We start from the raw sequence: 682,440 nt of genomic DNA, 5'->3' as shown, positions 1-682,440 counted from the left end.
AATCTCTCTTTAAATTTTGCATAATGTATAAATTTTATCTTAAATTTTATAAAAAAAGGTTAAAATCCGCTTTTGTATTTTATTTTTCAAAAGGTATGAATTTGAAAATTTTAGGTATAGATCCAGGTTCGAGAAATTGTGGTTATGCTATCATAGAAGCTGACAAAGGAAAAAACATTCTCATAGAAGCAGGACTTATAAAGATAAAGCCAAGTACCTTACAGTATCAAATCACAGAGCTTTGCGAGGGTTTGGACTTGATTTTTAAAAATCATTCTTTTGATGAGGTGGCTATAGAAGATATCTTTTTTGCTTACAATCCAAAAACCGTTTTAAAACTCGCACAATTTCGCGGAGCCCTATCTTTAAAAATTCTTCAAATTCATGGAGATTTTGCAGAATACACTCCCTTACAAGTAAAAAAAGCCGTTACAGGAAAAGCCAAAGCAACTAAAGAACAAGTTGCTTTTATGGTAAAAAGGCTTTTAGGACTTAGTAAAGATATCAAGCCTTTGGATATCACAGATGCTATTGCAGTAGCTTTAACCCATGCAGCAAATTTAAGAGTTAGGGTGTGATTTTAGTAATTTTTATTACACAAAAGCCCAAAGCTTCATAAACTCCTAAAATACCTTTAAATTTTTTCTATAAATTTTTTAAAAATTCATAAAAAATTTCAAAAGTTGGAACAGAACTTGCTTGTAAACTTCACATAAACGCAAAAGTTTTTTAAAGCCAAAGCGTTAAATTTTTTTAAAGCAATATTTTATAAAGGATTTAAGATGATGAGATCACTTTGGTCTGGCGTAAGCGGACTACAAGCACATCAAGTTGCGATGGATGTTGAAGGTAATAACATTTCAAATGTTAATACCACTGGTTTTAAATACTCCCGTGCAGATTTTGGGACTATGTTTAGCCAAACTGTGAAAATCGCTACAGCTCCAACTGATGGAAGAGGTGGATCTAATCCACTTCAAATCGGTCTTGGCGTTTCAGTAAGTTCTACAACTAGAATTCATTCTCAAGGTTCAGTTCAAACCACAGATAAAAACACTGATGTGGCTATAAATGGTGATGGTTTTTTTATGGTGAGTGATGATGGGGGGCTTACTCGCTATCTTACAAGGAGCGGGGATTTTAAACTAGATGCTTATGGAAATTTTGTTAATAATGCCGGCTTTGTAGTTCAAGGGTGGAATATCAATTGGGATACTCAAAGTATAGATAGCTCAAGAACTCCGCAAAATATTTTTATCGATCCCGGTATGCATATCCCTGCAGCAAAATCAACCGAAGTAGCCATCAAAGCGAATTTAAATAGTGGTTTAAATATAGGAACAGCAAGTCGTCCTATATATGGACTTGATTCTATACATGGTTTTAATAAAAAAACAGGTGAAACTAAAGATGAAAATGATACAGGAACCACTCAGTTTTATACGACTTCTAAGAATTCTGTAGAAGTAACTGAAAAAGGCGTTGATGCTGGAGCTTTATTTAATGCTAATGGTACAGGTTTAAATTTAAGAGAAGGTCAAGGAATTTGGGTATCTTATGCAGATGCTAAGTTTAGTACAGCTGGAGAAGGAGCTAGAGCAAATCAAGGTAATAATGGTGTTTTTGATCCTAATCAAAAAGTAAATCAAAATCCTGTTATATTTTGGGGACATGAACAAAAACCTACAACTTTGGATATTACTTTAAATGGAGTTCATATACAGAATACTTCTATAAAAAGCTTGGATGAAGCTATAGCTTATATCAATACCTTTACTGCACCAAATGATACAAGAGATGGAACAGGAGTAAGAGCGGTAAAAAAAGCAGATGGTAGTGGGATTGATTTTATCAATGACAATGCTGATGGCACTACAGATAACATGAAAAATATAGATTTACAAGTTAATGCCAATAATTCAGCTGGAGAACTTATTAATATAAGGGTTGCAGGTAATCCTGCTGACTTTGCTTGGAATAATATACAGTTAAGACCCGCTGGTAATCCTATAATACCTGGTAATGGCAGTGCTTGGATAGCAGGAACTGCTGCTCAAAATCAAGATAGAATACAAATAGTAACAGCTCATAAATATATTTATAGCTCTACTCCTCAAACTTTACCACCTTTGTATAATCCTGATGGTGGACACACTTGGAATAATGCAAATATAAATACTCCTGGTACTCCTGAAAATAATTATCAATTAGCTATGAGTGGTTCATTTTTAACTACAACACCAAGGGTTTTTAGAACTACAGAGGACTTAAGAGAGCTTTTACAAAGAGATGCTAGATATGGGGTGGATTATGATGGAAGCGGTGGATTTGAAACTACAGGTGAAGATGTAAATGAAGGTGTAAGTGTTGTTATTACAGAAAATGGAAATTTTTCTATAGCAAATCCTAATGTTGCAAGTAATCCACCAGCTGGTATTCAAAATCCAAATAGAACAACACATAATATAAATTTTAATGTAACAGCCTATAGTAATAAACAAGGAACTGTAAGTACCAATGATGCCTTTACTAAAATTTTTAAAGCTTTTGATGGAGTTTTAACAGTCGGAGGTCAGATCAAAGAAAGTGAGCAACTTAAGCTTTCTGCTTTTTCGGCGGGGCTTGAAATTTATGATTCTTTAGGTTCAAAACATACTTTAGAAGTGCAGTTTGTCAAGCAAAGTACCACTCAAGATGGGGGTAATGAATGGCAGATGATTATCCGTGTGCCAGAACCTGCTGAGATTAACACTACAGGCGAAGGACCAAACAATATCGTCGTAGGAACAGCAAGATTTAACAATGATGGCTCTTTGGCTAGTTACAATCCTAAAACTTTAAATTTTTCACCCAATAACGGTGCCGCACCAAATCAACAAATCAAACTTTCCTTTGGAACAAGTGGAAGCAATGACGGCCTTGTAAGCTCAAATTCTGCTTCAACTCTAACAGGACAAGCAACTGATGGTTATACTTCAGGTAACTTAAAGCCTGATGCTATCCGTGTGGATGATAAAGGAAATATCTTAGGTGAATTTACAAATGGTAAAACCTTCGCTGTGGCAAAAATGGCGATGGCTTCAGTAGCAAATAACTCAGGCCTTGAAGAAATCGGCGGAAATCTTTTTAAAGTCACTGCAAATAGTGGGGCTATAGTAGTAGGTGAAGCAGGAACAGGAGGTCGTGGTGAGATGAAAACCTCAGCTCTTGAAATGTCAAATGTGGATTTAAGTCGTTCTTTAACAGAGCTTATCATCATTCAAAGAGGTTATCAAGCAAACTCAAAAACCATTTCAACGAGTGATCAAATGCTTCAAACTCTAATCCAGCTTAAACAATAATTTAAGCTTAGTATTCTATAAAATATTGTTTTTTGCTCCCTTAAAGGGAGCAAGCCTTGCTTTACAAGCCTATCTTGGTAGTCTTGTAATACTAGGTTTAGGCTTGAACTGCCTTCAATTTATTGCTAACTCACTCTTGCTAGGGGTGAGTTGCAATAAAATTTTAAGCAATGTGATATAAATTTTTTAAAATTTAATTTTAATTTTATTTTTTAAAGATAGAATAATCAATAATTTTTTAGAAAGGAGAAAAAATGTCTTATATTAGTTTTAACTTAATGCTTTCTTCTTTCTGTATGCGTGCTTGGCACGCTTAATCTACTCGTATATACTCATATTCTATAAATTTACATTTTCAAATAGCCTAATTTAAAGCCGATAAAAAGCTTTTTAACATTTTTTCATTGACACAATAAGGATAAAAAATGAATTTCAATAAAGAAACTTTAGCATTACACGGAGCTTATAATTTTGATACTCAAAGAAGTATTAGTGTGCCTATATATCAAAACACTGCGTATAATTTTGAAAATTTGGATCAAGCTGCAGCAAGGTTTAATCTTCAAGAACTTGGCAATATTTACTCAAGACTTAGCAATCCTACAAGCGATGTTTTAGGACAAAGACTTGCTAATATCGAAGGAGGGGCTTTTGGAATTCCTGTTACTAGCGGTATGGCAGCTTGTTTTTATGCTCTTATCAATTTAGCAAGTTCGGGAGATAATGTCGCGTATTCGAACAAAATTTATGGTGGGACTCAAACTTTAATTTCTCACACACTTAAAAATTTTGGCATAGAAGCTAGGGAATTTGATATCGATGATTTAGATAGCTTGGAAAAAGTTATAGATCAAAACACAAAAGCGATTTTTTTCGAAAGTCTTTCAAATCCTCAAATTGCCATAGCTGATATAGAAAAAATAAACCAAATAGCAAAAAAACATAAAATCGTTAGCATTTGTGATAATACCGTTGCTACTCCTTTCTTACTCCAACCTTTTAAACATGGCGTGGATGTAATCGTGCATAGTTTAAGTAAATATGTAAGCGGTCAAGGCACTGCTTTGGGTGGAGCACTTATAGAAAGAAAAGATTTAAACGACTTGCTTAAAAATAACGATAGATATAAAGCTTTTAACACTCCTGATCCAAGTTATCATGGACTGAATTTAAATACACTTGATTTGCCGATTTTTAGTATTAGAGTCATCATCACTTGGCTTAGAGATCTAGGAGCTAGCTTAGCACCTCAAAATGCTTGGTTACTTTTACAAGGACTTGAAACCTTGGCAGTGCGTATAGAAAAACACAGTCAAAATGCTGAAAAAGTTGCGAATTTTTTAAATTCTCATCCTGATATCAAGGGCGTAAATTATCCTACTTTAGCAAGTAATGCTTATCATAATTTATTTAAAAAATATTTTGATAAAAATTTTGCTAGCGGGCTTTTAAGCTTTGAAGCTAAAGATTATGAGCATGCTAGAAGAATTTGTGATAAAACTCAACTTTTCTTACTTGCTGCAAATTTGGGTGATAGCAAGTCTTTGATCATCCATCCTGCTTCTACTACTCATTCGCAACTAAGCGAAGAAGAACTCCAAAAAGCAGGCATTACGAAAGCTACTATACGCTTAAGCATAGGACTTGAAAATAGCGATGATTTGATAGCGGATTTAAAACAAGCTATAGAAAGTTAAAAGTGTGTTTGCATTGAGTGAATGAGATAAAAATTCCACCATGCTTTATCATAAATAAGGTTTATTAAATAAAGGAGAAAAAATGCCACTGATTATTCCAGAAAATATACCCGCTTATGAGCTTTTAAAAGAGCATGCTTTTATCATGGGATCAAGGAGAGCAAAGCATCAAGATATCAGGCCGCAAGAAATTTTGATTGTCAATCTTATGCCAAAAAAAATTGAAACAGAAAATCAAATTCTAAGCTTACTTGCAAATTCTCCTTTGCAAGTAAATATCACACTTTTAGCCACGACTAGCTATGTGGGTAAAAATACTCCTTTTACTCATTTGGAAAAATTTTACAAGGGTCTTGAAGAGGTTAAAAAACATAAATTTGATGGTGCTATTGTTACAGGAGCTCCTGTGGAACAAATGGATTTTGAAAAGGTTGCTTACTGGGAAGAATTGCTAGAAATTTTTGATTTTTTAAAGCAAAATGTAACAAGTTCTATGTATATTTGTTGGGGTGCCATGGCTGCTTTAAAATACTTTTATGGTGTGGATAAAATCTCTTTAGATAAGAAAATTTTTGGAGTCTATAAGCATGATAAAGTTTCGCCTGATCTGCTTTTAACAAATTTAGATGAAAAGGTTTTAATGCCTCATTCAAGACATTCTAGCATGGATGAAGAGCAAATTTTAGCACTACAAAAACAAGGGAAATTAAAAATTTTGCTTAGAAATAAAAAAATCGGTTCGGCTTTATTAAGAGATGAAAAGAATATTTTTATTTTAGGGCATTTGGAATATTTTAAAGAGACTTTACATCAAGAATATGTAAGAGATAATTTCATACAAAAAGCTAAAAATTATTATGATAAAAAGGGCAATATAAAATACAATTGGCGTTCAAATGCAAATACCATTTTTGCAAATTGGCTCAATTATGATGTGTATCAAAGCACACCTTTTGTGCTTTGATGATTTAAACTCTTGTAGTAGGTGTATCGTGATATACGCTTACTGCACCTTTGATATCGCTTAAAATCGCGCAAGCTGCTTCATTGGCACTTCCCATCGCGCAAGCTACCATAGTCGTAACACCTGAAGCAAGTCCTGCTGCGTAAATTCCTTCTTTGATAATCTGTCTCCCGTGATGTTTGAAGCAAAATTTGTTTGGTTTTGGCATAAGCTCATGCGGTATTACAAAATCTTCAAGTTCTTTGATATCGCTTTTGTTTGCCCCTGTTGCTACGATGATATAATCTGCTTTTATACCCAAGCCTTGCTCATCATTAACAGTAAAATCTCCTTTTTCTCCGCTTATGCTTACTACTTTTGAATCGATGTATTTTACTTCGAGCATAGAAGCAATTTGTGCTTTTATGTGAGTGTAAATTTCATCTGCTTTTGCACCTTTTGGGAAAAAAGGAACATTGTAAATTGCTGCTGCTTTTAAATCTGCTTTACCCTCATCAAAAACAGTGATATCAAAGTCAAGTTCTTCATTTTTAGCTGAAGCGAAAAATAAAGCCGCGCTAAGTCCTGCGATGCTACCGCCTATAATTGCAATTGATTTTTTCATTTTTTTCCTTTTGAAAGATTTGCCTTATTCTAGTATAAAAAGCTTTATTTAATATAATATTTGTCTTTTTTATGCAATTTGCTAAAAATGTTTATTTTTCAATTGCTCTAAAAGTAATTTTTTATATAATTTTCTAAAAATTTTCAATAAGGAAAGCTCATGCGTTATGGTGAAAAAGAAATTAAAGAATTTGATGTAGAAAATATGGAAATTTGGCCAAATGATGCTAAAAATGACTATATCATTAAAATCACCTTGCCTGAATTTATGTGTTGTTGTCCGCGTTCAGGTTATCCTGATTTTGCAACGATTTATCTTGAGTATATGCCTGATAAATTTGTGGTTGAGCTTAAAGCGATAAAACTTTATATCAATACTTTTATGTATAGAAATGTTTCACATGAAGCAAGTATCAATGAAATTTATAATACTCTAAAAGACAAACTCAAGCCAAAATGGATTAAAGTTGTGGGGGATTTTAACCCGCGTGGAAATGTGCATACGGTGATAGAATGTCGTAGCGATATGGTAGTGCCAAAATAATATTTAAGTAAAATATTAACATATTTTTATGTAAAGATTAAGTATTTTATAAAAAATTCTTATTTAATCTTTGAAGAATATATAATATAAAAAGATCTAAATTTTTTAGATCGAATTTTATTATAAGGAGTTAGGTTATGAATAAAAAATTATTAAGCATTATCGCAAGTGCTACTTTGTTTTCAAATTTGGCTTTAGCAGATGAGAATTCTGGTTTTTTTATAGGTGCTGATGCAGCTTGGATGCATGCTCAAGTAAAAAGTGAGTTAAAACATAAGAATACAAAGCAAAATTTTAATGGAGATATTTCAGGTAATATACCATCGTTTGGTCTAAAACTTGGATATCGTTTAAATGAAAATCATAGAATTTATGCTGGTTATAATTATTCTGATGAATTTAGTGATTTTATCAAAACTCCTAAAATTCAAATCGAAGGTGATTTTGCTACACATAAATTTTTAACAGGTTATGATTTTACTCCTAAGCTTTTTGAAAAAACCAGAGCTGTTTTAGGTGTGTATGGAGGATATGCAAGAACAGATCTTACCTTAAAAACAAGCTTTTTATCTTTGTCGCAAAATTTTGACGGTTATTTTTATGGAGCGAAAATAGGTGCTTTATATGATTTGACACCACATAATGAAATAGAATTAGGCTTTAAAGCAGAGCAAATTCATTATAATTCTAGAAATTTTTATCAAAATAAAGTGGGTTCAAACTTTTACGATCCTAAACAAACAAATTATGGTGTATATTTAGGATATAATTATAAATTTTAATCTAATGCAAGTTTTTATAACTTGCATTAATGAAATCAACCTCCACCGATAAAGTATTTTTCAACATCATCAAGTAGTTTTTCACAAATTTGAGAATCTGTATTTTTTTCTACTACAAGATTGATATAAGTTTTAGTATCTCTGAAACTTCCTGCTGATTTTGAATTTTCACGAGTGAGTTTTTGATTCTCTTTAGTATATTCTATAGTGATGTTAAATTTTAGAGCAGCACTTGCTTCACCTAAATTCGTTTTTACTACCACATTCATTTTAGAAGCTTTAGCAAGTGTAGCTTGGGTTTTGTTTATGATCTCTTTAAAGCGTTGGCAAGATCGTATAAGTGTAGCGATAAATTTGTTATCAAGTCCTTCATAAGCTACTTTGAGTTTATTTTTGATATCTTTTGTACTTTCTTTTTCAGGGGCAACAAAAACCATATAAAAACCATTTTTTATAGTCACATTGTCTGTTTTTACATCGCGTCCACTTGACATAACTTTAACATAAATGGCATTATCAAGATAAACACGATCTACCATAGGCCCATAAATTTCGTATTCTTTTTTTCGGACTATGACTTCACGAGCTAGGACATTTAATTTCACATTGGCTTCGTGGATAACAGGTTCCATTTCTTTTTTAATCTCTAAGAGTTCTTTTAACATCAACTTCCTTTTTGTTACTTAAAATTACAATTATATCAATAATTTTCTTAATTTAAGAATTTTACAAACACATTTACTAAAAATATGATACATTAAGTATTAATTTTAACAAAGGAGGAAAAGATGAAACAAATTTTTGAAATTTCAAATTCAGTTCAACAAAAAAGTAAAGACAATACTTTTAATCTGCTACTGCAACTTTCACTCTAAAACTCAATTTTATTTTTAATCATTTTTTACATTTTTAATTTTTTATTGTTGTTGTTAAGTTTTTGAATTTTTAATTCATTCAGTCTGTTTGGTTTTAAAGGATTAAATCATGAAAGATAATAAAATCATAATCTTTGATACCACTTTACGAGATGGAGAACAAGCTTTAGGTAGTTCTTTAGGTATCAATCAAAAATTACAAATTGCATTAGCGCTTGAAAATTTAGGCGTAGACGTTATAGAAGCAGGTTTTCCGGTATCTTCACAAGGGGATTTTAAAGCGGTGCAAAAGATCGCTTCTAAGGTGAAAAACTCAACTATTTGTGCACTTTCTAGAGCATTGGATAAAGATATAGATATGGCTTATGAAGCTTTAAAAGTGGCAAAGCATTTTAGAATTCATACTTTTATAGCCACTTCGACTTTGCATATGCAAGATAAATTAAAAAAAGATTTTGATGAAATTTTGTCTATGGCAAAAAGAGCGATTATAAGAGCAAGATCTTATACTGATGATGTAGAATTCTCATGCGAAGATGCAGGAAGAACTCCGATAGATAATCTTTGTTTTATGGTGGAAAATGCGATAAAAGCAGGCGCTAAAACTATAAATATCCCAGATACCGTAGGCTATACCTTGCCAAGTGAATTTGCTAATATCATCAAAATTTTATTTAACAAAGTGCCAAATATAGACAAAGCTATCATTTCTGTGCATTGTCACAATGACTTAGGTATGGCAACGGGCAATAGCTTAAGTGCTATTTTACAAGGTGCAAGACAGATAGAGTGCACTATAAATGGACTTGGCGAAAGGGCGGGCAATTGTGCTTTAGAAGAAGTGGTTATGGCGATAAAAACTAGGAAAGATTATTTAAAAGGTTTTTATACTGATATTAAATGTGAAAATATCTTTAAAACTTCAAAATTAGTTTCAGCTATCACTAATGAAAGCATACCTTCGCATAAAGCTATAGTGGGTAGCAATGCGTTTTCTCATAGTTCAGGCATTCATCAAGATGGAGTGCTTAAAAATAGGCAAACTTACGAGATCATAAGCCCTAGTGCCATAGGAATTCATGACAATCGTATGTTAATGACGGCAAGAAGTGGAAGGGCTATGATAAAAACTTGCCTTGAAAATTTAGGCTATGATGAAAATACTTATAATTTAGATGATGTTTATGAGCGTTTTTTACGCCTTGCGGATAAAAAGGGTCAAGTATATGATTATGATTTGGAAGCTTTGATGTTTTTAAGCTATGAAAATGAAGAAGAAAATGAATTTGTGATTGAAAAATTAAGCGTGATTAGTGGCAATATCCCAACCGCTTGTGTTTGTATGCGTATCAAAGAAGAGCTAAAAACTGAAGCTTGCACAGGAAATGGTCCTGTTGAAGCAGTTTTTAACTGCATTGCTAGGATAACAAATTTAAAGCCTGTGTTAAAAGCTTATAGTATCAATGCAAAAAGTTCAGGAGTAGATGCTCAAGGGCAAGTGGATGTGGATTTGGAATTTAAAGGGAGAAAATTCCATGGAAAAGGACTTTCAACAGATGTTATAGAAGCTTCAGCACAAGCTTTTGCGAGTGCTTACAATGCGATTTATCGCTCTTTAAAAGTAGAAGAAAGGAAAATGGCATGAAAGCTTATAAAGTAGCTGTTTTAGCAGGAGATGGCATAGGGCCTTTGGTGATGAAAGAAGCTTTAAAAATTTTAACTTTTATCTCACAAAAATACAATTTTAGTTTTGAATTTAATGAAGCTAAAATAGGCGGTGCAAGTATAGATGCTTATGGAGTGGCTTTAAGTGATGAAACTTTAAAGCTTTGTGAGCAAAGTGATGCGATTTTATTTGGCTCTGTGGGTGGGCCTAAGTGGGATAATTTGCCCATAGATCAAAGACCTGAAAGAGCCTCGCTTTTGCCTTTAAGAAAGCATTTTAATTTGTTTGCAAATTTGCGTCCTTGTAAAATTTATGAAAGTTTAACTCATGCTTCACCTTTAAAAAATGAGATTATCCAAAAAGGAGTGGATATTTTATGTGTTAGAGAGCTTACAGGTGGGATTTATTTTGGTAAGCAAGATTTAGGTAAAGAAAGTGCGTATGATACTGAAATTTACACTAAAAAAGAGATAGAAAGGATAGCTCATATCGCTTTTGAAAGTGCAAGAATAAGAAAGAAAAAAGTGCATTTAATCGACAAGGCGAATGTTTTAGCAAGTTCTATTTTGTGGCGAGAAGTGGTGGCAAATGTTGTAAAAGATTATCAAGATATAAACTTAGAGTATATGTATGTGGATAATGCTGCGATGCAGATTGTAAAAAATCCTAGCATTTTTGATGTTATGCTTTGTTCAAATCTTTTTGGTGATATTTTGAGTGATGAGTTAGCTGCCATTAATGGATCTTTGGGTTTGTTAAGTTCAGCAAGTTTAAACGATAAAGGTTTTGGACTTTATGAGCCAGCAGGTGGAAGTGCGCCTGATATAGCTCATTTAAATATAGCTAATCCCATAGCTCAAATTTTAAGTGCGGCTTTGATGTTAAAGTATAGTTTCAAAGAAGAACAAGCCGCACAGGATATAGAAAATGCTATATCTTTGGCATTGGCACAAGGAAAAATGACTAAGGATTTAAATGCTAAGTCGTATTTAAATACTGATGAAATGGGGGATTGTATTTTAGAAATTTTAAAGGAGAATAATAATGGCTAAAACTTTATATGAGAAAGTCTTTGATGCTCATGTGGTTTATGAAGGCAAAAACGAACTTCCTATACTTTATATCGATAGACATTTAATCCATGAAGTAACAAGCCCTCAAGCATTTTCAGGGCTTAAAATGGCTAAGCGTAGAATGGCAAGAGCGGATTTAACTTTGGCTACCATAGATCATGATGTTTCAACTAAAAGCGTGGATTTAAATGCTTGTTCTGATATGGCAAAAGAGCAAATTACAACTTTGATGCAAAATACTAAGGAATTTGGAGTAAGGCTTTTAGGACTTGGAGATAAAAATCAAGGCATAGTTCATATAGTAGGTCCTGAGCTTGGCTTTACTTTACCTGGGGTTACTTTAGTTTGTGGGGATTCTCATACGGCAACACATGGGGCTTTTGGAGCTTTAGCCTTTGGTATAGGCACGAGTGAAGTAGAGCATGTCATGGCAACGCAAACTTTAAAACAAGCCAAACTTAAAACTATGAAAATCGAATGTAAAGGGCAGTTTCAAAAAGGCGTTTATACTAAGGATTTGATTTTGTATTTGATCGCACAATACGGCACAGCAAAAGGCACAGGCTATGCTATAGAATTTTGCGGAGAACTTATAAGAAATCTAAGCATGGAAGCTAGAATGACTCTTTGTAATATGGCTATAGAATTTGGAGCGAAAGTAGGTATGATAGCTCCTGATGAGATCACTTTTGAGTATATTAAGGGAAAGGAATTTGCACCTAAAGGAGAAGAATTTCAAAAGTATTGTGAGTATTGGAAGAGTTTAAGAAGTGATGAAGGAGCAAAATATGATGCGAGTATTACTCTAGATGTAAGCAAGATAAAACCACAAATTAGCTATGGAACAAATCCTTCGCAAGTGATTGGCATAGATGAAAAAATTCCAAAAATAAGTGATTTTAAAAATCAAAGCGAGCAAAAATCTTTGCTTGATGCTTTATATTATGTAAATTTAGAGCAAGATCAAGTTATAGAAGGGGTAAAAATCGACATTGTATTTATAGGATCTTGCACAAATGGGCGTTTAGAAGATCTTAAAATAGCTGCTGATATCTTAAAAGGGCGCAAAATTCATAAAAATGTTAAAGCTTTAATCGTGCCTGGTTCAATGCAAGTAAGAAAAGAAGCTGAAAATTTAGGACTTGATAAGATTTTTATCGAGGCAGGGTGTGAGTGGAGATATGCAGGGTGTTCTATGTGTCTTGGTATGAATGATGACAAAGCAAATTCAGGTCAAAGAGTTGCTTCAACTTCAAATCGTAACTTTGTAGGCAGACAAGGTAAAGGTTCTATCACTCATTTGATGAGTCCTGCAAGTGCAGCAGCTTGTGCCATAGAAGGTGTTATTTGTGATAATAGAAAGTATTTAGGAGTTTAATATGCAAAAATTTATTATACACAAAGGTATAGCTTGTCCTTTAGAATATGCCAATATAGACACAGATCAAATTATACCTAAGCAATTTTTACTTGCAGTGTCTAAGCAAGGTTTTGGCAAGCATTTGTTCCATGATTTGCGTTATTTAGATGATAAAGAAAGTGTTTTAAATATGGATTTTAATCTCAATAAAAAAGAATATCAAAATAGCTCTATTTTGGTGAGTTTTGAAAATTTTGGTAGTGGCTCTTCAAGAGAGCATGCGCCTTGGGCTTTGGTTGATTATGGTATTAGAGCTATTATCGCACCTTCTTTTGCGGATATTTTTAAAAACAATGCCTTAGGAAACGGTTTGCTCACTATAGAACTTGCTAAAGATGAGGTTTTGGAAATAGTTGATGAGTTAAAAAAATCCCAAGATAAAAATATAGAAATTTCTTTGTTGGAAAAAAGAGTATTTTTTAAAGATAAGATTTTTTCTTTTGATTTAGATGATTTTCACAGAATTTGTCTTTTGGAAGGGCTTGATAATATAGCTTTAACTTTAAAACATGAAGCACAAATCAAAGCCTATGAAAAAAACTCAAAAAGCTTTTTGGTTTAGAATTTTTTCATAAGCTAAAAAAGGATCTTGGTAATTAGGTATGTCAAAGTTTCCACAAAAATTAAAATCAAGCTTTTTAAAAAGCGAATTCATAGGAAAATTTTTACTATGAGTATCTGCTCTTAAACTTGCCTTGTGATTTTCCAAGGCAAAATTTTCGCAAAAATTTAAAAGTTTTTGTGCCACGCCTTTGCCTTTTGCATTTTGTTTGACAGCTAAACGGTGTAGATAAAAGGCTTTATCATCATAATTTTTGTTAAAAATAACTTGTTTGTAAAATTCAGGTTTAAATTTTTCATTGATACAGATAAAGCCTAAAATTTCATCATTTTCTTTAAACACATAAAGTTCTTGTGCTTGTATATCTTCTTGAAAAACTATTTCATTTGGATAATTCTCATCCCATTGGTGAAAATTCATAGTTTTCATAGCATTTAAAGCATCTTTTGTGATTTCAAGTATAGAATTTAAATCTTTATTGACGGCTTTTTGTATGATAGTGTTTTGCATGATAATCCTTTGTATAATCCGATTGAGTTTTAACTAATATTTATAAAGGCTTATTTTTAGATATTTGCAGTTTTTTATATTTTTTAAAGAACCCCAAAAAGAACCCTATTTAAAATATAAAAAAGGGGAGGGTCTCATTCCGCCACTATCCTCCTCTGATGAGATTATTATAACTTTTTATCCTGATAATTTAATAAGAAAATTTTTTATTTTTTTGGTTCTTTTTATTCTCTTTTTAATTTTTATAAAAAGAGAATAAAGCTATATTCTATATATGTTGTATTATATTATATAATGTATACTTTTTAAAATATTTTATGTATCTTGATATATTATAGAATACATGTTTGATTTATATTATAATATACTATCGTATAGTATTTTAATTAAAAAAGTTTTAAGCTTAAGAAAGGGTACATACTATTGAAAAGTGAGAAAATAATTGAACAGGGTTTTATTGAAAAACTTAAAAATTTAAAGTATATATACAGAGAAGATATTAAAGATAAAGCCTCTTTAGAGGAAAATTTTAGAAAGCATTTTCAAGAACTTAATAGGGTTAGATTAAGTGATTCTGAATTTGCAAGATTGAAAGAAAGCATCATTACACCGGATGTGTTTTCAGCGGCAAAAATCTTGAGAGAAACGAACACATTTAAAAGGGGTGATGATACACCCCTACAGTACACTCTTGTAAACACAAACGATTGGTGTAAAAACGAGTATGAGGTGATTAACCAGCTTCGTATTAACACTGAAAATAGTCACCATAGATATGATGTTATTATTCTCATTAATGGTATTCCAGTTGTACAAGTTGAATTAAAGTCGCTCCAAATTACTCCTAAAAGAGCAATGGAGCAGATTGTTGATTATAAAAATGATCCGGGAAATGGATATACAAATTCTTTGCTCTGTTTCATGCAACTTTTTATTGTCAGCAATGAAAGTAATACCTACTATTTTGCCAACAATAACAAAGAGCATTTTGCTTTTGATGCTGATGAACGCTTTTTGCCTGTATATCAATTTTCCGATAAGGATAATAAAAAAATCACCCATTTGCACGATTTTTCTGAGGCTGTGTTGCGTAAATGTGCTTTGGGTGAGCTGATTAGCAAATATATGGTCTTAGTAGCAAGTGAACAGAAAATGATGATTATGAGACCATATCAAATTTATGCGGTTAAAGCCATTATGGATTGCATTGAGCAAAACAGAGGAAATGGCTATATTTGGCATACAACTGGAAGCGGTAAAACCCTCACATCTTTTAAGGCATCTACCTTGTTAAAAGATAATCACAAAATAGTAAAATGTCTTTTTGTGGTGGACAGAAAGGATCTTGACCGACAGACCAGAGAGGAATTTAATAAGTTCCAAGAGGGATGTGTGGAAGAAAACACCAATACGGAAACTTTGGTAAAAAGACTTGTTTCGGAGGATTATCGAGATAAAGTCATTGTAACGACCATTCAAAAGTTGGGTTTGGCACTTGACGAAGATAATAAGCGAAGTAAAGAGAAAAAGAAAAAAGGTGAGCTCACATACAAAGATAGGTTGGCGCCTTTAAAAGATAGCAGAATTGCAATTATTTTTGATGAATGTCATCGTTCACAGTTTGGAGAAAACCATAAAGCAATCAAAAACTTTTTCCCAAAGGCTCAGCTGTTTGGATTTACTGGCACACCTATTTTTGAAGAAAACGCAACTTACAAGCAAGTTGATGGAACAATCGGTTCTTATACAACTACAAAGGATATTTTTGAAAAAGAGCTACATGCTTATACGATTACTCATGCCATCGATGACAGAAATGTATTGCGATTTCATATTGACTACTTCAAGCCGGAAAATGACAGAGATGCTTCAAAAATCAATGAGGAACAACAAAAAAAGGCTGTGGTACAAACTATTCTGTCAAAACATGATACTATAACAAATAACAGAAGATACAACGCTATTTTAGCTACATCATCCATCAATGATGCTATTGAATATTACAACTTGTTCAAAGAAGCACAACAAAATTTTATTGATGCTGACGACAGTGAATTTATGCCATTGAATATTGCCTGCGTATTTTCGCCGCCGGCAGAAGGCAATAAGGACGTTCAGCAAATTCAGGAGGATCTTCCACAGGAAAAAGAAGACAACAAAAAAGAACCTGATAAAAAGAAACAAGCGTTAACCAGTATTATCAAAGACTATAATGAACAGTATGGAACTAGTCATGACATCAACAATTTTGATGTGTATTATCAGGATGTACAGCAAAGAATTAAAGACCAGAAATATACTAACGCAGATTATCCTCATAAAAACAAAATTGACATTACCATTGTTGTGGATATGCTGCTGACTGGTTTTGATTCTAAGTATCTGAATACTTTGTATGTAGATAAAAACTTAAAATATCATGGCTTGATTCAGGCATTTTCCAGAACAAATCGAATTTTAAATGATACAAAACCTTATGGTAATATTCTTGATTTCAGAAGCCAGTCTGATGAAGTAGATAAAGCTATTGCTCTGTTTTCCGGTGAAAATAACAGTAACCGAGCAAAAGAAATATGGCTTGTTGACCCAGCACCAAAGGTTGTTGAAAAACTAGATAAGGCAGTAAGTGAATTAGAAAAGTTTATGGAATCTCAGGGATTGGAGTGCAGACCGGAAGAGGTAAACAACTTGAAAGGTGATACCGCAAGGTGTGAATTTATCAATAAATTCAAGGAAGTACAGCGTTTGAAAACGCAGTTGGAGCAGTACACGGAAATTGAAGAAAAGGACGCAGAAAAAATCGAGGAGCTGTTGCCGGAGGATATCCTGCGTGCGTTCCGTGGTGCTTACATTGATGTGGCACAAAGGCTGAAATCTGAGCAAGGAAAAGAGAACGAGGATAAAAATCCTGAAGTTGAACAGCTCGATTTTGAGTTTGTTCTCTTTTCGTCTGCAATTATCGACTACGACTATATTATGAGATTAATTGCAAAATACACCCAGACCGAGCCGAAAAAGCAAAAAATGAGTAAAGAACAACTCATCGGAATGCTTTCGGCTACTTCCAATTTGCTTGATGAAAGAGAAGATATCATCGAATATATCGATTCTCTTCAAGTTGGCGTGGCTTTGGATGAAAAAGAAATCAAAGCAGGGTATCAGAAATTCAGAGAGCAGAAAAACAATCAGGAAATCAATATCATTGCGAAAAAACACGGCATTGAAATCCAAAGTTTGCAATCGTTTATTCAGGAAATTATTGACAGAATGATTTTTGACGGAGAAAAACTCGGTGACCTTTTGGCACCGCTTGACCTAAGCTGGAGAGAAAGAACGCAAAAAGAACTGGATTTGATGGCTGATTTGATTCCATTGTTAAAGAAACTGGCAGATGGTCGTGAAATTGTGGGGTTGAATGCGTATGAATAAGAAGAAAGAAATAGTGCCTAAGTTAAGATTTCCCGAGTTTTCTAAATCACATTGGGGGATTACTCGACTTAATGCACTTGCTGACAAAATAACAGAACGAAATAAAGGTGATGACACTAGTAGGGTTTTTACGAACTCTGCTACTGAAGGTGTTGTAGATCAAGAAGAATACTTTGATAGGAATATTGCAAACAAAAATAACCTAACAAATTATTTTGTTGTGGAAAAAGGTGATTATGTCTATAACCCCAGAATATCAACCACTGCACCGGTAGGTCCTATTTCTAAAAATAAACTCGGTATTGGGGTGATGTCTCCTCTGTACACTGTATTTAGATTTAGAAATAAAGAAAATGATTTTTATGAGCATTTTTTTCTTACAAATTTATGGCATGCTTATATAAAAAAACTTTCAAATACAGGTGCAAGGTATGATCGTATAACAATATCAGTGGATAATTTTATGAAAATGCCACTTCCGTATACTTCTCCTGATGAACAACAAAAGATTGCTGATTGCCTATCCTCTATTGATGAACTGATTGACGCAGAAAGCAGAAAACTGAAAGTATTAGAAAAATACAAAAAAGGGTTGATGCAAAAGCTGTTCCCTGCTGAGGGGAAAACTCTGCCTGAATGGAGGTTCCCTGAGTGTAAAAACACTTATGAGATAAAAAGAAAACGATTGGCTGATGTTTGTTACTATAAATCATCTGCATTAACTACAAATGATGTTAAAATGGATGGTAAATATAATTTATATGATGCAAATAAAATAATTGGTAAAGTAAATATTTATGCTTCTGAAGATAGATATATTACAATAATAAAAGATGGTGCTGGTGTTGGTAGGGTTCGTTTAATGGATGGTTATACAAACTTTGTTGGAACAATGGGAATGATAAACAATAATGAGTTTGTTACAATAGATTATTTATATTACCTATTGCAAACTATTGATTTTAGGGTATATGCAATAGGAGGAACTATTCCACATATTTATTTTAGAGATTATTCAAAAAAAGAGATATTTCTGCCACATATAGGAGAACAACAAAAAATTGCAGATTGCTTGTCTGAGATAGATACCATAATTACCGAGCAGTCAAACAAGGTGGAACAGTTAAAAATACATAAAAAAGGATTAATGCAGGGATTGTTTCCTTCTCTTGAGGAGGTAGATGTATGAGTGGTACAAAACAATTTGCAACCTTAAAAAGATTTGCACGCAATATTCGTGATACGCTTGGTACTGCGGATGCGACAGATACGAAAAATTACTACCTTTTGTTTGCGTATAATGGAACTGGAAAAACAAGGCTTTCGGTTGAATTTAAGAATTTAGGTAAAAGAAGAATTCGAGGCAGTGAGGAAACAACAAGAGATACACTGTATTATAACGCCTTTACCGAGGATCTATTCTATTGGGACAATGATTTAGAAGGGGATACTGATAGACGCCTGTTTTTTAATACAAATTCTCGCTTTTTTGACGGTTTGAGAGACATTGAAATGGACACTCGTATACGGGGATTTTTGCAGATTCATGCAGATTTTGACTTTACAATTCATTATGATGATGGATATGTCAGCTTTTCAAGAAAAGTGCAAACCAGAACCGGAGAGGAAACTATTACTGGAATAAAAATCTCTCGTGGTGAGGAAAATTTATTTGTTTGGTGTTTCTTTCTTGCTATTGTTCAACTGGTAAAAGACGAAGCTTTATCTTATGATTGGGTGAAATATATCTATATTGATGATCCGATTTCGTCCCTTGATGACAATAATGTTGTAGCGTTAGCATGTCAACTTTCAGAATTGTTGAAAGATTGTAAGATTAAAACTGTTATATCAACCCATCACGCACTATTTTTTAATGTGATGTACAATGAGTTGAGAAAAGAAAGTACGGCAAGTCGTTTTTTGAGTTTTGATAAAGAAACAAACAAATACATAGTAAAAAACACCGGAGATACCCCGTTCTTTCATCATATTGCACTATTGAAAGAATTAAAAAAAGTGGCTGACAGCGGGAAAATCTATACTTATCATTTTAATATTTTAAGAAATATTCTTGAGAAAACAGCAGCATTTCATGGATTTGATGATTTTTCAGCCTGCATAAAACAAGAAGATGAGAATTTAGATGATGTGATTTTTGCACGAATCACAAATCTACTAAGTCATGGCAATCACTCGATATTCAATCCTGTCGAAATGGTTCAGGATAATAAGGAAATATTCAAAAATATACTGAATAGATTTCTGAGAAATTATAAATTTAATGATAAGCTGTTTACAGAAAGATAGAGGTAGCAAATTATGAATGATACACAACAAAAACAGTTAGGCTCAACATTATGGGCGATTGCTGATAAACTGCGTGGCGCAATGAACGCCGATGATTTTAGAGATTATATGTTGTCTTTTCTCTTTTTGCGCTATTTGTCCGATAATTATGAAGAGGCAGTAAAAAAGGAATTGGGAAGTGATTATCAGAAAAGTGAGCTTGAAACACAAAAGAATGGAACAAATCCGGACACCTATATTAATGAACTCAAAGCTGTAATCATTAAGTATAGCAACTCTCTTTCTCCAAAGAAATTGGGCTTACAAGAGGACGAAAAAGACCATCAAAAAATTGAGAAAGCAAGACAGGAATATGTGGACGATAACAATAAAATGCTTTATAGCCACAATGTAATTCCTCTTGCAGTCTGGTATATTCGCAATTTGGATCAAGTTGATATGCTTGAAAAACAAATGCGCCGTAAAATTCATTATGTGATAAAACCGGCATATTTGTGGAGTAATATATACGAATTGGCAAGAACACAAAATAGTCAATTGCTGAAAACTTTGCAGAGTGGCTTTAAATATATTGAGAATGAGTCATTTGAAAGCAGATTTCGTGGTTTATTCTCAGAAGTAAATCTTGATTCCGATAAATTGGGAAAAACATATCCTGAAAGGAATAACTTACTGTACTCAATCATTATGGAGATTGCAAACAGACTTGATGAATTTCCAAATGAAGCAGATCTTTTGGGCGATGCTTACGAATATTTGATTGGTCAGTTTGCTGCTGGTTCAGGTAAAAAAGCGGGTGAATTCTATACGCCACAGCAGGTTTCAACTATCCTCTCCCGAATTGTATCTCTTGACAGTCAAGATCCAAGCACTGGAAAAAAGAGCAAACTAAAAAATGTGCTTGATTTTACTTGCGGTTCAGGTTCTCTTTTAATCAATGTGCGAAAACAATTTGGAGCAAATGGGATCGGTCAGATCTATGGGCAGGAGAAAAATATTACTACCTACAACCTTGCTCGTATGAATATGTTGCTTCATGGTGTAAAGGATTCTGAATTTCAGATTCATCACGGAGATTCCTTATTAAACGATTGGAATATCTTAAATGAGATGAATCCTGCGAAAAAAATGCAGTTTGAAGCAGTCGTAGCCAATCCACCTTTCAGCTATAGATGGCAACCCAAAGAAGAAATGGCAGAAGATTTCAGATTCAAAAATTATGGACTTGCTCCAAAGTCAGCAGCAGATTTTGCTTTTTTATTGCACGGGTTCCATTTTTTAAGCGATGATGGAACAATGGCGATTATTCTACCGCATGGTGTATTGTTCCGTAGTGGCGTTGAAGAAAAAATCAGAACAAAACTTCTCAAAGATGGAAATATTGATGCTATCATTGGTTTACCGGCAAATCTCTTTTTTTCCACAGGGATTCCAGTATGTGTTTTAGTTCTGAAAAAGTGTAAAAAGTATGATGATGTGCTGATTATTAATGCAAGTGAGTATTTTGAAAAAGGGAAGCGTCAAAATACGCTTTTACCGGAGCATATTGATAAAATCATCAAAACATACCAATACCGAAAAGAAGACAAACGCTATTCTCGCCGAGTTTCTATGGAGGAAATAGAGAAAAATGGATATAATCTAAATATTTCTCGTTATGTTAGTACAGCACCCGAGGAAGAAGTTGTTGACATTGAAGAAGTGCAACAGGAACTTGAAAAAATTGAGAATGAAATTAAGGAAGCAAAGACTAAACATAATGAATTTTTAAAAGAGCTCGGATTAAAATTAATTCCATAAAATTTTATTTTGACATAAAAAATACTGAATGCACGACAGTATTTTTTATGAATTTCAATTTTATCATAAGTTTGGTTTATAATTTTTTTTACTCTTGTTTGGTTATGTCATGTTGCAAATCCATAATTTGTGTTTGTAGTTTCCAGTAGTCATCGTTAATACTTTCTTCTAGTTTTTGTACTTTATCTTGTTGCATGGTTTCTTGAAAAAGTGGAGAATAAAGTTGAGGATTTGTTTTTATATAATAGTTCAAATCTATTTCTGCTTCTTGTAATATTTCCACAGTAGTTAAACCATTTTCTATTTGTTTTTTTGAATTTGCACTAGATAAAATTTCAATTTCCATTTTTTCTTGTGGTAATACCAAAGTCATTAGATCTGACATTCCTAAAGTTTTGATTGTATTTGGATAATTTTCAGCCCATCTTTCTAATATTTTTAAAGCATAATGAGAAATTTGTTTATTTATCCATAAATCATAAATTTGATGAAATGATGTTTTATTTAAAATAGATTCTAGTCTTTTTGTATTTGGATAATTAGAATTCATAACATTCCTTTTTTGATTTTTATTTAATTACAAGTATAAAATATTTTGTCTTATAAATATAAAAATTAAGATGAAATTTTAGTAAAAGCAGGATAGCTATTTACTCCAAAAAATGACACCATTTTTTTAAGTAAATAACAAAATATTCTCTGCGAGGCTCAAAAAATTATATTTTAATTAAATTGATTATATTTTTAAGATATCACCATTATAGTATTTTAAAAATTTTCTTCTTTCCACCTTTTTCTTGTGCTTCATAAAAAATACTCCAATAAATGTTTCTATATTTATCTAGCAGTTTCCATAAAGCATTTCTACCTACTATTTCTACATAATCTTGTTCAATTTTCTTTTTGATTTTACTTGCTAAATCTTGCTGACAAATACCATTTTTGTTTTCATTAAGAATTTCTTTAACGAGATTAAGGGTAATTTGTGTTTTATGATTTTCTGCAAATTTTAAATAATCCACAAATTTAAATTCTAAATTTAATGTGTTTATTTTAAATGCCTGAGATTTTGTAGCAAATCTTCTTTTTTGAGGCTCTAAAAGAATGACAAACTCTTCGTCTGCTTTAATATCTTTTTTATGTAAAAAATATCCTTCATCTACACTATCTAAAAAAGTTGTTGCACCTTTGTAGGCTTTATTATTTTCATCTGGTTTTTGTTTTGGTTGATGATGTAGAAAAATAATAGTAGCTCCATTATCTCTTATTTTTTGTAATTCATCAAAAACCTTAATCATTGTAAAGTCTTTATTAAAATCATCTTGAATAAAATTTCTAATGCTATCAATTACAATTAATGTGTTTTTTAAATCTTTAGCTTTTTTTAAATCTCTAAAAAGGCTAAACTTATTTGTATTGTTAGAAAAAAAATAATAAAAATTTGAACTTTTTAAAAATTCACTTCCTTTTCGTTCTTTCAATATTCTTTCATTATTATCGCCATCAAAATAAAATATACGATCTACTTTGTTATTATCAAGTAGATATTTACTTAAATATAACATAAAATAACTCTTACCACTTCCTGCGCTAGCATAAAACATTACTAAAGACTGTTTTACAAGAAAACTATCTATCAACCATTCAAAATCAATGTTTTCTAGTTTTTCTATATTTACTTGCTTGAAATTCTTTTCAAAAACAATATCAAGTAGTAGCTTGTTACTCTTTATAGAATTCATAAATTCCCTTTGACCATGTTTTTATCTAGCCATATTTCAATCTCACTTCTTTTATATAGAATTGTTTTTCCTAATTTAATAAAAGGCAAGGAGTTAGCTTGATTTTGATTTTTTTGCATACGCATTTTATATTGTTTACTAAGACTAATTCCAAATTCGCATTCTAATTGCTTAGGGGTTAAAAAATTTTTGTTTTTTGGTTCTATAATTTGCATGTACTATCCTTTATATTCTCATAAAATAATAATTTATTTTCTAAAAATTGTCAATAATTATCATCAAATTTTTTTATTTTCTTTAAAATTATTTTATTGTAGAATATATTTTATGAAAACGATAGGTGAAAAATTAAGAGATTTGCGTAATGCTTACGGATTAAGCCAAAGAGAATTTGGAGAAAAAGTAGGTATTACGAAAGGTAGTATCAATTCTTATGAAAACAATGTAAATTCCATTACTCAAGGTGCAAAATGGAAAATTTTGCAAGCAACGGGGATAGGGTTTGAATACTTTGATTCTGATATGACGCTAAGTGAGGCCTTTAAAAAATACAATATAGATATAAGTAAAAAACTTGAATTTAAGAAAATAGAAGAAAGTATTTGTGCTATATGTGATGGAGTTAAAAACTATATAGATGGAAAATATTTAGAAACATTTAATATAAAATCATTATTTTTAAATCATTTGTTTGATGGTATGGGATATTTTGATTTGTGTTTTTTAAAAGTAAAACATAATGAATTAGAGCCTTATGCAAAAAATGGTGATATTTTAGTTGTATCAAGTAATAAAAATGCTGAAAATGGAGATAAAATCATCATTAATTACAAAGAAAATATTCTTATAGTTCAATATTTTCATGAGTTTGATAAAATAATACTTAAAACTATGAGTGGAGAAGAAATAAAATTTTATAATAGTGAATTTAGTGATTGTGTAGACATTTTAGCAATTATAAAAGGTAAATTTTATTTTGAAGTATGATTTATTTACTAAAGATATAGAAATGAATAAAGGGCTTAGAATTCTTAAGCTTTACAATGAGTTAGGAAAGCTTTTATAAGGTAAAGAAGTATTGAATATTAAAAAATTATATTAAACATTTTAAAAATTTGATAATCTAAAAAAATTTGATTTTATGGATAATTTTCCTACAGAAAGTAAAAAGAAAATTTATAATCTATTTCAAGTTTTGTAATATAAGGTTTTATACTCTTTTTAACGAAATTAAAAAGAGTATAAAAATAATTATAAGAAATAAAATATAATATATATTTATATTCCTAAAAATTCTAAATCATTTAAATAATCATCATACCATTGTAAAAGTTTTCTTTTTTGAATAATGGTTGCTTTTTCTCTTTCATAAGAAAATTTTATTTGATTAAGTTCTTTATGTGCTAAAACGCTTTCAATAACTTCTTCGCTAATATTTAATTTTAAGAGCTCTGCCTTATGTTGAGAGCAAATAGTTCTAAATGTAGCTCTAAAACCATGAGAACTAGCTCGCTTGTGCCATTTATTTTTACCTCCTAAATTTTTAATGGCTTTACCTATGCTATCTCTATTAATATGTCCTTGTATGGTTTGTGCAGGAAAAACGAAATCGCTAATTTCTCCGCTAAATAAAAATTGCTCTTTTAATACCTTAATCATTGTTTTTGTAAGTGGAATTTCATGTGCAATTTTTGTTTTTGTTTCATTTGCTGGTATAGTCCAAATTTGTTTTTCAAAATCAATATTAGCCCATTTTACACTAGCAGTGTTAAAAGGTCTATTGATACTAAGAATTTGTAAATACAAAGCCCTTTTTGTTTGTTTTTCCATTCTATTATCTTGCTTTAGATCTTGAATAAATTCTTTTAAATCTTCTGATTGAATTAAGGCAGGGTATCTTGTATCTATATTATGGTTGTTTTGAAATCTTTTAGGGGAAGCAAAGTTATCTTTTAAGCCATCACTAGGATCAAAATCAATATATCTATCTTTTAAGGCTATTCTAAAAATACCCTGAACATGATTGATTAAACGGTGTATGGTTTCTAACCTACTTGTATAAGGATTATTTGGATTATAAATAGCATTAAATATAGATAATAAATCACTATATTTTATGTTTTTTACATCTAAATTTCCTAAACTTGGCATGAGATATTTTTCTACCATTTGTATAATTTTTTTAACATAGTTATCGCTAAGACATTTTTTTTGTTTTTGATCTATATAAAGAATAAATAAGTTTTTGAACTTATATTTATCATTTCCATTTTTTAGCAACCGTATATCTTTACATTTTTCAAATTCTTTTAAAAACTGAATAGCTTCTTTTCTAGCTTCAGCTACACTATAAATTCCTTCTCTAAATTCTTTAAGTTTTGTGTATTTGTCATTAATTTTAATACTAAAAGTTTTTTGACCACTAGGATATACAAAAATATAAAGCTCTTTTGGATTACCTACAGCTTTTTTGTATCGTTTATCACTAGGTTTTAAATTTCTAATATCTTTATCTTGTAAGCTTTGTTTTGCTATGTTTGCCATTATTTTCCTTTAAAGAACCCTATTAGGTTTTAAGAACCCTAATAATGACCCTAATTAATTGAAAATAATTATAACACAAAAGAAATTAATTGAAATCAAAGATCATTTAGTTTGTTTATATATAGCATTTTAAAAGCATTTTTTGGAAATTAAAGAAATCGAAAGAAATAAAAAATGGTGGCTCCGATTGGACTTGAACCAACGGCCACTACCATGTCAAGGTAGTGCTCTACCAGCTGAGCTACGGAACCATATGGTGGAGCATAGCGGGTTCGAACCGCTGACCCCAACGCTGCCAGCGTTGTGCTCTCCCAGCTGAGCTAATGCCCCAAATGAAGTTTGTATTATAACTTAGTTTGCCTTAAAGTTTATTTGATGGCAGACAGGAAGGGATTCGAACCCTCGAAAGCTTGCACTTTACACGCGTTCCAGGCGTGCTCCTTCAACCGCTCGGACACCTGTCTATGAAATAAAGCGTTCATTATATCTATAAAAGCTTTAAAAATAAAGAAATTTTTTAAATATTGAAAATAAAATTATTTTTTTTAAAAATCAGAAAATTTTTAGTAAAAAGTAGTATAATTATATTTTTATTTTTGGTCAGGGTAGCTCAGCTGGTTAGAGCGCTGGTCTCATAAGCCGGAGGTCGGGAGTTCAAGTCTCCCCCTTGACACCATTAAATGTAATAATTATTTTTTTTCTTTTGTTACTACAAAAACAATTCCACCAAAACCTATAATTACAACAGTTGTTATAAAAATGATTTCGAAAATATCTAACATCGTCATTGTTCTTTTGCCCTTTCTTTAAGCTGTCCACAAGCAGCTGAGATATCAAGTCCTTTACTTTCTCTTATAGTACAAGTTACACCTTTATTACTTAGTAAATCTTGGAATTTAATCGCATTTTCTAAACTAGGGCGTTTATATAAACTTCCTTCATGTGGATTAAAGAGTATTAAATTCACTTTGGCTTTAATGCCATTTAAAAGCTTGACTAATTCTTTAGCGTGTTCAAGCTTATCATTGATACCATCAATTAAAAGATATTCAAACATCACTCTTTTTCTTTGATCTATAGGAAATTCACGCACCGCATCCATAATCGCAGCTATATTATAAGCTTTATTGATAGGCATAAGTTCGGTTCGAAGCTCATCATTAACCGCATGCAATGATATAGCAAGTAAAACACCTAAATTCATTTGACCTAATTCTTTGATTTGTTTTGCCAAACCGCTAGTACTGATGGTTTGACGGCGAGGACTTATAGCAAGTCCCTCATTTTGCGCTAAAATTTTTACCGCTTTAGAAACATTTTTAAGATTATCCAAAGGCTCGCCCATACCCATATATACTATATTTACACGGCGTTCATAAGGGATATTGTTTTGTTTTTTGATCCATAAAATTTGTCCGACTATCTCACCTGCACTTAAATTTCTTTTCAAACCACCCTTGGCAGTAAGACAAAAACTACATCCACTTTTACAACCTACTTGAGAAGAAACACAGATAGTATATCTCGCATGAGAAATTCTTTTGCCTTCTGCGTCTATTTTTTCTTCTTTCATAGGCAAAAGCACACTTTCTACCCTTAAACCATCGATAAGTTCAAAAAGATATTTTATACTTCCATCTTTACTTTGCTCATTTTTAACGCATTTTACAGGAGAAAAATGAAAATTTTGCGCAAGTTCTAAACGCAAATCTTTTGGCAAACTTGACATATCGGAAAAATTATTGGCATATTTTTGATAAATCCATTGATAAATTTGTTTCACGCGAAACATCGGTTTGATTTTTTCTCCTAATTCTTCAGGTAAAAAATCTAAAATATTAACAAGCTCTTTCAAAATTATTTTCCTTTTTGAATTTTTAAATATAATGATATTTTTTTAAGTATTCTTCTAAGTTTTCTTTTGCCTTTTGATGATTTTTTATAAAATCTTCGTGAGCGTTTTCATTACAAAAATTTGTTGCACACAAAATACACTCTGCATCAATATTTAAATTTTTAGCTACGCTCAAAACAGAAAAGGCTTCCATATTTTCTGCAAAAAAACCTAATTTTGAAAATTCTTTTGCCGCTTTTGAATTTTGACAAATATAATTTGAAGAATTGATTTTTATTGTTTCACGAGAAACATTTTCTTTTTCTAAGCAAATTTCATATTTTGCAGGAGTATAAAATGCATGTGAAATTTTAGAAAATTCTACATTAAAAGCGTGCGAACTTCTATAAATTTCTAAAATCTCTCCTTTATCATAAAGCCCACAAGTTCCTATAAATATAAGTTTTGATGGTTTTTCTTTGAAGCAAAGTTGACTCAAATGAAAAGCTGATTCAACCAAACCTATGCCTATAGCTTTTGCAAAAGAAAAATTTTCATTTCCACCCGCACAAATAATCATTTTGATCCTTATGAAATTTTACAAAAAATAATTCTACCTAAAAAGACTTAATTAAGAATTTTTAGATAAAATTATTTCTTATGGTTAAAGCAAAAAAACAATACGGACAAAATTTTTTAATCGATAAAAGCGTATTAGCAAAAATCATCCAAGCCATACCCAAAGAGATGAACAATATCATTGAGATTGGGCCTGGCTTAGGTGATTTAACGCAAGAACTTTTAAAAATTTCTCAAGTAAAAGCTTATGAAATCGATAATGATCTCATACCTATTTTAAAAAAGAAATTTCAAAAAGAACTTGAATGTGGAAAATTTAACTTGATCCATCAAGACGCAAGCGAAGCTTTTAATCCTAGTCTTGATGAAAAACCATATTTTTTGGTTGCAAATTTGCCTTATTATGTTGCAAGTCACATTATATTAAAAGCTTTAGAAGATAAAAATTGTCTAGGGCTTATTGTAATGGCACAAAGGGAAATGGCTGAAAAATTCTGCGCTAAAGAAGGAAATAGTGAGTTTTCTTCCTTAGGTGTTTTAAGTGCAATGATTTGCGAAAGAAAAATACTTTTTGATGTTGATCCACAATGTTTTAATCCTCCACCAAAAGTTATGTCAGCGGTGATGAGTTTGATTAAAACTAAGGATTTTGATGAACTTTGCGAAATAGAAAATTTCAAAAATTTTCTAAAAGATTGTTTTAAAGCTCCTAGAAAACAACTCTTAGGAAATTTAAAAACATATAAAGCAAAAGTTTTAGAAGTTTTAAGCACTCTTGGCTTAAAAGAAAACATCAGACCACATGAAATTTGCGTTGATTTATACCTTAAAATTTATGACAAATTAAAGGATGAATATGGACGAAAACAAAGAGATAAATAAAAACGAACAAAATCCGAACTCAAATTCAAAAAACAATAAACGCTATAAATATAAAAATCGTAGAAAAAAATTAGCTGATTCTTTGCAAAATGAAAATGATACTCCAAAAATTGATCAAAATTCCAACAAGGAAAATTCTGAAAACTCAGAAAATAAAACTGAGAAAAAAAAGAAGAAAAATCGCAATCTTCCTTCAAAACTCACAGGTAATGAAGATTGGCAAATCGCTCTTGCAGAATGCATAGAAGCTAACCGTATTTCACATGAAAACCGCTTACACCCTTTAAAATATAATAATTCTAGCGAGCATAAAATCCGCATCACTCCTTTAGGAGGTTTAGGAGAAATTGGTGGAAATATCAGTGTTTTTGAAACCAATAAAGATGCAATTATAGTAGATATAGGTATGAGTTTTCCTGATGGAACTATGCATGGGGTAGATATTATCATCCCTGATTTTGACTATGTAAGAAAAATTAAAGATAAAATTCGTGGTATAGTGATCACTCATGCACACGAAGATCATATCGGTGCAGTGCCTTATTTCTTTAAAGAATTCCAATTTCCTATCTACGCTACACCTTTGGCTTTAGGAATGATTTCAAACAAATTTGAAGAACATGGCTTAAAAGCAGAACGCAAATGGTTTCGCCCTGTAGAAAAACGCCGTGTTTATGAGATAGGCGAATTTGATATAGAGTGGATCCACATCACGCATTCTATCATTGATGCTTCAGCGCTTGCGATCAAAACAAAAGCAGGAACGATTATCCACACAGGTGATTTTAAAATTGATCAAACTCCAATCGATGGCTATCCAACAGACTTAGGACGTTTGGCACATTATGGAGAAGAAGGGGTTTTATGTCTTTTAAGCGATAGTACAAATTCGTACAAAGAAGGTTATACAAAAAGTGAAAGCTCCGTAGGGCCAACTTTTGATCAAATCTTTGCACGTACCAAAGGCAGGGTGATCATGAGTACTTTTAGTTCTAATATCCACCGCGTTTATCAAGCTATCACTTATGGTTTAAAATACGGTAGAAAAGTTTGTGTGATCGGTCGTTCTATGGAAAGAAATCTTTATACCACTATGGAATTAGGCTACATCAAACTTGATAGAAAAATTTTCATCGATGCTGATGAAGTAAGCAAATATAAAGACAATGAAGTGCTTATCGTAACTACAGGAAGTCAAGGCGAAACCATGAGTGCGCTTTATAGAATGGCAACTGATGAGCATAAATTTATAAAAATCAAACCTACAGATCAAGTGATTATTTCAGCTAAAGCCATACCAGGAAATGAAGCAAGTGTTTCTGCGGTGCTTGACTATCTTTTAAAAGCAGGAGCTAAAGTAGCGTATCAAGAATTTAGTGAAATTCATGTAAGCGGACACGCTAGTATAGAAGAGCAAAAGCTTATGCTAACCCTTACTAAGCCTAAATTTTTCCTACCAGTTCATGGAGAATACAATCACATCACCAAACACAAAGAAACAGCGATGAAGTGCGGTATCCCTGAAAGAAATATTTATCTTATGAGTGATGGCGATCAAGTAGAACTTTGCCAAAAATATGTCAAACGCATAAAAACCGTAAAAACAGGTAAAGTTTTTGTAGATAATCAAATCAACAAACAAATCGCCGATGATGTAGTTATAGATCGCCAAAAACTTGCAGATAGTGGTATAGTAGTTATTATCGCACAAATTGACAAAGCTACAAAAACACTGATCAACAAACCAAGAGTATTTAGCTATGGGCTAGTAGCTGACAAACACGATCATGCTTTTAGCAAAGATATGGCTGAAGTTTTAGGACAATTTTTCATCAATGTTAAAGATGAAGTACTCAATGATCCAAGATTTTTAGAAAATCAAATCCGCCAAGTTTTAAGAAAACACATCTTTAGAAAGATTAAAAAATACCCAACCATAGTTCCAACTATTTTTGTAATGTAAAAAAGGGCAAAAACGCCCTTTTTAAGGAAGATCAAATGAGAATTAATAAATTTATATCCCATAACACCCGCTATTCACGCCGTGAAGCCGATGAACTTATCAAACAAGGCTTAGTAAAAATAAACAACAAAATTGCCCTTTTAAGCGATGAAGTTAAATTTGATGATAAAGTTTTTGTTAAAGGTAAAAGAGTACAAAAAAGAACGCAATTTAGCGTGATAATCTACCATAAACAAAAAGGTGAAATTGTCAGTAAAAAAGACGATCGTGGAAGAAAAACTATATATGATACCTTGCCAAGACAATTTAGTACTTGGCTTAGCGTAGGTAGGCTGGATTATGCAAGTGAAGGCTTACTTTTGCTTACAGATTCTCCTGTGATTGCCGATGCTTTAATGCATAGCGATTTAGAAAGAGAATACTACCTTAAAGTTAAAGGCACGGTGAGCAAACAAGTCATCGAAGCCATGCAAAATGGACTTGAGATTAAAAATGAAAAAAAAGGCGCACATGCAAAAACTAAAATTACCTCTATGAGTTTTGCTCCTTTTATAGACTTTGAAATTTTTGGATCAAGTGGAGGCTATACTAAGCTTAGAGTGGTTATAAATGAAGGTAAAAATAGAGAGCTTAGACGCTTTTTTGGACATTTTGATCTTGAAGTCATGGATCTTAAGCGTGTTGCTTTTGGGGCTTTAGATCTTGGTATGTTGAAGGCGGGAAAACATCGTTATTTAGAAAATGGCGAATATGAAAAATTAAGAGATTTTTTAAAATTTAATGAAATAAGATATTGACCATTATATACAAAAATTTAAAAAATAATGATAATTTTTAAATTCTAAAAATTCTATTTTTATCCTTTTTAAAAGGAAAATAATAGAAAAATTTCATCAAATTCCTTGACTTTGAAAACAAGATTTTATATACTCTCATTTCAATTTTTATAAATTGGTTAGTTTTTAACTAACGAGTTCTTTTTAAAGGAAATATTATGGAAAGAATTAGGCTTAAGCTAAAAGCTTATGACCATCGAGTACTAGACAGAACAGTTGCAGCAATCGTAGAAGCTGTTAAAAGAACAGGTGCGGATATTAGAGGTCCGATACCAATGCCTACTAAAATCAAACGCTATACAGTTTTAAAATCTCCACACATTAACAAAGATTCTCGTGAGCAGTTTGAAATAAGAATTCACGCGCGTATGCTAGATATAGTAGCAGCGACTCCAGATACAGTTGATTCTTTAACGAAGCTTGATTTAGCGCCAGAAGTAAGCGTTGAAGTAAGAGCTATGGGTAAGTAAGGATAAGATATGGAATATATTGTAGAAAAAATTGGAATGAGCAGAACAATTACTAATCCAAGTATCGCTGTAACTTTACTAAGAGTTGTAAATGCAAAAGTATGTGAAGTTGAAGGCGGAAAGGCTTTAGTAGCATATCCAAAAGGTAAAGCAAGTAATAAATGTGTCGCAGGACAACAAAAAAAATACAATCTTTCTGCAGAATACAATAGATTTGCGACTTTAGAAGTAGCAAATACTGAAGCAGGAGATTTAGATGAAACTCCATTAAATGAAGCAAAAATTTTAAAAGTAAGCTTTAACACTAAAGGTAGAGGTTATAGCGGTGTTATGAAAAGACATAACTTCGCAGGGGGTCCAGCAAGTCACGGTTCGAGATTTCATAGACGCCATGGATCTATTGGTAATAGAGAATGGCCAGGTCGTGTTCAACCAGGTATGAAAATGGCAGGACACTATGGAAATACTAAAGTGACCATTAAAAACGAAGTTGTATCTTATGATGCTGAAAATAAAATTTTAGTAGTTAAAGGTGCAGTACCAGGTTATAATGGTGCCATGGGTAAAATAAGGATTGCAAAATGAGTAAAGTAGTTGTTTTAAATGATAAATTAGAAAAAGCAGGTGAACTTGATTTACCTTCAAAATATGCGGAAGTAAATCCACACAATCTTTACTTGTATGTAAAATCTTACCTTGCAAGTTTAAGAGCAAATACAGCTCATACTAAAGGTAGAAGTGATGTAAGTGGTGGTGGTAAAAAACCTTGGAGACAAAAAGGTCGTGGCGGTGCTAGAGCGGGTTCAACAAGAACTAACGTTTGGGTAGGCGGTGCGGTTGCTTTTGGTCCAACAAATGAAAGAAACTACTTCCAAAAAGTAAATAAAAAACAAAAAAGATTGGCGCTTGAAAGAGCTTTAGCAGATAAAGCAGCTAAAGGTGTGTTATTTACTGCTGATTCTTTGGCTATTGAAAGTGGTAAAACAAAAGATGCAAACGCTGTGATTAAAAAACTTGGCGTCAAAGATGCTTTAATCGTTAAAGATTTACTAGATGAAAAAACACTTTTAGCTTACAGAAATTTAGCAAATTGCTATGTAGTTGATGTAACTGAAGTAAATGCTTATTTAGTATCTGTATTTAATGCTGTTATTATGGAAAAATCAGTGTTAGAATCTATTACAAAAGAGGGATAATTATGGCAGATATTACTGATATAAAGACTATACTTTACACAGAAAAAAGTTTGAATTTGCAAGAGCAAGGTGTCGTAGTTATTCAAACTTCGCCAAAAATGACTAAAACAGGCTTAAAAGCGGTTTTAAAAGAGTATTTTGGTGTAACTCCAAAAAGCATCAATTCCTTAAGAATGGATGGAAAAATTAAGCGTTTTAGAGGTCGTTTAGGTCAAAGAAACAATTACAAAAAATTCTATGTTAAGCTACCTGAAGGTGTTAGCTTAGAAAATACGGAGGCTTAAGATGGCAATTAAAACTTATAAACCATATACTCCAAGTAGAAGATATATCACAGGTTTAAGTTCTGAAGATATTACAGCTAAACCAAGTGTACGCTCACTACTTGTTAAACTTCCAGCACACGCGGGTCGTAACAGCTATGGAAGAATTACAAGTCGTCATAAAGAAGCGGGTGCTAAAAAACTTTACAGAATTATTGATTTTAAACGTCGTAAATTCGGTATAGAAGGCAAAGTAGAAGCAATCGAGTATGATCCATACAGAAATTGTAGAATTGCTTTGATTGCTTATAAAGATGGGGAAAAAAGATATATTCTTCAACCACGTGGATTAAGCGTTGGTGATATCGTTGCAGCTGCTGAAAGCGGACTTGATATTAAACCAGGTAATGCAATGAAACTTAAAAACATTCCTGTGGGTACTATTGTTCATAATGTTGAGTTAAAACCAGGTAAAGGCGGTCAAATGATTCGTTCTGCGGGTGCTTATGCACAACTTATGGGTAAAGAAGAAAAATATGTTATTTTAAGACTTGCAAGTGGCGAAATGAGACAAGTTTTAGCTGAATGTATGGCAAGTATCGGCGAAGTTGGAAATGAAGAATGGGCTAATGTAACTATCGGTAAAGCAGGTAGAAATCGCCATAGAGGTATCCGCCCGCAAACTCGTGGTTCTGCAATGAACCCAGTAGATCACCCGCACGGTGGGGGTGAAGGTAAGAAAAATTCAGGCCGTCATCCAGTAACTCCGTGGGGTAAACCAACCAAAGGTGCGAAAACTCGTCGTAAAAAGGCTAGCGATAAGCTAATAATTTCAAGAAGAAAAGGAAAGTAAGATGGCTAGATCACTAAAAAAAGGTCCTTTTGTTGATGATCATGTAATGAAAAAAGTCATCGCTGCTAAAAAGGCTAATGATAATAAACCAATTAAAACTTGGTCAAGAAGAAGCACAATTACTCCTGATATGATAGGACTTACATTTAATGTTCATAATGGCAAAAGCTTCATTCCGGTTTATATTACTGAAAATCACATCGGTTATAAACTTGGTGAATTTGCTCCAACACGCACATTTAAAGGGCATAAAGGCTCTGTGCAAAAGAAAATTGGTAAGTAAGGGATAAGATATGAGTAAAGCATTAATTAAATTCATAAGATTATCTCCAACTAAAGCAAGATTGATTGCTAGAGAAGTTCAGGGGATGAATGCAGAATTAGCTATGGCTAGTTTAAAATTTATGCCAAATAAAGGTGCAAAATACATTGCAAACGCAATTTCAAGCGCAGTAGCAAATGGTGGCTTTGAAGCAAACGAAGTGATTGTAAAAAGTTGTCGTGTTGACGCAGCTGCGGTATTAAAAAGATTTAGACCAAGAGCTAGAGGAAGTGCAAGTCGTATTAGAAAACCAACTTCACATATTTTAGTAGAAGTGGCAAAAGCGGAAGTGAAATCTGAAGAGAAAAAAACAGTAGCTAAAAAAACTACTACAACAAAAGCTCCAGCTAAAAAAACAACAAGCACTAAAAAAGCAACAGTGAAAAAGGAAAGCTAATGGGACAAAAAGTTAATCCAATTGGTCTAAGACTAGGAATCAATAGAAACTGGGAATCAAGATGGTTTCCAACTAAAGCAAATTTAGTAGAAAATATCGGTGAAGATTACAAAATCAGAGCTTTCTTAAAAAGAAAACTTTATTACGCAGGAATTAGCCAAATTTTAGTAGAAAGAACTGCTAAAAAACTTCGCGTTACTGTAGTTGCTGCAAGACCAGGTATCATCATCGGTAAAAAAGGTAGTGATGTTGATAATTTAAGAAAAGAATTGCAAGATTTAATCGGTAAAGATGTAAATATCAATATCAAAGAAGAAAGAAAAGCAGGAGCTTCAGCTCAACTTGCTGCTGAAAGTGTTGCAACTCAACTTGAAAAAAGAATTGCTTTTAGAAGAGCAATGAAAAAAGTAATCCAAGGTGCGCAAAAAGCAGGTGCTAAAGGAATTAAAGTTTCAGTTTCCGGTCGTTTAGGCGGTGCTGAAATGGCAAGAACAGAATGGTATCTTGAAGGACGCGTTCCACTTCATACTTTAAGAGCAAAAATCGATTATGGTTTTGCAGAAGCTAGAACTACTTATGGAAACATAGGAGTTAAAGTATGGATCTTTAAAGGTGAAGTATTGCACAAAGGTATGCAACCTGAAAAAACTGAAGAAAGTGCTCCAGCTAAAAAGCCAAGACGCACAAGAAGGGGTAAATAATCATGTTAATGCCAAAAAGAACTAAATATCGCAAAATGATGAAAGGGCGTAACAGAGGTTATGCTAATCGTGGAACAGAATTTACTTTTGGTGAATTTGCATTAAAAGCAACTGAAGCAGGACGCATTAACTCACGCCAAATCGAAGCAGCGCGTATCGCTTTAACTCGTTTTGTTAAAAGACAAGGAAAAACTTGGATTAGAGTTTTTCCAGATAAGCCTTTGACAAAAAAACCTTTAGAAACTCGTATGGGTAAAGGTAAAGGTGCTGTTGAGGAATGGGTAATGAATATCAAGCCAGGTCGTATCATTTATGAAATGGCAGGAGTAAGCGAAGAAATGGCAAGAGAAGCATTGACTTTAGCTATGCATAAACTTCCATTTAAAACTAAGTTTGTTACAAGAGAGAGCCAAAATGAAATATACTGAGATTAAAGATAAAACAGCAGCTGAGCTTGCAACAATGCTAAAAGAAAAAAAGGTGCTTTTATTCACTTTAAAACAAAAGCTAAAAACAATGCAACTTACTAATCCAAAAGAGATTAGCCAAGTAAAAAAAGACATTGCTAGAATAAATACAGCAATTAACGCTTTAAGATAAGGATAGAAAATGGCATTTAAAAGAGAAATTCAAGGCGTTGTTGTTAAAATCGCTGGTGAAAAAACCGCAAGTGTTTTGGTTGAAAGAAAAGTGGTTCATCCAAGATATAGAAAAATTGTTAAACGCTTTAAAAAATATCTAATTCATGATGAGAGAAATGAAGTTAAAGTGGGTGATACTGTTGTTGCAGTAGAATGCAGACCACTTTCAAAAAGAAAATCATTTCGCTTAAAATCTGTATTAGCTACAGGAGTTGAGTAATGATTCAAAGTTTTACAAGACTTGCAGTTGCTGATAATAGCGGTGCAAAAGAATTAATGTGTATCAAGGTTTTAGGGGGTAGCAAAAGAAGATACGCTACCGTAGGTGATGTAATCGTTGCATCTGTTAAAAAAGCTTTACCAAATGGAAAAGTTAAAAAAGGTCAAGTGGTAAAAGCGGTTATCGTTAGAACTAAAAAAGAAATTCATAGAGATAATGGTTCTTTGATTCGTTTTGATGAAAATGCTGCGGTTATTCTTGACAACAAAAGAGAGCCTATCGGAACTCGTATCTTTGGGCCAGTGGGCAGAGAAGTTAGATATGGTGGCTTTATGAAAATCGTTTCACTAGCACCGGAGGTATTATAATGGCGGTTAAATTAAAAATCAAAAAAGGTGATAGCGTTAAGGTTATCACAGGCGATGATAAAGGTAAAACAGGTAAAGTTTTAGCGGTATATCCAAAAACACTTAAAGTGGTAGTTGAAGGATGTAAAATCGCTAAAAAAGCTATTAAGCCGAGTGAGAAAAACCCAAATGGTGGTTTTATCAATAAAGAAATGCCAATGGATATTTCCAATGTGGCAAAAGTTCAGGAGTAAGCGATGATGAGATTAAAAGAAAAATATAATCAAAGCATTAAACCTGCATTGGTTAAAGAATTTGATATTAAAAATCCTATGCTTATCCCTGTGATCGAAAAAGTAGTTATCAGCGTAGGTGCTGGTGAGTTGGCTAAAGATCAAAAAGTATTGCAAAATGTTGCAGATACTATTTCTTTAATTGCAGGACAAAAGGCTGTGATTACTAAAGCTAAAAAATCAGTTGCAGGATTTAAAGTTCGCGAAGGTTTTCCTGTAGGTGTAATGGTAACTTTAAGAAAAGAAAATATGTATGCTTTTCTTGATAAATTAATTTCTATTGCTTTGCCAAGGGTGAAAGACTTTAGAGGTTTAAGTAGAGATGGTTTTGATGGACGCGGAAACTATAACTTCGGTCTTGATGAGCAGTTGATGTTCCCAGAAGTGGAGTATGATAAAATTTTAAGAACTCATGGTATGAACATTTCTATAGTTACAACAGCACAAAATGACAAACAGGCACAAAAGTTATTAGAACTTATCGGTGTGCCATTTACAAAAGGAAAGTAAGATGGCTAAAAAATCAATGATTGCAAAAGCGGCACGCAAGCCTAAATTTAAGGTTAGAGCTTATACAAGATGCCAAATTTGTGGGCGTCCGCATTCGGTTTATAGAGATTTTGGAATTTGCAGAGTTTGCTTAAGAAAAATGGGCAATGAAGGTTTGATTCCAGGTCTTAAGAAAGCAAGTTGGTAAGGATAAAATATGATAAATGATATTATTTCAGATTCACTCACTCGTATCAGAAATGCAGGAATGAGAAAGCTTGAAACAACCAAGCTTTTACATTCTAAAGTTGTAGAAGCTTTAGTTGGAATTTTTCAAGCTAAAGGCTATATTGAGAGTTTTAATGTTATTGAAGAAGATAAAAAGAAATTTATCAATGTAGTTTTAAAATACGATGAAAAAGGTAAGAGTGTTATCAATGAGCTTAAAAGAATTTCTAAGCCTGGTCGTCGTGTTTATAAAGGTAAAGATGAAATCAAGCGTTTTAAAAATGGTTATGGTACTATCGTAGTTAGCACAAGTCATGGTGTTTTAGCTAATGATGAAGCTTATAAAGCAGGTGTTGGCGGCGAAATTTTATGTACCATTTGGTAAAAAATCTGCTTTTTATGGCATTGGGTATCCATTCTTTTAAAAAAGTAGAAATATCCTAGACAAATAAAAAGGAAAAATATGTCTCGTATAGGTAAACAACCGATTGCTATTCCAGCAGGAGTAGAAGTAAAATTAGAAGGAAATTTGCTTAAATTTAAAAAAGGAAATTTGGCAAAAGAACTTGATACTAAAGCAAATGTAAATGTTGAGATTAAAGATAATAATATTCTTTTTTCTCCAAAAGGTGAAGACAGACAAAGTAGAGCTTATTGGGGAACTTACAGAGCTTTAGCTTACAATATCGTTGTAGGTTTAACTCAAGGTTTTTCAAAAACTCTTGAAATCAATGGAGTTGGTTATAAGGCAGCTTTAAAAGGTAAAGTTTTAGAACTAAGCCTTGGTTTTTCTCATCCTATTAATTATGATATTCCAGAAGGAATTGAAATTGTAGTGGATAAAAATACTATTGCAGTTAAAGGAAGTGATAAACAAGTTGTAGGTCAAGTTGCTGCTCAAATTCGTGAATTTAGACCGCCAGAGCCATATAAAGGAAAAGGCGTTAAGTATTCTGATGAACGCATTATCCGCAAAGCTGGTAAGACATCTAAGAAGTAAGGGTAGAATATGAGAGCAAATGTATTAAAAAGAAAACTAACTTTAAGAATCAAAAGAAAAAAAAGAATTAGAGCGAAAATTTCAGGTTGTGAAAATTTTCCAAGAATTTCTGTATTTAAATCAAACAGAACTCTATATATCCAAGCGATTGATGATGTAAAAGCTGTAACTTTAGCAGCAGTTGATGGACGCAAACTTGGCGTTAAAGCAAATAAAGAAGGTGCTAAAAAAATCGCTGCTGAATTTGCTAAAACTTTAAAAGTTAAAAAGATAGAACAAGCTGTTTTTGATAGAAATGGTTATGTATATCATGGTGTTATCGCAGCATTGGCTGAATCTTTAAGAGAAAATGGCATTAGGCTATAAGGGGTAAATCGATGGAAAAATATAATAGAGAAGAATTTGAAGAAGTAATCGTCGATATCGGCAGAGTTACTAAGGTTGTTAAAGGTGGTAGAAGATTTAGATTTACTGCTTTAGTTATCGTTGGAAACCGCAAAGGTTTAGTAGGTGTTGGTTATGGTAAGGCTAAGGAAGTTCCAGATGCCATCCGTAAAGCTGTTGACGATGCGTTTAAAAATATCGTTGAAGTTAAAACTAAAGGCTCAACTATCGCTCACGATGTAGAGGTGAAATACAACGCAAGTAGAATTTTACTTAAACCAGCTAGCGAAGGTACAGGAGTTATCGCAGGTGGTTCTACACGCCCTATCGTGGAACTTGCAGGTATTAAAGACATCTTAACCAAGTCTTTGGGTTCAAATAATTCAGCTAATGTGGTTCGTGCTACAATCAAAGCTTTAACAATGTTAAAAGGATAAGAAGATGAATTTAACAAAAGCAGCGGGTTCAACGCATAAAACTAAAAGAATTGGCCGTGGTCAAGGTTCTGGCATGGGTAAGACTGCTACTAAAGGGGGTAAAGGTCAAACTGCTAGAAAAGGTTATAATGAAAAAAGAGGTTTTGAAGGGGGTCAACAACCACTTCAAAGAAGACTACCAAAAGTAGGTTTTACTTCTAAAATTCAAAAACCTTATGTGATCAATGTTGAAAAAATCACAGCTGTAAAAGAGCTTAGTGAAATTACATTTGAGAGCATTAAAAGTGTTCACAAAATTTCAAAATCTGTGAATAAAATCAAATTAATTGGTGCAAGTGCAAAAGACTTAGTATCAAAAATCAAAGACGAGAATATTAGCGTCACCGGATCAAAATAATGAATAGAGCATTGACGAATAAGATTTTAATCACCTTAGCATTTTTATTTGCTTATAGGGTTCTGGCTTATGTGCCAGTTCCTGGCGTCAATGCTGATGTGATTGCGGAATTTTTTAATAACAATCAAAACAATGCTTTGGGTTTATTTAATGTTTTTAGTGGTGGAGCGGCTGAACGCTTTTCTATCATTTCTTTAGGTATTATGCCTTATATTACTGCTTCTATTATTATGGAGCTTCTTGCAGCAACTTTTCCAAATATTGGTAAGATGAAAAAAGAGCGTGATAGTATGCAAAAATATATGCAAATTATCCGTTATGCGACTATTGTGATTACTTTGGTTCAAAGTATAGGCGTTGCTATAGGTTTGCAAAGCTTGCACGGTCGTGGTGGTGCAGGGGCTATAATGGTGGAAGATTTAAATATGTTTATCGCACTTTGTGCTATTTCTATGCTTGCTGGAACTATGCTTTTAATGTGGCTTGGCGAACAAATCACACAAAGAGGTATAGGAAATGGTATTTCTTTAATCATTTTTGCAGGTATTGTTTCAGGTATTCCAAGAGCGATTTCAGGAACTGTAGGACAAATCAATTCAGGCGAGATGAATTTCTTAACCGCTTTTGCAATTTTTGCTTTGATTTTAATCACCATAGGGGTGATTATTTATATAGAACTTGGAGAAAGAAGAATTCCTATTTCTTATTCTCGTAAAGTTGTAATGCAAAATCAAAACAAACGCATTATGAATTATATTCCTATTAAACTCAATCTTAGTGGGGTTATTCCACCGATTTTTGCTAGTGCGATTTTGATGTTTCCAACAACAATTTTACAAACTAGTACAAATCCTTATCTACAAGCCATTAATGACTTTTTAAATCCAAATGGTTATTTGTTTCATGTTCTAACTTTCTTGTTTGTAATTTTCTTTGCTTATTTTTATGCTTCTATCGTATTTAACGCTAAAGACATAGCAGAAAATTTGAAAAAACAAGGCGGTTTTATCCCTGGAATTCGTCCAGGTGAAGGAACTTCAAGTTATCTTAACGAAGTGGCTTCTCGTTTAACTTTATCAGGTTCTATTTATTTAGGGCTTGTTGCAACCTTACCTTGGGTTTTGGTGAAATTTATGGGTGTGCCTTTTCATTTTGGCGGCACTTCTGTACTTATTGTAGTTCAAGTAGCACTTGATACGATGAGAAAAATTGAAGCTCAAATTTATATGAGTAAATACCAAACTTTAAGTGCGGTAGGTTTGTAATAAATAAAATTAGCAAGATTTTTCTTGCTAATTTATTCTAGGTTTTTGCTTTAAAAATAAAAACACAATGCACACTATAAAAATTACTATTGACCATATTAAAAAAGCATCTACAAGACCCATTTGTCTAACGATAGGTTGAGAGATAATAGGACTTAAAAATTGTCCTAAAAATATACAACTTGCTAAAATTCCATAAGCCCTAGAGCGAGCATTTTCAGGACAGATTGAAAAAAGATAAGCCGTATTATTTACAAGCATAATACCTCCACCCATTCCAAGCAAAGCTAAGGCGATTAAAACTGTGAAAAAGCTATCTACTAAAAAAAGCAGCAAAAAAGAACAAGATACGATAAAAAGAGTTAAAACATAAATAGTTTTAATACTTAAGAATTTTATAATATATCTATAGCTTAGAGAGAAAAAACCATAACATAGTGCAGATACAGACATCGAAATACCTATATATTTAGGATCCAATCTCAAATGTTCTTCTATATAGTAAGGAAGTTGAGTTGGCGAAATATAATAAACTACCATGATAAAAAAACCTATAAAATAGATAGGGAAAAATTGCCAATAATTTGTTTTTGTTTCTATTTTTGTATGATTATAGAATTTAAATTTTCTAGGTTCAAAAAGATAAATGATAGCCATTAAGGTAATTAAAATTCCAAGTCCATATACCAAAAAAGGATAACGCCAAGAATAACTTGAAACAAATCCCGCAATAGAAATAAAAACAGCACCCCCTACTGCACAAAAAAATCCTTGAAGACTTAAAGCATTTTCTCTGCGATTAAAGCCACCACGACTATAATAATCCCCAAGCAAAGCCGAAGCGCCTGTCATTATAAAAGCAGTTGCCATACCAAAAATAGCTCTTGAAGTCAGTATAGCATAAATATCATTTAAGAAAAAGCCACTTATCCCAGAAAGAGTCCAAACCACCATAGCTGGAAGAATGAATTTTAATTTGCCAAATTTATCCATTAAAATACCAGCAAATGGAGATAAAATGACAACAAAAATAGCAGGGATGGTTAAAACTAAGCGAACAAGTATATCAAGATGAGCTAATGTGAAACTTGAAGCAAGAGTAGCGCCACTTTGGGTTAAAAGTTCTTCAAAATGTCTGTTGATAGCAGGCAGAGCAGATGAAATGACCACACTTCCTAGCATAGTCATAGCAGCCATAGAAAACACAGCTGCTTTAAATCCGGACTTTTCAGTAATTTGAATTATTTTTTTATCCATTTTTGTGTCATTTGGATGAAATTTATAAGTTTTGTCATTCATAATTTTTACCTTTTTTATTTTATTATACTCCAAAAATTATGGTTTGTATTTAAAATTACTTAAAATTATATTTTATTTATTTTGTTATGATAGTTTTGTTTTTAAAATATTTTAGCTTGATTAAAATATATTTTATAAGTAGAATTTTAAATATTTTTAGCTAAATTCAGCTTTTTATTTAACAAGGGTGCAAAATGAAGAAAAATTTAATCATAGTAGAATCTCCTGCAAAAGCTAAAACCATAGGAAATTTTTTGGGAAAAGATTATGAAGTTATCGCTTCTAAAGGACATATTAGAGATTTGCCTAAATCAAGCTTTGGGATTAAAATAGAAGATGATGAATTTATCCCTGAGTATAGAATCACAAGTGATCATAGCGCCTTAGTTAAAGAACTTAAAAGCAAAGCCAAAGATGCCAAAGAAGTCTATCTTGCAACGGATGAAGATAGAGAAGGAGAGGCTATAGCCTATCATATTGCAAAAGCTATAGGAAAAGATGAAAACACCTTACCACGCATTGTTTTTCATGAAATCACTAAAAGCGCTATAGAAAATGCTTTAAAAAATCCAAGAAAATTAAACATGCACTCTGTAAATGCTCAGCAAACCAGACGTCTTTTAGATCGCATTGTAGGGTATAAGCTCAGCCCTTTATTAGGACAAAAAATTCAAAGAGGACTTAGTGCTGGGCGTGTTCAAAGTGCGGCTTTAAAGATCATAGTCGATCGTGAAAAAGAAATTCGTGCCTTTGTACCCCTAGAATACTTTAGTATTGATATGATTTTTCAAAAAGATTTAGATGCAGAACTAGTTGAGTTTGATAAAGCCAAGATAGAAAAACTTACCATTACCAACAAAGATCGTGCTAAACTTATACTAGAAGCTTGTAAAAATGAAGTTTATAGTATAAGTGACATTGAAAGCAAAGAAAGAAAAATCGCTCCGCCGCCTCCTTTTATGACTTCAACTTTACAACAAAGTGCCAGCAATCGCCTTGGTTTTAACCCTAAAAAAACCATGATGATAGCTCAAAAGCTCTATGAAGGAGTAAATACCCATGAAGGCGTGATGGGGGTTATTACTTATATGAGAACCGATAGTTTAAATTTAGCCAAAGAAGCAGTAGAAAATGCAAGAAAATTCATACAAGCAAATTTTGGCAAGGACTATCTTCCAAGCAAAGCAAATGTATATACTACAAAGACTAAAGGCGCTCAAGAAGCTCATGAAGCTATACGCCCTACAAATTTAAGTTTTACTCCAGAAATTGCGGCTAAATTTTTAGACAAAGATGAGTTAAAACTTTACACACTTATTTACAATCGCTTTTTAGCCTGTCAGATGAGTCCTGCTATCTCTCAAACTCAAAATGTATTTGTAAAAAATGATAGAGCAGTTTTTAAAATAAGCGGTAGAAAAATCCTTTTTGATGGATATTATAAAGTTTATGGTGATATGGATAAGGATAAAATTTTGCCAAATTTTAAAATAGGCCAAAATTTAAAAGTGCAAAATTTAGAAATGAACTCACATTTTACCGAACCACCTTCAAGGTATTCAGAAGCAGGACTTGTAAAAAAACTTGAAAGTTTAGGCATAGGTCGCCCTTCTACTTATGCACCAACCATTTCTATACTTACAAGCCGTGATTATGTAACAATAGATAAAAAACAACTCATTCCTAGCGATGTTGCTTTTAATGTAACCGAAGTGCTTGAGAAAAATTTTAGCGATATAGTAGATAGTAAATTTACTTCAAACCTTGAAAATACCCTAGATGAAATCGCAGAAGATAAGGCAGATTGGCAAGAAACTTTAAAAGAATTTTACTATCCTTTTATGAGAAAAATCGAAGAAGGAAAAACAAAAATAGCTAGTCAAAAAACTGTCACAAAACTAGGCGAAAGTTGTCCTGATTGTGGCGGAGAGCTTGCTATTAGAAAAGGGCGTTTTGGAGAATTTGTAGCGTGTTTAAATTTCCCAAAATGCAAGTATTCAAGAAATTTAAAAAGTGAAAGCAAAAACGAAAGCGAAAATACAGCCGCAAAAGCTAAAGCTAATGGTACAGGCATTACTTGTCCAAGTTGTCAAAAAGGTGAAATCGTAGAACGCTTTTCAAAACGTGGTAAATTTTATGGCTGTAGTGCTTATCCAAAATGCAATTTTATAAGCAAATACAAACCAAGTGAAGAAAAATGCGAAGAGTGTGGCGAAACTTTAGTGATAAAAGAGCTTAAAAAAGGTACATTCTTAGAATGCTTAAAGTGCAAAATCAAAAAAGAAATGAAGGATTAGAATGCAAATCATGCTTTGTGCTATTTCAAATATAGCGAGTGGAAATTGTTCAGAAGACTGTAAATACTGCACCCAAAGTGCCCATGTAAAAACAGATATTCAAAAATATCGTCGTAAAGAACTTTCACAAATCGTTTTAGAAGCGAAAATGGCAAAGAAAAATGAAGCCTTGGGTTTTTGTTTGGTTACAGCAGGACTTGGGCTTGATGATGAAAAGCTTGAGTATGTTTGCGAAGCTGCTAAGGCTGTGCAAAAAGAAGTGCCTAATTTGCTTTTAATTGCCTGTAATGGTATGGCAAGCGTGGAACAACTCAAAGAACTTAAAAAAGCAGGAATTTTTTCTTATAATCACAATCTTGAAAGTTCTAAGGAATTTTTTCCACAAATTTGCACCACTCATACTTGGGAAAGTAGATTCCAAACCAATTTAAACGCTAAAGAAGCAGGGCTTATGCTTTGTTGTGGTGGAATTTATGGTATGGGTGAGAGCGAAGAAGATAGGCTAAGTTTTAGAAAATCTTTGCAAGAATTACAACCTTTTTCAACGCCTATTAATTTTTTTATAGCCAATGAAAATTTAAAACTACAAGTTCCAAGACTTAGTGCTGATGAAGCTTTAAAAATCGTGCGTGACACCAAAGAGGCTTTGCCTCAAACTGTAATCATGGTTGCAGGTGGACGTGAAGTGGTATTACGAGAAAGACAATATGAAATTTTTCAAGCAGGTGCTGGGGCTATTGTTATAGGGGATTATTTAACCACTAAAGGTGAAGAACCAAGTCAAGATATAATAAAATTAAAAGAAATGGGATTTACTTTTGCATCAGAGTGTCATTGATACACAGGCTTTAATTGATTTAAAAATTCTTATTGTTATAGCTTTATGCTTACTTTTTTCTCCGCATATTGCAAAAATTTTACGCTTGCCTCTTTCAGCTACTGAAATTATTTTAGGGGCAATAATAGCGCATTTTGGTTTCATAGGAAAAAGTGAAAATTTTGCACTTTTGGCAAATGTAGGTTTTTATTATCTAATGTTTATAGCGGGTATGGAGGTAAATTTAAGAGCCTTCTTTAATATGGATAAAGAAATTGCTAAAAAAAGTTTTTTTTATATTTTTTTACTTTACGCTTTATCTTCTTTTATAGTATGGATTTTTGGACTTTCTTTAGTATTTGTTATCATTATACCTGTGATGAGTGTAGGGCTTTTATCTTTACTTTTTAAGGATTTTGGAAAAGAGTGTTATTGGCTAAATATTGCTATGATAGTGGCTACTTTAGCTGAGGTGATTTCTATTGTGCTTTTGACTATAGCGGGAGCTTTTTTGCGCGAAGGAACAGGTATTATTGATGTAGCGCAAAGTATTTTATATCTTAATATCTTTTTGGGGCTTTGTTTGCTTGGATTTAAAATGCTTGGTGTGCTTTTTTGGTGGTATCCTCAGCTTAAAGTTGTGCTTATGCCATGGGAAGATAAAAATGAAAAAGATATAAGATTTTGTATGGCCATTTTTATACTGATCATTGTTGCTATGGTTATTACAAAACTTGAAATCGTTCTTGGTTCTTTTATAGCAGGTTCATTTATAGCTACTTTTTTTGATCATAAAAAAGATCTTGAGCACAAGCTTTCTACTTTTGGACACGGGTTTTTGATCCCTATTTTTTTTATCCATATAGGTTCAACCTTTGATCTTAAAATGATTTTAGATTATAAAATCGTTTTACAAGCATTTTTACTTATGTTTGTTATGGTGGGTTTAAGAATTTTATGTGCAAGTGTTTTTTTAAAAAGAATTGGTTTTAAAAATATGATTTTATTTGGTCTTAGTCATTCTATGCCTTTAACCTTGCTTATAGCAACAGCTACTCTGGGTTATTCGGGCAAGGTTATTGATGAGAAGCTTTATTCAGCGCTTATTTTAACAGCGTTATTTGAGGCTATTATTGTTATGAGTATGATTAAATTTCTTTCTAATTCTAAAAAATGAAAGTTACTTTTTTACTCAAAAAAGCAAACAAAATCTTAAAAATTTAATAATAAAAAAACTCATAATCGTCCTTTTTTGTTAGAATTAATAAAAGTAACAATAAAAGGAGCGAAAATGTCAAATTCCGTTACTATAACCGATAATAGAAATGGAAAAAGCTATGAATTTCCTATATATGACGGTACAACTGGGCCAAGCGTTGTAGATATGTCAAGTTTTTATAAACAAACAGGAATGTTTTCTTATGATGAGGGCTTGACTTCTACAGCTACTTGTAAATCAAAAATCACTTATATTGATGGAGAAAATGGAATTTTAATGCACCGTGGCTATCCTATAGAGTGGCTTGCTGAAAACAAACTTTATTTAGATGTGGTTCATCTTTTACTTTATAAAGAATTACCTGATGCTACGCGTCTTGAAGCGTTTCGTTATGAAATGAAAAAACGTTCTTTTATCCATGAAGGTATGCACCGTCTTTTTGATTCTTTCCCTGATAATGCTCATCCTATGGCAGTTTTACAAGGTGCTGTTTCATCGCTTAGTGCTTTTTATCCTGATCATTTAAACATGAATGTAAAAGAAGAATATATGGAAATGGCAGCTAGAATAGTAGCTAAAATCCCTACTATAGTGGCCACCGCTTATAGATATAAACACGGCTTTCCTATGGCTTATCCAAATTTAGATCGTGGTTTTACAGAAAATTTCTTATATATGTTAAGAACCTATCCTTACGATCATGTAGAGCTTAGACCTATAGAAGTAAAAGCACTTGATACAGTTTTTATGCTTCATGCAGATCATGAGCAAAATGCTTCAACTTCAACAGTTCGTGCTGTGGGTTCAACTCATGTTCATCCTTATGCCTGTATAGCAGCAGGTATTGGTGCGCTTTGGGGTCATGCACATGGTGGAGCTAATGAAGGTGTTATTAGAATGCTTGAGCAAATAGGTAGTGTTGATAGGGTAGATGAATTCATCAAAAGAGCTAAGGATAAAAACGATCCTTTCCGCTTGATGGGCTTTGGGCATAGGGTTTATAAAAATTTTGATCCTAGAGCAAAAGTACTGAAAAAGCTTCGTGATCAACTTATTGATGAGTTGGGTATTGATACCAATCTTATTAAAGTAGCAACGCGTATAGAAGAGATTGCTTTAAGCGATGATTATTTTGTTCAAAGAGGGTTATATCCGAATGTTGATTTTCATAGTGGACTTATTTTAAAAGCCTTAGGTATTCCAAATGAAATGTTTGCTACTTTATTTGTTATAGGGCGCACCCCAGGATGGATAGCTCAGTGGATAGAACAAAAAGAGCAAGAAAGTCTTAAAATAGTCCGTCCAAGACAACTTTATTTGGGTGAAACTAGTAAAATTTAATTAAAATTTTTGTGGAAATTAAAAATTCCACAAAATCTTCTTGTATAATTTTAAAAAATCTTATAGAAAGTTTATAATCATGCTTAATCTTGATAAATTTTTAGAAATTGCTATAAATGCTAGCAATCAAGCTTCTAAAGCTATTTTAGAAGAGAGAAAAAATTTCAAAACTTGGGAAAAAGAAGATAAAAGCCCGCTTACATCAGCAGATCTTGCTTCTAATAAAATTCTAAATGATATTTTGGGTTCTACGGATATTAAAATTCTATCAGAAGAAAAATTACTTAGCAAAGAAGAGTGTGAAGAATTAAAAACTTTTTGGCTTATCGATCCTCTTGATGGAACAAGTGGTTTTTTAAAAGGCAGTGATGAATTTTGCGTTATGATAAGTTTGGTTCATGACAATCGCCCTGTTTTATCACTCATACAAAATCCATCAAAAGGTGATATATTCTATGCTCATGCAAAAACCAAGGTTTATAAAAACGATAAACCTTTGCAAATTGACCAGCAAGAATACGAGAAAAATAAATATAAAGCCTTATTGAGTGTTAATCATCTTAGCAAAGAAGATGAAGACTTTGCAAAAGAGCATCAATTAGAAGCTATTAATATAGGCTCTGGATTGAAATTTTGTGCTATTTTAGAGGCTAGGGCAGGAGTTTATAAAAGATTTGAAAAGCTTAATATTTGGGATATTGTAGCAGGAGATTTTTTGATTAATCAAAATGGAGGATTTATGGGAGATTTTTCTAAAAAATACATTTTATATAACCCTTTAAGTTATAAATCCAATCCTTTTATTTGTGTTTCATCTAGGAATTTTTTACAAGATTTTTTATAAAATAAAGAGTATAATTTTTATATTTAAATAGTTTATAAGGATGAAGATGAGGTATTGTTTCATTTTGTTTTTAAGTTTAGTTTTAAGTTCTAATCTTTTAGCGAATAATTTTTCTCAGAAAAAAGTTATTAAAATTGAAAAAAGCGCAGATAGTTTTGAAGTAATAGATCTAAATCAAAATGTTGCAAATCCAAATCTAAATCAACAAAAAGCATTGTTTGATAGTTCTACCTTGATTGAAAAAAAATCGCAAATCACCAAAGATAAAGATATTGATTTTGCCATTGTATTAACTTCTAGGAAAAATTTTGGTTATTTTTTAGATGGTTTTAGGGTGAGTGATAAGGAATTTTCTACATTATTTGCTAAAAATTTGATTCAAAGTTTAAAGCTTAATTGGGTTAATTCTGCTGCAAATGGTATTTATCAAAGTCCTAAAACTTTGTCATATTTTAGCCCTAAGGATGCAAAACTTATAAATGTAAGTCCTTTTTTAACACAAGAAAAAGATAAGGCTAAAATGTATGCCAAATTTACAGATTATGTTGTGGTGGTAAATTTGCAAGATTTTTATGTAAATATTACAAATTATTTTATCACAACTAGTAAAGAGGGTGTGGCTAGTGTTAATTTTAAAATTATTTCTACAAGCAATGGAAAAATTCTTGCAGCAAAAAATGCAGAATTAAATTTGACATTAAAAGATCAAGATGCAAAGCAAAATTATCAAGATATTGTAAACCAAATGCCAAAAATGCTAGCTGATGTTATCAAAAACCAAATTTTCCACCTAAAGCTCTTAAACTAAGCTTTAGTTTAAAATATCTTTAATCAGTTTTTGCAAATTTCTTTTTGTTTCTTCTTGTTCTTTTATGATAAAACATTTTGCTTTTGGCCAAAAATAACTTTTAGGATTTTCAAATTTTCCCCAACGCCAATCAAACCTAGGATGTAAAAGAACTATAGTAGGAATATCCATAGCTAAACTTAAATGCGCTATAGCACTATCAATACTAAGCATACAGTCAATATCATATAAATAATTTAGAGTATCATTCCAATTTTTTATAAGCTTGCTTCTATCTTCTATTACCTTAGGCAATTCTTCTTTTAATTGCATTTGAAAAGAAATGATCTCATAATCTAAGTCTTTTAATACATCAAATAAAAATTCAAATTTTACATTTCTTAATAAATCAGAATTTTCAGCATTAGGAGTAGCATAAAAAATACCAAGTTTTTTTCTTTGATTATGCGGTTTTTTCTGTGGCAATATAGGTGTTTTTAATCGTAAAATCTCATCAAGCTTAATATCAATAAAAAAAGGCAAAGAACAAATAGGAATAGCATAATCAAAATTTGTAGGTAGATTTTTTAAAACCTTTACATTTTTAAAAATATCATCATTTTGATTTAAAAATTTGATTTGATTTTTAAACATTTCATACATGGCACTTTGAGGAGCAAATAAAACCTTTGAAGCGATTTTGCAAAGTTTTTCTAAGCATCTTGCATACATTATAGTATCGCCAAAGCCTTGCTCGCAAAATACTAAAACTTCTTTATTTTTAAAAGCATCAACGCCAAATTTATTAAAAGCTTTTAGGCTTTCATTATAATGATAAGTAGAAAAAGTTTCATTATGAGCATAAAATAATCTGCTTTCATAATATTTCTTGCCCTCTTCAAAATTATCATCCACTCCCATACGCATCAAAAGATAAGCCAAATCAAATTGATAGGTTGCATGAGAATCCAAGCTAAGACATTTTTTATAAGCATGATAAGCTTCTTGATAGTTTGAGTTAAATTCTAATACCTTAGCATAGTTTTGCCAAAACTGTGCATGGTGTTGATTGGCTTCTTGTAGTGATTGAAAAAGTTCTAAAGAATCAGATATTCTAAAAAGCTTAAAAAGCAAGTATGCTTTTTGGGGTAAAATTTGATGAGTTAAAAAATCTTCTATTTTAGAAATGGTAAGATTTTCTTTGGTTTTACTATGAAGCCTATCTTCGAGTTTGACTAAATTAAGATTGGTTTGTTCAGCAATGATTCCTTTTTGTAGTTTATCAATCAGATCTTGCATAAAATGACACAAGTGCTCATGTGCATTTAATGCCTTAGTAAAATCATGTTTAAAATAAATTTCTGCATAATTTTTCCATAGATTAAGATTATACATATCTTTAGAAAGCAATTCTTTGAAAATTTGTTCAGATTCTTCTAGTTTATTACTCAGTTTATAAATAAAAGCCAATTCTAACTTAAGTTCATCCTCTAAATCATCTTTGCGAGTTAAAAGTGTTTGTAATAAATTCAAGGCTTCATCAAGTCTTAAATTTTCAATATAGCTTTTAGCAAGCATAAGACCATTAAAACTTGTAGGATTTAAAGAAAAAAGCTCTTGAGCATAATATAAAGCTTTTTGAAAAAGAGAAAGTTTATAAGAAGAAAGCGTAGCAAATTCTAAAGCAAATTTTGGACTTTCTTTTAAAAATTGCTCACTCAAGTTCAAACATTTTTCATAATTAGCATTAAAATAATAATAATGAATTTTATCAAACATATTTTTCCTTGATGGTTACATTAAATCCAATATTATCTTATAAGTTGCATAAAAAGATAATTATATTTTTATAAAATTAAATAATAAAACAAAAATAAATACAATAAAAACATCCATCCTAATAATTTTAAAATTATCAGGATGAAATTTTTAACAAGTAGGAGAGTAAACTAATTAAACTAAGTATTATCTTTTATAAGATTACCAAAAATAATTAAACTGAGCAAATCCTGTATGGGTATTGCCATCTTTATCAAACATTCCATTATAGCTTAAACTAAAATAGAAAGCTTCATTAACAGGAACGATAAAAGAAGTGCTTACAAATTTTTGTACTCTTGGTAAATCAAACTCATCACTTACTTTTATATTACCAAATCTAGCCTCAGCTTCTACTTTAGGATTGATATTAAACTTAGCTCCAAGTTCTACTGAAGTTTTTAAATTAGGCAACCAATCTCTAAACCAAGTAAGACTTGTTTTAGTAGAGAAAAGATTTAAATAGTTTGCATAGGTTCTTTCTCCACCTTTAACTGTTGCTTGTCCTATGGTGTCTTTCATAGAAAAAGCTTCAGTATAACCTCCTTCATAAGCAAGACCTATTTCAGGAGAGAATATATCTTTATTAGAAATAAAATTCATACCTAAGGCTGTATTGACTCCATAAGCATAAGAATTAGGTTCAGCTTTAGCTTCATTATTTCCTATTTTTTCAGTTAAATCATTTTTAATCAAAGCAGCTTTACCTTGAGCTTTGATATAAACTTCTTGACCTTTTTCTGTAGTAAATAAGGTATTAAAGTATTTTAAACCTGCATAATAGGTTCTATTATTAATATCAAAATAAGTTGAACCCATTTTTGTATCTTCATAACCTGCATACACACCATATATTCCACTGTCTTTTAAAGTAGAATAACCTATAATGGTTCCTTTAGTGTGTCCTTTACTTTCTTCATTTAAAGAAAGTTCAACATTCTGTGAAGAAGTATAAGGAAGGATGAATAAAGAATGTTCTTTATTAGAACCATAGCTTCCATTATTTAAATCACTCTTTATATAATCACTTGCATCTGCATATAAATTACCCTTTTCAGACATAGCGATGCTTTGAGATTTACTTGAAGAAGCTAAAGCAAAGCTTTGCATAGAATTACCCATAACATTATCTATAAAGGTTGATCTTCTTGAAGTAGTAGAGATTAAAGATCTAAAGGTTGCACCTGATATGGAAGCATTAAGATTAAAATCTGTAGTAAGCTTTCCTGTTATTGGATCATAGCTTAAAGATATTTCTCCACTTCCATTGGTTCCTATATTGCCAATATTGTTTTGATTAACACCTGAGATGATGTTGTTTATATCGTTTAGCTCTTCAAGATCAACATTGCTTTGATCTACGGTGATGTTTTCTACTTTTACATTAAAAGCTCTACTTCCACCTATAACCACAGTGTTTAATTTACCTGTGTTTTTATCTGTAGAAACAAGCCAATCTTTGATTCCAACACTACCACTACCATTGTTAGTTACTGTATTACCATTTTCATCTTTACCTACTGAGCCTTGATTGGAGATTTCAACTTGTGCTGATCCTAAAACAGTGATGCCGTTATTTATGGTTGAGCCTTGTGAATTGGAAATACTAGTGCTTCCACTTCCTGAAGAACTAATACCGCCACTAATAGTTCCACCATTACTATTGCTAATCACCATATCAGCACTACCTGTACTTTCAATCTTACCACCGATATTACCTGAATTAGAAATTTCAAGTTTATTATCACTATTGTTAGTAATAGAACCACTTATACCTGTAGATGATGTAGAAGTGTTAGTGATAGAATCAAGTTTACTATCTTTATCTACAGTAATTGAACCAGAAATAGCTCCATTACCCTCATTGGTAATGGAATCAATACTACCACCACCACTTACTTGAACACTTCCTGAGATACTTCCATTACCTTGATTAACAAGACCACCTTCTACCTTAGCTCCACCTTCTATCTTGATATCACTACCTATAGAAGCATTACCTGTATTGATTATATTTCCTTGAAGTTTAGTGTTTTTCCCACTAACAGTAATACCACCTGTTATACTTCCTGAGCGATAGTTAGCTATGGCGTGATTCGAAGTAGCCGTAACAGTTGCTCCATCTTTTATGGTTATAGAGCCTTCTATTTTTCCACTTCGATTCAATATACCAGCACCACTTCCACCTTCTACCCTAGAACCTTCGCCAGATAAAATCATTTCTCCACTTAAAGAGGCACCATTATCCAATCTTATACCATGGATCTTACCTTTTATAATGCCACCATTTTTAAGTTCTATTTTTTGAGTTCGTGAGTTATTCTTTAATAAAATTCCATGTTCTTCACTATAAATTCCACTTACTGTGCCATTATTTGAACGTCCATCTATATATAAATCTCCTAGAGTTTGCGATCGACCCACTCCTATTGCCGAGTATTTTCCATAAACCATACCTCCATTTTTTATGGTAAGTGTTTCAAATACTCCATAAGCTGAACCTATACCAACATTATTATTACTTATGGTTCCAGTATTGATTATATGCTCTATAAAACCACCATATTCTAATAATATACTAGAACCCCATTCTCCTTCAGCATGTATAATTCCTGTATTTTCAACAGTTTTTATATGCTGAGATGTTACCATTATAGCAGAATGTCCTCCTTTTATTGTGCCATTGTTAACAAGCTTTTCTATGGTAGCATTGCTACTTATCCATATACCATTATTCCATTGTCCACTACCAGGGGAATTAATAAAACCATTATTAGTAAAAGTATCTATTTTTGTATTTATAGCCACTCCCACTTCTGAGCCTTGTATAGTTCCGTTGTTATTAAAATTTTTTATGGTTCCTATGTTGCCTATATCTACACCCTTATTTGCACTAATAAAACCACTGTTATTAAAGGTTTGTATGTTGGTATTCTTTCCTTCAAAAAAACTCCTTTATTGTTGTCAATTATGGTTCCACTATTGTCAAATTTATCTATATTAAGAGTTCCTGAGTTGTTACCCCAAATTCCCATGTAAATTTGTCCATTAATTTGACCTGTATTTTCAAAGGTGTTGACAGCAATAGTTCCTGTAAAATTACCATTGTTTTCTATACCAATCTTACCATTAATAGTTCTATTATTAGTAAGATTTGCAAGAGTAAGAGTGTTGCTACCATTAGCATGGGCATAGATGATTTTACCTGTATTGCCTATGCTACCTAGAGTTCCACTTGATCCGATTGTTAAAGAATTTGATGTTCCATTTCCAGTAATAGTTACTTGTTGATTGTGTAAAGAATTTATAGTCGTATTGATCTTAGCTTGAGGGCTATAAACACTTGCTGATCTAGTTTTAACATTTTTATTAACTTCATCATAAGTTTTTATTTCAGAATTTAATTTAGCATTAGCACAACTTGCCAAAAAAGAAATAGTAGCTAAAGATAAAACTATCTTTTTAGAATTTAAACAGGGTTCTTTGCCCTCTCCTATAGGTATTTTAGTTAATGTGATATTTTTCATAAGATTTTCCTCCCTTTATAATTTGTTCTATATATTATATTTTTTAAAAATAATATAAAATACAAAATAAAACGACAGAATATTAAAATATTATTAAATACTTATTATTATAAAACTATATGGTTTGAATTTGTATTTTATTTAAAGTTAGATTAAGAGTAAATTTTTTAGACTTTTATTGTTTTGTGTGTTTAGATTATAATCACTTCATTTTCTAAGTTTGTGCCAAATTCTTCAAAGACTTTTTTTCTAGCCAATTCGATAAGAAAAAACGCATCTTCAAAACTTGCATTTTTTTTATTAATTAAAAAATTTGCGTGTTTATCGCTTAACATAGCATCTCCCTTGCTAAATCCTTTAAGTCCTACAGCTTCGATTAAACGTCCTGCAAAGTCGTTTTTCGGATTTTTAAAGATAGAGCCAAAGCTTGCTCCACTAGGTTGGTTGCTTCTTGCATTTTTTAAAGCTTCATCTTTAAGGGTATCAAAGCCAAAGTTTAGTTTAAATTCAGCCCAAAAAAAATGCGTATTTAAAGGACAAAAACGATAATCAAAATTTATATTTGCTCTTAGAATTTCGCCTTGAGAAGTAGCAATTTTGATTAAATTTTGACTGATACACTCTCCTTTAAGTCCTGCATTCATTTTCAAAAGCCCGCCAAGTGTACCAGGAATTTTGCTTAAATACTCAAAACCCTTAAGATTGTTTTCTTTGGCAAAGCGATACATTTTACTTGATTTTGTTTTGCAGCCTATGCGAAGATGTATAAAATCTTTATTCCGATCTAAAATTTGTATAAAATTAAAACCATCTCCTAAAATTCCTATATTTTTAGGTTTTGGACTAACTAAAAGGTTGTTTGCACCACCTATTAAAAAACCATCAAAATCACAAATTTGATCCAAAACTAAAACTTCAAATTCATTTCCTATACGCACAGAAGAGTATTTTTTAAAATCAATGATCATTTGATAAAAGTTGGAATTTGATTTAGTATATTCTCAGTAAAATCAATCATAGTTGTAGTCATCCAAGGCATTAAAAAGATTAAAATAACTACAACCAAGATGATTTTAGGAACAAAAGAAAGTGTCATTTCGTTAATCTGTGTAGTTGCTTGAAAAATACTGATCACAAGCCCTGCAATAAGTCCTGCTAAAAGCATAGGCAAGGAAAGTAAAAGTGTGATTTTAAAGGTTTGCACTCCAAGAGCAACTAAGGTACTTTCATCCATTTTTATCCTTTTTAAGAATTTCTAGCTTCTTCGTATTCGCTAGGGATAAGAAAATCATTTACATGTATGATTTTATCATAAAATTTATAATCATATCCTAGTTTAAAAAGCGTATCTACAGCTAAAAGTTGAGTTTGATTCATGCTAATAGAGTTTTTATTGGCATATAAATTAAGATAAGTATCAAGTTTTTCTTCATCAACACGGATAAGTTTTCTTTCCATAAGCATAGGGGCTAAAATTTTACGATTTGCATCGGCAATTTTTACAGCATTGGTTAAATCTCTTTCGATCTTAATCGCGTCGCTTAAAGGTAAAGAACGACGCAAAGCCATTCCGCCTAAAGGCAAAGGCAAATTTTCTTTAGCAAATTCAAGCCATATATCCCAAAGTTCTGCTTCCACGTAAAGACTTTGATCAAAATTTAAAATGCTTTCATGGATCAAAACCCCCGCATCTACTTCGCCACTTAAAACCGCATTTTCAATGTCTAAAAAATTCTTATAAATAATTCTTGCTTCAGGATATTTCATGCGAAAAATCAAAGCATTGGTGGTATTTGCTCCACTCAAAGCGACTTTAAAATTTCTTTTTAAATGCGTGTCTTTTTTCTTGATGAGTTTTGGCCCATAACCTTCACCAAAACTCACTGCTGTGCGTAAAAGTGCATACTCAGAAGCGATTAAAGGATAAAGCCCAAAAGAAATAGCCGTAGCATCAAATTCATTTTTCAAGGCAAATTCATTTAAAGTTTGTATATCTAAAGCTGTATTTTCATAAGCAAAATCATTCCCTATCCACCCAAATTTAATTGCCATATACATAAAAATATCATCAGCATCAGGAGAATGTGCAATAGTAATTTTTTTCATCTATGCTTCCTTTAAATCTTTGCTTTAATTCTAGCAAAATAAATCATTATTTAATTTTATTTTGTTAGAATTCTAACTAAAAATTTAGAATTTTTAAGGAAAGTTATGGATGATAATAAAAGAAAATCTCTAGACGCTGCCCTAAAAAGTTTAGATAAAACCTTTGGAAAAGGCACTATTTTAAGACTAGGGGATAAAGAAGTCGAGCAAATCGATAGCATAGGCACAGGTTCAGTTGGGCTTGATCTTGCTTTAGGTATAGGCGGTGTTCCAAAAGGAAGAATTATAGAAATTTATGGACCTGAAAGTTCAGGTAAAACCACTCTAACTTTACATATTATCGCAGAATGCCAAAAAGCAGGTGGAGTTTGTGCTTTTATCGATGCAGAACATGCGCTTGATGTAAAATATGCTAAAAATTTGGGTGTAAATACAGATGATTTGTATGTTTCTCAGCCTGATTTTGGAGAACAAGCCTTAGAAATTGTAGAAACTATAGCAAGAAGTGGCGCAGTAGATCTTATCGTAGTAGATAGCGTTGCAGCACTTACTCCAAAAGCAGAAATTGAAGGCGATATGGGCGATCAACATGTAGGACTTCAAGCAAGACTTATGTCTCAAGCTCTAAGAAAACTTACAGGTATAGTTCATAAAATGAATACCACAGTAATTTTTATCAACCAAATTCGTATGAAAATCGGTGCTATGGGTTATGGTACTCCTGAAACCACAACAGGTGGAAATGCATTAAAATTTTATGCTTCTGTGCGTTTAGATGTTAGAAAAGTAGCAACCTTAAAACAAAACGAAGAACCTATAGGAAACCGCGTTAAAGTAAAAGTAGTTAAAAATAAAGTTGCTCCTCCATTCAGACAAGCTGAATTTGATGTGATGTTTGGAGAGGGTTTAAGCCGTGAAGGTGAATTGATCGATTATGGTGTAAAACTTGATATCGTAGATAAAAGTGGTGCGTGGTTTTCTTATAAAGATAAAAAACTTGGACAAGGTAGAGAAAATTCAAAAGCTTTCTTAAAAGAAAACCCTGAAATTGCAGATGAAATCACAAAAGCAATTCAAAATTCTATGGGAATAGAAGGTATGATCAGCGGTAGCGAAGATGACGAAGGAGAAGAATAATGTTAGTAATTGAAGATGTTAGAGCCTATGAAGTTCTTGATAGTAGAGGAAATCCAACCGTAAAAGCCGAAGTTACGCTAAGCGATGGAAGTGTAGGTGCGGCCATAGTTCCAAGTGGTGCAAGTACAGGTTCAAAAGAAGCCTTAGAATTGCGTGATAATGATGAAAGATTTGGCGGAAAAGGCGTTTTAAAAGCTGTTGCAAATGTCAATGAGACCATTGCAGATGAAATTTTAGGACTAGATGCTTTTAATCAAACTCAACTTGATGATACTTTGCGTGAGCTCGATGGAACAAATAATTACTCAAATTTAGGTGCAAATGCGACTTTAGGCGTATCTATGGCAACAGCTCGTGCGGCTGCAGCTGCTTTGGGAATGCCTTTATATCGCTACTTAGGTGGTGCAAATGCGAGCATTTTACCCGTGCCAATGTGTAATATCATAAATGGCGGTGCTCATGCAAACAACAATGTAGATTTTCAAGAATTTATGATCATGCCTTTTGGTTTTACTAGCTTTAAAGAAGCTTTGCGTTCAGTTTGTGAAATTTATGCGATATTAAAAAAAGAACTCGCAAATTCTGGACATTCTACGGCTTTAGGTGATGAAGGCGGTTTTGCTCCAAATTTAGCTAACAACACAGAACCTATCGATCTTTTAATGACTTGTATCAAAAAAGCAGGTTATGAAAATCGTGTAAAAATTGCTCTTGATGTGGCAAGTACAGAATTTTTCAAAGATGGTAAATACCACATGGAAGGCAAGGCTTTTTCAAGCGAGGCTTTGATCGAACGCTATGTAGAACTTTGTGCAAAATATCCAATTTGCAGTATCGAAGATGGCTTAGCTGAAAATGACTTTGAAGGCTGGATCAAGCTGACTGAAAAATTAGGCAATAAAATTCAGCTTGTAGGCGATGATTTGTTTGTGACCAATGAAGATATTTTAAGAGAAGGTATCATCAAAAAAATGGCAAATGCTGTACTTATCAAACCAAATCAAATCGGAACTATTACCCAAACTATGAGAACTGTGCGTTTAGCGCAAAGAAATAACTATAAATGTGTGATGAGTCATAGAAGCGGCGAAAGTGAAGATGCTTTTATAGCGGATTTTGCTGTGGCTTTAAATACAGGACAAATTAAAACAGGAGCCCTAGCAAGAGGCGAAAGAACCGCAAAATACAATCGCTTACTTGAAATTGAATTTGAAAGCGATGAATATTTAGGAGAAAAGCTCTGAGCGATTTACTTAAAGAATACGACGAAAGCACAAGAAAAAAAAGTTTTTATACCCATGTTATAAAAATGATTTTTTGGGCTTTTCTTGTTGTAATTGGAGCGATTTATTTTGGCAATATGTTTTTTGGGCAGTATTCTTTAGATACTTTATTAAGCTTAGAAAATACCAAAGAAGAGCTTAATAAAAAGATTATTTTGCTCAAAGAACAAAATGCTAAAGCACAAAAAGATTATTTTGAATTAAAAGGATTATACCCAAATGAAAACTAGAATTTTGGCAATATTTTTTATTTTTACCTCTCTTTTATATGCTGATGAAAATCCTTTCAAGACAGATCAAAATATAACCTTGGTTGCTCCACCTGAATTTCAAAAAGAGGAAGTTAAATTTAATTCTAGTGCAAGAATTTTAAAAAGCATCACTTTTAATTATATCAATTTAGACGGAAGTGAAGATAAGATCGATTTAGATGTCAATAAAAGTATTGATTGGCACGATACTTATACTATATCAAGATTTAAAAGCCCTGATCCTTCAAAAGTACTTGATGTTTCAGTTACTATACCTGAAAAAAATAGCTCTAAACAAGAATCAAACTCAACAGCCAATGTTGAAATACCTTTACAGGTTGCAAAGATTTATGATTTTATTTCTTATGCGGTTTATAAAAATAAAATAAAACTTAACACTAGTGATGAAATGATTACAGATTTTTCAGTAGGAAATCCAAGTAAAATCGTTATAGATTTTAGATCTAAAATGATTAGCCCTACAAAAAACATACGCCTTAGCAATTCTATTTTTAAACGCATAGACTTTGGATCTCATAAAGGATATTATCGACTTGTAATATATCTTGATGGAACTTATAATTATAATATTCAAAAAGATGCAACTGGATATATGATTAATCTGCTTTGATGAGGTTTGTTTTTTTAATATGTTGTGCTTGTTTAGTTTTTGCTAATGAAATTTTACTTCTTAGCAAATTCGATAAGCAAGATTTTAACTCTAAAGATTTTAATGCTTATTTGATGAGCGAAAAACTTGATGGAGTGCGTGGAATTTGGGATGGGAAATATCTAAAAACTCGCCAAAACTACAAAATAAAAACTCCTGACTTTTTTACAAAAAATTTCCCTCCTTTTGCTATTGATGGTGAGCTTTGGATAGCAAGAAATAAATTTGATGAAATTTCAGCTTTAATTCGTAGTGGCGATAGCAATTTGACCTTATGGAAGGAAGTAACTTATAATATTTTTGATGTACCAAATGCTTGCGAAGAATTTCAAATTTCTACTTGCACTCTTAAAAATCGTTTGGCTGTTTTAGAAGAGTATTTGCAAAAATATCCTAGTGCCTATATAAAAATTATTTCTCAAATTCCAGTTGAAAATCAAAATAATTTAAATCAATTTTACGAAAGCATTATAAAAAATCAAGGTGAAGGTATTGTTATACGCAAAAATTTAAGTCCTTATGAAAAAGGCAGAAGTAAAAATGCCACGAAATTAAAACCCTATGATGATGCAGAATGTGAGTTGGTAGGATTTCGCAAGGGCAAGGGTAAATTTGAAAATCAAGTAGGTGCCTTACTTTGTAAAATGCCTAATGGACAAATCATTAAAATAGGCAGTGGTTTAAAAGATGAAGATAGAAAAAATCCTCCAAAAATTGGTAGTATTGTGACTTATAAATTTAATGGATTGACCAAAAATTCCTTACCTCGCTTTCCGGTGTTTTTAAGAATAAGAGATGAAAATCCTTGACTTTAAAATTATTTTGTGATAAAATATTTCCTTTTATTTATTCGGGGTGTAGCGCAGTCTGGTTAGCGCACTTGGTTTGGGACCAAGGGGCCGAAGGTTCGAATCCTTTCACCCCGACCATTTTTTATAAATTTATACAAAATGGTGAGTGTAGCTCAGTCGGTTAGAGCATCAGATTGTGGTCCTGAGGGTCGTGGGTTCAATTCCCATCACTCACCCCACTAGCGCTCGTAGCTCAACTGGATAGAGCGACAGACTTCGGATCTGTAGGTTATGGGTTCGATTCCTATCGGGCGCACCACCAAGATTTTATATGCGTTCATAGCTCAGCTGGATAGAGCAACGGCCTTCTAAGCCGTAGGTCAGAGGTTCGAATCCTCTTGGGCGTACCACTTTGCGGATGTGGTGAAATTGGCAGACACGCCAGACTTAGGATCTGGTGCAGCAATGCGTGAAGGTTCAAGTCCTTTCATCCGCACCACTTACTTTTATCATTTTCAAATAAGAGTTGATTTCTCATAAATTTTTATTTCATTTTAAAATTTCTTATGATTGTTAGATAAAATGCAAATTTAATTTAGATAAATTTAAAAATTATCTTGCAAAAGATTTGAAAAATAATTCAAATATACAAAATTCAATTCAAGGAGATAAAATGAAAAAATTAGGTTTAGTTTTAGCAGTTTTAGTTGCTTTAAATGTGTCAGCATTTGCAGATTTGATAGTTATCAATAAAAAAGATTTAGTTCCAGTTTCAGCAAGCGAAATGTAAAACAAATATTTCCAAGAGAGTATAAAATCAACTTTAACTGAGCCACTTTTTAAAAAGGCAACTTTTTATGAAGCAGATATTGTTGCAAAAGTTGATCCAAGAACTTATAATTCAACTCAAGCTATAATACAAAAAGAATATTCAGATAAAAGCAATTATGTTTATTATAAACAAGTTCTTATATTAACTAGTGATGGTAAAAGAGCTAGATTATCTACTCTTTCTTGCGAAATTGCAAGTTTTGATAAGAAGGGGTATTTATGTGGAGGCACAGCTGATCATAATTATTCTATTAAGTAAATATTGCAAATAAAAATCCGCCTTGAGTTTTCACTCTTGGCGGAAATCCACCATTAGAACATACTATGAAAAAACATAGTAAGTATAAAATATATCTAAATTTTAAGCTTTTTAAGTTAAAAATTTCTAGTTTTTTAAATCGTTTTATCTTTTATATCTTTGCTGCAAAGACAAAATCAACACTCATTAAAAGTCTTTTCTTGATTAAATTTTTGTAAATTCATTTTTAGTGTTAAAAATGTGATGATATTAACTTTATAAAAGTATTATTATATATTTTTTACTTAGGATAGCAATTATGAAAAAAACAATTTTAACCATTCTTTTTTTACTCACTCTTACGCAGGCTAAGGAAATACAAATTTATGAAAGTCCTACTTGTGGCTGTTGTGATCTTTGGGCTGATTATATGAAAGCTAAGGGTTATGAGGTTAGTGTTCATAAAACCAATGATTTTCTTAAAATCAAAGAAAAAATGGGTATAAAAGATGAGTATCAAAGTTGCCATACAGGTGTGATTGAAGGCTATGCTATTGAAGGGCATGTTCCTGAAAGTGCTATAGCATGGTTGCTTGAAAACAAACCTAAAGATGTTATAGGAATTTCAGCTCCTGGCATGCCGCAAGGAAGTCCAGGAATGGAACAAGGTTATAGTGAAAAATATCCTGTAATTTTGATGAAAAAAGATGGAAGCTATGAGCTTTATGGATATTTTATAGGGGATAAAAAGCTTTAAAGTAAATTTTTAGCTTTTTACTTTTTTGATTTCTTTTTCAAGTATGCTATAAGGAGTTAAGCCTATGAATTTTTCATCCATTTTTCCTTCTTTGAAAAAACTAAGCACAGGTACTCCATATATTTCCCCAATGGCACTTGAAAGGTATTTAGCTGCTCTTTTTTCATAAAACATTGCTAAATTAGATAAACCTTTTTCATCAGCCCAAGCTTTTGCATCGTTTGCATCGTTTGCATCGCCTAAAACCACAAAGATATTAAAATCATAATTTTTAGCCAAATTCTGTAAAATAGGAATTTGTTCTTTGCAAACTCCGCAATCTTTTGTGAAAAATACTAAGGCAAAATTTTGTGCTTTATCATTTAGTTTTAGGCTTTTTTCAAAACCATTGTAGGCAAAATTATAGGTTTTATCGCTATTTAAAGCTTTAAAATTTTCTCCACTATCACAAGCTACAAAAAATAAAGCTATGATTAAAGCAAAGAAATAAGCTTGGATTCGAAAAATTCCCATGGTTTTTCTCCTAAAATTCTATCTTTTATCATCCTATCTTTAATGATGATGGTAGTAGGGGTTGCAAACACAGCGTAACGATCATTGGTGATTTTAAGATCGTCTTTTAAAACTTTTACATTTTTAAAGTCAAATTGTTCGGCTAAAACCTTAACCACATTGGCATTATCGATGGAATTTATAGCATAAACACTGATTTTATTGGGGTGATTTTGTATGAATTCATCTAAAGAAGGGAGTTCTTTTAAGCAAGAAGGGCAGCCATTTTGAAAAAAGACTAAGACTTTTAAACTTGTATTATCATCAGCAAGTTTTACAGCTTTTCCTAAAGTATCTTTAGCTGAAATTTCAGCGCTTTTTTCTCCAACTTTTCCAGTATCTTTTGAATTTTCAAAAGAACAAGCATTGAGTAAAAACAAAATGCTTAAGATTAAAAGGCTTTTTTTCATTTTAACACCCCATGTTGTAAGATAAGGGTTCGATCTGCGAATTTGGCTAAATCAGGATTGTGTGTGATTAAAACTATGGTTTTACCTTCATTTTTTAATTTTTGCAAGGTTTGAAGAACGATTTGTTCATTGGCTTCATCTAAATTTCCTGTGGGTTCATCTGCGAGTAAAAGCTCTGGGTTGTTGATTAAAGCTCTTGCTATACAAACTCTTTGTTGTTCTCCGCCACTTAATTGGCTAGGTAAATGAGTGAGTCTATGCGAAAGTCCTACTTTTTCAAGAACCATTTTGGCATCTTCTTCATCTACACTTGAGTGATAATACTGAGAGAGCATAACATTTTCTAAGGCGTTAAGATAGGGGATAAGATGAAATTGTTGAAAGACAAGCCCTATTTTTTCACGACGCAAGGTGATTTTTTGCTCTTCATCCATTTGCTCTAGGTTTTCATTATCCAAGATATACTCTCCAGAGCTTGGAGTATCCATGAGCGATAGTATGTTTAAAAGTGTTGATTTTCCACTTCCTGATGGACCCATGATGGCAAGCCATTCTCCTTCATAGACGCTTAAGTTGATATTGTTTAAGGCTTTAACTTTGCCAAATTCTTTATTTAAATTGTTTATTTTAATAAGTTCTTTTTTCATCATTCACCTTTCAAATTTTCACACACATTGATTTTTAATGCTCTTTTTATAGGAAAAAATGCAGCCAAAAAGGCAAAAATCAAAGAAATGATTAAGGCTATAAAAACAGCTATAAATCTAAAATCAATACTAGAATTAAAAATTAAATAACCAAAAACATTGGCTAAAAATATCCCACAAAAAGCTCCGATTAAACTAGCAAAAAAACTTACTATAAAGCATTCACTAGCAAAAAGTTTAAAAATTTCACTTTTTTTCGCACCCAAGGCTAAACGCAGTGCGATTTCTTTTTTGCGAGAAAATATAATAGAACTTAAAGTTGTATTAACGCTAGTAGTAACTATGATCAATACCACAAGTATGATTAAAAACATTAAAGCTTTGATTTTTCCAAGTACTAAACCTTCACTTAAGGATACTGAAGATATAGGTTTTGCATCGATGAATTCATTGCTGATTGCTTGTGTTTTGGCTTTAACTTCATCAAAATTTCCATAAACTACAGCATTAGCATAGTTAATACCGGCTCTATCGCTTAAATTTTGCACCACGCTTAAAGGGGCTAAAACAATGCTATCAAATTCATCATTGCTTGAAAGTATGCCTTTTATGGTAAGTTTTATGCTTTTTCCGTTGTTTGGATTATAAATTTGAAGTTCATTGCCTGCTTTTAGGCCTAGTTGCTTGGCTAAATTAACTCCTAAAAAGGCTGAATTTTCATCAAAATCATTTAGAGAAAAGCTTCCTTCTTTAACTTCTAAAAAAGGTTTAGTGATTTTTAAAGCCCTAAAATCAGTGCCTAAAACCACCCCGCTTGTACTGCCTAAATTTAAAAAATCATACAAAAAAGGAGTTAAAGCTCTAGCCTTTAAATTTTCTTTTATTTTTTCATACTCAGTATTGGAGATAAAATTTTCATCCTGCTTGGGACTTATCATTACATTTGCTCCATAAGCTTTTAATTCTTTAGAAAGTTTGATGTCGATATCAAAATAAATATTTAAAAAAGCTGAGCAAGTAAGTGCTCCTATAAAAACACTTAAAACTATAATAAAAAGTCTTTGATAAGAAAAGCTAATGCTTTTAAAAAGCTCATTGAGGAAAAACTTATCTACCATAAAGCACTCCTGCAGCTGAAAGTTGTGTGATATTTTTGATAGGAAGCAAGCAACCAAGTAAGGCAATAAGTCCTGCAAAAATAAAGCTTAAAGGTAAAGCTACAAAGGCTATATCAATAAAATATCCAAAAATACTAAGACTGATGATTTGAGAAAGTGCTGTGCCAAAAATAAATCCAAGTAAAGCAGCAAATAAAGCTACGATTAAATTTTCACTAGCAAAGATGAGATAAATTTGAAAAGTATTAGCACCAAGTACTTTTAAAAGTCCTATTTCTTTTTTTCTACGATGAATTTCAGAACTCATTAGACTTGAAATCGCAATACTTGCAACAATAAGACAAATAATGCAAGTAATGCCCATTAAGGATTGGATCTTTTTAACCACCAAGCTTTGAGCATCGCTTATAGCATTTAGAGCTTTTGCATCAGCACCTGGCAAGCCATCGCTAATTTGACTAGCGATTGAGCCTACATAAGCTGAGCAATACCATTTGTCATATTCTAACTGATCTAATTTTTCTTCGCCCATGCGACGTACTTTTTCAGAAAGGGCTGATTCAGGTATGGTAAAAGCTCTTACTTCTGTACTTGAGTAAAGCCCTTGTTTGTTGAGTAAATCTTGAGCTAAATTTAAAGGAGCGATGATTTTATTTGACATTTTAGGATTGGCATGAAGTAAAATGCCTACGATTTTTGCTTCTTTGCTTTGATTGTTTTCTCCTATGAGTTTGATAGTATCTCCTAATTTTAGTTTATTGTTTTTAGCAAAGTCTTCGCCTAGCATGATTTCATTGCTATCATCTTTTGCCCATTCTCCTTGCACTGCTAAATAAGGATAAAGACTTTTTATACCTGTGATAAAATCATCATCATCTTTAATTTTTATGGCTTTTTGAAAATAAGCACCATAAATAAGTGCTTTTTGCTGGGAGTTTTCAATTGTGATTTTACCTTCCAAAAAAGGAGCAAGTGCGGTGATGTTGTTACGCCAATAAATGTCTTTAATCATATATAAATTTTTTTCTTCTAGGTAGTTTTTGTTTTTTAAGGGTTCATAAAGTTCATTACCTATTTCTATACTAAGGCTTGAGCCTTTGGGTAAAACAAGGATATTAGAGCCATAGCTTTTGAGTTGTTTAGTTACTTCATCACCTATACTTAGGGTAATATTTAGCATAGTAGAGAGCAAAAGCGTGGCTAAAAAACAAGTAAGAAAGGCTAAAAATTTTTGAATTTTGTTTTTAAATATAGAGTTAAAAATCATTTTAGCCAACATCATTTCTCCTTTGGATTAAAAATTGGGCTTCGTTTTCTTCTACATATTTTGTAGGATCTTTTTTAAATTCTTCATAGTTGTTTTGATTTGAAAAATAATAAGTAACCCCTTTATAGCTATAAGAAAAAGGAGCTTGGGTGTTTATAACCTTTGTTTTTGATACAGGATCTTGCACTTCAATTTCTTTGATTTGACTAAAATAATTAGATCCTGCTATTACATCTTTAACATCTATGGTGATTTTTTTACCATCGTATTCGTATTTGAGTGGGATAGGATTGCAACCCCCGCTTTTACCTACACTTGGCAAGAAAATACGCACATTGCAAGAAATGCAAATGAGTTGTCCATCTTTTTTGATATAGCCCATATCTCCACAAATCATACAAGCATCAAAAACAGCTACAGGAGAATCCTTATCTTCTCTTTTGTTGATAAGAAAAAACCTTATCACTTTGCCTTCAGCACTGATATAAGCAAAGCGGTGGAGTTTGTTGTCCCTTAAAAGAGCTATATCAAAGATAAATTTGCCATTCTTATCGGGTAAAATTTCTTTAGGCTCATCTATGGTTAAAGGCTTAGAGCTTACCATAAAAAAGTATAAAACAATGCAAAAACTTACAACACAGGAGATAAAAACACTGGAAAAATAGCGATTAATAAGATTTGTTTTAGCTTCGTTTTTGCGATAATTTATATCTAAAATTTGTTTTTTGCTTATATTTTTTTTGCGAATTTTTAAGCTTAAGAATGCTAAAAAAGTGATGAAAATTAAATAAACATAAATTCCAAAAACACCAAAATAATTACTTTTTCCTACAAAACTCACCAAAAAAGCATGAGTTTCTATGATGGAATTTCGCATTAAAGTAAGCAAGATATTGGCTAGAGCTTTATCGCTTTCTATAAGGATAAGCAGTAAAAACAGCATAAAGCTTGTTTTTTGATTAAAATTTTTTTGCCATTTTAAAAAGAAGAAAATCAAAATACAAACAAGCAAGGCTAAAGCAATAAAACCTAAAGAACTTATACCTTCGCTATCGATTAAAGAGCTAGTAAAAATAGGGAAATCTTGACTTAAAAAATAATAATGCAAAGCGGTGCAAAAACTTAAAATTCCCAATAAAATAAAATTTAAAATTTCAATTTTTTTCCAAAAATAAAATATAAAGCTTACTAGCAATAAACCTATAAAAACAAAATCAAAATTAAAGATTAAATTTTCGGTTTTTAAAAATTGTGCTGCGATAAAAAAAGCAAAATATCCAAATAAAAAGCCCAAAAAAACTACTAAAAAACTTTTAAAAATATATTTTTTATTAGGAGTGATAAAGGCCATTAAAATACTTAGCGGTAAAACACTGATAAGAAAATGCACAAAATATATACTCATAATTTACTCTTTAAACATTGTTATTTTAATTTTTCAAATAAAAATAAAAATATTCAAACACTCGGAAAATCCGAGCGTAAAATTATTTTGGCGTGCCTGTGTATTTGAATTTATAATCTACTTTAAAAGGTTCAAACCACTTACCCACACCTGTTTCTTCATCAACATGGCGTCCAAAACCTTGTTTTTCTGGATTTGAGATATAAAAAGTAAGTTCATAATTTCCTACGCCAAAGCCACCTTTTTTATCTTTTTCCATAGCAATATTTGCACCATAGTGAGGACCATCATCAGCCACCATAGGCATCAAAGTTCCACGTTTAATTGCACCTGTGTCGGTATTTTTAAGTTCATAAGCTATAGTTAAATAAGGCATCCAAAAACCTTCTGGAAAACCATTTGGATTGTTTTTAAGTGCGTGAATGTCAGCTTCTAGGTGAATATCTGCTAAAGATGCAGCTAAATCAATACCTCTTGGCTCCATTTCAATAGGTTGTAAATAAACAGCGGCTATTTCCATGCCATTAAGTTCTTTTGGATCGCCGATCGGCACTTCGCCTGCAAATAAATTTGTACTAATAACCGCAGCTGCAGCAACTACTGATAAAACTTTTTTTATCATGATTTTACTCCTTTTTTTGAAATTTGTTTTGTTATTAAAATGCCAATAATTAGCATAATTAAAACTATAAATTGAGGGATTAAAGTTTCATAGTAAGGATAAATTCCAAGCCATAAAATCGGTTCAAAATTCATAGGTATAAGACTAGGAATGATGACTTTTCCTTCTATGAGTTCGGCTATGCCTTTGCCTGTAAAAACAAAAACCATGTAAAAAATAATGTAAGAAGTGATATAGAAAAATTGTTTTACAGGTATGCGAATGGCTCCTGCTTTTAAAAGAAAATATAAAACAATAAGTATTAAAATTCCAAGTCCAAGTCCGCCAAAAACAGCACCAAAATCAGTGCTTGTTTTAGCATCAAAAAGCAAGGCTTGATAAAAAAGCACAGTTTCTGCACCTTCTCTATAAACAGCTAAAAATACGGTAATCCAAAGGGTTTTTGCACTATTGTTTGATATAGCATCTATAGCACCTTGTTTGATAAAGCTTGTCCATTTTTTATTTTGTGCGTTTGAAAGTAGCCAAAAGCCCACATAAAAGAGTAGTAATACGGCTATAAGCATGGTAATACCCTCTATAAGCTCTCTACTTTGTCCTGCATTTTCTTTAAATAGCCAAGAAACTCCAAAAGCGGTAACAAAACTTAAAATTACTCCTGTAAAAAGAGCACTATAGGCGATATTTAAACGATTTTTGTTGCCACTTTGCACAAGATAAGAAACAATGGCTACAACGATAATCAAAGCTTCCAAGCCTTCACGCAAAATAATACCTAAAGCCCATATAAACAGCGAATAAGGAGTAGAATCTTGAATTTTATCCACACTGTTTGCTATGAGTTGTTCTAAGTCATTAAAAGTAGCTTCAAGCTCTTTTTTATCTGCACTTGCTTTAATCAGTGCCACGCCTTTGGAAAATAAACTTTCTATTTTAAGTTTTAAGCCGCTATCTACAGCACCGATTTTATTTTCCATACCGCTTGCTTCAAAAATATCTAGATAAATTCCTTGTAAATCATCTACTATAGAAGCACTAAAGCCATCATAATTTTTTAAAATTCCATCTAAAGCAAGTTTGATATCATTAGAAACTTTGGCATAATCTTTGCCTTTTGTTTCATCATTAAAGCCTGAAATTTGCAAACTTGAAAGTTCTGAATTTGGAATTTGTAAGAAAACATCAAAAATTTGTTCTTCTATGTTATCTAAGCCATCTCTTAAGCCTTTTTCATCTATTTTTGCATCGTTGATTTGGCGTATAAGGGTGCGTATGGCTTGTTGAATTTTTTGATCGTTTCCTGCTTTGGTAAATTTATTTACTAAAATTTCTACTTTGGTATTGCGATAATCACTAAATAAGGCATCATTTAAAAAATCTTTACTAGTTTGGTAGTTTTTTTCTTTAAAAGCATTAGCTGCCTGTGAAAATTTGGTAGAGATATTATCTAGTATAAATTGCAATCTTGCGTCCATTGCAGCGGCAGCTTGTAAATCAGCGCTTGCATTATCATCTGTAAGTTTGCTTGTATCATTATTTACAGGTATAGGAGCTTGGGTGGTTAAAGAGCTTTGTGCTAAATCTTTTTTATCTACACCCATCATTTGTGCGATTAAAGCTTCTGCATCAGCTTCGCGTTTGGCATTGGCTTCTAGGCTTGATTTTTCAGCTTTAGCCTTATCATAGTTTATATCGCTTGCTTCTGCTTTTAAACGATATCCATTTTGTAAAATCGGAGCTACTTCATCAAGATCATAATAAAGACTATCAATTAAAGCATTAATTTGTGTTAAAGGAGCTTCATCTTTATACATGCGACGCAAATTTACAAATTTACGTTCCATAGTGATAGCTTTTCTTCCTATGTTTCTTCCTATTGGGCCTTCCATATTTTCAAAATGTTGAAAATACGCATCTTCGCTAAGCTTTTTGGCGCCTAGATTATCGCCCTTTTTATAAGTTTCTATGCTTTGTTTTAGCATATCTTTGATAAGATTTGCTTCATTAATATAATCATCTACCCTAGCAAAAGCTGAGCTTGATAAAAAAATACCTATAATTAAAAATATAATTTTAAAAATTTTCATTATCATTACCCTTGATTTTTGATAAAAATAATATTTATTATCAAAATAAATAATGGCTAGTATAATACTAAAAATCTTAAATAGAACTAAAAAATAAGCTTTTATGTTGATAATATTTTTTTATTAAATTATAAAATGTATTTTAATAAATATTTAAATATATTTTATTTTTGTGATTTAATATGGGTTGTTTTTAAGTATCGCAAGGTCTTCTTCTAAGCTATGGATTTTGGGATATTGTTTTTGTGTTTTTTAATTTTTCCTTTTTTCGATGTTTTAAAAGCTTAATAAAAATCAAAAAATCATTTATTGCGTATTCTTTAAGGAGATATAGCTATAGTATATTTTAGACTAAGCAGATATATCCAAAAGTTTATCTTTTTTATTGGTATTTGTGTTTGTAGAATTGCTATTGTCTTTATTTGCTTCTTCTTTCTCAGCCTTAGCTTCTACTTTTTCTTTTTTTTCTTGAAATTTTAAAGTTGAAGTTATGCTAATTCTTTTGCTTTCAAAATTTGTATCTACTATCCCCCTGCAAGGCGTGTTAAGTAACATTAGCAAGCTCCTGATTTCTCATTTAAAATTATAATTTTAGATTATATTAAAATTGTATAAAATAAGATAAAACTTAAATTTATTGAAATAAATTTTTATCCATTTAATTCACTTTTAAAAGCATCAATCATTTATATTTTGCTTATTGTTTCATAGTGTAAAAATTTTTAAAATAGGATTTTATCTTAAAAAATTTATGATTTTTAATTTCAGATATTGGTTCCCTTGAAAAATTTTAAAAAGTTTAGTAAAAAATATTAAGTTTTAAAAATATCATCCGATTTAAATAAAGTCTTAAGACTCAATCTAAAAGGAGGATGTATGGTTTCAGATGTTTCTATGGGTAATGCTAATTTAATGACTGCTGTTAATACTTCAGTTTTGAAAAAATCTATGGACACAAACGAGGCATTGATGAATGAACTCATCGAAGGTATGGAAGGTGTCTCTCAAGCCTCCGCTCCACAAGCGTCTAGCTCTAGTGGTTTGGATATTTACGCTTAAATATCTTAAGAACAAGCTTAAGAACTTTTTGGTATCTTGGGCTTGTTTTTTTAAATAATTATTTCTTTAGTATTTTTTCGTTATAATTTTACCATTTTATTTATCGTATTAAATTTTTACAAATATTTACTTAGGAGCAAGGATGCAAATGATAAAGAAGATGGTTTTAAGTGAAACTTTCCCTGGTATTTTGCTTATATTTTTTACATTTTTAGCTTTATTATGTAAAAATTCTTCTTTAAGTGTTATTTATACAGATTTTTTTCATGCTAATTTTACAGTAGGATTTGATCATTTTCAAATTTCAAAGTCGTTGGATTTATGGATAAATGATGGTTTGATAGCTATATTTTTTCTATGTATAGGGCTTGAGTTAAAATATGAAATTTTACGTGGGCAACTTAAAAATATAAGAGCTGTATCTTTACCTATATTTGGAGCTTTAGGGGGTATGATTACTCCGGCTTTAATTTTTATTGCTATTAATTATTCTCATGATTTTGCTATGAAAGGTTGGGCAATACCTACAGCAACTGATATAGCTTTTGCAGTGGGTATTTTAATGCTTTTGGGAAATAAAATTCCTACAAGTTTAAAACTTTTTTTACTCTCTTTAGCTATTTTTGATGATTTGGGTGCTATTGTTATTATTGCTTTGTTTTATACAGATCAGCTTTCAGCTTTAGCAATTATTATTTGTTTGTTTTGTATATTTGCTCTGCTTTTGTTAAATTATTATCACATCACCCATCTTTCTTTGTACGTGTTGGTAGGTGTTGTGTTGTGGATAGCTATGCTTAAAAGTGGAGTGCATGCAACTTTGGCTGGTGTAATCATTTCTTTGTTTATACCTCTTGATACAAAAAATAAAAAACCTTATTTACATGAAGTTCTTAAGGATTTAAATCCTTGGGTAGTTTATTTTATTTTACCTTTATTTGCTTTTGCCAATGCTGGAATTGATATTAGAGATATGCATCTTGGTTCAGTATTTTCTCCTGTAAGTCTTGGGATTATTTTAGGACTATTTTTAGGAAAACAATTAGGTGTTTTCACTTTTTGTTTTATTGCTATCAAACTTAAACTTGCAAAATTACCTGAAAATATTAAATATGGAAAATTTTATGGTATATGTATTTTAACAGGCATCGGTTTTACGATGAGCTTGTTTATTGATGGTTTGGCTTATAAAAATAGTGATATTTTTGAATATGCGGATAAACTTGCTATTTTAGTAGCTAGTTTTTTAAGTGCCATTGTTGGTTTTATTTATCTTAAGATTGTTAAATGAATAATATAGTACATAAATTAAAAACTTTAGTTTTAAATGAGGCTTTTGGCGGCGTTTTACTTATAGTTTGTACTTTGCTTGCTTTGCTTGTGCAAAATGGATCTTTTAGCGAACATTATCGAGAATTTCTAAATTTAAAAGTCGGATTTAGTGTAGGTGAATTTGAGCTTAATAAACCTTTTTTACTTTGGATAAATGATGGGCTTATATCTATATTTTTCTTTGCTATAGGGCTTGAGCTTAAGAAGGAATTTTTGCACGGGGATTTTAAAAATCCTAAAAATATTGTTTTACCTTTTATGGCTGCTTTAGGGGGTATACTTATACCTGCGATGTTGTTTGCTTTGGTAAATATAGGAGATGCTTATACTTTACAAGGTTGGGCTATACCTACAGCCACAGATACAGCGTTTGCCTTAGCGATTTTAATGATGTGTGGCAAGCACATTCCATCAAGTTTAAAAATTTTCTTGCTTTCTTTGGCTATTTTTGATGATGTGGGTGCTATTTTAATTATAGCTATTTTTTATACGACAAAATTATCAATAGTTGCTTTTGTCGTTGCAGGACTTGCTATTTTGGTAATGCTTATTTTAAATCTTTTAGGGATAACAAGAAAGTCTTTTTATTTTATTTGCTCAGTTATTCTTTGGATTAGTGTTTTAAAAAGTGGAGTACATGCAACTTTAGCTGGAATTGTAACAGCATTTTTTATACCGATGCAAACTAAAAATGGGGAAGCATTTTTAGAAGAAATTTATGAAAGCTTAAAATTTTGGATTGCTTTTATTATTTTACCTTTATTTGCTTTTGCTAACGCTGGAGTAAATTTATCCAATATCGATATAGGAGCAATTTTTTCAGGTGTAAGTATAGGTATTTTCTTAGGGCTTTTTGTGGGTAAACAAGTGGGTGTATTTTTATTTTCTTATTTGGCAATCCGCTTTAAATTTGCAGCTTTGCCCCAAGGTTCAAATTTGAAACAACTTTATGGGGTTTGCATACTTACAGGAATTGGTTTTACAATGAGTTTGTTCATTGATGGATTGGCGTATGAAGTTAGCGATATTTTTAATTATGCAGATAACTTAGCTATTCTTATAGCCTCATTTTGTTCTGGGATTTGGGGTTTTATTTATCTTAAATTCTTTACTACTCGATCTTAAGGGGATTGATGAGGCATATTTTTTTTATTATTACGATTATATTTTTTATAAGTGGATGTAGTTTTTATCAGAATCTAAACTATCGTCCTAGTTACAACACAAATAAAGAAGCAAGGCTCAAGGTTATTGCAAATGAATGGAAAAAAACCCCTTATGTTTTAGGTGGAACTAGTAAAAAAGGTGCTGATTGTTCAGGATTTACACAGAGCGCATTAGCTCAGCTTAATATACGCATACCTCGCACTACAAAAACTCAATTAGGTTCTGGAAGAAAAGTTTCTAAATCAAAATTGCAAACAGGAGATTTGGTATTTTTTAAGACAGGTAGAGGGCCAAATGGTATGCATGTTGGTATTTATATGAGCAAGGGAAAATTTATACATTTATCTACTAAAGATGGAGTAAAAGAAGTCGAGCTAAATAGTTCTTATTGGAAGGCTCGTTATATAGGAGCAAGAAGGTATTAAAGTGAAAATAGGTGTATTTGATAGCGGAGTAGGAGGGCTTAGTGTTTTAAAATCTCTCTATGAAGCTAGGCTTTTTGATGAAATTATCTATTATGGAGATACCGCAAGAGTTCCTTATGGAGTGAAAGATAAAGATACTATTATAAAGTTCTGTCTTGAAGCATTGGATTTTTTTGAACAATTTCAAATTGATATGCTTATCATTGCATGTAATACTGCTAGTGCTTATGCTTTAGATGCTTTAAGAGCAAAAGCACATTTTCCAGTATATGGCGTAATTGATGCAGGGGTTGAAGCAACGATAAAAGCTTTGCATGATAAAAATAAAGAAATTTTAGTCATTGCGACAAAAGCAACCATTAAATCAGAAGAATATCAAAAGCGTTTGTTATCTCAAGGATATACAAATATAAATGCTTTAGCTACAGGGCTTTTTGTGCCTATGGTTGAAGAAGGTATTTTTGAAGGAGATTTTTTGCAAAGTGCTATGGAATATTATTTTAAAAATATCACAACTCCAGATGCTTTGATACTCGCTTGCACTCATTTCCCTTTACTAGGTCGTTCTTTAAGTAAGTATTTTGGCGATAAAACAAAATTAATTCATTCAGGGGATGCCATAGTTGAATTTCTTAAAGAAAGAGAAAATATAGATTTGAAAAATCATAAAGCAAAATTACATTTTTATGCTTCAAGCGATGTTAAATCTTTAAAAAATACTGCTAAAATTTGGCTAAATTTATAAGGAAATAAAATGATAGAATTGAAAAAACCAGATGAAATAGAAAAATTAAGAATAGCAAATCAAATTGTAGCAAAAACTTTAAATTTTTTAGAGCATGAAATTAAAATAGGAATGAGCTTAAAACAAATCGATAAAATGGCAGAAGATTATATTTTAAGCCTTGGTGCCAAGCCATCATTTAAGGGACTTTATGGTTTTCCAGGTGCCATTTGCACATCTTTAAATCAAGTTTGTATCCATGGAATTCCAGATGATAAAATTATCAAAGAGGGTGATATTTTAGGTCTTGATGTGGGAAGTTTGATTGATGGGTATTATGGGGATGCAGCAAGAACTATTGCTATAGGAGAAGTTTTACCCACTGATAAAGCTTTAATCTCTTGTGCTAAAGATGCGTTATATCATGCTATAGATATTATTCATGATGGAATGCGTTTTAAGGAACTTTCAGCTGCTTTAGGCGAATTTATCCATGCAAGAGGTTTTGTCCCGCTTCGTGGATATTGCGGGCATGGTATAGGACGAAAGCCCCATGGAGAGCCTGAAATTTTAAACTATTTAGAAAAAGGTGCGAGTGCAAAAAGTGGCCCTAAAATTAAAAATGGAATGGTGTTTTGCATAGAGCCTATGATATGCCAAAAAGATGGAACACCAAAGCATTATAATGGAAAATGGGATGCTGGAAGTATTGATGGGCTGAATGCGGCTCATTATGAACATTGTGTTGCCGTGATTAATGGGCGTGCTGAAATTCTTTCTATGATATGATATTAAATTATAAAAATAATATTTTTTTCTTAAAATCCTAAAAATTTAAAATTTTTTAATAATATTGTAGTAATATTCTTTAATAAGTTAAGTTACTAAATGATATTTTTATAGCAGATTAAGTGTTTTTAGAATAAAATGTCACATCGTATTAAACTAAAACATAAATATGGTTTAGATAATTTAATAAAAATTGTTAAATTATCTAAATATGTATTTTGGTTTAAAGAGATCTTTTAAGATCTCTTTTGGGTTAGGCTATTTCCCTCCCCTTTTTATTCGTAGCCTAACTCTCTTTTAGAGTCTGGAAAATCTCTTTAAGCTAAAATATATTATATTTGCTTAAAGAGAACAAACGATTACTATTCTTATTTAAATAAATTTTTAAAATCCATTGTAGAGTTATAAATTCCAGCATTATCCATAGTTTCGCCCATGGTAATTGCGGTTGCTAATTCTGATAGAATGATTTTTATTTCATCTCTTTTATCTTGTATATAGGCCAATACACCTTCGTAATTGCTTGTTTGAAGAATTAAAAGTGGATTAGCAATTTCAAATTCAAAAAGTTTTTTACCAACATAAACATTGAAAATATTTCCAAAAAGAGCTGTTCCCATGAAAGAGCAGTTTTGTATAAGTTGTGACGCTGTGGCATCAAGAGTTCTTTTTTGCATATCATCTGAATTTTCATCTATTCTTTCTAGAATGCTTTTTTCTATTTTTTTTAAAGACATATCAAGCACTTGAAGTGCTCCTATAAAATCATTTGCATCATTGATTTGAGAGCAAATTTGATTTGCTTTAAATTCATTCACGCCCTGAATTTCACCTAAGTGTTTTTTAAATATATCTAAATCACTTTTCATTGTTTACCTTTCAAAAATATTGCTAAATATTTAAAAAGCAAAAAGTGTTCCTAAATTAGGATAAGTTAGAATTTACCCAAAAAACAATCTCATTGCCAATTTTATTCAAGGCTTTTTGAAAAGCATTATAGGTAGAGCGGATATCTTTTTTTTCTATTTTTTCTTTGGTATTGAAAATTTTATGAGCTATTATTTGATTGTTTTCAAGATTTATGAAATTTACGCTTATAGAAATTTGAGCGTAGTTTTCATTGTTATTAAGAATTTGCTCAAAAGAGTTAATCCTGCTTTCAAGAGAATAATCCGCACTTAAAGAGCTTGTTGAAGAAAGTAAGGTTGTAAAAATATTGCTTTGTTCAAATTTTGATAAAATTAAAAAAGAATAAAGATTGCTTGGCAAATCTCCCCAGAAATAATGTGCGTATTTGTTGCTAAAACCATTATCTATATAAACAATAGCTCGCGAGTTTAAATACAAAGGTGCATTTGTATTGCGAATTTTAAGAATTTTACCGGTTTTTTTAAAAAAAATATTTGAGTCTATTCCTTCGTCTTTTAATATGATATTTTCATTTTTATTGATGGTTTCGTGTCTTAAAGAGCATCCGCATAACATAAAAATAAAAGTCAAAATACAGAATAATTGCTTTAGCATTATTTTTCTCCTGGTCCAAGTTTAGGTTTAGTTTCTTTAAAAATCAAATCAGCAGGGCTGTTTTGTAAATTTTCTATTAGAATATTGCTTTCAATTAAAACCCGTTTAAAAAGTTCTAAATTTTGCATCAAAGATGCTTTAATATCATCATAAGTGTTTAATTTTTCATCAGCTTTTTTTATGAAATTTTTTAAAATCATTGTGCTTTCTTTTATGTTTTTAAGACTGGAGTTGAAATTTTGCGCACTAAGGCTTATATTATCAGCCATTTTTCCTATTTTTAAACTTGCGTTTGAAAGATTAAGACTTAAATTTTTAGAATTAGCGTTTAAATTTGCACTTAATTCTGCTAGATTTTGCAAAAGGATTTCTAGATTTTTAAGATTTTTTTCGCTTAAAAGTTCTTTTGATTTATCATCGGCCGTTTTAACCAAAGAAAAAATATGTTCACTTTGTCTATCTATGGTCGCTAAAAAACTTTCTTTAAAAGGAATGACTGGAAGTTTTCCCTGCATAGATACTAGATCTTTACTATTTTTACTTCCGCCTTGAAGTTGGATAAATTTAAGTCCTGTGATACCTTGAAGTTGCAAAGTAGCAAAAGTATCTTCTTTTATAGGGGTATTGTTTTTGACCTTGATGCGTATGTTAACGCCGAGTTCATCTTGATTGTAAATGCTGATTTCTTCTACGCTACCTACTTCCACGCCCAAAAGCCTTACGGGTGCTTTTATGCCAAGTCCTGCAACGGATTCTTGTGTGTGAATTTCATAATACTTAAAACTTTCTTCTTTAGAGTATCCACCAAGCCAAAGTATGAAACCAAGGCTTGCAAAAAATACTCCAAAAACAAAAAGTCCTACAAAAAAATAATTTGCTCTATTTTCCACTTTTACTCCATAAATCTTTTAAAAAGTCGTTCATTTTGCAAGCGTAATTCTTCATAAGTGCCGCAAAATCCAACTTTTTTATTTTCTAAAATGATAAAACGATCGAGTAAATTTTTCATACTTTCTTTATCATGTGTAACCAAAATGATATTTAGATCAAAACTTTTTTTTAACTCTAAAACCAAATCGTCAAATTCACGACTACTATGAGGGTCAAGTCCTGAAGTAGGTTCATCTAAAAAAAGCAATTTACTATCAAGTGCTAAAGCTCTAGCAATTGCCACTCTTTTTTGCATACCGCCACTAAGTTCGCTTGGAAATTGTTTTAAAACACTTTCGTTTAAGCCTACCATTTTTAGCTTCATTAAAACCAGTTCTTGTATGCTATTTTCATCTAAATGAGTGTATTCTTTTAAAGGAATAGCGATATTTTCATAAACATTAAAAAAGCTAAAAAGTGCAGCAAACTGAAAAACCACACCCCATTTTTTACGCAAAGCAAGTGCATCTTCTTTGTTGATATTTTTAAGTTTATAGCCTAAAATTTCATATTCTCCACCATCAAAATGTTCAAGCATAAGCATTTGTTTTAAAAGGACGGATTTTCCACTTCCACTACCTCCTAAAATACCAAAAATTTCGTTTTTTTTGATTTCAAAACTTACGCCATCATGGACAATTTTTTCTCCAAATTTTGTAATGATATTTTGTGCTTTAATAACCATTTAAATTCCTGTAGAAGTTAAAATAACAGAGAATAAAGCATCAAAAGCTATCACCCAAAAAATAGCATTTACAACGCTTTTTGTTGTATAAATTCCTATACTTTGTGTAGTGTTTTTTACCTCAAAACCACGAAAACAAGCAATAAGTCCTATCAAAAATCCAAAAATAGGTGCTTTTGCAAGTCCTATAAAGATATGTTTTATATCTACAGCTTCTCTAAAGCGTCTTAAAAATTCGGCAAAAGAAATATCAAGATTTAATTTTGCAACCATCATTCCACCTATAATACTGATTGCATCGCTAATGGCAACGATTAAAGGCATAGCTACTACCAAAGCCATGACACGTGGAATAACAATAAATTCAAAAGAACGAAAACCCATAGTATTCATAGCTGCAATTTCATCAGTAATTTTCATCACCCCAATTTGTGCGGTATAAGAGCTTGCACTTCTTCCTGCGATCACTATGGCAGCGATTAAAGGTGCAAGTTCTCTAGTGGCTGAAATTCCCATCAAATCCACTATGAAAATATTGGCTCCAAATTGTGCGAGTTGGTAAGCAGCCTGATAGGCTAAAACCACTCCTACTAAAAGAGCGGTTAAAATAACTATAGGTAAGGCTTTAAAAGCAGAATTTTCTATATGATATAAAAAAGCAATAAAGCGAAAATTTTTAGGATTTTTAAGGCATAAAAAAAGACTTGTGAAAAAAGCTCCTGTGAAATTGATGAATTTTATTAAAATTTTTAAAAGTTCTAAACTTAATTTTCCAAGATCGATAAAGTATTCACTGAAATTTTTATGTGATTTTTTTGTTTTGCCTAGTCTTTGGTAGTTTTTTTCACAAAGTTCAAACAGGATTTGAAAGCGTGAATTTAAGCCTTCTTTGGTGATTTTAATATTTTTATCTTTAAGGTCATTTTCTAAAGCAAGGAAAAATCTCACTCCAGCGGTATCGATTGCTTTTAGATCTTTAAAATCAAAAATCACTTCCTTGCTTTGGATCAAAGCTAAAAAATCTTTTATTTTTAACTTATAAATACTTGTTTTATCCCAAATTCCAAAGATAAAAAGAGTGTTATTTTGAAATTTGAAATTTGTATTCATTTTATTTGCTAAGGATAAAATTTACAAGCTTTGAAACGCTAAATCCAAAGCATTCAAACACATCTTTGTCTTTACCACTTTCTCCAAAACTTTCTATGCCATATACTTTATGGCAAAATTTATAAAGTTCATTAGAATGTGCTGCTTCAACACCTATAACTTCACCTTTTAACAATCTTTCTTGATAAGCTTTATCTTGTTTTTCAAAAAGTTCAAAACAAGGCATGGAAACAACATTACAAGCAAAACCTTGTTTTTCAAGTTCGTTTGCACTTTCTAGACAAAGCCAAACTTCACTTCCACTTGCTAGAAGTGTAAATTTAGCCTCTTTGCTTTCTTTGAGTAAATACGCTCCGTTTTTTACATCTCCAAAAACAGGTTCATTTAGAGCTTTGAGTTTTTGGCGTGAAAGCACAAAAGCACTCGGAATATCAGCATTTAGGGCTATTTGCCAAGCTTTGACATTTTCCACCCCATCAGCAGGTCTAAAGGTTAAAAAATTTGGCATAGCTCTAAAAGTGCTAAGTTGTTCTATAGGTTGGTGTGTTGGTCCATCTTCGCCCACGCCTATGCTATCGTGTGTGAAAATGAAAAAATGTTTGATTTTCATTAGAGCTGCTATTCTTGCGGCAGGTTTTAAGTACTCGCTAAAGATGAAAAAAGTTGCCGAAAATGGTAAGAAAATTCCATATCTTGCAAAAGCATTGTTAATCGCTGCCATAGCGTGTTCTCTGATACCAAAATGGATATTTTTACCTTCTACAAAGTCTCCCATACTGTGAAGTTCTGTTTTATTCGAAGGGCCTAAGTCTGCACTTCCACCTAAAAATCCTTCTAAATTTTTAGCTAAAACATTTAAAATTTCACCATTACTATCTCTTGTAGCAAGATCTTTTCCTTTAAAATCAGGATAAGCTATCTTGTTAAAATCAGGATTTAATAGCCTTTCTAAAAGTTCTTTTTTAGCACTTTTTTCAAGCTTATCTTTCCATTTTGCTTCTTCTAAATCCCCAAGTTCTACAGCACTTTCAAAGCGGATTTTGCTTGCTTGTGGGATATGAAAACTGATATTTGGATCAAAGCCTGCTTGTTCTTTGGCTTTTTTAATCACTTCTTCACCCAAAGGTGCGCCATGGCTTTTATGACTGCCTTCAAGCTCTCCTGCACCCTTTGCTATAGTTGTTTTTGCGATGATAAGACAAGGTTTTGTGGATTTTTTAGCTTGTTCTAAGGCTTTATTGATTTCTTCATAATCGTGTCCATTTATACTTAAAACTTCAAATTCTTGTGCTTCAAAACGCATTTTTACATTTTCGTTAAAGGCTAAACCTACATCGCCTTCTATAGAGATATTGTTGCTATCATAAATAAGTATGAAGTTATCAAGTTTGTGAAGTCCTGCTAAAGAACAAGCTTCATAAGAAATGCCTTCTTGTAAATCCCCATCTCCGCAAAGACAATAAATTTTATGATCGATTAAATCACTGCCTAGCAAATTTTGTGCTTTTTTTGCTGCCATAGCAAAGCCTACAGCATTGGCAACGCCTTGTCCTAAAGGGCCTGTAGCGATTTCTACTCCAAGAGTTGAAATTTCAGGGTGTCCAGGGGTTTTAGAATGAAGTTGGCGGAAATTTTTAAGATCTTCTAAGCTTAAGTCATAGCCGCTTAAATGTAAAAAACTATAAAGCAAAGCACTTGCATGTCCGCCTGAAAATACAAGTCTATCTCGGTTTAGCCAAGTTGGATTTTTGGGATTGTGTTTTAAATGATAACTTAAAACACTTAAAATATCTGCTAAGCCCAAAGGTGCACCTGGGTGTCCTGAGTTTGCTTTTTGCACCATATCAGCACTTAAAAATCTTAGAGTATTTGCCTGTTCTTGTAAAATTTGAATGTTCATTATTTTGCCTTTATAAGTATTGAATTATTAAATTTTGTATCATTTGTGCGAGTTTTTCATTAAGTTTTTCTAAGTCTTGTTCGCATTCACTAAGAAGATTTTCTTTTGTTTTTATGGCTTGTTCAAGTCCAAGCAAATTGACAAAAGAATTTTTATGAATATCGTTGTTGGTAGGCTTTCCGCTTTGTTCTTGACTTGTAGTTACATCGATAATATCATCATTGATTTGAAAAATCAGTCCTAGTTTTAAACCAAGTTTGTAAATTTGGTTGCTTTCTTCGTTGTTAAGTTCGCAAATTTCACAACCCATTTTTAAAGCTGCGGCGATCAATCTTGCGGTTTTATGTGTATGCAAAAACTCAAGTTCATTTAAACTCAGTCTTTTGTCTTCAAAAAAACAATCAATAGCTTGTCCTATGACCATTCCATTAAGTCCTGCATTAAAGGCAAGGGTTTTGATGAGTTTGATTTTGATTTCATCTTTTAAATGAGCATGACTTAGAACTAAAAAAGCTTCGGTATTTAAAGCATCACCTACTAAGATGGCTGTAGTTTCATCGTAGCTTTTGTGTAAGGTTGGAATTCCTCGTCTAAAGTCCGCATTATCCATAGCGGGTAAATCATCGTGTATGAGTGAATAAGTATGGATAAATTCCAAAGCTAAAGCTACATCTAAAGCTTGATTTAAAAGTTCAGGTTTATTGCTTTGCACTACGCTTAAAAGCAATTGTGCGCGAAAATGCTTTCCTCCTGCTTTTAACATAAGTGCTAAAGCTTCATTGAAAAAAGGATGAAAGCTTTCAACTTTGGGTAGATTTTTTTCTAAGTGATGGATAAAAAGTTCTTTTAAATTCACTTAGTAAGCCTTATGAAAAATTGAAATTTACCATCGCCACCTGAGTTGGCATTTCCGCCTAGTTCATTGTTGAAATTTGATAAAGGTAATTTAGTACTTTTGCGTTCAATTAAGATGCTAAAGTCATTACCAGCACTTAAAATATTTTGTAATTCTTTAAAATTATTTAAAATAATATTATTAACGCGTAAAATTTTATCTCCTACCATAAATCCTGCATTTGATGCTTTTGATTTTGGATCTATTTTAGTTACAACAAGACTAGCATTAACCGTTAAACCAAGATTGCTTGTGAAATTTGTAATTTTTGGTTTTGGTTTAGAATCAGGAAGGTTAAATTTGCTCAAATCTTTTGCAAAAACTTCAGTAGAAATATTTAAATCCATATTATCACGCAACACTTGAAAATAAAGAGTGCTTCCGCGATCTGCAAAAAGAATTTTTTCATTGAGTTTTCTTAAATCATTGGCGGGTAAGCCATCAACACTTATAACTTGATCATTGATTAAAAATTGTGGATTTTTTCTTACATTGTTAACATAAATTTTATTTTCTCGAACAACAAAATCAACGCCAATATCCCCCCAATAAACATCGTTATATTTCATAAAATGTTTTAAATAGCGATTGCCTATAAAAGAGCTATTATTTAAAGCAATCCCCATCATTTCACAGCATGGAGTCCCTAAAAGTCCTATTTTAGAATTAAAATCAAGTTGATCTTTTTCATCAATATTTTGAGCTAAATACTTAATATGCCCTATATAAGGTTTATTAGGATCCCAAATTCCAACCCAATCATTACGAGTAAGTTTTTCTTCATCACCCATAGGAGTAGGGATTAGGCTAAAGTCAGTTCTTACAAGATATAAATTTAAAAATGGATCGTATTTTACATATTTGTTAAGCTTAGCATTAGGCTGTTTTAACACAGCAAGTAAATTTTCACCGAGTGCAAAAGCTGGCATTCCTTCATAGTTGAGCATGCTTGCCTTATTTCTTTCATAACCTGCTAAAAAATCTTCAAATTTAGGTCTTTCTATACCAAAAGACAAAGTAAAAAGCATGCAAATAATTAAAATTTTTTTCATAATTTCATACCTCCAAAACCGCCTAAAACATCATTCGCCATACTTGAACGATTTTGTGCAACCATAGCCAAAACATCATTAATTGCAGAAATAAGTAAAATTTGCAAGGATTCTTTATCTTCAAGTAAAGAATCATCAATGCTAACATCGATAATTTCACCCTTTCCATTGGCACTTACTTTAACAAGTCCTGCTCCGCTTTTGGCACTAAATTCACGATTTGCAAGTTCTAGTTCTATATTTTTTGCTTTTTCTTGAACTTGATTTAAAAGTTCTCCCATTTTAGAAAAATCCATATTTTCAAACATTGATTATCCTTGATTTTTTAAAATTTCATTAACAACTACTTTATCACTAAAAGGATATTTTATCCCTTTAATTTCTTGAGTAGTTTCATCACCTTTGCCTAAAATAACGACTAAATCGTCATTTTCTTTTAGTTCTAAAGCTTTTTTTATAGCTTCTTTTCTATCTTCTATCATTAAAACTTTTTCTTTTTTAGTAAAGCCTGATAAAATTTCTTCCATGATGGTTTTTGGTTCTTCGCTGCGTGGATTGTCACTTGTAATGATAGCAATTTTTGCAAAATGTTCGACGATTTTTCCCATTAAAGGGCGTTTGGTTTTATCTCTATCTCCACCTGCTCCAAAAACAACGATGAGTTTTTTATTTTTAAGAGTGTCAAGCACTTTTTCAATGCCATCAGGCGTATGAGCAAAATCTACAATCACACCTTTTGCTACTTGTTCTACCCTGCCACAAACCCCGCCAAATCCACTGATAGCTTTTTCCAAGTCTTTTAAATCAGGCTTTACGAGTTCATTCACACAAGCACTAGCAACTAGAAGATTGTAAAGATTAAAAAGTCCTAGCAAGGGCGAGTCTATGTGAAAAGTTTGATTTTTATTTGTTACAATAGTACTAATGCCTTCTTCTAAAGAATAAGCTTTGATTTGATATAAAGCAGGATTTTCTATGCCATAAGTAAAAGCATTACGCACATTAAATTTAATAGCCAAAGCATCTTTGTTGATAAATTTTAAACTCTCATCGGTAAAAAAAAGTTCTTTTGCTTCTTTATAATTTTCAAAAGTACCGTGAAAATCTAAATGATCTTGAGTGATATTGGTAAAAATTTTAGCAGCAAAATTTAAGCCTTCGATGCGGTTTTGAACGAGTGCGTGTGAGCTTACTTCCATGATGAAAAAATCACATTTTTTTTGAGTGGCTATTTGTAGGTATTCTAAGGTTTTAAGAATAGGGGAGGTGGTTAAGGATTTTTCATCGATTTGTTCATCGTTGATAAAAGCTCCTCTTGTCCCACAAAGCCCACACTTATAACCTAAATCCAATAAGATAGAATAAATCGCTGCTGCGGTTGTGGTTTTGCCATTGGTTCCTGTGATTCCTATGATTTGAATCTTTTCATCGATTTTTAAAAGTTTTTTACACTCATTTACATCAATGATTTTTGCACCTTTTTCTAAGGCTTGAGCGTGAAATTTAGCATTTTGTGTGGTTTGCAAAAAAAAGCATTCTTTTTCACACTCTAAGGTGTTATCTGTAATGAATGAATTTTCAAGTTTTAATTTCACTTTTAAATCCCATGAGTTTTTCTTGGAGTTTGATAAATCTATCATTTGCCCAAAAATGAGGCATAACATTTTCTATGTAATTTAAAGTCATATCTTTATAGCCATTATCAAGTAATTTTTCCAAAAAATCTAAAAAATCATCACGATTATCAATAACTAATTTAGTGCTGTTAATGATATTTTCAAAACTTTTTTGAAAGCCAAGTTCTTCTTCGCTTTTTAAAAAATCTTGATAATTTAACGCATGCCCATCTTCAAATTCGTTTTCCTGTTTGTTTTCTTGTTTTTTAAATTCAATTGTACTTAAAATTTCTTCTAAGTCTTTATCAATGCTAGAGATTTTGTAATGTTCTATATAAAAATCAAAAAGTAAAGAAGCTTCTTTAGGAGATTTTAAAGCAAGATCACAAAGGCAGATAAAATTTAGCAAGCGTTTATTTTTGCGTTTTTCATAAGCCATAGAAAAATACATTTTTGCAGTTTTAAAATCTTTCTTGTAAAAATGTTCAATTCCAAGTTTTTTATAATTTTGCAAATTCGTCTGCTCCGCCGTTTAAATTGATTATAGTGATTTCCGGATGAATATCAATCTTAAGTTGCCTTTCAAGACCGTATTTTAGCGTTGTTCCACTCGATGCACAGCCTTTACAAGCTCCTATTAAATGGACATAAACGATCCCATTTTTAATTCCTAAAAATTCAAGCCCTCCGCCATCACGTTCAAGCATAGGCAAGCTCTTTTCTAAACTTGCTTTAACAGGATTTATAAGCTCTTCATCACTAAAAGGCATCATAATTTATCCTTAAAAATTTTTATATACTTTAGCGTGATTGTGTTTAAAAAAAGGTAAATTAAGGCTTGAAATTTAAATAAATTAAAAAGGTTTGTCATTATTTTGTATGCTAAATCCTAAATCATAAGCTGTAAAGTTTTTGTTACCAAAAATTCCATTTAAGTTTCTAAATGATTGTTGCAGAATTTCTTCGTTTTTTTCATATTTTAAGAAGCTTAAATATTCTTTTAAAAAATTATTTAATTCTGCGGTATTTAAATTTTTAATTAAAAGATTTAAATTTTTATCAATAAGCGTAAAAAGTTGTTTTTTTAATGCGAGTGTAGAATTTTTAATTTTTACATTGTTTAAAAAAGCTAAATTAACCTTGCAAATACCTAACAAGAATTCGCTATAGTTTAAATTTTTTCGAATATTTTTACTTTCAAATTCTCTAATATCACTATCTTCATAACCTTTTTTTTCTAAAATTTTATCCAATAAAATCTTATGTTTAAAACAAACACTATCACTAATTTGCTTAAAATCGTTACATATATCTGGATGCTGTTTTAAAAAAGCTATAAGTTCTAATTCTGCAATGTGAATTTTTTCTTTAGGAAAATTGTATTTATTTTGAGAAATTAAAGGGGTTTGTATGGTTTTTTTTGAATTTTGTGATAAGACAATAAATTTTTCATCCACTTTTAATAAATTTGAAACTAGACTAGTGTAAGAATTTGCCACTAAAGGTTCAAGATTAAAGGTGAATTTTTGTATAGTTTCTAAAGCTTTTTGTTTATCAAGAGCAGAAATTATGGAATGAGTGGATATTAAGCGTCTGATATAAAATTCACCAAGCTCTATTCCTTCATCGAGTATATTATGGAGTTTTGTGCTTTCATTTTTTGCTACGAGCTCAGCAGGATCTTTTCCGCCTTGCAAAATTGCCACTTTACCGTCTATTTTGTTTGTGCTTAATAAAAATGCAGATCGTGTCGCAGCTTTTAATCCTGCTTCATCATTGTCAAAACATAAAATCACTTTTGCATCATAACGGCGGATTAAGGGTAGATGATGTTCGGTTAATGCTGTTCCAAGAACTGCTACAGCGTTATTAAACCCTGCTTTGTGAAAAGCTATTGCATCCATGTAGCCTTCACATACTATTATTTCTTTTTTTTTGGCTATATTTTCTTTAGCGATGTTAAAAGCATAAAAAATTCTACTTTTATCAAAAAGTATATTTTGGGGTGAATTTACATACTTTGCCGGTACATTGGGATTTAAAGTACGCCCTCCAAACCCTACTAATAAGTCTTTGTGATCGTAGATTGGAAAGGTGATACGCCATATAAAACTTGCGTAAAATTCATTATTTTCATCTTTTTTTAAAGCTCCAACACTCATAGCATCTTCTAAAGGAATTTTTTGATTTTGCAATAATCTTATACTATCTTCACTTGCTCCTGCAAAACCTAATTCGAATTTGGCTATATCTTTGTCATTTAAAGCTCTTTGGTAAAGATAGGTTAAAATTTCTTTGTGGTGTTTGAGATTATCTTTAAAATACGCATTTAAGCTTGGTAGTATAGATTTTAGCTCTTTTTTATTTTCTTGTTTTTCTTTTGTATAGCTCAAAGTAAAATTACTAAGGCTTGCAACTTTTTCAACTGCATCGGCAAAACTTAATTTTTCATAATCCATTACAAATTTAAAAGCATCTCCACCAGCTTTGCAAGCAAAACAATGATAAAAACCTTTGGTAGGATTGATATGCATAGACGGGTTTTTATCTGCATGAAAAGGACAGATACATACAAAACTAGAGCCTTGTTTTTTTACTTCAATATAATTTTCTATAATATCAACAATATTAAGTCTTTGGGATAAATTTTCTATACTTTCTTTAGTTATCATTTTACAAACCTTGTTAAAATTATACAAAGATTTGGCTATAATTTGGCATAAAATTTTTAGAGCGAGACTATGGATTTTTTCTTTGTAGAATACAGAGACCCTTTAGTAGGGCTTATAATTTTAACCATTTTAGTATTTGTTGTAGCTGTTGCAAATTATATTTGGAAAATATTTGCTAACAAAGATGAAGAACAAAAGCTTGAAAAATTTATAAAAAAATTTGAAATGGATAACGCTCATAAAGAGTTGTTAAGAAATAGTAGCTTGAGTTTTGGAAATTTAAGTTTTTTGGCTGAAATTTTTACTAAAAGCGGGGAATTTGAAAAAGCAACTCAAATTTATTTGATTGCTCTTGAAAAATGTAAAGATAAACAAGAAAGAGAATTTATTTTCCTTTCTTTAGCAAAAGTTTATTTTAAAGCAGGATTTTTAGAGCGTGCAAAAGAAGTTTTATTACAAGCTTTAAAACTGCGTCCAAGAAATATACAAGCCTTAAAACTTTTAAAAATTGTTTATTTAAAACTTCGTTCTTATAAAGAAAATTTAGAACTTTTAGAATGTCTTTTTGAGCTTAATGAAGATGTACAAAAAGAGCGTGATTTTATCAAAGCTTTAGAACTTTGTACTTTTAATATCGCTGATGAAGAAAAAAAGAAAAAACTTTTAGAATTTAAAATAGAAGACAATCCTATGTTGGGGCGTTTAGTTTTTGAAAAATATCATATGTTTTTAGGGCAAAATTTTTTTGATATTTGTGATTTGCTTTATAGAGAAAATGAAGCGTTTAATTTAGAAAATCAAGATTTTTTAGAATTCTTTTATGCTTTGGGTAAAATTTCAAAGCATGATGATACGCATCAGTTTGTTTTTAAAAATTCTAATTTTAAAATGTTAAAAATTTTAAAAGATAATTCTTTTAATGCGGGGTTAGAATTTTCATATCGTTGTTCTGAGTGTAAAAATGTAATGCCTTTGTTTTTTTATCACTGTCCTGTTTGTTATGAGTTTAATACTTGTAAAATTATTTATGAAGTGAAAAACAATGAAACACATTGAAATTTATACAGATGGCTCATGTCTTAATAATCCAGGTTTTGGCGGATGGGCTTATATTTTGCGTTATAAGGAGTATCAAAAGGAAGGTTTTGGAGCTGAGGCTAATACCACTAACAATAGAATGGAGCTAATGGCAATTATTGAATCTTTGAAGGCTTTAAAAGAGCCTTGTGAAATTTCGCTTTTTACAGATTCTAACCTAATGGTTCAAAGTATTAATGAATGGCTAGAAGGATGGATAAAAAAGGATTTTAAAGGTAAAAAAAATATAGATTTATGGAAGGAATATATTAAAGTGGCAAAATCTCATAAGATTAAGGCTTTTTGGGTAAAAGCACATAATGGACATTTGGAAAATGAAAGGTGTGATACATTGGCGCGTGAAGCTGCTTTGAAAATTGCAAGGGAAAATGATGAAAAACATTGAAAAGCTAGAGCAGAGTTTAACTTATGAATTTAAAGATAAAAATCTTCTTATACATGCTTTAACCCATAAAAGTTTTAAAAAATCTTACAACAACGAACGCTTGGAATTTTTAGGTGATGCCGTGCTTGATTTAGTTGTAGGTGAATACCTTTTTCATAAATTCGCCAAAGATGCCGAAGGAGATTTATCTAAGCTTAGAGCAGCTTTAGTAAATGAAAAGTCTTTTGCAAAAATTGCAAATAGTTTAAATTTGGGCGATTTTATTCTTATGAGTGTTGCTGAGGAAAACAATGGAGGAAAAGAAAAGCCTTCTATACTTTCAGATGCGTTAGAAGCCATTATAGGTGCTATACATTTAGAAGCTGGGTTCGAGTTTGCAAAAACTATTGCTTTAAGGCTTATAGAAAAAAATTTCCCTCAAATTGATGCAAAAATTCTTATAAAAGATTATAAAACAAAATTACAAGAGATTACACAGGGAAAAATCGGACAAACTCCGCAGTATGAAACAGTGCGTGCTTTTGGCCCTGATCATTTAAAGCAATTTGAAATTGCTTTAATGCTTGATGGTAAAGAACTTGCAAGAGCTATTGCAGGAAGCAAAAAAGAAGCACAGCAAATGGCAGCAAAAATTGCACTTGAGAAATTAGGAGCTTTATAGTGAATACCTTTGGTACGAGATTGAAATTTACAAGTTTTGGTGAGTCTCATGGTGTGGCTGTTGGATGTATTATTGATGGAATGCCTGCTGGGGTTAAATTTGATGAAGAATTTTTGCAAAATGAGCTTGATAAACGCAAAGGCGGAAGTAAATTTGCAACACCAAGAAAAGAAAGCGATAAAGCTCAGGTTTTAAGCGGGGTTTTTGAAGGATATACAACGGGTCATCCCATAGCTATAGTAGTTTTTAATGAAAATGCTCATTCTAAAGATTATGATAATTTAAAAGATCTATTTCGTCCTGCTCATGCGGATTTTACTTATTTTTATAAATATGGCATAAGAGATCATAGGGGTGGGGGTAGATCAAGCGCTAGGGAAAGTGTTGCTAGAGTGGCTGGTGGTGCAGTTGCAGCGATGCTTTTGCGTGAATTTGATATTTGTGTTCAAAGTGGTGTTTTTGGAGTAGGAACTTTTGTATCAAATTTGAAAGAAGAAGAATTTGATTTTGAATTTGCTAAGAAAAGTGAAATTTTTTGCCTTGATCCAAAACTAGAAAGTGACTTTAAAAATGAAATTTTAAATGCTAGAAATTCAAAAGATAGCGTAGGCGCTGCTGTTTTTACAAAAGTTAGTGGTATGCTTATAGGACTTGGAGAAGTTCTTTATGATAAGTTAGACTCTAAATTAGCTCATGCTTTAATGGGAATTAATGCTGTTAAAGCAGTTGAAATAGGCGAAGGTATTAATGCAAGCAAAATGCGCGGATCGTGTAATAATGATGCTTTAAAAGATGGCAAGTTTTTAAGCAATCATAGCGGAGGAATTTTAGGAGGAATTTCAAATGGAGAAAATCTTATTTTAAAAACTTATTTTAAACCTACTCCTTCTATTTTTGCCAAGCAAGAAAGTATAGATAAATTTGGCAATAATTTGAAATTTGAACTCAAAGGTAGGCATGATCCTTGTGTAGGTGTTAGAGGAAGTGTTGTAGCTAGTGCTATGGTACGTTTAGTTTTGGCTGATTGTTTGCTTTTGAATGCGAGTGCGAATTTAAACAATTTAAAAAATGCTTATGGATTAAAATAAAAAAAGCCCATTTTCATGGGCTTGATTGCAATATTTTGAAAAGATTCAAATACTATATCGCTTGTTTTGCTAAATACTTTATACTTTAACTAATAAAAAATTGATTAATATCAGCCTTATTTTCAAAAGCTATACTTGTATAAGCTTGATTTTTAAATTTAAGTTCATAGCTTTTTCCTACTTCGTGTTTAGTATAGGTAAGGGCTATTTTTAAGGCAAGTTCTAAGTCTTTTTCTGAAATTTTTTCATCTACCAAAGAGTAAGCTCCGATTAAATCCCCAATTTCTATTGCTTCATATTTAGGAGTTTTTAAACCTTTTAAAAGAGTATTTTCAAGTTCATTTCTACCTATGATCATTTTAGCTCCATTGGGTAATCTTAAATGACGACCATATTTTAAAAGTTGTGCGTCATTAACCTGCATATCTTTGTCAAATTCTATGAAATCTCGAATTTTTTTAGCAAAACTATCAAGAGTTAGCAAACAACCTCCACCTGGGCTTTCAAAGTCTTCTAAGCCAAATTTAGCTGCAAGTTCAAGTTGTCTTTTACGACTTCTTCCAATAATACCTTCGAGTTTTTCTCTATCTACCCAACCTTCTCTTTCAGGTTTGGTTAGAGGTAGGTTTTTTGCACACATAGGACGCAAGATTAAATCTTCTTCATCAAGAGCAAGTTTTTTAACCTTTGCCATTGCATCACTTCTTTGACTCATAGGGCGTTGTCCTAAAACTTCTCCTGTGATGATAAAACTTGCATTTTCTTCTTTTAACATAGCAAGAGCAGTTTTAAACATAAAAGCATGACAATCTATACAAGGATTAAAATGTTTGCCATAGCCATATTGTGGATTAAAAAGCACTTCTTGAAGATAGGAATTTCTTACATCTATCATTTCAAAATCTGCACCTACCATTGCCGCACGCTTTTTCATGATTTCGCTTTTATCACTTGTGCTTCCAAAACCTATGTTGATATTTAGAGCTTTAACTTCTATGCCTTGTGCAGTGATGAGTTTCATTGCAAGCATACTATCAAGCCCACCGCTAAAAAGAGCTAATGCTTTCATTGATTCCTTTCTGAGATTATAAAGTTTTTTAAGATTTTGTCGATTATAAAAGGTATAATTTTAACTAAAAAATCTTTAAAATAAGGATTGGAAAATGTTAAAAATAATTTTGGTTTTAAGCATTTTGAGTTCTTTTGCTTTTGCAAATTCTTGTGCTAACTACGAGCAAGAACTTAAAAAGTGTAATTCTTTAAAAAATTCACATGAGAGAAAAATGTGTCGTTTAGGTTTATTTGCAAAATGTAAAAAAGGATAAATAATGAAAATCGATACTTCTGCTAGTTTAACCCATTCTTTAACTAATAATGTTGATAAAAAAGAGCTTAGCGTATTAAAAAAAGAAGATCAAGATAAAATTCCCGTGCAAGATCTTTCGAGTTTAAATAGCGATGGTGTTAAGGTTGTTTTTGAAAATAAGCAAGGTGAACTTATAGCTTTAAATTTAAGCGATGAAAATTATAGTAGTTTACAAAAAAATTTCGGTTCTTATATGAATTATGTTGCTAGAAATGATGGTAGTATAAGGCTTAATGGCGAAGTAAATCAATTTGTTTCAAATTGGTTTGAAAGTGTAAAAGATAATTTTGGTTCTTTAAATTCAAATTTAAATAATAAACAACAAAGTGTAAAATTAAATTTTAATACAAGTACCCTTCAACAAAGTATGCAAAATTTAGGCTTTAAAACAAGTGATGAAAAAATATCTGATGATGCAAATATAGAAGAAAAATTAAATTTTTTTATTGATAAAGATGTAAATAAAGATGGTAAAGTTGATGATAGTGATGTTAAAGAACCTAGCATGAGAGAAATTTTAAGCGACATTAAAGAAGCATCAGGTGGTGGAGCTAATGCTATGAAAACCATAGATCCGCAAAAAATCAATAAAAAAGATGATAAGGAAAATAATATCAAAGAAAAAGAAGACGAAGATTTGCTTCAAAAAGCTCAAGAAAAAGGTTTAAGTGCTTTAAGTGCTGATGAGCAGGCAAAGCTTGAGGCTAGCAATCCTGAAGAATTTGAAAAACTGAAGCAAAAATCTTTCCAAGAATTAAGTCAGAATTTAAGTAAAGATTTTCAAAATAAAATTGAAAATCAAGAAGCACAAATTGTAGATAAGAGAGTGTAGCAAATTATAATTTTATCCTCTTAGGGTTTTAAAATCATATATAATAGGTAGTGTAATTCTTAAATCTCCATTATAGTGTGGAAAATTTAAAGAAGCTTTTCTTATGCTTTCTAAAGCACTTTTATCTAACAAATCATATCCCGAGATTTCTATGATTTTTAAATCTGCTAAAGTTTTGTTTTCTTTCCATAAAAATTCTACTTTTACAGTTCCTTGCATACGCATTTTTTTTGCTTGCCTTGGATAAAATTGTGCTTGTTGTATAGCTTTTTGGATTTCTTTTAATACAGGGTGATTATCTTTTCCTTGTGTTAATTGAGTGATCTTAGGTTTGACATTTGTATCAGTTGTTTTTGCAAAAGTTTTAACTTCTTGAGTTGGTGCTATTGGGGTTTTATTTGGTATTGGGTGTGGAGGTGTTTTTTTTATCTTTTTTTGCATTTTTTCAGGAGTTTTTTTAATAACTTTTGGCTGAGGTTTTGGTTTGATAGGTTCTATAATGGATTCTGTTGGTTTAGTCTCATTTGTTGGATTAGTTTGGGTAAATTGTTTTATTGCTAAAGAAAAAGAATCTTCATTTTTAATTTCCATTTTAAAAAAGTCATTTGAGTGAAAAATGACAAAAAGTAAAGGTATAAAGACTATAAAAGTTATATAAGAAGCTTGGTATTTATGATTTAAAAATAAAGTTTTCATTTGTTTTTCTCAGTAAGAATCTGAAAATTTTCATGTTCTTTGGCTTTTAAAAAATCTATAATTTTTACAAAGCTTTCAAATTTAGCATTTTTATCGCTTTTTAGTTCTACTATGGTTTTTTTATCAAGTGAAAAAATAGCATTTTGAACTTCATTTAAATCAGCTAATTTATCATTTAAATAAAAAGTATTTTTTTCGTCTATGGTTATAAGAAGTTTTTTTTCATTATTGCTTATATTGGTAGCATTTTCACTTGAAGGAAGTGAGATTTGAATTTTTCCATGCGCAATAAAGGTTGAAATACTAAGCACTATAGCAAGCAAAACAAGCATAATGTCTATAAATGGGACTATATTTAAACCTTCATTTTTTGGTAGTTTAAGCATTTTTATTTGCCTTATAAGCATTGCTTAAGAGGGAAACTTTTCTAAGTAAGGCATTATAAGCCATTAAAGTAGGAATAGCAACCAAAAGTCCTAAGGCTGTAGCTTTAAGAGCTAAAGAAAGCCCCACGACTATAGATTTGACATCTATATTGCCCGCCAAGCCCATTTCGTAAAATGTAACCATGATGCCTATTACAGTGCCTAAAAGTCCTATATAAGGGGCATTGGAATAGATGATATATATAGTGGTTAAATTTTCACTAATCGCATCATTAAATTGCTCTTGATTCTCATAATTTTTAAAGTTAATTTTTCTAAAAAATAGCATTCTTTCTACAACACACCAAAAAGCTATAAATGCCATAATTCCTAGAATTAAAAAGATAATTAAATCGATGTAATCTTTTAAAAATTCCATATTTTTCTCCAAAAATATACTTATAAATTTTAAAAGATTATACTGTATAAAAAATAAATTTATAATTAATATCAATTATCATAATTTTTAAGAAATTCTTGTTTATAGTATTTATTTTTATTAGGTTATAATTTATAAAAATTTAATAGGGTTTAACATGACTATAGATTTAAATCACAATTTTACCTCTTTTGTTCTTCTTGATGAAGTTGATTTTAATTTTTCGGAGTTAAAAAGCATTTTAGAAGATAAATTTAATATAAAAATAGCTGATGAAAATTTTACCAAAGAGGGCGTGATTTTTTCATATGAAAATATGTTAGTTACTCTAAATTTGATTAACAATCCTATACCTAATCACGAAGTAGAATACTATGCAAATTTTAATTTTATGTGGAAAGATGCCTTAGAGCAAACTAAAAAACATAAAGCTCATCTTCTTATAGCGGTGCTAAGTCAAGATCAAAGCAAATTAGAACAAGCTAAAATGTTTACGAAAATTGCAGCTTTATGTTTGGATAATAAACATGCTTTAGGTTTTTATACAGGTGCAGTTGTTTTAGAGCCCAGTTTTTATATAGAAAATGCAAAAATGTTAGATGATAATCGCTTGCCGGTATATAATTGGATATATGTTAGTGTTTATCCTAGTGAAAATGGAGTTAATGCTTATACTTATGGGCTTAGAAATTTTGATAAATTAGAACTTGAAGTTTGTGATTTAAACATAGAAGAAAAAGAACTTTTCTTTTGTATTTATGATATTGTTTTGCATATTTTAACTTATGATATTAATCTAAAAGATAAAGATATTTTAAAATTTGAAGATGGAAAAGAAATAAAATTTATAAAAAGTCAAGGTATAAGTGTTGAGAATGAAAGCTTGAAAATTATTTTTTAAGTTTCACATTCACTTCACAGTTTTGAGTTAAACTTTCGCCAACCAAGAAAAAAAGGAGAAATTATGAAAGCAAAACTAACTTTACTTGCTTTGTTGGGTACTACGGTGCTTTTAGCTAAAGATATGGTTGTTCCTGCTAGCGAACTTCCAAATAATGCCAAAGAATTTATTTCTAAAAATTTTAAAACCGCTCAAATTGGTTTGGTGAAAAAAGATATAGATTCTTATGATGTGATTTTAAATGATGGAACTGAAATTGATTTTATGATCAATGGAGAGTGGAAAGAAGTTGATGGAAAATATAAGGCTTTGCCACATACTATCTTACCTAATGTTATGAAAAAAGTGAGTGCAACTCAACCAAATGCTCAAATTCTTGAAGTAGACAAAGAAATTAATGGTTATAAATTTAAGTTTAATAACAATATGGAAGTTTATACAGATATGCAAGGAAATATCCTAGGTCAAAAATTAGATTAATTTTTGAAAATTTAACTCCCTTAGAAAATTTGATGCAAAAATTTGGAAGCATAGTCTTCCAAATTTTTATTTTTTGATTGCAAAACTCAAAATATATTTAGTTTTAAAATAATACTGTATTGATACAAGTGATTGTTTTTTTATAAAATTAAATTTACAAAATGTTACATAAGATTTAAAATATTTTTTTTAAAAAATAATTATTTATAAATATTTTGCTAAAATAAAAGAGATGTAATCTTAAATTTAAGGAAGAATAATGAATACTCCTAAATGGACTAGTCACGATACAAGGTGGGTTTTATCTCTTTTTGGAACAGCTATTGGAGCCGGCGTACTTTTGTTGCCTATTAGTGCTGGGCTTGGTGGATTGATACCTTTGTTAGTTATACTTGTTTTAGCTTTTCCTATGACTTACTTAGCTCATAGAAATTTATGTCGCTTTGTGCTTTCAAGTTCTAATCCAAAAGATGATATTACTTTTGTTGCAGAAAGTTATTTTGGCAAGGGCGGTGGATTTTTAATTACACTTTTGTATTTTTTTGCTATTTTGCCTATTTTATTGGTTTATAGTGCTAATCTTACAACAACTTTGCTTGAGTTCTTAATCAATCAGTTCAATTTCAATGCAGATCTTACTCATGCTGCTCGTTGGTGGGTGAGTTTTTTGATTGTTGGAGTTTTGGTTTTGATTTCTATTCTTGGTGAAAATGTTGTAACAAAAGCAATGAGTTTTCTTGTTTTTCCTTTTATTATATTTTTATTTATTTTTTCATTGCTTTTAATTCCACAATGGAATTCATCATTATTTACAAATGTTGATTTTTCCGTAATTTCAACAAGTAATTTTTGGGTTACTTTATGGCTTGTTATTCCTGTGATGGTATTTAGTTTTAATCACTCTCCTATTATTTCTTCACTTGCTTGTTATTGTAAAAAAGAATATGGTGATTATGCTGAACCTCGCGCTAGAAAAATTATTTCTTTGGCAATTATTCTTATGGTTTTTGTTGTAATGTTTTTTGTTTTTTCTTGTGCTTTAACCTTTACACCAGAAGATTTTGCATCAGCAAAAGATCAAAATATCAATATTCTTACTTTTATAGCAAATAAATTTCCTGAAGTTTCTTTACTAGCTTATGTTGGACCTATTGTTGCACTTGTGGCTATTAGCAAAAGTTTCTTAGGGCATTATCTTGGTTCTCAAGAAGGCTTAAATGGTATTTTATATAAAGCAAGTCATGGTAGAATTCAAGGTAAATTCGCTCAAACTTTAACAGCGATCATTACCTTTGCTATCGCGTGGCTTGTTGCGTATAAAAATCCAAGTGTTATAGGAATTATCGAGGCTATTGGTGGTCCTGTTTTGGCTATTTTGCTTTTCTTAATGCCGCTTTATTGTATTTATCGTTTTGATATTTTGGCAAGGTTTCGTAATAAATTTTTAGATCTTTTTGTTTTGGTAATGGGGATAGTTGCAATTTCTGCTGCAATTCATGATCTTTTATAAATTAAGGATAAAAAATGAGTAATTTAAGCATTTTTAAAATAGGTGTTGGCCCTTCTTCTTCTCATACTTTAGGGCCTATGCTTGCTGGAAATTTATTTTGTAAAAAAGTTGCTAAAAAGCTTGATGAAATTGATAGAGTTGAGGTTACTCTTTATGGTTCTTTGTCGTTAACAGGCAAAGGACACTTGAGTGATAAGGCTGTGATTTGGGGGTTAAATGGCTTAGAAGCTAAAAATTTAAGTGCGGCAATACAAGATGAAGTAAATAAAAATGCTATTGAAAATGCTCAAATTGATTTTTGTGGCGAGAAAAAACTTAGTTTTAATTATGAAAAAGATTTGATATTTTCTAAAGATTTTTTACCTTTACATGAGAATGGTATGAAAATTAAAGCTTATGATTGTAAAGGTGGGTTAGTTGATGAGGAAACTTATTATTCTGTAGGTGGAGGCTTTGTTTTAACAGCTGCGGAATTAGAAAAAAAAGGTAAAAATTCTAACCAAAATAAAAAGAAAAAACTAGATATAGAGCTTAATAACGCTAAAGAAGCTTTAGAGCTTTGCGATAAAAGAGATTGGGATTTGGCAGAGCTTTCTTATCGTTATGAATTGCAATTTCACACTAAAGAGGAAATTTGTGCTTATTGTCTTGAAATTTGGGAAGTGATGCAAGAAGTGTATTATAATGGTACGCACCCGAATGAAGATTATTTGCCTGGAAAACTTCATTTAAAGCGTAGAGCTAAAGGACTTAAAGAAAGAGTAGCGATGACAGCTGATCCTATGGGTATTATCGATTTTATTTCTTTATATGCTATTGCGATTGCTGAAGAAAATGCTAGCGGAGCAAAAGTCGTAACCGCACCAACAAATGGAGCATGTGCTGTTATCCCTGCTGTTATGCTTTATCTTAAAAATCATACTATAGGTTTTAGTGATGAAAAGGTTATAGAGTTTTTATTAACAGCAATGCTTATAGGTTCTTTTTATAAGAAAAATGCAAGTATTAGCGGAGCAGAAGCAGGTTGTCAAGCAGAAATTGGTAGTGCTAGTTCTATGGCAGCTGCGGCTATGGCAACAGTTTTAGGAGCTAATGCTTTTAAAGCATGTAATGCTGCTGAAATGGCAATGGAACATCATCTAGGTCTAACTTGCGATCCAGTTGCAGGACTTGTGCAAATTCCTTGCATAGAAAGAAATGCCTTTGGAGCCATTAAGGCCATAAGTGCTGCTAGAATGGCAATGACACGCAAATCCACTCCTATGGTAAGCCTTGATGAGGTTATAGAAACCATGTATGAAACAGGAAAAGATATGAATTATAAATATAAAGAAACTTCTTTAGGTGGTCTTGCTACAAATTTAAAAACAGTATGCTAAAGTGTTTTTACACTTTAGTGTATTTTTTCATTCTTTGACTTAAAAATTCTTTCATTTCTTCTTTGGAAAAACTTTTAAGAATGCGAATTTGCTTAAAAAGCAAGCCAAGATTGATTACTCCCATCACTAAAAGCAATAAGCAAATCATTAAAAAAAGAAGATCTATGGCTCCAAATTCATTAATCATAGCCAAACTTGCAAAAAATACACTCGCTAATAACAAAAAAAATAAAAGCAATATTTGTTTTAATTTTGTCTCATTAAAATTATCGCAATTTTGAGTGAAATTTCTAAAAAGTATGATCTTTTTACCCAAATTTGAAACTAAAATTTCATCATTTTCCTTAAATAAGCCTTCTTTTAAACTTTGATAAAAAAAGATTTCATTGTTTAAATTTAAATCATCTTTGTAGCTTGATAGGGTGTAGTCCTTGTAAAAAAAGGATTTTAATTCATTTTTCTTTTCTATTTTAAATAATCTTAAATCATTTCTCGCATAAAAAAATCCACTAAAGTTCATAAATGCCATAAGTATCACTCCCTAAAAAATTCCTGTAAAGTGGCTTGAAATTTAAAGGTATTGTAACATTTTTTTCATCATTTAAACTTGAACTTTGGAAAATCAAAAACATATCTATTTCATCTTTAAAGATTTTGAGAAAATTTTCTCCACCCTCATACATTAAAAATTTAGCTTCACTTGGAATTTGGGTATAAATTTGGCGGTTTGGAACTTTAAATAAAGGGATATTTTTATCAAAATTATCTATATTTTGACGGCTTAAGATACAAAGATTAGGCGCTTTTGCTTTGCAAAGCCTAGCATCTAATATAGGGCAATCTTTTCTTATGGTTTCTCCACCGACTACAAGCAAATCAATCACCGCTCTAATTTCATGTGCATAAGTGCGACTTAGCTCATTGCTTACGATTTTGCCAAAAGGTGAGCCGTTCATAGAAAGGGCTAATTTAAAAAGTTTAAATTGCCCTTTTTGCCATTTTAAAAAAGGTTTTAAAAGTTTTTTTCCTTCTTCTTTAAGTATGTCAAATTCAACCTCTATACCTTGTTTTTTTAAAAATTCAGCCCCACCGCTTGCGATTTTATTTTCATCTTTAACGCTGATGAAAATTTTTTTAAAACCTAGCTCGCTAAAGAGTTTTGCACAAGGAGGTGTTTTTCCTTGATGAGAGCAAGGCTCAAGCGTTACAAAAGCTATGCTATCTTTAAATACACCTTGATGGTTTTTGCAAATAAACTCATGTAAGGCGTTTGCTTCTTTGGGCAATGAAATTTCAGGTCTTAAGCTTTTAAAAGCATGAGCTATGGCATTAAGTTCCGCATGAGCTAATCCAGCTTTTTCATGAGCTTTTATGGCTAAAATTTTTTCATTTTTATCTAAGATTACACAGCCTACAGCCGGATTTGGATAGGTTAAAAACTGATATTTCCAAGCCTCATTTAAAGCTAAATTCATATAAAATTCTTTCATTTGCCTACCTTGTATTTTAAAATTTGACATATTTTTAAAATTTTATATTTTTGTTTTAAGATAACAAATTCTAAATTTCCATTTGTATTTCTTATTTTTAATTATATTAGCCATAGTTTTTCTAAGTTTTTTTAGGATATAACAAAAATAGTAAGACCGAAGTATTATTTTTCATTTGTAGTATCCTTTATAATTTCAGGAATAATATAAGCTTGATAAACTAGAAAGTCTTGGTGGCCGGGAGAAAGGGATTCGAACCCCTGGAGGTGTGACCCTCAACGGTTTTCAAGACCGCCGCTTTCGACCACTCAGCCATCTCCCGATAAAGTAAAGTTTTGCCTTTTGGAGGCGACATCCGGATTCGAACCGGAGATCAAGGCTTTGCAGGCCCATGCCTTACCGCTTGGCTATGTCGCCCTGATAATGTTGAAAAAGTGGTGCCCGAGGCCGGACTTGAACCGGCACGGAAGAAAAATTCCGAGGGATTTTAAGTCCCTTGTGTCTACCAATTCCACCACCCGGGCGGGTGATTATGGAGCGGGAAACGAGATTCGAACTCGCGACCCCAACCTTGGCAAGGTTGTGCTCTACCCCTGAGCTATTCCCGCATAAATTTCTGAAAGAATTGAAGATAAAAGTATAGCAAAATAAACTTAAAAGGAGTTTATTTTGCTATAAGTTATTTGCAAATAAATAAAGCTTTTGCATTTAAAATTTGTTCTTTTTTGCTGATAATTGGAGATGAAAGTTCTATATTGTCAGATTTCGCATTTAGCATTCTAGGTGCGATATTGGTATTGGCATTTACTTGTAAATTTTTCAATACACAAGTTTTATTAAGATCTAAAGAGTAAGTTTTTTCATATTCGTATGATGTTTTTAAAAGCTCTTTGTAGAGATTTTCTTTGTTGTTGTTTAGTGTATCTTTTGAAAATTTTGTTTGTATGGCTGGTGTTGAAACGCTGATGAAATTATTTTTAGCTATGATAGAATTGATGTCATTTAAAAGCTTGTTAAAATCTGCAAGTTGGTTTTCTTTAAATTCACATTCTAAATTCGCATCAAATCTTTGACCTTTTGGAGTTTGTATACCATCTTTATAGGAAAAATTAGGTTCTAAAGAAAAACTTCCTCCGCTACAAAAATTTTCTTTTTTTGAGCGTTCTAAAATTTGATTGAAAGTATTTGTGATTTCAGCTTTTTCACTATTGTCTAATGTAATTTTTGAACTTAAATTTTCATTTGCCCAAAAATTAATATTTGCATATAAAATATCGGGTTTTAGCGTATTGCTTACTTCTATATTTCTTGAAAAATATAAATCATGATTAGAGTCTTTTTTGCCTAAAAATTCTACATTAAAAACTACTCCTGCAACAAAAAGTAATAAACATAAAAAACCTATACCTAAACCTTTAAAAAAAGCTAACATGGATATCCTTAATAATTTAATTTGAGCTAATTTTAGCAAAAAATTTTAAAATTTTTTGTTATACTCTCATTTATGCAAAAAAAAGAGCTTGAAAAACTACAAGAAAATTTACTTCTTTGGTATGAAAAAAATGGACGCAAAACTTTGCCTTGGCGTAATTTACAAAGTCAAAATTGTGATGAAAGTTTAAAGCATATTGATAGAGCTTATGGGGTTTATATCAGCGAAATTATGCTTCAGCAAACTCAAGTTAAATCAGTTTTAGAAAGGTTTTATTTCCCCTTTTTGCAAAAATTTCCTACTTTAGAAAGTTTGGCTAATGCTAATGAAGACGAGCTTTTAAAGGCTTGGCAAGGACTTGGTTATTACACTCGTGCTAGAAATTTAAAAAAGGCAGCTTTAGAATGCGTGGATAAGTTTGGGGCTAAATTACCCAAAGATGTTGAGGATCTAAAAAAATTAAGTGGTATAGGAGCTTATACAGCAGGCGCTATAGCTTGTTTTGGCTACGATCAAAAGGTTTCTTTTGTTGATGGCAATATACGCCGTGTGCTTTCTCGTCTTTTTGCTTTGGAAAATCCTAGCATGAAAGAACTTGAAAAAAGAGCTAAAGAGCTTTTAAATTTAAATCATGCCTTTGATCACAACCAAGCTTTGCTTGATATAGGGGCTTTGGTTTGTGTGGGTAAAAATGCAAAGTGTGGGATTTGTCCTTTGTATGATTTTTGTCAAGGCAAATTTCATACAGAGCTTTATCCAAGAGCTAAAAAAATACTTTATGAGAGTTTAAATTTAAATCTTTTTTTGTTTGAATTTAATAAAAAATTTGCGATACAGAAAAGCCAAGATAAGCTTTATAAGGGTATGTATAATTTTCCTTTTTTTAAAGAAGGAGAGTATAAACTTTCTAAAGATATGGGTTTTATAGGGGAGTTTAAGCACAGCTATACTAAGTATAAACTTAATATCAAGGTTTATCATCAAATTTTAAACAATGAAAATAAAAATTATGAATTTAAAACCTTAAAAGAGTTAGAAAGTACAGCACTTTCGGCACTTTCTTTAAAAGCGTTAAAATTAATTAAGCTCTGATTTTTTAGGCAAACATAAAGTAGCTATAAGCATGATGATTGTAAAAATAGCTATATATATAAAAAAGCCATTTTCTATACCTGCATTTTTAAATTGTAAAGCAACCCAAGGAGCAGATCCTCCAAAAACAGCATTTGAAATAGCATAACCTAAACCTGTCCCTAAAGCTCTTACATGTTCAGGAAAAAGTTTTGCTTTAAAAATCCCAGCAACTGAAGTATAAAAACTTAAAATAACAAACAATAATACCACCAACATAAATGTCAAAGAAGGATTATTTTGTGCGTTATTGGCTATAAGTGAAAAAATAGGATAAATTCCTACCAATGCCAAAATACAAAATACAATTAAAGATCGTTTGTGACCTATTTTATCTCCTATATATCCAAAAAAAGGTTGAATGATGATTAGTATAAATAAAGCACCTAAGAAAAGATTATTAACAAGCATTTTATCCATACCCGTATTTTCCATAAAAGTTTTAGTATAAGTTGTAATGGTGTAAAAAGCTAAAGAACCTCCAGAGGTAACCCCAAGTACCATTAAAAAAGGTTTCCAAGATTTGCATAATGCCTTTAAAGTACCACGATCTTCATGCTGGTGAAGTTTTGTAGCACTTTCATTCATCATTTTTCTTACAAAAAGCGAGCCTAGTGCTAAAATTCCGCCTATTACAAAAAGTATTCTCCAAGCATAATCTTTCATATCATCAATGCTAAAAAATAAAAACATTATACTAATGCTTGCAACGGCCAAAAGTTGACCACCTATTAGGGTTACATACTGAAAAGATGAGTAAAAACCGCGTTTTCCTTCCGTAGCAAGTTCTGAAAGATAAGTAGCTGCTATGCCATACTCCCCGCCTACACTAAGACCTTGAATAAGTCTTGCTATTAAAAGCAAGATAATAGCAAGATCGCCCACTGTATCTTTGCTTGGTAAGGCTGCTATCATAAAAGAGCCTAAAGCCATTAAAACCACTGATATAACCATAGATTTTTTACGACCTACTTTATCAGCTAAAGAGCCAAAAAGCCAAGAGCCTATAGGACGCATAAAAAATCCTACTGCAAAAACCCCAAAGGCATTGATTTGCTGGATAACAGGATTATCTGAAGTTGAAAAAGTATGAGCAAAATAAGTTGCTGTAAAAGCATAGATATAAAAATCAAACCACTCTACTAAATTTCCGCTACTTGCAGCAATAATAGAGCGAATTTTTTTCGTGCGAGTAAGCTCTTGCATAAACCCTTCCTTAATTTTAAATTTTTATTTAAGTATAGTGTGATTTTTGTTTAATATATTTAAAAATAAAGAAGATAAATAAAAAAGATAAAAATATCGATAAAAATGTTACATATTTTAATAAATTTCATAAATTTTGGTAAAATGTTTACTCTAGGAAATATAATGAAATTTAAAAAAATATATATAGAATTAAGCGATATTTGTGGTTTAAAATGTGATTTTTGTCCTTCTCAAAAAGGAATTCGCGGGGTAATGAGTGAAGAAAAATTTCAAAACTTAGCTTATGAAATTTCTAATAAAGCTGAGCTTTTTACCTTTCATCTTTTGGGTGATCCTTTGCTTTTACCTAATTTGGAAAATTATCTAAAAATCGCAAAAGATGAAGCTATGAAACTTGAAATCACTACAAGTGGCTTTTATCTAAATTCTAAAAATCAAGCTTTATTGTTAGGGTATGAGAATATCCATCAAATCAATATTTCTTTAATGTCTTTTTTAAGTCAAAGCAAAATTTCTTTAGAACAGTATTTTAAGCCTATTTTAGAACTTTGTAAAAAGCATTTAGAGCAAAAAAGCCTTTCTTTTATCAATCTAAGACTTTGGAATTTAGATGCTAATTTTAAAGCACCTAAGTCAAATTTAAAAATTTATGAGTTTTTAGCCAAAGAATTTGAAGCTAAGATTGATGCAAACTTAAGTAAAAATCGCTTGCAAAGACATATTTTGCTTCATCAAAATAAACTTTTTAAATGGCCAAATTTAAAAGATGAACCCCTTTATAAAAAAGGAAAATGTCATGCTTTAAAAGAGCAAATTGGGATTTTAAGTGATGGAAGTTTGGTGCCTTGCTGTTTGGATACTAAAGCAGATATTAACTTGGGAAATGTTTTTGAAAATAACTTTGATAAGCTTTTTAAATCACCGCGTATAAAGATGATGAAAAAAGCTTTTGAAGAAGATAAACGCATAGAAAAACTTTGTCAAACTTGCGAATTTTTTAAAGCAAGATTGGGTGATTAAAAATTGTTATTTTCTAGCTTTGTTTTAAATTCTTGAATTCTATCTATTATCTTAGGACTAAGACGTAATAATATAGGTGTATCTTTGTTAAAATAAATACTTCCTGTTTTAACTGCTTTGGTATTTTTCAATAAAGCATTTGTATCTAAAAGATTGTTTTTAGCATTAATTCCAAGAATGAGTATGTCTGGATTTTGTTTCAGTATGTATTCTGCTGATATAACAGGTCTTGAAATTTGACTTTGCGGGCTTAAATTTTTAATCCCTATAAGTCTTAAAATATCAGCTATTAAAGAATTATCATTAAAGGCCATTAAAGGGTTGCTAGAATAAAGATAAATCGCACTTTTATTTAGGGGTTTATCGCTTAATTTTTTAAATTTTTGGTTAAATTCTTGTTTTAAAAGCTCTGCTTCTTTTTCTTTTTTGGTGATTTGGCCTAAGGTTGTGATATTTTTTGTTATATCTTCTAAACGCTCGGCTTTTAAATTGATACTTTTGATACCAAAATTTTTAAGTCCTTCTTCTAAATTTAAAGAATAAGAGCTTAAAATCACCAAACTTGGTTTTAATGCTACTATTTTTTCAAGCGAAGGATTTGAAAAAGTACCTACGCTTGTAAGTTTTGAGGTTTGATCTTTGGGATAGATATTTGAGTGTTGCAAATTGGCAATGCCTACGATTTGATCCTTAGCCTTAAGCATAAAAAGGGTTTCTATGCTTGCAGGATCAAGCACTACAAGGCGTTCTTTTGCATTTAGTGTGATTAAAAACAAACTTATAATAATTAAAATTTTTTTCATTTTTTCTCCTTTAAAGCTAAAATATAAGGTTTAGAATTTTTATAAATAATCTCGCAGTTTAAATCATAAATTTCTTTTAAAATTTCTTGAGTAAAAAGCTCTTTGATCGTTCCAAAATACTTTATTTCCCCTTCTTTTAAAAAAAGGATTTTATCACAAAACATAGAAGCTAAATTTAAATCATGTAAGATAGCAACAATGGCAATATTTTTTTCTTTAACTAGTTTTTCGCAAAGACTTAAAAGCTCTATAGCATAGTTTAAATCAAGGGCTGAAGTGGGTTCATCTAAAAAAAGAATTTTTGGCTTTTTAAGCAAAGCTCTTGCTAAAAGCATTCTTTGAAATTCACCCCCACTTAAAGAAAGTATGCTTCTTTCTAGAAAATTTTCAAGTCTTAAATCCTTAGCAAATTCTTTAATTTCTAAAATATCTTCTTTAGAATAAGAACTAAAAGCGTGTTTTAAATTCGCATATTTACTCATTAAAAGCACATCGATGACTTTTAAAGGGGTGTTTAATTCTGATTTTTGAGGCACAAATCCGCAAATTTTGGCAAATTCTTTAAGAGAAAAATCCTTGATATTTGTGTTAAAAAGACTTATCACTCCTTTATTTGGACTTAAATTTTTAAGTATAAGTTTTAAAAGAGTGCTTTTGCCTGAGCCATTTGGCCCTAAAATTCCTATAAAAGCTTGGTTTTTAAGTTCTAAATGAATATTTTTTAGTAAATCTTTTTGGTGATAAGCAAAGCTTAAATTATGTATTTTTAGCATTATAAAAATCTCCTAGCGCTTAAAGCTAAGTATAAAAAAATAGGAGCTCCAAAAAATGCAGTTAAAATTCCAATCGGAATTTGCACAGGAGCTAAAAGAGTTCTTGCTAAAGTATCACAAATAAGTAAAAATAATCCTCCAAATGCTGTACATAAAGGGATAACTAAGGCATTATTATAATTTTTAAGCAAAAGTCTTATAGTATGAGGAATGATGAGTCCAACAAAGCCTATAAGTCCGCTAAAAGCAACCGCAAAAGATACAGCCAAGGATGAGACAATGAGTAAATTTATCTTTAATTTTTGAGCATTTACCCCTAGATTTCTAGCTTCATCATCTCCGCTTAAAAGTATGTTTAATTCGTTTTTATGAGCGTAAAAATAAAACAAACAAAAAATTAAAGGCAAGATTAAAATTCCCACACGAAACCAAGAAGCATTGCCTATATTTCCCATAAGCCAAGCGACTATTTTAAAAGAATCCTCGCCTATAAGATAAGTGAAAAAAGAAGTAAAAGCCCCTAAAAAAGATGAAGCTGCTATGCCGATAATGAGTAAAGTTGCTATAGAAGCTTTAGAAGAAATTTTAAAAACTCCTAGGGCAAAAAAGGTAGAGCAAACAAAACCTAAAATTCCATAATAATAATCATTCAATTTTAACAAATACGCCAAAACCGCTCCAAAGGTTGCCGCAGAAGCTATACCTATGATATAAGGATCAGCTATAGGATTTGAAAATACATTTTGAGTGATAGCCCCACTACTAGCTAAAAGCATACCGATTAAAATCGCCATTATAATCCGTGGTAAGCGTCCATCTATGATTATTTGTCTTAAAATTTCATCTTGGCTAAAGATATATGAAAAAAGCTCTTTTGGATTTAAATTCTCATCTCCTAAGCAAAGTGCTGTAAAGGAAGCGATTATATAAGCTACCAAAAGCCCTATAATCACTAAAATTTTAGAATGTGTATTTAAATTCAACATAGTAGTTTCTGCCATTTCCAACTAGGTATTGATCATTTATACTGTCTTGATAGGTGTAGTATCTTTTATCGAAAAGATTGCGAATTCCTGCTAAAATTTGTAATTTTTTATAATTATATTTCATGCCAATATCTGTTAAAAAATAATCCCTTATCCAAGAATTTTTAGACATTTTTCCTGTATTTTCATCTATAGTTCCACCATCTTTTGCTCTAGAAAAATAGGTTAAATCAATAAAATTTGAGAAATTTTTATTCCAAGCGTATTCAAGCCCAGCTGTGGCTTTGATTTTTGAAACATAAGGAATTCTCATGCCGTCATTAACACCTTTAGAAATTTTAGCATCAAGATAAGTTAGACTTTCTCTAAAGATTAAATCATCATCTAAAAAATTTTGACTCAGGCTTAATTCTACTCCTAAACGGCGAGTTTGATCTATATTATAATATTTCCACCAAGATCCACTAGTAGAATGAGGGTTTCCAAGATAAGAAATTTCATCTTTGCTTAGGGTGTAAAATAAAGTTAGATTAAAGCCGTAAAAATCCCACCAAAAATCATCAATACCTAGTTCAAAGGTATCAAAGATCTCAGGATTTAAATTTGCAGAATAATACTTTTGTGAATTTTTATCCTTGTTGACAAATTGTGCTGGATTTGGAGAGACAAAACCTCTTTCGTATTTGATATAAAGCTTTCCTGTGTCTGAGTATTTAAAATTTGGAGTGATTTCAAAAGCAAAATTATTGGCGTTTTTATTGGTATCAAAAAGTGTTGTTGAGTCTATGATAGTAGGCGATGGGGGTCTTCCGTTCATACTCATTTCATTTCTATAAGATCTATCGGTATTATAAGAGCTAAATTCATATCTAGCTCCACCGGATAAAGTAAAAAATTCATTAAAATTATGAGAATCAAGAGCAAAAATAGAATGGCTTTGTTTAGTCATATCCATTAAAGTTGTCATCCTGTGATAATTTATGACACTTGGAACGCTATAATACACCAAACTCTTTCTTTTTGCATCATGGTTTGCAAATTCATAACCAAAAATAAAATAAGAATTATTTGCATAATTTAGTTTGTTTTTTAAACTTATCCCTGTAAGTGTGTCTTCAAAACCACTTCCATTTTGATATACAGGAAGACTCATATTCATGTAGCTCATTGTAGAAACATCTTTTAGATAATTGATCTTTTGATTTTGCCAAAAAGCTTCTAGGTTAAATTCCCATATATCATCAAAATAGTAATGATAATCCAAAGAAATTTCAGGGCGATTGATTTGTATGATATTGTTACTATTACCTTTTTGAGTTGGATCGCTTTGAGCTTGTGCTTTTGTTAGATAGCCACTGCTGGTATTTTTGCTTTTAAAATAATTATACCCCAAAGTTAAATCGCTATTATCATTGATATCAATATAGGTTTTTGTGTTGATAAAATAACCTTTTTCATTATAACCTTCTTGATATCCATCAAGGTTAAAACTTTGTATATCAAAGCTAAAAGCTAAATTTTCATTTATTTGTTTGGCGCCATTGATACCTAAATTTCCACCTAGTCCACCATGATCATAAGCATTGCTTTTTAAATTTATAGCAAAAGCATCTGATTTTTGTTTTTTTGTAATGATATTAATCACGCCCCCTCTAGTACCACTTCCATAAAGCACAGATCCACCCCCAGGTATGATTTCTATGCGTTCTACATTATCTAAATTGATACTATCTAGCAGGGTTACACCATGGGAATTATCAAGAACATTAATAGCACGCCCATTGATCATAACTTTTACAGCTATATTGGATTTATTTCCTTGTCCACGCATATCTATATTGCGTCCAAGTCCAAAATTTACAAAACTAATGCCCGAAATTCTTTCTAAGGCTTGTTCTAAGGAAACATAACCTTTATTTTGTAGATCTTTGCCTTCTATGCTGATTACATTGCGTAAATTTGAATCCGCATCTTGTTCAAAACCTGTTGTACTAACAACAACTTTTTGTAGATTGATAGCTTTATTTGATTCTTGTGCATTTAAATTAGTTATTAGCAATAATGCAAATAAAGATAATTTAAAAGCTTTTTTATTTGGGTGCAAATTTTACTCCTTAAATAAAATAAATAATGATAATTTATATCATAATAATTTAGAAATAAATTTATCCTTTATTAACTTAATCTAGTATAAATTTTTGTTAAAATAGATAATTTATATATTTTAAGTGCTTTTTAATTTGATAATTGATACCATTTTTTTTAATATTTTATTTTAAAATCAAGAAAGGATAAAAATGAATTTTGAAAGCATTATTTCTCATATGAATGATCATCATAAATCAAATTTAGTCGATCTTTGTAAAAAATTTGGTGGTATTGAGCAAGTACAAGATGTTTTTCTAAAAAGTGTTGATTTTAATGGCTTAGATCTTGTTTACAATGATAAAGAAAATTTACGAGTGGAATTTCCCAAAAAAGCCGATGAAAACACGATTAAAGATGCTATAATATCCCTTTGCATGAGTGCAAAGAGCGAGCAAAATTTTAGTGGTGTAGAAAAAGAATTAAATGAATTTATGCTAAGTTTTAATTCTGTAGCTTTGGCAACTTTAAATGCAAATGGAGAAGTTGTTTGCTCGTATGCACCTTTTGTAAGCACACAATGGGGAAATTATATTTATATAAGTGAAGTAAGTGAACATTTTAACAACATCAAAGTAAATCCAAACAATATAGAAATAATGTTTTTAGAGGATGAGAGTAAAGCTGTTTCTGTTATACTTCGTAAAAGATTGCGCTATAGAGTAAATGCAAGCTTTTTAGAGAGAGGTGAAAGATTTGATCAAATTTATGATGAGTTTGAAAAACAAACCGGAGGAGAAGGAGGCATTAAAACTATACGCAAGATGCTTGATTTTCATCTAGTAAAGCTTGAATTTAAAAAAGGACGCTTTGTAAAAGGTTTTGGTCAAGCTTATGATATAGAAAATGGAAATGTTGCACATGTAGGTGCTAGTGGAAATCCACATAAATTCCTACATAAGCATTAATTTATATAAAATCTTATAAATTTTGTTCTTGTAAAGCTTGGGCTTGATGATGAGTGATTAAAGGTTCTATGATTTCATCAAAAAGCCCATCTTGCATAATGGCATCTAAGCGATATAAAGTAAGATTTATTCTATGATCGCTGATACGATTTTGTGGAAAATTGTAAGTGCGAATGCGTTCGCTTCTATCTCCGCTTCCTACTTGTGATTTTCTTGCTTCACTTTCTTTTGCTAGTCTTTCACTCTCTTGCATTTCATAAAGCCTTGCTTTTAGGACTTTCATCGCACTTTCTTTATTTTTGTGTTGGCTTTTTCCATCTTGATTGACTACAACTATACCTGTAGGGATATGAGTGATACGAACAGCTGAATCAGTAGTATTTACACTTTGTCCACCATGTCCTGAAGATCGCATAACATCAACTTTAAGATCGTTTGGATTGATTTCGATTTCTATATCATCAACTTCTGGCATTACTGCCACGGTGATAGCAGAAGTATGCACGCGTCCTTGGGATTCTGTTTGAGGAACTCTTTGAACACGGTGCGTTCCACCTTCATATTTAAGTCTTGAATAAGCCCCTGTTCCTTTAACAAGCATGATGATTTCTTTAAATCCACCTACGCTTCCTTCACTAGAGCTTACAATCTCAAGTTTATAGCCGCGATTTTCAGCATATCTTGCATAAGCTTTTACAAGATCTCCCACAAATAAAGATGCCTCATCGCCACCTGTGCCTGCACGAATTTCAAGAAAAATATTTCTTTCATCATTGGGATCTTTAGGAAGAAGTAAAATTTTAATCTCTTCTTCAAGTTTCGGTTTTAATTCTTCTAAAGTTTTTAGTTCTTCTTTTGCAAGTTCCCCAAGTTCTGGATCGTTTAGCAAAGCTTTATTTTCTTCTATATTGTCTAAAGTTTTTAAATACTCTTTAGCTTTTAAAACGATAGGTTCTAAATTTTTTTGTTCTTTAGAGAGTGTAGTCATTTTACTGATATCGTTGAGTATATCAGAACTGCTAAGAAGAGAATTTAACTCTTCAAAGCGTTTAAAAAAAGGATCTAGTTTGCTAGCTAACATTAAAAACTATATAGAAAATTATGCGATTTTATTTACTAAAAGGGCTAAGCGGCTTACACGGCGAGAAGCAGTTTGTTTTTTAATGAAACCGCGACTTACCATAGCATGAATGCTTTTATTAGCTACTTTTAAAGCTTCATTAGCAGCATTTTTATTTCCATTTGCTGCAGCTTCTCTTACGGCTTTAGTTATATTTTTAAGTCTTGTTCTATAGAATCTATTTCTTTCTGTTTTTTTAATAGTTTGTCTTGCTCTTTTTTCAGCAGATTTATGGTTTGCCATTTATATTTTCCTTTTTTGAAATTAAAGACTAAATTATATAAGAATAAAATTTAAAATTTAATTAATTTAAGCAAAATTTCAAAATAAATCTTTTAAATTTATATCCCAAAAAACTAAATTAAATTTAAGTAAAAATCCATAAATTACCGCACTTAAAAGTCCAGCAAACAATCCTGCTAACATATCATCAAGCATTACACCTAGTCCGCCTTTGACTTTTTTATCTATCTTACCAATAATAGAAGGTTTTGTAATGTCAAAGAGTCTGAATAAAACAAAAGCCAAAATAAAATTGACTATCGAGTTTTCAACACTTGCTGCAATAGCACAAGCAAGAAAAACTCCAGCAACCTCATCGATAACTATGTGTTTGTCATCGTGAATTCCTGTTTTTTTTTCATAATCATCTATAACACGAATACTTGCAACAAAAATTAAAATGCTTAGTAAAAACAAAGTATTAATCCCGAGATATTTAAGTATAAAAAAAGCAGGTATTAAAGCAGCGATAGTACCAAAAGTCCCACTTGCCTTTTTTACAGAACCTGAATAAAAAAAAGTTAAAAATAATTTTTGCATTTTATTACACCATATAAGACATTTGATGAATTTCTAAAAGTTTTTGATAAAATTCTTCATCATTTTTGTATTCTAAAATTCCATCAGTTGGAAAAAGCTCATTATAAATTTTTTGCATATTTTTTAATCTATTTGGAAAAAGAGAAGTTAAAATAACACTAGATACTTCCTTGCGTATGAAAATTGCTGGAGGAATGATACCCGCTCTTAGTAAATCTTTTAAAGACTGAGAATTATAGTGCAAATGGTGATGACAACCATGAGGGCAAGATCTTGTGCTAACAATCATGCGACATTGATCGCAAAATACAAATTCAGGCAAAACGATCACTTCTATGCCATAGTCCTTGGAAAAATCATCAAGTATGGTTTTTGGTTGGTTATCATCATAAAACATTCCAAGTCCTGTATGATTTTGTCCTACTACTAGTTTGGTACAACCTAGACTTTTTGCGATAATACTTTCTAAGCCAGGATTTAAATGAGCGTGAAAAATATTAATATTTTTTAATGGAAAAATGAAAATTCTATCCGGTGGAAGATAGTTTTGAATAAATTTTTTCAAATATGCTTCTTTAAGTTCGAATTCAAACCCATTTACATCAAAAGATTCTACAAGAAAAATTACAACTAAATCTGCTTTATCAATAGTCCAACGAAACATTCTTTCATGGGCACGATGCAAAGGATCAAAACTTGAAACTATAGCAGTAATTTTTTGTGCATTAAGATTGTTTTTGATTTGTTGAAAATTTTCTTTTATTTTTTCAATTTGAGAATTATAAATTTCTATTTTTCCACTTATGCAAGTTGTTCCCATGTCTTCTAAAGAGCAAGTGTTAGGACTGAAAATATCAGAAAAATTTTTATTATTTTTAAATTGGCTTTTAAAATCTATATGTCCTACTACTTTTTCATCTAGCATGAGATCGATTCTATCGCCAGATTTTATATCATTTAGTGCTTCTTCGGCATTTTTTGGTGCAAAGCTTAAGGGATAGGGAAAGCTTTCTCCTTTAAATTTTCCTGATTTAATGATTTCATTGACTTCTTTTTCATTCATTAAATGAGTGCAAGTGCCTAGCAAACCTTCTTTAATAAGTGATAAGATGCCAAATTCATTTTGATCTATGATAATGTTTTTATTTTTTCTTGCTGATTTCATATTTCTTCCTTTTTTCCCATAAAGATTTACGTGAAATGCCTAATTTTTTTGAAAGATCAGTATCAGGAAATATATTTTGGTAATTTATAATAACATATTTTACATACTCATCTATAGTTAAAATTTCATTGCTATTGATATTTTTTTCATTATCATTTAAATTAATGCAGTTTATTTTTAAATCATCTGTATTTGAATTGGTATGCAAAATAACATTTTTGTTTTGTATAAAATCTAGGAGTTTTTCCTTTTCTGCTGCTTTTAATGCTTGAAAATTACTCAAAAATAAAAGATTGTTTTCTGTGGGAAGTTTCATAACTTTTTCAACTGAATTTGTAGATGTTAAATCAATAAAAGAAAGAGTAATGTCACATTCATTTGCATAATTAAAAACAAAAGCATCAGCACTGCTTTGCTTGTTGGATTTTAATATCAATGGAAGTTTTAATTTTTTATAATTATACTCTGGAATTTTGATTGTTTCTAATCTTGATTTGATATAGCTTTGATAAGCTTTATTAAGGATTGAAAGTTTTCTAAAATCCTGATAATGCTTTATTTTTCTAATCAGCTCTTCTATCATAAAGGGTTTTTGAATATAATCACTAGCACCTAATTTCAAAGGATTTGAAACTGTATCTGTACTTATATAAGAAATAAGCAAAATAATAATACTATGTTTAAACTGACCTACGGCTTTTAGAAAATTATTAGTATTTGTAGAAAGCAGTATAATGTCATAGTATTTTTCACCATTGTATTCATCAAACGAGTTAATAATTTCACAGCTATATCCAGCATCACTTAGTTTAATGCTAATGCTTTGCGCTAGATAAATTTCATTTTCAATAATTAAAACTTTCATAATCTTGTCCAATCAAAATATTTTAAATTTACACTACTAAGCACCGCCATACCTTCTTTTCTTCCAATAAAACCCAATTTTTCCGTTGTTGTGGCTTTAACATTGATTCTAAATTCATCTAAATCTAAAGTATGAGCTATATTGCTTTGCATAGCTTGTTTAAAGTCTTTAAGTTTAGGGCTTTGTGCCATGACGCAAATGTCTATATTAATGAGTTCAAAACCTATTTCTCTGACTTTATCATAAGCTTGTTTTAAAAGCTCCATGGAGTTGGCATTTTTAAATTTCATATCAGTATCAGGATAAAGCTCTCCTATATCTCCAAGTCCTGCAGCACCTAAAATCGCATCGGTTAAAGAGTGAGCTAAAACATCTCCATCGCTGTGTGCTTTAAGCCCCATAGTAGGATGAATTTGCACTCCTGCTAAAAGCAAAGGGCGATTCTCTCCAAATTCATGCACATCAAAACCATTGCCAGTAAAAATTTCAAAGCTAGGTGTAGGCAAATCAAGTTTTTTAAGATCTTCTTTAAAGGTTAGTTTTCTTGCATTTTCTTCACCTTCAACAAACCAAATTTTTCCACCCATTGCAGCTATAGCTGTGCTATCATCTGTAAATTCTAGGTTTTGATCCAAGGCTTTTTTAAGCAATTTGGTTTTAGAAATTTGCGGGGTTTGAATGAGTTTGATTTTTTCTCTTTGCAAGGCTTCATTGTCAAAAAGTGTTGTATCTGCAACTTTTAAAGCAGGGGTAATACAATCTGCTTTATCTAAATTTTCAATCAAACGATCAAACAAATTTTTACTCACCAATACCCTTGCTACATCACTTACCATAACAAATTCGCTATCTATGAGCTCTAAGGCTTTTTTTAAGGATTCTGCTCTGGTATCACCACCTTCTATGAATTCATAGTTTTTGGTAAATTTTTTCATATAAGTGATATTACTAGAGGTAACAACTATTTTTTTAAAAGGATAAAAAGAGCTTAAATTTTTTGTTGCATAAAGCCAAAGAGGGTCATTTCCAAGTCGTAAAAATTGTTTTTTTACCTTTGTATTAAAACGAGTAGAATTTCCAGCTGCTAACATAATGAGGCTCATTTCACTCATTTTTTCATTCCTCTTTTTAATATTGTTGGTTTTTATAATGTTACCATATTATACACTTATAAAAAGCTAAATTTTATCATTTTATTAGTAAAATTGATTTTTTTAAAAGACAAGGAAAAAATATGAAAGAACAAATTTTAGAGAAATTAAAAACTGTAAAATATCCTGGTTTTGAAAAGGATATAGTGAGTTTTAACTTTGTAAAAGATATTAAAATTCAAGATGATGGTGTATTCATTGATATAGAAATCGTTTCAGCAAATCCTGAAGTAGCTAATGAAATTCGTAAAAATACTATTGAAGCTTTATCGAGTTTGGCTTTAAAAAATATTGAACTTAATATCATTACTCCAAAAATTCCTGAAGAAAAAAGTAATTCAAGAAGTGGAAAAAATATCGCTCCACAAGTAAAAAATTTCATCATGGTTTCAAGTGGAAAAGGTGGTGTGGGTAAATCTACAACTACAGTAAATTTAGCAATTTCCATGGCTAAAATGGGAAAAAGAGTAGGTATTTTAGACGCGGATATTTATGGGCCAAATATTCCAAGAATGCTAGGTGAAACCAAAACTCAGCCTGAAGTAGTAGGGCAGAGATTAAAGCCTATTTTAACTCATGGTGTTTATATGATGAGTATGGGGGTTTTGATCGAAGAGGGTCAAGGCCTTATGTGGCGTGGAGCTATGATCATGAAAGCAATTGAGCAACTTTTAGCTGATGTAATTTGGCCTGAGCTTGATGTATTGTTTTTGGATATGCCTCCAGGAACAGGCGATGCGCAAATTACTTCTGCACAAAGCATTCCTATTACTGCAGGAGTTTGTGTAAGTACGCCTCAAACCGTATCTTTAGACGATAGTAAAAGAGCTTTAGATATGTTTAATAAACTTCACATTCCTATAGCGGGTGTGATTGAAAATATGAGTGGATTTTTATGTCCTGATAACGGTAAAGAGTATGATATTTTTGGCAAAGGAACGGCTGAGGATATGGCAAAAGCCTATAAAAGTGAAGTCTTAGCACAAATTCCTATAGAAATGATAGTAAGAGAAGGTGGAGATGAAGGCAAGCCTGTGAGTTTTTATCACCCTGAAAGTGTGAGTTCAAAGCGTTATTTAATGGCGGCTGAAAAAATTTGGAGCTTTATAGAAAAAATTAACAATGAAGGTGGTGCGGATAATTCTGCTATACAACCTGTGATGAATGGAAAAAGTGCGTGTTCGCATTAAAAATTAAGTGGATAAGGAAAAGAAAATGATTAATACTAAAGAAGATTTTTTACTTTTAATCAAACAAATCGAGCAAAAAAGTGGCTATAAAAAACCTAAAGCTTTTGGTATAGCAAGGCTTGATAGAGGACAGTTAAATAAAAATAAAATCTTACAAGCAAGTTTTGCTTTGATTAACTATGAGCAAAATTTTGGCTCAGCGGCAATCATGCTTGAAGCTTTTATGCAAAGGGGCGTGGAGATTGATTTTAATGCGAGTGAGTTTGTGCAAACTTTGAAATTAGAAGATATTGATTTTGCACTTTCTTGTTTTAAACCTTTTTTAGAAGAAGATGGGCATCAAAATATTGATTTATTAAAGATTATCAAAGATAAATTTAAAGACGATGAATTTTCTTTTGTTTGTCTTTTTGAAGATAAAGAACCTTTAAGTGTAGAAAGTATTTATCTAAAACTTTATTTGCTTTCTACTAAAAAAGTACCTTTAAGAAGTATCAATTTAAATGGAGCTTTTGGACTTTTAAGCAATGTAGCTTGGAGTGATGATAAGCCTATCGAGCTTGAGTATTTAAGAGCAAATGAAATGCGTTTAAAAATGAGCAATCAATATCCAAAAATCGATTTTGTTGATAAATTCCCAAGATTTTTAGCACATATTATCCCTGAGGATAATACAAGAATTTTAGAAAGTTCTAAAGTAAGAATGGGTGCGTCTTTAGCAGCAGGAACAACCATCATGCCAGGGGCAAGTTATGTGAATTTTAATGCAGGTACAACAGGAGCTTGTATGGTTGAAGGGCGTATTAGTTCAAGTGCTATAGTAGGAGAAGGTTCTGATGTAGGTGGCGGAGCTTCGATTTTAGGTGTTTTAAGTGGAACAAGTGGCAATGCTATAAGCGTAGGCAAGGCTTGTCTTTTAGGGGCTAATTCAGTGACAGGAATTCCTTTAGGGGATAATTGTATAGTTGATGCAGGTATTGCAGTGCTAGAAGGAACGAAATTTTTACTCAAAGATGCCGAAGAACTTGCTAAACTTAATCCTTATTTTAATTTTGATAAAGAAATTTACAAAGGCTTAGAGCTTAAAGGTTTAAATGGGCTACATTTCCGTCAAGATTCTATAAGTGGTGCTATGATAGTAGCTTTAAATAAAAAAGCAGTCAAACTTAATGAAGCCTTGCATTGATATAAATTTATTTTACATAAAGCTTTAAGCTTTATGTCTTTCTTTTAATTTTGAAATCACATCTGAGAAACTAAGATTTGCATCTGCAAGTAAAACACTTAAATGATACATTAAATCCGCTGCTTCACAAATAAGCTCTTCTTTATCTTTTACTGTCGCTGCTAAAGCTGTTTCTACGCCTTCTTCACCAACTTTTTGTGCGATGCGTTTTGTACCACTTTTGAAAAGTTTTGCTGTATAAGAAGTATTTTCATCGGCATTTTTGCGTGCATTAATAAGTTTTTCAAGTCTGGCTAGAAAAACAAAATCTGCATTTTTAGAAATTTTTTCAAAACAAGAAATATCGCCCGTATGACAAGTAGGCCCTACAGGATTTGCTAAAATTAAAAGCGTGTCATTATCACAATCTAAGCTTAAATCTATGATATTTAAGAAATTTCCACTTTCTTCACCCTTCATCCAAAGACGCTGTTTTGTGCGTGAAAAAAAGACTACTTTGCCACTTTCTAAGCTTTTTTCTAAGGCTTCATTATTCATAAAGCCTAGCATTAAAACTTCGCAAGTTTTTGCATCTTGGATGATGACAGGTAAAAGATTATCCACTTTTTGCCAAGCGATTTTTTCATTAAGTTCTTTGAAATTTTGCATATTATATCCTTATACTTAAGCCTTGATTTTTAAGATAAATTTTTAATTCTTTAATGTCTATAAGTTTTTGATGAAAAACAGAAGCAGCTAAAGCCCCATCTATACCTAGTTTAAAAGCTTCTAAAAAATGTTCCATTTTTCCCGCTCCCCCACTTGCGATTAAAGGTACTTTACAAATTTTATATACAGCTTCTAATTGTTCTAAATCATAGCCATTTTTAACACCATCTTGATTCATCATATTTAAAACAATTTCGCCTGCACCTAGATCTTGCACTTTTTTAACCCATTCTAAAGTGCTTTTTCCACTATGTTTACTTGTTTTTTCATCCCCTGTGTATTGAAATACTTTTAAATTTCCATTTTCATCTTTAAAACTATCAATCCCTACTACTACGCATTGCACGCCAAAGCTTTTAGCAAGGCGTGTGATTAGGCTTGGATCATTTAAAGCAGGAGAATTGATAGAAATTTTATCTGCCCCATTAGCCAAAAGTTCAGCTGCATCTTCTTCGCTTTTAATACCCCCTGCAACACAAAAAGAAATATTGATATTTTTTGCTACTTCACTTACCCATTCTCTTGATATGCGTTCTTTTCTAGCACTTGCAGCAATATCATAAAAAACAAGCTCATCAATACCATTTTGAGAATAATACCTAGCAAGCTCTATGATATCTCCCATATCTTTATGGTTTTTAAATTGTGTTCCTTTTACTACTCTGCCATCTTTGACATCTAAACATGCAATTATGCGTTTTGTAAGCATTTATTTCTCCAAAATACATTTTTCTTTAAGATATTTTTCCATTTCTTCATCGCTTTTAATTTCATCAAAATTAGCTTGAATTTTTGCTTCTTTGCCCACTTTAATTTGTTTGTTTATATCATCAATAAATTCTTTAAAATTTGGATTTTTATTGATCAGCATATTTAGTGTTTGAATATCAAGTTCTTTTTCTTTTGCACTAATTAAAATTTGAGAATTTGAAATATCTTTTTCAAGTTTTATCACTCCTATGCCAAAACTTTGATTTAAGCGTCTTAACTCACTTAAAACTTCGCTATCAATTTCTTGTAAAACAACCAAATAGCCTTCATTTGCCCAGCTAGAATTGCTTACAGCTTGAAAATAGCATTCTTTTAAATTTGAAAAATTTAAAGCAATTTTAAGTTCAAAAGAAAAAAGCTTATAACTATTTTGTTTGATATTTTCTAAAAGTGTTATGGTCTCTTTTTCATAATCATCATAAGGAAAATAAACCCCTACAATATCAGGATAATTCCACTTATCTTCCCCACCTTTACCCTTTTTGCTTTGTTCATGGTAAATTGTTTTGCAATTTAAATTAAAATCTAAATTTTCATATAAAAATTTTACAAGCAAGGGGTGTAAATCTCTTTCATGAAATTTATTTTTTTCTTGTTTTTCGTTAGTAATTTCATTTTTATTATCAAGCTTTAAAAGTTCATTTTCTCTTTCTTTTAGCCAAAAAGTTGTAGGTTTTTGGGAAGCTTTGATAAACAAAGAATTGTGTTGCAATTCTTTTATATCAACATATATCCTAGCCCCTAAAGTAGCAATTGGAGTTTGTCCTATGCTAGAAAGCTTTTTATCTAAGCCTTGTTCAAGAGCTTTTTGCCAAATTTCATTAACACTTAAAGGTCTGTCACTTTGTTTTAAAATTTCTAAAGTAAGTTCTTTGTAGCTTAATTTGCTAGACATCTTATCCCTTCTTCTACGCTAAAAACTCCGTCTAATAAAGCTTTTCCTACGATAACCCCACTACAAATTCCTTTTAAGTTTTCAAGGTCTTTTAAGCTCGCTACTCCACCACTTGCCTGAATGCAAATATTAGGAAAAATTTCATGGATAAGTTTGTAAAGTCTTACATTTACTCCTTGCATGGTACCATCTTTTGAAATATCTGTGCAAAGTATGTGTTTTAAGCCTTTATTGCTATAAAAATCTAAAACTTCCATAAGCTTTTTATCGCTTGCTTCTTGCCAAGCATTTACAGCCACAACATAATCTTCTTTTAAAATCGTATCTAAGGCTAAAACTATAGCTTCACTACCAAATTCTTTTAAAATTTCAAGACATAAAGTCGCATCTTTAATTGCCATAGATCCTATAACTACTCTTTTTACTCCACAATCAAGCAAAGCTTTAACTTCTTCTTTAGAGCGTATACCTCCACCTACTTGCAAATTGACACTGACTTCTTTGGCTAATTTTTCTATCAAAGCAAATTGTCTTTTGCTAGGATCTTTTGCACCTGTAAGATCTACAAGATGAAGTTCTTTCGCTCCTGCTTTTTCGTATTCTTTAAATTTCTTTAAGGGATTGTATTTATATACTTTTTTTTGTTCGTAATCCCCTTTTACAAGACGCACCACTTCGCCATCTATAAGATCGAGTGCGGGTATGATTTGAGTCATCCTATATCCTTAATAAAATTTGAAATTAAAATTTCCCCAGCCTCGCTACTTCTTTCAGGGTGAAATTGCACTCCGTAAAAATTATCTTTCATTACGCTTGCGCTAAATTTTTGCGAATACTCACAATCTGCTATAGTGTATTTCCCAAGTCCTACACAATAACTATGCACAAAATAAAAATAAGCCCCTTCTAAGCCTTTAAACAAAGCATGAGAGCTATAAACTTCATTCCATCCCATATGTGGAAAAGTAAAGCCTTCTTTAGCTTTAAATTTTTGAGTTGTAAAATCTATGAGTTTTAAGGTTTCTTGATTTAATTCTTCAGAAAAATTTCCTAAAATTTGCATACCTAAACAAATACCAAGCAAAGGTTTTTTGGTATTTTGAATAAAATCAATAAGATTAAATTGTTCTAAATTTTTCATTGCTTCTTTTGCGGTACCCACTCCAGGTAAAAAAAGCTTATCCGCACTTTCAAGCTCTTTTAAATCCCTACTGATAGTTGCATTAAAACCTAATCTATCTAGACAAAATTTCAAAGATGCTAAATTCGCACAGGCTGTATCGATGATGATGATTTTCATATCACTCCTTTAGAGCTGGCTAAATTTTCACTTTCTATTTTTACTGCCATTTTCAAAGCTTTTGCAAAGGCTTTAAAAAGCCCTTCGGCTTTATGATGATCGTTTTTGCCTTTAACTTTTAAATGCAAACTCACGCCCATAGCATAGCTTAAAGAATAAAAAAAGTGCTCGATCATTTCTGTGCTTAAAGCCCCTAAATGAGATTTTTTAAATTTGGCTTTATAGACTAAATGGGGACGATTGCAAAAATCCATTGCACAACTTGCCAAACACTCATCCATAGGTAAAGCAAAACCATATCTTGCAATGCCGATTTTATCCCCTAAAGCTTTTTTGATACAAGCTCCAAGTGCTAAGGCTACATCTTCAACGCTATGATGCTCATCGATTTCCAAATCTCCTTTACAAGAAATTTCAAGCCCTATACCTCCATGTACAGCGATTTGCTCTAACATGTGATCAAAAAAATCAATACCTGTTTTAATGCTAACCTTACCCCCATTTAAGCATACCTTTACTTTTATATCTGTTTCTTTAGTAGTTCTTTGATAACTCGCGCTTCTAAAAGAACTTAAAATTTCATTTTCTATTTCTTTCCAAGAAAGTTCGCCGTATTTTAAACCACGCACGCCTAAATTTGAAGCCAAGATCATATCACTCTCACGATCTCCTATAACAAAACTTTGTTCCTTATCATAAAGTTCGTGTTTGATATACTCTTCTAACATAGCGGTTTTAGGTTTTCTGCAAGCACAATTTTCATTTTCAAAATGCGGACAAATAAAAATATCTTGAAATTCTATACCGCAACTTTTTAAAATATCAAGCATTTTTTCATGAGCGATTTCAAAATTTTCCTTTGGAAAACTTGGTGTTCCAAGACCGTCTTGATTGCTTACCATAACAAATTTAAATCCAAATTTTTTTAGTTTTAAAAGAGTGGGAATAGCATCTTTTTCAAAACGCAATTTTTCAAGAGTATCGATTTGAAAATCGCTTTTTGGCTCCTCTATTAAAGTGCCATCTCTATCTATAAAAAGGATTTTTTGACTCATTTTAAGCTTTCTAAACGAAAAGTTACTGCATTTTTGTGCGCGTCTAAATGCTCATTTTGTGCTAAAATTTCAACACTTTTACCTAAAGCTAAAAAACCTTCTTTACTTAACTCTTGAACGGTCATTCTTTTACTAAAATCTGCCAAACCTAAACTAGAATGCGTTTTAGTAAGTCCATAAGTAGGTAAAACATGATTTGTCCCACTTGCATAATCACCCATAGACTCTGGGGAATAAGCTCCTAAAAATACTGATCCTGCGTGTTTTACACCTTTTAAAAGTTCTCGTGGATTTTGAGTTTGTATGATCAAATGTTCAGGGGCGTAAAGATTTGAAATTTCTAAGGCTTGATTTAAATCTTTAGCTATGATAATGCGTGAATTAGCAATGCTTTTGCTTGCAAGTTCTTTGCGAGGCAAAAGTTCTAATTGACTTTGGACTTCATCACTTGCTTTTTTAGCAAAATCTTGACTTAAACACACTAAAATCACTTGAGAATCTGCACCATGTTCAGCTTGTGAAAGCAAATCACTAGCTACAAATTTTTCATTAGCTAAATCATCAGCTATGACTAAAACTTCACTAGGTCCTGCTTGCATATCAATAGCTGCTCCGTTTATATCACTACTTACTTGGCGTTTTGCTTCGGTTACAAAGGCATTTCCTGGGCCAAAAATTTTATCCACCTTTAAAACACTTTGGGTACCGTAAGTCAAAGCTGCTATAGCTCCTGCACCGCCCATTTGATAAATTTCATCCACGCCACAAAGCTTAGCACAAAAAAGCACAGCATCATTGATTTTTGCAGGACTTGCTAAAACGATTTTTTCACAACCTGCAATTTTTGCAGGAATAGCTAGCATTAAAACCGTTGAAAACAAAGGTGCCAAACCCCCTGGTATGTAAAGTCCTACTTTTTCTATAGGGCGTGTTAAAACTTCACATTTAACGCCTTTTGTAGTTTCAAGAGCGATTTCATGTGGGATTTGGGCTTCGTGAAATTTTTTGATATTTTCATAAGCCACTAAAATAGCTTCTTGTAAATCTTTATCTAAACGATTGCTTGCTTGAGTGATTTCTTCTTGAGTGATTTTAATCTTTGAAATTTCAGCCTTATCAAATTTCAAAGCTTGTTCTATCAAAGCTTTATCGCCTTTTTCTTGCACTTCTTTAATGATAGAACTTACTATTTTTGAAATTTCATCTTTCGCACTTATAGCAGGGCGTTTTAACGCTTCTTCTTTTTGTTTTTCATCCAAATTATCATATACTAAAATTTGCATTTTTTACTCACTTTAACATTTTTTCTATAGGCAGAACTAAAATCGAACTCGCACCTTCTTCTTTTAAAGCCTCCATGGTTTCCCAAAAAAGATTTTCTTTACTTACCATATGTAAAGCTACATTTTTTTCATCGTGTGCTAAAGGTAAGATAGTCGGTCTTTCAACTCCTGGAAGTAGGGCTTGAATTTTATCAAGCTTTTCTTTTGGAGCATGAAGCATAATGTATTTAGATTCTCTTGCTTGCATTACTCCTGCTACACGCAACATAATTTTATCCACTAAGGCTTGTTTTTCTTTACTTAAAGCATTTTCTTTTTGAATCAAACAAGCACGAGATTCATAAATGACTTTAACTTCTTTAAGATTGTTTGCTTGTAAAGTTGCCCCGCTTGAAACAAGATCGCAAATCGCATCGGCTAAATTTGCCCTAGGGGCTACTTCAACAGAACCTGTAAGCGTACAATTTTTATAATTAATCCCATTTTCTTTCATAAAACGCTTTAAAAGTTGTGGATAAGAAGTAGCTATCCTTAAGCCTTCAAAATCTTTCAAATTTTGAAATTTATTTTCTTGAGGTAAGGCAAGAGAAAGACGGCAATATCCAAAATCTAGCTTTTTTAAAAGCTTATAGCTTGGATTTTCTCCTAAAGACTGGCGTTCAAGTTCATTTTCTTCTAAAACATTTTCCCCTATAATGCCTAAATCTACAACCCCATCAAAAATAAGCCCAGGGATATCATCATCTCTAACGCGTAAAATATCTATGGGTAAATTTGTAGAAAAAGCGATCAAGCTTTGTTCATGGATATGCATTTTAACACCACATTCTGAAAGAAGCTCTATGGATTCTTTTGAAAGTCTACCTGATTTTTGTATCGCAATGCGTAAACGAGTGTTTTCTTGCATAACATATCCTTGAAATTAAAAATTAAAAACTTATATTAGCATAAGTAGTTGAATTTTTAGCAAGGGTTTTAGAAAATAAATAAATTTAATTTTATTTAAAATAATTATTTAAAACTTTTTATTTTTAGGATATTTAATTGAAGTATTAATCCTAGCAAAAGCTAGGATTTGATTAAGCTACAAATTCGATGAAAGCCATTTCAGCGGCATCACCACGGCGAATTCTTGTTTTGATGATTCTTGTATATCCGCCATTGCGATCTTTGAATTTTGGAGCAATTTCAGTTACTAGTTTATTGGTAGCGTTTTTATCTTGTAATGAAGCAAAAACTGCTCTATGAGCGTTAAAATCTCCAAGTCTTGCTCTAGTAATCAATCTTTCTACATAACCTCTTAATTCTTTAGCTTTTGGTAGAGTGGTTTCGATTTTTCCGCTATTTACTAAAGCTATAGTTAAATTTTTTAATAAGGCAGCACGATGAGATGAAGTTCTGCCAAGTTTTCTATATCCATGTTTATGTCTCATTCTTTATCCTTCGTTTTGTGCTTTTAATTCTGCGATTTTATTTTTAAGTATTTCTTTATTATCGCTAAGCTTAGAAGTTCCCACAGGAAAACCTATGCTTTCCATGATGTTTTTAATTTCATCAAGAGATTTTTTACCTAAATTTTTAAGCCCTGCAAGTTCACTTACACTCATCAAAGCAAGCTCGCCTATGTAAACCACTCCTGCTTTTTCAAGACAATTATAACTTCTAGCACTTAAATTTAAATCTGTAATGTTTTGCAATAATTTAGTATTTTCTAGTTCATTGCTTGTTGCTTGATTTTTAATTACACTTCTAACATTGGTAATTTTATCAAATACTGATAATTGTTTATACATAGCTTCTAGAGCATTTTGAAAAGCTTCATTTGGAGTGATTTGTCCATCAGTTGTTACGGTTAAAACCACTTTTTCATAATCAGGATTATCTTCAAATAAAACTTTTTCAATATCATAGGTTGCTTCTCTTACAGGTGTAAAGAAAGCATCTAAAGCTATAAATTTAGGATCATTTATAAGCTCTTTAATTTCTTCGCTTGGTACATAGCCAATACCTTTTTCAACGATCAATGTGAATTTGAGTTCAGCATCTTCGTTGATTGTTGCTAGATAGGCGTCTTTATTTACTACTTCTACTTGATCATTATTTAGATCTTTGCCGTAAATTTCTTTTGAGCCTTTAAAGCTAAATTCTACTATTTCTTTATTTGAGTCGCCTTTAATTTTAAAGCGTAGTTTTTTTAGATTAATGATAAAAAGTGCTACATCTTCAAGCATACCACGCATGCTATCAAATTCATGAGCTACGCCATCAATATGAATCGCAGTTGGAGCATATCCTATGGTGCTAGTGTAAAGTAAACGGCGTAAAGGATGGGCTAGGGTGATTCCATAGCCGATCTCAAAAGGCCAAGCACTGATTTTAGCCACAGTATCACTAATGTTTTCTATTGTAAATTCTGTTGGCGTATAAGCAGATGTTGTAATATTTCTCATATTTAGCCCCTATTATTTAGAGTAAAGCTCAACGATAAATCTTTCCTCAACCGGAATGACAACTTCTTCTCTTTCAGGTTTTCTTGTGAAAATTCCAAATCTCTTATCTTTTTCAACATCAACCCAAGCAACGATTCCAGTTTGTGCTGTAAGTTCGATAGCTCTTGTAATTTGAGGATTGTTTTTGCTTTTTTCGATAATTTCGATTTTAGCACCTGCTTCTACTCTAAAGCTAGGAATATCCACTCTTTTACCATTTACTAAAACATGTCCATGTGTTACAAGTTGTCTTGCAAAACGACGTGTTGTAGCAAAACCCATTCTATATACTACATTGTCTAATCTTTGTTCTAAAAGTTGGATAAGTAATACCCCTGTATTTCCTTCTCTTCTTGCTGCTTCAGCAAATAAACGACGGAATTGCTTTTCGCTTACTCCATACATAAATTTAGCTTTTTGTTTTTCTCTTAATTGAAGTCCATACTCACTAATTTTACCTTTTCTTGCTCCGTGTTGTCCTGGTGCATAAGGGCGTTTATCTAGTGCACTTTTGCCAGCTAGTCTTCTTTCTCCTTTTAATGCTAAGCTAACACCAAAGCGTCTTTCTAATTTTTCTACTGGTCCTCTATATCTTGCCATAATATTCTCCTAAATTTTTCTTATATCTTAGACACGACGACGCTTAGGCGGTCTGCAACCATTGTGAGCTAATGGAGTGATATCTTTTAAGAAAGTTACTTTGATTCCTTCCATAGCACCTACACTCTTAACAGCAGTTTCTCTACCGCTTCCTGGTCCTTGTACTTTAATGCCTACTTCTTTAATTCCGTGTTCTTTTGCTTTATTTAAAGCGTCTTCTACTGCTTGTTGTGCTGCATAAGGAGTTGATTTTTTAGAACCTTTAAATCCTAAACCACCTGCACTACTCCAAGCGATAGCATTTCCCATTTCATCAGTTACTGTAACCATAGTATTGTTAAAAGTCGCACTGATATAAACAATACCTTTTGCTATATTTTTTTTAACTACTTTTTTCTTTACGATTTTTCTTTTTGCCATGATTTATCCTTATGATTTTGCACCAACAGTTTTTCTCTTACCTTTTCTAGTTCTTGCGTTTGTTTTTGTTTTTTGTCCGCGAACTGGTAAGCCTTTTCTGTGTCTTAAACCTCTAAAGCTTCCTAAATCCATAAGCGCTTTAATATCCATAGCAACTTGTTTTCTCAAGTCCCCTTCAACCATATAGTTTTCTTGAATTTCTTTACGGATAGCTGCTGCTTCATCTTCACTTAACTCATGAACTCTTTTATCATAAGAAATTCCTACTTTATCTAGAATTTTTCTTGAAGTGAAAAGTCCTATACCATAAATATAGGTTAGTCCATACTCAATTCTTTTTTTCTTTGGTAAATCCACACCTGCAATACGAGCCATGTTTATCCTTGTCTTTGTTTATGTTTTGGATTTTCGCAAATAATGCGAACCACGCCTTTACGGCGAACTACTTTGCATTTGTCGCACATCTTTTTAACCGATGGTCTCACTTTCATGAGCGTCTCCTTGAATGAATTCCACTTGATTTACGACTACATCAGGTTTTATGAATAACCAACTATTTTCAAAATAAGTGGTGGATTTTAAAAATACTTCTTCATATAGTTCGATGTAATTTGTCGCAAAAACTCTAATTTTATCTAAAATTAGCTTTTAAATAACTTAGATTATTTATATCTAAAAGTTATACGCCCTTTATCAAGGCTATAAGGTGTAAGTTCTACTTTTACTTTATCACCTGGCATTATTCTTATATAATGCATACGCATTTTTCCTGCAATATGACATAAAATTACATGTTTGTTGTCAAGTTCAACCTTGAAATTTGCATTAGGCAATGCTTCAAGTACGGTGCCATCAATTTCAATTACATCATCTTTTGCCAAAATTTTCTCCTTTCATGAAATAAAAAGGCTATAATTTTAGCAAAAATTATTAAAATTTTTACTTAATTTTTAGTAATTTTTAAGTAATTAATCTAAAAATTTAGGTTTGATAAAAGGCGCATGAGTCCCTATAACTTTGAGTTTTCTTTCTTTAAATTCTTTAAGTAGTTTTTCCCTTGTTTGTATAGCCTCATTTTGATCTATATCAAATTTTATAGCGATTTTAGGTTTTGGGATTTGTATATCATAAAGATGAAGTAAATCTCCCCAAAAGACTATTTTATCATCAATTATGATAGCATTTTGACCTGGGGTATGCCCGTAAGCAGGTATGGCTTTAATGCCTGAATTTTGAAAGATCAAATCTTTGGAATGATCAATAAATTCTATATTTTTAAGTTTAAGCAAGGTGTTTTTAATTTCTTGTCTATCGCTTTTGATCCAAAAATCATATTCTTTTTTATCAATTAAAATTTGAGCTTTTGGAAAAAGATTTTCTTCGCTCATTAAAGCACCTATATGATCAGGATGTGCGTGTGTTAAGATAATATGAGTGATATCTTTAAAATCGGTTTTATGGATATGTAATTTTTCTTTTAATGTGTCAATAGTATCTAAAAACCCTGTGTCTATTAAAGCATTAAAATTTGGATTTTTTATCAGAACAATATTATGCTCATTTCTTTTGATTTTTGTGCGAGTTTTTTCTATAAAATTCTTATCTTCATCGCTTTGTGGCACTAAAAAAGAAAATAATAAATTTAAAAATTCATCATCAGACTGTTTAAGTGAGATTATATGGGTTTGATTTGAATTTTTGCTTGTGGTTTTTTCTTCTAAAAAATAAAGATTGGTTTTTAAAAGAGTGGTTATAAAATTAAACATATTTATCCTTAAATTTTTAGATAATATTTTGGAAATGATTTTAGTATAATAAAAACAATGTTTTTAAAATTTAAGGTAATTAATCAATGAGAAAATCAAAATTTGGAACAAAGGAAATTAAGATCTTAGGACTTTCTTCACTAGGAGGAACTTTAGAATTTTATGATTTTATTATTTTTGTCTTTTTTGCTGAATATATAGCCAATGTATTTTTTCCTAAAGATATGAGTGAATTTTGGGCTTTATTAAATACTTATGGAGCATTTGCAGCTGGATATTTAGCACGTCCTTTGGGTGGTATAGTTATGGCACATTTTGGAGATAAATTTGGGCGTAAAAATATGTTTATGCTAAGTATTTTACTAATGGTTCTTCCTACCTTTGTCTTAGCTTTTATTCCAGGTTATGAAACTCTTGGGTTTTTAGCTCCTGTTTTATTGATACTTATAAGAATTTTTCAAGGCATAGCTATAGGTGGAGAATTGCCTGGAGCTTGGGTTTTTGTAAGAGAACATTGTCAAGAAAAACAAAAAGCTTTCTTTTTAAGCTGTTTAAATTCAGCTATGGCTTTAGGAATTTTGTTAGGAAGTATAGTATTTTTAATCATTAATGCTTTTTTTAGTATAGAAGAAATTGCTGCTTATGCTTGGCGTATTGCTTTTTTTGTAGGTGGAATTTTTGGGATTATTTCTATTTATTTGCGTAGATTTTTGCAAGAAACTCCTGTTTTTAAACAAATGAAAAAAGAATCATCGCTTAGTTCTTTTCCGCTTAAAGATTTATTTAAAGAAAAGGATATTGTAAAAAATTTATTTTCATCAATGATGATGACTTGGGTTTTAACAGGTTGTGTTATTGTGCTTGTTTTATTAATGCCTAAATTTATGCCTAGTATTTTAAATTTAAGTGGGGTTGAAGGAAGTTATTTACAGATATTAGGAATTTTGGGAATAGCTTTAGGCGGGGCTTTTATGGGTTATCTTGTAGATAAATTTGGTTTATTTAAAATTTGCATTTTCTTTTCTTTAACTTTTGTATTTTTTTCTTTTTTATATTTTTATGCTTTATATGAGCTTAAAAATTTGGTTTTGGTGTGTATTTTGTATTCGATTGTTTGTTTTTTAGGTGGAATTAATGTGTTTGCACCTATTTTAATGAGTGAAGTTTTTAGAGCTAAAATAAGATTTTCAGGAATTTCTTTTTCTTATAATATTGCTTATGCAATTTCAGGCGGTATTACTCCGCAACTCGTTTTTTGGCTTAATACACTCGCGAGTAAAAATGAAAATCCATTTTTATATGGTATGAGTATATATATGATTTTTTTAGCGTTATTGGCTATTTGTGCTGTTTTTATAGTAAAAGATAAAATAAAATTTTGATAACCACTCTTAAAATGTTATAATTAAAATTATATTTTGGAGTTTATAAATGCCTTTTATTATCGAATTACTTAAACAAAATAAATTAAAGTTGATTTCTTTTTTGCTTTTTTCTTTTATTACAAGTGCTGTTGGAGTTTTAACTCTTGTTTTTATCAATGATTATTTGCTTAAAAATGCACAAAACATTCCTATTTTTTATTTTATTGTTTTGCTTTTGATATTTTTTATAAGTTCTACCATAGTTGAACTTGGACTTAGTATTTTTGGACAAAATTTTATTTTTAAAATGCAAAGGCGTGTAGTAAAGCAGATATTAGATACCCCTTTGTTAAGAGTGGCTAAAGTAGGTAAGGCTAGAATTTTAGCTTCTTTAGGAAGTGATGTGAGAAATATATCTTTTGGGCTTTTAAGATTGCCTGATTTTTTACAATCAAGTATATTGATTTTATGCACTAGTGTTTATTTATGTTATCTTTCACCACAAATTTTTGCTTTGTGTGTGGTATGGATTATGGTTATTTTTATTACTAATAATTTTTTGATGATGAAAGTATATCAGTATTTTAGAAAGGCAAGGGAAAATGATGATGCTTTGCAAAATAATTACCAAAATATACTAGATGGACATAAAGAACTTTTGATCAATCGTGATAGAGCCAAACTTTACTATGAAGATGAATTTGAAAATAATGCAAGATTGAAAAAGAAAAATAGTACTTTAGGCAATCTTTTTAACAATCTCTCAAACAACTGGACAAATGTAACTCTTTTGGCTTTAGTGGGTGTAGAGTTTTACTTAGCTTTAAAATTTGAATGGGCAAGTGTTGCAGATGCTACAACTATAGCTCTTTCTATTTTGTTTTTACGAACCCCTTTAGTATCTATGATAGGATCTTTTCCTACTTTGCTTTTGGCAAAAATCGCTTTGGATAAGATCGCAAAATTGGAATTAGATGATTATATAGAAGGTTTTAAAAAAACACATTATATTAGCGAATGGAAAAAAATTTCTTTTAGAAATACTCAATTTGCTTATGAAGAAAATTTTCACTTAAATCCTGTAAATATAGAACTTAAAAAAGGTGAATTGGTATTTTTAATAGGTAAAAATGGAAGTGGTAAATCCACTTTTTGTATGCTTTTGACAGGACTTTTTAAGCCAAGCAAAGGCGGAATTTATGTTGATGATACGCTTATAGATGATAAAAATTTAGATGAGTATAGATCTCTTATTTCTGCTGTTTTTAGCGATTTTCATCTTTTTACTAAAACCTTAAATAAAGAAAATTTTGCAAGCGAAGAAAAAATTGCTTTTTGGTTGGAGTTTTTAGAACTTAAAAATAAAACAAGTGTCAAAGATAATGAACTGACCTTAACCAAACTTTCTACAGGGCAAAAAAAGCGTTTAGCTATGCTTATAGCCTTGCTTGAAGAAAGGGATATTTTAGTGCTTGATGAATGGGCGGCTGATCAAGATCCTGTTTTTAGAAGATTTTTTTATAAAAAACTTTTACCTTTGCTAAAAGAGCAAGGTAAAACAATCTTTGCTATCACACATGATGATGCATATTTTGATAGTGCTGATAGAATTTTCTTGGCTCAAAATGGTGAAATCAGCGAATTAAAGGGTGAGAATATAAAGGAATTAGCTAAAAATTTAGTAGAAAAATTTGATTAAAGCCCAAAATGGGCTTATATTATTTATCATAGAGCTTTTTTTCTATATCGATATAAAATTTAGCAATTTTTCCATAAGCAACTTCCCAAGCTTTAAGAGTGGCTTCATCAGGATTTAAAAGATTTTTAATAGCCTTTAAAAGGCAAGCTCCAACTATAGGATAATGCTCTTCTTTAACTCCTAAATTAACATGAGTTATGGCAACTTTATCAACAAAGCTTCTCATATTTTCCAAATTTTCTATATTTTTAGCCGCCATTAAAATCGCCATTGCTAAAGCTTTTGGTTGTTCTCCTGAAATTTGTTTTTCCATATTAAACATAGGTTTTACCTCAGGATAATCATTAAACATTATTTTATAAAACTCATTGGTTAAATCCTCTCCATTTTTTTGCAAAATAGGCACACAATCTTTGATGATTTGAATTTGTTCTTTTGTCATAGTTTCTCCTTTTTGTTGTAAAAGAGATATTTTATATCTTAAAAAGGAGAAAAAAATTGACTTGTGTTAAAATTATGCTCAAAAATATAAATTTAAAATTATCTTTAAATTATTAAATTATATAATTGATAATAAATTAAAAAGAGGGACTATGGCAAATTTTAAAGCTTTTTATAATGAGGCTAAGTATATTTTTAAGGATAGAATTTTTAATGATTATGCTAGATGCTATGCTTATGGCATTGATGCGTCGTGTTATTTTTATATTCCAAAAATAGTGATTATTGCTAAAAATGAAGATGAAATTAAGCAAATTATTCAATTAGCAAATACTTATAAAACTCCTATAACATTTAGAGCAGCAGGTACAAGTTTAAGTGGACAAAGCTCTTGTGATGGAGTGCTTGTAGTGATTAAATTTGCCTTTAAAAAAATAAAAATTAACAAAGACGCTAACGAAATTACTTTAGGATGTGGTGTAGTAGGCATTCATGCTAATGAAAGTCTTGCTTTTTTGAAGAAAAAAATAGGACCTGATCCAGCTACTATAAATTCAGCTTTAATTGGAGGGATTATAAATAACAATTCAAGCGGAATGTGCTGTGGAACTAAGGATAATAGCTATAAAACCTTAAGAAGTATTAGGGTGATTTTGGCAAATGGTAGTATGCTTGATACCAGCGATGCTTTAAGCGTGGCTCGATTTAAAGATGAAAATAAAAAATTAATTAATGAACTTAGAGAGATCAAAGAAAAGATTAATGCCAATAAAGAATTAAAAGATTTAATAATCAAAAAATTTAAAATCAAAAACACCACAGGTTATAGCCTTAATGCCTTTGTTGATTATGATGATGAAATAGATATTTTAGCACACTTGCTTATTGGCTCTGAAGGGACTTTGGGATTTGTAAGCGAAGTTAAGCTTGCTGTTTTGGATGATTTGGAATTTAAGGCCTGTGCTTTATTGTTTTTTGATAATATCAATAATGCTGCAAACACTATAAAAGAATTTGCTAAAGTTGATTTTGTAAGTTCTGCTGAAATAATGGACTATGCAAGTTTAAAAGCTGCATCAACTTATGATGAGTTAAGAGATATTTTAGCTGATATTAAAGAGGGCAATACTTGTGTATTGATCCAAAGTGAGCATAGTAATGAGCTTAAGCTTGATGAAAATATAAATAAAATAAAAGAAATTTCCAAACTGGCTTATAAGTCATATTTTAGCAAGAATAAGGCCGAATATGATTTATGGTGGAAGATTAGAAAAGCACTCTTGCCTATAGCAGCTAGTCTTAGAAAGGCAGGTTCAACGGTAATTACTGAAGATGTGTGTTTTAATATCGAGGATTTAGCCGATGGAATTAAAAGCATTCAAGAATTGTTTTATAAATATGGCTTTGGTGATAATGGAATCATTTTTGGCCATGCATTAGCAGGCAATATCCATTTTATTATCACACCGGATTTAAACAATAAGCTTGAATTTGATAATTTTTCAAATCTAGTTAAAGAAATGTCTAATATAGTAGCTTCTTATGGTGGAAGTATAAAAGCTGAACACGGCACAGGGCGTATGGTGGCACCTTTTGTGGAGGTAGAGTGGGGTAAGCAAGCTTATTTGATCAATAAAAAAATCAAAAGTATCTTTGATAAGGATAGTTTATTTAATCCCGATGTAATCATTAGCGATGATAAAGATATTTATAAGAAAAATATCAAACAAGTCAGTTGGATTGATGAGAAATTAAATACCTGTATGGAATGTGGATTTTGCGAAAGATTTTGTCCATCAAATGAATATACAATTACTCCAAGACAAAGAATTGCGATCTTACGAGAGATTAAACGCCTTGAAAGCTTAAATGATGATGAGTCAAAAGCAAAATTAAAGGATATTAAAAAATATTACAATCATTTAGTAGACAGCTCTTGTGCTGCTTGTGGGGTGTGCTCTTTTTCATGTCCTTTGGGGATTAATTTTGCTGATTTTTCATTAAAATATAGAAAAAATAATATAGGATTTATATCTAAAATTTTAGGAAATCTAGCATATAAAAATCATGAAAAAACTCTAAAAATTGCTAAATTTTCATTAAGTATCGCAAATAAATTTGATAATTTAAGTCTTGATAATAAGCTTGAAAAAGCAAGCAATTTTCTTAGCATTATACCAAGAACTAGGGCGTATTTGCCTAAGGTGAATGATTATGAGCTAAAAAGTCATAAAAGAGTTTGCAATGTGGTTTATTTTACAAGCTGTCTTAATAAAAGCTTTAAACCAAATGAAAAAATGCATGATAAAAGAAGTTTGCAAGAAGTATTTGAAAGCTTGTGTAAAAAAGCAAATATAGGCATTATTTATGCACCCAATGATTTATGTTGTGGTAAGGCTTATGAGAATTTTCAAGATATTCAAGATAAAAATATACAAAAAATCAATGACTTTTTAAGCAATATAGACTCACCCATAGTGTTAGATCATAGTGCTTGTAGTGCTAAGTTAATTAGTGATCATTCAAAGTACGAAATTTATGATTTAAGCGAGTATTTATTAAAATTTATTGCTCCCAAGTTACGCATTGATAAAATCAATGAGAATGTAGGATTATATATCATGTGTGCTGCTAGAAAGCTTGGTTTAAATGAAAATATAATTAAGCTTACAAAGCTATGTACGAATGGAAAAGTATTAATAGATAATGATACCTATTGTTGTGGGTTTGCTGGATACAAGGGCTTTTTCAAGCCTCAATTAAATATTAGTGCTACAAAAGGCTTTAAAAAATTTTATGCCAAAACAAATATTAAGCGCGGGTTTAGTACATCAAGCACTTGCGAGATAGGATTAAGCGATGCTACGGGTATATCTTGGCAGCATATAGCGTATTTATTGGATGAATGCAGTGAAGCAATTTAATTGATAAATAAAACTCCATAATTTAAAGCAAATTATCCCCCCATAGAGCTTGTGGCTTCTTATTTTTTATTTTATAATTCTTTAAAATTTTAAATTTGAGGAGTTACAAGTGCTTAGATGGTTTGTTTTACTATTTTTATTGTTTTTGAATCTTGAGGCTAAAATTCCAAAAGATACACTTATTATAGCAGTTGAAAATGAAATCGCAAGGATAAATCCTGCTTATAGCGAGGATCATGATGCAGTGATTAATCTTGTATTTTCAGGGCTTACGCGTTTTGATGAAAATATGAGTTTAAAACCTGATTTGGCTAAGTCTTGGGATATTAGTAAAGACGGGCTTGTTTATGATATTTTTTTAAGAGATGATGTTTTATGGCATGATGGAGTCAAATTTAGTGCTGATGATGTGAAATTTAGTATAGAAGCCTTTAAAAATCCTAAAAACAATTCTTCTATTTATGTCAATTTTGAAGACATTAAAAGTGTGGAAATTTTAAATCCTTCTCATGTAAAAATCACACTCTTTAAACCTTATCCTGCATTTTTAGATGCTTTAAGCATAGGAATGCTTCCTAAACATTTGCTTGAAAATGAGAATTTAAACACAAGCTCTTTTAATCAAAATCCTATAGGTACAGGTCCTTATAAATTTGTAAAATGGAAAAAAGGTGAATATGTTGAATTTGAAGCCAATGAACATTTTTATCTTGATAAGGTAAAAACTCCAAGACTTATTATAAAACACATTTTTGATCCTTCTATAGCTAGTGCTGAGCTTAAAAATGGCAAGATAGACGCAGCTTTAATCGATGTTTCTTTGCTAAATATTTTTAAAAATGATGAAAATTTTGGAATTTTGCGTGAAAAATCGGCTGATTATCGGGCTTTAATGTTTAATTTAGATAATGAATTTTTAAAAGATCTAAAAGTAAGACAAGCTTTAAATTACGCAGTCGATAAAGAAAGTATAGTAAAAAATCTTTTACATGATTATGCTTTTGTAGCTAATCACCCTTTAGAGCGTTCTTGGGCAAATTCTAAGAATTTTAAAATTTACAAATATGATCCTAAAAAAGCCGAGGATTTGCTTGTGAGTGCAGGTTTTAAGAAAAATAAAGATGGAAATTTTGAAAAAGATGGGAAAATTTTAGAATTTGAAATTTGGGCGATGAGCAATGATCCTTTAAGGGTAAGTTTAGCTGGAATTTTGCAAAGCGAATTTAGAAAAATAGGAGTTGTAAGCAAGGTGGTGGCTAAACCTGCTGGAAGTTTTGATTATTCTAAAGTAGATAGTTTTTTAATAGGCTGGGGAAGTCCTTTAGATCCTGATTTTCACACTTTTAGGGTATTTGAAAGTTCGCAAGATAGTGCTTTAAATGATGAGGGTTGGAATTTTGGACATTATCATGATAAAAAAGTGGATATAGCCTTGCAAAAAGCAAGAAATACTTCAAATTTAGAAGAGAGAAAAAAATATTATAAAGATTTTATAGATGCTTTGTATGAAAATCCTCCTTTTATTTTCTTAGCCTATCTTGATTTTGCTTTAGTTTATAATAAAGATTTAAAAGGTATCAAAACAAGGACTTTAGGTCATCATGGAGTGGGTTTTACTTGGAATGTTTATGAGTGGAGTAAATAGTGCTAAAACGCTTAGTTTTTAGTATTTTCATAGCATTTTTTAGCACTTTTTTATGTTTTGTTTTACTTCATTTTAGTAAAGGCAGTATAGCTTATGCTAATGGAGTTAATTCACAAAGTAAAGAATTTGTTCAAAGAATAGAACAAAATTTAGGGCTTGATAAGCCTTTGCTAGAGCAGTATAAAATTTGGCTTTTTAAGGCTTTAAAAGGGGACTTAGGGGTTTCTTTTTTAAGTGGAGAAAGTGTTTTAAAGCTTATAAAAGAAAGAATTTTTAATACTTTTATTTTGGGTTTTAGTGCCTTAATGCTTTTATTTTTGCTCAGTGTTTTTTTGGCACTTTTGGGATATTATTATAAAGAAAGTTTTATAGATAAAATCATCACTTTTTTAGCTTTTAATTTTTTTGCTTTACCTCCTTTTGTTTTGGCTTTATTGTTTGTTTTGATTTTTGGAATTTTTTGGAAAATTTTGCCTGTTATGGGAAGTAGTGATATAGGCTTTGAAGATGATTTTTTAAATCGTTTAGAGCATTTGATTTTGCCTGTTTTGGTGCTCGTTTTATCACATTTGGCGTTATTTTTAAGGATTGCTAGAAATTTTATCAATGAAAGTTTTTCTCAAATTTTTATTCAAAATTTATACGCTAGGGCTTTAAGGGAGAAAGATATTTATTTTTTAGTTTTGAAATATTCTTTAAGTCCTATTGTGGCTTATTTTGGGGGAAGTGCTTTAAGTTTTATGATGGGAACTTATGTGGTAGAAAGTGTCTTTGCTTACAAGGGGCTTGGATCTTTACTTTTTAAAAGTATTATTTTTAAAGATTATCCTATTGTGCTTGCGCTTATATTTTTTAGTGTTTTGCTTGCAGCATTTTTTACATTTTTAAGTGATATTGTAGCTAGGATTTTAAATCCTAGATTAAGAAGGCTTGATTTTGTTTAAATTTCTTATCATTCTTGCGCCTTTAATTTTTTTGTTTTTATGCGCCTTGTTTGCACCTTTTTTAGCTTCTTTTGATATTTTAAGCACTCATTTAGAAAATTTGCATCAAGCTCCTAATTTTACTTATATTTTAGGGACTGATTTTTTAGGCAGAGATTTGTTTTCTCGTTTGCTTTTTGCTTTGAGAAATTCTTTGATTATAGGTGTTGGTGGATCTTTATTGTCTATTATCTTTGCTTTGTGCTATTTGTTTTTAGCGCGATGTTTTTTTTATGTTTTTTGGATGCGTATTTTAGAGTTTTTTTTAGCCTTGCCTGCTTTTTTACTTATGATGTTTTTTCAAAGTATGATAACTTCTGATGTGTTTTTGATGATTTTTTTAATCGCTTTAATTCATTGGTGTTTCATAGCAAGAATTATAGAAAGTGAATTAAAAAGACTTGAAAATTTAGATTTTTACAAAGCAAATATAGTGCTTGGAAGAACTAAATTTAGAGCTTTTTTTAAAGATTTAATACCTGCTTTAAAAACACTGATTTTTACACTTTTTATATTTAATATCGTTCATGCTATAGCCACAGAAGCTACTTTGAGTTTTTTTGGACTGGGTTTAGGATTTGAAATTCCAACTTTAGGTACTCTTTTGAGTGAGTCTTCAAAAGCAGTTTTTATAGGCGCTTGGTGGATGATACTTTTTCCACTTTTAAGCTTGCTTTTGTTGTTTTTACCTCTTTTATGGTTGGGTAATTTTTTACAAAAAATTTGGGGTATAAGATCTTGAAGGTAAGAAATTTAAATATCAGTTTGAAGAATAATTTATTACTTAAGGATATTAATTTAGATATAAAAACAGGCAAAACTTTAATGATACTAGGACAAAGTGGAGTGGGCAAAAGTTTGTTAGGAAAAGCTTTGGTAAGACTTTTAGATTCTAATTTCACAATAAGTTTTGATGAATTAAGTTTTCATAATTCTTGTATTTTTAATTTTAATAAAGAAGAGCTTAGAAATTTTCGTTCTAAAGTGGCACTTGTTTTGCAAGATGCAGAGCTTAGTCTTTATCCTTATTTGGATATTGGAAATTTATGTCATCTTGTTTTAAAAACTCATACAAAATTAAAACAAAAAGAAATAAAAGATTACGCTTTTTCTTATTTTCAAAAATTAGGATTTGAAAATCTTGATCGTTTGTGGCATTCTTATGCTAATGAATTAAGTTTGGGTATGGCAAGAAGGGTGAGCCTAGCTTTGGCATTATTAAATCAACCCCAAATTTTAATTTGTGATGAAATCACAGCTTCTTTGGATAAAGAAAACGCTTCTAAGATTATATCGATTTTAAAAGAATTAAAAAATACTACAGCCTTAGTTTGTATCACTCATGATTTAAATTTGGTAAATTCTTTAGCAGATGAAATTCTTATGCTAGAAAAAAATAGTTCAAATTTATATAGCTTAGATGAGTTTTTAAGGTATTATAATGCTTAAAGTTTGTAATTTAAGTAAGTTTTATGAGCTTAAAAAGCATTGGTATTTAAAAAAAGAAAGACATATTATTTTTGATAATGTCAATTTTTCTTTAAATGAAAATGACAATTTAATAATTTTAGGTAAAAGTGGTGCAGGTAAAAGCACATTAGCTAGAATTCTTTGTTTTTTAGAAGATCCAAGTGAGGGTGAGGTATGGTATGAAAATCTTAACTTACACAAGCTTGATAAAAACAAACAAAGACTTTTAAGAAAGCAAATTCAATATTGCTTTCAAGATCAAAAAATGGCTTTAAACCCTTATAAAAAAATCAAAAATCTTATACAAGATGGTTTGGAAAATTTTAATTTACAAAAGAATGATGACTTGATTTTAGAATTTTTTGATTTTTTTAGTCTAAAAAAACAAATTTTAGAACAAAAATCCTATGAGTTAAGCGGAGGAGAAGCCACACGTGTAGGTCTTATCCGTGCTTTGGTTTTAAATCCTAAATTGTTGATTTTAGATGAAATTACTTCAGCGTTTGATATTAAAACTTCTAAAGAAATTTTAACTTTTTTATATGACTATCAGCAAAAAAATAATATTTCTTATATATTTATAACCCATCAAAGTGATCTTTTTTATAAATTTAATCATAAAAAATTAAAACTTTAAAAAATATTTTTTAATATAAGTTTCAATATAGAAAGTTTAGAGTAAAATAAAGAAAAGTGTAAATTTAATTTTTGTTGTGGAGTGATTAAAGTGCTTTAAAAAAGGAGAATAAATGTCTCATATAGATGCTTCGCATCCTTATTTTGGTATTTTTTTAATGCTGGTACTTGCTAGTGTTATTTTTTTTGGACTGGTTTTTTTAGCTTCAAAAATCGGTAATAATTTTGCCGCAAAAAATCGCAAAAAATTAGGACTTGGAATTTATGAATGTGGTCCTATTCCTGTTAAACAAGCTAACAAGATTAACTCTCAATTTTTCATCATCGCCTTAATCTTCATACTTTTGGATATAGAAGTTGTGTTTTTATTTCCTTGGGCTTTGATTTTTAAAGATTTAGGTTGGTTTGGATTTTTAGAAGTTTTTGTTTTTATCGTACTTTTAGGAGTTGGATTTTTATATGCTTATAAAAAAGGAGCGTTTGCATGGCAGAGCATCAAGTAAATTATGCAAGTGGTTTGCCCGTAGTTTTAACCAGTGTGGATAAGCTAGTTCAATGGGGCAGGAGTAATTCTTTATGGGCTTTATCTTATGGACTTGCCTGTTGTGCGATTGAGATGATGGCGGCTGGGGGTTCAAGATATGATTTTGATAGATTTGGAACGATTTTTAGAGCTTCACCACGCCACAGTGAAGTGATGATTATCGCAGGAACTTTGTGTAAAAAGCACGCTGAATTTACAAGAAGACTTTATGATCAAATGCCTGATCCTAAATGGGTGATTTCTATGGGAAGTTGTGCCAATACAGGCGGTATGTTTAATACTTATTCTACTGTTCAAGGAGTGGATAGAATTATACCTGTAGATATTTATGTGCCAGGCTGTGCTCCACGCCCCGAAAGTTTTCAGTTTGCTTTGATGATTTTGCAAAAAAAGATTCGCAAAGAAAAAGCAAGTCGCAAGATCGCACCTAAAAGGTTGATATGATGAGAAAGTATAGCGATAAAAAAAATGCTCAAACTCAAAATTACTACAAAGATAGATTTTATCACGCACCACACACTGTAAAATCTGATGTTAATGAAAGTGTTTTTAAAGAGGATTTTGAAGTTTTAAAAACTCAAGTAGAAATTTTAAATTCCTTTGTAGAGTTTGATTTTTGGGTAATAGAAATTAAAAAAGAAGACAATGTTAAAACCTTGCAAATGCTTAAAACTTTAGGTTATTTAAGTTTTACAGAAGCAAGTGCTATTGATTTTATAGCAGATAAAAATGGTTTTGAAGTGTTTTATCAGCTTTTAAATTTAGAAAAAAAATTAAGAGTGAGAATAAAAACTTTTGTAGGCGTAAAAGAGCGTTTGCAAAGCGTGGCTCATGTTTTTAAAGGGGCAAATTGGAGTGAGAGAGAAATTTATGATATGTTTGGAATTTTCATCATAAATCATCCTAATTTAAAACGCATTTTAATGCCTGATGATTGGTTTGGACATCCGCTTTTGAAAACTTATCCTTTAAAGGGCGATGAGTTTGCAAGATGGTATGAGATTGATAAAATTTTTGGCAAAGAATATCGTGAAGTAGTGGGCGAAGAACAAAGAGATTCTGGTTTTGCTGATGATAAAGATACGCTAAATTTTGCAAGACTTTACCATGAAGTGCCAAAAGGTGGTCAAAAGAAGGAAATTTCCTTTAAACAAGAATATCAAGAAGATGAAGGTGTGGCTTTTGTAAAAAAAGTAAAACGTGATGAAGCAAAAATTTTAGAGAAAAGGCGTTAAAATGCAAATTCCTAGCAAGTTAAAACCTTATTATGAAAATATAGCTTTTGAGCAAGAAGACTCAAAAATGATTATCAACTTAGGCCCTCAACATCCTTCAGCGCATGGAAATTTGCGTCTTATTTTAGAACTCGATGGAGAGCAAGTTGTAAAAGCGCGTCCTTGTATAGGTTATATGCATCGTGGTATGGAAAAAATGGCTGAAAATATGATTTATCAAGAATTTATTCCTACTACTGATAGAATGGACTATATCGCTGCTTCAGCGAATAATTATGCTTATTGTGCAGCGGTTGAAAAGCTTTGTGGTTTAGAGATTCCACGCCGTGCCGCAGTGATACGCATGATACTTTTAGAATTAAACCGTATCACATCGCATTTGCTTTGGCTTGCTACTCATGCGCTTGATATTGGTGCGATGAGTGTATTTTTATACTGTTTTAGAGAACGAGAGTATGTTTTGGATTTGATAGAAAAGTATTGCGGTGCAAGGCTTACGCATTCTTCTATGAGAATAGGCGGGGTTATGCTTGATTTACCTGAGAATTATTTAGAAGAAATGCTTGCATTTTGCGATAAATTTCTAAATGATTTAAAAGATTATGAAGATCTTTTAGATGATAATAGAATTTGGCGTTTAAGAACTGAAAATGTAGGTGTGGTTACTAAAGAACAAGCCTTAAATTGGGGTTGTACGGGTGTGATGTTAAGAGGAAGTGGCATAAAATACGATATACGCAAAGAAGAGCCTTATTTGCTTTATAATGAAGTTGAATTTGGTGTGCCTTATGCTACGCAAGGGGATTCTTATGCAAGATATAAAGTTTATATGCAAGAATTTCGTGAAAGTTTGAAAATCCTTAGACAATGTGCCATGCTTTATAAAGATACTTCGCCTGAAATTTTAGCTACGCATCCTGAGTATGTAAGTGCTTCAAAGGAACAAATTTTAACGCAGAATTATTCTTTAATGCAGCATTTTGTTTTAATCACTCAAGGTTTAAAACCCCCTAAAGGCGAAGTTTATGTGCCTACTGAAAGTCCAAAAGGTGAGCTTGGCTTTTTTATCCATAGTGATGGTACAGGAAGACCTTATCGTTTAAAGGCTAGAACGCCTAGTTATTGGCATTGTGCGTTTTTTGAAGAAATGCTTGTAGGTACTTATTTAGCTGATGTTGTAGCCATTATGGGTAATGTAAATATAGTTTTAGGTGAGATAGATCGATGAGAAGGGTAGATTTAAGAAAAAGCAAAGAGCTTTTTGAAGATTTAGCACAAATCATAAAAGAAGCAAAACAAGGTGAGGTTTTAGTGGTGCTTTTTGAAATCGGCGATTTTTCTCCTGTTGAAAAAAGTTTTTCTTTTGTAAAAGAACAAGGCTGTGAGCTTTTAAATTCTTTGAAATTTAATCAAGTCGATTGGACTATTGTTATAAAAAAGGAGAGGGTATGATTTATGATAATGCTCTTTGTTTTTTAGATATGCCAAGCCTTAAAAACAAAAATTTATGTGAAAAAATAGGTGTAAATAGCATTAATATTTCTTGTTTGGAAGATAAAAACTTAAAAGCTAAATTTTACAAATGCGAAATTGCAAGTTTGAGTTTTGTTTTGGCCTTGCTTTGTAAATTAAGCGATGAAGGACAATTTTGCGATTTAGATGAGGGATATTTAAGTGCTGAATCTTGTTTTGGAGAGGAAGAAGCAGGCGAAGTGCTTGCTTTTTTAAAAGAGGTTAAGTATTTAATTATAGATAAAAATATCCATTCTTATAAAGATAGTGAAAATATCAAATATTTTTTGAATTTCTTAAGTGTAAAATATGGATTAAAGATTTTAGATAGCGATGAAGAAGAATGCGATTTTAAAAAGGCAAAATTAAACACCCTAAAAGAACTCGATAATTATGACGGGTTAGTGCTTTTTAGAGCAAATTTGCAAGATAAAAATTTACATTGTTCAAAGCAATTTTTACAAATTGCAAAATGCAAAGATCAAAGTGAAGTTGAAATTTTAGCTAAAGATTTTAGTTTTAAAACTAAGCTTTGTTTAGATGAAAATTTACAAGGCACCATAGCTTTTTTAAATTATGAAAATAATGGTTTTGATTTTACTCCAATTCGCATAAAGGAAGCAAAATGACAGTTAAGATTAATGGTATAGATTGCGCCTTTGAAGAAGGCGAATATATCTTAAATATAGCAAGAAGAAATGATATTTTTATCCCAGCGATTTGCTATCTTTCGGGCTGTAGTCCTACTTTGGCTTGTCGTATGTGTATGGTTGAAGCTGATGGTAAAAAGGTATATTCTTGCAATACTAAAGCAAAAGAGGGTATGGTTGTAGAAAGTGATTTACAAAATCTTTGGGATGAAAGAAATGAGATCATGCAAGCTTATTGTATCAATCATCCTTTAGAATGTGGAGTTTGCGATAAATCAGGCGAGTGTGAATTGCAAAATTTTACTCATAAAAGTCGTGTAAATGTTCAAAAACATTGGATTAAAGACACGCATAAACCACATAAACATTGGGGAATGATTAATTACGATCCCGCACTTTGCATAGTGTGTGAGCGTTGTATTACAGTTTGTAAGGATAAAATCGGCGAAAGTGCTTTAAAGACTGTTCCTCGTGGCGGAGATAGTGTGGATAATAGCTTTAAAGAGAGCATGGGAAAAGATGCTTATGCGATTTGGACTAAATTTCAAAAAAGTTTGATAGGCCCTGCAAATGGTGATACGCTTGATTGTTCATTTTGTGGAGAATGTACAAGCGTGTGTCCAACAGGAGCTTTGATAGGTTCGAAATTTCAATACACTTCAAATATTTGGGAACTTAAAAGAATCCCTGCTTCAAATCCGCATTCAAGCGATTGTGAGTTGATGTATTATGATATTAAGCAAAGCGGCATTAGCAATCAAAAAGAAAAAATTTATCGTGTGAGTAATGATTTTGCCTTTGCGAGTTTAAATAAGGCTGCAAGGTTTGCTTTTGATACGCAAAATGAGGCGGATAAAGATGAAAAAGCCTTTAAAGAACTTGTGGAGCTTTTTGAGAAAAATGAAATTAAAAACATTAAATTTAATAGTTTTATTACCAATGAAGAAGCTTTGATTTTACAAAATTTAAAAAAGAAATTTAATCTTTCTTTGATCAATGAAGAAGCTTTGAAATTTAAAGAATTTTTACAAGAATTTATCGCTAATTCTGGTGAGTTTTATAGCGCTAATACTCAAGATATAACAAAAAGTGATTTTTTGGTTGTAGCTGGAATGCTTTTAAGATATGATGCTCCAACGCTTAGCTATAAAATCAATAATGCTTTAGTGATGAATAAAGGCTCAGGGCTTTATTTTCATCCTATGGAAGATATGGGTATAGCAAAATATTCTAAAAATTTTATCCCGCACATTCATAAAAATGGCGATGAAGAGCAAATTTTATATTTTTTACTTCAAAAATTTAGCCAAGATGAAGGTATTAAAACTCATTTAGCAGAGTTTTTTGTTAGTGAAAATAAAGAAATAGAAGAAAGTATCAACGAAGAAGTTGTAGAACAAGTCATAGAAAAAGATGAAGAAGGCAATGAAATTCAAAAAGAAGTAAAAAAAGTCGTACCTAAAAAAGTAAAAAAAATCATAGAAGTACAACGCTCTGTTTTTGCTAAAAATTTAGGCATAGATGAAGATAAATTAGAAGATTTATTGCTTAAAAAAGCAAATTTTACTCTTGTTGTAGGGAGTGATTTTTATTTTCATAAAAATGCGAAAAAACTTGCTAAATTACTTGCTTTGATCCAAAATACTACTCCTTTTAAAGTCTTTTTAAATCCTACGCATACTAATACCTTAGGTGTGGCTATGATTTGTGATTTGGATAACAATACACAAGAAGGCAAGACTTTAGGCTACAATGAAAAAGGTGATTTTAGTTTTTCTTATGAAGAGCATGCAAATTTAGCTAGTGCGAGTTTAAATCAGCAAGAAGGAACTTTTTTAAATTATGATAAAAGAGTGGTACCAACTAATGCTGCTTTAGAATTTAAGGGATATTTTTTAAATGATTTGGCTAATGCTTTAGGTTTTGATGAGGAATATACTATAAATTATACTAAGAGACTCCCTATAAATAAAGGTTTTTCTCCGATTGATTTTGATCATTTAGACAATTTTTATACCAATGCAGGCGATTGTAAAAGGGGATATGAGCTTAATTTAGAATGTTTCAAACAAGTTGCTAAAAAAGAATTCATCTCTCCAAATTTTGAAAATTTAAGCCTAAAAGAAGATGAAATTTTGCTTTATAGTGCTAATCCTAGCTATCAATTTGGTAGATTTTCAAATCGTGCTAGTGCGATTAATGAGGTGATTTTTTTAGGTGTAAGTGAAAATTTAGCTAAAGAGAAAAATTTAAAAGATAAAGATCTTGTAAAACTTAAAATAAAAGATAAAGAATTAAGCCTTAGTGTGCGTGTGGATAAGGATATAAAAAATGGAGCTTTCTTGCCGTATTTTGATGAAAAACTTGATACGCTAAGCTTTTTTGATGAAAGATTTGTTGTGGCGAATTTAGAAAAATTAGGAGCAAACCATGAGTGATTTTGCTTTTTTTGCTTTAGAGACTTTGATTAAATGTATTATTATCATTGCAATATTTGCGAGTTTAGCAGGTCTTGCAACTTATGCTGAAAGAAAGGTTTTAGCTTATTTTCAAAGACGCATAGGGCCTGATATGGTAGGGCCTTTTGGGCTTATTCAACTTGTAGCTGATATGATAAAACTTTTTACTAAAGAAGATATAATCCCTTCAAATTCGCAAAAATTTATTTTTGCTATAGCACCTTTGATTTCTGCTATTTGTGCTTTTGTTTCTTTAGCAGCTATTCCTATGCTACCTGAATTTACTTTATTTGGAAGGGTGATTCAGCCTATAGTGGCAGATATCAATGTAGCTTTGCTTTTTGTCATCGGCACTTCAGGACTTTGCTTTTATGCGGTGTTTTTGGGTGGACTTGCAAGTAATAATAAATGGTCGATTTTAGGGGCTGCAAGAGGGCTTGTATCGATTATTTCCTATGAAAGCGTAGGAGCTTTAGCTTTGATTGCTATTATAATGCTTGTAGGTTCTTTTTCTTTGGTGGATATTAACAATTATCAAAGCGATGGATTTTTTTCTTGGCTTATTTTTAAACAACCTTTGGCTTTTGTGCTTTTTATAATTGCTTTATTTATAGAGACTAATAGAACTCCGCTTTGTTTGACGGAAAATGATGCTGAAATTGTAGCGGGTTATGGAACGGAGTATTCGGGTTTAAGATGGGGTATGTTTTTCATAGGTGAATATACTTCTATGATAGCTGGAGCTATTTTGGTCACTCTTTTGTTTTTAGGGGGTTTTAATAGCTTTTGGATTATTCCTGGTTGGATTATGATGATAGTAAAATCAAGTTTTATTTTCTTTTGGTATTTTTGGGCAAGAGCTGCTTTTCCGCAATTGCGTCCAGATCAAGTGATGAAAATGTGCTATTTGATCTTAATCCCTTTAGCTGTTTTAAACCTTTTAATCACTGCTTTGACAGTTCTTTTATAGGAGTTTGATATGAAAAATTATTATTTAGTAGATGAGAAAAGAAAAACTCCTGTTAGCACTTGGGAGAAAATTTCACAAGCTTTGCGTAGAAGCGTTAAACTAGAGCTTTTTGTAGGGCTTTTTGTGATGATGAGAGAATTACTTAAGAGAAATAATAGCGCTACGATTAAATATCCTTTTGAAAAGGTAAAGCTTGACAATCGTTACCGTGCTGTTCATCGTTTGATGCGTTTTATAGAAAGCGAAAATGAAAGATGTATAGGTTGTGGGCTTTGCGAAAAAATTTGCATTAGTAATTGTATCAGAATGGAAACTTCTTTAGATGAAAATGGGCGTAAAAAAGTAGAAAATTATAGTATTAATTTAGGGCGTTGTATTTATTGTGGTTTTTGCGCTGAGGTTTGCCCTGAACTTGCTATAGTGCATGGCACAGAGTATGAAAATGCAGCCGAGCAAAGGTCTTATTTTGGCTATAAGCAAGATTTTTTAACTCCTATTGATAAGCTTAAAAATCAAGTTGAATTTGAAGGAGCAGGAAGTCTTAGAAAGGATGCAAATTTGTGGGTTAAAAAAACGCCAAATTATTATGATGTGATGATTGAAAGAGCCTTAGAAAATCAAAATACACAAGAGCAAGGAGAAAATAAATGATAGAAAATTTGGCTTTTGTATTTTTTAGTGTAGTGGTTTTAGGCTTTTTTGGCATTGCGGTTTTAAGTAAAAATATGCTTTATTCTCTTTCTGCTTTAGCGGGTGGAATGGTATTTTTATCGGGATTTTATTTTTTACTTGATGCAGAGTTTTTAGGCGTGATACAAATTATTGTTTATAGTGGAGCTGTACTTGGACTTTATAGTTTTGCGATGATGTTTTTTGATGCTTCTAAAGAATTTAAAGAACAACTTAAAGCTAAAAAAAGTTTTTTTACTTTGGTGGTTTTAAGTACGATTTTACTTTTGGCCATGCTTATAGGTTTTAAATACCAAAATATCAGCACGGATTTGCCTTTAAATGATCCTGCTTTGTTTGATTTTAATAAACAACTGGCTTTAGCGATTTTTTCAAAATATCTTTTAGCTTTTGAGTTTATAGCTATTTTGCTTTTGATTGCTTTAGTCTGTGCTATAGTGCTTACTCATAAAGAGCTAACAAAGGAAAAACAATGATAGAAAAGTATTTTTTCGTCGCTATTTTAATGTTTGTCATAGGACTTGTAGGGATTTTAAAAAGACAAAATCTCATCATGCTTTTTATCTCAAGTGAAATTTTATTAAATAGTGCTAATTTAGCCTTAGTAGCAGCTTCTAAAATGCACAATGATTTAAATGGACAGGTTTTTGCGCTTTTTATCATGGGTGTAGCAGCTTGTGAAGTAGCTGTTGGTGTAGCTTTGTGTGTGCTTTGGTATAGAAGAAAAGGCACTTTGGAATTAAAAAGCTTAAAAGAAGTGGAGGCTTAGTATGCAAAATTTAGCTTTGATTTCTCTTTTTAGTCCTTTTGTAGCTTTTTTGTTTGCAAGTTGTTTTGCTTTGAGTGAGAAAAAACAATTTGTAGGGATAATTTGTTCACTTTTAGTAGCTTTGAGTGCTTTTTGTTCTTTGTATTTGTTTTTTTGTAATGAAGCTTTTAATGTGAGTTTGTTTGAATGGTTTGCTGGAGTAAATTTTGGCTTTGATATAGATGCTATTTCGCTTACTATGATGAGTGTTGTAGGTATTGTAGCTACTTGTGTGCATTTTTATAGTATTTTTTATATGGCTCATGATGAAGGTTTTAATAAATTTTTTGCTTATTTGGGGCTTTTTGTCTTTTCTATGCTTTTTTTAGTTATGAGTGATAATTTCTTAGGACTTTTCGTAGGTTGGGAAGGCGTTGGGCTTTGCTCTTGGTTGCTCATAGGTTTTTGGTATAAAAACGATACTTATTCTTTTGCAGCTAATGAAGCTTTTATTATGAATCGTATTGCGGATTTGGGTATGCTTTTGGGAATTTTTTGGCTTTATTTACAAGCAGGAACTTTAAAATATGATGAAGTTTTTTCCATGGCACAAAGCCTAGATCACAACGCTTTGATCTTAATCGCAACTTGTTTATTTATAGGGGCTATGGGAAAATCTGCACAATTTCCTTTTCACACTTGGCTTGCTGATGCTATGGCAGGGCCAACTCCTGTTTCTGCATTAATCCATGCAGCAACCATGGTAACAGCGGGGGTTTATTTGGTAATTCGTGCAAGTACGCTTTATGATTTAGTTCCTGAAGTTTCTTATATTATTGCCTTACTTGGAGCTTTTGTAGCGATTTTTGCAGCCTCTATGGCTTTGGTGGCTAGGGATTTAAAACGCATTATTGCTTATTCTACCTTATCGCAACTTGGATATATGTTTGTGGCTGCAGGACTTGGGGCTTATGGTATAGCTTTATTTCACTTAGCTACACATGCTTTTTTTAAATCTTTACTTTTCTTAGGTGCTGGAAATGTAATGCATGCTATGAATGATAAATTAGACATTAAAAAAATGGGTGGACTTTTTAAACCTTTAAAATTTACAGCTATTTTGATGTGTATAGGATCTTTAGCTTTAGCAGGAATTTATCCTTTTGCAGGATTTTTCTCTAAAGATTTGATTTTAGGATATTCTTTCATTTCTTTTCACCATGGTATTTTTTTAGTGCTTTTAATCGCAGCTTTTTTAACAGCATTTTATAGCTTTAGACTTTTAATGTTGGTATTTTTTACCCCTGCAAGACACAATGAACATCCACATGAAGCAAGTAAAATCGCACTTTTGGCTATGAGTCCTTTGATGGTTTTAGCTATTATTGCAGGATTTTTTGAACATAGTTTTTTTGAATATTTAAGCACAAAATTAGTTTTTATTGATGCACAAAATCAAATTGTAATGATTTGTGCGAGTGTAGCAGCTATTTTGGGTGTAATTTTGGCTATTTTTGCTTATAAAAATTCTTGGTTTAAGGAAAGTATTGAAGAAAATAAAATTCACAAACTTTTAAGTAATGATTATTTTATTCCTAGGTTTTATCATCAATTTATCGTTTCAAAATATGAAAGTTTATGTGCGATTTTAAAACATTGTGATCTTTATATTTTTGATAGAATAGTTGAAAAAATTGCTTTGTATTCTCAAATTATTTCACAAAAAATGATTATGCCAAACAGTTTAAACTTAATGCTTAGATTTTTGGTGGCAACTTTTGTGATTTTGTTGATTTTGGTATGGATGGTGTAAAATGCTAAATTATTTGATATTTTTTCCTTTAATTTCTGCTTTTGTGGTTTTGCTTTTAAATCGTGGAGGCATTAAGGTTTTTAGCGTTGTTGTAAGTTTTATGATTTTGGCTTTAAATTTGGATATTTTTGCAGATTTTTTACAAGGGACAAGCTTTGATTATAATCTCTCTTTTAAAATTTTGAAATTTTTTAGCTTTCATGTAGGAGTAGATAGTATCGCACTTATATTGATGCTTTTAAGTTCTTTGATGATATTTTTAAGCTTTTTATTTTTAAAGCTGGAACAAAAAGCGCTTGTATCTTGTATATTCTTTTTAGAATTTGCTATTATGGGACTTTTTAGCGCAAAAGATGGTTTGTTGTTTTATGTTTTTTGGGAATTTTCTCTTTTGCCTTTGCTTTATATTATGGGAGTTTATGGTAAAGATTTTAGAGCAGGGGTAAAATTTTTTATCTATGCTTTTGCGGGTTCAATTTTAATGCTTGTGGCATTGATTTATCAAGCTTATTTAAATTATCAACTTTTAAACATCTTCACTTTTGACTTAGAAATTTGGAAAAATAATGCCTCGGCAGTAAATTTTACAGAGCAACTTTTACTTTTTGGAGCATTTTTTATCGCTTTTGCTATCAAAGCTCCTTTATTTCCACTTCATACTTGGGCACCTAAGGTTTATGCAAATTCGCCTGTTCTTGTTTCTGTAATGCTTGTAGTTTTTAAAATGGCTCCTTTTGGATTTTTGCTTTTTTGTTTACCGCTTTTTCCAGATGCGAGTGTGTATTTTATGCCTTTAATTGTAGCTTTATGTATAGTGAGTATCGTTTATAATGCTTTAATTGCTTATAGGGCAGAAAATATTAAAGAATTGATCGCTTATAGTTCTATTTCACATCTTGGTGTGATGATTTTGGGAATTTTTTCTTTAAATGCTTTGGGTATTAGTGGTGCGGTTTTTTATATGTTTGCACATGGTATTGTAACGGGAGCTTTATTTTTAATGGTTGAACTTTTATACCAAAGATATCATACTTATGATATTTCTTTTTACCATTCTTTAGCCAAAAAAGCACCTTTATTTTCAATTTTCTTTATGCTCATTTTACTTGCGAGTGTTTCTTTGCCTTTAACTGTTTCTTTTGTGGGAGAGTTTTTAATTCTTTTAGGTATAGCAAAGATTAATTTATTTTACGCTTTGTTGGCAGGTTTGGTGATTATTTTAGGAGCGATTTATATGTTCGCAGTATTTAGAAAAATATTTTTCATGCAAAAACAAAGCTTTATAGAGGGTTTTTCTTTACTTTTTAGAGAAATAGTAGCGCTTGTGTGCATTGTAGTAATGATTTTTGGACTAGGGCTTATGCCAAATATACTTTTAAAGCCGATACAAAAAGATGTGGATAATCTTATAAAAACAATGAATATTAGAGCTGTTGAGCAAAATACTTTAGATTTTTTATCTAAAATAGGAGAGGCAAATGTTAAATAATTTTTTAAATTTAGAACTTTTAAATATAAGCTTATCTTATCCATTTTTATTTTTAATTACAACTGCAATAGTTCTTTTGCTTTGCTCTGGTTTTTGGAAATTTCATCGATCGTTTTATATCGGCATAAGTTCTTTGTCTTTGATTGTAAGTGCTTTTTTGATTTTAAATAATGCAAATGCTCAAGGTTTAGAAGCAAAAGCTTTTTTGGCTACTTTAAATAATGATATTGTTTCATTTTATGCTTCTTTGGTGATTTTGTGTTTTTCATTTTTATATCTTTTAATGCAAAAAGAAGAAAATCAGGGTGAATTTTATGCTTTATTTTTATTTATGATTGCATCTTTGCTTTTGATGGTTTCAAGCTCAAATTTAGTACTTATTTTTATAGGACTTGAAAGTTCTTCTTTAGCACTTTATACTTTAATAGCAATGCGTGGAAGTGATAATGCTATTTCAAGTGCGATAAAATACTTTAGTGTAGCGGCTGTAGGAGCTGGGTTTTTTGTTATGGCTGTAGCTTTTATTTATTTAAAAACAGGAACTTTAGATTTATCTGCTAATTTAGCGTTAAAAAATGAGTTTCAAAAAGATCCCATGCTTTTGGGTGCTGGAGTGATGATTTTTGTTCTTTGTGCAATCAAGCTTTCTTTGGCACCTTTTCATTTTTGGCTTAAAGATGTGTATTATGCAGCACATACAAATTTGGTTGCTTTTATTTCAGTTGTGCCAAAAGTTGCCATGTTGGTTGTGGTTATTCGTTTGTTTGATTTTTTAAATAATACAGGTTTTGAATATATCATAATAGTTCTAGCGATTTTTTCTATGCTTATAGGTGCTTTTGCGGCTCTAAGTCAAAACAATATCAAAAAAATGTTTGCTTATAGTTCTGTAGTGCATTCTTCTTTGGTTTTGGTAGCTTGCATTCCTTTATTAAAAGAACAAAATTTTGATGGAATTTTGCTTGCTATTTTTGGATATTGGACTTTATTTGCTTTTGCAAATTATGCTGTATTTATGATTTTAAGCAATTATGAGAATAATTCTTATGAGAGTTTAAATGGGCTTTTGGTTAAAAAACCTTTAATTGCTTTTTGTTTAAGCATTAGTGTGCTTTCTTTAGCAGGTATCCCGCCTTTTGGAGTGTTTTGGGGTAAATTTATGATTTTAAATACAGCAATTTTAAATGGATATTGGTATTTGGTGCTTTTTGTGGCTTTATCTTCTGTTATTATGCTTTATGCGTATTTAAAGATTTTAATTCATGCTTTATTTATGAAAAATGATAGGGTTCATAATATTAAGTTTAGTTTTATACAAAATTTTATTTTAGCTTTTTGTGTTTGTGTAAGCACTTTTGTTATATTGTTAATGTTATAAGAGTTTTGCTATAATTATTTTATGAGAATATTATTTTTAATTTTATTAAGTTTTTTAAATGCTTTTGCTTTTGAGCTTGTTTTAAACACGGGTCGCGAAAATAATCAAGCTTTTGCAGTTTTACATGCGAGTAATGATTTAGAATTTACATGTCAAAAATTTATTACCGAAGCAAAAGTTCATTTTGAATGTGATATTGTAGGTATGGTTGATAATAAATTAAAAGATCAGAGTTTTTCTGCTTTTGATTTAAAATTTATACAAGAAGCTCAAAAAATTAAAATGATCATTTTGCCAAAAATACAAGCAAGAATGTTTGACACTTCTCAAAATATTTATATAGATAAAGAACTCAGTTCATCAAGTTCGCATAAAAGTAAGGCTTTTACTTTTATTTTTACACCAGAACTAGCACCTATTAAAGACTATGATGGACTCGATTTTAATATCAATTTTCCACATGAGAGTTTGCCTTATGTTGGAGCTTTGGATTTAAATTCTGATCCTGTTGTTATTCCTCAAAGTGCAGATATCAATACTTATTTACGCATCAAAAAAGAATACGATAAGGCTAATTACAATCAAGTGGTGATTGATGCACAAAGTGCTATCAATAGATATCGTGGCAGTGTTTTTACTAGTGAATTTATACTTTATAAATTAAGAGCTCAAAATAAACTTTACACTCAAGATCCAAGCATGCGTGATCAACAAATTTTAGAAAAGATGATTGATGATGCTAAAAATTGGACGCGTACTTTTACAAGTGATAAAAATTTTTCAGAAGTTTTACATATAATGTTAAGAACTTATATCGCTTTAGCTCAGCGTGCTGATGTAGAGTATACAATGTCGATTTTGGATAATGAACAACCTAATAATTATTTTACTCAGTTATCAAAACTTGATTATGCAGACTATATTTATAATTTAAATGAAAAAGAAAAAGCTGTAAATATTTATGAAAATACTTATTTTAATACAAAAAATTTAGATTTAGCTGCAAGAGCAGCTATGAGTTTGGCAAAGAATTTGCTTTCAAATGAGCAAGTAAATAAAGCTATAGAATATATTAATACCATTTTAAAAGCCAATCCTGAATATTTTGGAAAAGATATTCCAAGATCTTTAGAACTTGCTAAATTATTTAATCAAAAGGGACAATTTGATATAAGTGCAAGTATTTATGAAGATGCCTTTGCTAAAATGTCCAAACTTGATCCAAGTTATGAAGAAACTTTAAAAGATTTAGCCTTGGTTTTATCACATGCTAACAGATCTAGTGATGCTAAAAAATACCTTGATTTGTATATGGATGATTATTTAGATGGTAAGTATTTAGATGAAATTAAAAAAGCAAGTGATGAGGTATTCTTTGCTTTAGGTGATAATAATGCAAGCTTTTTGCATCAGCGTTATACAGATTTAATGAAGCAATATGCAAATAAAGATGAGAATATTGCAAATAAAGCTTTAGATGAAGATGTTGCACTTTATTATAAAGAGGGAAATTTTAGTGCTATTTTAGCTTATAAAGATCTTATAGAAAGTAAAAAAATTCCAAATGCTACTCAATTTTTAGAGAAAGCAGCCATTAATGATTTAAAAAATGCGATAAAAGCTGATAATTGTATCAATGCTGCAAATATTTTTATGCATTTTAGTGCTTATGATATAGGTCAGAAAATTGAGAATAAAAAACAAATGTTAGCTTGTCTTATCAGAACTTCTAATGTTGAACAAGCACTTGATTATATAGATAAAAATTATAATGAAGATTCTATATTTTATGGTCTTCAAAAAGCATCTATTCTTTTTGATAATAAACAATATCCTCAGGTGATTAAAATTTCTAAAGATATAGCTAATTCTAGAATTTTAAAAAGCGATGATGAGAATTTTAAGGCTTATTATTTGCAATTTTTGTCTTTATTGCGCTTAAATGACTACAATCAAGCCATTAAAATTTTGCAAATTTTAGAAAGTTTTCCAATGAATTTTAGTATGGTGGAAGCTTATGATGCTTTACTTTCTTATGCTAATGATCACAATATGCAAACAACTATTTTAACTTACGCACCTAAGGCCATTGACTATCAAAATTTTAAAGGTATAAATCTTTTTAGTCCTAATTTAGAATTTATATATCTTGATGCTTTGACTAAAATCAATAAAAATGAAGAAAGTTTAGCTGTTTTAACAGATTTACTTAAATTAAAACTTTCAGATGAAGATAGAGCAAGAGCTTTATATATCCAAGCCTTAACTTATGAAAGAATGCAAAATATACAAGCTGAAAAAGAAAGTTTAAAACAATGTCTTGAAATCAAAAGTGCTTCAAATTGGCAGAATTTATGTAAGAGTAAAAATCAAATTTTAAATCAATAAGTAAATTTAGAGATAACTAGCTTTTTGGCTAGTTATCTAAGGTTAAAACCTCTTCTTCTTAACATCTTCTAAGATATTATTAGCTATATCACTTACTGTACTAGAAATAATAGCTGATTCATTAGCAATTTCAACATTATCTTTAGTAGTTTGATCAATTTGAGCTACGCTATCATTGATTTGAGTGATACCTGCAGTTTGTTCTTTAATACTTTCTGCCATATCATTGATAGATTGAACAAGTAAATTAGTATTAGCTTCAATTTCAGATAAAGACTTTTGAGTTCTTTCAGCTAGTTTTCTAACTTCATCAGCTACCACTGCAAAGCCTCTACCATGTTCTCCAGCACGAGCTGCTTCAATAGCTGCATTTAAAGCTAAAAGATTGATTTGATCTGCAATATCACCTATAATACCTGTAACATTTTTAATCTCTTCAGATTGAGTGATAACATCACTAGTTTTAACTGAAACATTTTGCATAGAAGAAGTGATCTCTTCTAAAGCTGCTGCAGTTTCTTCTAAAGATTGAGCTTGAGAATTTGAAGAAGTGGTTAAGCTTTGAACAGCAGTTTGTAATTTTCCACTTTCATTAGCTAAAGCATTAGCAAAGTCTGAACTTTGTTTTAGCATTTTAACTATTTCATCACCTAAAGCATTAGTAGTTAATTCTACACTACCGCTAGCATTTTCTAATTTATTTCTAAAGTCTAAGCTTTTGTATTCTTCAAAAATTTTATGAATAGCATTCATATCAGAACCTACTCTAGCTTGTAAAACATCAAGAAGTTTATTTAGAACATTTTTAAGTTCAATAAGCTGTGGGTTTCTTGGATTAGCAGTAATTCTTGCTGTTAAATTACCACCTTCTACAACTGATACGGTTTGAACTGATTCTTTAACGGCTTGATTGTCTTGTTCTAAGCCTCTTTTAGTAGCAAGAATGTTTTCATTGATAGCATTTGAGATTTGTCCAAATTCATCATTGCTTTTTACTTCTATAGTAGAAACATTTTTTGTTTTATAGTTGATAAAATCAAAGAATGAAGTTAAACCTGTTTGGATAGCTGCAAGTGGGGAGAGGTATTTTGATACGATGAAATAAAGGAGGATGACGCTAAATACTACTACAATAATGACAACAATGGCTTGAATAAATGCAGCTTTATAAATAGGTTTATTTATAATATCAGCGCTTTCGGTAATACAAGCTGTATAAGCAAAGACTTTAGTACAAGCTCCAAGTCTTTCTTCATTATTTAACTTATAAGAGAAGAAGTTGTTATCACCATTGAGTTTATATGCATTTAGAACAGGAGAATGATCAATGGATGGATTTAATAATTCTTTATTGGTTGCTGCAAATATTTTATTTTTTTGATCAAATAAAAAAGTATTTCCAGGGGTTTTTGCAACTAAATTTTGCAAATCTTCTGATGGTATATCGACACCCAGTACCCCTATGATTTTACCATCTTTATAAATAGCTTTAGAATACGTTATTACATATTGTTTTAAAACTGTATCTAAATATGCTGGTGTAACAAAAATATCATTTGTTTTTAAAGCTTCTTGATACCAATCTTTTGTCTTTATATCTAAATCATCACGTAATTCAGGCATTTTTGCATCATTAGATTTTTGACTAAGTAAAACTTTTCCATTGTTTAAACCTAAATAAACATTTAGTGCATTTATACTATGACGATAATATTTCAATATTGGACCAACATTGTTAATAATATTTTCTTCAGTGATTAAAGATTGATAAGGTAAGTTCGCGATATCTTTTTCTAAAGCTCTAGTAAAAGATTGATTTGTGGAACGGAAATCTTCAACGGTAGATTGTGTGACTTTAAGTAGGTCAGTTTGATTTTTAAGAGTGCTTTCATATAGTGAGGTTTTTGTAAAATAAAAACTTACAATACCTAGAACAATTAAGGCAAAAATTGCAATTAAATTTGCAATGAGGGAAAGTTTGATTTTAATACTATTCATTATTTTCCTTTTAATCTTTGTTATTTTTAGCATAAAACTAATAATTTGGCTATTATTTTATCACAAAAAAATAAAATAAATTTTTATTTTTGTCTTAAATAAGGAGAAAATATGGCTTATACTATAAAAAAAGTAGAAAAAGAAACAAAAATTAGTGCTCATACTTTAAGATTTTGGGCTAAAAAAGGTTTGTTTCCTTTTGTTCAAAAAGATGAAAATAGTGTGAAATATTTTTCAAAAAGCGATATAGAATGGGTAAAATGGATAGAATGGCTTAGAATTTCAGGTATGCCAATAGAACAAATCAAACATTATATAAAACTTTGCTCTTTGGGTATAAAAACTGCTAAAGAAAGACAAGAGATGTTAAAGCAAACAAAGAAAAAATTACAAAACCAGATCAAAACATTAAAAGAAAGTGAAAAAGTTTTAAGCAAAAAGATAAAAATTTATGAAGAAATGCTTGCAAATGAAGTCGATGGATTTAATCCAGAAAGTAAGGACTATCAACCTTGTGATAAATTGCATAAGTTTAAGGGTTGATTTTATATTAAGGGCAAATTTGGGTAATAATATTTTCATTTTTTTTAATAGCATTTTTAAGCTCTAAATTTTTAATATTTTCAAAAAGATCTAAATGCAGTTTTAAAAGCTCATCATTAATCCCATAATACGCCCAAGTTCCTTGACGCCTTACATACAAAAAACCTGCATCTTTTAAAATTTTTAAATGTCTTGAAAGTCTTGATTGACCCATGTTTAAAAGCTCTTGTAAATCACAAACACAAAGTTCTTTGTATCTTAAAAGATGATATAAAATCAAAACCCTACTTTCATCATTGATCGCCGAAATAATGGTTAAAAATTTTTGCATTTTATTTCCTTAAATTAAATTAATAAAAATTCCAAAAGATATAGCCACGCCTAAAATAATCATAACAAATAAAAATTTCATTTTAAACATTTGTTTGAGTAAAATAAGCTATAGTGATTATGCTAGTGCTATGATAGACATAGTGCTTAATTCTTGCGATAAAAATACACGCATTGGAGTAATAAGCCTATAAATAAAAGATATCTTATGCTTTTAAGGCATCTTTTATTTCTTTTAAATGCTTATTTTGAAGTTTCAAATTTTTCTAAAGATTTTATTTAATATAGATAAATATTTTTATTTTAGGTTATTGACTTAGACCTACTCTCATCTTTTATACTTTTAAAAATATTAATTGAAAGGATAAAATGAAAAATTTAAATAAAGCTTCAAATGCTCAAATTATTCTAGTATTTTGTTTAGGGGTATTTGGGATTTTGAGCACAGAACTAGGGATGATGGGTATAATTCCTATTGTTTCTCAAAATTTCAGTGTAAGTATTTCAGATGCGGGTTGGTGTGTGAGTATTTTTGCACTCGTGATAACTTTTTGCGCCCCTATTGTCCCGCTACTTTGTGCAAATTTCAATCCTAAAAAACTTATGCTTATTTGTTTAGCTGTGTTTATCTTAAGCTCGTTAACTTCCGCTTTTGTGGGTGAATTTTGGCAATTGCTTATTTTAAGAGCTATTCCTGCTTTTTTTCATCCTATTTATATAGCTCTTGCTCTAAGTATGGTTACAAATTTGGTCGAAGATAAGAAAGAAATTCCAAAAGCTACAGCTAAGATTTTTGCAGCAGTTAGTGCTGGAATGGTTTTGGGTGTACCTATGACTAGTTATTTTGGTGGAAATTTTAGTTTTAAAATGGCAATGTTATTTTTTGTATTTTTAAATACCTTATCTTTTATAGCAACTTTATTTTTTGTTCCTGATTTTAAAAAAGTAAATTCTGTAAAAATAAGCAAACAATTGCTTATTTTAAGATACCCGCTTTTATGGATTAGCATACTTTGTGTTATTTGTATAAATGCTGGAATTTGGGGTTTTTACTCTTATTTTTCTGATTTCTTACATAGTGTAGGAAAGATGAATTTTACTTTAATTAGTATTGTATTGGCTATTTATGGTTTTTCAAATATTATAGGCAATTATATAGCCGGAAAGACCCTTGTTAAAAACGCAAATTTTACTTTGATTTTAACACCTTTAATTATGATAGGATTTTATATTTTACTTTTTAGTTTTTATAGTGAAATTATACTTATAATATTTGCCTTTATATTAGGAATTTTAGTAGGTGTGATGAATAACGGCACGCATTTTATGATAAGTTATCCCTTTCCAAAGGCTGCTAATTTTAGCAATGGACTTTTTATAAGCGTGGCCAATATAGGATTAAGCACCGGAACTGCTATTTGTGGACTTGTGATTTCTTTGAGCGATACGCGTTATATTATCGTAAATACTATTGTTTTGTTGATTTTAGGAATTATCATGATTTTTGTAAGAAGTAGGATAGAAAAAATGAAATTAAGATTTTAAATTTTTACTTGACTTAGAGTAGCTCTCATGTTTTATAATACTAAAAAAGGAGGTAAAATGCAAGAATTAGAAAAAGCAGGAATTCATGGAAGTTTTAAAGGTGATAGTAAATTTTTTAGCAAAAATGTAAAAGTTTCTATGATGTTTAAATCAAATGAGTGGAGAAATTTTAGTGGGGCTTTAGTTGAATTTGAAGTCAGTGCTAGAAGTGCATGGCATACTCATCCTCAAGGACAAACCTTAATCGTAACAGAGGGTGAAATCATCACAAAAGTTCCAGGCCAAAAAGCCTTTATAGCTAAAAAAGGCGATGCGATAAGCTGTCCTATAGGAGTAAAGCATTTTCATGGTGCAACTAATACAAGTAGTGGAGCACACATAGCACTTACAGGCGAGAAAGAGGGTAAAAATGTAGAATGGCTTGAGCTTGTTAGCGATGAAGAATATGAAAATGCCTTAAAAGAAGCAAGAGAGTAAAGAAATTTGTAAATAAAACATAAAAATTTTATAAAAACTTTTATGTTTTTTTGGAGTATTTTAAATGCTCTTTTTTATAAACTTTAAAAATCACAAAGGATAAAACCATGCAATTAAGACAAAAAGCAAGAGAAATTTTTGAAAAACTCTTAGGAGAAGTAAAAAAGGATCAACTTTTTGCAAGTGATAAAGAGTATTTTATCAATCACATAAATTTTACTTTTGGCGAGAGTTTTGTAAAAGCAAATTTGGATACACAAAAATATTTTTTAATCGCCCTTGCTTCTACTTTAGCAGTAGGTGGAAAAATAGAGTTTAAAGCTTTACTTCAAGGTGCAATCAAGAACGATATAAGTCCTATTGTCATTAAAGAAGTGATTTATCAAGCTACGCCTTATGTGGGTTTTTCTAGAGTATGTGATTTTTTAAGTCTTTGTAATAAAGTATTTGAAAAACTAAATATCGCCTTAGTTTTAACTCCACAAGGCACTACTACGCAAGAAAATCGCAAAATAAAAGGCAGGGAAATACAAAATGCTATTTTTAGTGAAGCCAATATCACTAAAATGATAGAAACTACACCAGAAGATAAAGCTTTTATAAATGATTTTTTGAGTGCGAATTGTTTTGGAGACTACGTGGGCTAGACAATCAAGTAAAAGCTCACATACAAGGCAATCTTAACATGGGGCAAAGTAGAAAAGATTTGCTAAATATCATTGCAGCTCTTATTCCATATATCGGTTATCCAAAAGCTTTAAATGCCCTAAATTTGCTTGATGATATTAAAAAGTAGAATGCAAGCAATAAATATTTATTGTAAATTGAGCTTAGAAGTTATTTGTAAATTAGTTTTTATCAAAAAACTTGCAATCATTTTAGTATGCTTTTAAGCTCATTTAAATATTTTTGTTGTGTTTTTAGATTTTCTTCTAAAGAATTTAAAATCTCTTCGCTAGTTCTTAGGATTTTTTCTTCTTTTACATTTGGATTTTTAGCACTTAGATCATAGTTTCTTTCTTCAAGCTCTTTTTTGCTAACAAGCCAAGAATTAGCAGTGATTTTTCTTTCTTTGTAGCATTTTAGAAATTCTTTAAAATGTGCGTATTCTAAAGGCTTATTTTTAGTAAGTTTATAAGGCGGTATAAGTTCGTAGTAATAAACTCCATCGCCTTCACAAATACATTTTTTACCTTTAGAGAAAAAAAGCACATTAGTCTTAACAGCACTATAAGGCAAAAATACCCCACTTGGCAAACTCAAAACGCATTCTAAATTAAAATCATCTAGTAAATCTTTTTTTACACTCACAAAGGCATTTGAATTTTGAAAAAGCACACCTTCAGGCACAATGATCGCACATCTTCCGTTGTTTTTTAAAGATTTTAAAATATGCTGTAAAAATAAAAGTTCAGTAGCATTTGATTTTATAGGAAAATTTTCTTGAATTTGTTCTTTTTCTTTGCCACCAAAAGGTGGATTTGCAAGTATTACTTCGTATTTATCTTTTTCTGTTATATCTGTTATTTTTTTACTTAAAGTATTTGTTTTTATGATATTTGGACTTGAAATTTCATGAAGTATCATATTCATAACGCCCATTGCATAGCTAAGCGGAGTTTTTTCTTTACCAAAAAGAGCATCATTTTTTAAAAATTCAAGCTCTTCTACGCTTAAATTTGCTTTTTTGCCTTTGGTTCTGTCTTTATATAAAATATGTAAAAAACTCTCAACTAAAAATCCACAACTACCACAAGAAGGATCATAAATTCTTTCTTTTGGTTTAGGATCTATTACTTCCACCATAGTCTTTATCAAAGGACGAGGGGTGTAAAATTCTCCACTATTTCCACCATCGCTACCCATATCTTTTAGAAGTTTTTCATAAACTTCACCTAAGGCAAATACTTCATCTTCTTTATTAAAACTAATCTCATCAATGATATTTATCACTTCTCTTAAAGTATGTCCATTTGCTATGCGATTGTCTATAAATTCAAAAATTCCACCGATTTTATACTCTATACTTTTAAAATCATCATTATTTTTAAAATTTTTAAGATAAGGAAAAAGCTCTTTATTTACGAATTCAAGCAAATCCGATCCACTTAAAGCATTTTTTACATCAAGTTTGCCATCTTTTTTAGGCGCTGCCCAAACACTCCAGCTAAATTTTTCTTGCAAAATGCTTTTATAATCTTTGCCATCTAAAAACGCTAAATCTTTTAAATTTGTCTCATAATCATCTAAAAATTTTAAAAAAAGTATCCAGCCAATCTGCTCTGTATAGTGCATAGCACCACTTATGCCATCATCTCTTCTTAGAATATCTGTGATTTTATCGATTTTATTTTGCATTTAAAAAATTCCTTTTCTAAAAAGTCTTAAAAGTTCTATATTTATATAATAATTACTTCTACCCATTTTAATACACTCTAATATTCCTAAATTTTCACAAATTTTAAGATATTTTGAAGCACTTTGTCTTGAAATGTCTAATTTTTTTATTAAAAAATCTATCTTTGTATAAGGATGAGAAAACAAAAGCTCCACAAAATCTTTACTATAAAAATTCGTTTTATTTTGTAAAATTTCACCTACATTAGACATCATTTTTTCTATCTTAATAATAGTTTCAATAGTTTTTACAGCGGTTTGCTCTATGCCTTTAAGTATGTATTCTATCCACTTTAAAATATCCCCTTCATCACGCACTTTTTGTAAAAGCTTATAATACTCATCTTTACTTTTTACTATGTAAGCACTAAGATATAAAATAGGAAAATCTAAAAGTCCTTTATATACTAAATAAAGTATATTTATAATCCTACCCGTTCTGTCATTGCCATCATAAAAAGGATGAATGCTTTCAAATTGATAATGTATAATTGCTATCTTTACTAAAAAATCAAATTCATCTAAACTATCATCGTTAATGTATAGTTCTAAATTTCCCATAAGTTCTTGTATATTATTAGGATTTTGGGGTGGTATGTGTTTGATTTCTCCTGTAATAGGATTTTTAAGCATAGTTCCACTTTGTTTTCTAAAACCTGCATTATTTCTTTCTAATCTTTTTTGAATTTCTAAAATATGTGCATTTCTTAATAACTGCTCTTTTTTTAATAACTCATATCCTTTTTTCAAAGCACTTTCATAATCTTTCACTTCTTTTGCTGCTCTTGTGAGTTTGTTTTCATCAACTCGTGATAAAAAAGTTCATCATGTGTTGTGATGATATTTTCTATCTCACTCGAATCTTTTGCTTCTTGCAAAATCAAAGCATTGATTAAAATACTTGGATTTGGTATGCTTTTACTAAGTCCATTTAACTCTGCTAATTTTCTAGAAGCTTTAATGATAAGACTATAAATATTTGCATTTAATTCTATATTTAAAGGCAATTTTTGAGGTATAAATTCTTTCATAATTTTCCAATATGTTAATTTTTTCTAAAAATTTTAACATTATAAAAAAATATGTTAAAAAAATCAAAAATTTTTAACATATTAAGCCAATGTGTTAAAATTTGGTAAATTTTTTAACATTATAATTCTCCCTTAAAAGCTTTATTAAGCAAGGATTGCTTAAGCTCTTCATAATCTTTTAGTTCTTTAGTGTAAAGCTCTTTTAAAGCCTTTGTCTTTTCAAAGACAAAATCTAAATGCTTTGCGATTTGCTCTTGCTCTTTGAGTGGGGGTAGGGGGATTTGTAGGGATTTAAATTTTGGTATAGTAAGTTGCGGAATACTAGAACCTTCACCTTTTGCTATAAAAAAATTCAAACAAAAATATAAATAATGTAAGCATAATATATTTTCACAAGGAATTAAAGAAATAAGCCTTACAATAGGAAAATAAGGTTCTTTTCTAATGCAAACAAAACCTATTGTTCCTCTAGCAGATATAGTTAAAGAAGGTTTTATAATGGTAGCTTTATCTGTATATCCAACTAAACCATTATTATTTACACCATTTGCATAAACAGGGATTTGATTTTTGGCAGTTTTACTTTCTGTGCAGTTTTTTGGCTTATCTCCACCCGCAGAAATATTTTCGCTAATCTCTTCTAAGCTTTTCCATTCCCAGCCTTGTGGGAGTTTATAGTTTTCTTTAGCATTGTCTTTTAATGGATTGAAAGCTTTTTGCAAGGCGCTTTGCATTAACTCATCTAAATTTAGCAAATCTTGCTCTAAAATTTTAATACTCTCATCTATATTTGCAAAACTCTCATCTAAAATCCTCACTATCCTTTCTTGCTCTTTTATGTCTTTTGGATAAATAATTTCAAGTTTAGAAAATTCAGTCTTATTTAAAATAGCTAAAGTTGTTTGGGGTGCTTTTGAAAATAATATAGATTGAAATTTAGAAGATATGCAATAATAATAAATATACTCGGCAATTATATTTTTGTGAGGGATAATTGCATTTATTTGCTGATTGCAACTCCCAATAACTCTAGTTAATGCTACTTTACCCAAAGAACCTATACAAACTACAAGGATTGTTTTAGGCGGAAGCTGTCTAGCTTTATCAAAGCCTAGTTTTGATAGATTATCCCCAGCATTTTCTAAAAAATACCCTTGCTCGAAATCACTCGGCTTAAAAAATGGATAATCTTTTCCATAAAAATCTAAATTACTTTTACTAGGTGTTGAACCCGTAACAATTTCACTTATCTCGCTAAGCGTTTTAACTTTCCAACCCTGCGGTAAATTCGTCATTTTATTTTGCATTATCATTTTCTTCTATTAGATTTAACAATAATTCTATATTATGCTTTACATAATCATTTTTTGGAAAATTAATTTTGGGATATAAAACTTCATAAGTATTTTTATAATATTGTTTTAATTTATCCAAAAAACCATATTTGTTTATAATTTGAATTATTTTCTTGTCATGATTTGAAATATTATAGCTAGAAATATTTTTATATAAGCAAGTGGCGTTTATATTGTATGCCATATATTCACCAAAAACATAAAAATATTTTTTTGAATCCAGCAAAATAGCTTTATCAATATAATCTTTTTCTTCAATTAATAAAGACATGGCATTACTTACTATTTGTGGAGCATTTATTTCTTCTGCTAAATATCCAAAAAATCTATCTTCGGTTATTAGTTGATATTGATTTATGCAACAAATGCTAAAAATGCCTATTTCTCGTTTTAAGCTAATAGGAATATCTTCTAAATTACTTATTGGATATTTGGTATCATCTATAATTTGTTTTAAATCTACTAATTTTAATATATGTTCTAATTTTTCCTTTACCTTGGAGTTATCTATTTTTGAAAGTCCATTAGAACTTAAAGAATAAATTTCTTTATTTTTTGAGTTTTCTATATTTTGAATTTTATTTTGTATTTCAAGAATAATGCTTTTTGGTATAAAAATATTTTTTCTTTGTAAAACAATATCTAGTTTATTAATATGCTGCAATAATACAATAGAAGAAAAAGTTAATATTTTACTTCCACTATAAGGAATGCAATTATTTGAGTGAAAATTAATATCTTCATCTTCTATAAGCATAGGAATTAATTCTATATAATCAAGCCCTAAACTATTTTTTAGATGAAATAGGTAGCAATTTTGATTATTAAATTGCCAAATAAGCTTTTTTCTTTCTTGTTCTATGGGAAAAGTTATATTATTAAATACCTCCCTAAAAAACTCTAAAGGATTGTTGTTATCTATGTTAATTTTAGAAACATTAGGAAGATTTTTTTGACTTATTATCGTGCAATAGATATCGAAAAATATTGAGTACTTGATATAATTATCATCTTTTAGTTTTAAATCAAATTCAAAACTATCTATTATACTGATATAATTATAAGAAGGATCAATTTTATTATAATAACTCTTACTTATGTATGCTTGTCCTGTATTTTTATCGTATAAAATTGTATCTTGGACTATATTATTATTTGTAATATATTTATTATATATTTCACAAATACAATTGACAGTTTCTTGATCTAAATTATTTATAGGACACTCTAAAAGTTGCTTATTTAATTTAAAAATTATATCTGTATCTATCTTTTTATAAAATAGCAAAGAACAGTATAACAATTGAATAAGTTCTATTAATTTTAGATTATCAAGATCGGCTTTTAAATAATTGATAGCTTTTGTGAGTAAATCATTATCAAGAATTTCTTTATTATCATCATAATATTTTTGCAAAATAGCTAATGTGTGTTTAGATAGAATTGTTTTATCTAAATTTTTATCACTCCAAAGATCTTGCGTAATCTTTACGCTTTTTTTATATTCACCGCAATTTAAATATATACTAGATATTTCTTTTTGATATAAAGTTTGATCTATATTTTTGATAAAATTTTCGAATTGATTTATATTAATATTATTATAAAAATAAGATAAAGCTAATTCGACTAATCCATTATATTTATCTTTAAATTTTAAAATTATATCTGTCCAAGAATTAAAATTTTGCTCTTGAAAAAACAATATTATATCTTTTATAAACTCGCAACTTAAAGTTATGTCTAGCTTAGAATATAATTTTTCTAATTCATCATTTGAAGCTATTTTTTTTAATTTTAAATTTAAAAAATAATACACTATGTTGGATTCTGATTTATTTGCTATAAAATGTTTTATTTCCTGCGTTATTTCAAATTTCTTATCGAGACAAATTTTTATAAAATAAAATATTAAGTTATGCTCATCTAATAATTTATAATTGCTAGATAAGAAGCTATGTGCCTTTTTATCTTTATGGATATCACAATATGTAATATAGTCATACATTAATTTAAAATCTTTAGTTTCTAAAATTTTATCTTGTATTATATTGTGATCTATATCATTTTTTACAATATCAATATATGAAAAATAAAAATGGTTAAAAAGTTCATCTTTATTATTCATGTAAAATTCTATAAATTTATCATTTTCTTCAAATGATAATAAAATTTCACAATAATTATATTTAATATACTTTTGATAATCAAACCCAAAATATTGCAGATTGTCATTTTTTATAATATTTTCCAAGATATCTTGATAATTTTTTATATAGTTTTTATTTTTTAAAATACTTATATTGTATTTTCTAGTAAAAAATTTTTCAATTTCATACAGCGTTTCTAAAATAATTTTTTTCTGCAAAAAATTAAGTTTATTGTCTTGTATAAGTGTTTCACATAATTCTATAAACAATAATGCATCATTTTCATTTTGTTCTTTAAAAAAAGATTGTGCGTATAAATTTGCTTTTAAAAATTCACTCTTTTCTTTTTCTTTTAACTTGTCAAATAATTTTTTTGCTTGTTTTATATCTCCTGTATTTAATGCATACATAAAATCAAAATACTCATTAGATCTATTTGTTTGTTTTTCTATTAAAAAATATTGTTTTATCTCGTTAAATTTGTTTGGATCTTTTTCATGCATACACAATGATAATTGAGTTTCTTTAAAAGAAATATCGATAAAATTCTTATATTCTTTTTCAAGATAATATAAATTTTCTTTAGTTTTTTTATAATTACATAAGTCAAAATAATATTTTGCTTCATTTACTAACAATAAGTAATTATTTTTTTTATCACTCAAATTATCTCGTTTATATTCTTTTAGTATTTCAAAAGATTTTTTAAATTCCCCATTATAAAAATAATCTTCATTCTGTTTAATGAAAGAAATTATATTAGAATTAAAATGATTATGGTTTTCTTGTTTTATACTACCAAAGTTAAGAAAACTAAATAATTTAAAACCAAACATTCTTTTAATCACTTATTTGAATTTTCTTGTTTTATACTACCAAAGTTAAGAAAACTAGATAGTTTTAAACTAACTTTATTTATATTTTTTCTAGTTTTTTTATTAAATCTTAAATATAAAGCAAAACAACTACCAACAAATCCTCCGACTAACCCACTAATAATTGAAATCAATATATCCATTTTCTCTCCTTTAATTTAAATAAATCTCCCTTTGTAAATCATCAAAGCTTTGTTTTAGAATTTCTAAGCCACCAAATTCATCGGCCAATTCTCTTACATTGCCTAAAGAACTAAGTTCTATAAGTGGTTTTAAGCCATCATCAAAATCTTTTATGCCGTATTGCTGATATCTACCGAGTAAAAATTCTATAAATTTTATAGCCTTTTCTTTTTGAAAGCGTTTTAAAAACTCACCATTTTCTACTTGTAAAACACGCTCTTGCCTTGTTTTTATCTCGGCATTAAAGCTTAAATGCGCTAAAACATCGTATATATCACAATCTTTTTGAAAAATTTCTCTTAGATCTTTTAAAGCATCTTCATCTACTCCATCATTTGCAAGGGCTTTTAAAAATCTTTCTCTATTTTTTTGATCACTCCAAATTTCACGCAATTTTGCTTCATCATCATAATACTCACCAAGCTTTCCTATCAAAAATTCCAAAAACTCCTTAGTGCTAAGTGGCTTACCTTGTGCTCCTACATAAGTAGTTGTGATATCTAAAACCTTAAGTTTTGTGCCTTTTAAGTGTATGGTTACGCTCTTTTTTTCTTTGCTTTCTTCTTTTGTTTGTTTTATATGCTCTTTAGTGATTTTTTCTTTTTCATCTTGCTCTTTTAATTCTTCTATTTTTTCACCATCCCATTTTGGATCATAAAAAAGCTTAGTCGCACCGACAAAATCAAGTATGGTAAAAAAGTCTTTGCCTTCATAAACCCTAGTGCCACGCCCGATAATTTGCTTAAATTCCACCATAGAACCTATATTTGCTAGCAATACTATATTTCGCACATTTTTTGCATCCACTCCAGTTGTGAGCATTTTAGAGCTAGTAAGTATGACAGGATAGCTTTTATCATTATCTTGAAACAATTTTAGATAATCAAGCCCTATTTTACCTTCATTACTCGTAACTCTTACACAATAATCATCTCTTTTAACACTTTTATATTTATCTATAGCTCTTTTTACTTCATTTGCATGAGCTTGATTTACACAAAAAATTATGGTTTTATCCATAGGATTTATAAGCTCTAAAATTTTCTTAGCGATAAAGTCATTATAGTTTGGTAAAAAGATATTTCTTTCAAACTCACTTTGTTTATAAAAGCCTTTTTCAAGCTCACCTTGTATCAAATCATCAGGATTGTAAGTATAACCATCACTCAAAGTTGTTTTTATGAGTTTGACTTTATAAGGGGTTAAAAATCCATCTTCAATACCACTTTTAAGACTATAATCATAAACACTCTCACCAAAATACTCATAAGTGTCTATATTTTCTTCTTTTTTTGGAGTAGCGGTTAAACCAAGCTGAGTCGCATAAGAAAAATACTCAAGCACAGCTCTCCAGCTTCCTTCTTCGTTTGCTCCACCTCTGTGGCACTCATCTATGATGATAAGATCAAAAAAATCTTTTGGGTATTGTAGATAAAATTTGCTCTCTTGTTCTTCTTGGGTATTTTCTTGATCTTTAGAATTTGCAGCTAGACTTTGATAAATTCCAAAGAAAACATTTGCGTTGGTGATGATTTTTCCATCATTTTTTCTAATCTCTTCTGCGCTGATTACTTTACAATCGCTTTCTACTGCGTTAAATTCTCCCAAAGCTTGATCTCTTAAGCTCACTCTATCGCATAAAAACAATATTTTAGGTTTTTGGTCTTTGTTTTCTTTATTCCATCTTGCTTCAAGCAAACGATAACACAAAGCAAAAGCTATAGTCGTCTTACCTGTGCCGGTAGCAAGGGTAAGTAAAATTCTATCTTTACCATTGATTAAAGCTTCTATGACTTTATCTACGGCTATTTTTTGGTAGTATCTTAATGTTTTTTGAGGTATGTATAATTCTCTTTGAGTTAAAAGTTTGTATTGCCATTCTTTTAAATTTCCATAAACTCTTTGAAAAAGTTCGTTAGGGCTTGGAAAATTTTCTATATACTCACCCCTTGAAACCCTTAAATCATACTCATAAATTTTATCGCCATTAGTGCTATAAACAAAAGGCACATTTAAAGTTTTAGCGTATTCTATACCTTGAGATAAGCCATCTAAGGCGTCTTTGTTTTGTTTTTTAGCTTCTATGATGGCAAGATTGTTATTTTGAAATTTGAGCAAATAATCTGCAAATTTTCTTTCAGCTCTTTTGTTGCCTATGAGTTTGCGTCCATCGGTAAAATAATAATTCCTTATGATATTTTCTTCTTTCCAAGAACTAGCATAAAGCTTTGTGTCTATAAGTTTAACTCTTGTATCATCTTCTGAATATAAATTTTGCATTTTTACCCCAAAGTGAAATTAAATTTTGTAATTATAACATTTATAATAATTTTTTTAAAAAAATTTAATTTCCCTCTTGACTTAGAGCTACTCTAATGTTTTATAATTTCAAAAATCAAAAAATAAGGAGAGAAAATGGACTCTAAAATCTTTTTAGAAAATGGTCGCATTCAAAGCAAGGGCTATGCAATGCTTAGCAAGGATGCGAAATTCACAGCCTTTGAATTTAGCCGCCACGCTATTGGTGATAATGATATTTTGATTAAAATCCTATATGCAGGTATTTGTCATAGCGACATCCACACTGCAAGAAGCGAGTGGGGAGAAGCTGTGTATCCTTGTGTGCCAGGGCATGAGATAGCAGGAGAAGTGATCGCAGTGGGTAAAAATGTGAGCAAATTTAAAGTAGGGGATTATGCAGGGGTTGGCTGTATGGTAAATTCATGCGGAGAATGCGAAGCATGCAAAAAATCCCAAGAGCAATTTTGCGAAAAAGGACAAACCATCTATACTTACAATAGCTGCGATATTTTTCATGATAATGAAAACACCTATGGAGGCTACTCAAACAACATAGTCGTAAGTGAAAAATTTGCTGTTTGTGTGCCAAAAAATGCACCGATGGAAAAAGTCGCGCCTTTGCTTTGTGCAGGAATTACCACTTATTCTCCGCTTAAATTTTCAAACATTAAAGCTGGCTCAAGCGTAGCGGTAGCGGGATTTGGCGGACTTGGTATGATGGCGGTTAAATATGCTGTGAAAATGGGTGCAAAAGTAAGTGTTTTTGCTAGAAATGAAAACAAAAAAGCCGATGCTTTGGCTATGGGTGTAAGCTCATTTTACACAAGCACTGATAAAAACGCTGTAAAAGAACGTTTTGATTTAATCATCTCAACCATTCCAACGCCTTATAATCCTGCTATTTATTTGGATTTGCTTAAATTTGGTGGCGAAATGGCTATAGTTGGCTTACCGCCTGTGGAAGATAAGGTAAATATAGGCATAAACGAGCTTGTGCATAAAGCAGGTAAAAAGGTTTATGGCTCGCTAATTGGCGGTATTGCTGAAACTCAAGAAATGCTTGATTTTTCTTTAAAACACGGAATTTATCCAGAAACCGAGCTTATTACCCCACAAGAAATCGATAAGGCTTATGAAAATCTAACCTCAGGAAAGGCTAAATTTCGCTATGTCATTGATATGACAAAAGAATAATTTAATACTTATCAAAAACCACATCGCTAATGTCAAATCCCCTTTGCTTAGCGATGTTTAAAAGCTCTTTTATATTTTTTTCATCTATTATATTTCTTGCTAAAATCCAAAGATATTTTTTATCAGGACTACCCACAATGGCAACTTTATACTCGCTATCAACAAAAATGATTTCATAATTTACTTTATTAAAAAGGTTCATAAAGATGTTAAATCTCACTGCTAATTGCCTATTTGAAACGATTTTTGCCTTACCCTTTATACTTGAAATTTCATTTTTTTACTGCAAAAATTCTCAATCTCTACATAAGGAATGCCATTTTTGTATTTAAGCTCGTATTTTACCTTTGAATTTAGGCAAGATTTTTGAAAAAAGGCCGGTTTTCTAGCCATTTCAAGCCATTCTCCCATATAATTTTGCAAAGAAAGTTCGCCAATTAATTCAAGCATTTTTTCCCTTTTTTGTCTTTCTTGCCCCATTTGCTCATAGCTTGTAAAATGGGAATTAAACTTTGTCCACGTTTGGATAAGCTATATTCTACCTTGGGTGGAATTTGAGCGTATTCTTTTCTGATAATTAAACCATCGTTTTCTAGTTCTCTTAAGGTATTGGTTAAAGTTTTAAAAGATATGGAGCTTAAAAAGCGTTTGAGTTCATTATAACGCATGATTTCATAGCGAAATAAGCAGTATAAAATACTCATTTTATATTTTCCATTAATTAATGCTAGAGTATAGTTAAATCCACATTCTTCGAAATTGCACGGAGAATTCTCTTTAGTCATTTAACATTCCTTTAGTATAGTATATTACTTTATTTTCTGTATTGAAAATGATATTATGCTAAGTTATAATTGTATCATAAAATTTAAAAAAGGATAAAAATGAAAAATATACTCTTACTTAATGGCGCTAAAGAATTTGGAAATTCAAAAGGACAACTTAATTTGACATTGCATAATCATGCTTTAGAAATTTTAAAAACACTAGGATACGAAGTAGATCAAACTCACATAGATCAAGGATATGATCCTAAAGAAGAGATACAAAAATTTATAAAAGCTGATGCTGTGATCTATCAAATGCCAGCTTGGTGGATGGGGGAGCCTTGGATAGTTAAAAAATATATCGATGAAGTGTTTGGTTTGGGTGCTGGAGTGCTTTTTAAAAATGATGGAAGAACTCATGAAAATCCTAGTAAAAACTACGGAAAAGGTGGTTTAGATCATGGTAAAAAATACATGTTTTCTCTCACTTGGAATGCACCTCTTGAAGCCTTTAATGATAAAAATGAATTTTTTGAAGGAAAGGGTGTAGATATGGTGTATTGGCATTTGCATAAGGCTCATGAATTTATAGGTATGAAAGCTTTACCAACTTTTATGTGTAATGATGTGGTAAAAAATCCTCAAGTGGAAAAATATCTAAACGAGTATGAACTACACTTGAAAAAAATTTTTTAAAAAATTTGACTTAAAAATTTCAAGGTGTAACATTGACTCGAACAAAGTATTTGTATATCTTGCTTGTTATTGCTATGTTTTTATGGGGCTCATCTTGGCCAACATCTAAGATTTTAGCAAATTATACGGATACTTCTATTATTACCTTTTGGCGTTTTTTCTTTGTTGTATTGGGTTCATTTTTTGTTTTAAACTTCTTAAAAATTCCTCTTAAAATCGAAAAAACTGCCTTAAAATGGGTATTGATAGCAGGAGTTTTAAATGGGCTTTATGCCTTTGTATTTTTTATCGCTATAAAGCACGGCTTGGCAGGCAAAGGAGGAGTTTTAGTAACCACTATGATTCCTATTTTTTCTTATTTGATATTTATGATAGCGATATTTTTTCAAAAAAACAAAAAATCAACTCACAAGATCACAAAGAGTGAAATTCTAGGCTTATTTTTAGGTTTATTATCTGGATTTTGTTTGCTAAATTTAGGGAGTTTAGAAGATTTATTTGGTAAATTTAATATTTTATTTTTAACTTGTTCTTTTATTTGGGCTTTGATGGCAGTGTTTAATCATAAAGCCAAAGGAGCTCACCCTTTGGCGATTAACTTTTATATTAATCTCATTTCTGTTTTAATGTTTTCTTGGGTATTGTTTGATGTAAAAAGTTATGAAATTTTTCATTTTAAATTTAAATTTTGGATCAGTATGTTTGTCGTGGCTTTTTTATCAACTATTATAGGAACTAGTATTTATTATTACGGGATTCACATTTTAGGAAGCGTTAAGGCAAATTCTTTTGTTTTAATCACTCCTGCTAGTGCTTTAATTTGCAGTTATTTTATACTAGACGAGGTGCCAAATGCACTTACCTTGTTAGGTTGTGCCTTAGCTATAGGTGCTATATATTTTATCAATATTTATGGTAAAAAAGCTTAGATTAAATTTTCAAAATCAAGATTGATTTTTTGATCCATAGCTTTAAATTTCATTTCTCTTTGTTTATAAAGTTCTAAGGCTTCTTGCATGCTAATGCTTTGAAATTTAAAGCTAGAACCTAACTTAGCTTGTGCGAGTAAGCTTAGATCATTTTCTATAACCGTGGCTATTTTTGTATAGCCTCCTGTGCTTTGTCTTCCTGCCATTAAAATGATAGGAATACCATTTTTTGGCACTTGTATACTTCCAAAAACCGCAGGATCTGAGATGATATCTGCTGAGTTTTTATGCTCTATACTTTCACTAGATTCTGCATAAATTGCCATTCTATCGCTTTTTAAACCTACTTTATAAGTAGTATTTAAAAAGGTTTCTATGCCTTTTTGGGTAAAAGCATCTTCATTTGTTCCTAAAATAACGCGTATAATAGGCTCTTTAGGGCTTTTAAAAAGAGGATTTTCACATTCTCTAGCTTCTAAATTAAAAGGTATAAAAGTATTATGAGTATTTAAAATATCATCTTTTTGCAAAGCTCTTCCTTCAAAAACTCCAGCTCCCATTTTAGCATCACTGGATTTAGAGTTTAAAAAACTTTTTACTTCAAAGCCACCCGCTACGCATAAATACCCACGAAAACCTATTTTTGCTAAATCAAGTTCTAAAATATCGCCTTTATTTGCTTGATATACTTTGCAAGTTTTGATTTTTTGATTATCAAGCTTTGCCTCAAATTCAGCTCCACTTAAAACAAAATAATTCTCATCTAAAAATTCGTATTTTCCACCCTTTAAACAAAGCTCAATTCCTGCTTCATCTTGTTTGTTTCCAAGCAAGATATTTGCCATTCTTAAAGCATCTTCATCCATAGCTCCACTTCTTGCTATGCCAAATTTAGCAAATTTTTTTCTACCAAAGTCTTGCAAACTTGAATTTATAGATGCTTCAATGATTTTTATACTCATAAATTTCCTTTTGATAGACTTTTTTAGCAACTTGCTCTTGGATCTCAAAAAATTCATCTTTTGAAATGGCTTTAAATTTTAAAAACATACCCGCTTTTAAAAGAGTGGGATTTTTTTCATCTTCTTTATCAAAAAATTCCAAAGGTGTTCTAGCAATGATTTGCCAACCCCCTGGACTTGATATGGGATAAACTCCTGTTTGTTTATCGGCTATACCTACACTTCCAGCTTCTATTTTTGCTCTAGGGCTTGAAAGGCGTGGGGTAAAAAGTCTTTCATCTAAACCTCCAAGATAAGGAAAACCTGCCATAAAACCTAGCATAAAAACAAGATAATAAGGTTTAGTGTGAAGAGATATAAGCTCTTCTTTTGAAATTTGATTGTGTTTGCACACAAATTCTAAATCCAGCCCAAATTCTTCATCATAACAAAGTGGAACTTCTATACAAAGACTTGAGTTTTGCTCCGTAAGTTTGATATCCTTTTTAATTTTTTCCAAAAAATCAAGCAAAGAATTTAAAGAAAGCACGCAAGGATTAAAGTATATCAACAAACTTGCATAAGTACTTACCAACTCATCAATACCATAAATTTCACCTTCTTTTAGGGCTTTTTGTATCCTTTGTTCTGTGCTTAAAACATAGGCATTGATTTGAGGTGAAATTTCTTGCTCAAAACGCAAAAGCAAAGCTTTACTTCCACTAAAATGCACACTAAACATTGCTAAAACTTATATAAAATTTTCCAAAGCACAAATTTGAATTTGCTCTTTTTTTAAATTTTCTTTGATTTTTTTAACAAATTCTAAAGCTTTTGCATTATCCCCATGAACACAAATACTATCGGCTTTTAAATCAATTTCTTTGCCATTTATGCTTGTAACTTTGCTTTCTTTTATCATTTTTATCACGCGTTTGATAGCTAAATTTTCATCGTGTATTAACGCCCCTTCTAATTTTCTTGAAACTAAAGTGCCATCATCATTATAGGCACGATCTGCAAAAACTTCATTAGCATATCTTAAACCCTTTTTCTTAGCTGCTTCATTCATAGCAGAATTACCAAGCCCTAGAAAAATAATATTTTCATCAAAACTCGCCACTGCCTCACAAAGTGCTAAGGCTAAATTTTCATCAATAGCTGCCATATTATAAAGCGCCCCATGGGCTTTAAAATGCTGTATTTTCATACCTTTTGCCTTAGCAAAGCCAAATAAAGCTCCTAGTTGATACAAGGCATAGTTTTTAGCCTCTTCAAAGCTTATTTGCATATTGCGTCTTCCAAAACCCAAAAGATCAGGATAAGATGGATGTGCTCCTATGCAAACACCATTTTGCTTGGCTAAATTTAAGGTTTCATCCATCACACAAGGATCACCCGCATGAAAGCCACAAGCGACATTTACTGAACTTACAAATTTTAAAATTTCTTCATCCATTCCCATTTTATAGGCGCCAAAACTTTCCCCTAAATCACTATTTAAATCCACTTTGAACATTATTTGACCTTGTATATTTAATTATTGATTTTATTATATCTAAAGAAGAATTTTAAATAAGCTAAAAGTTTTGAAAAATAAATAAAAAAGTTACAATAAGTAAAAAATGATATTTTAAGCAGGTTAAAACCTGCTTAATTTTTAGTCTTTTCTTGTTTTTGCATCAATTACAAATAAAGGTTTATTAAGAAGTTTAAAATCAGCAATGAAATTTAAAGTCTTATCACTTGTTACCCATTTGATAAATTTACTAGCTTCTGTATAATTTACATTTTTACAATGCTTAGGATTTGTCGCTATAACAGAATAAAAATTTTTAAGACTATCATCGCCTTCATTTACAATGACTAAGTTTGGTTTGCCTTTTTCATTGGCTTCATATTTGATATAAGTACCACGATCGGTTAAAATCACACCTTTTTTTTCTTCAGCGATTTTAATGCTTGCTAACATACCTTGTCCGCTTTGTTGATACCAGCTTTGCTTTTCAGGAACACCGCCAAGATTTTTCCAAAGGCTTTTTTCTTTATTGTCAGTGCCTGATTTATCGCCTCTTGAGATGAAAGTAAGCTTTTCATTTTTGATAAGTTCTAAGCTTTCTTTTAAATTTTTACCTTTAAATTTAGAAGCTAAAGATTTATCTGCGATGATGATAAAATCATTATACATCACAGGAGTTCTATCTACACCAAAGCCTTTTTTCATAAATTCTTTTTCAGCCTTTGGAGAATGCACAAAAAGCACATCAGCATTGCAATCTTCACCCATTTTTAAAGCCGCACCTGTTCCTACGGCAACCCATTTTAAGGTATTGCCACTTTCTTTTTTATAAAGAGGTTTTAGAGCATCTAAAAGTCCTGTATTGTCAGTGCTTGTTGTAGTTGCCATTTTAAGTTCTGCTGCACTTGCACTTAAAGCTAAAGCAAGGGCTAAAGAAATGATTTTTTTCATTTTTTTTCCTTATAAATTTACATAAAAAAATATTTTAGCATAATTATGCTAAAATTACTTATTTTAAAAAGGATATTTTTGGATTATATTTTTGATGGTTTTAAACAGGCTTTATTTTTACTTTTCAATGCTGATGAAAGCGTAATTTCAGCTATAAAAACTACACTTTTAAGCTCAAGTATTTCTATAGTTTTAGCTTTGCTTATAGGTTTTCCTTTGGGATTTATCTTAGGTTTTTTTGATTTTAAATTCAAATACTTTATAAAACTTATCATAGATACTAGCCTTTCTTTTCCAACAGTTGCAGTAGGACTTATACTTTATGCACTGATTTCAAGTCGAGGACCTTTGGGAGAATTTGGATTGCTTTTTACTATAAAGGCTTTAATTTTAGGGCAGTTTATCTTAGCGCTTCCTATAGTGATCGCACTTTTTTCAAATTTGATAGAAAATATGAATAAAAAACATTTTTTACTTATAAAATCTTTTCACCTAAGTCCTTTAAAACTTGTTTTAACGATGATTTATGAATTACGCTTTGCTTTGATTAGCGTCGTTGCACTAGCTTATGGACGCATTGTAGCAGAAGTAGGAGTAGCGATGATAGTAGGTGGAAATATCAAATACGATACTAGAACCATAACCACAGCTATTTCTCTTGAAACAAACAAAGGCGAATTTGCTAGCGGTATAGCTTTGGCTTTGGTTTTAATTCTCATTGCCTTTTGTTTAAATTTCATCACGCACAAACTCAAAAGAACATAAAATGATAGAAATTTCTAATCTTTTTTTCAACTATCAAAACAAAGAAGTTTTAAAAATCAAAAATTTAAAACTTGATACAAGTAAAATTAGCATCTTAATGGGAGCGAATGGAAGTGGAAAATCTACATTTTTAAGAATATTAAAATTTTTAGAAGGAGATTTTTCAAAAAATATTTCTTATTTTGGAAATTTTAAACCTAATAATAAGCAAAAGCGTGAAATTTATTTGCTTTTTCCAGAGCCTATTTTGTTAAATCGTAGTGTAAGGGCAAATTTTTTATTTACCTTAAAAACTTACGGGATTAAAGAAGATATTGAAGAACGCATAAAAGAAAGTTTGATGTTTTTAAATTTAGATGAAAGTCTTTTAAGTAAACATCCTAATGAACTTTCATCAGGACAAAGTCAAAAAATAGCTTTTGCTATAGCTTTAAGCGTAAGAGCGAAGTATTATTTACTTGATGAACCAAGTGCTTTTTTGGATAAAAATACTACACTTTTATTTAAAAAAACTATTCTTAAAATGCATGAAAATTTCAATACAGGTTTTTTAATCGCAAGTCATGATAAACATTTTTTAGATTCTTTGGCGCAAAAAAAACTTTATTTGCACAGTGGAGAAATTTTAGAATTTGAAAATACTAATGTTTTTGAACTAGAAAATCAAGGTGTGAAATTTTGTAATTTTATAGATTTTAGTAATTGTAAAAAATATAAAGATTTTAAAAAACCTCCAAGCAAAATTGCTATTGATCCTTATAAAATTTCTTTTTTTAATTCTAAAAATATTCCAAAAAATAATTATGATTTTATTTTAGAAAAATGTTATATTATAGCACTTAGAAGTAGGAAAAGTGATGTTTTTATAAGGGTAAGTTGTATGGATAAAATTTTAGAATTTGCCTTGGAAAAACAAGAATTTTTAAGATTCGATTTAAAATTATACGAAGAACTTAGTCTTTATTTTTATGAAGATGCAATATGTTTCTTAAATTAACATACATTATAAAATTTAAATAAAATATTACAAATATTCCCATTTTTTATAAAATTTATCTTAATTATTTTTTAAATTTGTATTTAATACAAATAAACTCTTATATAATGTTTAAAAACAACCATAAAGGAGTTTTTATGCTTAATCAAAATAATCAAGAGCTTTTTAAGCCAAGTAAAGAATTTTCTCGTAATGCTCGTATAAAAAATTTATGTGAATACTATGATTTATGCGATGAAGCCAAGGAAGATTTTGAAGGTTTTTGGAAAAGACAAGCATTTGAGAAGATTGAGTGGTTTTCGCCTTTTTCAAGAGTGCTAAATGAGGATAAAGCTCCATTTTATAAATGGTTTGAAGGTGGAACTTTAAATGTAAGTTATCAATGTCTTGATCGTCATATGAAAACAAGACGCAATAAAGCTGCTTTGATTTTTGAAGGTGAAATGGGGGATTATGAAGTTTATACTTATAGAAGATTATTGCATGAAACTTGCAAGGCGGCCAATTTGCTTAAAAAATTCGGAGTAAAAAAAGGCGATAGGGTTGTAATTTATATGCCTATGATTCCAGAAACAGCTATAGTAATGTTAGCTTGTGCAAGGATTGGGGCTATTCATAGTGTAGTATTTGGAGGGTTTTCTCCTGAAGCCTTAAGAGATAGAATTATAGATGCAGGAGCTAAACTTGTAGTAACGGCTGATGGTGCTTTTCGTCGTGGCAAACCTTATATGTTAAAACCTGCAGTAGATAAGGCTTTAAGTGAAGGGTGTGAAAGTGTAGAAAAAGTACTTATAGTTATACGCAATAATGAGCCTATAGAATATATTAAAGGAAGGGACTATGTTTATAACGAACTTGTGAAAAATGAGTCTTATAAGTGTGAACCCGAAATTATGGATAGTGAGGATTTGTTGTTTTTGCTTTACACTTCAGGATCAACGGGCAAGCCAAAAGGAGTTATGCATGCAAGTGCAGGATATATACTTTGGGCACAAATGACTATGGAATGGGTTTTTGATATTAAAGATTATGATAATTATTGGTGTAGTGCTGATGTGGGTTGGATTACAGGACATACTTATGTAGTTTATGGGCCTTTAGCATGTGGGGCAACGACTATAATGCATGAAGGAACTCCTACTTATCCAAATTCTGGGCGTTGGTGGAGAATGATAGAAGAGTATCAAATAAGCAAATTCTACACTTCGCCAACTGCCATAAGAATGCTTCATGCTGATGCACCTAATGAGCCAAGAAAATATGATTTAAGTACGCTTGAAGTGCTTGGAACGGTTGGAGAGCCTATCAATCCTAGTGCTTGGAAGTGGTTTTATGATGAAATAGGGGGAACTAAAAGTCCTATAGTCGATACTTGGTGGCAAACAGAAACAGGTGGGCATATGATCACGCCTTTACCAGGCGCCACTCCTTTAAAACCAGGTTGTGCCACCTTGCCTTTGCCAGGGATTTTTGCGGAAGTTATTGATGAAGAAGGCAATAAAAAAGATGAAGGTGAAGATGGGTTGCTTTGTATAACTAAACCTTGGCCTTCGATGATTCGTGGAATTTGGGGCAATGATGAACGCTATATAGAAAGTTATTTTTCTCAAGCTAAAAAAGATGGAAAAGCTGTATATTTTAGTGGCGATGGTGCTTTTTATGATAAAAATGGTTATATTACCATCACAGGAAGAACAGATGATGTGGTTAATGTTGCAGGACATCGTATAGGAACGGCTGAAATTGAAAGCGCTATTGCTAAACATCCAAGTGTAGCAGAATCAGCTGTAGTGAGTATTTTGGATGCGATTAAGGGCGAGTCACTGTTTGCTTTTGTGGTTTTAAGTCCTACATCCAGTTGTGATCTTGGCGGAGCTATAGAAACTTTAAAAGAACTTAATGACATTTTAAGAGTAGAGATAGGACCTATAGCTAAAATAGAAAAAATTCTTTATACTCCAGGTTTGCCAAAAACTAGAAGTGGTAAAATAATGAGAAGAATTTTAAGAACTATAGCAAGAGGTGAAGAAATCAAACAGGATATTTCAACGCTCGAAGATTCTGGAGTAGTAGAAACCATTGTTAAATTAGCTAAGGCAGAGTTTGAATAACAAGGCAAAAAGAACTTTGCCTTGTTCATAAAAATTCATAAAAATAAGCTATAATGATAAAAAAATAAAAGGAAATTTTTATGCTTCAAACTTGTATTTTCCCTGCGGCAGGTTATGGGACAAGATTTTTACCTGCAACAAAAACTTTACCTAAAGAGATGTTACCTATCTTAACCAAACCTTTGATCCATTATGGGGTTGATGAAGCTTTGGAAGCAGGAATGGAAAATATGGGCTTTGTCACAGGGCGTGGAAAAAGAGCTTTGGAGGATTATTTTGATATTTCTTATGAACTTGAGCATCAAATTTCAGGTACAAAAAAAGAATACTTACTTGATGAAATTCGCTCTTTGATCAATCGTTGCACCTTTACTTTTACAAGACAAAATCAAATGAAAGGCTTAGGTGATGCGGTTTTAAAAGGTAAGCCTTTAGTTGGCGATGAAGCTTTTGGCGTAATTTTGGCTGATGATTTGTGTGTTAATGAAGAAGGCTTAAATGTTATGGCTCAAATGGTAAAAATTTATGAAAAATATCGCTGCACCATCATAGCTGTGATGGAAGTACCAAAAGAACAAGTTTCAAACTATGGAGTAATTTCTGGAAATTTTGTAGAAGAAAATCTTATTATGGTTAATTCTATGATAGAAAAACCAAGTCCTGATGAAGCTCCAAGTAATCTTGCTATCATAGGAAGATATATTTTAACTCCTGATATTTTTGGAATTTTAGAAAATACTAAAGCAGGAAAAAATGGCGAAATTCAACTTACCGACGCGCTTTTAACTCAAGCAACCAATGGTATGGTTTTAGCTTATAAATTTCAAGGGAAACGCTTTGATTGTGGAAGCGTAGAAGGCTTTGTAGAGGCGACAAATTATTTTTACGAGAAAAGTAAATGTTAAACAATATACTTTTTTTTAAGCAAAGTGAAATTCACACTATAAGTTCTTATGCAAATCGTATTAATGATGAGGTAAAAAGTGGAGATGTAGGGTATTATCATCTTATTGACACAAGTTTGAATTTAATCGATGAGAGCTTGAAATTTATTCAAGATAAAGAATATGTAAAAAATATCGTTTTAGTGGGAATGGGAGGTTCAAGTTGCGGTGTAAAAGCCTTGCGCGATATGCTTTTTAATGAAAAAAGTAACCAAAGAGAGCTTTTTATACTCGATAACACAAGCTCACATTCTTTTAATAAGACTTTGGAAAAAATCAAGCTTGAAGAAAGTTTGTTTTTAATCATCAGTAAAACAGGTAGCACTATAGAAGTCGTATCACTTTTTAAACTTCTTATTGAACATTTTAAACTTGATATGCAAGAATTAAAAAAATACTTTGTTTTTATTACTGATAAGGATTCAAAACTTCATAAAGAAGGTGAAAATTTAGCTATTAAATGCTTTTTTATCCCTGCAAATGTAGGAGGTCGTTTTAGCATACTTTCAGCCGTGGGTATAGTTCCACTTTGTTTTTGTGGCTATAATGCCAAAGCTCTTTTAGAAGGAGCTAAAGCTTGTTTTGAAGATTTTTTTACTCGCAAAAAAGATGAAATTTTACAAAAGGCTTATCATTATTGCACACACAAAAATGCCAATATCAATGTGCTTTTTTCATATAGTGATGCTTTTAAAGGCTTTAATGAATGGTATATCCAGCTTATTGCTGAAAGTTTAGGTAAAAAGCAAGGCTATAAACGCATAGGTTTAACTCCTATTGCACTCATTGGAGCAAGAGATCAGCATAGTTTTTTACAACTCATCATGGATGGACCTAAAAATAAAACTGTAACTTTTTTAAAAATCAAAGACGCTCAAAAAGCACCTATTATCCCTGATATTCATTTTAAATTTTTAGATTCTTTAAGTAATAAAGTCAATCTTCACGAACTTTTAAACGCTCAATGTGATGCAACTATGCACGCTTTAATCGCTGAAAATTTGAGTGTTGATGTGATAGAACTTGAAAAACTTGACGCTTGGCATGCGGGATATTTGATGTATTATTATGAACTTTTTACTTCAACTTGCGGTGTTATGCTAGGGATTAACACCTATGATCAACCTGGTGTGGAAGTTGGAAAGTTGATCTTAAAAAATATATTAAATTCTTAATCAAAATTCATTAAAAAAGAGTATAATGATTTTAAGTTAAAATTATAATAAAAATCTTTAATTAATAATAATTATTATTTAAGAATTTTATGTTATAATTTTAAAAATTAAAAAAAGGAGTCAATCATGTCAGTTACAAAACAATTATTACAAATGCAAGCAGATGCTCATCATCTATGGGTTAAATTTCATAATTATCACTGGAATGTAAAAGGTTTGCAATTTTTTTCTATACACGAATACACAGAAAAAGCTTATGAAGAAATGGCAGAACTTTTTGATAGTTGTGCTGAAAGAGTTTTACAACTTGGCGAAAAAGCTATCACTTGCCAAAAAGTTTTAATGGAAAATGCAAAAAGTCCAAAAGTTGCAAAAGATTGCTTTACTCCGCTTGAAGTCATAGAACTGATCAAACAAGATTATGAATATCTTTTAGCAGAATTTAAAAAACTCAATGAAGCAGCAGAAAAAGAAAGTGATACCACAACAGCTGCTTTTGCGCAAGAAAATATCGCAAAATATGAAAAAAGTCTTTGGATGATAGGCGCTACTTTACAGGGTGCTTGCAAAATGTAATTTAAGGGGCTTTATGCCCCAATTATACAAACTAGGTTATAATATCCTTTTTTAAAGGATAAAATTGAAAGTACTTAATTTTTTTTATGAAAACCACCCTAAATTTGAAGTAAGTTATGAAAGAAAAAATCAAATTTCAAAACCAAATATTATCATAAAAGGCCCACGATTTTGTGGTAAAAAAACACTTATTTTTAATTTTTTATCTCAATTTAAAGCAAGTGAAATTTTGTTTTTAGATTTATATGATACACGCTTTGAAAAACAAAGTTTAGAAAGACTTGCTGATTTTCTGAATGAAAATTTACAAATTAAAATTCTTTGCCTTTATAATTTGGATTTTATCCCTAATTTAGAAAAAATTAAAATTCCTATCATCTTAAGTACAAATATAAAAGATTTAAATATAAATGGGTTTGAAGAGCTTGAACTTGATTATTTTGATTTTGAAGAATTTATTAGTGTAAGTAAGAAAAATTTACCTATAAATAATTTAGTGGGTCTTTTTTTGCAAAGTGGACGCAGTAAATTTGGAGAAAAAAACATACTTCTAAGACAAAGCTTCACTCTTTTAGAATTAGAAATTTTAAAGTATTTAGCTTTAAATTTGGGTCAGCAAATCAGTATTTCTAAGATATTTATAGAACTCAAAAAAAGATTAAAAACTTCAAAAGATAGTGTTTATCAAGCTATAAAAAAATTAGAAAATACTTATGTGATCTATACTTTAAAACATGATGAAAAAAAACTTCAAAAGATTTATTTTAAAGATTTTGGCCTAAGAAATAATCTTTGTATTTCAAAGGATTTTTCACATTTATTTGAAAATTTAGTTTTAAGTGAGTTGTTTAAATTTAAAGAAGAATTTTTTTATAACAAATACTTTAACTTTTATAGCCAAATATCTAAAATTGCTTATATTTCAAGTCCAACTTTAGATATTGATTTGATCAAGCTACGTGCTAAGAAAATTTTACCAAAGGCTTTAGAACTTGGAATTTTTCATGTGATTTTTATCACTCTTTCAAGCGAGGATAATTTTTTTGAGCAAGGGGTTAAATTTGAAGTCATATCTTTTGATAAATTTTCACTTGGATTTTAGGTGTTGTTTGAGTTTGTATCGTATTTTTCAAGGTTGTATCGTTTGATGATTTTTGTAATAAGATTGATATAATATCCCTTGCGTTCAGAATAAGAATCTAAAGTTTTAATAGCCTCTAGCCCTGTTATCTCTTTGCCTTCGCTTTCAAATTTAGCTCTTGCATCGCGAAACTTTTCATAAGCAAAATGACGATTTAAATTTAAAACATAAGAGTCAACACTATCTTGCAGACTATCAAAAATTTTAATTTTGTGTTTTTTATCTGGATGTCTTAAATCAGGAATTAAACCTTTCTCACCCCAAGTCCATTCTCCAAAAAGATTGTTTGCTTCTCTTGCGAAGCGACTGGTACCTGTAGCACTTTCAACTAAAGCTTGGGCTATACCCATGGATTTTGGAATTTTTTGAATACGTTTTTTATATTCTGCAAAATCATAAAGATTTTCAATGCGATATTTGTTTTTTATTGTGATAAGTTTTTCAAGATTTATTTGGTTTGAAGTCCTAAAGCCTGTTTTGTAAGCATCTTTAAAAAAGGCTTCGATAAAGGCTCTTTCTTGTTCAATTTTTTTAAAGCTTTGATCAAACATTTCATTCATTTTTATAAAAAAAATTTGTCTTTTTTGATCTATATCAAGTTTGTAATATTCCTCTCCAAATCCACTCTTTAGATCATCAGCAAAAAGTGGGATTAGAAAAAGACTAAGAAAAATTATAATTGGCTTCAAAACAATACTTTACCTTTCCTTCAAAAAACAATTCTTCATTTTTATATGCAAACCCTACCTCTTCACCACTTTTAGGAGTTATTTTAACTTTATTTTGTACTTTTTTATTTAAAAATGCCAGATAAAAACAAGCCCCCATTCCTGTGCCGCAAGCTAAGGTTTCATCTTCAACTCCGCGTTCATAGGTGCGAACTTTTAAATGATTTTCATCTAAAATTTTTACAAAATTAACATTGGCATTATATTTTTGTCTCATTTTTTGACAAAGCATTGTATCAAATTCATCTAAATTTTGACAAAAATGTACTAGATGTGGAACTCCAGTGTTGCAAAGTTGCCAAGTTTTTCCTAATTCTTCAAAAGTATTTTGCACGCTTTTTATTTTGCCTAAAGATACTTCAACTTTATCTTGATTTACCTTTGCTTTTATTACTCCTGCACCGGTTAAAAAACTCATGTTAGGATTTATTTTGTTAATATGATGTGCAAAATGTGCCGCAGCCCTTGAGCCATTTCCACACATAGCAGCCCTTGAGCCATCGTTATTATAAAATTCCCATTCAAAGTCGTATTTTTCATGAGGCAATATCACGATAAAGCCATCCGCACCTATACCCTCATAACGATTACAAAGTTCTTTAGCTAAAGCACTTCTATCTTCTTTTCTATCAGCATTTGTTATGACAAAATCATTCCCACTTGCACAATATTTATAAAATTTCACATTTTTCCTTTAGAAATTTCTTGTATTACTTTAACACATTCTTGCCTAAAATCGGCATAAGAATTAGTATTTTTAATGATAAAATCTGCTTTTTTAAGTTTTTCTTCAATATCTATTTGAGAATCAAGTCTTGCTTTTGCAGCTTCTAAGCTGAGCTTATCTCTTTGCATGATTCTTTTAAGGCTTAATTCTTTAGGTGTGTAAATTACAATGACTTTGCCTAAATTTTCATAAGCACCGCTTTCAAAAAAAAGAGGAATTTCTACAAAAAAAGCTTTATTTTCCTTATCTAGAATTTGCATTTGTTCTAAAATTTTAGCTCGAATTTTAGGATGAGTGAAATTTTCTAAGGTTTTTTTAGCTTCTTTGTTGTTAAAAACAATTTTTCCAAGGATTTTTCTATCGATTTTCTTTTCTTTTGTGAGTAAATTTTTTAAGCTAAAGGGAGAAAAAATCTTTTCAAGTTCTAAAGCATTTTCATCTAAAATTTCATGAGCGATTTTATCTGCACTAATGCTTTTAAAGCCTAAAGAATTCGCTATTTCTATAAAGGTGCTTTTACCACAAGCAATTGAAGCGGTTACAAAAAAAGCATTTTTCATCTTATGCCTTATTAAAACTTTTTTCGTTAAAATACCTTTTTAGTTCTTAAAGGAAAATAAATGAAAATTTCATATGAAGATGCAGGCGTAAGTATAGATAATGGAAATGCCTTTGTAGAGGCTATAAAACCTTTGGTTAAAGAAACTTTTAATGATAATGTTGTAGGTGGAATTGGTTCTTTTGCTGGTGCTTTTAGAATGCCAAGTGGTTTTAAAAAGCCTGTGATTTTAGGTGCAACAGATGGGGTTGGTACCAAGCTTCGCTTGGCAATTGATGCTAAAAAATATGATACTATAGGGCAAGATTTAGTAGCAATGTGTGTGAATGATTTGATTTGTAATTTTGCTACGCCTTTGTTTTTCCTAGATTATTATGCTACAGCCAAGCTCGAAGTAGAAGTAGCAAAGGCTGTTGTATCAGGCATTGCCAAGGGATGTAAGATGGCAAATTGTGCATTAATTGGCGGAGAAACTGCTGAAATGCCTGGAATGTATGCAAAAGATGATTTTGATCTTGCGGGTTTTGCAGTGGGTATGGCTGAAGAAGATGAGATTGATAGAAGTAAATTTGTTAAAAATGGTGATATTTTATTGGCACTTCCTAGTTCAGGACTTCATTCAAATGGTTATTCTTTAGCTAGAAAAGTACTTTTTGAAAGTTTAAAATTAAAATTTGATGACAAGATAGAGGGTAAAAATTTAATTGATATTTTATTAGAACCTACAAGGATTTATGTGCGTGATTTTCTTACACTAAAGCCTTATATCAGTGCTCTAGCACATATTACAGGGGGTGGTTTAGTAGAAAATTTACCACGCGTTTTACCTCGTGGTATGGGTGCAACTATACGCAAACATCATCTTAAAACTCCTGAAATTTTTTATACTATAGGACAGGCTGTAGAAGAAAGCGAAATGTATAGAAGCTTTAACATGGGAGTGGGTTTAGTAATGGTTGTAGATCCTTCTAATGTAAGTAAGGTTTTAGAAAATTCAGATGCCTTTATTATTGGCGAAATTTGCATTAATGAAGGTATTGTTTTAGAGTGAAAATAAAGCGTCAATACGCTTTATTTTTGTATTTTAAGTTCTATTTTTGTAGTGTTTTGTTCTTTTGGCAAAGGATTGGTTTGTGCTAGATAAAAGGCTACGAGTACATTTACAAGCATAGCGATAAGTAAAAGAGGAGTGGTTCGTTTTATAATATCCATTGGAGCTACTTTTGCAAATCCAGCTAAAGCTATGATTCCGCCTGCTATTGGTGAAGCTGCACGACCTAAACAAGATGCAATTTCTATAGGTAAAACTAGAGTAATAGGTGCAACGTCTAATTTTGTAGCTATATCAGGAGCTAGTTTGCCAAAAGCATTAAAAGCAGCAATTCCACTTCCCATAATCACTGTGGCAAAATAAACTAAAAAGCTTAAAATAGCTATACTCAAAAGAATTCCAAACCATGCAAAATTTCCTGTTCCAAGATTTGAAACCGCGTTAGCAAGGATATTAACTCCACCAAGTGCTTTAATGCCTTCAGCAAATACTCCAGCGGCGATGATTATGCTTACGACTGAGATAAAAATTTCAGCCATAGCTTTTAAAATCACCATCATATCTTCGCCTAATTTTCTAGCATTTCTATGTCTTGCAAATTCAACAAGAAAAACTAAAGAAATGCTTACAAAATTTGCTGTTACAACATCGAGCTTGATAGTAAAAAAATACGCTGTAAATAAAAATACAACAGGTAACCAAGGAAAGAGTATGTAAAAAGTAGGGCATTTAGGATCAATGATTTGCGGAATTTCAACTTCATCATTTAAAACACCTTTTTCTTTATCTCTTTTATCAATCCAAGCAAAATAAAAAGGAATCAAGATGGCAATAACTACAACATAGGCAATCACACTATAAATTTGGTAATTTAAAAAAAGCCCTACGACATTATCACTTTGTCCTACCATATCTGCCATATTGATTGAATTTCCATCTTTTGGACCATAATCAAGCGCAATTAAAGAAAGCACACATACAGCTGTAATAGGACGGATTTTAAGTGAGATTAAAACAGGATAAATACATGCTAACAAAAGCAAAAGCAATCCAGCATAGCTAGAAATGACGATTTTTAAAGCCATTCCAACAACAAAAGTTCCACTTAAAATCAAGTATTTATTTTTGATTTTTCCTAAGGGTTTATTTGCTAAAAAAGCAAGTTTTGCTGAAGCATTGATATGTTTCATATAAGCAGCAAAACCTGCCACACTCATGATAATAAGTCCTACTCCAGAAAGCTGACTTTTAAAAGTCGCTGTGATAAAAGCATAACTATCAAGTAAAACATTCAAAAAGCTTGCATGTTCTCTGCTCGGGGCTTTTGGTATAGGTGTTCCTGTGATGTAAAAAGCAAAAATAAGCAAGATAATACCTGAAAGAAAAAATACAAAAATAGGATTGTATTTTTTAAGTATATAATAAGTAACGACAATTACCGCTAAAAGTGTAGAACATATCATAAAAATTGGCATGATTTCTCCTAAAGTTATTATTAGCTTTTATTTTATTTTAGCTAAAATTTAACTAATAAATATTTTTCATTTAAAATTTTACTTATTTTTTGCATTATAAAATTAATAATATGTATAGTTTGGTTACTGAAAAGTTTATGTTTGTATAAAAAATGATTTTTATATTATAATTATAAACAAATTATAAATATCAAAAAGGATCTAGTGTGGCAAGAATTTTGGCATTTGATATAGGTATAAGCTCTATTGGCTGGGCGTTTAGCGAAAATGATGAGTTAAAAGATTGCGGAGTTAGGATTTTTACAAAGGCTGAAAATCCTAAAACAGGAGAATCCCTAGCCTTACCAAGACGCCTTGCAAGAAGTGCCAGAAAACGCCTTGCTAGACGCAAAGCAAGGCTAAATCACTTAAAACATTTAATCGCAAATGAATTTAAGTTAAATTACGAAGATTATCAAAGCTTTGATGAAAGTTTAGCTAAGGCTTATAAAGGCTCTTTAATTAGCCCTTATGAGTTAAGATTTAGAGCTTTAAACGAGCTTTTAAGTAAGCAAGATTTTGCAAGAGTGATTTTACATATTGCAAAAAGGCGTGGCTATGATGATATTAAAAATAATGGTGATGAAGAAAAAGGCAAGATTTTAAAAGCTATCAAGCAAAATGAAGAAAAACTAGTAAATTATCAAAGTGTGGGAGAGTATCTTTATAAAGAGTATTTTCAAAAATTCAAAGAAAATTCCAAAGAATTTATAAATGTTAGAAATAAAAAAGAAAGTTATGAACGCTGCATAACGCAAAGTTTTTTAAAATATGAATTAAAGCTTATTTTTCAAAAACAAAGAGAATTTGGCTTTTCTTTTTCAAAGAAATTTGAAGAGGAAGTGCTTAGTGTAGCATTTTATAAAAGGGCTTTAAAAGATTTTTCTCATTTAGTGGGAAATTGTAGTTTTTTTACTGATGAAAAAAGAGCGCCAAAAAATTCGCCTTTAGCTTTTATGTTTGTAGCACTCACAAGAATTATCAATATTTTAAACAATCTTAAAAATACTGAAGGAATTTTATATACAAAAGATGATTTAAACGCCCTTTTAAATGAAGTTTTAAAAAACGGCACTCTAACTTATAAACAAACAAAAAAGCTTTTGGGCTTAAGCGATGATTATGAATTTAAAGGAGAAAAAGGAACTTATTTTATTGAGTTTAAAAAATACAAAGAATTTATAAAAGCCCTAGGTGAGCATAATTTAAGCCAAGATGATTTAAATGAAATAGCAAAAGATATCACTCTTATAAAAGATGAGATTAAACTTAAAAAGGCTTTAGCAAAATACGATTTAAATCAAAATCAAATTGATAGCTTAAGCAAATTGGAATTTAAAGACCATTTAAATATAAGTTTTAAAGCCTTAAAACTTATCACTCCTTTAATGCTTGAAGGTAAAAAATACGATGAAGCTTGCAATGAGCTTAATTTAAAAGTAGCAATCAATGAAGATAAAAAAGACTTTTTACCCGCATTTAATGAAACTTATTACAAAGATGAAGTAACTAATCCTGTGGTTTTAAGGGCGATTAAAGAATATAGAAAAATCTTAAATGCCTTACTTAAAAAATACGGTAAAGTGCATAAAATAAACATTGAATTAGCAAGAGAAGTAGGTAAAAATCACAGCCAAAGAGCTAAAATAGAAAAAGAGCAAAACGAAAACTACAAGGCCAAAAAAGACGCCGAAATTGAATGTGAAAAACTAGGCTTAAAAATAAATAGCAAAAATATTTTAAAATTAAGATTATTTAAAGAACAAAAAGAATTTTGTGCTTATAGTGGAGAAAAGATTAAACTTAGTGATTTGCAAGATGAAAAAATGCTTGAAATTGACCATATTTACCCTTATTCTAGAAGTTTTGATGATTCTTATATGAATAAAGTTTTAGTTTTTACCAAGCAAAATCAAGAAAAGCTTAATAAAACCCCCTTTGAAGCCTTTGGCAATGATAGTACAAAATGGCAGAAAATTGAAGTTTTGGCAAAAAATTTACCTGAAAAAAAGCAAAAAAGAATTTTAGATAAAAATTACAAAGACAAAGAGCAAAAAGACTTTAAAGATAGAAATCTAAACGATACTCGCTACATCGCAAGGCTTGTTTTAAACTACACTAAAGATTATTTAGATTTTTTACCTTTAAGCGATGATGAAAATACAAAATTAAACGATACGCAAAAAGGCTCAAAAGTGCATGTAGAAGCAAAAAGCGGTATGCTAACATCGGCTTTAAGGCACACTTGGGGCTTTAGCGCTAAGGATAGAAACAACCATCTTCATCACGCCATCGATGCAGCAATTATTGCTTATGCAAACAATTCTATCGTAAAGGCTTTTTCAGATTTTAAAAAAGAGCAAGAAAGCAACAGTGTAGAACTTTATGCAAAAAAAATTAGTGAATTAGATTATAAAAACAAAAGGAAGTTTTTTGAGCCTTTTAGTGGTTTTAGGCAAAAGGTTTTAGATAAAATTGATGAAATTTTTGTCTCAAAACCTGAGAGAAAAAAGCCAAGTGGAGCTTTACATGAAGAAACATTTAGAAAAGAAGAAGAATTCTATCAATCATACGGCGGAAAAGAAGGAGTTTTAAAAGCCCTAGAGCTTGGTAAAATCCGCAAAGTAAATGGTAAAATTGTTAAAAATGGCGATATGTTTAGAGTGGATATTTTTAAACACAAAAAGACAAATAAATTTTATGCTGTGCCAATTTATACTATGGATTTTGCTTTAAAAGTATTACCAAATAAAGCTGTAGCGCGAAGTAAAAAAGGTGAGATAAAAGACTGGATTTTAATGGATGAAAATTATGAGTTTTGCTTTTCTTTATACAAAGATAGTTTGATTTTAATTCAAACTAAAGATATGCAAGAGCCAGAACTTGTTTATTTTAATGCTTTTACAAGCTCTACTGTTAGTTTGATTGTTTCAAAACACGATAATAAATTTGAAACGCTAAGCAAAAATCAAAAAATATTGTTTAAAAATGCAAATGAAAAAGAAGTAATCGCAAAAAGCATAGGAATTCAAAATCTAAAAGTATTTGAAAAATACATAGTTTCAGCACTTGGAGAAGTGACAAAGGCTGAGTTTAGACAAAGAGAAGATTTTAAAAAATGAGTTACGATGAAGCTTTTAAAACACTGCTTATTAGCTCTAATGCCAAGCTAAATTTAGAGCTAAATCATCTTGTGATTAAGCAAGATGAAAATATAGCCAAATTGTTTTTAAAGGATATAAACATCATCGTTTTAGAAAGCTTACAAGTAAGCCTTAGTTCCGCACTTTTTAATGCCTTTGCAAGGCATAAAATTATCTTATTAACCTGCGATGAAACTCATAGTATAAATGGTGTTTTTACTCCTTTTTTAGGGCATTTTCAAAGTGCAAAAATCGCAAAAGAGCAAATGAATGTAAGTGCTCAAAAAAAGGCTATTTTATGGCAAAAAATCATTAAAAACAAAATCCTAAATCAAGCCTTTGTTTTGAAAAAACACAATAAAATAGGGCAAAGCAATGAGCTTATAAATTTGGCTAAAAAAGTAAGCTTAAATGATAGTAAAAATATCGAAGCTGTTGCAGCGGCGCTTTATTTTAAAACTTTGTTTGGCGTTTCTTTTTCAAGAGATGAGCTTTGCTTTGAAAATTCTGCTTTAAATTATGGCTATGCAATCATTAGGGCTTGTATTATTAGAGCAGTTTGTATAAGTGGGCTTTTGCCTTGGCTTGGCATAAAGCACGATAATATTTATAATTCTTTTGCACTTTGTGATGATTTGATAGAAGTGTTTAGGGCTAGTGTTGATGATTGTGTTTTAAAGCTTAAGGGTGAAAGTGAGTTTTTAAGCAAAGATGACAAAAGAGCGTTGATTGGCAATTTACAAAGCAAAATCAATTTTGATGGGCAAAATTATCCTTTAAACAGAGCGATAAATCATTATGTGGCGAATTTTAAAAATGCTTTATTGTATGAAGATGAGCTAAAGATAGTGAAATTTGATGATTGAAGATAAATTTATGCGCGTGCTTTTGATGTTTGATGTACCTACTAAAAGTAAAAAAGAGCAAAAACTAGCAAGTAAATTTAGAAACAATCTTATAAAATTAGGTTATTTTATGCTGCAATTTAGCGTTTATATGCGTATTTGCAAGGGTTTAAGTTCTGCAAAAAGTTCTATTGAAAATGTAAAAAAGATTTTGCCACCTTATGGAAATGTAAGGGCTTTAATCATCACTGAAAAGCAATTTGATAAAATGGAGCTTTTGCTTGGTGGCATAGTTTTTAATGAAAAAGTTAATAACGAAACCAATTTAACGCTTTTTGATATAGATAGTCATGGAGAATTTAAATACAAAAATTCAAATAATGAAGAAATTCAAATAAACAAAAAACAAGAAAAATATCATCAGCAAAATTTATTTGAATTTTAAAAGCGGTTTTAGGGGATTGTAACCCCGCAGAGTCCCGCAAACTCTTTATTTTAGTCCCTTTTTAAATTTCTTATGAGATTATAGCATAATTTTTGCTATTTTTCATGAAAAAACCCCGAAATTTTCATTATCTGGTAAATATCTATTTTACCATAAAGAAATTTAAAAAGGGACTAAAACAATATTTTCTTGATTTTAAGCGTTCAAATAATTTTACCATAAAGAAATTTAAAAAGGGACTAAAACCTCGACTGTTCCAAAGTCTAAAACTAAAGTATTTTACCATAAAGAAATTTAAAAAGGGACTAAAACCCTTTTGCATTCCAATTAACAACACCATTAATTTTACCATAAAGAAATTTAAAAAGGGACTAAAATAAACCCTAGTGGATTGAAACTCCGCTAGGGCTAATTACTCCACTAAAAGGAGGTTGCGAATTTGAAACTTATTGAAATTTAGGGTTGATTAAAATCGAAATAAAATTATTTAAATAATTTTAAGGCATAAAGATAATATCCACTAAACTTTCATTTTCTAAAATTTCACATTCTTTTGGCACCACCATAAGGGCAGCTTTATTGTTAAGATTGTTTATAATCGCACTAGAGCCTTCTTTTTTGCCTTCAAGATTGGCTAAAATGCGTCCATTTTCAAACTTTATGTTACAAGCGACAAATTCCAAATAAGGTGTTTTTTTCTTGTAACTTCCTTGTAAAAAGGCTTTGCAAATATAGTCTTTAGGCTGAAGTAACCAAGAGTTTAAAATCTCTCTTGCGTAAAGATTAAACATTACCATAGCCGAGTAAGGAAAACCTGGTAAGGCGATGATGAATTTTTCATTAGCCTTAGCTATTTTGATATGTCTACCTGGTTTTATGTCGGCTTTATCGATGATGATTTCGTATTCTTTGATGGCTTTTTTTAAAAAGTCAAAATCTCCCATAGAAACCCCGCCCGTTGTAACCAAAATATCACAACTTTGCAAAGCACTTTCAAGGGTGGAAAAAGTGGCTTTCTCATCATCTTTTAAAAGAGGAAAAACCCTTGTATCGCAATTTAAATTTTTAGCTAAATTAGCTATGGCGATATGATTTGAAGAGCGGATTTGAGCAGGATTTTCCAAGGCTTCTCCTAGATCTTTGATCTCACTTCCACTACTTAAAACCCCTACAATAGGCTTTATAAACACACTAATGTGAAAAAATCCAAGTTCAGCTAAAAGAGCTATCTCGCTATAATTTAACTTTGTGCCTTTTTTGAGTAAAATTTCATCTTTTTTATAGTTTTCTCCTACCGCACGCACGGCAAAAGCTTGGGGAACTTTTTTTTCTATAAAAAGAGTATCATTTTCTACGCGTACATTTTCAACAGGGGCTAAAGTATCGCTTCCTTCGCTCATGAGTGAGCCTGTAAAGGTTTTTACACAAGTACCATTTTGCACGCTAAATTGTGGCATAGTACCCGCAGGTGTGATACCTAAAATTTTTAAAGGCTTATCTTGATCTTCAAATTTGATCGCATAACCATCCATAGCCGAAGTTGGAAATTCGGGCTGATTTTTAGGGGCTTTTATGTCTTGAGCTAAAATGCGTCCTAAACACTCTGTAAGAGCTATTTTTTCAATCTTTTCATAAGTTTTAATATGAGAATGTAAAATTTTTAAACTTTCTTCATAAGACATTAACATTTTTTATCCTTTTAAAAGTCCTGCACCGCAAAGTTTGGTTGATCTTTCTTTGGCATAAATTCTTTCTTTGTTTATCACATCATACTTCCAAATGGGCGCACTTGCTTTAAAATCTTCAACAAATTCATTAAGAAGTTTAAGTCCTAATTTTCTTTGTTTGCTTAAAATTCCTGCAAAATACGAGCTTTCATGTATCGCTACATCGCCTATAGAGTGAGCAAAAAGCAAGCTAATACCATCAAAATCTACTCTTTTTTGCCACTCATCAAACCATTTTTTTAAAAGCGGTTCATAAATATCAAAACTAAGTGCCTCAATACCTCCTTCTTCACGCACAATACCACAAAAAGTCAGTAAAGCACCGCAGTTTTTATCCTTGGAAAATTCATACCATTGGCTATAAATTTTAGGAATATCTAAAGAGCCTTGATAAAGTGTAAAATGTTTCATTTAGCCTCCACAAACTGGCGGTAAAAGTGCTATTTTATCACCATCTTTTAACTTGGTGTTTTCATCAAAAATGATTTCATCATTTAAAGATACAGCACAAAGTTCTAGCCATTCTTTTAAACTCTCATCTTTTTGCAAAATTTCTTTTAATTCTTTTAAATTTTTTACTTCAAGTTCTAAATTTTCTTTATTTATGGGGCCTAAAAATTCCACTTTTACCATTTTATTCCTTTACTTCTAAATTTCCCATCATTCCTAAATCTTCATGTTCTAAAATATGGCAATGATACATTCTAAGTCCTTTAAAATCTTGTTTCATTCTAAGTCTTAATTCTTCATTAGGACGCACATTTATAGTATCTCTGAAGGCTCTAAATTCGGCTTTTTGAACTTTGCCATTGAGTTTTGATGAGATGAGTTCAAATTGCGTGCCGTGTATGTGGAAAGGATGATCCATGTGAGATTTATTTATCACTATCCAGTCTTCAACTACTCCAAGCTTGGAGCTTAAATCAATGCGTTTTAAATCATAGCTTTTGCCATTGATTAAAAACATAGACGCAAGAGCGATTTTTAATTCGCTTTCACTTTTTCCCATCATACCATGCATTTGCATATGATCTTCACTCATGATTATTTCTTTAAATTCCTTAGGTTCTTCTGAAGGTTTGAAAATTTTTAAATTTTTTGGAAGTTCTACATTTTCTTTTTTTAGACTAATATTAGCTAAAAATAGGGTATTAGGTTCTTCTTTTACCATCATTTTATCCCTATCATAATAAGCACTTTCTAGCTTAAAATTCCCATCTTTTGGAGCGTCGATTAAAACTTCTACACGAGAAGCAGGACTTAAGAAAAGTTCTTCTTTATAAATAGCTTTTTCTATAAGTCCACCATCAGTACCAACAAGTATAAACTTAGCTCCTTGTATGCGTAAATTTAAATATCTTGCTGCAGTAGCATTATAAATGCGTATGCGTTCGTTTGTGGCGAGTTTGATTTTAGGTTTAAATTGTCCATTGATGAGTACAAATTCTCCTTCTCTACCATTTAGCCAATCATTTAGGTTGTTGTTTGGAATTTGAGCGTTTTCATCAAGACGCAAATCGCTAATCATCAAATCTTTTTCTTTTAAATGACTTAAAGCATCTTTTTTTGCTTTGATCACAAAAGCCCCTGCTAAACCCATAAAAACTTGTTTAGAAGCCGTATAATGAGGATGTGGATGATACCAGTAAGTTCCTGCGCTATCTTGAGGAATTTCAAAACGATATATTCTTTCTTCTCCTGCTAAGATAGGATCATGTGGGCTTCCATCTTGATCAGGTGGCACAGGAACGCCATGCCAATGTATAGTTGTAGCTTCTTTGAGTTTGTTTTTGACTAAAATTTCAAGTTTATCTCCTTCAAAAACTTCTATTTTTGGAGCAGGCACGAGGCCATTGTAAGTATAAAATAAGGTTTTTTTACCTTTGATAAGCTCTATATGATTTTCTTTGATTTCTAGGGTAGCACGAAAAATATTTTTTTCTTTACTTTCATTTTTGAGTAAAGGCAAGGCTTTTAAAATTTCTCCTTGGGGGAATTGTTTTGGATCTAAAAGCTTTAAATTTTTTGGAGCAAAGTTTATAAAAGAAGTATCTAAGTCATGATTTATAGAATGATTTTTATGCATGGAGTGCATATCATGCATAGGATTTGCATAGGCTACACCCATACTTGCTAGAGTGAGTGCATTAAATTTTAAAAAATTTCTTCTATTCATTAGTTTTTCCTTTTGCTTGATTTTTTGTATTATAGTCATTATTTTTTTAACTTTAGTAAATATTTATTTTGAAAATTTGGTTTAATTTTGTTATGATTTTAGCAATTTAATCAAGGAAAAATAATGTTTTATGAAAAAATTCAAACCCCAGCTTATATTTTAGAAGAAGATAAATTAAGAAAAAATTGTGAGCTTTTAGCAAGTGTTGGCGAAAAAAGTGGTGCTAAAGTGCTTTTAGCTTTAAAAGGTTTTGCTTTTTCAGGAGCGATGAAAATTGTTGGAGAATACTTAAAAGGTTGTACTTGTAGCGGACTTTGGGAAGCAAAATTTGCTAAAGAATACATGGATAAAGAAATTCATACTTATTCGCCTGCTTTTAAAGAAGATGAAATAGGTGAAATAGCCAGCTTATCTCATCATATAGTGTTTAACTCTTTAGCTCAATTTCATAAATTTCAAGCTAAAACACAAAAAAATTCCTTAGGTCTTCGTTGTAATGTTGAATTTTCTCTAGCCCCAAAAGAACTTTACAATCCTTGTGGAAGATACTCAAGACTTGGAATTCGTGCTAAAGATTTTGAAAATGTGGATTTAAGTACCATAGAAGGACTTCATTTTCACGCACTTTGCGAAGAAAGTGCTGGTGCTTTAGAAGCTGTTTTAAAGGTTTTTGAAGAGAAATTTGGCAAATGGATAGGGCAAATGAAATGGGTGAATTTTGGAGGAGGACATCACATCACTAAAAAAGGCTATGATGTTGAAAAGCTTATTGCTTTGTGTAAAAATTTCAGTGATAAATACGGTGTGCAAGTTTATCTTGAACCAGGTGAAGCGGTAGGTTGGCAAACAGGAAATTTGGTGGCTAGTGTAGTAGATATCATAGAAAATGAAAAACAAATTGCTATTTTAGATACTTCAAGCGAAGCGCATATGCCAGATACTATCATCATGCCTTATACAAGTGAAGTTTTAAATGCTAGAATTTTAGCCACAAGAGAAAATGAAAAAATTTCAGACTTAAAAGAAAGCGAATTTTCCTATTTGCTTACTGGAAATACTTGTTTAGCGGGTGATGTAATGGGAGAATACGCCTTTGATAAAAAGCTTAAAATCGGCGATAAAATTGTTTTTTTAGATCAAATTCATTACACCATTGTGAAAAACACAACTTTTAATGGTATAAGACTTCCAAATCTCATGCTTTTAAATGCAAAAAATGAACTTCAAATGATAAGAGAATTTTCTTATAAGGATTATTCTTTAAGAAATTAGTATTATTTATAATTTGCATAAAATGTTAATTTTACTCGGAAGAGAATCAAAGATGTAAATTTTATGCAAAGTATTTTATTTTTTCAAATATAAAATCAACTCAAATATCTAATTTTCAATACTTTGGTATGATTTTTTAATATTTTAAATCCTTGTGGAATTTTATTGAAATTCAGTGATTTTTAAATCAAATAGTATTAAGATAAATCGATTTAAAAATCGGCTTTAAAATGAATATTAGGTATATTTTGCATAATATTCATTCAAGCAAAATTTAAAGCTATTTTTGAAAATTTTGAATGCATGGGAGCTTTAATGGATTTGGAAAAATTAAGATTAGCTAGAAGTCTTTATTATCAATGTCTAGGAGAGCTTTTTGTTTTTTCATTTTCTGAAGAAAGATTGTCAAAATTACAAGAGTATTTAAAGACAATGCAAGAATGTTTATTTGATGAAAATTTAAAATCAAATTTTGATATCTTGCTTAAGCATTTAGATGATGAAAATTCTATACAAGCATTTTTTAAAGAATATGATTTGCTTTTTTTAAGTCTTAAAAATAGCATTCCAACGACTTTTTCTTACATAGAAGAAGGTTTTGAAAATTCAAATCCTTTACTTTGCGTGCGTCAAATTTTAGTCAAAAGTAAAATAAGACGCAATGAAAAATTTTTTAAAGAAAGTGAAGATAGTGTTGGATTTTGTTTATTGTTGATGAGTGAATTTTTAAGGCAAAATGAAGATGATTTAGCCAAAGAGCTTTTTGAAAAAGTGATCAATAAAAGCATTGATGAGTTTTTAGGCGATGTTTTCATGAATAAAAATGCGAATTTATATAAGGAAATTGCAAGTATTGCATCGGCTTTTATGGAATTTGAAAGACTTTGCTTTGAAGTGGAAAAACCTGCAAAAATAAATTCTAAAAAAGTGCAAAACGATCTATCGCGTTCAGAATTTTTAAGAAGAGAAGCAAATAAACAAAGGAGGACTCGTGAAAAATCGCAGGGAATTTCTTAAAAAATCCGCTTTTGCCTTAGGGGCTGCTGGAGTGCTTGGTAGCACAACTTTAGCTCTAGCTAAAGATGAAGAAAGAAAAGATTTAGTTAAAGGTAAAAGTAAGAAAAAAGAAGTGCTTTTTCAAAGAAGTGCTAATTGGGAAAATTATTATATAAAGGCTGAGTAATGTCAAGTGTAGGTGAAAATATCAAGCTTACGCGTCGTTCTTTTCTTAAAATGGCAGCACTTTCAAGCCTAGCAACACCGTTGCTTGCTAGAAGTGAAACTTTAAGAGAAGCGAGTGCTGATGAGCTTAAAGAAGCTTATGAAGGTAGTAAAAAAGTAAAAACAGTTTGTACAGCCTGTTCTGTAGGCTGTGGGATTATTGCAGAAGTGCAAAATGGTGTTTGGGTGCGTCAAGAAATCGCTCAAGATCATCCTGTGAGTTCAGGTGGACATTGCTGCAAGGGATCTGATATGATCGATATGGTGCGTTCACATGTGCGTTTAAAATATCCTATGAAAAAAGAAAATGGAGAATGGAAACGCATAAGTTATGAGCAAGCTTTAAGTGAGATCGGAGAAAAACTAGCTGCTTATCGTAAAGAAAATCCTGAAAGTGTTATGTTTTTAGGTTCTGCAAAACTTAATAATGAACAAGCTTATTATATAAGAAAATTTGCAGCATTTTTTGGAACGAACAATGTAGATCATCAAGCTAGAATTTGACACAGCGCAACAGTCGCCGGTGTGGCGAATACATTTGGTTATGGCGCTATGACAAACCATCTTGGAGACATCCAAAGAAGTAAATGTATCATTATCATTGGAGCAAATCCAGCGGTAAATCACCCTGTGGGTTTTAGACATTTCTTAAAAGCAAAAGAAAAAGGTGCAAAGCTTATCGTTGTAGATCCTAGATTTACAAAAAGTGCAGCAAAAGCGGATATTTATGCAAGAATTCGTCCAGGAACTGACATTGCTTTCATGTATGGAATGTTAAAAATCATTTTTGATGAAGGCTTGGAAGATACAAAATATCTTGATGAAAGAGTTTTTGGAATTGATAAAATTCGTGAAGAAGCAGCAAAATGGACAGTTGAAGAAGTGGAAAATGTTACAGGGATCTCTAAAGAACTTTTGGTGCAAATCACTCACGAAGTAGCTAAAAACAAACCAACTACGCTTATTTGGGCTATGGGTTTAACTCAACATACTGTAGGAACTTCAAATACACGTTTAGCACCTATTGTGCAAATGGTACTTGGAAATATAGGTAAATTTGGTGGTGGAGTTAATATCTTACGCGGACACGATAATGTTCAAGGTGCTTCAGATATGGCTTGTTTGAGCGAAAATTTACCAGGTTATTATCCTTTAAATGAAGCGACTTGGAGATACTATGCCAAAATTTGGGGTGTGGATTATGAGTGGCTTTTAGGAAATTTTGTAAGCAAAGATTGGATGCATAAAACTGGGCTTTCACTTGCTAGATGGTGGGTAGCGGCTTTAAATGGAAAAGATGGAAATGATGCTATCGATAATGCAGGAACGCCTTTAAAAGCTTTAGTAGTTATGGGAAATGGTATTACTTCGACTGCACAACAAGTAAAAGTTAAAGAAGGTTTGGAAGCTTTAGAGCTTTTAGTTTTAGCCGATCCTTTTGTAAATGAAGCAGGGATTATTGCAGAAAGAAAAGATGGAATTTATCTTTTACCTGCAGCAACACAGTTTGAAACAAGCGGAAGTGTAACAGCAACAAATCGTAGCGGACAATGGAGATTTAAAGTTGTAGATCCACTTTATGAAAGCATGGAAGATCAAGAAATTTTATTTGAGCTTGCTAAAAAATTAGGTTTTTATGAAGACTTTACCAAGACTTTACGCGATGAAAAAGGTGAGATTGTTTGGCCTGAAAATGCAACAAGAGAAATTGCAAAAGCAGTTAGAAGTATAGGGCTTAATGGTTGGAGTCCTGAAAGGCTTAAAAAGCATACTTTATACTGGGATAAATTTGATGAGGTAACTTTAGAAGGAAAAGACGAAGTTGCTGGCGAGTATTACGGGCTTCCTTGGCCTTGTTGGAGTGATAAGCACCCAGGTTCTCCTGTGCTTTATAATACCGACATTGAAGTAGCAAAAGGTGGTATGGGCTTTAGAAACAATTTTGGACTTGAATATGAAGGAGAGAGTTTACTTGCTAAGAATGCACCTTTAAATTCACCTATTGATACAGGTTATCCACAAATTACTAAAGATAATATAGAAAAAGTTTTAGGTATTACTTTAAGTGCTCAAGAAAAAGAAAAAATGGGATCAACTTGGTCTTATGATGATAGCAATATCATAGCAACTAAATGTATAGAAAAAGGCATAGTTCCTTATGGAAATGCTAAAGCTAGAGCTGTAGTTTGGACTTTTAAAGATAAAATTCCACTCCACCGTGAGCCTTTACATTCTCCAAGAAACGATTTGGTGCAAAAATATCCAAGTTTTGAAGATCAAAAAGCGCTTTACCGCGTGGATACTAAATTTGTTTCTGTGCAACAAGCTAAGGATTATTCTAAAGAATTCCCGCTTAATCTTGTTACTGCAAGACTTGTGAATTTAAATGGTGCAGGTATGGAAAATAGAGCATCTATGTATCTAACGCGTTTAACACCTGAAATGTTTTGTGAGATCAATCCTGAATTAGCAAAAGAGCAAGACATTAAAGCAGGAGATATGATTTGGGTGCATTCTCCAGAAGGTACTAAAATTCATGTAAGAGTGAAGGTTAATCCAGGTGTAGCAAAAGATATGATTTTCTTGCCTTTCCATTTTACAGGAGTTATGCAAGGCGTGGATTTAACGCACAATTTCCCAGAAGGAACTAAGCCTTATGCAAGCGGAGAAAGTGCTAATACGGTAACAAATTATGGTTATGATATCATGTGTCAGATTCCAGAGACTAAAGGTGGACTTTGTAGAATCAGTAAGGATGGAAAATGAGTAAGGTAAATTTTGCAAATTTAGAAAAAGAACGCTTGAAATTCTTTTGTGATAATGAGCGTTGTATTGATTGTAATGGTTGCGCGGTAGCTTGTGATGAAGCACATGAGCTTCCTATTCATATTCGCCGCCGCCGTGTGATTACTTTAAATGAAGGAATTCAAGGAAAAGAAGTTTCAACTTCTATTTCTTGTATGCATTGTGATGATGCTCCTTGTTCTATCGTTTGTCCTGTGGATTGTTTTTACATCCGTGCTGATGGTATTGTTTTGCATGATAAAGAAATTTGCATAGGTTGTGGATATTGTCTTTATGCTTGTCCTTTTGGTGCACCACAATTTCCAAAAGATAGTGTTTTTGGAAATAAAGGCATTATGGATAAATGTACTATGTGTGCAGGTGGCCCTGAAGCAACGAATTCAGAAAAAGAAAGAGAACTTTATGGTCAAAATCGTATCGCAGAAGGAAAAGTCCCTGTATGTGCTGCGATGTGTTCGACAAAAGCACTTTTAGTAGGTGAAAGTTCTAAAATAGAAGAGATTTATCATAATAGACTTATGAATAGAAATTATGGCATTCCAAATCCTTCGGAAAGTTTGGAATGGAAGATTGCTTACACAGGAAAGGAACGCTTATGAGAAAAGTATTTGTAACGCTTTTATTAAGCGTAGTGAGTTTATTTGCTTATGGTAGCGAGAGAATGGGACAAGATACTCAAATTTGGGATTTTCATCGTATTACAAATATCCCAAATTATGATACTTTTGGCAAACTTTGGACAACTTTGCAAGGTGAATATATAGCTACTATAGCTTTAATCGCTGTTATTGCGGTATTGTCTGCATTTGCTTTGCATTATATGGTTATAGGACCTAAGCAATTTTCACACGATGGAAAGAAAATTTATGCTTTTACATTATTTGAAAGACTTTTTCATTTTATCGCAGCGATTTCTTGGGTGATTTTAGTGCCAACTGGTTTTGTGATGATGTTTGGAGAAGTTTTTGGGGGTGGAGTTTTTGTAAGGGTTTGTAAAAATTTACACGCTTTTGCAACGATTTTGTTTATCATCTCTATAATCCCTATGTTTTTATGCTGGATTAAAAGAATGCTTCCTGCAAGTTATGATATCAGATGGATGATGATAGTAGGTGGTTATTTAAGTAAAATCAAACGTCCTGTACCTGCAGGTAAGTTTAATTTTGGTCAAAAATCTTGGTATTATATAGCTGTATTTGGTGGATTTTTGATGATAATTACAGGTGGATTTATGTATTTTCTTGATTTTAATTCCACGGCAATTCAAGGTCTTTTTGGTTTAACTCAAATTGAACTTTTGAGAATTTCAGCTATAGTGCATAATTTCTTGGGTATAGTGTGTGCAGTGTTTTTTGGTGTGCATATTTATATGGCAGTATTTGCAATCAAAGGTAGTATCCATTCTATGATTAGTGGTTATAAAGAAGAAGAAGAGGTTTATATTTTACATTCTTATTGGTATAAAGAATTAAGCAATAAAAAGCAAATTGAACCTAGTTTTTCTTATGATCCTAATGTGAAAATTTAATCTTTAACCGCTATGTTATTACATAGCGGTAGTTTTAAGCTTTTTTGAAATAAATAGAACGAATTTTCTTTTATAAGTTGAATCTAAAATCTATTTTTCCATATATAAATTTGTTATTTATGTTTTTTTGATATAATATTATTTAAAGATATTTAAAGGATAAGGTATGGATCCGTTATTTACAACTCAAATTTTAAAATATAAAGGTGATGAATCTTTTACATGCAATGATACTTTAGTGCGTGAAATTAAGCTTGAAATTTTTATTAATGATGAAAAAGTAGGTGCTTTAATGGCAACTCCTGTAGATGAACAGGCATTAGCAATAGGATATTTAATGAGTGAAAATATCATTGCGAAAGTAAGCGATATTGAGAGCATAGAAACAAAAGATGATGGTATGAGTGTGCATATTAAAGCAAAGATTGATAAAGAAAATTTAGCAAAGCTTAATGCTGAAGGTGTAGTTATAAGTGGTTGCGGTAGAGCACATACTGCCAATATCGATCCAGAAGCTATTGAAGCGAGTAAAATTAGTTCTGATGCAAAATTTAGCAAAGATGAAATTTTAAAACAAATGAGTACTTTTTATACTCAATGCGAGCTTTACGAGAAAACAGGCTGTGTACATACGGCTAAGCTTTTTGTAGATGAGAAAACTTTTTTTATAGGTGAAGATATAGCTCAGCATAACACCATAGATAAAGCTTTAGGAAAAGCGTGTTTAGCTGGGGTTGATTTAAGTCAATGTTTTTTAATGGTTAGTGGAAGGCTAAGTTCTGAAATGGTAGCTAAAGCAGTTATGCATAAAATTCCAGTGCTTGTTTCACGCACGGCTCCTACTTGTTTAGGGGTTATGATAGCAAGAAAATTTGATTTAACGCTTTGTGGTTTTGCTAGAGAAAATAAGATCAATATTTATAGTGGAGAATTTAGAATTCATGGATAAAAATCAAGAAAAAGAAATCATCTCATATATGAGAGAATTGTTAAATAGCAATGAAAAATTAGATTGTGGTACGGCTTTTAAAATTGCAAAGAAATTTAATATAAATATAGAAAAAATCGGACAATTAGCCGATGAAAATCACATGAGAATTGATAATTGCGAGTTGGGGCAATTTGGACATTTAGATTTTGAAAAAGCAAAGATTGAAGTGCTTAAAAAAATAGAACCTAGTTTAGATGAAAAGCGTAGAATTTTTTGTAAAGATGCAAGAGATATTGCTAAAGAAGGTTGTGGACTTAAAAGTATGCGTTCAGCTTTAAAAACTTATAAGGTTGATGTAAAGTATTGTCAACTTGGTTGTTTTAAAGAAAAAAAAGGTAAGCAATTTATAGTAAGAACAAAAACTTGGATTGAAAATGCGGATGGAGATTTGCTTTTTGGTCGAGGAAAAACAGAACTTTTAGAACTTATCGGACAAACAGGTAGTTTATTACATGCTTCTAAACTTATGGGGATTAATTATAAAAAAGCTTGGATGCATTTACAAACCTTACAAAAAAATTCTCAAGAAATTTTAGTTAGCACAAGACAAGGACGCTCTAAAGAATCAGGAACAAAACTTACTCCTAGAGCTATGGAATTGATGGAAAATTACTCTATTTTGCAAAAAGACATAGAAGAATACGCTAATAAACGCTTTAAAGAATTGTTTTTAAAAGGAAAAAAATAAATCTTCTATCAAAAAATACTAATACATAATTTTTTTATAATTAATTAATATTATTTTTTTAAAAATATGTTAAAATTAGAATCTAAATTTTTATTTTAGGAGTTATAAGATGTTTAAATCTTTAAATATAGGTTTAAAACTTATTTTTTCTGTGGCAGCTGTTGTTGTTATTGGACTTGTTATTTTAATTTCATTAATCACAAAACAAGTAAGTCAAAATATTACCAAAAATACAGAAGATATTCTTGCTTCTATCACGAAAGAATATGCTACTCAAACTCAAGGAATTTTTGGGGAAATGATCGCTTTAAATAAAAGTATTTCAGGTACTTTAACAGAAATGTTTAGATCAACCTCTAAAGAAGATTTAGATATAGACAATATAACAAATATTATAACCAATACTTTTGATAATAGTGCTTATTCTAATTTTACTTATTTATATCTTATTGATCCGCCAGAATACTTTAAAGAAGAGAGTAAATTTTTTAATACTCAAAGTGGAAAATTTGTTATGCTTTACGCTGATGAAGAAAAGGATAATAAAGGCGGAATAAAAGCAATACAAGCTAGTGATGAAATAGCTAATCTGCAAGTTGTGCAAGATATATTAAAAAAAGCAAAATATGGGGAAAATAAAGTATATATAGGCCGTCCTATTAAGATGAATTTAGAAGGTCAAGATTTTGATGCTGTAAATGTTGCTATGCCTATTTTTGATCGAAAAAATCAAGTTGTAGGTGTCATAGGCATGACTTTAGATTTTTCAGATATTGCTACTTATCTTTTAGACCCTAAAGGTCAAAAATATGATGGTGAATTAAGAGTTCTTTTAAATTCAGATGGTTTTATGGCGATACATCCAAATAAAAATCTAGTTTTAAAAAATTTAAAAGATATCAATCCTAATAAAGGTGCACAAGAAACTTATAAGGCCATAAGTGAAGGAAAAAATGGAGTTTTTAACTATATAGCTTCTGATGGTGATGATTCTTATGCTGCGATTAATAGTTTTAAAGTGCAAGATAGTTCTTGGGCAGTTTTGGTAACTGCTCCTAAATATTCAGTATTTAAACCCTTAAAAAAATTACAATTAATTATTCTTGGTGCATCTTTTATTTTTATTTTTGTTGTTTTAGGAGTGGTTTATTATTGCGTAAGAAAAATTGTCGCATCTAGATTGCCTGTGATTCTTAGTTCTTTAGAATCATTTTTCCGTTTTTTAAATCATGAAAAAATTGAACCTAAGGCTATTGAAATTCGTGCTAATGATGAGCTAGGAGCAATGGGAAGAATCATAAATGAAAATATTGAAAAGATTCAAATATCTTTAGAACAAGATCAAAATGCTGTAGATGAATCGGTGCAAACTGCTAGAGAAATCGAAAAGGGTAATTTAACTGCAAGAATTACTAAAAATCCTATAAATCCTCAATTAGTAGAACTTAAAGATGTTCTTAATAGGATGCTTGATGTTTTACAAAGTAAAATTGGTTCTAATATGAATGAAATTAATAGAGTTTTTGATAGTTATAAGGCTCTTGATTTTAGTACAGAAGTATTTAATGCTAAAGGTGAAGTTGAGATTACAACTAATATTTTAGGCAAAGAAATTAAAAAGATGCTTTTGGCTTCTTCAAATTTTGCTAAAGATTTAGCCAATCAGTCAGAAGAGTTAAAAAATTCTATGCAAAAACTTGCTGATGGCTCTAATGCACAAGCGAGTTCTTTAGAACAATCGGCTGCAGCTGTGGAGGAGATTAATTCTTCTATGCAAAATGTAAGTGGAAAAACAGTTGAGGTTGCTTCACAAGCTGATGATATAAAAAATATTGTCAATGTGATTAAAGATATCGCTGAGCAAACGAATCTTCTTGCTTTAAATGCAGCTATTGAAGCTGCACGTGCTGGAGAACATGGGCGTGGTTTTGCAGTTGTTGCAGATGAGGTAAGACAGCTTGCGGAAAGAACAGGAAAATCCTTATCTGAAATCGAGGCAAATATTAATATACTTGTTCAAAGCGTAAATGAAGTAGCAGAATCTGTAAAAGAACAAACAGCAGGAATCACACAGATTAACGATGCTATAGCACAACTTGAAACTGTAACTAAGGAAAATGTCGAAGTTGCAAATGTCACCAATAATATAACAAATGAAGTCAATCAAATTGCTGCGGCAATTCTTGAAGATGTGAATAAAAAAAGATTTTAAAAAAGCTCATTTTTGAGCTTTTAAATTTTTTCTATATTATTTAAAATTTTTAAACACAAAACAAGTAATAAAATAATATTATTTTTCAAAGCTAATATCAAGGAAAAATAATGAAAATTGATTGTCGCAATCTATCTTGTCCTCAGCCTATAGTTGAAACAAAAAACGCTCTTGAAAAACTTCAAGAAAATGAAATTTTAGAAATTGTTTTAAATTCTATTATTTCAAAAAATAATGTTGTAAAATTTCTTAACTCTTTAAATTTAAACCCTGTTGTAGATGAAAATGCACAAGAGTTTTGCATCAAAGTACAAAAAAAGAATTTTGATTCTAGTGAAGTAAATATTCACGATTATAATGTTTTATTTTTAAAAACCGACAAAGTGGGTGAGGGTGAATTGGGACAAAATTTACTTGTAGGATTTTTAAGTACCTTAAAAAATTTAGATCATGCTCCAAGTAAAATTCTTTGCGTAAATGAAAGTGTTTTAATCAATGTTGATGAAAATCATAAAGCACATTTAGCTATGAAAGAACTTGAAAATTTAGGTATTGAGATCATAAGTTGTGGAGCTTGTCTAGAATTTTTTAATAAAAGCAAAGAACTTAAAATAGGAAATATAGGCAATGCTTATGAAATTTTAAACGAGCTTTTTGGTAAAGCAAAAATCATTACTCTATAAGGAAAAACACTGCAATATAAAAATCAAAATTTAACGCATTTTGTTAAAGCAGCAGGCTGAGCAGCGAAATTAAGCCCGGGTGGTCTTAAAACAATTTTAAATTTCATGCAAAAAACTCCTGCTTTACTTAGTGATATCGGAAATAATGAAGATGCAAGCGTATATCAAATCAGCCCCGATTTAGCTTTGGTGCAAACGCTTGATTTTATCACTCCTATAGTAGATAGTGCTTATCATTTTGGTGCTATTGCTGCAGCAAATGCTTTAAGCGATGTTTTTGCTATGGGTGCAGAGGTAATTAATGCCTTAAATATAGTAGGTTTTGATACTTGCAATCATGATTTAAACATCTTAAAAGAGCTTTTAGAAGGTGCAAATGATAAAGTTAAAGAATGTAATGCTTTAGTCGTGGGTGGCCATACTATAGAAAGCACCGAGCTTTTTTTTGGACTTAGTGTTACAGGAAAAGTACATCCTAGTAAATTTATTGCTAATAATACTTCTAAAATCGGAGATTGTATCATTTTAACCAAGCCTTTAGGAACAGGAATTTTAAGTACAGCTTTAAAGGCGCAAATGTTAAATCAAAAACATTTAGATATAATGCTTAAAAACATGATAGAGTTAAATTATAAAGCCAGTCAAATTGCTCTTAAATTTCATCCAAGTGCCATGAGTGATGTTACAGGTTTTGGACTTTTAGGACATTTAAAAGAAATGCTAAATAAAAATATTTCTTTTGAAATTTTTGAAAGTGAACTTCCTTTTTTAGATGGAGTAAAAGAGTATTTTAATATGGGTTTAATTCCTGCTGGAGCTTATAAAAATTTAGAATTTATAAAAGAACTTACCCCTGATTTAAATGAAGAAAAATTATTACTTTGTGATCCACAAACTTCAGGAGGACTTTTAATTTCTATAAGTGAAAAAGATTCCTTAGAATGTTTAAAAAAACTAGAAGATGAAAATATTCAAGCTAAAATTATTGCTAAGGTTGTAAATAAGCAAGAAAATGATATTATCATTTCTTAATTTTTGTTACTTATATACCCATTAAAATTTTTTTTATCATTTTTTATACATTTTCTATGATTTAAAATATTATTTTTTATCTTATTTATATATTATTTATTAAAATTTATTTTATCTTAGGAGATACGAAATGATACAAAAAGCTTTAGCCTTAGCTGAAGAATTACAAGGACAAATAGAAGCCAATATTTCAAATTCTGAAAAAGAATTTCATGCTAAAATGCAAAAACTTCTTAATAATCCCAAAAATAAAGTTATGCTTATAGAGCTTTTAGATCGTTCTTTTAGATGTAAAGATAAAAATGCAAGTTTTGAGCTTATAGAATATACTTTGAGTAAATATGGCATAGCGGATTTTTTTAGCACTTTTGAAAAATTCCTACTTTTTAGCTTTTTAAATTTTGGCAAATTTGCTCCTAATTTAAGTGTACCTTTTTTTGTCAAACATTTAAGAGAAGATACTAAAGCTATGGTTCTAGATGCAAATCCTAGTGTTTTAGAACCACATATTAAGAAAAGAAAAGAGCAAGATAAAATTACCTTAAATGTGAATTTAATCGGCGAAGAGGTTTTAGGTGAAGCTGAGAGTAAATATCGTATGCAAAAATACGAAGAAGCCTTAAAATCAAGCTATATCACTTATATTTCCATAAAAATTACTACTATTTTTTCACAAATTAATATTATAGATTTTAATTATTCTAAAGAAGAGGTCGTAAAAAGACTAGATTATCTTTATGCTTTAGCCTTAGAAGAAGAGAAAAAACAAGGTGTATCTAAATTTATCAATCTTGATATGGAAGAATTTAGGGATTTAGAGCTCACCGTTGCAGCTTTTATGGAAAGTGTGGCTAAATTTGATATTAAAGCAGGGATTGTTTTGCAAGCTTATATTCCTGATTCTTATAAGTATCTTAAAAAACTTTTTGCTTTTTCAAAAGAGAGGGTTTTAAAAGGTATGAAGCCTATTAAGATCCGTTTTGTTAAGGGTGCTAATATGGAAAGTGAAGAAACCATTGCGTCTCAAAGGGGTTGGGAGCTTCCTACTTTTTACAAAAAAATAGATACTGATAGTAATTATAATAAAATGCTTGATTTTATTCTTGAAGGAGATAATTATAAATACATCAACATAGGAATTGCAAGTCATAATATCTTTGAGATTGCTTATGCTTATACACGCATAAGTGAAGTGGGTGCTTTGGATTCTTTTACTTTTGAAATGCTTGAAGGTATGAGTTTGCAATGTTCTTATGAATTATCTAAAATGCATGATCTAATCCTTTATGCCCCAGTTTGCGATGAAGCACATTTTAACAATGCCATTGCTTATCTTGTAAGACGCCTTGATGAAAATACAAGTGAAGATAATTTTATGCGTTATTTTTTCAATCTTAAAGTAGGAGATAAGAACTGGAATATCCAAAAAGAACTTTTTTTAAAATCTTTAGAAGGCATAAAAACTCTTGATAATACTACACATCGTAAGCAAGATAGAAATAAAGAATCAAATATCATAAGTTCTTATGAAGGTAAAAAATTTAGCAATGAAAGCGATACGGATTTTATTTTAGCACAAAATAGAGTGTGGGCTAAAGAAATTAAAACTAAATATGAAAATTTAAAAGATTATGATGTTTATCCTGTTATAGGCGAACTTGATTTTAAAGCAAAAAATTTAAATGTTTTAGAAGTTAAAGATAAGATCGAAGATAGAGTTATAGGAAAGGCTTATTTAGCAGGAGAAAAAGAAATCAAACAAGCTTTAGAAGTAGCTAAAAATTCCAAATTTACACAAAAAAGTCATGATGAAATTTATCAAATTTTAGCCAAAAGTGCAAAACTGATGAGAGAAAGAAGAGGGGATTTGATAGGTTTGGCAGCTTTAGAAGTGGGCAAAACCTTTTTAGAGATCGATCCTGAAGTAAGCGAGGCTATTGATTTTATAGAGTTTTATCCGCACTCTTTAGAAGAGCTTAAAAAACAAAATCCAAAAGTTACATTCACACCTAAAGGTATAGGGGTTACCATAGCTCCTTGGAATTTTCCTATAGGAATTTCAGTAGGTACTATAGCTGCACCACTAGCCGCAGGTAATGTGGTGATTTACAAACCTTCTTCACTTTCAACTCTAACAGGTTATATGCTTTGTAAGTGTTTTTGGGATTCGGGTATTCCAAAAGATGCTTTGATTTTCTTACCTTCAAAAGGAAGTGATATTTCTAAATATTTACTTATTGATGAAGCGATTAAATTTTCAATTCTTACAGGAGGAGAGGATACTGCTTATGCCATGTTAAAAGCTAATCCAACCTTGCTTTTAAGTGCTGAAACTGGCGGAAAGAATGCGACTATAGTTTCTAAATTTGCTGATCGTGATAGTGCGATTAAAAATATCATTCATTCTGCTTTTAGCAATAGCGGTCAAAAATGTTCAGCTACTTCTTTGCTAGTCTTAGAAGAAGAGGTTTATCATGATGAAGAATTTAAAAAGACTTTAGTGGATGCTGCGAGTTCTATGGCAGTGGGCAATCCTTTTGAATTTAAAAATAAATTAGGTACTTTAGCTGATAAGCCAAGTTCTAAAGTTCAAAAGGCCTTAGATGAATTACAACCTTATGAAGAATGGGCATTAAAACCTAAGTTTTTAGAGGATAATCCTTATTTGATGACTCCAGGCATAAAATATGGCACTAAAAAGGGTGATTTTACTCATATGAATGAACTTTTTGTACCGATTTTAAGTGTGATGAAGGCTAAAGACTTAAAAGAAGCTATTGATATAGTAAATTCCACAGGTTATGGTTTAACTGCAGGTTTTGAAAGCTTAGATGAAAGAGAATGGGAGTATTTTCACACTCACATAGAAGCAGGAAATATTTATATCAATAAACCAACCACAGGGGCTATAGTGCTGCGTCAACCTTTTGGTGGGATTAAAAAATCAGCTATAGGTTTGGGTAGAAAAGTGGGAATTTATAATTATATCACTCAATTTTTAGAGATTAAGCAAGAAGATTTTGATGATCATTTAATTGAAGATAAATTTTCAAAAAAATTAGCACAAATAGATTTAAAAGAAGCACAAGATTTTATAAACAATTTAATTAAAATGTCTCAATCTTATGCTTATCATTATAAAAACGAGTTTAGTGTTTCAAAAGATTATGTCAATATTCGTGGAGAAGATAATCTTTTTTCTTATACTAAAATAAAGAATATGGTTTTAAGACTTTGTGGAAATGAAAGCTTAAAAGATGTTTTAGGTGTGGTTTTAGGTGCAAATATTGCAAATATTGATCTAAGTATCAGTTATGATGAACAAGATGTTAGTATGATAGAACGAATTGTTCAAAGCATAGGAGCAAAAGTATTGTTTTTAAAAGAAAATAAAGAAAATTTTATCAAGAGTATTAAAGAATATGAAAGAGTGCGTTATTTAGCAAAGCCAGATGTAAATGATGAGATTTATAAAGAGGCTGCAAAGCTTGCTAAAATCATTATAAGAGAAAAGCCATTATTAAATGGTCGTTTTGAACTTTTAAATTATTTTAATGAAAAAGCTTTAAGTATATCTTTTCATCGTTATGGAAATTTAGGCATTAGAGCAATATCTTAATGATCAAGGAGAGATTGATGGAAGTGGTTCAAATTAATACCCCAATAGCAGTGATGTTTGTAGTGTATGCCTTATTAATGCTTTATATAGGTTTTTATTTTTATAAGCAAAATAAAAATTCAGAGGATTATTTTCTAGGTGGGCGTACTATGGGGCCTGTGATATCTGCACTTAGCGCAGGGGCTTCTGATATGAGTGGTTGGCTTTTAATGGGTTTACCAGGAGCTTTATATGTAAGTGGTTTTATAGATTCTTATATTGCAATTGGGCTTACTATAGGAGCTAGTTTAAATTGGATTTTTGTGGCAAAAAGACTTAGAATTTATACCAGTGTGATTGCAAATTCTTTGACTATTCCTGATTATTTTGAAACTCGTTTTGATGATGATAAACATATACTGCGCATTGTATGTGCGGTGGTAATTTTGATATTTTTTACCTTTTATGTTTCATCAGGGCTTGTAAGCGGAGCAAAACTTTTTGAAAGTACTTTTGGTATCAGATACGATTATGCTTTAACTACTGGAACGATTATTATTGTTGCTTATACTTTTTTAGGTGGATATAAGGCGGTTTGTTGGACGGATATGATACAAGGGCTTTTAATGATGATGGCTTTAATTATTGTACCTTTGGTTATGCTTTATCATTTAGGTGGTTTTGGTGAAGCGATGAATATAGTAAGAGAAATAAAGCCACAAGCTTTATCTATGGGCGAAGGAGTAGGAATTGTAAGCATTATATCTGCACTTGCTTGGGGTTTGGGTTATTTTGGTCAACCACATATTTTAGTGCGTTTTATGTCGATTCGTTCTACTAAAGATATTCCTATAGCCACTTTTATAGGTATTGCTTGGATGGCGGTTTGTCTTTTAAGTGCTTGTATGATAGGTATTTTAGGTATAGCTTATGTGCATAAATTTGAATTAAGTTTGCAAGATCCTGAAAAGATTTTCATCGTGATGTCGCAGCTTTTATTTAATCCTTGGATAGCAGGTATTTTACTCAGTGCTATTTTAGCAGCTATTATGAGTACGGCAAGTTCACAATTGCTGGTTTCAAGTTCTACTATAGCGGAAGATTTTTATAAAAAGATTTTTAGAGAAGATGCACCAAGTCATATTGTATTAAATTTAGGTAAATTAGGTGTTTTATTGGTAGCTGTAATAGCGTTTTTGATTTCTACTGATAAAAACTCAAGTGTTTTGAGTATAGTTTCTTATGCATGGGCTGGATTTGGAGCTTCTTTTGGTTCTGTAATGCTTTTTTCTTTATTTTGGAGTAGGATGACAAGAGTAGGAGCGATCTTAGGTATGATAACAGGAGCTGCTACTGTGGTGCTTTGGAAGAATTTTGCAAATTCAGGTCTTTATGAAATAGTTCCAGGGTTTTTAGTAGCTTCGGTGGTGATTATTATTGCAAGTTTGTTTACAAATGTAAGATCTGGAACTAAGGCAGCTTATGAAAAGATGTTAAAAGAGCTTTGAGAATAAAAGCCTTTTTTAAGGCTTTTGGATTAAAAATCTTAGTGTGGGTCCACTTTGATCGATTTCAAGCACTTTAAAACCACGGTTTTTTACATCTTGAGGTATGGAATTGATACTTTGTGGACAATCACAAAGTACTTCTAAAATTTCTCCACTTTTAAGCTTAGGTAAGACATCAAGTGTTGCTATAGCAGGATAAGGACAAGCTTCACCTTGTAAATTTAAACTATAAGTAATTTTCACTGTTTATCCTTTAAGTTGATTTTTAAAAAAGTGTTTTTTGTAAAATACTACAAAAACAAACATTAAGATGAATAAAATAAGGTTGATAAAAAATCCATTTAAATTGCCAAATTCAGTTAAAAGATTGATTTTTATACCTTCTTTAAAAGCTTTTGGTAAAAAGTTATAACTTAAAGCTAAAATCATAGTTCCTATTATATTTGCAATTCCTACTATTATAAAATGACTTTGTCCTTCAAAGGCACGATAAGTCCAACCACACTCGCAACCTCCGGCAAAAACTATACCAAAACCAAACAAAAATGCTCCCACAGCTACAGCAGGAGAAAGTTCTATGAGTTTGCTAGTATGACCTTGCAAGATAAAAGCAAAAGCGATTAAAGAGGCGATAATCATACCGATTAATGCGCCTTTTATAGCATTATCTCTACCAAATAAAAATAAATCTCTAAAGCAAGAAGTAAAACAAATTTGCCCTCTAGAAATAACAAAGCCAAAAACAAAACCAAAAATCAGTGCTAAAGCTAGAAGACTTTGTTTGTTTTGTGTGCTGATATTGCCATTTGTAAAAACAAGATAAAACACCCAAACTAAAAAGGCTATGAAAAGCAATATGCCTAAGTTAAAATATAATTTTGTACGCAAACTTTGCTTGTTTAACGGCAAGTTTTCTTTATTTACACGTTCTAATTTAGCTTTAGGTTTAAAAAAGGAAGTGTTGCAAATTTTCACTCCTAGATAAATTCCTAAAACCATAAAAACAGTAAAAAGCCAAGTGTGTAAAGAAAAATAAGGTAAACCTGTAAAAAAATTAGCTAAATTGCATCCAAATGCAAGTCTTGCTCCATATCCTGAAAGAATTCCACCTACTATTGCTTGAAAAATTCTTATATTGCTAGCAGGTAGACGAAATTTGACTTTGTTAGCTAAAAGTGCGGCTACTAAACAACCTATAAACATACCTATGAGCATAATACCATCAGTTCTTGTTAAAGGGGTTCCATTTAAATTTTGCTTTTGGTAATAAGAATATCCATCTAAATTCATACCTAAAAGCTCTAAAAACTCGCCACCCCAACGTGTCATTTCTCCAGTAACAGCCCAAACGCCACCAAAAATCCCAAAATACACTGCACTTAAAATTCCAAGTGCAATCATAGAACGGGAATTGTCCCAAAAATTGATTAAATATTTTTGTTTAAAAGAATTCAAAGAAAGATCCTAAAAATGTAATCATCAAAACTTGATGCTAAAAAAGAGTGAGATTATAGCTTAAATTTAATATGAAGTCAAAAAGAATATTGATAAATTTATTTTGTTTTTCATTAAAAATCGCTATAATTATCACTTTGGAAGATTAGCGTATCTGGTGATCGCCACTGACTTCAAATCAGATGAAAGGATAGTTGACTATTCTTTGGGGAGTTCGATTCTCTCATCTTCTCGCCAATATTAAGTAAAATCAAGGAAATTTTTATGAGCAAAGCAGATATTATTGTCGGCATTCAATGGGGCGATGAAGGAAAAGGTAAGGTAGTTGATAAATTATGTGAAAATTATGATTTTGTTTGCAGAAGTGCAGGTGGACACAATGCAGGACATACGATTTGGGTAAATGGTGTAAGATATGCGCTTCATCTTATGCCAAGTGGAGTTTTGCATCCAAGATGTATTAATATTATCGGAAATGGAGTTGTGGTTTCTCCTGAAGTATTGATTGCTGAAATGGCTCAATTTGAAAATTTAAAAGGTAGATTATATATCAGCGATAGAGCTCATTTAAATTTAAAACATCATTCTTTAATAGACATTGCAAAAGAAAAGCTCAAAGGCAAAAATGCCATAGGAACAACAGGTAAGGGTATAGGACCTTCTTATGCAGATAAGATTAATCGTACAGGACATAGAGTTGGAGAGCTTTTAGAACCACAAAGACTTTGCGAGGCTTTGATAAAAGATTTTGAAGCTAATAAAACTTTTTTTGAAATGCTTGAAATTGAAATTCCAAGTGCTGAAGAATTGCTTGCTGATTTAAAACGTTTTAATGAAATTTTAACTCCTTATATTACAGATACTACAAGAATGCTTTGGAAGGCTTTAGATGAAGATAAAAGAGTACTTTTAGAAGGAGCTCAGGGTTCTATGCTTGATATTGATCATGGAACTTATCCTTATGTTACAAGTTCAAGTACTATTTCAGCAGGCGCTTTAACAGGACTTGGGTTAAATCCTAAAGAAGCGGGAAATATTATAGGTATTGTAAAAGCTTATGCAACGCGTGTGGGAAATGGAGCTTTTCCTACTGAGGATAAGGGCGAAGATGGAGAAAAAATTGCGCAAATTGGAAAAGAGATTGGCGTAAGCACGGGACGCAAAAGACGCTGTGGATGGTTTGATGCGGTTGCTGTAAGATATACAGCAAGGCTTAATGGTCTTGATGCTTTATCTTTGATGAAGCTTGATGTTTTAGATGGTTTTGAAAAGATAAAAATTTGTCGTGCTTATGAATATAAGGGTATGGAAATCGACTATATACCAAGTGATTTAGAAAATGTTCAACCTATTTATGAAGAAATGGATGGTTGGGATAAAGTTTTTGGTATAAAAGATTATGATTTATTGCCAGAAAATGCTAAAAAATATATAGCAAGACTTGAAGAGCTTGCAGGGGTTAAGGTAAAGTATATTTCTACTAGCCCTGAAAGAGATGATACTATCATCTTATGAAAAGTAAATATAATTCTGTTGTAAAGGTAAGAAAACAACAACTTGATAAAGCAGAATCAAATCTTAATCAAGCCAAACAAAGACAGCTTGAACATGAAAAAGCTTATGAACTTTCACGCCAAGAGTGTGAAAGTTTAGGCGTATTGCCAAAATCAGGATCTATAGCAGAGTTAAGATCGAATTTAAGTATGGCACAAGTAGGACGCGAGGCTTTGGCAAGAGCTAAGGAGAAAGTAGAACTTTCTAAAAAAGAAATGAATCATTATCAGTTTTTATATCAAAAAGCACATTTAGATTATGAAAAAATGAAGGTTTTAGAAGCCGAGGAAATTAAACAAAAGCAAAAAGAACTTGCCAAGGCTGAAGAAAAATTTTTAGATGAAATTGCAATCAGTCGTTTTTTCAAAGGAGAAAAAGATGATTAAAAAATTTATATTGTTAGTTTTTATTTCAAGTGTAGTTTTTGGAGCTGAACAAGATTGTGAGCAGTATTTTGAAGCTAGAAAAGCTCAAATTGAATTGCAAACTAGAGAATTTGATGAAGCAAGACAATCTTTAGAAGCTTATAAAGCCTCTTTTGAAGCTTTGCAAAAAGAAAGGCTTGAAAATTTAGAAAAAAAAGAGGCTGAGGTTAATGCAACTTTGGCAAAAATTGAAGAATTAAAGCTTGAAAATGCAAGGCTTGTAGAAAAACAACAAAAGATTTTAAATTCAATCAATGATAAAACTCAAGGTAGGGTTAAAGAAATTTATTCCCAAATGAAAGATGCAGCCATTGCAGATGTTTTAAGTCAAATGGATGCAGAGGATGCAAGCAAAATAATGCTTTCTTTGGAATCGCGTAAAATTTCAGGTGTTTTATCTAAAATGGATCCAAAAAAAGCTAGCGAGCTTACTTTGCTTTTGAAAAATTTAGATAATAATGCTAGTAATTAGGTGATTAAAATAATGAAAATTTTTCATTTTTAACATTCTTTTACCAAAAATAAGCTATTATTTCAAACATTATCAAATAAAAGGTTTTTAAGATGCGTATAAAATTACCACATATTCCTTATATCGCAAATAAAATGATGTTAGATATAGCTAATTCTTCTTTTGTAGAAATTAAAGATCAATTAGAAAAGCTTAAGGTATGTATAATAGAAGTTTTAGAGAAAGATATTCTAAATGAAAGAAAATTAGATGAAAGAGTAAAAGAGCTTTTAGAGCAACAAGAAGATGAAATGGAGCTTATGCAAGTAGATCGTAAAAATATGTTTTGGCTTGTGAAGAAAAAGTTAGCTCCTGAATTTAATGTGATTTTAGATTCTGAAGATAGACATAATCATCTAGCGCATCAAATTTTAGAAGAACTTGTAGAGAATGATTATATTAATTTTATAGTGAGTGAAAATAGAGTTAAAAATTTAATCTTTTCAAGCATAGAGTCTTATCTTAAAATTTATGAAAAACTTGAAGATGAGGTTTATGAGAAAATTAGCAATTATAAAACAAAACCTATTCCAGGTAGCGAAGAATATGATCTTATCTTTGAAAAACTCTATCAAGAAGAGCTCAGAAAAAAAGGTATGTTTTAATGAAGGCTTATATTTATTTAGAAAATGATATTTTTTTAAGTGCTAAGGCTTTTGGAAAGAGCGGTACTTTTTTTGGAGAGCTTGTATTTAACACTTCTTTAACAGGGTATCAAGAAATTATTTCAGATCCTTCTTATGCAGGGCAATTTATCGTATTTTCCATGCCAGAAATTGGTATAGTGGGAACCAATGAAAATGATAATGAAAGTAAGGAAATTTTTGCAAGTGGTGTTTTAATGCGTGAATTAAGTTCCAGTTTTTCAAATTTTCGCGCTAAAGAAAGTCTGCAAGATTATCTTGAAAAACATGGAAAAATAGGAATTTATGAACTTGATACGAGATATCTAGTAAAAATGATAAGAAATAATGGCAATTTAAGAGCTGTAATTTCAACTGAAATTTCAAATAAAGAAGATTTAAAAATCGCCTTAGAAAAATCAGCAAAAATTGATGAAGTAAATTTTGTAAAAGAAGTTAGCACTAAGAAAAATTATTCTCATAAACAAGGCGTTTGGAACGCTAGTTTTCAAAAATTTAATGATGCTAAAAGAAGTGAGAAAAAAGTTGCTGTTATAGATTATGGTGTTAAAACAAATATCTTAAATGAACTTGTAGAAGTAGGTTTTGAAGTAGAAGTTTATCCATATAATGTTAAAGCAGATGAGTTGATTACTCTGTATAAAAAAGGTGAAATTCAAGGCGTGTTTCTTTCTAATGGTCCAGGTGAGCCAAGGATTTTAAAACAAGAGATTGCAGAGATTAAAAAACTTGCAGAAGCTAAAATTCCTATGCTTGGAATTTGCTTAGGTCACCAGCTTTTAAGTAATGCTTTTGGATATGAAACTTATAAAATGAAATTTGGACAACATGGAGCAAATCATCCTGTGATCAATCTTGATACAAAAACGGTAGAAATTACCGCACAAAATCATAATTATAATGTTCCAGAAGAATTAGCTCAAGTGGCTCATATCACTCATAGAAATTTATTTGGCGATAATGTTGAAGGAGTAAGATATAAAGACTATCCTATTATTTCAGTGCAACATCATCCAGAAAGTTCTTCAGGTCCTCATGAAAGTAAGTATATTTTTAAAGAATTTATGAATTTGATGTGAGTATAGATTTTTTAGCTATTATCAGCGTTGCTTTTTTATCTAGTTTTGGACACTGCTATTCTATGTGTGGTGGTTTTAATTTACTTTTTATAAATTTGAATTCAAAAAGCAATAATTTATTTTTATTAACTTTTATTTATAATTTGTTTAGAATTTTTGCTTATATTGTTTTAGGGATAATTTTTGGGACTTTTGGGAATATCTTGGCAATCAATGCTAAGGTTCAAAGTTTGTCATTTTTTATTCTTGGTATATTTATGATGATTTTGGGTTTTGCTCTTATTTTTAGAGGCAATATGTTATCTTTTATTGAAAATAATGTTTTTTTTGATAGTTTTGTAAAGAAAATTATTAAAAAATCTAAAAATTTTAAAGGATTAAAATCAGCCATATTTTTAGGATTTTCAAATGGTTTTGTTCCTTGTGGATTGGTGTATTTTTTTATAGCCAATGCAATGAGTAAGCAAAATATTTTTGAAGGTATTTTGGTAATGATGATTTTTGGAATATCAACTTTACCTGCGATATTATTTTTTTCTAAAATTTCACAGTTTTTTAGTGATTTTTTGAAAAATTTATTTAATTATTTATCGTATGGCGTTATTGTTTGTTACGGTATAAATCTTGCCTATATAGGTTTTAAGGCTTTTCAATGAAAGATTTTTTTAAAGATCAGTTTTTTAAAGCTCTTGAAAAAAATACAATTTTTTCAAGAGCTGATGTTCAAGGAAATTTAATTTTTGTCAGTGATAAGCTTTGTCAAATAAGTGGATATAGTAAAAAAGAGCTTATAGGAAAAAAACATTCAATATTTAAACATCCAGATGTTGAGGAATGTTATATTGAAGAACTTTTAAAAAAACTTTCATATAAAAAACCTTATCAAGTTATTTTTAAAAATATTGATAAATTAGGCAAAACTTTCTATCTTGAAACTTTATTAATCCCCATATTGGATAAAAATAATGAATTAATAGAAATAGTAGCATTCTCTCATGATGTTAGTAATTCTTTTAAGCTTAATGAAGAGCTTGCTCTAAATCACGCTAAATTAAGAGAATTAAGTATTAATCTTGAAAATACAGTTAAAAATCACCAACAAGAATTTATACAGTTAGGTAAAAAATTTGAGAAAAAAATGCAAATTGCCTTGGAAAAAAATGAAAAAGATATTAAAATAGCATATGAAGAGATTTTGAAATCTTCATTAGAACAAATGATTAGCGATATAGCACATCAATGGAGACAACCGTTAAATGAGCTCGGTATTGCCATGTTTCAAATGAAGCAAAATCTTAAAGATGAAAAAGGATTTGCTGAAATTTACTCACAATCAAAAGATATGATTAAAAATATGTCAGAAACAATTGATGTGTTTAGAACTTTGTTTAACAAAGGAGTAGAGCAGTGTGTATTTATAAAAGAGACTTTAAATAAAGCCTTGGAAATTGCTTTTGAAACTATAGAAAAAAATCATGTAAATATTAATATTGTTTCGAAAAGTGATTATGAAGTTTTGGCATATGAGAATGGTTTAATAAGAGTTTTTCTTAATTTGATTTTAAATTCAATAGAAGCATTTAAAAACAAAAAAAGGAAAATCATAACAATAAATTTTTCAAAATTTGGAAAAAATTATCTGAAAATTACAATAAAAGATAATGCTGGTGGGATTGATAAAGAAAATTTAGATAAAATTTTTCAACCTTATTTTACAACAAAACATCCTAGTCAAGGTATAGGAGTAGGACTTTATATAAGTAGACAAATTATCGAAAGTTTCCAAGGAAAAATAAAAGTTAAAAATGGAAAAGACGGGGCTTGTTTTGAGATATTTTTAAAACTAAAAGAGAGGGTAGAGTAGAAATGTCACAAGAATGTAAAGAATTGATAATATTAGTAGTTGAAGATGAGGTTAAGGCTAGAGAATCAATGATTAATATATTAAGCGAACGCTTTAGTAAAGTAATCGGAGCTCAAAATGGAGATGAGGGGCTTAAAAAATTTAAAAAATTTAAGCCAGATTTAGTTATCACAGATATTGCTATGCCTATTATGGATGGACTGGATATGGCAAGAGAGATTAAAGAAATTTCAGATGATGTCCCAATTGTTGTTCTTAGTGCGTATTCAGAGAAAGAGAGACTTTTGCGTTCTATTGATATTGGTATAGATAAATATTTGATTAAACCTGTTGATATAGAAGAGTTGTTTAAAGTTTTAGATTATCTGATAGGTGAAAAAATTGAAGCAAATATGCTTGTAAAAATTTCTGAAGAATATCAATTTAACAAAACTAAACGAACTTTAATTTACAGTGGTGGAGAAATTGTTTTAACTAAAAAAGAATTGGCTTTTATTTCTTTGCTTTTAAAGCAACCTGGAGCTTTGGTTTTGCATGAAGATATTAAGAAAAATGTTTGGATAGGTGAACATGTGAGTGATACTGCTGTTAGAACTTTTATAAAAAGAGTAAGAGATAAAGTGGGTGAAGATTTTATAAAAAATGTGCCAAGTTTAGGTTATAAGATAAATATCAATAAATAAGACTGATTTAGCCTTAAAATATAAAACATAACAAATGATTAACAAAATTATCATTTTTAAGAAAAAATGTATAATTAATATTCTATAATATTCTCTTGTTATCAAAAATTTTAAGGAGAAAGTCGATGCATCCAGGTAATGTATTAAATTACGACTATACGGTTGCAAGATATTTTATGTTTGCGACCATATTGTTTGGCATTGTTGGTATGGCTATAGGAACTCTTATAGCTTTTCAAATGGCATATCCTAATTTAAATTATTTAGCAGGAGAATATGCCACTTTTTCAAGACTTAGACCACTTCATACTTCAGGTGTGATTTTTGGTTTTATGCTTTCAGGGATTTGGGCAACTTGGTATTATATAGGTCAGCGTGTTCTTAAAGTGAGTATGGCTGAGTCAAGATTTTTAATGGCTGTTGGTAAGCTTCATTTTTGGCTTTATATGCTTACTATGGTTTTAGCTGTTATATCTTTGTTTATGGGTGTGACTACATCTAAAGAATATGCAGAGCTTGAGTGGCCTTTAGATATTCTTGTTGTTCTTGTTTGGGTTTTATGGGGTGTAAGTATTTTTGGACTTATTGGAATTCGCCGTGAAAAAACCCTTTATATTTCTCTATGGTATTATATAGCTACATTTTTAGGTATAGCTATGCTTTATCTTTTTAACAACATGGAAGTACCAACTTATTTTGTTACTGGAATAGGTAAATGGTGGCATAGTGTATCAATGTATGCAGGAACAAATGATGCTTTAGTACAATGGTGGTATGGACATAATGCTGTGGCATTTGTATTTACTGTGGGTATTATTGCTCAAATTTATTACTTCTTGCCAAAAGAAAGTGGTCAGCCGATTTTCTCTTATAAACTCTCTTTATTTGCATTTTGGGGCTTAATGTTTGTTTATCTTTGGGCAGGTGGTCACCATTTGATTTATTCAACTGTACCCGATTGGATGCAAACTATGGGTTCGGTTTTCTCTGTAGTATTGATTTTACCTTCTTGGGGTTCAGCGATTAATATCTTGCTTACTATGAAAGGTGAGTGGAGCCAGCTTCGCGAGAGTCCGTTGATTAAATTTATGATTTTGGCATCAACTTTCTATATGTTCTCAACACTTGAAGGGCCAATTCTTTCAATTAAATCTGTTAATGCTTTAGCACACTTTACAGATTGGATTCCAGGACATGTTCATGATGGAACATTAGGTTGGGTAGGATTTATGACTATGGCTGCGCTTTATCATATGACTCCTAGAGTTTTCAAAAGAGAGCTTTATAGCAAATCTTTAATGGAAGCTCAATTTTGGATCCAAACTACAGGTATAGTTCTTTATTTTGCTTCAATGTGGATTGCAGGTATTACTCAAGGTATGATGTGGAGAGCGACAGATGAGTATGGTAACTTGCTTTATAGCTTTATTGATACCGTTGTGGCTATTGTTCCTTATTATTGGATTAGAGCGATTGGTGGATTGTTGTATCTTATCGGTTTCTTTATGTTTACTTATAATATTTACAAAACAATTGCTTGTGGAAGAGTGCTTGATAAAGAACCAAAAAGCGCTTCGCCTATGGCAGCATAAAAAGGAGAAAATATGTTTAGTTGGTTAGAAAAAAATCCATTCTTTTTTGCTGTAGCTGTTTTTGTAGTGATTGCTTATGCAGGCATAGTTGAAGTTTTACCAAATTTTGCAGAAAATGCAAGACCAATTGAAGGTAAAAAACCTTATACGGTTTTACAACTTGCAGGGCGTGCAGTATATATTAAAGATAGTTGTAATGCTTGTCATTCACAGCTTATTCGTCCATTTAAATCAGAAACAGACCGTTATGGTATGTATTCTGTAAGTGGTGAATTTGCTTATGATAGACCTTTTCTTTGGGGTTCAAAAAGAACAGGACCTGATCTTGCTCGTGTAGGAAATTATAGAACGGCTGATTGGCATGAAAATCATATGTGGGATCCTACTTCTGTTGTTCCAGATTCTATTATGCCTTCATATAAGCATATGTTTAAAAATAATGCAGATATTGAAACTGCTTATGCTGAGGCTTTAACTGTGAAAAAAGTTTTCAATGTTCCTTATGATGCAGAAAATGGAACAAAACTTGGTTCTTGGGAGGATGCACAAGCTGAAGTAAAAGCTGAAGCTCAGGCTATAGTTGATCAAATGAAAAATCAAGAAGTAAAAGATGCTTTTGCTAAAGGTGAAATCAAAGAAATAGTTGCTTTGATCGCTTATTTAAATAGTTTAAAGTAAGATGATGGAACATTTATCAATAGTTTTTGATGTGATTAAAAATTTAATCACATTTGATTTAGCAACAGTTCAAAAACATGAGTGGGAGATTTTCCAAGGTTATGGTTTTTTTGCACTCGTGATGTTTTTGTCAATAGTATTATATGCGTATTTGTATCATTTATATAGAACAGAAAAAAAAGGCGAGAGAAATTATGAAAATTATGCAAACCTTGCCTTAAAAGATGATATTGATGATAGTGTATTAGAAAGTAAAAGGAGTGCTTAATGCAATGGTTAAATTTAGAAGATAATGTTAATCTCTTATCTTTAATTGGAGCTATTCTTATCATTTTAATCACACTGGTTATTGTGGGTAGAATGTTTAAGCAAATGAAAGAAAAGAAAGGCGAGTCAGAGCTTAGTGAACATAGTTGGGATGGAATAGGAGAGTATAAAAATGCTGTTCCTACTGGTTGGGCTGTGGTATTTTTCCTGACTATTGTTTGGGCTATTTGGTATTTTCTATGGGGATATCCTTTAAATTCTTTTTCAAGTATAGGTCAATATAATGAAGAAGTAGCAACTCATAATACAAAATTTGAAGAAAAATTTAAAAATTTATCTCCTGAAGATAAAATAGCAATGGGTCAAAATATCTTTTTAGTTCAGTGTTCGGCTTGTCATGGAATTACAGGAGATGGTATCAATGGTAAAGCTCAAAATTTAAATATTTGGGGTAGTGAAGAAGGTATAATCAATGTAATTAAACATGGTTCAAAAGGTATGAATTTTCCAGGTGGAGAAATGCTTGGTGCTGCTGATTTAGGTGTAGCAGAAGAAGATATCCCTGCTATTGCTGCTTATGTAGCAAAAGATCTTTCAGCTATTAAGAAAACTGCAAATGAAAATTTAGTAGCAAAAGGTAAAGAAGCTTATGCAACTTGTGCAGCATGCCATGGAGAAGATGGAAAAGGTCAAGATGGAATGTTCCCAGATCTTACAAAATACGGTTCTGCAGCTTTTGTAGTAGATGTTTTACATAGTGGTAAGGCTGGTTTTATAGGAACAATGCCGAGTTTTCCAACACTTAATGATATTCAAAAAGAAGCTGTTGGCGAGTATGTAATTTCTCTTTCAAGGGGTGAATGATGGAAAATAATAATAGATGCGTGTTTTCTCTTTCAGGTGTTACAGGTATGTTAATTGCTACGGTTTTGTTGCTTGCTATCTTAGCAGTTTTAACTATTTGGGGTCTTAAAGCTCAGCAAGAAGTGATGCAAAAGCCATATAGTCTTAAAGATGTACAAAGTGTAAAGATGTTTGGTTCAAAAGAACAAGATCATAGAAGTATAAAGGAAGCACAATGAGTAAGGCTTTGGAATATTTAATTGTTATTGGTTTAGTTGTTGCTGCTGCAATCACCGCTTGGTCGGTTTTGACCGTAAATCATCTTCATATAGGATGAAAAAAATATTACAAGATGGCTTTTTTTTAGCTATCTTCTTCTTTGTTTTATTGCCTTCTAGGGTTTTTGCTCTTGATGCTGTACTTTTTAATGAAAATATTTTAAGTCAAAAAGTAAGTAACGAGATTAATCTTATAGGAAAAGAGCTTTACCAAAAAAGTAATATTTTTATCGGCGTTATGGTTGGTGATAAAACTGAAATTGAAACTTTATTAAATAAACAAAAAGAACTTCCTCAATCTTATATATTGCTTCTTTTGTCAAAAAATTCTCACAAAGTTGATATAGTGGGCTCAAAAGGTGCTTTAGCTTTGATTGATAAAGAAGCTGTGCTTAGTCCTTATCCTGGAACAGGATCTATTTTGCCGATATTAGCTACAAATAAAGGTGATATTTATAATGCTGCTATACTTAATGGTTATGCAGATATTGTAGATCGTGTGGCAAAATCCTTGGGATTACAATTAGAACATTCTATAGGTAATGCAAATCGTGATACTATCAATATTTTAAGAATACTTATCTATGGATTTATTTGCTTTGCATTGTTATACTATGCACAAAGAAGAATAAAGAGGAAAAAAAATGTTAGAAACTAAAAAAAGTTTTTGGCCTTATGGTATTTTGCTTTCACTTTTGGCTATAATTATTGCTTGTATTGTAACGATTTTTATAGCAAGTCACCATCCTGTGTATGAGGATGATTTTTATTTTGACTCTTATCAAAATGTTGAAAATAATTACAATCAAATACAAAAACAACAAGTAAATTTTGATAAATTTTTTAAAGTAAATTTTCAAAATGATAAAATCACTTTTATAGGTAAAAGAAAAATTCCTAGTTATGAAGTGGATCAAAATTCCTATGTTGCAAATTTTAAAATTTCTGCATTACAAAATATAAATTCTAATGATTTAAAAGTTCAAGTTCTTCTTACAAGACCATTCACTAAAAATTTTGATCAAAAGTTAGAAGGACAAGTTAAAAATGGAATTTTAAGTATCGCTTTACCTAAATTAGATAAAGGTAGATGGGAGCTTAAGCTAAAGTTTTATGCAAATCAAGAAACAGTGGGTTTTTTTAGCTACGAATTAAATGCTCAATGAAATTAAGAATTTTTAGCTCTTCAAGGCAAATTAGAGAATATTATAATCAAAAAAAACAGCAAAATGCTTTATTAGATAGTGCTATTCATATAGGTGAATTTTTAGATAAAGTTTGTTTGAGCAATTTTCATAAAGCAAGTTCTTATGAAAGTTTGCTTTTAATGCAAGAAGCTTGTCTAAAAAGTAAGGATTTAGAAAAAAAACTAGGAATTTCGGTAGAATTTTTTGCTTTTTTGAAAAATAACGAATATCTTTTTTCTTTTTTTAAAGAACTGAGTTTGGAAAAAAAAAGCATAGAAGATCTTAAAAACAATGATTATTATGCCACCTATAATGAACATTTGGAAATTTTAGATGAGGTATATAAGAATTATCTTGCTTTGCTTGAAAAGAATTCTTTTTATGATGATCTTTCTTTACCTAAAAATTACACTCTTAATAAAGATTTTTTAGATGAGTATGAAGCTATAGTTTATGATTTGCAAGGTTTTTTAAGTAAATTTGAAGAAAATTTATTAAGTGAAATTTCTCAGATTAAAGAAGTGGTTTTAAGTTTTAAAACGAGTAAATTTAATCTTGAATATCTTTTAAAACTTGATTTTTTAAAAATATTTGATTTAAAAATAAACACTCATTATGAAATCAATCTTTCAAAACAAGAGATCTTAAAAGAAGAAATTTTTAAAACAAAAAATTCAAAAATGAAACTCAAATCTTTTGAATTAAGGGCTTTGCAATGTGCTTTTGTTATGGATGAAATTTCACATTTTGTACGCAAAGGTTTAAAGCCTGAAAATATTGCAGTTATAACTCCAGATGAAAGTTTTTGTGAGTTTTTAAGACTTTTTGATAAAGACAATATGCTTAACTTTGCAAGTGGAATTAGTATTAAAGAGAGTTTGTTTTATCAAAAATTTCAAGCACTTTATGAAAGTGCTAGTAGTGCTTCTTTTGTCTATAAAAATCAAGAGGATTATTTTGAAGACACGCGGATGATGTTTGATTATCACAATACGCTTTTACATTCTTTAAAACTTGATTTTATAGAGTTTAAAAAGTATTTTGATGAGAAATGTGATTTTGAATATTTTGAAAAATTACTTGCTTTGTTTTTAGAAAATGAAAAGCAAGAGCTTATTTATTTGATACGAAAAGAACTTTATTTTATTAAAGATTTATTGAAAAATCAGTCTTTAACTCTTAAAGAGTTGATCCATCTTTTTTTCATGCAAATTTCACAACTTTCCCTTAGTGATGTAGGTGGAGGTAAGGTTACGGTAATGGGACTTTTAGAAAGTCGTGGGCTTTGTTTTGATGGAGTGATTTTGGTTGATTTTAATGAAGAATTTATTCCTAAAAGAAGTGTTAATGAGCTTTTTTTAAACAATGAAGTGCGTAAAAAAGCAGGATTGATTAGCTATGATAGAAGAGAAAATTTACAAAGATTTTATTATGAAAGCTTGATGAAGAATGCTTTAGAAGTAAGTATTTGCTTTGTGGAAAATGAAGAAAAAAGCAAATCACGTTTTTTAGATGAACTTGATTTTGACTTTTTTTATGAAACTCATATCCACCAAAAAGCTTATCTTAATGCTTTAAAATTAGACTATGAAGGCATAAAACCTAATCTAACTCCTATAAAAGCTCCTATTTTAAAGCATAATCCTTTCGAGTTTCCGCTTTCTTTTAGTCGTTTTAATTTATTGGAAAATCAAAAAAGAACTTATTATTATCGTTATATTTTAAATTTAGCAGAACCTAGGGTTTTAAGCGAGGAAAGTAAAGCGAAAAATCAAGGAAATTTTATCCATAAAATGCTTGAAATTTATTATAAAAATTATGCAAATAATGATTTTGATATAAACGTTTTTGCAAATTTATTGGATAAAGAATATCAAAAATACAATATCAGTGAACTTGATCTTGAAGTATTTAAATTAAAATTTATACAATTTGCTAAAAATGAAAAAGAGCATTTTTCAAAAGGCTTTTATGTCGCACATACAGAGCTTGAGTTAAACAATATTTTAAAGCTCGGAACAGATAGTATAAAACTTAAGGGTACTATAGATCGTATCGATAGTTCAAAAGAAGGTAATTTGATTATTGATTATAAAAGTGGAAAAGTGCCAAGTAATTCTTATCAACTTGCTTTTTACCAAGCTTTATATGATGAAAATGCAAGCGTGGGTTTTTATGATTTAAATAGTATGCAAATATTGCATCAAAAAGCCAAAAGTTTAGATGAGCTAAGAGAAAGACTTAAAGATTTAGTTCTTATGAGTAAGGAAGAAATAGAGTTTGAAAATGAACAAGATGAGTATTGTCCTTATAAACTCATTTATAAAAAGGAATTAAAATGAGTCAATTTGAGCCTTTTTTAGCATTAGAAGCGAGTGCAGGAAGCGGAAAAACCTTTGCCCTGAGTGTGCGTTTTGTAGCACTTATTTTAAAAGGAGCTAGGATTAATGAAATTTTAGCTTTGACTTTTACCAAAAAAGCTGCTAATGAAATGCAAAAAAGAATTATTGAGACTTTTTTAAACTTAGAAAAAGAAAATAAAACCAGTGAATGCAATGAACTTTGCAAGCTTTTAGGTAAAGATAAAGAAGAGCTTATTTCTTTAAGAGATGCTAAAAAAGAAGAATTTTTAAGAACAGAGTTAAAAATCAGTACTTTTGATGCTTTTTTCGGAAAAATTTTGCGTGTTTTTGCTTTAAATTTGGGCTTAAGTAGTGATTTTACAATGAGTGAAGAGAGGCTTGATGTAAGAGAGATTTTTTTAAAACTTCTTAAAAAAGATGAATTAAAAGATTTGGCTTATTATATTAATTTAGTTGATGAGAAAGAAAATTTTTTTAACGAGCTTGAAAAATTTTATGAGAATGCTTATTTTCAAAATCGTCCTAAAATTCTAAATCCAACTAAAGCTTATATCAATAAAGCTTATAGTGAGTTAAGAAGTTATTGTTTGGGTCTTACTCATGTAAAAAATTATAAAAATTTGTGTGACAATTTCAAAAGTGAAGTTTTAGATTTATCCGTGTTTATGCAATCAAGTTTTATGACAAAATTTGAAAGTACAAAATATTTACAAGATTTAGAAAGTACTAACCTGCATTTTAGTGCAAAAAGAATGGAGCTTATAAATGCTTTAAATACCTATGCCATAGAGCTTGAAAATTATAAAATTGCTAATTTAATGAATCTTTTAAATCATTATAGTGAAGCTAAAAATATATTTCATAAAGATAAAAATACCTTAAATTTCCAAGATGTGAGTAAAAAAGTTTATGAGTTAATAACCAGTGAATTTAAGGATATGATTTATTTTCGTTTAGATGGTTTTATTTCGCATTTGCTTATTGATGAATTTCAAGATACAAGCGTGATCCAATATCAAATTTTACGCCCTTTGATCGCTGAGCTTGTTTCAGGAGAAGGGGTTAAGAAAAATCGCACTTTTTTTTATGTAGGAGATAAAAAACAAAGTATTTATCGCTTTCGTAAAGGAAAAAAAGAATTATTTGATTTGTTAAAACAAGAATTTAGTCAAATTAAAAGTGATAATTTAAATACTAATTATCGTTCTAAAGAGCTTTTGGTTGATTTTGTTAATGAAACTTTTAAAGAAAAAATCAAAGATTATAAAGAACAATTTGCCTTAGAAAATAAAAAAGGCGGTTTTGTGCGTATTGTGGAGTCTAAGGAACAAAAGGTTAAAAACCAAGCCCAAGAAATTAAGGAAAAGACTTTAGAAACTTTATTTGAGCAAATTAATTTTTTAAGATCTAAAAATATTTCTTATGATGATATTTGTATTTTGTGTTGGAAAAATAGTGATGCAGATATGGTTTTGGATTTTTTAAGAGAGCAAAATATTCCTGCATTTACTCAAAGCAATGTTTTACTTGAAAATAAAGCAAGTGTAAGACTTGTTTTAGAATATGCTAAATATTGTATTTTTGGTGATGAGTTTTACTTGGTATTTTTAAAGGAACTTTTAGGTTTTGAGCCGAGAAAAATTACCCTTGATTTTTCAAAAAATGCTATGGAAAATGTACTTTTTTTAATAAAAGAATTAAAACTTGATTTAAATGATATCGCTTTAATACAATTTATCGAATATGCTAAAACTAAGGAGAATTTTTTAAAGCTTTTATTTGAGCCTTGTGCTTTGAAAATAGTAAGCGAACAAAATATGGGAATTAGTATTATGAGTGTGCATAAATCTAAGGGTTTGGAATTTGATCATGTGATTTTACTTGATAGTTTATCTAAAAACAATTCAAACAATGAAGATATCATGCTTGAATATGATATCAATCAAGGTTGGCAACTCCATATTAAAGATAAAATTCGAGAGCTTACTAAAGAGCCTATTTATACTCTTTTTAAAGAAAATATTACAAGAGCAAATTATGAAGATGATATCAATAAACTTTATGTGGCTTTTACAAGAGCTAAGGAAAGTTTGATCATCATAAAAAGAAATGAAGAAAGTGTAAATGGAAATTATCCAAGTTATTTTAAGGGGGGATTTTTAAATATACATTCTCAAGAGAGAGGTTTTTTAGAAAGCAAAGAACAAATTTTAAGCGTTAAAAAAGAAAGCATTCAAACTTTGCAAAAATTTGAAAAAATTACCTTGCAAGAAATTCAAAGTGAAGAAAGGCTTGATAGTAAAGAACTATATTTTGGAAATGCTTTTCACTTTTTTATGCAAAATTTAAAACTTCCTAAGGGTGAAAATTTTCAAATACTTACTCAAAGATGCAAGAGTAAATTTAGACATTTTTTAGATGAGAGTGATTTTGAAAAGCTTTTTAAAAGAATTGAAATTTTACTTAAAAATATTCAATTTCAAAATTTGATTGGTGATGGAAAGCTTTTAAAAGAACAAGCTTTGAGTTTTAATGGAGAAATTAAACAATTAGACTTGCTTGCTTTAAAAGATGAAGAAGCTTTTATAATTGATTATAAAACAGGTCTTGCTATGCAAGATAAACATAAAGAGCAGGTAGGAACTTATAAGATCGCCATTAGTGAAATTTTGCAAAAAGATAAAGTGCGTGCTTTTATAGTTTATTGTTTGGAAAATGAAATTCAAATTTTGGAAATATAAACTTTATTTTTACTTAAATTAAGTAAAAATTAATATTATTTTTTATACAATCACATTTTAAATTTTTGGCAAAGGTAAAAATTATGACAAAGATAACAAAGCCAAACGAAGTAAAACGAGAATGGATTGTTTTAGACGCAGAAGGCAAACGCTTTGGTCGTCTTTTAACTGAAGTAGCAACAATTTTGAGAGGTAAAAACAAACCTTGCTTTACTCCAAATGTTGATTGTGGTGATTATGTAATTATCATCAATGCTTCAAAAGCTGTATTTACAGGTGCTAATAAAGCAGAAGATAAGCTTTATCATAGACATTCAGGATATTTTGGAAGTGTAAAAAGCGAAAAATTTGGTGATTTACTTGAAAAAAATCCTGCAAAATTATATAAATTAGCAGTTAGAGGTATGCTTCCTAAAACAAATTTGGGCAGAGCTATGCTTAAAAAATTAAAAATCTATGCGGGTAGTGAGCACCCACACACTGCACAAATTGCTAAAGAAGGAAAATAATCATGGCAACAACATACGCAACAGGTAAGAGAAAAACTGCTATCGCAAAGGTATGGGTAAAACCAGGTAGTGGTAAAATTAGTGTTAATGGTGTTGATTTAAACACTTGGCTTGGTGGACACGAGGCGATTAAGCTTAAAGTGGTTCAACCTTTACTTGTGACTAAACAAGAAACTTCAATGGATATTAAAGCAACTACTTTAGGCGGGGGCTATAGTGCTCAAGCTGAAGCTTTAAGACATGGAATTTCAAGAGCTTTAGCAGCTATGGATGCTGATTTTAGAGCCTTATTAAAACCTAAAGGACTTCTTACTAGAGATAGTAGAACTGTTGAGCGTAAAAAATATGGACGCCGCAAAGCAAGAAGAAGCCCACAATTCTCTAAACGTTAATATTTTTGGTGGGATTTTCCCACCTTTCTACAATTTTTTATAAAACTCATCCTTTTTTCTATACATTTATGTTATAATTGCAAAATTTAAATTTTTATTTTATAACACAATGAAAGGTTTTTTCTATGAAAAAAATATTCTTATGTTTAGGTTTGGCAAGTGTTTTATTTGGTGCTGATAACAATGTAAAATTTGAAATCACTCCAACTTTAAACTATAATTACTTTGAAGGTAATTTAGATATGGATAATCGTTATGCACCAGGGATTAGACTTGGTTATCATTTTGACGATTTTTGGCTTGATCAATTAGAATTTGGGTTAGAGCATTATTCTGATGTTAAATATACAAATACAAATAAAACTACAGATATTACAAGAACTTATTTGAGTGCTATTAAAGGTATTGATGTAGGTGAGAAATTTTATTTCTATGGTTTAGCAGGTGGAGGATATGAGGATTTTTCAAATGCTGCTTATGATAATAAAAGCGGTGGATTTGGACATTATGGCGCGGGTGTAAAATTCCGTCTTAGTGATTCTTTGGCTTTAAGACTTGAAACTAGAGATCAAATTAATTTCAATCATGCAAACCATAATTGGGTTTCAACTTTAGGTATTAGTTTTGGTTTTGGTGGCAAAAAGGAAAAAGCTGTAGAAGAAGTTGCTGATACTCGTGCAACTCCACAAGCAAAATGTCCTGTTGAACCAAGAGAAGGTGCTTTGTTAGATGAAAATGGTTGCGAAAAAACTATTTCTTTGGAAGGTCATTTTGGTTTTGATAAAACTACTATAAATCCAACTTTTCAAGAAAAAATCAAAGAAATTGCAAAAGTTTTAGATGAAAATGAAAGATATGATACTATTCTTGAAGGACATACAGATAATATCGGTTCAAGAGCTTATAATCAAAAGCTTTCTGAAAGACGTGCTAAAAGTGTTGCTAATGAACTTGAAAAATATGGTGTAGAAAAAAGTCGCATCAAAACAGTAGGTTATGGTCAAGATAATCCTCGCTCAAGCAATGACACTAAAGAAGGTAGAGCGGATAATAGAAGAGTGGATGCTAAATTTATTTTAAGATAATGAATAAAACTATTTTATTTGATTTAGATGGCACTTTAATTGATTCTACTGATGCTATTTTAAATTCTTTCCAAGGAGCTTTTAAAGCCCTTGGATTAACTTCTAAAAATAATGAAGAAATCAAAAATCTCATAGGTTATCCTTTAGAGCAAATGTTTAGAATGCTTTATCCAGATAAAGTAAATTTAAGTAAAGAATTTGTATTAGCTTATCGTGAAATTTATGCACAAATTTATTTAGAACAAACCACTCTTTTGCCTAAAGCAAAAGAAGCATTAGAACTTGGAAGCGAAATTGCAGATCTTGGTATAGTTACAACAAAAGGAGGTAAATTTACTCCGATTCTGCTTGATTATTTGGGAGTTAAAAAATTCTTTAAAACTTTAATTACTTTTGAAGATGTCACAAATCCAAAGCCAAGTTCCGAACCTATAATTTTAGCCTTAAAAGGACTCAATAAAACTCAAGAAAATGCCTATATGATAGGCGATACAATATTAGATATTCAAGCTGCAATTTCTGCTAATATCACTCCTTTGGCCTTAACTTGTGGCTATGGCAATGAAAATGAATTAAAAGCTCATTCTATGGTATTTTTAAATGCATATGAGGCTGTTAATTATATAGCTAGATTAAACTAATTTCAAGTTTTCGTTAAACGCCTTTTAAGAGAATTTATAGTAAATTGATAGCTAAAAAAATATAAAAATTATCAATATAAAGGAAGGTCTCAATGGGTAAAATTATGAAAACTATGGACGGAAATGAGGCTGCTGCATACGCTGCGTATGCTTTTACTGAAGTTGCTGGAATTTATCCTATTACACCTAGTTCTCCTATGGCTGATTATACCGATATGTGGGCAGCTGCAGGAAAAAAAAATCTTTTTGGAGTTCCTGTAAAAATCGTAGAAATGCAAAGTGAAGCAGGAGCTGCAGGTAGTGTGCATGGATCTTTACAAGCTGGGGCTTTGACTACAACTTATACGGCTTCTCAAGGATTACTCCTTAAAATTCCAAATATGTATAAAATAGCAGGTCAATTACTCCCCTGTGTAATCCATGTAGCAGCGCGTTCTTTGGCTGCTCAAGCTTTGTCTATCTTTGGTGATCATCAAGATATTTATGCAGCAAGACAAATTGGTTTTGCTATGCTTTGTTCGCATTCTGTGCAAGAAACCATGGACTTAGCTGGTGTAGCACATTTAGCTGCAATTAAGGGAAGAGTGCCATTTTTACATTTTTTTGATGGTTTTAGAACAAGCCATGAAATTCAAAAAGTTGAAGTAATGGATTATGCGCATTTTGATAGATTATTAGATAGAGAAGCTTTGCTTGAATTTAGAAATAATGCTTTAAATCCAGAAAATCCAAAAACACGTGGAACAGCACAAAATGATGATATTTATTTTCAAACTAGAGAAGTAAGCAATCGTTTTTACAATGCTTTACCTGATGTTGTTAATGAATATATGCAAGAAATTTCAAAAATTACAGGTAGAGAATACAAACCATTTACTTATTATGGTCACAAAGAGCCAGAGTGTGTGATTGTTGCTATGGGTTCTGTAACTCAAGCACTTGAAGAAGTGGTGGACTATCTTAATGCCAAGGGTGAAAAGGTAGGGATTTTAAAAGTTTATCTTTATCGCCCATTTAGTTTAAAATATTTCTTTGATGTTATGCCAAAATCAGTGAAAAAAATCGCGGTTTTAGATAGAACCAAAGAACCAGGAAGTCTCGGAGAACCACTTTATCTTGATGTAAAATCAGCTTTCTATGGAAGAGAAAATGCTCCTGTTATAGTGGGTGGAAGATACGGACTTTCTTCAAAGGATGTTGATCCTGCTCAAATGATAGCAGTATTTGAAAATCTTAAACTTGATAATCCAAAAGATGGCTTTACTGTAGGTATAATTGATGATGTAACTCATACTTCACTGAGTACTGGAGAGAAAATTTCACTTGGAGATGAAAGTACGATCGAATGTTTATTTTACGGACTTGGTGCTGATGGAACTGTGGGCGCAAATAAAAACTCGATTAAAATCATCGGAGATAAAACGGATTTTTACGCTCAAGCTTATTTTGCTTATGATTCTAAAAAATCAGGGGGTTATACAAGAAGCCATTTAAGATTTTCTAAAAAACCTATCCGTTCAACTTATCTTGTTTCAACTCCGCATTTTATCGCTTGTTCGGTAGCGGCTTATTTGGAAATTTATGATGTTTTAGCAGGAATTCGCAAAGGAGGAACTTTCCTTTTAAATAGTATTTGGAATGCTGAAGAAACCATAAGACAACTTCCAGATGCAGTAAAGAAAACTTTAGCTGAAAAAGAAGTAAATTTTTATATCATCAATGCAACCAAACTAGCTCGTGATATAGGTTTGGGAAATCGTACAAATACCATTATGCAATCAGCCTTTTTCAAACTTGCAAAAATCATTCCTTATGAAGACGCACAAAAATACATGAAAGAGCTTGCGTATAAATCTTATAGTAAAAAAGGCGATGCTATTGTAGAAATGAATTACAAGGCTATTGATGTGGGTGCTGATGGACTTGTAAAAGTTGAAGTGGATCCAAATTGGAAAAATTTAGAGCTTAAAGAAAAAGAACAAACCAATGCCTATAAAGGTACTGAATTTGTTGAAAAAATCGTAAAACCTATGAATGCGGCTAAGGGTGATGATTTACCTGTTTCAGCCTTTTTAGGTTATGAAGATGGAAGTTTTGAACACGGCACAACCGAATACGAAAAACGCGGTGTTGGGGTTATGGTACCAAGATGGATAGAGGCAAATTGTATCCAATGTAATCAATGTGCTTCAGTTTGTCCGCATGCTGTTATCAGGCCATTTTTGATTAATGATGAAGAAATGGCAAATGCACCTCGCGGTGTAAAAGATCATGCTTTAGAAGCTAAAGGAACCAAAGGAGAAAAATTAAGCTTTAAAATTCAAGTTTCTCCACTTGATTGTACAGGCTGTGAGCTTTGTGTTCATGAGTGTCCTACTAAAGAAAAATCTTTGGTTATGGTACCACTTCAAGAAGAGATGGATTTTGGTGAGCAAGAAAATGCGGATTATTTATTTAAAGAAATCACATACAAAGATGATATTTTAAATAAAGAAGCTACAAAAGGAGCACAATTTGCCCAACCTTTATTTGAATTCCATGGAGCTTGTCCTGGATGTGGAGAAACTCCTTATATTACTTTAATTACAAGATTGTTCGGTGAAAGAATGATTGTGGCTAATGCTACAGGTTGTAGTTCTATTTATGGGGGTTCAGCTCCATCAACTCCTTATAGAAAAAGTGTGAAAAATGGACATGGTCCTGCTTGGGGAAATTCACTTTTTGAAGACAATGCTGAGTTTGGTTTGGGTATGAAAATTGCAACTGAAAACACAAGACACCGCATTGAACATATCATGAATGAGAGTATGCAAGAAGTTCCAAATGCTTTATCAGCCCTTTTTAAAGATTGGATTGCAAATAAAGACAATGGTGCTATGTCTGTGGAAATTAAAGATAAAATGATCCCTATTTTAGAGCAAAATAAAAATATTAAAGCTGTACAAGATATATTAGAGCTTAAACAGTATTTAAGTAAAAAATCTCACTGGATTTTTGGTGGTGATGGTTGGGCTTATGATATAGGCTATGGCGGACTTGATCATGTTTTAGCAAGTGGAGAAAATGTAAATATTTTAGTGCTTGATACAGAAGTTTATTCTAATACAGGCGGTCAAAGTTCAAAATCTTCTAGAACAGGAGCTGTAGCACAGTTTGCAGCAGCAGGCAAACCTATACAGAAAAAAGATCTAGGTCAAATTGCTATGACTTATGGTTATATTTTTGTAGCACAAGTAAATTCAACGGCAAATTATACTCATCTTATCAAAGCTATCACTGCAGCTGAGGCCTATAATGGACCATCTTTGGTGATTTGTTATTCTCCTTGTATAGCTCATGGTATTAAAGGTGGGCTGGGTTACTCAGGAGAGCAAGGTGAGCTTGCTACAAAATGTGGTTATTGGCCACTTTATACCTTTGATCCTCGTTTAGAAGAGCAAGGAAAAAATCCTTTAACTCTAACAGGAAAAGAACCTGATTGGGATTTATATGAGCAATTTTTGATGAATGAAGTGCGTTATAATTCACTTAAAAAAGCAAATCCTGAACACGCTGCTGAGCTTTTTGAACGCAATAAAAAAGACGCTCAACGTCGCTATAGACAGCTTAAGCGTATCGCTATGGCTGATTATAGCAATGAGGTTGAAAGCTGATAAAATATATTTTTAGTGCTACATTGTGTTTTAGCACTTTGTTTGCACAAGATAATTTTGAAGAGTATTTTAAACTTATAGATAAAGAAAATCGTATAAATTTTAATACTCTTCAAAACCCATTTGTGAATCCTACTTTTGAAAAATTAAGACATATTAAAATTACTGCAATTATGCTTGATAAAGTAAAAATTTATGATCGATGGTATAAAAAAGGTGATATGATTGATGATGCTATAATATATGAAATAAATACTAAAGAGATTAAATTCCAATATGATAATTTAGAAATTGCAATCCAAATAAATAAAAATGATAAGATTAATATTAATTAACATTCTTTTTTGCCATTATCTTTATGCTTTAGATTGTCAAAAGCGTCTTTTTGATATCAGTATTAATGAAAAATTAAGCATACAAGAAAGTCTTGATGAGCTTGCAAAATATTGTTCTTTTAGTATTATTGTTAAAGATAAAATTGCCAAAGAAAAATTAGAAATATTGCAAAACTCTGTCAATATTCATCAAATGAGTTTAGACGAAATTTTTAATTTTTTTATCAAAGAGCATGATCTTAGCTATGATTTTGATGGTAAAATTTTAAGAATTTCAGGCATTAATACGAAGATTTTTAAGATAAGTTATATCACTTCTATCAGAGAAGGACAAAGCATAACTAAAGCGTCTGTAGACGCTAAACCAAGGCAAAGTGAATATAGCGGTAGTTTTGATGACGCAGAAGACAATATGATTAAAAGTATGGAAAAATTTGATTTTTGGCAAAATATAGAAAAAGAGATTATTGTATTATTAAAAAATTCTCATGAAGATTATGAGGCTAAAACTCCCATTATAAATCCCAATGCAGGTCTTATTATAGTAACTGGAACAAATTCTCAGTTAAAAAGTGTGAAAAATTATTTGCAAAAACTAGAAAATCGTCTTAAAAAACAAGTTATTATCGATGTTAGCATACTTGCTGTGAGTTTAAATGAAAGCCATTCTAGTGGGATTAATTGGCAAAATTTTAATATAGGTTTAAATTCGCAAGTAAATAATGAAAATTCTTTTATTCAGTTTCAAAATGGGCAAGGTTTTGTTAAGAATTTGGGTTTAAGGGCGAATTTAAATTTTGATTCTATTATTAACTTTCTTTCTCAAAATGGAAAAACTAGCGTGCTTTCTAATCCAAAGCTTATGGCTTTAAATAACCAACAAGCCATTATTTCTGTAGGTGATACTATAAATTATCAAGTTAAAGAAAGTTCTAAAGGCACTGAAAATGGGACTACTGTTAGTGAAAGTTATAACAATTATTCTATTTTTGTAGGCATTTTACTCAATATCTTGCCTGAAATTTCTGATGATGGAAAAATAATGCTCAGGATTAATCCAAGCTTAAGTGATTTTAAGTATCCAGAAGATAATAAACGACAAAAAGAACCAAGAACTATTGCTCCTGATACCATACAAAAAAAGCTTTCTAGTGTTGTGCAAGTAGAGAATAATCAAACTTTAATTTTAGGTGGATTGATTTCTCACGATAAATCTAATGAGAAAAATTCTATCAATTTTCTATCAAAAATTCCAATCCTAGGTTCTTTGTTTAAAGGAGAAGTTTTAAATTCTAAAGCAACTGAAATTGTTTTTATTATCACTCCAAGTATAGTAGATAGTGTAAATGCTCCAAGTCTTAAAGATCTAGGATTTAAGCATTATGAGTAAAATTATTCCATTTAGAGAAGAAATTTTTCATCAAATCAATCAAATTTTAGAAAGCCAAAAAGCTTTTATTTTTTTATGGGGAAAAAGTGGTAGTGGTAAAAGTGTATTGTTGCAAAGATTGGCAAAAAAATATAATGTTGATTTTATTAATGAAAATTTTAAAGATCAGAGTTTCTTAAAAGAAAAAATTGAGTTTTTGATTTCACAAGGTCAGAGTTTAATCATTCTTGATGAAGTGGGAATGTATGATTATGCAATGCTAGAAAGCATCAGGATTTATAGTGATTCTATAAGTTTTGTTTTAAGTTCTCATAAAAAGTTAAATATACTTAAAAAAGAGCATTTTAAAAGTCGTTTAAGTGCTTGTTTTAAATTGAAAAATATTAGTCTTTTAGAACTTGATGATTATATTAAATTGAAATTCGGAATGAATTTTTCAAATAAATGTCTTAAGTTTTTACAAAAAATTTCTCAAGGAAATTTAAGATATATTGATAAAACTTTAAAAAGTTTTTATGAGATAAATAGTTTTTTTGATAAAAACAAAAGTCAAGAGTATATTTTAAAGCTTAGTGCTTTAGAGAATGGCTTATTAAGGTAAGATATGCAAGAAAGAATTAAAGAGCTTGAGCTTAGGTATAAATACTTTTTACTTAAAAAATATTTAAAATATTTATTATTAATTATTCTAATATCAGTAATAGCATTTTGTTTTTTTGTGCTAATGCAAAAATATAATAAGCAAAAAAATATTTATTTGCAAGCTATTGAACATAAAAAGCATTTGGAGCAAAAGATTCTTCAAGCGCAAATTTTACAAGAAAAAAATAAGATTTCTAGGGAAAAGTTATATAAAGAACTAGAAGAAGTTAAAGCGGTGCAGGAAAATACACATATTAGCAAGATAGAAATTGATTCTAAAATTTTAAATATTTCTGATTTAAAAAAATCTTTTTATCAAAATCCAAGCTATGAAAAGGCATTAAATTTAGCTAAGAAGTATTTTGATATTAAAGCTTATCAAAAGACAATATTTTGGGCTTTAAAAGCCAATGAACTTGACAAGCAAAAACAAGATTCTTGGCTGATTTTTGCTCAGGCTAAAAGAGCTTTAGGCGAAGAAAAAGAAGCTCAAAGTGCTTTAGATGCTTATATAAATTATTATGGTTTAATGGAATTAGATGGAAAGTAGAATGGATAAAATTTTTCAAGCTTATATTGATAATGAAATAAGTCTTGATGAAATTTGCACTAAATTTAATATCACTTCTTGGGATTTTTTTAAAAAATTAGCAAATTTTTGTAATTTGCATTTTGTTGATTTAGATGAAGATAATGATTTTATTTATGAAGGTATACCTTTTTCTTTACTTTTAAAATTTAAATTTCTGCTTATTAAAAACAATGACGGCTTTATGATTATTAGATCCAAACCTTGTTCTTTAGAGCTTTTAGAGCAAGTTAAGACTTTTATGATTTGTGAAAAAATCGACACTGCAATTGCCGATGAATTAAAGATAGCTAAAATTTTAAATCAAATTCGCATTCAAGAGGAGATTAAAAGATTAAGCATTAAGCTTAGACTTGAATGGCAAGAAAATCACAAAAGAGATGATCAAAGTTGCATCAGTCAAATTTTTGATTTTTTATTACATGAAATTTTATCTTTTCATGCGAGTGATATTCATATAGAGGCAAGAAATGATGATGCTTTGATTAGGTTTAGGGTTGATGGAATTTTGCGTGAATTTGCTATTTTTGAGAAGGATATTTATGAAGCTTTGGTTTTTCATGTCAAATTTTTAGCTTGTTTGAATTTAGCTGAATCAAGAAAAACACAAGATGGAAGTTTTGAATTAGATTTTGAAAATGAAAGATATGATTTTCGTGTTTCATGTTTGCCTTTGATTTATGGCGAAAGTGTTGTTATAAGAATTTTAAAACATGATAAAGAAATTTTGGATTTGTATAAACTAAATCTTGGAAATAAAAATTTAGAAATTTTAAAAAAGATTTTACATCGTCCCAATGGAATGATTTTATTAACCGGTCCTACAGGTAGTGGTAAAAGCACAACTTTATACGCGTGTTTAAATGAGTTGAAAAGTATTGAAAAAAAGATTATTTCCGCAGAAGATCCTATAGAATATAAAATTCCTTTAGTGCAGCAAATTTTGCTCAATTCAAAAGTTGGAGTCGAGTTTAATAGTGTTTTAAGAGCAATTTTAAGGCAAGATCCTGATATTATCATGATAGGAGAAATTCGCGATGAAGAAAGTTTAGATATTGCACTTAAAGCTTCTTTAACAGGTCATTTGCTTTTAAGCACCTTGCATACTAATGATGCTCTTAGTACCATTGATAGGCTTTTGGATATGCAAGCAAAAAGTTACTTGATAGCATCGGCTTTGAGTCTTGTTATAGCACAGCGTTTGGTTAGAAAACTTTGTCCTTGGTGTAAGCAAAAAAGCAAAAAACATTATATTGAATTTGAAGGTGAATTTTTTGAACCAAAAGGATGTGAGCGTTGTCATCATAGTGGATTTTTTGGCAGAGAATTAATCGCTGAGTGCTTAGAGATCAATGAAGATTTAGCTTGTGCAATTAGGGAAAATCAAGATAAAACGATTTTAATGGAGCTTGCAAAAAAATATGGCTTTCAAACTATGTTTGAACAAGGTTTAAAAAAAGCCAAAGAAGGTCTTACAAGTATAGATGAGCTTTTAAGGGTTGTAAGATGAAATTTTATGAAGTAGAATTTCTTAAAAACAATCAAAATTATACAAAAACTATAAAAGCTGAAAATTTAAATACAGCACAAGCAAAAGCCTTGTCAAAGAATTGGAAAATCATTGATATAAAAGAAATTCAAAAATCTAATTTTCAGAGATTAAAGGATGAAAATTTTATACTCTTTTTTAAAGAGCTAGCTTTGTTGTGTGAAGTTGGATTAAGTGTTCAAGAAGCGATTAGAGAATTATATCTTATGCACTCTTGCAAGATTATGAAAAAGATATTAGACAATTTAATTTTAGCCCAAAATCTAAATCAAGCTTTTGAAAATGCTAATTTTGGATTAAATCGTGCGGAGTTAGCTTTGATTAAAACGGCTGAAAAGACAGGAAAAATCAGTGAAGTGTTTAGTCAAATTTCTAAACTTCGAGAAAAAAGTTTAGAGAGTCAAAAACAATTAAAAAAGGCTTTTAGATATCCTACTTTGGTTTTTTTAAGTATTATCGGAGCATTTTTGTTTTTAATGCTTTTTGTAGTGCCTAATTTTAAAGATTTATTTGAAAATTTAGGCGCGAGTTTGCCTTTTATCACGCATGTAATGTTAGAAATTTATAATTTTTTAGATGACTATGGAATTTTTTGCATATTTTTGTTTGTTATTTTTATTGTTATGCTTATTTTAGCTTATAAAAATTTTCATTCTTTTGCTTTTTCTTGCGATTTTTTATTTTTAAAAGTACCTTTGATTTCTCGTTTGATTATTTATAATCAAAATTATTATTTTTTTATGGTTTTTTCTTTGCTTTTAAAAAATGGAATTTCAATATCTAAAGCTTTTGATTTAGCTATTATAGGGCTTGAAAATAAATTTTTAATTTTTCAGTATAAAAAACTTTTTAGTTTTATAGATTCTGGTCTTGAGTTAAGTCAGGCTTTTAAAAAGATTGATATTTTTGATTCTTTGGTGTTTTCTATGCTTAGTGTTGCGATGAAAAGTGGAAGACTTGAAGTATTAAGTGAAGAAATTGCCAAATATTATCAACAAAAAAGCGAAAATTTGATGGATAGATTTTTGATTTTTTTAGAGCCTATGATGACTTTATTTGTAGCGCTTTTAGTTTTGTTTTTGGCTTTAGGTATATTTTTACCTATGTGGGAGCTTAGCTCAGGGGTCAATTTTAACTAAAATAATCCCAAGCTACTTTAATAATAGTAGCTCCTACAATGATTAAAAATAAAGTTTTTATAAACTTTCCATTAGTTTTTAACACAAGTTTTGAACCCAAATAAGCTCCTAAAACTTGTCCTACACCCATAAGCAAACCTACAGCCCATAAAAGTTCATATTGCCATAAAAATATAGCAAGAGCAATGATGTTGCTTGTGAAATTTAAAATTTTAGTATTAATGCTCGCTTTTCTCATATTAAAACCTAGTAGCATCACACAAGCAAAAATCCAAAATGAACCCGTTCCAGGCCCTAAAAATCCATCATAAAATCCTAAAGTTAAGCCACAAATTAAATGAAAAATTTTGATATTTTTTATTTTAGGTTCGCTTTCGTGTTTGCCTAAGTTGGGACGTAAGGCTGTATATAAGAAGGTAAGAGTTAAAAAGATTAAGATAATAAGCTTTAATTGCTCATCTTTTACAAAAAGAACACTATAACTTCCTATAGCTGCTCCTAAGGCTGTGAAAAAAACACCCCAAGCAAGATGAGGTAGAGTGGTGGATTTAAAATAAGTTAAAGTAGCCGTAAAAGAACCAAAGACGCTTTGGAGTTTGTTTGTTGCTAAGGATAAATGCGCAGGAATTCCACAGGCTATGAGTGCTGGTAGAGTAATAAGCCCTCCTCCACCTACAATAGAATCTATAAAACCAGCAAAAAGAGCTACAAAAAAAAGTATGAAATAATAAATCGTATTTAAGTGCTCAAAACCCATTCTTCACTCCTTAAATTTGTCAATTTCCTTACTTTGCCCTAAACGATAGAGTGCAAAGTCATATTTTATGGGATCATTTGCATCTAATTTTTTTAAATTTTGTGTGAGTTCTAAAACACTTTTATAATCATATATTTTACGCTTTAGAAGTCCTAAAGTCAAGGAAATTTTATGTGCATGTGTATCAAGTGGAATTAAAAGATCTTTGGTGTGAATTTTGGTAAAAAGTCCAAGATCAAGTTCATCTTTTCTAACCATCCATCTTAGATACATATTATAGCGTTTAAGAGGTGAAGTAGGGGTGTTTTGCCAAATTTTTCCAAAGAAAAAATCATATCCATAACTTGAATATGAATTTAAGGTTTTGATTTTTTGCATAAAAGCTAAGATGGCATCTGTGGTATTTTCTCTTTCTTGATAGGCTTGATAAAAAAGTTCGTAGAGTGAAATTTCATTTTTCAGCCTTGAAAGAGTGATAAAAATTTCTTGTATATCTTTTTCATTTTGGAAGCGGTATTTTAAATTTTTAAGTTCTTTTTTTATTTGTTTTTCTTGAAGGTTTAATAAAGAAAAATCAAGTTTCTTTAGAAAATTTACTATATTTTTAGCATTTCCATAGGCAAATAAAGCACAAATTAAGGCAATAAATTCATCATTGTGAATTTTAGCAATTTGCAAAGGATCTGGAGTTTCAAAAAGGGAATGATTGGTATTTTTTTGATTGGCTAAAAAATCGAGCTTAGCTTTAAGATGGATAAAATTTTTCATTTGATATTACTAGAGCTTAAGATTTAAGCCCTAGTAAGGTATCAAGCATTTGATCTACGGTTGAGACGATTTTTGCTGCTGCACCGTAACTTGATTGATATTGTATAAGGGCGGCTAATTCTTCATTTGTATTTACGCCACTTTTAGATTGGTACTCGCTATAAACAGAATTATAAAGAGTTTCATTGCTTGAATTGACGACATTGTTATTTTCACCATCTGAGGCTATTTTACCTGTAAGTTTGCGGTAATATTCTTCCATGGTAAGATTATCGATAGTGCCATCTTCATTATAAAAATTAACTTTTTCATATTGAAGTTGGATGATTTTATTTGCCATGTCATTGCCACTATCAACCCCACTTAAACTTGCTCTTACTGTGCTTGGATCATTTAAGATGGAATCTTTTACTTTCATATTACTTGCATCAGTTCCGCTGAAAAAACCACCTATACTAAACGCACCTGCGAAATTTGTGCCCTTATCTTCAATGGCTACCTTAAAACCTGATTTTGCATTGATTTGAAATAAACCATCTCCAGTTTTTGCATCGTAGCTAAAACTTGCATTGATATGATCATCAACATCATCGTTTGAATTTTTATTGTCATTATCATCTGTATTAGCATTGATTTGACGCATGATATCATTCATGGTTGTATTTACATCTATGGTGATGGTTTTGGTGAGTTTTTTATCGCCTTTATCATCATAAATGACTATATCAAAACTTCCTGGTTGTATGGTTCTGTCGTAATTAACTAAAGGAATATCTCCCTTAAGCCCAGATAGATAATCAGAAGTAACAGAACTTTTCGCAGAACTTGCATAAAGATTGTTAGTTTCATTGATCATGGTCTTAGCAAAAGTATCTAAAGAATCCATATAACCTTGGATAATTCCATCTTTATATTTTCCTTCGCTTTTGCTATAGTTTCTACCGCGTAAGTCAAGTTGAGCACCAAGCTGTCCACCGCTAATTTTTGCAGTAAGATCGCGAACTTTTTCATCAGGAGTTTCATAATAAATGCTATAAGATTTATTTTTATCATCATAATCAAGCTTTAAAGGATGAAAATTTATTCCATCTACTATACTAAAACCTTCTATACTTAGATTGTATTGATGTCCTGGATCAGTGATGGTTGTATCAAGGCGATTGTCTTGATTGATTTCATTTTTGCTTGCAACTGCACTAACTAGCTTTGAAAGAGTAAGCTCAAGTTCATCTCTTCTATCCCTAAGTTCATTTGCGTGTTCTGTTGGTAAGGCTTCTTGTCCATAAATTTGTTTATTTATAGTAGCAATTTCTTCGCCAATTCTATTAATCTCATCAACTGTATTTTTAATATCATCATTTACTTTTTTTTGGATTTTATCTAAGGTTGCAAAAGTGTTATTAACGCTTTCTGTTAAGGTCTGAGAAGCTTTTACAAGGGCTATTTTTGTGGCATTTTCGTTGGGGTTAGATGCAAAATCATTCCAAGCTTTGTTATAATTTTCTAAATCTTGCAAAATTCCAGTATTTTGTAAGTCGGGAAAACGCTGCGCAATTTCTTGTAAAGTGGAAGCCATATATTTAGTATATTCTAGTTGAGTAGATGCACCTTTTAATTTATAGTAAGAATACTCATCATGCAAACGCACTATACTTTCTACAGCAGTTCCTGTGCCTACTTGAACTCCACCTGTTGTAATATATCCATTTGTAGTTTGCACCACTCTTTGGCGTGTATAAAAAGTTGCATTAGCATTTGAGATATTATTTCCAGTTGTTGCGATTTGAACTTCGCTTGCCTTTAAGCCTGTAACACCTGTGTATAATGTTCCAAAAATACCCATTATAAATCCTTATACATTGATCTTGAAAATTGACTCTGGATTTGTCTTTTTATCTCCATAAGCATTATTTGTTCCATCATTGATATCAAACATTTTATTTACTAAGCCATCAAGAAAATCTTTGACAATAAGAACAAATTTAGCATACTCTTTGTTTTTACTATGAAGGTTTTGAAGATTTTTTTTAAGTAGATCTAGTTTTTGTTTATCTTCATCATCTAAGAGTTCACTAAGCCCTTTTGTAGAGCTATTATTTAGCTCAACCAAGGCAACATCAAGTTGTTTTTTAGCTGTAATAAATTCCGCGATAAGTTTGTTTTTTTCTTCTACACTTGGCGTTACACTCTCATGTTTAGCCACTTTGATATTTTCTATATCTTCTTCGGTTAAAGCAATAAGTTTTGCTAAGATAGCATTTACTTCATCAAGTCTTTGTTTAAGCATATTTTCTCCTTTTCTCTCTCAAAAAAAGGAGAATGAAAGTTTTTAGATTAAAGAGTCAGCAATCGCAGCAGCCGTAGCTTTTGTATCGATTTTATAAGTACCATTTTTAATCTGCTCTGCGATTTTACTCGCTTTATCATTTTCCGTTTTTTGAGTATCGTTTGTTTTAGTTTCTTTATCTATTCTATTTGTATTTAATGCGGTATTTGCCACATAACTTTGTTGTATAGGATTGATCATTTCTGCCTCCTTGATCTTAGTTATAATCCTCTACAAACCATATCGACCTAAATTTAAAAAACTTAACCCCTTTCTTTTAAAAAATCGTATAATAATTTTGAAAAACCCATACCTCCACTTAAAGCTTTACTCATGGTATCATTATACATGGAAGAGTATATTTCATCGCTGGCATCTTTTCCAAAGAGTGAATTTTGACTTTTTAAAGATACATCTAAAACTTGCTTTAAAAAAAATGCCTCAAAAGCATCCGTTTGTTCTTTTAAGGCTTCATCTTCTTTGCTCTTTGTAACTATATCATTGTCATTTATTTTGATGCTTGATTCTAAACTTCTTGCTTTGGCTGCACGATCAAGTAAAGCGCTATTCATACTATAAGTATTTAAAAAATTATCCACTTTCATTAGATGATCTCCAAATCCGCGTTAATTGCACCTGCGCGCTTTAAATTTTCCATAATAGCGATAATGTCATTTGGGGTTGCTCCAAGTTTGTTAAGCATTCTAGCTATATTTGCAACTGTGCTTTTGGCATTGTTGATTCTTAAGGTATTTGAACTTGGATCTACAAAACCACCATCTTTCATATCGATTTCATTTTGATTAGCTACTGCGTTATTGTTTGGATCTATTTTTATAGTGATATCTTTATGAGTGATTAAAACAGGTTCTACCTCTACATCAACTCCAGCAATCACTGTTCCTGTTCTTTCATCGATGATAACTTTGCTTTGTGGTTTATAAGCTATATCTTGTTCTAAAACTCTTGCCATAAAATCAACATTTGAAAGATCTTCAGGTTTTTTGAGTTTTACTGTGCGAGAGTCGATGGCTTTAGCTACTTCTTCGCCAAAGACAGTATTTAAAACTCTTTCTATATCGTTTGCGGTTTTAAAATCCGCTACTTTTAAACTTAAGGTTAGATCATTGTTTTGGCTAAAATTTTGTGGAATTTCTCTTTCTACATTAGCTCCGCCCATTACAGTTGCAGCAGTTGAGTGAGAACCTGCTCCTCCTGGTCTAGGTGTTAAACCTCCTGTTGAGATAGAGCCTTGTGCTATGGCATAAATTTCACCATCAATCCCACGAAGTGCAGTCAGTAAAAGTGTTCCGCCTTGTAAAGATTTTGCATCACCCATAGATGAAACGGTAATATCAAGTTTATCTCCGCTTTTTGCAAAGGCTGGAAGTTTGGCTGTAACCATAACAGCTGCGGTATTTTTTGATTTGATATCGTTAGGATCTACTTTGATATTCATACCTTGCAAAAGGTTTGAGATAGATTGTAGTGTAAATTTAGAGCTTGTTCCATCGCCGCTTCCATTAAGCCCTACAACAAGTCCATAACCTATAAGTTGGTTATCTCTTACACCTACAGTGTTTGCTACATCCTTGATTTGCACTGCAAAAATGCTTGTCATAAAGAGTAAAAATATCGTTAAAACTCTCATGGATTCTTCCTTTAATCTATTGTTGATGATAGATCAAGCAAGAAGTGTTCCAAGTAAGTTAAGAAGCGTAAAAGCTTAAGCTAGTTGATCCAAATTTCTTTTCTTTGACTTTTTGAAAATTTTGGATTTTTTCGGGAGTTTTTATGGTTGAGTGGTGTTCAAAAATGATTAAATTTAAAGTCTTTAAATCTAAATTTTCTAAAAAATGATAAATTTTTTCATAAATATCGCTAAAACCTTCTCTGGTATCAAAAGGTGGGTCAAGATATAAGATGATTTCATTTTTTGAATTTTCTATGAGTTTAGGTAAAATTTCAAAAGTATTTGCATGGATCACTTCTAAATTTGGATCTATATTTTTAGCATTTTCTAAAGCAATTTTATAAGCTTTTGCATCAAGTTCTATAGCATAAGCTTTTAAAGCATGATTACTTAGTGCTTCAGCCGCCATTAAAGCACTTCCTCCAAAGGCTTCAATGAAAATTTTACTTCTTAAATCTTCTCTTATTACATTAAAAACACAACTTTTGACTATGCTTTTAGTACTTCTTGTTGTTGTAAGACTAGGTAAAAGTAGTTTTTTCCCTTTGTATTTACCACTTTCTATATTTGTATAAAGCTTTGTTTCTTTAGTTTTTTTTGTTTTTTCTTTAGGAGGTTTAATTTCTTGTTTTTGAAGAAATTTTTTTCTTTTTTCATTGTGATTAAAAAAGTCTTTAACGCTTATAAATTCATCATTCATCATTAAGTGCTTTTACGAGTTTGTTTTTAAGATCTTTTATGGCAAGATCGATTTTATTTTCATAATCTTTTTTAAATTCCAAAGCAATAGCGTCAATTTTTTCTTCAAGCAGTCTTTTTTGTTCAAGTGCAAGTTGCAAAGCTGCTGCTTTTAAGGCATTATCAAATTCATTTAAAGACTCAAACAAGGCTTCTTTGCTAAATGGTATGCTTAAAAATGGAGAGTTTTTAGAGATGATAAATAAGGGTTTTGCGGTATAAATTTTTTCATCGCTAATGATGAAATCACAATTTTTTTTCATTACCAAATGATCTTTTAAAAAAAGTTCTAAAGTTTTTTCTATGATGAGATCTTTGCATTCTAAAGAGATTTTCATATCAAACTAACCTTTAAAGTGTGATTTTTTAATGATGGAGCTTGTATGCCTTCGATAAGGGCTAAAAACTCAAAACGGCTCAAAATATAAAAGTCTTCAAATTCCCTTCCACTTGTTTGCATAAGTTTTTTAGCACAAGTATCAAAAAGATAAAAATCTTTTTCTTCTTTTACTACCATAAAATCAGCCCCGCTATCATAAGCGTCCAAAACAATATCTGCGGCTATTTTATAGCTTAGCGTAGGATTTAGATTAAGCAAGCTAAAGCCATTATTTTTTATACTGTTTTCATAGGAAATAAATTTAGCCTTAAGTTTGGATTTTAAGGTATCGCAAGCATTAAAACCATAAAAAGCTATATTGAAATCTTTAAAATTATGTTTAATTTCTTTAAGTTCTTTGATCTCATTATCAAAAGCATTGGTTTTAGGTAAATCAAAGTGTAAAATATTTTTATCAAAAAGCCCTAAATTTAAAATTTCATTTTGTAGGTTTTTGATCGTTGTTTCTAAAATTTCATTTTTGTTTTCAAGATGATAAAAAATACCCTTTTCTTTATCTGCTAGAGTTTTTAAAATTTCTATCTTTTTTTCAGGATATTTTTCTATCATTTTTGAAGCCAAATAAAACACTCCATCGCCCATATATTCAGGAAGATAGTCTAAAATTTCACTTGCATAATATAAATAATCATATTTTGCATAAAGTTTTTTATCCTCTTCATCACCAAATTTTTCAAGATATTTGTATTTGTCTAAAAAATCATTTTTATCGATGATAAGATCTTTAATGGCTCTTTTTGTGCTTAAAGGCTCGATACAAAGACTAAAATCAAATTCTTTTGCTATTTTTTCTAAAGGTGTAAAAAGTGGTATGATTTGCTTATTTACAACTATGTAAGTATCTTCATCTTTATCAAAATCAAAATAAATATCATCATCTTGAACTTGCAAAAGCAGATCATAAAAACTTGCAAAATTTTCATAATTATCATAAATATAAGGTTTATAATAAGCCTCATAATCCTTGGTTTTATCAAATCTAAAAATTCTTAATTCTAATTTTTTCATGGTTTTTCCTTAAATATTTTTATATTATATAAAATTATTCTAAAATTCACTAGAATTTAAAAGGAAATTTTATAAAATCACGCATTATGAACAAAGAAGATTTTATTATCAAAGCTTTTTTAAATGAAAAAAATGGCGATGATGGAGCTATTATTGATGATTGGTGTTTTAGTAAGGATTTGTTTTTTGAAAATGTGCATTTTAAAAGAGAATGGTTTAGCTTAGAGCAAATTGCTACAAAAGCAATGCTTGTTAATATCTCAGATGCTATTTCAATGAATGCTGTACCAAAATACGCACTTTTAGGACTTGCTTTACCAAAAAATTTAAGCGAAAATGAGATCAAAGCCTTGCAAAAAGGTTTTTTAAAAACAGCTAGGAAATTTAATATAAAAATCATAGGCGGTGATACTATAAGCAATGATAAAATAGACATTAGTCTTACTATCATTTCAAAGATTAACGATAAAGCTGTTTTTAGAAAAGGTTTAAAAAAGGGGCATTTACTTGCTTATACGGGAAAATTAGGACGAAGTTTAAAAGGACTTGAAATTTTACAAAATGGGGGCACTTTAAAACCAAACCATGTATTTATAAAGCCAAAATTAAGAGCTAGTTTTTTTTATGAAATCGCACCTTTAATTTCTTGTGCTATGGATATTTCAGATGGTTTAAGCAAGGATTTATCAAGACTTTTAGCCTTAAATAAATGCGGTATTTCTTGGTTTAAAAAACTTGATGATTATACGCTTTATAGCGGAGAAGAATATGAAATTTTGTTTGCTTTTGATGAAAAAGAGCGTCAAAATATAAAAACAATAGCCAAAAAACACGGCGTGAAATTAAATATCTTTGGAAAAGCAGTGAAAGGAAAATATGAATTTAGAGGAAGAGAACACCATTTTTAAGCCTTTGTATAGTTTAAAACACAGTCCTATTAATGCGTATTTTAGTAAAAATAGCGATGATTTTGTAGTGCGTGAAAGGCCTTTGTATGAATTTAGCGGTAAGGGTGAACATCTTATTTTGCATATCAATAAAAAAGATTTAACCACAAATGAAGCTTTAAAAATTTTAAGCGAAACAAGCGGGGTTAAAATAAGAGATTTTGGTTATGCAGGGCTTAAAGATAAGCAAGGATCAACCTTTCAATACCTTTCTATGCCTAAAAAATTTGAGAGTTTTTTGTCAAATTTTTCTCATCCTAAACTTAAAATTTTAGAAACTTTTATCCATGAAAACAAGCTAAGAATAGGGCATTTAAAAGGAAATACTTTTTTCATACGCTTAAAAAAAGTTTTACCAAGCGATGCTTTAAAACTAGAACAAGCTTTGATGAATTTGGATAAGCAAGGTTTTACGAATTATTTTGGTTATCAGCGTTTTGGAAAATTTGGGGATAATTATAAAGAAGGGCTTGAAATTTTGCGTGGCAAAAAAATGAAAAATGTAAAAATGAAAGAGTTTTTAATTTCAGCTTTTCAAAGTGAGCTTTTTAATCGATATTTGAGTAAAAGAGTGGAGTTATCACATTTTGCAAATGATTTTAGCGAAAAAGAATTGATCCAAATTTATAAAATTTCTAAAGAAGAAGCTAAGGAACTTAAAAAACAAGAACAATTTTTTAAGCTTTTAAAAGGTGAGGTTTTAGGGCATTATCCTTTTGGAAAGTGTTTTTTATGCGAGGATTTAAGTGCTGAGCTTGGGCGTTTTAAGGCAAGAGATATAAGCGCCATGGGGCTTTTAATCGGTGCTAAGGCTTATGAAACAGGAGAAGGTTTGGCCTTAAATTTAGAAAATGAAATTTTTAAAGATACTTTGGAGTTTAAGGCTAAAATGCAAGGTTCAAGACGCTTTATGTGGGGATATTTAGAAGAGTTAAAATGGCGTTATGATGAAGAAAAAGCTCATTTTTGTATAGAGTTTTTCTTGCAAAAAGGCTCTTATGCTACTGTGGTTTTAGAAGAAATTTTGCATAAAAATTTGTTTGAGTGAAATAATTATGAGTTAAATTTTTACGTGATTTTTACTTTAGAATTTATTGCAAAAATGATATTTAAATTTTAAATTTAGGTATAGTTATATTAATTTAATTTTAAAACTAGGAGCAAAAATAATGAAAAAGATTTTAACAAGTGCTTTGGCTTTAGGAGCTATGACTTTGATTATAGGTTGTGGCGATGGCGATTTAGTCGAGTAAAAAAACAATGGCAACGATCAAGCTATGTTTGATTTAGGTAATCAAGAGATTATGAAAAAATATCCAAATTATAAACTTTATGATTATACTTCAGTCAGAACAATTAGTGATATTAACAATCCAGAAGGCAAAATTAAAGAAATGAAGCGTGATTTAGAAATAGATAAAACTCCATACTCAAACTATGTTTTCTTATTAAATCCAAACGATAAAAAGACTATAAAGTTGTGAGTGTTTATTGCGATAAAGATTTTAAGAAAAGAGTTTATTGTTCTGTGAATGATACTCTTAGGTTTTATGCAAGATAATAAAACAAGCGGGAAAATCCCGCTATCTTTCTAATTTTTTATACCGACATTTTGCAGAAATTACTTATTTTTAAGCCTGTTACTCCGCTTTTAAGGCAATTAAAACGCCTTCTATCATTTTTTTGATATCCCCATCAAGGATATTATCCACTTGAGAAAAAGCTTCTCCGCTGCGATTGTCTTTGACTTGCTGATAAGGGAAAAGCACATAAGAACGGATTTGATGCCCCCAACCTATCTCGCTTTTTTCTCCAGTATTAGCACTATCTTGTTGTTTCATGAGTTCAAGTTCATAAAGGCGAGATTTTAGCATTTTAAAAGCGGTGGCTTTGTTTTTGTGCTGACTTCTGTCATTTTGGCATTGTACGACTATGCCGGTTGGAAAATGCGTGATTCTCACAGCCGATTCTGTTTTATTGACATGTTGTCCGCCTGCACCGCTTGCTCTGTAATAATCTATTCTTATGTCTTTTTCTTCGATTTCAATTTCTATATCATCATCAAGTTCAGGGCTTACCATAACACTTGAAAAGCTTGTATGACGGCGTCCTGCACTATCAAAAGGAGAAGTTCTTACCAAACGATGGATACCATTTTCAGCTTTTAAATAACCATAAGCATTTTCTCCTTTAACTAAAAAGCTCACATCTTTAAGTCCTGCTTCTTCGCCTTCTTGAAAGTCTAAAGTTTCGACTTTAAAACCTTCTCTTTCACAAAATCTTAAATACATTCTATAAAGTATGCTTGTCCAGTCATTACTTTCCGTTCCACCTGCACCTGGGTGAATGGAAACAATGGCATTTTTACCATCATTTTCCCCGCTTAAAAGCATGGAAATTTCAAGACTTGTGATGGTATCTTCAAGTTTTGGTGCGTCATTAAATAAAGCTTCAAGTGTTTCTGTATCGTTTTCGCTATTGGCCAGATCGAAAAGTTCGCTTGCGTCATTTAGAGCATTAAAAGCATTTTCATAGTTTTTAAGTAGATTGGTGATTTTAGTTTTTTCTTTACCTATGATTCCTGCTTGTTTAACATCACTCCAAAAAGAAGGAGAATTTTCAAGCTCTTCGATTTCTTTAAGCCTTGTTTGGATATTTTCAGGCTTGATGATGGAGGCTATGTTGCCGACTTTGTTTTTTAAAGTTTTTAAAAGTTCGCTAAATTCGTAATTATCCATAAAATTTCTTTGCTATAATTATATTTTTAAAGTCAAAAATTATATCAAAAGAAAACTTTAATATAGGAAAAAAATGTCAAAACTTTATCTTATGTCTTTAGGTTGTAATAAAAATTTAGTCGATAGTGAGATCATGCTAGGGCGCCTTAGTGCTTATGAACTTTGCGATGAACCAAGCAAAGCTGATGTTTTAATCGTAAATACTTGTGGTTTTATCGATAGTGCAAAAAAAGAAAGTATTAATGCGATTTTGGATTTGCACGAACAAAGAAAAAAAGATTCTCTTTTGGTGGTTACGGGTTGTTTAATGCAGCGTTACCGCGAAGAACTTATGAAAGAACTTCCTGAGGTTGATCTTTTCACAGGTGTGGGTGATTATGAAAGAATCGATGAAATGATACTTAAAAAAACAAATTTATTTTCAAATTCGACTTATTTGCAAAGTGAAAATTCTAAACGTATTATCACAGGTTCAAATTCCCATGCTTTTATAAAAATCGCCGAAGGTTGTAATCAAAAATGCTCTTTTTGTGCTATCCCAAGTTTTAAAGGCAAGTTAAAATCTCGCGAGATAAGTAGCATTATAGCTGAGCTTAAAGATTTGGTAGCTAGAGGTTATAAGGACTTTTCTTTTATTGCACAAGATACGAGTTCTTATTTGTTTGATAAGGGTGAAAAAGATGGGCTTATACGCTTAATCGATGAGGTGGAAAAAATCAAAGGCATAAGAGCGGCTAGAATTTTATATCTTTATCCTACGAGCGCGAGTGAAGCTTTGATCAAACGCATTATAGCTTCTGAAATTTTTGTAAATTATTTTGATATGCCTTTGCAGCACATAAGTGATAATATGCTTAAAATCATGAAGCGTGGGGCAAATAGCACAAGACTTAAAGAAATGCTAAATTTAATGAAAAGTGCGCCAAATAGTTTTTTACGCACGGGCTTTATCGTAGGACATCCAGGTGAGAGTGAGGCGGATTTTGAAGAGCTTTGTGAGTTTGTTAAAGATTTTGGTTTTGATAGGATAAGCGTTTTTGCGTATTCTAAGGAAGAAGATACGGCTGCTTTTGATATGGAGCAAGTGCCTTTTAAAGTGATCAATAAAAGGCTTAAAATCATAGAAAAAATTGTTGATGAAGTCATAGAAAAAAGTTTTGAAAAAGAAGTAGGGCAAAAGCGTTTAGTAGTTTGCACAGGAAAAAGTAGTGAGGGAGAGTTTTTCATCGCAGCTAAAGATTTAAGATGGGATAGAGAGATTGATGGGGAAATTCTTATCAATGAAAGTGAATGTGGAAATTTAGAAATGGGGCAAATTTATGAATGTGAAATTTTACAAAACCTTGATAAAAAGCTCCTTGCTAAGGCTTTAAGAAAAGTAGATGCAAATTAAAGATGAAATTTTATCCCTTTTAAAAAGGGGTAAAAATTTACTCGCTTTTTCTTATGGAAGTGATTCTAGTGTGCTTTTTTATCTTTTAATGCAAGAAAAGATCGACTTTGATCTTGTGATGATAAATTACAAAACTAGAAAAAATAGTGATTTAGAAGAGTTAAAAGCCAAAGAACTTGCTTTAAAATTTCATAAAAAAATTTTCATAAAACACGCTCCTAAATTTCAAAGTAACTTTGAAAAAAAAGCCAGAGATTTTCGCTATGATTTTTTTGAAAAAATTTGTCTTGAGCAAGGTTATGACCATCTTATCTTAGCCCATCATTTAAACGATCAATTTGAATGGTTTTTGATGCAACTTTCACGAGGCGCAGGTTTGGCTGAAATTTTAGGTATGCAAGAGTGTGAAAAACGCTCAAATTATACACTTTTACGCCCTTTACTCTTTATAAGTAAAGATGAAATTTCATCTTTTTTAAAAGAAAAAGATATTTTTTATTTCCATGATGAAAGTAATGAAAATGAAAAATATTTTAGAAATTATATAAGAAAAAATTTCTCTAATGCCTTTGTGAGTGAATTTCATCAGGGTTTAAAAAGAAGTTTTTCTTATCTTGATGAAGACAGGAAAAAACTTTATGATTTTGAAAATATCAAAGAAATTCAAGGACTTCTTATTTGCCCTAAAAATGAAAGCTTGATTGCTAGAGCGGTGAAAATGAAAGGTTTGCTTTTAAGCACGGCACAAAGAAAAGAGCTTTTAAAGGGTGATTGTGTTTTAGGTGGTAAAATAGCACTTGCATATAAAAACGAACAAGCTATTGTTTTTGAGTATGAAACTTGTCAAAAATTACCTAAAAATTTCAAAGAAGAGTGTAGAATAGCTAAAATTCCAAGACTTTTAAGAGCTTATTTATATAATCATAAAATCGATATTTCAAGCCTTAGCTTTTAGTTTTAAAATTCTTTGATAGCTTAAATGTGTGAGAAAAATCACAAAAAATACTTGCAAAAAAAGTCCTAAAAGTGGTACTGATGAGAGTAGATAAAAACAAAGAGTGCTAAATTTAAACTCTAAAGGCGAAAAATCGGAATGAAAATTTTTAAAACTTTCTTTGTCTAAAATCGTGCTTGTAACATCAATCATTAAAAGTTTGTGAAAGAGATAATAAAAAGCAAGATAATATACAAAAATATTTATAAAAGGTAAAAATAAAGCCAAGGTGCAAAGCAATAAAATCCCTATAAATTTTATAAATATTTTAAAAATTTCAAAGATAGTTTTTAAGGTTGAAACTTCGTTTGTATTATCATAATGGTAATATTTTTGGTTGATTTCTTTAGCGATAAAAGGAGTAAGAAAAGAAGTGATAAAAAGGGCTAAAAAAACCGAAGCAAAAACAACAATAAAACCTGAAAATAAAAAACTTATGATGGTGATTAAAATTTGTACAAAATGAAGAGCATAAAACCACGCCCAAAACGAATCTTCTCCAACGCTAAATAAAGAATTAAAATAATCAAGCAAGGCCGAAAAGCCAAGTACTCCTAAAAAAAGCATCAGTATAAGGCTAAAAATCAAAGGAATTAAGGCAAATTTTAAAAATTTAAGACTTAAAAAATCTTTGATTGCAAGTTTTAAAATATCCAAATTATGCCTTTTTGTAGCATTCTTCTAGTTTTTTATAAATAGTATCAAAATCAAGCTCTTGTTCTAAAATTTGAGCTAAAACTTCATTGTCTTCTTTGCCATTCCAAGTTTTTTTATAGCTGCCATCTTTGTAACCATTGTTTTGTCTAAAAATATTTAAAACATTTTTACCTATGTAGGTCTTATAAAGAATTTCAAGATTTAGCCCACATTTAATAGCTAGGGTAAAATAGGTTGAAAGTAATTCTCCAAGATTAAATCCAAAACCACTGCATTTATGGATAATAAGCTCTATATCATTTAAAATACCATAAATATCACCCTCATTAGGGTATTCTTCTTCTTTGCAAAAATCTTGAAACACGCTTACAGCATTAACTTCTGTGGCTATAGCTTTGAAATCTTTATTGTTTTTATCGCGATACTCTTCAAGTAAAAGACTTAAAATAAAATGCCAAATATCGACAATCTCTATACGCACATTTTCCCAATTTGTTAGACTTGAAATATTTTTCCAATGTTTCCATGTAAAAGAGTCTATAAGTTCTGCACATTCCATATAAATACAGCGTCTCCAACTGATCAGTTTTCCTTCTTTGGTGTAGCCATTTTCCCAATTTAAGCCGTTTGTTTCATCGTTGAGTTTTTGTTGGAGTTTGAGCATATTTTCTAAAATTTCGATATTTGTCATTTAAAAACTCCTTGATAATTTTTAATATTATATGATTTAAGCGTAAAGATTTAAACTATCATCTGTCTTATCTTGATTTTCCTTGGCTTTTTCTTGCTGTTTTTCAAGTTGTTTTTTCATTTGTTCTAAAACTTCATCAAGAAGTTTTTTGCTATCTTCAAGCATGGAAGCATTGATATCTTTATCATCTGTTTGATTTTGTTTTAGTAAATCACTGAGTTTATTTGTAAAATTATTCATAATAGCATTTTGATGGTTTTCATCATTTGGTGTTGGTAGAACATTTGCCATTTGCATAGCTGATTCTATAATTTCTTTTGGCTTTAACTCTCCGACTTTAGAATTTGCTAAAAAGTCTTTGATCATAGGTTCAACTTCTTTCATAGCATTTTTAATCTCATCAAGATCATTTTGTGTGAGCTTAGAGCCTTCAAAAGTAAAGCTAAAGCCATACTGACGCTTAAGATTAAGAGTTTTACCTTCTTCATTATTTGCATAACTCACGCTTTGATTGTCATACATAGATAAGGCTAAATGTTTGCCACTTTTTGTTGTATAATCCATCGAAAAACTTTGGTTTTTGCTAGCATCAATTTGCATTTCTTCCCCTTATATTTATAGTTTATAAAATATAAAATCGGTTATTTTTAAAAATATTTTAGTATAATTTTTATAATCATGGATGAAAGAATTTTAGAATTTATAAAAAATGAGCAACTTTTATCTTGGGCTGTGATTGATGAAAAAGGTGTTTATACAGCTAGTGCTTTTTATGCTTTTGATGAGAAGAATTTAGCTTTTATTATCGCTTCTCATGAAGATACTAAGCATATAAGATTAGCCAGTGAAAATTCAAGTATAGCACTTAATATAGCCAAAGAAAGTAAAATAGCCTTTTTAAAAGGTGTGCAAGCTAAGGCCGAGTTTAAAATGGCAAGTAAGGAGCAAATGAAAATTTATTTTTCTAAATTTCCCTTTGCTAAACTTGATAAAAGTGCAAAAATTTATGCCTTAGAGCTTTTTTGGCTTAAATTTACTAACAATGCTTTAGGACTTAGTAAAAAGCTTGAGTTTTGTAAAAAATAAATTTTTATGATTTTGTTTAAAAAAATGAGTTATGATTATAGTTTATGTAAATTGTTAGGTATAGAAAATAAATGTTAAATGTAATTCACGCTTTATTTTTTAGAGAGTTAAAAACTAGATTTGGAAAAAATAGGTATCTTGGATATATATGGGTAGTTGGAGAGCCTATGAGTGTTGTACTTTTGGTGACTATTATAGGAACTGTTATTAGGGAATATCATCATCAAGTTATGCCTGAAGGAATTTCTATTTTTATGTTTTTGATTTCAGGCATTATGCCTTTTTTTATGTTTAGAAGTATAGTAACTCAGCTTATGAATGGAATAGGGGCAAATTTATCTTTGTTTGCCTATAAACCTGTAAAACCTATACATGTATTTATTGCTAGAACTTTACTCGAGTTTTGTATTTATTTTGTGATTTTTATCACTGTGCTTTTTTTTGCAGGGTGGTTCTTTAGACTCGATGTATTTCCTGTTCATTTACTTGGAGTTTTATTTTGTATTTTTTTACTCATATGCTCAGCTTTTGCTTTAGGGATTTGTTTCGCTATTGTTTGGCACTTTGTAGAACCTTTAAGAACTTTATTAGCTTATTTTAGTATAGTATTTTATTGGAGTTCTGGGATTATATTTCCCACTTGGTTAACTCCTCGTCCTTTACTTGATATATTTTATTACAATCCTTTGCTTCACATAATGGAGCTTTTAAGATTTAATTTTTTTGAAAATTATCCTTTGCAAGATGAATATAGTTATTTTTATGCTATATTTTGGATTTTACTTGTTTTATTTATAGGGCTTTTTATTTACTACTATAATAGACAAGCTCTAACGGCGGCAAAAAAAGAATGATAAAGCTAATTAATCTAACTAAATCTTATCCTTTATTTAGTGGTGGAAGGCATTATGTTTTTAAAAATTTTACTTTTGAATTTCCTGAAAATTGTAGCATAGGTTTAATGGGATATAATGGCGCAGGCAAGTCCACTCTCATGAGACTTTTAAGCGGAGCAGAGCTTCCTGATAGTGGCAAGATAATTACTAATAAAAAATTATCTTGGCCTTTGGGTTTAAATGGAGCTTTTCAAGGTTCTTTAACTGCCAGAGATAATGCTAAATTTGTAGCTAGGGTGTATGGATATAAGGGTAAAGAACTTCAAGAAAAAGTAAAATTCGTAGAAGATTTTGCTGAAATAGGAAAATTTTTTGATGAGCCTATGAAGACTTATTCTTCGGGAATGAGTGCTAGGATAGCTTTTGGACTTAGTATGGCTTTTGATTTTGATTATTATTTGATCGATGAGGCTGGAGCTGTTGGAGATCCTGCTTTTAGGGAAAAAAGCGTGAAATTATATAGAGAAAGATTAAGCAAATCAAAGGTGATTATGGTATCTCATAATGTAGCTGAAATTAAAGAATGGTGTGATAAAATAATTTATATGAAAAATGGACAAATTACGGTTTATGATGATGTAGATGAAGGAATAGCTGTATATCAAGGAAAAGTTTAATGGAAGAAAATAAAACTTTATTAGAAAAAATCAAAGATTTAAGTATATTTGATTCTTTTAAAATTGTTTGGTTTATAATGATTTTTGTTGTGATTTATTATACATTGATTGCAGCACCAAGATATGTAAGCACGATGATTTTAGATGTTAGATCAACAAGTGGAGAAAGTGCTCAAACAAGTGGAATTTTGTCTTTGCTTGGTAGTACTTCTACAGCAAGCGAAGATTTAAATTATCTAAAAGGTTATATAGAATCAAGTGATATGTTAAAAATTTTAGATGGGAAAATTAAACTTAAAAGTCTTTATCAAGAACAACATATAGATTTGCCTTTTAAAATTTGGGATTCAAGTTCGATAGAATCTTATCTTAAATATTACCAAGCAAGAGTTAAGGTGCATACGGATGAAACTACTAAGCTTTTGCAGGTAGAAGTAGAAGGTTTTACACCTAAATCAGCTCATTTGATTGCTCAAACTATTATGCAAGAAAGCGAAAAGTTTATCAACGAAATCTCTCATAAAGCAGCTAGAGAACAAATGGCTTTTGCTGAAAATGAAGTACAAAAATACAAAGAACGATATCAAAAAGCACAAAATGATTTGATTGCTTTTCAAAATAAATATGGGGTTTTTGATCCCTTGAAACAAGCTGAAGCTAAAGCAAGTTTGGTTGCGCAAATTGAGACTAATTTAGCTCAAAAAGAAGCTAAACTTTTAACTTTACAAAGCTATATGAATGATGCAGCACCTGAAGTAGTAGCACTTAAAGCAGAAATTGAAGCGATTAAAAAACAGCTTTTAAGGGAAAAATCTAAAATTTCAGCTAACAATTCTTCTCAAAAGCTTAATGATTTGGCTGCTAAATTTCAAGATCTAACTATAGAAGCTACTTTTGCGCAAAAAGCTTATGAAGCAGCTTTAAAAGCTTATGAAAGTGCTAGAATAGAAGCATTAAGAAAAATAAAACAACTTGTCATCATTCAAAGTCCAGATATTCCAGAAAGCGCAAAATATCCTGAAAGAATTTATGATATTTTAACAGCATTTATTGTATTATCTTTGATTTTTGGGATTGTTAAATTTATTAAAATGATAATAGAGGAGCATAAGTATTAAAATGAAAAAAATATTAATTTTACTTTTTAGTTGTATTTTATGTTTTGGAGCTGTGGATATTTCACAAATCATTTCAGCAGAGGATCAAGGTTCTACTACAACTAGCATAGATCAAAATTTAAGTTCAAATTATGATATAGCAAATAAAGAAAATAATCTTACAAAAATTCATCAAATTTTAGTATTCGGTGCTCATCTTTTTAATGGAAATTTTAAAAATTACAATCAAAGAGTTTATAACCCAGATTATAAGATCGCAGTTGGTGATCAAATCAGTCTTAAAATTTGGGGAGCTGTTGAGTTTTCGCAAGTTTTAGCGGTGGATTCTCAAGGAAATATTTTTATCCCTAAAGTAGGAGCTGTAAATTTACTAGGCGTGAAAAATAGTGCCCTTGTAAGTGTTATAAAAGCACGTGTTAATAAAATCTATAAAAGCAATGTTTTTGTTTATGCAGATATGAATGCTTATCAAAATGTCAGTGTTTTTGTAACAGGAAGTGTTAATGCTCCAGGACTTTATCAAGGACTTAGTTCGGATTCAGTGATTCAGTATCTTGATAAAGCAGGGGGTATAAATTTAGAATATGGAAGTTTTAGAGATATTCAAATTTTGCGTAATAACAGCGTGATAAAAAATATCGATTTATATGATTTTTTGCTAAAAGGACAAATGGATCTTTTTCCTTTTAGAAGCGGAGATGTTATTTTAGTAGGAAATGTTCAAAATTACGCTTTTGTTAACGGTGATGTGCAAAGACCTTTTCGTTTTGAACTTTCAAATGATATTAAAACTTTAGCTGACTTAGCTAGAGTATCAGGTGCTAAACCTATCGTGACTAATGCTATCGTAAAAAGTTATGGTGAAGATCATAAACTTGATGTCAGTGCTTATAATAAAATGCAATTTTCAAAAGTTTTACTTAGAACGGGAGATGAGGTAGAATTTCACCCTGAGTATGTTTCTGAAAATATAACTATAAGTGTAAATGGCGAGCATAATGGTTTAAAAACTTTAGTTGTGGGTAAAGGAACGACTTTAGAAGATATTTCTAAATTAATTAAAGCTAATCCACAATCAAACATGCAAGCTTTACAAGTGTTTAGAAAAAGTGTAGCTAGAACTCAAAAAGAACTTATCAATGCTCAGCTTAAAGAGCTTGAAACTCTAGCTTTAACTAGTGGTTCTGTTACAGCTCAAGGTGCAGCTATAAGAGCTCAACAGGCAAAAACGATTTTAGAATTTATCCAAAGAGCTAAGCAAGTAGAGCCTAAGGGTCAAATTGTCATTGATAATCCAAAGTCTTATAATTCGGTTATTTTAGAAGACGGTGATACTATTAATGTACCAAGTAAGAATAATCTCATCATAGTTCAAGGTGAGGTTTCTTTACCTGGAGCTTTTGTGTATGATAAGGGCAAAGATTTAAGATATTATATCAATCTTGCAGGAGGTTATGGAGAAAGAGCGGATACTTCAAAAGTTTTGGTGATACGAAGCAATGGAAAAGCTGAAAAATATCATAGTGATATAGATATGAAACCAGGCGATTCTGTGTTGGTATTGCCAAAAGTAGATAGTGAGAATTTGCAAATTTTTTCAATGTTAACTCAAATTCTTTATCAAATTGCTATCGCAACCAATGTTGTGCTTAATCTTTAAGGTTTAAAAATGAATACTCTTGAAATAGCCAAAGAAGTCTTTGAAAAAGAAGCACAAGCTATTTTGGATTTGGCTAAAAATTTAGATGAAAATTTTAATCAAGCTGTGAATTTGATGCTAAATACCAAAGGGCGTTGCATAGTCAGTGGAATGGGTAAATCGGGTCATATAGGTGCTAAGATAGCAGCTACTTTAGCAAGTACAGGAACGCCAAGCTTTTTCATCCATCCAGGAGAGGCTTTGCATGGAGATCTTGGAATGCTAACTCCTGAAGATGTTTTAATTACTATTTCAAATTCAGGAGAAACTGAAGAAATTTTAAAAATTATTCCAGCTATAAAAAAGCGTAAAATTCCACTTATAGTAATGTGTGGTAAAAAAAATTCCACCCTTGTAAAGCAAAGCGATATATTTTTAAATATAGCTGTGGAAAAGGAAGCTTGTCCTTTGCAGCTTGCTCCTATGTCTTCGACAACCGCAACTTTGGTTATGGGGGATGCTTTAGCTGCTGCTTTGATGAAGGTAAGAAATTTCAAGCCTGATGATTTTGCCCTTTTTCATCCAGGGGGGAGTTTGGGGCGTAAGCTTTTAACCAAGGTAAAAGATCTTATGGTTTCAAATAACCTTCCTATAGTGCATCCTGATACTGAATTTAACGATCTTGTTGATGTGATGACTAGTGGAAAGCTAGGGCTTTGTGTGGTACTTGAAAATGAAAAATTAGTGGGTATCATCACTGATGGGGATTTGCGTCGTGCTTTAAAGACAAGCGATAAACCAAGATTTGATTTTAGAGCCAAAGAAATCATGAGTACAAATCCTAAAGTAGTCGATGCTGATGCTATGGCAAGTGAAGCAGAGGAGATCATGCTAAAACATAAAATCAAAGAAATTATAGTAGGGAAAGAAGAAAGGGTTATAGGGATTATCCAGCTTTATGCTATAGGAAATGTTTAATGGCTCTTTTATCTGTTATTATTCCTTTTGGCTTAAGTAAGGAGCGTCCTTATATAGAAGAAAGGGTTATTGAGAAAGCAAAATATTTTAAAAGTGATGAGAATATAGAATTTATTTTTGTTGAAGGATATTCATCTAAAAATCACGAGCTTAAAAATTTTATCCAAGCAAACCATCATATTTATCTTAAAGATATGGAGCAAAAAGCTTTTTCTCAAGGAAAATGCAGAAATTTAGGAGCAAGTTGTGCGCATTCAAATGTTCTTTTGTTTTTGGATGTAGATTGTTATATTTCCTTGGATAATTTTGAAAAAATTTTAAAACTAATTCAAATTAAAAATATTGCTCAAAATATCAATGCTTTGATAGTTTTGCCTGTGGTGTATCTTAATAAAGAAGCTAATGAAAAATTAAAACAATACGATGAAGAATTTTGGGATATTTTGATACAAGAGGATTTATTTATAGCAAAAAATACTTGGGTAAAATTTTTTTCCCCAAGTTCTACTTCAAGTATTGTGATAAATAAGCATCAGTTTTTAAGATTGGGTGGAAATGATGAAAATTTTATCGGGCATGGTTATGAAGATTTTGATCTTTTTGCTAGAATTTTAAAAGCTTGTGTGAGTTTTGAAAAAATGCCTGCTAATTTAAGTTATGATGCTAGAAATTGGAATTTTTTTGACTTTAAAGGTTTTAGATCTTGGTTTTCATTACTTGGTTATGAGGCTTGTTTTTATGGAATTTATATGTATCATTTTTATCATATAGAACCCAATCAAAACGCTTATATGCAAAATAAAGATAAGAATCATCGGCTTTTTTATAAGCATTTAAAAAATATCAAAAAACACGATTTAAAGCCTTTGCAAGTTTTTAAAGCCAAAGGTGAAAAAGTTTTAATGCTTTTTAAAGATCAAAATTATGATTTTAAGGATATTAGTGTTTATATGGGAGAAATCATCTATAAAAATATCAGTGATTTTTTTATAGATAAAGAGTTAAAATATGAACTTTTGTTGGATTTTTTACAACAAGAAAAAATCACTAAAATATTTTTAGATGCAAGTATAAAACTACAATTTGATGGTATAGATTATTGTGATATTTTTTATTTTCAAAAAGGAATTTTGCCTCATTCTTGGTTTTTTGGAAAAAATTTAGATTTAGATTATAAACAAGATTTAAATTTAAGCGAGCAAAAACTTTATCAAATGAAAAAATATTTCTTAACTTTAAAGAAGGATGAAAAAAAAGTTATCTTAGATTTTTTAAGCCAAAATAATGATAAGCATGATTTGTATGAAATGCTTTATTATTTAATTAACGAGCTTTATAGTTTTGAGCATGAGGGAATTTTTTATCAAATCATCATTGATAAAGAAAAAATGCTGATGGCGCAAAAACATGATAAAAGCTTTTATCCTTTAGGATCTTTTGTTTATAAACCTTATTTGTATGAGCTTAGAAACATAAGACCTTTTTTATTTTTGATGAAAATTTTAGGTTTGGAGTATCTTGGTGCTATTATTTCACATACTAAATTTTATCGTTTAGCAAGAAAATTGTTTTTTAATCCCAAGGGTTTTTTTGAAGATTTAAGAGCTAAAAAGGCTAGAAATTGATATGTTGTTAAAAGCAAAGTATAAAAAAAATATATTTTTCTTCTTTAAAAGTTTGCTAATTTCCATGCAAAATTTTTTAAAACAATTTAAACCTAAAAAATACAAAGCCTATAATAAATATGTCATAGTTTCAGCGGTTTATAATGTGGAAAAATATTTAGATGATTTTTTTAAGTCTATAATTAATCAAAGATTGGATTTTAAAAGTAATATTTATCTAATTTGCGTTGATGATGGTTCTACTGATAATTCAGCCAATATCATTAAAAAATATCAAAAAAAATACCCAAAAAATATTACCTATCTATATAAAGAAAATGGTGGTCAGGCAAGTTCGAGGAATTTAGGTTTAAAATATTTAAAAGAAAATGATTTAAATATTTTTTGGGTAACCTTTACTGATCCTGATGATTTTTTAGATAGGGATTATTTTTATGAGGTAGATAGTTTTTTAAAAAAACAAAATAATATAGCTATGGTGGCTACAAATATTATTTTTTATAGAGAAAAAAGAAAGATTTTATATAAAGATACTCATGCTTTAAATTTTAAATTCAAAAGACAAAAAAGTGTTTATGATAATATAAAATTAAATGAAAATATTCAACTTTCGGTTGCATCATGTTTTCTAAGATGTGATTATTTTAAAGATACTTTTTTTGATGAAAATTTGATCTTAAATTTTGAAGATGGAAAATTTATTAATATTTATTTATTTAAAAATTTAAATCTAAAATCTGTATTTTTAAAAAATGCAAGATATTTTTATAGAAAAAGATTTGACAAAAGTTCCACTTTAGATAAAAAAAATGAAAATAAATTTTACTATTTGGAAATTTTAGAAAAAGGATATTTGGAGCTTTTAAATTTCGTAGCAAAGCAAGATAAAATTCCTATTTTCATACAAAATGTTATTTTGTATGAACTATTTTGGCAGGTGCAAGAACTGGTTAATCATCCTGAAAAATTATCTTTTATGAATCAAGCTAAAATTCATAAATATCTTGATTTGCTTGATCAAGTTTTTTGTTTTATTGATAAGCAGAGTATAATAAAATTTAATTTTAATCCTTTTTTGTTTTTACACAAAATGGGATTTTTACATTGTTTTAAAAAAGAAAAAGTACCTATAGATACAGTTTTTATTGAACAAATAGATGATAAAAATGATGAAATTTTGATTAAATTTTATACTGCAGATATTAATGATGAAGTTAAAATGCTTTTTGATGATAAGTCTGCTAAAATCATTTGTTCAAAAATCAGACAATATGATTTTTTAAACCGAGTTTTTATTTATGAAAGAAGAATTTGGTTTAAATTTTTTATAAATGCTAAAAATATGATTTGTTTTATTAACGATAAAAATGTTGGCATAATCTATCAAGAAAAAAAGTGCACTTTTTATGATGTTTTTTATGAAATTAAAAAATTAAAAAAAAGAAGAGCTAAGAATAAATCATTATGGCTTTTTGCTGATATGCCTTTTAGAGCTGATGATAATGCTGAACATTTATATCGCTATGTTATGAAAAATCATCTTAAACAAAATATTGTTTTTGTTCTTAGAAAAAATTCTCATGATTATAAAAGGCTAAAAAAAGAAGGTTTTAAACTTGTTGATCCAAAAAGTTTTAAATTTAAATATTTGGTTTTTAAGGCTGATAAACTTATTTCATCACATATTGATAGGTATTTTTTTGAAGCTTTGGGGGAAAATACTTTAAAGACTAAAGATTTCATATTTTTACAACATGGGATCACAAAAGATGATTTATCTTCTTGGTTGAATCAAAGAAAAATTGATTTATTTATTACTGGAATGCAAGATGAATATGATTCTATAGTAGGAGATTTTAATCGTTATAAATTTACTCCAAAAGAGGTAAAATTAACAGGATTTCCTAGATGGGATGCTTTGCTTAAAAATAATAAAATAAACACTAAACAAATTCTTATTATGCCTACTTGGAGAGAATATATAGTAGGTTCTTATAGTAAAAAATTAATGAAAAGAAGATTTAATCCAAAATTTTATGAAAGTGAGTATTTTTATAGATGGGGTTCTTTTTTACACAGTAAAAAATTACAAGAATTACATGAAAAATATAATTACAAAATAGTTTTTAATCCTCATCCACAAATTAGACCTTATTTGGAAGGTTTTGATTTACCAAATTATATTATAACACCTTCTGTTGAAATAAGTATGCAAAAGCTTTTTTGTGAATCATCTTTAATGATAACGGATTATTCAAGCGTGGCTTTTGAGATGGCCGTTTTAAAAAAGCCCGTGATTTATTATCAATTTGATAAAAATGAATTATTTTCTAGGCATATATATACTCAAGGTTATTTTGATTATAATAAAGATGGATTTGGAACTGTAGTTTTAGATATAGATAATCTATTATATGAATTAAAAATGAAGCTACAAAACCATAGTTTTAAAAATAATTTTTTAATCCCTAAGGCAAATTCTTTAGAAAAAGTTACACAAGTAATTTTATCCATCTAACTCCTTACACATTTTTTCAAATTCTTGATAGTATTTCCATGATGCTACTATATCTGGGCGATGTTGTTTGATATGGGTTAATTCATAACTCATCATTTTTTGCAACTTTCTTCTTCTATAGGGATCATGTTTATAAATATCAATATATTGTTGTTCTTTAATTCGTATCTTTTTTTCTTGAACTAATTTTTGCTTTAATGTTTTATTAAAATTAAAAAAATATAATTTCAATTCTTTTATAATATTATCTATTAATTTTAAATTATCAGATAATTTAATTAATATTTTAAATACATTTGAATTAGTTATTGTTAATGTAATATCTTTATAGCAATTTGTATCAAATGTAGAATGAGAATCTATAATTAATAGCTCTATGCCTTCTAAAACGTTTAAAGTCAGTGGAAATATAATTTTTAAATCTCCTATAATATTTTCAGAATAATTATATTCTTGATTATAAGATATATTTATAAAATTACATATTTTTTGAATTGTGTTTTTTGTGTCTACTCCTATAATATCTTTTATATCAATATAAAGAACATCTAAAATATTATCAAAATTTTGTAGCATCGAATACTCCATTACACAAGTTCTAAATCCCATTTCTTGATGTAATGCAGGCCAAGATAAAAAATTTTTTAGATTTAATCTAATTGGATGATTTTCTCCGCTCGAAAAATAATAAAAACGATCGAAAACATCACTTAAATTAGTTTGTAGATCAAAATTCATAATTGCGTCAGATTTTCTAGTTCTATGATTTATATAGCAAGTAAATATTTCAAAATAATCTCTTACTTGAAAAATAAATTTACATTTTTTTTGAATCAATTTACAAAATTTTTCAAAATCATTAAAATGATAATCTTTTAAGCGTATGCCTTTTATATGATCAATATCATTTAATAAGATATTAAGAGCATATTTATATCTTTGTAATCCTGTTTCATAATTAAAAAAATTATCCGGAATAATAATTTTATTGTAAGATAAAAATACTTTTAATGCTTCAGTCCCAGTTCCATGTCCACCAAGCCACACAAACTCATAGTTATCTGGTAAAGGCAAATTCATTTCCCAAGCAAGTTCAGCTGGTATATTATGATAATTGATTTTTTCATTTTTATCATTTAATTTCTTAGGATCAAGTAATGAAGGATAAGGATGGTTTTCTTTTTTGTATCTTTCTTTGAAATCATCTGATAATAACCATTCTTCTATAAGATCGAAATTTTGTATAAAATAATTAAAATTGTGAAAGATATTATCTAATATTGCTTTATAATCTTGATGAATTTTTAATATATTTTTTATTCTTGAAAATTCTTTTAAAAATAATTGTTTATTATCTATCAAACCTTCAAGGATACTAGAGTTAATCTGATCAAATTCTTTAAAAATTTCTCTAAAAATTTGAAATTCTTTATTTGCTTTTTTAATATTATTTTTTAATTTAAATCCACCCCCTGTATACCAAGTTTGATAAGCTTTGATTAAAACTTCACCTAGCATATAAGACAAATGAAATTTATATCTTAAAGCTTGCTCATAATCACTACATGCTTCTAAACTTGGGTATTTGAGTTGAGGAAAAACTTGTATGGTTTGTTGATAAATTTTTTGTTCTTTTTTGTGTTGTTTTTTAATTTTATAAAGTTTTTTAAATAATGCTATATACCCCCCCCCACTACTACTGTTTGTAAAATCAATCATAGCTTGACCTAGTTTGTAAGCAAGATGATTTTTTACTCTTTCTATAGCCGAATTCGGATTATGCATAAAAGATTCCTTATAAAAATTTTTATTTTTAATACAAAAATAAGTTATTATTATACATTATAATTATATAATAAAAACCAAAAGAAATGAAATTTAGTTTTTGTTATATGCAGCTAGGATATTAAAAAATGAAAACCGTAGGCGTAGTTATCCCAATCTATAATGTAGAAAAATATTTAAGAGAATGTTTAGATAGTGTTGTTAATCAAACTTATAAAAATTTACAAGTTGTACTTGTAAATGATGGTAGCACAGATGAAAACTCACTCAATATTGCAAAAGAATATACTTTAAAAGATGAAAGATTTATACTTTTTGATAAGGAGAATGGAGGACAAAGTACCGCAAGAAATGTAGGTATAGAATATTTTTCTGGTGATTTTTGTTTTAATATCATTAACGAAGAACTGCAAGTTGACAAGCATCAGTTGGTAGAATTTTCTATAAAAAATAATAATTCTCGTGCTATTCACAAAATTTACAAAAGTTCTAATTATTTTGCAAATAAGAAAGAAGCGATCAATTTTAAAAATCCAAACATTGATTTTATTGTATTTTTAGATCCTGATGATTATTGGACATTAGATTGCATTGAAGAATGTGTTAAAAGATCAGATAATATGGATATAGTTTGGTTTGACTATCAGATGTTTTATGATAATATTGAAGAAAAACATTATAAACATAAAACAAATTTAACAAAATCTCAAATGCAAATTTATGAATATTATAAACCAGAGAAAATTACATCCATGCAATGGCTTGAGAGATGTTTAAAAATTCAAGCCGACCTTCCTTTTTGGTGTGTGTGTGGGGGTATATATTCTTTTGCTTATTTGCAGAAAATAAAATTAAAATTTTTAGATGGCTTAATTCATGAGGATGTACATTTTGGGATGTTGCTTTTTGCTCAAGCTAAGCATATATATGTATTTCCAAAAGTTTTATATTATTATCGTATACGTTCAGCTTCTACTGCTTCTTATGATAAAATAACTACTAAGGCTAATATTGCCCCCTATATTGAACATTTGTGTGATGTTTTTGATGGTGATGTTAAAGCAGCTAAAGAATATCATGCAAAAAGCAGTATTTTTTTAAATGCTTGGCATATTAGAGAATTTATTGCCAAGGAGTATGATAAAGAAAAAGGGAAATTGCTAGAAGAGGCGTTTTTTATGTTTTTATATTTTTGGTATTTTGATTTTGTGGAGTTAAAACATGATCCTAGAAGAATCAAAGAGCTTTTTAGAGAGCATAAGCCCATTTACGAATGCAATCATAAACGCTATCCCGAATTTGACTTTTTTTGTAAATATGGTTTAGTAAGATATAGAATCCAAAAACAACTTTCTTATAGAATAGGTTATGTTCTTACTCGTGCTAAAATTTATAATTTTTATTTAATTCCTTTTAGATTGATTTTAGAATTTATTAAATTTAAAATGGAAAAAAATAAAAAAAAGCTACCTAAATTAGATGAATATCCTGATTTTAATGATGTGAATCGGGTTAAAAATCATCTTTCTTATCTTATTGGTGAAGCTTTAATTAAGTCTATAAAACAATGGTATTTAGGCAAACCTTTGATTTTACCTTTTGCTTGGTATGCGATATATAAAAAAAAGAAAATAAAGAAGTCCGACTATAAAAAACAAGTTGCTCATAAACCTTATTTTATCCTTCCTGATCATACTTTGCTTAATATTTCTAAATATAAAAAAGCTATGCAAAGTTCTTTAAGTATTTATTCCAAATTTAATGATGCTTCTAGAGCTATAAACACTGATATAATTTGTGATTATGCTTTTTGCACTTCTAAAGATCAATGGTCTTGGTGGATGGTTGATTTACTTGATACTTATTTTTTGGAGAAAATTAGAATTTTAAATGTTAAGAATACTTTTTTAAGATCTAGTATGCGTGATATCAAAATTTATGTTTCAATCGATAATACACAATGGACACTTATTCCTCAAAATTTTTATATATGGAAATATAATAATTTTGAATGTGATGTTGTTATATCTAATAGAGTTGAAGCAAGATATATAAAAATACTTTTAGAAAGAAAGGTTCTTAGTTTGAGTAAAGTTGAAGTATTTAAAAAAAGAAAAAAAGGTTATATTATATCTTCTAAACCAGATGGATTAGGTATGAGAATAGCTAGCATTTTAGTAGGTATGTATTTAGCTAAAAAAATGAATTTCGAATTCGGATTTTTGTGGCATAACTCTATAGATTTGGCTTTCATGGGGATTACACAATCTTGCAAAGATGAAAAATTGAATTACTTAGGCAATTGTATGGATGAGGTTGATATTGTATTTGGTGAAAGTTTTATTGAGCAATATTTTTTACCATCAGAAGGACTAGAATATAGCCATGGTAATGCTATAAGAAAAGATAAAAGAACTTTTGAGTATCTGACAGATCAAGAAAATTTTGAAAAGGAATGGGGGTGGTATTCTACAGATATTTTGCCAAATTTATGGATCGAAGATTGTAAAGAGAGTGAGTGCTTACATGAAATACAACAGATTTATACTACAATTAATTTTTCAAAACAATATCAAGATATTTTAATTAAGGTTCAAGATGATATTGCGAAATTACAAGCTAAATTTATTGCTTTGCATATTAGAGGCGGGGATATTATTTTTTCAAACATAAGAAAAGCTCCTAGTTTTACTCCTGTTATAGAAAGGCTTTTTCCTTATGAGATTGCTTTAGAGATTGCTATAAAAGAATTGGATAAAAATAATAATATTGTAGTCTTTGGGCAAGATTTAAATGCTAATCAAGAATTGGTTGATTATCTAAAGTCTTTTAAACAATATAATCATTTAAAAATTCTTGATATCAGTTCATTTATAGATCCTAATTATACTGAAATGCAAAGAGCTTTTTTTGAAATTAATTTTATGTCCAAAGCCGAAAAAATTTATTCAGCCAAAGAATCAGTTTTCTCAAAATTAGCAATGATGATTTCTGGAAGCAATAAGTTAATATCTTTTCATGATATTTTTTCAAAAGATGAGCAATTGAAATTGATAATTCAAAATATGAATAAATTGTCTTTACATTTTTTGCAAAAAGCTATGTCTTCATTTCGATTATTTCAACTTTCAAGAGAATTAAATTTGCCATTAGAAAATCAAATTAAATATCTTGATGAGGCTTTAAAATTAGACAATGATAATGATGGATATAGAATTTATAAAATGCAATGTTTATTTATGCAACAAGATTATAATCAGATTAATGAAAATATTAAAATAATTTTGGAAAACCGTTATGAGTCTTTTTTTCAAACCTTATTATCACATTCTTTAGGAGCTTTTAATGACTGTTATCAAGATTATATTAATTTCAATGATGAAAAATATCCATATATTTTTATCGTAGGATTTAAAATTTCTAGTTTTTTAGGCGACCTCAAAAGGGCTCAATATTTAAAATTGATCTTGCTAAAAAATAAAAACAATACTGAAAAAGACTTATTATTGAGATATTTAACTAATGATTGTTTTAGTGCTGTAGGCTATGTTAAATCAGATATCAGATATCAATTAGGGAATGCTTTGATTAAAATGGAAATTATAAAAACATTTCAGATTTTATATAGAGAAAAAAAACAAAATAAACTTCTTAGAGAACATCCTATTGGAAATTTAGACTTAAAATCTTGCTCAGATTATTATGAATCTCTAGAATGTAAAAAACATCTTTCTTATCAATTAGGAGATTTGATACTTAAAGCTCATCAAAACAGATATAAAGGAGCTTATTTTATTTTGCCTTATAAAATATACATGCTTTATAAGAATTTTAAATACAAAAAAGGCAAATAATGGCAATAGAATTTGATATACAAGAATCAAAAATTCTAAAAGGTGTATATATTATAACTCCTAATAAATTTAGAGATTTAAGAGGTGAAATTTGGACAGCTTTTACAAGTGAAGCTATAGATAAACTCTTGCCAAATGGATTAAAATTTATACACGATAAATTCATACATTCTAAACACAATGTTATCCGCGGTATCCATGGCGATGTAAAAACTTATAAGCTTGCAACTTGTATTTATGGGGAAATTCATCAGGTGGTGGTAGATTGCAGAAAAGATTCACCAACTTATTTGAAGCATGAAAGATTCATCATAAATCAAGATAATCAGCAAATCATTTTAGTTCCAGCAGGTTTTGGAAATGCTCATTATGTTAGCAGTGAAAGTGCAGTTTATTACTATAAATGTGCTTATTTAGGAGAATATATGGATGCACATGATCAATTTACTTATGCATGGAATGATGAAAGAATAGGCATAGATTGGCCAACAAATTCTCCTATCCTTTCAGAGCGTGATATTTTAGCGATGAGTAAGGATAAATGATGCAAAAAGATTCTAAAATTTATATAGCAGGGCATGGCGGCACTTTGGGAAAAACTCTTTATAATACACTTATAGATGAGGGTTTTAATAATATTATCGTAAAAACAAGAAAAGAATTAGATTTAGTAGATCAAAAAGCTGTGACTGATTTTTTCGCAAAAGAAAAACCAGAATATGTTTTTTTATGTGCTGCCAAGCTTGATACCTTAGGGCTTTTTACTCCAGCCGATGTAATTTATGAAAATAGCGTACTTCAAGCAAATATTATTCATTCATCTTATCAAAATAATGTTAAAAAGCTAATTTTTTATGGTTCTGCTTGGGCTTACCCTCAAAAAGCTATAAATCCCATTAAAGAAGAGAATTTATTAGATGGAAAGCTAGATTTAAAAGCCGTTGCATATGGTTTACCAAAAATTATAGGAACAAAAATGTGCGAAAGTTATAATTTGCAATATGGAACAAATTTTATCACTTTGTATCTTGCAAATTTGTATGGAGAAACAACCGAGTTTGATTTACAAAAAGCAAAAGTTTTACCGGCTTTGCTTCGCAAATTTCATTTAGCAAAGCTTTTAGATGAAAATAAAATTGATGAGGTTTTAAAGGATTTGCAAATGAATTTCTTAGAGCAAGCAATGGAATATTTACAAAAATTTGGTGTAAGTAAAGATAGCGTAGAAATTTGGGGTAGTGGTAGTGTAATTAGGGAATTTATTCATGCAAAAGATTTAGTCGATGCTTCTATTTATGTGATGAAAAATATAGATTTTAAAGATATTGTTTCATCTAATGAACCGCATCTTAATGTAGGAAGTGGGGAATTTTTAAGCATAAAAGAACTTGCTTGTTTGATTAAAAATATTGTTGGATTTAAGGGTGAAATTGTGTTTAACAATTCAAAACCAGATTCTACAATGGATAGAATGTTAGATAGTTCAAGATTGCAAAATTTAGGCTGGAAGGCAAAAATCAAGCTTGAAGACGGCATTAAAATGATGTATGAATGGTATTTAAAAGAGCAAAATATAAGACAATAGGATAAATCATGAAAAAAACAGCATTAATTACAGGTTTTACAGGGCAAGTTGGCTCACAAATGGCAGATTTCTTGCTAGAAAACACAGACTATGATGTTATAGGTATGATGCGTTGGCAAGAACCTATGGATAATATCTATCATTTAAGCGATAGGATTAATAAAAAAGATAGAATCAGCATTTTTTATGCAGATTTAAATGATTGCTCTAGTCTTCAAAAACTTTTCGAGAGTCAAAGGCCTGATGTGATTTTTCACCTAGCAGCTCAGTCTTACCCAAAAACTTCTTTTGATATACCGATTGAAACTTTACAAACCAACATAATAGGCACGGCAAATATCCTAGAAAACATTAGAATTTTAAAGGCAAAAGATGGATATGACCCTGTAGTGCATGTATGCTCTTCAAGCGAAGTTTATGGTAAAGCAAAAGCAGGTGTTAAACTTAATGAAGAAACAGCTTTTCACGGTGCAAGTCCTTATAGTATAAGCAAAATCGGCACTGATTACTTAGGAAGATTTTATGGCGAAGCTTATAACATCCGCAGCTTTGTTACAAGAATGGGAACACATAGTGGTCCAAGAAGAAGCGATGTGTTTTTTGAAAGCACGGTTGCAAAGCAAATTGCTTTGATTGAAGCGGGTTATCAAGAGCCTGTTATCAAGGTTGGAAATCTTTCAAGTGTAAGAACCTTTCAAGATTGTCGTGATGCTATAAGGGCTTATTATCTACTTTCTCTTGAAAGTGAAAAAGGAAAAGTTCCTTGTGGGGAAGCTTTTAATATAGCAGGAGAAGAAGTTTTTAAACTCCCTGAGGTTATTGATATACTTTTAGGTTTTTCTACAAGAAAAGATATTAAAGTAGAGCAAGATGAAGAAAGATTGCGTCCTATTGATGCGGATTATCAAATGTTTGACAATACTAAAATCAAACGTTATATCAACTGGAAGCCAGAAATTCCAGCTAGAAAAATGTTTGAGGATTTGTTAAATCATTGGAGAGACGAGATAAAAAAAGGAAGGATTCCTTTAAATAGATGAAAACTATACGCACGCAAACTCCTCTCCGCCTTGGTTTAGCAGGTGGGGGGACTGATATAAATTTATATTGTGATAAATACACAGGTTATGTTTTAAATGCGACTATATCTTTATACATACATTGTACTTTGATCGAAAGAGAAGATGGAAAAATCATTTTTGATTCTCCTGATACAAATTCTTACTGTGAGTATGAAAGCAAAGAATTCTTAGAAAATGATGGAAAATTAGATATTTTTAAAAGCATTTATAATCGCATTGTAAAAGATTTTACAAAAAAACCTTTGAGTTTTTCTTTGCACACTTATTCGGATGTACCAAGTGGTAGTGGTTTGGGCGGAAGCTCAACCTTAGTTGTAGGGGTTATAAAAGCCTTTGCAGAATGGCTTAATCTACCTTTAGGGGAATATGAAATCGCTAAACTTGCTTATGAGATAGAAAGAGAAGATTTAGGTATAGTAGGTGGAGCACAAGATCAATACGCCGCAACTTTTGGTGGCTTTAATTTTATGGAATTTTATAATAATAAAAGAGTCATTGTTAATCCTTTGCGCATTAAAAACTGGATAGCTAGTGAGCTTGAAGCTAGAATTGTGCTTTATTTTACAAATATCACAAGAGAAGCAAAAGATATAGAAGAGCATAAAAAAGGAAAGCTCGGAGATGAAAAATCCCTTGAAGCTATGCACGCTATAAAACAAGATGCTATAAAGATGAAAGAAGCTTTATTTAAGGCGGATTTTGATACTTTGGCGAAAATTTTAGGCAAGTCTTGGCAGTCAAAAAAAATCATTTCAGAAATCGTTAGTAATGATGAGCTTGAAAGAATTTATAAACTAGCTATAGATAATGGAGCTTATAGTGGCAAAACTAGTGGAGCAGGAGCAGGTGGATTTATGTTTTTCTTTGTGGATCCTACAAAAAAATACAACTTAATCAAAGCTTTAAGCAAAGAGCAAGGTTATGTGCAAGATTTTTCATTTACAAAAGAGGGGGTTAAATCATGGAGAATTTAAATTCTTATATAAAAGAACATTTTCAAGAATCAATTTTAGTAAAAGAGCAAATTTTAAAAGATGAGAATTTGATAACTCTTATTAAAAATGCTTCATTAGAAGTCATAAAAGCTTATAAAAATGGTAACAAAACTTTACTTGCAGGAAATGGTGGTAGTGCTGCAGATGCACAGCATATCGCAGGGGAATTTGTAAGTAGGTTTTATTTTGATAGACCCGGTATCGCAAGTATTGCACTTACTACAGATACTAGCATATTAACAGCTATTGGCAATGACTATGGTTATGAAAATTTATTTGCAAGACAAGTGCAAGCACAGGGTGTTAAAGGAGATGTTTTTATAGGAATTTCTACAAGTGGAAATAGTAAAAATATTTTAAAGGCTTTAGAGCTTTGCAAGCAAAAAGAAATCATAAGCATAGGCTTAAGCGGAGCTAATGGCGGGGATATGAATGAGCTTTGTGATTATTGTATAAAAGTACCTTCAACTTGCACACCAAGAATTCAAGAAGCACATATTTTAATAGGACATATTATTTGTGCTATCGTTGAAGAAGAGCTTTTTGGCAAAGGTTTTTCTTGCAAGCAATAATACTTTGTGGCGGCTTAGGAACAAGGCTTAAAAGTGTTATAAAAGACATTCCAAAGCCTATGGCACCGATAAATGATAAGCCTTTTTTAGAATTTATTTTTGAGTATCTTAAAAAGCAAGGCATAAAAGAAGTTATCTTAGCGGTATCATACAAATATGAAGTGATAAAAGAGTATTTTAAAGATGAGTTTTTAGGCATAAAAATAAAATACAGTATAGAAAAAGAGCCTCTAGGAACGGGTGGAGCTATAAAAGAGGCTTTGAAAATTATAAAAAACGAGGCTTATGTTTTAAATGGCGATACTTTTTTTGGCATAGATTTAAGCAAATTAAAGCTAAATGGAGGTAAAATTTGCCTTGCTTTAAAACAAATGAATGATTTTGATAGATATGGCACGGTAAATGTTGATGGGCTAGGTCTTGTAATTTCTTTTGAGGAAAAGGTATTCAAAAAGCAAGGTTTAATCAATGGTGGAATTTATCTTTTAGATAAAGATATTTTTAAAGATTTTGCTTTGCAGGAAAAATTTTCTTTTGAAGAATTTTTGCAAGAAAATTATAAAAAACTAAAAGCTAAAGCTCATATTTTTGATGATTATTTTATAGATATTGGCGTGCCTGAGGATTATTATAATTTTATGTATAAAGGTAATATAGATGGTTTTTTTACATCGTCAAAATAATATTTCTAAGAAAGTTAGAAATTTTGGTGTAGAGATTGATTTAAGGCGTAATAAACAAGGTTTGGTTTTAAATCATGATTTACTCGAATCTAATATAAAATATCCGTTATTTACTGAAAAATTAGAATTCTTTAAAAATATACCCATAATTTGCAATATTAAAGAATCAAATTTAGAAGAGCTTGTTATTGAGATTTTTGACAATCATGGTAAAATGATGACAGGGGGGTATGAGTATTATTTTTTAGATTCTCAGATTCCTGATATTTTAAGAATTTCAAAAAAAATAAAAGGGAAATTTATCATTCGTGTTTCTGATGTAGAAACACTAAATTACAAGATTATTGAATTAACTGAGCCAAAGTATTTATGGGTTGATTATTCTCAATTTGCTGATTTCGATATAAAAGAATATGCTAAGTTTATTAACAATTTGTATAAAAGTATCGATAAAAAAATAGAGCCCATTATAGTATCACCGGAGCTTTATAATTTATCTTATACAGTCTTAATACAACAAATTTGTCAAGTTTTGCCAAATAGTTTTTCAGTATGTACAAAAAATCCGGAGCTTTGGGGTTCTTATGTTTAATTTTCAGTATTTAGCTAATAAATATCAACTTATTATGGTGGATATTGACAATACTTTATTTAACTATACTTATGCACATAACAAAGCTTTGCAAAATGTTTTAAAAAAATATAATTTTTCGATGGAAGATTATGAATATGCAAGAATGCAAATTAAAGCTCGAGATTTATCTGTAAATCATCATAAAAAAGAATTATACTTTAAATTAATGTGTGAAGAGAAAAATATACATTTTATTCAGGCTAAAAATATGTTTGAGTTATACATAAAAGAATTTCTCTATAATATTAAAGTTGATAAGACAATGTTTGATTTTTTAGTTTATGCTAAAAGTATTAATAGAAAGATTTTAGCCATTACTAATTTTTATTTTATTGAACAAATTAACAAACTTAATTATGCAAATTTATCTTTAATGCTTGATTTTTTAATTTGCTCAGAAGAATTTGAAGTGGAAAAGCCACATAAAAAATTAATAGATAGAGCTTTTGAATTAGCTAAAATTGACTCAAAAGATAAGGTTGTAATGATAGGAGATTCTATAGCTGATGATCTAGGTATTTATGATATAAAGTATTATCCTTATAATTGTTCAAAATTATTAATTTCTATATCTGGTAAAAGTGGATCTGGAAAATCTACACTTGGTAGTGCTATTAAATCGGTTTGTGATTGTATGGTAATTGGTGCTGATGGTTACCATAAATTTGATAGGTATTCTACTGTATGGGAGAGAATAACACATTATAATCCAGAGGGGAACAATCTTATTCAATTGGCGTTAGATATTAAATGTATATATCAAGATATTCATGATTTATGTATTCCGCTATATGATCATGTTTCTGGTAATTTTTTGACATCAGATCTGATAAAAACAAAGGATTTGGATATTGTAATTATTGAAGGTTTGCATACTTTATATCAAGAGGTTATTGGTGATTTTGTAAAAATTAAAATTTTTATAGATTCAGATGAATCTGACAATCAAAAAATACAAAGAGATATAAAAGAACGTGGATATAAATTAGATAAAATTATTAATTCTATCCAAAAGCGAGAAGAAGATTATCTGCATTATTTGTATAAACAAAAAGATAATGCAAATTTTTTAATTACGATAAGAAATAAGAAATTTAAAATAGAACTTTCAGGTATTTTAAAAAGTGCTAACTTGCAAAATATTTATGAAGGTGAATATCATAATTTAATTGATACTATTAAAGATATAATGTCAAAAATTATAAATAATCGTTGGGTAAAGTGAAATGGAAATAAATAAAGAATTGCATTGTTTAATTAAAGAGTATTATAATATATGTAAGGTTTTTGGAAATATTTTAGATACTCCTTCTAAAGGAGGTAATATTTCAATAAAAAATGATAAATATATGATTATAAAAGCCTCTGGTCAAGATTTAAAACAAGAACACAAAATTTGCATATTGGAAAATGAGAATAATATTGGAACTTATTTTAGTAATAAAATAGGCAATATAACAAAGCCTTCAATGGAGATTGGAATGCATAGAATAATTCAAAATAAATATGTAGTTCATTATCATCCAGTCTATATTTTACCATATCTTTGTGATAAAAATTTTAAATTTACTTATAAATGCATAGACTTTATTTTACCTGGAGAACAATTATGTAAAGAATTATCTAAAAAGTATTATTATGAGCAAAAAGGAATGGTAATGTTAAGAAATCATGGAGTTATTATATTTTCAGAAATACTAGAAGATTTATTTATACTTCATCAAACATTAAAAAATGAATTTTTTGAAAAAAATAATAACATTTTTACACCCGATGATGCTATAGATGTTGAAAGTTTTGAGTTGTGGTTATTTAGAGAGGCAATGGAAAATATTGCTAGAAAAAAACAATTAAATTTATCTGAAATTAGTGCAATACAAATTACAAACTTGATTAATATGCCAGAAGAAAAATACCGATATGGGTATATGCAAGATAAGGAGAAATAATGAATATTATTATACCAGCCACTGGAATAGGCAAGCGTTTTAAGGAAGCTGGTTATAAAGAGTTAAAACCGTTTATAAAAGTAAATGAAAATAATTGTATTTTAGATTTTGTGGTAAATTGTTTTGATAAAATAAAAGATAAATTTTATTTTATTATTAGAAAAGAAGAGCAGGATAAATTTATTAATTTTATAACAAGCAGAAAGTTAAATGCTAATGTCATAGTCTATGATGGATTAAAGCTTGGTCCAGCTGGAACTTTAATTGGTGTAAGAGATTTTTTAGATGAAATTTTAGACAAGCCTGTAATTGTTAGCTATTGTGATTTTGGTCAAAAATGGAACTATGAACATTTTTTAGATTTTGTTAAAAAGAATAATGAAGCACAAGGTATTATTCCTTGTTATACGGGTTATCATCCACATCTAGAACCAGTTGAGAATGTTTATGCGGTATGTAAAGTATATGATAAAAGCAATACCGTATATAAAGTTATAGAAAAATATTGCTCTAAAGATAAATTTAATGAATTTCACTCTAGCGGAATTTATTATTTTAAATCTTTAAAAATAGTTTTTGAAGCTATAGAAAAACAGATTGCTGCTATTGATATGCTAAATGGTGAATATTATTTATCAATAACAAATAATTATCTTCAAAAAGTACTTTGCTATCCTTTTGTAGAGAAGTTTTATCAATTTGGCACTCCAAAGGATTTCGAATACGCCAAGGAAAAATTGAGAATAAGTACAAACTTAATAAACGAGCAAATTGATATAGACAATACTGTAATTTTATCAGCTGGTCGTGGTGAAAGATTTTTAAATTTAAATTTTTCTCAACCTAAACCATTTCTACCGCTTGGTCAATCAACTATTATAAATAATATTATTGAAAAATTGGAGAATGTCCATACAAATATTATTTGTGTTGGAGCACAAGATCATGAGAAATATTGGCAAAATATAAAAACTGAAGTTAGATATGTTAAGCCAAATAAAATAGGCGCAGCGTATTCTTATAAAGAATCTTGTGCAGATTTGAAAGGAGATGTTTTGATATTGCCTTGTGATTTGCTTGCTAAGCATATAAATTCAGATTTTAAAAAAATAAAGGATGAATCTGATGCAATTATTTTTGTTGCTAAAGCTTCCAAATTTAATTACGATAATCCAAATTATTTTACTTGGGTAAATGGTGATGAAAAAGGATTTGTAAAGGAAATATGTGTGAAGTATAGAGCTGAAAATAGTCATTTAATTATGATAGGAAGTTTTTATTTTAAAAACAATCAAACTTTAATTTCCTATATCAATGAAATGTTTAAAAAAGAAGTCAAAGTTAACGATGAATTTTTTATAGATAATGTTTTTAATCTTATGCTTGGTAAAAATAAAATTTACTATGTTTTACTTGATAACTATTTTTCTTTTGGAACTCCAAATGAGTATTTAATTGACAAATATTGGATTAATAAATAAAGGGAAAAACATGAAAAAAAAATTAGCTATACATTTTTTTGGTTTTATTAGAACGTTTAGAGATACTTATGATAATTTTAAATTGAATATTTTGGATGTCAATTCTCAGGATTATGAAATTGATATATTTATACATACTTGGGATAAATATAATTCCGTAGATACCTCAAAAGAGCAGTTTAATTTATGGCATCAAGAAATAGATTATTATCCTACAATGAATGAAAAAAAAATTTCTAGTCAAGATCAAAAAGATATTATTGATTTATATCAACCTAAAAAAATATTAATTGAAAAACTAGAAAAAGGTGTTTATGGTTATCCTATCACTTTAAATAAAGTTTCTAATTTAAGAACCACTTATGAAAAAGAAAAAGGTTTTAAATATGATGCATTATTATATACACGGTGTGATATAATGTTTAAAAATCCTATTAGAATTTTAGGATATATTGATTATTGGAAAAATAATCCAACTCTTGATACAAAAATAATTTGGTGTGGTCACTCTTCTTTTTCAAGAATGGCTATAGCTGATCCTAGAATTGTAACAGAGTGTGATATTTTTTGGTTTACTAAATATAATATAAATCCCAATGATATGTATCATAATTGTCCTAATGATATCAATAAATTTTTATGGATAGGAATTGATTATCTTTTAAACAGAGATTTTAAAATATGGAGAGAGCAATATATCGGTGATTATAAAGCGAATGAATTGATTTATATAAGAAAAAATGTTTTAATGCAAAAAGATAACGAAATTAAAAAATTAAAATCAAACAATAAGCTTCTAGAGGATAAATGGACAAAAAAACAAATCTTAGAATTAGCCAATCTAGAACAGGATTTAATTATTAAAAAATTAGAAAGTAAAAAACTTGCTAAATCTTTAGGTCTAAAAATGAGTATAATTAACCCTAAAATTACTTTTATTCAAGCTAATTCAGCCAAAGTTCGTATTCAAAACCATCTATCTTATAAACTAGGACAAGCTTTGATAGAAAATTCAAAAAGTATACTAGGATATATAAGAATGCCTTATGTATTATCTTATATAAAAGACAAACATAAATTTGAACAAAAAGCCTATGAAGAAAAGATAAAAGAAAATCCAAATTTGGCTTTACCACCTTTAGAAACTTATCCTGATTATAATGAAGCTTTAAAAGAAAAAGAATGTTTTACTTATAAATTAGGAGAAGCTTTAATGCAAGCTAATAAGAATTGGTATGGGGCGGGGTATATCAAATTTATATTCAAAGATGTGCCTAGGTTGAAGAGAAAGTATAACAAAAACTAAATTTCATTTCTTTTGGTTTTTATTATATAATTATAATGTATAATAATAACTTATTTTTGTATTAAAAATAAAAATTTTTATAAGGAATCTTTTATGCATAATCCGAATTCGGCTATAGAAAGAGTAAAAAATCATCTTGCTTACAAACTAGGTCAAGCTATGATTGATTTTACAAACAGTAGTAGTGGGGGGGGGGTATATAGCATTATTTAAAAAACTTTATAAAATTAAAAAACAACACAAAAAAGAACAAAAAATTTATCAACAAACCATACAAGTTTTTCCTCAACTCAAATACCCAAGTTTAGAAGCATGTAGTGATTATGAGCAAGCTTTAAGATATAAATTTCATTTGTCTTATATGCTAGGTGAAGTTTTAATCAAAGCTTATCAAACTTGGTATACAGGGGGTGGATTTAAATTAAAAAATAATATTAAAAAAGCAAATAAAGAATTTCAAATTTTTAGAGAAATTTTTAAAGAATTTGATCAGATTAACTCTAGTATCCTTGAAGGTTTGATAGATAATAAACAATTATTTTTAAAAGAATTTTCAAGAATAAAAAATATATTAAAAATTCATCAAGATTATAAAGCAATATTAGATAATATCTTTCACAATTTTAATTATTTTATACAAAATTTCGATCTTATAGAAGAATGGTTATTATCAGATGATTTCAAAGAAAGATACAAAAAAGAAAACCATCCTTATCCTTCATTACTTGATCCTAAGAAATTAAATGATAAAAATGAAAAAATCAATTATCATAATATACCAGCTGAACTTGCTTGGGAAATGAATTTGCCTTTACCAGATAACTATGAGTTTGTGTGGCTTTCTTCTGCTTTATCGGGTAATGCAGCAATGACAATGTATTTGGAACTTTGCGAAGTAAATATTTGCAAATATATTCATCATAATCCATTTATTATATATTCTAACATTTTCATGCAGTTGCTAAATAACCCTTTAAAATATAATGTCATAGCATATACTGATTACACTCATGTTTATGTTTCCAGGGGAGATCTTAAAAGATTTTTAAATCTTTTAAATAAAAATAAACCTGTAGTATATTTGGTTAGGGATCCAATTTCGAGATTAAAAACGGGTTTAAATCATATTAATTTAAAGTCGAATAGACTTGATCGTTTTGATTTGGATACACCTATAGAAAGAGTTTTAGATAGAGAGACATATTATTTCGAATCTCCTTTGCCAACCTGTGATCATATAAAAACTTATTGGATTTATGCGGAAAGCTTTTTTAGATTAAATTTTTTAACACAATTTTTTAAAATAGAAAAAATTACTTACTTAGACATGGCTAGTATTAAACCTGAATATGCTTATCATACTTTTAGTCAATTAAATGCTTTATACCATTTTAGACAAATATCAAAAAATTTATTCTATGATACCGTAGTATATGATATGTTAGGAGCTTTTTTATCAATTCCACTTATTTTATGCGTAGATTTGGAGAATTTTGGGGTAAATTATGCCGATGGTAAAATTATTGAAATTTTAATTACTACAAGACAGTTTTTTAAGCTTCACAAAATAAATAATTATAAGAAAATTAATCCTGTATTATTTAAAGATAATCTACCTTTCGAAAATTTAATTTTTTGTATTCCTAAGGAACAATTTGTTTATCTAGAGAATAATTTGACTTTGATAAAATGTATTCAGTCTTATTTAGAAGAATTTATATCCAAGATGAAGGTTAAATTTGATTTAAAAGCAAAATGTTTAATATGTGAAAATCAAATATTAGCTTATTTGAAAAATAATCAAACTCTTATGAGGCAATGGAAAAAAATTTTTGATCAAGAGTTGATTTGTATTAAGCAACATCATCCAAATATAGTAGCTTCTTGGAAATACTATCAAGAATTTGAAAAAATGTGCAAGGAGTTGGATGGGTGATATTCAGGAGAAAGATTTTGTAAATTAATAAAAAAAAGATATAATTATGTTTTAATTTAGAGAAAGGAAATAATATGAAACAAGGGGATTTTACAGAGGTTGCAAAGCATTATCATAATAGACCTGCTTATAGTCCATTTTTACTTGAAAAACTTGTAGCTTGTATCAATGATAAAAATAAAAATTTTAAAGATTTAAATATTGTTGAAGTAGGAGCTGGAACTGGAAAACTTACTAAGATGTTGGGAGAAATGTTTGGATGCCAAATTAGTGCTGTGGAACCAAACGATAATATGCGCGAAGAAGGACAAAAATTTACACAAAATTTATCAAATATTTCTTGGCATAAAGGGAGTGGCGAAGAAACCTGCATGAGCAATAATCAAGCTGATTGGGTCATCATGGCTAGTTCTTTCCATTGGACAGATCCTAAAAAATCTCTCCCAGAATTTAATCGTATATTGACAGGGGGGGGGTATTTTACTGCGATTTGGAATCCTCGCCACATTGTAGAGGGTTCGGTTTTTGATGAAATTGAAAAGGAGATTAAACATATTGTTCCAGATCTTGCTCGTGTAAGCAGTGGCACTCAAAATGTTAAAAAATGGGAAGAAATTCTTGTTTCAACAGGAGATTTCACAGACTGCTTTTTTATGGAGTGTGACTATAAAGAGTTTTGGGATAAAGAGCGTTATCTTGGAGCTTGGCATTCTGTAAATGATATACAAGCACAAGCAGGTGAAAAAAGATGGAAGGAAATTTTAGAGATGATAGAAGCTAAAATTTCTCATATGCAAAGTATAGAGATTCCTTATAAAATAAGAGCATGGACAGCTAGAAAAGCATAAAATACCTCCTTTTTTTCATCAAGCTTGTTAAAGATGAAAAAAAGGAAATAAAATGCAAAAACTAGTAGAACAAGTGTGGGATTATACCAAGCATGCTAAATTTTATAGCTATAGACCAAATTATGCTCCAAAAACTATAGATATGCTTATTAGTTTAGTTGGAAAAAAAGATATTAAAGTCGCTGATATCGGCGCAGGAACTGGAAATTTAAGCATTATGCTTTTAGAAAGAGGATGTAGGGTAGTATCTGTAGAACCAAATGATGCGATGCGTGAGATCGGGATAGAAAGAACCAAGGATCAAAAGATTGACTGGGTTAGAGCAACAGGCTTAAACTCAACACTCCAAAATAGTGAATTTGATTGGGTGACTTTTGGTAGTAGTTTTAATGTAATGGATAGAAATGAAGCCTTAGAGGAAGCGCATCGCTTATTAAAATCAGAGGGATATTTTTCTTGTATGTGGAATCACAGGGATTTAAACGATCCTGTGCAAAAAATAGCTGAAGATACTATTGTAGAATTTGTACCAAATTATACAAGAGGAACAAGAAGAGAAGATCAAAGACCAATTATAGAGAGTCGAAAGGATCTTTTTGATAATATTGTTTATATTGAAGAGGATTTTTATTTTCATCAAAGCATTGAAAATTATATTAATGCATGGAAAAGTGTTAAAAATCCTTATTGGGATTTGGAGACTGATGAAGGAAGTGAACTTTTTAATAAAATTAGTGATAAAATTTCACAAAGACTTCCTAAGGAATTTAGCATAAAATATACCACTCGTTGTTGGAGTGCTAAAAAAATATAAAACTAAGGAAAAACATGGCGGAGTTAAATTTTAAAACCAAAGCACAAAATTTAAAAAATTTACAAACAAAATTAAAAAAAGCAAAAGTTCTACCTTTGGTTTTAACTTCGCTTGAAGAATTAATATCAAATGAAGATAAAGTTTTACAGGACATTCAAACCTTAAAGGCTAATAGACTCATTATAAGAAGTTCTTCTTTAAGTGAAGATAGTATGAAAAACTCCAATGCAGGTGCTTTTCTTTCTTTGGCAAATATTAAAGCTGATTCTAAAGATGAGTTATTAAAAGCTTTATATGAAGTTGCCAATTCTATGCCATCAAAAAGCGATGAAATTTTAGTTCAACCTATGCTTGAAAACATTACTCTTTGTGGAGTTGGTTTTAGTGTTGATAAGGATAATTTTTCCCCTTATTTTTGTCTTCAATATGATGAAAATGGTTCAAATAGCTCTATTACAGATGGAAGCAGTAAGAGTGCAAAAACTTACTATCATTACAGAAATTATTTAGAATTTAAAGATATTAGACTTCAAAAAATTATAGAACTTATAAAAGAATTAGAAGTTTTATATGATTGTCATTTTTTAGATGTTGAATTTGCATTTGCTATTCAAGATGATAAGGAAGAACTTTTTTGCTTACAAGTGCGTCCTTTGGTTATGCATGAAAAAAATAATTTATTTCATTCTTTACCAAAAGAAGCTTTATATAGATTTTATAAACGTTTTGAGTCTTTAAAAGAATCAAGATCTAGAGTTTTGGGAGATAAAGCTATTTTTGGGGTAATGCCTGATTGGAATCCAGCTGAAATCATAGGGTTAAGACCTAGGCGTTTAGCTTTTAGTTTATATAAAGAAATCATCACAGATAATATCTGGGCGTATCAAAGAGATAATTATGGTTATAGAGATCTAAGATCCCATCCTTTAATCCATTCTTTTTTAGGCATTCCTTATGTAGATGTAAGATTATCTTTTAATTCTTTTATACCAAAAAAATTAGATGAAAATATTGCACAAAAACTTGTCAATTTTTACTTAGATAAGCTTAATAAAAATCATGAATTGCACGATAAGATTGAATTTAATATTGTTTATTCTTGTTATGACTTTAATAGTTCTAAAAAATTAGAAGAACTTTTAAATCATGGTTTTAATGAAAATGAAATCAAAAGATTAGAATTTTCATTATTGGAACTTACAAATAAGATTATTAATCCTAGATCAGGGTTTTATTTAAAAGATATACAAAAAGCTTATAAGCTAAAAGAAAGATATGATGGCATTATTAATTCTAATTTTTCTTTAATTGATAAAATTTATTGGCTTATTGAAGAATGCAAGCGTTATGGAACCTTGCCTTTTGCGGGGGTGGCTAGGGCTGCATTTGTAGCAATGCAACTTTTAAATTCTTTAGTTGAGATTGATTTTATAACCAAAGAGGAAAAAGATGATTTTTTAAATTCACTCAATACAGTGAGCAAAAATTTAAGTAAACAAACAAACCATCTTAATTTTCACAACAAAGATCAATTTTTGAAAGATTTTGGACACTTAAGAGCAGGAACTTATAATATTTTATCTCCAAGATATGATGAAGATTTTGAGCTTTATTTTGATGTGGATCAAAAAGATAGTAAAGTTTATTTACAAGATAAAGCTTTTGTTTTTTCAAAAGAAAAGACAAAAGCTTTAAATGTTTTACTTAGAGAGCATGGATTAGAGATTAATGCTTGTGAATTTTTTGATTTTTTAAAACAGGCTATCGAGGGTAGAGAGCTCGTTAAATTTAAATTCACTAGATTGCTTTCTAAAGCTATAGTTTATATAGAAGAATTAGGCAAATATTATGGCATTGAAAAAGAAGATTTGGCTCATCTTGATATAAAAAGCATTTTAAATCTTTATTCTAGTCTTTATTCTATAAATCCAAAAGAGCAGTTTGTAGAAGAAATTAATCGCAATAAAAAAGAATATGAACTTACACAAGCTATAAAACTTCCTTCTTTGCTTTGCAATGCCGATGAAATTTTTTCTTTTTATAATCATAGCATTATTCCAAATTTCATTACACAAAAGAGTATTACTGCATTTACGGCAAAGGAAAATGATAAAGATTTAGAAGGAAAGATTGTTTTAATTTATGCTGCAGATCCCGGATATGATTATTTATTTACAAAAAATATAGCAGGACTTATTACATGTTATGGGGGTGCTAATTCACATATGGCCATTCGTGCCTCAGAACTTGGAATGCCTGCTGTTATAGGAGTTGGAGAAGAAAATTTTGAAAAATATTTAAAAGCTAAAAAAATAAATATAGAATGTGAAAGTGAGCAAATATTTTGTTTATAGGTATTACTCAAAGGCTTATTTGCAACGAAAGCTATCATGAAGAAAGAGAATGTTTGGCTTTGGATTGGGGAAAATTATTTAATAAAGATTTATTTAAAAATTTTACTCCTCTTCCTCTTAGCTATGAAATAGATTTTTCTTATTATAAACATCTAATAAAAGCTGTAATATTAAGTGGTGGCAATGATTTAAGTTTTTATAGTCCTAATGTTTTATCCAAAAAGAGAGATTTATATGAAAAGCAAGTTATAGAAATTTGTTTAGAAGAAAAAATACCACTTTTAGGAATTTGCAGAGGGGCTCAGATGATAGCTCATTATTTTAACAGCCATATAAGTCCTTGTGAAAATCATATAGGCAAACATGAAGTATTTTTCTCAAAAGAAAAATTTATAAGCAATTCTTTTCATAATTTTGCTATTGAAAAATTAGGCGAAGATCTTGTAGAACTTTGCTTAGCAGAAGATAATACCATAGAAGCTTTTAAACATAAGTATGAAAATATTTTTGGTATAATGTGGCATATTGAAAGAGAAAATGGGCTTAATAATATTCAAATTTTAAGAGAGTGGTTTAGTTTAATCAAGGAATAATATGAATGCAATTATCTTAGCAGCAGGTTTTGGATCAAGGCTGATGCCTTTAACAAAAGATCAACCAAAGTGTATGGTTGAGTATAAGAATAAAAAAATCATAGATTATGAAATCGAAGCTTTAAAATCAGCAGGTATAAATGAAATAGCTGTTGTGGGTGGATATTTAAACGAAGTGCTAAAAAATTATCTTAATAAATATGATATCGAGCATTTTTTTATTAATTCAAAATATGATAAAACCAATATGGTTCATACTTTTTTTTGCGCTAAAGATTTTATATTAAAATGCATAGAAGAAAAACAAGATTTGATTATTTCTTATGCGGATATTGTTTATTCTCAAGATTGCGTGCAAAAGCTTATAAATGCCAAAGAAGAACTTGCTATAGTAGTTGATAAGTCTTGGCGTAAGCTTTGGAGCAAACGCTTTGCAAATCCTTTAGAAGATGCTGAAACATTAAAGATGACAAATGGTTATATTATAGAACTTGGAAAAAAAGCTAATGCCTATGATGAGATAGAAGCTCAATATATAGGACTTTTTAAATTTTCTTATCAATTTCTTTCCGAAGTTATTGCTTTTTATGAAATGCTTGATCGAGATATTTTATATGATAATAAAAATTTTGAAAATATGTACATGACAAGTTTTTTGCAAGCTTTAATTGAAAAATACAACAACGCAAAAGCAGTGGAAATTGATGGCAATTGGTGTGAAATTGATTTTATGAGTGATTTAGAGGTGCAAATTGATAAATAGTCCTTATATTATTTGGCTTACTGGTTTAGCTGGAAGTGGAAAAACAACTATAGGTCAAGCTTTGTATGAGAAATTAAAACTAAAATATAAAAACCTTATTTATCTCGATGGAGATGAGTTAAGAGAAATATTAGGACATTATGCATACGATAGACAAGGTCGCATAGATATGGCTTTGAAAAGAGCTAAATTTGCAAAATTTTTAAACGATCAAGGTATGATGGTTATTGTCACTACGATTTCAATGTTTAATGAGATTTATGATTACAATAGAAAGCAATTAAAAAATTATTATGAAATTTATATAGAATGCGATATGCATGAATTAATACAAAGAGATCAAAAAGGGCTTTATACTAAGGCTTTAAATAAAGAAATTAATAATGTAGTTGGTGTTGATATAGAATTTGATAAACCAGAGGCTGATTTAGTGATCAATAATTCTTGTCGAAATAATTTAGAAGAAAAAGTTGAACTTATAATAAAGAAATTGGCATTGTGAAGCATTACTCAATATCAAAAAAACTTATTGCTAATGTTAGAAATTTTTACACCATTTCTTTGTATAAGAAAAAATCAAAAATAAATAAAGATGATCTTTTCCTTGGCTGGGGACGCAAAAAATCAGGTTTAAAAGCTATAAATTTAGCTAAAAAATATAAGGCTAAATTCATACTTTTAGAAGATGGATTTATCCGCTCATTAAATTTAGGGGTTGAAAATAGCCCAAGTTTTTCTATGGTTAAAGATGATATAGGCATTTATTATGATGCAACAGCACCTTCAAAGCTTGAAAATCTTTTAAATACTTATGAATTTAAAGATGAAGAAATCAAGCAAGCTAAAAAAGTTATAGAGCTTATCAAAAAATATAAAATTAGCAAGTATAATAACAATCTCGATATTCCAGATGATTATTTTCAAAAAGATGAAAAACGCGTTTTAATCATCACTCAAACGGCAAATGATGCCTCGCTTGAATTTGGGCTCGCTAAAGATTTTAAAACCGTCGATATGATAAAAGATGCTATAAAAGAAAATCCTGATTCTAAAATTTATATAAAAATCCATCCTGACGTTTTAAGCGGTAAAAAACAAAGTGATTTAGATATAAATTCCTTACCTAAAGAATGTATTTTAATCACTGAAAATTTTAATCCCATAGCCTTGCTTGAGTTTTTTGATAAGGTTTATACCAAAACTTCTGGTATGGGTTTTGAAGCTTTGATGCAAGGATGTGAGTGTGTTTGTTATGGCATGCCTTTTTATGCAGGTTGGGGTCTAACAAAAGATAAATTAGAGTGTAAAAGAAGGATGCAAAAAAGAAGTTTAGAAGAAGTTTTCTATGCTGCTTATATACTTTATAGCGAGTATTTTAATCCTTATTTAAATCAAAAAAGTAATATTTTTGATACTATTCAAACTTTAGCAAAATATAAAGATATAGAAAAGGCAAATTCTAACAGGCTTTTTATGTTAGGTTTTACCTTATGGAAAAGGTATTTTATCAGGCCTTTTTTTAAGGCCAAAGATAATAAAATTATTTTTTTAAATTCTTTAAAATCTTTAGCTAGATATAAACTTAAAGAAAATGATAAATTTTTCATTTGGGGTAAAAGGATAGATTATAACGCTCTTAAAACTACTCTTATAAAAAAAGCGCAAGATGAGAATTTGCTCCATTTTATTCCTAAAATTTCTTTAGTTGAAGATGGTTTTATCCGCTCAATTTCGCTAGGTTCTGATTTAACAAGACCTTTTTCTTTAAACGTTGATGATAAAGGACTTTACATAGATCCAAATAAAGCAAGTAAATTAGAAGAGCTTTTGCAAAACGAAATTTTTGATGAAAATATGCTAAATAGGGCAAAAAATATTATAAAAATCTTACTTGAGAACCGCTTTTCAAAATACAATGGCTTAAAGCATGAAAATTTAAAGATCAATGCCAAAATAGGACAAAAGATTATTTTAATCCCTGCTCAAGTTGAAGATGATGTTTCGATGATTTTAGGGGGTTTTGGCTTATCTACTCTTGATTTGCTTAAGGAGGTGCGTGCTAAAAATCAAGATGCTTATATCATCTTTAAACCCCATCCTGATGTGTTAAGCGGCAACCGTGTAGGTTTAAAAGATGAAACACTCATCTTGGAATTTTGTGATGAGATTGTAAAAGATTGCAGTATTGATAGCGCTATAAAAATTGCTGATGAAATTCACACTATTACTTCTACAAGTGGTTTTGATGCTCTTTTAAGAGCTAAAAAAGTTTTTACTTATGGTATGCCTTTTTATGCGGGCTGGGGTTTAACAAAAGATAAATATAGATGTGAAAGAAGAACAAGAAAACTAAGCCTAGAAGAGCTTGTAGCAGGTGCTTTGATCATATATCCAAGATATATAAATCCTAAAACAAAAACTTTATGTGAAATTGAAGTTTGTTTAGATATAATGCTAAATTTACAAAAAGCTTATTTTTCAAAAAAATATATAAAATTGGCAATAGATTTTAAAACTTTTATGCTTAGAAAAATAAGAAGATTTTATGAATTTTTAGCAAAGAAATGAGATTTAGCACTAAAATTAAAAAAGAATTTAGCGGTAAAAATGTTTTACTCTTGCAAGGGCCTGTGGGAAATTTTTTTCATCATCTTGCAGTGAAAATGAGAAAAAACCAAACCAAAGTTTTTAAACTCAATTTTAACGGCGGAGATTTTTTTTTCTATCCTAGCGGAACGAGGTGTAAGTGTGATGAAAAAGATCTTGAAAATTTCTATAGAGATTTTTTTCAAAATAAAAAAATCGATGCTATTTTAATGTATAATGATTGTCGCATTATACATGCTAAGGCTATTAAAGTGGCTAAAGAATTAGGAATTGAAATATGGATTTTTGAAGAAGGATATTTAAGGCCTTATTGTATTACTTTGGAAAAAGATGGGGTGAATGCAAATTCTTCTTTACCGCGTGATAAAAATTTTTATCTTTCTCAAAATATTTTTACCAAAGAAAGCATAAAAGAAATTCCAGGTGGATTTAAATTTATGGCTTTTGATGCTTTTTTGTATTGGTTGTTTGCTTTTATTTTGGCTCCATTTTTTAACAACAAACTTCATCATCGCACTTTATATCCTTTTGAATTTTTATTTTGGTTTAGATCATTGTATAGAAAGTATCTTTATAAGATTACAGAAAAAAAACTAAATGAAAAGATTTATAATTTAGAAAAAAAGTACTTTTTGGCGATTTTACAAGTTTATAGTGATACGCAAATTAAATATCATTACAAAAAAAGCATAGAGCACTTTATAGAGGAAACCATACTTTCTTTTGCAAACCATGCAAGAGCTAAATCTTATCTAGTTTTTAAACACCATCCCATGGATAGGGGCTATAAGAATTATTCTAAACTCATAAATGATTTAAGTCAAAAATATCATGTAGAAGGAAGGGTTTTATATGTTCATGATACCCACTTGCCAGTTCTTTTAAGAAAGGCTTTGGGTTGTATTACTATAAATTCAACAGTAGGCCTTAGTGCTATTTTAGAAGGCTGTCCGACTAAGGTTTGTGGCAATGCTTTTTATGATTTTGAAGGCTTATCTTATCCAAAAAAACTTCAATTTTTTTGGCGTGAAGCTCATGCTTATAAACCCAATCCTGTTTTAGTATGTAATTTTAAAAAATATCTTTTACAAACTAATCAATTCAACGGCAATTTTTATAAAAATTTCTTTTTAGACAAATAAGACTAAAAAACTTTGATTAAGAGAGCTTTTAAAGCAAAGTTGTTATAATTAAAAGTAAAAAGAAATATTTTATGGATAGGGAAGTATTTTATATAGCAGGATATGATCCTAAAAGTTATAGATTTTATTATGATTTATTTAAAAAAAACCTAAAAGATTATTCTCATGCTTTTAACATTAAAGCTGATTTAAGTAAAATTGAAAAAAATGAACAATTTCCTTTTTTTCAAATTTCTTGCGAAGGAGTGCAAACTAAATATCATTTTTTAACATGGAATGATATTGTTAAGAAAAATTGGTCAGAAAATTATAAAGATGCTTTGGCAGATTGTTATAGTTTTTTTAGAATTTATACTATCACAGGGCTTTTTATCAAATTTGGCAAAGAGTCGATTTATCAACTTATCACAGGTTATTATCCTTTTTTTTATGTGTTATTTTCTTTACTATTTTCTTTGGTTTTGGCTTTTGAAAGTTTTGCTTTTTTGCAAAATTATATGCATTTTTCTTTAGCTATCATCATAGGATGTTTTTTAGGATTTTTACTAAATCATTTTTTATTTAAATTAGGTAAGAAATTAGCTGTATTTTGGATAGCAAGAATTTGTGCTTTTTGTGCTACTTGGCAAGATAAAAAAACAGGCACTATGCAAGAAAGAATCAAGCTTTTTGCGAATACCATAGTAGATAAGCTAAAACAAAATGAAAATAAACAAGATTATGAACTTGTTTTAGTAGCACATAGTGTTGGAACTATAGTTTGTATAGAAGTTTTGGAGTGTATTTTAAGACAAAATTTAGATTTATCTTTACTTCATAAGTTAAAAATTCTTACTCTAGGAGAATGCATTCCTTTAGTGAGTTATCAAAAAAAAGCGGATGAATTTAGAAAGAAGCTTGAATTTGTTTCAAGGTTTGATTTAAAATGGTATGATTACACATCGATTATTGATGGAGCATGTTTTCCTCAAGTGGATTTTTTCCGCACGAGTGGCGTAAATGCTAAATTTACACCCCCATTTTTAAGTGCTAAATTTCACACTTTATATGAAAAACATGAGTATAAAAAAATAAAAAGAGATAAAAACAAAGCGCACTTTTTATATCTTTATAGTATTAGTGTTAAAGGTGATTATGATTTTTTTTCTTTCATCATAATGCCTAAATTTTTAGAAGAAAAGGTAAAAATATGAGTGAATGCCCCTTTTTTCCAAAACCTTATAAAAATAAAGCTTCTACGCTTTTAACTTTTTTGTTAAAGCGTAGATCTTGGCTTGACGGGCTTTATGAGCGTAGTTATAAAATGCAAACAGGCTATGTGAAGATGCCAAATTTTGATCTTTATGTCATAAATGACACTAAAGAAGTTAAAAGAATGATGGTTGATGAGGTTAGAGAATTTCCTAAAAGTGCATTTTTACATGAGCTTTTAAGTCCGCTTTTAGGGGAGAGTATTTTTACTACAAATGGTGAAGTTTGGAAAAAACAAAGAGAGCTTTTGCGTCCAAGTTTTGAAATGACTCGTATCAATAAAGTGTTTAATCTTATGAGTGAAGCTGTGGCAGATATGATGGATCGTTTTAGCAAGTATCCAAATCATGCTGTTATCGAAGTAGATGAAGCTATGACTTTTATTACCGCTGATGTGATTTTTCGCACCATTATGTCTTCAAAACTCGATGAGGAAAAAGGTAAAAAAATCTTAAACGCATTTGTGACTTTTCAAGAGCAAAGCGTGCATACAGCCATGCGTCGTATGTTTTGTTTTCCAAAATGGCTTTCTTATGTGTTAGGAGATCGTAAGCGTGCTAAAGCCGGAGATGTGATCAGACAGGTTTTAAGTGATATCATAAAACCAAGATATGATATGGCAGATAATGCAGAATTTGAAGATATTTTAGGATCTTTGCTTTTAGTAGTGGATGCTGATACAAATAAGCGTTTTTCTTTTGAGGAAATTTTAGATCAAGTGGCTATGCTTTTTTTAGCAGGACATGAAACCACAGCAAGTTCTTTGACATGGACGCTTTATTTGCTCAGTCTTTATCCTAAGGAGCAAGAAAAAGCTTACGAGGAGATTACTCAGGTTTTACAGGGTGGAGCCATTGAAATTTCGCATCTAAGACAGTTTAAATACTTAACAAATATTTTTAAAGAATCTTTAAGACTTTATCCTCCTGTTGGTTTTTTTGCAAGAGAGGCAAAAAAAGATACCCAAGTTAGAGATAAGCTTATTAAAAAAGGTTCTGGGGTGGTGATTGCTCCTTGGCTGATACACAGACATGAAGAATTTTGGACAAATCCGCATGGATTTAATCCTTCTCGTTTTGAAGGAGAGTACAAAAAAGATGCTTATTTGCCTTTTGGGGTAGGGGAAAGAATTTGTATAGGACAAGGTTTTGCTATGCAAGAAGCGATTTTGATTTTGGCTAATATTTTAAAAACTTACAAACTAGAACTTGAAGAAGGTTTTGTACCTGATGTAGTAGGGCGTTTAACAGTGCGTTCGGCTAATGGTATGAGGATAAAATTTAGCAAAAGAAAGCTATGAAAAGAGTTAGAACTAAAATTCGCGCCAATTTTCGTCGTCGTGTAAAACGCACCTTAAAAGGAAGCTTAAAAGAAAAATTAGCAGGGACTATTCTGCTTTGTGCAATAGTACCTTTAGCAGTTTTAGGATATCTTTTTATCGTGATTATAGGAATTTTTTTTAATACCGCACGAGCAAGACAGGGTGTTAGAGCCTTAGATCATTTTGTAAATGCAAGCTTGTTTAATGGCTATGCTTGGGAGAGCGTTTCTTCTCATGCGTGGCGTGAAAGAAATCGCAAAAAATGGGCAAGGATTGTTATAAAAATCACAGATTTTTTTCAAAAAGATCATTGTAAAAGAGCAAACAAAAGAGAACAACCTGTGGTGGATTTCATACTTTCAAGAAATTTAGACAAGCAAACTATAGGAAAATAATCAAACTATAGCCACTATGGCTATAGCAAAACCATTATCATGAGAAATACTTAGGGAAGTTTGAGTGATATTAAAATCTTTTGTAATTTTTTGAGAATATTTTAATTTAGGCGCGTTTTTTTCATCTTTTGATATTTCAATATCAAAAAAACTGCATAATTCACAAATTCCAACACCCAAAGCCTTGCTAGCGGCTTCTTTAGCAGCCCAAAGACCTGCTAGAGTTGCTGGATTTTTAATGAGTATTTGTTCTTTTGGGCTTAGAAATTTATCCAAAAAATTTTTGCCATGTCTAGAATGAATTTTTTCTATTCTAGAAATGGCGATGATATCACAGCCTACACGCATTAAGAAACTACAAAATCCGTAAAATAAACATTTTTAATAAAGCCATCGGTTAAAATTTCATTGATTTTTCCAACTAGCTCATCTTTTAAACGTTCTTTGCCTTTTTGTGTACTTACTTCTTCAAAGGTTTTAGCTGTTAATGTACGAATAATAATATCACGAATCACTGGGACTTTTTTATCAAGTTCAGGTTTTAAAAGTTCGCTATTTTGTTCTAGTTCTATAGTGCATTTTACATATCTTGAGCCGCTATCGCTAAGTAAATTTAGGGTAAAAGGATCAAGTGGATACATAGGACCTATATTAGCAAAATCACTACCTCGCTGAGTAGGAGCTGAAACTTTAGGTTTATCAGTTTTTGCCTCTTCTTTTGGGGCTTCTTTGACTTCACTTTCATCACTTGAACTGCTTGAAATAAGCCAAGCAATTACTCCCATAATACTAAGAAGTAAAACAAAAAGTAAAATAACAATAATAATTACAAGTGAACCGCCTTTTTTCTTTTTCGTTTCTTCGTTTTCTAATTCTTCATCCATAAATTTTCCTTCATTTAGTGAAATTAATGTAAAATTGTAGCAAAAATTTCTTTTCTATCCAAATTTGCTTTAGAAAAACGATAAATTTAGGTTAAAGAAGAGATGAATTTGAAGGAAAAAAATGTTAGATGTGATTTTTAGAGAATATGATATAAGAGGACTTTATGGCAAAGAACTGAATGAAAAAAGCGTTAAAGCTATAGGTTTTTGCTTGGGACAAACCATGCTAAATAAAGGCTGTAAAAATGTAAGTGTGGGCTATGATGCAAGATATAGTGCAAATGAACTTTTTAATTATCTAGTGAGTGGACTTAACAAAGCGGGAATAAAAATCTGTGATATAGGGCTTGCGCCAACTCCATTGGGGTATTTTAGTCTTTATGAGGGCTTGAAATTTGATGCAAATGTTATGATAACAGGCTCTCATAACCCAAAAGATTATAATGGTTTTAAAATCACTATCAATAAAGAAAGTTTTTTTGGCGTAGAGTTAAAAGAGTTTTCAAAAGAAGTTTATAAGCATTTAGATGATGATATTGAAGAAAATTTAGAAGTAGAAAAATACGATATTTTAAACCTTTATGTGAAATTTATGTGCGAGCAATTTAGCTTTTTAAAGGATTTTAATTATAAATTTGGCGTTGATTGCACAAATGGTGCGGCTGGAGTAGTGATAGAGCCTTTAATTAAAGCTTTAAATTTAAAAGCTCATGTAATGTTTGCAGAGCCTGATGGACAGTTTCCAAACCATGCTCCAGATCCTACAGAAGAAGAAAACTTAAGTGCGATTAGAGAATTTTTAAATCAAAATCAAGATTATTCTTTAGCTTTTGCTTTTGATGGGGATGCTGATAGAATGGTTGCTTTGAGTAAAACTCATGTATTTTGTGGGGATGAGCTTTGTTATTTGTTTGCTAAAGATATCCCTAATCCACGCATTTTAGGTGAGGTAAAATGTTCTAAAAATCTTTTTGATGAAGTGGCTAAATTTGGAACTATTTTTATGGGAAAAACAGGACATTCTAATATCAAAAAAATGATGAAAGAAAAAGATATTGATTTAGCTGCTGAAGTGAGTGGGCATATTTTCTTTAAACATAGATATTTTGGTTATGATGATGGAATTTATGCATTTTTAAGAGCCTTGGAGCTTGTTTATAAAGGTTTTGATCTAGAAAGTATGATTAAAGCTTTACCAAAACTTTATACTACACCTGAAATTAAAATTCCTGTAAATGAAGAAGAAAAATTCAAACTTGTGGAAGAATTTCAAAAAGAGATTGAAAAAGGAGCTTTAAAAGGTGTTAAAAGTCTTTGTGAAATTGATGGAGCTAGGATAGATTTTGGCGATGGATGGGCTTTACTTCGTGCATCTAATACCAGCCCTTATCTTATCACACGCTTTGAGGCAACATCTTTAGAAAGAGCAAAAGAGCTTGAAAGTATGGTATTTACTTTGTTTAATGATATAAAAGCTAGATTTAAGAATTGATGAGATAATATTCCGCGATTTAATTTATTTTAAAAAGGAATTAAAAATGAAAAAAATACTTATTCTACTTACACTATGTGCTTTTGCTTTTGGTGCAAGTGAATGTGATAGAAAAATCGATCGTATCAATAAAGAAATCAGTTTTTCTAAAGCACATAATGACACAGCTAGAACTTTAAGTTTAGAACTTGCTTTAAAGCAAGTGCAAAATGATTGTACTAAAGATCCTATGTTTTATGATAAAAAACTAGAAGCTAAAAAACTTAAAGAACAAGAAGTGGAAAAAATCGAAAAAGAACTCGATGCTTTACATGATCAAAAAGACTATATGAGCAAGGTTGAGTATAAGGCTAAGAAAAAAGCTTTAAAAGAGCAAAAAGAGAAAATTAAAAAAGAGATTGAAGAATATATCGATAATCTCTAAAAATTAAAAAGGCTAATTAAATTTTAGCCTTTTTAAACCCTGCCTTTTTTAAGGTTTTCTAGTAATTCTTCTATATTATAAATTCCTCTGTGTTCTGGTGTTAAAAGATGGATTAAAATATCGCCAAGATCAATCACGCTCCATTCTTCGCTACTATCTATGTTTAAAAATTCCTCACCTTTGGCTTTAAGTTGTGTTTTAAGCTCATCGATCAAGGATAGAGTGTGTCTTTCTCCTAAAGTAGCTGCAATAATGACATATTTTACAAAGTATTCTTGCTCGCTCATGTCAATGGTTTTGATATTTTCAGCTTTTTTTTCATCTAAAATTTTAACGATTAAATCTATTCTTTCTTGCATTATTGTCCTTTAATTTTTGAAATTGTATCAATTTTTTTGTAATTTTTCATAATATTTTTTTACTTCATCTTTAATTTCTTCACAAACCTCATTTGTATTTAAAGTGTCGCGTATGAAAGAAGAAGCGATTTTTTTATTGGTTTTTAAATCTTTGAAATTCTTAGGAATTCCTATATCATTGCGATTGGCAATAACAAATTCTATTAAAGAATTGAGTTTTTCAAAATCATGCCAAAGATGAAGTTTTTCTAAATGATCTGCGCCAATTAAAAGATAAAATTTACTAGGATTATAAAGCTTATAAAGATACTTAACACTTTCTATGCTAGGAACAGGGCGTTTTTGCCTGATTTCAAAATCGCAAATTTCAACTTTTGGTAAATGTCCCCAAAGTTTTTTAACCCATAAAAATCTTTGCTTTTCATCAGCACTAAAACTTTGTTTAAAAGGATTGATATAAGTAGGCATAATAATAAGTTTATCAATATCTAATTTTTCCAAAGCCTCTAAAACAACGCTATTGTGTCCATTATGTGGTGGATCAAAACTGCCACCAAAAAGTGCTATCTTCATTAAAATTTTAACCTTTTTTTTGTAGAATATTAACATTATATTTTGCAAAAGGAAATTAAATGGCTGTAAAAGTTGCTATAAATGGTTTTGGACGCATAGGCAGATGTGTTGCAAGAATCATCTTAGAAAGAAATGATATTGAGCTTGTGGCGATAAATGATACTACGGATATTGAACTTACAAAATACCTTTTTAAATACGATACAGTACATGGTGAATTTAAAGGCAGTGTTGATAGTGAAGGCGATGATTTAGTGGTAAATGGTAAAAAAATCAAAGTATTTAAAAGTCGCAATGTAAAAGATCTTGACTTTGCAAAACACGGCGCACAAATTGTTTTAGAGTGTACAGGAGCGCATTTAACTATGGCAAAATGTCAAGAATTTATAGATATGGGAGTGCAAAAAGTGATCATGAGTGCTCCTGCAAAAGATGATACACCTACTTATGTTTTAGGAGTAAATTCAGAACTTTACAAGGGTGAAAGCATTATTTCTAATGCAAGTTGTACAACAAATTGTTTAGGTCCTGTTTGTCGTGTTTTACAAGATAATTTTGGTATAGAAAAAGGACTTATGACAACAATACATGCTTATACAAATGGACAAAGTATTATTGATGCTAAGGCCAAAGATAAACGCCGTTCTCGTGCTGCAGCGCAAAATATCATTCCAACTTCTACAGGCGCAGCAAAAGCTATGAAACTTGTTATGCCTGAACTTAATGGCAAGCTTCACGGACAAAGTATGCGTGTGCCAGTGATTGATGTATCAAGCGTGGATTTAACTGCGCAGCTAAGCCGTAAAGTCAGCAAAGATGAAATCAATGAAGCTTTTAGAAAAGCTGCAGCTACAAATTTAAAAGGCATTTTAATGGTGGATGATGATGAAAGAGTTTCAAGCGATTTTATCACTTGTTCTTATGGAGCTATTGTAGCAAGTGATTTAACTCAAGTGATTGCGGATGATTTTATCAAGGTGATTGCTTGGTATGATAATGAATGGGGTTATTCAAGTCGTCTAGTAGATATGGCAGTATATATTGCAAATAAGGCTTAATCATGAGTGATATTATTTCTATAAAAGACATTGATTTAGCTAAGAAAAAAGTTTTTATAAGATGTGATTTTAATGTTCCTCAAGATGATTTTTTAAATATCACTGATGATAGACGCATAAGATCAGCTATTCCTACGATAAGATATTGTTTGGATAATGGATGTAGTGTGATTTTAGCCTCTCATTTAGGGCGTCCAAAAGAAATTAGCTCCAAGTATTCTTTAGAACCTGTTGCTAAGCGTCTTGCTAGACTTTTAGATAAAGAAATTGTTATGGCAAAAGATGTTATCGGCGAAGATGCAAAAACCAAAGCTATGAATTTAAAAGTGGGTGAAATTTTACTTCTTGAAAATTTGCGTTTTGAAAAAGGCGAAACTAAAAATGATGAAAATTTAGCCAAAGAACTTGCTTCTATGGTTCAAGTTTATATCAATGATGCTTTTGGAGTATGCCATAGAGCACATTCTAGCGTGGAGGCTATTACTAAATTTTTTGATGAAAAACACAAAGGTGCAGGATTTTTACTCCAAAAAGAAATTGATTTTGCAAGCAATCTTATCAAACATCCAGCACGTCCTTTTGTCGCTGTTGTTGGAGGTTCAAAGGTAAGTGGAAAACTTCAAGCATTGACAAATTTATTACCAAAGGTAGATAAATTAATCATAGGCGGAGGTATGGCATTTACTTTTTTAAAAGCCTTAGGTTATGATATAGGAAATTCACTTTTAGAAGAAGAACTTTTAGAAGAAGCTAATAAAATTCTTACTAAAGGTAAAAATTTAGGAGTGAAAATTTATCTTCCAGTAGACGTTGTAGCCGCTCCTGCGTGCTCACAAGATGTGCCGATGAAATTTGTTCCAGCACAAGAAATTCCAAATGGTTGGATGGGTTTAGATATAGGACCTGCAAGTGTGAGACTTTTTAAAGAGGTGATTTCTGATGCGCAAACGATTTGGTGGAATGGACCTATGGGGGTTTTTGAAATTGATAAATTTTCAAAAGGTAGCATTAAAATGAGTCATTATATTAGTGAAGGGCATGCAACTTCTGTTGTTGGAGGCGGTGATACAGCTGATGTGGTTGCGCGCGCAGGTGATGCAGATGAGATGACTTTTATTTCTACTGGAGGTGGCGCTTCTCTTGAACTTATAGAGGGTAAAGAACTTCCAGGTGTAAAAGCTTTAAGATCTAAGGAAAATGAATGATCTTTGCTGCAAATTTAAAATGCAATCACACAAGAGCAAGTTTTAAAATTTATGCTGAAATTTTAAATAAAACTATAGGGGTAAAATGCGATGATATTATCGTTTTCCCACCTAGTGTAGCATTTTTAGAAAAAGAAAATAACTTCATACAAGGAGCCCAAAATTTTTATCCTTGTGTTAATGGTGCTTTTACAGGCGAGCTTGGAAAAGAACATTTGGACGAATTTGGGATCAAATGCGTTTTAATCGGGCATTCTGAAAGAAGAGCTTTAGGAGATGAAGAATTTATTAAGGCTAAATTTGATTTTGCTAAAGAGCATGGTTATAAAATTGTTTTTTGTATAGGTGAAAATTTAGATACAAAAAATTCAGGCAAGACTTTAGAGTTTTTAAAAAAACAACTTGAAATTATTGATTTAAATTATGAAAAACTCATTATCGCTTATGAGCCTATTTATTCTATAGGAACGGGAGTGAGTGCACAAAGTACAGATATCGCTAAAGTGCTTGAATTTTTAGCGAGTTTAACCAAGGCACCTTTGCTTTATGGTGGAAGTGTGAATGAAAATAATATCAAAGAAATTTTAAGTGTAAATCATTGTGGTGGAGTTTTGATAGGCTCTGCAGCTTTAAAAGTAGAAAATTTTATAAAATTAATCAAAGGATAAAAGATGATTATGAAGGGTAAAAAAGGCCTTATTGTAGGGGTTGCAAATAATAAATCTATCGCTTATGGCATAGCAAAAGCATGTTTTGATCAAGGAGCCGAGCTTGCTTTTACTTTTTTAAATGATGCTTTAAAAAAACGTGTAGAACCTATAGCACAAGAGTTTAATTCTAATTTTGTTTATGAGCTTGATGTAAATAATAACGAGCATTTAGATTCTATCGCTGAAAAAATCAAAAAAGATTTAGGTGAGATTGATTTTGTAGTACATGCGGTTGCTTTTGCTCCAAAAGAAGCTTTAGAAAATTCTTTTTTAGAAACTTCAAAAGAAGCTTTTGATATAGCTATGCAAACTTCTGTGTATTCTTTACTTTCTTTAACACGTGCGGTTTTACCTATTTTAAAAGATAAGGGTTCGATTTTGACTTTAAGTTATCTTGGTGGGGTTAAATATGTACCTCATTATAATGTTATGGGTGTAGCAAAAGCCGCACTTGAAAGTTCTGTGCGTTATTTAGCAAGAGATCTAGGAGTAAAAGGAATTCGTGTTAATGCTATTTCAGCAGGTCCTATTAAAACTTTGGCAGCAAGTGGAATAGGGGATTTTAGAATGATTTTAAAATACAATGAAATCAATTCTCCTTTAAAACGCAATGTTAGTATAGAAGATGTAGGCAATTCGGCTATGTATTTACTTAGCGATTTAGCAAATGGTGTTACAGGTGAAATACATTATGTTGATGCAGGATATAACATCATGGGTATGGGCGATGTTGAAAAAAATGAAGAAGGGCAAACTGTTCTTTGTTGGGATAATCAAAAAGGATAAAAAATGGCAAAGCTTAGCAATGAAGAATTAAAAAATATACTTGAAGATCGCATTAAAAAACTTGAGAATTCTACTTTAAAAGAGGATAAGGTTATCAATGAAGAAAGTGTAAAAATTCTTGCTAGGCATTTATCTTTAGGCAATGAAATTCCAGCTCTTGCTCAAAGATTTTTTCAAATCGCACCTAAAACAAAGTTAGTATGGCTTCATCTTTGTGAATGTACAGGGTGTAGCGAGAGTTTGTTGCGTTCTGAGTTGCCAAGTTTTGATGAGCTTATTTTTGATTTTTTTTCTTTAGAATATCATGAAACTTTAATGGCGGCAAATGGCACTAAGGCTGAAGAGCTTTTAGAGTATGTTTTAGAAGAAGATTTTATTTTAGCGGTTGAAGGTGGTGTTGCAGCCATTGATACCTTTTTTCTTACTATAGGAGCGCAAGGAGAGAGTGGCTATGAAATTTTAGAAAAACTAGCCGCTAAAGCCAAGGCTATCTTTGCAGTGGGTACTTGTTCAAGTTATGGTGGTATTCAGGCTGCTTATCCAAATCCTAGTAAAACTTGTGGTATTAGCGAAGTTTTAAGTCAGAAAGTAGTAAATATTCCAGGTTGTCCTCCAAGTGATATAAATATCATTGCGACTTTAAGTTTTTTTGCTTTATTTGGAGTTTTGCCTGAACTTGATGAGCAAAATCGTCCTGTGTGGGCTTATGGTAAATGTTTGCATGATATGTGTGAAAGAAAGGCGAAATTTGAAAGTGGGATTTTTGCTGAACATTTTGACGATGAGGCTGCAAAGAATGGGGCTTGTTTATTTAAGATAGGTTGTAAAGGACCTTATACTTACAACAACTGTCCTAAAGTGAAATTCAATGCTAAAACTTCTTGGCCAGTGGCTGCAGGACATGGTTGTATAGCCTGTAGTGAGAAAAATTTTTGGGATGAGTTTGGGAATTATGAAAAGCCTATGGCAAATATTTTTTCTTACGCTAAACTTTGTAATGAAGAGTTAAAACAAGAATTTTTTATAGAAGAGCAAATTAAAATTTTAGAACAAATAGATTTTGAATTTGAAAGCAATATAAAACTTATTTTACAAAATATAGCTAAAAATAAATTAGGTGCTTTACTTGTAGAAAATTATAAAAAATCTTTTGAGAAAAACTATACTTTTATAGAACAAAATTTTGATGAAAATTCCATGCCTTCAAAAGATTTTTGGAAATATCTTGAGATAAGCTTTATTTTAGTTAAAGGCGAGTTTTTAAAAGATAAGAATGATTTTTTAATTGCGGCAAAAAATTATGCTTTTAAACATGTAAGTCCTTATGATTTTAAGTTAAATATGAACGTTGAAAAACCAAAGCTTGATGTGAATAAATCTTTTCGTATGACTTTAATCTATCTTTGTGGTGGGCTTGATTTTGAAGGTATTGCTTATAGTATTTTAAAAGCTTTTGAAGATAATATTGCTAAAATTTCATCATTAAAAGCAAGTTAATTTAATAAAATTTTAGCAATATGAAGCCCTATAAAAGCTACTATATAAGCACTTGTGCAGGTAAAAAGAAAGAGAAAGAGAGTGTATTTTAGCTTTCCACTTTCTTTTGAAAAAACTATAGTTGCTGCAAAGCAGGGATTATAAATCATTACAAATAAAATAAAAGCCACTGCACTTGGTATAGGTATGTTTTTAGCGATAATTCCTTTTAAATCATTATTTGTTTCATCTACATCTTTTCCTAGTGAATAAAGCACTCCCATAGTTGAAATCATCACTTCTTTAGCAGCCAAACCACTGATTAAAGATACGCTTAATTTCCAATCTAACTCAAGGGGTTTAAAAATAGGTTCTATGCTTTTGCCAAATTGTCCTAAATAACTTTGTTCTATAGCTCTTTCTTGAGCATTAAAATCATTTAAATTTTCTTCACTTTTTGGAAAATTACTAGCAAACCATATAAGCAAAGAGGCCAAAAGTATGAAAGTTCCTGCTTTTTTAAGATACATTTTGGCTTTATTATAAACCATAAACCAAACTAAATACCAATTTGGCATACGATATTTTGGCATTTCCATAACAAAAGGTTCATCAAGTCCACGAAATGCTGTCATTCTTAAAAATTTTGCAGCACAAAGTCCTAAAATCGCACCTAAAATATAAATTCCAAAAAGATAATTTCCTGCTTTTTCACTTGGAAAAAAAGCACCGATAAAAAGCACATATACAGGAAGTCTTGCCCCACAACTCATAAAATTGATCACAAAAAGAGTTAAAAGTCTATCTCTTTTGTTCTTAAGAGTGCGTGTAGCCATAAAAGCAGGTACTGAACAACCAAAACCAGTGATTAGTGGAATAAAACTTTTACCATGCAAACCAAATTTATGTAAAATCCCATCAAGTAAAAAAGCTACTCTTGACATATAGCCTGTGGTTTCTAAAAGAGCTATGCCTAAAAATAAAATCATTATATTAGGCAAAAAAAGTATCACAGCACCAACACCTGCGATAATCCCATCAGCCAAAGCTGAAGCGATAAAGGTATTAGAAATATTGTTTTTAACAAATTCACCTAAGGCATTAAAGCCCGATTCTATATAATCCATAGGAATTTGTCCTAAGCTAAAGGTGAGTTGAAATAAAAGCCACATTAAAAATAAAAATATAGGTAAGCCAAAGAATTTATGGATAAGTAAGGCATCGATTTTTTTGGTTAAATTTCTTTCTTCTTTTTTGTGCGTGATAATTTTTTTTGAAAGTTCATTAATAAAATATAATAAATCTTCTTTTTCTGGACTTTTTTCGCAAAGCGGAGTGTAAAATTGGGATCTTGGAATAAATTTACTTTCAAATAAAATAATAATTTTTTGCAGCAAAAGTTCTAAATTTTCTTTTGTTTTTGCTGAAATTTCAACAACTTGACTTTGAAATTCTTGGCTTAAAATAGAAGTGTCAAGCTCTATGCCTTCTTTTTTGGCTTCATCGCACATATTTAAAGCTAAAAGCATTTTTTTATTAAGGCTTAAAAGTTCTGCACTAAGGATAAGATTGCGTTCTAAATTGGTAGAATCTAAAACATTAACAATAACATCATAGTCATTTTGATTTAAAAAATGACGTGTGATTTTTTCTTCTTCGCTATATCCATCTAAAGAATAAGTTCCTGGTAAATCAATGACTTCAAATTCATAGTTTTTGTAAAAAGTTTTTGCACTTGCTTTTTCTATAGTAACTCCGCTAAAATTTCCTACTTTCATATTAGCTTTGCAAAGCGCATTAATAAGAAGACTTTTGCCTACATTAGGCTGACCTACAAGGGCTATTTTGATTTTTTTCATATAAGATTCACTTCTATGGTTTTAGCTTCATCAGATCTTAGGATAACACAACTTGTATCAAGTTCTACCATTATGGTGGCATTTTTTAAAGAGGAGTGAATTTTTTTCAAGTTTTTATTTTTAATAAATCCAAAGCTTAAAAGTCTATTTTTGAGTTCTTTGTGAGCGTTTAAATTGACAATAATAGCCTTTTGTCCATCTTTTAACTCGTTTAAAGTCATTGTAATTCCTAAATTAATAATAAATATTATAATAAAAAAGTGTAATGAAATTATCCTTCTTGTAAAAAGAAGGATAAATATTTAAAAAGAAAAGTGGTTTAAATTTTCTAGATTGATGATTTGATCTAGAATTTTGTTAGCTTTAGCATTATCAAGGTAAATTTGTGCATTGGCTAAAAATTTAGCTTTTAATTCTTCAAAACTTAGTGGATTATCAAAATTACCTTTATTGATAAAAACATCTTTTTGGATTATGCGTCCATCTTGCAAACTGGCTTCTAAATGCCCTGGAAAATATTTTGGAAAGCCTTGAGATTTCCTTTTTTCGTAACTGATTTTTTTAGCAAATTCTAGTACTTCTTTACGCTTTAAATTTTCATAAGATTCAAGAGTGATTTTACCATCAAAGAATCCTAGAGCCATTAAAAAAGGCATGGAAAATTTAGCTTCATAAGCACTATTTGGAGTGTATTTTGCTTCCAAAGGATCGCAGATAAAAGAAATAGGAACTTCATCTACAAAGCAATGAATACTTTTAATTTCATCAGCTTTTAAACCATCATTTTTTAAAGCAATAGCACAATCAATAAGCCCATGAGCAAAATGACAACTTGGATAAGGCTTGATTGAAACTTGCATGGTTTGCCAAATTTTACCTAAGGCTTTGCTAAGTTCTGTTTTATCGCATTCTTCTTCTATGCCAAAACATTTAAAGATATTGTCTCTACCTTCAAAAATACTCAAAGGCCCACTCATATTGTTTTTAGCAAAATGAGCCACCATAATGCCGTTTTTAATAGCATTAGCAATATGTAAAACTTTTGAATTAGATCCATTGGATAAAAACTCATTAACCCCACTTGCAAAACTTCCTGCAAGTCCTAAGGCATTGATGATTTGTTCTTTGTTAAGATCTAGCAAGATTGCACTTGCACTTACGCTTCCAAAAATTCCTGCAATAGCAGTAGTATGAAAACCACGCTTATGAAAAGTGCCTTTGCTTGCAATGCCTACTCTAGCTGCAATTTCCCAGCCTACTATAAAAGCTTTGATGATTTTTTTTGCATCTTTGTTAACATGAAAACCATAACTTAAACAAAGTGGAGTTAAAATCGCACTTGCATGCAAAATCGCTTCTGTATGCGTATCATCAAAATCTAACGCATGAGAAGCAATGCCATCTAGCATAGCTGCATATATAGGATCTAATTTTTGATCATTTACCCAAATAGGAGTATTTTTTTCTGTGCTTAAATTTTCAAAAGCTTTAAAAGCATTTAAAACACATTCTTCTTTGCTTGCTGCTATAGCTGTTCCAAGGCTATCAAGCATAAGCTCTTTAGCCCTTTGAACAACTGTATTAGGGATATTTTCATATTTAAGATTGAAAATAAAATCCGCTAAAATTTCACTATAGAACATGATTTTTCCTATTTTAAGATAGCGCTATTTTTGATTTTTGCTAAAAATTCATCTACAAGTTTTGGTGCATATCCTACATAGGTTGTTGCATCAAGTAAAGCATCAATTTCTTTTTCTTTCAATACCTTAGATACTCTTTTATCTGCAAGTAAAACTTCTTTAAAAGTTTTTTGTTTTTCTATACCTAGCATAGCATTTTCATAAACAATTTCATGGGCATGTTGTTTTCCATAATGATCGCTTAATGCAAACATAACACGCTCGGCTAAAACAAAACCATTAAGAGTATTTAAATTTTTAAGCATTTTATCTTTTTTTACTTCTAAATCACTAAGAGCGAATTTCATATTTGCTAAAACCACAGAAAGCATTAAAAACATTTCAGGTAAAAGCTTCCATTCCATTTTCCAAACTTGACCATCTCTTTCATGTTCATGTCTTTCAATATCGCTTAAAATGGCTAAATTTGCTTTAAAGGCATTGCTTACTGTAACCGCATTTTCGCTTACTGCAGGATTTCTTTTGTGTGGCATAGTGCTTGATCCTACTTGTCCTTTTCCAAAAGGTTCAGCAACTTCATCAATTTCATTATGCGAAAGGATTAAAATTTCATGAGCGATTTTGTTAAAGGTTGCGTTGATATTACCTAGTACAAAACCAAGCTCTATAAAGCGATCACGTGCGGGTTGCCAAGAAATATTAGGCACATCAAGTCCTAAATTTTCTAAAGTGAGTTTTTCTACTTCATTGCACTCATCACTTAAACTTGCTTTAGTTCCTACAGCACCTACTATACTACCTACATAAAGTCTTTTTTCAAGCTCAAGTATTCTTTCAAAATGACGCTCAAGTTCGCTTAACCAAATAGCCACTTTATGTCCAAAAGTAATAGGCAAAGCCTGAAGTGCTAAAGTTCTTCCCATCATAGCAGTGTTTTTATGGGTTTTAGCTAGTTTCGCTAAGGCTTTTGCGATAGCTTTTAATTCGCTTTTTACAAGAGTCATTGCTTCTTTAAATTGTAAAACCAGTCCTGTATCGATGATATCTTGAGTGGTTACTCCAAAATGTACATATTCGCCTAAATTATTATCGCAAGCTTTTTCTAATCCTCTTACAGTAGGAACTAAAGGGTGTTTAGTCTTTTTAAATTCAGCAAAGATAAAGTCCATATCCATAAATTTATAATGAGCTTTTTTTGCGATCTCATCAGCTGCTTTTTTAGGGATAATTTTAAGTTTTGCTTGTGCTTTTGCTAAAGCTGCTTCAACATCGAGCCATTTTTGTATGCGGTTTTGTTCGCAAAAAATAGCACGCATTTCCTGTGTGCTCCATGAGTCTGCTAGTAATCTATGATCAAATACGCTAATTCCTGTCATCTTATCTCCTTATTTTTTAATACTATCAAAAGCTTGTGTTAAATCAGCAATTAAATCTTTAGTATCTTCAAGACCTATATGAAATCTTACAAATGGTCCTCTTGCACTTAGGTCTGTTGCAGTTCTAGGTGGAGTAGTTACGGTGGCTAAGCTTTCATATCCACCCCAGCTAGCACCAATTGAAAAGTATTCTAGTTTATCTACAAATTTAATAGCATCATCTTTGCTATAACCTTCTGCAAATTCTATGGTAATCATACCATTTGCACCTTTATGATCACGCATGAAAATTTCATGATTTGGGTGGGATTTGAGTTTTGGATAGAAAATTGTTTTAATTTCTTTTCTACTTTGTAAAAACTCTACAATTTCATCAGCACTTTTTTCATGGGCTTTCATTCTTACATCTAGTGTTCTCATACCACGAAGTACTAAGTAAGCATCATCAGGACTTGTTGTAAAGCCTAAAGCTTCTGGAAGTTTGTCAAAATTTTTCCATTCTTTTTCGTTGATTACTACTATACCCATGGTTACATCAGAGTGTCCGCTAAGATATTTTGTAGCGGCGATAACTGAAATATCCACTCCAAGTTCTAAAGGATTTAGAAAATATCCACTAGAATAAGTATTGTCAATAGCTACAGGGATATTATGCGCATGGGCAATTTTGCAAAGTTTTGGTAAATCTATGATTTCATAAAGTATAGAACCTGGACTTTCACATAAGATAAGCTTGGTATTAGGTTTGATTTTTTCTTCTACATCACTTGCATCAGCTTTTAAAAAATCAATTTCAACTCCCATTTTGTCTAAAAATAATTCGCAAATCGTTCTTACAGGCCCATAAATTGCATCGGTGATTAAAAAATGTGCATCTTTGCTTGCATAGTTTAAAAGCACCATAGCTAATGCTGCAAGTCCTGTTGGGAAAAGTTGTGCTCTATAACCACCCTCTAGAGTGCAAATAAGTTTTTCAAGTTCAAAATTGGTTGTTGTTCCTCTAGCTCCATAACTTAAAACACGATCTGTTTTTCTTAATTCTCTGTATTTTTGCCAAGTTGCGTGATCTTTAAAAAGTATGGTTGATGCACGCATAAGTGTAGGATTAACTGATCTTACTTCAGCACCTTGATCGCCTCTGCCACAATGAATAAGTTTAGTTTTTGAGTTCATTTTTTCTCCTTTTTAAAGATAGATATAAGTCATAATAACATTTACAATAGCCGCTACAAGCATAGGAATAGCTGTTCTTTTAACCACGGCAAAAGGACTTACTTTTGTAATAGCTGAGATAGCTAAAATCGCTGGTGCAATAGGACTAACACATCTTCCAAAGCCTGTCATAATTTGAATTGGTGCTATTATGGTGATAGTTTCAACTCCAAAGTGTTTTGCTATATTTGGGATAAGTGGAGCAAAGCTAAAAAATGCCGCATTTCCTGAACCCATTAAGAAAGCACAAACCGCAAGCAAGATTGAAACGGCGATAATAATAGCCAAAACTCCAAATCCTGCATTTTTGCAAAATTCTATTAAAGTATCTACAAAACCTACAGATAAAAGACCACTTGCAAATACTTGACCACAAACGATGAGTGAAACTGTGATAACAAATAAATGTCCCATTCCTTTAAAGAAAATCATAATAGAATTAAGAGTTTCTACTATACTTTTATAGCGTATCATTTCAAAAATAATAGCCACAAAAGTTGAAATCACCATTGCTACTGGAACATTCATTTTAATTGCAGTGCTAGCAGCTGCTTTAACTTCTTCAGCACTACTTATTCCCATTAAAACCAAGATGCTATCAAGCACGGAACTAAATCCTAGGATTAAAACCAAAGGAATTATAGGTAAAATCGCATAAATTCTAGGAGGCTTTTTAAGTTCTTTTTCTTTACCTTCATTTTCATTTAGTTCTTTTTCAATTTCTTGTGCATTGAAGACAAAATTATCTTTTTTGTCAAAAAATTTATTGCAAAGATATATGGCAATACCTACAGCTATAATGATAGGCAAGGTTGTAGGGAGTTGATAATGAACAAAATAAATTGCAGGATCAACTTCAGCTACTTTTGATGCCATAATCACATTTCCACTTCCAGGTCCATGATCGATATATTGACAAATCGCAATCACACTTAAGGCAGAAAGTTTTGAAACACCAGAACGTACAAGTATAGGATACATAGTAACCATAAGTAAAAGTGCCAAGCCTGCGTGAGAAGGGATGAAAAGAACTAAAAATTGCACGATAAAATAAGCAACTATGAGTAAAACATAAGGAGATTTTACGGCTTTTAAAGGTTTTTCAAAAACTTTAAAAAGTGCATAAGAAGCCCCTACATGATCCATATAAGCAGAAAAACCTGCTATAGTCATAAGTGTAAGTCCAAGCCCTGCTAATGTACTTGACATGGTTTGATTGAAAACTTGAAAAATATCAAAAAAACCTAAATTTAAAGAACCTTTAGCGACAATGTGTGGAGAAAGTCCAAAAATAGCAGCTAAGGAAAGTAAAAGTAAACCACTTAAAAGTAATGCCATGTGAGCATTGATTTTTTTATAAAGCATAAAAACAAGTAAAAAAACACTAGATAAAGAAAAAACAATACCTAGCATGTTTTATCCTTTTTGAGCGATGATCTCTATCTCTACTTTAGCTTTTTTTGGCAGATCTTTTACTGCAAAAGCACTTCTTGCTGGATAAGGAGCTTTAAAAAATTCAGCATAAATTTCATTAAATGCTATAAAATCATTAATATCAGCTAAAAAGCAAGTGGTTTTAATCACTTTATCATAACTGATACCATTTTCTTCTAAGATAGCACCGATATTTTTTAAAGATTGTTTGGTTTGTTCTTTGATATCAGAGCTTTCTATTTCTCCTGAAGCAGGGTTGATAGGAAGTTGTCCTGATATAAATAAAAGTCCATTTGCTTCCCTATAAGCTGAGTATGGACCAATGGCCTTTGGATAGTTTGACATGAATTCTCCTTTGTTAAATATAGATTAAACAGAATGCATTTTATCACTACAATAATAATTTGTCAATAGTTTATTATCATAATAATAAAATTTTATTTTTAAGAAATGTTTTAAAGTATAAAGAGTAGAATTTAATATTATATTAATTTTTTATTGAAGGTAGTTTTATGGATGAGGGACAAAAACAACAATTTATAAAGTTGACATATTTTTTAGGAGAAGTTTTAGGTGAGCAATATGAGATAGTTTTTCATGTAATTACTGAAGATGGGGCTTATATTGCGGCAATTGCTAACAATCACATTAGTGGGAGAAGTTTAGATTCTCCCTTGACTGCTTTTGCAAGTGAGCTTATGCAAAATAAAAAATATTTAGAAAAAGATTTTTTATGTGATTATAAGGCTCTTGTTGGAAAATCAAAATTAATTAGAGGATCTACTTTTTTTATTAAAAATCATGACAAATTAGTAGGTATTTTGTGTATCAATCATAATACTAGCATTATGAGAGATTTAATATGCAAGATGATTGATTTAGAAAAAATTGGAGATATGGGTGATATTTTAGGAAATATTAGTTTTTCTCAAAATGATTCAAGCATAGAAACATTAAGTCACTCGATAGAGGATATTTTAGTTCAAAGTGTAGATTCTAGTTATTTAAATTCTGATTATCAATTAAGCATTGCTCAAAAAGAAGAAATTGCTGAAAAGCTATATGAAAAAGGTATTTTTAATATAAAAGGAGCGGTTCCTATCGTAGCAAAATTTTTAAAAATTTCAGAACCTAGTGTTTATAGGTATCTGAAGAAATTTAAAAAATAACTAAAATTTTTTGATAAATTTTAGTATTTTTAGGCTCATTTTCTTTAAAAAATTATTTTTAGATTTTTTAAGTAAAAATTCAGCAATATCTTTACGTCCAAACATAATGGCAAAAGTATAAGGTGTCATTCCTAAACCATTGTTTTCATCAATATTTGCTCCATATTTAACTAAAAGTTCACACATAGGTAAGTATCCTTTAAAACAAACTCCCGCTAATGGGGTTTGTCCACGATCGTTTTTTTCATCTACTTTTGCACCTTTTTCTAAAAGCATTTTAGCGCTTTCATAAGAATTATTATAAGCTGCAAGCATAAGCAAGCTATCGCCTTTATGAGTTTTTAAATTTACATTTAAACCCGATTCTATCATGATTTTAAGATTTTCACATTCATTATTTCTTGCAAAATTAAAAGCCATTTTGCAAAGCTCTTCAAATCTTTTTTCTTCTTCTAAACTAAGAGTTGTCATTGTTTTTCCTTAATTATTATAATCTTTAGTTTGCCACCAAAAGTGGCAAGTAAAAATTATTTTTCTAAAGCTTTTTTAATTCCTTTTGCATAATCAGGTGAAATTTTTTCAAAATGTTCTAAAGCTCTAGTGATAATTTTTTCATCAACTCCCTCCATAGAAGCGGCGATATTATGAAAAAGTTGAGTTTTTTGATCATCATTCATAAGATTAAATAAAGCTCTTGGTTGAGTATAAAAGTCATTATCTAGTGGAGCATATCTTTGTGCTACGCCTTCTAAGACTAAATCAGGTTCAAGATAGCTTTTGTCTTCTTTTGGGCTATTATCATAGCTGTTTGGTTCATAATAAGCAGCATCATTTTTATAACTATCAAAATTCATAGCACCAGCGACATTGTAAGTATTCACTTCGCTTTTTGCACGATTTACTGGTAAAAGATGATAATTAGTTCCTATTCTATATCTTTGTGCATCAGGATATGAAAAAATTCTAGCTTGCAACATTTTATCAGGGCTAAAGCCAATTCCAGGAATGATATTGCTTGGACTAAAGGCAGCTTGTTCAACTTCATTAAAATAATTTTGAGGATTTTTGTTTAGAATCATTTCGCCTATATCCATCAAAGGTACAAGACTATGAGGCCAAATTTTTGTTAAATCAAAAGGATTAAATCCAAGCTTTTCTATATCTTTTTCAGCAAGAATTTGAACTTGAACTTTCCATTTTGGAAAATCTTTATTTTCTATAGCATTATAGAGATCTCTTTGATGACTTTCCCTATCCTTTGCTATAAGCTCTGCAGCTTCTTGGTTGGTAAGATTTTTAATCCCTTGTTGTGTTTTAAAATGGAATTTCACCCAAAATCTTTCATTTTTATCATTAATAAAACTATAAGTATGGCTTCCAAATCCATGCATATGACGATAACTTGCAGGAATTCCTCTATCACTCATAAGAATGGTTACTTGATGTAAGCTTTCAGGACATAAACTCCAAAAATCCCAAGCAGCATTATTGCTTCTTAAATGTGTTCTTGGATCTCTTTTTTGAGTATGGATAAAATCAGGGAATTTATAAGCATCACGGATGAAGAATGTCGGAGTGTTATTTCCTACCAAGTCCCAGTTTCCTTCTTTGGTGTAAAATTTAATAGCAAAACCTCTCACATCGCGTTCAGCATCTGCTGCACCTGCTTCACCTGCTACTGTTGAAAAGCGTAAAAATAATGGAGTAACTTCGCCTTTTTGAAAAATTTTAGCTTTGGTATAAGCACTTAAGTCTGCTGTAATTTTTATTTCGCCATAAGCTCCACTTCCCTTAGCATGAACGGTTCTTTCTGGAATTCTTTCTCTATTTTGATGAGCAAGTTTTTCAAGCAAAAGATAATCTTGCATAAGTAAAGGTCCTTTTGCGCCTGCGCTTAATGAATTTTGGTTATCGGCTATAATGTTTCCAAAATCGTTAGTCAATTTTTTCATTGTTTTCTCCTAAATAATAAATTTTATTAATTAGTAAATTATATCTATTAAAAATTAAAATTAACTGAATAATTGCATTTTATTGATAATAAATTTTAAAATAAATTTAGTTTTTTTATATTATAATAATAATTATCAAAATATATTTTAAAAATCACAAAGGAGAATTTATGTCAGTTTTGGTTATTGGTGCAGATGAAATCACTCCTATTAGAGCTGTTTTACATGATTTAGGTGCTAAAAAAATAGAACACTGGGATGCGCGTAATGAAAATAGAGTTAATCGCAAGCCGATTCCTTGTGATACAGAATGTATAGTAATGTTAACAAGCTTTTTAAATCATAATACTATGAAAAAAATCAAAAATGAAGCTAAAAAGCGCAAAATTCCATTAGTTTGTGCAAAAAGAAGTGTAAGTTGTGTGTATTGTGAATATTGTAAAATTTTTAATCTTGATAAAGAATTTTCTTGCTATAAAGGTTAAAGATGTTATTTGGATTTGATGATAAGAGAGAATTTATACCGCAAATTTATCGCTATTTAAACAATCAAGAGCTTATGTTGACTTTTTTAACTCAATATAATGCGAGCGTTGATAGCGCTCTAAAAATTCCTCTTTTATATGCAAAAAATACCAAGAGTTTAAAAATGATATTTGGAAATTTTTTACATGATATAATGCATGTTTCATTTGGTAAGATTCAAAATATAAATATCAAGCTTAATGCATACGCTTTTTACTTTCAAAAAAGAAAAAGCTTAATTTTTAATACTAAAATATCTAAGAATATCGATCTTTTAAGACTTTTAAGAATTTATCTTTATGGCATTTGTTTTGATGCACAAATTTTATTTAGCTCTTATGTTTATGATAAGGTTTCTTTTCAAAATAATGGAAAAAATATCGATCAAGATGGTGATCTTATTATAATAGATAAGAAATTTGCAATTTTACCACTTTGCAAAGAGATTAATACATATAATTTAAAAATTGAAAATGAAATTCATGAATTATTGAATTTAATAAAAGAAAATAATTTTGAAAAATTTTATATTGTTTGTCCGCGTAACAAAAATTTCACACATTTTATTGAAATAAAACATTTTTTGTGTGATTTAAACAAAACTATGTTAAAATTAGTTCCGTATAAAATATCAAATCAAATTATAAGGAGAAAATAATGTCAGTAGCAGTAATCTATGGTAGTGCTATGGGAAATACAGAAGGAGCGGCTAATACAATTGCTTCAAAACTTGGAATTAGCGATGTTTTTAATATCTCAGATATTGATGCATCTAAAATAAATTCTTACGATAAATTAATTTGTGGAACTTCAACTTGGGGAAGTGGTGATTTGCAAGATGATTGGGATGGTTTTGATTTTTCAGGGCTTAGTCTTGGTGGAAAAACTGTAGCTGTATTTGGTATGGGTGATAGTGAAAGTTATTCTGACACTTTTTGTGGCGGCATGGGTAAATTAGCTCAAAATTTAAAAGATGCAGGTGCAAATTTGGTGGGAGAAGTTTCAACTGATGGTTATACATTTGAAGCAAGCGATGCGGTTGTAGATGGTAAATTTGTTGGACTTGCTCTTGACAATGATAATCAAGAAGATCAAACTGAATCAAGAATTGATGCTTGGGTAGAACAAATTAAACCTTATTTTGCTTAATAATTCTTAAAATCAAGAGTCTTTATACTCTTGATTGTCTTTTCTTAAAAATAAAAAAACTCACTATTTGATTTATAATTTTATTTTCTAAAGATAATTGACAGCGTTCTTTATTTCCAAGATAAGCTGTTCTTGCAAGAAGACTTGTTTTTTGAGAATTGTGATTTTTAGAGTTGATTTGTAAATTAACTTGCATAGTATAGTAGTTTTCTACCATCCATTCTCCATCGCTTTCCAAAGGATCAAAATCATAAAAAAATCTTGCTGAAGTTGTGATTTTTTGAGCATAAGAATGCTTTTTCATATCTACAAGATTGATTAAAATTTCATAATCTGCATTCTCTTTTACTTCTTTTAAGCCTAAATTTTTAAGTTTTAAAGCCAAATCTCTATCTAGAGTAGTTTGAAGTTGACTAGGATTTTGAAAGGAAATTTTAAAACTTTGTTGTTTTTGTGATCTGATAAAAATGCCTTCATTGCTTGTTTGAATAAAGCTTTGTGTGAAAGTTGCATTGGTGCAAGCACTCATAAAGAGTGCTATAAAAAAGCTTAAAATTAAAGCAAATTTAGACATTAGGTTTATTTAATAATAGTTGGAGTAGCGCTAAGACCTAATGAGCGATATTTTTCATATAAGGAAAAAACTTCTTTTAATTCTGCATCACTTACTTTTGGATAATTTTTGATATTTGCATCATAGTATTTGTTTAAAATTGCGATTTTTTCTTTATCATTTTTTGCTTTTTTTGCTTCCTTGTAGATTAGAGCGGATTTTTCAAAAGCAGATTTTCCATGTACTGGAGTTAAAATATAATTAACTTGATAGTTTTTAAGTTCATCATCAATTTGAGCTAAATGTTCTCTACAATAAGGGCATTCAGGATCTGAAAAAACATAAATTGCAGGTTTATTTTTATCTCCCAAAGCTATTACCATGGTTTCTTTTTGTGCTACAGCTTTAGCATTTTTTGTAAAATTTTCTCTTGCTTCTTGAAATTTTTTCATTTCATATTCTTGAGCATAAGAAATTCCCGTTTTCAAGTCGATAAGATCAGGGGTAATAAGACTATCTTTTGTAAAAAGAATGTTTTCTTGTTTTTGTCCATTTAATTCAACGCTTACAATAACACTTTCAAAACCCGTATTACCAACCTTTTGACGATTTGATACACTAACGGTAGCATTTGGAAATTGTGCTTTAATGCTTTTTGAATAAAAATCACTAATTTCTGAATTACTTGCAGCAAACAAAGATGCTGAACAGGCAAGAATTAAACTTAATTTTTTCATAGTTTATAAATCCTTTAAATAAATTATGTTTAATTCTATAATGATTTTCTAAATGTTTGTTAAAAATCTTTTTTCAGCTTCTTTGCTTACTTGAGGAAATTTGTCTAAGTATTCTAAATAAGCAATAGCATATTTTCTTGAAAGATTGAAATATTCTTTCATGCTTTGCACATCAAGACTTTGATTTTTTAATAAATTTAAACATTCTTGCATAAGTTTTTCAAGAGCTTGTTTTTCTATAAAAAGATTGTGTGAAAGTCTTACAACCAAGCCTTTTTGGGTAAGTTTTTTGAGTATATTATCTCCGCTTTTTCTATCAAGTTCTAAAAAATCATAAAGATTATAAGGAGCTTCGGGTTTAATACCTTGTTTTTTTAAAATTTCATATAATTGATTATTATTTTTTTCTTGAAGTTTTTCAAAATCTATACCTTTTTTAAAATAAATTCCATTTTGAAAATCCAATAAATTTGACATTTCTTTAAGCCCAAGTTCGCAAAAATTTTCACTTGCCCAAGTAATCCTTAAAGCTAAAGAATGTGCTGAAAGCATGGCATAAGGATTTTTTTCAAGTATGAATTTGATGAAATTTTTAATTTCTTTTAGGCTTTGTAAATGATATACATTAAGATTTTTTTCATCGACAAATACTTGATTTAATTCTTTTGCTAATTTCAATGCTTTTTGATGAGAGAGTTTAAATCTCTGATAGCTTGAAAGCAAACCAAAGCCGTATTTATGTGCGTCTTTTAAGAAAGAAAAAGCTGCTTTAAAATCTTTATTTTTCAAAAACATTAAAAATTTATTTTTTTGTTCTTTTTTTAAAGGTTCGCTTAAAGGATTTAAAACCTTACCACCGCCTACAACGCGATTGTTTTGTAATAAAATAAAAGCCTCATCAAAACTTAAAAATACATTTTTATCAAAACTAAAATGCACAAAAAATTCATCATTTTCTAGTTTTTTTAATATATTTATTTTGCATTCTATTTGTCTTGAACCCACGCAAAAAATCATTTTGCTATTTTGTAAATTTTTTGCTTTAACTAAAGCATCGCATTCTTTAAAGGCTTTAAAATAACCTTTTTTGCTTAGCAAATAACCTTTTTTTAACTCTTTATAATCACAATTTAAACTTAAAGCCACACGGTTACAAGCTTTGATTTGCTCTAAATTAGTATCGTGGTTTTGTATATTTTTAACAATGAGTTCTTTTTGAGTATCTAAACAGATGATTTTTTCATTTAAAGTGATGCTTCCTTCATTAAGACTGCCTGTAACGACAGTTCCTATGCCTTTTAGAGAAAAAACTCTATCGATATAATAATGAAAAATCAGTTCTTCATCGTTTTCTTTGTTTTCTATGGTATAAAGATAATTTTTTAATTTTTCTATGCCTTGATTATTTTTTATGCTGGTGTGAAATACTTTTAAAATGGGATAATCTAAATTTTTTAACTCTTCTAAAATTTCTACACTTTTTTGCTCTATATTTTCACAAAGATCGCATTTGCTAAGCACTAAAATGATATTTTTAATATCAAGAATTTTTAAAATTTCTAAATGTTCTAAACTTTGTTCTTTTAAACCTTCGTTAATATCTACGACAAATAAACAAACACTAAAGCCAAAAGCTCCACTTACCATAGTTTTAACCAAATCTTTATGTCCTGGAACATCGATAAAAGAAATGTTTTTATCTTTTAATTTAAGATTTGAAAAACTTAAATTAATGGTGATTTGTCTTTCTTGTTCTTCTTTTAAACTATCGCCTTCAAAACCATTTAAAGCTTTAATGAGTGAAGTTTTTCCATGATCAATATGTCCTGCGGTTCCTATAATAACAGATTTCATAAGTTTTCCATTTGATTGATTATAAGAATAAGTTTTTGAAGTTCGTTTTCTCGTATAGTTCTAAAATCAAGAACAAATTCATCATTTTCAATGCGTCCTATGATATTTTCTTTTCTAAATCGAGTTTGTAGTTTTAAAGCATCTCCTTGAAAAGTCAGTATATAAGTATCTAAACTTTTATCAGGCATAGAACCTCCTCCTACTAAACTTTTGCTTTTTTTAAGCTGGGTTTGAAATTTTAATTCTTTTTGCACTCTTAAAGCTTTTTTTTCTATAAAGGATAAGTCATCATTTAAAAGTTTTAAGGTAATAATTTTTTCATAATCTTTTTGCAAATAAGCTTTTAAGCTTTCGTTTAAAAAAGATAGAGTTAATTTATCCACTCTTAGCATTCTTAAAAGTTGATTTTGTTTAAGTTTTTCTATGAGTTCTTTTTTTCCAAGTATAATGCCTGCTTGCACACTACCAAAAAGTTTATCTCCACTAAAACTTAAAATATCACATTCTTGTACGAGTTTTTTGATTTTAGGTTCATTTTTAATCAGCTTTTCATTTAAATTTTCACACCAGCCAGAACCTAGATCATAATAACTCAAAAGCCCTTTTTCTTTTGCTAGTTCATGTAGATCTTTTATATTTGCTTCACTATGAAAACCCATAAGAGCGAAATTAGACTTGTGGGTTTTTAAAATTAGAGCGGTATTTTCACTGATAGCTTGTTCATAGTCTTTTAAGTGTGTTTTGTTGCTAGTTCCAACTTCGCAAAGCTTTACACCTGCAGCCTTTATCACTTCAGGCACACGAAAACTTCCGCCAATTTCTATAAGTTCTCCTCTTGAGCTTATGACTTCCTTATCATAACAAAGAGAATTAAGCACTAAAAAAACTGCCGCAGCGTTGTTATTGACTACTAAAGCATCTTCGCATTCAAAAAGCATTTTAAGTTTTTCCAACACCAAAGCATAGCGAGAGCCCCTTTTTCCATTTTCTAAATCAAACTCTACATTAGAATAATTACAAATGATATCTTTACACGCTTCATAAAGTTCTTCATGGATTACACTTCTGCCAAGGTTTGTGTGTATAACCACTCCACTTGCATTGATCACACTTTGTAAATCTTTGCGGTAAAAAGTTTTGATTTCTTTTTTGATTTCTAAAAGTAGTTTATCTTTAGAAATTTCATCTTGGGAAAAATTTTCTTTTAGTTTTGCGACAACTTTTTTACAAAAAAATGCTTTGATATAAAAAGGATAGGATTTTAAACTCTCATCTTCAATAAGAGTGTTAATCTGTGGAAAAGTTCTAAATTTGTTCATCTTAAGCCTTAAGAAAATATTTGGTTATTTTAACATAGAATTTATAAAATGATGTTTTAAAGAGATTAAGGAAGACAATGCAAGATTTTGTTTATATAAAAAATGATGTTTTAATCCCTTTGCCTGATGCTATTGAAATTTTAGATCAGGCAAATGATAAAGAAGCATTAATTTGCAATGATAAAAATCAAAAAGCACAAATTTATGCCCCTGAGATTAACTTTTATCTTAAAAATTCTCAAGATGAAATTTTAGAGCAAAGTAAAAATGTTTTAACGCTTTATGAAGCAAGGGCTAGCGTTTATGATTTAGGGCTTGATTTAGAACAAAGCAAAGAAGTGCAAAATCGTTTGATTTTGGCAGATAGTGATACTCAAACTGTAGAGTTTTTAAAAGAACATGGATTTAAGGTTATTGCTTTAAGTAGTGCAGAAATTTTAGCTGTTTTTGGAAGTGTGGGGGAGCTTTGTGCTGTGGTTAAAAATCAAGGCGAAGAAGTGGAAATAGATTTTGATTTTTTACTTTTTAAAGCTGAAAATTTAAGCGTTGTGCGTAAAGATTTTACAAGACAAAGTGGATGTTATAATCTTTTAAATTTTGAAAATCTTGAAGCATTGTTAGAGTTTTTGCAAAGCAAAAGTCCAAAATATCCTTATAAAACTTATATTAGCTATAATGCTAGCGTGTGTCAATACCATGAAAGACGCAGTGAGCATTGTGCAAAATGTGCTGAAATTTGTCCTACTGTGGCGATTTTAAAAGATGATGAAAAAAAGCATTTAGAATTTTCTCAAGTGGATTGTTTGGGTTGTGGAGGATGTATTAGTGTGTGTCCTAGCGGATCGCTTGATTATGCTCCTATGCCAAGAGAAAGTTTTTTTACCCTTTGTGAGTTTTATAAAGATAAAAAAATTTTAATCATTCCTAAAAAAATGTCTTTAGAAAATTTAAATCTTGCTTTACCAAAAGATGTTTTACCCTTTATGATAGAGGGTGAAAAATGGCTTTCTTCTATGCATTTTTTAACACTTTTGCAAAATAGTGGTGCAAATTTGGTTTTTTATACGGACTTTGTATCTCGTGGTAGCAATGAAGCCATTATGCTTTTAAATACTTTTTTTGAGAGAAAATTTCAAAAAAAAGCTATTTTTGTTGCTAAAGATGAAAAAGAATTGCAAAATGTTTTAAAAGAGCAAGAATTCATACAAGATTTAAAATATGATTTTCATAATAACACCTTAACTACAAGAGAAAATTTTGCCAAAAGAATGCAAGAAATGATAAAAAATGAAGATTTTGGTAGTATAGAAAGTGGCGAATGGTTGCGTTATGGTAAGGTAGAAATCAATCCTAATACCTGTACGCTTTGTCTTTCTTGTGTGGGTGCCTGTAATGTAGGAGCTTTAATCGCTGATAAACAAGAAAATGCTTTGAAATTCAATGCTTCTCTTTGTACGACTTGTGGGTATTGTGAGTTAAGTTGTGCTGAAAAAGATACTTTAAAATTATTTCGTAGTGGAATGGAGTTTAGAGCTTCTTATTTTGAATATCAAACCATGGCAAAAGATGAGCTTTTTTCCTGTATAGAATGCGGTAAAGAATTTGCGACCAAAAAAGCTGTAGAAAAAATAGCCAATTTAATGAAGCCTAAATTTGGTAATGATGAGAATAAAATCAAAACACTTTATTGCTGTGCAGATTGCAAGGCAAAAGTGATGATAAAAGCAATGATTAATTAAGATCAAGAAGCTTTTTCATCCACAGCATAGCTTTAGATATGACACTTCCATGAGTTTCATTTTTAAAAAGTTTAAAATGAGTTTTACAATTAGTTTCTTTGGATATTTTTTCGCTAAGTTTTTGAGCATTGAGCTTAGTTACACCTTTGATAATACTTGAATTTGTTTCCAATGAACCTAATCCGATGTAAATTTTAGGGCAAGTTTGTAATTTTATGATATTAGGTAAAAACTCACTATTATCCCACCATAAAGAAGGTGAAATAATAAAATAATGACTAAAAATCTTACTATCATAAAGAAGTGTATCAATGGCAAAAAGTCCTCCAAAAGAATGTCCAAAGAGAATTTGATGGCTAAAATCAATAGGATACATTTTGTTGATATAAGGGATGAGTTGGGTTATTAAGAAATTTCTAAATTCTTTACTACCTCCACCTTGTTTATTTAAATTTGTTGTAGGCGTATAATCTTTAGTGCGTTTTTGTGTATCAAAAGCTAAATTATTATCATAACCTATTCCAATAATTAAAAGATTTTCTTTGACAGGAGTGTTGAAAAGATTTAAAAAAAGAGGAAAAAAGGCATTTCCATCGAGTAAATAAATGATTTTATATTTATAATTTGAGTTTTCATTCTTGTTTTTAGCTATAAAAATTTTATATATTGTGCCATTATAATTAAATTTGACATTTTCTAAAATAAAGTTTTATTTTGCTTGTTTTGAGAGCTTGGGTATCTCTAGACTTGGTTTTGCAAAAGCTAGAAAAAAAGAACAGAATAAAAATAATATTTTTTTCATAATTTGCCTTCTAATTCTTCTTTACTTGTAAGTTTGCTATCAAATTTAACAACAAGATTTTTAGAGTTTTTATAAATATCTACAACCCCTAAATTTTCACCAAAAGTACTGAAATTTAAAGGCGTTTCTAAAGGTAGATAAAGGTTTTTAAAATCAGCTGGATTTTTTAAGAAAAATAATGCCACAAGCCAAATTAGAGCTAAAATTACTAAAATAATAGCTAAAAGATTTAAGGTATCTAGATGTAAAAATATCCCTCCGATAATACCACCTATAAAACTTCCACCATATCCAAAAGCATTAAATAACCCTAATGCTGCACCTTTTTCATGAACTTTACAAAATTTTGATGCACAACTTTGCATAATAGGTTCGTGTAAATTAAAACCTATAAAAAAAATCACAACTGCTATGATAAAAAAATCAATAGAATTACTAAAAGCAAAAAAAAGATAAGAAAGTATGAAAAAAACAATTCCTAAGAGTAAAATTTGTTTAGCTAAACCTCTTTTTTCGCCTAAACTTCCAGCAAAGCCCATAGCGATAAAACCTGCTACCATAGAAGCGCTATAAACAATCCAAAGTTTATCAGAAGCAAAGCCTAAATGTTTTACTAGAATAATAGGAATACTTAAAAATGCTATACTCATAAGCATTTTTTGCATGAAATTAGTAAGATTCATAAGGGCTAAATTTTTTTGTTTAATAAGATGAAAAAAAGGAGTTTTTTCATTTTCATGAGTGATTTTATTTTCTTTAGGTACAACGGTATACAGTAAAATTATACATAAAAGAGACAAAGCCGCACTAAGATCAAAAAGGCTAGATAAACCCCATTTTGCACTCATTAGAGGAGAAATGACCATAGAGGCTGCAAAACTAAGTCCTATAAAAGAACCCATTACCGCCATGGCTTTACCACGATTTTCTTCTGTGATAAAATCACTTATCATTGCCGTAGCTACTGCTCCAATAGCTCCTGCACCTTGGAGCATTCTCCCTAAAAGCATGGTGTAAATATTTTCCGCAAAAGAGCAGATTAAAGAGCCTATTATAAAAATAATCAGTCCAATGAGCATGGTTTTTTTACGACCAATTTTATCACTTAAAATCCCAAAAGGCATTTGTAAAATCATTTGGGTTAAGGCGTAAACACCAACTAAAAGTCCCACTAAAAATTCATTAGCACCTTCAAGTTTTAAAGCATAAAGACTTAAAACTGGCAAAACTATAAAAAGCCCAAAAAATCTTGTTCCAACTATGAAAGATAAGGGTAAGACATTGTTTAGCATTATCAATTTCCTATTAAATTTGAAATTTAAATTAGGATAATTTTACTATGAAATGGATTAAGCATTGATTAACATCGTTTTATCATTTGATATTTAAAAGCTACGCACAAGGATAAATTTTATAAAATCATATTTTTGTTTTTGATATTATTTTGGAGCTTTTGTTATGAAGATTATCCTAGCTACGAGCAATAAACATAAAGTTTTAGAACTTAAAGAAATTTTAAAAGATTTTGAAATTTATGCTTTTGATGAAGTTCTAATGCCTTTTGAGATTGAAGAAAATGGAAAAACTTTTAAAGAAAACGCCTTGATTAAAGCAAGAGCGGTTTTTAATGCTTTGGATGAAAAGCAAAAAAAAGATTTTATCGCTTTAAGTGATGATAGTGGCATTTGTGTAGATGTTTTAGAAGGAAATCCAGGAATTTATTCTGCTCGATTTAGTGGTAAGGGCGATGATAAAAGTAACCGTGATAAACTTGTCAATGAAATGATAAAAAAAGGTTTTAAACAAAGTAAGGCGCATTATGTTGCTGCTATTGCTATGGTAGGTTTGATGGGGGAATTTAGTACGCATGGAACCATGCATGGAAAAGTAATAGATACAGAAAAAGGTGAAAATGGTTTTGGTTATGATAGTCTTTTTATTCCAAAGGGTTTTGATAAAACCTTAGCCCAGCTTAGCGTGGATGAGAAGAATAACATCTCTCATCGTTTTAAAGCCTTAGAGCTTGCAAAAATCATTTTAAAGATTTTAAACAAAGGATAAAAATGAAAAATTTTTTAAAATATATAGCTATTATTGTTTTAATATATGCTCTTTATGTTGGTTTGGAAACTTGGTTTTCTTAGAATAAATAGTGATTAAAAAGCTTGGTAATAAGAACAAACTTCCACTTAAAAGCAAAATCATTACAAAAACGGTTAAAATTCCAAAATAAATTGTTGGAATAAAATTGCTACTCATCATAACACTAAAACCTAAAACTATGCTAATGGTAGTATAATAAAGTGCCGAACCTATACTAAGGTGAGAAATCATAATGGCTTCTTCTAGGCTTTTGTTTTTAATTTCTTCCCTAAAACGATAAATATAATGTATAGCATCATCAACGCCTATACCTATAGCAATAGCAGCTATAGTAATACTCATCATATCCAAAGGAATACCTAAAAGCCCCATAAGAGCAAAAACCACACTTAAAGGAATAACATTTACCAATATAGCCGCAACTGAAAATTTTAAATCTCTAAAAACAATGATAAAAAGTATAAAAATAGCTAAAATTACAAATATAAGAGTATCAAATTGCGATGAAAAAAGACTTTGGAGCATATTATTATAAAGTACCATTATACCTGTGATTTGAACTTCTACTCCATCATTTTTTACAAGCTCGTTGAGCTGTTTTTTAAGATCTATTAAAAATTCATTACGTCTTAAATTCGGATCAGAATCAACAATACGCATACTAAATCTTAACTCGTTATTCTCTATACTTACAAAAGGTGAAAGCAAGTCTTGTTTAAATTTAGCAGGTAAATTCTCATTTAAAAACGCAAGAGCAAAATCATCTAACTCTTTTCCATCGTTGATATTTTTCCCTAGGGTTAAAAGACTATTAAGACTTAAAATCGAGCCTACAAATTCTTTATTTTCTAAAAATTCATGAACTTTTTTTGCAATGCGTGTTTTTTTAGAGTCAAACCAATAAGTTTCTTGTGTGGCTAAATTTTCAAATTCGCTTTCAAAACTATCAAGAGTATTGCTTGTATTTTGATCGTTTTTATTATTTGGAAAACGAATGATGACTTCTAAAGGCAAGGTTCCACCTAGATTTTTATCAATAACCAAAAGTCCTTTTTTGATTTCACTGCCATCTTTGAAATAATTGACAAAAGAATTTTCAACTCTGAGTTTTGAAATGCCTATTAAAGCTAAGATTATAGCAAGAACTGAAATTCCATAAATCATGCGACGCTTTTTAGGATCAAGAGCGGTTTTAGCACAAAAGGCTAAAAGATTAAATTTAAACTCTTTTTTATGATAGTTTTTTGGTTTTAAAAGAACTAAGATACTTGCTAAAAATAAATAACTAAAGATAAGAGCTAAACCTATACCTATACTCATCATAATACCAAGTTTTATGATAGGTTCGATATTTGAAAGCATTAAAGAAAAAAATCCTATCATCGTTGTAACAATGGCATAAAGGCTAGGATTTGCTTTGGCTAGTAAGGTTTCAAGCACTATGCGCTCAACTTTAGCTTTGGGATGATTTTGGGTATTTTCGATAAAATGCGTGATCAAATGAACAACTACACTTAAGGTGATAATTAAAACCAAAGCAATGTAATTTGATGAAATAACTGTGATTTGAAAATTTAAAAGTGCAAAAACTCCACTAGCTGCACTTAAGCTTATAAAACAAATAAAAAGAGGTAAAAAAACAAAGCGCCATGAACGGAAAAAATAATAAAGTGCAAATCCTAGTAAAAATACAAGAGAAACACCATAGAGTACAAGATCAGATTTTATATAAGCTATCATATCATCAGCGATCATGCTTACGCCACCAAGGTAGAGCGTATCTTTATTTTTTTCATAATTTCGAACTATGCTTTTAATAGTATCTAGACTTTGTTTCGTGATAACTTTTTGCTTGTCTTGATGTTTTTTTATAGCAAGACGAATTTGATCTTTTTCTTTTTCATCGGTAGCAAGATCGCGTTTTTCTACAAGATCATTATAAACTGTATCAGGCTTTAAGTAAATAATAAGCCCTGTTACTTTTCCATCTTTTGAGATGATATTATTTTTATAAAAGGGACTATTTAAAATTTCATTTCGGGCTTTTGTGCGGTTTGTATCTTGGCTTTCTATGTTTGGGATATTTTTTAACAGTTCTTTTAAATCCGTATTTTGTGAACTTTGAAGCAAAGGGGCATTGATGATGCTAAAAACGCGCTCTACTAAAGGGACCTTTTCTAATTCTTCATGAAGTTTTTTTAATTTGGCTAAATTTTCATTTGAAAAAGGTTTTTCATCATAGGGTTTGAAGGCTAAAAGTAAAAAATTATCACTTTTATAATGTTTTGAAATTTCTCTAAAAGTTTTTAAATCTGCATCATCTTCTAAAAGTAAACTTTCAGCACTTGCATCTACGCTAAGCTTAAAAGCAAAAAAGCTTAAAAACAGGCATATAAACAAGGTTCCAAAAAAAGTACTTTTTGGACGAGAAATAAAAAACTTTAAAAGCTTTGCAAACATTATTCTATGACAATACTCTCAAGTTTTTGAAGTAGGGCATCAAAGCCTTGGTTGGCTAAAATATCTCCAAATTGTGATCTATAAGTTTGTACTATACTCACACCTAAAACATCCACATCATAAACAAGCCAGTTGTTATTATCATTGTAAAATTTGAAAATGATATTTTTTTCTTCCCCATCTACTACCATAGAAGTGGTTAAAAAATAGCGTTTTTCATTTTTTAACTCACCATTTTTGACCTTTAAAACCTGATCTTTATAAAGACTGAGTTTATCGGTAAAACTTTTTTTAAGACTTGCTTCAAAGGCTGTGGTAAATTTTTCTTGTTCTTTTGGATTTAATTTAGAATAATTTTTCGAAAGACTGAGTTTTGCCATGAGTTTATAATCTATTATGCTATCAAAAAGTTTAAAAATTCCATCAGCAGCTTGTTTTTTGTCTTCTTTGCTATCTTGTAAAAGTTTTAAGCTTGCATCAATGTTTTTTTGCATAGTACTAGAAATTTCATCTAGCTGTAAGGCAAAAGCATTAAAAAATAAAGCCAAGATTAAAAATATTTTTTTCATTATTTTCCTTTATTTGCTAAGTTCATTGCGTCTTTGCTCGTAAGCATCACGCAAGAATGGATATAAATTAGGCGTGTTGTGATAAATTTCATCAATTTCATCAAGTCTAAAACTAAGTTCATTACCAAATCCATAAGCACTTATAGCTATACTTGCCCAAGTAGGATCAATGTAAGCAGTAAAACTTGCATACCAAGTTGCAGGTAAAGCAAGAGTATCTCTAAGATTACTAGGGCCGAGTATAGGTAAGACAATATGAAAACCGCTTCCTACACCCCAGTGAGCCAAAACGGTTCCTAAGTCCGCGGGATGTTTTTTAAGACCCATTTTTGATGCCACATCCATAAGTCCACCAAAGCCCATAATGGTATTGGTGGTAAATCTTTTAAATTCTTCTCCCGCTTCTTCAAATTTAAACTGCAAAATATTGCCTACAAAACGCAAAGGAACAAGTAAATTATCAAAGAAATTTCTTACCCCTAATCTTATAAATTCAGGAGTGATAGTGTTATAGCCCTTAAGAACGGGACGCAAACCATAATCATACAAAGCCACATTAAAACTTGTCATAGCTTTGTTATATCCTGAAAGTGGATCGTTTACTTGATAGTTTTGGTATTCTTGTTCAAAATCATCTAAATTTTGTTCTTTAGCAAAAGCAAAAATAGCAAAAAAAATTAAAATAAAAGATATAAATTTTATTCTCAAGCAAAAACTCCTAAAAATTTTAAAAGTAAAATTATAGCAAATTTTTAATCAAGATTTATATCCCAGTAAAAATCCACCCATTCAGTAGCTTCTTTTACTTTAAAATCAGGCTCTAAAAGAGCGGTTTTTTTGTAAAAAATGGTTGTAATTTTAAGTTCTATATGAGGAAATTTTTCAAGCAAAACTTTTTTTATTTCTGCTAAACTTTCTCCACTATCTACTATATCATCAATGAGTAGAATTTTTTTGTGCTTGCTTAAATCGGGAATGTTAAAAATTTCAATAGTATCAAGTTTTTTCGTATTATCGTAATGAATTGAGTTTAAAGCAAAAAGTTGACGCGTTTTTAAAGCCACTGCTAAAGAGTGTCCTAAACTCATCCCCCCTCTTGCTATAGCTAAAAGTGCATCAGGGTTAAAATCTTCTTTAATTTCTTTAGCAAGAATTTTTACATCTTCTTTAAATTCTTCATAGGAGTAAAATATCATTATATATCCTTATTTATTGTAGTGCCATAAGTAAAAAATTACCCAAAGATAATAAACTTAAAACTATAATGCCAAGATTGATTTTATCCCATTCGCGTTTAAAAATTCTTACAAGTAAATAAGAAAGAAAACCAAAAGCAAAACCTGTGGTGATGGAGTAAGTAAAAGGCATCATGATAATAGTAAAAAAGCTTGCTACAGCTATAGCACTATCTTTAAAATCTATATTTTTAACTTCCATAAACATTAAAATTCCAACCATTACAAGTACGGGGTATATTGCGTTTGCAGGAATGGCTTTAAAAAGTGGCAGTAAAAAAAGTGTAAAAGCAAAACAAATAGCTACAACTAAAGCTGTAAGCCCAGTTCTTCCTCCGCTTTCAACCCCTGTAGTGCTTTCAACAAAGGCTGTAACTGTAGAAGTGCCTGTCATAGCTCCTAAGGCTGATCCTGTTGCATCTGCCATTAAGGTTTTGCTTAGTTTTTTTTCTCCATTTTTGGGATCATCAAAAATCTTTCCTCTTTCACCCACACCTGTGATAGTTCCTATGCTATCAAAAAGTTGAGTGATAAAAAAAGTAAGAATTATAGGTATCACAGTAATATTTAAGGCGCTTTTGATATCAAGTTGTAAAAAGATGACTCCTAAACCATTTTCCATGCTAAAATTTGGCCAAGAAAAGATTTGCACAGGAAAACTTGCATTGTCTAAATGGAAAATCCAAGCAATAATAGAGCTTGCTAATACCCCCAAAATAAAAGCTCCGCGAAGTTTTATAGCCCAAAAAAAGATGATTAAAGCTAGAGTGAAAATTCCAAAAAGCACATGAGGGCTTTTGAAATTTCCTATGCTGACTAAGGTATCTTTATTATGCATTATCACACCCATTTGACTTAAGCCTAAAAATGCAATAAAACAACCTATGCCCGCACAAATTGCAAGGCGTAAATCTTTTGGGATATTGCGGATTACCCAAAGGCGAAAATGCGTAAAAGAAAGTATGAGAAAAATAATACTTGAAATAAAAACAGCTCCTAAGGCGCTTTGCCAAGCTATGTTTTGACCTAAACAAACCGCAAAGGTAAAATAAGCATTTAAACCCATTCCTACACTCATAGCTACAGGAGTATTGGCAAAAAAAGCATTAAAAGCACTTGCAACTATGGTAATTAAAGCTGTTGCGGTGATTAAAGCTTCTATAGGCATTCCTGTATTTCCTACTATGCTAGAATTTACGGGGATAATGTAAACCATAGCTAAAAAAGTAGTAAGTCCTGCTATAACTTCGGTTTTAAAACTCGTATTGTTTTCTTTGAGTTTAAAAAAGCTCATTTTTTCTCCTTAGTAGGTTTTTAGCTCGTTGTATAAACTATCGCGTTCTACAGGAATAAGATTTGAAGTTTTTATCATATCGATAAAAGTTTTTAAACTTGTGCCTTTGGCGGACTTTGCACCACCTGCACTTTGTATACTTTCTTTTTCTATAGTGCCGTCTAAATCATTAGCTCCAAATTCTTGTGCTACCATGGCTAAATTTAAAGTCATTGTTGCCCAGTAAGCTTTGATATTTTTGATATTATCAAGCACTAAACGAGAAATGGCAATGGTTTTTAAAATTTCTTCACTATCCATGATTTTATCAGTTTGTATAAAGCTTTTATCCCTTTGCCAAACTAAAGGGATAAAAGCATTGAATCCACCGGTTTGATCTTGAAGATCACGCAGTCTTAACATATGATCGATCCTGTGATGTCTTTCTTCTATATGTCCAAAAAGCATGGTAGCATTACTTTGCTTGCTTTTTTCATGCCAAAGTTTATGAATTTTAAGCCAATTTTCACTGCTAACTTTTCCATGACAAATTTTCTTACGCACTTCTTCATCAAAAATTTCAGCTCCACCACCTGGCATGGAATCAACGCCGTATTCAAGCATTTTTTCTATCACTTCTTCATAACTCATTTTAAAACGACGATGTAAAAAATCAATTTCAGCAGCAGTCATAGCTTTTACATGAAGATTAGGATATTTTTCTTTTATCATTTTAAAAATTTCTAAATACCATTGCCAAGTTGTATCTTTGTTGTGAGCTGAAACGATATGCACTTCTTTGGTTTCTCGTTTTACGGTTTCATCGACGATTTTCATGATTTCTTCATGAGTCATCAAATAAGGATTAGGATTTTTTCGGTGCGCTGAAAAGGCGCAAAATTTACAGGTATCTGCACAGATATTAGTTGGGTTGATATGGCGATTGATATTAAAATAGACTTTTTTTCCATGAAGTTTAGTGCGTTTTTTGTGAGCGTATTTGCCTAAGGTAAAAAGATCTAGATCCCAAAGTGCATTGGCTTCTTCTTGGTTTAATCTTTCTTCATTTTCTAGTTTGGTGATTAAATTTTTCATTTTAATTTTACTCTTTTGCTGTTTTTAAATAAAGCATTATAATTTTTGCTTACTGAAAAAGAGTTTATAGAAAAAGCCAAAATAAAAGATATTTTTGTTAAGATTATTATTAAAATATTAAAATTTTAAAGAGAGTAGAAATTTTGTTAAATAAAGAATTAGAAATTTTTAAAAAAAATCTTAGTTCCTATACCCAAAGTTGTAGAAATTTTTTTCTTAAGCAAGGGGCGTTTAGCTTATATCATTCTAAAAATATGGATAATTTCATAAAAAAAGCTTATGATATAGTTCTTAAAGATTATTTTGATGATTTTTCACCTCCAAATGATAATATCCCTTTTTGTGTTTTAGCAAGCAAAGCATATGCAAATAATAGTCTTTGTTTTAATGAAAGTATTTCTTTGATTTTTGTTTATAAAGATATTAAGGCTTTTCATTTAAAACCTATGATTAAGGCTTTTATCGAAATTTTAAATGATGCGCATTTGCAAATTGATTCGGTTATCTTAGAATTTAATGGACTTTATAATGCTAGCAATGAGCTTAAGACTTCTATAATACAAACTCGTTTCATATGTGGTTCTAGGATTTTATTTAAAGGGATTAAGATAAAATTTGAGAGTATTATAAAAGAAAATAAAAATGATTTTGCCAAGCTTTTGCTAGAAAATTTTAAAGAATTTGACATTCCATTTATAAAGCAAGAATTTAATATCTTAAAAGATTTTGGCGGATTAAATCATTTAAGATCCTTAGAGAGTTTGCTTGTTCTTTTTAAGACTTCTCCAAAAAATTATGCTTTAAATTTTATAGATGAAAAAAAATTAAGCGAGTTGCGTTTAGCTGGAGATTTTTTACTTTCTTTAAAATCAGCGATGAATTTATTAAGTGCTAAAGATGAGGATGAATTTTTACTTATTAATGTTCATGATTTGAGTGAATTAATGTATAAAAAAGCTAAAAAACATTTTGGAGCAAATGAGTTGTTGGTTCAAAAGGCTTTGCAAAGTATGCATACTATAGGTTTTTATACACACTTTTTAGCAAAGCAAATTCAAGATGGATTAAATTATACTCTTAAACAAGAATATAAATTTAAAACTCTTGTAGAAGTTTTAGAATACTTATTAAAACTTGAAGATAAACATGTTATTTTCGATCTTAACTTGGTTTTTGCCCTAAGAAGATTGAAATACGGTAAAAAAGATATAGAAAAAGCTTTAATACTTTTTGAGAAAATTTTTTATAAAAGGCATAGTTTTTGTGTTTTAAAACTTTTGCTTGATAGTGGAATTTTAAAAGATTTATGCAAGCCTTTTTGGACAGTTCGTTTTTTAAGCGATGAAGAAGGAAATTATAGTTTTGATGAGCAAGTTTTTCTTATGTTAAGTGAATTTGAAAAATACGAAGATGAGCTTGAGACACTCCAAAAACTTAAAACCGATGAAAAAATGATTTTAAAGCTCGTAATACTTTTAAGTGCTATAGAAAGTGAAAATGAAATTTCTTTAGCAGGCATATATAGAGCGTATTGTTCCAAATTTGATTTAAAGAATGAAATTTTAGAATGGGGTCTTAAAATATTTAAAAACAATAATGCCTTAAAAGATCTTGTAGAAAAAGAAGATATATACAATCCTATTGTTGTAAGTAGTTTGGTTTCTAAGCTAGAAAATTTAGAAAATTTAGAGCTTTTATATACTTTAACTTGGCTAAAGGCTAAGGCTTTAAATTATAATGCTTTTTATTTTAGAGTTCTTGATAAACTTTTAGAAAATGCAAAACAAGGTTTTGAAGATGAAAATCTACTTGAAGAAAGTGCAAGAAGGGTAAAAAAAGAATTAACACTTAAAAGAAGTAAGATTTTTTTAGAGCAAGATGAAATTTTGCAGGATAAAATCATACATATCAAATCAAATCTTTTTATTATAAAAAATACTTTTGAAGATATTGTTATGATTTCTAAATTAGCCAAAGAAAATGATTTTAAATTTTGGTTTAGTAATGAAACAAATCTTAGTTTGCAAATTGTTGCACCACTTCATTTTAATATTGCCATTATTTTAAGTTCTTTAACAAATTTAAATCTTATTTTTATGAATTTTTTTGAACTTTTTGATGATAAAATTTATTTAAGGTTTGAATATGATAATATTATCAGTGATGAGCAAAAACTAAAACTTTGTGAGCTTTTAAATTCAAATCTTTCTGGTTTTAATTTGAAAAAAATTAAAAAGCCAATCATTAAAAAAGAGGAGTTAAAATTAGACTTAAACTATTCTAAAATGTATGCCAAATTAGGTCTTAATACCAAAGATCAGCAGGGTTTAATGGCGTATTTGATGAATGTTTTTAATGAACTTGAACTTGTTTTATGTGCAGCAAAAATTCAAACCATAAGACAAAGGACGCGTAATATTTTTATTTTTCAAAAGAATGAAAAATTAGAACATAGCGAGCAAAAGTTAGTTAATTTATTAATAAGTGAGTAAAAAAATGTGTGGAATCGTAGGCTATATAGGAAATAATGAAAAAAAACAAATTATACTAAATGGACTTAAAGAATTAGAATATCGTGGCTATGATAGTGCGGGTATGGCAGTGATGCAAGAAGGCGAACTTAGTTTTTTTAAAGCTGTAGGAAAGCTTGAAAATTTGGCGAATAAATGCACAGATTTTGAAAGTCAAGGTTATGGTTTTGCTGTAGGTCATACAAGATGGGCAACCCATGGTAAACCTACTGAAATCAACGCACACCCTCATTTAGGACAGTATTCTTGCGTGATTCACAATGGTATTATAGAAAATTATAAAGAAATTAAAGATAAACTTGAAAAAGAAGGCGTGAGTTTTTTAAGTCAAACAGATACAGAAGTGATTGTTCAGCTTTTTGAATTTTATGCAAGAAATTTGGGAGTTTTTGAAGCTTGGCAAAAAACCATCAAAGAACTTCGCGGTGCTTTTGCTACTTTGTTAGTAACAAAAAAAGATCCCAATCATGTGTATTTTGCAAAAAATGCTGCTCCTTTGATTATCGGTAAAAATGCAAATAAAGAATGGTATTTTTCTTCAGGTGATGCGCCTTTGATAGGAAGTTGTGATGAGGTAATGTATCTTGAAGATTTAAGCTTGGGATACGCGAGTAAAGATGAGCTTGTCGTTTATGAAAATGATATTTTAAAATCACTTTGTTTTTCTAAGCTTTCAGGTGATAAGGCTTATGCAAAAAAAGACGGCTTTCGTTTTTTTATGGAAAAAGAAATTTATGAACAAAGTCGCGTGATGAGTGAAGTTTTAATGGGGCGTATTCAAGGCGATGAAGTCGTTTTTGATGAGCTAAACAATGAAGATTTAAGTCAAGTAGATGAAATCACGCTTTGTGCTTGTGGAACAAGCTATCATGCTGCAATGGCAAGTGCTTATTTGTTTGAAAGAATTGCTAAAGTTAAAGCTAAAGTAGAAATTGCAAGTGAATTTCGCTACCGTGAAGCAATTATAAAAAAAGATTCTTTATTTATCGTTATTTCTCAAAGTGGAGAAACAGCAGACACTTTAGAGGCTTTAAAGATTGCAAAAGAGCAGGGTGCTAAGACTTTTGCAATTTGCAATGTGGATAATTCTAATATAGTGCGTTTAGCACATCTAAGTCTTTTAACTCGTGCGGGCATAGAAAAAGGAGTTGCTTCAACTAAAGCTTTTGCTACTCAGGTTTTAACACTTTGGATGCTTGCTATTTTTATGGCACAAAAAAGAAATTTAAATGTTTCTGCTGAAATTAAAGCACTTTTGCATACTCCAAATTGCGTGAGTGTAAAACAGGCTTTACATGAAAAAATTCATCGTTTATCCAAGCGTTATTTAGATGGACATGGCTTTTTCTTTATAGGTAGAGATGTGTTTTATCCTTTGGCTTTAGAAGGAGCTTTGAAACTTAAAGAATTATCTTATCTTCACGCTGAGGGTTATCCTGCAGGAGAGATGAAACATGGCCCTATTGCTTTGGCTGATTCTAAGCTTTATACTATAGCTTTAATGCCAAAGCATATGCTTTATGAAAAAACAAAATCAAATGTTGAAGAGCTTATTGCTAGGGATTCTACAGTGCTTAGCATTTCACCTTTAGAATTTGATTTAAGTGATGATTTTATAAAAACCAATGAGCAAGATCATTATATGTGTGAATTTTTTGAAATGATGGTCATTACTCAACTTTTGGCGATGGAAATTTCCATAAGACTTGGCAATGATGTGGATATGCCAAGAAATTTGGCTAAAAGCGTAACGGTAGAATAGAAATGAAAAAATTTTTTTGTTTAACTTTAGTTTGTAAACTTTTTGCTTTAAGCGAATTTGAACTTCATCATATTGATAAAGTACATAAGCTAGGGTATAGTGGAGATACTATTATAATAGGTGTAGCCGATGATGCTTTTAATCAAGATCATATTAGTTTAAAGGATAAGATTTTAAAGTCTACTTATCCTACTGATACAGCTGGGAAACAGCTTATACCTGATTTGAAAAAATCAACACACGGAAGTCATGTAGCAGGTATAGCTGTTGGAGCAAAGATAGGCGATAGCAAACCTTATGGAGTGGCTTATGGGGCAAAATTTTATGGAGCTGGGGTGTTTCCAAATGGCTCTTACACTCAAATTCCTGATATTTATAATTTTTTCAAAGATGTGAGTATTATTAATAATAGCTGGGGTATTAATTTTTATCCTTATTTTAATCTTAAGGCTTCAAATTCTGGATTAGTAGATTGTACTCAAACTAATCAAGGAACAAGCTATAATATCTGTAATACTCCTTTGGAATATGTTATGAAAGCAGATAAGGTTGCTAATGATATGATGAGGCTTAGCAAGGACAAGGGAGTATTAAATGTATTTGCTGCTGGTAATGAAGGAATTCTTAGCCCTGCTTTGCATGCGATTTTACCAAGTTATGATGAATCTTTAAGAGCTTGGTTGGCTGTTGGAGCTTTGGATGCAAATGAGATTACTTTAGAATCAGATGGGACTTTAATAATTAAAAGTCAAGGTTTGGCTGATTTTAGTAATGGTTTTAAGGGAGCTACGAATTTTTCTTTAGTTGCTGCTGGAGTAAATATTAATAATGTTGATTCAAGCACTAATGATAAGTTTACAAAAAAAAGTGGAACTTCTATGGCAGCACCTATGGTAAGTGGAACAGCGGCACTGGTCAAGCAAAATTTCCCTTTTTTGGATGGTAAGCAAATTGCTGATATACTATTAAGTACAGCAAATAAAAATTATAAGGCTCCAAAATTTACTGTTAAACAAGTAACCGATGGAACAAATCAACCTAAATTTCTTATTGTGTATATTTCGCAAGATCCACCTGGGATAGAAGATGAAATAAAACGGGATTTAAAACAGCTTTACAATGGAATACAAGTTCAAGTTAATGGACAATGGATTGATTATAGTGATTATATTTGGGATAATAGAGATAGTGCGCAGTCACAAAAACTTAATACTTCCACTATTAGTTCTATTAATGGAGTAGTTAGAGTTGAGAAAGAAGAATTATTTGGACAAGGAATTTTAGATGCACAAAAGGCGTTAAAAGGACTGAGTATTTTAGATGCAAACAGACTCAGTGATCAGGATGTATTAAAATATGAGCAAGAACCTAATACAGCTTATTATACTATAAACACTGCAGGTTATGATGCTGAATTTTCTAATGATATTAGTCAAAGAAAATGGGATGAAAGTACTCATTTATCAAGTGCTATTAATAAACCTACACATTTAGCTAATCTTAACATAGGGTTATCTAAAGAAGGTGAAGGTATTTTGATTATCAGTGGTCAAAATACTTATGAGGGTGCAACTTTAATCAAACAAGGAGAATTAAAGCTTAAAGGAAAAGTTAAAAATAATGCTTATGTAGAACAAAAAGCAATATTAAGCGGTAATGGTATTGTAGGGCAAAATTTAAACAATAAAGGCATAGTTAGACCTGGAAATGAAGATTTGAATGATTTAACCGTGCAAGGAACTTATACTCAAGAAGGAGTTGATTCTAAATTGCAACTTGATTTTGGTAATTATAAAAATTCTAAACTGATTGCAAAAACTTATGATATTAAGAGCGGGAATTTAGAATATATTCCTTTACCTAAATACTATATCTTAAATAAGCCAGTGAAAATTAATTTAGGAGATTTGGAAAAAAGTTTATCATCTTTTAATCATGTTTTGATACAAAATACCTATGCTTTAAATTTTGATTTTGTTTTAAGTGATGATTTAGTGAGTATTAATAAAACCTTAATAAAACCTAATTTAAAGCCAAATGCTTACGAAATTCCTAATACAAGCTTGGGAAATGCTTTAAGACAATTGCGATCTAGGGCAGACTTGAGTCAGACTTATCAGGAATTTTTTGCTTCTTTAGATAATGGAATAGATGTAAAGACTAAATTAAATAGAATAGAAGGTTCAGGGTATTTAAGCACTTTTAGTAATCATAATCAATCTAATTTAATGCAAAATAATATGTTATTTACCCTTCATCCTCTTAATATTAATAATTTTGCACAAAACAATAATATCTTACTTGCTAGTACTTATTTACCTAGAATTTTTAGCAATGAAGAATATTTTTGGCATCTTACTCCAAGTTATAAATACTATAAAGATAAAGATTTTTCAGGTCAAAAAACAGGTGCTAATATCTCTTTAGGAGAAAATTTCTCATCAGGCTTTTTAGCTTATGCTTTATCTCTTTCTAGCGCTAAATTTAATTTTAATAATGGTAGTGATTTGAAGAGTTATAACATGGATTTATTGCTTAATTATAACCATGATTTAGATTTTATAAAAATATTAAGTGGATTAGGTATAGGTGTAGGATTTAATACTCTTAATCGTTTTGTAGTAGAGCAGCCAATTGAAGGCAAATATAAAACATTGCAAACTTCAGCCCAGCTTGGTGTAACTAAAGATATTATTTTAGGTCAAGATTTTATTTTTAATCCTTTAATGTATTTTACACATAGTTTTTTTTATCAAGAAGATTTTAAAGAAAATAAAAGTCCTTTTGCTAAAAATTATGAAAGTTTAAAACATCATAGCATAAATGCAAATTTAGGTTTTAATCTTGCTAAAAATATAGAGCAAGATGATTATCAAGCTTCTTTTTCTACTTTTGTAATTTTTGAAAAAAGAATTTATGGAAGAACTTTAGAAAATAAGGCTAGTTTTGTTGATTTTCCTATTGCTTTTATTCAAAAATATAAATTAAAAGATAATATTTTAAGTCAAGGTTTTAATTCAGAATTTTTATATAAAAACAATGTATTTTGGCAGTTTATGTTAATGAATAGATTTTCTCATAATGCCTATGAATTGCATTTAATGAGTTCAGTGGGAAAACGTTTTTGAAAGTATTTATTTTTTTAGCTTATAATAAATAAAATTTTAATCAAAGGAAAAAATTATGGAATACAGAGTTGAACATGATACCATGGGTGAAGTTAAGGTTCCAAATGACAAATATTGGGGAGCTCAAACTGAAAGAAGTTTTGAAAATTTCAAAATCGGTTGTGAGAAAATGCCAAAGGTTTTAATCTATGCTTTTGCAAATCTTAAAAAATCTTTAGCTTTGGTCAATAACAAACTTGGCAAACTTGATGATGCTAAGAAAAATGCTATAGTTCAAGCTTGCGATGAGATTATCGCAGGTAAATTTGATGATAATTTTCCACTTGCGATTTGGCAAACAGGTTCAGGCACACAAAGCAATATGAATATGAATGAAGTTATTGCAAATCGTGCCACTGAAATCATGGGCGGGGATTTTCGCAAAGAAAAGCTTGTACATCCAAATGATCATGTTAATATGAGTCAAAGTTCAAATGATACTTTTCCAACAGCTATGAGTATCGTTGCGGTTGAGCAAGTAGAGAAAAAGCTTATCCCTGCGCTTGATGAGCTTATTGCAACTTTTGAAAAAAAAGTAAAAGAATTTGATGGTATTATCAAGATAGGACGCACGCATTTACAAGATGCTACTCCACTTACTCTAGCGCAAGAATTTAGTGGATATCTTTCTATGCTTTTACATTCAAAAGAGCAAATCATCGCTTCTTTACCAACTTTAAGAGAACTTGCCATAGGAGGAACCGCAGTGGGAACAGGGCTTAATGCACATCCAGAATTAAGCCAAAAAGTAAGTGAAGAGCTAACTCAACTTATAGGTACAAAATTTATTTCAAGTCCAAATAAATTTCATGCTTTAACAAGTCATGATGCGATTAATTTTACTCATGGAGCTATGAAAGGTTTGGCTGCAAATTTAATGAAAATTGCAAATGATATAAGATGGTTAGCTTCGGGTCCAAGATGTGGTCTTGGTGAGCTTATCATTCCTGAAAATGAGCCAGGAAGTTCGATTATGCCAGGTAAGGTAAATCCTACCCAGTGTGAAGCTGTTACTATGGTTGCTGTACAAGTGATGGGAAATGATGTAGCTATCGGATTTGCAGCAAGTCAAGGAAATTTTGAACTTAATGTGTTTAAGCCTGTGATTATTTATAATTTCTTGCAAAGTCTTGATTTGTTGGCTGATTCTATGCATTCATTCAATATCCATTGTGCTGTAGGCATAGAACCAAATCGTGCAAAAATCGATCATAATCTTCATAATTCTTTAATGCTAGTTACCGCTCTAAATCCACACATAGGTTATGAAAACGCTGCTAAAGTGGCCAAAAATGCTCATAAAAAAGGTATTTCTTTAAAAGAAAGCGCAATGGAGCTTGGTTTGGTTAGTGAAGAAGATTTCAATAAATTTGTTGATCCTACTAAAATGATAGGCTCAAAAGCCTAGAACATAAAACTTGCCTTTTTTAAGGCAAGTTAAATTAAATTCTTATCTTTTAAAATCACATACATTCTTAAAGTTGATACAAAAAAAGTTAAAATCGCAGGACCTAGTATAATACCCCAAAAACCAAAGGTTGAAATTCCTGCTATCATGGCCAAGAAAATTAAAAGTTCGTTGATTTTAGTGGGAGTTTTTACAAGTTTTTTGTTGATCCATTTGATGATTAAAGGTTTGATTAAAGTATCTGCTATAAAAGAAATTACAATTACAGAATAAATAAAAATAACAAGAGCTGAGTTAAGATTGTTTGAGGCAAATTCATAAAGACTTACAGGCACATAAATTAAAGCTCCTCCTATAGCAGGTATGAGAGAACTTACAGCAAAAATTACTCCCATTAAAATTCCATCATAACCATAAAACATTGTGATTAAACCAAAAAGTGCACCTTGAAATATTGCTACAATTACCATAGAGTAAAGCACAACAGCCATAACATTACCCACTTCGCTTAAAACATCATCGAGTTCTTTTTTATCAATAGGAATGATGGATTTAAGATAGATAACAAGTTCTGTTCCATATAGATTTGCAAAGAAATAAAATACGCAAATTAAAACCATATCTATAAGAAATTTAGCTCCTGATTTTGTAAAACTTGAAGCATAACTTAGAATTTGTTTAGAAATGCTATTTAAATCTATAGAAGCTAAAAATTCTTTGATTTTAGGTTCTAAAAAATTAAAGCTTTCAGGCAAGGTAAATTGATAATTTTTGACATAATCAAGAGTTTGTGTAACTAAATTAATATCAAAATTTTTTAAAGCTTTGGCAAGTTCTATCATAGCATAAACAAAAGGTGCAAAGAAAAGCAAAACCATACAAGTTGTTGTAAGAATGGAAGCTAAAAATTTATGCCCTTTAGTAAGATTTAAAAATTTCGCATTGATGTTTGAGGTAGCTACCGCCATTAAACTAGCTATGATAATTACAAGTAAAAAACCTTTAAAAAGGTAAAGTAAAAGAAATAAAATGACTAAAATAAAGCTTATAAGAAAGAATTTTCCATTTTGCAAAATTTACTCCTCAAATAAAGTTTTTTCATAGTTTAGTTTTAAAGCACTATAACTTTTTGCACTTGCTATACGCCCTTTTGCAGTGCGTTCTATATAGCCATTAGCTAATAAATAAGGCTCGATTACATCTTCTATGGTATTTTCATCTTCACTTAAAGCCGCAGCAATACTTGCAAGTCCGATAGGTTTTTGTTTGGCAGCGGTTAAAAGTTCAAGATATCTTAAATCCATCGCATCAAAACCAAGCTCATTAACTCCTAAAGAATTTAAGGCCTCATTAGCTCTTTTTTCTGTGATAATCTCTTCATCATTAACATCGGCAAAATCTCTAACTCTTTTTAAAAGCCTTAGAGCTATTCTAGGAGTTGAACGACTTCTTTTAGCGATCTCAAGTGCGGCTTTTTCTTCGCAAGTTTTATTAAGTTTTAAAGCTGCTTTTTGCAAGATTAGGGCAAGTTCGCTATCTTTGTAAAATTCTAATCTAAATTGCATACCAAAACGATCACGTAAAGGATTGCTAAGCATACCTGCACGCGTTGTAGCCCCTATAAGAGTAAATTTTGGTAAATCGATTTTTATGGTTTGAGCAGCTGGACCACTACCTATGATAATATCAAGGCGGTAATCCTCCATTGCAGGGTAAAGCACTTCTTCGATAGCAGGACTTAAGCGATGAATTTCATCGATAAAAAGTATATCTCCTTCGCTAAGATTGGTTAAAATAGCGGCTAAATCTCCGCTTTTTTCTATCATAGGAGCGGCGGTTGTTTTGATATTTGCACCCATTTCATAGGAGATGATATTAGCTAGTGTTGTTTTTCCAAGTCCTGCAGGACCACTAAAAAGTATATGATCTAAACATTCATTGCGTTTTTTGGCTGCAGCTATAAAGATATTTAAATTTTTTTTAATGCTTTCTTGACCTATATAACCATCAAAATTTGAAGGACGCAACGAAGTTTCGTAAGTTTCATCAAAGGAGTATTTTTCTATTTCTACTATTCTATCCATATCTTTGCTTATATTTTGGAAAAATTAAAATAAGATTTTAGCTAAAATTTGCTAGAATTTACATTAAACTTTAATGATTATGGTTTAAAAATGGGAATTTTAACAAAATTAGAATTAGATTATGAAATTGACGATATAGAAAAATTTTTACAATTTTTTAGAACCATGTGCGATAGGTTTGAACCTTTAATCATCAAGCTTGGAAGCGATAGCGTGCGTTATAAAGAAGCCATAAAAGAGCTTGAAACTTTAGCACACAATACCGCTTGGGCAGCAAGACGCTTAAATCTTGAAGAAGTGACTGATTTTTGTGTATTTTGTGAAGAGATGATGGCGCAAGCAAATCGCTTTAATGGGCCTGCTAGTGATGAATTTACGGATTGGATGCTTTTGATGAGTGATCAGTTTGAAAAATATTGTCGTTCATATGAAAATGATGATTCTGTTTTAGCGGTTTTTAATCCTTTAATTGTTAATGTTCCAAATATTATTTCTAAATAAGGGAGCGACTTGGTTTCGACAGGAGTAAGTCTGCTTAGATGGCATGTCGCTTTGGGCAAAGCGTAAAAAGCCCAAATAAAATTAAACGCAAACAACGTTAAATTCGCTCCTGCTTACGCTAAAGCTGCGTAAGTTCAGTTGAGCCTGAAATTTAAGTCATACTATCTAGCTTAATTTTCGGTCATCTTTGATAGTGTAGCCTTGCGTTTGACAAGCGTTGAGGTGAAATAAAGTCTTAGCCTTGCTTTTGAGTTTTGGAAGATGAGCGAAGTAGGGTGAAGTAGTCATCTTTGCTAAGCATGTAGAGGTCTTTGTGGGATTATTTTTGGACAGGGGTTCGATTCCCCTCGCTTCCACCATCACGCTAATTTTAAGTAAATCATAAGTTTATTTCAAATTTTTAGAATTTTTTATATGAAGTTAAGAACGATTTATTACCCTTAAAACTTTGATATATTAGGTTTTATAATTTTTCATTAAAAATTTATAGTTTTATTTTTAAGCTTATTTTTAGGGGATATAATTATTCCTTCAGTTTAAATTTATTGAAGGAGAAACTTATGAAAAAAAATGCTTCGAGCAAGATATTGCTAAGCTTAGGTGTAGCAACTTTGCTTTATTCGAGTGCTTTTGCTGAAGAAATCAATCTTACACAATCTTCAGATGTGGGAAATTATTTTGAAGAAAATGGTAAGGATATCAATCTTAAAAATCCTAATAAGTACAAAGGGCAAGATTTAAGTATCAAAATGGGTGTTTGGGATTTACCAAACGATGATTATGATAGCGCTGATTATCGATTTAACATTGATATCGGTAAAGACAATACTTTAAGCTTTACACATAACAATAAAGAAAATCCTGCTTATGTAACAAATCTAAACGCTACTGCTAAAGAGGTTAAAACAACAGATATAGTTTTACAAGCTTTTGCACCTTCGGTGATTAATGGAAATTTAACTATGACTAGCTCAGGAGGTGAAGCCATTACTGAGGATGAAAAAAAGGTTCAGGTATAATTCTTTATAATGGAGCAGTTGAAGGAAAAAGTGCTAATGGTAGTTTAACTATAAATGGAAATTTTACTGCCGATAAAACTCTTTTTGCTACTTATGGAAATTTTGTTAAGGTAAATGGAGCTGCAAATCTTACAAATTCAAATTTTGGACTTATGAAACACTCTTATACAGACTTAGAAGCAAATAATGTAGTAATAGTTCAAGCTAAAGATTTCAATGAAAACATTTTAAAAGCAAATAATAACGCAGGTGCATTACTTTTAAAATTCGCAAGTGATTATATCTCAACCGATGTTCAAGGCAAAGATCCTTTGGAAGCAGGAACTATAATAGATATTAGTGATGAAGATAAATACGGCGATGGAGAAAAAGGCTTAGTAGATTATAAACTTAGCGTTCAAAACTGCGGTGGCAATAAATGCTTAGTGATCAATGGAGGTGCTACTGCAGCGGCTAAAGATAAGCTAGTTCAACTTCAAGTAGATATAGATACTATCGATAAATTGCTTGAAAATGAATTTGATTCCGATCAAGATGAAGAATGGGCAAAAGCCAAAGAAGCTCTTGAAAAACAAAAAACTGAACTTCAAACAATGTTAGAAGAAGCTGAGAAAAACGGCGGTAAAATCGATGATGAAAAATACATTGATTTAGTAAATAAAAATTCAAATTGAAATCTTAACTCTAATGATAAAGCTTCTATCCTAGCACTTCGTTCTATCACAGAACAATTAGGAAGTATAGGAGCAGATTTAGCAAGTAGAGAAGGTGTAAAACTAGCCCTACAAATCAAAAAAGACACAGACAATACAGGTAAATCTGTATCTAATCTAAATTCAGCTTCTAGTGCAGTAAATACCACTATGAATATTTCTAATGATGTTTCTATAGGTTCTCGTGTAGCAATGTTAAACAATCCTTTTGGAACTTATGCTTCTAAAATGAATGGCCTTAAATTTGCTGCTTTAGATAGCGATATGAGACCAAGCTATGTAAATGAATATACCAATAGTGTTTGGGCTAATGCTTTTGGTGGTGCTAACATTATCGATGGAGATAGTGGTGCAATGTATGGTGCTACCGTGGGAGTAGATAAACAAGCTAATGATGATGTTTTATGGGGTGCTTATTTTACTTATGCAAATGCTAAAATCAAAGACAATAATTTAGAACAAAAAAGCGATAACTTCCAATTAGGTATGTATTCTACTATCAATATAGCTCCACAATGGGAACTTAATCTTAAAGCTTATGCTCAAGTTTCTCCAACTAAACAAGACAATGTTCAAATAGATGGTGCATATAACTCAGATTATACAAGCAAATTCTTAGGACTTAGTGCTAATGCAGGTCGTGTGTTTGACTTTAGTGATAATACTTTATTTATTAAACCTTTTGCGGGAGTAAATTATTATTTTAGTTATACTCCATTTCATACAGAAAATGGTGCTATTGCTAAAGATATTGATTCTATGAAAAACAATTCTGTAAGTGTTGAAGTGGGTGCTGAATTTAGAAAATATATGAATGAAAACTCTTATATTTTTGTAACTCCAAAAATAGAACAATTTGTTATCAATAGTGGTGATGATTACACAGATAACCTAGCTGTAAATAATGCTTTCTTTACTAGTATTGAAGCTAACAACAAGAAAAAAACATACGGACAAATTATCGTAGGGGGTAATGTAGATTTTACAAATCAACTCAGTATGAATCTTGGCTTTGGTGCTAAACAAATACTAGCAGGTAAAGTAGATAATAAAAATGAAACTTACTTAAGTGGTCAAGTAGGACTTAAGTATAAATTTTAATCTTAAAAATCATTTCTAAATCTTTTTATAGTTTAGAAATAATTGTTTATTTCTATGGGAAATCTCCTAGGGCTTTATCTTAAAGCCCTTTTTTATAACAAACAAGTAAATAAGTCTTTAGAGTAAAAAACCCTAAAAACTTTTAGTTTTCTTTGAAAAGTTTGGAAGCTAAGTGCGTTGCACGACTTTGATCTGTATCTTTTTTAAGTGTTTTATAAATTTTACTTACATATTCTTCTAAGGTTTGTTGAGAATCTATGATTTTTTCAGAAGAAGGAATTTTTTCATATTCTCCATTATTTTTAAGCTTATAAGCTAAAACATTATCACTAAGTTGCAAGCGTAAAAATTGAGCTAATTTAGCTTTGCTTCTTTCATCATATATAGGAGTCATAAGTTCTAAGCGACGCTCTAAATTTCTTGGCATCCAATCTGCACTCGATATAAAATAATTTGGCTCACTATGTTTAAAATAAAATACTCTAGCATGTTCTAAGTATTTTCCTATGATGCTTCTAACGCGTATGTTTTTGCTGTATTCTTCATCAGGTTTTAAGCAACAAATTCCGCGTATGATAAGATCGATTTGCACTCCTTCCATACTTGCTTCATAAAGCGCTTGTATGATATCACTATCCACAAGAGAATTCATTTTAGCTACAATCACACCTTCATTTTTCTTGCTTGTTTCAATGCGTATCATTTCTAAAACTTTTTCTTTGATTTGATTTGGGCTCATTGAAAGAGTTTGAAGGCGACGATTTTTACTAAAGCCCGATAAGATGTGGAAAAAGCTTGTCGTATCTCTTGCAAATTCTGCTTTGCTTGTAAAATAACTCACATCAGTATAGATTTTAGCACTGCTTGCATTATAATTTCCTGTGCTTAAATGCATATAAAATTTAAGTTTATCTCCTTGTTTGCGTATGACTTGAGAAACCTTAGCGTGGACTTTAAAACCTGTAATGCCATAAATAACATGAGCTCCGGCATTTTCTAAAGCTTTCGCCCAATGAAGATTATTTTCTTCATCAAAGCGTGCTTTTAATTCTACCATCACAGTTACTTGTTTTCCATCACTTGCAGCATCAATTAAAGCTTGAACTATATTGGAATTTTTTTCCACTCTATAAAGTGTCATTCTTATGGAAATTACTTCAGGATCTTTGCTTGCTTCTTTGATAAATTTATAAACTGGATCAAAACTTTCAAAAGGTTGTATGATGAGTATATCTTCTTTTTCTACAGCATCAAAAATAGATAAATTCTCATCAAAAGGTGGTAAAGTTTTAGGCGTGTAAAGTGGGCTTAAAAGATGCGTAAAGGTTTTATTTCCTGCGATTTGCCAAAGGCTAGGGAGATTGAGTAAAATAGAATATTCATAAACATCTTTATGAAAAATTTTCATGTGAGTATTAAGAAATTCTACGATTTGCTCATCTGCATCTTTTTGAATTTGCAATCTTACAAAAGCTCCTTTTCTGCGAAGTTTTAAGCCTTGTTCTAAAATCATCATAAAATCATCAGCTTCTTCCTCTTCTATTACCATATCTGCATTTCTAGTCACTCTAAATGCTGCTGAAGCTAAGAGTTTATAGCCTGGAAAAATTTCTTCTGCGTGTTGATGGACTATACTTTCTATAGGAACATAAATATTTGCACTTACTTCATAAAAACGAGGTAAAACTCTTGGAATTCTAATCATTCCAAATTTTACAAGTTCAGGATGCGCTTTATCGCAAATTTTAACCGCTAGTGAAAAAGATAAGTTGTTTAAATGCGGAAAAGGGTGAGTAGCATCAACAGCTATTGGAACAATAACAGGAAAAATATTGGAGAAAAAATACTCATCACATTTTTGTTTTAAATTTTCATCTAAATTCTCATAATGTTTTATGAAAAGATTTTCTTTTTCTAGTTCACTTGTGATTTCATTAAAATAACGCTCCAAAAGTTCTTTTTCTTGGTGTAAGTATTTGCGTATGGCTTTTAATTGTTGTAACGGGGTCATTTCATCGCTACTGCTTGCATTAACTCCAGCTGAAAAAAGTTGTTTTAAGCCTGCGACGCGTATCATATAAAATTCATCTAAATTAGTGCAATATATAGCTATAAATTTTAATTTTTCTAACAAGGGTAAATTTTTAGAACATTGGTCTAAAACACGAGAATTAAAGCGAAGCCAAGAAAGTTCGCGATTGATAAACATATCAGGACTTGTTTGCATTAATTTTTCCTTTTTTAGTTGTATTTTATCATTTATTTTGAAATTATTGAATAAAAGTTTTAAATTTTTTAGGTTAATTAAGAGTAAATATATCTTTAAAATTATATTAAATTCATCTATGTTAGAATCACAAAATTTATTTCTGGGAAATTCTGTGACATTGTTGTTTCATTGAAGATTTTAAGAAATGATAATTTTAAGGAGGAAAATTTTGAAGAAAACTTCGAATCTTTTTACTATTTTTCTTGTTTTGCTTTTTGTTTTCTTTGCGGTTGGGTTTTATACTTTTTATAACGCTAAGGGCACATCTTATTTAAGCAATGCAAGTGAATCTTGTAATAACTGCCATATTATGAATGAAGTTTATAACGAATACATGGCAGGACCACACTCTCAAAAAGTCAAAGGCGAACCAAGAGCAACTTGTGTGGATTGTCATTTGCCACATAATTTTGTAGCTAAGTGGATAGCTAAAGCGCAAAGTGGTTTAGGACATGCTTATGCTTTTACTTTTAAACTTGATGAGTTGCCTACAAATTTGAGTGCGACTGAAAAAAGCAGAAAAATGGTGCAAGAAAACTGCATACGCTGTCATGCAGATTTTGCTCAAACAGCTATCAATGCTACAACAAATCCACATGCAGACAAGTCATTAAATTGTGCTTCTTGTCATAAAGATGTTGGACATAAACACGGAATTTAATAAGGAGAAGATGAATGAAAAAAAATATTTTACGCTTAGGTATTGTCGTTTTGGTTTTACTTATAGCGGGAGTTTTATGGCTAAATAATGATATCAATCAAAAAAAAGAAGATGAAGCAAATAAAAATGCCATTGCAGCAAATGCTGATTTTTCTTTGCTTAGCGATGATGATCCAAATTTTGAAAAATGGGGTAAGGTTTTTCCAGAGCAACTAAAAATGTATTTAACGGTTGAAAAAGAAGAGCCTAAGGCTACTGAATTTGGTGGTAATTTAGCTTATTCAAAATTAATTCGCTTTCCTCAATTAACCATACTTTGGGCAGGATATCCTTTTAGTCTTGATTTCAATGAAGAAAGAGGGCATTTTTGGGTTCAAGTAGATCAAATGAAAACAGCAAGAAACAACAAAGATTTTCTTAATGCCCATGGACTTGCTGCTTTTAAAGGTCAACCTGCAGCTTGTATGAATTGTCATAGTGGATGGACTCCATGGCTTATAAAAAATGTTGCTAAAGGAGATTTTACTGCTTTTAACTCTACAAATTATTGGACTATGATTAAAAATATCCCAGCTGTTGATGGTATAGTAGAAAATTCACCTGAACATGCAGGCCCACATGGTGGTAAAAGAATGGGTGTAACTTGTGCAGATTGTCACAATCCAAATGATATGAGTTTAAGACTTACTCGTCCAGCAGCTATTAATGCTTTAGTTTCTAGAGGATATGAAAAAGATCCAGTACAAGGCGTAAAAGCTACAAGAGAAGAAATGAGAACTTTAGTTTGCTCTCAATGTCATGTTGAATACTATTTTAAACCAACAGGGGAAAAAGTAAAAGTAATGGGTGAAACTATTGTAGATGATAGTTCTAAAAAATGGTGGAATGGAACTCAGAAAAATTATGATGAGTATGAGTTTTGGAGAGATGGCAATAAAGCTAAAGAGATTGAAACCGATGGTATAGTTTTAACTTTTCCTTGGAGTGAGTGGAAAAAAGGACAACCATTTAGAATTGAAATGCTAGATGATTATTATGATAAAGTTCGTGGAGTATTTGGAGCTGATTTTACTCATAAATTAACAGGAGCGCAAATTATTAAAATTCAACATCCAGAAAGTGAACTTTATAGTGGCGGTGTGCATGCTGCAAATGGAGTAAGTTGCGTGGATTGTCATATGCCTTATGTTAGAGAAGGAGCTAAAAAGGTTACTCAACACAATATCACTTCTCCTTTAAGAGATATTAACTCTGCTTGTAAGTCTTGTCATAAACAAAGTGAAGATTATTTAAAAGCTCAAGTGCTTGACATACAAAACAGCGTTGCACATGATCAAAGAACTGCAGAGTATGCAATTGTTAGTTTGATTATGGATACTAAAAAATTACGCGATGAACTAGGCAATATGGAAAAATTCCAAAGCGATGGAAAAGCTGATGCGAAAAAAATTAGCGAAGAGCTAAAAGAAGTTTTAGAACTTCATCGTAAAGCTCAAATGAGAGCGGATTTTGTTAATGCTGAAAACTCAACTGGTTTCCATAATCCTCGCGAAGCTTCAAGAATGTTATTGCAAGCTGTTGATATGGCAAGAATGGGACAAACTAAACTTGTAGAAATTGCAGCGGCAAATGGAATTAAAGATTTTAAAACTTCAAATTTAGGTTTTGAAGATATTCAAAAATTTAATCCAGGAGAGCTTTATTATAAAGTAGATGTTAATAATCATAAAGCTGGAGAGCGTTACTATGCAGATGAAAAAGATGTTAATGGCAATCCTCCAAAAGAACTTTTAGAGCATGATAAAGAGCTTGCTCCTTATAATTATCAAGTGATTGATAAAAAATAATTCTTAAGCCCTATAATCATAGGGCTTTTTCTTTTCTTTGTTTTAAAAAATATAAACTTTTTATTTAAAATTCACTTTTGCTTCACTTTGTTTTGTCAAAATATCACAAATTTTGATAATCAAAAAGGAGTTAAAATGATCAATAAAAATAAATTGTTTAGACAGGTTCATATCTATCTTAGTTTGTTCTTTTTGCCTTGTGCTTTGCTTTTTGCTTTAACGGGTATAGTGTATATTTTTGGTATTAATCAAGATGTGGGCTTAAAAGTTGAGCAGTATCAATTGTCAAAAGTTATAGAAAGTGGTAAAGAAAGAGAAGCTTTAATAGAGTATTTAAAAACAAATGGTTTAAAAGTACCATCTAATACAAATATAATTAAAAGTAAAGATAAAGGTATAACAATAGGTGGAACTCATTATAGTGCTAATATAACTCAAAATTCTACTAATGAATACAATATTACCTTAAAAACAAGATCTTTACTTGGAGATATGATTATGCTTCATAAAGATAAGGGTGCTTGGTATTTTTCTGTGCTTAGCGTAGGTTTTGGTATTACTTTATTTATGCTTTATATTTCAGGGCTTATGATTACTTTGTTTGCAAATAAAAAAGATAGAAGTAAACAATTTGCAGTTCTTGGAGTAGGGGTTGTTGTAACTTTGCTTTTGGCTTATCTTAGCCTTTGATTTTTCCTAGCTTTTTAAGCTAGGTATTATTTATTTTTTTGTATAATCATACTTTACTTTATTGGACAGATGGGTGAGTGGCTGAAACCACACCCCTGCTAAGGGTGCAGATCTTAACGGGTCTCGAGGGTTCAAATCCCTCTCTGTCCGCCACTAAAACTTTCTTGAAAATCCCAAGTATTTTATTAAGTATCGAAGCAAGAGACTAGCCCTTGCGAAGTTATATTATTTTACAGCGTTTTTGATTTCTAAAATCATAGTTTTTAAAGACTCTAGTCCATTTCCACTTGCTAAATACCAGTATTCTGGATCAAGATAGATGATTTTTTTGTTTTGCGCTGCTTTGGTTTTAGCGACAAGTGCATTATCGAGTATGCCTTGAGCACGTTCTTTGTTGCCTAAGATGACATTTCTATCAACAACAAAAATATAATCAGGATTTTTTTCTAATATAAATTCAGAATTGATACTTTTTCCGTGTGTGCCTACTTTTATATTCTCATCTACCGCGTTAATCCCTAAAACATCGTGAATAATCCCAAAGCGAGATTGAGGACCAAAGGCTGAAATTTTGTTAGAATTTGTAAGAATGATAAGAGCTTTTTTATCTTCATCAACTATACTTTTGGCTTTTTCAATTTCATTTTTAATATCTGAAATTTTTTCTAAAGCTTCTTTTTCTAAACCATAAAGTTTTGCAACGCTTAAGACATTGTTTTCAAAAGAGCTTAAAAAATTTGCATTATCAAGACCTACAAATAAAGTTGGAGCTATTTCTTTTAATTTGTCATAAAATTTACTTTGGCGTCCAGAAATGATGATAAGATCAGGTTTTAAAGCATTAATGGCTTCAAAATCAACTTGTTGTACTCCACCTACACTAGGTTTGTTTTTAAATTGTTGTAGGTATTTTGGTAAATTTTTAGCAGGAACGCCAACGACTTTATCATTTAATTTTAAAGCATCAAAAGTATCTAAAATTCCAAGATCTAAGATCACTACCTTAGAAGGATTTTTAGGGATTTTATTTTCTCCTAGACTATCCTTCACTAAAAAACTATCACCCTCATCGCTCATACTAATAGGCAAAACTTTCACCGTAGCAGTGTTGGTTTTTGTTGTAGAACTTGCGTTGTTTTCATTTGAGTTTGAATTACAAGCTGTTAAGATTAGACTTAAAAAAAATGCAAAAAATGCAAAAACTAAAGATTTTTTCATATTTTCTCCTTTTTAAAAATAAATACAAATTTTCTTACCATTAATTTGACTTACGGGTATATCCATATCATAAATTTGTTTTAAATTTTCTTGATTGATGATTTCATCTTTTGAGCCTTGTTTTAAAAGCTTCCCATCTTTTAAGGCTATGATTTCATCAGAATAAATCGAAGCAAAATTAATATCATGTAATACAACAGCTATACTTTTGTTAAAGTCTTTGACTAAATTTTTCATTAGTTGCATGATTTGTACGCTATGCTTCATATCAAGATTGTTCAAAGGTTCATCAAACATTATAAATTCAGTATCCTGAGCGATGATCATGGCTATAAAAGCTCTTTGCTTTTGTCCCCCGCTTAATGTATCTAAAAATTCATTTCTTAAGTTGCTAAGTTCCATGTATTCTAAAGCTTCATTGATTTTGATTTTATCGTTTGTATTAAGTCTTCCTTGAGAATGCGGAAAACGCCCAAAAGCGACTAATTCTTCAACTTTTAATCTTAAATTGATATTGTTTTGTTGTTTGAGAATGGAAATTTTTTGTGCTAAGATTTGCTCTTTATAATTTTTTAAATTCATTCCATCGATATAAATTTCTCCACTACTAGGTTTTATCAAACGACTTGCTAGAGCTAAAAGAGTGGATTTTCCAGCGCCATTGGCTCCTATTATAGAAGTGATTTTGCCTTTATGAAAATCAAGGCTAAGATCTGAAATAATGACTTTATTATCATAAAATTTGGTGATATTTTTTAGTTTAATCATAATTTATTACCCTTTAATACAAGATAGATAAAATATATCCCACCTAAGAAATTAATAACCACGCTTATAGTGGCATTATAATCAAAAACTCTAGAGACAAAAAACACCCCTCCAAGCAAAGCCAAAATACTAATAAGTATACAAGCGCTTAGCAAAATACTATGCTTTGCAGTTTTAAATAGCTCATAAGTGATATTTACTACTAAAAGTCCTAAAAAGGTTATAGGACCTACAAGTGCGGTGCTAATAGAAGTTAAAATAGCTATGATAATCATCAATTGTTTTGAAATTTTTTGATAATTTATCCCTAAATTTATCGCTAAATCTTTGCCTAAATTTAAAGGATCTAAAAATTTCATATAGCGAAAAATCCATATAAAACTTAAAAAGCTAATAATATAAGCAAGAATTAAAACATCAAAAGCAATATTATCAAAACTAGCAAACATTCTTCCTTGTATTACCATGAATTCATCAGGGTCGATTAGTACTTCAAAAAAAGAGCTTAAAGTGCTAAAAAGTGTTCCAAAAACTAAACCTAAAAGCATGATAAGATAAATACTTCTATCACTACTAAATAAAATCTTATAAAGTCCTAGTGAAAAAACCACCATACAAACTAGAGTGATTAAAAAATTGATATCGTTTTTATAAACACTTAAATTAGCCGCACCAAAAGAAAAGATAAGAGCACTTTGAAGCAACATATATAAAGAATCTAATCCTATGATAGCAGGGGTTAGAATTTTGTTATTGCATAAAGTTTGAAAAATCACTGTTGAAACAGCGATACAAATAGCTACTATAATAATAGCCGCAATTTGTAAAAAACGACTTTTTAAGGCATACTCATCAAAGCCATTTAAACCCACAAATATAAAAATCCCTATCATGTTAAGTGTTAAAAAGCTTAAAATTAGCATTTTTTTACGCATAAACTTTCCTTTTTAGTAAAAGAAAGATAAAGATTAAAGACCCTAAAACACCTGTAGTGATACTTAAAGGCATTTCAAAAGGAAAGATAACAAGTCTTGAAATGATATCGCAAACAAGTAAAAACAAAGCTCCACAAAGTGCTATATAGATAAGATTTTTTCTAAGATTATCACCTAGATAAAGAGCTACTAAATTTGGGATAATTAGCCCTAAAAAAGGGATAATCCCAACGCTTACAATCACTAAGCTAGTGATAATGCTTACAATCATTAAGCCTAAAAATAATATACCATTATAAGAAATTCCAAGATTTAAAGCTATATCTTCACCCATGCCAACTATGGTGATTTTATGAGCTAAAAAATAAGCAAGTATAAAAAGTGGTAAAGAAATGTAGAGCAATTCATAATTTCCCTGCATAACATTTGCCATACTGCCTTGTAGCCAACCTTGGATATTTTGTATATAATTTAAAGCATAGGCAAAAAAAGTGGTTATAGCACTAATAATACCTCCAAACATCAAGCCTATCAAAGGTACAAAAATCACATCTTTGAGTTTGATTTTTCTTAAAATTTGGATAAATATAAAAGAACCCAAAAGTGCAAATATAGAAGCAATGATAGCTTGAGTGAAAAAAGACGCTCCAGTAAAAAATATTAAAGAAATAAGTATGCCAAATTTAGCACAATCCATGGTCCCTGCTGTAGTTGGGGAAACGAATTTATTTTGCGTGAGTTGTTGCATGATAAGCCCACATATACTAAGACTCATTCCTGTGAGTAAAATTGCTATAAGTCTAGGAATTCTTGTGAGAGTTATGATTTCTAGTTGAGTGGAGTTAAGATTAAGAATATCTTTTACATTGATACTGATAACTCCTATAAATAAACTTATCATTCCAAAGAATAAAAGTAAAGCTATAAGCACTTTTAAACTCAATATATGCTTAAAAAACAAATCTTTCCTTATAGTAATAATAATTATCAAAAATGAAATTGTAATGAAATTTGTTTTAAGAAATGATAAAACTACAAAGGATATTTTAGTAAGAAATCAAAAATCCAGTGGAAAGTCTTTGCAAGTGTTTGTTATAGTCTATAAGGCTTTCTCCATAGCCATTAAAGTATTGTAAATACCAATAAATTCCGTTATTAAAAATATCATATCCTAGATCAACTTGTATAGCGCCTTTGTTATTGTGGAATTTAAGATTATTTCTTAGCATAAGATTGATAAAATAATCATCACCTAAATACGCTAAATTCACATCAAAATTTCCCATATAATGCAAGATAGCAGGATTATCATCATCTTTTTTGCTTTCAGGAATTCTATACCAAAGACGTGGAACAAATAAAAATTTATTATATAAAATAGCAGTAGATACATAAATTCTATTCCATGAGCGAGATTGTAAATTCTCATCTCCCTTGCCATTGCTTTCATGCAATATACCTACGCGTAGATTGTTAAAAAATTCATAATCTTTAAGATACAAAGGAAAATCTATAAAAAATTCTGGTTGATAGTTGGTTTCTCTAAAAGGAGAAGAATGCTCATAAATTTGCCACCAAGAAGTTTGAGTATAGGCTATATAATATTTTTCATCTAGTCCTAGTAAATTTTCAAAAAGTCTTTTTTTAACACTAAGTTGGAATTTCGCCTCACTCTTATTATTATTTGTTCCTAAAGAATTAAAACTATAAGTAAAAGGTAAAAAATAATTCATCTTATAAGAGCTAATGCCAAGGGGATTAAAGCTTTCATTTTCACCAAGATAATTAGCCAAAGCTAAGCGAGAAAAGTCTTGTTTTTCTTCTTTTTTTATAGTGATAGAATTTTGCATTTGTGTTGCTTGGCTTGAGTTATTTTGTTCTTGAGAAATCAAAACAGATGAATTTTTTAAAGCGAGTTTTTTGTAAATTTCCATAGCTTTTTTATAATCGCCTTGTTTTTCATACTCTAAAGCTTGTTGTAAATCACTAGCCCATATAAAAACGCATAAGCTTAAAAATAAAGCAATTTTTCTCATTTTAACTCGCTTTTAAATTTTTCATATTCTTCATAAAAATTAAGATTTAAAAAAGCATCTTCATCTTCAAATTCTACAAATTTGGTTTTAATCTCAGAAAATAAAAGTCCTATTTTTTGTTCATTTTTTTCTAAGAAATTTTTACAAGTTTGAGCTAAAGAGCTGTGATAAAAGCCACATAAGGGATGTTTATGCAAAGGGGTTTTTGCTATGATTATTTTATAGTTTTGTTCTAAAAAAGGAAGCATTTTTAAAAGCTCATTTTCACCTACTTTAGGACTATCTACACTTAAAACAAAAACAAATTCATTTTTAAAATTTGAAAGTATAGAGTAAAGCGCAAGCATAGGAGAGTAAACTTCAAATTCTAAAGAATCTTTTATCAAGCTAAAATGGTTTTCAAATTTGTCTTCTTTTGCACTCACATAGACATTTTTAAAAATTTTAGAAAATTTCTCTACTTGAAATTGAGTTAAATTTTGATTTTTAAGAATCAATTTGCTTTTATCTTGTCCCATACGACTAGATTTGCCACCACATAAAATCACGCAATTTAGCTCATTAAGCTGCACAAATTTCCTTTTTTAATGTAATTCTACCACAAATTCGCCAAAATATTTTATAATTTCTTTTATGAAATACACAGAACTTTTACAATTGCAAACTTTTTTTTCTCAGTTTAAAAAAATCGATTTTATCAAGCGTATTAATGACAATATTTTGGAATTAAGCTTTGATAGAGAAAGATTTATTTTTGATCTCACTCGTGCAATGAGTGCGATTTATACGGCTAAATTTAATGCAAAAAATTATAATGCACCTTTTGATTTTATGCTTAAAAAGTATTTTAGCAATGCTTTTATAAAGGAAGTTAAAGTCCTTGAAGGCAATCGTATTTTATGTTTTAGTGTAAAAGCTAATAAGGCTTATAAAAGCTATGAGAGCAAGATTTATTTTGAATTTACGGGTAAAAATACCAATGTTATTCTTACAGATAAAAAAAAATTGATCATAGAGGCTTTAAGGCATATTGATAAAAGTTATCGTGTTGTAAAACCTAATGTGATTTTAGAGCCTTTAAAGCCTTATAAAATGGATGAAAATTTTGAGGAAATCAAAGACTTTGCAGATTATTTTTCTCGCAAATTTACAAGCATTTATGAGAGTAAAATCAAACAAATAAAAAATTTAAAACTTGCACAAGTAGATAAAAAAATACAAAATTTACAAGAACTTTTTTCTAGTCTAGATGAAGAAAATTCTTTACTCTTAAAAGCTTTAGAATACAGAAAAAGGGCTGATGTATTGTTTGCAAATTTGAGTGTTTTAAAAGATTATGAAAGGGAATTTAAGCTTGATGATTTTGAAGGCAAAGAGCTTGAATTTAAGCTTGAATTTAGTCCTAAGCGAAGCGCTAATTTATATTATAAAAATGCCAAAAAATTAGAACAAAAAGCTAAAAATTTAAACATACAAAGGCAAAATTTAAAAGAAAAGTTAGATTTTACCTTGAGTTTGAAAGAATTATTGCTTCAAGCTAAGAGTGAGATAGAGCTTGAAATTTTACTACCTAAAAAAAATAGCAAAAAAAATCAAGATTATAAACAAGAAGATCTTGTGGCAAATTTTTATTACAATGAGTTTAAAATTTGTGTGGGTAAAAATGAAAAAGGCAATGAATTTTTACTTAAAAATGCTAAAAAAGATGATTTGTGGCTTCATGTAAGGGATATTCCTAGCGCACATACTTTGATTGTATCAAACAAGCAAAAAATCAGCCTCGATGTGATAGAATTTGCTGCAAGGCTTTGTGTAAGCTTTTCTAAGTTAAAGAAAGGTTCGTATTGGGTCGATTATACCTTAAAAAATTTTGTTAAGGTTCAGCAAAAGGCGTTTGTAAATTATACAAATTTTAAAAGTATTAATATCACAAAGGATTAAAATGCCAGTTAGCCCTTTAGGAAATATCAATTATATAAATCAGAATATGGCTTATCCAGCTACACAAGCAAGCAATGAGCTTGCAAAAGAAGGTTTTGCAGCTACGCTAAATATGGCTGAATTTAATGAAAAAGAAAAAACTTTAAACAAGCTTGAAAAAGTCAATGAGACTCATGAAATCAAAGAAGAGATCAAAGAAAAAGCCGAACAAGAAGAAAAAAAGAAAAAACACAATCAAGAAGCTAAAACCAGCGATGATGAGAAAAATGAAGAAGATGAGTCTAAAGATCCAAATTTTAAAGACGCACAAAGCATTCATCGCCTAGATATTAGTATATAAGGAAAAATATGTTTAATACAACTAGAATTATTTCAGCTCTTGTGATGATAGGGGCTATTATTATTATCGCGTTGATTGATCAATTTTTTATCAATTTTATCGTTTTTGCGGTTTTATTGTATTTATCTTTTAGTGAAGCAAAAAAACTTTTTGCTTTAGAAAATATTTCTATTATCCCTTTGGCTATAGCTTTTATTTTGGGAAGTTTATCGCATAAAGCTTTGCTTTTTGGGATTTTAGCTTTGTTATTAGTCGTTGGATATTTGGTTTATAAAAAGGCTTCCTTAAAACCAGCTCTTATTTATATTTATCCTAGTTTGCCTATTTTAGCACTTTGGCAAGTGTATTTAGATCAGGGTATGTTTGCGCTTTTTTGGCTTATCATTATCGTTGCAGCTTGCGATAGTGGGGCGTATTTTATCGGAAAACTTATGGGTAAAACTCCTTTTTCTCCAACAAGTCCAAACAAAACCTTAGAAGGTGTTATAGGTGGCTTGATTTGTGCGAGTGTTATTGGAACTATTTTGGGAATTTTTGTTTATAGTTTTTGGCTTTCTTTACTTTGTTCGTTTTTTGTAGCGATTTTTGCAGTGATTGGAGATTTGTTTGAGAGTTATTTTAAAAGAGAAGCAGGTGTAAAAGATAGTGGAGATCTTATCCCTGGTCATGGGGGCGTGCTCGATAGAATCGATGCAGTGATCATTGCTGCTTTTGTGATGGTTACTTTTTTATGATACTTTTTGGAAGCACGGGCAGCATAGGAATAAACGCTCTTAAACTTGCTGCTTTAAAAAACATTCGTATTTCTGCTTTAGCTTGTGGGGATAATATCGCTCTTTTAAATGAACAAATCGCAAGGTTTAAACCCAAATTTGTTGCCATAAAAGATTCAAAAAATAAGCATTTAGTTAAACACGATAGGGTTTTTATAGGGCAAGAAGGTTTAGAGCAAATTTTAACAGAATGTCAAGATAAGCTTTTACTCAATGCCATTGTAGGTTTTGCAGGACTTAAAAGCACTTTAAAGGCTAAAGAGCTTGGCAAAAGCATAGCTTTAGCTAACAAAGAAAGTCTTGTAGTAGCTGGGAGTTTTTTGAAAGGGGCTAAATTTTTACCCGTTGATAGTGAGCATGCAGCTTTAAAATTTTTACTCGAAGGTAAAAAAAATATAGCAAAACTTTATATCACAGCAAGTGGTGGAGCTTTTTATAGGTATAAAATCAAAGATTTAAATCAAGTCAGTGTCAAAGATGCTTTAAAACATCCTAATTGGAACATGGGAGCAAAGATCACTATAGATAGTGCGACTATGGCAAATAAGCTTTTTGAGATTATAGAGGCTTATCATTTATATGATTTTAAAGAAATTGATGCTTTAATAGAACCAAGATCTTTAGTGCATGCAATGTGTGAATTTAAAAATGGAGCTAGCACGGCGTATTTTTCAAAAGCAGATATGAAACTAGCTATTTCAGATGCTATATTTGAAAAACAAGATACGCCTATTTTAGAGGCTGTTGATTTTAGCAAAATGCCTGCTTTAAAATTTCATCCAATCAGCACAAAAAAATATCCTATTTTTAAGCTTAAAAATACATTTTTAAAAGAGCCAAATTTAGGTGTTATCATCAATGCTGCTAATGAAGTTGGTGTTTATAATTTTTTAGAAAATAAAAGTGGATTTTTAGACATTGCTAAATGCATTTTTAAAGCCCTTGATCATTTTGGAGTGCCTAAAATTTCAAGCATAGAAGAAGTTTTTGAGTATGATTTTAAAACAAGAGAGTATTTAAGGAGTTAAAATGAAATTTTTTTTAACAATTTTATTTTTTATAACAAGCATTTTTGCTTTAGAGCTAGACTTTAGCGTAGGAGAAAATGGAAAAAGTCTAGATGATAATAATACAGTTTTAATTTTTGGTGGAATTCAAGGCGATGAGCCTGGTGGATTTCATGCGGCAAGTTTGCTTTTGAGTGATTATAATATCACTAAGGGTAAGATTATAGTGGCTCCAAATTTAGCTTTTGATAGCATTATCAAGCGTTCTCGTGGGAATAATGGGGATTTAAACCGTAAATTTGCAAGCATTAGCCCAAAAGATCCTGATTATAAAACCGTTCAACGCATTAAAGAGCTTATTTTACTTCCTGAAGTTAGTATGGTGATCAATCTTCACGATGGTTGGGGTTTTTATAAACCCACTTATATCGATGCGATGCAAAATCCTAAGCGTTGGGGAAATTCAAGCGTGATTGATACAAGCGAAATCAATGCAAGCAAATACCCTGATCTTGAAAATATCGCCACTCAAACCGTAAATAGTGTCAATTCTTCGCTTGCTGATCCAAAGCATGCTTATCATCTTAAAAACACCAAAACCCAAGAGCTTGGCGATACGGAAATGCTTAAAGCTTTAACTTATTTTGTGATTTCAAATCACAAAGCCGCTTTTGCAAATGAAGCGAGTAAAAATCTGCCTGTAAATTTAAGAGCTTATTATCATCTTTTGGCAATTGAAAATTATTTAAAAACTGCAGGAATTGAATTTAGCAGAGATTTCGAACTCACTCCACAAGGAGTTGATAAAGCCATAAATAAAGAGCTTGAAGTAAAACTTTTTGATGATAGAATTTTACTTTCTTTAAAAAATCCAAGAAAGGTTATCAACTATGTGCCTTTTCCGGTAAATAAAGAGTTAAATTATAACACAAGCAATGAACTTACGGCTGTTATCGCAGAAGGAAATTCTTTTTATATCCAATATGGCAATCGTTTTCAAACAAGATTATATCCTGAGTATTTAGAATTTAGCGATGCTTTTAATGAAGTAACTTTTCAAGTTGATGGCAATGAAACCACAGTTCCTTTTGGAACCAAGGTAAAAGTAAAAGAGAATTTTCTTATTCCAAAGATAGCTAATGTGCGCGTAAATATCATAGGCTTTGATCACTCAAAAGATGAAAGTGGTATTTTAGTTCATAAAAAAAATATGCAAACACAATACTCTTTAGACATGGCAGGTAAAATTTATAGAGCGGAATTTTATGAGTTAAGAGGTGCAAATTTGCAACAACTTTTAGAGGCAAATATCAATAGCAAGTTGATCAAAAACGCTAAAAATTTGGATTTAAATACTCTTAAAATGGCAAGATCAAAAGATAAATTCTTAGGTTCTATTTTAGTGGAATTTGAATGAAAAATCTTATCCTAGCTATAGAAAGTTCTTGTGATGATAGTTCTATAGCTATCATTGATAAAAACACCTTAGAATGTAAATTTCATAAAAAAATTTCCCAAGAATTAGATCATAGTATCTATGGGGGAGTGGTACCTGAACTTGCTGCAAGACTTCATAGCGAGGCTTTACCAAAGATGCTTAAGCAATGCAAAGAGCATTTTAAAAATCTTTGTGCCATAGCTGTGACAAATGAACCTGGACTTAGTGTTTCTTTGCTCAGTGGAATTTCTATGGCAAAAACCTTAGCAAGTGCGCTAAATTTACCCTTAATCCCTATAAATCATCTTAAAGGTCATATTTATAGTCTTTTTTTGGAAGAAAAAATTTCTTTAGATATGGGAATTTTGCTTGTTAGTGGTGGGCATACCATGGTGCTTTATCTTAAAGATGATGCAAGCTTAGAGCTTTTAGCAAGTACAAATGATGATAGCTTTGGAGAAAGTTTTGATAAAGTGGCTAAAATGATGAATTTAGGTTACCCTGGTGGGGTCATCATAGAAAATTTAGCAAAAAATGCCAAACTTAAAAATATCTCTTTTAACACACCTTTAAAGCATTCTAAAGAACTCGCTTTCAGTTTTTCAGGGCTTAAAAATGCAGTGCGTTTGGAAATTTTAAAACATGAAAATTTAAATGAAGACACAAAAGCAGAAATAGCTTATGCCTTTGAAAATACAGCTTGTGATCATATCATGGATAAATTAGAAAAAATTTTTAATCTTTATAAATTTAAAAATTTTGGCGTTGTAGGTGGAGCTAGTGCAAATCTTAACTTGCGTTCGCGTTTGCAAAATTTATGTCAAAAATATAATGCAAATTTAAAACTAGCTCCTTTAAAATTCTGCTCTGATAATGCTTTGATGATAGCAAGAGCCGCAGTTGATGCTTATGAAAAAAAGGAATTTGTAAGTGTAGAAGAAGATATTTTAAGCCCTAAAAATAAAAATTTTTCAAGGATATAGATGAAAAAAGCTTTTACTATATTAGAACTTGTTTTTGTGATCGTTATTTTGGGAATTTTAGCCGCTATTGCTTTGCCAAAAATGAGTTCAAGTAAGGATGAAGCTGAAGTTAGCAAGTCTTTAAACAACCTTAAAACTTTGATCAATGATATAAGCATTTATACTTTAAAAAATGATCATTTAAGCTCTATAAAAACGATGAGTAATGTAAGCGGGGTTGAAAATGTTGATCTTAGTAATTTTAACGGTATAAAAGAAGTAAATTTTCGCGTAGGCGATGATAAAGAATGCTTAAAACTTGTTTTTATAAATAAAGCTGATTTTATACTCATGGGAATTTCAAGCAATGAAGCAAGTAAAAATGCTATCATCAACGCAGCTAATCAAAGCCATGAAGATTTAGAAAATATAGACTTTACAAGCTCTTCTAGTAATAAAGCTTGTGTGATTTTAAGTAAGAATGAAAATTTTAAAAACCTAGCGAGTAAAACTTATCTTTTAATAGGGGGAATGTAATGATAGTGAGTAAAGCTTATGAGATTGACTCTTGTGATGATGTAGAGCTTGGTATAAAAAGAGAATCAAAGCTTGAATTTAAGCTTTGGTATGATGATGAAAAAACACCTGAAGCCTTGGTGTTTGTGGTGCAAGGTATGGGTGATGATATATCATCGATCCAATATGTTGGTGATTATATGGTAAGGCAATTTAATACTGCTGTAGTTGGAGTAAATTATCATTGTATTGGCAATCGTCCTCAAACCGGATCAAGCTTTTTTATGGATGATATAGACAAGCTTATTTTAAAAGCAAGTTGTGAAGCTGCGGATATCAAGCTTCCTTATGATGTTGATAAAATTCAAGACTATAAAGCAATGAGTAAAATTTTTCATTTTGTAAATAATCAAATAGTTGAAGGCAAGCAAAAAGGTAATTTTACGCCAAATTATTTTTTAAATTTGCATGTGAGTTTGCAACCGACAAAAAACGAGTATCAAAATTTTGGGATCATGCAAGCTCAAGATCTTTTAAATGTCGCACTTTACCTTAAAAAACACGCTCCTTTTGATACTATGGGGGGGGGGTATACCAATTATCATGATAGGGGGTTCTCACGGGGGATATTTAGCACATTTGGCAGCTAAGATTGCGCCTTGGTTAGTAGATGGAGTGTTGGATAATTCTGCATACGCTAAGTTTTTATGGAGAGTTGTAGGTTTTGGAAAGGAAATAGATTTTATGCAGTATAGTGAATTTGCTACTTTTGATTTTTTTCATCATATTAAAACACATTGTTCGACAAAAACTTTTTGGACGAGTAATTCTTCATCGCCTCGTTTTTTTTCTCCCGCAAGAAGAAAAATTCGAAATCTTTTAGAGGAAGATCATCTTTTAAAACAATCAAAATGTTTAAAAACTTGCTTTATAAGTTATCATTCCTTATACGATGAGTATGTTTCTTTAAAAGAAAAAACTATGTTCTATGAAGAGCTTGAGAAACTTGGTTTTGATGTAACTTTGCATTCTATTACTAAAGAATCTCAAGTTGATGGAAAATTTATTAAAAACTTAAATCATGGCATGGGAATTCCAGTAAAACTTTTGATTAAAAAAGAACTTCCTTTAATGTTAGAAAAAATAAAACAAAATCTAAAAAAAGATTATAAAGAAAAATGTATCTCTTATCCTTGTGAGGATTTGTTGTATCAATTTAGCGAAAAAGATGACAAAATATTGTTAAAGATAGATAAAATTTAAGGAAAACTTTCATGACCATACTAGAAAAAAACATACAAGCTTTATTAAGCGGAGTAAATGAACCCTTAGGAAATAGACTTTTAAATTTCATACAAAATAAAACTTGTTCTCGTTTTAGTATAAATGAAAATTTGAATATCTATGATAAAACTCATAATGTTTTTATGTATGAAAATTTAGAAGAAGAAATAAATTTTTTCTATCAAAGTATTTTAGAAAAAACTCCTAGATATCCTTTTATATGTATTTATGGTATAGGCAATGCTTTACTGATTAAAAATTTAGCTAAACACTATAAACATCTTTTTGTATTTGAAAGTGAAATCGAACTTTTTATCCTAGCTTTAAGCACGATAGATTTGAGTGAAGAGCTTTGTAGTGGAAAAATTTATCTTGTGGATATCGAAGAAGAAAGAGTGGATATTCAACTACTTATACTTTTTGATATGAAAGATATGTTTGAGTACTTAAGTTTATATGAAATGTTTGTAAATAATGTTTATTACAAAAAGTTTTATGAAGATATTTGGCATAAAGCAGATGAACTTTGCGAGAAAAATATAGAAGTAATAGTAAGAAATTTAAATTCTAGCCTACATATCGCTTTTGAGTGTTATTCTCATCTTTTGCAAAACATCCCCTCTATGCTTGAAAGCATTCCTTTTCAAAGAATCTTAAATGAAAGAAAAAACAAATTCGAAAATGCTATAGTAGTTTCTGCAGGACCTAGTTTAGCTAAACAACTTCCTTTACTTAAAGCTTATCAAGATAAAGCAGTGATATTTTGTGCTGATGGGGCTTTGAGTATGCTTGAGAAAAAAGGCATAGTGCCTGATTATGTTACGAATTTAGATTTTACTGATCTAGCAATGAAATTTTTTCAAAATAAAGAAAATAAAACTTCTTTAAATGTACTTTCATGTGCTACTCATCCTAGTTTGGTTCATTTTTTAGATAATAAAAGTGTAGTTTTAAGAGATGACCCTTTATATCAACGCTTCAATCTTAATGACTTTGGCTATATCGATACAGGTACTCATGTAAGTCATTTTTCTTATACCTTAGCTTTAGCTTTAGGATTTAAAAATATCATCATGATAGGACAAGATTTAGCCTTTGATGAAGAAGGAAATTCACACTCAAAAGGTTTTGATTTTGGAGAGAAATTTAGTGGTGAAGAAAATATAGATAAACTTAAAGTCCCTGCCTATGCAGGTAAAGGTGAAGTTTTAACTCATATAACTTGGAATGATTATCGTATAAAATTAGAATACCTTTTTGCTTGCAACGAACAAAAAGCAAAGTTTTACAATGCTACTGAAGGTGGAGCAAGGATTAATTTCACTGAAGAACTTTCTTTTAAAGAATGTTGTGAAAAACTCCTTACAAAAGAAAAACCTAAATTTGAACTTCCAAAAAGTTTAACTAAAAATAGAAGTGATAAACTACTAGCTAAATTCAAAGAAAAAATACAAAAAGATCAAGAAAATGCTAAAAGATTTTTAGACGATGCTTTAGCTTTAAAACAAATTTTAGAAAATATACTCAGTAAAGATTTTATTTTACCTTTGGAATTTTTAGAAAAAGTCTATCAAAACATAGAAAATTTCAATCACTCTTTAGATGAAGATGAGTTTATACAGGATGGTATTTTAAAAGCAGTGATGTATGAGCGAGGACTTAAGATAAGTTTAGTTTATAAAGAAAATATTGTAGATAATGCTAGTTTCATCACAGCCTATATCAAAGCTTATCATGAATGGTTGCTTTATTTTATAGAAAAACTAGAGCAAAAAATAAATATTATTATAAATTCTCTTAAGGAAACCCAATGACCATACTAGAAAAAAACATACAAGCTTTATTAAGCGGAGTAAATGAACCCTTAGGAAATAGACTTTTAAATTTCATACAAAATAAAACTTGTTCTCGTTTTAGTATAAATGAAAATTTGAATATCTATGATAAAACTCATAATGTTTTTATGTATGAAAATTTAGAAGAAGAAATAAATTTTTTCTATCAAAGTATTTTAGAAAAAACTCCTAGATATCCTTTTATATGTATTTATGGTATAGGCAATGCTTTACTGATTAAAAATTTAGCTAAACACTATAAACATCTTTTTGTATTTGAAAGCGAAATAGAACTTTTTATCCTAGCTTTAAGTACGATAGATTTGAGTGAAGAGCTAAAAACTTATCAAGTGATATTGTTTGATGTAGCAGCCAAGGATGTGGAAATTCATATTGCTATGGTTTTTGATCAACAAAGCATTTTAGAGTATTTAAGTTTATATGAAATGTTTATTAGCTCGCATTATTATCTTAAATACTATGAAATTTCTATTTTATCTTTGAATGAACTTTGTATTAAAAGTGCAAGTGTAGCAATAAGAAATGCAGATATTACTTGTTTTTTACCTTTGCTAACACATGGACAGTTTTTACAAAACATCCCCTCTATGCTTGAAAGCATTCCTTTTCAAAGAATCTTAAACGAAAGAAAAAACAAATTTGAAAATGCTATAGTAGTTTCTGCAGGACCTAGTTTAGCTAAACAACTTTCTTTGCTTAAAGCTTATCAAGATAAAGCAGTGATATTTTGTGCTGATGGAGCTTTAAGTATGCTTGAAAAAGAAGGTATAATACCTGATTATGTTACTAATTTAGATTGTAGGGATTTGGCAATGAAATTTTTTCAAAATAAAGAAAATTTAAAACAAAGCATCATTGCTCTTGAGTGTGCTACACATCCTAATGTCGTGCGTAGTTTAAAGGCTGAAAATTGTATGATTGTTTTAAGAAATAAAGCCCTTTATCAACGCTTCAATCTTAATGACTTTGGCTATATCGATACAGGTACTCATGTAAGTCATTTTTCTTATACCTTAGCTTTAGCTTTAGGATTTAAAAATATCATCATGATAGGACAAGATTTAGCCTTTGATGAAGAAGGAAATTCACACTCAAAAGGTTTTGATTTTGGAGAGAAATTTAGTGGTGAAGAAAATATAGATAAACTTAAAGTCCCTGCCTATGCAGGTAAAGGTGAAGTTTTAACTCATATAACTTGGAATGATTATCGTATAAAATTAGAATACCTTTTTGCTTGCAACGAACAAAAAGCAAAGTTTTACAATGCTACTGAAGGTGGAGCAAGGATTAATTTCACTGAAGAACTTTCTTTTAAAGAATGTTGTGAAAAACTCCTTACAAAAGAAAAACCTAAATTTGAACTTCCAAAAAGTTTAACTAAAAATAGAAGTGATAAACTACTAGCTAAATTCAAAGAAAAAATACAAAAAGATCAAGAAAATGCTAAAAGATTTTTAGACGATGCTTTAGCTTTAAAACAAATTTTAGAAAATATACTCAGTAAAGATTTTATTTTACCTTTGGAATTTTTAGAAAAAGTCTATCAAAACATAGAAAATTTCAATCACTCTTTAGATGAAGATGAGTTTATACAGGATGAAGTTTTAAGAGGAGCTTTTGCTTATCGTGGAAAAATGATTGCTGATGTATTAAAACTTCATATACAAGATAAAACGCATTTCATCACAGCTTATATCAAAGCTTATGATGAATGGTTGATTTATTTTATAGAAAAGTTAGGGCAAAAATACAAGTCTTTGTCAAAAGTATGAAATTTTATTACCAAAGTATAAAATATTTTTTTGATTGCACGATATAGCATTTAACAAGTTCATGGATGGGCTTGAAATTTTTTAAAAGGATTTAAAATGGGATTTCGTATTAACACCAATGTTGCAGCTTTAAATGCTAAAGCAAACGCTGATTTAAATAGTAAAAGTTTGGATGCTTCTTTAAGTAGACTTAGTTCAGGTCTTAGAATCAACTCCGCAGCAGATGATGCTTCAGGGATGGCGATAGCAGATAGTTTAAGATCTCAAGCTAATACTTTAGGTCAAGCTATATCTAATGGTAACGATGCTTTAGGTATCTTACAAACTGCTGATAAGGCTATGGATGAGCAACTTAAAATCTTAGATACTATTAAAACTAAGGCAACTCAAGCGGCTCAAGATGGACAAAGTTTAAAAACAAGAACTATGCTTCAAGCAGATATCAACCGTTTAATGGAAGAACTTGACAATATCGCAAATACTACTTCATTTAACGGTAAACAACTTTTAAGTGGAAATTTTATCAATCAAGAATTTCAAATCGGCGCAAGTTCAAATCAAACTGTAAAAGCTACCATAGGAGCAACTCAATCTTCTAAGATAGGTTTAACACGCTTTGAAACAGGAGGAAGAATTTCATCTAGTGGTGAAGTGCAATTTACTCTTAAAAATTACAATGGTATAGATGATTTTCAGTTTCAAAAAGTTGTGATTTCAACTTCAGTTGGGACAGGACTTGGAGCTTTAGCAGATGAGATCAATAAAAATGCTGATAAAACAGGTGTTAGAGCTACTTTTACAGTAGAAACTAGAGGTATAGCTGCAGTTAGAGAAGGAGCTACTTCAGATACTTTTGCTATCAATGGGGTAAAAATCGGTAAAGTAGATTACAAAGATGGTGATAGCAACGGTGCTTTGGTTTCTGCAATTAACTCGGTTAAAGATACCACTGGAGTTGAAGCTTCAATCGATGCTAATGGACAACTTTTACTTACTTCAAGAGAGGGAAGAGGGATTAAAATCGATGGTAGTATAGGTAGAGGTGCTTTTATCAATCCAAATATGATGGAAAATTATGGTCGTTTATCTTTAGTTAAAAATGATGGTAAAGATATTTTAATCAGCGGTAGCAATCTTTCTTCTGCAGGTTTTGGAGCGAATAATTTTATCTCTCAGGCTTCTGTTTCTTTAAGAGAATCAAAAGGACAAATTGATGCTAATATCGCTGATGCTATGGGATTTGGTTCTGCAAACAAAGGAGTTGTGTTAGGTGGTTATTCTTCTGTTAGTGCTTATATGAGTAGCACAGGAAGTGGATTTTCTTCAGGTTCTGGTTATTCTGTAGGTAGCGGTAAAAATTATTCCACAGGTTTTGCAAACGCTATAGCTATTTCAGCTGCTTCGCAACTTTCTGCGGTATATAATGTTTCTGCGGGCTCAGGTTTTTCATCAGGATCAAATCTTTCTCAGTTTGCAGCTATGAAAACAACTGCTTTTGGAGTAAAAGATGAAACAGCAGGTGTTACCACGCTTAAAGGTGCTATGGCTGTGATGGATATAGCTGAAACAGCTATAACAAATCTTGATCAAATCAGAGCCGACATTGGTTCGGTGCAAAATCAAGTTACATCAACGATAAACAACATCACCGTAACTCAAGTAAACGTTAAAGCAGCTGAGTCGCAAATCCGTGATGTAGACTTTGCAGCTGAGAGTGCAAACTACTCTAAAGCAAATATCTTAGCTCAAAGTGGCTCTTATGCCATGGCACAGGCTAATTCTGTTCAACAAAATGTTTTAAGATTACTACAGTAGTTTAAAAAGCTGTAATATATACAAATCCAAGCCTAGTTTAATGCTAGGCTTTTTTATTTTAAACTCTAAAATTTTTAATTAAACTAAAACTTGGAACACTTTTTGCTTTAATCTTTTCGATGCAATATTTTGAAAGGATTTAAAATGGGTTTTAGGATAAACACCAACATCGGTGCATTAAATGCACATGCAAATTCAGTTGTTAATGCTAGAGAACTGGATAAGTCTTTAAGCAGACTTAGTTCAGGTCTTAGAATCAACTCCGCAGCAGATGATGCTTCAGGGATGGCGATAGCAGATTCTTTGCGTTCACAAGCAGCCACTTTAGGTCAAGCTATAAACAATGGTAACGATGCTATAGGTATCTTACAAACTGCTGATAAGGCTATGGATGAGCAACTTAAAATCTTAGATACTATTAAAACTAAGGCAACTCAAGCGGCTCAAGATGGACAAAGTTTAAAAACAAGAACTATGCTTCAAGCAGATATCAACCGTTTAATGGAAGAACTTGACAATATCGCAAATACTACTTCATTTAACGGTAAACAACTTTTAAGTGGAAATTTTATCAATCAAGAATTTCAAATCGGCGCAAGTTCAAATCAGACTATAAAAGCTACCATAGGAGCAACTCAATCTTCTAAGATAGGTTTAACACGCTTTGAAACAGGAGGAAGAATTTCATCTAGTGGTGAAGTGCAATTTACTCTTAAAAATTACAATGGTATAGATGATTTTAAGTTTCAAAAAGTTGTGATTTCAACTTCAGTTGGGACAGGACTTGGAGCTTTAGCAGAAGAGATCAATAAAAGTGCTGATAAAACAGGTGTTAGAGCTACTTTTACAGTAGAAACTAGAGGTATAGCTGCAGTTAGAGAAGGAACTACTTCAGATACTTTTGCTATCAATGGGGTAACTATAGGTCAAGTAGCCTATGAAGATGGTGATGCTAATGGAGCCTTAGTTGCTGCAATCAATTCGGTTAAAGATACCACTGGAGTTGAAGCTTCAATCGATGCTAATGGACAACTTTTACTTACTTCAAGAGAGGGAAGAGGGATTAAAATCGATGGTAGTATAGGTAGAGGTGCTTTTATCAATCCAAATATGATGGAAAATTATGGTCGTTTATCTTTAGTTAAAAATGATGGTAAAGATATTTTAATCAGCGGTAGCAATCTTTCTTCTGCAGGTTTTGGAGCGAATAATTTTATCTCTCAGGCTTCTGTTTCTTTAAGAGAATCAAAAGGAAGATTTGATGCTAATATCGCTGATGCTATGGGATTTGGTTCTGCAAACAAAGGAGTTGTGTTAGGTGGTTATTCTTCTGTTAGTGCTTATATGAGTAGCACAGGAAGTGGATTTTCTTCAGGTTCTGGTTATTCTGTAGGTAGCGGTAAAAATTATTCCACAGGTTTTGCAAACGCTATAGCTATTTCAGCTGCTTCGCAACTTTCTGCGGTATATAATGTTTCTGCGGGCTCAGGTTTTTCATCAGGATCAAATCTTTCTCAGTTTGCAGCTATGAAAACAACTGCTTTTGGAGTAAAAGATGAAACAGCAGGTGTTACCACGCTTAAAGGTGCTATGGCTGTGATGGATATAGCTGAAACAGCCACAACAAATCTTGATCAAATCAGAGCCGACATTGGTTCGGTGCAAAATCAACTTCAAGTGACTATAAACAACATCACCGTAACTCAAGTAAACGTTAAAGCAGCTGAATCAACCATAAGAGATGTAGACTTTGCAGCTGAAAGTGCAAATTTTTCTAAATATAACATTCTTGCACAATCAGGTTCTTATGCTATGAGTCAGGCTAATGCAGTGCAGCAAAATGTTTTAAAACTTCTTCAATAATTTCTTAGATGCTTTTATGCATCTAAGCTTTTAAAGTGCTTTTTTCTTTTCTAAGAAGTCTAGCAAAGGTAAAATAGCGATTTTAAGTCTTTTATCTTGAACTTCTAAAAGTTCTATGATATTTTCTATCAAAGCTTCGTGTGCATAAACCCAAGCAAAAAGTTTATTTTGTTTATCAGATTCATCTTTGATATCTTTAAGATATAAAGGCGTTAATATACTTTGTTCATGATGTAAAGTAGGGCCTAAAATTTCTTGCAAAAAGAGATATTTTTTATTTGAAAGTTTTTCTTTGATTTTGTCTATATTTTGGTTTATTTGTTCGAGAGAGAGCTCGTTTTTTCCATGGGTAAGATTGTGAATTTGTTTTTGAACTTTTTTACACTCTTTTTTAAAATTTAAGGATAAATTCATATTTTTTTTAATTTTTTGATAGATTTTTAATCCGAGTTTTACTTGTTCTTTAGTATTTAAAACTTGTAATTTTTTAAATTTTTTATCTTTTTTATTTTCGAGTAAATCTTCGCAAAGTTCTTTAAAAGGTTTTTCTATAGCGCTTTCTATCCTAGCACCTCCTTCAGTGCAATTATAAGTTTTACTTTTGCTAAAAGCAATGAAATTTTCAAAAATTTGTCTAAAAAGTGTCCAAATTTCAGAACTTTGAACTTTTCCATTTCCTCCATAAGCTGTAGTGCTAAATCTATCTAAATCTCTTTCATAGTCTCCATTGTGTAAATTAGCATGGATGAAACCTTGAGAATGTGTTTGCCCATCTTTGGCATAAGCTAAATCCTGACCTATGAGAATGATGTTTTTATGTCCTAAATTTTCAGCCAGTTCATAAGCCATATGAGATACACTCATGCCTGCGTTAATATATCCATAATCGTCTAGCCCCAAGCATCTCGCAAAAGGCTGGCCTTTTATGATTAAAATGTATTTTCTTTGATTTTTTTCAAGATAAGAAATGGTTTTTTTATGCACCAAAGAAGCTACTAGAAAAATGATGTCTTTATCAAAATCTTTAAAATCATTATTAAAACATTCAGCTACTATTTCATCGCGTTCCAACATACAAACATAATCAGGTTTTATACCATGTTTAGCTAAAATAGGATAAGAAGAATCCGCACAAAAAATCGTAGCTTTATTAGCATACTTTTTTAATAAAGGCAATTGTTTAGTAAGAGATGGTCCTGTAGAAACAATGATAGCTGTATCACTTAAATTTTTTCTTTTGGAAAGTAATTCTTTATAACTAGGATGAGTGATCATTTGAGGAAGATTATAAACAAATTGTTCTATACCTTGCATGGCATCTTTAGGATCATTTCCACGCATAAGATTGTGATTTTTGATGATTTGCATATTGAGTTTATTAAGTTTTAAAATATCTTCTTTGTAGTGTTCATAAAAATCATTAGCAATGTGTAGGTTATAAGAACGATAAAACAAATCCCCTATCAAACGAAAAACTTTATCCATTTTAGGAAGATTAATATCATCATGATGTAAAATAATGAGTCGCCCTAAGCTTAAATCTTTGCTAAAATCTATGAAATTTAAAGCCAAAAAGATAAGTTCTAATTCTTTTTCAAAGATGATTATTCTTTTAAGTGCTTGATTTTGAAGTAGAATTTTATATAAAATTCCATTTCCAAAACCATAAAAAAAAAGCACAGGATAGCGTGTAAAATCTTTAAAATATTCTAAATTTTTTTCAAGCTCTTTGATGGGATCTTGATACATTTTTTTTAAATTTCTTTTTTTTATGATATTGATATCAAGATTATCTTTTCCTTGAGTGAAAGTAAATTCTCTAAGCTCTTTTAGATCCTCAAGTTTTTTGCGTAAGTTGTTATACTCAAAACCGCTTAAAGCTTTTAAATTTTTGTTAAAATTATTTTCTTCTCTCACCTTCTCACCCTTTCCATCCATTTATCTAATTTTCTTTCTTTTAGTTTTTCTTCTAAAGGAAGTATATTTTTGATCAAAGCATTTTCTTGTGCTTTAATATGTCCATAAACTAATTCCATAAATTCTAAATGTTCTTTTATCCAAAGAATACTTTTATTAAAAGCATCTTCTTTGGTTTTAGGATTTAAAATATAAATTCTAGCAAGATTAAGTTCAAATTGAGTACGCAGAGGTTGTAAAATTTCATATAAATCTTGCATTTGTTTTATATCTTCAAGTTTATTTTTAAACTCATCTATTTTTTCAATAGCTAAATTTAAATATTCTTCTTTTTCATTTAAACTCAAATATACGCTTTGTATTTTTTCAAAATCATTGCTGAGTATTTTACTAAAATCTCTACAATGTTTAATACTTTGATAAACTTTATAATAAGCCTTAAGTAAAAATTCATTTTGTTTATTTAAACTTAAAGGTTCTAATTTTTCAAAAGGTTTATTTAAATCTTTATGAAGTAAATTCTCACAAGCCCATAGAAAAGGTTTTTCTATGGTTCCTTCTATTCTTGCTCCACCTTCGGTACAGTTGTAGGTGGTGATACCCATTTTTCTAGTATTTGGAATCATTTCATTTTCAAACCAATTTTTAAATAAAAGCCATATACTATGAGTTTCAACTTTTCCGTTGCCTCCATAAGCTATAGTTAAAATATGTTCATACATTTGACTTTCATAATTAGCTGAATTTTGATAATCATCAGGATGAGAATTGCCATTTTCAGCATAAGCTAAATCCTGTCCTATAAAAATGATGTTTTTATGACTTAGATAAGTTGCTAGATAAGATAATGTATGTGCAACACTAAGTCCTACAGCAGTATAAGAAAAATCTTTAAGATTTATATAATATGGAAAAGCAAGAACTTTTTGAGTTATAATAAAAGTTTTACCCTTTAAATACTCAATCGCCTTTGGATGAACAACCCCTGCGCAAACAAACACAATATCCTTATCAAATTCCCAAAAATCATTATTAAAAAACTCAGCAGTAATTTCTGTTCTTTCCAACATACAAACATAATCAGGTTTTATACCATGTTTAGCTAAAATAGGATAAGAAGAATCCGCACAAAAAATCGTAGCTTTATTAGCATACTTTTTTAATAAAGGCAATTGTTTAGTAAGAGATGGTCCTGTAGAAACAATGATAGCTGTATCACTTAAATTTTTTCTTTTGGAAAGTAATTCTTTATAACTAGGATGAGTGATCATTGAAGGAAGATTATAGACAAATTGTTCTATGCCTTGAAGAGCATCAAGAGGATCATTACCATTTCTTAAAATGATATTTTTAAAATTTTCTGCTAATTTTTTATTCAATCCTAAAATATCTTCATGAAATCTTTCATAATAATGACTCATCAGTTCTAAAAAATAAATTCTAGAAAATTGAAAGAAAGGTTTAGAAGAACAAAGTTCAGTATAATCTTGAGCTTGTAATTTATCATTTTCCAAAATCATCAATCTTGCACTTTGTAATTCATGTGAAAAATCTAAGATATGAAACATTATCCAAATGATTTCTATATCTTTTTCAAAAACAACAATATGTTGATGATTTTTATTTTGCAATAAAGCTTTAAATAAAATTCCATTTCCAAAACCATAAAAATACAATACAGGATAAAGTAGATATTTATCATTATAAGTATTTAGCATAGTTTGCAATTCTTTAATGGGATCTTGATAAAGTAAATTTTCATTATACCCCCCCCATTATTTTTTATACTTGTATCTTTTAAATTGATATCTAGATTATCTTTACCTAAGATAAGTTCAAATTTACTAGACTTGATTTCTTTTAAACTTTCTTTTAAAAGAATATTACTTAAAGCCTCAATGTTTTTATTAAAGAGTTCTTTTTGAGTAGGGGTGAAGGTCATTGGAAATCCTAATTATTTTTTGATTATATCGTCAAAATTCCAATTTTCTAAACTTTTTTCTATGGTTTTGTTTTGAGTATCAAGATATCCTAAACCTTGGATAAACCAATTGTGTTGTATTTTCAAAAAGTCTATTAAATTTTCTTTTTGCTTATTTGTGTTTAAAACTTCAAATTTTAAAATTTCGCATTCGTTATGAAAATAAATAGCTTGACAAAGTTCATTAAAAAGCTTGAGTTTTTTAAATTCTTTAAAAAGATTTAAAAGATCATTTTTGATTTTTTCAAGAGTTTGAAAATTCTTGTCATTTTTTTCTAAAGTGTATCTAAGCTTTTGAAGCTGAGTTTGAGTTTTTTTTATAAATTCTTTGGATTCTAAAATGCTTTTTTGGAGATATTTTTTTGTTTTTTCTAATTTTTCTTTGGCTAGTTTTTTATCTAGAAATTTTGGAAAATCAAAAGGTTTATTTAAATCTTTATCAAGTAAATTCTCACAAGCCCATAAAAAAGGTTTTTCTATAGTTCCTTCTATTCTTGCTCCACCTTCGGTGCAGTTGTAGGTGGTGATATTGAGTTTTTCTTTTGCCCAAAATATATCTTTTTCAAAAGCTTGACGAAACAAATTCCAAGTGAGTTGAGTTCTTACTTTGCCTTTTCCTCCATAAGCTAGTGTATATTTTTCTCCTCTGATTTCTTCACCTTGACTTCCATGTATATGCTCTTTAGGATGTGAACTTCCATCCTCGCCATAAGCTAAATCCTGTCCTATAAAAATGATATTTTCAAATCTTAAAGCTCCTGCTAGTTCATAGATCATATTGGAAACACTGTGTCCTACTCCAAGATATCCATATTCATCAAGTTTTAAACTAGCTGCAAAATTTAAAGGGCGATGTACAAGCATATAAGCTCTTTGATCTTTTTCTAAAAAATCTAATACTTCTTTGTGAACCACAGAAGCAAGTATGAAAAGTATGCCTTTGTTAAAATCGCCAAAATCATTATCAAAACATTTAGAAACTATATCATCACGTTCCAACATACAAACATAATCAGGCTTTATACCATGTTTAGCTAAAATAGGATAAGAAGAATCCGCACAAAAAATTGTAGCTTTATTAGCATATTTTTTTAACAAAGGAAGTTGTTTTATAAGACTTGGTCCTGTAGAAACAATGATAGCATTTTCAACCTTAGCTCTTCTTTCTTTGAGAAATTCTTGAAAAATTCCATGATTTAACATTTTAGGGAGATTATCTAGGGTATGTTTGATTCCAACTAAAGAATCATGTGGATCATTACCTTTGTTTAAAACGATAAATCGTATCATTTCTATCAGTTGAGTATTTATATTTTGTATTTGAGTGCTATAAAATTGTTGATAAAAATCATTATGGATAAAAAGATTAAAAATTTTTACACTTTTTTGAATGATTTCATAAGTAAAAAGTGTGGTGAGTTGTGCTGTATTAATATTTGGAGTATAAAAAAGTATTAGTTGTTCTTTTTTTAATTCTTCGCTAAAATCAAATAAATGAAAAGCTAAAGTTAAAATTTCAAGATTGTCTTCAAAAATGATAATGTGTTTATGTTGTTTGTTTTTACATAAAGTTTTATAAAACATTCCATTTCCAAAGCCATAAAAAAACAAAACAGGATATTTGTTATATTCGGTTTTAAACAGAGTAAGGTTTTCTAAAAGCTCTTTATTGGGATTTTCATAAAGAAAAATATCATCTTTTTTAAAATTTATTCCATTTTCATCTTGGATAAGTGCAAAAGTTAAGTATTTAAGTGATCTCAGTGTACAAGCTAAAAACTCATCGACCTCAAACAAAGCTTGAGTATTTTTTAAAAAAAGCTCTTCTCTCACCTTCTCACCCTTTCCATCCATTTATCTAATTTTCTTTCTTTTAGTTTTTCTTCTAAAGGAAGTATATTTTTGATCAAAGCATTTTCTTGTGCTTTAATATGTCCATAAACTAATTCCATAAATTCTAAATGTTCTTTTATCCAAAGAATACTTTTATTAAAAGCATCTTCTTTGGTTTTAGGATTTAAAACATAAATTCTAGCAAGATTAAGTTCAAATTGAGTTAGTAGGGGACCTAAAATTTGCATCAAATCTTTTTGAGTATTATAAAGCTCATCGATTTGAGTTTTGATTTTATCTATATCTTTAATGATCTCTTTGATAAGGGTTTCATTTTCTTGAGAATTTTGTAAACTCATAAAAGAATTTTTTATTTTATCATAGCTTTTAATAAATTTATTACTAAAATCTCTACAATGTTTAATACTTTGATAAACTTTATAATAAGCCTTAAGTAAAAATTCATTTTGTTTATTTAAACTTAAAGGTTCTAATTTTTCAAAAGGTTTATTTAAATCTTTATGAAGTAAATTCTCACAAGCCCATAGAAAAGGTTTTTCTATAGTTCCTTCTATCCTTGCTCCACCTTCGGTACAGTTGTAGGTGGTAATATAATAATTTTTTTTTGCATTGGCCACATCTTGTTCAAAATTATGTCTAAAAAGAGTCCAAACAAAAGAACTTTCAACTTTTCCATTGTCTCCGTAAGCTTGAGTGGTATATTTGTTTTTATCTCTTTGAAAATGTCCTTCATGTTTATCAAGATTGCTATAATCTTTAGTGTGAGAAAGTCCATCTTTAGCATAAGCTAAATCTTGTCCTATTAAAACGATATTTTTATGCTTTAAATGTATAGCAAGTAAAAAATTCATATTAGCTACACTAAATCCCATATTAAAATACCCAAAATCATCAAGTTTTAAATAATTTATAAAACTTGCATATGTAGATACAAGCATAAAATTTCTATTATTTTTTTGAAGATATTTTGTAGTATGAGGGTGGACATAGGATTTTAGAACAAACAAAATATCCTTATCAAATTCCCCAAAATCATTGTTAAAAAATTCAGAAGTTAAAGGAATCCTTTCCAAAGAAAGCACATAATCGGGCTTAATATTATGTTTAGCTAAAATAGGATAAGAAGAATCCGCACAAAAAATCGTAGCTTTATTAGCATACTTTTTTAATAAAGGCAATTGTTTAGTAAGAGATGGTCCTGTAGAAACAATGATAGCTGTATCACTTAAATTTTTTCTTTTGGAAAGTAATTCTTTATAACTAGGATGAGTGATCATTGAAGGAAGATTATAGACAAATTGTTCTATGCCTTGAAGAGCATCAAGAGGATCATTACCATTTCTTAAAATGATATTTTTAAAATTTTCTGCTAATTTTTTATTCAATCCTAAAATATCTTCATGAAATCTTTCATAATAATGACTCATCAGTTCTAAAAAATAAATTCTAGAAAATTGAAAGAAAGGTTTGCTAGAGCAAAAATTAGAAAACAATTCTATATCCAAAGAACTTGTTTGCAAAATCATCAATCTTGCACTTTGTAATTCATGTGAAAAATCTAAGATATGAAACATTATCCAAATGATTTCTATATCTTTTTCAAAAACAACAATATGTTGATGATTTTTATTTTGCAATAAAGCTTTAAATAAAATTCCATTTCCAAAACCATAAAAATACAATACAGGATAAAGTAGATATTTATCATTATAAGTATTTAGCATAGAGTTTAATTCATCAATAACATTTTCATAAAGAAAAGTATTATCACTTGTATCTTTTAAATTGATATCTAGATTATCTTTACCTAAGATAAGTTCAAATTTACTTGATTTAATTTCTTTTAAACTTTCTTTTAAAAAAAGATTACTTAAAGCTTCAATGTTTTTATTAAAGAGTTCTTTTTGAGTAGGGGTGAAGGTCATCATAAGCCCCATCCATCATCTACCACTAAAGTTTGCCCTGTGATAAATTTACTCTCATCGCTAAGTAAAAATACCAAAGTTCCACATATATCATCTGCATCTAGCATACCTTTACTCGCACAACATTTTCTATAAGCTTTTAAAAAAAGTTCATTTTGATTATCCAAAATTCCTCCGCTTGCTAGAGTATTAACGCGTATGTTTTGATTAAAAAGCTCTTTAGCTAGCCAAGAGCTCATGTGATTAATCCCTGCTTTTATCACACTGTATTCTAAAGAGCTTTGCATGGAAGTGCCTTCATAGTTTTCAAATTTTGGCGCATAAACTCCCATGATGGAGCTAAGATTGATGATATTACCATAGCCTTGTTGTTTAAAAAATTTCACAAATTCTTGAGCGGCTAGCATAAAGCCTGCTAAATGTAAATTTAAACTTTCGCAAATTTGTTCGTATTTGAGTTCATAATAAGGCGTTTTACCCCAATCTTTGCCAAAAGGATAGCTTGAGTTAACAAAAGCATCGATTTTGCCGTATCTTTCTTGACTTTTTTGAAGGGCGGTTTGTAAGCTTTCTTGTTTAGTGATATCAAGTTCTAAGCTTAAAAGTTTTGTTTTAAAATTTGTTTCTAAATTTTCTTGCAATTTATTTAAGCATTCTTTGTTGATATCTGCGAGTATAGGGATACCTTTGCTAAGAAGTATTTTTTCGCAAAGCGCTTTACCTATACGCCCACAAGCTCCTGCTACAAAGATGATTTTATTTTCAAGCATTAAAAATCCTTTGGCGATAAATTTTTTAAAGAGATTAAAAACTCTACGATTTTAAAATCAAGCTCGCTATCAATATCAAAAGCTGTGCTTTCATCCATTACAAAAAGCCCTGTGTTTTTGCCAAAAACACTATCATTTTCTAAAAGATAATCCCTTTTAAAGATATAAATACTAGCGTTCATATCATAGCATTTTGGGGCACTTTGGCGAGTGGTAAAATTTCCTTCTTTGGATTTTACTACCTTGTTATTTTGTATTTCTACGAGGTTAAAATAAGGATTGCGTCTAGCAGGAACTGCGGTGATGAGATTGGAATTATCATTTTCAACAAAACTTTCATAAGCTTTTTTTATATCAAGGCTTGAGCGAAGCGGGGCTGAAGCATCTAAGTCTATGAGAGTTTCAAAACACGTTTTAAAATACTCTTCACTTCTTAGCAAGGCATCACGCATGACAGGAAGTTTTGCAGTCCGATCATTGGCAAGATGAGCTTCTCTTTTGAAAAAAACTTCAGCGCCATATTTTTGGGCTACACTTGCGATTTCATCACTATCAGTACTTATGACTATGTGTTTAAAAAGCTTTGAATTTTGAGCTTGTATGATGCTATAAGCTATCATTTCAAGTTCGTTAATCTTTCTAATATTTTTGTTTTTAACGCCTTTGCTACCACCCCTAGCACAAATAGTACATAAAATTTCAGCCATTTTTTTTCCTTACTTCATCACAAAGTTCAAGCACTTTTAAAGCCTGCTTAAGATCGCAAAGTTCTTTGTCTTTTTCAAAGACTGCATGATGTAAATTTTGAAGGGTTTTTATCGTATCATTTTCAAAATTTAAGATTTTTTGACTTTGATTTTTGTGATAAATTTCGATTTTATTGTTTATCAAATCGGCTTTAAAGCTTTTTTCTAAAGTATGGATGATAATTTCTCTTTTGTTAAATTTAGCAAAATAGTCTAGTTCTATATGAATTTTAGCTTCTTGTGAATTTTTTAAAGCCAAAAAGGCAAAATCATCGCTTGTTATGTCAAGCTCTGAAATTTTAGCATTTTGGGAGTACATAAGCTCTAAGTCTTTAAAAAGAAAAAAGGCTAGATCGATTTCATGAGAGAGATCGAGTAAAACCCCACCACCTAGCTCTTTTTTAGCGCTGTAATTTTGCCTGTAGTCTAAAGCTCTCCAATGGGGCAAATAAGAATTACAAACCAAACTAGCAAAATAAATTTTTTCACCTTTTAAAAGCTTTTTTAAAGCGACAATCACAGGATTAAAACGTTGTAAATATGCTACATAAATGTGATTTTTTGAGCTTGTGAAATTTTGGCTTTTTTCAAATAAAGGTTTTTCTACGAGTATGGTTTTATCTTTTACAAGCTCATCTAAAGTTTTTAAGGTGTTAAAATGCTCCGTAGTGATATTTGCGATGATAAAAAGATCAAATTCGTTTAAATCACATTCTTTCAAAGAGCGATAAATTGGAGTGTTTTTAAATTCTTCTTTTTTAGCACTTAAAGAAAGCAAACTTACTTCATGATTTAAATTTTTTAAGGCTAAAAAATGCTTTTTTCCTATGCTTCCAAAGCCTATGATTAAGACTTTCATTTAAAATCCTCATTGGCTTTTAAAAACTCATCTGGCCTTCCAATGTCAATCCAATAATCGTTGATGATATAGGTATTTACCTTGCCTTTTTGCAATACAAGTTTGATGAGTTCGGGCATGTCTAAGTATTCATTTTTAGCAATTAAATTTAAAATTTCATTTTCAAGTACATAAATCCCCGCACTTACTAGGAATTTTTGGGTAGGTTTTTCTTCTATATTTTCTATAAAACCTTGTTTTTGAGTGATCACTCCATAAGGAATTTGTTGCTCAAACTCACGCACGCAAACGCTCATTAAAGCTTTTGATTTTTTATGCGCTTTTAAAAGAGCATTAAAATCCAGCTCGGTTAAAATGTCTGCATTCATAACGATAAAACTTTCTTTAAATTCTTGTTTTATAAGGCTTAAAGCCCCTGCTGTACCTAGTTTTTTACGCTCTTTAATATAAGAAATTTTAACCCCAAATTTTTGCCCTTTTTGAAAATAATCTTCTATGATTTGTTTTTTATAATTCACACAAAAGATAAAATTTTCAAAATTTTGATTTTTAAGTCTTTGGATTATGCTTTCTAAAATGGGTTTTTTGCCTACTTTTAACATAGGTTTTGGAGTATCTTTAGTCAGCTCTTTTAAGCGAGAGCCTAAGCCTCCAGCCATGATGATAATGGAGTTTGGATTGGCTTTTAAAAGTGATGAGATAGATTTTATAGAAAGAATTTGCCCTTTTTCATCTAAAACAGGAAAGTCGTAAATATCGGTTTTAGCAGAAATTTTTAAAAGCTGTTCTTTGCTTGTGTTTTCTTTTATGGTGATGGGATTTTTAGTGTAAATATCTTTGATACTATCTTTTAAAGTTTTGCCACTAATTAAAGCTTTTCTGATGTTTGAATCGCTAATGACTCCTAAAAATTTATCCTTTTTATCAACTATAATGCCTAATCTAACGCGTTCTTGCCCGACTATTTTTAAAGCTTCTTTTATGCTAGAATCAGGGGTGAGTTTGAGTTTGTTTATATCCACACTAAGCCTTATAAATCGATGAAATTTTTATGTAAAATTGTATCTAAATTTACATTTTTTAGGCAAGTTTTTATGATTTTATTGGGATTTTTACCATTATCATAAGGGTTTTTAAAATTTTTTAAATTTTGTTTAAATTCTTTGCTTTCTAATTTTTCAAAAGCTTGATCAAGATCGTTGATTTCGGAATCAATGATATTTTGAGTTCTTAAACGCCCTTTTTGTCTATCGCCTATATTAATGCAAGGAGTTTTAAAAAAAGGACTTTCACTAATACCACTTGAAGAATTGCCTATCATGGCCTTGGCTATTTTCATAAGACTTAGGTATTTTTGTGAGCCAAGATTATCAAAAAGTTTAGCCTTGTGTGAGTTTTTTTGGCAGTAATTTTGCAAAATTTCATTGATTAAAAGTCCATTTTCATCGGCATTTGCTTTGGTAAAAATCAAACTTGCATTTTTAAGGGTGTCAAGTTTTTTAAGTAAGGTTTTAATCTCTTTTTGAGTATTTTTTACATTTAAAGTTAAAGGATGATAAGTGATTAAGTAAAGTTCTTTATCTAGTTTCATTTCTAAGGCTTTTTCTAAATCTTTTTTGTTTAAAAAATTCATATTTTTTATGATAGTAGAAGCTAAAGAACCTATATTAAAAACCCTTTTTTCTTCTTCTCCAAGTTGCAAAAGCCTTTTTTTATAAATTTCATGACTTACAAAATGTAAATGTGACATTTTTGAAATGCTGTGTCTTATACTATCATCAATAGCCCCTAAAGTAAGCTCCCCGCCACATAAATGCACTAAAGGTATGTGCATCAATAGACATACACTTGCTACGCTAAGCATTTCATAACGATCGCCTAAAATCACCACCATATCAGGTTTTAAGTCTTCAAAAGCATCGCTAAAAGCACTAAAAGCTAAACTCACACTTTTACAAAGGCTTATTTTATCATCATTTGCAAGCAGGATAGGGATTTTTTTAGTTATTTTAAATTCTTTTTCTATTTCTTTATAAGTGAGTCCAAACTCAGGGCTTAAATGTGCTCCTGTAGCGATGATTTGAAGGCTTAGATCTTTATCGTTTTGAATTTCATGACATAAATTTCTTAAAAGATACCATTCAGCCCTTGTTGCACTGACTATACAAATTTTTCTTTTACTCACGGATAAGCTCATCTTCTTTGTAGTTTTTAGTAGCAATCTTACCCAAAAACTCTTCATATCTCATAGCACTTATACCATTTGCGGGGCGTTTGGTAGTAAGATTTCCTTCGCTAAAAATTTCTCCTTTTTTGATGTCTTTTTTGGCCACTAAACTTTTTCTTACTATGTTGATATTTTTTTGTTCGCTTTTACTTGCTTTTTTTATGCCATCACCCATTGCCTTTTGTATTTGTCTTATTTGGGTACAAAGCATTTTTAGTTCTTGAGGTTCTAGGCTTGCTTTATGATCAGGCCCTGACATATTTTTGTCTAGAGTAAAATGCTTTTCTATCACACAAGCTCCCAAGGCAACCGCAGCTAGGGAAATGTGTATACCCCTTGTGTGATCAGAATAACCCACATCAAGCTTAAAAGCGTCTTTTAAGCTTTGCATGGCTTTAAGATTGACTTCATTAAAAGGGGCAGGGTATTCTGTAGTGCAGTGTAAAAGAGTGATATTTTGGCGTTTAGCGCCATTTTTGCAAAGCACATTTAAAGCTTCTTCTATCTCGCCTAAATTTGCCATGCCTGTTGAAAGTATGATTTTTTTATTAAGCTTTGCAATTTTTTTAAGATAGGGTAGATTGGTGATTTCTCCGCTTGGAATTTTAAAGATTTTTAAGCCTAACTCATTTAAAAGATCTACACTTTCAAGATCAAAAGGAGTAGAAAGAAAGGTAATATTGCATTTTTTTGCGTGTAAGATAAGCTCTTTATGAGCTTTAAGATCGAGTTCGAGTTTTTGTACCATTTGAAGCTGACTCTCATCACTAGCCGTGGTTTTAAGCTGATAGGGTGCTTTTTTAGCCTTTGTGCTGATACAGTTTTTGGCTTTAAAACTTTGAAATTTAACAAAATCAGCCCCTGAATCTGCTGCGATTTCTATTAACTTTTTAGCTAAATTTAAATCACCATTGTGATTAACTCCTGCTTCTGCGATGATAAGAGTTTTTTTCATAGTTTTGCCTTTATTTTGCCTTAAAATAAAGGCAAAATTTTATTTTTTAATACCTACATAAATGTAATGGTGTGCTGATCCTTCAAAATTATAAAAATTAATAGGATCATAATCTCCTAAAAATAAAGTTTCAAAAGGTTGAAAAAGATTTTCTAGATCTTGGGCTTTATCAATAAAATGTATAAAGCTTGTTTCATTTAATCTTCCATTAATTTCAACTTTACTCAAGCCATTTTTTTCTTCTTTTTGACTGTGGGAAAAATAATAATTTTTCTTGCTCATCATTGTAGCAAAAAGTATTCCACCCGTGTTTAAAAGTTCGTAAAATTCTAAAATATTTTGTTTGAGTTCTTTTAAGGGTATATAGTAAAGACTTTGATTTGCAAAGATGATATCCATATTTTCATCAAAAAGTCCTTTGATACTAGAATTTGGTTCTATAATTTTACAATATCCCCCCCCCTAATATTTTGCTTCCAAATTTCTTTTAAACTTGGAACTATATCTATTCCGAAGGTTTTAAACCCTTTGCTTTGAAAATACGCTGAATGTACACCATTGCCACAACCAAAATCAAGTAAATTTCCATTTATTTTATTTAGTTTGTATTTTAAAATTCTCTCATAAAAACGTACTACATGACCATCTGGAAAAAGTAATCCGTATCCATTTTCATTATATTTCATTGTATAAGTTTCTAATGAGTTTTGCATTTTTTTCCTTTATATTTTTATTGTAATTTGTTTTTTAATTTAAATTCTCCAAAATCATTTTTATAAAATAAATCCATATTGTAATGTTTTTCTACTATTTTCCAAAATGTAGTTTTACTAATACCTATGAAATTGCAAAAATCTTCAACGCATTTATTGTCAAGCTTATGATCTCTTTTTTGTACAAGTTCAATAGCTTCTTTTCTATTTAAAAGTCCATATCGCACGAAACGAGCTGCGTAATCACTCGCACAAGCATGACCAAATTTAGGGTATTTCATCCAAGCGTGTAGGATATAGCCTATACTATCAACTTGATCAAAATTTTCTGCACACATTGTTCTATACCATTCGCCTTCTAGATCAGTAAAACCACGACTTTTAGCAAAAATATAATTGCTATAAGAATTCCATTTTATAAAATAACTTAGATAAATAGGATTAAGTTTGTTGATATCATTTGCATTGGGATTAAAAAAGAGTTGTAGATTTTCTTCTTTGATTTCATCATCTATAAATTCATTTATATTTAAATCACTAGCTACACCATTTAAAAATATTTCTTTAGCGCTAGGAGTTTCTTCGGTATCACTACCTCCATATTCATAACTAACATTTTCTCCATAAACCAATAAAGGTGTATTAAATTTTAAAGCCATAGCAAAAGGATAGCTGTAAATCAGTCTATCAATAAACCAAGTGGGTTTTCCATATTTTTCAAAGGTTTTTAGCATAACTTTTTTTTGAGTTTTGATATCAGGCTTTAAGCTAATAATATGACAACCAAAAGTTTCACTTAAATTTTTAAGATTTTTCTTACCTGCTTCAGTCATGGTGAAATTATCTTCAACGCTAAAAAGAATAGGATTCATTCCAAGTTTTTCTTTCATGATATGCACTTGAAAATGCGAATCTTTACCTCCACTTACGGCAATAGCGCAATCATATTCAAATTTTCCATTCATTCTGCGGTATTTATCGCATAAGACTTCAAGCTCTTTAAACCTTGCTTTATAATCAATATTTTCTTTATTTTTATGATTGATGCAAGCTGAACAGATATTTTTACCTTCTTTATCTTTTGTAAAATTAATACCAGGTCTAGTATTTGGCATCACGCAGTGATCACAATAAATCATTCCCCACCCCTTCAATTTAATAAAAATATTAGATTGTATAAAATATTAAATTAATATTTGCTTATTTTATAAAATATCACTTATGTTTGTTTTATTTTTCTACCTAAAATTCCTTTTTATAAGGCCTTTTTAAAGATTTTTGGATGGTAAAAATTTTCATCATCTTCTTTTAAATTCTTACAAATTTTATTACAAAGTTCTATGCCTATAGTGTCGATAATATTTAACAAATTTCTTTTTTCATAAAGCAAATCATAAACTGTTTGACATTCTTTGAAATTATAATCGTATTTTTCTATAATTTTAAAAAATGATGAAATTTCATTGAACAAAAGTAAATTTGCTAAAGCTCCTCGATTGCCTTTACTGCAAATGATATGAAATCCTAATTTTTTAAGATCTTTCAATGGGGTAAATCGTTCTAAATTAGAACCACAAAGTTCTATTAATTTGATATAAATAGTATTGAAAAAATGTATAAAATCGCAGTTTAAATCATCCATACTCTCGAAAAAACTATATTATTATCTCTAAGAATTTGCATGATTTCTTTTTTTAAATTTAAATCTTCATTTAAGCTTTCTATAGTCAAGCTATTTTTAAGATCTTCTATATGTTGGTAAATGTTTATTTTTCCGGCGTTAAAATTAGAAAAATCTATTTTTCTTTGTAGAAGTTTTATTTGTTTTTCAAATTCGTATATATTGAGCTTGCTTTTATTATAAACACCTATTTCATAGCCTAATAAATAAAATAAAGCACTTATTTGCTTACCCATTAAACCAAAGTCTATGATATTAATTTCTTTCATTGTTTTTTCCTTGTTTTAATTATATTTTTATGAAAAATAAGTTGATTGGATGTGTAGTTTTTGCTAATAATACTACCTGCTTACTATGCAGTTATCTTCTAAGTTTACGCAAGGCAACAGGCTAACTCTAGTAGCTAAAAAACAATTTTTTCCTATGCTTGAATTTCCATTAAGTGTAGCATAAGGGCTTAAAATACTTCCTTCTCCTACTTTACAATCATGAGCTATGCTTGAATAAATATTACAAAGCACAAAATCTCCTATATTTGAATTAGCATTAATGGTTACAAAAGGACACACTATAACCCCTTGTCCTATTTTAGCTTCTTTTGAAACAAAAGATTGAGGATGTATAAAAGTGATAAAATTACATGATTTTTTTGAAAGTTTTACAAGGATTTTTTTTCTTAAATTGATTTGTCCTACACCTAAAGCAAAAGATGCTTTTTGAATCAACTTTTTATCGAAATTATCTTCATTGCCTAGATATTTTAAGTCAAAAAAATTATTTTCTTGTATATCAATATAGCCTATAATTTCGTAATTTGCATCTTTTAAATAAGAATAAAGCTCTCTAGTAAAGCCACCCGCTCCTATGATGATGACATTTTTCACGCACTTCTCCTAAAAGAAGAAGTAAAAAATCAAATCCCCCCCCCCCGCTATTCTCATATTTTTTCTTATTAAATTTTTTTAATGCTTTGAATTAAATTTTGCAACGCATCATTCCTTTTTATTTGCTATTCTAACGCTACTAGGTAAATTAATCAAGCGTTTTTCTAATTTTTTAGTGTTTATAAGCTCATTGCTTTGACAGTTTTGAAAAGCTTTTAAACTCGGTAAGCTTTTCCATACAGGACGGACGAAAATATTATTTTTCAAGCATTCTTCTAAAAAGATATTTCTTAAATTTTCATCTTTAAAAAGCAAGGTATTGAGCCAAAAATTGCTTTTTTCATTGCTTTTTTCATCGATAAATTTACATTTATCGTGATTTTTAAAAAAATCCTTGTAAATTTTAGCAAGTTCTCTTTTGTTTTCTAAAAAAAGTTCTAAATTTTCAAGTCCTGCAAGCAAGATTGCTGCGTTTATATTGCAAAGACGGTAATTATAAGCTATCCTATCATGATCGTATTCGTAAGGATGGGGGATTTTAGCTGTGGTGCTAAGGTGTCTTGCAAGTTTGGCTAAATTTTCATCATCGCTTAATATCGCCCCACCGCATCCACCTGTGATGATTTTATTACCATTAAAGCTTAAAATTCCACACTTTCCAAAAGTGCCTAAGGCCTTGTTTTCATAGGTGCTTCCTAAGGCTTCTGCAGCATCTTCAATTAAAAGGATGTGGTATTTTTCACAAAGCTCTTTGATGGCTTTTATATGAGCGCTTAAACCAAAGGTGTGCATAATAACACAAGCTTTGATGGGTTTGTGTGTGGTTTTGTTATAGCTAAGATTATCTTTTTGATAAGTTTGATTTTCTAAAAAATGCTCTAAAGCCTTAGGACTTAAACTTAGAGTGTTTTCATCTATATCTAAAAAAACGGGTTTTGCACCTGTATAAGCGATAGCATTGGCCGTAGCGACAAAGCTTATGCTTTGAGTGATGACTTCGCAGTTTTCATCGATACCATTAGCTAATAAAGCGATATGAAGGGCTGCTGTACCTGTATTTGTAGCGATGACAAAGCGTGCTTTGGTTTTTTCTTTTAAAGCTTCTTCAAAACGCGTTACAAATTCTCCTACGCTTGAAACAAAACCGCTATCGATACATTCTAAGAGATATTTTTTCTCATTGCCTATAAAGCAAGGCTCATGTAGGGCGATATTTTCTTTATTAAAAAGACTTTTTATAAAAGAAATTTCTTTTTCAAACATTATAAAGCTCACTTTTATAATTTTCTAAATTTTCTTTAAAATACTCTATGCTTTGTCTTAAACCTTCTTCTAGACTTATTTTGCTTTGCCAATTTGTAGCTTTTTTAAGCTTGTTTGCATCGCAACAAAGTCTAAAAACTTCGCTATTTTTAGGACGCAATCTTTGCTCATCTTGGATGATTTTTACCTTAGAATCTAAAATTTTTTGTATGAGATTAAGTACTTCTTGCATGGAGTATTCCACTCCTGAGCCTATATTATAAACTTCTCCAAAATGTTTTAAATTTAAAAGAGAGATAAAACCCTCGCAAGTATCTAGCACAAAATTTAAATCCCTTTTAGGGCTTAAATCTCCTAGTTTGATTTCCTTTGCTCCGCTTAAAATTTGTGTGATGATGGTAGGTATGATAGCCCTTGCGCTTTGTCTTGGTCCATAGGTGTTAAAAGGGCGTGCAATATTGACATTTAAATTAAAAGAATTATAATAACTCAGCGCCATCATATCTGCAGCGATTTTGCTTGCAGAATAAGGGCTTTGAGGTTGTAAAGGGTGTTTTTCATCGATGGGCACATAAAAGGCCGTGCCATAAACTTCGCTTGTTGAGGTGTGGATAAAATGCGAAATTTCGTTTTTTTTAGCTGCTTCGAGCATATTTAAAGTGCCATTGACATTGGTATCCACATAGCTTTGTGGGGCTGTGTAGGAGTAGGGGATGGCGATTAAGGCGCCAAGATGAAAGATCGCATCTATATTTTTGGTGATTTTTTCGCAAAAAAAACTATCTCTTAAATCCCCACTTACAACTTCCATGTCTTTTAAAAAAGGACTTTTTTCTAAATGTCCCCAAAAATTAAAAGAATTATACTGGCTTAAAGCTCTGACTTTAAAACCTTTTTTGATCAAACTTTCACAAAGATGAGAGCCTATAAAACCATCAGCACCTGTAACTAAAATATTTTTCATGTAAAATCTCCTTGTTTTAAAGCATCACCAAATTCTATATCTTTAGTAGCTTTTTTTCCTAAAAGTTCTTGATAAAATTTAGGATGTAGTCCAAAAGAAGGACGCACGGATTTTACATTTTCTTCGCTGAACATTTCACCTTTTTTGATATCCTTACTTGCATATAAGCTTCTTGCAAAAACACGGTTTTTAAGCGCCTTTTCATCTAGATCTAACTTACCATCGCCTAAAGCACTTTCAGCTTGTCTTACTGCATCTACCATAGCTTTAAATTCATCAAAATCAAGACTAAATTTACTGTCTTCACTTTCTATGCTTTTATCTAACATAAAATGCTTTTCTATCACTCTAGCTCCAAGTGCTACTGCCATAACAGGGGCTAAAAAACCAAAGCTATGATCACTTAGCCCCACTTCAACATTAAATTTTTCTTTTAAACTTGCTATGCCTTTTAAATTCATATCTTCTATGGCAGTAGGATAAGCCGAAGTGCATTTTAAAAAGATTAAATCAGGATTTTTTTCTTCTTTAAAAATTTCACAGATTTTAAAAAGTTCTTCTTCTGTAGCAATGCCCGTTGAAACGATAGTAGGTTTTTTTTCTTTGGCGATTAAACGCACGAAATTTTCATCATTAGCTTCAAAAGAAGCGATTTTATAGGCTATAGGATCAAAGCGTTTTAGAAATTCTAAATCTTCTTTGGCAAAAGGACTTGAAAAACAAAGTATGCCTTCATTTTGTGCGGTTTCAAAGATTTGAGAATGCCATTCATAAGGGGTTTTTGCACTTTGATAAAGCTCATAAAGTTTTCTTTTATCCCAAAGCCCACCCTTAATAATAAAATCTTCTTTGTTGCTATTTAGAGTCATGCTATCTGGAGTGTAAGTTTGAATTTTTATCGCATCAGCACCTGCTTCTTTGGCAGCTTTTATACTTTGAAGTGCCATCTCAAGACTTCCTGCGTGATTTGCACTAAGTTCTGCTATGATAAAAACCTTTTTATCGGTGTTAAAATTTCCTATTTGCATACTTTTCTTTCTTTGGTAAATTTCCTGACTAAAATGATATATAATTATATTATATATTTCTTCAATTTATATATTTATATTATATAAATATTACAACTTTGTTATGATTTTGCTTGGTTTCATTCAAAAAATGCCATATGGATTTAAATTATAGAATTCATTCATTTTTTAATTTTTATATAATATAAATATATAAAATCATAAAATAAAATTTAATTATAACGATATATATTTAAGACTAATTAAAGGAAATTTATGAAATTTTGTAAAAAATGTGTGATGCCAGATACTAAGCCTGATTTACATTTTGATGAAGAAGGTGTTTGTGATGCTTGTCGTTCTCAAGAAGCTAAAAATCAAAATATTAATTGGCAAGAAAGAGAAAAAGAATTTTTTGAGCTTATAAAAAAATACAAAAAACATCCTGTTTATGATTGTGTTATCGGAGTAAGTGGCGGAAAAGATTCTACTTTTCAAGTGGTTAAAATGCTTGAACTTGGACTTAATCCTTTGTGTGTGTGTTTTGAGCCTAGCGTACCTACGAAAATAGGGCGCAAAAATTTAGACAATTTAAATCATCTTGGCGTGGATTTGATCCATATCAAGCGTGATCCAAAAGTTTATCAAAAACTTGCCCGTGAAGCTTTTATAAGAACAGGGGATAATGAGTGGCAAAACCATTTGGGAATTTTTACTTCTGTTCCACGCATAGCGGTAAATTTTGGAGTGCCTTTGATCATCTGGGGAGAAAGTCCGCAGATAGAGTATGGCGGTCCTGCGAGTAGTAAAAATAAAAATATTTTAGGCAGAGAGTGGCTTGAAGAATTTGGCGGGCTTTTAGGAAATCGTGCTTCTGATATGCTTGGGGTAAATGGTATCACTGAAAAAGATTTGTTTTTATATACTTATCCAAGTGATGAAGAACTTCAAAGAGTAGGGGTTACTGGGCTATTTTTAGGGTATTATTTTAAATGGGATTATAAAAAAATTCTTGAAATTTCTAAAAAATATGGTTTTTTAACTCTAGATCATCCTGTTGAGACTACTTATGAAAATTTTGAAAATTTAGATTGTTATTCTAATCATGTGCATGATTATTTAAAATACTGCAAATACGGCTTTGGTAGAGCAACGGATAATGCTTGTTTGGATATTCGTTTAGGTTATATCAGCCGTGAAGAAGGGGTGCGTTTGGTACAAAAATACGATGGCAAGCCCCCTAAAAAGGCTATTAAAAAATACCTTGAATTCAGTGGTTTTAGCGAGGAAGAATTTCAAAAAATAGTAGATTCTTTTACCAATAAAAAAATTTTTAAACGTGATGAAAATGGTAAATTTATAAGAGATTATGATGGTTCTTTGGTAAGAAAAGACGAGTGTGTTTTAAAATGATAGCGCTCATTGATTACAAGGCGGGAAATTTAAACTCTGTTGCTAAGGCTTTTGAAAAAATAGGAGCTATAAATTTCATAGCTAAAAATCCAAAAGATTTGCAAAAAGCAGATAAATTGCTTTTACCTGGAGTGGGATCTTTTAAAGAAGCGATGAAAAATTTAAAAGAATTTGGTTTTATAGAAGCTTTAAAAGAGCAAGTTTTAGTACAAAAAAAACCTATTTTAGGCATTTGTTTGGGAATGCAGCTTTTTTTAGAAAGGGGCTATGAAGGTGGAGTTTGCGAAGGACTTGGTTTTATAGAAGGTGAAGTAGTCAAATTTGAAGAGGATTTAAATTTAAAAATCCCACATATGGGTTGGAATGAGCTTGAAATTTTAAAACAAGTTCCTTTGTATCAAGGCATAGATAATAAGAGTGATTTTTATTTTGTGCATTCTTTTTATGTGAAATGCAAAGATGAGTTTGTAAGTGCTAAAGCACAATACGGACATAAATTTGTTGCATCTTTACAAAAAGATCATATTTTTGCTACACAATTTCACCCCGAAAAAAGTCAAAATTTAGGCTTAAAACTTTTAGAAAATTTTATAAGGCTTTAAATGTTAAAAACTAGAATTATCCCTTGTGTTTTGTTAAAAAACGGACAACTTGTTAAAAGTATAGAATTTAAAGATTTTCGCACTATAGGGCATTTAACTTCAACAATGAGAATTTATAATGCACGCAATGTTGATGAGCTTATTATCTTAGATATAGATGCTTCAAAAAGTGGAGAAATAGATTTTGAAAGTATAGAAGATCTTGCTAAAGAATGTTTTATGCCTTTAACTATAGGTGGCGGGATAAAAACCCTTGAAGATATACAAAAGATTTTAAATTTAGGTGCGGATAAAATTTCTATCAATTCTAAGGCCTTAGAAGATATGGATTTTATAAGTAAAGCGGCTAATCGTTTTGGTTCTCAATGTATAGTTTGTTCTATAGATGTTAAAAGAAAAGGAGGGCAATTTTGTGTTTATGACAGGGGAAATTTACTTGAAAAAAGTCCTTTAGAACTTGCTTTAGAATATGAAAAAAAAGGAGCTGGAGAGCTTCTTTTAACTTCTGTGGATTTTGAAGGAAGGGCAAAGGGTTATGATTTAGAACTTTTAAAGATCTTTCAAAATAAACTTAAAATTCCTCTTATTATCAATGGAGGACTTAGCAATCCAAGTGATGGAGTTGAGGCTTTAAATTTAGGTGCTGATGCTTTAGCGGGTGCTTATATTTTTCATTTTTCTAAGTATACCCCTAAAGATGTAAAAGAAGAATTAGCTAGGCAAGGCTTTGCAGTCAGATTGCTTTAGGCAAATATGGTAAAAATCTTTATCTTCATCATAAATAGTAAAATGATTTTGTTGATATAATTTTAAAGCTTTGCGATTGTCTTTGAAAACATAAGCTTTAAGAGTATTTACTTTTAAGTTTTCAAAAGCGTATTTTATAATTTCATTCATTAAAATTTGTCCTACGCCTTTTAAATTAGGTTTTGCGTAAAGTCCAAATTCGCAAGATTTAGTTGTGATATTGACAAAATCAATTACGCCGATAATCTGTTCATCTTGAAAAACTAAAAAATATTTTTTGCTAGAATCTTGATGTAATTTTTTTAAAAATCTTAAATGTTCTTCAAAATCAATATATTTTGTTTTCATAAATTGATTGATATCGGGGTGATTGCGCCATTTAAAAATCAGCTCTATTTCTTGAGAATTAAGTTCTGTGAAATTTTTAAGTTTTATCAATACTTATACTCCACTTCATACCCTTTTTTAGCAAGCCAAGTTGCTGTAGATTCTTGATTTTTAACATAACAAATAGCTTTGAAATTTGCCTTTAAAAGCAAGGCTTCATTGACTAAAGAACTTGCACTAATGATGAGTTTATTGCTTTCATTCATCAATTTTGCAATATTTTCATGATCGATAAATAATCTAATATTGTTATGTAATTTTGCAAATTTTTGCAATTTTTTAAGATTAGGATTAGAAGAGCTGGTTGCAATGCTGATGATTTTTGTTTTAGGTAATTCGCTAGCAATTTGTAAAGAAAGGTTTTTTATATCAGTTCCACCCATGCAAATGAAAAAATCATATTTTTTTTCTCTATTTTCTTTGGCCTCTTGATAAAATTCTTCCCTGATTAAAGCATAAGAAAAACCACATCTTACTTCGCATTTAAAAGGCACTAAACCTTCATAATCACTTGCTTTTGCATAGGCATTGACATTGAGTAAAATATCACAATGATGAGGCTTTATTTCATCATCAAAGCTTAGAATTTTCACCCCTGTTTCAAGCTTGATCAGTTTTTCATCATCTACGCTGATGCCATAGTGATCAATGATAAGAAGTTCAAATTTTTCTTCTTTGATGAGATTGATAAGTTCGTAAATGCTTTCACTATCAAGCTCATAAACAGGATAAGGAATTTCATCGATCAAAGAGCCTTCTAAAGGCAAACAAGCAAAACTTACATCGCTATATTGTTTAGCTAAGACTAGATCACGTTTAATGTGTCCAAAGCCTATTTGACTGGAGCTATCGCTTCTAAAAAGCACTTTCATGATTTACCTTATAAAGTATTTTTGCAAATTCCAAATCTTGTATGGTGTCTATATCGCAAACTAAATTTCTTGGCAATACAAACACGCTAGAATGAGGTTTAAATATAAAATCTTCCTCAAGCCAAGCTTTGCTTGTACCAAAATAAAAAGCTCCTGCATCATGATAAGCTTTTGTTAGATCTTGTGAACGACTTTTATAATGTTTTTCATCAAACATATAAACTTGATTGTTTTCATTTAGATAAAATGCCCTTTGTATAGGATACTCAAACTCAGTAGCAGCAAATAAAAACTTGCTTTGATTTTGTATAAATTTTTCATAGGCTTGTTTTAAAATGTCTTTATTTAACAAAGGAGCAGTAGCATAAAGGCAGCAGACATGATCATAAATTTGATTTTGGCTTTGTAAAATTTCTATGGCATTTTGCACTACAGCAGTGCTTGAAGCATAATCATCGCTTAAATTTTTATCACGCACAAAAGGAGCTTTTGCACCGTATTTTAAGGCTACTTCTATGATTTCTTCATCATCGCTTGAAAGCACCACTTCATCAAAAATACCTGAATTTAAAGCATTTTCTATGCTATAAGAGATTAAAGGTTTACCTAGAAAATCAATGATATTTTTTCTAGGAATTCTTTTTGATCCACCACGAGCAGGGATTATGCAAAGATTTTTCATAGTTAAGCCTTGTTTTTGTGTTTTATTTTACTAAAATTTAAGTATAATTGTCTTTAAAATACAATAAAAGGCTTAAAATTGCTTATAAACCAAACCTTTGAAATTGATTCTTGTGATGATGTAGAATTAAATATAAAAAGAACTAGCAAACTTGAATACCGCATTAGCTATGATGATGAAAAAGATATCAAAGCCATAGTTTTTGTCATAGGAGGTTATGGAGCTAATGCAAATATTTCTTTTTTAGATTTTGATAGGGAATATATTGCTAAAAATTTTGATGTTGTAGTGGTACATGTTTTTTATCATTGTTTTTGTGCAAGAATATCAAATAATAAAAAGTATAGTGCTTCTATTAGCTTCATGGAGGAGGATTTGTTAAGTCTATCTAAGATTTTGTTAGATTTTGGCATTAATCCACAGAATCTTGATTGTAAAAATTCTACCAAGTATTATGAATTGCTTATTCAGCATATTATTACTTTAAAATCACAAGGAAAATTAGCGCAAAATTATCAAGCGAAATTTACTTCAACTTTTATCCCACCTAATGGAGATTATCAAAACTATGGCATTATGGCAGCTATTGATCATATCAATGCTTTAAAAGATTTAGTTAAACGCTTTCCAAAACTTGCAGATTTACCAAAAATTTATGGGGGGGGGTCTTATGGAGGATACTTAGCCTTGCTCATAGCAAAGATAGCTCCTTGGTATGTGGATGGCGTGATTGATAATTCAGGAACTGTTTTGCCATTATTGGAATGTATAATAGGAAAAGATTTAAGTAGACCCGAATTTTTTTTTAGTGATTTAAATAAATTGGTAGGCATGTTTATTAAAACGTACTGGACTAGAGAAGATGAAAGATTATCTTATTTTTTTACTAATGAAAATTATATGATTCGTTCTTTGTTAAATTCTTCCCATTTAACTATACAAGCTAGTGTCAATAAAAATATTATTTTAGTATCTTATCATAGTTTAAAAGATCCATTTAATACAGCAAAAGATAAACAAACTCTTTTTTTAGCGTATAAAGAGCTAGGATATGACGCCACTTTACATTTAATAAAAGACGAAAGTGAGATTGATGGAAGATTTATAAAAGATTTAAATCATGGTATGAGGATTACTGATAAAGCCTTATTTAGAAAAGAACTTCCTTTAATGCTTGAAAAACTACAAGGAAGAAAATCTTTCATGCAAGAAAATTCCATCTCTTATCCTTGTGGAAATAAAGTGTTTACTTTTAAAGATGTAGAAAATCAGTTAAAATTGATTATTAATTAAAAAGGAAAATATATGCTTATAAACCAAACCTTTGAAATTGATTCTTGTGATGATGTAGAATTAAATATAAAAAGAACTAGCAAACTTGAATACCGCATTAGCTATGATGATGAAAAAGATATCAAAGCCATAGTTTTTATAGTGGGTGGTTTTGGAGCTAATGCAAATATTTCTTTTTTAGATTTTGATAGGGAATATATTGCTAAAAATTTTGATGTTGTAGTGGTACATGTTTTTTATCATTGTTTTTGTGCAAGACAAAGTATTGATCAAAAGTATAATCCAAAGCTTATTCCCAATCAAGATGATTTAGAGCGTGTAAATGGCATTTTAAAAAATATTAATTTAGGACATTTATCGGTTAATAAAGATAATTTTGAACAAATTATTCCTCTTATAGAGCAAAAAGTTAATAAAATGAAACAAGCAGGTTTGGTTGATGAAAGCCAAAAAATAGAACTTTCTTGTGATTTTATCCCACCTAATGGAGATTATCAAAACTATGGCATTATGGCAGCTATTGATCATATCAATGCTTTAAAAGATTTAGTTAAACGCTTTCCAAAACTTGCAGATTTACCAAAAATTTATGGGGGGGGGTCTTATGGAGGATACTTAGCCTTGCTCATAGCAAAAATAGCTCCTTGGTATGTGGATGGTGTGATTGATAATTCAGGTGTTTGCTTGCCATTTTTGGCGTGCATTTTAGGAAGAGAAATGAATCAAGGGGAATTTTATTTCGAAGGAAGTGGTTATAGACTTTATTGTTTTGTATATAAATACTGGAATAGAAATATGAATTCTTCTTATTATTTTGGTGATGAAAATTATTTAATCAGAGCAGTTTTAAATTCAAACCATCTTCAAATTCAATCAAATTTAAATAAAAATACCATTTTTGTAAGCTATCATAGTATACAAGATATGGGTGCGCCAGTGCAAAATAAAATAGAACTTTATAAGTGTTATCAGGAATTAGGATATGATGCAACTTTACATTTAATAAAGGATGAAAATGATATAGATGGTAGATTTGTAAAAAGTTTAGAGCATGGACTTAGAATGACTGATAGGGCTTTATTTAGAAAAGAACTTCCTTTAATGCTTGAAAAACTACAAGGAAGAAAATCTTTTATGCAAGAAAATTCTATCTCTTATCCTTGTGGGAATAAAGTATTTGTGTTTAAGGATTTAGAAGATAAATTTGAGTTAGAGATGATAAATTAAAATAAAGATAAAGGATATAAAATGACAGCATATTTACATATAGGAACTACTAATACAGGAAATCAAGAAAAACAAGGCTTCTTGATGCAAAACGAAGAAAAGCTTTTGCAAAAAGCTTATATTTACCCAAAAAGTCTTAGAGTGGCAAATAGGCATTGGGCTTTGGTGGATATGGTTTTAGAATTGGTTCAAAAAGAAGATATTTTAAAAAAAGAGAGTGTTTTAAGTCATATCACAAATGAAAGACTTCTTAGAGCTATAGAAAATTTTAAAAGTGAAAGTGCTTTACATAAAGATAAAAAATTTATTTTTTCAGCTGAGGGTATAGTTTGGGATTTTTCTACCAAAAAACATGTAGAAATTTTAGAAAAGATTATGAGAGAGTTAGGTTTTACTCAAATTTATATTATTGTGTATTTTAGAGATACTTTGGGTTATTTAAACTCACATTGTTCTCAAGATCATAAAAACAATATGGGGTATTATTCTGCTGATTTTGCTCCGCAAGATCATCCTAGAAAATATATTTTTGACTATGAATGGATTTGCAAAACTCATGCTGAGGTATTTGGAGAAGAAAATTTGATAGTAAGACTTCTAAGGGAGGATTATGTAGGAGGGACTTTACTTAAGGATTTTGTTTATCATTTAGGACTTGAATGGGATGAGAGTTTTGTTTTAAAACAAACCAAAAATGAAAGTTTTAATCTTTTAGGAATGGAGCTTATGTCAAGATTAAATCAAAAAGATTTAAAGCAGGATAATCTTAATTCTTTGCTTTTTATGGCAAGAAGAAAATTTGAAGGCAGCAAAGAAAAAAGATTAAAATTTGCAGTGCAAAAAGATATTGCTAAAGCTTATGTGGATTATTTTGCTTCTTCACTTGAATGGGTAAAAAACAAATATTTCCCGCATAAAAATTCTCTTTTTACTCCTGTAAATTGGGAAGAATACGAACAAAACTATACTTTAACTCATACACTAAGCAAAGACTGGGATGATGTGGCGGATTTTATAGCACAAATTATTGTTTCTAAAAATGAAATCATCAGTTCTTTAAAAGAACAGCTTGAACTTGCAAGGAAAGATTAGTCTTTCATTGCAGTTTCAAGCATTTTTTTGATATTTTCAAAGCTTTCAAAATTTTCAGGTGTGATAAATTCTGCTTTTAAGGGTTTTTTATAAAATTTTTCTATTTCGGCAACCAAAGCCATGATATCGATACTATCGATAAAATCTTCACTTACTAGATTTTCCATACTCTCATTGATATCTGTTCTTTCTATATTGATAAAAAATTGTTTGATTTCTTGCATTTTTTCTCCTTTAGTTTTTTGAAATTATAAAATATTTATTTAAACAAGTTCTTTTAAAACCTTTCTATCAATTTTACCATTTTGATTAAGCTTAAATTTGTCGAGTTTAATAAAATTTTTTGGGATCATATAAGAAGGTAATTTATCTTTCAAAAAAGCTTTAAAATTAATTTCTTCTTCACTTTCATAAAAACAAATAATATCTTCTTTAAAAATACAAGCACTGTTTTTAATATTCACATGAGAATTTATCACGCTTTCTATTTCTCCAAGTTCTATTCTATGTCCCATATATTTTATCTGATTATCTGCTCTTCCGTAGCATAAAAGCTCTCCAAATTCATTATAAGAAACGATATCTCCTGTTTTATAGAGTAAATCTAAATAATTATCATGTAAAGGATTTTGAGTAAAAACTTGTTTGGTTTTTTCTTTGTCATTATAATACCCTAAAGACAAAGAAGTTCCACGCACGAAAAGCTCCCCTTTAACACCTATTTGTTTAGGACTTATGAAATTCATATTTTCATCAAAAACTAAAAGTTCTGTGTTTTTGCACGCTTTTCCTATCGGTAAAAGTTCTTCATCTTTAAAAGTGCGATTGATGATATAAAAAGAACATACATCAGTGATTTCTGTTGGGCCATAAAGGTTGGCAAATAAGGCATTGGGTAAGTGTTTACGCCAAATATTGAGCTGTTTATTGGGCATGATTTCACCACAAAAAAGTATCTTTTTTAAGGCGTTTAAACTAAAATTATTCAAAGCTTCAGTATTTGCAAAATAAATCAGCACCGAAGGTACCCAAAATATAGTGCTTACTTTTTCTTTTTCAAGGCATTCTAAAATTTTATTTGGAAAGGCAAAAAGATGATTAGGTAAAAGGTGTAAAGTCGCTCCTGATTTTACACTTGAAAAAATATCTAAAATGCTATTGTCAAAATAAAATGGCGCTTGATTGGCTAAAATTTCATTCTCATCAAATTTAAAAGTCTCACACACCCAAAAAGTATAATCAATCACACTCTTATGAGCTATGCTTACTCCTTTAGGAATGCCTGTGCTCCCACTTGTAAAGAAAACATAGAGTAAATTAGTATCTATGTGTTTTTCTTTAGCATTTTTTAGCAAACTCTCATCTATATTAAAACTTTCAAAGTCTTGTGTATAAAGCGTAGGTAAATCTAAGTTAAAATTTAAGTCCTTTGAAGTGATAAAAAGTTTAGGCTTTAAAACTTCTATGACTTTTTCTACTCTTTCTTTAGGACTTTTTTCATCTAAAAGTGTATAAAAATTTCCACTGAGTGCCACTCCAAAAAATGAAATCAAACAATCAATCCCTTTAGGCAAGATGATTAAAACAGGAGCTTGAGTAGGATTATCATTTCCTAAAGTTTTTAAAATTTCACTGGCTAGTTTTTTAGAAAAGAGATCAAAGTCTTTGTAAGTGATTTCCTTTCTTTCTTTGACAAAGGGTTCTACAAAAGCAGTTTTTTCGCTAAATTTGATTAAACTTTTTTCTAAAAAATCATAGATATGAGTTGTCATGATTTACCTTTTTAATTTTTTGTAATATAATATCGATAAATTAATAAAAAAGGCCTTTATATGCTCATAAACCAAAGCTTTGAAATCGATTCTTGTGATGATGTAGAATTAAATATAAAAAGAACTAGCAAACTTGAATACCGTATAAGTTATGATGATGAAAAAGAGATTAAAGCTATAGTTTTTATAATAGGAGGTTATGGAGCCAATGCAAATATATATTTTTTAGACTCTTATAGAAATTATATTGCTAAAAATTTTGATGTTGTAGCAGTGCATGTTTTTTATCATTGTTTTTGTCAAAGGCGTTCGGATGTTGAAAAGTATTCAACATTAGCAGATTTTACAAAAGATGATTTAAAATTAATAGAAAAAGTGCTTCGTAAATACAATATTCCATGTGATCAATTAGCCAATAATACTGTAGTTAGTCATTGTGAATATTTGAGCGAGATTATGACAGAATTAAAAATGTTAAATCGATTGCCTTATGATTTTGAAGAAAGACTAAGTGCAACTTTTATTCCTTCGCGTGGAGAATATCAAAATTTTGGCATTATGGCAGCTATTGATCATATCAATGCTTTAAAAGATTTGGTTAAATGCTTTCCAAAATTTGCAGATTTACCAAAAATTTATGGGGGGGGGTCTTATGGAGGATACTTAGCCTTGCTCATAGCAAAAATAGCTCCTTGGTATGTGGATGGCGTGATTGATAATTCGGGTTCGGCTGTTCCACCGCTTAATTATATTATTGGTAGAGAGTTGGAATTTAAAAGCAAAGATACTAATGGGGATATGTATATGCAGGGCGATCATTTTTTTGTGAGTTGTTTTCTAAAAACCCACTGGACGCGTAAAGAAAATTCACCTTATTTTTTTAATAATGAAAATTATTTTATTAGAACATTGTTAAATAAGGATCATTTGATTTTGCAAAGTCAAAAAAATAAAAATATTATTTATGTGAGTTATCATAGTAAAGAAGATCCTTTAACTCCAGCAAATTTTAAAGAACTAACCATGCAAATATTAAAAATTTTAGGTTACGATGTAAGCTTAAATTTGATAGATGAAAATAAAATTGATGGAAAATTTATTAAAAATTTAGATCATGGTTGTGGTATACCTGATAAAGCCTTATTTAGAAAAGAACTTCCTTTAATGCTTGAAAAACTACAAGGAAGAAAATCTTTCATGCAAGAAAATTCCATCTCTTATCCTTGTGGAAATAAAGTGTTTACTTTTAAAGATGTAGAAAATCAGTTAAAATTGATTATTAATTAAAAAGGAAAATATATGCTCATAAACCAAACCTTTGAAATTGATTCTTGTGATGATGTAGAACTAGGTATTAAAAGAACCAGTAAGCTTGAATATCGCATAAGTTATGATGATGAAAAAGATCTCAAAGCTATAGTTTTTGTCATAGGAGGTTATGGAGCTAATGCAAATATATATTTTTTAGATTCTTATAGAAATTATATTGCTAAAAATTTTGATGTAGCGACAATAAATGTTTTTTATCATTGTTTTTGCCAAAGGCGTTCAGATGTTGAGAAATATAGTGCATACAAATATTTTCAAGAGGAAGATATTGAAAATATTAAAAATTTATTAAATCAGTTTCATTTTTCTTATGGTGAAATAAATAATGATAATGCGCTTTTTTTAGCGAATTCTTTAGTGAAACATGTAGAAAATTTAAAAATGCAAAATAAACTCGATCATAACTTTAAACTAAATTTTACTTCAACTTTTATCCCGCCTAATGGAGATTATCAAAATTTTGGCATTATGGCAGCTATTGATCATATCAATGCTTTAAAAGATTTGGTTAAATGCTTTCCAAAATTTGCAGATTTACCAAAAATTTATGGGGGGGGGGTCTTATGGAGGATACCTATCTTTACTCATAGCAAAGATAGCTCCTTGGTATGTGGATGGTGTGATTGATAATTCGGGTTCGGCTTTGCCACCTTTAAATTATATTTTAGGAAGAGAAATGGAACATAGTTACGGTGATTATTATGAAGATTTTCCACATAATAGGATTATTTTTTTTCTAAAAACCCACTGGACGCGTAAAGAAAATTCACCTTATTTTTTTAATAATGAAAATTATTTTATTAGAACATTGTTAAATAAGGATCATTTGATTTTGCAAAGTCAAAAAAATAAAAATATTATTTATGTGAGTTATCATAGCGATAAAGATCCTCTAACGCCTGCCAATTTTAAACAACAAACCATGCAAATATTAAAAATTTTAGGTTACGATGTAAGCTTAAATTTGATAGATGAAAATAAAATTGATGGAAAATTTATTAAAAATTTAGATCATGGTTGTGGTATACCTGATAAAGCCTTATTTAGAAAAGAACTTCCTTTAATGCTTGAAAAACTACAAGGAAGAAAATCTTTCATGCAAGAAAATTCCATCTCTTATCCTTGTGGAAATAAAGTGTTTATATTTAAAGATGTGGGTGACAAATTTGAATTAGTGATAAAAGATTAAAACCTTAAAGGTTTTAATCAAGCTTTGCTAAATTGATTAAATCACTTACTTTTTGACAATTTTTCAAGTCCTCGGCTGTGATTTTTAAAGTAAAAAGATTTTTATAAAGCACCATCACAGATACAAAAGCCAAACTATCCCACTCATCTATATCATCAAGTAGCATATCCTCGTTTAAGTCTTCATCTCTATGCATAGCTTCTTTAAGCTCTTCTAAAAATTCAGTTTTTGTCATTATTTCTCCTTTGTGTAAATTAAAATATCTTTTGTGTATAAATCTTTGAAATTCAACACCGCACTTCCCCAGCTAAGCCCTGCACCAAAAGCACTTAAACTCGCTTTAAATTCTTTTGGAGTATCTAGTTCACAAAGTAGGGCAGGTAGTGAACAAGCGCTTAAATTAGCGTATTTTTCCATGATGAAATTAGGAACTTTATCATCATTAAGTTTTAATTCTTCTTTGATGCAATCAACCAAATACGCATTGGATTGATGAAAAAGATGAAAAGCAATGTCTTTTTCATCTACTTTAGAAAATTCTAAAATTTCTTTAAAGCTTTTAGGTTCGCATTCCAAAGCCATATTGAAAATATTTGCTCCGTCCATATAAAGATTTTCTAATTGTCTAAACTCCTCAGTTTGCATGAGTGAATCATCGTTGAAAATATCTGCTTTAGGTATTCTCATCGCACCTTTTGGAATGATGAGTTTATCAAAATATTTTCCATCGCTTCCAAGCTCAAAAAAAGCTTCGTTAAAATCCGTTTTTTCAATTAAAGTTGCACTTACTCCATCACCAAAAATAGGAGCTAAATTCATATTTTTAGGGTGGATGAATTTGCTTAAAGTATCTCCACAAATGAGTAAAATTTTACCTAAGCCACTTTGTATTAAAGAATGAGCGACAAATAAGCCGTATAAATACCCTGCACAAGCTTGCCCTAAATCAAAAGCTACAGTTTTGGAGCTTAAATTTAAAAGTTGGTGTAAATAACAAGCCGTAGAAGGCATGAAAAAATCAGGACTTTGAGTTACTACGATGAGTGCATCAAGGCTATTTTTATCTATATTTAAACCTTGTAAAAGTGTATTGGCTGCGTGTTTTCCAAGATCGCTTACGCAAGTGTTTTCATCGCAAATATAACGCGTGTTTAAACCTATGACTTTTTTCATTCTTTTAAGGGTTTTGATATCGTTTGAAAAAACGCTTTCTAACTCATCATCAATGCAAATTTTATGTTCAGGTACGCTTACGCAAATGCCTGAAATTTTAGCTTTATCAAATCTAGTTTTCATGGATTATAAGTCCTTTGAAGTTTAAATTTTGAAATGGAATAAGGGCTGAGTTTTTTTCAAATTCTTTGGAAATTTGTTCTAAAAAGCTCAAAAATGGCATATTTCTTTCGCCTTTTTGATAGTAAAGCCTTGCATTATTGTTTTTAAGATCAAAGAAATGTAAAGCTAGTTCAAAGGCTTTAAAAAACATTCTAGTTTCAAGTTTTCTACCTAAAGCCCTACAAGAAATGCAAAGATCATCGATAAATAAATTTCCTTCTTTACAAGAAAAAACAAAAATAGCGATAATCCCACTATCGCTTAATTTATCACTCATACTCACACTTACAATGAGTTCTTTTTGCATGTGTTGTGCGACTTTTTCTTGATTTAAGCGTGTGTAATTAGCGATAAATTGATTGGTTTTGCCTAAAAGTTCGCTAATGCGAGGGATATTTTGCAGATCATTTTTGCTAAAATTTAAGCTGATTTCAAGATTTTGAAAATATTCTTCATCGCTTAAGCTTTTAAGCTCTTCTCTTAAAGCATTGGCTGCTATATCTTTGGCACGAATTTGATCTTCTTTGGTATTTGAAAGTTTTAAAAGATTAGGAAAAAGTTTGATTTTATAAAGTATATTTTCATCGCATAAAAGTGTTTTAACGCCTGTAAATTTGGTATTTTCAAGCTCGGCGATATTATCATCTATAAAAAGCATAGCGTTAGTATTTATATTAAATTTTTTAGCAATTTTTAAGATATTTTCACCCTTTGGTTCCCAATTGATCATTCTAGCATCAAAATCATCCCATTGTAAGATAAAATCTTTCCTTGTTTCAAAAAGTTTTTTTGCGTCTTTTTCTTCATTTTTTGAAGCTAGGGCAAGTAAAAAGCCTTGTTTTTTAAAAGTTTTAATTTTTTCTTGTAAGGTTTTGTGCAAAGGACTTAAATTAAGATTATCTATACCCTCTTCACCTAAAATTCCTTGATACAAGGTATTATCAAGATCAAGTACAAGAGCTTTAAGAGCGGGTTTTACGAGTGCAGGGATGAGGCTAAGTCCTAAAATTTGTGCTAAAAAAATCAAGGCTTTATTATTAAGCTTAGAGCCTGTAAGTTCTTCTTTAGCTAGGTCTAAAATATCTTCTTCATCAAAATACTCTTTTATGAGTTTTTCTATGTTAAAAATTTCACAATTTAAAATTTTTTTATCTGTTTTAAATTCTCCTAAACTAAGAACTAAAATAGGGTTTTGTGAAATTTTTCTTAGTTCTAAAAGTCTTTCTTCTATAAAATTTTGCACATTATTTTTATAGCGGGTTAAATCTAGCCATAAAAGTTCTAAACTAGCTTCTTTAAAGTTATCAAAACTCAAGCTATCATCATAAGAGCTGAAATTAAACTCAGCTCTTAAATTAGCAAAATGTAAAAAAGGAGCAATGATACTTTGCACTCCTTCAAAAGCATGATTTCTATGGACATTAATAAGAAGATCTTGACTTTTGCTAAAGTCTAATTCTTTGGCGAATTTTATAAGCTCATTGCGTTTTAAATGGGGTGAAAAAAGATTCATTTTAGCTCCACAAGTTCGATTAAAAGCCTATTTGGCATCATGATAAAACAAAGTTTAGCAAAATAGCTTGCTTGCATAATAGGAACAATACAAATGCCTCCTTGTTGTTCCAAAAGAATTAAATCTTGGGCGATATTTTTACTTTCATAGGCTAAATGATACATTTTGGTATTATTTTTCAAATAGCTATCTAGTGGTCCTTTATCGTTTAAATTTTGCAAAAGTTCAAATCTATACTGTGGAAATGCTTCATTACAAGGAATGATAAATTCGCCTCTTACCCCTTGTTTTTCATCTATAAATTCTGATTCTTTATAAAAACCTAGTTTAAAAAAACATTCCCTTTCTTTTTCTAAATTTTTACAAGCCACGCCTATATGATGAAGGGGTAAATTGAGTGTTGTATTAAGCATTTAAAACTACTGCCATAGTGATAGCATTTTTAAATTTCAATGCTTTTTCCAAACTATAATCATTTGCCATAAAACATTCATAAGCTTTAAATTTTAAGCCTGATTTTTCTATCAAATCTTTAACTTCATCAGGATGGGAAAATAAATAAATATGATCAATAGCAGGAGCATTGATAGGGATAGTTGCAAAAATTTCCCCTCCATCGCTAAGAAGCTCTTTAGATCTTTTAAGGAATTCAAGAGGTTTTTCTACGTGTTCTAGCACTTCTCCAATCACTATCAAATCAGCTTTTTTATCAAAATCATAAATAAAAAAATCTTGACATAAAAAATCACATTTTGTAATCAATCCCCCTACTTGTTGTTTTACCATTTTTTGAGTAAGTTCGCAACTTGTTGGAGAGATATCAAGTCCATAAAAGGCGGAAAATTTACCACTTTTAACTGCTCTTGCAAAATATTCTCCATGGCCAGGGCCTATTTCAAAATAAGTTGTTTTTGGAGTAAAATTTTTTAAATATTGCGAAAAATACTTTCTCACTTTAATATGAGCTATCCAAACAAAAGAAGAAAGAGCTAGGCCTATCATGTATTGTTTCATATAACTTTCATTAAAATAAACTTTATCCTTAACTTCATCAAAGCTAGAATAACGATAAGCCCCATTTTCTATGAAAAATTTTGTTTCTTCTAAAGTATCGTTAAGGATCAATAAATAACAATCGCATTGTTCTTTTATACTGATACCATCTTGAATATAATAAGAAATTAATTTATCAAATTCTTCTTCGTCTTCTTGTGGAAATTCAATTTTTTTAAGATATTTAGAATGGATAGGATTTTTTTGAGCGATGGCTTGAAATAATTTTTCAATATTTTCTTTCATTTTTCTGCCTTTAGGGTTTGAATTTTTTCTAGTAAAGTGCTTTGAGATTTTAAGAGACTTAAATCTTCTTTGTTAAATTTGATTTCAAATTCTTCTTCTAAACTCATGATGATATCAATATGAGCTAAAGAAGTCCAGTTCTTGCAGTTTTCCATGCTTAAATTTGTATTTTCATCTACTTTGGTTTCAAGTATATTTTCTAAAATTTCATAAAATTGTTTTTCCATTGTATACCACTTTCTTGAGAATGTTGAAAATTAATATATTGTATCATAATTTTCTATTAGAATTGTTTGGTTTATATCTAATTTTTTCCATAAAATTTCTATATATTCTTTAGCGTTGTAAATATTTATATGATCTCCTGCAAAATTGTTTTTTTTAAAATTTTTAGTATTATTAACAATATTGATAATGTTAATTAAATTGGGCTCAGAAGATATGTCAAGTTTTCTAACATAATAACTAATGGTTTTATTGTATGATATATTGTTTTCATCAATTAAAATTCCAGAGAAAATTTTATGATATCTGTAAAATACATTAAATTGTTCTTCTGCATAATGTGTTAGTGTGTGTCCTTGGCCTCCAAATGTCATATATTTTCCATTCTCTTTGGTTAAAACCTCATAAACACAATTTTCCCCAAAACAACTTGTTGTATCTTTTAAAAATAATTCTTCTTTTGCTCCTTTTATAGCAAAAGAAAATATAGGATCGTTTGTGCGTTTTACTCCTGTTTGTTTGCGAAAATATTCATTTAATGCTCCCATTTTTGTTTTGGAATTTATTTTGTCATAAACTTCATTTTTGCAAAAACTATAAGTAAAGGTTGGCATGATCAAAGTGCCTTCTTTGCCTATAACTTCAAAAAAACAATCTAATATAGTCTGTAAAAATTCATTTCTAGAAAGCAAGGGAAAACCGAAATTAAAAAGTTCAGTATGCACACACAAGGTATCGCCTTTTTGTAGTCCTAGTTTGTAAAAAGTTTCTATGAAGTCGTAAGTGGAGTATTTTTTATTTTCAAATTCAAGTAAATATTTCATAAACTACCTTTAAATGTTTTTCATAAAAGAAGCTTTTCATATATGGCAAATTTATCCTGCTTAAGGGCGTTGCCTATGGCTTTGACATATTCTTTAGCATCATAGCTTTCTAGAAAATCTCCTGCAAATTTTATGCTTTTGTAATACCTTGTTTGCCGCACGATTTCATTTATCTTATCAAGGCTGCATACATAGGCTTTTTCCAAGTCTCTTACATAATAATTTATCCTTTTTTCTCTTTTTTGTCCTAGCTCGTCAATCACAAAGCCCTTAAATTCCTTAAAATACCTGCAAAAGCTGGTATTTCTCTCTTCAGCATAATGCGTTAGGGCGTGTCCATAATTCAAGCCTAAAAGCATAAATTTCCCACCTTCCCTAGTTAAAATTTCATATACACTATCCTTTCCAAAACAGCTTGAGTTTTCTTTTAAAAAAATATCCGCTTTAGCACCCTTCACAGCAAAGGAAAAAATAGGGTCGCTAGTTCGCCTAACCCCCCCCCCCGCTAGTTCTAAAAAATTCATTCAGCACTCCCACTTTGCCTTTAGAATGCACTTTATCATAAACTTCATTTTTGCAAAAACTATAAGTAAAGGTTGGCATTAGAAGAGTGCCTTCCTTGCCTAGCACTTTAAAAAAGCATTCAAGTAAGGTTTTTAAAAAATCATTTTTAGTAAGCAAAGCTTTGCCAAATTTCATAAGTTCTGTATGTACGCATAAAATATCACCCCTTTTTATACCTAGTTGATAAAAAGCATCTATTAAATCCTTATCGGAGTATTTTTTGCCATTGTGTTCTAAAAAATATTTCATTTTACCAGTCCATAAAATTTTATTTTTTCCAAAAGTTCTTTAAATTCATAAGCTTGCATATTTAAGATATTGGCTATATCGATGATATCATTCTCTCCATCGCAATAAGCCAAAAAATTACAAGCCAAAGGAATGTCATTGGTAGTGCTAAGGGTGTGATATAATCCTCTTTTGCCAAGATTGGGTTCGCATACTATGGTGTTTTCATATACGGCGTTGATTTCTAGATTTAAAATCATTTCTTGCATGCTTTGAAGTCCACCCATTAAACCTTTTTCAGAGATAAAATTGAGATCATCTTTTGAGTTATGATATCCATCATAGTCACCATACCTTGTGCGACATACCCCTACTATGCCAAGATTTACAAGTGGGGCATTGTATTGTCTTTCATCACTTCCACGATCTAAAAAACTAAAAGCTTTGAAATTTTCTTTATTTTTGAGCGTATGCAGGGCGACTTTATCGCTTAGAGTGTTCTCTTTAACTGTGTGTATGAGTGAGTAAGTATGATCATCGCCTAAGCAAGAAAGCACAAAGCCTGCTTTAACATGTTTTTTTAAACACTCTAAATGTTTGCTAAGATAGACTATAGAGCCTATGGTTTCAGGGATGATGACAAAGCGGTAATTATATCTTCTTTCTTTTAAACCCAAAAGCCATTTTGCTAAGAAAATACTCACTACAGGGCCACTAAGCTCATTATTTGCCATGGAAGGGTGGCAAAGATAGGTTGAAATTAAAATTTCATCTTTTGAGTTTTGCGTACTAGGTAGGATAAAATCAGCATAATCTAAAACTCCATTTTCATCGTGTTTTGCATCGATATAGACTTTGTATTTGCCTTTTTTGAGTTTTTTTCTTTCGTTGTGCGTGAGACAAAATCCCCAACGCCTTTTATAATAACTCGTTACATAAGGAATAGCATCGGGCATTTCTTCTATGGAGTAAAGATGATCTTGAAGTTCTTCTAGTTCGATTTCTTGATCGATGGCTTCGCTATAGTTTAGAAGGTGCAAGTTATGCTTTTTAAAATCACAAATTTTTTCTCCTTTTGGAGTGATGATATAGGCTTCTTTAACATTCCATTCATCAGGGACTATCCAGTCAAAAACCTTTGTGCCACTTTTTATAGAGTGAAATTTGAGTATACCCCCCCCCAGAGTTTTATTTAAAATTTCTAAGCTATCTCTAAAACCTTGCCCTGTGATACTCCTAGGGATAGGAAAAAGTTCACAAGCTAGTTCATACATAGCCTTTCCAGTTTGGCTAAAATCTTGGCTTCTAAAGTCTAGCTTATCCACAATATCCCTTTTTAACTTTTTCAAGAATGCTAAATAAAGTATCTTTGACAAATTTTGCATCTTTTAGATTCATTTCTTGATGACAAGGTATACTAAGTTCAGCTTTGTAAAAATTATCTGCATTTTGGAGTTTGATTTCCCCCAAGAGTTTTTTATAAAAACTAAACTCATAAGTTGGTTTATAATGTACCTGTACGCCAATTCCTGCATGAAGTAAGCTTTCAAAAAGTTCTTCTTTTTGACAATAAAATTCAGGAAAAAGCAAAATAGGATATAAATGTCTTGAACTTTTTTTATAGTCTTTGATTTTTATCGTGGAAAAATAAGGATTTTTTTCAAATTCTTTATCGTAAAAATTTGCGATTTCTTCGCGTTTTTCAAGATTGTGATCGAGTTTTTTAAGCTGGTTTATCCCTAAAGCACAAGCAACATCACTTAAGCGGTAATTATAGCCAAGTTCTACCATATCGCTATCCCAAAGCCTTTTTTTAACAATACCATGGCTTCTTAAAAGCTTGATTTTATCGATAAGCTCTTCATTATCACTCACCACAGCCCCACCTTCAAAAGTAGTGATAGGCTTAACAGGGTGAAAAGAAAATATAGAAAGATCGGCTTTTTTTCCTACTTTTTCACTTTTATACAAAGCACCTAAAGCATGGCTTGCATCATCGATTAAAGGGATATTGTATTTTTTAGTAAGGTTTGAAATTTCATCCATTTCAACGCTATTGCCCGCAAAATCTACCACGCTAATAGCTCCTATATTTTCACTCTCTTTTAAAAGTCTTGCTTCTAGTTTTTTTTCATCAATATTGCCATCGTTTTTAATGTCGATAAACTCTACCTTAGCTCCAGCCATTAAGGCCGCATTAGCTGTAGCGGCAAAGGTTAAAGGGGTAGTTAAAACGATTTTTTCTTGGACACCTAGTGCTGTGTAGGCAAGATGAAGGGCTGAAGTGGCTGAGTTTAATACACAAGCGTGTTTTACGCCCATATATTCACAAAGGGCTTCTTCAAATTCATTTACCTTTTTACCCCCTGTTAAAATTTCATCTTTTAAAGCTTTTGTAAGCGTATCTATATCGCTTTGATCGATGTTTTGATGAGAATAAGTAAGCATTTTAAAAACCTTCAGTATGATTGATGATTTCTAAAAGTTCTTTTTCGCTTGCCCATAAAGGATTATTATCCGAGCTGTAAGAAAAACCATCTTTTACCTTTTGTCCTTTTTCGCCTAGGGCATTGATACTAAAGTCATTATCTTTATCTACAAATTTAATACTCGGGCTTATAGCATAGTAGTTTTCAAATTCATAGGTTAAATGACTATCATCGCTTGAAATCATGATTTCATGCAGTTTTTCTCCTGCTCTTATGCCTATGATTTTATGGCTTAAATTAGGAGCTAAAGCATGGGCTAGATCGGTGATTTTCATCGAAGGAATTTTAGGGATGAAAATTTCTCCTCCGTGCATTCTTTCAAAATTACTCAGCACAAATTTCACTCCATCTTCAAGGCTGATCCAAAAACGAGTCATTCTTGTATCAGTGATAGGAAGTTCTTTAGCTCCTTCGTTGATGAGTTTTTTAAAGAAAGGCACTACTGATCCTCTTGAACCTACAACATTGCCATATCTTGTAACACCAAAGCGTGTTTGTTTGTTGCCTGCTATATTGTTTGCAGCGACAAAAAGCTTATCGCTTGCAAGTTTGGTTGCACCGTATAAATTTACAGGATTGCAAGCCTTGTCTGTGCTAAGAGCGATACATTTTTTAACCCCATTTTCAAAACAAGCGTCGATGACATTTTGCGCACCGTGTATGTTTGTTTTTATACATTCCATAGGGTTATATTCAGCAATAGGCACATGCTTCATTGCAGCAGCATGTATAACAAAATCCACATCACGCATAGCAGCACTTAAACGCTCTTTATCTCTTACATCTCCTATGAAATAACGCATACAAGGAGCATTAAAAACGCTTGCCATTTCAAATTGTTTGAGCTCATCACGAGAATAAATGATAATCTTATTAGGTTTATAGTTTTCTAGCAAAACCTTAGTATAAGTTTTTCCAAACGAGCCTGTTCCGCCCGTGATTAAGATATTTTTTTTGTTAAACATTTTGCCTTCCTTTGCTTAAGTTTTTTTTAAAATTAAAGCAATAAGTGTTCCTATTTTAAAATTCTTGGCAAGGTTATGCCAGTTTGGGCTTGATACTTGCCTTTTTTATCTTTATAAGTGGTGTCACATTTTTCATCGCCTTGCAAAAACAACACTTGCGCTATACCTTCATTGGCATAAATTTTTGCAGGTAAAGGCGTAGTATTTGAAATTTCTATAGTGATATGTCCTTCAAAACCTGGTTCAAAAGGGGTAACATTGACGATGATGCCACATCTTGCATAAGTGCTTTTGCCAAGACAAATAGCTAAGACATTATCAGGCATTTTAAAATACTCTATAGTTCTGGCTAGGGCAAAAGAATTTGCAGGAACTATACATACATCGCCTTCAAAATCTACTACATTTTCTTCTACGAAATTTTTTGGATCCACTACAGTTGAATTAACATTGGTAAAAATTTTAAACTCACGCCCTACACGTATATCATAACCATAGCTTGAAAGTCCATAGCTTACCACACCTTTTCCTATATTTGCTTCGCAAAATGGTTCGATCATCTTGTGTTCTAATGCCATTTTTCTTATCCAATTATCCGCTTTTAAGCCCATTTTTAACCTTTTTAATATTTGTAATTTTTTGTAAGGATTATAACCTAAAAAATCTATATTTTTTATGATTTTTTTCTTTTTTAAAGTTAAATTTCAAGTTTTTTTATATAATATAAGGTTAAGTTCTTAAATTTTGTAGGAGAATTTTATGACAAAAGAAGAAATTAAAGAGTTAGTCAACCTTTTTGCTGAAGCAAATATTAGTAAAATTAAGATCAAAGAACAAGATGGTTTTGAAATAGAACTTGAAAGAGATATGTGCTGCGATGTTCCAGCTCCTGTTTGTCCTCCAGTTCCAGCTCCACAACCTATCAATGTAAGCGTTGTAAACGAAGCTCAACCTAGTCAAAGTGTAAAATCAAACAAACCAAGTATAAACAGCCCTATGGTAGGAACTTTCTATCAAGCTCCAAGTCCAGGTGCAGCACCTTTTGTAAAAGTAGGTAGTACGGTTAAAAAAGGCGATACTATAGCTATTATCGAAGCGATGAAAATCATGAATGAAATTGAAGCGGAATTTGATTGTAGGATCGCTGAAATTTTAGTTGCTGATGGTCAGCCTGTAGAATTTGGAATGCCTTTATTTGCGGTGGAGAAATTATAAAATGGAAATTAAAAGCATATTAATTGCTAATCGTGGAGAAATAGCACTGCGTGCTTTAAGAACGATTAAAGAAATGGGTAAAAAAGCAATTTGTGTGTATTCTGAAGCAGATAAAGATGCTTTGTATTTAAAATACGCTGATGCAAGCATTTGTATAGGCAAAGCAAGAAGTTCTGAAAGCTATTTAAATATCCCAGCTATTATTACAGCAGCTGAAATTGCTGAAGCAGATGCGATTTTTCCAGGATACGGATTTTTAAGTGAAAATCAAAATTTTGTTGAAATTTGTGCTAAACATAACATCAAATTTATAGGTCCTTCTGTGGAAGCTATGAATTTAATGAGTGATAAATCAAAAGCAAAACAAGTCATGCAAAGAGCAGGCGTACCTGTGATCCCAGGAAGCGATGGGGCTTTGGCAGGAGCTGAAGCAGCTAAAAAACTTGCCAAAGAAATAGGTTATCCTGTGATTTTAAAAGCAGCTGCAGGTGGTGGTGGTCGTGGTATGCGTGTGGTTGAAAATGAAAAAGATCTTGAAAAAGCGTATTGGTCGGCTGAAAGCGAGGCTATGACAGCATTTGGCGATGGAACTATGTATATGGAAAAATACATACAAAATCCACGCCATATAGAAGTGCAGGTTATAGGAGATAGTTTTGGCAATGTGATTCATGTGGGCGAAAGAGATTGTTCTATGCAAAGACGCCATCAAAAACTTATAGAAGAATCCCCTGCGATTTTGCTTGATGAAAAAACACGCACTAGACTTCATGAAACTGCTATTAAGGCAGCTAAAGCTATAGGATATGAAGGTGCGGGAACTTTTGAGTTTTTGGTAGATAAAAATTTGGATTTTTATTTTATAGAAATGAATACGCGTTTGCAAGTTGAACACTGTGTAAGTGAAATGGTAAGTGAGATTGATATCATAGAACAAATGATTAAAGTAGCAGAAGGTTATGCTTTACCATCTCAAGAAAGTATTAAATTAAATGGGCATTCTATAGAATGTAGAATCACAGCTGAAGATTCCAAAACTTTCTTGCCAAGTCCAGGTAAGATTACTAAATACATTCCACCCGCAGGACGCAATGTCAGAATGGAAAGTCATTGTTATCAAGACTATAGCGTGCCTCCTTATTATGATTCTATGATAGGCAAACTTGTAGTTTGGGCAGAAGATCGTAATAAAGCTATTGCAAAAATGAAAGTAGCTTTAGATGAGTTGCTTATAAGTGGGATAAAAACAACCAAAGATTTTCATCTTTCTATGATGGAAAATCCTGATTTTATTAATAATAACTACGATACAAATTATCTTGCAAGACATTAAAATTTCCCTATTAAAGGGAAATTTTAATTGTAATTTTTATCTTAAATATTCTATATTGATTTTAGAGCGGAGTTTATCAAAATAATCCTGTATGAAATTTTGTCTTTGTTCGCTTACATAAGCGTTTAAAACTTCATTTTTAACTTGTTCATATTTAGGAGTTTGTGCCCCATCTTTGCTTTTAACTTCATAGAGTTCATAGCCATTTTTTCCATTTAAAACAGGGGAAAAGCCTCCAACAGGAATTTGTGATAAAAGCCCTAAAAGTCTTGGATCGGCATTACTTGTGTTTAAAGATGCATTTTGTGGTTTAAGGATTGTTTTTTTTGTATTTTTGATATTTTCTAAAGTTTGAGGATTGTTTGATAGATAAATATTTGCATTAATTTGTGTATAAAAAGTGAATTTATCTTTATTTTGTTCGAAAAATTTTTTTGCTCCATCATCACTAAAATCAGTTTTTGCCATACTTGCGATTTTTTCATAAAGCTTTCTTTTTTCTAAATCTTTTTTAAAATTTGCACGAAATTGTTCATAGCTTTGATTTTTGGATTTTAAATTTGCTTTGAAAGCATTTAAAGTCGTTTTGTTTTGAGCAAGCATTTTATTTATAGCATCATCAAGCTCTAGATCATTGACTACAATACCTAGTTGTTTCATTTGTGAAATTTCCATTTTTTCATTGATGAGTACGCCTAAAGCTTTATTTCTATCAATTTTAAGTGCTTTCATAGTTTGATCTATATCATAAGTTGTGATAGGCTCTTTATCTACAACTACAGCTATAGCATTAATGGTATTTGCACTAGCTAAACTTGCAAAAAATGCAAAACTTAATAAAATTTTTTTCATTTCAAACCTTTATTTAAGTATAAATATCGCATTATATCAATAAAAATTTAAGAAAAGGCAAAAAATGCACGAAAAACTTACAACGCGTTTTGCTCCAAGCCCAACAGGGTATTTGCACATAGGTGGACTTAGAACAGCTCTTTATAATTATTTATACGCTAGAAAAAATGGTGGAAATTTTTTACTTCGTATCGAAGATACGGATTTAAAAAGAAATTCCAAAGAAGCTACTAAAGCAATTATCGAAGCTTTTAAATGGTGCGGTTTAGAACATGATGGAGAAGTAACTTACCAATCAGAGCGTTTTGATCTTTATAAAGAATATGTCAAAAAGCTTTTAGATGAAGGCAAGGCGTATTATTGTTATATGAGTAAAGAAGAATTAGAAGAATTGCGTGCCAAGCAAGAAGCCGCCAAAGAACGCCCAAGATATGATGGAAGATATAGAGAATTTACAGGCACGCCACCTCAGGGTATAGAACCTGTTGTGCGTATTAAAGCGCCTCAAAGTGGCGAGATTGTTTTTGAAGATGGGGTTAAAGGCGAGGTGAGATTTAAAGCAGAGGATATAATGGATGATTTTATCATTGCAAGAAGTGATGGAACTCCAACTTATAATTTTACTGTTGTTATTGATGATGCTTTAATGGGGGTAAGTGATGTGATTCGCGGAGATGATCATCTTTCAAATACTCCTAAACAAATTGTGCTTTATGAGGCATTGGGTTTTAAAATTCCTAAATTTTTTCATGTGGCTATGATACATGGAGAAGATGGTAAAAAGCTTTCAAAAAGACATGGGGCAACTGATGTTATGGAATACAAAGAAATGGGAATTTTACCTCAAGCTTTGCTTAATTTTCTTGTGCGTTTAGGTTGGAGCCATGGTGATGATGAGGTTTTTTCATTAGAAGATTTGAAAAAACTTTTTGACCCTTATCATATTAATAAAAGCGCATCTTGTTATAATGCTAAAAAGCTTGAATGGCTTAACGCTCATTACATTAAAACTTTGCCTTTTGAAGAGATTAACCGTCAGCTTAAGGATCTTGGCTTTGATTTATCTGTTTATGAAAAGGCAGGATTTTTACTTGATTTATTAAGAGAGCGTGCAAAAACCTTGCATGATATTATCAATGGTGCAAAAAGTATAGTTAATGCGCCGCAAAATTATGATGAAAATGCAGTACAAAAATTTATTAACAAAAATAATTTAGAATTGCTCCAAGCATTTGCTAATACACTTAAAGATCAAAAAACAGGTAAAGATTTTGAAGATTTTACAAATGATTTTTTAGAAAAAAAAGAAGCAAAGTTAAAAGATTTGGCTCAGCCTATACGCATAGCTTTAACAGGGAGTGCGGTAAGTCCTAGTATTTTTGAAGTATTAGAATTTTTAGAGGTTGATGAGTGCAAAAAAAGAATAGAAAATTTTTTAAAAGTTAGAGGAAAATAAAATGAATTTAAAAGAAGAAGCTTTAAAATACCATTTAGGTGGGAAAATTGATATTGTACCAAGTAAGCCAATGGCTACAAGCCATGATCTATCTTTGGCGTATAGCCCAGGAGTTGCAGAACCTTGCCTTGAAATCGCTAAAGATAATGAGCTTGCTTATACTTATACAAATAAGGCTAATTTAGTAGCTATAGTTAGTGATGGTTCTGCTGTTTTAGGACTTGGAAACATAGGAGCACAGGCTTCAAAACCTGTTATGGAAGGTAAGGCTTGTTTGTTTAAAAAATTTGCAAATGTCAATGCTTATGATATAGAAATTGATGTTCATAGTATAGAAGAGATTGTAAATTTTTGCAAGTCTTTGGCTCCAACTGTGGGCGGGATCAATTTAGAAGATATTGCTGCGCCAAAATGTTTTGAAATTGAAGCGGCTTTGCAAGATTTAGGAATTCCTGTAATGCATGATGATCAACATGGAACGGCTATTATTTCAACTGCGGGACTTATGAATGCTATGGAAATAAGTGGTAAAAAATTTAAAGACATCAAAGTAGTTGTAAGTGGTGCAGGTGCTGCAGGTATAGCAAGTGCTAAAATGTATAGAAATTTAGGGGTCGAAAATATTATTTTAGTAGATAGCAAAGGAGTGATTTCTAAAGATAGAAATGATTTAACTCCTCAAAAGCTTGAATTTGCTGTTGATTCTAAGGAAAAGACTTTAAAAGAAGTTTTAAAAGGAGCTGATGTTTTCCTAGGACTTAGTGCACCAAAAATTCTTGATGATGAAATGGTTTTAAGCATGGCAAAAGATCCTGTGATTTTTGCTTTGGCAAATCCTATTCCTGAAGTGATGCCTGAAGATGTAGCTAGACTTAGAAAAGATGCGATTGTAGGAACAGGAAGAAGTGATTATCCAAATCAAATCAATAATGTTTTAGGTTTTCCTTTTATTTTCCGTGGGGCTTTAGATGTGCGTGCAAGTAAAATCACTGAAAATATGAAAGTAGCGGCTGCTAAAGCATTAGCAGATCTTGCAAAACTTCCTGTAAGTGATGCAGTTAAAAAGGCTTATAATTTAAGTACCTTAGAATTTGGAAGAGATTATGTCATACCAAAACCTTTTGATGAAAGAGTAAAAGCTGCAGTAAGTACAGCTGTAGCAGCAGCTGCGGTAAAAGATGGTGTGGCTAAGGTAAAAAATTTTAACGAGAAAGCTTATTTTGAAAGCTTAAAATGAAAAATATTCATTGTATCAATCATCCATTGATCGAACATAAGTTAGGAATTTTAAGGGCTAAAGAGACAAAGCCCTTTCAATTTCGTATGTTAATCGATGAAATTTCATCTTTTTTGCTTTTTGAAGTGAGTAAAGATTTTTCTTTAAAAGAAATTGAAATTTCAACACCTATGCAAAAAACTATAGTAAAAAAACTTGATGAAAAGATTATGATTTGTCCTATTTTAAGAGCTGCATTAGGAATGCTTGAAAGTGTTTTTAAGATGATTCCTGATGCAAGTGTTGGATTTTTGGGGTTTGTGAGAAATGAAGAGACTTTAAAGGCGGATTTTTATTTTCAAAAACTTCCCAAAGATGCAAAAAAACGCACCGCTATTGTTATAGATCCTATGTTTGCTACAGGTGGGACTGCTATAGAGGCTTGTAATTTTTTAAAAAGCCAAGGAGTTAAAAAAATAAAATTTATATCCATACTTGCTGCTTTACAAGGTTTGCAAAAATTTAGCCAAATGCATGATGATGTAGAAGTTTTTGTGGCTTGTATTGATGAAGGTTTAAATGAAAAAGGTTATATTATCCCAGGGCTTGGAGATGCAGGAGATAGAGTGTTTAACACTCTTTAAAAGAGATGATTTTTGGAAAAATTGATTATATTAATCTTTTGCCTTTGCATATATATCTTAAGAAATATCCTTTACCTAATGGTTTTAAAGCAAGTATGGAGCATAAAAAAGGAGTTCCAAGTAAGCTAAATAAAGATTTATTTTATAGAAGAATTGATGCAGCTATCATTTCAAGCATAGAAAGCGCTAGAAAAAAATATAAAAATTTAGATTTGGGTATTTGTGCCAATAAAAGAGTTTTAAGTGTTTTGGTAGAAAAAAATACATTAAATGCCAAAGATCCAAGTTCAGCAACTTCAAATGCTTTAGCTAAAGTATTAAAACAAGATGGAAAAGTAATTATAGGCGATAAGGCTTTAAAGCTTTATCTAAAAGATCCTTCTAAATATATCGATTTATGTGCAAAATGGCACGAAAAAACAGGATTGCCTTTTGTTTTTGCTAGATTTTCTTGTGTGCAAAAAAAAGCTTTATATAAACAAATTTTGAAAAAATTTCCAAAAACAAAGATTAAAATTCCCTATTATATACTTCAAAAATATGCCAAAACAAGGGATTTAGATATAAAAGATGTTAGATATTATTTAGATGAAGTTATATATCATAAAATTTCTACCAAAGAAAAAACAGCCTTAAAGCGTTTTGTAAAGGCTTGCAAGGCTTTAAATCTTGCTTAGTGTTCAAATTCTCTAAGTTCTTTAACTGTTCCAAGGAGTATTACAACATCTCCACTATAAACTGTCGTGGTTTCTAAATCAGGTAGTATTTCCCAGTCGCTATTTAATTTTTTATAAGAAATCACTTTCATATTTTGTGCTACATGTTTTAAAGAATTTCCTGCTAATTTTTCATCTATATTGATCTTAATAGCTCGTATAGTATTTGCTGAAAGATCAAAAACTTCATAATCAGCATCTTTAGTTAAAAATTCTTTTACTAGTCTTTTAGCACTTTCTTTTTCAGGATAAATAACCTTTGTTGCACCTAACTTAGAAAGAATTTGACCATGGATATTAGAGGTTGCTTTAGCAATGATATTTTTAACACCTATATCTTTAAGCGCCATAAGAGTAAGGATTGATTTTTCAACATTTTCTCCTATGCTAACAATAACAACTTCAACATCATGAAAGCCTGCTTCTTTTAGGGCTGAAATATTTGTAGAATCTAAAATATAAGCATAGCTTGGAGGATTTTGTATACTTTTTAAAGCTTCCTCATCTTTATCCGCAACGATAACAGTATGACCTCCAGCAATGAGTTCATCTGCTACAACTGATCCAAATTTTCCAAGTCCTATGATTCCATAATTAAGATTTTTCACGATTTTACCTTTATAAATTAACCTTTCCTTCAGGGAATTTTAAATGAATAGCTTTGTCTTGTTTGAATACCGAGAGTAAAAAAGCAAAAACACCTATCCTACCACTTAGCATCATAATGATGATAATCACCTTGCTAGGATCACTAAACAAAGCGCATAAAGATAAAGTTCCACCATTTCCTACTGAAATTCCTACGGTTGCAAAAGCCGAAGAAGTTTCAAAAAGCAAGGCTATAAAATCAAATTTTGACTCTAGCAAGGAAAGCAAAATAACAGCTATTACTATATAAACAGCTGAACCTACAGCTATAATAAAAGCTTTAGATATAGTTTCTCTTGGAATTTCATGTCCAAAAATTCTAACTCTTCCATCGCGGATACTCCAATAAGCATAGAGCAATAAAACCATTACAGTTGTTACTTTCATACCCCCAGCTGTTCCACCTGGTGCACCACCAATAACCATAAACAATGATCCAAAAAATAAGCTTGCATCATGCAAATGTCCCATATCTAAGGTATTAAATCCTGCTGTGCGGTAATTAATAGCGATAAAATATGAGCTTAAAATTTTATCAAAAAATGAAAAATGTCCTATAGTTTGAGGATTTGAGTATTCAAAAGCAAAAATAATAAGCGTTGAAGAGAAAATAAGAAAAATACTTGCAACAACAACCATTTTTGTATGTAGGCTTAAATTTTGCAATTTTTTTCTTTGAAAAAAGTATAATTCAACCAAAACAAAATATCCAAGCCCTCCAATAATAATCAAAGAAGTGATAATAAGATTAATTGCTATATCATGTTTATAAGCTATAAATCCATGTTCAAATATAGTAAATCCAGAATTATTAAAAGCGCTAATAGAATGAAAAATTCCAAACCATAAAGCTTTCTTAAAATTCATTTCAAGGGCAAAACGCATGGTGAGAAGTATAGCACCTATCAATTCTATAGTAAAAATGAACAGCAAAACCTTTTTAAAAAATTTAAATAAACCATCCATTGATGGATAAAATAAAGACTCTTTTAGTAAATTTCTTGCACTAAAACCAACTTTTTTGCGTATGAGTATATAAACAAATAAACCTATACCCATATATCCCAAGCCTCCAATTTGCACCAAAGCTAAGATAATAATTTGTCCTGCTAAGGTAAAATCAACCGCAGTGTTCTTAACTACTAATCCTGTCATACTAACAGCAGATGTGCTTGTAAAAAAGGCATCTAAAAAATCAATAGGAGTTGTATGTGCCCAGCTTGAATGTAGCAATAAAGCCCCAAACAATGCAATAATAATATAACCAGCTAGTAAAATTTTAAAAGTTCGTCTATCTAGTCCAAATTGTTTCAAAAAATTTCCATTTGATAATGATCTAAAGCGGGTATTCTATCTTATTAAAACTTTAAGGGAAATAAAATTTTATTTTTGTATTTAAACTTAAATTAAAGAAAAAAAGATACAATTACATTTTTACTTTATCAAACATTGTGGTTGGATAGCTCAGTCGGTAGAGCAGCAGACTGAAAATCTGCGTGTCGGCAGTTCGATTCTGCCTCTAACCACCACTTTATCTTTCAAAAAATCACATCACATACTTTTTTTATATAAGATTGAAATATTTAAAGAACTAAAAGTTATTTTTTAAAGAAAGAGTCTATAGCTTATATGTAGAATGGTGGATTTAGCAGGACTCGAACCTGCGACCAACCGGTTATGAGCCGGTTGCTCTAACCAACTGAGCTATAAATCCGCCTAAGTTGAATTAAAAGATAAAATTATATCTTATTAATGCTTAAAAATATTTTATTTAGCCTTTATATCCGTCCAAAAATATCTAAAAGTGATTAAATGCTGTAAAATTCCAAAAAAAATCATAAAAATAGTAAAAGAACTTCCACCATAACTAAAAAAAGGCAAAGGGATCCCAACTACTGGTGCAAAACCTATAGTCATTGAAATATTTACTGCCGCATAAATAAAAATAAATAATGCAACACAATTAATAGCAACTCTAGCAAAATAATCATCTTTAAGTTTATAATTTAAACTAAGTAGATGAAAAATAAGTAAAATATAAAATATAATTAATGTCAATCCCCCAATAAATCCAAATCTTTCTATCATGTAAGCGAAAATAAAATCACTAGTTGAAATAGGTAAAAATTTAAAATGAGTTTGCGTAGCTTCATCTTGAGATTTTCCGGTTAAACCACCATTTCCAATAGCTATCATTGATTGGGCTACTTGATAACTTGGTTTTTCTGAAATAAAATCATGAATTCTTTGCTTTTGGTAGGGTTTTAAAAGATGTGTATAAATAATAGGAGAGCTAACACTTATAGCTATAACAATACTTAACCAAATTTTATAATGAACTCCCATGATAAAAAGCACTCCAAAACCAACAAGTAGTAAAACCATAGCACTTCCTAAATCAGGTTCTTTTGCAATTAGCAAAAAAGGCAAGATGATGTAAAAGCTAAGTTTGATGAATTGTTTAAGTTTGTATCCATTTTTTGGAGGAGGATTTTGATAAATAAGATAGGCAAGCATTAAAATAAAACTAGGTTTAAAAATTTCAGAAGGTTGTATAGTAAAGTGAGTAAAAGGAATTTCAAGCCATCTTTTAGCACCTAATTTTTCAACCCCAAAAATATCTACGCTTAGCAATAAAAAAATATTAATCCAATAAGCAACAGGAATAATCCAAATAAATTTCCTTATGGGAAAGAAGAAAAAAACCATAAAAGCAAACAATCCCACACAGGCATAAACAAACTGTTTTTCTGCTAAAAAAGGATTAGCTTCAAAGATTAAGAAAAATGAAATAAGAATTATGGGTAAAAATAAAATGGGTTGCATATAGTCAAAATGAGTTAAAATTCTTCTATCTAATCTAAACAAAATTTGCCTTCAGTTGGTAATATAAAGCTATAATTATAAACTAAAATTTTAAATTTATCAAAACCTCTAAGGAAAAAATGCAAACTTTTTTAGTAGATGAAAATTCAAGGCTTGATGTATTTTTGGCTAAAAAATTAAACCAAAGTCGCAATCAAGTTGCTTTACTTATAGAAAAAGATTGTGTACAGGTTAATGATAAAATTCAAGATAAAAATTCATTTAAGCTTAAAAATGGTGATATTATTTCTATTGCAAGTTTAAAGCTTTGCAATGAGATAAAACCTCAGTTTGAAGTGGATTTTGATATTGATGTGTTATACGAAGATGAAGACTTGCTTGTTTTAAATAAACCTTCAAATTTAGTCGTTCATGGAGCAAGTAGCGTTAAAAATGCCACTTTGGTGGATTGGTTAATAGAAAAAAAATATACTTTATCAAATTTAGGAGGAGAGATAAGAGCTGGTCTTGTCCATAGATTAGATAAAGATACAAGCGGAGCTATACTAATAGCGAAAAATAATTTCACCCATCAAAAATTAAGTGAACAGCTTGCAGATAAAAGCATGGGAAGAATTTACCTTGCGTTAATTGATTTGCCACTAAAAGAAGATAAAATTATAGTAGAAAAATTTTTAATGCGTTCGCCTTCTAATGCTATTAAAAAAATAGCCATAGATAAGGAAAATAAATTCAGTAAAAACGCAAAATCAGCTTTTATAAATGTAGTAAAAACTGAAAATTTAACTTTGATGGCTGCTAAGCTTTTTACAGGAAGAACTCATCAAATTAGAGCGCATTTGGCTAGTTTAAATCGCTATATTTTAGGTGATAGTTTGTATGGTTATAAGGGTAAGTATGATTGTAGGATAATGTTACATGCTTATTTTTTGTATTTTATCCATCCAAAAACCAAAGAACAAATTTTTGTTAAAGCACCTTTGATGGAAGATTTTAAAAATATTATGTTTGAACAAATTAATTTAGGAGAGAATGATGAAAAGATTTCGCTTGAGTTTTTACTTGAGTTTTTTAACTCTTTTGCTTAGCGCTTGTAGTGTTTCGCAAATGAATTCGCTAGCTTCAAGTAAAGAGCCTGCTGTAAATGAAAGCTTGCCAAAGGTTGAAAGTTTAAAAAGTCTTAGTGATATGAGTAATATTGCTTTTGAATGGGAGCCTTTATATAATGAAAATATTAAAGGATTTTATTTGTATCGTTCTAGTGATGAAAATCCTGATTTTAAACTTGTAGGCACTATTAAAGATAAGTTTCAAACTCATTATGTAGATACTAAATTAGAGCCTGGTACTAAGTATCGTTATATGATGAAAAGCTTTAATGAGCAAGGACAAATTTCAGAAGATGGCAAGGTTATAGAAGTGAGCACAGCTCCAAGACTTGAAGCTGTTCCTTTTGTTCAAGCTGTGACTAATTTGCCTAATCGTATTAAACTTATTTGGCGTCCGCATCCTGATTTTAGGGTTGATTCTTATATTATTGAAAGAACCAAAGGTGATGATAAAGAATTTAAAAAAATTGCAGAAGTAAAAAATCGTTTAAACGCTGAATACATCGATAGTGATTTAAAGCCTAATGAAAATTCAAGTTATAGAATTATTGCTGTGAGTTTTAATGGGATAAAGAGTGGGTCAAGTCAAGTTGTAAGTTCTACAAGCAAGGCTTTACCTCCTCAAGTTGAGCATTTAAGTGCTAGCACAGATGGTTCTAGTAAAATCATTTTAACTTGGGATGCTCCTACGTATGAAGATTTTTCTTATTATAAAGTTTATTCTACGAGCTCAAGCTTCCTTCCTTTTAGTGTTTTGGCAAAGACTGATAAAAATTCTTATGAGGATATAGTAGAAGGAGCAGGTAAAAGCAAGTATTATAAAGTAACAATGGTGGATAAAGATGGTCTTGAAAGTCCTATGCCAAAAGATGGTGTAGAAGGTAAAACTTTAGGCAACCCTTTGGCTCCTAGTATTATTTTGGCTCAAAGTACAAGCGAAGGGATAAATTTAGAATGGAGTGATAATGATACTAGAGCTGTTGAGTATGAAGTAAGACGCTATGGCGGGGAGCAAAATGCAGTTTTTAAAGGCATTAAAGAAAAGCGATTAAAAGATGTAAAAGCTTTGCCAGGGGTGGAATATAGTTATGAAGTTATTGCTATTGATTCAGCCGGGCTTCGTTCAGAACCTTCAAGCAAAGTTAAGGCGGCTCAGTAGTGCCAAATTTTAAAAGTAAAAAGATCAAAGAAATAAATCTGCCTTATAGTAAGGATGATGTTGAATTTCTTTGGCTTGCTAAGAATGATAATGTTAGTCTTATTTATACAAAGGTTCAAGAAGAGAGTTTTTTTCTGCAGATTAAAAAAGCACAAAATGGTTTTGTGATTAAAGGCGATAAACATACAAAACCTTCTAAAATAGGTTATTTGCAAAAGGCTTTAAAAATCTTTAAAGAAGGTTTTTGTGAGGATATTATCAATGAAGCTTTTGGACTTAAAAATAATGCTTTAATTGAAAAAACACCATTTATCGTTGATAATTTTGATGAGCTTTTATCTAGACTTCAAGGTAAAATTTATATAGAAATAGGCTTTGGATCAGGAAGACATTTGCTTTATCAAGCAAAAGAAAATCCAAATGTTTTAATTTTAGGGGTGGAAATTTACAACCCAGCTTTAACTCAAGTGGCTAAACTTGCTAAAGCACAAAATGTAAATAATATTTTGCTAATCCAAAGTGATGCGAGATTGTTATTGAGTGTATTAAAATCAAAATCAGTTGAAAAGATTTTTTTACATTTCCCTGTTCCTTGGGATAAAAAGCCTCATAGGCGAGTTATTGGGAAAGATTTTTGCAAAGAATGTGCTAGGGTTTTAGTTCAAAATGGTCGTTTTGAGCTTAGAACAGATAGTTTTGAGTATTTTAATTTTACTTTAGAGCAATTTTTGACTTTTCCTGCTCCAAAATTTAGCCTTAGAAAAAATGAAAATTTAGAAATTTCAAGCAAATATGAAGATAGATGGAAAAAGCAAGAAAAAAATATATATGATCTTTGGGTGTGGAATTTTAACCAAGAGTGTAAAAACTATGAGTTAAATGAATTTAATCTCTCATCGGTTGAATTTTCTAAAGAGGATTTGAAAAAAATAGAGCAGAACTTTAAAAATATTACTATAAAAAAAGATGATTTTTTCTTGCATTTTGAAAGCATCTATAAACAAGATGAGAATTTGCTTTTAAAGGTTGCTTTTGGAGCTTTTAATAAGCCTGAACATTGTTATTTGCATCTTGATAAAACGATTGATTTTGCTTTTAAAGAGCCATTTAAAATTCAAGAAAATATTAAAGCGATAAATGAATTAAAAGAAATTTTAAAAGTTCAGTTTAAAATATAATTTTTCTTGAAAATTAAGCAAAAATAAAGCATAATTTAAAAATTTAAAAAGGGAAATTAAGGAAAAAGGATGCCTAATTTAATCCAAGCAAATAAACTTACTTTAGGTTATGATGAACTAGTTATTAAAGAAGCGAGTTTTGCTTTTAAGGATGATGATTTTGTTTTTATTACGGGTAAAAGTGGGAGTGGTAAGAGTACGCTTTTAAAGTCTTTTTATGGAGATTTAGAACCTATTTCTGGTAAACTTGAAGTATGTGGATCTTTGATGAATAAAATTGGAAATTTAGAACTTTTAAAATTACGTCAAAGAATAGGGATTATTTTTCAAGATTATAAACTTGTACAAGAATATAGTGTTGAAAAAAATGTTATGTTGCCTTTAATGATTAAAGGTTATAGCAAAAAAGTATGCCATGATCAAGCTACTAAGCTTTTAAAGCATGTAAATTTAACTTTTAAAGCAGATAAATTGCCTAATCAACTTAGCGGTGGTGAGCAACAACGCGTCGCTATGGCTAGGGCTTTAGCTCATAATCCAAAGCTTTTGCTTTGCGATGAGCCAACGGGAAATTTGGACGAGTATTCTTCTGATATTATATGGACTCTTTTAAAGTCTGCTAGAGAGCTTTTAGGAACTTGTGTTATAGTGGTAACACATAGAATTCCTAGTAATTTAAGAGTGGATTATCGTCGTTTTAATATAGAAAATGGAAAAATGAATGAAATTTTTTAAAACACATTTATCTTTAATTTTACCTTTACTTTTTATGATGTTTGCTTTTGAATTTATTTTGATTACAAATGCAACTTTGAAGCATTATGAAGAACTTGTTAATAAAGATTATAATATTATAGTTGTCAGCAAAACTGAACTTGATCAGAATGTAGTAAAAACAAAAGTACCATTTTTTGCTGGACTTGAATCTTTAGATCCTAAGGATTTAATTGATCGTTTGAAAAATGATGTTTCTGAAAAGAATTTGAAAGTTTTAAAAGATTCTCTGCCAAAATTTTATACTTTAAAATTAAATTCTTTACCCGATCAAAATGAACTAAATTCGATTAAAAATCAACTTTTAAATATTGTAGGTGTTAGTAAGGTTGAAACTTTTTCCAAAACCCATGATAAGATATATTCTTTGCTTATTTTGATGAAATTTGTTTTTTGGTTATTTTTGTTTATCATTATTTTACTTGCCTTTGTTTTGTTTTTAAAACAGATGAGAATTTGGCTTTATGAACATACCGATCGTATTGAAATTATGTGTTTATTTGGAGCTCCGTTTTGGTTTAGATCTTTTATGCTTTATAAGGTGGTTGTGGTTGATTGTTTTATTGCTTTTGTTATTTTACTTGCCTTTTTTACCCAAATTTTTGATCTTTCTATTATCCAAGAAAGTTTAAAGGCTGTAGATATTATTTTTCCACCTATTAATTTTATTTTACATTTGACTTTAATTTTTTTAGCTACTTTGTTTATTTGCTTGTTGTGTGTAAATACGGTTATGTTTAAGGTTAAAAGATGAGAAAAAATATTCTTATCTTTTTTTGTTTTTTTTTGTTTGTTGATATAAGTTTAGCAAACGCTATAAATGAAAAAACAAAAAGTTTAGAAGAAAATAAACGCATACAAGAACAGTTAAATAAAAAACTTGAAGATTTGGCTAGCGATATTTTAAATGGTGAAAAAAGTTTGAAAGATCTAAGTTTGCAAATTGAAAGCTTAAATTCACAAACTTCTAAGCTTGAAGCAAGTGCTAAGGCTCAAAATCAAGAGTTAAACACCCTTACAAGCCAAAATGAAGATTTGCTTAAAAGTAAATCAAATATGGAAGGTAAGCTTATATCTTTAATGGCTAAAGATTTTGCTTATGATTTACCTATCCCTCAAGGCTATATTGAAAGTGAAGAAAGTTTTATGGCTTTTGAAATTTTAGGAAGTTTAAACAAAGTTTTAAATGAAGAAATTTTTAAAATTTCTAAAGATTATGAGGGAGTAAGCAGGCTTATTGATGATAAACAAGCTCAGATTAAGAAAATCAATGAAAGTCTTAAGGATTACAACGCTCAATTAGCCAAGCTTCAAAGTTTAAAACAAAAACAAATTAGCGAAATTAATAAACAAAAAACAGATCGAGCTATATATGCAAAAAAACTCGATGATTTACAAGCTCAGCAAGAAGAGCTTAGAAAAACATTAAATCAATTAAAAATTATTAATGATAAAGAAGATGCAAATTCAAACAAAAATGATACTAAAATAGTAAAAAATAATCAAAAAATAAGACAATTAGGTTCAAGCTATCAAGGAAGTTCAGTCAAGCGTTACACAGGAAAAAAAACCATAGCTCCATTGGATTCTTTTACTGTGAAGCAAAAATTTGGAAATTATGTTGATCCTGTTTACAATCTTAAAATTTTTAACGAGAATGTAGTTTTAAGAAGCAATAAAAGCGATGCAGTTGTTAAAAATGTGCTAGATGGAAAAATAGTTTTTGCTAAAGATACTAGTATGCTAGCTCGAGTTGTTATTGTTGAACATGATAATGGCATACATACAATATACGCACATTTAGATAAGATTGCTCCTAATATTAAAGTTGGTAAGAATATTAAAAAAGGTGCCGTAGTGGGTAGAATAAAAAATGATCTTACTTTTGAAGTAACTCAAAAAAATTTTCATATCAATCCTTTGGAACTCATTAGCTTAAATTAGCTAAATTTAATGGAATTTAAAATATAATTTCAAGTTAAATAAGGAGAAATAATGCAAGAGAGAAAAAGAGTTTTAGTAAAATTTTCAGGAGAGGCTTTAGCAGGTGAAAATGGCTTTGGTATAGAAAATTCTATTTTAAAATTCATAGCTTCAGAGATTAAAGAACTTATAAAAAATCAAATAGAAGTAGGCATAGTTATAGGCGGTGGTAATATTATTCGCGGAGTAAGTGCTGCTAAGGGCGGATTGATTAAAAGGACAAGTGGAGATCATATGGGGATGCTTGCTACGGTTATCAATGCTATTGCTATACAAGAAGCTTTGGAAAGCTCTGGACTTGAAGTTAGGGTTCAAAGCGCCATTCAGATGGAAGCATTTTGTGAAACTTATATTATGAGAAGAGCGCAAAGACACTTAGAAAAGGGTCGTGTTGTGGTTTTTGCTGCAGGTACTGGAAACCCTTATTTTACTACGGATACAACAGCTATTTTAAGAGCTGTGGAAATTGATGCAGATATGGTAATAAAAGCTACAAAAGTTAATGGAGTTTATGATAAAGATCCAAAACAATTTGATGATGCAGTATTTTTAAATACTTTGAGTTATGATGAGGCTATGCAAGATAATATTAAAGTGATGGATGATACAGCTATAGCTTTAGCTAAAGATAACAAACTTCCTATTGTGGTTTGTAATATGTTTGAAGAGGGTAATTTGCTTAAAATCATACAAGGTGATACTAGCCTTTGTTCAATCGTTAAAAATAATTAAGGAGAAAATTATGGATAAAAGAATAGAAGAAGTAGCGGCAAAAGCTTTGGAAAAAATGGGTAATGATAGATATCGCCTTTCTTTAGTGGTAGCAAAAAGAGCGGAACAATTGGCAAATGGAGCAACCCCTTTGGTAGACTTTGATAAAAATAAAAATAAACTTGCAGATATAGCTTTATATGAAATTGCAGAAAATAAAATCACTTTAGAGGGTTTAGTTGAAACCAATCGATGAAGAATTATTGCTTGAACAATTAATCGATAATGTAAAAAATTGTAAAGATTTAGAAGCTGCTAAGGCTTTGCTTTTCGAAATTTGTGGCCATGATGCCATTCTTGAAAAAGCGGTAGATTACTGTATATTTTGCCATGAAGGGCAGTTTAGAAAAAGTGGAGAGCCTTATGCGGTACATCCTATTTTAGTAGCAACACTGGTTGGATTTTTAAGTGAAAATAAAAGCAATATTTTAGCTGCTTTATTGCATGATGTGATTGAAGATACAAACTGCACTGAAGAAGAACTTAGAGAGCAGTTTGGTTCTGAGGTTTTAAAACTTGTTTTAGGACTTACTAAAATTATAGAAATTAGAGAAGATAATCTCATTTCATCAAAATCTAAAAAAAGTTTAACTAAATCAGCCTTGACTTTCAGAAATATGCTTTTAGCAAGTATTGAAGATGTTGGGGTTTTGATTGTGAAGTTATGCGATAGGCTGCATAATATGCTTACTCTTGATATTCTAAGAGAAGATAAGCAAAAAAGAATCAGCGAAGAAACTTTAGTTGTATATGCCCCAATAGCCCATAGACTTGGTATTTCAAGCATAAAAAATTATTTGGAAGATCTTAGTTTTAAATATCTTATGCCAGATGAGTATAAGCTTATTGACAATTATATCAATTCCAATAATCAAGAAATGCAATTAGGTTTAAATGAATTTATTTCCAAAATCGAACTTTTATTTTTGAGTAATGGCTTTAGACAAGGTAGTTTTGAAATTCAAAAACGCATTAAACATAGCTATTCTATTTATCTTAAAATGCAAAGAAAAGGCATTGGTATTGAAGAAGTTCTTGATTTGCTTGGGGTAAGAATTTTGGTTGAAAAAGTAAGTGATTGTTACTTAGCTTTGGGAATTTTACATACACATTTTAATCCCTTGGTTTCGCGTTTTAAGGATTATATAGCCTTGCCTAAACAAAATGGTTATCAAACTATACATACCACACTTTTTGATGCTAAAAGTATTATAGAGGCACAAATTCGAACTTTTGATATGCATAAAATTGCGGAATTTGGTATAGCAGCGCATTGGAAATATAAAGAAGATGGCAGCGTGGTTGCGCCTCGTCTTGATTGGCTTACAGATATTTCAATGCAAAGTATAAACAATCTTGAAAATGCAGAAGATTATAATGCTATTGAGCTTTATGAATACGCTAAAGATAGTCTTTATGTTGAAGATGTCGCAGTTTATTCTCCTAAGGGAGAAATTTTCACTTTGCCTCGTGGTGCAACGGTTCTTGATTTTGCTTATGAAGTGCATACCAAAGTAGGGCTTCATGCAAAAAGTGCTTATGTAAATCGTATTAAAGTACCTTTGTTAACCGAGCTTAAAAATGGCGATATTGTGCGAGTGGTTACTAGCAATGATAAATTTTATCGCTGTTCTTGGATAGATAGTGTTAAAACAGGAAAAGCAAAAGCAAGTATAAGGGAATTTTGCAAGCAAAAAATCAGAGAGATTAATCTAGCAAGTTCTATTAATATGTTAAGTTTTATTTTTGGAGTTGATAAAAACAGAATTGAAACTTGGATAGAAAAAGAAAATTTAGCCAGACGTATTAGACAAGTAGCAACAGATAGTGCTTATTTGAAAGATATAGTTAATGGTCTTAAAAAATACGCCAAGAAGTCATATTGGTTTGATAAATATGAGATTAAAGAGCAAAAAATAGGAAATTTTACTCTATATTGTAACCATAAAATCGCTAATGTGGATTTTGATTTTTGCTGCCATCCAAAAAGAGGTGATGCTGTTTTAGCTTTTGTTAAAGGTGGTAACGCTATTGTCCATCATAAGCTTTGCGATAGAGCTGATAAAATGATAGATAATAATCAAGATATGGTATTTATAAAATGGGATTCTAACATCCCTAAATCTTATAAATTGATTTTTTCTTTGGAAAATAAAAAAGGTGTTTTAGCGGAATTTTTGGCATTTTTAGCTAAAATGCAGATAAATTTATTAACAATTAATTTATCAAGTGATTTAAATTCGGCGGTAGATTATTTTGAGATTACAATGGAAATTCCTGATAATATCAATCCAGATAGTGTCAAGGATAGGTTAAAATCTCGTTGTAAAATTTTAGATTTTACATCTTTAAATGATGCTTATAAAGAAGGTTAAAAAGGTTTATTATGGATATAAAAAAAATATTAGCAGAAGTTAAGCGTGGTTGTGCAGAGCTTATTGATGAAGAAAGAATAGAAAATTTAATTAAAAATTATTATGAAAAGGGTGAAAATTTCTTTATAAAGGCAGGGTTTGATCCTACAGCGCCTGATTTACATTTAGGCCATAGCGTGGTTTTAACAAAAATGGCTTTTTTGCAAAAACATGGAGCTATTGTGCAGTTTTTGATTGGAGATTTTACAGGACAAATTGGCGATCCAAGTGGAAAAAGTGCAACGCGTAAAAAGCTGGATAAAGAGCAAGTTTTAATCAATGCTAAAACTTATAAAACGCAGGTTTTTAAGGTTTTGGATAAAGAAAAAACACAGATTAAGTTTAATTCTACTTGGCTTAATGAACTTGGAGCCGCGGGTATAGTAGAGCTTACTTCAACTTTTAGTGTAGCTAGAATGCTTGAGCGTGACGATTTTACCAAGAGATTTAAAGAGCAAAGTCCTATTTCGATTTGCGAGTTTTTGTATCCTTTACTTCAAGGATATGATAGTGTGGCTTTAAAAAGCGATATTGAAATGGGTGGAACGGATCAAAAATTTAATCTTTTGATGGGAAGACAGCTTCAAAGAGTTTATAACATAGGAAAAGAACAAGCTGTGATTATGATGCCTTTACTCGAAGGTTTAGACGGTGTAAACAAAATGAGTAAGAGTTTAAATAATTACATTGGTGTTACAGAAAAAGCTAATGATATGTATGCTAAAATTTTAAGTATTAGTGATGAATTGATGTTTAGATATTATGAACTTTTAAGTCAAAAAAGTCTAGAAGAAATTGCGCAAATAAAAAAAGATATAGAACAAGGCAATTTACATCCTAAAAAAGCTAAAGAAAATTTAGCTTTAGAGATTACAGAGCGTTTTCACTCCAAAGAAGAGGCTAATAATGCTAAGTCTGAATTTGATAGAATTCATTCTCAAAATGCTTTGCCAAGTGATATGGCTGAGTTTGAAATACAAGGAAAAATTTGGCTTGCTAAGGCTTTGGTTGAATGTGGTTTGGAAAGTTCTACTTCTGCGGCAAGAAGAAGCATCAGCGCTAATGCAGTAAGTGTAAATTCTCAAAAAGTTAGCGACGAGCAAATATATTTAGAACAAGGAGAATACATCTTACAAATAGGTAAAAGAAAATTTGCAAAATTAAAGGTAAAAGAATGAATTTACAACCCTTACAAATAGGAAAACATACTATAAAATATCCCATTTTTCAAGGAGGAATGGGACTAGGCATAAGCTGGGATAGATTAGCTTCTGCAGTTTCTTTAAATGGTGGACTTGGGATTATTTCTTCTGTGGGAACAGGATATTATGAAGAAAGAAAGTATGCAAGTAAAGAATTAAACGCTAAGCCTTATGGAAGTGAAAATTTTTACTCACGCAAGGGTTTGCAAGCTTTGATTAATAATGCAAGAAAAGTTTGTGGCGATGCACCTTTGGGGTGTAATATCTTATGTGCAAGTAATGATTATGCAAGAATAGCACGCGATGCTTGTGAGGTTGGTTTTAATGTGATTGTTTCAGGTGCTGGACTTCCTACAAATTTACCTGAATTTACTGCAGATTTTCCTGATGTGGCTTTAGTGCCTATCATTTCATCTGCAAAGGCTTTAAAAATTATTTGCAAAAGATGGCAAAGCCGTTACAATCGCTTGCCTGATGCAGTGGTTTTAGAAGGGCCAAAAAGTGGAGGTCATCAAGGTTTTACTTATGAGCAGTGCTTAGATCCAAATTATCAGCTAGAAAAATTAATCGCTCCTGTGGTAGAAGAGGCTAAAAATTGGGGGTCTTTTCCCGTGATTGCTGCAGGTGGAATTTGGGATAAAAAAGATATAGAAAATGCTATTTCTTTAGGGGCTAGTGGTGTTCAAATGGGAACGCGTTTCATAGGAACTTTTGAATGTGATGCGAGTGAAGAGTTTAAAAGCGTTTTGCTAGCTTCTAAAGAAGAAGATATAGAGCTTATTAAATCTCCTGTGGGCTATCCTGCTCGTGGAGTTAGAACCAATCTTTTAAATTTGGTAGATAAAAGAATGGGTCCAAAGATTAATTGTATAAGCAATTGTGTAGCGCCTTGTGGACGTGGAAAAGAGGCGACTAAAGTAGGGTATTGTATAGCAGATAGGCTTTTTGATGCGTGGTCAGGCAAAAAAGAAACAGGACTTTTCTTTACAGGTGTAAATGGATATCGTTTAGATAAGCTTATCAGTGTTAAAGAACTTATGGAAAAATTGGTTAATGGTGAATAATGGCTAAAATTTTTGTATTTTTAGTATTTGCTTTCACAACTCTTTTTGGAGCTTATGAAAATGAACTTGCAAATTTTGATAAAAATTTTATCGGTTCTAAAAGTGAAGTGCAAGTAAAATTTCACCATCAGCTCAAAAGCCTTTATATACAAAGTGTTATTCATGAAGATGAAAAAACTAAAATTGAAATTTTAAAAAGATTGATCATCAGTTCAAATACTTTAAATTTAGATGACAAGTCATATGCTAATGAGTTAAAAGAAAGTGGTATAAGTGAAGCAAGTATTAATGCTTTAAGAAAGGCTGTCATTAAAGATATTAAGGTTCAAAATATTTCTCAAGACACTGAAAAATCAACTTTTGAACCTATAAAAACAGTTCAAAAAAATGAAAAAAAATCATCTAACGAACAAATAAAAAATACAGAAAAAACAAATTCTAAAACTTCGCAAGCACCAAAGAGCAGTATCGTTTCTAAAGCAAAAAGCGATGATAAAATTTATGTTTTAAAGTCAAGTAAAACAAGCCAAGGTGTAGAGTTTGAACTAAATGCAGATTTGGATAAGGATCAATTAAAAAGTTTTGCTTTAGACGAAAAAGGAAACTATCGTTTTATTAGTGATTTTGATGGGGTTTTAGAAGGGGGTAAAAAAGAGTTTAAATTTGATGACTATCGTTTAGTGATTTCACAATTTAATCCCAAAACCATACGCATAGTGGTTTATGCTAAAGAAAAAATTCCTATTGATATATCTTTTAAAGAAGAAAAAATAATTTTTTCAAAAGAAACTACTAGCCAAAAAAAGACTGAGCAAGTTAGTAAAATTTCAGAGAAAAAGCAAGATCAAAAAACAGAAATTAAAACCAAAGTTTTAGAAACAAAAAAACAAGATAAAAAAACCAATAATGAAAAAGAAAATCAAGAACCTTTATATGTTTTAGATGTGGATAAAATTTCTAATGCTGTGGTGTTAAATTTAAGCGATGATTTAGATGAAAAAGAAATAGCAGTATTTGATACCAAAGATCAAAAATTCCGATATGTTGTAAGTTTTAAGGGTGTGTTAGAAGGTAGTAGAAAAAGCTTTACTTTTGGACAAAATGTGATTACAGTTACTCAATACAATCCAAAAACCGTTCGTGTGGTTTTGAGTGCTCCTAAAGAATTTAAACTTTTAAAGGAGTTGGATAATAATAATCTCACTTTAGGTTTTTATATACAAACTACAAATCAAAATGCAAACAAAAAAGCAACTCAAAGTTCTAGTAAAACTTTAAATACGAATTACAAATCAGGAAAGCTTGTGGTTATCGATGCGGGGCATGGTGGAAAAGATAGCGGTGCTTTAAGTGATAAAAAAGGAAGTTTAAAAGAAAAAGATATAGTTTTAAGTACGGCTTTAAAACTTGGAAATGAACTTAAAAAACGCGGTTATAAAGTGCTTTATACTAGAAGTTCGGATAAATTTATCAATCTTCGTGATAGAACCAAATATGCCAATGATAAAAGAGCGGATTTGTTTATTTCTATACATGCTAACGCAGCACCAAATGCCACAAAAGCCAAAAGTAGCGAAGGCGTGGAAACTTTCTTTTTAAGTCCTGCAAGAAGTGAAAGAAGTAAAAAGGCAGCAGAAAAAGAAAATCAAGGGGATTTTGAAGAGATTAATTATTTCTCAAAACAAAGTATTTTAAATTTCTTAAATCGTGAAAAAATCGTTGCTTCAAATAAACTAGCCATTGATGTACAAAAAAATATACTCACTCAAACACGCAAAAAGTATAAAATTGTAGATGGCGGTGTAAGAGAAGCACCTTTTTGGGTTTTAGTAGGTGCGCAAATGCCTGCAATTTTGATTGAAATTGGCTATATTACACATCCAAATGAAGGCAAAAGAATCGCCAATAAAGCTTTTCAAGATTTATTGGTTAAGGGTATTGCCGATGGAGTTGAGAGTTATTTTTATAACAACCGATGAAAAAAGCTAAGCTAATTTTTAAGGATAATACTCCTTTTTCTTTGGATTTTGATGATTTTTATTTTAATTCCAAAGATGGCTTAAATGAAAGCAAATTTGTTTACACTCATTCTTTTGAATGGAAAAATCAAGAAAATTTTATTATCGCAGAGAGTGGTTTTGGTATAGGTTTAAATTTTTTTCTTACTTTGAAACGCTTTTTAGAAACTATCCCTTCTAAGCGTCCTAAAAAACTTTTTTATATTAGCGTAGAAGCTTTTTATATCGAAAAAGAACAATTAAGAGAAATTTATCAAAAACTAGAATTTTATGAAGAGTTTAAAGAGCTTTTAGAACAATTTTTAAAATTTTATCCTAAGGCTAAAGAAGGAATTTATCGTTTTTATTTTGAAGATTGTTTTTTAGATCTTGTTTTTGAAGATATAGCTGTTTTAAAAGAATTGGATTTTAAAGCTGATGTTTGGTATTTAGATGGATTTTCTCCAAATAAAAACTTGCAAATGTTTGATGAAAATTTAATCTTTGAAGTGGCAAGACTTTCTAAAAAAAATACACAAATTTGCACCTTTTCTTCGGCAAGTTTTTTGCAAAAAAATTTAAAAAAATATGGTTTTAGAGTAGAAAAAACCAAAGGTTTTAGAAAAAGAGAAATGATTAAAGCTTATTTGGAAAATGAGCTTGAGTTTAAAGACAAAGAAGCGTATTTTTCAAGAACATTTTCATCTTTAAAAAATAAAAAAGTAGCTATTATTGGCGCAGGTATATCAAGTGCTGTTTTAGCTTATGAGCTTAGCTTAAGAGGTTTTGAAATAGATATTTTTGAAAAACATTTAGAATTAGGCAAGGGTGCAAGTGGAAATGAAAGTGGAATTTTAAGCTCTTTAATCTTAAAGCCTAAGGTAAATTTAGGGGAGTTTTCAGAGCTTTCTTTTATAGAGGCAAGTCGTTTTTATAGACAAATTTTAGATTTAGAATTTAAGGGTGTGGTGGAGTTTGCACATAATGATTTAATGCAAGAAAGATTTGACACGCAAAGAGAAAATGTTTTGTTTAAAATTTCAAAAAATCAAGCTTTTTTAGAAGAGGGTGGAGTGATTTTTCCAAAAAAATTGGTTAAAAATCTTTTTGAAAAAAGCAAAGCTTGTATATATTTTAATCATGAATTTCAAGCTTATAAATTTGAAAATGGGTGTTTTAGTTTAAAATTTAAAAATGATGTTGTTAAAAGTGATTATGCGGTTTTGATTTATGCTATGGGTGCAGATGCAAAAGACTTTGTTTTTTATGATGAGATGAAATTAAGCAAAGTAAGAGGTCAAGTTACACATCTAAAACCTTTTTTAGATACCCCATTTCCTTTATCTTCTAAGGCTTATATTTGCCCTGTAAAAGATGATTTGCAAGTAATTGGTGCAAGTTATGATAGGCTTAATGCAAGTTTAGAATCAAAAGAAGAAGATGATAAACAAAATATAGAAAATATAGCCGATTTTATGGATAAAAATACAAAATTAGAAATCATAGGTTCTAAAGTAGGTTTTAGATCTTATTCGAGTGATCGCTTTATGATAGTTGGAAATGCTTATGATGAAGCGTTTTATAAAGAAAAATATAAAGCTTTATTATGGACAAAAAATAAGGAGCAAAAACCAGCTAAAATGTCTTGTAATTTGTATTTTAATTTTGCTCATGGGTCAAGGGGTTTTAGTACAAGTGTTTTAGCGGCAAGGTATTTGTGTGCATTGATAAATAATGAACCCTTGTGTTTAGAAAAAAAATACATCCACGCTATTCATCCTGCAAGATTTTTGATTCGCAAACTTAAAAAAGGCTTATGATTAAGCTTTAATTAAGAGTGATGCTAATATTTGCTTATGATAGTAAGTTTTTAACTTTATTTTAACTTCCTTTATTTTATTATTATAGAGAATAAATTTCATGTTGTAAAGGAAATATAATGATTGATTATCATCAAATAGAGTCGCGTTTATCGACTCTTGAAAAGCTTCCTTCTTTGAAAGACAATGATAGTATTACAAAAGCATTAGAAAAGTCAGGTTTTTCTAGAAGGGATTTTATGAAATGGGCAGGTGCTATGACGGCATTTTTGGCTTTGCCAGCGAGTTTTACTCCTATGGTGGCAAAAGCTGCTGAGCTTGCTGATAGGCTTCCTGTTGTGTGGCTTCATATGGCTGAGTGTACAGGCTGTAGTGAGAGTTTGTTAAGAAGTGATACTCCAACGATTGATAGTTTGATTTTTGATTATATTTCTTTAGAATATCACGAAACAGTGATGGCTGCAGCAGGTTGGCAAGCTGAAGAAAATTTAGAAAGTGCCATTCAAAAGCATAAAAATAAATACATTTTAATGGTTGAAGGTGGTATCCCTATGGGTGATACGGAGCATTTTTTAACCATAGGTGCACATGGAAAAACAGGCTATGAGCTTTCAAAAATGGCAAGTGAAAATGCTTTGGCGATTTTTGCTATAGGAACCTGTTCTAGCTTTGGAGGAATTCAAGCCGCAAGACCAAATCCTAGCAACGCGCAGCCTTTAAGCAAAGTAACAAGTAAAACTGTGATCAATGTTCCAGGCTGTCCTCCAAGTGAAAAAAATATAGTGGGTAATGTACTTCATTATTTATTATTTGGTGAGTTACCAGCACTTGATGTGTATAATAGACCAAAATGGGCTTATGGTTTAAGAATTCATGATCTTTGTGAAAGACGCGGACATTTTGATGCGGGTGAATTTGTACATGCTTTTGGAGATGAAGGAGCTAAACAAGGTTTTTGTCTTTATAAAGTAGGTTGTAAAGGACCTTATACTTTTAATAACTGCTCAAGAGAGAGATTTAACCAGCACACTTCTTGGCCTATTCAAGCAGGGCATGGTTGTATAGGTTGTTCTGAGCCTAATTTTTGGGATACTATGGGACCTTTTGAAGAGCCTATGGCTAGTCGTAAATTTGATACTGTTTTTGGTTTGGGTGCGGATAGTGTTTCAGATAAAATCGGTATAGGTGTGCTTACACTCACAGGCGTTGCTATAGCAGCACACGCAGTTATATCTTCCATGCAAAAAGATAAGGAATAAAAATGAGTCAAAAAATAATCGTAGATCCTATTACAAGAATTGAAGGGCATTTAAGAGTTGAAGTTGTTGTTGATGATAACAATGTGGTAAAAGAAGCTTATGCGGGCTCTACTTTGTGGCGTGGTATTGAAACCATAGTAAAAGGGCGTGATCCAAGAGATGCGGGTTTTATGACGCAAAGAATTTGCGGAGTTTGTACTTTTTCACATTATAAAGCAGGTATAGTTGCTGTTGAAAATGCTTTAGGTATTACTCCGCCTTTAAATGCGCTTTTAACAAGAACTTTAATGAATGCGGCTTTATTTTTACACGATCATATTGTGCATTTTTATCAACTTCATGGGCTTGATTGGGCTGATGTGGTAAGTGCTTTAAGTGCTGATGTTAAAAAAGCAAGCGATGAAGCTTTTAAATACACTTCAAATCCTTATGCAACAGGTGCGGATAAACTTCTTGAAGTGCAACAAAGACTTAAAACTTTTGTAGATAAAGGAAATTTAGGACCTTTTGCTAATGCGTACTATGGTCATCCAACTTATCGTTTAAGTCCTGAGCAAAATTTAATCGTTCTTTCTCACTATCTAGAATGTTTAAGAATTCAAAGAATCATTGCTCAATGTATGGCGATTTTTGGAGCTAAAAATCCACATCCACAAAGCTTAACCGTTGGTGGTGTAACTTGCGTTATGGATTTACTCGATCCTGCAAGAATGGGTGAATATATGGTTAAATTCCAAGAAGTGCAAGACTTTGTTAATCGTGCGTATTATCCTGATCTTGTGATGGCAGGAAAAGCTTATGCACATGAAGCAAGTGTTTTAAATGATATAGGGGTAAATAATCTTTATACCTTTAAAGAATTCCAAATCGGAAGAGATGAATGGCTTTTTGAAAGTGGTATTATCAAAAATGGAGATTTAAGCAAGGTTTATGAAGTAGAAGAAGATAAGATTACTGAAGAGGCAACTCATTCTTGGTATGCAGACAATGAACCTTTACATCCTTATGATGGCAAAACAAATCCAAATTATACAGGACTTGTAGATGGAGAAAGCGTAGATCATCATGGAAATAATGTCCATTCTAAAGTGTTTGATACTAAGGGTAAATATAGCTGGATTAAAGCTCCACGCTATGAAGGAAATCCTATGCAAGTAGGACCTTTAGCAAATATCGTTGTAAATTATGCTAAAGGTAATCAAAATGTTGTTCCTGTGGTAGATGAGTTCTTAAAAGAAACAGGACTTCCTTTAAATGCTGTATTTAGTACACTTGGAAGAACAGCTGCTCGTTGTATTGAAGCAAAAATCGTTGCAAATAATGCTTTAAAAGCGTTTAATAATTTAGTTGAAAATTTAAAAGTAGACCAGAGTACTTGTGCTCCTTATGTGATCGATAATTTTAAAGAATACAAAGGACGCTATATGGGGCATGTGCCACGCGGAACATTAAGCCATTGGTGTAGAATTAAAAATGGTGTTATTGAAAATTGGCAAGCTGTGGTGCCTTCTACTTGGAATGCAAGTCCAAAAGACGCAAATGGCGTAGGTGGAAGTTATGAGCAATGTTTGATAGGACTTAAAATCGCTGATGTAAAACAACCACTTGAAATCATTAGAAAAATTCACTCTTATGATCCTTGTATTGCTTGTGCGGTGCATGTAATGGATACTAAGGGCAATAATCTAAGTGAATATAAAGTGAATGTCAATTTATAAGGAGGCTTTCATGCAAAACAAAGAAGAAAAATTGCAAAGAAAAGCTGAATATGAATTTAGCATAGGTTTGCGTTTAACGCACTGGGTAAGAGCTATTGCTATAGTGATTCTTATTGGCACAGGGTATTATCTTTCCTATGTGTTCCAAAGCCCTATTAGTAACAGTGAACCCGTAAATTTTATGCAAGCAAAATACCGCTTAGTACATCAAGCGGTGGGTTTTGTTTTAATCGCTTGTATTATTTTTAAAGTATATTTGTTTTTCTGTGATAAGGTAAGCGCAAAAGAACGCAGAAGTGTATGGGATATTTTTAATATCAAATTATGGATAGAACAAGTAAAATTTTACATTTTCTTAGGAAAACATCCGCATTTAAAAGGGGTTTATAATCCTTTGCAATTTGTAACTTATTTTTTCTTTTATCTTGTGATATTAGGTATCATTCTTACAGGGCTTATTCTTTATACTCATACTTACCATGAGGGCTTAGGTGGGCTTTTATATCATATTTTAAGACCGCTTGAAGCTGCAATGGGCGGTTTGGCCGATGTAAGAACTTATCATAGAATTTTGATGTGGGTAATTATGATTTTTGTGCCAGTACATATTTACATGGCGATTTTTAACGCAGTAAAAGGTAAAGATGGTGCTATGGATGCTATTATTAGCGGATATAAATTTGTAAAAGAAGAAAAGCATTGAAATTCTTAGTCCTTGGAATAGGTAATATCATGTTTGCGGATGAAGGCTTAGGTGTTCATCTTTGCAAACAATTTGAAAAAAACTACAAATTCACTCATTCTGAATTTACTTTAGATTTTGTTGATGGTGGAACTTTGGCTTTGCAGCTTAGCTATATCATTGCTAGGTACGATAGACTTATCGTTTTAGACTGTATAGAAGCGCAAGGTGCGAGTATAGGAGATGTATTTTTCTTTCCTTATGATGCTATGCCTAATAAAATTAGCTGGAGTGGAAGTGCCCATGAAATAGAAATGCTTCAAACCTTACAATACATGGAACTTGCAGGAGATTTGCCTAAAACACATATCTTAGCTTGTGTGCCAAAGCGTATTGAAGCGATGAGTTTTAAGCTCTCAGATGAGCTTATACAAGGAGCTAAAATCATGGAAAAAACTTTACTTGACTTTTTAAGCAAGGAAGGTTTTACTTATGAAAAGATTGCGGATTTTTCTTTGCAAGAATTAGCCGATATTTCTTATAAAAATTACTAAATTTTTGTTCTAAAATTCATAGCTTTATTTAAAGAGATTAAATCCACATTTTCTAAATTTACACCACTTGGAATTCCTTGAGCGATTTTACTAAAAGTTAGGTTTAAACCTTTAAATTTATCCTCTATAAAAAAGATAGTTGCATCAGAATTAATGCTATGTGTCAATGCAAAAATGAGCTCAGAGATATTTAGCTTAAGTATAATTTGCTTTAGTTTTTCAAGTTTTTCTTCATTTAACTCATCTAAAACAAAATATAGCCCATTGTAACTTTGACTCTCTTCGAGTGTTAGTATATCTTTTGGGCTTTCAACTATACATAAAATGTTTTTATTTCTTTCTTCATCGCTACAAATTTCGCAAAGCTCATTTTCGCTTAAAGCACCGCATTGCTCACAAGGTTTTATAAAGCGGATAGCATTTTCTATATTGTGTGCGAGTTTCATACCATCGATTTGATTATTTATGCAAAGGTGATAAGCAAGCCTTATGGCGGTTTTTTTTCCTATGGTAGGTAAATTTGCAAAACTTTCAACAAGTTCATTGAATTTTTCCAGGCCTTTTACCATTATTTTTCTTTATCTCCAAAGAAAATTTTAAAGCAATGCTTTCCATCATCGTAAAAATAAATCAAATCAAAATTATGCAGTTTACATACCTCTGAAACTATATAAAGTCCTAGTCCCATACCTTTGACCTGATTGTGTTTTTCTCTTGTAAAAGCTTCAAGATAATGCTCTATAGGCTCTGCTAAAGGTTTGCCTGGATTTTTAATGGTAAAACATTCTTTACAACAAAAAAGCTCACAAGTGCCATTGTTTGAGTATTTTAAGGCATTATCGATAAGATTTTTTAAAATTACAGAGAAAATTTCCATATCAACATTGATTAAAGCGTCATATCTTATATCGACTTTTACAACTTTATTAAAATCATCTATCATAAGGTGTTCTTTAGCTTCTTCAAGTATAGCGCTAAAACGATTAGGTTTAAAGTGTAAGTTGTAGTTTTTTGAAAATAAATTTTCGATTTTGGCAAATTCATTGATCAAAGAATCCATGCGTAAAAATATAGCGATAAGTCTTTCTTTTTGTCTGTCTTCTTTGATCATTTCAGAAATGATTCTCCCTTTTCCTATAGGGGTTTTTAACTCATGCATGATTGTTCTTAGGAAAAGTTGTCTTGATTGGATTAATTCTTGGTTTTTCTTGAAAGCTTTTTGAAATTCAAAGGCGATCTTGCCTACTTCATCTTCTTGATAGTCTAGAAAATCAGGTTGTTCCCCATTTGCAACTTCGGCAACTTGTCTTCTTAATTTTTTTAAAGGTTCTAAGGATTTTAATACAGAAAAATACATAAAAACAACCAACAAAGAAAAAGAGAAAAATCCTATCAATAAAAGATTATAAACCCTATCACTAGTATTTTCTTCATACAAGCCATCAAAATCTTTACATTGAACATCAAAATAAAGATTGCTATGATATTTTAAAGAAGAAAGAGTACAAAGCTCTCCGCCTGCTTTAAAAAGTGATTGTCCATTATTTCTTATAGCTTTTACAAGATTGGGATTTTGTATAGCGTTAAAACCGCTGTTTCCAAGATAAGCTCCTATTTCAACACCTGAAGTGTTTTCATAGGAGATGAGTAAATTTTTTATAAGATTTTCTTGTTTTAAACTTTCTTCTTCATTATAGGCATTCCCTTCTATTTTTAAAAGAACGATAAAAAGCACACAAACCAAGAAAAAAGTAACAACAAATAAAATAATCAGTTTGGTATGAATAGAATAATTTTTTGTCATCCTATCAGTTTATATCCTATACCTCTAACAGAAAAAATATGTTTTGGAGATTTTGAACTATCTCCTATTTTTACCCTTAAGCGACCGATGATAACATCAAGGCTTTTAGAATCTTTATCTTTTAGATTTTTACAGCGACTTACAAGCTGTTCTCTTGAAACACTATATCCGTGTTGTTGGATAAGGTATTCTAAAATTTCAAATTCAGCAGGAGTAAGTGTTAAAACCTTATCTTCATAGGTGATCTCATGTCTTCTTTCATCAATTTTGAAAGCAGAGTTAATATTTTCATTATTAGTGTGTTCAACTCTTTTTGTGCGACGAATAAGACTCATAATCCTTGCATACATTTCTTTTGGATCGTAAGGCTTTGGTAGATAATCATCAGCACCGATTTGAAGCCCCACAACTTTATCGCTTAAGTCACCTCTAGCCGATGAGATGATAATAGGAATATTGCTTTTTTGTCGGATTTCTCTACAAACTTCAAGACCATCAATTCCAGGTAAAGTTAAATCTAAAATCAGACAATCATAGCCTTGAATACCCACATTTAAAGCACTTTTAGGATTTTCAAAATTTGTGATTTTAATATTAAATTGCGCTAAATATTCAGATAATAATTGTGCAAAGTCAGGATCATCTTCTATCATCAACACATTAATCATTCTAGTGTCCTTGTAAATTTTTATGTAGTCTTTAAAATCTTTACATAATTTTATTTAAAATTTGATAAATTATTGATTTTATTTTTGCTAAAATTATATTTTTGAATTTTTAAAATTAAAATTCTAGTAAAATTTTAAATTTTTTAAAGGAATAATGTGGAAATAAGTTATTATGAAATTCTTGAAATCACGCAAAATGCTGATAAAGAAACCATAAAAAAAGCCTATAGAAAAATGGCTTTAAAATATCATCCTGATAGAAATCAAGGTGATAAAGAAGCAGAAGATAAATTCAAGCTTGTTAATGAAGCCTATGAGGTTTTAAGCAATGATGAAAAGCGAGCTATTTATGATAGATACGGAAAAGATGCTTTAAAAGGCGGTGGATTTGGTTCTAGTAGCTCAGGTTTTGGTGGTTTTGAGGATTTAGGAGATATATTTTCTAGTTTTTTTGGAGAAGGCTTTGGCTCATCGCGTCGTAGAAAAAGTTCAAATGATGAGAAAATCCCTTCAGATTTTATCGTTAATTTAAAATTAAGTTTTAAAGAAGCGGTTTTTGGTTGTAAGAAAAATATAGACTTTACTTATAAATGCTCTTGTAAAACTTGTAATGGAACAGGGGCTAAAGATGGAAAGCTTCAAACTTGTCCAAAGTGTCAAGGTAGAGGACAGGTTGGGGTTTCTCAAGGTTTTATCACTTTTGCACAAACTTGCCCTGATTGTCAAGGAATTGGAGAAAAAGCTAGTGAAAAATGTAGTGATTGTAAAGGTTTGGGTTATAATGAAAGCAAAGATAGTGTCGAGCTTAATATCCCAGAAGGTGTAGATACAGGTATGAAGCTTCGTGTCAATGCTAAAGGTAATATCTTAAAAAATGGTACTAGAGGGGATATGTATGTTAAGATCATCGCCGCTGAAGATGATACTTTTATAAGAGATGATGATGATATATATATAGAATTTCCAGTGTTTTTTACCCAGGCTATCTTAGGAGAGAGTATAAAAGTACCCACCATACGCGGTGAAGCGACCTTAAATTTACCAAAGGGTGCTAAAGATGGACAAAGATTTGTTCTTGAAAAAGAAGGGGTAAAAGATGTTCATAGTTCTCGCATGGGAAATCAAATCGTTCAAATTTCTATCAAATTCCCAACTTCTTTAAACGATGAACAAAAAGAACTTTTAGAAAAACTAAGTGAAAGTTTTGGCATCAAAGATGGTATGCATCAAGAGCAAAAAGGGCTTTTTGAAAAAATCACTAATTGGTTTAAGTCTTAATTTTCCTAAAGCGTTTTAGCTTGGGAAAATTTTTTATATAAATTTAAGTTTTAAAAATCAGGCATAAAAAAAGGCGGAGCAAAACTCCGCCTTGAAGTTAGACTTGAAAGCTTCTTAGAATTTGTAAAGAGCTTGAAGTCTTACAGTGCTATGATCAGCACTTTCATTAGTGTTTACACCTTGATCTAGGTTCACATAAGAATAGAATGCTGAGAAGTTAAGTTTTGGAGAGTATTTGTAATCTACTCTTGCAACAGCTTCAAGTTTTTTACCACCACCTAAATGATTAGCAGCAGCTTCTGTTTTTGTTCCACCATATACGAAGTCAGCACCAACGCGAACTGTTTCGTTGAAAGTATATCCACCAGTTACATAACCGAAGATATTTCTACCAGTATCACCATTTAGTCTTGAACCAGTAGTATAGAAAATTTCCTCACCTGCAAGTAAAGAACCAAGATTACCTTGATCTTCGATTACAACTGTAGAAGCTTTTTCTTTATCACCGTAGTATAAACCACCAAGGCTAGCATCCCAACCATTTACTTCAATGCTACCTTTTAAAGCAAATAAATTGCCATTAGCGTGTGTTTTATCATCAAGTTCGCTATCAAGGCTATTTCCTAAGTAAGCACCTTCAAGTGTCCAGTTGATTCCATCAAAGATAGTTGTACTATAAGCTGCATCTACAGCATAGAAGAATGCTACTTGATCCCAATAAGCTAACCATAATTGTGGGTTGAATTGTCCACCAGCAAGATCATAAGAACCTACAGCAGCAGCACCGTAAAGATTTCCTACTGAATCTACTTTAAAAGGAGCTTGATTTGATGTTGTTGAAATATTACTATGTCCTAATAAATCTGCACCTTGCTCTTCCGCCATAAAGCTATCTACAGCAAAAGCAGCTAGAGTTAAACCATCGATGCTGTTGTTTACTACTTTGATACCTGTTCCTACTAAACCATCAACTCCATTGTCAGTCCAGATAGTGTTTAGTTGTTGTTTACCAGCGATTACGCTTGTAGCAACATCTTCATTTGTATAAGTTAGGTATAATTGACGAACAAAAAGTCCTTTTTGATCATTTTTTATTCCATTAGCACCATAACCACCATCAGCAGCATTATAGTCAAATTGAACAAAAGCTTTGAAGTTATCAGCTATAGCAGCACTGAAGTTAACTTGTGCTCTATATTTGTGATCTTGTTTGCTGTTGTTTAAATTTGAGTTGTCAACGAAATTTTTATCAAAATTACCTGTATCGTATCTGTATCTTAATACACCTGATACATCAACATCTTTGATCGCTTCTTCAAGTGGAGTAGCGTTAGCTGCTGAAAAAGCACCTGCAGCAAGAGCTGCAACTAAACTAAGTTTAACTAGTTTCATGAGAATTCTCCTTGTCAAAAATTAATAAAACATCGTAATTGTAGCACATAAATTTGGAGTTTTTTCTTAAGAAGCACTTAAAATAGTAAAAATTTTAAATCCGAAGGATAAAAACATCTTAAAGAAAAGCCTAGCTAAAGGGATTTAAGCTAGGCGTGTAATTTTAAGGAGTTTTTCTTATGAATGTTTTTCGGTTCGTTTAGAAGTATAAGCCTAAAAAGTAAACGAGAAGTAATATTATAGTTGTTTTAAATTATTTTGATAAAAAAACAAGTAAATTTTTACAAGCTAGGGATAAAATTTTATAAGTTTCATCAAAATTCCCACTATACCAAGGATCAGGGACTTCATCGTAGTTTAGACTAGGACTAAAATCAGTGATTTTTAAAACTTTGTTTTGGGTGTTGGTGAAGTTTTTTAAAACATTTTTGAAGTTAGAATTGTCCATGGTGATTAAAAAATCGCTTTCATCGCAAAGCTTTTGAGTGAGTTTTTTGCTTGTGAAGTTTTTGTGTTCTATGTTAAGTTGGGCAAGTTTGTTTTTGGTGCCATAGTGCATACCTTCTCCATCGTGTTCTCCTGAAGTTCCAGCACTGCTTATAAAAAATTCTTTTTCTAAATTTGCTTTTTTGACAAGATCTTTCATGATAAATTCTGCCATAGGTGAACGCATATATTGCCTAAGCATATAAAGAGTATTTTTTTCATTTTTATCCTTGAGTTTTAATTAAAAATTATAAAAAATATCATACAATAAATCCATGGAAAATTTCAATAGAACTTTACTTGTGTGTTGGTTTGGTGTTTTTACCACAAGTATGGGGCTTAGTCAAATCGCTCCGATTTTGCCTTTTTATATCAAAGAACTAGGACATGTTGATACGAGCGAGATAGCGTTTTATTCAGGACTTGCTTTTGGGATCACTCCGCTTTTTATGGCTGTTTTTTCACCTTTGTGGGCTTTTTTGGGTGCAAAGTATGGTTATAAAAATATGCTTCTTCGTGCAAGTTTTGGAATGTCCGTTTTAACCTTATGGCTTAGCTTTGCTCATAGTGCTTTAGAAGTGGTTTTTGTACGGGGTTTAACAGGGATAATTTCAGGTTTTACTTCTGCTGCTGTTGTGTTTATCGCCGTGATAGCGCCTAAAGAAAAAGTGGCTTATGCTTTAGGAACTCTTTCTACGGCTTCTATAAGTGGAAGTTTACTTGGGCCTTTGTTTGGTGGCTTTGTGGCTGAATTTTTTAGCATTAGTGCGGTTTTTGATGTGGTGGCTTTTTTGATTGCTTGTTCTTTTGTGACGATTTATTTTTTCATCCATGGGAGAAAAATTCAAAAAGAGGCGAAGAAAAATACTCAAAAAGTGAAAGAAAACAAAACCCTTATCATCGTTCTTTTTATCACTACTTTTGTGATACAATTTGGTACTTTTGGAGTGATGCCGATTTTAAGTATCTATGTTGAGCAAATTCATCAAGGTGGAAATTTGGCTCTTTGGGCGGGTATAGTGGTGGCTGCAAATGGGATTAGCAATCTTTTTTTCGCACCAAAACTTGGAAAAATCGCCGATAAGATAGGGCCTAGTAAGATTATTTTTGGAGCTTTGATATTTTGTGGAATTTGCTTTTACTTGCAGGCTGTAGCAAGTAATGTTTATACGCTTATTTTCGTGCGTTTACTTATAGGTGTAGGACTTGGAGGGCTTTTGCCTTGTGTGAATGCCTTGCTTAAAAAAAGTGTGAGTGCTAAAAATTTAAGTGTGATTTTTGGTTTTAATCAAACTTGTCAATTTTTGGGAAATTTTTGCGGTGCTTTTGGTGGAGGGCTTATGGCTTCTCATTTTAGCGTGGAATTTGTTTTTACTTTTGTGTGTTTGATTTTTATCATTAATGCTTTTATTTTCTTGGCGTTTGAGAAAAAATATATCTTTTCAAATCAAGGTTTATAAATTTAGAAAGGTTTAAATATGGAAATGATTTTATTTGTTTTAGTGATGATTTTGCTTGTGATTTTGTTTGTAGTGCTTTTTAGGCAGTATAAAAGCCCTAAAATAGAAGAAAAAAGCACGCAAAGTTTTAGCGATATCATGCAGCTTAAATCCATAGGAGAATTAAGTGTTTTTCAAGTTTTTAGTAAAGAGATTGTCACTAAAAAAGATAGCGCTTTTAATGGAATTTGGAAAAATCTTTTAGGATGGTCTTTGAGTGAAAGACAGATTGCTTTGATTTTTGAATTTGAGATCACTTTCTTGTATGATTTAAGGGATAAAAACTTTGATATTTTGCCTTTAGGGGACGATGCTTATAAGATCATCATGCCAGAGTGTAGATACAAACACAGCATCATAGATATGAAATTTTATGATGAAAAAAATGCTAAATTTTTACCTTTTTTGCTGCCTGATTCTATCAATAGTACGGGGATTAGTTTTAGCGAAAGTGATAAAAACAAACTCATAAAAGAAGCCAAAGATGAGGTTAAAGACTTGTCTTTAAATCTTATCCAAAATTTAGAAAGCAAAATTCATAAAAGTGCTAAGGATACTTTAGAAGCTATTGCTAAAGGTTTTGGAGCTAAGAGAGTGGAATTTGAATTCAAGGATAACACGCAAAAGCTAGATATTAACTAGCTTTTTTCTTGTTTTACTTGGGGGGGGGGTAATGCTTAGTTTGTTATTTTGTAAATTTTTTGATTATTTCATAGTTTTGTAAAAGCTGTTCAAAAGAAAAATTTAAATTTGCAGGAGAAGTTGAGGGTAGGGCTATGGCTTTTAAGCGAGGGTGGAATTTAATAAAAAATTTATAAGCACTTTGTCCAGTAGTAAAAATGGCTTGGATTTTGGTTTGAGAAAGGATCGGGCTTAAATCATTGGCTTTTGCATAACTTATAGTTTTATCATCTGAATTTTTTATCTTGCAACTTTGAAGTACATCCCAAAGAGCGATATGTTTTTTTCTTAAAAAGGCTTGTTGTTCTGTGATATTTTCTAATCTTACATCAAAAAGTGTTTCTAGTATAGGCCAAAAACGATTTCTTGGGTGTTGATAATAAAAGCCATCTTGTCTTGATTTTACCGAAGGAAAAGATCCTAAAATTAAGATTTTAGAATCTTTGTCAAAAAAAGGCTCAAAAGGATGAGTTAGAAATTCACTCACTCACACAAATCCACAGAAATTTTTCCGTTTTTAATTTCGCTGATTTTAACTTTTAAGCTTTGGTTTTCGCTTAAATTAAGATGCTTGCTTTTTGAACTATGCAATAAACCATCAACACCATTTTTAAGTTCCACAAAGGCTCCAAAAGGAGCGATTTTTTTAACAATACCTTGAAATTCTTGCCCAAGTTCAAAGCCTGATATATCTTTGTCTTTAGAGCCTTTTTTAGTTCCTTTTTGAGAGCTTGTGATGTTTATGATGTAGTCTTTTGCGGCTTTGATTTGTTCGTTTTGACTACCTGCTATTTTTACTTCACCTTTTTCGCGATCTAAGTCTATAGAAACGCCAAATTTTTCTACGATTTCTTTGATGGTTTTTCCGGCTTGTCCTATAATATCAACGATTTTTGAAGGATCAACGCTAAAAAGCTCAAGTTTAGGTAAAACTTCTTCATTGACTATGATTTCTTTGGCGGCTTCTTCCATGATATTTAGAATGTGAATTCTTCCTTCTTTGGCTTGGTATAAAGCTTGTTTTAGTATTTCTTGATCGATTCCACCTAGTTTTATATCCATTTGAAGAGCAGTAACGCCGTCTTTGCTTCCTGCTACTTTAAAGTCCATATCCCCATCATGATCTTCAAGTCCCATGATATCTGTTAAAACAGCATACTTGTTATCTTCAAAGATAAGCCCCATGGCTACTCCTGCAACAAGTTTTAAGCTTGGCACTCCTGCTGCTTTTAAGGCTAAAGATCCGCCACAAACCGTTGCCATAGAACTTGAGCCATTGCTTTCTAAAATTTCACTGACTAAGCGGATTACATAAGGATAGTTTTCATCCACACTTGGATAAAGTGCTCTTTTGGCTAAATTTCCATGTCCTAGTTCTCTTCTTCCTGGAGCTTTGATAGGACTTGCTTCGCCTACTGAAAAACCTGGAAAATTATAATTTACCATAAAGCGTTCGCTTATAGGATTTTTTTCTGTAAGCAAGTCTATCATTTGAGCATCGTTTTCTCCGCCTAAGGTTGCAACCACTAGGGCTTGAGTTTGTCCACGAGTGAAAAGACAAGAACCATGAGCGTTTGGTAAGATGTTGGTTTCTATACTAATAGGACGCACTTCGTTTAAACTTCTACCATCAGCTCTTTTGCCTTCATTTAAAATTTGCTCACGAATAAGTTTGCGTTTGACTTTAGCTAAGGTATTTAAGACACTTTCTTCGCTCCACTCTTTAGCGATTTCAAGATTTGAAATTTCTTTAGCGATTTTATTTAGTTCGCTTGCTCTTTCGCTTTTTGCCATTTGGTTGATGGCTTCTTTGATTTGTTTTTGGAAATTATTTTCTATAAAAGCTAAAATTTCAGGATATTCAATCTCATTTTTTAGTTCGATTTGAGAATTTTTTTTGTGTTTGCTAAAGGCTTCTTCATAAGCATTTGAACCATTTAATATAGCTTTTTGAGCTAAATTTAGAGCTTCTAAAATTTCATCTTCGCTAAGTTCATTCATATTTTGTGAAGTGGTTTGAGTTAAAACATCAGCATAAGGAGCTTCGATAAAGATTTCATTTTCTTTTTGATCAGGTAAGGCTCTCATTTCTATCATCAAAAGCTCATCTTTTACACCTGCTACATAGAGATCTAGGGTGCTATTTTGAAGCTCTTCATTGTTTGGATTGAGTATGAAATTTCCATCTATCTTTCCTATACGCACACCACATACTGGAGCTTTCATAGGTATATCACTAAGATAAAGTGCCACGCTTGCGGCATTTAAGCTCATTACTTGTAAATCTACTTTAGGATCAGCTGAGAGAACCATCACAACGATTTGAGTCGGATAAGCATAGCCTTTTGGAAAAAGAGGGCGTAAGCTTCTATCAATAATGCGTGCTGTTAAGGTTTCTGCATCGCTTGGCTTGGTTTCTCTTTTGACATAACCACCAGGGATTTTTCCTGCGGCATAAGCTTTTTCGATGTATTGGACGGTTAGAGGTAAAAAATCTTCTTCAACTTGTTTTTCTTCTCTTGCAACTGTAGCTAGAACAACGCTTTTGCCTTGTCTCATTAAAACAGCACCGGCAGCTTGTTTGGCGACTTTGTTTATATTAAATATTTCTGTATTTTTGTTAATTTCTATGCTGTATTGCATTATTTTTCCTTTTTTACCAGATAATAAATTCGTAAAATTTTTTAAAATATTTAGCAAATTTCATCCTTTTTAAATTTTGTTTTCACTTTCTGCTAAAGAGAAATCGTATTTTACTCCTCCTAAAGGATAGAAGTTGAAAATAAAATAAACTCCGCTTTGATTTTTAGCTGTGATACCACCACTTGTGAGTTGTGGATCGATTCTTTCTCTATACATTAAAGAATAGTTCCAACATTTTCTTTGGTAGGTATAGCCAAGTTCCCACATGTTTGCATGAGCTCTTTGAGTATCAAACCAAATTCCACCAAATAAATTGTAATTAGGCGTGGCAATATAATTTGCTCTTGTACCAATAAAGCTATATTTTCCATACTCATCGTTTTGATAAGCATGAGAAAACATCCAATTAAATTTTGAATTTGTATTGACTTCTATTTGGCTGATGACATTGGTAAAGCGACTTTGTTCATAAGAGTAAAGCACTTCGCTGTTGAGATTGATGTTTTCATTAAAATAATAAGTTAAAAGATTTTCAAGTTCATAGAATTCATTTTGTTTATTGAGATAGTCAAGCGAAATTCTGTGTTTGAGTTTTTTTTGTCCTTCGTTGTTATAGAAATATTGCACAGCATAAAGACTTGTATGCTCGTTTTCTTTGTCGTATTCTTCAAGATAATCTTGCGTGATTTTACCTGATTTTGCTCCTGGCAAAACGTAATTCACCCCTAAATTTAAAGTATGAAAGAAATTTTCATAAGCTTTTGAAAGATTGGTGTAGAGATTAAAATCATGAGTGTTTCTGAAATAATGCTCATGGTTTCTTTCGGGATTGTTGCTATAATTTACAAAAGAAGCATAAAATCTTTCTGTAAAAGTAAAGTGTAAAAAGTCTCCAAAAAAAGCGTTGTGATACGAGATAGGCAAGTCTAAATTTAGCTCATTTGCATAAGAACCAGCAGGTCGGTAAAAATTATGAAATGAAGCATCAAATGAATAACGCAAGCGTTCATCAAAAAGGTTATTTAAAAATCTATGATATTGAAAGCTTGGATATTCTTGTAAGGTTGTATTGTTGCTAAGTTTAGATGTGTTGATATAATATCTTGCATAAGCTCCGTAAAAATTGTTTTCATCAGCTAAAAAATAATTGATTTTGGAGGTTACAAGCGAGTTAAGATCTCGATAATCCCTACTTCCTAAATTTAAATAATCCACATCGTTGAGATAGGTTGCATCTATCCATAGACCTTCTTGAAAATTATCACTGAGTAAAGATTTGATTAAATCATCTCTTGAGTATTTTAGTTCTATTCCATAGTGGGTTTGATTTTTCAAATTTTCATCGTGAAAATAGGAGCTATTTTCCCTAAAAGCACCAAAATTTAATTCTCCTGTTGAATATGGAGAATCAAGAAATCTTAAAGTAGAATAAAGTCCAAAACCACGGTTTGTTCGAATTTGTGGATCAAGTTCTAAATCCCAATTTTCTTGAGTGGCTATATAAATAGGTTGTTCATAGTATAAGCCTTCGCTACTTTTTAAAACGATTTTTGGGATTAAAAGCCCGCTTTGTCTATGAGTATCAGCGCTAAATCCAAAATAAGGTAGATAAAAAACTGGGGTATTTTTAACATATAATCTTGCATTGTAAAGATGAACAAAATTGGTTTCCCGGTTAAGCCAGCCTTTTGAAAAACGAATTTCCCAATCAGGATCTTCAACATTGCAGCTTGAAACTGCTGAAACTTTGCTTTCAAAGACTTTATCATTTAGATGGCTTGTTTTGCTTTGAAACCATACTTCAAGATTGTTATTGGAAAAGAAAAAATTACTAAAATCGGCTTGATTGGAATTTAGGTTGATTTTAGCATAATCAGAATGTGATCTTTCGTTTTGTCCCCTTAGGATGTTAACATCGCCAAAAAGCTCAACATCTCCGGTTTTTTCATTGTAAATTGCTTTATTGGCAGTGATGAAATAAAAATCAGAAAAAATAATAACATCATTGTTCGCAGTAAGAATATCACCTTCTTTTTTTGCATCAAGAGCGTAAATATCAACTTGTGCTGCATTTAAAGCTATGCTAGTTCCTAGCAATAGGGAAAATTTACGCCACATCGACTACTATTGTCCTTGCTAGATAATCCTCCCAAGCTTTGCGTAAATCATTGCTTAAAGCCCAAGCAAATCCAAGCATAAACGCCATAGCACTAACTTGTCTTACGGCAGACCTGATGCAACTTTGAATGAGATTGGGTTTATCAAGAAGATTTTCATCCAAGATGATAATTTTGCATAATATTTTTCCCAAACTTGCCCCATAAAGATAAGTAAAAATTGCTTGATAACTAAAATGAAGCAAGATGAAGCCAAGGTAAAAATTTCCTACAATTTGAGTTGTTTCAAATAAATCTTTTGCTTGGATTAGACGATCATAAAAAATGATAAACACAATCAAAGAAATAACCATATCATCGATTAAAAAAGCTAGAACTCTTTTTCCAAAACTTGCTATTTTTAGATTTTCACGCTCTAAGCGGTCTTGTAAATTTTCTTTCATTTCAGAACCTGATGAGCGATGTCTTTTCTGTATTGTTTTCCTTTGAAATTTACATTATCACAAAGTTTATAAGCATTTTTTTGCGCTTCTTCTATACTTTTTCCTGTGCCAACGCAAACTAAAACTCTTCCACCATCAGCCATTAATTTGCCATCTTCTAGGCTTACTCCAGCATAAGAAATATGAGAGTTTTCAGGAATGTTATTTACGGTAATTTCACTTTTTGGTGAACTTTTGTAAGGATAATTTTCACTTGCGCATACAACCCCTACTGCAAATTCTTTTTTGATTTTGATTTTTGAGTGTCTTAAGCGTCTTTGAGTAGCAGCTAAAATAAGCTCTAAAGGATCTTCGATTAAAGGCATTAAAACTTCACATTCAGGATCGCCAAAGCGAACGTTAAATTCTAATACGTAAGGTTTATTTCCAACGATCATAGCACCTATAAATAAAACACCACAAAATTCCGCTCCTTCTTTTTTCATACCTGCTAAAGTTGGTAAAATAATATCTTTTTGAACTTTTCTAAGCAAGCTTTCATTCGCCAAAGAGCTAGGAGCGTAAGCACCCATTCCACCAGTATTTGGCCCTTGATCATTATCGAGTAATTTTTTGTGATCTTGTGCTGCAGGAAGTAAAACAAAATCATTGCCATCACATACTGCAAAAATGCTTAATTCATAACCATCTAAAAATTCTTCAATTACAACGAGTTTTCCAGCATCTCCAAAGCTTTCTCCGCTCAGCATTTTAGCTGTTTCTTCTATGGCTTCTTCATGAGTTTTAGCTATGATAACACCTTTTCCTGCGCAAAGTCCATCGGCTTTTACTACTATAGGAGGGGTTAAACTATATATAAAATTTTTTGCTTTTTCAATGTCATTTGTGTTTAAAAATTTGGCTGTTTTGATACGGTATTTTTTAAGAAAGCTTTTCATAAAAGATTTTGAGGTTTCAAGCATTGCAGCAGCTTTACTTGGCCCAAAAATAGCAAGTCCTTGTTGTTTAAAAATATCTACAACCCCTTCAGCTAAAAAACTTTCACTTCCTACTATACAAAGATCAAAACCTTTTTCTTTTGCATAGGTTGCTAAAACTACTGGATCTTTTAGGTTTAAATTTGTTCCAAGACTTTCGGTAGCGCCATTTCCAGGAGCAAAATAAAACTCTAAATTTTTGTCTACTCTTCTTAAGGCTAAAGCAATAGAATATTCTCTTGCACCACTACCCAAAATCATTATTTTCATTTATATCTCCTTTTAAACCCAAACAGCCGTTTAACAAAGATTGACCCCAAAAAGTCAAAGAAAACCGCTAGGTAATTTTTAAAGGCTGCAACTTCTCACTTTTTTCAAAGCTCAAACGATGCCACAGAACACGGTAAATCACACAATCGCAGTTAATAAAAATGTGTTGGATCACTTTAAATACTACAAACTGTTTAGGCAAGGAAATTATAACTTAATTTAGCTTAAATTTCTATGTCTTAAATCAGTTTAAATTTGGTTTTTCCTGATTTGTCAAAATGCTTTCCTTGTAAAATAATATCGGCAACATTTTCCCAAACATGTTTTTCATCAATATAGACTATATCAAAGGTGTTATCACGCATTAAAGATTGATAATTTACTTTTTTAGGTGCGTATTTTACTAAATAATACGGATTTTGTGAAAAGTTTTCAATTTTTAATTTGCATAATAAATCTAAATCCGATGTGACAACTAAAAATTTTTTTCTTTGTTCTTTTGTGATTTTTTGAATATACACTAAAAGTTTTTGATCAAAAGGATTTAGAGCGGATTTATTTAAGCGACTTAAGTAATGTTCTGCAAAAGAAAGAGAACAGAAAGAATTTTCTATATTACTCATAGTAAAATAAGAATTTTTAACCCCTGATGATTTTAAAGATAAGTGCCAAATTTTGACATCCATTATGGTTGCACATAGATTTAAACCTGTGACAATTTTTTTAAAGAGTTTTTCTCGTGAAAGTTTAAAAGCATTTTCGAAAATATTGTAATTTTTCTTATAAAAATCTTCCCTTATAGCATCAAGTCTTTTTAGTGTTGTTCTGTAGTATTCTGCTTCTTTTTGTAGTTTAGCCAATCTTTCTTGTCGTGCTTTAAGTTTTTCAGGGTCTGCATCGGTCGCATTGCTTTTAAGATTTATTTCAGATTGTAAAGTTTTCATTTGTGCTTCAAGTGAGGCTAGACGATTTTTTCTTGTATCTATGGTGGCTACTAAAGCTTGGTAATGACACTGCAAAGATAAAAAAGTTTCGTTAAAAATTTTAGTGATATTTGGTTTTTGATCAGCCATCATTTGCTTATACGAATTCTCTAAATGCATCATGATGCTTTTTAATGCGCTAAATTGGGTTTGGTCTATGCTATTATCCATAAAAATTAAAGTATCATAAGCTTTAAATAAAAATCTTTTAAGTATAAGATAATCAAGTATACAAGGAATTTCCTTTTCATCTTGTAGATTGGCTTGAAGTGTTTCTACGGATAAAATTTCATGGGCAAAATATTTTTGTATAGCTTGAGGTATAGTAAAAGAAAGAGGAATTTTTTCTATAGTGTCAAAGTCTGTTGTTCTATAGAGTTCTGTTATATAAGCACTTCTTCTTGAGTTTTGCAAGTCTTCTAATTCATCATCATTATCAGTTTTCCAAAAATCATGCTCAGTGATAAAATCCCCTTCTTTGAATTCTTGAAATTTTGAAGGTTTTATACCTGTTATGGTTTTGCTTGTTTGAACGAGTTTGCCGTCTTCTGCTTTTTTTTCGCTAGAAAGAGTTCTAAATTCCACAAGCATACCAACACTTGGCATACTTTTTTTATCATTCCAAATTTGGCGATTAAAGTCAAAAAAGGTATTTGCTGAGTTTGTAACAGTTCCACGTCCTGTAGAATCCATATAAATAGCTATTTTTCCATGCATATTTCTTCCTTGAAATTTCTTAAATAAATTCTAGCCTTATTTTTATAAAAATTTTATATTAAAAATAAGAGCTAGAAAAAATGGATTATTCCCATTCTATAGTTGCAGGTGGTTTGCTTGAGATATCATAAACAACGCGATTTATACCTTCTACTTCATTGATGATACGGCGACTTATGTTTTCTAAAATTTCGTAAGGTAAATGCGAGAAGGTAGCTGTCATACCATCACTTGCATCTACAACGCGTATACAAACTGCATTATTATAAGTGCGGTTATCCCCCATAACTCCAACGCTTTTAACATTTAAAAGTACGCAAAATGCTTGCCAAGTTTTATCATACCAACCTGTACTTTTAAGTTCCTCAAGTAAAATTACATCAGCCTTGCGTAATAGTTCTAAGCTAGCGCGATTTACTTCTCCCATAATGCGTATAGCAAGACCTGGCCCAGGGAAAGGATGACGATAAACTACTTCTTTGCTAAGTCCAAGCTCAAGTCCTAAGGCACGCACTTCATCTTTAAAAATTTCTTTTAAAGGCTCTATGAGTTTAAGATTCATTTTTTCAGGTAAGCCCCCTACATTATGATGGCTTTTAATGGTTTTGCTTGAACCTACAACAGAACTTTCTATGATATCAGTATAAAGTGTGCCTTGAGCAAGATATTTTACATCTTTATGTTTTTTTGCTTCTTCTTCAAAAACTTCTATAAAGGTATTTCCTATGATTTTTCTTTTTTGTTCAGGATCTGTGACATTAGCTAAGCGACTTAAGAAAATTTCACTTGCATCAATGCTGATGAGATCGATGCCTAAAGTGTTTTTAAACATAAATTCAACTTGTTCTTTTTCTCCACTTCTTAAAAGTCCATTATCTACAAAAACTACTATAACTTGCTCTTTTATAGCACTAGCTAAAAGTGCAGCAACTACGCTACTATCTACTCCGCCACTTACAGCACAAAGCACTTTATCATTGCCTACTTCTTCACGGATTTTTTCTGCTTGAGTTTTTGCAAAAGAACCCATATTCCAAATACTTTCACAATTGCAAGCATATTTAGCAAAATTTTTTAAGATATTTTTGCCAAATTCGCTGTGTTGTACTTCTGGGTGAAATTGTAGAGCAAAGAATTTCTTATCTTCGTTTCCAAAAACACAAAAAGGGCTATTTTCACTTGTGGCTAAAACTTCAAAACCTTGAGGTAAATTTTCTACTTTATCAGAATGACTCATCCAAACGGTTTGTTTTTTTGGAAGATTTTTAAACAAAGCGTTATCTTTTTTAATTTCTATGTTTGCTTTGCCGTATTCTTTATGTCCTGCAGGTGCTACTGTAGCTTTGTAATGATGTGCCATAAGCTGCATACCATAACAAATTCCAAGAACAGGTAGATTTAAGTCAAATATACCTTTATCGCAAAAATACGCATCAGTTGCATATACACTTGCTGGACCTCCGCTTAAAATAATACCTTTTGGTTCTTTCGCCTTAATATCAGCTAAGCTTACATTAAAAGGTAAAATTTCTGCATAAACTCCTTGTTCCCTTAAGCGTCTTGCTATAAGCTGAGTGTATTGAGAGCCAAAGTCTAAAACTAAAATATCTGCTTTTTTCATTATTTACCACCTATGTAATTGTTCGTATTTTTTAATGGTTTTTACTGAACTATTTTGTTCATAGCTTGTGTATTGAGGGTTGCCTTTATATCCGCAAGCACAGAAGAAAATTAAGAAAAGAAATGCTAAAATCATCTTATGGGAAAAAGAAATAATATTAAGATGACTAAAAATGCTAGTGCTGTTATTAATGAATTGATGGATAAACCTCATTATAAGCCTTTAAAAACCTTATTTTTTTGCAAAGATTTTTTAAGTTCTTTTCCGCTTGCTAAGCAACGTTTGATTGCTAAAATTTATGTAAAAAATCATATTTTAAATATAATAACCTTACATCCAGCAGCTTATCAAGAATTAAATCATGATGATAGCAAAATTTATATTAAATTTCTCATAAAAGCATATGGACAGAAATATCCTTTAAGTGGATTTGTTGATATAAAAGATATAAAAATCTTTTCTCAAAAATACACTTATGCGGCAAATAAAAACAAAAATGATGAAAAACTCTCTAAAAATTCTTATTTGGAACTTTCTAAGGGTGAATTTAAAAATTGCTTTGAAGATGAAAAATTATTTAAGAAATTTGAAGATTTAAGAGAGCTTATAAAAAAAGGTTCTAATCTTGATTAAAGAGAATTTAGAAAATGAGTTAAAAACTCTTCCTAATAGTACTGGCGTTTATCAATACTTCAATCAAGAAGGAAAGCTTTTATATGTAGGCAAGGCTAAAAATCTTAAAAATCGTGTTAGATCTTATTTTGCTTTTACTCCAAATTTACATGCAAATCCAAGAAATTCTTTAAGAATTCAAAAAATGATTGAAGAAACAGTGCATTTGGAATTTATTGCTACTAATTCAGAGGCTGATGCTTTGATTTTAGAAAATTCTTTTATCAAACAACTGCATCCAAAATATAATATTTTGCTAAGAGATGATAAAACTTATCCTTATATTTATGTGGATTTTGAAGAAGAATTTCCACGCTTTGAGATCACTAGAAAATTAGTAAAAAAAAGCAAAATTAAATATTTTGGCCCTTTTTTTAAAGGCGCTAGAGAGCTTTTAGATGCGCTTTATTTATACTATCCTTTAAAGCAAAAAGCAAGTTGTAAATCCCCTTGTATTTTTTATCAAATTTCTCGTTGTCTTGCGCCTTGTGATAAACTCATCAGCAAAGAAAAATACCTTGAAATTTTAGATGAGGCTATGCATGCACTTTTAAATCCTAGTGTTTTGCTTAAAAACTTAGAAAAACAAATGCTTGTTTTAGTACAAAATGAAAATTACGAAGAAGCAGCTAAAGTAAGAGATCAGATTGCAATGATTAAAGATTTGGAAGTTAAGGTTGAAATAGATATTGCAAAATTAGAAGATTTTGAAGTATTTGCTTTAGCTTTTGAAAATTCCATGCTTTCAACCTTGCGTTTTGTGGTGCAAAATGGAAAAATTATCAGTGCAAATTCTAAGATTACTCCTATAAAAAATGATATACAATGGGATCAAAATGAAATTTATAAGCAACTGATTTTAGAAAATTTTAGCATGGATATTCCTTTGCTTGCAAATGTTATTTATGTTTATGAAGAATTTGAAGATAGAGTGCTTTTAGAAGAAATTTTAAACCAAAGGTTTGATAAAAAAATCAGTATTAAAATCCCTAAAATAGGAGAAAAAAGAAGAATTTGTGATTTGGCTTTTCAAAATGCCCTTTTAAATATAGAAAAAGAGCAAAAAAATCATGATTTTACTATACAAAAAGAATTAAAGTTTTATTTTGAGCTTGAAAATTTACCAAATGATATAGAAATTTTTGACAATTCTCATTTGCAAGGCGTGGCAAATGTTGGAGCTATGGTAACTTATAGAATAAATTCTTGGGATAAGTCAAAATATAGAAAATTTCATTTAAAACATAAAAATGACTATGATCAAATGCGTGAAGTTTTAACGCGTAGGGCTTTGGACTTTGATAAAATACCTCCTCCTGATTTATGGCTTATAGATGGGGGAAAGGCTTTGCTTGATTTGGCTAAAGAAATCATTGTAAGTAGTGGGGCAAATGTCGATATTTTAGCTATTTCAAAAGAAAAAATCGATGCAAAAGCACATAGAGCTAAAGGGGGTGCTAAGGATAAAATTCATTCCTTAAAAGGAGAATTTAGTCTAAGCATTAACGATAAAAAACTACAATTCTTACAGAAATTAAGAGATGAAGCACACCGTTTTGCTATCAGCTTTCATCAAAATACTAAGAAAAAACAGGACTTGAAAAGTTCTAAGCTTGCAAATTTAGGACTTAGTTCAGGGGTTATACAAAAACTTTTAGCGTATTATGGAAATTTTGAATCTATATATAAGGCTGATTTTAAAGATCTTACAATGCTTGTAGGCAGGAAAGCGGCGCAAAAGATAAAGGAAAATTGATTTGATATTAGCAGGGATAATTTTTATTTTTAATCTAATTTTAGCGTATTTAAGTATTGATATCTCAAAGCTTGATAGTGTTACTGAACAACTGAAAATAGGTATGTTTTCTAGCATTTTTGTTTTATCTTTAACACTTTTTATTTTTGCTTTTAGGCAAAATAGAAATATAAACAAAATATATCAAAAAATTTTTTGCATGCAAAATGATTTTTTAAATTTTCAAAAAAAGATTGATGTTGATAGTGCGCTTGATTTGTTAAAGGAAAAATTTGAAACTACGAGCCAAAATTTAACTAAAATATCCCATGAAAAAGATAGATATTTGCATTTATTGGAGGAAAATTTATATCAGCTTGTAAATATATCTAATGCAATGCGTTGCTTAAATGAAGGGTATAATGAAGAAATTAATTCTTTGATTTTAAATGCCTTAAATTCTCAAAAAGATCAAATTAGATTAGAATTAAATGAGGCTTTAGAGCATCATAAAAGCATTATAGGAACATCTCATGGAAAGGTTTTGCAATTTGAAGCAAGTGTGGCCATAGTTAATAATGATGAGCTTGAGAATTTTTTACTTGCAAATTTACTTTCGTATTTTGGCATAGAAAGCACTTGTTTTAAAAATTTAAGTTTTGATGTTAATGACTTTCATTTGATTTTTATCAAGGATAAAATTTTCAATAAAAATGTAAAGAAAAATTATGATTTTATAGTGATGGGTCGGCATAAAAATACACATTATGAGTATTTTTTAACTTTACCTTTTGAAAAAAAAGATCTTGAAAATATTTTGCAAAACAAGCTTGATAAGGTTTGCACTTTAAAATTTAAAACCCCTTATCAAAATAATGTATTGCTTTTTAAACAAAATGATTTTGATGCAACCTTGTTTTTTAATATAATAGAAAAACAATGTGATAAAAATATATGTATAAATTCTTTTAGTCAATTAAAACAAGAATTAAGCAAGGAGACTTATCGTTTGATTTTACTTGATTATGAATTAATTAAATTTGATCTTGAGCAAATGAGAAATTTGCTAAGTGCTTATAAAAAACAGCATCCACAAAGCCATATCATCTTTTTTTCAAAGGAAAAAGTTAGGGATTTTGATTGTGTGAGCGAAGTTTTAAGTGATGTAAGTAGAAATGATCTTATAACTTTACTTAGAAAGTATTTGCCAAAGGCCTAAACTTTATAAAATTTAACTCCAGCTAAATCGAGAATTTTTACCTTTTTTTCTTTGATAAGTTGATTTAAGAGAGTTTTGGATTGTTCATCAAATTTCACTTCAATGTCTATTTCGCTTTGTGAGCGCAAATGAAGCATTTTTAATAATTCTTCTTCATTGAAGCTTAGTTTTTCACCTTCATAATGTCTTTTGGCTAAGAGTACGGGAGTAGAATCTATAAGTTTAGAAAGTTCTAAAAGTTTTTCTTCGCTTACTTTTTTAACAGCATAAGCAGGAGGTCTATCTATGGTGCTTAGATCAACTCTTAAAGGCATGATTTTTTTTAAAGCTTGATTGAGCGCTTTAAATTCTTCTTCGTTGTCATTAAGATCTTTAACAACTAGAATTTCCATAATCAAATCTCCATTAAACCTAGCTCTAAAATCTGCCATTTTTTCTATCATTTTTTCTAAGTCAATGTTTTTTAAAGCTCTATCAATACGATAAAAAGTTTTAGCAACTGCACTATCTAGGCTAAATTTGACCACATCTAGTTTTAGCAAAGCATTAAATTTGTCTTCATCTAATACAGCTGTACCATTGCTTAAAATAAGCAATTTTTTATCTTTAGCAATGCTGCGTAAAGATAAAATAAGCTCATTTAAATAAGGATAAAGACTAGGCTCTCCGTTGGCAGTAAGGGTAAGAAAATCAAATTCAACATTTTTTTCAAGCATAACTTTAACTTCGGAGATAATTTTATCTATGCTGATAATTTCATCCTGTTTTTCTTGGGCTTTTTTTGGATCAAGCTCGCAATAAACACAATCAAAATTGCATTGTTTTTTACTAGGGCTTAAATCTATACCCAAAGATCTTCCAAAACGCCTTGAGCTAACAGGACCAAAGAGTATTTTCATTTAGCTGAACTTTCTTGTACAAGCTTGATAAAATATTTTGCATTTTCAACAGGAATATCAGGCAAGATCCCATGTCCTAAGTTGAAAATATGAGCTTTATTTTGCATGGTTTTTAGTATTTTTCCGACTCCTTCTTTGATGGCATTTTTATCATAAAGTCTACAAGGTTCCATGTTGCCTTGAAGAGTGTATTTGTGCGATAGTTTATCACGTGCTAAATCAAGCGGAGTGCTCCAATCAACTCCAAAAACATCAAAATTACCATCGATTCTATCCAAATAACCGCTAATGCCTTTAGGGAATAAAATTACAGGTATATTTGGGTATTTGCTTTTAATAAAATTTGAAATTTCAAGCATATAATTAAAAGAGAATTCAAAAAACTTATCATATTCTAAAGCACTTGCCCAGCTATCAAAAATTTGTATAGCATTAGCACCTGCTTTAATTTGCTCTTCTAAATAAAGTTTTAAAACTTGAGTTAGTTTGTTTAGAATTTTATGTAAAAGTTCTGGGTTTTGATAAAGCATTTTTTTACACTTTGCATAATTTTTACTTCCACTTCCTTCTATCATATAGGTAGCTATAGTCCAAGGGCTTCCGCAAAATCCTATTAAAGCCTTGTTTTGAGATAATTTTTCTCTTGTAAGCTTTAAGGCATCATAGACATAATTTAATTTTTTATGTGCATTTTGATCGTCAAGTTTTTCTAAATCTTCTAGGGTTGAAATAGGATTACCAAAAACAGGCCCTTCTCCTTTTTCAAAACGTAAATTCATACCCATTTCAAGAGGAACAACTAAGATATCTGAAAAAATGATTGCTGCATCTACATCTAAAATATCAATAGGCTGTAAAGAAACTTCAGAAGCTTTTTTATAGTCTTTGCATAAAGAGAGAAAATCACCCGCTTGTTTTCTTACTTCCATATATTCTGGCAAATACCTTCCTGCTTGACGCATCATCCAAATAGGGGTGTAGGGTGTAGGTTTTTTAAAGCAAGCATCGATAAAAATCATTATTTTCCTTTGTTTTTAGCAAAATTATAACAGAATTTGATAAATTAAATTGGTCAATTTTTCTATATTTTCTTCATATAGAGGAAATAATAAATTTTTTCATTTTATCCAGAGTTATTAGAAATTTTACGAGAATTATTGGAATTCTCGTTTATGTAGTTTGAGTTTTGATTGATTTGTATATTAAGCCTTTGTATTGTTTGTGGCATTTCCTGCGTCAATTGTAGTAAAAAGCTTATTTAGCAAAGTCTCCTCATTTTTTTTGTATTGATCTTCTCTCATTTTTTGCCAAACATAAGATCTAAAATCTTCTCTAACAGCACCAAGATCAATGTCTTCGTTAGTAAATTTGCTTGAGTTTGTTTTTTTATCTTCCTTTTCTTCTTTGTTTTTTACTTCATTTAATGTGGCTTGAAATTCATCTGCCGAAGTATTTTTTTCTTTAACTTTAGTTGTGGTGCTAAAGATAGCATTTGATGTTTTTTGAGTATTATCTACTACCATTTTCTCCTCCTTTATTTAACTTTACATTAAATAAGCAAGCAATTTCTATTCCAATTTATACCTTTGTAAAACTTTTTCTTTGAAATTTTTTATAATTTAATTTATCTTTGGCAAAAAGCAAGGCAAAAATCAAAGCAGGGCTTACAAAAAGTGCTGAAAATAAAGCATTAAATTCTATACCCAATCTTGCTAAAACAATCCCACCTAAAAAACTTGCTAAAGCTATGCCTACATTAAAAGCTGCTTCATTCACACTTACTGTACTGTCTATGACTTTATAAGTATGGCGTTTAGCTTTAGTAATGCTAAGCATTTTTAGTGCAGGTATGGTTGAAAAGGCAAAAAATCCTATCAAAGCTACGCTAAAAATGATTAAAATTTTAGAATGCATGGTGAGAAATACACTTAAAAATACTAGAACTTGTATGCTTAAAATAAGACGCAAAGAAAAAATAGCACCTTTTTTATCTACTATTTTTCCGCCCCATAAATTCCCACAAATTGCACAAATTCCATATAAAAGCAAGATATAAGCTGTATCTTGGACTTTAAAACCGCTTATTTCTACAAGTATTTTTTGCAAATAAGTATAAAGAACAAATTGAGCCCCACAACTACAAATGGTTATAGTATAAGTTTTTAACAAATTTTGATGAGAAAAAGCAGGGATTAGATTTTTAAGATTGGTTGGGCTAGGATGTAAATTTTTGGGCATCATATGCCATACTCCAAAAAATGCTAGACTTGTAATGATAAAAATGAGTAAAAAGATAAATTTAAAGCCAAAATAATGCCCTATAAAAGTTCCAAGCGGCACTCCAGTAACTAAGGCTACAGTAAGCCCTGTGACCATTATAGCTAGAGCACTTGATTTTTTATCATCTGGAGTTATAGCACTTACAGCTAAGGTGGCAATGACAAAAAATACCCCATGTTGTGTTCCTGCTATAAAGCGTGCAAAAGCAGTAAGATAGAAATTTTGGCTAAAAAAGATGATGAAATTTGCTAAAGCAAAAATTCCAAGATTGATTAAAAGTTGTGTATGTCTATGAAAACGACTTAAAGGTATGGTGATAAGAGGAGCACCTATAACAACACCTATAGCATATAAGGTTGTAAGATAGCCCGCGGTTTTTGCATCTACGCTAAAATACGCTTCAACATCAACCAAAACTCCTGCCATAACAAATTCAGTTACGCCCATACAAAAAGCACTAAGAGCTAGTGCAAAAAGAGCTTTTTTGTAATTTTGCATTTTAAGTTCCTTATAAAAAATAAAAACGCATTATAATAAAATAAAGGCTTAATTTCCTTAAAAAATTCAAAATATTTTTGTTAAAATAAAATAAAAATTTTAAAGGTAAATAATGAAAAAAATTATTTTATTGCTTGGTTTAAGTTTGGCGAGTTTAGGGGCTTTGAGTTTTGATGAGCTTATTTATAAAGATGAAGTAAAACCTAGTTTTGATTGCTCTAAAATCAAATATGATGGCAAAAGTGATGATGAACTTATGATATGCAATAAAATTGGTGTGCGTAATGAATTTGATAATAAAAAACTTGCTTTAGTAGATAACATCTATAGTAGTTTATATCAAAATATTTCAAAAAAAGCAGATAAAAAGATGAAAAAAGATTTTAAAGCCATTTCAAAAAAGATGCTTAAAGAAAGAAAAATTTGTATAAAAAATATGCAAAATACAAAAGCAGGGGAAAATCCTCTTTTATCTTTACTCAATGCAAGTGATTGCATGCAAGAAGCTTATATTAAGGTTTTATTAGAACTTATGCAAAGAGCAAAAAAAGATACAAAGACTAAAGAAGTTTTAGAGCAAATTTTTAAAAATAAAGTTGATAAATATGAAAATTTACTCACTCAAAGTTTAAATACCAATAAAGATTTGCAAGATTTTATAGACAGCTTAGCTAAAGAAGATTTGATTGATTCTAGGGCTAAATTTAAGCTTTAGAATGTAAATTGATTGCAAATTTAGCCGCTTCAAAATAACTTTTAGTGTTGATTTTAGCATTTTTATAGGCCTTATCAAAGGCCGTGCCATGATCAACGCTAACGCGTATGATAGGTAAATTTAAACTTACATTGATGCTTTTATCAAAATACAAGGCCTTTAAAGGAGCAAGGGCAAGATCGTGATACATAGCCACTAAACGATTGCAGTTTTTTAAACCAGTCTTAGTAAAAGCTGTATCAGCCACTAAAGGATAGGGTAGATAAACGCCCTTGCCTTTAAAATTTAAAAGCAATTCTTTTTGTAAATTTTCATCTTTTAAGGCTTTTTTGAAAAATTTTTCATCTTTTTTAGAGTGTAAAAAGGCATTAACAAAGGCTATAGCTTTTTCCATGATCTTTTCTTCTTCTCCACCTATAACTCCATAATCTCCAGCGTGAGGATTAAAACCTAAAAGCCCCATTTTTTTAAAATGTGTTTCTTTGTAAAAATCTTTTAAAAAGATACTTAAATTTTTAAAAGTGATTTTTTTACTCACCTTAGCTAAAGGTATATGTTCGCTAAAAAGCCCTACAAAAAGTTCTTTGCAACCTAACATCATAATGGCATTTTTTTTAAAAAAATCCCTTAAAGCATCGGTGTGTCCTTTGTATTTAAGTCCTGCATCTTCCCAAGCTTTTTTGTGTATAGGTAGAGTAAGCAAGGCATGGGCGTGTTTTTCATAGACAAAATAACTTGCCGCCTTAAAACTTAAAAAACCATAAAGTCCACTTTTTGTATCTATTTCTCCGGCTTTGATTTCAAAATTTTCATCCACTTTAAAGCCTAAAGGAAGGTAGAAAGAGTAAATTTCAAGAGAATTTTCTTTTTTTACAAAATTAAACTCATAGTCTTTTCCATCTTTAAAAGCTACGATTTTTGCATTAAAAAGTTTTAAATTTAAAAGTTTTGAAGCTTTATCAAGCAAGCTTTCGTGGATAAAATAAAAAGGTGTGCAGATTTTGCTTAGTTCTTCATGAGAACGCACTAAAATTTCAAGTCCTATGCCGTTTATATCGCCTATACTAATGGCTAGTTTTTTCATCTTTTAATAAGTTCTTTCATTTCCAAAATAGCGTTTTGAAGTCCTGTAAATACAGATCTTGCTACAATGCTTTGTCCTATATTTAGCTCGCAAATTTCTTTAATTTTTACTACGGGTTTTACATTTTTGTAATTTAAACCATGTCCCGCGGCTACTTTTAAGCCAAGTTCTAGGCCTTTTTTGGCACAGAGTTCTAAATTTTGTAATTCTTTTTCAAATTGAGCTTGCAAGGTTTTTTTATCTTGATTGAGTTCTTTTAAGGCAAAAGCAGTATGAGAGATATTACTAAAAAGTGCGTTGTGCAAATTCGCATAATGTCCTGTATGAAGCTCTATGAATTGGGCTTTTAAAATTTTTGATTTTTCTATATCTTCTAAACTAGGATTGATAAAAAGTGAAACTTCAATGTTTGCATTTTGAAGTTTTTCTATGCTTTGTCTTAATTTAGCATGATTTAAACAAAGCCCCCCTTCTGTAGTAAGCTCTTCTCTTTTTTCAGGCACTAAAGTAACGCGGTGAGGTTTGAGTTTAAGAGCTAAATTTAAAATTTCATCATTTAAAGCACATTCTAAATTGATAGGGCTTTTGCAAAATTTTATAATATTTTCCAAGTCAAAATCCTGAGCATGACGGCGATCTTCTCTTACATGCAAAGTGATTTGATCTCCGTGTCTAGCTACTATAAAAGCAGCTTCTAAAAGATCAGGATCATTTACCATTCTAGCTTGTCTTAACACTGCAATATGATCGATATTTACACCTAAAAGCATATTTTTCCTTTAGAACTTTTTTGCTATTATACTATAAAATCAAATAAGGAAAGTCATGTTAGGTATAGATCTTGGTTCAAATACTTTAAGAGCAGTACAAATGGATGAAAAATTAAATAAATTAAAAGAATATGAATTTGTTATTGGGGCAGCGAAAAATCTAAATCAAAGTGGAGAAATTTCTAAAGAAGCCATACAAAGATTAAAAAATACTTTGAGTATTTTAGCTAAAGAGCAAGATTTAAGCAAAGCGAGAGCTGTAGCGACTGCAGCTTTTAGAAAGGCAAGCAATACAAATGAAATTTTTGCCCATTTAAAAAAAGAATTTGGGATTGATTTTAAGCTTATAGATGCCAAAAGTGAAGCTAAGATCAGTGTTTTAGGTATGCAATCAGGTTTAAGAAGGCTTAAAATTTGGGGAGAGTTTGCGTATTGTGATTTAGGAGGGGCTTCTTGTGAGCTTTCTTTTGGAAAAAGTTTTAAAAGTTTTGATTTTGGTATTATTAGTTTTTATGAAAAAAATTACCATTCTTATTATAAATCTTGTATTTCTTATAAAAAATTAATAAAAAAATATCCTAAATTTATCATAAATATTAAAGATAAAAAACTTAAAATTCATTTTTTAATTGCAAATCCCTATTTAAAGCATCTAGCTTTTAGGGCTTTTGATGAGGTGGCTATGATTAAAAAGGAACTTCGTTCTTTAGGGGCTAAAACGGTGGTTTTAAATTCCGGAGTTCCTACCACACTTAGCGCATTAAAACAAAATATAAGCTATGAAAAGTATGAAGCAACTAAAGTAAATGGTAAAAAACTTTGCCATAAGGATTTTTTAAATTATGCTATTAAACTTTTTCATATGGAAGAAAAAAAAGCTATAAAAGAAGTAGGCACGATGAGAAAAAATTATTTGAGTGCAGGTTGTTTGCTGTTTTATGCTTTGTTTGATAAACATAAACTTCTAGTCATTGATGAGGGTTTAAGAGAGGGGGTTTGTTTAGCAAGTATGAAAAATATAAAATTTTAGTTTTTTTGAAATTCGAAAAAATGAAATTTTTCATCAAAATTAAAAAATAAAATTTTAGCTTGAGATAAAAAACTTTCGTAAGTTTTAATGTTTTTATTTTTTGCGTATTCTAATAAATCTTCAAAACCAAAATCCATGAAAGCAAGACTTTGTTTTTTAAAAGCTAAAGGTTTAAAATCATATTCTTTGATGAGTTTTTGAAGATGAGTAAAATTGACATTATAAGTTAGATCGCTTTTGCCGAAAAAATCTTTTAAAGATACTTCAAAAGGGCTAAAAACTTCGTGCTTTTGATAGATTCTTAAGCTAAAACTTTGTGGATTTAAGGTTCCATAGTCAAATCCCGCAAATATAAATCTCTCACAAGTTTGGTTTAAATCTTTAAAAAAATTTTCAAGCTCTAAACTGAGTTCACCTTTTTTAAGATTTAAAGCTTTGCATTTTGTGATTAAATTTTCATCCATATTTTTAAAAATAAGTTTAAAATTTTCTACAAATGCCATTTTATCATGATCTATAAGTTCGCAAGCAAAACTATCAAAAAGTTCATTGCAAAAGAAAAAAGCGTTCTTAAAATGGCATTCTTTAAGACTATTTTTGTGAGTAAATTCCACTCCTTCTAAAGTCTTTTTTTGTAAAGTTCTTAATTTTTCATGCGGTTCTATGACGAAAAAAGAAATTTGAGAAAAAATTTCAGGTCTTAATTCAAGCAAAGCGGATAAAAAATCACGACTTAAATATCCTTCATTAGCGCCTATTTCTACAAGTTCTAAAGGGAGTTGTAAAATTTTTTTATCTATTAAATTTAAAAAATGCTTGGCTAAAAGTGTGCCAAAAAGATTTCCTACGCTTACAGCAGTAAAAAAATCTCCGTTTTTTCCTATACTTACAGCATTTTTATAATAGCTTTCATGGAGCCAAGCATGGAAAAAGTCACTAAATTTCATTGAAAAATAGCATTAAATTTGGATACAAAATCCAAAGGATCAACTTGTTTGCCTCCAGCTAAAATTCCAAAATGCAAATGCGGCCCACTTACCCTACCACTAGCTCCGCTAAGTCCTATAAGTTCGCCTTTTTTTATCTTTTGTCCTACTTTAACATCGATTTTAGAAAGATGATAATATTGTGAATAAATTCCAAAACCATGATCAATGACTACTGAATTTCCTGCGAAATAACGATCTTTTGCAATTTTTACTATGCCTGAGTTGGCTGCATAAATAGGTGTTCCTGTGGCAGCTCTAAAGTCCGTTCCGCTATGATAACTTGCTACTTTTTCATTAAAAGTTCTTGCTTTGCCAAAATCACTTGTGATAAAAGAATTTAAAGGTATATTAAAAGCACCGTTAAATAAAGCTTTTGGAGTATAAGAACTATAAATCGCATTGGCTTCTTTTAATTCTTTAGTGATGCGTTCTTGTATGGTTTTTGGTGGAAAAATCTTTTTGTTTTCAACTTGCAATTTTTCACTTTTATAATTACCTTCTAAAGTTTTTATGAAAATTTCTTCTTTTTTATCTTTATAAAATGCGATAAGTTTTGTATTTTGCGGGGGATTTTTGTAAGGTAAGGAAAAAATAGCTAGAACTTTTTCTTGATTTTTAGGATGTGTAAAAGTGGGAATATTTTTACCATTATTTTTTAAAGATAAAAAATCTTTCTTATCTAGCTCCAAAAATAAAGCTTGACCTTTGATGAGTTCTAAATTTTGAGCTCCAAAAAGCCAAAGAGTAAGGCTTAAAAAAAGCCATAAGGCTTTCATAGGCTTAACTCTTTAAGATCGGCGATTTTTAAAAACTCCGCATAAATTTCATAAACCAAAGCTTGGCGATTATTTTTAAGTTTTTCATCTTCAGCATTAATCATCACTTGATTAAAAAACTCATCAATAAAAGGCTTAAGTGCAAAAAGATTTTCAAGTTTTTCTTGTAAAGAGTTGGCTTTAGTTTTTTCTTGAAAAGCTTTGTAAAGTTTACTTTCTGCTTCTTGAACAAAAAGACTTTCATCAACTTTATGAGGATTTTTAGTGGCGATATTGGCTAGTCTTTTAAAGGTTGCAAAATTTTCATTAAAATTATCTTTTTTGCTAAGTTTTATAAGAGCATTTACGCTTTGATTGATATGGATAAGATCTGTATTTTGTGAGCTTAAAACCGCTTTTACAAAAGAAGCATTGACTGTATAAAAAGTATAAAGTCTTTCAAAAATAAAATTTTTTAAAATTTGCATATCAAAGCTTTTATAATGATTTGAAAGTTTTTCTAATAAAATTTGGATATCAAATTCTTTATTTAAATTTAAAGCAATTTTAATGATCCCATTGGCAGCTCTTCTTAAGGCATAAGGATCCTTTGTTCCGCTTGGAATTTTTCCTATGCTAAAAAGTCCTATAAGGGTATCAAGCTTGTTTGCAAGGGCTACTATGCTTGAAAATTCTGTACTTGGAAGTGGAGCTTGTTCGGAATTAGGAAGATATTGTTCTTTGATGGCTAAGCAAATTTGATAATCTAAGCCCATTTTTTGCGCATAATAACTTCCCATAATGCCTTGCAAATCAGTAAATTCATAAACCATTTGTGTGGCTAAGTCTGCTTTGGCGTATTTTAGTGCTGTGCTGATATTTTCGATTTTATCATTATGGAGCATTTGACATAAAATTTCAGCAATTTTAATCTCTCTTAAACTTTTATCTTGCATTGTGCCTAAACCTTCAAGATAGGTCATTTTGGCAAGTTTTTCAGGTTTTAAGCCATTTTGTAAATCATTTTGATAAAAAAACATTGCATCGCTAAGTCTTGCACGCAAAACTCTTTCATTTCCATGTATGATTTTTGAATAATCCTTACATACTGCATTACTTACTACTATAAAATGATTACTTAAGCCTTTATCGTTAAAAACTGCAAAATAACGTTGATTTTCTCTCATTGAAGTGATGATTACTTCGCTAGGAATTTCTAAAAATTCTTCTTCAAAACTTCCTAAAAGTGCATTAGGATATTCTGTGATAGCAACTACTTCAGCTAAAAGCTCTTCATCTTCTCCAATTTGTATATTTTTTTGACTTTCTATGAGTTTAAATTGCTCAAGTATTTTTTCCTTTCTTTTGATTGGATCAAGGATGATATAGTTTTTTTTTAGTAGTTCAAAATATTCTTTTGCATTGTTAAAATCTTGCAAATCATAACTTACGCTTCTGTGAATGAAAGTTTTTTTAGTACTTTTTACTCCATAGCTTTGAAAATTAACAAGTTCATCATTTAAAATGCAAGCTATAGAACGGATCGCACGGATGAATTCAAAAGAATTTGCACCCCAGCGCATACTTTTGCCAAAACTAAGACTTTTTAGAAATTTTTCTACCATTTCTCCTAAAATTTCTTGACTTTGCAAACCTTTAATAGCTTTTTGATGGTACAAAACTTCCTTGCCTTTGATTTCTTTAAAAGAGAGTTCATTTTCACTGATCCTTGCTTTTTGCAGGAAGCTTTGTCCCGCAGGAGTTAAAACTCCATCTTTATAAGCAACATTTTTAGGTGCTCCTATAAATTCAGCAAAGCTATCTTCTTGTTTGTCTGCAAAATTTTCATGAAAAAAAACTAAACGACGCGGAGTATAATAAAATTTAAAATCACTTACCAAGCGGTATTCTTCTAAAACATTGTTCCATTTTTTTTCTATATTAGCTAATTCTTTTAGCAAAGGAATAGCAGGTAATTCTTCTGTACCAATTTCTATTAATAATTCACTCATAATTTACTCTTTTTAAAATTTATTTCTAATTTTAACTAAAATTTCATTAAAAAACTTATAAATACTTTTGCAAAAAGTCTTTAAGTTCACTAGAGTTGCTAAATTCATTTTCTTTTAAATTTTTTTGATACCATTTGGCATGAAAATAAGGCAAATTAGCATTTTTAGCACATTCTTTATCTTTTTGACTATCTCCTATAAAAACGCTTGTTTTATATGGAGCCTCGCTTTTTAAAAGCTCTAGCATCATAGGATGAGGTTTGGGTTCTATGCCTAAACTTACGCCTAAAATTTTATCAAAATAAGGAATGATATCGTGTTTTTTAAGTATGTTTGAAAGTGAGCTTTGTGGGGCGTTAGTAGCAATAGCTAAAAAACAATTTTTGCTTTTTAAAAATTCTAAAAGTTCTTTTACTCCTTCAAAAAGCACCACGCTTTGTTCATAGTGCTTGACAAAATATTTTTCATAGCCTTCTTTAAAATTAGAATGATGGAAATTTTCTATATTATAAAGTTCTTTTGCCCAGTCAATATTGGGAGTATTGATGGTTTGCATAATGATTTCTCTTGAAAGTGGGGCTAGATTTAAATCCTGTCTTATTTCATTGACTGCACAAGAAATGGCATTTGCACTATCGATTAAAGTTCCATCCATATCAAAAAATACATTAATCATTCATAATCCTTTAAATAATTTTTATGTTTTTCTTTTTTCCCACCTTGTTTTTTTTGCTTATCTAAAGCATTGGCAAGATTTAAAAGCTCGTTTTTTTCTTTGGAAAAATCTAAACAAGCATTGACAAAAAATTCAAGATTTTTTGCATAGGTTGAGTTAAGATTTACCGCGGGATTTTTTTCAAAAAATTTAGCATTTTTTAACATTCTTTCTTCAAATTTAGTTTTATCAAAATCTTCTTTTTTAAGTGCAGATATAGCGCCATTGAAAAATTTTTCAAGATTTCTTAGGTATTTTACGCGTAAGGCTTTTTCTTCATTTTTTGTCAAAATTCTTCCTTAGGTATTTTTGTGAATGCGGCATTCTAGCGCTTCTTGAACTAAATTTCTAGCGATTACTTTTTCAGAGCGAATGATGCGTATATTTTCATCTATGCTAGAAAAAAGCATCTTTTTTAAAGTTCCATTTACATGAATGATGGTGTCTATAGGTTTTGGATAATTAGCTAGCACTTGACATAAAATTTCAAGTTTAGCTTCATTTGTAACTGTGATAATAGCTACGGCACATTCTTCTATATTGGCAATTTTTAAGGTTTCTTCTTGAGCAGCATTGGCAAAAACGACATTTTCACCTCGACTAACTCCAAGTTCTACTAAATTTAAATCACTTTCTAAAACAAGATAAGGTACGCCTGTGTTTTTGATTTTTTGTACGACTTCTTGTCCTAAGCGTCCGTAGCCAAAAACAACAAGATGATTTTTAAGCTTGATATTGCTGTCAATATTTTGCACAGCGTTGGTATTAAGTGCTATATCTTCTACAACATTGGTAATTTTTCTTATATTGTTTAAAATAAAAGGTGTGATAATCATGGTTAAAATAGAAACAACAATTAAAATTTGTGAAGTTTTGATATCAAGCATATTTTTTGCTTGTAAAAGAGAAAAAATTGCTAGGGCGAATTCGCCAATTTGAGCTATGGCAAAAGCTGTTTTAAGCGCTACTCTTTTTTTGGTGTAAAGAAATAAAAAGCCAAAAACTATGCCAAATTTTAAAGCCATTACAAGAAGGGTTAAAACTATGATTAAAAACCAATTTTGTGCCACTACATCAAGTTGAATTTGCATGCCTACAGTTATGAAAAAAAGCCCTAAAAGCAAATCTCTAAATGGGATCAAGTCCGCTTCTATTTTGTGTTTATATTTTGTTTCTGCTATCAAAGCACCTGCTATAAAAGCACCCAAAGAATAAGAAAATCCAAAATAATTTGCTAAAAAACTTGCTCCAATAACCATAAATAAAACAGTACTAATAAAAATTTCCTGAGAAGAAGTGTGGATAATGAGTCTAAAAATTCTATCCACTAGATATTTACCTATGAAAAATAATAAAGTGATTAAAATAAGTGCTGAAATTAAAGTGGTAAAAAGGAGTTTTTCTATGTTTTGATTGTTGGATGAAAAAATATCTACAAGCAAAAGCAAAGGAATAACGGCTATATCTTGAAAAAGCAAAATTCCCAATGCTTTTCTACCATATTGCTCATTGATATCGCCATTATCATTTAAAATTTTAAGCACCACTGCGGTTGAAGAAAGCGCTAGTGCAAAGCCTACTATAGTAGCGCTTTTATCTCCAAGTCCTAAAATTCCTATAGCAAGTAACATAAAAACAAAGCCACAAGTAAGCATCTGCAAAGAGCCGTTTAAAAAAACTTCTTGTTTCATTGCCATTAAATGCTTAAAAGAAAATTCAAGCCCTATGGTAAACATTAAAAACACTATACCAAATTCGGCTATATGGGTGATTTCGCCTTTGCCACTTAAATGATAAATTTCAGAAATGATTTCTCCAGCAGCTATATATCCAATGATAGTTGGAATTTCAAATTTTTTAAATATGACATTTAAAACTATAGCTATAGCAACGGTGATTAAAAAAATTTCTAAAAAATTATCCATTATTTTTTATTTTTTCTCATAAAAAATCAAATCAAAGCTATTTTTATGCTTAACAACGGCTTTACTAGCCGCTTCTTTATCTTGTTGTTTGCTTAATTCTAAGCGTAGTTCATCAATTAAATTTTCAAATTCGTGAAGTTGGTTTTTCAATTTTAAGATAACATCTACTCCAGCAAGATTGATTCCCATGTCTCTTGTTAAACGCAATATAAGTTTAATACGGTCAATATCTCTTTGAGAATAAAGTCTTATTTTGCCATCGGTTCTACTTGGCTCTATCAATCCTTCTCTTTCGTATTGCCTTAAGGTTTGTGGATGTATGCTTAAAACTTTAGCCACAACACTGATTAAATATACAGGTTCATCATAATGCTGTTCCATATTTTATTCCTTTCTTTAAGGTAATTTTTCTTTTAAGAGTTCTATAAATTTTTCATCAAGGGTATCTAAATTTGGCAAAACAACATTTAAAATCAAATACATATCCCCATAAATATCACTTTTTCTATTTTGCACACCATAACCTTTTAAACGAATTTTTTGGTTATTTTTTGAATTAGGCGTTATGTTAATTGTTGCTTCTTCCTTGCCTTCTTTGAGTGTTTTTATATTTATTTTTCCACCAAAAAGTGCAGTTTTTAAAGAAATATCAACCTTTTGATATAAATCATCATCTTCTCTTGTGTAAATAGGACTTTCTTCTATTTTTACAATAATGATTAAATCTCCTCTAGCTCCATTTCTGCTTTGTTTTCCTTTAGAGCGAATTCTTAGTTTCTCGCCTTCTTTTATACCATGTGGAATTTTAAATTTAATGGTTTCGCCTTGAAAATTAAAACTATGTTCCCCGCCTTTAACAGCTTTTTCGAAAGGAATGTGAAGCTCTAGATTGCTGTCTAAAATTTCTTCTTCAAAACCTCCAAATCCTCCAAAACCACTGCTAAAGCCTTTTGAAGAAAAGCCGTTAAAACCCCCTCTTGAGCGTCCACCAAAGCCTCCTCCAAAGAGATCTTTTAAAATATCGTCCAAATTTACCCCACCAGTATTTCTTGAAAAATCATGAAAACTTTGTCCACCAAACATAGAATCGCCGTATTGGTCATACTGAGCTCGTTTTTTTTCGTCACTTAAAATTTCATAAGCAGCATTAATTTCTTTAAATTTTTCTTCAGCACCTTTTTCTTTGTTGATATCAGGATGATATTTTCTAGCTAGGCGACGGTAAGCTTTTTTTATTTCATCTGCACTAGCGTTTTTGCTAACTCCAAGAGTTTCGTATAAACTATTCATGTTATATTTCCTTAAAAATTTTTACTTGATTATATAGAGGATTAAATTATAACATAAACTTTAGCCTAAGTCAATCAAGTTTTATAAATTTTTATCACTCAAGGTTTTATTTACAATTTTGTAAATTTTCGGTTTTATACTATGAAGACAGTAAAATATTTTACGAGATAATTTATCTTTAAGAACAAAAGGAAATGAAATGAAAAAGATTTTTTTATCATTAAGTTTAGCAAGTGCTTTATTTGCTGCAAGTATTAATTTTAACGAATCGACTGCAACGGCTAATCGTGTGAATCCTGCTGCTGGAAATGCAGTGCTTTCTTATCATGATTCTATTAAAGATGCAAAAAAATCAGTGGTTAATATTTCCACCTCAAAAACTATTACAAGAGCAAATCGTCCAAGCCCTTTGGATGATTTTTTTAATGATCCTTATTTTAAACAATTTTTTGATTTTGATTTTTCTCAAAGAAAAGGAAAAAATGATAAAGAAGTGGTGAGTTCTTTGGGATCAGGGGTGATTATTTCAAAAGATGGTTATATAGTAACAAATAATCACGTTGTAGATGATGCTGATACGATTACAGTGAATTTACCAGGAAGCGACATAGAATATAAAGCAAAACTTATAGGTAAAGATCCAAAAACAGATTTGGCTGTTATAAAAATAGAGGCTAATAATCTTTCAGCTATTACTTTTACAAATTCTGATGATTTAATGGAAGGAGATGTTGTTTTTGCACTTGGAAATCCTTTTGGAGTTGGTTTTAGTGTTACAAGTGGGATAATATCTGCTTTAAATAAAGACAATATAGGTTTAAATCAATATGAAAATTTTATACAAACAGATGCTTCTATCAATCCAGGAAATTCAGGTGGAGCTTTGGTGGATAGTCGCGGATATTTAGTAGGTATTAATTCAGCTATTCTTTCTCGTGGTGGTGGAAATAATGGCATAGGTTTTGCCATACCTTCAAATATGGTTAAAGATATAGCTAAAAAACTTATTGAAAAAGGCAAGATTGATAGAGGATTTTTAGGTGTGACTATTTTAGCTTTGCAAGGTGATACTAAAAAAGCTTACAAAAATCAAGAAGGAGCTTTAATCACTGATGTTCAAAAAGGTTCAAGTGCTGATGAAGCAGGGCTTAAGCGTGGAGATTTAGTTACTAAAGTTAATGATAAGGTTATAAAAAGTCCTATTGATCTTAAAAATTATATAGGAACTTTAGAGATTGGTCAAAAAATTTCATTAAGTTACGAAAGAGATGGAGAAAATAAGCAAGCAAGTTTTATTCTTAAAGGTGAAAAAGAAAATCCTAAAGGCGTACAAAGCGATTTGATTGATGGTTTGAGTTTGAGAAATTTAGATCCAAGACTTAAGGATCGTTTGCAAATTCCAAAAGATGTTAATGGTGTTTTGGTTGATAGTGTTAAAGAAAAGAGCAAAGGAAAAAATTCTGGTTTCCAAGAGGGTGATATTATCATAGGTGTTGGACAAAGTGAAATTAAAAATTTAAAAGATTTAGAACAAGCTTTAAAACAAGTTAATAAAAAAGAATTTACCAAAGTTTGGGTATATCGCAATGGTTTTGCGACTTTGCTTCTGCTTAAATAAAAATAACGGAAGGATTTTCCTTTCGTTATAAATTTTAGTTTAAAATTAAAATTAAGTTTAAAATAAAGGAAAACTATGACAAATATTCTTATGATAGAAGATGATTTAGAATTAGCAGAAATTACAGCTGAATATTTGGAAAAATTTGATATGAAAGTTGATATAGCTCATGAACCTTATATAGGTCTTTCTAAGCTTGCATTAAAAGAATATCAGCTTATCATTTTAGACCTTTCTTTGCCAGGGCTTGATGGGCTTGAAGTGTGTGAAGAGATTCGTAAAAAGTATGATACGCCTATTATTGTTTCAAGCGCAAGACATGATATTACAGATAAGGTTAATGCTTTAGAGCTTGGAGCAGATGATTACCTACCAAAACCTTATAATCCAAAAGAATTACAAGCACGTATTAAAAGTCATTTAAGACGTATTTCAAATACAAAAAGCGCCATAGCAAAAAGTGTAAAAGATCTTGTTTATGATCAATATAAGCATATTATTACCATGAAAGGACAAGAGCTTACTTTAACTAATGCTGAATTTGATATTTTAAGCTATTTGATTAAAAAAGAGGGTGGAGTGGTAAGTCGTGAAGAGCTTGTTTATAATTGTTCTTCTATTAGTGAGGATTCTAGTAATAAAAGTATAGATGTTATTATCAGTAGAATTCGTCAAAAGATGGGAGATGATCCAAAAACTCCAAAATATATTCACTCTATACGTGGAATAGGTTATAAGCTTACTCAATGAATAAATCTTCGATTTTTTATACTATAACTTTTATTTTTATTTTTGCTGGGGTTAGTGTTGTACTTGGCTTTTTGTGGCTTATAGAATATGATCAGCAAAATTATACTAGAGAATTAAATACAAAATATTCTTTGATAGCTAATGCAAGGCTCTTAAATTTTGCAGGAGTTATCAGTGAAAAAGAATTTGAAGAGCAGACAAAAAATTATAATAAAATGGATGAGATAACAGAAGCAAAGCAGATCCGTAAAATTCTTTTTAGAGGTGATGTTTTAGCTAGGGTTGAGGTTAACAATGGCTTAATCGAGATTATTTCTTATAATAGACAGGTGTATTTAAATATTATTTATGATGGAAAGGTTTATCTTTATAAGGATCAAGATTATCAAACCTATAGGTATTTTATTATCAAAGCTATAGCTGTAGCTGTGATTTGTATTCTTGTATTGCTTTATATTTATATATTTAAAAAATTAAAACCACTTAAAAGACTTAAAAAACAAATTGATAAATTTGCCCAAGGAAAGCTTGGTGATATAGAAGATGTAAGCACTGGGGTGGATGAAATTTCACAAGTAAGTGAAGCTTTTTATCAAGCTATTGTTCAAATTCGAAAGTTAAACCAATCTCGTCAGTTTTTTTTAAGAAATATTATGCATGAACTCAAAACTCCTATTACTAAAGGGCTCTTAACTTTAGAAATGATAGAAGATAATAAATATAAAGAGCGCTTAAATGGGGTTTTTACTAGACTTGAAATTTTAATTAATGAATTTGCTGCTATTGAGCAAATTACTTCAGGGGCTGCTTTTATAAATAGAAAAAAATACAATATTTTAGATGTTTTAGATGAAGCCAAAGAAATTGCAATGCGAGATGATAGCAATATACGTATTTTTATGGAAGAAAGTTTTTTTGTAAATGTGGATTTTAAACTTTTTACTACGGCGATTAAAAATATGATAGATAATGGTATTAAACATTCTGAAGATGGGTTTGTGCAAATTGATATTATAGATGATTATATTTGTTTTAAAAATCGTGGTCCTGAGCTTAACAATACTTTAGAATACTATACTCAAGCTTTTACTCAAGGATCAAAACAAAAATCAAGTTTTGGATTAGGGCTTTATATTGTAAATACTATTTTAGAAACACATGGAATGAAGCTTGATTATTTATATGAAGATGGGGTAAATTTGTTTTATTTTAGAAATTTAAAAAGTGTTATTGTTAAGGAGTAAATTAATTTTTTTACATAAAAAATGCATTTTTGTGAAAAAACCCTTGACAAAGTTTTTTAATTTCACTATAATCACATTTTACTTTTAAATATTCCGGATTAGCTCAGCGGTAGAGTAGTCGGCTGTTAACCGATTGGTCGTAGGTTCGAATCCTACATCCGGAGCCACTTTTTTAACTCCATTTTTAATATTCATAAATGTATTTTAATATAAAAAATTAATAAGTCTTTATCACAAAAAAATTGTGATAAAGTTTTTTATTTTGTTTGTTTAAGATTTTTGACAATTTTATCTATTTTTTTACTTGCCTTTTGATAATCCCCATCTTTAAGTTCTTCTAGGGCATTAACAGCAAAAGAAAAATCTTCAACTTCATTAAGATAAGCCTCTATGGCTTCTTTTACTATGGTTGATTTTGGTTTAGAAAGATTTTTACTTAAATTATCCAAACGCTCCTTAAGCTCTAAAGGCATTCTAAAAGAATAAGTTTTTACATTGCGTTTCATTTTATCCTCCTTAAGAATATTTTTTGTAAAATTTTATAGCTTGTTTACAAGTTTTACAAGTAAATTTATGACCTTGTAATTCTATTTTTTGATGAATGCTATAAGGAACATCGTGAATTTTACCAGGACAATTACAGGTATAAAGATAAAATTGTGGATGCTCATTATCTTCATCTTCTGCTGCTTCAAAGCTAACATCGCCACCATCATCTGTAGACAAAGAAGAACTTCTCCATTTTTCAACTTTCATGTCTTCATATAGTATGTGTTCTAAAAGCCACTTTTTAGCCACTATATAAAGTTTTTCTTTAAGATCATTGGTTGATTTGATATCTTTGATTAAATTAATCATGGTTTGGATGATTTCTTTATGTATTTTTCGATGTTCTTCTAAATTTGGATAGCCTATTAGCTGCATGTATTTTTCTTCATCATTAAAGTGATCTTTCATATAATTAAAAAATTCAGCCAAAAGTTCTTTGACTTCATTTTTACTTACAGATCTATCTGATACAACTTCAACTTTTGCAGCAAGTTTAAAAAGCTTTTTATGCTGCTCATCAATTTTAGCATTGTGCACACTATAGCTGTTATCCCATTTTGGAAGCATTTTAACTCCTTAAGGAAAAATTTATTTGTATGAAAGGATTATAGATAAAAATAAATTAAATAAAAATGAAATTTTATTAAATAATTGATAAGAATTTTGATACAATGATATATATTTAAGAGATTTGAAGTTAGAAAGATTTAAATTATGGCTGCTAAAATTTTACTTTTAGAAGATGATTTGAGCTTGAGTGAGATCATTGAAGAGTTTTTAAACGATGAGGGATATGAAGTATTTTTATGCGATAATGCGCAAGAAGCTTTAGATATGGCTTATGAAAGATATTTTGATCTTTGGATTTTAGATGTAAAAGTTCCTTTAGGAGATGGATTTTCATTACTTAAAGAATTAAGAAAAAGCGGAAAGCAAACTCCAGCAATTTTCATGACTTCTTTAAACACAACAAACGATTTAAAACAAGGCTTTGACGCAGGTTGTGATGATTATATAAAAAAACCTTTTGAACTTGCCGAGTTATCTATCAGGGTTAAAGCTTTGCTTAAAAGAGCTTTTTCACATAAAAATGAAGATTTTGAAGATTTAGGAGATGGATTTAGATTTGAATTTACTACACAAATTCTTTACCATAATAATAAAGCCTTGACTTTACCGAGTAAAGAAATTAAGCTTTTGTCTTTATTACTTAAAAATAAAAACAACTTTTTAAGTACAGAGAGAATTTTTGAAGAACTCTGGGATTATGATGAGGAGCCTAGTGAGCTAAGTTTAAGGGCTTATGTGAAAAATTTACGTAAAATTTTAGGAAAAGAAAAAATTATAAATCAAAGAGGCAGGGGATATTGCTATGGCTAAAAAAGTCATTAGGCAAATTTTATTAATCTACCTAACAACTACAGGTATTTTTTTAACTATTTTTTTTGCATTATGGTATCAAAAATTATATGAAGAATTAGTTGTTTTAAAGGGTGCCACTTTGAGAGAAAATCATAGAAACATTGTTATAAGCATCTTAAATTCTCGTTTTACCCCTATAGATATAAGTGCAAAAAATATTGCTCAAAGCACAGCACTAAAATTTGCTATATTTGATGTTAAAAAGATTGTTTTTAGTAATATAGATTTTGATTTAAGAAAGGCAAAGATAGAGCTTAAAGGTAGAGGTATTTGTGATAATAAGGTTTTTTTCCTTGCCCCTATGAGTGCAGATCATTATTTTTTAAGACATGCTAGCAATGAAGAAGTAAATACTAACGATGGTTTGCAAATTTTAATACAGGGTGAAGATGTTGGCAAAGATCTTTTTTGGATTAGAACGAAAGTTTTTGGTTTTGCTATTATGGCTTTTTGCATATTGGGTTTAATATCTTATATTTTAGTAAAAATTGCTCTAAAGCCTTTGGAGGATAAAATCAGCACACTAAATCGTTTTATTAAAGATTCAACTCATGAACTCAATACCCCATTAAGTGTTATTTTGATGAGTATAGAACAACTTGAGCATCAAAATTTAGGAGATAATGCTAAATTTACAAGGATTAAGCTTGCTGCAAAAAGTTTGTCTCAAGTGTATTCTGATCTTGTTTTTTATAATTTCCCTAATACCTTAGAAACAGAAAAACAAAAATTTGATTTAAGAATACTACTTGAAGAAAGATTGGAATATTTTAAAGTATTTTTTGAGCAAAAAAAAATTACACTAAAGCTTGATTTAAATCAAGCAAATATTTTTGCTCCTAAAAGTCAAATTTCTAAATTGATTGATAATCTTATAAGCAATGCTATTAAATACAATAAAAAAGGTGGAGTAATTTCTATAATTTTGAAAGCCAATTTTTTAAGTATTGCGGATACAGGTTGTGGAATTTCAAAGTCAAATTTAAATCATATTTTTGATAGATATACAAGATTTAATACCGATCAAGGAGGATTTGGTATAGGGCTTTCTTTGGTAAAAAAAGTTTGTGATGATAATGATATTAAGATTATTTGCGAATCTGTAGAAAATCAAGGGAGTGTTTTTAAATTAAATTGGTAATCAGCAAGGAAAATCCTTGCTGATAAGAGGTTAGAGCAGATATTACATCATTCCGCCCATGCCACCCATTCCTCCCATACCGCTCATATCTGGCATAGTAGGTTTATCTTCTTTAATTTCACTAATTGTTGCTTCTGTGGTTAAAAGCATACTAGCTACAGAAACTGCATTGAGTAAAGCTACTCTTTCTACTTTAACAGGATCGATAATTCCACTTTCAAGCATATTAACATATTCACCTTTTGCAGCATCAAATCCTGTGTTTTCATCTTTAGCATTTTCTACGCTATTTACAACCACACCTGCATCAAATCCTGCATTTTCAGCAATTTGTCTTAAAGGTGCTCTTAAAGCTCTTTCAACGATAGCTGCGCCAATTGCTTCATCACCCTGTAGATCAAGTTTGATTTTAGCTTTTGCTTTGATAAGCGCTGCACCACCACCGATTACTATACCTTCTTCAACTGCTGCTTTAGTAGCGCTTAAAGCATCGTCAACGCGATCTTTTTTCTCTTTCATTTCAGTTTCAGTTGCTGCACCTACTTTAATAACTGCAACACCACCACTTAATTTTGCAAGTCTTTCTTGTAATTTTTCTCTGTCATAATCTGAAGTTGTTTCAGCAATTTGTGCTTTGATTTGATTGACTCTCGCATCAATATTTGCTTTTTCGCCTGCACCATTTACTATGGTTGTATTGTCTTTATCGATGATTACACTAGAAGCTTGTCCAAGATCTTGTATAGTCGCACTTTCAAGAGTTCTTCCAAGTTCTTCAGAAATCACTTCTCCACCTGTTAAAATCGCTATATCTTCAAGCATAGCTTTTCTTCTATCGCCAAAACCTGGAGCTTTCACTGCTGAAATATTAAGAACACCGCGAAGTTTATTTACAACCAAAGTTGCAAGCGCTTCACCTTCAATATCTTCAGCGATAATTAAAAGTGGTTTGCCTGTTTTTTGAATTTGTTCTAAAACCGGTAATAAATCTTTTAAATTTGTAATTTTTTTATCAAAAAGCAGGATATAAGGGCTTGAAAGCTCTACTGTCATTTTTTCTGCATTAGTGATAAAATAAGGGCTTAAATAACCTCTGTCAAATTGCATACCTTCAACTACATTTAATTCATCATTGATTGATTTTGCCTCTTCAACAGTGATAACACCATCTTTGCCCACTTTTTCCATAGCATCAGCGATTAAATTTCCGATTTTTTCATCAGAGTTGGCTGAGATTGTAGCAACTTGTGCAATTTCTTTTTTATCTTTTACTTCGCGAGAAAGTTTTTTAAGTTCTGCTACTATAGCTTCGCAAGCTTTATCCATACCGCGTTTTACCTCGATAGGATTTGCACCTGCTGTGATATTTCTTAAACCTTCTTTGAAAATTGCATGAGCTAAAACCGTTGCAGTAGTTGTTCCATCGCCTGCTTGATCAGCTGTTTTACTCGCTACTTCTCTTACGAGTGAAGCACCCATATTTTCAAGACTATCTTTAAGCTCTACTTCTTTAGCAACACTTACGCCATCTTTAGTAATGCTTGGAGCACCAAAGCTTTTTTGGATTAAAACATTGCGTCCTCTTGGCCCCATAGTTACTTTTACCGCGTCATTAAGTTTTTTAACGCCCTCATAAAGTTTATTTCTTGCTTCATCTGAAAAAATAATTTCTTTTGCCATTTTTTATCCTTATTTTATAAATTATTTTAAAATTCCTAAGATATCATCTAAATTTAAAACTAAATATTCATTATTATCAAGTTTAATTTCTGTTCCACCGTATTTAGCAAACACGATTTTATCACCATTTGCAATATCAGTGATTTCTTTACTTACTGCTACTACTTCACCCATTAAAGGCTTTTCTTTAGCATTATCTGGTATAATTATGCCTGAGGCTGTTGTTTTAGTTTCTTCTACGCGTTTGACTAGAACACGCTTTCCTAAAGGTTGAAAATTCATTTTTGTCCATCCTTAAAAATATTGATTTTAGCACTCTTTTATTTAGAGTGATAATATCATACTATAAAAAATGAATTTTGTCAATACTTTAAATTAAAATATTTATAAAAGTTTAGTTTTATAGACTAAAGTTATTTTATAAAATAAACTAAAGGATAAAAATGAAAAAGATTTTTTATGGAGTTATAGCTTTTGTTGTTGTGCTTTTGATTGCTATTTATACCATACTTTTCACAAGTTTTGGTAATAATATAGTGGCAAATATAGCGCAAAAAAAGATCAAAGAAAGTGCGGGATTAGATGTAAATATCACGCATTTTAATTTACGTTTTTCAAGCCTTGAATTGCAAGCAAATATCGCAAATATGGCAGATTTTAATCTTAAGGGAGCTTTGAGTCCTTTTAAGCTTGGATTTGATCTTGACTATCTTATTTCTTTAAATCAAAATTATGCTAAAAATTTAGGTTTAAATTTAAATCAAAACCTTTCTTTTGGCGGTAAGATTCAAGGTAAAGCAAGTGATTTTACTTTAGATGGAAAGGGTTATTTACTAGGTTCAAATGTACTTTTAAATGCAAGAATGTATAATTACAGCCCTATTGCTTTAAATTTAGATGCGCAAAATCTTAAGATAGAAGAAATACTTCATCTTTTATCTTACCCTAGTTACGCTAAAGGTTTTTTAAATGCTCAAGCAAAAATTTCAGCACAGAATTTAAAACCTGATGGAAATATCATCATAAAACTTGATACAAGTTATATAAACTATGAGGCGATAAAAAAAGATGTTTCTTTAGACTTGCCTTTAAATTCTAATCCTAAAGCAGAAATTTTGGCCAATGTTAAAGAAGATAAGATTTATGCTGTAAGTAAAATTTACAATGATTATCTTAACTTACAAACCCAAAAAACTCTTTATGATATTAGCAAGAATGCTTTAAGTACTGATTTTAATTTAAGTATTCCTTCTCTTGTAAAGCTTGAAAAACTTACAAAAACTAGACTAAATGGTAGTTTGGATGTGATAGGTCAAACAAGTGTTGTAAATAATGCCTTATCAAGTTTAAATGCTCAAGTTATCGGACTTGGTGGAGAGGTAAAGGCAAGTTTGAAAAATAATAAAATTTTTGCAGATATTAATGAAGCAAGTTTGGAAAAATTATTAGCTCTTGCAGGATACGGAGCTTTGGTTTCTGGAAATTTAAATGCTAAACTTCTAAATGCAGATTTGGATTTTTCTAATTTTGATCTTGAAGCAAAAATAAACAATGCAAAGATTAACACCAATGAGCTTAAAAAAATAGCTAAAATAGAACTTCCAAATGCAATTTTTAGTTTTGATGCTAAAGCAAATGCAAAAAATAGTAATATTTCTTACAATGCTTTACTTGCTTCAAATTTGCTTAATATCAAAAAACTTCAAGGAACTTATAATTTAAAAAATAGTGAGTTAAATACAGATTTAAATGCTTTTATTGATGACTTGTCTCAGTTTAGTGCTATAGCAGGACAAAAATTACAAGGTAAGGCAGATCTTACTGCAAAAGCTCATATTATAGGCACTCAAGTACAAAATTTAAATGCAAATGCAAATTTGGCAGATGGTGTAATCAAGGCTGATTCAAATGGTAAAAAACTTGATTTAAACATTGATAAACTTGATTTATCTAAACTTTTTGTTATAACAGGTATGCCAAATTATGCCAGTGGGATTGTTAATGCAAAAGTTAATTTAGATAATATCGATTTTAACAATCTTAATGGTAAAGCAAATTTAGAAGCTAAGGGTATTTTAAATGCTGCAACTTTAAGTAAAATTTTAAATAAAAATTTTCCAAACAATACAAGTTATGATTTAAATACCAAAATTAATTTTAAAAACAATATCGCTCAATTTGATTCTGTTTTAAATTCATCTTTAGCTGATCTTACAAAACTACAAGGAAGTTTTGATATAAGTAAGATGCTTTTAAATTCGGATTTTAATTTAAAGATAAATGATTTTTCAAAACTAGGCTTTTTGTTAGATAGAAAACTTAAAGGTAAGGCAGAATTTAATGGAAAGGTAGGTTTTGATAAGAGTTTAAATTTTGTTGTAAATAGTCCAAATTTATTTGAAGGAAAACTTCAAAGCACATTTAAAGATAACCTTTTACTTGCTGATTTAAACGGAGTGGATTTAAGTAGTCTAGCTCAGGGTTTGGATTTTATGGATATTTATCAAGGTAAGGCGGACATGAAGGCAAATTACAATCTTTTAAGCGAAGAAGGCGAGGTTAATTTGGATATGAAAGAGGGTAAATTAAAACCAAATCTTATTACCAATGCTTTAAAAATTTTAACACTAAAAGATATTACCAATGATGTTTATCGCACTGCTAATGCTAAAGCTTTGATTAAAAAAGAAAATATCAAGCTTAATCTTAATATGCAAGCAGATCGTTCTTATATTTTAGTACAATCAGGAGCTTTAAATTCTAAAAGCGGGGCTTTAAATTTGCCTTTTGATATTAAACTCGATAGAGCTAATTTTAAAGGAAGTATTACAGGAACTACGGAAAATCCTAAAGTAAATTTAAATGCAGGAAGCGTGTTAAATTCTATTAAAAATGTAGTGGGTGGCGGTGTGAGTGACGGTGCTAAAAGTACTGGCGATAAAGTTGATAAAGCGGTGAATAAATTATTAAATAAGATTTTTTAAGGTAAAAAATGTTTAATGGACTCATAAGAGAAATTGCTAAAGTTCAATCTTATCAAAACAATACTTTAAGCTTAAAAGCAAAATATCGCCCAAATCTTGGCGATAGCATAGCCGTAAATGGAGCTTGTTTAAGTGTAACAAAACTTTATGAAGCGGGTTTTGAAGTGGAGCTTTCTCGTGAAAGTCGCACTCATATGGCTATAGAGAATTTAAAAGATAAAGTTCATATAGAACCTGCTTTAAGATATGGCGATAGAATCGATGGACATCTTATGCAAGGACATATTGATTTTATCGGCACACTTGAAAAGATTCAAAAAGATGAAAATGGAGTAGATTTTCATATATCTTTACCCAAAGAAGCTATGAAATTTATGGCAGAAAAAGGAAGTATAGCTGTTGATGGAGTAAGTCTTACTATCAATGAAATTTTAAAAAATGGTATTAGGCTTACTATTATTCCTATTACCTTTAAAGAAACGCTTTTTAAAGACTATCAAGTAGGTAGAAAAATCAATATAGAAAGTGATTTACTTGCTCGTTATATTTATGCACAATTACAAGGTAAAAACAAAGGATTATCATGGGAAGAAGTCGAAAGAATTTCTTATCTTTATTAGAAAATGATAAAGTCGGTATTTTTTGTGCTTTTGATAAGGATTATAATGTTTTTAGAGCTAAAATTCATAATGAGAATTTATTTTCTCATTTAGGTTTTAAAGATATTGAAAAATGTGTTTTTATGGATCAAATTCATTCTCATAAAGTTATCATTTATGATGAAAATTTAAAAAATCTCAGTTGTGATGGACTTATAAGCAAGGAAAAAAATATCGCTCTTTGTGTTTTAAGTGCGGATTGTCTGCCTTTGATTTTATATCATGAAAGTGGTATTATAGCAGCTTTGCATTCAGGTAGAAAAGGAAGCTTTGAAAATATCCTAAAAGAATGCGTTGATCAAATTACTATGCAAAATTCACATTTAGATAAGAATAAATTTCATCTTTTTATCCTGCCTGGAATTTGTGCTAAAAATTATGAAATAGATGGAGAAATTTTAGAATTTGCTAAAAAAGAATTTAAAGAATTTGTTCAAGATGATAAACTTGATTTAAAAGCTTTAGTAAAATTTCAAGCGCAAAATTTAGGCATTGAAAATATTAAAGATTGTGGAATTTGTAGCTTTGATGATGAGAGTTTTTTTTCTTATCGTCGTGATAAAACGACTAAGCGTTTTGTGAGTGTGGTTTATTTAAAGGATTAAAATGTATGAAAGAAAAGATTTAAGGGTGTTAAAAATCATTCAAAAAGCTAGAGAATTTGGCGATGGAGATTTGTTAAATGAAGCTTTGGTGAAACAATTGATTGATGCAGATTTTTGTGAAATTAATGAAAAAGAAAAAGAAGAGCTTGCAACTCTTCTACATTCTTTAATCAATGCAAAAGATAAAGCGTTATTGAGTAATTAAAATTCTATATAGTTTTCAAAATCTTCTTCTTTTGGAGGATTAGGTTGATTCGAGGCTAGGGCTTCTTTAACAACCTGCTCGTATCCAGCTATGATATGTTTAAAATTCTCTTTCGCTTTTCCACTAAGTTCTGATTTGGCGATTTTTACAACAGATGCAGGATTTATAGCTTTATTATTTAAATATACTCCAAAATGCAAATGAGGACCTGTGCTCATACCTGTTGAACCAACATATGCAATTACTTGTCCTTGATTTACCTTTTGTCCGTTTTTAATTTTTGCAAAACGACTAAGATGAGCATATAAAGTCATATAACCTGAGTCATGCTTGATTTGAATTACATTTCCATAACCACCTTTTGTGCCTATAAAGGTTACTACTCCTTTGCCAGCACTTTTCACAGGAGTTCCAGTAGGTGCAGCATAGTCTATACCAAGATGGGCACGATAGCGTTTTAATATAGGATGATATCTTGCTGTTGTAAAAGGAGAAGAAATTCTAGTGTAATTCACAGGTTTTGTAAGTAAAAAAGATTCTAATTCTTTGCCATCACGATCATAGAATATATCATTATAAGAAAAGACTTCTCTAGCGCTTTTATTGATTTCTACCATTGCCATTTTTATATTTATATCACCCCAAAGTTTACCCATGCGTCTTTTTTGTTCATAATATAGGGTTACTTCATCACCTTTTTGGATATTGCGAAAATTTATACTTCCTCGAAAAGCACGAACCATAGCACGAGCTAAAGTACTGCTACCACTTTCTTCATAGACATCTTGATAAGCAGAGCTTTTAATGGTTAAATGTAAAATTCTATCTTCTTTTTGATAAGATACAGGAGTAAAAGCAAGAGTGTATTGTCCATCTTTATCTTTATAGATATGAATTTGTAAATCATCACTAATTGGAATTAAAACTTGTTCTATGTTGTTGTTTTCATCTTTTAAAACTTGATATTTTATTTTATAGGCTATATCAGAAGCAAGTTCTTGATCTTCTCTATCAAGTCCATAATAAAGCGACATAGGTATGGAATTTCTTTGTAGGAATTTAAGCAAGGTATCTCCATTATCCCAAGTTAGCTCTTCAACACTTAAAGCTGCAAAACTTTGAACAACAAAAATAAATAAAAGCAATAATTTTTTCATGAGATAACCTTAATTTTTAAAAGAATTTTGAAATTTGAAAGCTATATTTTACTTTATTTTTCTTACAATTGCTTAACAAAAAAGGATTATAATTCTATAAATTTTTATTTAAGGAGCAAATTTGTTTAAAACTATAGTGTGTTTTTTAGCTTTAAACCTTAGCCTCTTTGCGGTTGGATTTGATTTAAAACCTATAAAAAGTGAACTTGTAAAAGTTGATGATATTTATGGTTATATTAAAGATAGTGATGATATAAAACTTTATTCAAGTGGCGTAGTAGTGCAACATTTTAGCAATTCGCAAAGTATCATCGCTAGAGCAAGTGTTATAGATAAAAAAAATGGTTTGGCAAAATTAGAATTTAGTGTTTTTTCAGCTCTTAAGCAAGATGCTTTGCCTTTACCAAATGTTTTACCTAAAGTAGGTGATGAGGTTGTTTTAAATTTTCTTTATGATAGAGGATTGGTAATTGCTCCTGATGAACAAACTTATAATGAACTTGTTAGAGAATTTCCGCAGATATATTTTACCCATATTGATATTTTTGGAGCACAATTAATTAGAACGGCTACTCTTTCTCCTAAGCGTTCAGATTTTAGGCAATTTTGTGATGATAATGCGGTCGGCATTTTGGTTGTGGCTTTGGAAAATCATGCAGAAGTTGTGGATTGTCAAGATTTTAATAAGCTTTATGAAGTGCCTATAAGCAAGCCAACTAGCGTTCAGGTTCCTTTTTATTCTCGTATAGGTGGATATAAAAGTAATTTTTTTGATTTTAACTCTCAAGAAATAGGAAATTATTATAGGTATTATGATGCTTTGATTAATCTTCCTAAGGTGCAATAAACATGAAAAAAGAATTTGAACAATATTTTAAACGATTTTTAGGAGAAGAAAACGCTTATTTTGATGAAATTCACAAAAGAGCTTATAGCTATGATGCGACAAAAAAACATTATTTACCCGATGGGGTTCTTTTTCCAAGAAATGAAGAAGATATTGCTCGAATTTTAAAATTTTGTAATGAAAATAATATCATAGTCATACCGCGAGGCTCAGGATCTGGTTTTACAGGAGGAGCTTTAGCTGTTAATGGCGGGGTGGTGCTTGCTTTTGAAAAGCATATGAATAAAATTTTAGAAATTGATCTTGAAAATTTAGTGGCTGTTGTGCAACCTGGGGTTATTAATATACATTTACAAAAAGAAGTAGCCAAATACGGACTTTTTTATCCACCTGACCCTGCTAGCATGGAGTATTCAAGCTTAGGGGGTAATGTAAGCGAAAATGCTGGGGGAATGAGAGCTGCAAAATATGGCATTACAAAAGATTATGTGATGGCTTTAAGGGCTGTTTTGCCTAGCGGAGAAATCATTCGTGCAGGGAAACGCACTATTAAAGATGTAGCAGGTTATAATTTGGCAGGAATTTTAATCGCTAGTGAAGGTTCTTTGGCAGTTTTAAGTGAGCTTACTTTAAAATTAATACCTTTGCCTAAATTTAAAAAAACTGCTTTTGCTATTTTTCCAAGTGTAAAAAGTGCTATGAATGCGGTTTACAAAAGTCTTGCTAGCGGTGTAAGTCCTGTATCTATGGAATTTTTAGACAATCTTAGCATTAGAGCGGTTGAGAGCAAATTTAATAAAGGTTTGCCTATAGAAGCTGGAGCTATTTTGATTGCTGATGTGGATGGTAATGTTAAAGAGGCTATTGATGAGGATTTAAGAAATTTAGAATATTATTTTTTAGAAGCTGGCGCTAGCGAATTTAAAATAGCAAAAGATGAACAAGAAACCGCAGATATTTGGTTTGCTAGAAGAAATTGTTCTCAAAGCATTGCCATGTATGGAACTTTAAAACTTAATGAAGATATTACAGTTCCGCGTTCTAAACTACCTACTTTGCTTGAAGGTATAGATGAGATTTCTAAAAAATATGGTTTTAAAATTCCTTGCTTTGGACATACAGGGGATGGAAATGTGCATACTAATGTTATGGTTCCTGATAAAAATGATAAAGAGCAGGTGAAAAAAGGCTATGAAGCTGTGGAAGAGATTTTTAAATTAACAGTGAAACTTGGAGGAACTTTAAGCGGAGAGCATGGTATCGGACTCTCTAAGGCACCTTTTATGAATTTAGCTTTTTCTGAAGCCGAAATGAATTTAATGAGAAATATTAAAAAAGCTTTTGATCCAAATAATATACTAAATCCTTTTAAAATGGGACTTTAGAAGGTGAAAAATTTTTTTACTATTTTACTAAATTTGCGTGATAAGGAAATTTTAAATTATGCAGCAGCGCTTAGTTTTTATACTGTATTATCTTTAATACCTATTTTATTTGTATGTTTTTCTGTTTTTACGCAAATTTCCAGTTTTAAAGCTTATTATGAAAAAGCAAAGCAAGTAATTTTTGCTTTTTTAATACCAACGCAACAAGATGTTGTTGCTACCTACATCGATACTTTTTTAAAAAATAGTGTAAATTTGGGTATTGTAGGTCTTATTGCTATGGCATTTACTTCTTTAGCTTTTTTTTCAGGCTATGATTTTGTAATCAATCGCATTACTAAAAATGAACCTAAAGGACTTTGGCAAAGTATTAGTTCTTATTGGACTCTTTTAACTCTTGTTCCTTTGGGGCTTGGGCTTAGTTTTTATATTTCAGGTTTTATCCAACAAACTTTAGATGATTATAAAATAGGGTTTAATTTTTTTGAAATTTTACCCTTTGTAATTATTTGGGGTTTATTTTTTATATCTTATTCAAGTTCTGTTCATAAGGGAACTCTTAAAAGTTTAGCTTTAGTATCTTTTGGAGCGGGTACTATTTGGTATATAGGAAAAAATTTATTTGTATATTACGTGGTATATAATAAAACATACGCTAGCGTTTATGGATCTTTTTCTACTATTTTATTCTTTTTTATTTGGATTTATATTTCTTGGATTATTTATCTTTTTGGGCTTAAACTCTATTATTTTCTAAATCACAATCATAATGAAGGGAATAAAATTCGCAAAAATACAAAGAAAAGCTAGATATTTAAATCGCACAGAGATTAAAGAAGCAATAAGATAACTTATAAAAATCCAAAATGGGATATGGATATTAGTTCCATAAATTTTAAATTTAAAAAATTCATCTAAGATAAAATTGAGCAAATCTCCATAGTTTATAAGATGCAAAAATAATACTAAAGGATAAAATATTACAAAAATTCCACTCAAAATAATACCTAAAATTTGTTGGTAGCTTATAAGTGGAAAAAAATAAAGCACAGGTAAAACCATAGCAAAAAAAGTCCAAATATTAAGCAAAATAATATTTATAAGATTATTAAATTTATTTGCAAAATGATGCATATATAAAAAAATATAAAAAACACCTAAAATAGAAAATAAAAATCCAATACTAAATAAAAGTCTAGGGTAAAGAGAAATGCACAATAAAATACTACAAAAAAGCGTAACGAAATTAATGATTTTTATATTTTTACACAATAGATAAAAAACCCAAAAAGCCATAATCAAGGAGCGCACAAAAGAAGGGACAAATCCTATTAAACAAGCATAAGCTAAAAGTAGTGCAAAAATTAAAATACTTAAATCTAAACGTAAATTTCTATAAGGAAAATATCTTTTTTGGAAAAAACTATAAATTGGAGCTAAAATAAAGAAAATTAAACTAAAAAGTAAGCCTATGTGATAACCGCTAATTGCTATAAGGTGTGCTATACCGTAGTAATTTACATCGTTTCTAAGCTCTAAAGATATGGGCAGTGCAAAAAATAAAGCACCATAAAATTCTTTAATCTTTTCATTTGTATGTTGATTTAAGAAGTAAGATATAATGGGATTGTATTCTTTTTCTTTTAATTTTTCAAAATCATAAGAAGGTGCGTAAAAACTTTTACTCAGATAGTCTTTAAAGTTAATATTATGGGTGATAATTCTAAGGCTTAAAAATTGATTCTTGCTTAAATTTAAATCCTTAAAACTTGTAGTATAAAAAGTGAAGTTTTCAGTTTGTAACTTTAAAACCCAGTATTTTTTATTTTTTTTATTATATTTTATATATTGGTGCGTTAATAGAGCGTTGTCTATAAGGTAATGTTTTTGGTTTTTAAAGTTTAAAAAATTATTATATTCTAAAAGGATATTAAAAATAAAAATAACAACAACAGAGAAAAATAAATAATGAAATTCTTTAAAAGAGTAAGAAAAAGAATTCCATAGAGACATTATTTTTTAGAAAATTTACTTAAATAAAGCCAAATTATTCCGGCTAAAAATAATAAAAATAAAGGAGCAGCATAAGGATATAAACTCAGTTTATCAAAAATTGCTTCAATAACATACCCAAAAGTATAAGCAGTAAAACCTAGAACAATAGCCCATGCCAAACTAGCTAGAGTATTGATAATAAAAAATTTAATAAAATTATATTTTGCCATACCTGCAGCTATGGGAATGAAAGTTTTTAAACCATAAATAAATTTTTGAGTTACAAGTAAAATAATTCCATGTTGTTTTGTTTTTATCATAGCAAGGGCTATCTTGCGTCGGTGTTTTTTAAAATAAGGCATAATGTCTTTTTTATAATATTTTCCAAGTATAAAAAGCAAAGTTGAACCTATGGTATTAGCAATAAAAGCAAGAGCAATGCAAAAACTAAGATCCATTTTTCCTTGAGAACTTAAAACTCCTGCAGCTAAAATTCCAACCATCCCGCCCCCTAAAGAGTAAAAGAATAAAACAATATAACCATATTTTATTAAAGTATCAATCATATCTTGCATAATAAACCTTATTTAGCGTATTCTACAGCTCTAAGTTCACGTATAACATTGACTTTAATTTCACCAGGATATTGCATTTTTTCTTGAATTTCAGCTGCTATTTCCTTAGCTAAAAGTACACTTTCATCATCATTAACAAGCTGAGCATTGGCTATGACGCGAATTTCTCTTCCGGCATTGATTGCATAGGCATTTTTAATTCCTTCTTTACTTTTAGCGATATCTTCTAGCTCACTGACTCTTTTTAAGAAAGCTTCTAACACTTCTCTTCTAGCTCCAGGTCGTGCAGCACTTAAAGTATCTGCTGCACAAACAGCTGCTGATTCTATGCTTGTAGCTTCTTCGTGTCCATGATGTGCGTAAATAGCATTGATTACTACAGGATGCTCTTTGTAGCGTTTGCAAAGTTCTGCACCTAAATCCACATGAGATCCTTCAAAATCATGGGTTAATGCTTTTCCTATATCATGTAAAATTCCCGCACGACGTGCTAAATTCTCATCTCCACCACACTCAGCAGCAATGATTCCTGCAAGGTGAGCCACTTCCAAAGAATGTGCTAAAGCGTTTTGTCCATAGCTTGCTCGGTATTTGAGTTTTCCTATGAGTTTTACAATTTCAGGGTGTATTTTATTTAAACCTAGATCCATAACTATGGTTTCGCCTTCTTCTAGAATGGCACTATCAAATTCTTTACACACTTTTTCGTGAATTTCTTCTATGCGCGCGGGTTGAATTCTGCCATCTTCAACTAAAAGTTCTATAACTTTTGTAGCAATAGCACGGCGATAAAGATTAAAACAACTTACTATAATAGCACCTGGTGTATCATCGATGATAATATCAACACCTAAAACCATTTCCAAGGTTTTAACATTGCGCCCTTCTTTACCAATGATACGTCCTTTAAGTTCATCGTTTTTAATGTTAATAACATTGATAAGTCTTTCAGCTGCAAATTCACCTGCAAAACGAGAAGTAGCTTGAGCAATGATGAAATTAGCTTTTCTTTTAGCTTCATTTTTTGCTTCTTCTTCATATTTTCTTACTATATGTGCAATTTGCTCGCGAGAATTTTCTTCTACTTTTTTAAGAATGATTTCTTTGGCTTCATTTTGTGTAAGTCCTGTCGAATGTTCTAAAATTTTTAAAACATCGTCAAGTTTTTCTTGATATTTATTTTTTAATTTATCAACATCAGATTGTAAGTTTTGAATGTGTTTTTGTGACTTGCAAAGGTATTCTTTATCTTCTTTTAGTTTTTCTTCTTCTTGCTGAAGTTTTTGTTCTTTTTTAGAAAGATCATCAAATTTTTGATTAAAATCTTTTTGAAATTTGTGAGTTTTTTCTTCGTATTTTTTTTTAACTTCTAATTCTGCATTAAGAATTGAATTTTTTGCATCTTTTAAAATAAGCTCCGCTTCGTATTCTATAGCTTTGGCTTTAGCTTTGGCTTGTTCTACGAAAATTTCATATTTGGCATCATTGATTTTTTTTGCAACTAAATATCCTATACCGAGTCCGACTATAGCGGCTATAAGTGCGATAAGTGATTCTATCATTTTTTCTTTCTTTCTTGTAATATTTTTTATAAGGGTTTATGTATAATTTTCCTGAAATATCATGCTTTTGTGTTAGATTATTTTGACTTAAAGCATCTATACTTTGGATAAATATTATATGAGGTTTGTAATTTAAATTTTCAAAAAATCTATCATAAAAACCTTGCCCATGTCCTATTCTTTTTAAATTTTTATCGACGCCAATTACAGGCACAATAGCTAAATCAATTTTTGCTTTAAAAAAAGAATCTATAGGCTCTAAAACCCCAAACCTTTTTTTAATAAAAGGCAATCTTAATTTTACAATTTTTAAACTTTTATCTTGCATAAATGGAACAAAAAGTTTGTAATTTTTATTAAGAATATGGCGAAATTTTATTAAGTTTGGTTCATAATGCAAAGGAATAAAAATTAAAATATTTTTAGCTTTAAATAGCTTTATTATTTTAAGACATTCTTTAAATATTTTATAATCTTGTTTGAAATTTAGTTTTGAATGTTTGAAAAGGCGTATTTTTTGCAATGCCCTAAAATCTGTTTTTTCCATTAATATGCCTTTAAAAAAATATTATCTTATGTATGTTATAATTTTAGCATTTTTATAAAGAATAATAAAGGATTGATAAATAATGAAGATTAAAAAAATACTTTTACTAGTGGCAATATCTTGTTTGTTTGTTGCTTGTAGCAATGATAAAGAAAAGCAGCAAAATGATGTAAATTTAAGCACCGAGGCAAGTATAAATCAAAGTGATGATATGAATTTTAAACTTAATTTGATTGATGGAGGATCAATTTCAGTTAAAAAAGAAAATGCCGTTTTAAATTTCAACGATGAAGATAAGGTAACTTTGTTTGTATTTTTTACCACTTGGTGTACCCCTTGCATTGCTGAAATCCCTCATCTTAATAAATTACAAGAAAAGTATAATAATGATTTTAATATAGTTGGGGTTTTATTAGAAGATAAATCTAACGATGAGATTCAAAAATTTATAGAACAGCATAAAATATCTTATAAAGTCGCTAATGGTGAAAATAACTATCTTTTAGCTAAAGCTTTAGGTGGGGTAAATGGAATTCCTACCATGTTTCTTTACAACAAGCATTCTAAATTGATTAATCAGTATTTAGGGCTTATTCCTGAAGAAATGCTAGAAATTGATATACAAAAGGCTATACTTTAATGTTTAATTTTTTTAAAAAAGGACTTGCAAAAACTCTTGAAAATATTGTTGGAGTTAAAGGAGAGAATAAAAAGATAACCAAAGATTTGCTTGAAGAAATTTTGCTTGAAGCAGATGTAAGTTATGAAATAGTTGAAGAGATAATTTATTATTTACCACCTCAAAATGAAGTAAAAAAAGAAGATTTAAAGCGTGTTATGGGTTCTTATTTTCTTTATGAAAAAAAAGAAACCAATCAAGAAAAACCTTTTGTAGAGCTTATTTTAGGAGTAAATGGAGCAGGAAAAACAACAAGTATTGCCAAGCTTGCTTATTTATACAAAAACCAAAATCAAAAAGTGATTTTAGGAGCGTGTGATACTTTTAGAGCAGGTGCGATTGAGCAATTAAAACTTTGGGCGCAAAAAGTGGATGTAGATATAGTTTTAACTGCACAAGGGCATGATCCTTCAGCGGTTGCTTTTGATACCATTTCTAAAGCAAAAGCAAAGGATTTTGATAGAGTTATTATCGATACAGCAGGGCGTTTGCAAAATCAAAAAAATTTAGCTCATGAGCTTGAAAAAATTGTAAGAATTTCAAACAAAGCTTTAGAAGGCGCACCCCATAGAAAAATTTTAGTTTTAGATGGAACACAGGGAAATGCTGGAATTTTACAAGCTAAAGCTTTTAATGAGCTTGTAAAACTTGATGGTGTGATTATCACAAAGCTTGATGGGACAGCTAAAGGGGGTGCACTTTTTAGTATAGCAAGAGAGCTTGAGCTTCCTATTTTTTATGTAGGCGTGGGTGAGCAAATGACGGATTTACAAGAATTTAATGCAAGTGCTTATTTAGATACTTTATTAGATCCTATTTTTGAATAATGGCAAAAAATAAAGCACTTTTTGAATGTCAAGCTTGTGGAAATCAACAAAGCAAATGGCTTGGAAAATGTCCTGATTGTGGAGCTTGGGATAGTTTTGTAGAATTAAAAGCTGAGCAAATTAAAGTTTTAAAAGAGCTTGCGCAAGTTAGCATGAAAACAAGTGAGGCTGTTTGTATTGAAGATGTGGAGTTAGAGCATTTTACAAGATACAGCACAGATGATAATGAGCTTGATTTGGTTTTAGGTGGAGGGCTTGTTGAAGGTTCTTTAGTGCTTATAGGCGGAAGTCCAGGTGTGGGAAAATCTACGCTTTTGTTAAAAATTGCTTCAAATTTAGCTAAACAGGGTAAAAAAGTGCTTTATGTCAGTGGCGAAGAAAGTAAAGCCCAGATTAAATTAAGAGCTGATCGTCTTGAGGCTAATACTCCGAATTTATTTTTACTTACTGAACTTTGCCTTGAAAATATTTTAGAAGAATTGCACAAAAAAGATTATAGCATTCTTATCGTTGATTCTATACAAACTCTATATTCAAATAAAATCACTTCAGCAGCAGGAAGCATCACTCAGGTGCGTGAGATTACTTTTGAGCTTATGCGTGTGAGTAAGGCTTATAATATCAGTACTTTTATCATAGGGCACATTACTAAAGAAGGTGCTATAGCAGGACCTAGAGTTCTTGAGCATATGGTAGATGTGGTGCTTTATTTTGAGGGAGATGCCACTAAAGAAATCAGACTTTTAAGAGGCTTTAAAAATCGTTTTGGTGGAACGAATGAAGTAGGTATTTTTGAGATGACTGCTAAGGGTTTGATCAGTGCAAAAGATTTAGCAAATCGTTTTTTTACTCGTGGAAAGGCTATTTCAGGAAGTGCTTTAGGTGTTGTAATGGAGGGATCTCGTGCTTTGGTTTTAGAAGTTCAAGCTTTGGTGTGTGAAAGTTCTTATCCAAAACGCAGCGCTACGGGCTATGAAAAAAATCGCTTAGATATGCTTTTGGCTTTGCTTGAAAGAAAGCTTGAAATTCCTTTGGGGCATTATGATGTATTTGTAAATATTAGTGGCGGAGTAAAAGTAAGCGAAACTGCGGCGGATTTGGCTGTGGTTGCAGCTATTATTTCAAGTTTTAAAAATCGCCCTTTGAGCAAAGATAGTATTTTTATAGGGGAGCTTAGTTTAAATGGAGAAATTAGAGAGGTTTTTAGCCTTGATACGCGTTTAAAAGAAGCTAAAATGCAAAAATTTAAAAATGCCATTGTTCCTTCTAAGCCTTTGGAAGATATAGGGCTTAAGTGTTTTGTTGCTAAAGAACTTTCGCAAGTTTTAGAATGGATGTAAATTTTCATTAAAATATAAGTAAGATTTTGCTAAAATTTCGAGTTTAGAATAAAATTTTTGAGGAAACCATGAAAGATTTATTTTTATTTAGCTCTTTGCTTGATGCAAGTCATACTTTTTCTTATTTTTTTCACATAGGTTTGGTAGCTTTAATTGCTGTTATAGTGGCTATGATGGCTACTCGTTCTATGCAACTTGTTCCACGCGGTATGCAAAATTTAGGTGAGGCTTTTTTAGAGGGAGTTTTATCTATGGGTAGAGATACCATGGGAAGTGAAAAAGGTGCAAGAAAATATCTTCCTTTGGTTGCAACTTTGGGGATTATAGTGTTTTTTAGTAATATTATAGGTATAATACCTGGTTTTCACGCTCCAACTGCAAGTTTAAATTTGACTTTGTCCTTGGCTATTATAGTTTTTGTATATTATCATTTTGAGGGTATTAGGGCACAAGGTTTTGTAAAGTATTTTGCTCATTTCATGGGACCTATTAAACTTTTAGCTCCTTTGATGTTTCCTATAGAGATAGTCTCTCATCTTTCTCGTGTGGTTTCTTTGTCCTTCCGTTTGTTTGGAAATATTAAAGGCGACGATTTATTTTTAATGGTAATTTTAGCTTTAGTTCCTTATATAGCTCCACTTCCTGCTTATGTGCTTTTAACTTTTATGGCATTTTTACAAGCTTTTATTTTTATGATTTTAACTTATGTATATTTAGCGGGTGCAACTGTTGTTGAGGAAGGTCATTGATCTATATTTTAGAATTTTTCAAAGGTGCATCTTTAGCTTTAATGCTTTTTGGTGCACTTTTCTTCTTTTTTAAATATAATTCTTTTTTCTATCTTTGCTTGGGTATTATACCAGGTTTGCTTTTATCTTTAATTTTTGTTTTACTTATAGAAAACCATAAGCTAAAAAATGAAAATAAGTTAAGATAAAAGCAAAAAATAGTTTATTTTCTAAGCATGAAGCTCTTCTTTAAGCAAATGCTTTACAGCTTCATAAATTTTAATAGCCGCTTTGGATTTATTCATAGTATAAAGATGAATTCCATCTACACCACTTGTGATTAAATCGACAATTTGATCGCAAGCATACGCGATACCTGCATCTTCTAAAGCCAAAGTATTATTTTCATATTTTTCTAAAATTTTAACAAATTTAGGAGGGATTTTAGCTCCGCAAAGTTGAGAAATTTTTAAAACCTGTCTTTTGTTAGTAATAGGCATAATACCTGCGTAAATAGGTATGTCAATATCTGCTAAAGCACAATTTTGTTTAAAAGTATAAAAATCTTCATTATCGTAAAAAAGTTGAGTAATGAGCTTATCTGTTCCTGCATTTACCTTAGTTTTAAGATGGTGTATATCCTCGATGAAATTTTTAGATTCATTATGTTTTTCGGGATAGCATGCGGCATAAATTTCAAAGTATTCTTGTTTTTTTATAAAAGAAATTAAATCACTAGCATAAGAAAAATCTTTGCTTTTTTTTAAATTTTCACATATATCGCCTCTTAGGGCAAGAATTTGATTAAGATTTTTTTCTTTGCATTTTTGAAGTATCTGAGTGATTTTTTCTTTACTAGAATGGATGCAAGGTAAATGTACTATGCTAGGAATTTGATATTCTTCCTGGATTAAGCTTGCAACTTCTAAAGTATTTTGTGAGTTAATAGAGCCTCCAGCTCCAAAGGTTACGCTGATAAAATTAGGGCTTAATTGCCCTAAATCATCTAAGATAGCATGAAGATTTTTGATATTTTCATCCTTTCTTGGTGGAAAAACTTCAAAAGAAAAACTACACATGAAAACTCCTTATAATTGTTCTCGTATTTTTTGCGTAGCCGTAACTAAATTTTTAAGAGAGGCTATAACTTCTTCATAGGCTCTTGTTTTAAGTCCGCAGTCTGGATTGATCCAAATTTGCTCCTTAGGTAATTTGTTTAAAATTTTTTCTATAGTTAAACTTAATTCTTCTACGCTTGGAACTCTAGGGCTATGTATATCATAAACTCCTGGTCCCACCTCAGTTTTAAAACGAATAGCTTTTAGGGTATCTAAAAGACTTAAGTTTGATCTTGAAGCTTCAAAAGAAATCACATCAGCATCCATAGCGTCAATTTCTTTTAAGATATCACTAAATTCACTATAACACATATGAGTGTGAATTTGAGTTTTAGCTTTTACCCCGCTATGCACAAGATTAAAAGCAGGAATAGCCCAATCTAAATACTCACTATGCCAATCACTTTTTCTTAAAGGCAGTTTTTCACGCAAAGCCGCTTCATCAATTTGTATGATTTTTATACCTGCATTTTCAAGATCTAACACTTCATCTCTTATAGCTAAGGCAATTTGCTCAGTGCTTTCTTTTAGACTGATGTCTTCTCTTGGAAAGGACCAATTAAGTATGGTTACAGGTCCAGTTAGCATACCTTTTACGATTTTTTGACTTAAACTTTGTGCAAATTTAGACCAAGCTAAGGTGATAGGCTTTGTGCGTGATACATCACCCCAAATCACAGGAGGTTTAACGCACCTTGTGCCATAGCTTTGCACCCAACCATTTTGAGTAAATAAAAAGCCCTTTAGATTCTCTCCAAAATACTCCACCATATCATTTCTTTCAAATTCTCCATGCACTAAAACATCAAGTCCTATTTCTTCTTGAATTTGTATGCATTCTTTGATTTTTTGTTGGTTAAATTCAGTGTAGTTTTGAGCTGAAATTTTTTCTTGCTTAAAGGCAAGGCGATTAGATCTTACATCGGCACTTTGAGGAAAGGAACCTATGGTTGTGGTTGGTAAAAGAGGGAGTTTTAAAAATTCTTTTTGGATTAAGGCGCGTTCTTTAAAACTAGGCGTTCTGGTAAAATCTTCTTTTTTTAAGGCCTTAAGCCTTGCTTTGACTTTTTCATCTAAACGCTCTGGGATATTTTTAAAAAGCTCTTGATTGGCTCTAAAGAGCGGATTTTCTTCGCTAGAATTTAGAATTTCTTTTAAATCTTTAAGTTCTTGAAGTTTTTCTTTAGCAAAGGCAAAAAGTTTAAGATAGCTTGAATCTAATTTGCTTTCAAATTCAGTGCTATAAGGCACATGTAAAAGTGAGCAAGAAGTGTTTAAGATGATATTTTGTGTATATTTTTGAAGCTCTTTAATAAGCTTTAGGCTTTTAGCATAATCATTAGCATAGATATTTTTGCCGTTAATAAGACCTGCAAAAAGGATTTTATCTTTAGCAAAACCGTATTGTTGGACTAAGGCTAAGCTTTGTTTTCCCTCGATAAAATCAAGCCCCAAAGCATCAAATTTGCTTTCTAAAAGTTTAGGATAAATATCTCTTAAGTCTCCAAAATAGCTTTGAAGTAAAATTTTAAGATCTTTTTTGTGATTTAAAAGTTCTTGGTAAAATTCTTCGAACAAAGCGATATCTTCCTTGCTTAAATCATAAACCAAATAAGGCTCATCAAGTTCAAGCCATGTTACTTTAAGTTCATTTAGTTTATCAAAAAGCTCTATGTAAGCGTTTAAAAGCTTTTCTTTGGCGAGTTTTTGAGTTTTTTCATCTTTAAAGGCAATGAGTTTAAAAAGTGTGAAAATGCCTATTAAAACAGGCTTGCTTTCTATACCAAGCTCTTTAGCTTCGAGATATTCTTTAAAAATTTTATCCCCTGTTAAAGCTATAATATCAGCATTATCGCACTCAGGCACCAAATAATGATAATTTGTATTGAACCATTTTTTCATTGCTAAGGCTGTAACATCTCCATTTTCTCCTTGATAACCTCGACTTTGAGCAAAGTATTCATCTAAAGCATCTAAATTTAAATTTTTATACTTTGTATGAACAATGTTAAAAAGCACAGCTGCATCTAAGACATTATCATAAAGTGAAAAATCATTACTAGGGATAAAATCAATGCCAGCTTTTTGAATTTCTTGCCAGTGTCTAATCCTTAAATCCTTAGCACTCTTTAAAAGCTCCTCTTTAGAACTTTGGTTTTTAAAGTATTTTTCAATAGCAAATTTTAATTCTCTATTTGCACCTATTCTTGGGTAAGAAATGATTGAATTTTTCATATTTGTTCTCCTTAAAATGTAGGGATTAAAGCACCCTGATATTTTTCTTCTATAAATTTTTTAACTTCATTGCTTTGCAAGGCCTTTACTAGGGCTTTGATTTTAGGAAGGTTTTCATTACCTTCTTTAACGGCGATGATATTGCCATATTCACTATATTTACTTTCTGTATAAAGCCCATCTTTTACAGGGTTTAAACCTGCTAAAATAGCAAAATTGCTATTAATAAGAGAATAATCTACATCATCTAAACTCCTTGTAAGTTGAGCGTCTTTTAACTCTACAAATTTAAGCTTCTTAGGATTTTTAGTGATATCTAAAGGAGTGATGAGCTCATTATCCTTAACTTCTATAAGTCCTTTGCTTGCTACAATGCGTAAAGCACGGCTTTCATTTGTAGGATTATTGGGTATAGAAATGCTTTGTCCTTCCTTGGGGTGAAATTCTTTGTGTTTTTTAGAATACACTGCCATAGGTTCTATATGGATACTGGCAACTTTTACAAGATGGGTGCCTTGTCTTTGATTGAATTCTTTTAAATAAGGCTCATGCTGAAAATAATTAGCATCTAACTCACCATTTTCAACCATTACATTAGGGATTACTCCATCATTGAATTCATAAATTTTTAAATCATAACCTTGTTTTTGAAGTGCTGATTTTATAAATCTTAAAATATCTGCATGAGGTGTTATAGAAGAGCCAACTTTAAGTTCTTCATTTGCCCATGCAAAACCGGTAAAAAGAGTAGCGACGCAAAAAGCTTTAGTAAATAAAGTCATTTTTTCTCCTTTACGCAAAACTAAATTTTTCTATCAAGTCACTATGATAAATACTTGCCACATCAGGATGAGAGCGTATCATTCTTTTAAAATAATTACTTGCAACATTTCTTAAAAGTGGATTTTTAGGATCAGTATCCACACCTTTACTTTCTTTAGCAAGCTCTGGATTTAACTTAAAAATAGGTATATCCTTATCAAGCTGCACTCCAAGAAAATAAGCTATGCTAAAGCGTTCTTTTGGGCTTAAATTCACGCGGTGAATAGTAGCTTTTAAATAGCCATTGGTAGCTAGTTCTAAAAATTCTCCTATATTAACTACAACGCTATTTTCAAGTGGGGGTATACTAAGCCATTTACCATCTATAAAAGCTTCAAATCCGCTTTGTTTTTCTTGAAAAACAAAAGTGATAAGCCCACCATCTTTATGTGAACCTACACCTTGAGTGATATTTTTTGAGCTTTTTGGATAATGTATGATTTTACAATGTTCGTAAGAATTTTCTCCATAAAGTTTATCAAAAGCATTGTTAGGTAGATCAAGAGCTTGAGCGAAGGCTTTTAAAAGCTTTAAACAAGCTTTTTTGGTTTGTTTGTGCCAAGTTAAGAAAGTTTTTTTAAGTTCTGGAATTTCACTAGGCCAAAGATTAGGACCTTCTAGTCTTTGCCATAAGGGTGAGTTTAAATTCCAGTTTAAAGCATCTCTTTCTGTGCCTATATCCAGTTGTTCTCTATAATCCTTAGATCCTGCTGTGTATTCAAAACCTTCGCTAGTATAACCTCTAAATTGAGGAGAATGTACCATAGAAATAAGCTCTTTCGAACTTCTAGAAAGATTAAAAAATTCTTTGCCAAGTTTGAATAATTTCTCGTTTAAATTTTTATCTATACTGGTATTGATAAGATAAAAAAAACCTATTTTAGAAGCAATTTCTCTTAAATTTTTAAGAAAAGTGCTTTTATCTTTTTCATAAGCTTGTAAATCAAGTATAGGTAAGTTCATTTTTGCTCCTTAAATTAAAATTAAGGATAAGAAGATATTTTGAATTAAAATTTTATTAGAGAAATTTTTGTAAGTTAAGATTTTAAATGAGTATTTTGAAAAAATAAACTTTTTTGACTTTCTTACACATTATATCTCCTTATCCACTTTTTGGACCTTTGGAAACATAATGTTAAGCCAAAGGACGCACTAGATACTACACATCTCGCACATCAGTTTCATTTTTTCTCCTTTTAAAATAATAAAATTTCAAAATCATATATAAAAATATATTAATTAAAGCTTAATCATTTAAAAAATAAAGATTCTTTTTAAGCATTCTCGAGTTTTAATTCTTTGTTATTTATTATGCTAATACCTAGATTTAAAACTTTTTGGGCAATTTGTTTGGCTTCATCTAAAGAATGCATTGCGCAAGTTCCGCATTGGTAGATATTAAGTTCAGGAATTTTGCTTTGATCGCTTACGCTTAAAACATCTTTCATGGCTGCTTCCCAAGCTTTTGCAATACTTTTCTCATCAGGTGTTCCAATTAAACTCATATAAAAACCCGTGCGACAACCCATAGGTGAAATATCAATAATTTCAACTGAATTTGAATTAAGATGATCTCTCATAAATCCTGCGAATAAATGTTCTAAGGTATGAGTACCTTTTTCGCTCATAATGTCTTTATTTGGTATGCAAAAACGCAAATCAAATACGCTAATATCATCACCCTTAGGTGTTTTCATAACTTTAGCTAAACGCACAGCAGGAGCTGGCATTTTAGTATGGTCAACTTTAAAGCTGTCTAATAATGGCATTTTAACTCCTTAAATATAAATTGTCTAAGAATTATAGCATTTAAAGTTAATATTTAAAGCCTTTCTAAAAGAAAAAAAGATAAAATAAAACATTTAAAAATTCAAGGAAATTTTATGTTTGAAGTAGTTATAGGTCTTGAAGTTCATGCTCAGTTAAATACAAAAACAAAAATCTTTTGCTCATGTGCAACTTCTTTTGGAGAAGCTCCAAATACCAATGTTTGTCCCACTTGTTTGGCCTTACCAGGAGCTTTGCCTGTTTTAAATGAAGAGGCTGTAAAAAAAGCTATAGCTTTTGGAAAAGCTGTCAATGCAACAATTAATAAAAAAAGTGTTTTTAATCGTAAGAATTATTTTTATCCAGATTTACCTAAGGCTTATCAAATTTCACAATTTGATATCCCTATAGTAGAAAAGGGTGAGCTTTTTATCAATGTAAAGGGTGAAAATAAACGCATAGGTATTACAAGAGCGCACTTGGAAGAAGATGCAGGTAAAAATATCCATGAAAGTAATTTTTCTAAAGTAGATTTAAATCGTGCAGGAACTCCTTTGCTTGAGATTGTCAGTGAGCCTGAGCTTAGAAGTAGCGATGAGGCAGTAGCTTATCTTAAAAAACTTCATTCTATTATACGCTTTTTAGACATTTCAGATGCAAATATGCAAGAAGGAAGTTTTAGATGCGATGCAAATGTTAGTATAAGACCTAAGGGCGATACAAAACTTTATACTAGAGTAGAGATTAAAAATCTTAATTCTTTTCGTTTTATCCAAAAAGCTATAGAATATGAGGTAAAAAGACAAAGTGAGGCTTGGGAAGATGGAACTTACGAACAAGAAGTAGTTCAAGAAACTAGACTTTTTGATACGACAAATTTAGTTACAAGAAGTATGCGTGGCAAAGAAGAAGCGGCAGAATATCGCTATTTTCCTGATCCTGATTTATTGCCTGTTTTATTAAAAGATGAGTTTTTGGATATTAAAATCCCTGAGCTTCCTGATGAGAAGAAAGTACGCTTTATAGACAAGCTTGGTATAAAAGAAAGTGATGCAGAGGTTTTAATCAGTTCTTTAGAAATGAGTCGTTTTTTTGAAAGTCTTATTTCTCAAAATTTAAATCCTAAACTTTGCGTAAATTGGTTAAATACTGAACTTATGGGACTTTTAAAAGGAGAATTGACTATAGAAAATTCTCCTGTAGATGCTCAAAAGCTTGGAGTTTTAATTAAACGCATAGAAGATGGCACTATCAGTGCAAAAGCGGCTAAAGATGTCTTAGCTTTTGTATTTGAAAATACTAGCGTGGAAATTGATGAAGCTATAGAAAAGCTAGGACTTAAGCAAGTAAGTGATGATTCAGCCATAGAAGCGGTGATTGAACAAATTTTAAATGCAAATGCCGATAAGGTTGCAGAGTATAAAAGTGGTAAAGACAAGCTTTTTGGATTTTTTGTGGGTCAAACAATGAAAGAAGGCAAAGGAGCTTTTAATCCTGCAAAAGTAAATGAAATTTTAAAAACAAAGCTTGGTTGATGCGTATAGCGGTTATTGGTGCGGGAAAATGGGGCAGTGCTTTACATCTAGCCTTAAAAGAAAATCACAATTGTTTTATCAGTTCTTTGCATCAGCGTGATTTAGAAGATTTTGTTAGCATAAAAGAAGCTTTAGAATGTGAATATCTTGTTTTTGCTTTAAGTTCTCAAGGGATGCGTGCTTGGCTTAAAGAAAATTTCATCAACAAGGGACAAAAAATTTTAATTGCTTCAAAAGGCATAGAAGATCAAAGTTGTCAATTTTTAGATGAAATTTTTTTAGATTTTGTACCAAAAGAAAATTTTTGTGTTTTAAGCGGTCCTTCTTTTGCTGCTGAAGTAATGCAAAAACTTCCTACTGCTTTGATGATTAGCGGGATAAATCAAGAGCTTTGTAAAAAATTTGCAAGTTTTTTCCCTGATTTTATTAAAACTTATATTGATAATGATGTTCGTGGTGCTGAAATTTGTGGTGCTTATAAGAATGTTTTAGCAATTGCAAGTGGGATTAGTGATGGGTTAAAACTTGGCAATAATGCAAGAGCGGCACTGATTTCAAGAGGGCTTATAGAAATGCATCGTTTTGGTAAATTTTTTGGTGCTAAAGAAGAAACTTTTTTAGGGTTAAGTGGGGCAGGGGATTTGTTTTTAACTGCAACGAGTGTTTTATCAAGAAATTATAGAGTAGGTTTAAAACTGGCGCAAAATCAAAAATTAGATAGTATTTTAGTCGAACTTAATGAAGTAGCAGAAGGTGTAAAAACTGCTTATGCTATAGAAAAACTAGCAAAAATGAAAGGAATTTATACACCTATTGTAAATGAAGTAGTGGCAATTTTTAAGGGTAAAAGCGTGCAAGAAGCAACGCAGAGTTTATTAAAGCAAAATGATTAAGGAAAAATCATGATAATTAAAAATGCAAAAATTTATGGAGATTCTTTACAAGATATAGAGATTAAAGAAGGAAAAATTACCAATATTGGTTCTAATTTACAAGGCGAAGAAATTTTAGATGCTAAAGGTATGACTTTACTTCCATCTTTTGTGGATTTGTGTGTGAGTTTAAAAAACGATAAATTTTCTTTAGCTAATTTAGAGCTTTTAGAAAATGAGTGTCTAAAAGGAGGAATTTCTAGTATAGTTTTGCGTGATTGCATGGATTTTGATGAAGAAAGTTTTGCTTTATTTTTACAAAATTTAGCTCAAAGAAAGATGCAAATTTTTTCAAGTGTGCGGGTTAAGGATGCAAACGGCAAGCTTAAAAATTTAGCCACTCTTTTAAATAAAGGTGCTTGTGCTCTAGAACTTGACAGCTCTTTAGATGCAAATACTTTAAAAGTAAGTTCACAATATGCTTTTATGAAAGACTCTCCAATTTTTGTGCGTTGTTATGATAAGGATTTTGATGATAATGGAGTGATGAATGATTGTGAAATGAGTTTTGAGCTAGGGCTTATAGGCATGAGTAAAATCGCTGAAACTAGCCAGATAGCTAAAATGAAAGAATTGGCTAAATTTTATAAAAATAAAGTTATTTTTGATCTTTTAAGTTTGAAAGATTCTTTAGTATTATTAGATGAAAAGGATTTAAAACTTGTAAGCATTCATCATCTTATCAAAGATGATAGTGCTTGTGAAGATTTTAATACGGCTGCGAAACTTATGCCACCTTTAAGAAGCAAAGAAGATGTTTTGGCTTTAAGAGAGGCTTTAAAAGAAGGAAAGATTAGCTTTTTAACTTCCCTGCATAGTGCAAAATCAATTTCTTTAAAAGATTTAGCTTTTGATGAAGCGGCTTTTGGAATTCATAGCGTATGCGAATTTATAAGTCTTTGTTATACTTTTTTAATCAAAGAAGGATTTTTAAATTGGCAAGAGCTTTGTCAATTTACAAGTAAAAATCCTAGTGAATTTTTAGGTTTAAATAGTGGAGTTATAGAAGTTGGCAAAGAAGCTAATCTAGTTCTTTTTGATGAGAATGAAGAAATTTTTGCTCCAAAAAGTTCTCTTTATTCTGAGGATAAACTTTTTGGAAAGATTAAGATGCATATAATTAAAGGAAAAAATATTTTAGAAAAATAAGCTTTACTTAAATTCCTAAAGATAGTTTAAATCCTAAAAATACAAGTGCTGCCATAATACCAGCGGCTGGTAAAGTGATAATCCAAGCCAATCCTATAGGCTTCATCATAATCCAATTTGCGTTTTTATTATACACTCCTATACCCAATATAGCACCTATGAGTATATGGGTGGAGCTAACAGGAATTCCAAATTGTGTAGCTAAGAGTATAACTATGCTTGCACCAAGTTCTGCAGAAAATCCAGTAGTAGGGCGTATGGTTGCAAGTTTTGAACCCACTGTAGTAATCACTTCTTTACCTAAAAACCAAAGCCCTACAACTAGAGCAACTCCAAACATAGCTAAGGCAGCAAAAGGTACAGGAGAAGTCGCGTTAATTGTGCCGTTTTTTAAGACATCTAAAATCGCTGCAAAAGGACCTATAGCATTGGCTATATCATTGGCTCCGTGTGAAAATGCAAAACTAGAGGCTGTAAATATTTGAAACCATGAGAAAATTCTATCAGTAGTTTTATTAAGTTCTGTTTTTTTAACGATTTTGACTATAGCAAATGTTACAACATAACTTATAGTTCCTATAATTCCGATAATCCAAAAGTTTTGTAAAATATCCAAAGTGCTAACATTATTTAAACCTTTAAATAAAAACATTGCCGAAATGATAGCAGCAGCAATACAAGCAATGATTGGCATATGAGTTTTTAAAATAGAGTAAATATCTATATCTTTTTCTTGATCCTTAAATTCCTTCATTTTATTTCTATAGAAATTATTTTCTTGTTCTTCCTCATCTAAAGCTATAGCGGAAAGTTCTTTGATTTGTTCTTCTTGGGATTTTGTTTTTAAATTTAAAAAGTATTCTTCTTTGAATTTTTTTCTTTCTTTTTTGATATTTTTCAAATCATCATTTAGTTTTTCTGATGGTTTTAAAATTTTCTTATCAATATATGAATAAATAATATAAGCTACAATACCCCCTAAAAGAGGAGAAGCTATCCAAGAAATAGCTATTCTTAAAATTTCACTCCATTTAACCATAGAGAGTGTTTGGATCCCGTCAAATTTTAAAAGCCCCATCATAATGCTAGCACCTACAATCCCACCAACTATACTGTGTGTGGTTGATACAGGTAAGCCTTTCTTGGTTGCAATAAAAATCCAAACCCCAGAGCTTAAAAGTGCAGCAAGCATAATGATAACAAAAAGCATAGGATCTAAAGAATTTGGAAAAATAACAATACCGCTGCGTATGGTCTTAGTAACTTCTGCGCCTGCGAAGATTGCCCCGCTTAGCTCAAAAACAGCTGCTATAATTAAAGCTTGTTTAATGGTTACTGTTTTTGCACCAACGCTTGTTCCAAAAGAATTGGCTACATCATTTCCACCTATATTAAATGCCATAAAAATGCCAAATATAGAAGCAAGAATAAAAAGAATCAGTTGATGTTGCGAAATATAACCAAATCCCCAAATAACAAATGCGATAGTACTGATAATAAAAATAACAAAAGCTATGAGGTTGTCTTTTTGCATTAATAACCCTTTTTTATTTTAATTATACACTTATTTACTTTAAATTTGCTAATTTTATTTTTTAGTCTTTGTGGAATTTTTATTTATATTATTTTTTTATAATAAATACTCAAACAAGAAATAATAAGGAATATAAGAATAATGCGGGGTATTTTTTATATAATAGCATTGTTTTCTTTACTCAATGCCGATGAACTTACAGAGGCTTTAGCAAAAAATAATAATCAAAATTCTTGGGAGCACTTTGATTATAAAAACACCAAAGAAGCTCCAAAAATTCAAGAAGAGAATGTGGATTTTAAAAGCACTTTTGATAGCTTACTTTCAAAAACTTTAGAAAATAATAATGGTATAGATAAAACAGATGGGAATTTAGATTTTCAAAATGAAAACGCGCAGGTTAAAAATTTAAGTTCTCTTTATGAGGGGGAGAATAATTCTTTGCTTTTTCAAAAAGAACTTTTTGTGGCTCAAAATAATTATAATTACTCAGGGGGTTTAATCAATCGTTATGAAAAAGATGATTTTTTATTTGGAGTTAATGGTTTTATTGATAAACAAAAGGAACAAAAAGATACTAAAAGCTTTGGTACAGAGTTTGGTTATAGTAAATTTATAAAGGCTTATAGTAATTATTATATACCCAATGAGGCAGAAAAAAATTTACAGCTTGGAATGAGTTTTGTAATTCCAACTTATACCGCTTTTGCTTTTGATATAAGTAAGGATAATGATAAAACTAATTATCAAGTATCTTACTCTCCTTATAGTGTATTTAGTTTAAATTTATTGCGTCGTGATTATAGTGCAAGAGAGACTATTGATGATACCGTTGTTCAAGTTGGATTTAGTTTTAATTTTAATGAAAGTTTTTTAAAACAATTTAGGAAAAAAGATAATACTTTAGAGGAGGTTAATCGATATGATTTCCTCCAAAGAACCCATTAGTTCATTCCAGCATTATGGAATTTTTCCGGATTATCCATAGCATAGCGGAATTTTTCCCAATCAATTTGTTTATCCCAGATGGCAACGATTAAGGCTGCTACTGAATTTCCACAAAGATTTCCAACCGCTCTCATTTCAGACATAAATTTATCAACACCTAAAAGAACACCTATAGCAGCTACTGGTAGAACTTGTGCTAAGGTTGCATTTGCTTCAGAAATTTCCATATTTCCTAGAGCTGCAAGCGTACTTCCAAGCACTATAAAACCTGATCCAGTTACACCTACTGCACCTTTTGAGGCTATCATTAATACTATTAAAATACTGATTTCGTGTGCTAAACTTAAATTTACATTGAAAGCTTGTGCTAGAAAGATTAAGCTCATAGCTAGATAAATATTTGTACAATCAAGATTAAAACTATATCCCGTTGGTAAAACAAGTCCGACTGTTGCTTTAGAAAGTCCTGCTTTTTCTAGTTTTCTCATTAAAGGAGCAAGTGCAGACTCGCTTGAACTGGTTGCAAAAACGATCAATACTTCTCTTGAGATAAATCTCATAAATTTGAAGATATTTACTTTTGCAAAATAACAAATCAGACCTAAGATTCCAAATATAAAAACAAGACATGAAATCAGCATTGCTAAAAGTAAATATGCTAAGTTGATCAAAGAGCCAATTCCGTATTGAGCTATGAGTACAGCCATTGCTGAAAAGGCGGCAATAGGACTAAAATACATAATGATTTGTAGAATTTTAAAAACAAAATTTTGTACCACTTCAAAAACTCTTTGAATTGCCTGTTTGTCTTCTATTCTCATTAAAGAAATAATCAAAGCAGTAATTATAGCAATAACTAAAACTTGTATGGTTTTTCCTTCTGTAAAAGGCGTGATAATATCAGTAGGCATAGCATCTTTTAAAATATGCATAATCTCAGAGCTCGCACTTACTTCTGTGGTTTGAGAAATGTATTTTTGAACGCTTTTTGTATCAAGTTGACTTGGATTAAGATTCATTCCATGGCCTGGTTGCATAACATTTGCCATAAAAATACCTATAGCAAGTGCTAAAGTACTTACAACTTCAAAGTAAATAACCGCTTTAGCACCAATGCTACCTACTTTTTTTAAACTTTCAAGACTAATGATGCCTAAAACCAAAGTAACAAAAATAATAGGACCTATAAGAACCTTTAAAGCACCTATAAAATAATCAACTCCTGGTTTGCTAGCAATGGCTAATTCTTTATCTGTATAGCCAAGTACAATACCTGCAATAATGCCTATAATCACCCAAAATCCAAGACTTTTTATAATACGTTTATATAAAGGCGGTTTTCTTTCAGCTAAAGTTTGACTTAAAGTTTCCAAGTTTACTTGCTCCTTTTGATCTTTGTAAAATATAATTTTAACAATGCGTATTGTAAATTTTAACAAAAAAACAAATCTAGAAATACTTTCTTTTATATGATATGACAATTTTATATATATATGTTACAAAATTTCTCATTATTTGCATATTATGAATTTTAAAATATGTTTTGAAAATTTTATAATTTTGCAATTCAGTTTGCTTTTTGTTGTTTGTTATTGGTAATAATTCTATTTTTGATTTATTTGTTTTATTGGGATGTTTTAAATTATGAAAGAAATAGTTTTGTCTGAAAATGCTTTAATTACTTCTAAAACAGATCTTAAGGGGAATATCATTTATGCCAATAATGACTTTTTAAAATACGCAGGTTATAAAGTCGATGAGCTTTTATATAAATCTCATAATATAGTAAGACATGAAGATATGCCACGCACTGTATTTAAATGTCTTTGGGATTATATTCAAAAAGGAGATGAAATTTTTGCATTTGTGAAAAATAAAGCCAAAGATGGTAATTTTTACTGGGTTTTTGCAAATGTAAGTGCTTCATTTGATGCTAATGGAGATATCATCAATTATTATTCTGTTCGTCGTGCACCCAATAGAAAATCTCTTTCTATAATTGAAGAAGTTTATAAAATTTTACTTGAAAAAGAGCAAAAATCAGGCATTAATGCTGGAGTTTCAGCTTTAATGGATATTGTAAGTTCTTATAAAATGACTTATAATGAACTTATTTTTAACTTACAAGAAAATAACTAAATAAGATATATTTAATCTTTTTTATTGTATAATTTTCACTTTAGAAATTAAAGTAATATATTATTAAAGTATTGTTTTGATTTATGATTTCAAAAAATTTTCAATAAAAAGGGGTAAATTTATGGTGAAAAATGGATTATTATCAACTATTTTTCTAAGTGTTATCGGTGTTTTAGGTGTCATTTTTATTCATATTTTTGTTGGAGCGATAATTTTTGTTTTAATCGCTGTTTTAATGATTTATTTGCTTAGACAACACAAAGATGAGCAAATAATGATAGATAAACTTTTGGTTCTTTGTAGAGAGTTAAAAGAAGGAAATTTTGACAATAGAATTATCTATGTAAAAACAAAAAGCAAAAAATTAGCCGAAATAGCAGATAATCTTAACAATACTATTGATGGGCTAGAAGCTTACTTAAGGGAAATTAATACTTCTATTTCTTGTTCTCAAAAAGGTGAATTTTATCGCAAGGCTTTGCCTGAAGGTTTAAAAGGAATTTTTGCTCATAATATCGAATTTATAAATAAAGCTTTAGCAAACATAGAAGTGACAGCAAGATCTACTTTTAAAAATGCTTTATCAAGAACTTTAATGGATTTAAGCCTTGGAAATCAAAATAAAGACATGTCTCAAATTTCTAGCTCATTAAATCAAGATATTAGCATGATGAAAAATGTATATGATACAGTGGATGCCATTTCTCATACAGCTACAGAAAATGGCTCAGAGGTGGATTCTTTGCAAAGTGCTATGGGTTCTTTAATGGATGTTGTAAATTCGAGCAAGGAAACAGTGCAAACTTTTGTGGCTAATTCCCAAAATATCACTTCAGTGGTTGAAGTAATACGTGATATAGCCGATCAAACCAATCTTCTAGCTTTAAATGCTGCTATTGAAGCTGCGCGTGCAGGAGAGCATGGTAGGGGCTTTGCGGTTGTGGCTGATGAAGTTAGAAAGTTAGCAGAAAGAACTCAAAGATCTACAAGCGAAATTTCTATTGCAATTCAGACTATGCAACAAGATTTTGTAAATATCCAAAGTGGCAGTGAGCAAGTTTTTAACATTGTTAGTGAATCTGAAGAAAGAATTAATAAATTTTCTCAAGCTTTTAAACGTCTAGAAGAAAATAGTAGTGCTCTTGGTGTTAATTTTGGATCCTTTGCAAAGAGATTGATTTTGTCTGTGGTTAAAATCGATCATATTCTTTATAAATCAAATATATATTTAAATTTAAATGGGGCTCAAAATTTCAATCTTGAAAGTGTAGATCCAATTTCTAATCTTTGTCAAGATGAGAGAGCTCAAGGTGTTATTAATGAGCTTAGTTCTGAAACTGAGTTAAAATTAGCTAAAGAATTTATAAAAGATAACGCTAAAAAAGCAATAGAAGAATCAAGTCAAGATTATATCGATCAAAAAGCTTATGATGCGATTGTAAATGATATTAAATCACTAGAGCAAAGAAGTGCTGAAATCTTAGCAAAATTAAAAATATAAATTAAGAGGGTGGGAAAATGTCAAGAGAAATTTTTTTACAAGAAGATAGTTTAATTACTTCTAAAACAGATTTAAAAGGTAAAATAGTTTATGCAAATGATGATTTTTTAAAGTATGCAGGTTATACCATGGGTGAAGTTTTAAATAAACCTCATAACATAGTAAGACATGAAGAGATGCCAAAAACTGTTTTTAAATATTTATGGGATTATATGAAAGAAGGCAAAGAAATTTTTGCTTACGTAAAAAATAAAACCAAAGATAACAATTACTATTGGGTTTTTGCAAATGTAACCCCATCAATAGATGTTAATAATAATATCATAGGCTATTATTCCGTTCGTCGTATGCCAAATAAAAGCGCTATTTCTACAATAGAAAGTCTTTATAGCGATCTTTTAAGAGCAGAACAGCAACAAGGCTTAAATAAGGGTGTTGAGATGCTTAAAAATTTCTGCAAAGATGCAGATAAAACTTATAATGAGCTAATCTTTTCTCTTCAAGAAGCTAAATAAATTTTTGTTAGACTTAAAACGAGTTTGTTTTAAGTCTAAATATTATATAATCTTTCTTTTAAAAATTCACATTTTTCAAGGCAAAATATGTTTGATGTCATTGTTATAGGTGGTGGACATGCAGGTGTTGAAGCAAGTGCTGCTGCTGCTAGAATGGGTAAAAAAACCTTACTTTTAACTACATTGATTGAGCAAATAGGAGCGGCAAGTTGTAATCCAGCCATAGGTGGACTTGCTAAAGGGCATTTGGTAAAAGAACTTGATGCCATGGGTGGTCTTATGGGTGAAATCACCGATGAAGCAGGGATACAATTTCGCATTTTAAATGAAAGTAAGGGTGTAGCCGTTCAAGGAAGTAGGGCACAAATTGATATGGATAAATACCGTATCATTGCACGTAATAAACTTTTAAAACTTCCAAATTTAGAAATTTCTCAAGAACAAGCGAGTGCTTTAATCGTAGAAAATGATGAAGTTAAAGGCGTAAAAACAAATTTAGAAAACACATATTTTGCCAAAAAAGTGATCCTAACAACAGGAACTTTTTTAAATGGACTTATTCACGTAGGTGAAAACAAACTTCAAGCAGGTAGGGTAGGGGAGCTTGCTTCGGTAAATTTAGGCAATTATTTACAGACTTTGGGTTTAAAAATGGGACGTTTAAAAACAGGAACTTGCCCAAGAGTAGATGCAAAAAGCATTGATTTTAGCGTGCTTGAAATTCAAGATGGTGATGTAAATCCTAAAGCTTTTAGTTTTCGTTCAAGAAATTTTAATCCCACTCAACTTCCTTGTTATATCGCACGCACTAATACAACTACACATGAGATTATTAAGAATAATTTTTATCGTGCTCCACTTTTTACAGGACAGATTGAAGGTGTGGGGCCAAGATATTGTCCTTCTATAGAAGATAAAATCAATCGTTTTAGTGACAAAGAAAGTCATCATCTTTTTATAGAGCCTCAAACTATCGATGCGACGGAGTATTATATTAACGGTTTTTCTACTTCTTTACCTTATGAAGTACAAACTCAAATGTTGCGTTCTGTAAAAGGTTTTGAAAATGCTAAAATAACCCGTTTTGGTTATGCTATAGAATATGACTATATAGAGCCAACTGAACTTAAGCATACTTTAGAACTTAAAAAGATTAAAAATCTTTATTGTGCAGGACAGATTAATGGAACTACAGGTTATGAAGAGGCTGCAGCACAAGGCTTTATGGCAGGAATCAATGCAAGTTTAAGCATAGATATGAAAGAGCCTTTGATTTTAAGGCGTGATGAAGCTTATATAGGAGTTTTAATCGATGATTTAGTAATAAAAGGTACAAAAGAACCTTATAGAATGTTTACTTCAAGAGCAGAATTTAGACTGCTTTTAAGGGAAGAAAATGCTATACTTAGACTTGGAAAATATGGCTATGATTTAGGGCTTTTAAGCGAGCAAGATTTTACTTATATACAAAATATCGCAAACAATCTTCAAAAAGGACTTGAATTTTTACTTTCTAAAGAATTCACACCTAACAACCAAAATAATGCTTTTTTAGAGAGTTTGGGAGAAGATAAAATTTCTTCTATAGTCAATCTTCAAAAAATTGTTGCAAGGGCAAGTTTTGATATGGAAAAATTAAAAAAACTTGATCCTATGTTTGAAACTATGGATCATTACTCCTTAAGAGAGATTTTAAATGAGGCAAAGTATTATCATTATATCAGTATGCAAAAAGCTCAAGTAGAAAAAATGAAAAATCTTAGTGAGCTTAAAATTCCTGAAAATTTTGATTTTAAAAGTGTAAGTGGTTTGAGTAATGAGGTTGTAGAAAAGCTTAATCATCATAAACCTCCAACCATTTTTGCTGCAAGTCAAATCAGTGGAATCACTCCTGCAGCGTTGGATATTTTGCAAATTTATATCAAAATGCAAAAGAAAAAAGCTTAAATGCTTGCTTTTTTTATTTTTTTATCTACTTTAGTTTTACTTTTTTGGCGTCCATGGAATTTACCTATTTGGGTATTTTCTAGCTTGGGGGCTTTTTTTGTTTTTATTTTTCAATTGGTAGATTTTAAAGATGCTTATTTTGTTTTTTCTTTGGTTTGGGATAGTTCTTTAACTTTGGTTGGGTTGATTATCCTTTCTTTTAGCTTGGAAGCTTTGGGATTTTTTGATTTTATTGCGAGTAAAATTTTGTATTTTTCTAGAGAGAAAAATCAAGAAAAAATTTATATCAGTACAAAAAAAATGATGTTATTTTTGTTGATTTTTGTATTTTTTCTTTCTGCATTTTTTGCTAACGATGGAGCGATTTTAATCATTACACCTATTATTATAGCTTTATTTTCAACTCTTAAAGATTGTAAAAATCATGCTTTTATTTTAAGTTCTTTTTTGCTTAGTCTTTCTTTTTTATGTGATGCAAGTTCAAACGCTTTGGTTATTTCAAATTTAACCAATATCATCACAGCAAATTATTTTAAGATAGAATTTTTAGAATTTGCTAAAAATATGTTTTTGCCAAATTTTTTTGTTTTGCTTTCTACTATAGTTACGGTTTTTGTGCTTTATGTGAGAGTTTTACCTAAAAGGCTTGAATTTAAATTAATCAAAAAAGAGCAAATTTCATTGAAATTGTTTTTTCTTTGCATAGTATTTTTATTTCTTTTTGTTATCAGTTTTTTTATAGGTGAAATTTTTAATATTAAAATAAGTTTTTTTGCTTTGCTTTGGGCGGGAATTTTTTGGCTTATTATTTTAAAAATTCAAGGTAAAAAAAGTATTAAAATTCTTTTTGAAGCACCTTATGGAGTTTTGCTTTTTAGTTTTGGGCTTTATATGGTGGTTTTTGCTTTACATAAAATAGGTGTGAGTGAAATTTTGGTTAAAAGCTATGCTTTTTTGATGCAAGATAAGAGTGGAATTTTTGGTGTGGCTTTGATTTCAGCTTTTGGATCTTCTGTGTTTAATAATTTGCCTATGGTTTTAATCGGAGATTTGGCATTAAAAGAATATTTTGAGAATTTTTCTTTTGATTCTTTGATGATTTATGCACATCTTTTAGGTGTAAATATAGGTCCGAAACTTACGCCAATAGGTTCTTTAGCAACTTTGCTTTGGCTTGGAGTTTTGGCTAGAAAAGGCATTAATATTTCTTTTTGGCAATATTGTAAATTTGGCTTTTTGATAACTTTACCTGTGCTTGTTTTTTCTCTTTTTGCTCTTATTGTCTAAATATCAAAACTTGTTAAACAAAGAAAAAATTTATTTTAATTTCGATAAACTTTTAACTTGGTTAAAAAATAAAATCGAAAGGAGCAAGTTATGGCTACATCTGAGAGTAGACGAAGCTTTATGGGCTTTGCATTTGGAAGCGTAGCTGCTGTAGGCGGTGTTTTCTCACTTGTTGCGATGAAAAAAACTTGGGATCCGCTTCCAAGTGTTAAAGCTGCAGGTTTTACTACAGTAGATTTATCAGGAATGCAAGATGGAGAGCTTAGAACTATAGAATGGCGTAAAAAGCCTATTTTTATATTAAAAAAAGATGCGAGTATGCCAAAAGATGAAAAACGTGATGTTGTGGTAGATAACGCAGCTTATACTGTGGTTATAGGACTTTGTACGCATTTGGGTTGTATACCTGCTTACCAACCAAGTGAGCAATTGTTTAAATGCGCCTGTCATGGTGGAGAATTTGACACAAGTGGAAAAAATGTCTTTGGACCTCCTCCAAAGCCTCTTGAAATTCCTCCTTTTAAAATTGATGGAACCAAGCTTGTTTTAGGTGAAGAGGGTCCTGAATATAAAAAAATGATAGCGGAGGCTTAAGATGGCACAAATTAGAAAAGCTAATGGTCTTGTAGATTGGCTTGATCAAAGACTTGCGGTACATAAACTGCTTGATGTTTTAATGGTAAAGTATTGGATACCAAAGCAAATTAACTTTCTTTGGGCAATGGGGGTTATTTTAACCACTCTTTTTGCAGTGCTTTTTGTTACAGGACTTTTACTTGTGATGTATTATAAACCAGATACTGCACTTGCTTTTGATAGTGTGAATAAGACTATTATGCAAGAGGTGGACTATGGATGGCTTTGGCGTCACATGCATGGTGTTGCCGCTTCTGTTGTATTTTTGATTATATACATACATATGCTAACAGGAATTTATTACGGTTCTTATAAAAAAGGTCGTGAGATGATTTGGGTTAGCGGTATGCTTTTGTTTGTTGTATTTTCTGCTGAAGCTTTTAGTGGGTATATGCTTCCTTGGGGACAAATGAGTTATTGGGCAGCTCAAGTAATCACTAATCTTTTTGGAGGGATACCATTTATTGGCCCTGAGCTTGTGATTTGGATTCGTGGAGATTATGCGGTTTCTGATCCAACTTTAACAAGATTTTTTATGCTTCATGTGTGCTTGCTTCCTATAGTTATCATTGCTATTATAGCATTTCACTTCTATTCTTTAAGAATTCCTCATGTTAATAATGAAATTTCTGAAGAACTTGACTTTGATTTAGAGGCTGAAAAATACATGGCAGGTGACACAAAGGGTTCTAAAGTGATTCCTTTTTGGCCAGGATTTTTATCAAAAGATTTTATGTATATAAGCTTTTTTATGATTTTCTTCTTTTATTTGGTCTGTTTTAAATTTGAATTTGCAATGGATCCAATTAATTTTGATCCAGCTAATGCGCTTAAAACACCAGCTCATATTTATCCTGAGTGGTATTTCTTATGGAGTTATGAAGTTTTAAGAGGATTTTTCTTTGATATTGCAGGTATTAAAGCTTTTGATATAGGTTTGGCTGCATTTGGTATTGCTCAAGTGATTTTCTTCTTACTTCCTTGGCTTGATAGAAGTGATGTGGTAAAACCAGCTCATGAAAGACCTTTATTTTTCATTTGGTTTTGGATATTGCTTATTGATTTAATTGTTTTAACTGTTTATGGAAAATTACCTCCAACAGGTGTAAATGCTTGGGTAGGATTTTATGCTTCTATAGTATTTTTACTTTTACTTATTGTAGTTTTACCGGTTATTACTATTATGGAGAGAAAAGGAGCTAAACAATGAGAGAAATAAAAATATTTTTAGTTGTAGTGGTTTTTACTGCACTTGTATATTGGGGGGTAGAGCCTTATGCTCATTCAGTGATGAAACCTCATGTTACTCCTGCAAATTTTGATTTTGCTGTTGAAGATACTACTTTTGCAAAAGGTATAGTTGAAGCTAAAGAATTAGCTCTAAAAGATGCACAAGCTTCAGGAGATGCTAAAAGAATAGAGAGTGCAAACAAAGAACTTGAAAAAGCAAAAGAAGAATTAAGCAAAGTTGAAACACTTTGGGCAGATGTTGCAAAGATCGATTTTGTTAAGGGTGATGCAAAAAAAGGTAAAGAATTTTTTGAAAATAACTGTTTTGCATGTCATGGTGTAAAAGAAGATGGAATAGCAGCTAATATTACTGATTCTTCTATGGGAGTAATACCGCCTGATCTCAGTGCAGCTGGTGCTATTTTTGATGAAAAATTTTTAGCAGCTTTGATTATTCATCCTGCGCTTGCTTTAAAAGTAGATCATAAATTTGGTGATGCTTTTATTATGACAGCTTACAATAAAGATACTTCAGGAGAAAGTGAAGAAGCTACAAATGCAAATATAGCCAATGTAATTGCTTATCTTAAAGATGTGAGTGTTAAATTTGAAGCCAATGAAGATGCTACTATTAAGAAAGATGTTGAGGCAAAATATGCTAAAATGGAAAATAGTGCTCAAAAAGCAGCTTTAATGGAAAAAGATATAAAATTTGCTAAAGATAAAGCAACTTTTATTGAGGCTTGCGGACGTTGTCATGATATGAAATACGATAGCTTTTTTACTCCATCAAATCAAAATGATTTAAAAACTTATTTAGGTTCTGTTCCACCTGATCTTTCTATGATGATAAGATCTCGTGGTGAGCAATATTTACATGATTTTATTAATAATACTCAAAAACTTCTTCCAGGAACCGCTATGCCAAGAGTAGGTTTAACAGAAGCTGCACAGGCTAAGGTTGTATCTTATATTGATCAAGTGGGTGATAGCAAAAAAGAAGAAAGAAAAACTACAGGAATTTATGTAATGATATTCTTTGTAATTTTAAGTATTTTTGCTATAGGTTGGAAGCGTTCTGTTTGGTCTAAATTACATTAGTATTATAAAATTTTTGCCACTATTTTATATCTGTGGCAAAAATTCTATCTTTTCTTCAATTTTATCAAATTTTAAACATAATTAAGAGATACTATCAAATAATAATTTTTATTAGTTGGAGTATGTTATGCTTGAAAAACAAATGATTAAATTTATTCTTTCAAAATGGAATTATGGAAATTTTAGAATTGTATTTTGGGATCAAGAAGAATTTCATGTGGGTAATCAGCCTGCTAAATTTTCTTTAATTTTCAAAGAAAAAATACCTTTTTTAAAATTATTTAGTGATACGAGTTTAGTTTTTGCAAAACATTATATGGAGTCTAAACTAGAAATAGAAGGTGATTATGATGAAATAGCTAAAGTTTTGTATTATTTTTCAAATAAGCGTTTTTTAAAAAATACAGAGGATATCTTGAGTAAAATAGCCCAAAAACAGGAAAGTAAAAATATCAAAAGTCATTATGATATAGGTAATGATTTTTATAAGCTTTGGCTTGATGATACTATGAGCTATTCTTGCGCTTATTTTAAAGAGCCTAATAATACTCTTTATGAAGCTCAAATTAACAAAATAGAACATACTCTTAAAAAACTTGATTTAAAAGAAGGAGAAAAGCTTTTAGATATAGGTTGTGGCTGGGGTTGGCTTTCTATTATGGCGGCTCAAAAGTATGGAGTTAAGGTTGTTGGAATTACTATTTCAGAGGAGCAGTGTAAAAAAGCTAAGGAAAGAGTAAAAGAACTTGGTCTTGAAGATAAAATAGAAATAAGACTTCAAAATTATCAAGATTTAGAATTTGAAAATTATTTTGATAAAGTTGTTTCTGTGGGTATGTTTGAACATGTAGGCAAAGAGAATTTAGGACTTTATTTCATGAAAGTAAAACAAGTGTTAAAACCTGGAGGTTCTATGCTTTTACATTCTATTTTAGCCATGTTTGAAGGAAAAACAAATGCTTGGATAGATAAATATATTTTTCCAGGAGGATATTTACCTTCTTTAAGAGAGGTTGTAAGTGCTATGAGTGAGTGGGATTTTCATCTTCTTTTAGCAGAAAGTTTAAGAATGCACTATGCAAAAACTTTAGATTTATGGGATGAAAATTTTAACAAAGTATTGGACAAGGTAAGGGAAAAATATGATGAAGAATTTATAAGAATGTGGGATTTATACCTTCGTTCTTGTGCCTCTGCTTTTCGTGTTGGAAGCGTGGATTTGTTTCAATTTTTAATCACAAAAGAAATCAATAATAATCTAAGCCTTACCAAGGACTACATATATAAGTAAAAACTAAACTTAAATTTGATAAAATATTAGCTTCATTTCACACGCATCAATCCTTTTTAGCTTGTGTAAATTAAGGGATGTGGAGGAATAAAGCTAAATTTACAAGGAGAAACTCATGGTTAGTATGAGAGATTTATTAGAATGCGGTGTGCATTTTGGACACCAAACAAGACGCTGGAATCCAAAGATGAAAAAATTCATTTTTGGCGAGAGAAAAGGTATTTATGTAATTGATTTACAAAAAACTTTAAGATATTTTAGATATACCTATAATATCGTTCGTGACGCTGCTGCCGAAGGAAAAACTATACTTTTTGTCGGGACAAAAAAACAAGCAGGTGGAGCGATTAAAGAATACGCTGAAAAATGCGGTATGCCTTATGTAAATCATAGATGGCTTGGCGGTATGATGACAAATTTTGGTACCATTCGCCAATCAATTAGAAAATTAGAAGTAATTGAAAAAATGGAAGAAGATGGAAGTATTAAACTTTTAACTAAAAAAGAAGCTTTAATGCTTACAAGAAAAAAAGAAAAATTATTAGCTTATTTAGGTGGAATTCGTTATATGAAAACTCAACCTGATATGATTTTTGTTATTGACACAGTAAAAGAAAAAATTGCTGTTCAAGAAGCAAATAGATTAAGAATTCCTGTTGTAGCTCCACTAGATACAAACTGTGATCCTGACTTGGTAACTTATCCTATTCCAGGAAATGATGATGCAATTCGTTCAGTGCAACTTTTCTGCCAAGAAATGGCTGAAGCGATTAATGAAGGAAAAGCTTTAAGAGAACAAGATGGCGAAGCTTTAGCAAATGAAGAAAAAGAAATCACCGATGAAGAGAAAAAAGAAGTTTTAGATGAAGCGATGAGCGAAGAAGACTTCGGTGAGGAGCAAGAATAATGGCTGAAATTACTGCTGCAATGGTAAAAGAACTCCGCGAAAGTACAGGCGCGGGGATGATGGATTGTAAAAATGCTTTGAGTGAAACTAATGGAGATTTTGATAAAGCAGTACAACTTTTAAGAGAAAAAGGTTTAGGTAAGGCTGCTAAAAAAGCAGATAGACTTGCTGCAGAAGGTTTAGTAAGTGTAAAAGTAAGTGATGATTTTACAAGTGCAACTGTAAGTGAGATTAATTCCGAAACAGATTTTGTGGCAAAAAATGATCAGTTTATTGCTTTAACAAAAGACACTACAGCTCATATTCAAAGCAATAGCTTGCAAAGTGTAGAAGAACTTCACTCAAGTACGATTAATGGTGTAAAATTTGAAGAATATTTAAAAAGTCAAATTGCAACTATAGGAGAAAACCTAGTTGTAAGAAGATTTGCAACTTTAAAAGCAGGTGCTAACGGCGTTGTAAATGGTTATATCCATACAAATGGCCGTGTGGGCGTTGTGATCGCTGCAGCTTGTGATAGCACTGAAGTGGCTTCAAAATCAAGAGATTTGTTAAGACAAATTTGTATGCATATTGCAGCAATGAGACCAAGTTATTTAAGTTATGAAGATTTGGATATGACTTTTGTTGAAAATGAATACAAAGCCTTGGTTGCTGAACTTGAAAAAGAAAATGAAGAAAGACGTAGACTTAAAGATCCAAATAAACCTGAACATAAAATTCCTCAATTTGCAAGTCGCAAACAATTAAGCGATGCAATTTTAAAAGAAGCTGAAGAAAAAATCAAAGAAGAACTTAAAGCTCAAGGTAAACCTGAAAAAATTTGGGACAATATTATCCCGGGCAAAATGAATAGCTTTATAGCCGATAATTCTCAACTCGATAGCAAACTTACTTTAATGGGTCAGTTTTATGTAATGGATGATAAAAAAACTGTAGAACAAGTGATCGCTGAAAAAGAAAAAGAATTTGGTGGAAAAATTAAAATTGTTGAATTTATTTGCTTTGAAGTTGGCGAAGGTTTAGAAAAGAAAACTGAAGATTTTGCGGCTGAAGTTGCTGCACAACTTTAAAAACGGTTAAAAATGGAACTCTTAAGAGCGGAAAATTTAAGCCATAGTTTTGATTATCCGCTTTTTGAGGGTTTAAATCTTACTTTAAATACCAAAGATTGCATTGCTATTCAAGGGAGTAGCGGTTGTGGTAAATCTACTCTTTTGCATATACTTTCTTCTTTATTGATTCCAAAAAAAGGTGAAGTTTTTTTTAAAGGTTCTAGTCTTTATCAGATAGATGAAAACGAAAGATTAAAAATTCGCCGTTATGATTTTGGTATTATTTTTCAGACACATTATCTTTTTAAAGGTTTTTCGGCTTTAGAAAATATCGAACTTGCTAGTGTTTTATCAGGTCAAGATTTAGATGAGAAAATTTTAAAAAGGTTAGGTATTGATACGCTTTTACATCAAAAAATAGGAAAGCTTAGCGGCGGACAACAACAGCGTGTGAGTATCGCACGTGTGCTTTGTAAAAAACCAAAGATTATTTTTGCTGATGAAGCAACTGGAAATTTGGATTTTGATAATGCTAAAAATGTTATCGAGCTTTTAATTTCCTATGTTAAAGAAAATGATGCAGCTTTATTTTTTGTAACTCACGATAGCAAGCTTGCAAGTTTTTGTGATAAAACTTATACTATAAACGCCAATGGAATTTGTTAATTATTTAGGTGATAAAAATGTTGTAACTTTTATGTTGCTTCTTGCTAGAATGAGTGGTCTTATAGTTTTTTTTCCTTTTTTTTCACATAATTCTATTCCTATGGTGATAAAAAGTACTATAGTTTTATTTTTGACTATGTATTTATATCCTTTGGCTAGATTAGAATCTTTGCATTTAGATAGTTTTTTTGTTTTACAGCTTATTAGTGAAGTGATTTTTGGAATGATAGCAGGATTAATGCTTCAAATTATTTTTGCTATTATTATGATGGCAGGTGAGCAGATTGCTTTTACTATGGGATTTACTATGGCAAGTATATTAGATCCAAGTTCTGGAACGAGTATGCCTATCACATCTCAAATTTTAAATTTACTTGCTTTGATGTTTTTTCTTGCTTTTGATGGCCATCATTTAATGCTTTTGTTTTTAAGTCATTCTTTGGGTTATATTAGTTTAGGTGGATTTTATCCGCATGAGAATTTAATGCATTATTTAAATATGGGTATGTTTAATATTTTCATCATAGGTTTTACTATGAGCTTTCCTATACTTGGAATTTCACTTTTAGCCGATGTTATTTTTGGACTTTTGATGAAAACAATGCCACAATTTAATCTTTTAGTTATTGGCTATCCTATAAAGATAGCTCTAGGTTTTGTAGTTTTGATTGCTATTTTACTAGTTATGATGCAATATTTTAAAAATTTAATTTTAGAACTTTTTACTCATATGCAAACTCTTTTTTTCTCCTAAGGAAAGGATAAATGAAATTATCGTAAAATAGCGATTATTTTTTAAGGATTAAAGTGATGAAAATTTTACTTTTAAATGAAAACCCTGTAGTTTCAAGACTTGTAAGCCTTAGTGCTAAAAAAATGTCTTATGATTTTGAAGAACTTAATGCTTATAGTGAAAATTTGGGTAATTATGATGTGATTGTTGTAGATAGTGATACTCCAGCACCTTTAAAAATTCTTAAAGAAAAATGCGATAGATTGATTTTTTTAGCCCCGCGAAATCAAAATGTAGAAGATATAGATGCGCAAATTTTACAAAAACCTTTTTTACCTACAGATTTTTTAAATTTACTTAATAATAAAGATGCGAACAAGCATACATCTATTGATTTGCCAATGTTAAGCAATGATGAAAATCCTTATGCTGATATAAGCTTGGATTTAGATAATTTAAATTTAGATGATTTGCCTGATGAAAATTCTTTAGATATAAATTCAGAGGGAATGGAAGATTTGAGTTTTGATGATGATGCTCAAGATGATAATGCAAACAAAACTTTAGAAACTCAAAATTTAGAACATGAAACAATTAAAGAACAGACTCAAGAAGACACTCAAATTGATTTAGATTTAACTTTAGAAGATGGCGAAAGTGAAAAAGAAGACTTAAGCCAAGAACATACAGCTTTGGATACTGAGTCTAGTTTAGATGAGCTAGATGATAAAAATGATGAAGATTTAGAAATCAAAGAAGATGATAAAAATGAAGAAATAGAAAAGCAAGAATTATTAGACGATTCTAAAACAAATACATTAGAAATGCAAGAAGAGCTTAGCGAATCTCAAGATGATAATTCAAACAAAACTTTAGAAACTCAAAATTTAGAACATGACAATTTAGAACATGAAACAATTAAAGAACAGACTCAAGAAGACACTCAAATTGATTTAGATTTAACTTTAGAAGATGGCGAAAGTGAAAAAGAAGACTTAAGCCAAGAACATACAGCTTTGGATACTGAGTCTAGTTTAGATGAGCTAGATGATAAAAATGATGAAGATTTAGAAGATAATAAAGAATTACAAGCTAATATAAGCGATTTTGATGATCTTCCTGAGGTTGAAGAGCAAGAAAAAGAAATGGATTTTGATGATCTTCCTGAGGATGCTGAATTTTTAGGTCAAGCAAAATATAATGAAGAATCAGAGGAAAATTTAGAGGAGTTTGCTCCTGTTGTGGAAGAAGATGTTCAAGATGAAATAGATGATTTTGCTTCAAATTTGAGTACTCAAGATCAAATCAAAGAAGAACTAGCTCAACTTGATGAGCTTGATTATGGTATTGATAGTGACAATAGTAGCAAGGTCTTAGAAGATTTTAAAGATGAACCAATTTTAGACGATAAAGAATTAGGAACAAATGAAGAGGAAGTGGTTGTGCCAAATTTAAATATAAGTGATTTTGATACATTGAAAGAAAGTGATATACAAGAAGCTCTTGGAGAGGAAATCTTAGAAAAAAATGAAGAGCCTATAGTAAGTGATGTAACTAAAGATGATAATAGCGAAGAGATAGTTAATGAGCTTAGCCAAAGCATAGCAGGAGCGATCACTTCAAGTATTAAAGATGATACCTTAAAAGCTGCTCTTAAGGGTATGAATATGAATATAAATATAAACATTAGTTTTAAAGAGGATTGAAATTGCAAGGTTTTGTTTTGTTGATTTCAGGTCCTAGTGGTGCTGGAAAATCAACTCTTTTAAAAAAACTTTTTGATGAATTTGAAGATGAGCTTTATTTTTCTATTTCTTCAACAACTCGCAAACCAAGAGAGGGTGAAAAAAATGGAATACATTATCATTTTATATCCCATGAAGAATTTCAAAAAGGTATAGATAGTGATCATTTTTTAGAATGGGCTAGAGTGCATGAAAATTTTTATGGTACTTCTTTAAAGCACACTCAAAATGCTTTAGATAATGGAAAAATAGTTGTTTTTGATATTGATGTGCAAGGATTTAAAATAGCCAGAAAAAAAATGGCTGATAAGATTGTTTCTGTTTTTATTACTACAAAAAATAAAGATGAGTTAAAAAAAAGACTTATTAAGCGAAATACTGATACAATAATACAACTAGAAAAAAGATTACAAAACGCTAGTGATGAAATGAAAGAGCTTAGCGAGTATGATTATCTTATCATTAACGATGAGTTAAAGCAAAGTTATGAAGCATTGCGAGCGATTTTAATCGCCCATAAATTTAGAACCAAAGGGCAGAATCTAGGGCAAATTCAGAATATTTGGAATGAAGGAGAATAAAATGGGTGGTTGGTCAAGTCCAAGTCATTGGTTGATTATTTTATTGATTGTTGTATTGCTTTTTGGAGCAAAAAAAATTCCAGAACTTGCAAAGGGTTTAGGCAAAGGTATTAAAACTTTTAAAGATGAAATGAATAATGATGATGAAGTAGCAAAAAATACTCAAAAAATAGAAGAAAACAAAAACACAACTAATAATACAAATGCTGATGCAAGTATAGACGAAACAAAAAAAGCTTAAGGTTTAGTCTTTTGAAAAGTATTATTTTTAATGAAATTAAAAAGATTTTAGAGTGTGATTTTGCGCTTGAAAATCCAAAGGATAAAAATTTAGCACATTTTGCTACCCCTTTGGCTTTTTCACTGGCTAAGGAATTAAAAAAATCCCCTATGTTGATCGCTAGCGACTTAGCGAGCAAATTTCAAAATCATGATTGTTTTGAATTAGTTGAAGCTGTAAATGGGTATTTAAATTTTAGAATTTCCAAAACTTTTTTAAATGAACTTGCAAATCAGGCTTTAACAAATCCAAATGATTTTACTAAAGGAGAAAAAAAACAAGAAAGTTTTTTGCTTGAATATGTGAGTGCAAATCCTACTGGGCCTTTACACATAGGACATGCAAGAGGCGCTGTTTTTGGAGACACCTTAACAAGACTTGCAAGACATTTGGGCTATAAATTCGATACAGAATACTATGTCAATGATGCGGGTAATCAAATTTATTTACTAGGGCTTTCTATTTTACTAAGTGTGAAAGAAAATATACTTCATGAAAATGTTGAATATCCAGAGCAATATTACAAAGGCGAGTATATAGCGGATTTAGCAAAAGAAGCTTTTGAAAAATTTGGTAAAGAATTTTTTAGCCAAGAAAATATCCCTAGTTTGGCTGATTGGGCAAAAGATAAAATGCTTGTTTTGATTAAACAAAATTTAGAACAAGCAAAGATTAAAATTGACAGCTATGTAAGCGAAAGATCGTATTATGATGCTTTAAATGCAACTTTAGAATCTTTAAAAGAGCATAAAGGAATTTACGAGCAAGAAGGTAAAATTTGGCTTGCTTCTTCGCAAAAAGGCGATGAAAAAGATAGGGTAATTATCCGTGAAGATGGACGCGGGACTTATTTGGCAGCAGATATTGTTTATCATAAAGATAAAATGAGTCGTGGTTATGGAAAGTGTATTAATATCTGGGGAGCAGATCATCATGGTTATATCCCTAGAATGAAAGCTGCGATGGAATTTTTGGGATTTGACTCTAATAATCTTGAGATTATTTTAGCACAAATGGTTTCCCTACTTAAAGATGGAGAACCTTATAAAATGAGTAAAAGAGCAGGAAATTTTATCTTGATGAGCGATGTGGTTGATGAGATAGGAAGTGATGCTTTGCGTTATATCTTTTTGAGCAAAAAATGCGATACGCATTTGGAATTTGATATTAGTGATTTGCAAAAAGAAGATAGTTCTAATCCTGTGTATTATATCAACTATGCACACGCTAGAATTCATCAAGTATTTGCTAAAGCTGGTAAAAAAATCGATGATGTAATGAAAGCTGATTTACAAAGTTTAAATCAAGATGGTGTAAATTTACTCTTTGAAGCTTTGAATTTAAAGGCTATTTTAAATGATGCTTTTGAGGCTAGAGCTTTGCAAAAAATTCCTGATTATCTTAAAAATTTAGCTGCAAATTTTCATAAATTCTACAATGAAAATAAAGTTGTAGGCTCTGCAAATGAAAATGATTTACTTAAATTATTTTCTTTGGTTGCTCTTAGTATTAAAACCGCATTTTCTTTAATGGGTATTGAAGCAAAAAACAAAATGGAACATTAAAACAGCATTTTGCTGTTTTAATAATTTAGCAAAAATACTGCTATTATCACGATAATGATACCTAAAATTCCTATTTTGTTTAATTTTTCTTTATATAAAATCCATCCACCAAGACAAGTTCCTATAATGCCTATAGCACCCCAAGTTGAGTAAGCTATGCTTAAAGGAACATATTTTAAAGAAAAAGAAAGTAGAAAAAAAGCAAGTATAGCATTGATAATCGCAGCCAAGCCCCAAATTTTATGCTTAAAACCATCTGATTTTTTTAGCAATAAATTTGCTACAATATCTAACAATGCTGATAAAACAATGATAAAAATATACATTATTCTTTAACCTCGCCTATATTAATCATGATAATTCCAACGATAGAAAGAATAATGCCTAGAATTTGAGTCAAGGTTAAACTCTCTTTAAAAACTATAAAAGAAACTAAAAGTATAAGAATAATCCCTAAAAGTTCCCATACAGCATAGGCTATGCCTACTTGAATTTTTTTAATCGCCTTACCCATAAAAAAATAAGAAAAAGCTATAAATAAAGCCATAAATATATAGCCTAAAATTTGATTTTCCATTTTTAAAAAACTAGTACCTAAAACTTCAAATACAATAGCAGCAATCAAGAAAAACCAAGCAACAAAAAGTTCTTTTTTTGCGATATTCAAAAAGCTTCTTCCCAAAAATAAATGGTAAAATCATACCATTTAAAGCTTTAATTAGCCTTTTTAGTTTATACTTTTAAGTTTAAAAATCTTTAAAGAAAGTGAGAATTTATGGGACGAGCGTTTGAATACCGAAGAGCTTCTAAAGAGGCTAGATGGGATAAAATGAGTAAGCTTTTTCCTAAGCTTGCTAAAGCCATACAAGTAGCTGCTAAAGAAGGTGGCACTGATCCTGATATGAATCCAAAATTAAGAAGTGCTATAGCCACAGCAAAAGCAAATAATATGCCAAAAGATAATATAGATGCGGCTATTAAGCGTGCAAGTGGAAAAGATAGCGCAGATATTAAAAACATTCATTATGAAGGAAAAGCTGCACATGGAGCTTTGGTTATAGTTGAATGTATGAGCGATAACCCTACGCGCACCGTGGCTAATGTTAAAGCCATTTTTAGCAAAAATGGTGGAGAAGTTTTACAAAATGGATCTTTAGGCTTTATGTTTACTAGAAAAGCGGTTTTTCATCTTGAAAAATTTGCAGGAGATTTAGAAGAATTAGAACTTGATTTGATCGATGCAGGGCTTGAAGAATTAGAACAAAATGAAGAAGAGTTAGTAATTAGCGGTGATTACACTGCCTTTGGTGAGCTAAGTTCTGCTATAGAAGCTAAGGGTTTAGTTCTTAAAAAAGCAGGGCTTGAGTATATACCAAACAATCCTGTAAGCTTTAGCGAAGAACAGCTTAGCGATATAGAAAAACTTTTAGATAAGTTAGAAGATGATGATGATGTTCAAGCTGTTTATACAAATATAGATTAAGGAGAAATAATGATAAAAACAATTGACACAAGCAAAGTAAATGAATACAAATTTGCTCTTATAGAAACTGAAAAAGGCACAATGAAACTAAAACTTTTTGGCGATGAGGCTCCACAAACGGTTTGTAATTTTGCTACTTTGGTTAATGAGGGATTTTATAAAGATTTAAATTTTCATCGTGTGATCCCAAATTTTGTCATACAGGGAGGTTGTCCACACGGCAATGGTATAGGTGGGCCTGGATATGAAATCATTTGCGAATGTGATGATCAAGAACATAAACATGAGCGTGGAACCTTATCTATGGCACACGCAGGACGCGATACGGGTGGCTCTCAATTTTTTATTTGTCACAGCCCTCAAGCTCATTTAGATGGAGTTCATACTGTTTTTGGGCAAATTGATCCAAAAGATGAAGAAAGTTTAGAAGTTTTAGACTCCATACGCCAAGGAGATAAAATTTTAGACATAAAAATTTGCGATAAAATTTAAAAATTTAAAATTTTAAAACTTTTTTGAAACTACAATATTTACAAAGCTAGTCATAAGTTTGACTAGCTAAAAATGATTAATGTATAATTTTTTTTTAAACTTTTTTTTCTATAATCACAATTTTAATTTACTAAATGTAACAAAATTACAAGGAGTTATGATTATGAAAACTAAGTTTTCACTTATTTTAAGTGCTTGTCTTCTTTCATCTTCACTTTTTGCTAAAAATACAGATGATGAAATAACCAAGCTTCAAAAACAGCTTGCACAAATTCAAGCTGAACTTGCAGAAATCAGAAAAGAAAGAGAAGCTCAAGCTAAGCAAAATGAAGCTGTAAAAGCTGAACTTGCTGATCTTAATGATAGAGCCGATGAAACAGAATTTCAAGCTGCTTTAAGCAAGGTTAAATTTGGACTTGAGTTTTCAACAGCGGTTTCAAATACAAACTATAAAGTTGACGGACAAGATTATAGTGCCAATAACAAATGGATGAATGAGCTTCATTTAAATATGAATGCTGATATTAATGATAAAACCAAATTCTATGGTCGTTTATCTATGGCTAAAAATTGGTCTCAAATGGGTTGGAGTGGAAGTCCACTTGACTTAGATGCAGGAAGAAATACAAGAACAAGTGGGCCTGTACTTTATGTAGATAGAGCTTATCTTGACTACTATATCACACCTGAGTGGATTGCAACCATAGGAAGACAGCCAGGAACCGATGGTCCAGGAAGTAATCTTAGAAACAATGCTCTAAGACAATCCACTTATCCAGCCTTAGCAATTAATGCTTTAGGTGATGCAGCAGTAATCACTTATAAACCTGAAAGTTTACAAGATCATAAGGTAGCCATCCGTGCAGCTTATGGTAAAACTTATCAATGGGATGAAGAGGGTAAGGTAAGAGACTGGATGAGCGATCAAAAAGATGCTGATGCAAATCTTTACTATGCTGCAGTAGAAGGAGAACTTCCTATAGAGGGTATGGGGGATAACTTATTACTTCTTAATGTAGCTTATATTAGCGACTTTTCACTTCCTATTGATGGTGGAGCAATAATTAATAATTTAATTGGTGGTGCCGGTGTTAAAAATCTTGGTGATGCCACTATAGCAAATATCCATTTTGAAAACTACAAAGCTTTTGGAACAAATTTTAATTGGTTTGCTTCTTTAGGATACTACAATGGAAGCAATGCTAATGCTTTCTGGATACCTGCTGCCAGTAGTTTAGCAAATAATTTAAAATTCAATGAAGAAGATGGTTATGCTGTGCATGTAGGCGGACGCTATGATTTTACCAAGGCTTTAAAAGTAGGTTATGAGTTTTTCTGGGGAAGTAGATACTGGTATACTATGAGCCGTCCAAGTATCAATGATCCGCTTAATATAAGAATGACAAGAGGAACAGCTCATGATGTTTATGTGATTTATCAACTTGATAGATATCAATTCTTACGCTTAAGCTATACCAATATCCAAAACAAATGGGGAAATCGTGGAATTCCATTAATGGGAGCTAAAAAAGAAAAATCAAGAGCTGATAATATCATGTTAATGTATAATGTAAAATTCTAAGGAGCAAAAGATGAGAAAAATACTTTTTGCAAGTTTATTACCTATCATTGCTTTGGCTGATTGTGCAAGTTTGATGGCAAAATACGAAGCTCCAGAGCCAGAGTCAAAAACAATGAAACAAGTTGAACGCTGGATTAATAAAAAAGTTAGCGATCCAGCTGATGCTGCTGTTTTAAAAGAATGTATGATCGCTCGTGCAGCGGACAATCCAAATCAAGTTTCGGTTGCAGGTAAATAAAAAAAGCGGTGTAAAACCGCTTTTTACTGTTTAATCTTTTAAGCTACAATTTTTTAAAATTTTCTTCAAATAAGGCTAATATGCAAGAAATCATTTCTTTTATTGTTGAGATGGCTAGTGCTTGGGGGTATTTGGGTATTATTATCTTAATGACTTTAGAGAGTTGTTTTATACCTTTTCCAAGTGAAGTTGTTATGATACCTGCTGGATATTTGGCACATAAAGGCGAACTTGATATCACTCTTTGTATACTTAGCGGGACTTTAGGTTCTGTTTTAGGGGCTTTGATTAATTATTATATTTGTTTTTTTTGGGGTAAAAATTTTGTATTAAAATGGGGTAAGTGTTTTGGTATAAACGAAGCTAAATTTGCTAAATTTGAAGAATTTTTCAACAAACACGGGGAATTTTCAACCTTTACTTGTCGTCTTTTACCAGGAATTCGTCAGTACATCTCTATGCCTGCAGGTTTGGTAAAAATGAAACTTGTAAATTTTATACTTTTTACTGCACTTGGTAGTGCTATTTGGATGGCTATACTTGTATTTTTGGGTTATTATATAGGACAAAATGAAGAGTTGATTAAAACTTATTTAACTCAAATTTTAATCATTATAATTGTTTTTGTGATTTTAGCAAGTTTAATTTATATCAAAATCAAAAAGCCTTTTAAAAAGGCTTAAATTTTATCTTTTACGCTTTGTATGGCGTTTTTGATTTGTTGTTTTGAATTTTCTAATTTTGTTTTTTCTTTTTTATTGAATTTTAATTCAAAAACCTTTTCTATACCATCTTTTCCTATGATAGCGGGCATTGAAAAAGCTATATCATCGAAAACCACACTTACAGGATGTAAACTTTTTCTATCTTTTAGGATGGCTTTGGCTAAATTTGCACAAGAAGTTCCTATGCCAAATTCTGTCCTTCCTTTGCGTTCATAGATGAAATATCCCTCGCTAATCACGGCTTTTTCGAGTTCTTGTATGTCTAAATCTTTGCCTAATTTTTGCTTATAAAAATCTAATAAATTTTGTCCTAAAACGCTTGCATTAGAAAGTGCTGCAAACTGAGAATCTCCATGTTCACCAATCATACAAGCAAAAATATCTTTTGAATTTATGTTTAAATCTTTGGCTAACAATTTCTTAAGTCTTGAACTATCTAAATTTGTTCCACTACCAAAAACATGATTTTTAGGTAATTGGCTTAATACTTGAGTGTAGTAAGTTATGGTGTCATTTGGATTTGTTGCGACAATGTATTTGCCTTTAAAATTAGCATTTTTTAAGGTTAAGACAATGTCTTTAAGTTCGAGGATATTGTTTTTAAGTTCTACTAAGCGACTAGGTAATTCTTTTAAGCTTTCTTTTCTAAAAGCTAAAATGATAATATCGCAAGAAGCTAAATTTTCTAAATTTGGCACATGAAAAATTTTTGTATAAGAAAAATGAATGGCTGACACATCTTCCAAATCTCTTGCATGAGCTAGAGCTAAATCTTGTTTTATATCATATAAGTAAAGTTCTGAACAAATTCCTTGAGTAACTATGCTATAAGCACTAGCAGCTCCTACATAACCTAAACCAACTATACCGATTTTTGCCATTTTTTCTCCTTATTTATTTTAAAATTTGCTATAATTATAACAAATTCAATCAAAGATTATTAAAATATGGAAAAACCTGATATACAAAGATTAACTAATTTTTTAATCGTATATACTAAAACTTTGCTAGGTGCTGGAACTTATACAGCTAGGGTGGCAAAATGCGTAGGAAGAATAGCTGAGGTTTATGGCTATGAGATAAATATCAATTTCTTTTTTCATCATATTACTTTAAATGTTGTAGATATGGATGATAACTCCATTCAAAGAACTTATGTTATACCCAATCATCATGCCCATGTTAATTTTAAACTTATTTTTGATTTAAGTGCTTTAAGCTGGGCTATATATGATCACAAATACGATCTTGAAAAAGCAAAAGTCGTTTTTGGGCAAATTTCTCAACAAAAAAAGCATTCTTATTTGCTTAATCTTTTATTTGTTTCTATGGCAAATTCGGCTTTTTGCAGGCTTTTTGGTGGTGATTTTGGTGCTGGAAATTTAGTATTTTTTGCAACTTTTGTGGGATTGTTATTAAGATATATTTTAACTAAAGCAAAGATTGATTTAAGAATTCAATACATCCTTTGTTCTTTTATCTCATCATGGTTTGTATTTTTTGGACTGGATATGGGATATACCAATACTTCTGATGTGGCTTTGGGTTCTAGTATCTTGTATCTTATACCAGGGGTATTTTTTATAAATTCTGTGATTGATATATTAAAAGATCATATTTTAATGGGGCTTAGCCGTATTATCAGCGTGGCTATTTTGATTTGTTGTATAGCACTTGGAATTTACATGACGCTTAGTATTTCGGATTTTGGGATTTTAAGATGATTGAATTTATTTTAAGAGATATGTTTTTTGCTGCTGTGGCGGGATTTGGCTTTGCTTATGCTTGTAATCCACCTTTAAAAACCCTTATTTTATCTGCTCTTTTAGCGGCAATTGCACATGGACTTCGTTTTACCTTGGTGGAATATTTTCATTTTCAAACTTTAGCAATTGCAACTTTTGTTGCTTCATTTTGCATAGGATGTTTAGGAATTGTTTTAGCAAAAATCATCAAAACTCCTGCTGAAATTATCGCTTTCCCTGCTCTTATTCCTATGATACCTGGAATTTATGCTTATAAAGCGATTTTGTATCTTATTTCTTTTATACGCAGTGATGATTTGAAGGCTAAGTCTGAATTTTTAGTTCAATTTTTTGATTATTTTTTTACAACTGTTTCTGTGACTTTGGCTCTAGCTATAGGAGTGAGTGTTACCTTGCTTATATTTTTTGAACAAAGTTTTATGATGACTAGACATGCAAAAAAACATTAAAACTTGTTGTAAATTTGTTTAATATTTCTTTTTATAATTTTAAGTCAAAAATTTAAAAAAAGGTATTGTATGTTATGTCCAGTTTGTAATGTAGATTTGGTTATGAGTGATAGGAGTGGAGTTGAGATTGATTATTGTCCAAAGTGTCGTGGCGTTTGGCTTGATCGTGGAGAGCTTGACAAAATCATAGAACGCAGTGTCCCTAATACAGCAAATTTTAACCAAGCTCCAAGACAAGAGTCAAGATATAATGACTCAGCTTATCATCAGCACAATGACTATTATAAAAAGAAAAAGAAAGAAAGTTGGCTAGGCGAGCTTTTTGACTTTTAATTTTTATAAAAATAACAAATATTTATATCCTTTTTAGCTTAATATCTTAAAATGTCAAGCAAAAAAGGATATAAAATGTATAAATTTTTATCACACGAGCCTTTAGCTAACAAATCTTGTCATCATAATCACGAAGAACATTCTCATGAACATCATCATTCCCATGCCGATGCAAGGAGTGTGGATAAAAAGATTTTAAAAATTTCTCTTTTAATGACTTTTTCTATGATGCTTGTGCAATTTATTTATTCAATCCTTTCAAATTCTTTGGCACTTTTAAGCGATACTTTGCATATGTTTTCTGATGTTTTTGCCTTAGCTCTTAGTTTTTTAGCCATTATAGCTGTAGAAAAATGGCAAGATCATCAAAAGACCTTTGGGTATTTTCGTCTTGAAGTTTTAGTGGCTTTTATCAATGCTTTAACCATTATTTTATCGGCTTTATTTATCATTTATGAGGCTATAGAAAAATTTATCAATCCAAAAGAAATTGACGCTAAAACCATGATAATTGTAGCTATTTTGGGCTTTTTGGTAAATGGGATTAATGCTTTGATGATGTTTAAGGGTGCAAATTTAGAAAATGTCAATATGAAGTCCGCTTTTTTGCATATGATGAGCGATTTATTGGGTTCTTTAGCGGTTATTATAGGTGGGATTGTGGTGTATTTTAGTGATATTGTTTATATAGATACGATTTTAGCTATTGTATTATCAATCTTGCTTTTAAGATGGGCGATTATCTTGCTTAAACAAAGTGCTAATGTCTTGCTTGAAAGTTCTCCTGTGGATATAGAAAAAGTAAGACAAGTTTTGCTTTTAAATCCTAGTGTGGATGAGGTAGTGGATTTGCATATTACTCAAATCACTAATAAAATGCTAGTAGCCTCTATGCATTTAAAAGTAAGAGTTTGCAATCTAAAGGAATTTGAAAAACTATCTCAGGATTTATCTCATAAGTTGTTGCATGAATTTGAAATCGGGCATATTACCATACAACCTATAAGGAGTGAAAATGAAATTTAAAGTAAAAAATGTTAATTGCATGAATTGTGTAAATTTGATCAAAAATTCTCTTGAAGATGAATTTGGAAATATAGAAGTGGATTTGGAGCAAAAAATTTTAAGTTTAAATTTAGAAGAAAATCAAGTATCAAATTTTACAAAAGAATTTCAAGATTTAGGTTTTGAGATTGTAGAGCGTTTATAATGGAAGAATTGCGTATAAAAATAGGCAAAATGACTTGCGTTAATTGTTCTAATGCTATAGAAAGAGCTTGTAAAAAAATTGATGGTGTTAAAGATGCTAGTGTTTCTTATGTGAATTCTAGCGGGGTTTTTTTACTTGAAGATCAAAAAAAACGCAAGGATATCATCGCAAAAATTAAAAATTTAGGCTTTGAAATTTTAGAAGATGAACAAAGCTTGAACGCATACAAGGCAAAAAAACACTTAGAATTAAGAAAAAATTTGCTCTTAAGTATAGTTTTGAGTGTGATTATTATGTATTTTGAAATGTTTGTTAAAAGTTCTTTTTCTCAAAATATCCAAATGGCTTTGAGTTTTTTTGGGATATTTTATTGTGGGAGAGACTTTTTTTCTCATGCTTTTTTAGGCTTTAAAAGCAAAAATTTAGATATGAATACCCTTGTAGCTTTGGGGACTTTGAGTGCTTTTGTGTATTCTTTTTTGGTGTATTTGCAAATTTTTAAAGAAGAAGATTTGTATTTTAGTGGTGCAATGATGATTATTTCCTTTGTGCTTTTAGGAAAATATCTTGAAAGTAAGGCTAAATTTAAGGCACAAGATTATCAAAGAATTTTAGAAAATATAGACACAAAAAAGACAAAAATTTTGCTTGAAGATGAAAGTATCAAAGAAATTTCAAGTTCTTTTGTTAAAAGTGGCGATGTACTTTTGGTAAAAGAAGGAGAAAGCATTGTTGCAGATGGAGTAGTGCTTTTAGGGAGTGCAGAGCTTGATATGAGTTTTTTAAATGGGGAGTTTTTGCCTGTTTTAAAAAAAGAAGGCGATGAAGTTCAAGCAGGAGCAGTAGTTTTAAATGGTGCTTTAAGGATCAAAGCAAACAAAAAGGCCATGGATAGTACTTTAGAACAAATCAAAAATCTAGTTTTTGAAGCAGGAAGTATCAAAAGTCCTTTGGCAAATTTAGCAGATCAAATTTCTAAATACTTTGTAGGGGGTATAATATTTTTTGCTTTTTTAGTTTTTGTTTTTTGGGTGCTAAAAGCAGATTTAAATACAGCTTTTTTACACTCTTGTGCTGTGCTTTTGATCTCTTGTCCTTGTGCTTTAGGTCTTGCAACGCCTATAGCTTTGGTTGTGGCAAGTGCAAATGCGGCAAAAAATTTCATTCTTATTAAAAATCCTGCTGCTTTAGAAAAATTAGCCTTAGTTAAGTATGCTTTTTTTGATAAAACGGGTACATTAACAAAGGAAAATTTGAGTATTTTTAAACACAATCTTTCTAAAGATGATTTTGATAAATTATGTCAAATTGAAAGTTTAAGCTCTCATCCTATAGCTAAGGCTTTACATAAAGATCATTTTTTTGATTTAAAGGGTGAGGGAAGAGTGATTGTGGGTTCTGGTATAAAATACAAAGAAGATAATGATAATTATCTCGTAGGCAATGCACAGTTTTTGCACGAAAATGAAATTGACACAAAAGAAAGTGATATCTTTTTTGATACTTTTAAAGAATATGTTAGGGTGTATTTTGCTAAGAATAAAAAGTGTTTAGGCGGTGTTTTGTTAAGCAATGCTTTAAAAGATGGAGCCAAAGAGCTTGTGTTCAATTTAAAAAAGCAAAATCTTAAAACTTTTATTTTAAGCGGCGATCATGTAAAAAATGTAGAAAAAATAGCCAAAGAATTACAAATAGACGAATTTCACGCTCAGCTTAAGAGTGAAGAAAAACTACAAATCATTCAAAAATTTAAAAAAACTCTTTTTGTAGGAGATGGGATCAATGATGCGGCGGCTTTATCTGCTGCAAGTGTGAGTATGAGTTTTTCAAAGGCAAATGAACTTGCTAAAAAAACAGGAGATTTTATCTTGATAAAAGATGATTTATCAGCGATTTTTAAATGTTTTAAACTTGCTAAAAAAACACGCGGTATTATTAAGCTAAATCTTTTTTGGGCTTTTATTTATAATGTGCTTTGCATTCCTATCGCGGCAGGATTTATACCTTTTATCTCTTTAAGTCCTCATATAGCAGCACTTGCAATGTGTTTTAGTTCTATTACTGTAGTGCTTAATTCTTTAAGACTTAAAAGAATTTAAAAATTTAATTTTTATTAATAATATATTATATATAATTAATATTACTAAAATATATTATTAAAAGAGTATAAATGCAACAAAAATGTTTTTGCATAAGCAAAATGATTAGATTTTCAAAAATTATTATTTTGCTTACCGTTGTATCGTTAGCAGGTATAGTGGTTTTTGGAAATGTGACAGATTACAATTCTAATTTCCAATTTGTTTCGCATGTGATGAGTATGGATACAAAGCCTGATTTATTTAGGTAATGCTGTAGTTTATATGGCTATTACTTCTCCCGTGATTTATCATATAGGCTATATAGTAATTATTCTTTTTGAAACTTTTATTGCCTTAACAGCTCTAAAAAAGGTGCTTATGATATGTTAAAGCTAGAAATTTAGATGCTCAAAGCTTTCATAATGCTAAGATTTTTTGGGATTATTTCTTTAACTTGTGTATTTTATGGTTTTTTGCCTTCCAAGTAGTTGTTGCAGAATGGTTTGGAATGTGGATGAGTAAGGTTTGGAAAGGTTTACCTGATACTATAAGATTGGTAACTTATATGTTTTTAGCTTTGATTTTCATCTCTCTTAAAAATGATGATTAATTTTCTATACTAGGCTCTCCAAAACAATCTTTAAGAGCCTCTTTAAGATCTTCTTGTGGGTCAAATTTTTTGGCCCCTTCTTTAAGCATATTAATAGAACTTTGAATATCTATGTTTTTATTTTCATTGTTTGGTAATTCTTGAGTTAAGGATTGAAGCTTATTTTCATCAATTGTTAGTGCTTTTTGCACATTAATTTTAGCATTTTCTCCAAATTTAGCTTTAAAAAGTTCTTGTATGAGTTTAAAACCTTTATTGAGTGTATCGCGATTTTGTCCTTGTGCGTTTGAGCTTATATTTAAGGTATTGTTTTCAAAACTAATAAATTTTGTGCTTTGTTTAAAGCATTCTGCAAGATCAAAATCCCTATCATAAATACTATCAAGCAAGATTTCATAAGCATTTTTTTCTATTTTTTTCTCAAGATTAGGTATGATAGGAGAAGGTGTGATCCTAGGTGTAATATTTGTTATATTTTCTTGTTTGATTTCTTGGATTTGTGCATCAATTTCTTTTAAATGGCTTGCTTCCATCATCATAAAAGCCATAACACAAAGCGTAAAGCCATCATCATCGCAAAGCATATTTTTAGCTTTTGATAAAATACGGAAAAATCTTTCATAAATTAAAATAGAAAATTCCGTACTTTTTGCAAAAAAGCTTTCTTTTAAATAAAAAAGCATTTCATCAATCACGCTTGAGGCTTCATAGTCTTGTAATTCTTCTAAGTATGCAAAAACTTTTTCTTTGTCTTTTGTTAAAATAGCCTGATAAAAGGCTTTGATTTTTTCAGGATCTAAAAATCCTAGCATGTCTGTAATTTTACTAATGCTGATTTCATTTTGACAAAAAATAATGGCTTGATCAAGCAAGGTTAAAGTATCTCTTAAAGATCCGTTGCCACTTCTTGCTATAAATTTTAAAGCTTCTTCTTCAAATTTAACATTTTCTTTAAGTAAAATTTCTTTAAGATGATTTAAAATTTCACTTTGGGGAATTTGTTTAAAGCGAAAATGTTGCGTTCTTGAAAGCACGGTAGCTGGGAGTTTTAAAGGATCAGTGGTTGCAAGTATAAATTTAACATAACTTGGGGGTTCTTCTAAGGTTTTTAAAAGTGCATTTGCAGCCTGTGGGGTAAGCATATGTACTTCATCAATGATGAAAATTTTAAATCTTGCCATAGAAGGGGTGTATTTGGTTTGTTCAATTAAGGCTTGTATATCTTCAAGCCCACGGTTGCTTGCAGCATCCATTTCTATAATGTCTATGTGTTTGCCTTCAAGTGCTGCAAGACAGTGTTTGCAAGTGCCACATGGAGTATCACTTGGTCCTTGTTCGCAAACTAAAGCACGAGAAAAAATTCTAGCACTTGAAGTTTTTCCACTTCCTCTAAGTCCTGAAAAAAGATAAGCATGAGCTAAGCGATTATGATTTAGGGCGTATTTTAAACTTACGCTAACTGTCTTTTGTCCTATGAGTTCATCAAAGGTTTTTGGTCTGTATTTAATCGCTAAAGCTTGAAGCATTTTCTACTCGTTCATTATAGATAAAAGTTCTACATTGTCTTTGGTTTTAAGCATTTTAGAATATAAAAATTTCAACGCTTCAACATCATCCATTTGAGAAATCGCTGAACGGATTGCCCAAATTTTTTGAAGATTTGCTACGCCTTGGAGCAATTCTTCTTTTCTTGTTCCTGATTTGATGATATTAATCGCAGGATAAATTCTTCTATCGGCGATATTTCTATCAAGAACTATTTCGCTATTTCCTGTGCCTTTAAATTCTTCAAAAATCACATCATCCATTCTTGAACCTGTATCAATTAAAGCTGTAGCAACTATGGTTAAAGAGCCTCCATTTTCTATATTTCTAGCTGCACCAAAGAAGCGTTTTGGTTTGTGTAGGGCATTAGCATCCACCCCGCCGCTTAGGACTTTTCCACTGCTTGGAGTTGCGGTGTTATAAGCACGTGCCAGTCTTGTGATACTATCAAGTAAGATGATAACATCTTTGCCTGTTTCTACCATTCTTTTGGCTTTTTCTATCACGAGTTCGGCTACACGCACATGATTATAAGCAGGTAAATCAAAAGTAGAACTAAAAACTTCGCCTTTTACACATCTTTGCATATCGGTAACTTCTTCAGGCCTTTCATCGACTAAAAGTACGATTAAATGCATTTCTGGGTGGTTTTTTGCAATAGCAGTAGCAAGTTCTTTCATAAGCTCTGTTTTACCTGTGCGTGGTGGAGCAACGATAAGCCCGCGTTGTCCTTTTCCTATAGGAGTAAAAAGATCCAAAACACGACCTGTAAGCTTCATTGCATCGTATTCGAGTTTGATTTTTTCTGTTGGAAAAATAGGGGTTAAGTTATCAAACAAAGGTCTTTCTTTGGCTTCTTGTAAAGGCAGATAATTGATCGCTTCGATTTTTAAAAGAGCGTAGTATTTTTCTTGATCTTTTGGTTCTCTAACTTGTCCTGTAACGATATCGCCTACACGCAGAGCAAATTTTTTAATTTGTGAATTTGAAACATAAGCGTCATTAACACTATCGCTAAGATTAGAGTCCATACCTCTTAAAAAGCCATAACCTTCGGAAGAAATTTCTAAAATCCCTGTAAAAAGTATAAAACCGCCTTTTTTTGTTTGTGCTTTTAAAATTTCAAAAATAAGTTCTTGGCGGCGAAATTCTCTTGGGTTTTCGATTTCACATTCATTAGCGATTTTAACTAGATTTTCTAAATCTAATAATTTTAATTCTTCGATTTTATAACCTTCCACTGGAACGTGGGTTCTTTGATGTTGTTTTTTTTCTTTTTCCATAAGTCCTCGTAAGATTTAGCAGAATAATTTTTGTAAAATGTGATTTTAATAAAAAAATGCACTTTTTGTCAAATTTGTTTATAATTATAAAAAATATTTTTTTAAAGAATGATTATGAAATGTGAACATTGCAAACTTGATTATAAACAAGCCCAAATGATAGAGTATAAGGGTAAAATTTTTTGTTGTAAAGGTTGTGAGAGCGTTTGGGAAATTTTGCATGAAAGTGGATTAGATGAGTTTTATGAAAAGCTTGGAAATCAAACTTTAAGCCCTGTAAATTTTCAAAATGAAATGAAAAATTATGATGAGTTTATCACTAAAACCAAAGAAGGATTTAGTGAAATTTATCTCATGATACACGGTATAGAATGTGCAGCTTGTGTGTGGCTTAATGAGAAAATTTTAACCAAACAAGAAGGAATTTTAGAACTTGATATTAATCATTTAAACCATAAAGCACGCATTGTTTTTGATGAGCAAAGCATTTCTTTGGTGCAAATTTTAAGACTTATTGAAAACATAGGCTATAAAGCGAGTGCTTATGATGCGAGCAAGGCTTCAAAAAAAGCGGATTTACTAAAAAGGGAATTTTATTCTAAGCTTGTTGTGGCTATAGCTTGTGTGATGAATATCATGTGGATAGCAGTGGCAAAATACGCAGGATTTTTTAGCGGTATGGATAAGGACACTAAGGATATTTTAAATTTTGCTGAATTTATCCTTTGTTCTCCTGTGCTTTTTTATACGGGATCTCATTTTTATAAAAGTGCTTTTAAAACTTTAAAAATGCATAGTTTAAATATGGATGTATTGGTGATTAGCGGAGCGAGTTTGGCTTATGTTTATTCTTTATGGGCCATGTTTTTTAGGGTAGGGGAAGTGTATTTTGACTCTGTGGCGATGATAATTTGCTTTGTTTTTATAGGTAAATATCTTGAGATGTTTAGCAAAAAGCGTGCTTTAGATACTATAGATGGGCTTAATGATTTTTTGCAAAATGAAGTTTTGGTTTTTGATGGTAAAGAATTTGTCTCTAAAGAAGTGCAAAAGGTTTGTTTGGGGGATAGAATTTTGCTTAAAACTGGAGATAAAATTTTAATCGATGGGATTTGTAAAAGTGGTGAAATGAGCGTAGATACTTCTTCTTTAAATGGAGAAAATACCCCAAAACTCATACAAAAAGAAGATGAAATTTTTTCAGCTTGTATAGTGCTTGATGGAAGTGTGGAGTATGAAGCAACAAAGCTTTACAAAGATTCAAAACTCAGTCAAATTATCCAGCTTTTAGAACTTGCAAGCTCTAAAAAAGCAAAACTTGAAAGTTTGGTTAATAGTCTTTTGGCTTATTTTTCTAGAACGGTTTTATTGATTGCTTTTATTTGTTTTGCTTTTTGGTTTTTTTATAAGGAAGAGAGTTTTGAAATTTCTTTAATTAATGCGATTGCAGTTTTGATTATCGCTTGTCCTTGTGCTTTGGCTTTAGCAACGCCCGTGAGCAATCTTGTAGCTTTAGGTAGAGCTTTGAAAAAACATATTTTGTTTAAAAGTTCTAGCGTGATAGAAGATTTAAGCAAATGTGATTGTGTGGTGTTTGATAAAACGGGTATTTTAACCAAAATAGAGCTTGAATTTAAAGAGGTTTTTTTAGATAAAGCGCTTGATTTAAATGAGCTTTATAATTTTGTAAAACTTTCTAAACATCCTATATCTCAAAATATTGCGTCGTATTTAAAGCAAAAAGGAGCTAAGGATTTAAATTTGGATTTTAAAAAGCATTCGAGTATTCAAGCTAAAGGTTTAAGTGCTGAGTTAAATGAAGAGTTGCTTTTAGGCGGAAGTTCTAAATTTTTGCAAGAAAAGGGTATTGTGGCTAAAGAATTTGATAATACGCATTTTATTTTTGCCAAGGAAGGTAAAATTTTAGCTTTTTTTGAGTTTGATAGTGTTTTAAGAGAAGGTGCAAAAGAGCTTATCGCTTATCTTAAAAAAGAAAAGAAAGAATTAATGATACTCAGTGGCGATCATCAAAAAGCAGTGGAAAAAATAGCTAGAAAATTAGAAATTCAAAATTATCAAACTTCTTGTTTGCCTGAAGATAAGATGAAAACTATAGAAAATTTAAGTAAAAATTACAAAGTTTTATTTGTAGGTGATGGGGTAAATGATGCACTAGCTTTAAAATACGCAAGTGTTTCAATGACTTTAAGAGAAGGAAGTGATCTAGCTATAGAAAGTAGTGATGTTTTGCTTTTGAAAAATGACTTGCTTTCTTTAAAAAAAGCCATCAAATTATCTAAAAACACCTTTAAAATTATCAAGCAAAATCTTGCTTTTTCTTTGTTTTATAATGCTTGCACCATACCTTTGGCTTTTTTGGGTATGATAAATCCTTTATTTGCTGCTATTTCTATGTCTTTTAGTAGTATAATAGTCGTTTTAAATGCTTTAAGGATTAAAGAATGAATAGTATAATCATGATGATGATAGGAGTTTCTATCTTAGCGTTTTTTATCATTTTGGCAACTTTGCTTTGGGGGATTAAAAATAAGCAATTTGATGATGATTATAAATTTACTACTTTAAATGATGATGAGGATTCTTTACGTGATGCTATAGAATTAGAAAGACGTAAAAAAGAAGCTTTGGATAAAAAAAGGCTTTCTTAAAAAGGAAAGCCTTTTTTAGAAATTATTTTAAAGTTTCAATATGAGCTTCGATAGCTTTAAAATCTTCTTCAGTTAAACCTTTAAGGTTAAGTTTCATGATCGCACCTTGACCATAAGCATTTCTTTTACCTTCTGAATATTCTTTCATGTATTGAAGTCTTTCAGCAGAAGAAAGAGTTTTTAAAGCTGGAACTTTGTTTAAGTAAACTTTGTCAGCATTTGCACCATGGCATACTGCGCATTTTTTAAAAAGTGTAGCACCATCTGCAGCAAAAGCAGAAACACCAAGACATGCCAAAGCAGAAACTACTAATAATTTTTTCATTTGATTTCTCCTCAGTAAAAATTAGATTGCCAGATATTATATATCTTTATTTTTATAAAAATCTTAAGAAAATAAAGATAATGTTTATTTTCTTTTCAAAAAAGCTATATTATAATGTTTTTTATGAAAACAAAAGCATTATTTTTAGATAGAGACGGTGTGATTAATATAGATAAAAAATATGTCTATAAAATAGAAGATTTTGAATTTTGTGATGGAATTTTTGAACTTTGTAGATATTTTTTAGCTAAAAAATATTTGCTTTTTATAGCGACAAATCAATCAGGCATTGCAAGAGGATATTATAAGGAAAGTGATTTTTTTAAGCTTTGTGATTATATGCTTAAAGAATTTACTAAACAAGGTATAAAAATTGATAAAATTTATCATTGTCCGCATTTAGAAGGTTGTGAATGTCGCAAACCTAAAGCAGGAATGCTTTTAAAAGCAAAAGATGAGTTTAATTTAGATATGAAAAATTCTATTTTTATCGGAGATAATCTAAGCGATATGCAAGCAGGGTTAAATGCTGATATTGGCACTTTGATTTTGGTAAATGAAGAAAAAAAAGAAGGCGATTTTTTTAGACAATTTAAAAATTTAAAAGAAATTTTGAGTTTTTTTAAAGAAAAGGACATTTAAATGAGAGTAGCAATCACAGGTGGTGCAGGATTTATAGGTTCGCAACTGGCTTTAAATTTGCAAGAAAAACATGAAATTTTAATCATTGATAAAATGCGTAGCAGTGCGACTTTTGAAAATGGAAATTTACAAAGTTTTGGACATTTTAAAAATTTACTTGAATTTGATGGAGAACTTTTTGCAGGTGATATTAACGATGAAAAAGTTTTAAAAAAGATTGAAGATTTTAAGCCAGAGATTATTTTTCATCAAGCAGCAATTTCAGACACTACAGTTTTTGATCAAACTAAGGTTTTACAAACCAATTTAAATACTTTTAAAGATTTTATAGAACTTAGCATAGATCTTAATGCAAAGCTTATTTATGCAAGTTCAGCTTCAGTTTATGGCGATGCAAAAAGTCCACAAACCGTAGGTAAAGATGAAGAACCAAAAAATCCTTATGCTTTTTCAAAATTGATGATGGATAAGTTAGCGAAAAAATACTACGATAAAGCCCATTTGGTGGGACTTAGATATTTTAATGTTTATGGAAAAGGCGAATTTTATAAAAACAAAACCGCTTCTATGGTTTTGCAATTTGGCCATCAAATTTTAGCAGGAAAAAATCCACGCTTGTTTGAAAGAAGTGATCAAATTTATAGAGATTTTACTTATATTAAAGATGTTATTAATGCCAATTTAATCGCCCTTGATTCAAAATGCGGGGTTTATAATGTAGGCAGTGGTAAAGCAAGAACCTTTCAAGATATAGTCGATATTTTGCAAAAAGAGTTAAAGACTGATTTGTCTTGTGAATATATCCCAAATCCTTATGTAAAATCTTATCAATTCCATACTGAAGCAAAACTAGATCAAACTTGGGATTATCAACCAAAATTTAGTCTTGAAGAGGGGATTAAAGATTATTTAGATGAGATAAAAAGACTTTTTGAAAAGGAAGTAAATGCTTGAGTTTTTAAGCCAGCAAAAACCTAAAATTTTGATTATAGGGGATTTTATGGTGGATAATTATACTTGGTGTGATTGTTCGCGTATCAGTCCTGAAGCCCCTGTTTTGGTAGCTAAAACTCTTAAGGAAGATAAAAGATTAGGCGGGGCTGCGAATGTTTATGCAAATTTAAAAAGTTTAGGGGCTGATGTTTTTGCGCTTGGTGTTGTGGGTGATGATGAGAGTGGGAAATTTTTACAAGAAAATTTAAAAGGAGAATTTTTGATCCAAAAAGGACGCAAAACCCCTTTTAAAAATCGCATTATGGCACACAATCAGCAGGTTTTAAGACTAGATGAAGAAGATACAAGTGAGATTTTGCTTGAAAATGAACTTATAGCTTTGTTTGATGAAAAGATTAAAGATTTTAAAGCTGTGGTTTTAAGCGATTATGCTAAGGGTATTTTAACGCCTAAGGTTTGCAAGGCTGTGATAAAAAAGGCTAAGGCTTTAAATATTCCTGTTTTAGTTGATCCTAAAGGCAGTGATTTTAGTAAATATAGCGGTGCAACCTTGCTCACGCCTAATAAAAAAGAAGCTTTAGAAGCTTTGAAATTTGAAAATTTAGAGGGTGAAAATTTAGAAAAAGGGATTAAAAAATTAAAAGAAGATTTTTCTTTGCGTTATTCTATCATCACTCTTTCAGAAGTGGGGATTGCGCTTTTTGATGAGGGTTTAAAAATCGCACCTGCTAAAGCCTTAGAAGTTTATGATGTAACAGGAGCGGGTGATAGTGTGATTGCCGTTTTGGCTTTTTGTTTGGCAAATGGGATTGAAATTTTTAAAGCTTGTGAACTTGCCAATGAAGCTGCAGCCGTTGTGGTAAGTAAAATAGGTAGTGTGAGTGTGAGTTTTGATGAGATTAGAAGTTTTAAAAGTATGAGTTTTGAGAAAAAGATCAAAAATAAAGAAGAGCTTTTAACGCTTTTGAAACAAAATGATAAAAAGATTGTTTTTACAAATGGTTGTTTTGATATCGTGCATTTTGGACATATAAAATATCTTGAGAAAGCTAAAAGATTAGGCGATATTTTGATTGTAGGTTTGAACTCAGATGCGAGTGTGAAAAGACTCAAAGGCGAGAGTCGTCCTGTAAATTCAGAGTTTCAAAGAGCTTGTATGTTGGCAGCTTTTTATTTTGTAGATTTTGTAGTGATTTTTGATGAAAACACACCTTTAGAACTTATAAGCTTTTTAAAGCCTGATATTTTGGTTAAAGGAGCTGATTATAAAGATAAACTTGTTGTAGGTTCAAATTTGGTTTCAAGAGTTGAATTAATCGATTTTGAAGAAGGATTTAGTACGAGTAAGATTATAGAAAAGATTAAGGATAAAAAATGATAAATTTAGTAGAAAAAGAATGGCAAGAACATCAAAAAATCGTTCAAGAAAGTGAAATTTTAAAAGGACAAATCGCTAAAATAGGCGAGCTTTTATGTGAATGTCTTAAAAAAGGTGGTAAAATTTTAATTTGCGGAAATGGTGGAAGTGCAGCTGATGCACAGCATTTTGCAGCTGAACTTAGTGGGCGTTATAAAAAAGAACGCAAGGCTTTAGCAGGTATAGCACTTACAACCGATACTTCAGCGCTTAGTGCTATAGGAAATGACTATGGTTTTGAGTTTGTTTTTTCAAGACAAGTGGAGGCTTTAGGAAATGAAAATGATGTTTTAATCGGCATTTCAACCAGTGGAAAAAGTCCCAATGTTTTAGAAGCTTTTAAAAAAGCAAAAGAACTTAATATGCTTTGTTTAGGGCTTAGTGGAAAGGGCGGTGGAATGATGAATAAGCTTTGTGATCATAATCTTGTTGTGCCAAGCGATGATACGGCTAGAATTCAAGAAATGCACATTTTAATCATACACACACTTTGTCAGATCATAGATGAGAGTTTTTAAGTAAATTTCTAGCCTCTTCTATAACCCTTTGAGGCTTTAAATCTTTCATGCATTTGTGGTGTTTTAAAGGGCAGGTTTTTTGCATACAAGGCATACAAGCTAGATCTAAATGCACTAATTTTGCGTTTTGATTTTGCCAAGGTGAAGTTTGGGTAAATTTTGTGGAGCCAAAAATAGCCACGGTTTTTACCTTATAAACCGCACTTATGTGCATAGGTCCACTGTCATTTGTGATGAAAAGATCGCAAAAAGCGATATTTTGACAAAGGGTTTTGATGGTGGTTTTATTGCAAAGATTTTTTACTTTTATGTTTTGTTCTTTTAAAATTTGATAAATTTCATTACAAAGTTCTTGTTCGGCTTTTCCTGCGCCAAAGATTAAAATTTCATGACTTTGGCTGAAATTTAAAGCCACTTTAGCAAAATAACTCGCATCCCATCTTTTTGCACTTCCAAAGCTTGCACCAGGGTTGAGTCCTAGAATTTTTTTACCATTTTTTAAGACAAGAGGGTTTTGAAATTTTAGCTTAAAGGGAAGCTTTAAGTCTTTAAAATGAGCTTTTATACTAAGTGAGTTTTCTATAAAATAAAGGTATTTTAAAACTTGATGTTCTTCTTTGTGCTTATTTTTGTCAAAAAAATATCTTTGTCTTGTTTTAAGAATATGCAAGATAATCTTAGAAGAAAACGCAGATCTAAAAGTAAAGCTAAGATCGATTTTACCAAGTTCTTTACGTAAAGATAGGGCTTGTTTATAGCGAGATTGTTTATTTTCTATGATGATTTTAGAATTAGGAAATTCTTTAAAAAGTGCTGTGGAAACCAAAGAGCCATAAAGGATAAACTGGGCATTTTTAAAATGTTCTTTTATAGCGTATAAAGCAGGTGAAGCCATCACTGCATCGCCCAGCCAAGTGGGAAGATGTATAAAAATTTTCATAAATTTCCTAAACTTTGATAGAATTGTTTTTATTATTTTAACAAAATTTAGGAAAAATATGCCACAACTTTCGATCATAATCCCGCTTTTTAATTCTTGTGATTTTATTTCAAGGGCTTTACAAAGTTGTATAAATCAGACTTTAAAAGATATTGAAATTTTGATTATCGATGATAAAAGTAAAGATAATAGTTTAAATATAGTTTTAGAATTTGCTAAAAAAGATCCAAGAATAAAAATCTTTCAAAATGAAGAAAATTTAGGCACTTTTGCAAGTAGAAATATAGGAGTTTTGCATTCTAGTTCTGATTTTATAATGTTTTTAGATAGTGATGATTTTTTAACACTCGATGCTTGTGAAATAGCGTTTAAAGAAATGAAAAAAGGTTTTGATTTGCTTTGTTTTGATGCCTTTGTACATAGGGTAAAAACCAAACAATTTTATCGTTTTAAACAAGATGAAGTTTTGAATCAAAAGGAATTTTTAGAATTCTTAAGCAAACAAAGGCATTTTTGCTGGTCGGTTTGGGCGAAGTGTTTTAGAAAAGATATCATCTTAAAAAATTTTGAAAAGGTTAAAATCGATGAGCGTTTGAGTTACGGTGAAGATGTGCTTTTTTGTTATGTTTATTTTATGTTTTGTGAGAAAATAGCCGTTTTTAAAACTTGTATTTATCATTATGAATTTAATCCAAATGGAAGATATGAAAACAAAAATAAAGAAATTTTAAATCAAAATTATCAAGATAAAAAGAAAAGCAATGAAATCATAAAAAGACTATCCAAAGAGTTTTTACTTGATGAATTTCATCAGAAATTATTTGAAGTTTTAAAGAGAGAGGAAGTAGGGGTGAAAAATAGATTAAAATAGATTAAAAATTTTTTTTGATTTTAGTTCTAAAATATCTCTAAAATAAAGTTTATTTGGATTATAGTAGGAAATTGATTTTTTTATGATTTTTTCTTCTAGTAGGTCAAGATATTGGTTTATTTTTAAATTAAGATCAATATCATAAAAATCAGCAAAATGATATTTCCACCATTGAATTTTTAATAATCTTTCTATTGTTTTTTCATCAAATCTATATTTGATAATTTTGGCTGGAATTCCTGCAATTATAGCATAAGGTGGTACATCTTTAGTAACTACAGCTCTTTGTCCTATGACACATCCAGTCCCAAGTGTGATACCCTGTTTAAGCAAAACATCTTTTCCTATCCAAACATCATCTTGTATAATTAAATGCGTTATTGATGAGCTTGGATTATGGTTAACTATAGGAAATGTTTTGTTGATGTGATTTTGGCAAGCATCGTTAATAAAACTATGATTTGTTTCATAGGTAAAACTTGCAGTGCTGATTCTATCCATAGGGTGTTGAAAGTTAAACATAGAAACCCCATCAGCAATTGAACAATACCTTCCAACTTTTGCATAATGAGGTAGAAAAGATCCGCTAAAAGAAAATGAACCTATTTCATGTAAGATATTGCTAAATTTAAAAGCACAATATTCTTCTATCCCCCCCCCCGCACTCTCTAATTGATTGTTTTCCAATGGAATGGTTATAAAATCTTTGGTTTTTAGTCTTGAAAATCTTCTAGGATTTTCTATGTAAGTTTTTGTATAAATATTATATTGCTTTAATAAATTTAATATATTTTTATTGCATTTTAAGGTTATTTTTTCCATATCTGTTCAACCTTTTTTAAATCCTCCAAACAGTCAATATCTAAACTTGAGCTTTCGTCCATTAAAAAATACTTGGTTTTGTTTTGCAAAAAGCTAGGATTGTTTAAAAATTCTTTTATCTTTAAAATATAAATTGCACCATTGCTCATATAAGTTTTAGGCAATTTTTGCCTTGGCATAAAAGGATATTCATCATTACAAATCCCTGCTAAATCGCCATAATCATTACAAACAAAGGCTTTTAGAATTTTATTATCACATTCGCTTACGCTAATTAGGGCATTTGCATTGCTATTTTTATAAAGATTAAAAGCTTTATCAATATGAATATTTGTTCTTAGTGGCGAAGTGGGTTGTAAAAAAATCACATCTTCATAATCTTTATAAAATTTTAGAGCATGTAAAAGCACTTTATCGCTTGTAGTATCATCTTGCGCAAGGCTAATTGGGCGTTTTAAAATATCAACATTTTGGCTTTTTGCATAATTTAAAATTACATCACTATCGCTGCTTACAAGGACTTTGCTAATGCTTTTAGCATTTAGTGCAGCTTTAATCGTGTAATAAATTAAAGGTTTATTGTTTAATAAAACCAAATTTTTATTTTTAATACCCTTTGAGCCACCACGAGCAGGGATTATTGCTAAGCTCATTTTATCTCTCCTTGAAATTTCTTTAATATTTGCTCGATTACAGGGCGTTTTAGCATGGCAAAGTCTATTTTTTTAGCCTCTTTGCTCTTACGATGAAAGGCCTGAAATTCTTCTAAACTCAAGATATCTAAATATTGTTGGTAATCGTTTCGGCGGTATTTTAAGGCAGGAAAATGCCACTGAAGTAGGGGAGCTTGTAGTATTTTCACTCCTTGAGATAAGACTTGTTGCTCGGAGTAGAGTTCTTCTATAAGTCCCTTAGGATCTATCCATTGGCTTTTTTTTGAAACCCTTCTTTCTATAAAGCTACTATTTCTTCTTTTAATCAAGAGTTGATCCCCCCCCCCTATGAATCCATAATTTCCACTATTTTGCACATAAATATTTCCATTTAAGATTATAAAATTAATTCTTGGGTAGCATAAGGCTTTATTTTCTTGATCAATCCTATAAAAACTCTTATAAAGCTTCTTGGCATCGTAGTAATGATCCACATCGATTTTTATAAACCACTCATCTAAGGGTATAAAAGATGCTGCCCAATTGTAATAAGAGTAAAGTTTATTTTCTTCATTTTTAGGATTTTCTAGATCTACTTTATAAGGATATTTTTTAGCAATGAAGTTGGGATATTGCTTGCAAAATTCTAAAATAAGCTCTTCACTCCCATCATCACAGTCGTTGTAAGCTATAATTCCTCTTTGTAAAGCAGGTAGTATACTTTCTAAAGAAACTCTTAGGGTTAAAGCTTCATTTTTAACCCTGATAAATCCCCAAGGATTAAGGGGTGATTTCACGTCCTTAGCCTTTTCATCAAGGTCAAAAAAGCCCTTATGTTTTTTTCCATAGATGTTTTTATTTTCCTTAATGAAATGCTCATTATCTAAAACCAATTTTTTAGAAATCGAGTATCTTTTATATAAAGAAATGATTTTTTTAAGCATGTTTTATATCCTTAAAAACTTTTTGTGTGCTGAGTTTAAAAAATTCCCCGCTTTGTAAATATTCAAAAAATAATTTTGAGCTATCTAAAATCTCTAACTTAGTGTTAAATAAATCCTGTTTTTTATGAATGGTATTAATAGCTTTTAGTATTTCATCGCTATTTGCATTAACTTTTAGTGTATTTTCATTACCAAGTCTTCCATTTTGCCTAGAGCCAACTAAAATCCCTGCTGTTTTTAAGTATAAGGCCTCTTTTAAAATACAACTTGAATTACCTATTATAAAATCAGCATTTTTTAACAAAGTTATAAAATACTCAAATCTAAGCGATGGAAAAAGCTTAAATCTAGGGTTATTTTTAAGTTCTTCATAGCTTTGTAAGATTAATTCAAAGCCTAAATCATTATTTGGATAAATAACAATATAATTTTTATTACTTTGTATCAGTGCTTTTACTAAATTATCTGTTTGATTTTTAATGCTTGTAATTTCAGTTGTAACAGGATGAAACATAAGCAAAGCATAATTTTCATAATTTATATCATAATATTTTTTTGCTTCATTAAGTGAAATTTTATTATTGTTTAAAAGTTCTAAATCAGGCGAACCTATGATAAAAATAGATTTTTCATCTTCTCCAAGCTGCATTAAACGCCTTTTTGCAAACTCATCATTTACTAAATGAATATGAGCTAGTTTTGATATAGCGTGGCGTAAGCTATCATCAATAGTTCCTGAAATCTCTCCACCTTCAATATGTGCTACTAAGATATTGTTCAATGCTCCAACAATAGCTGCTGCTAAAGGCTCGATTCTATCTCCATGCACTACGATTAAATCAGGTTTTAACTCATTTACATACCTTGAAAATCCATCAATTGTAGTAGCTAAAGCCTTATCAGTTTGATAATATTTATCATAATTTATAAATTCATAAATATTTTTAAAGCCATTTTTATAAAGCTCTTTAACTGTATAGCCAAAATTTTTGCTTAAGTGCATTCCTGTTGCAAAGATGTAAAGTTCAAATTCGCTTGAGTTTTGCACCCTGTACATTAAAGATTTAATCTTAGAATAATCAGCCCTAGTACCTGTTATAAAAAGGATTTTTTTCACGCAAAATCCTCATAGCTTAACTGAGTATCATTTTCTATATCTCTTAATGCTTTTTTGCCTAAAATATTTTCAAATTCAGACGCACTAATTCCACCAAGTCCAGGTCTTTTAACCCAGATATTGTCCATAGATAAAACTTCGCCTTTTTTAATATCTTTAATGCTAACTACGCTTGCAAAGGCAAAATCAATTGTAACTTGTTCTTGCTTAGCTGCTTTTTTGCTTTCATTATTTCCTCTCATTATAGCCATTTGCTCACTTTGTATAATAAGCTCTTTTAAAGCCTGTGTATCCATAGAACAAACTATATCAGGGCCACTTCTATGCATACTATCAGTAAAATGTCTTTCAAGTACGCAAGCTCCAAGTGCAACTGCACCTAAACACGCAAGATTATCTGTTGTGTGGTCGCTTAAGCCTACCATACAAGAAAATTCTTTTTTTAATTCAAGCATAGCGTTTAATCTTACAAGATTATGCGGGGTTGGGTAAAGATTGGTCGTGTGCATTAAAACAAAGGGAATTTCATTGTCTAATAAGATTTTTACAGTTGGTTTTATACTTTCAATACTATTCATTCCTGTGCTAACTATCATAGGCTTTTTAAAGGCTGCTATGTGTTTAATAAGCGGATAATTATTACACTCACCTGAACCGATCTTAAAAGCACTAACTCCCATATCTTCTAAGCGGTTTGCACCTGCACGAGAAAAAGGTGTGCTAAGATAAACAAGACCTAATTTTTCTGTGTATTCTTTAAGTGCTAGCTCATCTTTATAATCCAAAGCGCATTTTTGCATAATCTCATAAATGCTTATTTTTGCATTACCAGGAATTACTTTTTTAGCGGCCTTACTCATCTCATCTTCAACGATGTGGGTTTGATGCTTTATAATCTTAGCACCTGCGCTAAAGGCTGCATTTACCATAATTTTAGCTAGTTCTAAACTGCCATTATGATTAATGCCTATTTCAGGTACGACTAAGGGTGCTTTTTCTTCGCTTATGATTATATTTTGTATTTTTATTTCTTTCATTTATTTTCCTTTGAAATAATGCTTTATATCACTAGGTAATCTTAATAGATCTTTTATCAACTTGTAATAAATATTTTCTTTAATTTTTATTTTTTTAAAAATAATATTTTTTGAAAATTTTCCATAAGCCTCACTAGAAGGTATGAGTATATCTTTAGTGTAGTTATTTTTTTTTTTTTTATGATAAAATTTGAATTTAAATTTGGCGCTAGTTCTATAAAATTTGCTAAAAGACTGTTAGGACATAAGCAATATAGTTTTATTTTGTAAGTTTTTTCTAGAAATTCTAAAGCTTTTAGGTCTGTATTTTTGCTGTGTCCGATATAGTGTGAATTATCATTTTTAAAATTAGAAACCAATTTTAAAAGATTTTTTTGTTTAGTATCAAAAGCATAAGATGATCCATTTTGATAAAAATCAATTCCCGAAAGATAAATTTCTTTGTATCCTAGGGCTATGGCTACTGCACACATATAGATTCCTGAGGTAATTCTTTGATTGAAATAAATTTCGTGAAATTTAAAATAAGCATTAAATTCTTTAAGTTGTTTAAAAAAATCATATCCCAAATGAGCATCAGGAAAATAATCATAAAAGTTTTTTAAAAAATTTTCGCTTTCTATATGAGTTAGATTAAAATTAGAACACACGATTAATTCTGTCTCGTATTCTTGATTTTGGATTAAATGTTTTAAAGTGTAGTATTGTTCAAAAAAAAGACTAGGATTGTAAAATACTGCTTTGCATTTTTTACCAAGATAGTATTTATCTTCAAAATAAAATTGATTGCATCTAAATACATCAAAATCATTTGGTAGCCTTGAATAATCAATTTCTTTTAAGCTTGGCCCATTTCCAGCAATAATAACTTTTTTCATAATTATTTTCCATCAAGATTTATTTTTAACGATTTTATCAAAATAGATTTTATGTTATAATTAAATTATAATAAAATAAGGAATAAATATGCCTAAAATTTCAATCATCTTGCCAACTTTTAATGTAGAAAAATATATAGCTAAAGCTTTAGAAAGTTGTATCAATCAAAGTTTTAAAGATATAGAAATAATTGTAGTGGATGATTGTGGGAGTGATAAAAGTATAGATATAGCTAAAGAATATGCCAAAAAAGATGATAGAATAAAAATCATACATAATGAAGAAAATTTAAAACTTTTAAGAGCTAGATATGAAGGTGTAAAAGTAGCAAACTCTCCTTATATAATGTTTTTAGATCCTGATGATTATTTAGAACTTAATGCTTGTGAAGAGTGTGTGAGAATTTTAAAAAACAATGAAATAGATTTATTATTTTTTAATGCATTTGTATTGGAAAATAACAATAAAATAGAAAGAAAGTTGAATTTTCAAGAAAAATGTTATGCAAAAAAAGATTTTTTAAAAGAACTATTAAAAACTAAAAATTTATTTTGGACAGTGTGGGCAAAAGTCATAAAAAAAGAATTATATCTCAAGGCTGTTGGTTTAATATCGCTAGAAAATGCTAAAATAAATATGGCTGAAGATGTTTTATTATACTACCCTTTGATAAATATTTCAAATACTATATTTCACTTGAGTAAAAATTTATACAATTATCAAATAAATAATTTCTCTATAACCAAAACATTAACATTGCAAAATATAAAAACAAATATACAAGAACAAGATAATGTTCTATATCTTCTAAAAAAGATGCAATATAATTACAATTTTAACTTAACTTTGCTTAAATTAATTGAGTATTTTTTATTAATTGAAAAATACTCATTATCAAGCAAGCGAAATGTTCTTTGTTTTAAAATCAATATTTTTTTTAAAAAAATCCAATTTAAATTTTATCGCTTGTTGAAGATGTAAGCTTTTTGTACACTTTTTTTAATGTTTTGTATTCTAGCATTTTAAAATCTATTTGATTTTTTAATTTTTCTTTATAATTTTTAATAAAATCATCCAAGCTAACCCAATTTAACTGCTTATAATCATTTTTTCTATAATTTTTTATAAATGGAAAATGATAATTATTAAGTTCTGTAGTAAAATAAATTCTATTTCTAACTTTTAAAATTTCATATGATTTTGCATTCTCTATATTATTTTTTGCAGTATTCCACTTAAATGTATCATCTTCAATAAGTATTTCTTTCCAAAATAAGTTAGTGTTTTGTATTGCTAAACAATCTCCAGGAGCTTTTAAAATCTCCCCCTCCTTATTCTGATAAACATAAAATTTTTCTTCATTAAATATAAAATCTATCCTAGAGTAACTAATTACATGATAATTTTTTCTAGGTATATAAAAACTCTTATATAATTTTTTTGCATCATAATAATGATCCACATCTATTTTTATAAGCCATTCATCTTTTGGTATAAAACTTGCAACATAATTATAATAGCTATAGAGTTTATTTTCTTCTGATTTTGGGTTTTGAATTTGAATTTCATAAGGATATTTTATTGGTATAAATGAAGGATATTGTTTGCAAAATTCTAGAATTATTTCTTCACTTCCATCGGTACAATCATTATATCCTATAACACCTCTTTGGATAGCAGGCAATATACTTTCAAGAGAAGCTTTTAAGGTAATAGCTTCATTTTTTACTCGTATAAAAGCCCAAGGATTCAAAGGAGATTTTGGATCTTTAGATTTTTCATCATAATTAAAATATCCTTTATGCTCCTCACCTATAATAGCTTTATTAAGTTTAATTAAATCTTCATTGTTGTATTTATTAATTTGCGCAAGAGTTTTTTTTGGTAGATAAGAATCGATTTTATCTCGTTGTATGTTTTTTAGTAAAAATGTTTTTTTTATTTTATGTCTAATTTTTCTAAAAGGGATGAATAAGCAAATTATTTTCACAAAGTATGATTGAAATAGCATATTAAAATATTTTCTCCTATAATTATAGTGATTATACCTAAAAATTAATTAATTTTTTATATTTTTATTATTAAATATTTTTTTTATTTTTTGCCAAAATTTCCAAATATCGTAAGGAAGTTTTGTTTGAATAAAAGGCTTAATTAAAACCAATTGTTCCTTTAAATTTAAAGGATCTTTTTTAAATTTTTTAATCATTAAAGCTTTTTTGGCATAGCAAGGTAAAAATGTTTCTTTTATAGCAAGTGCATTTTCGCTTTTTTGATCTTTAAAAAATTCTATCAATTTTAAAGCAGTTATAATCCTGCTTGCTGCTTTTAAATAATTTTTTGCTTCCTTAGCGTTTTCCCCGAAAGTTTCATATATATCTTTAAAATACTCTGACACATTTGCTTTTGTAATCTTCTTATCATGATTTGATATACTGTTTGCTCTTAAACGGCACAAATACAACTTTTGTGATAAAACATAAATTTTATTAGCACTAGCAAACAAAATTATTCCAAAGTGTATATCTTCATTGATAATAAAATTTATAAATTTAAGTTTAATTTGCTTTAAAAAATTAAAATCAATCATTCCATTCCATCCAAAAGAAATATCTCTAGATCCTACACTTAATGCTCGATTTGCATATTCTTTTGGAGTGATTATACATTCTTCTTTAAAATTAAAAATTTCCATCCTTGTTTTTTTGTGCTTATTTTTTATATTGTCTTCATAGGTGCAATCATGGTCAAACCACAATACATCCACATTTTTCATTCTTATAACACATTCTTCTATACAATTTAATTCCCAATAATTATCACTATCTAAGAATATAATATAATCTATACTAGGGTAAGTAAAATTGGTTAAATCTTTTTCATTATTAAAAGCTTGAGAGCTTTTATATGCTTTATATATATTATAAGGATTATTATTATCCAATTGAAATTCTATTAAAGAATTTTCTTTTATATGTTGAGTTTTGTTTTTTAATTTATACTTTCCACTAAAGTATTCTATACCTACGTTTCTAGCTGAACTTAAACCCCCATTTTTCTTATCAAAAAGAGTTATTCTTTTATCTTTTAAGGTATATTTTTTTGCAATATTAAGTGAGTTTTCATCTGTACTACCATCATTTACAAGCATGATTTCTAAGTTGGTATAGGTTTGATTAATTACGCTATCTAAGCACTCTCTTAGATATTTTTCCACATTATAGATTGGTATAACTACACCTATTTTCTTCATGTTTTATCTCCAAGAAATCTTTTTATTTTTGATGGTATCTAAATAAATTTGATGATTGCTTTCAAGCATTTTTTTGCTATTTTCTTCGTGATAAATATGATAAGCAATAGCTTTAAATTTTAAGCGTCTAAAAATGCCTTTATTAAATAAAAATCTAGCAACAAATTCACTATCTTCTCTACCCCAACCAATAAAATTTTCATTAAAACCATCAAGTTTATCAAAATCAGTTTTAAAAAAACTCATATTGCAACCCCTAATACCTTTAATAAGAGTGGTTTTTTTAAAGATTTTTTCATCTTTTTTTGAAAGACTGTAAAGCATTTTAGCTAAAAAAGAATTTTTAGAACTTTTAAAATCTTTTTTATTAAAAGCTATGCGATAATCATCTTTGTTTAAAATTTCTTCGCTTTCTTTTTCATTTAAAATTACTCTTGAACCTTGTAAAAAAAGTCTTCTTTGTGCAAATTCTAAATGTTCTTTTATGAAATCTTTTTCCAAAATCATATCACCATCAATAACTATTATATATTCACTATCAGCGTTTTTTATAGTTTTGTTGCGACTTTTACTAAGCCTAAACCCTTCATCTTCTTGCCAAATGTGTTTTAAAGGGCAAGGAAAATCTTTTTGATATTCTTCAATAAGCCTTGCTGTATCTTCTTTACTACCATCATCTGCGATTAAAACTTCATTGGGTAAAAAGGTTAGATTTTTAACACTATCAAGCACTAACTTAAGGCGTTCTTTTTGATTATAGGTTGTTATTATTAAAGCACAAGTTTTTGGCTTTTGCTTTTGAAGTTCATATAATTTCATATATTTAAAAAAAGTCCCTAAGGCATTACAAACGCTAATTATAAAACCCTTATAACCATACAAAAAGCCATTTTTTAAAAAATAATTTCTAAAAAAAGTCCAAAAAGCTCTTAAATTTGCTTTTAAAACACCACTTTTTTTGTGTATATTTTGTTTTGCCCAAAGGCTTGAGTAGTGCTGCATTTTATTAATTAAGTGAGAAATATCTCTAAAAGCATGATGCTTTAATCCATTTTTAAGATGAATTTTTTTAACATTACTTGGTAAAACAAGGCTTTCGTGTACTAAATTATCATTAAAACGAGTGAAATTTTTATTAAAAATTCTCCAAACATAATCAGGCCACCAACCACATGCCTTTATCCATTCGCCTTTATAGAGATTTTTACGACTAAGTGCGATGATATTATCTTCTTGAAGTTCTAAATTTTTAAGCTCTTCAATACACTCATTTTCAAGCACTTCATCAGCATCAATGCTTAAAATCCAATCATTTTTTGCATAACTTAAAGCAAGGTTTTTTAAAGCTCCAAAACCTATAAAAGCACTGTGGTAAATGTGCAAATTAGCAAAATCTTTTTTAAATTCATTAGCTATATTTAGGGTATTATCACTACTTTCATTGTTAAGTAAAATAATTTCATCAAAATCTTTTAAAGAATTTAAACATTCAAGCAAGGTTTGTTTTGCATTTTTTACGATGATAATAACACTTATTTGCTTTAGATTCATTTTGCATCCTTGTAAATTTCCTTATTATAACTTGCAAAGCGTCTATGAAAAAAAAAGTATTCCCAAGGTCTTTTTTTAATCATTTCTTCGCAACTTTGTGCTTGATAAAGTGTCAGTTCTTCTAAGCTTGCATTTTGAGAATCTTTTGCTTTAAAAAACTCTATGCAAAATTTACCATCTTCTTTATAGGCATAAACAGGGATGATCAAAGCATTGCTTCTTTGTGCGATAAGGCTTGCTCCCATTTGATAATTCACTTCTTTGTTAAAAAATTTTAATCTTACGCTTTCGTTTTCTGCGCAGTCTTGATCGGTTAAAATTCCTAAAGTTCTCCCTTTTTTTAGAGCGCTTAGCATTTGTCTTATGCCGCCTTTTTTGTCGATAAGTTCTATGTCAAATTGGGTGCGACTTTGGCTTAAAATTTCATACATAATTTCACTTTTTAACTTTTTCCCTACTATGGCAATCGCACCATATTTAGCTGCATAAGCAAGGCTTAAAATTTCCCAGTTTCCATAGTGTGCAGTTGTGAAGATAATAGGACGCTTTAAAGCTAGAGCGTCTATAAGTAAATTTTCATTGATGAAATTTACTTTATTGAGAATTTTTTCTTTGGTGGTGTTTTGATTTTGCAAACAATCAATTCCAAATTGAGCAAAATTTTCATAAATTTTCAAAGACAATTTATCGCGTTCTTTTTGAGTGTATTGAGGAAAACAGATTTGCAAATTTGTACCGATGATTTTGCGATGTTTTTTGTTAAGATAAAAAGTGATTCTTGCTACAATCAAAGCTAAAAAATGCAAGATACACTCAGGCATAAAAGTAACAAAAAATTTCAAAATATAATAAAGACTAAGATATATTCTATCACTATTTTTCATTAAGTAAGCCTTTGGCAAGTTTGAAGATATCTTCTTCTTCTATACGCGTGATACAAAAATCACTTTTATCGATATGCTTGGCATTTTGGATTTTTTTACCTGCATCAATGATTTTATTGATATGAGTTTGAAAAGCATTGCGGTAGCTTGGTGTTGCACCAAAAATCGTAATAGATGCTTTATTTAAAGCAAAAGCTAAATGTGTTGGACCGCTATCATTTCCTATGATAAGATCCATCATTTTTGTAAAAGCCATTAGCTCTTCAAGATTAAATTTTGGCGCTAATTCTATATGTGTTTCATCAATACCACTAAGATTTAAAACCTCTTTAGCAAATTCGTATTCTTTTACATTTCCCCAAGCGAGCCAAATTTTTGTTTGTTGAAATTCATTGATTAAAAGCTTACAAAGTATAGCAAGTTTGGTTTTAGGATAGATTTTATTTTCTACACTTGAGCCCACATGTATGAGTATGTTTTTTTCGTTTTTGTCGAGTTTGAGTTTATTATTTAAGAGTTGTTTTAAATTTTCATCTACGCTAAAAATATCTTGTTTAAAGGCTAAATTTTTGACATTAAAATCAGTATTTAACATAAAGGAGGTAAGACTTAAGTATCTTACAAATACATTTTCATTGTAATCTAACTCAAGTTTTTGGTTGTAGAAATTATGAGCAAAACTTTCTTTAAGACTATTTTTATCAAAACCAAAATTATTTCTACTTAAAATTCGACTTACAATAGCAGATTTTATGAGCCCTTGTAGATCTATTACTGCATTATAGTTGTTTTTTCTTGCTTTAAGAAGAATTTTTAGGCTTTTTAAAATTTTTTTGTCTTTTAAGGGCAGGGCATAGAGTTTGTCTATTAAAGGATGGTTTTTAAGTATGCCTTCAAATTTTTCATCTACAAACCAATGAATTTCTATATCTTTTTTAAAATTTTTGATAAATTGCAAAACCACGGCACTTTGTATAATATCACCAAGTGCTGACAAACGAACAATTGCTATTTTCATTAAAAGCCTAATATTTTAAAATTTTTGCTATGATTTTAGCGAAATTATTTAAAAAAAGGTTAAAAATGGCAAAAAATGAAGGTTATATTTGTGTTTTTGATTGTGAGAGTGTGCCAGATGTTGAGCTTATCCGCAAAACTTTGGGTTTTGAAGGAAGTGATTTAGAGGTAAGTTTAAAAGCACTTCAGTGGCAAAAAGAACAAAGTGAGAGTGAGTTTTTGCCTTTGCCTTATCATAAAATTATCAGTATTTGTGCGGTTTTAAGTGATAATTTTGGAAAATTTATCAAAGTGAATAAAATTGATGGACAAAATGAAAAAGAAATGATTGCTAATTTTTTTAATTTTATAGAAAATTATGAGCCAAAATTAGTCAGTTTTAATGGTAAAAATTTCGATATGCCTGTTCTTGTTTTAAGGGCTTTAAAATACAATTTAAAAGCAGCAACTTATTTAGATACTCAAAGTGATAAATGGAATAATTATAAAACAAGATTTTCAGAATTAAAACATTGTGATTTATTAGAATCCTTAGGATCTAATGGGCGTGGAATAAAGCTTGATACACTTTGTTCTATGGTGGGTTTGCCAGGAAAATATGATGTGCATGGCGATGAGGTAATGAAACTTTTTTATGAAAATAAACTTGAAAAAATCCACGAATATTGTGAAAGTGATGTTTTAAACACCTATATGCTTTTTTTAAAATATGAACTTATTAAAGCTAATGTTAGTGAAGAAGATTATGTTGATTTTCTTTCTTATATGAGAGATTTTTTGCGTTCAAAAAAATCAGATTGTTCTTATACAGAAGTTTTTGCAAAAGCTTGTGAGAGTGAAATTTCAAAAGTTCGATCTTAAGTATTTAAGAAAATATATTAAAATTTATTTTTGACATTTTTTAAAAAAAGGAATGATGATGAAAATTCTTATTAGCGGTGGTGCAGGTTATATAGGTTCTCATACTTTAAGACAATTTTTAAAAACAGATCATGAAATTTGTGTTTTAGATAATCTTTCTAAGGGTTCTAAAATTGCAATAGAAGATTTGCAAAAAATAAGATCTTTTAAATTTTTTGAACAAGATTTAAGTGATTTTCAAGGCGTAAAAGCATTGTTTGAGAGAGAAAAATTTGACGCTATTGTGCATTTTGCAGCGAGCATTGAAGTTTTTGAAAGTATGCAAAACCCTTTAAAATATTATATGAACAACACTGTTAATACGACAAATCTTATCGAAACTTGTTTACAAACTGGAGTAAATAAATTTATATTTTCTTCAACGGCAGCCACTTATGGCGAACCACAAACTCCCGTTGTGAGCGAAACAAGCCCTTTAGCACCTATTAATCCTTATGGGCGTAGTAAGCTTATGAGCGAAGAGGTTTTGCGTGATGCAAGTATGGCAAATCCTGAATTTAAGCATTGCATTTTAAGATATTTTAATGTTGCAGGTGCTTGTATGGATTATACTTTAGGACAACGCTATCCAAAAGCAACATTACTCATAAAAGTTGCAGCTGAATGTGCCGCAGGAAAACGTGATAAACTTTTCATATTTGGCGATGATTATGATACAAAAGATGGTACTTGCATAAGAGATTTTATCCATGTAGATGATATTTCAAGTGCGCATTTAGCGGCTTTGGATTATTTACAAGAGAATGAAAGCAATGTTTTTAATGTAGGTTATGGACATGGTTTTAGCGTAAAAGAAGTGATTGAAGCGATGAAAAAAGTTAGCGGAGTGGATTTTAAAGTAGAACTTGCCCCACGCCGTGCGGGTGATCCTAGTGTATTGATTTCTGATGCAAGTAAAATCAGAAATCTTACTTCTTGGCAGCCTAAATATGATGATTTAGAGCTTATTTGTAAATCTGCTTTTGATTGGGAAAAGCAGTGTTAAAAAAACTTTTTTTTATTTTAAGCAAGGAAGATAAAAATTTTTTATTTTTTTTGCTTGTTTTTTCAGTATTTGTTTCTTTTATAGAAACTTTTGCGATTTCTTTGGCAATGCCTTTTATCACTTTGGCCAGTGATTTTTCTTATTTTGATCGTAATAAATATTTAATCAGCTTAAAAGAATATCTTAATATCCCTGTTTTTGAAATCATTGTTTATTTTGGGGTGGGGCTTATTGTTTTTTATGTGTTTAGAGCTTTGTTAAATGCGTATTATTTTCATCTTTTAGCAAGATTTTCTAAAGGGCGTTATCATGTGATCGCTTATAAGGTTTTTTCTAAATTTTTAAATATTAATTATGAAAAATTTACTCAAAAAAATCAATCTGAAATTTTAAAGTCCATTACAGGGGAAGTTTATAATCTAAGCACTATGATTTCATCATTTTTACTTTTGATGAGTGAAATTTTTGTAGTGCTTTTGCTTTATGCTTTAATGCTTTTGATTAATTATAAAATCACTTTATTTTTAAGTATTTTTATGGTGTTAAATGCCTTTATTTTAGTGAAAATTTTAAGCCCTATCATTAAAAAAGCAGGAATAAGACGCGAAGAAGCGATGAAAAATTTCTTTGAAATTTTAAATACAAATTTAAATAATTTCAAATTTATTAAGCTTAAAACCAAAGAAGATGGAGTATTAAGTCTTTTTAAAGCGCAAAGTGAAGCTTTTTCTAAAGCAAATATTACCAACGAAAGCGTAGCTGCGGTGCCTAGAATTTATCTTGAAGGAATAGGTTTTTGTGTACTTGTTTTTATCGTGGTATTTTTGGTGTTGAAAAATGAAAGTGATATTTCAGGTATTTTATCCACGATTTCTATTTTTGTTTTAGCACTTTATCGCTTAATGCCAAGTGCAAATCGTATTATTACAAGTTATCATGATTTGCTTTATTATCATTCTTCTTTGGATATTATTTATCAAAATTTAAGACAAGAAGAAGAAAATTTGGGCGAGGAAAAATTAAGCTTTAATCAAGAGCTTAAAATTTACAACCTTAGCTTTGGTTATGAGGGAAAAAAATATTTATTTAAAAATCTTAACTTAAACATTAAAAAAGGCGAAAAAATCGCTTTTATAGGGGAGAGTGGTTGCGGAAAAAGTACCTTAGTAGATCTTATCATAGGACTTTTAAAACCAAAAGAAGGGCAAATTTTAATTGATGAGCAAGAATTAAATGCAAATAATACAAAAAATTATCGCCAAAAAATAGGCTATATCCCGCAAAATATCTATCTTTTTAATGACAGTATAGTTAAAAATATCACTTTTGGAGATGCGGTTGATGAAGAAAAACTTAATAGGGTTATCAAACAAGCAAATTTAGAGCATTTTATAAAAAATTTATCTCAAGGAGTGCAAACAAAAGTGGGTGATGGGGGGAGTAATTTAAGCGGGGGACAAAAACAACGCATAGCTATAGCAAGAGCTTTATATTTAGAGCCTGAAATTTTAGTGCTTGATGAAGCAACTTCTGCGCTTGATACTCAAAGTGAAGCAAAAATCATGGATGAAATTTATAAAATTTCTAAAGATAAAACCATGATTATTATCGCACATCGCCTTTCTACGATAACGCAATGTGATAAGGTTTATCGTTTAGAACACGGTAAGCTTAAAGAGGAGAAATGATGAAAATAAGCTTTATTATCGCAACTTTAAATTCAGGAGGCGCTGAGCGTGTTTTAGTAACCTTAGCTAATGCACTTTGCAAAGAGCATGAAGTAAGTATTATTAAATTTCATGCAGGAGAATCTTTTTATAAGCTTGAAAATGAAGTTAAAGTTACAAGTTTAGAACAATTTAGATTTGATACGCTTTATCATAAAATCGCAAGTCGTTTTAAGAAATTTTTTGCTTTAAGAAAGGCTTTGAAAGAAAGTAAGGCTGATGTTTTTATTTCTTTTTTGGATACGACTAATATTGCTTGTATTGCTGCGAAAATAGGGTTTAAAACTCCACTCATTATAAGTGAGCATAGCAATGAAGCGTATTTAAAACCTAAAATTTGGCGTTTTTTAAGAGGGGTAAGCTATCCTTTTTGTGATGCTTTAAGTGTGCTTGGAAGCAGTGATAAGGTGTATTATGAAAGATTTGTAAAAAGGGTTAGGCTTTTATTAAATCCTTGTCATTTTAGTGATGAAATTTCTTTTGATTCTAGTTTTGAAAAGGAAAATTTGGTTCTTTTTATAGGGCGTTTAGATCACAACAAAAACCCTGTAATGTTTTTAAAAGCTATAGCGCATTTGGATAAAAATTTACAAGAAAATTATAAATTTGTTATAGCAGGAGATGGACAGTTAAGACAAGAACTTGAATATAAGGTAAAATCTTTAGGAATAAAAGTTGATTTTTTAGGACGCGTTGAAAATGTCAAGGCTCTTTATGAAAAAGCAAAAGTGCTTTGCCTTTGTTCTTTTGTAGAGGGTTTGCCAACGGTTTTAATTGAAAGTTTGTATTTTGAGGTTTGTAGAATTTCAAGTTCTTATTATAATGGTGCTAAGGATTTAATCAAAGATAATCATGATGGGCTTTTGGTAGGTTGTGATGATGAAATAGCACTTGCTAAAAAACTTGAACTTGTTTTAAATGATGAAAATTTTAGAAAAGAACTTGTAAATAATGCCAAACAAAGGTGTAAAGACTTTGAAATTTCTCATATCAAAGAAGAATGGCTTAAGCTTATAGCCGAGGTTAAAAATGCCTAAACTTTCTGTTATAGTACCAACTTTTAATCGTCAAGTTTTGTTAGAAAAGGCTATTAAAAGCATACAAAATCAAGATTTTAAAGATTTAGAAATTATTGTAAGCGATGATAATTCTAGCGATGATACTAAAAGTGTGGTGCAAAATTTACAAAAAGATGATGATCGCATTAAGTATTTTTTAAATCAAAATTACAAACAAGGTCCAAATGGCAATAAAAACAATGGCTTAGATCAAGCAAGTGGCGAGTTTGTAACTTTTTTAGATGATGATGATGAGCTTTTATCCGGGGCTTTAAGTACCTTGATGCAAAAAGCAAATGAGGGTTATGCTCATGTTTTTGGAAATTGTTTGATAGAAAAAGAAGGAAATTTAAGCAAGGAATTTAGCGGCAAGGGCTTGGAAAAAGATAGTGAAATTTCTAAAAAAGATTTTTTAATGGCTAAATTTAGCGGAGAGTTTTTTTCTGTTTTTAAAAAATCCCTACTTGAAAATAAGCGTTTTAATGAAGAATTTTATGGCAATGAAGCCACGCTTTGGGTAAATTTATACAAAGAAAAAAGTTTTTATATCCATAAGGCTTTTAGGATTTATAGAATTTTTAGGCAAGATAGCGTGACTTTAGGGGCGAGTAAAAATGCTTATAGGGTGTATTTGGGATATTTAGAGCTTGCTAAAATTTTAGAAAATGAACTTAGAATGAGTAAGGATAAAGATTATAAAAAAACTTGTGCGAGTTATTATAAAATGGCAGCTTATTATGCAAAACTTGCAAAAAATTATAAAGCCCTTTATAAATGTTTGTTTAAAAGCCTAAGTATAAAAATCAACGCTCCTGCTTTGATATTACTCATTTTAAGTATAATTCCAAATAATATGATTGAAAAATTATCAAAAATTCGGGTGGCTTTATGCAAAAATTAGGCATTTTTATTTATTCTTTAGGAAGTGGTGGTGCTGAAAGAGTTGTGGCGACTTTATTGCCTATTTTAAGTTTGAAATTTGAAGTGCATTTGATCTTGATGAATGATAAAATTTCTTATGAAATTCCAGAGTGTCAAATTCATTTTTTAGAATGTTCAAAACCTAGTGAAAATCCTATTTTGAAATTTTTAAAACTACCTTTTTTGGCTTTAAAATACAAAAAACTTTGCAGAAATTTAGGTATTGATACAGAATTTGTTTTTTTAAATCGACCTAATTATATAGCTTTAATGGCAAGAATGTTTGGAAACAAAACTCGCCTTGTGATCAATGAATGCACTACGCCAAGTGTGATGTATATGAAAAATAATTTTAATTCTTTGGTAAATAAATTTTTAATTTCTTTGCTTTACCCAAAAGCTGATTTAATCTTGCCTAATTCTAAGGGAAATTTAGAAGATTTAGTGCAAAATTTTAGTATAAGTCCAAAAAAATGTGAAATTTTATACAATGCCATCGATTTAGAAAACATAGGGCAAAAAGCCCTTGAAGACATAGCTTTAAAAGATAAATTTATTTTAAGTGTAGGCAGGCTTGATAAAGGTAAAAATCATGCTTTATTAATTCGTGCTTATGCGAGATTGAAAACAGATTTAAAGCTTGTGATTTTAGGTGAAGGTGTGCTTAAGGATGAGCTTTTAGCTTTGATTAAAGAATTAAATTTGGAAGAAAAGGTTTTGCTTTTAGGATTTGATAATAATCCTTATAAATACATGGCTAAATGCGAATTTTTTGCTTTTGCTTCTGTGTTTGAAGGTTTTTCAAATGTTTTAATCGAAAGTTTGGCTTGTTCTTGTGCAGTGGTTTGCACTGATCATAAAAGTGGTGCAAGAGAGCTTTTTGGCGATGATGAATTTGGACTTTTAGTAGAAGTAGATAATGAAAACTCTATGTTTCAGGGTTTAAAAACTATGCTTGAAGACGATAAATTAAGAAAAGCGTATAAAAACAAAGCTAAAACTAGGGCTAAAGCCTTTGATAAAGTAAAAATTGCACGCGATGCTTTGAAATATTTATTAGGATAAAAGATGTTGAAAAAAGAGTATTTAAAAAACCCTTATTTAGTTTTGTTTGCGATGATTGTATTAGCTTATGTTTTTAGTGTATTTTGCAGGTTTTATTGGGTTTGGTGGGCAAGTGAGTTTAACGAGTATTTTTTCAATAATCAATTAATGATCATTTCAAACGATGGCTATGCTTTTGCTGAGGGCGCAAGAGATATGATAGCAGGTTTTCATCAGCCTAATGATTTGAGTTACTATGGATCTTCTTTATCCGCGCTTACTTATTGGCTTTATAAAGTCACACCTTTTTCTTTTGAAAGTATCATTTTATATATGAGTACTTTTTTATCTTCTTTGGTGGTGATTCCTATTATTTTACTAGCTAATGAATACAAACGTCCTTTAATGGGCTTTGTAGCTGCTCTTTTAGCAAGTATAGCAAACAGTTATTATAATCGCACTATGAGTGGGTATTATGATACGGATATGCTGGTAATTGTTTTACCTATGTTTATTTTATTTTTTATGGTAAGAATGATTTTAAAAAAAGACTTTTTTTCATTGATTGCCTTGCCGTTATTTATAGGAATTTATCTTTGGTGGTATCCTTCAAGTTATACTTTAAATGTAGCTTTAATTGGACTTTTTTTAATTTATACACTTATTTTTCATAGAAAAGAAAAGATTTTTTATATAGCTGTGATTTTGTCTTCTCTTACTCTTTCAAATATAGCATGGTTTTATCAAAGTGCCATTATAGTAATACTTTTTGCTTTATTCGCCTTAGAGCAAAAACGCTTAAATTTTATGATTATAGGAATTTTAGGTAGTGCAACTTTGATATTTTTGATTTTAAGTGGTGGGGTTGATCCCATACTTTATCAGCTTAAATTTTATATTTTTAGAAGTGATGAAAGTGCGAATTTAATGCAGGGCTTTATGTATTTTAATGTCAATCAAACCATACAAGAAGTTGAAAATGTAGATCTTAGCGAATTTATGCGAAGAATTAGTGGTAGTGAAATTGTTTTTTTGTTTTCTTTGTTTGGTTTTGTATGGCTTTTGAGAAAACATAAAAGTATGATTATGGCTTTACCTATATTGGTGCTTGGGTTTTTAGCCTTAAAAGGGGGGCTTAGATTTACCATTTATTCTGTACCTGTAATGGCCTTAGGATTTGGTTTTTTATTGAGCGAGTTTAAGGCTATATTGGTTAAAAAATATAGCCAATTAACTTCAAATGTTTGTATTGTTTTTGCAACTATTTTGACTTTAGCTCCAGTATTTATCCATATTTACAACTATAAAGCACCAACAGTTTTTTCTCAAAATGAAGCATCATTATTAAATCAATTAAAAAATATAGCTAATAGAGAAGATTATGTGGTAACTTGGTGGGATTATGGTTATCCTGTGCGTTATTATAGCGATGTGAAAACTTTAGTAGATGGTGGAAAGCATTTAGGTAAGGATAATTTTTTCCCTTCTTTTGCTTTAAGCAAAGATGAACAAGCTGCGGCTAATATGGCAAGACTTAGTGTAGAATATACAGAAAAAAGCTTTTATGCTCCGCAAAATGATATTTTAAAATCAGACATTTTACAAGCCATGATGAAAGATTATAATCAAAGCAATGTGGATTTGTTTCTAGCTTCATTATCAAAACCTGATTTTAAAATCGATACGCCAAAAACTCGTGATATTTATCTTTATATGCCCGCTAGAATGTCTTTGATTTTTTCTACGGTGGCTAGTTTTTCTTTTATTAATTTAGATACAGGAGTTTTGGATAAACCTTTTACCTTTAGCACAGCTTATCCACTTGATGTTAAAAATGGAGAAATTTATCTTAGCAACGGAGTGGTTTTAAGCGATGATTTTAGAAGTTTTAAAATAGGTGATAATGTGGTTTCTGTAAATAGTATCGTAGAGATTAATTCTATTAAACAAGGTGAATACAAAATCACTCCAATCGATGATAAGGCTCAGTTTTATATTTTTTATTTAAAGGATAGTGCTATTCCTTACGCACAATTTATTTTAATGGATAAAACCATGTTTAATAGTGCTTATGTGCAAATGTTTTTTTTGGGAAATTATGATAAGAATTTATTTGACTTGGTGATTAATTCTAGAGATGCTAAAGTTTTTAAACTTAAAATTTAAGGGTTGAAAATGAGAATAGGATTTTTATCACATGCAGGAGCGAGTATTTATCATTTTAGAATGCCTATTATAAAAGCGTTAAAAGATAGAAAAGACGAAGTTTTTGTTATAGTGCCGCAAGATGAATACACGCAAAAACTTAGAGATCTTGGCTTAAAAGTAATTGTTTATGAGTTTTCAAGAGCTAGTTTAAATCCTTTTGTGGTTTTAAAGAATTTTTTTTATCTTGCTAAGGTTTTGAAAAATTTAAATCTTGATTTTATTCAAAGTGCGGCACACAAAAGCAATACTTTTGGAATTTTAGCAGCAAAATGGGCAAAAATTCCTTATCGTTTTGCCTTAGTAGAAGGCTTGGGATCTTTTTATATAGATCAAGGTTTTAAGGCAAATTTAGTGCGTTTTGTTATTAATAGTCTTTATAAATTAAGTTTTAAATTTGCACACCAATTTATTTTTGTCAATGAAAGTAATGCTGAGTTCATGCGGAATTTAGGACTTAAAGAAAATAAAATTTGCGTGATAAAATCTGTAGGGATCAATTTAAAAAAATTTTTTCCTATTTATGTAGAATCGGAAAAAAAAGAGCTTTTTTGGAAAAATTTAAACATAGATAAAAAACCCATTGTGCTTATGATAGCAAGAGCTTTATGGCATAAGGGTGTAAAAGAATTTTATGAAAGTGCTACTATGCTAAAAGACAAAGCAAATTTTGTTTTAGTTGGTGGAAGAGATGAAAATCCTTCTTGTGCAAGTTTGGAGTTTTTAAACTCTGGCGCGGTGCATTATTTGGGTGCTAGAAGTGATATAGTCGAGCTTTTGCAAAATTGTGATATTTTTGTTTTGCCAAGCTATAAAGAAGGCTTTCCTGTAAGTGTTTTGGAGGCAAAAGCTTGCGGTAAGGCTATAGTGGTGAGTGATTGTGAAGGTTGTGTGGAGGCTATTTCTAATGCTTATGATGGACTTTGGGCAAAAACAAAAAATGCTAAAGATTTAAGCGAAAAAATTTCACTTTTATTAGAAGATGAAAAATTAAGATTAAATTTAGCTAAAAATGCCGCCCAAGATGCTTTACAATACGATGAAAATATAATCGCACAGCGTTATTTAAAACTTTATGATAGGGTAATTAAGAATGTATGAAAAAGTTTTTAAAAGAATTTTTGATTTTATTTTAGCTTTAGTGCTTTTAGTGCTTTTTTCTCCGGTGATTTTAATCACTGCTTTACTTTTAAAAATCACTCAAGGAAGTGTGATTTTTACCCAAAATCGTCCCGGGTTAGATGAAAAAATTTTTAAAATTTATAAATTTAAAACCATGAGCGATGAAAGAGATGAAAAGGGTGAGTTATTAAGCGATGAATTGCGTTTGAAAGCTTTTGGAAAAATCGTTAGAAGCTTAAGTTTGGATGAGCTTTTGCAACTTTTTAATGTTTTAAAAGGGGATATGAGTTTTGTTGGACCTAGACCTCTTTTGGTTGAGTATTTGCCTCTTTACAATAAAGAGCAAAAATTGCGTCATAAAGTGCGTCCAGGTATAACAGGATGGGCGCAGGTAAATGGTAGAAATACTATTTCTTGGCAGAAAAAATTCGAACTTGATGTGTATTATGTGAAAAATATTTCTTTTTTGCTTGATTTAAAAATCATGTTTTTAACAGCTTTAAAGGTTTTAAAACGAAGTGGGGTAAGCAAAGAAGGCCATGTTACAACAGAGAAATTTAATGGCAAGAACTGAAAAAATTTATATTTATGGTGCTAGTGGTCATGGGCTTGTTTGTGAAGATGTGGCTAAAAATATGGGTTATAAAGAATGTATTTTTTTAGATGATTTTAAAGGAATGAAATTTGAAAGTACCTTACCTAAATATGATTTTTTTATAGCCATAGGAAACAATGAAATTCGAAAAAAGATTTATCAAAAAATTTCAGAAAATGGCTTTAAAATTGTCAATCTTATCCATAAAAGTGCACTTATAAGTCCTAGCGCAATCGTGGAAGAAAATGCAGGAATTTTAATCATGCCTTATGTAGTGATTAACGCTAAAGCTAAAATAGAAAAAGGTGTGATTTTAAATACTTCAAGCGTAATTGAGCATGAATGTGTGATAGGGGAATTTTCTCATGTGAGTGTGGGAGCTAAATGTGCGGGTAATGTAAAAATTGGTAAAAATTGTTTTTTAGGGATTAATTCTTGTGTTTTGCCTAATTTAAGTTTGGCAGATGATAGTATTTTAGGTGGTGGAGCAACTTTAGTTAAAAATCAAGATGAAAAAGGTGTTTTTGTGGGAGTACCTGCAAAAAGGATGTAAATTGCATTTTAATAACAATCTTGTTGTTCACTATATAGTAAATCCTTCGCCTTTGGGGTGGATTGTCATTAATTTACTAACCATATGTCTAATATGCTACATATTTCCTTTGAAAAATTCTTTAAAACACAAAAAACTTTTTAGTCTTAAAGCAAATGTAAATTCTAAAAATAGTAGGATTATAAAATATACAGGTATTGCTGCTTTTTTGGGTGGATTAATAGGAATTTGGTATAATTTTGAAGGTTTTTATCAACTTCTTTTTTTCTTTGAATTAGAAAATGAAAATTTAAAAACACTTTGGAGTTTGCAAGTATCAGTTTCTTCTGTGATAACAGGTATGTTATTATTGTTGATATATGTTATAAATTTAGCAATAGTTTGTGAAAATGGAATTTATATAGTTAGTAAATTTAATCTTTTTTATATGTATTTTATAAAACGAGAAGATTTGGAAATTGTTAAAATAGAAAAAATGAAATTTTTAAATCAAGTTGAAGTTTGTTTTGTTATCAAAACAAAAAATAAAATACTCCTTAAATGCTTTGAAAGTATTTATAAAAAAGAAGACTTAGAAAAGCTTAAAAATTGGTATGAAAATAAGCTTTGACTATAAAAAGAATTTAAATATTTGAATCTTTGTAAATTTTTTTAGGTAAAATAGAGTCAATTTATAAAAATTTTGTTTTACACAAAGGATAAATCATGAGATTTTTTCTTTCTCCTCCGCATATGGGTGGTAATGAATTAAAATACATAGAAGAAGTTTTCAAAAGCAATTATATAGCACCTTTGGGTGAATTTGTAAATCGCTTTGAACAAAGTGTCAAGGCTTACAGTAAAAGTGAAAATGCCTTAGCTTTAAATTCAGCCACAGCGGCTTTGCATTTAGCTTTAAGGGTGGCAGGGGTAAAACAAGATGATATTGTTTTGGCTTCTTCTTTTACTTTTATCGCTTCAGTAGCACCTATTTGTTATCTTAAAGCAAAACCTGTATTTATAGATTGTGATGAAACTTATAATATCGATGTAGATTTATTAAAGCTTGCTATTAAAGAATGTGAAAAAAAACCAAAAGCATTGATTTTAACTCATCTTTATGGCAATGCGGCTAAAATGGATGAAATTGTTGAAATTTGCAAAGAAAATGAAATTGTTTTAATCGAAGATGCTGCTGAAGCTTTAGGAAGTTTTTATAAGAATAAAGCTTTAGGAACTTTTGGAGAATTTGGAGCTTATTCTTATAATGGCAATAAAATTATCACCACTTCAGGTGGAGGTATGCTTATAGGAAAAAATAAAGAAAAGATTGAAAAAGCAAGATTTTATAGCACTCAAGCTAGGGAAAATTGTTTGCATTATGAACATTTAGATTATGGTTATAATTACCGCTTAAGCAATGTTTTAGGAGCTATTGGCGTAGCGCAAATGGAGGTTTTAGAACAAAGAGTGCTTAAAAAAAGAGAAATTTATGAGTGGTATAAAGAATTTTTAGGAGAGTGTTTTAGCTTTTTAGATGAATTAGAAAATTCAAGAAGCAATCGCTGGTTAAGTACAGCTTTGATTGATTTTGATAAAAATGAACTTAATTCTTGTCAAAAAGATATAAATATCAGTCAAAAAAATATTACTTTGCATCCAAAAATTTCAAAACTCATAGAAGATTTGAAAAATGAACAAATAGAAACAAGACCATTATGGAAAGCTATGCACGCTCAAGAAGTATTTAAAGGAGCTAAGGCTTATCTTAATGGCAATAGTGAGTTATTTTTCCAAAAAGGAATTTGTTTGCCAAGTGGCACGGCGATGAGTAAAGATGATGTTTATGAAATTTCAAAACTGATCTTAAAGAGCATAAAGGCTTAAAATGATTTTTTATAAAAGCAAAAGATTAGCATTTTTTTTAACTTCAGATATTGTTTTAATTTTACTTAGCGTTTATCTGGCTTTTTCTTTGAGGTTTAGTGGAGATATTCCGAGTATTTTTTATCATGGTATGATGGTTTCTGCTATTATTTTGCTTGTTTTAAAACTTTCATTTTTGTTTGTTTTTAGAATTTATAAAGTAGCTTGGAGATTTTTTTCTCTCAATGAAGCAAGAAAAATTTTTATCGCTTTGCTTTTAGCTGAGTTTTGTTTTTTTCTTATTTTTTATTTTTTTAGTGATTTTTTTAATCCTTTTCCAAGAAGTGCTATTGTGATAGATTTTGTTCTTTCTTATATGTTTATAGGTACTTTAAGAATTAGCAAAAGAATGCTTGTGGATTTTAAACCTTCTAGAATGAAAGAAGAAGAAACTCCTTGTATTGTAGTAGGGGCAACTTCTAAGGCTTTGCATTTGTTAAAAGGTGCAAAAGAAGGTTCTTTAGGGCTTTTTCCTGTAGGCGTAGTTGATGCGAGAAAAGAGCTTATAGGGACTTATTGTGATAAATTTATTGTAGAAGAAAAAGAAAAAATAAAATCTTATGTAGAACAAGGGGTGAAAACTGCCATTATTGCTTTAAGACTTGAACAAGAAGAGCTTAAAAAACTTTTTGAAGAACTTGTAGCTTATGGTATTTGTGATGTAAAAATATTTTCTTTTACAAGAAACGAAGCAAGAGATATCAGTATAGAAGACTTGCTTGCTAGAAAACCAAAAGATTTAGATGATAGTGCTGTGGCGGCTTTTTTAAAAGACAAGGTAGTTTTGGTAAGTGGAGCAGGTGGAACTATAGGCAGTGAACTTTGTAAGCAATGTATTAAATTTGGTGCTAAGCATCTTATTATGGTTGATCATAGTGAGTATAATCTTTATAAGATCAATGATGATTTAAATTTATATAAAGAAAAAATTACTCCTATTTTATTGAGTATTTTAGATAAGCAAAGTTTAGATGAGGTATTAAAAACTTATAAACCTGAGCTTATTTTACATGCAGCCGCTTATAAACATGTGCCTCTTTGCGAACAAAATCCACATTCAGCAGTAATCAATAATATTTTAGGAACTAAAATTTTATGCGACAGTGCTAAAGAAAATAAAGTAGCTAAATTTGTGATGATAAGTACAGATAAAGCAGTGCGACCAACAAATATTATGGGTTGCACTAAAAGAGTTTGTGAGCTTTATACTTTAAGTATGAGTGATGAAAATTTTGAAGTTGCTTGTGTGCGTTTTGGTAATGTTTTAGGTTCTAGTGGTAGTGTGATACCGAAATTTAAAGCACAAATTGCCAATAATGAGCCTTTAACTTTAACGCACCCTGATATAGTGCGTTATTTTATGCTTGTGGCTGAGGCAGTGCAACTTGTTTTACAAGCTGGAGCTATCGCAAAAGGAGGAGAGCTTTTTGTTTTGGATATGGGTAGGCCTGTGAAAATCATAGATTTAGCTAAAAAAATGCTTTTACTTTCTAATCGCAATGATTTAGAAATTAAAATCACAGGTTTAAGAAAAGGTGAGAAGCTTTATGAAGAGCTTTTGATTGATGAAAATGATGCTAAAACGCAATATGAGAGTATTTTTGTAGCAAAGAATGAGAAGGTTGATCTTGATTGGCTTAATAAAGAGATAGAAAATTTACAAATATGTGAAGATATTTCAGAGGCTTTATTAAAGATTGTACCTGAATTTAAACACAATAAAGAAGGCGTATAATGTATATAAAAGATATACAAAGATTTGAAGATAATCGCTATCGTGCTAGGGCTTATATGAGTTATATTTTAACAAGAAATCTGCCCAATAAACTTCCTGACATTCACCTTGAAACGATTAAAACAGCTTTGGATAAAATAGCTCATGAAGTTGTTGTTTTTGATGCTTTGTATATTTTAGATATTTCAGGCATGCAAATAGAAAATGCGATTTCCTTAAATAAGGCTCATGAAATAGGACAGGGTGAGGATAGAAGTACTCGTTCTTATTTTTATAGAGCTGTAAAATTAAGACGATGTGTTTTGAGCGATCCTTATCCTTCGGTTTTAAATAATGAGCTTTGCGTGACAGCTTCTATGCCAATTTACGATGATAAAAATAACTTGCTTTTTGTTGTTTGTATTGATATAAAACTTGAAGATATTTTAAAGATTATTCAAGCAGGAAAATTTGAATTTGTTTTTACTCAATTTAGTCGTTCGGTATATTTTTGCTTCGCACTGGTTTTATTTGTGATTACTTGTTTTTTATTTCAAAAAGGTTTTTTTAGTCTTTTTGATAATCAAGCTATAGGTATAGAACATATGTTTGAAAGTACCATCGCTATAACTTTGGCTTTAGCTATTTTTGATTTGGCAAAAACTTTGATCGAACAAGAAGTATTAGGAAGGACAAAAAAAGAAGAAGGTGGAATTCAAAAAACTATGGTGAGATTTTTGGGTTCTATTATCATTGCTTTAGCTATAGAAGCTTTGATGTTGGTATTTAAACTTGCTATTGGTGATCTTTCTCAGATGATTTATGCGATTTATCTTATCGGTGGAGTGAGCTTGCTTCTTTTAGGTTTAAGTGTATATTTATTTACGGTTAAGTATAAAAATAATAATATTTGAGTAAAAATTTAAGTAAAAGATGATATAATGCTGTTTTTTAAAATTTTTTAGCTTGATTAATAAGGCTAAAAAGGGTAAAATAAAACTATAAAAACTTTGAAAGGACGAAATTGTGAAATTGTTAGTTGTTGATGACAGTTCTACTATGAGAAGGATTATTAAAAATACCCTAACAAGACTTGGACACGATGATGTTTTAGAAGCTGAGCATGGCGTTGAAGCTTGGGATTTATTAACTAAAAATGAAGATGTAAAAGTTTTAATTACAGATTGGAATATGCCAGAAATGAATGGCTTGGAGTTGGTAAAAAAAGTAAGAGCAGAGAAAAAATATGAAGATATGCCTATCATCATGGTTACAACTGAGGGCGGAAAAGCTGAAGTGATTACTGCTTTAAAAGCTGGCGTAAATAACTATATTGTAAAACCTTTTACTCCACAAGTTTTAAAGGAAAAACTTGAAGATGTTTTAGGAACAGGAAGTGGAGAAGGTGCAGCTGAGTAAAGGCTAATTTTTAAAATTCTAAATGCAAAAAAAATATTATGAATTGTTCTTTATCGTAGAAGAGCGGTATAAAAATTTATTTCTTGATTTTGCTTTTGATTTAGGTATAGAAGCCATAGAAGAGAAAGATAATGGTGTTTACATTAGATCCCATGAGAGTTTAGAAGAGTTTTCATGGGCACTTGAAATATTTGCTCAAAAACTTACAACTACTTTCAATTTAAACCATAAAATTATTTCTAATTTAAGTCTTGTAGAGAAAGAAAACAAGGACTGGATACAAGAATATAAAAAAGGCATAAAACCTATCTTAGTGGATAATGTTTACATCCATACAACTTGGCAAGAAGAAAAGAAGAATTGTATAAATATAAAGATTAATCCAGCCTTAGCCTTTGGCTCAGGACATCACGAAAGCACATATTCTTGTGTAAAATTTTTACAAAAATTTTCTAAAAGTAAATTAAGAGCTTTAGATCTTGGTTGTGGTAGTGGAATTTTGGGTATTATTATGGCAAAGTTTGGTTGTAATGTTGAAATTTGTGATACTGATGAGTTGGCTATTGATAGTTCTTTAGAAAATGCAAGATTAAATGGTGTCGATTTTCACAAGGCTTGGTGTGGATCTATAGATAAAGCAAATGGTTTATATAATCTAATTGTTGCAAATATCATTGCAGATGTGATTTTAATTTTAGAAAAAGATATTAAAAACCATTTAGAAGATAATGCTATACTTATTTTGTCAGGAATTTTAGATAAATATTCAACAAGAATTAAAGAAAAATTTCAAGATTTGGAACTCATTGATGAAATGCAAATCAATGAGTGGTGTAGTTTTGTATATAAAAATAATAAAAAAGGATAAGTAATGAATAATAATACCCAAAATAATAAGGGTAATCCGCAGGGTAATAATTTTTTTAACAAAAATCCCATTTTTATTTTTGCGATTTTTGCAATTGTAATGATAATTATTTTTAAGGGATTTTTTGATGGCAATGGTTCTTTTGGCGGGGCATTGAATGGCAATGAAGTAAATAAAAATGTCCCTTATTCTGAGTTAAAAAAGCTTATTGAAAGTGGACAAATCAATCAAGTTAGTATAGGACAAACAACAATCAAAGCGATTTCAAGCTCTCACAATACTGTTTATACAGCAAAAAAAGTTAATGATCCTGAGCTTGTGAGTTTACTAGATAGTAAAAATATCGCTTATGGTGCGTATTCTGAAACAAATTGGTTTACGGATATACTTTTTTCATGGGTTTTGCCAGTATTTATTTTCTTTGGTATTTGGATGTTTTTGGCAAGTCGTATGCAAAAAAATATGGGAAGTTCTATATTGGGTATAGGAAGTTCTAAGAAGCTTGTAAATTCAGAAAAACCTAAAGTAAAATTTAGCGATGTAGCTGGTGTTGAAGAAGCTAAAGAAGAAGTAAAAGAAATTGTAGATTTTTTAAAGTATCCTGAAAGATATATTAAATTGGGAGCTAAAATTCCAAAAGGACTTTTACTTGTTGGGCCTCCAGGTACAGGAAAAACTTTGCTTGCAAAAGCAGTTGCAGGTGAAGCTGATGTGCCGTTTTTTAGTGTTTCAGGTTCGTCTTTTATAGAAATGTTTGTGGGTGTAGGTGCTTCTCGTGTGAGAGATTTATTTGAAAATGCAAAAAAAGAAGCTCCTGCTATTGTTTTTATAGATGAAATAGATGCTATTGGTAAAAGTCGTGCAGCAAGTGGCATGATGGGTGGAAACGATGAAAGAGAGCAAACTTTAAATCAGCTTTTGGCTGAAATGGATGGCTTTGGGACAGAAAGTTCCCCAGTCATTGTTTTAGCAGCAACAAATCGCCCAGAAGTTTTAGATGCAGCGCTTTTAAGACCAGGAAGGTTTGATAGACAAGTTTTAGTTGATAAACCTGATTTTAAAGGTAGGTGTGATATTTTAAAAGTGCACATGAAAGATGTCAAAATCTCCCCAAAAGTTAAAGTAGAAGATATAGCACGCTTAACCGCAGGGCTTGCAGGAGCTGATCTTGCAAATATTATTAATGAAGCAGCGCTTTTAGCGGGTAGGGATTCTAAAAAATATGTAGAACAAAATGATTTAGTTGAAGCTGTTGAAAGAGCTATAGCAGGACTTGAGAAGAAATCACGTCGTATTAATGAAAAAGAAAAGAAAATTGTTACTTATCATGAATGTGGTCATGCTTTGATTGCTGAAACTACCAAAGGCGCAAAACGTGTAAGTAAGGTTTCTGTGATTCCGCGTGGTCTTGCGGCTTTAGGTTATACTTTAAATACTCCTGAGGAAAATAAATTTTTAATGCAAAAACATGAACTTATCGCTGAAGTAGATGTACTTTTGGGTGGTCGTGCAGCTGAAGAAGTGTTTATAGGTGAAATTTCAACGGGTGCAAGTAATGATTTAGAAAGAGCAACCGATATCATAAAAGCTATGATTTCTATGTATGGTATGAGTGAAATTGCAGGACTTATGGTACTTGAAAAACAAAGAAATACTTTCTTAAGTGGTGGACAAACTATCAAAGATTATTCTGAAAAGATGGCAGAATCTTTAGATGATTATGTAAAGAAAACCTTGGATGAACGCTATAAAGATGTTAAAGATACTTTAAATACTTATAAGGGAGCGATTGAGACTATGGTTGCAGCCCTTTATGAAGAAGAAACTATTGAAGGTAATAAAGTGCGCGAGATTATTAAAGAGTTTGAGGATCAAAATAGTCTACCAACTCGTTTACAAGAACTCGAAGAAGTTAAAACTGAAGTTAAAGTAGAAGAATGAAAGATTTTATTGCAAAAGATGGATATTTAAGTCTTATTATTTTAAGCTTAATTTTTATTTTTGTGTGGATTTTTTATTCTTTTTCCATCTTGCTATTAGCATTAATTGTAATTTGTATTTTTCTTTTTAGAGCGCCCAAAAGAGGACTTGTTTGTAGTGATGAAAAAGCTATTTTTGCACCTATGGATGGTAGGGTTACTAAAATAGAAAATATTCATCATAAAGATTTGGGTGAATGTGTTGAAATTACTATTAAAAATGCTCTTTATGATGCTGGGAATTTTAATACACCTTTTGCAATGTCTATAATAGATATTCGTTTACGACATGGGCTTTTTTTGTGCAGTGAATTAAAATCTGCAAAAATGATGAATGAAAGAGCTTTTATTTTGGCAAAAGTTAAAGAGAATAAAACGATAGCCTTGCGAATCTATGCAGGTTCTTTTGATAGAAAATTAAAGCTTGATAATATTTCTCATGATTTAAAAGCAGGAGATAGAATGGGTTTTTTAATTAATGGCTCTATAAGTTTACTTTTACCAAAAGATACTAGAATTCATATAGGCTTAAATGATGAAATTAAAGCAGGTTCATTGCTAGGCTATTTTGCGTAAGGAAAAATAATGAATAACAGACCGCAACTAATTTATATTTTACCCAATCTTTTTACAGCTGCTTCAGCTTTTTTAGGGGTTATTTCTATTATAGCTTCAATACATGGAAATTATTATACAGCTTTGATTTATATTATTTTATCTTTGATTTGCGATGGGCTTGATGGCCGTGTTGCAAGACTTACAAATTCTACTTCAAAATTTGGAGTAGAATTTGATTCTTTGGCTGATCTAGTAGCTTTTGGAGTTGCTCCAGCGGTTCTTTTTTATATGGCTATAGGTTATGATTTTGGAAAACTTGGATCTTTGATTACAGCTTTTTTTGTGGTTTTTGGAGCTATTCGTTTGGCGAGATTTAATGTTACCACAGGCACTTATGAACCCTCCGTTTTTATAGGTCTTCCTATACCTACTGCAGCAGTTGTGAGTGCTATATGGACTTATGCGTTTATCAGTTATGATTTTTTAAAGCCTTATGGCGTAGTTTTTTTGGTGCTTCAAGCAATTTTAGGGCTTTTAATGGTAAGTAATATACGTTATCCTAGTTTTAAAAAGCTTGATTTTAATCGTTCTAGTGTTTTAAAAGTTTTGATTATTTTAATTATAATATTTTCATTTTTATATCTTTACCCTCTTGAAAGTTTAGTAATTTTAGCAAGCTTGTATGTGCTTTATGGAATTATTCGGGTTTTATATACCATTATCGTTTCAAAATTTAAGATAAGAAATCAAGAGTAAAATTTTTCAATGACTTCGCATTCTTCTTGAGTGAAGCCAGCTTTGATTCTTGCTTGAATGTTAAGTTTTTTTCCCGCAAGAGAGAATTGTTTAAACGTTTTGCAAAGCTCAATAAAATCATACCTGTTTTGATTTGCAAATTTCCACCAAGTATCTCCTTTTTTAACGTGTTTTATTTCATCATTAAGTATAATTTCAAGATATTCCATTAGAAGATTTTTAATGGAATGATTGGAACTTTGAAGTTTTTGAACAACAAAGGGGTTGGCATCAAGCCCTTTAGCTTCTAAACCTCTATGAACTACTCCCATTCTAAAGCTTAAAGAGTCTTTTGTAGCTTCTAGAGCAGATTCTAAATTATCATGCACTGGAAAATTTCCATATTTGTAACCAAGTTCTTTAAGTGCTGAATTTAAAAGTTTGAAATGTTTAATTTCCTCATCTGCTACCTCCAGCCAATCGTAATAAAATTGCAAAGGTAGATTTTTAAAGCGATAACTCGCATCTAAAGCCAGGTTAATTGCATTAAATTCTATATGAGCGACTGAATGAATTATTTTAGCAAGCGCATGAGTTGAATTGACAAATTTAGGCCTTCTTATACGCGTAGGATGAAGCAAGGTAATTTGTTGTGATGTATTTTTTTTGAAAATGCTTTGATGCTCGTGATTAAAATTAAATTTGTGGCTTTTAAAGTCTTCATAAAAATTTTGAAAAGAGTGAAATTTTATAGTTACATTTTTTTCATATAAAATATCTTGAAGTTCTTGAAAAAATTCTTTTTGCATTTAAAACTTTCTTGAAAATTATAAAAATTTATCATTTAAAATTGAAAATTTAATTATATAATATAAAAATTATTTTATAAGGGTAGATCATGAAAGAATTAAATGAAGAAGAAAAAAAAGTAATTTTAAATAAAGGAACAGAAGCTCCTTTTAGTGGGAAATATAATGATTTTTATGAAAAAGGAATCTATCAATGCAAGCAATGTGGAGCTTCGCTTTATAAATCCGAAGATAAATTTAAATCAGGTTGTGGATGGCCTAGCTTTGATGATGAAATAAAAGGGGCTGTTAAAAGAATTCCTGATAAAGATGGGATTAGAACCGAGATTGTATGTGCAAATTGCAATGGACATTTAGGTCATGTTTTTGAAGGAGAAGGATTTTCTGCTAAAAATGTAAGACATTGTGTAAATTCTATTTCTTTGGAATTTGTAAAAACTAAGGATTGATAGTGTTTTCTAGTATGGGTTCTGAGCTTTATTTGATGTTTTTTGCTGCAATTACTTTACTTGCTATATTAAATCCTTTTGGTAATTTAACTCAATTTTTGGCTATGAGTGATGGATTGCCTTTAATGCTTCGAAAAAAACTTTTTAGAACTATTCTCTATACAGCTTTTACTATAGTTTTGGTGTTTTTATTATCAGGACCTTTATTTATGAACTATATTTTTAGAGTTTCATTGGATGATTTAAGGGTTTCTGGTGGTTTGGTTCTTATTATAATGGCTATTAAAAATTTACTTTTTTCAACAAAAATTGCAACTAAGGATTTTAGTTCTTATCAAGATATGGATGATAAGGAAATTTTAAGACAGAGTTTAATACCTATGGCATTTCCTATGCTTGTTGGGCCTGGAACTTTAGCTAGCGTTATTGTTATAGCCGAAGATGGTGGGCTTGATGTTGCTCTTGGTGGAGTAATGATAGCTTTTATTTTTATGTTTATACTTTTTCATTTTGCAGCTACTATAGAAAAAATAGTTGGAAAATTGATTTTACATGTTTTTTCTCGTATAGCACAAGTATTTATTGTTGCTATGGGGTTTAAGATGATTATTGTAGGTTTAAAGGATATATTTAACTTATAAATTAATATAATTTTAAGTAAATAATACTATATAAATATGATATAATTTTAAAATAATTTATTATTAAAAAGGTGAGTTTTATGTTTGGTGCTAAGAAAAATAATACTAAAATAATTGAACAACTTGAAAAAAAATGTAATGGTTTAGGAGATATTTTAAGATCTATTGGGAATACCATGGCGGTAATTGAATTTACTACCGATGGCGTTATTTTAGAGGCAAATCAAAATTTTTTAACAACTATGAAATACTCCCTTTCAGAGATCAAGGGTAAGCATCATAGTATGTTTTGTTTGCCTGAAGTTGTTAATTCTTCAGCATATAGTGATTTTTGGAAAGATTTAAGAGATGGAAAAGCTAGAAGTGGTCTTTTTAGACGTATAGCTAAGGGAGGGATAGATGTTTATTTAGAAGCAAATTATCTTCCAATTAGTGATAATAATGGTCATGTTTATAAAATTATTAAATTTGCCAATGATATAACTCAAAGACATTATGAAATGCTTGATCTTAGAAATACTATTGCTGCTGCTAATCGTTCTATGGCTATTATTGAATTTAAACCTGATGGGACTATTATTACGGCTAATGAAAATTTTTTAAGAACTATGGATTTTAATATTGATGAGATTAAAGGAAAGCATCATAGCATGTTCTGTGATTCTAATTATAGACACTCTAAGGACTATGTTCAATTTTGGGAAGATTTAAGAGAGGGCAAATTTCAATCAGGTAAATATATAAGATACGGAAGAAATAATAAAAAAGTATACCTTGAAGCAAGTTATAATCCGGTTAAAAATGATGATGGAAAAATTTACAAGGTTATTAAATTTGCTACAGATATAAGCGAACAAGTTAAAAAAGATCAAGAAAAACTTTGCCTCATAAGCGAACTTGCAGAAAAAAATGATAATCTTACTCAAGATGGAGATCGTGTAATTGAAAACACTGTTTCAAATGTTCAGAATATTGCTGATATGATGTCTCAAAGTTCAAATCTTGTTTCCTCATTAAATCAACAATCAGATGAAATTAAATCTATTATTCAAACTATTAGTGATATTGCTGATCAGACTAATCTGCTTGCTTTAAATGCTGCTATTGAGGCAGCACGTGCTGGTGAACATGGTAGAGGTTTTGCTGTTGTTGCTGATGAAGTAAGAAATTTAGCTGAAAGAACAGGGCATTCGGTTAATGAAATTACCACTACGATTAATTCTATTCGCAATGTTACATCACAAGTGGTTGAGAGTATTAAAAGCGGTTTAGAGGATGTTAATCAGAGTGTTGAACTTGCAAAAGAAGCAAGAGAGTGTATGGAGAAAATTCGTGAAAGCTCTGCTGAAGTTGCTAAAGCGATGTCATAAGCGTGATTTTCACGCTTATTTTTAAGTAATTAAATCTTTAAAATTTTTAAAACCACTTTCTTGATTGCATTTTTCTTTTAAAATATTTAAAAATTCTTTCCTAGAAATATTATGAGCACCCATAAATTCTAAATGTTGGTTATAAACTTGACAATCTATGATAAAATCATAAGGTTTTAATAAATCACAAAGTTTAATCATGGCAACTTTAGATGCATTTTTTTTAATGCTTACCATGCTTTCACCAAAGAAAACCTTGCCTAAAATTAAACCATAAATTCCACCTATAAGTTCATTATTTTCATAAAGTTCAAGGCTATGCGCATAGCCTTGGGTAAATAACTTATAATAAGTGGTAATAAATTCATCATCTATCCAGCTTTGAGAGCGTGTATCGCGACATAATGTAATTAATTTTAAAAAATCATAATCAAGTTTAATTTGATAGAGATTAATAAATTTTTTCATATTTTTTTGGATGTGAATTTGATTTGGAATTAAAATGCATCTAGGATCTGGACACCACCAAGTTACAGGTTTACTTGTCCATGGGAATAGACCAAAAGTATAAGCTTTTACAATAAAATCAGCTTCTAAATTTTGACTTAAAAATACAGGAGCATTTTTAGGCGCATTGAGTAATTTAGAATATAAATTCGAGCTTTTCATTTTTACCAAGTTTGATTTTAGCTATACCACCTTTTTTAAGCTTTCCAAATAAAATTTCATCACTGATTTTTTCTCCTATTTCCTCAGAAATTATGCGTTTTAAAAGCCTTACTCCAAATTCTTTATTATAGGCTTTTTTAGCTAAATAAATTTTAGCTTTATCATCCACTGATAATTTTATATTATTTAAATTTTTAGAAATTTCGTCAAGTTCTTTTTCGATAATTTTAACAAGTATAGCATCGTTTAAATCATTAAAATGTAAAATTTTATCAATGCGATTAATAAATTCTGGAGCAAAAAAGTCTTTGATAGCACGATTACTTTTTTCTTCATTTTTACTTAAAAAACCAAGCTCATTGCTTTCTTTAAGTCCTAGATTAGATGTCATAATAATGATTGTATTTTTAAAATCTACTTTAAGACCACTATTGTCGGTGAGTTCAGCATTGTCAAAAATCTGTAAAAAGGTATTGCTTAAATCAGGATGAGCCTTTTCTATTTCGTCAAAAAGAACAAGACTGAAAGGATTTTTGCGAATAGCATTGCTTAAAAGTCCACCCTCTTCAAAACCTATATATCCAGCTGGAGATCCTATTAGTTTACTTATAGCATGTTTTTCTGCATATTCACTCATATCAAAGCGTTCTAAATTTAAACCTAAAAATTCAGCTAAAGCTTTGCAAAGTTCTGTTTTTCCAACTCCACTTGATCCAGTAAACAAAAACACTCCGCGTGGTGTATTGGAATTTTTAAATCCTGCGAAACTTTGCTTAAGTGATGAAACAAGGCTATCTATAACTTCATCTTGGCCAAAAATTTTTGCTTTTAAATTTGTTTTTAAGTTCATTAAAGCTTTATTTTGATCGAATTCAAACATTTTGTGATGGTGGGTCATTTTTGCTAAAACATTTTCTAAATCTTTTAAATTGGCATTTTTTTTAGCTCTTGGATTTAAAGCAAAAGAAGCGCCAAGTTCATCGATCAGATCTATAGCGCTATCAGGTAAAAATTTATCATTAAAAAATTTTTTACCCCAAATTACAGCATATTGAAGAATTTCATCGTTTAATTTGATATGATGAAATTCTTCATATTTGTTTTTTAATCCTTTAAGAATTTGCAAGCTTTCTTCTTGGCTTGGTTCATCTACATTTATTTTAGCAAAACGGCGACTTAGGGGTTTATTTTTATCAAAAGTATTTTTATATTCCATAAAAGTTGTTGCACCTATGCATTTTAAAGTTCCATTGCTTAGAGCTGGTTTTAAAAGATTGGAAAAATCAGTATGAGATTCTCCTGTGCTTCCAGCTCCTACTATAGTGTGAATTTCATCAATAAATAAAATAGCATTGGGTATTTTCTCAAGTTCACTTAAAATTTCTTTAATTCTTTTCTCAAAATCTCCACGGTATTTTGTTCCCGCAAGTATACTAGCCATATCAAGACTAAAAATTTTTGCATTTTGTAAGTTTTTAGGCACCTTTTTTTCCGCAATAGCCAATGCTAATCCCTCTACAATGGCTGTTTTTCCAACTCCTGCTTCTCCTACTAAAATAGGATTATTTTTCTTGCGACGTGAAAGAATTTGCATCATTCTTTCAAGTTCAAATTTTCTTCCTATTAAAGGATCAATTTTGCCATTTTGAGCTAAAAGTGTTAAATTACTTGTGTGGTTGTTTAAATTTTGTATATTTTCATGATTTTGAAGTTCTTGAATTTTGTTAAGATTTATGTTGTGTTTTTTTAAGAGATAGCTAGAATAACTTCTTGAATCCTGTATGAGCTTTTCTAAAAAATCTATAATTTTAATTTCATTATTTTTATTTTTAGATGAAAGTAAGATTTCATCTAAAACAACAGATATTGTAGGTTCTATTTCTTGTTTAATAACTTGATTGTTTTGAGAAATGTAATTTTTTAATTCAGTTTCTAGAAGTTCAAGATCTCCATCTGAAAATTCTTCAAATATATCCTTAAAATCAGTGCTTAGTTTTAGTAATGCAAACAGTACATGCTCACAGGTAACAAATTCATGGTGATTTATTAAGCTTAGATTTTTGGCATTATCAAGATATTTTTGTAAATTTTCTTGGTATTTCATTCTTCTTCCACCTTTGCTTGTAGTGGAAAATTAGCAAGTTTAGCCGCATCCATAACTTTTTTTTGTTTTGAAAGAGCTATTTCCTGGGTGTAAATGCCACAAATTCCAGAACCATTGTGATGAATTTCTAACATTGTTTGACTTGCTTTCTCAAGGTTTTGATGAAAAATATTCATCAAAATTTCTATGACAAAATCCATGGTTGTTACATCATCATTTAAGAGTATAACTTTATACATTTTTGGTTCACTAAGTTTTGTTTGCTCTAGAGTTTGGGTTTTTGGCATTATTTTCCTTTGTAGATTTTATTTAAATCTTCTTGCATGAGTTCTGTTGGAATTTTACCAAGATAAAAATTTGTTGGAGTATTATTATTCCAGTAATCGCTTATTTTTTGATAAATTCCATTTTTTAAAACAACTTTAAAAGGAAGTTGCTCCATATTTTGATAGTCTATATCTTTTAAAATTTGAGCAATAATACGATCATTAGAGCTGCCATTGCTTAGAAAATAGTAAGCACCATAATCACCCGCGAATTTTTTAACTGTTTCATCGCTAACATCTTCAAAATGTGTAAGTCCTATAATGATAAATTTGCTAGAATTATTTTTCCAAAGTTTGCTAAGATCTAAAGCTTCTTCTTTACATGGGGTGCAAAAAGTGCCAAAAAAATCAAACATTAGAACTTTTCCTTCCTCTCCTTCCACCACAAAACCTTTATCTGTTCTTATTAAAGTTTTGCTTCCACCATTTACACTATTTAAGACTATTTTATCTCCTTTGTGATACTCTTCAAACATAAAATCATTTTGAATTTCTTCTTCCTTGGAGCAAGCATTAAGAAAAAATGCTAAACTTATTAAAAATAGGGCTGAAATTTTTTTCATTTATTTTCCTTTATTTGTAATTTTTCATAGCAGCTCTAGCTTCTAAATCGGCTTGCTTTTTCTTTAAAGTTTCACGCTTGTCGTGCAAATTTTTCCCTTTAGCTAAAGCAAGGGTAGCTTTTACTTTATTTTTTGTGTTAAAATAAAGATCTAATGCAACGATAGTATATCCTTCTATACTTACTTTACCTAATAATTTATCAATTTGCTTTCTATGCATTAAAAGCTTTCTAGTACCTCTTTCTTCGTGTTTATAGAAAGAATGTGTAGTATGAAGCAATGAAATATGAGAATTAAGTAAAAAAATCTCATTTTTTATAATGCGAACAAAAGAGTCTTTAAGATTTGCTCTTCCTGCTCTTAAGGCTACAACTTCACTTCCTTTAAGGACAATTCCGGCTTCAAAGCGTTCTATGATGCTATAATCAAATAAAGCTTTTTTATTTCTCGCAATAATTTTCATCGATCAACCTTAAAAACACTACTACCGCTACCGCTTAGAAAAAAATCTTCTTGCAAGTAAGACTTCATTTTAGGATATAAAGTTGCACAAGGAGTAAATAAATCATTTAATTCTTTGTTTTTAAAGTTTTGTAACAACTCTTTTGTGCTGAGTTTTTTGTAGATTTGCGCTTGATTATTGTTTTTTTGAAAGTCAAATATTCCTCTATCAAATTCATCATAAACAGCTTTAGTTTGGCAAGATATTTGTGGAAAAGTCCATTTTAAATTAGGTATGTCATCTTCAAATTCTTCTATAATTTCGCCACAGCTACTTACATTAGCAGAGTGAAAGCCACTTAAAAAAAAGGCAATATCACTTCCTAGTTGTATGCTTAAATTTATAAGTTCTTGTAGGTTTAATTTTAAATTTAGGGTTTCATTTATTAGTAGTAAAAAACTCGCACAATCGCTACTTCCACCACCAAGCCCAGCACATACTGGGATATTTTTTGTGAGTTTTAGACTTTTTTTGCTAAATAATTCTTTTAATTCGTTATTATATCTTCTAGAAAGTAGCAAATAAGCCTTTTGAATAATATTATTTTCGCATTTAAAATTACTAATGATTTCAAATTCTTTTTTAGAATCTGATTCTTTGTCAACAAGCTCAAGCTCATCAAAAACATCTTTTAAAAGTATAAATCGTGATTCTAAAAGATGATATTTTCTTGAGTCAAAACCGGTAAGTTTTAAAAAAATATTTGCTTTAGCGTAAGCTTTCATTTGATTAGTTTTTTGCTTAAGTCATCAAGTTTAATATCATTCTGAACAACAGAATGCAAATTTTCATCCTTTACTTGTTGAACAAGTTCTTTTCTAAGTATCATAAGGGATTTTGGAGCTTCTATGCCTATTTTGGCATATCCTTTCCCTGTTTGAACGACTTTGATTTCTATACCTTCTCCGATAATTATACTTTCATTTTCTTTTCTTGATAATATTAACATTTTTCAACCTTATTTAGAAGATATTTTACTGTATTTTCTTTAATATTAATTATGCTAAAATATTTTTCTGTTTCAATATAATAATCTCCTTCATCATGAAATTCTAATTCTTCGACAAAAATTTTAGCACCATTTTCGAGTTTATTTAAATCCTTGATAAAATTTGGCTTTAGGTTAATGTATTTTAACACATTTAAGCTTTTCTCATTATTATAAACAAATTTGCCTTCTTTAATACGCTCTAAAGAGCTTAAAGTCGCATTAATACCTAGTTTTCTAGCAAAAAGTTCACAATAAGATCTTATATAAGCACCTTCACTGACTGTGATTTCGATATTTAAAAAAGGATGATTATAGCTTAAAATCTTGCAATCAAATACTTCCATTTGACAAGGTTTTAAATTTACTTCTATACCTTTTTTTGCAAGTTCATAGGCGCGAGTTCCATTGATTCTTTTGGCGCTAAATTGCGGTGGTGTATAGGAGATAATTCCTTGCATTTGATTAATGATTTGTTTTAAATTTGCAAGATCAAATTCTTTTATATTTTGAATTTCTTTTATATTTTGATCATCAAGACTTAAGGAGTAAACTCCAAGCCATAAAGTAGCTTTATAGGTTTTTGGAGTTTTTTTTAAAAAACGGAAAAGTTTTGTGTATTGTCCAAATGCAACGATTAAAACCCCTTTGGCGAAAGGATCAAGAGTGCCAGAATATCCTGCTTTTTTATTTTTATATTTTTTCTTTAAAGTACTTAAAAAGGCATTAGAACTCAAACCCTTTGGTTTAAAGGCTGCAAAGATCTTGTTCATACTGCTTTTTCCACAAAGCTTGCCATGATTACACGCATTATACCACCAAAATTAATATTAAGCTTTTCCTCTTTTCCGCTTTTATTAACTTCAACAACCCTGCCAATGCCAAAAATTTTATGTTTAACTAGATCTCCTTTGCAAAAACTAGTTTTTTGTATATTTTGATTTTTTGATTTTTCATTGATTAATTTACTTTCTTCTAAGAAGCGACTAGGATTGATATTTGCTCTTGAACCATGATAAAAACGAGAATTTGCAACACTTATTGTGAGAAATTTCTTGGCGCGAGTGATGGCAACATAAGCAAGACGGCGTTCTTCTTCGAGATTTTCTTCGCTATTTAAAGGAAAAAATCCTTCATCAAAGCCTATTATAAAAACATAATCAAATTCCAAACCTTTGCTAGCATGAATACTCATCAAGCAAACACATTCTTCATCTAAATTATCTTGATCACTTAATAAAGAAATTTCACTAAGTAGATCTTCTAAAGAAGCTTCGGGATCTTCTTTGAGTTTTTCTCTTAGATTAGCATAAAACTCATCAAGATTTCTGATTCTTTCATCTCCATCATCTTGCTCTGAAAAATAATCTTTGATTTTAAATAATTCTTCTATATTGTCAAAAACCTTTTTTGCATTATCGTAGCTTTTTAGAGTGTGAATATTTTGTATAAAAATATTTGCTTCATTTTGTGCTTTTTTTGTTGTTAAAATTCCTACACCACCATCGCTTTCGCATAGGGCATCAAAAAGTGAAATTTGACGTTTTTTTGCATATTCTTCTAAATTTTTTAGGGCTTTTTCTCCTATGGATCTTTTGGGGCGATTAATAATACGTTTAAACGACAAATCATCGCTTGGATTTAAGATAAGTCTAAGATACGAGATTAAATCTTTTATTTCTAATCTCTCATAAAAACGCATACCACTAAGTAGTTTATAAGAAATTTGTTTCTTCATAAATGCTTCTTCTATTGCTCTTGATAGTGCATTAACTCGAAATAAAATGGCGATCTCTTTAGCTTCTACTCCAGAATTTAGCAATTTTTTCACTTCTTGAGCGATATATAAACCTTCATCTTTTTCGTTTTCGTTTTTTAATATTTTAATATTTTCCCCAGTATCTTTAGTGCAGATTAAAGTTTTTCCAAGTCGTTGCTCATTGTGAGATATGAGATTATTTGCTGCTTGTAAAATAGTCCCTACTGAACGATAGTTTTGTTCAAGTTTTACAAGTTTAACATTTTTAAAATCATTTTGAAAATTTAAAATATTTTCAATTTTTGCTCCACGCCAACTATAAATACTTTGATCATCATCACCAACAACTGTGATATTTTCATGCATACAACATAGATTTTTTAGAATTTTATATTGCAAGGTATTAGTATCTTGATACTCATCAACTGTAATGTAATTATAAAGTAAGCTTTGTTCTTTGGCAAAATTTATATCATTTTCTAAAATGAGATTGCTTAGCAATAAAAGATCATCAAAATCTACAAAATTTTGTTTTAATAAGTATTCTTCATAAGCACGGTAATAGTTGGCAAATTTGTATTCATTTTGATATTTTTCAAAATTATGTTCTTTTAGTAAATTTAAATCTTCAAAGACATTGCTTACTCTTTTGCCTTCATTTTTGCAATAAGATATGTATTGGATAATATCATAGACATTATCTTTGTTTTTATCATGGATTAAGTCTTTAATTATTTTTTTTGTATCATCTGTATCGATAACAATAAAACTATTTTTACGCTCCAATCTTTCAAAATGGAGTTTTAAAAATAAAAGTCCAAATTTATGAAAGGTGCAAAGCAAAGGATTGTGATTGCCTTGTAGAAAATTTAATGCTCTATGACGCATAACACTAGCTGCTTTATTTGTAAAAGTAAGAGTAAGAGTGTTATGTGAGGGGATGCCTACTTCACCGATAAGATAAGCAAGACGAGTGGTGATAGTTTTGGTTTTTCCACTACCTGCGCCTGCTAGGATAAGCATGGCTCCATCAATGTGGCTTACCGCTTGTTTTTGACTATCATTTAAATCTTCAAATAGATTCATTTTTTGAAAATATCTTTATTTTTTGGATTATTTAAAAATATATTTTTAGATTTTTGTAAATTTTTGCTATCTTCACGTTTATAAAGACTAAAATTAACGAATAAAATGCTATTTTCTACTTGAATTTGCGTGATAGCTCCTAAATCAACCTTTACAAAACTATCAAAATCATCATTTCCAAAACCTGCGTGAAATTGAATGAAATCTTTATTTAGTTGTATGGATTCAAAGGTGTATCCTCCAAGAGCAAAAAGAGCATAAGGATTTTGTTTAATATCAAGCTCTTTGGGAAGTTCAGGGTTAAAATCTATGAAATTTGTATTTGCAACTATGGAAAATTCTATATTTTCTTCTATAAGGTGTGAAATAACTTCATAACAATGCTTTTGCATGGTATGGATAAAATTTTCATTTTTTAAGATTGTTTCTAGCATGATTGTAACTCCATGAATTCATTGATGAGTTTTTGAATTTCTTTTATGCCTATTTCCCAAAAATTTTCATCTTCTATATCAAATCCAAACATTCCTACTAGTTCTTTTGGACTCACGCTTCCACCTAAAGAAAGCATTTTGATATAAAGTTCTTTAAAATTTTCACATTTTTTACTTTTGTAAAGTCCATAAAGAGCTAAAACTAAAAGTTGTGCATAAGCATAAGCATAGCAGTAAAAAGGAGAATGGATAAAATGAGGAATATAACTCCACCAAGAAGCATAATTTTTTGTAAGTTTTACGCTGTCTTGAAACATCTTTTGAGATTCTTCCATCCAAATTTTATTGATTTCTTCAGTGCTAAGTTCATTTTCTTGAGCATGTAAGCGTCTTTCAAAACAAGTAAAATTAATTTGTCTATAAAAAGTTGCAAAAATATCTTCGATTTTATTTGCATATAAAGATAAGAGTTCTTCTTTTTTTAACTTATCTTTAATAAAATCAAATACGAGCATTTCAGCAAAAACTGAAGCTGTTTCTGCGGTGGTTAAAGGTGTATTTTGATTTAAATAGCTTGCATTATAAGAAAGTTTTTGATGGATAGTGTGTCCTAATTCATGTGCAAGTGTAAAAAGATCGCGTCTTTTATTGGTGTAGTTTAATAAAACAAAAGGATGTGCATCAGAAGTTGCAGAATGCGAAAAAGCACCCCCTTGTTTATTTTCTTGCGGATAAACATCAATCCAACCTTGATCAAAAGCATTTTTTGCTATATCATAAAATTGAGGAGAAAAAGCTTGAAATGCCTCTAAAACAATATTTTTACTTGTTTTAAAATCAAAACTTGCTTCTTTTCCTATGGGTGCATATCTGTCATAGTCTTTAAGCTCATCATAGCCTAAAATTTGTTTTTTTCTTTTGTAAAATTGCGATACTAAGTTAAAATGTTTTTGCGCACTTGCTATCAAAGAATCAACGCTTTTTTGTGAAATTTGATTGCTGATATGTCTTGAAATTTCAGCATTTTCATAACCTCTTAATAAGCTTATATTTTTTCTTTCTGTTTTTATCATATTGATAATAAAACTTAAAAGTCTGCTATTTTTTTGTAAGACTTTACTGAATTTTTTAGCAGCTTTTTTGCGTATCTTTCTATTTTCATCATACATTTTGCTTAGAATTTCTTCTTCGCTAAGTTTTTTACCTTCAAAAGGGATTTTTAAAGCACTCATACTTTCATCAAAAAGTCTACTAAAAGCATTTGCACCTGTATTGGAAAGATAAAGCATAATGCGTTCTTCGTTTTTGCTAAGATTATAGCGTTTGTTTTGCAATAAATTAGAAAGATAAAAATCATAATCTTTGCAAAAAGTTGTAAATTCTCGACTTTTCTCAGGAGCTAACTCGCAAAATTCAAGCTCGAAAAAGAGTAAATTTTCTTCTATTTTTTTGCATTCTTCTTCGTATTGTGCATAAAAAGAACCATTTTGAGTGTTTTTAGCAAAAAGCAAATAAGCATAAGTCATGATTTTGCCAAGGGCTTGATTTAAATTTTCATAATCTTTTAAAGCTTGTAAAAACTCATTAGCATTTAATGTATAAAGTTTATTTTCATAGTTTTTTTTAAAATTTAAACTTTGTTGGATTTGGTCTTGTGTAAAATTTTGCAATGCTTCTTTATCGTGAAATAAAGCACTTAAATCCCATTCTAACATTTTTTATCCTTCATTTTCTAGTATGAGTTTTTTAAGAACAGCCATTCTAATAGCCACTCCATTTTTAACTTGTTTTAAAACTAAAGTCCTTTCATTGCTCATCATTTCATCGCTTATGTCAATATTGCGATTTACAGGGCCTGGATGTAGTAAAATAAGCTTTTTATCCTTTACTAAGCTTTTTTGAATGCAAAAATCATTTGCATAGTCTTTAAGTGAAGCATAAACGGTTTTATTATGTCTTTCTGTTTGTGTTCTAAGACTCATGATAATATCTGAATTTGCTATGATATTCTCATCAAGCTTATAATGTTTTTTAAGATGGGTATTAGGCATAAAATGTGGTGGAGCTACTAGGGTAATATCAAGATTAAATCTACTTAAAAGCTCTATATTGGACGCTGCTACACGAGAGTTTTTAATATCACCTACGATGCAAATTTTCTTACCTTCAACATTACCTTGAAAATGATTATAAATCGTAAACAAATCGAGTAAAGCTTGGGTAGGATGGGCGTGTTTTCCATCTCCTCCATTAACAACTGGACAATGCATATGCTTTGCTAATATCAAAGGAACTCCTGAGTTTGCGTGTCTTACAACAATAGCATTAGGACTCATGGCATCTAAATTAGCAGCAGTATCATAAAGAGTTTCTCCTTTGCTAGAGCTTGATCTTGAAACATCAAGGCGTAAAACCCTAGCACCTAATCTTCTTGCAGCGCTTTCAAAAGATGAAAGGGTGCGTGTAGAGTTTTCAAAAAAAATTGTCGTGATGCTTTTTCCTTCAAGAAAAGTCCTAGGTTTTTCATCTAAGAAATCACTTGCTTCTTTAAAAAGCTCCATAATTTCGACTTTATTAAAATCCTTTGTAGTGATGAGATGACGCATGTTTTTACCTTATTTGATATTGTAATTTAATTCATTTTTAGAACAAATTGCTGTAAAAAGAACATCTGTAGAACTATTTAAAGCAGTTTCAACACTATCTTGAATAACCCCTATAATAAAACCTATGGCAACTACCTTCATAGCAATATCATAGTCTATATTAAATAAAGAACAAGCCAAAGGTATAAGCAGTAAAGATCCGCCCGCAACTCCGCTAGCCCCACAAGCTGCAAAGGTGGCAATAATGCTTAATAAAAAGGCTTGTAAAAGACTGATTTCTATACCAACGGTATTGGCTGCAGTAAGACTTAAAATAGCTATAGTAACTGCTGCTCCTGCCATGTTGATAGTAGCTCCTAAAGGTATAGAAATGCCATAAAATTCTTTATCTATGCCAAGTTTAGCGCAAAGTGCCATATTTACAGGAATATTTGCCGCTGAACTTCTTGTAAAAAAGGCAAAAAATGCACTGTGCCTTAAGCAGATAAAAATTAAAGGAAAAGGATTTTTTCTTGTATAAAAAAAGACTATTAAGGCATTGATAACAAAAGTAACAAAAAGCATAGTAGCTACAAGTAAAATTAAAAGTTTTACATAACTTAGCAAACCTTGTGCTCCTGTTTGTGCTACAGAATTAGCCACAAGTCCAAAAATTCCAAAAGGGGCAAGTTTTACTACAAATTTAACGATTTTTAAAACCCCTTCATTGATATCTATAAAAACTTGTTTTGCTTCGTTAGAACAGTGTTTTAATGCTATACCTCCAGCTATTGCCCAAGTTAAAATTCCTAAATAATTTCCGCTTGAAAGAGCATTTATGGGATTATCGACAATTTTAAATAAAAGATCTTTGAAAATATCACTCATGTGGGTTGGAGATGAGTTTGTGGCAGTTTGAACTCCATCTAAAACAAGCTTTACAGGGAAGAAAAAATTAGCAAGAACTGCACAAGCTGAAGCAAAAAAGGTGCCTACTATATATAAAATGATAATATTTTTGATCTTAGCACCACTTTGAGAAAAATCTTTAGTGCAAATTGAGGTTAAAATTAAAATAAAAACAAGCATAGGAGCGATAGCTTTTAAGGCACTTGTAAAAAGTATTCCAAGTAAATTTGCAATTTCAGATATTTCTTTAGAGCTAATGCCTATAAGTATTCCTAGTGCTATACCTATGCAAATTTGAACTATGAGGTTGCCTTTAGCGTAGCTTTGAATGATTTTAGAAAACATAAAAACCTTTTAAATATTTTTTATATCAAAAGTTGATTTTAACTAACTTTTGCTTAATTTTAGAGAATTTTTAATTTATCAAGCTTTGATAAGTTTATTTGGATATAATTGTGGTTCATTTTAAATGAAAGGACTTTTTATGTATCTATTCACTTCAGAAGTCGTAAGTGCAGGTCATCCAGACAAGTGCGCTGATATAATCGCTGATACGATAGTGGATATACTCTTGAAAAATGACAAAAATTCAAGGGTGGCGAGTGAGGTTTTTGTCGCAGGAAATAAGGTTGTGATAGGAGGCGAAGTTAAGTCAAATCACAAACTTAGTAAAGCTGATTACGATAATTTAGTTAAAGATGTTTTAAAAAACATTGGTTATGACGGAGCAGGCCATTTTAGCAAAGAGCAGTGTTTACATCCTGATGAGGTTGATGTTATGGTGTTTTTAAATGAACAAAGCCCTGATATCAACCAAGGTGTCGATCAAGAAGATGGCGAAACAGGAGCAGGTGATCAAGGCATTATGTTTGGTTTTGCAAGTTGTGAAGCTGAGGAATATATGCCAGCAGCTATTAGTTATGCAAGAATGCTATGTGATAGAGTTTATGCTTATGCAAAAGCAAATCCACATGAACTTGGAGTGGATATTAAAACTCAAGTGACTATAGATTATGGCACTAAGGCGAATTTTGAAAATTGTAAACCGCAAAGTATTCATACTATAGTAGTTTCTGCACCTTGTGTTGAAAGTATGAAAATAGAAGATTTAAGATCTTTAGTGATGAAACTTATCTTAGATAGTAATTTACCAAAAGAACTTTTTGATCCTAATAAGACTAGAATTTTAATCAATCCAACTGGTAAATATGTTAATCATTCTTCTTTACATGATAGTGGTTTAACAGGAAGAAAACTTATAGTAGATAGTTTTGGAGGTTATTCTCCAATAGGTGGTGGCGCACAATCGAGCAAAGATTATACTAAAGTTGATAGAAGTGGACTTTATGCAGGTAGATGGTTAGCTAAAAACATAGTTGCAGCAGGGCTTGCTAAAAAATGTATAGTTCAACTTAGTTATGCTATAGGTGTTGCAAAACCTACTTCGGTAAGCGTGGATTGTATGGGCACAAATACCAGTGTAAATGACGATGTTTTAAGTGATTTTGTAATGCAAAATTTCTCTTTAACGCCAAATTGGATCCGTGATAAATTTCATCTGGATAAACCAAGTAAAGAAACTTTTCTTTATGCGGATGTAGCAGCTCGTGGGCAAGTAGGACAAAAGGACTATCCTTGGGAAAAACTTGATGCTCTAGAACAGTTTAAAAAGCTACTTTAAAAAAATAACAATATTATACAAGCTTAAACAAGGCTTGTATAATTATAAAGAATTAATAAAGTTATATTAATTTTTGACTTAGAGGGATATTTTTCAATATCCCTCATAAATATAAAAGTTAGGAAGGAAGCTAAATTAATTTAGCTTTGGGGTAAAAACCCCTCTAAGTCAAAATATTGTTTGACAGAATTATAATATAAAATAACTTAAATTACTTTAAAATTAAAATTTTAATATTATTTTTTATCATTAAATATTTCTTTGGATAAATTTTTCCAATCTTTGCTTAAAAGCTTTTTAGGGAGTATAACTATATTCTCTTTGCCATTTGTAGCATGATAAACACTAACCCCATATTTACTTGCATAAAATTTCATTAAGAGTTGCTGGAGTTTGTATTCGCTACTATTATTAAACCAAGCATTGTTGCTTAGGGCTATAATAATTTGTGAATTTTGATAGTTTTGTTCTTTGGTAGCTTCATAACAAATTGCATTTGTGATAATTTGATTATCTAATTTATATTTGCTTTGTATAGGACCTTTAGAAAATTCTTCAATATTTTTAAGAAAATATTTTTTTGTTAAGTCTTTAAAAAATGGAATTTCTTCACCAAAGGGAACTAAAAAATGCTTATTTAAAATATAGACATTGCCTTTTTTAAAGATATAAGTGCTATTGTAAGTATGTTCTTTTTCAACATGAAATGCTCCTGTAATAATGGTGATTTTATAAGATAATTCTTTAAGCATGAGCTCATATTTGGTATTTTTTAAATCAAAAGCAAAAGCGGTTTCAGGCAAGATTACAAGTTCTTTTTTTTCATTTATAGCTTGAAGTATATCTTGAATTAAGATATCAGAATTTGATTTTAAATTTTCTTGTAAAAATTTTTGATTTTGAGAGATATTAGTATTGATGAGTTTGTAGTTTAAATTAAGAGTTTGAGCTTGTTTTTCATTATATTGAAATCCACTAAAGAATAAAATAAGAACAATCGCTATTTTATAATATCTTGATATATAACCCTCATAGATGAAATATGCTATTAAAAATATGCAAATAATACCACGATAACTTGGGTCAAAAAAACCATAAACTGTAAAAATCCCCCAATTAAGCCAATCAAATCCTAAAGGATGGATAAAACTTATGCAAAAAATTCCACAAAGCCTTAAAAAATCAAATTTTAATAAATAACATAATCTAAAAAGTAACCCATAAATAAAACCAATGATAATTGGTATAATTGGTACTAAATAGTTTAGATTAAAATAAATTGAAGATAAACCAATCCACCAAAACCAAAGAATCCCTACAAAAAAACCTATCCAAAAATATTGTTTAGAATTTTTACTTTTTAGAAGTAAAACTAACCCCCAAATAGCTAAAAATGGGCTAATAGTTTGTGTAAAAATATTTTCAAAAAATGATAGATAAATAGAATTTGAAAGTAAAATTGCAATAAAAAAGACTTTTATTATTTTAAAAATGATAGAATTAGTGTTTAATTTTTTTGGAATAAAGGAAAAATATGGCAGAAAATTCAATTTTAACTTCATTGTTACCTCTTGTAGTGTTATTTGCAATTTTTTATTTCTTGGTAATTAGACCACAACAAAAACAAGCAAAAGCACATAAACAAATGCTTGAGTCTTTGCAAAAAGGAGATAAAATCATCACTAATGGCGGACTTATTTGTGAAGTCGTAAAACCAGAGGAGGATTTTATCAAAGTTAAGCTTAATGAAGACAATGTTACTGCAAAAATTTCAAGAGAATTTATAGCAAAGAAAATTGATGCGTAATTCTAAAATCAATTATCGCTTGATTATTTTTATGGCGGTATTTATTTTTGGAGTGGCTTTTTCACTCCCTTCTTTTTTGCAGTCAGAACGTGGTGCGAAGATTAATTTAGGGCTTGATTTGCAAGGTGGGCTTTATATGCTCTTAGGTGTAGATAATGAAGAAGCTGTAAAATCTAAAATAAAATCAATTGCATCTTCATTGAGTTATTCTTTTAATAAAGAAAATATTTTAAATGATGGCTTAAATACCCATGATGATATTTTAGAATTTACTTTGCTTGATAATGCAGATATTGCAAAAGTTGAAAATTTGCTTAAAGAAATAAAAGGAATTAATATACAAAGTGAAAATATGCACTATAAAATTTCTTTTACCTCAGAAGAAGTAAAAAATATAGAAAATTTTGCACTTTTGCAAGCAGTTGAAACCATAAGAAATAGGCTTGATCAATTTGGTTTAGCAGAGCCAACAGTTGCTAAACAAGGTGATGATAAGATTTTGGTTGAACTTGCAGGGATTAAAACCAAAGAAGATGAACTAAGAGCAAAAGAACGCATCACAAAAGCAGCACATTTGCAACTTATGGAAGTTGATGATTCTAAAATGGGTCAAGCTTCTACAATGAGCGATGCTGAGGCTGCGAGTTATGGACTGATTTTAGTGCCTGATTCTAGAAATCCAAATTTAAAATATACCTTAAAAAGTATACCTATTTTAGATGGATCTATGCTTACTGATGCTAGAGTAGGGATTAGTGATAAGAATAATTATCCTGTGATTAATTTTACTTTAAATGCCGAGGGTTCTAAAAAATTTGCTGATTATACAGGAGCAAATGTTGGAAAGCGTCTTGCTATTGTACTTGATAATAAAGTATATTCTGCTCCATCTATCAATGAACGCATAGGTGGAGGTAGTGGGCAAATCAGTGGAGCTTTTACCCAAGAAGAAGCGCGTGATGTGGCGGTAGCTTTAAGAAGTGGAGCTTTGCTTGCGCCTGTAAAATTACTTGAACAAAGAAGCATAGGACCATCTTTAGGTGCTGATAGTATTAAAATGAGTATGATAGCCTTAATCGGTGCATCGGTTTTTATTGTAGTATTTATGATGATGTATTACGGTGTGGCAGGAATTTTTGCAAATATTGCAATGCTAGTTAATGTTTTGGTAGTAGTTGCCGTTATGGCTATGTTTGGAGCAACTTTAACTTTACCAGGGATGGCAGGACTTGTTTTAACTGTGGGTATGGCAGTAGATGCAAATGTGATTATCAATGAGCGTATACGAGAACTCTTGCGAGATGGAGTAAATATAAGAGTTAGTATAGAACAAGGTTATAAAAATGCTATGAGTGCGATTATAGATTCAAATATCACTTCTTTAGTTACTTCGGTAGCGCTTTATGCCTATGGAACAGGAGCAGTTAAAGGTTTTGCTGTGACTTTGGGAATTGGTATCGTTGTTTCTATGATTACAGCTATTTTAGGAACTCATGGAATGTTTGATTATTTTATGCAACGCATAGAAAAAAATAATAATACAAGATTTTGGTTTGGTTATAGGAGAAGATAATGCAGTTTTTTAGCGAAAAGAAAATTTATGATTTTATGAGAATGCGTTTTGCTGCTATTTCCCTTTCTTTTATTTTGTTTTTTGGTTCTATTTATTTACTTTGGGATAGGGGTTTGCAATATGGCATTGATTTTAGCGGAGGAACTTTAGTTCAGCTTAAATATGAAAATGCAGCTCCTATAACGCAAATTCGAGAAATTTTAGAAAAACAAGGAACTTTTCAAAATTTATCTGTAACTGAATTTGGAAGTAATGAAGAAGTAACCATACGCTTTTTAGGAAGTAATGATAATGTAAGCAATGATATAGGCGAGCATATAAGCACTCTTTTAAAGGATACGGGAAAATTTGAAGTGCGTCGTGCTGATGTGGTAGGTCCAAAAGTAGGTGATGAACTTAGAAATAAAGGACTTATGGCTATAGCTGTATCTTTGATAGCAATTTTAATTTATATAGCGTTGCGTTTTGAGTGGCGTTTTGCTCTTGCGGCTATAATCAGTGAAATTCATGATGTTGTGATTACTTTAGGGGCAATTTCTTTATTTAAAATTGATGTCAATTTAGATACTTTGGCTGCTGTTTTAACTGTGCTTGGATACTCTTTGAATGATACAATTATTATTTTTGATAGAATCAGAGAAGGTAATAAAACAAGTAAAAAAACCGAACTTGCACCTATTATTAATGAAAGTGTTTCAGCAACTTTATCAAGAACGGTTTTAACTTCAGGGTTGACTTTAGCAACCGTTGTGATACTTTATTTCTTTGGCGGGGAAATGATACAAGGATTTTCTTTGGCTTTAATTGTAGGTATTATAGCGGGAACTTTAAGCTCTATCTTTGTTGCAAGTCCGACATTATTATGGTTTAAATTTAGTGTGCTTGAGTTTAGAAATAAAGAAATTGAAAAAGCAAAAAGAAAACAAGATAAAGAACGCAATCGTGCAATGTATGAAAAAGGAACAGTGTAAGGAGAATTTATGGCTTATGAAGCAAGTTTAATAGAAAAAAAATGGCAAAAAATTTGGGATGAAAATGAATATTTTGAGCCAAAAGATGATTTAAATTTGCCTAAAAAATATATTTTATCGATGTTCCCTTATCCTAGCGGACGAATTCACATGGGGCATGTAAGAAATTATACTATAGGTGATGCTTTAGCAAGATATTATCGCAAGATAGGTTTTAATGTTTTACATCCTATAGGTTTTGATAGTTTTGGTATGCCTGCTGAAAATGCAGCTATTAAACATAAAATTCATCCTAAGTCATGGACTTATGAAAATATAGCTTATATGAAAAAAGAACTTTTTTCTTTAGGTTTTTCTTTTTCTAAAAAAAGAATGCTTGCTACTTCAGATCCACTTTATACAAAATTTGAGCAAGAATTTTTTATTAAGATGTTTGAAAAAGGTTTGATTTACACTAAAGAAGCAAATGTAAATTGGTGTGAACAAGATCAAACGGTTTTGGCTAATGAGCAAGTTGAAGACGGAAAATGTTGGCGTTGTGGTCATGAAGTAGTGCAGAAAAAAATGCCAGGTTATTATGTAAAAATCACTGCTTATGCTGAGGAACTTTTAAAAGATTTAGAAAAATTAAAAGATAAATGGCCTAATCAAGTTTTAACTATGCAAGAAAATTGGATTGGTAAAAGCGAAGGTTTGGAATTTTCTTTAAATTTAGACGAAGAAAGCAAGCAAAAAACCAAAGAAAGTTCTTTAGAAGTTTTTACTACAAGAGCAGATACAATTTATGGAGTTTCGTATATCGCTTTAGCTCCAGAACATAAGATTGTTCAAAATTTGCTTTCACAAAATTTATTAAATCAAGATATATTAAATAAAATCAAAGTTATTCAAAATCAAAGCCCAAGAGAAAGACAAAGTTCTGAAAAAGAAGGTTATTTTTTAGGAATTTATGCCATTCATCCTTTAAGCGGAGAAAAAATTCCTTTATGGGTGGCTAATTTTGTCTTGGCTGATTATGGTAGCGGAGCGGTTATGGCTGTTCCAGCTCATGATGAAAGAGATTTTGAATTTGCAACAAAATATAATCTTGCTATCAAACAAGTTATTCAAACTCAAGAAAATTTACCTTATACGCAAAAATCAGGAAAGTTAATCCATAGTCAAGAATTTGATAATCTTGATTGTAATGAGGCAAGATTAAAAATTATTTCTCAGTTTGAAGCTAAAAATATAGGAAAAAGGGTTGTAAATTTTAAAATTCGTGATTGGGGTGTTTCACGCCAAAGATATTGGGGTGCGCCTATTCCTATGATTAAATGTCAAATTTGTGGTATAGTGCCTCAAAAACTAGAAAATTTACCTATTACCCTACCTGAAGATGTGCAAATTACAGGTGAGGGTAATCCACTTGATAAACATCCAACTTGGAAAAATTGTATTTGTCCCAAATGTGGCAAAGAGGCTCAAAAAGAAAGTGATACTTTAGATACTTTTTTTGAAAGTTCTTGGTATTTTGCACGTTTTGCAAGTGATGAGAAAACTTGGCAGGAAAAAGCTTTAGATAAAAAAAGTGTAAAGTATTGGATGAGTGTGGATCAATATATAGGTGGTATTGAACATGCAATCTTGCATTTGCTTTATGCGAGATTTTTCCAAAAAGCTTTAAGAGACTTGGGTTATTTAACACAAAATGAACCTTTTGATAGACTTTTAACTCAGGGTATGGTGTTAAAAGATGGAGCTAAAATGTCAAAATCAAAAGGCAATGTTGTAGATCCTGATGAGATTATAGAAAAATACGGTGCTGATACCGCAAGACTTTTTATACTTTTTGCTGCGCCTCCGGCTAAAGAGCTTGAATGGAATGATGATGCGGTTGAAGGGGCTTATAGATTTATTTGTAAACTCTATGATAGGGCGCAAAATGTTAAAAAAGGTGAGCTTGTAGAATTAAAACAAGAAAATTTAAATAAAGAAGAAAAATATGCAAGATTAAAGGTATATGAAGCTTTGAAAAAATCTTTTGAAGTTTATCATCAAAGTTTTGCTTTTAATACTTTAATTGCAGCTTGCATGGAAGCTTTAAATGCTTTAGCGCTTTGTAAAAATGAAGCTTTGGAGCAAGAGGCTTTTTATATTATTTTAAATATTTTAGAGCCTATTATTCCTCATGTTTGTTTTGAGCTTAGCGAGGAGCTTTTTAAATGTAAAAATTTCAAAAAATTAGAACTTAAGGAAGAGGTTTTTGTAAAAGATACTTTAAATTTAGCTGTAAGTATTAATGGTAAAAAAAGGGCTGAATTTGAAATTTCAAGTAGTGCGAGTAAAGAAGAAATTTTAGTTTTTGCAAAAGAAAATACTGCTAAATGGCTTGAAGGTAAGAGTATAGTTAAAGAAATTTATGTGGAAGGAAAGCTAGTTAATCTAGTGATTAAATGAAAAAGATTTTAATTTTTTGTATAGGTTTATTTTTAGGTGCTTGTGGATATGTTCCTACATCAAAAATCGCTAATAATATTTTCGATGAGAAGGTTTATGTTAATGTTGAATTAAGTCAACAAGACCCAAAAAATAGTATCTATGTTGCCGATACTTTAAAAGAAATGGTAATTTCAAAATTAGGGCGTAAACTTGCTTTAAAACATGAAGCTGATGATGTAATCAATGTTAAAATGAATAATTTAGAATTTATTCCTTTAGCTTATGATAAAAATGGCTATGTTATTAGTTATAAAGCTAAATTAAATTTAGATTTTAATGTTGTCTTTAAAGATGGTTCAAGTCAGGCTTTTAGTACAAGTGGAAGTTATAATTTTGAAATTTCTCCAAATAGTATTATTAGTGATTCTGCAAGGTATGAGGCTATTCGAGCAGCTTCAAGCGAGGCATTTGATGAGTTTATTTCCGTAATTGCTATTAAAGGGCAAAAACGTGATTCCAAATACTAATGAAATAGCAAGGCAAACTTTAATTGCATTAAAAGAAAGAAAACTAAAACCAACTCCTGAAAATTATACGGAAATTTTTGAAGAATTATCTTTAAAATATGGTATTACAAGTTCAAATAAGGCTAAACTTGATAAATACAAAACCTTGCTTTTACCGATTTATCAACAAGAATTAAATTCTAAAACTATAAGAAGTTTAGAAGAACTAATTAGTTTTTTAATTTCTGTTTTAAATAGACAAAGCGGAAAACAATTTAGTGAATTTTTTGATTTTTTATATACCATATCTAAAACTTTGCAAATAAGTAAGGATAAAAAGATAAGAGATTTGGCTAAGGTGACTTCGATTAGAATTTCTAAAACTATGGATAGTGAAAGTATTTACTTGCTTACTAAAAAATGGAAAGAGCTTGAAAGAAATTACGATGAAAATGACTTAGAAGAACAAGCTCGCAAATATGGTATTAGTAAATATGATGATTATGATAGCGTGATTAAAAAACTCTTAGTTAAACTTGAAGAGCGTAGTTATGAGCACTTTAGTGAATTATTATGCTTGGGTTTAAATCCTTCATTGGTAGAAGATTTAAAAATTCAAGGTTTTATACAAAATTTAACACAAAAGCCTTTTGTAATAGGCGAAGAAAATTTTAAAAATGAACTAATGGAATTTATAAATCATCGTATAATGGTTGATAATATGTATGTCCAAAAAAATTTAAATTTTTTTAATGATAATCTAAAAAAAATCTATGAATTGCTTGTCTTACTTAATAAATCGAATGAAAAAAATATGGATTTTATCAATACTTTAAAACCAGATGAAAATGGGGAAGTAAAACTTAGTTTTGAGGATTTAAAACTAAAATTTAAACAACTTGGAGAAAAAATTACATCTTTAAATAATCAAATTGAATTCACGCAAAGCTTAGAAGAGAGAGAGGCTTGGAGTGTTCTTAAAGAGCTTGATAAAATGGATGAAAATTTTAATAAGTATAAAGTTAATTATTCTTTAGCTTTATTTTCTATAGTAAATTACCGTTTCATTATGGAAAAATACGGTATGGGAAGTTTGAATGAAATTTTTGTTCGATTTAAAAAAATTTTAAAAGATTCTTGTAGCGAATTTGATGAACTGTGGATGATAGATGAAAAGAGTTATTTGATTGTTTCGCCAGGAAAAAGCAAAGATGAAATTACACAGCTTGTAAATACAAATCTTAAAACTATAGAAACTTTTAGATTTATTTATAAGCAAGATATTATAACTCCTAAAATTCACGTGGCTTATCTTGATAAGCAAAGTAAGCCAAGTATTAATATTTTAGATGAGTTAATAAAGCAAATTGCAGCGGTTAATGAACAATATAATGAAAGTTGAGAATTTTTTAGCTCAAAAAAGTATAAATTACGATAAAATTGATCGTTTTTTGATGTTTAGAATGTATGAAAAATATAAGAAATATTTTAAAAATATTCCTATAATCCAACTTATAGGCACAAATGGTAAAGGTAGCACGGGTAGATATTTAACCCAACTTTTAGAAAATTTAAATTATAAAATAGGGCATTATACTAGCCCGCATATTTTTAGTTTTAATGAAAGATTTTATCTTGATGGTAAGATTGCAAATGATGAAGAATTAGAACAAGCTCATATAAGACTTGAAGAAATTTTTAAACAAGACTTGCAAAAATTAAGTTATTTCGAATATGCTACTTTTTTAGCTATGATTTTATTTCAAAAATGCGATTTCATTGTTTTAGAAGCAGGAGTGGGTGGAGAATATGATGCTACTTCTGTTTTTGAAAGAAGAATGAATATTTTTACAAGAATTGGATTTGACCATATTCAAATTTTGGGCAATTCTTTAGAAGATATTGCAAGAACCAAGCTTAAAGTTATGGCGCCTATAGCACTTATAAGCGATGAGCAAGAGCAAAATGTTTTAAATTTAGCAAAAAAAATTGCTTTTTTAAAAAAAGCTAATTTGCAAGTTTCTTCTTTAAATCCTTTTTTGAAAGAAACATTTGAGATTTATTGTAAAAAGTTTGTTTTACCTTGTTTTTTAAAGCATAATTTAAAGCTTGCATTAAAGGCTTGTGAAATTTTAACTTCACAAGAAAAAACCTTAGAAGCTTTAAAAAAGTTGCAAGAGTTAAATTTGCAAGGAAGATGCCAAGAAATTTCTCCAAATTTTTTTGTTGATGTGGGTCATAATCCTATGGCTGCTAAGGCTATGATTGATAAATTTCAAGGAGAAAAAATAAATCTTATTTATAATGCTTATTTGGATAAGGATATTTTTCAAATTTTAAATACATTAAAGCCTATTATTGATACAATACAAATATATAAATATAAAAGCGTAGAACGAAAGCTGGCTGATGATGAAATTTATAGTATTGCATCAAAGCTAGGCATACAATGCAAAGAATTTGTAAAATTAGAAGAGAATAAAAAAAATCTAGTTTTTGGTTCTTTTATGTTAGTAGAAAATTTTTTAAAGGAGTGGTGTGGTAAAAAATAAATTCACTATTACCATTACAGATATTAACGGTTCAAGACATTTTTATTTAAATCAAATAATCAAAAAAATAGTTTTTTATACTATTGCTTTTATTGTTTTATTTTTAGTTTTTAGTGGTTTTTATATCAAATATCTCGATAGCAAACTTAGTGATATTAGTGAAAAGCGTGAGGAGCTTTTGAAAAAAAGCAAAGAATTGGAATTATCTAATTCGCAAATGCAAAAAAGCATAGAAGAAAAAACTCAGCAGTATGCAGCTATAGAAGATAAAATAGCTTCTTTTGAAGAGGCTTTGGGCTTAGAAGCAGAAAATAATCTTACAATTAGTGCAAGACTTGATAATCTTCAGCTTACCAATGAGCAGCAACTTGGAATTTTGGGGCAAATTCCTAATGGATGGCCTATTGAAAATAAAGGCATTACAGGAAATTTTGGCTGGAGAGAGCATCCGCTTTTAAAAAGAAGAGAATTTCATCCTGGTATTGATTTAAGAGCGGAAATTGGTACTCCTATTTATGCACCAGCAAGTGGAGTAGTGGAATTTTCAGGTTATAGTGATAATGGCTATGGCTATAATGTAATTTTATTGCATAATTTTGGTTTTAAAACAGTATTTGCTCATATGATGCGCAAAGAAGTGGTCAAAGCAGGTCAATTTGTTAGCAAGGGGCAGTTGATAGGTTATAGTGGCAATACAGGTCTTTCTACGGGGCCGCATTTGCACTATGAGGTAAGGTTTATTAATAAAACTTTAGAACCTTTGTATTTTTTAAATTTGCAAAGAAAAAATATGAATGATTTTTTTAATCAAGAAAGGAGAGTTCCATGGCAATCTTTAATAAAGGCGGTATCAGCCCAACATCCAGCTCTAGCTCAGAAACAACAGTAATTTCTTCAGGTGCGAGAATTGAGGGTAAATTTTATTTTGCTTCTATGCTTCATGTTGATGGAGAGTTAAGTGGTATTATTCATTCTGAAAGCATTGTGGTTATCGGAAAAAATGGAAATTTAAAAGGTGAATTACAAGCAGATAAAATTGTAGTAAATGGGTGTTTTGAAGGGCAACTTGAGGCTAATAGTTTAGAAATTTTAGCGGGCGGAGTTGTTAATGGTGATATTTCAACGCAAAAAATTTCTATAGAAAATGGCGGTCGCTTTAATGGAACTAGTAAAATTAAAGAAGATACTATCAAACTTATTGAAAATAACAACGAAGAATAATGCAAGCTTCATTTTATGAATACTTACAAAATCCAAAAATTTGTGAACTTTTTCTTTGTAAAGATGAAAAACAAGCAGATTTACTCGCTCAAGTTTCACGATTTAAGGGTTTAAAAACCTTTGTTTTACCTGATTTTAGAGCGCAGTTTGGAGATGATTTAAGGGCTTTTTCTAAAGAACTTTTTGATCTTTGTAAGATTTTAAATGCTTATCATAAAGAAGAAGAAAAAAAAATCCTTATTTCTCCTTTAAATACTGTTTTAAAAAAACTTCCTTCAAAAAAACATTTACAAAATTATCATATCGATAAAAAACAAAATTTTGATTTGAAATGTTTTGAAGATGAAATTTCAAGATTGGGATACGAATTTGTAGATATAGTTCAGGATAAAGGTGAAATTTCAATTCGTGCGGATATTATTGATATTTTTTGTATCAATGAAGAAAATCCTATTAGAATTTTACTTTTTGGCGAAGAGATTGAAAGTATAAGATATTTTGATTTGCAAAGTCAAAAGTCTATTCCTAACGAACTAGAACATTTTGAAATTTGTCCTTTTTTAAAATATTTTGACAAAGAAAATTATGAAATTTTTAAGGATAAATTAGAAGATTTTCAAAGCGATGCTTTAATACATGATATCAATTCTTTAGGCTTTTGGTGTATTGATGATTTTTTTGATTATTTAGAACTTGATTTTTTAGCTTGTGAAAAGTTTGATATTAATGAATATGAAAAAGATATAAGTTTTGTGAATGCAAAAATTTTACCTCAAGCTAAAAAATTTAAAGAATTGCAAAGTTCTTACAATAAAGATTTTTTTGAATTTCATAAAAATAAAAAAATCACACTTTTAGCTAAAAACGAAGCTTTATTTAAAGCTTTAGAGCTTGAAGATACTCAAAATATCCATTTTGTAAAAAGTGATTTAAGGCTTAATCTTATTAGTCCTGAAGAGCTAATTATTTCTTTAAATCAAAAAGAAAAACAAAAAACAAGAAAAAAAGCTAGTTTGATTATAGATGAGCTTAAAAATGGGGATTATATAGTACACGAAGATTATGGGGTAGGTAAATTTTTAGGTCTTGAGATGATAGTGATAAGCGGAGCAAAAAAAGAGTTTGTTGCTATAGAGTATCAAAATTCTGATAAGCTTTTATTACCAGTGGAAAATCTTTATTTGATTGATAAATATTTGGGCGTGAGTGGATCTATTCCAAGCTTAGATAAACTAGGTAAAACAAGCTTTATTAAACTTAAAGAAAAATTAAAGACTAAACTTTTAGCCATAGCTTCTGAAATTGTTATTATGGCGGCTAAAAGATCTTTGGTGCAAGCAAAAAAAATTACAGTGGATTTAAATAGACAGACTGATTTTATAGCTAGTGCGGGTTTTATTTATACAAGCGATCAAGATAAAGCCTGTCATGAAATTTTGCAAGATTTTCAAAGTGGAAAAGTCATGGATAGGCTTTTAAGCGGTGATGTGGGTTTTGGAAAAACAGAAGTCGCTATGAATGCTATTTACTCAGTAGTTAAAAGTGGATTTTGCGCATTTTTATTTGCGCCTACGACTTTGCTTTCTCATCAGCATTATAAAACCTTAAAAAAGCGTTTTGATCCTTTTGATATAAAGGTTTTTAAACTGGATCGCTTTACAAGTAGTGCAGAAAAAAAACAAGTTTTACAAAATTTAAAAGAAAATAAAGCTTGTGTAGTTGTAGGAACTCATGCACTTTTAAGTGTAGAATGTGAAAATTTAGCCCTTGTTATTATTGATGAAGAGCATAAATTTGGAGTGAAGCAAAAAGAAAAGCTTAAAGAAATCACTCAAAATTCACATATTTTATCCATGTCAGCAACCCCTATACCAAGAAGCTTAAATCAAGCTTTAAGTTCTATAAAATCTTATAGTGTTTTGCAAACTCCACCAGAAGATAGAATGGATGTAAGAACTTTTGTCAAAGAAAATGATGACGCACTTTTAAAAGAAGCTATAGCAAGAGAGTTAAGACGTGGTGGGCAAATTTTTTATATTCATAATCATATTGCAAGTATAGAGCAATGTAAAAAGCATTTATTAGAACTTTTTTCTACTTTGCGTATTTTGATTTTACATTCTAAAATCGATGCCAAGATGCAAGAAGAAGAAATGTTGAAATTTGAAAACAAAGAATATGATTTGCTTTTAAGTACCTCTATCGTAGAAAGTGGGATTGATTTACCAAATGCAAATACTATCATAGTAGAAAAAAGCGATCGTTTTGGCATGGCTGATTTGCATCAATTGCGTGGGCGTGTAGGAAGAAGTGATAAACAAGGTTATTGTTATTTTTTAATTGAAGATAAAAATGCTATTACAAAAGATGCTTTAAAGCGTCTAGTTTCCTTAGAAAGTAATTCTTTTTTAGGCGCAGGTTCTATTTTGGCTTATCATGATCTTGAAATTCGTGGCGGTGGAAATTTATTAGGCGTAGATCAAAGTGGACATATTGAGCAAATTGGATATAGTTTATATCTTAAAATGTTAGAAGATGAACTTAATGCTTTAAGTAAAAATGAAGTGGATCAAAAAGAAAATAAACTTGATTTAAAACTCAATGTTAATGCCTTTTTAAACAGCGAACTTATCAGCGAAGATCGCTTAAGATTAGAACTTTATAGAAGACTTAGCAAGTGTGAGCAAGTTCATGAGGTTTATGAGATCGAAGGTGAAATTGAAGATCGCTTTGGAAAACTTGACATTTATACTAAGCAATTTTTATCTTTGATTACTATTAAAATTTTAGCTTTAAATAAATTTAAAAGCATTAGTAACTATGAGCAAAATATTCAATTTACTGCTTTAAATGATGAAAAAGAACTCATCAAGGCAAAAAGCAAAGATGATGATGATATTTTAGAGGCAATTTTAACGCATTTAAGAAAGGCTTAAAATGGATTGGAATAAAACTTATGCAGCAATTTATAGAGCAAGAAAAGATTATTTAAAGCCTATTTTTGAAATCGATCCTATTGCTTTAAAAGATTTAGTAGGTATGGAAAGTCAAAAAAAAGCACTTTATGAAAATACTTTAAATTTCATTCAAGATAAGGGAGCAAATCACGCACTTTTATGGGGATCTAAGGGCACTGGAAAATCAAGTTTAATTAAAGCTATATTTAATGAATTTAAAGAACAGGGCTTAAGACTTGTCGAATTAAATAAAGAAGATTTATTTGCCTTAGCAGATATCATCGATGAAATCAGATTAGAAAATTTTAAATTCATACTTTTTTGTGATGATTTTTCTTTTGAAAAGGGAGATGATAGTTATAAATTTTTAAAACCTTTACTTGAGGGAAGCATAGAAAAAGCCCCAAATAATGTAATTATTTATGCGAGTTCAAATCGTAGGCATTTATTAAGTGAAAGCATTACTGATAATCTTGATACGCAAATCACACATACAGAACTTCATTTAAGCGATGCTGCTGAAGAAAGATTAAGTTTGAGTGATAGATTTGGTTTGTGGTTAAGTTTTTATCAGGGAAATTTAGAAGAGTATTTAAAGATGATAGATTTTTATTTTAAAGATTATTCTTGTGATAAAGAGCTTTTGCACGCTAAAGCTAAAGAATTTGCTACTCTAAGAGCAAGTAGAAGTGGTCGTACCGCAAAGCAATTTTATTTAGCTTTTAAGGAGAATTTTAAATGACTGGAGCACAAATTTTTACCAAGCTTTTAAATTTGGATTTAAATTATCATGATTTTGATTGGCTTGAAAATCAAGGATTGAGTGAATTTGAGCTTTTAATTTCTGTCGTTTTAACTCAAAATACAAATTGGAAAAATGTCTTAAAAGCTTTAGAAAATTTGAAAAAAGAAAATATTGCAAGCTTAGAACAAATCAATACTTTATCCAATTTAGAACTTGCAACTTTAATTAAGCCTAGCGGATTTTATAATACCAAAACTAAGCGTTTAAAAGGTTTGGTAGAAAGTATCATAAACACTTATGAAAATTTAGAAAATTTTAAAACAAATGCAAGCAGAGAATGGCTTTTAAATATCAAAGGTTTAGGTTTTGAAAGCGTTGATAGTATTTTAAACTATCTTTGCAAAAGAGAGATTTTGGTTGTAGATAATTATAGTTTGCGTTTGGCTTTTTACTTAGGTTATGAGTTTGAAAATTATGAAGAATTAAGAGAATTTTTTCAAAGTGACATAGAGAGTGAGCAAGAAAATTTGTATAAAATTTTAGGAAAAAAATGCGAACTTTACGAACTTTATCAAATTTTTCATGCTTTGATTGTAGCTTTTGCAAAACAGAGTTTTAAAGGACAAAAATTAAGCCCTAAGGGTGAAGAATGGATCAAAATTTTAAAGGAAGATTTATGAAAGCAAAAGGAAGTGAACTTATACCTGTTTTAACTATAGCAGGGAGTGATTGTAGTGGTGGAGCAGGGATACAAGCCGATCTTAAAACCTTTAGTGCACACAATCTTTTTGGTATGAGTGTGATTTTAAGTGTGGTAGCTGAAAATACCGCAAGGGTGATTTCTGTACACGATATACCTACTCAAAGCGTGGATGAACAAATGCTTGCCGTGTTTGAAGATATAGTGCCAAAGGCAACTAAAATCGGAATGATAGGTTCTTGTGAATTAATGAGCTGTGTAGCTAAAAATTTAAGCGAGTTTAAACCTCAAAACATAGTGATCGATCCTGTAATGTTTGCTAAAAATGGCTATGCTTTAATGCCGCAAGAAAATTGTGATTTTTTCAAGCAAACCATAGTAAAATTTGCAGACATTCTTACGCCTAATATTCCTGAAGCAGAGTTTTTATGCGGTTTTAAGATCGCTAATGAAGAGCAGATGATAAAAGCAGCTAAGCATTTATGCAGCTTGGGGGCTAAGGCGGTTTTACTTAAAGGCGGACATAGTGAAATAAATGCCAATGATGTGTTTTATGATGGAAAAGAAATTTATATTTTAAAAGGCGAACGCATAGAAACTAAAAATACTCACGGTACAGGTTGTACGCTTTCTTCGGCTATTGCTAGTAATTTAGCTAAGGGCAAGGATTTATTTCACGCTGTTAGTGAAGCTAAAGAGTATGTAAGAAATGCGATTTATTATTCACTTAATCTTGGAAAAGGTTGTGGTCCTACAAATCATTTTTTCAAGTTTCTAGATGAAAAATAAATTAGATCTTAGCCTTTATTTGGTTGCTACTAAGGGAAGTAAAAGCGAGGAGTGTTTTTTAAATACTTTAGAAAATGCTATAAAAGGCGGAGTAAGTATCATACAACTTCGTGAAAAAGAGCTTAATGCAAGAGAATTTTATAAACTAGGCTTAAAGGTGCAAAAACTTTGCAAGTCTTATAAAATACCTTTTTTGATTAACGATAGGGTGGATATAGCTTTAGCCTTAGATGCTGATGGGGTGCATTTAGGACAGGAAGATTTAGAAGCAAAATTAGCTAGAAAGCTTTTAGGAGATGAAAAAATCATAGGCTTAAGTCTTAAAAAGTTAGAACAACTTGAGTTTATACAAGGAGTAAATTATCTAGGTTGTGGAGCTATTAAGGCAACGCCTACTAAAGAAAGTTCGCTTTTAAGCCTTGAGCTTTTAAGTCAAATTTGTGATAAAAGCCCTATAGGGGTTGTAGCCATAGGTGGGATTGACAAAGAAGCACTTGTTGAGTTAAAGGGTATAAATTTAAGCGGTGTGGCTGTGGTTAGGGCGATCATGGATGCTAAAGATGCTTTTTTGGCAGCTAAAGAGCTAAAGCGTAAAATCTATGAAAATTTATCTCTTAAATGAAACTCCTTTTGAAGGGGTGGAAAATCTTATTTTAAATGAGATTGTTTTTTATGATTTTAGTGTGGATTTGAGTTTGTATGATGCTTTAATCTGCACTTCAAAAAATGCTTTAAAAGCTTTACAACATGCAAAAATCACTTTAAATTTCAAACTCAATTTATACGCTGTGGGACAAAGTACAGCTCAATACGCTAAAAATTTAGGTTTTAAAAAGATTAAAATTCCATCAAAGGCTTATGGAAAAGATCTTTTTCTTGAATTTAAAGAGGAGTTAAAAATGCAAAAATGTTTGTATCTAAGGGCTAAAAATATTGTTTCAACTTTAAATTTGGATCTTAAAAATGTAGGTGTGGATTTAGATGAAATGATTGTTTATGAAAATGTTTTTAAAAAAGGCGACAAAAAGCTTATCCATCCTGCTATTTTTATATTCACCTCTCCTTTAAGTGTAGAAAATTTTTTAAAATTTTACAGCTTAAAAGAAGAAGATAAGGTTGTAGTTATAGGGCAAAGCACAGCAAAGAAGCTTTTAAATTTTAAAAATCTTTATATATGCGAAAATCAAAGTCTTTTAAACTGTGTTAAGCTCGCTAAGACTTTGGTTTAATTTTTTAAATTCCAAAAATTTTCTTTGGGATAAATAATAATGCTTTTTGTGAGTAAAATTTCATCATTGACGTTTTTATCACGATTTAAAGCAATACTAATGTGGGCTATAATAACACCATCTTTGCTTAAATTTGCATCGGGATTGAAGTTGGAAAATTTAAAATTAACACATTGTGCAATAGGATAAAAATATTTTATTTTAATCAAAGCTTTTGTGTAATTAAAATATATATTATCTAAACATTCTTTATTTTCTTGCTTTGCTTGATATAAAAAATATTTAGAAAATTGTGTTGCATTGTGACTTAAAATTTGAGCTTGAAGGTAGTAATAACTATCTTGGATTATTTTTGGAGTATAGCTGGATATGTTTAAGGTCAAGCTCATCCATAGACTTATTAGTAGTATTAAAAAAATTGTCCAAATTAAAACATAAGCTTTTTTCACAGTAAAATTCTTTTTTCAAGGCAATGTTTTGTTTGTCTTTTTAGGCAAATTTTTAATTTATTGTTTTGCAGGTTAAATGAGCTTATGTTTTTAGAAATTAATCCTTGTTGGTTTAATTGTTCATTAAATTTTGGCTTTATTTCATATATAAGTTCTTCATTTTGCAATTTGATAACTAATTGAGCTTGCAAAGGAATAAAACTACCTGTAAAATTTGCAGATATACCATTTCCAAGATAGATATTTTTTCAATCTTATTAATTTTATAAGCATAGCTAATATGTTCATTGTCGTTATATAAATCTTTTCTATTTTGGAGTTGTGTTTTAAAATCAGAATGAGGTGAATAAAGTGTATGATTATTTTCTAAAATAAGAGCAGAATTAATAAGATAAAGTTTATTATCTTTTAGGCTAATTAACTCATCTTTTAAAAGACATTTTAATGTATTCTGTGAAAATGTAATATTAATACAATTTTGTATTAATTTTTCTATTTTAAGCAAGTTTAAATGTGCTTGAGTGATAAGATTGTTTGTATGTAAAGCAGTAAAATTTAAATGATAAAAATCCATTAAAGGTTTTGAAAGTAAGCTAGTTATAAAAGTAAAAAGTATTAGTGATATTATAAGTTCAAAAAGTGTAAAAGCTTTGCTCATTCTTTAAAATAAACGCTATAATTTTGATCTTGAAAGTATAATTTTTGAAATTGAAATATACCATCATTAACAAACTGTTCTTGTAAAACTATAGGTTTTAAGGCTGAAGTTTGAAGTATGATGGTTTTAAAAATAGGCTTTTCATATAATTCTTCTTGAAGTTTATAGAGTCTTTCAAAAATATTTAAATTTTCATAGTTTTTGTAAAGTTGAATATAGTAATAAAAAATGCCAATGAAAATTAAAGATATGATCGTTATAGCACTAATGCTTTCTATAAGTATGAAAGCCTTTTTCATTTAGCGCTGCTAGCATTTATGGCTTCAAAAAAACTTCCGCGAATTCCTTTTTGTTCGAGTATTTTTATGCCTTTTACTGTAACTCCGCCAGGGGAGCAAATATTTTCTTTGATAATAGCTGGATGTTCATGTTCTAGTAAAGCACTAGAGCTTTTAAATAAAGAGCGCGTAAGATTGAGACTAAGTTCTTTTGACAAACCTTCATAAACTCCAGCATTAGCAATGCTTTCTGCTATAAGTGCTAAAAAAGCAGGAGCGCAGCCGCTAATCGCCATAGCTGCATTCATTTGTATTTCATTATCTAATTTATAAGCCGAGCCAAAAGTTTTTAAAATGTCTAAAATTTCATTTTCGAAATGAGAGTTTTTAAGTATATATGGTGTGGTTGAAGCCTTATATTTAGCTGCTGTATTGGGTATTATTCTAACATAATTTTGAGCTTTGATGGTTTGTAGTTTTTCAAAATCAACATTGGCTAAAACAGAGATTAAGATACGTGCTTGTCCTTTTAGCATTTGAGCAATATTTTCTAAAGCATAAGGTTTAAATGCTAAAATAACATCTTTACCTTCTATGTTAAAATCTTTGTAAAGTAAGGTTTTAAAGCCTTCTTTGGCGAGGGCTTGAAGTTTTTCTATACTTCTTCCTACTATACAAATTTCATAATCATCTTTTAACCCATAGGCTAAGGCTGTTGCCATAGATCCATTTGCAAGTATATAGAGCATTATTTTTTAATATAATTAGCAATTTGATCAGCTTGAAAAAAGTCGGGATAATTAACTGTATCTAGTATCACTTGTACCATAGTATTATTATCAAGATTAATGACTACTGGAGCTAGAAAATTCACTGTCGATTCTTCAATGCTTTTTGCTATGGCTACTATATTAAAAATTTTCATATTAGATTCAGGTGTTAAAGAAAGAAGCTCTTGATAATAAGTTGGTATATCAAATTCATAATCAGGTCTAATCAAATAAGGATTAATTAAAACAAAAGAAAAGTCTTTACCATCAAGACTTTTAAGTCTTACAAATACTTCATCGATAGTTGAAAATTCCATATTTTTGGTTTCTTCAAAACCTAAGATAGGGCATTTAACAGCTAGGGTCATGTTTTCTCCTCAAGTTATAATGTTTAATATTTTAACATAAAATAAGCAATAATCATTCCAAAATTTTAAATTATTTAATTAATTTTATTATAATTTTAGAAGAACATAATTATAAAATCGTTAAAATATATATTTTTGAGAATATAAATCAAGGTGAAGTATGAAAAAAGGTATTTTTTTATTGGTTTTTTTAAGTGTTTTTTTTAGTGCGTGTAGTACGAAAAATGATGAAGGTTTATACAATCTTAGTGCTAGTGAGTGGTATAAGCAAATTATTAAAGATTTGCAGGACAAGGATTTGGAAAAAGCTGATGATCATTATAATGGTATGGCAAGTGAGCATGTTGCCGATCCTTTATTAGAAACTACTTTAATTATTTTAGCACAAGCTCATATGGATGAAGAAGAATATAAGTTAGCTGAATTTTATTTAGATGAATATAATAAAAAATTTGGAAATTCACGCAATGCTGATTATATTCGTTATCTTAAAATTAAAGCAAAATTTGATGCATTTGCAGTGCCAAATCGTAATCAGGCTTTAATGCTTGAAAGCCAAAAAGAAATAGATACTTTTTTGAAAGATTATCCTTATACAGAATATGAACCTTTGGTTCAAACAATGCTTACAAAATTTAATTTAGCGGTTTTTTATCTTAATAGTACTATAGAAAATCTATACCAGCGCATAGGGCATGATGAAAGTGCACAAATTTATAAACAAAGACTTCAAGAAAGTGAATTTTATCAGCAAAGTATTATCAAACCTGAGCTTCCTTGGTATAGAAGTATATTTGAAAGATTTTAATAAACAAGGAAAATAAATGCAGATTGAAGAGATACAAAATTATCCAGCAAATTTACCAGTATTGGTTGAAGATGAATTATTTTTATATCCTTTTATGATAACTCCTATTTTTATTAACGATTCATCCAATATGAAAGCTTTAGATCTTGCGATTAAAAATGATAGCATGCTTTTTGTTGCACCTTCAAAGTTGGAAAATGGAAGAAATTTTGATGAAATTTATAATTGCGGAGTGATTGGGACTATCATGCGAAAAGTTCCTTTGCCTGATGGAAGAGTGAAAATACTTTTTCAAGGATATGCCAAGGGTAAAATTATAGAGCAAATTTCTAATAAACCTTTAGAAGCCAAGATAGAACTTATAAAAGAAGACTTTTTAGAAGGAACTAAAAAAGAAGCACTTCTTGAAGTTTTAAAAGAGAAAGTAAAAAATTTGGCAAATATTAGTCATTATTTTTCTCCAGATCTTTTAAGAACAATTGAAGAAGGTTTTGATGCATCTAGGATTTGCGATTTGATTTTAAATACTGTGCGTATTAAAAAACAAGTTGCTTATGAGTTTTTTGTTTTAACAGATCTTGAGCAAAAATTAGTAAAATTAATAGATTTAATTGCTCAAGAAATAGAAGCTAATAAAATTCAAAAAGAAATTAAAAATAAAGTACATTCTCGTATTGATAAGGTAAATAAAGAATATTTTTTAAAAGAACAATTAAGACAAATTCAAAAAGAGCTTGGTTCTGATACGCAAAAAGAAGATGAGGTTAGAGAGTATCAAAAGCGTCTGGAGTTAAAGAAGAAATTTATGCACGAAGACGCTTATAAAGAAATCAAAAAACAAATTGAAAAATTCGAACGCATTCATCAAGATAATTCCGAAGCATCGATGATTCAAACTTACATAGAAACAGCATTAGATGTTCCTTTTGAAAAAATTTCTAAGAAAAAACTTGATATTAAGGAAGTTTCAAAACAGCTTAACCATGATCATTATGCATTAAATAAACCAAAAGAACGCATAGAAGAATATTTTGCAGTTAGGGAACTTTTAGAAAAAAGAAAAATAGCAGAAAAAGATGGTGCTAAAGTTATACTTTGTCTTTATGGGCCTCCTGGCGTTGGTAAAACTTCACTGGCAAATTCTGTTTCAAAAGCTTTAAAAAGAGAGCTTATTCGTATAGCCTTAGGTGGACTTGAAGATGTTAATGAGCTGCGTGGTCATCGTAGAACTTATATAGGCGCTATGCCTGGACGTATTACTCAAGGACTCATAGAGGCAAAACAAATTAATCCTGTAATTGTATTGGATGAAATTGATAAATTAAATCGCAGTTTTAGAGGCGATCCAAGTGCGGTGCTTTTAGAAATTTTAGATCCAGAGCAAAATTCTAAATTTAGGGATTATTATTTAAATTTTAATATTGATTTAAGTAAAGTCATTTTTATAGCAACGGCAAATGATATTAGCAATATTCCTGCACCTTTAAGAGATAGAATGGAATTTATAGAACTTAGCTCTTATACTCCAAGTGAAAAATTTCATATAATGAAAAAATATTTAATTCCAGATGAGCTTAAAAAACATGGCTTAAAATCCAATGAATTATCTATTGATGATGAAACTATAGAGCTAATCATTAGCGATTATACTCGTGAATCAGGAGTTAGAAATTTGCGTCGCAAAGTTGCAGAGTTGTGTCGTAAGAGTGCTAAAAAACTACTTTTAGAAAATATTAAAAAAGTCATTATTAATACAAAAAATTTGAATGAATTTTTAGATAAAAAAGTTTTTGAAATAGAAAAAAATAATGGAGAAAATCAAGTAGGTCAGGTCAATGGTTTGGCTTGGACAAGCGTAGGTGGAGATGTTTTAAAAGTAGAGGCTGTAAAAATTAAAGGTAAAGGAGAATTAACGCTCACAGGAAGTTTGGGTGATGTAATGAAAGAATCAGCTAGAATTGCTTTTAGCATGATAAAAGTTTTAATCGATGAAGGAAAAATAAAAATACCTAAAAAAATAATTATTGATCCTAAAGTTAATGTTTATGATAGTTATAATATTCATATACATGTGCCAGATGGAGCTACTCCAAAAGATGGCCCAAGTGCAGGTATTACGATAAGCACAGCTATTGCTTCTATTTTTAGTGATAAAAAGGTTAAAGCAGATGTTGCAATGACGGGTGAAATAGATTTAAAAGGAAAAGTTTTACCAATAGGCGGATTAAAAGAAAAATTAATTGCAGCTTATAAAGCAGATATAAAAACAGCTTTAATTCCAAGAAAAAATTACGAAAGAGATTTAAAAGATATTCCTAGTGAGGTTAGAGACAATATGGAAATCATTGCTGTTGATACTTTCAGTGATGTTTTAGAATATACTTTGGTTTAATTTTATTTTGAGAATAAATGTATAAGAAAGCAAACTTTTTACAAGTTTGCTTTTAAAAGATTATAGTCCTTCAAAAGGATTGTTGATTACTTCTTTTCTATCCACTATATAAGGGATAAGGGCTACATGTCTTGCGCGTTTGATTGCAACTTCTACCATTTCTTGGTATTTTTTGCTTGTGCCTGTTAAACGGCGTGGCATGATTTTAAATCTTTCAGATAAAGCATGTTTTAACATTGCTGTATCTTTATAATCAATAAATTCAACTTTTGCTTCAGTGTATTTGCAATATTTGCGAGAGTATTTTCTTTTTTCTGCCATAGTTTATCCTTTAAAATGGTAAATTAGTATCATCGCTATCATAAGCATCGATATCAATTTCTTTTAATTTTTCTTCGTGTTGTGGGCTTTGGTTTCTCTGTGGAGCAGGGTTTGCTTTTGCTTTATTAAAATTTTGATTTTCACTCATATAAGGATCATAGCTTTGATTTTCATAGTTTCCACTATAATTGTTGTTTGAAAAGCTATTATTGCCAAAATTTCCGCCTTGTTGTGGAGCATTGGAATTGCCAAGCATTTCCATATTTTCAACTTGAATGCTATGTTTAGAGCGATTTTGTCCATTTTGATCACTCCATTGTTCAAATCTCAAACGTCCTTCTATGAGTACTTTTGAACCTTTTGTAAGGTATTGGTTTGCAACTTCTGCGGTGCGACCATAAAAGCTTATATCAATAAAGCAAGTTTCTTCTCTTTTTTCTCCATTTGCGGTAAATCTTCTTGTTACTGCTATAGCGGAAGCTCCAATAGCACTACCGCTTTGTGCATAACGCATTTCTATATCACGTGTAAGATTTCCAACCAAAACAACTTTGTTAAACATCTTTTTCCTTATTGAATTTCAGGAGCATCTAAAGGTTTAATTTCTTTTTTAGATTGCTTAATCCCGTGGCTTAGTTTTTCCCAAGCTGCAATTTCTTTTTTATTTTCATATTTTACGATTAAAAATCTTATTACTTCTTCAATGATTCTTAACACCCTTTCAAGCTCAGCGATCAAGTTTGTAGGAGCTTTGAAATAAATCACAAAATAAGTTCCTCTTTCGTATTTTTTGATTTTATACGCTAATTTTCTAGTACCCATTGGAACAACAGTTTCAATTTCTGCACTATTTTTGGTTAGGACTTCTTTAACGAATTCCAACTTCGCATTCACTTCCTCTTCAGTAAGTGTTGGTTTTAAGATAAATAAAACCTCATAATGTTTCATCTTTTCTCCTTATGGATATTAAAGCCCATTTTTATGAGCAAGGATTTTGCATAAAGCAAGGCTAGATTATATCAAAATATACTTAATTAGTCTTGAATACTTAAGGTTTTATCTAAATTTGTTTTGATTTCTTCAAGCATAGCAAAACGTTTTTTATACATGGAGCGTTTTTGCGAAGGGATTTCTTCTAGGTTTTTTTGAGAGTGGTGGAGTTTATAGTATTTGTGTTTATTGATTTTTATTAATTCTCCACCATTTTCTAGCCAAATTTTTTGATAATCTACAAAATAGCCTTTTTCTTTTCCTTTTTGAGAACGGATTTGATTTTTTTCATGTACACCTAAAGTAGCTTGAAGTTTTAAAATTTCACAAAGCATCTTAGAGCATTCTATAAGTAAAGCAACAGGGCGCAAACCATGACATTTTTTAGTTAAAATTTTATTAATTTCTAAAATATTAAAATCTTTGTATTTATGTCCTTGTATACAAGAAAGTAGAAGATTGTTTTCTAAAGTAAAGCAAAAATTACATTGTAAGATTGTGTATTTTTTAAATTTTAAAGAAAAAGCCCAAAAACCTTCTTCGCAAACATTATAGTTATATCCTAAAAAAAGCTCAAAATCTTCATCAAAAGAAAAAATTATTTGTTCCTCGGGAAGAAATTTAAAACAAGCGAGTCCCTTATCAACATCATAAATAAGTGTTTTAACACGTTCATTTGCTTTAAAACTTTTATCGCAAAATCTTCTTGTAGCATTGTAACAAGCATAGGGTCTTTGAGAGAAAAAGTCTTTTAAATGTTTATTTTTTTCTTTATTAAGCGTTTTTTCTAGAAGTCTTACTTGAGGAAAATATAAAATTTTTCTTGCTTGAAAACGCAAATAGCGCCAAAAGATTATACTTTTTCTTCTATCAGTAAAATTTGGAATAGGGTAGGAAAATTTTTTATTCACCTATAATCCTTGATATATCATTATAAGTTGCAAAGAGCATTAAACTTAAAAGTATTGCCATGCCTGTATAGCTTAAATATTCAAAAGTACGCTGTGGAACTTTGCGTCTAAAAATCATTTCATAAAGATTAAAAAGTATATGTCCTCCATCAAGCATAGGAATAGGTAAAAGATTTAAAATGCCTAAATTTATAGAAATTAAAGCAGTGATAAATAAAAGCAAAGTAAAGCTATTTTGTGCAGCCTTTGAGGTAATTTCAGTCATGGTGATAATACCGCCTAAATTTTTTGCTTCAACTTCACCACTTATGAGTTTTACAATACCCTTGATGATGAGTGTAGAAGCTTGAAAACTTTCTTGTGCGGCATATTTAAAACTTTCTAAACCTTGGTGTTTTACAAGAGTGCTTGTCCCATTTGGACTAACTCCAAGTTGAGGTTTTTCAACGATTTGTCCAAAGTCATTGTATCCTTGTCCTATTTTTGGAGTTAAAATAAATTCTAAATTTTTTCCTTCTCTATTGATTAATATTTTCAAAGGATCTAAACTTAAATGCTTTGAAATTTCATCAAAGGTTTGAATTCTTATACCGTTAATTTCTAAGATAGTATCATTTTTTTGAAGTCCTATTTCTTGTGCAGCAGAGTTTGGCGCTATGTTTCCTATTTGCGGAGCAAGTTTGTTTAGACCTAAATTTCCTATGATAATATAAAGAAAAAAAGCTAAAATTAGATTAAAAAATGGTCCAGCAAAAAGAATATAAATCTTTTTTAAAGGACTTAAAATGCTATAGCTATCTTTGTCTAGATTTTCAAAACCAGGACGCATATCATCTTGTCCTTTAAGTTTAACATATCCTCCAAGTGGTAAAGTGCTTAAGCGATAGTTTGTGCCTTTAAATTCACGCTCTATAAGACTTTTTCCAAATCCTATACTAAAAACTTCAACTTTTACACCCAAAGATCTTGCAGCCAAAAAATGTCCTAATTCGTGAAAGAAAATTAAAAATGAGATGACTAAAACAGTTGCTAAAAATTCAATAGAATAAAATTTAATTCCCAAAATCAAAATAACAATTAAAAATAATAAAGATCTCATTTTTCTCCTTTTTTTTGAGCTTTTATATAAGTATAGATGTATTCAAATCCAGAATAAAGAGTTAAAATCAAAGCTATGTAAAGTAGAATTTCACCGCCTATCCACTCCATGATTAAAAATCCTATCGCAGTCATTTGAAAAGCGGTTTTAAGCTTGCCTGCAAAAGAAGCATTGACATTTAAATTTTCACTGATCATTACAACTCTAAAACCCGTGATAAAAAATTCCCTTACTAGTATAATATAAATTACCCATTCATTAGCTTTTCCTGTAAGTAAAAGCCCTAAAAAAGCTGCTAAAACAAGCATTTTATCGGCTAATGGATCTAAGATTCCACCCAGTTTTGTAGTTTGTTTCCAAGTTCTTGCGATGTATCCATCAAAAAAATCACTTAAAGCTGCTAATGAAAAAGTTAAAGCAGCAAAATAGTTAATCCAACTTTGATGAATATTTTCAAAATGATGAATTAATAAAAAAAATAGCAAAGGCGCTAAAACCATTCTAAAAATCGCCAAGATATTGGGTAAATTCATAACAAGCCTTGTGAAATTAAATGTAAAATTATAATCAAAATTGTATAAAATTTAAGCAAAGACTTAGTAAAAATACAAAAAAGAATCAGTTTATTTTTATTTAAATTTTGCTTTTAAGCAAAATTTAAATAAATTTTACAACTTCATCAAAACTAAAACGATTTTTTTGAGGATTTTTTTCATCGTTGCAATATCCTAAAGCCACCACCAAACTTGATCTTTCTTTTTGAATATCAAGTGATAAATAAGAATTAAGCTTTTGTTTATCAAAACCACCTATAGTGCAGCTTGCTATATTTAAAGCATTAGCACTGTAAAGTATGCTAGCTAGAGCTATATGAGCTTGTTCTCTTGCATAAGATATTTTTTCTTCTTGATTTAGAGATTTTAAAAAAGGCATATAAGCATCTAAGCGTTTTTGAATTTCTGTTTCACTCATATCTCTTTTTCTAAGTTTTTCTTCAAAATAATCCAAAAAATCAAGTCTTGAAATGATGATAATTAACGCAGCGCAATCTTTTACATGTTTTTGCTGGTTGCAAATTTTAGAAAGTTCTTCTTTTCTTTTCTCATCTTGCACTACTATAAATTTCCAAGGTTCCAGTCCTAAGGAGCTTGGGCTTAATCTTGCTATTTCTAAAATAGAATTTAAATCCTCTTTTTTGAGTTTTTCATTTTTAAAATTTCTACAAGAATATCTTGTGCTAAAAATTTCAAGTTCTTTTTTCATTATTTTTCCTTGTAAAATTCGACGACTTCATTAAAATTTAAGCGTTGAGTAGAATATTTTGGTTTATGGGCTTTATATCCTAAGGATAAAATTACAGCAGTTTCAAAAGGATAAGTTAAATTAAGAAAATCATCAACTTTAGCTTTTTCAAAGCCACCTATCATACAAGAATCAATACCTAAGCTCATTGCAGCTAGTGACATTTGCATCATAGCAAGATAGCATTGAAGTTGTGCATAATGATAGAGTTCATTATCATTCATTGCATTGGTTTTATGAGTATAAATTTCTAAAATTTTTTGAAAATTTTCTTCGCTAGAACTTGAGAAACGACGTACTTGTTTTTGTGCAAATTCATCTTTGCTTTGAAGATCTTTTCTTGCTAGAAAAATAATATTATGACTCGCACTTGCTACGTTTTGTTGATTGTAACATAGAGTTGAGAGCTTAAGATTATGTTCTTTTTGTTCTAATACTACAAATTTCCAAGGCTCAAATCCATGTGAACTTGGGGCTAAGACTCCGCTTTCTAAGATAAAATGCAAATCCTTTTCATTGATTTTTTTATCATTAAAAAGTTTACAAGCTCTGCGTTTTGAAATTAGTTCTTTAAAATTCATTTTATTCCTTAAAATCAAAAATAATAATATTAATTATAAAATGCAAAGCTTAATCAAAAAATATTATAGTTTGATATTTTTCTTAAAAACAAAATCAGATTTTTCAAAACCCATTTTTTGGATATAAAATTCATGATCTTGTGTTCTAAAAAAGCTTGAGCTTAGTTCTAATTTTTCATTTCCTTGATCTTTTGTCCAAATTTGGATTTTTTCAAAAAAGCTTGACCTATGCCCTTTCCTCTTAAAGTTTCATCTACGACAAAATCACAAATATAAAGACAATGATTATGATAAAGTACATTAAAGGGCATGACTCCACAAGCTGCTTTGTAGCTTCCCTCATTTTCATAGGCAAAAAGTTTATAATGTTGAGTTTGTGTAGCAAGTTGGATTTTGTCTAAAAAATCTTTCAAAGATAGGTTATTTCTTAATTGTTTTATCAAGGGATAAATTTTTTCCAAGTCTTCTTTTAGCTTAATTTCTTTCATTTTTAAATCCCTTAAATTTCAAAAATTTCAGGTTTTAATTTTAAAAGTAAGCAAAAAGTTGCCAAAACAGCTTGTTCTTGCATAAATTCACGATCTCCATCTAAATAAAGCGTTTCTTGGATAAAAGTTCCATCTCTAAACATTGCACCTATATAAATAGTGCCTGAATTTATTTTTCCCTCATCTTTTTCGCCAACTACTCCGCTAATAGCTAAGGCAAAATCAGGATTAGCTGTTTTAAAAATACCTTTTAGCATAAAATAAACACAACGTTCACTGTATTCGCCATTATTTTCTAAGACGCTTTCGCTAATTCCAAGCCATTCGTGTTTGATGCGGTTGGAATAACTTACAATAGAACCTTCAAAAATTTCACTTACACCTGAAATTTTGGTTAAGGTGCTTGCACAAAGTCCGCCTGTGCAACTTTCAGCAAAAGAAATTTTTAATTTTTTTTCTAAAAGTTTAGAGCTTATAAAATGTATAGGATCTTTACCTAAAAACACCTTTTGTCCAAAAAGATTTTTTACGCTATTTAAAAAACCATCAAGTTTTCCAAAATTAGCGCAAGTGGCCTTAATAAGCACAAGATTATCTAAAAGCTTGGTTGATTTTATACTTATCTCATAAGATTTTGTTAGGGTTTGCAGTAGCAATATAGCGCTTTCATCATCCATACCAAAAATGCAAAAATATGCAAAATTTAATTTTATATGCCCAAGAAGATTGGGTAATTTTTCGCTTGGATTTATTTTAACGACATTGATTTTTGAATTTGAAAAATTACACACAAAGCTATTTTTACTAAATTCTGCTTTATCTGGAACCAAGGTATCATCTTTTAAGATAAGATTATCATCATTTAAAGTTGCTAAAATTTTAGCAACAGTCGCATAATGCAAAGAGCTTGTAAATAAAGTGATAAAATCATACTGATTTAAGAGGTTTTCAAGCAAAAATGGTAAATCTTTATCGGTTTTATTTTGTATGCGAATTTCGTTAATTTCTTTAAATTTTTCTTCATAAGTTCTATAAATATAATTTTTGAATTTTTCGTTTATAGTAAGCTCATCTCCTATAAGATAAAGCAAATGTTTCATAAATTTTCCTTTTTTTCTTATAATTATAGCCAAAAACAAAGTAGAAATTAAAGCTAATTTGAGTAGAATTTAAGATTATTAAAAATTAGGTGGAAAAAATGGACTACAAAGAAACTCTACTTTTGCCCAGCACTACTTTTGCTATGCGGGCGAATTTAGCGGAACTTGAACCGCAAAGATTTAAAAAATGGTTTGAGCAAAATTATGCTTATGAAAAAATGAAAGAAAATCGCAAAAATGCGAAAAAAAGTTTTACTTTACACGATGGCCCCCCTTATGCTAACGGACATATCCATATAGGACATGCTTTAAATAAAATTTTAAAAGAAACTATTATCAAAACACATTATTTTAAAGGTGAGAGTGTGCGTTTTACTCCAGGGTGGGATTGTCATGGTTTACCTATAGAACAACAAGTAGAAGTGAAGCTTGGAGAAAAGAAAAAAAGCTTAAGTAAAAAAGAAATTCGTGAGTTTTGCAGACAACATGCGAGTGAATTTGTAGATATTCAAAGAGAAGAATTTAAAAATTTAGGCATTATTGCGGATTGGGATAAGCCTTATTTGACTATGAAATTTGAGTTTGAAGCAGCGATTTATAGAACTTTATGTGAGATTGCTAAGAAAGGCTTACTTTGTGAGCGTTCTAAACCTGTTTTTTGGAGTTGGGCGGCAAAGTCAGCTTTAGCAGAAGCTGAGGTAGAATATCAAGATAAAGAAGATTATTCTATCTTTGTGGCTTTTGATTTGGATGTAAAAGCTTGTGAAAAATTAGGCGTTTCAAAAGCAAGCGCAGTGATATGGACAACTACGCCTTGGACTTTAGTGGCTAATCAAGCTATAGCTTTAAATCCTAATGAAAATTATGTGATCACTAAAGAGGGTTTGGTTTTTGCAAGTGCTTTACTTAACAGCATGGTAGAAAAAGGACTTACAAGTGGAGAAATTCAAAAAGAACTAAACGCAAAAGAATTTGAAAAACTTGAAGCTATCAATCCTTTAAATGGAAGAAAATCTGTTTTAATCATGGGTGAGTATGTATTGATGGATGGTGGAAGTGGACTTGTGCATACTGCACCAGGACATGGCGAAGATGATTACTATGCTTGTTTGAAATACGGTATTGAAGTTTTAATGCCTGTTGATGATAGTGGATGTTATGATGAAACTTTAAGAGCTAAAGGGCTTTTGCCTTCTCATTTGCTTGAAGAGTTTATAGGTCTTCATATTTTTAAGGCCAATGAAAAAATTTTAGAACTTTTAGGCGAAAAACTTTTACATTCTTCTAAATTTATACACTCTTATCCATTTTGTTGGAGAACGCATAAGCCTGTGATTTATAGAGCTACTAAACAATGGTTTATTTTAATGGATGAACCAAAACTTCAAGGAAAAACCTTAAGAGAGTGTGCAAAAGAACAACTTTTAAAAACAACCTTTTATCCGCAAAGTGGGGTAAAAAGAATAGGTTCTATGGTGGAAAATCGCCCAGATTGGTGTATTTCAAGACAAAGAGACTGGGGAACGCCTATAGCCTTTTTTAGAGATAAAAACACTAAAGAAGTGATTTTTGATGATGAGCTTTTTGACTTTGTAGCAGCTATTTTTGAAAAACACGGTGCTGATGCGTGGTGGGAGTTTGAAATCAAAGATTTAATTCCTACAAATTCAAAATACAACGCTGAAAATTTAGAAAAAGTATATGATATTTTAGATGTTTGGTTTGATAGTGGAAGTACTTTTAATGCGGTTTTAGATAGCGGACTTTATGACGCAGGAGAAAAAAGAGCAAGTATGTATTTAGAAGGAAGCGATCAGCATCGCGGTTGGTTTCAAAGTTCTTTGCTTGTAGGTACAGCGATCAATGAAAATGCACCTTATGAAAGCATTTTAACTCATGGTTTTACCACTGATGAAAAAGGGCAAAAAATGTCTAAATCTAAAGGCAATGTGATTGCTCCTGAATACGTAGCAAAAACCTATGGAGTTGAAATTTTAAGACTTTGGATACTTTTAAGTGATTATTCAAGTGATTTAAAAATTTCAGACAATATCTTAAAACAAGTGGGTGAACAATATCGCAAAATAAGAAACACTATAAGATTTTTACTTGCCAATACAAATGACTTAAAAGATTTAGAAGTTAAAGAATTTAGCTTTATTGATAAATGGATATTAAGCCGTGCAACTAAAGTTTTTAAAGCAAGCAAAGAGGCATTTTTTGCTTATGAATTTGCTAAAGGTTTTAGTTTGCTTTTAAATTTCTTAAGTGCGGATTTAAGTGGGATTTATCTTGATATCAGCAAAGATAGACTTTATTGTGATAGCGAAAATGCTCAAAGAAGAAAATCCGCTCAAGTGGCTATGGCTTTGATAGCAAAAGAGCTTTTAAATTTACTTGCTCCAAATTTAAGCTATAGTGTAGATGAGGCTTTAGAACATGCTAATGTTTTAATCAAAGGCGATGCAAAAGATGTATTTGATCTAAGTTTAACTCAGGATTTTGATTATGATTTTGGTATAGATGATACATTTTTAATGAGTGCTAGAGAGAAATTTTTTGAACAGATTGATATACTTAAAAAAGATAAAATCATTAAATCTACTTTGGAATTAAATTTAAACATCAGTTTTAATAAATTCCCAAATGAGGAATTAGCCGATTGGTTTATGGTAAGTCAAATCAGCAATGAAAATGAAGAAATTTTGGCTGAATTTGAAGTAGAGAATGAGAAATTTAAAATCACCAAAGCTTCACTTTGTAAATGCCCAAGATGTTGGAAACTTCAAAGTAAAGATGAAGAAACACCTTGTTTAAGATGTGAAGAAGTTTTAAAAGGGATTCAATGCTAGAAAATCCTATTCCAAATAGCATTATCATCACAACTATAGCGGTGGTTTTGGCTTTTAGTGCTTTAGCAGTATTTTTGATCAAAAAAACAAAGGAAAATAAATGATAACTTTAAAAGAAGCTTTAAAATACTCCAAAGAAGAACTTGAAAATTTAAAAAAAGAACTCAATGAAAAAGCAAAAAAAGAAAAAAAAATAGGTGCTTATATCGAACAATTTTTAGATAAAGACTTAAGTGTTTCAGGTGAAGGTGTGCCTGTAGCTATAAAAGATAATATCAGCGTAAAGGGCTGGGAGCTTACTAGTGCGAGTAAGATTTTACAAGGTTATATCGCTCCTTATGATGCAAGTGTGATTGTTAATTTAAAAGCTAATGGTTTTTCTCCTTTTGGGCGTTGCAATATGGATGAATTTGCTATGGGAAGTTCAACAGCGAGTTCTTATTATGGCAAAACTTTAAATCCTTTAAATTTTGAGCGTGTGCCAGGTGGTTCAAGTGGTGGAAGTGCTGCTGCGGTAGCGGGTGGCTTGGCTTTGGCAAGTTTGGGTTCTGATACAGGAGGATCTGTACGTCAGCCTGCAGCTTTTTGTGGTTGCGTAGGATTTAAACCGAGCTATGGAAGAGTGAGTCGCTATGGCTTAGCTTCTTATTCTTCAAGTTTGGATCAAATTGGGGTTTTAACGCAAAATGTAGAAGATGCGGCAATTTTATATGATGCGATCGCAGGATATGATAAAATGGATAGCACGAGTGCAAATATCGAGTTTATCAAAACCGCTCCAAATTTAAATGCAAATAAAAAATTAAAAATTGCAGTGATTGAAAATTATGTCAATGATGCAGATAGTGAAGTAAAAAACGCACTTTTAAAAACCATAGATATGTTAAAAGCTAATGGACATGAGATTGTATATAAAAATTTGCTTGATTCTAAGTTTGATATCGCAGCGTATTATATCATCGCAACAGCTGAAGCAAGTGCAAATTTAAGTCGTTATGATGGGGTGCGTTATGGCAAGCGTTCTGAAAATATCCAAAATTTAAAAGAAATGTATGTAAATACACGCAGCGAAGGTTTTGGAGAAGAAGTAAAAAGAAGAATTTTGTTAGGAACTTTTGTTTTAAGCAGTGGATATTATGATGCGTATTATATTAAAGCACAAAAAGCTAGAGCTTTTATTAAGGCAAAATATGAAGAAATTTTGCAAGATTGTGATCTTATTTTTATGCCTGTAACGCCTACAACGGCTTTTAAATTTGATACTCAAAAAAGCCCTATGCAAACTTATTTAGAAGATGTTTATACTATCTCTGTAAATTTAGCAGGACTTGGAGGCATTAGTGTGCCTGTTGCAAAAGATAAAGAAGGGCTTAATATATCAGCACAACTGATTTGCAAAGCTTATGATGAACAAACCTTGTTAGATGGGGCTTTAAGTTTAGAACAAATGATTAAACATTAAGGATGAAAGATGAAAATTGTAAAAAGAGCTTTAACTTTTGAAGATGTATTATTGCGTCCTGGGTATTCTGAAGTTTTACCTAAGGAAGTAAAAATTCACACTAAATTAACAAAAAATATCACTTTAAATATGCCTTTAATCTCTGCGGCTATGGATACAGTTACTGAACACAGGGCTGCTATTATGATGGCAAGACTTGGAGGGCTTGGAGTGATTCATAAAAACATGGATATAGCCTCACAGGTTAGAGAAGTAAAAAGAGTGAAAAAAAGCGAAAGCGGGGTGATTATCGATCCTATTTTTGTAAGTCCTAAGGCAAGTGTTGCGGAAGCTTTAGAAATTATGGCAGAGTATAGAATTTCAGGTGTTCCTGTAGTAGATGAAGATAAGAAACTAATAGGCATACTTACCAATCGTGATTTAAGATTTGAGAGTGATTTTTCAAATTTGGTTGAAAATGTTATGACTAAAATGCCTTTAATCACTGCTCCAAAGGGTTGTACTTTAGATGATGCGGAAAAAATTTTCAGCACCAACAAAGTAGAAAAACTTCCTATAGTTGATGAACAAGGACGCTTGGAAGGACTTATCACTATAAAAGATCTTAAAAAACGCAAAGAATATCCTAATGCCAATAAAGATAATTTTGGAAGATTACGCGTGGGTGCGGCTATAGGAGTAGGGCAAATGGATCGTGTGGATGCTTTAGTTGAAGCTGGCGTTGATGTTGTTGTGCTTGATTCTGCGCATGGACATTCTAAGGGTATTATTGATACGATAAAAGCGATTAAAACTAAATATCCAAATTTAGATCTTATCGCAGGAAATATCGCCACTGCAGCTGCAGCAAAAGCACTTTGCGAAGCAGGGGTAGATGCGGTTAAAGTAGGTATTGGGCCAGGAAGTATTTGTACTACGCGTATTGTTTCAGGTGTGGGTGTGCCTCAAATTTCGGCCATTGATGAGTGCGTGGAAGAAGCAAATAAATTTGGCGTTCCTGTGATAGCTGATGGCGGGATTAAATATTCAGGTGATATCGCAAAAGCTTTAGCTGTAGGTGCGAGTTCTGTTATGATAGGATCGCTTTTAGCTGGAACGGATGAGAGTCCAGGAGAGCTTTTTACTTATCAAGGAAGACAATATAAGTCTTATCGTGGTATGGGCTCACTTGGGGCTATGCAAAAGGGAAGTTCGGATAGATATTTTCAGCAAGGTACTGCTCAAGATAAACTCGTTCCTGAAGGTATAGAAGGGCGTGTTCCTTATGTGGGAAGTATAAGAAGCGTGGTGCATCAACTTTTAGGAGGTTTGCGTTCTTCTATGGGTTATGTTGGGGCTAAAGATATAGAAGATTTTCAAAAAAGAGCCGAATTTGTTGAAATTACCACTGCAGGGCTTAAAGAAAGTCACGTGCATGATGTTACTATCACTCATGAAGCACCAAACTACAAGGTTAATCATCAATGAGTTTTGAAGAAAATTTAAAACACGCTAATGAATCTTTGGAAAAATTAAATAATCAAGAGCTTGCCTTAGATGAAAGTGTAAAAATTTATAAAGAAGGTTTAGAGAGTATCAAAAAAGCAAGACTTGAGCTTGAAAAAGCAAAATTAGAAGTGGAGCAAATCGATGAGTAAAATAGCAGCTTTACAGTTTCCAACTTTAGCTTTAAGTGAATCAAGGCTTGATTATTATCTTAAAGCTTCAAAAGACAATGGAGCAAATTTAGTAGTTTTGGGAGAATATGTGATCAACAGTTTTTTTACAGAACTTTTGCATATGCCAAAAAATATGATAAAAGAACAAAGCGAAGCTAAAAAAGAAAGCTTGATTAAACTTGCTAAAAAATACGAATTAGAAATCATCGCTCCTTATGTTAGTGTTGAAGCTAAAAGTTATAAAAAACTTTGCTTAAAAGTTACTCCAAATGGTGTTAAAAGTTATGAACAGCAAATTTTAATGCCTTATGAACATTGGAATGAAGAAAAATTTTTCAGCAACAAAACTCCATCAGAATTAAAAATTTTTACTTTTAATTATGAAAAAATAAAATGTGCTTTGCTTTTTGGTTTTGAGACACATTTTGATATTTTTTGGCAACAGATTATGGCGAAAAAAATTGATTTGGTTATCGTTCCTAGTGCTTGTACCTTTGAAAGTAAACAAAGATGGGAAGAACTTTTAAAAACAAGAGCGTTTTTAAATTCTACAAGCATTTTAAGAGTCAATCGCATAGGTAAAACAAAAGATGAATGGAATTTTTACGGTGATACTTTGTTTATCAATGCTTTTGGTGAGATAGAAAGTAAATTAGGTTCTGAAGAAGAAATGCTTATCATAGAGCCTAAAAAAAGTGATGAAGCAAGAAAACTTTGGGGTTTTGATAAAATTCTTAAGAATTTTTAAAGAAGGTGAATGTGAGAAAAATTTTACTTCAAATTCTTATTTTTAGTGTATTATTTATAGTAGCTTTTACCATTAATCGTATTTTAATGCAAAATTCTTTTATCCCTGCTGGTTTAATTAGTGATAAAAATGAAATCTTTTTAATGTATCTTTTAGGTGTTTTTCATGATATAAGATTTTTAAGCGCAGCGTTTTTACCATTCTTGCTTTGTGGTTTTTTAAGTTTAATTTTTTCTAATATAAAAATAAATAATAAGTTAGTAATATATAGTAAAAATTTTTATTTCATTTTTTCAAGCGTTTATATAATTGTTCTTTCTTGTCTTTGTATAGGATTTTCTTATGCAAAATACTATTATTACGAAATTTACAAGACTAAATTTGATATTTTTATGTTTACTCTAAAAGATGATAATACAAAAACTATTTTAAGTATTATTTATCATGATTATCCAATTTTAAAAATTTTAGCTTTAATGTTGATTTTTGGAGTTTTTGTAGTTTTTTTAAATTTGAAAATATTAAATTTAAAGCTAAAACCTGTTAATTTAAGATTATTTCCCTTGATAGCTTTAAATTTAATATTAATTATTGTTTATGTTATAGCCTTAAGGGGCCCCTTTAAGCATGTGGCTATAAATGTACAAAATTATTCTTTTAGTGAGTATAGTGTTGTAAATGATACAATGTTAAATCCAATTATGGCATTTTCTTGGGCTTTAAAACAATATAAAGAAGAAGCGGCTTTGAAGGTTATCACACCTTTGAAAGCACAAGAACTTAAAGAAAAACTTTTTGATTATTTGCATCAAAGTCCTATAAATCTAAAAGCTGAAAAGAATCATCCTAGTGTATTTGTTAACTTAATGGAAAGTTTTGGGCTTAATTTGGCTGATTTTGCAAATACAGAACATAATTTTTTGGGTTCGTTAGATAAACATTTTAAGCAAGATTTTTTATTCAAACGTTTTTTGAGTTCTAGTAATGGAACTATACCAAGTTTTGCAAACTTATTTTTTGTAAGTCCATTGTCTAATATTTCTACAAGCAAATTTCAGAAAACTTATTTGGATTTAACACCTATTGCTATTTATAAGAAAGCAGGATATAAGGTGATTTTTGTAAGTGCAGGTAATGGATCTTGGCAAAATATTAAAAATTATCTCAGTATTTTGGGGGTAGATGAGATTATAGATGAAAATATTTTAATGAAAGAGTATAATGGAGCAAAAGATAGTGAAAATGGTTATGGGGTAGCTGATGAGTTTTTATATAAAAAAGTTTATGACTTACTTCAAAAAAATCCACACAACACCCTTATAATTGCTCTTACTATTTCTAATCATCCACCTTATAAATTTCCGCAAAATGATTTGCCAAAATTAGAAAACATTCCACAAACTTTGCTTAATATGCTTCCTTATGATAAAAACAAACAAGATAATATTATCAAAGCTTATACTTATGCAAATAATGAATTTGGAAAATTTCTAGATAAAGTAAAACAAAGTCCATTTAAGAATAGTGTCATTATAGCAGCAACTGGAGATCATAGAGTACGCGAAATGAGTATAGATTTAAATTCCCAAAAAGCTTTTGCTTATAGTGTACCTTTTTATCTTTATATTCCTAAGGATTTACAAGATGATATTTATTATGATAAAGATCGTGTAGGATCTCATAAAGATATTTTTCCAACTCTTTATGCTTTAAGTTTAAATAATGTTAAGTATTTAAGCGTAGGCGGAAGAAATATGTTAGCAAGACCAAGTGATGAGAAATTAGAATTTGGGATCAACGATGCTGTATGGATTGATAAAAAAGGTATTTATAGTGGCGGTAAAGGGTATTATTTTGAAAGTAATGATACTTTAAAAGATATGAATAAAGCTTTTAACCTTGATGTTTATACTAAAGACTTTGATAAATTTTATAGAGAGTTAAATTTATATCAATTAGCCGAGCGTTTAGGCATTTCAAAATAGGATTTATATTTTCTTTTTAGTAAAAAAGTGCTAAAATTTAGCCTTTAAAGTATAAAGGTTTAAATGATGCAAAATATCCATTTTATCGGCATAGGCGGTATAGGAATTTCCGCTTTAGCAAGATTTTTAAAAGAAAAAGGTTTTAAAATTAGCGGAAGTGATCTTAAAGAGAGTAAAATCACTAAAGAACTTGAAAAAGAAGGGGTTAAGGTCAGTATCCCTCATCATAAAGACAATATTTTAAACAAAGATTTAGTTATTTATTCTGCTGCTATCAAAGAAGAAAATCCTGAATTTAAACACGCTAAAGAATTAGGCATTAAATGTCTTTCACGCAAGGAGGCCTTGCCTCTTATTTTAGAAGATAAGCGTGTTTTTGCAGTTGCAGGAGCGCATGGAAAAAGCACAACTTCAAGTATTTTGGCTTCTTTGCTTGATGATGCTTCTGTGATCATCGGAGCGATTTTAAAAGAATTTGGTTCAAATATGATTTATAAAGAAAGCCAAAATCTTGTTTTTGAAGCTGATGAGAGCGATAGTTCTTTTTTAAATTCAAATCCTTATTTGGCTATAGTTACCAATGCGGAAGCAGAGCATTTAGATCATTATGGTAATGAAGTTTCAAAACTCCATCATGCTTATACGCAGTTTTTAGACACGGCTAAAATTCGCGTGATTAATGCTGAAGATGAGTTTTTGAAAAATTATAAAAATGAGTCAATCAAGCTTTATCCGAGCAAAGATATCAAAAACTGCACCATGTGTATAGAAAATTTCAAACCTTTTACAAGCTTTGAGTTAAAAGATTTAGGTGAGTTTAAAGTTTTTGGTATGGGATATCATTTAGCTCTTGATGCGTCTTTGGCGATTTTGGCGGCTTTAAATTTCTTAGATATAGAAACGATAAGAACTAGGCTTAAAAATTATCAAGGTATTAAAAAGCGTTTTGATATTTTACATGCTGATGAAAATTTGGTTTTAATCGATGATTATGGTCATCATCCTACCGAAATAAAAGCGACTTTAAGCGCAGCACAAGAATACGCAAAATTAGGTAGATATAAAAAAATTACAGCCATTTTTGAACCTCACCGCTACACGCGTTTGGCTACAAATTTAAAGGAATTTGCAAAGGCTTTTGAAGGTGTTGATGAGCTTGTAATTTTACCTGTTTATGCTGCAGGAGAAAAGCCTATAGAACTTGATTTAAAAGCGGTTTTTCTTAAGGCTTTATTTGTAGAAGATATCAAAAGAGAGGGTAAATTTTTGGTGGCTTCTAAGGGGCAAGTTTTTGATGAAGGTTTGATTATAGGTTTTGGCGCAGGAGATATCAGCAACAAATTAAGGCAAAAAAATGAGTAGGTTTTTTTTATATTTTTTAATTATTTTAATTTTAGCCTTAATCACTTTTGCTTTGCGTGAAAAATTAGGCAAAAAAACTAAACCTTTTTTTGGTATTTTACTTGTGATTTTTATTGTTTTAGTAGTATTTTTTGAATTTGAAAATACACAAAAAAGTCATTTAAGAACAGATATTATCGTAGCTTTTAATCAAAATAAAAATATTTTATGTAAAGATATAAATATCTCTAAAGCTTATTTTAATTACGAATTTGGGACAGGAAGTTTTATTTCAAAGGATAATAATCAAAGTTTTAATTCTTTAATCATAGATATTAAAGATTGTAGGTTAAATGATGAATGATACAAAAGAAGAATTGATCTCAAAGCTTGATTTAAACAGCTATTTAGAAGAGTTTAAAGCTCTTTTTGCAAGAGATAAGGAGATTTTTTTGCAAGGAGATTCTAATCTTCATTTTAAACGCATACATGAGCTTTGCGAGGTGGAATTTCCTACTATGCCAGAGCTTAGCAATCTTGATAAAGCCTTAGTTCATTTAAGCAAGCAAGGAATTTTACATTTAGATGAAATTTTTGAATTTGTAAAAATTTTTCGTTATTTTGAAAAGCTAAAAAAATTAAAACTAGGAACAAATTTAGACTCTTGGTTGCAAAAGATAGAATTTGTTAGCGGGGCTTTGGAGCTTTGTTTGAATTTCGATGAAAAAGGGGAATTAAAAGAAAGCTTAGATGAAAGACTTGTAAATCTTAATGCCGCTCTAAGATTAAAAAATGAAAGCATAATAGCTGAGTTTAAGAAATTTTGCTATACAAAAGCTTTGATGCCTTATCTTATCGATACACAAATCCATCTTATAAACAATCTTGAAGCCTTGCTTGTAAGAGGCGGGTTTAATCACGCTATTAAAGCAAAAATCATAGGCAGAAGTAATGGCGGTGGCTTTTATATCGTGCCTTTAAGTGTTGAGAATTTGCAAAATGATATAGAAAAAATCAAAAATCAAAAAGAAGAAATTTATTATGAATACGCTAAAAATTTCTCAGCTTTTTTAGCAAAAAATCTACCTTTTTTAAAATTTATCAATACAGCCTTTGATCTTTTTGACCATTATAGTGCTAGGGTTTTGCTTGCTAAAAAAAGGGATTTTGAATTTGTTTTGTGTGATCAAAGTAAGGATTTAGTGCTTAAAAATTTCGCTCATCCTGCCTTAAAAAATCCAAAAAGCGTGAGTTTGGAATTTAAAAAACAAGTTTTAATCATCACAGGGGTAAATGCAGGCGGAAAATCCATGCTTTTAAAATCCATGCTAAGCGCAGCATTTTTAGCTAAACATCTTTTGCCTATGTATATAAAAGCAAATGAAAGTAAAATCGGTACTTTTAAAGAATTTGATGCCATCATAGAAGATCCGCAAAATGTTAAAAACGACATTTCAACTTTTGCAGGAAGAATGTTGCACTTTTCCAGGCTTTTTTCTAAGAAAAATTTGCTTTTAGGTATCGATGAAATAGAGCTTGGAACAGATTTTGAAGAAGCGGCTTGTTTGTATAGTGTGTTAATTTCAAAACTCATAGCTAATAATCTTAAAATCATCATTACTACACACCACAAACGCCTTGCCATGCTTTTAGCAAAAAATGAGCAAGTTGAACTCATTGCTGCTTTATATGATGAAGAGCTTTCACGCCCAAAATATGAGTTTTTAAAAGGTACTATAGGAAAATCTTATGCCTTTGAAACCGCTTTGCGTTATCAGATTCCGCCGAATTTAGTTAGCGAGGCTAAAAAGCTTTATGGCGAGGATAAAGAAAATTTAGAAGAGCTTGTGGGTAAAAATATCAATCTTGAATTAGAACTAAAAGCTAAGCTTGAAAATGTTGAGAAAAAAGAGCAAAAAGTCGATGAAATTTTACTTTCTTTAAAAGAGCAAAAAGAAAAAAATGAACAAGAATTTCGTACGAGTTTGAGAAATTTAGAATTTAAATTGCACAAAGCCATAGAAGAAGCTAAAAAAACCATACAGCTTAAAGACACAAAAGATAAGCAAAGAAGTCTTAATAAAGCCAATGAACTTAAAAAAGAAATCATCTTGCCAAGTATGGAGCAAAACGAAGAATTGCGTGTGGGGGATTTTGTAAAATATGAAAAAATTAAGGGTAAAATCATAAGCATTTCTAAAAACGATGCTATGGTTGAAAGTGATGGGATCAAACTTCGTGTGCCTTTAAAACTGCTTAAAAAAAGCACTCCTACACCTAAAATAAGTCCAAAAACAAGCATTAGTGTGGCAAAACCGACTAATCTTAGCGTTAGCTTGGATTTGCATGGGCTTAGGAGTGATGAAGCTATTTCAAGGCTTGATAAATTTATTTCAGATGCTTTGCTTGCAGGCTTTGATGAAGTTTTAGTTTACCATGGTATAGGAACAGGAAAGCTTGCCTTTGCTGTAAGAGAGTTTTTGAAAACTCATAAAAGTGTCAAGGGCTTTAATGACGCACCGATCAATCAAGGTGGCTTTGGTGCTAAGGTGGTGAGATTATAAGGAAATAAATGATTACAAAAGATAATTTAAAACAAGTTCTAGAAAACTTAGGCTTTAAAAATAAAAATGAAAATTATGTAAAAACAATCAATAATTACACACTTTTAATAGATTATAAAAACCAAAGTATTAATTACCCAAAAGAAATAAAAATTCACGATAAAACTACTTCTAATTTTTCACACCCTGAAAGTTTTGTAGTTTTTGAATGTGTGCATAGACTTTTAGAAAAAGGTTATAAGGCTGAACATTTAGAGTTAGAGCCAAAATGGAATCTTGGCAGGGATAAAAAAGGTGGTAAGGCTGATATTTTAGTAAAGGATAATGAAAACAATCCTTATTTGATTATAGAATGTAAAACCACAGATTCTAAAAATAGTGAGTTTATAAAAGAATGGAATAGAATGCAAGAAGATGGCGGGCAGCTTTTTTCTTATTTTCAGCAAGAAAAAGGTGTAAAATATCTTTGTCTTTATACAAGTGATTTTAGCGATAAGTTAGAATATAAAAATTACATCATACAAGCTTACGATAACGAAGAATATCTAAAAGAAAAGGAATTACAAAATTCTTATAAAAAATCTAATAACAATATAGAACTTTTTAAAACTTGGAAAGAAAGTTATGAACTGTGCAATATTTTAAACAAGGTATTTTTGAAGAAAATGTCAATGCTTATAAAATTTTAGAAATTACTCCAACTTTTGATAATCTTAAGGAACTTAAAGAAGAAAGTAAATATCACGAATTTGCAAAAATTTTACGCAAGCATAATATATCAGGCAAGGAAAATGCCTTTGATAAACTTGTAAATATTTTTCTTTGCAAAATTTATGATGAAACTTTTAATAAGAACAATCTCAAATTTGGATATTTTGGTGTAATGGCAGATACTTATGCAAATATGCAAGATAGATTAATGTGGCTTTATAAAGAAGCTATGAAAGAATTCTTAGGAGAGAAAATTACCTTTGTATCTAATGAAGATATAGAAAAAGACTTTAAGCAATTAAAGATAAAAACTTTAAAAGAAGTAATGCAAAATTACATCAAAGAATTAAAATTTTATTCAAATAATGATTTTGCATTTTTAGAAGTGCATAATAAAGAATTATTCTTAAAAAATGCACTTGTATTAAAAGAAATAGTAGAGCTTTTTGCAAATTACAAGCTTACCCAAAACTCTACAAATCAATTTTTAGGCAATCTTTTTGAACTTTTTTTGCAAAAAGGTATGAAGCAAGATGAAGGGCAGTTTTTTACCCCTATTCAAATTTGTGAATTTATTATGTATTCTTTACCGCTTCAAGAAATGTTAAGCAAAAACTCTAAAGCTTTAAGGGTGATTGATTATGCTTGTGGTGCTGGACATTTTTTAAACACCTATGCCAATGAGCTTAAGCGTTATCTAACAGAAGATGAGCTTAAAGAGCATTATAAAAATATTTATGGTATTGAAAAAGAGTATCGCTTAAGTAAGGTTTCTAAGGTATCAAGTGCAATGTATGGACAAAATGAAATCAATATTTTATACGCTGATGCACTTGCTTCTTTTGAATTAGCAAATACAAATAATTTAGAAGGAGAAAAAGCAAAACCACAAATAGAATCAAATAGTTTTGATTTGCTTATAGCAAATCCGCCTTATTCTGTAAAAGGATTTTTAGAAACTTTAAGTGATAAATCTAAAAATACCTATAAACTTTTTAACGATGATATAAACATAGAAACAAATAATTCTATTGAATGCTTTTTTTGTGAGCGAGCAAATCAAATTTTAAATGATAATGCTAAAGCTGCCATTATCTTACCAAGTTCTATTTTAAATAAAGATTCTATTTATAAAAATACAAGAGAAATATTATTTCAAAATTTTGATTTTATTGCCATTGTAGAGCTAGGTAATCAAACATTTGGAGCAACAGGGACAAATACGATTATTTTATTTTTACGCAAAAAAGAAACTTTTAAACAAGAAAATCATCTTATTTCTCAAGATTATAGTTTGATTAAAGAACGCATAGAAGCTGAAAATTTAAAAGACAATGAAAACTTTTATCAAAATTATCTAAGTGCGTATTGTGATTTTAGAAAATTTGATAAAGAGCTTTATAGTAATTTTTTAAATGGAAACTTAGATTCTAATCTTGCAGAGTTAGAAGCCTTTAAAGATTATCGCAATGCATTTAGGCAAACAAGTGATTATAAAAAACTTAAAGAATCTAAATTTTATAAAGAAAGTAAAGATAAGCAAGATTTAGAAGATAAAGCCTTTTTAGCTTATGCTCAGGCAATAGAAAAGGATAAATTGCTTTATTTTAGTCTAAGTCTTAATCAAGAAGTTTTAATCATAAAATCCCCAAGTGATATAAAAGAACAAAAGAAATTTTTAGGTTATGAGTGGAGTAATAGAAAAGGTGATGAAGGTTTAAAAGAATTGCACGAGCCTTATTTGAGCCCACTTTTTGAAAGAGGCAATCCACAAAATGAGACTAAGCTTAATACTTTAATCTACAAATCTTTTTTAAATACGCCGCTTGATGTTATCCCGCAAGAATTGCAGATTTATGCTACAAAAGCAAGGCTTGTTGATATGATGGATTTTGAAAAAGTGGAATTTAATAAAGCTATAAGTTTAAATCCTAGCAATTCAACGCAAAGTGAGATGTCTAATCCTTTTATAAATTCTAAATTTGAGTTAGTAAGACTTAAAGATTTTGTATTAGATATTCAAACCGCAAAGCGTCCTAGTGGTGGTGTCGGCAAATATGAAAACGGTGCACTGAGTCTTGGTGGAGAACATATAGACAATAAAAGTGGGTATATCAAATTAGATAATCCTAAGTATGTACCAATAGAATTTTATGAAAGTTTTGCGTTGCAAGATAAAGGAATTGTAAAACAATTTGATATTTTAATATGTAAAGATGGTGCATTAACTGGAAAAATTGCAATGGTGCGTAATGAATTTATTAGGAAATCTGCAATGATTAATGAGCATATTTTTTTATTGCGTTGTGATAATATAGCAAAACAAAAATATTTATTTTATATATTACATTCTTATAGTGGACAACAAGCTTTAAAATCTAAAATTACAGGTTCGGCTCAAGGCGGAATCAATAAAACAAATTTAGAATCTATTTTAATACCAAATGCAGACTTTGAGATTCAAAAGCAAATCGTGGCAGAATGTGAAAAGGTAGAAGAGCAGTATAACACAATAAGAATGAGTATAGAAGAGTATCAAAATTTAATCAAGGCAATACTTCAAAAATGCGGTATTATAGATGATGGGGGGGGGTATGAGCTAAATTCTATTTTAGAAAATTTGCAAAAATTAGAATTTAAGCTTGATTTTAATCTTTTGCTTTCGCTAATTGAAGAACAAATCAGTCATTCTGAAGTATTAGTTGAAGAAACTCAAAGCAAGGAAAGAAAGCAAGATTTTAATGCTTTTAAAAACTTTTCTAAAACTATACAAGAGCTTTTACAAACTCTCTCAACTCCACCAAAAGATGGCTGGAAGAGAATTTCTTTAAAGAATGAACAATATATGGAACTTAATCCTAGCAAAAAAGAAATATCAAAACTTGATGAAAATATGCTTGTCTCATTTATAGAAATGGCTAGCGTTTCAGATAAGGGTTATATTCAAAGTAAGATAGATAGGTCATTAAACGAAGTAAGAAAAGGCTACACATATTTTATAGAAAATGATATTTTGATTGCAAAAATTACTCCTTGCATGGAAAATGGTAAATGTGCTATCGCAAAAAATCTAACAAATAACATAGGTTTTGGTAGCACAGAATTTCATATTTTTAGAGCAAAAACAGGGCTTGATAGTAGTTTCTTATTCTATAATCTAAATCAACAAAATATAAGAGAAAAAGCAGCTCTTGCTATGACTGGAGCAAGTGGACACAAAAGAGTTCCTATAAGTTTTTATGAAAATCTTACAATCCCACTCCCACCGTTAGAAATTCAAGAAAAAATTGTTCAAAACATTGAATTAGTAGAACAACAAATTGATTTTCTTAATCTTAAATTAGAATTTTTAGAAAAAGAAAAAGAAAAAATCTTGCAAAAATATTTATTTTCTTAAAGCATTTTTCGCTAAACTTTGTAAATTTTATAAGGTTTAGCGATGAAAAACATTATGATATTAAGCGGAGCGGGTTTGTCTGCTCCAAGTGGGCTTAAAACTTTTAGAGATAATGATGGACTTTGGGAAGAATACGATGTGATGGAGGTTTGCTCTGCAACAGGTTTTAGAAAAAATCCTAAAAAAGTACTTGATTTTTACGATGCAAGAAGGGCACAACTTCAAAATGTAAAGCCAAATCACGCCCATGAAAAAATCGCACAGTTAAAAGAAAAATGGGGTAAAAACCTTTTTGTCATCACGCAAAATGTAGATGATTTACTAGAGCGTGCAGGGTGTAAAGATGTAGTACATTTGCATGGCTTTTTGCCCGAACTTCGTTGCCTAAAATGTGAAGGAATTTTTAATATAGGCTATGAAAAATTCACAGATAAACAATGCCCAAAATGCAAAAGTAAGGATTTAAGACACAATATAGTCATGTTTGAAGAGCAAGCTCCTGCTTATGCTACGCTTTATTCTTTACTTCATCAAACTTCATTATTTATTAGCATAGGCACAAGTGGGGCGGTTTTGCCTGTGGGGCAGTATGCTTCAATGTGTGAAAAAAGTATTTTAAATATTTATGAAAAAGATGTGAATTTAGAGCGATATTTTGATAAAATCTATATAGAAGATATTATAAGCGCTATTGATAAAATCGCACTTGATATAGAAAATTTTATGAAAGATGGTAATGTTTGATTCTTTTTTAAGTGGAGTTTTTTTGGGCTTTGGAGTGAGTGTGCCTTTTGGACCTGTAAATATTTTGATTTTAACTTATGCACTAAAAGCTTTTAAAAATTCCATAGCTGTAGGACTTGGAGCATTTAGTATAGATATGCTTTATCTTTTTTTGCTTCAATTTGGGCTTTTAAATTTCTTAGACAATGTCATTTTTATGCGTTTTTTGGCGATTTTTGGTTTTTGTTTTTTAACTTATATGGCGTATTTGATGCTAAGAAAAAAGAAAGAAAGCTTAAATTTAGAGCATAAAGAATTTAAAGAAAGTCTTTTGAAAAGTTATATTAAAGGAGCTTTTTTAAATGGTTCAAATCCTTTTGTGATAGGATTTTGGCTTAGTGCTGCAAGTGTGGTTTTAAGCAGCGATCATGCTTATTTGATGACTTTAGGGCTTGTTGTGGCTATACTTTTTTGGGTAAGTGCTTTAGCCTTTGTGGTGGCAAGATATAGTCATGTTTTTAGTGCAAAAGTTGTTTTTATAATCAATATAATTTCAGCTATAATTATAGAGTATTTTGCTCTTAATTTATTATATAAAACTTTCTTAGGATAAAAAATGAATGCAAAAGAATTTTTAATCGAACTTTTAAAATTTAAATCTGTTACGCCAAATGATGATGGAGCTTTAAATTTCATCGCTATGGAACTGAGTGATTTTGAAGCTTTTTTTATAGAAAAAGAAGGCATTAAAAACCTTTTACTCACTAAAAAATTTAAAGATGAAGGCGAGCATTTAGCTTTTGGTGGGCATGTAGATGTGGTGCCTGCAGGCGAGGGTTGGAGTAATAATGCTTTTGTGCCTATGGAAAAAGAAGGCTTTATCTATGCAAGGGGTGCTCAAGATATGAAAAGCGGAGTAGCAGCCTTTGTAGATGCGGTAAAGAATGCGGATTTTAAAGGAGCTAGACTTAGTCTTATTTTAACAAGTGATGAAGAAGGCGAAGCTATATATGGAACTAAGGCTGTTTTAGAATGGATGCAAGAAAGAGATATGCTACCTGATTATGCTGTGGTTGCAGAGCCAACCTGTGTTAAAAAAATCGGCGATAGTATTAAAATAGGGCGTCGTGGTTCTATCAATGGAAAACTTTTAATCCGTGGAAAACAAGGGCATGTTGCTTATCCTGAAAAATGTATCAATCCTGTGCATGATTTTGCACCAGTGTTAAAGCTTTTAGCGGGTTTTGATCTTGATCCTGGAAGTGCTGAATTTAGTCCTTCAAAAATCGTTATAACTGATATTCGTGGAGGTATGGGGGTGTGTAATGTTACTCCAAATGATTTAAAACTTATGTTTAATGTTCGCAATTCCCCTGATACAAGCTTAGAAGATGTAAAAAGTTATGTAGAAAAAATTTGTCATGGTTTAAACTATGAGTTAGAGCTAAAACAATCAAGCGAAGCTTTTTTGACAAATATCGACAATAAAATCGTTCAAAAAATGAATGAAAGTGTTCAAAAAATCACTCATGAAGTGCCAGAGCTTAATACCAAAGGCGGTACAAGTGATGCAAGGTATTTTGCAAAATATGGTGTAAAGGTAGTAGAATTTGGGGTTTGTAATGATAGAATTCACGCTATTGATGAAAGGGTAAGTATAGAAGAATTTGAAAAACTTTGTCTTGTTTTTAAAGACTTGATAGAAAATTTTTAAAGGTTTAGAATGATTATCAATGGACAAAAGCTTGAGTTAAAAGAGCTTAAATTTATGGATTTTATCAAAGAAAAAGGCTTGAAAATAGAACTTATCGCCTTGGAATTAAATGGAGAGATTATACCTAAGAGTGAATTTGAAAATTTGATTTTAAAAGAAAACGATAAAGCTGAAATCGTAAGTTTTGTAGGAGGTGGATGATGAGAGTAAAATTCAATGGCAAAGAACTTGATACAGACTTTAAAACAAGTTTGGAATTTTTTGAAAATATCAGCAAAAATGAAAATGATGTATGGATTATCAATGGTTTTGCAACAAAAGAGAATATCGCTTTAAATGAAAATGATGAGCTTTTTTGTATAGAAAAAAATACTTTACCTCCAAAAGACGCACTAGATGCTATGATGAGAGCAAGACATACACCAAAGCTTCACGATAAACTTAAAAATGGGCGCGTGGCGGTGTGTGGTTTAGGCGGACTTGGATCACATATAGCGATAAATTTGGCAAGAAGTGGAGTGGGGTATTTAAAGTTGATTGATTTTGATGTGATTGAGCCTAGTAATTTAAATCGTCAGGCTTATCGTGTAAGTGATTTGGGTAAATTTAAAACCGAAGCTTTAAAAGAGCAAATTAGCGAAATTAATCCTTATATCAGCGTTGAAATTTGTACCTTAAAAATCGATGAGGATAATTTAAAATCTTTGTTTAAAGATATAGATATAGTTTGTGAAGCCTTTGATAGTGCTATCGCAAAAGCGATGATAGCGCAAAATTTTCATAGATTTTACAAAGATAGTGTTTTAATCTGTGCTTCAGGGCTTGCGGGCTATGGTGATAGCAACAGCATACAAACAAGAAAAATTGCTAAAAATTTCTATGTGTGTGGGGATTTGGTAAATGGTGCTAAGCTAGGAAATGGACTTATGGCGCCAAGGGTAAATATTTGCGCAGGACATCAAAGTAACCTTGTTTTAGAGCTTTTAGCAAATAAGGAGTAAAAATGCAAGAAAATTTAAAAAACGATAAATTAAAAATAGGCAAATACGAGTTTGATTCAAGATTTATTTTAGGTTCTGGAAAATATTCGCTAGAGCTTATAAAATCAGCTATAGAAGAAGCTAAAGCACAGATTATCACTCTAGCTTTACGCCGTGCAAATACAGGGGAAATCGCTAATATACTTGATTATATCCCTAAAAATATCACACTTTTACCCAACACTTCAGGCGCAAGAAACGCCGAAGAAGCCTTACGCATTGCAAGGCTTTCAAAAGAGCTTGGTTGTGGAGAACTTATCAAGATAGAAGTGATAAGTGATAGTAGGTATTTGCTGCCTGATAATTATGAAACGATTAAAGCTTGCGAGCTTTTAGCTAAAGAGGGTTTTACACCTCTACCTTACATGCATGCTGATCTTTACGCAGCTAAAGCTATGCGTGATGCAGGAGCTGCGGCTATCATGCCTTTAGCAGCACCTATTGGGAGTAATAAAGGCTTATGTGCTAAGGAATTTATACAAATTTTGCTTAATGAAATTGATTTGCCTATCATTGTAGATGCGGGTATTGGAAGTCCTTCACAAGCTTGTGAAGCTATGCAAATGGGAGTAAGTGCGGTGATGGTAAATACAGCCATAGCTGAAGCTAAAGATATAGCCTTGATGGCTAAAGCTTTTTCTTTGGCAGTAAATGCGGGAAGAGCGGCTTTTTTAGCAGGTTTGGCAAGTGTGAGTAAAGCTAAAGCAAGTTCTCCATTAACAGGCTTTTTAAGGGATTGATTATGCAAGATTATATGCAGTATTTACCTCACATGCAGGAAATAAAAAGCGAAATTTTAAATAAGGTTTTAAGTCAAGTTCAAAGCTATGATGAGAGTCAATTTAGCGCTAAAGATGTTAAAAATGCTTTAAATCAAACACATTTAAGCATAGAGCATTTAAAAGCCTTGCTTTCAAGTGCAGCAGAAGATTTCATAGAAGAATTAGCCTTTAAATCCGCTAAAGTCAAGCAAAAATATTTTGGAAATTCTATCTCTCTTTTTACCCCACTTTATTTGTCAAATTATTGTAATTCTAAATGTGTTTATTGTGGTTTTCAAAAAGGTAATAAAATCGCAAGAGCTAAGCTAAATGAAGCTGAAATTCACGAAGAAATGCAAGCCATTGCTAAAAGTGGTTTAGAAGAAATTTTAATGCTAACAGGCGAGGGCAGGGAGTTTGCAAGTGTAGAATATATAGCAAATGCTTGTAAAATAGCTAGAGAGTATTTTAAGGTTGTGGGCGTTGAAATTTATCCTATGAATGAAGATGAATATAAAATTTTGCATGAAAAGGGTTGTGATTATGTGACTGTTTTTCAAGAAACTTACAATCCTCTAAAATATTCTAAAATTCATTTAGCTGGTGAAAAACGCATTTTTCCTTATCGCTTTAATGCTCAAGAAAGAGCTTTAAAAGCGGGTATGCGTGGAGTGGCTTTTGCGGCACTTTTGGGTATAGATGATTTTAGAAAAGACGCTCTTGCTACGGCGCTTCATGCACATTTTTTACAACAAGCTTATTCGCATGCTGAAATTTCTATTTCAGTGCCGCGTTTAAGGCCTATTATCAATAATGCCAAAATCCATCCTAAAGATGTAAGTGAAAAACGCCTTTTGCAAGTACTTTGTGCTTATAGGCTCTTTTTGCCTTTTGCGGGCATTACCATTTCAAGTCGTGAAAGAATAGGTTTTAGAGATGAGGTTATCAAGCTTGGTGCTACTAAAATGAGTGCAGGAGTGAGTGTGGGTATAGGTGAGCATAAGGGTGAGAAAAAGGGTGATGAGCAGTTTGAAATTTCAGATGATAGAAGCGTAGATGAAATTTTAGCTATGCTTAAAAGATCCAATTTACAAGCTGTGATGAGCGATAGTATCTATGTGGGATAAAAAAATCATCGCCATAAGCGATAGAAAATGTGTAGAAATAGACTTTTTAAAGCAGATTGAAAAACTTGCTAAGGCTAAGGTAGATGCTATAGTTTTAAGAGAAAAAGATTTAAGCGAATTTGAGTATTATGACTTAGCAAAAGAAGTTTTAAGCATTTGCGCAAAGCAAAAAGTGACTTGTTTTTTGCATTTTTTTGATAGGGAGTGTTTAAAATTGGAACATCGTTATTTTCACGCACCGCTTTCTTTGCTAAGAAAAGAACCTAAATTAACAAAATATTTTCATATACTTGGTACTTCAGTCCATGGCAAAGAAGAGCTTTTAGAGGCGATGAGCTATAAGGTAAATTATGCTTTTGTAGGGCATATTTTTGAAAGTTCTTGCAAGATGGGTTTAGAACCTAAAGGGATTGATTTTTTAAAATCCTTGCTTGAATTTAGTCAAATTCCACTTTATGCTATAGGCGGTATCAATGCTCAAAATATAGAAAATTTTAAAGATATAAATGTAGTAGGTGTTTGCATGCGTGAAATTTTAATGAAAGAAAAAGATCTTAAAAAGTATCTTTTAGAATGTAGGCAAAATTTACGATGAATAAAATTCTTTCTTTACCAGAAGATTTAAAGCAATTAAAAGGTGTCAATTATAAAAAAATTAAATCTTGCACTTTTGCTAAATATACACAAACGGATACTTCGCATTCTACTTTTGTTAATGTAGGAAGTCATCTTTTAACTTTTGTTCGCAAAGGATATAAAATTTTACACACTGCATCAAAAGATTATAAGATTAACTCTTATGAAACTTTGTTTTTAAAAGCTGGGAGCTATACTTTAAGCAATGTAGGACTTAGTAAAGGAGTTTATGAAGCTTATTTATTTTTTTTTGACAATGCATTTTTAATTGAGCTTATTTATAAGTATAAAGATTTTTTTAAACTAGATCAAAAGTTTCAAAACTATGAAATTTTTTGGGTAAAAAATGATAAGATTTTGCAAGGAATTTTGGAAAGTTTTTCACCGCATTTTGAAGAAAATACGCAAATTTTAGATCCTATAGTGAGTTTGAAATTTGAAGAGATTTTTTTACATTTGCTTTTAAATAAGAATATTTATTTTATTAGTTTTTTATCAGGAATTTTAAAAGAATTTCGCCTTGATCTTTCCCAGCTTTTTGAGTATTGTGGTAGAGAATTTTTAAGCGTAAATGAAATGTCTAATTTTGCGAAATTAGATTTAGCAACTTTTTCTAAAGAATTTAAGAAATGTTTTGGACAAAGTCCTAAAAAATGGTTAGATGAAAAAAGGTTGCAAAAAGCAAAGATTTTACTTAAATTTTCTAAAAAAAATATCAATGAAATAGCTAATGAGTGCGCTTTTTCTTCGGTAGCTTGGTTTATTGAAAGATTTAAAGAGAAATATGAGCAAACTCCTAAGCAATATCAAAAAACAAAAAACTTGTATTTTTTATCAAAAAACTAGCACATTTTTTTTATCTAAATAAATATAATTCAATGAAAATATTTTTAAATAAAGGAGAAAATATGAAAAAATATGTTTTAAGTTTAGCGCTTCTTGGAAGTTTGCTTGGTGCAAGTGAATTAAAATATCAAGAATTTGATGGTTTTAAAAGCCCTGAAAGTATTTTTGTAGATAAAAACTATGTTTATGTATCTAATGTAGGAGAAAAACTTGAACCTTTGGCGAAAGATAATGATGGATTTATTTCTAAGCTTGATAAAAATGGCAAAGTGCTAGAATATAAATTTTTAACCCATCTTAATGCACCAAAAGGCATGATGGAGATTGGAAAAACTCTTTATGTGGTAGATATCGATGTTTTACGCGGTTTTGATCTTAAAACTAAAAAAGAAATTTTTAATTTACCTATTAAAGGTGCAATCTTTTTAAATGACATAGAAAAATTAGACGACAATACGCTTTTGGTTAGCGATACTGGCACAGGGCTTATTTTAAAGGTTGATTTAAAAACTAAGCAATATGATGAATTATTAAAACTTGATTTAGCAAAATTTGGCGGTCCAAATGGGTTATATCTAGATAGAAAAAAACATAAGCTTTTTATAACTGGTTATCATCCTGATGGTGTAAGTGGCGGTGTTGTAATGGCTTATGATTTAAATACAAAAGAACTCAGTATAATTAAAAATGAAAAAGAATCTTATGATGGAATAGTTCCTTATAAAGATGGTTTATTGGTAAGTTCTTGGGGAAATAATCTAAATGGATATATTTATAATTTAGATAATGTTAAATCTGTAAAACTTGAACTTCCTTTGATGAAAGGTCCTGCAGATATATTTATTGAAGGTAATATTTTATGGATTCCTAAGATGGCAGAAGGTAAAATATTCAAAGTAGAACTTAACAAATAAGGCTTTTATGGCTTCTTTTAAAAAGATATTTTGGATTAATGTTATTATTGTTATTATTGTAGCTTTTAATCTTAGAGCCCCAATTACTGCAGTGGGGCCTATTATTGATATTATTAAAGATAAGTATTATTTAAACTCAACCGTAGCAGGCATACTTACAAGTCTTCCTTTGATAGCTTTTGGAAGTATTTCTTTTATTGTGGGGTATTTTTCTCCTATTCGTGCTATTGTTTTTGGAATTTTTTAATTTTTTTAGGCGAAATTATTCGTTCTTATTTTGGTGTATATGGCTTATTTTTAGGAATGTTAGCAATGGGCTGTGGTATAGCAATTGCAAATGTTTTACTTCCTAGTTTTATTAAAGAAAAATTTCCAAAAAAATGGCAAGTATAATGGGAATTTATAGTCTTGTTTTGAGTATTTCTTCGATTATGGGTATTGCTTTAGCTATACCTTTGCTTAGTGTATTTGATTTAGCTGGAGCTATGTTTTTCTGGGCTATTTTTTCTTTTGTAGCTTTAGTAGTTTACTATCCTCAAGCTAAAAATGGTAGATTTTTTCGTATTAAGAAAAAAGCTCATAAAAAAATCAATCTTTTTATAAATTTAACAACTTGGAAAATTACTCTTTTTATGGGATTTCAAAGTTTTTTAGCTTATTCTTTGTTTTTTTGGTATGTTCAAATTGTTGTAGAAAAAGGATTTGATAAAGAATTTTCTACAAGTATGGTTTTATTTGCTCAACTTGTTGCAGCTCCAGTGTCTCTTTTTGGCCCTTTACTTTTAGGAAAATTAAGACAAAATTTACATACTTTTTACATAGCAGGTTTGTGCAGTATGTATGTGATCGCTTTTGGTATGCTCTTTATTTTTGATAGTAAAATTTCTATTACTATCAGTGCTTTTATCATGGGTTTTCCATGGGGTGGAGTTTTTGGCATTGCGTTGCTTTTTATTGCACAAAAAAGCTCTAATGCTCAAATAGCAGCGAGACTTTCTGCTTTAGCTCAGGGTTTTGGATATTTAATTGCAGCACAAGGACAATGGATTATAGGTTTTTTGCATGACAAATTTGAAAATTTTTCATTTGCTATTTTGATGTTAGTTTTTGTTGGAATTTTAGTAAATATCTTTGGATATTTATCTTATAAAAGTCAAATTATCAAATAAAGCTTTTTGGATTAGCATATCTGCGCCATTTTTTTGGGTTATATTTTGCAATCTTGTAGAAATATTTTCTAGATTTAGTTTTAATATTGACTTAAAAAATTCATCAAGATTAATAGAGTTTTGCGTAAAAATTTGACATAAAGCTTGATCTTGTAAAAATTTAGCATTAAAGTATTGATGATTTTTAGCTGCATAAGGATAAGGTATAAAAATAGTGGGCAAAGTATTAGCACAAAGTTCAAAAAGAGTACTTGCACCTGCTCTTGATATAGCCAGATCTGCATTTTTCATTTTTTCTTCCAAATTTAAACTAAAATCAAAAATATCAGCTTGGATATTTAAGCTTTGATAATGTTTTTTGCACTTTTCAAAATCATTTTTTCCACATTGATGGATGATTTTGATATTTTGTTCTTGAAGTTTTGGTGCTAAATTTAAAGCTAGTTCGTTGATAAATTGAGCTCCTTGTGATCCTCCTAAGAAAATAATATTTTTTAATTCTTTGCGAATCCTAGCATTATCAAAAAATTTATCTGCTACAGGATAAGGGCTAATTTCTTTTTCAAAGGCGCTAAAAAATTTTGTAGCGAAAGGTTTTAAAAGCATATTTAAAGAGCCGCTTTTTGAATTTTGTTCATGTATAAAAAGAGGCAAATGTGAGAATAAAGCCGCAAAAGATGCAGGAGCTGCACTGTATCCACCTACACTAAAAACGGCTTGGATGTGGTATTTTTTAAAAATTTCTCTACAATCTTTGGAGAGTTTTAAGGTGTGGAGTAAAGAACTGATTTTGTCAAATTTGCTTTGATTAACCACTCCTTTAGAGCTTAAAAAAAATTTTTCCTTAAAGCGTACTTCATTTTCAAACCAAGCTTTATCTTGACCATTTTGACTGCCTATGTATACACATTCTATATTTTTTTTAATCGCACTTTCTAATAAGCAACGCACTATGGCCAAATGTCCTCCAGTTCCACCACCCGTTAAAGCTATTGTCATAATTTAACCTTTTTTGAAATCATTAATACATATCCTATGCCTATGCAAATTGCCCACATTGAACTTCCTCCATAGCTTAAAAGTGGAACCGCTACACCTTTTAGTGGAGTAAGAGAAATAATACCAAAAGCATTCATAAAGAAAGAAAAAAGTAAAAGTAAGGCTATGCCTGAACAAAAAATAAAATCTTGTTTAGCTTCACATCTTCCTGCAATTCTAAAAATTCTTAAAATCATCCAAAGATAAATATAGCAAATAACCCCAAGACCTAAAAGTCCTATTTCTTCAGTAATTCCTGAAAGAACAAAGTCAGTATGCACTTCACTTAAAAAGCCTAATTTAAAAGTTCCAAGTCCTAGGCCTTCGCCAAACATTCCTCCATGGGCTATAGCATTTAAAGAGTGTGAAATTTGATAAGGCTCGCTGTTGCTACTTACTCTTAAAGCATTTGCCAGCCAATCAGGAAGCATAGGTAAAAAAGCATCTTGTATATTCCCCCACCAAGAAGCGATTCTTTGAATTCTTCTTTGGTTACTAAAAATTACCATTATACCTATCATCATAATGATTAAAGTTCCAAAAGCAAAAAGTCTTTTGCTAGCTCCTGCAAAAAAAGCTAAAGCTAGAATCAAAAAGAAAGAAATTACACTTTGTCCTAAATCGTTTTGAGTGATATAAATATATCCTATAACTATAGAAGCTAAGATACAATAAGGCAGAAGAATTAAAGCCTCGTGTCTGATAGCTTTTTTACTATCATCAATACGCCTTGTATAGCTCCATGCTAAAAAATAAATCAATCCTATTTTAAAAAATTCCACAGGAGAGATAGAGAGTGGGCCTAAGCGTATCCAGCGTTTAGCTCCTCCGCTAGCTGTTGCTAATGCAGAAGGTAAAAATGGCAAAATGATGATAAAGATAAAAGAAATAATCAAAATAGCTAAAATAATTTTTTTAGAAAGTGCTTTATCAGGATCCAATCGAGAAATAAAAAACATTATAAGTATGCCACTAATTCCAAAAAAAAGCTGACGAATAAAAAAATGAAACTCGCTATAGTCAAGAAAAAGAACAGTAAAAGCTGTAAGAGAGTATGAAAATACTATTCCTATGGTGATTAAAATACAACTTAAATAAAATAATCTTTTATCAGCAACCATTATAATTATAACTTTTCTTTATTGGAATTAAAATTTTAAAAAGTTTTATTATAACTAAAATAAATTAAATTTTTTGCTAAGTTTTTGTAAGGAAAATTTGCTAAAATTAACAATAAAAATATAACAAAAAAGGCAAATTATGAATCAAATCCATAAAATTCTCATAGCAAATAGAGCTGAAATAGCTGTTAGAGTAATCCGTGCTTGTAGAGATTTACATATTAAAAGTGTTGCAGTTTTTACAGAGCCTGATCGTGAATGTTTGCATGTAAAAATCGCAGATGAGGCTTATCGCATAGGAACGGATGCTATAAGAGGATATTTAGATGTTGCTCGTATTGTCGAGATTGCTAAGGCTTGTGGTGCTGATGCGATCCATCCTGGTTATGGATTTTTAAGTGAGAATTACGAATTTGCTAAGGCTTGTGAAGATGCTGGAATTATTTTTATAGGTCCAAAATCTGAAGTAATCCATAAGATGGGAAATAAAAATATCGCTCGTAAGTTAATGGCTAAAAATGGCATACCTATTGTTCCAGGGACTGAAAAATTAAATTCCTATAGCATGGAAGAAATTAAAATTTTTGCTGAGAAGATTGGTTATCCTGTTATTTTAAAAGCTTCAGGTGGTGGAGGTGGACGCGGAATTCGCGTTGTTCATAAAGAACAAGATCTTGAAAATGCCTTTGAATCTTGCAAAAGAGAAGCTTTAACATACTTTAATAATGATGAAGTATTTATGGAAAAATATGTAGTTAATCCCAGACATATAGAATTTCAAATTTTAGGAGATAACTACGGAAATATTATCCATCTTTGTGAAAGGGATTGTTCTATTCAAAGAAGACATCAAAAGGTAATTGAGATAGCACCTTGCCCTGGAATTTCAGATAATCTTAGAAAAACCATGGGTGTTACAGCTGTGGCAGCTGCTAAGGCTGTAGGTTATACAAATGCTGGAACTATAGAGTTTTTGCTTGATGATTATAATCGCTTTTATTTTATGGAAATGAATACAAGAATTCAAGTTGAGCATCCAATTACTGAAGAAATTACAGGTATTGATCTTATTGTAAGACAAATTCGTATTGCAGCAGGAGAAATTTTGGACTTAGAACAAAGCGATATTAAACCTAGGGGTTTTGCTATTGAAGCTAGAATTACTGCTGAAAATGTATGGAAAAATTTTATTCCAAGTCCTGGAAAAATAGGAGAATACTACCCAGCTCTTGGACCATCTGTTAGGGTTGATAGTCATATTTATAAAGACTATACTGTGCCGCCTTATTATGATTCCATGCTTGCAAAGCTTATTATTAAAGCAACAAGTTATGATTTAGCGGTTAATAAACTTGAGCGTGCTTTGAAGGAATTTGTGATTGATGATATTAGAACAACAATACCATTTTTAATTGCCATTACAAAAACAAGAGAATTTAGAAGGGGGTATTTAGACACCTCTTTCATAGAAACACATATGCAAGAATTATTAGAAAAAACAGAAGATCGTCATCAAGAAAATAAAGAAGAAGTTATAGCTGCAATAGCTGCTACGCTTAAAAAAATACGAGAAAGTAGGGAATAATAGATGGATTTTTTAGACAGTCTTAAAAGTATTAAAAAAGAAATGCAAGCTAACACCAATACTTCAAAATTAGCGAAGAAATCAAGCAAGAGTGGTGCAAGTGTAAAAAATTTAGAAAAACTAGCTAAAGATATTCGCGAAAAAAATCAAGAAACAAACATAGATAAGGAAATGCAAGAAATTTTCTTAAAGCAAGAAAAACTACAGGATGAATTTTCCGAATTTATCAAAAATACAGATATTAAGAAAATTTAATGCTTGAGATTGGTTTTTGTACTCTTGAAGATCAGTGTCCTTACTTAAAGGATAAACGTTCAAGAATAGAGTATAAATACATTGAAAATTGCCCTAAAGAAATCAATAATGAGCTAATAAAACGAGGTTGGCGTCGTTTTGGTAGGTATTTTTCACGCCCTATTTGTAAAGATTGTGATGAATGTTTAAGTCTTAGAATTTTAGTTAATGAATATAATTTTTCAAGAAGTGAAAGAAGGGTTGTAAATAAAAATATTAATACCAAAGTTATACTTAGAACGCCCAATTTAAGCAATGAACATTTGTTTTTATATGATAAATACCATCGTTTTATGGAAGAAAAAAAGAACTGGAAGCGTTATGATTTAAGCTTTAAACAGTATTATAATCTTTATGTCGATGGTTTTATGAATTTTGGATATGAGCTTGCATTTTATATAGAAGATAAGCTCGTTTGTGTTGATTTGATTGATATTTTAGAGGATGGAATTTCAAGCATTTATTGTTTTTATGATCCTGATTTTTCGTATTTTTCTTTGGGTAAATTTTCTTTGCTCAATGAAATACAAATAGCTAAAAAAATGAACTTAGATTATATTTATCTTGGGTATTTTGTAAAAAAGTGTCAATCTTTATCTTATAAAGCCGATTATACACCCAATGAAATTTTAAAAGGCACTAAAGAGCTTTTTGAAAATGAGGTTTTATGGGAGAAATAGATGCAAATCGTGCAAACTTTAGAAACTATCAATGTTAATACAGATGATATTAGCGTATTTCAGTATTTTAAAGACTTGATTACCAAAAATTTCACAAAGGTCATAGGACGAAAAAATAAAATTTTTTCTTTTTTTGAAGAAAATGAAATTCCACAGCGCCGTTATTTCTTAAAAGTTTTAGATCAAAAATATCGCAAAAGCACAAATGAAGGTATAGAGAATTTACAAGATGCTCATTTTAAAACTTTTAGATTAATTTTTGAGCAAAATAATATGCTTAAGCCTATGTTGTTTATCAAGATTGATTTTGTTGCGGGTAGAATTTTGATGAAGTTAAGCTCTAATGAAAAATTATTTATTACTTATATAAGAAATTATTTTCAAGATCATAATATAGAATATAATGAAATGACAAATATTCTAATTTTAGAATATAAAAACGAGAATACCCTTGAACTTTTTGAAGCTTTTGCAGATGAGAGCGAGCATTTAAAATATTGCGTGAATTTTGAAGTTGACCGCGAAGAGTATAAAAAATTTCGCCAAAATATTCACAATAAAGAAAATATGAAATGGAAATTTAATGCTTTAGCTAAGCTTTTTAGTAATTATTTTAATACTTTAGAATGCACTCCGCAAAATGATCTTAGTGAAATCAGACAAAAATATTTGATTTTGGTAAAACTTTATCATCCTGATTTTCATCAAGGAAAAAGTGCAATAGAAAAAGCTTACGCAAGAGAACAGTTTGAAAAAATACAAATCGCCTATGATAACTTAAAAGCACTTTATAAGAATAATACTTAAAAAAATTAAATTAATCATTTTGGTTAATTTAATTTTTCTCTCTCATAAATTTTTCTTAATTTGCTATCTAGTTTAAAACAAAATTTAAAAAGTGCAGGTACTACGAGTAAGGTAAGCAAAGTCGAACTTATAAGTCCAAAGATAATGGCTATTGCCATAGGAGAATTAGCTTCATAGCCCGCACCCCTTGAAAGAGCAAGTGGGAGCATAGCAAAAATCATAGCAAAAGTTGTCATCAATATAGCCCTTAAGCGCGATTTTCCAGCGATTAAAAGAGCTTTATCGGGATCTAAACCTTCATGGCATTTTTTATTAGCTACATCTACGAGTAAAATAGCATTTTTCCCCACCATACCAAAAAGTAAGATGATGGCAATAAGTACAAAAAGTGAAAAATTATGCCCTGTGATAAAAAGCCCTATAGAAGCTCCGCCAAAGGCTAAAGGCATGGTTATCATGATGATTAAAGGCAGAATAAAACTTTCATAAAGTGCGGCTAAAACAAGATAAATTAAAACAAAAGCAAGTGCTACTGCCATAGCAAAACCTTGCACGGTTTCACCTAAAAGATTGATAAAGCCTGAAAAAGCATAGCTAAGACTTGGATTGTTATTTAAAATTTTATCCATATTATCTAGTAAAAGTTTTTGCACCGCTCCTAAGGAAAGATCATTCACTCCAGCTGTGATTTTCACAGAGCGGTTTTTATTGTAACGATTGATAGTTTTTAAATCTTTACTGTATATAAAATCCACCACGCTTGAAAGTTCTAAATTTATACCTTGGTTGTTTTTAATGCTAATGCGCTTTAAAGCTTCTATGTCTTTTTTAAATTCTGGAGCAAAACTTAGGATAATATCATCTTTTGAATTGCCTCTATCCATGCTTCCTACGCTAAGTTGCGAGAAAGAATACCCTAAAACCCCAGCGATATATTGAGGATTGACATCTAAAAGTTTGGCTTTTTCTTTGTTGATGTGTAAGGCTACTTCATCTTTTGTAGCATTAGCATTATCACTTATATCTACAATGCGTGCATTAGTGCCTAAAATTTCTTTTGCCTGAGAAGCAGCTCCTTTTAGAGTGTTTAAATCATCTCCTAAGATTAAAAATTGCACGGGATCATCAATGCCTGCACCCTCTATCTTTGGAAGTTCTAAAATTTTGATTTTTAAACTTTCATCTTGAAATTTTTGACGATATAAACTTACTATGGCACTTTGTCTTAAATTTCTTTCGTCTAAATTTTTAAGTTTAACATAAATTTTAGCCTTTGTAGCATCTTTGGCATCATCATAGCCTACAAGTAAAAAAGCGTATTTGACATTGCTATCATTTTTGATTTTTTCAAGCAAATTTAAACTTTTTTCTTTCATGGCTTCTAAACTTAAATCCTTTTTGCTTTCAAGCAAAACTTGAATTTCACTATCATCTTCCATAGGTAAAAAATCAAGCCCTATGCGAGTGGCTAAAGCAAAAGAAAGCCCTATAAAAACAAGAGTGGCTAGGATAAATTTTACTTTATTTTGTAAAATTTTATAGAGTAAATTTTCATACTTTTGCTCTATTTTTTCAAAAAAAGCTTCTGTTTTTTCATAAAACTTGTTTTCTTTTGGATTTAAAAATCTTGCCCCAATACTAGGTATTAAAAATACAGAAACCAAAAAGCTTATAACTATCCCACTTGCAACGCTTATGCCTAAGGCATTGAAAAAAAGCCCTGATATAGAGTTCATATAAGAAATAGGGATAAAAACACAAAGTAAAACTATACTTATGCTTAAAACGCTAAAACCTATTTCATTGATACCCAAAAAAGCAGCTTGTAAAGGCGGATAAGTTTTTAGTTTTTTAGCAATATTTTCAATCACTACTATAGCATCATCGATAAAAATTCCTATGCTTAAGGTTAAAGCTATAAAAGTTAAGCGGTTTAAATCATAGCCTAAAAGATCAATAATAAAAAAAGTTGAAATGATAGAAGTAGGTATAGCTATGCAAGCAATGAGAGTTGCACTTAAATTTCTTAAAAATAAAAACACGATAACAAGGGTTAGAAAAATCCCCAAAACCATATCAAAAATCACTTGAGAAAGGTGCTTGTGGATATTTAAGCTTTTATCATAAAGCATATTAATGCTTATATCTTTTGGAATTTGTTTTTCTAAAATAGGCAAGGCATTTTTGACATTTTTAATCATTTCAAGGGTGTTATAATTTGTGATTTTTCCGAGTTCTAAAAGCACCCCTTCTTTACCTTCGTATAAAGCACTTTGTTTTTCATCTTCATAAAGGCTTGAAATATTAGCAATATCACTTAAAAATACTCCTGTTTTTATGCGAAGATTGCTAAGTTCTTCTAAATTTGTGGCTTCAAAATAGCCTTTGATGATATAGTTATCTTGATTGTTGTTAAGTTCGCCTAGGGCTTGTTTAAAATTTTGACTTTTGATGATATTTGCTACATCAAGGGCGTTAAGATTGTATTTTCTAAGTTGGTTTGGTTTTAATTCTATGCGAATTTGGGGTTCTAAAAACCCCTTAGCTTCGATTTTACCTACTCCTTCAACTCTTTGCAAAAAAGGTTTTATTTTGTCATTGATTTCACGCATGAGTTGTAATTTATCTTTAGAATATAGAAAAAGTGAAATAGCAGAACCAGAATCTGAACTGATTTTTTCAATTTCAGGCTTAGAAGGTAGGCTTAAAGTTCCTATTTTATCACGCACATCATTGGCAGCTACTTCAAGATTTTTACCCAGTTTAAACTCGACTACACTTACACTAAAATTATCATATGCAGCTGAGGTTATGGTCTTTACTCCATCGATTTCACTTAAAGCATTTTCTATTTCTTTAGTGACTTTTGATTCTACGAAATTTAAATCCCCATTTATCTTGCTTGTGATTTTTATAAGAGGTATGGAAACATTAGGAAATAAATTTACACTCATGCTAAAAGCAGAGATTAGCCCAAAAATCATAAGAGCTAAGAAAAACATTAGCACGGTAATAGGTCGGTTTATAGCTAGTTTAAACATTTTTAATCTTTAGTGATGATTCTACCTTCACCAAAAAGCCCTGGTGTTAGATTTGTGGTTTGCACTTCAGCATAAATTTTTCTTGTTTTTACTTCTATACTTGGATAAATAAGGTTGATTTTTCCTTTCAATTCTGTACCATTTTGATCGATTTTATAAAAGAAATCATCGCCTAATCTAACTTTATCTTTATATTTTTCATCAAAACTTAAAATCAGTTTGCTTTGTGGATAGGAAAAAATTTCTATTAAAGGTTGAGCTACTCCTCCTACTCCTTCGCCCACTTGTATAAATTTGTTTGCGATAATAGCATCATAAGGTGCGCGTAATTCTTTTTTTGCCATGATATTTTTATAATAAGCTATATTGATTTTTGCTTTGTTTAAATTTAAATTAGCAGCATCAAACTTAGCTTTCATATCTTCATAGCTTTGTTTGTCTATAAC

Annotated in this window: 651 protein-coding genes, 18 tRNA genes, 1 other RNA gene, 22 pseudogenes and 1 CRISPR repeat array (1 of these 693 running past the window's edge); of the genes and pseudogenes, 405 read left to right on the top strand and 287 right to left on the bottom strand. The window is 30.4% G+C overall.

Annotated elements, in window-relative coordinates:
• The first annotated feature begins 95 nt into the window (after nucleotides 1-95).
• The 4 genes from ruvC to metA all read left to right on the top strand — a co-directional run bounded on the left by ruvC (nucleotide 96) and on the right by metA (nucleotide 6,002).
• Complete coding sequence (ruvC, locus tag FBE96_RS08500; RefSeq protein WP_010891952.1) at nucleotides 96-578, top strand: crossover junction endodeoxyribonuclease RuvC; 483 nt, start codon at nucleotides 96-98, stop codon at nucleotides 576-578.
• 204 nt (nucleotides 579-782) lie between these two features.
• Nucleotides 783-3,341, top strand: coding sequence for a flagellar hook protein FlgE (flgE, locus tag FBE96_RS08495; protein ID WP_002905730.1), 2,559 nt, complete (start codon nucleotides 783-785; stop codon nucleotides 3,339-3,341).
• Nucleotides 3,342-3,766: 425 nt separating this feature from the next.
• A complete protein-coding gene (locus FBE96_RS08490) occupies nucleotides 3,767-5,038 on the top strand; it encodes an O-acetylhomoserine aminocarboxypropyltransferase/cysteine synthase (protein WP_002905731.1) in 1,272 nt (423 codons plus the stop codon).
• A gap of 82 nt (nucleotides 5,039-5,120) precedes the next feature.
• Nucleotides 5,121-6,002 (top strand): homoserine O-succinyltransferase, encoded by an 882-nt coding sequence (metA, locus tag FBE96_RS08485; RefSeq protein ID WP_002896000.1) that lies wholly within the window; start codon nucleotides 5,121-5,123, stop codon nucleotides 6,000-6,002.
• Nucleotides 6,003-6,006: 4 nt separating this feature from the next.
• Here the strand turns inward: metA and FBE96_RS08480 are convergent, their stop codons facing one another.
• Nucleotides 6,007-6,606 carry an NAD(P)/FAD-dependent oxidoreductase gene (locus tag FBE96_RS08480; protein ID WP_002853070.1) on the bottom strand — a complete coding sequence of 200 codons (600 nt, stop codon included), beginning with the start codon at nucleotides 6,604-6,606 and terminating at the stop codon, nucleotides 6,007-6,009.
• A 159-nt stretch (nucleotides 6,607-6,765) separates the two neighbouring features.
• Between FBE96_RS08480 and queF the strand changes: the two genes are divergently transcribed.
• Entirely contained in the window at nucleotides 6,766-7,149 is a 384-nt protein-coding gene (queF, locus tag FBE96_RS08475; RefSeq protein WP_002834281.1) for a preQ(1) synthase, read from the top strand.
• 137 nt (nucleotides 7,150-7,286) lie between these two features.
• On the top strand, nucleotides 7,287-7,931 hold the full coding sequence (locus tag FBE96_RS08470) for an outer membrane beta-barrel protein (RefSeq protein ID WP_002859716.1): 645 nt from the start codon (nucleotides 7,287-7,289) through the stop codon (nucleotides 7,929-7,931).
• 35 nt (nucleotides 7,932-7,966) lie between these two features.
• On the opposite strand, the gene FBE96_RS08465 is transcribed toward FBE96_RS08470, so the two are convergent.
• A complete protein-coding gene (locus tag FBE96_RS08465) occupies nucleotides 7,967-8,596 on the bottom strand; it encodes a hypothetical protein (protein ID WP_002853105.1) in 630 nt (209 codons plus the stop codon).
• A 319-nt stretch (nucleotides 8,597-8,915) separates the two neighbouring features.
• Here FBE96_RS08465 and leuA point away from each other — a divergent pair, with 319 nt between their 5' ends.
• From leuA to leuD, 4 genes are read left to right on the top strand one after another with little or no spacing between them, the layout of a single operon-like run.
• A complete protein-coding gene (leuA, locus tag FBE96_RS08460; protein ID WP_002867508.1) occupies nucleotides 8,916-10,451 on the top strand; it encodes a 2-isopropylmalate synthase in 1,536 nt (511 codons plus the stop codon).
• A complete protein-coding gene (gene leuB, locus FBE96_RS08455; protein ID WP_002867509.1) occupies nucleotides 10,448-11,524 on the top strand; it encodes a 3-isopropylmalate dehydrogenase in 1,077 nt (358 codons plus the stop codon). Before leuA ends, leuB begins: the two co-directional genes overlap by 4 nt.
• Nucleotides 11,511-12,923: a 3-isopropylmalate dehydratase large subunit gene (gene leuC, locus FBE96_RS08450; protein WP_072227287.1), complete on the top strand. Its 1,413-nt coding sequence runs from the start codon at nucleotides 11,511-11,513 to the stop codon at nucleotides 12,921-12,923. Before leuB ends, leuC begins: the two co-directional genes overlap by 14 nt.
• Nucleotide 12,924: 1 nt before the next feature.
• Nucleotides 12,925-13,527, top strand: coding sequence for a 3-isopropylmalate dehydratase small subunit (leuD, locus tag FBE96_RS08445; RefSeq protein WP_002853150.1), 603 nt, complete (start codon nucleotides 12,925-12,927; stop codon nucleotides 13,525-13,527).
• On the opposite strand, the gene FBE96_RS08440 is transcribed toward leuD, so the two are convergent.
• Nucleotides 13,507-14,037, bottom strand: coding sequence for a GNAT family N-acetyltransferase (locus FBE96_RS08440; RefSeq protein ID WP_002853140.1), 531 nt, complete (start codon nucleotides 14,035-14,037; stop codon nucleotides 13,507-13,509). The genes leuD and FBE96_RS08440 overlap by 21 nt on opposite strands.
• 423 nt (nucleotides 14,038-14,460) lie before the next feature.
• Here FBE96_RS08440 and FBE96_RS08435 point away from each other — a divergent pair, with 423 nt between their 5' ends.
• The 4 genes from FBE96_RS08435 to FBE96_RS08420 are packed head-to-tail and all read left to right on the top strand — an operon-like array spanning nucleotide 14,461 to nucleotide 21,576.
• Nucleotides 14,461-17,466: a type I restriction endonuclease subunit R gene (locus tag FBE96_RS08435; RefSeq protein WP_002871910.1), complete on the top strand. Its 3,006-nt coding sequence runs from the start codon at nucleotides 14,461-14,463 to the stop codon at nucleotides 17,464-17,466.
• Nucleotides 17,459-18,655 (top strand): restriction endonuclease subunit S, encoded by a 1,197-nt coding sequence (locus tag FBE96_RS08430; RefSeq protein WP_002871909.1) that lies wholly within the window; start codon nucleotides 17,459-17,461, stop codon nucleotides 18,653-18,655. The genes FBE96_RS08435 and FBE96_RS08430 overlap by 8 nt, the downstream gene beginning before the upstream one ends.
• Nucleotides 18,652-19,776, top strand: a complete 1,125-nt coding sequence (locus FBE96_RS08425) for an AAA family ATPase (protein WP_002871908.1) — start codon at nucleotides 18,652-18,654, stop codon at nucleotides 19,774-19,776. The genes FBE96_RS08430 and FBE96_RS08425 overlap by 4 nt, the downstream gene beginning before the upstream one ends.
• A gap of 12 nt (nucleotides 19,777-19,788) precedes the next feature.
• Nucleotides 19,789-21,576: a type I restriction-modification system subunit M gene (locus tag FBE96_RS08420; RefSeq protein ID WP_002871907.1), complete on the top strand. Its 1,788-nt coding sequence runs from the start codon at nucleotides 19,789-19,791 to the stop codon at nucleotides 21,574-21,576.
• A gap of 88 nt (nucleotides 21,577-21,664) precedes the next feature.
• Here FBE96_RS08420 and FBE96_RS08415 read toward each other — a convergent pair whose 3' ends face one another.
• The 3 genes from FBE96_RS08415 to FBE96_RS08405 all read right to left on the bottom strand — a co-directional run bounded on the left by FBE96_RS08415 (nucleotide 21,665) and on the right by FBE96_RS08405 (nucleotide 23,533).
• Nucleotides 21,665-22,126, bottom strand: a complete 462-nt coding sequence (locus FBE96_RS08415; protein ID WP_002871906.1) for a hypothetical protein — start codon at nucleotides 22,124-22,126, stop codon at nucleotides 21,665-21,667.
• Between the two features lie 208 nt (nucleotides 22,127-22,334).
• Entirely contained in the window at nucleotides 22,335-23,318 is a 984-nt protein-coding gene (locus FBE96_RS08410; protein WP_002871905.1) for an AAA family ATPase, read from the bottom strand.
• Complete coding sequence (locus tag FBE96_RS08405; RefSeq protein WP_002871904.1) at nucleotides 23,315-23,533, bottom strand: helix-turn-helix domain-containing protein; 219 nt, start codon at nucleotides 23,531-23,533, stop codon at nucleotides 23,315-23,317. The genes FBE96_RS08410 and FBE96_RS08405 overlap by 4 nt, the downstream gene beginning before the upstream one ends.
• 112 nt (nucleotides 23,534-23,645) lie before the next feature.
• Between FBE96_RS08405 and FBE96_RS08400 the strand changes: the two genes are divergently transcribed.
• A complete protein-coding gene (locus FBE96_RS08400; RefSeq protein ID WP_002871903.1) occupies nucleotides 23,646-24,305 on the top strand; it encodes a helix-turn-helix domain-containing protein in 660 nt (219 codons plus the stop codon).
• 291 nt (nucleotides 24,306-24,596) lie between these two features.
• Here FBE96_RS08400 and FBE96_RS08395 read toward each other — a convergent pair whose 3' ends face one another.
• The 4 genes from FBE96_RS08395 to FBE96_RS08380 form a co-directional block, all read right to left on the bottom strand.
• Nucleotides 24,597-25,862 (bottom strand): site-specific integrase, encoded by a 1,266-nt coding sequence (locus FBE96_RS08395; RefSeq protein ID WP_002896486.1) that lies wholly within the window; start codon nucleotides 25,860-25,862, stop codon nucleotides 24,597-24,599.
• A gap of 175 nt (nucleotides 25,863-26,037) precedes the next feature.
• Nucleotides 26,038-26,113 (bottom strand) — tRNA-Val (locus FBE96_RS08390).
• Nucleotides 26,114-26,116: 3 nt separating this feature from the next.
• Nucleotides 26,117-26,192, bottom strand: a tRNA-Ala gene (locus tag FBE96_RS08385).
• 46 nt (nucleotides 26,193-26,238) lie between these two features.
• Nucleotides 26,239-26,326: transfer RNA gene (locus tag FBE96_RS08380), tRNA-Ser, on the bottom strand.
• A gap of 135 nt (nucleotides 26,327-26,461) precedes the next feature.
• Here FBE96_RS08380 and FBE96_RS08375 point away from each other — a divergent pair.
• Nucleotides 26,462-26,538, top strand: a tRNA-Met gene (locus tag FBE96_RS08375).
• A gap of 13 nt (nucleotides 26,539-26,551) precedes the next feature.
• Here FBE96_RS08375 and FBE96_RS08370 read toward each other — a convergent pair.
• The 3 genes from FBE96_RS08370 to FBE96_RS08360 are packed head-to-tail and all read right to left on the bottom strand — an operon-like array spanning nucleotide 26,552 to nucleotide 28,276.
• Complete coding sequence (locus FBE96_RS08370; RefSeq protein WP_002860136.1) at nucleotides 26,552-26,650, bottom strand: hypothetical protein; 99 nt, start codon at nucleotides 26,648-26,650, stop codon at nucleotides 26,552-26,554.
• Nucleotides 26,647-27,717: a 23S rRNA (adenine(2503)-C(2))-methyltransferase RlmN gene (gene rlmN, locus FBE96_RS08365; RefSeq protein ID WP_002853156.1), complete on the bottom strand. Its 1,071-nt coding sequence runs from the start codon at nucleotides 27,715-27,717 to the stop codon at nucleotides 26,647-26,649. Before rlmN ends, FBE96_RS08370 begins: the two co-directional genes overlap by 4 nt.
• A gap of 22 nt (nucleotides 27,718-27,739) precedes the next feature.
• Nucleotides 27,740-28,276, bottom strand: a complete 537-nt coding sequence (locus tag FBE96_RS08360) for a purine-nucleoside phosphorylase (RefSeq protein WP_002853142.1) — start codon at nucleotides 28,274-28,276, stop codon at nucleotides 27,740-27,742.
• 80 nt (nucleotides 28,277-28,356) lie between these two features.
• Here FBE96_RS08360 and rsmA point away from each other — a divergent pair, with 80 nt between their 5' ends.
• The 24 genes from rsmA (at nucleotide 28,357) to secY (ending at nucleotide 41,859) form a co-directional block, all read left to right on the top strand.
• Nucleotides 28,357-29,157, top strand: a complete 801-nt coding sequence (gene rsmA / locus FBE96_RS08355; RefSeq protein WP_002853083.1) for a 16S rRNA (adenine(1518)-N(6)/adenine(1519)-N(6))-dimethyltransferase RsmA — start codon at nucleotides 28,357-28,359, stop codon at nucleotides 29,155-29,157.
• Nucleotides 29,126-31,120, top strand: coding sequence for a ribonuclease J (locus FBE96_RS08350; RefSeq protein WP_002864793.1), 1,995 nt, complete (start codon nucleotides 29,126-29,128; stop codon nucleotides 31,118-31,120). The genes rsmA and FBE96_RS08350 overlap by 32 nt, the downstream gene beginning before the upstream one ends.
• A 35-nt stretch (nucleotides 31,121-31,155) precedes the next feature.
• Complete coding sequence (locus FBE96_RS08345; RefSeq protein ID WP_002853086.1) at nucleotides 31,156-31,917, top strand: pseudouridine synthase; 762 nt, start codon at nucleotides 31,156-31,158, stop codon at nucleotides 31,915-31,917.
• Nucleotides 31,918-32,114: 197 nt separating this feature from the next.
• Nucleotides 32,115-32,426, top strand: a complete 312-nt coding sequence (gene rpsJ, locus FBE96_RS08340; RefSeq protein ID WP_002779353.1) for a 30S ribosomal protein S10 — start codon at nucleotides 32,115-32,117, stop codon at nucleotides 32,424-32,426.
• 9 nt (nucleotides 32,427-32,435) lie between these two features.
• Complete coding sequence (gene rplC / locus FBE96_RS08335) at nucleotides 32,436-33,011, top strand: 50S ribosomal protein L3 (protein ID WP_002864792.1); 576 nt, start codon at nucleotides 32,436-32,438, stop codon at nucleotides 33,009-33,011.
• Nucleotides 33,008-33,622, top strand: coding sequence for a 50S ribosomal protein L4 (gene rplD, locus FBE96_RS08330; RefSeq protein WP_002851146.1), 615 nt, complete (start codon nucleotides 33,008-33,010; stop codon nucleotides 33,620-33,622). The genes rplC and rplD overlap by 4 nt, the downstream gene beginning before the upstream one ends.
• Before the next feature lie 2 nt (nucleotides 33,623-33,624).
• Nucleotides 33,625-33,906, top strand: coding sequence for a 50S ribosomal protein L23 (locus tag FBE96_RS08325; protein ID WP_002851441.1), 282 nt, complete (start codon nucleotides 33,625-33,627; stop codon nucleotides 33,904-33,906).
• 1 nt (nucleotide 33,907) lies between these two features.
• Nucleotides 33,908-34,738: a 50S ribosomal protein L2 gene (rplB, locus tag FBE96_RS08320; protein ID WP_002825501.1), complete on the top strand. Its 831-nt coding sequence runs from the start codon at nucleotides 33,908-33,910 to the stop codon at nucleotides 34,736-34,738.
• 1 nt (nucleotide 34,739) lies between these two features.
• Complete coding sequence (rpsS, locus tag FBE96_RS08315) at nucleotides 34,740-35,021, top strand: 30S ribosomal protein S19 (protein ID WP_002851509.1); 282 nt, start codon at nucleotides 34,740-34,742, stop codon at nucleotides 35,019-35,021.
• A gap of 10 nt (nucleotides 35,022-35,031) precedes the next feature.
• Entirely contained in the window at nucleotides 35,032-35,457 is a 426-nt protein-coding gene (gene rplV / locus FBE96_RS08310; RefSeq protein WP_002851214.1) for a 50S ribosomal protein L22, read from the top strand.
• Complete coding sequence (gene rpsC / locus FBE96_RS08305; protein WP_002851138.1) at nucleotides 35,457-36,158, top strand: 30S ribosomal protein S3; 702 nt, start codon at nucleotides 35,457-35,459, stop codon at nucleotides 36,156-36,158. The genes rplV and rpsC overlap by 1 nt, the downstream gene beginning before the upstream one ends.
• Nucleotides 36,159-36,160: 2 nt before the next feature.
• Entirely contained in the window at nucleotides 36,161-36,586 is a 426-nt protein-coding gene (gene rplP / locus FBE96_RS08300) for a 50S ribosomal protein L16 (RefSeq protein ID WP_002779441.1), read from the top strand.
• On the top strand, nucleotides 36,573-36,758 hold the full coding sequence (rpmC, locus tag FBE96_RS08295) for a 50S ribosomal protein L29 (RefSeq protein ID WP_002851566.1): 186 nt from the start codon (nucleotides 36,573-36,575) through the stop codon (nucleotides 36,756-36,758). Before rplP ends, rpmC begins: the two co-directional genes overlap by 14 nt.
• Nucleotides 36,759-36,767: 9 nt before the next feature.
• Nucleotides 36,768-37,019, top strand: a complete 252-nt coding sequence (gene rpsQ / locus FBE96_RS08290; RefSeq protein ID WP_002851549.1) for a 30S ribosomal protein S17 — start codon at nucleotides 36,768-36,770, stop codon at nucleotides 37,017-37,019.
• Complete coding sequence (rplN, locus tag FBE96_RS08285; RefSeq protein ID WP_002779438.1) at nucleotides 37,019-37,387, top strand: 50S ribosomal protein L14; 369 nt, start codon at nucleotides 37,019-37,021, stop codon at nucleotides 37,385-37,387. Before rpsQ ends, rplN begins: the two co-directional genes overlap by 1 nt.
• The gene (gene rplX / locus FBE96_RS08280) at nucleotides 37,387-37,620 is read left to right on the top strand and encodes a 50S ribosomal protein L24 (protein ID WP_002779437.1); all 234 of its coding nucleotides are present in this window, start codon (nucleotides 37,387-37,389) and stop codon (nucleotides 37,618-37,620) included. Before rplN ends, rplX begins: the two co-directional genes overlap by 1 nt.
• Nucleotides 37,621-37,623: 3 nt before the next feature.
• Nucleotides 37,624-38,169, top strand: a complete 546-nt coding sequence (gene rplE / locus FBE96_RS08275) for a 50S ribosomal protein L5 (protein ID WP_002851453.1) — start codon at nucleotides 37,624-37,626, stop codon at nucleotides 38,167-38,169.
• A 1-nt stretch (nucleotide 38,170) separates the two neighbouring features.
• Complete coding sequence (locus FBE96_RS08270) at nucleotides 38,171-38,356, top strand: type Z 30S ribosomal protein S14 (protein ID WP_002851478.1); 186 nt, start codon at nucleotides 38,171-38,173, stop codon at nucleotides 38,354-38,356.
• A gap of 9 nt (nucleotides 38,357-38,365) precedes the next feature.
• Entirely contained in the window at nucleotides 38,366-38,761 is a 396-nt protein-coding gene (gene rpsH, locus FBE96_RS08265) for a 30S ribosomal protein S8 (protein WP_002851353.1), read from the top strand.
• A gap of 78 nt (nucleotides 38,762-38,839) precedes the next feature.
• Nucleotides 38,840-39,376, top strand: coding sequence for a 50S ribosomal protein L6 (rplF, locus tag FBE96_RS08260; RefSeq protein WP_002851302.1), 537 nt, complete (start codon nucleotides 38,840-38,842; stop codon nucleotides 39,374-39,376).
• A gap of 9 nt (nucleotides 39,377-39,385) precedes the next feature.
• The gene (gene rplR, locus FBE96_RS08255) at nucleotides 39,386-39,742 is read left to right on the top strand and encodes a 50S ribosomal protein L18 (protein WP_002851411.1); all 357 of its coding nucleotides are present in this window, start codon (nucleotides 39,386-39,388) and stop codon (nucleotides 39,740-39,742) included.
• An 11-nt stretch (nucleotides 39,743-39,753) separates the two neighbouring features.
• Complete coding sequence (gene rpsE, locus FBE96_RS08250) at nucleotides 39,754-40,197, top strand: 30S ribosomal protein S5 (protein ID WP_002779428.1); 444 nt, start codon at nucleotides 39,754-39,756, stop codon at nucleotides 40,195-40,197.
• A 4-nt stretch (nucleotides 40,198-40,201) separates the two neighbouring features.
• Nucleotides 40,202-40,594: a 50S ribosomal protein L15 gene (gene rplO / locus FBE96_RS08245; RefSeq protein WP_002851292.1), complete on the top strand. Its 393-nt coding sequence runs from the start codon at nucleotides 40,202-40,204 to the stop codon at nucleotides 40,592-40,594.
• Entirely contained in the window at nucleotides 40,594-41,859 is a 1,266-nt protein-coding gene (secY, locus tag FBE96_RS08240; RefSeq protein ID WP_002864789.1) for a preprotein translocase subunit SecY, read from the top strand. Before rplO ends, secY begins: the two co-directional genes overlap by 1 nt.
• Before the next feature lie 27 nt (nucleotides 41,860-41,886).
• Here secY and FBE96_RS08235 read toward each other — a convergent pair whose 3' ends face one another.
• Nucleotides 41,887-43,158 carry an MFS transporter gene (locus FBE96_RS08235; protein WP_145599610.1) on the bottom strand — a complete coding sequence of 424 codons (1,272 nt, stop codon included), beginning with the start codon at nucleotides 43,156-43,158 and terminating at the stop codon, nucleotides 41,887-41,889.
• A 194-nt stretch (nucleotides 43,159-43,352) separates the two neighbouring features.
• On the opposite strand from FBE96_RS08235, the gene topA reads away from it, so the two are divergent.
• The 6 genes from topA (at nucleotide 43,353) to FBE96_RS08205 (ending at nucleotide 50,484) form a co-directional block, all read left to right on the top strand.
• Nucleotides 43,353-45,455, top strand: coding sequence for a type I DNA topoisomerase (gene topA, locus FBE96_RS08230; RefSeq protein WP_002867521.1), 2,103 nt, complete (start codon nucleotides 43,353-43,355; stop codon nucleotides 45,453-45,455).
• Nucleotide 45,456: 1 nt separating this feature from the next.
• On the top strand, nucleotides 45,457-46,293 hold the full coding sequence (locus FBE96_RS08225) for a biotin synthase (RefSeq protein ID WP_002871900.1): 837 nt from the start codon (nucleotides 45,457-45,459) through the stop codon (nucleotides 46,291-46,293).
• Entirely contained in the window at nucleotides 46,274-47,449 is a 1,176-nt protein-coding gene (locus FBE96_RS08220) for a cation:proton antiporter (RefSeq protein ID WP_002855678.1), read from the top strand. The genes FBE96_RS08225 and FBE96_RS08220 overlap by 20 nt, the downstream gene beginning before the upstream one ends.
• 114 nt (nucleotides 47,450-47,563) lie before the next feature.
• A complete protein-coding gene (locus FBE96_RS08215; protein WP_002858460.1) occupies nucleotides 47,564-48,832 on the top strand; it encodes a citrate synthase in 1,269 nt (422 codons plus the stop codon).
• Between the two features lie 79 nt (nucleotides 48,833-48,911).
• Nucleotides 48,912-49,676: a 3'(2'),5'-bisphosphate nucleotidase CysQ gene (locus FBE96_RS08210; RefSeq protein ID WP_002868269.1), complete on the top strand. Its 765-nt coding sequence runs from the start codon at nucleotides 48,912-48,914 to the stop codon at nucleotides 49,674-49,676.
• A gap of 40 nt (nucleotides 49,677-49,716) precedes the next feature.
• The gene (locus tag FBE96_RS08205) at nucleotides 49,717-50,484 is read left to right on the top strand and encodes a hypothetical protein (protein WP_072223302.1); all 768 of its coding nucleotides are present in this window, start codon (nucleotides 49,717-49,719) and stop codon (nucleotides 50,482-50,484) included.
• A 3-nt stretch (nucleotides 50,485-50,487) separates the two neighbouring features.
• On the opposite strand, the gene FBE96_RS08200 is transcribed toward FBE96_RS08205, so the two are convergent.
• The 5 genes and pseudogenes from FBE96_RS08200 to FBE96_RS08180 form a co-directional block, all read right to left on the bottom strand.
• Nucleotides 50,488-52,242, bottom strand: a complete 1,755-nt coding sequence (locus tag FBE96_RS08200) for a hypothetical protein (protein WP_002851245.1) — start codon at nucleotides 52,240-52,242, stop codon at nucleotides 50,488-50,490.
• Nucleotides 52,243-52,443: 201 nt separating this feature from the next.
• A pseudogene (locus FBE96_RS08195) lies at nucleotides 52,444-55,808 on the bottom strand (hypothetical protein).
• A 191-nt stretch (nucleotides 55,809-55,999) separates the two neighbouring features.
• On the bottom strand, nucleotides 56,000-56,776 hold the full coding sequence (locus FBE96_RS08190) for a UDP-N-acetylmuramate dehydrogenase (protein ID WP_002858257.1): 777 nt from the start codon (nucleotides 56,774-56,776) through the stop codon (nucleotides 56,000-56,002).
• The gene (gene fliQ / locus FBE96_RS08185) at nucleotides 56,773-57,042 is read right to left on the bottom strand and encodes a flagellar biosynthesis protein FliQ (RefSeq protein WP_002851290.1); all 270 of its coding nucleotides are present in this window, start codon (nucleotides 57,040-57,042) and stop codon (nucleotides 56,773-56,775) included. The genes FBE96_RS08190 and fliQ overlap by 4 nt, the downstream gene beginning before the upstream one ends.
• An 11-nt stretch (nucleotides 57,043-57,053) precedes the next feature.
• Nucleotides 57,054-57,914, bottom strand: coding sequence for a menaquinone biosynthesis family protein (locus tag FBE96_RS08180; RefSeq protein ID WP_002857964.1), 861 nt, complete (start codon nucleotides 57,912-57,914; stop codon nucleotides 57,054-57,056).
• 105 nt (nucleotides 57,915-58,019) lie between these two features.
• Between FBE96_RS08180 and recA the strand changes: the two genes are divergently transcribed.
• From recA to FBE96_RS08120, 12 genes and pseudogenes are all read left to right on the top strand, one after another.
• Complete coding sequence (gene recA / locus FBE96_RS08175; protein WP_002851424.1) at nucleotides 58,020-59,051, top strand: recombinase RecA; 1,032 nt, start codon at nucleotides 58,020-58,022, stop codon at nucleotides 59,049-59,051.
• Nucleotides 59,051-60,295, top strand: coding sequence for a phosphopyruvate hydratase (gene eno / locus FBE96_RS08170; RefSeq protein ID WP_002851519.1), 1,245 nt, complete (start codon nucleotides 59,051-59,053; stop codon nucleotides 60,293-60,295). Before recA ends, eno begins: the two co-directional genes overlap by 1 nt.
• 65 nt (nucleotides 60,296-60,360) lie before the next feature.
• The gene (locus FBE96_RS08165; protein WP_002839177.1) at nucleotides 60,361-60,564 is read left to right on the top strand and encodes a hypothetical protein; all 204 of its coding nucleotides are present in this window, start codon (nucleotides 60,361-60,363) and stop codon (nucleotides 60,562-60,564) included.
• Entirely contained in the window at nucleotides 60,554-61,216 is a 663-nt protein-coding gene (cgpA, locus tag FBE96_RS08160) for a glycoprotein CgpA (protein WP_002851387.1), read from the top strand. The genes FBE96_RS08165 and cgpA overlap by 11 nt, the downstream gene beginning before the upstream one ends.
• Complete coding sequence (locus FBE96_RS08155; RefSeq protein ID WP_002851175.1) at nucleotides 61,216-62,064, top strand: DNA ligase; 849 nt, start codon at nucleotides 61,216-61,218, stop codon at nucleotides 62,062-62,064. The genes cgpA and FBE96_RS08155 overlap by 1 nt, the downstream gene beginning before the upstream one ends.
• Before the next feature lie 42 nt (nucleotides 62,065-62,106).
• Nucleotides 62,107-62,184: transfer RNA gene (locus FBE96_RS08150), tRNA-Pro, on the top strand.
• Between the two features lie 24 nt (nucleotides 62,185-62,208).
• Nucleotides 62,209-62,285 (top strand) — tRNA-His (locus FBE96_RS08145).
• Nucleotides 62,286-62,288: 3 nt separating this feature from the next.
• A tRNA-Arg gene (locus FBE96_RS08140) sits at nucleotides 62,289-62,365 on the top strand.
• A 14-nt stretch (nucleotides 62,366-62,379) separates the two neighbouring features.
• A tRNA-Arg gene (locus FBE96_RS08135) sits at nucleotides 62,380-62,456 on the top strand.
• Nucleotides 62,457-62,460: 4 nt separating this feature from the next.
• Nucleotides 62,461-62,545 (top strand) — tRNA-Leu (locus FBE96_RS08130).
• 174 nt (nucleotides 62,546-62,719) lie between these two features.
• Nucleotides 62,720-63,136: pseudogene (locus FBE96_RS08125) on the top strand (hypothetical protein).
• 298 nt (nucleotides 63,137-63,434) lie between these two features.
• Complete coding sequence (locus FBE96_RS08120) at nucleotides 63,435-63,872, top strand: DUF411 domain-containing protein (RefSeq protein ID WP_002851451.1); 438 nt, start codon at nucleotides 63,435-63,437, stop codon at nucleotides 63,870-63,872.
• A 9-nt stretch (nucleotides 63,873-63,881) separates the two neighbouring features.
• Here the strand turns inward: FBE96_RS08120 and traF are convergent, their stop codons facing one another.
• The 9 genes from traF to FBE96_RS08075 form a co-directional block, all read right to left on the bottom strand.
• A complete protein-coding gene (traF, locus tag FBE96_RS08115; protein ID WP_002851157.1) occupies nucleotides 63,882-64,385 on the bottom strand; it encodes a conjugal transfer protein TraF in 504 nt (167 codons plus the stop codon).
• A complete protein-coding gene (locus FBE96_RS08110) occupies nucleotides 64,346-64,834 on the bottom strand; it encodes a TlpA disulfide reductase family protein (RefSeq protein ID WP_145599605.1) in 489 nt (162 codons plus the stop codon). The genes traF and FBE96_RS08110 overlap by 40 nt, the downstream gene beginning before the upstream one ends.
• On the bottom strand, nucleotides 64,831-65,484 hold the full coding sequence (locus FBE96_RS08105) for an ABC transporter ATP-binding protein (protein ID WP_002860103.1): 654 nt from the start codon (nucleotides 65,482-65,484) through the stop codon (nucleotides 64,831-64,833). The genes FBE96_RS08110 and FBE96_RS08105 overlap by 4 nt, the downstream gene beginning before the upstream one ends.
• Entirely contained in the window at nucleotides 65,481-66,599 is a 1,119-nt protein-coding gene (locus tag FBE96_RS08100) for an FtsX-like permease family protein (RefSeq protein ID WP_002851556.1), read from the bottom strand. Before FBE96_RS08100 ends, FBE96_RS08105 begins: the two co-directional genes overlap by 4 nt.
• The gene (locus FBE96_RS08095; RefSeq protein ID WP_072213559.1) at nucleotides 66,589-67,881 is read right to left on the bottom strand and encodes an ABC transporter permease; all 1,293 of its coding nucleotides are present in this window, start codon (nucleotides 67,879-67,881) and stop codon (nucleotides 66,589-66,591) included. Before FBE96_RS08095 ends, FBE96_RS08100 begins: the two co-directional genes overlap by 11 nt.
• Nucleotides 67,868-69,271: a Fe-S-containing protein gene (locus FBE96_RS08090; protein ID WP_002873243.1), complete on the bottom strand. Its 1,404-nt coding sequence runs from the start codon at nucleotides 69,269-69,271 to the stop codon at nucleotides 67,868-67,870. Before FBE96_RS08090 ends, FBE96_RS08095 begins: the two co-directional genes overlap by 14 nt.
• A gap of 82 nt (nucleotides 69,272-69,353) precedes the next feature.
• Nucleotides 69,354-69,893, bottom strand: coding sequence for an iron transporter (locus FBE96_RS08085; protein ID WP_002778842.1), 540 nt, complete (start codon nucleotides 69,891-69,893; stop codon nucleotides 69,354-69,356).
• Nucleotides 69,890-71,980, bottom strand: coding sequence for an FTR1 family protein (locus FBE96_RS08080; RefSeq protein WP_002905879.1), 2,091 nt, complete (start codon nucleotides 71,978-71,980; stop codon nucleotides 69,890-69,892). The genes FBE96_RS08085 and FBE96_RS08080 overlap by 4 nt, the downstream gene beginning before the upstream one ends.
• Before the next feature lie 351 nt (nucleotides 71,981-72,331).
• Complete coding sequence (locus FBE96_RS08075) at nucleotides 72,332-72,535, bottom strand: hypothetical protein (protein ID WP_002871895.1); 204 nt, start codon at nucleotides 72,533-72,535, stop codon at nucleotides 72,332-72,334.
• Nucleotides 72,536-72,856: 321 nt separating this feature from the next.
• Between FBE96_RS08075 and FBE96_RS08070 the strand changes: the two genes are divergently transcribed.
• The 6 genes from FBE96_RS08070 (at nucleotide 72,857) to map (ending at nucleotide 77,476) form a co-directional block, all read left to right on the top strand.
• Nucleotides 72,857-73,039, top strand: coding sequence for a YjfB family protein (locus tag FBE96_RS08070; RefSeq protein ID WP_002858984.1), 183 nt, complete (start codon nucleotides 72,857-72,859; stop codon nucleotides 73,037-73,039).
• Nucleotides 73,040-73,181: 142 nt separating this feature from the next.
• Nucleotides 73,182-74,330: a Na+/H+ antiporter NhaA gene (nhaA, locus tag FBE96_RS08065; protein WP_002799206.1), complete on the top strand. Its 1,149-nt coding sequence runs from the start codon at nucleotides 73,182-73,184 to the stop codon at nucleotides 74,328-74,330.
• Nucleotides 74,327-75,496 (top strand): Na+/H+ antiporter NhaA, encoded by a 1,170-nt coding sequence (gene nhaA / locus FBE96_RS08060; RefSeq protein ID WP_002871894.1) that lies wholly within the window; start codon nucleotides 74,327-74,329, stop codon nucleotides 75,494-75,496. The genes nhaA (FBE96_RS08065) and nhaA (FBE96_RS08060) overlap by 4 nt, the downstream gene beginning before the upstream one ends.
• Before the next feature lie 8 nt (nucleotides 75,497-75,504).
• A complete protein-coding gene (locus FBE96_RS08055; protein ID WP_002851417.1) occupies nucleotides 75,505-75,963 on the top strand; it encodes a C40 family peptidase in 459 nt (152 codons plus the stop codon).
• 1 nt (nucleotide 75,964) lies between these two features.
• Nucleotides 75,965-76,708 (top strand): glutamate racemase, encoded by a 744-nt coding sequence (gene murI / locus FBE96_RS08050; protein WP_002871893.1) that lies wholly within the window; start codon nucleotides 75,965-75,967, stop codon nucleotides 76,706-76,708.
• Nucleotides 76,709-76,717: 9 nt separating this feature from the next.
• Nucleotides 76,718-77,476: a type I methionyl aminopeptidase gene (gene map / locus FBE96_RS08045; protein WP_002874931.1), complete on the top strand. Its 759-nt coding sequence runs from the start codon at nucleotides 76,718-76,720 to the stop codon at nucleotides 77,474-77,476.
• A gap of 368 nt (nucleotides 77,477-77,844) precedes the next feature.
• Here map and FBE96_RS08040 read toward each other — a convergent pair whose 3' ends face one another.
• The 13 genes from FBE96_RS08040 to dnaG all read right to left on the bottom strand — a co-directional run bounded on the left by FBE96_RS08040 (nucleotide 77,845) and on the right by dnaG (nucleotide 89,860).
• The gene (locus FBE96_RS08040; RefSeq protein WP_002868879.1) at nucleotides 77,845-78,345 is read right to left on the bottom strand and encodes a flagellar FLiS export co-chaperone; all 501 of its coding nucleotides are present in this window, start codon (nucleotides 78,343-78,345) and stop codon (nucleotides 77,845-77,847) included.
• Between the two features lie 55 nt (nucleotides 78,346-78,400).
• Complete coding sequence (locus FBE96_RS08035) at nucleotides 78,401-79,000, bottom strand: ABC-type transport auxiliary lipoprotein family protein (RefSeq protein WP_002874932.1); 600 nt, start codon at nucleotides 78,998-79,000, stop codon at nucleotides 78,401-78,403.
• Nucleotides 79,000-79,890 carry an MlaD family protein gene (locus FBE96_RS08030; RefSeq protein WP_002851168.1) on the bottom strand — a complete coding sequence of 297 codons (891 nt, stop codon included), beginning with the start codon at nucleotides 79,888-79,890 and terminating at the stop codon, nucleotides 79,000-79,002. Before FBE96_RS08030 ends, FBE96_RS08035 begins: the two co-directional genes overlap by 1 nt.
• 2 nt (nucleotides 79,891-79,892) lie before the next feature.
• Entirely contained in the window at nucleotides 79,893-80,615 is a 723-nt protein-coding gene (locus FBE96_RS08025; RefSeq protein ID WP_002874933.1) for an ATP-binding cassette domain-containing protein, read from the bottom strand.
• Complete coding sequence (locus tag FBE96_RS08020) at nucleotides 80,616-81,725, bottom strand: ABC transporter permease (RefSeq protein ID WP_002874463.1); 1,110 nt, start codon at nucleotides 81,723-81,725, stop codon at nucleotides 80,616-80,618.
• 1 nt (nucleotide 81,726) lies between these two features.
• The gene (gene tkt, locus FBE96_RS08015) at nucleotides 81,727-83,625 is read right to left on the bottom strand and encodes a transketolase (RefSeq protein ID WP_002906166.1); all 1,899 of its coding nucleotides are present in this window, start codon (nucleotides 83,623-83,625) and stop codon (nucleotides 81,727-81,729) included.
• A gap of 10 nt (nucleotides 83,626-83,635) precedes the next feature.
• Nucleotides 83,636-84,481, bottom strand: a complete 846-nt coding sequence (locus tag FBE96_RS08010) for a polyprenyl synthetase family protein (protein WP_002851379.1) — start codon at nucleotides 84,479-84,481, stop codon at nucleotides 83,636-83,638.
• Nucleotides 84,478-85,572, bottom strand: a complete 1,095-nt coding sequence (locus FBE96_RS08005) for a PDZ domain-containing protein (RefSeq protein ID WP_002871887.1) — start codon at nucleotides 85,570-85,572, stop codon at nucleotides 84,478-84,480. The genes FBE96_RS08010 and FBE96_RS08005 overlap by 4 nt, the downstream gene beginning before the upstream one ends.
• Nucleotides 85,569-85,880 (bottom strand): YbaB/EbfC family nucleoid-associated protein, encoded by a 312-nt coding sequence (locus tag FBE96_RS08000; RefSeq protein ID WP_002851172.1) that lies wholly within the window; start codon nucleotides 85,878-85,880, stop codon nucleotides 85,569-85,571. The genes FBE96_RS08005 and FBE96_RS08000 overlap by 4 nt, the downstream gene beginning before the upstream one ends.
• A gap of 3 nt (nucleotides 85,881-85,883) precedes the next feature.
• Nucleotides 85,884-87,167: a UDP-N-acetylmuramoyl-L-alanyl-D-glutamate--2,6-diaminopimelate ligase gene (locus FBE96_RS07995; protein ID WP_002865460.1), complete on the bottom strand. Its 1,284-nt coding sequence runs from the start codon at nucleotides 87,165-87,167 to the stop codon at nucleotides 85,884-85,886.
• Entirely contained in the window at nucleotides 87,151-87,702 is a 552-nt protein-coding gene (locus tag FBE96_RS07990) for a hypothetical protein (RefSeq protein WP_002851410.1), read from the bottom strand. Before FBE96_RS07990 ends, FBE96_RS07995 begins: the two co-directional genes overlap by 17 nt.
• Nucleotides 87,689-87,961 (bottom strand): NifU family protein, encoded by a 273-nt coding sequence (locus FBE96_RS07985; RefSeq protein ID WP_002858971.1) that lies wholly within the window; start codon nucleotides 87,959-87,961, stop codon nucleotides 87,689-87,691. Before FBE96_RS07985 ends, FBE96_RS07990 begins: the two co-directional genes overlap by 14 nt.
• A gap of 81 nt (nucleotides 87,962-88,042) precedes the next feature.
• A complete protein-coding gene (dnaG, locus tag FBE96_RS07980; protein WP_002874938.1) occupies nucleotides 88,043-89,860 on the bottom strand; it encodes a DNA primase in 1,818 nt (605 codons plus the stop codon).
• Nucleotides 89,861-89,929: 69 nt separating this feature from the next.
• Here dnaG and FBE96_RS07975 point away from each other — a divergent pair, with 69 nt between their 5' ends.
• Genes FBE96_RS07975 through aroC form a run of 4 tightly spaced genes read left to right on the top strand, consistent with a single transcriptional unit; the run spans nucleotide 89,930 to nucleotide 93,092 of the window.
• Nucleotides 89,930-90,916: a CDC27 family protein gene (locus FBE96_RS07975; RefSeq protein WP_002874939.1), complete on the top strand. Its 987-nt coding sequence runs from the start codon at nucleotides 89,930-89,932 to the stop codon at nucleotides 90,914-90,916.
• Nucleotides 90,903-91,343 carry a ribonuclease HI gene (rnhA, locus tag FBE96_RS07970; protein WP_002851277.1) on the top strand — a complete coding sequence of 147 codons (441 nt, stop codon included), beginning with the start codon at nucleotides 90,903-90,905 and terminating at the stop codon, nucleotides 91,341-91,343. The genes FBE96_RS07975 and rnhA overlap by 14 nt, the downstream gene beginning before the upstream one ends.
• On the top strand, nucleotides 91,330-92,004 hold the full coding sequence (gene rnc, locus FBE96_RS07965; RefSeq protein WP_002851153.1) for a ribonuclease III: 675 nt from the start codon (nucleotides 91,330-91,332) through the stop codon (nucleotides 92,002-92,004). The genes rnhA and rnc overlap by 14 nt, the downstream gene beginning before the upstream one ends.
• Complete coding sequence (gene aroC, locus FBE96_RS07960; protein WP_002851463.1) at nucleotides 92,004-93,092, top strand: chorismate synthase; 1,089 nt, start codon at nucleotides 92,004-92,006, stop codon at nucleotides 93,090-93,092. The genes rnc and aroC overlap by 1 nt, the downstream gene beginning before the upstream one ends.
• An 85-nt stretch (nucleotides 93,093-93,177) precedes the next feature.
• Here aroC and FBE96_RS07955 read toward each other — a convergent pair whose 3' ends face one another.
• On the bottom strand, nucleotides 93,178-94,161 hold the full coding sequence (locus tag FBE96_RS07955; RefSeq protein ID WP_002851386.1) for an MnmA/TRMU family protein: 984 nt from the start codon (nucleotides 94,159-94,161) through the stop codon (nucleotides 93,178-93,180).
• Between the two features lie 94 nt (nucleotides 94,162-94,255).
• Here FBE96_RS07955 and FBE96_RS07950 point away from each other — a divergent pair, with 94 nt between their 5' ends.
• Both FBE96_RS07950 and FBE96_RS07945 read left to right on the top strand, forming a co-directional pair.
• Complete coding sequence (locus FBE96_RS07950) at nucleotides 94,256-94,417, top strand: hypothetical protein (RefSeq protein ID WP_002778908.1); 162 nt, start codon at nucleotides 94,256-94,258, stop codon at nucleotides 94,415-94,417.
• A 3-nt stretch (nucleotides 94,418-94,420) separates the two neighbouring features.
• Nucleotides 94,421-95,290, top strand: coding sequence for a hypothetical protein (locus FBE96_RS07945; protein WP_002906170.1), 870 nt, complete (start codon nucleotides 94,421-94,423; stop codon nucleotides 95,288-95,290).
• Between the two features lie 12 nt (nucleotides 95,291-95,302).
• On the opposite strand, the gene FBE96_RS07940 is transcribed toward FBE96_RS07945, so the two are convergent.
• From FBE96_RS07940 to exbB, 3 genes are read right to left on the bottom strand one after another with little or no spacing between them, the layout of a single operon-like run.
• Complete coding sequence (locus tag FBE96_RS07940) at nucleotides 95,303-95,986, bottom strand: energy transducer TonB (RefSeq protein ID WP_002851568.1); 684 nt, start codon at nucleotides 95,984-95,986, stop codon at nucleotides 95,303-95,305.
• Entirely contained in the window at nucleotides 95,983-96,372 is a 390-nt protein-coding gene (gene exbD / locus FBE96_RS07935; protein ID WP_002851470.1) for a TonB system transport protein ExbD, read from the bottom strand. Before exbD ends, FBE96_RS07940 begins: the two co-directional genes overlap by 4 nt.
• Nucleotides 96,365-96,790 carry a TonB-system energizer ExbB gene (gene exbB / locus FBE96_RS07930; RefSeq protein WP_002896877.1) on the bottom strand — a complete coding sequence of 142 codons (426 nt, stop codon included), beginning with the start codon at nucleotides 96,788-96,790 and terminating at the stop codon, nucleotides 96,365-96,367. The genes exbD and exbB overlap by 8 nt, the downstream gene beginning before the upstream one ends.
• A 157-nt stretch (nucleotides 96,791-96,947) precedes the next feature.
• On the opposite strand from exbB, the gene FBE96_RS07925 reads away from it, so the two are divergent.
• The 4 genes from FBE96_RS07925 to FBE96_RS07910 all read left to right on the top strand — a co-directional run bounded on the left by FBE96_RS07925 (nucleotide 96,948) and on the right by FBE96_RS07910 (nucleotide 101,060).
• Nucleotides 96,948-97,691: a DUF4261 domain-containing protein gene (locus FBE96_RS07925; RefSeq protein ID WP_002858259.1), complete on the top strand. Its 744-nt coding sequence runs from the start codon at nucleotides 96,948-96,950 to the stop codon at nucleotides 97,689-97,691.
• 63 nt (nucleotides 97,692-97,754) lie between these two features.
• Nucleotides 97,755-98,171, top strand: coding sequence for a PepSY-like domain-containing protein (locus tag FBE96_RS07920; RefSeq protein ID WP_002843383.1), 417 nt, complete (start codon nucleotides 97,755-97,757; stop codon nucleotides 98,169-98,171).
• Between the two features lie 259 nt (nucleotides 98,172-98,430).
• Nucleotides 98,431-99,681 carry an aromatic amino acid transport family protein gene (locus tag FBE96_RS07915; RefSeq protein WP_145599606.1) on the top strand — a complete coding sequence of 417 codons (1,251 nt, stop codon included), beginning with the start codon at nucleotides 98,431-98,433 and terminating at the stop codon, nucleotides 99,679-99,681.
• A 14-nt stretch (nucleotides 99,682-99,695) separates the two neighbouring features.
• Nucleotides 99,696-101,060, top strand: a complete 1,365-nt coding sequence (locus tag FBE96_RS07910; RefSeq protein ID WP_002851484.1) for an L-serine ammonia-lyase — start codon at nucleotides 99,696-99,698, stop codon at nucleotides 101,058-101,060.
• A 7-nt stretch (nucleotides 101,061-101,067) separates the two neighbouring features.
• Here the strand turns inward: FBE96_RS07910 and FBE96_RS07905 are convergent, their stop codons facing one another.
• The 7 genes from FBE96_RS07905 to FBE96_RS07875 all read right to left on the bottom strand — a co-directional run bounded on the left by FBE96_RS07905 (nucleotide 101,068) and on the right by FBE96_RS07875 (nucleotide 103,982).
• Nucleotides 101,068-101,589 (bottom strand): hypothetical protein, encoded by a 522-nt coding sequence (locus FBE96_RS07905; RefSeq protein ID WP_002868293.1) that lies wholly within the window; start codon nucleotides 101,587-101,589, stop codon nucleotides 101,068-101,070.
• On the bottom strand, nucleotides 101,570-102,580 hold the full coding sequence (gene ribD, locus FBE96_RS07900; protein ID WP_010891948.1) for a bifunctional diaminohydroxyphosphoribosylaminopyrimidine deaminase/5-amino-6-(5-phosphoribosylamino)uracil reductase RibD: 1,011 nt from the start codon (nucleotides 102,578-102,580) through the stop codon (nucleotides 101,570-101,572). Before ribD ends, FBE96_RS07905 begins: the two co-directional genes overlap by 20 nt.
• 204 nt (nucleotides 102,581-102,784) lie before the next feature.
• A tRNA-Ser gene (locus FBE96_RS07895) sits at nucleotides 102,785-102,872 on the bottom strand.
• Between the two features lie 21 nt (nucleotides 102,873-102,893).
• A tRNA-Cys gene (locus FBE96_RS07890) sits at nucleotides 102,894-102,967 on the bottom strand.
• An 18-nt stretch (nucleotides 102,968-102,985) separates the two neighbouring features.
• Nucleotides 102,986-103,074 (bottom strand) — tRNA-Leu (locus FBE96_RS07885).
• Between the two features lie 9 nt (nucleotides 103,075-103,083).
• Nucleotides 103,084-103,158 (bottom strand) — tRNA-Gly (locus FBE96_RS07880).
• 71 nt (nucleotides 103,159-103,229) lie between these two features.
• Entirely contained in the window at nucleotides 103,230-103,982 is a 753-nt protein-coding gene (locus FBE96_RS07875) for a hypothetical protein (RefSeq protein WP_002905783.1), read from the bottom strand.
• 72 nt (nucleotides 103,983-104,054) lie between these two features.
• Here FBE96_RS07875 and mutY point away from each other — a divergent pair, with 72 nt between their 5' ends.
• Complete coding sequence (gene mutY, locus FBE96_RS07870) at nucleotides 104,055-105,074, top strand: A/G-specific adenine glycosylase (protein ID WP_002905781.1); 1,020 nt, start codon at nucleotides 104,055-104,057, stop codon at nucleotides 105,072-105,074.
• Here the strand turns inward: mutY and FBE96_RS07865 are convergent.
• Nucleotides 105,060-106,319 (bottom strand): MFS transporter, encoded by a 1,260-nt coding sequence (locus FBE96_RS07865; RefSeq protein ID WP_145599607.1) that lies wholly within the window; start codon nucleotides 106,317-106,319, stop codon nucleotides 105,060-105,062. The genes mutY and FBE96_RS07865 overlap by 15 nt on opposite strands.
• A gap of 165 nt (nucleotides 106,320-106,484) precedes the next feature.
• Between FBE96_RS07865 and FBE96_RS07860 the strand changes: the two genes are divergently transcribed.
• Entirely contained in the window at nucleotides 106,485-107,342 is an 858-nt protein-coding gene (locus FBE96_RS07860; protein WP_002858286.1) for a radical SAM/SPASM domain-containing protein, read from the top strand.
• Here the strand turns inward: FBE96_RS07860 and FBE96_RS07855 are convergent.
• The 4 genes from FBE96_RS07855 to FBE96_RS07840 are packed head-to-tail and all read right to left on the bottom strand — an operon-like array spanning nucleotide 107,339 to nucleotide 112,008.
• Complete coding sequence (locus FBE96_RS07855) at nucleotides 107,339-108,145, bottom strand: ABC transporter substrate-binding protein (RefSeq protein WP_002905777.1); 807 nt, start codon at nucleotides 108,143-108,145, stop codon at nucleotides 107,339-107,341. The two genes, FBE96_RS07860 and FBE96_RS07855, sit on opposite strands and share 4 nt — an antisense overlap.
• Entirely contained in the window at nucleotides 108,142-108,918 is a 777-nt protein-coding gene (locus tag FBE96_RS07850) for an ABC transporter ATP-binding protein (RefSeq protein ID WP_002905775.1), read from the bottom strand. Before FBE96_RS07850 ends, FBE96_RS07855 begins: the two co-directional genes overlap by 4 nt.
• Complete coding sequence (locus tag FBE96_RS07845) at nucleotides 108,918-109,904, bottom strand: iron ABC transporter permease (RefSeq protein WP_002905773.1); 987 nt, start codon at nucleotides 109,902-109,904, stop codon at nucleotides 108,918-108,920. Before FBE96_RS07845 ends, FBE96_RS07850 begins: the two co-directional genes overlap by 1 nt.
• Nucleotides 109,879-112,008: a TonB-dependent receptor gene (locus FBE96_RS07840; protein WP_145599608.1), complete on the bottom strand. Its 2,130-nt coding sequence runs from the start codon at nucleotides 112,006-112,008 to the stop codon at nucleotides 109,879-109,881. Before FBE96_RS07840 ends, FBE96_RS07845 begins: the two co-directional genes overlap by 26 nt.
• A gap of 193 nt (nucleotides 112,009-112,201) precedes the next feature.
• Here FBE96_RS07840 and FBE96_RS07835 point away from each other — a divergent pair, with 193 nt between their 5' ends.
• Nucleotides 112,202-112,957, top strand: a complete 756-nt coding sequence (locus FBE96_RS07835) for a HugZ family heme oxygenase (RefSeq protein ID WP_002851503.1) — start codon at nucleotides 112,202-112,204, stop codon at nucleotides 112,955-112,957.
• A 13-nt stretch (nucleotides 112,958-112,970) separates the two neighbouring features.
• Here the strand turns inward: FBE96_RS07835 and prfA are convergent, their stop codons facing one another.
• The 6 genes from prfA to FBE96_RS07805 form a co-directional block, all read right to left on the bottom strand.
• A complete protein-coding gene (prfA, locus tag FBE96_RS07830; RefSeq protein ID WP_002851189.1) occupies nucleotides 112,971-114,038 on the bottom strand; it encodes a peptide chain release factor 1 in 1,068 nt (355 codons plus the stop codon).
• Between the two features lie 18 nt (nucleotides 114,039-114,056).
• On the bottom strand, nucleotides 114,057-114,320 hold the full coding sequence (gene rpsT / locus FBE96_RS07825; RefSeq protein WP_002851317.1) for a 30S ribosomal protein S20: 264 nt from the start codon (nucleotides 114,318-114,320) through the stop codon (nucleotides 114,057-114,059).
• A gap of 78 nt (nucleotides 114,321-114,398) precedes the next feature.
• The gene (locus FBE96_RS07820; protein ID WP_002851418.1) at nucleotides 114,399-114,899 is read right to left on the bottom strand and encodes a phosphatidylglycerophosphatase A; all 501 of its coding nucleotides are present in this window, start codon (nucleotides 114,897-114,899) and stop codon (nucleotides 114,399-114,401) included.
• Nucleotides 114,900-114,903: 4 nt separating this feature from the next.
• Complete coding sequence (locus FBE96_RS07815; RefSeq protein WP_002851486.1) at nucleotides 114,904-116,064, bottom strand: sulfate adenylyltransferase; 1,161 nt, start codon at nucleotides 116,062-116,064, stop codon at nucleotides 114,904-114,906.
• The gene (locus FBE96_RS07810) at nucleotides 116,042-116,929 is read right to left on the bottom strand and encodes a response regulator (protein WP_002851295.1); all 888 of its coding nucleotides are present in this window, start codon (nucleotides 116,927-116,929) and stop codon (nucleotides 116,042-116,044) included. The genes FBE96_RS07815 and FBE96_RS07810 overlap by 23 nt, the downstream gene beginning before the upstream one ends.
• Nucleotides 116,926-118,041, bottom strand: coding sequence for a bifunctional 2-C-methyl-D-erythritol 4-phosphate cytidylyltransferase/2-C-methyl-D-erythritol 2,4-cyclodiphosphate synthase (locus FBE96_RS07805; RefSeq protein WP_002851397.1), 1,116 nt, complete (start codon nucleotides 118,039-118,041; stop codon nucleotides 116,926-116,928). Before FBE96_RS07805 ends, FBE96_RS07810 begins: the two co-directional genes overlap by 4 nt.
• 122 nt (nucleotides 118,042-118,163) lie before the next feature.
• On the opposite strand from FBE96_RS07805, the gene FBE96_RS07800 reads away from it, so the two are divergent.
• Together FBE96_RS07800 and FBE96_RS07795 are read left to right on the top strand one after the other, a co-directional pair.
• Nucleotides 118,164-119,270: an Mrp/NBP35 family ATP-binding protein gene (locus tag FBE96_RS07800; RefSeq protein ID WP_002869767.1), complete on the top strand. Its 1,107-nt coding sequence runs from the start codon at nucleotides 118,164-118,166 to the stop codon at nucleotides 119,268-119,270.
• A gap of 25 nt (nucleotides 119,271-119,295) precedes the next feature.
• The gene (locus tag FBE96_RS07795; protein WP_002851311.1) at nucleotides 119,296-120,456 is read left to right on the top strand and encodes a 2,3,4,5-tetrahydropyridine-2,6-carboxylate N-succinyltransferase; all 1,161 of its coding nucleotides are present in this window, start codon (nucleotides 119,296-119,298) and stop codon (nucleotides 120,454-120,456) included.
• Nucleotides 120,457-120,480: 24 nt separating this feature from the next.
• Here the strand turns inward: FBE96_RS07795 and hisIE are convergent, their stop codons facing one another.
• The 16 genes from hisIE to FBE96_RS07715 all read right to left on the bottom strand — a co-directional run bounded on the left by hisIE (nucleotide 120,481) and on the right by FBE96_RS07715 (nucleotide 131,743).
• Entirely contained in the window at nucleotides 120,481-121,104 is a 624-nt protein-coding gene (hisIE, locus tag FBE96_RS07790) for a bifunctional phosphoribosyl-AMP cyclohydrolase/phosphoribosyl-ATP diphosphatase HisIE (RefSeq protein ID WP_002851143.1), read from the bottom strand.
• 1 nt (nucleotide 121,105) lies between these two features.
• A complete protein-coding gene (gene hisF, locus FBE96_RS07785) occupies nucleotides 121,106-121,873 on the bottom strand; it encodes an imidazole glycerol phosphate synthase subunit HisF (RefSeq protein ID WP_002851492.1) in 768 nt (255 codons plus the stop codon).
• The gene (locus tag FBE96_RS07780; protein WP_002851346.1) at nucleotides 121,874-122,830 is read right to left on the bottom strand and encodes a COG2958 family protein; all 957 of its coding nucleotides are present in this window, start codon (nucleotides 122,828-122,830) and stop codon (nucleotides 121,874-121,876) included.
• A complete protein-coding gene (gene hisA, locus FBE96_RS07775) occupies nucleotides 122,815-123,546 on the bottom strand; it encodes a 1-(5-phosphoribosyl)-5-[(5-phosphoribosylamino)methylideneamino]imidazole-4-carboxamide isomerase (protein ID WP_002851391.1) in 732 nt (243 codons plus the stop codon). Before hisA ends, FBE96_RS07780 begins: the two co-directional genes overlap by 16 nt.
• Nucleotides 123,543-124,130 (bottom strand): imidazole glycerol phosphate synthase subunit HisH, encoded by a 588-nt coding sequence (gene hisH / locus FBE96_RS07770; protein WP_002851270.1) that lies wholly within the window; start codon nucleotides 124,128-124,130, stop codon nucleotides 123,543-123,545. The genes hisA and hisH (FBE96_RS07770) overlap by 4 nt, the downstream gene beginning before the upstream one ends.
• Entirely contained in the window at nucleotides 124,127-125,185 is a 1,059-nt protein-coding gene (gene hisB, locus FBE96_RS07765; protein ID WP_002858024.1) for a bifunctional histidinol-phosphatase/imidazoleglycerol-phosphate dehydratase HisB, read from the bottom strand. The genes hisH (FBE96_RS07770) and hisB overlap by 4 nt, the downstream gene beginning before the upstream one ends.
• Nucleotides 125,182-126,468, bottom strand: a complete 1,287-nt coding sequence (hisD, locus tag FBE96_RS07760) for a histidinol dehydrogenase (protein WP_002858444.1) — start codon at nucleotides 126,466-126,468, stop codon at nucleotides 125,182-125,184. The genes hisB and hisD overlap by 4 nt, the downstream gene beginning before the upstream one ends.
• A 7-nt stretch (nucleotides 126,469-126,475) precedes the next feature.
• Nucleotides 126,476-127,375 (bottom strand): ATP phosphoribosyltransferase, encoded by a 900-nt coding sequence (hisG, locus tag FBE96_RS07755; protein ID WP_002858407.1) that lies wholly within the window; start codon nucleotides 127,373-127,375, stop codon nucleotides 126,476-126,478.
• A gap of 172 nt (nucleotides 127,376-127,547) precedes the next feature.
• Nucleotides 127,548-127,901: a 50S ribosomal protein L17 gene (gene rplQ, locus FBE96_RS07750; protein ID WP_002851332.1), complete on the bottom strand. Its 354-nt coding sequence runs from the start codon at nucleotides 127,899-127,901 to the stop codon at nucleotides 127,548-127,550.
• A gap of 3 nt (nucleotides 127,902-127,904) precedes the next feature.
• On the bottom strand, nucleotides 127,905-128,918 hold the full coding sequence (locus FBE96_RS07745) for a DNA-directed RNA polymerase subunit alpha (RefSeq protein WP_002851403.1): 1,014 nt from the start codon (nucleotides 128,916-128,918) through the stop codon (nucleotides 127,905-127,907).
• Between the two features lie 12 nt (nucleotides 128,919-128,930).
• Nucleotides 128,931-129,557 carry a 30S ribosomal protein S4 gene (gene rpsD / locus FBE96_RS07740; RefSeq protein ID WP_002856574.1) on the bottom strand — a complete coding sequence of 209 codons (627 nt, stop codon included), beginning with the start codon at nucleotides 129,555-129,557 and terminating at the stop codon, nucleotides 128,931-128,933.
• A gap of 27 nt (nucleotides 129,558-129,584) precedes the next feature.
• Entirely contained in the window at nucleotides 129,585-129,977 is a 393-nt protein-coding gene (gene rpsK, locus FBE96_RS07735) for a 30S ribosomal protein S11 (protein WP_002779544.1), read from the bottom strand.
• Between the two features lie 9 nt (nucleotides 129,978-129,986).
• The gene (gene rpsM, locus FBE96_RS07730; RefSeq protein ID WP_002800121.1) at nucleotides 129,987-130,352 is read right to left on the bottom strand and encodes a 30S ribosomal protein S13; all 366 of its coding nucleotides are present in this window, start codon (nucleotides 130,350-130,352) and stop codon (nucleotides 129,987-129,989) included.
• A 2-nt stretch (nucleotides 130,353-130,354) separates the two neighbouring features.
• Complete coding sequence (gene rpmJ, locus FBE96_RS07725; protein WP_002781429.1) at nucleotides 130,355-130,468, bottom strand: 50S ribosomal protein L36; 114 nt, start codon at nucleotides 130,466-130,468, stop codon at nucleotides 130,355-130,357.
• 171 nt (nucleotides 130,469-130,639) lie between these two features.
• Entirely contained in the window at nucleotides 130,640-130,858 is a 219-nt protein-coding gene (infA, locus tag FBE96_RS07720; protein WP_002781436.1) for a translation initiation factor IF-1, read from the bottom strand.
• Nucleotides 130,859-130,945: 87 nt separating this feature from the next.
• Nucleotides 130,946-131,743, bottom strand: coding sequence for an MBL fold metallo-hydrolase (locus FBE96_RS07715; protein WP_002872187.1), 798 nt, complete (start codon nucleotides 131,741-131,743; stop codon nucleotides 130,946-130,948).
• An 86-nt stretch (nucleotides 131,744-131,829) separates the two neighbouring features.
• Here FBE96_RS07715 and FBE96_RS07710 point away from each other — a divergent pair, with 86 nt between their 5' ends.
• Both FBE96_RS07710 and FBE96_RS07705 read left to right on the top strand, forming a co-directional pair.
• Nucleotides 131,830-133,125 (top strand): MFS transporter, encoded by a 1,296-nt coding sequence (locus tag FBE96_RS07710; protein ID WP_019260204.1) that lies wholly within the window; start codon nucleotides 131,830-131,832, stop codon nucleotides 133,123-133,125.
• A gap of 49 nt (nucleotides 133,126-133,174) precedes the next feature.
• Nucleotides 133,175-134,806, top strand: a complete 1,632-nt coding sequence (locus tag FBE96_RS07705) for a multidrug ABC transporter permease/ATP-binding protein (RefSeq protein ID WP_002875179.1) — start codon at nucleotides 133,175-133,177, stop codon at nucleotides 134,804-134,806.
• Between the two features lie 19 nt (nucleotides 134,807-134,825).
• Here the strand turns inward: FBE96_RS07705 and cgb are convergent, their stop codons facing one another.
• Entirely contained in the window at nucleotides 134,826-135,248 is a 423-nt protein-coding gene (cgb, locus tag FBE96_RS07700) for a single-domain globin Cgb (protein ID WP_002814418.1), read from the bottom strand.
• A gap of 151 nt (nucleotides 135,249-135,399) precedes the next feature.
• Between cgb and FBE96_RS07695 the strand changes: the two genes are divergently transcribed.
• From FBE96_RS07695 to FBE96_RS07595, 21 genes are all read left to right on the top strand, one after another.
• On the top strand, nucleotides 135,400-138,171 hold the full coding sequence (locus tag FBE96_RS07695) for an FAD-binding and (Fe-S)-binding domain-containing protein (protein ID WP_002890166.1): 2,772 nt from the start codon (nucleotides 135,400-135,402) through the stop codon (nucleotides 138,169-138,171).
• Nucleotides 138,172-138,280: 109 nt separating this feature from the next.
• Complete coding sequence (locus FBE96_RS07690; protein WP_002896959.1) at nucleotides 138,281-139,816, top strand: ABC transporter substrate-binding protein; 1,536 nt, start codon at nucleotides 138,281-138,283, stop codon at nucleotides 139,814-139,816.
• The gene (locus tag FBE96_RS07685; RefSeq protein ID WP_002851293.1) at nucleotides 139,816-140,760 is read left to right on the top strand and encodes an ABC transporter permease; all 945 of its coding nucleotides are present in this window, start codon (nucleotides 139,816-139,818) and stop codon (nucleotides 140,758-140,760) included. Before FBE96_RS07690 ends, FBE96_RS07685 begins: the two co-directional genes overlap by 1 nt.
• On the top strand, nucleotides 140,747-141,541 hold the full coding sequence (locus FBE96_RS07680) for an ABC transporter permease subunit (protein WP_021034254.1): 795 nt from the start codon (nucleotides 140,747-140,749) through the stop codon (nucleotides 141,539-141,541). Before FBE96_RS07685 ends, FBE96_RS07680 begins: the two co-directional genes overlap by 14 nt.
• On the top strand, nucleotides 141,538-142,248 hold the full coding sequence (locus FBE96_RS07675) for an ATP-binding cassette domain-containing protein (RefSeq protein ID WP_002869220.1): 711 nt from the start codon (nucleotides 141,538-141,540) through the stop codon (nucleotides 142,246-142,248). The genes FBE96_RS07680 and FBE96_RS07675 overlap by 4 nt, the downstream gene beginning before the upstream one ends.
• Nucleotides 142,241-142,906, top strand: coding sequence for an ATP-binding cassette domain-containing protein (locus FBE96_RS07670; RefSeq protein ID WP_002851151.1), 666 nt, complete (start codon nucleotides 142,241-142,243; stop codon nucleotides 142,904-142,906). The genes FBE96_RS07675 and FBE96_RS07670 overlap by 8 nt, the downstream gene beginning before the upstream one ends.
• 112 nt (nucleotides 142,907-143,018) lie before the next feature.
• The gene (locus FBE96_RS07665) at nucleotides 143,019-143,408 is read left to right on the top strand and encodes an NAD(P)H-quinone oxidoreductase subunit 3 (RefSeq protein WP_002851275.1); all 390 of its coding nucleotides are present in this window, start codon (nucleotides 143,019-143,021) and stop codon (nucleotides 143,406-143,408) included.
• On the top strand, nucleotides 143,390-143,893 hold the full coding sequence (locus tag FBE96_RS07660; RefSeq protein ID WP_002851253.1) for an NADH-quinone oxidoreductase subunit B: 504 nt from the start codon (nucleotides 143,390-143,392) through the stop codon (nucleotides 143,891-143,893). Before FBE96_RS07665 ends, FBE96_RS07660 begins: the two co-directional genes overlap by 19 nt.
• Nucleotides 143,890-144,684: an NADH-quinone oxidoreductase subunit C gene (locus FBE96_RS07655; RefSeq protein WP_079254424.1), complete on the top strand. Its 795-nt coding sequence runs from the start codon at nucleotides 143,890-143,892 to the stop codon at nucleotides 144,682-144,684. Before FBE96_RS07660 ends, FBE96_RS07655 begins: the two co-directional genes overlap by 4 nt.
• A 1-nt stretch (nucleotide 144,685) precedes the next feature.
• Nucleotides 144,686-145,912, top strand: a complete 1,227-nt coding sequence (gene nuoD / locus FBE96_RS07650) for an NADH dehydrogenase (quinone) subunit D (protein ID WP_002858018.1) — start codon at nucleotides 144,686-144,688, stop codon at nucleotides 145,910-145,912.
• Entirely contained in the window at nucleotides 145,909-146,136 is a 228-nt protein-coding gene (locus FBE96_RS07645; protein WP_002824979.1) for an NADH-ubiquinone oxidoreductase subunit E family protein, read from the top strand. Before nuoD ends, FBE96_RS07645 begins: the two co-directional genes overlap by 4 nt.
• Nucleotides 146,133-146,825 carry a hypothetical protein gene (locus FBE96_RS07640; RefSeq protein ID WP_002851266.1) on the top strand — a complete coding sequence of 231 codons (693 nt, stop codon included), beginning with the start codon at nucleotides 146,133-146,135 and terminating at the stop codon, nucleotides 146,823-146,825. The genes FBE96_RS07645 and FBE96_RS07640 overlap by 4 nt, the downstream gene beginning before the upstream one ends.
• On the top strand, nucleotides 146,822-149,284 hold the full coding sequence (locus FBE96_RS07635; protein WP_002851440.1) for an NADH-quinone oxidoreductase subunit G: 2,463 nt from the start codon (nucleotides 146,822-146,824) through the stop codon (nucleotides 149,282-149,284). Before FBE96_RS07640 ends, FBE96_RS07635 begins: the two co-directional genes overlap by 4 nt.
• On the top strand, nucleotides 149,277-150,275 hold the full coding sequence (nuoH, locus tag FBE96_RS07630; protein ID WP_002851149.1) for an NADH-quinone oxidoreductase subunit NuoH: 999 nt from the start codon (nucleotides 149,277-149,279) through the stop codon (nucleotides 150,273-150,275). Before FBE96_RS07635 ends, nuoH begins: the two co-directional genes overlap by 8 nt.
• 9 nt (nucleotides 150,276-150,284) lie before the next feature.
• A complete protein-coding gene (nuoI, locus tag FBE96_RS07625) occupies nucleotides 150,285-150,926 on the top strand; it encodes an NADH-quinone oxidoreductase subunit NuoI (protein WP_002851456.1) in 642 nt (213 codons plus the stop codon).
• The gene (locus FBE96_RS07620) at nucleotides 150,923-151,441 is read left to right on the top strand and encodes an NADH-quinone oxidoreductase subunit J (RefSeq protein ID WP_002864418.1); all 519 of its coding nucleotides are present in this window, start codon (nucleotides 150,923-150,925) and stop codon (nucleotides 151,439-151,441) included. The genes nuoI and FBE96_RS07620 overlap by 4 nt, the downstream gene beginning before the upstream one ends.
• Nucleotides 151,438-151,734, top strand: a complete 297-nt coding sequence (gene nuoK, locus FBE96_RS07615) for an NADH-quinone oxidoreductase subunit NuoK (RefSeq protein ID WP_002851490.1) — start codon at nucleotides 151,438-151,440, stop codon at nucleotides 151,732-151,734. The genes FBE96_RS07620 and nuoK overlap by 4 nt, the downstream gene beginning before the upstream one ends.
• Nucleotide 151,735: 1 nt before the next feature.
• Nucleotides 151,736-153,526: an NADH-quinone oxidoreductase subunit L gene (nuoL, locus tag FBE96_RS07610; protein WP_002871956.1), complete on the top strand. Its 1,791-nt coding sequence runs from the start codon at nucleotides 151,736-151,738 to the stop codon at nucleotides 153,524-153,526.
• Between the two features lies 1 nt (nucleotide 153,527).
• Nucleotides 153,528-155,015 (top strand): NADH-quinone oxidoreductase subunit M, encoded by a 1,488-nt coding sequence (locus tag FBE96_RS07605; protein ID WP_002871957.1) that lies wholly within the window; start codon nucleotides 153,528-153,530, stop codon nucleotides 155,013-155,015.
• Complete coding sequence (locus tag FBE96_RS07600) at nucleotides 155,005-156,393, top strand: NADH-quinone oxidoreductase subunit N (RefSeq protein WP_002871958.1); 1,389 nt, start codon at nucleotides 155,005-155,007, stop codon at nucleotides 156,391-156,393. Before FBE96_RS07605 ends, FBE96_RS07600 begins: the two co-directional genes overlap by 11 nt.
• A 21-nt stretch (nucleotides 156,394-156,414) precedes the next feature.
• Entirely contained in the window at nucleotides 156,415-158,781 is a 2,367-nt protein-coding gene (locus tag FBE96_RS07595) for a paralysed flagellum protein (RefSeq protein ID WP_002871959.1), read from the top strand.
• Between the two features lie 42 nt (nucleotides 158,782-158,823).
• Here FBE96_RS07595 and FBE96_RS07590 read toward each other — a convergent pair whose 3' ends face one another.
• Entirely contained in the window at nucleotides 158,824-160,812 is a 1,989-nt protein-coding gene (locus FBE96_RS07590) for a methyl-accepting chemotaxis protein (protein ID WP_010891944.1), read from the bottom strand.
• Between the two features lie 78 nt (nucleotides 160,813-160,890).
• On the opposite strand from FBE96_RS07590, the gene FBE96_RS07585 reads away from it, so the two are divergent.
• Nucleotides 160,891-161,322 carry a MerR family transcriptional regulator gene (locus FBE96_RS07585; RefSeq protein ID WP_002858055.1) on the top strand — a complete coding sequence of 144 codons (432 nt, stop codon included), beginning with the start codon at nucleotides 160,891-160,893 and terminating at the stop codon, nucleotides 161,320-161,322.
• A gap of 7 nt (nucleotides 161,323-161,329) precedes the next feature.
• Here the strand turns inward: FBE96_RS07585 and FBE96_RS07580 are convergent, their stop codons facing one another.
• Nucleotides 161,330-161,653 carry a metalloregulator ArsR/SmtB family transcription factor gene (locus FBE96_RS07580; protein ID WP_004315572.1) on the bottom strand — a complete coding sequence of 108 codons (324 nt, stop codon included), beginning with the start codon at nucleotides 161,651-161,653 and terminating at the stop codon, nucleotides 161,330-161,332.
• 97 nt (nucleotides 161,654-161,750) lie between these two features.
• On the opposite strand from FBE96_RS07580, the pseudogene FBE96_RS07575 reads away from it, so the two are divergent.
• The 4 genes and pseudogenes from FBE96_RS07575 to FBE96_RS07560 all read left to right on the top strand — a co-directional run.
• Nucleotides 161,751-161,846 (top strand): annotated as a pseudogene (locus FBE96_RS07575) (NAD(P)-dependent oxidoreductase); the annotation flags it as partial.
• 175 nt (nucleotides 161,847-162,021) lie between these two features.
• Nucleotides 162,022-163,197, top strand: a complete 1,176-nt coding sequence (locus FBE96_RS07570) for an MFS transporter (RefSeq protein ID WP_002873812.1) — start codon at nucleotides 162,022-162,024, stop codon at nucleotides 163,195-163,197.
• 57 nt (nucleotides 163,198-163,254) lie between these two features.
• Entirely contained in the window at nucleotides 163,255-163,674 is a 420-nt protein-coding gene (locus tag FBE96_RS07565) for a cupin domain-containing protein (protein ID WP_145599589.1), read from the top strand.
• A 107-nt stretch (nucleotides 163,675-163,781) separates the two neighbouring features.
• Nucleotides 163,782-164,470, top strand: a pseudogene (locus FBE96_RS07560) (carboxymuconolactone decarboxylase).
• Between the two features lie 77 nt (nucleotides 164,471-164,547).
• Here the strand turns inward: FBE96_RS07560 and FBE96_RS07555 are convergent.
• The 6 genes and pseudogenes from FBE96_RS07555 to FBE96_RS07530 form a co-directional block, all read right to left on the bottom strand.
• Nucleotides 164,548-166,032, bottom strand: coding sequence for a type I restriction-modification system subunit M (locus FBE96_RS07555; RefSeq protein ID WP_002856292.1), 1,485 nt, complete (start codon nucleotides 166,030-166,032; stop codon nucleotides 164,548-164,550).
• Nucleotides 166,033-167,102, bottom strand: a pseudogene (locus FBE96_RS07550) (Fic family protein).
• 119 nt (nucleotides 167,103-167,221) lie between these two features.
• Nucleotides 167,222-168,409, bottom strand: a complete 1,188-nt coding sequence (locus FBE96_RS07545) for a restriction endonuclease subunit S (RefSeq protein WP_041160302.1) — start codon at nucleotides 168,407-168,409, stop codon at nucleotides 167,222-167,224.
• On the bottom strand, nucleotides 168,399-171,272 hold the full coding sequence (locus FBE96_RS07540) for a hypothetical protein (RefSeq protein WP_145599590.1): 2,874 nt from the start codon (nucleotides 171,270-171,272) through the stop codon (nucleotides 168,399-168,401). Before FBE96_RS07540 ends, FBE96_RS07545 begins: the two co-directional genes overlap by 11 nt.
• A 179-nt stretch (nucleotides 171,273-171,451) precedes the next feature.
• On the bottom strand, nucleotides 171,452-171,625 hold the full coding sequence (locus FBE96_RS07535) for a hypothetical protein (RefSeq protein WP_153564691.1): 174 nt from the start codon (nucleotides 171,623-171,625) through the stop codon (nucleotides 171,452-171,454).
• 10 nt (nucleotides 171,626-171,635) lie between these two features.
• Nucleotides 171,636-173,945: a type I restriction endonuclease subunit R gene (locus tag FBE96_RS07530; protein ID WP_145599591.1), complete on the bottom strand. Its 2,310-nt coding sequence runs from the start codon at nucleotides 173,943-173,945 to the stop codon at nucleotides 171,636-171,638.
• A gap of 135 nt (nucleotides 173,946-174,080) precedes the next feature.
• Between FBE96_RS07530 and FBE96_RS07525 the strand changes: the two genes are divergently transcribed.
• Nucleotides 174,081-175,160, top strand: coding sequence for an NAD(P)-dependent alcohol dehydrogenase (locus tag FBE96_RS07525; RefSeq protein WP_145599592.1), 1,080 nt, complete (start codon nucleotides 174,081-174,083; stop codon nucleotides 175,158-175,160).
• Nucleotide 175,161: 1 nt separating this feature from the next.
• Here FBE96_RS07525 and FBE96_RS07520 read toward each other — a convergent pair.
• Nucleotides 175,162-175,610 (bottom strand): annotated as a pseudogene (locus FBE96_RS07520) (lipocalin family protein).
• Nucleotides 175,598-175,945: a helix-turn-helix domain-containing protein gene (locus tag FBE96_RS07515; protein WP_002872145.1), complete on the bottom strand. Its 348-nt coding sequence runs from the start codon at nucleotides 175,943-175,945 to the stop codon at nucleotides 175,598-175,600. The pseudogene FBE96_RS07520 and the gene FBE96_RS07515 overlap by 13 nt, the downstream one beginning before the upstream one ends.
• A 99-nt stretch (nucleotides 175,946-176,044) precedes the next feature.
• Between FBE96_RS07515 and FBE96_RS07510 the strand changes: the two genes are divergently transcribed.
• On the top strand, nucleotides 176,045-176,623 hold the full coding sequence (locus FBE96_RS07510; RefSeq protein ID WP_002851227.1) for an NAD(P)H-dependent oxidoreductase: 579 nt from the start codon (nucleotides 176,045-176,047) through the stop codon (nucleotides 176,621-176,623).
• A 32-nt stretch (nucleotides 176,624-176,655) separates the two neighbouring features.
• Complete coding sequence (locus FBE96_RS07505; protein WP_002872144.1) at nucleotides 176,656-177,552, top strand: DMT family transporter; 897 nt, start codon at nucleotides 176,656-176,658, stop codon at nucleotides 177,550-177,552.
• Here the strand turns inward: FBE96_RS07505 and FBE96_RS07500 are convergent.
• From FBE96_RS07500 to tupA, 4 genes are all read right to left on the bottom strand, one after another.
• Nucleotides 177,549-178,514, bottom strand: a complete 966-nt coding sequence (locus FBE96_RS07500; RefSeq protein ID WP_002872143.1) for a biotin-dependent carboxyltransferase family protein — start codon at nucleotides 178,512-178,514, stop codon at nucleotides 177,549-177,551. The two genes, FBE96_RS07505 and FBE96_RS07500, sit on opposite strands and share 4 nt — an antisense overlap.
• Nucleotides 178,495-179,235, bottom strand: a complete 741-nt coding sequence (gene pxpB, locus FBE96_RS07495) for a 5-oxoprolinase subunit PxpB (RefSeq protein WP_002872142.1) — start codon at nucleotides 179,233-179,235, stop codon at nucleotides 178,495-178,497. The genes FBE96_RS07500 and pxpB overlap by 20 nt, the downstream gene beginning before the upstream one ends.
• 9 nt (nucleotides 179,236-179,244) lie before the next feature.
• Nucleotides 179,245-180,012, bottom strand: coding sequence for a LamB/YcsF family protein (locus FBE96_RS07490; RefSeq protein WP_002872141.1), 768 nt, complete (start codon nucleotides 180,010-180,012; stop codon nucleotides 179,245-179,247).
• A gap of 141 nt (nucleotides 180,013-180,153) precedes the next feature.
• On the bottom strand, nucleotides 180,154-180,963 hold the full coding sequence (gene tupA, locus FBE96_RS07485) for a tungstate ABC transporter substrate-binding protein TupA (protein WP_002868369.1): 810 nt from the start codon (nucleotides 180,961-180,963) through the stop codon (nucleotides 180,154-180,156).
• A gap of 78 nt (nucleotides 180,964-181,041) precedes the next feature.
• Here tupA and tupB point away from each other — a divergent pair, with 78 nt between their 5' ends.
• The 7 genes from tupB to FBE96_RS07450 all read left to right on the top strand — a co-directional run bounded on the left by tupB (nucleotide 181,042) and on the right by FBE96_RS07450 (nucleotide 188,633).
• A complete protein-coding gene (gene tupB / locus FBE96_RS07480) occupies nucleotides 181,042-181,728 on the top strand; it encodes a tungstate ABC transporter permease TupB (RefSeq protein ID WP_002874119.1) in 687 nt (228 codons plus the stop codon).
• Between the two features lies 1 nt (nucleotide 181,729).
• Nucleotides 181,730-182,725, top strand: coding sequence for a tungstate ABC transporter ATP-binding protein TupC (gene tupC, locus FBE96_RS07475; RefSeq protein WP_002868367.1), 996 nt, complete (start codon nucleotides 181,730-181,732; stop codon nucleotides 182,723-182,725).
• A gap of 137 nt (nucleotides 182,726-182,862) precedes the next feature.
• Nucleotides 182,863-184,836 (top strand): acetate--CoA ligase, encoded by a 1,974-nt coding sequence (gene acs / locus FBE96_RS07470; RefSeq protein WP_002906250.1) that lies wholly within the window; start codon nucleotides 182,863-182,865, stop codon nucleotides 184,834-184,836.
• 80 nt (nucleotides 184,837-184,916) lie between these two features.
• Nucleotides 184,917-185,741 (top strand): UTP--glucose-1-phosphate uridylyltransferase GalU, encoded by an 825-nt coding sequence (gene galU, locus FBE96_RS07465; RefSeq protein WP_002871129.1) that lies wholly within the window; start codon nucleotides 184,917-184,919, stop codon nucleotides 185,739-185,741.
• Complete coding sequence (locus tag FBE96_RS07460; protein WP_002906252.1) at nucleotides 185,735-186,955, top strand: glucose-6-phosphate isomerase; 1,221 nt, start codon at nucleotides 185,735-185,737, stop codon at nucleotides 186,953-186,955. The genes galU and FBE96_RS07460 overlap by 7 nt, the downstream gene beginning before the upstream one ends.
• Before the next feature lie 126 nt (nucleotides 186,956-187,081).
• Nucleotides 187,082-187,531, top strand: a complete 450-nt coding sequence (locus FBE96_RS07455) for a Dps family protein (RefSeq protein WP_002851546.1) — start codon at nucleotides 187,082-187,084, stop codon at nucleotides 187,529-187,531.
• A 64-nt stretch (nucleotides 187,532-187,595) separates the two neighbouring features.
• On the top strand, nucleotides 187,596-188,633 hold the full coding sequence (locus FBE96_RS07450) for an ATP-binding protein (RefSeq protein WP_002867075.1): 1,038 nt from the start codon (nucleotides 187,596-187,598) through the stop codon (nucleotides 188,631-188,633).
• Here the strand turns inward: FBE96_RS07450 and FBE96_RS07445 are convergent.
• The 3 genes from FBE96_RS07445 to coaE are packed head-to-tail and all read right to left on the bottom strand — an operon-like array spanning nucleotide 188,630 to nucleotide 190,687.
• The gene (locus tag FBE96_RS07445; protein WP_002868022.1) at nucleotides 188,630-189,361 is read right to left on the bottom strand and encodes a glucosaminidase domain-containing protein; all 732 of its coding nucleotides are present in this window, start codon (nucleotides 189,359-189,361) and stop codon (nucleotides 188,630-188,632) included. The genes FBE96_RS07450 and FBE96_RS07445 overlap by 4 nt on opposite strands.
• On the bottom strand, nucleotides 189,336-190,085 hold the full coding sequence (dapF, locus tag FBE96_RS07440; protein WP_002855997.1) for a diaminopimelate epimerase: 750 nt from the start codon (nucleotides 190,083-190,085) through the stop codon (nucleotides 189,336-189,338). Before dapF ends, FBE96_RS07445 begins: the two co-directional genes overlap by 26 nt.
• Complete coding sequence (gene coaE / locus FBE96_RS07435; RefSeq protein WP_002856113.1) at nucleotides 190,082-190,687, bottom strand: dephospho-CoA kinase; 606 nt, start codon at nucleotides 190,685-190,687, stop codon at nucleotides 190,082-190,084. Before coaE ends, dapF begins: the two co-directional genes overlap by 4 nt.
• 60 nt (nucleotides 190,688-190,747) lie before the next feature.
• Between coaE and purM the strand changes: the two genes are divergently transcribed.
• Nucleotides 190,748-191,737 (top strand): phosphoribosylformylglycinamidine cyclo-ligase, encoded by a 990-nt coding sequence (gene purM, locus FBE96_RS07430; RefSeq protein WP_002855427.1) that lies wholly within the window; start codon nucleotides 190,748-190,750, stop codon nucleotides 191,735-191,737.
• 20 nt (nucleotides 191,738-191,757) lie between these two features.
• On the opposite strand, the gene dcuC (FBE96_RS07425) is transcribed toward purM, so the two are convergent.
• Nucleotides 191,758-193,212, bottom strand: a complete 1,455-nt coding sequence (gene dcuC, locus FBE96_RS07425) for a C4-dicarboxylate transporter DcuC (RefSeq protein ID WP_002855314.1) — start codon at nucleotides 193,210-193,212, stop codon at nucleotides 191,758-191,760.
• A 206-nt stretch (nucleotides 193,213-193,418) separates the two neighbouring features.
• Here dcuC (FBE96_RS07425) and cas9 point away from each other — a divergent pair, with 206 nt between their 5' ends.
• From cas9 to cas2, 3 genes are read left to right on the top strand one after another with little or no spacing between them, the layout of a single operon-like run.
• Complete coding sequence (gene cas9, locus FBE96_RS07420) at nucleotides 193,419-196,373, top strand: type II CRISPR RNA-guided endonuclease Cas9 (RefSeq protein ID WP_100625615.1); 2,955 nt, start codon at nucleotides 193,419-193,421, stop codon at nucleotides 196,371-196,373.
• Complete coding sequence (gene cas1 / locus FBE96_RS07415) at nucleotides 196,370-197,260, top strand: type II CRISPR-associated endonuclease Cas1 (protein ID WP_002867064.1); 891 nt, start codon at nucleotides 196,370-196,372, stop codon at nucleotides 197,258-197,260. The genes cas9 and cas1 overlap by 4 nt, the downstream gene beginning before the upstream one ends.
• Nucleotides 197,253-197,684, top strand: coding sequence for a CRISPR-associated endonuclease Cas2 (cas2, locus tag FBE96_RS07410; RefSeq protein WP_002797817.1), 432 nt, complete (start codon nucleotides 197,253-197,255; stop codon nucleotides 197,682-197,684). The genes cas1 and cas2 overlap by 8 nt, the downstream gene beginning before the upstream one ends.
• A 144-nt stretch (nucleotides 197,685-197,828) precedes the next feature.
• Nucleotides 197,829-198,062: direct repeats of the CRISPR family, unit length 36 nt; unit sequence ATTTTACCATAAAGAAATTTAAAAAGGGACTAAAAC.
• 119 nt (nucleotides 198,063-198,181) lie between these two features.
• Here the strand turns inward: cas2 and FBE96_RS07405 are convergent.
• The 4 genes from FBE96_RS07405 to cueO are packed head-to-tail and all read right to left on the bottom strand — an operon-like array spanning nucleotide 198,182 to nucleotide 201,587.
• The gene (locus tag FBE96_RS07405; protein ID WP_002858890.1) at nucleotides 198,182-199,372 is read right to left on the bottom strand and encodes a molybdopterin molybdotransferase MoeA; all 1,191 of its coding nucleotides are present in this window, start codon (nucleotides 199,370-199,372) and stop codon (nucleotides 198,182-198,184) included.
• 3 nt (nucleotides 199,373-199,375) lie between these two features.
• The gene (locus FBE96_RS07400; RefSeq protein ID WP_002858889.1) at nucleotides 199,376-199,822 is read right to left on the bottom strand and encodes a molybdenum cofactor biosynthesis protein MoaE; all 447 of its coding nucleotides are present in this window, start codon (nucleotides 199,820-199,822) and stop codon (nucleotides 199,376-199,378) included.
• A complete protein-coding gene (locus tag FBE96_RS07395) occupies nucleotides 199,823-200,044 on the bottom strand; it encodes a MoaD/ThiS family protein (RefSeq protein WP_002779488.1) in 222 nt (73 codons plus the stop codon).
• A gap of 1 nt (nucleotide 200,045) precedes the next feature.
• Nucleotides 200,046-201,587: a multicopper oxidase CueO gene (gene cueO / locus FBE96_RS07390; RefSeq protein ID WP_145599593.1), complete on the bottom strand. Its 1,542-nt coding sequence runs from the start codon at nucleotides 201,585-201,587 to the stop codon at nucleotides 200,046-200,048.
• 123 nt (nucleotides 201,588-201,710) lie between these two features.
• Between cueO and nspC the strand changes: the two genes are divergently transcribed.
• The 13 genes from nspC (at nucleotide 201,711) to putP (ending at nucleotide 219,125) form a co-directional block, all read left to right on the top strand.
• Nucleotides 201,711-202,859, top strand: a complete 1,149-nt coding sequence (gene nspC / locus FBE96_RS07385) for a carboxynorspermidine decarboxylase (protein ID WP_002858431.1) — start codon at nucleotides 201,711-201,713, stop codon at nucleotides 202,857-202,859.
• 303 nt (nucleotides 202,860-203,162) lie between these two features.
• Nucleotides 203,163-203,876: a molecular chaperone TorD family protein gene (locus tag FBE96_RS07380; RefSeq protein ID WP_002851502.1), complete on the top strand. Its 714-nt coding sequence runs from the start codon at nucleotides 203,163-203,165 to the stop codon at nucleotides 203,874-203,876.
• The gene (locus tag FBE96_RS07375; protein ID WP_002851537.1) at nucleotides 203,851-204,042 is read left to right on the top strand and encodes a twin-arginine translocation signal domain-containing protein; all 192 of its coding nucleotides are present in this window, start codon (nucleotides 203,851-203,853) and stop codon (nucleotides 204,040-204,042) included. The genes FBE96_RS07380 and FBE96_RS07375 overlap by 26 nt, the downstream gene beginning before the upstream one ends.
• Nucleotides 204,042-206,846 carry a formate dehydrogenase subunit alpha gene (locus tag FBE96_RS07370; RefSeq protein WP_079264123.1) on the top strand — a complete coding sequence of 935 codons (2,805 nt, stop codon included), beginning with the start codon at nucleotides 204,042-204,044 and terminating at the stop codon, nucleotides 206,844-206,846. Before FBE96_RS07375 ends, FBE96_RS07370 begins: the two co-directional genes overlap by 1 nt.
• Nucleotides 206,843-207,484: a formate dehydrogenase FDH3 subunit beta gene (gene fdh3B / locus FBE96_RS07365; protein WP_002851264.1), complete on the top strand. Its 642-nt coding sequence runs from the start codon at nucleotides 206,843-206,845 to the stop codon at nucleotides 207,482-207,484. The genes FBE96_RS07370 and fdh3B overlap by 4 nt, the downstream gene beginning before the upstream one ends.
• Nucleotides 207,481-208,413, top strand: a complete 933-nt coding sequence (locus FBE96_RS07360; protein WP_002851174.1) for a formate dehydrogenase subunit gamma — start codon at nucleotides 207,481-207,483, stop codon at nucleotides 208,411-208,413. Before fdh3B ends, FBE96_RS07360 begins: the two co-directional genes overlap by 4 nt.
• Before the next feature lie 166 nt (nucleotides 208,414-208,579).
• The gene (gene fdhD / locus FBE96_RS07355) at nucleotides 208,580-209,362 is read left to right on the top strand and encodes a formate dehydrogenase accessory sulfurtransferase FdhD (RefSeq protein WP_002851178.1); all 783 of its coding nucleotides are present in this window, start codon (nucleotides 208,580-208,582) and stop codon (nucleotides 209,360-209,362) included.
• The gene (locus FBE96_RS07350; RefSeq protein WP_002822570.1) at nucleotides 209,355-210,092 is read left to right on the top strand and encodes a winged helix-turn-helix domain-containing protein; all 738 of its coding nucleotides are present in this window, start codon (nucleotides 209,355-209,357) and stop codon (nucleotides 210,090-210,092) included. The genes fdhD and FBE96_RS07350 overlap by 8 nt, the downstream gene beginning before the upstream one ends.
• 109 nt (nucleotides 210,093-210,201) lie before the next feature.
• On the top strand, nucleotides 210,202-212,304 hold the full coding sequence (ccaA, locus tag FBE96_RS07345; RefSeq protein ID WP_002871853.1) for an aspartate chemotaxis receptor CcaA: 2,103 nt from the start codon (nucleotides 210,202-210,204) through the stop codon (nucleotides 212,302-212,304).
• Between the two features lie 110 nt (nucleotides 212,305-212,414).
• Nucleotides 212,415-212,987, top strand: a complete 573-nt coding sequence (gene yedF / locus FBE96_RS07340; protein WP_002851218.1) for a sulfurtransferase-like selenium metabolism protein YedF — start codon at nucleotides 212,415-212,417, stop codon at nucleotides 212,985-212,987.
• A 9-nt stretch (nucleotides 212,988-212,996) separates the two neighbouring features.
• The gene (gene selD, locus FBE96_RS07335; RefSeq protein WP_077409355.1) at nucleotides 212,997-214,019 is read left to right on the top strand and encodes a selenide, water dikinase SelD; all 1,023 of its coding nucleotides are present in this window, start codon (nucleotides 212,997-212,999) and stop codon (nucleotides 214,017-214,019) included.
• A gap of 130 nt (nucleotides 214,020-214,149) precedes the next feature.
• Nucleotides 214,150-217,638 (top strand): proline dehydrogenase family protein, encoded by a 3,489-nt coding sequence (locus tag FBE96_RS07330; protein ID WP_002896414.1) that lies wholly within the window; start codon nucleotides 214,150-214,152, stop codon nucleotides 217,636-217,638.
• A gap of 17 nt (nucleotides 217,639-217,655) precedes the next feature.
• Nucleotides 217,656-219,125, top strand: a complete 1,470-nt coding sequence (gene putP / locus FBE96_RS07325; RefSeq protein WP_211158820.1) for a sodium/proline symporter PutP — start codon at nucleotides 217,656-217,658, stop codon at nucleotides 219,123-219,125.
• A gap of 15 nt (nucleotides 219,126-219,140) precedes the next feature.
• Here putP and yedF (FBE96_RS07320) read toward each other — a convergent pair whose 3' ends face one another.
• Nucleotides 219,141-219,368: a sulfurtransferase-like selenium metabolism protein YedF gene (gene yedF, locus FBE96_RS07320; protein ID WP_002851188.1), complete on the bottom strand. Its 228-nt coding sequence runs from the start codon at nucleotides 219,366-219,368 to the stop codon at nucleotides 219,141-219,143.
• 3 nt (nucleotides 219,369-219,371) lie between these two features.
• The gene (gene yedE, locus FBE96_RS07315) at nucleotides 219,372-220,580 is read right to left on the bottom strand and encodes a selenium metabolism membrane protein YedE/FdhT (RefSeq protein ID WP_002858372.1); all 1,209 of its coding nucleotides are present in this window, start codon (nucleotides 220,578-220,580) and stop codon (nucleotides 219,372-219,374) included.
• 139 nt (nucleotides 220,581-220,719) lie between these two features.
• Between yedE and FBE96_RS07310 the strand changes: the two genes are divergently transcribed.
• The 30 genes from FBE96_RS07310 (at nucleotide 220,720) to FBE96_RS07165 (ending at nucleotide 249,213) form a co-directional block, all read left to right on the top strand.
• Nucleotides 220,720-220,817, top strand: a tRNA-Sec gene (locus tag FBE96_RS07310).
• 27 nt (nucleotides 220,818-220,844) lie between these two features.
• Nucleotides 220,845-222,095, top strand: a complete 1,251-nt coding sequence (locus tag FBE96_RS07305; RefSeq protein WP_002855302.1) for an adenylosuccinate synthase — start codon at nucleotides 220,845-220,847, stop codon at nucleotides 222,093-222,095.
• On the top strand, nucleotides 222,092-222,520 hold the full coding sequence (locus tag FBE96_RS07300) for a flagellar export protein FliJ (protein WP_002797496.1): 429 nt from the start codon (nucleotides 222,092-222,094) through the stop codon (nucleotides 222,518-222,520). Before FBE96_RS07305 ends, FBE96_RS07300 begins: the two co-directional genes overlap by 4 nt.
• On the top strand, nucleotides 222,513-223,031 hold the full coding sequence (locus FBE96_RS07295; RefSeq protein ID WP_002855458.1) for a MotE family protein: 519 nt from the start codon (nucleotides 222,513-222,515) through the stop codon (nucleotides 223,029-223,031). Before FBE96_RS07300 ends, FBE96_RS07295 begins: the two co-directional genes overlap by 8 nt.
• Nucleotides 223,032-223,123: 92 nt before the next feature.
• The gene (locus FBE96_RS07290) at nucleotides 223,124-223,675 is read left to right on the top strand and encodes a DUF507 family protein (protein WP_002851269.1); all 552 of its coding nucleotides are present in this window, start codon (nucleotides 223,124-223,126) and stop codon (nucleotides 223,673-223,675) included.
• A complete protein-coding gene (gene carA, locus FBE96_RS07285; protein ID WP_002851156.1) occupies nucleotides 223,675-224,793 on the top strand; it encodes a glutamine-hydrolyzing carbamoyl-phosphate synthase small subunit in 1,119 nt (372 codons plus the stop codon). Before FBE96_RS07290 ends, carA begins: the two co-directional genes overlap by 1 nt.
• Nucleotides 224,790-225,449 carry a sulfite exporter TauE/SafE family protein gene (locus FBE96_RS07280; RefSeq protein WP_002856612.1) on the top strand — a complete coding sequence of 220 codons (660 nt, stop codon included), beginning with the start codon at nucleotides 224,790-224,792 and terminating at the stop codon, nucleotides 225,447-225,449. Before carA ends, FBE96_RS07280 begins: the two co-directional genes overlap by 4 nt.
• A complete protein-coding gene (gene bumS / locus FBE96_RS07275; protein WP_002851243.1) occupies nucleotides 225,446-226,657 on the top strand; it encodes a butyrate sensor histidiine kinase-like phosphatase BumS in 1,212 nt (403 codons plus the stop codon). The genes FBE96_RS07280 and bumS overlap by 4 nt, the downstream gene beginning before the upstream one ends.
• A 2-nt stretch (nucleotides 226,658-226,659) precedes the next feature.
• Nucleotides 226,660-227,340 (top strand): butyrate response regulator transcription factor BumR, encoded by a 681-nt coding sequence (gene bumR / locus FBE96_RS07270; protein ID WP_002864474.1) that lies wholly within the window; start codon nucleotides 226,660-226,662, stop codon nucleotides 227,338-227,340.
• A 125-nt stretch (nucleotides 227,341-227,465) separates the two neighbouring features.
• On the top strand, nucleotides 227,466-228,932 hold the full coding sequence (ccoN, locus tag FBE96_RS07265; RefSeq protein WP_002868224.1) for a cytochrome-c oxidase, cbb3-type subunit I: 1,467 nt from the start codon (nucleotides 227,466-227,468) through the stop codon (nucleotides 228,930-228,932).
• A 12-nt stretch (nucleotides 228,933-228,944) separates the two neighbouring features.
• Nucleotides 228,945-229,610, top strand: a complete 666-nt coding sequence (gene ccoO, locus FBE96_RS07260; protein WP_002851187.1) for a cytochrome-c oxidase, cbb3-type subunit II — start codon at nucleotides 228,945-228,947, stop codon at nucleotides 229,608-229,610.
• Nucleotides 229,611-229,614: 4 nt separating this feature from the next.
• Complete coding sequence (locus FBE96_RS07255; RefSeq protein ID WP_002804842.1) at nucleotides 229,615-229,878, top strand: cytochrome c oxidase, cbb3-type, CcoQ subunit; 264 nt, start codon at nucleotides 229,615-229,617, stop codon at nucleotides 229,876-229,878.
• On the top strand, nucleotides 229,878-230,741 hold the full coding sequence (locus tag FBE96_RS07250) for a cbb3-type cytochrome c oxidase N-terminal domain-containing protein (protein WP_002851306.1): 864 nt from the start codon (nucleotides 229,878-229,880) through the stop codon (nucleotides 230,739-230,741). The genes FBE96_RS07255 and FBE96_RS07250 overlap by 1 nt, the downstream gene beginning before the upstream one ends.
• Nucleotides 230,738-230,959 (top strand): DUF4006 family protein, encoded by a 222-nt coding sequence (locus FBE96_RS07245; protein WP_002858873.1) that lies wholly within the window; start codon nucleotides 230,738-230,740, stop codon nucleotides 230,957-230,959. Before FBE96_RS07250 ends, FBE96_RS07245 begins: the two co-directional genes overlap by 4 nt.
• On the top strand, nucleotides 230,956-231,057 hold the full coding sequence (locus FBE96_RS07240) for a hypothetical protein (protein ID WP_002858872.1): 102 nt from the start codon (nucleotides 230,956-230,958) through the stop codon (nucleotides 231,055-231,057). Before FBE96_RS07245 ends, FBE96_RS07240 begins: the two co-directional genes overlap by 4 nt.
• Nucleotides 231,054-231,656: a hypothetical protein gene (locus tag FBE96_RS07235; protein ID WP_002851454.1), complete on the top strand. Its 603-nt coding sequence runs from the start codon at nucleotides 231,054-231,056 to the stop codon at nucleotides 231,654-231,656. Before FBE96_RS07240 ends, FBE96_RS07235 begins: the two co-directional genes overlap by 4 nt.
• Nucleotides 231,643-232,164, top strand: a complete 522-nt coding sequence (locus FBE96_RS07230) for a FixH family protein (protein ID WP_002851150.1) — start codon at nucleotides 231,643-231,645, stop codon at nucleotides 232,162-232,164. The genes FBE96_RS07235 and FBE96_RS07230 overlap by 14 nt, the downstream gene beginning before the upstream one ends.
• Nucleotides 232,161-234,527: a PD-(D/E)XK nuclease family protein gene (locus FBE96_RS07225; protein WP_002868226.1), complete on the top strand. Its 2,367-nt coding sequence runs from the start codon at nucleotides 232,161-232,163 to the stop codon at nucleotides 234,525-234,527. The genes FBE96_RS07230 and FBE96_RS07225 overlap by 4 nt, the downstream gene beginning before the upstream one ends.
• The gene (locus FBE96_RS07220) at nucleotides 234,524-237,289 is read left to right on the top strand and encodes a RecB-like helicase (RefSeq protein ID WP_002871856.1); all 2,766 of its coding nucleotides are present in this window, start codon (nucleotides 234,524-234,526) and stop codon (nucleotides 237,287-237,289) included. Before FBE96_RS07225 ends, FBE96_RS07220 begins: the two co-directional genes overlap by 4 nt.
• A gap of 83 nt (nucleotides 237,290-237,372) precedes the next feature.
• A complete protein-coding gene (rplM, locus tag FBE96_RS07215) occupies nucleotides 237,373-237,798 on the top strand; it encodes a 50S ribosomal protein L13 (RefSeq protein ID WP_002779321.1) in 426 nt (141 codons plus the stop codon).
• A gap of 2 nt (nucleotides 237,799-237,800) precedes the next feature.
• On the top strand, nucleotides 237,801-238,190 hold the full coding sequence (gene rpsI, locus FBE96_RS07210) for a 30S ribosomal protein S9 (protein WP_002851459.1): 390 nt from the start codon (nucleotides 237,801-237,803) through the stop codon (nucleotides 238,188-238,190).
• 125 nt (nucleotides 238,191-238,315) lie between these two features.
• The gene (gene cadF / locus FBE96_RS07205; RefSeq protein ID WP_002851185.1) at nucleotides 238,316-239,275 is read left to right on the top strand and encodes a fibronectin-binding outer membrane protein CadF; all 960 of its coding nucleotides are present in this window, start codon (nucleotides 238,316-238,318) and stop codon (nucleotides 239,273-239,275) included.
• Complete coding sequence (locus tag FBE96_RS07200; protein ID WP_002871857.1) at nucleotides 239,275-239,916, top strand: HAD family hydrolase; 642 nt, start codon at nucleotides 239,275-239,277, stop codon at nucleotides 239,914-239,916. Before cadF ends, FBE96_RS07200 begins: the two co-directional genes overlap by 1 nt.
• Before the next feature lie 92 nt (nucleotides 239,917-240,008).
• Nucleotides 240,009-243,569, top strand: a complete 3,561-nt coding sequence (gene nifJ, locus FBE96_RS07195; RefSeq protein WP_002871858.1) for a pyruvate:ferredoxin (flavodoxin) oxidoreductase — start codon at nucleotides 240,009-240,011, stop codon at nucleotides 243,567-243,569.
• 23 nt (nucleotides 243,570-243,592) lie between these two features.
• A complete protein-coding gene (locus FBE96_RS07190) occupies nucleotides 243,593-243,904 on the top strand; it encodes a hypothetical protein (RefSeq protein WP_002855438.1) in 312 nt (103 codons plus the stop codon).
• Nucleotides 243,882-245,294: a pilus (MSHA type) biogenesis protein MshL gene (gene mshL, locus FBE96_RS07185; protein ID WP_002871859.1), complete on the top strand. Its 1,413-nt coding sequence runs from the start codon at nucleotides 243,882-243,884 to the stop codon at nucleotides 245,292-245,294. The genes FBE96_RS07190 and mshL overlap by 23 nt, the downstream gene beginning before the upstream one ends.
• Entirely contained in the window at nucleotides 245,287-245,895 is a 609-nt protein-coding gene (locus FBE96_RS07180; protein ID WP_002851464.1) for an ATP-binding protein, read from the top strand. Before mshL ends, FBE96_RS07180 begins: the two co-directional genes overlap by 8 nt.
• Nucleotides 245,896-245,898: 3 nt before the next feature.
• On the top strand, nucleotides 245,899-246,486 hold the full coding sequence (locus FBE96_RS07175) for a membrane protein (RefSeq protein WP_002851370.1): 588 nt from the start codon (nucleotides 245,899-245,901) through the stop codon (nucleotides 246,484-246,486).
• Nucleotides 246,476-248,035, top strand: a complete 1,560-nt coding sequence (locus tag FBE96_RS07170) for a GspE/PulE family protein (protein WP_011812800.1) — start codon at nucleotides 246,476-246,478, stop codon at nucleotides 248,033-248,035. The genes FBE96_RS07175 and FBE96_RS07170 overlap by 11 nt, the downstream gene beginning before the upstream one ends.
• Nucleotides 248,032-249,213, top strand: coding sequence for a type II secretion system F family protein (locus FBE96_RS07165; RefSeq protein ID WP_002868229.1), 1,182 nt, complete (start codon nucleotides 248,032-248,034; stop codon nucleotides 249,211-249,213). Before FBE96_RS07170 ends, FBE96_RS07165 begins: the two co-directional genes overlap by 4 nt.
• On the opposite strand, the gene FBE96_RS07160 is transcribed toward FBE96_RS07165, so the two are convergent.
• The 10 genes from FBE96_RS07160 to FBE96_RS07115 form a co-directional block, all read right to left on the bottom strand.
• Nucleotides 249,206-249,970, bottom strand: coding sequence for a TSUP family transporter (locus FBE96_RS07160; RefSeq protein WP_002871861.1), 765 nt, complete (start codon nucleotides 249,968-249,970; stop codon nucleotides 249,206-249,208). The two genes, FBE96_RS07165 and FBE96_RS07160, sit on opposite strands and share 8 nt — an antisense overlap.
• Before the next feature lie 3 nt (nucleotides 249,971-249,973).
• Entirely contained in the window at nucleotides 249,974-250,738 is a 765-nt protein-coding gene (locus FBE96_RS07155) for a TIGR02757 family protein (protein WP_002851318.1), read from the bottom strand.
• A 16-nt stretch (nucleotides 250,739-250,754) separates the two neighbouring features.
• Nucleotides 250,755-252,581, bottom strand: coding sequence for a flagellar hook-associated protein FlgK (flgK, locus tag FBE96_RS07150; protein ID WP_002871863.1), 1,827 nt, complete (start codon nucleotides 252,579-252,581; stop codon nucleotides 250,755-250,757).
• Between the two features lie 9 nt (nucleotides 252,582-252,590).
• Nucleotides 252,591-253,025: a flagellar protein FlgN gene (locus tag FBE96_RS07145; RefSeq protein ID WP_002779263.1), complete on the bottom strand. Its 435-nt coding sequence runs from the start codon at nucleotides 253,023-253,025 to the stop codon at nucleotides 252,591-252,593.
• Between the two features lie 42 nt (nucleotides 253,026-253,067).
• Entirely contained in the window at nucleotides 253,068-253,265 is a 198-nt protein-coding gene (gene flgM, locus FBE96_RS07140) for a flagellar biosynthesis anti-sigma factor FlgM (RefSeq protein WP_002779262.1), read from the bottom strand.
• A 62-nt stretch (nucleotides 253,266-253,327) separates the two neighbouring features.
• Nucleotides 253,328-253,669 carry a hypothetical protein gene (locus FBE96_RS07135; RefSeq protein WP_002784057.1) on the bottom strand — a complete coding sequence of 114 codons (342 nt, stop codon included), beginning with the start codon at nucleotides 253,667-253,669 and terminating at the stop codon, nucleotides 253,328-253,330.
• Nucleotides 253,669-254,715, bottom strand: coding sequence for a flagellar basal body P-ring protein FlgI (locus tag FBE96_RS07130; RefSeq protein WP_002826014.1), 1,047 nt, complete (start codon nucleotides 254,713-254,715; stop codon nucleotides 253,669-253,671). Before FBE96_RS07130 ends, FBE96_RS07135 begins: the two co-directional genes overlap by 1 nt.
• Nucleotides 254,716-254,773: 58 nt before the next feature.
• Nucleotides 254,774-255,457 (bottom strand): 16S rRNA (guanine(966)-N(2))-methyltransferase RsmD, encoded by a 684-nt coding sequence (gene rsmD, locus FBE96_RS07125; protein ID WP_002869781.1) that lies wholly within the window; start codon nucleotides 255,455-255,457, stop codon nucleotides 254,774-254,776.
• Nucleotides 255,450-255,833, bottom strand: coding sequence for a hypothetical protein (locus FBE96_RS07120; protein ID WP_002858858.1), 384 nt, complete (start codon nucleotides 255,831-255,833; stop codon nucleotides 255,450-255,452). Before FBE96_RS07120 ends, rsmD begins: the two co-directional genes overlap by 8 nt.
• Nucleotides 255,830-256,903 (bottom strand): DUF5644 domain-containing protein, encoded by a 1,074-nt coding sequence (locus FBE96_RS07115; RefSeq protein WP_002868234.1) that lies wholly within the window; start codon nucleotides 256,901-256,903, stop codon nucleotides 255,830-255,832. The genes FBE96_RS07120 and FBE96_RS07115 overlap by 4 nt, the downstream gene beginning before the upstream one ends.
• Nucleotides 256,904-256,989: 86 nt before the next feature.
• On the opposite strand from FBE96_RS07115, the gene FBE96_RS07110 reads away from it, so the two are divergent.
• From FBE96_RS07110 to FBE96_RS07100, 3 genes and pseudogenes are all read left to right on the top strand, one after another.
• A complete protein-coding gene (locus FBE96_RS07110; RefSeq protein ID WP_002867254.1) occupies nucleotides 256,990-257,811 on the top strand; it encodes a thiamine-phosphate kinase in 822 nt (273 codons plus the stop codon).
• Entirely contained in the window at nucleotides 257,780-258,898 is a 1,119-nt protein-coding gene (truD, locus tag FBE96_RS07105) for a tRNA pseudouridine(13) synthase TruD (RefSeq protein WP_002779255.1), read from the top strand. Before FBE96_RS07110 ends, truD begins: the two co-directional genes overlap by 32 nt.
• Before the next feature lie 121 nt (nucleotides 258,899-259,019).
• Nucleotides 259,020-259,334 (top strand): annotated as a pseudogene (locus FBE96_RS07100) (hypothetical protein).
• A 156-nt stretch (nucleotides 259,335-259,490) separates the two neighbouring features.
• Here FBE96_RS07100 and prfB read toward each other — a convergent pair.
• Nucleotides 259,491-260,588: a peptide chain release factor 2 gene (gene prfB / locus FBE96_RS07095; RefSeq protein WP_002868235.1), complete on the bottom strand. Its 1,098-nt coding sequence runs from the start codon at nucleotides 260,586-260,588 to the stop codon at nucleotides 259,491-259,493.
• Nucleotides 260,589-260,661: 73 nt separating this feature from the next.
• On the opposite strand from prfB, the gene rimO reads away from it, so the two are divergent.
• Complete coding sequence (gene rimO / locus FBE96_RS07090) at nucleotides 260,662-261,981, top strand: 30S ribosomal protein S12 methylthiotransferase RimO (RefSeq protein ID WP_002868236.1); 1,320 nt, start codon at nucleotides 260,662-260,664, stop codon at nucleotides 261,979-261,981.
• Complete coding sequence (tilS, locus tag FBE96_RS07085) at nucleotides 261,971-262,936, top strand: tRNA lysidine(34) synthetase TilS (protein WP_002851521.1); 966 nt, start codon at nucleotides 261,971-261,973, stop codon at nucleotides 262,934-262,936. Before rimO ends, tilS begins: the two co-directional genes overlap by 11 nt.
• Here the strand turns inward: tilS and FBE96_RS07080 are convergent.
• Genes FBE96_RS07080 through ciaI form a run of 3 tightly spaced genes read right to left on the bottom strand, consistent with a single transcriptional unit; the run spans nucleotide 262,919 to nucleotide 264,923 of the window.
• Complete coding sequence (locus tag FBE96_RS07080) at nucleotides 262,919-263,632, bottom strand: EI24 domain-containing protein (protein WP_002819467.1); 714 nt, start codon at nucleotides 263,630-263,632, stop codon at nucleotides 262,919-262,921. The two genes, tilS and FBE96_RS07080, sit on opposite strands and share 18 nt — an antisense overlap.
• 1 nt (nucleotide 263,633) lies before the next feature.
• Complete coding sequence (dut, locus tag FBE96_RS07075; protein ID WP_002851377.1) at nucleotides 263,634-264,323, bottom strand: dUTPase; 690 nt, start codon at nucleotides 264,321-264,323, stop codon at nucleotides 263,634-263,636.
• A gap of 36 nt (nucleotides 264,324-264,359) precedes the next feature.
• Nucleotides 264,360-264,923 (bottom strand): intracellular survival protein CiaI, encoded by a 564-nt coding sequence (ciaI, locus tag FBE96_RS07070; RefSeq protein WP_002826203.1) that lies wholly within the window; start codon nucleotides 264,921-264,923, stop codon nucleotides 264,360-264,362.
• 78 nt (nucleotides 264,924-265,001) lie between these two features.
• Here ciaI and FBE96_RS07065 point away from each other — a divergent pair, with 78 nt between their 5' ends.
• The 8 genes from FBE96_RS07065 to FBE96_RS07030 all read left to right on the top strand — a co-directional run bounded on the left by FBE96_RS07065 (nucleotide 265,002) and on the right by FBE96_RS07030 (nucleotide 274,800).
• On the top strand, nucleotides 265,002-265,409 hold the full coding sequence (locus tag FBE96_RS07065) for a hypothetical protein (RefSeq protein ID WP_002871865.1): 408 nt from the start codon (nucleotides 265,002-265,004) through the stop codon (nucleotides 265,407-265,409).
• A gap of 71 nt (nucleotides 265,410-265,480) precedes the next feature.
• Nucleotides 265,481-266,263: a capsule polysaccharide transporter KpsM gene (gene kpsM / locus FBE96_RS07060; protein ID WP_002871866.1), complete on the top strand. Its 783-nt coding sequence runs from the start codon at nucleotides 265,481-265,483 to the stop codon at nucleotides 266,261-266,263.
• Nucleotides 266,260-266,922 carry an ABC transporter ATP-binding protein gene (locus tag FBE96_RS07055; RefSeq protein ID WP_002871867.1) on the top strand — a complete coding sequence of 221 codons (663 nt, stop codon included), beginning with the start codon at nucleotides 266,260-266,262 and terminating at the stop codon, nucleotides 266,920-266,922. Before kpsM ends, FBE96_RS07055 begins: the two co-directional genes overlap by 4 nt.
• Entirely contained in the window at nucleotides 266,922-268,040 is a 1,119-nt protein-coding gene (locus tag FBE96_RS07050; RefSeq protein ID WP_002871868.1) for a capsule polysaccharide transporter, read from the top strand. The genes FBE96_RS07055 and FBE96_RS07050 overlap by 1 nt, the downstream gene beginning before the upstream one ends.
• 1 nt (nucleotide 268,041) lies before the next feature.
• The gene (locus FBE96_RS07045; protein ID WP_002871869.1) at nucleotides 268,042-269,700 is read left to right on the top strand and encodes a polysaccharide biosynthesis/export family protein; all 1,659 of its coding nucleotides are present in this window, start codon (nucleotides 268,042-268,044) and stop codon (nucleotides 269,698-269,700) included.
• A gap of 9 nt (nucleotides 269,701-269,709) precedes the next feature.
• Nucleotides 269,710-270,657 carry a KpsF/GutQ family sugar-phosphate isomerase gene (locus FBE96_RS07040; RefSeq protein WP_002871870.1) on the top strand — a complete coding sequence of 316 codons (948 nt, stop codon included), beginning with the start codon at nucleotides 269,710-269,712 and terminating at the stop codon, nucleotides 270,655-270,657.
• On the top strand, nucleotides 270,657-272,282 hold the full coding sequence (locus FBE96_RS07035) for a galactosyltransferase-related protein (RefSeq protein ID WP_002871871.1): 1,626 nt from the start codon (nucleotides 270,657-270,659) through the stop codon (nucleotides 272,280-272,282). Before FBE96_RS07040 ends, FBE96_RS07035 begins: the two co-directional genes overlap by 1 nt.
• Before the next feature lies 1 nt (nucleotide 272,283).
• On the top strand, nucleotides 272,284-274,800 hold the full coding sequence (locus tag FBE96_RS07030; protein WP_002871872.1) for a CDP-glycerol glycerophosphotransferase family protein: 2,517 nt from the start codon (nucleotides 272,284-272,286) through the stop codon (nucleotides 274,798-274,800).
• On the opposite strand, the gene FBE96_RS07025 is transcribed toward FBE96_RS07030, so the two are convergent.
• Complete coding sequence (locus FBE96_RS07025) at nucleotides 274,789-276,585, bottom strand: DUF2972 domain-containing protein (RefSeq protein ID WP_052792738.1); 1,797 nt, start codon at nucleotides 276,583-276,585, stop codon at nucleotides 274,789-274,791. The two genes, FBE96_RS07030 and FBE96_RS07025, sit on opposite strands and share 12 nt — an antisense overlap.
• A gap of 128 nt (nucleotides 276,586-276,713) precedes the next feature.
• Here FBE96_RS07025 and FBE96_RS07020 point away from each other — a divergent pair, with 128 nt between their 5' ends.
• The 25 genes and pseudogenes from FBE96_RS07020 (at nucleotide 276,714) to FBE96_RS06905 (ending at nucleotide 304,750) form a co-directional block, all read left to right on the top strand.
• Nucleotides 276,714-280,439: a glycosyltransferase gene (locus FBE96_RS07020; protein WP_002872111.1), complete on the top strand. Its 3,726-nt coding sequence runs from the start codon at nucleotides 276,714-276,716 to the stop codon at nucleotides 280,437-280,439.
• Nucleotides 280,439-280,984: a dTDP-4-dehydrorhamnose 3,5-epimerase family protein gene (locus tag FBE96_RS07015; protein WP_002872112.1), complete on the top strand. Its 546-nt coding sequence runs from the start codon at nucleotides 280,439-280,441 to the stop codon at nucleotides 280,982-280,984. Before FBE96_RS07020 ends, FBE96_RS07015 begins: the two co-directional genes overlap by 1 nt.
• Entirely contained in the window at nucleotides 280,984-282,024 is a 1,041-nt protein-coding gene (locus FBE96_RS07010) for an NAD-dependent epimerase/dehydratase family protein (protein ID WP_002872113.1), read from the top strand. The genes FBE96_RS07015 and FBE96_RS07010 overlap by 1 nt, the downstream gene beginning before the upstream one ends.
• An 8-nt stretch (nucleotides 282,025-282,032) precedes the next feature.
• Nucleotides 282,033-283,064 (top strand): GDP-mannose 4,6-dehydratase, encoded by a 1,032-nt coding sequence (locus FBE96_RS07005; protein ID WP_002896840.1) that lies wholly within the window; start codon nucleotides 282,033-282,035, stop codon nucleotides 283,062-283,064.
• On the top strand, nucleotides 283,061-284,080 hold the full coding sequence (gene hddA, locus FBE96_RS07000) for a D-glycero-D-manno-heptose 7-phosphate kinase (RefSeq protein WP_002872115.1): 1,020 nt from the start codon (nucleotides 283,061-283,063) through the stop codon (nucleotides 284,078-284,080). The genes FBE96_RS07005 and hddA overlap by 4 nt, the downstream gene beginning before the upstream one ends.
• On the top strand, nucleotides 284,068-284,673 hold the full coding sequence (gene gmhA2 / locus FBE96_RS06995; protein ID WP_002896838.1) for a D-sedoheptulose 7-phosphate isomerase: 606 nt from the start codon (nucleotides 284,068-284,070) through the stop codon (nucleotides 284,671-284,673). Before hddA ends, gmhA2 begins: the two co-directional genes overlap by 13 nt.
• Complete coding sequence (locus tag FBE96_RS06990; RefSeq protein WP_002872116.1) at nucleotides 284,661-285,356, top strand: nucleotidyltransferase family protein; 696 nt, start codon at nucleotides 284,661-284,663, stop codon at nucleotides 285,354-285,356. The genes gmhA2 and FBE96_RS06990 overlap by 13 nt, the downstream gene beginning before the upstream one ends.
• Nucleotides 285,331-285,948, top strand: coding sequence for a hypothetical protein (locus FBE96_RS06985; protein ID WP_052824105.1), 618 nt, complete (start codon nucleotides 285,331-285,333; stop codon nucleotides 285,946-285,948). Before FBE96_RS06990 ends, FBE96_RS06985 begins: the two co-directional genes overlap by 26 nt.
• Nucleotides 285,941-287,215 (top strand): HAD hydrolase-like protein, encoded by a 1,275-nt coding sequence (locus FBE96_RS06980; RefSeq protein WP_002872118.1) that lies wholly within the window; start codon nucleotides 285,941-285,943, stop codon nucleotides 287,213-287,215. Before FBE96_RS06985 ends, FBE96_RS06980 begins: the two co-directional genes overlap by 8 nt.
• A gap of 1 nt (nucleotide 287,216) precedes the next feature.
• A complete protein-coding gene (locus tag FBE96_RS06975) occupies nucleotides 287,217-287,939 on the top strand; it encodes a class II aldolase/adducin family protein (protein WP_002872119.1) in 723 nt (240 codons plus the stop codon).
• On the top strand, nucleotides 287,939-289,420 hold the full coding sequence (locus FBE96_RS06970; protein ID WP_002872120.1) for a sugar phosphate nucleotidyltransferase: 1,482 nt from the start codon (nucleotides 287,939-287,941) through the stop codon (nucleotides 289,418-289,420). Before FBE96_RS06975 ends, FBE96_RS06970 begins: the two co-directional genes overlap by 1 nt.
• 952 nt (nucleotides 289,421-290,372) lie before the next feature.
• Nucleotides 290,373-290,726: pseudogene (locus tag FBE96_RS06965) on the top strand (sugar transferase); the annotation flags it as partial.
• 93 nt (nucleotides 290,727-290,819) lie between these two features.
• Nucleotides 290,820-290,939 (top strand): hypothetical protein, encoded by a 120-nt coding sequence (locus FBE96_RS08780; RefSeq protein WP_052775978.1) that lies wholly within the window; start codon nucleotides 290,820-290,822, stop codon nucleotides 290,937-290,939.
• Nucleotides 290,890-292,662, top strand: coding sequence for a DUF2972 domain-containing protein (locus FBE96_RS06960; protein WP_314725476.1), 1,773 nt, complete (start codon nucleotides 290,890-290,892; stop codon nucleotides 292,660-292,662). The genes FBE96_RS08780 and FBE96_RS06960 overlap by 50 nt, the downstream gene beginning before the upstream one ends.
• Before the next feature lie 74 nt (nucleotides 292,663-292,736).
• Nucleotides 292,737-293,510, top strand: coding sequence for a class I SAM-dependent methyltransferase (locus tag FBE96_RS06955; protein WP_002825819.1), 774 nt, complete (start codon nucleotides 292,737-292,739; stop codon nucleotides 293,508-293,510).
• Nucleotides 293,511-293,562: 52 nt separating this feature from the next.
• Nucleotides 293,563-294,324, top strand: coding sequence for a class I SAM-dependent methyltransferase (locus FBE96_RS06950; protein WP_002871993.1), 762 nt, complete (start codon nucleotides 293,563-293,565; stop codon nucleotides 294,322-294,324).
• 14 nt (nucleotides 294,325-294,338) lie between these two features.
• Nucleotides 294,339-296,678, top strand: a complete 2,340-nt coding sequence (locus FBE96_RS06945; RefSeq protein ID WP_002896848.1) for a PEP-utilizing enzyme — start codon at nucleotides 294,339-294,341, stop codon at nucleotides 296,676-296,678.
• On the top strand, nucleotides 296,669-297,271 hold the full coding sequence (locus FBE96_RS06940) for a gamma-glutamyl-CDP-amidate hydrolase (protein ID WP_002825815.1): 603 nt from the start codon (nucleotides 296,669-296,671) through the stop codon (nucleotides 297,269-297,271). Before FBE96_RS06945 ends, FBE96_RS06940 begins: the two co-directional genes overlap by 10 nt.
• 1 nt (nucleotide 297,272) lies before the next feature.
• Nucleotides 297,273-298,034, top strand: coding sequence for a CTP:phosphoglutamine cytidylyltransferase (locus FBE96_RS06935; protein WP_002871991.1), 762 nt, complete (start codon nucleotides 297,273-297,275; stop codon nucleotides 298,032-298,034).
• Entirely contained in the window at nucleotides 298,024-298,536 is a 513-nt protein-coding gene (locus FBE96_RS06930; RefSeq protein ID WP_002871990.1) for a cytidine diphosphoramidate kinase, read from the top strand. The genes FBE96_RS06935 and FBE96_RS06930 overlap by 11 nt, the downstream gene beginning before the upstream one ends.
• Complete coding sequence (locus FBE96_RS06925) at nucleotides 298,533-300,602, top strand: capsular polysaccharide biosynthesis protein (protein WP_002906645.1); 2,070 nt, start codon at nucleotides 298,533-298,535, stop codon at nucleotides 300,600-300,602. The genes FBE96_RS06930 and FBE96_RS06925 overlap by 4 nt, the downstream gene beginning before the upstream one ends.
• Entirely contained in the window at nucleotides 300,599-301,783 is a 1,185-nt protein-coding gene (gene kpsS / locus FBE96_RS06920) for a capsule polysaccharide modification protein KpsS (protein ID WP_002871988.1), read from the top strand. Before FBE96_RS06925 ends, kpsS begins: the two co-directional genes overlap by 4 nt.
• A gap of 71 nt (nucleotides 301,784-301,854) precedes the next feature.
• Complete coding sequence (locus tag FBE96_RS06915; protein ID WP_002871987.1) at nucleotides 301,855-302,976, top strand: hypothetical protein; 1,122 nt, start codon at nucleotides 301,855-301,857, stop codon at nucleotides 302,974-302,976.
• Entirely contained in the window at nucleotides 302,973-304,334 is a 1,362-nt protein-coding gene (locus FBE96_RS06910; RefSeq protein ID WP_002868489.1) for a cytochrome P450, read from the top strand. Before FBE96_RS06915 ends, FBE96_RS06910 begins: the two co-directional genes overlap by 4 nt.
• Nucleotides 304,331-304,750, top strand: coding sequence for a hypothetical protein (locus FBE96_RS06905; protein WP_002780440.1), 420 nt, complete (start codon nucleotides 304,331-304,333; stop codon nucleotides 304,748-304,750). The genes FBE96_RS06910 and FBE96_RS06905 overlap by 4 nt, the downstream gene beginning before the upstream one ends.
• Here the strand turns inward: FBE96_RS06905 and acpS are convergent, their stop codons facing one another.
• Entirely contained in the window at nucleotides 304,751-305,098 is a 348-nt protein-coding gene (acpS, locus tag FBE96_RS06900; RefSeq protein ID WP_002825806.1) for a holo-ACP synthase, read from the bottom strand.
• Complete coding sequence (fliL, locus tag FBE96_RS06895) at nucleotides 305,098-305,634, bottom strand: flagellar basal body-associated protein FliL (protein ID WP_002868488.1); 537 nt, start codon at nucleotides 305,632-305,634, stop codon at nucleotides 305,098-305,100. The genes acpS and fliL overlap by 1 nt, the downstream gene beginning before the upstream one ends.
• Nucleotides 305,635-305,736: 102 nt before the next feature.
• Between fliL and pgmL the strand changes: the two are divergent.
• Both pgmL and FBE96_RS06885 read left to right on the top strand, forming a co-directional pair.
• A pseudogene (gene pgmL, locus FBE96_RS06890) lies at nucleotides 305,737-307,126 on the top strand (phosphoglucosamine mutase PgmL).
• Between the two features lie 46 nt (nucleotides 307,127-307,172).
• On the top strand, nucleotides 307,173-307,550 hold the full coding sequence (locus FBE96_RS06885) for a DUF1090 domain-containing protein (protein WP_002868486.1): 378 nt from the start codon (nucleotides 307,173-307,175) through the stop codon (nucleotides 307,548-307,550).
• Nucleotides 307,551-307,582: 32 nt separating this feature from the next.
• Here the strand turns inward: FBE96_RS06885 and rsfS are convergent, their stop codons facing one another.
• Nucleotides 307,583-307,909 carry a ribosome silencing factor gene (gene rsfS, locus FBE96_RS06880; protein WP_145599615.1) on the bottom strand — a complete coding sequence of 109 codons (327 nt, stop codon included), beginning with the start codon at nucleotides 307,907-307,909 and terminating at the stop codon, nucleotides 307,583-307,585.
• A 27-nt stretch (nucleotides 307,910-307,936) separates the two neighbouring features.
• Nucleotides 307,937-308,482 carry a nicotinate (nicotinamide) nucleotide adenylyltransferase gene (gene nadD, locus FBE96_RS06875; protein WP_002868485.1) on the bottom strand — a complete coding sequence of 182 codons (546 nt, stop codon included), beginning with the start codon at nucleotides 308,480-308,482 and terminating at the stop codon, nucleotides 307,937-307,939.
• Nucleotides 308,483-308,541: 59 nt separating this feature from the next.
• Here nadD and gap point away from each other — a divergent pair, with 59 nt between their 5' ends.
• Genes gap through FBE96_RS06850 form a run of 5 tightly spaced genes read left to right on the top strand, consistent with a single transcriptional unit; the run spans nucleotide 308,542 to nucleotide 313,738 of the window.
• Nucleotides 308,542-309,540 carry a type I glyceraldehyde-3-phosphate dehydrogenase gene (gene gap / locus FBE96_RS06870; protein ID WP_002780453.1) on the top strand — a complete coding sequence of 333 codons (999 nt, stop codon included), beginning with the start codon at nucleotides 308,542-308,544 and terminating at the stop codon, nucleotides 309,538-309,540.
• A 2-nt stretch (nucleotides 309,541-309,542) separates the two neighbouring features.
• Complete coding sequence (locus tag FBE96_RS06865; protein WP_002871986.1) at nucleotides 309,543-310,745, top strand: phosphoglycerate kinase; 1,203 nt, start codon at nucleotides 309,543-309,545, stop codon at nucleotides 310,743-310,745.
• Nucleotides 310,742-311,413, top strand: a complete 672-nt coding sequence (locus FBE96_RS06860) for a triose-phosphate isomerase (protein WP_002871985.1) — start codon at nucleotides 310,742-310,744, stop codon at nucleotides 311,411-311,413. Before FBE96_RS06865 ends, FBE96_RS06860 begins: the two co-directional genes overlap by 4 nt.
• Nucleotides 311,414-311,416: 3 nt before the next feature.
• On the top strand, nucleotides 311,417-312,241 hold the full coding sequence (gene fabI / locus FBE96_RS06855; RefSeq protein ID WP_002780456.1) for an enoyl-ACP reductase FabI: 825 nt from the start codon (nucleotides 311,417-311,419) through the stop codon (nucleotides 312,239-312,241).
• Nucleotides 312,242-312,244: 3 nt separating this feature from the next.
• Nucleotides 312,245-313,738 carry a hydrogenase small subunit gene (locus FBE96_RS06850; RefSeq protein ID WP_002871984.1) on the top strand — a complete coding sequence of 498 codons (1,494 nt, stop codon included), beginning with the start codon at nucleotides 312,245-312,247 and terminating at the stop codon, nucleotides 313,736-313,738.
• Here the strand turns inward: FBE96_RS06850 and feoB are convergent.
• The 7 genes from feoB to FBE96_RS06815 form a co-directional block, all read right to left on the bottom strand.
• The gene (gene feoB / locus FBE96_RS06845) at nucleotides 313,735-315,576 is read right to left on the bottom strand and encodes a ferrous iron transport protein B (protein WP_002896851.1); all 1,842 of its coding nucleotides are present in this window, start codon (nucleotides 315,574-315,576) and stop codon (nucleotides 313,735-313,737) included. The genes FBE96_RS06850 and feoB overlap by 4 nt on opposite strands.
• A complete protein-coding gene (locus tag FBE96_RS06840; RefSeq protein ID WP_002779147.1) occupies nucleotides 315,573-315,797 on the bottom strand; it encodes a ferrous iron transport protein A in 225 nt (74 codons plus the stop codon). Before FBE96_RS06840 ends, feoB begins: the two co-directional genes overlap by 4 nt.
• An 81-nt stretch (nucleotides 315,798-315,878) precedes the next feature.
• On the bottom strand, nucleotides 315,879-317,219 hold the full coding sequence (locus FBE96_RS06835) for an MmgE/PrpD family protein (protein WP_002829456.1): 1,341 nt from the start codon (nucleotides 317,217-317,219) through the stop codon (nucleotides 315,879-315,881).
• Nucleotides 317,220-317,227: 8 nt separating this feature from the next.
• Nucleotides 317,228-318,595: an adenylosuccinate lyase gene (purB, locus tag FBE96_RS06830; RefSeq protein ID WP_002892895.1), complete on the bottom strand. Its 1,368-nt coding sequence runs from the start codon at nucleotides 318,593-318,595 to the stop codon at nucleotides 317,228-317,230.
• Nucleotides 318,596-318,604: 9 nt separating this feature from the next.
• Nucleotides 318,605-319,768, bottom strand: coding sequence for a PLP-dependent aspartate aminotransferase family protein (locus FBE96_RS06825; RefSeq protein WP_002896852.1), 1,164 nt, complete (start codon nucleotides 319,766-319,768; stop codon nucleotides 318,605-318,607).
• A gap of 12 nt (nucleotides 319,769-319,780) precedes the next feature.
• Complete coding sequence (dcuC, locus tag FBE96_RS06820; RefSeq protein ID WP_002871980.1) at nucleotides 319,781-321,220, bottom strand: C4-dicarboxylate transporter DcuC; 1,440 nt, start codon at nucleotides 321,218-321,220, stop codon at nucleotides 319,781-319,783.
• A 3-nt stretch (nucleotides 321,221-321,223) separates the two neighbouring features.
• Nucleotides 321,224-321,586, bottom strand: coding sequence for a RidA family protein (locus tag FBE96_RS06815; RefSeq protein ID WP_002871979.1), 363 nt, complete (start codon nucleotides 321,584-321,586; stop codon nucleotides 321,224-321,226).
• Nucleotides 321,587-321,753: 167 nt separating this feature from the next.
• Between FBE96_RS06815 and FBE96_RS06810 the strand changes: the two genes are divergently transcribed.
• Nucleotides 321,754-322,410 carry a transcriptional regulator gene (locus tag FBE96_RS06810; RefSeq protein ID WP_145599614.1) on the top strand — a complete coding sequence of 219 codons (657 nt, stop codon included), beginning with the start codon at nucleotides 321,754-321,756 and terminating at the stop codon, nucleotides 322,408-322,410.
• On the opposite strand, the gene FBE96_RS06805 is transcribed toward FBE96_RS06810, so the two are convergent.
• Together FBE96_RS06805 and FBE96_RS06800 are read right to left on the bottom strand one after the other, a co-directional pair.
• On the bottom strand, nucleotides 322,411-322,881 hold the full coding sequence (locus FBE96_RS06805; RefSeq protein WP_002871978.1) for a Cj1386 family hemin-binding protein: 471 nt from the start codon (nucleotides 322,879-322,881) through the stop codon (nucleotides 322,411-322,413).
• 56 nt (nucleotides 322,882-322,937) lie between these two features.
• Nucleotides 322,938-324,362 carry a catalase gene (locus FBE96_RS06800; RefSeq protein WP_002868474.1) on the bottom strand — a complete coding sequence of 475 codons (1,425 nt, stop codon included), beginning with the start codon at nucleotides 324,360-324,362 and terminating at the stop codon, nucleotides 322,938-322,940.
• Between the two features lie 170 nt (nucleotides 324,363-324,532).
• On the opposite strand from FBE96_RS06800, the gene FBE96_RS06795 reads away from it, so the two are divergent.
• Genes FBE96_RS06795 through fldA form a run of 3 tightly spaced genes read left to right on the top strand, consistent with a single transcriptional unit; the run spans nucleotide 324,533 to nucleotide 326,036 of the window.
• Entirely contained in the window at nucleotides 324,533-324,847 is a 315-nt protein-coding gene (locus FBE96_RS06795) for a DUF2325 domain-containing protein (RefSeq protein ID WP_002871977.1), read from the top strand.
• Between the two features lie 2 nt (nucleotides 324,848-324,849).
• Nucleotides 324,850-325,545, top strand: coding sequence for a hypothetical protein (locus tag FBE96_RS06790; protein WP_002871976.1), 696 nt, complete (start codon nucleotides 324,850-324,852; stop codon nucleotides 325,543-325,545).
• Complete coding sequence (fldA, locus tag FBE96_RS06785; protein WP_002871975.1) at nucleotides 325,545-326,036, top strand: flavodoxin FldA; 492 nt, start codon at nucleotides 325,545-325,547, stop codon at nucleotides 326,034-326,036. The genes FBE96_RS06790 and fldA overlap by 1 nt, the downstream gene beginning before the upstream one ends.
• Before the next feature lie 22 nt (nucleotides 326,037-326,058).
• Here the strand turns inward: fldA and FBE96_RS06780 are convergent, their stop codons facing one another.
• From FBE96_RS06780 to selA, 4 genes are read right to left on the bottom strand one after another with little or no spacing between them, the layout of a single operon-like run.
• Entirely contained in the window at nucleotides 326,059-326,610 is a 552-nt protein-coding gene (locus FBE96_RS06780; RefSeq protein ID WP_002871974.1) for a hypothetical protein, read from the bottom strand.
• 5 nt (nucleotides 326,611-326,615) lie between these two features.
• Nucleotides 326,616-327,326, bottom strand: coding sequence for a DsbA family protein (locus FBE96_RS06775; protein ID WP_002855861.1), 711 nt, complete (start codon nucleotides 327,324-327,326; stop codon nucleotides 326,616-326,618).
• Nucleotides 327,327-327,374: 48 nt separating this feature from the next.
• On the bottom strand, nucleotides 327,375-329,180 hold the full coding sequence (selB, locus tag FBE96_RS06770; RefSeq protein ID WP_002871973.1) for a selenocysteine-specific translation elongation factor: 1,806 nt from the start codon (nucleotides 329,178-329,180) through the stop codon (nucleotides 327,375-327,377).
• Nucleotides 329,177-330,499, bottom strand: a complete 1,323-nt coding sequence (gene selA / locus FBE96_RS06765) for an L-seryl-tRNA(Sec) selenium transferase (RefSeq protein ID WP_002871972.1) — start codon at nucleotides 330,497-330,499, stop codon at nucleotides 329,177-329,179. Before selA ends, selB begins: the two co-directional genes overlap by 4 nt.
• A gap of 77 nt (nucleotides 330,500-330,576) precedes the next feature.
• Here selA and FBE96_RS06760 point away from each other — a divergent pair, with 77 nt between their 5' ends.
• Nucleotides 330,577-332,238 (top strand): 4Fe-4S dicluster domain-containing protein, encoded by a 1,662-nt coding sequence (locus FBE96_RS06760; protein WP_002856509.1) that lies wholly within the window; start codon nucleotides 330,577-330,579, stop codon nucleotides 332,236-332,238.
• Here FBE96_RS06760 and FBE96_RS06755 read toward each other — a convergent pair.
• Together FBE96_RS06755 and FBE96_RS06750 are read right to left on the bottom strand one after the other, a co-directional pair.
• A complete protein-coding gene (locus tag FBE96_RS06755) occupies nucleotides 332,231-332,941 on the bottom strand; it encodes an alpha/beta hydrolase (protein WP_223209794.1) in 711 nt (236 codons plus the stop codon). The two genes, FBE96_RS06760 and FBE96_RS06755, sit on opposite strands and share 8 nt — an antisense overlap.
• Before the next feature lie 95 nt (nucleotides 332,942-333,036).
• A complete protein-coding gene (locus FBE96_RS06750; protein ID WP_002856075.1) occupies nucleotides 333,037-334,332 on the bottom strand; it encodes an MFS transporter in 1,296 nt (431 codons plus the stop codon).
• Nucleotides 334,333-334,498: 166 nt separating this feature from the next.
• On the opposite strand from FBE96_RS06750, the gene rdgB reads away from it, so the two are divergent.
• Nucleotides 334,499-335,101: an RdgB/HAM1 family non-canonical purine NTP pyrophosphatase gene (gene rdgB / locus FBE96_RS06745; protein WP_002855675.1), complete on the top strand. Its 603-nt coding sequence runs from the start codon at nucleotides 334,499-334,501 to the stop codon at nucleotides 335,099-335,101.
• Nucleotides 335,102-335,131: 30 nt separating this feature from the next.
• Here rdgB and FBE96_RS06740 read toward each other — a convergent pair whose 3' ends face one another.
• The 6 genes from FBE96_RS06740 to mqnE are packed head-to-tail and all read right to left on the bottom strand — an operon-like array spanning nucleotide 335,132 to nucleotide 341,775.
• The gene (locus FBE96_RS06740; protein WP_002898710.1) at nucleotides 335,132-337,603 is read right to left on the bottom strand and encodes an RND family transporter; all 2,472 of its coding nucleotides are present in this window, start codon (nucleotides 337,601-337,603) and stop codon (nucleotides 335,132-335,134) included.
• On the bottom strand, nucleotides 337,603-338,172 hold the full coding sequence (locus FBE96_RS06735) for a phospholipid-binding protein MlaC (protein ID WP_002856450.1): 570 nt from the start codon (nucleotides 338,170-338,172) through the stop codon (nucleotides 337,603-337,605). Before FBE96_RS06735 ends, FBE96_RS06740 begins: the two co-directional genes overlap by 1 nt.
• A gap of 9 nt (nucleotides 338,173-338,181) precedes the next feature.
• Nucleotides 338,182-338,880, bottom strand: a complete 699-nt coding sequence (locus tag FBE96_RS06730) for a VacJ family lipoprotein (RefSeq protein WP_002855971.1) — start codon at nucleotides 338,878-338,880, stop codon at nucleotides 338,182-338,184.
• Nucleotides 338,881-338,924: 44 nt separating this feature from the next.
• Nucleotides 338,925-339,368, bottom strand: a complete 444-nt coding sequence (locus FBE96_RS06725) for a phosphoribosyltransferase family protein (RefSeq protein WP_002852389.1) — start codon at nucleotides 339,366-339,368, stop codon at nucleotides 338,925-338,927.
• A gap of 13 nt (nucleotides 339,369-339,381) precedes the next feature.
• On the bottom strand, nucleotides 339,382-340,701 hold the full coding sequence (locus FBE96_RS06720; protein ID WP_168952587.1) for an NCS2 family permease: 1,320 nt from the start codon (nucleotides 340,699-340,701) through the stop codon (nucleotides 339,382-339,384).
• Nucleotides 340,702-340,710: 9 nt separating this feature from the next.
• On the bottom strand, nucleotides 340,711-341,775 hold the full coding sequence (gene mqnE, locus FBE96_RS06715) for an aminofutalosine synthase MqnE (RefSeq protein ID WP_002858079.1): 1,065 nt from the start codon (nucleotides 341,773-341,775) through the stop codon (nucleotides 340,711-340,713).
• A 143-nt stretch (nucleotides 341,776-341,918) separates the two neighbouring features.
• Between mqnE and FBE96_RS06710 the strand changes: the two genes are divergently transcribed.
• Genes FBE96_RS06710 through fumC form a run of 4 tightly spaced genes read left to right on the top strand, consistent with a single transcriptional unit; the run spans nucleotide 341,919 to nucleotide 350,643 of the window.
• Entirely contained in the window at nucleotides 341,919-344,267 is a 2,349-nt protein-coding gene (locus FBE96_RS06710; RefSeq protein WP_002905926.1) for a hypothetical protein, read from the top strand.
• Between the two features lie 4 nt (nucleotides 344,268-344,271).
• Nucleotides 344,272-346,068, top strand: coding sequence for a glutamine--fructose-6-phosphate transaminase (isomerizing) (gene glmS, locus FBE96_RS06705; protein WP_002855784.1), 1,797 nt, complete (start codon nucleotides 344,272-344,274; stop codon nucleotides 346,066-346,068).
• A 2-nt stretch (nucleotides 346,069-346,070) separates the two neighbouring features.
• Nucleotides 346,071-349,196: a S8 family serine peptidase gene (locus FBE96_RS06700; RefSeq protein WP_002858452.1), complete on the top strand. Its 3,126-nt coding sequence runs from the start codon at nucleotides 346,071-346,073 to the stop codon at nucleotides 349,194-349,196.
• A 55-nt stretch (nucleotides 349,197-349,251) separates the two neighbouring features.
• Nucleotides 349,252-350,643 (top strand): class II fumarate hydratase, encoded by a 1,392-nt coding sequence (gene fumC / locus FBE96_RS06695; RefSeq protein WP_002875258.1) that lies wholly within the window; start codon nucleotides 349,252-349,254, stop codon nucleotides 350,641-350,643.
• Between the two features lie 29 nt (nucleotides 350,644-350,672).
• On the opposite strand, the gene FBE96_RS06690 is transcribed toward fumC, so the two are convergent.
• Together FBE96_RS06690 and ruvB are read right to left on the bottom strand one after the other, a co-directional pair.
• Nucleotides 350,673-351,716, bottom strand: a complete 1,044-nt coding sequence (locus tag FBE96_RS06690) for an AI-2E family transporter (RefSeq protein ID WP_002862038.1) — start codon at nucleotides 351,714-351,716, stop codon at nucleotides 350,673-350,675.
• A 3-nt stretch (nucleotides 351,717-351,719) separates the two neighbouring features.
• Nucleotides 351,720-352,727 carry a Holliday junction branch migration DNA helicase RuvB gene (gene ruvB / locus FBE96_RS06685; protein WP_002859650.1) on the bottom strand — a complete coding sequence of 336 codons (1,008 nt, stop codon included), beginning with the start codon at nucleotides 352,725-352,727 and terminating at the stop codon, nucleotides 351,720-351,722.
• Nucleotides 352,728-352,817: 90 nt separating this feature from the next.
• On the opposite strand from ruvB, the gene FBE96_RS06680 reads away from it, so the two are divergent.
• From FBE96_RS06680 to FBE96_RS08725, 5 genes are all read left to right on the top strand, one after another.
• Nucleotides 352,818-353,228, top strand: a complete 411-nt coding sequence (locus FBE96_RS06680) for a hypothetical protein (protein WP_002783915.1) — start codon at nucleotides 352,818-352,820, stop codon at nucleotides 353,226-353,228.
• Nucleotides 353,229-353,587, top strand: a transfer-messenger RNA (tmRNA) gene (gene ssrA / locus FBE96_RS06675).
• A gap of 201 nt (nucleotides 353,588-353,788) precedes the next feature.
• The gene (locus FBE96_RS08735) at nucleotides 353,789-354,247 is read left to right on the top strand and encodes a hypothetical protein (protein WP_002871965.1); all 459 of its coding nucleotides are present in this window, start codon (nucleotides 353,789-353,791) and stop codon (nucleotides 354,245-354,247) included.
• A gap of 152 nt (nucleotides 354,248-354,399) precedes the next feature.
• Nucleotides 354,400-354,921 carry a hypothetical protein gene (locus tag FBE96_RS08730; protein ID WP_002799188.1) on the top strand — a complete coding sequence of 174 codons (522 nt, stop codon included), beginning with the start codon at nucleotides 354,400-354,402 and terminating at the stop codon, nucleotides 354,919-354,921.
• Nucleotides 354,922-355,110: 189 nt separating this feature from the next.
• Entirely contained in the window at nucleotides 355,111-356,061 is a 951-nt protein-coding gene (locus FBE96_RS08725) for an autotransporter outer membrane beta-barrel domain-containing protein (protein WP_002871964.1), read from the top strand.
• Between the two features lie 142 nt (nucleotides 356,062-356,203).
• Here FBE96_RS08725 and FBE96_RS06665 read toward each other — a convergent pair whose 3' ends face one another.
• On the bottom strand, nucleotides 356,204-358,312 hold the full coding sequence (locus tag FBE96_RS06665) for an RNA degradosome polyphosphate kinase (protein ID WP_223209795.1): 2,109 nt from the start codon (nucleotides 358,310-358,312) through the stop codon (nucleotides 356,204-356,206).
• 163 nt (nucleotides 358,313-358,475) lie between these two features.
• Here FBE96_RS06665 and nrfH point away from each other — a divergent pair, with 163 nt between their 5' ends.
• The 4 genes from nrfH (at nucleotide 358,476) to FBE96_RS06645 (ending at nucleotide 361,681) form a co-directional block, all read left to right on the top strand.
• Entirely contained in the window at nucleotides 358,476-358,991 is a 516-nt protein-coding gene (gene nrfH, locus FBE96_RS06660) for a cytochrome c nitrite reductase small subunit (protein ID WP_010891930.1), read from the top strand.
• A 14-nt stretch (nucleotides 358,992-359,005) separates the two neighbouring features.
• Nucleotides 359,006-360,838 carry an ammonia-forming cytochrome c nitrite reductase subunit c552 gene (locus FBE96_RS06655; protein WP_002867305.1) on the top strand — a complete coding sequence of 611 codons (1,833 nt, stop codon included), beginning with the start codon at nucleotides 359,006-359,008 and terminating at the stop codon, nucleotides 360,836-360,838.
• Nucleotides 360,839-360,973: 135 nt separating this feature from the next.
• A complete protein-coding gene (locus tag FBE96_RS06650) occupies nucleotides 360,974-361,528 on the top strand; it encodes a membrane protein (RefSeq protein ID WP_002871963.1) in 555 nt (184 codons plus the stop codon).
• 63 nt (nucleotides 361,529-361,591) lie between these two features.
• A tRNA-Ser gene (locus FBE96_RS06645) sits at nucleotides 361,592-361,681 on the top strand.
• Between the two features lie 72 nt (nucleotides 361,682-361,753).
• Here FBE96_RS06645 and ceuB read toward each other — a convergent pair.
• The 6 genes from ceuB to FBE96_RS06615 form a co-directional block, all read right to left on the bottom strand.
• The gene (gene ceuB / locus FBE96_RS06640; protein WP_002852385.1) at nucleotides 361,754-362,746 is read right to left on the bottom strand and encodes an enterochelin ABC transporter substrate-binding protein CeuB; all 993 of its coding nucleotides are present in this window, start codon (nucleotides 362,744-362,746) and stop codon (nucleotides 361,754-361,756) included.
• A 12-nt stretch (nucleotides 362,747-362,758) separates the two neighbouring features.
• On the bottom strand, nucleotides 362,759-363,514 hold the full coding sequence (locus FBE96_RS06635; RefSeq protein WP_002858409.1) for an ABC transporter ATP-binding protein: 756 nt from the start codon (nucleotides 363,512-363,514) through the stop codon (nucleotides 362,759-362,761).
• Entirely contained in the window at nucleotides 363,511-364,449 is a 939-nt protein-coding gene (locus FBE96_RS06630) for an iron chelate uptake ABC transporter family permease subunit (RefSeq protein ID WP_002854141.1), read from the bottom strand. Before FBE96_RS06630 ends, FBE96_RS06635 begins: the two co-directional genes overlap by 4 nt.
• On the bottom strand, nucleotides 364,442-365,410 hold the full coding sequence (locus FBE96_RS06625) for an ABC transporter permease (protein WP_002872671.1): 969 nt from the start codon (nucleotides 365,408-365,410) through the stop codon (nucleotides 364,442-364,444). Before FBE96_RS06625 ends, FBE96_RS06630 begins: the two co-directional genes overlap by 8 nt.
• 85 nt (nucleotides 365,411-365,495) lie before the next feature.
• Nucleotides 365,496-366,485, bottom strand: coding sequence for a phospholipase A (locus FBE96_RS06620; RefSeq protein ID WP_032586027.1), 990 nt, complete (start codon nucleotides 366,483-366,485; stop codon nucleotides 365,496-365,498).
• Nucleotides 366,482-367,057, bottom strand: coding sequence for a molybdenum cofactor guanylyltransferase (locus FBE96_RS06615; RefSeq protein WP_002858185.1), 576 nt, complete (start codon nucleotides 367,055-367,057; stop codon nucleotides 366,482-366,484). Before FBE96_RS06615 ends, FBE96_RS06620 begins: the two co-directional genes overlap by 4 nt.
• Before the next feature lie 61 nt (nucleotides 367,058-367,118).
• Between FBE96_RS06615 and FBE96_RS06610 the strand changes: the two genes are divergently transcribed.
• The 12 genes and pseudogenes from FBE96_RS06610 to FBE96_RS06555 all read left to right on the top strand — a co-directional run bounded on the left by FBE96_RS06610 (nucleotide 367,119) and on the right by FBE96_RS06555 (nucleotide 382,052).
• Nucleotides 367,119-368,426: an NFACT family protein gene (locus FBE96_RS06610; RefSeq protein WP_032586025.1), complete on the top strand. Its 1,308-nt coding sequence runs from the start codon at nucleotides 367,119-367,121 to the stop codon at nucleotides 368,424-368,426.
• 1 nt (nucleotide 368,427) lies between these two features.
• Complete coding sequence (locus FBE96_RS06605; protein WP_002852397.1) at nucleotides 368,428-368,766, top strand: hypothetical protein; 339 nt, start codon at nucleotides 368,428-368,430, stop codon at nucleotides 368,764-368,766.
• 8 nt (nucleotides 368,767-368,774) lie between these two features.
• Nucleotides 368,775-369,500, top strand: coding sequence for a phosphatidate cytidylyltransferase (locus FBE96_RS06600; RefSeq protein WP_002858027.1), 726 nt, complete (start codon nucleotides 368,775-368,777; stop codon nucleotides 369,498-369,500).
• Nucleotides 369,497-370,567 carry a 1-deoxy-D-xylulose-5-phosphate reductoisomerase gene (gene dxr / locus FBE96_RS06595; RefSeq protein ID WP_002871960.1) on the top strand — a complete coding sequence of 357 codons (1,071 nt, stop codon included), beginning with the start codon at nucleotides 369,497-369,499 and terminating at the stop codon, nucleotides 370,565-370,567. Before FBE96_RS06600 ends, dxr begins: the two co-directional genes overlap by 4 nt.
• A gap of 1 nt (nucleotide 370,568) precedes the next feature.
• On the top strand, nucleotides 370,569-371,963 hold the full coding sequence (locus FBE96_RS06590; protein WP_002869556.1) for a M99 family carboxypeptidase catalytic domain-containing protein: 1,395 nt from the start codon (nucleotides 370,569-370,571) through the stop codon (nucleotides 371,961-371,963).
• The gene (gene tsaD / locus FBE96_RS06585) at nucleotides 371,960-372,967 is read left to right on the top strand and encodes a tRNA (adenosine(37)-N6)-threonylcarbamoyltransferase complex transferase subunit TsaD (protein ID WP_002864246.1); all 1,008 of its coding nucleotides are present in this window, start codon (nucleotides 371,960-371,962) and stop codon (nucleotides 372,965-372,967) included. The genes FBE96_RS06590 and tsaD overlap by 4 nt, the downstream gene beginning before the upstream one ends.
• Nucleotides 372,968-373,483, top strand: coding sequence for a prepilin-type N-terminal cleavage/methylation domain-containing protein (locus FBE96_RS06580; RefSeq protein ID WP_002799196.1), 516 nt, complete (start codon nucleotides 372,968-372,970; stop codon nucleotides 373,481-373,483).
• Nucleotides 373,483-374,725: pseudogene (locus FBE96_RS06575) on the top strand (DUF2920 family protein). The gene FBE96_RS06580 and the pseudogene FBE96_RS06575 overlap by 1 nt, the downstream one beginning before the upstream one ends.
• Before the next feature lie 11 nt (nucleotides 374,726-374,736).
• On the top strand, nucleotides 374,737-376,560 hold the full coding sequence (locus FBE96_RS06570; protein ID WP_168940139.1) for a motility associated factor glycosyltransferase family protein: 1,824 nt from the start codon (nucleotides 374,737-374,739) through the stop codon (nucleotides 376,558-376,560).
• Nucleotides 376,557-378,374: a motility associated factor glycosyltransferase family protein gene (locus FBE96_RS06565; protein WP_168940138.1), complete on the top strand. Its 1,818-nt coding sequence runs from the start codon at nucleotides 376,557-376,559 to the stop codon at nucleotides 378,372-378,374. The genes FBE96_RS06570 and FBE96_RS06565 overlap by 4 nt, the downstream gene beginning before the upstream one ends.
• A 96-nt stretch (nucleotides 378,375-378,470) precedes the next feature.
• Nucleotides 378,471-380,189 carry a flagellin gene (locus FBE96_RS06560; RefSeq protein WP_071615932.1) on the top strand — a complete coding sequence of 573 codons (1,719 nt, stop codon included), beginning with the start codon at nucleotides 378,471-378,473 and terminating at the stop codon, nucleotides 380,187-380,189.
• A gap of 144 nt (nucleotides 380,190-380,333) precedes the next feature.
• Complete coding sequence (locus FBE96_RS06555; RefSeq protein ID WP_168940137.1) at nucleotides 380,334-382,052, top strand: flagellin A; 1,719 nt, start codon at nucleotides 380,334-380,336, stop codon at nucleotides 382,050-382,052.
• A 30-nt stretch (nucleotides 382,053-382,082) separates the two neighbouring features.
• Here the strand turns inward: FBE96_RS06555 and FBE96_RS06550 are convergent, their stop codons facing one another.
• From FBE96_RS06550 to pseI, 18 genes and pseudogenes are all read right to left on the bottom strand, one after another.
• On the bottom strand, nucleotides 382,083-383,969 hold the full coding sequence (locus FBE96_RS06550; protein WP_079356569.1) for a motility associated factor glycosyltransferase family protein: 1,887 nt from the start codon (nucleotides 383,967-383,969) through the stop codon (nucleotides 382,083-382,085).
• Nucleotides 383,966-385,911 (bottom strand): annotated as a pseudogene (locus tag FBE96_RS06545) (motility associated factor glycosyltransferase family protein). The gene FBE96_RS06550 and the pseudogene FBE96_RS06545 overlap by 4 nt, the downstream one beginning before the upstream one ends.
• Nucleotides 385,912-385,923: 12 nt before the next feature.
• Nucleotides 385,924-387,783 (bottom strand): motility associated factor glycosyltransferase family protein, encoded by a 1,860-nt coding sequence (locus FBE96_RS06535; RefSeq protein WP_010891925.1) that lies wholly within the window; start codon nucleotides 387,781-387,783, stop codon nucleotides 385,924-385,926.
• Nucleotides 387,780-389,741, bottom strand: coding sequence for a flagellin modification protein PseD (gene pseD / locus FBE96_RS06530; RefSeq protein ID WP_168952585.1), 1,962 nt, complete (start codon nucleotides 389,739-389,741; stop codon nucleotides 387,780-387,782). The genes FBE96_RS06535 and pseD overlap by 4 nt, the downstream gene beginning before the upstream one ends.
• Entirely contained in the window at nucleotides 389,729-390,499 is a 771-nt protein-coding gene (gene ptmA / locus FBE96_RS06525; protein ID WP_002857935.1) for a flagellin modification protein PtmA, read from the bottom strand. Before ptmA ends, pseD begins: the two co-directional genes overlap by 13 nt.
• Nucleotides 390,499-391,206, bottom strand: coding sequence for a CMP-N,N'-diacetyllegionaminic acid synthase (legF, locus tag FBE96_RS06520; protein WP_145599631.1), 708 nt, complete (start codon nucleotides 391,204-391,206; stop codon nucleotides 390,499-390,501). Before legF ends, ptmA begins: the two co-directional genes overlap by 1 nt.
• A complete protein-coding gene (ptmF, locus tag FBE96_RS06515; RefSeq protein ID WP_002906500.1) occupies nucleotides 391,199-392,104 on the bottom strand; it encodes an L-glutamine-D-fructose-6-phosphate isomerase subunit in 906 nt (301 codons plus the stop codon). Before ptmF ends, legF begins: the two co-directional genes overlap by 8 nt.
• Nucleotides 392,101-393,126, bottom strand: coding sequence for a nucleotidyltransferase family protein (locus FBE96_RS06510; protein ID WP_002864264.1), 1,026 nt, complete (start codon nucleotides 393,124-393,126; stop codon nucleotides 392,101-392,103). Before FBE96_RS06510 ends, ptmF begins: the two co-directional genes overlap by 4 nt.
• Nucleotides 393,127-393,134: 8 nt before the next feature.
• On the bottom strand, nucleotides 393,135-394,289 hold the full coding sequence (gene legG / locus FBE96_RS06505) for a GDP-N,N'-diacetylbacillosamine 2-epimerase (hydrolyzing) (RefSeq protein ID WP_002906502.1): 1,155 nt from the start codon (nucleotides 394,287-394,289) through the stop codon (nucleotides 393,135-393,137).
• A complete protein-coding gene (gene legI / locus FBE96_RS06500) occupies nucleotides 394,282-395,286 on the bottom strand; it encodes a N,N'-diacetyllegionaminate synthase (protein WP_002906504.1) in 1,005 nt (334 codons plus the stop codon). Before legI ends, legG begins: the two co-directional genes overlap by 8 nt.
• Nucleotides 395,287-395,325: 39 nt before the next feature.
• Nucleotides 395,326-395,999, bottom strand: a pseudogene (locus FBE96_RS06495) (methyltransferase domain-containing protein).
• A 17-nt stretch (nucleotides 396,000-396,016) separates the two neighbouring features.
• Nucleotides 396,017-397,138, bottom strand: a complete 1,122-nt coding sequence (locus FBE96_RS06490; protein WP_002906508.1) for an N-acetyl sugar amidotransferase — start codon at nucleotides 397,136-397,138, stop codon at nucleotides 396,017-396,019.
• A gap of 116 nt (nucleotides 397,139-397,254) precedes the next feature.
• A complete protein-coding gene (locus FBE96_RS08525; RefSeq protein WP_002782233.1) occupies nucleotides 397,255-397,641 on the bottom strand; it encodes a hypothetical protein in 387 nt (128 codons plus the stop codon).
• Nucleotides 397,629-397,949 (bottom strand): 3-hydroxyacyl-CoA dehydrogenase NAD-binding domain-containing protein, encoded by a 321-nt coding sequence (locus FBE96_RS08520; protein ID WP_002858316.1) that lies wholly within the window; start codon nucleotides 397,947-397,949, stop codon nucleotides 397,629-397,631. The genes FBE96_RS08525 and FBE96_RS08520 overlap by 13 nt, the downstream gene beginning before the upstream one ends.
• Before the next feature lie 72 nt (nucleotides 397,950-398,021).
• Nucleotides 398,022-398,564, bottom strand: coding sequence for a transferase (locus tag FBE96_RS06480; RefSeq protein WP_002815677.1), 543 nt, complete (start codon nucleotides 398,562-398,564; stop codon nucleotides 398,022-398,024).
• A 108-nt stretch (nucleotides 398,565-398,672) separates the two neighbouring features.
• Nucleotides 398,673-399,827: an aminotransferase LegC gene (gene legC / locus FBE96_RS06475; RefSeq protein WP_002858192.1), complete on the bottom strand. Its 1,155-nt coding sequence runs from the start codon at nucleotides 399,825-399,827 to the stop codon at nucleotides 398,673-398,675.
• Nucleotides 399,820-400,791, bottom strand: a complete 972-nt coding sequence (gene legB, locus FBE96_RS06470; RefSeq protein ID WP_002832449.1) for a 4,6-dehydratase LegB — start codon at nucleotides 400,789-400,791, stop codon at nucleotides 399,820-399,822. The genes legC and legB overlap by 8 nt, the downstream gene beginning before the upstream one ends.
• Nucleotides 400,788-401,819, bottom strand: coding sequence for a pseudaminic acid synthase (gene pseI, locus FBE96_RS06465; protein ID WP_002906945.1), 1,032 nt, complete (start codon nucleotides 401,817-401,819; stop codon nucleotides 400,788-400,790). The genes legB and pseI overlap by 4 nt, the downstream gene beginning before the upstream one ends.
• Nucleotides 401,820-402,074: 255 nt before the next feature.
• On the opposite strand from pseI, the gene pseA reads away from it, so the two are divergent.
• From pseA to wbuZ, 3 genes are read left to right on the top strand one after another with little or no spacing between them, the layout of a single operon-like run.
• Nucleotides 402,075-403,211, top strand: a complete 1,137-nt coding sequence (gene pseA, locus FBE96_RS06460) for a pseudaminic acid biosynthesis protein PseA (RefSeq protein WP_002784894.1) — start codon at nucleotides 402,075-402,077, stop codon at nucleotides 403,209-403,211.
• Nucleotides 403,208-403,813 carry an imidazole glycerol phosphate synthase subunit HisH gene (hisH, locus tag FBE96_RS06455; RefSeq protein ID WP_002864311.1) on the top strand — a complete coding sequence of 202 codons (606 nt, stop codon included), beginning with the start codon at nucleotides 403,208-403,210 and terminating at the stop codon, nucleotides 403,811-403,813. The genes pseA and hisH (FBE96_RS06455) overlap by 4 nt, the downstream gene beginning before the upstream one ends.
• Nucleotides 403,814-404,560: a glycosyl amidation-associated protein WbuZ gene (gene wbuZ / locus FBE96_RS06450; protein WP_002786691.1), complete on the top strand. Its 747-nt coding sequence runs from the start codon at nucleotides 403,814-403,816 to the stop codon at nucleotides 404,558-404,560.
• On the opposite strand, the gene pseH is transcribed toward wbuZ, so the two are convergent.
• Genes pseH through pseF form a run of 3 tightly spaced genes read right to left on the bottom strand, consistent with a single transcriptional unit; the run spans nucleotide 404,525 to nucleotide 406,501 of the window.
• A complete protein-coding gene (gene pseH, locus FBE96_RS06445; RefSeq protein WP_002781802.1) occupies nucleotides 404,525-404,998 on the bottom strand; it encodes a UDP-4-amino-4,6-dideoxy-N-acetyl-beta-L-altrosamine N-acetyltransferase in 474 nt (157 codons plus the stop codon). The two genes, wbuZ and pseH, sit on opposite strands and share 36 nt — an antisense overlap.
• A complete protein-coding gene (gene pseG / locus FBE96_RS06440; RefSeq protein WP_002790573.1) occupies nucleotides 404,995-405,819 on the bottom strand; it encodes a UDP-2,4-diacetamido-2,4,6-trideoxy-beta-L-altropyranose hydrolase in 825 nt (274 codons plus the stop codon). The genes pseH and pseG overlap by 4 nt, the downstream gene beginning before the upstream one ends.
• Complete coding sequence (pseF, locus tag FBE96_RS06435; RefSeq protein ID WP_002777693.1) at nucleotides 405,803-406,501, bottom strand: pseudaminic acid cytidylyltransferase; 699 nt, start codon at nucleotides 406,499-406,501, stop codon at nucleotides 405,803-405,805. Before pseF ends, pseG begins: the two co-directional genes overlap by 17 nt.
• Before the next feature lie 78 nt (nucleotides 406,502-406,579).
• On the opposite strand from pseF, the gene FBE96_RS06430 reads away from it, so the two are divergent.
• Genes FBE96_RS06430 through FBE96_RS06420 form a run of 3 tightly spaced genes read left to right on the top strand, consistent with a single transcriptional unit; the run spans nucleotide 406,580 to nucleotide 410,113 of the window.
• Complete coding sequence (locus FBE96_RS06430; protein ID WP_052796588.1) at nucleotides 406,580-407,794, top strand: DUF2920 family protein; 1,215 nt, start codon at nucleotides 406,580-406,582, stop codon at nucleotides 407,792-407,794.
• Between the two features lie 12 nt (nucleotides 407,795-407,806).
• Nucleotides 407,807-409,021, top strand: coding sequence for a DUF2920 family protein (locus tag FBE96_RS06425; RefSeq protein ID WP_165433629.1), 1,215 nt, complete (start codon nucleotides 407,807-407,809; stop codon nucleotides 409,019-409,021).
• A gap of 21 nt (nucleotides 409,022-409,042) precedes the next feature.
• Complete coding sequence (locus FBE96_RS06420) at nucleotides 409,043-410,113, top strand: hypothetical protein (protein WP_002826465.1); 1,071 nt, start codon at nucleotides 409,043-409,045, stop codon at nucleotides 410,111-410,113.
• Here the strand turns inward: FBE96_RS06420 and FBE96_RS06415 are convergent.
• Both FBE96_RS06415 and FBE96_RS06410 read right to left on the bottom strand, forming a co-directional pair.
• Complete coding sequence (locus FBE96_RS06415) at nucleotides 410,110-410,337, bottom strand: acyl carrier protein (RefSeq protein ID WP_002777686.1); 228 nt, start codon at nucleotides 410,335-410,337, stop codon at nucleotides 410,110-410,112. The genes FBE96_RS06420 and FBE96_RS06415 overlap by 4 nt on opposite strands.
• A gap of 39 nt (nucleotides 410,338-410,376) precedes the next feature.
• On the bottom strand, nucleotides 410,377-411,885 hold the full coding sequence (locus FBE96_RS06410; protein ID WP_052796728.1) for an AMP-binding protein: 1,509 nt from the start codon (nucleotides 411,883-411,885) through the stop codon (nucleotides 410,377-410,379).
• A 60-nt stretch (nucleotides 411,886-411,945) separates the two neighbouring features.
• On the opposite strand from FBE96_RS06410, the gene FBE96_RS06405 reads away from it, so the two are divergent.
• Nucleotides 411,946-413,172: a DUF2920 family protein gene (locus tag FBE96_RS06405; RefSeq protein WP_052783556.1), complete on the top strand. Its 1,227-nt coding sequence runs from the start codon at nucleotides 411,946-411,948 to the stop codon at nucleotides 413,170-413,172.
• Nucleotides 413,173-413,184: 12 nt separating this feature from the next.
• Nucleotides 413,185-414,403, top strand: a pseudogene (locus FBE96_RS08665) (DUF2920 family protein).
• Nucleotides 414,404-414,416: 13 nt separating this feature from the next.
• Here FBE96_RS08665 and FBE96_RS06390 read toward each other — a convergent pair.
• The 12 genes and pseudogenes from FBE96_RS06390 to dcd form a co-directional block, all read right to left on the bottom strand.
• Nucleotides 414,417-414,638: an acyl carrier protein gene (locus tag FBE96_RS06390; protein ID WP_002789840.1), complete on the bottom strand. Its 222-nt coding sequence runs from the start codon at nucleotides 414,636-414,638 to the stop codon at nucleotides 414,417-414,419.
• Nucleotides 414,638-415,699: a beta-ketoacyl-ACP synthase III gene (locus FBE96_RS06385; protein ID WP_002810160.1), complete on the bottom strand. Its 1,062-nt coding sequence runs from the start codon at nucleotides 415,697-415,699 to the stop codon at nucleotides 414,638-414,640. The genes FBE96_RS06390 and FBE96_RS06385 overlap by 1 nt, the downstream gene beginning before the upstream one ends.
• A complete protein-coding gene (locus FBE96_RS06380; RefSeq protein ID WP_002810163.1) occupies nucleotides 415,689-417,251 on the bottom strand; it encodes an HAD-IIIC family phosphatase in 1,563 nt (520 codons plus the stop codon). The genes FBE96_RS06385 and FBE96_RS06380 overlap by 11 nt, the downstream gene beginning before the upstream one ends.
• Complete coding sequence (locus FBE96_RS06375; protein WP_002791673.1) at nucleotides 417,248-417,664, bottom strand: VOC family protein; 417 nt, start codon at nucleotides 417,662-417,664, stop codon at nucleotides 417,248-417,250. The genes FBE96_RS06380 and FBE96_RS06375 overlap by 4 nt, the downstream gene beginning before the upstream one ends.
• Nucleotides 417,657-418,550 carry a class I SAM-dependent methyltransferase gene (locus FBE96_RS06370; RefSeq protein ID WP_002803469.1) on the bottom strand — a complete coding sequence of 298 codons (894 nt, stop codon included), beginning with the start codon at nucleotides 418,548-418,550 and terminating at the stop codon, nucleotides 417,657-417,659. The genes FBE96_RS06375 and FBE96_RS06370 overlap by 8 nt, the downstream gene beginning before the upstream one ends.
• On the bottom strand, nucleotides 418,547-418,777 hold the full coding sequence (locus FBE96_RS06365) for an acyl carrier protein (protein ID WP_002803470.1): 231 nt from the start codon (nucleotides 418,775-418,777) through the stop codon (nucleotides 418,547-418,549). Before FBE96_RS06365 ends, FBE96_RS06370 begins: the two co-directional genes overlap by 4 nt.
• A gap of 30 nt (nucleotides 418,778-418,807) precedes the next feature.
• On the bottom strand, nucleotides 418,808-419,599 hold the full coding sequence (gene legH, locus FBE96_RS06360) for an N-acetyltransferase LegH (protein ID WP_002856586.1): 792 nt from the start codon (nucleotides 419,597-419,599) through the stop codon (nucleotides 418,808-418,810).
• 20 nt (nucleotides 419,600-419,619) lie between these two features.
• Nucleotides 419,620-420,412, bottom strand: a pseudogene (locus tag FBE96_RS08775) (AAC(3) family N-acetyltransferase).
• A complete protein-coding gene (locus FBE96_RS06350) occupies nucleotides 420,409-421,716 on the bottom strand; it encodes a DUF4910 domain-containing protein (RefSeq protein ID WP_002878575.1) in 1,308 nt (435 codons plus the stop codon). The pseudogene FBE96_RS08775 and the gene FBE96_RS06350 overlap by 4 nt, the downstream one beginning before the upstream one ends.
• Nucleotides 421,709-422,839, bottom strand: a complete 1,131-nt coding sequence (gene pseC / locus FBE96_RS06345) for a UDP-4-amino-4,6-dideoxy-N-acetyl-beta-L-altrosamine transaminase (RefSeq protein WP_002856503.1) — start codon at nucleotides 422,837-422,839, stop codon at nucleotides 421,709-421,711. The genes FBE96_RS06350 and pseC overlap by 8 nt, the downstream gene beginning before the upstream one ends.
• Before the next feature lies 1 nt (nucleotide 422,840).
• Nucleotides 422,841-423,845 (bottom strand): UDP-N-acetylglucosamine 4,6-dehydratase (inverting), encoded by a 1,005-nt coding sequence (gene pseB, locus FBE96_RS06340; RefSeq protein ID WP_002871649.1) that lies wholly within the window; start codon nucleotides 423,843-423,845, stop codon nucleotides 422,841-422,843.
• Between the two features lie 50 nt (nucleotides 423,846-423,895).
• Nucleotides 423,896-424,456, bottom strand: a complete 561-nt coding sequence (gene dcd, locus FBE96_RS06335; RefSeq protein ID WP_002854086.1) for a dCTP deaminase — start codon at nucleotides 424,454-424,456, stop codon at nucleotides 423,896-423,898.
• Between the two features lie 148 nt (nucleotides 424,457-424,604).
• Between dcd and accB the strand changes: the two genes are divergently transcribed.
• Together accB and FBE96_RS06325 are read left to right on the top strand one after the other, a co-directional pair.
• Nucleotides 424,605-425,060: an acetyl-CoA carboxylase biotin carboxyl carrier protein gene (accB, locus tag FBE96_RS06330; RefSeq protein ID WP_002853623.1), complete on the top strand. Its 456-nt coding sequence runs from the start codon at nucleotides 424,605-424,607 to the stop codon at nucleotides 425,058-425,060.
• Nucleotide 425,061: 1 nt separating this feature from the next.
• Nucleotides 425,062-426,393, top strand: a complete 1,332-nt coding sequence (locus tag FBE96_RS06325; protein WP_002871650.1) for an acetyl-CoA carboxylase biotin carboxylase subunit — start codon at nucleotides 425,062-425,064, stop codon at nucleotides 426,391-426,393.
• 36 nt (nucleotides 426,394-426,429) lie between these two features.
• Here the strand turns inward: FBE96_RS06325 and salC are convergent, their stop codons facing one another.
• The gene (salC, locus tag FBE96_RS06320; protein WP_002905809.1) at nucleotides 426,430-427,245 is read right to left on the bottom strand and encodes a peptidylprolyl isomerase SalC; all 816 of its coding nucleotides are present in this window, start codon (nucleotides 427,243-427,245) and stop codon (nucleotides 426,430-426,432) included.
• Between the two features lie 64 nt (nucleotides 427,246-427,309).
• Between salC and gltX the strand changes: the two genes are divergently transcribed.
• From gltX to FBE96_RS06300, 4 genes are read left to right on the top strand one after another with little or no spacing between them, the layout of a single operon-like run.
• Nucleotides 427,310-428,701 (top strand): glutamate--tRNA ligase, encoded by a 1,392-nt coding sequence (gene gltX / locus FBE96_RS06315; protein WP_002871651.1) that lies wholly within the window; start codon nucleotides 427,310-427,312, stop codon nucleotides 428,699-428,701.
• A gap of 1 nt (nucleotide 428,702) precedes the next feature.
• Nucleotides 428,703-429,938, top strand: a complete 1,236-nt coding sequence (locus FBE96_RS06310; protein ID WP_002871652.1) for a malic enzyme-like NAD(P)-binding protein — start codon at nucleotides 428,703-428,705, stop codon at nucleotides 429,936-429,938.
• Complete coding sequence (upp, locus tag FBE96_RS06305) at nucleotides 429,935-430,561, top strand: uracil phosphoribosyltransferase (RefSeq protein WP_002905810.1); 627 nt, start codon at nucleotides 429,935-429,937, stop codon at nucleotides 430,559-430,561. Before FBE96_RS06310 ends, upp begins: the two co-directional genes overlap by 4 nt.
• A gap of 5 nt (nucleotides 430,562-430,566) precedes the next feature.
• Complete coding sequence (locus FBE96_RS06300; RefSeq protein WP_002871654.1) at nucleotides 430,567-431,238, top strand: menaquinone biosynthetic enzyme MqnA/MqnD family protein; 672 nt, start codon at nucleotides 430,567-430,569, stop codon at nucleotides 431,236-431,238.
• On the opposite strand, the gene FBE96_RS06295 is transcribed toward FBE96_RS06300, so the two are convergent.
• Complete coding sequence (locus FBE96_RS06295; protein WP_002853664.1) at nucleotides 431,235-431,885, bottom strand: TrkA family potassium uptake protein; 651 nt, start codon at nucleotides 431,883-431,885, stop codon at nucleotides 431,235-431,237. The two genes, FBE96_RS06300 and FBE96_RS06295, sit on opposite strands and share 4 nt — an antisense overlap.
• Before the next feature lie 10 nt (nucleotides 431,886-431,895).
• Nucleotides 431,896-433,239 (bottom strand): TrkH family potassium uptake protein, encoded by a 1,344-nt coding sequence (locus FBE96_RS06290; RefSeq protein ID WP_002864101.1) that lies wholly within the window; start codon nucleotides 433,237-433,239, stop codon nucleotides 431,896-431,898.
• 139 nt (nucleotides 433,240-433,378) lie between these two features.
• On the opposite strand from FBE96_RS06290, the gene FBE96_RS06285 reads away from it, so the two are divergent.
• Nucleotides 433,379-433,454, top strand: a tRNA-Phe gene (locus FBE96_RS06285).
• Between the two features lie 108 nt (nucleotides 433,455-433,562).
• Here the strand turns inward: FBE96_RS06285 and FBE96_RS06280 are convergent.
• Nucleotides 433,563-433,639, bottom strand: a tRNA-Ile gene (locus FBE96_RS06280).
• Nucleotides 433,640-433,692: 53 nt separating this feature from the next.
• Nucleotides 433,693-434,793 (bottom strand): FtsW/RodA/SpoVE family cell cycle protein, encoded by a 1,101-nt coding sequence (locus tag FBE96_RS06275; RefSeq protein WP_002853654.1) that lies wholly within the window; start codon nucleotides 434,791-434,793, stop codon nucleotides 433,693-433,695.
• A 77-nt stretch (nucleotides 434,794-434,870) separates the two neighbouring features.
• Between FBE96_RS06275 and FBE96_RS06270 the strand changes: the two genes are divergently transcribed.
• The 17 genes from FBE96_RS06270 (at nucleotide 434,871) to FBE96_RS06190 (ending at nucleotide 454,435) form a co-directional block, all read left to right on the top strand.
• Nucleotides 434,871-435,839, top strand: a complete 969-nt coding sequence (locus tag FBE96_RS06270) for an RluA family pseudouridine synthase (protein WP_002858282.1) — start codon at nucleotides 434,871-434,873, stop codon at nucleotides 435,837-435,839.
• Complete coding sequence (locus tag FBE96_RS06265; RefSeq protein ID WP_010891920.1) at nucleotides 435,784-437,019, top strand: fibronectin type III domain-containing protein; 1,236 nt, start codon at nucleotides 435,784-435,786, stop codon at nucleotides 437,017-437,019. The genes FBE96_RS06270 and FBE96_RS06265 overlap by 56 nt, the downstream gene beginning before the upstream one ends.
• Nucleotides 437,019-438,197: a tRNA (guanosine(46)-N7)-methyltransferase TrmB gene (gene trmB / locus FBE96_RS06260; protein ID WP_002858203.1), complete on the top strand. Its 1,179-nt coding sequence runs from the start codon at nucleotides 437,019-437,021 to the stop codon at nucleotides 438,195-438,197. Before FBE96_RS06265 ends, trmB begins: the two co-directional genes overlap by 1 nt.
• A 69-nt stretch (nucleotides 438,198-438,266) precedes the next feature.
• Nucleotides 438,267-438,932, top strand: a complete 666-nt coding sequence (locus FBE96_RS06255) for an ABC transporter ATP-binding protein (protein WP_002853534.1) — start codon at nucleotides 438,267-438,269, stop codon at nucleotides 438,930-438,932.
• Nucleotides 438,919-439,725: an FtsX-like permease family protein gene (locus FBE96_RS06250; RefSeq protein ID WP_002853622.1), complete on the top strand. Its 807-nt coding sequence runs from the start codon at nucleotides 438,919-438,921 to the stop codon at nucleotides 439,723-439,725. The genes FBE96_RS06255 and FBE96_RS06250 overlap by 14 nt, the downstream gene beginning before the upstream one ends.
• Complete coding sequence (locus FBE96_RS06245; RefSeq protein WP_002853860.1) at nucleotides 439,722-440,915, top strand: M23 family metallopeptidase; 1,194 nt, start codon at nucleotides 439,722-439,724, stop codon at nucleotides 440,913-440,915. The genes FBE96_RS06250 and FBE96_RS06245 overlap by 4 nt, the downstream gene beginning before the upstream one ends.
• Before the next feature lie 51 nt (nucleotides 440,916-440,966).
• Nucleotides 440,967-441,686 (top strand): UMP kinase, encoded by a 720-nt coding sequence (gene pyrH / locus FBE96_RS06240; protein WP_002854049.1) that lies wholly within the window; start codon nucleotides 440,967-440,969, stop codon nucleotides 441,684-441,686.
• A gap of 10 nt (nucleotides 441,687-441,696) precedes the next feature.
• On the top strand, nucleotides 441,697-441,921 hold the full coding sequence (locus FBE96_RS06235; RefSeq protein ID WP_002853464.1) for a DNA-directed RNA polymerase subunit omega: 225 nt from the start codon (nucleotides 441,697-441,699) through the stop codon (nucleotides 441,919-441,921).
• A complete protein-coding gene (locus FBE96_RS06230) occupies nucleotides 441,905-444,100 on the top strand; it encodes a bifunctional (p)ppGpp synthetase/guanosine-3',5'-bis(diphosphate) 3'-pyrophosphohydrolase (RefSeq protein WP_002866265.1) in 2,196 nt (731 codons plus the stop codon). Before FBE96_RS06235 ends, FBE96_RS06230 begins: the two co-directional genes overlap by 17 nt.
• An 11-nt stretch (nucleotides 444,101-444,111) precedes the next feature.
• On the top strand, nucleotides 444,112-445,317 hold the full coding sequence (gene tyrS / locus FBE96_RS06225) for a tyrosine--tRNA ligase (protein WP_002871656.1): 1,206 nt from the start codon (nucleotides 444,112-444,114) through the stop codon (nucleotides 445,315-445,317).
• Nucleotides 445,314-446,405 carry a nitronate monooxygenase family protein gene (locus FBE96_RS06220; RefSeq protein WP_002871657.1) on the top strand — a complete coding sequence of 364 codons (1,092 nt, stop codon included), beginning with the start codon at nucleotides 445,314-445,316 and terminating at the stop codon, nucleotides 446,403-446,405. The genes tyrS and FBE96_RS06220 overlap by 4 nt, the downstream gene beginning before the upstream one ends.
• A complete protein-coding gene (locus FBE96_RS06215) occupies nucleotides 446,405-448,384 on the top strand; it encodes an N-acetylmuramoyl-L-alanine amidase (protein WP_002871658.1) in 1,980 nt (659 codons plus the stop codon). The genes FBE96_RS06220 and FBE96_RS06215 overlap by 1 nt, the downstream gene beginning before the upstream one ends.
• The gene (gene mnmC / locus FBE96_RS06210; RefSeq protein ID WP_002871659.1) at nucleotides 448,381-450,222 is read left to right on the top strand and encodes a bifunctional tRNA (5-methylaminomethyl-2-thiouridine)(34)-methyltransferase MnmD/FAD-dependent 5-carboxymethylaminomethyl-2-thiouridine(34) oxidoreductase MnmC; all 1,842 of its coding nucleotides are present in this window, start codon (nucleotides 448,381-448,383) and stop codon (nucleotides 450,220-450,222) included. The genes FBE96_RS06215 and mnmC overlap by 4 nt, the downstream gene beginning before the upstream one ends.
• A 119-nt stretch (nucleotides 450,223-450,341) precedes the next feature.
• The gene (locus tag FBE96_RS06205; protein WP_002860472.1) at nucleotides 450,342-451,481 is read left to right on the top strand and encodes a hydrogenase small subunit; all 1,140 of its coding nucleotides are present in this window, start codon (nucleotides 450,342-450,344) and stop codon (nucleotides 451,479-451,481) included.
• A 2-nt stretch (nucleotides 451,482-451,483) separates the two neighbouring features.
• Complete coding sequence (locus tag FBE96_RS06200; protein ID WP_002873144.1) at nucleotides 451,484-453,199, top strand: nickel-dependent hydrogenase large subunit; 1,716 nt, start codon at nucleotides 451,484-451,486, stop codon at nucleotides 453,197-453,199.
• A 10-nt stretch (nucleotides 453,200-453,209) separates the two neighbouring features.
• Nucleotides 453,210-453,902, top strand: coding sequence for a Ni/Fe-hydrogenase, b-type cytochrome subunit (cybH, locus tag FBE96_RS06195; RefSeq protein ID WP_002905823.1), 693 nt, complete (start codon nucleotides 453,210-453,212; stop codon nucleotides 453,900-453,902).
• Nucleotides 453,899-454,435, top strand: a complete 537-nt coding sequence (locus FBE96_RS06190) for a HyaD/HybD family hydrogenase maturation endopeptidase (RefSeq protein WP_002905824.1) — start codon at nucleotides 453,899-453,901, stop codon at nucleotides 454,433-454,435. Before cybH ends, FBE96_RS06190 begins: the two co-directional genes overlap by 4 nt.
• Here the strand turns inward: FBE96_RS06190 and recR are convergent.
• Genes recR through FBE96_RS06175 form a run of 3 tightly spaced genes read right to left on the bottom strand, consistent with a single transcriptional unit; the run spans nucleotide 454,432 to nucleotide 456,907 of the window.
• On the bottom strand, nucleotides 454,432-455,004 hold the full coding sequence (gene recR, locus FBE96_RS06185; RefSeq protein WP_002853446.1) for a recombination mediator RecR: 573 nt from the start codon (nucleotides 455,002-455,004) through the stop codon (nucleotides 454,432-454,434). The two genes, FBE96_RS06190 and recR, sit on opposite strands and share 4 nt — an antisense overlap.
• Entirely contained in the window at nucleotides 455,004-456,239 is a 1,236-nt protein-coding gene (locus tag FBE96_RS06180) for an ArsS family sensor histidine kinase (RefSeq protein ID WP_002872465.1), read from the bottom strand. The genes recR and FBE96_RS06180 overlap by 1 nt, the downstream gene beginning before the upstream one ends.
• The gene (locus tag FBE96_RS06175) at nucleotides 456,236-456,907 is read right to left on the bottom strand and encodes a response regulator transcription factor (RefSeq protein WP_002853168.1); all 672 of its coding nucleotides are present in this window, start codon (nucleotides 456,905-456,907) and stop codon (nucleotides 456,236-456,238) included. Before FBE96_RS06175 ends, FBE96_RS06180 begins: the two co-directional genes overlap by 4 nt.
• 156 nt (nucleotides 456,908-457,063) lie before the next feature.
• On the opposite strand from FBE96_RS06175, the gene dnaJ reads away from it, so the two are divergent.
• Nucleotides 457,064-458,185, top strand: coding sequence for a molecular chaperone DnaJ (dnaJ, locus tag FBE96_RS06170; RefSeq protein ID WP_002853203.1), 1,122 nt, complete (start codon nucleotides 457,064-457,066; stop codon nucleotides 458,183-458,185).
• Between the two features lie 114 nt (nucleotides 458,186-458,299).
• Here dnaJ and porA read toward each other — a convergent pair whose 3' ends face one another.
• Both porA and FBE96_RS06160 read right to left on the bottom strand, forming a co-directional pair.
• A complete protein-coding gene (gene porA, locus FBE96_RS06165; protein ID WP_032586066.1) occupies nucleotides 458,300-459,577 on the bottom strand; it encodes a group 1 major outer membrane porin protein PorA in 1,278 nt (425 codons plus the stop codon).
• 253 nt (nucleotides 459,578-459,830) lie between these two features.
• Nucleotides 459,831-460,285, bottom strand: a pseudogene (locus FBE96_RS06160) (low molecular weight protein-tyrosine-phosphatase).
• A gap of 53 nt (nucleotides 460,286-460,338) precedes the next feature.
• Between FBE96_RS06160 and FBE96_RS06155 the strand changes: the two are divergent.
• On the top strand, nucleotides 460,339-461,523 hold the full coding sequence (locus tag FBE96_RS06155; RefSeq protein ID WP_002864610.1) for an MFS transporter: 1,185 nt from the start codon (nucleotides 460,339-460,341) through the stop codon (nucleotides 461,521-461,523).
• A gap of 18 nt (nucleotides 461,524-461,541) precedes the next feature.
• Nucleotides 461,542-462,204, top strand: a complete 663-nt coding sequence (locus tag FBE96_RS06150) for a DUF4230 domain-containing protein (protein ID WP_002905828.1) — start codon at nucleotides 461,542-461,544, stop codon at nucleotides 462,202-462,204.
• Nucleotides 462,205-462,247: 43 nt separating this feature from the next.
• Here FBE96_RS06150 and FBE96_RS06145 read toward each other — a convergent pair whose 3' ends face one another.
• The 7 genes from FBE96_RS06145 to guaA all read right to left on the bottom strand — a co-directional run bounded on the left by FBE96_RS06145 (nucleotide 462,248) and on the right by guaA (nucleotide 472,014).
• The gene (locus tag FBE96_RS06145; RefSeq protein ID WP_002859314.1) at nucleotides 462,248-462,730 is read right to left on the bottom strand and encodes a DNA-deoxyinosine glycosylase; all 483 of its coding nucleotides are present in this window, start codon (nucleotides 462,728-462,730) and stop codon (nucleotides 462,248-462,250) included.
• A complete protein-coding gene (locus tag FBE96_RS06140; RefSeq protein WP_002906880.1) occupies nucleotides 462,727-464,886 on the bottom strand; it encodes a polyribonucleotide nucleotidyltransferase in 2,160 nt (719 codons plus the stop codon). Before FBE96_RS06140 ends, FBE96_RS06145 begins: the two co-directional genes overlap by 4 nt.
• A gap of 69 nt (nucleotides 464,887-464,955) precedes the next feature.
• Entirely contained in the window at nucleotides 464,956-467,004 is a 2,049-nt protein-coding gene (locus tag FBE96_RS06135; protein WP_002906882.1) for an LPS-assembly protein LptD, read from the bottom strand.
• On the bottom strand, nucleotides 466,994-467,446 hold the full coding sequence (locus tag FBE96_RS06130; protein WP_002853161.1) for an RDD family protein: 453 nt from the start codon (nucleotides 467,444-467,446) through the stop codon (nucleotides 466,994-466,996). The genes FBE96_RS06135 and FBE96_RS06130 overlap by 11 nt, the downstream gene beginning before the upstream one ends.
• Nucleotides 467,443-468,693: a phosphoribosylamine--glycine ligase gene (gene purD / locus FBE96_RS06125; RefSeq protein ID WP_002853212.1), complete on the bottom strand. Its 1,251-nt coding sequence runs from the start codon at nucleotides 468,691-468,693 to the stop codon at nucleotides 467,443-467,445. The genes FBE96_RS06130 and purD overlap by 4 nt, the downstream gene beginning before the upstream one ends.
• A 239-nt stretch (nucleotides 468,694-468,932) precedes the next feature.
• Complete coding sequence (locus FBE96_RS06120) at nucleotides 468,933-470,393, bottom strand: hypothetical protein (protein WP_002853236.1); 1,461 nt, start codon at nucleotides 470,391-470,393, stop codon at nucleotides 468,933-468,935.
• Between the two features lie 85 nt (nucleotides 470,394-470,478).
• The gene (gene guaA / locus FBE96_RS06115) at nucleotides 470,479-472,014 is read right to left on the bottom strand and encodes a glutamine-hydrolyzing GMP synthase (RefSeq protein WP_002896252.1); all 1,536 of its coding nucleotides are present in this window, start codon (nucleotides 472,012-472,014) and stop codon (nucleotides 470,479-470,481) included.
• Between the two features lie 138 nt (nucleotides 472,015-472,152).
• On the opposite strand from guaA, the gene FBE96_RS06110 reads away from it, so the two are divergent.
• The 3 genes from FBE96_RS06110 to FBE96_RS06100 are packed head-to-tail and all read left to right on the top strand — an operon-like array spanning nucleotide 472,153 to nucleotide 475,640.
• On the top strand, nucleotides 472,153-472,647 hold the full coding sequence (locus tag FBE96_RS06110) for a hypothetical protein (protein WP_002868551.1): 495 nt from the start codon (nucleotides 472,153-472,155) through the stop codon (nucleotides 472,645-472,647).
• Nucleotides 472,640-474,442: an excinuclease ABC subunit UvrC gene (gene uvrC, locus FBE96_RS06105; RefSeq protein WP_052836640.1), complete on the top strand. Its 1,803-nt coding sequence runs from the start codon at nucleotides 472,640-472,642 to the stop codon at nucleotides 474,440-474,442. Before FBE96_RS06110 ends, uvrC begins: the two co-directional genes overlap by 8 nt.
• A gap of 1 nt (nucleotide 474,443) precedes the next feature.
• Nucleotides 474,444-475,640, top strand: a complete 1,197-nt coding sequence (locus FBE96_RS06100) for a hypothetical protein (RefSeq protein ID WP_002906890.1) — start codon at nucleotides 474,444-474,446, stop codon at nucleotides 475,638-475,640.
• On the opposite strand, the gene FBE96_RS06095 is transcribed toward FBE96_RS06100, so the two are convergent.
• From FBE96_RS06095 to FBE96_RS06080, 4 genes are all read right to left on the bottom strand, one after another.
• Nucleotides 475,637-476,539: a radical SAM protein gene (locus FBE96_RS06095; RefSeq protein WP_002868553.1), complete on the bottom strand. Its 903-nt coding sequence runs from the start codon at nucleotides 476,537-476,539 to the stop codon at nucleotides 475,637-475,639. The genes FBE96_RS06100 and FBE96_RS06095 overlap by 4 nt on opposite strands.
• Entirely contained in the window at nucleotides 476,536-477,558 is a 1,023-nt protein-coding gene (gene hemE / locus FBE96_RS06090; protein WP_002868554.1) for a uroporphyrinogen decarboxylase, read from the bottom strand. The genes FBE96_RS06095 and hemE overlap by 4 nt, the downstream gene beginning before the upstream one ends.
• 183 nt (nucleotides 477,559-477,741) lie before the next feature.
• The gene (ciaC, locus tag FBE96_RS06085; protein ID WP_002871667.1) at nucleotides 477,742-478,062 is read right to left on the bottom strand and encodes an invasion antigen CiaC; all 321 of its coding nucleotides are present in this window, start codon (nucleotides 478,060-478,062) and stop codon (nucleotides 477,742-477,744) included.
• A 55-nt stretch (nucleotides 478,063-478,117) separates the two neighbouring features.
• Nucleotides 478,118-479,317 carry an MFS transporter gene (locus FBE96_RS06080; protein WP_002853238.1) on the bottom strand — a complete coding sequence of 400 codons (1,200 nt, stop codon included), beginning with the start codon at nucleotides 479,315-479,317 and terminating at the stop codon, nucleotides 478,118-478,120.
• A 112-nt stretch (nucleotides 479,318-479,429) separates the two neighbouring features.
• On the opposite strand from FBE96_RS06080, the gene FBE96_RS06075 reads away from it, so the two are divergent.
• A complete protein-coding gene (locus FBE96_RS06075) occupies nucleotides 479,430-480,032 on the top strand; it encodes a hypothetical protein (RefSeq protein WP_002853243.1) in 603 nt (200 codons plus the stop codon).
• Here FBE96_RS06075 and pdxA read toward each other — a convergent pair.
• Both pdxA and FBE96_RS06065 read right to left on the bottom strand, forming a co-directional pair.
• The gene (gene pdxA / locus FBE96_RS06070; RefSeq protein ID WP_002867362.1) at nucleotides 480,022-481,116 is read right to left on the bottom strand and encodes a 4-hydroxythreonine-4-phosphate dehydrogenase; all 1,095 of its coding nucleotides are present in this window, start codon (nucleotides 481,114-481,116) and stop codon (nucleotides 480,022-480,024) included. The genes FBE96_RS06075 and pdxA overlap by 11 nt on opposite strands.
• Nucleotides 481,113-481,886, bottom strand: a complete 774-nt coding sequence (locus tag FBE96_RS06065; protein ID WP_002868556.1) for a pyridoxine 5'-phosphate synthase — start codon at nucleotides 481,884-481,886, stop codon at nucleotides 481,113-481,115. The genes pdxA and FBE96_RS06065 overlap by 4 nt, the downstream gene beginning before the upstream one ends.
• A 55-nt stretch (nucleotides 481,887-481,941) precedes the next feature.
• Here FBE96_RS06065 and FBE96_RS06060 point away from each other — a divergent pair, with 55 nt between their 5' ends.
• Nucleotides 481,942-482,916 carry a Ppx/GppA phosphatase family protein gene (locus tag FBE96_RS06060; protein ID WP_002853555.1) on the top strand — a complete coding sequence of 325 codons (975 nt, stop codon included), beginning with the start codon at nucleotides 481,942-481,944 and terminating at the stop codon, nucleotides 482,914-482,916.
• Here FBE96_RS06060 and FBE96_RS06055 read toward each other — a convergent pair.
• From FBE96_RS06055 to FBE96_RS06020, 8 genes are read right to left on the bottom strand one after another with little or no spacing between them, the layout of a single operon-like run.
• Entirely contained in the window at nucleotides 482,913-483,863 is a 951-nt protein-coding gene (locus FBE96_RS06055; protein WP_002868557.1) for an SAM-dependent methyltransferase, read from the bottom strand. The two genes, FBE96_RS06060 and FBE96_RS06055, sit on opposite strands and share 4 nt — an antisense overlap.
• On the bottom strand, nucleotides 483,860-484,681 hold the full coding sequence (locus FBE96_RS06050) for a M23 family metallopeptidase (RefSeq protein ID WP_002868558.1): 822 nt from the start codon (nucleotides 484,679-484,681) through the stop codon (nucleotides 483,860-483,862). The genes FBE96_RS06055 and FBE96_RS06050 overlap by 4 nt, the downstream gene beginning before the upstream one ends.
• The gene (gene glyS / locus FBE96_RS06045) at nucleotides 484,678-486,672 is read right to left on the bottom strand and encodes a glycine--tRNA ligase subunit beta (protein ID WP_002875340.1); all 1,995 of its coding nucleotides are present in this window, start codon (nucleotides 486,670-486,672) and stop codon (nucleotides 484,678-484,680) included. The genes FBE96_RS06050 and glyS overlap by 4 nt, the downstream gene beginning before the upstream one ends.
• A 55-nt stretch (nucleotides 486,673-486,727) precedes the next feature.
• Entirely contained in the window at nucleotides 486,728-487,348 is a 621-nt protein-coding gene (locus FBE96_RS06040) for an HAD family hydrolase (RefSeq protein WP_002868560.1), read from the bottom strand.
• A complete protein-coding gene (locus FBE96_RS06035) occupies nucleotides 487,345-487,677 on the bottom strand; it encodes a hypothetical protein (RefSeq protein ID WP_002859298.1) in 333 nt (110 codons plus the stop codon). Before FBE96_RS06035 ends, FBE96_RS06040 begins: the two co-directional genes overlap by 4 nt.
• A gap of 9 nt (nucleotides 487,678-487,686) precedes the next feature.
• Nucleotides 487,687-489,312: a cation:proton antiporter gene (locus FBE96_RS06030; RefSeq protein ID WP_002859297.1), complete on the bottom strand. Its 1,626-nt coding sequence runs from the start codon at nucleotides 489,310-489,312 to the stop codon at nucleotides 487,687-487,689.
• A gap of 6 nt (nucleotides 489,313-489,318) precedes the next feature.
• Complete coding sequence (hspR, locus tag FBE96_RS06025) at nucleotides 489,319-489,693, bottom strand: heat shock transcriptional regulator HspR (protein WP_002853230.1); 375 nt, start codon at nucleotides 489,691-489,693, stop codon at nucleotides 489,319-489,321.
• A 15-nt stretch (nucleotides 489,694-489,708) separates the two neighbouring features.
• Nucleotides 489,709-490,602, bottom strand: a complete 894-nt coding sequence (locus FBE96_RS06020; RefSeq protein ID WP_002860449.1) for a DnaJ family protein — start codon at nucleotides 490,600-490,602, stop codon at nucleotides 489,709-489,711.
• A gap of 199 nt (nucleotides 490,603-490,801) precedes the next feature.
• On the opposite strand from FBE96_RS06020, the gene htrA reads away from it, so the two are divergent.
• The 4 genes from htrA (at nucleotide 490,802) to FBE96_RS06000 (ending at nucleotide 494,381) form a co-directional block, all read left to right on the top strand.
• Complete coding sequence (htrA, locus tag FBE96_RS06015; RefSeq protein WP_002873156.1) at nucleotides 490,802-492,220, top strand: serine protease HtrA; 1,419 nt, start codon at nucleotides 490,802-490,804, stop codon at nucleotides 492,218-492,220.
• Nucleotides 492,221-492,295: 75 nt separating this feature from the next.
• On the top strand, nucleotides 492,296-492,970 hold the full coding sequence (locus FBE96_RS06010; protein WP_002853196.1) for a response regulator transcription factor: 675 nt from the start codon (nucleotides 492,296-492,298) through the stop codon (nucleotides 492,968-492,970).
• The gene (locus FBE96_RS06005; RefSeq protein WP_002868562.1) at nucleotides 492,967-494,214 is read left to right on the top strand and encodes an ArsS family sensor histidine kinase; all 1,248 of its coding nucleotides are present in this window, start codon (nucleotides 492,967-492,969) and stop codon (nucleotides 494,212-494,214) included. Before FBE96_RS06010 ends, FBE96_RS06005 begins: the two co-directional genes overlap by 4 nt.
• Before the next feature lie 92 nt (nucleotides 494,215-494,306).
• Nucleotides 494,307-494,381 (top strand) — tRNA-Asn (locus tag FBE96_RS06000).
• Between the two features lie 90 nt (nucleotides 494,382-494,471).
• Here the strand turns inward: FBE96_RS06000 and FBE96_RS05995 are convergent.
• Together FBE96_RS05995 and FBE96_RS05990 are read right to left on the bottom strand one after the other, a co-directional pair.
• Nucleotides 494,472-494,720 (bottom strand): ribbon-helix-helix domain-containing protein, encoded by a 249-nt coding sequence (locus FBE96_RS05995; RefSeq protein ID WP_002853192.1) that lies wholly within the window; start codon nucleotides 494,718-494,720, stop codon nucleotides 494,472-494,474.
• A 10-nt stretch (nucleotides 494,721-494,730) separates the two neighbouring features.
• Nucleotides 494,731-495,330, bottom strand: coding sequence for a bacteriohemerythrin (locus tag FBE96_RS05990; protein ID WP_002859294.1), 600 nt, complete (start codon nucleotides 495,328-495,330; stop codon nucleotides 494,731-494,733).
• A 147-nt stretch (nucleotides 495,331-495,477) separates the two neighbouring features.
• Between FBE96_RS05990 and dccR the strand changes: the two genes are divergently transcribed.
• Together dccR and dccS are read left to right on the top strand one after the other, a co-directional pair.
• Nucleotides 495,478-496,143 carry a two-component system response regulator DccR gene (gene dccR, locus FBE96_RS05985; RefSeq protein WP_002853205.1) on the top strand — a complete coding sequence of 222 codons (666 nt, stop codon included), beginning with the start codon at nucleotides 495,478-495,480 and terminating at the stop codon, nucleotides 496,141-496,143.
• Entirely contained in the window at nucleotides 496,136-497,326 is a 1,191-nt protein-coding gene (dccS, locus tag FBE96_RS05980; protein ID WP_002868563.1) for a two-component system sensor histidine kinase DccS, read from the top strand. Before dccR ends, dccS begins: the two co-directional genes overlap by 8 nt.
• 42 nt (nucleotides 497,327-497,368) lie before the next feature.
• Here the strand turns inward: dccS and groL are convergent, their stop codons facing one another.
• Both groL and groES read right to left on the bottom strand, forming a co-directional pair.
• A complete protein-coding gene (gene groL, locus FBE96_RS05975; RefSeq protein WP_002858047.1) occupies nucleotides 497,369-499,006 on the bottom strand; it encodes a chaperonin GroEL in 1,638 nt (545 codons plus the stop codon).
• Between the two features lie 21 nt (nucleotides 499,007-499,027).
• The gene (gene groES, locus FBE96_RS05970; protein ID WP_002825273.1) at nucleotides 499,028-499,288 is read right to left on the bottom strand and encodes a co-chaperone GroES; all 261 of its coding nucleotides are present in this window, start codon (nucleotides 499,286-499,288) and stop codon (nucleotides 499,028-499,030) included.
• A 161-nt stretch (nucleotides 499,289-499,449) separates the two neighbouring features.
• On the opposite strand from groES, the gene FBE96_RS05965 reads away from it, so the two are divergent.
• From FBE96_RS05965 to FBE96_RS05950, 4 genes are read left to right on the top strand one after another with little or no spacing between them, the layout of a single operon-like run.
• Nucleotides 499,450-501,990, top strand: coding sequence for a hypothetical protein (locus FBE96_RS05965; RefSeq protein WP_002871672.1), 2,541 nt, complete (start codon nucleotides 499,450-499,452; stop codon nucleotides 501,988-501,990).
• Between the two features lie 8 nt (nucleotides 501,991-501,998).
• The gene (locus FBE96_RS05960; RefSeq protein ID WP_002868565.1) at nucleotides 501,999-502,610 is read left to right on the top strand and encodes a riboflavin synthase; all 612 of its coding nucleotides are present in this window, start codon (nucleotides 501,999-502,001) and stop codon (nucleotides 502,608-502,610) included.
• Nucleotides 502,574-503,254 carry a polyphenol oxidase family protein gene (locus FBE96_RS05955; RefSeq protein ID WP_002852800.1) on the top strand — a complete coding sequence of 227 codons (681 nt, stop codon included), beginning with the start codon at nucleotides 502,574-502,576 and terminating at the stop codon, nucleotides 503,252-503,254. The genes FBE96_RS05960 and FBE96_RS05955 overlap by 37 nt, the downstream gene beginning before the upstream one ends.
• A gap of 1 nt (nucleotide 503,255) precedes the next feature.
• Complete coding sequence (locus FBE96_RS05950) at nucleotides 503,256-503,459, top strand: hypothetical protein (RefSeq protein ID WP_002852756.1); 204 nt, start codon at nucleotides 503,256-503,258, stop codon at nucleotides 503,457-503,459.
• On the opposite strand, the gene FBE96_RS05945 is transcribed toward FBE96_RS05950, so the two are convergent.
• Entirely contained in the window at nucleotides 503,456-504,616 is a 1,161-nt protein-coding gene (locus tag FBE96_RS05945; protein ID WP_002852845.1) for a M23 family metallopeptidase, read from the bottom strand. The genes FBE96_RS05950 and FBE96_RS05945 overlap by 4 nt on opposite strands.
• 121 nt (nucleotides 504,617-504,737) lie before the next feature.
• Between FBE96_RS05945 and FBE96_RS05940 the strand changes: the two genes are divergently transcribed.
• The 3 genes from FBE96_RS05940 to FBE96_RS05930 are packed head-to-tail and all read left to right on the top strand — an operon-like array spanning nucleotide 504,738 to nucleotide 507,658.
• Nucleotides 504,738-505,463: a plasminogen-binding N-terminal domain-containing protein gene (locus FBE96_RS05940; RefSeq protein WP_002852692.1), complete on the top strand. Its 726-nt coding sequence runs from the start codon at nucleotides 504,738-504,740 to the stop codon at nucleotides 505,461-505,463.
• Between the two features lie 2 nt (nucleotides 505,464-505,465).
• On the top strand, nucleotides 505,466-506,848 hold the full coding sequence (locus FBE96_RS05935; RefSeq protein WP_002874588.1) for an FAD-linked oxidase C-terminal domain-containing protein: 1,383 nt from the start codon (nucleotides 505,466-505,468) through the stop codon (nucleotides 506,846-506,848).
• A gap of 3 nt (nucleotides 506,849-506,851) precedes the next feature.
• Nucleotides 506,852-507,658 (top strand): YihY/virulence factor BrkB family protein, encoded by an 807-nt coding sequence (locus FBE96_RS05930; RefSeq protein WP_002852725.1) that lies wholly within the window; start codon nucleotides 506,852-506,854, stop codon nucleotides 507,656-507,658.
• Here the strand turns inward: FBE96_RS05930 and FBE96_RS05925 are convergent.
• Genes FBE96_RS05925 through FBE96_RS05910 form a run of 4 tightly spaced genes read right to left on the bottom strand, consistent with a single transcriptional unit; the run spans nucleotide 507,602 to nucleotide 511,527 of the window.
• Entirely contained in the window at nucleotides 507,602-508,861 is a 1,260-nt protein-coding gene (locus FBE96_RS05925) for a ComEC/Rec2 family competence protein (protein WP_002873165.1), read from the bottom strand. The two genes, FBE96_RS05930 and FBE96_RS05925, sit on opposite strands and share 57 nt — an antisense overlap.
• Complete coding sequence (locus tag FBE96_RS05920; protein ID WP_002856055.1) at nucleotides 508,861-509,418, bottom strand: DedA family protein; 558 nt, start codon at nucleotides 509,416-509,418, stop codon at nucleotides 508,861-508,863. The genes FBE96_RS05925 and FBE96_RS05920 overlap by 1 nt, the downstream gene beginning before the upstream one ends.
• An 8-nt stretch (nucleotides 509,419-509,426) precedes the next feature.
• Entirely contained in the window at nucleotides 509,427-510,980 is a 1,554-nt protein-coding gene (gene rny, locus FBE96_RS05915; protein WP_002858133.1) for a ribonuclease Y, read from the bottom strand.
• Nucleotides 510,901-511,527, bottom strand: a complete 627-nt coding sequence (locus FBE96_RS05910; protein ID WP_002875342.1) for a 5-formyltetrahydrofolate cyclo-ligase — start codon at nucleotides 511,525-511,527, stop codon at nucleotides 510,901-510,903. Before FBE96_RS05910 ends, rny begins: the two co-directional genes overlap by 80 nt.
• A gap of 82 nt (nucleotides 511,528-511,609) precedes the next feature.
• On the opposite strand from FBE96_RS05910, the gene FBE96_RS05905 reads away from it, so the two are divergent.
• The 5 genes from FBE96_RS05905 (at nucleotide 511,610) to FBE96_RS05885 (ending at nucleotide 515,310) form a co-directional block, all read left to right on the top strand.
• Nucleotides 511,610-512,167, top strand: coding sequence for a TlpA disulfide reductase family protein (locus tag FBE96_RS05905; RefSeq protein ID WP_002858112.1), 558 nt, complete (start codon nucleotides 511,610-511,612; stop codon nucleotides 512,165-512,167).
• Entirely contained in the window at nucleotides 512,167-513,033 is an 867-nt protein-coding gene (ftsY, locus tag FBE96_RS05900; RefSeq protein WP_002858085.1) for a signal recognition particle-docking protein FtsY, read from the top strand. Before FBE96_RS05905 ends, ftsY begins: the two co-directional genes overlap by 1 nt.
• Nucleotides 513,033-514,373: a DNA repair protein RadA gene (gene radA, locus FBE96_RS05895; RefSeq protein WP_002858434.1), complete on the top strand. Its 1,341-nt coding sequence runs from the start codon at nucleotides 513,033-513,035 to the stop codon at nucleotides 514,371-514,373. The genes ftsY and radA overlap by 1 nt, the downstream gene beginning before the upstream one ends.
• 68 nt (nucleotides 514,374-514,441) lie before the next feature.
• Complete coding sequence (locus tag FBE96_RS05890) at nucleotides 514,442-515,122, top strand: F0F1 ATP synthase subunit A (protein ID WP_002858390.1); 681 nt, start codon at nucleotides 514,442-514,444, stop codon at nucleotides 515,120-515,122.
• Nucleotides 515,119-515,310, top strand: coding sequence for a membrane protein (locus FBE96_RS05885; protein WP_002852856.1), 192 nt, complete (start codon nucleotides 515,119-515,121; stop codon nucleotides 515,308-515,310). Before FBE96_RS05890 ends, FBE96_RS05885 begins: the two co-directional genes overlap by 4 nt.
• Nucleotides 515,311-515,331: 21 nt before the next feature.
• Here FBE96_RS05885 and metF read toward each other — a convergent pair whose 3' ends face one another.
• From metF to luxS, 5 genes are all read right to left on the bottom strand, one after another.
• A complete protein-coding gene (gene metF, locus FBE96_RS05880; protein ID WP_002858469.1) occupies nucleotides 515,332-516,180 on the bottom strand; it encodes a methylenetetrahydrofolate reductase [NAD(P)H] in 849 nt (282 codons plus the stop codon).
• A gap of 9 nt (nucleotides 516,181-516,189) precedes the next feature.
• Complete coding sequence (gene metE, locus FBE96_RS05875; protein WP_002858088.1) at nucleotides 516,190-518,454, bottom strand: 5-methyltetrahydropteroyltriglutamate--homocysteine S-methyltransferase; 2,265 nt, start codon at nucleotides 518,452-518,454, stop codon at nucleotides 516,190-516,192.
• Nucleotides 518,455-518,465: 11 nt separating this feature from the next.
• Nucleotides 518,466-519,236 carry a MetQ/NlpA family ABC transporter substrate-binding protein gene (locus FBE96_RS05870; protein WP_002857994.1) on the bottom strand — a complete coding sequence of 257 codons (771 nt, stop codon included), beginning with the start codon at nucleotides 519,234-519,236 and terminating at the stop codon, nucleotides 518,466-518,468.
• A gap of 10 nt (nucleotides 519,237-519,246) precedes the next feature.
• Entirely contained in the window at nucleotides 519,247-520,239 is a 993-nt protein-coding gene (locus FBE96_RS05865; RefSeq protein WP_002858100.1) for an isopenicillin N synthase family oxygenase, read from the bottom strand.
• A 311-nt stretch (nucleotides 520,240-520,550) separates the two neighbouring features.
• The gene (gene luxS, locus FBE96_RS05860; RefSeq protein ID WP_002857890.1) at nucleotides 520,551-521,045 is read right to left on the bottom strand and encodes an S-ribosylhomocysteine lyase; all 495 of its coding nucleotides are present in this window, start codon (nucleotides 521,043-521,045) and stop codon (nucleotides 520,551-520,553) included.
• 114 nt (nucleotides 521,046-521,159) lie between these two features.
• Here luxS and gatB point away from each other — a divergent pair, with 114 nt between their 5' ends.
• From gatB to FBE96_RS05845, 3 genes are read left to right on the top strand one after another with little or no spacing between them, the layout of a single operon-like run.
• Complete coding sequence (gatB, locus tag FBE96_RS05855) at nucleotides 521,160-522,578, top strand: Asp-tRNA(Asn)/Glu-tRNA(Gln) amidotransferase subunit GatB (protein WP_002858123.1); 1,419 nt, start codon at nucleotides 521,160-521,162, stop codon at nucleotides 522,576-522,578.
• Entirely contained in the window at nucleotides 522,575-523,471 is an 897-nt protein-coding gene (locus FBE96_RS05850; RefSeq protein WP_075888380.1) for an NAD(P)H-dependent glycerol-3-phosphate dehydrogenase, read from the top strand. The genes gatB and FBE96_RS05850 overlap by 4 nt, the downstream gene beginning before the upstream one ends.
• A gap of 9 nt (nucleotides 523,472-523,480) precedes the next feature.
• The gene (locus FBE96_RS05845) at nucleotides 523,481-524,659 is read left to right on the top strand and encodes a metal-dependent hydrolase (protein ID WP_002905840.1); all 1,179 of its coding nucleotides are present in this window, start codon (nucleotides 523,481-523,483) and stop codon (nucleotides 524,657-524,659) included.
• Nucleotides 524,660-524,666: 7 nt separating this feature from the next.
• Here FBE96_RS05845 and FBE96_RS05840 read toward each other — a convergent pair whose 3' ends face one another.
• On the bottom strand, nucleotides 524,667-526,193 hold the full coding sequence (locus FBE96_RS05840) for an inorganic phosphate transporter (protein WP_002864548.1): 1,527 nt from the start codon (nucleotides 526,191-526,193) through the stop codon (nucleotides 524,667-524,669).
• A gap of 141 nt (nucleotides 526,194-526,334) precedes the next feature.
• Here FBE96_RS05840 and FBE96_RS05835 point away from each other — a divergent pair, with 141 nt between their 5' ends.
• Complete coding sequence (locus tag FBE96_RS05835) at nucleotides 526,335-527,141, top strand: inverse autotransporter beta-barrel domain-containing protein (protein WP_002905843.1); 807 nt, start codon at nucleotides 526,335-526,337, stop codon at nucleotides 527,139-527,141.
• Here FBE96_RS05835 and FBE96_RS05830 read toward each other — a convergent pair.
• Nucleotides 527,138-528,514 carry a cation:dicarboxylase symporter family transporter gene (locus tag FBE96_RS05830; RefSeq protein ID WP_145599573.1) on the bottom strand — a complete coding sequence of 459 codons (1,377 nt, stop codon included), beginning with the start codon at nucleotides 528,512-528,514 and terminating at the stop codon, nucleotides 527,138-527,140. The genes FBE96_RS05835 and FBE96_RS05830 overlap by 4 nt on opposite strands.
• A 271-nt stretch (nucleotides 528,515-528,785) precedes the next feature.
• Between FBE96_RS05830 and cetC the strand changes: the two genes are divergently transcribed.
• From cetC to argS, 17 genes are all read left to right on the top strand, one after another.
• Nucleotides 528,786-529,280, top strand: a complete 495-nt coding sequence (cetC, locus tag FBE96_RS05825) for an energy taxis response protein CetC (protein WP_002790077.1) — start codon at nucleotides 528,786-528,788, stop codon at nucleotides 529,278-529,280.
• Between the two features lie 121 nt (nucleotides 529,281-529,401).
• Nucleotides 529,402-530,781 (top strand): bipartate energy taxis response protein CetA, encoded by a 1,380-nt coding sequence (gene cetA / locus FBE96_RS05820; RefSeq protein ID WP_002859272.1) that lies wholly within the window; start codon nucleotides 529,402-529,404, stop codon nucleotides 530,779-530,781.
• Nucleotides 530,782-530,798: 17 nt separating this feature from the next.
• Nucleotides 530,799-531,296: a bipartate energy taxis response protein CetB gene (cetB, locus tag FBE96_RS05815; RefSeq protein WP_002777340.1), complete on the top strand. Its 498-nt coding sequence runs from the start codon at nucleotides 530,799-530,801 to the stop codon at nucleotides 531,294-531,296.
• A gap of 87 nt (nucleotides 531,297-531,383) precedes the next feature.
• A complete protein-coding gene (mnmG, locus tag FBE96_RS05810) occupies nucleotides 531,384-533,243 on the top strand; it encodes a tRNA uridine-5-carboxymethylaminomethyl(34) synthesis enzyme MnmG (protein ID WP_002905846.1) in 1,860 nt (619 codons plus the stop codon).
• Nucleotides 533,244-534,530, top strand: a complete 1,287-nt coding sequence (locus tag FBE96_RS05805) for an arsenic transporter (RefSeq protein ID WP_002905848.1) — start codon at nucleotides 533,244-533,246, stop codon at nucleotides 534,528-534,530.
• 90 nt (nucleotides 534,531-534,620) lie between these two features.
• A complete protein-coding gene (gene petA / locus FBE96_RS05800) occupies nucleotides 534,621-535,124 on the top strand; it encodes a ubiquinol-cytochrome c reductase iron-sulfur subunit (protein ID WP_002852880.1) in 504 nt (167 codons plus the stop codon).
• Between the two features lies 1 nt (nucleotide 535,125).
• On the top strand, nucleotides 535,126-536,376 hold the full coding sequence (locus FBE96_RS05795) for a cytochrome bc complex cytochrome b subunit (RefSeq protein WP_002852758.1): 1,251 nt from the start codon (nucleotides 535,126-535,128) through the stop codon (nucleotides 536,374-536,376).
• Nucleotides 536,373-537,497 carry a cytochrome c1 gene (locus tag FBE96_RS05790; RefSeq protein ID WP_002905850.1) on the top strand — a complete coding sequence of 375 codons (1,125 nt, stop codon included), beginning with the start codon at nucleotides 536,373-536,375 and terminating at the stop codon, nucleotides 537,495-537,497. The genes FBE96_RS05795 and FBE96_RS05790 overlap by 4 nt, the downstream gene beginning before the upstream one ends.
• 127 nt (nucleotides 537,498-537,624) lie before the next feature.
• Nucleotides 537,625-538,788, top strand: coding sequence for a cyclopropane-fatty-acyl-phospholipid synthase family protein (locus FBE96_RS05785; protein ID WP_002852655.1), 1,164 nt, complete (start codon nucleotides 537,625-537,627; stop codon nucleotides 538,786-538,788).
• 115 nt (nucleotides 538,789-538,903) lie between these two features.
• Nucleotides 538,904-539,695, top strand: a complete 792-nt coding sequence (gene rpsB / locus FBE96_RS05780) for a 30S ribosomal protein S2 (protein WP_002853455.1) — start codon at nucleotides 538,904-538,906, stop codon at nucleotides 539,693-539,695.
• The gene (gene tsf / locus FBE96_RS05775) at nucleotides 539,695-540,768 is read left to right on the top strand and encodes a translation elongation factor Ts (RefSeq protein ID WP_002868580.1); all 1,074 of its coding nucleotides are present in this window, start codon (nucleotides 539,695-539,697) and stop codon (nucleotides 540,766-540,768) included. The genes rpsB and tsf overlap by 1 nt, the downstream gene beginning before the upstream one ends.
• A 12-nt stretch (nucleotides 540,769-540,780) precedes the next feature.
• Nucleotides 540,781-541,416: an ABC transporter ATP-binding protein gene (locus tag FBE96_RS05770; protein WP_002852807.1), complete on the top strand. Its 636-nt coding sequence runs from the start codon at nucleotides 540,781-540,783 to the stop codon at nucleotides 541,414-541,416.
• Nucleotides 541,403-542,170 (top strand): flagellar biosynthetic protein FliR, encoded by a 768-nt coding sequence (gene fliR / locus FBE96_RS05765; RefSeq protein WP_002855878.1) that lies wholly within the window; start codon nucleotides 541,403-541,405, stop codon nucleotides 542,168-542,170. The genes FBE96_RS05770 and fliR overlap by 14 nt, the downstream gene beginning before the upstream one ends.
• A gap of 56 nt (nucleotides 542,171-542,226) precedes the next feature.
• Nucleotides 542,227-543,855 (top strand): hypothetical protein, encoded by a 1,629-nt coding sequence (locus tag FBE96_RS05760; RefSeq protein ID WP_019260229.1) that lies wholly within the window; start codon nucleotides 542,227-542,229, stop codon nucleotides 543,853-543,855.
• Complete coding sequence (gene gmk / locus FBE96_RS05755) at nucleotides 543,852-544,475, top strand: guanylate kinase (RefSeq protein ID WP_002860253.1); 624 nt, start codon at nucleotides 543,852-543,854, stop codon at nucleotides 544,473-544,475. Before FBE96_RS05760 ends, gmk begins: the two co-directional genes overlap by 4 nt.
• Before the next feature lies 1 nt (nucleotide 544,476).
• Nucleotides 544,477-544,716 carry a twin-arginine translocase TatA/TatE family subunit gene (locus tag FBE96_RS05750; RefSeq protein WP_002852866.1) on the top strand — a complete coding sequence of 80 codons (240 nt, stop codon included), beginning with the start codon at nucleotides 544,477-544,479 and terminating at the stop codon, nucleotides 544,714-544,716.
• A gap of 11 nt (nucleotides 544,717-544,727) precedes the next feature.
• Nucleotides 544,728-546,320 (top strand): arginine--tRNA ligase, encoded by a 1,593-nt coding sequence (gene argS, locus FBE96_RS05745; protein WP_002896690.1) that lies wholly within the window; start codon nucleotides 544,728-544,730, stop codon nucleotides 546,318-546,320.
• 17 nt (nucleotides 546,321-546,337) lie between these two features.
• Here the strand turns inward: argS and FBE96_RS05740 are convergent, their stop codons facing one another.
• Both FBE96_RS05740 and FBE96_RS05735 read right to left on the bottom strand, forming a co-directional pair.
• Nucleotides 546,338-546,646, bottom strand: coding sequence for a multidrug efflux SMR transporter (locus FBE96_RS05740; RefSeq protein ID WP_002896692.1), 309 nt, complete (start codon nucleotides 546,644-546,646; stop codon nucleotides 546,338-546,340).
• Nucleotides 546,646-546,987 (bottom strand): multidrug efflux SMR transporter, encoded by a 342-nt coding sequence (locus FBE96_RS05735; RefSeq protein WP_002783013.1) that lies wholly within the window; start codon nucleotides 546,985-546,987, stop codon nucleotides 546,646-546,648. Before FBE96_RS05735 ends, FBE96_RS05740 begins: the two co-directional genes overlap by 1 nt.
• A gap of 108 nt (nucleotides 546,988-547,095) precedes the next feature.
• On the opposite strand from FBE96_RS05735, the gene FBE96_RS05730 reads away from it, so the two are divergent.
• The 5 genes from FBE96_RS05730 (at nucleotide 547,096) to FBE96_RS05710 (ending at nucleotide 550,798) form a co-directional block, all read left to right on the top strand.
• On the top strand, nucleotides 547,096-547,803 hold the full coding sequence (locus FBE96_RS05730) for a YebC/PmpR family DNA-binding transcriptional regulator (RefSeq protein WP_002780603.1): 708 nt from the start codon (nucleotides 547,096-547,098) through the stop codon (nucleotides 547,801-547,803).
• A gap of 9 nt (nucleotides 547,804-547,812) precedes the next feature.
• Nucleotides 547,813-548,295, top strand: a complete 483-nt coding sequence (locus tag FBE96_RS05725) for a peptidylprolyl isomerase (protein WP_002871690.1) — start codon at nucleotides 547,813-547,815, stop codon at nucleotides 548,293-548,295.
• 163 nt (nucleotides 548,296-548,458) lie between these two features.
• On the top strand, nucleotides 548,459-549,877 hold the full coding sequence (locus tag FBE96_RS05720) for a DUF3373 family protein (protein ID WP_002871691.1): 1,419 nt from the start codon (nucleotides 548,459-548,461) through the stop codon (nucleotides 549,875-549,877).
• Between the two features lie 10 nt (nucleotides 549,878-549,887).
• On the top strand, nucleotides 549,888-550,115 hold the full coding sequence (locus FBE96_RS05715) for a hypothetical protein (protein WP_002822505.1): 228 nt from the start codon (nucleotides 549,888-549,890) through the stop codon (nucleotides 550,113-550,115).
• A gap of 80 nt (nucleotides 550,116-550,195) precedes the next feature.
• A complete protein-coding gene (locus tag FBE96_RS05710; RefSeq protein ID WP_002869006.1) occupies nucleotides 550,196-550,798 on the top strand; it encodes a DedA family protein in 603 nt (200 codons plus the stop codon).
• Here FBE96_RS05710 and FBE96_RS05705 read toward each other — a convergent pair.
• The gene (locus FBE96_RS05705) at nucleotides 550,795-551,721 is read right to left on the bottom strand and encodes an L-lactate dehydrogenase (RefSeq protein ID WP_002871692.1); all 927 of its coding nucleotides are present in this window, start codon (nucleotides 551,719-551,721) and stop codon (nucleotides 550,795-550,797) included. The two genes, FBE96_RS05710 and FBE96_RS05705, sit on opposite strands and share 4 nt — an antisense overlap.
• Nucleotides 551,722-551,787: 66 nt before the next feature.
• On the opposite strand from FBE96_RS05705, the gene FBE96_RS05700 reads away from it, so the two are divergent.
• The 7 genes and pseudogenes from FBE96_RS05700 to FBE96_RS08710 all read left to right on the top strand — a co-directional run.
• The gene (locus FBE96_RS05700) at nucleotides 551,788-552,564 is read left to right on the top strand and encodes a threonine/serine exporter ThrE family protein (protein ID WP_002858457.1); all 777 of its coding nucleotides are present in this window, start codon (nucleotides 551,788-551,790) and stop codon (nucleotides 552,562-552,564) included.
• Nucleotides 552,561-553,055: a threonine/serine exporter family protein gene (locus FBE96_RS05695; RefSeq protein ID WP_002831613.1), complete on the top strand. Its 495-nt coding sequence runs from the start codon at nucleotides 552,561-552,563 to the stop codon at nucleotides 553,053-553,055. The genes FBE96_RS05700 and FBE96_RS05695 overlap by 4 nt, the downstream gene beginning before the upstream one ends.
• 69 nt (nucleotides 553,056-553,124) lie before the next feature.
• Entirely contained in the window at nucleotides 553,125-553,388 is a 264-nt protein-coding gene (locus FBE96_RS05690) for a zf-TFIIB domain-containing protein (RefSeq protein WP_002831611.1), read from the top strand.
• A 75-nt stretch (nucleotides 553,389-553,463) separates the two neighbouring features.
• A complete protein-coding gene (gene czcD / locus FBE96_RS05685) occupies nucleotides 553,464-554,414 on the top strand; it encodes a CDF family cation-efflux transporter CzcD (protein ID WP_002852858.1) in 951 nt (316 codons plus the stop codon).
• On the top strand, nucleotides 554,404-554,598 hold the full coding sequence (locus tag FBE96_RS05680; RefSeq protein WP_002852760.1) for a cation transporter: 195 nt from the start codon (nucleotides 554,404-554,406) through the stop codon (nucleotides 554,596-554,598). The genes czcD and FBE96_RS05680 overlap by 11 nt, the downstream gene beginning before the upstream one ends.
• The gene (gene copA / locus FBE96_RS05675) at nucleotides 554,598-556,697 is read left to right on the top strand and encodes a copper-translocating P-type ATPase CopA (RefSeq protein WP_002871693.1); all 2,100 of its coding nucleotides are present in this window, start codon (nucleotides 554,598-554,600) and stop codon (nucleotides 556,695-556,697) included. The genes FBE96_RS05680 and copA overlap by 1 nt, the downstream gene beginning before the upstream one ends.
• A 391-nt stretch (nucleotides 556,698-557,088) precedes the next feature.
• Nucleotides 557,089-557,289 (top strand): annotated as a pseudogene (locus FBE96_RS08710) (DUF2165 family protein); the annotation flags it as partial.
• Here the strand turns inward: FBE96_RS08710 and FBE96_RS05660 are convergent.
• Together FBE96_RS05660 and rho are read right to left on the bottom strand one after the other, a co-directional pair.
• A complete protein-coding gene (locus tag FBE96_RS05660; RefSeq protein WP_002896697.1) occupies nucleotides 557,286-558,815 on the bottom strand; it encodes a DNA polymerase III subunit gamma/tau in 1,530 nt (509 codons plus the stop codon). The pseudogene FBE96_RS08710 and the gene FBE96_RS05660 overlap by 4 nt on opposite strands.
• A gap of 3 nt (nucleotides 558,816-558,818) precedes the next feature.
• Nucleotides 558,819-560,117, bottom strand: a complete 1,299-nt coding sequence (gene rho, locus FBE96_RS05655; RefSeq protein ID WP_002852852.1) for a transcription termination factor Rho — start codon at nucleotides 560,115-560,117, stop codon at nucleotides 558,819-558,821.
• A gap of 108 nt (nucleotides 560,118-560,225) precedes the next feature.
• Here rho and FBE96_RS05650 point away from each other — a divergent pair, with 108 nt between their 5' ends.
• Nucleotides 560,226-562,583 (top strand): heavy metal translocating P-type ATPase, encoded by a 2,358-nt coding sequence (locus FBE96_RS05650; protein WP_072223332.1) that lies wholly within the window; start codon nucleotides 560,226-560,228, stop codon nucleotides 562,581-562,583.
• A complete protein-coding gene (gene ccoS / locus FBE96_RS05645) occupies nucleotides 562,580-562,786 on the top strand; it encodes a cbb3-type cytochrome oxidase assembly protein CcoS (protein ID WP_002852798.1) in 207 nt (68 codons plus the stop codon). Before FBE96_RS05650 ends, ccoS begins: the two co-directional genes overlap by 4 nt.
• A 22-nt stretch (nucleotides 562,787-562,808) precedes the next feature.
• On the opposite strand, the gene FBE96_RS05640 is transcribed toward ccoS, so the two are convergent.
• On the bottom strand, nucleotides 562,809-563,111 hold the full coding sequence (locus tag FBE96_RS05640) for a cytochrome c (protein ID WP_002852762.1): 303 nt from the start codon (nucleotides 563,109-563,111) through the stop codon (nucleotides 562,809-562,811).
• Between the two features lie 80 nt (nucleotides 563,112-563,191).
• Between FBE96_RS05640 and gmhB the strand changes: the two are divergent.
• From gmhB to gmhA, 4 genes and pseudogenes are all read left to right on the top strand, one after another.
• Nucleotides 563,192-563,753: pseudogene (gene gmhB / locus FBE96_RS05635) on the top strand (D-glycero-alpha-D-manno-heptose-1,7-bisphosphate 7-phosphatase).
• Nucleotides 563,754-564,707 (top strand): ADP-glyceromanno-heptose 6-epimerase, encoded by a 954-nt coding sequence (gene rfaD, locus FBE96_RS05630; protein ID WP_002871699.1) that lies wholly within the window; start codon nucleotides 563,754-563,756, stop codon nucleotides 564,705-564,707. It abuts the pseudogene before it with no gap.
• Nucleotides 564,700-566,085 carry a D-glycero-beta-D-manno-heptose-7-phosphate kinase gene (gene rfaE1 / locus FBE96_RS05625; RefSeq protein ID WP_002896702.1) on the top strand — a complete coding sequence of 462 codons (1,386 nt, stop codon included), beginning with the start codon at nucleotides 564,700-564,702 and terminating at the stop codon, nucleotides 566,083-566,085. The genes rfaD and rfaE1 overlap by 8 nt, the downstream gene beginning before the upstream one ends.
• Nucleotides 566,082-566,642, top strand: a complete 561-nt coding sequence (gmhA, locus tag FBE96_RS05620; RefSeq protein WP_002787744.1) for a D-sedoheptulose 7-phosphate isomerase — start codon at nucleotides 566,082-566,084, stop codon at nucleotides 566,640-566,642. The genes rfaE1 and gmhA overlap by 4 nt, the downstream gene beginning before the upstream one ends.
• On the opposite strand, the gene waaF is transcribed toward gmhA, so the two are convergent.
• Complete coding sequence (gene waaF / locus FBE96_RS05615) at nucleotides 566,623-567,582, bottom strand: lipopolysaccharide heptosyltransferase II (RefSeq protein ID WP_002871702.1); 960 nt, start codon at nucleotides 567,580-567,582, stop codon at nucleotides 566,623-566,625. The two genes, gmhA and waaF, sit on opposite strands and share 20 nt — an antisense overlap.
• Nucleotides 567,583-567,640: 58 nt before the next feature.
• Between waaF and FBE96_RS05610 the strand changes: the two genes are divergently transcribed.
• Nucleotides 567,641-568,453 carry a glycosyltransferase family 2 protein gene (locus tag FBE96_RS05610; RefSeq protein WP_002871703.1) on the top strand — a complete coding sequence of 271 codons (813 nt, stop codon included), beginning with the start codon at nucleotides 567,641-567,643 and terminating at the stop codon, nucleotides 568,451-568,453.
• Here FBE96_RS05610 and FBE96_RS05605 read toward each other — a convergent pair.
• From FBE96_RS05605 to FBE96_RS05580, 6 genes and pseudogenes are all read right to left on the bottom strand, one after another.
• Nucleotides 568,445-569,275 (bottom strand): CatB-related O-acetyltransferase, encoded by an 831-nt coding sequence (locus FBE96_RS05605; protein WP_002906695.1) that lies wholly within the window; start codon nucleotides 569,273-569,275, stop codon nucleotides 568,445-568,447. The two genes, FBE96_RS05610 and FBE96_RS05605, sit on opposite strands and share 9 nt — an antisense overlap.
• The gene (locus FBE96_RS05600) at nucleotides 569,263-569,928 is read right to left on the bottom strand and encodes an acylneuraminate cytidylyltransferase family protein (protein WP_002871705.1); all 666 of its coding nucleotides are present in this window, start codon (nucleotides 569,926-569,928) and stop codon (nucleotides 569,263-569,265) included. Before FBE96_RS05600 ends, FBE96_RS05605 begins: the two co-directional genes overlap by 13 nt.
• Entirely contained in the window at nucleotides 569,925-570,872 is a 948-nt protein-coding gene (locus tag FBE96_RS05595; protein WP_002896736.1) for a glycosyltransferase, read from the bottom strand. Before FBE96_RS05595 ends, FBE96_RS05600 begins: the two co-directional genes overlap by 4 nt.
• Nucleotides 570,865-571,989, bottom strand: a complete 1,125-nt coding sequence (gene neuC / locus FBE96_RS05590; protein WP_002871707.1) for a UDP-N-acetylglucosamine 2-epimerase — start codon at nucleotides 571,987-571,989, stop codon at nucleotides 570,865-570,867. The genes FBE96_RS05595 and neuC overlap by 8 nt, the downstream gene beginning before the upstream one ends.
• Complete coding sequence (neuB, locus tag FBE96_RS05585) at nucleotides 571,986-573,026, bottom strand: N-acetylneuraminate synthase (protein ID WP_002871708.1); 1,041 nt, start codon at nucleotides 573,024-573,026, stop codon at nucleotides 571,986-571,988. The genes neuC and neuB overlap by 4 nt, the downstream gene beginning before the upstream one ends.
• Nucleotides 573,027-573,904: pseudogene (locus FBE96_RS05580) on the bottom strand (alpha-2,3-sialyltransferase).
• 88 nt (nucleotides 573,905-573,992) lie between these two features.
• Here FBE96_RS05580 and FBE96_RS05575 point away from each other — a divergent pair.
• Nucleotides 573,993-574,886, top strand: coding sequence for a glycosyltransferase family 2 protein (locus tag FBE96_RS05575; RefSeq protein ID WP_002871710.1), 894 nt, complete (start codon nucleotides 573,993-573,995; stop codon nucleotides 574,884-574,886).
• On the opposite strand, the gene FBE96_RS05570 is transcribed toward FBE96_RS05575, so the two are convergent.
• The 5 genes from FBE96_RS05570 to waaC are packed head-to-tail and all read right to left on the bottom strand — an operon-like array spanning nucleotide 574,858 to nucleotide 580,611.
• Complete coding sequence (locus FBE96_RS05570) at nucleotides 574,858-575,916, bottom strand: beta-1,4-N-acetylgalactosaminyltransferase (RefSeq protein ID WP_002859245.1); 1,059 nt, start codon at nucleotides 575,914-575,916, stop codon at nucleotides 574,858-574,860. The two genes, FBE96_RS05575 and FBE96_RS05570, sit on opposite strands and share 29 nt — an antisense overlap.
• A gap of 48 nt (nucleotides 575,917-575,964) precedes the next feature.
• A complete protein-coding gene (locus FBE96_RS05565; protein WP_002879633.1) occupies nucleotides 575,965-577,158 on the bottom strand; it encodes a glycosyltransferase family 2 protein in 1,194 nt (397 codons plus the stop codon).
• A gap of 3 nt (nucleotides 577,159-577,161) precedes the next feature.
• Entirely contained in the window at nucleotides 577,162-578,709 is a 1,548-nt protein-coding gene (locus FBE96_RS05560; protein WP_002871712.1) for a glycosyltransferase, read from the bottom strand.
• On the bottom strand, nucleotides 578,706-579,593 hold the full coding sequence (gene htrB / locus FBE96_RS05555; protein ID WP_002871713.1) for a lipid A biosynthesis lauroyl acyltransferase HtrB: 888 nt from the start codon (nucleotides 579,591-579,593) through the stop codon (nucleotides 578,706-578,708). Before htrB ends, FBE96_RS05560 begins: the two co-directional genes overlap by 4 nt.
• A complete protein-coding gene (waaC, locus tag FBE96_RS05550; RefSeq protein ID WP_002871714.1) occupies nucleotides 579,583-580,611 on the bottom strand; it encodes a lipopolysaccharide heptosyltransferase I in 1,029 nt (342 codons plus the stop codon). The genes htrB and waaC overlap by 11 nt, the downstream gene beginning before the upstream one ends.
• 65 nt (nucleotides 580,612-580,676) lie before the next feature.
• Between waaC and FBE96_RS05545 the strand changes: the two genes are divergently transcribed.
• From FBE96_RS05545 to pssA, 19 genes are all read left to right on the top strand, one after another.
• Nucleotides 580,677-581,471 carry a 3'-5' exonuclease gene (locus FBE96_RS05545; RefSeq protein WP_002871715.1) on the top strand — a complete coding sequence of 265 codons (795 nt, stop codon included), beginning with the start codon at nucleotides 580,677-580,679 and terminating at the stop codon, nucleotides 581,469-581,471.
• Between the two features lie 58 nt (nucleotides 581,472-581,529).
• Nucleotides 581,530-582,516, top strand: a complete 987-nt coding sequence (gene galE / locus FBE96_RS05540; protein ID WP_002871716.1) for a UDP-glucose 4-epimerase GalE — start codon at nucleotides 581,530-581,532, stop codon at nucleotides 582,514-582,516.
• A complete protein-coding gene (gene pglK, locus FBE96_RS05535; RefSeq protein WP_145599571.1) occupies nucleotides 582,510-584,204 on the top strand; it encodes an ABC-type lipopolysaccharide transporter PglK in 1,695 nt (564 codons plus the stop codon). The genes galE and pglK overlap by 7 nt, the downstream gene beginning before the upstream one ends.
• The gene (gene pglH, locus FBE96_RS05530; protein ID WP_072223331.1) at nucleotides 584,201-585,280 is read left to right on the top strand and encodes a GalNAc-alpha-(1->4)-GalNAc-alpha-(1->3)-diNAcBac-PP-undecaprenol alpha-1,4-N-acetyl-D-galactosaminyltransferase; all 1,080 of its coding nucleotides are present in this window, start codon (nucleotides 584,201-584,203) and stop codon (nucleotides 585,278-585,280) included. The genes pglK and pglH overlap by 4 nt, the downstream gene beginning before the upstream one ends.
• Nucleotides 585,273-586,202: a GalNAc(5)-diNAcBac-PP-undecaprenol beta-1,3-glucosyltransferase gene (gene pglI / locus FBE96_RS05525; protein WP_002852770.1), complete on the top strand. Its 930-nt coding sequence runs from the start codon at nucleotides 585,273-585,275 to the stop codon at nucleotides 586,200-586,202. Before pglH ends, pglI begins: the two co-directional genes overlap by 8 nt.
• On the top strand, nucleotides 586,190-587,287 hold the full coding sequence (gene pglJ / locus FBE96_RS05520; RefSeq protein WP_002852870.1) for an N-acetylgalactosamine-N,N'-diacetylbacillosaminyl-diphospho-undecaprenol 4-alpha-N-acetylgalactosaminyltransferase: 1,098 nt from the start codon (nucleotides 586,190-586,192) through the stop codon (nucleotides 587,285-587,287). Before pglI ends, pglJ begins: the two co-directional genes overlap by 13 nt.
• Nucleotides 587,288-587,290: 3 nt before the next feature.
• Nucleotides 587,291-589,432, top strand: a complete 2,142-nt coding sequence (pglB, locus tag FBE96_RS05515) for an undecaprenyl-diphosphooligosaccharide--protein glycotransferase (protein ID WP_002871719.1) — start codon at nucleotides 587,291-587,293, stop codon at nucleotides 589,430-589,432.
• A 9-nt stretch (nucleotides 589,433-589,441) separates the two neighbouring features.
• Nucleotides 589,442-590,572, top strand: a complete 1,131-nt coding sequence (gene pglA / locus FBE96_RS05510) for a N,N'-diacetylbacillosaminyl-diphospho-undecaprenol alpha-1,3-N-acetylgalactosaminyltransferase (protein ID WP_002852885.1) — start codon at nucleotides 589,442-589,444, stop codon at nucleotides 590,570-590,572.
• A complete protein-coding gene (gene pglC, locus FBE96_RS05505) occupies nucleotides 590,565-591,167 on the top strand; it encodes an undecaprenyl phosphate N,N'-diacetylbacillosamine 1-phosphate transferase (protein WP_002871720.1) in 603 nt (200 codons plus the stop codon). The genes pglA and pglC overlap by 8 nt, the downstream gene beginning before the upstream one ends.
• A complete protein-coding gene (gene pglD / locus FBE96_RS05500; RefSeq protein WP_002852865.1) occupies nucleotides 591,154-591,741 on the top strand; it encodes a UDP-N-acetylbacillosamine N-acetyltransferase in 588 nt (195 codons plus the stop codon). Before pglC ends, pglD begins: the two co-directional genes overlap by 14 nt.
• The gene (locus tag FBE96_RS05495; RefSeq protein ID WP_072223330.1) at nucleotides 591,698-592,351 is read left to right on the top strand and encodes a hypothetical protein; all 654 of its coding nucleotides are present in this window, start codon (nucleotides 591,698-591,700) and stop codon (nucleotides 592,349-592,351) included. Before pglD ends, FBE96_RS05495 begins: the two co-directional genes overlap by 44 nt.
• A 95-nt stretch (nucleotides 592,352-592,446) precedes the next feature.
• Entirely contained in the window at nucleotides 592,447-593,607 is a 1,161-nt protein-coding gene (gene pglE, locus FBE96_RS05490; protein ID WP_002852877.1) for a UDP-N-acetylbacillosamine transaminase, read from the top strand.
• Nucleotide 593,608: 1 nt separating this feature from the next.
• Nucleotides 593,609-595,381 (top strand): UDP-N-acetylglucosamine 4,6-dehydratase (configuration-retaining), encoded by a 1,773-nt coding sequence (gene pglF / locus FBE96_RS05485; RefSeq protein WP_002855851.1) that lies wholly within the window; start codon nucleotides 593,609-593,611, stop codon nucleotides 595,379-595,381.
• Nucleotides 595,381-596,274: a PDC sensor domain-containing protein gene (locus FBE96_RS05480; RefSeq protein WP_002856519.1), complete on the top strand. Its 894-nt coding sequence runs from the start codon at nucleotides 595,381-595,383 to the stop codon at nucleotides 596,272-596,274. The genes pglF and FBE96_RS05480 overlap by 1 nt, the downstream gene beginning before the upstream one ends.
• Nucleotides 596,275-596,386: 112 nt before the next feature.
• Nucleotides 596,387-596,779 (top strand): chemotaxis response regulator CheY, encoded by a 393-nt coding sequence (locus tag FBE96_RS05475; protein ID WP_002866134.1) that lies wholly within the window; start codon nucleotides 596,387-596,389, stop codon nucleotides 596,777-596,779.
• 22 nt (nucleotides 596,780-596,801) lie between these two features.
• Nucleotides 596,802-597,647: a 50S ribosomal protein L11 methyltransferase gene (locus tag FBE96_RS05470; RefSeq protein WP_002856135.1), complete on the top strand. Its 846-nt coding sequence runs from the start codon at nucleotides 596,802-596,804 to the stop codon at nucleotides 597,645-597,647.
• 3 nt (nucleotides 597,648-597,650) lie between these two features.
• A complete protein-coding gene (gene ftsH, locus FBE96_RS05465) occupies nucleotides 597,651-599,588 on the top strand; it encodes an ATP-dependent zinc metalloprotease FtsH (protein WP_002856296.1) in 1,938 nt (645 codons plus the stop codon).
• Nucleotides 599,585-600,202 (top strand): phosphatidylserine decarboxylase, encoded by a 618-nt coding sequence (locus tag FBE96_RS05460; RefSeq protein WP_002855932.1) that lies wholly within the window; start codon nucleotides 599,585-599,587, stop codon nucleotides 600,200-600,202. The genes ftsH and FBE96_RS05460 overlap by 4 nt, the downstream gene beginning before the upstream one ends.
• Nucleotides 600,203-600,211: 9 nt before the next feature.
• Nucleotides 600,212-600,940 (top strand): CDP-diacylglycerol--serine O-phosphatidyltransferase, encoded by a 729-nt coding sequence (gene pssA, locus FBE96_RS05455; protein WP_002859122.1) that lies wholly within the window; start codon nucleotides 600,212-600,214, stop codon nucleotides 600,938-600,940.
• On the opposite strand, the gene FBE96_RS05450 is transcribed toward pssA, so the two are convergent.
• Entirely contained in the window at nucleotides 600,931-601,728 is a 798-nt protein-coding gene (locus tag FBE96_RS05450; protein ID WP_002858437.1) for a ferritin-like domain-containing protein, read from the bottom strand. The two genes, pssA and FBE96_RS05450, sit on opposite strands and share 10 nt — an antisense overlap.
• 89 nt (nucleotides 601,729-601,817) lie before the next feature.
• Here FBE96_RS05450 and FBE96_RS05445 point away from each other — a divergent pair, with 89 nt between their 5' ends.
• The 3 genes from FBE96_RS05445 to cetZ all read left to right on the top strand — a co-directional run bounded on the left by FBE96_RS05445 (nucleotide 601,818) and on the right by cetZ (nucleotide 604,188).
• The gene (locus tag FBE96_RS05445; protein WP_002826104.1) at nucleotides 601,818-602,177 is read left to right on the top strand and encodes a methionine-R-sulfoxide reductase; all 360 of its coding nucleotides are present in this window, start codon (nucleotides 601,818-601,820) and stop codon (nucleotides 602,175-602,177) included.
• Between the two features lie 14 nt (nucleotides 602,178-602,191).
• The gene (locus tag FBE96_RS05440) at nucleotides 602,192-602,818 is read left to right on the top strand and encodes a MarC family protein (protein WP_002860212.1); all 627 of its coding nucleotides are present in this window, start codon (nucleotides 602,192-602,194) and stop codon (nucleotides 602,816-602,818) included.
• Between the two features lie 80 nt (nucleotides 602,819-602,898).
• A complete protein-coding gene (gene cetZ / locus FBE96_RS05435; protein WP_002858314.1) occupies nucleotides 602,899-604,188 on the top strand; it encodes an energy taxis response protein CetZ in 1,290 nt (429 codons plus the stop codon).
• 21 nt (nucleotides 604,189-604,209) lie between these two features.
• Here cetZ and aat read toward each other — a convergent pair whose 3' ends face one another.
• Genes aat through sstT form a run of 13 tightly spaced genes read right to left on the bottom strand, consistent with a single transcriptional unit; the run spans nucleotide 604,210 to nucleotide 616,458 of the window.
• Nucleotides 604,210-604,857 carry a leucyl/phenylalanyl-tRNA--protein transferase gene (gene aat, locus FBE96_RS05430; protein ID WP_002852895.1) on the bottom strand — a complete coding sequence of 216 codons (648 nt, stop codon included), beginning with the start codon at nucleotides 604,855-604,857 and terminating at the stop codon, nucleotides 604,210-604,212.
• Nucleotides 604,832-606,961: an AAA family ATPase gene (locus FBE96_RS05425; RefSeq protein ID WP_032586002.1), complete on the bottom strand. Its 2,130-nt coding sequence runs from the start codon at nucleotides 606,959-606,961 to the stop codon at nucleotides 604,832-604,834. Before FBE96_RS05425 ends, aat begins: the two co-directional genes overlap by 26 nt.
• On the bottom strand, nucleotides 606,958-607,248 hold the full coding sequence (locus FBE96_RS05420) for an ATP-dependent Clp protease adaptor ClpS (RefSeq protein ID WP_002852892.1): 291 nt from the start codon (nucleotides 607,246-607,248) through the stop codon (nucleotides 606,958-606,960). Before FBE96_RS05420 ends, FBE96_RS05425 begins: the two co-directional genes overlap by 4 nt.
• The gene (locus tag FBE96_RS05415) at nucleotides 607,248-607,850 is read right to left on the bottom strand and encodes a TlpA disulfide reductase family protein (RefSeq protein ID WP_002852711.1); all 603 of its coding nucleotides are present in this window, start codon (nucleotides 607,848-607,850) and stop codon (nucleotides 607,248-607,250) included. Before FBE96_RS05415 ends, FBE96_RS05420 begins: the two co-directional genes overlap by 1 nt.
• Nucleotides 607,851-607,860: 10 nt before the next feature.
• Nucleotides 607,861-608,313, bottom strand: coding sequence for an SsrA-binding protein SmpB (gene smpB, locus FBE96_RS05410; protein ID WP_002871800.1), 453 nt, complete (start codon nucleotides 608,311-608,313; stop codon nucleotides 607,861-607,863).
• On the bottom strand, nucleotides 608,310-609,077 hold the full coding sequence (locus tag FBE96_RS05405) for a 4-(cytidine 5'-diphospho)-2-C-methyl-D-erythritol kinase (RefSeq protein WP_002859130.1): 768 nt from the start codon (nucleotides 609,075-609,077) through the stop codon (nucleotides 608,310-608,312). The genes smpB and FBE96_RS05405 overlap by 4 nt, the downstream gene beginning before the upstream one ends.
• Nucleotides 609,074-609,301: a carbon storage regulator CsrA gene (gene csrA, locus FBE96_RS05400; RefSeq protein ID WP_002852854.1), complete on the bottom strand. Its 228-nt coding sequence runs from the start codon at nucleotides 609,299-609,301 to the stop codon at nucleotides 609,074-609,076. Before csrA ends, FBE96_RS05405 begins: the two co-directional genes overlap by 4 nt.
• Complete coding sequence (gene truB, locus FBE96_RS05395; RefSeq protein ID WP_002874947.1) at nucleotides 609,295-610,113, bottom strand: tRNA pseudouridine(55) synthase TruB; 819 nt, start codon at nucleotides 610,111-610,113, stop codon at nucleotides 609,295-609,297. The genes csrA and truB overlap by 7 nt, the downstream gene beginning before the upstream one ends.
• Nucleotides 610,110-612,185 (bottom strand): 3'-5' exonuclease, encoded by a 2,076-nt coding sequence (locus FBE96_RS05390; RefSeq protein ID WP_002878810.1) that lies wholly within the window; start codon nucleotides 612,183-612,185, stop codon nucleotides 610,110-610,112. Before FBE96_RS05390 ends, truB begins: the two co-directional genes overlap by 4 nt.
• The gene (locus FBE96_RS05385; protein WP_002852822.1) at nucleotides 612,182-612,619 is read right to left on the bottom strand and encodes a hypothetical protein; all 438 of its coding nucleotides are present in this window, start codon (nucleotides 612,617-612,619) and stop codon (nucleotides 612,182-612,184) included. Before FBE96_RS05385 ends, FBE96_RS05390 begins: the two co-directional genes overlap by 4 nt.
• Entirely contained in the window at nucleotides 612,613-614,334 is a 1,722-nt protein-coding gene (locus FBE96_RS05380; protein WP_002905956.1) for a M3 family oligoendopeptidase, read from the bottom strand. Before FBE96_RS05380 ends, FBE96_RS05385 begins: the two co-directional genes overlap by 7 nt.
• Nucleotides 614,335-614,337: 3 nt before the next feature.
• Complete coding sequence (locus tag FBE96_RS05375) at nucleotides 614,338-615,225, bottom strand: aspartate carbamoyltransferase catalytic subunit (RefSeq protein ID WP_002852714.1); 888 nt, start codon at nucleotides 615,223-615,225, stop codon at nucleotides 614,338-614,340.
• 9 nt (nucleotides 615,226-615,234) lie between these two features.
• Entirely contained in the window at nucleotides 615,235-616,458 is a 1,224-nt protein-coding gene (gene sstT / locus FBE96_RS05370) for a serine/threonine transporter SstT (RefSeq protein ID WP_002858067.1), read from the bottom strand.
• Nucleotides 616,459-616,597: 139 nt separating this feature from the next.
• Here sstT and metK point away from each other — a divergent pair, with 139 nt between their 5' ends.
• A complete protein-coding gene (gene metK / locus FBE96_RS05365) occupies nucleotides 616,598-617,794 on the top strand; it encodes a methionine adenosyltransferase (protein ID WP_002852836.1) in 1,197 nt (398 codons plus the stop codon).
• Nucleotides 617,795-618,030: 236 nt separating this feature from the next.
• On the opposite strand, the gene FBE96_RS05360 is transcribed toward metK, so the two are convergent.
• Nucleotides 618,031-619,356 carry an apolipoprotein N-acyltransferase gene (locus tag FBE96_RS05360; RefSeq protein WP_002853913.1) on the bottom strand — a complete coding sequence of 442 codons (1,326 nt, stop codon included), beginning with the start codon at nucleotides 619,354-619,356 and terminating at the stop codon, nucleotides 618,031-618,033.
• Between FBE96_RS05360 and yajC the strand changes: the two genes are divergently transcribed.
• The 15 genes from yajC to FBE96_RS05285 are packed head-to-tail and all read left to right on the top strand — an operon-like array spanning nucleotide 619,329 to nucleotide 635,265.
• Nucleotides 619,329-619,601, top strand: coding sequence for a preprotein translocase subunit YajC (gene yajC, locus FBE96_RS05355; protein WP_002786346.1), 273 nt, complete (start codon nucleotides 619,329-619,331; stop codon nucleotides 619,599-619,601). The two genes, FBE96_RS05360 and yajC, sit on opposite strands and share 28 nt — an antisense overlap.
• On the top strand, nucleotides 619,594-621,174 hold the full coding sequence (secD, locus tag FBE96_RS05350) for a protein translocase subunit SecD (RefSeq protein WP_002868626.1): 1,581 nt from the start codon (nucleotides 619,594-619,596) through the stop codon (nucleotides 621,172-621,174). Before yajC ends, secD begins: the two co-directional genes overlap by 8 nt.
• Nucleotides 621,174-622,145 carry a protein translocase subunit SecF gene (secF, locus tag FBE96_RS05345; RefSeq protein WP_002871796.1) on the top strand — a complete coding sequence of 324 codons (972 nt, stop codon included), beginning with the start codon at nucleotides 621,174-621,176 and terminating at the stop codon, nucleotides 622,143-622,145. The genes secD and secF overlap by 1 nt, the downstream gene beginning before the upstream one ends.
• Nucleotides 622,146-622,154: 9 nt before the next feature.
• Nucleotides 622,155-624,584 (top strand): leucine--tRNA ligase, encoded by a 2,430-nt coding sequence (gene leuS / locus FBE96_RS05340; protein ID WP_002871795.1) that lies wholly within the window; start codon nucleotides 622,155-622,157, stop codon nucleotides 624,582-624,584.
• Nucleotides 624,581-625,093, top strand: coding sequence for an LPS assembly lipoprotein LptE (lptE, locus tag FBE96_RS05335; RefSeq protein ID WP_002860199.1), 513 nt, complete (start codon nucleotides 624,581-624,583; stop codon nucleotides 625,091-625,093). Before leuS ends, lptE begins: the two co-directional genes overlap by 4 nt.
• Nucleotides 625,077-626,474, top strand: coding sequence for a hypothetical protein (locus FBE96_RS05330; RefSeq protein ID WP_145599570.1), 1,398 nt, complete (start codon nucleotides 625,077-625,079; stop codon nucleotides 626,472-626,474). Before lptE ends, FBE96_RS05330 begins: the two co-directional genes overlap by 17 nt.
• On the top strand, nucleotides 626,440-627,624 hold the full coding sequence (locus FBE96_RS05325) for a folylpolyglutamate synthase/dihydrofolate synthase family protein (protein ID WP_072223329.1): 1,185 nt from the start codon (nucleotides 626,440-626,442) through the stop codon (nucleotides 627,622-627,624). The genes FBE96_RS05330 and FBE96_RS05325 overlap by 35 nt, the downstream gene beginning before the upstream one ends.
• Nucleotides 627,611-628,513, top strand: coding sequence for a M23 family metallopeptidase (locus FBE96_RS05320; protein ID WP_002866112.1), 903 nt, complete (start codon nucleotides 627,611-627,613; stop codon nucleotides 628,511-628,513). The genes FBE96_RS05325 and FBE96_RS05320 overlap by 14 nt, the downstream gene beginning before the upstream one ends.
• Nucleotides 628,450-628,845 (top strand): polymer-forming cytoskeletal protein, encoded by a 396-nt coding sequence (locus FBE96_RS05315; RefSeq protein WP_002859143.1) that lies wholly within the window; start codon nucleotides 628,450-628,452, stop codon nucleotides 628,843-628,845. The genes FBE96_RS05320 and FBE96_RS05315 overlap by 64 nt, the downstream gene beginning before the upstream one ends.
• Nucleotides 628,845-631,781, top strand: a complete 2,937-nt coding sequence (locus FBE96_RS05310; RefSeq protein WP_145599569.1) for a DEAD/DEAH box helicase — start codon at nucleotides 628,845-628,847, stop codon at nucleotides 631,779-631,781. The genes FBE96_RS05315 and FBE96_RS05310 overlap by 1 nt, the downstream gene beginning before the upstream one ends.
• Nucleotide 631,782: 1 nt before the next feature.
• On the top strand, nucleotides 631,783-632,544 hold the full coding sequence (locus FBE96_RS05305) for an ATP-binding protein (RefSeq protein ID WP_002852748.1): 762 nt from the start codon (nucleotides 631,783-631,785) through the stop codon (nucleotides 632,542-632,544).
• A complete protein-coding gene (locus FBE96_RS05300; RefSeq protein ID WP_002852847.1) occupies nucleotides 632,541-633,227 on the top strand; it encodes an endonuclease III domain-containing protein in 687 nt (228 codons plus the stop codon). The genes FBE96_RS05305 and FBE96_RS05300 overlap by 4 nt, the downstream gene beginning before the upstream one ends.
• Entirely contained in the window at nucleotides 633,224-634,036 is an 813-nt protein-coding gene (gene thiD, locus FBE96_RS05295) for a bifunctional hydroxymethylpyrimidine kinase/phosphomethylpyrimidine kinase (protein WP_145599568.1), read from the top strand. The genes FBE96_RS05300 and thiD overlap by 4 nt, the downstream gene beginning before the upstream one ends.
• Nucleotides 634,026-634,658, top strand: coding sequence for a thiamine phosphate synthase (gene thiE / locus FBE96_RS05290; protein WP_002858441.1), 633 nt, complete (start codon nucleotides 634,026-634,028; stop codon nucleotides 634,656-634,658). The genes thiD and thiE overlap by 11 nt, the downstream gene beginning before the upstream one ends.
• Nucleotides 634,636-635,265, top strand: coding sequence for a uroporphyrinogen-III synthase (locus FBE96_RS05285; RefSeq protein WP_002858312.1), 630 nt, complete (start codon nucleotides 634,636-634,638; stop codon nucleotides 635,263-635,265). The genes thiE and FBE96_RS05285 overlap by 23 nt, the downstream gene beginning before the upstream one ends.
• Here the strand turns inward: FBE96_RS05285 and FBE96_RS05280 are convergent.
• The 5 genes and pseudogenes from FBE96_RS05280 to fliW all read right to left on the bottom strand — a co-directional run bounded on the left by FBE96_RS05280 (nucleotide 635,262) and on the right by fliW (nucleotide 637,788).
• A complete protein-coding gene (locus FBE96_RS05280) occupies nucleotides 635,262-635,714 on the bottom strand; it encodes a hypothetical protein (protein ID WP_002859148.1) in 453 nt (150 codons plus the stop codon). The genes FBE96_RS05285 and FBE96_RS05280 overlap by 4 nt on opposite strands.
• Nucleotides 635,711-636,372 (bottom strand): annotated as a pseudogene (locus FBE96_RS05275) (hypothetical protein). Before FBE96_RS05275 ends, FBE96_RS05280 begins: the two are co-directional and overlap by 4 nt.
• Nucleotides 636,369-636,671, bottom strand: a complete 303-nt coding sequence (locus FBE96_RS05270; RefSeq protein WP_002853046.1) for a type II secretion system protein — start codon at nucleotides 636,669-636,671, stop codon at nucleotides 636,369-636,371. The pseudogene FBE96_RS05275 and the gene FBE96_RS05270 overlap by 4 nt, the downstream one beginning before the upstream one ends.
• A complete protein-coding gene (locus FBE96_RS05265) occupies nucleotides 636,668-637,399 on the bottom strand; it encodes a pyrroline-5-carboxylate reductase (protein WP_002868635.1) in 732 nt (243 codons plus the stop codon). The genes FBE96_RS05270 and FBE96_RS05265 overlap by 4 nt, the downstream gene beginning before the upstream one ends.
• Complete coding sequence (gene fliW, locus FBE96_RS05260) at nucleotides 637,399-637,788, bottom strand: flagellar assembly protein FliW (RefSeq protein WP_002852982.1); 390 nt, start codon at nucleotides 637,786-637,788, stop codon at nucleotides 637,399-637,401. The genes FBE96_RS05265 and fliW overlap by 1 nt, the downstream gene beginning before the upstream one ends.
• Before the next feature lie 160 nt (nucleotides 637,789-637,948).
• Here fliW and FBE96_RS05255 point away from each other — a divergent pair, with 160 nt between their 5' ends.
• Both FBE96_RS05255 and lon read left to right on the top strand, forming a co-directional pair.
• Nucleotides 637,949-638,596 (top strand): outer membrane protein assembly factor BamD, encoded by a 648-nt coding sequence (locus tag FBE96_RS05255; RefSeq protein ID WP_002852961.1) that lies wholly within the window; start codon nucleotides 637,949-637,951, stop codon nucleotides 638,594-638,596.
• Between the two features lie 16 nt (nucleotides 638,597-638,612).
• Nucleotides 638,613-640,988: an endopeptidase La gene (gene lon / locus FBE96_RS05250; protein ID WP_002878791.1), complete on the top strand. Its 2,376-nt coding sequence runs from the start codon at nucleotides 638,613-638,615 to the stop codon at nucleotides 640,986-640,988.
• 60 nt (nucleotides 640,989-641,048) lie between these two features.
• Here the strand turns inward: lon and rpsR are convergent, their stop codons facing one another.
• From rpsR to FBE96_RS05200, 10 genes and pseudogenes are all read right to left on the bottom strand, one after another.
• Nucleotides 641,049-641,309, bottom strand: coding sequence for a 30S ribosomal protein S18 (gene rpsR, locus FBE96_RS05245; protein ID WP_002853032.1), 261 nt, complete (start codon nucleotides 641,307-641,309; stop codon nucleotides 641,049-641,051).
• 10 nt (nucleotides 641,310-641,319) lie between these two features.
• Nucleotides 641,320-641,871, bottom strand: coding sequence for a single-stranded DNA-binding protein (locus FBE96_RS05240; RefSeq protein ID WP_002865738.1), 552 nt, complete (start codon nucleotides 641,869-641,871; stop codon nucleotides 641,320-641,322).
• 8 nt (nucleotides 641,872-641,879) lie between these two features.
• A complete protein-coding gene (gene rpsF / locus FBE96_RS05235; protein WP_145599567.1) occupies nucleotides 641,880-642,257 on the bottom strand; it encodes a 30S ribosomal protein S6 in 378 nt (125 codons plus the stop codon).
• 86 nt (nucleotides 642,258-642,343) lie between these two features.
• The gene (locus tag FBE96_RS05230) at nucleotides 642,344-643,210 is read right to left on the bottom strand and encodes a VirK family antimicrobial peptide resistance protein (protein ID WP_002868637.1); all 867 of its coding nucleotides are present in this window, start codon (nucleotides 643,208-643,210) and stop codon (nucleotides 642,344-642,346) included.
• A complete protein-coding gene (gene rseP, locus FBE96_RS05225; protein ID WP_002852927.1) occupies nucleotides 643,203-644,309 on the bottom strand; it encodes an RIP metalloprotease RseP in 1,107 nt (368 codons plus the stop codon). The genes FBE96_RS05230 and rseP overlap by 8 nt, the downstream gene beginning before the upstream one ends.
• Nucleotides 644,306-644,842: a CDP-diacylglycerol--glycerol-3-phosphate 3-phosphatidyltransferase gene (pgsA, locus tag FBE96_RS05220; RefSeq protein WP_002853053.1), complete on the bottom strand. Its 537-nt coding sequence runs from the start codon at nucleotides 644,840-644,842 to the stop codon at nucleotides 644,306-644,308. The genes rseP and pgsA overlap by 4 nt, the downstream gene beginning before the upstream one ends.
• 124 nt (nucleotides 644,843-644,966) lie before the next feature.
• Entirely contained in the window at nucleotides 644,967-645,572 is a 606-nt protein-coding gene (locus tag FBE96_RS05215) for an NAD(P)H-dependent oxidoreductase (protein WP_002853045.1), read from the bottom strand.
• Nucleotides 645,572-646,192, bottom strand: a complete 621-nt coding sequence (locus FBE96_RS05210) for an NAD(P)H-dependent oxidoreductase (RefSeq protein ID WP_002899480.1) — start codon at nucleotides 646,190-646,192, stop codon at nucleotides 645,572-645,574. The genes FBE96_RS05215 and FBE96_RS05210 overlap by 1 nt, the downstream gene beginning before the upstream one ends.
• A gap of 63 nt (nucleotides 646,193-646,255) precedes the next feature.
• Nucleotides 646,256-646,680: pseudogene (locus FBE96_RS05205) on the bottom strand (GNAT family N-acetyltransferase).
• A gap of 11 nt (nucleotides 646,681-646,691) precedes the next feature.
• Nucleotides 646,692-647,780 carry a CinA family protein gene (locus tag FBE96_RS05200; RefSeq protein ID WP_002905970.1) on the bottom strand — a complete coding sequence of 363 codons (1,089 nt, stop codon included), beginning with the start codon at nucleotides 647,778-647,780 and terminating at the stop codon, nucleotides 646,692-646,694.
• A gap of 98 nt (nucleotides 647,781-647,878) precedes the next feature.
• Here FBE96_RS05200 and ileS point away from each other — a divergent pair, with 98 nt between their 5' ends.
• From ileS to FBE96_RS05090, 22 genes and pseudogenes are all read left to right on the top strand, one after another.
• Nucleotides 647,879-650,632 carry an isoleucine--tRNA ligase gene (ileS, locus tag FBE96_RS05195; RefSeq protein WP_002905973.1) on the top strand — a complete coding sequence of 918 codons (2,754 nt, stop codon included), beginning with the start codon at nucleotides 647,879-647,881 and terminating at the stop codon, nucleotides 650,630-650,632.
• Nucleotides 650,626-650,736, top strand: a complete 111-nt coding sequence (locus FBE96_RS05190; RefSeq protein ID WP_002869114.1) for a membrane protein — start codon at nucleotides 650,626-650,628, stop codon at nucleotides 650,734-650,736. The genes ileS and FBE96_RS05190 overlap by 7 nt, the downstream gene beginning before the upstream one ends.
• Complete coding sequence (gatA, locus tag FBE96_RS05185) at nucleotides 650,733-652,094, top strand: Asp-tRNA(Asn)/Glu-tRNA(Gln) amidotransferase subunit GatA (RefSeq protein ID WP_002855710.1); 1,362 nt, start codon at nucleotides 650,733-650,735, stop codon at nucleotides 652,092-652,094. Before FBE96_RS05190 ends, gatA begins: the two co-directional genes overlap by 4 nt.
• Nucleotides 652,095-652,103: 9 nt before the next feature.
• Nucleotides 652,104-653,561: an IMP dehydrogenase gene (guaB, locus tag FBE96_RS05180; RefSeq protein WP_002871783.1), complete on the top strand. Its 1,458-nt coding sequence runs from the start codon at nucleotides 652,104-652,106 to the stop codon at nucleotides 653,559-653,561.
• Nucleotides 653,558-653,731, top strand: a complete 174-nt coding sequence (gene xseB, locus FBE96_RS05175; protein WP_002853034.1) for an exodeoxyribonuclease VII small subunit — start codon at nucleotides 653,558-653,560, stop codon at nucleotides 653,729-653,731. Before guaB ends, xseB begins: the two co-directional genes overlap by 4 nt.
• Nucleotides 653,724-654,500 carry a carbon-nitrogen hydrolase family protein gene (locus FBE96_RS05170; RefSeq protein WP_002871782.1) on the top strand — a complete coding sequence of 259 codons (777 nt, stop codon included), beginning with the start codon at nucleotides 653,724-653,726 and terminating at the stop codon, nucleotides 654,498-654,500. The genes xseB and FBE96_RS05170 overlap by 8 nt, the downstream gene beginning before the upstream one ends.
• 11 nt (nucleotides 654,501-654,511) lie before the next feature.
• Nucleotides 654,512-656,485 carry an LTA synthase family protein gene (locus FBE96_RS05165; protein ID WP_002871781.1) on the top strand — a complete coding sequence of 658 codons (1,974 nt, stop codon included), beginning with the start codon at nucleotides 654,512-654,514 and terminating at the stop codon, nucleotides 656,483-656,485.
• Between the two features lie 63 nt (nucleotides 656,486-656,548).
• A complete protein-coding gene (gene murC, locus FBE96_RS05160) occupies nucleotides 656,549-657,847 on the top strand; it encodes a UDP-N-acetylmuramate--L-alanine ligase (protein ID WP_072223327.1) in 1,299 nt (432 codons plus the stop codon).
• Nucleotides 657,840-658,190, top strand: a complete 351-nt coding sequence (locus tag FBE96_RS05155) for a hypothetical protein (RefSeq protein ID WP_002858449.1) — start codon at nucleotides 657,840-657,842, stop codon at nucleotides 658,188-658,190. Before murC ends, FBE96_RS05155 begins: the two co-directional genes overlap by 8 nt.
• Nucleotides 658,180-660,390, top strand: coding sequence for an endonuclease MutS2 (locus tag FBE96_RS05150; RefSeq protein WP_002858188.1), 2,211 nt, complete (start codon nucleotides 658,180-658,182; stop codon nucleotides 660,388-660,390). Before FBE96_RS05155 ends, FBE96_RS05150 begins: the two co-directional genes overlap by 11 nt.
• A gap of 8 nt (nucleotides 660,391-660,398) precedes the next feature.
• Nucleotides 660,399-664,498 (top strand): annotated as a pseudogene (locus FBE96_RS05145) (N-6 DNA methylase).
• A gap of 42 nt (nucleotides 664,499-664,540) precedes the next feature.
• Nucleotides 664,541-665,242 carry an NAD-dependent deacetylase gene (locus FBE96_RS05140; protein WP_002864286.1) on the top strand — a complete coding sequence of 234 codons (702 nt, stop codon included), beginning with the start codon at nucleotides 664,541-664,543 and terminating at the stop codon, nucleotides 665,240-665,242.
• Complete coding sequence (locus FBE96_RS05135) at nucleotides 665,235-665,834, top strand: LysE family translocator (protein ID WP_002779102.1); 600 nt, start codon at nucleotides 665,235-665,237, stop codon at nucleotides 665,832-665,834. The genes FBE96_RS05140 and FBE96_RS05135 overlap by 8 nt, the downstream gene beginning before the upstream one ends.
• A 3-nt stretch (nucleotides 665,835-665,837) precedes the next feature.
• Complete coding sequence (gene dapE / locus FBE96_RS05130) at nucleotides 665,838-666,935, top strand: succinyl-diaminopimelate desuccinylase (protein ID WP_002871776.1); 1,098 nt, start codon at nucleotides 665,838-665,840, stop codon at nucleotides 666,933-666,935.
• Between the two features lie 9 nt (nucleotides 666,936-666,944).
• Entirely contained in the window at nucleotides 666,945-667,136 is a 192-nt protein-coding gene (thiS, locus tag FBE96_RS05125) for a sulfur carrier protein ThiS (protein WP_002853007.1), read from the top strand.
• Nucleotides 667,133-667,936 (top strand): thiamine biosynthesis protein ThiF, encoded by an 804-nt coding sequence (gene thiF, locus FBE96_RS05120; RefSeq protein WP_014516791.1) that lies wholly within the window; start codon nucleotides 667,133-667,135, stop codon nucleotides 667,934-667,936. The genes thiS and thiF overlap by 4 nt, the downstream gene beginning before the upstream one ends.
• 2 nt (nucleotides 667,937-667,938) lie before the next feature.
• Nucleotides 667,939-668,715, top strand: coding sequence for a thiazole synthase (locus tag FBE96_RS05115; RefSeq protein WP_002869461.1), 777 nt, complete (start codon nucleotides 667,939-667,941; stop codon nucleotides 668,713-668,715).
• 2 nt (nucleotides 668,716-668,717) lie between these two features.
• A complete protein-coding gene (gene thiH / locus FBE96_RS05110; RefSeq protein WP_002852974.1) occupies nucleotides 668,718-669,863 on the top strand; it encodes a 2-iminoacetate synthase ThiH in 1,146 nt (381 codons plus the stop codon).
• On the top strand, nucleotides 669,853-670,458 hold the full coding sequence (locus tag FBE96_RS05105; protein WP_002905983.1) for a thiamine phosphate synthase: 606 nt from the start codon (nucleotides 669,853-669,855) through the stop codon (nucleotides 670,456-670,458). Before thiH ends, FBE96_RS05105 begins: the two co-directional genes overlap by 11 nt.
• Nucleotides 670,455-671,345 carry an AraC family transcriptional regulator gene (locus FBE96_RS05100; RefSeq protein WP_002852985.1) on the top strand — a complete coding sequence of 297 codons (891 nt, stop codon included), beginning with the start codon at nucleotides 670,455-670,457 and terminating at the stop codon, nucleotides 671,343-671,345. The genes FBE96_RS05105 and FBE96_RS05100 overlap by 4 nt, the downstream gene beginning before the upstream one ends.
• A 62-nt stretch (nucleotides 671,346-671,407) precedes the next feature.
• Entirely contained in the window at nucleotides 671,408-672,259 is an 852-nt protein-coding gene (locus tag FBE96_RS05095) for an ATP-binding protein (protein ID WP_002852987.1), read from the top strand.
• 7 nt (nucleotides 672,260-672,266) lie between these two features.
• Nucleotides 672,267-673,428, top strand: a pseudogene (locus tag FBE96_RS05090) (CynX/NimT family MFS transporter).
• On the opposite strand, the gene murG reads toward FBE96_RS05090, so the two are convergent.
• Nucleotides 673,399-674,427: an undecaprenyldiphospho-muramoylpentapeptide beta-N-acetylglucosaminyltransferase gene (gene murG / locus FBE96_RS05085; RefSeq protein ID WP_002871773.1), complete on the bottom strand. Its 1,029-nt coding sequence runs from the start codon at nucleotides 674,425-674,427 to the stop codon at nucleotides 673,399-673,401. The pseudogene FBE96_RS05090 and the gene murG overlap by 30 nt on opposite strands.
• Nucleotides 674,424-675,587, bottom strand: coding sequence for a putative lipid II flippase FtsW (gene ftsW, locus FBE96_RS05080; protein WP_002853553.1), 1,164 nt, complete (start codon nucleotides 675,585-675,587; stop codon nucleotides 674,424-674,426). Before ftsW ends, murG begins: the two co-directional genes overlap by 4 nt.
• Nucleotides 675,588-675,726: 139 nt before the next feature.
• On the opposite strand from ftsW, the gene FBE96_RS05075 reads away from it, so the two are divergent.
• The 4 genes from FBE96_RS05075 to FBE96_RS05060 are packed head-to-tail and all read left to right on the top strand — an operon-like array spanning nucleotide 675,727 to nucleotide 678,953.
• Nucleotides 675,727-677,172: an acetyl-CoA carboxylase subunit A gene (locus FBE96_RS05075; RefSeq protein WP_002856595.1), complete on the top strand. Its 1,446-nt coding sequence runs from the start codon at nucleotides 675,727-675,729 to the stop codon at nucleotides 677,170-677,172.
• Nucleotides 677,173-677,175: 3 nt separating this feature from the next.
• A complete protein-coding gene (locus FBE96_RS05070) occupies nucleotides 677,176-677,427 on the top strand; it encodes a hypothetical protein (RefSeq protein ID WP_002853000.1) in 252 nt (83 codons plus the stop codon).
• Nucleotides 677,427-678,146, top strand: a complete 720-nt coding sequence (locus tag FBE96_RS05065; protein WP_002853863.1) for an arginyltransferase — start codon at nucleotides 677,427-677,429, stop codon at nucleotides 678,144-678,146. Before FBE96_RS05070 ends, FBE96_RS05065 begins: the two co-directional genes overlap by 1 nt.
• Nucleotides 678,147-678,953 (top strand): adenylosuccinate lyase, encoded by an 807-nt coding sequence (locus FBE96_RS05060; protein WP_002852998.1) that lies wholly within the window; start codon nucleotides 678,147-678,149, stop codon nucleotides 678,951-678,953.
• Nucleotides 678,954-678,976: 23 nt separating this feature from the next.
• Here the strand turns inward: FBE96_RS05060 and cmeF are convergent, their stop codons facing one another.
• Both cmeF and cmeE read right to left on the bottom strand, forming a co-directional pair.
• Nucleotides 678,977-681,994, bottom strand: a complete 3,018-nt coding sequence (gene cmeF / locus FBE96_RS05055; protein WP_002871772.1) for a multidrug efflux RND transporter permease subunit CmeF — start codon at nucleotides 681,992-681,994, stop codon at nucleotides 678,977-678,979.
• A 2-nt stretch (nucleotides 681,995-681,996) separates the two neighbouring features.
• Nucleotides 681,997-682,440, bottom strand: the 3' portion of a protein-coding gene (gene cmeE / locus FBE96_RS05050; RefSeq protein ID WP_002858463.1) for a multidrug efflux RND transporter periplasmic adaptor subunit CmeE. The gene runs 297 nt beyond the window's last position; the window shows 444 of its 741 coding nt (coding positions 298-741); the start codon falls outside the window, past its right edge; its stop codon occupies nucleotides 681,997-681,999.

It is taken from the genome of Campylobacter sp. CFSAN093241 (assembly GCF_012889595.1).
GTDB classification, from domain to species: Bacteria; Campylobacterota; Campylobacteria; order Campylobacterales; family Campylobacteraceae; genus Campylobacter_D; species Campylobacter_D jejuni.
This window is presented reverse-complemented; position numbering and strand designations above follow the sequence as displayed.

Bases quoted from the DNA above. Each gene is read 5' to 3' on its own strand.
- FBE96_RS06150 (WP_002905828.1), top strand. From the start codon at position 461,542: ATGGAAATGATTTTATTTGTTTTAGTGATGATTTTGCTTGTGATTTTG.
- FBE96_RS07920 (WP_002843383.1), top strand. From the start codon at position 97,755: ATGAAAGCAAAACTAACTTTACTTGCTTTGTTGGGTACTACGGTGCTT.
- FBE96_RS07595 (WP_002871959.1), top strand. From the start codon at position 156,415: ATGAGAATATTATTTTTAATTTTATTAAGTTTTTTAAATGCTTTTGCT.
- rplF (WP_002851302.1), top strand. From the start codon at position 38,840: ATGTCTCGTATAGGTAAACAACCGATTGCTATTCCAGCAGGAGTAGAA.
- FBE96_RS06760 (WP_002856509.1), top strand. From the start codon at position 330,577: ATGCAAGATTTTGTTTATATAAAAAATGATGTTTTAATCCCTTTGCCT.
- rpsD (WP_002856574.1), bottom strand. From the start codon at position 129,557: ATGGCAAGATATAGAGGACCAGTAGAAAAATTAGAAAGACGCTTTGGT.
- FBE96_RS05640 (WP_002852762.1), bottom strand. From the start codon at position 563,111: ATGAAAAAATTATTAGTAGTTTCTGCTTTGGCATGTCTTGGTGTTTCT.
- FBE96_RS08155 (WP_002851175.1), top strand. From the start codon at position 61,216: ATGAGGTTTGTTTTTTTAATATGTTGTGCTTGTTTAGTTTTTGCTAAT.
- FBE96_RS07400 (WP_002858889.1), bottom strand. From the start codon at position 199,822: ATGAAACATTTTACACTTTATCAAGGCTCTTTAGATATTCCTAAAATT.
- galE (WP_002871716.1), top strand. From the start codon at position 581,530: ATGAAAATTCTTATTAGCGGTGGTGCAGGTTATATAGGTTCTCATACT.
- FBE96_RS06935 (WP_002871991.1), top strand. From the start codon at position 297,273: ATGAATGCAATTATCTTAGCAGCAGGTTTTGGATCAAGGCTGATGCCT.
- FBE96_RS08215 (WP_002858460.1), top strand. From the start codon at position 47,564: ATGTCAAATTCCGTTACTATAACCGATAATAGAAATGGAAAAAGCTAT.
- FBE96_RS07810 (WP_002851295.1), bottom strand. From the start codon at position 116,929: ATGAAAGTTTTAATTATTGAAAATGAAATTTATCTAGCGCAAAGCATT.
- nhaA (WP_002799206.1), top strand. From the start codon at position 73,182: ATGCAAATGATAAAGAAGATGGTTTTAAGTGAAACTTTCCCTGGTATT.
- selB (WP_002871973.1), bottom strand. From the start codon at position 329,180: ATGAAATCTGTTATTATAGGAACCGCAGGACATATTGATCATGGAAAA.
- FBE96_RS05265 (WP_002868635.1), bottom strand. From the start codon at position 637,399: ATGCTCTATATACTTGCAAATGGATCTATGGCAACAGCCTTAGCCTAT.
- FBE96_RS07800 (WP_002869767.1), top strand. From the start codon at position 118,164: ATGAAAGAACAAATTTTAGAGAAATTAAAAACTGTAAAATATCCTGGT.
- FBE96_RS05200 (WP_002905970.1), bottom strand. From the start codon at position 647,780: ATGAAACATTTGCTTTATCTTATAGGAGATGAGCTTACTATAAACGAA.
- rnhA (WP_002851277.1), top strand. From the start codon at position 90,903: ATGAAACACATTGAAATTTATACAGATGGCTCATGTCTTAATAATCCA.
- FBE96_RS07655 (WP_079254424.1), top strand. From the start codon at position 143,890: ATGATGAGAAAGTATAGCGATAAAAAAAATGCTCAAACTCAAAATTAC.
- FBE96_RS06910 (WP_002868489.1), top strand. From the start codon at position 302,973: ATGAGTGAATGCCCCTTTTTTCCAAAACCTTATAAAAATAAAGCTTCT.
- FBE96_RS08725 (WP_002871964.1), top strand. From the start codon at position 355,111: ATGAATATTTCTAATGATGTTTCTATAGGTTCTCGTGTAGCAATGTTA.
- FBE96_RS05480 (WP_002856519.1), top strand. From the start codon at position 595,381: ATGTATATAAAAGATATACAAAGATTTGAAGATAATCGCTATCGTGCT.
- FBE96_RS06985 (WP_052824105.1), top strand. From the start codon at position 285,331: ATGGTTTTTTTACATCGTCAAAATAATATTTCTAAGAAAGTTAGAAAT.
- FBE96_RS07915 (WP_145599606.1), top strand. From the start codon at position 98,431: ATGAATACTCCTAAATGGACTAGTCACGATACAAGGTGGGTTTTATCT.
- lptE (WP_002860199.1), top strand. From the start codon at position 624,581: ATGAAAAAGATTTTAATTTTTTGTATAGGTTTATTTTTAGGTGCTTGT.
- rplP (WP_002779441.1), top strand. From the start codon at position 36,161: ATGTTAATGCCAAAAAGAACTAAATATCGCAAAATGATGAAAGGGCGT.
- FBE96_RS08035 (WP_002874932.1), bottom strand. From the start codon at position 79,000: ATGCTAAAGCAATTATTCTGTATTTTGACTTTTATTTTTATGTTATGC.
- legF (WP_145599631.1), bottom strand. From the start codon at position 391,206: ATGGCTGAAATTTTATGTACTATTTGTGCTAGGGGTGGTAGCAAAGGC.
- leuS (WP_002871795.1), top strand. From the start codon at position 622,155: ATGGCTTATGAAGCAAGTTTAATAGAAAAAAAATGGCAAAAAATTTGG.
- FBE96_RS07950 (WP_002778908.1), top strand. From the start codon at position 94,256: ATGTTAAAAATAATTTTGGTTTTAAGCATTTTGAGTTCTTTTGCTTTT.
- FBE96_RS05305 (WP_002852748.1), top strand. From the start codon at position 631,783: ATGGATTGGAATAAAACTTATGCAGCAATTTATAGAGCAAGAAAAGAT.
- pglF (WP_002855851.1), top strand. From the start codon at position 593,609: ATGATTTTTTATAAAAGCAAAAGATTAGCATTTTTTTTAACTTCAGAT.
- FBE96_RS05695 (WP_002831613.1), top strand. From the start codon at position 552,561: ATGATTGAATTTATTTTAAGAGATATGTTTTTTGCTGCTGTGGCGGGA.
- htrA (WP_002873156.1), top strand. From the start codon at position 490,802: ATGAAAAAGATTTTTTTATCATTAAGTTTAGCAAGTGCTTTATTTGCT.
- yedF (WP_002851218.1), top strand. From the start codon at position 212,415: ATGAAAATTGATTGTCGCAATCTATCTTGTCCTCAGCCTATAGTTGAA.
- FBE96_RS06490 (WP_002906508.1), bottom strand. From the start codon at position 397,138: ATGATTTATTGTGATCACTGCGTGATGCCAAATACTAGACCTGGTATT.
- FBE96_RS08490 (WP_002905731.1), top strand. From the start codon at position 3,767: ATGAATTTCAATAAAGAAACTTTAGCATTACACGGAGCTTATAATTTT.
- FBE96_RS05715 (WP_002822505.1), top strand. From the start codon at position 549,888: ATGAGAAAAATACTTTTTGCAAGTTTATTACCTATCATTGCTTTGGCT.
- FBE96_RS08470 (WP_002859716.1), top strand. From the start codon at position 7,287: ATGAATAAAAAATTATTAAGCATTATCGCAAGTGCTACTTTGTTTTCA.
- FBE96_RS06215 (WP_002871658.1), top strand. From the start codon at position 446,405: ATGGCTAAAATTTTTGTATTTTTAGTATTTGCTTTCACAACTCTTTTT.
- lon (WP_002878791.1), top strand. From the start codon at position 638,613: ATGCAGATTGAAGAGATACAAAATTATCCAGCAAATTTACCAGTATTG.
- FBE96_RS07460 (WP_002906252.1), top strand. From the start codon at position 185,735: ATGTTAAACAATATACTTTTTTTTAAGCAAAGTGAAATTCACACTATA.
- FBE96_RS05870 (WP_002857994.1), bottom strand. From the start codon at position 519,236: ATGACTTTATTTACTAAAGCTTTTTGCGTCGCTACTCTTTTTACCGGT.
- FBE96_RS07120 (WP_002858858.1), bottom strand. From the start codon at position 255,833: ATGAAAATCTCTTTAGAATGCAAAGATCTCATCATAGAAAAAACTTTA.
- FBE96_RS05460 (WP_002855932.1), top strand. From the start codon at position 599,585: ATGAAAGATTTTATTGCAAAAGATGGATATTTAAGTCTTATTATTTTA.
- FBE96_RS06620 (WP_032586027.1), bottom strand. From the start codon at position 366,485: ATGAGAAAAATTGCTTTATTTTTAAGCTTATGCGTTTTTATATGGGCT.
- FBE96_RS07290 (WP_002851269.1), top strand. From the start codon at position 223,124: ATGCGTATAAAATTACCACATATTCCTTATATCGCAAATAAAATGATG.
- FBE96_RS08235 (WP_145599610.1), bottom strand. From the start codon at position 43,158: ATGAATGACAAAACTTATAAATTTCATCCAAATGACACAAAAATGGAT.
- FBE96_RS07160 (WP_002871861.1), bottom strand. From the start codon at position 249,970: ATGGGTTTTGAGCACTTAAATACGATTTATTATTTCATACTTTTTTTT.
- FBE96_RS05730 (WP_002780603.1), top strand. From the start codon at position 547,096: ATGGGACGAGCGTTTGAATACCGAAGAGCTTCTAAAGAGGCTAGATGG.
- queF (WP_002834281.1), top strand. From the start codon at position 6,766: ATGCGTTATGGTGAAAAAGAAATTAAAGAATTTGATGTAGAAAATATG.
- FBE96_RS07805 (WP_002851397.1), bottom strand. From the start codon at position 118,041: ATGAGTGAAATGAGCCTCATTATGTTAGCAGCTGGAAATTCTACTCGT.
- rplR (WP_002851411.1), top strand. From the start codon at position 39,386: ATGAGAGCAAATGTATTAAAAAGAAAACTAACTTTAAGAATCAAAAGA.
- dxr (WP_002871960.1), top strand. From the start codon at position 369,497: ATGATACTTTTTGGAAGCACGGGCAGCATAGGAATAAACGCTCTTAAA.
- leuA (WP_002867508.1), top strand. From the start codon at position 8,916: ATGAAAGATAATAAAATCATAATCTTTGATACCACTTTACGAGATGGA.
- FBE96_RS05425 (WP_032586002.1), bottom strand. From the start codon at position 606,961: ATGAAATACCAAGAAAATTTACAAAAATATCTTGATAATGCCAAAAAT.
- ftsW (WP_002853553.1), bottom strand. From the start codon at position 675,587: ATGGTTGCTGATAAAAGATTATTTTATTTAAGTTGTATTTTAATCACC.
- FBE96_RS08005 (WP_002871887.1), bottom strand. From the start codon at position 85,572: ATGAAAAAAATTTTAATTATTTGCATGCTTTTTACTTTGTCTTTTGGT.
- neuB (WP_002871708.1), bottom strand. From the start codon at position 573,026: ATGAAAGAAATAAAAATACAAAATATAATCATAAGCGAAGAAAAAGCA.
- FBE96_RS05720 (WP_002871691.1), top strand. From the start codon at position 548,459: ATGAAAACTAAGTTTTCACTTATTTTAAGTGCTTGTCTTCTTTCATCT.
- FBE96_RS07040 (WP_002871870.1), top strand. From the start codon at position 269,710: ATGAATACTCTTGAAATAGCCAAAGAAGTCTTTGAAAAAGAAGCACAA.
- FBE96_RS07580 (WP_004315572.1), bottom strand. From the start codon at position 161,653: ATGCAAAAATTTTTAACCATTATTTCGGCGATCAATGATGAAAGTAGG.
- FBE96_RS07035 (WP_002871871.1), top strand. From the start codon at position 270,657: ATGGCTCTTTTATCTGTTATTATTCCTTTTGGCTTAAGTAAGGAGCGT.
- coaE (WP_002856113.1), bottom strand. From the start codon at position 190,687: ATGAAAAATGCTTTTTTTGTAACCGCTTCAATTGCTTGTGGTAAAAGC.
- czcD (WP_002852858.1), top strand. From the start codon at position 553,464: ATGTATAAATTTTTATCACACGAGCCTTTAGCTAACAAATCTTGTCAT.
- mnmC (WP_002871659.1), top strand. From the start codon at position 448,381: ATGAAAAAAGCTAAGCTAATTTTTAAGGATAATACTCCTTTTTCTTTG.
- rpsF (WP_145599567.1), bottom strand. From the start codon at position 642,257: ATGAAACATTATGAGGTTTTATTTATCTTAAAACCAACACTTACTGAA.
- FBE96_RS06735 (WP_002856450.1), bottom strand. From the start codon at position 338,172: ATGAAAAAAATATTTTTAATCTTGGCTTTATTTTTTAATGCTTTTGCC.
- prfB (WP_002868235.1), bottom strand. From the start codon at position 260,588: ATGGATAATTACGAATTTAGCGAACTTTTAAAAACTTTAAAAAACAAA.
- pglI (WP_002852770.1), top strand. From the start codon at position 585,273: ATGCCTAAACTTTCTGTTATAGTACCAACTTTTAATCGTCAAGTTTTG.
- FBE96_RS05380 (WP_002905956.1), bottom strand. From the start codon at position 614,334: ATGTTAGAATGGGATTTAAGTGCTTTATTTCACGATAAAGAAGCATTG.
- hisH (WP_002864311.1), top strand. From the start codon at position 403,208: ATGATAGCGCTCATTGATTACAAGGCGGGAAATTTAAACTCTGTTGCT.
- FBE96_RS07835 (WP_002851503.1), top strand. From the start codon at position 112,202: ATGAATTTTGAAAGCATTATTTCTCATATGAATGATCATCATAAATCA.
- rpsI (WP_002851459.1), top strand. From the start codon at position 237,801: ATGGCAACAACATACGCAACAGGTAAGAGAAAAACTGCTATCGCAAAG.
- FBE96_RS06250 (WP_002853622.1), top strand. From the start codon at position 438,919: ATGAAATTTTTTAAAACACATTTATCTTTAATTTTACCTTTACTTTTT.
- FBE96_RS07145 (WP_002779263.1), bottom strand. From the start codon at position 253,025: ATGCTTAAACAAAGACTTGATGAAGTAAATGCTATCTTAGCAAAACTT.
- thiS (WP_002853007.1), top strand. From the start codon at position 666,945: ATGATTATCAATGGACAAAAGCTTGAGTTAAAAGAGCTTAAATTTATG.
- FBE96_RS07860 (WP_002858286.1), top strand. From the start codon at position 106,485: ATGAAATTTAAAAAAATATATATAGAATTAAGCGATATTTGTGGTTTA.
- FBE96_RS07020 (WP_002872111.1), top strand. From the start codon at position 276,714: ATGAAAACCGTAGGCGTAGTTATCCCAATCTATAATGTAGAAAAATAT.
- rpsK (WP_002779544.1), bottom strand. From the start codon at position 129,977: ATGGCAAAAAGAAAAATCGTAAAGAAAAAAGTAGTTAAAAAAAATATA.
- FBE96_RS07065 (WP_002871865.1), top strand. From the start codon at position 265,002: ATGGATGAAAGAATTTTAGAATTTATAAAAAATGAGCAACTTTTATCT.
- FBE96_RS05840 (WP_002864548.1), bottom strand. From the start codon at position 526,193: ATGCAAAAAGACAACCTCATAGCTTTTGTTATTTTTATTATCAGTACT.
- FBE96_RS08440 (WP_002853140.1), bottom strand. From the start codon at position 14,037: ATGCAAAACACTATCATACAAAAAGCCGTCAATAAAGATTTAAATTCT.
- mutY (WP_002905781.1), top strand. From the start codon at position 104,055: ATGCAAAAAAAAGAGCTTGAAAAACTACAAGAAAATTTACTTCTTTGG.
- gap (WP_002780453.1), top strand. From the start codon at position 308,542: ATGGCTGTAAAAGTTGCTATAAATGGTTTTGGACGCATAGGCAGATGT.
- FBE96_RS05415 (WP_002852711.1), bottom strand. From the start codon at position 607,850: ATGAAAAAAATTTCAGCCCTATTTTTAATAAGTTTAGCATTTTTTCTT.
- rimO (WP_002868236.1), top strand. From the start codon at position 260,662: ATGTCAAAACTTTATCTTATGTCTTTAGGTTGTAATAAAAATTTAGTC.
- FBE96_RS07170 (WP_011812800.1), top strand. From the start codon at position 246,476: ATGGAAAGTAGAATGGATAAAATTTTTCAAGCTTATATTGATAATGAA.
- flgK (WP_002871863.1), bottom strand. From the start codon at position 252,581: ATGGGTATTTTTGGAACATTATACACAGGTGTTACAGGCTTAAAGGCA.
- tupA (WP_002868369.1), bottom strand. From the start codon at position 180,963: ATGAAAAAAATCATTTCTTTAGCCCTTGCTTTAGCTTTAAGTGCAAGT.
- FBE96_RS05760 (WP_019260229.1), top strand. From the start codon at position 542,227: ATGAAAATTTTACTTTTAAATGAAAACCCTGTAGTTTCAAGACTTGTA.
- leuD (WP_002853150.1), top strand. From the start codon at position 12,925: ATGCAAAAATTTATTATACACAAAGGTATAGCTTGTCCTTTAGAATAT.
- FBE96_RS06800 (WP_002868474.1), bottom strand. From the start codon at position 324,362: ATGAAAAAATTGACTAACGATTTTGGAAACATTATAGCCGATAACCAA.
- dcuC (WP_002855314.1), bottom strand. From the start codon at position 193,212: ATGCCAATTTTTATGATATGTTCTACACTTTTAGCGGTAATTGTCGTT.
- FBE96_RS05845 (WP_002905840.1), top strand. From the start codon at position 523,481: ATGATAATTAAAAATGCAAAAATTTATGGAGATTCTTTACAAGATATA.
- dut (WP_002851377.1), bottom strand. From the start codon at position 264,323: ATGACAAATATCGAAATTTTAGAAAATATGCTCAAACTCCAACAAAAA.
- yajC (WP_002786346.1), top strand. From the start codon at position 619,329: ATGGCAGAAAATTCAATTTTAACTTCATTGTTACCTCTTGTAGTGTTA.
- prfA (WP_002851189.1), bottom strand. From the start codon at position 114,038: ATGTTAGCTAGCAAACTAGATCCTTTTTTTAAACGCTTTGAAGAGTTA.
- ccoO (WP_002851187.1), top strand. From the start codon at position 228,945: ATGTTTAGTTGGTTAGAAAAAAATCCATTCTTTTTTGCTGTAGCTGTT.
- pxpB (WP_002872142.1), bottom strand. From the start codon at position 179,235: ATGTTTAGTGTGCATTTTAGTGGAAGTAAAGCTTTGCTTTTGCGTTTT.
- pglD (WP_002852865.1), top strand. From the start codon at position 591,154: ATGGCAAGAACTGAAAAAATTTATATTTATGGTGCTAGTGGTCATGGG.
- FBE96_RS07180 (WP_002851464.1), top strand. From the start codon at position 245,287: ATGAGTAAAATTATTCCATTTAGAGAAGAAATTTTTCATCAAATCAAT.
- FBE96_RS07255 (WP_002804842.1), top strand. From the start codon at position 229,615: ATGGAACATTTATCAATAGTTTTTGATGTGATTAAAAATTTAATCACA.
- FBE96_RS07250 (WP_002851306.1), top strand. From the start codon at position 229,878: ATGCAATGGTTAAATTTAGAAGATAATGTTAATCTCTTATCTTTAATT.
- FBE96_RS07225 (WP_002868226.1), top strand. From the start codon at position 232,161: ATGAAATTAAGAATTTTTAGCTCTTCAAGGCAAATTAGAGAATATTAT.
- FBE96_RS07240 (WP_002858872.1), top strand. From the start codon at position 230,956: ATGAGTAAGGCTTTGGAATATTTAATTGTTATTGGTTTAGTTGTTGCT.
- FBE96_RS08090 (WP_002873243.1), bottom strand. From the start codon at position 69,271: ATGAGTATATATTTTGTGCATTTTCTTATCAGTGTTTTACCGCTAAGT.
- FBE96_RS08735 (WP_002871965.1), top strand. From the start codon at position 353,789: ATGAAAAAAAATGCTTCGAGCAAGATATTGCTAAGCTTAGGTGTAGCA.
- groL (WP_002858047.1), bottom strand. From the start codon at position 499,006: ATGGCAAAAGAAATTATTTTTTCAGATGAAGCAAGAAATAAACTTTAT.
- FBE96_RS06860 (WP_002871985.1), top strand. From the start codon at position 310,742: ATGATCTTTGCTGCAAATTTAAAATGCAATCACACAAGAGCAAGTTTT.
- FBE96_RS06205 (WP_002860472.1), top strand. From the start codon at position 450,342: ATGATTGATTATCATCAAATAGAGTCGCGTTTATCGACTCTTGAAAAG.
- FBE96_RS05405 (WP_002859130.1), bottom strand. From the start codon at position 609,077: ATGAAAGCTTACGCTAAAGCAAATATTTTTTTAAAACTTACCGGTTTT.
- FBE96_RS05770 (WP_002852807.1), top strand. From the start codon at position 540,781: ATGGAACTCTTAAGAGCGGAAAATTTAAGCCATAGTTTTGATTATCCG.
- secF (WP_002871796.1), top strand. From the start codon at position 621,174: ATGCAGTTTTTTAGCGAAAAGAAAATTTATGATTTTATGAGAATGCGT.
- FBE96_RS05865 (WP_002858100.1), bottom strand. From the start codon at position 520,239: ATGAACTTACCTATACTTGATTTACAAGCTTATGAAAAAGATAAAAGC.
- FBE96_RS07645 (WP_002824979.1), top strand. From the start codon at position 145,909: ATGAGAAGGGTAGATTTAAGAAAAAGCAAAGAGCTTTTTGAAGATTTA.
- FBE96_RS06220 (WP_002871657.1), top strand. From the start codon at position 445,314: ATGAATTTACAACCCTTACAAATAGGAAAACATACTATAAAATATCCC.
- gmhA2 (WP_002896838.1), top strand. From the start codon at position 284,068: ATGGAGAATTTAAATTCTTATATAAAAGAACATTTTCAAGAATCAATT.
- FBE96_RS07640 (WP_002851266.1), top strand. From the start codon at position 146,133: ATGATTTATGATAATGCTCTTTGTTTTTTAGATATGCCAAGCCTTAAA.
- cgpA (WP_002851387.1), top strand. From the start codon at position 60,554: ATGAAAACTAGAATTTTGGCAATATTTTTTATTTTTACCTCTCTTTTA.
- FBE96_RS06780 (WP_002871974.1), bottom strand. From the start codon at position 326,610: ATGTCTAAATTTGCTTTAATTTTAAGCTTTTTTATAGCACTCTTTATG.
- FBE96_RS06600 (WP_002858027.1), top strand. From the start codon at position 368,775: ATGTTTAATACAACTAGAATTATTTCAGCTCTTGTGATGATAGGGGCT.
- FBE96_RS05375 (WP_002852714.1), bottom strand. From the start codon at position 615,225: ATGCGTCATCTCATCACTACAAAGGATTTTAATAAAGTCGAAATTATG.
- FBE96_RS08080 (WP_002905879.1), bottom strand. From the start codon at position 71,980: ATGAAAATTTTTAAAATTATATTTTTAATTATAGGTATTTTTTTATCA.
- ccaA (WP_002871853.1), top strand. From the start codon at position 210,202: ATGTTTAAATCTTTAAATATAGGTTTAAAACTTATTTTTTCTGTGGCA.
- fdhD (WP_002851178.1), top strand. From the start codon at position 208,580: ATGGATCCGTTATTTACAACTCAAATTTTAAAATATAAAGGTGATGAA.
- FBE96_RS07490 (WP_002872141.1), bottom strand. From the start codon at position 180,012: ATGTTCAAAGTGGATTTAAATAGTGATTTAGGGGAAAGTTTTGGCGCC.
- FBE96_RS08210 (WP_002868269.1), top strand. From the start codon at position 48,912: ATGCTTAATCTTGATAAATTTTTAGAAATTGCTATAAATGCTAGCAAT.
- FBE96_RS08410 (WP_002871905.1), bottom strand. From the start codon at position 23,318: ATGAATTCTATAAAGAGTAACAAGCTACTACTTGATATTGTTTTTGAA.
- FBE96_RS06805 (WP_002871978.1), bottom strand. From the start codon at position 322,881: ATGACAACTCTTAGTTTAGAAGAAGAAAAAAGATTTGAAGAGCTTTGC.
- FBE96_RS07155 (WP_002851318.1), bottom strand. From the start codon at position 250,738: ATGAAAAATTTTATCCATCTTAAAGCTAAGCTCGATTTTTTAGCCAAT.
- FBE96_RS05150 (WP_002858188.1), top strand. From the start codon at position 658,180: ATGATGAATGATACAAAAGAAGAATTGATCTCAAAGCTTGATTTAAAC.
- aat (WP_002852895.1), bottom strand. From the start codon at position 604,857: ATGAAAAGCTCGAATTTATATTCTAAATTACTCAATGCGCCTAAAAAT.
- FBE96_RS06050 (WP_002868558.1), bottom strand. From the start codon at position 484,681: ATGAAAGCCTTATGGCTTTTTTTAAGCCTTACTCTTTGGCTTTTTGGA.
- FBE96_RS06375 (WP_002791673.1), bottom strand. From the start codon at position 417,664: ATGCTTAATACAACACTCAATTTACCCCTTCATCATATAGGCGTGGCT.
- FBE96_RS05925 (WP_002873165.1), bottom strand. From the start codon at position 508,861: ATGTCTCTATGGAATTCTTTTTCTTACTCTTTTAAAGAATTTCATTAT.
- hisA (WP_002851391.1), bottom strand. From the start codon at position 123,546: ATGACTCAAATCATACCCGCACTCGATCTTATAGATGGCGAAGTGGTG.
- cmeF (WP_002871772.1), bottom strand. From the start codon at position 681,994: ATGTTTAAACTAGCTATAAACCGACCTATTACCGTGCTAATGTTTTTC.
- cybH (WP_002905823.1), top strand. From the start codon at position 453,210: ATGCAAAACAAAGAAGAAAAATTGCAAAGAAAAGCTGAATATGAATTT.
- putP (WP_211158820.1), top strand. From the start codon at position 217,656: ATGGAAGTGGTTCAAATTAATACCCCAATAGCAGTGATGTTTGTAGTG.
- FBE96_RS06955 (WP_002825819.1), top strand. From the start codon at position 292,737: ATGAAACAAGGGGATTTTACAGAGGTTGCAAAGCATTATCATAATAGA.
- FBE96_RS07845 (WP_002905773.1), bottom strand. From the start codon at position 109,904: ATGTTGAATTTAAATACACATTCTAAAATTTTAGTGATTATAGGGCTT.
- FBE96_RS05140 (WP_002864286.1), top strand. From the start codon at position 664,541: ATGAAAAACATTATGATATTAAGCGGAGCGGGTTTGTCTGCTCCAAGT.
- FBE96_RS05910 (WP_002875342.1), bottom strand. From the start codon at position 511,527: ATGGAAAAAACAGATTTTAGGGCATTGCAAAAAATACGCCTTTTCAAA.
- FBE96_RS06180 (WP_002872465.1), bottom strand. From the start codon at position 456,239: ATGACAAAAAATTATTCTATTCATACCAAACTGATTATTTTATTTGTT.
- FBE96_RS05315 (WP_002859143.1), top strand. From the start codon at position 628,450: ATGGCAATCTTTAATAAAGGCGGTATCAGCCCAACATCCAGCTCTAGC.
- waaC (WP_002871714.1), bottom strand. From the start codon at position 580,611: ATGAAAATAGCAATTGTTCGTTTGTCAGCACTTGGTGATATTATACAA.
- FBE96_RS06905 (WP_002780440.1), top strand. From the start codon at position 304,331: ATGAAAAGAGTTAGAACTAAAATTCGCGCCAATTTTCGTCGTCGTGTA.
- rny (WP_002858133.1), bottom strand. From the start codon at position 510,980: ATGATAGAATCACTTATCGCACTTATAGCCGCTATAGTCGGACTCGGT.
- FBE96_RS07295 (WP_002855458.1), top strand. From the start codon at position 222,513: ATGATTAAAAAATTTATATTGTTAGTTTTTATTTCAAGTGTAGTTTTT.
- FBE96_RS05705 (WP_002871692.1), bottom strand. From the start codon at position 551,721: ATGGCAAAAATCGGTATAGTTGGTTTAGGTTATGTAGGAGCTGCTAGT.
- pseD (WP_168952585.1), bottom strand. From the start codon at position 389,741: ATGGGGCTTATGATGACCTTCACCCCTACTCAAAAAGAACTCTTTAAT.
- FBE96_RS06740 (WP_002898710.1), bottom strand. From the start codon at position 337,603: ATGTTTGCAAAGCTTTTAAAGTTTTTTATTTCTCGTCCAAAAAGTACT.
- FBE96_RS06795 (WP_002871977.1), top strand. From the start codon at position 324,533: ATGTCAGTTTTGGTTATTGGTGCAGATGAAATCACTCCTATTAGAGCT.
- FBE96_RS08360 (WP_002853142.1), bottom strand. From the start codon at position 28,276: ATGATTATTTGTGCGGGTGGAAATGAAAATTTTTCTTTTGCAAAAGCT.
- FBE96_RS05920 (WP_002856055.1), bottom strand. From the start codon at position 509,418: ATGCAAGATATGATTGATACTTTAATAAAATATGGTTATATTGTTTTA.
- FBE96_RS06175 (WP_002853168.1), bottom strand. From the start codon at position 456,907: ATGATTAATGTGTTGATGATAGAAGATGATCCTGACTTTGCACAATTA.
- FBE96_RS08165 (WP_002839177.1), top strand. From the start codon at position 60,361: ATGATTTTTTGGGCTTTTCTTGTTGTAATTGGAGCGATTTATTTTGGC.
- FBE96_RS07395 (WP_002779488.1), bottom strand. From the start codon at position 200,044: ATGGTAAAAGTGGAATTTTTAGGCCCCATAAATAAAGAAAATTTAGAA.
- FBE96_RS07200 (WP_002871857.1), top strand. From the start codon at position 239,275: ATGAATAAAACTATTTTATTTGATTTAGATGGCACTTTAATTGATTCT.
- rpsE (WP_002779428.1), top strand. From the start codon at position 39,754: ATGGAAAAATATAATAGAGAAGAATTTGAAGAAGTAATCGTCGATATC.
- FBE96_RS05805 (WP_002905848.1), top strand. From the start codon at position 533,244: ATGCTTGCTTTTTTTATTTTTTTATCTACTTTAGTTTTACTTTTTTGG.
- rpsB (WP_002853455.1), top strand. From the start codon at position 538,904: ATGGTTAGTATGAGAGATTTATTAGAATGCGGTGTGCATTTTGGACAC.
- FBE96_RS05070 (WP_002853000.1), top strand. From the start codon at position 677,176: ATGGATTTTTTAGACAGTCTTAAAAGTATTAAAAAAGAAATGCAAGCT.
- leuB (WP_002867509.1), top strand. From the start codon at position 10,448: ATGAAAGCTTATAAAGTAGCTGTTTTAGCAGGAGATGGCATAGGGCCT.
- nadD (WP_002868485.1), bottom strand. From the start codon at position 308,482: ATGAAGATAGCACTTTTTGGTGGCAGTTTTGATCCACCACATAATGGA.
- rplN (WP_002779438.1), top strand. From the start codon at position 37,019: ATGATTCAAAGTTTTACAAGACTTGCAGTTGCTGATAATAGCGGTGCA.
- cas2 (WP_002797817.1), top strand. From the start codon at position 197,253: ATGATTGAAGATAAATTTATGCGCGTGCTTTTGATGTTTGATGTACCT.
- guaA (WP_002896252.1), bottom strand. From the start codon at position 472,014: ATGAAAAAAGCAGATATTTTAGTTTTAGACTTTGGCTCTCAATACACT.
- cueO (WP_145599593.1), bottom strand. From the start codon at position 201,587: ATGAATAGAAGAAATTTTTTAAAATTTAATGCACTCACTCTAGCAAGT.
- FBE96_RS07910 (WP_002851484.1), top strand. From the start codon at position 99,696: ATGAGTAATTTAAGCATTTTTAAAATAGGTGTTGGCCCTTCTTCTTCT.
- murC (WP_072223327.1), top strand. From the start codon at position 656,549: ATGATGCAAAATATCCATTTTATCGGCATAGGCGGTATAGGAATTTCC.
- cetA (WP_002859272.1), top strand. From the start codon at position 529,402: ATGGTGAAAAATGGATTATTATCAACTATTTTTCTAAGTGTTATCGGT.
- dcuC (WP_002871980.1), bottom strand. From the start codon at position 321,220: ATGCTAGGTATTGTTTTTTCTTTATCTAGTGTTTTTTTACTTGTTTTT.
- rplC (WP_002864792.1), top strand. From the start codon at position 32,436: ATGGAATATATTGTAGAAAAAATTGGAATGAGCAGAACAATTACTAAT.
- pseA (WP_002784894.1), top strand. From the start codon at position 402,075: ATGAAATTTTGTAAAAAATGTGTGATGCCAGATACTAAGCCTGATTTA.
- recA (WP_002851424.1), top strand. From the start codon at position 58,020: ATGGATGATAATAAAAGAAAATCTCTAGACGCTGCCCTAAAAAGTTTA.
- FBE96_RS05450 (WP_002858437.1), bottom strand. From the start codon at position 601,728: ATGCAAAAAGAATTTTTTCAAGAACTTCAAGATATTTTATATGAAAAA.
- FBE96_RS07710 (WP_019260204.1), top strand. From the start codon at position 131,830: ATGAGAAAATCAAAATTTGGAACAAAGGAAATTAAGATCTTAGGACTT.
- FBE96_RS08105 (WP_002860103.1), bottom strand. From the start codon at position 65,484: ATGATGAAAAAAGAACTTATTAAAATAAACAATTTAAATAAAGAATTT.
- FBE96_RS06635 (WP_002858409.1), bottom strand. From the start codon at position 363,514: ATGATTAAACTAAAAAATATCACCAAATTTTATGATAATAAAGTCATT.
- feoB (WP_002896851.1), bottom strand. From the start codon at position 315,576: ATGAAAAAAATCAAAATAGCCCTTGTAGGTCAGCCTAATGTAGGCAAA.
- FBE96_RS07635 (WP_002851440.1), top strand. From the start codon at position 146,822: ATGACAGTTAAGATTAATGGTATAGATTGCGCCTTTGAAGAAGGCGAA.
- FBE96_RS06255 (WP_002853534.1), top strand. From the start codon at position 438,267: ATGCCTAATTTAATCCAAGCAAATAAACTTACTTTAGGTTATGATGAA.
- copA (WP_002871693.1), top strand. From the start codon at position 554,598: ATGGAAGAATTGCGTATAAAAATAGGCAAAATGACTTGCGTTAATTGT.
- FBE96_RS07330 (WP_002896414.1), top strand. From the start codon at position 214,150: ATGATACAAAAAGCTTTAGCCTTAGCTGAAGAATTACAAGGACAAATA.
- FBE96_RS07515 (WP_002872145.1), bottom strand. From the start codon at position 175,945: ATGACTAAAGAGAATTCTCCGTGCAATTTCGAAGAATGTGGATTTAAC.
- FBE96_RS05605 (WP_002906695.1), bottom strand. From the start codon at position 569,275: ATGGAAAAAATAACCTTAAAATGCAATAAAAATATATTAAATTTATTA.
- rpmC (WP_002851566.1), top strand. From the start codon at position 36,573: ATGAAATATACTGAGATTAAAGATAAAACAGCAGCTGAGCTTGCAACA.
- FBE96_RS06815 (WP_002871979.1), bottom strand. From the start codon at position 321,586: ATGTCAAACTATCCAAAGGCCATTGGTCCATACTCAGCTTATAGGGAA.
- FBE96_RS07795 (WP_002851311.1), top strand. From the start codon at position 119,296: ATGATTAATACTAAAGAAGATTTTTTACTTTTAATCAAACAAATCGAG.
- FBE96_RS06915 (WP_002871987.1), top strand. From the start codon at position 301,855: ATGGATAGGGAAGTATTTTATATAGCAGGATATGATCCTAAAAGTTAT.
- FBE96_RS08075 (WP_002871895.1), bottom strand. From the start codon at position 72,535: ATGTTACTTAACACGCCTTGCAGGGGGATAGTAGATACAAATTTTGAA.
- waaF (WP_002871702.1), bottom strand. From the start codon at position 567,582: ATGAAAATTTTTATACATCTTCCCACTTGGCTGGGCGATGCAGTGATG.
- FBE96_RS06010 (WP_002853196.1), top strand. From the start codon at position 492,296: ATGACAAATATTCTTATGATAGAAGATGATTTAGAATTAGCAGAAATT.
- FBE96_RS06555 (WP_168940137.1), top strand. From the start codon at position 380,334: ATGGGTTTTAGGATAAACACCAACATCGGTGCATTAAATGCACATGCA.
- wbuZ (WP_002786691.1), top strand. From the start codon at position 403,814: ATGTTAAAAACTAGAATTATCCCTTGTGTTTTGTTAAAAAACGGACAA.
- FBE96_RS07115 (WP_002868234.1), bottom strand. From the start codon at position 256,903: ATGAAAAAATTAGAATTAAGAATTTTTAGATTTGATAAAACCAAGGAT.
- dcd (WP_002854086.1), bottom strand. From the start codon at position 424,456: ATGGGCTTAAAAGCGGATAATTGGATAAGAAAAATGGCATTAGAACAC.
- gmhA (WP_002787744.1), top strand. From the start codon at position 566,082: ATGATAAATTTAGTAGAAAAAGAATGGCAAGAACATCAAAAAATCGTT.
- acpS (WP_002825806.1), bottom strand. From the start codon at position 305,098: ATGCGTGTAGGCTGTGATATCATCGCCATTTCTAGAATAGAAAAAATT.
- FBE96_RS05680 (WP_002852760.1), top strand. From the start codon at position 554,404: ATGAAATTTAAAGTAAAAAATGTTAATTGCATGAATTGTGTAAATTTG.
- rseP (WP_002852927.1), bottom strand. From the start codon at position 644,309: ATGAGATCTTTATTATTTTTAATTGTTATTTTGATTTTGGGAATTAAA.
- FBE96_RS07525 (WP_145599592.1), top strand. From the start codon at position 174,081: ATGGACTCTAAAATCTTTTTAGAAAATGGTCGCATTCAAAGCAAGGGC.
- flgM (WP_002779262.1), bottom strand. From the start codon at position 253,265: ATGATCAATCCTATACAACAAAGTTATGTGGCAAATACCGCATTAAAT.
- tsaD (WP_002864246.1), top strand. From the start codon at position 371,960: ATGAAAAATCTTATCCTAGCTATAGAAAGTTCTTGTGATGATAGTTCT.
- FBE96_RS07055 (WP_002871867.1), top strand. From the start codon at position 266,260: ATGATAAAGCTAATTAATCTAACTAAATCTTATCCTTTATTTAGTGGT.
- FBE96_RS07745 (WP_002851403.1), bottom strand. From the start codon at position 128,918: ATGAGAAATATTACAACATCTGCTTATACGCCAACAGAATTTACAATA.
- kpsM (WP_002871866.1), top strand. From the start codon at position 265,481: ATGTTAAATGTAATTCACGCTTTATTTTTTAGAGAGTTAAAAACTAGA.
- rfaD (WP_002871699.1), top strand. From the start codon at position 563,754: ATGAGAGTAGCAATCACAGGTGGTGCAGGATTTATAGGTTCGCAACTG.
- FBE96_RS07620 (WP_002864418.1), top strand. From the start codon at position 150,923: ATGATAGAAAATTTGGCTTTTGTATTTTTTAGTGTAGTGGTTTTAGGC.
- FBE96_RS07780 (WP_002851346.1), bottom strand. From the start codon at position 122,830: ATGTCTAGCAAATTAAGCTACAAAGAACTTACTTTAGAAATTTTAAAA.
- nspC (WP_002858431.1), top strand. From the start codon at position 201,711: ATGTTTTATGAAAAAATTCAAACCCCAGCTTATATTTTAGAAGAAGAT.
- hisD (WP_002858444.1), bottom strand. From the start codon at position 126,468: ATGCAAATTTTAGTATATGATAATTTGGATGAAAAACAAAAAGAAGAA.
- mqnE (WP_002858079.1), bottom strand. From the start codon at position 341,775: ATGAAAAATTTAATCACCAAACTAGAAAATGAAGAAAGATTAAACCAA.
- ileS (WP_002905973.1), top strand. From the start codon at position 647,879: ATGGACTACAAAGAAACTCTACTTTTGCCCAGCACTACTTTTGCTATG.
- exbB (WP_002896877.1), bottom strand. From the start codon at position 96,790: ATGGAATTTTTAAAAGATTACATCGATTTAATTATCTTTTTAATTCTA.
- FBE96_RS08100 (WP_002851556.1), bottom strand. From the start codon at position 66,599: ATGGTAGATAAGTTTTTCCTCAATGAGCTTTTTAAAAGCATTAGCTTT.
- pglC (WP_002871720.1), top strand. From the start codon at position 590,565: ATGTATGAAAAAGTTTTTAAAAGAATTTTTGATTTTATTTTAGCTTTA.
- FBE96_RS08200 (WP_002851245.1), bottom strand. From the start codon at position 52,242: ATGTTTGATAAAATTCATTATTATTATTTTAATGCTAATTATGAAAAA.
- FBE96_RS06650 (WP_002871963.1), top strand. From the start codon at position 360,974: ATGATCAATAAAAATAAATTGTTTAGACAGGTTCATATCTATCTTAGT.
- FBE96_RS05390 (WP_002878810.1), bottom strand. From the start codon at position 612,185: ATGAATCTATTTGAAGATTTAAATGATAGTCAAAAACAAGCGGTAAGC.
- FBE96_RS07975 (WP_002874939.1), top strand. From the start codon at position 89,930: ATGGATTTTTTCTTTGTAGAATACAGAGACCCTTTAGTAGGGCTTATA.
- FBE96_RS07030 (WP_002871872.1), top strand. From the start codon at position 272,284: ATGTTGTTAAAAGCAAAGTATAAAAAAAATATATTTTTCTTCTTTAAA.
- FBE96_RS07050 (WP_002871868.1), top strand. From the start codon at position 266,922: ATGGAAGAAAATAAAACTTTATTAGAAAAAATCAAAGATTTAAGTATA.
- FBE96_RS05135 (WP_002779102.1), top strand. From the start codon at position 665,235: ATGTTTGATTCTTTTTTAAGTGGAGTTTTTTTGGGCTTTGGAGTGAGT.
- FBE96_RS06560 (WP_071615932.1), top strand. From the start codon at position 378,471: ATGGGATTTCGTATTAACACCAATGTTGCAGCTTTAAATGCTAAAGCA.
- ruvC (WP_010891952.1), top strand. From the start codon at position 96: ATGAATTTGAAAATTTTAGGTATAGATCCAGGTTCGAGAAATTGTGGT.
- FBE96_RS07600 (WP_002871958.1), top strand. From the start codon at position 155,005: ATGTTAAATAATTTTTTAAATTTAGAACTTTTAAATATAAGCTTATCT.
- FBE96_RS07305 (WP_002855302.1), top strand. From the start codon at position 220,845: ATGAGCAAAGCAGATATTATTGTCGGCATTCAATGGGGCGATGAAGGA.
- fliW (WP_002852982.1), bottom strand. From the start codon at position 637,788: ATGACCCTAGCTGTTAAATGCCCTATCTTAGGTTTTGAAGAAACCAAA.
- FBE96_RS06790 (WP_002871976.1), top strand. From the start codon at position 324,850: ATGTTATTTGGATTTGATGATAAGAGAGAATTTATACCGCAAATTTAT.
- FBE96_RS06300 (WP_002871654.1), top strand. From the start codon at position 430,567: ATGATTTTTGGAAAAATTGATTATATTAATCTTTTGCCTTTGCATATA.
- FBE96_RS07565 (WP_145599589.1), top strand. From the start codon at position 163,255: ATGCAAGAATTAGAAAAAGCAGGAATTCATGGAAGTTTTAAAGGTGAT.
- fabI (WP_002780456.1), top strand. From the start codon at position 311,417: ATGATTATGAAGGGTAAAAAAGGCCTTATTGTAGGGGTTGCAAATAAT.
- hemE (WP_002868554.1), bottom strand. From the start codon at position 477,558: ATGATTTTTATCGATGCTTGCTTTAAAAAACCTACACCCTACACCCCT.
- FBE96_RS08345 (WP_002853086.1), top strand. From the start codon at position 31,156: ATGAGAATTAATAAATTTATATCCCATAACACCCGCTATTCACGCCGT.
- rfaE1 (WP_002896702.1), top strand. From the start codon at position 564,700: ATGCTTGAGTTTTTAAGCCAGCAAAAACCTAAAATTTTGATTATAGGG.
- FBE96_RS07670 (WP_002851151.1), top strand. From the start codon at position 142,241: ATGCTTAAAGTTTGTAATTTAAGTAAGTTTTATGAGCTTAAAAAGCAT.
- FBE96_RS08020 (WP_002874463.1), bottom strand. From the start codon at position 81,725: ATGAATACAAATTTCAAATTTCAAAATAACACTCTTTTTATCTTTGGA.
- FBE96_RS06835 (WP_002829456.1), bottom strand. From the start codon at position 317,219: ATGTTCTATAGTGAAATTTTAGCGGATTTTATTTTCAATCTTAAATAT.
- pglB (WP_002871719.1), top strand. From the start codon at position 587,291: ATGTTGAAAAAAGAGTATTTAAAAAACCCTTATTTAGTTTTGTTTGCG.
- FBE96_RS06590 (WP_002869556.1), top strand. From the start codon at position 370,569: ATGAAATTTTTTTTAACAATTTTATTTTTTATAACAAGCATTTTTGCT.
- FBE96_RS06310 (WP_002871652.1), top strand. From the start codon at position 428,703: ATGAATTTAAAAGAAGAAGCTTTAAAATACCATTTAGGTGGGAAAATT.
- FBE96_RS06200 (WP_002873144.1), top strand. From the start codon at position 451,484: ATGAGTCAAAAAATAATCGTAGATCCTATTACAAGAATTGAAGGGCAT.
- FBE96_RS07660 (WP_002851253.1), top strand. From the start codon at position 143,390: ATGGCAGAGCATCAAGTAAATTATGCAAGTGGTTTGCCCGTAGTTTTA.
- purM (WP_002855427.1), top strand. From the start codon at position 190,748: ATGAAAATTTCATATGAAGATGCAGGCGTAAGTATAGATAATGGAAAT.
- FBE96_RS08225 (WP_002871900.1), top strand. From the start codon at position 45,457: ATGCAAATCATGCTTTGTGCTATTTCAAATATAGCGAGTGGAAATTGT.
- dccR (WP_002853205.1), top strand. From the start codon at position 495,478: ATGGCTGCTAAAATTTTACTTTTAGAAGATGATTTGAGCTTGAGTGAG.
- FBE96_RS07530 (WP_145599591.1), bottom strand. From the start codon at position 173,945: ATGCAAAATTTATATTCAGAAGATGATACAAGAGTTAAACTTATAGAC.
- FBE96_RS07590 (WP_010891944.1), bottom strand. From the start codon at position 160,812: ATGCTAAAAATAACAAAGATTAAAAGGAAAATAATGAATAGTATTAAA.
- FBE96_RS07380 (WP_002851502.1), top strand. From the start codon at position 203,163: ATGGGAGCTTTAATGGATTTGGAAAAATTAAGATTAGCTAGAAGTCTT.
- tsf (WP_002868580.1), top strand. From the start codon at position 539,695: ATGGCTGAAATTACTGCTGCAATGGTAAAAGAACTCCGCGAAAGTACA.
- FBE96_RS07135 (WP_002784057.1), bottom strand. From the start codon at position 253,669: ATGAAAGTGGATAATTTTTTAAATACTTATAGTATGAATAGCGCTTTA.
- FBE96_RS05750 (WP_002852866.1), top strand. From the start codon at position 544,477: ATGGGTGGTTGGTCAAGTCCAAGTCATTGGTTGATTATTTTATTGATT.
- FBE96_RS08730 (WP_002799188.1), top strand. From the start codon at position 354,400: ATGAAACACTCTTATACAGACTTAGAAGCAAATAATGTAGTAATAGTT.
- FBE96_RS08420 (WP_002871907.1), top strand. From the start codon at position 19,789: ATGAATGATACACAACAAAAACAGTTAGGCTCAACATTATGGGCGATT.
- FBE96_RS07300 (WP_002797496.1), top strand. From the start codon at position 222,092: ATGAAAAGTAAATATAATTCTGTTGTAAAGGTAAGAAAACAACAACTT.
- FBE96_RS07955 (WP_002851386.1), bottom strand. From the start codon at position 94,161: ATGAAAGCATTAGCTCTTTTTAGCGGTGGGCTTGATAGTATGCTTGCA.
- rplQ (WP_002851332.1), bottom strand. From the start codon at position 127,901: ATGAGACATAAACATGGATATAGAAAACTTGGCAGAACTTCATCTCAT.
- secD (WP_002868626.1), top strand. From the start codon at position 619,594: ATGCGTAATTCTAAAATCAATTATCGCTTGATTATTTTTATGGCGGTA.
- FBE96_RS05105 (WP_002905983.1), top strand. From the start codon at position 669,853: ATGTGGGATAAAAAAATCATCGCCATAAGCGATAGAAAATGTGTAGAA.
- FBE96_RS07510 (WP_002851227.1), top strand. From the start codon at position 176,045: ATGAAAAATATACTCTTACTTAATGGCGCTAAAGAATTTGGAAATTCA.
- FBE96_RS05210 (WP_002899480.1), bottom strand. From the start codon at position 646,192: ATGAATTTTAAAGAACTAATTTCAAAACGCAGAGCTTGTAAACTTTTT.
- cetZ (WP_002858314.1), top strand. From the start codon at position 602,899: ATGTTTGGTGCTAAGAAAAATAATACTAAAATAATTGAACAACTTGAA.
- legI (WP_002906504.1), bottom strand. From the start codon at position 395,286: ATGAAAAAAACTCTTATCATCGCAGAAGCAGGAGTTAATCACAATGGT.
- radA (WP_002858434.1), top strand. From the start codon at position 513,033: ATGGCAAAAAATAAAGCACTTTTTGAATGTCAAGCTTGTGGAAATCAA.
- FBE96_RS06270 (WP_002858282.1), top strand. From the start codon at position 434,871: ATGCAAACTTTTTTAGTAGATGAAAATTCAAGGCTTGATGTATTTTTG.
- FBE96_RS05600 (WP_002871705.1), bottom strand. From the start codon at position 569,928: ATGAGCTTAGCAATAATCCCTGCTCGTGGTGGCTCAAAGGGTATTAAA.
- rpsC (WP_002851138.1), top strand. From the start codon at position 35,457: ATGGGACAAAAAGTTAATCCAATTGGTCTAAGACTAGGAATCAATAGA.
- FBE96_RS05215 (WP_002853045.1), bottom strand. From the start codon at position 645,572: ATGAAAAAAGAACTTGAAATTTTTAGCACAAGATATTCTTGTAGAAAT.
- FBE96_RS08190 (WP_002858257.1), bottom strand. From the start codon at position 56,776: ATGATCATTGATTTTAAAAAATACTCTTCTGTGCGTATAGGAAATGAA.
- FBE96_RS07545 (WP_041160302.1), bottom strand. From the start codon at position 168,409: ATGCAAAATAAAATGACGAATTTACCGCAGGGTTGGAAAGTTAAAACG.
- ftsY (WP_002858085.1), top strand. From the start codon at position 512,167: ATGTTTAATTTTTTTAAAAAAGGACTTGCAAAAACTCTTGAAAATATT.
- FBE96_RS06030 (WP_002859297.1), bottom strand. From the start codon at position 489,312: ATGGATAATTTTTTAGAAATTTTTTTAATCACCGTTGCTATAGCTATA.
- FBE96_RS06725 (WP_002852389.1), bottom strand. From the start codon at position 339,368: ATGATATTTTACTCCTATGAAGAATTTAAAGAAGATGTAAAAATTCTT.
- nuoK (WP_002851490.1), top strand. From the start codon at position 151,438: ATGATAGAAAAGTATTTTTTCGTCGCTATTTTAATGTTTGTCATAGGA.
- murG (WP_002871773.1), bottom strand. From the start codon at position 674,427: ATGACAATAGCTTTAACGGGTGGTGGAACTGGAGGACATTTGGCCATA.
- FBE96_RS08430 (WP_002871909.1), top strand. From the start codon at position 17,459: ATGAATAAGAAGAAAGAAATAGTGCCTAAGTTAAGATTTCCCGAGTTT.
- FBE96_RS08205 (WP_072223302.1), top strand. From the start codon at position 49,717: ATGAAGATGAGGTATTGTTTCATTTTGTTTTTAAGTTTAGTTTTAAGT.
- FBE96_RS07855 (WP_002905777.1), bottom strand. From the start codon at position 108,145: ATGAAAAAAATTTTAATTATTATAAGTTTGTTTTTAATCACACTAAAT.
- FBE96_RS06410 (WP_052796728.1), bottom strand. From the start codon at position 411,885: ATGACAACTCATATCTATGATTTTTTAGAAAAAAGTTTAATCAAATTT.
- FBE96_RS07555 (WP_002856292.1), bottom strand. From the start codon at position 166,032: ATGCAAAATAAAATCGATAAAATCACAGATATTCTAAGAAGAGATGAT.
- FBE96_RS07985 (WP_002858971.1), bottom strand. From the start codon at position 87,961: ATGATGCCTTTTAGTGATGAAGAGCTTATAAATCCTGTTAAAGCAAGT.
- FBE96_RS06570 (WP_168940139.1), top strand. From the start codon at position 374,737: ATGACCATACTAGAAAAAAACATACAAGCTTTATTAAGCGGAGTAAAT.
- metA (WP_002896000.1), top strand. From the start codon at position 5,121: ATGCCACTGATTATTCCAGAAAATATACCCGCTTATGAGCTTTTAAAA.
- FBE96_RS05190 (WP_002869114.1), top strand. From the start codon at position 650,626: ATGCTAGAAAATCCTATTCCAAATAGCATTATCATCACAACTATAGCG.
- tilS (WP_002851521.1), top strand. From the start codon at position 261,971: ATGCAAATTAAAGATGAAATTTTATCCCTTTTAAAAAGGGGTAAAAAT.
- FBE96_RS06580 (WP_002799196.1), top strand. From the start codon at position 372,968: ATGAAAAAAGCTTTTACTATATTAGAACTTGTTTTTGTGATCGTTATT.
- FBE96_RS07695 (WP_002890166.1), top strand. From the start codon at position 135,400: ATGGCAAATTTTAAAGCTTTTTATAATGAGGCTAAGTATATTTTTAAG.
- FBE96_RS05385 (WP_002852822.1), bottom strand. From the start codon at position 612,619: ATGCTAGAAACAATCTTAAAAAATGAAAATTTTATCCATACCATGCAA.
- FBE96_RS07605 (WP_002871957.1), top strand. From the start codon at position 153,528: ATGCTAAATTATTTGATATTTTTTCCTTTAATTTCTGCTTTTGTGGTT.
- metK (WP_002852836.1), top strand. From the start codon at position 616,598: ATGTATCTATTCACTTCAGAAGTCGTAAGTGCAGGTCATCCAGACAAG.
- FBE96_RS05445 (WP_002826104.1), top strand. From the start codon at position 601,818: ATGAAAGAATTAAATGAAGAAGAAAAAAAAGTAATTTTAAATAAAGGA.
- fdh3B (WP_002851264.1), top strand. From the start codon at position 206,843: ATGAGTAAGGTAAATTTTGCAAATTTAGAAAAAGAACGCTTGAAATTC.
- FBE96_RS07165 (WP_002868229.1), top strand. From the start codon at position 248,032: ATGAAATTTTATGAAGTAGAATTTCTTAAAAACAATCAAAATTATACA.
- ribD (WP_010891948.1), bottom strand. From the start codon at position 102,580: ATGTCAAATTTTAAAATACAAGGTAGGCAAATGAAAGAATTTTATATG.
- FBE96_RS07360 (WP_002851174.1), top strand. From the start codon at position 207,481: ATGAGAAAAGTATTTGTAACGCTTTTATTAAGCGTAGTGAGTTTATTT.
- fliL (WP_002868488.1), bottom strand. From the start codon at position 305,634: ATGGATGAAGAATTAGAAAACGAAGAAACGAAAAAGAAAAAAGGCGGT.
- traF (WP_002851157.1), bottom strand. From the start codon at position 64,385: ATGGGAATTTTTCGAATCCAAGCTTATTTCTTTGCTTTAATCATAGCT.
- FBE96_RS06380 (WP_002810163.1), bottom strand. From the start codon at position 417,251: ATGAATCTTTTTTCACCCCATTTAAAACGCAATGAGCTTATAAAATTC.
- salC (WP_002905809.1), bottom strand. From the start codon at position 427,245: ATGAAAAAAATTTTATTAAGTTTTGCATTTTTTGCAAGTTTAGCTAGT.
- luxS (WP_002857890.1), bottom strand. From the start codon at position 521,045: ATGCCATTATTAGACAGCTTTAAAGTTGACCATACTAAAATGCCAGCT.
- FBE96_RS06840 (WP_002779147.1), bottom strand. From the start codon at position 315,797: ATGACTTTAAACGAGTTAAAAGATGGACAAAAGGCTATTATTGTCAAT.
- FBE96_RS06720 (WP_168952587.1), bottom strand. From the start codon at position 340,701: ATGAGCTTTTTTAAACTCAAAGAAAACAATACGAGTTTTAAAACCGAA.
- gatA (WP_002855710.1), top strand. From the start codon at position 650,733: ATGATAACTTTAAAAGAAGCTTTAAAATACTCCAAAGAAGAACTTGAA.
- pglE (WP_002852877.1), top strand. From the start codon at position 592,447: ATGAGATTTTTTCTTTCTCCTCCGCATATGGGTGGTAATGAATTAAAA.
- FBE96_RS05905 (WP_002858112.1), top strand. From the start codon at position 511,610: ATGAAGATTAAAAAAATACTTTTACTAGTGGCAATATCTTGTTTGTTT.
- FBE96_RS06980 (WP_002872118.1), top strand. From the start codon at position 285,941: ATGTTTAATTTTCAGTATTTAGCTAATAAATATCAACTTATTATGGTG.
- FBE96_RS08395 (WP_002896486.1), bottom strand. From the start codon at position 25,862: ATGGCAAACATAGCAAAACAAAGCTTACAAGATAAAGATATTAGAAAT.
- FBE96_RS07500 (WP_002872143.1), bottom strand. From the start codon at position 178,514: ATGAGTATAAAAATCATTGAAGCATCTATAAATTCAAGTTTGCAAGAC.
- FBE96_RS05100 (WP_002852985.1), top strand. From the start codon at position 670,455: ATGAATAAAATTCTTTCTTTACCAGAAGATTTAAAGCAATTAAAAGGT.
- dapE (WP_002871776.1), top strand. From the start codon at position 665,838: ATGAATGCAAAAGAATTTTTAATCGAACTTTTAAAATTTAAATCTGTT.
- FBE96_RS07405 (WP_002858890.1), bottom strand. From the start codon at position 199,372: ATGTTAATGTCTTATGAAGAAAGTTTAAAAATTTTACATTCTCATATT.
- fliQ (WP_002851290.1), bottom strand. From the start codon at position 57,042: ATGGATGAAAGTACCTTAGTTGCTCTTGGAGTGCAAACCTTTAAAATC.
- FBE96_RS06040 (WP_002868560.1), bottom strand. From the start codon at position 487,348: ATGATTAATGTATTTTTTGATATGGATGGAACTTTAATCGATAGTGCA.
- FBE96_RS08525 (WP_002782233.1), bottom strand. From the start codon at position 397,641: ATGGATGATTTAAACTGCGATTTTATACATTTTTTCAATACTATTTAT.
- FBE96_RS07025 (WP_052792738.1), bottom strand. From the start codon at position 276,585: ATGCATAATCCGAATTCGGCTATAGAAAGAGTAAAAAATCATCTTGCT.
- FBE96_RS05950 (WP_002852756.1), top strand. From the start codon at position 503,256: ATGTATGAAAGAAAAGATTTAAGGGTGTTAAAAATCATTCAAAAAGCT.
- FBE96_RS07130 (WP_002826014.1), bottom strand. From the start codon at position 254,715: ATGAGAGTTTTAACGATATTTTTACTCTTTATGACAAGCATTTTTGCA.
- FBE96_RS06370 (WP_002803469.1), bottom strand. From the start codon at position 418,550: ATGAAAGAAAATATTGAAAAATTATTTCAAGCCATCGCTCAAAAAAAT.
- rplB (WP_002825501.1), top strand. From the start codon at position 33,908: ATGGCAATTAAAACTTATAAACCATATACTCCAAGTAGAAGATATATC.
- pdxA (WP_002867362.1), bottom strand. From the start codon at position 481,116: ATGAAAAAACTAGCCATTAGTATAGGCGATATAAACGGCATAGGACTT.
- exbD (WP_002851470.1), bottom strand. From the start codon at position 96,372: ATGCTTAAACTACCAAAAAATGAAGGTTTAAATATAGTCCCATTTATA.
- FBE96_RS05690 (WP_002831611.1), top strand. From the start codon at position 553,125: ATGTTATGTCCAGTTTGTAATGTAGATTTGGTTATGAGTGATAGGAGT.
- carA (WP_002851156.1), top strand. From the start codon at position 223,675: ATGAAGGCTTATATTTATTTAGAAAATGATATTTTTTTAAGTGCTAAG.
- kpsS (WP_002871988.1), top strand. From the start codon at position 300,599: ATGAGATTTAGCACTAAAATTAAAAAAGAATTTAGCGGTAAAAATGTT.
- FBE96_RS05570 (WP_002859245.1), bottom strand. From the start codon at position 575,916: ATGCTATTTCAATCATACTTTGTGAAAATAATTTGCTTATTCATCCCT.
- FBE96_RS08085 (WP_002778842.1), bottom strand. From the start codon at position 69,893: ATGATAAAAAAAGTTTTATCAGTAGTTGCTGCAGCTGCGGTTATTAGT.
- rpsT (WP_002851317.1), bottom strand. From the start codon at position 114,320: ATGGCAAACCATAAATCTGCTGAAAAAAGAGCAAGACAAACTATTAAA.
- dnaG (WP_002874938.1), bottom strand. From the start codon at position 89,860: ATGATAACTAAAGAAAGTATAGAAAATTTATCCCAAAGACTTAATATT.
- FBE96_RS08095 (WP_072213559.1), bottom strand. From the start codon at position 67,881: ATGATGTTGGCTAAAATGATTTTTAACTCTATATTTAAAAACAAAATT.
- FBE96_RS05890 (WP_002858390.1), top strand. From the start codon at position 514,442: ATGAAAGATTTATTTTTATTTAGCTCTTTGCTTGATGCAAGTCATACT.
- nifJ (WP_002871858.1), top strand. From the start codon at position 240,009: ATGGGTAAAATTATGAAAACTATGGACGGAAATGAGGCTGCTGCATAC.
- FBE96_RS05785 (WP_002852655.1), top strand. From the start codon at position 537,625: ATGCTTGAAAAACAAATGATTAAATTTATTCTTTCAAAATGGAATTAT.
- cas1 (WP_002867064.1), top strand. From the start codon at position 196,370: ATGAGTTACGATGAAGCTTTTAAAACACTGCTTATTAGCTCTAATGCC.
- nhaA (WP_002871894.1), top strand. From the start codon at position 74,327: ATGAATAATATAGTACATAAATTAAAAACTTTAGTTTTAAATGAGGCT.
- FBE96_RS06425 (WP_165433629.1), top strand. From the start codon at position 407,807: ATGCTTATAAACCAAACCTTTGAAATTGATTCTTGTGATGATGTAGAA.
- FBE96_RS05700 (WP_002858457.1), top strand. From the start codon at position 551,788: ATGGAAAAACCTGATATACAAAGATTAACTAATTTTTTAATCGTATAT.
- FBE96_RS05990 (WP_002859294.1), bottom strand. From the start codon at position 495,330: ATGCTTCCAAAATGGGATAACAGCTATAGTGTGCACAATGCTAAAATT.
- FBE96_RS07245 (WP_002858873.1), top strand. From the start codon at position 230,738: ATGATGGAAAATAATAATAGATGCGTGTTTTCTCTTTCAGGTGTTACA.
- FBE96_RS07865 (WP_145599607.1), bottom strand. From the start codon at position 106,319: ATGCAAGAGCTTACTCGCACGAAAAAAATTCGCTCTATTATTGCTGCA.
- rpsM (WP_002800121.1), bottom strand. From the start codon at position 130,352: ATGGCTCGTATTGCAGGTGTGGATTTACCAAAGAAAAAAAGAATTGAG.
- FBE96_RS08350 (WP_002864793.1), top strand. From the start codon at position 29,126: ATGAATATGGACGAAAACAAAGAGATAAATAAAAACGAACAAAATCCG.
- FBE96_RS06140 (WP_002906880.1), bottom strand. From the start codon at position 464,886: ATGCAATACAGCATAGAAATTAACAAAAATACAGAAATATTTAATATA.
- FBE96_RS08180 (WP_002857964.1), bottom strand. From the start codon at position 57,914: ATGAAAAAAATTACTATTGCACATTCTCCTGATGCTGATGATATTTTT.
- FBE96_RS06390 (WP_002789840.1), bottom strand. From the start codon at position 414,638: ATGACAAAAACTGAATTTTTAGAAGAGCTTAAAGAAGCTATGCATAGA.
- FBE96_RS07570 (WP_002873812.1), top strand. From the start codon at position 162,022: ATGAAAAATTTAAATAAAGCTTCAAATGCTCAAATTATTCTAGTATTT.
- ptmF (WP_002906500.1), bottom strand. From the start codon at position 392,104: ATGAAAGTCTTAATCATAGGCTTTGGAAGCATAGGAAAAAAGCATTTT.
- nrfH (WP_010891930.1), top strand. From the start codon at position 358,476: ATGATAATTTTAAGGAGGAAAATTTTGAAGAAAACTTCGAATCTTTTT.
- pyrH (WP_002854049.1), top strand. From the start codon at position 440,967: ATGCAAGAGAGAAAAAGAGTTTTAGTAAAATTTTCAGGAGAGGCTTTA.
- FBE96_RS08400 (WP_002871903.1), top strand. From the start codon at position 23,646: ATGAAAACGATAGGTGAAAAATTAAGAGATTTGCGTAATGCTTACGGA.
- FBE96_RS05420 (WP_002852892.1), bottom strand. From the start codon at position 607,248: ATGCCAAAAACCCAAACTCTAGAGCAAACAAAACTTAGTGAACCAAAA.
- rsmD (WP_002869781.1), bottom strand. From the start codon at position 255,457: ATGAATGATGAATTTATAAGCGTTAAAGACTTTTTTAATCACAATGAA.
- FBE96_RS06055 (WP_002868557.1), bottom strand. From the start codon at position 483,863: ATGAAATTTAGTGACTTTTTCCATGCTTGGCTCCATGAAAGCTATTAT.
- sstT (WP_002858067.1), bottom strand. From the start codon at position 616,458: ATGTTTTCTAAAATCATTCAAAGCTACGCTAAAGGCAACCTCATAGTT.
- FBE96_RS05255 (WP_002852961.1), top strand. From the start codon at position 637,949: ATGAAAAAAGGTATTTTTTTATTGGTTTTTTTAAGTGTTTTTTTTAGT.
- cgb (WP_002814418.1), bottom strand. From the start codon at position 135,248: ATGACAAAAGAACAAATTCAAATCATCAAAGATTGTGTGCCTATTTTG.
- FBE96_RS06095 (WP_002868553.1), bottom strand. From the start codon at position 476,539: ATGAAAATACTCTTTGGTCCTGTTAGCTCAAGGCGTTTTGGAAGATCT.
- pseI (WP_002906945.1), bottom strand. From the start codon at position 401,819: ATGCAAATAGGAAATTTTAACACCGATAAAAAGGTTTTTATCATAGCA.
- FBE96_RS07235 (WP_002851454.1), top strand. From the start codon at position 231,054: ATGAAAAAAATATTACAAGATGGCTTTTTTTTAGCTATCTTCTTCTTT.
- porA (WP_032586066.1), bottom strand. From the start codon at position 459,577: ATGAAACTAGTTAAACTTAGTTTAGTTGCAGCTCTTGCTGCAGGTGCT.
- dccS (WP_002868563.1), top strand. From the start codon at position 496,136: ATGGCTAAAAAAGTCATTAGGCAAATTTTATTAATCTACCTAACAACT.
- FBE96_RS05170 (WP_002871782.1), top strand. From the start codon at position 653,724: ATGAGTAAAATAGCAGCTTTACAGTTTCCAACTTTAGCTTTAAGTGAA.
- rsmA (WP_002853083.1), top strand. From the start codon at position 28,357: ATGGTTAAAGCAAAAAAACAATACGGACAAAATTTTTTAATCGATAAA.
- thiD (WP_145599568.1), top strand. From the start codon at position 633,224: ATGAAAGCAAAAGGAAGTGAACTTATACCTGTTTTAACTATAGCAGGG.
- FBE96_RS06325 (WP_002871650.1), top strand. From the start codon at position 425,062: ATGGAAATTAAAAGCATATTAATTGCTAATCGTGGAGAAATAGCACTG.
- secY (WP_002864789.1), top strand. From the start codon at position 40,594: ATGAATAGAGCATTGACGAATAAGATTTTAATCACCTTAGCATTTTTA.
- fumC (WP_002875258.1), top strand. From the start codon at position 349,252: ATGGAATACAGAGTTGAACATGATACCATGGGTGAAGTTAAGGTTCCA.
- FBE96_RS05095 (WP_002852987.1), top strand. From the start codon at position 671,408: ATGAAAAAATATGTTTTAAGTTTAGCGCTTCTTGGAAGTTTGCTTGGT.
- FBE96_RS05595 (WP_002896736.1), bottom strand. From the start codon at position 570,872: ATGCTTAAAAAAATCATTTCTTTATATAAAAGATACTCGATTTCTAAA.
- FBE96_RS06245 (WP_002853860.1), top strand. From the start codon at position 439,722: ATGAGAAAAAATATTCTTATCTTTTTTTGTTTTTTTTTGTTTGTTGAT.
- truD (WP_002779255.1), top strand. From the start codon at position 257,780: ATGAATTTAGAGGAAGAGAACACCATTTTTAAGCCTTTGTATAGTTTA.
- FBE96_RS06700 (WP_002858452.1), top strand. From the start codon at position 346,071: ATGAAAAAATTTTTTTGTTTAACTTTAGTTTGTAAACTTTTTGCTTTA.
- FBE96_RS06005 (WP_002868562.1), top strand. From the start codon at position 492,967: ATGAATAAATCTTCGATTTTTTATACTATAACTTTTATTTTTATTTTT.
- rpsR (WP_002853032.1), bottom strand. From the start codon at position 641,309: ATGGCAGAAAAAAGAAAATACTCTCGCAAATATTGCAAATACACTGAA.
- rpmJ (WP_002781429.1), bottom strand. From the start codon at position 130,468: ATGAAAGTGAGACCATCGGTTAAAAAGATGTGCGACAAATGCAAAGTA.
- FBE96_RS05995 (WP_002853192.1), bottom strand. From the start codon at position 494,720: ATGAAACGCAATGTAAAAACTTATTCTTTTAGAATGCCTTTAGAGCTT.
- ccoN (WP_002868224.1), top strand. From the start codon at position 227,466: ATGCATCCAGGTAATGTATTAAATTACGACTATACGGTTGCAAGATAT.
- FBE96_RS05285 (WP_002858312.1), top strand. From the start codon at position 634,636: ATGAAAATTTATCTCTTAAATGAAACTCCTTTTGAAGGGGTGGAAAAT.
- FBE96_RS07850 (WP_002905775.1), bottom strand. From the start codon at position 108,918: ATGCTAAAAATACATAATTTAAGCTTTGCTTATCACCAAAAAGATTTA.
- FBE96_RS08325 (WP_002851441.1), top strand. From the start codon at position 33,625: ATGGCAGATATTACTGATATAAAGACTATACTTTACACAGAAAAAAGT.
- rplX (WP_002779437.1), top strand. From the start codon at position 37,387: ATGGCGGTTAAATTAAAAATCAAAAAAGGTGATAGCGTTAAGGTTATC.
- FBE96_RS08110 (WP_145599605.1), bottom strand. From the start codon at position 64,834: ATGAAAAAAAGCCTTTTAATCTTAAGCATTTTGTTTTTACTCAATGCT.
- FBE96_RS06750 (WP_002856075.1), bottom strand. From the start codon at position 334,332: ATGCTAAACAATGTCTTACCCTTATCTTTCATAGTTGGAACAAGATTT.
- upp (WP_002905810.1), top strand. From the start codon at position 429,935: ATGAAAAATATTCATTGTATCAATCATCCATTGATCGAACATAAGTTA.
- FBE96_RS07820 (WP_002851418.1), bottom strand. From the start codon at position 114,899: ATGCAAAAATTATTTTTAACTTTTTTTTATTCAGGTTCTGTAAAAAAG.
- FBE96_RS07015 (WP_002872112.1), top strand. From the start codon at position 280,439: ATGGCAATAGAATTTGATATACAAGAATCAAAAATTCTAAAAGGTGTA.
- FBE96_RS06080 (WP_002853238.1), bottom strand. From the start codon at position 479,317: ATGCAAAATTACAAAAAAGCTCTTTTTGCACTAGCTCTTAGTGCTTTT.
- FBE96_RS06120 (WP_002853236.1), bottom strand. From the start codon at position 470,393: ATGCATGGAAAAATAGCTATTTATATGGATTCTACAGGACGTGGAACT.
- FBE96_RS08070 (WP_002858984.1), top strand. From the start codon at position 72,857: ATGGTTTCAGATGTTTCTATGGGTAATGCTAATTTAATGACTGCTGTT.
- FBE96_RS08465 (WP_002853105.1), bottom strand. From the start codon at position 8,596: ATGTTAAAAGAACTCTTAGAGATTAAAAAAGAAATGGAACCTGTTATC.
- pseC (WP_002856503.1), bottom strand. From the start codon at position 422,839: ATGCTTACTTATTCTCATCAAAACATCGATCAAAGCGATATAGATACG.
- FBE96_RS08415 (WP_002871906.1), bottom strand. From the start codon at position 22,126: ATGAATTCTAATTATCCAAATACAAAAAGACTAGAATCTATTTTAAAT.
- FBE96_RS07350 (WP_002822570.1), top strand. From the start codon at position 209,355: ATGGATAAAAATCAAGAAAAAGAAATCATCTCATATATGAGAGAATTG.
- purB (WP_002892895.1), bottom strand. From the start codon at position 318,595: ATGACAGGAATTAGCGTATTTGATCATAGATTACTAGCAGACTCATGG.
- rdgB (WP_002855675.1), top strand. From the start codon at position 334,499: ATGAAGATTATCCTAGCTACGAGCAATAAACATAAAGTTTTAGAACTT.
- FBE96_RS05300 (WP_002852847.1), top strand. From the start codon at position 632,541: ATGACTGGAGCACAAATTTTTACCAAGCTTTTAAATTTGGATTTAAAT.
- purD (WP_002853212.1), bottom strand. From the start codon at position 468,693: ATGAAAATAATGATTTTGGGTAGTGGTGCAAGAGAATATTCTATTGCT.
- FBE96_RS05065 (WP_002853863.1), top strand. From the start codon at position 677,427: ATGCTTGAGATTGGTTTTTGTACTCTTGAAGATCAGTGTCCTTACTTA.
- rpsJ (WP_002779353.1), top strand. From the start codon at position 32,115: ATGGAAAGAATTAGGCTTAAGCTAAAAGCTTATGACCATCGAGTACTA.
- FBE96_RS06950 (WP_002871993.1), top strand. From the start codon at position 293,563: ATGCAAAAACTAGTAGAACAAGTGTGGGATTATACCAAGCATGCTAAA.
- FBE96_RS07585 (WP_002858055.1), top strand. From the start codon at position 160,891: ATGGCTTATACTATAAAAAAAGTAGAAAAAGAAACAAAAATTAGTGCT.
- FBE96_RS06945 (WP_002896848.1), top strand. From the start codon at position 294,339: ATGGCGGAGTTAAATTTTAAAACCAAAGCACAAAATTTAAAAAATTTA.
- pssA (WP_002859122.1), top strand. From the start codon at position 600,212: ATGAATAACAGACCGCAACTAATTTATATTTTACCCAATCTTTTTACA.
- smpB (WP_002871800.1), bottom strand. From the start codon at position 608,313: ATGAAAATTATTGCGAGAAATAAAAAAGCTTTATTTGATTATAGCATC.
- pgsA (WP_002853053.1), bottom strand. From the start codon at position 644,842: ATGAATTTACCCAATATCTTGGCGATTTTTAGAATGGTTTTAGCGCCT.
- hisF (WP_002851492.1), bottom strand. From the start codon at position 121,873: ATGCTTACAAAACGCATAATTGCATGTTTAGATGTCAAAGATGGCAGA.
- FBE96_RS08120 (WP_002851451.1), top strand. From the start codon at position 63,435: ATGAAAAAAACAATTTTAACCATTCTTTTTTTACTCACTCTTACGCAG.
- FBE96_RS06565 (WP_168940138.1), top strand. From the start codon at position 376,557: ATGACCATACTAGAAAAAAACATACAAGCTTTATTAAGCGGAGTAAAT.
- pseB (WP_002871649.1), bottom strand. From the start codon at position 423,845: ATGTTTAACAAAAAAAATATCTTAATCACGGGCGGAACAGGCTCGTTT.
- FBE96_RS06235 (WP_002853464.1), top strand. From the start codon at position 441,697: ATGGATAAAAGAATAGAAGAAGTAGCGGCAAAAGCTTTGGAAAAAATG.
- bumR (WP_002864474.1), top strand. From the start codon at position 226,660: ATGTCACAAGAATGTAAAGAATTGATAATATTAGTAGTTGAAGATGAG.
- FBE96_RS05960 (WP_002868565.1), top strand. From the start codon at position 501,999: ATGTTTAATGGACTCATAAGAGAAATTGCTAAAGTTCAATCTTATCAA.
- FBE96_RS06135 (WP_002906882.1), bottom strand. From the start codon at position 467,004: ATGTGGCGTAAATTTTCCCTATTGCTAGGAACTAGCATAGCTTTAAAT.
- FBE96_RS06865 (WP_002871986.1), top strand. From the start codon at position 309,543: ATGAGTGATATTATTTCTATAAAAGACATTGATTTAGCTAAGAAAAAA.
- FBE96_RS07940 (WP_002851568.1), bottom strand. From the start codon at position 95,986: ATGAAAACTTTATTTTTAAATCATAAATACCAAGCTTCTTATATAACT.
- FBE96_RS05835 (WP_002905843.1), top strand. From the start codon at position 526,335: ATGCGGGGTATTTTTTATATAATAGCATTGTTTTCTTTACTCAATGCC.
- FBE96_RS06605 (WP_002852397.1), top strand. From the start codon at position 368,428: ATGCCAGTTAGCCCTTTAGGAAATATCAATTATATAAATCAGAATATG.
- bumS (WP_002851243.1), top strand. From the start codon at position 225,446: ATGAAAGATTTTTTTAAAGATCAGTTTTTTAAAGCTCTTGAAAAAAAT.
- FBE96_RS05115 (WP_002869461.1), top strand. From the start codon at position 667,939: ATGCAAGAAAATTTAAAAAACGATAAATTAAAAATAGGCAAATACGAG.
- thiE (WP_002858441.1), top strand. From the start codon at position 634,026: ATGAAAAATAAATTAGATCTTAGCCTTTATTTGGTTGCTACTAAGGGA.
- FBE96_RS05965 (WP_002871672.1), top strand. From the start codon at position 499,450: ATGAAAAAGATTTTTTATGGAGTTATAGCTTTTGTTGTTGTGCTTTTG.
- selA (WP_002871972.1), bottom strand. From the start codon at position 330,499: ATGAACAAATTTAGAACTTTTCCACAGATTAACACTCTTATTGAAGAT.
- FBE96_RS07175 (WP_002851370.1), top strand. From the start codon at position 245,899: ATGCAAGAAAGAATTAAAGAGCTTGAGCTTAGGTATAAATACTTTTTA.
- cetC (WP_002790077.1), top strand. From the start codon at position 528,786: ATGAAAGAAATAGTTTTGTCTGAAAATGCTTTAATTACTTCTAAAACA.
- FBE96_RS07945 (WP_002906170.1), top strand. From the start codon at position 94,421: ATGAAAATCGATACTTCTGCTAGTTTAACCCATTCTTTAACTAATAAT.
- hisH (WP_002851270.1), bottom strand. From the start codon at position 124,130: ATGAAAATCATCATCATCGATACAGCCTGTGCGAATTTAGCATCTTTG.
- xseB (WP_002853034.1), top strand. From the start codon at position 653,558: ATGAGTTTTGAAGAAAATTTAAAACACGCTAATGAATCTTTGGAAAAA.
- FBE96_RS05945 (WP_002852845.1), bottom strand. From the start codon at position 504,616: ATGAAAAAATTATTGCTTTTATTTATTTTTGTTGTTCAAAGTTTTGCA.
- accB (WP_002853623.1), top strand. From the start codon at position 424,605: ATGACAAAAGAAGAAATTAAAGAGTTAGTCAACCTTTTTGCTGAAGCA.
- nuoH (WP_002851149.1), top strand. From the start codon at position 149,277: ATGAGTGATTTTGCTTTTTTTGCTTTAGAGACTTTGATTAAATGTATT.
- acs (WP_002906250.1), top strand. From the start codon at position 182,863: ATGCTTAATCAAAATAATCAAGAGCTTTTTAAGCCAAGTAAAGAATTT.
- FBE96_RS05710 (WP_002869006.1), top strand. From the start codon at position 550,196: ATGCAAGAAATCATTTCTTTTATTGTTGAGATGGCTAGTGCTTGGGGG.
- FBE96_RS06680 (WP_002783915.1), top strand. From the start codon at position 352,818: ATGGGAATTTTAACAAAATTAGAATTAGATTATGAAATTGACGATATA.
- rnc (WP_002851153.1), top strand. From the start codon at position 91,330: ATGAAAAACATTGAAAAGCTAGAGCAGAGTTTAACTTATGAATTTAAA.
- metE (WP_002858088.1), bottom strand. From the start codon at position 518,454: ATGAAAAATTCAATCATTTCTTACCCAAGAATAGGTGCAAATAGAGAA.
- FBE96_RS06075 (WP_002853243.1), top strand. From the start codon at position 479,430: ATGAAAAAAATTATTTTATTGCTTGGTTTAAGTTTGGCGAGTTTAGGG.
- FBE96_RS05495 (WP_072223330.1), top strand. From the start codon at position 591,698: ATGAAAAAGGTGTTTTTGTGGGAGTACCTGCAAAAAGGATGTAAATTG.
- FBE96_RS06405 (WP_052783556.1), top strand. From the start codon at position 411,946: ATGCTCATAAACCAAAGCTTTGAAATCGATTCTTGTGATGATGTAGAA.
- eno (WP_002851519.1), top strand. From the start codon at position 59,051: ATGTTAGTAATTGAAGATGTTAGAGCCTATGAAGTTCTTGATAGTAGA.
- FBE96_RS07905 (WP_002868293.1), bottom strand. From the start codon at position 101,589: ATGGCATTTATGAACTTTAGTGGATTTTTTTATGCGAGAAATGATTTA.
- FBE96_RS07220 (WP_002871856.1), top strand. From the start codon at position 234,524: ATGAGTCAATTTGAGCCTTTTTTAGCATTAGAAGCGAGTGCAGGAAGC.
- rpsQ (WP_002851549.1), top strand. From the start codon at position 36,768: ATGGCATTTAAAAGAGAAATTCAAGGCGTTGTTGTTAAAATCGCTGGT.
- FBE96_RS08055 (WP_002851417.1), top strand. From the start codon at position 75,505: ATGAGGCATATTTTTTTTATTATTACGATTATATTTTTTATAAGTGGA.
- glmS (WP_002855784.1), top strand. From the start codon at position 344,272: ATGTGTGGAATCGTAGGCTATATAGGAAATAATGAAAAAAAACAAATT.
- cadF (WP_002851185.1), top strand. From the start codon at position 238,316: ATGAAAAAAATATTCTTATGTTTAGGTTTGGCAAGTGTTTTATTTGGT.
- legC (WP_002858192.1), bottom strand. From the start codon at position 399,827: ATGTTTGAAAAAGAAATTTCTTTTATAAAAAGTCTTTTTAATAAAGAA.
- tyrS (WP_002871656.1), top strand. From the start codon at position 444,112: ATGGATATAAAAAAAATATTAGCAGAAGTTAAGCGTGGTTGTGCAGAG.
- groES (WP_002825273.1), bottom strand. From the start codon at position 499,288: ATGAATTTTCAACCTTTAGGAAAGCGTGTTCTAGTCAAACGCGTAGAA.
- FBE96_RS05060 (WP_002852998.1), top strand. From the start codon at position 678,147: ATGCAAATCGTGCAAACTTTAGAAACTATCAATGTTAATACAGATGAT.
- FBE96_RS05575 (WP_002871710.1), top strand. From the start codon at position 573,993: ATGCCTAAAATTTCAATCATCTTGCCAACTTTTAATGTAGAAAAATAT.
- fliR (WP_002855878.1), top strand. From the start codon at position 541,403: ATGGAATTTGTTAATTATTTAGGTGATAAAAATGTTGTAACTTTTATG.
- FBE96_RS06825 (WP_002896852.1), bottom strand. From the start codon at position 319,768: ATGAACTCAAAAACTAAACTTATTCATTGTGGCAGAGGCGATCAAGGT.
- FBE96_RS08025 (WP_002874933.1), bottom strand. From the start codon at position 80,615: ATGGTTATTAAAGCACAAAATATCATTACAAAATTTGGAGAAAAAATT.
- FBE96_RS06975 (WP_002872119.1), top strand. From the start codon at position 287,217: ATGGAAATAAATAAAGAATTGCATTGTTTAATTAAAGAGTATTATAAT.
- FBE96_RS07455 (WP_002851546.1), top strand. From the start codon at position 187,082: ATGTCAGTTACAAAACAATTATTACAAATGCAAGCAGATGCTCATCAT.
- FBE96_RS07925 (WP_002858259.1), top strand. From the start codon at position 96,948: ATGACTATAGATTTAAATCACAATTTTACCTCTTTTGTTCTTCTTGAT.
- pglH (WP_072223331.1), top strand. From the start codon at position 584,201: ATGATGAAAATAAGCTTTATTATCGCAACTTTAAATTCAGGAGGCGCT.
- FBE96_RS07705 (WP_002875179.1), top strand. From the start codon at position 133,175: ATGCCTTTTATTATCGAATTACTTAAACAAAATAAATTAAAGTTGATT.
- FBE96_RS07665 (WP_002851275.1), top strand. From the start codon at position 143,019: ATGTCTCATATAGATGCTTCGCATCCTTATTTTGGTATTTTTTTAATG.
- ruvB (WP_002859650.1), bottom strand. From the start codon at position 352,727: ATGGATAGAATAGTAGAAATAGAAAAATACTCCTTTGATGAAACTTAC.
- rplO (WP_002851292.1), top strand. From the start codon at position 40,202: ATGAATTTAACAAAAGCAGCGGGTTCAACGCATAAAACTAAAAGAATT.
- truB (WP_002874947.1), bottom strand. From the start codon at position 610,113: ATGAACAAGATCTTTGCAGCCTTTAAACCAAAGGGTTTGAGTTCTAAT.
- FBE96_RS06110 (WP_002868551.1), top strand. From the start codon at position 472,153: ATGGGAAAAAGAAATAATATTAAGATGACTAAAAATGCTAGTGCTGTT.
- flgE (WP_002905730.1), top strand. From the start codon at position 783: ATGATGAGATCACTTTGGTCTGGCGTAAGCGGACTACAAGCACATCAA.
- mshL (WP_002871859.1), top strand. From the start codon at position 243,882: ATGATAAGATTAATATTAATTAACATTCTTTTTTGCCATTATCTTTAT.
- gatB (WP_002858123.1), top strand. From the start codon at position 521,160: ATGTTTGAAGTAGTTATAGGTCTTGAAGTTCATGCTCAGTTAAATACA.
- FBE96_RS06130 (WP_002853161.1), bottom strand. From the start codon at position 467,446: ATGAAAGAAAATTTACAAGACCGCTTAGAGCGTGAAAATCTAAAAATA.
- FBE96_RS08040 (WP_002868879.1), bottom strand. From the start codon at position 78,345: ATGAAAAGTGATTTAGATATATTTAAAAAACACTTAGGTGAAATTCAG.
- recR (WP_002853446.1), bottom strand. From the start codon at position 455,004: ATGGTAAAAGGCCTGGAAAAATTCAATGAACTTGTTGAAAGTTTTGCA.
- htrB (WP_002871713.1), bottom strand. From the start codon at position 579,593: ATGAAAAATAGTGATAGAATATATCTTAGTCTTTATTATATTTTGAAA.
- FBE96_RS05740 (WP_002896692.1), bottom strand. From the start codon at position 546,646: ATGTATATTTTTATCATTGTTTTATCAGCATTGTTAGATATTGTAGCA.
- FBE96_RS05795 (WP_002852758.1), top strand. From the start codon at position 535,126: ATGGCACAAATTAGAAAAGCTAATGGTCTTGTAGATTGGCTTGATCAA.
- FBE96_RS05155 (WP_002858449.1), top strand. From the start codon at position 657,840: ATGAGTAGGTTTTTTTTATATTTTTTAATTATTTTAATTTTAGCCTTA.
- nuoD (WP_002858018.1), top strand. From the start codon at position 144,686: ATGCAAATTCCTAGCAAGTTAAAACCTTATTATGAAAATATAGCTTTT.
- cetB (WP_002777340.1), top strand. From the start codon at position 530,799: ATGTCAAGAGAAATTTTTTTACAAGAAGATAGTTTAATTACTTCTAAA.
- thiH (WP_002852974.1), top strand. From the start codon at position 668,718: ATGCAAGATTATATGCAGTATTTACCTCACATGCAGGAAATAAAAAGC.
- FBE96_RS07010 (WP_002872113.1), top strand. From the start codon at position 280,984: ATGCAAAAAGATTCTAAAATTTATATAGCAGGGCATGGCGGCACTTTG.
- FBE96_RS05560 (WP_002871712.1), bottom strand. From the start codon at position 578,709: ATGAATCTAAAGCAAATAAGTGTTATTATCATCGTAAAAAATGCAAAA.
- FBE96_RS08000 (WP_002851172.1), bottom strand. From the start codon at position 85,880: ATGTTTGAAAATATGGATTTTTCTAAAATGGGAGAACTTTTAAATCAA.
- ceuB (WP_002852385.1), bottom strand. From the start codon at position 362,746: ATGAAAAAATCTTTAGTTTTTGCATTTTTTGCATTTTTTTTAAGTCTA.
- FBE96_RS05360 (WP_002853913.1), bottom strand. From the start codon at position 619,356: ATGAAGTTAAAATTGAATTTTCTGCCATATTTTTCCTTTATTCCAAAA.
- rplE (WP_002851453.1), top strand. From the start codon at position 37,624: ATGATGAGATTAAAAGAAAAATATAATCAAAGCATTAAACCTGCATTG.
- FBE96_RS05440 (WP_002860212.1), top strand. From the start codon at position 602,192: ATGGGTTCTGAGCTTTATTTGATGTTTTTTGCTGCAATTACTTTACTT.
- galU (WP_002871129.1), top strand. From the start codon at position 184,917: ATGCTTCAAACTTGTATTTTCCCTGCGGCAGGTTATGGGACAAGATTT.
- FBE96_RS05955 (WP_002852800.1), top strand. From the start codon at position 502,574: ATGGGAAGAAGTCGAAAGAATTTCTTATCTTTATTAGAAAATGATAAA.
- legH (WP_002856586.1), bottom strand. From the start codon at position 419,599: ATGAAATATTTACTTGAATTTGAAAATAAAAAATACTCCACTTACGAC.
- FBE96_RS06810 (WP_145599614.1), top strand. From the start codon at position 321,754: ATGGATGAGGGACAAAAACAACAATTTATAAAGTTGACATATTTTTTA.
- FBE96_RS06365 (WP_002803470.1), bottom strand. From the start codon at position 418,777: ATGGAAAAACAATTTTATGAAATTTTAGAAAATATACTTGAAACCAAA.
- FBE96_RS06060 (WP_002853555.1), top strand. From the start codon at position 481,942: ATGTTAGGTATAGATCTTGGTTCAAATACTTTAAGAGCAGTACAAATG.
- FBE96_RS06630 (WP_002854141.1), bottom strand. From the start codon at position 364,449: ATGCGTAAAAAAATGCTAATTTTAAGCTTTTTAACACTTAACATGATA.
- FBE96_RS07110 (WP_002867254.1), top strand. From the start codon at position 256,990: ATGAACAAAGAAGATTTTATTATCAAAGCTTTTTTAAATGAAAAAAAT.
- ccoS (WP_002852798.1), top strand. From the start codon at position 562,580: ATGAATAGTATAATCATGATGATGATAGGAGTTTCTATCTTAGCGTTT.
- glyS (WP_002875340.1), bottom strand. From the start codon at position 486,672: ATGAGTGAATTATTAATAGAAATTGGTACAGAAGAATTACCTGCTATT.
- ptmA (WP_002857935.1), bottom strand. From the start codon at position 390,499: ATGCTTGAAAATAAAATCATCTTTGTAGCAGGAGCTTGTGGGCGTATA.
- tkt (WP_002906166.1), bottom strand. From the start codon at position 83,625: ATGAACATTCAAATTTTACAAGAACAGGCAAATACTCTAAGATTTTTA.
- rplV (WP_002851214.1), top strand. From the start codon at position 35,032: ATGAGTAAAGCATTAATTAAATTCATAAGATTATCTCCAACTAAAGCA.
- FBE96_RS06020 (WP_002860449.1), bottom strand. From the start codon at position 490,602: ATGAATAGTTTATACGAAACTCTTGGAGTTAGCAAAAACGCTAGTGCA.
- FBE96_RS07715 (WP_002872187.1), bottom strand. From the start codon at position 131,743: ATGTTTAATTTTATAACCACTCTTTTAAAAACCAATCTTTATTTTTTA.
- fldA (WP_002871975.1), top strand. From the start codon at position 325,545: ATGTCAGTAGCAGTAATCTATGGTAGTGCTATGGGAAATACAGAAGGA.
- FBE96_RS06385 (WP_002810160.1), bottom strand. From the start codon at position 415,699: ATGAAAACTAGATTTGATAAAGCTAAAATTTCAGGCATTTGCGTAAGC.
- rho (WP_002852852.1), bottom strand. From the start codon at position 560,117: ATGGAAAAAGAAAAAAAACAACATCAAAGAACCCACGTTCCAGTGGAA.
- FBE96_RS06775 (WP_002855861.1), bottom strand. From the start codon at position 327,326: ATGAAAAAATTAAGTTTAATTCTTGCCTGTTCAGCATCTTTGTTTGCT.
- FBE96_RS08405 (WP_002871904.1), bottom strand. From the start codon at position 23,533: ATGCAAATTATAGAACCAAAAAACAAAAATTTTTTAACCCCTAAGCAA.
- hisIE (WP_002851143.1), bottom strand. From the start codon at position 121,104: ATGCAAAATTTCAAAGAACTTAATGAAAAAATCGCTTGGCAAAAAGTG.
- FBE96_RS07005 (WP_002896840.1), top strand. From the start codon at position 282,033: ATGAAAAAAACAGCATTAATTACAGGTTTTACAGGGCAAGTTGGCTCA.
- nuoL (WP_002871956.1), top strand. From the start codon at position 151,736: ATGCAAAATTTAGCTTTGATTTCTCTTTTTAGTCCTTTTGTAGCTTTT.
- hisG (WP_002858407.1), bottom strand. From the start codon at position 127,375: ATGCAAGAAAACACTCGTTTACGCATTGCGATACAAAAATCAGGTAGA.
- FBE96_RS07230 (WP_002851150.1), top strand. From the start codon at position 231,643: ATGTTAGAAACTAAAAAAAGTTTTTGGCCTTATGGTATTTTGCTTTCA.
- petA (WP_002852880.1), top strand. From the start codon at position 534,621: ATGGCTACATCTGAGAGTAGACGAAGCTTTATGGGCTTTGCATTTGGA.
- mnmG (WP_002905846.1), top strand. From the start codon at position 531,384: ATGTTTGATGTCATTGTTATAGGTGGTGGACATGCAGGTGTTGAAGCA.
- FBE96_RS05470 (WP_002856135.1), top strand. From the start codon at position 596,802: ATGCAAAAAAAATATTATGAATTGTTCTTTATCGTAGAAGAGCGGTAT.
- FBE96_RS08780 (WP_052775978.1), top strand. From the start codon at position 290,820: ATGCATAATCCGAATTCGGCTATAGAAAGAGTAAAAAATCATCTTGCT.
- FBE96_RS06610 (WP_032586025.1), top strand. From the start codon at position 367,119: ATGAAATACACAGAACTTTTACAATTGCAAACTTTTTTTTCTCAGTTT.
- FBE96_RS08480 (WP_002853070.1), bottom strand. From the start codon at position 6,606: ATGAAAAAATCAATTGCAATTATAGGCGGTAGCATCGCAGGACTTAGC.
- rplD (WP_002851146.1), top strand. From the start codon at position 33,008: ATGAGTAAAGTAGTTGTTTTAAATGATAAATTAGAAAAAGCAGGTGAA.
- FBE96_RS06420 (WP_002826465.1), top strand. From the start codon at position 409,043: ATGACAGCATATTTACATATAGGAACTACTAATACAGGAAATCAAGAA.
- topA (WP_002867521.1), top strand. From the start codon at position 43,353: ATGAAGAAAAATTTAATCATAGTAGAATCTCCTGCAAAAGCTAAAACC.
- FBE96_RS05240 (WP_002865738.1), bottom strand. From the start codon at position 641,871: ATGTTTAACAAAGTTGTTTTGGTTGGAAATCTTACACGTGATATAGAA.
- FBE96_RS08370 (WP_002860136.1), bottom strand. From the start codon at position 26,650: ATGACGATGTTAGATATTTTCGAAATCATTTTTATAACAACTGTTGTA.
- FBE96_RS05075 (WP_002856595.1), top strand. From the start codon at position 675,727: ATGAATCAAATCCATAAAATTCTCATAGCAAATAGAGCTGAAATAGCT.
- FBE96_RS05545 (WP_002871715.1), top strand. From the start codon at position 580,677: ATGGCAAAAAATGAAGGTTATATTTGTGTTTTTGATTGTGAGAGTGTG.
- hddA (WP_002872115.1), top strand. From the start codon at position 283,061: ATGAAAACTATACGCACGCAAACTCCTCTCCGCCTTGGTTTAGCAGGT.
- FBE96_RS06970 (WP_002872120.1), top strand. From the start codon at position 287,939: ATGAATATTATTATACCAGCCACTGGAATAGGCAAGCGTTTTAAGGAA.
- rsfS (WP_145599615.1), bottom strand. From the start codon at position 307,909: ATGCAAGAAAGAATAGATTTAATCGTTAAAATTTTAGATGAAAAAAAA.
- ftsH (WP_002856296.1), top strand. From the start codon at position 597,651: ATGAATAATAATACCCAAAATAATAAGGGTAATCCGCAGGGTAATAAT.
- FBE96_RS05935 (WP_002874588.1), top strand. From the start codon at position 505,466: ATGAAAAAAGAATTTGAACAATATTTTAAACGATTTTTAGGAGAAGAA.
- FBE96_RS07875 (WP_002905783.1), bottom strand. From the start codon at position 103,982: ATGTTAGCTTTTTTTAAAGGTTTAGGTATAGGTTTTTTATGTTTATTA.
- FBE96_RS06415 (WP_002777686.1), bottom strand. From the start codon at position 410,337: ATGCAAGAAATCAAACAATTTTTTATCAATATAGAAAGAACAGATATC.
- FBE96_RS05610 (WP_002871703.1), top strand. From the start codon at position 567,641: ATGCCACAACTTTCGATCATAATCCCGCTTTTTAATTCTTGTGATTTT.
- FBE96_RS05660 (WP_002896697.1), bottom strand. From the start codon at position 558,815: ATGCTTCAAGCTTTAGCGATTAAATACAGACCAAAAACCTTTGATGAA.
- hisB (WP_002858024.1), bottom strand. From the start codon at position 125,185: ATGAGTCAAAAAATCCTTTTTATAGATAGAGATGGCACTTTAATAGAG.
- pglJ (WP_002852870.1), top strand. From the start codon at position 586,190: ATGCAAAAATTAGGCATTTTTATTTATTCTTTAGGAAGTGGTGGTGCT.
- FBE96_RS07535 (WP_153564691.1), bottom strand. From the start codon at position 171,625: ATGGATATATTGATTTCAATTATTAGTGGGTTAGTCGGAGGATTTGTT.
- FBE96_RS05565 (WP_002879633.1), bottom strand. From the start codon at position 577,158: ATGAAGAAAATAGGTGTAGTTATACCAATCTATAATGTGGAAAAATAT.
- FBE96_RS08425 (WP_002871908.1), top strand. From the start codon at position 18,652: ATGAGTGGTACAAAACAATTTGCAACCTTAAAAAGATTTGCACGCAAT.
- FBE96_RS06885 (WP_002868486.1), top strand. From the start codon at position 307,173: ATGAAAAAAATACTTATTCTACTTACACTATGTGCTTTTGCTTTTGGT.
- guaB (WP_002871783.1), top strand. From the start codon at position 652,104: ATGAAAATTGTAAAAAGAGCTTTAACTTTTGAAGATGTATTATTGCGT.
- rplM (WP_002779321.1), top strand. From the start codon at position 237,373: ATGACAAAGATAACAAAGCCAAACGAAGTAAAACGAGAATGGATTGTT.
- metF (WP_002858469.1), bottom strand. From the start codon at position 516,180: ATGTGTAGTTTTTCTTTTGAAGTTTTTCCACCAAGAAAGGATGAAAAT.
- gltX (WP_002871651.1), top strand. From the start codon at position 427,310: ATGCACGAAAAACTTACAACGCGTTTTGCTCCAAGCCCAACAGGGTAT.
- ciaI (WP_002826203.1), bottom strand. From the start codon at position 264,923: ATGCAAATTGATGCTAGCAAAAACCAAAGTTTTTCGATGGATTATACA.
- csrA (WP_002852854.1), bottom strand. From the start codon at position 609,301: ATGTTAATATTATCAAGAAAAGAAAATGAAAGTATAATTATCGGAGAA.
- FBE96_RS06655 (WP_002867305.1), top strand. From the start codon at position 359,006: ATGAAAAAAAATATTTTACGCTTAGGTATTGTCGTTTTGGTTTTACTT.
- map (WP_002874931.1), top strand. From the start codon at position 76,718: ATGATAGAATTGAAAAAACCAGATGAAATAGAAAAATTAAGAATAGCA.
- legB (WP_002832449.1), bottom strand. From the start codon at position 400,791: ATGAAAAATATTTTAGTTACAGGTGCTGATGGTTTTATAGGCTCTCAT.
- FBE96_RS06155 (WP_002864610.1), top strand. From the start codon at position 460,339: ATGGAAAATTTCAATAGAACTTTACTTGTGTGTTGGTTTGGTGTTTTT.
- FBE96_RS05310 (WP_145599569.1), top strand. From the start codon at position 628,845: ATGCAAGCTTCATTTTATGAATACTTACAAAATCCAAAAATTTGTGAA.
- thiF (WP_014516791.1), top strand. From the start codon at position 667,133: ATGATGAGAGTAAAATTCAATGGCAAAGAACTTGATACAGACTTTAAA.
- FBE96_RS06065 (WP_002868556.1), bottom strand. From the start codon at position 481,886: ATGCTTTTAGGTGTAAATATCGATCATATTGCAGTGTTAAGACAAGCT.
- ciaC (WP_002871667.1), bottom strand. From the start codon at position 478,062: ATGGTAGTAGATAATACTCAAAAAACATCAAATGCTATCTTTAGCACC.
- hspR (WP_002853230.1), bottom strand. From the start codon at position 489,693: ATGGAACAGCATTATGATGAACCTGTATATTTAATCAGTGTTGTGGCT.
- FBE96_RS05270 (WP_002853046.1), bottom strand. From the start codon at position 636,671: ATGAAAAAGGCTTTCATACTTATAGAAAGCATTAGTGCTATAACGATC.
- FBE96_RS07045 (WP_002871869.1), top strand. From the start codon at position 268,042: ATGAAAAAAATATTAATTTTACTTTTTAGTTGTATTTTATGTTTTGGA.
- FBE96_RS07815 (WP_002851486.1), bottom strand. From the start codon at position 116,064: ATGAAATCAGCAAGAAAAAATAAAAACATTATCATAGATCAAAATGAA.
- FBE96_RS05790 (WP_002905850.1), top strand. From the start codon at position 536,373: ATGAGAGAAATAAAAATATTTTTAGTTGTAGTGGTTTTTACTGCACTT.
- FBE96_RS05725 (WP_002871690.1), top strand. From the start codon at position 547,813: ATGATAAAAACAATTGACACAAGCAAAGTAAATGAATACAAATTTGCT.
- pseG (WP_002790573.1), bottom strand. From the start codon at position 405,819: ATGAAAGTGCTTTTTAGAAGCGATAGCTCCAGTCAAATAGGCTTTGGA.
- tupC (WP_002868367.1), top strand. From the start codon at position 181,730: ATGATAGAAATTTCTAATCTTTTTTTCAACTATCAAAACAAAGAAGTT.
- rpsS (WP_002851509.1), top strand. From the start codon at position 34,740: ATGGCTAGATCACTAAAAAAAGGTCCTTTTGTTGATGATCATGTAATG.
- FBE96_RS06850 (WP_002871984.1), top strand. From the start codon at position 312,245: ATGGCAAAGCTTAGCAATGAAGAATTAAAAAATATACTTGAAGATCGC.
- pglA (WP_002852885.1), top strand. From the start codon at position 589,442: ATGAGAATAGGATTTTTATCACATGCAGGAGCGAGTATTTATCATTTT.
- nuoI (WP_002851456.1), top strand. From the start codon at position 150,285: ATGAAAAATTATTATTTAGTAGATGAGAAAAGAAAAACTCCTGTTAGC.
- rpsH (WP_002851353.1), top strand. From the start codon at position 38,366: ATGATAAATGATATTATTTCAGATTCACTCACTCGTATCAGAAATGCA.
- FBE96_RS08520 (WP_002858316.1), bottom strand. From the start codon at position 397,949: ATGAAAGAAATTAATATCATAGACTTTGGTTTAATGGGTAAGCAAATA.
- FBE96_RS05650 (WP_072223332.1), top strand. From the start codon at position 560,226: ATGATTATGAAATGTGAACATTGCAAACTTGATTATAAACAAGCCCAA.
- FBE96_RS06265 (WP_010891920.1), top strand. From the start codon at position 435,784: ATGATGAAAAGATTTCGCTTGAGTTTTTACTTGAGTTTTTTAACTCTT.
- pseF (WP_002777693.1), bottom strand. From the start codon at position 406,501: ATGAAAAATCTTTGCATAATCCCTGCTCGTGGTGGATCAAAAAGAATT.
- FBE96_RS08270 (WP_002851478.1), top strand. From the start codon at position 38,171: ATGGCTAAAAAATCAATGATTGCAAAAGCGGCACGCAAGCCTAAATTT.